This window comes from Saccharothrix ecbatanensis (assembly GCF_014205015.1).
Taxonomy (GTDB): Bacteria; Actinomycetota; Actinomycetes; order Mycobacteriales; family Pseudonocardiaceae; genus Actinosynnema; species Actinosynnema ecbatanense.
Window position 1 is genome coordinate 3,505,448 of record NZ_JACHMO010000001.1, and the last position, 922,746, is coordinate 4,428,193.

The following is a 922,746-nucleotide window of genomic DNA, read 5'->3' on the forward strand; positions in this document are numbered from 1 at the left end:
GTCGTGGTCACCTGTGGGTCGAGCACCGGGTACAACCACGTGTTCGACAACCGCTACCTGTGGATGAAGCTCAAACGGGTCATCGGAAGCCATGTGGCCAACCTCCAGGAGCAGTGGGAGACCAATCGGCTCATCGCGATGGGCAGCGTGGCGACGACGATGTCCGCGGTGTACCCGCTCGCCGAGGTCGCCGAGGCGGGGCGCCTGGTGCAGACCAACCGGCATGTCGGGAAAGTGGCCGTGCTGTGCATGGCGCCGGAACCGGGGCTCGGCGTGAGCGACCACGAGCTGCGTGCCCGCATCGGGGAGCAGCGCGTCGCGCCCTTGCGGGGGTTCTCCGCAGGTCCGACAACCGGAGAGCGGTGAGCGCGGTGGCCATCGGTTTCCTGGGCACCGGTTCGTACGTGCCGGAGCGGATCGTCACCAACGACGAGATCGCCGAGTTGGTCGTCGACGCGACAGCGGAATGGGTACTGGACAAGACCGGAATCGCGACGAGGCGCTGGGCCGCGCCTGAGGAGGCGACCTCGGACCTGGCGGCGAAGGCCGCCCTGCGGGCGCTGGAGCGGGCCGGTCTGTCGCCGGACCGTATCGACCACCTGATCGTGTCGACCTCGACCGGGGACCACCCCCAGCCGCCCACGGCCTGCCTGGTGCAGGACCTGATCGGAGCGCACGCGGCGGCCTGCTTCGACCTCAACGCGGTGTGCGCCGGCTTCTTGTACGGGGTGGAGCTCGCGCGCGCGTTGACCACCGTGCGCCCCGGCACGCACGCCCTCGTCATCGGCGCCGACGTGTACTCGCGCATCCTGGACTTCACCGACCGGCGCACATCGGTGCTGCTCGGCGACGGCGCGGGCGCGGCCGTGATCGGTCAGGTGCCGGACGGAGAGGGCATCCTGCGCACAGACCTCAGCAGCTATGGCGAGTCCCGAGACCTGATCAGGGTCGTAGCCGGCGGAAGTCGGGTGCCGACAACGGTCGAGACAGTCGCCGAAGGTGCGCACTACTTCACCATGCACGGCCGGGGCGTACGCGATTTCGTCATGGGAACCCTGCCGCCGCTGCTGGACAAGCTGGTCACGGAGGCGGGTTTCACGATCGACGACGTCGACTGCTTCGTGCCGCACCAAGCCAACGGCGTTCTGCTGCGCGAGCTGGCGCAGCGCTGCGGTCTGGCCGGGGCGCACACGCACCTGGTCGTCGACCGCTACGGCAACGTCGGCAGCGCGTCGGTGCCCGTGGCTCTCGACGACGCGGTCACCTCCGGTGCGATCCGTCCAGGCCAACTGGTGCTGCTCGCGGGGTTCGGCGGTGGCATGTCCGTGGGTGCCGGCCTCGTGCGGTGGTCCGGGTGAGCGTCGTCGGGCGAATCGGGGTTGTCGGCGCCGGGCAGATGGGTCTCGGGTTCGTCGAGATCTGCGCGCGGGCGGGGTTGGACGTGTGGGTCGTGGCGTCAGGACCCGAGTCCGCGGCCCGGGTCGGACCGCGGTTGGCGCGCTCGCTGGAACGCTTGGTGGCGAGGGACAGGCTGACCGCGGAGGAACGCGACGCGGCACTGGCCAGGGTCAGTTGTTCCTGGGACCTCAAGGACCTCGCCGACCGCCAGTTCGTCCTGGAAGCTGTGCCGGAGCAGTTGGCGGTCAAGCTCGACGTGTTCGCGACGCTCGACGACGTGGTGGGCGATCCGGACGCCGTGCTCGCCTCGACCACGTCGTCGCTGTCGATCATGAGGCTGGCACGGGCGACGGCGAACCCCGGCCGTGTGGTGGGCGTGCACTTCTTCAACCCGGTCGCCACCATGCGGCTCGTGGAACTGATCGGTTCACTGGCCACCTCTCCGGCAACCACGGAACGCACCCGCGCGTTCCTCGTCGACGTCCTCGGCAAAGAGGTCGTCGAGGCCAGGGACCGGGCAGGATTCATGGTGAACTCGCTGCTCGTTCCCTACCTTCTGTCCGCCGTGCGACTGCTGGAGTCGGGAATGGCGACCGCCGAGGACATCGACCGGGGATGACAGTCGGGTGCGGTCACCCCATGGGACCGCTGAGCTTGATCGACCTGATCGGGCTGGACACGATCGTCGCAATAGGACAGACAATGCACGAGGAGACCAAAGAGCCACTGCACGCTTCCCCTGCCCTGCTGCTGCGCATGGTCGAGGGTGGTTACCTCGGCCGCAAGAGCGGTGCCGGCTTCTTCAAGTATCCCCGCAGTTGAGCCATGATCCGGGGGTGGCGTCACCGGACCCGCTGGCATCGGCACGAACTCCGCGAACGTCGGCAACCGCCGCACCATCGCAACCGGGTCACGCGCCTCGACGCGCTCGGCCACCAACGTGTCGAGATCCCCCGGACCGGGCGCAGGAGTGCGCCGCAGATCCAATTCCCGCCGAGCCATGGGCTCGGCCGCCGGTGTGCCCGCGCCACCCCGAATCGGGAGTCCGTTCACCGTCGACGGGTTGTCGTCGGGCATGGTGCCGCCTCCGCCGGGAGCCGCTCGACAGTCCCGGCGGAGGCGGTGGTTCAGCGCTTCGGCTGGCCCAGAGCCATCGGCGGAGTATTGCCTGCCGTGGCGCCCTCGGCGTGCTGGGGTGTGACGACGAAGACGAACTCGTGGACGTGGTCGTCGGCGAGTTCCTCGGTCACGTAGGACTCGCCGATCCGGATGCCGTTGCGCATGATCAGGTCTTGGTGGACGGGGAACGCCGCCCCGTTGTCGTTGACCGGGTTGCCGAGCACCTCGAGCGCCCAACTGTCGCTGCCGATGAGGGCGGGGCGGAACTGGGCGAGCCAGCGCGCCTCTCGGAGATAGATGCCGGGAAGTCCTTCGGCGGCCTCCCAGCGCCGGATATCGGCTGGGTCCCGCCGCTTGAGCAGTTGCGACCAGCCGGTGCGGAAGAGCACGGCGTCACCAGGGCGCAGGCTTCGGATCCCGCCGAAGTCCATCGCCTCCCGGATGTCCTCGACGGTGATCCGGTAGTTCTCCCGCAGCAGCGGTTTCCCGTTGGTCGCGGGTTCGGCGAGGTCGGAGGTGGCGTTCTTCGCGAGCTTGACGCCGAGGATGTCGAGCAGGACGCCACGGGTCGCGATGGGGCCCATGTGCTCGTTGCCCAAGTGGGTCGTGCCGTGGCCTCGGGCGATCTCCGGGCCGCGCATCCCGTTGTAGAAGAACTCCTTCGCGCCGATGTGGTTGAGGTTGTCCAGCTGCGACCCGATCTGATAGGTCGTGGCGAGGGGCACCGGGTGCTTGGCCGAGAAGGACGCCTCGAACCGCTCCTCGTGGATGCTGAGCTGGTTGTCCCCCAACGTGTCCAGCGAGATCAGCACACCGCCTTGCTCGGCGAAGCCGGGAGGCGGCTCGTAACCGGCGATGGTGAGCCGCTGCAGGTAGGTGCGAGGAGGGTCGGTCTTGAACGCGGGGAAACCGTTCCACATCAACTCGCCCAGGCTGTAGGTCTTCACCGGGCGGTGTGCGTCAAGCAGCCCGAGAGCCGCGGCGGTCCGGGCCGGTGTCACCTCGTTGAAGCTTCCCCGCTGGTCGCCGGCACCGTACGGGCCCGGCGCCCAGTCGGCCAGATTGGCGGGGTTTGCGTAGTCGTAGGGCACATCGTCGAACTGGTCGTGCGGCCGCGACGCGGGTCGGTCCGCCTGCCGGTCTTGGGCATCCGCGAACGTGGAGCCGAAGCCGGCCAAGGCGGCGGCCGCGCCGGTCGCTCCGGCGACGCGCAGGACGTCGCGCCGGTTGGGGCGGTGGTTGGCGAGGTAGTTGCGCAGCAGGTCCGGATTCATCTGCGAGCACCTTTCGTTCGGAGCGGGCCAGGACGTGTGTGGGGACAGGTCAGCTCGCCGCGGCGCGGTCACTGAACTCGGCGCGGAGCTGCCACACCTACTTCAGCACGTGGAAGTCCGGATGGGCGTACCACGCCGCCATTGCCGGTGCGTCGAGGTACACGTAGTCGTCGACGCGGACGCAGCGGCCCGCGTTCTCCAGACGGTCGAGCAAGTCCGCGGCAGGCGGAGCCTGGAACTCGACGAGCACCCAGCCCTCGGTCCGCTCCGCGACACGCTGTGCCAGTCGGCCCAGTACAGGTCGACCTGCGAGGTTGCTGACGAAGATGTGCAGCCCGACGGCACAACGCATCGTCCTGCCGGCCACCCGTTCGATGATCTCGAGCTCCGCCGTGTCGGTCTCGTAGTCCGGTGGATCGAGGGAATAGGAGTAGGGCAGTCCTTCGGCCGAGAACCAGTCACCCGGGCGGACGGGATCCCGCTCCATGCCTCCGGCCATCATCTCCACCACCACGACAGGCTCGACACGCTCGGCGGTGTACGGGGTCAAGACGATCAGCGCTGTTCCACCCACGGCATGGGATTAGACAGTGCCGATTGACGTCACCGCCATCCTTGACACCGAAGTCGACCCAGACATGTCGATAAGGCCGCTCACGATCGGCGTCTGATCAAGCGGTGGAGCACCTCGGCAGTGGGAGCGTGTTTCTCGATGCCGCCGGCACGTCGCTTTGTCACCTCTGCGGGCAGGCGAACGGAAGTGCGGAGCTGACCGACGGCGCTCGCTTCGTCTGGTCGGACGGTCTCGCTCACTACGTCGAGCCACACAACGTCAGACGGCGCCCGACGTCACTGCGGTGATGAACACGGCCCCGCAGCCTGTGGACGTCACCGAGCTCGAGCGCCGCCTGCTCGACACGAATGAGTGATCACCGACGCGGACTGGTGGCGTGACCAACGAAGGCTCTTCGGTCACGAGCTCCCCCGCACGGAAGTAGTCCCTGCGCGACATGTCGCACACCGCCGACCCAGGGTTACAGACGATTGGCCAGGTTGGAGGACGTTTCACGATGGTGAACTGAGATGGGCGAGCGCGGGCGTCATCACCCTGCCGTGCGACGGATGGACCGGCTCCCTCTCCGAGTGGTGGAGTCATGGCGAGTTGCTGGTCTCCCGTGACTCGCTGGACGGGAGTTGACGGCACGGGGTACCGGATCTGAACCGGGCCAGGGCCGTGGCACTTGGCCGCGACCCGGGTGTGGACATCCGGTCATGCCGCATAGCGGGCATTCGATCTCGTCGGCGGCGGTGGCGTTCTGCTTGACCACAACCTCTGCGGAGTGTTTCCGATGGCCGGACTCATGCACGACCATGCTGTGGCAGCCCACAAGCGCGGCCGGACGTGGTACTCACCGGCGCGGCCGGTGCGTCGCGTCACCGCTGCGCACGGTCGACACCCGCAGCGGCATCGGCGGCCCCGCAGGCGCGCTGCCAGGCAGGTCGACCACCGAATACCTGGTCGGCCGGGATGCTCCGTCGCTCAACTTCAGCAGCGTCCACCCCGTCGATGGCGGGGTGGACGCTGCCTGATCCGGTATTACGCGTACTTGAAGTAGCGGCAACCCAACAGGGTGTCGTTGGTGTAGGCCATCCACCTCATGGTCCCGCGGGTGTTCGGCCCGAAGATCCCGTCCGCGCTGACACCGATGCGCTTCTGCACGGCGATCAGCGCGCTCCGCGTCTTCGGCCCGAACTGCCCGTCGGCGGTGAGACCAGCGCCGTAGCAGGAGTTCAACCCGCGCTGCATGGCCTTGACACCTGCGCCGGAGCTGCCCTCGGACAGGTGGCACTCACCTGGGGCCCAGGAAACACCGTTGCTGACGCCGGGAACGATCGCATATGAGCCGGAGGGGTCGCTGCTGATCGTAATCGCGTGGGTGCAGCTGACCGCCGCGTTGGCGGGCGCGGCGGTGAGCGTGGCCAACCCCGCGCCCAACATCGCCATGGAAACCGCCGAAACGAACCAGCGGGACTTGAACTTGCCCATTCGCACTCCTTGAACCGGGCCGAGACCGACCTCACTTGCCGTCCGCTCCGACAGATTTCCGTTGCCGGAGCAGGTATCTGTGCGGCAGCTGATCACAAGGTACGAGGACGACGGCCCCGGCGGTGTCCGGCGAACACCCGACAGCCTGGCGTTCCCCGGCCGTCGCCGACAACCCCGACCGCACTGGTCACCACGGGCCGAGTCGTCCGCGCCGGTGACTTTGCGGTGGAAGTTGCGCGCGTCGACGGCACAGCCCCAGACCGCTTCGTAGACCCGCCGCAGCTGCGCCACGGTGAACATCGGCGGGCACAACGCCAGGCCCGCCGCAGTGTCCTCGAGTCTCGTCCGCGCCCGGTCGGCCGCAGCCGCCACCGCGTCCTCCGCCTCCGCCAGCGCCGCGCTCACCGACGCCCGGCACGTCGTCCCCGACGGCTCGACGCCGTCGGGGACGTGCACCAGGGCGAGGCAGACCGTCGTGGCCGACGCGCGGGCCGAACGTGCCGAGCTGCTCTACGTGCGCGCTGGCGGCCGGGCCGACGTGCCGGGCCGGCACCGCGTCGCGTGACGCCGACAACGAATACCACTACGCCGCCTGACCTGCACGGACGACGTTTCGGCAAGCACAGGGTTCCCGAAGATCGGCCGGGAGGAGTTGTTCCGGTTCTTCACGCCGGCGCCGGCGGACGTCGCGTTCGTCGACCGGGGCCGGGGGCCGGCGGGCCGGTTGGGGTTGTCGGTGGCGTTGTGCACGTTGCCGTGGCTGGGGTTCGTGCCCGACGACGTCGCGGCCTGTGCGTGCGGGGTGGAGGCCGGCGTGATGCCTCAGACGGTGCGAGGTCGCCACGGCTCGTGCTCGTGTGCGAGCCACACCAGCTCGGGGTCGAGCGCGAGGACCCGCTGACGGCCTTCGGTGGGCGGCTCGTCGAACTCGCCGTGCCAGACCGCCACGTCGCCGCCGATGATGACCGGACGCCCGCCGGTCTCGACGACGACCACCTGCGAGCCGCGTGTGTGGCCCGGCGCCGGGACGAGTCGGAGCCCGGGAAGCAGCTCTAGCTCGCCGTCGACCGGCACGTACCGCACGCCGGGCGCGTCGACCCACTCGCGAATGTAGTCGTCCTCGCTGCGCGCGTCGTCGAGCTCCCGACGCTGGACGTAGATCGGCTTGCCGGCGAAGAGGTGGTTGCCGCCGCAGTGGTCACCGTGCAGGTGGGTGTTGACGACGATGTCGATGCCGGCGAGATCGAAGTCCTGCTCGCTGAGTGGCCGGAGGCGGGGATCAAGGTCGGCGGCCGTCGGATGCAGCTCCGTCATGCCGGTGTCGACCAGCACGCGCCCTTGCGGATGGTCGATGACGTGCACGTAGATCGGCATCCGCTCGCCCTCGACGTACAGGTCGGCGACGAAGACCGGCGTGACGGTGATCGAGGCGGGATCGCTCATCGCGCACCGCCCTCCGCGCTGATCGTGGCCGCCAGGTCGAAGTGCCCGAACACCGCGCCGTCGAAGGTGACGATCTCGGTGACGACCCCGTCCTGCACCCACAAAACGTCGATCGCCGGCGGAACGCAGGCGGCGTCGCCCGGCTTGCGCACGTAGCCCGCGACCGCAGGCTGACCGTTGGCGAGGGTGAGCACGCACCGCATGCTACCGAACACCCCCGATCCGAACCCGCCATCGATCCAGCAGTGGACGGGCAGCTCGCGGCGGTGCGGCTCGACGCGGACGCCGAAGGCCTGCTCGTCGAGCGGCCCGAGGTCGTCAGTGATGGGACTCATGGTGTGTATGACGGCGGGCGGCCCGAAAACTCATCACCGACGCCAGACAGCGTCTCGAGGTCGTCCAGCGTCCGAGGGCCGCGCCGGCACCGACGACCAGGAGGTTCCGTGCTGATACGGATCCCGCGGGCGATGTGTCGACCGGGCCGACGCCGGCCTCGTCGGCGAGCTCCCGTTCCTGCTCGACCCCATCCTCGCCGAGCCGGTTGTTTCCGGAAGATGTGCGAAGGAGATGAAGTGTGCCGTGAGCGGTGGTTCCGGAAGTCCAAGTCCCGTCCGCCATCGGCGCGGGCTCGGCGACTTCTCGCTCGGCGACTACCTCATCTGGAACGAGATCCTCACCGTGATCGGGAACCTGGTCGGCGGTCTCTTGTTCGTGGGGCTGACGATGTACGCGACCCACGCGCGGCCGGGTCTGTCCCGCAGGAACGGGGTGTCCCCGGACGTGGAGGTGCCGGGCAAGGCGACGGTCGGGTGATGACGTGGTGAGGGGTGCGCCCGGTAGCGATCCCGCTCGCACTCAGTGCGGCGTTCCCGCAGGCCGGGTGTAACCGCTTCGCCAAGCGGGTGCGTGCAGGGGACGCGCTGTTCGTGTGGCTCGGCGCCGTCCGACCGCGTCGCCTCGCGGTGGCCGCCCTCCCGGCCACCTGTCCTCCCGGCCACCTATACGGAAGGTATACGGACGCGGCCCACAATCGGATGTGTCTGCGCGAGTCGCCGCAGCCGGTGGTCCACGGCCTGCGAGGCCCGAGGCTCTCGCTTCGAGAACGGGGAGAAGCATGGGACGTGTCCCGGAGAGTGCGTACCCGGCTGTGTCCGCGTCGAAGGGTGTCCGCACGAGTCCGTTGGCCTGGGGTCAGACCTGGCCCTGGCTCGACCAGTTCCGCTTTCCCGACCGGCGCGTCTTCCAGCCGGTGGGACTGCGGGTGGCGCTTCCCGAGCCCGGCATCTCGGTCGAGGTGGCGAGGGATGCTGTGCGGCACCTGTGCGACCGGCACGAATCTCTCCGGACCCGTTACGCCGTCGCCGTCGACGGCGCGCCGGTCCAGTACGTGAGCGACGAGTCTGCGCTGGACCTGGAAGTGGTCCGGTTACCGGCGGACACCAGCGATCAGACGCGGGAACGGCGTGTCTCGGAGGTGATCCGCGACGCGTACAGGCCGTTCGACATCACGCGGTCGTGCGGGCGCGGGCTCCTCGTCGCCCGTGGCGACGCGGTGATCGAGATCCTGTTCCTGTTGCACCACGTCGCCGCGGACGTGTGGGGCGGAGCCGTGCTCCGGCGCGACTTGTTGGCGTACCTCGGCCTCCCAGCCGACGCAGCCACCGCCACCGACACCGGCGACAGCGTCCGTGTCGGTGGCGGTGGGGTCGACGCCGCGGGGCAGCCGTGGGAGTGGGCAGCAGCGCAAACGACACCGGCGGCGGCTCACCGCGACCGGGCGGCCCGGGATCAGTGGACCTCGCAGATGATGACGATGCCGCACACCCTGTTCCCGGAGATGGACGAGGGACGCGACACCGGCACCTGCCCGGTCCACGTCGCCCGGATGACCTCGCCCGCCGCAGCCGCCGCCGTCGACTCCATCGCCGCACGGCACGGCGTGTCCGCGCCCGCGGTCCTGCTCGCGGCGTACGCGACGATCCTGTCCGCGACGACCGGGTTCACCACGATCGGGGTGGAGACGATAATCAACAACCGGTTCACCGCGAAGCAGCGCGACACGGTGACCTCCAGCGTGCTGCCGTCGATGGCGATCGTCGATGTGGACTGGAGCGACACCCTGGCGGGGTTGGCCGGGCGGTGCGCGTCGGCGCTGGTGACGGCGGCGTACCGCTCGGAGTGCGACAACTCCGAACGGATGCTCGACACGGTGCGGGCCCAGCACCGGCGCGGGATCGGGTTCGACCTGCTCCCCCAGTTCAACTGCCTGCCACGGGCGGGGCACGACGTCCCACCCGGCGCGACCCGACCGCCGCTCGACGCCGCGGCCCTCGCCCTGGCGCTCGGCGAGACCCGGCTGGAGGTGTCCGAGGAGTCGTGGTGGAACTGGGTGCGGCTGACCATGCTGTACGACGCGAACGTGCTTGAGGCGACCCTCCACGTGACGAGCCGCGCCCGGGACCACGACGCCACGTCGGCCATGATGCGGCAGTTCGAGGCCCTGCTCGTCTTCCACGCGGGCACGCCGGAGGACACCGCCCTGCGGGACACCCCGGTCTTCGCGGGCGTGTCACCACCGGGACTGCGGGACGGGTGGGTGGAGGTCGACGGATGTCGGGTGAACCCGGCGGAGGTCCAAGACCTGATCGAACAGCACCCCGAAGTGGTGCGGTGCACGCTGCGCCCGATCACCGCGGACGGGACGACCGTGCTGCACGCGGACGTCGTGGTCCGCACCAGCGAGCTGGACGCCGTCCGGGTGCACCGCTGGCTGGTGGCGCGGCTCGATCAGCACCCCGCCACGATCGCGCCCGCGCGCTACACCGTGACGACGGACACCGCCGACGCCGACCGGACGTCGGCACCCGAAGGCACCTCGCCGTTTACAGGAGACGGTCGTGGCCGGCCGGACCGACCCCGTCCACCCCGGACGCCCGGCGAGCGCGCGCTCTTGGCCGCCATCCACGCGTGGGCTGCGCCGGAAGCCCTCCTGGAGGACTGCTACGCGCTGACCGGTGGCCGGCTCGACCGGGTGCCGGCGATCCTGCTCCACCTGGAGCGGGAGGGCTGGGAGGGCTTGCACCTGGAGGACTTCCTCAACCTCCGCCCGCTTGCCGACCTGGCGGTCGCGATGCGCCCAGCCGCACCGGACGGCACGAACGGACTCGGCACCGCGCCGGCGTGACGCCGGCGCGGTGTCCGCGCCCCGGGATCAGCCAGGCAGCGGCACCCCGCCCACGGGCCGGGCCGGGTCGGCGCAGACGGCGTCGAGGAACCCCAGGTACCGGTCCCGGTAGCCGGACAGTTCGCCCGCCGTGTACCGGGCCGCGCTGCCGTCGAGGTCCACCCGCAGCCCGTCGGCCTCCCCGTAGGTGATGAAGGACAGGTCGGAGGCGGGCCCCACCGACAGGTTGTGCCTCGTGCTGCGGTGACCGCCGAACGCGAGGTCGTCGGCGTCGGACATGACGTTCACCAGCGGGCCGAGGAAGTCCGGGTCGCCGACCGAGAGGCCCAGGTCCCGGCGCAGCTCCTCGTACCGGTAGCGCTGGTGCCTGAGCGCGCCCCGCAGTTCCGCGCGGACCGCGGTGACGAGGTCGTCCAGGCCGCGGTCCGGCCGGACTCGTATCCGCAGCGGCACCACGTTCGCGGCCATGCCGGGGGTGTGCCGGCCCAGCCGGTTCGTCCGGCCGGTCACCGGCAGCCCGAGCAGGAGGTCGTCCTGACCGCTCAGCCGGTGGACGAACGCGACCGCGGCGGCGACCGCCCACACCACCCAGGAGGTGCGCGTCTCCGAGGCGGTGGCCCGCAACCGCGCGACGGTGCGGGCGGCGACGAGCCCGGTGCTGCGCGCCATGTCCGGTGAGTAGTCCGACCCGGCCCGGCCGAGCCGCACCGGCGGCGGGCGGTCCGCGAGGCGCGTCAGCCAGTGGTCGCGGTCGCGGGCGAAGTCGTCGGAGGACCGGTACCGGGCGTCCTCGGCGGCCAGCTCGGCCAGCGTGCCGAAGGTTCGCGCCGGTTGCGGCCGACCGGCCAGCAGGGCGGCGTGGATCGCCGCCACCCGGCGGATCGTCAGCTCGTGGGTGTAGGCGTCGCAGATGACGTGGTGCGCCCGGAAGTACCACAGCAGCCGGTCTTCGGCGACCCGGAACAGCACCGAGCGCAGCAACGGGCCCGCTTCCAGGTCCACGGGCCGCGCCATGTCCGCGGCCATCTCCGCCCGCGCGACCGCGTCCGCTCCCGGCGTGCCGGTCAGGTCGTGGACCTCCACCGGGAACACGTCGGGCGAGGCCGCGACGACCTGCTCGACGCCGTCGACGCCGCCGACCGACACCACCCGGTAGGCGTCGGCCTCGGCGACCATCACGCGGAAGGCGCGCTGCAACGTCTCGGTGGGCACCGGGCCGTGGATCTCCACGTACTCGCCCACGTTGTACCGGTGCCGGCTCGGGTCCAACTGGTGGCCGTACCAGACGCTGACCTGTGCGGGCGTCAGCGGCAGCCGGGTGGTCGCGCCGGCGGCCGTCACCGGTCCGGCTCCCGCCACGTGACGGTCGCCTGACCGACCCGCAGGACCGAGTCGGCTCCGACGGCGTCGGAACCCGCGCACACCGCCGAGCCCCCGGCCGACCGGACGACCTCCACCCTGTGCTCGACCGTCCCACCGGCCGGCACCGGACGGCCGAGCAGCACGTCGTGCAGCGCGCCGACGTACACGACACGGCCGTGCGCCGAACCGGCGAGCACGGTCGCGTCGACCGTGTCGTCGCCGGTGGTGAGCCGCACGACCAGTCGGTCACCGGGCAGCGTGACCGCGGTGAACCGCCAGTCGAACGGCATCACCGGATTCGCAGCAGCGCGCATCCCACCCGCCCCTCCGCGTCGGTGGCGGTCACCGCGGCGACCCCGTCGACGACGTCGGGATCGGTCAGCAGGTCGACGATCCGGAAGGCGGCGGACACCGACTCGGTGTCCCCGAGGGCGTCATGGGCGCCCGACACCAGCGGCACCTGGCCGAACACCTCTTTGACGGCGAGCCGCTCGTCCTCACCGCGTCCGTCCACGGCCGCCGACGGCGCCACCCAGCCGACCCGCCCCGGCGACACGTCGGCCCGCTCCAGGGCGCGGCGCAGGCAGTCGGCCAGCACGGTGGTCACCGCGCCGTCGTGCGGCGCGAAGCCGAATTCCAGTGCCAGCACGCCGGCGAGCGGCTGCCGTGAATCGGCGACCCGGTCGCCCCGTTCCAGCAGGAACACCACGCACCCCTCGCCCAGCGGCGCCGGGGAGCCGGCCGTCCGTGCGGCGGCCCACGCGGACCGGGATTCGCTGCACTCCTCCACCGCGCCGCACAGGACCGCCGGCGCGTGCCCGCCCTGTTGCAGGCGGCGCGCGTAGTTCAGCGCCAGCAGCGAGCCGAGGTGACTGCCGCAGACGGTCGAGTTCGGGCCGCGCAGCCGGTGCCGGATCGCGCACTGGCCGGCGTGGACGTTCATCAGCAGGTTCGGCGCCTGGGCGGGGTCCACGTCGTACGGACGCGCGCGGGTCCAGCTGTCCCGGTTGAAGTCGACGACGGCCTGCACGTTGTCGCTGGTGGCGAGGACCAGGCCGATCTCCTCGTCGGTGTACGCCGTGCGCCGGTCGGGGTCCAGGCCGACCCGGGACAGCAGCCGGCCGGTGGTGGCCACGGCCAGGCCGGTCGCCCGGCGCATCGAGCGGGTGCCCTTGGCTCCGAGCACCTGCCGCACGTCGAAGCCCGGGACCACGCGTGGGCCGGCGTCGTGCCCGGTCGCGCCCGCCCGCGCGTTGCGCGTGTGTTCCTCCGCACCGCACCCCAGCGGCGAATGGGTCTCCCAGGCCGTGATGACGGTCGTGGCCGGTCTCATGGGTACCTGCCCAGCACCACGACGGCGTTGTTCCCGCCGAACGCCAGCGCGTTGTTCTGCGCCACCCGGAGCGACGCGGGACGCGCCTGGTTCGGCACGCAGTCGACGTCGATCTCCGGGTCGGTCTCGGTGTGGTTGATCGTCGGCGGGATGAACCCCTCGCCGAGGGCCAGCACGCAGGCGACCGCGGCGAGCGCGCCCGCCGCGCCCATCGTGTGGCCGAGCATCGACTTGACCGACACCGTCGGTGGCAGGTCGTCGCCGAAGACCTGGCGGATCGCGGCCACCTCGGTGACGTCGTTGGTCGGCGTCCCGGTGCCGTGGGCCGAGATGAGGTCGACGTCGTCCGGTTCGACACCGGCGTTGGCGTGGGCGCGGGCGATGCAGCGGGCGACTCCGTCCCGGTCCGGTGCGACCGGGTGGTGCGAGTCGCAGCTCAGCCCGTAACCCAGCACTTCCGCGTGAATCCTGGCGCCGCGGGCCAGCGCCGAGTCGAGGGTCTCCAGGACGAGGAACGCGCTGCCCTCGCCGGTGAGGATGCCCTTCCGGCGCCGGTCGAACGGCCGGCACACGTCGGGCGCGATGGTGCCCAACCGGTAGAACGCGACGAAGAGGGTGCGCACCATGGCTTCCACTCCCCCGCAGAGCGCGACCTCCACCTCGCCGCTCGTGACCGCGTCGAAGCCGTAGCCGATCGCGTAGTTGCCTGCGGCGCACGCCGTAGGGATCGTCATCGCCTCGACCCGGGTCAGTTCCAGTTCCCGGGCGATGTCGGCGGACAGCCTGCTCGACGCGGCCCGGTGCGCGGAGCCCGCGTCGAGCCCGTCGGCCACGCCGGTCGCCTGCCGCTGGGTGGCCAGTTCCACGTCCCTCGTCTCGCCGCTGGTCGTGCCGACCGAGATCAAGGCGGACCGGGCCCGCAGCTCGTCCGGCGCGATCCCGGCGTCGGCGAGCGCCAGGCGGGCGCCGGACACCGCCAGCTGGGTCGCCCGGCCCAGCTGGCGGTGGTCGAGCCGCTCGATCGACGCCGACGGGTCGAAGTCGACGACCTCGCACCCGTTGGCGCGTTCGAAGCCCGCGGTCTCGAACGCCCCGATCGGCCGGGCGCCGGACCGGCCCTCGCGCAGCGATCGGGCGAACGCACCCGGTCCGGTGCCGATGCTGCTGATCACGCCGAGCCCGGTGACGACGACCCGCCGGCGCGGCGGCCGGGCTGTCCTGTCCACAGCGGCCTACCGCTTGCCGACGGCTTCGACGATGACCGCGTACGTGTTCGACAGATCGGTCATCGTCGACAGCAGGTCTTGGTCGATCGTGATGCCGAACCGGCGCTCCAGTGCGGAGAGGATCTCGATGGCGGTCAACGAGTCGGCCCCGTGCTCGCCCCGGAAGCCGGTCGTCCAGCCGATGTCGGCGGCGTCGATCTCCAGGATGTCGGCGACGACCGCCCGGATGTCGTCCCGCAACGGAACGTCGATGTCGGGGATGGACACGGTTACCTCCAGGTGAGCCTCGTGCTGCGGTCGGACCGGAACGCTCATGGCTGTTCCGTCGCGAGCGCGAGCGGCTGGGCGGTCCGCAGGGTGCGGACCGCGTCCCACAGCGTGGCCGGTGTCTCGAACATGTCCAGGACGAGCCGACCGCCCGGGATCGTGAAGCCGTAGGTGTGCTCCAGCGAGATGAGCAGTTCCACTGTGGACAGTGAGTTGAGGCCGTAGGCCGTCAACTCCAGGTCCGGGCTCAGCCCGGACTCCGCGGGGAGGAACGGCAGCACGGTCCGCAGCAGCGCCTCGAACGGCTCGTCCCACGGCGTCCGGGTGGCGGCGGTCGCGTCGTCACGGGTCGGCGGCTCGGGGAGCCGGTCCGGGTCCACCGTCCCGTCCTGGCGCAGCGGCCACGCCTCGACCGGCACGAGGACGTCGGGCAGCAGCCGTCGGGGCAGCAGCCCGGCGACCGAACGACGCACCACCGCGGGGTCGAACGGGACGTCCGGTGTCGGACGCACGTACCCCACCACCCGCCGGCCGGCCGCCGCGTCGTGGCGCGCCAGGACGTACGCGTCCAGGACCGCGGCCTGTGCCAGCAGCGCGGTCCGGACCCGGCCCAGGTCGACGAGGTTCGTGGTGAGCGCCGTGTGCGGCGCGATCGGCCCGAGGTGTTCCAGCCGGCCGTCCTCCCGGTACCGGGCGAGCTGCCCGGTCCGCAGCAGCCGCCCGCCGCCGCGCCCGTCCGGGTCCGGGACGAACGCCGCCGCGGTCGCGGCCGGGTCGGCGTGGTACCCGTCCGGCAGCGTCGGACCGCTCACGCACAGTTCACCGAGCACACCGACGGGCACGACGCGGAGGTGCGGATCCCGGACGTCCAGCCGCAGTCCGGGCAACGGCCGACCGTCGACGCTCAGCCACCCGGGCACTCCGTCGACGCCCTCCGCGCGGACCACGCGGGTGTCATCGGCACCGGCCGGGAACCCGATGCTCACGAGGGGATCGCCGCCGACCAGCACGGCGGGCCGGTGCCCGACCGACAGTTCGGACAGCGCCCGCTCGACGGCCGCCGGCGTGGCCGGGAGGTGGGTCACCGCGGGCAGCGGTGCGGAGCCGATGACCACCTGCCCACCCGAGGTGAGCGGCAGGAGGAGTCCGGTCAGGTCCGCCGCGGTTCGGAACGTGCCGGCGAACGACCAGACCGAGCCCTCGCCGGTGGCCGCACCGGCCGCGTCGAGCCCGGCGCGGGCACTCGCCACCGCATGGGCCAACGCACGGTGCGAGACCAGCGCACCGCCGTCAGGGGCGGTGCCGACGCGGGGCAGCACGCACGCCACCGCACCGGGTCGCCACCCGACCCGCGGCCCGCCATCGGGTGCCACCGCGGCCACACCGGTCACGGTGACCGCGGCGGCGCGGTCGGCCGCCACGACGCCCGGCTCCACCGGTGCCGGGACGACGAGCGCCGTGGCTCCCGCCTCGTGTGCCGCCGCGGATCGCCGGTCCGCCGGGACCGCGTCGTCCAGCACCAGCCAGCCGGCACCGGTCTGCCAGATCCCGAGCAGGCACGCCGGCAGCGACAGGTCCGGCCTCGGCGCCACCGCGACGAGGTCGCCGGACCCGACGCCCACCCGACGCAGGAGGTCCGCCACGCCGTCCGCGGCGGCGGCGAGCCCGGCATAGGTGAGCGAGTCCCCGCCGTGCCGCACCGCCGGCGCGTCGGGGCGTACCCGTGCCCAAGCCGCGAACGCGTCCGCGACGGTGTCCGGCCGCGCGCCCAGCGGCGCGCCGTCCCGGTTGGTCCGCAGCCACCGCGCGTCGTCCGGGGCTAGGTACACCGAAGCGGCGTCACCCTCCGGCCCGCGCGCCATGTCCTCCAGCACCGCCCGGTACATCGCGCCGAGCCGGCGCACCGCGCGGTGGCTCAACGTATGCGAGGTCGTGTTGAGCCGCAGCGCCCCTGAGCGCTTGCCGGAGATGGTGAACACGTGCAGCGCGAACTCGTTCTCCGACTCGTCGACCGTCTCCTCCCAGCGCACCAGTTCCTTGTCGACCTGGTGGAAGTCGAGGTAGTTGAACATCACCTCGACCAGCCGGGTGCCCGGGGCGAACTCCTGCTGGACCAGCTGCGCGGGGAATCGGCGGTGCGGCCACATCGCGGTCAACCCGTCGTAGACGAGCCGGACCAGGTCACCCCAGTTCCGGGCGCCCACCGGCATCGCGAACGGCACCGTGTTGATGTAGAAGCCGGGTACCCGGTCGGCGCCGACCATCTCGGGGCGCGCGTCGGACACCAGTCCGGTGAAGAAGCTCTCCGCCTCGGTCACCGCGGCCATCACCGTCAGGTGCGCGCCGAGCAGCACCGCCTTGAGCGAGGTTCGGGTCCGCGTCGCGAGCCCGCGCAGCGCCTCTTCGAGGTCGTCGTACATGACGGTGTGCTGGTACCGCTCCCGAGGCGTGGAGTGATCGTCCTGCCAGGCCGACGGCAGCGTGCAGGGCGCCCGCCCCTCGATGACGCCGCGCCAGTAGGCGCGGTCCTCCTGCGAATCCATCGACGCGATCTCGGCGGCGATGTAGTCGGCGTACCGGAAGGGCACCGGCTCCGGCATCGGCGGGGTCCGGCCGGCCCGAAGCTCCCCGTAGGTGTCCAGGATTTCCATCAGCAGGGAGTGGAAGCTCCAGCCCTCCAGCACGGGGTGGCACTCGGTGATCGAGAGGGCCCAGTCGTCGGTGCCCTCGGCGGTGTGCGCGTGGACCCGCACGAGCGGCGCCTCCGCCAGGTCCATCGGGTTGCTCCGCCGGTAGTCGAAGTACTCCCGCAGCCGCGGCTCCCAGCCGTCCTCGCCCAACGGCGCACCGTGGGTGACGCCGGCGGTGTAGGTGACGTCGGGGTGCACCAGTTGGAGCGGGACCGAGTACCGGCTCAGCTCGAAGGTGGTGCGCAGCACCTCGTGCCGGTCCACGACCCGTTGGACGGCCGTTCGGAAGGCGGCCGGCGCGAACGGGCCGTCGACGCCCCGGATGAGGAACGAGGTCGTGTCCTGGTACGGGTTCAGGTCCGGCCGGGCCTGCATCTCCACGATCATGCCGAGTTGCGAGACGCCGACCGGGTACGCGTCCGCGAGTCCCGGCGGCAACGACTCCCGATCCGCCGGTGTCACCATCGAGAACGGCAGCGTCCCGGTCGGCGCCTCGGTCCGGCGCCGGTCCGCGACGACGCGCGTCAGCTCGTTCACCGTCTGGTGGGCGAAGATGTCCACGGCCGACACATCCAGGCCGTACGTCCGCAACCGGCCCGCCAGGGCGACGGCACGCACCGAGTCGCCGCCGATGTCGAAGAAGTTGTCGTCCGGCTCCACCCGGTCCCGCCGCAGCACCTCCCGCCACATCCGGTCCACCACGGCGGCCAGGTCGCCGGCGGTTTCGACGCCGCCGTCCACACCGACCGGACCGGCCGCCGGAGCGGTCGCGGTTGTCGTCGCGGCACCGGCCGGCCGCGGCCGTCGCAGGTCGGCTCCCGGCAGCTGCGCGAGCCGGGTGTCCGGCGCGCGTACCAAGGTCTCCAGGACGAGGCCGTAGTGGTCGGCGACGCGCCGCGCCGTCTCCTCGTCGAAGCGGGCGTGGGCGAACTCCAGGTACGCCGACAGCCGCCCGTCGGCGTCCTCCTCGGCGTGCACGGTCAGGTCGAACTTCGCCACGCCCCAGGTCTCGAACCGGAGTTGCCGGGTGTCGACGCCGGGGAAGTCGAACGCGCCGTCCTCCGCGGGGTTGAGGTCGAACGCGACCTGGAACAGCGGGTTGCCCGCCGCTTCGCGGGTCGGCCGCAACTCCTCGACCAGCCGGGCGAACGGCACCTGCCGGTGGTCCAAAGCTTCCAGCGCGGTGTCCCTGACCCGGTCCAGGAGGTCTTCGAAGGTGTCCTCCGGCTGGAACCGGGTGCGGACGACGACCGTGTTCACGGTGTAGCCGATGAGGTGGTCGAGTTCCGGGGACGCGTGCATCGCCACCGGCGTGCCCACCGCGACGTCGTCGCTGCCGCACAGCTGTGCGAGCGTCGCCTGGTAGGCGGCGAGCAGCACCACGAACGGCGAGGCCCGCCGGGCCGCCGCCAGGTTCCGGACGTCCGCGCCGAGCCTGGCGTCGAGCGGGACGGCCACGGTCCCGCCGCGCCAGTCCGGGCGCGCCGCCCGCGGCCGGTCTGCCGGCAGGGACAACTCGGGCACGCCCGCCAACTGACGCCGCCAGTAGTCCACGTGCGGGCGGAGCGCTGTGTCGGCGACCTGCCGGCCCTCCCACACCGCGTAGTCGGCGTACTGGACCGCGACCTCCGGCAGCCCGGCCGGCTCGCCGGTGACGTGCGCGGCGTAGAGCGCGCCGACCTCGGCGCCGAGGCGCCGGTAGGACGCCGCGTCGCAGGCCACGTGGTGGACGACGACCACGAGCAGGTGGACGGTGGTGTCCAGCCGGACCAGCGTCACCCGCAGCGGGTGCTCGTCCGCCAACGCGAACGGCCGCTGCCGTTCCCGCTCGACAACGCGCCGGCCGTGGTCCTCCCGGTCCGCCTCCGGTTCACCGCACAGGTCGACCAGTGGCAGGTCGAACCGCGCGGGCGGGTCGATGAGCTGGACCGGCTCGTCGCCGGGCTGCGCGTACCGGGTGCGCAGGATCTCGTGCCGGTGCACGAGCTGCTCCCAGGCGCGGCGGACGGCTTCTACGTCCAGGTCGCCGGTGAGCCGCAGCGCCCACGACATGAGGTAGGCGGGGCTCGACGGGTCGAGCTGGTGGAGCACCCACATCTGCCGCTGTCCGGCCGACAACGGCAGTGGTGTGCCGCGGTCCGCGCGTCCGATCGACGCCGTCCGCCGGACCTCGCCGTGCAGCCGCAGGCGGACCAGGTCCTCCCGCTCCGCCGCCGCGACGTCGCCGGTGCGATACCGGGCCTCTTCCGTCGTCATCGCGTGTTCTCCTCCCGCGGGCCGCTGGAGGGCACCCGCATGTCGTCGATTTCCGCTCGGACAAGCTCTTCGACCACGGCGGCCAGGCCGGCGGCGGTGGGCTGGTCGAAGATCGCGCGCATGGGCACCTCGACGCCGAACGCGTTCTCCACGCTCCACAACAGGCGGGCCGCGTGCAGCGAGGTGCCGCCCTCGTCGAAGAAGCTCTGGTCGACCCCGATGTCCTGGCGCTGGAGCAGCTCGCGGAACAGGCCCAGGATGGTCCGCCGGTGCGGCGACATCGGGGGCCGGTCGTCCGCGACGCCGTCGAGGTCGAGGTCGAGGTCACCGAGTGGTACGTCGGGTCGGGCCGCGCACCACGCGGCGGCCTGTCGCAGCCGCCGCAGCAGGGCGTCGACCGCGGCCCGGTCGTAGAGCGCGGTCGCATACTCCAGGGCGCAACCGAACCGCCCGTCGTCGTGCCGCCACATCGTGAGGGTCAGGTCGGTGCGGGCCACCGACCACGCGTCGCGGACCAAGTCGACGTCGTCGTCGTGCGGTCGCTCGCCCAGGAGCCCGTCGACGAAGGCGAACAGCACCTGGAACAGCGGCGTGCGGGCCGGGTCGGGCTGCGGCCGGACCGCCTCCACCACCGCCTCGAACGGCGTCGCGTGGTGGGCGAACGCCGCCCGGCAGGTGCGCTGCACGTGTCGCAGCGCGTCCGAGAAGGTCAGCTCCGGTGTGAGGCGGGGTCGGATGACGACCGTGTTGACGAACGGCCCGACCAGGTCGTGGGACTCCGGGCGGGTGCGCCCCGCGTGCGGGGTGGCGACCCCGAAGTCCCACTGCCCGCTGCTGTGGGCGAGAACCAGGCTCCACACCGCCAGGAACGTCATGAAGGGCGTCGCGCCGGCTTCGCGGCCCAGTTCCAGCAGCGGGCCTGCCGTCTCGGCTGGGATGTCGAGGGCAACGGCGGCGCCGTCCGTCCGTCGTCGCGGATCGCGCGCCCGCCCGCCGGTCAGGTCGAGAACGGGCAGCCCGGCCAGTTCCCGGCGCCAGTACTCGACGTCGTCCGCCTGCTGTTGCGGACCGGTCCGCGCGCGTTGCCACGCGACGACGTCGACGTAGCGCAGCGGCAGCTCCGGCAGTCGCGGCGCCCGGCCCTCCGCCGACGCGGCGACCAGCTCCCGCGTCTCGCGGTCCAGCAGCCCGGCGGACCAGCCGTCACCGATGACGTGGTGCAGGACCAGCAACAGCTTCGCGTCGCCCGCGCCGGGCAGGAGCACGGACCTCCACAGTGGACCGTGGCGCAGGTCGAAACCGGTGGCGAACTCCGCGGCGAGCACGTCGGCCACGCGGTCCGCCGTCGACGCGACGCGCAGTGCCACGGTCGGCGCGACGTCGACCACGGCGTGCAGCCCGTCGGCGTCCATGAGGTAGCGCGAACGCAGGACGTCGTGGCGCTCGGCGAGTCGGGTGAGGGCCTGCCGCACGGTGTCGGCCGGTATTCCCGCGGGCAGCCGGACGACGACCGGGAGCAGGTACTCCGGGCTCCCGGGACGCATCCGGTCCAGGAGCCAGAACCGTTCCTGCGCGGGGGAAAGCGGCAGTCGGGCGCCGTCGGGCAGCCGCGGGACCGGCCGCGCCGCCATGGCGCGGGCGAGCACGTCCGCCTGCGCGCGCACCGTCATGGCCCGGTACAGGTCGGCCACGTCGAGGTCGAGCCCCGACGCCTCGACCAGCCGCGGCGCCAGCCGGGTCATCATGAGCGAGTGCCCGCCGACGCGGAAGAAGTCGTCGTCCGGGCCGATGCCGTCGGCGACGCCGAGGACCTGGCGCCAGGCGTCGCGCACGATGCGCTGGAGCGGGGTCAGCGGCCGAGGACCGGCGGGGGCGAGCGTCCAGTCCGGCTCCGGCAGCCGGGCCCGGTCGATCTTGCCGCTGGAGGTGCGCGGCAGGGCCGCCACTTCGGTGACGACGGTCGGGACCAGCGACGGCGGCAGGTGGTCGCGCACGTGCGCCGCGAGGTCGTCGACCGACCCGTCCGGGGTGGTGACCACGTAGGCCGCCAGCCGCGCGGCGCCGGACTGGTCGACGACGGCCCGCACCGCCGCGTCGACCACGCCGGGGTGGGTGAGCACGGCGGCCTCCACCTCGCCCGGCTCGATGCGGATGCCGTTGACCTTCACCTGCGCGTCGGCCCGCCCGACGAATTCGAGGCTGCCGTCGGGCCGCTCGCGCGCCAGGTCGCCGGTCCGGTACATCCGGGCGCCGGCCGGGCCGGTGACGTCGGGCAGGAAGCGTTGCGCCGTCAGGGCGGGGTCGCCCCGGTAGCCCCGGCCGACGCCGACGCCGCACACGTGCAGTTCGGCGACCTCGCCGGTCGCCGCCGGTCGACCGTCCGGGGTCAGCAGCAGGCAGCGCACGTCGTCGACGGGCCGGCCGATCGGCACGGTTCCGGTGTGCTGTGCCGGGTCGAACCGCCCGGCGGCCACGTCGATCGAGCACTCCGCCGGGCCGTACAGGTTCCAGATCTCGACGTCGAGCCGGCTCAGCACCCGTTGGCACAGTTCGGCCCGCAGTTCCTCTCCACCCGCGCAGATCATCCGCAGGCTGTCGCAACGCCCGAACTCCGGGTCGGCGGCCAGCAGCCGCAACATGGACGGCACGACCTGCAGCACGGTCGCCCGCCGGTCGAGGACGGCCTGGACCAGGGCCGCCGGGTCACGTCCCGCCTCGGTTCCGGCGACCGTCACCGCCGCGCCGCACGCGAGGGGCGCGAAGACCTCCCACTGCGCGGCGTCGAACGTCAGCGGGGTCTTCTGCAGCAGTCGGTCCGCTGGTGACAGCCCGAGCCGGTGGACGCTCCACCGCACGACGTTGGCGATCCCGGCGTGCTCGACCACCGCGCCCTTCGGTTCGCCGGTCGAACCCGAGGTGAAGATCATGTACGCCGCGTCACGCGAACCCGTCCGGACGGCGTACGGGTCGACCGCGTCGGCGTCCGGGTGGTCGAGTTGGTCGGGCCGTCGCACGGTGACGTCCGGTGGGAGGTCGACGTCCGACAGCGGTCGGTCGGCGACGACCGTGCGGGCGCCGGCGAGGGCCACCGCGCGCCGCAGGCGACGCGCCGGGTGCAGCGGGTCGAGGGGCAGGTAGCAGCCGCCGGCCAGCCAGGTGCCGAGCAGGATCGCGACCAGCTCGGGTCCCGGTCGCACCAGGACCCCGACCACCGACTCCGCCCCTACGCCCAGGGACCGCAGCGCGCCGGCGATCCGGCCGGCGCGCTCGACCAGCGCGCCGTACGTGAGGTCGCCTTCGGCGGAGAGCACCGCGGGTGCGTCGGGGTGTTCGCGCGCCCGTTCGAGGATCAGCTGCGGAAGCAACAGGACCACCAGCCTGACCGGTTACGAGGGTTCGGTTCGGACGCTCAACGGCCGCATGTCGGTCCACACCTCGGCGATGTGGGCCAGGCAGTGGTCCCGCCCGCCCACCACGCCCTCCGCCCGCCACCCGTCGGGCGCCTCGCGGTCTGCGGGCCAGATCGAGTACTGCTCCTCGTGGTTGACGACGACCTGGTAGGCGTCGTCGGTGACCGTGTCGCTCACCGGTTCTCCTTTCGTCGCAGCCACATCAACCGCCGTCCACGCCCGGAACCCGTTGCAGGAAAGGAAAGGCGGTGGTGGTCAGGCGGACTCGCAGTTCGCTGAGGGTCGGCAGGTCGGTCGGCAGACCGAGGTCGGTCAGGACGTCGCGCAGCCGGGCCGGACCGCGTGCGGTGAACTCGTCCAACACCGCCCGCGCGGGTCCGTCCGGCGGTCGCACCGGGTAGGGCGCGTTCCGGCCGGAGGCGCGGTACGAGCCGTCCGCCTGTCGGACCAGCACCTCGCAGTCGAGGTTCGCCGCCACGAAGCGCTGTTCGGCGAACCGGTCGAGCACCTCCGCTTCGCCGCGTCTCGGCCGCGCACCGGCCGGCCTCAGGTAGAACCAGAGGATCGGCGAGCGCTCCAACTGCACCAGGTTCGTCACCTGCCACCGCTCGACGTCGGTCAGCGACAGGTACCGCCGCTGGAGTGCGGTGTCGGCGAACCGGAGGTTCCAGTCGACGCACTGGCGTCCCACGTCGAACTGGTTGACGCACGGCAGCGCCAGTTCGAGCCCGCACCCACCGGCCATCGCGTCCAGCTCGGCGACCGTGAAGGTGTGCATGACCGGCTGGATGAGGGCATCGGCGGCGGCGGCCTCGAAGTGCGCCACGCCGGAGAAGCCGGGCTTCATCCGGGCGACCAGGTCGGGTCGGGCGTCGAGGATGTGCCGGGCCGCGGTCATCGCGGCGTCGAAGTCCGCACCCGCCTCCCCCGTCGCCGGGGCGAGCAGCCGCACCGCCTTCTGCACGGCGATGGCCTCGGTGCAGTGGTAGCGGTTGTAGACCATCAGTTCGAGCAGACCGTCAGGGGCCAGCGCGGCGGCGACCCGGGCGAGGGTGGCGGCCGGGTCCGCGTTGTGGTGGACGACGCCGGTGGAGATCACGTGGTCGAACTCGCGGTCGTACGTCACGTCGTTGATGCTCTCGACCTGGAGGTCGAGGTTCGTCACGCCGAGCCGCTCGGCCAGCTGCGCGGACGCCGCGACCGACTCCGGCGAGACGTCACTGCCGACGACGTGCGCGTCGGGGAACCGCAGCGCGGTCAGCACCGCCTGGTTCGTGCCGCAACCGGCGACCCAGATCCGGGGACGTTCGGGCAGGACGTCACCCGTCCAGTCGCCGGCGCTCTGGCCGAGCGCGGTCCGCTCCACCGACGGGTCGACCCGTCGCCGCACCGCTTGCGGCGGCCACGGGTACTGGAATCGGGAGTAGAACTCGGCGTTGACCGCGTCCACCGGCTTGCCCTCGGCGACCAGGTCCACGTTGTCGTGGCTCGGAGTCGTGTACGTCTGCGCCACGCGGAATCCCTCCAGTGGATCGGATGCGCCGTTGGTCAGCGGGTCGGCGCCGGTGCGTCGGTGTGCTCGCCGCGCCAGAGCTCGCGGACCGCCGCAGGCCAGCCGTCGGGGTCCGTGCCGTGCTGGCAGAGCACCGCGTACACCAGGCGTTCGAGGCCGAACCCGGCACATCCGCTGAACAGGGGCGCGCCACCGGCGGAGGCGATGTCGAACCCGCGGCAGAAGTGGTCGCCGTGGAAGTTGAAGGAGCCCACCGCCACGTCGCCGTCCGGGCGCAACCGCAGGCGCAGCTCGTACTTGAGCTCCAGCCGCCGCTGCGACCACTCCTTCGCCGCGCTGTCCGCGCCGATGAAGAACGGATCGCTCGCCACCTCGCAGTACCCGTCGAGGCCGAGCTCGTCCACCAAGGCGAAGACCAGCTCCATCAACCGTTCCCGGGCGTCGAGCACCTCGGTGCGCCCGCCGATGAACACGGTTTCGCGGATCGTGAAGTCCCACAACCGTTCCAGGGTCGTGGCGTACCGCGACTCGTGGCGGAACGACTTGCCACGCGATGTCACCACGTGGACCGGACCGGTCGGCAGCACGCGGTCCCGGTACTGGCCGAAGGTGTGGTAGCACATGGTCGGCGGCAGGCAGTAGTCCACGTTGCGGCACAGTTCGAGCGTGGCGCTGTCCACCGCCGGGGACTCGGTGTACGAGCGCTTGAAGTCGCGGTACACGTCCAGGTCCTCGTGCAGCCGGGTCACGAACATGAGGTTCTGCGGGAACGCACCGGGGTAGCCGGCCGCGTCGAGGACGTGGGTGGGCACCAGCGTCGGGTACTGGTACTCGACGGCGCCGAACTCCTCGACCACGAGCCGCCGGATGCGCCGGTCCAGGCCCGCCGCCAGCGAGATGAGCGGCTCGCCGATCGCGATCTGGCCCTCACCGGACTCGCTGACCAACCCCGCCGCGAGCAGAGCCGGGTACACGTCGTGCGCCGCGACCCGCTCGGCCGACGTCCACACCACCTTGACCGGCGGCTGCGGCCCGGTGCCCAGGTCGTCCTCCACCAACGTGTTCAGCTTCGCCGACAGCGCGGCCTCGTCGACCGCCACGGCGCTGAACAGCCGCACCGCACTGACCACGCCGTCCTCGATGACCAGCCGGAAGGACGCGATCTGCGGTGAGACAAAGAATATGCGTCGCTCCAGCTCCGCACCCCGGCCTGCCGGAACAGGCGAACGCAGCACCACTTCGGTCTCGATCATCGTCACTCCCTCCGCACCAAGTAAGGCATGGCGACCAGGGCCGGGCCAGGCAGCTGACCGGCAACTGGGACCGGCCGATTTGCCGGTCAGCTGCCTGGTCGCGGACGCCGTCGCACCGCGAGGATCGGGGCACGGAAGCCAGGAGGTGACCATGACCGCGGTCGACGCATCGGGCACGCGCTCGGGCGACGTGGCCCTGTCCTGCCGGGCCGTCGAACGCGCTGTCTGCGACGTCTGGGGCGACGTGTTCGGCGTGGAGGTGTCGCCGTACGACGACTTCTACGAACTCGGCGGCGATTCGATGACCATCATCGACGTGGTCGACGAGCTGAGCCGGCGTGGTGTCCGCGTGCGCAGCTCGGTGGCGTTGCGCCACCACACCCCCGCTCGGCTGGCCGAGAGCCTGACCGTGCACGCCGACCGCGCGCCGGTGCCGGTTCCGCCGACCGGTGACGTGCGTCCGCGGTCCTGGGCCGAGGTCCGCCGCCGCCCGACGGTGGTGGCGCCGGACGGCGCCGGCGCGGCCCTCGTCCTGCTCCACTCGGACACCCACCCGCAACGGGAACGCGAAGCGGCGCCGGCCTGGCGGGCGGGTCGGCCGGTCGTCGGCATCCCGGCGCCCGGCGCGGACGGACCGCTGCCGGCGGGAGCAGACCTCGCCGACATCGCGCGGCACCACGTCTCCGCGGTGCTGGCCGCGCGTCCGCATGGCCCTTACCCGCTGGTGGGTTTCGGCCTCAGCGCGGTCGTCGCGTTCGAGGTGGCCGGGCAGCTGCGCCGCGCCGGGCACGAGGTGCCGGTGCTGGTCATGGTCGAGCCACCCGCGGCGGGACCGGCCTCCGGGTTCGCGTCGAGCACCGCTGACCTCCTCGCCCTGCGGTACGCGGCGCTGGGGCGGCGCTTCGCGCTGTCGGGGTCCGAGAGCCCCGAGGAGGTGCTGTCCCGGGTTCGCGAGGAAGGGTGGTACGACGTCGACACCAGCCCCACCGACCTGTCCCGGCTCCAGCTCGCCTGGGCCGATCTCGCGCTGGCGGTGCGCGGGTACGAACCGGACCCGCACGCCGGTCGGGTCGTGCTCTGCTTGGACGAGGCGAACGCCCCGACCGCCGGTGGGTACTGGAGCGCGCTCGTCACCGATCCCGTGGTCCACCTCTTCGACTACGGGGTCGAGTCGCCCGCACCGGTCATCGGCGACGCGCGACTGGCCGCCCTCGTGCGGGCGGAGCTCGCACGGTGAGCGCCGACCGCTGGTTGGCCCGCCCCCGCCGAGTGGCGGACCCGCGACTGCGCCTGGTCTGCGTACCCCACGTCGGTGGCGGCGGTGCGACCTTCAACGCGTGGGCGGACCTGCTCCCCGACGACGTCGAGCTGTGCACCGTCCGGTTCCCGGGTCGCGAGAACCGGCTCGGCGAGCCGCTGGTGGACGACCCCCTGGTGCTCCTGGACCGCCTCCGGGCCGCCCTGACGCAGGTGTTCGACCGGCCGTTCGTCCTGTTGGGACACTGCTCCGGCAGCGTGATCGCGTTCGAGCTGGCCCGCCGCCTGCGCGCGGCCGGTGACCCCACACCCGCCGGACTGGTCCTGTCCTCGGCCGAGGCGCCGGGTCTGCGCCCGACCACGCACCTGCACCGGCTCGAACGCGACGCGCTCCTGCGGCGGGTCGTCGACTTCGGCGGCATGGCCGCGGCGGTCCTCGACGACCCGGACCTGATGGCGCTGTTCGAGCGGATCATCCGGGCCGACTACCGGGTGGTCGAGACGGTGCGGTACGGCGACGAGCTGCCGCTGGACGTGCCGATCACCGTCATCGGCGGGCGGCGCGACGAGTTCGTCAGCGCCTCGGCCATGGCGGCGTGGTCGGCGCAGACGACCCGCGAGTTCGCCTTCCACCTGATCGACGCCGGCCACTTCGTCCTGCACGACGCGGGCCCGCTGGTCGGCTCGCTGGTCCGCAACCCGGTGGTCGCGCGGTGAGCGCCCACCCGTTCACCCTCCCGGTAGCGTGGCGCGGCACCGACGGCGGCACGGTGCGGGCCACCGTGCCGTACGGCGACCTCTCGGCCGCGCTCCGCGCTTTGTCCGGCACCGCGCCGCTCGCCGCCACGCTGTTCGCCGCCCACCTCAAGGTGCTCGGCACGCTCACCGCGGAGCGGGTGTTCCGCACCGACGTGGCGCCGGCGGGCGACGACCGCGACGTGCGCCGTGTCGACGCGGCGGTGTCCGGACCGAGGTGGCGCGACCTGGTCGACCTCTCGTGGCGTGCGGCGTGCGGCGCCCCGGCGGCGGCCGCCGACCACGGACCGGCCGACCGCGACGGCGTGGTCTTCGTGGCACCGGCCGGCACCGGCCGGGTGGGCGGCCCCGACGTGCCGGATCCCCACGGCCTGCGCGTGGTCGTCGAGGAGGACCGGTTGCTGCTGCGTGCCGCGCACGGTGCGGTGACTCCCGGCTACCTTGACCGGCTGGCGCTGACCTACCGCGCGGTGCTGGAGGCGATGGCCGGCGGGCCCGACGACATCCACCGCGCCTTCCTCGGTGCGGACGAGCGGCGCGCCGTGCTCGCCGAGTGGTCCGTCGGCCGCCGGGACGACCGGGGTCCGGCGGGCGTCGTGGACCTGGTGCGGGCGCAGGCGACCCGGACGCCACAGGCCGTCGCCGTGCGGGTCGGGGACGCGCGCATGACCTACCACGAGCTCGAATCGCGGTCCAACCAGATCGGCCACCACCTCGCGGGCCTCGGCGCGGGACAGGACACCCCGGTGGGCGTGTGCCTGCGCCGCGGGGCCGACCTGCTGCCCGCACTGCTCGGCACGTGGAAGGCCGGTGCCGGGTACGTCCCGCTCGACCCCGACCTGCCGGTGGAACGGCTGCGTCGGATGGTCGGCACGGCGGGGTGCCGCCTGGTGGTCACCACGACCGACCTGATGGACGCGCTGCCACCCGTCGACGGCTGCCGGCCGGTGCCGCTGGACCGGGACCGGTCCGCGGTCGACGCGGCGCCCACCACACCGCCACCGACCCGCACCGACCCCGGGCACCTGGCCTACGTCATCTACACCTCCGGCTCGACCGGCGCGCCCAAGGGCGTGATGGTGCAGCACGGCGGGCTGGTCAACTACTTGCGGTGGGCGGTGGACGCGTACGCCTCGCGCGGGCACGGCGGCTCGCCGTTCTTCGCCTCGCTCTCCTTCGACCTCGGCATCCCCGGCCTCTACGCACCGCTGCTGACCGGACAGGCGGTCCACCTCCTGCCGGACCCGATGGAGGTCGCCGACCTCGGCGACCTGCTGGTGGCGGGCGCGCCGTACAGCTTCGTGAAGATGACCCCCGGCCAGTTGAACCTGCTCTGCCTCGACCTCGACTCGGCGCAGGCGCACCGGTTGGCGGGCGTGGTCGTCGCCGCCGGCGACGCGTTCCCGGCCGCGCTGGCCGAGCGCTGGCGTGCCCTGGCCGGACCGGGCGGAACCGCGGTCGCCACCGAGTACGGGCCGACCGAGATCACGATCGGCAACTCCGGGCAGCCGGTCACCGACCCGCCGACCACCGAGTTGGTGCCGCTCGGCGCACCCGTCCCGAACACCACGATGTACGTCCTGACCGACCGGCTGGAGCCGACGCCGGTCGGGGTGCCGGGTGAGATCCACGTCGGCGGCGCCGGCGTGGCCCGCGGCTACCTCGCCGAGCCCGCCCTGACCGCCGACCGGTTCCGGCCCGACCCGTTCGGCGCGCCGGGCACGCGCCTGTACCGCACCGGGGATCTGGGCCGGTGGTTGCCCGACGGCACGCTGGAGTTCCTGGGCCGGATCGACCACCAGGTCAAGATCCGCGGCTACCGGGTGGAACTCGGGGAGATCCGCGCGGTCCTGCGCGACCGTCCGGAAGTCGGCGACGCCGTGGTCGTGCCGACCGGCCCGGCGGGACGCCCGAGAGGGCTGGCCGCGTTCGTCGTGCCGGCTCAGGGGCACACGGTGGACGTCCACCGGGTCCACGCCGGGCTGAGCGCGCACCTGCCCGACTACATGATCCCGGCGGATTTCGTCGTCGTCGGCGAGATCCCGCTGACCGCCAACGGAAAAGCCGACAACAGCGCGCTACTCGAACTGCTGGGACGCCGACCACCCACTGGGGGACGACCGTGACCTCTGCTCGGATCGACACCGACCCGAACCGCGAAGCCCCCACCGCCCAGGTGGACCTGACCGGCGCCGAGCGGACCGCACTGGGTGCGCTCGCCGAACAACTCTCCCGGACCGCTCCCGGTGGCGTCGACCACCCGCGGTGGCTGGTCGCGGCCCGGCGGCTGAGCTGTCACCTCCCGGTGCGCCTGCTGGAGGCGATCCGGCAGTACCGCCACGACCCGGGCGGCGACGGCCTCCTGACGGTCGGCAACCTCCCGATCGACGAGGACGCGGTGCCGCCGACCCCCGACGTGCCGGACTCGGCGGAGACGTCGGCCACCATCCCCGCCGCCACCGCCATGCTGCTCGGGCTGCAACTGGGCGAGGTCATCGCGTACCGCGACGAGAAGCGGGGCGCGCTGGTGCAGAACGTCGTGCCGGTCCGCTCGCTCGCGGGGTCGCAGAGCAACGGCGGTTCGGTGGAGCTGTCACTGCACACCGAGAACGCGTTCCACCCCCACCGCCCGGACTACGTCGGGATGCTCTGCCTGCGCGGCGGCCGGGAGGAGGTCGGCACGCTGGTCTCCGCCGTCCGGCACGCCCTGCCGCTGCTCGACGAGTCGGACGTGGCCGTCCTGCGGACCGCGCGGTTCGTCACCAGCGCTCCCCCGTCGTTCCGCGCCGGCCACCGGACCGACCCGCACCCCGTCCTGACCGGCGGCACGGCCGACCCGAACGTGCGCGTGGACTTCCACGCGACGTCGGCACTCGACGAAGAGGCGGCCGGCGCGCTGGAACGCCTGCGCGGGGCGATGGTCGCCGAGGGCACCGCGATGGTCCTGCGGCCGGGCGAGATGGCGTTCATGGACAACCGGGTGCTCGTGCACGGCCGCGGCGCCTTCACGCCACGCTACGACGGCCGGGACCGGTGGCTACACCGCATCTTCGTCCACTTGGACAACCGGCGCACCAGCGACAGCCGGATCGACAGCGGACCGGTGCTCATCTGAGCGACGGCGGGTCGTGTTCCGACCGGCGCAGCCCGCCAGGTCAGGCGGCCGTCGGTCGGCCCGGCGGTTCGGACTCCGCGGCGATGACCTCCCGGACGTACGGCGCCAGCCGGTATTCGTACGTGCGGTCCCGGCACGGCGTGACGAGGGCGTGGTCCACCAGGTCGGAGAAGAGGCACAGCACGCTGTCGACGTCCGACCGCTTCGGGCCGTCCGCCGCCACCACGTCCTCGTGGGTGAACACGGTCGCGGGCAGGCGGCACAGCTGCCGCAGCAGCCGGCGGTGGTCCTCGGAGAGCAGGTCGACGCTCCAGCGGATGCTGCTCGCCACCGACCGCTGGTGCGGCAGCAGGGAGTGGTCGTTGGTCCGCAGCATCGGCAGGGCCGGACCCGCGGCCAGCAGCATCCGGACCGGGATGGTCCGCAGTCGCTCCCCGGCGAACTCCAGCGCCCGCGGGACACCTTCGAGCCGCCGGCACAGCTCGACGATCGCGGGCGTGTCGCGGACGAGGTCGGCGGCCAGGGTGCCGCGGCCACCCGCACCGCGCAGGACGAGTTCGACCGCCGGCGCCCGCGGTGACCCGTCGTCGGACACCGGCTCCACCGGCAGCGGTCTGATCTCGTGGCTGACGCCCAGCCGCTCGGTGACCGACCGGCGGGAGGTGATGAGGACGTGAGCCCGGGGATAGGCGTTGAGGAGCTCCCTGACGGCCGCCGCGACGGACGACGGCAGGTGCTCGGCGTTGTCCAGGACGATCAACAGGTCGGCGCGCGCGCTTCCCGTGCGGTCCGACGGACCCTCGCCACCGGCTCCGGCGGGCGCCGGACCGATGAGTCGGCGGACCCGGGCCAGGATCGTCGCCGTGGGCGGCACGGCTCCCGGCGCCTCGGCCGGGATGTCACCCAACTGGACGGCCACGACGCCGTGCCGGAAAGTCGGCGCGACGTCGGCCGCCGCACCCAGTGCGATCCGGGTCTTCCCGACACCGCCTTGCCCGACAACGGCAGTCACCCGGGTGTCCAGAATGGTGCGGGCCAACTCGCGCAGTGCTATCCGCATACCGACGACCGGTCTCTCCGGCGGTGGAACTCCACGCCATTTATCCGGTTTCGGCGCAGCACCGGGACGATTTCCGGGCACCTGCTCCGCATCGAGTGCCCGCAGTAGCAGGTCGACCGAAGAACGGCGGGGGTCGACCGATCCGAGTTCGACGTTCCTGATCGTTCGCACGCTGAGCCCGCACCGCTCGGCGAGCTCCTCCTGGGTCCACCCACGCAGCTTCCGCAAGGAGGCAACACTGTCGCTTATCGTCATTCTCCCCTACCCGACCCCCGGAAGCGAGAGGCTCCACCGACCGCGTCGCGAACACGCCGCACCCGTCCCACTGGGCGGAACGCCGCGAGCGAATACGATTGGACACCGAAGCGGACGCTAGCAGGACCACCGCCTCCCGAAAAGACCAATTGAAATCGCAGCCGGCAACCGCGCCCGCCTTGCCGGAACTGAACACCCGTGGTAGGTCGCACCGGAACTCGGGGCCGTTTCGCGGACGTTCCGCCGACCGGCGGAAAGCGACCGCGATCGACAACAGGATCGCGTGCGGCGCAAACGGTGCAACCCGGGTCTTTCATTGACGGCGAAAATCGCACGCCGATAATTTGACCGCATGAGATTCGTACGTCCGTCGGCAGCAGTCACCGGGCTGTGGGCGCTGCTGCGACTGCTGCCCGGGATCAGCCGGACCAAGGCCGCACTGGGCGTCGTCGGCGTCGTCCTGGTTTCGGTGCTCCCGGTCGCCGCGGCCGTCGGCACCGGCGCCCTCATCGGGGCGATACCCGAAGCGGTGCGGGCCGGTCCGGACTCCCGTGAAGGCCGGGTCCTGCAGGTCATGCTGCTGGTGATCGGCGTCCTCGTGGTGGTGGAGCGCATCGTGACGCCACTGCTGCACACGCTCGCCGAAACCCTCGGCCGGCAGGTCGACCGGTACCTGCAGGAGCGGGTGATGGCGGCGGTGGGCCGGCCGGCCTCGATCGCCCACCTGGAGGACCCGCGGGTGTTGGCCCGGCTGCGGTTGGTCCGCGGGCTCGGCATGAGCGACACGGAGCGCCCCGGCCTGGCCGTCGAGGCGCTCGCCGTGGTGCTGCCGTCGTGGCTGCGTGCCATCGGGGCGGCCGGCGTGCTGCTCGCGTTCCACTGGTGGCTCGGCCTGCTGTGGCTCGTCATGTGGCCGACGGTCGTCTACTTCATGCAGCGCGAGTACCTGCGGGTCGGCCAGGTCGGGTTCGGCCAGAGCGACGCGCTGCGGCGGGCCGAGTACCTGCGCGACCTCGCCATCACCGCGCCCGCGGCGAAGGAGATCCGGATCTGGGCCATGCTCCCCTGGCTGGTGGCGCGGTTCCGCTCCACGTGGCACGCGGCCATCGAGCCGGTGTGGCGGCAACGCCGTCCCCGCGCCCGCACGGTCTTCGGGACCAGCGTGACGATCGCGGTCGTCAACGCGTTCTCCTACGGCCTGCTGGTGTGGGCCGCGGTGCGCGGCGACCTCGGCCTGGCCGCCCTCGCGGTCTACACCCAGGCGTTGGGCACGGCCAACAACTACACCGCGTTCGACGACCACAACGCCTACCTCTCCTTCGCCGCCGTGTCCGTGCCCAAGGTGCTCGAACTGGACGACCGGCTCGGCGCCACCGCGCAGACCATCGAGGCCCGGCCGCTGCCGGCCGACTTCCCGGTCACCGGGGTGCGCTTCGCGGGTGTCCGGTTCCGCTACCCGGGCGCCGCCGACGACGCCCTGCGCGAGGTCGACCTGACCATCGCGGCGGGACGGTCGCTCGCCATCGTCGGAGGGAACGGCGCCGGCAAGACGTCACTGGTGAAGCTGCTCTGCGGGCTCTACGCACCCACGGCGGGCACCGTCAGCGCCGACGGCAGCGACCTGGTCGACCTCGGGCCGGCGTGGCGCAGTCGCATCTCGGTGCTGTTCCAGGACTTCACGCGGTACCACTTGAGCGCGGCCGACAACGTCGCGATGGGCGCGCCGGGCGCGCCGGTGGACCTCGACCGCCTGCGCGCCGCCGCCGAGCGCGCCGGCGCGCTGGCAATCGTCGAAGCGCTGCCGCACGGCTGGGACACCGTTCTCTCGCCTCAGTACCGGGGCGGCACCGAGCTGTCCGGCGGGCAGTGGCAACGGGTGGCGCTGGCGCGCGCGCTGCACGCCGTCGACACCGGAGCGCGGGTGCTGGTCCTGGACGAGCCGACCGCGGCGCTGGACGTGCGGGCGGAGGCCGAGTTGTACGAGCGCTTCCTCGAACTGACGGCGGGGCTGACCACGATCCTGGTGTCGCACCGCTTCTCGACGGTGCGTCGCGCGGACCGGATCGTCGTGCTCGAAGGCGGGACCGTCGTCGAGGACGGCACCCACGACGAGCTGGTGGCGGCCGAGGGCCGTTACGCGACGATGTTCGGACTACAAGCCGCCCGCTTCCGCGAACCGACGCGGTCCGCAGCGAGCTCGGGGAGCGACCGTGCGTGAAACGCTGCGGGCATACGCCTCCGTCATGGCGATCGGTTTCCGGGCCGCGCCCCGGTACGCCCTCGGCCAGCTCCTCACCGGCATCGTGTTCGCCGTCGCCGTCCCGGTCAGCGCGCTGTGCGCCAAGCTCATCGTGGACGCCGCGGTGACCCGGAACCTCGATCTCGGCCTGTTCGCGGTCGGGCTGCTGGCCGCGGTGTCCGCCGGCGCACTGGTCTGCGTCTTCTACTACGTGCACTGCCTGTTCGCCGTCATGGAGCGGGCCGGCGCGCTGGTGAGCGAACGGCTGATGACGCTGGTGGGCGGCACCGACGGGCTGGCGCACCACGAACGGCCCGAGTACCAGGACGAGGTCCACCGCATCCGCGAGGAGCAGCACCGGCTGGCTTCGGTGGTGAACGCGAGCGCCGGGCTGCTGCGGGTCGGCGCGGCCCTGGTGGTCAGCGCGGTGCTGCTGGTCGCGGTCCACCCGCTGCTCCTGCTGCTGCCGCTGCTGGCGGTGGTCTCGCTGTGGCTGGGCAAGCGCAGCCGCGATCTGGCGGTGGCCGCCCAGGAGGCAACCACCGAGCAGGAACGCCTGCGTCGTCACCTGTTCGAACTGGGCACCTCCCCCGCGGCCGGCAAGGAGCTGCGCGTCTTCGGCATCACCGACGTGGTGCGCGCCCGTCACCACGAGACCTCGGAAGTCGTGCTGCGCGAGCACCGCCGCGCGGCGTGGCGGGCCTCCGGCCTGCAGGCGCTCGGCGGCGTCGTGTCCGCGCTGGGCTACGTCGGGGCGATCGGTCTGGTGCTGGTGCTCGCCGGGGGCGGTCGTGCGACGCCCGGCGACGTGGCACTGGTCGTGGGGCTGGCAGCCCAGCTGACCAGCACCGTGGGGATGGCGGTGCTGTACGGGATGGAGTTCTTGTTCGTGCTGAAGGTGGCCCGGCGGTTCCGGTGGCTCGCGGACTACGCGGGCACGGCGCGCCGTCCGGTCGACAGCCCGGCGCCGGTGCCCCCGGCGCTACGGGACGGCCTGGAGCTGCGCGGCGTCGGGTTCGGCTACCCGGACGGGACCGGCGACGTGCTGTCCGACGTCTCGCTTCGCCTGCCGGCCGGAGCGGTGGTCGCGCTCGTCGGCGACAACGGCGCCGGGAAGACCACGCTGGTCAAGCTGCTGTCCGGCTTCTACCCGCCGGAGCGGGGCACGATCACCGTGGACGGTGTCGACCTGACCCGGTTTCCCGCCGACCGGTGGCGGGCGCGGGTGTCGGCCGCCTTCCAGGACTTCGCCTCGTTCGAGTTCCGGACGTTCGAGACGGTCGGCGTCGGGGACCTGCCCCGGATGGACGACCCTGCCGCGGTGCGGGCAGCGCTCGAACGCGCCGGCGCGGCGGACGTCGTCGACGGGCTGCCCGACGGGTCCGGCACCCAGCTCGGCACGCGGTGGGACGGTGGTGTCGACCTGTCCGGCGGCCAGTGGCAGAAGTTGGCCCTGGCCCGCGGGTTGATGGACGCCGACCCGCTGCTGGTCGTCTTCGACGAACCCACCGCCGCGCTGGACGCGCACACCGAGCACGGCCTGTTCGAACGCTTCGCCCAGGCCGCGCGCGACGGGCGCGGGACGGGGGCGGTCACGGTGCTGGTGTCGCACCGGTTCTCCACGGTGCGGATGGCGGACGTCATCGTCGTCCTGGACGGTGGACGGATCCGCGAGAGCGGCAGTCACGACCAACTGGTGGCCGCCGGAGGGCTGTACGCCGAACTCTACGAGCTCCAGTCCCGCGCCTACCGGTGAGCGGGCGGGACCGTCGGGCCGGGAAGGACTTCCAGCGGTAGGAGGCCGTTCGGCCGGTCGAAGTGGACAGCGAGCCACCGGCGGCCGACCGCGCGGACGGGTCCGGCCGGCACCGGCTCGCGCGACAGGACGGCCTGCTGCAACCGGCGCAGGTCGTCCCCCGGCTCGACGCCCAACTGCCGGACCATGTGCCGGCGCGCGGCGTCGAAGGCGGCCAGTGCGCCGGCCACGTCCCCCACCTGGTACCGGGCCCGCATCAGCAGGGCGTGCGCCCGCTCCCGGAGCGGGTCGGCGGCGATCACGTCGCCCGCCCGGCTGGCCGCCCGGTCCGGGAAGCCGGCCATGATCAGCGCCCCGACGAGGTCCTCGGTCGCGCCGAGCCGCTCGTCGTCGGCGCCCGCGCACCACGCCGACAGCGCCGCGGACACCGGCACGTCGGCGAGCGCCCGACCGCGCCACAGGCCGACACCCCGCTCGAACAGCGCGAGCGCCACGTCCCACTCGGCGTCGGCGACCGCCCGGCGCGCGTCCGCGACATCACGCCGGAACACTTCGATGTCGAGCCGACCCGGCTCGGCGACGAGCTGGTAGCCCGACCCCCGCAGGTTGACGATCGACGTCGCGCCGACCCGCGCCAACAGCCGGCGGAGGTTGGCGATGTACAGGCGGATGTTGTGGATCGCGGAGTCGGGGACCCGCACGCCCCACAGCTCGTCGACCATCTCGTCGACCGAGACCATCGTGTTGACGCGCACGAGGAGGAGCGACAGCAGCGTCCGCTGTTTGGGCCCGCCGACGGAAATGGTCCTTCGACAATCGTGCAATCGCAACGGTCCGAGCATCCGGAGTTGCACGCTTCACCCCCGTGGCGACTAACCCGGCAATGACGGTCACAGCGGTAGGAAGAATTCCGGCTGAACACCAGTGCTCGACTTTACCGGTGTTGTCCTTGCCGTTTCCAGTTGCGCTGCACTTCCCCCGATGCCCGAACAGGTCACGCCGATTGAGGTCCACGCGGCGAGGTGTCGTCCGCCCAGCGTGCCAACCGGTCGGCGAACCCCTGCCAGATGGTGGCGCATTCCCGGGCCAGGAGCACGACCGTGCTCCGCTGGTGCGCCGGCACGCTCTGGATGATGTCGTCCCACTGCCGCTGATCCATCACGTGGCAGTCGAGCAACCGCAGCAGCGCCCGGCCCGTCTCGGAGAACCGCAGGGAGGGGTCCTTCCTGAGGTTCTCGATGAACTTCACCGGTGCCGCTTCCGCGCGGCGCGCCGCGGCCACGCCGATTTCCGACGCGCGGCGCTGGTGCGGCGTCACGGGGAGTTCACCGCGGGCGAGGCGGGCACGGACATCGCTCGCGGTGGCCGGCGAGATGCCGGCGGCCTTGGCGATCTCGCGCAAGGACGCGTCGGGATTGGAGGCGATCAACTCGCCGGCGAGCCTGCGGCTCTCGGCGCTGTCGTGCGGACGCACGCGGCCGTCCTGGCCGACCCGGGTGTTCAACTGTTCGATTCGGTCGGTTGAACGCGCCCGAATCAAGCCGACCGTGCTGGCGGCCAGGCCGGTGACGGCGGCGATGCGACGGTCGGACCAATACGGGTGGTAGCCCATGATGCGAATGGCAGCCGCTTTCCGGTCGGCCGCGGACAACGGCAGGCCGTGCGCGTGGTTGAGCTCGACCGCCAGCACGAACGCGTCCGCGTCGGTGCCGTCGACGAAGACCACGTCGATGAATTCATCACCACGGAGCATCGCGGCGCGCAACCGGTGCATCCCGTCGACCACCCGCATGGTCGACTGGTGGACGACGATCGGCGGCAGCACCGCGCCCGATTCCGCGAGCGCTCCGGCGTGGTCGGAGTTCTCCCCTTCGATCCGGGGCGAATCCGCCGCCCGCAGATCCCGCACCGGCACCCTCCGCGGTAATCGCGTCCCGCGCCGGCGGCTCAGTGGCGCCATGTCCGTGCCGACTGAACCGGTCGCGCGCTGAAACACCGCAACATCGTCGTTCATCGTCCCCCTTCGACTCCGCAGGCCATCGGCCCGACGCGTGCGGATCACGGATAAGCACTTCGCGGGACGACGACCGCGACCACACGAACCTTCCGGGCGGTCGCTCCCCCTGGTCCCGCACTATTCCGCCTGTGCCTGGCGGGTGCATCACCGTTGCTGATGTCGGCGCTGTCGCGGATGCGTGCGTCCACTCCTGCGCTTGCCGAAAATGTCGTCGCGCCGGTGTCCTGCCGGATGAAGTCCTGGCACATCTGCTCGCGCGTCTCCGCGGAGTTGCGCGCACCGTCGTAGTGGTAAACCCGGTGCGCGTAGGCGGGCAGGCCCGTCGCACCCATCACCGCTCCCGGTGAACACCGTGGTGACCAGAATATTGCGCAACTTCCGCAGACCCGACATCAGACGCCTCCGCTCCGGAGAGCCAACACAGATCAGCGTATCCCGCCACTGTCGTGGAATCGATCACCTCTACAGCCCACCGCGATCGCGCATTCGCGCGCCGCCGGCCTCCCACATCGTGGGTTCAAGAGGCAGGTGCACCGGGAAGTGGGCGCGGCACCAATCCCCGATTGCCTGGTCGAGCGTGGTCCATAAGTCGTGGATGGACCACGCCGGGATTCGGGATGAACACGCGAAGCCGGGTGAGCGGATGGTGGTGAGCCGATTGTCCGATCGGCGGGCCGACCTCGGCGAGGATGTCCGGTGGGGGCCGCGCCTTTGCCGACCTGGTCCTGCCGGCGGCTGACCTGCCGGCGGTCGAAGTCGCCGCGGAAGTCGCCGCGGGCAAGCCCTCGCCCTTCCGGTGCCGGTGAGTGGATACCCGGCCGTGGTCCGACGACGGTGATCCGGCGTTCACATTCGGCCCACTCCGCAGGGCGTGATCGTCAGGCCTGGCGTTACGGCTCCCGCCCGCGGTCGCACTGGGCCGATCGCGCAGTGCTCGCCGCGTTGGTGCGGCCTCTACCCGACTGGTCGCGAGGAAGTGGACCTGTCCGAACGCGACCGGACATGCCCGACGGTGATCCCGCGTCCGAGGGTGAGCTCGGCGTGCTCCAGTGTCGATGAGCCTCCGGGCTACTGAGACGAGTGATCATCCAGCAACCCGACTCCGCACAACCAGGTGAGGATCAGGAGGCGTCGGGATGGTCGTGTGGCGGTTGGTGGAGACCATCCTCGCCACCTGCCGGTCGAGCGACGCCGGCGGTGAGCCCTCTCGGCCACGAAGACCGTGTGTTGGGCTCCGTGCACACCTCGTCCGCACCGCACACGACCGCCACGACCTCGAGGGCGTCACCATGGCCATGACGAGCTGGCCGAGATCACCGGCAGGTGACCCTCATTGATCCGGCCGGACCTCGATGCGCACGAGGTCTGCCGCCTTCTCCGCCCGCCGCAGGGCCTCGGTCGGGCTGTCCGCGGTCGCCATCACCAGGCCCGAGCGGTCCCACGAGCTGCGCAGCCCGGTGAACCGGTGCCCGGCCCCGACCTGGATGTCCACCAGGAACACGCCTTCGACCTGGCGAGCCTCCTCGACGCCCAGCACGGCGTCGATCACACCGGGCTCCATCGGAACGAACCGGACGGCCGCCCCGCGCGCGGCGCGGCGCGGCGGCTCGGGGGGCGACTCGCCGCGCATCACGGTGAAGTACGCGCGGAGCAAGTCCATCGGGTAGGCCCGGTGGATGATCTCCAGAATGCCGTCCCCCGGGATCCTGCCCGCGCACTCGACCAGGTGTGGCACGCCGTCGGCGACGATCCACTCGCAGTGCGCGATGCCGTCGGCGAACCCGACCGCCTCGACCACCCGGCGGGTCTGCTCCCCCAGCTCCCCGGCGAGATCGTCGGGGATGTCGGCAGGCACGACGTGGGCCAGTTCAACCGGCCGCGGACCCGGGTAGAGCTGCTTGCCCGTGACGTTGACGAACAACGGCCGTCCGCCGCGGACGAGCATCTCGACGCTGTACTCGGGCCCGGACACATACCGTTCGACCAGCATGCGCAGTTCCATCGGCCGGTCGTGGACGAAGATGCCCTCGTCCTGCTCGACGCAACCAGCCCAGGCCCGGCCCGCCTCGGCCGGGTCGTGGATGATCTGCGTCCCTACCGAGGCCTGCCGGTTCACCGGTTTGAGCACCACCGGGCCGGGGTGGGCGCGCATGAACGTCAGCACGTCCTCGGCGCAGGACACCTCGGCGCTCTCCGGGTTGCGCACTCCGGCAGCCGCGCTGACCTTCCGCAGCAGGGCCTTGTCCCGCAGGATCTGCGCGGCGCCGAGGCTCGCACCCGGCAGGCCGTAGCGCTCGGCGAGCCGGGCGGCGAACGGGGTGGCGTACTCGATCAGCGGGACCACCGCGACCGGGTTCAGGTCGCGGTGGATCGCGTAGAAGGCGTCGGCCGTGCCCTGCGCGGCGTACTCCCACTCGATCAGCTCCCGGACCAGGGCGGTCCCGGCCAGCCGCCCGCGAAGGGACCGCTTGCGGATGACGTCCGGCTCCTCGACCAGGATGACCGAGCCGTCGGGTTCGGTCTCGCCCAGCGCGGCGAGCACCGGGGTCACGAACCCGACGACCAGCACTGGCCGCTCAGCCATCTGCCTGTCCGCTGTCCGGGTCGGACTCGGTCTTGGGCTTGTCCACGATGCCGAGCATGAACCGCATGGAGGGCCTGGCGCCGACCAGGTGCGCGCCGACCGTCTGGGTCACCCGGTCCCGCGCGGTCGGGTGCATGGCCATCGTCGTCGTGTCACGCAGCCACCGGTTCATGGGGTCGCCCGAGCGGATCGCGGCGGTGCCGAGCAGGTCGCAGAGCCGCATCACGACCCGCTTGGCCATCTGGAAGGCCTGCCACCCGGTCAGGGCAGGGGCGACCCGCTCGTCGGGGGTGAGATCGTCCAGTGTGCCGATGCCGTCCGCGGTGACCTCCCACTGCCGCTCCAGCGCCCGGTACACCCCGGCGCGGGTGGTGCTGTAGTCGGCCTCGCACTCGGCCAGCGTGATCTGGATGTGCTCGTTGTCCTTCCAGGCGAGGCCGCTCATCCGCCACGGCGAGCCCTTGAGCATGTCGACCCGCTCGATGGCGAGGCCGCGCACGTAGTCCAGCGCGGCCCGCGCCGTGCCGAGCGGGACGCCGCACATGCTGCGCTGGATCACGTCCGGCTGCACCAGCGGTCCGTTGGGGACCTTCGGGTTGTCGAAGGTCAGGGTGTGGTTCTCCGGCACGAACACGTCGGTGATCGTGTAGTCGGAGCTGCCGCTGCCGCACAGGCCGAGGGTGTGCCAGTTGTCGATGGACTCGACCTGCTCGCCCGGCACCACGAACAGCCTCGACTCGTGCGGGTTGCTGCCGTCCGGGCTGGCGTAGGGCTCGCCGTTCTCGAACACCATCGCCCCGGAGGCCACCCAGTCGGCATGGGTCGAGCCGCTGCCGAAGGACCACCGGCCGGTGAGCCGGTAGCCGCCGGGCACCCGCTCCGCGTGCCCGGTGACCGGGAGCACGCCCGCGGAGTGCATGTCGATGCTGGGGAACATCCTGCGCGCCTCGTCCTGGTCGAGGAAGTTGGCGTGCAGCCCGATGTCCGAGCCCAGCTTGGCGCACCAGCCCACGGACGCGTCGCCGTAGGAGAGTGCCTCGATCACCTCGGTCTGCTCCATCGAGGTCATCTCGGGACCGCCCCAGGCCCGGCTGAAGCCGATCCGGAACACGCCTGCGTCGCGCAGCATCTGCACCACGTCCGCGGGCAGGCTCCGGTTCGCCTCGATCTCCGCGGCCCGCGCACGCAGAGCCGGCGCGAGCGCCTTGGCGTTGGCGAGGATCTGCGCACCGGTCATCGGCGTGTCGGTGCGGGTCGGCTCTGTCATGGTCATGCGATGACTCCCTCTTGTTCGTCGACGTCGAGCAGGCCAGCAGGCATCTCGAACGCGGTTCCGGGTGCCGGCGGGTCCACCGGATCGGCGTCGATGCGCACCATGTCGGCGGCCGCGTCCAGTCGCGTGGCGCAGGTCTCGCGGTCGTCGGCCTCGCACACCACGAACGAGTGCCGGGCCAGATAGCCCCCGGGAGGCAGCCGCAGGGTCGTCTCCGGGTCGACCATCGGCGACGCGAGGACCAGTCCAGGCGCCTCGGCCGGGACGGTGACACCGTGGACGAGGCAGTCGTGGTCGGGGTATCCGAACCGGATGCCCGCGACCGCGTTCCGGGTCGGGGTGATCGTGGGCCGCTGCCCGGTGGCGACGGAGAACAGGACCTCACCGGGGTCGATGCCGGTCGCGGTCCGGCCGAGGAACGGGATCAGGTCGCCGCCGAGCCTGCCGTTCACCTCGATGATCAGCGGGCCCCGGTCGGTCAGTCGGACCTCGGAGTGGGTGATGCCGTCCTCGACGCCGAGCGCGCGGTGCGCCCGCGCCAGGACGTCCATCAGCTCGGCGTCGCGCAGCAGCGGGTCGTCCGCGTCGACGATGTGCCCGGTCTCCTCGAAGTAGGGCTGGTCGCCGGTCTGCTTGCGGGCCACGAACATCGGCAGGTACTCGCCCTTGTGCACGGCCGCATCGATGCTGATCTCCTCGCCGCCGACGTAGCCTTCCACGATCGTGCCCCCGCCGTAGCGACTCCGGTCGACCGTGGCCGCGCCCATGGCGACACCGAACGCGGCGTCCACTTCGGACTCGTCGGCCGCGAACACCACCCCGATGCTGGCGCCCATCGCCCTTGGCTTGAGCACGAGCGGGTAGCCGATCCGGCCGGCCGCAGCGCGCGCTTCCTCAAGGTTGGCGGTCAGGGCGTAACCCGGTTGCGGCAGTCCTTCCGCGGTCAGCACGGCCCGGGTCCGGCTCTTGTCGCGGCAGCCCCGAACGCCGTCCACACCGAGGCCGGGGACGCCCAGCTCGGCGGCGAGTTCGCCCGCGGCGAGCACGACCGGCTCGTCCCAGCACATCAGGCCGACGATCCGGTGCTCACGGGCGACCTCCCGGGCCGTGGCGAGCATCTCGTCCGGGTCGAACACATCCGTGTGGATGATCCGGTCGAAGTACGCGTGCTGCCAGGTGGGCTTGAGGTTGTTCAGCAGCACCATGCCGAGCCCGGCCGTGCGGGCGCACCGGTGGATGGACGCGACCAGGTACTCGCGGTACAGCCGCAGCCCGCTCCCGATGACCAGCAGCACACCATCGGATTCCCTCATCGGCGCTCTCCCAAGGTTTCCGGCTGAATCTCCGGCTCGGTGTCAACCATCGAATCGGGCTCCGGCACGGCCTCGGGATCCGGTGTGGACGGAGGCTGCCGGAGGCCGTAGATGTGCATCGTGCCCGCGATGACGGACAGCAGCGCACACATGGTCCAGAAGGCCGAACCGCCGTGCTCGCTCCAGATGTAGAGCCCCAGCACCGGGCCGATCGTCGCGGCGAGGCCGGACAGGGTCTCCTTCGTCGCGATGTAGCGGCTCCGGAGCTCGACCGGGAACGTGGCCGGGTGGGCGGCCGTGCTCGGCCCGTGGATCATGAGCCCGGAGACGGTCAGGAGTGCGCCCGCGATCACGAAGAACGAGTGGGTCGAGAGCAGCCCGTAGCACACGAACCCGAGCCCGGTGACCAGGTTTCCGAACAGGCCCGCCAGGAACTTCGGAATCCGGACGATGTAGGTGGTGATCTTGAGTTCGCAGGTGATCAGGACGATCGAGGACGTCACGAGCACCGTGCTGTACAAGCTGACCGGGTAGTCGGCGGCGACGATGTTCAGCGGCAGCACGGCGACCGACCCGGCGTAGACGATCATGCCGAACATGCCTGCCACGAGATAGCACAAGAACCTGGTGTCCCGCACCAATGTCCCGTAGACCGCGCGGGCGGTCATGGCGGGCCCGGCCGTGCCGCCGGGTTCGGTGCGGTGCGCGGTCGCGGTCGGCTTCGGCAGCCGCATGAACGCGAGCAGTGCCCAGAGCGCGGCGGTCCCGCCGTCCAGCCAGAACAGCAGGTCCCAGTCGATCTGGATGAGCACGGCCGCCAGCAGCGGGGCGACGGCGGCGCCGATGTTCAGCGCGATGCGCATCATCGAGAAGCCCATGACCTTGTGCTGCTCCGGCATGAACTCGGCGAGCAGCACGGCGGCAGCGGGCCGGTAGGCCTGGATCGACAGCCCGGACAGCGCGACCACCACGAGCAGCACCGCGGGCGCCTCCGCGGCCATCGGGACCGACGCGACGAGCGGTGCCGCGCACGTCATGGCCGCCACGATCGTGGCCCGGCCGCCGAAGCGGTGGGCCAACTCGCCGCCGAGCATGGCGCCGAAGATCGACCCGACGCTGTAGGCGGCGAGACTGATCCCGGCGAAGCCGACCGAGCTGCCCCGGAAGGTCAGGTACAGGATCAGGAAAGTCTGGATGAATGCGCCCACCTGGTTGATGAGCATGCCGCCGAGCAGGTATCGGACCGGGGCCGGTGTCTGCCGCAGCACCGCGAGAACGCCCGTCGGCTTGTCGCCGGTCACGCCGTCACATCCGTCCGCGGTCGGACGCCGACCTGTTGGCCAGTCATACATCCACCTCCGTTGTCCGTGTTCGCGCCGACCGGCACGCTGAGGCTAGTTTCGGATCGTTCCCGGCAGACAGGGCAACAGATCCCGTCAGCCGGGGAATCTGGCGTTCACGCCGACCGCGGGGAGTTCCCGCTGCCCACCACCCGCTCGACCAGCAGATCGCGGACGCGGGGCGGGATGTCCGGGGCGAATCGCCGCAGATAGCTCCCGGCGTGCGCCGTGCTGTCCACCAGGAACGGCAGGTCGAACACGACCAGCCTGCGGATGGCCAGCAGCGGCACCGGAGCTCGCAGTGCCTTGAAATCGGCGTTCCACAGACCGGGCTGGTCGCAGACCGGGTGGAACTGGCCGATCATCAGACCGTCGGCGACGAAGTCGTCCTTCGCCTCCCGCTGCAGGTCGTCCAGTGTGGTCGGATCGCGGTGGTCCAGCCGGGGCAGCACGAGCAGGATCGTCAGCAGCTCCCGGTCGTCGGGCGCGATCCCGCTCGAGATCTTCTCGTACCACGAGCGCAGGCTCTCGATCGCGCCGAGGATGTCGGTGTCGCCGCTGTCGTCGGCAGGGGACGCGAGGTAGAACAGCCCTCTTTGCAGCGATGCCAGGGTGTAGGGGCACACAGGGCCTTTCCGGCCGAGTCCCGGGTGGAAGGACACCAGGTACTCTCCGGCCCAGGCGAGGATCTCCCGCAGATGCGGCAGCTGGTGTGCGGGCACGGCGCCGTCGTCCACTTCGGCCGCCGTCCAGATCGAAACCGCGTTGTCGCCGATCATGATCAGATGCTCTGCGCGAAGGTGAAGAAGCCGTCCGGGTCCACCCGGTCCTTGATCTTCCTCAGTCGCGGGTAGTTGACGCCGTAGTAGGCCGTGCGCCAGTCCGCTAGGTCCGGGTCCATGAAGTTCTGGAACGCGCCGTCGGACACGTAAGGCGACAACGCGTCCCCCAGCTCCGACAGCCAGCGGAGGTTGGCCGCGACCACGGCGGGTTCGTCGGTCTCGGCCCACGACGTGTCCATGGACAGCAGGAACATCGCGTCGCGGTGGGCGAACGCGGTGTCCGTCCGGCCGACCCGGTTGATCGCGCCGCCCCAGGAGAACAAGGCCGCGCCGCCGCCGTCCGGGCTGCCGCTGCCGGGCAGGCTGTCGACGAAGGACAGCATCGTGGCGACCGCCTCGTCGGGCAGCGGCTCGGTGACGATGTTGGTCCGCACCGCGAACGCGTCCTCGGCGGTCTCGTGCAGCAGGTCGTCCTTGGCCTGCCAGAACGTCCGGTCCGCGATGCGGGTGTGGACCGGCTGGGCGACGGCCAGGACCGGATCGAGGATCTCCCGCAGCTCGCTCGCCGGCCCGAGGTGCTGCCCGACGGCCGACACCACGGCCTCCGACCCGCCCACCTTTGCGACGCCGATCCTGGCCGCGAACTCGTCCGGCCCTCGTCGCACGACCTCCTGCAACGCGGAGAAGACCTTCGGCGCGTCCGCGCGGTCCCACACCAGCACGTAGGTCGAGCAGTCGGCCACCGGCCTGGCCTGGAAGGTGAAGGAAACGTTGATCCCGAAGTTGCCGCCGCCACCACCGCGGCACGCCCAGAACAGGTCGGCGTTCTCGTTCGCGTCGCAGTGCAGCAGCCGCCCGTCCGCGGTCACGACCGTGGTCGCCACCAGCGCGTCCGCGGTGAGCCCGAACACGCGCGAGGTGGCGCCGCAGCCGCCGCCGAGCACGAGGCCCCCGATGCCGACCGTAGCGCTGTTGCCCAACGCGAACGCCATCTCGTGGGGCTGGATGGCGGCATAGACGTCCGCCATCCGCGCCCCGCCCGCAGTCGTCACCAACCCGGTGGACCCGTTGGCGGACACGGTGTTCATCGCGCTGAGGTCGATGACCAGGCCGGTGTTGACCGAGTGTCCCGCGTAGCTGTGCCCGCCGCTTCGCGCGACGGCGGCGACACCCGAATCGCGTGCCCACTCGATGGCGCGTCGCACGTCCTCGACGTTCGCCACGGACACGACTCCGGCAGGAGTGGTCGCGGCGAACCGCTTGTTGAACGGCGTGCTCGCACCGCGGAACCCGGGTTCGCCCGGGCGGCGCACGCGGCCTGCCACCATGCGGTCGAGGCGCTGCCAGTCCGTTTCAGCCGGGGGCCGCACCACTAGCTCACCTCATCGAGGTAGGACACGCCGGTGGCGGCGTGCGGACCGTAGCGCTCCCACACCTCGCGCAGCCGGAGGCGGCCGTCTTCGGCCACCTCCGGCGTGTTCAGCGTGTGACCGCAGATCACCTCGCCGGTGGCGAGCACCAGCGTGTACCCCAGGTGGAGGACGCCGTCCTCCCGCCGGGTGCCCGCGACGGTCCCCCGCCGCACCTCGCCGCCCGCGAACTCGGCCCACACGACGTCGCCGTCCTGCCGGTACACGGCGACCTCGTCGACGTCGGCGCCCGCCTTGCGGAACTTCCGCCCGTTGTAGTCGATCCCGTTGTGGTCAGTCATGGGACTCGGCCCGACCGGTCTCGTGCGCGACGAACTCGTCCGACATCGCGCGGTCCCACCAGATCGCGTAGTAGGAGAAATCCTTGTCGTGATTGTTGACCAGGTAGTGCTCGATCCCCGGCTTCAGGAACACCAGGTCCCCCGCCGCGAACTCGTGCGACTTGCCCTCGGCGATCACTTCGGCGTTTCCGGCCATTCCGATGAAGATTTCGTGCTCGTGGTGGGCGTGCTGCGCCGACTGGTCACCGGGACGTAACACGCACCACGCCCCTCGAAACGGCGCCGTTAGCCCGTCCCACGGGTAGAGCAGCTTCATGTCCAGTCCGTAGGCCCGCACCAGGTTCTCGTGTTCGAGCCTTCGGAAATCCACGGCCGCGGTATCCACAACAGCATGACCTTCGTCAGTCACATCGCACTCCGATCCGCGTGCTTTCCCGTCTGACGTTCGGGTCGAGGCTATCCGCGGCACACTTCCCGGCGATAGGGGAACGATTCCCGACCAGCGGTGAATCAGCCGCGCCCGAGGCCCACGTCCCGGGCCAGGACTATCGCCTGCGCGCGGTCGGCCACTCCGAGTTTGCCGAAGATCGAGGAAACGCGGTTGCTGACGGTCTTGGGGGACAGCCCGAGATCAGCGGCGATGACCGCGTTCGACCTGCCCGCCGCGATGCCGTCGAGCACATCGCGCTCCCTGGCCGTCAGCTCGGGAAACGGGTACGGCTCCTGTTCCGAGTCCTGGCGCACGAGGGAGCCGAACCGGCGGGCGATCGCTCTGCCGACGATCATCTCGCCTGCCGCGACGACCCGCACGCCGCGAACGATCTGAGCCTGATCGGTGTCCCTGACCAGATATCCGCGCACACCGGCCTGGATCGCGGCCGTGACCACCGCGTCGTCATCGACCGCGCTCAGCACGAGAATCCCGGTTTCCGGCGCGACCCGGAGCACGCCGCTTATCACGTCCACGGGTGAGGTTCTGCCGAGTTGCGGATCTATGACCAGCACGTCCGGCGTACGCCGCGCGACTTCGGCGATGGTCGTGTTCGCGGTGGCCGTCTCACCGACCACGGTGATCCCGTCGGCGGATTCGAGCGCGGACCGAACCCAGTGGCGGACCGCCGGCTGGATGTCGGCGATCAACACGGTCAGGACGGCGGGGTCCCCGCTTTTCTCGCCTGCGTCGAGCCCGGGCGGCAGGTTCGCCGCACGTCGCCGGTCGCGGTACTCGGGCTGCCATTGAAGCGTGGAACCGTTCACCTTGTCCTCCTGTATTCCTGGCACGGCGAAGCCATTCCTGAATTCCGGTGTGTCGCACACGATGCTCCGTCGAGAAACCGGGTTGTGTCACTCCGGAACTCTGGGAAATCCGGCTGCCGGTACGATGCGCGTCGGTCCAGACCCGACGCCACTACCCCGAACGATCCCGAACGCATCGGCCAGGTGTTCGGGATCGTTCGGACTTGGCCGTCCTCCTTCAGCGCGGCGGTGGGCAGGCACAGGCACTCTTGCCGAAGCCGGCAGCAAATGGTGGAGCCGTCCGCACGCTGTCGATTGATACGGTGCGCGCTTGACCGTCACTTCCAATTGTGAACGTGAGGAGGCCGCACGTTGGATCACTTACCGATCCGCCCCGAGCTGACCCGATCGGATCTCCCGCCTGCTCCGGATGCCGTATCCACACTGCGCGAACTGAGCAGTCGGCTGCGGGACCTGAGAGCGTGGGCGGGCAATCCGTCGTTCACCCGGGTGGTCGCCGAGATCGCCGCCGTCCGGGCAGCACGGGGGGTGCCCGTCGAGGACCGGCGGCCCGGCCGGGTGACGGTCTACGAGTGCTTCCAACTCGGCCGCAAGCGCATCGATGTCGAACTGCTCGTCGATATCGTTGCCGCGCTCGGCGTCGACGGCACCGGCCAGGCGAGGTGGCGCCGCGCGCACCGCGTCGCCTCCGGCCCGAGACCGGCCCCGGCCCCGGTCGCAGTCGCAGCCGCAGCCGCGGACATCCGGCCGGATTCCCAAGCCCGCGCGGTCGCCGCACTGCTCACCGCGATCGGCACCAGCGGTCGGCGAGTGGTCAACGTGGTCGGACCGGTGGGCATCGGCAAGTCCCAGGTGCTCTCCGCACTGCCCGTTGAAGCGGTGATGGTCGACCTGGCCGACTCGGAGTCCGCACTCGACACCGCAGTGCTCGACGCGCGCGAGTTCGTCCTGGTCGACAACGCCGATGCACCGGCCGCGCTGGACGCCGTGTGCGCCGCCGTGGAGCGCTACGGCGATGTCCGGTTCGTCGTGGCCACCCGAAGACCACTGTCCGGACGATCTCAGACGCCGATCGCGCTGCTGAACGAACTCGTGATCGTGCCGGTGCACCCTTGGGAGGACACCGAAGTCGACGCGTTGGCCTACAGGGCCGGGCTCGACGGGCAGCACCAGCGCGCTGCTGTCGTGCGCATGGCGGGCGGCGTGCCGCTGCTCGCCGACCGGCTGTGCCGCGCCATCCACCGAGGTGTGCAGCTCGACACTCCCGGGGCGCTGGCCGATCTCGCCGTCGAGGAAGTGACCGCCAGACTGCGCCGCGAGCGGCCGCACGCCGACGACCTCACCTCGCTGACCACGCTGGCCAGTTGCGGCCAGGCCGACGAGGAACTGCTCACCCCAGCGGGGTTCGCCGACCTCGCCGAGATCAGCCTGGTGTGCGCGGACACGGAAGGCCTCATGCTCCGCGAGCCGTACCGAACGCTGTTCGACAGCGTGCACCGCTGGCGCAGACCACTCAGCCACCGCCGTTCGGTGGCCCGCGCGATGGCCCACCACCGCGCGGTCCTCACCGACTCCGTCGACCCCGACCAGTGCTCTCGGCGCACGGAACAGGCCCTGTGGCTCACCGGCGACCCGACGATCCGCGAGACGCTGTTCCCGAGCAGGGAGCAGCCGGTCGTGGTCCGCTCGTCCGCGGACTCCGACGCCGACGACATAGGCCGCCTGGTGCACCGCTGGGCGCGTCGAGGCGAGATGGACGTCCGCAGCAGCGAGCGCTTGCTGAACCCCCTGTTCGCGGACACGCCGGACGGCTTCCGCATCGCGACCGACCAGGACGGTCGAATCCTCGGCGCCATCACGTCCATCCCGATCGCCTCCCGCAACCACCACCTCGTCGAGCCGCTGCTGGAGGGCCACACCCCGGGTGTGACCGACCAGGGCGGCCTGCTGGTCGGCATGTCCATCGCCCGCGACAACGCGGCCCAGGCCGCGCTCATGCGCGACGTGCTCGTGCGCGGCGTCCGCGCGGGTCTGGTGGTTGTGGCCACCCAGTGGCCTGCCTACCAGCGGCTGGTGCGCCGGCTCGACTTCACCTACCTCGGCACGACGCGGGAGGACGTGTTCCACTGCGGTCGGCAGGTCCAGGTCCACACGCTGCGCCTCGTGCCCGACGAGATCGCCCAGTGGGTCAGCCGCCTGTCGCGCCGGGGGATGCCGCTCGGCGACCTCGGCAGGCGCGCCCGGCTGGTCGACCAGCTCCGCCACGCCTACGAGCATTGGCACACTCCCTCACTGCTGTCGACCAGCCCTCTGCTCGCACACCCGGCCACTCCCACGGTGTCCGCCCTGCGCGCCGTGCTGTCGGAAGTGGCCCAGCGCCTCGCCGCCGACGCGGACCCGGTTCGAGCGACGGGCGGCCGGGCACTGCTGGACGCCTACCTCTCCCGCGCCGGAGCGGTCCGCCACGACGCGGGGTCCGCCCACCCACGACCCGGCGCCGCGGTCCTCGGCCAGGCGATCACCGACGTCGCCGAGTTCTTCTGGCCCGCACAACGCTGACCCCGGCCGTCGCCACCACGTCAGCGCCGGACCGCGCGGACGATGCCCGCCACGGCCGCCACTGCCGCGGTGGCGGCAAGGCCCTGGAGGACGCGGTGTTGCCGGGTCGCCCGGTGCAGGGCCCGGGCGTACGGGATGGTGGTGTTGGTGATCATGGCGTGCAGGGACACCCAGCGGTCGTTCAGGAGCCTCCCCAGCAGGGCGTCGCAGGCCCGCTCCAGACGGACCGCCGGGGAGCGCACCGTGTCGCGCAGCTCGGCGAAGTTGCGGTGGGACATGGTGGCCAGGGCGTCGGTGTTCGGCTTGCGGCGCTCGCTGTACCTCGTCAGAGCCGCCGAGGTGTCGGTGGGGTGGTGGGCCAGGCTGTCCGCCAGCTCCAGCGCGTCCTCCAAGGCCGAGTTCATGCCCTGGGCCAGGAACGGGTAGACCGCGTGGCAGGCGTCGCCGATCAGCACCACCTTGCCCTCGTGGCTCCACGGGGCGGTGCTGATGGTCACGAGGTCGAACGTGGGCCGCCGCAGGAAGGTCTCGCCCAGGTCGGGGACCAAGGGCACGACGTCGGGGAAGTGGGTGCGGAACAGGGACTCCACGTCCTCGACCGTCCGCAGCGAGTCGAAGCCGTGCTCTCCGTGGAACGGCAGGACACAGGAGCAGGTGAAGGAGCCGTCGAGGTTGGGGTGGGCGAACATCATGATGTCGCCGCGGGGCCAGAGGTGGAACACGTCGTCGGCCATCCGGTGGCTGCCGTCCTCGGCCGCCGGGATGTGCAGTTCCCGCCAGCCCCACTCCAGGTAGCTCTGGGAGAACTCCGCGCGTCGGTCGTGGTGCATGTGCCTGCGCACCACCGAGAACGCGCCGTCCGCACCCACCACGACATCCGACTTCACCACGAGCGACTGCCCGTTCGGGTCGATGAAGGACGCCGAAGGCAGGTCGCGGTCCACGCCCGTGCAGCGCGTGTCGAACACGAACCGGACGGTCGGCTCCCGGCAGGCCGCGTCGACCAGCAGCGCACTCAGGTCCCGCCGCTGGATGGCCAGGATGCCGCCGTCGCCGTAGGCCGAGAACCGCAGACCACCGTCGGTGTTGTGCAGCAGTCGACCACGCATCGGCACGACGAACCGCATCACCTCCTCCGACAGCCCCAGGCGGCCCAGTGCCGACAGGCCCCGCCTCGACAGCCCGAGGTTCATCGACGAGGCCGTGCTGTCGGTCGCCCTCGGGTCCGGTCTGCGGTCGAACACCGTCACCGCATGGCCCTGCCTGCCCAAGGAGAGTGCCAGGAATGCTCCCGCCATACCCGCACCCACAACAGTTATCTCCATCATGGACTCCCAGCCATCGACTCGTCGTTCACGCATCGACCTTCATGACAGCGCCGAGGACTTCCTTCGCGACAAGCGGTGCGGAGCTGAACCCGCTTCCACCGCAGGCGGGGCGGGACCAGACCGACGGGCGGACCCTGGCGAGCACCGGGCCCGCGGTGACGGGATCGGACGCGTAGTGGCAGTCCCGCGCCGCCACCACGGTGTACTCCGCGAGATCGGCGAGGATCGGCTCGGCGAGCAGCCGGTCGACCCACGGTGCGGTATCCGGGTCCTCGGTCGTCGCGACCTCCCGGCACACCACGTCCGAGCTGATCTTGAGCAGCGTGCCGTCCCCCGGTGGCAGCAGCCAGGCCCGACGGTCGGCGCCGATCCGGCCCACCCCTGGTGCCGACGCCCACCAGCGCTCCAGGCGCTTGGGAGGGCGCAGGTAGACCATGGTCTGGCGGTGCAGCACGACGGGCGGCCCCACCAGGTCGGTGCTCCACGGTCCCGCCGCGACCAGCACGACGTCCGCGGCGTGCGCGGTGCCGTCGGCCAGCATCACCCGGTTGTCGTCCACGCCCGCGACAGGGCATCCCGGCCGCAGTTCGACCATGGGGTGTTCGGCCAGCCACGCGGAGGCCGCGCGCAGGAACCGGTCGGCCAGCAGCACACCCGCGAGCGGGTCGAGTGCTCCGCTCGTCCCAGCCGGGAGCACCACAGGCGGCAGGTCTCGCGGCGCGACGGCGGCTGTGGGCAGCCCCGCCGCGGCAGCGGTGCTCAGGGTCAGGTCGAGCTCGTCCGGGGTGCACGCGGTGACGACGCCGACCGGCCTGAAGATACTGGTCCGCAGCAGCGACTCCAGCTCCGACCAGCGGCGGCGGGACTCGGCCGAGCGCCGGGTGGCGTCGGGATCGCCGGGGTGCAGCACGCGCAGTGCCCGGTGCTGGTCGGAGGATGTCGACGCCGGGTTCGGGATGCGACCGCGGTCGAGCACGGTCACGCGATGGCCGGCACGCGCGAAGCCGATCGCGGTCACCAGCCCGGTGACACCCGCGCCGACGACGGCGATCGAGGCCATCAGCCCACCATCCCGATCGGCGCTGTCGACGCCAGTCGGGGCAGGTGTTCGGGCGTGACCGCATCGACGTCCACGTGTCCGGGCAGCGTCGTGTCCGACAGCGCTCCCGCGGCGAGATCGACGAGGATCGGCGCCGCGCACCGCAGGAACACGTCCACTTGGTGGCAGAGGTCGCCCGCGGTCGTCGGGGTCACCTCGGCGGCCAGCCGGTCCAGCCTGGACAGCTGCCCGGCGAGGGTCGATGCCACCGCGGTCAGGCTGAACCCCGGCAGCTCGTACCCGTCGGCGAACAGCCCGACCATCCGCAGCGCCATCCGGCGGGCGTCCGCGGAGACCGGGAGCGGACCGCAGCCGACCCACTTGTCCACGGCCGCCGCCACCCGGTTCCACGGCCCTGTCAGCCGTGACTCGCACACCCGGAACAGGGCATCGCGGGTGAAGTCGGTGCGCTGGTACTCGGGGCTGGTCGCGCAGAGGTGGAAGCGGATGAGGTCGCGCGGGACCTCGGCGGCGAGCTCGCGGCCGGACACGACGTGCCCGCGACTGGTGGAGAACTTCTCGTTGGCCAGCTCGTAGAACTCGTTGGTGACGAACTGCGCGGGCAGCACGTAGCCGCCGACCGCGGCGAGCATCGCCGTGCCCACCACCGCGAACGGGTAGGTCGCGTCCAAGCCGAGGAAGTACACCACGGTGGTGCCGGAGTCCTCGTGCCACAGCTCGTCGGCCGTGATCGGCATCGCGAGCTGCTCGGCGGCCAGGGCGGTGGTGAACATGCTCCACGGCATGCCCTCCATGTGCGGGCTGATCACCTGCCCGGCCACCTCCGGGAAGGGCGCGGGGATGCCCCAGGACGTCGGCTGCGTGATCGGGAAGTCCGGCAGTGGCCGGGCCAGCGCGGTCTCGACGAGTCGGGCCATGCGCGGGCGCATGGGGGTACGGGCGAAGTACGCCTCCAGTTCCGCGCGGTGCCGCTCGACCGGGAAGACGAGGATGTCCGCGTCGCGATACTCCAACGGCTCGTCCGGGTGCAGCGTCGACCGCGGGTCGAGCAGGTCCCCCGGGGCGATCGGCAGTCCGCAGCTCTCGCAGATCCCGGCGCACCCCTCGGCCAGACAGGACGGACAGCCACCCTCGACGTAGGCGTCCATCAGGTACTCGCCGGTGCTCGGCAGGTACGGGAACCGCACGGTCCGCAGCTCCAGCAGGCCCAGCTCGTGCAGGCGGCGGTGGAATCCGTAGACCAGCTCGGTGAACCGGTCGCCGATGCAGCCGAAACCGTCGACTTCGATGCCCATCTCGGCCAAGGTCTGCCGGACCTGCACGGCGGAGCGCTCCCGCAGGTCCTCCGCGGCCACGCCCATCCGCTTGGCCGCGGTGACGATGAAGTTCTGGGTGAAGTGCATACCGGTGCCGTACAGGGCTTCCCTGCCGGTCGCACGAGCGTATCGGGTGCACACGTCCGCGGCCAGGAACGGACCCGCGATGTGGCCCAGGTGCAAGTCGCCGTTGGCTGTCGGGGCCGGCGAGATCACCACCAGGCGGTCCATCAGACGGCTTCCGGCTCGCGAACGCCGCGGCGGGCGAGCAGATCGGCCACGATGTCGCGGGAGCGGTGGGCCAGCACGCTGATCAGCGAGTCGGCGATGCCGTGCGTGGCCTCGTTGACGCCTTGCAGGTACACCGCGCCCCAGGCGGAATGCCCCAGGTCGACCCGGTAGCAGCGGCTGACCGAGATCTCGGACAGCCCCACCTGGTCGACGAGGTCGCGAACCATTGCGGGCATCCGCTGGTCGAACCCGGTGCCGAGCAGCACCAGGTCGCAGTGCAGCGGTTCCACCTTGCCGCTGGTGCGGTCGCGCAGGTCGAGCACGACCTCGTCGTCGGCGACTCTGGCACCCACCACTTCGGTGAGGGTCCGCACCTGCGACCGCTGCCCGCCGATGCCGCGCTGCTGGTAGAGCATGCTGTACATGTTCTCCAGGAACGGCGGGGCCGCCCCGGCGTAGTTGGTCAGGCGCATCTCGTCCAGCAGTTGCCGCCGGACCTCCGGCGGGCTGTCGTAGAAGCGGTCCACGAAGGACGGGTAGAACAGCTCGTTGACGAACTTGCTGGTCTGGTAGTTCTGCGGACCCACCGACCGGACGACCATGGTCCGGGTGCTGTTGGGCAGGTTGTCGTGCAGCGCCATGAACATCTCGGCCGCGCTCTGCGCCCCGCCCACCACAACGGCCCGCAGCGGCGCGTCCGCGGGCAGTTGCCGAATCCGCCGCTGGTAGTGTGCACTGTGGACGATCCGGTCCGACGGCAGGTCGGCGAAGACCTTCGGCAGGTACGGGTCCCGGCCGCCGCCGACGACCAGATCGCGGCAGTGGATCACGTCACCGTCGGTGAGGGTGGCGGTCCAACCCTCGATCGCCCCGCCCGGCCTGCGCACCGGCTCGATGCTCGCGACCCTGGAGTCGTACCGGATGCGGACCTGCTCCAGCGACTTCGCGACCCACTGCAGGTAGTCCGAGACCTCCCAGCGGAACGGGTGGAACGTGCCCAGGTTGATGAACTCGTCGAGCCGGTTCTGGTCGTGCAGGAAGTTGAGGAATGAGAACTTGCTGCGAGGGTTGCGCAAGGTCACCAGGTCCTTGAGGAAGGAGACCTGGCTGCGCGCCCACGGCATCAGCAGATCGCGCTGCCACTTGACTTCCGGACTCTGCTCCAGCAGCAACGTGTGCTCGGCCAGCTCCGGGCTCCCGGATTCCTCAATGGCAACGGCCAGTGCCAGATTCGCCGGTCCCGCCCCGATCGCGAGCAACCCCACGTGCGTTTCAGCCACAGATACCACCCCGTTCGTCCGGAATAGGTCGCCCGTCGTGCCGCGTGCCGAGCGCAGTGGCGACACTAGGGACCGCATTTCCCCGGCGATAGAGACGGCTCTCCCCGAGGACCGGGGAACCTCACCCGGTCACCCGTGAACGGCGGGAACGATCCTCTTGTTGGACCGGAAGTGTTTGGTCGCCACCCGGCGGCGTAGCGGACGTGTAGGGCGTGGAAGTGGTCGCGGACGATCGCGCCCTCCTCGTCGCACTCCTCCTCGGTCGCGTAGGTGGCGATGTAGTGCCAGTAGTCCATCGCGGCGACCTCGGCGGGCGCGGCTTGGGCGGGCGCGGCGGCACCCAGGACGAGCAGAGTCGCCAGGACCAGTGCGCGCATCGGTTCCCTTCCACGGAAACCGGTTTCATTCGGCGGTGGATCCGATGACAGCACACGGCGCAACCGGCGGAGGCTGTTCAACCGGCTGTGCGCCGACCTGCTCTCGGCCTTCCCCGCCGCGGCGGTTGTTGCCGGTGATGACTTGCGTAGGCCACTCATTTTGGAACGGCGTCATGGACTACTACGTCCGCTGACGGACGGCGTTCCCGGTCACCGGTCGGGGTTGCGTTCGACGAAGGCGCGGATGAGGTCGATCGCGGAGATGTCATGGATCTCCTCCACCGCGTTCGCGCCCGCGTGGCAGGTGCGCAACCGCTCGTACGGGGTCAGACCGAGTCGGTTCACCTGCTGATACGTGCAGTTGAGGAGGAACCGGTAGCGCAGGAAGTCCTTGTTCTCGAAGACGGCCTCCCGGTAGGCACGGTTGCCGAACATCAGCTCGTGCATCGGGGCACGGGTCGGGGCCGGGCCTTCGTTGGTCGGCGGAGGGAAGACCAGGCCGCGTTGGATGAGCGGCGCGACCCGGTGGCCGTACTCCCGGCACAGGTCGGCCCACTGGCGGGCGAGCGGCGCGGTGTCCGCGGTGCCGTCCAGCGTGGCGAGCACCGCACGCGTCCGGTCGACCAGGGCCTCCCGCCGGGTGTCGTAGTGGGCGTCGAACGCGACGCGGACCGCGGCGGGATCACCGCATGAGTGCAGGAACCCCTCGGCGTGCGAGCGGTAGGACGCGAAGCTGGCGGTGATCGGGGGCATCGCGGTCACCGAGGTGGCCAGCATCAGCTCCAGCGCGAGCAGTTCTTTGACGTCCTGCGCGGCGCGGACCCGTTCGAGCATCTGGAACAAGACGGGTGCGCCGTCGGCGGCGAACGCGTTCACCAGTTCTCGGGTCTCGGCGTTGGGGAGCACGTGCGACCGGGAAGCGGGCGGCTCCTCGTGGATCGAGTTGTCCGGGAACCACGGGGTCAGCGGACCGAGCTCGCGCTCGCGCCGGGCGAGAAGGCGGTGTTGAGCCAGTTCACGGTCCACGTCGGGTTGGGTCGTGGAGGGGTGGGCCGCGAGGTAGTCACCGACAAGGGAGTCGATCTGCGGGCGGACCACCTGTGCCCACGTGTCCGGGTCGGTCTTGGCGAACAGTCGTAGATGCGGTCCCTGTCGCCAGTGCGGTGTCAGGTAGAGAGCGTCCACTCGGGAGCGCAGTTGCGCGAAGAGGGGTCGGATGGCGTCGAGGATCAGCCCGTCCTTGTCCGGGTTGTAGTAGTAGACGTGCACACAGTGCCAGGCGGTCAAGGGTGGTCACCTCGTTGTCGGATCAGTCGAGTTCGGACAGCGTTCGCGCGGTGAGGCAGGCGAGCTGTGACTCGGTGGCCGCGGGCACGCCGAGTCGGTTGCACAGCAGGTGCGCGCAGCGCAGGACGACGTAGGGCACGGCCGGGTCCTCGGGACACAGCGCGTGGGCCAGGCCCGCGAACGGCGACAGCGCGTCCGCGGGCGCGAATCCGCCCTCCGCCCGAGCCTGGGTCAGTGCCGCGTGCAGGGTGTTGACGGAACGCGCCCAGACCGCGAGCGGGTCGGCCGACGCAGGGGCGGACGACGCGAGCAGCCACAGCTGCCGGGCTTGGGCGCGCAAATCGTCCCGGTGGGCCCGGTAGAACGCCGGCGGTTGCGGTGCTCGCAGCGCGGCGAGCCTGGCGCCCGCCCGGACCGGGTCGGGTTCGCACACCGCGACGGCCAGCGTCAGCATGGCCAGCGCCACCGCCGCCCGTCGTTGCGGGCCGCCGGTCAGGAGCGGCATGGCGACGAGGCTGGACTCGGTGAAGTGTCGCTCGACTGCGGCCAACGCCGCACCGTCGCCGTAGGCGTGGTGCTCGGGCCGGTAGGTGCCGAACTCCACGGTGTCGACCGGTCGCAACCGACGGTCCCACCGCGACATGCGCTCGCCGTTTGCGAGCCGGCGGGCAAGTGGCTCGTACCTGCGCTGGGACCACTCGTCGGGCGGCGACGGGTGGGCGGCCAGGTGACGGCGGCACGTCCGCGCCACGCTCGCCCGGACCTCGTCCGCGTGCGCCGTGGCGTGCAGGCGCAGCCGAACGTGCGGCCCGCCCTCCCAGTAGCGCAGGAAGAACCAGCTGTCGACGCGTCCGGCGCGGGTCAGTTCCTCGCACACGGGGGCCAGTGCCCGAGTGATGAGCAGGTCCTGGTCGCCGCGGTGGAAGACGTGCGCGCTGACCCAGCCGGCCGGTTCAGCCATGCGGATCCGTCGCGGACAGCTCGAAGACGTACTCGGTGACCCGCTGCCCGTGGACGCCGTGGTGCGGGGCGTCCGCCGGCGCGGGCAGCGCCTCCTCGAGCACCGCCGCCGTATCGGGCCGCGGCAGAGCGGACAGCAGGAACCAGTTGGAGAAGTCGAGGTAGATCGGTTTACGCGTGGGGTCGGAGCGGCGGCCGGGGACGCGGACGAAACACCGCCGGGGAATGGTGTGCCGGTCCCGCCAGCGCGCGAGCTCCAGCAGGAAGTCCGCGTCCGACTGCCCCTTGGCCCGCGTGGGCATGGCCGCGGCCGGAACCCGCCAACCGGCTCGGGCGAGCACGACGCGACCGACCTCCAGGCGCGGTCGGTGCTGGACGCCGTCGACCGCGGGCCGCCATCCGACACCGTCCAGCTGCGGGTACGGCGCGAACGCGGTCTGCGGCTCACCGAACACCGCCACCAGGAACCTCAGCGCGGGCGGCAGCGCGTGCTCCACGAGCATCCCCAGCGCGAGCGGTCGCACCTGCCGGCCGCGGCGGTCGCACAGCAGCAGCCGGCCGCGCACCGGGTCCTGCCGTACCCACAGGTCGTTGAGCGACAGCCGTTCCGCGCGACCGTCGGGTGGTTGCCCGCCCGGGTAGTCGATGGCATGGGACACCGCCGGCGCGCGCTGGTTGAGCTGCGAGCCGAACGCGGCACGGCACTCGGCGAAGATCATGTCCGGACCGGCGGGAACCGGTGTGCGGGCCGGCACGGTGCCGCCCGCGGCGGTGAGCAGGTGCTCGATCCGGGTGATTCCCCAGCCGTAACCGGTGCGCACGGTGTTGAGCACCAGCCGCGGACCGTCCTCGCCGGGCAGCTCCTGCCCGTAGCAGCACACCGACTGCGGCGCACGGACGTGGGCGGGCCAGGACGCCGCCAACTTCGCGAGCACCCGCGGGTCCACCGACACCGTGTCCCCGACCCCGGCGTCGCCGTCGTACAGCTCGGACGCGACGGCTCGCCACAGGTCCGCGAGCGCCTGGGATCCGTCGCCGCCGTCGGCGCGGTACTCGCGGTACAGCCTCGGGAACGGCACCAGCTCCCGAGAACCGAACCGGGATCGGAAGAACTCGGCGAGCCGCAGCTTGAGCGGCAGCGAGCGGTCCAGGATGCCGAGAAACCCGCGCACAGCCGCCAGGTCCTCGAGGACGGGGCGCCACCGCTCACGCGAGCAGACGACCGCCGGTCGGGGTAGGACCGCGTTCTCCAGCAGCACCGGCCGGTTCGGCGGCCACGGTGTCCGCCCGAGGTCGGTGAGCAGACCGTCGAGCAGGTCGCGGACGAGGTGGAGCCGTTCGCGGCGTTCGGCGGCCGTGACCAGCGCGCGGTAGCCGTCCACCGCCGCCCACAGCTCACGCAGCCGGGGCGGCCACGGCGAGCCGGTGACGTGTTCGTCGACCCACCGCGCCAGCTGGTCCAGCGGAGTGGCCGACTGGTCGGAGAACGGTCGGCACCGCTCCAGCAGGCCCACCGCCACCAGCTCGGCCACGAAGGCACGCACGGGCTCGGCGGGCGGCGTGCCGGCCAGCGACCCCAGTGTCGATTCCGGCTCCGTGCGGACGAGTTCCAGCACCGCACGAACCGCGTCCGTTGCGGCGACGCAGACGATCGGCTCGCCGGGCGTCGCGGCGGGGAACCACAGCCGCTCTCCCACGTCCTCGACCGCGGGGTTGGTCCGCAGTCGCACGTGGTCACGCGTGTCCGGGTGTTCGGCCAGGGCGGACCACAGCGCCAGCACCACCATCCGGTCCAGCTCCGGGACACCGCGCCAGTGCAGGTCGCCCGAGGTGGCCACGGCCGGGCCGCCGTCCGTCCACCCACCCAGACCGCTCAGGGTGAACGACGCGTACGGACTCGGCTTGACCGCCGCGCGGGCGAGGTACCTCGCCAGGCTCGCCAGAGCGCCGGCGCGCGGCGCCGGGGCGCGCGGGTCGTCGAGCCACCGGGCGACGGACCGGGTCAGGTCGGGACTGCCCAGCACCAGACCGAGCCTGAACGCGTCCCGCCCGGCCGCCACCCGCAGCGCCTCGCGGACGGCGGCGTGCTCCTCGGCCAGCAGAGCCGGCACCCGCCCGGTCAGCTCACCGGCTCGCGCCAGTTCGCGCGCCCAGTACTCGACCCGGGCACGGGTGTCGTGGGACAACACGTGACGCACTGTCCACACGCGACCGTTGGGCCGCTTGCCCTGGAACACCGCGCGCCGCAACGCGACCAGCAGCGGTCTGCCCTCATCCGCGCAGCGACCGATCTCCGGCCGCAGCAGGTCGGACAGTGCCGTTCCCTCGGCACGCAGCCACCGGGTGAGCCCTACGACCTGCTCCGCCGCGGCCCATGCGCGTTCGCACCGCAGCGCGTCGAGATCGGCCACTGGCACGCCGCCGACCCGCACGCCGAACACGCCGCCGATGACGAAGTCGGCTGTCGACGGACCGGGGTGCGCTGGTGGAGGGGCCACCACCGCCGGTGGTGGCCCCTCCACGCGGGATCGACTCTTGTTCACCTCTGTCGGATCAGTCCATCGCGACGCAGCTGGCCCAGCACTGGCAGGTATTGCACGACGCCTCCAACTCGGTAAGTCCATACCCCTGGGTCAGGTCCTCCGGGTTCACGGCAGGGATGACACCGATGGTCTCCACGTGAAGGTCGTCAATGTTCAACACAGGCTCGACAGAATGCACGGTTGATCGCCTCCTTGATCGGGATGTCGGCGCGCCGGATCAAATGCGCGCTCTGCCAGTGCACCACGACTTCCCCGACGTCCACTGTGGAACCACACGTGCGTGTGACACTCACCCGCGACGAATCGGTTGTGCGCCTTAAGGGTTCAGCGCGACTGTCGAGAAACAACCCCGAACGGAAACCACACCTGCGAGTGATCCTCGCCGAATTCCCCTCCGCACATTCGGTCCACGATCTGTCACCTGAGCGGGGCCGTCACCGTCATTCCAGGGCGGGGTACCCCCAGAAGCAGAAAAGACAGGCCATGCACGGGGTCGGAGAGGCCCAGCGCGGCGTCGGTGATCGGGTTGGTGCCGTCGGAGTGGATGCGTGCCGCGAGGCCGGCCGCCGCGGCCGCGAGCGCACCGCGGTGCACGACCAGACCTGCCTCGGCCTGCTGTAGCCGGTACCAGCGGTCGCCGAAGCCGGCGATCCCCGCCGTCTGGTCACCGGCCGGCACCAGGATGGCCGATGCCTCCGGCAGCGCCTCCCTGGTGTTGGGTTGGAGAGGGCCGGCCTCGACCCGGCCGGTCCCGGCGGTGGCGACCAGCCTGCCGGTGTCGGGGTCGTACCGGTAGGCACCGGCCGGGACACCGCGGACCCGCTGCACGAGGATGTGCGGTGTCAACGTGACGGGCGCCCGGTGGCAGCCGGGCACGTCGCCCGGGTAGCCCGCCGACGCGTGCGCCAGGATCGTGGCCAGGTCACGCGCGTCGATCTCCCGGGGAAGGAACCCGATCTCCGGCGATCCCCGCAGCGGCAGCCCATCAGCCAGGCGCAGCGCACGCGGCGCGGGCAGCGCGACGAGCGGACCGGCCGGTACCGGTGGTAGAGCGGGCAGCGCACCTGAGCCCGTCGCGGCGGCGGCAGCCGCGTGCAGCGCGGACAGGTGCGGCAGCCGGCCGACCACGCTCGGCGGCGGATGTTCCTCGCCGGTCGCGGAGGATCGGGGTAGCGGGCCCGCGGCGGCTCCGGCGCCGGAGGTGCACGTGAACGCGGCGAGCACACCTTCCCGGGTCGGATCGAGGCCCAGCAACGACTGGCAGACGGCGTCGTCGAACCGCAGGTGCACCGCGGTGTCCAAGCCCGACGACTCACCCACCACCAGGACCTGGGCGCCGAGCACGCCGACCTCTTGGCAGTGCAGGCGGTAGGCGAAGTCCCGGTACTTGAAGCCGTTGCGCCAGAAGACCGCGGTCAGCACGACCACCATGTCGGGCACCTCGGCCGGCGGGCAGGTCAGCGACGCGTGGAGCAAGGTCCGGTGGTCCCCGACGCGGACCAGGTCCAGCGCGTGGTGGGCGGGGTCGTAGTGGTAGAGCCCCGCGGGGTCGCCGAGCGCGACGTAGGCCTCGATCGGGTAGAGCGCGCCACCGGAGGGCGCGGGCCGCTTGAGCCGCACCCCCGTGCGGTGGGTCCACTCCGCCCGGGTGACGCCGAGCAGGCCGCGCAGCAGGTCGCCGATTGGCGACGGCGCCCGCCAGGGCAGCACGACACGCCCGGCGGTCGGGTAGCGCTTGTGCGTCGGCGGCGCGGCGCTCCAGTCGACGGACACGGGACCGCGTTCGGCGAGCGCCCGCAGGTAGCGGCGGGTCGCCTCTCCCGGCACGGGACCGGCCTCGGGTGCGACCGTATCGGGAGCCTCCTGGCGGGTCATGGGAACGGATGGGGGTGCGGGTTGACGTTCTCGGACGGCAGGTCGGTCGACCGGTGGCCGAGCAGGCGGGGCACGGTGGCCAAGCGCGGGATGCCGTGTGTGCGGCGGAAGCGGTGACCGAAGGTCATCGGCAACGTTCCCGGCACGATGACCTTCGCACCGGCGAAGCCGCCCGCTCGCTGCTCGGGTGTCGTGGTGTCGACCGCGATGACGTCCAGCCCGGTGTCCAGGTAGCGCCCGACCAACTCGGCCAGGTCGTCCCCGAGGTCGTGGTGCCGCGGCCAGTCGGCTTGCGCGGCGAGGTCGGACAGCGTCAGGGCCGGAGGCCCATCGGTGTCCAGGAAGGAGAACCGCCCGGCCGTGTCTGGGTGTCCGCCCAGCAGGGCGTGGTCTGGCATTTCCCGGACCTCGTCGGGGTCGGCGACCATCCGGGCGGCCCGGTCGGCGTCGAACCGTTCCATTCGGCCGCCGATCCCCGAGGCGGCATCGGTCAGGGCGGCAAGCAGGGCGCGTTCCGGTTCCGGGTGCGCGGCGGCGCTGCACGCGTGCAGCGGCACCCCGGGCCGGTGGTGCGCGTCGACGGCCAGCACCAGCACCGCCGGGACGCGCTGTTCCAGCGTCGTGGAGTAGGCGGACACCTCGTAGCCCCAGCGCAGGCGCACCATCTCCGCGAGCACGGGGATGTGCCGATCCCGCGCCGAAGCCAGGTCCAGCCGGGGCGCCGGAAGGCGTGCGTACCAGGTCATCAGGAACGCGTCCCGTTCGGCGATCTCCAGCAGGCCGTGGAGGATCGCCTCCTCCAGGCACCCGCCGAGGGCACACCCGTTGGAGCACTCGTAGGCCAGGGCGGGTTCCTGTGCACGACTGCGAGCGCCGTAGTAGGCGTAGCTCTCCGGCACCAGCACAGGTTCGGCTCGCCGGAATGAATAGCCCCAGACCCAGGCCAGCGGGCGGCGGGGGTCGAAGCGGGCGAACGGGAAACCGGGCTGGTCGTACCAGTCGTCGGGGTACAGGCCCAGGTCACGAGGGTCGACCGCCCGAGCCGCGACCTCGTCGTGCGGCGCCGGCGCCGCGGTACGCCGGCCGAGTGGCCGCAGGCTGCCGTACCGCTCCAGCGCCTCGGTGATCGCGGTGAGGCGCGCGGAGCGGAAGTCGCCGGTGCGGCCGTAGCCGTGCCGCTCGGTATCGTCGGGCCGGGGTGGGCCGAGCCGGGCGACCGCCGTGGGGATGCCGTACGGCGAACCGGCCGCAAGCGAGTTGATCACGCCCACTTCCGGGTCCACATAGGACTCGATCAGGTCCTCCCACCGGCCGTCGAGAGTTCCGATCCGCAAGATCGCCGGATCCGGTTTGGACAGTGGCCGGCGCACCATCACCGCAGCCGACAGGGTGTCCTCGGGCAGGTCGGCGCAGTCGGGGCACAGCGGGTCCGCCATGAGCGTGTGCCGGGTGACCAATCCGGTGGTCAGGGACAACGCCAGCACGGCGCCGCGCGTGCGGGCCGGCTCGCCGGTCCGGGTCAGCCGTGCGAACTCGTCGGCCACCACTGAGGCGACCACGTTCGCGGCCACCGTGGTCATCAGCGGATGGGGAATGTCCGCCGGGCCGTCGCCGAACTCACGGCACAGCGCGGCCCAGCCCGACCGGTCGGGGCGGTTCGCGTCCCGCCGCCGTTCGGCGCAGGTCGGGCAGCCGGGCGTCGACGGTAGGACCGCAGGCCCGATCAGCACCCGTGGTCCGTCCACCCGGACGGGCAGCCAGGGCTCGTTCGCCGCGGCAGCCGGGGCGAGGCGACCGGCGCCCAGCACCTCGACCAGGGCCGCGCGCAACAGGTCCGGACCGAACAGTCGCACCCGTCCGGAGTCCCCGCGCGGTGCCGCGACCGGACCGCTCGCCAGCAGGTCAGTCATCGTCGACCACCACCCGGACCAGGCAGGGCGCCAGGGCGCGCACCTCGTCGTCGGCCTGCAGCGCGATCGCGACCGGGGTGCGTCGCGCGCGGCTCAGCGCCGCCGCCAGGGCCTGGCAGCGCGGATCGTCGGCGGGCGGGCCCGGTCGCGGAGCGGCGATCTCCACCGGCCACCGCGTCGGCACGGTGTCCACCGGCTCACCGCACTGCCAGTGCACCAGCAGGCGTTCCAGGCCGTCGCGCAGCGCCTCGGCGGCGGTGGTCGCGCAGGTCGTGATCGACACCCCTCCCGCGCGGAACGCGAAGGCCGGCACGCCGAGCACCCGGCCCAGGTCGGCCCACATCAGGTCCACGTCGGCGGCCAGGAGCAGGCGCAGCAGGCCCGCCGCCCTTTCGTCCCGCACCTCGGCCGCCAGGTCGGCGCGTCGCACGTCGTCCCCGTGCTCGGCGAGCAGCACCTCGCAGTGCGCCCGCAGCCCCGCTGTGACCGCGTCACCCCACGACCGCCCGGCGGCCACCCCCACCGGCGCCCGGTACGGAACACGGAGGTCGACCCCCGGTACCGCGCACCCCTTGCCCGTGAGCAGGTCGACGCGCTCACCACCCGGGTCGATCAGGCTCGCGTACGTCGCCAGGCCGGCCAGAGCGGCACGCACCCTGGCCTCGTCCCGGTCGGTCCCCCAGCCGGTCACCGAGGGCGCCGGCGCCCAGGCGGGGAGCACCGCCCCGGGGTCGGACACCGTCGCCCGGCACACCGCCAGCGGTACCTGCGGCAGGTCGTCCTCGTCCCACCGCCCCAGCACGCCGACCCGCTCGTCGACGAACGGCCGGACCCGCTCGTGGAGCCCGTCCGCCACCACGTCTTGCATCCGGACCTCCGGCCGGGCGGTCACCGCCCACCGTCGGGGCCGGTGCGTGCGGGCCGTCAGGTCCCGCAGGTCGATCCGCGTCAACAGCGGTTCCCCGACCTCGTCGGCTATCCCGGTCAGGTACGAGAAGCACGCCAACGCCACGTGTGACGCGACCACGTCCGGCACCGGCCCGGTCAGCAGACCGTCTGCGGCCTCCGCGCCCCGCCACGCGCCCAAACGCCGCCAGCACGACTCCGCCGCGACCCGGTCCGCCGGCCCGACCGCGGTCACCCATGCCTCGGTGCCCCCCACCAGCACCTGCCCGACCGCGGGCCCCTGCCGCGCCGTCTCCACCAGTTCGCCGGCCCGGTCCGACACGCACAGCACGAGGTCGGCCCCGGCGCCGACCGGAGGCTCCGCACCGACCCGCACGTCCTGCGCGTCGTCGCGCATCGCCCCGCGGACCACGATCCGCAGCTCGTCGACCTCGTCCGCCGGCGCGTGCACCCGCACCAGCCGCCAGCCCGAGTGCAACCCCGCCGCTACCAGCGCCGCCAACACAGGTCCGGCGCCGAGCAGGACGATCCGGGCCGACCGCAGCCGCCCGAACCGGTGCTCGGCGGAGTCGACCGCATACCGGACGAACGCGATCTCCGGCGCGTAGACCCGCCGCTCCTCCACGCTGAGCGAGTGCGGCTCGTCGTCGAGCGCGTCGACCAGCAACCGCTGGTCGAACAGGGCGTTGATCACCTGCTCCACCACCGCCCGCTGGTCGGGCGCCAACGGCGCGACGAGGTCGCCCAGCACGTGCTCGCCGGTGAGGAACGGAGCCAGGCGGTCCAGCCACTCGTAGCTCGCGCTGCCGGTCAGCGTGCAGGCACCGGCGAGGCCGTGCACGTACACCCCGTCCGGGCTTCTCACATACCGCACGTCGGCGCGCAGCCGTGGACGCATCCTGGACCCCTAGTGTCGGCCGGTCACCGGAGTGAAGCCCGTGCGCCGGTGACCGGCAACTCGGATGACCTGTTCCGGTGACGCATCACCCGCACCGTGCGTCTTGACGCCGATCGCGACCGTCGATGGCCGACGTCGGCGCGAGCGTGCCGACGTCAGCCGTCACGTGGACGGTGTCACTGCGGTCGTCACCCCGATGTGGCCGGGAGCGGTGAGGTGTCTGCTGTGCCCCGCAGTGACTCGGTCGAGGGTGACGGTTCGTGTGACACCGTCGGGAACTGGGTGTCGGCAGTGCTGATCGGGCGGCGTTGGTGCTGGTGTTGGTGGTCGGGGAACATGCTGATGAAGTACTCGCTCCAGCCGCCCATGCGGACGCGCAGCAGGTCGTACTGCTCGGGGTCGCGGCGTGCCTCGGTCATGGTCTCGGGGTCGGCGCAGGTGATGGTGAGCAGGTTGGAGCCGGCGCCGCGGGCGAACTCCTCGATGACCTGCACGAGGGCTTCGTGGGGGAAGTCCTCGCGGATGTTGAAGTCGGTGGGTGCGGCGTCCCACAGGGCATCCGCGCCGTCGCCGGTGAAACCGCGTAGCGAGGCGATGATGCCCTTCTCCTGGTGGTCGACGGGCAGGTCGACCGGGCTGGGGGCGGGGCTGAGGTCGGAGGCCAGTGTTTCGCCGCGCCGTCGTCCGTCGGGGGAGGCGCCGGTGGCCGCGCCGAACTCCAGGTAGTTCTCGAAGGTGCCGACGCCGGGTTGGAGCTGGACGCCGAAGGGGTGCTCGGGAGTGCCGATGCGCTTGGCCAGTTCGACCATGGTGCGGGCGGTGGGCGGAGCGGGCCGGGTGAGGACGGAGACGACGGTGTCGGAGACCCGGCGCAGGAACCTGTTGCCGAAGTCGTCGACGTCCTTGACGCCCCTGCCGTAGCGGGGCAGGTCCAGCGCCGCCCTGCGCAGGTCGCGGAAGCGTTCGGCGTGGGCGGCGATGCGGCCGGCGCCCACCGTCGAGTTGGTGAACGGTTCGGCCATGGACTCGCCCCAGTCGCACATCAGGGCCTCGACCAGCTCGGGCAGTGAGGTGGCGGCGGTGGTGGGCTCGTACACCAGGTGCTTGATCGCCAGCAGCGAGTTGACGGCGTTCGGCAGGGCGATCAGACCGGGCGCGATGACGTTGTAGCGGGCGCCGCCGGCGTAGTAGTCCAGCCCGGTCTCGATGCAGTCGTCGATGAAGCAGGACATCAGGGGCGAGGGGCACACGTCGCTCATCTGCCCGAACGCCCCCAGTTGGCCGTCGACCTGCTTGGCGTACATCCAGCGCACGTGCTTGAAGTACAGCTCCAGCAGCTGCTCGAAGGACGTGATCTCGGCGGGCTTGGGCGAGGTGAACGACACCTTCTGCCCCCGGAAGTACATCGGTCCGGCGGTGAGCCAGGACTTGCCCTGGTTGAGGGTGGCCTCCAGCGCGTGCAGCATGTTGACCTGGCCGAGGGTGAACCAGTTCTTGCCGACGAACTGGGGTTCGTAGCAGCCGTCGCAGGCGTAGTCGCGGGCCACGTCGAGGGGCACCTCGCTGCGCCAGCGCTGACCGGCCTTCTCCCGCACGGGGGTGAACTCGGTGCGGGCGTCGCCGTCGCCGATGCCCTCGCCGCTGCGCACCAACCCGGGGATGATCTTGGCGTCGTTGAGCAGGATGGGGTGCGCGCCGCCGCTGAGCAGCGCGCGGGCGGCCTCCTCGGCGTACTCGCGGGGCATGTCCGGTCGCACTCGCAGCGACAGGCAGGGCGCGTTGAGCGGCAACCGGCGGGCCGCGAGCAGGCACAGCATCGTCGTGTCGTTGTAGGCCGGTGTGCCCTCGCCGGGCGCGCCGTCAGCCAGCGTCCCGCCGACGGTGATCTGCTGGACCCACTGGTTGTTGGCGCCGCCCTGGGGGTAGTTGCCGCTGAAGCCGCCCATGGCCATGTTGCCGAAGGGCTGGTGGTCCTCGACGAACGTCCGGTTCCACAGGACCTTCTCGCCGAGCTTGACCCAGAAGCAGTCGATGATCTCCTGCGCCTGCTCGTCGGTGATCAGGCCGAGCTGGGCGTCGCGCTCGCGGAAGGGCTCCAGGAGCTGGTCGAGGCGGCCGATGGCGGTCGGCTCGCCCACCAGGTGCAGGCAGGAGTGCAGGGTGAAGATCAGCTGTGCGGCTTCCAGGAGCGTGTCGGGCGGCTGGTGGGCCAGCTTGCGCATCCGGCCGTGGATGGCCAGCAGGTTCTCCAGCTCGGCCCGCTGGGACGGCTGGGTGTCGTGGGCGAGCTGGGCGGCCAGGTCGGCGAAGGCCAGGCAGTGATCGCTGACGCCCTCCAGTGCCAGCACGACCGCGCGGTAGAACTGGCGCTTGCCCTCGTCGTCGGTGGTGTCGAGCTTGGCCGTCACCTCCGAGATCAGCCCGTCCAGGCCCTTGTCCAGCAGGCGCTGGTAGTCCGGGACGACGTGGCCGACGCCGGAGGCCGCGCTCAGGCCGCGGAAGAAGTTCTGCAGCTGCTCGTCCTCGCGGGTGTAGTCGATGACGTACTTGCCCTGGCCCAGCCCCAGGTTGGGCATCCCGCCGACGATCAGCTCGGCCGGGTCGACGTGGTAGGTGTCGGCGCCGTTGACGGTCCTGCCGTTCTCGTGCCGCCGGCCGCGGAACCCGTAGTCGTGGCCGGCGAACACCTTGCCCAGGCCGATCTTGATTGCCCAGCCCATGCGCTCCACCACCGGCAGGGCCATCACCTTGCGGGCCTGCTCGATCCCGGCGTACCGCTCGACATAGGCCGACAGGTGCTCCAGCTCCTGCTGCGCGCGGTCGAAGTACCAGCCGTCCTGCCATCGGGAGAACGTGCTCTCCAACAGCCGCAGCACCCGCCCCGAGGGCGGCCGGCAGTGCTCCCGCTGGTCGGCGGGGATCGTGGACATGCGGTGCATGTAGTCGTGGTGGTTGTAGTACATGTAGCCGTTGTCCGAGCGGCGGTCGAAGTGCCGGTCGAGCCTCTCCCAGTCCACGCCGGGGAACTTGTCCCACGACTGCGCCAGGTCCGGCACCGGTGCGGGGTCCAGCCGCAGGTTGAGCTGGCTCGGGATGAAGTAGAACCCGCCGAGGTCCGACCGCACGTTGGACAGCAGCCGGTCGGCCATGAAGCCGTCGTTCCGTCCGATCTGCTGGTCCATGATCTTCTCCAGCGTCGCGACCGAGTTGGCGAAGCCGGCGAAGTAGATGCCCTTCTCGTCACGGCGGCTGGCGCCCTTGGCCAGCAGGTCGTCGTCACCCAGGGCGGGCGAGGTGCCGTAGGGCAGGCTCAGCCGCAGCAGCGGGGTGGTGTCACCGGTCTCGTCCTGCGCTCGGGAGCGGCTGATGTGGCTGCGGTCGTCGCGGGACGGGATGATGACGTCGTCGGCGGTGCGACCGACCAGGTCCTCGATCTGATCGGGGTTCATGTTCAGCAGGTTCGACCAGTTGATGGTGAAACGCTGCGCCAGCACGAACGACGCGCCGAGGTATCCGGGGTCGTCCAGACCGACCAGGGTGTGCTTCTGGAAACTGACCGGGCTGGTCGGGTTGTTGAGGTTCTCGGAGAAGCGGCAACCCACGACCTTGCCGCCCCGCAGGTCCTCGCGCACCGACTTGGTGGCGGCCTGTTGCTGGACGGTCCTGGTGGTGTCGACGCGGCCGGTGGCCGCCAGCATCGCGTCGAGTCGTTCGAACACCGCGGGACAGTGGTCCTGGTTCGCGGACTTGATGTGGAACCACAGGTCCGCGGCGGAGTCCACGAACGTGCCGTTCGAGCGCTCGAACACCTTCGACGGCGCGAACCCCTCGTCCACTCCCCGCTCCCCGGAGGGGTAGCGCATCCGCATCCCCTCGGGTGGCTTCATCCCTTCATCGCGGCACCACTCGTGCCACAGGCGGAACCCGACGCCGGCCACAACAGTGGTGTGGGCACTGCCGAAATCCGCATGGATCTCGTTGCGCAGATCCGCGAGGATCCCGGACAGTTGGGACAGCGTCGGAGCACTGTCGTCCTCGGCGCGCCAGAAGGTCGCGAACACCGCGTACGGGGACGGGTAGATCAGACCGCGCTGCACGTGTTCCCACACGTCGTGCCCGACGGGGCCGTCGGCCGCGGCGAACAGATCCATCACCTGACGGGCGCCGAGATCGGTCGATGTCTTCGTGTGGGACTCCTGCAACGTCAAGGTTCCTCCTCCAGTGCACGGATCGACGCCGCGTCGACCACTGATCGATGCTGGCAGGGATCGGCAGGCTTGCACGGCTGTCGTCGGCTGTGTGACCCGACAGGGGAAAACCGTGGCCCCTTCGAGGAAGGCGGCCGGCGCTACGCCGTCATCGTGGTCACTGGACGTACTCGATGTGCGTTCTTCAGATTCCGCGAATGCACCCGCGAGTGCAGCGTCCTTGGTCTTGGATGGGCCACCACGTCGAGGCAGGGATGGCCGTAAGAACTTGATCGTTCAATGCCGGCGCTACAAGGGCGAGGTGGTCGAGTTCCCTCGTACCCACAAGCCAGAACTGTTGTGGCGACAAGCCCGGAACCTCCTGACGGAGGTCTATCCGGATGGTGACGCGGCCGCGGTTGATGACGTCCTCGCGGTGATCGAGCACGCCAGCCCCAGGAACCGTGTCCTCGCTGCCACCGCGCACCCGACCGCATCCTGGGTCGCCCAGGCCACCAGGAACCTCGTCATGGACCTCGAAGACGAGGGCCGACACGTGCGGTTCCTGATCCGCGACCGGGACGGGAAGTTCCCGGCGCTGTTCGATGCCGTCCTCGCCGACGCGGGCATCCAGGTCGTCCTCAGCGGCGTCCGCATCCCACGGATGAATGCGATCACGGAACGCTGGATCCGCAGCTGCCGCCACGAACTCCTCGACCGCACCCTCATCTGGAACCAACAGCACCTACTCCACGCACTACGCGAGTACGAGAAGTTCTACAACACTCACCGACCCACCAAGGCATCCACAACGCACGACCACTACGCGCCCTACCACCACCCATCACCGACCAAGCAGCGGTCACCCGCCTCGACATCCGCCAACGACGGCGGTTGGGCGGCATCCTCTACGAGTACCACCACGCCGCCTGACCTGCACGGACGACGTTTTCGGCAGGCACATGGCCGGTGGTCGACGGTCTCGAACGTGTAGCCGGGCGTGAGGTCCTTGGCGTACAGCCACTTCTGCAACGACTCGACCCAGAACGGATGTTCGTCTGTTGCCACGATCGTGCCGACGCCGTCATCCGAGGCGACGGTGAACTCGTAGAGCTCCCGCTCCGCCTGGTGGGAGCGGGTGTCGGTGACGGTCCGAATGCCGGACTGGCCGGTCGTCGGGCCGGCGGCGACGACCTCGTCACCGACCCGGACGTCCTCGATCGGCTTGCGCGAGCCGTCGGCCATCAGGACGGGGGTGTCACCGGTGAAGCTGTTGCGGTCGAAGGAGGCCGCGCAGCTACCGTTCGCCTCGCCCCGCGAACGGCTGCCCGCGTCACGCCCCGTGCCGTTACCCCGCTTGCGCGACGGCGACGCCAAGCTCATCAGATCACCCAGACCGGGCACCTGACTGTTCGCATAGTCGGACACCACCTGCTCGCCCACCGACTGGACGACATTGGCACCGGGCTTGATCACGGTCGCCTTGACCGTCTCCCACACCTTGTTGACGTCCTGCACGTCGTCCGCCAACGCCGAAACCCTGCCGCTGGCGGATTCGCCGCCAGATCCACCACTAGGGCATCAACACCGGCTACATCACCGACCGACCTGGACGGCCGTGCCCGGCCGGCAACAGGGTGGCGCTCCCCCTGCAGGTATCTGAGCGGGCGGTGCGGGCCCCTACCGTGGGGAAGTCACTTCCGGAGCGAACCGGGGCAGCGATGTTGATGACCGAGTTCAGCAACGAGGACTTGTCCGTGGACGACCAGATGGCCTGCTGGCTGGAGGCGATGGACCACGACCTGGTCCCCACCCGGCTGCATCGTGTCACCGAGGGCGGCTTTCCCGCGTCGGCGCGGACGCTGGCGTGGGACGGAGTCCGGGTCTCGGCGCTGACGTATCCCTCGGTGTGGGTGGAGCGGACGGCGAAGTTGATCCGCCGGTCCGATCCCGAGGCCTACCAGGTCAACCTTCTTCTCGACGGCAAGGCGGCGATCCGTCAGGCAGGCAGGGAAGCGCGCTTCGGCGTCGGCGAGTTCGCCTTCTTCACCACGTCCCGTCCCTTCCACGGGTGGCGGTCCTGCGGCCTCCGCACCCGCAGCGTCACACTGCAAATCAGCCGGACACTGCTGCCCCTGCCCGCCCGCCAAGTCGACCAACTCGCCGCCAGTCCCTTCGACGCGCGCCACGGCATGGGCGCCGCGTTCGCCCACTGGTTGACGGACCTGACCGCCCGGGCCGACGAGTTCACCCCCGACGACGCGACCACACTCACGTCCGTCACCGTGGACCTGCTGGCGGCGGTGCTGGCCGCACCGTTGGACGCCGAGAAGACACTGACCCCCGAGTCGCGTCGACGTGCGCTGCGACTGCAAGTCCACCGGTTCATCGAGCAGCGGCTTGGTGACCCCGCCCTGACGCCGACGACTGTCGGGCGGGCCCATCACCTCTCCCTGCGCACGCTGCAACAGTTGTTCGCCGAGGACGACACCAGCCCGGCCGCCTGGATACGTCACCGCCGCTTGGAACGCTGCCGCCGCGACCTGTCCAACCCGCACCTGGGCCGGCGACCCATCCACACGATCGCCACCCGGTGGGGCTTCACCGACCCCGCTCACTTCAGCCGCCTCTTCCGCACCACCTACCACATGGCTCCCAGCGACTACCGCCGCCACGCTCTCCCGCGCGAATAAACAACCGCCCTGCGCAAACAGACAAAGACCCACCCTTGCCGCTACGGCACACTCCCATGTGGTGGGCAGTAACAATGAATTGATCGCAGCCTGGCTGCTACAACGGTTGCCGACGGAAAGCGCAGCGTTCAGGCGTGCGAGGACGCGCGTGGAATTCCTGATGGCAAGAGGAGACGATGAAACGTCGAATCGGGCTCGCCACGGCAAGTGCGGCTGCGGTGGTCGCCGTGATAGTAGCGGGGTTTTCCTGGTGGGCCGGGTCGGACAACGTGACGACCACCGGCCTCCGGGACTTGACCGACGCCGAGCAGATCGTCGTGGAGCACGCCGAGCAATTGCTCGTCAAGCGCTGCATGGAACGGGATGGCTTCCAGTACTCGGTCGGGCCGGTCCCGAGCCTGGAGCAACGGCAAGGCAACGGGTACGTGCTGAGCGACGTCGACTGGGCGAGGAAGCACGGGTACGGGCGGAAGTTGGACGAGGAGATCGAGAAGATAGCACTCGGCGACCCCAATGCCGCGCACGCCAATACGCTGCCCCAGCCGGACCTCGTTCGCTATCAGGAGAGGCTCGATGGCGTACCGGCACAAGGCGTGTTGAGCGTCGACCTGCCGACCGGCGGCACCATCCGGACCATCCAGGGCGGCTGTCGGAGAGAGGCCGCGGAACAGCTGTACGGCGACTTCCCGACGTGGTTCCGCACCAAGACGATCGCCACGAACCTCACCGGGCTGTATGCGCCGGACATCATCCGGGACGAACGCTTCGGCCGTGCGCTCACGGCTTGGGCCCAGTGCATGCGCGATGCGGGCCACCCCTATTCCGACCCGCCCGAGATCCGTAAATGGCGGGACGGTATCGGCGAGAACATGAGCCCGGACGAAGTTCAAGCCGCGGAAGTGGAAGTGGCCGTCGCCGAGGCGACCTGCGCCGGCAGTACACCTCTGCTCGACACTGCACGCGCCCTCGAACTCGAGTACCGGGCACAGCGCCTCGCGCCGTACCAGGACGACATCATCACCTACCAGCGCATGGGCCTGGCCGCGTTGGCACGCGCCAGAACAATCACCGGTCACGCGCCCTGACCACAAGGCTTCCGCCGGGACGAACCGCGGAATACACCGGAACTCTCACCGAGAAGGAGCATCTTTAAATGCGCAAAGCATTAACCGCACTCGCGATGTCGGCCCTCATGGGTCTCGCCGTGATTACTTCCGCGGCCACCGCGCAAGCGGACCCCGCCGGGACGTTCTCCGTCGCGTGCGACAACGCCTGGAGAGGGGCCACCTCGGGAGACTTCTACGCCTACTCCGAATCGAACTGCAGCGGGTTCATGGGGAAGGCCGAGGGGAACGACTCCGACTGGGGCAACTCTGCCGGCCCCTTTCAGGGAAGCGACACGAACAGGGCGAGTTCCATCCTGCACAAGGGCACCTCGGGCCTTGCCGTGGCGGTCTACAACGGCACCGGCACGGACTGGGGCGGCGGCTACACCTGCCTCCGCAAGGGCGAGCTCTACGCCAGCTACCTGGGCGACAACAGCTTCACCAGCGGGGCCGGGGTCGACAACGGAATCAGCTCGCACCGATGGGCCCCGGAAAGTGACTGCCGCGGCCACTTCGTGACCTGATCCGTACCTGCGGGGTCGAAGTCGGCATCGGAACCCCGATACCGGACGAATCCGAAACTCGCGTCGGGACCGTGGATGCCGTCACCCGGCGTCCACGGTCCTGGCACGTCGGCGGCACCCACCAGGGCCACGACAGGTCCAGCCTGAACGGGTCTGCGCCCCGCTCGCCGGGACCGGCGGGGCGTGAACCGGCTCGCGATCACCTCAGTGACTCCCCCTCGGCCCGCAGTCACGCAGCCCGGACTGCGCCCGCAGCAGCGCGTCCCGCACTACATTCGGCGAATCGGCTCAGACGCGGTGGCCGCTGTGCCCGACCTCGAGAGGGTTGTCGCCGGTCTCACCCATGTCTACCAACCGTAGAACGTGAACCGCGCGGTAGTTCCACGACGACGAGGGCACGTCGACTCCCGGACAGGTCAGCGCCGGGGTGTCCGCCACAGCGGGCCACCCGACGCAAGCGTGAGCAGGAGACGGGTAGGTCAGCCCTGAAGCGGCTTCTTCAGCTCCGGCACCCGATCCGCGCCGTAGAGCGTGCCGAGCGTCGTGTCGACGAGCTGCTCCACGGTCACGCCACGCTCCCCGGCAACGGTCTCCAGCGCCTCGTCACCGGCGACCATCAACGGCCCGAGGTCGAACCGCCAGGAGCCGTCCTCCTTGTGGAACGGCAACTCCACGCCGGCGGACTGGCCACGCGAGGTCAGGTCCGCCCGCGCCGTGTCGCCGTCCACCACCACCGTGCCCAGCTCCACGTTGTCCAGGCTGTTCTCGCTCACCAAGCCCTTCTCCACAGCGGCGGACACCAACTGCTCGGCCGACATCCCACCCAACTCGGCGGCGTCGAACTCGGCGCGCAGCACGTAGACCAGGATCGAAGCGGTGACACCGCCCTCGCGCACCTGCTGCTCCGAACCGGTGAGAGCAAGATCGCGGGCCCCCGTGTAATAGTCCAGCATGTCCTGCGACAGCAGCGCGGCAGCCGCGACGCCGTCCTTGGCCTGGGCAGCCTCCCGGTAATCGGCGAAGGCCTTGCGGACCGCCTCCTCCTCGTCCGCGACGTCGACCGACGACGTAGTAGCAGCCGAGGTCGCCGACGAGGACGACGTGGCGACCGGAGTTCCGCCACCGCACGCGCCAACAAGCAGGACTGCCGCGAGAGCGACGGCGGGCATGGTTCTGTTCACGCAGCGCAGCGTACGTGTCGGAGTCGGCCGTCCAGATCACCGGCGGTGATCGTCTACGTGCCGTTCAACGAACGGCTGGGGCAAGTGGAACCTCGCCGACGCCGCCATCAGGAGCAATTACATCGTTGGCACAACGATGTATCAAGATTGATCTTGAAGTGACCCGCGCCGTCGCGCGCCGGACCGGGGACACACCGAAGCCGCGCTCACCACTCCGCTCCAGCGCCGACCCGACATCCCTATCCACGCAAAAATCATACATCTCGACGCAAAATCTTGACTTTCCCTGTTGAGAGATGTTCACATGCTTGAAGCATTCAGATCTGAGCAGTGAAACCAGACGACTCTGTCCCCCTGCCGAACAGAGGATCCCCGATGATGTGGAACCAACTCGGTCGACGCGCGACCGTCGGCCTGCTCGTACTCGGCCTAGCACTCTTCGGACTGACCCCCATCGCAACCGCCGCCCCCGACCTGGCCACCGGCCGCCCCGTCACCGCAAGCAGCTCGCAGCCCGAGTACCCGCCGTCCAACGCCACCGACGGCAACCCGTCGAGCTACTGGGAGAGCGGCAACAACGCCTTCCCGCAGTGGATCCAGGTCGACCTGGGTTCAGCGGTCGCGGTGAACCGGGTCGTGCTGAAGCTGCCCCCCTCCTGGGGCGCCCGCACCCAGACACTCGCGGTGAAGGGCAGCACCACCGGCACGTCGTTCACCGATCTCTCCGCGTCGACCGGCCGCGTGTTCACCCCCTCCTCGGGCAACACCGTGACCATCGACTTCGCCACAACGACCACCAGGTACGTGCGCCTGGACATCACCGCGAACACCGGCTGGCCCGCCGGCCAGGTCTCGGAGTTCGAGGTGCACGGCCCGGCCTCGGGCGACACCCGACCGCCCACCGCGCCCGGCAACCTCGCCCACACCGAGCCGGGCTCGGGCCAGATCCGGCTGACGTGGACGGCGTCGACCGACGACACCGGCGTCACCGGCTACGTCGTCTACGCCAACGGCGCCGAGCGCGCGACCGTCGCGGGGAACGCCCTGACCTACACGGACACCCAGCCCGCGTCAGCAACGGTGCAGTACCACGTGCGCGCACGTGACGCGGCCGGGAACCTGTCACCGGAGAGCAACCGCGTGACCCGCACGGGCCAGAACGGCGGCACGAATCTCGCCACGGGCAAGCCGGTCGAGGCGTCGTCGTCCATCTTCACCTTCGTCGCGGCCAACGCCACCGACGGCAACATCGGCACCTACTGGGAGTCCAACGGGTTCCCGTCCACGCTGACCGTGAAGCTCGGCTCGAACGCCGACCTCGGCTCGGTCGTCGTGAAGCTGAACCCGGACCCGGCGTGGGGCACGCGCACCCAGGCGATCCAGGTCCTGGGCCGCGACCAGTCCGGCACGACGTTCACGTCCCTGGTGGACCGCGGCGACCACGTGTTCAGCCCGTCCGCGCAGAACACCGTCACGATCCCGGTGAACGGCCGGGCGGCGGACCTCCGGCTCCAGTTCTTCGCCAACACCGGCGCGCCCGGCGGCCAGGTCGCGGAGCTCCAGGTCTTCGGCACCCCCGCCCCGAACCCGGACCTGACCATCGGCTCGCTGACCTCGACGCCCGCGAACCCCGTGGAGACGGACGCGATCAGGTTGTCCGCGACGGTCCGCAACATCGGCACGGCGGCGTCACCCGCGTCGAGCGTGGCGTTCGACCTCGGCGGCACGCCCGGCACCGCACCCGTCGCGGCGCTGGCCGCCGGCGCGTCCGCGACCGTCTCGTTCGACGCGGGCCGCCGTCCGCAGGGCAGCCACCAGGCAACGGCCACCGTCGACCCGGCGAACACCGTAGTCGAGCAGGACGACGCCAACAACGCGATGTCCGCGCAGGTCGTCGTCGGCCAGGCGCCCGAGCCGGACCTCCGGGTCCTCGGCTTCACGTCCAACCCGCCGAACCCGTCCGTCGGCGCGCGAGTCACGTTCACCGCACAGGTGAACAACCGCGGCACCACGGCGTCCGGCACGTCCGTGACGCGGGTCGTCGCGGGCGGCACCACGCTGGACACCCCGACCGGCCCCATCGCGGCGGGCGCGACGGCGAACGTGACGATCACCGGGAGCTGGACGGCCACCAGCGGCGGCGCGACCATCACCGCCACCGCCGATGCCACCAACACCGTGGTGGAGACCGACGAGGCGAACAACTCGTTCTCCCGCGCGATCGTCGTGGGACGCGGCGCGGCCGTGCCGTACACGTCGTACGAGGCCGAAGCCGGGCAGTACCAGGGCACCTTGCTGACCGCCGACCGGCTGCGGACGTTCGGTCACACCAACTTCGCCACCGAGTCGTCCGGCCGCCAGTCCGTGCGGCTGGACAACACCGGTCAGTTCGTCGAGTTCACCTCCACCAACCAGGCCAACTCGATCGTAGTGCGCAACTCGATCCCCGACGCGCCCGGTGGCGGTGGCATCGACGCGACGATCAGCTTGTACGTCAACGGCTCCTACGTGCGGAAGCTGAACCTGTCGTCCAAGCACTCGTGGCTGTACGGGAACTCGGACGGCCCGGAGTCGCTGACCAACACCCCGCAGACCGACGCGCGTCGGCTGTTCGACGAATCGCACGCCCTGCTGTCGTCGTCCTACCCGCCCGGCACGAAGTTCAAGCTCCAGCGGGACGCGGGCGACACGGCGTCGTTCTACATCATCGACCTGATCGACCTGGAGCAGGTCGCGCCGCCGTCATCCCAGCCCGCGGGCTGCACGTCCATCACGGCGTACGGCGCGGTGCCGAACGACGGCAACGACGACACCGGCGCCATCCAACGGGCTGTGACGGACGACCAGAACGGTGTCATCGGCTGCGTGTGGATCCCGGCCGGCCAGTGGCGACAGGAGAAGAAGATCCTCACCGACGACCCGCTCAACCGCGGCCAGCACAACCAGGTTGGCATCTCCGACGTCACCGTCCGCGGCGCGGGCATGTGGCATGCCCAGCTCTACACGCTCACGCAGCCGCAGGATACCGTCGGCGGCATCAACCACCCGCACGAGGGCAACTTCGGCTTCGACATCGACGACAACGTCCAGATCTCGGACATCGCGATCTTCGGGTCCGGCCGGATCCGCGGCGGTGACGGCAACGCCGAGGGCGGCGTCGGGCTCAACGGCCGGTTCGGGAAGAACACCAAGATCAGCAACGTGTGGATCGAGCACGCCAACGTCGGCGCGTGGGTCGGTCGCGACTACGACAACATCCCCGCGCTGTGGGGGCCGGCCGACGGTCTGGAGTTCAGCGGCATGCGCATCCGCAACACCTACGCGGACGGCATCAACTTCACCAACGGCACCCGCAACTCGAAGGTGTTCAACTCCTCGTTCCGCACCACCGGTGACGACGCGCTCGCGGTGTGGGCCAGCCGCTACGTGAAGGACACGGCCACGGACATCGCGCACGACAACCAGTTCGTCAACAACACCGTGCAACTCCCCTGGCGCGCCAACGGCATCGCGATCTACGGAGGCTACCGCAACAACATCGAGAACAACCTGGTGTACGACACGATGAACTACCCCGGGATCATGCTCGCGACCGACCACGACCCACTGCCGTTCTCCGGCACGACGCTGATCGCCAACAACGGCCTGTACCGGACGGGTGGCGCGTTCTGGGGCGAGCAGCAGGAGTTCGGCGCGATCACGTTGTTCGCGGCGAGCCAGGACATCCCGGGCGTGACGATCCGCGACACGGAGATCCACGACTCGACGTACGACGGCATCCAGTTCAAGACCGGTGGCGGCGCATACCCGAACGTGGCGATCAGCAACGTCCGGATCGACAAGTCCACCAACGGCGCCGGCATCCTCGCCATGGGCGGCGCCCGGGGTAACGCCACCCTGACGAACGTGACCATCACCAACTCGGCCACCGGCAACGTGGTGATCGAGCCGGGGTCGTCGTTCACCATCAACGGATCACCGTCTTCGGCGATGCTCCCCGTCTGACCGCTAGGTCGTCGAACGCGGGCCGATGCGGTGTCGGCCCGCGTTCGACGGCGACGACCTCAGCGGCCTCGGTGTTCTGGTCTGATCTTGTCGGGCTGCGACGGGTGATCTCTTCCCTTGGACCGGTCCGGTGCACGTTGCCGCCGGTCCGCCAACGTCGGCTGGGCGTAGCCCTGCGGTGGAAGTTGCGTTTGCATGGGTGACCAGCATGTCCTGCCGGGTCGTGCCGGGCGCGCTATCGGGGGTGGACGCCCAGGCCGTGGTCGGGGTCGTCGGCGGGCGCGATGGGGATCGGGCTGGGCGACGCCTCGTCCTCCCCCTCCCCCAGCAGCGTGGCGGCCGGCCCTCGCCGACCACCTCGACGTCCCTGTCGTCGTGGTCGACCCGCGCGAGCACGCTGCGCATCGCCTCCAGCCTGGCCCGCTTCTTGTCGTTGCTCTTCACCACGGTCCACGGCGCGGCCTCCGTATCGGTGGCACGGAACATCGCCACCTTCGCCTCGGTGTAGGCGTCCCACAGGAACCGCGTCCACTGCGCGACCGAGTGGCGCGACCAGGTGAACACCTGCTTCTTCCGGAAGTCCGGTGCCCCCGACGAGCGGGACCACCGGATCCACTGAGCGGTCAGGGGTTCCAGAAGAACGTGGTGAACACGCGGTCGAAGCGCCGGGCTACCAGGTCCTCGCGCTGGACCACCCAGTGCACGGTGGCGCCCTCCCAGCACTCCACGTCCATGCCCGCGTCCCAGTCGGCGAGCAACACCCAGTCAGCCGGGTCGTCCGACACCGGTCCAGCCCACCGCCCCGCCGCCACCGATCGCACGGCGTCGGACACGGCGTCGGCGACCGGGTCGGTGTACACCGCCTCCTCCGCGGCATACCCTCCGATCTGCATCGCTCCCCAGGGGGCGATGTCGTCGTGGGTGTCGTCCCAGACCTCGACGAGTTCCTCGGCGCGGGGGTGGCCGGGCAGCGGCCCACGCCCCGATCCGTCCGGGAGGTCGGCCGCGTGGTGGTGCGGCAGCGACACGTCGATCCGCAACCGCAGCGGCCCTTCGGGGTACTCCGCGTCCCCGGTGGCCGGCCCGTTCCGCTCCACCACGGCCGCGCCGGCGGGCACGTGCACCGCGCTGCCCCTCGCGGCGGGGTCGCTTTCGTGCTCCAGCACGGCGAAGAGCAGCAGCCGGCCGTCGGGCGGAAGGGGCAGGTCCGTCGCGTCGGCGGGCAGCGCCGCGAGATCGATGGAGGCGACGAAGGGGTGAGCGGGGTCCGGGGCGTCGGCCGGGAGCAGGAGCGGACCGCCGAACCGGCCCACGACCGGCCCGTCCCCACTCCGCGTCAGCGTCGCGCAAGGACGGGCGAGGGTCGACCAGCGCTCGACGTCGCCGGCGGGGATGCCGCCCGAAAGTGCCTCGTCGCGAAACGGGCTCAGTCGGTCCTGCAGCAGTTCCTCGATCATGGCCGAGACCATAGAGGAGGGGTCCGACACCGCGGCTCACTGACCGCGTTCCTGGCTCCCGGTTCCCGACATGCGGCACCTCCCACACGATCCGCGGCGTCGCGCGGCGACACCGCCAGCGTCTACGCCCACGTCCAACTCCGCCTCCAGCGCCGGCCAGTGGATCCGCAGTTGCCGCCGTGAACTCCTCGACCGAACGCTGATCCGGAACCAACGGCACCTGCTCCACGCCCTGCGCGAGTACGAGCACTTCCAGAACACCCACCGATCCGACGAGATGCCGACCTTCATCGACAGCACGGACCGGTTGACCGCCTACCGGCTTCCCGCCTACGCACCCGACCCCAACCCGGTCGAAGGGTGCGAGCCCAGGAGACGTTGCATTCGGTCGAGTCGCCGTGGAATCACGTGCGTTGCCGCATCGCGGGTGTGCTCCGTGAGCCGAGGAGTCTCATCCGGGTTCAAATGGCCTACGCATCGCCACTGTCCGTGTGTCCTGGATTCACCGTCGGCAACTCGCCCCTATGCAAGGCTCACCCGAGTAGCTCGATGGTGGAATCAGTGATCACACTGCGTGGTATATGACCGATCGTCGACCGTGTGCGACTCCTCCCTCTTTCCCGAACCTCGAGGACCCCTCTCGACGATGAACGGATAACCTGCCGTCAGGAACTGTGAGCACAAAAGGGGGACAGTTGATCATCGAAGGCGATGTTCACCGCGAGAAGATCGTCTCTTTTACCCTCGTCTCGGCGTCCCAGACGCATGAGCTCTTGATCCGGACCGACGTCGAACTCGCCGACGAGCTTCGGGAACACCTTGCGGCACAGGGCTTCCGCCTGCCCGAAGGGGCGGCACGGTCGGTGCTGACCGAGATCATCACGGCCACGGCGGGAAACCCCGCCGCGTGGACCGCGGTCGGCGGGGTCATCGTGTCCTTTCTCCGCCGACACCGCGGCAAGGTGCACCGATTCGAGGTCGAGGGGAATTCGGTCTCGATCGAAGGTTACTCCGCCAAGGAAGCGGAAGCATTGGCCGAGAGTCTTCGCGCCATGAGTCGGGATCGCCACTCGCAGGACGAGACCGGCGGCCCGATCATCGGCGGACGAGCCGATTCAATCTGATCCCGACACGCTGGAGGCTACCAGTGCCACACGCACTCGTCGTCGGCATCAACACGTACTCGGGCAAGGGTGTGCCCGAACTCAAGTACGCGGTGAACGACGCGGTGGAAGTGTCCGATCGGTTGCGCAAGGCCGGTTTCGACGTCGTGACGTTGACGGACAGGCAGGCAACCCACAAGAAGATCCACTGGGAACTCGAAGTCGGACTGAATCAGCGCGTCACCGATGAGGACGACCCGGTCGTGATCTACTGGTCGGGTCACGGAATGTCCGACCTGCGGAAGAGGACCGGCGGTGACGGGGCGTCGACCTTCCTCCTCCCGGTGGACGCCGACATCGACCAGCCACTGGGGACTTCCTTCCCGGTCCAGCACGTGTGGGCGCTGCTTAACCGGCTGAAGACCCGCAGGGTGCTCGTAATGCTCGACACCTGCTTCAGCGGCGCGTTCGCCGGCGACGGCCGTCGTGGTTTCGCGATTGACGGCGCACGGGGCGGCGCGGTGAATCCCACGGACGAGTTCCTGCGCATGGAGGGGCACGGTCGCATCGTCGTGTCCGCGTGCGGCCCCGACGAGATAGCTCGCGAGGACGAGACGCACGGCCACGGCCACTTCTCCAGGTCCGTCCTCACCGTGCTCGATCGCAGCACCAGCGACCGGCACGTCAACGTCACCGGGCTCGTGTCCGATATCCGCGCGGAGGTTCGCCGCCAGACGAGGGGCGAGCAGACGCCGTCCATGCACGTGTCGTTCGAGGGGGCGGACTGGCGCATTCCGCTGCCGCCACCCGCTCCGTACCAGGCGCCCATGCCGAGCTGGGCGTTCGTCGGCACCTCCGGTGGCGTCGGGAAGACCACGCTGGCGATGATAACCGCGGAACTGCTCGCCGAGTCCGGGAACACCGTGCTGTACCTCGATGCCGACATCGCCCATCACGGCGGCACGAGTGAGTGGTGCCAGCGTGCCGGAACGGACCTCGGGCACGCCAAGACGTTCGCCGACCACGTGGCGGCGTTCTCCCGGGCGAAGACACGGACACCGGCCGCGCAGCTCAGCGATCGACTGGTGGACGTCACGCCCGGCTACCTGCGCAGGCACGGCTGCGGACGAATCCTGCTGCTGCCCGCGGCACGGGTGAGCGACAGGTTGTTCGTCTTCGACTTGGTCGCCGAGATCAAGGACCGCCGCTCGAACGTCGTCTGCCGGCAGATCCTGGACGAGGCGTTCGAACGAGGCGTTCGACAGGGCGCGACCTGTGTCGTCATCGACTGCGGCGCCCAGTTCGACCCACTGGCCGTCAACTCCATCGCGGCAGTGGATCACCCGTTCGTCGTCGCGGCCGCCCGTGCTGGTGCGAAGGAACAGCGGGAGACCATCCTGAGCAACTGCGAGCGGACTGTCGACGGCTTCAGCCGTCTGCGGGTGGCGACTGTCGTCAATCGCGTGCCGAGTGAAGAGGCACTTGTCCAGCACTGGGGGCAGCCGGGGTACAGCAACCCGGGCATGAGTTTCCACTTCTTGCCGTTCGACAGCAAGCTGTTCCAGGACTGGGAGGAGGGCAGACCGAACTTCGAGCTGGGCTACGACGACCTCACCCACCAGTGGCACGAGATCCTCGTCGCGTCCGACAAGAGCGGCTGCCAGGGCGAACACAAGGACTTCCTGCCGAGCGAATGGAACCGCTTCAGCAAGTGGTCGCTGTGGCTTGCCGCCAACCGGGACTGGACGGAGTCGAAGCGAGCGACCCTCAGCCGGTCGGTGCGGCGGTCGTACGTCGTGGCGGTCTGCTGGTTCGCGATCCTGGCGACCGCGCTGGTCAGCATCCTCCCGCACGTGATCGCCAAGGACGACGCCGACGACGCGTCGTTCCTACCGCAGTGGCTTTCGATTCCGCTGCTCGCGCTGTCGGCGCTCGCCGTAGCAGGGAACGCGATCGTGCGGATGGTGCTTCGCAGGCGTCGCCGAGTGCTCAACGATGTGCTCCAGCACAGCACGTCGGTGGAGGCGCTGAAGGATTGGTTCTCCGTGCCGCGAGAGGACGGGGCCTGGTGGCAGGTGTGGCGGTCGAGCCGGCGGGTGGCCATCGAGTGGCTGCACGAGCAGGTGAAGGCCGAGCGGGGCAAGCAGTTGCCATCCGGTCGTGTGAGTGAGGCGGCCACATGACCGGGCTTGCCTTCCGGTGCTCCTACACCAGGCGCAAGGACGAATCAGGCATCTCACCCTGTGGCAGGCACGCGGCTCGCCGCCGACGCGGCGAAGCGATGTGCTTCGACCACTGGGTGGTCGACTGGATCGGCAAGCTCGGCGATACCAAAGGCGCCCGCTGGGTGTACGGGGCGGTCTTCGTGTACACGTTCACGGGGGTGGTCGGTCAGCTCGTGGGCGTCGTGGCGGGCGCGGCTCGTGAGCCGTTCGTGATTCAGCTGACATTGCTCGCGATAGCCGGTTGGAGCGGCGGCTTCTTCGCCGCCATGGTGTGGGAGCACCCGTTCGGTGGGCGGTTGTGGTTCGGCTCGTCGCCGGTGCTCTCGGTGGCGCTCACGCTGTCGGCGGCCGAGGTCTGGTTCGGCGATGGCGGCGAGTTCCTGCTCGGCTCGATGCGGGACTCACAGCTCGGGCGGGCACTCGTCGCGCTCTACGCTGTGGTGTTCGCGATCATGACGGTCATCGAATGGGCCCGGTGCTTCCTGCACGTGCGGGGGCGGTACCGGTGGAGCGACAACCTGGCGTTGCTGGGCAACGTTCTCATGGGCTTCGTCCTGCTCATCATCGTAGGGTTCGTGATCGCGTCTCGTGGGACGGAGAGCAATCGGCTGGTCTACATCGCAGCGGCCCTCGCCGCCCTCGGCCTGGTTCGCAGCGCACGCCAAATCACGGAGTTCGTGCGGCGACTTCGAATCTGAGGGAGACGGCTGACTGAAACGTCTGGTGGGTTCTGCGGGTGCAGTTGACCGTGGCTGGGAGCAACCCTCGACGGGGTGAACCTGATGTAGTGGTGTGTGAGGACGGGTTCACTACGCTGTTGGGGAAGAACGTCGGCCTTCCGGGGTGAACGGGATGAGGTCGGGTCGACCTTGGAGCAGGCACGTCACGGTCCACCCGGTGTCGCGGTCCAGAGGTCCGGCGTGGTCCATGCCGAGTGCAGTCGCGAGAGCCGTGGTGTGGAGGCGGGCCGTTGCCTCGATCAGGGCGGCGTAGGTCTCGGTCGCCGATCGTGCCCGGTGGTGGGCGGTGAGCAGGGTTGCGATCACGAGGACCGTTGCGGGCCACCAGAAAGCGGCCACGGCCGTGTAGAGCCATCCCCAGCCGGCGAGTGTGGCCGCGCGACGGAAGGCGGCTTTGGCGTCGGTGATCGCGGTGCGGGTCTCCTCCGGCGCGATGAGCCACAGGTGTGGCCACGCGGTGGGCAGGTCGAGCAGGTAATCGCGGTCGATGCGGTGGACAACGGCGTGCATCCGGTCGCCGATCCACCCCGGTCGCGCGGGTTCCTCGACGGCGATGCGGGTGACGCGACGGCGACCTGCGGCCAAGGACTCCTCTACCTCGACCGGGACGGGTTTCCCGGTGGCCAGCAGGTCGGTCTTGGTCCCGGTCAGGTCGCGGTAGGCGGCCTGTGCGGCCGACCACCGGTGGCGACGGCGCCGGACGCGGAAGCGGGCCAGGTTCCGCAGCCCTGGCGGGCGGGAGGTCCACCGCTCTGCCAGCCAGGCCCGTTCCACCAGGGAACCGAGGGCTTGGGCGGCCAGGCCTGCCGCGGCGGCGGCCAGTAGTGCCGCGACGGCGAGCACGAAGACGGTGGACGCGGGCACGATCAAGCCGGTGAGGCGACTCGTCAGGCGGGAGAAGGCGAACGTGTGGCCGACGACGCCGGCCGCAGCGAGGGCCGCGACGTAGAGCGCTCCGGGCAGCACGAGCAGGGTCAGCCACCGTTCGGCCAGCTTCTTGCCCAGCTCGGTGAGGAAACCGCCCACGTCAGATCCGTTCCGGGCGCAGCGGTTCGTCGAACAGAGCGCACCGGGCGGACCTCTGCGAAGGGGCTTCGACACGGGTGCAGCGACCGCGTGGGCACAGCAGCACGACGTCCACCGGGCGGGCGTCGCCCAATCCCCACGGAGTGCCGGTGCGGACACCCCCGAGGATGCCCCGCGCGTCACCACTGCGTTGCAGCGCCGCATGAAGCGCGGAACCGGTGGCCATGAGGTCACCGGTTCCGCGCACGGCAGCCAGGAACCGGTCGAGCGGGCCGCTGTCGCCGACGCGCGCAAGAAGCGAGCGCATTTCGGGTTCCTCGGCGCAGACGCGCCCTATGGCGCTCGCAATGTCGGCGTCGTCTGGTGCGACCACGAAACCCTCCTCGCCGTGTGCCTCGGGTTGTCAGCCTAGGGCGTACATTCGCGCTCGGTCACGTGCCGCACGCGCCGCAAGGGACATGCGCGAGCAGTATCTCGCAGGGCTCGTTCGCCGGGTCGAACACGCTGAGGAGAAGTGGTACTGGGCCGTACACCTGTCGGACGAGGCTGAAATCCACGCCGCGTACGACTATCTCAGCTTGTGCAGCCGTGGGAACGGGCTTTCCCGTTAGCATCACGCGCATGGGGGCACGACACAGTTTGCTCGACGCGGTGAAGGCCCGTATCCGCCAGGCTCGGGTGCTTCGGGATTTCGCGCCCGTGCTGGAGCCGGACGCGCTCACCGAGGCGCGGCAGCTCGCTGAGGGCCTCACCGGCGACGACCACGACCGGACGGCACGGCTCCTGCTCGGTTGGTTTTACTGGTACCGGTATCGCGCACTGTCGCCGGGGCGGGTCAACCAGGATCTGGAGACCGCCATCGCGATGTTCACGCCTTGCTTCATCGCGGGCGACGAGGATCTACCCGAACCGCTGCTCCCCCACCTTGCCGACGCAGCCGCACCCCATGCCCTCGACCTGCTCCGCGATGCGGGCGAGTCCCAGAGCACAGCCTCGGTCCGGGCCCTGGCCGCGTTGTGGCAACGGATTCTGGACTCCTCTACCGACCATCCCGATCTGCCGATCATCATGGGCTATCTGACGATGGCGTTGGACCGCCAGTACCAACACACGCACGCGGTGTCGGACCTCGACACCTTGATCGAGGCGAGCCGGGCCGCGGTACGGGCGATCCCGCCGGACTATCCGCCGGAGATCCGCGGCGCGCACCTCACCGACTTGGGCCAGGCGCTGTGCAGCCGGTTCGAACGCACCGGCGCGTTCGACGACCTGCAGACTGCCATCGGCATCCTCCGGGAGGCACTGGCGACGAACCCGGCGGACGCCGTCATCCGCGCGGCAACGTGCTATCAGTTGGGGTGGGCGTTGCGGATCCGGTTCGAGCGCACCGGTGCGCCGGCCGACGCGGACGCCGCAGTCGAGGCAGGCGAGACCGCAGTGAACCTGGCCCCAGCCGATCACCACCTCCGGGTGAAGGCACTGGGCGCCCTGAGCCTCGCCTACCAGGCCCGGTTCCGGCGCACCGGGTCACCTGCTGATCTGGACGCGGCTGTGGACGCGGGCCGGGTCGGGATTCGGGCACTCCCCGTTGGCCACGGTGACCGGTCCGCGATGCTGGCCGCCCTCGGTATCCCGCTGCTGGCCCGATTCAACCGCACCGGTGCGCTGGCCGACGCGGACGCCGCAGTCGAGGCATTCCTCGAAGCGATCGACGTGGTCCCGACACCCAATGCCGCTCAACTGACCAATCTGGGATCCGCGTTGCGAGACCGTTTCGAGCGCACCCGGTCGTCAGCGGACCTGGACGCAGCCGTGCGAGCCGGGAAGTCGGCGCTGCGCGTTGCCTCCGCCGACGCCGACCTGGCACGGACCCTGGTCGAGTTGGCGGCAACGTTGTGGATTCGGTTCCGGCACACCGACGACCCAGCGGACCTTCAGGCCGCGATCGACGCACTGACCGACGCGGTGCAGGCCATCCCCGCCGACCACCTCGACCGGGCGCGGACGCTTAACAACTTGGGCACAGCACGGCTCACCCGGTTCGAGCGCACCGAAGCATCGGCCGACCTGGACGACGCCATCCGGTCCCTGGCGGCTGCCGTCGACGCCACCCCGGCCGGCCACCCCGACCTGGCGGGTCACCTGACTAGTCTGGGTATCGCGCTACGCACCCGGTTCCAACGCACCAAGCTACTCAGCGACCGCGCCGCCGCCCTGTCCGCTTTCGCGCACGCGGTCGACGTCGGTGCCGCCGCACCAGTGGAGCGCATCACCGCGGCTCGCCTCGCCGCCGCGCTGGCCGCGTCAGCCGACCCAGAGCGGATGGCGGATCTGTTGGAGACCGCAGTGCGGCTGCTGCCCGAGGTGGCCCCGCGTCGGCTGGTCCGAAGCGATCAGCAGTACGCGATCGGCCAAGTCCGCGAGTTGGCCGTTGATGCCGCCGCCCTCGCCCTGGCTACCACCGCTTCCACCACCGGCGAGCGGGCGACGCGAGCGTTGCAGCTGCTGGAGACGGGGAGAGCTGTGCTGTTGAGCCAAGCGCTGGAAACCCGCAGCGACCTGACCGATCTGCGGCAGCGGTATCCCGAACTCGCGACCCGATTCGAGGACCTGCGCGAGCAACTCGACCAAGACACCTCCGCTACTGGGTCGGACGACGGCCGGCACCTGCTCGTCGACGAGCTGACCGCGACGCTCACCCGGATCCGCGCCTGCGACGGATTCGGCTCATTCGGGCTGCCGCCGACTGTCCACGAACTCGTCGCCGAAGCCGCATCCGGGCCCGTGGTGACCTTCAACATCAGCCGATACCGCAGCGACGCCCTGCTGCTCACCGCGAACGGCATCACCTCCATCGAACTCCCCGCGCTCACCCGGAACGCGGTGCTCGACCGTGTCAATGCCTTTCACCAAGCACTCAGCGCCACCACCAACCCGGCGGCGAGCCCCGCTGTACGCGTTGACACGCAGGCGACCCTCCGCGCGATCCTCGAATGGCTGTGGGATCAGGCGACCGAACCGGTCCTGCGAACCCTCGGCTACCGCGGTCAACCTGGTTCGCTGGAGGAGTGGCCGCGGGTGTGGTGGGCGACCGGCGGCCTGCTCGGTCTGCTGCCGATCCACGCCGCCGGCCACCACACCGATCCGCCCGCGGCCCGGCGCACGGTGATGGATCGAGTCGTCTCCTCCTACACCCCGACGATTCGCGCGCTGCGCCACGCCCGCCGGCGCGACCGCGCGACGCAGGCGGACGCGGCGCTGGTCGTGGCCATGCCCACCACGCCCGGTGTGCCGGGCCGACTGCACCACGTCCCGGCCGAAGCGACGCTGCTCCACAACCGGCTGCCGCGTGTGGTGCTCCTGACCGAACCCGACACGGCAGACCCTGTCTTGGCCGACACTCCTCGGCCGACCAAGGCCAATGTCCTCGCCCGCCTCGCCGGTTGCCCGATCGCGCATTTCGCCTGCCACGGCGTCAGCGACACCACAGACCCGTCGAAGAGCAGGCTGCTGCTGCACGACCACGCCACCGATCCGTTCACCGTGTCGAGCCTCGCCGCCGTGACGCTGGACGACGCACAACTGGCCTACTTGTCGGCCTGCCACACCGCCTTCGCCGGTAGCGTCGATCTGATTGACGAGGCCATCCACCTCGCCTCGGCTTTCCAGTTGGCCGGATTCCCACGGGTGATCGGCACGCTGTGGGGAATCGACGACCAACTGTCCGTCGACATCGCCGACAGGTTCTACAACGCGCTGCGTACGTCCGACGGTGCCGTCGACGCCGGTCGCGCTGCGGGCGCGCTCCACCGCACGATTCGGGCAATCCGTGACGAGGTCCCCGCGACGCCCTCACTGTGGGCCGCCTATCTCCATGCGGGCGCCTGACCGACAACGGTCGCGCAGGAACGCGATCAGCACCGATGGCCAACTAGTAGCGGTGGTAGCGCCTTCTGGCCGTTGTCGCGGTGGTACGGCGGACGACTTCTCCAGCTGACCGTAGTGTGAGAGCACGATCACCTGGCATTCCTTGGCCGGCTCGGCAATAGCCCGCGCCAAGCTCATGATGTCCGGGTAACGGCTGGCTTGGCCCGCGCCCGCGCTGCACGCCTATCTGGCGCTCGACTCCAGGCCATACGGGTCCTGTACTCAGTCGCGGACCCAGCACGCGCCGACATCGCCCTGCAGTGCGCGGTCACCGCGCGGCACGCGGACGCGTTCCTCAGGGGCGTGTTCGGAGGCGCGGAACGCGCCAACCGTGGCACCAACATCCGGGACGCGGCCATGGCCGACAACGTCGAGTGGATCCTCGACCGGGAGGAGCGCATCGTCATCGGGGCGGCCAACGGCCACATCCAGCACCTGGCCCGCTCCCTCGGCGAGGCGATAATGGTCATCGCGACCACGAACAACGGCGGCCGGATGTTCCTGCACCGCCCCATTCCCGACGACCCACCCGGCCACACCGAGGTCTTCTTCGACGACATCGGGCCGTTCGAGGAACCCGACAGCCTCGACGCCCTACTCGCGAGCACCGGCGAGTCCCTGGCCCTTACTCCGTGGCACACCTTCATCGATCCCGCGAACCCGCGCGCCTGACCGCTGAACCCGACTCCAGCGAACCCGGACATCCGCACACCGTCGACGCGAACGGCGACCTCGGCTGGAGCACGCCGGACGACGAGCTGCACCAGTACTGGAACGACCGCACCGGGCAGATCGCGCTGTCGCTGTACGGGCGCAAGCTCTACGAACTGATGGCGGCCCACTGGCCGACCGCCGGCCAGGCACCCGACGTGCCCCCGGTGGAGGCCGAGTACGCCCGGCTGTGGCTCGCGATGCCGAAAGTGGTCTTCTCCCGGACCCTGGAATCGGTCGACTGGAACTCCAGGTTGGAACGGGGTGACGTGGTCGAGGTCGCCAGGCGGCTCAAGGCCGAGACCGAAGGCCTGATGGAGGTGGGCGGTGCCACGCTCGCCGCGCCCCTGATCCGGGCCGGTCTCGTGGACGAGTTCCACGTGCTGGTCACGCCGGTCGCGATCGGCGGCGGCACACCGTTCTTCCCGTCACTGGACACATGGCTGAAGCTGGAATTGGTGGAGAACCGCACCTTCGCATCGGGTGCGGTCCTCCTGCGCTACAAGTCCGTCCTCGGCTAGCAGGCGACTGGGCAGCCCTCTCCAGCGGTCTCCCCCACTCCGAGACGTCCGCACATGCCGACGAGCGGTCGAGGCGCCCTGACGAGGAACATGATCAACCACTGGCAGTCACGCTATGACGAATACGGGGCCGTGCCTGGATACTGCTACATCCCCAACCGTTCGCCGGGACGCCACCGTCGCTCCGGCGGCCGGAACCCCGGCTCCTCCAGGGTGCGCACCAGCCCGACCGTGGTCGTGTAAACCGTCAAGCTGTCGCAGTTGCGTCGCATCCGCAGGCGACTGCCGAACTCGGCGGGTCACGGTCTGGTCGAGTTTGTCAGGGCCGGTTGTGCACGAACCACGCGTCACCGGCGGACAGGGCGACCGCGACCTCCCACCGGCTCAGGTCGAGGTTCGGAGCGAGCGCCTTGAGCTGGCCGGCCGCGGTCCACGCCTCCTCACCCGGTGCCGGGCGACGACCCACCTGGAACTGCAGCATGGTGCTCCACGACGCGACCAGGCGGGCGTCCCACCGGTGACTCCACTGCGCCAGCACCTCGGCGAGCTTCTGCCGGTACTCCCGGGTGAGCGCACCGTAGAAGTCCACCCAGTACCCCGACCTGCGGACGTCGCTGGTAGGCAGCAACATGAGCAGGACACTCTCAGGCGTGTACCAGTAGTCGGTCTGCGTCACGAACCGCACGCTGTCAAGCACCTCGGCGTACAGGTCGGCGTCGGCGAGCAGCCGGTCGTACAGCGTCCGCTCCAGCGCCTGGCGCGAAGTCGGCAGCGCCACACCCGACACCAGGGCCGTCAGGTCGACGCCGGCCATGCCACGCGCGTAGTACTCGACCTCGCCCTTGTCGACCTTGTCGTCCTCGCTGTAGTGGCGATAGGCCAGCCAGGGTTCGGAAGACTCGGCCGCCTCGGCGAACGCGCACAGCTCCGACTCCGGCGGACCCGGCTCGGGCTCGGGTCGGATCCGCAGCGTGTCGCCGAAGTCGTCGGTGACCATGACGGGCCGGCGTCCGGTGATCGGCACCAGGGCGTCGGCGGCCTGCCAAGTCTCGTGCAGGCGGTTGGGGTCGATATCGGCGACGAGCACGGTGCCTGACGGGCCATGTCCGATCGGCAGGCCTGCCAGCGGAGTGCCGACGAACGCCGTTTCAATGTGGTCGAGGTCGTTTCGCACTGTGAAAGTGTCTCCGATCATCGACGTCAATGCCGCTTAGTTAGTGATCTTGCCGAAGAGGTGGATGCCAGGTGGCCGGTCGTAGCGGGTGCCTGTGTGGTGCGCGCGTTTGATCAGCTTGCTGCCGACGTTGCTGCGTTTGACCACGCGTGGGTAGGAGCGGTGGCGGCGGCCCCGGGCGCGTCGGTGTCGGATCTCCTCAAGCGTCTCGATGATCGCGTTCTTCAGGCGGTGAGGGGGAAAAACCCGCCTGGTTGGTGACCTGGCGGCGCACAGCGTTGAGACTTCGGACGAAGGACAACCCGTCGACGTCGGGCCCGTCGTCCGGACCGAGGCCCTCGGCGGCCTCCAACATCAACGCCCGCACCGCGTAGTGGGTCAGCAGCAACGCCCAGATCTCCTGCCGGACCAACTCCGGGGACTTCGACCGCAGCACCCTGCCATGCGGCATCTGATGGGTCTCGATCTCGTCCAGGGTCAGCTCGAACTCCCACCGCTGCCGATACAGCACCGCCAACTCCACCGCCGGCGCCACCTCGTGATCCATGATCGACACCACCAGGCGGATCATCTCGGGCTGCCCGCCGCGGTCGGTCACCGAGTACTCCACCACCCGCACCGGCAACCGCGACCCCTCCGGCGCCCGCGACCGCTTGCCCCGCTTCAGGTCCGCCTTGACCTTCGAGGGCAGCAGCTCACTGCGGTAGGACCCGTCGGGAAGCCACCCCAACACCGGCAGGTCCACATCGTCACGGACCCGCCACACCAATTGCGCCCCGCTCCGGCGCGCCCGCTGCCACAAGTCGTAGGAGAACACACCGCGATCGGCCAGCACCAGCATGTCCGGCTCGAACGCCGCCACCAACCGCTCGCACAAGCCGCGTTCCTGCACCCGCCAGGAATCCAACTCCGCCGCCACGATCGCATGCGTGCCGCACTCGCCCAGCCCCATGATCCGCACCTGCGGAAACGGGCTCTGCCCGCCCTTGTGCGGCTTCTTGCCGAACTCGGCTACGTTGGCCGCCGTGTCGGGCAAGTCCAGCACGACACCGTCGACCGCCATCACCCGCCACCCGTGAAACCACGCCCCCCGCGTTCCGGCATGGGCCATCGGCACCGCCACCCGGTCGAACAGCACCCGCAGCGGCGCCTCGCCCAACCGCCCCCGCGCCTGGGAGATCGCCCCCGTCGTGGGCACCGTCCACCCCTGCCGCCACGTGCCCAGAAACCGCAGACCGTCGACCAGCTTGCGCATCACCTCTTCGTAACCGTCATCGAAGAACAGGCACAGCGCCAGCACGTAGTAGACGACCACCCGCGCGGGCAGCAGACGCGACCGCCTCTCCCGACGCCCCGTTTCCGCGAGCACCTCGTCCACCAGATCCCGGTCGAACACACGGGCCAGCACACCGATGCTGATCCCATCGGTGAAACGGCGAGCAGACGGCACTGATCAACAGTACTGCCAACCAATCCACTCGCCTCAACCCGCACACCAAGGCCACTAACTAAGCGGCATTGGGGTCGACGTGACGCGACGGGGAGGTGGGTCCGGGTGCGCAGCAGGATCCAACGAGCAACGCATGGAGCATCGCCCACGTCTGGTCGAGAGGTTCCTCGCCGTGACCGGATGCCTTTCACCGCCCTGATGTCACCAGAGCCTGACCGGTGAAGCCCGGTAATTCTCCGACATACCAACCAGCCGGCGGACGACTGAACTGAAGCGCGCAATTCTACCGCTGGGCGAGCGCTCTCGGGGAACCCGTCCGGATCGGTCTCCGCGACGCGCACCACTACACGCCCCCAGAACTGGCGACAGTTGAATACGCGATGTCACCAGTTTCACCGGCCGTGACGCGAGCGAACGGTTTCCTGTCGGCTCACCTCTGACTCAGGTCAGCCGCAACACCACAGGGCGGCCCGTGATCTCGACCGATCCGTCTGGCGGCTCCGGCCGGCGTTCCCCGTCGATGACCTCGACCGCCTCCACACCCCGGGGCGGCGTGAGCGGGACGGCCGGGCCGTCGGTCCACACGATCTGGAACTCGGTGCCGTCCTTCGTGAACCCGCACTGCCACACGTGGTCGGGCAGGCCGAGCTTGGCCCCATTGCCGCAGAACGTGTTCCGCGCGCCCCTCAGCCACGACCCGAGCTCGTCGACGTGCCGGGCGGCACGGGTCGGGATGCCGCCGCTGGGCTGCAGCACGATTGGGATCCGGTCGCTGCCCCAGTTGTAGAAGTACACCCGTGTGTACTCGGCGTACAGGCTGACCAGGTAGAAACGCACCGCGTGGTCGGCGGCCAGCTCGGGGTCCAGCCGCTCCTCCACCCCGGTGGCGAAGCCCTGACCCATGTTCCACCGCGGCATCTCCGGCACGCCCGCGCGGTAGAGCGTCCTGTCGATCTCGGTGGCGAGCTCGAGCATCCGCTCCGGCGGGTCGGCTGACCAGCGCTGGTGCAGCTTCACGCCCAGCACGTCGCAGTGCTGGTAGCCGCCCAACTCCGCGAACCGCTCCTGCCACCGCAGAGCGTGTGGCTCCCACAGCTCGGCCATGCCGGGACACACGACCTCGGCGGCGGGATCGGCCGCCTTGATCACGCGGGCCGCCCGCTCGGTCATCGCGACCATGGTTTCCACCGACCCGCTGTAGATCCGCTGGTGGTTGGCCGCGTCCCACAACTCGTACGCGTCGATCCGGCCCCGGTAGACGCGCGCCAGTTCCCCGACGAACCGATCCCAGTCGTCGAGGTCGTCCGGCGGTGACGTCCGGGAGCCGTCGCCGAACACGGTCTCCGGTCCGTCTGGGCTCGCCCACGCCGGTGTGCCACCCAGGGTGAACAGCACCGGCACGCCCGCTTCCCGCGCCGGCTCGACCAGCCGGTCCAGCCGGAACCACTCGAACCGGCCACGCTCCGGCTCGAGCTTCTCCCACCGCGTGCCCGAGTTCCACAGCCGCACCGCGCCCACCCCGAACGCCGGCATCTCCCCTGACGTGGAATTCTTCGTGACACCGACGAACTCCCGGCCGACGCCGATGGGTTTGTCGGTCCACATCGGCACCGAGCTCGCGCCGGTCTGCCGCACCGCCGGCGTCACCGGACGACTGGCCGTGACCAGGCCGAACGTCAGCAACACGACCACCGCGACGCCGACCGGGGTCCGCCACCCGAAGGACCGGCGAACCGGCGTGACGACCGCGGGTTCCGGCTCCGGCCGCACCAGTGCGAACATCCACAACCTGCGCAGCTCGGCCAGTTCCTCCCCGCCGGCCCCGCACGCCTTGCCGAACCGATCGACCACCAGGAACTCCGCGGGCACCCCGCCACCGGTGCAGTAGCGGTGCAGCGTCGAGCTGGACACTCCGCAACGCTTGCCCAGTGCGTGATAGCTGCGGCCGCTGCGATCTTTGAGCGCGCGTAGCCGTTCCGCGAAATCCGCCTGGTACGCCGTCCGCCCCATCGCTTTCTCCCCTCGAACGTTCCGCTCCCCGTTCGAGGGGGTACCCGTTCGCGCAGGTGACACCCGACTTTTCGTCCCACCGTCCCAAACGCTTGCCCAGCCTGCGGCGGGACGGGCGCAGTGAGGCGTATGCATCTGCGAAAAGTCGCCGCCGCAGCCATCGCCGGGTTGCTCGTCCTCACCGGCACCGCCGCGGCCGCACCACGCGAACTGACCAGTCAACCCGTGTTCAACAATCCACGCGGCGACGGCGAGGACCGGATCGTCAAACACCTGGTGGAGATGATCAACGGCGCCAAGAAGGGCTCCAGCATCGTCGCCGCCGCCATGGTGTTCGAGGACCGCCGGGTAATCGACACCCTCCTCAACGCCTCCAGGAACGGCATCCGCGTCACGGTGATCTACGACGCGGCCAACGACGACGCGGACAAACTACTCGAAAGGCTGAAGGAGGCCGGCAACGGGTCACGCGCTGTCATCTGCACAGATGACGGCAGCAACGCGTGCATCGGAAGCGGCCGTATGCACAGCAAGTTCTTCTTGTTCTCCGAGACACTCGGCGCCAAGAACGTCGTCTCGGTCGGCACCGCGAACCTCAACGACGACTCGGCGAAGAACACGTTCAACTCCTGGTACACCGAGACGAACAACGAGGGCCTATACGAGTACTACGGCGGGTACGTGGAGGATCTCCTCGCCGAGAACCGGGACAACAACTACTACGACCACCGCAAGCCGCGCGAGTTCGAGGGGGTCAAGGCCTACTTCTACCCGCGTGGCGACGGCGGCGACACCTTCGCCAACACGTTGCGCGCGGTGAAGTGCGACGGCGGCACCAAGATCCGGATCGCCAACTACTCGTTCAGCCGGACGGAGGTCGCCGAGGAGCTGCTGCGGCTCGCCGAGGCCGAGTGCGAGATCGAGATCATCGCCGCGAAGTTCCACGAGACGGCCTGCAAGATGCTCGTGGGGCACAAGAATGTCCGGGCATGGGGTTTCGGATTCCTCCAGCCCTACGTCCACGAGAAGAACCTGATGATCCAGGGCCACTACAGCGGCGCGGCGGACCAGCGGGTGGTGTGGACCGGCAGCCACAACCTCAACACCAACTCGCTCAGCCTGAACGACGAGACCGTCCTCAGGATCATGAACAGGCCGTCCACGTACGCGAGCTTCGTCTCCAACTTCGAGACGATCAAGGAGCGGGCGGTGGAGCGCGACCGCGGCAACTGCCCGTGGGGCATGGAACTGTGACCTGGTTGCCGCCCTCGCATGGACGCACGAATCCGTCGGGTGTCAGGTACACCTCCCCAGGTACACCTCCCCGCCCGGCAGCAGGATCGTGCAGGCGCGACGACCGTTACTGGTGGAGGGTACTTATTCCAACCATGCGCTATTCCTCGCCGGAGACAAGGGCCTGACCAGCGCTGGCGTCGCGGTCGCGGATGCCAGCGCCGGTTGCTGGGTGGCCAGCACGTCACGTCGTCGTGCGTCGTCGGTTCCTGCCACCGCTCGAACGTCCTCTTCTGTCGTGGGCGGCCATGAGCTTGCGCAGGTTCCAGCGGATCCCCATCTTCTTGATCACGGCTTCTCCCAGAGTTCGGCATGGCGGGCGGTGAGTTTGCTCTTCAGCAGTCGGTTGCGGTACTCATCCGACACTCCCGTGTAGATCGCCGTCGTGGCGGCGACCTTGTGCCCTGCCTGATCTTGAACGAATCTCTCGGGGTAATCGAACTCCACGAGGTGCGTGATCATGGAGTGGCGGAGGCTGTGCAGGTCGAGTTCCTCGGGCAGCCCGGCGGCCTGGCGGGCGGTCTCGAACGCCTCGTTGGCGCTGCGCTTGGACAACCGGCCGCGCCGTTCGGTCACCCAGAACGCCCGGTGCCGGCCGACGTCGAACCGCGGACGGACCTCGGTGACGTAGTGGTCGAGAACGTCGACGATCCAGTCCATCTCCGACCGCCGACGCGCCGTGATCACCCTCCCGCTAGCGTGGGAAGCGTTCCCGGACCACCGACTGTGTGCCTTGGGCCGGTTTCCGGCTGCGGATCGTCCAGATCTGCTTTTAGGCTGCGAACATGACGATCAGTTGGTCGCAGGCCCTCGCGTGGCGGATGCGGAGGCACCTGCTGGAGCCGGCCGGAACGGAGTCCGTCGAGGCCGTGGTGGGCAGGCTCGGCGCCGTCTTGGCGATGGACGAGCGGTTGGCCGAGCTCGCTGTCCGAGCACGACGTCTCCGGTCCGGTCCTGGCGAGGTCGCTCGCGCACTCGACGAAGGACGCATCATCAAGTCGTTCGCGTTCCGCGGCGCGACGCACTACTTGTCTGCCGAGGACGGCGGCGCCTACCTCGCACTGCGGGCGTCGGGTCGCCAGTGGGAAATCCCCAGTTGGCAGGAGTACTACGACCTGAAGCCCGCCGACTGGCCGGCGTTTCGCGAGACGATTCGCGAAGCACTCGCCGACGGGCCACTGACCGTCGCCGACCTAGGCGCCGCGGTGACACGCAAGGCGGCCTACCGGCACCTACGCCCAGTTTTCGACCAGGGCGCCGACACGCTGATCAAGCCGCTCACCTGGCAGGGCGACATGAGCTTCGGGCCACCACGCGACGGACGACACACGTTCCAGCGACTCGACGACAACCCGCACTGGGCAGGGATCTGGGATCTCGACGAGGCCGGGCCGCACGCGATCACGTCCTACTTCCGCGCCTACGGCCCGGCAACCGAAGAACACATCCACTACTGGCTCGGCGCCGGACTCAGCGCCGGCCGCAAACGCCTCCGCTCCTGGCTCACGGCTCACGGCTCTCGACGACCAGCTGACGGCGTTGACCATCGACGGCGAGACCGCCTACATCCTCACCGAAGACCTCGACGACCTGTTGGCGACGCCGCCCACGAACGCCGTGCGACTGCTGCCCGGTCACGATCAGTGGGTCATCGGCCCGGGCACCAAGGACCAGCATGTCGTCCCACCGGCACGCCGCACACCGGTCACGCGCAAGGCGAACCTCGTGATCGCGGGCGGCACTGTGAGTGGCACATGGACCGTCACGGCGAACCACCTCACAGTGACATGGTTCGGAGAGAGGGAAACCCGCCGCGGAAGGCCCTCGACACGGAAGCCGCCCGACTCGCCCGCATCCTCGACCGACCACTCAAGAGAATCGTCAACATCGCCTAACACCGCGGACACATCGCCCCCGGTCGGTGCGCCGACCACCTGATCGGCGCTGGCAACCCCACCACGCCGGAGCATCAACTACCGCGGAAGGACAAGCCACCTGGGGTGGTCCAGTACCACGGAAGTCACAGGAAGAAGCCGCCAAAGTGATCACCTCAATGCGGAAAGGACATGTAGGTTCTCGTATCTGATTGCGCTTTCTCAGTGATTCTGCGCCGGTGATGTTTCGCTGCCACGCCCAGCGCGCCGACCTGCCCGACCCGCCGTTCACCCCGGCCAGGTCCCCTAGCTCACCAGCAGACCCGCCCGACCGGCCCTCTCCGACCCGGCCCCGGTGGCCGCCGACGCCGTCATACGATCCCTGCCGTGGAACGGCGATTATCGGTCCGGCACCTCACCGCCGGCACGGTCCTGGCCATTATCGGCTGGGCGTTGCGCGCGGTGGGCGTCGTGCTGTTCAGCGGTGCGCTCGTGCTGCCGCGGCAGGCCTTGGGCCTTTTGCTGGAGGACCCCGACATGGGCTGGGCAGCGACCATCCTGCTCAAGATCGGGGCCGGTGTCGTCGGAGTCGTCGTCTTCGAGATCGGCCACCTGACCGCCGTGTGGGGCAAGCGGTTCCGCACCCGACCCGTGACTTCCTTCGACACCCTCTCCGGCACCCGCTACGTCCTGTACCTGCGGTCGTTCAAAACCGACACCGCCCTCGCCACCTCTCCGGACCCGCCCGGCAACCCGCTCAAAATCCTCCTGTCCCGCCGCGGCCTGACCCGCGAGGAACACCTGATCCGGTACTTCGGCCGCCACGGCAAGGTCGTCACCATCGGCCGCCCCGGTGAACGCGTGCCCCCGCTGGGCGCTCAACGCGGCTACATCACCGGACCGGACTGGCAGACCACCGTGTCCCAACTCATCCGGGACGCGCACCTGGTCGTCCTCTCCGCCACCCCCACACCGGGCACGGTCTGGGAGTTCGTCGAAACGCTGCACGTGATCAGGTCGCCGAGGCGACTGGTCCTGCTGGCCCACGGCACGGCCGACTACACCGCGTTCCGCGACGCCGTCAAAGCCGAACACTCCGCCAGGGCCATCCCCACCACGCTCCCCCGACTGCCCCACTACGACCCACTTCCGCCGAACGTCGACGCCGACCACCCCGTGCCGGTACTGATCACCTTCGACTACGGGTGGCAGCCGACGGTGAAGCAGTTCCACCCGATCAGGAAGAACGTGCCAAGGACCATCCGGCAACGCGCCCGCATCGCCGACAACGACCTCGACGACGCCTTGAGGCACCAGATCCGCCTACCCGACTGACCCTGTCAGGCACTCGTCCGGTCGTACTCGGAACCCATGGCGGCTCGGGGACATCGTCGCAGCCGACCTGGTCCTTCTCCGTCACAAGCACGGCCGGACCACCTGATCAACAACCTGATCACCCGAAGTCACGAGAACTTACGCAGAAAGTCTCACTGCCCCGACAGACCCGCACGAACAGATGTTGTACTTGTTCTGCACCGCGGCAACTTCGATCAACTTGTTGGCCTTGCGGACGTCACTCATGTCCACCTTGGACAGGCCGATGTGATGGATCTTCCCTTCGGCCTGCATGTCGGAGAGCACGGCGAGTTGGTCTTCCACCGGCACGGCAGGGTCGATGCGGTGGAGGTAGTACAGGTCGATCCGGCGAGCTCGACCGTGGCGTTCTTCCGGTCGCTCGGCGGCACGATCGGCGTGTCGGTGCTGGGCGCGGTGCTCGCCCGGCGGGTCGACGCGGCCATCACCCGCGACCTGACCGCGGCGGGCATCCCGGCCGCCGGCGGCGGCAGCGGCAGCCTCAACATCGCCGCGCTGCCGGAGGCCGTGCAGCACATCGTCCGCGCCGCCTACGGCGACGCCACCGGGCACATCTTCCTGATCTCCGCGGGCATCGCGGTGGTCGGCGTGCTCGCGGCCCTGCTGCTCAAGCCCATCACCCTGCGCAGCAGCCCCGACGTGGTGGACACCACACCCCCGTCCTGAGCGGTCCCGGCACCGCCCCCGTGCCCCGGCGAGCACCCGCTCGCCGGGGCACGGGGGCATCGTCCTCCCAAGTCGTCCCACCGTTGCCCTTCGGGCCACCGGTCCTGCCCCCGGTCTGCGCCTTCCGGCCTTCCCCCGCCGGCGGTCCGGAGGTGACGATCACCCCCAGGACCGCGACAGGAGGCTTGACGATGCGGCAACACGGGCAAGGGGCCGGGAGCGCGGGGAGGAAGGCGCAGGGGAAGGAGCGCGAGGAGGTCGCCGGTAGGTCGCTGGTGACGCCTGCCGGGCCGACCACCCCGGAGGCGGTGCTGGCCATGCAGCGCCTGGTGGGGAACGCGGCCGTGGTCCAGCGGCTGGCCCGGCACGAGCACGCGGACGGGTGCTGCGGCAGCGGTGAGACCGTGCAGCGCGACGCCGTGGCCCGGAGCGTCGGCTCGCCGGGCCGGCCGCTCGACGACGACGTCCGCTCGGAGATGGAGGGACGGATCGGCCACGACTTCTCCGACGTGCGCATCCACACCGACGCCACCGCCCACGCCGCCGCCGAGTCCGTGCAGGCGCACGCGTTCACGACCGGCTCGGACATCGTGTTCCAGCGCAGCCAGTACGACCCCGCCACCGTGCCGGGCAAGAAGCGGCTGGCGCACGAGCTGCTGCACGTGGTGCAGCAGCGCCAAGGGCCGGTGGAGGGCACGGACAACGGCCGCGGGGCGAAGGTCAGCGACCCGTCCGACCGGTTCGAGCGCGCGGCGTCGGCGGGCGCGGAACAGGTGATGGCCGGCGCGGCGCCGGTCCAGCGCGCCGCGGTGGACGAGCGGGAGACCGCCGCCGCGCCGGCCCGAGGCGCCGCGGCGGCGCACGCCGGTGACGTGCCGGTGCAGCGCGTCGAGCTGGTCGACGCGCTGGACACGATGCGCAACCGCCCCATCCTCCCGAAGCAGGAGGAGGGGAAGACGTCGATCACACGAGGGGCGGAGGACGAGAGCCTCGGACTGCCGCCCGAACTCCTGGAACAGCTGGAACGCCTGGTCCAGCAGGACCAGTCGGTGGCCTCGACGGTCGACATGGGCGACCCGCGGCGCAAACCGTCGACCTTCGGCGGCGGCAACGCGGTCAACGTCACCCACGAGGTCGGGTTCGACGTCAAGGGACGGGACGCCACGAACCTGCGCTACATCCGCTTCGTCAAGGCGGTGAAGATGTACCAGGGCTACCCCAGCAGCCAGGTCAACCGCCAGCGCACGGTCTCCGGTTACGTGAGCTGGTCCCCGGTGGTGGAGACCCCCGACATGGGGAAGGGGACGGACGACGACGCGGCCTACCAGGCGCGACTGGTCAAGCTCCTGGACGAGGACTTCGCGGCGGCCAAGTGGTCCTACGACGGACCCGACAAGGAGTTCTACCGCGAGGAGAAGGAGGGCGAGGAGGTCGTCCGCCTGATCAACGTCGACACCCCGGGCGTGAAGTCGGACTTCAAGCAGTACCCGATCGTGCAGCGTTACGAGTTCTACGGCGTCCTCTACGACGCCGCGGAGCGCGCGATCCTCAACGTCAGCCACTACTCCGACCGCCTGATCGGGCTCTCCGCGACAGCGGCCCTGACCCGCTGACGGGTGGGGCCCGTCAGCGGGCGCCGCGTGCGGGTCCTCCGCCTCGATCGGCCGCAGCACGCCGCCCACCGCGGGTTCCACCGGCAGCACCAGCCCGCCGTCCCGGTGCGCCGGGCACAGGAAGCCCAGCGTCTCCTCACCCTCGGCATCCTGTGGGCGGTCGCCAACCTGGACAAGGCGCTGCTGGACGACGTGACCCTGTCCGACAGCCGGGGGCAACTGACCGTCTACGAGCAGTTGCCCCGCTCTGCCGCCGGAAGGGAGATCGCTGCCGAGCTCGACCCGGTCTCGCGGATGTGGCTGGGCTCCCAGTCCTGCGCCAGCCACATCCTGCGCCACACCGACACGCTGACCGACGTCCCCGCGTTCTGGACACCCGGCGAGGCCGCGCCGGTAGTAGGTACGCAGTGCACGAACGATCCGTACTCGTCCCGCCCCGCCCCGCCGGGAATGCCGGTCGACCAGCGCCCAGACTCGAACGTTGCGAGCCTCCTCGTTGAGGTGGCACGGGCAGCCGATCACGCAATGCGCCGTCCGGCCGCGTCATCTCCACGGGCACCATGCTGCCCCACCGCGACCGCCGGAGCCTCACCCGTGCCGGGTGACGACCGGGCACGCGCGGAACACGACAGTGGCCTCGCCCCTGTGCGGTGACCTAGGAGGCGGACGTGCGTCGAAGTGGTTCGGCACGTCGGCGGGGACAACGATGAGCCGGTGGTCACCGCTAGTGCGTGCCCGCCTGACCCGGTGGGGGCACTCGGTGCTACCGGGCGTCCATTGGCGACGGGATCTGTTGGCGGGCCTCCCGTGCGCGTTGAGTAGCGTGCCGAACGGGATGGCGGCCGCCGTCCTCGCCGGGGTCAGCCCGGCGCACGGGCTGTACGCCTGCGTGGCCGGGCCGATCGCCGGCGGTTCGCTCACCAGCACCCGGCTCATGGTGATCACCACTACCGGTGCCGCCGCGCTGGCCGCGGGTTCCGCCGTCGCCGACCTCGATCCGGCCGACCGGCCCGACGCGCTGTTCCTGCTCACCGTGTTGGCCGGCTTGGTGGCCGTGGTGGCCGGACTCGCGCGGCTCGGCCGCCACACGCGGTTCGTTTCGCACTCGGTCATGCTCGGCTTCCTGACCGGGGTGTCGGTCAACATCGTCGCCGGTCAGCTCCCCGACCTCGTCGGGGTCGAGGCGTCGGGGTCGACGCCGATCGCCAAAGCTGTCGCCGTCTTCGGGCACCTGTCACGCGTCGACGTGCCGTCGCTGCTGGTCGGGGTGGCCGCGCTGGCGATGCTGGTCGGGTCGTCCCGCACCCGTTTCGGTGTCGTGGGCGCCGTGGTCGCGTTGGTCGTGCCGACCGCGGTGGTGGCGTTCGCGAGCATCGACGTCGCCCTCGTCCACGACGGCGGCGCGATCGAGTCCGGCGTGCCGCTGCCCGCGCTGCCCGACCTGAGCCTGCTGTCGTTGGACTTGGTGGTCGGTGCGGTGGCGGTGGCGGCGATCGTCCTGGTGCAAGGCGCCGGGGTGAGCGAAGCCACGCCGAACCGCGACGGCTCGCGTGCGGACACCAGCCGCGATTTCATCGCCCAAGGCGTCGCGAACATCGCCTCCGGGCTGTTCCGCGGCCAACCGGTGGGAGGCTCGGTGGGGCAGACCGCGTTGAACGTGGCGGTCGGCGCGCGTTCCCGCTGGGGCTCGATCTGGGCGGGCGTGTGGATGTTGGTGGTGCTGGTCGCGTTCTCCGGGCTCGTCGGGCTGGTGGCGATGCCGACCCTTGCCGCGGTACTGGTCTTCGCGGCGATCGGCTCGCTGCGCCCGCGCGAGTTGCTCACGGTCCTGCGCACCGGCCGCGTGTCCCGGATCGCCATGATCACCACGTTCCTGGCCACGCTGTTCCTGCCGGTCGCCGCGGCGATCGGCGTCGGCGTGGCGCTGTCGCTGCTGCTCCAGCTCAACCGGGAGGCGCTCGACCTCGCCGTGGTGCGGCTCGTGCCGCGCGATGACGGGCGATTCGTCGAACGACCCGCGCCCACGACGCTGGCCGGGCACCGCGTGATCGTGCTCGACGTCTACGGCAGCCTGTTCTACGCCGGTGCGCAGACCCTTCGGGCACGCCTGCCCGATCCGACCGGCGCGCGCTCCCCCGTGGTCGTGCTGCGGTTGCGCGGGCGCACGTCGTTCGGGGCGACGTTCTTCGTCGTGGTGGCCGACTACGCCCGGCGGCTGGACGCCGTCGGTGGTCGGTTGTACGTGTCCGGGCTCCGACCGGACGTGGCCGCCGCGTTCCGACGGGCCGGCGGAGCCCTGCTGTCCGGACCGGTGCGGGTCTTCGAGTCGACCGACCTGATCGGGCAGTCCACGTTGGCCGCCTACCGCGACGCCGAGGCGTGGCTCGTCGAGCACGACGGCCGAACTCACCCGTAACGGGGGAACCGGTCGCGCCCTCCGCACGGCACGGTGCACCGATCGTGTCCAGCTCACCAGAAGGAGGTCCGCCATGGTCCGCGGCCCCGTCGAGCACATCGTGATCGAATTTCCCGGCGACCGCTTCGACGGCGGGATCGTTCCCGTGGTCCAGGAACTGGTCGTCAGCGGCGTGATCCGCATCGTCGACCTCGTGTTCGTCAAGAAGGACGGTGACGGGCGGGTCGCGTTGGTGGAGCTGTCCGAGCTGGACCGCAGCGAGGCCGGGGCGTTCGACGTGCTCGATGGCGAGGTCGGCGGACTGCTCAGCACCGACGACGTGGACGACGTGGCGCAGCACCTCGCGCCCGGGACGTTGGCGGCGCTGTTGGTCTGGGAGAACGTCTGGGCCGCTCGTCTGGCCGCCGCCCTGTCGGCTGCGGGGGGACGGGTCGTGGCCCACCACCGCGTGGCCGACGAGGTGTTCGAGGCCGCCGCTGCCCATGCTCGAAGCCAGTGAGGAGACTTCCGTGTTGATTCGACCGTTCGGCCCGCGCCGGGGCCCTGGGCTGCTGCGCGCCGCCGCGAGGACCGCCGTGGTCGCGGGCACGGCCAGCGCCGTCACCGGCGCGGTGCGGCGGCACCAGGCCGCGGACTACCCGCCACCCGCCCCATCCCAACCGGTCGCCCCGCAGCAGAACGCTGTGCCTGCCGACAACCTCATCCATGCAGGTAGAAGACGCGCGAAGCCCAAGACCTGGAAGCGCTCGCGGGCACGGTTGTCATCCGCCGCGCCATCAACCAGCACGGCATGATGACCGGCTGGGCTGCTCCGACTGGCCTATCTCGGTGTGACCAACGCGTTCGCGCTGCTGCGCCCGCTACCCCTGAGCGACCGGACAAAGACACGGGAATCCTGGCAGTACGGCACCAGATCACTGTCCTGGAACGGCAGCTGGGCAACGCCCGGCCGCAACGGCGTTGTTGGGACCTACTTGACGGATTCGGTTGACGGCTGGTCATCCGCGTGGTCGAGTCCATCGAGTTGTTGGCGCACTCGTTCGGCGTCGGTGTCGCGCCCCTGTTCCCGGTACAGCTCCAGCGCCTCTTGCCACACCGCACGGGCGCGGTCGTGGTGGCCGAGGGCGGTGTGCGGATGGCCGAGTTGTGCGAGGTCGTCGGCCACGTGGTAGGTGTCGCACATGTCGCGGTGCAGGGTGATGGCCGCGTGGTAGTCGCGGATCGCCCGGTGGTGATGGCCGGTGTGGTGACTGATGTAGCCCATGGTGGTGAGGATTGCGGCCTCGCCCTCGCGGATGCCGTACCTGCGGCACTGGAGGAGCCCGACCTCGCAGTGTTCGGACGCTCGGTCGTAGTCGCCGACCAGTGCGGCATAGCAGGCGGTGAGGCAGCGCGAGAGGGCTTCCTCGACGGGGTTGTCGAGCAAGCGGTGGACGTCCAGGGCGCGGGTGGCGTGGTTCAACGCCTTGTGGTTGTCTCCCGCGTTCCGCCACGTCCACGCGAGCCCTCGGTGGTTCCGTGCCTGGTTGAGGAGATCGTCGTGGCGTTCGGCCAGGGTGAGTGCCTGGTGCAGGTGCTCGACCGCCTCGTCGAACCGCCCGACGCTCGCGTAGGCCATGCCCACCAGCCGCTGGGTGAGGATGTGGACGGCAGGTGCGTCGAGGTGTCTGCCGGCCGCCAGTCCGGTCCGCGTCACGGCGAGTTGGTCGTGGCTGTGTCCCCGCCGGTTTTGGAACGTGGTCAACGTCCAGGTCAGCTGCCACACGGCGGCGTACCACCGGTGGGTGGTGGCGATGTGTTGGGCTGCCAGCAGGTTGAGGTTCTCGGTGTCGAACCAGTCGAAGGCCGCGTGGGTGTCCGGGAGTACATGGGGTCGGGTGCCGGGTTCGGGCGTGTCCAGCCGGATCGGTGGGCGGTGGGGGTCCAGAATCCGTTCCCCGGTGTAGGCGGTGTGGAGGTAGAAGTTGACGACCCGCCGCAGCGCTGCGTCCCGCACCTCGTCGGGCAGCCGGCGGGCGGTGTCGGTGGCGTAGCGGCGGACCAGGTCGTGCATCCGCAACCGCCCGCGCGAGTCCTGGCTGATCAGCGACGCTTGTGCCAAGCCGTGCACCGCCGTCCTGGTCTCGTCCGGGGACAGGCCGGTGAGGCTGGTGGCGGCTGGCAGGCCGATGTCGGGGCCGGGTGCGATACCGAGCAACGAAAACACGGTGGCCTGTCGGGAGATGAGGGCTTGGTAAGACCAGGACAGCACAGCGGGCAAGCTGGCGGCGGGGTCGTCGTCGTCCAGCACGTCCAGGCCGACGTCCCGGAATTCCACAGCGAGCGCGGCCAGCGGGAGATCGGGACGGGTGTGAAGGTGGCCCGCGATGATGCTCAGCGCAAGCGGGAACCCGCCGCACAAGCCGATCAGTGCCTTCGCCGCCGCCGGCTCGGCGGTGACCCGGGCGAGGCCGAGCCGGTCGGTCAGCACGGTGTGCGCCTCGGCATCGGACAACACGTCCAAGCGCACGTGGTGGGCGCCGTGCCCGGTGATCAGGCCGGGGAGCTGGTTGCGGCTGGTCACGACCACGGTGCAGGTCGGACTGCCGGGCAGCAACGGGGTCGTCTGGGCGGCGTTGGCGGCGTTGTCGAGTACGAGCAGCATCCGCTTGCCCGCCACCAGGCTGCGGAACAGGCCGGTTTGGGCGTGCAGGCTGGCCGGGATGCGGCCGGGTTCGACGCCGAGGGCGTCAAGGAAGCCGCGCACGGCCACCGTGGAATCCATGGGTGTGCCGGCGGGGCCGAAGCCCCGCAGGTCCACGAACAACTGCCCGTCGGGAAAACGGTCGGCGTGCCGGTGGGCCCAGTGCAGGGCCAGCCAGGTCTTGCCGATGCCGCCCGCGCCGGCGATGGCGGAAATGACCACCGTGGTCGTAGAGGTGTCGCGCAGGGTGGCGTCGAGCAGGTCCAGTTCCTCGTGGCGGCCTACGAACGGCGCAGGCGCTGCGGGCAGTTGCCGGGGCACCGCCGGCGCGACCGCCGAGCTCGTGGGTATGTCGGTCAGCTGGGGGTCGGCGATCAGGATCTGCCGGTGCAGGTCCTGCAGGGCGGAGGCGGGGTCGCTGCCCAGTTCCACCACCAGCCGTTCCCGGACCTGCCGGTAGTGGGCCAATGCGTCGGCGGTGCGCCCGGCGCGGTGCAGGGCCAGCAGGTACTGGCCGGCGACGCGCTCGTCCAGCGGATGCTCGGCGACGCGCGTGGACAGCCTGGCCACCAGGTCCTCGCCGCGTCCTAGTCGCAGCAGGGTGTCGGTGAGGTCGCACTCGGCGTCCAGGCGCTCCCGGTGCAGCCGGTCGCGTTCGGCCTCGGCCCAGTCGCCGTCCAGGCCGGTCAGCGCGTCCCCGCGCCACAACCCCAGTGCCTCCTCCCACAGCGCCACGGCCCGCCGGTCGTCCTCGGCGAGGGCACGGGAACGCAGGTCGCGGAAGCGGTGCAGGTCGATCGCCAACGGCCGGACCGCCAAGGAGTAACCGCCCGAGCGCCGCACGATGGCCGCGGTGTCCGCGGTGTCCGCGGCCAGCACTTGGCGCAGCCTGGATACGTAGTTCACCAGCGTCTGCCGGGCCCGTAGCGGCGGCTGCTCCCCCCAGACCCGTTGGATCAGCCGGTCGACCGACACCACCTGGTTGGCGTCCACCGCCAGCGCGGCCAGCACGCACCGCTGCCGAGCCGGTCCCGGATCGACCACCACGTCGTCCACGAGCGCGAACACCGCGCCCAGAATGCTGAACTCCACCATCGCCCCCCGTGAAGCTGACCCGGAAGCCGGCCTACCGCCCCTGACCAGCGCGTTGTGGGAAATCACGGGTAATTCACACGAACGGCCCCAGACGATGGGTCCGTGACCGTCCGGACCACGGGTGGCACGCCACAGGACAAGGAGAGGGGCACGATGAGGACGACGAAGGTCCTGGCACGGAGGCTGGTGATGCTGTTCTTGCCGGTGGTCGCCGCGATTTCGCTGGTCGCCCCCGCAAGCGCCGAGTCGAACACTTCCACGCGGTGGCTGACGGTGGGAACGGACGGCTCGGTTTCGGCCGCGGACACCGGTTCTCCCGTCACGCCGCTGGCGCTGACGAGCTACATCAGCAACGAGAACGCCACTGGCATCGGAGTGTCGAAGGACAACGTCGCCGGTAACTACCAGGCGATCCTGCCTGGCCATCGGCGCACGGACGGCACCCCCCTCTACTGGAGCCGAGCCCTGTCCTTCTACATCGGCGTTGGATACTGCGCCGATGCCTACTACTGGGCGGGCGCCTGGCGGTTCGGGGCCGCGTTCAGGGGACCCCTGGAGGTTTTCACCGATCAGACCATCCCTGGTGAAACCGTCGCGAGGTGGGCGGTCCGGTACATCCGCCGCTGCTGACACGTCCGCTCGAAGGCATGAGGACGGCCTCCCCCGGCAGCGCCGGGGGAGGCCGTCGGCGCGACGGGCGATCCGCGGGAGGCTGAAGAGACGGTCGAGCGTGGCGGAATAGGCGACCATCGTGAGCCTCTGGTGTCCGGGACAAGATCTTCGCAGACCTGTTCCGACCAGAGGCTCACGTCCTTCCACAGGTCAGCGCCTCACCATCCAATTGGCGACTCGCCCCAGACCATTTCGCCGAGAAAACGTCAGCGGGGTGGGTTTATGGTTGTCAGCGAAGAATTGAATCGATTCCAACTACCCGTAACAACCATAAACACCGCTTCTCCTGTTCAACTAAAGTGGGCGCGCCCGGCCGGCCATGACGCCACCTTCATTCGAACTTCAGCCGCGACACGCTACTGGACGGTCGGACTCACCCTGACGCGCGGCGTGCTTGGGGCCGGCTGGCGGTCAACGGGCCGGGAACACGGGTCAGAAGCCGTTCTTCCAGTCCTGGAAGTTGCTTCCGCATACGTGCGTATACGCGTTACCGACCCTGTCGCTGTCGAGGCACTGGCCCGCTACCGGAGCCCTGAAGACATAGACCCTGGGCTCGCGCTCCCGGATATCCCAGTGCATCGTCCAATTGTGAATGCAAGCAGTGGTGTAAATTGCACCCGGACGGTTCGTGGCCAAACACATTCCGGTGGCCGGGTTTCGCACCAGCCAGCGACCCAAGCTTGGGATCGGGATCAGATGCCAGTCCTGGAAGTTGTTCCCGGATTGACAGGGGAGGGTGTACACGTTACCGGCGAAGTTGTTGTCCAAGCACCTTCCCGTCGCCCAGCTCCGCAAGACGGTGATCTGCTCGTTAACAGCGATGGTCGCAGCCGACGCCGCCGGGGGCACAAACGTGATGCTCGCGGCGAACGCCGACGCCGCGACGGCAATGGCAACGGCGAATTTCTTTACCGAGAAGATGTGCATTGACCCTCTCTTGGATCAGTGAAATCAGGGGATGAACGTCGTCGCCGATACGGCGGGTGTTCTTAGCGGACGTGATGGGCAGCGGTGAGGCACCGCAGTGCCCCTGTCCTATGGGGTCGCCGACACGATCGTCGATCTTGCGCACGGTGACCCCTCACTCGGGACGCCGTTCCGGCACGGGCGACTCGCGTACTTGCCGGCGGTGTTCATCTGCGTCGTCGGTGAACTCATTCACCGACGGTTCGGCGGTGAGCGGGATGCCGCGGTCCGCCCCGCTCAGGCCCCCGAATCGCTGCGGTCGTGGCGGAACACGCGTTCAGAGTCGCCGCTTCTGCGGGAGCGTGAAAGCCACCGGGTCGAGCGGGCGCCCCAGCTCCTGGATCACCACGATCACCGCCTTGGCCTGCTGATCGGAAGCCGGGCCCAGACGCCGGCAGCGACAACGTTGCTGCGCCTGCGAACAGGCAGCGGCCAGTGCCCGACTGCTGGAATTGGCCGGTCAGCGTCCATGTCGACGCGATGCGCGAGCCCGAGGATCGCGCCGGCCCGTGAAGGCCGCGGCCTCGGTCAACGGGTCAGGGTCCGGCGCAAATTCCGGCAGGGCGTGTTTCGTACGCATTGATGTCCCTTCGACGAGCGGAACGAACGTGGTAGACGCTAGGGCGGCGATGGGTGTTCAGGTTCGGCGTCGCAATGTGAACAACAAGTCCTGAACACCCTTACGGCGGCTGTACAGCACCGCACCGGGTGCACGACAATCACGGGTCGTGCCACCTCGTGAACGGCCGCTGAGGGCCGAGGACACACCGTTGTTGAAATTCGCGGGGGATCTACGGCGCCTGCGCCGCAGCGCCGGTTCGCCCTCCTACCGTGAACTGGGATCGTGGGCGAACTACTCGGCCGCGGCGTTGTCGGAGGCGACGGCGGGCCGCAGATTGCCGAGCCTGAGCCTGACGCGGGCGTTCGTCCGCGCGTGTGGCGGCGACGTCGGCGACTGGACCGCGCGATGGCGGCACCTGGCCGTCGAGCCCGAGCCCGCCGACGACGAGCCGCCGTACGTGGGCCTGCGCAGCTACCAGGTGGCGGACGCCGAACGGTTCTTCGGCCGGGAGGCGATCCTCGCGTCGCTGCTGGAACTCGTGGCGGAACGCCCCTTCGTCGGGGTGTTCGGCGCGTCCGGCTCCGGCAAGTCCTCGCTGCTGCGTGCCGGGCTCGTCGCGGCGGGCGGGCGCACGGCCGTCGTGGTGGCACCGGGAGCGGACCCGGTCACCGAGGTCGCGGTGCGGGTTGCCGCGCTGCTCGACCGGTCTGCCGTCGACGTGCGGGCCGAACTCGCCGCAGACCCGGCGGTCCTGCGCGGGTTGCTCCGCGCGGCAGGGGATGACGTGCTGCTCGTGGTGGACCAGTTCGAGGAGGTCTTCACGCTCTGCGCCGCGCCGGACCGGAGTTGGCTCGTCGAGGCGATCACCCACGCCACATCGGCGACCACTCGCGTGGTGATCGGGGTGCGCGCCGACTTCTACGAGCACTGCGGGCAACACCCGGCACTGGTCGCCGCACTGCACCGGGCTCAGCTCATGGTCGGGCCGATGACCGCCGACGAACTGCGCCGCATCGTGACCGAACCGGCGGCGCAGCGTGGTGCCACCGTGGAGGCGGCGCTGCTGGCCCGGTTGGTCGCCGACGTCGCGGGACAGCCGGGCGCGCTGCCGCTGGTGTCGCACGCGCTCGTGGAGACGTGGCAACGGCGTCGCGGCATGACGCTGTCGCTGTCGGGCTACACGGACGCGGGCGGCGTCACGCACGCCCTGGCAAGGTCGGCGGACGAGCTCTACGAGGCACTGCCCGACGGGCTGCGCACGGCGGCACGGCGGTTGTTCCTGCGGCTGAGCGCTCCGGGTGACGGCACCCAGGACACCGGCAGGCGGGTGCGGCGAGCCGAGGTCGACACACCCGCCGCGCTGCTCGACCGGCTGTCGGCGGCCCGGCTGATCATCCTCGACCAAGACAGCGTCGAGCTCGCGCACGAGGCGTTGCTGAGTGCGTGGCCGCGGCTCGCGGGCTGGCTCGACGAGGACCGCGACGCGCTGCGGGCGCACCGCAGGCTGACCGAGGCGGCCGACACGTGGCTGGCGCACGACCGCGACCCGGACACCCTCTACCGCGGTGCGCGGCTGGAGCAGGCGCGGCAGCTGCTCGACCGGCTCAACGCGCGCGAGCGGGAGTTCGTCGACGCCTCGGTAGCCGCCGAGCGTGCCCACGACGCAGACCGCAGGCGCGCCTTGCGCCGGCTGCGCCGACTGGTCGCGTGTCTGGTGGTGCTGGTCCTGGTGTCCGCGGGCACCGCCGTGCTGGCCGTGACCTCGCAACGGGAGGCGACGCGGTTACGCAACCACGCCCTGTCACAACGGGCGGCCGACAAAGCAGCCGAGCTGCTGCACACCAACCCACTCGACGCGGCCGTCCTCGCACTCGCCGGCTACCGCGTGGCGCCGACAACCGAAGCTCACGACGCCCTCATCCTGGCCGACGCCGCCATCGGCGCGAACGCGAACCGCGACAACGACCTGGGGCATTTGATCCGGCCACCCGGCGACCGGGTCGCGATCACGCTGGAGGCCGACGCGGCGCAACTGTGGGCGCGGGACGGCTCAGGGTGGCGGCGTGCGGGACGCCTGAAACCGATCAACTTCCCCTACCTGGTCAGCGCCGACGAAAACCGGGTGGTCACCAGGCAATCCAGTGGCGGAGACATCATGTGGGACGTCACCGATCTCGACGCACCCAGGCCGGTGCCGCTGCCACCGCTGCCACTCGTGCACAGCCTGGACACGCACGGCGATGTACTCACGGCTGTGGTCGACGGCGAAGCCGTGGTGTGGCGCTCCGGAATCGAGACGCGCCTCCCGGGGACAGGTGTCGAAGCCGCCATGCCGTTGCCCGACGGAACCGGCGCAGTGATAGTCCGCCGCCACGACGGCGACCGCCGCGACGTCGAAGTGTGGACGCTGGACGGCACACCGCACCGAACCGCCGTCCTCATGAATGCCGACGCGCCACTTGAGCCGACCATCGGCCCGGCAGGCCATGTCGCGGTGGTCAACCACACCACGTCACGTCTGGTCGTGCTGGACGTCACCGCGCCTGCCACACCACTTATCGACGTCATACTCGGACCGGAACAACGCCTTGTCACGTTCTCGGCCGACGGACACGCGATCGCCGCGACGGGCCGGGACCGGGTGTCGCTGTGGGACCTGTCACGCGGCCGTGCGCTGCTTTCGCTGCAGGCACAGGGAATCAATTTCACTCTCACCCGCTACCACCCCGACAGCGGTGAGCTGCACGCGATCACGGCCCCCACGGACACGGTGTGGCGCATGGACACGAACTTCGACCAGGTGCTCCGCAGGGCGTGCACACGACCGCTCACCGTCGACTGGCCCACCCACTTCCCCGACATCACCCCGCCGCGGCTGTGTCCATGACGCCTCCAACCACGAGTCCTCGGCGTCTCCGAGGGCGGCAGCACCCGTAGCGCCTATTCATGAGAAAGTCAGGCTTACCGGTTTCGCCGCGTCCTGAATTGCCCGCCGCAGCCCTATTTTGCGGCTCGGCCACCTACGCTGAAGCCGTCCGCCAGGGCGCGACGCACCCAGGCCGCGGAGGAACGAGCCCTGCAGCGGCACACCGCGGTCCACGGCCTGCGGACGACATTTTCGGCATGCAGTGCTCGTCGAGCTCCTCGCGGAACCGGGCCCAGGGCGGCTGCCGTCGTGTCTTGCGCCTGGACGACGAAGACCCGCTGCACGACTGCTTCCGCCGTAGCGTCCCGTACTTCGCCTGCCAGCGCTTGGGCACCGGCCCGCAACAGTCGTACACCGCGTGTGGTCAGGGCATGCGGCTGCGCCGATCTGGCGAGGTCAGGAGACGGCCGCGTCGAGCAGGTCGGCTAGTTCGGCGGGCGCCGAGAGCATCGGCCAGTGCCCCGTGGGCAAGTCGAAACGCCGCCATGGCGGCTGGTTCAGGTAGGCGAGCATCGGAATCCCGGCATCGAGCAGGGCCTTGAAGTCGTGGCAGGCGATCAGGACGCGGTCCACGCCGGGACCAGGGTCGGCAGGGTCGGCGAGGCGCTGGGTGTAGGTGCCGAACGGATGCGGGGTGGCACGCGCGAGCAGACGCTCCAGCTCGGGCTCGTCGAGTCCGTCGAGGCTGCTGGACATGCCGAGAATGTCGATCGGCGGCATTGCCAGCTGCCACCCGTCGCCGAGCGCGTTGACCTGCTGACGCAGCTGGTCGGCTACCTGCGGTGGCATGAGGTCGAGCATGCACATGCCTGAGGCGAACGGGGCGCTGTCCACGTAGACCACGCGCTCCAGCCGGTGGCCGAGGCGTCCCGCGGACCCGGTGACCGGAGCGGCGGCGTAGCTGTGGGCGACCAAGGTGATGTCACGCAGGTCCTGCCGCTCGACCAGATCGGTGATGTCGCTGATGTGGGTGCTCAGGTTCGTCTGAGGACCGCCCAGGTCGGCGCGCTCGGCCAAGCCCGTCAGCGTCACCGCTACCGCGGTGTGGCCGCGCTCCCGCAGAGCGCGAGCAGTCTCTTCCCAAGCCCATGCCCCGAGCCAGGCGCCGGGAACCAATACGAAGGTAGCCATGTGATCTCCCTGAAGTGCGGTGTCTGCCGGGAGCGTAAGTTCAATACAGGACACAATCCGCCCTAGAACATTGAGTGATCCACGTCCCATCCCCTCACCCGTGTGCTGACGCTGCTGGAACTCCTCCAGTCCACGCCCGACTCACCGGAGCCGAACTGGCCGACCGCCTCGGCACCGACGTCCGCACCGTGCGCCGATACACCGCGCACCTGCGGGACCTCGGTATCCCTGTGGAGGCAGAACGCGGCCGCTACGGCGGCTACCGACTGGCCCGCGGATACCGAATGCCCCCATTGGTCCTCATCAACGACGAGGCACTTGCCGTTGTCCTGGGCCTGGTCGCCGCGGAACGCCTCGGCATGGGCACCGCGGTGCCGGCCAGTGCTGGCGCCCTTGCGAAGATCGAGCGGGTGCTGCCGCAGGCGCTGCGCGAACCGCTCGCCGCCATCCGCGAATCCCTCGCATTCACCGGCAACGCCGTCATCGGGCAAGCCCCAGGGGCCGGCATTCTGCTCGCCCTGGCCCAAGCCGCCGTAGGGATCGACATCGCGGTTGTGGACCGCGGACGGCCCGCCGCATCACCTTCACCTGTCCCGAACGTAACGACCAGATCGCCCACCGCGCCACCCGGGGGCTCACGCGGCGGACGACCACCGGCCTTCGACGAGGAGCGCTACAAGCGGCGCAACGTGGTCGAACGCTGCTTCAACCGCCTCAAGCAGTTCCGAGGCCTGGCCACCCGCTATGCCAAACGAGCCGCCTACTACCAGGCCGAACTCACCATCGCCGCCATCGTCCTCTGACTGCGATGACGAATTGCAGGACACTGCATAGACTGCCGAGGGTGAGCATCCGGTGGACCTGGGCCGAGGACGAGCGCACGCCCGCGCCGCCGCTGAGCGCCGCGGAAGTCGCCGAAGCCGAGGCGGAGCTGAAGATCAGCTTCCCGGACGAGTACCGGGAATTCCTGCTCCACGTGAGCGCGGGCAACGGACGGGTGCGGCGGTTGGCCCGCGGACCGGACGGGTGGCGCTGGGACAGCGACACCGAGACCGACCTGGAGATGCTGCCGACCCCGTTCCCGGACCAGGACTCGGTCGAGCGCTGGTGGGCCGAGCACGACGCGCGGGAGCCGGACCGGGACGACCCTTCCTGGGACGCGTGGGACCGGGAAGGCGAGGAACTGGGGCGGCGGTGGGGTGCGGGAGCCGTGTGCCTGCAGGACTACGGGTGCGGTTTCTGCGTCCTGCTCGTGGTCACGGGGCCGTCCCGGGGCACCGTGTGGTTCGACCGGCGGTCCGCCTGCGACGACATCGTGCCGCTGCGGTCCGAGGACGGGCGGCCGGTCGGGTTCGCCGAGTGGCTTGCGTCCCCGTGGCGGCACTGGTTCGACCGGGCCGTCCGCCGGCACACCGCACCCGGCTGAGCTCCGCGCGGGCCGGTCAGTGTTTCTCGAACGCCTTGCGCCACCGCTCGGCCGACCTGAGGTCAGCGCCGTACGGGCGGGTGGGTTCCACCACCGAACACGATGGCGCACAGTTGGGGGTCACCTTCCGCAACACCGGATCGAGCACCGTCTACATGCTCACCAGGGGCAACGTCCCGTCGCTGTCGATCTACTCCGTCGAACTGGCCAACAACGGACCCTCCCACCGGATGCCGCGACGAACCGACACGACCAGCACGACCCGCTACGGCGCGCAGGTCTACCAGGTACCGGCCAGCCCGTGGTTGCAGCGCCGTAGATCGAGGCCAAGTGTTGCGATCCTCGCCAGTCCCAGACGGCTGGCGCTGCCCTGCGCGAACAGCTCGAACAGGAACGAACGGTACACAGGGCCCTCGATGTTCCCAATGATCGAGACGACATGCCACCATCAGAGTGCTCCACGGCCTGACCCAAGGCGTGGCGGCAGTCGGCGTCGAAGGCGTCGCGTTCCTCGGGCAGCAGCGCTGCGCGGATCGCCTCGGGAGTCCTGTCGATCTCCGACCGCGTGTAGGACGAAATGTCGTTCGGTCGACGCGTCGTTGCCCGCCCGGTAATTGCGGCTAGCGCTTCGTCCAGTTCCGGCATAGCCCGCCTGGTCCGCCCAGGTGGGTTCACGTTCAGGAGGTACGAGTCGGTGGCGTCCGTGTCGTGAACACGTGTACATCGGCGCGATCACAGCCACTTGGAGCGCCGACTGCTTGCCCCCGCAGCCTCGCTGCCGCGCCTCGGCGTCGACCCGCTGTGGCACGGCACGTCCACGCAATCACGAACCTGTGCCTGTCCCCCGCCGCGACTGCTGGCCTGCTGGGTCGCCGACACGTTCGGCCGCACGTCACCTTCGGCGGGCACGCACGCCGCCACCGGGGAACCTGCCGCCGCGTGGGCGCTGTTCGCCGCCGCGCAAGTCCGCATCGACGCCACAAGGCCGGCCTGGCATCGGGCCCGAGCCCAGGTGCGTGTCGGAGGCGGATGATGTCGTCCCGGAGGACGAGGGGAAGACGGCGCGGTTTCTGGCCGACGTGACCGTCACCGGTCCCCGCGAGTGCCGCGCCCGGGCGAGCTGTGAGTCCAAGTCCCGGCCGACACCACACCGGAAGATGCAGGAATCGGCGAACCGGTTCGTGCCGCAGATGGATGGCCTGGCGGCCGAACGGCAAAAGCTCGCCGACATCGGCATCGTGTTCATGAACCCGGACGGCGAAGTCCAAGGCGCGATCACGCACAACGACAACCGAAACGACGGCGAACCGAGACTGCCCCGCAAGCCTGACCCCACGGACTCATCCGGCCGGTTCCAAGACGAGGTCAGGCGACGTTCTCCTCCAGGGGCGGCGACGCAGGCCTCGAACCGGTCGCGGCGCAGAGCCACCCGCACCTGCGCGAACAGGTCTCGTCTCCGCAGTTCTTGAAGACGCCAGCACCGTGACACCGTCCCTGTCGCGGGCGGCGACGCCATCACCTGACCCGGACATGGCCGAGGAGACGATCCGAATCCCTTTGCCGGCCACTGCACGCGCCGAGTTCCGGCGTGCAGCCCGGAGGAATGCCACGGATCTGAGACGTGCCTCTACTGCGGACCGGGCGAGCGGGAGGCGTAAGGCCCGCTCGTGCCGAGTAGCGCCCGATGGTTCGAGTGGAGTACCCGCTGAGGCGGTCTCCGGGGGGAAGTCCGGCTGGGCTCTCGCCGCTGGCAATGACTCGCGGCGATCGGCACAGGCAGCTACCCGAGGATCAGTAGGCTGGATCCGCCGGGCCGTCCTGGGGAGAGATCATGGGGAGAGTTGTTGCTGTCGGCGATGTCGGAGGGCATGCGGACCAATTGCGATGGGCTCTGGACTGGCTGGGTGCCGACGATGGACGGCTGCCTCCTGATCTCGTGGTGATCCAGGTCGGTGATCTCGTCGATCGAGGCCCGGACAGCCTGGGAGCGCTCGACGTCGTGGCGAGGCTGCTGGACGAGCAGCCTCGGCAGTGGATCCAGCTCGTTGGCAATCACGAGTCGCAGTACCTGCCTGGCGGCACCGTGTTCTGGCCCGACCCTCTCGAAGAGGAGGGTGTGACCCGGCTGCGGGAATGGTGGGCGGACGGGCGCTTGCGAGTGGCCGCCGCTGTGCGCACAGTCGACGGCGACGAGCTGTTGGCGACCCACGCGGGGTTGACCCTCGCCGGCTGGCAGCAGCTGGGAGAGCCCAGGTCGGCGGTCCTGGCGGCGGAGTTGCTCAACGAGCGTCCAGAGTTGATTTGGCGGACCGGTGAACACGCACGCGATGATCAGGCAGGTCCCTTGTGGGCGGAGTCGGGCGCGGCACTGCATGAACCGTGGATGGGCTACCGCGGCATCGTGCCGTTCGGTCAGATCCACGGGCACTCGACGATTGTGCATTTCGCCGACCAACGTTGGCGCTGCACGGGCAGACTTCGCCAGCGCGCGTCCGTTGACTGGCACGCCCGCCACGTGCGGGTACGTGTCGGGGGACGCTTGTTCATCGGCGTCGATCCGGGGCACGGCCGGACCGGTGCCACTCGCTGGCAGCCCTTGACCTTCGACGGCGCCACTGTCCACACCGCAACACCCAGCCTGCGCTAGCGGGAAATGATCAATGGTATTGGAGCTTCGGGTGCGGTCCCAGGGGTGTTGTGTCCCTCGGACTGAAGGTGTCGCACCCATGATGGCCAGCGCTTCTATGGATGATCAGAGCTTGTGGTGTTGCTGTCATGGTCGCGGTCGAGTGCCCTGCTCCGTGCGGGTGGTCGCCGGTGCACCTCGCGCTGCTCCTCCAGGAACAGATATACCACCTGACCAGCCCTATCCGGCCTTGCGTTCTACGGGCGGATGTCGACCTCGGAGCACCAGGACCGGCGTTCCTCGCGGTTGTGGCAGCGGGAGGTGTGCGAGCGTCTGGTCGCCGGGCACGGGACGGTCGTGGCGGAGTTCTTCGACGAGGGCGCCTCGCGGCGGCGCCGATGGCCCAATCGGCCGGAGGCTGCGCGGTTGCTGGAGCCGTTGGCCGATCCGGACCGGGGTTCGACGCGATCGTGGTGGGTGAGTACGAGCGGGCGTTCTGCGGGCGGCAGTTCGACGAGCTGGTGCCGTTGCTGCGCGCGGCCGGTGTGGAGGTGTGGTTGCCCGAGGTCGGCGGCCGGGTGGACCTGGAGGACGACGATCACCGTCGGCTGATGGCGTTCCTCGGTGCCGACACCGTTGCACCCCTCGACCGCCCAGACCCTGTCCGGCCGGCGGCGGCCTTCGTCCAGCATCCGTCGGTAGCCGTCGTTGTCCGTGCCGAACCGCCCTTGCCCGACCGTTCGCTCCCGACCGTCGACGATCTCGATCGTGGCCGAGCGCTTGTGCGGGTCGACACCGATGACCACGGGACTCACATCGCCTCCTCGCCTGTTCAGGGCATCTGACAGACGGGGAGGGCAACGCTACTTCGAGCTGGGCAGACCCCTCTTGAGCCACAACCCCGCCACGATGCCCGGCGAGACACACGCCATGAGTGAGCCACACCCAAAGAACGGGTGGGCAGCCGCTGAGAGAGCGTCCCTCCGAACATCTCGACCGAGCCTGGCCTGGCATCGACCGTGCCACCAGTCAACAAGTAGCCGCTGATCGAGCATCGCGAACGCGCGCCCATGCCGACCACCATGCGGCCTTCTCGGCCAAGCCTCATGGGCCGGACTTCGAACAGGTGCGGCGCTGGGAATTCGTCCTGATCGATCGTCCCCGCACCCACCGCTGCCCCACCTATGATCCAGTCGTGACGAGCTTCCCCGCTGCGGCCCGGCGAGTGCGCGACGACGCCCTCACCCCGCGCAACAGGCTGCTCGCCCTTCGGGAGTGCGCGCTGAACTTCGCCCCCTACGGCTTCCGCGCCACCTGGCACCACCTCGTCGTCAACGCCCGGATCCCGCACCGGCTGGAGGACGACCTCGACTCGTTGCACCGCGCGGTGGACGAACTGGAAGAAGCACGTGCGGTCTGGCGGGGACGCGCCGCGGACTTCGCAGAACGCCGTCGCCGCGAGAAGGCCGCCGGGCGACGGGTTCCCTCCCGCGCCGATCAGTGGCTCGGCAACGGCGTCCACCTCCGTTGCCCCGACTTCGAGCAGCACCCCAGCGATCGACTGATCATGGTTGTGCGCAGGGTCATCGCCGCGCATGAATCGGGAGTGAACCCGGCCACGGCATGCCTCGCGTGCGCATCGGCGTTGAAGGGTGCGAACAAGCGCTGCCCGGACTGCGGGGTGCTCCCGGAAAATGCGGCGCCCCGCCTCCTCGCACGTTGGACCGCCGTCGAGGCGGCCGAGCGCTGGAACAGGACATGGCGGCGGGAGACATCCCGGTAGACGTCCCATCGAGCGGTCCGTCGCGCCCGGCTGCCAGCCGGGCCACCGCACGGCAGCTCGGCCGACCTGGTACCCATTCTGATCCACCTCGACCGGCGCAGCCTCTGCGCACCCGTGGCAGGCACGGGTAGGCAACGCCACCACGAGGGCATCCACACCCCTCAAGCCCGCATCCCACTCTGGGAAAGGCGGACAAGAACGCCACCGCCACCGAGTGCGCTCTCATGCCGCATAGCGGGCATTCGATCTCGTCGGCGGCGGTGGCGTTCTGCTCGACCACGGCCTCTGCGGAGTGCTTGCGATGGCCGGACTCATGCGCGGCCACGCTGTGGCAGCCGACAAGCAGCCCAGACGTGGTACTCACCGGCGCGGCCGGTGCGTCGCGCAAGTCATGACCCGTTACCCCGTACAGGGCGTTGACGGCAGAGGGAAGCCGCTTTGTGATGATCTCGCCTTCCTGTGGTGATGTGAAAGGTGGGCGCAGTGGTGTTGTCCGGTCGGGATGTGCTCACGGACTGGATGGGCTTGCGGGCAGAAGACCAGACCGGTGGCTGCGGTGCCCCGGGCGGGCCGTTGTGGGTGGCCTGCGGTTCGCGTTCTACGGCCGCACCTCCACCACCGAGCACCAAGACCCGGTGACCTCGCGCGCGTGGCAACTGGAAGTCGCGCAGGAGCTGACTGCCGGGCACGGCACGATCACGGCGACCTTCTTCGACGCCGGGCGGTCGCGGCGTGACCGGTGGCGTGACCGGCCACAGGCCGCGGAGCTGCTGGCTGCGGTGCGGGATCCGGATCGCGGGTTCGACGCGATCGTGGTGGGCGAATACGAGCGCGGCTTCGCCGGCGACCAACTCGAGCGCCTGTTGGCATTGTTCCGGCGTCACGGGGTGCAGGTATGGCTGCCCGAAGCCGGCGGACCGGTCGACCTCGACACGCCGGAGCACCGGGTGCTGGTCAGGATGTTGGGTGCGCAGTCGCTACGCGAAGTGGTCCGCGCCCGGCACCGCGCGATGGCCGCCATGCGCGCCCTCACCGAAGAAGGCCGCTACCTGGGGGACGTGCTCCCTACGGCTACCGCTTGGTCGACGCGGGCCTGCACCCGCACCCTGCAGGGGCGCGCCGCGGTCGCAACGTCGTCCGGCTGGAGCCCGATCCCGAGACCGCGCCGACCGTACGGTGGCTGTTCGCCCAACGCTTGGCCGGCCGCAGCATCGAGACCCTGGTCGAGATCCTCAACCAGCAGCACACGCCATGCCCGTCAGCGCACGATCCGGACCGCAACACGCACCGCACGAGACGCTGCTGGACCACCGAGACGGTCACGACGATCCTGCGCAACCCTCGCTACACCCGGCTGGCAGGTCTGGAACCGACAGTCTGTCGACCACGACCACCACTCCCCCACCGACCAGCGACGCAGACGCGTCGCCAAGTGGAAACCGGCGCACCAGTGGATCCTGTCCCGACAGCCCGCCCATGCCGCGCTGGTCAGCGAACGCGACTTCGTCGCGGTCCAACACATCCGCCGGCGAGGGGAGACGCGTGAGTACCTGCTGGCCGGGTTGCTGCGCTGCGGTGCATGTGGGCGACGGATGGAGTCCCGGTGGGTGCACGGACGTCCCGGCTACCGCTGCCGCCACCACCGCGGCCCACGCACCGAGCAGACGCCGCCGACGCTCTACCACCGCGAGAAACAACTGATCACCAGGATCGGCCACGCCCTGCACCTGCACGCAGCGGCAAGCCCGCACACCGTCGTCGACAAACTACGCGCCGACCACGCCGTGATCACCTGCCATCCCGACAGAGTCGCCATCTGGAACCAGCGGCACCTACTCCACGCACTGCGCGAGTACGAAAAGTCCCACAAACACCCACCGACCCCACCAAGGCATCGCCAACGCCCGACCACTACGCACGCTGCCACAACCCATCACCGATCAAGCAGCGGTCACCCACCTCGACATCCGCCGCCGGCAACGGTTGGGCGGCATCCTCAACGAGTACCACCACGCCGTCTGACCTGCACGGACGGCATTTTCGGCAAGCACAGGTCCCAGGCGCCGGCGTAGCAGGCCTGTAGTTCTAGGCGCACGGAGTCGGAGGTGGGGCCTTGGCGGGTGCGGACGCGGTCGTTGGTACCGAGCAGGTTCTGCACGTGGTGGCCGTATTCGTCGGCGAGGATGTAGGCCTCGACGAACGGTCCGCCGGTCGCGCCGAACTTTTGCTGTAGTTCCCGGAAGAAGGTCAGGTCGATGTAGATCTGGGCGTCGGCGGGGCAGTAGAACGGTCCGACGGCGGAGGTGGCGTTGCCGCAGCGGGTCTGTACGCCACCGGAGAAGAAGTTGGTCTGCGCGGATTGGTAGGTGCGGCCGGATCGGGCGTGCTGGTCGGTCCAGAAGGCTTGGATCGAGTTGATGAAGGCGACCACCCGGCAGTCGGCTTCGCGGTTGGCGTCCGCGCCGGTGCGGCACTTGGTCCTGATGGCCTCGGAGCCGACCTGTTGGCCGCGGTTCACGTCGCCGAACCCGGATCCCGCGGGCAGTTGCGGGGTGCCGCCGATCTGGGAGAGCACGAGGTAGATGATCAGGCCGACGATGCCGAGCCCGCCGCCGCCCAGGGCGCCCGGCCGCCGATGCCGCGTTGGTCGCTGACCTGGGAGGTGTCCAGTTCGGCGTCCTCGTTGAACTGCACCGCGTGTCCTCTCGAAGTGTCGACCCGCAGGCGGGGCCGGGTTGCTCGGCCAGAGCGAGGGGCGTGCAGTGGCGGCGGGCGGATCGCGGCCACGCGAAGCCACCAGGGTGCCCGGTCACCCGATGCCTTGACGATCCGTCACGTCCCGGATGACGTCTCGTCGTTCTTGACGTAGGTGGGGTGCAGGTGCGCCGGTTGCTTGGCGCGTTTGGCGCGGGCGCGAAGGTTGAGGAACTCCACCAGGATGGAGAAGGCTATCGGGCCGTAGACGTAGCCCTTGGGAATGTGCTGGTCGAAGCCCTCGGCGATGAGGCTGCCGCCGATGAGCAGCAGGAACGACAGGGCGAGCATCTTGACCGTGGGGTGGCGGTTGACGAACTCGCTGATGGTCTTCGCCGACACCAGCATGATGATCATGGCGACGACGACGGCGGCGATCATGATGCCGAGTTCGTCGACCATGCCGACGGCGGTGATCACCGAATCCAGGGAGAACACCACGTCGAGGATGAGGATCTGGACGATCACGGAAGCGAACGACACGGTCTTGCGGGTGGTGGCGTGTTCGGCGCCTTCGAGTTGTTCGTGGATCTCGTAGGTGGCCTTGCCGAGCAGGAACAATCCGCCCAGCAACAGGATCAGGTCACGCCCCGAAATCTCCTGGCCCAGTGCGGTGAACAGCGGCGCGGTCAGCCCGATGACCCAGGACAGCGACGCCAGCAGCAGCAAGCGGGTGATCAAGGCCAGGGACAGGCCGACCACGCGGGCGCGTTGCTGCTGGTGGGCGGGCAGGCGGCCGGCGAGGATGGAGATGAACACGACGTTGTCGATGCCGAGCACGACCTCCAGCAGCAGCAGGGTGCCGAAGGCGATCCACAGCTCGGGGCTGAGCATCCATTCCATGTGTGGGCTTACTCCTTGTCCCCGCGGCTGGGAAGCGGTCTACGTGCGCGGGCATCGGGCATCGGGCATCGGGCGGCGGGGTCGGGCGGCGCGGCAGGCGTGTCATTGGGAGTGGCAGCCTGCCGCGCCGGTCTATGGGGTGTCAGACCCGTTTGCGGCCGTACATGCCGGCGGCGAGGCTGACGCCGCCGGCGGCGAGGGCGATCTGGATGATCAGTTCGATCCAGTCGATGCCGCGGGTGTCGCCGACACCGAGGGCGTTCGCGATGACGGTGCCCAGGATCGCGGCGGCGATGCCGACGAGGATGGTCAGCCAGATCGGGATGTTCTGCTTGCCGGGCAGCGCGAGTCGGCCGAGTGCGCCGATGATGAGGCCGACGACGAGGGCGCTGATGATTCCGGAGACGGGCATGTCCACTCCTTCAAGGGGTTCAGGTGAGCTGCACTACCCGATCAGCGAAGGGGTCACTCCTCGAAGGCCATGTCCTCGCCGCCGCCGTCGTCCTCGAAGACTTCTTCCATGACCTCGCCGAGGACCATGCCGCCGACCACACCGGCCGCGACGCCGCCGACGACCGCGCCCATGCCGGGGCCACGGCGTTCGTGGTGCCCGTGGTGGTCGTGGTCGTGGTGTCCGTGCTGCCCGTACCCCGGCTGGCCGTAGGCGGGCTGGCCGCCGAACGCGGGGTTGCCTTGCGCGCCGTGGCCGGGGGCGTGACCGCCGAAGGCGGAGTGGCCGCCGCGTTCGGCGATCTGCGCCATCCACTGGTTGATCGCGCCGGCCCAGTCGGTGTTCATCGCGTCCTGGTGCGAGACGTGGAAGCGGCCGAAGGCGTCGGAGCCGGAGGAGAACATGCCGCCGCGCTTGTCGGCTTCCAGCACGACGACCAGCTCGTGGGGGTTGGTGACGAAGGTCAGCTCGACCTGGTTGACCCGGCCCGCGTACTGACCGGGCGGGAAGAACTCGATCTCCTGGTAGAAGCCCAGTTCCTGGTTGACGCCGTGGATGCGGCCCGCTTCGACGTCGGCGCTGCGGAACTGGAAGCCGAGCTGCCCGAACGCGTCGAGCACGCGGTCCTGCGAGGGCAGCGGGCCGACCAGGAGCGGGTCGAGGTCACCCTTGTCGGGGGCGCCGGAGATGACCAGTTCGGTGCGCACGCCGACGGTCATGCCGGGCAGTTGCTGCCCACCGACGGCGGTGATCGGGGTCTCCCAGGGGATCGGGAGCTGGAACGGCACCGACATCGGCTGACCGGCCGGCACCCTGACGCCTTGCGCGACGACCGCACGCAGGAATTCCGACACACCGCCGAACTCGTGGTCGCCGTGCTCGACCTCGACGCGGGTGACCAGGGACAGCACGATCTGGTCGATGTTGGCGTCGTTGCTGCCGCCCTGGATGCGGACCTGCCCGGTGATCACCTGGCCGGGGGTGGCGTGCGGGGTGTCCAGGACGGTGTCGACGGACGGTCCGCCGACGCCGAAGGCGCTGAGCATCCGTTTGAACATCAGGGATTTCCTCCAGGAGGGTGGGTGTTCACGTGGTGCGGAGCAAAGGGTCGGTCTCGTCCTCGAAGTCGCCGATCAGCTCTTCGAGGAGGTCTTCCAATGCGGCGATGCCGACGACCCGGTCTTCCTGGTCGGACACCAACGCCAGCTGGGCGCGTTCGGCACGCATCGCGGTGACCGCGCTCGCGACCGGCATGGCGGCGGGCAGCGTCACCGCGGAGTTCATCAGGTCCCGGGCGGTCGTCCTGCGGCCCGCGGCGGTGGCGCGCACGGCCTCACGGATGTGCACCAGGCCGAGGAACCGGCCGTCGACGTCCATCACCGGGAACCGGGAACGCCCCGACTCGCGACTGCGGCGCTCGATCGCCAGGGCACTGCTGTGCAACGACACGCTCAGCGTGTCCTCGACGGGCACCATGACCTGGGCGACGGTGGTCTTCTGGAGTTGCAGCATCCGGGTCAGCAGCCGCTGCTGGCCTTCGGGGATCAAGCCGTGCTCGGCGGACTGCCGCACGAGCATCCGCAGGTCGTCGGGTCGGTGGGCCTGCGCCAGCTCGTCCTGCGGCTGGACCTTCATCAACCGCAGCAACCCGTTGGTCACGCCGTTGAGTCCACTGAGGATCCAGCGGACCGAGTGCGCGAACGCCCGGAACGGCAAGGCGAGCAGCAGCGCGGAGCGTTCGGGGTGGGAGATCGCCCAGGACTTCGGGGCCATCTCGCCGACGACCATGTGCAGGAAAACCACCAGCACCAGGCTGAGAGTGAAGGCGATCCCGTAGGACACGCCCGACGGCAGCCCGGTCGCCAGCAGCAGCGGGTCCACCAGATCGGCCACCGCGGGCTTGGCCAGCGCGCCCAACCCCAGCGTGCACAGCGTGATCCCGAGTTGGGCTCCCGCGAGCATCAGCGACAGCTCACGCACACCGGCAACGGCCGCGCGGGCGGCGCGGCTGGTCTCGGCGTTCTGTTCCAGGCGGTGCCGCTTGGCGGCGATGAGCGCGAACTCGGCGGCCACGAAGAACGCGTTGGCCACCAACAACACCAACGAGACCAGCAACGACCAGGTGGTGTTCATCGCGCATCCTCCCGGACAACGGTGGGAGCGGCCAGCACCACGGTCGACGGCACGTTGCGCGCGACCGCAGTCACCCGCAGCGACACCCCGTCGAAGGTGATCTCGTCGTTCACCCGGGCGGTGCGACCCAGTCTGCTGAGCACCAGCCCGGACACCGTGTCATAGGTGTCGTGCTCCGGCAGTTCCACGCCGGTGGCGTCGGCGATCTCATCGACCCGCATCCGGCCGGGCACCCGCCAGACCCCCTCGCCCAACGGCTCGATGACCTCCTCGACCAGATCGTCCTCGTCGTGGATCTCCCCCACCAGTTCCTCGGCGAGGTCTTCCAGCGAGACGACCCCGGCAAAGCCGCCGAACTCGTCCACCACGCACGCCAGCTGCCGACGCTCGACCCGCAACCGTTCGAGCACCGCCGGCAGCGGCAGCGTCGCGGGCACCACCAGCGCCGGGGAGGCGACGTCGCCGATCGGCGTGTCCGCGCGCCGCTCGGGGTCCACGGTCAGCACCTCGGCCAACCCGACCACACCGCGCAGGTCGTCCAAGTCCTGTCCGAACACGGGGAAACGGGAGTGGCCGGTGTCCAACAGGTCCACCACACGGGCGACCGGTTCGTCGGAGCGGACTGTGTGCACGACCACGCGCGGCGTCATGGCCTGTTCCGCGACCAGCTCCCGGAAGCCCAGACCGCGGTCCAGCAACCGGGACAGCTCGGCGTCCAGGTGCCCCTCGCCGCGCGCATCGGTGATGATCTGGCGCAGGTCCTCCGGCGTGGCGCCCTGCGGCAGCTCCTCCACCGGCTCGATGCCCACCGCGCGCAACAGCCGGTTCGCCGCCGCGTCGAACAGGCGGATCACCGGACCCGCGATCTTCAGGTAGGCCAGCGTGGAAGTGCTCAACGCCTTGGCCAGCGACTCCGGCCGGGCAATCGCGAAGTTCTTGGGCAACAGCTCGCCCAGCACCATCTGCACCACCGTGGCGAACACCAGCGCCACGACCATCGACAGCGACACCGCGACGGCCGGGGACAGGCCGGTCAGCCCCAGCAGGTCCGCCAGACCCGTGCCCAGCAGCGGCTCGGCCACGTACCCGGCGAGCAACGCCGTCACGGTGATCCCGAACTGGGCGCCCGACAGCATGAACGACAACTTCCGCGTCACCCGGTGGGCCCGCTCGGCGGCCTTGTCGCCGCTCTCGGCCAGCTGCCGCAACCGGCCCCGGTCCACCGCCATGTAGGCGAACTCCTGGGCCACGAAATACCCCGTGGCCACAGTGAGGGCCACGATCGCGAGCAAGCCGGAAAAGATCAACACGGCGCACCCGCCACGAACCGGGAACCTATGATCAGCCGGGTCTCACCCGGCCGACTACTGGAAGGCTCTGTGTCGGCGTCATCAGGCATGCTTCACACTAGCACGTGGCACTGTACGGTTGACGGTGAGTGCCCGGAACGAGGAGGTGGCAGTGTCCGAGGTTCTGCTCCGGATCGGCGAACTCGCCGCCCGGGCCCAGGTCAGCCCCCGCACCGTCGACTACTACACCAGCCTCGGCCTGCTCACCCCGGCCAAGCGCACCGCGAGCAACTACCGCCTCTACGACTCCGCCGACGTCGACCGCATCCACCTCGTCCAACGCCTCGAAGTACAGGGCGTTCCCCTGGAAGAGATCGCCACCGCCCTCACCAACCAGCACGCCGACGTCGCCTCGATCCTGAACCTCATCGATGCCGACCTGCGCACCCTCCAGGCCGTCACGGAGAACGCCTCCCCCGAGGTGCAGGGCCTACTGGCCGCGATCGCCACCAGGGTCCACTCCCTGATCACCGTCGCCCTTCAGATCCCCCCGGACCTGCTCCTCCCCTGAACCGTCCCGGTCCCGCCGCAGGCACACCGACGTGATCGCGTGGTGCTCCACGGCGAGCACCTCGATCGTCCACCCCGACACCCTGACCCGCTCACCCGGCGCTTCCGGGACGTGCCCCAGCAGCACCAGGACCAGACCGGCAATCGTGGCGTAGTCGCCGTCGGGCTCGTCGGGCAGCTCCACACCCACATCGACCAGGTCGTGTATGGGGAAGGTGCCTGGCAGCACCAGCGAACCGTCCTCGGCGGCTCGGACGGCCATCACGTCGCGGTCGGTCTCGTCGTAGATCTCCCCGACGATCTCCTCCAGCAGGTCCTCCAGCGTCACGATGCCCGCGACCGCGCCGTGCTCGTCCACCACCAGCGCCATCTGCTCACGCTCGGCCTTGAACCGGCGCAACGCGTCCGACACACGCACCGAGTCCGGGAACACCACCGCCGGCCGCGCCAACTCCGCCACACCGCCCCGGTCGTGCAGAAGATCGCGCAGGTGCACCACACCCACCACGTCGTCCAGGTGCCCGCCGCGCGCCACCGGCGCCCGCGAGTGCCCGGACGCGGCAAGCTCCGCCCGCGCCGACGCCACGTCCACCTCCGCCGCCAGGGTCACCACCGACCGGCGCGGCACCAGCACCTCCCGCAACCGGCGCTCGTGGATCTCCAACGCCCCCGTGATGATCATCCGCTGCTCGGCGTTGAGGCCGCGCTGCGCCCCGACCAACTCGTGCAACTCCTCCGGCGACATCTGTTCGGAGTCGGCGTCCGGTTTGCCCCCGAACAACCGCACCACCAGATTGGTCGACGCGCTCAGCGCCCACACCGCCGGACGCGACACCGCCGAGAGCACGTCCAACGGGCGCGCGACCAGCAGCGCCCACCGCAGCGAGTACTGCATCGCCAGGCGCTTGGGCGCCAACTCCCCGAACACCAGCGTCAGGAACGTCAGCACGATGGTCACCAGGGCCACCGCGACCGCGTTCGCCGCGCCGCCGAAGAACTCCAGCAGCGGCACCAGCGGCTCGGCCAACGACACCGCGGCCGTCGCCGAAGCCAGGAACCCGGCCAGGGTGATCCCGATCTGGATGGTCGCCAGGAACCGGTTCGGGTCACCGGGCCAACCGGACCAGAGTGCGCGCCCCGGCGCGGCGGTCACGCTCCAGCGCCCGCAACTGGCCCTCACGCAGCGAGATCAACGCCATTTCGCTGCCCGCGAACACCGCGTTGAGCAACACCAGCACCGCGACCAAGGCGATGTTGAAACCGTAGCCGTCCACACCCACTCCCCGGCCGGACCGGACGGCGACACGCTACTGCGCGACGGGCCTGCTCACCGGTTGACCGCGGCCACGGGCACTGCCGTCGAGACCGGAAAACCGACGGGGTGCGAGCGTCATGCCCGCACCCCGCCCCAGGTCGCACCGACAGGTGCTACTTGGTGGCCTGCTCCAGCGCCACCAGCGCCGCGGCGAGCGTGAAGTACTTGCTGGTCCCCAGGTCACGAACCGTCTTGATGCCGAACGCGGAGGCAAGTTTCTCCGCGTCACCCTCGCTGACCCCGGCCAGCGCCGCCACCGGCGCGTCCAGCACCTCGGACACGCCCAGCTCCTCGTACGCCTTGTCCAACTGCTTGGCCAGGTCCACTGAAACAGCCACTACGGTTCCCTCCAGGAGTTGTCGATCACGACGACGCCACCCTATCGAGGGAATCATCCCGTTCGTCCGTTTGGTACCGATTCGCCCGCATGTACCGCCTTGACGGAGCAACCGTGCAGCCCGTCCGTGCACGCTGCACCCACGGGCACGTTGGAATACGGCAGAGCCTCACCGCGGATTCAGTCCGATGCCGGGGCTCGCGGGCGCTGCGGAGGTGACCCGCCGTCACGGCGCACCCGGCAAGGAGCGGCCTCCTCGTCAGCAGACGGGCGTTGCGGTGACTGTGCGCACTCACCGCAACGCATGGTGATTGCACCGAAAGACCGGGGCAGGGGCAGTCCGAGATTTCGGCGATCACCAACGGGCGGCAGGTGCAGGCGTACGACGTGCTGGAGCGCATCGCCGACGGGCTGGGTGTTCCTCGGGGTTTCATGGGTTTGGCGTATACCGACGAGGCGGCCCACGGCGCGGCGACCTCAGCCGGTCTCCACCGCACGAAGGACGACTTCATGCTCGAACGTCGCGGCTTCCTCGGCCTGATCAGCAAGATCGTCATGGGGGCGGTGCTCACGCAACCCGAGGTGGATCTGCTCGCCGTGGGCCCGGACACCACACCAGTCCCCAATCGGGTGGGCGCGACCGACGTCGTCCAGGTGCGGGCACTGACCGCCGCGCTGCGCTCCTACGACGCCGCGCACGGCGGCGGCTCCTGCCGCGACGCCATCCTCGCCCATACCCACTGGGCGCAGTCGTTGCTGCATGCCTCGGCCACCGACGCCGTTCGGACCAGCCTGCTGTCGGCGATCGCGGAAGCCAAGACAATGGCGGGGTGGACCGCGCACGATCTCGGCCTGCAAAGCGATGCCCAGCGTTGGCTCGGTCAAGCCGTCCGCGACACCCAGGACGCGGGCGACCCGGCCCACACCGCGATCGTGCTCTACCACCTGGGACGTGTTCCTCTGGACAACGACGACCCGGCCGAAGCGCTCAAGCTGTTCCAACTGGGCCAGATCGCAGCCCAGGACTCACACTCCTCCGTCGCGGACCTCGCCGGGTACCTGCCGCGCACCGCCGGAACGACCGCCGGCGACACCGCGAACCGCTGGGACCCGGTGCTGCGCGCGCTGGCCGAGCACCCGGACCACCCGCTGGCCGCCACGCTCACCACCCCGCTGTCGGTGGGCCTCGCCCGCGTCATCTACAGCGACACGACCGGCCCGGACCCGGCCGAACTGCTGGACGCCGAGCGTTTCCCCACCGCAGCGAGCATCTCCGACCACCTGTTGACCCGTTTCGTGCCCACCGTGTGCCGGCCCGAACCGCTCGACCGGGCCGTGGGCCTCGACCAGCGGTGGTCGGCCGAGCAGGCCGCCCGCTGGTTCCGCTTCCTCGCCGCGCACCTGAGCAGGCGGCACACCACCGACCTCGCCTGGTGGGAGTTCGGCACGGCGTTGCGCCGACGGTCACGGACCCTGGTGCTCGGGCTGTTCGCCGGAGTCACTGCCACGGTGGTCGACTGGCTGGTGGAGGGTGTCGCGAGCGCCTTCGGCACGCGCGTCGGATCGAGCCCCTGGTTCCTCTCCGGGCTGCTGATCGGTTTCTTCGGAGCCGTGCTCATGGTGATCAGCTACGGGTTGGTGATCGGCCGTGACGTGCCGGCGCCGGTGTCCTTGCGGATCAGCGTGCGGAGCGGTGGTCGGCGGCTGACCGCGGAGAAGAAGAGCCGGTTGCGGCTGGGTGTGCTGTGCGGGTCCGTGTTCGGCGTGTGCCTCGGCACTGCGCACCGGCTGCTCGACGTGGTGACGTCCCGCTCGGCCTCCTCACTCGTGGCCTGAGTGGTCGACGCGGCGCTGTTCGGGGTCGTCTACGCGCTCGGGGTGGCGTTGGTGTTCTGGGTCCTCGGCCTGATCGAGGCGCCGGTCGACCTGACGTCGGCCGGTGGTCCCGCCGACCTGATCCAGGCCAACCGCGCGTTGCTGGTCGGCCCGGTGCTCGTGCTCATGCCGGTGTTGGCGGGTTTCGTCGTGGGCGTGGGCGAGCTGTTGGACGGGGTCGACGCCGCCCGTCCGCTCGGGATCGAACTCGACTGGGCACCGCAGCTGGTGCTCGCCCCCGGTCTCGTCAGCGCGCTCGCGGCGGTGCGGGTTACCTGTTCGGCATGACGCCGTGTCACCGCGCTGAGTCCACCCGCGTGAACACCAGCCGCTCAGCAGCACACCCGCTCAGTCCCGCACCATTGCCACACGCACCGCGCCCGCCACCGGTTGGCGGGTCAAGGGGTCGCTCACCGCCGGGCGAGGTATGCAGAACGCCTGGAACGGCACGACCAGCCCGGTGGCATCCGCAGCAACAGGAGGATGCACTTCTCCACCAGGGAGATGAGCGAACTTCACTCGTCGCCGGTCTGGGTGCCCGAGTGCGGGCGGCGCAGCCCGTCCAGGAGGAGGGTGATGACGCCGTCGGCCTCGGCCCGCCAATCGGGGCGGTCATGGGCCGCACCGATGCCGTGCAGTGCCATCATGACGGTGCCGGCGTCTACATCGTCCCGGACAGCGCCTTCCCGCACGGCGGTGGTCACCAAGTCGGTGACAGCCTGCTCCAGCGCCCGGCTGCCCTCGGCGAGGACGCTCGAGCGGTCGGCCATGAGCGTGGCCAGCGTCCGGGCCAGGCCCTCGTGGGCATCCATGTGGTCGACCACGCCGCGGAGGAAGGTCGTCAAAGCCTCCGCCGCAGGCAGCGTGGCCTGTAGTTGGCGGGCGCGCTCGCACAGCGCGGCGACTTCCCCGTGGTAGACCGCTTCGGCCAGCGCCTCCCGGGTCGGGAAGTGGCGGTACAGCGTGCCGGTGCCCACCCCGGCCAGGCGGGCGAAGTCGTCGAAGCGCAGGTCGAAGAAGTCGCCAGTGTCGAAGACCTCCCGGGCTTTGGCGAGCAGGGCCTCGCGCTTGCGTTGGGCGTCGGCCCGCAGCGGCTTGTCGGCGGTCATGCGCTACCTCGCATTGACAAATGGAGATGACCTCCATATTTTCAAAAGTGGAGATGACCTCCAGATCGATCGTACCCGACGAGGTGCAGCGTGAAGATCCTGATGTTCGGGCGAGGCGTGATCGCCACCGTCTACGGCTGGGCCCTGCAACAGGCGGGACATGACGTCGAGTTCTACGTCCGCCCCGGTCGCTCGGCGATGTACGGGGAAGCGATCGACCTCGACCTGCTCGACATGCGGCACCGGGTGCGGGGGCAACGAGTCGCCCAGAAGTGGCCGGTGCGCTACCGCGAGGAACTGGAGCCCGACCACGACTTCGACCTGATCGTGCTGAGCGTGCCGCACCACCGCCTCACGGAGGCGGCGGCTTTCCTCGCACCGCGCGTCGGCCAGGCCACCGTCCTGGTCTTCGGCAACATCTGGGCCGAGCCGCCGGCCGCGATCGGCGCACTCCCCGTCGAGCAGGTCGCGTGGGGCTTTCCCCAAGCCGGTGGCGGCTTCGGCGAGGACGGCGTGCTCCGCGGCACACTGCTGCGGTCGGTCATCTTCGGCACCCTCGGCCGGCCTCCGACCGACCGTGAGCGGGCCGTGCGCCAGGTGTTCCGGGAGGCCGGGCTCCGGCCGCGGGAGCAACCCGACTTCCGCGGCTGGCTGTGGATCCACTTCGTGGCGAACGCCGGCCTGCACGCGCAGGGCCTGCGGTTGGGGTCGTTGGCCAAGCTGGCCGGGGCGACGGGCGACTTGCGCGAGGCACTGCTGATCAGCCGCGAACTCCTGCCACTCCTGGAAGCGCGCGGACTCGACCTGCGACGTCACCGGCGCGACGGGCTGCTGTTCCGGGCGCCCACCTGGCTGACAGCCCGCGCGCTCGCCTGGCTGACCACTCACGTCGCGCCGGTGCGCGTGAATTTCGAAGCGCATTCCGATCCCGAGGCCCAGGAGCCGCGGGGGATCTGCCGGGACGTGCTGGCGGAAGCACGACAGTTGGGCGTCGCGGTACCGCGACTGGAAGCGGCGGAACCGAACTTCGCACGTGAGGGGACGGGTCGCGTCTGAACCCACCGATGTTCGTCGGTCCCGCTGGTGCAGTGCGGTTGCATGGTCCACCGCATCCCGGAGCCAGACCCGGACGCGCAAGACCGCCTCCGCCTCCGGCCGGGACGGCGCCGCGGACACACCGGTGTTCAAGCCAAGTCGGCGAGTGCCGGCCAAGCGGGCCGGGATCGCGCCCACCTCGCGAGGCCCCGGACAGCCCGCACCTGTCGGGGTCGACAGTTGCTCCACGCTGGTGTCTATTCACCCGATCACCAGCTTGCCGGGTGAAATGTCAACCCAATATGTTCAGTGGACGTGATCGGCCGTCACGCGGAGGCCCGGATGACCGACCCGCGGCCGTCGTCCCCGCACCGGTGGCCGGTGCCTCCCGGCGCGCGTGCCGGCGACGCCGTCGAGTCCACCGCCTCCGAAAGGTGAGTGCCTTGCGCTTCAGCTTCGTGATGTTGCCCGACTACCCGCTGGACGACACGATCGAGTCCATCAAACTCGCTGACGAGCTGGGCTACTACGGGTGCTACGCGGCGGACGAGACGTGGCACAAGGACCTCTGGCAGCTGTTCGCCGCGGCGGCGGACAAGACGAAGAACATCCGTTTCGGCCCGAGCCTGTCCGCGGTGACGCTGCGCGAGCCGTCGCTGATCGCCCAGGCGACGGCCACCCTGGACGAACTGACCGGCGGTCGCGCGGAGTGCGTGCTGGGCTCGGGCAACTTCGGCCTGCTCGCCCAGTACGGCATCGACTGGGCGAAGACGAAACCGTTGTCACGCCTCAAAGAGGCACACCACGTGGTGCGGACGATCCTCGACGAGGGCGCGATCAGCTACGAGGGTGAGTTCTTCCGCTACAGCGGGCTTTTCACGTTCGCACGGCCCGTCCAGGACCACGTCCCGGTAAAGTTGGGCGCGATGCGCGGCCCGAAGTCGTTCCAGGCGGCGGGCGAGCTGACCGACGGCGTGCACCACGCCCTGAGCTACACCAAGCGCGCTTACGAGTACATGGTCGAGAACGTGCGGATCGGTGCCGAGCGGGCCGGTCGCGACGCGTCCACATTGGACCTCGGCGCTTGGGTCGTGTTCGCCACCGGCCCGGACTCCCGTGCCGCGAAGGACGCCGCACGCGCGATGGTCGGCCTGTACGCGTCCTCGATGCCGGCCGAGCAGCTGGAGCGCAACGACGTCGACCCCGCGTCGCTGACCGACATCATCGCCGCCGTAGCCGAGGGCAGGGTGGACCGCGCGTTCGAGCTGACCCCGCCTTCGCTGGCCGACAAGCTCTCGATCGCAGGCACACCCGAGGAGTGCGCGGAGAAGATCCGGACGGAGATCGCGTCGACCGGCGTCAACCACATGGTCCTCGCCATCACCGACGCCGCGCTGGTGAAGGCGTTCTCGGGCATGGACCTACCCGGCGTCGCGACGATGCGCGAGCAACTCCGACTCGTCCACGACCACGTGATGCCCGTCTTCACCGCGCAACCCGCGTAACGCCACACCCGAACGCGCGTTACCGCTCGGGATCGCAGGCAGGGTCGAGCATGCTGTGGCGACCCCGCCGCGCTCCGCCTGCCGGCACCTCGATCCCAGCCGATCATCCTGGACCACGTCACGCCGGTGGCTCCCGTGGCGGCCCGTCGACGCCAATGCCGCTTAGTTAGTGATCTTGCCGAAGAGGTGGATGCCAGGTGGCCGGTCGTAGCGGGTGCCTGTGTGGTGCGCGCGTTTGATCAGCTTGCTGCCGACGTTGCTGCGTTTGACCACGCGTGGGTAGGAGCGGTGGCGGCGGCCCCGGGCGCGTCGGTGTCGGATCTCCTCAAGCGTCTCGATGATCGCGTTCTTCAGGCGGTGAGGGGGAAAAACCCGCCTGGTTGGTGACCTGGCGGCGCACAGCGTTGAGACTTCGGACGAAGGACAACCCGTCGACGTCGGGCCCGTCGTCCGGACCGAGGCCCTCGGCGGCCTCCAACATCAACGCCCGCACCGCGTAGTGGGTCAGCAGCAACGCCCAGATCTCCTGCCGGACCAACTCCGGGGACTTCGACCGCAGCACCCTGCCATGCGGCATCTGATGGGTCTCGATCTCGTCCAGGGTCAGCTCGAACTCCCACCGCTGCCGATACAGCACCGCCAACTCCACCGCCGGCGCCACCTCGTGATCCATGATCGACACCACCAGGCGGATCATCTCGGGCTGCCCGCCGCGGTCGGTCACCGAGTACTCCACCACCCGCACCGGCAACCGCGACCCCTCCGGCGCCCGCGACCGCTTGCCCCGCTTCAGGTCCGCCTTGACCTTCGAGGGCAGCAGCTCACTGCGGTAGGACCCGTCGGGAAGCCACCCCAACACCGGCAGGTCCACATCGTCACGGACCCGCCACACCAATTGCGCCCCGCTCCGGCGCGCCCGCTGCCACAAGTCGTAGGAGAACACACCGCGATCGGCCAGCACCAGCATGTCCGGCTCGAACGCCGCCACCAACCGCTCGCACAAGCCGCGTTCCTGCACCCGCCAGGAATCCAACTCCGCCGCCACGATCGCATGCGTGCCGCACTCGCCCAGCCCCATGATCCGCACCTGCGGAAACGGGCTCTGCCCGCCCTTGTGCGGCTTCTTGCCGAACTCGGCTACGTTGGCCGCCGTGTCGGGCAAGTCCAGCACGACACCGTCGACCGCCATCACCCGCCACCCGTGAAACCACGCCCCCCGCGTTCCGGCATGGGCCATCGGCACCGCCACCCGGTCGAACAGCACCCGCAGCGGCGCCTCGCCCAACCGCCCCCGCGCCTGGGAGATCGCCCCCGTCGTGGGCACCGTCCACCCCTGCCGCCACGTGCCCAGAAACCGCAGACCGTCGACCAGCTTGCGCATCACCTCTTCGTAACCGTCATCGAAGAACAGGCACAGCGCCAGCACGTAGTAGACGACCACCCGCGCGGGCAGCAGACGCGACCGCCTCTCCCGACGCCCCGTTTCCGCGAGCACCTCGTCCACCAGATCCCGGTCGAACACACGGGCCAGCACACCGATGCTGATCCCATCGGTGAAACGGCGAGCAGACGGCACTGATCAACAGTACTGCCAACCAATCCACTCGCCTCAACCCGCACACCAAGGCCACTAACTAAGCGGCATTGCCGTCGACGCCGCGCAGCGGGAGCGTCTGGCTGTAGACGATGCTGGTCGTCGTGGTGCCGAGCCCGGTCAGCTCGTTCACGATCAGCTCCAGGTGCTGCATGGACGTGGCAGCGATCTTGATCGTGTAGCAGTCCTCGCCGGTGGTGCGCAGGCACTCCAGGAACTCGGAACGTTCGGCGAGCAGCCGGTGCAGCGGCTGGTGCTGGTTGCCGGGGTACTTCAGCCGCACGACCGCGAGCACCCCGAACCCCACCCGGTCGAGGTCGACGGTGGCACGGTAACCGGTGATGATCCCCGTGTTCTCCATCCGCTTGACCCGCTCGGTCACTGCCGACGCGCTCAGCTTCACCCGCCGCCCCAACTCGGTGAGCGCCACCCTGCCGTCCTGCTGCAACTCCGCGAGGATCGCCCAGTCGGTCGCGTCCAATGTCTCGGTCATCTCCGCAATCTACCGTGAGATCCACGGCGAATACCACGCAATGCCGTGGATAGTCTCTTCACCAGCCGTCCTCACCCACATAGTCTTGAGGCATGTTGATCGGCGTGAACGTCCCCAACTTCGGGCCGGGAACCCGCCCCGAAGTGCTCCGCGACTGGGCGCGCACGGTGGAAGGTCTCGGGTTCGACCTGCTCATGGTGTCCGACCACGTGGCGATCACCCCCGATGTGGCCGCGCAGTACCCGGCGCCCTTCTACGACCCGTTCACCACGCTGTCGTGGCTCGCCGGGACCACCGAGCGGATCGCCCTCGGCACGACCGTGCTCATCGCGCCCTACCGGCACCCGCTGCTCGTCGCCAGGATGGCCGCAAACCTCAACGACCTCAGCGGCGGCAGGTTCGTGCTCGGTGTCGGCATCGGCTGGGCCCGCCAGGAGTTCGAGGCGCTCGGCGTACCGTTCCACCGCCGTGGCGCGCTGACCGACGAGCTGATCACGACCGTCCGCGAGGCGTGGCGCGACGACGGCTACCGCGCCGGCACCATCCCGGTCTGGGTCGGCGGGCACGGCGACGCCGCGCTGAGGCGCGCGGTCCGGCTCGGCGACGCGTGGCACCCGCTGCGGCAGACACCCGCCGGCTGGCGGGCTTCCCTGGCCCGGTTGAAGGAGATCGCCGACGACGAGGGTCGCCCGGTCCCCGGTCTCGCGCCACGCATCCTGTTGCGGGTGACCGAGGCGCCGGTGGACGACCGGAGGCTCGGCGAAGGCACGCTCGACCAGGTCGCCCAAGACCTCGAAGACCTGCGCGCGGACGGCGTTCGCGCCGTCGTGCTCGACCCGTTCGTCGGTGACCCAGAAGAAACACGGCACCCGCACGCCCCGTGGCGCATGCTGGCCGCCGTCCGTGAGCTGTCGGAGCTGTCGGAGCTGTCGGACAAGAAGGAGATGCAGTGAACCCGGAACACCTGCGGCGGGCCATCGCGCTGGCCTCCGAGGCACGCACGGCCGGCAACCCTCCGTTCGGGTCGCTACTGGTAGGCCCGGACGGGTCGGTGCTGGTCGAGGAACGCAACACCACTCTCACCGACGGCGACATCACCGCGCACCCCGAGCTGAAGGTGGCCCGCTGGGCAGCGCGGGAGCTGGACCCGCAGACGGCGGCGATGACCACCATGTACACCAGCTGCGAACCGTGCGGCATGTGCGCCGGCGCGCTGGCCCGGTCCGGGATCGGCCACGTGGTCTTCGCCCTGTCGGGTGAGCAACTCGACGGACTGCGCACCGCGGGCGGCTTCCCGCCGGTGCCGGTCGACGGCCCGCACCTGTACGAGGCGGCGAAGGCCCCCGTCGAGGGGTACTACCCATGACGCGCTCAGCCGCTGAAACCTGACCCGGTCGAGTGAAGTCGGATCGGTGACGGCTGCGGCGGCCGTGGTGATCCTGCCCTGGTTAGACGGAGTCGCGTTTCCAGGGCTCAGGCTGCTGAAGCAATCCTGATGCATCAGAGTTCGTACTCCATCGGCGCGGGCGTGCACTGCTCTCCGCGGGTGAATCCGGCGTGAGGTGCCATCACTGCGGTGGTCATGCCGCGTCACCTCGGCGTACATCACCTCTCCGACGCCGAGGACCGACCGCACATGACCGTGTCCGCCCCTTCGCGCCCTGCGACGCTGGCCGAGTGGATCGCCGCCACCATCCCGCCGGGCATCCCCACCCTGGACGCCGCCCCGACCGGGATGTTGACGTTTCTGTTCTACGGTCGGGCCTCCACCGCCGAGCACCAGGACCCGCGTACCTCCAAGGCGTGGCAGTTCGACGTCGCCCACCGGCTCGTCGACGGGCACGGCACGATCGTCGGCGAGTACTTCGAGACCGCCTGCTCCCGCCAGGTGCCCTGGCCCCAACGCCCCCAAGCCGCAGCCCTGCTCAGCGCCATCACCGACCCCGCCAACAGGATCGACGCGATCGTGGTCGGCGAGTACGAACGCGCCTTCTTCGACAACGCCCAACTCGACGCCCTGCGCGTCGTGCTCGAATAGCACGGCGTGCAACTGTGGCTGCCGGAGGCCGGTGGTGTCGTGCGGTTCGGCAGTCCTCTGCACGAGGCGCTGCTGACCGTCCTCGCGGCCCGCTCCCAGGCCGAGGTCGTGCGCTCCCGACACCGGGTCACGATCGCCATGCGGATGCAGACCGTTGAGCAGGGCCGCTACCTCGGTGGCCGGCCACCGTACGGCTACCGGCTCGTCGACGCCGGAGCACACCCCAACCGTGCCCTTGCCAAGCTCCACCCGGCCGCCGAGGTCGACCAGGCGCTCGGGACCGCGGCGATCGCCGGCCGGTTCGCCGAGAACGACCTGATCCGCATCCTGGCCCACCAAGCCGGCCGCGACCAGGCCGAGCCGACCAGGGCCGGTGAGGCGCACAGCCTGCAACCCAGGCACCTCGGCCTGGTCCAACTTCGGCATCACCACGGAAGGGAATGAGGCGTGATGGCGGCGCCACTGCGCACCGTCGCGGGCTCGGGCGGCGACCCGCTGGCTGAGGCGATCGAACTGACCAAACGCCTGAAACTGCCCTACATCCGGCGATCGCTGACCGACCTGATCCCGACCGCCAAAGCGCAGCGCTGGGACCCCGCCGAGGTCGTCCGCGTCCTGCTCGCCGAGGCTCTGGCACACATTCGATGACGTCGACCGGACCGGTCACGTCCGTGCCAGGACGCGGCGTCGGAGCAGGTCGAAGCCCGCTCGACCGAACATGGCTCGTTTGATCAGCTTCAACCGGTTGACGTTTCCCTCCGTCGGACCGTTGCTGTGCGGCAAGGTCAAACCGGCCACCACCGCGTCCCAATCGCGCCGCAGGGCGGTCGCAAAGGCCCGGGTCCCGCTTGTTGATCATGTCGTGTGCTTGTCGCCGATCTGCTCGCCGTCGTGTTCCCGCATCTGTCCGCGGTACGGGTGGAGAAAGTCGCCCGTACCGGTGGCTCGGTCGCGTTGCATGCCAGGCCGACATCGCCGACAGCGGCGTGTCCGCGCTGCGGCGTGTCCGCGCTGCGGCGTCGACTCGGCGCGGGTGCACAGCCGCTACCCGCGCACCGTGTCGGACATGGCGGTGTCCCGGGCAGGAGACGGTGCTGCGCCTGGAGGTGCGCCGGTTCTTCTGTCGCAACGAACAGTGTGAGCGTCGGATCTTCGCCGAGCAGGTCGACGGTCTGACCATCCGTTATGGACGGCGGAGTGTCCAACTCCGCGACGTGCTGGTGCGGGTGGCATTGGCCTTGGGCGGTCGGCCGGGGGCGCGGTTGTGTGTCGGGCTTGCCGGTGCGGTGAGCAGGATGACGCTGCTGCGGCTCATCCGGGCCCTGCCCGAGCCGGAGATCGGGTCGTTACAGGTGGTCGGGGTGGACGAGTGGGCGTTCCGCAAGGGCCGGAACTACGGGACGATCCTGGTGGACATGGCCACCCGCCGCCCGGTGGACCTGCTGCCCGAGGCCACCTCCGACGCCCTGGCATCGTGGTTGGCCCGGCACCCGGGCATCGAGGTGGTCTGCCGGGACCGTGCCGGCTACTTCGCCGACGGAGCCCGACGCGGAGCCCCCGACGCGATCCAGGTCGCGGACAGGTGGCATCTGCTCGCGAACCTCTCCGCCGCGGTCGAGCGGGTGATCAGCCGCTGCCGCTGCTGCCTGCGCGACAAGCCCGACGATCAGGTCCGGACGTTACCCACACCCAAGGCGGCACAGGCCGACGGCCCACTGGCGCAACGGATCCAGGCCCGCCAGCCGCAGGTCCAGCGGATGATCGCCCAGGGCTGGACCATCACGGCCATCGCCCGGAGGCTGAACCTTGATCGCAAGACCGTGCGTCGTTACGCCCGCCGCGACCTCGACGACCTGATGAGCACGGCGACCAACCGCCACAGCCTCATCGACGCCTACATGCCCTACCTGCAGCGACGCTGGGGCGAGGGCTGTGTCAACGCCGCGGTCCTCTACGCCGAGATCACAGCCCGGGGCTTCCGCGGCAGCCGCCAACTCGTGCGCCGTCGCCTCCAGCACTGGCACGTCGCCGGCACTCCTGCCGAGCCGCCGCCCACGGTCACTCCCAGGAAGGTGACCGGTTGGATCATGAGACGGCCCGAGGAGCTCACCGACCGGGAACGGGAACACCTGGACCGGATCCTGTGCCGTTCCGACCAAGTCGCCGTCACCGGCCGACTCGCCGCGGAGTTCGCCTCGCTGCTACGTCAACGCAGTGGGCACCAGCTCGAAGACTGGGTCCGGCAAGCCGAAGCCGGCGACGTCCGCGAGATCCGGGCCTTTGCGACCGCCCTGCGGCGCGATTGGGACGCGGTGGTGGCCGGTTTGACCTTGCCGCACAGCAACGGTCCGACGGAGGGAAACGTCAACCGGTTGAAGCTGATCAAACGAGCCATGTTCGGTCGAGCGGGCTTCGACCTGCTCCGACGCCGCGTCCTGGCACGGACGTGACCGGTCCGGTCGACGTCATCGAATGTGTGCCAGAGCCACAATCGACCAGCGCGATCACCTCGCGGTGTGTGCGGTACTCCGTGCTGGACGGCGTGGAGAAGTGCCGTCCGGTCGAGCTGGACGAGGATCGGGCCGCGCACCACGTCGTGCTCGATTTCGGTCCGGGACAGTTCGGCGTCCGCTGGGAGTGGCCGCCCGCTGGAGGCGGCACGGGTGAGCGGATCCCCGGTTCGGGGAGGGCAAAGGATTCTCGGAACTGACGAACCGGCGCACGCTGTCGCCGTGCACACGGTCGGTCGCCTCGCCTTCCATGAGCAGCACCGCGAAACTCGATCGGTCGTGCTCCCAGACGCGGGCTTGGACGTGGAGTTCGACGGTGGCCATTGCATGTGCCTGCTTCCCGACTCCACGGTGGCGGTGGAATACCGCGAGGGGCGTTCAGCCGACTTTCCTTGTTGTCCGGCACGGGCGATCAACGAGTCGACCGCGGTGAACACCGGGTCCACGTGCGGGATGAGCCCGTCGGCCACGGCGTCGACCGCGCGGCACACCGCCACCAGCGTTGCTGGTTGCCGTAGCCGACGAGCGCCTTCTGCCACTCGGCCAACCCGAGGTCGAGGGCGGTGCCGCCTGCGTAGGACCTGCCGACGGTGACCAGATCTACGCCAACACGATCTTCGGTGACCGGTGACGTCCTCCAGCGTCTTGGGGGAGCCGCGAGCCAATCAGCCTTGGCGGCGCTGGCCGGCTGCCACGTGCCGTTCTCGGCGGAGGCGTACTCGCCGGTGGTGAACTCCTACCAGCTGGTGGTCTGGGTGTTGCCGATCACCGAGTTGGGCGCATAGACCTTGTCGAGCCGGTCTTTCCACAGCGACAGCGCGGACACCGCGTCGACGGAGGCGAGGTCGGTCGGCTCGGCCTTCGCGCCCCAGAGTCAGGCAGAACCTGGAAGGAGCCTTCCTCCGTGCCGACTGCGGAGAACGTGATGCCCTTCTTGCCCGCCTGCTCAACCTCCTCCAGTGCCGCCGTCAGCGACTTCCAGTCGCAGATGGACTCGACCTCGACACCCGCGTCGGCGAGGACCTTCTTGTAGGCAGAGAGGTCCTTGGTGGCCATCAGCTGCCTCACGTGGCGCAGCTGCCCGCGTCGCGGTCGTTGGAACACGTGCTCGCCGTCCAGCACTGGCCGCACGACGTCGTCGACCACCTCCTCGCCGACCCTCGCGCACGACCGCCACCGGAGTGATCCGACGCCATGAGACCCCTTGCTCAAGGGGTGGACGAAAATTAGGTATACCGAATCCATCATGAACCCGTCGAATCGCTTCGCCAGTAGTAGTTCCAGCAGCCATTTGTAAGGGGTCCTCTGTGTTCCATTTGAAAAAGTTCGTTGCTACGCTCCAACTCGGGTTCAGACGAGCCCGGATCGGCAGTGGCCCCTCCCGCTCAATGCCTCCTTGCATGAGGGGCCACTCGGCCGACGACATTCCTGGGAGCGCTCCCAGGTCACAGACCAGCCCTGACCAATGATGCGAAGGGATTACTGACGTGCGCTCTGCGTTTGTGGCCGCGATACTCCTGACGGCTTTGGCGCCACCGCTGCCGGCTTCGGCGGCTGACACGTGGCTCGAAGCCGAGACCGGTGTCCTGAATGGGACCGTGGTCGAGTCGAGTCTGTCGGGTTATTCCGGCACGGGTTATGTGGCCGGGTTCGACCAGGGTTCCGACTCGGTCACCATCACCATCCCGAACAGCCCCGGTGGCTTGCACGATCTGACCATCCGTTACGCGACGCCGTATGGCGCGAAGTCGGCGTCGTTGTCCCTCAACGGCAGCGGGTTGGGTGACGTGTCGTTCCCGGCGGTCTCGGCGTTCACCGAGATCGCGGCGGGCAAAGCGCTGCTGCGGTCGGGTGACAACACGGTCACCGTGACCAACAACTGGGGTTGGTACCTGATCGACGCGATCAAGGTGACCCCGAGCGCGCCGCGACCGCCGCACCAGGTGACCGGCGAGCTGACCGACCCGGCCGCGACCGCGGAGGCCAAGGGCCTGATGCGGTACCTGACCGACAACTACGGCAAGAACATCCTGTCGGGACAACAGGATCAGGCGAGCATCGACTGGGTCGAGCAGAACATCGGCAAGGCGCCCGCGGTGGGCGGCTACGACCTGATGGACTACTCGCCCAGCCGGGTCGAGCGCGGCACGACGGGTCGGGACGTGGACCACGCCCTGGCCTACGACGCCCGCGGCGGCATCACCACGATGGTGTGGCACTGGAACGCGCCGTCCGGCCTGATCGACCAGCCGGGCAAGGAGTGGTGGCGCGGCTTCTACACCTCCGCGACCACGTTCGACCTCGCCGCGGCACTGGCCGACACGTCCTCGACCGACTACAAGCTGTTGATCCGTGACATGGACGCGATCGCCGTGGAGCTCAAGCGCCTGGCGGACGCGAAGGTGCCGGTGCTGTTCCGGCCGCTGCACGAGGCCGAGGGCGGTTGGTTCTGGTGGGGCGCCAAGGGGTCCGGTCCGGCCAAGGAGTTGTGGCGGATCATGCACGACCGCCTGGTGAACCACCACGACCTGCACAACCTGATCTGGGTGTGGAACTCGATCTCGCCGGACTGGTACCCCGGTGACGACGTGGTCGACGTGGTCAGCGCGGACGTCTACCTGCCGCAGGGCGACCACAGCGCGGCCGTGGGCCAGTACGACCGGTTGGTGCAGCTGGGTGGAGACAAGAAGTTGGCCGCGCTGGGCGAGGTCGGCTCCATCCCCGACCCCGACCTGGTCCGGGCCTACGAGGCACGCTGGTCCTGGTTCGTCACATGGTCGGGCTCGTCCATCACGGACGGCGTGACCAACCCGCGCGACTTCGTGCAGCGCGTCTACAACCACGCCAACGTCATCACCCTCGATGAGCTGCCCGACTTCAAGGACCCCGGTACCGAGCCGGAGCCCACGGACGGCTGCGCCGCGACGTTGCGCGTGACCAATCAGTGGTCCGGCGGGTTCCAGGCCGAGGTCACCGTGAAGAACCAGAAGACCACGGCCATCACCGGCTGGCAGGTCACCTGGACCCTCGCCGCGGGCCAGCGCATCCAGAACGCCTGGAACACCACCCTGTCCACCACCGGCTCGACCGTGACCGCGAAGAACGCGTCGTGGAACGGGACCGTGAAGCCGGGGGAAAGCGCCTCGTTCGGCTTCATCGGCAGCGGCACACCGTCGGCGGTCGTGCCGACCTGCACCACCGCCTGACCATTCCCGGTAGCGGCGGAAAACAATCACAAACTTGGACACCGATGTCCAACCCTGTCACTGGGAGCGCTCCCAGAATGGCGGGTTCTTCGCAAGGAGAAGATGCATGAGTCTGCGCACGTTCGTACGTTCCCGGAAATTGTCCGGGGCATTGGCGGTGACCTCGGTGGCGGCTTTGTCCGTGGCCGGGGTGGTGGCCTCCACGGCCACCGCCAGCGCTGCCGCCGGTTGTCGGGTGTCGTACCAGATTTCGAACCAGTGGCAAGGTGGCTTCGGCGCCAACGTCAAGGTCACCAACCTCGGTGACGCCATTTCCGGCGGTTGGACGCTGGAGTGGGACTTCGCCGCCGGCCAGACGATCAAGGACGGTTGGAACGGCACGTTCTCCCAGTCCGGGACGCGCGTGTCGGTCCGCAACGCTTCCTGGAGCGCCAACCTGGGTACCGGCGCGTCGGCGACGCCCGGCTTCAACGGCACGTGGACCGGGTCCAACCCGGTGCCCACGCAGTTCCGGTTGAACGGCACGGTGTGCACGGGATCGGTCGACACGACGACCACCACGACGACCACCACGTCGTCGTCGACCACCACGACGACGACCTCGGACAACAACCCTGGCGGTCCGAAGGTGGACAACCCGTACGTGGGCGCCGGGGTGTACGTGAACCCGCAGTGGTCGCGTCAGGCGGCCGCGGAGTCGGGTGGTTCGCGGATCGCGAACCAGCCGACCGGTGTGTGGATGGACCGGACCAGCGCGATCACCGGCAACGGCTCGCCCACGACCGGCAGCATGGGTCTGGCGGACCACCTGAACGAGGCCGAGAAGCAGCGCGCGGCGCGTGCGGACGGCCAGTTGGTCTTCCAGGTCGTCATCTACAACCTGCCCGGCCGTGACTGCGCCGCGCTGGCCTCCAACGGTGAGTTGAAGGCCGACGAGATCGGTCGTTACAAGACCGAGTACGTCGACAAGATCGCCGAGATCGTGGCCCGGCCGGAGTACTCCAAGCTGCGCATCGTGACGGTCGTCGAGATCGACTCGCTGCCGAACCTGGTCACCAACGTCTCGCCGCGTCCCACCGCGACGCCCGAGTGCGACACGATGAAGACCAACGGCAACTACATCGAGGGCGTGTCCTACGCGCTGGGCAAGCTGGGCGCGGTCTCGAACGTCTACAACTACATCGACGCCGCCCACCACGGCTGGATCGGCTGGGGCGACACCAATCCCCAGTACGACAACTTCTACGCCTCGGCGAAGCTGTTCGCGACGCTGCTCGGCAAGAACGGCGCCACCAAGGACAGGATCCACGGCTTCATCACCAACACGGCGAACTACTCGCCGTTGGAGGAGCCGTTCTGGACGGTCGACGACAACGTCGGTGGCCGTCCGGTGAAGGAGGCCTCGAAGTGGGTCGACTGGAACGACTTCAACGGTGAGGTGGGCTTCGCCACCGCGTTCCGCACGGAGTTGGTCAAGCAGGGCTTCGACAGCGGCATCGGCATGCTGATCGACACCTCGCGCAACGGCTGGGGCGGCCCCAACCGGCCCACCGCCAAGTCGACCTCGGGCGACCCGACCACCTACGTGAACGAGTCGCGCATCGACCGCCGCTTCCAGAAGGGCAACTGGTGCAACCAGTCCGGCGCCGGTCTTGGTGAGCGTCCGAAGGCTGCTCCCAAGCCGGGTATCGACGCCTACGTCTGGATCAAGCCGCCGGGCGAGTCCGACGGCTCCAGCACCCTCATCCCCAACGACGAGGGCAAGGGCTTCGACCGCATGTGCGACCCGACCTACGGCGGCAACATCCGCAACGGCAACAACATGTCCGGCGCGCTGCCGAACGCCCCGCTGTCGGGCCACTGGTTCTCGGCCCAGTTCCAGGAGCTCATGCGCAACGCCTACCCGGCGCTGTGACCATCAGCTGACCGGAACCACAACTGAATGATCCGCACATCCTCGTAGGCGGCGTCCGGATTGGGCGCCGCCTACGAGTTCTTCGTCGGGATCGGTGTGTCAAGAGTGGGCGCCACGAGATCACCGCTGAGGGCCGGCTCTGAACGAGGTCGGGACCGGCCGGTCAAGGTCGCCGAGCCGAAGATCAATGCAGTGGACCGCGTGTGCTGGCTGACGGAACGTCGGGTCTCCACATGAAGCCGTCATGGGCACGTCACCCTGCCGCGACGGTGTCGGTTGAAGACGTTTCCCTGCTACGACCGAGGAGTTCGATCAATCATGTCCACATTACGAGGACGAGGAACGCTCATGACCAGCCTCTGTGCCGGTCTCGCGTCGATCGCGTTGACGGTGAGCGTTGTCGATGTCGCACAGGCGGCCGAGGGGCAGATCCTGGGCGCGGGTGCCCAGGGTGCCGTCGACGGCAGCTACATCGTGGCTTTGAACGGCACGCCGTCGAGGGCGGCGAGCATCCAGGCGGCGGTCTCGACGCAGGCGACGGACCTGGCCGGTCATTACGGTGGCGAGGTTTCGCACGTGTACTCGGCCGCGCTGCGCGGTTTCTCGGTGCGGATGAGCGAGCAGCAGGCGAAGCGGCTCGCCGCGGACCCGGCGGTGCGCTACGTGGAGCAGAACGGGGTGGTGCGCACGTCGGAGACGTGGGGTCTGGACCGCGTCGACCAGCGCGACCTGCCGCTGGACAACAGCTACGCGGCGCCGAACGACGGGTCCAACGTCACGGCTTACGTCGTCGACACGGGCATCGCGTTCGACCACCCCGAGCTGGAGGGTCGGGCCGTCAGCGGCTACGACTTCATCGACAACGACAGCGACGCGAGCGACTGCCACGGCCACGGAACCCACGTGGCCGGCACGATCGGCAGCAAGACCTACGGCATCGCCAAGAACGTGAACCTGGTCTCGGTCCGGGCGTTGAACTGCGCCGGCAGCGGTTCGTACGACCAGATCATCGCGGCCATCGACTGGGTGACCAAGAACGCCCCGCAAGCCGCGGTGGGCAACATGAGCCTCGGTGGCGCCCAGAGCAGCACGCTCAACGAAGCCGTGACCAAGTCGGTGAACGCGGGCGTCGCGTGGGCCGTCGCGGCGGGCAACGACACGAAGGATGCCTGTGAGGTCAGCCCGGCCTCCGCGGCGGGCGTGCTGACCGTCGGCGCGTCGGACAGCGAGGACAAGCGCAGCCGTTGGGGCAACGGCGGGTCCAACTGGGGCGAGTGCGTCGAACTGTTCGCGCCGGGCAGCGGCATCACCTCCATCTCCCAGGACGGCAAGACCGCCGCGTGGAACGGCACGTCGATGGCCACCCCGCACGTGGCCGGCGCCCTGGCGCTGGTGTTGGCCGCCGACCCGGACATCTCGGTGGCCGACGCCAACGCCCTGGTCCTCGACACGACGACCGTCAACAAGATCTCCGACCCGATGGACACGCCGAACCGGCTGCTGTACACCGACGACCTCGGTGCCCGTGATCCCGGCGCGCCGAAGGCTTCCTTCGCCGCGAACTGCTCGTCGACGACCCCGGACTGCACCTTCGACGCGTCGGGCTCATCAGACCCGGACGGCACGATCTCCTCGTACGCCTGGGACTTCGGCGACGGCACGACCGGCACCGGCGTCAAGCCGACCCACAAGTACAGCAAGAACGGCACCTACACCGTGAAGCTGACGGTGACCGACAACAGCGGCAAGACCGCCACCACGTCGAGGAGGGCCGTCGCGGGTCCGCAGCCGCCGCGGGCATCGTTCAGCGTGACCTGCCGGCAGGCCGTCTGCTCCTTCGACGGCAGCGGGTCGACCGACCCCAACGGCGACATCGTCTCCTACGCCTGGGACTTCGGTAACGGCAAGACCGGCACCGGTGTCAAGGCCAGCCACACCTACTCGACCACGCAGTACACGGTCACCTTCACCGCCAAGCTCACGGTGACCGACAGCTTCGACCAGAAGAGCACCGTCAGCAAGCAGATCCGGTGCCACGGCGCCCCGTCCCCGAACTTCCCGACCTTCTGCATCCCGATGATGTTCTAGAGGCACACCCCGCTGCCGAGCGGCGCTTCCGGCAACCATCCGGGAGCGCCGCTCGCTTCCAACAGGACCTCCTCAGTACAGGCGGTCGGCGCGCAGCTCGGCGCGCGAGTTGATGCCGAGCTTCCGGAACAGTCGCGCCACGTGATGTTCGACCGTCCGCGAGGACAGGAACAGCTTCTCGGCGATCTCACGGTTGGTCTGCCCGGCCGCGACCATGCGCGCGATCTCGACCTCCCGAGGGGAAAGGTCGTTGCCGTACCCCTGTCGTCCCCGCCGAGCCGGTTCCACGCTGCAGAGGCTGTGCAGGGCGTGACGGCAGCGCGCGGCGTCCTTCGACGCGCCGAACCCGGCGAAGGTCTCCGCCGACACGGTCAGCAACTCGACGGACCTCTCCCGCTCGGACGGCGCCAACACCGTCGCCTCGCGTTCCCTGGCGAGGGCGGCGAAGTACGGCGCGGGCATCACCTCGTAGCGCGCGGCGGCTTCCCTGAAGTGCTCGACGGCCTCGGAAGGCTCGCCCCGTGCCTCGGCCAGTGCGCCCCGGCAGTGCGCGAGCGCGGCGACGACGATGGGCGCGTCACGGTCGACGATGCCCTCCGTGACCTCCTCGACCAGACGTTCCGCTTCCGCGGTCCGTCCCGCGGCCGAGTAGGCGGCGACCGCGACCGGGGCCAGCGAGCCGACCCACTGCCAGCCGTCACACTTCCGCACGGCGGTCAGCCCGCGATCGACCTCCGCCGCCGCCTCGGCTGCCTCCTTGCGCTCCAGCAGGATCGAGGCCAGACCCGCGATCCCGCTGATCGCCACGGGAACGATCGCGTCGTCCGGGTCGCGGGCACCGGTCCGACCGAAGTGCTCCTCCGCCACCACCCAGTCACCACGGGCCGCAGCCAGCCAGCCGAGCACCAGATCCAGCTCACAGGTATTGGCGGTGATGTCGCGGTACTCCTCGATCAACCTGTTCACCCGCTCCACGAGGCCGTCCCACCGGCCTGTGATCCAGTCCAGTCGCGTCTCGGTGGTCCTGCCGATGCTGACCACCCACGGCGCGCCGCTCTCGGCCGCGAGCCGCAGCCCGTCGCGCAGGAACCGGACGCCCAGGTCCAGGTGGCCGAGCCATACGCAGACATCGGCGACGTTGCACCGCAGCCGGGCGAGCTGCTGCTGCCCGCCGAGCGTGTTCGCGTGATCCGGTACCTCGTCCAGCCATTCGAGGTGGCCCTGGTGCAGGACGGACGCGACTTCACTTGCCAGCAGACTGATCCGCAGCTCGCCCGCCGCGGCCATCCGGTGTGCCTTGGCCAGCTCCTGCCACCGGCGCAATGCGTCCGGTGGGACGGTGCCGGTGGACGGTACGGCGAGCGCGGCGGTGGCGCGGGCGACGAGGTCGGGCCTGCCCGCCAACTCCTCGACAGCACGTTCGAGCTCGGCCCGCCCCTCCCGGATACGGCCGATCAGGCGAAGCAGCAAGAAAGCCCGCTGCAGGCGCACCTCGCCGCGCACCGACGTGGTCAGTCGCGGGTCGGTCAGCAGGCGTCCCAGGGTCTCGGTGGGATCGTGTTGGTCCAGGCCGGTGTTGGCGATGCGCCCGAGTTTGATCGCCAGCCGATCGACCAGGTCGGCGGACAGCACGGGCACGGCGAGCAACCGTTGCAGCAGTGCGGTCGCGGTCGCTGCGTCGCCGGAGTCGATGGCCCGGTCCGCCGCGGCCTCTCCGTAGGTCAGCCAGTCCGCTTTCCGGCCGGCCCGCTCGCTGTGCTCGGCCAACTGGACCAGTGGCCTCGGTTCGACGTGCTCCAGCGCGTCGACGGCGCGGTGGTGCAGGGCGTCGCGCTGCGGAGCGCTGATCGTGTCGTAGACCGCTTGACGTGCCAGTATGTGCCGGAAGCCGTACCGCGACTCGTCCACCTCATACAGGACATGGCCGTCCAAGGCGTGCACGAGTGCCGTCCTCACCTGGTCTTCCGGGACGTCACCGACATCGGCGAGCAACGCGGCGGGAACGGGCGTGCCGAGCACCGCGGCGGCCTCGACCACGCGGACCGTGGCGGCGGGCAACGTGGCCAGGCGGTCGGCCATCGCGTCACGCAGCAACACCGGCACCTTGACCGCGTCGAGCAACCTCTTGGCACGCACGCTGCCCGCGTGCACGGCGCCTTCAGGGTCACGCAGGGCGCGCAGCGTCTCCTCGACCACGAACGGGATGCCCGCGGTCCGCTCGTGCAGTCGAGCCGAGAACTCCACCGACACCTCCTCCGCGCCGAGAATGGCCTCGGTCAGTCGTCGCACGCCGTCGACGTCGAGCGGCTCGATCTCCAGCACCGCGACCAGGCCGCCGGCAGCGGGCCGGAACTCCGCGCCCAACGGGCTGCCACCGTGCAGGTCCTCCCGCCGGTAGGTGAGGACCATGCCGAGGTCGGCCGGCGGAGCACCCGCCAGGAAGCGCAGCAACTGACGCGTGCCGTCGTCAGCCCAGTGCAGGTCTTCCACCACGAGCAACACCGGACCGAGCGCGGCCAACAGTTCCCGCACCGCCCGGAACAGCCGGTGCCGCTCGGCCCTCGGGTCGCCGATCGACGGCAACGGGGCGGGCAACTCCGAGGCGATCTCGGGCAACAGCGGGGCCAGTGCCCCGATCACCGGGTTCAGGTGCTGCTGCCGAGACAGTCCAGGCCCCGCTCCCCGTAACGCCTCCAACAGCGCACCGTAGGAGAACGGCTCACCGACCTGCCAGCAGTATCCGACCAGCGGCAACACCCCGCCGAGGTCACCGGCGAGCAGTTCGGACACCAACCTGCTCTTGCCCACCCCCGCCTCGCCTTCGAGTAGAACGACCGCAGGAGGGCGCGCGACGGCCTCACGCAACGCGGCCAAGTGCTCGCCGCGCCCGATGAGAACAGGCGAGCTGGTCCGGAACCAACGGCCCCGATCCGTCCCAGAACCGTTACTACGTCGCATCACCGCACCTCCCGGGCGCACCGACCCGACACCAGCAGGTGCCCAGCCTAAAAGTAGTCATCGTGCGGTGACGCGGAGCGGATCCCGCCGGACGACGGGCGACCGGTTCGAGCGTCGAGGCCATCGCCTTCACCCACCGGAATCCGGTACTCCGAACGGGCGTCTCCGCAGGGCTGCCTCGTCCGAAAGCGGATGAGGCAGCCCTGGGCCCCGACAGGCGGTTCTACGCCGCCGCTGCGGTCAAGCGGGGGTGCAAATGATGGTGGCAGGGACGGGGTTGGCGCCGGTCCAGGAGCCGAGGAAGCCGAACGTGGTGGTGCCGCCGGGTGCGATGGTGCCGTTGTAGTCGGCGTTGCGTACGGTCACTTCCTGGCCGTTGGTGGTAACAACCCCGTTCCACAGGTTGCCCAAGGTCTGACCCTGGGCCAAGGCCCACTTCACAGTCCAGCGGGGGGTGGCGGTGGCGCCGGTGTTGCGGACGGTGACCTCGCCTTGGAAGCCGCCGTTCCACTGGCTGGTCACCCGGTAGGTCGCGGTGCAGCCCGTGCCGTTGTTGCCGGTCGTAGTGGTGGTCGTGGTCGTCTTGGTGCCGCCGAGGGCTTCATACACAGCCCAGTAGGAGGGCTTCTTGTTGAAGTTCTCGTCGTAGATCAGGGCCGCGCCCTCGCCGGGGAATACCGAGGGGATCCAGGAGTAGCCGTCGGAGAAGTCCCAGACGGTGATGCCGACGCAGCGGGTCACGGCGAGGCAGGCGTTGGTGACAGTCCGGTAGTCGGTCGCCTGTTGGGCGTCCTTGGCCGCGTCGCGGGGCGTGCGCATCCGGATGTCGAGTTCGGTGATGGCGACGTCCACGCCGAGGTCGGCGAAGCGCTGGATGTTCTGCTGCAACGTGCTGGGTACCTGGCCGAGGATCAGGTGGGCTTGGAGGCCGACGCCGTCGATGGGGATTCCCTGCTGCTTGAACGACTTCACCAGGTCGTACATGGCGTCGCTCTTCGGCCCGATGCCCTCGACGTTGTAGTCGTTGTAGTAGAGCTTGGCGTTCGGGTCGGCGGCACGGGCGGCCTTGAACGCCTCCGCGATGTAGCCGTCGCCGATCTTCTGCTGGAACACCGACTGCCGCCGGGTCCCGTTCTCCTCGAACGCCTCGTTCACGACGTCCCAGTGGACGACCTTGCCCTTGTAATAACCGGCGACGTTCGCGATGTGGTCGCGCATCACGCCCAACAGCTCACCGGCGGGCACGTCGTTGACCCAGCCCGGCAGCTGGTTGTGCCACACCAGGGTGTGGCCGCGCACGATCTGGTTGTGCGCCTGGGCGAACTCGACGATCTTGTCGGCCTGCGAGTAGTCGAACTGCCCGCGGCTGGGCTCGATGTACTGCCACTTCTGCGTGTTGCCGACGGTGATCTGGTTGAACTCGCTACCCAGCACCGCGGTGTAGGGGGCGTTGTCCAACGTCGGGTTGTCCGTCGCCGAGCCGAAGTAGCGGCCCTTCGCGACGGCGAGCTGCCCCAGGGTCGGCTCGGCGGCCGCCAAGGACGGTGCGGCAACCGCCATCCCTACGGCGAGCGTGCCCGCGACGGCGACGGCCGTCACGGCGAGGACGCGGCGCGCGCGACCTGCTTGTGCTGACATGTTCCTTCTCCTGACATCGGTGTCGGGACAGGCCGCACGGGCACCAAGGAGGCGCTAAGGGCACCCGTGCGGCCGGGCGGGCACAGGAACGGCGTCGACGTCCCGTGTGCCCGTTCGTGCCCCGGCCGGGCGCAAGTCCCGACCGGGTCCGTGATCGGCGTCGTGGTGCCGATCAGGTCTGTGGCGACCCGTGGGCGGCGGGTCGGCGTGGTGGTGCCGTGCCGACGCGAGGCCGGCCTGTTTCACCGCGGGGGCGCGGTCGCGGGTTCGTAGTCGAACCAGTCGAACGAGGCCGTGCCTTCGGTGGCGTACATGCCGATCACCCGTCCGGTGAAGCCGGTGGCGACTTCGGTGGACAGGTAGCGGCCGTCGAGTTCGGCCAACGGCGTGGGATCGCCGTCGACGTGGAAGCCGACCAGGTCCGGTGCGCCCGTGTCGTCCGTGCGGGTGGTGATCGCCAGGGTCAACGGTCCGGGTGGCACGGGTCGTTCGGCCACGCGCCGGCGCAGCGGTCCGATCCGGGCGATGACGGCGACGTGCCCGTCGGCGACTTCCAGGTCGTAGTGGTGCGCCTCGTCCAGCCGCACGGACAGGCCCGCGCGGCCCGAGCCCAACTCCACGCGTGCGGCGACGCGGCAGTCCTGGTGTTGCTGGCGGCGTCCGACGAAGGTGGCACCCGGCGCGTCCAGGGTCGGACCGGTGGCGTGCAGCGTGAGCCACCCCGGCCGGTCGACCAGCGACCACGAGTCGACGAGACGCGCGTAAGGGGAGATCCACCGCGGTGCGAGGTCCGCGGTGTCGAAGTCGTCACGCGGCGGGTCCGGCTCGACGGGGTGCCACGCGGCGGGTGCGCGTTCGGTGAGGTTGACGGGTCCGACGCGGGGCCAGCCGTCGACCCACTTCACGGGTGTGAGGAACGTTTCGCGTCCCAGGACGTGGAAGCTGGGCGTGAAGCCGCGCGGCCGGGTCGCGAGCAGCACCATCCACCAGTCGCCGTCGGGGGTGGTGACGAGGTCGGCGTGACCGGTGCTCTGAATCGCGTGGTTGGTGGAGCGGTGGGTGAGGATCGGGTTGGTCGGTGCGGGGTGCCAGGGGCCGCGCGGTGTGCGGGCCCGGGCCGTGGTGACGGTGTGGCCGCGTTCGGTGCCGCCTTCGGCGATCATCAGGTACCACCACTCGCCGATGCGGTACAGGTGCGGCGCCTCGGGGTACTGCAGGCCGGTCCCGGACCAGGCGTGCAACGGCCTTTCCAGGACAGCTCCCGTCCCGGGGTCGATGCGGGCGACCTGGACGCCGGAGACGGCGCACCAGCAGTTGCCGTCCTCGTCCCAAGCGAGATCGGGGTCGATGCCGGGCAGGTCGATCCACACCGGGTCCGACCAGGGGCCCTCAGGGCGTTCGGCGGTGACGAGGAAGTTGCCGCCCGCCGACACGTTGGTGGTGATCAGCCAGAACCTGCCGTCGTGGTGGCGCAGGGTGGGCGCGTAGATGCCGCCGGAGGCCGACGTGCCCGGTGGCAGTTGGGACGGGCGGTCCAGGACGTTGCCGATCTGCCGCCAGTGCACCAGGTCTCGACTGTGGAAGATCGGCACGCCCGGGAAGTACTCGAAGCTGGAGCACACCAGGTAGTAGTCCTCCCCCACCCGGCACACGCTGGGATCGGGGTGGAAGCCGCCAATGACGGGGTTGTCGTAAAAGCGAACAGCCGTCCGCGGTTCCACCGCGCCGAGCACAGGCAGGTCCGTTCGCACCGGTTCTCCTCTCACTCGCCGAGGTCGCGCACGACGTGGGTGGTGGTCAGCCGTCGGTCGTGGCCCGGGTGGACGGGCTCGCCGGTCAGCCAGACCTCGGAGCGCAGCGGCAGATCGCCCGCCGACGGACCGGTGGACAGGCTGATGCGGCCCGGTTCGACGACGCGGCGGCCGTCGACGCCGGTGAAGGAGAACGCGTCGGTCGGCACGTCGAACACCACCGCCCGGGCCTGTTCGGGTTCCAGCGCGACCCGGGCGAACCCGACGAGTTGAACCAGGGGGCGTACCACCTGGGCCACCGGGTCGGAGGCGTACAGCTGCACGACCTCTTCGACCGCGCGAGGCCCCGTGTTGCGGACGACGACGCGGGCCTCCACCGATCCGGTGGTGGGTGCCTCGTCGCGGGTGGTGGCCAGCGTCTCGTAGCGCACGGTCGAGTAGGACAGGCCGTGGCCGAACGGGAACAGCGGTGTCGGGTCCAGCGCCGAGATGCCGTCGGTCTTGGCGCCCAGCAGCGGTTGGAGGTAGGTCGAGGGGTTGACCGACGGCAGTCGGGGAACTTGGACGGGCAGCCGTCCGGACGGGTTGATCCGTCCGCTGAGCACCCCGGCCACGGCCGAGGCGCCTTCCACGCCGGGGAAGAACGCCTGCACTACCGCGGCGGCGCGGTCGGCGTAGTCGCCCAGTGCGTAGGGCCGGCCGGAGACCACGACCAGCACGGTCGGCGTGCCGGTCGCGAGGACCGCCTCGACCAAGCGGTCCTGCAACCCCGCCAGGCGCAGGTCGGGCGCGTCGCAGCCTTCACCGGAGGTGCCGTCGCCGAACAATCCCGCCCGGTCGCCGACGAACAGCAGCGCGACGTCGGCGAGGCCGGCGGCGTTGACGGCGTCGGTGATGCCGGAGTCGTCGTCGCCGGAGACCTCGACGCCTCGGGCGTAGTCGACGGTGGCCTGCGGGAACTCGGCTTGGACCTGTTGTCTGATCGTGGCGATGGGCAGACCCGCGCCGCGTTCGGGGTAGCGGTGCAGCACGTGGTTGGGGAAGGCGTAGCAGCCCATCAGAGTGAGCGAATCGTCGGCGCACGGGCCCAGCACGGCGATCCGGGCCCGGCGGGGCAGGTCCAAGGGCAGCACGGCGTGGTCGTTGGCCAGCAGCACGATCGAGCGCTCGGCGACCGTGCGGGCCAGCCACCGGTTGTCGGCGCTGTCGAGGTCCACCTCGTCCGCGGTGGAGGGAACCAGCGGTCCCCCGTCGAGCAGGCCGAGTTCGACCTTCTGCCGCAACACCCGGCGAGCGGCATCGTCCACAAGGGACTCGTCGACGTTCCCTACCCGCACGTTCTCGACCAGTCGGGAGCCGTAGCCTCGGGTTTCGGGCAGCTCGACGTCGATGCCCGCCCGCAGCGCGAGCACCCCTGCCTGACCCTCGTCGACGGCGACCCGGTGCATGGAAGCCAGGAACGGGATGGCCCAGTAGTCGGCGACGAGCGTGCCGGTGAAGCCCCACTCCTCGCGCAGCAGACGCCGTAGCAGCTGGGCGCTCGCGGCGACGGGCACGCCGTCGACGTCGGTGTAGGAGTTCATCACCGATCGGGCGCCGCCCACGCGTAGGGCGGTCTCGAACGGCGGCAGGATCACGTCGGCCAGCTCCCGCGGTCCGATGCCGACCGGCGCGTGGTTGCGGGCGGCGCGGGAGGCGGCGTAGCCGGCGAAGTGCTTGAGGGTGGCGATGACCCCGGCCTCTTCCAGCCCGCGCACGTAGGCCGCGCCGAGCTGTCCGACCAGGTACGGGTCCTCCCCCAACGTCTCCTCCACCCGACCCCAGCGGTAGTCGCGCACCACGTCCAGCACTGGCGACAAGCCCTGGTGCACACCGACGGCACGCAGGTCGCGCCCGATCGCCGATGCCATCTCGTGCACCAGGTCGACGTCGAAGGTCGCCGCCCACGCCAGCGGCGTCGGGTAGGCCGTCGCACCGTAGGTGGCGAAGCCGGTCAGGCACTCCTCGTGCGCGATGGCGGGGATGCCGAACCGGTTGCCCGCCGCCACCCGCTCCTGAAGCACGCGCAACCGCGCCACGCCCTCGGCGGCGGTGACCGGCGCGGTGCCGAACACGCGGGTCAGGTGCCCGATCCCGCCGCGCACCAGATCGTCCACGTCACCGGACGCGGACGCGGTGAACACGTCGGGCATCGGCGCGGACTCCGTCGCGGAACCACCGCCGTCCTGGTCGAGCCACACCGAGCCGAGCTGGGCGACCTTCTCCTCCAGGGTCATGGCCGCCAGCAGCGCCTCCACGCGGTCGTGCACCGGCAGGGCCCGATCGCGCCAGGGCGCGTCTGATTGGGTGTTGATCAGCGATGTCATGGTTTCCCTTGAGGTGGTGTCAGCCCTTGAATGCGCCGTCGAGAATCCCGGCGACCATGCGCCGCCCGACGATGACGAACAGGGCGACCAGGGGGACGGTGGCGAGGAACGAGCCGGACATGGCCAGGCCGAGGTCGACGTCGTAGCTGTTCTGCAACGCCTTGATCGCGATCTGGGCGGTGAACCGCTCCGGCGACTTGAGCACGATGAACGGCCACAGGAAGTCGTTCCACGCGCTGACGAACCCGAACAGGCCCAGCACGAACGCGGCCGGCCGCACGATCGGGAACGCGATGCGCCAGAACACCTGCCAGGCGGACGCGCCGTCGAGGTGCGCGGCCTGGATCAGCTCGTCGCTGATGGTCACGGCGATGTGCTGGCGCATCCAGAAGATGCCGAACGCACTGGCCAGTCCTGGCACGATCAGCGCCTGGAGGGTGTCGACCCAACCCAGCTCCGACATGATCATGTACTGCGGGATGACCGAGAGCTGGGTGGGCACGGTCATGGTCAGCACCACGACCAGGAACAGGGCGTTGCGACCGGGGAAGTGCAGCTTGGCGAAGGCGAACCCCGCCAACGCGCACAGCACCGCGTGACCGACCCCGATGGCGGTGGCCACAGCCAGGCTGTTGAGCAGTGACTGCACGAACGGCACCGTCTCCAGGACCAGACCCGCGAGGTGGAAGAAGTTGCCACCGGGCACGACCTCGGGCGGCATCTCCGTCGCGGTCGCCGTGTCGGTCGTGGCGACGATGAACATCCAGTACAACGGGAACAGGCACGCGACCGCGGTCCCGGCCAGTAGCAGGTAGTTCCACCAGCGAACGCGGCCCAGGCGTCGGCGACCCGACGTAGTGCTCATCGGCCCTCACCCCGCAGTCGACGCGACAGCACGTAGTTGACCGCGGCGATCACCACGACCATGACGAACAGGGCGACGCCGATCGCGGAGCCGTAGCCGAACTGGAACTGCCCGAAGCCCTGCTCGTAGAGGAACAGCGTCAGCGTCTGGCACTGCCGCACCGCGCCGCAGGTCAAACCACCGCCGCCGGAGAGCAGCAGCGGTTCGGTGAAGATCTGCAACCCGCCGATGGTCGAAGTGACGACGGTGAAGATGATGATCGGCCGAAGCGCGGGCACGGTGATGTGCCGGAACCGCTGCCACTCGCCCGCGCCGTCGATCGACGCCGCCTCGTACACCTCCCGCGAGATCGCCTGGAGAGAAGCGAGGTACAGCAGCGTGTTATAGCCGAACCACCGCCACGCCACCATCGTCGCGATCAGCACGTGGCTACCCCACGTGGACCCGGTGAAGTCCACCGGGTCGATCCCGACCAGCCCCAGCAACCAGTTCAGCAGCCCGTAGTCCCGGTCGAACAACTGCGCGAACACGATCGCCGTGGCCGCCACCGAGGTGATGTACGGGACCAGCACCACCATCCGGAAGAACAACGCGAACCGCAGCCGCGCGTGGTTGAGCACGTGCGCCAACAGCAACGCCAACAACAACTGCGGCACCGTGGACAGCACCCAGATGCTCAGCGTGTTGCCGGCGGCGTTCCAGAACCTCGGGTCTGCGAACATCCTGGTGAAGTTGTCCACGCCGATGAACGTGCGGTCGCCGATCGGGTTCCAGTCGAACAACGCCACGTAGAAGGTGAACAGCAGCGGGAACAACCCGAACACCGCGAAGAGCACGAAGAACGGCGCGATGTAGCCGTAGGGGGTCAGTCGGTCGCGCAACCGGCGGGCCGCCCCCGCCGGAGAGGGCGGGGGCGGGGGCGCGGCGATGCGCGCCGGGGTGAGGGTGCCGGTCATGCCGGTCACTTGCCGATGGCGGTCTTGGTGTTGCGCACCGCGTCGTCCCACGCCGTGGCGGCGTTCCCGCCGCTCTGCTCGACGTTGGCGATGGCGTTGCCGAGTTCCTGGTTGATGGCCGAGGTGTCCGGTCCGATGCGGAACGGCTTCAGGCCCAGCAGCGAGTCGGTGTAGATGGTGCCGGTGGGCGCGTTCGAGAAGAACTCGTCCTTGGCGAAGGCCATCTTGTCGTCCTTGTACACCGACGGCGTGGAGGGCAGCGCGCCGGAGCGGACGAAGTGCTCCAACTGGCCTTGCGGGGACTGCATCTCCTTGATGTAGCTCCACGCCGCCTGCGGGTTCTTCGCACCCTTCGGGATGGCCAGGTAGCTGCCGCCCCAGTTGCCCCACTCGCCGGGCACCTTGGCGATGTCCCACTTGCCCTTGGTGTCCGGGGCGTTGCTGCGGATGGCGTTGAGCATCCACGACGGCGCGGCCAGCGTCGCGAACTGCCCCTGCGCCATGCCCGCGCTCCACCCGCTGGAGAACGAGGGCTGCTTGGCCGTGATCCCGGCCGTCGCCGCCTTGACGCCCACGTCGAACGCCGCCTTGACCTCGGGGTTGGTCGCGTAGATCAGCTCGCCGCCATCGTCGTAGTACTTCTGCGCGCCCTGGTTGACCGCCTGTGAGAACACGCTGGTCGCCGCGTTGTCCACGAACGCCTTGCCGGTGGCCTGCGTGTACCGCTTCCCGGTCTCGATGAACGCCTCCCACGTCGGCCACAACGCGCTCACCTGGTCCCGGTCGGTCGGCAGACCGGCTGCGGCGAACAGGTCGGTCCGGTAGGCCACCGCCATGCCGCCCACGTCCGTGGGGATGCCGACGACCTCGCCGCCCTTCGCGGTGGACTGGCCCATGACCCAGTCGAGGTAGTCGCCCTTGACGTCGTCCGCTCCCAGGGTGCGCAGGTCCACGAAGTTCTGGGGCTGCTGCACGAACTTCGGCAGGTCGTCACCCTGGATGAGCACCAGGTCCGGCACCTTGCCACCGGCCAGGGCCGTGGTCAGCGCCTGCGCGGTCTCCGTCGAGGTGCCCACCTCGGTCAGCTTGACCTCGACGTCAGGGTGCTTGTCCCGGTAGGCGTCCACCGACGCCTTCTGGTTGATGGCGGTGAACGACCAGAACTCGAACGACTTCCCGTCGCCACCGCCACCGCCACCGGTGCCCGGCGAACAGGCGGCGGACATGGCGAGGGCCCCGGCAAGGACGAGTGACCAGGTGGTGCGGCGGAGCTTCACGGCGGTGTCTCCAGTGTGGGACGGGGCAAGGGGAAGCCGGGCAGCGCCCAGGCGGGACCGCACCACCACCGGTCCGCAGCGGTGCGGTATGCCGGGCGGTCGACGGACCACCCGCCAGTCTTGAAAGTTTCGGCTAAAGCGCCGAATGTTAACGGGCCAGACAGTAAGCCGGGTCACGCCAACCGTCAAGACATCCGAAGCAGTACCACCGAAACATTCTGTCCTGTAGCCGCAGCACTACACTCCCGGCATGACCTCCACCAGACGCCCGTCGACCGACGCCGCAGACCGCGGAGGACCGACCATCGCCCGCATAGCCGAGCTGGCGGGCGTGTCCACCGCGACGGTGTCCAAGGTCGTCAACGGACGTGCGGAGGTCGCCCCGGAGACCCGCGCCCTGGTCGAGGCGGTGATCCGCGAACACGGTTACCGCAGGCAGAAGAAGGCCACCCGCGCGACGCTGGTGGAGCTGGTGCTCCACGAGCTCGAAGGCGCCTACGCCATGGAGATCATCAGAGGTGTTGAACGCGTGGCCGGCGAGAACGAACTCGCCGTCGTGCTCACCGAACTGCACGGCCGCCACACCCCCGGACGCACCTGGATCGACGGTGTGCTGGCCCGCAAGCCCGCCGGGGTGATCACCGTCTTCTCCGCCCCCACCTCCGCCCAGCAGGAGCAACTGGCCAGCCGCGGGATCCCGTTCGTGCTGGTCGACCCCACCAGCGACCCAGGCCACGAATTCCCCACGGTGGGCACCAGCAACTGGAGCGGCGGCCTCTCGGCCACCCGCCACCTGCTCGAACTCGGCCACCGACGCATCGCCGCCATCACCGGCCCCTCGCACGCGCTGTCCAGCCGCGCCCGCCTCGACGGCTACCGTGCCGCGCTGGACGCCGCCGAGGTCCCTGTCGACCGCGCGCTCATCCGGATCGGCGACTTCAACATCGCCGACGGCCTCAACCACGCCCGTGACTTGCTACGACTCGACCAACCACCCACCGCGATCTTCGCCTTCAACGACGCCCAAGCCTTCGGCGTCTACCAGGCCGCCCACGAAGCCGGTGTCCGCATCCCCCACGACCTCAGCGTCGTCGGCTTCGACGACCTCCCACCCGCCCAATGGGCCATCCCCGCCCTCACCACCGTCCGCCAACCCCTCAGCGACATGGCCGCCGCCGCCACCGACATGATCATCACCCTCGCGCACGGTGACCCCCTCCCCCAACACCGCCTCATGCACACCACCGAACTCATCACCCGCGCGAGCACCACCGCACCTCGCACGTGAGTGCGCGTAAAAACGTACGGTTCAAGACCCGAAAGTTAACGCGCGTCCAAGGTGATCCACTGAGGCTCACCCGTAACGGCCGCCGAGGTACCCGCCGAGTAGACGGCCCGACTCGCCGTCGACCTGCTCGCGGAACGGGTCGCGGACCCCGACACGCCCGTCCGCAACGCACGCCCGCGCGACAGGGCAGTACAACCCCGACCCGATGACGCGGCACGCCGACATCTCGGTCAACGGCCACGTGCAACGGGTCCACTTCCCGAACACCTTCCACTTCAACCAGTTCCGCGACCTCGTCGTGCCGGTCGACCTGGGCGCCGGAACCAACACCATCAGGTTCACCGCACAGGAACTGCCGAACTGTGACGGCACCACGTACAACCAGTTCGGCCAGCGCTCGATGTACACGCCGAACATCGACTACGTAACCGTCGCGCCACTGGTCGGCTGATCTCGCACGCGACAGGACGCAGGGAACCCGAACGAAAAGGCCACCGGCGCGGGCTCCGGCGTGACACCCACCTGCTCCGCCGGATGACACGCTGGTTCCACGCAGAATGGCGCCGAGCCGACCGGCTCGGCGCCATTCTGCGTGGCGTCGATCCGGTGCGTGGTGATGGTCACGCTTGGCCGATCCGGTGTCGCTGCACGCCCAGGCGGTCGATGGCGACCTCGACCGTATCTCCTTCACGCAGGTAGTCGAAGTCGTTGGCACCGAGCGCCACGCCCGCGGGTGTGCCGGTGTTCACCACGTCACCGGGTTCCAGGACCATGAACTGGCTGAGGTACCAGATGATGTGGTGCACACCGAACAGCATGTTCGCCGTGTTGCCGTCCTGCCGCGGCTTTCCGTTGACGCTCAGCCTCATCCCCAGTGCCTGCGGGTCGCCCACCTCATCGGCGGTGACCAGCCACGGCCCCAACGGGTTGAACGTCTCGCAGGACTTGCCCTTGGTCCACTGGCCGCCCCGGTGGAGCTGGAAGTCGCGTTCGCTGACGTCGTCGGAGATCGCGTAGCCCGCGATCACCGCCGCCGCGTCCCGCGGGCTGTCCAGGTAGCGCGCGGTGGCGCCCAGCACTACGGCCAACTCCACCTCGTAATCGGTGGACACACTAGTCCGGGGCACCAGCACGGTGTCGTCCGGTCCGACGATCGTGCTGGTCGCCTTCATGAACACCACAGGCTCAGCCGGCGGTTCCGCCCGGGTTTCGGCAGCGTGGTCGGAGTAGTTGAGGCCGATGCACACCAGGGCACCCGGACGGCGGATCGGCGCGCCGATCCGCATCCCCGTGATGTCCATCGCCGGCAGGTCACCGCCGGCGAGGGCGTCGCGCACCCGCGACACACCGCCGCCGGAGAGGAAGTCACCACCGATCTCACTCGTCACGGGCCGTAGGTCACGCGCGCGACCGGACCCGTCCAGCACCACGGGAACCTCGGATCCGGGGTCGCCCACTCTCAACAGTCGCATTGCCGTTCCTCGCTCGTTCGAGTCGGTTCTGTTCTGGTTGTCGGCCGCGCGGCGACGGGGGTTCGTAAACCGCGGTGCGGTGTCACCGGGTCGGCTGCGTGGTGCCGTGCCGTGCCCAGACCGCGACGATGGCGTCGATCCGCATGACCCTCGTCGTCGTCCTCCGGGGGATCATCCGGCCATGAGGCCACCGTCGATGACGAGCTCGGTCCCGGTGATGAACGCGGCGTCGTCGGAAGCGAGGTAGAGAGCGGCGCGGGCCACCTCCTCGGAAGTGCCCAGGCGACCCATCGGCTGGCGTGCGACCAGTGCGGCACGAGTCGCCACCGGGTCCGCCGCGGCGTCGAGGAGGCGGCCGACCCAGGGCGAGTCGACGGTGCCGGGACAGATCGAGTTGCAGCGCACGCCCGTGCCCGCGTACTGCACGGCCACCTGGCGGGTCAGCGCCACCACTGCCCCCTTGCTGGCGCAGTAGGCGGCACGGTCCTTCAACCCGACCATGCCCGCGACCGAGGCGGTGTTGATGATCGCGCCGCCGCCTTGCTCGAGCATCGTGGGCACCGCGTATTTGATGCCCAGGAAGACCCCACGCGTGTTGACCGCGAAGACCTTGTCCCACTCGTCCACGCCGCAGGACACAACATCCGTGGTGGACGAGAAGCCCGCGTTGTTGCACAGGACATCCAGCTTGCCGGTCTCTTCCACCGCCCGAGCCAGCCCGGACTCGACCGATCCCGGATCGGTGACATCCACCCGCAGCCCGATCGTTCCTTCCGGAGCGGTGTCGGGGTCGAGGTCGGCCGCGAACACGATCGCGCCCTCCGCGTGGAACTGGCGGGCCATCTCGTAACCGATTCCCGATCCCGCGCCGGTGACGACCACCGTGCGACCCTCGAACCTGTTGATCATGCGGAATTCCTTCCTGCGCTATCGCAGCTTGTCGGCGAGGTGGCCGAGCTTGCGCAGCAGCACCCGGCTCGCCGTGCCCACGTCGGGGAAACAGCCCGTCCACGGGACAGGTGGCGAACGATGCCGCTCTCGATGGTCATCCCGCGTGTGATCGGGAGAGCCGGGCGATCTCGTCCGCCGCAGCGGACAGTCCGGTGATGACGGCCGCGCGGCGCTCGTCGGTGACCCGGTCCAACGGGACCGAGCAACTGACTGCGTCGACCGCCCCGTGTGCGGGCACGGCGACCGCGAAGCAGGCGAGCCCGAGGGTGTTCTGCTCGACCTCCCACGCCCAGCCGCGCGACCGGATCCCAGCCAGCTCGGTGCGCAGTTCGGCGTGGTCGGTCACCGTGTGCCTGGTGAGTGGCACCAGGGAGGCGGGCAGCAGCTCACTCACCTCCCCCGGGTCGCGGGCGGCGAGCAGGACCTTGCCCAGGGCGGTCGCGTGCCCGGGCAGACGCCTGCCCACGCGCGAGGTCACCCGGAAATGGTTCCGCGACTCCAGGCTCGCCAGGTAGACGACCTCCGCGCCGTCGAGCCTGCCCAGGTGCACCGTCTCCCCCAGGGTCTCCCGCAGCCGCGTCAGCACCGGTCCAGCCGCACTGACGACGGGGTCGCGGTCGAGATAGGACGCACCCACGCGCAGCGCCCGCAGGCCCAGGCGGTAGGCGGTGCCGTGCGCCGCGGACTCCACCCAGCCGCAGGCGATGAGCGTCCGCAGCAGGATGTGCAGGCTGGACCTGGGCACCTCGAGCAGTCGGTGCAGCTCGACCAGGGTCAGCGGGGTGCCGGCGCCCGCGAGCACTTCCAGCACGTCGATCGTCCGACCCGCGGACTTCACCCGGTCCGCTGTTGCCATGGTGTTTCCTCGGTGGTCGTGGTCAGCCCTTGAGGGCGCCGTCGGACAGTCCGCTGACGAAGTAGCGCTGCATGAACGCGTAGAACAGCAGCGTGGGGATGCTGGCGATCCAGAGGAACGCGAACACCTGCTCGAAGCTGGTTGTCGTGGGGCCGATCGCGGCGTAGAGGCCGGTGGTGATCGTCTGCTCATCACCGGGGCCGAGGATGACCGACGGGTTGAGGTAGTCGTTCCACGTGCCGATGCCGACGAAGATCGCGATGGACGCGGTGGCGGGCAGCAGCAGCGGGAAGATGATCCGCCAGTAGGTGCCCATCCTGCTCGCGCCGTCGATCGACGCTGCCTCGTCCAGCTCGCGCGGGATGGCGCGGATGAACCCGGTGTAGACCAGGACGGTGAACGGCAGGCGGGCCGCGATCTCGAACAGGATCACGCCGACCGGGGAGCCGAGCAGGCCGACCGTGTACATCAGGTACACCAGCGGGATCAGCATCGTCTGCGTGGGCACGAGCAGGCCGCACACCAGCACGGTGTAGCCGATGACGGCCTTCTTGCCGCCTGCGCGGGCCAGCACGTAGGAGCACATGCCGCCCATCAGCACGCACCCGCCGACCGTGCCGACGGTGATCCAAAGGCTGTTCAGGTAGCCGCCGGCCACGTCGAAGGACTCCGAGGTGAACGCCGCGGCCAGGTTGTCGAAGGTCAGCCGGGACGCGGTGAACCCCAGCGGGTCGGTGATGATGTCCGCTTCCGACTTGAACGCGTTGATCAGCAGGATGTACATCGGCAGCGACAGCAGGACCGTCACGCCGGTCAAGAAGCCGTGCCGCGCCAACGATCGGCGGCGGGTGCCGGAGTGGACGGTCGTCATTGCGTGCTGCTCTCTCGCCTGCGGAGGTAGCCCAGCACGAGCAGGGCGAGAACCACCGTGGTGACGGACAGGATCGCCGCCTGGGCCGACGCCGTGGCGGGCAGGCCGTCCTGCAGGCCGTCGACGACGATCTTGAAGGACAGCGTGGTGGTGGCGCCGGCGGGGCCGCCCGCGGTGAGCGCCTGGATGCGGGCGTACTCGTGCAGCAGCCCGACGAAGGTGTAGATGACGTTGATCGTCACCGCGGGCGCGATCGACGGCAGCGTCACGTTGCCGAAGATCTGCCGCCGGTTCGCCCCGTCGATCATCGCGGCCTCGGTCAGTTCGGCCGGGACGCGCGACAGGCCCGCCAGGAAGATGACGATGTTGAAGCCGAGGGACTGCCAGATGATCACCATGACCACGCTGACCAAGGCGAGGTTCTCCCTGCCGAGCCACTCGATCGGCGTGACCCCCGCGAAGGTGTTGAGCGCGTGGTTGAGCGCGCCCTGGTGGCCGAGGATCGCTCGCCACAGGAAACCGACGGCCACCTCGTTGAGCACGATCGGCGCGAAGATGATCGCGCGGTAGAGGGTGGATGACCGCCCTGGCGACCGCAGCAGCAGGGCGAACGCCAAACCGAGCGCGTTGACCAGGATGGTCGCCCCGCCCGCGATGATGCCGGTGGTGACCAGGCTGCGGCTGAAGGCGGGTTCGTCGAAGACCTTGACGAAGTTGTCGAACCCGACCCAGTCGGCGGTCAAGGTCAGGCCGTTCCACGACGTCATCGAGTAGTAGAACGTCGACAGCGCGGGCAGCAGGAACAGCGTGCCGTAGATCAGGTACGCGGGCGTCGTCATCAGGAACAGGTCGAAGGACTGCCTGACACGTCCCCGGCGAGCCACCCGCTTGGTGGGCTCCGAGCGCCGCCGTGGCGCCGGTCGGCTCAGGGTCGTCGTCATCCCGTCACCCCGAGATCTGGTCGAGTTGCCGGTCGGCGAGCCACTTCTCGTAAGCCTGCACCGAGACCGAACCGCTGAGCGGGTAGTAGTCGCGGAGCAGGCCGCCCTGTTCGATCCGCTCCCGGCTGAACTGCTCCTGCGACTCCTGCCCCTTGGCGATCTGGCTGACCGTGGCGGCCTTGTCACGCGGCACCACCACCGCGCCGTCGTCGTCGGCCACGACGATGTCGCCGGGCAGGACCAGCACCCCGCCCGCGGCGACCGGCACGTCGTAGGCCCAGGGGAACAGCTCCGACTGCGAGGCGTAGTGCGGCGTGCTGCCGGTGCACCAGATCGGCACGCCCAGCTCGCGCACCTTGCCGGTGTCCCGGATCCGGCCGTCGACCACGATCCCGGCGCCACCGCGCTTGCGGAAGTAACGGACGAGCATGTCGCCGATGCAGCCGGTGAACTCGCTGTTGTACGCCTGGATCACCAGGACATCGGCGGGCTCGATCGACTCCAGCACCGCCCACAGCGCGGTGCCCCGCTCGACGTACTCCTCATCCATGCCGGAGAAGACGTCCTCGCGTTGGGGCATGAATTGCAGTGTGACCGCGGAGCCGACGATGCGCTGGCCGGCCTGCAAGGGTTTGGGCCCCTTGATGAACGTGCGCCGGATGCCCTGGCTGTGCAGCTTCGCGCACACGCTCGCCGATCCGACGCCGTCCAGCAGCGCGAGCTCATCGGCGGTGGCCCGCTCGAACGCGGCTCCGCGCACCGGGAGCTCCGGAGCGGAGCGAGGCGGGGTACTGGACATGAATGTCTCCTTCGAGGCTGCGGTGTTTCGACTTCGCAACACCACCGGATCGCGTGGAGCGGATGCTAGCACTCATCGATAATCGTTTGCTACGTTCATGCGACTCAGATGGACGACACTTCGTTACGACAGAAGGAGGAGGCCATGACGCTTGGCCTAAGCAGACGGTCGGCCGCCAAGACGTGGATCGGGGCGATCGCGGCCGTCGTCCTGGCGGCCGGCGTCTCGGCGTGTGGCTCGACGAGCAGCGGCGGCAGCGGGGAGAAGGTCGAGCTGACGTTCTACGTCGGCGTGACCCCCACGCTGACCACCACGCTGTTCGAGCAGCAGTTCGCCAAGTTCCAGGCGGCACACCCGAACGTCACCGTCAAGCTCCTGGACGCGAACAACAAGAGCGCGGGCAGCACTCTCGACTCGCTGATCGTCAGCCACCGGGTGCCGGACGTGATGCTGTTCGGCGGTGTGCTCACCCAGAAGTACGTCAACAGCGGCGTGCTGCACGGCTATGACCCGAGCGACCCGGCGATCGCGGGCCTGCGCCCGAACGAGCGGCAGACCTACAAGGGCAAGGTCTGGGCCCAGTACTTCTCCCTCCAGCCGCAGAACTTGCTCTACTACAACAAGAAGGTGCTCGCCCAGGCAGGCGTCGCCGACATCCCGAAGACCTTCGACGAGTTCGACGCCGCGCTGGCCAAGGTCAAGGCCGCGGGCGAGACCCCGATGGCCTCGGCCGGCCAGAGCACGTGGCCCGCCAACGCCCTGCTGTGGTCGGCGATCTCCACCAAGTTCCAGGACGAACCCGATTTCTGGGACCACGTCTGCAAGGGCACCGCGAGCTACAGCGGTGACCCCGCCTTCCAGAAGGCGGCGGCCCAGTGGCAGAAGTGGTTCAAGGACGGCTACCTCCAGGACGGCTACATCAGCACGAACTACCCCGACGACCAGGCGCTGTTCGGCAGCGGCAAGGCCGCGTTCTACCCGTCGGGCTCGTGGACGGCGGCGGCCCTGCAGAAGCTGCCCAACGCCGAAGACTTCGGGGTCACCGTGTGGCCGACCGTCACCGGCAAGCAGGCGATCTCCGTCAACGACAACGGCATCACGGTGTCGGCGCAGTCCAAGCACAAGGACTTGGCCATCGAGCTGGCCAAGTTCCTCGCGACCGGTGACGGCGCAGCCGACCTGCTCAAGGCCGACTCCCTGATCTCGGCCAAGACGGACCCGATCACCTGGGAGGGCGGCCCGCTGGACAGCCAGATCGCCGAGTTGGCGAAAACTCTGCCCAATATCCCCCACTTCGGCGGCACCATGCCGGTCCAGCCACCACTGGGCAACTACCGCACGCCGCTGACGAGCGACCTCCAGGCGATGCACCTCGGCAACATCAGCCCGGACGAGGTGCTGAAGAACGCCGACAAGTACGCGGCCGACAACAAGTCCTGCTAGTCGACCCCTGAGACCTCGGGCCCTCCCCTCTCCCCCGGCCCGAGATGAGGCTGGGTCCGGTGCCCCCCGCACCGGACCCAGCCGCTTTGTCTTTCCGGACCCTCACAGCTCGGCGTCGAGGTCCCACACCAGCTTCATCGGCCCCGAGGACGAGCCCTGGTCGGGTTCCAGGTAAGGGCTCATCCGCTCGTGATGGCGCACGCCGATCTCCGGGTCGGCGGACGGGGTGGCCCGGAATGCCTCGAACGACGGTTCCGCGGTGATCACGTGGATGAGGTCGCGGCCGTCCCGGAAGATCTTCCAGTCGCGGATGCCGCGGGCGACCAGGTCGCCGCGCACCTCCCCGGGCAGCACCCGGTGCGCCTCTTCATACGCGAGTTCCTTGCCCTCACGCAGCTTCGTGCGGATGACGACTACGTCCATGGCGTCCTCCTCACTCCGTTCCACGGTGCAGGTCCTGGTGCCGCGGGGCCGCCCGGTCGTGCTCCAGCCGCAGCCGGATCCGCGTCCGGGCGGGCAGGCGGACGCACAGGTCGTCCGCCACGGCTTCGTGGCGTGGTGCGGACGTGCCCTCCGGCGGGGAGATCCGCCGCGACTCGCCCGGGTAGTCCCCCTCGAACTCATCGAACGAGACGGCGGTGACGGGGAGCTCGCCGTACATGCCGCCGACGACCCGCACCTCACGCTCCTCCGCACCCAGGTTGACCAGGTTGACCACCGTGTGCCTCGGGCCGACCTCCTCCACCAGGGCGGCGACGTCCTCGGGCAGACCGGGCCTGCCGCGGCGCGCGTCGGCCCAGCGAACCCGGGCCAGCGGCAGTCCGCCGTTGTAGAGCATCTGCGGCGCACCGCCGACGAGCTGGGTCAGGACCTCGGTGACGACCGGGTTGAGCCTCTGCCACCAGTGGATGTCGTCACCGACCGGAGGCGTCGGGAAGCGTTCCATCAGGTCGAGATGCCGGTTGACCTGCCCGAGTGCCATCCCCAGCGCCTGCTCCGGGTAGTCGGGGTTCGCGCCGCGCAGGTACATCACCCACGGGGGTTCGTGGCCCGCGTCCTCCTTGTCCCGAAAGGCGCGCACAGTCGCCCAGTCGTAGCCGGATTCCGCGGCCAGGCGGGTCAGCATGTCGGCGTCGCGCTGGTCCTGGCTCGCCCACCAGAGCCAGGTGGGGAAGGCCGGCTGCATGGGCAGGTAGTCGAACCACCCGGTCGCGTCGTGGCGGTGCGGCACCAGCCGCAGGGTGCGCTCGACATCGGCGCCGAGCCTTCCCGCCCAGTGGCCGTACAGCGAGGCGTCGCCCGGGTCCATGACGTGGTCCCGCGCGTGGCGCAGCGTCAGATCCAGGCACCCGCGAGCCAGGTCGTAGGCGTCCGGCTTCCCGGAGACGAGGACCGCGTTGAGCGCGCCGATCAGGGCCGCGGCACCGACGCTGTACAGCCCGTGCGGCCAGGACCAGCCGTAATGGCCGCCGTACCAGCGACCGCCGTGCAGCTCCCCCACTGTCCCCGACGGACCGACGTTGTCGGGGATGAGGCCGCCGTGCACGGCGGCACGCTCGACCCAGGCGCCCACGTAGTCGACGACGAAGTCGGCGAAGCGGTCGTCACCGTCGTAGAGCCAGGCGTTGACGGCCAGCGAGGTCACCGCGAGGTTGATCGGCACGTCGCCCACGCCGAGGCGCGCGTTCATCTCCACCCGCATGCGCTCGGCGTTGGCCGGGTCGGCGAGGTCGTCCCAGGTCGCGATGCCGGGCAGATCGCGCAAGGGCAGACCGTAGAGCTTCATGACGGCGCGATCGGCTGAGAACGGCCGGTCCTCGCCAAGCCCCGGCAGCGGGCCGAGCGCGCCGATGTGCGGCGCGCGCATCATGCGAAGGGCCGGGTCGTAGTTGCCGGTGGGAGAGTCGCCGAGGAAAAGGTTCGCGAACCGCAGCGCGCGCTCGCGGAAGAACTCGTCGCCCGGGTCCGCGGCGCACAGGGCGTAGAAGTACAGCATGGACTCACCCTGGTGGAACCAGTCGTAGCCGTTCTCGTACTCCCCCGTCAGCATGCCGCGCGCGGTGAGCTGCGCGGTCACACCACGCCAGTGGTGCTTGCAGGCGTCGAGCAGGTCGTCGGCGCCGCCCATCAGGTACAGCATGGGCCAGTTGAAGAACGGCTCGTAGAAGTCGTCCGCACCATCGCGGCCGAACGTGCGGCCCGCGTAGGTCAGCGATCCGTCCGGCTCGCAGTAAACCCTCTCGAACGACCGCCACGCCTCGTCCAGCCGTCGGAACAGTTCGCGCTGGAGCACCGCCCAGGTCGGAGGCCGCACGACAGGCGTGGTGGCGGTGATCGTGATGGCGCTCATAGGCCACAGCTCCTGGCTATCGGTTATCGATTACCTAATAACGTATCGACCGGCTTCCCGTGCGGTCAAACGCGATGAGCCGAGGTCCCACACCACGCAGGGTGCGGAACCTCGGCTCTGCCCGCTCGCTCAAACCGGGTGGAGGGCCGCACTCCGAGCAGTGCGGCCGTCCCGGTTCATCACTTGCCGGACACCGTCACGTGGTCCCAGTTGACCGCGCCGGTCATCTTGTCGGCCCACCAGTCGCCGAGGGCGATCATGTTGAACTGGCGTGTCCCACCGGGGCTGCCCACCAGAACGCCGTCGATCCGCATCTGCACACCCGACCCCGACCGGTAGTCCCAGGTCAGCTTGTGCCAGCCGGTGGTGCGGGGCACCGAGGTCGCCGTGGTGGTCGCGCCGACCCTGATCACGTAGTTCGAGGTCGACACGCCGGTGTTCACACCGAGGCCGCGCCAGGAGCCGCTGTCGCTCCAGCCCCCGTCGTCGACACGCGCCATCTGCGCGAGGCTGGTGTCGGCGGCGTCGTCGTGGAACCAGACACTGGCGACCTTGTACTGCTTGCCCTCCAGAGTGGTGACGGCGACGTCCTCGTCGGTGTCGGCCACGTACGACGCCGAACCGTCCTTCGCCCGGGTGGTGCTGGTCGAGACCCCACCCTTGCCCGCGGTGAACGCGCCCGCGCCGCCTTCGAAGCCCTCGGCGAACCGGGCGACCACGGCATCGGCCCAGTAGGCGGTGCCCGTGGTGCCGACCCACCAGTCACCCATCGCGATCTGGTCGAACGCGCCGAGGCCGGTGGGCGAGGCGACGAGCTTGCCGTCGACGTACATCCTCACGCCGTTGCCGGAGCCGTAGTCCCATGCGAACTCGTGCCACCCGGTCGAGCGCGGGATGGTGGTCGCGGTGACCGTGCCATCGACCCGGTAGGAGTAGTGCGTGCTCGACGTCGAAGCCTTGACGCCCAGGCCGCGCCAGGTCGCGCCGTCCCAGCCGCCCGCGTCCACACGTGCCATCGCGTCCATGGACGTCTTGGTCGCGTCGTCGTAGAGCCACACGCTGACGCGCTTCTCCTGCTTGCGCGGGAACGTCTTGTAGATGACGCTGGTCTCACCGGTCTGCTTGTAGCTCGTGGCGGTGCCGTGCCGCTGCTCGGTGCTGGTCACCGGGGCGCCCTTGCCGGTCGACCAGTTCGCCAGGCCGTTGCGGAAGTCACCGACGAAATCGTCGCCACCCGGGTAGGGGAACGAGCTGGTGACGCCGATGCCGTTGTAGTCCATCTTGGACTCTGTGAAGCCGGTTTCCCAACTGACGTTCGACGTCACGTGGTCGCCCGATTCGTTGTTGTGGAACGCCACGCCTTGGGTGTCCGACAGTTGCACGTTAGTGAAGTGCTGGCCGTAGCTGTCGTTGTCCATGTACACGCCGAAGGGTGCGTAGTCGTGCATCGAGGGGTGAGCCCGCGCCCCGTTGACGGTGATCTGCTCCCACGAGTTGTACAGGTACGGCTTGTCGTCACTCAGGCCGAACGAGTAGAGCGGACCCGTGTCGCCGCTGTCCTCGGTGGCGTTGTGGACGCGGACGCCCTTGACCAGGTTGCCCTGCGCGTACATGTCTGCCTGCGGCAGGTCCTTGATCGCGTTGATCACGACCGCGTACCGCGGCGAGTGGCTGATCTCCAGGTTGGTGATGGTGTTGCGGCTGGAGTTCATCACGTAGACGCCACCTCCGTGCCCGACCAGCTCACCGATGTACTTGATCATGTTGTTGTGCACGGTGTTCTGCGTCAGCACGTCCCCTTCACCGGGGTACCGGCCTTCGAGGAACACCCCCGAGTGGCCGACGTGGTCGATCAGGTTGTTCGACACCGTGTTGTTGCTGTTGGCGAACAGCATGAACACCGCGGAGAAGCCCGAGTTCGTCAAGTGCGAGTTGGTGATGGTGATGTCATTGGTGTTCTCCAGGAACACCATGCCGGTGCGGTTCTGGGGCAGGTTGACCTGCCGGTCGTACTGCGAGTGGGTGTGCCCCTCGCCGGAGTCGCCCGCGTTGACCCAGCCGTGGCGGTTCCACCTGGTGAAGTCGGTGAAGCCCAGGGTCAGCCCGTCAAAGGTGATGTGGTGCGCACGCGCCGACGCCGACGCGCCCGTGACGGAGATCAGCTTCTGCACCGCGGGGACGATCACGGTGGTGCTGTTGATGTCGCCGGACTCCGGGTAGTAGTAGAGGTAGCCCGACCCCGAGTCGTAGAAGTACTCGTTGGGCGCGTCCAGGAGTTCGAGCATGCCCTGGACGTAGTAGCGCGACCCGGACTTGATCGGATAGCGCACGCTCTCGCTGAGCTTGATGACGCTGTTCGTCGCGTCGACGCTCGTGATCGGGGTCTTGTCGGTGAACCAGTCCCAACTCCCGCCGGACCAGATGTTCACGCCGGCGCCGGACAGGTTCGACCAGGAGATGCCCGCGAGGTCGGTGGCGTTGTAGTTGAACTCGGTGTACGAGCTCGTCGTCCCCACCGACTCCAGGTAGGCAGCGTGCGCCGTCGGGAAGGCCTTGTCGTGCCGGTAGTTCGGGAACCGGGCCAGCCGGGCGCGCGACCCGTCGGCGTAGAGCGTGTTCAACGACTTGCCCGCGCCGATGTCGGCCCGGTAGATGCCGCCCTGGTGGAGGGACCAGCCGGTCACCTTCTGACCACCGATGACCCGGGCGCTGCCCAGACCACCGCTGGACCGGTAGACGACGTCGAACCCGTTGCGACCGGAGTCCGCGTCGGTGAAGTTCACCGTGCTCGACTGGTGGTAGTCACCAGGCGCGATGTTGACGTTGATGTCCGACGACATACCCGCCAGCTGGCCGCGGACCGAGTCCCGCGCCTTCTGGATCGACGCCCAGGGCTTGGCTGACGACCCGTCTCCGGTCGAGTCGCTGCCGGTCGTCGAGACGTAGTAGTTCACCGCCGTTTGGGCCGCCGCGAACGGCACGCCCACATCGACAGCCACCACGGTGGCGGCGACCACCGCCCCCGCCACCACCAACGCACGCACCCGTTCGGACGCCCGCTGCCTTCTGCCGGCCATCGGCCACCTCCATCATCATCGATAACCGATAAGCTAAGATGCCGTTAACTGGGCGTCAAGGACCGATTTCCGCACCGAAGAGGACCGAATGACCACTTCAGCGGCCACGCGACCACACCTGCCGCCTCTCGGGTTCGGCACCGCCTCGCTGGGCGCGGGCGACGTGGCCGACGACGTGCTGGACGCGGCCTGGGCGGCGAACGTGCGCTACTTCGACACCGCGCCGCACTACGGCCTGGGTCTGGCCGAACGCCGCCTCGGCCACTTCCTCGCCGGGCGACGGCGCGACAAGTTCATCGTCTCGACCAAGGTCGGCCGCCTGCTGCTGCCACCGGACCAGGCCGACGGACGGGTCGTCGAGGGCAGCCCGGACGCCTCCGGGCTGGTCCGGGTTCGCGACCACAGTCGGGTCGGGATCAAGCGGTCGTTGAGCGACAGCTTGGAGCGGCTCGGGTTGCAGCGCGTCGACTTGGCGCTGCTGCACGACCCCGACAACCACCTCGACGAAGCCGTCGAGACTGCGATCCCCGCCCTGGTCGAGCTGCGATCCCAGGGTCTGGTCTCGGCGATCGGCGTGGGCATGAACCAGACCCCTGGCCTGGCACGACTGGTCGCCGAGACCGACATCGACTACGTGATGGTGGCCGGGCGCTACACGTTGCTCGACCGGGTGGCCGAGGAGTCGCTGATGCCCCTGTGCGCACGGCGCGGCGTGAAGGTGGTGGCGGCGGCGATCCTGAACAGCGGCCTCCTGGCGGACCCTCAAGTCGCCACCAGCTACGACTACGAGCCCGTCCGACCCGAGGTCCGCGCAGCCGCGCGGCGACTGCAGGAGGTGTGCCGGCGCCACGGCGTGCCGCTGCTGGCCGCCGCGCTCCAGTTCCCGGGCAGGCACCCGCTCGTCGAGACGACACTGCTGGGCGCCGCGTCGGCCGCCAACGTGACCGAGTCGATGGCTGCTCTGCGGACACCGACGTCGCGAGCGCTGTGGGACGAGCTGGACGAGCTGGTGTCGGAGCTGCGACCCGCCCTGGCCGGGGGGCGGTGGCGATGATCCCGCTGATCGACGCACACCAGCACATCTGGGACACCACCCGGCACCGGCATTCGTGGCTGGACAAGTACGACGAACCGCTGAACCGGACCTGGACGCCCGCCGACCTGGCGCCCTTGGCCGCAGCCGCGGGCGTCGTCGGGACTGTCGCGGTGCAGTCCCTGCCCGACCTCGACGAGACGCTCTACCTGCTGGAGCAGGCCGAGGCGAGCCCGCTGCTGCTGGGTGTCGTCGGCTGGGTCGACCTGAGGTCGAGCCGGGTCGCCGAGCAGATCGAGTCGCTGCTCGCCGCGCCGGGCGGGCGGTGGTTGCGCGGTGTCCGCTACAACCTCTCGGCCGGCGACGAGTCCGAGTTCGCCGACCCCGCGCTGGCTGCCGGGTTGCGCGTCCTCGGAGAGTTCGACCTGGCCTTCGACCTGCTCACCGCCCCTGCGAAGCTCGGGTGGACGGCCCGGCTGCTCGACGCGGCGCCGGACACCCGATTCGTCCTGGACCACGCGGGAAACCCCGACATCGCACGCGGGCAGTTCGAGGGCTGGGCTTCGTCGATCGGGGAACTGGCCAGGCGGCCTCACCTCGACTGCAAGCTGTCCGGCCTGGTCACCAAGGCGGACCACGACTCGTGGACAGTCGCGGACCTGCGCCCGTACGCGGAGACCGTGATCGGCGCGTTCACGCCCGAGCGGGTGGCGATCGGCTCCGACTGGCCCGTCTGCCTCCTCGCTGGAGGCTACGAGCGCGTCATGGGCGCGTACCGTGCCCTAGTCGCGGAGTTGAGCGACACAGAACGCGATAATGTCGTCACCGCCACAGTTGAACGTACGTACAGACTGGCTTCGACTTGACGACGTAACCGCATCCCGCCGCAATGACATGGTGTTCCACCGCACCATCAGCGAAGCTGACGGCAGCCGGTGCCGAACTGGACGTGGACCCAGATTGAGCCAATCCGGACCGCCCTCCTCACCGACACGGCCCCTCGAAGCCGCGATCCTGAGGTTCCGCAAGCACAGCCGCACCTTCGCCCACCTGGCCAGACCGGCGGTGCACGGCGAGGGCGGTCGGCGGCCCGACATCGCCTGCGGCAGGCGGGGCGGGCACAACGATCATCCGCCCCGCGTCTGCCCAGCGTGCCTTCAGCTTGATATCATCGATTGGAGATAACATGGTTCGACTGGATTGAGGGATGTCCTGTGAGCGCGGCTGACGATTTCGCCCATCCCCCGTTGAGCAGGCACCTGCTCTCCGAGGGCGCGTACGAGATCGTGCGGAAGTCGATCCTCGACGGCACCTTCCCACCGGGACACCAACTCGTGGAGTCCCAGTTGGCGCGCAAGCTCAACGTCAGCCAGGCGCCGATGCGCGAAGCGCTGCGCAGGCTCAACCACGAAGGCCTGGTCACGGTCATCCCGTACAAGGGCAGCTACGTGACCGAGGTGTCGGAAAGCGAAGCCGCGCAGGCCAGGGAGGTGCGCAACGCGCTGGAAGAGTTGGCGGCGCGCACGGTCACCGGAAATCTGGGCGACGAATACGTGCAACGCCTTACCGCCGAAGTGGAGGGAATGCGGAAAGCAGCCACAGTGAACGATATTGCAGCGTTCCGCCTCCATGACACCGCATTCCACCGTACCGTCATCGAGGCCAGCGGCAATGCCTACCTAATTCGCATGTGGACCCAGATCGAACCCATCCTCACCGCCCTCGGCGTGGTGTCCGACCCTCGCTGGACTGGCGACCGGTCGGTGATGGCCGAAGTCCACGGCAACCTGGTCACCCTGCTCACCGGGAACGACCCCGAAGCCGCCGGGATGAAGTTCCGCGAGCACGGCCGCAACCTGGCCCATTAGCGCTGACCTGCCGGCCAGCGGTTCCTGCGTATGAGAACACAAGTGCACGGCCGCGGCGATGGAGGTTCTTCGCGTCAACATGTCGCGAGTCCACGAGATTTCGGAGGCGGAGTTCGGGGCGGTGAACGAGGTCGTGGCAGAGGTGGTTCAGGTCAGCATTCCGGTGAGGTAGGCGTTCCGCCAGGCCGCCGCCGCGCTCGTGCGCCGCGGATCACCGAGTGGCGCGCGCGGTGGCGGCTGGGTGCCGAGGCGTTCGCCGCGGCCACCGGGGCGCGGCTCGCCTCGCTGGAACGAGGCGAGTTCCCCCACATCGCCGATGCCTCTGCGCATCTCGAACCACCCGCCAGCCGTGGGAGGTTCGGAATGTGCGGACGGCTTGACGTCTACGGGACCTGAGCGGTGTGCGGGTGAGGCTCCGGGCCGGGTCCGCACGACCGCGACGGCGTGCGGACTCATCGGTTCACGGCCAGGAGCCGACCCGACGACAGGTCCAGGGGCCGGTCAACCCGTCTGACCCGCACCGTCTCCGGCGACACCGCCCGCGATCGGCTTGCGTCGGCGGCGACCGGTCGGGAACGGCTCGGCTGTCGACTCCCGCCAGATGACCCGGAACAGGGATTCCTCGTTCGGCTCGGGCTCCGTGCCGCGCAATCCCGCGATCAGCTTGGCCATGGCCTTCGAGCCGAGCCGTTCCAGGTCCACGTCGACGGTGGTCAGGGACGGGGTCATGAACTGCCCGATCTCGTTGTTGTCCCAACCGGTCACGCTGATGTCGCCCGGCACGTCCCAACCGCGTTCCCGGACGCCCCGGACGACGCCGGCCGCGACGAGGTCGTTGGCCGCGATCACCGCGGTCGGTCGTGCCCGGCTCGGGAGCGACCGGATCGCCTCGATGCCGGACTCCCCGGACCAATCACCGTCGAAGACCCCGACGGACACGAGACCGAGGCGTTCGACCGTCTCCAGATAGCTCTGCTTGCGCGCCCTCGCGGAAGCGAAGCCGGCGTCACCGGCCACGTGCAGGAAGCGGGAGTGGCCCGTCGACGCCAAGTGCTCGACCATCCTCACCACGGGCGTGGCGTCGGCCAAGTCCCCAATGCCGCGCATCTCGTCGTCGAAGTCGGCCGAGACCACCACGGTCGTGCTCTGGTCCATCTGGTTCCCCACCGAGGGGAGCACAGGCGCGAAGGAGAGGATGCCCTCGAACTGGCCTGAGTCGGCGAGCTCCAGCAGTCGCTCACTTCTCGCCCGCACGCCGCCCCCGGCACTCACCACGTCCATGAAGTACCCCGCGGCGCCCGCCGTCGCGCCGGCTCCCGCCAGCATGCGCGACGGGTTGAAGGCCATCGCGGGCATGAGGATCGCCAGCCGGCCGGTCTTCCGCGTGCGCATGGACCGCGCCACCAGGTTGGGACGGTAGTCCAGCTCGCGGATCGCGTTCTCCACGCGTTCCACGGTCGCGGGTTTCAGCCCGCCGTTGAACCGCAGGAACCGCGACACCGTCTGGGGTGACACACCGGCGAGTCGCGCCACATCCGTGATCGTCGGCCGTCGTCGCGCCGTGTCAGCGCCAGCCATCCGCTTCACCCACCCCTTCGCCGACATCCCGGTGATTTCCGAGGGTACACACTCTTGACGCAAAAAGTGATCGTTCACTATGGTCCTCGCAACCCCGAAAAGTGAACGATCACTTTTTGAGTCACGCGCGGCCCAGGACGGGGCCCGCGTCCCGTGTGCGCTGCCGCCACTCAAGGGAGCACTGCCATGAGTGCCATCAACGAACTACGCCGGCCGCGCGGGCCCCAACGGGGTGCGCGACAGCAGAACAAGGCGGCGTTCCTCTTCCTGCTGCCCTGGTTCGTCGGGCTCTTCGGGATCACGATCGGCCCGATGCTGGCCTCGCTCTTCCTCAGCTTCACCGACTACAACCTGTTGCAACCGCCGGAACTCAGCGGGTTCGACAACTGGACGCGCATGCTCCACGACGAGCGCCTGCACAAGTCGCTCAGGGTGACGTTCACCTACGTCCTGGTGTCCATCCCGTTGCAGCTCGCGCTCGCCTTGGGACTCGCCCTGCTGCTGGACAAGGGCGTGCGCGGCCTCTCCTTCTACCGCTCCGTCTTCTACCTGCCGTCGCTGATCGGCGGCAGCGTCGCGATCGCCGTGCTGTGGCGCACGGTCTTCGGGACCGACGGCCTGGTCAACGACGCCCTGGCGATCATCGGCATCCAGGGGCAGGGCTGGATCTCGGAGCCGGGAACGGCGCTGTCGACCCTCGTCGTGCTGAACGTCTGGACCTTCGGCTCCCCCATGGTGATCTTCCTCGCCGGGCTGCGGCAGGTTCCGACCTCCCTCTACGAGGCGGCCTCCGTTGACGGCGCGAATCGTTGGCGCCAGTTCGTCAGCATCACCCTTCCGCTGCTGACACCCATCATCTTCTTCAACCTGGTGTTGCAGATCATCCACGCCTTCCAGACGTTCACCCAGGCCTTCGTGGTCTCCGGGGGCAGGGGAGGTCCCGCCGACTCCACCCTCTTCTACTCGCTGTACCTGTACGAGCGCGGGTTCGGCCACTTCGACATGGGTTACGCGTCCGCGCTCGCGTGGCTCCTGCTGATCATCGTCGCGGTCTTCACCGCGATCAACTTCTGGGCCTCAAAGTACTGGGTGTTCTACAATGACTGATCACGCTACGGCCGCCACCCGCTCGCTGCCCGCCGACCGCGTTCACGTGGTGCGCCAGGCCAAGCGCCGGATGCGCACCCTCCTCAAGCACGGGCTGCTGATCCTCTGCGCCCTGACGATGCTGTACCCCGTCCTGTGGATGGTGGTCAGCTCACTGCGCCCCAAGGACGAGATCTTCCGCACCCCGGGGCTCGCCCTCGCGGACTTGCAGGTCGAGAACTACGTCAACGGGTGGAACGCCTACGCCGAACCGTTCAGCCACTACATGGTCAACTCGGTGATCGTCGTGATCGGCGCGATCCTCGGTAACCTCCTCGCCTGCTCCATGGCCGCGTACGCGTTCGCCCGGCTCGAGTTCCGCGCGAAGCGGTTGTGGTTCGCCGCGATGCTCATCACGATCATGCTGCCGATCCACGTGATCATCGTGCCGCAGTACATCCTGTTCTCGGAACTCGACTGGGTGAACACGTTCCTGCCCCTGATCGTGCCCAAGTTCCTGGCGACCGACGCCTTCTTCATCTTCCTCATGGTGCAGTTCATCCGCGGCATCCCGCGGGAGCTCGACGAGGCCGCCCGGATCGATGGCGCCGGGCACGCGCGGATCTTCTTCAACATCATCCTGCCGCTGATGGTCCCGGCGCTGGCGACCACCGCGATCTTCACCTTCATCTGGACCTGGAACGACTTCTACTCCCAGCTCATCTACCTCACCGACCCGGACATGTACACCACTCCCCTGGCGCTGCGGGCCTTCGTGGACCAGCAGACCGAAACCGACTGGGGCTCGGTGTTCGCCATGAGCGTGGTGTCCATCGTTCCCGTCTTCCTCGTCTTCCTGGCCGGGCAGCGGTTCCTGCTGCGAGGCATCGCGACCACCGGCGGCAAGTGACTGCGGGGGCTACCGCGGGCACGCGGAGGCGACCGGGCAACGCGTGCCCGGAAGCACCGCGGCAATCAACCTGACACCGTTGTCGGACAAGGAGAACCACATGACTGTCAGCCCTTTCAGACGCGTCATCGGAGCGGTCGCCGCGCTCTCACTCGTGTTGACCGCCTGCTCCGGAGGCGGCAGCGCCGGCTCGGATCCCGAGCTCAGCGACAAGCCGGTCACCATCCGCGTCACCTGGTGGGGAGCGGACGCCCGCGCCAAGCTCACCAACGAGGCCATCGCGGCGTTCCAGCAGAAGCACCCCAACATCAAGGTCGAAGGGCAGTACAAGGACTGGGCCGCCTACTGGGACGCGCTCGCCACGACGACCGCGGCCAAGGACTCGCCGGACGTCGTCCAGATGGACGAGCTCTACCTCGCTTCGTACGCGGATCGCGGAGCGCTGTACGACCTCGGCAACGTCAAGAAGCTCGTCAACACCTCGCAGTTCGACGGAGAGGCCCTGGCTACCGGGCAGGTCGGTGGAAAGCAGTACGCGCTTCCGATCGGCGTCGGCGTCATGGCCGTCGTCGTGAACGTCGACCTGTTCAAGAAGTACGGCGTGGACCTCCCCGACGACAAGACGTGGACGTGGGACGACTACGCCAGGATCGCGAAAGAGCTGACGACCAAGAGCGGCGGCGAGATCCGCGGTGTCGGCGGCGCGCCCGGTTTCGACGCCGGCAGCCTCAAGTACTGGGTCCGGCAGGACGGCGGCAACCTCTTCGACAAGGACGGCAACGTCTCGCTCAAGCCGCAGTCGCTCGTCGAGATGTGGAAGTACGGCCTGGAGCTGATCTCCTCCGAGGCGAGCGTCAGCGCCTCGACGATGGTCGAGGATCAGACCGCCGGTTTCACCGCGGGCAGCTTCGCCACCGGCAAGGCGGCCATCGGCACGATCTACAACACCCAGATCACCGCGCTGCAGAAGGCGGCAGGCGCCGATCTGCGGCTGCTCCAGCAGCCACGTGTCGACGGCGCCGACGCGGACTTCTTCAAGCCTTCGATGTACTGGGCGGTCTCGAGCCAGAGCGAGCACCCGGCCGAGGCCGCCGTCTTCCTCGACTTCATGCTCAACGACCCGGGGGCCGCGGGCATCCTCAAGACGGAGCGGGGAATCCCCGCGAACAAGGAGATCCGCGCGCAGGTCGAGGCCGGCCTCACCGGAACCGACAAGACGGCAGTCGAGTACATGAACAGGGTGACGCCGGGCGAGGCTCCGGTCGTGACCCCCAACGGTGGAAGCAGCCTCGAGCCGATGCTCCAGCGCTACACCCAGGAGGTGTACTTCGGCAAGACCTCGCCCGAGGCCGCCGCGGAGGCCTTCGTCAAGGAGCTCCAGCGCGAGGTCGACGCGGCCAAGTAGCTGCTACCCCAGGGGCCTTTCCGCCCCCTGGGGACTCCGGTCAGAAACGACGAGCAGAGAGAAACCACCCATGCCCAGCACACGGCCGCCATACCGGGTGGCCATCATCGGCACCGGCGGTATCGCCCACGCCCATGCCACAGCCATCGCCGAACTCCCCGGACGCGCTCAGCTGGTCGCGGTCGCCGATGTCGACCGTGAACGCGCCGACGAGTTCGCGAGCCGGTTCTCCGTGCCGCACGCCTCCGACGACCCGCAGGCCATGCTGGAGAGCCAGGAGCTCGACCTCGTGCACATCTGCACGCCACCGCACACCCACGCGGCTCTGGCCGCCGCGGTGATGCGGGCCGGTGCCACCGCGTTGGTGGAGAAGCCGACGGCGTTGAGCCTGCGCGAGATGGACCAGCTGGCCGCGGTGCAGGAGGAGACCGGCGCCAAGGTCCTGACCGTCTTCCAACACCGCTACGGCGCGGCGGCGGTCCGCCTCCGCCGGCTCGTCCGGACCGGCGCGCTGGGACGGCCGCTGGTCGCCACGTGCGAGACCCTGTGGTACCGGTCCGACGAGTACTTCGACGTGCCGTGGCGGGGGCGCTGGGAGATCGAGGGCGGCGGCCCCACCATGGGGCACGGCATCCACCAGTTCGACCTGATGTTGTCTGTCCTGGGCCCCTGGTCCGCGATCAGCGCGCTCGCCGACCGCCAGGCCCGGCCCACGGACACCGAGGACGTCTCGGTGGCCGCGGTCCGGTTCGCCAACGGAGCCCTCGCCACGGTGGTCAACTCCCTGCTGTCCCCCCGTGAGACGTCGCGCCTGCGCTTCGACTTCGAGTACGCCACGGTGGAGCTCGAACACCTGTACGGCTACCGCGAGGAGCACTGGCGGTTCACGGCGGCCCCCGGCCACGACGAACTCTCGGAGCTCTGGACCGCCGGTGACGAGCCGGACGTCGACAGTGGTCACAGACTCCAGATCGAGGCCGTCTTCGACGCCTGGGACACCGGGCAGGAACCCGGTGTCTCCCTGGAGGACGCACGTCGCACGTTGGAATTCGCCGCCGCGACGTACGCCTCGGCCTTCCGCGATGCCCGCGTCACCGCGGGCGAACTGGCCGGGGACGACCCGTTCACGCTCAGCATGGACGGCGGCGCAGTGCCGTGGGAACGGATCAAGGAGGCGCTGGCATGAACGTGCTCGACGTCCGGCACGAACTCGGCGTCTCGGTCGCGATCCGGGACGGCGACGTCGAACTGTTCCGCTACGTCTACAACCCGGACACGGTCCAGCTCGAATCCCCCAAGCCCTACATCCACCCGCTGCGCACCCGCGCCGGCCGAGTGGTCAGCCTGTTCCGCCCCCACGACCACGTGTGGCACAAGGGCATCGCGTGGTCCCTGCCCCACGTCGGCGAGGAGAACTTCTGGGGCGGCCCCACGTACGTCCACGGAAGCTTCTACGTACAGCTCGACAACAACGGAACCCAGGAGCACCGCCGGGCCGTCACCCTGGACCGGTCCGGCGCGACCGCGACGTTCGCCCACGACCTGGACTGGACCACCCAGTCCGGCAAGCTGTTCTTCACCGAACGCAGGACTCTGCGGGCAAGCCTGATCAGCCCGCAGGCCTGGGCTCTGGAGTTCGAAACCCGGATGACGAACGTCTCCGGGGCGGACGTGGCCATTGGATCGCCGACCACCAAGGGACGGGAGAACGCCGGCTACGGCGGCCTGTTCTGGCGGGGTCCGCGATCGTTCACCGGCGGGCAGTTCGTGAGCGCGGAAGGAACCGGTGGCGACGAGGTCCGCGGGAAGCGCATGGAGTGGATGGGCTTCGCGGGCCGCCACGACGAGACGGCCGAGCAGTCGCTCGTGCTCATGGTGGACGACACGGCCAACCCGAACCACCCGCCGCAGTGGTTCGCCCGCACCGAAGAGTTCGCGTGCCTCAACCCCGCACCGTTCTTCAGCGAGGAACTGACCGTCGAACACGGCGCCACCGTGCGATTCCGGTACGGCGTGGGCGTTGCCGACGCCGACGCGAGCGCGGCTCCCGCGCTCGCGGACGCCGTTCGCCAGGTGCTCGCGCGTTCCGACGCGCAGAGCGCTGCCGAGCAGCCCGGACCACACGTCGGCGGTGAACACAACCGGAGGTGACGGCCATCCAGGTTCCGGCCGAGGCGTCGTCGCCCTCGGCGACGGCAAGTTCTGGTCGGCGTTCGGGCGCGTGCTGCTGTCCCTGGTGGTCGCGCCGGGCTGGAGCTACCTGCCGTACCAGCGTGGACTACGGCAACCAGCGGGGTTTCACCCTCACCACCGGGTGACCTCGCGGCGGGACGGCCGGACCGGCCGGTCGTCCCGCCGTCGCGAGAGGAAGGTCTGGGCGCACCTGCTTGTGCACCAAGCGACCCGCTCGCTGATGCACACCGCCGCCACCGACGCCGGCATCGATCCCGACCGCCCCGTCAGGGCGCTCGTCCATGATCGCGTACCAGGCCTCGATGCGACCGGTGCCGGTGTCCGCGGCGACCCGATCAGCGTGTTCGGCGAGGGAGACCTGGGCGCGAGCACTCAACGGTGCCGGCGAGTCGAGAACATGCTCAACCGCGCTCACCGATCCTCACCCCTCACGGTCTACGAACCGCATTCACCCTGCCGAACTCTCTTCGCACTCGTCGTGAGGACTCCATGACCAGTGCCGTCGTAAGTTCCGCTCGACCTACCTGCGGACTGCGACAGGACCGCTATGTCGGCGTGAGACGCGATCTTGATCAGCGGCATGACCGGATGCCTGCGTCAATCGCGACGGCCGTCGGTCAGATGGATGTGACGTAGCCCTGGACCAAAAGCCGCGACGTGGTCCGCAGTGCCGTGGTGTGCCTTCGTGGATGTGAAGCGTGTGCCGCTCGAAAAGTCATCGTTGCTGGTCAAGCGGCATGTATGTATTCGTTGATGAGTCCGCCCAGGATGCGGGTGCGGTGCAGTCTGTTGGTGTCGAGGTCGTGTACCGCGGTGGGGTGCTGCTGGGCTTCGGGTGGTAGTTGGTCACGGGCCTGGTGGGGCCGGTGTCGGTTGTAGTGGTCTTCGTAGGTCTTGAGGACATGCCGTGCGTGGCTCTCACCGGTGATCAGGATGTGGTCGAGTGCCTCGCGTCGGATGGTGCCGATGACCCGTTCGCAGTGGGCGTTCATCCGAGGTGCCTGCGGCGCGCTTCGGAGCACGTGTAGATCGTCGGCTTGGAAGACGGTGTCGAACGCTTCGCCGTACTTGCCGTCGCGGTCGCGGAGCAGGAAGCGCAGGGGCTCCATCCGGTGCCCGAGGTCGGCGGCGAGGTTTCTGGTCTGCTGCGTGGTCCATGCCTGTGCGGGGTGGGCGGTGACGCCGGTGATGTGCAGGCGCCGGGTGCCGTGTTCGAGGAACGCCAGTACGTACAGACGTTTGCCGAGCACGGTGTCGAGGTGGAGGAAGTCCGCCGCGATGATGCCCTGTGCCTGGGCGGTGAGGAACTCGCGCCAGCTCGGGCCGCAGCGGCGTGGCACCGGGTCGATGCCCGCGTCGTGCAGGATCTGCCAGACCGTCGAGTGGGCGATCCGGTGGCCGAGCCGGGCCAGTTCGCCTTGAATCCGCCGGTGACCCCACCGCGGGTTCTCTCTGGCGAGCCGCAGCACGAGCGACTTGATCGCCGCTCGAGTTGGTGGACGTCCGGTGCGTCGCCGCGCGGTGTGGTCCCACTTGCGGGCCACGAACCTGTGGTGCCAGGCGAGCAGGGTGCCCGGCGTAACGGGAAAGACCTCTGGCCAACGGCGACGGTCCACCAGTCCGGACAGGGCGGCGAACCAGAATCGATCCGCAGGCTTGTAACGGACCGGACCCGCCAGTTGCCGACGAAGGACCGCGTTCTCGTGCCGCAGCACAAGCAGCTCGGCGTCCTTCGCGGCCTCGCTGCGCAGCAGCGCCGACGGGATGGACAGCAGCTTCCGGGTCGCCTGGTACAGCAGGGACACGATCACCCGGACATGCTCTCAACACGCTGATACCCCTGCTCTACCAGCGACGATGACTTTTCGAGCGGCACACCATGGCGCCGCCATCGTGCTGACCGACCACACACACCAGGACCGCCGAGACCCTCCCGGACCACCGGGCCCTGCTCCTGCTCCTGCGCGACGGCCGGCTGACCACCGCCGGCCCACGCATGGTCGCGATCAGCCTGCGCTGCGCCGACCTCGACCGCGTCGCCGAACGCCTGCCGCTCCGCGGCACCGCGGAGCGGCAGCCCGGCGGCCTCCACCTCGTCGTGCCCGGGACGTGGACACCCTGTTGATCGCCGCCCTCCGGTTGGGCTGCTCCGTGCTGCAGGTGCGGTCATGATCGGCCTCGTGCGGTATCTCGGGTCGGATCTCCTGCGTTCACAACGGTTTCTCCTACCGATGCTCCTCTACGTCGTGCTCCTCGCACCGTTGCTGGGCGGCGACCCGGGGCCGTCGCCACAACTGTGGACCTTCACCGCGCTGGTGCTCTGCCCGGTCTCGTGCTGGCTCGCCGTGACCGTCGCCAACAGCGAAGACCCCGTACAGCGGCAGGTGACCATCGCCGCAGCGGGCGGACCCACCCGAGTCGCCGTCGGCGTGCTGGTCACCTGCGTGCTGGCCGACACCGTCCTCGTCGCGATCGCGATGTGCTGGCCGATCCTCACCTCCTCGTACGCCTTTCCCGCGCAGGCAGTCATAGCCGGCGTGCTGGCCCACGTCGCGGTCGCCGGCACCGGCACAGCCGCCGGTCTGCTGTGCGCACGACCCGTACTGCACGGCGTCGGGTGGAGCGCGGTCGTAGGCGGCGGCACGGTGTTCATCGCGGTGACCCAGAACTGGCTGCCGCCGGTCGGCCTCGCAGTCCGGTCCCTCAACGAGAGTCCCGTGCCGACCAGCACACTGGCGCTGGGCGCCGAACCAGCCCAGCGGGACGCGACCGAGCTTGGTCGCGACCCGCCTGCGCACGGCGAGCTGGAAGTCGATGTCCGCGTCGTGCATCAGCTGGTATCCCACCGCCTGAGCGATCAGCCGCACGACCAGCGCACCCGCCGCGAACGCGACCACGAGCCAGACCGCGCTGCGGTCCGCGGCCGGGCGCAGCAACTCCACCGCCAGCAGGTAAATCGCCACGAACGTCGCCAGCGAGGACACCGTGGCGACGGCCTGCAACACCACGCCCGCAGCGATTCGGCCGCGCACGGGCTGCAACATGGCGCGCAGGCCGTCTTGACTCCCGGTCATCAGTGGGCGACGCGATCCGGTTTGACCGCGAACACCGCGAGCAGGGTGGCCACGGCGAGTACCGCAGCACTGACCAGGAACGCGGTGGCGTAGCCGTCGGTCAACGCCCCGTCGGTCAACGGGCCGGCCGCGGCGGTGACCGAGATGGCCACGACGTTGAGAGCAGAGATGCCTACCGCGCCACCGATTTCGCGCATGGCGTTGGTCAGCGCGCTGGCGACCCCGGAGTCATCAGGGTTGATCCCGTCGAGGGTCAGCTTCATGACGGTGGTCAGCGCCGCGCCGATCCCGAGACCCACGACCAACTGCGCGGGCATCACCGTGGTCCAGAATCCGGTCGTCGGGTCGATGAAGCCGAGCCACCCGATCCCGAGCACACCCGCCACGAGACCCGTGATCACCACTACCCGCGCGCTGAAGCGACCGAGCAGGCGCCCCGCGACCACCGAGCCGACGAAGATGCCGACACCGATGGGCACGAAGGCCAGGCCGGTCCGTAGCGGCGTGTAGTCCTGGACGACCTGGAGGTAGTAGGTCAGGAAGAGGTAGAACGCGTACAGCGCGCCACCGATCAGGAAAACCACGGCGTACCCACTGCCGCGCACCCGGTCACGCACGACCCTCAGCGGCATCATCGGTGCGTCGGACCGGTGCTCGATCCACACGAACGCCCCGAGCAACACGAGGCCCGTCAGCACGAAGGCCAGCGTGGGAAGGCTGAGCCAGCCGCGTTCGACGGCCTGGGAGATGCCGTAGATCAAGGCGCCTACGCCGAGCGTGCCGGTCACCGTGCCGGGCAAGTCGTAGCGGACGGGACCGCTGGCTCGGCTGTCGCGCAGCACCCGGACCGCCGCGATCAGGATCAGCAGCACCACGGGCAGGTTGATCAGCAGGCACCACCGCCACGAGCCGTACTCGGTGAGCACACCTCCCAGCACCATGCCGACGACACCGCCGGTGCCCACCGCCGCGCCGAAGATGCCGAACGCCTTCCCGAGTTCGGCGGGATTGGTGAAGGTGGTCACCAGCAGCGCCAGCCCGGCGGGCGCGAGGAACGCCGCGAATCCGCCCTGCACGGCACGCGCGGCGAGCAGAGTTTCGGTGTTCTGCGCCAGACCGCCGACGGCCGATGCGAGGGCGAAGCCGACGAGCCCCGCGATGAAGAGCCGTTTGCGCCCGTGCAGGTCGGCGAGCTTGCCACCGAGGAGGAGCAGCCCTCCGAAGGTCAGGGAGTACCCGGTGACCACCCACTGCTTGGCGACATCGGACATGCCGAGTGCCTGTTGGGCCGACGGCAGGGCGATGTTGACCACCGAGGCGTCCAGCACGACGAGCAGCTGGGCGGCGGCGATCACGGCGAGCGCTAACCAGCGTCGTGGATCGGCACTGCCCGAACTCTCGCTCGTCGTCTCGGCACTGGGCTGTGCCATGGGGCTCCCCAATCGATCCGGGCGGCTTCCGCCGCCGACTTTGCGACAAACTGTCATAAAATGAGCCGACCGAGGCCGGTGTCGAGCATTCGAATGGTCAGACGGGAACGGTGGACCGTCGCGGTGCGGTAGCCACCAGCGCGACCACTGCCGCGACGGCGAACAGCACCGCTCCGACCACGAAGGCCACGACGTACCCGCCGGTGAGCGCCTCAGGGCCGGTTCCGACGGTTGCGAACAGGGCGACGGCGTTGAGCAGCGACACGCCGACAGCGCCCCCGATCTGCCGCATCGCGTTGGTGAGCGCGCTCGCCACTCCGGTGTCCTCGGGCAGGACACCGTCGAGCGTGGTTTTGGTGACCGTGGTCAGCGCCGCACCGATGCCCAGTCCGCCTACGAGCTGGGCAGGCACGATCAGGGACCAGATCCCACTGGAAGGGTCGAGGGTGCCGAAGGCCGCGAGCCCTGCCGCCCCCAGAACGAGCCCGGTGACCAGGATGACGCGCGGCGTCGTCTTGGCCAGCAGCCGTCCCGCGCCGAGCGAACCGATGAAGATGCCCACGCCGCTGGGAACGAAGACCAGACCGGTCAGCAGGGGCGAGTACCCGCGGACGAGTTGCAGGTAGTAGGTGAGCAACAAGTAGAAGGCCAGCAACGCCGCGCCGACGAGGAACACGATCAGGTAGCCCGCGCCGCGGACGCGGTCGACGACGATCCGCAACGGCATGATCGGACGCCGCGAACGCCGCTCGACCACCAGGAAAACGGTCAGCAGCGCCAACCCCGCCACGATGAACCCGACGGTCGCCGGATGCGTCCACCCCTGCGTCTCGGCCTGCCCGATGCCGTACACGAGCGACCCCACCCCGAGCGTGGCGGTGAGCGCGCCGGGAAGGTCGTAGCCGGCGACCCCGCTCCCGCGGCTGTCGTCGAGCAGGCGCAGCGCCGGCACGATGATGAGGACCGCGAGCGGCACGTTGATCAGCAAACACCACCGCCACGAGCCGAGCTCGGTCAGCACGCCGCCGAGCACCATGCCCACGGCCATGCCCGACCCCACCGCCGCGCCGAAGACCCCGAAGGCTTTGCCCCGCTCCTTCGGGTCCTGGAACGCGGTGGCGAGCAGGGCGAGCCCGGCCGGGGCCATGAGGGCGGCGAACACGCCCTGGGCGGCCCTGGCGAGCGGGAGCATGAGCGCACCGGTGGCCAGACCCCCGATGAGCGAGGTGAGCGCGAAGCCCACGACACCGACGAGGAAGATCTTCTTGCGGCCCACCATGTCGGCCAACCTGCCGCCGACGAGGAGGAACCCGCCGAACGTCAACGTGTAGGCGGCCACGACCCAGTGCCGTGCCGCGTCCCCCATGCCCAACTCCGCCTGCGCGGAAGGCAGGGCGATGTTGACCACCGAGGAATCGAGCACGATCAGCAACTGCGCGGCGGCGATCACCGCCAGGGCACCCCAGCGCCGTGGGTCGAGACCTGCTTCACCCGACATGCGTCCTCCCCGACGTAGACCGACGCCGAGGACTTTACAACACCCTGTCAGAAAGTGTCGTCACCTCCTTCGGGCACCGACTCCGTCGAGGAAGAGGGCCAGCTTGCGCTCGAACCAGGTCGTCGTGGAACCGCTCACCGCGTCGAGCAGCACCGACCGCAGGCGGGGGTCGTAAAGGTCCAACCACGGGTCGACCAATTCGCGCCTGCGCTGCTGGGAGGCTTCCAGTGACGTGGCCCCGTCCCCTGCCGGCGCCACGAGGAACTCCTGGACGACCAACTCCGCGAGCATGTCGACCACCAGCATCGCGACTTCCGCGGAGAAGCCGAACCCCATCAGGTGGACGCCGGTCTCGTTGTCCCTGCGCACCAGGGCCGGGCTGGTCAGTCGCAACGCGGTGATCTCACGCGCCAGGCCGGGGTGCGCGTCGTGCAGCCGCCAGTGCGCCCAGGCGGTCTCGTCCAGGAACGACCTCCAGCCGTCGACCGGCAACGGCCACTCGATCGTCTCGACGGCGTGGTCGATAGCGGCGGCGGCGAGGTCGTCCCGGCTCTTGAAGTACCGGTAGAGCGTCGAGTGGGAGATGCCCAGCCGCTCCCCCACCGCAGAGACGGTCAGTCGGGAGAACCCGATCTCCAGCGCGGCGCGCACGATGGCCTCCCGGTCCGCGACCGGTGGCCGACCCATCCTGGTGGCCGGCTTCGCCGTCCCGTTCGTTCGTCCCGCACCCATCCTCGACCTCTCCCCGACGACAACCCGCGACAATCGTACGAACCGCCTCAGGCGCCCACTCGCCGGCGGACGGTGGCCAGCATCTCGCCGGCCAGCGCGTCCACAACGGCGACCTGCGGCAGAAGCTCGGACTCCGTGGTGATCGCCCGGAAAACCAGCCCCACGGTCACCCCGTGACCGGGTCGGCGCACGACCTCGACGGTGTCACCGGCCCGCACGCTGCCCGGGACCAGCACCCGCAGGTAAGCACCGGGCAGGGCGTGTTGGGTGAAGGTGTGGATCCACCGCTTTTCGTCCATCCAGGCGGCGAACGTCCGACACGGCGTGCGGGGCGCGCTCACCTCCAGCACCAACTCGGAGCCGATCCGCCACCGCTCCCCGATCTCCGCCCCGGTCACGTCGACCGCCACGGTGGTCAGGTTCTCGCCGAACACCCCGGAGGCCAGATCGCGCCCCAGCTCGGCCTGCCACAGGTCCAAGTCCTCGCGCGAGTACGCGTAGACCGCGCGGTCCACGCCTCCGTGATCCTCCGGATCGCTGATGAAGTCCCCCGCGAGACCAGAATTCCCGTACGCGGGAATCCCGACAGCGACCGCTCCGGCAACGGGCTGCTTGTCGATCCCGCTGCTGCCTGTCCTGGCCAGCATCGGGCGAGGTGCACCTACGTTGACCGACAACACGCGTCCAAGGCTCACCATCGCAACATAGCGGCATCGAGCGCGACGACGCCGTTCGTCGGGATCCTGTGCGATCACCCGTGCGGCGGTTCCCGATCGGGTCGATGCTCACCACAGACGACCGAACCGGGCTGCCGGCGTGCCGCCGGCCACGAGGCCGGTAGCCCCACCCGGGTAGAGGACCACGGTGTCGCACTTTCGATAAGGTGTCATACGATGCCGGAAATCCGCCACGTCTCCCTGGCGCCGACGCGGACGCAGAACCTCCGACCGTCGGCGGACATCAGCGCGCACCGCCACGACGATCACCAGATCGTATACGCCGGCTCCGGCGTAGTGGCGGTGATGACGGACGCGGGCACCTGGTTCGCCCCGGCCACGCAGGCGATCTGGATTCCGGCGGGCACGGTGCACGCCCACCGCGCACACGGCCGAGTCGACCTCCACCTGGTCGGTCTGCCCGCGCGGGCCAATCCGCTCGGTCGGCGCGAGCCGACGGTGCTCGCCGTCGGCCCGCTGCTTCGCGAGCTGATCATCGCCTACACCCGCGAACCGGTCGAGGACTGCCCGGAACGACGGCGACTCCGCGCCGTGCTCCTGGACCAGCTTCGCACCTCGCCTCAACGGGCCGTCCAACTACCGACCCCGTGCGACCCCCGGTTGGTCCGACTTTGCGCCGCGCTGCACGACGACCCGGCGGATCCGCGCACCCTGGCCGAACTGGGGGCGACCGTCGGCATGGGTGAACGCACCGCGAGCCGGCTGTTCCGCGCCGACCTGAAGATGACCTTCCCGCAGTGGCGCACCCAACTGCGCCTCTATCACGCTCTGCGAATGCTGGCCGACGACGTGCCGGTGACCACTGTGGCCCACCGCTGCGGATGGTCCTCGGCCAGCGCCTTCATCGAGGCCTTCCGCCGCACGTTCGGACACACCCCAGGCGCCTTCCACCGCCGTGGCCTGCCCTGACCCAGTCAGCCGGCACGCACCCCAAAGTCGTTGCGCATCAAGCAACTTCTTCAGTCGAAGTCAGCGATCAGGGCCGACACCGTCGGTTCGACCGGCGACCACAGGGGGATCGCCACGGTGCCGACCTCCACAACCTCTACTATGCACATTAGTACTGCGACTCGACGAGGTCGCGGGCCCGTCGACGACGAGCGGGTGCGGCTTTCCGAGGAGGTCTTGATGCGGCGTGGGATCCACGCGGTCGTCTGCCTGGCGCTGATGGCCTTGGCCACCGCGTGCGGCCAGACGGGCGCCCAGCACGCAGCGTCCGACACCGCGGATCCAGGGTTGGCCCACGTGCACGGCCTGGGAGTGGATCCGGCGGACGGCACGCTGTACGCGGCGAGCCACCACGGCGTGTTCCGCGTGCCGGCGGGCGTCACGGCTGAGCGGGTCGGCGACGGGATGCAGGACACGATGGGGTTCACGGTCGTGGGCCCGAACCACTTCCTGGGCAGCGGCCACCCGGATCCGAGGGACACCGGCAAGGCGCCGCATCTCGGTCTCATCGAGAGCCTCGACGCGGGGAAGACTTGGCAGTCGCTGTCGTTGGAAGGCGAGGCCGACTTCCACGCCCTGGAGGCGAAGCACGGCGCCGTGTACGGCTACGACAGCCAGACCGGGCAGCTCGCCGTCACGTCCGACCGGCTGAACTGGGATCGACGCGCCCGGGTGCCGCTTGCAGACTTCGCGGTCAGCCCGTCGAGCCCGGATACCGTGCTGGCGACCACCGAGCAGGGACTCGCACGCAGCACCGACGGTGGGCGCACCTTCACCGCGCTGGCGGGCGCACCGGCGCTGCAACTGCTCGACTGGCCCGCCGAGGCGACCATCGTCGGCGTCGCCCCGGACGGCGGAGTCCACACCAGTGCGGACGGCGGGGTGACGTGGGTCCGCACGGGTCAGGTGCCCGGCAAACCAACCGCCGTGGCCGCCCACGGACCCGCCGAGGTCTTCGTCGCCACCACCACGGCGATCCACGGCTCAACCGACGGTGGACGCACGTTCACCCAGCGGCAAGCGCTCCACTGACCCACACGCCCTACTCGGCGAACGGCGTGCTCTGACGATGCTATTTCTCGGAAACGGTCGATGCCCGACGGTGCGCCTGCCGTAGCAACCGTCCGCCCCACACGACACCGACTGCGGCCAGCACCAGCCATGCTGTCGCCGCCGCGATCGATCGGGGCGAGTCCAGGTCGAGCAGGGCGTCGCCAAGGGTGACGGCCAAGGCGGTGGTCGGCACCAACCCGAGCGCGGTTCCCGCGGCGAAGGAGCCGGGGGTGACGGCGGTGACGCCCGCGCCGTAGTTGGACACCGTGAACGGGATCACCGGCAGCAGCCGGAGCACCACCGTGGCGGCCAGGCCGTTGCGCGCGAAAACGGAGTCGAGCACCAGCAGTCGTCCGGCGCCCAACCGGCCCGCGACCCGAGGCCGTCCGGCCAGGCGCGCGATGGAGAAGGAGATCATCGCCCCGGCGGTGAACCCGGCCACGGCGATCGCCAGTCCGGGCAGGATCCCGAACAACAGGCCGGACGCCGTGGCGAGCACCGGTTTCGGGAAGAACGCCGCCGTTCCCGCCGCGCACAGCAAGAAGAACACGAGTGAAGACCACAGGCCGGTGCCGCCGACCCAGCCGCGGAGCTGTTCGGGACCCGGCAGGTCGACGGCCGCGGCTACGACGGCGAGCACCAAGACCACAGCGGCAAGGCCGATCATCCGCCAGCGCCGCACCGTCTCCCCCTGACCGCTCTGCCGCATCACCTCACCGCCCGGAGCGGTCTACTATGAACGACCGTAGCCGGTGTGGAACCCTGTGCCGCGATGGAACCCCAGCTCCGCGACCACACCGAACCGGAGCGACTACGGCGCATCGACCAGCCACTCGTCGCCCGGCGCCGGCCTGCCGACCGTCGGCGGACGACCACACCGCGCAAGCACTCGATCCGCAACAAGATAGCGTCGGCGGTGAGCGTGCTGCTGCTCGCCGGGCTGACCGTCGTCGTGGTACGCGAGACCGTCACGCCGATCCCCTCGCCCATCGACGTCGCGGCGTAGCCACCCCTGATGCACACCACGACGGTGGGCACGCTCCCCCAGGTCGCACTCCCCCGGCGCCCAACCCCGATCCGGCGCTGTTCGACGCGGCCACCGCCTCGGCCGAGCTCCCGCCCGGCGGGGAGTTCACCGCGCAGGGGAACAAGAAGTGGACGGTGGTCCCCGGCGCGGCTCCGGCAGTCGGCGGGCCGAACCGCATCACGTACACGGTGGAGGTCGAAGAAGGCATCCAGCTCACGGGCGGTCCGGAAGGCTTCACGGCCGACGTCACCGGCATCCTCGCCGATCCACGCGGGTGGAGCGGCGACGGGCAGCACGGGTTCGAGCGGGTCGACAGCGGCAAACCGGACCTGCGCATCAGGCTCACATCGCAGCTGACCACGCGTGAGGTGTGCGGGTACTCGATCCCGCTCGAAGGGTCGTGCGCGACCACCGAGGTCGTGACCGTCAACGTCGCCCGCTGGGTGCGCGGCGCGGTGTCGTTCCAGGGCGCGTCAGTCGAGTACAAGCAATACGTGATCAACCACGAGGTCGGCCACGGTCTTGGCTACGACCACAAGTCGTGCCAGGACGACCGCGCCTTGACGCCCGTGATGATGCAGCAGTCCTGGGGCGTCTCGAACGACTACCTGGCCGCCCTCGGCACGGACCGTGTAGTCGCCGACGGCAAGGTGTGCAGACCGAACGCGTGGCCGTACCCGACCGGTAGTCGCTGAGACCGGCCGAGCACCCTGACAACTATCCACCATAGGACATTTGTGTATCGTGGAGCCGTGCTCCACCGTTTCCGCACCCGGGCCTCGCAATGGGCTCTGGTGTGGGCTGTCGCGTTCGCCGTGGTCGGCATGCACCACCTCGGCACGCAGGAGCCGGCCGTCCACGCGACGGCCGCTTCGGCAGCCGCAACGGTGGTCGACTGCTGTGACCATGCGTCCGAAGAGCACAGTCCGGCACCGACCGGGCAGCACGACATGCTGCACTTGTGCCTGGCGATCCTGTGCGCCGCACTGGGTTTGACTCTCGCCATGCTCGGCCTACGGGGTCGAACCGTCACGGAGCGCCTCAGGTCGCTGTCGACGCGCACGGCACGGCCGAGATCCCCTCCTGCGAGACCGGGCGGTGCACCAGCACGGCTGGCCGAACTCTGCGTCCTGCGGCTGTGACCGGCGGCGCGTGACGTCCTCGTAGGACGTTGACGCGACGCCGCACATCCGACTGGACTTCACCACCGCAGAGGACATCATGACCAGGAAGAACCTGGTCGGGACGGCGCTTGCCGTCCTGACCACCGGACTCGTGCTCGCCGGGTGCGGCGACAACCCCGACTCCGGTTCCGGCGGCCACGACATGGGCAGCATGACCGGAACCACCAGTCCCACAAGTTCCGCCAGCGCTGCCGCCGCGCCGTCGGGTGAGCACAACGACGCCGACATCACGTTCGCCCAGGGCATGATCCCCCATCACCAGGGCGCGATCGAGATGGCCAAGCTCGCCAAGGGCCGGACCTCCAACGCCAAGGTGCTCGACCTCGCGTCACGGATCGACAAGGCGCAGGATCCCGAGATCAAGACCATGACCGAGTGGCTGAACAGCTGGGGTGCCCAGGTGCACACCACGGGCATGCCGGGCATGGACCACGGCTCGGACATGGCCGGCATGAGCGACGCCGAGATGGACATGCTGAAGCAGGCCAAGGACGCCGACTTCGACAAGATGTTCCTGGACATGATGATCAGGCACCACCAGGGCGCGATCGACATGTCGAAGGTGGAACTCGAGCAGGGCAAGAACACCGACGCCAAGAAGCTCGCCCAGCAGATCATCGACTCGCAGCAGACCGAGATCACTGAGATGCAGGGGATGCTCGCGGCCGGCTGACCGTCGGCGGAGTTCCAGGCACCCGCATCACGCGGAACGACGCCGGAACGAGAACACGAGAGACGTCGGGCGAGCAGACGGGAGACACACGTCCGCTCGCCCGACGCAGCCGCCGAGGAGGGGGAGAGCCTCGACGGCCAGGGTCGCGCGCGGGCAACGCCGACCCATCTCCTACTATATGCCTTAGTAGAACTGCGACTTCTGACGCCATCCTCGACCGCGTAACATGTCGTGGTCGAAGGGGGCGTGATGCACGGGCTCGGCGAGTTGGAAGCAGCGGTGATGGACGTGCTGTGGCGCGCGCCGGGGCCACTCAAGGTGCGCGACGTCCTCGACCGGCTCGACACCGGCAGGCAACTCGCGTACACCACAGTCCTGACCGTGCTGGACAACGTGCACCGCAAGGGTTGGGTCCAGCGTGAGCTGGTGGGCAAGGCCTACCACTACGAAGCGACGACGAGCCGCGCCGAAGCCGCGGCCAAAGCGGTGCGCGAGCTGATGAACGCCTCTGGCGACCCGGACGGCGTGCTGCTGCACTTCGCGCGCTCGGCGTCGGAGCACGAGACAGAACTGTTGCGCAAAGCCCTGCCGAAGAGGTCGCGCAAGACATGACCGTGGCCGCCGCACTGCTGGTGACGGCAGGCCTGATGGGCGTACTGGCACCCCGTCAGCTGTTGCGCCTGGTCACTCGCGGCGCCGATCCGCTCGTCCCGCTGCTGGCGTGGCTGGCGTCCGCGGTGAGCGTCGTCACCACCTCCGCGCTGGCCGTGACCCTGCTCCTCCTTCCGGACCACGGCACGGACGCGCTGGCACTCGCGCACGAGTGCTGGTCATCGCTCGAACACGGGATGGCTCCGCGGGTCGAGGCCACCGGTGGCGTCGTCGGCCTGGTGCTACTGACCGGACTCCTGATCCGGCTCGCGGTCTTGAGCGTCAAGGGCGCACGGCACCGGGCACGCAGGCGTCGGGACCACCTCGCCGTGCTCCGGGTCGCGGCCCGCAGCGAACCCGGTTCGCCCTCGACGCTCTGGCTCGACCACGACGAACCGCTGGCGTTCAGCCTGGCCGGCACACCGGGCGTCGTCGTCGCCACCGAAGGCCTCAACCGGCGACTGACGGGCAAGCAGGTCGACGCCGTGCTCGCCCATGAACGTGCCCATCTCGACGGCAGGCACCACCTCCTCGTCGCCACGGGTGACGCGTTGTCGACCGTGCTGCCGTTCCTCCCCCTGTTCCGGCGCGCCCCTGGTGTCGTGCGGGAGTTGGTAGAGGTAGCCGCGGACGCCGCCGCGGTACGAGCCTGCGGCGTCGAGGCGGTCCGGGCCGCCCTGCTGAAGGTGTCGGGCCACGGCGCGCCGGGCTCGGCGCTCGCGATGGGCCGGGATTCGGTCGAGGTCAGGCTGGCGCTCCTGGCTCACCCACGTCGCCGCCCGGACTCGGCGCGCAGCCTGCTGGCGTACGGGGCAGCCTGCGCGACCGCCTTGACGATTCCGGTCGTCACCGCGTTCGGCGGACTGCTGGCCGTGATCTTGGTTGCCTGTCACTGAACCCGAATCCGGACGACGACGACCTGGAGCCGACTTCGCCAGTCTTACTATCAGTGATAGTAGACGAACACCGCATGCGTCCGTAGCCTGTCCGAGACCCAGGGGTCACCCAATCGGATTACCTCACGAAGGAGGCTGCGCGTCCGTGTCGTCCACATCCGCTCAGCGCACGATCCGGGCCGCGTTGGCGGCCACAGCCGCCGCGGTGGTCTCGGTCGGTGTCGTCGCGCCGCAAGCGGCAGCCGATCCGGCGGTACCTGCCAACGCCTCCGAGGCACTGAAGAAGTACACCGAACTGGCCGGCCAGGCCGAGAAGCTCAACGAGGAGCACCTGCGCGCCCAGGACGACCTCAAGGCCAAGCAGTCCGAGTTGGACAAGGCCAACAGCGACCTCACCGGCGCACGCCAGGCCGAGGAGAACCTGCGCGGCCAGGTCGACCTGCTCACCGAGGCGAGCTTCGAGGGCGCCCGGTTCAACCAGCTCTCCGCGCTGCTGGTCAGCGACTCGCAACAGGACTACCTGAACCGGATGTCCGCGCTCGGCATCCTGGCGGCCGACAACGCGGAGACGCTCGCGAGCCTGTCCAAAGCGGTCACCGACGCCGATGACGCCCAACGGCGGGCCACCGACGCCGCCGGCGCCGCCACCAAGATCGTGGACGACATCGCCCAACGGAAATCCGACCTGGACAAGCAGGTCGCCGACGCGCGCGCCCAGTACAAGCAACTCAGTTCCGCCGACAAGGCCATCCTCTCCAACCCCGGCGACACCTCGCGCATCGCGGTGCCCGCGGGCACCGCCGGCAAAGCACTGGAGTACGCCCTCGCGCAGCGAGGCGACCCCTACGTCTTCGGCGCGAACGGCCCGGACGCCTGGGACTGCTCAAGCCTCATGCAGCAGTCCTACCGCACCGCCGGCGTCTCGATCCCCCGCACCAGCTACGGCCAGGCGGGCGTCGGCCGTCAGGTGTCCCGCGGCGAGGTCAAGGCAGGCGATCTGATCATCTACTACGCCGACCAGCACCACGTCGCCATGGCCGTCGACGGAGTACGCGCGGTACACGCGTCCACCGAGGGCGTACCTGTGAAGATCGCCGACATCGACTCGATCGGGCCGATCAACGTCATCCGACGCATCGAGGGCTGAGTCGGAGACGCCTGTCCGAGCGAAAGTGGCGCCGTCGAGCTGCCCGGCAGTCGACAAGGTGTGGGTCCGAAGCACCTAGGCATTCGGACCCACACCAGAGTGTCGGTCGATCAAGCGATCCTTGCAGGCGCCTTTTCCACAGTGGTCCGGGCCTCAGCGGTCTGGTCGGTCGGCGCGGTGGCACGGAAACCACGCAGGCGCAGGCTGTTGCTGACCACGAACACGCTGGAGAACGCCATGGCGGCACCCGCGATCATCGGGTTCAGCAGTCCGGCGGCGGCCAGTGGCAGGGCCGCCACGTTGTAGGCGAAGGCCCAGAACAGGTTGCCCTTGATGGTGCTCAGAGTGCGGCGGGCCAGCCTGATCGCGTCCACGGCGGCCATCAAGTCTCCGCGCACCAGGGTGAGGTCGCTCGCCTCGATGGCGGCGTCGGTGCCGGTGCCCATCGCGAGGCCCAGGTCGGCCTTGGCCAACGCCGCGGCGTCGTTCACCCCGTCGCCCACCATGGCCACGACCTTGCCCTCGCCCTGGAGTCGGGCGATGACGTCGACCTTGTCCTTGGGCAGGACTTCGGCGATGACCTCGTCGATGCCGACCTCCGCGGCGACCGCACGGGCGGCGGCCTCGTTGTCGCCGGTCAGCAGGACCGGGGTCAAGCCCAGCTCACGCAGGCGCCGGACGGCTTCGGCCGAGGTCGGCTTGACCGTGTCGGCTACCGCGAGGACCGCCTTGGCCTCCCCGTCCCACGAGACGAGGACGGCGGTGTGGCCGCGCTGCTCGGCTGTCCGCTTGGCCTCGGCGAGGTCGTGGTCGTCGTCGAGGTGGACGGACCACTCGGCCAGCAGGCGTTCACGGCCGACGACGACCGCATGCCCGTCGACAACACCCTGCACGCCCACGCCTTCGTGGTTCTGGAAACCTTCGACCTCGGGCAGCTCCCCCACCCGTTCGGCCGCGCCGGTGGCGATCGCCTTGGCGATGGGGTGCTCGGAGGCGTGCTCCAGCGCGCCCGCCAGGCGCAGCACCTCGTCCTCGGAAACGCCCGCGGCCGGGTGGACGGCGACCAGGCTCATCCGGCCGGTGGTGACGGTGCCGGTCTTGTCCAGCACGACGGTGTCGACCCGCCGGGTGGACTCCAGCACCTCCGGTCCCTTGATCAGGATGCCGAGCTGGGCGCCACGTCCGGTGCCGACGAGCAGCGCGGTCGGCGTGGCCAACCCGAGGGCGCACGGGCAGGCGATGATCAGCACGGCCACCGCGGCGGTGAACGCGGCGGAGACGCCGCCGCCCGCGCCGAGCCAGAAGGCGAGCGTGCCCACGGCGAGGGCGATGACGATGGGGACGAAGACACCGGAGATGCGGTCCGCCAGGCGCTGGGCCTCGGCCTTGCCGTTCTGGGCGTCCTCGACCAGCTTGGCCATCTGCGCCAGTTGGGTGTCGGTGCCCACGCGGGTTGCCTTGACGACCAGGCGTCCACCCGCGTTGACGGTCGCACCGACCACGGCGTCACCGGGCCCGACCTCGACCGGCACGGACTCGCCGGTCAGCATGCTCGCGTCGACCGCAGAGCTGCCTTCGTCGACCACGCCGTCGGTGGCGATCTTCTCGCCGGGCCGCACCACGAACCGGTCACCGACTTCCAGCTCGGCGATCGGCACGCGCACCTCGCGGCCGTCGCGCAGCACGGCGACATCCTTGGCTCCCAGTTCCAGCAGCGCCCGCAACGCCGCGCCCGCACGGCGCTTGGAGCGGGCCTCGAAGTAGCGGCCGGCCAAGATGAAAACCGTGACACCGGCGGCGACTTCCAGGTAGATCGACCCGGCGCCGTCGGTGCGCTGGACGGTGAGCTCGAACGGGTGGGTCATGCCCGGCGTCCCCGCCGTGCCGAACAGCAGCGCGTACAGCGACCAGCCGAACGCCGCGATCGTGCCCATCGAGATCAACGTGTCCATGGTCGCCGCACCGTGGCGCAGGTTCGCCCACGCCGCCCGGTGGAACGGCCACGCGCCCCAGACCAGCACTGGGGCCGCCAGTGTCAGCGAGATCCACTGCCAGTAGGTGAACTGCAAGGCCGGGACCATGGCCAGCACGATCACCGGCACCGCCAGCACGGCCGACCCGATCAGCCGCTGCCGCAGGGTCCTGGTCGGGTCGTCCTCGATGGGCTCGGCGTCTTCCGGGTCGGCGGAGGGCAACGTGGCTCCGTACCCGGCGGCCTCGACCTGTTGGACCAAGGTCTGGGGGTCGACGTCGTCGGAGAACGTGACACGTGCCTTCTCGGTGGCGTAGTTGACCGTGGCGGTCACGCCGTCGAGCTTGTTGAGCTTGCGTTCGATCCGGTTGGCGCACGAGGCGCAGGTCATCCCGGTGATCGAGAGTTCGAGCCGCGTGTCAGCCATGACCGTGTTCCTCCTCTTCGCCGTGCCCGTCCTCGGCCGGGGCCGAAGGCGCGGTCGACGTCGGCGCGGGCTGGTGCTCCGCGGTGCCCTCGGTGGTCACCGTGAACTCGGCGGTGCGCACCACGCCGCCGTGCTGGAAGTCCAGGAACAGCCGGTATCCGCCCGCGGACGGCACCTCCGCGACGAACGCGATCTCCGGGCCGGAGACCGTCTTCCCATCACCGGGCGTGCCCTCTGGGTGGACGTGCAGGTAGGCGAGGTCGCCCTGCCGAAGGGCCACCAAGTGGCCGTAGGCGCCCAGGTAGGGCTCCAGGTCGGTGACGGGCGCGCCGCCGCGGCTCACGGTCAGCAGCACCGGGGAGGCCTTGCCGGGCTTGAGTTCGCCGTCCAGGCGCACCTCGAAGCCGTCGACCTGGGCCACCCTCGACGGCGTGTACTGCTCCGGCTCGAACTGCCCGGCGGCAGTGACGTCGGCCCCGAGGATGGTCGCCTCGCCACCGGTGGGCTTGAAGTCGGCGAACACCCGGTAGGAGCCCGCGCCCGATACGGGAAGCTGAACGGTCCAGGTGCCGTCGGCGGCCATTTCTGGGTGGACGTGCCGGAAGCCGGCGGTGTCGCGGCGCACCGCGATCAGGTGCATCCGCTTGTCGTGCTCGACGTCGAACGCGGTCACGGCCGCGCCGTCGGGCCCGGTGATCCGGAAGGAGAAGCTGTCGGTGGCCCCGGCGGTCAGTGTCGTGTCGACGGGTCTGAGGGTGTAACCGCCCCGAGACGACGCCAGCCCGGCCGGCTGGTCCTGCTCCGCTCCCGCGACGGCGCCGCTGTGGTCGTCCCCATGCCCGGTGCCCTCCGCGCCGGACGAGTCGTGACCTGTGGCCTCGACGGACAGGGGACCGACAGCGCTCCCGACCGCCCAGGCGCCACCGGCGACCAGGGCGAGCGCTACGCCGTAGGCGGAGAGCTTCGCTGCTGTATTCATTGTGAATACCCTTCAGAAATTGTGGAGGCGGCCGGTGAACCGGCACTACCTGTGACCCGCTGCGTTGCGCCGGTCAGCTCGCGAGCGCGTAGCCCGCTTTCTCGACCGCGGCGTGCACGTCCGCCTCGGCCACCGGCTCGGCGCTGATCACCCTGACCGCACCCGTCGCAAGGACGCCACGCAGTGGCCACAGGTCATGCCGGTGACGGTGTACGTGAACTCGGCCATGGGTTACTCCTCGTCAACGTGTCGGAAATTCAGGAACGCACCAGGCGCGCGATCGCGTCGCTCGCCTCGCGGACCTTGGCCTCCGCACCCTCTCCACCCTGCGTGAGCGCTTCGGCCACTCAGTGCTTCAGGTGCTCGTCGAGCAGGCCGAGCGAGACTGCCTGCAACGCCTTGGTGGCGGCGGCGATCTGCGTGAGCACGTCGATGCAGTACTCGTCGTTCTCGACCATCCGCTGCAAGCCGCGGACCTGACCCTCGACGCGACGCAGCCGCGTCAAGACGGCATCCTTGTCGGCCGTGTAACCGTGCATCCGGCACTCCTCCCGCTCACCGCCAACCATACCCTAGGGGGGTACCGAGTGCCAGATGATGCCTCAGAGTGGCGGTCGTCGCCATCGACATCGACGGCCCGCACAAGGTCAATGGACGCCCGGGCGTTCCTCCAGGCAATACGCGCGGCACCGCCCCTTGCGCGGCAATGGTTTTCACGCAGTGATACCCTACGGGGGTTCCGTTTAACCAGCTTGGGAGCGTCGATGAACAGCACCATCTCGATCACCGTCGAAGGCATGACGTGCAACTCCTGCGTGAACAAGGTGACCAACGCGGTCAGCGCCGTTGACGGCGTTGAGGATGTCGACGTGGACGTCGCCAGCGGCGAGGTGACCGTCTCCGGCAGCCAGGTCGACCCGGAGGTCGTCAAGACGGCCGTGACCGAAGCCGGCTACCGGATCGCCTCCTGAGCCGATCCTGACCAACGGCTCGCGGCGCACATCGTTACGGGCGCCGCGAGCCGCCCGACCCTGGGGACCCACAATGGAACAGCAGCAGCCCGAAGTAGTGGTCAAGGTCGTGAACTCCGGCCCTTACCAGGTAAAAGGACCGGTGAAACTGGTCGACCACGACGGTCAGGAGTACGAGGTTCCGCAGCGCCGCAGCGTTCTGCTGTGCAGGTGCGGCCAGTCGCAGAACAAGCCGTTTTGCGACGGCGCGCACGCGAGGACGGGTTTCTCAGCTGAAGCGCGCGCCGAACGGCCCGCCACCTGACCCGCGTGGCAGGCACTCCGTGTCGACGAGCCGTCGATCGGCGGACCGGCACAGCACAGAGCAGGTGTTGACCGGCCGCCTTGCCCCGGTGAGGAGCTGTGCGAGGCCCGGCTCGCACAGTCCACCGGCTCGACCGTTCACCGGTCCGCGAGCGCGCTGTGCGCGTGGCCCACGCGTCCTGCAACGAAAGGCTCACCCACCTCGTTCCGCTCACTGTCTAGGTGGGCCACAGCCCACCTCCGATGCGACGTGAGTATCCCGTCCATCACGCTAGCGGGCTGAACTTCCGGATATTCCAGAGGTCTACGTGATTTTGTCCTTTGTGGATTCTGGTCAATTCTCGCATCGCGCCTGTGTGTCAGCGGAGAAGCACGGTCTCAGTTTCACCTACAACCGGTTGCGGCGATGACGGTGTGCCGGACGGCGGCCGACGGGTGATCTTTCAGGTCGTTCAGCAACGCGTGGGCTGTCCGTAGGTGCCACGTCAGCGAGTAGGAGCGCGACGGTTCGCGCAACGAGGGTTCGGTGGGGAAGGATTCCGCCGCCGGTGAGGGCGGTCCAGATGGCCAGCACCGCCGCGGCCAGGGTGGCCGAATGCCCTCAGCTTCACCGTTGGTCGGTGGTTGGGTCGGTCCGCTCTAGATAGGCCCGCCCCGATTCGCCGAGCCGGTAGGCCCATGTACTGGCGTCTTCGATGTAGCCGAGCCCTCTGGGGCCTAGGCGGCGTGCGGAGGTACGGCCGATCGTCGTTCTCGGCACTGGCTCGTTCTCGGGCTCGGCGATGGTGTGCAGTGCCTGGTGGAGCCAGCCCGGCAGGCGGTCGAGATCGGCTTCCTGCGGCTGGTTTCCTCGTGCTTCGGCCCGTCCCTGGGGTGTCAGGCGGACCTGGGTCTGTGTCGTGCTGCCGACGGTGGACTCGACGGTGATGTGCCGGAGGTCGATCATCCGCCGTCGGACGAGCGCGGCGAGGGTCGATCCGGTTCCCGGGTCCTTGATTCCCTGTCGGTCGAGGAGTTGTTGTGCGGGGGTCGGGTCGGCTGCGGGGTGGTCTGTGGCGTAGGGAATCCATCGCCATTGTTCGGCGGGGTCGCGGTGGAGTCGTTGGTGCCAGCGGCGCCGCTGGCGGCGTTCCTCTTCTTGGTCGAGTTGGTAGAACACGGTGAGGTAGGCGCGTTGGCGGGTGTTGAGGGGAACTCGGCGTCCGCTGCCGGTGGGGCGGGCACGAGAAGGCCGATCCGCAGGGTTCTGCGATGCCGGGTTCTCGTGCCCGCCTGTGCGCATGTGGTCAGCCTTCCGGGTCCAGGAGGAGCTCACGTTCGTGCGGGGGCAGGAGGTACTCGCTGACCTTGTGGGCCAGGTGCAGGACTCCGGGAAGCACCAGTGGGTCGGGGAAGTGGCTGGCGGTGTGACGCTGTTGGTGGGCGTAGGCGGCCCACGCGGCGGGGTCGTCTCCTTCCTGTTGAAGGGGTCCTCGGCGGGCACGTTCCGCTGTGCCATTCGCATGTCCATTTCTCACTGGTCCCGGCTGAGGGGCCGCGACGCGACCCCGGGGGAGTCGTCGGCACGGTCGGCGCGGCCTGCCAACCGGAGGTACCGGCCGCTGCCGTCCGCCAGCTGCCGGAAGCCGTCGACCTGGTCTTCCTCGGTCCGCCGGTACAGCTTCATGGCCTGGTCGACCGCGGCGTGGGCTTCCTCCAGCACCAGGCGGTACGGCGTCAGCACGCCCACCAGCGACAGGCTGCCGTCAGCGGCACCCGCCCGGTGCTCGAACTTGACGGCCATCGCCTGCCCGACCGGGTTGCGGCCGAGTGGCGCGCGACGGGCGAGCTGCCGCGTCCCCCGCAACCAGGCGTCCACCCGGTCCATCTGGTCGCGCAACATCGACAGGATCTTGTCGCCCGCCTCCGGGTCGAGGGACAACCTGCCCGCCACCACGTTGTCGCGAATCGCGGCAACCGCGGCGATCCTCCGTTCGAAGGTCGCCGCCTCGCCGATGCTGACCATCACCTGGACTCCCCGTGTCGCCTTGCCCTGATAAGCAAAGCGTGCCGTTTCCGGGCGGTGGAGTCGCTGGGGTCATCCCTCGACGTCGGGGTGCTGTCCCGCCTTCGCGGGTAGGGATATCCCTATGGCACGGTGGAGCGGGCGGTCAGGGGCCGGCGGTCTCGTCCCTGCGGAACTGCTCGGGGTACTTCGACTTGCCTGACACGGCGAACACCCTGGTCCCAGACCGCTGTCCGGGATCAGGGTGTCCAGGTGGTATTCGCGTTCTGCGCGTGGACGGTCAGCGTCCGCCGGGATCCTGCTCGACGTGCGCGCGCAGGGCGCTCGCGACCAGCCGCAGGGAGGCCTGGCCATCCGGGTTCAGCAGGATGTCCGTGCCCTCCGGCAGGACCTGGACCAGGTCGTCGGCCGTGACCTGTCCCCAGTGCTCGGTGCCGACCCGCTTCCGGTGCACGGCGGCCGTGGCCACCGCGACACAGGGCACGCCGTCGGGAGCGGCCCCGATCATGAGCTGCCCGTCATCGGACACAGCGACCTCCAGCACCGCGTTCCGGATCGTCGGGATCAGCGCGTCCACGTCCGCCTCACCCCGGGCGACCAGTCGCAGCACCGCGTCGACGGGATCGGTCGGCGAGGCGTCGCCCGCCGGCACGAAGTCGGGGTTGGGCTGGAACAGCCCGAGGTTGCCCTCCTCGTCCAAGGGCCAGCCGCCCACCATCGCCTCGGCGGGCGGCTGCTCGTCCGGGAAGCGCGGGCGCCATTCCGGATCGACCAGCACGGCCCAGTCGCCAGGCTCCGCAGGGGACGACGTGTGATCCATCACTGCCAACACCTCTCCATCGCGAAACCGGAGCCGAATAGCTCCAGTCCAGTTCGCTAGACCACCCGGAATTCGCCCGAGATCTTGGCCCCCTTGGCCTCTCCCTGCTCCACGCCGACCCATGATTGCAGGTCGTCATGAATCGCGTGAACTTTCCCGGTCGCCGCGTAAGCAGTACCCGTGTGTCCCGCTTCGCGCACGACTCGCGCTGAGTCACGAGCCAAACTACCGGAGGGGTTTCCGGCTTCGCACGACACGTAGACCAGCGGTCGCGTCGGGTCTGCCGCGGACGCCCGCCCGAAGTGCTCGTTGACCTTGACCAGTTGACCGTGGGTTCGACCGTCGATGTAAACGTTCTTGTACTTGGGCGGGCGACCGGGCCGCGCCGTGTTGACATTGATCGCGAACCCTTCCGCGCTCCCGTGTCCGTACAGGTAGAACGGTAACCTGTTCGGGTTCCCGGGGTTGTGCCATGGTGCGGACCGGGCCGGTGCGTGGCGGTAGTGGCCCTTGTTGTAGTCAGGGATGTAGCGACGGTCGCTGTTCCGTACCCTTGACGCCCAATTCTTTCTGAACTCTGCATCACCGGGCTTGGAAGGGAAGGAGATACCGACGGTTTGGCCGCCCCAGCTTGCCAGTCGCATTTGCTGCACCTGGTCCGGCGTGAACTTGATCTTATTGCCGTTCGGGGTGATGCCGGACAGTCGCGTGCCACCCGAGCCGGCGCTGGCTTGGGGTTTCGACATCGCGCTGCCCATCACGCGCTCGACCGCGCGACTGGCCTCGGTGATCCGCCCGGAGTTGGCCATCGCATCGTCCGCGATCCGCGAGATCGGCTGCCGCCGGACACCGCCGCTCCCCGGCTGGGGTGCCGGTATCCGCTGGGAGCTGGGGACCGGCCGGCTCGACCGGAATGTCGGCGCCGACGACCGGCGGTGTCTGTTTGAGCCGGTCGGATTGGTCGGGTTGTGCCGAATGGGCGGTGGCAAGGGGTCTCCTGTGAGGAATCAGGCCCAGCGGGCGACGATGGCGGCGACGTCGGCGAGCACGTGGTTCAGCGCGGCCGGTCGGGAGTTCGGTTCGATCGCCAATGCCGGCCAATAGCTGGACTCGCCGTTTCGCCTGCCTTGACAGGCAAAGCGTGTCGTTCCCGGGCAGTGGAGTCGCTGGGGTCATCCCTCGACGTCGAGGTGCTGTCCCGCGTTCGTGGGTAGGGATATCCCTACGGCGCGGCGGAGCGGGGGTGACGCGCGGGCGGTCAGGGGCCCGAGGTCTCCACCATGAACCTGTGCCGCTCGGAAAGTCATCGTCGCTGGTAGAGCAGAGGTATCAGCGTGTTGAGAGCATGTCCGGGTGATCGTGTCCCTGCTGTACCAGGCGACCCGGAAGCTGCTGTCCATCCCGTCGGCGCTGCTGCGCAGCGAGGCCGCGAAGGACGCCGAGCTGCTTGTGCTGCGGCACGAGAACGCGGTCCTTCGTCGGCAACTGGCGGGTCCGGTCCGTTACAAGCCTGCGGATCGATTCTGGTTCGCCGCCCTGTCCGGACTGGTGGACCGTCGCCGTTGGCCAGAGGTCTTTCCCGTTACGCCGGGCACCCTGCTCGCCTGGCACCACAGGTTCGTGGCCCGCAAGTGGGACCACACCGCGCGGCGACGCACCGGACGTCCACCAACTCGAGCGGCGATCAAGTCGCTCGTGCTGCGGCTCGCCAGAGAGAACCCGCGGTGGGGTCACCGGCGGATTCAAGGCGAACTGGCCCGGCTCGGCCACCGGATCGCCCACTCGACGGTCTGGCAGATCCTGCACGACGCGGGCATCGACCCGGTGCCACGCCGCTGCGGCCCGAGCTGGCGCGAGTTCCTCACCGCCCAGGCCAAGGACATCACCACGGCGGACTTCCTCCACCTCGACACCGTGCTCGGCAAACGTCTGTACGCACTGGCGTTCCTCGAACACGGCACCCGGCGCCTGCACATCACCAGCGTCACCGCCCACCCCACACAGGCATGGACCACGCAGCAGACCAGAAACCTCGCCGCCGACCTCGGACACCGGACGCCGTCCCCGCGCTTCCTGCTCCGCGACCGCGACCGCGACGGCAAGTACGGCGAAGCGTTCGACACCGTCTTCCAAGCCGACGATCTACACGTGCTCCGAAGCGCGCCGCAGGCACCTCGGATGAACGCCCACTGCGAACGGGTCATCGGCACCATCCGACGCGAGGCACTCGACCACATCCTGATCACCGGTGAGAGCCACGCACGGCATGTCCTCAAGACCTACGAAGACCGCAGGGCAGCTCCAACCACGTTGACCCGCTGCCCCCCTGCACGACGACGTCCTCGACATGCGGGGCGACGCCACGAAGCCGGTCCAAGCGAGCCCCGACGGACGACTGCTGCACTCCGCTGCCCAGCAGGCCCGAAGATCACCGATCTACTCCCGGATCCGCCTCGCGGAGTACCGCGCTCAAATAGCCTGTCGAGAATCGCGGTGGTTATCTCGACTTCGATTTCCGAGTCTTGCCGTTGACCCGGTATTCGTGTCGTGGACAGGTGTCTTTGACCAGCTCGCGGGCGACCTCGGAGATCGTCCGACCGGAATCGATCACACGATGCGCGGCCTCGACCTTGTACTCGGCCGTGTACGACCGGCGCTTGCGAGGAGGCATGAGGACATCCTTCCAACAGGACCGTTGGTCCTGCCAACTCGGTGTCCACTACTCGGGGTGAACCTCACACCCCCGTGTGCGCGATGGCGCGGGGTCAGCCCCGTGCCCGTGTGATCGGCCAGCACCCGCGCGACCATCGCGCGCAACTCACCGTTGGGCAGCTGGGTCGGGGGGCGTCCCGGGTCGGGGACGGGCTGGTGGAATGGACCGCTGCGGGGTGTGGGCTGCGGGGATACCGCGCGAGGTCGACCAGGACGGGCCGGTCGTTCGCGTCTCCCCGTGGCCGCGGCCCGGCTGGCGAGGGCGGTGATGACGCGGTCGGCATGAGTCGAATGATGAACAATGGCGGGCAGCAGTCAGGCGCGATCGCTGGAATCATCCGTCTCTCGTTGAGAGGAAGGGTTCATGGGTGACGGTGAATCGGGACTGTTGGTGGGTTTGGTGAGCGCCGAGGCGGCGGCGGTATTCGATCAGCTCTCGCGCGGTCCCGGCCTACCTGTCGGCGGTGACCGAGGCATGTTCGACCTGAACGATCGGGCGTGCGGCGAGCTCTTTGATGCCGGGGTGCTGACTTTCTTCGGTAGCGGAGAGCAGAGGTTGGTTCGCGCGGTGCACCCGTCCATCGCGGTTCGCCGACTGCTGGACCGTCAGCACCACAGACTCGTCGAGCTCCAGCTCCAATTGGCCGGTGCATGGGAGAGATTCGCCGGCATGGTGTCCCCGACCACAGGCCTGCTCGGAGACACGATCGACGACGGCCAGATCGAGATCATCCGGGATTACCCTGAGATGACCCGGCTGGCCGCTGGGCTGTACAGGTCGCCGAAGCGTTTACTGCGAGCGACGTTGAACGGCCACTTCGTTTCGGGCTCGACCACGGAGGGAGTGCTGCTGCCGCCGCGTGACGCGGTGGACTCCGGGGTCGAGTTCCGGATGATCTACGACGTGAAGCACGTGTCGGACCAGTGGGGCTCGCACAGCGTCGGGCAGTCCGTGCGGGCAGGCGAACAGGCCAAGGTCCGGAAGACGGTACCGGTGAAGATGATGCACGTGGACGACAGCGTCGCCCTGGTGACCATTGACGCCGCCGGATCGCTCGGCGCACTGCATGTTCGCTCCCCGTCGCTCCTGGCCGTGCTGGCCCAGTGGTTCGACATGCTGTGGGACGACCCGGGCAGCACGGTGATCGGTGGCCAGGACCTGGTCAGCCTCACCGCGACCCAGCAGAAGGTGCTCCGCCTGATGGCTTCCGGATTCACCGACACGGCCATCGCGCACCAGACCAACACCGCGGTGAGGACCGTACGACGACATGTGACTGCGATCTTGGACATCTTGGGAGCCGAGAGCCGGTTCACGGCCGGCGTGGCGGCGGCGAAACGCGGCTGGTTGTAGGTGTCCGCCTCGGGACGATGACCAGAACACCCCCTAGCTGGTGGGCCGATCTTGCGTGAGGATTCGCGGCGTTGGCGCAGAAGACCTGACTTGCTCGCGGAATTCGTAGGGGGAACGAATGTTGAGACGATTACTGGTGACGCTCGGCGCGGCCGCCGTGGTGTTGACCACGGTGGCCCCAGTTGCCGCCGCAGCGGGGCCCAAGGTGATGGTGGTCGGTGACTCCATCAGCCAGGGACACGAGGGCGACTACACGTGGCGCTACCGGCTCGCCGAGCACTTCGGCCGCACGGGTGCCGGGGTCGACTTCGTGGGGCCGTGGAGCGGCACGGACGTGTTGCCCGCGGCGTACCCGGCCGGGTGGCCGGAGGTGTCGAACCCGCCGTCGCGCACCGGTGCGTACCGGCCGGGCATCGGCTTCGACAACCAGCACCTCGCGCAGTGGGGTTGGCAGATGCACCAGGCGAAGGACGTGATCGAGGCCCACGTCCGCATCCATTCTCCGGACTACCTGCTGGTGGAACTCGGGTTCAACGACCTCGGGTGGGGGGTCAACGGGCCGGCGGGCGTGCTCAACGACCTGAAGTGGTTCATCGCCAACGCCCGCACGGCGAAGCCCGCCATCCGGGTCGTCGTCGCCAACGTCGTGCACCGCACGCCGCTAGGGGTGTCGCCGACGCTGCCGCAGATCATCTCGTCGTACAACTCCCTGCTGGCCGGGGAGATCGCGAACATCTCCACGGCGGCGTCGCCGGTGGTGCTCGCCGACATCGACACCCCGTACGACGAGAACCGCGACACCTACGACGGGCTGCACCCGAACGTGCGCGGGGAGCACGTGATCGCCAAGGCGTTCAGCGACGTCCTGTCCACGCGCTTCTCCCTCGGCGGCGGCTACGGGGCGATCCCGACGTCGCTGCCCGCGAACCTGACACCCGGCCCGCCCGCGACGATCAGCGCGACCCCGGTGGGCGACAAGGTGAAGGTGAGCTGGTCCCACGTGTTCGGTGCGGGGGCCTACCAGTTCTTCCAGCGCGACGCGACGACCGGCCAGGCGTTCGCGCCGGCGATGTTGCCGATCGGCGCCGACAGCTGGATCTCCGACCTGCTGCCCGCCGGTCACCGGATGGAGTTCTACGTCAGGACGATGCGCGGCGAGAGCCACATCAGCGCCGCGTCGCCGGTGGCGGGAACGACGGTCGCGCCGTTGCCGGAGCTGAGGAACCTGGTGCTCACCACCGACCCGGCGCGGCCGTACTCGGTCACCCTGAAGTGGGATCCGGTGCCCGGCGCCGACGACTACCACGTCTACGCCGCCTCCGGGTGCGGTGACCTGCCCGCTCCTCTGGGCGACTACAAACTCCAGCAGTGGGGGTTGGGCACGAGGACCACGTGGACGCAGGAGTACGTCTTCGGCGGCTGCGCCAACTACATCGTCGTCGGCTCGCGCTACGGCGGTGAGAGCAAGTGGCCCTGGGCGGGTGCCCGCGCCTGGCCCTACGAGAATAACTACGGGCACCTGCTCGCCCGCAACCGCTACCTCGACACCGCGCCCGACGACGGCGACCGCCGGTCCGAGACCTCGGTGTCCCCGTCGACCGATCGCGGCATCGTGGTGGCGCGCGGCTTCATCAGGAACAAGGACTGGTTCACCGACCTGATCGGCGACCACCGCGGCTTCGACAACAACCCCTACGCATCCAGCAAGATCGGCGTCGCCTGGGACACGAAGACCGGCGAGATCGGCGTGTACGTGCACCAGTCCTGCGTCATCGGCGGGTCCAACCTGCCCAGCCCGTGGGTTGCGGGCTGCCGCGACGCGCACCCGATCCAGTTCGTCGGCAACGCGCTCGCCTACGGCGACACCGACGCCACCCCGGTCAACTACGTGTCGGTGCTCAAACTGTCCGACGGCTCGCTGGTGGTCTCGGTGTCCGCGGTCAACTCGTGGTCGAACTTCGTCGGCCGCATCCACGGCAAGCTCACCCTGCGGCCCTCCGGCGACACCTACGCGGCGACGCTCACGGCGGACAAGTTCCCCGCCTGGGAGATCTACCGCTACCCGCGCACCGCCGTGCTCGGCAGCATCATCCAAGAGTCGTACACGATCGGCACCCGCGACCAGACCTCGATCGACGACCTCAAAGCCGGTTACTCGTTCTGCTCCAGCCCGGCGACAGAGAACAAGAGCGGCGAGGTGAACCCGATGACCTGCTGACCACGCGGACACCCGAATTCGGTGATCACCTCGGCCCGTGTGCCATCGGTGGCGACGGCGAACCTGCCGTCGCCACCGGCGTCGGTGCAGACGGCGGCCCACGGTCTCGGCCGCCTACACCGACGCCGTATTCAGGGCCTTGCCCGAGGCTTCAGGCCCGGACGGGTCGTTGTCGAAGCCACCCCGCCTACGAGCACCAATCCCACCTGCTCACGGCCACCGCCGCGGCACTCCAGCCCGCGTAGCTGACGCACATCGGTGCGTACCCGTGGACCACGGCATAATATTTGTAGTTGCCCTGGTCGATGAGGTTGCGGCTGTGGTCCTCGGAGTCCCTGTACAGCCCCGCCATCGTGTCCGTCGCGACGCCGATGGCTGTCCACTTGATCGTCGCCACGCAGTTGTACCCGCCTGCCTTGTGCAGCAGGTACACCCCAGCGTAGGCCTTGCCGTTCCAGGTCGCCGGCATAGAGTCGATCACCCGGTAACCTGCGCCGCACGCCTCTTCAGGCGTATAAGGGTTAGTGGCCGCGTGAGCCGGACTCACTCCAAGCCCCGCCAGCAATGCCAGCACCCCAACTGCGGTAGCCGCCCTCCGCGTTCTCCGCCGCATGACTCCCCCTCCGATCGCGTCCAAGGCTTCGCCTCGGACTTCGATGAGTCTGCAGGCTCGGGCAGAGCTGTCGCCAGGCCATTCCGGACAAAGTCCGTTTGTGGCCACTCTCCAAGGTGCTCTGACGATCCGCGACACCACACCGTCACACTCACCCCGGTGACGGCACGTCCCGCCACGTCGCCCCGACGCCGACCAGGTCGCCACCCGCTTCGGCTCCCCCCGGCGCGATCCGCGTCCGACAACACCGCGCCCCTCCGCCAAGCCCGCGCCCTGCTATAGGGCTCAGCGGTATCGCAGCGGTGCGGGCAGCGTCGATCAGGGCCTCCTACGCGGCGTAGGTCTCGACGCCCGCAACGCTCTTGACGGTCCCGTCACCCACCCAGCTGGGGGATACCGGCCGAGTGGGTGACGAGCTGAAAACGCGCTGCGCCCCAAGGCCCCTCCCGTAGCATCGGTGCCCGGACCTGAGTGCTTGCCGGAGCTGAGTGGTGAGGGGAGGGGTCTTCGTGGCCCGGGTCTTCATCAGCTACGCCACCGCCGACCTCGCCACCGCCGGAGAAGTCTCGACCTGGCTGCTCGGCAAAGGCCACAAGACCTTCCTCGCCGCCGAACACCCCATCGGCATCAAGCCCGGCGAGGACTGGAAGCAGGTCCTGTACGACGAGTTGCGGCGGGTCGACGCCGTCGTCTGCGTGGTCACCCGGGCATTCGCCACGTCGAGTTGGTGCGCCGCCGAGGTCGGCATAGCCGACTCGCTGGGCTGCCTGCTGCTGCCGCTGCTCGCCGAACCCGACGTCGACCACCAACTGCTGCGCCACCTCCAGCACGTCGACCTGTCCGCGGGCCCCGCCGAGGCTCGCGCCAAGCTCCTCGAGCAGCTGCGCGCTCTCGACCGACGCGGTCGGCCCCGGTGGCGCGAGGGCGACAACCCCTATCCCGGTCTGGAGCCGTTCACCGCCGAGCTGAGCGCCATGTTCACCGGCCGGGACGATGACTCTGACAAACTGGACCGCTGGCTGCGCCGCCCCGCCGACAACGGTCTGCTTGCCATCGTGGGTCCCTCCGGCTCGGGCAAGTCCTCGTTGCTGCGCGCCGGCCTGCTGCCCCGTCTCGACCGAGGGCCCGGCCGACTCGTCCTCGATCCCTGGACACCCGGTGACGACCCGCTGGGCGAACTCACCGAGTCCCTCGCCGTTCACGCCCACCGCCTCGGCTTGACCCCGGAGGAGGTGCGCGCACCCCGGGGTCCGCGCCTGGCCACGAAGCGCCTGGCCAAGGTGCGCCGCCCGCTGATCGCCATCGACCAGGCCGAGGAGTTGTTCACCCGCAGTCCGGTCGACGCCCGCGCCGAACTGGCGGTGGTGCTGCTCGACGCCGTCGAGCACGGCGCCCGAGTGGTACTCACCCTGCGCTCGGAGTTCCTCGACGACCTCATCGCCCTGATCGGCACGCGCTTCGACACCCACACCCTCGTCCCGCTGCGTCCCGGGGATTTGGAGGACGCCGTCACCAAACCTGCCCGCTTGGCCGGGCTCGAGGTGGAGCAGGGCCTGGCCGCTCGCCTGGTCGCCGACACCGGCCATGCACTGCCCCTGCTCGCCTACACCCTCAACCACCTGGCCGAAGGGCTCAAGCGTGGTGACACCCTGTCCCTGAAGCGCTACGACGGCGGCCGCAGCGTGCGGGAGTTCTTCACCCGCAAGGCCGGCGACGCGCTCGACCGCGCCACCACCCGCGCCGGTTTGACCGCCGACGAGGTGCTGAGCGGCCTGGTGAACCTGGTCGCCGACGACAACGGCCGGCTCGGACGCCGCCGGGTCCGGCTGGACACCCTTCCCGGTCCGCTGCGCGTCGCTTTGGGCGTGTTCGTCGACCAGCGACTGCTCACCGCCACCGACGACGGCTGGGTCGAACCCGCCCACGAAGCCCTGTTCACCGACTGGACACCGTTGCGTGACGCCCTCGAACGCCGCGCCCGCACCCTGACGACCGCCCGCTCGGTCGAGCGCGCCGCCGACGAGTGGCACCGCGCCGGGCGTCCCGACAGCCACCTGTGGGACGCCGACCGGGCGCTGGCCACCCTGTCCGTCCTCGGCCTGCCCACCGATCGTCCGCTCGCCGACCCGCCGTCGGCCGGACGATTACCCGCCGGCCCGGCACCGCCTGCCGACCCGCCCACGGCAGACCCGGCGCCCGACGAGACCACCGACCTCGACAGGCACGGCCGGGAGTTCCTCGCCGCCGTTCTCGACCGGCTCCACCACACCCGTCGGCGCGTGCACCGTCGGCGCAGGCGAACCCTGGCGACGCTCTCCTTCCTGCTCGTCCTGGCGGTCGCCGCGACCGTCGTCGCCGCCGTCCAGTGGCGCACCGCCCGCGACCAGCGCGACAGCGCCACCGCTTACGCCCTGCTCAGCCAGGCTGAAGCCGCCCGCGGCAGTTCACCCCGGCTGGCCCTGCGGCTGGCCCTGGCCGCCCACCACCTCAGGCCCGACGCCGAGGCGATCGCGAACCTCGTCGACACCCTGACCACCACGCGCTACGGCGGCACCCTCGCCAACGACTCCGGCGGGGCCGCGTCCACCGCCATCTCCCCGGACGGCCGCATCCTGGCCACCGGCGGCGCCAACGGCGAGGTGGTCCTGTGGGACCGGACCGACCCCGACCGGCCCCGTCTTCGGGACCAGCCCATCACCTTGGACCACCCCGTCGCCGAAGTCGCCTTTCCGGCTCGCGGCGACCTCGTTCTCGCCGTCGGCGACTCCGACGGTGGCGTGGGACTGTGGGACGTCTCCGGCACGCCAACGCTCCGGCACCGCATTCCCGGTGACCGGCCGGTCACCGCCCTGGCCCAAGACCCGGAGGGGCGCACCCTCGCCGTCGGGAGCCCGGACGGCGCCGTCGAACTGTGGGACACGACGGATCCACACCACCCAGCCGCCCGCGCCACTCTCCGCGGCCACACGAGCCGTGTCTCCTCACTGGCCTTCTCCCCCGGCGGGACCCTCGCCACCGGCAGCGACGACGGCACCGCCATCCTGTGGGACACCAGTGATCCCGCCGCGCCGGCGCGACGCGGCGACCCCCTCACCGACGGCACCCGCCGACCCATCACCTCCCTGGCGCTCTCACCCACCGGCGACCTGTTGCTCACCGGCCGTTCCGACGGCACCGTCGACCTGTGGGACACCGCCACCCTCCAGTCCCTCGGAACACCCCTGACCGGCCACAACGGCGTGGTCTCCGCCGTGGCGTTCACCTCCGGCACCGCCGCGGCCACCGGTGGCGACGACGGCACAGCCATCCTGTGGGACCTCACCGACCGCACTCGACCCCGCCGGTCCGGACCGCCCCTGGTAGGTCACCTCGGCCCCGTCACCTCCCTGTCACCCGGTCCCGGCGGCGACCCCCTCGCCACCACGGGCGCCGCCGGCGAAATCGTCCTGTGGGACCTCGTCGAACGCCCCCGGAGACTCGGCGAGCCCCTGACCGCCCACGAGAAACTCGTCGACTCGGTGGTCTTCGACGGCACCGAGTTGATCACCACCGGTGCGGACGGCAAGCGGCTGCACTGGGACGTCACCGACCCCGTCAACCCCGACCTGCTCTCCCATGACCGCAGCGGCGACGACCTGAGGCGCCCGTTCGGCGTCCACGGCAACATCGATGCCACGCTGGGGTCGGACAACACCGTGCTGCTGTGGGACATCACCGACCCCGTCCACCCCCGACGGCTCGGCCGGCCCCTGGAGGGCCACCGCGGCACGGTCACCGCCCTGGCCTTCAGCGCGGACGGCTGCACCGTCGCGGTCGGCGCCTCCGACGGGGTCACCATCCTGTGGGACATCAGCGACGTCACCGACCCGCACCGCCTCGGCCAGCCGCTGCTGGTCCCCTCGGCCCAGGTCACCGCCCTCGCGTTCGCTCCGGACTCCACCACCATCGCCGTCGGCGACTCGCGCGGCGCCATCACCCTGTGGGACCACGGTGACCCCAACCGGCCCCGACGCCTCGGCGAACCCCTGGCCGGGCACCGCATGGCGGTCAACGCGGTCGCGTTCTCCCCGGACGGGGACGTGCTGGCCACGGGCGGTTCCGACGGCGCCGTGCTGCTGTGGGAGACCGATCCCGTCACCGACCCCGTCGGCCGGGCCTGCGCGGTCGCCGGCGGCGGGCTCGTACCGGACGAGTGGCAGCAGTACCTGCCCGACCTGCCGCACCAACAGACCTGCCCCGGCCAGGAGGCCCCACGATGACACGCCGCACCGCTATCGTGCCGACCATCCTGCTCGCGGTCGCCTGCACAGCGCCCACCACCCCGGCGCCGCCGCCACCGGACGCCGAGCCGTTGGTGTTCTCCGGCAACCCGGCGGGCGGGTCGGTCGCCCTGATCCAGTCGTTCGGCCCGCTCATCGCGATGCTGCGGAAGGAGACCGGCCGCGAGATCCGCATCGAGGAGTCCGGCACCTACCCCCGGTTCATCGAGGGCGTCCGTTCGGGAGAGATCGACTTCGCCGCGTTCGGCCCCCTCTCCTACCTACAGGCCAAGGACCGCGGCGCACGCATCGCCGTGGTCGGCGCGCAGGTCAAGGAAAAGGGCGACCAGCCCGCCTACCGCGCCTACGGCATCGTCCCCGCCGGTTCACCGGTCAAGTCCCTCGCCGACGCCCGCGGGCTGCGGACCTGCTTCGTCGACAAGGGCTCCACCTCCGGCTACCTCTACCCCGCAGCCGCCCTGATGGCTCTGGGCATCAACCCCGCCACCGACGTGCAGGCCAAGTTCGCCGGGACCCACGAGGCCGCGGCGCTCGCCGTCGCCAACGGCCACTGCGACATCGGCTTCGCCTTCGACGCGATGGTCGACCGGCACCTGATCGAGCGCGGCCAGATCACCGCCGACGACCTGGTCCGGGTCTGGCAGTCGGAGCCGATACCCGGCGCGCCCATCGTGGTGTCCGACCACCTGCCCCAAGACCTGCGCGACCGCATCGCCACCGCCATCACCGACAAGGGCAACGCCGACTACCTGCGCACCAACGGCTTCTGCCGCGCCGAATGCCCCCTCGGGGACGCGGGCTCCTACGGCTACGCCCAGGTCTCCGACGACTTCTACGACGAGATTCACCAGCTCTGCCAGGTGGTCGGGCCGGAAGCCTGCACCACCGGCTGACGGCACACGATCCCGACCACGGTCACCACCATCGGGACCATCGGGCAGGCATGCTCCTGCATCCTCGCCCGCTACTACCCACGACGCCACCCTCGCCGCCAGACCGAACCCCGGCAGCCGTGGCGGCGGACCGGGCGGCGCCACGGCCTGAGCTCGATTGGGATGACCGGAATCCAGCCGTGGATGGTGTGGAGCCCTTCATACGCGATCGGGTGAGCATGCCCAGGGCGCTGTGGCGGCGCTGACGGGTGTGGAGGATCTCCAGGTACTCGAAGATCGCGTTGGCCGGTTCGATGCGTGTGCGCCAGCGCCGGCGGTCCGGCAGCTCGGCTTGCATCCGACCCCAGAACGACTCCATCATCGCATTGTCGGGGCAGTTCCCGATCGAGCCCATCGACGGCAACAGGCCGGATTCCTTGGCACGCCTGGTAAAAGCCCACGACGTGAATTGGGCGAGTTCAATCGGTCGATGCAACACCGGGCTGTTGGAGCAACTGTAGTTGCTCGCTGAATACCTCGGCGGGGGTCTTCCAGCCGAGGACTTTGCGGGGCCGGTTGTCCAGGGCCAGGGCGACAGCTTCGAGGTCATCGACGGGCCACCTCGACAGGCCGTGCCCTTGGGGAAGTACTGACGCAGCAGCCCGTTCGTGTTCTCGTTCGTCGGCCGTTGCCACGGTGAGTGGGGGTCGGCGAAGAACACTCTCGTGCCGGTATCGAGAGCGAACCGGGCGTGCGCGGACAGTTCCTTCCCTCGGTCCCGGGTGAGGGTCTTGAGGAGCTGCTCGGGCAGCTTCGTCATCGAAACCATCAGGGCAGCGTTCATCGCGACGGCGCCGTAGCCGCCGAGCGACAGGCCGTTCTTCACGAGTGGTTTCTCGCCCCAGCCCTCCAACCGCGGCAGATGCACCAGGAGCGTGGAGCGGCTGCTGCGCTCGATGAGCGTGCCGATCGCCGAGCGGCCCGTCCCGATGATCAAGTCCCCTTCTCAGTGGCCGGGGACGGCTCGGTCTTCAGCCTCGGCGGGGCGCTCGCTGAGGACGACATCGGCGGTGATGTGTCCCTGCGGCTTGTTCCGCGACCGGACCCTCGGCTCTCGCAGCGCTCGGCCCGTGCGCAGACACGTGACCAGCTCTCGCTTGAGTGCGCCACGCCCCTCGATGAACAGGCACTGGTAGATCGCCTCGTGGCTGATGCGCATGAACTCGTCATCGGGGAAGTCGACCTTCAGACGATGCGCGATCTGCTCCGGACTCCACGCCGTCGACCAGCGCCTGTCTTGACGATGCGGCTTGTTCAACCCCTTCCACGGCGGCGTCCTGGGGCCCGCGACGACCGTGCCGTCAGGGCGACGGACATTGCCGGCGAGCCGGTCCTGCACGTACTCACGCAACCGCTCGTCACTCGCCGGCTTCGCCGTTTTCGGGCGCTTCGCTGCCTGCTGCGCCTTCCACTGGGCCACCACGGCGCGATAGACCGGTTTGCCACCCCTGGTCGCGGCATTGCGCCGCAGCTCACGAGACACGGTCCCAGGGTCGCGGCCGATCATGCGGGCGATCTCACGCACGCCCTTGTCCCGAGCCCTCAGCAGCGCGATCTCTTCCCTCTCAACGAACGACAAGTACCGGCCAGTGGGATCGTCGAAGTTCAGCGGCGTCATCCCGCCAGCGTGTCGAAACCAGCGGATCCCGACCGGTGACGACACGCCGACTCCCTCCGCGGCTTGGACCGTGGTGACCCCGGAGGCGATCAGGCGCCAGAAGTCCCGCTGAACCGCCCGCGACGGCTCCGGCCGCCCGGGTGAGCGCATCGGCGCCCGCGTCGCCCTATCCGCAGCCGACTGACGTCGAGCCCCGCTCGGTGCCTGCGGCACCTGCTTCCTCCGCCATCCCATCCAACACCTCCGTCATCGAAGTGTTGCGACGACCAGTTGAATCCGCCCCTGGTGTTCGGTCAGGCGCGCTGCAACACCTCCGCCTGAGCACTGTGCCTGCCGAGAACCGCAGCACTTCGGCTGACGAGCCTGCTGCCCACGATCGCCCGGGACCAGGACGCGCAGATTCCGGTGCTACGGCAGCAGAACACCGTCCTGAACGGCACTGAACACCGCCCGACCACGAATCGCCCAGGGCAACCGAGCGTTCCTCGCAGCACTGCTGCACCAACTCCCGGCCAACGCACCTCGGCAACCTGATCGACCTTCCTCCGCTCGCAGGCCGGCGCTCTACTGGCCTGCGAGCTCTTCGAGGCCCTCACCCTGGGCGATGTTCGCCTGTGCGCGCTCGCGGAGCCCGCTCCCGACCGGCGACTGACGATCGCGCACCGGGCGGCCCGCCTCTGCGGCACGGTCCTGGACGTCCCCCGGCGAGTGGCCGCCGCGTTACACCCTTAACGATTAATTCTTCCGCTCGCACGAATAGCGGCGCACCATTTGCAGGCCCTGCGGGATCGCCCTCGCCGATTCCTTCCCTGCACAAAGGAGTGCGTCTCGTGAGTATGAGAAATATCCGCCGTTTGGTGCTCGTGTCCGCGGTCGCGTCGTGCCTCGTCGCGGCCGCCCACGGCACGGTCCAGGCGCAACCGGAGGCACCGTCCGGCCGCGCGTTCACCGAGAACGTCGCCGCCGGCGCGGAATACCAGCAGTACATCGTCGGCTTCAAGCCCAGGTCGGAGGCCGGTCGCTCGGCCTCCGTCCGGGCGCGTGCCCTGCGCGCGGCCGGCGAGCGGCACGGCGTGTCGGTGGAGGAAGTGCGGCAGCTTGCGGTCGGCGGACACCTCGTGCGCACCGACAAGAAGCTTTCCGGGGACCAGGCCCGCGGATTCCTGCGTTCGCTGGCCGCCCGCGGCGAGGTCGAATACGTCGAGCCGGACGTCCGCCTCTACTCGACCGCCACCCCGAACGACACCCAGTACAACGACCAGTGGCACTACTGGGAATCGAACGCGGGCATGCGCCTGCCCAAGGCGTGGGACACGGCGGACGGCGCGGGCGTCACCGTCGCCGTGGTGGACACCGGTCGCACGACCCACTCCGACCTCGACGGCAACACCATCGGTGGGTACGACTTCATCAGCGACACGTTCGTCTCCCGGGACGGCAACGGGCGCGACTCCAACCCCCAGGACGAGGGTGACTGGAGCCCGGCCGAGAACGAGTGCCACCAGGGCAGCCCCCGGTCGAACTCGTCCTGGCACGGCACGCACGTCGCGGGCACGATCGCCGCGGTGAGCGGCAACGCCAAGGGCGTGGCCGGTGTCGCGCCGAAGGCCAAGCTGGTCCACGCCCGCGTGCTGGGCCGCTGCGGCGGTTCGCTGTCCGACATCGCCGACGCGGTGATCTGGGCGGCCGGCGGCACGGTCAGCGGCGTCCCGGCCAACCCCAACCCCGCCAAGGTCATCAACATGAGCCTCGGCGGCGGCGGGACGTGCAGCTCCACCTACCAGAACGCGATCAACAGCGCGATCGGGCGTGGCAGCACCGTGGTCGTCGCGGCCGGCAATTCGAACCAGAACGCCTCGAACTCCCAGCCGGCCAACTGCAACAACGTCGTCACCGTGGCCGCGCTGGACCGCGAGGGCAACCGGTCGGTCTTCCGGTCCGACGGCAGCTTCGCCTCCAACTACGGCACCGTCGTCGACATCGCCGCACCCGGCGGTGAGACCTGGACGGCCACCGACGGCAGCAACGGCATCCTGTCCACGCTGAACACCGGCACCACCACGCCCGGCAGCGAGACCTACAAGTACTACCAGGGCACCAGCATGGCCGCGCCCCACGTGGCCGGCCTCGTCGCCCTGATGCTGGGCGAGAAGTCGCTGTCCCCCAGCGCCGTCGAGAGCACCCTGAAGCAGAACGTCCGGCCGATCCCGGGCACCTGCTCCGGCGGTTGCGGCGCAGGTCTGGTCGACGCCGAGAAGACCATTGCTTCCCTCGGAGGTGGTGGCGGCACCCCGCCCACCGGTCAACTGCTGGCCAACCCGGGCTTCGAGTCCGGCGACACCGGCTGGGCCTCCACGTCGGGCGTCATCACCACCGACGCCACCTACCCGGCGCGCACCGGCTCGTGGAAGGCGTGGCTGAACGGCTACGGCCAGTCGCACACCGACACGCTGTCGCAGACCGCCACCATCCCGGCGACCGCGACCGCCGCCACCCTGTCGTTCCACCTGCGGATCGACTCGGCGGAGACCGGGACCGTCGTGTACGACTCCCTGAAGGTGCAGCTCCTCGACTCTACCGGCGCCGTCCTGGCGACGCTGGCGACGTACTCCAACGTCAACGAGGGCACGGCGTACGTCCAGCGGTCGTTCGACTTGAAGGCCCACGCCGGCAAGACCGTCACGATCAGGTTCACCGGGACCGAGGACTCGAACCTCCAGACGTCCTTCGTGATCGACGACACCTCGCTCACCACGAGCTGACGCCCGATCGCCACGCGCGGTGCCCCGCACCCGGCGGGGCACCGCGCGCTCACCCTACGAGAGGACCTTTCCCTGTCGAACCGCGCCGCTTACCGTGCGGGGGTGACGACCGGACAGGACGAGTTCTCCCGGGCACTCCGCGCCGCGATCGAGAAGCGCGGCATCACGCTGGAACGACTGTGCGACCGCCTGCGCCGGCTGGACACGCCGGTCAGCACCGCTACCCTGAGCTACTGGCAGTCCGGCCGCACCCGGCCGGAGCGCCCGGCGTCGCTGAAGGCCCTGAGCAACCTCGAAGCGATCGTGGGGGTGGCGCGCGGCGAGCTGGCGGCGCTGCTCGACCCGCCCAAGCCCCGCGGCCGGGTCGCCTCCCGACCACGGCCGGCGGTGGTCGGCAGCGCGTTCTTCCCCGAGGCGGAGGCGGTCGAACACCTGCTGCGCGGCCTCGACCTCAGCCACGACGGCGGCCTCACCCGGCTCAGCGGCCACGACCGCGTCCACGTCGCCGCCGACCAGTCGCAGGACGTCCGGTGGACCCGGCAGGTGCTCCGCGCCGAGGAGGACGGGATCGACCGGATCGTCGTCATCCACGAGGCGGACCTCCCGTGCGGCGACGTGCCGGAGCTGCGGGCGGTGCGCAACTGCCGCGTCGGCCGGGTCCACACCGACAAGCGGCAGGGGCTGATGGCGGCGGAACTGGTGTTCCCCCGCGCGCTCGCCCGGCACGAGACGATCCTCATCGAGCACGAGGTCACCGAGCCCTCGCCGCGACCCTCGTTCGTCTACGAGCGCCGGTGCCGCACGCCGGTCCGCGAATTCCTGATGGAGGTCCGGTTCGACTCGCGGGCGCTGCCTTCGCGGTGCGTGCGGTACTCCGTGCTGGACGGCGTGGAGAAGTGCCGTCCGGTCGAGCTGGACGAGGATCGGGCCGCGCACCACGTCGTGCTCGATTTCGGTCCGGGACAGTTCGGCGTCCGCTGGGAGTGGCCGCCCGCTGGAGGCGGCACGGGTGAGCGGATCCCCGGTTCGGGGAGGGCGAAGGTTTCTCGGAACTGACGAACCGGCGCACGCTGTCGCCGGCGACCGGGCCGTTGCGCACCGGTCCCCGGCTTCCCCGTTCGCCGACGTCACCCACCGCCTGTCCGCTGGAACGGTGCGATGCTCGTGGCCAGGGCACCGTTGTGCGCGATGCCGGCGACGCGGTCCTCCCGGCACGGCATGCCGACGCCGGCGTGCTCGTACAGGCCGAAGCCGGAACCGACGAACAGCAGCACGATGCCGTGCCCGCTCGCCGCCGTGATCCAAGCCGCAGACATGCCCATGAGCAGCTTCTTGAGCAAGGGCTGGAAGTGCGGCCACTGCACGGTCACCGCTCCGAGCCGGTCGATCCCAGTCCGCCATCCGGGCGTGGGGAGCAGAGAGAGGTGGTCCAGATCGGTGGTCAGCTTGAGCCCACGACGCAGTACCGCCTGGAACAGCGCGTCCCGCCGCACGATGTCGCCGTGCACGCGGTCGGTCGCCTCACCTTCCATGAGCAGCACCGCGAAACTCGATCGGTCGTGCACCCAGACGCGGGCTGGACGTGGAGTTCGACGGTGGCCATTGCATGTGCCTGCTTCCCGACTTGACGGTGGCGGTGGAATACCGCGAGGGGCGTTCAGCCGACTTTCTTTGTTGTCTGCGATCCCGCCGGCCGAGGTGCCCGCGGTCATCGGCAATTGACGTGGCGCCTCAGCGAGCTTGACGAAGACCTGTCCGGCACGGGCGATCAACGAGTCGACCGCGGTGAACACCGGGTCCACGTGCGGGATGAGCCCGTCGGCCACGGCGTCGACCGGAGTTCCGACACCACCGAGTTGATCAGCCGGCCCGACGCCGTTTTATCCACCACCTTTGAGGAACGCAGCTGCCGCCGCTGGATCTGTGTAGGCCGGACGCGCTCACGGCGGACTGTCGATTCCGCGCACGGACCCACGACGCATATGCATCATTCATCGCTGCGCGGATGGCGGTGAACACCCGCTGGGCGCGCACCGTCGACCCCATTGAACGCGACGTGCTCACCGACTTGGCCGCAGGTTGCCCGGACGAGCCGATCATTGTCGAACCCACCTGACCCACGGCCCCGATCGGTTGCCTGCGGTCTTCGCCAGTCAGGGACGTCGCTGCTCGCGGTTGCCGGGTGCGGCACAGCACCCCGGCGATCGGTGTGCACGCGCACCACGGGGCGGCAGGCGGCCCGCGCAGTGACATGGAGGCTCACCGCGGATTCCCTGCGGCGGGCCGGCGGGCGCGCTCCGGGGCGAAGCGGAGCGCTACGCCAGCTTCCGCGCCGTCGCCGCGAACTCGTGCGTCACGGCCTCCAGCGCGTGCGTCGCGCCGAGAATCGCTTGGGGCGGCACGTCGGCGCTCGTGCTGTGGCTGTGCAGCCCCGGAACCGGCTTCGTCATCGGCGTCGCCCCCGTCGACGGCGGCTACGTCGCCCAGTAGCAGCCTGTGGCACACGACAAGTCAACCAAGGGGATCAACGACGAAGAACTGTTCCTGTGGGTCGCGCTCAGCGGCGACAACGACGTCACTTGGATGACATCCCGATCAGCGACCGACGACGCCCTCACCGACGTCGCGGACGAATTCCTGGACAGCTCCCGGATCGACTGGACATCGGTCCACCGGTCCGTCCCGGAGAGCAGCCCTAACACGTACCTCCGGGTCCGACGACGCGAGTCCGCCCGAGCGAAACGCCTCCGCCACCAGCGCGAACATGTCATCGAACCCAGCCCGCCACGCCCGTGATCGCGACACACCGACCGACATCGCACACTGCGGCTGCCGTACTAGCGTTCCCATCCACGGCGGGGCGTGCGGTTGCCGAGCCGGTCGTCGCGGCTGCGGTAGACGATGTACGGGCGGGTCAGGTACCCGAGCGGCATGGAGAAGACGTGCACGAGCCGGCTGAACGGCCAGAACGCGAACAGCGCCCAGGCGGCGAGGGCGTGCAGCTTGAAACCGAGGGGCGCGGCCTCCATCAGGTCGGGTCGGGGTTGGAGGAAGAAGATCGAGCGGAACCACGGCGAGACGGTCTGGCGGTAGTCGTGCGGCGCGTCGGTGAGGTTGCCCAGAACGGTGGTGCCCAGCCCCAGCACGATGGTGCCGACCAGGAGCACGTACATGACTTTGTCGTTGCGGGTCGTGGCGGAGAACACCGGGCCGACGGTGCGCCTGCGGTAGACCAGGATCGCGGCGCCGGCCAGGGTGCAGAACCCGGCCAGGACGCCGAGGCCGACGGCGACGACGTGGTAGGCGTCGTCGCTGATGCCCGCCGCCTCGGTCCACGATTCGGGGATGAGCAGGCCGCCGACGTGGCCGAGCGCGACGAGCAGGACGCCGAAGTGGAACATCGGGCTGCCGAGCCGCAGCAAGCGGTTCTCGTACAGCTGTGACGACCGCGTGGTCCAGCCGAACTTGTCGTAGCGGTAGCGCCACACGTGGCCGACGATGAACGTCGCGATCGCGGCATAGGGGACCGCCACCCAGAGCAGGACGCTCACCGGCCACCTCCGGGCGGCATGTGGTCGGGCGGTCCGAACGGCGCGAGCCCCACTTCTTCCTCCGGCGGGGTGACTGCGGCGAGGCGCGCGACCGCGTCGCGCTCGTGCCGGCCGAGTGGGGGCAGGGTGGCCGAGACCGAGTCCAGCAGGTGCGCCCACGGCGAGGACGTCTCGTGCAGGCCCAGCCGCGGGCACGGTGGAGATCGTCGCCCTGCTCACGCCCGACGACGTGGTGTCGGCCAGGCCCGGAGGCGGTCAGGCCGACGTTCTGGTGGGCGCCACGAATATCACTGGGAACCGACGCCCGTCGCCGCCGAGGACAAGCACATCGGCGTCGCGACCGACAGCGGCGTCACCGTATGGGCGCGGGGCGGTGGGGCACCCCGTCGCCAACTCGCCGGTGGCGTGCGCACGCCTCGGCGTCATCGGCTCTTCGGCGGGGCCGACAGCACCTGTCAGCGCCGCCGGCGTTCACCGCCGCCACCACCCTGATCCGCACGACGGCATCCCGAAACCTTCTCGATGAGCGCGCGCAGGCGCCAGATCGGGAACTGCACCACCGGTCACCGTGCCGAAACGCCCTGTCAGGGCGAGAACCCGGTGCGAACGTCAACCGGGCAGGTGGACCGGCTTGTGGGTGATGCCCTCGATGTCTGACGCCGTGGCGTCGAGGAGCTTGTGCGCCAGGTCGGACAGCGCCCGCGCGGCGGCGAGCTCGTCACCGATCTCCGGGACGTTCCTGTCGGCCGGGTTCAGCCTCGCGGTGCCGACACCGACCATGCGGGTGTCGTCCCCCGTGCGCAGTCGGGCCTTGGCCCTGGTCTTCTCCTCGTGCTCGTCGATGGTGATGTCGACGCGCCACTCCTTCATCGTGCTCATCGGGTTCTCCAGTCGGTCGGGTACCTCATCCTCAGCGGTCGTCGGGGTGACGTGGTGTTCGATCCAGAGGGCATGGTGAGCCTCTCCCCCGTCGGTACTTCGAGCATGCTCCTCGGACGCCATGCGGCACAGGGACCGTCGGTTCACACGGGTCGAAAACGACTTCCTCGTCCGAGGTTTCACCGAGCAGGAGGTCGAGGGTGACGCGAGCCGGCTCTACGCTCGCGGACACGCTCCAGACGGCGGCACCGCGGCCGTTGGCAAGGAACACCGTGCACGCACTCGCCGACCAACGGGGCGACAGCTCGCCGGCAAGGGAAAACACCTGGCGGAGGTGCACCGATTGATAATCGAGGTCCACCGCGACGAACTGACCCGCCTGCGCACCGAATGCGCCACCCATGCCTCCGCGTTGCCGGACCGCGACCCGGCCGACGAATTACCACGTGCCGGCGGACAAGTCCTCACCGGGCACGGGCTCCTCAAATCGGTTGCGCCGTCCAAACGGGGCCGTACACCATCGGGTTCATGACGGACGGGAGTTCGGCTCTGCCCCGGCGTGCGTTCGGCTGGGAGGACGTGTGGGTCGGCCCGGAGGCAGACCCACGTGAGGCCGGTGGGCTGTACTCCGGCGAGCGCCAGACCCTCGTGCGCTACCTGCGTGACCGGCGGTTGACGCTGGAGATGAAGTGCGCCGGGCTGGACGCGGAGGGCATGGCACGCCGCTCGGTGCCGCCGTCAGACCTGTCGCTCCTCGGGCTGGTGCGGCACCTGGCGGAGGTCGAGCAGTACTGGTTCCGGCGGGTGCTGACCGGTGAGGACGTCCCACCGCACTACACGTCCGCGACCGTCGCGTTCGGCGAGACGACGGCCGATCCCGAGGAGGTCGAGGACGCCTGGGCCACCTGGCGGTCCGAGGTCGCCTTCGCCGAACGGTTCGTGGCCGAAGCGCCGGACCTGGACGTGCTGGGCGGCGGCAACCCCGAGTACGCCCCGGTCCCGCTGCGCGAGGTGCTGATCCACATGATCGAGGAGTACGCCCGGCACAACGGCCACGCCGACCTCATCCGCGAGCGGATCGACGGCCGGGTCGGGCAATGAGGGCCTACCGGGCCTTTGCCACGTAACGGTGCGCGGCGCGAGCGGTGAACGCGATCGAGTCACCGTGGCGCGCAACAACGACACCTGCCGGCCGGTCCGCGTGTCCACCAGCAACGGCCACAGCGCCGTGAAGTAGGACCCGACCGCGTCGAGCGTGCTCCTGCGCCAGGTCCAGGAAACGCGGCAGGTCGAGACCGGCCTCCGCGTCGAGCACACCCCGCTGCGGCTCATGCAGGTTCCACGGGATGTAGGTGTCGATCGTGTTGAGTCCCATCCACTTCGCCTCGCGCATCCGGTCCGCCCACAACTCTGGATGCACGCGGAAGTAGTGCAACGCGCCGGAAATCATCCGGAACGGGGCGCCGTCGAGGGTGAAGCCCTGCTCCTGGCCGTACTCGACGGACGCGTCCTGCCAGGCGCTGAGCCCGTCGTACAGCGGGGTGTCCGACACGTAGGCCTTGCCGAGGGTGTCGTTGAAGACGCTGTTGGCGTAGACCTGGAACGGCGGGTAGGACCACCCGCTGATGACGTTGCGCCTCCTGGGCGAAGATCTCGTTCGCCTCCTGGCCACTGAGTTGGGGAACTCGGCACCCAGGAACTCGGGGGACGACAGCTCCGCAGTGGTCGCGGGGAACGCGCCGCCGGCGACGCGCAGCTGCACGCCCTCCTCGGCGGTGGCGTACTTGAGGAACGCCTTGGCCAACGCCTTGTTGCCACCGGCGGCCGGTCCGGACAGCGCGCTGCCGCCGTTCTCCGCGCTCGCCTTGTCACCGGGGTTCCACTGGGGCAGCGGGGCGACCCGCCACTTGCCCGCGCCCGCCTCGACGCCCGACAGGAGGTTGGCGGGCATCCAGAGCTTCCGCGATCCGGCCTTCCCCTTGCCGGACATCGCTTTCCCGATCCGCCCGCCGGTCGGCCCGCCGGCCCGGTCGGACACACCCACCGTGTACTTCACCCTGGGCACGGTGTTCAACACCGAATCCGGCGACTGCTCTCCCGGGTCCTGGTCGGGCTGCGCGACCTCCCGGTCACCGTGGTGGCCACGTCGGCCGGCACATCGACCCGGCCGAATTCGGCGAGCAGTCGGCCAACGTCCGCATCGCCCGCTACCTCCCGCAAGCCGAGGTGCTGCCAGGCTGCGATCTGGTGATCGCGCACGGCGGCTCGGGCAGCGTGATCGGCGCGCTGGCGCACGGCCTGCCCACCGTGCTGCTGCCCCTCGGCGCCGACCAGCCGCACAACGCCGGACAGTGCGTGCGACTCGGCGTGGGCAGGGAACTGGACCCGATCGCCGTCACCCCGCTGGACGTGCGGGCCGCGGTGGCCGAGGTGTTGGCGGATTCGAGTTACCGGCGTGCGGCCGAACAGGTGCGGGCGGAGATGCTCGAGTTGCCCGACCCCCGCACAGGCGGTGCCGCTGCTGGAGCGGTTGACCACTTCGGCGGCAGGTGTCCGAGGCTGACCACGGTGGTCACGCACCCGTCGTGGAACCGGGCCGGACGATCATCAGCACGACGACGACCGCCCACAGCAGGTTGAACACGCCGGTCGACATGGCGAGCCGGTTGCCCGTCTGCCCGGCCAGGACCCGGCGCTGAACAGGCAGGATGGCCAGCACCAGCAGACCCGCGGCGATCGCGGTCAACACCACCGACGTCAGCAGCCACGCGTCACCGAGAACGCCCAGGCTGACGCCGGTGGCGACCCCGAAGACCGGCACGGCAATGCCAACACCCGCGTACGTGCGGCAGGTCCGGTGCAGGAACACCGCGACACCGGTCGGCGACTCCCGTGCGAACCGCGGGAACAGCGACGCGGCCACCGCGATCGGACCGATGGCGAGGATCGCGGCGAGGACGTGCACCGAGAGCAGCAGCTTGGTCACCAGGTCTCCTTAGTAGGTAGGCAGCCAACATATGTCGACTGCCAATAGGTACCACAGCTACCTAGCTCCTGTGTAGGCTGTCAACCTATGAAGGCGGACGCGGTGCGCGGGCACCTGGACGCGATGCTGCTCGCGGTGCTCGAACCGGGGCCGCTGCACGGCTATGCGGTCATCACCGCGGTTCAGCAGCGCAGCGGTGGCGTGCTGGAACTGCGCACCGGCACCGTGTACCCGGCGTTGAACCGGTTGGAGCGACTGGGATTGCTCCACAGCCGCTGGCAACCCGTGTCCGACCGCCCCCGACGCTGCTACGAACTCACCGACGCGGGCCGGCGCAGTCTGGCCGCCGAACGGTCGACGTGGCAGGACTTCACCACCGCGATCAGTGCCGTCCTCGACCTGGCCACGCCCGCCGGGCGCACCACGTGACCACCGCGGATCCCGTGGAGGACTACCTGGCGACGCTGACCACATCCCTGCACGGCCCGGCCCGGGCCAAGGCCGCCATGATGCGTGAAGTCCGCGACGGCCTCGCCGATGCGGTCGAGGCACAGACCCGCTTCGGCGTGCCCCACGACCAGGCCGCCCACCGGGCCGTGCGGGACTTCGGCAGGGCAGACGAGATCGCCCCGTCGTTCCAACGCGAACTGACCATCGCCCAGACCCGCCGCACCGCCCGCGCCGCCGCCGTGGCCGTGCCGGTCCTGGTCGTCTGCCAACTCCTCCTGCACACCGCCGCCCGCGACCCGGACTGGCGACTCGGCGCGCTCGCCGCGCATCTGGCCGCCCTGGCCACCGCCGCCGGCCTACTGGCCGTAACGGCCCTGACCGCCACCGGCCCCCTGACCCGCCTGCTGCCAACCCCGCACCGACTACCGGCAGCCGTAGCCTGGACCGCGACCGCCGCCGCGGTGGGCATGGCGCTCGCCGCGGTAGCCCTCGCCGTCACCTCGGCCCTGTCCGCGAACTGGCCGCTGACCGCACTCGCCGGCGTGCTCGCCACCGTCGCCCACGGCGTGGTCGCCGCATCGGCCCGCGCCTGCCGTCAGTGCGCCCGAGCCGTGCAGGAACACCGCTGAGGTCACCGGACGCATCGGCCGGCGTCCAGGTGAAGTCGAACTCGATGTCGACGAAAGGCCGGGATGATGGGCGTGCCGAATGCGCCGACCACCCTGTGGGGTGCCAGAACTCTGCACTGAGGCGCTGAGCTGCGGCGATCGCGCACCACGTGCTTCAGGAGCATGATCGTGAGGCGTGGCGCTACGACTGCTCTACCTGATCTTCGCCCAGGTCGTCGGCTGGTTGGTTCTGCTCGGTCGGTCATCGGCGGCCAAGGACGTGGAGTTGCTGGTACTGCGACACGAGGTCGCCGTGCTGCGCCGGGCCAGCCCTCGCCCGCGACTGGACTGGGCCGATCGTGCGGTGCTCGCCGCGTTGGCGCGATGCCTGTCCGACTGGTTACGACACCACCGGCTGGTGACTCCGGGCACCGTCCTGCGGTGGCACCGACGACTGGTCGCACAGAAGTGGACCTACCCCAACCGCACCGGCCGACCACGGATCGACGATGCCACTGTGGCGTTGATCGAGCGGATGGCCCGGGAGAACACCGGATGGGGCTACCGCCGGATCCAGGGCGAGTTACTCAAACTCGGCCACCGAGTAGCCGCCTCAACAGTTCGCCGCGTGCTCAAGCGCCTGCGAGTCCCACCCGCGCCCCAGCGCGACACCGACACCTCCTGGCGACGATTCCTACGCGCGCAGGCCTCCGGCATGTTGGCCTGCGACTTCTTCCACGTCGACTGCGCGGTCACCCTCAAGCGGGTCTACGTGTTCTTCGTGATGGAGGTCGCCACCCGCTACGTCCACATCCTCGGCACCACTACGAACCCCGAAGGGGCATGGACCACCCAACAAGCCCGCAACCTGCTCATGGACCTGGGTGACCGGGCAGACGACTTCCGGTTCCTCATCCGAGATCGAGCCGGTCAGTTCACTACCTCGTTCGACGCGGCCATCTCCGGCGCAGACATCCAGGTTGTAAAGATCCCACCACGGTGTCCGCGAGCCAACGCCTACGCCGAGCGGTTCATCGGGACCGTCAGACGCGAAATCACCGACCGACTGCTCATCCTCAACGAACACCACCTGCGGGTCGTGCTGGGCCGCTACGCGGTCCACTACAACCACCGCCGACCACACCAAGCCCTACAACTCATACCACCACGACCAGACCAGCCGATCGCTGAACCGGGCCGCGCCTCGATACGCCGTCGACCAGTCCTCGGCGGCCTGATCAACGAGTACGAACTCACAGCAGCATAACCGCAGCTCAGCGCGTACGGCCGACTTCTGGCACCCCCCAGGGAGATCGCGAGGCTGTAGGCCCGTCCGATCCCTCGTTCAGCCGCGCTCACCACCGTGATCCGCGACGTGGGGTCGGCGTACTTGCGCAGGGCGTCGAGGAACCACGCCGGCGAGCCGTTGGCTGACACGATCACCGGGCAGGACAGGTCGATGGACGCCAGGCAGCGGAAGATGAGCGGGTCGTCGCACACGGGGATGACCACGGTGATCTCCGACTCGACAGCCGCGGTCATGAGGGCCGCCCCTGCGAGGTGACCGCGTCCTCGAACCGCTGGAGCACTGCGTCGGGGTCGACCGCGGTGACGACGTGGTGCGCCGCATCGCCTTCCGACAAGGTCGTCATACCTCGCCGGGCGATATCCGTGAACACCGTGAGGGTGCCTCCGGCAGAGGAGCACGGCACCGCCTCGTCCATGAGCAGAACGGCGACCACCACGTCCCAGATCGGTTCGCGATCACGCCCGTCTTCCCGCGGGGACACGCGTTCCAGTTCGTCGAGCGCCCTGCCGAAGGGCGTCCGCGCCAGCCTGATCCGATCGACCCGCGTGATGTCCAGGCGAGGTGCTCCGGTCACTTCAAGCGGTACCACGGTGACCTTCTCCCAGGCTGCCGACAGGCACTCGCGGAGTGCGTGGGGGTCGGCAAAGGCGTTGAACTCGGCCGCCTCCGTCACGTTGCCCCGCGTCGTGGCGCCGCCGGACACCCACAGTCGGTGCCTGCTCAGCACCGAGGAGTCGAGCATCCGCACGGCGCGGGCGATGTTCGTGGTCGGCCCCAGCGCAAGCACGTCGCACCCCGGTGAACGCGCCAAGGCGGCGGCGAGTTCCGCCGCCGCCGGACCATCGTCGACCGCGTCCTCCCAGAACGAGTCGTCATCGGCCCTGAGCGAGGCGACATAGGTGTCCGCCGGCAGCGACCCGACGACGGCACGCAGGTCTCGCTGTACCGAACCGTCCCAGTGCAGTGGCCGCTCGGCGCCCGCCCGCACCACGACGTCGACGCCGTGAGCCCGGGTCAGCGCCAGAGCCGCTCTCGCCGACGAGTGCGCCGTCAAGTTGCCGAACACCGTCGTGATGAGGTCCGGGACACGCCCCGACGCGAAGAGGTAGTGGAGCGCGAAGGCATCGTCGTTGAGGTCCGAGGTGTCCGTGTCGACGATCAGATGACGAGGTGCCCTACGTGTCGATGTCATCCGCATCCCTCATGTCCATCCAGTACCTGAGCACCTGCGCATAACCGCGGCCCACGGGCTCCAACACCTCGACCGCGACGGTTGGCGGCATCGCCGTCACCGCTACCACCTCCTCGGCGCCCACGGGGTTCGTGGGAGCGCTCACGAGCTCGCCGTCCACCACCGCCCACAGCCACGACTTCAAGGGGAACGGGGAGGGGCCCTGACCAACACGATCCAGGGCGGACGACCACCCGGTTCGAAGAACCATGTTGTTGCGCAACGCTTCCACGTGCAGTAGTGACGATAGGGCCCGCTCCAGCGGGTTCATGTTCTGTTTGCGGTGTGGATTCCGGTGAAGAGGATCATGAGGCTGGTGAAGCTGGGTAGGGCGGTGAGTGCGGTGATCCAGAAAGCGGGATGCCTCCGGCGGAGGAAGAGCCAGGTGATGAGTGTGGCGAGGAGCCAGGGGAAGAGCATTCGCCCGAGCACTACCCCGAGTGTGTGGCCGGAGACCGGTGGGCCGACGGTGGCGATGATGAGCACGAGCGTCGCTCCGACCCAACGAGTGTGGCGAGCATGCAGCGCGCGAACGAGGTCGTCAACGAACGGGTGCGGGTTGCGGCAGTGAACCAGGGTAGGGCGGGTGTTGCGGAACGGGTTGAGGCTGTGCTCTGGGGGACGGCGGACGTCCGCCGTTGGGGGTGTGGTCGAAGTCCATGGAGGCTCGCCTTTCTACGCGGTGCTGCGGACAGTAGCGGGTACGTATCGACGGATTTGGTGCCGGCGCGAATGTGACGGACGTGTTGCCAGGTGCTGGCCCGGCCGCCTGTGCGCCTTCGTGTGACAGCCGCTGTTGGCGCTTCTGATCACGGGATCGTGAACGCACGGTGGAGTCGATCTGAATGGTTGCCGGTCGGCTGCGATGTGGTTCGTGATAGTTGGCGGCAGTTCGTTTGTATACCTTCGTTTGCGTCGGTCTGGGCGCTTCGGTTGCGCTGTTCGGTCCTGTGGCTGTGTGGTGAGCGTTGGTTAACGTCCCTAGTTGCGTACGCCGAGTAGCGACTCGGTCACCGTGTGGTGACGGCTCTCGGTGTCGATCCTTGGGGGGTTCGTGCGTTCGCCACGTGGCTTCAGCCTGCTCTCACGCTTGTTGATCTTGTCTTTGGTGGCCGTGTTGACGGTCGTCGGTGTGCCCGCGGGGCCGCCGTTGTCGGGTCCTGGTCAGTTGCCCGATCTGGGTTTGTCGGGGTTGTGGAGATCGGTGGCGGGGTGGTTGTCGCCGGGTGCGGCGCAGGCCGCGCCGGACGAACCGGCGGCTGGTCCGGCGCCGGACGCGCGGGTGGAGCCGCCGACGCGGGTTCGGGAGGTGGAGGATCGGCGGACGTCGTCGATGCGGGTGTTCCAGCTGTCGAACGGCGAGTTCGAGGCGGAGGTGTCGGCTCGGCCGGAGTCCTTCAAGGATGGTCAGGGCCGGTGGCGGCCGATCGACACGGCGGTACGTGAGTCCGGAAAGGACGGTTACCGCTTCGGCAACGACAGCAATGTGTTCGGCAGTTTGTTCGGTGACCGCACGGACAGGTTGGTGCGGTTCCAGGCGGGTGACCGGCATGTCGCGATGGGTGTGGATGTCGAGGCGCGGAACGTGGAGCCGCGGGTCGAGGGCAGTCGGGTGGTGTATCCGGGTGTGTTCGACGGGGCGGATCTGGCGTATGTGGTGACGGGGGAGGCGTTGAAGGAGGAGATCGTCCTCCACAAGGCGCCCGCGGATGCGACGTACCGGTTCACGTTGCAGTTGGGTGGTGTGACGGCGACGGCCCTGCCGGATGGTGCGATCGGGTTCTTCCCGACGGGTGAGGGTGTGGCGGATGGTCCGCCGTTGTTCACGATGCCGAAGCCGTTCATGTTCGACGGCGCGGAGGACCGCAAGTCGCCGCATGGCCGGGTGTGGAGCGACAAGGTCACGCAGACGGTGGCGCAGCAGGGATCGAAGATCACGGTCACGGTGACGGCGGACCGGGAGTGGTTGGCCGAGCCGGGGCGGAAGTTCCCGGTGACGATCGACCCGACGGTGAAGCTGCAGCCGACCCCGACCACCGGTCAGGACGTGCAGATCTGGTCGGACACCCCGACCCGCAACGACGGGTCGAGCTACCAGTTGTCGGTGGGCACGGACCCGTACGGTGTCGCGCGCTCGCTGGTCAGGTTCGACACGTCGGTGGTGCCGGCGGGGACGAGCCTGTCGTCGGCGAAGCTGCGGTTGTACTACGACAGCGAGCTGGAGACCGGCGCGAACAACAATGTGCACGAGGTGCGTCGGGTCACGGCCGGCTGGTCCGAGGACACCGCGACGTGGGCCTCGGTCAACGGTGCGTTCGCCGAGGCCGCGCTGTCCACGGCGACCAAGCAGGCGAACGTCGGCAACGTGTGGCACGAGTGGGATGTCCGGAACATCGCGCAGTCGTGGGTGTCGGGTTCGGCGGTGAACCACGGGTTGATGGTGAAGTCGACCGACGAGACCCTGAGTCGCGGTGGTGCGATCTACCAGGCGGCGGAGTTCGCCTACAACGGCGAGAACGAGAACAACCCGAAGCTGGTGCTGACCTATGGTCGGCCGAGCGCGGACCTGAAGTACCCCACGAAGATCTACTCCACGGGTGCGGAGCTGAACTGGGGTCCTTATGTGGACCCGGATCCGGCGAACCCGGCCGACGACGCGGTGGAGTACCAGGTGCACCGCACGGTGTTCCAGGCGTTCACGCCGTCGTCCTCGACGTTGATCGCACCGTTGGCACCGGCGGCGACGTCGTTCACGGACACGACGGCGCGTCCGACGCCGGCGGATTCGGCGGATCCGTTCGGCAACGCCTACTACTACATGGTCGCGGTGAAGACCCGTGACGGGCAGCTGATCCCGGGGCCGACGCAGGTGGCGCGGCTGCCGAAGGCGGGTCTGATCACGCAGGTGTTCCACGGCGGCACGAGCGACACGACGTTGTCGTCGAACCGGCCGGACACCAACCTGGACAGCATCGGCGGGCAGCCGTGGTTGATGGTGGGCAACAGCTCCGCCACCTATGGCCGTACGCGTGCGGCGGTGAAGTGGAACGACCTGTCCGCGATCCCGGCGGGTGCGCGGATCGTGGACGCGGACATGATGCTGTGGGGGTTCTTCAGCGCCGGTGGTGGTGCGACGTTCGACGGCCATCCGCTGACGAGGTCGTTCACGGAGGGCCAGGCGACGTGGAACCGGGCGTCGACGGCGACGGCGTGGACGACGCCGGGCGGTGACCTCGGCGCGTTCGCCGACCAGGTGGTGGGGATCCCGAACGACCCGAACTGGCACATCTGGGAGAACGCCGGTGTGGTGCAGGGCTGGGTCGACGACCCGGCCTCGAACCACGGGTTCGAGGTGAAGCTGCGCGACGAGGCCGGTGCGCAGCAGCGGGTGCTGTTCCTGTCCGACGAGGCCGCCGAGCCGCAGCTGCGCCCGAACCTTGTGGTGACGTACACGCAGCCGACGGCGGAGATGACCTACTACGCGCCGGACACCCCGTCGCTGCGCATGATCCCCGGCGACGAGTACACGGTCCCGGTCAGCGTCACCAACTCCACCACGAGCACGTGGCGTGCGGCGGATCAGGTGTTGTCGTACCGGTGGAACCTGCCGGACGGGACGGACGCGACCACGGGCGGGAACCGGTTGGAGACCGCGTTGCCGGGTGATGTCCTGCCCGGTGGGACGGTCACGGTACAGGCGCGGGTGAAGACTCCGATCCAGAGCGACGCGGGCAACAAGCGCGAGCAGTTCGTGCTGAACTGGGACCTGCGCAATAAGACCACCGGCACCTGGCTGTCCGCCACCGGCGGCATCCCCGCGCTGGCGCAGAACGTCACCGTCGAGGACCCGACTTCCGATCAGCTCGGGTTGGAGAAGTTCTACTCCTACGCCGGCAAGGCCACCGGCTCCGGTTCGAACGTGCTGGTCAACCAGTTCGCGGGCAACACGGTGTTCTCCTACGACGCGTTCACCAACCCCGGTCGCGGCCTGAACTCGTTCGTGCGCATGACGTACAACAGCATGGACACCTCCGCCACCTCGCTGGGCCAGGGCTGGTCACTGGCGGCGAGCGGCCTCACCCGATTGGGTACCTACCTGGAGTTGCATCCTAAGGGCCAGGACTACCCCAGCAGGATCACGCTGCCGGACGGTGACGGCACGTCGCACACGTTCGAGTTGAACAAGAACGGCAGCACCGACCCGGCGCGGTGGACCTACGACAAACCCGCCGGCGTGCACTACTTCGTGCAGCGCGACAGCGGCACCGACGCCTCCCGCAGGTGGAAGTTGATCCGCCCGGACCGCTCCGAGTTCCTGTTCGACGACGAGGGTTGGCTGACCGCGGTCAAGGATCGCAACGGCAACGAGCAGCGGTACACGTACACCGAGCGCAAGTCGAACAACCAGCCTCGCAAGTTCCTGGCGTACGTCAACGACCCGCACAACCGCCAGGTCCTCACGCTGGACTACTTCGAGAAGGGTGAGACGAGCAACCCGAAGATCATCGACAACGTCCAGTCGATCAAGGACGTGTCGGGGCGCACGATCACCTTCACCTACGACGACAAGGGACTGCTGACCCAGTTCGTCGACGGCGCGGGCACCCCGCAGGCCAAGACGTTCGGGTTCACCTACGACGCCACCCAGGGCAACAAGAACGTCAAACTGGTCAAGATCACCGACCCGCGCGGCAGCGCCACCGACCTCGCCTACTACACCGCGCCGGTGGACCCGAAGGACAAGTGGAAGCTCCAGACCATCACCGACCGCCTCGGCTTCGCCACCGGGTTCGCCTACAGCGACCCCGACGGCACCACCGGTTCCGAGGTCCAGTCGACGGTCATCGACGCGGAGACCCGCACCAGCACCTTCCGCATGGACGGCTACGGCCGACCCACCAAGACCACCAACGCCAAGAACCAGGCCACGCAGTTGGAATGGGACGCCGACAACAACGTGGTCAAGCTGGTCGAGGACAACGGCGCGGTCTCCACCTGGACCTACGACCCCAAGACCGGCTACCCGACCTCGATCCGCGACGCGGAGGCGGTGGCCAACAACTGGCCCGCCACCCAGCTGGGCTACCAGACCGGCCCGGACGGCTACACCGCCGAGCTGACCTCCAAGACCAGCCCCGAGGGTCGGGCGTGGGCGTTCGGATACGACGCCAAGGGCAACCTGACCTCGGTCACCGACCCCAAGGGCGTGCCCACCGCCTCACCCGACGACTACAAGTCCGTCTACACCTACGACCAGTTCGGGCAGCTGACCACCTCCACGGACGCCAACGAAAACACCACCAAGTTCTCCGGGTACGACCCGACCGGCTTCCCAGGCACGACCACTGACCCGTACAACCACAGCACCATCGCGGTCTACGACGTGCGCGGTAACGTCACCTCGGTCAAGGACGCGTTCGACAAGGTCACCACGGTGACCTACGACGTGTTCGGCCGTCCGCTGGAGACGCGGGTTCCGAAGAACCAGGACAAGGGCGAGTTCGTCGTCTCCCCGGCGCCAGTCTACGACGCCAACGACAACGCCGCTCGGTCCACCGCGCCCAACGGCGCCGTCTCCACCGCGGTGTACGACAAGGCCGACCAGGTCACGTCGACGACGATGCCGAAAGACACCTCGACCGGCCCGGAGCGCAAGAGCAGCTTCGGTTACGACAAGGTCGGCAACCTGCTGACCGAAACCCAACCGCTGGGCAACCTCACGCCCACCGACCCGAACGACTACGTCACTCGGTACGGCTACGACGAGATCTACCAGCTGATCACGTCCACGAACGCCAAGAACGAGAAGGTCTCCTACACCTATGATCGGGTGGGCAACCTGGTCACGGTGGTGGATCCGCGTAAGAACGCCACGGCTGACACCGCCGACTTCACCACGAAGGTCACCTACGACCTCAACCACCGCCAGGTCACCACGACCGACGCCGAGGGCAAGACCGAACACACGGGCGTCGACAAGGACGGCAACGTCGTCTCCCAGCGGGACAAGGCCAACACCACCACCACGCTGATCTACGACCAGCGATCGTCGCTGGTCGAGGCACGCGTGCCGCACAAGACCGGCGTGGAGCGCATCACCAGATTTGAGTACGACGAGGCGGGCAACCAGACCCGCGTCGTCACCCCACGCGGCGTGGAGACCACCAACGACCCGGACGACTTCGTCGCCGCGACCGTCTACGACAAGCTCAACCGCCCGATCGAGAAGCTCACGCCGTTCGACGGCGACGACGTGCGCTACACGACGCCGGACAAGACGACCTACGCCTACGACAGGGTCGGTCGGGTCAGCCAGGTCAGCTTGCCGCCATCGGCCGGGCAGACCGCGCGCAACACCACGAAGCACACCTACTTCGACAACGGTTGGGTGAGCACGTCCACCGACCCGTGGGACATCGCCACCGCCTACGACTACACCGACCTGGGGCAGCAGAAGACCCGCACGCTGACCAGCGCGGGTGGCTCGTCCAACCGCACGATGACCTGGACCTACTTCCCCGACGGCAAGTTGGCCTCCCGCTCCGATGACGGTGTGCCGGTCGGTAAGCACGTCGCGCTGGTCGACAACACCGACACCGGCTTCGTCGAGACAGCGGGCACTTGGACCGTCCGCACCGCCGGCAGCGGCTACCAGAACACCAACCACCGCAGCGCCCCCGCAGGGACCGGCGCGGCGACGTTCACCTGGAAGCCGGTCATTCCGCAGGACGGCACCTACGAGGTGTTCGCCAAGTACGCCACGGGCCTGACAGGCGTGGCCACCAACACCCCGTACAAGGTCGACACCGGCACCGCGCAGACCACCGTGCCGGTCGACCAGACCCTCAACGGTGGCCAGTGGGTCAGCCTCGGCAGACACGCCTTCACGGCGGGCAACGCGGCCAAGATCAGCGTTTCCGACGCGGCCAACGGCATGGTCCTGGCCGACGCGGTGAAGCTGGTGCGCGACAACACCGGCGAGGTCGACCACGAGCGCAAGACCTTCAGCCACTCCTACGACGCCAACGGCAACCTGCTCACGCTGACCGACGCCTCGCCGGGGGCGAAGGTCGACGCCTACGCGATGACCTACAACGGCCTCAACCAGCTGGCCAAGGTCGAGGAGAAGCTCGCCGCGGTGGTCAGGGGCACCACGACGTTCACCTACAACGAGAACGGCACCGTACTCACCCGGGGCCACGACAAGCAGAACTCGGCGTTCCGCTACAACCCGCGTGACCTGGTCGACCAGGTCACCAACACCGAGACCGGCGGCCAACCCAAGATCACCGGCTACACCTACACCGACCGCGGCCAGGTGCTGCAGGAGACCAAACCCAACGGCAACGAGGTCGTCTACGGCTACCACCTCGACGGCGCACTGGCTTCCCAGGTCGAGAGCAAGAGCGACACCGCCAAGACCTTGGTCGCCCAGCACCACATCGAGTACAACGCCAACGGCCACCGGAACCGCGACGCGTCCAAGATCCAGAACGCGGACAACACCACCGCGTACCTGGACGAAGTGCGGGAGTACGACTTCGACCCGCTGGACCGGATCCGCAAGCTGACCAAGAAGTCCGCGGTGGGGGCGGTGCTGGAGACCGAGGACTACGTCCACGACGCCAACAGCAACGTCACCACACAAACGCTCGAAGGCAAGACCACCACCTTCAGCTACTACTTCAACCGCCTGCTGACCGCCTCCAGTTCGGGGGCGACCGCGTCCTACAACTACGACCCGTTCGGCCGCCTGGACACCGTCGCCGGCGGCGGGCAGATCGTCGAGTCGTACTCCTACGACGGCTTCGACCGCACCACCCAACACGGCAAGCTCGACGGCGGGGCGCTGAAGACGACCACCTACGCCTACGACCCGCTCGACCGCACCACCTCGAAGACCGCGGACGGCAAGACCACGGACTTCGCTTACCTCGGCCTGACCGACAAGGTCGTCTCCGAGGAGATCACCGGCCAACTCCAGCGCACCTACCAGTACGACTCCTTCGGCCAGCGCCTCACCCAGATCAAGAAGGACACCGACGGCACCGGCCCTGCGGCGGAGGAGGACTCCTACTACGGCTACAACCCGCACACCGACGTCGAAACGCTGACCAAGGACAACGGCGACACCCGGGCCACCTACGGCTACACCGCCTACGGCAAGGATGACACCGAGGCCTTCACCGGCATCGACAAGCCCGAAGCCCAACAACCCGGCAAGGAGCCGTACAACTTCTACCGCTACAACGGCAAGCGCTGGGACCCGTCCTCCGGTTCCTACGACATGGGGTTCCGCGACTACAACCCCGGCCTCAACCGCTTCCTCACCCGCGACAACTACAATGGCGCCCTCTCCGACATGGGACTCGGCGCCGATCCGTTCACCGGCAATCGCTACGCCTTCGTCGGCGGCAACCCCATCAGTCGGGTCGAACTGGACGGTCACCGTCCCGAGGATGAGCCAGGCTACTGCCTGGGATCCCAGGGTGACTGCGGCATCGACCCGAACGCCGGCAACGCGGTGACCGGTCACTACAGCAACGAGCAGTTGAGTTCGATGGGCGTGCTGGAAGGGCAGTTCATCAGCAACACCCTGAACGGCAGTGACAGTCCGGAGACGCCGAACAGCAACGCTCCCTATAAGGAGATGACGGTGCTCGACGCCGGAGACCCGGGCGTGCAGCAGCTCAACGAACAACTGAGTGCCACTATTGGCGGCGTCTGCGCGACCCTCAACAAACTCGCTTGCCAACTCTTCATGCACTACGCGGACCGTTCGGGCACGGACTTCGAGGTCGACCTCGGTGAACTGGTGAAGGACAAGGACTTCACCACGAGGGTGAACGACGAGATGTCCACACTGGACGGCTTGGCGACGAACGCGTGCCAGGGAGCCGCAGGCACCACCTGTGTGTTCACGGTGGACAGTCGGTGGCAGGACGTCGCGTTCAAGGCGGACCGCAGCAACAAGCTCGGAATCGGCCACGCCAAGTTCCGCATCCAGGGCACGCTCTCTGTCACTGTCGGGCAGAACGGGAGTTCCGTGCAGAGTTCCTACACGCTCGGGGTCAACAAGAGGTGGGACTTCGATCCTGATGACGCTGTCGACTACGGGTTTATCTCCCTTGCGCCGTACGCCTCCATGCCGGCCGCCGGTTTGGCGCAGGAGTACGTGATGCGAGGCACCACCGGAATGACCTATAACCGGTAAGTCACGTCATTCTGACCCCAGGCAGTGCGGTAGGGTGACAAGGCATGACCCGATTCGTAATCGGGGTAGGTGCTGACGGAACCTCAGGGCAGGGAAGGGCGCGGATGAGCTTCTGGTCGTTGGTGGCGCGACGCGACTGTCGTCGGAAGCTCTCCGCGTTCTCCCTGCTGTTGGTGGCAGTGCTGTTCGCGGGCGCCTGTGGCGGTGATCCTCGAGAATACCCGGACAGTGGTAGCACTTCGCTCGAGGAATTGCTGCGGCACTTCGAGTTGGAATTGCCGCCTTGTGACGTTGCAGACCTGCGGTACGCGGACACGGGTGGGCCGAGGTCAACTGGCCTTTACCTGACGTACACTTTCCCCGCCGACTGCATCGACGAATTCCTGGCGTCCGCTCGTGTCGACTCATCGGCAAAACGACCGCTGTTGGGTAAGAACGTGCCGTTCTCGCCACAGTTGGTGCAAGACTACGACTGGCCGATCGACCCCGATAAGACTTATGACCGCTACGGGAAGAGCGCGCAGGCGTGGTCTGTCTTCATCGTGCTCGACTCCTCCTCACCACGTCACACCGCCTTCATCGAAGGCCTGGGTGACTGAGGCTCCGAGGGCAGGTTGAGACGGTCGTAGCATGTGATCTTGGTGTTCGGTGGGGAAGGATCACCCGCCGTGCGTCGGATGTTGACTTTGGTTGATCCGGAGATCTCCCAGGATGCGTTGGGGCTGGAGATCACCGTCGAGCTGGAGCGGTCGGGCTTCCACGTGCTGGTGTCGTGCCATCCCGCGCACGGTGAGCTGGTCGTCGGAGACCCGACCGAAGGGTGGGACGACGGGAGCCTGCCGCCGCTGATCCCGCTCGATGAGGATCTCGTGATCGATCTGTCCGGTGTGAAATCGCACGCTGTTCGCTCCGAGACCGCACATCGGGTGTTCGCGGCTGCCGGGCTGCTGGATGCCACCGGGATCCGATTGCGGCAGGAGGCCACCTCCTTGCGTCCCGATCTGGTCCTTGCGCAACCCCCGCTACACCGGGCGCCAGGTGTGGAACCGCACCAGCACCGACCGCGCACAACGCTCCCCCTCGGGACGGCGCGCCAGCGTCCGCAACGACCACCACGACTGGGCAGTCTCCACCGACATCGCCCACACCCCAATGGTGTCCGAACACGACTTCCTCACCGCCCAGGCCGTCGACACCGAGCACCGCGACACCGAGCACGGAAAACACGTCTACGCCTTATCCGGCAGGCTTCGGTGCGGGTTATGCGGCCGACGGTTGGACTCCCACCGCGTCCACGACCGACCCGCCTACCGCTGCCGCCACGGACACACCAGCACCCACACCCGCTCCGAGAACACGCCGCGCAACCTCTACCTGCGCGAGGACCACCTGCTCACCCGCATCGGACAACACCTCACCGCCGCGGGTATCGCCACCGAACCCACACCCGAGCAGACCATCCGGCTCGTCCGCGACCTCTGTCGTCCCGCTGCCACGCACGCTCCAAGTCCGGTCCACGTCCGACAACGGCCCATCGCCCAGACCAGGTCACGCGTTTCACGTTCATAGAACGGCGATAAATCATTTCCCACAGTTCGGTCGACGACATCGTCCCGAGGTACGTGACGAGCTAGTAGACTGTCGCGGCTAACTCTCGGGGTATAAGTGGCGGGGTTCTGTCGCTGGTTGCGTGATCAAGTTGTTGGGGTAGTCGTTGCTGCGCATCGTCGGCCTGTGATCATGGTCGGGGTGTGATCGCGATTGGCTGGACGTTTGCTTCCGCACCTCGCCGGTGTGGTGGTCGAGCGAGTCGAACGGACTCTAGTCCCGTGAGAGCTGCGGGTCGTCGCTCGTGGCGAGGGCGCGCAACGTCGCCGCTACCTCCAGCACGCCGGGAGCCCGCAGGAACGAGTAGTGGTCGCCGGGGACGACCACCGAGCGGACCACGTTCGGCAGGGCCTGCGACCACGCCTCCGCGTCCGCAGCCGACTCCTCCGCGTTGACGACCACCGTCTCCACGTCGATCACCGACGGCGTGTAGTTCGCGATCGCGCGCAGGTGCGCCTTGTAGACATCGAACCGCCGGTTCATGTCCGCCAGCACGTCGGCGTCGTCGCTGCCCCTCGCCAGCTGCTCAGCCAGCCACCGCAGCTGCTCGGCCGAGCTCGCGGTCGCCGGGTCGGGCGCGGCGGCGGCGTTCGGACCGAGGGTTCGCGCGGCGTCGGCGACGTAGTAGCCGGCCAGTTCGGCCTCGGTCTGCGTCACCTCTTCGTGCACCTGGAACGGGGCGTCCATCAGCGCGACGAACGAGACCTGCTCGCCCGCCTCACGCAACCGCTCGGCGACCTTCAGCGCCACCAAACCGCCGAACGACCACCCTCCCAGCCGGTACGGTCCCGCCGGCTGAGCCGCCCTGATCACCTCGGTGTAGCGGGTGACCATGGCGTCCAGCGACGCCACCGGTGTGCCGTCCGCGCGCAGGCCCTGGGCCTCGATGCCCCACACCTCGTAGACGTCTGCGAGTTCGCGGGCCAACGACACGTAGCCGTACACCGTGCCGCCGATGGCGTGGATCAGGTACAGCGGGCGGGCGCCCGCGCCGTCGGAGAGCCGGACCAGCGGACCCGAGCCCGCTGCGGCCGACGCCAGCCGGTCCACGTCCACGTCCACGACCAGCTCGCCGTCTTCCTCGTCCAGCGGCGCGTCCTCCAGGCCGTGCTTCTCCCGCAGGACCGACGCGAGCTGCGCGGTCGTGGGCGCCAGGAAGATCGCCGTGACGTCGGTGTCGACCGCCAGCTCGGAGCGCAGCCTGGTGACCAGCTGCATCGCCTGCAACGAGTTGCCGCCCAGGTCGAAGAAGCTGTCGTCGACGCCGACCCGGGGCAGCTTCAGCAGGTCGCCGAACGTGTCGGTCAGCACCGCCTCGATGATGGTGCGCGGCGGAGCGTAGTTCGCCGAGCCGTCACCGGCTTCGGGCGCGGGCAGCTTGCCGCGGTCCACCTTGCCGTTGGCGTTGAGCGGGAACTTGTCGAGCACCAGCACGTACTGCGGCACCATGAAGCCCGGCAGCCGGTCTGCCATGTGCAGCCGCAGGTCTGCCGGGGTGGGCGCGGTGCGGTCCGGGTCGACCCGGGCGTAGCCGACGAGCTGCTTCTGGCCCGCCTGGTCCTCGCGGACCACGATCGCGGCCTGCAACACGTCCGGGTGCAGCGCGAGCACCGCCTCGATCTCGCCGAGTTCCACGCGCAGGCCGCGGATCTTGACCTGGTCGTCGAACCGGCCGAGGAACTGGATGTTGCCGTCCGCCATGCGCCGCGCCACGTCGCCGGTCTTGTACAGCCGCGCGCCGGGCACGTCGCTGAACGGGTCCGGGATGAACTTCTCCTCGGTCAGCTCCGGCCGGTTGAGGTAGCCGCGGGCCACGCCGGCGCCACCGAGGTGCAGCTCGCCCGCCACGCCGATCGGCAGCGGTTCGAGGTTGCGGTCCAGCACGTAGGCGGTGTAATTGGGCAGCGGCAGGCCGATGGGCGGCGGGTCGATGCCGTTGTCGGTGCACTCCAGCATGGTCGCGCCGACCGTGGTCTCGGTGGGGCCGTACCCGTTGATGAACCGCATCCCCGGCCGCGCCCACTTCTGCACCAGGGCGGAGGAGAACGCCTCACCGCCCGCGATGACCACGCGCAGGTCCGGGAACTGCTCGTCGGCCAGCAGGTTGAGCACCGCGGGCGGCAGGCACATGAAGGTGATGTGCTCGTCGCGGATCAGCTCGGCCAGCCGCGGCGGCGACAGCAGCGTCTCGCTGCGGCCCAGCACCAGCGTGGCACCCGACAGCAGCGCGCCGAACATGTCCAGCACGGACACGTCGAAGTTCAACGACGCGAACTGGAGCACCCGGTCGCCGGGGCCCAGCGGCCAGTGCTCGATCTCGCCGGTGGCGAAGTTGACCGCCTGCCGGTGCTCGATCACCACCCCCTTGGGCCGGCCGGTCGAACCGGACGTGTAGATCACGTATGCCACGTTGGCCGGGTCGACCAGGTACTCCGGGTTGCTGTCGTCGAGGGCCGCCAGCTCCTCCCCCAGCCCGTCCACGTCCAGGACGTGCTCGGCGGCGGGTGCGGCGGCGGCGCTCAGCTCGTCGGTGACCACGATCGGCATGTGCGCGTCCTCGACCATGAACGCGAGCCGGTCGGCCGGGTACTCGGGGTCCAGCGGCACGTAACCGCTGCCCGCCTTGAGGATGCCCATCAACGCGACCATGCGGTCCACCGAGCGTTGCATGCAGACGCCGACCAGGACCTCGGGGCCGGCGCCCAGCTCGCGCAGCCGCCGTGCGAGTTGGTTGGCCCGAGCATTCAGCTCGGTGTAGGTGAGGCCCTCACCGGCCAGCTCCACTGCCTTGCCGTCGGGTGTGGCGGCGACCTGCGCCTGGAACTTCTCGTGCAGCGCCCAGGACGGGTACTCGGCGGCGGAGTCGTTCCACTCGACGATCTCGCGCCTGCGGTCGGCCTCGGACAGCAGCGGCAGCCTGGACAGGGGCCGCTGCACGTCGGCCACGATGCCCTCGAGCAGCACGCCGAAGTGGCCGAGCAGCCGGCGCACCGTCTCGCCGTCGAACAGCGCCGAGGCGTAGGACGCGCCGATGGCGAGGTGGTCGCCGTAGTCCACTGCGGACAGCAGTAGGTCGAACTTGGCGGCCGTGCCCTCGATCGCCTCCTGCCGCACCACCAGGTCGTGCGCCCGCAGCTCGGTGTCGTAGCTCTCGGCCAGGGTGAACCCGACCTGGAAGATCGGGTGCCTGCTGGGGTCGCGGTGCACCCGCAGCGCGTCCACCAACTTGGCGAACGGCAGGTCCTGGTGCGCGTAGGCGTCCAGCACCGTGGTGCGCACCTGGTCCAGCAGGTCCGGAAACGTCGGGTCGCCGGACAGGTCGGAGCGGATGGCCAGGGTGTTGACCAGGTAGCCGATCAACGGGGCCAACTCGCTGCGGCTGCGGTTGGCGCTCACCGTGCCGACCACGACGTCGTCCTGGCCGCTGAAGCGGTGCAGCAGCACCTGGAAGGCCGCCATCAGGGCGACGAACAGCGTGGTGTTGCCGGTGCGGCTGATGGCCTTGAGGCCGTCGAGCAGCTCCTTGTCGAAGGTGATGGCCTCGACCCCGCCGTCGTAGGTCTGCACCAGGGGTCGCGGCCGGTCGGTGGGCAGCTGGAGGCCGGCCACCCCGGCCAGCTTCTTCTGCCAGTAGCCGACCAGGTCGTCGAGCACGGTCCCCTGGAGGCGTTCCTGCTCCCACACCGCGTAGTCGGCGAACTGGATCGCCAGCTCCTCCACTGCGGCCTCGGCGCCGGTGATCTCGGCCTCGTAGAGGGCGACCAGCTCGTTGGTCAGCACGCCGAAGGACCACCCGTCGAAGACGGTGTGGTGCACGACGATCACCAGCGCGTGGGTGTCCTCGGCGGTGCGCACCAGGGTCGTGCGCACCAGCGGGCCTTCGGCCAGCGAGAACGTGCGGCCACCCTCCTCGGCGAACAACCGCTTCACCTCGGCGTCCCGCGCCTGCTGGTCCAGGCAGGTCAGGTCGACCACCGCCAGACCGCGCGGCGCGGCCTGGTCGATCACCTGGCGGGGCAGGCCGTCCACCGCGACCAGCCTGGTGCGCAGGATCTCGTGCCGGGCCGGCAGCCGGTCCACGGCGCGGCCGAGCGCGTCGACGTCCAACGCGCCCTCCAGCCACAGGGCGCCCGCGATGTTGTAGGTGGACTGGTCGGGCGCGAGGTGGTCGATGAACCACAACTGCTGCTGGCCGTACGACAACGGGATGTGCGTCAGGCCCTCGGGCCGCCGAGGGATCCCCACCGCCGCGTCCGCCCTGCCCTTGCGGAGCCGCGCGACCAGGGATGCGCGCTGCGAATCAGACAACATGACCGTCTTCCCGATCCTTCCGTACCGTTCCGTCGGGCTCGCTGTCCCGGACCGGGGGTTGTTTGTCGATGGGGTTTTCGTCTTCTGGTGGCGAGTCCGGGATCGCGGGGAGCGCGAACACCGGGGAGAACAGCAGCCAGATGGTGGGCAGGGCGAGGCCGACCACGCCGATGGTGAGGCCGAGCCGGAGCCCGAAGGCGGACGCCAGCACGCCGCCCAGCAGCGCGCCGAGCGGGATGGTGCCGAACAGCAGGAGCCGGTAGCTGGCGTTCATCCGGCCCAGCAGGCCGCTCGGCGTGACCGACTGGCGCAGGGTCAGCGCGTTGACGTTGAACATCGCCAGTGTCGCGCCGTGCAGGCCCAGCCCCACTGCGAGCACCGCGAGCGACCACGGCTGCGTGCCGGTCGCGATGAGCAGGAGGAACGGCGAGGTGCAGGCGACGAGCGTGGTGACGGCCAGGGTGCGGCCAAGGCGGAGCCGGCGGGTCACGCGCGGCGTGAGCACCGCGCCGATCAGGGCTCCGATCGCGCCCGCGCCGATGACGAGGCCGAGCTGGGCGGAGTTCAGGCCCAGCTCCCGCACGGCGTAGATGGCGAACAGCGTGACGACCACGTTCTCGAACAGGTTGAACGTGGCCGACTGAGTGGCGAGGTTGCGCAGGATGCGGTTGCCGAACACCGCGCGCAGGCCTTCGCCGATCGAAGTGAGGACCGGGGTCTTCTCGGCGGGCACGGCGGGCGGCGGTTCCGGTTTGCGGATCGACACCAGCGTGACCGCGGAGACGAGGTACGAGAACGTGGTGATCACCAGCGCGATCGGCGCGGTGAGCACCCCGATCAGCAACCCTGCCAGGCCGGGGCCGCCGATCCCGGCGATGGAGTAACTGATCTGGATCTTGCTGTTCGCCTCGGCCAGGTGGCGTCGTTCCACCAGGCCCGGGACGTAGGACAGCGAGCCCACGTCGAACATCACCGTCAGCAGCCCCAGCAGCAGGGCCACGACGTAGATCAGCTCCATGGTCAGGATTCCGCCGACCGCGGCCAGCGGCACAACCGCGATCAGCGCGGCGCGGCACAGGTTGCTGGCGACCAGCACCGGCTTGCGCCGGTGTCGGTCGAACCACACGCCCACGAACAGCGACAACGCCGCGTACGGGGTGAAGCGCGCGACGTTGAACAACCCGATCTCGAACGCGCTGGCCTGCAAGGTCACCACGGCCACGAGCATCAAGCTCAGTTCGCTGACCTGGGCGCCGACCAGCGACACGGTCTCACCGCTCCAGAACTTCACGAAGTCCCGGTCGCGCAGCAGACCGCTCGGTGCCGCGGTGGGTGCGTCAGGCATGGGTCGGTGCCGTCACGGCACTCGTCACCTCCTCGTTGTGTTCGAACTCGTGCAGGGTGAACGCGTCGTGCAGCGCCTGCGCCGCGCGGTCCACGTTGGTGGCCAGCACGTGGCAGGTGACCCGATTCGGTGTGCGGGCGAGCAGGTGCACGTCGATCCCGTTGCGCTCCAGGGCGGTGAGCGCGGTGGCGATGACCTCGGAGCGGTTGGCCCCCATCGCGCTCACGACGCTCACGCTGCCCAGCTCCGCGCGCACCGCGACCTCTCCGCCCACTTCGGCCAGCGCGGACACCAGCTGCGGTGCGGGCGTGTCGGGTGCGGTGAACCGCACCGCGTCGGCGTCGCGGAAGATCGAGCCGATCGCCACCTCCCGCTGCGCCAACGCGGCCGACACCGCGGCGGGGGAAACGCCCGTGACGGTGTAGATCGGGTCGTGGTGGATGTGCGCCACGCCGCACACGTGCGGCTCCTCCAGCATCGGCGACCCGCGACGCACCCACGTGCCCGGGTCGAACGTGAAGCTCGACCGCACGTGGATGTCGATGCCGTGCGCCGCCGCCAGTGCGACGGCCCGCGTCTGGAGCACCTTCGCGCCCGCGTCGGCGAGTTGCAGCATCTCGTCGTGGCTGACCGAGGGGAGCATCCGCGCCCCGGCCACCACCCTCGGGTCGGCGGTGAACACGCCGGAGACGTCGGTGAAGATGTCGCACTCCCGCACGCCCAGCGCTGCCGCCAGCGCCACGGCCGAGGCGTCGGAGCCGCCCCGGCCGAGGGTGGTGACGTCGCCCCGGTCGGACACGCCCTGGAACCCGGTCACCAGGACGATCGCGTCCTGCTCCAGCGCCTCGACGATCCGCCGCGGGTCGATCTGGAGCAGACGGGCGCTGCCGTGCGCGTCATCGGTGCACACGCCCGCCTGCGGACCCGACAGTGACACGGCACGCTCGCCCAGTTCCCGCACCGCGATGGCGGCCAGCGCGCAGGAGATCGACTCGCCGACCGACAGCAGCGCGTCCAGCTCACGGGGGTCGGGTTCGGCGGAGAGTTCCATGGCCAACCCGACCAGGTCGTCGGTGGAGCCGCCCATCGCGGACAGCACGGCCACCACCTGCTTGCCCTCACGCTTGGCCGCGACCAGTCGGGCCGCGACGGCGCGCAGCCGGTCGACGTCGCCGACCGACGTGCCGCCGAACTTCCACACCACGCGCTGCGGCGGCGAACCGCCCCCGTCGACCGGGCCGACCAGTCGACGGGCGGGCGGCAACGGCAGTTCGGCGCGCAGCACCGCGTCGTCGACCACGGACACCGCGTTCACCCGCCGACCGCGGCCGAGGCGTGGGACTGCCGGGCGATCGCGCGCTCGTAGACCAACTCCACCCAGTTGGCGAAGAAGACCCGGCTGGCGCTGCGCCACTGGCACACCGGCTGGCCGAGGTCGACGTTGGCCGGCGGCAGCACGTTGGGCAGGCCCTTGCCGACGTCGCGCTTGTACTCGTCGGCCAGCCGGGAACCCTCGTACTCCGGGTGCCCGATGTGCATCAACGCGGTGTGGTCCACCGACTCGGCGATCACCGTATCCGCCGGGCTGCCCGCCCGGGCGAGGACCCGCAGCCGCCCCTCGACGACTGCGGTATCCACAGTGGACTCGTCGAAGCCCGCGTAACGGCTGTGCGCGGTCCAAAACCGGTCGTCCAGGCCTTTGCCGATCACGTGGTCGCCGACCAGCAGGTCGGTCTCGTAGGCGCCGGACACCTTCTGCTCGTAGATCGCCGAGGACAGGCCCAGCAGCAGGTGCCCGACCGCCAGGGCGCCCCAGCACAGGCCGAGCACCGGAACGTCGCGCTCCGCGAGCGGGCGGATCATGTCCGCGATCTCGTCCAGGTAGCGCACCTCGGAGAACGGCAGGTGCTCGACCGCGGCACCGGTGATGATGATCGCGTCGAGTTCGCCCGCGTCCTCGATCGGCACGTAGAGCCGCTCGATGTACTGGGGGGAGTCCAGCGAGTACCGCCGGTCGCGCATCCTGATCATCACCGGTTCGAACGGCGCCGCCGCAGCGAACTGCGGCAGCAACATCCCGGCGAACTGCTCGGCGTGCGGCATCAGGTTGGCGATCCCGATGCGCGGTGGCTGGTGCAGGGCGGCCGGGCGCACGTGGGGCAGGTGTGGCCTGGGCAGGTGCGAGGTCATTGCGCGACAACCTCCGTCAGGTCTTCCTCCACAGAGCGCAGGGCGGCCGTGATGACGGCCAACGCCTCGCCCGCGGTGTGCTCGGTGATGTTCAACGGCGGCAGCAGCCGGACGACGCAGTCCTCGCGCCCGCCGATCTCCAGGATCAGACCGCGGCGCAGCGCGGCCCGCTGCAACCGCAGCGCCACCTCCGACGAGGTCGCGCCGCCGAAGCCGCGCATCTCGACGCCGATCATCAGCCCGAGCCCGCGCACGTCGTCGACGATGCTCGACCCCAGTGCCGCGGCCCGCAGCCCGTCCAGCAGCTGTTCGCCCCTGGTCCGGACGTTGTCCAGCAGGTGCTCCCGCTCCAGCACGTCCAGGTAGGTCACGCCGCTGGCGAACGCGAGGTTGTTGCCGCGGAAGGTGCCGATGTGGCTGCCCGGCGTCCAGGTGTCCAGCCGCTTGTTGTAAAGGATGATCGACACCGGCAGGCCCATGCCCGACAGGCCCTTGGAGGCGATGATCACGTCGGGCTCGATCCCGTACTGCTCGAACGCGAACCAGGTGCCGGTGCGACCGCAGCCGGTCTGCACCTCGTCCACGATCAGCGGGATGTCCTGCGCCTTGGCCTCGCGGGCGATCTCGCGCACGAACTCGACCGGCGCCGGGATCGAGCCGCCCTCGCCCTGGACCAGCTCCAGGATGATCGCGGCGGGCTTGGGCACACCGCCGTGGGTGTCCCGCAGGGTGTTGGTCAGCAGCTGCCCGCAACGGGTGCCGCAGCTGTCCGGCTTGAGGTTCAGTGGGCAGCGGTGGCAGTAGGCGAACGGCGCGAAATGCACGCCGGGCAGTAGGTTGTGCAGCCCTTCCTTGGGCTGGGTCTCCGACGTGAGCGACATCGCGGCGTGCGAGGACCCGTGGTAGGAGCCCTGGAAGGCGATCACGCCGCCGCGGCCGGTGGCCTTCTTGCACAGCTTGACCGCGGCCTCCACGCCGTCGCCGCCGGTCGGCCCGCAGAAGTGGATCTTCATGTCGTCCCTGATGCTCTCCGGGAGCATCGAGAGCTGGCGGCGCTTGAACTCCTCGCGCACCGGCGTCGGGAAGTCCAGGCCGTGGGTCAGTCTGGTCAGCTGCTCCTGCACGGTGGCGATCAGCTCGGGGTGGTTGTGGCCCAGGGCCAGCACACCCGCGCCGGACAGGAAGTCGATGTAGACCCGGCCGTCCACGTCGGTGATGTACGAGCCGGAGGCCCGGTCGATCGCCACCGGCAGTTTGCGCGGGTAGGTGCGCGCGTTGGACTCGTTCGCCGCCTGGCTCTCCAGCAGCACGCGGCCCAGCGGGCCGGGGACGGACAGGTCCTGCTCGACGGCGGACTCGGAAACGTCGATCGTGGTCATCGTCCTGCCCTCCCTCAGCGCGTCGAGCCCGCGGGGACCGCGAGCGCGTAGGAGTGGTCGACGAGGGTGCCGGCATCGGCGGTGAGTGCGCGGCGCACGCTCTGCACGATCTCCTTGGACCGCAGCGCGAGCAGGCTGAACGAACCGGCGTCGCCGAGGCCGTGCGTGGTCTCGCACAGCCCGTTGATGTAGATCGGCGGGATGCCGCGGGCGCTGGAGGCGGCCTCGACGCGGTAGTCGAACGCGACCGACAGGCCGAGCTGGTCGTCCACCCGCAGGATGCCCGCGAGGTCGGCCAGCAGCGGCGGCAGCTGCTCCTCCCGCTCGTGCACACCCAGGTCGCGGTAGCCGGTGGCGAGAATGAGCCGGTCCACGGGCAGCGCGTCGTGCTCACCGGTGATCTGCTCGACCATCTCCAGCACGACGCGGTCGCCGTCGACGCGCGCGCCGTCGATGCGGCGGTTGGTCCGCATGGTCAGCCGGCTGCGGCCATCCAGCTCGTCCTCGTGGATGCGCATGTAGAGCGCGTCGATGACGTCGCGATCCGCGGAAGAGTAGTTCGTCGGCCGGAGCTGGTCGCGCAGCCGCTGCTTGCCCTCGGGCGAAGCGTTGAAGTAGTACGAGACGAACTCCGGGAAGTACACCTCCTCAGAGAACGGGCTGGTGTCCTTGAGGCGGTAGCCGTAGCCGGACATCACGTTGACGATCTTGGCCTTGGGCAGCCGGCCCACCAGGTCCAGCACCACCTCGGCCGAACTCTGGCTGGCGCCGACCACCGCGATCGTGCCGGTGTAGTCGTGGTCCAGACCGGCGATGCCGTTGAGGTAGGTGGAGGTGTGGAACACCGAGGGCGTGTCCAGGTGCCGGAACACGGGCGGGATGTTGGCCGTGCGGCCGGGCGCCACGACGATCGAGCGGGCGTGGCAGACCCGGCCGTCGGCCGTACGGGACTCGACCAGGCGCTGCCCGCCGGAGGTCCGGACCACGCTGACGCCGTCGACGTCGCGGTCGTACTCCACATCGGCGGGCACCTGCTCGGCGACCCACTGGATGTAGCGGGCGAACTCCTTGCGCAGCGGGAAGTGGCTGGGCAGGTTCAGGTGCTTGAACAGTCTGCCGTTCTCGTGCAGGTAATTGGTGAAGGTGTAGCGGCTGCGCGGGTTGCGCGGCGTCACCAGGTCCCGGATCGGGCTGTTCTGGATGTCCGCGCCATCCAGCAGCATCCCCGGCTGCCAGTGGGTGACCGACGACCGCTCTAAGAATTTGACCCTGGCTGCGGGCCACAGCTCGTCCAGGGCCACCGCAAGCGCGATGTTCGCCGGTCCGAACCCGACGCAGACCAGGTCAAGAACATCGGATGGATCAACGTCCACGAGTCGGACCCCCAGAACGTCCGCACCGGGACCGCTCCCCTCGTTCGACATAACTTTCCGTCAACACCCTTCATTGTGAGTTTCCGAATGGCGACCATCGGGCTTGGCTGTGAGTGATTCACAGCTATCGGAGACGAGGCATCGGCACACGCGTATACGGCCCGTCTCTCGACTCCTCTGCCGGGCGAATCACGAATAACATCCGCAGATTTTCTGGCGATGTCGACTAGAATTTCGCTTCCCAGTTGATGGGCGAGATCCCGGTCTGCCCCGCACCCCTACCGCCGACGCGAACCCCACCGCGGTCCGCATCCACCGGCCGATCACGCCTTAGGAACCGACCGTGACCAGCGCATACTCAATTGGGGAACAGAGTCCTGCGAGGTGCCCATAACACCCCGTCAGCAGCGCACTCGCTCGTCGGAGCGCAGACCGACCGGACGGCGTCCCCATGTCCGCTCTCGCCTAGCGCCACCGGTCGCCGCGTCTGACCAGGAAGTTCGAGAAGACGTACCGCCAAGGAACCACGGCCAGGATGACGACGACCCAGAGGATCTCCATGGCCGACGCCCAGGTGTCCGGGTCCATCTGCTGGTTCAGCCACAGCGGCAGCGCGACGGCTACGAGCCAGGTCAATTTCCAGGCCACCTCGAACAGCAGGACCGGCAGCATCTGTACCGGATACCGCAGTCCGAAGAAGGCGAGGATGGACATCGCCACCAGCATGCAGGTGACCACACTGCTCATCAACGGCCATGGTCGGTCGTGGTTGAAGAGGTCGGGCCACCTGTACACCGCCAGGCCGCCGCCGAGTACCAGGTACCCCAGCCGCAGCAGGTGCAGGCGCCACAGCGGCAACTCACCGCGCGGTGGAGGGCTGAGCTCTGGGGACGGGTTGGTCGTTGCAGGTTTCATCGGATGTCTCCGTCGAGTTGTGGTGGTGCGGCGGCTGGCGGCGTCGATCGCAGGGTGACCACGTCGATCGCAGGGTGACCACTTCGTGGCCGCGCAGCGCCTCGAGGAACGGCTGAAAGCTGCCAGCGACCAGGCAGCGCACGATCGAACCGTCCCGCTCGACCTTGCTGACGCCCGACGCCCGCTCGATCCGCGCCACCGGTGGTGCGCCGACGAAGCTGACCTCGACCCGCTGGACAGGGAGTTGCGCTGGCATGTCCGCCACGGTAGGGACGGTGCAGGGTGCGGCCATCGGTGGCAGTACTGAGTCAGTACCGAACCTGACCAGGCAAGATCAAATCAGTGGCGGCCGTAGTACCTTCGGAACATGGCCAAGCGCGCCCAGCGGTTCGGTAACCTGCCTGCCGAGGCGCCGAGTTTCGTCGGCCGCCGTGACGAGTTGGCCGAGGTCAGGAGGAAGCTGACCGCCGCGCGTCTGGTCAGCCTGGTCGGTCCGGGTGGTGTGGGCAAGACCCGCCTGGCGGTCCGTATCGCCACCGATCTCGGGCGAGGATTCCCCGGGGGCGCCTGGCTGGTGGAGCTGGCCAACGTGCGTGACCCGGCGCTGGTCACCAATGCGGTGATGGCAGCGCTCGACCTGCGTGACCAGGCCGCGACCGAGCCGGTGAATCTGCTGCGGTCGTACCTGCGGGACAAGGAACTGTTGCTGGTGCTCGACAACTGCGAGCATCTGCTCGACGCGACAGCGCGGATGGTCGATGACGTGCTCCGAGCGGCGCCCGGCGTACGCGTGGTCGCGACCAGCCGGGAACCGCTGTCCGTGGCGGGTGAGCACGTGCTGCCGGTGCCGCCGCTGGATCTCCCGTCGCCACACGCCGAATCGCTCGCCCGGACGAGCTTGAACGACGCGGTCCGGCTGTTCGTCGAGCGGGCTGCCGAGGCGACGGGTCGCTTCGAGCTGACCGAGGCGAACCGGGCCGCCGTGGTCGACGTGTGCCGGCGGCTGGACGGGCTGCCGCTGGCCATCGAACTGGCGGCGGTGCGGACCCGTGCGCTGAGCCCGGACCAGATCCGGGACCGGTTGAGCGACCGGTTCGAGCTGCTCACCGGCGGCAACCGGGCGGCGCTCCCGCGCCACCAGACGCTGCACACCGCGATCGATTGGAGCTACAACCTGCTCACGCCGGCCGAGCAGACGTTGTTGATGCGGCTGTGCGTGTTCGCCGGCCGATACACGGTCGACGACGTGGAGGCCGTCTGCTGCTCCGACGACCTGCCGGCGGCGCGAGCGCTGGACCTGCTGTCGGCGTTGCTCGACAAGTCGTTGCTGGTCAAGGAGGACGCCGCCGGGCTTGCCTGCTACCGGCTGCCCGAAACGATGCGGGAGTACGCGCGGCGCAAGCTGCGCGAGTCCGGCGACGCGGACGCCGTGGAGCTGCGCTGCGCCGACTACTACCTGTCCCGGTGTCGGCAGCTCGCCGCGACCGGTCGGTACCGGCTGCTGCCGTCGCTGGCGTGGGTGGACCTGGAGATCGACAACATCCGGGCCGTCTTGCGAACGAGCATCGACCGCGACGACCTCCGCCGCGCGGTCGGCGTGGCGACGGACCTGATCTGGTACTGGATCACCCGGGCGACCACCGAGGGCGTGCGCTGGCTCGACGAGTTGCTGGCCAGGCCGGTCGCCGATCCCTGGACGTATTTCGCGCGGGGCTTCCTGGGCGTGGTCCAGAACGATCCGAACGCGGCGACACGCGCGCTCGATCGTGGCGTGACCGCTGCCCGCGTGGCCGGACTGCCGGACGCGCTGTCGCAAACCCTTGCCATGGCGTCGATCGCGGCGACCGGGCGTGGCGACCGGGCGTCCGCACAACGACTTCTCGATGAGTCCCGGACCGTCGCCGGCACGCTGGACGATTTGGGTGCCACCCTCATGACGTATCAGGCTCAGGCACTGAAAAGCCTCGCCGATGGCGACTTCGCCGCGGCCACGGCAGCGGCCGCCGAAGGCGTCCGGCTCAGCCGCGAGGCAGGCGACCTCTACAGCCTCGGCATGATGTTGATGAACCAGGGCTACGCGGCGCTCCGGTCGGGTGCCCTGCGGGATGCCGAGGTGTGGCTCGCCGAAGGGTTGCGGATCGCCCACCAGATCGACGACCGGGTGGCGCAGTGCTACCTCCTCGGTGCGCTCGGGTGCTGCGCCGCAGCCGAACGCAGGCCGCAGCCGGCCGCGGAACTTCTCGGTGCGATGGAGAACCTGCGTGCCGAGATCGGGGCCACTGTCCTCCCGAGCATGGCGCCGGCGCTGGCCCAGGCCACCCGGTCAGCCACCGCAGCGCTCGGTGCGGCGGCGTTCGACTCGGCCTACCAGACCGGCCGGCAACTGAGCCGGGACGCTGCGGTACGGCTCGCGCTGCGCGCGCCCGCTGCCACAGCACCAGTGGCCGAATCGAGCTCTGGCATCCTCAGCCGACGTGAACTCGATGTCGCGCGGCTTGTGCCCGAAGGTCTGAGCAACAAGGAGATCGGCGCCCGGCTGTTCATCTCCGAGCGCACGGTCGAGAGTCATGTCCGCAACATCCTGACCAAGCTCGGCTTCACCTCGCGAACCCAGGTCGCCATCTGGATGGCGGCGCAGAGCGCGCTGGGGTGACCGCTCGCAGGCCGCGGCTGTGCATCCCCGGGCGACCGCGACGCTGTGCGCGTCGACCTGTCCGCTCGCAGGCCGGCGCCTTGCCTGTGGGACTCTGACGCCCAAATCGGCTATGCGGTGAGGTGGAGTCTGGCGAGGTGGCTGGTGCTCCGCTGTCTGGGTGATGAGCCGTTCCACCATGCGTCCAGGCGGATCAGGTTGAGGGCGGTGGCGGCGAAGGGCTGGCGCTGCCCCAGGGTCGGCCCGTAGACCTGGCCACCCTTGGCGTTGCGATCCTCGCCAGCCCCGAAGGGCTGGCGCTGCGCCGGTGTCTTCCAACGTGGCTGCCACGTGTTCTCCCCGTTGCGATCCTCGGTGACCTGGAAGTAACCCTCGATGTGGCTGGGCTGCGTCCTTCGCCGCGTCAACCCATTCGCTACTCCCTGTATGCATTTGGTGCGTATCGGTAAACAGAGTCAGGCCTCTTTTTGAGTCAAGTCGGGTCAACCCAGTCGAGTGATGTCCCGTCCGTGCGCACACGAAGGGGCCCTTCTTCTTCCCTATGGAAGATGAAGGAGTGCGGAGCGGGCGGAAGGAGTGCGGACTGGGCGGGCCGTCGCAGCGTGTTGCCCGAATGGCGGACGATGCCTACGGGTACCGCTGTCGCCAACTGCTCTCTGCGGGTGAATCCAGCATGAGGCGCCGTCACCACGGTGGTGGTGCCGCGTCACCTCGACACACATCACCTCTCCGACGCCGAGGACCGACCGCACATGACCGTGTCCACCCCTTCACGCCCCGCGACGCTGGCCGAGTGGATCGCCGCCACCGTCCCACCGGGCATTCCCGCCCTGGATGCCGCCCCGACTGGGGTGTTGAAGTTCCTGTTCTACGGTCGGGCCTCCACCGCCGAGCACCAGGATCCGCGCACCTCCAGGGCGTGGCAGTTCGACGTCGCCCACGGCTCGTCGACGGGCACGGCACGATCGTCGGCGAGTACTTCGAGACCGCCTGCTCCCGCCAGGTGCCCTGGCCCCAACGTCCCCAGGCAGCGGCCTTGCTCCGCGCCATCGCCCCAACTCGACACCCTGCGTGTCGTGCTCGAACAGCACGGTGTGCAGTTGTGGCTGCCGGAGGCTGGTGGTGTCGTGCGGTTCGGCAGTTCTCTGCACGAGGCGCTGCTGACCGTCCTCGCGGCCCGCTCGCAGGGGCCGAGATCGTGCGATCCCGACATCGGGTCACGATTGCCATGCGCACGCAGACTGTCGAGCAGGGCCGTTACCTCGGTGGCCGGCCACCGTACGGCTACCGACTCGTCGACGCCGGAGCACACCCCAACCGCGCCCTCGCACGCCGGGCCCGGTCGACGGGGAGGACGACCGGTGGCAGCTCGGGGGCGGGCGGCAGGACCACCACGGGGCCGATCCGCAGCTGGGCCGTGGTCTCGCCGCCGAACAGGTGATCCGCACGAACGCGGACGCCTGCGGCCCAACCAACGCCGGACCGATCCCACAAGGCCGGTGCCAGTGCCCATAAGTCGGGTGCCGCCCGAGGTGGCTGCGTGGTAGCGGCCCGGATAGGAGCGAGGACGGGTCGACCTGCACGATCTGGCCCTCGGAGCGTTACAGCTCAAAGGCGCTGACCTTCGTGGAACCGATTTCCACAGCGCCTACCTCTCAGATTCCGATCTTGTAGAGGCTCGCCTCGAAGAGGCGGAACTGGGGTCGACGCTCCTGTATCGCGCGTTGCTGGAAGGGGCACACCGGTAGCCGCACGTTGGTCTCCCGGTGAGTGGCCACACCACATGATCGCGTGTCCAGGGCAAGACGACGCGCTGGGTCCGTCGTGCGGGCCGTACCCGAGTCGGCCCATCTGCCTCCGACAACAACGACACCGACCACACCTCGGTCAGCCTCGCCCGGTGTTCGCCGTCGTCGTCGCGAGGACCAGCTCCAATCCCGCGGACGCCAGCGGGCGCGTCCTGGTAGCACACCCGACTCCGGTCCGCGTCGCCTTTCCAGGCCCTGACAGTTACCGACCGCAGCGACCTGAAGCCGATCCTGGTGGGAATGGTGGACAAGGGCGGGATCATCATGAGATGAGTTCGGATGGTGCGGCACGGCCGCGTAGGGTCTCGCCGCCTGTGGTGGTGCCGGGACCGTTGGCGGAGCTGAAGGGTGCCCTGTACGGGCTGTACTTATCAGCGTTCCCGATCACGCTGGACCGCATCCGGGCGCGAATCGGGGAGTTGGCGGAAGGCGAGGAGGTCTCGGATCCGACGGCGACCGAAATGTCGGTGGAGACCATCCGCTCCATTCTGAGTGATCCGGTCGTTCCCGCTGATGTACGGAAGGTGACTGCGGTGGCCGCCGCTCTGCTGCACGCGCATCCGGTGCCGGAGGTGGTGCCGGTGGTGCGAGGGCATCCGGAGATCGAGCGGATGCGCCGTCTGTGGGAAACCGCCGCCATCCATCGTCCGCCCGGTCGGGTGATCACCGAGGTAGGTGCGGGTGAGCTGGAAGTTCACCGGGCGCTTCCGGCGGCCGGTGAGAATCCGGACGCGCTGCCCCATTACATCGCACGGCCCCACGATCGCGAGCTTGACGACCTGGTCGAGGCGGCCCTGGGTGTACCGGCGCGGTCGGGGATCGTGGTGCTGGTCAGCGACTCGTCCTCGGGTAAGACCCGGGCTCTGTTCGAGGCCCTGCACCGTCCTGTTCCGCGTACCGGCCGGCCTGGTGGCATCTCGGGGCGGCGGGACACCGAGCGCAGCCTTGCCAAGACGGGGTGGCGGGTGTGGCCGCCATTGACCCCACAGCTCCCGCGCCGGTTCCTCGACGAACTGGCCCAAGTGGAGCCGGGCACAGTGGTATGGCTCAACGAAGCCCAGCGGTACCTGATCGAACCGGACCGGGACACCGCCCAGGCCATCGCCGCCGGACTGCGTACCCTGCTGACGGACCCGGCGCAGACCCCGGTGCTGGTGCTCGGCACGCTGTGGCCGTCCTACCTCGACCAGATCATGCGCCGCCCGGCAGCAGGCCAGGCCGACCTGTTCGCCGACGCCCGTGCGCTGCTGACCGGACACACGATCCGGGTTCCCGAGGCATTCACCAGCCAGGAGTTGGACGCCGCGCGTGCCAGCGAAGACCCGCGGCTGCGAAACGCAGCCCAAGCCGCAGACATCGACACGATCACCTTGTCGACGCGATCCGGCGCCGCAGGACGGCAGCGCGTGCCGGTGACGCAGTTCCTGGCCGGTGTACCTGGGTTGCTGGACTACTACGCCACCGCCTCCACCACGGCGTTGGCGGTGCTGAGCGCGGCGATGGACGCCCGGCGCCTGGGCCACAGCGAGTGGCTGCCACTGGACCTGCTCCATCACGCCGCACCCGACTATCTCGACCCCTACGAGCAACAGCGGCATCTTGCCGATCAGGACTGGTTCACCACCGCCCTGGACGAGCTCACCGCACCTCGCATCGCCGCAGCGCGTGCGCTACACCGGCCACCGGTGACTCCCGGACAGCCGATCGTCGACCATGTTCGTCTGGAGGACTACCTCGACCAGCACGGTCGACGCACCCGCGACGACCTGTGCCCGCCACAGGGCTTCTGGGACGCTGTCCACCAACACGCCGCCACTGCCGAGGACCATGCCCGACTCGCAAAGACAGCCCATGTGCGGCACCGTCTGCACATCGCCGACATGCTCTGGCGTCGAGCCGCGGACAGAGACAGGACCACGGCGCTGATCCTCGCGGCAGACGCACGTGAACGGGCCGGAGACCGTGCTGGCGCCGAGAGACATTTCCGCCACGCTGCCGCCGCAGGTGACGCCTACGCGTTGACGCGATTGGCCCGAATACGGGAACAGGCAGGCGACCACGCCGGGGCCGAAGTGCTGCTCCGTCGTGCCGTTGATGCGGGCCATCCACCGGCTCGGGTCGAGTTGGCGCAGATGCGCGTTCAGGCTGGTGATCGTGCCGAGGCCGAGCAACTGCTTCGCGCCGGCGCCGACAGCGGCCACTACTGGGCGATGTCCGAATTGGGGGCGATGCTCATTCAGGCTGGTGATCGTGCCGAGGCCGAGCAACTGCTTCGTACTGTCGCCGACACCGGCAACGGCTGGGCGATGATGGAGTTGGCGGACATGTGTATTCAGGCCGGTGATCGCACTGAGGCCGAGCGGCTTCTCCATCGCGCGGCCGACGCGGATCACCCGATGGCCCTGCCCCGACTGGTCGAGATGCGACTCGAAGCCGGTGACCGAGCAGGGGCCGAGGAACTCCTTCGCCAGGCCGCCGACACAGGCACCCCCTACGCGTTGACGCACCTGGCGAGACTCCGTGGGCAGATCGGCGGTCGTGCCGAAGCGGAGGCCGTCTACCTGCGCGCCGCTGACAGTGGTGACGTCCACGCCCTGGTCCTGCTGGCCGGGACGCGGGAGCAGACCGGTGACCGGGCCGAAGCCGAGCTGCTACTTCGTCGTGCTGCCGATGCCGGCCATCCGGGAGCGCCCTCACTGCTGGCGGAGATGCGCGTCCAGGCCGGTGATCGTGCCGGAGCCGAGGAGCTTCTGCTTCAGGCTGGCGACAAGGGTTATTACCAGGCGTTGATCCAGCTGGCCGAGATGCGCGAACAGGACGGGGACCGCATCGCTGCCATGGAACTTCTTCGTCGCGTCGCGGACAGCGGCAACGCTTACGGCGTGATCGACTTCGCGGAGAGGAACAGCGGACACGAGACATGGGATCGGCTCGTGCGGTTCGGGCTGGAACCGGACGGCTCGGTATCGGCACCTTGGTGAGGACCACGCAGCGCACGCTGTTCCGATGCCTGCCGGATGTCGCCTGCCCTTGGCGGACAGGCGACACCCAGCGTCGCATCTCTCGGCGCCCGAGGTGTCGAGCAGAGCCCGGTCCGGCCCGCCGGGGCGAAAAACATCCTGATCGGTGACGGGTCAGAGCAGTTCGAGGAGTCGGTCGAGCAACGAGCGGGCGGCTCCGGCGCAGGCACCGCGCACTGCTGCGGCGATCAGAACGAGCCGGGTCCAGCGGCCGCGGCGCGGACGGGGTGCGGGGGTGGCGGACATGGTGGTCTCCCGGTGTGGTGGACGAACGGGGGTGAGCCGGCTCATGTCCACCGTGCAGGAAGTGAGATCAGGCAAGGACGAGTCCGGACGAGCCGGACCGGGCGTTGCTCGAGCGTGAGGGTGTCGGGCCTGGTCGGCAGATGTGGCGGGGTCGGCGAGTTGGGGTGGTTGTCGGATGAGTCCGGATGGCGGGATGGACAGCCAACGGCTGGTGGACACCTAGGCCCCTGATGCCACGGAGTCCAAACGGTGTCCTCATCGGCCATTCCTGAAAGTCGAGATGGAATGGACGGACTTCCCCCCGGGGATGCGGACTCGTCCGCTAGGTAGACGAAGTGGTCCCGCCCTTGCGATCGTCATCGACTCGACTTTGTTCCGGCAGGGCATCCTCTGTCGGGTCCCGCCGTGGACAGTGACGGTGAACACGGGTAGTGGGACGGGCACGTATCGCCTGAGTGAACCTGTGGGGTGCCAGAACTCTGCATCGGGCGGGTGAGCTGCGGAATCGTGCACCATGCCCAGCGGAGGCATGATCCCCGGGCATGGCGTTACGACTGCTTTACCTGATCTTCGTTCGACTCGGCGAGTGGCTCGTGCTTCTCGGCCGGTCCTTCGCGGCCAAGGACGTCGAACTGCTGGTGCTGCGACACGAGATCGCCGTGCTGCGCCGGACCACTCCCCGCCCGCGGCTGGGAGTGGTCCGATCGTGCGGTGCTCGCCGCGTTGATGCGCCGACTCCCCCGTCGGCTGCGCGAGCAGCGGTTGGTGACACCGGCCACCGTCCTGCGCTGGCACCGACGCCTAATCGCGAGGCGACACGACCGGCCGCACCGGCCACCGGCCGGAGGGAGGCTCGACTGGGACGAGCGGGTACCCCTTGACCTCTTCAATCTGCACTTCGACCACAGGTGACGAGCTGCTGTTGATCACTGCCACCTGGTCGATGCCTTGGAACAAGCCGAACTCCCCGCGCACGAGCATGGCCACGGCACGCTGCCGCCGCCGTTCCCGTGCCTCGACCTCGCGAGCGCCCTGCTCGGCGATCCGGGCGGAGTCCCGCGCGCCGCGCCTGGCGATCGCCAGGGCGACGACCACGGCGGCGAAGCTGCCAAGAGCACCGGCACTGCCCGGCCGCTCCCCACCAGTCCGCGCTCTGCCTCATCAGCCAGCCGAACGGCGTCGACAGCAGCGGCCTCATGATCAGGGTCAGCTCGCCGACCACGATCACGCCGAGCGCGCTCCACCGCAGGATCGACACGTGCTGGTGCATGTCGGCAGGCACCGTCATCCGCACCTCCCAATGGCGTGGACGAGACCGTACCGGCGCAATCTCCAGACCTCACCGCCTCACCCTGGCCCTGGCGTACGTTCTGCTTATGTCTGCGGTCTTGGAGTGGGTCAAGGCGGTCGGCCTCGGCTCGATCATCGGCGTCATCGTCGGCGCACGGCTCACCCGCCGGTCGCAGGACCACCAGTTCCAACGTCAAGCGGTCGCGCAACGGGTCGATCGAGCACGAACGGTCTACCAGGATGCGAAGGTCCTCGGGCACCGCCTAAGCAGCACGCTCACTGCCCCACGAGGAGGAGAGTCGGAACTGCCGACCCGGGAGAAAGCCGACCAGGCCCGAGAGCTGCATCGCGAGTTGTTCGAGGCGACCGTGAGACTTAGCAGCGAAGGTGCCATTGCGATCGCCCACCAGTACTCCCGCGCGATGAGTCAGAGCCAGTGGCTCTGCGCGATGATCAACGGTGAGATGGAAGTACGCCCTCCGCTAGGTCTCGACGACTACTGGAAGACCTGGCACAACTTCGCCCTGGAGCTGGACGCCGCCGACATGCTGTGGGAGAGGTGGCAGGATGAGCAGTTGTCGCCCAGCAGTAGGGGCATGTGGCCCTTCCGTCGCAAGCAAGCGACGCAGACCACGCAGGCGATCATCCCGTAGTTCGCCTACAGCCCCGGGCGAACGTTAGGACAGCACCCTGCTTCCGCGCCGCTCGACATGCGCAGACGTCTCAGGTGAACTGACCCAGCTTCGGTAGGGACTGAACCTGGTCGTTCAGGCCGTCGTACAGGGCGCTCAGGTCTGCGGGGTCGACGTCGAGCGCCGCCGCCGCGGAGTCGGCACCGCCGGTCGATATGAGGAACGGCGCTCAGAACACCGGATCGCCGACCAGATCGGTTCGATCCACCAGGATGTCGTCCGGAACAACGGGTGTGATCCGGTCCACGTAACCGGAATCCGCAGCACCGCAGTATTCCACGAGCTTTCCCACGCGCTCGCCCTACCGGTTGACCGCTCGATTCAGCCGGTGCAGGTAGGCGACGTCGATCGACGGGGCGACAGATGCGGACGCGGGTGCGGTGGCGAGGTTGACACCCACTGAGGCCAAGAGGTTCGTCAGCCACGCCCATTCCGGGAGTGCCGCGCCCGCGGTGGCGGTGGCGGTGGCGACCACCGCCGAGATCTGGCGCCGGGTTTTCGACAGCAGACCGCGTCCGGCTCCACGCCAGTCTTCCAGCGCCTCCTTCAGTTCGGGCCTGAGCCGGTCCACTGCGGCTTCACGATCGGGCGTTGTGAGGCGCAGTGAGGCGAGCAGCTTTTCGATGCTGTCGACCAGGCGTTGCCGTTCGTCGGCGTGCCTCAGCCGAAACTCGATGATCTGGGGCAACGGGATGTCGTCGCCGGGTACCGGCAGCATGTCGGCGAGGTCGAGCAGCACGCCGTGACCGCGTTCGCCGTAGACGGGAGTGGTGGCCAGTTCGTGGGCGCTGCGCCGGTCGGTGTAGGGGCGCAAGTCGGGTCGTATGGAGCCGATGTAGCGGGCCATGGTCGCCAGGACCAAGTGCTGTACGACGGGAGCGACTCTGAGCACGAACGCGTCCTGCCGGGCCAGGTTGCGCTCAAGGAGCCAGTCTCTGAGGCGGGGACCGACCTTGTCGGTCACCAGCCAGGAGTCGGTCCGTGACCGGGCAGCCGCATGGTGCGGAACGACCAGGTCATCGGCCGGCACCTGGTCGATGACCTGGGTGAGGTGATCCAGCATCGTGTATATCGACACTCCCGGCAGCGCCGGACTCGGCAGCTTGGATTCCCACGGGTCGCGGTAATCGTCATGACGCAGGAACGGCACCGGGGTGTAGAAGTGCGGCAACTGCTCGTCCGCGGTCTTCGGCCACCAACGCGACGACACGTCGTGGTCGTACTCGGGAGGCACGATCGGGGCCAACTCATCACTGTAGAGCAACGCCTGCACCAACACGTGCCGCGGCGGCTCGATGAACGGGTAGTACAAGATCCCTGCCATGGGCACGCGAGTGTAGCCAACGCCACGCCGTCCTGCGCGGAGTTCCCGTACGTCCGCCTCCCTACCCGGGATGGATCACTCGGATGGGTCGTTGAAGAACTTCGCCGATGGGCCTTCGGCGGAACGTGTGGTTGTGGTGAAGCCCGCCGACCGGGTAACCGATGCGCCGTGCGATCGTGCAGGCTGGTTGGTTCACGGTGCTTGTCACGTGAGCCTCCAACGGCTGTTCAGCACTCGGCCTCACCGCCCGGCGGAGTTCACGGGGCACGAAGTCCGGTGCGGTGGGGGCACCGGGCGACGACCCGGTGCCCCCACGAGTTGCGACTCCTGCAGCAGCTGTCCAATCGGCCGAGCCACGTCGAAGGTGCGACTGGCAGCGCCTCTACCTCGGCAAACTCCGCGAGGTTCGATTGATAGCTAAACCTACCCGGTTTGGATATGACCACCAGTACGCGGGCCATGGCCGCGCCGCTGCCCATGCCGATGCTCGACTCCCGGCATGCCGCCGGGCCGTCGGATCTGGTGTAGGACAGGTGGCGTTGGCGCGCAGGGTGGCGAACTGGGCGCGTAGGTCGCTCAGGTCGCGGTGCCGTCGAATCGGAAGTCATCGTCGACAAGGTCGAGAAGTGCGAACGCTCGGCGCGGTATTGCAGTTTCGGTTTCCTCCGTCACCCTGGTCCAGTCGACGTCGACCGACGTGATCGCCTCGATCAGCGCCGCTTCCGGGCGGCCGCCTGCCACTGCAAGGGAACGCACTGCGGCGTCCAAGTCGTGGCAGTCGAGCAGGATCGGCCCGTGCATGGTGGCTGTTCGACTCGGCGGCATCCGACAATCCTAGAGCGGCCGTCTGCCCTGTCAGAGGTGTATATGGGCGGTAGGTGCCCGCGCTGGAGTTGGGGTCGAGGGGATGCGAGGCGCTGCTCGAACGCTGCGCTCAGTCCGTGTCGACCACCGTTGACCGCACCTGCTGAGCCGCCTCCACAGCCTCCGGACGCGAGTGCCCGTCTCGGGAGACTGCTGATGGTCGGGCGGGTTGTCGGTGGTGGTCGGTAGATTCCGACGTCTTCAACAGTGCGTTCGAGGTGGGTGGGTCATGGACTTCTCGGTGCTGCCGCGTGGGCAGATCGAATGGATGGCGCTGATCGACGCCCTCGGCAAGACCGACGACCGGGTCGAGCGGCACTTCCTGGAGCTGAAGTCCGATGTCGATCTCACCGGGACGGCGGGCCGGGCGAAGGTGGTCAAGTTCATCCTCGGAGCGGCCAACCGGGACCCGGACACCGCGGCCCGCTACTTCCAGGGGCACGCCCTGATGGTCCTCGGGGTCGCTTCCGGCGCGGTCACCGGCATCGCGCCGTTCGAGGCCATGGAACTGGCCCGGTTCGTCGCCCGCTACACCGGCACGCCCGGCCCCCGGTGGGACTTCGAGCGCATCCCCGCAGGCGAGGGCAGGGACGTAATCGTCATCGTCGTCGATCCGCCGACCGGCAGTCTATGGACGTGCCTGAGCGACGGGCCCGAGAAACTCACCGACGGGGCCATCTTCGTCCGGGCCGACGGGGAGACCCGACTGGCCAAGGGCGCGGAGATCCGCGCGATGGTCGACCGGAGCCGACAGCACACCGTCACCGCCGAGCTGGACGTGGCCGTCGTCGGTCGCGCGGTGCGGCACCCGCACGGCTACGACGAGGTGCTGGAGCACTACCTCCAGGCGCATCGCGAGCGGCTCGGTGAAGCATCGGCCCGCGTCAGGATCCGTGCCGGTGCCATCGGCCGGGTCGCCTGGCCCACCGCGTTCGCGTTCGCCGACCGCCGCGATCCGGAGCAGTTCCTGGCGGAGGTCGAGTCCTGGGAACAGGAGGTACGGCAAGCCTGGCCAGCCGTTCTGGACCACCTCGCGGGCTACGCCGGACACGGCACTGTGCTGCGCATCCACAACAGCAGTGACGCGTTCCTGGAGAACGTGCAGGTGCAGATCCACATCGAGGGCGAGGTCACCGCCGTCGACCCGGTCGAGCCCGATCAGGTCGACCTGGCCTCACCGCTGCCGGCCCTTCCCGTCCGGTGGGGCGCCACCACGCTGCTGCCCCCGTCGGCAATGTTCCCCAGCCTCCTGGGCGGCGACGTGATCCGACCAGCCGCCACAAGGACCGGGGTGCTGTACCGCAACGACGGGTCGACGACGCTCACCGTGACGCTGGAGGCACTGCGCCCCCGAAGCGTGCACGACACCGACCCCGACGAGTTCGCCCTGGTCGTCCACGCGCCCGACATCACCGAACTGCGCGGCGCCTGGCGGATCACCGCACGAGGACACCACCGCGTCTACGAAGGCGAACTCACCGTTCCCGTCGCGCAGTTGAACGACGTGGGAGAGGCGATCCGCGCCGTGCTCATCCCCGAGGAGGACACCGACGACGACTCGGACATCGAGGAAGACGAGGACTGAATTCGGCGCCGATGCTGCTTCGACGCCGGTTGGTCCCGCCCACTGTCGTCGCGAGGTCGGCTCAGGTTGGCACGCTCATGGTGCTGTTGGCCGCCGGGATCTTCGGGCGTGCCGCGCGTGGATCCGATCGGTGTCCCTCGGCACGGCGATCCACGAGTACCTCCCGATAACCGTTGGGGGACCAGCCTGCCAACCAGCCCATCGGAACGGTTCCCGGGTCAACGACCCGAGATCGCGGCACTAGCCCATCCGGGCGTATCTCCGAAATCCTTCGTCATCGCGGCGTGGATGCCTCGTCACCTCGGCATCCAACTCCCGTTCCGAGTCAAGGACCGCGCATGATGGTGTCCGCCCTGCCGCTCCCGACCACCCTCGCCGAGTGGATCGCCGCCACCATCCCGCCGGGCATCCCGGCCATGGACGCCGCGCCGGTCGGAAGTCTGCGATTCCTGTTCTACGGCCGCGCTTCCACCCATGAGCACCAGGACCCCCGCACCTCACGGGCATGGCAACTGGATGTCTCCCGCAGACTCACCGATGGGCACGGCCTGATCACGGGCGAGTACTTCGAGGTCGGTTGCTCTCGTCAAGTGCCCTGGCACTTGCGGCCTCGGGCTGCGGCAATGCTGCGCTACATCGCCGCCAACGCGGACCTGGTCGATGCGGTCGTGGTCGGCGAGTACGAGCGCGCCTTCCTCGACGGCGCCCAAGTGCGAGAACTGAGGGCGGTGCTGGAGCAGTACGGGGTGCAACTGTGGCTGCCCGAGGCCGAGGGACCGGTGGACTTCGCCAACCCCGCCCATGAGGCGTTGCTGTCGCTGCTCTCGGCACGCTCACAGACAGAGGTGCTGCGCTCCCGCCACCGGGTCGTCACTGCCATGCGCATGCAGACCGTCGAGCAGGGACGCTATCTCGGCGGCAGACCGCCCTACGGCTACCGCCTCGTCGACGCCGGACCGCACCCGAACCGGGCACTGGCGCGGCGCGGGGTACGGCAGCAGCGGCTCGTGCCGAACCCGGCCACAGCACCCGTCGTGAAGCTGATCTTCTCCTTGCGTCTGGCCGGGCACAGCGCCGCGCATATCGCCCGCCACCTCAACGAGCAGGCCGTGCCCAGCCCGTCGGGGGTGGACGCGGAACGCGAAAGGGCCCAAGTCGATCACGCCAGCTGGTCGCTTCGCACGGTGGTGGAGATCCTGGGCAATCCCCGCTACACCGGCCACCAGGTATGGAACCGCACCAGCGCCGACCGCACCACCCGCTCCCCCACCGGCCGACGGACCAGCATCCGCAACCAGCAACACGACTGGGCCATCTCGACCCGCATCGCCCACACACCGCTCGTAACCGGACAGGACTTCGTCACCGCCCAGACCATCCAGGCCACCAGACAAAGCTCCAGCCAGGCCGACGCCGATGACGGCGAGACCGTCTATCTGCTGGCGGGCCGACTCCAGTGCGGGTTGTGCGGGCGAAAGATGGACTCCCACCGCTCCCACGGACGCGCCGCCTATCGCTGCCGCCACGGCCACACCACCGCCCGGACCCGACCAGCGGGCGCACCGGGCAACCTCTATCTCCGCGAGGACCACCTACTCCCCCGCATCGCCGCACACCTCGCCACCGCGGGCATCGCCGACAACCCCGACCCCGAACAGACCGCACGACTAATCGACGAACTCGGACTCGCCTTCCGCTGCGACGCCGGCAGCGTCACACTCCTCGACCGCAGCACCACCACACAAGCACGCGCACCACGCAGACGCCCCACACCGCAGCCTGTCCACGGCATGCCCGGGAACGAAGACTGTGGACGGACAGGGGGACAGCTCCTGCTGGCCTTGAGCTACACGACCACCTCGGAGGCGGACCAGCCCGACACACCCGCGAGCCAGGTCGACGCACCGGCTCGCGGAACCCGCCCCGCACGGCGGCCTCTCCGCTCGAAACGTCCCGCAGTGCCACAGCGGCGGTACCAGCGCCCCCGGCTTCACGTCGTGTTCGGTGCCACCCGGCCGCGGGACGCCTTCCGGGTCGGGCGAGCCGAGCACCCACCGCCGAGCGAACTCGGCCACGACCCCGGTCGACAGGGCTGGGCACGAAGTACCGGACGCCGCCCACTGCTCCTGCCCTCACGCCGACAGGCGCCCCACCAGCAACGCCCATCAGGTAGGCTTGGAACGACGTCGGGAAACACAATGCCCCACGAAGCTTCCAGATGACCTGGAATTACCTCGCGGGGCGAATTATGTGTCCGAAGATGATCTTGTGTGCTCCCCGTCCGCCGTGGGGACGTGTCACACGAAGAACGTAGCACAGACGAACTTCCGATGTCACACCGTCCACAGTGGGCTGGGCCTGACATAGTGGTGTTACTGGCCACCGCCTTCTTGGTGCGATGGACTTCTGCTGCAACGCCGCGCCGGACGAAATGCCGTTCGGTCAACGTAATCGTTGCCCGCCCGGTAATCGGGGGGTCAGCGCTTCGTCCAGTTCCGAGATGGCCGCCGGTCCGCCACGTGGTTCACGACACGGTGGTACGTGCCGGTGAAGTCCATGTCGTGAAACATGTTCACCGGTACGATCACAGCTACGTGAAGCGCCGACTACCTGACCCCTCACTTCATCGTCCTGTCCGCCCGGCGTCGACCTGCTGCACACGGGCACGTCCCCACGATCGCGGACCGGTGTCTGCGCGCGGCTGCGACTGCTGGCTTGCTCGGACACCGATACGCTCGGCCGCGGTTGCAGGGACCGCGGAGCCCGTGACCTGATCGAAGTCGCATCGCTCGGACCGCGCTCTCGCCGGTGTGCAGTCCCCTTGATGATTCGAACACTTCTGGGGTCGGATCGCCGTTGCTGTCCAGCGCCGTCATGATCGCGGCGACCAGCTTCCCGCCCATCCGAGGCGCGTGGGCCGGTGGCGATCGCGCTGAGCTTGCGGCGGCCGGCCTTGGCGATGCCGGTCGGGCCGCCGCAGCGGGACAGGATCTCCAGCACCGCCGGTGGGCGATCTTCGACCCGATGGCGCGTTCGAGTGCGGGATGGACGCCGTTGAGCAGACTGCGGATGCGGTTGCCGATCCGGGTGGCCTCGCCGGCCAGGTCGTCGTCGAACCCGACCAGGACGTCCAGCTCGGCCAGGGCCTCGTCGCCGACGTCGACCGGGCGAGCCTGTCCGTTCCCTCGACGATCGTCGCGAAGGCCTCGTGGTCGAAGCCGTCTGAACAGGTATACAGGCTGCGGAAACGATCCGAACGGTTCGCCACAATGACGACCACGGTCTTACCACCGCAGGCGAAATCAGGGCTGGGCGGGTCCACTTCCTACTCGCTGAAGGACCTGTGGTCCAAACCCAGTCGACCATGTCAGGGGCGATCAGCGCGTCGGTGCCGGGCACAGCGTGGTCATGTACTGGTGTCGTGCCACGGAACCGCAGTCGCCCCGCCTGTTGCCGGCGTTTACCGGGTCAGCGACATGGCCTGGCTCGCCCCGTCCAGCGGATGGGGGCCCCGGTCGAGCGGGACACCAACAACGGTGGCACCGGCGACGGTGACTGTTCCACGACCTACACCAAGGGACTCGGCCCGCACGCCGACGCTGCGGTGCAGGTCTACCTCGGACGCGGTTGCCGGCGGTTCAAGACCTGGATCGGTGTAGGCCAGGTCTTGGCCTACACCGATGTTCCGCATCCGACCGGGGCGCCAGGGTTACACTTGGGCCCACTTCTGGTTGCTCTGGCCGTTACAGGTCCACAGGACCAACTTGGTGAGGTTGGCGGTACCCGCCTTCTCGGCGTCGAGGCAGAGCTTGGAGCCGACGTTGCGGATCGTGCCGTCGGACTCGAACGTCCACCGCTGGTTGTCCTGCCCGTTGCACGGCCACGTGATGACACGGGTGCCGTTGGTGGTGCCCCGGTTCTCGGCGTCCACACACATGTTCCCGAACACCCGGATCTCACCACCGGCCCAGGCGGTCCACAGCTGGTTGGCGGCGGTGTGGCAGTCCCACAGCAGGGTGGCCGCTCCGGCAGCGGTGGAGGCGCCCTCCACGTCCACGCACCGGCCCGAGCCCTCGCCGCGCAGGCGCGAGGTCGTGGAGGCGATCGGCTCGCCGTCGCTGACCCGGAACGCGGCGACGCCGTGCGCGGGCACGCTCGCCGAGATGGTGTTGGAGGTGCTCGAAGTGCCGCCGGTCCACAGGTCGGTCAGGGAGTACGGTCCCCCGGACAGACCGATTTGCGCCGCGGTGGTGGAGATGGTGGCCGTGCTGTCACCGCGGTTGAACAGGCCGACCGCCACCGAGCCGTCGGACAGCGGCTTGGCGAAGACCTCGGTGTTGCCGTTGTCGCGCACGCGCCGTCCGCCCGCGCCGAGGCTGTCCTGGTTGACCGCGATCAGGCGCGGGTTGCGCAGGACCGCGCTGATGTCGTCCGACATGGTGCGGATGTCGTTGCCCGCGATGAGCGGCGCGGCCATGAGGGCCCACAGCGCGAAGTGCGACTGCGACTCGGTGAGGGTGAGCCGCGGCCGGCCGACGACGAGCATGTCGGGGTCGTTCCAGTGTCCCGGGCCGGCCTGTGCGGCGAGGGGGGCGTTGACGTCGACGACGTTGCCCACCCCCATGGGGTAGCTGTTGGTGTTGTCGTTCTGCCAGATGTCGAGCAGGTCCTCGGTGGTGCGCCACAGGTCGGCGATCTCGCCCCAGTTGTACTTGTCGCCGGTGACGGCGTGGAAACTGTTGGGGTTGATGCTGTAGACGATCGGGCGCTTGGTGTCGCGCAGGGCGTCGCGCATCGTGGTGAACCGGGCGATCTGCTCGTCGCGGGTGCCCCAGCTGCTGCACCAGTCGTACTTGAGGTAGTCGACCCCCCAAGAGGCGAACGTGCGGGCATCCTCGACCTCGTGCCCACCGCTGCCGGTGTCACCGGGGTAGGCGTCTGTCCGCTGCGCGCAAGTGCTGTCGGTCGGCGACATGTAGATGCCGAACTTCAAGCCCCGGTCGTGGATGTAGTCGCCCAGTGCCTTCATGCCGCTGGGGAACCGGTCGGGGTTGCCGCGCAGGTTGCCGTCGCCGTCGCGGTTCGGGTCGAACCAGCAGTCGTCGACCACGACGTACTGGTAGCCCGCGTCGCGCATCCCGGAGTCCACCATGGCATCGGCGGCCTCGCGGATCTTGTCCTCGTCGATGTCACAGCCGAAGGAGTTCCACGAGTTCCACCCCATCGGGGGCGTGAGCGCGGGACTGTCAGGAGCCGCGACGGCTTCGTCCGGGGTGTAGGGCGCAGCGGTCACCACCGCGGCGAGCGCGACGGCGGCGGCGACCAGGTGCAAGGGTCGCTTCCACGATCGAGTGGGCGTCATTGCCTCTCCTTGGTTTCGTTTCCTGCTGGGGACAGAAGGTTTGCGGTTGTCGGAGTTCCTCCGAGGACGGCCGGCCGGCGTTGTAGGTGGTCAGCGTCGGAACCCGGTTGATCTCCATGCACGCAGGGGCCGGCCTACCGGGCGATGTCCCCGGTGGCGGTGGAGGTCGTGCGCTTGACGGTGACGTCATCACCGTTAGTGCTCGACGGTGGTGCGCAGGCGTTCACAGCGGCGGCGACGTCAGGTCGGCAGGCCGACGGAACGGGTGCTGTTGCGGCGTTGTTGGACGACGACGGCGGCGACCAGGAGGGTGCCTTGGGCGATGTTCTGCCAGAAGGTGTTGACACCGACGACGGTCAGGCCATTGCCAAGTGCGCCGAGGAGGACGACTGCGAGCAGGGTGCCGCCGACGGCTCCCTTGCCGCCCTTGAGCGCGCAGCCGCCGAGGGCTGCGGCGGTGATGGCCTGGAGTTCGAGTCCTTCGCTGCCGGAGACGGGTTGACCGCTGCCGGTGCGGGCGGTCAGCAGGATGCCGGCGAGCGCGGCGACGAGACCGGCGAGGGCGTAGACGGCCACGAGGTACTTGTTGATGTCGATGCCGGCGAGGCGGGCAGCGGTGTCGTTGCCGCCAATGGCGTGGATGTTGCGGCCGATGTCGGTATAGCGCAGCAGGACGTGGACGGCACCGGCGACGACGGCGAGGATCCAGACCTGGACCGGGAGTCCGGCGACGGAGCCGCGGGCGAGGAAGATGAACAGGTCGTCGCCCATCACGTAGCCCTGCGCCCGCCCACCGGAGACCAGCTGCGCCAACCCCTTGAACGCTGCGAGCGTGGCGAGCGTGGCAATCACGGCGTTGACCCGCCCGTAGACGATGATCACACCGTTGACCAGCCCGGCGAGCACACCCGTGGCTACCGCGACGGCCACGCCGGCCGCCGCGGATCCTCCGGTGGCGGTGAAGGCCATGGCGCTGACGACGGAGGCAAGCCCGGCCTGGGACCCGACGGAGATGTCCAACGCCCCACAGATGATCACGACCGTTTGCACGACGGCCAGCAGCCCGGCGATGGTGACGGTCTGGCCGATGACGGCGAGGTTGTCGCCGCTGAGGTAGGCGGGGTCGAGGACACCGAACACCGTCATGACGAGGAGCAACCCCGCTAGCAGGCTGAGGTTTTGGCCCCCGATCGCGCGCAGCACCCGGCGTACCGGTCCGGGCGAGGGCTCCGCCGCGAGAGCCGTAGCCGACGGTGGTTCGACGGTGCGGGTCGTCATCGGGAGCCTCCTGAGGCGGACGTGGTCAGGTCGTCATGCATGGCCAAGGCGAGGACCTTCTCCTCGGTGGCTTCCCGGCGGTCGAGTTCGCCGGTGATGCGGCCGTGTTGCATGACCACGATGCGGTCTGCCAAGCCGAGCACTTCGGGGAGTTCGGAGGAGATGACCAGCAGCGCGACGCCATCGGCGGCGAGATCGCTGATGATGCGGTAGATCTCGGTCTTCGCGCCGACGTCGATGCCGCGCGTGGGCTCGTCGAGGATGAGCACCTTGGGTTTGCTCGCCAGCCAGCGGGCCAGCACGACCTTCTGCTGGTTGCCGCCGGACAGTGTGCCGACCTCCTGCTCGATCGACCAGCACCGCACCCGCAACCGGGATACGAATCCGCCGACGAGTCGGCCTTCGTCGCGGAAGCGCAATAACCGGAATCGACGCAACCGGTCCAGCACGGCCAAGGCGGCGTTGTGGCGGATGGATTGGGACAGCAGCAACGCCTGCGCCTTGCGCTCCTCGGGCGCCAGCGCGATGCCCGCGCGGATGGCGTCCGCGGGCGTGCGCAGGCGGACAGCGGCGCCGTCGACGGTGATCTGTCCGGACGTCAGCGGTACGTCCCCGGCCAGCGCGTGGGCCAACTCCGACCGTCCCGCGCCGACCAGTCCCGCCAACGCGACGACCTCGCCGGCGTGCACCCGCAGGTCGATGTCGTGCACGTCCTCGGTGCTCACCTCGCGCACATCGAGCACGACCCGGTCGGTGGCGTGGTGCTGCCGGGTGTACACCGCCGACAGGTCGCGTCCCACCATCATCCGCACGATCTCGGCCTCGACGGTGCGGGACGTCTCGCGCACACCGACCAACGCGCCGTCGCGCAGCACGGCGATCCGGTCGGCCAGGTCGAAGATCTCGCGCATCCGGTGGGAGACGTAGATGACAGCCGTCCCGTCGTCGCGCATGGTCCGGATCAACCGGAACAGTGCTTCGGTCTCGTGGTCGGACAGCGAGGAAGTCGGCTCGTCAAAGGCGATGACACGCGCGTCGGCGGTGACCGCGCGCAGGATCTCCACCAACTGCCGCTGTGCCGCGGTCAGTTCGCCGCCCAACGCGTCGACGGGCAGCAGACCCGTGAACCCGAGGCGGTCGAGGTCCGCCGTCATGCGCTCGCGCAGGGCGCGGCGGTCCAGCAACCGGCCCGGCCGCCGCGGCAGGCTGCCGGCGTAGACGTTCTCGGCCACCGACACATGCGGGATGATCTCCGGTTCCTGCGGGATCACCCGGATCCCGACGCGACGCGCGTCCGCCGGGCCGTGCAGGTCGACCGGCACATCATCGAGCAGGGTGCTGCCGGTGTCGGGCCGGTGGTCACCGGTGATGACTCGGATCAGGGTGGACTTGCCGGCACCGTTCTCGCCCATGAGGGCCGTGATCTGACCGGCGGGGAAGCCCAGAGCCACCTCGTTCAACGCCTGGACGGCGCCGAAACGCTTGGTGATGCCGGTGACGCGCAGGACGTCGGGAGGACCGACGCGGGACCGTGGTGTAGGCATGGTTCCTCTATCGGGTGTGCGGGGGGGTGGGTGCGGCGTGCCGAGCGCGGGAGGGTGTCGCACGCCCGGCACGCCGCTGTCAGTGGGAGCGATGAACGTCAGGAGCAGGGAACACCGGCCTGCTGCCAGTTCGACGCGTCCACGATCCTGGTCGGCGCGAGTGCCTCGGCCGGCATCTCCTTACCCTCCTTGACATGCTCGTACAGCGTCTTCACGGCGAGGCGGCCCACATCGTGACCGTTGATGAACAATGCCGCCTTCATGCCGGTCGGCTTGCCGCTCCGCCAGTCCTTGCACGCCAGGTACGCGCCCAGGCCAATGCCGACGATGTCGGCCGGGTCGTTCCCGGCGTTCTGCAGCGCGGTGACCGCGCCCGAGACGTTCTCGTCGTTGCAGCCCCACACGATCCACTTCTTCACCGCGCGGTTTGCGGTGATCGTCGCGGCCACCTTGTCCTGGGCGCCGGTGGGCGTGTTATCGGTGCCGACTTCGATGATCTTCACGGACGCGCCGCCGGAGTCCAGGAACGCTTGCTGCGCGGCCTGCACGCGGTCGGTGCAGACCGTCACGTCCTGCTTCCAGGCCGCGATCACGGCGGTTTCCTCCGCCTTCCAGTCGGCCTTCATGAACTCCTCCGCGGCGCGCTTGCCGATCTCCGCACCCATCTGCGCGCCGCTGAAACCCACACGGGGCACCAGCTTGTCCTTGGCGCACTTGCCAGGATCCGGCCCGTCCACGCACACCTGGTCGTCAGAGGTCAACAGGGCGACGCCACCGGACTTCGCCGCCTGCGCCACCTGCGGCCCGACCGCGGGATCAGGCACCACCACGATGAGTCCGTGAACCTTGCGCGCGATCGCGGCCTGCACTTCACCGACCGTCTTGTTCGCGTCGTTGCCCAGGTTCACCACGGACAGCTCGACACCGAGTTCCTCCGCCGCGGCCTTGGCCCCCGCCGCCTCGCCGACGAAGTACTCCTGGTCTCCTTGCTTCTGGAGGTAGGCGATCGAAACCGTGCCCTCTGATGCCGTGCCCGTGTCCCCCACCGGCGTGATCTCCCTGCCGGACGAGCAACCGGCCAAACTCGCAACCGCGGCACACATGGCCACGACGGACACGCGCGTCGTTCTGGACAACATCGTCGTTCCTCTCACTGGAATCGGGACCCGTTCCGCGCTCTATCGAGGCGGCGTCGACCGGCCGTCGGTCAACGCGATGGGCGCACACCACCTCGGGCCGTTCACCACCCAGGGCACAGTCCGTTCGGACACCGGCCCTGACTTGGCGGACTCCCCTGAGAGGAGGGCAACTCGCCCACCGGAAGGCCACGATGGTTTTCGTCCGTTGTTGTTTACGACAGTTGAGTCACGGTGACTTGCAGAGTGCAGTCCAATTGGAGGTGCGCCGCCCGCCTGGCGGCCACGACGTCCGCGTAGACCCAGGACGAAGGCATATGGCTAGGTAGACGGACTCGTGGCCCATCGACGATCGGTGACTTCACTGTTAGGTGAGCCCCGCTCCGCCGCCTTCGACACTGTGACTCGAGTGACCGAACTGTACATCTTTGTTTGTTCTTGTCTAGGTCTGCGAGTACGGCCCGCAGTTAAATTGCGTATACTCCATAAACTGACTCGATACGGTCACTCAGGGTGCTCTTCGCTGCTGCAATCTGTCACTGCGCCATCACTGATGTTCAATCATGTTTGGTTGTGGTCGAGCTTCGCACCGGCTTACTCCGGTCGACAGGGCGGCGACCAGGCCGCAGCCGTCGGCGTCCGGATGCAGATTTCCGCGCATGCGCCACCTCGGCTGTCGACCGGGGTGCGGGGGCTGACCGAGGCCCGTCTCGGCGCGGAAAAGGTCTCGGCGGAGTTCGCGGCCCGACTGCACGAGCGGACCGCGGGCATCCCAGCCGTGGTCGAGGAACGCTGCGCGCCCTGCGCGACCCCGAAGGTGCGGTGCATGCGGGGCAGCGTGCGGGCCAGACGGTTGCTCGACGCGGTCAAGGATCCCGTCTTGCTGCGCGACGCGATGGCCGACCTCCTGGCCACGCTGCCTGCCACCACGGTTCGCCTGGTCGAGGCCGCTCGCCCGCGCACGCCGAGTTGCTCGCCGAGGTCGGTGATGTCCCAGTGGATGAGGCGAGTGCGGCGCTCGCGCACGCCGCGGACGGGCACGTCCTGCACGAGGCGGACGGATTGTGATACGGCGTCCGGCTCATGTTTGCCCGGCAGGTTGTTTACGACACGATCAGCGCTCCCGAACGCACCGCCCTCCACGACCGCCGTCAACGCGCTGGAACACGTCGAACGGCCCGCTGGTCCAGCGGGCCGAGCACAGGAGGGGACGCCGCGGGTACGGCAACGACCTTCCCCTTGGAAGGCGAGCGGCGCTCCCGGATGGTTACCGGGAGCGCCGCTCGACAAGGGGACGTACCTCTAGGAATTCAGCGGGATGCAGAAGGTCGGGAAGGTCGGGGACGGGGTGCCGTGGCACCGGATCTGCTTGCTGACAGTGCTCTTCTGGTCGAAGCTGTCGGTCACCGTGAGCTTGGCGGTGAAGGTGACCGAGTACGCCGTGGTCGAGTAGGTGTGGCCGGCCTTGACACCGGTTCCGGTCTTGCCGTCACCGAAGTCCCAGGCGTAGGAGACGATCGAGCCGTCCGGGTCCGAAGAACCCGACGCGTCGAACGAGCAATCCGGAGTCGTCGACGAACAGTTCGAGGCGAAGGACGCCTTCGGCGCGCCGGGATCACGGGCGCCGAGGTCGTCGGTGTACAGCAGCCGGTTCGGCGAGTCCATCGGGTCGGAGATCTTGTTGACCGTCGCCGTGTCGAGCACCAGGGCGTTGGCGTCGGCCACCGAGATGTCCGGGTCGGCGCCCAACACCAGCGCCACGGCGCCGGCCACGTGCGGGGTGGCCATCGACGTGCCGTTCCACGCGGCGGTCTTGCCGTCCTGGGTGATGGAGGTGATGCTGCTGCCCGGCGCGAACAGCTCGACGCACTCGCCCCAGTTGGACCCCTTGGTGCCCCACAGGCTGCGACGGTCCTCGCTGTCCGACGCGCCGACGGTCAGCACGCCCGGCGCGGCAGCCGGGCTCTTCTCACAGGCGTCCACTCCCTCGTTGCCCACCGCGACGGCCCACGCGACACCCGCCTCGACCGAATTGGCCACGGCTTCGTCGAGCGCGTCGCTCTGAGACCCACCGAGGCTCATGTTGCCCACCGCGGCCTCCGGGGCGTTCTCGGTCACCCAGTCGATGCCCGCGATGACCTGTTCGTACGAACCGCTGCCGGCGCAGTTCAGCACCCGGACCGCGACCAGGTCCACATTCTTCGCGATGCCGTACGTCCTGCTGCCGATCGTGCCCGCCACGTGGGTGCCATGACCGTGGCAGTCACTCGCGTCGCTGTCGTTGTCGATGAAGTCGTAACCGCTGGTCGCCCGACCCTCCAACTCGGGGTGGTCGAACGCGATGCCCGTATCGACCACGTAAGCCGTGACACCGGACCCGTCGTTCGGCGCCGCGTAGCTGTCGTCCAACGGCAAGTCACGCTGGTCGACCCGGTCCAGACCCCACGTCTCCGACGTGCGCACCACACCGTTCCGCTCGACATAGCGCACCGCCGGGTCCGCGGCGAGCCGCTTCGCCTGCCGCTCGCTCATCCGCACCGAGAACCCCGCAACGCCGACGAGTACACGTGCGCGACCTCGCCACCGTACTGACCGGCCAAATCGGTCGCCCGCGCCGAAACAGCCTGCACGCCCACCGCCGACGACGAACTGTCCAAGGCCACGATGTAGCTGCCTTCGACGGCGTCCTGGGCACCCGCGCCCAAGATATGACCCTCAGCCGCCTGCGCGACACCGACAACACTCATCGTCAACGCGATGGAGACGAGACCGGCACACAGACCGACCATCTGCGTTCCTCGCCCATGTAATGTGGACATGCTTGATCAAACTCCTCGTCGTAGCAGGGAACGACTTCAACCGGCACCGTCGCGGCAGACCTCGGGTGCCGGCCACGGCGACATGCAGGGACATGGCCGACCACCAAGAATCGGCGATGCGCCTGCGGCGGACAATCCGTATCGGAATTCCTGCATATACGCAATTATTGATTCCGTAGCCCGATTGGCCGATCATTCTGGACACCAGCGGCCCGACGACCTATAAATCAATCCTGTGACCGGCGTTCGGTTGTCGCACCGCCGACACACCACCGAAACGACGAGGGGGCGGTCGCCATGACTTCGACCCAGGGGCCGGGCGTTCGAGCCGGAAGTGCCGGGCACGAAGGCTGAACTGATCATCGCCGTCGACGCGGCCGACCCGACCACATCTCCGCGTAGCACCCACCGCTTTCGGCGAACGCGCGAGAGTTGGGGCCGTTAGCCCGCAGCAACCTCACCGGCACGCGCCGACAAGGTAATGCGTGCGATGAACAGGACTTCGGTCGCCGAACAATTTACATATCCGCCACAATGACGACCGCCGGGCCGAGCAGCACCACGGCAAAAGCGGCAACTCGGCACGCACAAGAAGCAGTTCCGGGCGGCATCAAAGCGTTGGCGGGCGACATCGACGCCAACCTGACGACGCACGCCTGTCGTGCGAGACCCGCGGATGACCTCACGAGCACCGGCGCAGCGTCAGCCCCGCCGGCACGACACCCGACGGCCTGCCGCACGCCGCGACCGCGGGCCCGGCCAAACCAGCACGTGCCTCGGTCGAGGCAACACCTAACCGAGATTCAGGAAGGAGGCCAGAATGACGAGACGCACGCACCCCATCGTGGCCCTGCAAGCGTTGACCCTCGCCGTGATCGCGACCGGGGCCCTGCTGGTACAGCCGGCCTACGCAGCCGTGACGAGCTTCTACGTCGACCCCGTCAACGGCAGGGACGGCAACTCCGGCACCAGTGCCGAAGCTGCCGTCAAGACGATCCAGCGTGCCCAGGAGAAGGTCCGGGCGGTGAATTCCGCCATGTCCGGCGACATCGTGGTGAACCTCCGAGGGGGCATCTACGCCTTGACGACTCCGATCAATTTCACGACAGAGGATTCGGGCAGCAACGGCCACTCCGTCATATACCGCGCCTATGGCACAGAGACGCCCGTCGTGACCAGCGGTAAGACCATCACCGGCTGGACCGCGGCCGACAACGGTCAGTACAAGGCGCCGCTGGCGGAATTGAACTTGCGGCAGATGTACGTCAACGGTGTCCGCGGCACCCGTGCCCGCTATCCCGATATCGGGTCGAACTTCCAGCTTCAGTCGAGCGACCTGGAAAAACGGGTCCTCCGCGTACTCGGCACGCAGGTCGACGACTGGGAGAACTTCAGTCAGGTCGAGATGGTGCTGCAACTGCAATGGGCGGAGAACTTCCTGCGACTGAAGTCCTACACCAACGCAAACGGCCTGGCGAGCGTGTCCATCCAGGACCGCGAGGCGGACATCCTGTTCAAGCGCCCTTACCCGCGCTTGTCGAACGGGGCGCCGCTGCACTTCGAGAACGCCCACGAGTTCCTCACCGAACCCGGTGAGTTCTACGTGGACACCGTCGAGAAGGTGGTGTACTACCTGCCTCGAGCAGGGGAGAACATGTCGACGGCGATCGTGCAGGCGCCCACCCTCGAGACACTCTTCCGCATCAAGGGGACCGACCTCGACAACCCGCTTCACAACCTGAATTTCTCAGGGATCACCTTCACCCAGACGACCTGGATGGAGGCGACCAAGCACGGTCTCCTCAACGGCCAGGGCGGCAACTACAACCTGTCCGCCGACACCAACAACAACCAGTACGTCGACCGTCCGCCGGCCGGCGTCTACGTCGCCTACGCCGATGCCGTGTCCTTCACCGGCAACACCTTCACCCAGATGGGAGCCACCGCTCTCGACGTGCACCGCGGCGTCCACAACAGCACCGTCACCGGCAACGTCGTCCACGACACAGCGGGGAACGGGATCATGGTGGGCAAGTTCTCCGATCCCACGGTGGAGTTCCACACGGTGTACAACCCGCCGATTTCGCCCGAGGGAGAGGACGTCCGTGAGGTAGTCGCAGGCATCACGGTCACCAACAACCTGATCAACCGGGTGGCCCAGGACTACCTCGGCACGGCTGGCATCAACGCCGGTTTCATCAAGGACACCACGATCAACCACAACGACATCTCCGACGGAGCGTGGGCCGGGATCTCATTGGGCTGGGGCTGGTAGGTCGCGACGAACGCGTCAGGCAACAACACCGTGAGCCACAACCGGGTCGGCAACGTGCTCAACCAGCTCTGTGACGCCGGCGGGATCTACCACCTGTCCAACAGCCCGGACACCGTGTTCGCCGAGAACTACATCCACGACGTGGAACGAACCCCGACGGCATGCGGCTCCCCCGTCGGAGGCATCTACCTCGACGAGGGCTCGGACAACATGACCATCCGGAACAACGTCCTGTCGAACACCACCAACTTCATCATCCAGAACCGCAACGGCTCCAACGTCACCAAGTCCGACAACACGACCACCGGGACCTCGACCATGGTGGCATCGGGTCTGGAGGCGGGCTACCGGGGATTGCTGGCGAAGATCAACCTGGCGTACGCCAAGACGACATCCACCTCCTCGGACTACAGCACGAGCTTCGGGAGCGCCAAGGCCATCGACAACAACGCGTCGACGGGCTGGTCGCCGACTGGGAGCGACACCTCGCCGTGGTGGCAGGTCGACCTCGGCGCACCGTACGCACTGGGTCAGTTCTCGCTCACGACACGCCACGAACAAGACCAGCCGGAGACCCGCAGCAGCTTCGAGGTGAGAGGCTCCAACGACCCGGACTTCGCCGGCTACGTCGTTCTGGGGCGGCAGGACTCCGCGACACTTCCATACGGCGCTACGCTGACCGGCAAGATCGACGTACGGCAGAAGTTCCGCTATGTCCGTGTCGCCAAGACCGACAGCGCCTACTTCTACATCACCGAACTCAGCGTGCAGCAGGCCGGCGGCGCCTTGGAGGGTTCCGCCACCACACCTGATTTCAACCCGTCGACCTACTACACGATCAAGAACGTGAACAGTGGCCTGCTGGCCGACGTACACGACAGCTCCACCGCCGACGGCGCGGCCGCGGTCCAGCGTGCCGCCAACAACGGGCTGGCCCAGCAATGGTCCGTCGTCCGGGTGAGCGGCAACCTGTACAAGATCGTCAACCGCAACAGCGGCAAGGCCCTCGATGTCAACAGCGGTTCCCACACGAAGGGGACGAAGCTGATCCAGTGGACTTACCACGGCGGGAACAACCAACTCTGGTACTTCGAACCGACGAGCGCCGGATACGTCATCCGCAACTTCGAGACCAGACAGGCCGCGGAGACCTCCGCCGGCTCGACCGCCGACGGAGCGGGCCTGGCTCAGTGGGCCGCCCTCAACCAACCCCACCAACTCTGGACGATCCAATGACGAGCACCGGTCTGGTCGAATGATGTGAGCGGCACCGAACGCGTCGACTGCAACGGAACCTGAACCCGTCGGCGCGTCGTACCGGCACGAGGTGGCGCCTCCCATTGCGGCTGTGGTTCCGAACCATGCCGCCTCGGTGGCGGCACTGCGTCTTTCCGGCCCTACGCCGGTTGCCACCCCAGAAGCGGTGTTGTCCGATGCGGGGTGAGCAACGAGACCACCTGTCTCCGGCAACCACAGCTCCACACCGTGCCGTTCCAGCACCACGCGCAAGGTGTCGAGTCGGGCGTTGTCGAAGAAGGCGCCGGCATCACGGCCATCAACTCCGACCACGTGACGATCGACGGCAACCGGGTGCACGGCGTTCGTCCCCCGGCACACGACATCGTGGGCAAGCAGCGGAAGGCCGGCAGCACACCGGACCGCAGGTCCTCGCTTACCTCATCCTCGCCGCGGCACACGTCCGCCGCCGGCAACCCTGACGGCGTCTGTGCTCGATCCACCCATCGGAAGGAGTCGCCGCAGCTCGTGACACCGGTCGCGGGCATCCCTCGGCCGGCGCGGTACTCGCGTCGGACAGCCGCGTCGACAGGACGCTCGATGCGGAAGCACCCATTGCATCAATGGAGATGGGAAGACACATGCACGAAACGCGCAGCGCGAAATCCACATTCGCGCGCCGGACCTCCATAGTCACCGCGCTCACGGTGATCCTGGCTGGTGTAGGAGCTCTCCCCGCCTCGTCGGCCGAACCTCCAGCGGTCACCGTCGACTACGCGAACGGTGTCCGCGACGTCCGGCACGTCGGACAGGGCTTCCTCTACGGGCTGGCGCAAGACGGCACGGGAGCGGCCAACGCGTTCCTCAACCCGCTGAAGCCCAACATCATGCGCGGAGGAGGCGCCCGCATCCCGGGCCAGGGGTGGATCGGTGACGGTTACGTCGCCGGAACCGGGTACGGCGCGCGCATCCGGGCCGCGTTGGACCAGGCGAAGGTCACCACGCAGACGTACGGCGCCGAGTTCAACCTCATGTTCAACGACCTGTGGGGCGCGGACACCGGCCAGCCGTCGGACAGCCGCTACCCCTGCGACGACAACAACTGCTCCAACTGGGTCACCTTCGTGGAGCAGGTGGTGTCCGACGTCGAGGCGGCGGGCCTGAAGGTGACCTACGAGCCGTGGAACGAGCCGGACAACCGCCCGTTCTGGCCAAGGGACATGAACAGCTCGCAGTACTTCGCGATGTGGGACACGGCCTTCAAGACGATCCGCCGCCTGGACCCCGACGCCCGCATCGAAGGACCGGCGACGTACGTCCTGGACGAGGACGTGATCGACGCGTTCCTCGACCACGTGGTCGACGCCGGCACCGTCCCGGACGTGCTGGACCACCACAACCTGCGGAACGAGGACCCGATCGTCGTCGGCCAGATGCTGGACCGCCGGCTCGCCGACCACGGGCTGTCGAACGTCCAGACCTCGATCAACGAGTACCTGAGCCGGGACCAGCTCAACCCCGGCGGGACGGCCTGGTACCTGTCCCGGCTCGCCCGTTCCGGTATCGACCTGGCCGCCCGCGGTGTCTACCCGCAGGAGTACCCGGGTCAGCAGCCCTGCTGCATGGCTGACGACCTCGGCGGGATCCTGACCCCCACGCCGAACGGGCTCGCGCCCAGCGGTGAGTACTGGGCGTACCGGGCGTTCGCCGACCTGAGCGGGAAGTTCGTGAACGCGACCGGGCAGGGTGCGGTCGAGGCACTCGCGTCCTACGACCACGCGGCTCAGCGCTCCGTCGTCCTCGTGGGCGCGACCCCGGGCGGCACATCGGCCTACACGGGGCCGGTAACATTGAACCTCAAGCGCATCTCGTCGGCGGCGGCCCTCGCGTCCGGCGGCGCGGTCCGTGTCCAGGTCAAGAGGATTCCGGATCGTACGGTCCTCGTGGATCCCGTGGTCGTGTCCGACCAGATCGTCACGGTGACCGAGGGGGCCGCGAGCGTCCAGCTCGCGTTCGCCAACTCCGCCGAGGCCCTGGCGGTCTACATCACACCTGCCAATCGGGCCGCCACCACGTTCGTCGACTCGTCGACGACCTCGGGACCGAACCGCTTCTCGTTCGACTCGGCGTGGAAGACAGCGTCCGGGATCGCCGACCTTTACGCGGGGACGGCGACCACGCAGGCTGAGCAGGCTCCGACGTCCATGACGTTCACGTTCACCGGCACCGGGGTCACCATCCACGGTGTCCAGGACAAAGACCAGGGCATCAGCGAGTACTCGCTCGACGGCGGCACCAAGGTCGTCAAGGACGGCTACAGCCCGATGCGGGATTCGCAGGCGGTGCTGTACTCCGTCTCGGGCCTGTCGAACACCACGCACACGTTGAAGATCACCGCTCCCGCGACGAAGAACCCGGCCGGCACCAGCACGATCGTCGCCATCGACGCGGCCGAGGTCACGGTGCCCGGACTCGGCGTGAACCTCCTGGCGAACCCGGGATTCGAGCAGAACCTCACCGACTGGACCTCGACCCTCGACACCGCCGCGAGCTACACCGAAGGTCAAGTCGGCACGGTGGCGCCGCACAGCGGGAAGCTGCGGCTGACGCACTACTCCGGTAGCCCGTTCCAGGCATTCACCTCCCAAACCGTGGCCGTGCCGAACGGCACGTACGCGGCGACCGCTTGGGTTGTCCGCGGCGGCAACCACAACGCCAGCTACTTCGAGGTCAAGGACTACGGCGGAACTGCGCGAACCGTCGGCATCCCCTCGACGAGCATGTGGCGTCAGGTGGTGATCACCGGGATCACCGTGACCGACGGCGAGGTCACCGTCGGGCTCTACGACAACGGAAACGCCGGCAACTGGACATCCGTCGACGACGTTCAACTGTACCGAACGAGTTAGCTGTCGAGGCCCGGTAGCGCCTGAAGCGGGGACGGGTCTTTCGTCGGCAGGAACGAGAAGCTCCAACGACTACTCGCACCGGCCGAAAGACCCGTCCTCCACCGACCGGATCCGGTGACCTGCGGTTCAGGCTGAACCGCAGGTCGCGACGGCGCGGTTCGACCTCACTACTCCACCATCGAGGTCTGGACCATGGGCTCAGAACGCGACGCCCTGCGAGCACCTGGCAATCGCTACTGCTTGCTTCCAGCGGTCGATGCCCGGGGAACGAGGCGCGGCGCGACACGGGTGATTCCCGATGGCGGTTCGCCTGCGATCGCGGCGGCGAGCCCCAGGGCTGCGAGGCGGCCCACCTCTTCGAGGTTCATGTCGATCGTGGTGATGGGCGGGCGGGAGTGGGAGCTGTAGAGCTCCCAGTTGTCGAAGCCGACCACAGCCACGTCGTGGGGCACTTCGCGTCCGTAGTCACGCAACACGTCCACGACACCGCGGGCAATCTGGTCGTTCGCGCAGAAGACGGCATCGAACTCGTCCCGTCCCTGCAGGAGCGATTCCGCTCCGTAGCGTCCCCACTCCTCGCTCCAGTCGCCGTAGGCGTTTGCCGGCCCGACGATCTCGAGCCCGTGGCGCCGGGCGGCACGCACAGCGCCTTCCAACCGTTCCTTGGCCGCGTTGTAGGTGGGGTCACCGGTGAGCACCGCGATCGACCGACGGCCGCCCTCGACCAGGTGGTCGATGGCGAGTCGCGCTCCCTCGTAATTGTCCGAGAGGTAGGACGCGTCTGCTGTGGAGGTCGAGGGGGCGAAGGCGTAGGTGGCTCCCACAGGCAGCAGTTCGGCGAGTGAGGGGCGCGCGTCATCACTGTGCCCGACGACGATGATGCCGTCCACCTTCCGTCCGAGCAGCGTTGCGATCTGATGCCGTTCGCGGATGGGGTCCCGCCGTGCGTCGGTGAGGATTATCGACGTCGACTCGACTCCGAGCGTGTTCTCCACGCCCGAGAGGATCGGCAGCACGAACCGGTTCGCCAGGTCGGCTGTCAGGAGTCCGATCACGCCGGTGGTGGCGGAGTTGAGCGCCTTGGCGAAGTGGTTGGGGACGAAGCCCAGGGTCCGCGCCGCCTCCTCGACGCGCCGGCGCGTCGCTGCGCTCACCACGGTCTTGCCGTTCAACGCCTTCGACGCAGTAGCCAAGGACACGCCCGCGGTCTGCGCGACGGTCGCCAGCGTGACCGCTTTCGCCTTACCAGCCATACGTCCCCCTGAGACTTCTGCGCGAGGGTGTCCCACTCGCACGTGACACGCCAACACCGTTGACCTCGTTCGGACACGATGCTAGCGTCCGCTGAAACTAGTTTCAAGGTTTTCAGCCACAGCGTGCCTGACGACCGGGAGAGGCAGACCATCACATGAGAACAACGAAGTTCCTCCGCATCGCCGCGGTCGCCGCGGCGACCTCGATCCTCGCCGCGATGACCGCCTGCTCATCCTCCGGCGGCGACGATTCCTCCTACACGCTGTGGGACCCGTACCCGCAGTTCGACAACAACTCGGACTGGGCCAAGCGGATCAGCAAGTGTGCCGATGCGGCCGGGGTGACCCTCAAGCGCACGGGCTACGACTCCCAGACGCTCACCAACCAGGCCCTCCTCAGCGCGCAGGAGGGTTCCCTGCCTGACGTCATCCTGTACGACAACCCCGGTGTGTCGACCCTCGCGTCCACGGGGGCCCTGGTCACGATGGAGGAGGTCGGGCTCGACACCGGCGATGTCGACAAGAACCTCCTGGCACCGGGAGTGGTCGACGGCAAGACGTACGGCATTCCCGTCGGTGCGAACACCCTCGCCCTCTACTACAACAAGGAGATCCTCGACAAGGCGGGTGTGGACCCGGCGCGCATCACCGACTGGGCCTCACTTACCAAAGCCTTGGAAGCGGTCAAGGCCGCGGGGCACAAGGGAATCACCTTCGCGGGCTTCGCCAGCGAGGAGGGCACGTTCCAGTTCGAACCGTTCTTCTGGGGAGCCGGGGCGAACCTGTCGCGGCTGGACTCCCCCGAGGCCGTCGAGGCGCTCTCGTTGTGGAAGGACTGGCTCGACCGCGGACTGGCGCCGAGCTCGGTGATCTCGAACTCCCAGACGACCAGCTGGGACGAGTTCTCGACCGGCGAGGTCGGCTTCAGCGTCAACGGCACCTGGCAGGCGATCAGCGGTACCGAACAAGGGTTCGAGACCGGGTTCACGACCATCCCGGCCAAGGACGGCGGAGTGGCGCCTTCACCGACCGGTGGCGAGTTCATGCTCATGCCGGTCAAGTCGGACACCGCACGCTACGGCGCCTCCAAGAAGATCGTCGAGTGCATGAGCACGCCGGAGGGGCAGGTCGAGACCGCCATCACGCACTCGTACTACATCCCCGCCACCAAGGCCGCGCAGGAAGCCCTGCTCGAGAAGCACCCTGAGCTGAAGGTGTGGGTGGAGGCCGTTCGCTCAGCGCGCGGTCGCACGAGCGAACTCGGAGCGGACTACCCGAAGGTCTCCGAGCAGGTCTGGACCGCGGTCCAGAACGCGTTGAGCGGAGCCATGACGCCCGAGGAAGCCCTCAGGGACGCACAGAAGGCCGCGCAGGACGCCATCGGCACGAACTGAGGCACGAGCGAGACGAGGAGTGGTTCCGGTGTCGACGACGACTACCCGACGCTACGAATCAGACAGCAAGGAAGAGGATGTCGAGGGAGTCGGGACCGTCGGCCGTCGGCGTCGCTTGACCACCGAGAGATGGGCCGCGATCGGATTTCTCGCGCCGCTCATCGCCTACCTGGTCGCCTTCTACATCTTCCCGCTCTACCGCAACATCGAACTGAGCCTCCACGACTACACGCCGGTGGCATTCGTCACGGGCAACGCCCGGTTCGTGGGGTTCGACAACTTCATCGACATGTTCACGAGCAGGACATTCAGCACCGCCCTGCGCAACACCGTCCTGTTCACGTTGATATCTATCGCGTTCCAGTTCACGATCGGCCTCGGCCTTGCCGTCTACTTCCGCAAGGTGTTCCCGCTGTCCCGCCTGCTGCGCGCCCTGTTCCTGGTGCCCTGGCTCCTCCCGCTGATCGTCTCGGGATCGACGTGGGCGTGGCTGCTCAACAGCGAGAGCGGCATCGTCAACGCCGCCCTGCGAATGTTGGGGATGGACCCCGTCAACTGGCTGGTCTCGCCGGACACGGCATTGACTTCCGTGATCATCGCCAACATCTGGCTGGGAATTCCGTTCAACCTGGTCGTGCTCTACTCCGGGTTGCAGAACATTCCAGGTGACGTCTACGAGGCGGCGCTGGTCGACGGCGCCAGTGCCTGGCGCACCTTCTGGAGTGTGACCCTTCCACTCCTCAAGCCCGTCGCCGCGATCACGTTGCTCCTCGGTTTCGTCTACACGCTCAAAGTCGTGGACATCATCTGGATCATGACGGCCGGCGGGCCCGGCGATTCCTCGACCACCTTCGCCACCTGGTCGTACCGCGAGGCGTTCGGGACCGGGAACCCCGAATTCAGTCCCGCGGCGGCCGTCGGGAACGTGCTCATCCTCATCGCGCTCACCATGGGCGCGATCTACCTCCGCACTCAACGCCGCATGGACGCGTCATGACCACACGCCGCTGGATCAAGACACTACCGGCACTGTGCTTCACCGCAGTGATGTTGTTCCCGGTCTACTGGATGATCAACGTGTCGTTCACGAAGTCCAGCGACCTGCGCAAGAGCAACCCTCATCTTTTCCCGGTCGATCCGACGCTCGAGGGATACACCGCCGTCCTCTCACAGCAGTTGCCGAGTCTCGGCACAAGTCTGCTCATCGGCCTCGGCACGGTAGCGGTCACCCTCGTCATCGCCGCTCCCGCAGGATTCGCGCTGGCGAAGCTGCACATGAGGGGACGCGGCGCGCTCAACTTCGCACTGCTCGCCGCGCAGATGATTCCGGGCGTCGTCATGGCCATGGGCTTCTACGCGATCTACTTGCGCATGGGCCTGCTGAACAGCATCCCCGGAGTCATCATCGCCGACTCGACCATCGCGGTGCCGTTCGGCGTGCTCTTGTTCACCGCGTTCATGTCCGGACTGCCCAACGAGTTGATCCAGGCCGCGAAGATCGACGGGGCGGGCACCTGGAGAACCTTCCGCTCGATCGTGCTCCCGCTCAGCCGGAACTCGATGGTGACGGTGTCGCTGTTTTCCTTCCTGTGGGCGTGGTCGGACTTCATCTTCGCATCCACACTCGCCCGCGGCGCCGAGTACGTGCCGGTGACGATCGGAATCTACAAGTACATGGGGAACAACACTTCCCAATGGAACGCGATCATGGCGACGGCCGTCATCGCCTCGATTCCCGCCGCCATCCTGCTTGTCATCGCCCAACGATACGTGGCCGCCGGCGTGACAGCCGGCGCAATCAAGGACTAGTAGATCACGAGACCGTCGGTCCGCTACCCAGAAGGACACCTCCGTTGACCGTTACCGCACCGTCCGCCATCGACCCTGCGCTGAATTCCGTCACCTACGACGTCGCCGACATGCCATTCAGCATCAGGGGGTCCTGGCTCAACCTTTCACCGGTGACCGGAATCCACGTCACCAAGCCGGACGTGCACGTCGTCACCCACACCAGCGGGATGCACGGTGTCCTGGCGGTCGTCCCCACCCTGCGGGGCGAGCGCATCGAGACATCGGTATCCGGTAGCAGCTCGATGCTCACCTGGTCGCACGACGAGGGTTGTATCGAAGCGACCTTCGAGTCCCAGGACACCATCCGCCTACGTGGCCGCGGCCTCGGTGTGCGCATCGAGGACGGCGCCGCCGGACTCACCTCGTTCACGGGTGCGTACCTCTTTCGTCAGCCCGCCGACGGCGCCGCGGTCTTCACCTCGTACGAGTCCGGTCGCCGCTACCGCGTCACCACGATCTCCGGCTCCGCGAACGTGACGGGGGCCGAGGGCCTCGGCACCGCGGACCGGTGGGTCGAGTTCCACGAAGCCGACGAATGGGAAGTGGCGATCGAGGAGATCAAGACCGGGCGCAGGCTCTACGAGCCCCCGTGCACGTTCGACGAGTGCGCCCACCGGGTCGAGAGCGAGTTCGTGCGCTATCTCGAAGACATCGCGCCATGGCGCACCGGTGAATTTCCGGGTGTCGCCCGGGCCGCCTACGTCATGTGGTCGGCCACGGTCGCGCCGGCCGGGGAGCTCCGCCGTGAGTCGATGCTCATGAGCAAGCACTGGATGGACCACGTGTGGAGCTGGGACCACTGCTTCAACGCCATCGCACTCCTCCCCGCCGGAAACCAGCCCGCACTCGAGCAGTTCATGCTCCCGTTCGACTTCCAGGACGAGGTCGGCGCGCTTCCCGACTCGGTCGCGCACAGCGTGCTCCTCTACAACTACGTCAAACCCCCGATTCACGGCTGGTGCCTGAGCCGGCTCCGCGACCTTTCCGCATCCCCTATCCCACGCGACGAGTTGCTGAGCATCTACGACGGCCTGTCCCGCTGGACCAGGTTCTGGCTCGACCACCGGCGGGCACCGGGTCGCGCCGTCCCGTACTACGAGCACGGCAACGACAGCGGCTGGGACAACTCCACGATCTTCGACCTGGACCGCGTCATCGAGGCACCTGACCTCGCCGCCTTCCTGATCGTGCAACTCGACGTGCTCGCGCAGTGCGCCTCCGAGCTCGGCTTCGAGGACATCTGGAGCGCCGAGCGAGACCGCATGCTCGCAGCGGTCATCGAGGACCACTGGACCGGCGACGCCTTCGTCGCACGCTCGGCCCACTCCGGACGCACCAGCACCGCCACCAGCCTGCTGAACGTCATGCCCGTGTTCATCGCCGACCGCCTCCCGAAGGCGATCGCGGACCGCCTGGCGGCCCAGGCCGAGCAGTACCTGACCGAGTGGGGCCTGGCCACCGAACTCGTCACGAGTGAGCACTACGAGTCCGACGGCTACTGGCGCGGACCCATCTGGGCCCCCTCCACAGCCCTCATCGAAGACGGGCTGCGCCGCGCCGGGTACACCCGACTCGCGGACACCATCAACGCACGTTTCCGACGGCTGTGCGAGGCATCGGGCTTCGCCGAGAACTTCGACGCGATCACCGGCAGGGGACTCCGCGACCGCGCCTACACCTGGACAGCCAGTGTCTACCTGGCGTTCGCCGCCGACACCGTCCGTCGTGGCCAGGCAGCAACCGACTGAAGTGCGCACAGCCCAACAGGTGCACTGCCCTCGCCCGATTCGAAAGGAGGTTCTGAGACCCGAGTGGCCTGCCTACCAACCGATGGCGGCGACACAGTTCTTCCTGGCTTTCAACGCTGAGAGGACCAGAAATGATCAAGAGACTTCGTTCGGGTTCCGCGATCGTGGCGGCGGCGCTCGCAGTCACCCTGCTGCCGACACCAACTCACGCGGTAGACATCGCGGTAGAGGACACAGTGTCCGTCAACTTCGCGAACTCGCTGGGAGCGTTCACGCGCACCGGAGCCGGCATGCACTACGGACTATCCGAGGACGCCACGCTGCCGGCCGATGAGGACGTCGTACCGCTCCGCTTCAACCTCCTGCGCGGCGGTGGTGCGCAACTGCTCGGTGAGGACGGTTCCTCGAACTACGGCTGGCTGGGAGACGGGCTCACCGCCGGCCCGGGTTTCGAGCGCCGCATGAACTTCGTGGTAGCGAACGCCAATCGATTCACCAGCCCGCCCATCAACGGGCGGTACGCACTGCTGCTGAACGACCTGTGGGGCCTGGACGCGATGCAGCCCGCCGACAGCCCCCACCCCTGTGACTGGAGCGAAGCCAAGGACGAGTACGACTGCGACAACTACGTCGAGTTCCTCAACACGGTGATCGACCGCGTCGAGCAGGCAGACCTCGACATCTACTACTGGGATGTGCAGAACGAGCCGGAGAACCACCCGTTCTGGAACCGGGGTTTCGGCACCGAGCAGTACTACAAGATGTGGGACACCGCCTACAGGACGATCAAGGCGCGGATCCCTGACGCCAAGATCGGCGGCCCTTCATGGGTCCACTACCGCGAGAAACTCATCGGTTCCTTCCTCGACCACGTCAAGGCAGCGGGCACGATCCCCGAGGTGTTCGTGTGGCACGGCCTGGCCACCAGGCAGGACCCGGCCGCCGACGCCGCGCACCTGCGCGGCCAGCTCGCCGCACGTGACATCCCCGAGATGGAGTTCTCCATCAACGAGTACCTGACTGGCGGCAACCCGATGGACCGGGCCAGCGGGCAGCTCAACCCGGGCTCCACGGCCTGGTACCTCACACGGCTCAACGACGGCGGCGTCGACTCCGCGGCACGAGGTGTCTATCCGCACCCGCTGGACGACGTCGGCTACGCCAGGTCGGTCAAGCCCTCGGGCGACACCTTCTGCTGCGAGTTCCCCAACCTGTCGGGGCTCATCCCCGTCGGCAAGCCGGATGTGAAGACCGACGAGTGGTGGACCTACGCCGCCTACGGTCAGATGAGCGGCGACCGCTACGACGTCACCCACGGTTCCCGAGTCGCCGCAACCGCCACCGCCGACGCGGCCCAGAAGAAGGCCATGGTCCTGCTCGGGAGCGACGACGTCGACTTCCGCGGCGAGGTCGCCCTCGACCTGACCGGCCTCAACGCCCGGTCGGGCCTCCAGAACGGCCGGCAGGTCCACGTCGAGATCGTCCGGATTCCGTCCACCGCCGGCGAGCTCGCCTCACCCGAAACGGTCTCGCGCTCCGTCGTGAACGTGCCCTCTGACGGCAACTTGACCCTCTCGGTCCCCTGGGTTGCTCCGCGGGACGCCTACGCGGTGTACCTGACGAACCCCACAGTGGCCGACCCCGGACCCGAGCTCGGCCGGAACCTCATCGTGAACCCGGGGTTCGAAGTCGACGGCACCGCCACGCAGACACCCAGCGGCTGGTCTGAAGACCTCGACAACGACACGAGTTACACCGAGGGCAAGGTCGGCAGGGTCTCAGCCCGCTCCGGGGACTCCCGGCTCACCCAGGCCTCGAAATCGCCACATGAGATCTTCACCTACCAGACCCTGACCGTGCCGGACGGGACGTACACCGCCTCTGCCTGGGTGGTAAGCGGCGGTGGGCAGAACGCCAGTTACTTCGAGGTGAAGAACTACGGAGGCCCGACACTCAGGACCGATGTTCCCGAGACCTGGACCTGGCAGAAGATCACCATCGACGGGATCGAGGTCACCGACGGGAGGCTGACCATCGGCGTGGCCAACAACGGCAACGCGGGCAACTGGATGTCGGTCGACGACATCGATCTCAGGCGCGTGGCCGGCACGGACAGCGACGCCGGCCCGTGAGTCCCACCGGACAGGGGACCGGATCTCCACCTGCGTGGGCCCCTCCTCGCTCCCGTAAATCCGCTCGTTGGTCGAATCGGTTCGACCAACCGAGAGACCGTTGCGCTGCGACTTCCAGTAGCCGTAGCGTCTAAACCGCTCGAACCGGTTCGACTCTTGTCCCCCCACCTTCCCCGGAGTCCTCATGGTTCAACGGCGAACTCTGCCCTTGGCGCTGGCCGCTGTCCTGGCCGCGTGCGCCCTGTCCCCCAGCGCCGCCTCGGCGGCCACCGACACCCTGACCGTCGACCTCGGCGCCAGCACCGGCGCCTTCCACGGCGGTGCCGCGGGTTCCCTCTACGGCGTCTACGGCCCCGGTGTGCCCAGTGACGCCGTGCTCGCGGGCTTCTACCCCAAGACCCTGTCCACCAAGTCGCAGGACGGTCCGCAGCACCCCGGCGCGGACGCGCTGGAAGTGGTCGAGCCCTTCGTGGCCAACGGCGGCCGTGACGTCTACATCTACATGACCGACGTCTACCGGGGCTTCCCGTACCGGCGGCAGCCCGGCCAGGCCGGTCGCGACGACTACCGGGCCAAGATCGAGACTCAGGTCCGCCAGGTGATGGGGTCGCCGCACCGTGACCACATCGTCTACGTGCCGTTCAACGAGCCGGAAGGCAACTTCTACGGCACCGGCCAGTACAGCTACGACAAGGTCAGCTGGCTGCGCGACCCGCGCGCCTACTTCGAGGAGTGGGAGCAGCTCTACGACCTGATCAAGCGGCTGGATCCCGGCGCCCGCATCGCCGGACCCAACACCAGCGTGCTGTACGACCAGGTGAAGGGCTTCCTGGAGTACTGCAAGGCGAACGACTGCATGCCCGACGTGATCACCTGGCACGAGCTCTCGTCGCCGGACAAGGTGCGCAACAGTGTCGCCAAGTACCGCTCGTGGGAACGGGAGCTGGGCATCGGTCCGCTGCCCGTCAACATCAACGAGTACGCCTACCGCTACCACCTCTCGGTGCCCGGTCAGATGATCCAGTGGATCTCCGCGCTGGAAGAGTCCAAGGTGGACGGCGACCTGGCGTACTGGAACATCGACGGCAACCTCAACGACTCGGTCGCCGAGGCCAACAAGGCCAACGGCCAGTGGTGGCTGTTCAACGCCTACGGTCGGATGAGCGGCGACACGGTCCGCGTGACCCCTCCGAACCCCGGGCGGCAGTACACCCTTCAGGGGGTGTCCACGCTTGACCGCAGCAAGAGGCAGTCGCGGACCATCATCGGCGGCGCGGACGGCTCCGCCGACGTGCGCTTCACCAACGTCGACCGCGGTCTGTTCGGCGACCGGGTGCACGTCACCGTGGAGGAGATCCCGTGGACGGGGCAGCTCGGCGACTCCCCCGCGCCGCGGCGGCTGCTCGAGACCGTGCGCACCGTGGCCGGCGACGGCAGCCTGGTCCTGCCGTTCACCGACCTGAAGGAGATGTCGGCATACCAGGTGATCATCAGCCCGGCCGGCCGCGGCACGACCGCCGGGGCGAGCACGCGGTGGCAGAAGACCTACGAGGCCGAGGACGCCGCCCACACCGGCACCGGCTGGAGCCGCAACGGCCCCGAGGGCAGTCCGCGCAACGTCGGCAAGTTCGCCACCTCGAACCTCTACAACGTCGGCGGTCTGCGCACCGGCTCCGACGTCGTGCTCTCGTTCGACGTGGACGTCCCGCAAGCAGGCGCCTACGACCTAAGCGTGTTCGCCAGCAGCCACAACAAGTACGCCAGTGTCGTGCCACAGGGACCGACCAACGTGTTCCTCCGCGTGGACGGCCAACAGCCCCGGGAACTGCGGTTGCCGACGTCGTACGGATGGGTGGTGTGGGAGCACACCGACACCCGCGTGCAGCTGAGTGCGGGCAAGCACACCATCACCCTGGCCGCGTCCGACCCCGAACTCGGCTCGACCCGCGGTGACGCGATCATCGACAAGATCGACCTCACCCTGGTCGACCCCATCACGGACGGCCGTACGGCCTACGAGGCCGAGTACGCCGACCTGCGCGGCGCCCAGACGCGCTACGGCGTCGAGCACGCGTCCGGTCCCGGGCTCGCCGTGATCCCCCAGGGCGGTTCGGCCACGTTCTGGGTGCACGCCGACCACGACGGCCACGCGACGGTGAACTTCGACCACCGCGGCGGCGGCCAGGCGAGCGTGCGGCTCAACGGGCACACCGTCGACGGACTCACCGTCGGCACCGCCGCCGGCACCGACACCACGCAACTGTTCCTCTCCGCCGGCATCAACCAGCTCACCGTCACCGGCGCCGCAGGCAACGTGCGCCTCGACCGCGTCCGCACCGGACCGGCCACCGCGACGGCACGGGTGAAGGTGGAGGCGGAAACCGGCCGCGTCACCGGTGAGGCGGAGTTCAGCGGCGATTTCTCGCTCGCCTCCGGACAGGTCGCGACGAACGTCGGCGACGGCCCGGCGAACGCGCTGACCCTCGACGTCCAGGCCGAGCGGACCGGCCGGCACGTGCTCGTGATCCGCTACGCCAACGCCCAGGAGTCCATCCCCACCCACTACAACCCCGACCCGGTCACGCGGCACGCGGACATCTCGGTCAACGGTCACGTGCAGCGGGTCCACTTCCCGAACACCTTCCACTTCAACCAGTTCCGCGACCTCGCCGTGCCGGTCGACCTGGTGGCCGGGACCAACACGATCACGTTCACATCGCAGGAACTGCCGAACTGGGACGGCACCACGTACAACCAGTTCGAACAGCGCTCGAAGTACACGCCGAACATCGACTACCTGACCGTCGCTCCCCTGATCGGCTGATTCCCACACGGCCGGACACTGACGCTGGGTGGCGCGAACACGCCACCCAGCGTCAATCCAGGTGCTGGAGCCGTCGGACTCACCCGGCGCGCGAGGTGTCGGGCTGCTCGACCTGTTCAGGAGCGGACCAGCCGCCACTGCTGGTGACTGGCGCCAGTGTGGTCCCACTGCTCGAGGATCTTGCCGTCCTCTGTGGATGCGTCGGGAACCTGCAGCACCCTCTGACTGAACCGGTTGGTGAGGAGGAAGTGGTCGCCACCGACTGGCGTGACCGCCCAGTGCTGCTGGTGGACGTTCGCGTCACGCCAGATGTTCATGGTCCCGCCGTTGGCCCGGGACAGGCCACCGACCTCGAGCAGCTTGCCGCTGTGCTCGTCACGAATCTTGAAGTACCCGTCGCCGGTGGAGATGAAGGTCCACTTCTGGTTGGCCTGGTTCAACCACGACCATTGGTGCACCGGCGTGTTGTCAGCCGTGCCGACGCGCTGTACGTCGAGAACCTTGCCACTGGCAGCGGACTGGATGCGGTAGACCGTCTTCGCGGCCGGGAAGCGCGAGACCAGTTGAGGGCGGGCGCTCCGGCCGCCGATGTGCAGTCCGTTGATGTTGGCGTAGCCGCCGGTGGCCTCCGTGACGTGGACGCGCACGAAGCCGACGTCCCGGTTGCCCCACTCGGCGAGCTTGAGCCGCTGGTCCGCGGCCCACCTCACGGTGGCCACCGTCGTGAAATCGATGCCGTCGGTGCTGGTGGAAATGGTGGCCGCGGTGATGTCGCCGTCGGTGGAGTTGCTACGCCTCCACTGCTTCGGCAGGTATTCCAGTGTGGAGACGTTGCTCCACACTCCGCCGAGGTCGATCGTGATCGTTTGCGACAGGGCGCGGTTCTCGCCCCAGGTCGACCAGCAGGTCTCGAAGCGGACGTCACTGCGGTTGTCGATCGCGTGGTACGCGAACTCGCCGGGGTTGTAGGACGACGCGTACGCGGCCACCGCGTTCACCGGCCACTCGACCCGCAGCGGCTGAGCCGGCAACGGCGGACGCGAGCTGTTCGGGCTCCAGGCCGCGCCGACCTCCGCCAGCCGGTTGACGATGTTGGTGTCGAGCTTGCCGTCCCGGTTGGGCGGGCAGTTCAACAAGTACGACGTGTACTTGGGTTCCAGGTCCTTGAGGTCGGCGAGGATGCCGTCAAGGCTGCGCGGCGCGGTCGTCGGCGTGCTCGGGTGCCAGAACCAGCCGTTGCTGATCGTCTCGCCCTGGATACCCGCGTACGTGTTGCCCGCCGGCGACCGGACGCCCAGCGGCGCCTCGAAGTAGATCGCGTCGCCCAGCCAGGGCTGCGACAGTCCGCCGTGATCGACCATCACGCAGTCCGGCTGTAGCGACTTCACGAGATTGCGGACCTCCTGGTAGGAGATCTGCTGCTGGCCCATCTGCCAGGCGTAGCCGTCGGTGACGAACACGTCGATCGTGCCGTAGTTGGTCAACAGCTCCCGGATCTGGCCGAGCACCACGGTCATGTCGCCCGGCTCGATGGACTTGGTCGAGTCGCCGACGTGACCGCCGTACGCCTCGATCGTGTGCGTGCGGTCCCAGATCGAGTAGTACAACCCCACCCTCAGGCCCTGCGCGCGGAAGGCGTCGACGTACTGGCTCACGACGTCCCGCCGATAGCCCGAGTAGGCCACGTTCTGGGTGCCGAACGCCGTGGGCCACAACGAGAAGCCGTCGTGGTGCTTGGTGGTGAGCACGCCGTAGCTCATCTTCGCGGCGGCGGCCGCTGCCGCCCATTGCGCACAGTCCACGGAGGGTGGTGCGAACTTCGCCGGGCTCTGGCCGCCCGCCGCCCACTCCTCGTCGGTGAAGGTGCCCAGGTTGAAGTGGTTGAACATGCCGAACCGGAGGTCGACCAGGTTCGACAGGTCGGTCTGGCCGTCCGCCGCGAAAGCCAGCGGCGAACGCCCCACAAGACCCGATGCCGCCACGGCGGCCGCCGCGAGACCGGTGGCCGCCAGGAATCCCCGGCGAGATACTGGTGATGTCGTCATTGACGCTCCCGGTTCCGACGCCACGACGGTGCGACGTCGTTCACTCGATGCAGCGATATCGCTGTTCATCGTGGCTGACTGCGAACCCGATGACCTGGCCGAAGCGCCGACGGGTGACGGGCCGAAGGTGCCATGGTGGTCGCGGGTGCGACCACCACGGCGGGTGGAGTGGTTACGGCGCCCACGGGTCAGAGATGTTCCAACTGCTGTCGGCGCTGAAGGCTTGCGGCCGGTTGGTCCCGGAGCCGCTGCCCGAGGCGATGTACACCTGCGAGGCGTAGTGGCGGAGGTAGGAGCCGGGGGTGTTGATGGACTCGAACGTGACGCCGGTGCCGCCGATGCCCGGTCGGGTGCAGAAGGTGGCGTCGGCGCGGAACGCGGCCGTGTCGTCGTCGGGCGAGTTGCGTACCCGGTCGTCGGCGTGGCGGAGGTATTGGCCGGGGAAGTTGACTGATTCGAAGGAATAGCAGGAGGAGTCGGTCAGGCCGCGCCTGACGGTGTAGGTGGCGTCGGCCTTGAGCGTGGCGCCGCTGTCGGCGTTGACGACCGCGGTGTAGGCGAGGCTGTCGGAGTGACGCAGGTAGCGGTCGGTGTAGCCCCACGTCGTCACCCGCAACGACCGGCGCACGTCCGTGGGCAGCAGCACCGAGCTGCGCCACAGCGCCGGAGCGCTCGTGTCCCACGTGGTGTCCGCGGCGAAGCCGGTCGCGGTGTCCCAGGCGTTCGTGCCACCGCTGCGGGCCAGGTACACGTTCTCGGCGTAGTGCCGCAGGTACATGCCCGGGAAGTTCAGCGACTCGAACGAGGTGCCGCCGGCCGCCAGACCGGGCTTGGCGCACCAGGTGGCGTCCGCGCGGAACGAGCCGCCGTTGTCACCGTCCAGACGCACGCGGAAGTTGGCGTGCCTCAGGAAGCGGCCCGGGACGTTGACCGACTCGAACGAGTAGCAGCGCGGGTCGGCCAAGCCCGCCACGGTCTTGTAGGACGCGTCCTGGCGGGCACCATCTGCGCTCGCGGCGGAGATCACGTCCGTGCGGGCCGAGAAGTTGGAGTGGCGCAGGTAGCGGTCGGTGTAGCCGGAGGTGGTCACGCGGAGCGAGCGGACGTGGCCGGGGGTCAGCTTCACGGGTGAGTTGAGGTTGCGTGAGGTGTTGATGAGGTCGGTGTGTGCGGCGCGTAGCTGCGCAGCGTCGACTTTCTGTACGCGGCGGTCGTAGGTGAGCAGGCCGTTGTACTCGCCTTCGAGGTCGGTGATCTCGGTGTAGACGTAGGCGGAGACGCCCTTGGTGGTCATCAGGTGTTTCACGTCGCGGACCATGCCGGTGTAGCGGTCGTTGAGCTGGGCGTTGCTGTGGACCTGTTCGTAGGCGAAGAACTTCCCGTCGGGGCTGTACTCGTGGTCGGGGGTGCGCAGGCCGACGCCGCCGAACTCGCCGAGCACGGAGAAGCGGGTGTCCGAGGGGCGTGGTGCGTCGGGTCCGGTGTAGACGTGCCAGTCGATCATGTCGCCGGTGCCGGGGTCGCCCTTGGAGGCGCAGCAGTTGTAGCCGCTGTGCGCGTTCATCAACCGGGTCGGGTCGTAGTCTTCCAGTTCGGTGGTGAGGGTCTTGGTGTCGGCGAGGTTCCACTCGCCCCAGCCCTCGTTGAACGGCACGTAGGCCACCACGGCGGGGGAGAAGCGGTGCTCGTCGACGATCTCGCGGGCCTCGGTCTCGAACTGGGCGATCTGCGCCTGGGTGCGGTTGTCGTCGAACGCGGGTGTGGACGGGACGTCCTGCCACACCAGCAGGCCGAGCCGGTCGGCGTGGTAGTACCAGCGGGCGGGTTCGACCTTGATGTGCTTGCGGACCATGTTGAAGCCCAGGTCCTTGTGCTTCTGCAGGTCGAACGCCAGGGCCGCGTCGGTCGGGGCGGTGTAGAGGCCGTCGGGCCAGAAGCCCTGGTCCAGGGTGCCGACGTGGAACACGAACTCGCCGTTGAGGGTCGGGCGCAGGACGCCGTCGACCACCTTCTTGCCGACCTCGCGCATGCCGAAGTAGTTCACGACCTGGTCGACGGTGCCGCCGGAGGCGTTGCGCAGCGAGACGCGCAGGTTGTACAAGTACGGGTCGTCGGGTGACCAGCGGCGGGCGTTGGGTACCGGGACGGAGAACTCGGTGAACCCGCCGGTGGCGCCGCCCACGACGGTCGTGCCGGTCATCGCCTCGGCCAGCACGGTGTGGTCCTTGACGTCCCCGCGGGTGAAGACCCGCACCCGGGCGGTGTTGTCGGCCAGGTTCGGGCGGATGTCGACCGAGTACACCGACGACGTCGGGGTCGGTTCCAGCCACACCGTCTGCCAGATCCCCGACGACGGGGTGTAGAAGATGCCGCTGGGGTTGTTCACCTGCTTGCCGACCGGCTGCTTCTCGCCGCGGCCGTTGGTCGGGTCGTAGACGCGCACCACGATCTCGTTCGTGCCGCCGTTGAGCTGCGCGGTGACGTCGACCTCGAACCGGTCGTAACCACCCTTGTGCGTGGTGACCTGCGTGCCGTTCACCCACACCGTGGCCTCGTAGTCCACCGCGCCGAAGTGCAACTGCACCCGCCGGCCGGACCAGGACTGCGGGACGGTGAACGTGCGCCGGTAGAACATCAGGTCGCGGTTGTCGTTGCGCATGATGCCCGACAGCGCCGACTCGATCGGGTAGGGCACCAGCACGCGTTCGGGCAGCGTCTGCCCGAGCGGCGGCGAGGCGTTGCGGTCGACGTTGCCCGCGTCGTCGGTCGCGGGGTTGAGGAACTCCCACTCGCCGTTGAGCGACTGCCAGTCCGAGCGGGTCATCTGCGGACGCGGGTACTCGGGCAGGGGATTGGTCGTGGACACCTGGTCGGTCCACGGCGTGGACAGCGGCGGTGTCTTGGACACGATGGCGGCGGACGCGATCGGTGTGGCGACGGGCACGGCGACGAGGCCGGCGGCCAGTGCCAGCACGGCCGCCGCCGAGGCGACGAGGCTGCGCATGGAACTCCTTCGAGGTTCTGAGGGTGACAGATGTTCAGCGGGCGGGCAGCGGTCACCGACCACCGACGCCACGTGACCGCCCCACCTCCGGCCGCCGGCGACTTCGTGAGCGCGAGGAGCGATCACGGTTGGGGCTCCGCGCTGGACAGGACGCGGTGGAGTGCCGAGTGGCTACTTCTGATGAACGGCAACAGGACCGGTCGACTTGCCGCAGTGCGCACTCTGAGCGAACGCGGCTTCCGGGAGTGTGCCTCTTCACCTGGTGTTGTTCAAGGACGGGACGCGTCGGCGAACAGCGAACACCGAGCGGCGACGTCGAGCGGTGCCGTCGACGTCGACGTGACCGCATCGCGCACGCGTACCGCGCTGATACAACGTTGTAAAGAGCCCGTTAGCGCTAATATTCCAGGAGCTGAGCGCCTCGGCGCAGCCGTGAGGAATTGCGTATACGTAACCGTAAATTCACCCCTTGAGCGAGCGCGCGTCACGTTGTTAGCGTTCACATCCTCGGGTGGCGCAGGTCACCCTCGGCGTGCACCGTCCACCAAACCTCGTCAGTGGAGCGTCCCCATGTCTCCGACTTTGAGTCGACGCACCCTCTTGCAAGCTGCCGGCGTGACCACAGTGGCATCTGCCATGCCCACCATCGGCGGACCCACCGCCCTGGCCCAGGCCGCGCCTGTCCAAAGCGAGATCGGCGTGTCGGCCCACCCCTTCGAACTCGGGCAGGTCCGCCTGACCGACAGCCGCTGGCTGGACAACCAGAACCGCACACTCACCTATCTGCGGTTCGTGGACGTGGACCGGCTGCTCTACAACGTCCGTGCCAACCACGGGTTGTCCACCAACGACGCGGCGGCGCTCGGCGGGTGGGAGGCGCCCGACTTCGAATTCCGCAGCCACAGCCTCGGGCACTTCCCCACCGCATGGGCGCAGGCGTGGGCGGTGCTGGGTGACACGGAGTGCCGCGACAAGGCCAACTACCTGGTCGCTGAGCTGGCGAAATGCCAGGCGAACAACGAGGCAGCGGGGTTCAACACCGGCTACCTGTCCGGTTTCCCCGAGTCGGACCTCGACACCGTCGAGACGGGCAAGCGCAAGGGTGTGCCGTACTACTGCCTGCACAAGACCATGGCGGGGTTGCTGGACGTGTGGCGCTACATGGGCAGCACGCAGGCACGTGACGTGCTGCTGCGGTTGGCCGGTTGGGTGGACTGGCGCACCGGCCGGTTGACCTACACCCAGATGCAGGCGACGCTGCGCACCGAGTTCGGCGGCATGAACGCGGTACTGACCGACCTCTACCAGCAGACCGACGACGACCGCTGGCTCACGGTGGCGCAGCGGTTCGACCACGCCGCCGTCTTCGACCCGCTCGCTGCTGGTGAGGACCGGCTCGACGGGCTGCACGCCAACACCCAGGTGCCCAAGTGGATCGGCGCGGCCCGCGAGTACAAGGCCACCGGTACCACCCGCTACCGCGACATCGCCACCAACGCGTGGAACATCACCGTGTCCGCGCACACCTACGTCATCGGCGGCAACAGCCAGGCCGAGCACTTCCGCCCGCCGCACGCCATCGCCGCGTACCTCAACGCGGACGCGGCCGAGGCGTGCAACACCTACAACATGCTCAAGCTGACCCGCGAGCTGTGGCAGCTCGACCCGAACCGGGCGGCCTACTTCGACTACTACGAACGGGCCTTGCTCAACCAACTCATCGGTCAGCAGAACCCCGCCTCCGCCCACGGCCACGTCTGCTACTTCACCGCGCTCAACCCGGGCGGTCGGCGCGGGCAGGTCGGGCCGTGGGCCGGCGGCGGCAGCTTCAGCACCGACTACGGCACCTTCTGGTGCTGCCAGGGCACCGGTATCGAGACCAACACCAAGCTGATGGACTCGATCTACTTCCACAACGACACCACCCTGACGGTGAACCTGTTCATGCCGTCGGTGCTGAACTGGTCGCAACGTGACATCACGGTCACCCAGACCACCACCTACCCGGCGAGCGACACCACCACCGTCACCGTCACCGGCAACGCGGCCGGCACGCGGACCATGCGCGTCCGCATCCCGGAGTGGACCAAGGGGGCGGCCGTCAGCGTCAACGGAGCCATCCAGAACATCGCCACGACCCCCGGCGCCTACGCCTCCCTCACCCCGTCCTGGGCATCCGGGGACATCGTCACCGTCCGGCTGCCCATGCGCGTGATCATGCGGGCGGCCAACGACGATCCCGGCGTCTCCGCGATCACTTACGGCCCCGTGGTGCTGTCGGGCAACTACGGCGACACCAAGTTCAACACCCTCCCCACCCTCGACGTCGCCTCGATCACCCGCACCAGCACGTCCGCACTGACCTTCACCGCGACCGCGAACGGCTCGTCGGTCGACCTCGGGCCGTTCTACAACGCCCACCACCACAACTACACGGTCTACTGGCGCGCCGCAGGTCAGGGAGCCGCGGCGACCGCCGGCCTCAAGTTGGTCAACGCCGGCAGCGGACTGGTCCTCGGTGTGCACGAGATGTCCACCGCCAACGGAGCTGCCGCCGAGCAGTGGAACGACACCGGCACCCTGGACCACAGCTGGTCGCTGGTCCCCGACGGCGCCACCGTGCGGCTGCGCAACGTCAACAGCGGCAAGGTCCTCGGCATCGAGAGAATGTCCACCGCCGACAACGCCCCGGCGCAACAGTGGTCCGACAACGGCACCAACGACCACCTCTGGCGGCTCCGCTACGGGGCGAACGGCTACTTCCGCATCCAGTGCGCCAACGGCGGCCGCGTCCTCGGCGTCAACGGCGCCTCCTCGGCGCCCGGCGCACAGGTCGTCATCTGGGACGACAACGGCACCGGCGACCACCTCTGGCGCTTCATCTAGACGCCGACTGCCCTCGCTCCCCTCCGATCGCGCTCCGATGGACGGTGACCTGTGATCCCCAGCATCGACAACACACGCGGCACACCTGGCCGGCGGCTGGCAGGGCTGCTCGCAGCCCTGTTGCTCACGATCGCGACCGCGAGCACCGTGGGAATCGCGGCGCGGGCCGAATCGGCGGCCGCTGCCGCCACGTTCACCAACCCCTTGAACAGTTCGGGTCCGGATCCGTACATGACCTACTACAAGGGTTACTACTACCTGATGACGACGCCGTGGAAGGGGCCGCTGACGATGCGCAAGGCCCCCACGATCGCCGCGCTCAAGTCGGCGGCGCCGGTCCCGGTGTTCGACGACTTCCCCGAAGATCGCTGCTGCTCGGTGTGGGCGCCGGAGTTCCACCTGGTCGACGGACCCAACGGACCACGTTGGTACATCTACTACTCCGCCGGTCCGGGCTCCGTCCAGGGCCAGCGCGTGCACGTCGCCGAAAGCGCGGGCACCGACCCCACCGGTCCGTACACGTACAAGGGCATGGTGTTCGGGACCAACGACTGGTGGGGCATCGACGGCAGCGTGCTCACCATCGACGGCAAGCTGTACTTCACCTGGTCCGGGGTGCCGACGCCGCTGTGGGCCGACAGCGATCCCCACACCTACATCGTGGCCATGAGCAACCCGTGGACCGTCACCGGCCCGCGCACCGCCATCTCCGCACCCACCTATGACTGGGAGAAGCAGGGCGCACCGATGAACGAAGGCCCGGTCGTGCTGCAACGCGACGGCAAGACGTTCATCGTCTACTCCGCCAGCGCCTGCCAGGGCCCCGACTACAAGCTGGGCATGCTCACCTACAACGGCGGCAACGTGCTCGACGCGGCGTCCTGGACCAAGAACCCGACGCCTGTGTTCCAGCGCAACGACGCCAACAGCGTCTACGGCCCCGGCCACAACGGCTTCTTCACCTCACCTGACGGCGCCGAGACCTGGATCGTCTACCACGCGAACACCTCGTCGACCCAGAGCTGCGGCGGCACCCGCACCACCCGCATCCAGAAGATCGACTGGAAGGCCGACGGCACACCGGACTTCGGCGTGCCGGTCGCGAACGGGACCGCGCTCGCCGTCCCGTCCGGTGAACCCGTGGTCACCTACCAGCAGGTCGTCAACCGCAACAGCGACAAGGTCCTCGACGTGCAGACGCCCAACACCCACGACCATGCGCGAGTCGGTCAGTGGACGTCCAACGGCAGGGCGTGGCAGCAGTGGCGGTTCGTCGACGCCGGTGACGGCTACGTCCGGATCGAAAGCCTCAACAGCGGCAAGTGCCTCGACGTGGTCAGCGGGTCCAGGGCAGACGGCGCCAACATCATCCAGTACCGGTGCACCGCCGGGGCCAACCAGCAGTTCCGCCTGGTCGCGAGCGGCAGCGACTTCACGATCAAGGCACGTCACAGCGGCAAGTGCCTCGCCATCGCCGGCTCGTCCACCGCTGACGGCGCGCTGCTGGAGCAGCGCACCTGCGGCACCGCCGACAACTTCCTCTGGTCACGGGCGTAACCAGGCCGATCTCACGTCGGCGGTCACACCGCCAATCAACTTCGACCGACGAAGATCGGAGTTCACCATGACCCGACGAACCAGCGCGGTCGCCCTGGCCGTCCTCGTCGCCGCCTCGACCTTCACCCTGCCGGTCCCGTCGGCATCAGCCGCCACGATGCCCACGGGGGCGCAGTCGCTCGAATCGGTCAACTTCCCCGGTCGGTTCGTCCGGCACCTGGACAACCTCGGCCGGCTCGACCCGGTGACGTCCGGCAGCCCCGACCAGGTGAAGTCCGACGCCACGTTCACCGTCGTCAACGGGCTGGCCTCGCCGTCGTGCCACTCCTTCCAGGCGGCCAACGGGCTATTCCTGCGCCACCGGGACTACCGGGTGCACCTGGAAGCGAACGCGGGCACGGCGCAGTTCCGCGCGGACGCGACGTTCTGCGCCGTTCCCGGGTCGGTGTCCGGCTCGGTGTCGTTGGCCTCGTTCAACTTCCCGGACCGGCGGCTGCGGCACCGCAACTACGAGCTGTGGATCGACCCGTACCGGAACACGGCGCAGTTCCGTGCCGACAGCTCGTTCCGGCTCACCGCGCCGTGGACGCCGAAGACCACCAAGGGGCCGGTGATCCCGGGCCTGTTCGCCGACCCGCACATCACGAACTTCAACGGCCGCTACTACCTCTACCCGACCACCGATGGCTACGCGAGCTGGGCGTCGCCGTACTACAAGGCGTTCTCCTCCACCGATCTGGTGAACTGGACCGACCACGGCGTGATCCTCGACCACGGACCGGACGTGTCGTGGGCCGACAACTCCGCCTGGGCGCCCGCCGTGATCGCCAAGAACGGCCGCTACTACCTGTACTTCAGCGCCGGCGCGGCCTCCGGCAACACGGGCAAGCACCTCGGCGTCGCCGTGTCCGACTCCCCCACCGGTCCGTTCCGCGACGCCCTCGGTGAACCGCTGATCCGCGCCGGCACGTACTCCGGACAGGCCATCGACCCGATGGTGTTCACCGACGACGACGGCCAGTCCTACCTGTACTGGGGCAACGGCACGGCGTACGTCGTCCCCCTCAACGCCGACATGACCTCCTTCGACCCGGCCAAGGTCCGCAACATCACGCCCACCGACTACCGCGAGGCGTCGTTCGTGTTCAAGCGCAACGGCACCTACTACTTCATGTGGTCGGAGAACGACACCCGCGACGAGGACTACCAGGTCGCCTACGCCACCGGCACCTCACCGCTCGGCCCGTGGACCAAGCGAGGCGTGGTCCTGCAGAAGCGGCTCGAACTGGGCATCAAGGGCACCGGCCACCACTCGGTGGTCAAGGCGCCGAACAGCGACACCTGGCACGTCGCCTACCACCGATTCGCCGTGCCGGCCGGCAACGGCACCAACCGCGAGACCACCGTCGACCGCATGACGTTCAACGCCGACGGCACCATCGCCCCGATCGTCCCCACCCTCTGATACTTCCTGGAAGGAAGCAAAGTGCCCCAACATTCCGCGCGACGGCCGTCGACCCGGCGACGTCGAGTTTTGACCGCGAGCCTCGTTGGGCTCTTCACCGCATCGGTCGCGAGCATCGCGGTGTCGGCGGTGGCTGAGCCTACTGAGCCCGCTGAGCCCGCGGCCGTCGCGGCGGTCGCGGCCGTCGCGAAGCCACGTGTCATCGCGATGACCGACGGCGAGGTCGACGACAAGAGCAGCATGATCCGATTCCTGATGTACTCGTCCGATTTCGACGTCGCGGGAATCGTGCAGACGAACTCCCGGTACCAGGTCGACGGCCACAGCGACGAGAAGTGGGTCGAGGCTCAGATCGATCAGTACGCGAAGGTGCTGCCAAATCTCCGAGTGCACAAGTCCGGCTACCCCGACGCAGAAGATCTGCGCGATGTCCTACGCGTGGGCAACGAGAACAGCGACGACCTGTGGGTCGCTCCTCCGGACATGGCGACCAAGGACACGCCAGGCGAGAAACTGATCATCAGCACGCTGTTGGACGATGATCCCCGACCCGTCCACGTGCAGGCCTGGGGCGGCGTGAACACGTTGGCATCGGCCTTGTGGCGGCTGAAGACCTACCACAGCGCGGCCGACTTCACCCGTGCCACAGCAAAACTGCGGGCATACGCCATCTGGTACCAGGACGGCGGCGGCGGATGGATCGAGGACAACATTCGCCAAGCCCACATCTACGAAGCCAACCAGTGGCATCGCATCTGGGACTACCAAAGCCTCACCGGGCCCAATCCCGATACGGTCAAGGACTACATGACCGAGGCGTGGCTGAACAGCAACGTGAAGGACGACCACGGCCCGCTGGGCGCGATGTACCCGCAGTCCTACGTCAGCGAAGGTGACAGTCCTTCGTTCCTTCACCAGGTCGACAACGGCCTGTACTCCCACGAGGACTACACGTTGGGTGGTTGGGGCGGACGCGGGACGCAGGACGACCCGGTGGGCAAGCCCAACCACCTCACCGACACAGACCTGAAGGACGACGACGACGCAAACAAGATGTTCTGGCGCTGGATTCCGGCCGCGCAGAACGACTTCGCGGCACGTATGGACTGGTCCGTCGCGTCGACCTACAAGGCAGCGAATCACCAGCCCAACGCGGCTGTCGTCGGCTCATTGCGACAGGTGGTCGCGCCGGGACAGGCGGTCAAGCTCGACGCGACGCCGTCCACTGACCCGGACGGCAACACGCTGAGCTTCCGCTGGTGGCAGTACCACGACGCCGACTCCGCCACTGCGCGCGTCACCGTCAACAACGCGACGTCACGCGACAACGCCAACTTCGTCGTGCCCGACGAGCCGGGTCGCCAGATCCACATGATCGTCGAGGTCCGGGACAACGGTGCGCCTTCGCTGACGTCGTACCAACGCATCGTCTTCACGATCCAAGGGGAGCCCGAGCGGCTGGTGTCGAAGCACAGCGGCAAGGTGCTGGACGTCCAGAACCCCAACACCAGCGACGGCGCCAAGGTCGGCCAGTGGACGTGGAACGGGAAAGCCTGGCAGCAGTGGGAGGTCCGCGACTCCGGCGGCGGCTACGTCAACCTCGTCAGCCGGCACAGCGGCAAGTGCCTCGACGTGCTCGGGGCTTCACAGGCCAACGGCGCCGACATCGTCCAATGGGCGTGCAACGGCGCCACCAACCAGCAGTGGCAGGTCATCCCGGTCGACGGTGGCGTTCAGCTGCGTGCTCGGCACAGCGGGAAGTGCGCGGACGTCTACGAATGGTCCACCGCTGACGGTGCCACGATCAAGCAGTGGACGTGCCACGGCGGCAACAACCAGCGCTGGCAACGTGAATCCGTCTAGTCGGTGTTTCGAAAGTCCGTGGTCGATCAAGGGAGATCACCCATGTCACGAGCACTGACACGGCTAGGCGCGCTGCTGGCCGCCATAGCCCTGCTGTTCACCTCCTGGTCGGTGACGACCGACCGGCGAGCGGAGGCGCTGGAGTCGTTCACCGGCTACCTGATGGTCCACTTCACCGGCGAGCACGCCAACGGCCAGCAGATCTACTTCACCCACAGCGACGACGGCCTGCACTGGACCGAACTCAACAACGGCGCACCCGTCCTGCTGTCCACCATCGGCACGCGTGGCGTGCGCGACCCCGCGCTCGTCCGCTCTCCCGACGGCGACCGCTACTGGATCATCGCCACCGACCTGCGCATCGGCGAAGACACGTCGTGGAGCGACGCGATCCACCGAGGCAGCAAGTCCCTGGTCGTCTGGGAGTCCACCGACCTGGTCACGTGGTCCCACCCACGGCTGCTCGACGTCGCCGGCAACATCTCCGGTGCGGGCAGCGCTTGGGCGCCGGAGGCCATTCACAACCCCGCCACCGGCGACTACGTGCTGTACTGGGCCACGAACACAACGCTCAACGACGTCAAGAAGCACCGCATCTACTACGCCCGCACCAAGGACTTCCGGTCGATCACCACGCCGGTGCTCTACATCGACCGGCCTGGGACCCAAGGCATCATCGACACCCAGATCGTCGAGGTGCCGGGCAGCGTCGGCGGCTACCGCTACTACCGGGCGTCCGGGGACGGCCAGATCACCGTCGAAGCGTCCAACTCCATCCTCGGCTCCTGGACCAGGCTCGGCGACCTGTCCCACATGGACATCACGGGCCGCCAGGTCGAAGGCCCGATGTGGATGAAGTTCAACGACCGCACCGAGTGGGCGCTCTGGCTGGACCAGTACTCCAGCGGTCGCGGCTACATGCCCGTCACCTCCACGAACCTCGGCAGCACCGCCAACTTCAAGACGACCGGCGACTACGGCCTGGGCGGCGCCCGCAAGCGCCACGGCTCCATCCTCAACCTCACCGCGGCCGAGGAGGGCCGGGTGCTGGCCAAGTGGGGCGCGACCACGCCGATCAACCGCATCCAGTCCTACAACCACCAGGACCGCTACGTCCGGCACAGCAACTTCGACGTGCGCATCGACTCGGACGTCAGCCCGGCCAAGGACGCCCAGTTCCGCGTGGTGCCCGGCCTGGTGGGCACCGGCACGGTGTCGATCCAGTCGGTCAACTTCCCCGGCTACTACCTGCGGCACACCAACTTCGACTTCGTCCTGGCGCCCGACGACGGCACCTCGGTCTTCAGGGCCGACGCGACCTTCCGCCAGGTGGACGGGCTCGCTTCGTCGGACTGGTCGTCGTTCCGGTCCTACAACTTCCCCGACCGCTACATCCGCCACTACGCCTACCAGCTCCGGCTCGACCCGATCACCAACTCGGTCGCCCGCGCCGACGCCACCTTCCGATTGACAACCTGACCAAGCCGCGCGGACTGCCCGCGCTTCCCCGTTCCGGGTACGGCCGCGACCCGGCGCGGCCGTACCCGTACCGAATGATCACCTACGAGAGGATCGGCTGTGTCGGCACGATTGATCCGGCGAGCGGGCTCTGTGCTCGCCTTGACAGCGATGGCCTTGAGCACGGCGTCACCCATCCACGCGGCACCGGGAACGAGCGCCGCCCCGGCGGCGGCCGCGACCGATGCCGCCTATGTCATGGGTTACTTCAAGGAGTCCCTCAAGGGTTCGGGCAACGTCAACGCGGTCCACTTCGCCGTGAGCGACGACGGTCTGGAGTGGACACCCCTCAACGACAACGACGCGATCCTCACCCCGACCGCGGGGACGAAGGGCATCCGCGACCCGTTCCTGCACCGGCTCAACAACGGCACGTGGGCCTTGGTCGCCACGGACATCCCCGCGGGCGGGTCGTTCACCAAGCCCAACCCCAACATCCACGTCTGGACCTCATCCGACCTGGTGAGCTGGTCGGATGACCGGCTGATCACGGTCAACAAGGTCAACCCGGATTCGTACAGCTGGGCGCCCGCCATCCACTGGGACGCCCAACGCCAGGCCTACGGCATCACGTTCTCGACCGTGCCGGAAGGCTACGACCACTCGGTGATCATGGTCGTCTACACGACCGATTTCGTCACCGCCACCGAGCCGGAGGTCTTCCACGACACCGGATCGGGCATCATCGACTCGCACCTGGTGACCGGTGTGGGTGGCTACAACTACCTGTACTACAAGGACAACGCCACCCGCAAGCTCGTCGGCGCGCGTTCGACGTCCGTGGCTGCGGGCAGCTTCACCCACTACACCGCCAGCGCGGGCCAGAACGCGTGCACGGAGGCGCCGACGCTGGTCAAGTCCCTGAAGGAGGACACCTGGTGGCTGTGGGGCGACACGTTCTGCCCCAACGCCAAGTTCGACGTGTGGCAGGGCGACCTCGCCGCGGGCACGTGGTCCAAGCTCGGCCGTCAGTCCTACACCGCGCCGCTCAACGCCAAGCACAACACCATCCACCCGATCACCACCGCCGACCGTGACCGGCTGCTCGCCAACTACGGCGGCACCAGCTGGAACCGGCTGAAGTCGCTCAACTACCCCGGCCACTACGTCCGGCACGCGAACTACGTCGGCACCATCAGCGAGCAGCCGTTCGAGCCCTACCAGGACTCCCAGTGGCGGCTGGTCGCCGGGTTGTCCGACGCGAAGGGCATGTCCTTCGAGTCGGTCAACTTCCCCGGCTACTACCTGCGGCACGAGAACTTCGAGGTGAAGCTCGTCCGCAACGACGGGACGTCCCGCTTCGCCGCCGACGCCACGTTCCACCGGGTCGCCGGGCTCGCCGACGCGAACTGGTCGTCGTTCCGCGCCGCCACCCACCCGACCCGTTACCTGCGGCACTCCAACCTCGTCCTGAGGATCGACGAGATCACCACGGCGACCGGTCGAGCGGACGCAACCTTCCGCGTCGGCTACTGACAGCCGGCAAAACCCGACCCGTCCACCTCACCATGCCCGGCCCGCCGCCGTCCCGCGGCCGACCGGGCACTTTTCATTGAGCTTGATCACTTCGACGAGGGGCGAGCACATGGCACCACACACCTCAGAACACGGGAAGCGTTCACCGACGCCAGGGGCAACCCGCTGATCGACAAGGCCCGCGACACCAACACCGGCGGGGAACCCATCGACCCGATGGTGTTCACCGACACCGACGGCTCCGCCTACCTGTACTTCGGCGGAGCCCGCCAGCCCAGGGTCGTGCGCCTGGACTCCGACATGGTCTCCACGGCCGGATCGATCACCGACGTGGTGCTCGACGGCTCCACCCGGTTCGCCGAGGCCCCTCACATTCGCAAGGTCGGCGACACCTGCTACGAAAGGGACTTCGCATGTCCACGATACGTCGACGCCTGACTGCCCGCTTACGAGCCGTGGTGCTCGCTTTGGGTGTCGGTGCGCTGTTGACCACCGTGCCGACCGCCGCCCGTGCCGACCTGGCCGGCGACGTGGGGCCGATGCACGACCCCACGATCGCCCGCTCCGGCGACTGCTACTACGTCGTCTCAAGTCTCGACGGCTTCCCGATCCGGCGCTCCTGCACCGGTCTGGACGGTCCCTGGTCGGTGATCGGCAAGGTGTTCCCGGACGGGTCACCGAGCTGGCTCAAGTCCTACCTGAACACCACCGACCCGAAGTTCGAGTGGGCACCCAGCATCGACCAGGTGAACGGCGTCTGGCGGGTGTACTACGCCGGCACCACGTACGGCAGCCAGACATCCGCCATCGGCCTCGCCACGGCCACGAACATCGAAGGTCCCTGGACCGACCAAGGCGAGGTCCTTCGCTCGCGGGCGCGCATGGCCTACAACGCGATCGACCCCGACACTGCCTGGACGGTCGTCAACGGCAAGCGGGTCACGCCGTACCTCGTGTGGGGCTCGTGGTGGACCGGCCTGTACATCCGGCAGTTGGGCACGGACGGCAAGTTCGCGCCGAACACCCCCGAGGTCCACATCGCCAGTCGGCCGAACGGCGCGATCGAAGCCGCATCGATCGTCCACCGCGACGGCTACTACCACCTGTTCGCATCCTTCGACATCTGCTGCAAGGGCGCGAACAGCAGCTACCGCGTCATGTACGGCCGATCGAGGTCGATCACCGGCCCGTACCTCGACCGCAACGGTGTCGACATGCTCGACGGCGGCGGCACGCAGCTCATCGCGAGCTACGGCAACGTACGTGGACCGGGCCACCAGGACGTGTTCGACGACAACGGCACGTTCCGCATCGTGCACCACTACTACGACTCCACCCGGGACACCGGCCCCTTCGACGCCCACATGCAGATCCGCGATCTCGCGTGGACGAGCGACGGCTGGCCGCAACTCCTCGGCCCGTCGACCGAACTCGGCGGGACCGGCAAGGCGATCGTCAACCAGCACAGCCGTCTGTGCCTGGACGACTGGGAGTGGAACACCACTCCCGGCGCCACCGTACGCATGTACACCTGCAACGGGTCGAACGCGCAGCAGTGGCACGTCAGCAACCCCGGCGCGTCGAACAACGGCTACGCCACCATCGTCAACCGCCACAGCGGTCTGTGCCTCGACAACTGGGAGGGTGACACCACACCGGGAGCTCCGGTGGCGCAGTACACCTGCAACCGCCTCCACACCCAGGACCACAGGCTGGAAGACGTCGGCGACGGCTGGTTCCGCATCCGCAACCGCCACAACAACCTCTGCCTGGACAACTGGGAGTGGAACACCAGTCCCGGCGCCGAAGTGCGCTGGCACACCTGCAACGACCACGCCGTGCAGCGCTGGCGCATTTCGTAAGCCGACACCCGCCGTCCAGGTTCGCGTTCAGGTCTCGCGAAACTGATTGGAGAAATCGCCATGTCCCCTCACCACCTCACGTCCTGGCGGGCGTTGAGCGTGCTGCTGTTCACGGCGCTGCTCGCGCTGGGAGCGGTGTCACCGACCAGACCGCCCGCCGCCACCGCGCAAGCCGCACCCGACGTCACGTACGTCCTGATCACCAACCGGGCCACCGGCCTGCTCGTCGACGGCATGGGACGCACGACGGACGGAGCGGCTGCCGCGCAGTACAGTCGTTCCGCCAGCCACAACCAGCAATGGGTACTCGAGGACGCTGACGGCTACGTGCGGATCAGGAACCGGGCGACCGGTCGGTACCTGGACGGCATGGGCCGCACCGCCAACGGGTCCGTGTGCGGGCAGTGGCCCGACTCCGGCTCGTCCAGCCAGCAGTGGACCCGGGAAGCGGTCGGCACCTACGCCAAGTTCAAGAACCGCGCCACGGGGCTCTACCTGGACGGGGCGGGAAAGACGGCGAACGGCGACGAGGTGAAGCAGTACGGCCGTTCCGGCAGCCACAACCAGCAGTGGTTCGTGGCGGAACCCGAGACCATCCTCCTGGACGGCGCGAACGTCAAGGCGGACAACGTCAACGGCCTGACCTTCAAGGGGTTCGGGCTGCTGAGCGCCAACAGCACGAGCGCGCTGCTGATGGACTACAAGGCCCAGCACCCCGACAAGTACCTGGAGATGCTGAAGATCCTGTTCGGCGGCCCGAACCCGGTCCTGACGAACGTCAAGATCGAGATGGGCAACGACCGGAACAACTCCACCGGGCCTGACGCGGCGACCATGCGCTGGGAGACCGAGGAGCCCAACGTCAAGCGCCAGCCGGGCTTCCAGCTCGCAGCCGACGCCAAGAAGCTCAACCCGGACATCAAGGTGTCCATCCTGCGGTGGAACGCACCGGCGTGGGCGGACTCCAACGACAAGATCTACACCTGGTACAAGAAGTCGATCCTGACTACCTACCGCACGTACGGGTACATGGTCGACTACGTCAACCCGGGCGTCAACGAGCACGGCGCCGACTTGGACTGGTCGAAGCGGTACGCCGAACTCGTCAGGACGGACACCACCGGTTTCGCCGACTCCACCGAACAAGCCCTGTACCGCAGGATCGGCGTGGTGATCTCCGACGAGGTCGGGCTCGGCTCGTTCGGTGACGACATGACCAGCGACGCCTCTCTGAGGGACGCGATCGCGGTGGCCGCGTACCACTACCACACCGACGACACGGGCGCGGGTGACTTCAAGCGGCTCGCGGAGTCGTTCGACAAGGAGGTCTGGAACAGCGAGGCGCAGGCGACGTTCGGCAACTCGGCGTTCCGGCCCAACAACAACATGAAGGACCCCACCGTTGCCGGGACCGGTGTGGGCGGTCGGTTCGGCGCCTTGGAAATGGCCAACACCGCCATCAAGGGGTTCACCAACTCCCGCCGGACGAACTTCATCTACCAGCCCGCGATCGGATCGTTCTACGAAGGCGGGCAGTACAGCTACAAGGAGTTGATCAGCGCTCGCGACCCGTGGTCGGGCTGGATGCACTACGACCTGGCCATCGACATGCTGCGGCACTTCAGTTGGTTCGCGAAGACCGGCTGGGAGAACGCGGACAACACCGCGGGTATCTGGCGGGCCGTGCCCAGGGCCAGCTACACCGGGGTCAGTGGCGTGAACGCGGTCAACGGGCGTAACGGCGCGCCGAGCTACCTGACGCTGGCCGCGCCGGACAAGAAGAACTTCTCGACGGTCTTCGTCAACGACAGCGAGTTCACGCAGACCTATCGGCTCAAGACGGTCGACATGGGCTACACGGGTTCGCCTTCGCTGGAGCGGTGGGAGAGCCGCGCGGCCGACGCGGGCAAAGCCTTCAACAGCAACTATCTCAAGCACATCGGCAACCTGTCCGCCGACACGAGCGGCACGTACGTCGTGACCGTGAAACCCTACTCGGCGCTGACCGTCACAACGTTGGCGAACAGCACGAATCCCGCGTTCACGACGCCGTTGCCCGTCGAGGGCGAGCGCACCGTACTCGACACCGACAAGACCGGTGCGGGCCGGGACACGTCCGACAATGTGCTTTACGCGGACAAGTTCGACTACACCGGGAAGACCGTCCCGGTCATCGGCGCAGACGGCCGGATCAACGGCACCGAGGACTTCATTACGTCCCGCGGCGGGGCCAAGAGCGCGATCCCGCTCTACACGGGTGACCACAACGGCGCGTTCGAGGCGTACCTCCCGGACGGGTCGAAGAACTACGTGCTGCGCCAACAGATCGACCGGTCCATCACAGGTGTGGGTGGGGCGTGGATCAAGGGAGACCCGATCACCAGGATCGGCGACAGCCGGTGGCTCGACTACAAGGCCGGCGTGGATGTCTCGTTCGAGAACAACAGCACCCAGTCCGGCGCCAACTACGCCATGATCGGGGTTCGCCAGCAGCACGGTGACGTCGGCGCGCCGTACCGGTTGAAGTTCTGGTTCGACGGAGGCTGGCAGCTACTGGTCGACAACCGCGCGGTGGCCGGCGGCAACGTCGTCAGCGGTGAGGGAGGCGTGACGATCCCGGGCTTCGACACCGCGCACAACGCTTGGCACAACCTCTCCGTGCAGGTGGCCGGGAACAAGGTGACCGCGTACCTGGACGGTGCCGTGCTGGCCTCCCACACCGACACGAACCGGAAGCTGTCCGGCCGGGTCGAGCTCGGGAGCGGTTTCTACCACACCCGGTTCGACAACCTGAAGGTCGAAAGGGTCGAAGGCAACGTGGGCTACTACACCGAACTGCTGGACAACTTGGAGATGCACGACCTGTCGGAGGCGCCTGCCACCAAACTCCGCTACGGCGGCGCGTGGGCCCACGAGAGCGGCAAGAGCATGTTCAACATCCAGCGCAGCCTGTCCACGAGCCAATCGGCGGGCGCAACCCTGACCTACGCCTTCACCGGGACCGGCCTTGACGTCCTTGGTCCCAACGACGGCTCGGCGGTCCTGGAGGTCACCGTGGACGGGAAGGTGGTCGACCCGTCGGCCACTACGTGGGCCGCGGCGGAGTTCTACCAGACGTTCACCCTCCGCGGTCTGACCAATGGCGCGCACACAGTGCAGGTCAAGGTGCTTGAGGGTGTGCTCGTCGTCGACGCGGTGGCGGTCGTCCCCGCGTAGCGGACCTCCAGCACCGCAGTGACACACGATAAAGCCGCGGCACCATCCTGAAGCGATGGTGCCGCGGCTTTGTCGATCGTCGTCCCTTCGGCTCATGCGGCCGTGGCGAGCCCTTCGGCAACGACCGCCGCATCGGCCCGCAGGACGGTGCCGACCTCTACTTCGGGCACCAGCGACTGGACCGACTCGCGGAACGTGTCGAGCCACGACACCGCTCGGGCCGTGCTCCCGCGAAGCGCCTCCCGGTTGGCCTGGGCCAGCTTGGTGTCGAGCACCACCGCCGCTGACCGGGTGACCTTGTTCTCCGCTTCGAACCGGTCGAGCATGGCCCGCAGGTCGGTGATCGACGTGCCGATCGTGAAGACCACCGACTTCTCGGTGACGTGGCCCGCCCCGTCCAGCGCACGGACCACCAGCGTGTGGGTGCCGAGCGCCAACTGCGGGAACCGCAGACTGGTGCCCTTCGCCACCGCGGCGCCATCGAACGTGGCGGTGACCTCGCCGAGACCGGCCGTGGCGTCGGAAGCCGCCCAGTCGACCGCCCGGTCCTCGCTGTGGCCGTAGGTCACGCCGTCGCTGACGCCGAGCAACTCCAGCGCGGGTGCCGTCGCGTCGACCTTGACTTCCACCGCACCGACCGGCGAGGTGTTGCCCACCCGGTCGGCGCTGCGGTACTCGAAGGTGTGGGCGCCTTCGGCGGTGACCAGCACCGGCTCGCCGTACCCGACCCATTCACCGCCGTCGACCCGGTACTCGGTGGTGGCGACACCGGAGCCGGCGCCGTCGTCCGCCTCGAGCGTCACCGTCGGCGACGTGGTGTACCAGCCGGACTGGCCCGCCTCCGGCGTGATCTTCGCGGTCACCGCCGGTCCGTCGGCATCCTCACCGGCCACTCGGAACCAGTCGAAGTCGATGGTGACCGGACCGCGGGTCTGCTGCGGGCCGATGGCCATCAAACCGAACTTCGGATTTGGAACCTCGTTCGTCACCGCGGTGCCGAGGGAGGTCCATTCGGTGCCGTCGCCGCTGATCCAGCCGCTGTAGTCGTTGCCCGACTTCGTCAGCTTCAGGTTCCACCAGCCGCTCTTGGCTCCGGAACCCAGGGTGACCAACCGCTGACCACCCTCACCGAACTTGCCGCCGGCCTCCGACACCAACTCCGCTCGCAGGTCCACGGTCCCACCTGGAGCGTTGAACGCCACCACGTCGAACTTCACGTAGTCGTCGTCATCGCCGTACACCATGAAACCGCCAAGCTGGTACCGCTCCACCAACGGCGCACGCATCCGCGTTTCCACCGTCCAGTCACCACCGGGCGCCGGCTGCAACACGAAGTTCTTCGAGTCACCGTTCGTCCCACCGGCGATGTCACCGGACAACGTGTCGACGCTCAACATCCCATCGGCCATCCGCATCGACGTCAGATCCGGCCGCACCACCGAACTCCAACGGCAACCGTCCAACCGATCCGACTCGAACTCGTCGTTGCGCGCGACCGGTGCAGTCGGATCGGCGCACTCGATCGCCGGCATCGGCGGCGGGATCAGCCTGAACCAGTCGAAGTCGATGGTGACCGGATCGCGGGTCTGCTGCGGGCCGATGGCCATCAGACCGAACTTCGGGCTCGGAACCTCGTTCGTCACCGCGGTGCCGAGTGACGTCCACTCGCTGCCGCCGTCACTGATCCAGCCGCTGTAGTCGTTGCCCGACTTCGTCAACCTCAGGTTCCACCAGCCGCTCTTGGCTCCGGACCCCAGGCTCACCAGCCGCTGACCGCCCTCACCGAACTTGCCGTTGTTCTCCGACACCAACTCCGCTCGCAGATCCACCGCACCACCAGGGCGGTTGAACGCCACTACGTCGAACTTCACGTAGTCGTCGTCATTGCCGTACACCATGAAACCGCCAAGCTGGTACCGCTCGACCAACGGCGCACGCATTCGCGTCTCGACCGTCCAGTCACCGCTGGGAGCGGACCGCAACACGAAGTTCTTCGAGTCACCGTTCGTCCCACCGGCGATGTCACCGGACAACGTGTCGACGCTCAGCACACCGTTCGCCATCCGCATCGACTCGAGGTCAGGCCGCACCACCGAGTTCCAACGGCAACCGTCCAACCGATCCGACGCGAACTCGTCGTTGCGCGCGACCGGCGCATTCGGATCGGCGCACTCGATCGCCGGCATCGGCGACGTCGCCGCAGGAGTCACCCGGAACCAGTCGAAGTCGACGGTGACCGGGTCGCCGGTCTGCTGCGGGCCGATGGCCATCAGGCCGAACTTCGGGTTCGGAACCTCGTTCGTCACCGCCGTGCCCAGCGACGTCCACTCGCTGCCGCCGTCACTGACCCAGCCGGTGTAGTTGTTGCCCGACTTCGTCAACTTCAGGTGCCACCAGCCGCTCTCGGCTCCGGCTCCGAGGGTGACCATCCGCTGGCCGCCCTCACCGAACTTGCCGTTGTTCTCCGACACCAACTCGGCCCGCAGGTCCACGACGCCGCCCGGCGCGTTGAACGCCACCACGTCGAACTTCACGTAGTCGTCGTCATTGCCGTACACCATGAAACCGGCGAGCTGGTACCGCTCGACCAACGGCGCACGCATCCGGGTTTCCAGCGTCCAGTCACCGCCGGGCGCCGCCTGCAACACGAAGTTCTTCGAGTCACCGTTGGTCCCGCCGGCGATATCACCGGACAACGTGTCGACGCTCAAGACCCCATCGGCCATCCGCATCGACTCCAGATCCGGCCGCACCACCGAATTCCAACGGCAACCGTCCAGCCGATCCGACTCGAACTCGTCACTGCGCCCGTCCGACGCCCCGGGATCGACGCACTCGATCGGCGGCATGGGCGGCGGAGCGACGACGATCTGGGTCGACACCGACTTCGACCGCTTTGCGGCGTCGGTGACCGTGACCTTCGCGGTGTAGGTGCCCTCCTCGGTGTAGGTGTGGGTCGGGTTGGCCTCAGTCGAGGTCGTGCCGTCGCCGAGGTCCCACGCGTAGCTGAACGGCTCGTCGCCCTCGGGGTCGGACACCGTCGTGGCGAATTCCACCTCAAGCGGCGCCGAACCGGAAGTCGATGTGGCGTTGACCGCGACGTAGGGCGCGGAGTTGACCGAGACCCCCTTGCCGACGAAGTGGAACGAGTCCACGGTGAACTGGTTGTTCGCCGTGGTCTGGAACACCGCGTGCAGGCTGGTCGACCCGCCGGGGTTGGTGACGTCGACCGGCGGCACGGTCACGTAGCCGCTCGTCTGCGGCACCGGGATCGTGGCCACCAGCGCTCCGTCGGGCGATCCGGCCCGCAGTTCGATCGAGCCGCCGGTGCTCGACCCCTGGACACGCGCCGCGATCCCGTCGATCTGGTGCAGGTTCACCGGGTCGAAGGCGATCCAGTCGCCGTCGGACACGTCGCCGACCCGCTTGCCCGACTCCGCCGCCGGGTCCTCCTGGACGGTGACGCCGGACTGGCGGTCGTGGTACTCGGCCTGCTTGTGCTTCGGCTGGAGAACCGCGAGGTCGCGGCTCGTCAACGTCGGCTGGCCGTTCGCCCCGCCATCGGTGTAGCTGGCCTCGACCGTGTAGAAGACGTCGGCGTCGGCGTGGCCCTCGTCGTGCTGGGTGGCGAGTTCACCCTCGCACGCGTTGATCGTGTCGATCAGGTGGTCGTGCGAGTCGTGTCCGAGCGACACGCGCAGCACGGCTTTCGAGCAGTCGACCTGCTCCTCGGGATCGGTGATCGTCGCGTCGAACACGACCCGGTCGCCGAAGTCGAAGAAGCCGCCGTCCACCGGTGCGGCCAGGTCCACCGACGGCGCGGTGTTGCCGACCGTGACCGACACGTTGGAGATCCCCGCCTTGCCGCCGGGGTCGGTCACCGTGAGCTGGACCTGGTACACGCCGTTCTCGGTGAACACGTGCTTGGGGTTGGCCTCGGTCGAGGTCGCGCCGTCACCGAAGTTCCACGAGTAGGAGACCTGTTCGCCCTCCGGGTCGACGGACCCTTCGCTGGAGAACGCCACGTCCAGCGGAGCCTGGCCACTCGACGGGGTCGCCGAGGTGTGCGCCTTCGGCCGCCGGTTGCCCTGCGTGTAGTCGATCCGGTAGATGCCGGAGTCCGGGTTGTCCCGGCCGTAGCCGCCGCCCCACTCGACCATGTAAAGCGCGCCGTCGGGCCCGAACTTCATGTCCATCGGCGCCAGTGGGGTGTTCGATACGTACCACGGGTCGATGCTGAGGAGGCCGCCTGCGGAGTCCTGGTTGAACAGGAAGATCCGGTTGCGTGCCCACTCGTAGAAGAACGGCTTGCCGTCGTAGAACTCAGGGAACTTCGTCTCGGATTGGAGGTTGGGGTCGTACTCGTAGCGGGGACCGGCCATCGGCGCCTCGCCACCTGTGCCCATCTCCGGGAACGCGTTGCCGTTCGCGCCGTTGCCGTACCAGACCGTCGGTTGCTTCGCGGCCGGCAGGTCGGTCAGGCCGGTGTTGTTCGGCGAGTTGTTGACCGGTTTGGCGCAGTCGAACTTCGGGCCGGAGGTTTCGGCCTCGAAGTCGTAGTCGTTGAACGGGATCCCGTTCGCCACGCAGTACGGCCAGCCGTAGAACCCCGGCTCGGTGATCACGTTCCACTCGACCAGGGCGCCCGGTCCGCGGTCGGCGTTGTCCGAACCGGCGTCCGGGCCGTAGTCGGCCAGGTACAGCGTGCCGTCGGAGGCGACGTTGAAGCGGAACGCGTTGCGGAAGCCCATCGCGTAGATCTCGGGCTTGGTCTTCTCCGTGCCCGGCGCGAACATGTTGCCTTCGGGAACGGTGTAGGTGCCGTCCGCTTCCGGGTGGACCCGCAGGATCTTGCCGCGCAGGTCGTTGGTGTTCGCAGACGTCCTCTGCGCGTCGAACAGCTGGCGGCCCGACCGCTCGTCGATCGGCGCGTAGCCGCTCGACTGGAACGGGTTCGTGTCGTCGCCGACACCGATGTACAGGTTGCCGTTGGGCCCGAAGTCCAGGTACCCGCCGGTGTGACCGGGTTCCTCCTTGCGGGAAGCCGGGATCTCCATCACGACGACCTCGCTGGAGCGGTCGACGGTGTCGCCCCTGACCGTGAACCGGGAGACCCGGTTGAACTCACGGTTGTCCGCAGGCGAGTAGTAGACGTACATGTGGCCGGTGTCGGCGAAGTCAGGGGCGAGCACCAGGGACGACACGCCGTCCTCGCCGCCGGAGTACACCGACAGCTCGATCGCGGTCGAGATGCTGCCGGTCTCCGGGTCGTACATCTTGATGTCGCCCAGGATCTCGGAGTAGAACACCCGCCCGTCCGGCGCGATGTCCAGCGAGGTCGGCGCCTCCGTGGTGTCGTCAAGCGTGACCTTCTCGAACCCGGCGTCCATGGTGGCCTTGCAGTCCGCGGAGATCGCTCCCGCCGCGGTCTGGATGCCGCCGAGGACGTGCTGCTGGAACTGGGGGTCGGAGTAGGTCGCGGACGAGTGGCCCATCGCGGTGGCCCAGACCCGGCCGCCCTCGGCGTCACGGCACCAGGAGATCGGGTGGTCGGTGCCCATCGCCTGACGGCCGGGGTCGTAGGTGTCCTCGTCGACCTCGAGCAGCGAGTGGACGTGCCCGCGCATCGTCGGGTGGAAGTTGTACCACTCGTCCGCCATCTCCCAGCGCTCCGGGAGGTCCTTCGTGGACGCGTGCACGTTGTCGATGCGGTGAGTGGTCGCGGTGAGGCCGCCCGCGGAGTGCTCCGTCATGTGCGAGCCGCCGTTGACGAAGTCGTCCCACCACGGGAAATCCGACTCGATGTTCATGTCGGTGGCGTTGTGCACAGCCGCGATACCGCCGCCGTTGTTGACGTAGGTCCGCACGGCTTGGCGCTGGGCGTCGGTGTCCCACACCATGCCGCCGTTCTGCGCCATGACGATGACGTCGAAGGTGGCCAGGTCGGCGTCGTTGAAGACGGTCGAGTCCTCGCTGTGCACGACCTCGAAGTTGTGGTCCTCTCCCAGCGCGGTGATCATGTCGACGGCCGCGGGGATCGAGTCGTGTTCATACGCCCCGTCGGCGACCTTCGTGAACAGAAGAGCCCGGAACTCCGGTTCGGCTTGCTGGGCGGCGACGAACGGGGCGAGCCCGATCCCGAGCGCGCTCGCTGCCAATATGCTCAGGGCGGTTCGCAAAATGGGTCTTTGCATCGTTGCATCCGTTTCGCGTGTTCGGTTTGGGCCGAAATGAACTCGGTGGGTCCGCCGCGCTCAGCGTCGCGCGGATCTGGTGGAACGCGCCCCTGCCCGCAGCACTCCGCTGAGGAAGGCGAAGCCGTCGACGGCGATGGCGTCCTGCGTCTTCGCCAACGGACGCCAGATCGACGCCGCGGTCGCGATCGTGGCGTTGTCGCGGGTGAACGACTCGATCACGAGCGGCCCCCGGTAGCCGGCCGCGTCGAGGGCGGAGGTGATACCGGGCCAGTCGAGGTGGTCGGCGCCCGGCGCGCCGCGGTCGTTCGCGGAGACCTGCACGTGCGCGATCCGGCCGGCAGCCCTCCTGATCGCCTCGGTGATGCTGCGTTCCTCGATGTTCATGTGGTACACGTCGAGGCCCAGCCCGCACCCCTCGACCGGGAGGCCGTCCAGCGCCTCCAATGCCTGGTCGACCGTGTTGATCAGGCTGGTCTCGTACCGGTTGAGGGGTTCGACGGCGACGGTGACGCCGGCGTCCATCGCGTGCCGGACCACGGGTTCGAGGCTGTCGCGAAGTTGCTCGTACCAACCGGGTCGCTGCGCTTCGTCAATCTGCCACGTCCTGCCTACCGACGTGTAGATCGGACCGGCGATCACCGGTGACGAGACCTCTGCCGCGATGTCGACGGCACGACGCAGGAAGTCTCGCGTTGTGGTGATGGTCTGCCGATCCGCGGCGACCAGCTCGCGACCCGGCCCCATGGCGACGACGATGGCGGCCGACAGGCCCAGGGAATCGAGCAGTGCCGCCGCCCGGCGCGGATCCCAGTCGTCCACGTTCTCGACCGTGAGCTCGATGACGTCGAAGCCCCACCCGCGGATCTTCGGCGCCAACTCGGCCAGGCTTTCATCGGTCAGCGGCGAGGTCCAGATCCAGGTGTTGGCACCCAGTGCCCTAGGCGGTGTCATGGTCGCTCCCGTCCTCGCGCTTGTTCCCGGCCGTGATGCCCGCCGGTGCCGGCGAAGTGCCGACGCCGAGGTAGCGGTGCTGGAGTTCCGGACGATCCACCAGCTCCGCTCCGGTGAACTCCGCCTCGATGCGGCCGGAGACCATGACGAGCTGCCGGTCGGCGAGCCTCACCGCCGCCCGCAGGTTCTGCTCGACGACGAGAACCGCCACGCCTTCCGCCACCAGTTGGTGGACGACGTCGACCAGGACGTCGACGATCGTGGGCGCCAGCCCTTCGGAGGGTTCGTCCATCACGACCAGGGGCGTGTTCAGCAGGAGCGCCCTGCCGACGGCGAGCATCTGCTGCTCCCCGCCGGACAGGGCTGCTCCACCGTGGTGCCGGCGCTGGGCGAGCCGCGGGAACAGCTCGTAGACGGCGTCAGGCGTCCACCGCTTGCCCCGTGCTCGCCGGGCCAACATGGCGAGGTGCTCGTCAACCGTGAGCGAGGGGAAGAGCCGGCGGCCCTGGGGGACGTAGGCGATACCGGCGTTGGCGACCGCCTCGGGAGCGAGCCCGTCGACCCTCCGGCCGGCCAGCCGGACTTCGCCGCCCGACGCCGCGAGGAAACCGACCAACGTGTCGCACAGCGTGGTCTTGCCCATCCCGTTGCGCCCCAGGACAGCCACCGACTCGACGCCCATGCGCAAGCTCAGACCGTCCAGGACCACCGACGATCCATAACCGGCGCGCAGGTCGCGCACATCGAGTACCGCGTCGTTCGCGGTCATGCCGTCGCCTCCGTGCCGAGGTAGATCCGGTGGACGTGCGGATCCGCACGAACCTGCTCCGGTGACCCGGCCATGACCTGCACGCCGTCCGCCATCACGACGACCCGCTGGGCGATCCGGAACGCGATGTCCATGTCGTGCTCGATGAGCAGCAGGGTCAGCCGGTCGTCGAGCGACTCGAGCAGTTCGACCAGCCGCTCCCGCTCACCGCGGGAAAGGCCGGACGCGGGCTCGTCGAGCAGCAGGACGTCCGGCTGGGCCGCGATGGCCATCGCCAGTTCGAGCTGCCGCCGCTGCCCGTGGGCGAGCTCACCGGCCACCGCGTCGAGCTGCCCGGACAACCACACCCTGGCCGCGACCTCGGCCGCCTCGTCACGCAACCGGCGATCGACCGAGGACGGCCACAGCGCCCGGTGCCGGCCGCGGCGACCGGCGATCGCGAGGTAGATGTTCTCGCGCACCGTGAGGCCGGCGAAGGCGCGTGCCTTCTGGTACGTCCGCGCGAGTCCGAGGCGCGGGCGGTGGCGCGACGGGCGGTGGGTGCAGTCCTGACCCCTGATGACCACCGCGCCGGCGGTCGGTGCGATGTCGCCGGCGATCACGTTGAACAGCGTGGTCTTGCCGGCTCCGTTCGGGCCGAGGATGGCGAGTCGCTCGCCCTGCGCGATGTCGAGGTCGATTCCGCTGAGAGCGCGCAGGCCTCCGAACGCCACGGTGACCGCGCGAACCTGGACGACGGACGTCATGGTGGTCCTCCTACTTCTGCGGGACGCCGTCGGTGACGGGGATCGCCTTGCCCTCCCAGGGAAGTTCACGCTCCTCGCACGCCGGGAAGTCGCGGCCGGGTGAGGGTGTGTCGGGGCTGAACGTGCCGCCGAAGGTCTGGTCGACGCCCGGGATGATGGCCACGGTCTCCTGCGTGACCTTCCCGGACCCGTCCTGCACCAGGCGGGACAGGCCGACGTCGACGATGCCGCTGCGGTTCTCGTCCAGTTTGATGTCGCCGTACGGGAGGTCGAGGGTCAGGCCCGCGATCGCCTTGTGGAAGGCGTCGAGGTCGGAGATGTCGCCGCCCACGGCTTCCAGCGCCTTGACCAGCGCCACACCGGCTGTGTAGTAGCCGTAGAAGAAGCCGAACGCCGCGGCGACGGACGGTGCCGCGGGCTCGTTGCCGCTCAGGGAGCCGGGGATGGTCTCCCAGGTCGCGTCCGCGGCGGCCAGGTACTCCGTGATCTCCGGGGACCGGACGTCGGGCGGCAGCGTGGCGAAGCCACCCACGTACGCGCCGACGATGCCGGTCCCGAGCGCTTGGGCCAGGTCGGGGTTGAAGAACAGGTTGCCGGCGTGCTGGTCACCGGTGAGGTCGCCCTTGCCGTTGATGAACGCCTCGAGCGCGGCCTGGGTCCCGGTGCCACCCACCGCCCAGAAGTACCCGTCGACCTCGTCCGGGTTCGGCAACTGGGCGATGTAGGACGAGTAGTCGGTGGTGCCCAGCGGCGGGAACACGCGGTGGGTGACCTTGCCGCCCACACCGCAGAAGTCGGCGATGAAGCCGGCCGCCGAGGTGTGGCCGAAGCTGTAGTCGTCGGCGATGACCGCCACCGTGTCCCAGCGCTCCTTGTTGTGCAGCAGGTCGCCGAGCCCGGCGTTCCAGATCGCGCCGTCGCCGTAGAAGCGGAAGTGGTTGGGCGCCCGCACTTGCAGCGTGTGCTCCTGCGACCCGGAGATGCCGGCCAACACGGTCAGCTCGGGGTTCGCCTTCGCGTACTCGGCGACCGCGATGCCCTCGTCACCGGAGAGCGGGCCGATGATCACGTTGGCGCCCAACTGCTCGACCAGCCGCCGCACCTCCTGCACGATCCGGTCCGCGGTGTCGTCGCCGCAGCCGATGCCGACGAGTTCGATCTGGGTGCCCGCGACCTCCGCGCCGCTGAACCCCTCCAGCGCGCTGGTCTTCGAGCTCGGTGTCGCACCGGCGAACCGCGCGAGTGCCAGCGTGGTGCCCGCGACCACGTCCTCGTGGAAGCCGCCGAACGGGCCCTCGCACTCGCCGAGGATGCCCAGCCGGATCCCGTCACCCGACGTCGAACCGGATCGGGTGCCCGCGGACGTCTGCTGGTCGGCGGGCAGACCCGCCCTGTCGTCCCCACTGCCGCTACACCCCGCTACCACCAGCAGGGCCGCCGATGTAAAGAGCGCCAACGCCTTTTGTCGCTTCAGTCTGCTCATGGCCGTGTTCCTCCGAGTTCCTTCTGAGTCGTGTGAACCGGTAGCGAGCCGCCCGGGGCCGGTACCGGCTCTGGTGCCGCATCCGCGGTGTCCCCGCCTCGCGTGCGCCCGCGCAGGCGCCGGACAATCCCGGTCAAGCCCTCCGGTGAGAGCACCATGATCGCCAGCACGATGACCCCGATGACGGTGTTGAACCGGGCCTCGGTGATGCCGATGCGGTCGATCAGCGGCAGGTCGCGCAGGTAGGTGAGCACCAGGACGTAGACGAACGCGCCCAACCAGGCGCCCTCGAGCGAGGAGAGGCCGCCGATGACGGCGATGATCAGCAGGATCAGCGTCGGTCCGATCGAGATCGACGCGGGATCGACCTGGCCGTTCCACCACACGCTCAGCAGTCCGGCGAACCCGGCCACGAACCCGGCCAGGGAGAAGGCCAGCGCACGGTGCAGGGGCACGTTGAAACCCAGCGACGCCATCCGGACCGGATCGTCGCGGACGCCCTGCAGCGCCAGCCCGAACGCCGTTCGCCCGAGCACCCGGAACCCCGCATAGGCCAACACGGACAGGACCAGACCCGCGTAGTACAGCCGCACCGGCGGTCCCAGCAGTTCCGGCCGCTGGATGTTCGTGATGCCGCCGGGACCGGAGATCTCGACGATCTGGGCGAACATGAAGTAGCCGATGACCCCGTACACCAGGGTGAGCATCAAGAAGTAGATGCCGGTCGTGCGACTCGCGATCGCGCCGAGCACGAACGCGACCAGCGTCGTGACGAGGATGGCGAACCCCACGGCCACCCACGGGTCCCAGCCGAGCTTCAGTCCGCGCGCACCACCGTCCAGGGCGGCGTTGCCGAACATGAAGCCCGCGATCCCGAACATCAGCAGTTGCGCCAACGACGTCATGCCGCCGTACTTGGCCAGGAACACGATGGTCGACGCGGCCAGCCCCAGGATCAGCGTCTGGGTCATGACGAAGTTGACGAAGAACGTCGTGGCCAGACCCGGCAGGAAAGCCAGGAGCAGCACCAGTCCGACGAGGGCGAGCGACTCCCCGGTCATGCGTTCGCGCAGCTTCATGTCGCCCTCCCGAACAGCCCGTGAGGACGGACGACCAGCACGAGCGCCAGCAGACCGAACGTCAGGATGATCGCGTAGTAGGAGTACTGGGTCGGCAGGTAAGCGGGCGAGAACGCGACGACCGTGCCGTACAGGAGCGAACCGGCGGCGGCGCCCTTGAGCGAGCCCAGTCCACCGATGATCACGACGACGAGCGCGTTCAGCAGCCAGTTGCCGTCTGTCCCAGGAGCCGCGCCGGCGAACGACGCGCCCAGCACACCGCCGACGCCCGCCAGGAACGACCCGACGAAGAAGGTGAGGGCGAACACCCGCCGGATGTTGATACCCAGGCCGCGCACCATCTGGCGGTCGTCCACCCCTGCCCGGATGACCATGCCCACGCTCGTCCTGGTCAGCCACAGCCACAGCAGGACTCCGACCAGGACGGCGATGCCGAGCATGAAGAGCCTCGTGGCGGCGTAGCGCTCGCCCATGACGGAGAAGAAGTGGGTCACCGCGCCCGGCCACACCATCCGCTGGGCCAACCCGCCGAACTCGCGCAACATCTGGTCCGCCAGCACGACGGTGATGGCCAGCGTCACGAGGGTCTGACGCATCTCCTGGCCTTCGTTCCACTGCAGGAACACCTGCTGGATCAGCAGACCGAGCACCGCCGCGACCCCGGCGCCCACCAGCATCGGGACCAGCCAGTCGAGCATGCCCACGTCGGCCGGGTCGATGTTGCGGGAGCGGCCGACCATCGCCTGCTGCACCCGGATCGCGACGTAGGCGGCCAACAGGAACAGCGACCCGTGTGCCATGTTCACCGTGCGCATCAAGCCGAAGATCAGCGTGAAGCCCGATGCCGCGACGAAGAGCAACCCGGCGAAGGTCACGCTGTCCAGAACGGTCACCAGGAACGTGCCCGGGTCGTCCACCGCCGCACCGGCAGGGGTGCCGTCCGCGAGGAACAGCACCCAGGCAGCAACGGCCATCGCGGCGGCGGTGGCGACCCAGACGGCGGGCCGGCGCAGCGACGCCAGCCTGTTCGCGGACGTGGCCGATCGGCTGTCCACGGCGGCGTTCACCGTGTGTCCGTTCGCCCGGAGAGCAGCACGGTCCGCGGCCATGATCTCCCGGAGCACCTGGCCGAATCGGTCAGGGCAGGCTTCATCACTACCTCCCGCAGTTCGGCGCCGAACGGCGCGTGGTCGTCGGACGACCTGTGAATTGGTGATAGCCGTCCAGCGCGGATCAAGCCGCCGGCCGTTCGACTGTCAGGCGGTGTAGTCCGGGATCTCCACCCGCAGGCCGCCGTTCATGGCCGACTCGTGGGCGCAGATGCCGACCGATGTCCAGTTCGCCGCCGTGACCTCGTCGATCGCGGGCGCCCGGCCCTCGACGATGCTGCGCACGAACTCGTGCGCGAGATGTGGGTGCGATCCGCCGTGCCCATCGCCTTGGATGAACGAGAGGTGCTCGTTCTCCGCGTCGTAGACGCCCCGCGTCGTGAACGGCGCGATCTCCGGCGGCAGCCGGTGGGCGAAGTCGGGGACCTCGACGGCCTTGGGCGTCTCCCCCACGTGCAACACATGGCCCGAGCCCTGCGTCTGCTCCCACTCGAACGTCGCCAGTTCGCCGAACACGGTGAAGCTTTCGACGTACTCCCGGGCCGTCTCGAACAGCGAGCGGGCGATCTCCGCTCCGATGGGCGAGTCCCGCAGCGTGATGAGCGCGCTCTCGACGGCGAACGGCGACCCGTACTTCGCGGTGAGCTGTGGGGAGATCCGTCCTGAACCGAGGCAGACGACGCTCTCGGCCAGCGAACCGGCCAACGACAGCACCGGGCTCACGGCGTGGGTGGCGTAGTGCATCGGGGGAAGGCCCTCCCAGTACCCGGGCCAGCCGGCCATCTCCTGGTGATGCGCCCCGCGCAGGAACTGGATCCGGCCCAGCGTCCCGTTGTCCGAGAGATCCTTGACGTACAGGAACTCCCGGGAGTAGACGACCGTCTCCATCATCATGTAGTTCTTGCCCGACTCCCGGACGGCCGAGACGATCGCGTGGCATTCCTCGATCGTCGTGGCCATCGGCACCGTGCAGGCGACGTGCTTGCCCGCCCGGAGCGCGGCGATGGTCTGGCTCGCGTGGTCCGGGATCGGGGTGTTGATGTGCACCGCGTCGATGTCCGGGTCCTGGATCATGGAGGCGAAATCCGTGTAGCGGCCAGGGATTCGGAACCGGTCGGCGGTCTCGTGCAGCGTGGCCTCGGTCCGTTGGCACACGGCCACGAGCTCGGCGTCGGGATGGGCTTGGTAGATCGGGACGAACTCCGACCCGAACCCGAGCCCTGCGATGGCCACGCGTACTGGCTTCGTCATCGTTTGACCTCCTGTGCCGTTGAACGCTACGGACGAGGCGCCAACTCGGACCATGCGCAATCCAGCATCAGGACTTAGACTTTTTACATGGCGGTCAACCGGACGAGACATGTCGCGCTGCTCGTCGAGACCTCGAACGCCTACGCCCGCGGACTGCTCGTCGGGGTGAAGAAGTACGTCGAGGAACATCCACAGTGGTCTCTCTACCTCGCCGAGCACAGCAGGCACGAGACCGACTTCTCGTGGCTGGAGGGCTGGCACGGTGACGGCGTGCTGGCCCGGATCGAGAACGAGGAGACCGCTCGTTTCATCCGGCGGCTCGGCCTGCCGACCGTGGACCTCAGCGCGGGCGGACTCGTCCCGGAACTGCCCGGAGTCGAGACCGACGACGGCACGATCGCGCGCTGGGCCGTCGGGCACTTCGCCGAGCGGGGCGTGCGAAACTTCGCCTTCTGCGGTGACGATCGGTTCGCCTGGTCGGTGACCCGGAGCGAGTGGTACGCGGGCCACGTCCGCCAGCGCGGGGCGACGCCGCACGAGTTCTGGATGAAGCCGTCCGGCATGCGCGCGGTCGAGCGCGAGCGCCTCGCGACCTGGCTCTCCGGCCTGCCGAAGCCGGTCGGAGTGCTTGCCTGCTACGACATCGCGGGGCAGGAGGTCCTGGAAGCGTGCAAGATCGCCGGCCTCGCGGTGCCCGATGCCGTCGCCGTCATCGGGGTCGACAACGACGAGCTGATCGGAAACCTCACGACGCCCCCGCTGTCGAGCATCGAACCCAACACCACCGCGACCGGGTACATGGCGGCGCACCTGCTCGACCTGATGATGCAAGGCTCTTCCCTCGATCCGGGTCTCCGGCGCATCGAGCCGACCCGGATCGTCGCCCGGCAGTCGTCCGACATCCTCTCCGTGGACGATCCGCTCGTCGCGGAGGCGCTGCGGTTCATCCGGGACAGGTCCGACCGGAACGTCGCCGTCGACACGGTGCTCCGGCACGTCGGGCTCTCCCGGCGCGCCCTGGACTACCGGTTCGCCGCTGCCGTGGGCAGAACCGTCCACGGTGAGATCATCAGGGTCCGGATGGCACACGTCGCCGAGTTGCTCTCCTCCACCGACTGGACCCTCCAGCAGATCGCGGAGCGACTCGACTTCAACCACTCCGAGTACATGAGCGTCGCCTTCAAGAAGCACACCGGCCAGTCGCCCGGCCAGTACCGCCGGACGGTGAACGGCCCGGTCGCGCGCCAAGGGGTCTGGCAGGAGTGACCCGCGCGGATCCCGTCGACACCACAGGGCGCCGGCGACATGCCCGGTGGCCGGTGCTCGCCCGTCGCCGATCTTCACCTATCCCCATTCAACGACGACAAGTTTAGGCTCGGCACCCGGTGGTTCCCGCTCGGTGCGCCTGGGAGGTGTGGTGATGCGTCGAAGTGGCGTGTCGTCGGAGTGGCACGGTCGTTGGTTCCGGACCAGCTCACCCGTCCTCATCGGGCGCCGCGAGCACCTGGCCACGCTGCGTGAGCTCGTCGTGCGCCACCCCGCCGTAGTCCTGGTGGAGGGCGAGGCGGGGGTGGGCAAGAGCAGATTGGTGTCCGAGTTGCTCGCCGGGGACCTCGGCGCGGTGCTGCCGTTGGTCGGGTATTGCCGGCAGGTCGGCGAGCCGTTCTTCTACGGCGCACTGCTGGAGGCGCTGCGGGACGCAGGGGCAAGGCTGGCCGGGCAGCGGGAGCTGAATCCCGTGATCGGGGCTCTCGCCCCGCTGCTGCCCGAGATCGCCGCTCAGCTGCCCGCCCCGTTGCCACCGATCGGCGACCCGTGGGCCGAGCGGCACCGGCTTTTCCGTGCCGTGCGGGAACTCCTGGCCGCGGTTGGTCCGGCGCTGCTCGTGGTCGAAGACCTGCACTGGGCCGACGACGGCACACGCCAGCTCCTGCGCTTCCTGGCCGAAGGACCGCCGGCCAACCTCAGCATGGTCCTCACCTACCGGCGCGAGGACCTGCCCGGCGGCAGCCCGTTGGGCGCGGAGTTCCGGTCCGCCATCGGCGGCACCGTTGCGGTGCTGGAGATCGAACCGCTCGACGTCGACGGTGTGCGCCGCCTGACCGAGGCGATCCTGGGTGTGGAAGGGGTTTCGGCACAGTTCGCGGCCCACCTGCACGAGCGGACCGCGGGCATCCCGTTCGTGGTCGAGGAGACGCTGCGCGCCCTGCGCGACCCGGAGGGCGCGGTGCACGCGGGCGGCGCGCGAGCCACGCGGCTGCTCGACGCCGTCAAGGTCCCCGTGCTGCTGCGCGACGCGATGGCCAATCGCCTCGCCACCCTGCCCGCCGCCGCCGTCCGGCTGGTCGAGGCGGCCGCAGTGCTCGGAGCCCCCGCGTCCGCCGCGTTGCTCGCCGAGGTCGGGGGCGTCCCGGCGAACCACACGAGGGCGGCGCTCACGCACGCCATGGACGGGCACGTCCTGCACGAGGTGGACGGGTTGCGGTACGGCTTCCGACACATGCTGGCCCGCCAGGCCGTCTACGACACGATCAGCGCTCCCGACCGTGCCGCCCTGCACGACCGCGCCGTCGACGCGCTGGAACACGTGGAGCCGAAACCACTGGTGCAGTTGGCCGGGCACAGCGAGCGCGCAGGCCGGACGGCGGACTGGTTGACCTACGGAGAGGCAGCGGCGGACCGGGCGATCGACTCCGGTGACGCGGCGACCGCGACCACGCTCCTCCAGCGGTTGCTCGCAGTGCCGGTGCTGCCCGCCAACGCGGTAGACCGGCTGGCGATCAAGCTCGGGCGCATCGCCAACACCGGGCTGGACCAGCGCGACCCGACGGAGACGCTGGAACGCCTGCTGGCGGACCCGCGGCTGGCCACGCCGGCGCGCGGCGAGGTGCGCCTGCAACGCGGTTTCCTGCTGCTCCGCCGGATCGGTCACATCCAGGAGGGGCGGGCCGAGCTGGAACGCGCGATCGACGAGTTGGAGAGCAGGCCGGACCTCGTCCCCCGCGCCGCCGCGGCACTCGCCATGCCGACCAACGGCATCGTCCCTCCCGACGTGTCGCGCCGGTCGCAGGATCTCGCCAAGGCACACCGGATGACCGCGACGGGCGAGCTGCGGATCTACCTGCTGGCCAGCGAAGTCGGGTCCGTCATGTACCACGGGCACATGGCATGGCTGGCCGAGGTGCCGGAACGCGCGGACACGCCCGGCGGCCGGCGACCCCTCGCCCGGCTCCGGTGCAACGTCGCCGATATCTGCGTGTGGCTCGGCCACCTCGACCTGGGCGCCCGGTTCCTGCGCAACGGATTGCGGCTCGCCACCGAGAGCGACGCGGCGTTCGTGACCAGCACCGGCAGGACCACCGAGGCGCGGCTCGACTGGATCACCGGCCGGTGGGAAGGCCTGGCCGAGCGGGCGAACACGTTCATCGAGGAATACCGCGACATCACCAGCATGACGTGTGAGCTGGAGTTGGTGCTCGGCTGGCTGGCCGCGACCCGTGGCGACTGGGCGGTGGCGGAGGAGCACTTCGGCCGGACCGGCTCCCACGACCCGTACGACGCGATCGTTCCCGTGGCGATCAGCGGCATCGCGGGCATGGCCTTGATCCTGCTGGAGCGGAAAGAGGCAGCCCAGGCAGCGGCAGAGGTCGACCGCGGACTGACCGCCGCGCGAAAGGCGAACGTCTGGCCCTGGATCGGCTTGCTGGCACCGGTCGCGGTCGCCGCCTACTCCGCCACCGGACGGACCGCGGAAGCCGAACGGCTGGTCGAGGAGATCGCCCACGGCATCGCCGACCGCGACGCGCCCGCCGTGCTCGCCGACCTCGCGCAATGCCGAGGCGCACTGGCCGAGGCGCGGGGCGAACCCACCGAGGCCATCGATCACTTCCGGGAAGCCGCCGCGCGCTACGAGGCGATGCCCGCGCCGTACTTCGCCGCCCTCGCGCGGCAACGGGAGGCGATGGTACTGGCGCCGTCCGATCCAGAGAAGGCCGTCGAGCTGCTCACCGAACTGGCGGCGTCCTTCGACGCGCTCGGTGCGTCGAAGGACGCCGCGCGCTGCCGTCACACGCTGCACACCCTCGGCAGTGTGAAACCCGCTCGGAGAGGACGGCGCGGGTACGGCAACGACCTCTCGCCCCGGGAGGTCGAGATCGCGCGCATGGTCGCGGCCGGGCAGACCAACCGCGAGATCGCCAAGCACCTGTTCCTGTCCTCGCGGACGGTCGAGCAGCACGTGGCGCGACTGTTCCGCAAGCTCGGCATCAACTCGCGCGCCGAACTGCACGCCGACCGCCTCCACTGACGTCGCATCGGGGCATGGGGAGGTACCTCTAGAACGTCATCGGGATGCAGAAGGTCATGTACGGGGAGCCGTGGCACCGGATCTGCTTGCCGATGGTGCTCTTGTTGTCGAAGCTGTCGGTCACGGTGAGCTTGGCGGTGTAAACGATCGATTGCGGTCCACTCGGATAGGTGTGGCCGGTCTTCACACCGGCGGCGGTCTTGCCGTCACCGAAGTCCCACGCGTAGGAGACGATGTCGTCGTTGGGGTCGCTGGACGCGCTGCCGTCGAAGGAGCACACGTCCTTCTGGCAGGTCACGCTGAACGACGCCCGCGGCGGCTGCGGACCCGCGAGAGCCCTCCTCGACGTGGTGGCGGTCTTGCCGCTGTTGTCGGTCACCGTCAGCTTCACGGTGTAGGTGCCGTTCTTGCTGTACTTGTGGGACGGCTTGACGCCGGTGCCGGTCGTGCCGTCACCGAACTCCCAGGCGTACGAGGAGATCGTGCCGTCCGGGTCCGACGAGCGCGACGCGTCGAAGGTGCAGTCCGGGGTCGTCTCGGAACAGGTCGACGTGAAGGACGCCAGCGGCGCGCCGGGATCGCGGGCGCCGAGGTCGTCCACGTACAGCAGCCGGTTCGGCGAGTCCATCGGGTCGGAGATCACGTTGGTCGTCGCCGTGTCGAGCACCAGGGCGTTGACGTCGGCCACCGAGATGCCCGGCTCAGCGCTCGTCACCAGCACCACAGCGCCGGCCACGTGCGGGGTGGCCATCGACGTGCCGTTCCACGCGGCGGTCTTGCCGTCCTGGGTGATGGAGGTGACGTTGCTGCCCGGCGCGAACAGCTCGACGCATTCGCCCCAGTTGGACCCCTTGGTGCCCCACAGGCTGCGACGGTCCTCGCTGTCCGACGCGCCGACGGTCAGCACGCCCGGCGCGGAGGCCGGACTGACCTCACAGGCATCCTTTGCGTCGTTGCCCGCCGCGACGGCCCACGCGACACCCGCCTCGACCGATGCGGCCACGGCGTCGTTTACCGAGGTGCTCCGGCTGCCGCCGAGGCTCATATTGCCCACCGCGGCCTCCGGGGCGTTCTCGGTCACCCAGTCGACGGCCGCGATGACCTGGTCCCAGGAGCCACTGCCGCCGCAGTTCAACACCCGGACCGCGACCATGTCCACGTTCTTCGCGATGCCGTAGGTCTTGCTGCCGATCGTGCCGGCCACGTGGGTGCCGTGACCGTGGCAGTCACTCGCGTCGCTGTCGTTGTCGATGAAGTCGTAACCGCTGGTCGCCCGACCCTCCAACTCGGGGTGGTCGAACGCGATGCCCGTGTCGACCACGTAAGCCGTGACACCGGACCCGTCGTTCGGCGCCGCGTAGCTGTCGTCCAACGGCAAGTCACGCTGGTCGACGCGGTCCAGACCCCACGTCTCCGACGTGCGCACCACCCCGTTCCGCTCGACGTAGCGCACCGCCGGGTCCGCGGCGAGCCGCTTCGCCTGCCGCTCGCTCATCCGCACCGAGAACCCCGCAACGCCGACGAGTACACGTGCGCGACCTCGCCACCGTACTGACCGGCCAGGTCGGTGGCCCTCGCCGAGACCGCCGCCTGAACGCTCACCGCCGACGACGGCGCGCTGTCCAAGGCCACGATGTAGCTGCCTTCGACGGCGTCCTGGGCACCCGCGCCCAAGATATGACCCTCAGCCGCCTCTGCGACACTGACGACGTTCAACGTCAGCGCGATGGACGCGAGGCCGGCACACAGACCGGCCATGAGCGTTCCTCGCCCTTGTGATGTGGACATGTTTGATCGAACTCCTCGGTCGTAGCAGGGAAACGACTGCAACCGGCACCGTCGCGGCAGGGTGACGTGCCCTTGACGGCTTCGTGTGCTGCCCGACGTTCCGTCAGGCAGCACACGCGGTCCACTGCACCGCAGCGCCACGCCACGTCAGGCGGGCGCCGGCCGGCAACACCCCCACACCTCGTCGGGGACATCGCCGACCCACCAAGAATCAGGCATAAACGCCGAACAAACAATCAGTATTAGAGTTCGTGCGTATATGCAATTATTGTTTCAGTAACCCAATTGGCCGATCAAGCCGGACACCGGATACCCGGACGACCAATAAAACAGATTACGTCACCAGTGTTGGATTATCACATCACGGACGCGCCACATGGCTGTAACCCTGGGGTGACCATGGCGGCGGCCTATCGGTCCAGGCGTGATGCCCGGGCACGTGCGGTTTGTGCCCGCTGCCTTGGCGCCGAGGCAGAGCACGCTCGCCGAGATGGTGCGCGAGGTGCTCGATAGTGCCGCCGGTCCACAGGTCGGTCAGGGAGAACGAATCCCCGGACAGACCGATCTACGCCGCGGTGGTGGATATGGTTGCCGTGCTGTCACGGCGGTTGAACAGTTGACGTCGACAACGTTGCCCAGTCCCGACATCACCTGCCAATCAGGCCACCACGTTCATCGACTCATCGACGGCCTCGGGACCGAACCGCTTCTCCTCCGACTCGGCGTGGAAAGCAGTGCCCAGCGACCACGCTCGCGATCCGATTTCGTCGAGCACGGTCTGGTGCGGCCGTTGCCACAATGCCGCCATGGTCCAGTCGACGGACCGCCGGTGCACGGTCGGCACAGTCACCCCGAACTACGGCGGCAAGCCCCCAATTGCCGATCTGGACGCGACGGACAGGCAGGCACACTGCTCAGTGCGCCCGCCCGCTGTGCCACGCCCGCCGCGCGATGTTCGGGCCGCTACTTCCGCACGCCGGTCGCGCTGAACTCCTGTACGCCGATCCTTCCGTTTTGGTTGCTGTTGCGTACGTAGAGCCGGATGTTGGTGGTGGCGACGTCGGCCGGCGGCCGGTAGACAACCGGCGCCGCCGTGTTGATCGCCTGGTAGGGCATGATGTCGATCCAGGCGTCCTGGCTGGCGCTCCACCGCTGCACCTTCCAGTGGGTGGTCATCCAGGTGCAGCAGTTGTCCTGCTGGAGCGTGAAGGCGAACCGCTTGTAGTCGGCGCCGAGATCGAACTGCACCCAGGACTCGTTGACGTTGGAGCCGGCCTCGCCGGTCTCGGTGACACCGTCCCAGAGCTTGCCGAGGCCGCTGTCCCAGGCACTGCGCTGCGACACGGTGGAGTGGTCGGCCAGATTCTCCCTCGGCACCTTCCACCGCAGCCCGGCGTAGCCCGGTTCCAGGCCCGCCTCTTTCATGATGGTCTGCGCCTCGGCCGGCCACGCACCGTCTGTCACCACGTGTGGTTTCCCGTCACCGTCGTAGATTGCCCCGCTGAGCCGGTTGTCGGCGAAGTCGGTGTAGTTGTGCGAGGAGTACACCGACAAGGGATCACGGTAACGCGGGGAGAAGTCGAACCGCCCGCTCAGCCCGACGTTGTAGTCCCAGCGGGTCTGGTGACTCTGGTTGTCGCTGTAGTAGTTCGAGACCGACGTCGTGTGGTGCGTGTAGTTGTGGCTGATCACGCTGCCCGGCCACGTCCCGAACGTGTAGATGGCCCCCGAGTCGTGCACCCCCCAGGACACCTTGGACGTGGCGTTGTACACCTCGTTGTGGCTGATCGTCGTCTTGCCGATCCCGTCCACCTCGTCGAGGAGGCTGTACTCCTCCGCCTTGCGCTGATGGACGCCCATGTACGCGGTGTCGTAGACGAGGTTGTGGGTGACCGCCACGTTGTACGTGTTCATCAGGCTGATCCCGGTTGCCGGGAAGAAGTCGTCACCGGTGTCGGTCACGACGTTGTTGCTGATCGTCACGTTCCTGGTGCGCTCGGAGTCGTCGACGTGCACGTCCATCCACCGGCCGGCGATGACCCCGGCGGCGGTCAGGTTGTAGAAGAGGTTGCCGGTGACGGTGACGTCCTCGGCTCCGGTCAGCAGCTGCAGTCCGCCGCTGCCCATCTTGCGCACGGTGTTGTTGGTGAAGGTGATGCCCTTGGTGTTGGTCAGCTTGATCTGACCGGGCACCTCGCCGCCGTAGCCGTCGTAGTTCGGATCTTCGAATGGGTCGTCCGCGTACTGCGCCTCGGCTTGGGTGCCGCCGATGAACCGGTCGCGCGGCAGCAGCCAGTTTCCGTGCTCGAACGTGATGCCGTCGAACGCGATCGCACTCGCCTTCGCGGACGGGCTGGACCCGGCCACGTTCACCAGCGTCTCCACCACTGGCACGTACGCCCCGGCCTGGTCGACGTCCTCTCCCGGCCGCGGGTAGTAGTACAGCTTGTTCGTCTCCCGGTTCAGGTACCACTCGCCGGGGGAGTCCAGCTCCTCGAACGCGTTGAGCACGTAGAACGTGTGGTTGTAGTTCAGCGAGGAGCCGTCGTCGCGGTTCAGCCGCGCCTGGAAGTGCGGCTGCGCCAGGCGCACCCGCTTGTCGGCGCCGCTCGCGCTGATGTCGACGACCGGGAAGTAGTCGATCTTGAAGCCGACCGCGACGTGCAGCAGCCGAATGTCGCTGACGTTGGTGTACGCCGGAATCCCGGCCGCCGGGAACTCCACGCCGTCGTAGGAGCGGGCCGGTCGGTCCGGGTTGGCCGGCGGGTTGGGGATCGACGCCTCGTCGAAGAAGCCGGTGCCCACGATGCCCTTGCCCATCGCCAGCTGAGCCCGCCGGCCGCCGACGTAGAGCTGCCGGAAGTAGTCGGCGTAGCCCGCCGACTCCGGCACGTCGGCCACGACGTAAGGCCGGTCGGCTACCTGGTTCCAGTCTCCGACGGCCTTACCGCCGTCGATGATGGGTGTCTCACGCGGAAACGCCCGGTAGACGACCTTGAACCCATTGGAACCCGAGTCCGCCTCGGACAGGGTGAAGGTCGCTGTCCGAGTGTGCCGACCCCCGCGCAGACAGACGCCTAGGTCGGCCTGCATGTCCTTGTTGAGCCCGTTCAGCCGGATGTGGTCCCGCGCCCGCTCCAAGGTCGCCCAGGCGCTATTTGGTGAGGTTCCGTCGTTGTCGTCGCTGCCCGACGCGGAGACGTACAAGGTGCACGGTTCTGCCGCGTGCGCCGGTCCGACGGACACCAGGCCCGCTGCTAGCACGACTCCGGCGACGGCCGCCACGGCTGCTCGCCTACTTGTGTCCATTGCATTCCACTCCTTGCTCGGTGGGTTGCGTTTGCGGAGGGAGGTGACCCGGATGGAACTCGGCGATTGCCTGGCGAGGATGTCGGGCCGTGCGCGTGATCGCCGTCGCTCGTGCGATCCGAACGGCTACCCCTTCGTCGCCCCGGCTGTCATGCCCGAGACCAGTGCGCGCTGGGAGAAGAGGAAGACGATCAGGACCGGGATGCTGGTGAGCACGGCAGCCAGCGCCAGCTCGGGCCGGAGGATCTCCGAGATGCCGCTCGACGAGTTGAACATCGGAGAGGCGGTCAACAACGTGTTCAGCCCGACTTGGGCGGGATACTGCTCGCTGTCTGGCAGCATCACGAACGGCAGGAAGAAGTTGTTCCAGCTGTGCACGAAGCTGAAGAAGGCGACCAGAGCGACCACCGGCCGGGCCAGGGGCAGCGCGATCCGCCGGAAGACCATCCACTCGCTCGCGCCGTCCATGCGGGCCGCGTCCAGCAGGTCGCCGGAGACGGTGGTGGCGTAGTAGATGTAGGTCAGGTACACCCCGAACGGGAAGAACGAGAGCGGCAGGATGACGCTCAACCGAGAGCCGGCCAGGCCGAGCGCGTCCATCTCGAGGTACAGCGGCAGCACCAGGGTGGCGTTGGGCATCAGCATCACCATCAGGGTGGCCGTCAACAGCACGACCCTCCCTCGAAACCGGGCTGTCGCCAGCGCGTAGCCGGCGGGCACAGCGGTGACCAGCGTGATGGCGAGCGCCGAGAACGAGTACAGCGCCGAATTGCTTACCCAGGTGACGATCGCGTGCGACTGGAAGTCGTACAGGTGCTGCCAGCCGGCCACGAGGTCGTCCAGCGAGCCGAAGGTCAACGGAGCACCGTGCACGATTCCCGCGTCGCTCCGGGTCGGGGCGAGCAGCATCCAGGCGATCGGCAGGGCGAAGAAGCACAGGAAGACGCCGACGACCATCACCCAGGCGACGCGGGCGGCCAGTGACGTGGCTCTTGCCCGGTTCCGGCCGGAGACCCGGCTCGCGATCGACGGATTGGTCACGAGTGGCCCCTCTCGAACAGCCCGGCCTTGAACACGGCGGCTGCGGCGCAGCCGAGGCTCAGCACGAGCAGGACGATCGCGATGGCCGCCGCGCCGTTGAAGTCGGCGGCGACGAACGCGTACTGGTAGCTGAGTTGGTTGGGCGACCAGTCATCGGGCACCTGCCCGAAGCTTGCCGTGCCCACGAGTTGCGGTTCGACGAACAGTTGGGCCCCGCCGGCGAAGGCGAGGATCAACATGTACGCGATCCACTTGCGCAACATCGGGAGCTGTATCCGAAGTGCGATCTGCACAGCGCCGGCCCCGTCGATCCGGGCCGCCTCGATGACCTCGTTCGGGATACCGTTGAGCGCGCCGTACATGATGACGATCCAGCTTCCGGCGCCCGTCCAGAAGGCGATGATCGTGAAGATCACCGGCAGGTTCTCCGGCACCATGACCTGCGCCGCGCTGTTCCAGCCGACTGCCCGCAGCAGCGGACCGATCGGACTCGCGACCGGGTCGAGCAGGATCAGCCAGATCAGAACGCTCGACGCTCCGGCGAAAGCGCCCGGTAGGTAGCAGATGAACCGGACCACCGCGCTCGTCCGCTTCAGTCGGCCGTGCAGCATCAGGGCCAGGGTCACCACCAGCACCATCAGGCTGACGAGCCACAGTGTCACGTAGAGTCCGATGTGGGCGAATGCCGAGCCGAACCGGTAGTCGGCGAACACCCGGGTGAAGTTGCCCAGGCCCACCAACTGCCCGCTGGAGTTGGTCATCGACAGCCACAGGGCATAGGCCACCGGCACCACGCCGAACATCAGCAGGAGAATCGTGTAGCCAGCCACGAAGAAGTAGGCGACACGGCCGGTGCCGACACGCCGTCCGCGAGGCTTCGTCGCCCGGATACCGGGCCGGCTCGCGCCGACCCGCGCCTGGGGAGTTCCGGTCGTAACCATCGATCAGTTGACCTCGTAGCCCAGTGCGGTCGCCTTGTCGACGATCGCCTGCTGCCACACGTCCATCTGCGACGAGACAGACTTGCCGGTGGAGAGCGCCGGCACCATGGTCGAGGCGTAGATCGCCTCCTGGCTGTACAGCGTGCTGACCGCCCACTTGGTCCAGATCCGCGAGGCGGCCTGTTCCAGGACCGGGCCGATGTCGTTGGCGTAGTAGCCGGACGCCTGCTGGGCCGCCAGCCAGTCGGTTGCCGCAGGACCGTAGGCGGGGTAGGTCGCCGCGGTCGCCGTGTATCCGGGATCGGTGGTGACCCAGGTGACGAAGTCGACGGCGGCCTTGAGGTTGCGACTGTGCGAGGAGACGAACCACATCCCCCCGCCGACGGCGCCGGTCCAGGTCTCGGCGTCCGCCGCGAACTTCAGCGGTGCGGCGGCCGCGATCTCTCCCGGAGGGGTGTGGTAGCCGGCGTTGAACAATGCCTGGCCGTACCAGGCGGGCCCCGGCATCATGAGGATCTTGTCGGCCTGCTCCTTGATGAAGCCGGTGTCCCACTTGTTACGGGTGCCCAGCACACCGGCACTCAGCAACGGATCGAGCAGCTGCGCCATCCTTGTGCACTTGGGGTCCTGGAGGTCGACGGTCACCGTCCTGTCCCCGGTGAGAACGCCGGCCGGGCACTGGCTGCCCCAGAAGTAGACGTGCGGCGTAGTCGGGCTTCCCACCTCACCGACCAGGTATCCCGGGTGCTCTTTGCCCACCCGCAGGCCCAGTTGCTGCCACTGCTCCCAGCTCGTGGGGACCTGGTAGCCGAACTGGTCCATGAGCTTCTTGTTGTACCAAAGCACGTTATGGGCCAGATCGTTGCGCAGGCAGTAGACCTTCCCTCCCACCGTGCATTGGTCGAGCGCGCCCTTGACGTACCCGTCGAGCACGGACTTGTCGACCAGCGTGTCGAGTGGAGCGGCGAACGGGGTCGCCCCCGTGGTCGCCCAGGCGAGGTCCTGGACGTTCGGCCAGACGACGTCGGGCCATCCTTCACCGGTACGGTCGAACAGTTCGACCTTGGTCCGCAGCTCGGTGCTTCCGTTCGCGCCGCCGCTGTAGGTGACCGCCTTGATCTTCACCTCCGGGTGAGCCTTGCGGTAGGCGTCGACCGCGGCGGTCCGGGTCGCGTCCACCCACACAGTGATCTCGCTCGACGAATCCTGCGGCGCCGGGCTGAACGGGCCGGCGGCCCGCTGGACGCCGTCCCGGTTGGGGTCGGCGTTCGCGCAGGCGGTGATCAGCGATGCGGCCATCACCACGGCCACCAGCGCACGGGCTCGACGCGAGCCTGGCCTGGTCGACGGGATATCCATTCTTTCTCTCCATATGGTCATGTCGCCGCGGTGATGCGGGCGGTCGGTCACGGGACGCACACGTACTCCGCGAGCGCGGCGGGATAGGCCGGCCCGGGTGCGAGGCCGATCCCGTGGTCGCGGGGCGCCAAGACCGAGCCGTCCGGTTCGACGCCCGATTCCTTGCGTACCGGGTTGGCGGTCACGAGGGACTCGTAGTACGTGGTGTTGGGGATCGCCATGCACAGGTGCCGAGCCGACTGGGTGTTGCCGTGCACCTCGGCGCGCAGCCTGTAGGCGTCCGCCAGATGGGCGATCCGCATCGCACCGGTCATTCCGCCGCGCAGGGCCGCACTCGTCCGGACGTAGGTCGCGCAACCGGAGGCGACGAAGTCGGCCGTGCTCAGATGCGCGCCGGGGATCGTCTCGGCCACGTTGAGCGGCACGCCGACCCGCTCGGCGAGCCACCGATACGCCGTGATGCTGTACTCCCGGATCGGTTCCTCGTACCAGAGGTAGCCACATTCGGTCAGGGCTTCGCCGACGTGCACAGCGTCCGCGAGGTCGAACGCCGCGGAGCCGTCGTACATCAACGGGACGTCCGGACCGACGTGCGCCCGCAGCGCCTGGATCAGCTTGGTATCGCGATCGCGATCGCCCCAGGCGTGCAGCTTGATGGCCGGATAGCCGAGCGCCAAACACTGGTCCGCAACGTCGAGGTACTCCTCGATCGAATCGAAGGTCACGGTCGACGCGTACGCGGGGATGCGCGTGCGGTAGCCGCCGAGCAGTTGCCAGCACGGGGCGCCGTGCACCCGCCCGGCCAGGTCCCACAGCGCTGTGTCGACGACGCCGAGCAGGTGAATGGGCAGATACTCGGTGCGGTCGATGTTCCAGAGGCGCTCCCACAACCACTCGCGCTGCAACGGGTCGGCGCCGACCAGTTCAGGGCGCAGCACGCGGTCGACGAGCTCCCGCAGAACGACGGCGGAGCCCGGCTTGTGCGCGGTCGCCACACCGGTCGCACCCGTGTCGGTGCCGATGCGGATGATGCCGACCTGTCCGCCGGATCCGCCTCGCAACCCGTCACGCCACCGGAAGGGCGGATCCGGAGCGGCGACGTCGGCAGAAAAGGCTTCGACGTGGGTGATGCGCACAGTGACTCCGGTCCGGATGGGCGACACCTACGGACAATGAAGCTGGTACATCTGGTGTGATGTGTGCGACATTATCAGCCACTGACCGAAATGAGTAGGCTCCATTTGGACGCGTCCCAAGCACGATCGACGCCAGGAAGACGCAGATCAGCCCTTTGTCCCGTCGTGCAGAACCAGGGCAAGGCTGGGCATGCGCGGCAACCACTGGACCACAGACCGGATATTAACCAGGTTCATTTGCCTCGGATGGAGCGAGTCTCAGACAAGACCAAGAGGCAGATATCTGCCTGCCGGTCTGCCCCGTGCTTGCGGTCAGGACGACCGGAAGACTCGCCGATCGATCTCCGCCTCGTAACTCACGCGGGTGCGCTCGACGTGCGCCAAGGCCGCGATGCCAGCCTGTTCGGCGTCTCCGCGTCGGACGGCCTCGAAGATCTGACGGTGTTCCGCCAAAGCGGTGGCGACCGGACCACCGCTGAAACCGCCGAACGCCGCCGCCACCACCCGCCGTTGCAGACCCTGAACGGTCGCGATCGAGCCGAGCAAGAACACATTGTGCGCGGCCCTGGCGACCGCACGGTGGAAGGACTCGTCGGCGTCCGCCATCACCCTCGGATCCGCGGCCTCCAGTGATCGGGCATACGCTTCGAGGGCGTCGTCGATGGCAACCAACTCGACCGGCGTGGCCCGCTTCGCGGCCAGGCCGGCCGCAGCCTGTTCCTGCACCCCTCGGAACTCGAACATAGCCATGATGTGGGTGATGTCGGTCGGCACGAACCCGGCCACCGACGACACCGGCACGTCCACCGGATCGGCGACGAAGATGCCCCGCCCGCGTTGCGTGCTGATCCGGCCGGTGGCCGCGAGGGTCTTCAGCGCGTCCTGGGTGATCGTGCGGCTGACACCGAGGATCTCCGCGAACCGCGCCGCGGTGGGTAGCCGGTCACCCGGCCCGAAGCCCTGCTCGGTGATGAACTCCAGGATCCGCTCTGCCGCCCGGGTATAACCCGGCCGGTAGGTGGCGTCCCCATCCGCCTCCGGTACGGAGGTCTCGACCTTGACGTGACCCGTTGCACCCACTGGACGAGTATGACCCATCACATCGTCCGCCCTCATCGCGCCATATCGTCGGCGCCGTGCCGCACCACGCTCGCAGGCGATGCCGACGCCCGACTCGACGCGCCGACCATGACCGGGTCATCGCCGCCCGGAAAGATCAGCAGGGTGTCCCTGTGTCCGAGGTCATCGACCAGGCCAAGGGGGCGTCATGGCCCGACACGGGTGGAACGCCGACCGGGCCCGTCGAGCAACCAGACGCTGTCGGCCCGGCCACCCTGTGCGTCGGATGTGAAGCAGTCCAGACGCCGATCGCGGCGCACTCCGGTCACCGGGTCGGCTCGTGGTTGAGCACCCCGGATTGGAACACCGCCAGTTCGACGCCGTCGAAGCCCGCCGCCAGCACGACCTCGGTCAGCGCCGGCGCGATTTCCGGCCGGTCGGCCAGGTGCGGGTCGATTTCGACTCGGGCGGTGTCATCCAGGTCGCGGACGCGGAGGTCTCGGGTTGGTGTGCCGGCGTCGGCGAGCCAGGTGCGGACGGCGACCTCTGCGCGTTCGACCCTGGCCAGGCGGGCGGGGGTGATGGTGACCCCGTAGCGCACTCTGCTGGCGAGGCAGGGCATGGCTGGTTTGTCCCATGTGGACAGGTTCCAGAGTTGGCTTACCTCACGGACGTCGGTCTTGGTCAGTCCGAGGTCGCGTAGTGGTGTGCGGACGCCGATTTCGTCGCCGGCGCGGATGCCGGGGCGGAAGGGGTCGTGTGCGTCGTCGGCGTTGACGCCGGTCGCCACCGCGGGCAGGCCGTGGTCGCGTGCGGTCTTCGTGATGGTGTCCAGCACGGTGGACTTGCAGAAGTAGCAGCGGTCGCGGCCGTTGGCGGCGTATGCGGGGTTGTCCAGTTCCGTGGTCGTGGGCGTCAGGTGGCGGACGCCGAGGTGGGCGGCGAACTCGGTGGCGTGGGTGAGTTCGGCGGTGGCGAGGCTGGCGGAGTCGGCGGTGACGGCGAGCACCGCGTCGGGGCCGAGGGCGCGTGCGGCGGCGGCGAGCACGAGCGCGGAGTCGACGCCGCCGGAGAAGGCCACGGCGACCGGGCCGATCTCGGTGAGGTGCGCGACGAGCCGGGCGGCGGCGGTGTTGGTGTCCATCAGTGCTCCTCGGGGCTTTCGGCGGCGATGGCGAGCACGGTGCGCAGGGGCAGGCCGGTCTGTCGGGCGACGGTGACGGCGTCGTCGTATTCGGGTTTGCCGTGGTGTGGTCCGTGTTTGCGGCGTATCGGCAGGCCGTGGACGTGGACGGTGTCGGTGGTTCGGGGCAGCGCGGTGCGTCGCACGCTGGTCCGCCGCACGCCGAGCGAGCCGGTCTCGGCGAGCATCCGCCGTTCGATGTCGTCCGCGGTCTCGGGCGTCGCCAACGCGTGCAGCACGTGCGCGGGCCTGCCCTTTTTCATCGTGGCGGGGATGGTCCAGCTGTCCAGTGCGCCGGAGTCGAGCAGGTGGGCGACGACGTAGCCGAGGACCTCGCCGGTGACGTCGTCCAGGTTCGTCTCCAGCACCACCAGGTCACGCACGTCCGCTGTTTCCCGGTCGCCGAGCCGGACGACGGCCACGTTGGGCCGGTCGAACAGGGTCCTGGTGCCGACGCCGTAGCCGGTGGACGCCATGCGCATTTCCGGCGGCGGGCCGTAGTCGGCGCCGATCGCGCGCAGCAGTGCCGCGGCGGTCGGCGTCACGGTCTCCCCCGACAGGCTCGTGCCGACGACGCGTGCGCCGTGCAGCAGCGCCGAGGTGGCCGGGGCCGGACAGGGCAGCACGCCGTGGGCCGTGCGGACCGATCCGGCGCCGATCGGCAACGCTTCGCAGTGCACGGTTCGCACGTCCAGGGCGTGCAGCGCGGCGGCCACGCCGACGATGTCCACGAGGGTGTCGTGGCCGCCGAGTTCGTGCAGGTGCACCCGGTCGGGGTCTTCGCCGTGCAGACGGCCCTCGACGTCGGCGATCGCTTGCAGCGCGGCGACCGCGGTGTCCGCCACCGCCCGATCCCGCACGCGGCCGGCCATGGCGATCAGCTCTCCCGCACTGCGGCTCGTGGCGTCGTCGGTCACCGTCACGACGGCCCGGCTGCCGGTGAGTCCGTGGGTGAGAACCGAAGTGACGGTGAGGTCCCAGCCGGTCAGTCCGGTGTCGGCCACGGCCGCGCGGATAGCGTCCAGCGGTGCGCCGGCGTCGACCAGCGCGGCCAGCAGCATGTCGCCGGCCAGCCCGGTGAACGGCGAGATGACGCAGACGCGGCTCACGGCGTCCGTCCGGCCACGCGGGCGAGCCGGAACGCGGCCATCGCGGCACCGAAGCCCGAGTCGATGTTCACCACCGTGATCCCGGCGGCGCAGGACGCGTGCATCGCCAACAAGGCGGTGATGCCCTCGAGACTCGCGCCGTAGCCGGTCGAGGTGGGCACGGCGACCACCGGGCAGTCGACCAGACCACCGACCGCACTCGCCAAAGCGCCCTCCATCCCCGCCACGACGATCACGGTGTCCGCCGCCCGCAAGCGGTCCTGCTCGGCCAGCAGCCGGTGCAGACCCGCCACACCCACATCGGTGACAGTCGTGACACCGAGCCCTACAGCGGTGGCAACGGCAGCAGCCTCACGCGCCACGGGCAGGTCCGCCGTGCCCGCCGCAGCCACCACCACGCCGAACCCGGTCGGCGCGGCCGGACGCCACACCAACAAACGGGCCACGCTGTCGTACGAGCCGCCAGGCACCGCAGCCAGCACGGACGCCGCCGCATCGGACTCCACGCGCGTGGCCAGCACCGGGCCGTCGTTGTGCCGCAGCAGGGTACGCACGATCGCAACGATCTGGTCAGGTGTCTTCCCGCTGCCGTAGACCACCTCGGGCAACCCCTGCCGTGCTTCACGATCGACATCCACCCTGGCGAACCCGAGATCGACCGCGTCCGGTCCGGCCATGTTCATCGTCCTTCCGCGCCGACGATGGGTGCTTGCGTGACGAGTTCGCGCCCGATCGCCGTGAGCAGCGCGGGAGCCTGTCGCATCGCGGTGTCGACGTCGCCGGTGCGCTCCAGCAGCGACCAGGCGGCGACCACACCGACGTCGCGCAGCCGTTCGGCGGAGAGCCGCACGTCGCCCGCGACCACCACGACCGGCACCCCGTGCCGCCGTGCCGCCTCGGCCACCCCGATCGGCGCCTTGCCCCGCAGGCTCTGCTCGTCGAACCGACCCTCCCCCACCACAACCAGCGAAGCCTCCCGCAACGCGTCCTCGACACCGATCTCACGCAGCACGAAGTCAGCCCCGGACGCCCGCCGCGCATCGAGCGCGGCCAACGCCGCGAATCCGATGCCACCGGCCGCACCCGCACCCGGTTTCCCGCTCACGTCCCGCCCGACCTCCGCCGCCATCACCGCCGCGAACCGGCAGAGCCCTCGCTCCAACACCTCCACGTCCCCCGCCGTCGCACCCTTTTGCGGCGCGAACACCACGGCGGCACCGTTCGGCCCGATCAGCGGATTGTCCACATCGGACGCCAACGTCACCCGCGCGAGCGCCAACCTCGGGTCCAGCCCCGACAGGTCCACGCACGCCGCGCCGACCAACGCCTCGCCGCCAGGTCCGACCGGCTCACCCGAGGCACCGGTGATGCGCGCGCCCAAAGCACGCAGCAGACCCGCACCCCCATCCGTCGTGGCACTACCGCCCACGGCGAGAACGAGATCGCGACAGCCGCGGTCCAGCGCGGCACGGATCAGCTCACCGGTGCCGAAGGTGTCCGCCGTCAACGGCGCCAACCGGCCACCGGGCAGCACGTCCAACCCGCTGGCCTGCGCCATCTCGATCACCGCACGTTCACCGCGCACGGCTAACGCGGCCCGCACCGGTTCCCCCGTCGGACCGGAGACCTCGACCCGCACCTCGTCGTAGCCGGCACGCACCAACGCCGCCACGGTGCCCTCGCCGCCATCGGCGACGGGCATCGCCACCGCCCGACCGCCCGCGTCCGTTATGCCCTCGCTTACCGCCGAACAAGCCCGCTCAGCGGTGAGCGAACCCCGGAACTTGTCCAGGCACACCAGGACCGTCCCGTTCACCGAAGGGTCCCCTCCACATAGGGGATGGTCTGTGGCCCTTCGGGCAGGACACACAGCCGGGCATCCGGCCCAGCCGCCGCGAGAGCCTCCGCCACCGTCGCCGAAACGTCCGCGGTCTGCTCCAGATGCGCGGTGGCCAACTCGGCGTCGCTAAGATGGGAGGTGTGCATGACGACCCGGCACTCGGCCTGGATACGCGCCTGGATCTGCACCTGCCACTGATCGGGCACCGTCACCTCACGGGCGGAGATCTCAGCGAACAACGCCGCCGGCGAATCAGCGGACGCCAACACCTCGCGGTACGACCCGTGGTCGGGGAAGCCGTCGCGGCACTCGGCCGCGCACACGATCACCCCACCCGGCTTCACCACCTGGTAAGCGGCCGACATGCCCTTCACCGCCTGGTAGAGGTTCTGGTCCAGCGGATAGCCGGAGTTCGTGGTCACCACCACGTCGAACAACCACGGCACGGGCCTCATCGCCACCTCACGCGCGGTACGCACCGCCGCCGCGTGCATGCCAAGCAGGTCACCGCCGAACGCGGCGACCACCTGCTTGTCCTGGTCCAGCACCACGTCGAACCCGAACGTCACCCCCGTGGCAGCCGCGATCGCACGCACGTCGTCGTGCACCGGATTGCCCTCCACGATCCCCCACGCCGCCCGCGGATCACCGATCCGGCGCGCGTCGTGCAGCACGAGCACCGTCTCCAACGCCGCCAGACCCGGCGCGACCAACTTCGGCCCACCCGAGAACCCCGCGAAGAAATGCGGCTCCACGAAACCGGTCGTGATGCACACATCCGCGTCAACCCACTCGCTGTTGAGCCACACCGGCACACCCGCGCCGAACTCCCCCATCCACGTCAGGCTGCTCCGATCGCGGGCGTCGTGGTTGACGATCCGCACCGAATCGACCACCTCGTCACCGAACATCCGACGCAACTCAGCCCCCGAGTTACCCCGATGCGTCCCGGTAGCCACCAACACCACGACGTCGGCCAGATCGACCAGACCGTCCAGTTCCTCCAAGATCGCCGGGATCATCAACTCCCGAGGCTGCGGACGCGTCCCGTCACACGCCGAGATCGCCACCGTCTGACCACGACGCACACGATCCCGCAACGGCGGCCCGGCAACCGGCGCGCGCAACGCCCGACGCAGGATCTCCCGGGGTGCTTCGGTGGCCCGGTGGTGCCGGGGCGTCACCACCGTGGTCAACGCCGGATCAACCCGCAGATCCAACCCCGTCTCGCCGTAAGCCAGCCGCACCGTGTCCATCAGTCCGTCCCCAACCCGTAGACACGAGCAGCCGTGCCACCGAAGACCAAGTCGCGCTCAGCGGTCGTCAGGCTTTCGGTCGTCTGCTCGGCGGTGTCGATGACCTGCTCGTAGGAGGCGGCAAGCAGGCAGACCGGCCAATCAGAGCCGACCATGAGCCGATCCGGACCGAACGCCTCCAGCGCCACGTCGACATACGGCCGCAGATCCGCCACGGTCCACCGCACCCAATCCGCCTCGGTCACCAGACCGGACAGCTTCGCGACCACGTTCGGTTCGTCGGCCAGCTCGGACAGGTGGGTCGCCCACGGCTCGACGGTCCGACCCGCGATGTCCGGCTTGGACAAGTGATCCAGCACGAACACCAGATCCGGCACCGCCCGCACCACTTCCAGCGCGACCGTCAGTTGATGCGGCCGGGTCAACAAGTCATAGACAAGACCGGCATCACGCACCGCACGCAACCCGGCCACCACGTCGGCACGTGTCAACCACTCCGGGTCCGGCTCGGCCTGCACCAAATGCCGGATGCCGACCAGCCGCTCACCGCCGGGTCCGGAGCGGAGCCGGTCCAACTGCTCGGCGACGTCGGGCGCGGTCAGATCCACCCACCCCACGACACCCGCGATCAGGTCGGATCCCGCTGCCAACGCGAGGAACTCCACCGTCTCCTCAAGGTTGGCGAGGACCTGGACCAGGACCGTGGCGTCCACCCCGGACGGCCCGGTCACCAGACGCAGGTCCGCCTCGTCGAAGTCACGTCGGATCGGCGCCATGTGCCACCCGTCGAGCCAGTCCTCATGCCGGGGGGCGAGGTTCCAGAGGTGGTGGTGGGCGTCGATCCGGTGCATCGTGGTCACGCTTGCCCGATCCGGTGCCGCTGCACGCCCAAGCGGTCGACGGCGACCTCGACCGTGTCACCTTCACGCAGGTAGCCGAAGTCGTTGGCGCCGAGCGCCACGCCCGCGGGTGTGCCGGTGTTCACCACGTCACCGGGCTCCAGCACCATGAACTGGCTGAGGTACCAGATGATGTGGTGCACGCCGAACAGCATGTTCGCCGTGTTGCCGTCCTGCCGCGGCTGTCCGTTGACGCTCAGCCTCAACCTCAGTGCCTGCGGGTCGCCCACCTCGTCGGCGGTGACCAGCCACGGCCCCAACGGGTTGAACGTCTCGCAGGACTTGCCCTTGGTCCACTGGCCGCCCCGGTGGAGCTGGAAGTCGCGTTCGCTGACGTCGTCGGAGATCGCATAGCCCGCGATCACCGCCGCCGCGTCCTGCGGGCTGTCCAGGTAGCGCGCGGTGCCGCCCAGCACGACGGCCAGCTCCACCTCGTAGTCGGTGCTCACGCTTGTCCTGGGCACCAGCACGGTGTCGTCAGGTCCGACGATCGTGTTGGTGGCCTTCATGAACACCACCGGCTCGGCCGGTGGTTCCGCCCGGGTTTCGGCCGCGTGGTCAGAGTAGTTGAGGCCGATGCACACCAGGGCACCCGGGCGGGAGACCGGCGCGCCGATCCGCATTCCCGTGATGTCCATCGCCGGCAGGTCACCGCCGGTGAGGGCGTCGCGCACCCGCGACACACCGCCGTCGGCCAGGAAGTCACCGCCGATCCCACTCGTGATGGGCCGTAGGTCACGCGCGTGACCGGACTCGTCCAGCACCACGGGAACCTCGGATCCGGGGTCGCCCACTCGCAACAGTCGCATTGTCGTTCCTCATTCGTTCGAGTCTTGTCTGTTCCTGATCACGGAGTCGGCACGTCGGCCGCGAGCAGTCCTTCGTCGCGCAGTTCTGCCCACAGCCCAGGGGGAGGTGGCGCGGCGAGCGCCGCGACGTTCACGCGGATCTCGGCTTCGGTACGGGCTCCGACGACCGCGCCGGTTACCGCCGGGTGTCCGAAGGGAAACCACAGCGCCGCGGTCGGCAGTGTCGTGCCGTGCCGTGCGCAGACCGCGGCGATCCGCCGAGCGCGGTCGATCACGTCCTCCGGCGCCGCCCGATAGTCATGCGTGGCGTCGTCCGGCACCTCGTGGCGGGCCAGCAGGCCGGAGTTGAACACCCCGGCGGCGACGACGTCCACCCCGCGCTTCGCGCACAGCGGCAGGAACTCGGCCAACGCGGGCTGTTCCAGCAACGTGTAGCGGCCCGCGAGCATGACGACGTCCACATCGGACTCGCGCACGAACCGCGCGGGCAGCTGCCACTGGTTCATGCCGACACCGACCGCGCTGATCACTCCCTGCTCGCGCAGCTCCACCAGCGCGGGCACCGCTTCACCCACCGCTTGTTCCCAGTGGTCGTCCGGGTCGTGCAGGTAGACCACGTCCACCCGGTCGAGCCCGAGGCGTTCCAACGAGGACTCCAGGCTCCTCAGCACGCCGGCCGCGCTGAAGTCCCACACTCGGCGGCAAGATGTCGTGACGGCGAAGCCCTCCGTGTCCCGCCGCTCTCCGGCCGGATCGGGCACCAGCAACCGTCCCACCTTGGTGGACAGCGTGAACTCCGAGCGCGGGCGGCCCGCCAGGGCGGCCCCGAGACGGCGTTCGGAGAGTCCCAGCCCGTAGTGCGGAGCGGTGTCGAAGGTCCGGACGCCGGCCTCCCACGCGGCGTCGACCACCGCGCGGGACTGGCTGTCGGTCACCTCGGTGTAGAGGTTGCCCAGCGCGGCGGCTCCGTACCCCAGCCTGGACACGGGGTTCTTGTCGCGGGCGGTCCGTTCGGCGGCCATCGTTGTTCGATCCACGGCGTCAGGCGCCCGGACGCAACCGGAGGCCGTCCATGCCGCCGTCGACGGCGAGCACCGTCCCGGTGGTCGAGCCCGACAGGGGGCTCGCGAGGAACGCGATCGCCGCGGCGATCTCCTCCGCGCGGACCAGTCGGCCGTGCGGTTGCCTGGCCTCCAGCGCCGCGCGCTCGGCCACGGGGTCCGGTGCCGAGTCGAGCAGCCTCCGCACCCACGGGGTGTCCGCGGTGCCGGGGGCGACGGCGTTCACCCGGACACCCTCACGGATGTGGTCGGCGGCGAGCGCGCGGGTCAGCGCGTGCACCGCGCCCTTGCTCGCCGTGTAGACCGCCCGCTGCGGCAGGCCCGCGGTCCCCGCGATCGAGCCGGTGTTCACGATGGCGGCGGCGCGCGAGTTGCGGAGGTGGGGAAGGCAGGTGCGGGCGACCCTGGCCATCCCGAACACGTTGACGTCGAACACCCTGAGCCACTCGTCGTCGGTGGCGGCGGTGACGTCGCCCTGTGCCCCGATCCCCGCGTTGTTCACCACCACGTCGAGGCCGCCGAACTGCTCGACGACCGCCTCCACGGCGTCGCGGACGCTCTGGTCGTCCGTGACGTCCGTGCGCACGAACAACATGTCGCCGGGGAGGTCACTCGCCGCCAAGTCGAGCACGGCGACCCGCGCACCGCGGTGGGACAGCAGTTCGGCCGTGCTCCGGCCGATCCCCGAGCCACCACCGGTGACCAGTGCCACCAGTCCGTCGAAGTCACCCATGGTCGATCGCTCCATTCGTTCACGTGCGTGACGGTGTGATCCACTAACCCGGATCTGGCGTATTCATCGCAGGCTTCGCGGGCACCTGGCCGGCGAAGTCGTACGCCAACCGGTGCTCGGCATCAACGCTGCCGGGGCCTAACGTTCCAGGCGGCCGGGGTCTCCGGCGTCGCTACGACGCACCAGCCACGCCTCGGTGATGTGGGTGAACATGGCTTCGGCGGCGCCGGTCGGGTCGTGTGCCGCGATCCGCTCGTAGATGTGGCGGTGCCCTTGGTTGGAGGCCACGCAAAGGTCGCGTTCGCTTCTGCCCATGTAGCGGGCGGTGTTGATGACCTGGCTCTCCAGGGATCGCACGACGCCACGGGCGATCCGGTTGCCCGACGCCTGCATGATCGTGTCGTGGAAGATCCCGTCCTGCTTGCGATAAGCGACCGGGTCGTCCACAAGTTGGTCCATGAGGTCCACGAGAGCACCCAGCCGGTCGACGGTGTCCTGCTCGGCGGCACGGGCGGCGACCTGGGCCATGTCCGACTCGAGCAGCCGGCGGGTGACCACCAGGTCGTCCAGGACGCTCAGGGTCTCGTCCTGGGCGATGACGGCCCCGAGGACGAGTTCGTCGAGCATGTTCCACATCGACGGCGGGGTGACCACCGTGCCCGCGCCCTGCCGGACCTGGACCAGCCCCTTGGCCTGGAGTGCCTTCACCGCTTCCCGGATGACGGTCCGGCTCACCGAGAACATCTCGCACAGCGCGGGCTCGGGCGGCAACGACGTCCCCGAGGGGTGAACGCCGCGCGCGATGCGTTCCACGAGCTCGACTGCGACCGCGGTGGCCAGGTTCGCCGGCCGACGCACCCAGTTCGGGGTGGTGGGCGCGCTCGCACTCGGTTGCTGTGCCGCCATCGTTCCCTCCGGTTGCGCCCGAGACCACGCGCCTCGGACGTGGATCAGCATAGCAAAAAGGACGCGTTGACGTCAGACGTCATACGAGTTACCTTTTTCGCACTTCGTCGGGCCCTTCCGTCGCCCGGCCACCGTCTGAAGAAGAAGTGAGCAGCGATGAAGCAGCGCACACTATGGTCTGCTGCCCTGGTCGTGGGGTTGACGTTGACCGCCGGTTGCGGCAGCGCCGCAGGACCGAATTCCCAGTCCGGAGACTCGGGCAACAAGCTTGTGGTCTGGGACTGGAAGTCCGGTGACGAGAACGCGGCCCGCTACGTGGAGAAGGCCAAGGCCGATTTCGCCAAGAAGCACTCCGACATCGAGGTCGAGTTCGTAGCCCAACCGTTCGACCAGTACTACACCTTGCTCGGCGCGGCGATCCAGGCCGGCAAGGGGCCCGACGTCATCCTCTTCAACGGCGGCGGCCAGATCCGCGACAGGGTCGACGCGCTGGCCCCACTGGACACCTACATCGCCGAGGACAAGCAGCGGCTGGCCGGCTGGGACGCGTTCACCAAGGACGGGAAAGCCTACGCGGCACCGGTCACCCTCCAGGGCCATCCCTTGTACTACAACAAGGCGCTCTACGAGACGGCCGGGCTGGACCAGGACTCTCCGGCCAAGACCTGGGACGACTTCGTCAAGGACTGCGGCGTCATCACCGAGAAGACCGGCGCGAAGTGCTTGGCGCTGGGCAACAAGGAGGGCATCGGCATCCAGTTCTTCCTGTCGGCCTTCGGATCGGCGACCCTGACCCCGCAGGAGTACGACGACTGGATCGCCGGGAAGCGGAACTGGTCCTCGCCGGACGTGAAGCGGATCTTCGAGCTCTGGAAGCAGGCGAACGACGCCGGTCTGAACACCGACGGCGCCAACTCCACCGCGATGTTCAACGACGCGTTCGCGGCGTTCCAGTCCACCAAGGCCGCGAACGTCATCGGTCTGATGTCCGATGTCGGGCACTGGAAGGACTTCACCGAGTTCCTCGGTTCGGACACGGTCGGCGTCATGGACGCGCCCCTGGTCAACCCCGCGGCGACGCCGAGCCTCCCGTACGACGGCGGGATCGGTTACGGGGTCGCGAAGTGGACCAAGGACCCGGAGGTCGCCGCAGACCTGGTGCGGTCCCTGACCTCCACCGACGCCCTGAGCGCCTTCTACGCCGATGGTGGCGCGATCGCGTCCGACACCACGATCGACCTCTCCTCGGGCGGCCCGGCCGTCCAGACGATCGTCTCGGAGGTCAAGACCGGCAAGCCCGCCCTGCACGTCGCGCTGCCGTCCAAGACGGTCGACCTGATGGGGCGGCTCTCGCAGCAGCTGCTCAGCGGCTCGATCACCGTGGACGAGGTCGTCGCGCAGTTGGCCGCTTCCGACAAGACGGGCTGATCAGCGTGACCGGACGTTCTCCGTCCCCGGTCGGCCCGGCTTCGGCCGGGCCGACCGGGGGTGCCACCATCACCGCCCCGCCACGCCGACCGCAACCGGCCCGGCCGTCGCCACCGCGCAACCGCCGCGGGCCGGGGGCCGAGCGCCTGGCCCCGTTCGTCCTGCTGGCCCCGGCTGTGCTGATCATCGTCGTGCTGCGGCTGTGGCCGCTGCTGCTCGGCGTCAACTTCTCCTTCACCGGTGACGGCGACCGCAACGGCATGTGGGTCGGTCTGGCCAACTACCTGACCTTGCTGGACGATCCGCTGTTCCGCACCGCGCTGCGCAACGTGGGCCTGCTCGTGCTGCTGCTCCCGGTGGCGGTGGCGATCCCCGGACTGCTCGCCACGTTCATCTACCTGAAGGTGCCCGGGAACCGGTTCTACCGGGCCGTCTACTTCTTCCCGGCCGTGCTCTCCCCGGTAATCGTCGGGGCGATCTTCAACCTGCTGCTCGCCTACGACGGCCCGCTCAACGCGGCCCTCGGCGCGGTGGGCCTCGGCCCGGTGGACTGGCTCGGCGATCCCGACGTGGCGATCTTCGCTGTTGTCGGCGTGCACATCTGGGCGACGTTCGGCATGGCGCTGGTCGTCTTCCTCGCCGGGTTCTCCACCCTCGACCCCTCGCTGCTGGACGCCGCCAAGGTCGACGGCGCGACGCTGCCGCAAACCATCCGGCACGTGATCATCCCGAGCCTGTCCCGCACCATCCAGTTCGTCTTCGTGACCACCATGATCGGCATGCTGACGTCGATGTTCGGTCTGCTGTTCGTGATGACCGGCGGCGGACCCGAGGGCTCCACCTACCTGCCCGAGTACTACATCTGGGTCCAACAAGGACAGTTCAACCAGCCCGCGCTCGCGTCCGCGGCGTCGACCGCGCTGTTCCTGATCATGCTCGTCGTAGGGTTGGCCCAGATCGCCGTCCTGCGCCGCGCGGGCAAGGAGGAATGATGTCCGGCACACGGTTGGCGAAGTGGGTCGTCGCCGTCCCGATGGCCGCGCTCGCGCTGGCCACGATCTACCCGCTGGTCTTCACCACCAACGTCGCCATGAAGACCCGGCGCGAGTACATCCTCGACCGGTTCTCGCTGTCCGACTCGCTGCACTGGGACAACATCGTCAAGGCGTGGACGAGCGTCGGAATGTCCCGGTACTTCCTGAACTCGGTGATCGTCGTGGCGTGCTCGGTCGCGCTGCTGTTGCTGCTCGGGTCGATGGCCGGCTTCGCACTCGCCCGGCTGCGCTTCCGCGGCTCGTCCACCCTCTTCCTGGGCATCCTCGCCGCGCTGTTCGTCCCGTTCCAGGTGATCATGGTTCCGCTGGCGCGAATCATGGGCGACACCGGCCTCATCGACACCTACCCGGGGCTCGTCCTCGCCTATGTGGCGCAGTTCCTCCCGTTCACGATCTTCCTGATGACCAGTTTCTACTCGACCGTGCCGCCGGAGATCGTCGACGCCGCGCGCATCGACGGCAACACCGTGTACGGGGTCTACTGGCGGATCATGCTCCCGATGGGTACGCCGGCGCTGTTGTCGGTCGGTGTGCTCAACGCCCTGTTCTGCTGGAACGACGTGCTCATCTCCCTGCTCATGATGCCGTCTTCTGAGAACCGCACGCTCATGGTCGGTGTCACCTCGTTGCGCGGTCAGTACTCCGACGACATCCCGACGTTCGCCTCCGGCGTGTTGATCGCCGCGGTGCCCGTCCTGCTCGTCTACCTGTTCCTGCAACGCCAGATCGCCGACGGCGTCACCGCCGGGGCCACGAAGGGCTGACATGCGCATCACCGGTTACCGGACCCTCACCACGGTCCAGGACTGGGGCCGGCCGGTCGGCGACGCCAACGGCGTCTTCGCCGACGGCCTCATCCGGGTTCCGTTCGTCGTCGTCGAGACCGACGAGGGCATCACCGGCGTCGGGCTCGGACCACACGTGGAGATCGACTCGGTCTTCGCCGCTTTGGAGGGCGAAGACCCTCGCGGTGTCACGTCCCTCTACGACAGGATGCTGCGCCAGGTGTTCAAGGCGGGCCACGCGGGCGCGGTGTTCGGCACCATCGGCGCCCTCGACACCGCGCTGTGGGACATCAAGGCGCAGATCGCCGGCGAACCGCTGTGGCGACTGCTCGGCGGACGCGACCGCCGCGTACCCGCCTACGCCTCGGGGCTGGACATCGCGTTGGACGACGACGACCTCGTTGCGCTGTACCAGACCTACGCCGACCGCGGACTACGCTCGGCGAAGCTCAAGGGCGGCCTCGACGTCGAGCGCGACCGGCACCGTCTCACCCTGGTCCGCGACGTCCTCACCGACGCCGGCCACGGGACACGACCGGGCCTGATGCTCGACGTCAACGAGACCTGGACGCGCAAGCAGGCCGTCCGCCACGTCAGCGAACTCGAGCGAACCGTGGACCTGACCTGGATCGAGGAGCCCGTCCGGCGGTGGGACGCGCAAGGCCACGCGGTCGTCAGCAGTGGCGTGCGCGCGTCGGTCGCGACCGGGGAGAACCTCACCGGGCTCGAACAGTTCCGCCCGCTCATCGCGGCCGGAGCGGTCGACGTCGTGCAGACGGCCGCGGTCTGGGGCATCACCCACTTCCTGCGGGTGTCCGCCCTCGCACATGCCCACGAGCTTCCGGTCAGCCCCATCGGCACCACACCGGTCGGCCTGTTGCACGCCGCGACCTCGGTGCCCAACCACCTGGTCAGTGAGCTGCAAGACCTCCGGCCACCGCTGGGGGTCTCCGTCGACCACCACGTCGAGGACGGCGCGTACCTCCTCGGCGACCGCCCCGGCCTGGGCATCCGCCTCGACGAAGAGGCGATCGCCGCGGCCCACCGTCGACTCCCCGATCCGAGGTCCGGCGGCACCCACATCCGACCGGAACGCGCCGGACACCGCCTGCACCCCGTCGAGGCGGGCAGCGAACAGAAGAGCCCCGCTCTCAACGCGTGAACCCAATGCCTGCCCGGCCGCGCGGCCGGGCAGGCAGGCCCCGAGGAGACGGAAATGGACCGCCCACAGCGCTACGGCATGGTGATCCGGCTACGCCCGGACCGACGCGAGGAATACCTGCGGCTGCACGCCGCGGTGTGGCCCTCCGTCGAGCGGATGCTGCTCGACGCCAACATCCGCAACTTCAGCATTTTCCTGCACGACGACCTGCTCTTCGGCTACTACGAGTACATCGGCGACGACCACGACGCCGACCAGGCCCGCATCGCCGCCGACTCCGAGACGCAGCGCTGGTGGGCCTTGACCGAACCTTGCCAGGAGTCCTTGGACGCACCCGACTCCGGCGGCGCCGGGTGGGCGCCAATGCGGGAGATCTGGCACCTGACCGGACAACCAGGCGGGGGTCCGTCCGCCAGTTGACCGATCTGGGGCACGACCGGCAGTCCGGGGCGCTCGATCCGCGGTGGACGCAGAACTTCGTCCGGGACGGAAGTACGAGCAAGCCGGATTCGTCGTCTGCAGAAGGCAGCCGCCCCTGCTGGTGAAGTCTGCACCGAATAGGAAGGGCGCGGTACCCGGCGCAACGCCGGGTACCGCGCCCTTTCCGCTGCTCCGTCGGGGTCGCGCGCCACCGAAGGTCATCCGTGCTGGGGAGGATTTCACCGCGTGGACTCCGTCCTGGCCGCCATCGTGCTCGTGCCCCTGACCGAGGATTCAGGCTCGGTGCACAACTACAGGAGCTGCCGGCTTCACCCGTACAGGAACGTCGTGCCGGTCCTGTCGCCGAGAGCCGCTGCTGCGGTCGTGATCGACAAGGTCGAGCCCTACGGGACCTACCAGCCGCGGCACACGGATTCGGGGCCAGGCACTGTGGCCTGGCCCCGAACCTTGGTCAGGAATTCAGGTTCCTCCCCCGGTCAGCGAGGACCGGAGTTGAATCATCGTCCCGTTGTCGGCGACTTCACCGCTCACGCCGAGTAGGTGCGGATCAGTTCACCCGGAGGATCTGCCATAGCTGGCTGTTGGCGCTCGTGTCCGTGTTCTGGACGAGCTGAGCACCCGATGCCGTGGACGCCTCGGACACGTCGAGGACCTTGCCGCTGTTCACGTTCTTGATCTTGGTGTACCCGTTGCCGCCGTCGACCAGTTGCCAGCGCTGGTTGGCGCCGTTCTGGTCGGTCCACTGGATGACGGTCGCACCGTCCGCAGTGGACGCGCCGGAGACGTCGAGCAGCTTGCCGCTCCTCCGGCTGGCGATCTCGAAGTCGCGCACACCCGCCGACCCGAAACTCCACTGCTGGTTGGCGGCGCTCCTGTAGCCCCACAGGTAGTCCCACTGGTGCACCTTCGCGCCGTCCGACGTGGACGCGTCAACCACGTCCGCGACCTTCCCGCTGTTCTTGTTCACGATCTTGTAGCTGGCGCCCGGATCCCCGACCCCCACGCTGAAGAAGGCGTCCACCGCGCACACCGTGCCGGTGGAGGCGGTGTTCTTCGTGCCCTTGCACACGACCTTGATCGTGTGCGTGGCGACGGACAGGTCGGATTTCTCGAACAGCACCGCCTGCTTCGTCGTGGTGGAGGAATAGGCGTCGATGTCCGACTGCACGAGTGTGCCGTCGAGGTAGACGTCGACCTTGCCCATGTTGGACTGCTTCATGCCGAGGTACTGCACGCTCGTACCGGTGAAGGTGTATTCGGCGTGGTCACCCGCCCGGGAGGTGTACGACTCCGAGCCGCGGAAGTCCCGGCTGTCGTCCCAGTTGCTCCACGTGCCCCCGGCGTTGTACGTGACGCGGGTGTCCTTGTCGTCCACGCGGGTCCACTGCTGCCGGACGACCGACTTCGACTCGGCCGACCGGTTCCCTTGCGCGTCCACGACGTAGAGCCTGTAGTCGCCGAGCGCCTCCGGGATGGCGATGGAGGTGGCGTTGCCGGCAGCCTTGGTCATCGTGCTGCCGACGGCGAAGGTGGTCGTGCCCGCCGGGGCCAGCCAGATCGTCCTGCTCGCGTCGCCGGTGCTCCGGATGGGGATCGACGAGGTGCGGCCGTCGTTGAAGACGCTGGCCGGCAACACGTGGTCCGGCGTGACGGGCCGATTGCCGGGAAGGATGTTCCGGTACGCAGGCTCGATGCCGGATTCAGCGGCGATGCGGTACGCGGCCGACGGCCAGACGTTGTTCTCGTAGGCGAGCACGTCCTCGATGGTGCTGTTCGGCACGTTCTTTTCAAAGATCTTGTTTACGGTCCCGTAGATCTGCGTCATCTTCAGGTCGTGCTGGCGTCCCCAGTTGCCGGAGTTGATGGTGTACCGCAGGTTCGGATCGACGTTCAGGACGTTGTTCTGGTAGGTGATGAAGGCCGAGCCTTCGTCCGGGTGGAGTCCGTACTTGTGGCCGCCCGGCACTCCCTGGATGTAGTTGTTGCTGATGGTGGTGCCCGGCTGGCTGCCCAACGTGTAGACGGGCGCGGAATCGCTCAACCGCTGCATCGTGTCGATGATATGGTTGTAGCTGACGTTGTTGTTCCTGGCCGTGGTGGTCGGTTTGTCCGGCACGATGGACCCTGAGGACCCGTCGAAGTTCCACCACCCCCAACCGAGCGTGATCCCGGCCCACGGCGTCTTCTCGATCACGTTGTGCTGCACGGTCACGCTGTCGACGAAGTAGGCCGACACGGGGCTGTGCGCGTTGAACAGCACCGCGGTGTCGTAGAGGTAGTTGTTCTTGATCTCGATGTTCTTGACGACCCCTTCGACGCCCACCGGGTACTTCTCGCGGTTCGTGGTGGTGTAGTCCCCGATGTAGACGTGCTGGGGGTGCCCCACAGTGATCGCGGACCCGCCGATGTCGTTCGTGCGGTTCCCGATCACCCGCGAATCCGTCACGTCGTTGAGCAGGCTGATGCCGTCGGCACCGGTGTGCTGCACCGTGTTGCGCTCCAGCACGATGCCGTCGGCGTTCTCGACCTGGACGATGCCCGGCGCGATGTCGACATTGCGGTAGAAGTAGTGGTGGAAGTTCTTCTGCCCGTACGAGTGCGCGGCGGTGCTGCCCTGCGTGGACTGCTTGAACACCGAGCCCGCCACCTCGGTCAGGTTCCAGTCGGAGTGCTCGACCGTGAGTCCCGAGAACGTGAGGTTGCGGACGTGGCCGGTGGTGGAGGTGCCGGCGACCTTGAGCACCGTGGCCACGTTGTTCGGCGCCCACACCGTCGCCGTCGACATGTTGTCGGAATCGGCCTTGTAGTAGTACACCGTCTTGCCGGCCCGGTCGAAGTAGAACTCGCCCGGCGTGTCCAGGAACTCGTAGGCGTTCATGAACTTGTGGCTGCCGCCGGGCTGGAAGGGCGCGTAAGCCGCACCCTGCGCGATGGCCGCGCCGGGTTGCTGGAACAGGGCGACGCGATTGGCGCCGTCACCGGTCGTGGTGACCTCCCGAACCCCGACGATGGCAGTGGACCAGGTCGTCCGCGTCTCGATCTCGAGATCGGAGTGGTTGTTGGCGACGGCGGGCAGATCGGTCAGGCTGTACTTGGCTCCGTCGCACTCGGAACCGGACTCCCACGCCCAGGCGGCCTGACCGGCCGTGACGGTGTACGTCCCGTGACAGCCCGCCGAGTTGATCGTCTTCGTCGCCATGTGCGCGCGCTTGTCGTTGACGTAGAGCGCACGCAGCTTGTTGGCGCGATTGAGCGGCGCCTTCCACACGTTTCCGCTGTGCTGCGTCCACCCGGGCACCTGGACACCGGCGTTGAGAACCGGCGTCTCGTTCGGGTACGCGGAGTAGAGCACCCGATACCCGTTCGTGCCCGAATCGCGGGGGGTGAACTCGATCGTGCTCGTCACCGGGTAGTTACCGCCCCGGAGGTACACCTGGATGTCTCCGGTCATATCGCTGTTGACCGTGCGGACGACGTCCCGCGCGCGCTGCACGGTCCGGAAAGGCGACGTGATCGTCCCGGGGTTGTCATCCTTGCCCGTGGGTGAAACGTAGTAGGTCGCCTGAGCGGCGGCCGAAGCCGGCGTGTAGGCCGAGGATCCCATGAGGTAGAGCCCGATCATGGCTATGGCCAGCGCTACTGACAGCGCCCGTCTGGGGAGAAATGGTGACGTCACACTAGGTCCTCTCCTGAATCATGACAGATATGAGCCCAGGCTGCGGATGTCCGATTCCGGGATCGCCTGAATCGTCACCTTGCGACGAGGGTGACCGCGAGAACGGGTCGGCGCACGCCTGACCCTTTTCCATGATGTTGCCGAGCAGGCGCGCGCGGCAGTCGCGGAAGCAGCCCTACTGGTTGGGGGATCGACCGGGCCGCGGTTGTAGGAGACAAGCCGGATGCCGCTCCCCGTCAGATACGACAGCGCCCGATGATCGGCGCGACAGCAGTGCCGTGGTGCTTCGTGTACGCCTCATCGCTGGGCCTATCGTCGACGTATCCGACTGCGGTGTGGGTCAAAAACCTCATGAGTGGTGCTGTGAGCGTGCGGTGGACGAAACATAAGACGTATGACAACTGATGTCAACGTTACATCTCGGTAACAGGTGGCAGTGGGACCCCGCCATCCGCTCGCTGAGCGATCGCTTCGACATTTCTTGATCAACCAGTCCCACCGACGCGTCCGCAGCGCTCCGCCTGGCGGGGTTTCCCAAGGACGGGAGCTCCTCGCCTGGGGTGGCGCGGATGTACTGCGGGGCGTTGGGCAAGACCGCGAACTGCCAGGTCGTGGTCAGCGTGCACGCGGTGACGGACTGGCGTCGGCGGCGCTGGACTGGCGGTTTTTCCTGCCCGAGTCCTGGGACGACCGCAAGGCCACCGGCCCGGACCAGGTGGCCGAAGTCCGGCACAGGCGGCAACGGTGCTCAATCCCCCGACGAGGCGAGGCATCGCGAGAAGTGGCGGGCTGGCGCTGGACATGATCGACGAGCTTGCCGAGTGGGGCCTGCCGGCGCGGCCCGTGATGGCCGAAGCCGGCTACGGCGACGCCGCCGACTTCGGCCAGGGGACTCACCGACTGTGGACTGACCTACGCGGTGGCGGTCAACCCGATCGCCACCACCCGCCCCGCCACGGCGGTGCCGGTGACGCCCGCCTACGGCGGAATCGGGCACCGACCCGAACCCCGCTACCCGGATCCGCCGATCGATCTGAAGACGCTGGTGACGGCCGCGGGCCGGTCGGCGGGCCGGTTCGTGGTCTGGCGCCACAGCTCCCACAAGAGCACGGCCAACTCGACCGGGCGGATGCGGTCGCGGTTCCTGGCGTTGCGGGTACGCCCGGCCAACCGGCACATCCCGAGAGCCGCGGACGGCAGCCTTGCGGAGTGCTGGCTGCTCGCGGAATGGCCCACCGGCGCGCCGAGCGCACCGACTACTGGCTGTCCACCCTCCCGCCCGACATCCGCCTGCGCGATCTCGTCAAGATCGCCAAGGTCCGTTGGCGCATCGAGCACGACTACCGCGAACTCAAGGACGGCCTCGGTTTCGGACCACTTCGAGGGCCGCTCCTGGCTCGGCTGGCACCGCCATGTCACCCTCGCATCCGTCGCCCAGGCGATCTGCACCAAGCTCCGCCGCACCCCAAAGCCCCTGCGCAGGACTGACGCTCTACGCCGTCCTGCGCCACCTCCTCCCGCCAACCATGCTCTGGCCAGGTTGGTGTGTCGGAACACCGTCCTGGCCAACTGCGCCTCTCTGGGCAGCACCGCCCAGACCATCAAGGCCACCAGACCAAACGCACACCCGACCGACCCCGATGGCGGCGAGACCGTCTACCTGCTGGCGGGCCGACTCCACTGCGGGGTGTGCGGACGAAAGATGGACTCCCACCGCTCCCACGGACGCGCCGCCTACCGCTGCCGCCACGGCCACACCACCGCACGCACCCAACCAGCGGGCGCACCGCGCAACCTCTACCTCCGCGAGGACCACCTACTCCCCCACATCACCGCACACCTCACCACCGCAGGCCTCGCCGACAACCCCGACCCCGAACAGACCGCACGGCTGATCGACGAACTCGGACTCGCCTTCCGCTGCGACGCCACCGGCGTCACACTCCTCGACCGCGGCACCATCATGCGAGCACGCACACCACGCAGACGCCCCACACCGCAGCCTGTCCACCACATGCATGGGAACGAAGACCGTGGACGGACAGGCAGACAGCTCCTGCTGGCCCTGAGCTACAAGACCGCCTCAGAAGCCGACCAGCCCGACACACCCACAAGCCATAGCGATGCGAAGGCTCGCGAAGCCCGCCCCATCCGACACCCTCACCAGGCACACACCCGCCCAAGTCGCCCCGCCACGCCACAGCGGCACCACCACCGCCCCAGGATCCACGGCGCCGCCTTCAACACCGCCCGCTTCCGCGACGCTTCCCATGCCCCCACAAACGACCCACCGCCGTACGACCACCCGGACAGCCACGGTCAACAGGACTGCGCACGCAAAGCCGGGCGCCGCCCGCTCCTCTTGCCGGCACACCGGCACACCACCCACGAGCAACGTTCGACGGGTAGGTTCGACGCGATGACGGAAACACGAAACCCCACGACGCAACCCAGCTGACCTGGAATTACATCGTGGGGCAAATTATGTGTCCGATCGCCGCGATGATCTTGTGTGTTCCCCGTCCGCCATGGGGACGTGTCACACGAAGAACGTAGCACAGACGATCTTCCGCTGTCACACCGTCCACAGTGGGCGGTGTGACATGGTGGTGCCACTGTCCCGATTGCTTTCTTGGTGGGCGAACTTCTACGACGACGCTGCGCATCGGACGAGATGCGGTTCGGCCAACGCATCGTTGTCCGCCGGTAATCGCGGTGAGCGCTGCGTTCAGTTTCGAGATGACTACTTCGTCCGCCCGCCGGCACCCATCCCCGGAACCGCAGCATCTACCACCCAGGCTGGTCGGCGGTCCCCAAGCACCGCACACCGTTGCAGACCACTCGTGATGCCGCTATCGCGTTCGACGACGCGACGCAGCGGACCGGTGTAGGACAAGGGCGTTCACCAGGCCTGGGAGCTCACGACAACGGCTTGGCGGACTGGACCGGGGCCCGCGATCTGGCCCACGAACACCCGGACCGGTGCACGAGCCGCAACGCCAGTTCCTCATCCGGACCACCCAACACAACATGCTCCCGCTGCATGACCGCTCGTCCGAGCGGATGCAGCCCGAGATGAGCGGACGGCCCACGCCAGCCGGCGACCAGCAACGGCTGCCGCCCAGAATGAGCGGCCTGCTCGGACAGCACGTCGTCAACCGGCCGCAAACGCACCTGGACCCTCACGTCTCAAGTGGACATTACAGAAAGCGGCGCGCACAGCGTCATCCTCAACCTTGGCGGCCAAGGCGGCTACCCGGCGGAACCGGGACCCCCTCGCACGACGCCACGCAGACCGACCCCTCGATGCGTGGCCGGCAAGCTCTCATTCCGCGAGCAGCACGGCATCCCGAGTAGGACTGGGGCACCCAGTCGTTTCCAGCGGTCGCGACACCCGCACTGTTCTCGCCACCCTGCTCCGCAACCACAGGGACGAAGACCGGCAAGGTGACCAGTGAGGAGGTGAGGTGTCCGAGTCGGGGTTCCACGCCTGAAGAGACCGGGCACCGTCGGCGCGGTCGGTGCGGCACGCCTGGCTGACCGACCTCATCGTGCGGATTCACTCCGCCGCTCGTGGGGTATACGGAGCCCGTCGGGTGCATGCCGAGTTGGCCCTGTGCCATGGTGTCGTCGTAAGTCACGGCACGGTCGAGTTACTGATTCAACGTGCGAACGTGCTGGCGTAAAAGGCTTTCGGCAACAGGGGTCGACGTCCGCGTCCCGAGGTGCCCACCGCCGCCGACCTGGTCGACCGCGACTTCACCCGTGACGCGCCGAATCGGCTCTGGGTCCCCGACATCACCGAGCACCGCACTCGTGAGGGCAAGGTCTACTGCGCAGTGGTATTGGACGTCTTCTCCCGCAAGGTTGTCGGGTGGTCGATCGACAGCCGCCAAGACGCCGCGCTGGTGACCAACGCGCTCGGCATGGTCATCCACAACCGCGAGCGCGCGGACAGCACGGTGATCCACTCCGACCACGGAGTGCAAGGCGAGTTCAACTGGTCGTCGCAACACTTCGATGACGGAGGTGTTGGATGGGATGGCGGAGGAAGCAGGTGCCGCAGGCACCGAGCGGGGCTCGACATCAGTCGGCTGCGGATAGGGCGACGCGGGCGCCGATGCGCTCACCCGGGCGGCCGGAGCCGTCGCGGGCGGTTCAGCGGGACTTCTGGCGCCTGATCGCCTCCGGGGTCACCACGGTCCAAGCCGCGGAGGGAGTCGGCGTGTCGTCACCGGTCGGGATCCGCTGGTTTCGACACGCCGGCGGGATGACGCCGCTGACCCTCGACGATCCCACTCGCCGGTACTTGTCGTTTGTCGAGAGGGAAGAGATCGCGCTGCTGAGGGCTCGGGACAAGGGCGTGCGTGAGATCGCCCGCATGATCGGCCGCGACCCTGGGACCGTGTCTCGTGAGCTGCGGCGCAATGCCGCGAGCAGGGGTGGCAAACCGGTCTATCGCGCCGTGGTGGCCCAGTGGAAGGCACAGCAGGCAGCGAAGCGCCCGAAAACGGCGAAGCCGGCGAGGGACGAGCGGTTGCGTGAGTACGTGCAGGACCGGCTCGCCGGCAATGTCCGTCGCCCTGACGGCACGGTCGTCGCGGGCCCCAGGACGCCGCCGTGGAAGGGGTTGAACAAGCCGCATCGTCAAGACAGGCGCTGGTCGACGGCGTGGAGTCCGGAGCAGATCGCGCATCGTCTGAAGGTCGACTTCCCCGATGACGAGTTCATGCGCATCAGCCACGAGGCGGTCTACCAGTGCCTGTTCATCGAGGGGCGTGGTGCGCTCAAGCGTGAGCTGGTCACGTGTCTGCGCACGGGCCGAGCGCTGCGAGAGCCGAGGGTCCGGTCGCGGAACAAGCCGCAGGGACACATCACCGCCGATGTCGTCCTCAGCGAGCGCCCCGCCGCGGCTGAAGACCGAGCCGTCCCCGGCCACTGGGAAGGCGATCTGATCACCGGGACGGGCCGCTCGGCGATCGGCACGCTCATCGAGCGCAGCAGCCGCTCCACGCTCCTGGTGCATCTGCCGCGGTTGGAGGGCTGGGGCGAGAAACCACTCGTGAAGAACGGCCTGTCGCTCGGCGGCTACGGCGCCGTCGCGATGAACGCTGCCCTGATGGTGTCGATGACGAAGCTGCCTGAGCAGCTCCTCAAGACCCTCACCCGGGACCGAGGGAAGGAACTGTCCGCGCGCGCTCAGTTCGCTCTCGATACCGGCACGAGAGTGTTCTTCGCCGACCCCCACTCACCGTGGCAACGGCCGACGAACGAGAACACGAACGGGCTGCTGCGTCAGTACTTCCCCAAGGGCACCGACCTGTCGAGGTGGCCCGTCGATGACCTCGAAGCTGTCGCCCTGGCCCTGAACAACCGGCCCCGCAAAGTCCTCGGCTGGAAGACCCCCGCCGAGGTATTCAGCGAGCAACTACAGTTGCTCCAACAGCCCGGTGTTGCATCGACCGATTGAACTCGCCCAATTCACGTCGTGGGCTTTTACCAGGCGTGCCAAGGAATCCGGCCTGTTGCCGTCGATGGGCTCGATCGGGAACTGCTCCGACAATGCGATGATGGAGTCGTTCTGGGGTCGGATGCAAGCCGAGCTGCCGGACCGCCGGCGCTGGCGCACACGCATCGAACCGGCCAACGCGATCTTCGAGTACCTGGAGATATTCCACAACCGTCAGCGCCGCCACAGCGCCCTGGGCATGCTCACCCCGGTCGAGCATGAGAGGTTTTACACCACCCCAACCGTGGCATGAAGTCCAACCAGCCGACTCCACGGAACTCGGGACACATCACCCTTCGGCTCAGTCCAGACCTCTGCGGGCACCCAGCCCGGTCTCGGCTACTCGTACGACTTGAGGCGCTGGCCGCTGCCCCCGCCAGGTAGGCCGATCGCACGTCCCACTGCGACTGAATGACCGAACCTCCGGCCAATCGCCCGGTGACCTCGCCGGGTGTCCACCCTGGACACATTTACCACAACGGAAAGGCCCGTAGGCGGCGCCCCGGGAGACGCCGCCTACGGGTGTGCGGTGCTTGTTCAGTTGTGGTTCCGGTCAGCTGATGGTCACAGCGCCGGGTAGGCGTTGCGCATGAGCTCCTGGAACTGGCCCGAGAACCAGTGACCGGAGAGCGGCGCGTTCGCCAGTGCACCCGACATGTTGTTGCCGTTGCGGATGTTGCCGGTGTACGTGGGATCGCACATGCGGTCGAAGCCCTTGCCCTCCTCGTTCGGGATGAGGGTGGCGGAACCGTCGGACTCACCCGGCGGCTTGATCCAGACGTAGGCGTCGATACCCGGCTTCGGAGCGGCCTTCGGACGCTCGCCCAGACCTGCGCCGGACTGGTTGCACCAGTTGCCCTTCTGGTGACGACGGTCGATGCGCGACTCGTTCACGTAGGTGGTCGGGTCGCCCGAGGTCGACTTGGCGGTGGGCCGGTTCGGGCCGCCCCAACCGTTGCGCGAGGTGTCGATCAGCATGCCGATGCCGCTGTCGAAGCCCTGCTTCACCAACTCGGTGCGGAACGCGGTGGCGAAGCCCACCTCGCCGTTGAAGTCGTTCCAGTCGACCCACTTCGAGGCCTCCTTCACCGGACGACCGCCGACGTAGTCGTCGACCGTCCAGAACGGCTCCTCCAACGGCGAGTAGTTCGCCGTGTTGGTGATGAAACCGTGGATCTTGTCCTTCGTGGCGCCGTTCTTGCCCAGCAACGTCGCGAACAACTTCGCCGAGGCGTAGAAGTTGTCGTACTGGGGATTGTCGTCGCCCCAGCCGATCCAGCCGTGGTGGGCGGCGTCGATGTAGTTGTAGACGTTGCCGATCGCGCCGAGCTTGCCCAGCGCGTACGAGACACCCTCGATGTAGTTGCCGTTCTGCTTCATCGTGTCGCACTCGGGCGTCGCGGTGGGACGCGGCGAGACGTTCGTGACCAGGTTCGGCAGCGAGTCGATCTCGATCACCGACACCACGCGCAGCTTCGAGTACGCCGGCCGGGCCACGATCTCGGCGATCTTGTCGATGTACTCGGTCTTGTAACGACCGATCTCGTCAGCCTTCAACTCACCGTTCGACGCCAACGCCGCGCAGTCACGACCGGGCAGGTTGTACACCACGACCTGGACGACCAACTGGCCGTCCGCCCGCGCCGCCCGCTGCTTCTCCGCCTCGTTCAGGTGATCCACCAGACCCATGGAGCCGGTCGTGGGCGAACCGTTGCCGGTGATCGCGCTGATCCGGTCCATCCACACACCGGTCGGCTGGTTCGCGATCCGCGACCCACCCGGCTCCGCAGCCGCCTGACGCGACCACTGCGGGTTCACATACACACCCGCACCCACATACGGGTTGTCCACCCTCGGACCACCCGGGTTCGTGTCCGAGGAGGTCGTCGTCGTGGTCGTGGTGGTCGTCGTGTCGACCGTCCCCGTGCACACCGTGCCATTCAACCGGAACTGCGTGGGCACCGGGTTGGACCCGTTCCACGAGCCGTTGAACCCGGGCGTCGCCGAGGACCCGGTGCCCAGGTTCGCGTTCCAGGACGCGTTGCGGACCGTCACCCGCGTCCCGGACTGCGAGAAGTCACCGTTCCAACCCTGCTGGACCGTCTGACCGGCGGCGAAGTCCCACTCCAGCGTCCAACCACCGGAAATGGCGTCACCCAAGTTGGTGACCGTGACGTTGCCGCCGAACCCACCCGGCCACTGGTCACTGATCTGGTACGCCACCCGACAACCGGCGGCCGCGTTTGCGGTGGCCGTCGAAGCCACAACCCCGGCAACGGACAACGCCGCCACCGAGGTCATCGCCAACGCCCCCGTCAATTTCCGGGAACGTACAAAAGTGCGCAGACTCATGCATCGCCTCCTTGCGAGCAACCCACTACCTAAGAGCGCTCCGGTGATTACGCCGATACGGATCGGACGCGTAACCGGAAGAGTGTCTGGGAGCGCTCCCAGAAGGGACCGTAATACACGATGTCCAGTGAGCGGCGAAGTCGAACAATAGATGCGCATACCCAAGAACTCCCGGAAGCGCCGCGCTCCCTGTGAGACCTCAGCCGGGGCGGCCCACGCGCAATTGAGCGCGCGAATTGATCCCCAGCTTGCGGAACAGCCGGGCCACGTGCCGATCGACCGTCCGCAACGACAGGACCAGCTTCTCGGCGATCTCGCGGTTCGTCAGCCCGGCCGCGACCATTCGTGCGATCTCGACCTCCCGGGGAGAGAGGTCGTTGCCGTACCCCTGCCGTCCCCGCCGAGCCGGTTTGGCGCTGCCGAGGGTGTGCAGGGTGTGGCGGCAGCGCACGCCGTCCTTCGACGCGCCGAGCCCGTCGAAGGTCTCCACCAGGTCCTCGAGCAGCTCGACGGCCTTCTCCGGATCGGACGGCGCCAGCACCGTCGCCTCGCGTTCCCTTGCAATGGCGGCGAAGTACGGCGCGGGCATCGCCTCGTAACGCGAGACGGCCTCCCTGAAGTGCTCGATGGCCTCGGCAGGATCGCCCCGCGCCTCGGCGAGCGCTCCCCTGCACTGCGCGAGGGCGGCGAGCACGGCGGGCGCGTCGCGGTCGGCGACGCCTCCGGCCGCCTCGTCCACCAGACGTTCGGCTTCCGCGATCCGTCCGGTGGCGGCGTACGCGGCGACCGCGACCGGCACCAGCAAGCCGGTCCAGGGCCAGCCGTCCGTCTTCCGCACGGCGGTCAGTCCACGGTCGACCTCCGCCGCTGCCCTGGCCGTCTCCTGCCGCTCCAAGAGGAGCGAGGCCATGCCCGCGATGCCGCTGATCGCCACGGGAACGATGGCGTCGTCCGGATCGTGGCCGCCGGTCCGGCCGAAGTGCCCACCCGCCACCTCCCAGTCCCCGCGGGTCGCGGCGAGCCAGCCGAGCACCAGCTCCAGCTCGCCGGTCATGGCGGTCACGTCGCGGTACTCCTCGATCAACCCGTTCGCCCGCTCCGCCAGACCGTCCCACCGACCGGTGATCCAGTCCAGCCGCGCCTCGGTGGCCCTGCCGGTGCTGGTCACGAACGCCGCGCCGCACTCGGCGGCGAGCCGCAGGCCGTCGTGCAGCAACCGGCCGCCCAGGCCTAAGTGGCCGAGCCACACGCAGGCGTCGGCGACGTTGCACCGCAGCCGGGCCAGGTGCTGCTGACCACCGAGCGTGTCCGCGCGCACGGGCACCTCGTCCAGCCCAGCCAGGTACCCGCGGTGCAGACGGGACCCGAGTGTGTTGGCCAGCAAAGAGATCCGCAGCTCGCCCGTCGCGGTCACCCCTTGCGCTTCGGCCCGCTCCCGCCACCGGCCCAGTTCTGCGGGCGACACCGTGCCGAGGTACGGCATCGAGAGCACGGCGGCGGCACGGGCGACGAGGTCGGGACTGCCCGCGAACTCGTCGATCGCGCGTTCGAGTTCCGCTCGCCCCTCCCGGATGCGGCCGATCTGGCGGACCAGCAGCAAGGCCCGGTACAGGCGCACCTCACCGCGAACCGACGTAGCCAGCCGAGGGTCGACCAGCAGGCGTTCCAGCGTCTCCGCCGGGTCACGCTGGTCGAGCCCGGTGTTGGCGATGCGCCCGAGCTTGATCGCCAGCCGGTCGACGCCATCGCCGGGCAGCACCGGCACGGCCAGCAACCGTTGCAGCAGGGTGGTCGCGGTGGCGGCGTCACCGGAGTCGATCGCACGGTCCGCTGCCTCCTCTCCGTAGGTCAACCAGTCCGCCGTCCGGCCCGCCCGCTCGCTGTGCCCGGCCAACTGCACCAGTGGTTTCGGCTCCACGTGCTCCAACGCGTCCACGGCGCGGCCGTGCAGGGCGGCACGCTCGGGAGCGCTGATCGTGTCGTAGACCGCTTGACGGGCCAGCATGTGCCGGAAGCCGTACGTCAACCCGTCGACCTCGTGCAGGACGTGCCCGTTCACGCCGTACGCGAGCGCCGCGCTCACCTGGTCCGCCGGGACGCCGGCCACCTCGGCGAGTAGTTCGGCGGGTGCGGGCGTGCCGAGCACCGCGGCGGCCTCGACCAGGTGGACGGTGGCGGCGGGCAGGGTGGCGAGGCGATCGGCCATCGCGTCACGCAGCAGCACGGGGACCTTTACGGCGTCGAGCAGCCGTTCGGCCCGCGCACTGCCCGCGTGCACCGCACCTGCAGGGTCACGCAGGGCGCGCAACGTCTCCTCGACCACGAACGGGATGCCGGCGGTCCGCTCGTGCAAGCGGGCCGCGAACTGGGTCGAAACCCCTTCCACACCCAGGATCGCCTCGGTCAGCCCGCGCACACCATCGACGTCCAGCGGCTCGATCTCCACCACCGCGACCAGGCCACCGGCGGCCGATCGGAACTCCGCGCCCAACGGGCTGCCGCCGGGCAGGTCCTCTCGCCGGTAGGTGAGGACCATGCTGAGGTTCGCCGGCGGCCCACCCGCCAGGAAACGCAGTAGCTGACGCGTGCCGTCGTCGGCCCAGTGCAGGTCCTCCACCACGAGCAGCACCGGGCCGAGCGCACCGAGAAGTTCCCGCACAGCACGGAACAGCCGGTGCCGCTCGGCCCGCGGATCGCCCATCGGCGGCAACGGGGCCGGCAGATCGGCGGCGATCTCCGGCAGCAGCGGAGCCAGCGCGCCGATCACCGGATTCAACTCCCGCTGCCTCGCCAGCCTCGGCCCCACGCCGCGCAACGCCTCCAACAACGCACCGTAGGAGAACGGCTCACCGACCTGTTGGCAATAACCAACGAGCGGCAACGCAGCACCCAGATCCCCGGCCAGCAGCTCGGACACCAGCCTGCTCTTGCCCACCCCCGCCTCGCCCTCCAACAGGACGACCGCGGGACGGCGCACGGCGACCTCGCGCAGCGCGGTCAGGTGTCCGTTGCGCCCGATGAGGACGGGTGAGCTGGTCCGGAACCAACGACCGTGGGCCGTCTCCGAACCGTCATTCCGTCGCATCACTACACCTCCAAGGCACACGGGTCCACGGTCAACCTGTGCAGTTCATCCAGGTCGCGCACGTCGTGAGTGGTGGTCAGCCGCCGGTCGTGTCCGGGATGAGCCGGTTCACCACTCAGCCAGACGTCCGCGCTCAGCGGCAGGTCCGCTGATGACGGGCCGGTGGACAGGGTGATCCGGCCGGGTTCGACGACACGGCGACCGTCGACGCCGGTGAAGGAGAACGCGTCGGCGGGCACGTCGAAGACCACCAGCCGGGTCTGTCCGGGCTCCAGTGCGACGCGGGCGAACCCGATGAGCTGGACCGGCGGTCGCACCACCGGGGCCACCGGGTCGGACGCGTAAAGCTGCACCACCTCGTCCACGGCGCGGTGTCCGGTGTTGCGCACGACGACCCTGGCCTCCACCGACCCGGTCGTCGTCGCTTCATCACTGGTGGTGCCCAGCGTCTCGTAGCGCACGGTCGTGTAGGACAGGCCGTGCCCGAAGGGGTAGAGCGGGGTGGGGTCCAGCGCCGAAATCGCACCAGCAAGCGGATGCAGGTAGGTCGAGGGGTACGCCCACGGCTGGCGGGGAACCTGCACCGGCAGCCGCCCGGACGGGTTGATCCGTCCGCTGAGCACCCCGGCCACCGCCGAAGCGCCTTCCACCCCAGGGAAGAACACCTGCACCACCGCAGCGGCGCGGTCGGCGTAGTCGCCCAGGGCGTAGGGCCGACCGGAGACCACAACCAGCACGGTCGGTGTGCCAGTGGCCAGCACGGCCTCGACCAGGCGATCCGGCGACCCCGGCAGGCTCAGGTCAGACACGTCACCGCGCTCGGTCCCGTCACCGGACAGGCCGGCACGGTCGCCGACGAACAGCAGGGCGACGTCGGCGAGGGAGGCGAGGTGCACGGCTTGGGTGATGCCGGCATCGTCGCCAGCCGTCACGTCGACGCCGCGTGCGTAGTGGACGGTGGACTGCGGGAACTCGGCTTCGACCTGCTGCCTGATCGTCGCGATGGACAGACCCGCACCGCGCCCGGGACGACGGCGCAGCGCGTGATGCGGGAAGGCGTGACGGCCCAGCAGGGCGAGCGGGTCGTTCGCACAGCTACCGATGACGGCGATCCGGCTCCGCCGGGGCAGGTCCAACGGCAGCGTCGAGCGGTCGTTGGCCAGCAGCACGACCGAGCGCTCCGCCACCGTGCGGGCCAGCCACCGGTTGTCGGCGCTGTCCAGATCCACCTCGTCCGGGTTGACCGGCACGGGAGGGCCGCCGTCGAGCAGTCCCAAGTCCACCTTCTGCCGCAGGACCCGGCGAACCGACTCGTCCACAAGGGATTCCTCGACACCGCGGGAGCGCACGTGCCCGACCAGGCGCTCTCCGTAGCCGCGGGTCTCGGGCAGTTCCCCGCCCACACGCAACGGGAGCACCCGGGGTCTTTCCTCTTCCGCGAAAGCCCGCTCCATCGAGGCCACGAACAGGATGGCCCGGTGATCGGCCACCACCGTGCCGGTGAACGCCCACTCCTCGCTCAGCAGGTCCCGCAACAGCTCGGCGTTCGCCGCGACGGGCACACCGTCGACGTCCGTGCAGGAGCTCATCACCGACCGCGCTCCCCCCTCGCGCAACGCGGTCTCGAACGGTGGCAGGACCACATCGGCCAACTCACGCAGCCCGATGCCGACCAGGGCGCGGTTGCGAGTGGCACGGGAAGAGGCGTACGCGGTGAAGTGCCTGACCGTGGCAATGACCCCGGCCTCCTCCAACCCGCGTACGTACGCCGCGCCGAGCTGCGCCACCAGGTACGGGTCCTCCCCCAGCGTCTCCTCCACCCGATCCGACCGGTAATCGCGCACCACGTCCAGCACCGACGCCAGGGTCTGATGCACGCCCACCGACCGCAGGTCACGCCCTATCGCCGAGCCCACCTCGCGCACCACCTCCACGTCGAAGCCGGCCGCCCAGGCCAACGGCGTCGGGTAGACGGTCGCGCCGAACGTCGCGAACCCGGCCACGCACTCCTCGTGCACGATGGCCGGGATCCCGAACCGGTTGCCCGCCACCACCCGCTCCTGGAGCGACCTCAACCGCCGCAGGCCCTCGGCGACCGTGACCGGTGCGGTGCCGAACACACGGATGAGGTGCCCGATCCCCCCGCGCACCAGGTCGTCCACGTCACCGGCCGCCGACGCGGTGAACACCTCGGGCACCGGCGCCGACCCCGTCGCCGACCCACCGCTTCCGTCCAACCACACCGAACCGAGCTGGGCGACCTTCTCCTCCAACGTCATGGTCGCCAACAGCGCTTCCACGCGATCGTGGACCGGCAGCCCGCGGTCGCGCCAAGCCGCGTCCGAGTCGGTGTTCATCAGCGATGTCATGGTTGTCCTTGCGGTGGGTCGGCTCTTGAACGCGGCGTCGAGACCTCCCTGGCCACCGCCCTACCGGAATGCTCAGGCGGTGGTGCAGGCCGGCGTGGCCGCTGACGGAGTGCCGCTGCCGATGAAGCCGAACGAAGCGCTCTCCCCCGGCCTCACCGTGCCGTTCCACGACGCGTTCTTCGCCGTCACGGTCGAGCCAGCGATGGCGAGGTCCGTGTTCCAGTAGTTGTGAACGCCCTGGCCAGCCGACAACGACCACGTGACCTTCCAGCCGGCCACCGCCGTGGTCTTCTGGTTCTTCACGGTGACCTCGGCCTGGTACCCGCCGGACCATTGGTTGATCACCCGCAAGGTCGCGGCGCAGCCGTCCGTGGGCTCCGGCGGGGTACCGGGATCCTTGAACTCGGGCAGCTCGTCCAGCGTGATCACGTTGGCGTGGTTGTAGACGCGCTGCACGAAGTCGCGCGGGTTGGTCACGCCGTCCTGGATGAACCCGCCCGACCACGTGACGAACCAGGACCAACGGGCCTCGTAGGTCCGGACCAGGTCGGGGTCGGGGATGGAGCCGACCTCGCCCAGCGCGACCAACTTCTTGTCGCCGCCCAACTGCACCAACCGGTCGTACTGGCCGACGAGCGCGCTGTGGTCGCCCTGCGGCAGGTAGACGTCCGCGCTCACGATGTCGACCACGTCGTCACCGGGATACCAGTCCGGCGAGATCGAGTTCCACACCCAGATCAGGTTGTGCAGCCCGTGGTGCCCGACCAGCCGGTCGTGCATGATCCGCCACAACTGCTTGGCCGGGCCGGACCCCTTCGCACCCCACCAGAACCAGCCGCCTTCGGCCTCGTGCAGCGGTCGCCACAGGACGGGGACCTTGGCGTCGGCGAGGCGCTTGAGCTGCACCGCGATCGCGTCCATATCCCGGATCAGCAGCTTGTAGTCGGTCGAGGACGGGTCGGCCAGCGCCGCGGCCACGTCGAACGTGGTCGAGTCGGTGTAGAAGCCGCGCCACCACTCCTTGCCCGGCTGGTCGATCAGGCCGGACGGCGCGTTCCAGTGCCAGGCCAGGGTGGTGATGCCGCCGCGGGCGTCGTAGGCCAGGGCGTGGTCCACGTCCCGGCCCGTCGTGCCGCGCTCGACCCGACTGGGCGAGTAGTCCATCAAGTCGTAGCCGCCCACCGCGGGCGCCTTGCCGATGTTCTGCTCGACCCAGTCGATGCTGGTCTGGTCCTGTTGTCCCGACAGGATGTTCTTGCCGTAGTTGTCGGTCAGGTACCGCATCAGGCCCTTGGCCTCGGCGGTCGCGGCCGGGTCGGTCAGCTCGCCGGTCACCTGGTGCGGCGGCCGTGACGAGCTGGGCGTCACCTTGATCGCGTCGATCAGGTACCAGCCCCAGTTGTTGGTGATGGTGATGGTGATGGTGTTGTCACCCGGCCGCAGCAGCACCTTGCCCGCCGGGATCGTGGTGAACGTCGGAACCGCGGGGAACGACACGTCACCCAGACCACTGCCGTTGAGCGACAATGAGGCGGTCTTCGCGCCGTACGGGGTGGCGTAGCGGATGGTCAGGTCGTACAGGCCGCCGAGGTTGTCCGGGATGGTGATGGCGACCGAGTCGGGACTTTGGTCGAACCCGGCCACGTAACCCGTGCTGGAGTAACCCGCCAGGCTGGACTCGACCGCGGTTCCGTTCAGGACACCGGTCTCGGCTTCGAGCCAGGTGTCGGCAGCCGCAGCCGGGAGCGACGGGGAGAAGGCCGTTAACAGCAATGCGGCCACGAGAACAGATCGCACGCGAGTGATCCCTTCGCGCCGTTGGTCAGGGTTGGTTTGCGGTGCAGGTGAGAGCGGGTGTGCCGGCGGTGCCGGAGCCGATGAAACCGAACGTGGCGGCCGTGCCTGCGCCCAGTGAGCCGTTGTAGGCGGCGTTGCGGGCAGTCACAGTGGAGCCGTCCGTGGTCACGTCCGCGCTCCACGCATGGTTGATCCGCTCGCCGTTGCCGAAGGTCCAGCTCACCGTCCAACCGTTGACCGGCGTGGCGTCGGCGGTCACGCGCACCTCGGCCTGGAAGCCGCCGGACCACTGCGAGACGACGCTGAAGGTGGCCGAGCAACCCGCGGAGGGGTTGTCGGTCGTGGTGGTGGTGGTCGGCGTCGTGGTGGTGGTCGGCGTCGTGGTGGTGGTCGGCGTCGTGGTGGTGGTCGGCGTCGTGGTGGTGGTCGGCGTCGTGGTGGTGGTCGGCGTCGTGGTGGTGGTCGGCGTCGTGGTGGTGGTCGGCGTCGTGGTGGTGGTCGGCGTCGTGGTGGTGGTCGGCGTCGTGGTGGTGGTCGGCGTGGTGCCACCGTCGGTGAAGTTGACGTCGCTGCACGCGTAGTAGCTCTGGTCGAGGTGGCTGGCCTGCCACACCGTGAACAGCACGTGGTGGCCGGTGCGCCCCGAGGCGTCGACCTCGACGGGCGTCCGGGGGCCCGTGGGGACCCTGCCGGTCTGGCCGACCAGTTCCAAGTCACTCCACTTCAGGGCTTGGGTCTTGGGGTCGAAGCCCTGCTTGGTGGCGTAGACGCGGATGTAGTCGGCGCCGTGCAAGGACTGGTCGTGCAGGTTGAGGGTGAACCGACTGGGCCGGTCGGTGGTCCGCCAGTTGCCGGGCTTGTCGAAAGCGGCGTAGGTGCCGTTGTGGGTCAGACCGCCGCTGCACAGCTGTCCGTCCGGGATGGCTCCCTGGTGGTCGCCGGCGACACCCTCGCGGAACAGGCCGTTCCAGTTGTACATCGCGGAGGAGTTGGCCTGCCACGCCTGGTAGCACATGGGATCCTCGGCTGCCATCTGCTGTGACGCGCCGTTGGGCCAGTGGTGGTAGCAGCCGTAGTGGCGCGACGGCGGGTCGCTCACCGCGCCGTGGGCGGAGGCGCTGCCCGAGCCGAATGTCGCCAGCAGGGTCGCCAACAGCGCAAGGCAGGCGCCAAACGTCGCGGATGCCCGCCAGACAGCCTTCTTCGAGTTCGCCGGCGACTGTCGACGTTGGTGGGGAACGTTGTCCGGTAAGCGGTGCATGGGTTTCACCAGATCTCCATTGATCGATGATGTGGGCTTCCTGAAGGCCGGGCCGTCGGCGCGGGGGGGTGCCGACGGCCCGGGGTCAGGGCATTACGCCGGGATCAGCCCTTGGTGCAGGACTGGCCGTTGACGGTGAACGCGGTCGGATCGGTGTTCTGGCCGCCGTGCGAGGCGTTGAACCCGACCGAGGTCGAACCGCCCGGGGCGAGGTTGCCGTTCCACGAGGCGTTCGTGGCGGTCACGGCGGCGCCGGTCTGCGTCCAGTCGGCCGACCAGCCGTGGGTGATCTTCTGGTCGCCGGGGAAGGCGAACTTCAGCGTCCACGAGTTCCACGCGGTGGTGCCGGTGTTGGTGATCGTGACGCTAGCGGTGAGGCCGCTGGACCAGGAGGAGCTCACCGAGTAGGTGACCTTGCAGCCGCCCGTCGGGGTGTCCGGCTTGGTCCGCACGGCCGTGGTCTGCGACGCCGCGGACGTCAGGTTCGCGCCGTTGCGGGCGACGATGGCGAACGTGTAGGCGGTGTCGGGCTTCAGACCGGTCAGGGTCGCCGACGTGCCCGACACGGTGGTGACGACGCGCTGTGCGCCGCCGTCAAGGGCGACGACGTCGTAGTTCCTGACGCCGCTCTCCGCGTCCGAGGCAGCGCTCCAGGTGAGCTTCACGCCGGTGGCGGTGATGTCGGACGCGGCCGGGGCGCCCGGCGTCGAGGGTGGGGTGGTGTCCTCGACCGGCGGCGTGCCGCCGGCCTTCTCCGCCGCCCAGTTGGCGAGCCAGGCGAGCGCGGAGTTCCAGTTGATCGTGACCTCGTTGACCGTGTACGCCTGGATGTGGTCGACGTAGCACTTCTGGGGCTTGCAGTCGGCCGGGACGAGGCGCTGGGCATGCGAGTCGCGGCCGTAGCTGTTCGGACCACCGGAGAGGGTGCCCGGCGCCGTGACCGGAAGGGCGGGGTCGAGCTGGTTGGCCCAGAACCGGTGGTGGCCGTTCTTGAACGCCCGGTCACCGTAGCCGGCGACGTAGGAGTAGCTCATCGGGTTGCGGCCCAGCAGGTAGCCCAACGCGTTGTAGACGCCGTCGCGGTACTTGGCCTGACCGGTGAAGTCGTGCGCCAGCGCCAGCACCGCGGTGTTGTTGGCCACCAGACCGTTGGAGCCCCACTCGTAGCCGCCGTCGCCCGTGCGGTACGGGGCCGGGTAGCCCAGATCGGCGATCTGGGCCAGGTGCTGGTCGGCGACGGCGGTGAACGCGGACTTGATCGCCGCGATGTCCGCGTCGGGCAGGCCGTTGGGCACGAGCGCGAGGGTGATGTCGCCCAGCGGGCCGGTGGACTGCCAGTCGTAGCCGCGCGGGTTCAGGCTCTTGCCCTTGAAGTGGGGCGAGGAGGTCAGGTCGGTGCGGTAGGACGCTTCACCGGTGGTGGTGAACATCTCCGCCGCGGCCCAGTAGAACTCGTCGGTCAGCACGTCGTCGCCGTACCCGCCGCCGCCGCTGTCGTCGGAGTTGAAGATCTTGTCCGGGTTGGCCTTCGCCGCCGCGTACGCCTTCACGGCCGCCGCCTGCGCCTTGGCCGAGAACGCCGGGTCGATCGTCTTCCAGATCCGCGCGGACTGCGCCGCCACTGCGGCCATGTTCAGCGTCGCCGCGGTGCCGGTCGCCGAGAGGTAGCGCTGGTACGGGTCCTGGTCGGGCCGCGTGGGCAGGCCGGTCCACTGCTCGCTGTGCATCTTGTGGTGCACCATGCCGTCGGGCGCCTGCATCTTCAGCAGGAACTCGACCTCCCAGCGCGCCTCGTCCAGGATGTCCGGCACCCCGTTGGACCTCTCCGGAATGGCCATCTTGCCGTCGCCCAACGCGGCGGCGTCGCCGATCAGCTTCGCGCGCTCGTAGGTGTTGAGCACCTGCCACGCCGAGATGCCGCCGTTGACGACGTACTTGCCGTGGTCACCCGCGTCGTACCAGCCGCCGCGCACGTCCAGCGTGTAACCGCAGTTGAGGTGCGCACGGCACGGCACCGCGCTGTCGCCCTTGTTCGGGGCGACGTCGATGTGACCGGCCGGACGCGAGTACTGCGTGCCGACGTACTGCGCATCGATCGGGATGCCGCTGCGGTTGTGGTAGAAGTACGCCAGCGAGTCGTAGCGCAGCTTCTTGATCTCATCCGTCGCGATGTCGAACGGGAAGCTCGTCTCCGCGCCCACGCTGAGCGTGTAACCGGCGCCCGCCGTGTCGAACGACGAGAAGTCGATCAGGTGCGTGGAGTCGCCGGAAGCCGCGTCCACACCCTTGGGCGTCGACTCGCCGGTCGCCACCGTCGTCCCCGACGAGTTCTTCAGCACCCACGTCTGCGGCGTGGTCGCCGTCGATACCAGGGTCGCCTGCTTGGACAGACCGGGCACGTACGCGACCTGGTTGACCTGAACCTTCTTGGCCGGCGGCGTGTAGCCCTCGCCCGGCGCCTTCAACCCGCCGATCAGCGACACGTTGTCGAAGCAGATCCGGCTCTCGGCCGACTGGCCGCCGAGGTGGAAGTTCATCTGCCCGGACCCCGCGTCGGGGAAGTCCATCGTGGCGGTGAACGTGAAGGAGTGCCGCTGCTTGGTGGTGCCTAGCTGGAACTCCTGCTTGAGCATCTCCTGGTACGGCGGCACACCCTGACCGATGACGACCGCCATCGGCCGTGACGCGGTGGCGTAGGCGTCGAAGGTCATCGTGTAGGACTGCCCGGACTCGAACGGCACGCCGTTCTGACCGAGCAGGGCATCCCAGGGGTTGCCCGTGCCGGCGGCGACCGTCGCGCACATCTCACCGTTGACCACCGCGCGCGACACCTCGCCGTTGGACCACCACGGATCGGTGCTCCCGCTGTCGAACGTGCCGTTGAGGATCCTGTTGTACTCCGCCGCCTGGGCGGTGCCCGTGGCGAGAGCACCGCTCATCGCCATTGCCGCCGCGAGGGCGACGATGGCGGGGCGGCGCCACCGGGAAAGGGGACGTGATGTCATCGAACTGTTCTCCTCCGTCTACTCTGACGGTTGACAGCGACTTCCGAGGGGATTCTGGGAGCGCTCCCAGAAAATGACTGTAAGCGCCCCATGCAAATCAAGGAAGCCGCCGATCGGCTTAATGAACAAAACTGGCTGTAGAGCGACTCCCCGACCGCGACAAGCGTTCGGAACAATAAATACACGCCGCACTGTCGGAATAACCTGCGGCCGGTTCACGGATGATCCGGGAACCGGTCCACGCACGTTATTTCGGAATGGGCTCAGCTCTCCTGCGACATGGGGCCGGGCAGGTGCCGGTGAGTTGCCGGGATGTGGGTGTCAAGCACCTCCGTCCAGTGCGGTGAGTTCGAGCACCAGGGCCTGCGCCGGTGCGAGCAGTGGTGCGGCGAGTCCGGCTTGGGCCAGGACGCGGCCGGTGGCGACGGTCGTTCCGGCGGTGATCCACGCCGGTGGCCGGACGTCGAGCAGCCGGGGTGCCGGCAGTTCGTCCACCACGCGCACCGTGTACCGACGCGTCGGGTCGAGGCCGGGCAGGCGGATGGGTGGCGGCACGGCGCGGTCGCCGGAGTCGGTGCGGGACAGGCGGTACAGCGCGTGGGCGCGGTCGGGGGCGACCGCTCCGGTGAGCAGCGCTCCCCCGTCGGTCGGGGTGTCGTGGACGAGTTCCCCGGTGTGCAGGGTGGGTCGCACGCGGCGGTAGAAGTCGATCCACGCGGTCAGGACGTCCAGCTCGTCCAGGCCGCCGGCGGTGAGGTCCCATTCCAGACCAGGTGAGGCGAACAGGGTGGTGGCAATCCGGAAGCCGAGGTCGGCGTGCCGGCCGGAGGTGTGGGACCGGGGCGGGCCGACGTGGCTGCCGATCAATTCCGGCGGCAGCAGCAATTCGGTCCAGCGTTGCAGCCGGGAGCGCTCGATGGAGTCGTTGGAGTCCGACGGCCAGACCCGGTCGGTGCGTTCCAGGATGCCGAGGTCGATGCGGGCGCCGCCGGAGGCGCACGACTCGATCTCCAGTGCCGGATACCGGGCGCGCAGGGCGTCGAGGAGGTCGTAGAGGGCACGCACCTGCGCGTCGACCCCGGCGCGACCCAAATGGGTGGCTTCGAGCAGGTCGCGGTTCTGGTCCCACTTGAGGTAGGCGATGTCGTACTCGTCCAGCAGCGCGGACAGGTGCTTGAGCAGGTATTCGCGGACCTCCGGCAGCGCGAGGTCGAGCACGTGCTGGTTGCGCATTGTCCGTGCGCGGCCGGCGTCCGGGGTGAGCAGCCAGTCGGGGTGTTCGCGGGCCAGGTCGGAGTCGAGGTTGACCATCTCCGGCTCGACCCACAGCCCGAACTGCATGCCCAGTCCGCGCACGTGGTCGACCAGGGGGTGCAGGCCGTTCGGCCACACCGCCTCGTCCACCACCCAGTCGCCGAGCCCGGCGCGGTCGTCGCGGCGGCCGCGGAACCAGCCGTCGTCGAGCACGAACCTCTCCACGCCGATGTCCGCGCCGATGTCCGCGAGCCGGTGCAGGGTGGGGAGGTCGTGGTCGAAGTAGACGGCCTCCCACGTGTTCAGCACGACCGGTCGTGGCGAGGTGGGGTGGTGTGGTCGGTCGCGCAGCGAGGCGTGCAGGCGGGCCGACACCCCGTCGAGCCCGCGGTCGGACCAGACGAAGACGCCGTCCGGGGTCTGGAAGGTCTCCCCCGCCGCCAGTTCGACCTCGCCGGTGCGGAGCAACTCCCCGACGCCGATCGCGACGCGCCCCTCGGGCAGGTCGTCGACGCGGTAGCGGGCGTCGCCGCTCCACGCGAGGTGGGCGGCCCACAGCTCGCCGTGACGGTCACCGAAGCCCGGCGTGCCCGCCACCAACAGCATCGGCGAGTCGTGGCCGGTGCGCCCGCGACGGGACTCGCGCACCAGCGTCCCCTGCGTGCGGGGACGCCGCTGCGGCACCCGTTCGCGCGTCCAGCGACCGGAGAAGTCGAGCAACTCGGTCGCGCGGTCGTCCAGCGGCAGCACCGTGTCGGCGACGACGACGCGCACCGGGGTCGATCCCTCGTTTCGCACCCGGTGGCGCACGCGGAGAACGCCGTGCGCGTCCAAGCCGAGGTCGATCTCCAGCACGACACCGGCGGACCACGCGGTCACCGTGACGTCGGTGGACGTGACGCCGAACCCGTCGACGTGCCAACGGGGTCGGAACGGACTGCCTTCCGACTCCAGCAGCAGACCGGGGGCTCCCGCCCACCCGTCGCCCTCGCCGGGCGCCAGGGTGAACGGCCACGGCTCGTCCAGCGCGCTGGCCGAGACCCCGCGTTCCCGCGCGATCCGGAACTGGTCGAGCTCCGCCACACCGAGCGGGCCGAGATCAGCACCCCAGTGCAGCACCTCCGGCAAGCCCTCGACCTGTGGCGCCAGCACGAGCGACACCCCGGCCGCCGCGAGGACGACCGGATGACCGGGCCACGTCGGCCCGGTGCCGGTCACCGGCGCTCCCGCACGATGCGCACCTCGTGGCCCGGCACGACCGGTTCGTGGTCGACGGTTTCCCCTGTCACGACTTCGACTCCCTTCAGCGCCACCTGGCGCGCCTCGTCACCGTGATTGAGGGCGAACACCCACGTGGTGCCGTCCTTCTCGCGGCGCACCACGTCCGGTCCCGCTCCGCCGCCGGGCTCCCGCAACGAGGCCCACCACCGGAAGAACAGCGCCCCGTCGGCACCACACGCGATGTGCCCGAGACTGTCCCGGACCAACTCACGGGATGCCTTGGCCCGGTTGAGGTTGGTGGTGATCGGCGTGGTGGGGGCGAACTGGCGGATGATGTCGCGCTCGGCCTTGGAGTGGTCCAGCAGCGAGTCCGAGCAGAACCGGTCGTGGTCCGGCATCAGGGCCGTCGGCCAGTGCGTCGTCATCCCTTGAGTCCTCCGGTCAGCAGGTCGAGCTTCCAGAACCGTTGCGGGAACAGCACGAACACCACGAGCGGGATGATCGCGCCGGCGATGGCCGGCGATCAGAGGGCGGCCGGTGATCCCTTGGACGCCAAGGCGTGCAGCCCGACGGTGGGCGGGTAGGTGTCCTGGTCGGACAGCATCGAGCGAACTCGAGCGTGACGGGTCCGTCCCCGCCGGGTGTCTCCCCGGAGCAGTCCGCCGGAACGAGGGCGGCGACCGCGCCGAGGGGGTGTGGATGAACGCGATCGCATGCGAGGCATCTCCCTTGACAGCTCCATGGTGTGCGGGTCGAGCCGATCGCCCGTGCCCACCCACGCTAAGAGCCACGTCAGGGGTTTGTCAACCTCCGTGACAAAGACCGTTTTGTCAGCTCAGCAGGGAGAAGATGGCGGTTCCCGCCGCTGCGCGTGCCCACTCGGAGAAGTCGAAGTCCTGCACGTCGAGCGCCGCGCTGCCGACCCCGCCTTCGGCCAGCCGGTCGATCTCGGCGTGCACGACATCCGCCGCGACGCGGTAGGTGTCCAACCCGTCGCCGGTGAGCACCACCTTCTCCGGGTCGACCGTGTTCTGGATCAGAGCGATCAGCCGCGCCAACGCCACACCGGCGGCCTCGACCGCCCGACGCTCCACACCATCCCCGGCGCGCGCCGCCTCGATGACCGCCCTGTAGTCACCGGAAGCCGAGCCGGCGTTGCGCACCACCGCGCCCTCGTTGAGCAGCCCGCTCGCGCAACCCCGATGGCCCCGTTCGCAGACCGGCCCGTCCGGGACGACGACCACGTGGTCCAACCGCCCGGCGGCACCGTGGGCGCCGCGCACCACTCGCCCGTCGACGACGAACCCGAAACCCAGCCCCGCGCCGATCGTCACCAAAGCCATCGACGACACACCGGCGCCGACCCGGCTCCACGCCTCCAACGCGGTCAGGGCGCTCACGTCGTTCTCGACCACCACCGGGAACCCCGTCGCCTCCGCGACCAACCGCCCGAGCGGCACGTCACCCGTCCAGCCGAGGAACGGCGACTGGTGGACCACCTCCGCGCCCGGGACGCCGGTCACCGCACCGGCAAGGCTGATCCCGACCGATGTCAACCGCGGGAACCGACCGCGAACCTCTTCCACGTGGGCCGCGATCTGCATGACCACGTGATCGACGTCCTGAGCCGCGAGCGCCGCGCTCGAATGCTCCTGGACCGTCGCCGCCACGTCCGTCACGACCGCGTGCAGCGCGTCACCGGTGAGCTTGATCCCCAGGAAGTGGTGCGCAGACGCCACCACCTCCAAGACCTCCGAAGGACGGCCGGTCGTCGCCCGCAACTCGACCACGCCCTCCCGCACCAGCCCGACCTCGAGCAACTCCCGCGTCACCCGCGTCAGGCTGGTCCGCGACAACTCCAGCATGCGGGCCATCTCCGCACGCGGAAGACCGCCACGCGTCAACAACAGCCGCAACGCCGCACGGGAGGACGCGGAAAGCCGAGGCCAAGCCAGAGCGCCAACGCCTGGCGCCGCGACGGTAGGACGTGACATGACCGTCACCGTACGCGACCACGGAAGGGTCACCGCGGTGATGTCGGAGCAAGTGGGAGAGGTGTTTCGTCACGCCGTGGTGGTCGGCACCCAGACCCGCATCGGTCCGGGCGTCCGGTTGCCCACAGGAAGTACGGAACGGCGGCGAATGTGATCGGAGTGGAGCTGATCGCGGTGGCAGCGGCGGTGTAGAGCTTGTCGGTTGGCGGTGGTTCGACCGTGCCGCGCACGGTCAGGGCCCTGCGGGCTGCCCAGCAGGCCGGTGGTCGCAGGGCTGGTGGGCTCGATCCGGACGTCCTCCAGCATCACGTCGGCGGGCAGGTCGGCCTGTTCGACGCAGTAGACGAGGGGGCCGCGGGTCAGCGCGACGCAGCCGCGGACGGCGTCGATGCGGGGGTGCGGTCGCACCACGCGCACAGGCATGTCCAGTTCGAGCACGACGGTCGCGCCGGCCGACCAGTCGCGCCGCAGCCTCAGGTAGCCGTTCCTGGGCACCGCGTCGACGGGTGCGCCATTGACGCGTACCCGGGTCGAGGTGCACCAGCCGGGCACGCGCAGCGACAGCGTGACCGGTGCGGAGGCGGTGACGGTCAGCTCCACGTGCCCGTGCCACGGGTAGTCGGTGCGGGTGGTGATCTCCACGGCGGTGCCGTCGACCTCGGTGTGGATGGTGCCGGCCGTGTAGAGGTGAACCTGCACGCCGTCGTGGTCGGTCGTGGTCGTGTAGCCGTGCAGGGAGGCGATCAGGCGGGCGAGGTTGGGCGGGCAGCAGGCACAGGAGTACCAGGGCAGGCGCTGCGCGGGCGCGTCCTCGTCCGAGCCGTCGTGGCCGGTGCGCACGTGCAGCGGGCTGGAGCGGAAGAAGTGCTTGCCGTCCAAGAAGGTGGCGACCGCGACCGCGTTGTACAGGGCGCGTTCCAGCTCGTCGGCGTAGCGGGACTCGCCTGTGGCCAGCAGCATGCGCCAGTTCCACTGCACCGAGGCGATGGCGGCGCACGTCGCGGCGTAGGCGCGGTCGGCGGGCAGCTCGTAGGGGTCGCCGAACGCCTCGTCCTGGTTGCGGGAGCCGTAGGCGCCGGTGATATAGGTCTTGCTGCCGAACGCGTCGTCCCACAACCTGCCCGCCGCGGCCAGCAGTTCGTCGTCGTGGGTCTCCACCGCGACGTCGACCACCCCGGCCAGCAGGTACAGCTGCCGCACGGCGTGGCCCGCGACCTCGTCCGCCTCGCGGACCGGGACGCGGTCCTGGAGGTAGGCGGGGCCGAAGCGCTCGTCATCGAGCAGCCCGCGGCCGCGCAGGTCGATCATGCGGCGGGCGAGGTCGAGGTAGGGGCGGTGACCGGTGACCCGGTACAGCTCCACCAGGGCGGTCTCGACCTCGGGGTGCCCGTCGAGCCCGTCCGGGCCGTCGTCCGCGCCGAATGTCTCCACCAGCAGGTCGGCGAACCGCCGGGCCACCGCGAGCAGCTCCGAGCCCACGCCCGCCCGTGCGGCGGCCACGGCGGCCTGGAACAGGTGGCCGGCCACGTACAGCTCGTGACTGCGGTGCAGTTCCTGCCACCGGCGGTCGGGCTCGACGGCGGCGTAGTAGGAGTTGAGGTAGCCGTCGTCGCCCTGGGCCTTGGCCAGCAGCTCGGCGGTCGACTCGAGGAACGCCGCGAGCTTGGCGTCGCCGGGGTTCCCGGCCAGGTGCCAGGCCGCGGCTTCCAGGGTCTTGTGCACGTCGGAGTCGGCGAACCACACGTTGCGGAACTCGCCGGACTTTTCGCCTGTGACCAAGCGGAGGTTGTCCAGTGCGCCGGAAGCTGCCAGCTGCTTGACGCAGTGCGGCAGGGTGCGGGTGGCGTTGCGGTGCTGCCACTGCCCGAACAGGCTGTCCCGCTCGAAGGTGACGTCGTCCAACGCTGCCGGCCGCAGCGCGGTCCTGGCCTCCGCGGTGGGTCGCACGGGGCCGTGGTGCGGGTCGGTCATGGGGATTCCTTGTCAGCCCTCGTGACCGTCACGCCAGTGCGCCCGCAACAGTCACGAAGGAGTGCGCGGGCAGGTGCACCCGCAGTGTCGTGCCTTCGAACTTCACGCCCTCGTGCGCGCGCGGTGCCACGGCTTCGAGCGCCTCGGGCGTGTTGTGGGCCTGCAGCGTGTCGGCGGTGAGGATCGTCGCCTCGATGTCGCCCACGGTCCCGCCGCGCAGGTCGATCTCGACGTCCCGACCCGCGCCGGCGTCCAGGTTCGACAGCGAGACGAGCAGGCGGCCGTTCTTGCGGGAAGCCGAGACCGAGACCGTCGGCAACGGCTTGCCGTCCACCTCTCGGGTCGGGATCCCGGCCGGGGTGTCCACGCGCAGCGACGCCGCGTCCTGGTGGCCCTTGTTCATCCGGAACACGTGGTAGGTCGGGGTGAGCACGAGCGCGCCGGAGTCCGGGTCGGTCAGGATCATCGCCTGGAGCACGTTGACCGTCTGCGCGATGTTGGCCATCACCAGGCGGTCGGCGTGCCGGTGGAAGATGTCGAAGTGGAGGCTCGCCACGAGTGCGTCGCGCATCGTGTTCTGCTGGTACAGGAACCCCGGGTTGGTGCCCGGCTCCACGTTCCACCAGGTGCCCCACTCGTCGAGCACGAGCCCGATCTCCTTGGTGGGGTCGTACACGTCCATGACGCGTCCGTGGCCGGTGAGCAGCTCGTCCGTGCGGTTGGCCTGGAGCATCGTGGCGTAGTACTCGTCTTCGGTGAAGACCGTCGCGTCGCCCTTGTCGCTCCACGTGCCGGAGATCGTGTAGTAGTGGACCGAGAGCGCCTGGTACAGCGGGCGCTCGACGCGTTGGCAGCCCAGGTGCGAGAGCTGCTTCATGAGGGTTTCGGTCCAGGCGTAGTCGAACTCCGCGGCGCCGGCCGCGATGCGGTAGAGCTTGTTGTCGCCGTAGTCGCGGCAGTAGGTCGCGAAACGGCGGGCCTCAAAGGCGTACTGCGCGGCCGACATGTTGCCGCCGCAGCCCCAGGCCTCGTTACCCAGCCCCCAGAACCGCACCGTCCACGGCTCCTCGCGCCCGTTGACCCTGCGCTCGCGCACGGCCGGGGACCCGCCCTGGCGGGTCACGTACTCCACCCACTCGCTCATCTCCTGAACCGTGCCGGAGCCGACGTTCCCGGACACGTACGGCTCGGTGCCCAGCAGCTCGCACAGCGCCATGAACTCGTGCGTGCCGAAATGGTTGTTCTCCTCGACCCCGCCCCAATGGGTGTTCACCATGACCGGCCGGTCCCCCTTGGGGCCGATGCCGTCACGCCAGTGGTACTCGTCGGCGAAGCAACCGCCGGGCCAGCGCAGGTTCGGGATGCCGAGCGCGCGCAGAGCCTCGACCACGTCGAGACGGATGCCGCCCACGTTCGGCACATCGGAATCCTCCCCCACGTAGAAGCCGCCGTAGATGCACCGGCCCAGGTGTTCGGCGAAGTGGCCGTACACGTGGCGGTTGATCACGGGACCCTCGACGTCGAGGTTGACGACAGCGCGGACAGTGGCTTCGGTCACGAATGGCTCCTGGTGGTCGAACGTCGTATCGGGTGTTCCGGATTGGTCGTGCCGGCTCAGCCTTTGATGGCTCCGGCCATGATGCCCGCGACCAGTTGCCTGCCCGCGAACACGAAGAGGATGAACAGGGGGATGGTGGAGAGCAGGGCTCCGGTGAGGATGAGCGGGTAGTCGGTGTAGTACTGCGACTGGAGTCCTTGGAGGGCGACGGGCAGGGTGGCGCTCTTGCTGTCGAGGATGATGTAGGGCCAGAAGAAGTTGGTCCAGCTACCCACGAAGGTGAAGAGGAACAGCATCGCCGCGGCCGGGCGGGCGGCCGGTAGTGCGATGTGCCAGAACGTTTTGATCAGCGAGGCGCCGTCGATGCGCGCGGCGTCGATGAGCTCGTCGGGTAGCGCCCCGCGTAGGAACTGGGTCATCCAGAACACGCCGAACGCGGTGACGAGGCTGGGCAGGATGACCGCCAGGAGGCTGCCGCGCAGGTTGAGGTGGTTCATGAGCAGGAAGAGCGGGACGACGCCGATCTGGGCGGGTACGGCCATGGTGGCGACGACCGCGACCAGCAGGGCGTTGGAGCCGCGGAACCGGAGCTTCGCGAAGGAGAATCCCGCCAGGGTGGAGAACAGGACGACCGCGAGCGCGGTCGTGGCCGAGACGAACAGGGAGTTCAGGGCCGCGGCGACGAGGTTGATGTCGGCGGTGAGGACTCGTCGGATCGAGTTGATCAGGTTGGGTCCGACGGTGAGGGTGGGCTCGTCGGAGTAGATCACGTCGTTGGTCCAGCTACCGACCACGATGGTCCAGTAGAACGGGAACGCCCCGATGGCGGCGACGATCATGAGTGTCGCGTAGGTCGCCCATCCGGGGCGGCGGGCCTCGCCGAAGGTCTCGCGGCGCTTGCCCGGGCGCGACGTGGCCCGTCGGGCTCCGGGTTGGAGGGTCGTGGTCATCGCTTGGCTCCGTTCTCCGAGGCGATCTTCCGGGCGATCAGGAAGTTGATCAGTCCGATGAGGACGATCAGCAGGAGGAGGAGCCAGGCGATCGCGGCGGAGCGGCCGAGGTTGGCGTGCCGCCAGCCGACTTCCCACAGGTAGAGCGTGATCGTCTTCCACTGGCCGTCGGCGCCGCCGACGGGTCCGTTGCCGCCGGCGCCGCCGAACATGCGGGGTTCGTCGAAGATCTGGAGGTTTCCGATGGTGGTGGTGATGATCACGAAGATGAGCGTCGGGCGCAGCATCGGGATGGTCACCGAGAAGAAGCGGCGGACCCGGGTCGCGCCGTCGATGCTCGCCGCCTCGTACAGGTCGCGGGGGATGGCCTGCATGCCGGCGAGCAGGATGAGCGCGTTGTAGCCGGTCCAGCGGAAGGAGACCATCGTGGAGATCGCGACGTGGCTGGCCGTCGAGGAGCCGGTCCACTGGACCTCCGGCAGGCCGACGGTGGCGAGGAGGTTGTTGATGAGCCCGAACTGGTCGCCGAACAGGTTGGAGAAGATGATCGCCACCGCGACCGGGGCGGCCACGTAGGGCAGCAGGACGGCCATGCGCCAGAACGTCCCGGCCCGCAGGTTCGCGTCCAGCACCGCCGCGATGAACATCGCCGCGATCAGCTGGGGCACCGCGGTGAACACGAAGATCGACAGGGTGTTGAACACCGATTTCCAGAACACGTCCTGGCCGAGGACCGCGGTGAAGTTGTCCAGGCCGACGAAGTCGCCCTGCCCGCCGATGGTGTGCCAATCGTGCAGGGCGACCCATCCGGTGTAGAACATCGGCGCGAGCCCGAACAGCAGGAACAGGATGAAGAACGGCGCGATGTAGAGATACGGCGATACCCGCAGGTCGAGTCCGGCGGCCGTGACCCGTCGCCTGGAGCCGCGCTGCGGACGCCGGCGTTCCGGGGCCGGGGCATCGGTTCTGAGCCCTGGCGCCGGGTCGTGTGTGGTTGTCATCAGAGGTTCCGTTTCCCTCTCGTTTCCGGCGGGCCGGGCCCTGCCGGGACCCGGCCCGCCTGTCTCGTCAGTTGAGCGATTCGAGTTCGGAGAGGACCTGCGCCCAGGACTGGTCGACGCTCTGCGACTTGTCCACGTCGACCCGGTTGAGGCCGGCGACGATCACGTCGTGGACCTTCTTGTAGTTCGGGCCCTTGAACGGGACAACCTTGACCGCCGCGGCCCGGTCGGCCCAGATTTGGCCGGTGGGAGCGTTGTTGAAGAACGGGCTGGTCAGCGGCAGGAGCTTCGGGGAGTTCATCGCCTCGACCTGGCTCGGGGACCCGCCGCCGTTCTTCACGGCCGCGTCCAGCGCCACCTCGGCGGAGGTGAGGTAGGCGGCCAGGTCCTTGGCCTCCTCGGGGTGCTTGCACTGGGCCGGGACGGAGAGATAGGACCCTCCCCAATTGCCGCCGCCGCCGGGGAAGACGTTGGCGATGTCCCAGCCGACGAAGTCATCGCCCGCGTTGCCCTTGATCGTGCCCGACATCCACGACGGCGCCATGACGACGGCGAAGGTGTCGTTGCGCTTGAAGGAGGCGTTCCAGTCCGAGGACCACTGCGTCAGGCCCGCGGACTGCTTCTGCTCGGTGCCGTGCTTGAGCACGGTCCGGAAGATCTTCTCGACCTCGGAGCCGGCGAGGTTCTTGCGCGTGCCGTCCTTGTTCTCGTAGGCGTACTCGACCTGGTTGACCATGCCGGTGTAGGCGCCCTGCACCGACTCGAACCAGGCCGAGTCCGACTTCGCCGTGAACTCCGCGCCGACTTCGTAGAACCGTTCCCAGGTCGCGTTGTCGCCGCCGAGGTATGCGGCGACCGCCTCGCGGTCGGAAGGCAGACCGGCCGCCTTGAACAGGTCGGCGCGGTACGCGACGGCCTGGGGGCCGATGTCGGTGCCGTAGCCGATGACCTTGCCGTCCTCGGTGGTCGCCGCCCCTGACTTCCAGTCGAACCAACGATCCTCGAGCTCGGGGTCGGACAGGTCGACGAAGCGGTCGGAGAACTTCTTGAACTCCCCGAGCCAGTCGACTTCGAGCGCTTCGACGCAGGCCAGACCCGAGTCCTGGCCGACGAAGTTGAGCAGCTTCTCGCGCTGGTCGTCGCCGCCTCCGGCGGTCGCGTACTCGACAGTGACGTTGGGGTGCTTGGCCTCCCACTGCTCGATGTAGGGGCCGTATCCCCAATCGCCGAACGTGGCGATCTCCAGGACGATCTTGCCGTCCCCTGTTGGCTTCGACCCGTCGGTCGAGCAGCCCGCGAGGACGAGAGCAGCAGCGGTCGCGGCGGCGATGGCGGCCGACGCACGGTTCACTATCGATGTTCTCATCGTGGTTCTTTCGTAGTGGGGATTGACGCAGGACAGGGTTGTCCGCGTCGGCATGGCGGGCTCGACTCCCGCCGTCGTGAGGAGCCGAGCCCAGGTGCTCGGTCTGGCGCTGCGGGAACGCTCACAGGCCGGTTGGGACTCGGTTGGCTGTGAGCCGAGTCCCTCGTCAGGCCGCGGTGCAGGAAACCGAGTCGGCTTCGCGGGCCTTGCCGGTCGCGGATCCGATGAATCCGAACGAGAACGAGGTAGCGGGTTGGGGGTTCGGCGCCCGGCTCGTGAGCGTCGCCGTGATCGTCCGGCCGTCCTTGGTGATCCTGCGGGTTGTCCGAGAGCCCGGGGTTGGCGTGCCCGACATGGTCCGTCCTTTCACGTCCGCCGCCACGACGTGGGCCGCCCCGTGACCGTGGTCGTCGGCGAGACCAAGCGCGGTGTTGGCGGTGACCCAAACCCTTGTGTGGTGCAGGTTACGTACTCGCGCCCAGTTTGCCAACATGCGTGACTAACTAACATGGTCAAAACTGGCAAGCTCGCGGGTAACCTGGCGGTTCAACGAACCCACCGTGTCCGACCGGGATCAAGCTGTTACATATGGAGGAAGCACGGCATGGCGAGTCCCCCGGCGGCGCCGGCCACGAACCCGACCTCGTGGCCCACCTTGAACAGCGCGGAGCGGGGCGCCCTGCGCGAGCTGCTGATCCACGGTCCGATGCCCCGGGCCGAGATCGCCCGGCGGCTCGGCATATCGCGCACGAGCCTGACCCGCGTGACCCGCGAACTCATGGAGCACGGACTGGTGTCCGAAGGGGCCGCGGAGCTCAACGGGACGGCCGGCCGGCCCGGGGAACTGCTCCACGTCCGCCCACAGGGCCGGAGCTTCCTCGGCGTCAACCTCACCGCGGACCGCCTCTTCGCCGCGGTCACCGACCTGGAGGCCCGCGTGCTCGTCTCCCACGACGAGGCCTTGGACTCGGGGGGCGTCGAGGACACCATCGCCCAGATCGGCCGCGTCCGCGAACGCCTCGTGAAGGGCCGCCCCGATATCGCGGCGGCGGGAATCGCCCTCGCCGGCGACGTGGTGACCTCGACCGGTCGCCAGATCGTCACCGAGTCGCCGTTCCTCGGCTGGCGCCAGGTCGCCCTGGCCGACCTCGCCGAACAGCGGCTCGGCGTGCCGGTCGCGACCGAGAACGACGTGCGCTGCCTGACCGCGGCCGAGCACTGGTTCGGCGTGGGCGCCGGGTTCGACTTGATGGCGCTGATCACCGTCGGCTTCGGCATCGGCTTCGGCCTGGTGGTGGACGGCAAGATCGTCACCGGGGGCCACGGCAAGGCCGGGCGCCTCGACCACCTGCCGATCGACCGCAACGGCCCGCTCTGCGAGTACGGCCACCGCGGCTGCGTCACCGCGTTCCTGCCCAACGCCGCCATCGTCGGAGCGATGCGCACCCCTGGCCTCGACTACGAGGCCGTCGTCGCCCTGGCGCGAAGCGGCGACCCGGCGGCGGTGCGCGCCTTCCGCGACGCCGCCTACGCGCTCGGCGTCCTCGTGGCGACCCTCGCCAACACGTTCGACCCCGAAAAGATCGTGATCACGGGCGAGGGCATCCCCGTGGCCGAGCTGGCCCGGTCCGAAATGGACTCCGCGATCGCCGCGACCCTGCATCCCACCGCCGCGCCCGTGGTCGTCGACATCCAGCCGTTCGAGTTCACCGAGTGGGCGCGCGCCGCGGCCGTCCTCGCCATCCGGGACCGCCTCCAGTTCTGACCGGCCGAGGCGCGCGACCGCCCCCGGTGAAGCGGCACGCCAACCCGTTGGATTTGTACCGCATGTTGACAAATCTGGTCGGCATACGCATCCTTGGCGCTGCCCGGTGGGAGGTGTGGGAGGACCCGCGTGACCGCGGATCCGCGAAGACGGGTGCGCACCCCGATGGCCCCGTCCTCCCCGCCCGCGCACGCATCGCAGACGAGGAGACATGACCGCCACTCCCACCCCGGCCGCGCCGACGGCCGCGAACGCGCGCCGGCCGCGAGACCTGCGCGCCACCCTGCTCTCCGGCGGTTTCCTGGGGCGGTGGCAGGACGTCAACACCGTTGCGACCATCCCCCACTGCATCGCCCGGCTCGAGGACTCGGGCGTGATGGACAACTTCCGACGCCTCGCCGGGAGGGGTTCGGCCCCGTACCGCGGGCCGATGTTCGCCGACTCCGACCTGTACAAGACGCTCGAGGCGCTGGGCTGGGAGGCGGTGCGCGGCGTCCGCGACCACGAGGCGTTCGTCGACGAGGCGGTCGCGCTCATCCGGGCCGTCCAGGAACCCGACGGTTACGTCAACACCTACTACCGGGGTCCCTGCGCGGGGGAGCGGTTCAGCGACCTGGCGCAGGGGCACGAGCTCTACACCCTGGGTCACCTCGTGCAGGCCGCGATCGCGTGGTCCCACGCGGGCCGCACCGACCTGCTCGACATCGCACTGCACAACGTCGAACTGGTGCACCGGGTCTTCGGTCCCGGTGGCCGCGACGACATCTGCGGGCACCCCGAGATCGAGACCGCGCTCGTGGAGCTCGCGCGGGTCACCGGCGACGCCCGCCACCGCCGGCTCGCCGCCCGGATGGTCGAACTGCGCGGCCACCGGACGATCGACGAGGACGGGTGGGGCGGCGCCTACTACGTGGACCACGCCCCGGTCAAGGCCGCGCGGGAAGTGACCGGCCACGCCGTTCGCCAGCTCTACCTGCTCGCCGGCGTAGCCGACCTCCAGCTCGACGACCCCGAAGCCGGGTACGGCGAGGCGCTGCTGCGCCTGTGGGACAACACGCACCACGAGAAGCTCTACCTCACCGGTGGGCTCGGCTCGCGCCACCGCAGCGAGGCGTTCGGCGACCCCTACGAACTCCCGGCCGACCGCGCCTACTCCGAGACGTGCGCCGCGATCGCGAACCTGCACTGGAACTGGCGGATGCTGCTGCTCCACGGCGACGCGCGCTACGCCGACGAGATCGAGCGGGGCATGTACAACGCCATCGCGGTCTCGACCGCACTCGACAGCCGCTCGTTCTTCTACTCCAACCCCCTGCAACTGCGCACCGGCCACACCCACGAGGAGGACGCGCCCTCGACCCGCCTCGACTGGTACAAGTGCGCCTGCTGCCCACCGAACCTCGCGCGGCTGCTCGCCTCGATCACCGCCTACGTCACCACGGAGACCGACGACGCCGTCCAGGTCCACCTGTACGCCGCCGGCTCCATCGAGATCGGCGACGGCGTGAAGGCACACGTCTCGACCGGCTACCCGTGGGACGGCGACATCACCATCGAACTCGACGCCCCCGCTCCCCGCGCGATCGAGCTGCGGATCCCCGGCTGGGCGGACGGTGCCGAGCTGACCGTCGACGGCGCACCCGTCCCGGCGCGAGCCGGGAGCTACGCGACGGTGGTGGCGGGCTCGCGCCTGGCCCGGCTGCGGCTGCCGAACACCCCGACGTTCATGGCCGCACACCCGCGCGTGGACGCGGCGCGGGGGACCCTCACCGTCCGCCGCGGCCCGGTCGTCTACTGCCTGGAAGCCGCCGACCTGCCCGAGGGGACGGTCCTGGAAGACGTACGCCTGGCCGACGACACCCGGGTGCGCGACGGCGACTGGGACGATGAGCTCCTCGCCCGCCGCGTCACGCTCACCGGCCTCCGGCTCGAACAGCCCGGCCGGCAGCTGTACGCGCCCCCCGACGAACCGAGGACCCGCACGCACGGACTCGGCGACGTCGACCTCATCCCGTACTGCCGGTGGGCCAACCGCTCCCCCGGCGCCATGCGCGTCAGGCTGCCGCAGCGCTAGAGGACCTCGCAACACCCGGCCGCCCGGTTCCGCCCAGCCACCGGTGATCACCGATCGCCGGTTCCCCACAGCGATGACGAAACAGGTGATCCCATGCAGGATCGCGCGCCGGAGTCCGGCGACGGCACCTCCGAAGCCCACGTCGGTGCCGGCCACCCGCTCCCCCGCCCGGAGGACCTCCCCCTGGGGTCCGCCGAACGCGGGCGAAGCACGAGCGGGCTGTTCTTCGGCGGGGACTACAACCCCGATCAGTGGCCCGAGGAGGTCTGGGCGGAGGACTTCGCGCTCATGCGCACCGCGTCGGTCAACCTCGCCACCGTCGGGGTGTTCTCCTGGTCGCGGCTGCAACCCTCACCCGACCGCTTCGACTTCGACTGGCTCGACCGCGTCCTCGACGGCCTGCACAGCGCCGGCGTGGGCGTCTGCCTGGCGACGCCCACCGCGTCACCTCCCCTGTGGTTCACCCGGACGCACCCGGATGCCCTCCCGGTCACCCGGCAGGGTGTGCGTCTGGTCCACGGCTCTCGCGACACGTACTGCATCAACGCCCCCGCCTACCGGCAGGCGAGCCTGCGGATCGCCACCGAGCTGGCCAACCGCTACTCCGACCACCCGGCACTGCGCCTGTGGCACGTCCACAACGAGTACGGCACGTGGTGCTTCTGCGAGCACTGCGAGCACGCCTTCCAGGACTGGCTGCGCGACCGCCACGGCACCCTGGACTCCCTCAACGACGCGTGGAGCACCGACTTCTGGTCCCAGCGGTACGGCCGGTGGGACGAGGTCCTGCCGCCACGCGCCACCCAGTACCTGCCCAACCCCGCGCAGGAACTCGACTACCGGCGCTTCCTGTCCGACTCGATGATCCGCCACTACCGCGACCAGCAGGCCGTTCTCGCCGGTCGTTGGCCGGTCACCACGAACTTCGTCGTCGACGACTGGGTGCCCGTCGACCACGCCGCCTTCGCCCGCGAAGTCGACCTCGTCGCCATCGACCACTACCCGACGACGATCGGTGAAGCGCCGGCCGAGCGCGCCTTCGCCGCCGACCGGGCGCGTGGCTGGGCTCGTGCCGCCGGCCATCCCGACGGCCGCTGGCTGCTCATGGAGCACGCAGCCGGCGCGATCCACACCGACGGCGTCCTCCGGTCGCTGCCACCCGGATCGATCACCGAGGCGGCCGAGACCCACCTGGCCCGCGGTGCCGTCGGCATCATGTACTTCCAGTGGCGGGCCTCCCGCGGCGGCGCCGAGCAGTGGCACCCGGCGATGATCCCGCACGAGGGATCCGACGGGCCCGTCTTCGACGAGATCACCAGGCTCGGCGCGGCGCTGGCCACCCGCGCGCCCGAGGTCGTCGACGCCGACGTCGCGCTCGTCTACGACGAGCAGACGATGTGGGCCTGGCAAGGCAAGCACCTGCCGACGCGGCACGTCGACTACGACCGCCTCGCCCTGCGCTGGCACGCCGCGCTCACCGAGGCCCACGGCAACGTCGACGTCACCCCACCCGGCGCCGACCTCGGTCGCTACCGGCTGGTCGTCGTGCCCGCCCTCTACCTGATGTCCGCGACCACGCACAACTGGCTGCGTTCCCACACCGGCGACCTCGTCCTGACCGCCACCTGCGGCTTGGTCGACGAACACGCGCGGGTGACCCCCTCCTCGCTGCAGGACATCATCGGAGCCCGTGTCACCGCCCGGATCTGGCTGCCGCCCACCGAACCGGTCGTGCTCGCAGACGGCCGCACCGCCGGCCTGTGCTTCGAGACGCTCCAACCGACGACGGCCCGGGTCCTGCACACCACGGCGGACGGCTCACCGGCGGTGATCCGAAACGGCCGCGTGACCTACATCGCGGCACTCGACCTCGTGGACCCAGCCCTGACGACACCCGACGCCCGGCCCGTCAGCGCATCACTCGGATCCGACGGCACTCGGTCGCGGTAGTCCACCCGCATCGGCGACCGCACAAGAACTGCCGCCGGCACTTCGGTCGACGCAATCGCTTGTTCACTGTCCATCCTCTCGAACCGGTTCACTGCGGTTCACCTGACATCCGGAGCACCAATGGCCTCGACACAGACTGCCCCCGACACCCTGACCGTCGACCTCGACGTCGCGACCGGACCGATCCACGGTGGCGCCGCCGGTTCCCTCTACGGCGTCTACGGCCCCGGTGTGCCCAGCGACGCCGTGCTCGCCGGCTTCTACCCCAAGACCCTGTCGACCAAGGCCCAGGACGGCGTCCAACACCCCGGCGCCGACGCCCTGGAGGTGGTCGAGCCCTTCGTGGCCAACGGCGGTCGCGACGTCTACATCTACATGGCCGACATCTACCGGGGCTTCCCGTACCGGCGGGAGCCCGGTCAGGCCGGTCGGGACGACTACCGGGCCAAGGTGGAGGCCCAGGTGCGGCAGGTGGTCGCGTCGCCGTACCGCGACCACATCGTCTACGTGCCGTTCAACGAGCCGGAGGGCAACTACTACGGCGAAGGGGAGCACAGCTACGACGGGGTGAGCTGGCTGAACGACCCGCGGGCCTTCTTCGAGGAGTGGGACCTGCTCCACGACCTGATCAAGCGGCTCGACCCGCGCGCCCGCATCGCCGGCCCCAACACCAGCATCCTCTACGACCAGGTCCGGTACTTCCTGGAGCACTGCAAGGCGAACGACCGCCTGCCGGAGGTCATCACCTGGCACGAGCTCTCGTCGCCGGACAGGGTGCGCACCAGCGTCGCCAAGTACCGCTCATGGGAACGGGAACTCGGCATCGGCCCCCTGCCGATCAACATCAACGAGTACGCCTTCCGCTACCACCTCTCCGTACCCGGCCAGATGATCCAGTGGATCGCCGCACTGGAGGAGTCCAAGGTGGACGGCGACCTGGCGTACTGGAACATCGACGGCAACCTCAACGACAGCGTGGCCGAGGCCAACAAGGCCAACGGCCAATGGTGGCTGTTCAACGCCTACGGCCGGATGAGCGGCGACACGGTCCAGGTGACACCTCCTCACCCCGGAGAGCAGTACACCCTCCAGGGCGTGGCCACGCTCGACCACGGCAAGAGGCAGGCCCGCCTCCTCTTCGGCGGCGCCGACGGCGCGGCGGACGTGCGGTTCGCCAACGTCGACCGACTCCTGTTCGGCGACCGGGTCCACGTCACCGTGGAAGAGATCGCCTGGACAGGACAGCTCGGCGACTCCCCCGCGCCGAGGCCCCTGCTCGACGCCGTGCGCGAGGTCGGCGACGACGGCTTCGTGCTGCCGTTCACCGACCTGGACGCGATGTCGGCCTACCAGGTGATCATCAGCCCGGCCGGCCACGGCCCCACCGCCGGCGCGAGCACACGGTGGCGGCGGACCTACGAGGCCGAGGACGCCGCGCACACCGGCACCGGCTGGAGCCTCAGCGACCCCGAGGGCAGCGCCGACGACGTCAGCAAGTTCGCCACCTCGAACCTCCATCACGTCAGGGGGCTGCGCACCGGTTCCGACGTCGTGCTCTCGTTCGCCGTGGACGTGCCGGAGACCGGCGACTACGACATCGGAGTGTTCTCCAGCAGCCATTTCAAGGACGCGAACGTCGTGCCACACGGCCCGACGAACGTGTTCCTGCGCGTGGACGGCGAACAACCCCGAGAACTGCGCTTGCCGATGTCGTACGAGTGGGCGGTATGGGAGCGCACCGACACCCGCGTGCGATTGGACGCCGGGGCGCACACCATCACTCTGGCCGCGTCCGACCCGCTGCTCGGCTCGACCCGCGGTGACGCGGCCATCGACAAGATCGACCTCGCGCTGGTCGACCTGGGCTCGGACGGCTGGGCGTCCTACGAGGCCGAATACGCCGACCTGCGCTCCGCCGAGCCCCAGTACGGCATCGAGGGGGCATCGGGCCCCGGGATCGCCGCGGTACCGCGCGGCGGGTCGGTCACGTTCTGGGTGCACGCCGCCAACGACGGGTACGCGACGGTGTGCTTCGACCACCTCGGCGGCGGCCAAGCGGACGTGGCGCTCAACGGCCACACCGTCGAGGGCGTCATCGTCGGCACCCACCCCGGCACCGACATCGCGCGCCTGTTCCTCTCCGCCGGCGTCAACCGGCTGACCGCGGTCGGCGACGACGGCACCCTGCTCCTCGACCGGGTCCGCGTCGGCCCGGCCGACGCGACGGGGGTGGTGAAGGTGGAGGCCAAGTCCGGGCAGGCAACCGGGGCAGCGACGTTCAGCGACGACTTCCCGTACGCCTCAGGGCTGGTCGCGACGAACATCGGTGACGGGCCGGAGAACGCACTGGTCCTCGACGTGCCGGCCGAGCGGACCGGCGGGCACGTCCTCGTGATCCGCTACGCCAACGCCGAGGAGTCCGTCCCGACGCACTACAACCCGGACCTGGTGACGCAGTACGCGGACATCTCCGTCAACGGGCAGGTGCACCGAGTCGCGTTCCCGAACACTCTCCACCCCAACCAGTTCCGCGACCTGGCGGTGCCGGTGGACTTGGTGGCCGGGACGAACCGGCTCACGATCACGGCGCCGAAACCCGAGGGCGCCGCGGCCGACCAGTTCGGACAGCGCTCGAAGTACGCACCCGCCATCGACTACCTGATCGTCGCGCCGCTCGTCGGCTGACGCGCTCGAGCCTACAGCGCGGCTTTCCCCGTGAAGAGTGCGAGCAGCTGATGACTTGTCACGCCCCCAACGGGGCGTGACAAGTCATCAAGCGATCCGTGCGGCGCTGCTGCCCTGAGGAACGCGACGCCTTCGACGCCAGCTCCCGCCACGCCCTCGGCCAGGCCGTGGAGCACATCGGCACACCGGCGTCGCGCAACCGCGCCTCCACCGCTGCGATCATCGCCGAGGAGATCGTGCGGTGTCCGTACTCGGTGAACTCCACACAGAAGTGCATGACGTCGACCCTCAGGCTGCGGTCCACCCAGACCTGCACCGCGCGGCCCGGGCAATCGGTGTGCCCGGCGGGGTCGAGCGGCGTGGTGTCCTCGTCGTCGCACAGCTCCTCCAGCGCCGCAACGTCGTCGGGTAGGTCGTGCCGGGTCTCGATGATCATGTAGCCCAACTCGGTGAACCGGGTCACCTCATCGACCAACGTGGCGCGTTGCTCGCGCGGGTGAGGCCGACGACCCCGCGCTCGCGCATGACCCGGCCGACCCGTTTGTGATTCACCCGACGGCCACGACGGCGCAGCGTGGCGACGATCCGCGGACGCCCGTAGGCACCCCGGTGGCAGGCGTGGACCTCGCCGATCTCGGCGGCCAGGCGCTCGTCGTCCGCAGCCCGCTCCGCCCGGGTTGGGGTGGCGGCGAGCCATTCGTAGAAGCCCGGACGCCGCACGCCCAGGACCCTGCACAGCCGGGTGACGCCGAAGACGGCGCGATGCTCGGAGATGAACCGGTAGCTGCGGGTCAACGACCCATCTCCTTGGCAAAATACGCGGCGGCTTTCCGGAGGATGTCCTTCTCCAACTCCAGTTCCGCCACCCGCTTGCGCAGCGCCCGCAGCTCCTCCTGGTCCACCACCGCCGCCGCGTCGACCGGTCCGACCTGCGCCTGTTCGGCGGTGCGTACCCAGTTGCGCAGGGTCTCGTGGTTCACGCCCAACTCGCGGGCGACCTGCCGCAACGGCCGGTCCGACGAGCGGGCCAGCTCGACGGCGTCCCTGCGGAACTGCTCGGGGTACTTCGACTTGCCTGACACGGGGAACATCCTTCCCCAGACCGCTGTCTGGGATCAGGGTGTCCGGTTCAAGGGGACAACCTCAATCATCGTGCCGATGCAGTTCGGACCAGACCGGTGGAACAGTGCGAGCGGCTGTACGCCGAGCGCGTCGGCGAGGACGAAGACGCGGTCGAGGCTGGGTGACTGTCTGCCGTTCTCGATGCGGTTGACGGTCTTGCGGTCGAAACCGCAGGCTTCGGCCAGCGGTCCCTGTGTCCAGTCGCAGCGCCGCGATGCGGTGCGGTGCGGTGCGGTGCCGAATCGTGTCCGGTTCTCAGTGAGGGGCACATGGTCCGACGTGGGCGTGGGGCCAGTCCGGGGCTTCGGCCATGATCTTGCCGACGGGACCGGCTCGTTGCCGTGTCGCCCGGCCGCACCAGGCGAACCGGGCCATCGGTGGAAATAGGCAAGGTCTGATGCCTACTTCGGCGGCACCTGCTGCCCAGCGACTTGAAGCAGCCAAGCAGAGGACTATTTGGTTGTATGCCTTGCTCTGTTCGAGTGGTACGCGGGTGGTTCCGCGTCAGTCCGGTGGTGCGGAGCGGTCACGCAGGGCGTTCCACTCCTCCACGATGAAGGCCCTCGCGATGATCACGTCCAGAACCGACCAGGATCTGCTCGACGGCTGGTTACAAGCCAAACAGCGGCGAGGTGAGCGGAGGCGTTCGCAGGATCCGTACCTGCACCTTGGGTTGCGGTTCGCGTTCTACGGGCGGATGTCGACCTCGGAGCACCAGGATCGGCACACCTCTCGGCTGTGGCAGCGGGAGATGAGCGAGCTGCTGGTCGAAGGCCACGGGGTGGTCGTGGCGGAGTTCTTCGACGAGGGGGTCTCGCGTCGCCGTAAGTGGTCCAACCGGCCGGAGGGTGACCGGTTGCTGGAGGCGTTGGCCGATCCGGACCGCGGGTTCGACGCGATCGTGGTGGGAGAGTACGAACGGGCGTTCTACGGCCGCCAGTTCGACGAGATGGTGCCGCTGATCCGGGCCGCCGGTGTGCAGGTGTGGCTGCCGGAGGTCGCCGGCCCAGTGGATCTGGATGACGGCGAGCACCGCCGGTTGATGCGATTCCTGGGGGCGCAGTCCCAGCGTGAGGTGATCCGAGCCCGCAACCGGTCGCTGCGGTCGATGAAGGCCCAGACCGAACTCGGCCGCTATCTGGGAGGCCGCCCGCCCTACGGGTACATGCTGGTCGACGCGGGGCCGCACCCGAACCGTGCGGATGCGCGGTGGGGGCGGCGGGCGTGGAAGTTGGCGCCGGACCCGCGGACCGCCCCGCACGTGAAGTGGATCTTCGCCCGCCGCCTGGAGGGGATGTCGGTGGCGGGGATCGCCCGCGGGCTCAACGAGCGGGGTGTGCCGTGTCCGTCGGCGGCCGATCCGGGGCGCAACCGGCACCGGTCGGGGCAGGGGTGGGGTGCGCCGACGGTGAAGACGATCCTGGAGAATCCGCGCTATACCGGTCGGCAGGTGTGGAACCGGATGGCAGGCGACCGTGACGAGGTCGACCCGCGCACCGGACGGCCGGGCCAGTACCCGAACCTGCCGCAGGACTGGGCGATCTCTCTCGATGTCGCGCACGCGCCCCTGGTGGGTATGCGGGAGTTCACCGAGGCGCAGAAGGTGCGTGCCCGGCGCCCGGCGGGTGATGGTGGTCGCCGGGAGTACCTGTTGGGTGGGTTGGCGGTGTGCGGGCTGTGTGATCGTCGGATGGACGCGCACTGGGTGAACGGCCGTCCCGGTTACCGCTGTCGCCACGGCTACAACAGTTCTCGTCCGCGTCCGGCGGGCGCGCCGAGTCCGCTGTACTGGCGGGAGAATCGCCTGCTGGAGCACATCGCCCTCGTGGTGATGCCCGACCGACCGGTGTGCGCTGAGACCGGTGGTGCGGTTGTCGCGTCGTGGAGCGAAGGCACTCGGGTGATCTGCGCACGGGACGGCGTCGAGATCCGCCATGAGTACGGTCCCCGGGCGCCTGTCGGACGGCGGCGGAAGACCACGGCCTGATCCGGTCGTGCTGGTTGTCCGCATCCTGGATCAGCATCCGCGTCAGCGGGTGGCGGGGGTCTGCGGTGACGGGCCGGTCGGCGGTCCGTCGATCGGGGCTGTTGGTCGGAGGTCAGTAGCCGCCTGGTGCGGTCGGGGTGGGCGGTGGCGGTATGAGGTCGCGCAGGTAGCCGATGCCGGCGGTGACGAGGTAGTCCGCCGATGCGGTGTCCAGTTTCCAGGGGTGTCGCAGCAGCAGTTTTCGCAGCTGGCTGTTGTCCTTGATCCGGGCGGGTCGTGTGGGTAGTCGGGAGAATCGCTCGCCGTCGGATCCCCAGTGCGGGTCGGTCGGGTCGTCGAGGGCGGTGAGGAAGCGGTCGACCAGTCTTGGCCAGGTGGGTGTGCCCCACCAGTGGCGGCAGGCGAGTCCGCCGTGCGCGGCGGCGCGCCGGAAGGCGTAGTGGGCGCTGTGTTCCTCGGCCTGGATGGCGACGGTGCCGAGTGTTCCGGCGACGTGGTCGGTGAGCTCGTCGAGTCCGTCGCGGGCGATGTCGGCCAGCGTGGCCCCGATGGGCAGCCTGCGGTCCGGGTCGATGAGCCAGCGGCAGAGCCTGCCCATGAGCCAGTCGACGGCCTCGATGTCGAGGCGGTCCAACTCGGAGGTGGGCGAGTGGGCGTCGATGCCGCAGTCGGTGCGCCAGCGACGGATCATGTCCCGGACCCTGTGGGTGGTGTGGGAGTTGATCCGCAGCATGTCCCCGTCGCCCAGCGGGCCGTCTCCGGCGTGCCAGTCTTCCACGGGGCTGTTACGCCACGCGCTGTTGACCAGGCCGACGGCGGCCAGGTCCAGCACGGCGCCGACGTGGTCGGGGTCGATGCCGACCTGGTGGCGCAGCATCGCCTCCACCAGGTTCTCCTCCTGCTCGGTGGTGGGTTCGCCTTGCCTTGCGGCACCCTCGTCCGTGCTCATGCAGACGCCCTTCACCGATTCGGCAGCCAGTGGCGGTCGCAGCCGACGGCGACTCTAACCACGGCGACCATCCGCCGGTAGACGCGCGCCTGCGTGTCCGTGGACGTCCACCGATCCCCCTCCGGCACGCACGACCGACGAACGCACAGCTCACGCCTGTACCACTCGACGTCCTCTGCGTGGGACCGCGTCCATACCTACGCGCTGCGGCTGGAGGGCGCCTACACGAAAGGGTGAACTGGTGCTTCGTCAGGCTGGCACGCCGCCGCACCGGACCACGCTGCGGACCGGACCGCGACCACCGTGAAATGATCATGATTTTCCGGTGGCACGGCACAACAAAGGGCGGCGATGATGACGGGTCGGGACATCATGATGGCCTGGATGGGACGGCAGGAGGACACGCCGCGGGGAAGCCACCGCCGGTGCCCCGAGCCCGCGGACGGCCTGCGGTTCGCCTTCTACGGCCGCACCTCCACCATCGACCACCAAGACCCGGAAACCTCGAAAGCGTGGCAGATGGAAGTCGCCTCCGAGACGATCGCCGGACACGGCCACATCGTGAAGGTGTTCTTCGACGCCGGGCAGTCCCGCCGCGGCGCGTGGCGCGACCGTCCCGCAGCCGCCGAGCTGCTGGCCGCGCTACGCGACCCGAACCGGGGATTCGACGCGATCATCGTGGGGGAATACGAGCGCGCGTTCGCCGGCGACCAACTGCCGCGACTGTTGGCCCTGTTCCGCCGCCATGGGGTGCAGGTGTGGCTGCCCGAGTCCGGGGAGGCGATCGACATGGACAACCCCGAGCACCGGGCCCTGGTCAAAATGCTGGGAGGACAGTCGCTGCGCGAGGTCGTGCGTGCCCGCCACCGCGCGATGGCCTCCATGCGCGTACAGACCCTGGAAGGGCGCTTCCTCGGCGGCCGGGCGCCCTACGGCTACCGGCTCGTCGAGTCCGGTACGCACCCCCGTCTCGCGGACGCCCGCCGCGGCCGCATGACCTACCGCCTGGAGGCCGACCCGGAAACCGCGCCGGTCGTACGGTGGTTGTTCGCCGAACGCCGGGCCGGCCGCAGCGTCGACAGCCTGGTCCGCGACCTCAACGACCGCGGCGTCCCCTGCCCGGCCGCGCACGACTCCGACCGCAACACCCACCGCACCCGCCGCCGCTGGACCGCCGAGACGGTCACGGTGATCCTGCAGAACCCGCGCTACACCGGCTGGCAGATCTGGAACCGGCAGGGCGTCGACCACGACCACACCACCCCCGCCGACCGCAGGCGCCGCCGCATGGTCAAACGCAACCCGACCGACCGGTGGGTCGTCTCCCGGCAACGCGCCCACACCCCACTGGTGAGCGAACAGGACTTCGTCGCTGTACAGCGGCTGCGCACCCGACGCGCCACCACTACCGGCGAGACCCGCGAGTACCTGTTCGCCGGCCTGCTGCACTGCGGAACCTGCGACCGACGCCTGGACAGTCACTGGGTCAACGGACGCGCCGGCTACCGCTGCCGCCACGGCCACACCGGACCACGCACCGACGACCGACCGGCGACCCTCTACCTCCGCGAAGACCGCCTGATCACCAGGATCGGCCGCGCGCTGCACCTGCCCGCCGCCGCGAGCCCGCGCACGGTGGCCCAGCGCATCCGCGCCAACCAGGCGGTGGTCGTCTGCCGCGCCGACACGGTCACGATCGACGGGACACTTGCCGCTCCCACGCGGGAAAAGGAAAACCCCACGGAGCCGGTCCACTATGCTGGAACCAACCCCATGGGGTAACAATGTGTCCGAACTTGAACCCCCACGCGTGGGATACATCCCACCCAGGGGGCCGAATCCCCGCACCTCGTCACCGCGATGATCTTGTGTGTTCCCCGTCCGCCGTGGGGACGTGTCACACGAAGAACGTAGCACAGGCGATCTTCCGGTGTCCCACCGTCCACAGTGGCTGTTGTCCCCGCTGACGTACCGGTCAGAAGCCTTTGCAAACAGGATCTCCGATTTAGACACTGTGATCAGCGACCTGCCCAGTCAGTGGCTCGTGTCGGCTTGCATTTCGGTGCACTGCAGTGACGTTGTGGAGCCGTAAGCGCGTGCCGTCAAGGTCTTGCACCGTTAGACCGTGGAGCCGTCCTCGGCGTCATGGCGGGTCTTGATGGCTGAGCCTGTAGGCCATCGAGTGGTGGCGTCTGCGCGGATGCCTTGCAGAGAAGCTGGATCGAGCGTCGTTTCGCGCAAGTCGGCGCCTCGCAGGTCGGCGTCGGACAAGTTCGCACCTACCAGGTTGGCTCCCACCAGACTCGTGTGATGCAGGACGGCATTCCGTAGGTCGGCATCCTCGAGGTTGGCCTTGCGCAAATCGGCACCGGTCAGATCGGCATGCCGCAAATCTGCTCCCGCCAACCAGGCTCTGGCCAGGTTGGTGTGTCGGAACACCGTCCTGGCCAGTTGCGCCCCTCGGGGCAGCAACAGACTCCTCAGATCGACACGGGACAGGATCAACGCCGGACTCCCGGCCGCCTCGGGGCGCCGGGAGAGGACGACCATGACGGCCTGGATGTCGGGCATACGTCGCTGCAACCACGGAAGCCGCTCATCAACGACCCCGTCCGCGGGGCGTGACTTCCTGGGTTCGTCAACGCCCCAGGGCGCATGGTTGCGCACGAACACTCCCAAGACGAACTGCACGGTGTTCCGGTCCGCCGGCGAGTTGCGTGCGATCCGCTCCAACGCGTAGATGCCGCCGACACGGACGTCCAGGTTGTCGCTGCCGAGTTGGTCGATCGCCCGGGTGAACCGCTCGGTGATCTGACCTTCCCGACTCACCTGCACCTGGCGCCACGCCGCGGCAGCACCCACGAGGACCAACAGCCCTCCTACCGCCTGTAGGAGAGTTGATCGCACGCTGTTCTGCAGCTGTCCTTGCGCCTGCTGGAGCTGGATGCGCTTCTCAGCATCAACGACGCCACGCAACGCAGTCTCGCCCAGAGGCGGATGTAGCCACTGGGGAACCAAGGCTGCGACGAACACAACGACCACTAGGAACGCGATGACGACAAGGCCACCGCGCCATAAGGCTCCCCGACTCATGCAACGCATCCTCGCCGAGATGGCGGCCTACCGGTGGTCGAACCGCACAACACTCCGTACCCGTCTGCGACTGTCCCGCCAAGGATACCGACGCTGACGCACCGACCACGTTGCCATCGTGGCCGGCTCCTTGGTGCCCACCTGCGGCCGCCGCGTCGCACGAGTGCTTGAAGAACTACCGGGGACTTGGCAGAGCAGCAGGCTCGTCGGTGTGTTGTTACAGCAGTTCGCGCAGTTCCGCTGCCTGGGGGTGGTCCGGTCTGTAGACCTCCAGGACGATTTCTAGTGCCTTGATCGCCCACCCACGGGCCGCGTCCGATTCGCCGAGCACGGAGAGCGCGAACGCCTTGGTGTTCCAGTAGGCCGCGAGCAGTGGATGTTCACTGGGCAGGGCGACCACCTGCTCGGTCTAGAGCACCGAGTCGATCAGCTCGAGCGCGGTCAGCAAACCGACAGCACGATCGACTTCCTGGACGCCGAGAGCCGAGTGCACTCCAGCATCCCCGTCCCGCTGATGTGGGACGCCGAGGTCGACAAGCGCAACGGTGAGCACGTCAACCCCGCCACTGTCGGCACCGCGGTCCAGACCGCCGCCGACGGTTCCACACACCTCGTTGTCACCCCAGACCCGGTGTGGTTCAACGACCCCAAACGCGCCTACCCGATCACGGTCGACCCGACCTACGCGGTCGGCACGGCGTACTCCAGCTTCGACACCCGGCTGCAGTCGGACCACACGACCGACCAGTCCACGTCGCCGGAGCTGAAGCTTGGCACCTACAACCGCAGCGCGGTCAAGGCGCGGTCGTTCCTCAATTCTCCGTCGCCTCGTTCAAGGGCAAGCAGATCCTGAACGCGCACCTGCCGATGTTCGAGACGTGGTCCTACTCGCGCACCCCGTCGACGATGATCGTCCGCAGCACCCACCATCGCGTCGACCTCACCTGCCGAGGTATCCAACGCTCGCAGCACCCGAGCCGCCTGATCGCCGACGCCGGCCGCACACCCGCGACGGTCAGCCGAAGCAACTCTTCACAACCCGCGCGATCAACCTGACCGGCCGCTTCATCTCCGACACCACGACCACCCCCATCCGGCAGGACAAGGACCTACCGGACAACAGCCTCCCAGTCACACGAGCCATAACTAAGCGGCGACACGCTACTGGGTCGCGTCCGTGTCACTCTCGGTCTCCCCGTCGACGAACTCACCCAAACGTTTCTGGAAAGCCAGGTTCCGCGGCAACTCGTCCTTCCAAGTCTCCGAAAAGACGACTGCGGCCTTCCCCTCCGACATCGGCATCACACCGGCTGAGTTCAACACCGCGATACAACCCACCACCTCACAACCCATGTCGCGCAGCCGGGTGAGTATCACCTCCAGATTGTCGCCGTCACGTGCCCACCGGGCGACCTCGTCCAGATCGACGTCGACTCCGAAGAAGTCCTCAAGCCTCACCTGCGTCCTCCGACTCTATTGCCGTGGATGTCGTACTTGGAGCCGCCCTGCCGATAACCATTGTGCATACGCGTCCCTTCGAATACCACATACTGCACATTGTGCACGACGGCAGCCTCCGCCACGACCATCTTCACCCCTTCAGCCAGGGCACGAATCCCAGGCCCGACCTGGCCCCTGCCGAACACAGACAGATCCCGCATGACCAGTGTACGGACTCCCGCCGAGTCGACCTCAATATTGACTTTGCCGGCCACCAGAACATCTACACCGTTGAGCTTAAGGGTATTCCGATACGTACCGTCCGAGTAAAAACCTCCGGAATTAGAGCCGGAATCGGCGTTGGACGCACCACCTCCGGAACGAGGAGCAAAGCTGCCCATGCCGAAACCCGCTCCGCCGGCGGCGGCGAGCCCCTCGATGAGGGCCTCCATGTCTGCGGCGCCGCGCGCGTGGCTCACCGCAGCCTCGCCGAAGATCGCTTCGTCTTCCTGCAACCGATGGTACGTCTTCAGATCGCAGTCAGAACTCTGCGCCGCGAGGGCCTCAGAACACCTGGCGCGGAGGGCGAAGACGGTTCTCCACAGCGCGTCGTAGTCGCTGGCGATAGGTGTGTTCCCGGCCGGCTTGTTCGCAGCCAGCCCGGACTCCAGGAACGCGGGGTTGAAGTTGACACCGGGTACCCCGGGCACCCTATAGCCGTCGATCTCGCCGAAGTTCGGCAATTGCCCGGCAGGGGCGTCGCCACCGAGCATCGGGTCGTTCGACGGCGCGCCACAGCAGTTGTCGTAATCGGGCACGGCGCAGCCGGCACCGTCCGGGCCGCAGCGCAACAGTCCGGTGGGGTCGCTGTAGGTGGTGGGGTTGTTGTCGGCGTAGGCGTAGCCGGTCCACTGTTGGGGGTTCTCGAGGTCGAGGATGGGGTCGACGCTGATGAAGCGGCCGGTGACGGAGTCGTATTTGCGGGCGCCGATGTCGGTGAGGCCGGTTGTCTCGCTGACGGGTTTGTTCAGGTATCCGTGGCGGTCGGGCCAGGGCAGGCCTTCTGGTGGGTTGAGTTGGTTGCCGTAGGGGTCGAAGGTGCGGCGGCTGACGGCGAAGCCGACGGACTGGACCGCGACGGAGTTGGTTCCGTGTAGGTCGGAGATGAGGTAGGTGGGGTTGGTGCCGGCGACGCGCAGGGCGATGGTGGTGCCGTTGTGGGTGTAGTAGCGGGTGCCGGTGACGGCGCCGGTGGCGTTGTTGCGGGTCAGTTCCTGGCCGGGCAGGTAGAGGGTGGTCTTGCCGGGGTCGCGGCGGATGAGTTGGTTGCCGTCGGCGTCGTAGACGTACTTGGTGGTGCCTTCGGGTGAGGTGACGGTGTCGAGCCGGTTCTCCTTGTCCCACGTCAGCGTTTGTTGGCCGGTGGGGAGGGTGCGGCGGGTGGTGTTGCCGGACTGGTCGTAGCCGTAGGTCGACAGCGTCTGGCCCAAGGGGCCGGTGGTGGTGGCGCTGGTCAGCGAGTGCGGTCGAGGGCTGCCCTTGACGGGGTAGGCGTAGGTCGTGGTGGTGTCGCCGGTGGTGCCGGGCAGGGCGTGTTGGGTCTGGGTGGTGCGCAGGCCGCCGGGTTCGAAGGTCCAGGACGTCCAGTACGGGGTGGGGCCGCCGATGTTGGCGTGGCCTTCGGTCGTGGACGGGCTGGCGGCGCAGTTGTCGGTGGCGGTCCAGGCGTGGTCCAGGCGGCGCAGGGCGTCGTAGGAATAGCACTGGGTGCGGACGGGGGCGCGGCCCTCGGGTCCTCGGGTGTTGACCGACTTGGTGACGTTACCGGCGTGGTCGTAGGTGTAGCGGGTGGCGTCGATCTGGGGTTCTGCCAGGGCCGCGGTGAACTTGGTGCCGGCGAGTCGGCGGGTGTGCGGGTCGTAGTCGTAGGTCAGGCGGGCGCTGTTGTGCGAGGGTCCGAGGGTGAACTCGCGTGCTTCGCCGAACGGTGTGTAGAGGGCGTCGGACACGTAGACGTTGTTGCCCGAGGTGATTGTCGGTTGGCCGTGCGAGTTGTAGTTGGTGCCGACGGCCTCGCTGACCAGACCGCCGCCGCCGGGGTATTGAAGGTGGTTGAGCAGGCCGGTGGTGGTGTAGCCGTAGGAGGTGGTGTAGATGGCGTTGAGCCCGGTCTCCGCGACGGGGATTCGTGTCAGGACCTTGCCGACGAGTCCGCTGCCGTTGTACTCGGTCGGGCCCGAGTCGTACGCGCCGTCCGGGGTGTAGCGGGTGGAGTAATACGGTAGGCCGACGCCGTTGCGGGCTCCGTCGTATCGCCATTCTGCGAGCTTGGTGCCGCTGGTGGAGTCGGCGTACTCCGCGGTCTTGCGGCCGAGGGCGTCGTAGGTGAAGGCGAGTGTCTGGTCGCGCGCGTTCCTGGTGGTGAGGATCTGTCCGGCGAGGTCGTAGGTGGTGTGGGACGTGCCCGCGTCCGGGTCGGATTGACTGGTCTTGCGGCCGAGGAAGTCGTAGCTGAACGTCCACTGGTTGCCGGTGTGGTCGGTGAGTGAGGCCAGCTGTCCCAGCGGGGAGTACGCACGGGTGGTTGTCTGGAACGTGCCGCCGGTGACGGTGTCGCCGTTGATGGTCGGTGGCGTGGTGTAGTCGCGGGACTCGGTTTCACGGCCGCGGGCGTCGGCGAGGATGGTGCGGGTGACGCCGCCGTGGGGTGGGAAGACGGTCGTCCGGTCGCCGCCGTGGACGGTCCTGGTTTTCCACGTCGCGGTGGTGCCGTTGTAGGCGGTCGCCAGGGTCGCGCGTCCGGCGCCGTCGTAGTCGGTGACGGTGCGGTCGTTGACCTGCGCCGCGGCGTATCCGACCAGGGTTGTGGTGGGTGCTCCGGTCGCGGTCCACCGGTTGTAGCTGTGGCGGACCCGGCCGTGGGAGTCGTAGAAGAGGTCCTTGCCGACGGTGCCTCCGCCGACCGCGTCGGCCTGTGTCTGGCGGAGTTGGCCGAACCCGTCGAGCAGGTCGATCTTGGTCAGGTAGTTGGTGCGCCCCAGGCCGTAGTCGACGAAGGTCTTGTTGGTGACGGCGAGCGGCCCGTCGGTGCGGACGAGGTAGGAGTAGGTCACGGACGCGGGGTCCGATGGGGTCGCGTACTTGCGCTGGCCCGGTTTCCATACCGCGGTGAGTCGGCCGAGGGCGTCGTAGTCTGCGTCGGTGCGCCGGGCGCCGACGTCGATCGTGGCGGTGGGTTGGCCGCGTCCCGGGTCGAGTTCGACCGTGCTGGTCTGGTTCTTGGGGTTGGTCGTGACGGTCTTGGTGAGTACGCCGCCGTCGGCCGGGGTGTAGGCGATGCTCGTGACGCGCGCGAGCGCGTCGGGCCTGGCCTCGAGCGCGACGGTCTTGGTGAGGATTCGCCCGGCCGTGTCGTAGGTGACGGAGCCAGTTGTGGCGAAGGTGAGTACGTCGCCGGTGTTGGCGGTGGCGGTCTCCACGCGCGTGGCGTCGCCTGCGTTGACCTGGTGCAGGGCCGTCTGCTGGTCGTAGTAGGTGCGCGCGGAGCTGAGGATGGACGTCTGTGCGACACCGTCGGCAGGGCAGGCCTGTTGGGACACGGTGGCTTGCGAGACCCGGTCGCGGATCCAGGCGGTGGTGTTGTCGGCGTAGGTGGTCCTGCTGCACAGATCCGGGACGCCGTCTGCGGACCCTGTGCTGTTCGTCAGCCTGCCGATGTTGTCGTAGCGGCTGGTGGTCGTCGTGGTGCGGGTGCCGCCACCGGCCAGGTGGGTGATCGCCCTGCTGCGGGTGACGGCGACGATGTCGGCGGTCAGTGCGGGGAGTCCGGTGCGGGGACGGGTCGCGGTGGTGCCGATGACGGCGGGTTCGGCCAGGCTGGTGGAAATGCGTGCGCCGCCGTCGCCGTTGAAGGTCTCGGTTTCGAGCGCGGTGCCGGCGAACTTGTCGTGGTCGGTCAGGCTCTCACCGAGCGAGTTGATGACCGACGCGCTGCGGCGTGCGTCGCCCGGCAGTGTGTCGCCGTCCATGCCACGGAAGTAGGTGGCGCGGGTGAGTGTCTGTTTGTCGGCGACCTCACCGAAGGCGTGTCCGGGGTTTCCGGTGCGAGTCTCGACTTGGCCGTAGCCGCGGAACTGGCCGTAGGTGCGGTGTTCGGGTCGGACGAGTTCGAAGTCGTCGTAGTGCCATGCGGGTGCACCGAGGTAGGTGTAGGTGGTCACCCTGGTCGGTGACACCGCGTTGAGGTCCTGCATCTCGACTTTGTCGACCACGTACTTGTGGAAGAAGTCCAGGCTCGGTTCCTCGTTGAACGGCAACGTCCAGTACACCGGGTAGCAGCGGCGGGTGTTGTTCGCCAGGTCGCTCGGAACACTGGTATCGGTGCAGTCCTTGGCGCTGTAGGTGACCCGGATGGCGGAGCCGGTCTCGGTCTTGATCGTGGTGAGCCGTTTGTGGGCCATCGCCGACATGTTGCGGTAGCCGACGACGCGGTTGTCGTAGGCCTGGTACTCGAATGTGAGCGGTGGAAGCGCGGTCGAACTGCCGTTCTTGTGTCCGGTGCGGGTGATCGAGGTGAGCAGCAGTTCCTTGACGCTGTCGTCGACGTGTGGGAACTGTTGGGCGAGGCGGTACTCGTCGACCTTGACCGGGCCGGTGCCCTGGTTGTACTGGGTGGTGATCGTGGTCAGGCGCTTGGTGGACCAGTACGACGGCGAGTGGACGTTGCACACCGCGCCGGGCTTGCATTCCCGGTCCTGGGGCGCGTCCGGCCAGTGCTTGCCGTTGGTGGAGTTGAACTTCGCCGGGTCGCAGTCGAACGTCGCGTCGGGCTGGCAGCGCTCGGTCACATCGAACACGACCTGGTTCGGCGCCACGGCTCCGAAGACCGAGCCGCTGATGTTGCGCAGGCCGTAGTCGATGCGCTTGAGCGTGCCGCCCCGGGTATAGGCGATACCGGTGGTCTGATTGTTGGGGCCGTAGTGGTTGGTCTCGGGCGCGTAGTAGTAGGCGGCGGCGTTGCCGTGCGTGTCCTCGACGAAGTCGAGGTTCCAACGCCAGGCCTGCATGCACCACGAGGCGGCGAAGCCGCTGGGATTGTGACACTTGTCCCCGGCGCGCGGCCCGTACACCGGGACGGCCCACGCGGAGTTCGTCTGTTCCTGGCTGGTGTGGCCGGGGAGGCGGTTGCGGCCGAAGTAGTAGCTGACACCGGAGGCGTTGGTGATCTTCCAATGCTCGCCGTTGTTGACTCCGTTGGCCGCGCCCTGGACGAGTTCGATCCGTGAGCCGCTGTCGTTGGCCTCGCGCCAGGTGCCGGTGGCCTCCTCGTAGACCAGCTCGGTGGCCTGTCCTCCGAGGTTCATGGTGACGATCTGTCCGGCCCAGCACAGGTCACCGGTCTGCTGTGCCTGCGGCAGCGTCTTGTCTTCGGCGCAGGTGCGGTACGTGCGTTCGATCGAACCTGGCGAGTAGTTCCAGCCCTGGCCGATCCAGGAGGACTGGTTGTTCGTCGCCATCGTCCGACCATCCACTGTGGACGAGCTGTACGACAGCGACACACCGGGCGTGACCGGGCCGCCGGACGACACGGGCGGCAGCGTGATGGGGTACGACCAGGAGAACGATCCCCCGCTGCCCGACACCGCCCAGGTACCCGACGGCGACAACGACGAAGCCTTGAAGGTTCCGTTCGGGCTATCGCTCTCCGCGGTGGCCGCCAGCACCATCGGCTCGGCGGTCATGCCCGCTGTCACGGTCCCAGCCGTGGTGTCGTTCGTGGACGGCAGCGGTGTACGGATCTGGCACTGCGGTACGTCCGGTGTAGTGAGCGCGCACTTGGGAAGCTGCTCGAGCCTGAGACGGGCCCCGTAGTCGCCGCCGCTGGCGTTGCGGAATTCGGAGTAGTCCACACCGACCGACATCCGGCCTTCGGTGTCGTCGTCGGGGGTCACGGTGACGATCACACCGGTGACCCCGGCCGCCTGCGCGACGTCCTGGTCGACCACTTCGACGTCGACCCGACGCTCACGGTGGCCCTCGACGGCGACCGTCACCGGTAGGTCGCCCGCACGCCGCGGGGTTCCGCTCGCGGACACCGACGCGCGGCCTGCGTTCGGCCACGTCGCGTCACGTACCTCCGCAGGAGCGTTTTCAGGCTCCGGAGCGGCCTGGGGTTGCAGGGCGAGTTCGACCCGTGGGGTCAGCTTTTCCGGCTGTGTTGCCAGCAACTCGATGGTCCGCACGATGTCGGAGGTGAGTCCGGCCGCGAGCGAGACCGTCATCACCGCCGTCAGAAGCAGGGAGAGCACACGTCTGGGTCGCCCCGGACGAGATCTGGCCACAGTAGACAGACGTGTGGAATCTCCACCGAGCATTGTCAAGCCCCCCGAGAACAGGACCGCGATCGGTCACAGGCGAGCGGAACAGTAAACGATCGGAACCCTCCGGGGAAGGCTTCCCGCAGACGCCCGTACGAGGTCGTCGACCTGCATGATCGGCAGCGCGACGTTACATCCGCGAGGGTGACTCTCGCCACATGGGGTTTCACTGTTCGTAGCTGGCACGGGGTGGCTAGGGTCCGCTCCGGCCCGGTTTGGGTCCGTCGTGGAACCGTCCGGGGGGACTCGTGCGTCTTACATCTTCTGGCTTCGCCGTGCGCAGGCGACCCGCGCTACTCGCCGTGCTCATCGCCGCGGCCCTGGCCGTGCAGACCGTCGCCGGTACGGCTGTCGCGGTGGCAGAGCCGGAACCGTCTCCCACGACGGACACCCCATCATCGTCGGATGTCCGGACACCGCAGGAGAACACGGCGCTGACCGAGGCGCAGCGCACCGGACAGCCGGTACCGGTGGACGGGGAGCTCACCGAGACCAGCACGGTGCTGGCCAACCCGAACGGCACCTTGACCCTCCGGTCGCACGCTAAACCTGTGCGCACCAACAAGAACGGCGCCTGGCACGACATCGACACCGGCCTCGTGCGCGCCGCCGACGGCACCCTGTCCCCCGCCGCCACGCCGGTCGACGTGTCCTTCTCCGCGGGCGGCAGCGCCCCGTTGGTGACGATGCGGGACGGCGACAAGCAGTTCACGCTGAGCTGGCCGTCCCCACTGCCTGTTCCGGTGGTCGAGGGTTCCAGCGCGATCTACCCGGAGCTGCTGCCCGGCGTCGACCTGCGGCTCACCGCGAACAGCACCGGCTACTCCGAAGTGCTCGTGGTCAAGGACGAGCAAGCCGCGGCGAACCCCGCGTTGTCGTCGTTCACGCTGCACGCCGCCACGACAGGTCTCAACCTGACCGGCACCGGTGACGCACTCAGCGCCACCGACGACACGGGCAAGGTCGTCTTCCAGGGCTCCACGCCCATCATGTGGGACTCCTCGACGGACGAGAACCTCGGCCCCGCACCGACTCCGACCGACCCCGGCGGCGCGAAGGTGTCGCGGATCGACGTCGACACCGCCGCCGTCGACACAGGTCCGTCGACCACCGCGAAGCTCACCATCACCCCGGACAGTGAAGCGCTGCGCGGCACGGACGTGCAGTACCCCGTCTACATCGACCCGCTCATGTCACGCCACAAGGCCGCGTGGCTCGAAGTCACCAGCACGGACTGGCAGTACTGGAACGCGGACATGGACGCCCAGGTCGGTCGGTGCGGCAACTGGACCGGATGCGGCGGGAATTGGGTCGCGCGATCGTTCTTCCGGTTCGACACCACCGAACTGAAGCCCCGCAACGGAATCAAGCCGCACCTGTTCGGCGCGGTGATCTACACCATCCAGAAGCACGGCACGTCGTGCACCGCAGAACCGGTCTCACTGCACCACACGGACACGATCTGGCCGACCACCCGCTGGCCCGGTCCCACCGGCAGCGCGGTCGACACCCAGTCCTCGAGCGCGGGCGACCAGTGCGGCGGGGCCGGCTCGGTCGCGTTCAACGCCTGGTCACCGCTCGTGGACGTCATCAACGGCAGCTGGGACTACTTCCACGTCGGGCTGCGCTCACCCGACGAGGCCAACCGCCTGCAGTGGAAGACGTTCGACAACAACCCGTTCCTGGATGTCCTGTACGCCTATCCGCCCAACGTGGCCACCGGTCTGCGGGTGGGCAACGCGGTGAACTGCGGCGGCAAGATCGTCACACCCGACGCGCGTCCGACGCTGTACGCGACGGCCACCGACAACAACATCCCCGCCCTGCCGCTGGAGCTCTACTACGAGGTCTGGACCGCCGACGGCGCCACGATGAAGGCCAACACCGGCGCCTCACCGCCGACCGTCATCTCCTCCGGCAGCCAGGGCTCGTGGACAGCGAACAACAGCCTGCCGGGCGGCGACTACCGGTTCCGGGTCGCGGTGAAGAACCAGTTCCCCGGTGACTCGACCAAGAACCTGTGGGCCGGCCCGTGGTCGAACCTGTCCTACTTCACCGCCCGGCCCAACCCGATCACCGCCACCCCCGAGATCAGCAGCGCGGACTACCCGGCGGACTACTGGGGACGGCCGCAGAACCAGCCCGGCACCGTCACCTTCGACGCCAAGGGCGCCCAGAACATCGTCGGCTTCACCTACACCTTCACCGGCGCCGGCACCGAACGCGTCCCGACGACCGCCGACTGCGACTACAACCAGACCTTCGGCACCACCGGCGGCTGGGTGGCCAACACCGGCGGCAAGGCCACCATCACGCTGCCCGCGGACATCAGTCCCGGACACCACACCGTTCACGTCCGCAGCTTCGACGACGCCCACAAGCTCTCCCCCGAGTCGCAGGCCTACACCTTCTACGTCGCACCTTCCTACATCGCACCCGCGCCCACCCAGCGGATCGAAGCCGAGACCATCACCACGACCGGCACCGTCACCCGCACGGTGACCACCGATCCGATGGCGTCCGGCGGCAAGTACATCACCGCCACGACGTCGACCAGCGGTGAGCGCATCCGGCTGCCGTTCACCGTGCCCGCCACCGGCTACTACAACGTCGACGCCGGGATGATCGACAGCGCGACGGTTCCCGACAACACCGAATTCGAACTCGACGGCCAACAGGTCGGAGCCATGTTCACCCCGGCCGCGACCCAACCCGGCCGCGTGGACAAGCAGCTCGCCGGAATCCGCCTGACCGCCGGACCACACGAACTCGCGGTCAAGATCACCAAGAAGGCCGGTTCCACCGCGACGTCGTTCAAGGCAGGTATCGACTACATCGACCTGTCCCCCACCGTGAAACTCGACGCCGAAGCCCTGCCCGTCGTCTCCAGCGACAAGCCGTTCGTACACATGACGAACCTGCCGGGATGGAACAGCAGCGCCCAGCGCCGGTTCGAGGGCGACGGCGTAGGCCAGTCGTTCACGCTCAAGGTGACCGTTCCGATCGAGGCCGACTACGCCATCGGCGCGGGCATCACCAAGGCCGACCACTACGGCAACTTCAGCGTCAGCGTCGACAACACCCCCATCGGTCGAACCGACGCCACACCCGTCGACGGCTACAGCCTGACCGGGATCATCACGTTCGTCGGCCTGGGCGGCGCGCACCTGACCGCGGGCGAGCACGACATCACCTTCCGGACCATCAGCACCAATCCCGCCTCGACCCTGCTGCGGTACCGAATCGGCCTGGACCACCTGACCTTCCAACCGATCAACAACGCCACCAGCGCGAGCTTCACCGACGCCATGAACAACGACGGCATCGCCGCCGACGGCGTCACCACGGGCAACTTCGGACTCGCGGGCTACTCGCTGTCCGCGCAGACCCTCGCCGCCGCGGGACTTGCTCCCGGCCGGACCGTGGCGATCAACGGCGCCGCGTTCACCATGCCCGCAGCCAATGCCGCCACCGGCAACGACCACGTCATCGCCGTCGGCCAGACCATCCCCTTCCCCGCGGCGCAACAGGTCAAGGCCGGCGCAGTCGGCCTGCTCGCGCTCGGCACGTGCGGCACCACCAAGCCCGCCTTCGGCACGATCACCTACACCGACGGCACCACCACCAACCCGTGGTTCCCCGAAACCGGCGACTGGGTCAGCCCCATCCCGCAGAACCACACCGGCATCACCCTGCCGTACCGCAACAACCAACTCATCAGGGAACCCCAGCACCAGCCGCTGATCACACCGATCTTCGTGCCGGCCGACCCCACCCGCGTCGTCAAGTCGATCACGCTGCCCAACTACGGCAGCGACATGCTCGACCACACCTGCGACACCGAGCTGCACGTGCTGGCCATGGCACCCCGACCAGTCGACGCCGGATGGATCGGCGCCTGGGCCGCCCCGGCGGACGCCGCGGTCGTCCCGCCCGGCGGACACGGCTTCGGCGACAAGACCCTGCGCACCGTCCTGCGCCCGACGGTGACCGGCGGTCAGGTCAGGGTGAAGCTGTCCAACGCCCTCAACACCGCCCCGGTGACCATCGACGCGGCAACCGTCGCCGGCCAGATCGGCACCGACTCGGCCACCGCCGCCACCACCGCGCTCACGTTCGGCGGGAACACCGCAGTGACGCTCGCGGCGGGCGGTGAGACGTACAGCGACCCGGTCACCTTCCCCGCAGGGGGCAACGGCAACCTCGTCGTCAGCCTCCACCTGCCCAACCCGACCGCGCTCGCCCCGGTGCACGGCAACGCCACCGCACCCACCTACCTCTCCCCCCGCAACACCGTGGCCAACACCGACGGCACCCCGTTCACCACCACCCTCACCGGCAGCTACTTCATCACCGGCGTCGACGTGACCACACCCGACACCAGCCACGGCACCGTCGTCGTCCTCGGCGACCACCTCAGCGCCACCGCACCGCCCGGCAGCGCCCAACGCAACACCTGGGTCGACCACCTACCCGGCAAACTCGCCGGCGTCGGTGCCACCCTGCCCGGCGGTCTGGTCAACGCCAGCCGCGCCGGCATCCCCGACACCGCCCGCTGGCGCCTCAACGACGGCACCGGCACCACCGCCCGCGACAGCATCGGCACCAACCACGCCACACTGCGAGGCGGCGCGACCTGGAGCACAGACCACAACGGCTCCGTCAACCTCAACGGCACCAACGCCTACCTCAACACCGCCGGCAAGGTCATCGACACCACCAAGAGCTTCAGCGTCTCCGCCTGGCTCAAGACCAACTCAACCACCGGGCAGACCGCCATCACGCAGGAAGGCACCAGCTACAACGCCTTCCACCTCGGCTACGACGGCAGCCAACGACGCTGGGTCTTCACCGTCCTGTCCGCCGACAGCGCCACCATGACCGTCCACCGCGCCCACTCCGACAACCAACCCACACCCAACACCTGGACCCACCTCACCGCCACCTACGACCACACCACCGGCACCGTCCGCCTCTACGTCAACGCCAACCTCGAAGACACCATCACCGGCGTCACACCCTTCGCCGCCAACGGCACCCTCACCATCGGCCGCGGACGCCACGCCGGCAGCTACATCGACTACTTCAACGGCGCCATCGCCGACATCCGCATCCACCAACGCACCCTCAGCCCCGCCGACGTCCACCACGCCCACAGCACCAACGGCCGCGGCCCCGACACCGGCGCACCCACCGCAGCCAACGCCACCACCGACCTCCACCGCACCGCACTCGCCGCACCCAACGTCCGCACCATCCTCGTCGCCGCAGGCGCCACCGACATCCTCAACGGCGCCACCGACACCGAAACCCTCGACAACCTCACCCTGCTCGTCAAGGAAGACAACCCGAGCGCCCTCAAGCACCACCAGCGGTCCAACGGCGACGTCGTCCACGTCATCCTCACCACCGTGCCACCACTAGGCCTCGCCCCCACAGACCCACGCGAAACCCAACGCCGCAACCTCAACCAAGCCCTCCTCACCGCCAACCCCGGCGACTTCGGCGCCGACTACGTCGTCGACTACGACGCCGCCGTGCGAGACAGCACCAACCCCCACCAACTCGCAGCCCAATACCTCACCAACGGCGCACCCAACGACGCCTACCACAACCAACTCGCCCAATACCTCGCCGACGCCGTCAACGACTTCCCGCCACGAGCCGAACTCTGACCACCCGCCGATCCAGTAGAAATCCACTACACCTCGGTCGAACGGAACGACCTCGCGGATCACGGACCACGGCAGCCCGGAATTGGTCCGCGTGGCAAACCGGCCGCTCTACGCCGCGATCAGACGGTCAGGGTGGAGGGCACTACCAGGTGCTCCGGCTGCGGTGTGGTGGTGATCGGTGCGTTGGGCAGTCGGCGACATGCTCGCGCGGGTGGTCTCTCGCTGGTGTCGACGGTGGACCGCCGCAGGTTTTCAATCACGATCAAGACGGCAGGTGCCCTTGTCGGTGCGCCGGGTCAGCACGATCGCCGGGCGCAGACCCGCCACGGTGGACACGGAGAGCCGCACGGACCAGTAGCCCGTGCTGAATTTCGCCCGATACATGTGGTCCAGCACGCGCTCACGCAGCCCGGACTGCGCGGGCAGCAGCGCGTCGCGCGCATTACGGTCGGCGAATCGGCTCAGACACGGTGGCCGCGGTGCTCGACCTCGAGAACGTTGTCGCTGGTCTCACCCATGTCTGCCAACCGTAGAACGTGAACCGCGCGGTAGTTCCACAAAGACGAGGGCACGTCGACTGCCGGACAGGCCGGCGACCGGGCGTCCGCCATCACCGCAGATGGCTACTACCAGCAAGCCCGCACCGCAGGCCTTCAACGTCCGCACCTCGCTGGATCCCTATGGCTGGCAACCCCGTGGACGGCCCAGCTGTCCTCGCCGCAACAACACTCCGACGATCCGATTCAGGAAGGGCCGCGCCATCCCGGTGGCCCGCATCAACGATGCACGCGGGCCATCCGACGCAAAACGCGAGCAGGAGACGCGTAGTCAGCCCTGAAGCGGCTTCTTCAGCTCCGGTACCCGATCCGCGCCGTAGAGCGTGCCGAGCGTCGTGTCGACGAGCTGCTCCACGGTCACGCCACGCTCCCCGGCAACGGTCTCCAGCGCCTCGTCACCGGCGGCCATCAACGGCCCGAGGTCGAACCGCCAGGAGCCGTCCTCCTTGTGGAACGGCAACTCCACGCCGGCGGACTGGCCACGCGAGGTCAGGTCCGCCCGCGCCGTGTCGCCGTCCACCACCACCGTGCCCAGCTCCACGTTGTCCAGGCTGTTCTCGCTCACCAAGCCCTTCTCCACAGCGGCGGACACCAACTGCTCGGCCGACATCCCACCCAACTCGGCGGCGTCGAACTCGGCGCGCAGCACGTAGACCAGGATCGAAGCGGTGACACCGCCCTCGCGCACCTGCTGCTCAGAACCGGTGAGAGCGAGGTCGCGGGCCCCCGTGTAATAGTTCAGCATGTCCTGCGACAGCAGCGCGGCAGCCGCGACGCCGTCCTTGGCCTGGGCAGCCTCCCGGTAATCGGCAAAGGCCTTGCGGACCGCCTCCTCCTCGGCCGCGACGTCGACCGACTGCCTAGTGCCGGCGGACGTCGCCGACGAGGAAGACGTGGCGGCCGGAGTTCCGCCACCGCACGCGCCAACAAGCAGGACTGCCGCGAGAGCGAGGACGGGCATGGTTCTGTTCACGCAGCGCAGCGTACGTGGCGGAGTCGGCCGTCCAGATCCACCGCCGGCCGCCTTGCCAAATCGCGACCTGAATCCGACCTACAATCCTTGCCTGGGGTTAGTGGCACCTTGATCGTCACCCCGATTTGACCGAGCCGGGTTGCCGGGGTTCAGGCTGCTGGAGCGATCCTGGCGTGTCGGACTTCGTACTCGATCGGAGTGAGCACGCACTGCTCCCTGCGTGTGAGTCCGGATTGAGTTGCCGTCAGCGCATCGATCGTGCCGTGTCCACCTCGGCGCGCCTCTCCTCTCCGACGCCGAGGACCGTGCCCGATCCTTCGCGGCCTACCACGCTTGCCGAGTGGATCTTCGCCACCGTCCCACCGGGTAGTCCGGCGAGGGATGCCGTTCCTGTCGGGGAGTCTGCGGTTCTTGTTCTACGGTCGAGCTTCTACCCATGAACACCAGGACCCGGTGACTTCGCGGGCGTGGCAACTGGAGGTCGCCCGCAGACTCCCTCGACCAACCACCACTCGAAGTACGAAACCCGGCTCCGGTACCCGACCTCGATACTCACACTGCTGCACGAATCCTCGGCGGACTCGTCGACGAGTATGGAGTCGTCGCTTGACGAGAAGCGATGACGTTCGAGCGGCACGCGACGCGGAGCGGGCGAGGAAGATACTCGATGCCTCAACTGAGCTCGCGACGTAGTGCGACGATCATCTTCTGTGCCTCGCCACGGCAGGTGTCGCTCCAGTGGGCTAGTGCCCGGGCGGCTTTGAGCCGCACGTGGGGTGCCACCGCAGGGTCGTGTGCGATCTCCCGCACGACCACAGCAGCTCTCTCCCGACTGGTGCGGTCGCAGTCGAGCAGGGAGTCGGCGGCGCGCATGCGGGTGGCCGGGGGAAGCGCGTGGTCGAGGGCCATGGCTTCGAGGTCTGGCACCCCGGCAGCCGGGTCGAACAGCGCGATCGCCTCGAGCACCTGTAACCGGGCCAGGGGCGTGGCGCCGTCGACCAAGCCGAGTAGGACTCGGGCCATCTCGAACCTGAGGTCCGGGCGCCCCATGCCCAGTGCACGTGCTGCGTCTCGTCGGACTGTGACCGGTAGAGACGCGTCGGTCGCGATGGCCCTCAGTGCCGACGCGCCCGCGGGGCGGGCGCGGGCGCCGGAGTTCAGCAGGTCGCGCGCGGCGCGCCATCTCAGGGCCGGGCGACACGCGGGGTCGGTCGCGATCGCGTCGAGGACACGGACCCTGGCCTCGCGATCGGCCGTGGTGTGCTCGTGCAGCAGGTTCGCCGCTGTCCACCGGATCGCGGACCGAACCCGTTCATCGTCGCGGAAGGCCCGCACAGGGTCGAGGCCGTCGTGGGCGCGCAGGAGGTAACGCAGCCGCACCCGGTTCGGGTCGCCGACAGGTTCGTCATAGGCAAGGGCGCGGGTGCGGTCGACCACCGGTGTGGGCGGGGTCGACGTGATGCGCCAGATCAGGGACGCCGCCTTCACCCTGGATCGCCAGTGCTCGGCCGGGTTGGCGAGGACCTGTTCGGTGTCCGCGACGACGCGCCGCCGCCACACCCCGCCCAGCTGGGTCAAGGCGTGGCGCGCCTCGTCGGCGGCGCACCGGCCGTGGAGCAGCTCAGTCAGCAGCCGTCCTGCTTCCGGCACCAGCCGAGGGGCGAGCCTGGCCAATGCCGCAGCCGCCTCGACACGCTGGGGAGGGTTGGACTCGACGGCGTCGAGAGTGTCCCGCAGGGCGGCTTCGGCCGCTCTCGCGGCGGTGGGCTGGTCCGACTCCATGGTGGTGCCGACGCGCTCGTGCGGTGTGGCGCTGCGGTCGGCGAGCAGCATGCGGTCGAGCCTCAACCGCTCGGGGCCGGACAGGAACGAGGCAGCGCGGCGCACGAGGTCCGTGGGGGCAGCCGGATCACGAGCGAGGGCCAGCCACAGGCGCGCGACCTCGGACGGACGGGCGGACCACAGGGAATTCAGGTGGGTCAGCGCCGCCCCGCGTTCCTCGGCGGTGTGCCTCGTGCTCGTGGCGAACTCCCGGAGCAGCGCGACCGCGTCATGGGCGACCGACCGGTCGAGGCTCGCCCAGTGCGCGGCGGCCTTGGACCGGTCGCGAACCGGCTCTTGTCCGTCGTATGCGATGGCCCGGTGGAAGACGATGGCGTCGTCCCGCGCGTCGGGGTCGAGATCGGCTAGGCGGAGCCACGCCTCGGTGCGCCAAGTGAGGTCGAGCGCGTCGTCGTCGGCCAGTTCGCGAAGTTCGGCGAGCGCGCGTGCCCGCCGTTCCGGTCGCGTCTTGGCGATCAGAGTCGCCGCGATGATCCGGACGTGGTGCCGGGTCTCCTGTGGCAGCTCGGGCACGATGTCGACCCCGAGTGCGACGAGATCCTTTAGGTTGTTCTCCCACGACCACGTAGGTCGGGAGTCGTAGAGGCTCAACACGGTGTCGACCGCGCCGGGGAGTTCTTCCGGGACGGCACGGCCCAGGGCGACCGCTGCCTCACCGCGCACCTGTGCTTCCTCCGTCTCGTCGGCCACGATGGTCCGCAGTGCGGAGATCAGCTCGGAACCGATCGGGAGGCCGCGCGCTTCCACCGACTTGACCGCCTTGCACACGGTCGCGGACGATGCGTGCGGGTGCGACGCCACTTCTCGCAGCGCCTCGGTGATGAGGGCTTGTGACTCCGCGCTGGCCGAGCTGAACCCCTGGGCCACCCAGTAGAGGTCGCGAGCGGGCACGTTGCCGGAGCGGAGGATGTCGACGGTTCCGGCCGCGGCGGCTGGTTCGAACCGGCGTCCGAGGTTGACCAGGCTCCGGCAGGCGGCCAGTCGCGACTTCGAGGAGCACGTCGGGTCGCGCAGCACCGCGGTCACGGCGGCGGCTGACGACTCGGGGTCGTCGGTGTCGGACCGGTGCACCACCACCAGGTGCTGCCACGTTTCCCAGGCGAGCGCCTGGTCACGCCCCGACAACGCCCGCACTTCCTCGTCGGCCCTCACGCGCAACCCTGTACCGAGGTCGCGCAGCGTCCGCCAAGCTTCGAGGCGGGCAAGCGGGTCGGGGTGCGTGGACGCCAATTCGAGCATCTGCCCGGCCACCTCGGCATGGTGCTCAGGGCCGAGGCCGACCAGCCGCTGCGCCGCCCGGCACCGATCAACGGGGGCAGCGTCGCCGTCGAGGAGCATGTGCCGCAACGCGGTCACGGCCTCCATGCTTCCCAACCTGGCCAGTTCCGCCCACGCCTGCGTCGCAACAAACCCTGGGGCCGCGGGGTCGTTCGCCACGGCGTGCAGGGCTCGGGTGGCGTCACCATGGTGGTCGACTCCCAGACCCACCAGCTCCTTGGCCGCCCACAGGCGGTCGTAGAGGTCCGCGCCTCGCTCGACCAGCAGACCGTGCAGCAGGGGGACGGCGTGGTCGAGCGCCCCTTGTTCGAGTAGGACAGTCGCGATGAACCATCGGTTGTTCGGCGTTGTACCGGGCTCCGCGGCGATCGCGACCACGTGCTCGGCGGCGGCGAGCCGGTGCTGCAGCCCAAGTTCCGCCAGCGCGCCCGCCGAAGAGACCCGCTCTTCCGGCGGACGCCGTCGATCCGTGATCAACGTCGTCAGGCCTGCGGCGGCCTCGCCCGAGCGATGCGGTCCGAGCGAGGCCAGGCCAGTGGCGGCCTTGTAGGTTTGGCTGTTCCGCGCCAACAGCGCGTGGAAGACTTCAGCGCACCGGCCATGGAACTCGATGTCGATCTCGACCAGGCCGGTCGCCGCCTGCGCGACGTCGCCGTCGTTGTACGAGGGGTCGTCCAGGATCGCGGTCAACGCCTCGACCGCGCGGGCACGAGCCGCGCCGCCGAACCCGGCGAGCACTACGGCGGCGGCGCGCAGGTCGTCGCCGTCGGCGATTGGGTCATCGAGCACCGCGCGCAGCCCGCGCTCGGACACCTCCCGCTCGTCGCACCCGCACTCGGACAGCGCCTCGGCTGCCGACAGTCGGTGCACGACCGGCACCGTGCCGTCGTCGACGACCGAACGGAGCAGCACGAGCGCCGACTCCGACCCGGGACCGCGCAACCGGGTCGCGAGCGCGGTGGCCGCCTCCACCCGTGAACTCCACGGCGCCTCGGCGTCGTCCACCAGGTCGGCCAGCCACCGAGCCAAGCCCGGGTGGTGCGCGGCTCGGCTCGTCTGCGCCAGGATCTCCGCGGCGTCCGGCCGGGTGGTCAGGGCCCACGCGCGGACCGTGGCGAGGAACGCGTCCACGACGGGCGAGCTCGCCGGCGCGTGCGAGGCCAGCAGGCGGGCGGCCAGCAGATGCCTGTCGGCGCTCCCCCGGTGCAGGGATTCGATCAAGCCGTCGGTACGGTCGGGCCGCAGGCGGGTGTAGTGCAGCAGCACGGCGCGGGCGTGACGACCGCCCTCGCGGGGACGGGCGACGTGCACGAGTCGGCCGAAGTCAGGGTGGTCCGGATCGAAAGCCTCGGGTAACAGCCGGGCCTTCGCGGTGGCAGCGAGGTGCTCGGCGAAGCTGTGGTGCAGGAAGTGCAGGTCGTCGCCGGCCCGCCGGGTGAACGGGCCCACCGCCGCGAGGTGGGCGACAAGGTCGTCCGGGTCATTCCGCGGGACATGCTCGGCCGCCCACTCGCTGATCGCGGTCAGCAGCGGGGTGTCCACTTCGAGGCGCACCCGGCCGAGGTGTTCCAGCAGCTGGTCCGTGACCTCGTCGAACAAGCTCGCGGCAGGATGCGCGGTGCGCAGGTACTTCAGGTACGCCTCGTACAGTTCGTACTGGTTGTCCGGCAGCGGGCGGTCGCCGTACTGCTCGAAGATGATCGCCGCGATCGTCGCCAACAACGGCACGCAGACGAGTTCGTCCAAGTGCGCGCCACGGATCTGGCGCAGGAAGCGCCCGGTCCGCTCGTCGTCTGCGAACCAGTTGCCGGCGAAGCGGGCCAGTGCCTGCTCGTCGAACGGCTGCAACTCGTACCGTGCGGCGCCGACGCGCTGGAGCGGGGCCAGGGACGCGCCGTCGATCGGCCTGGTGGTGACCACGACCCGGTAGGGCGAAGTCGGTTCGGCCCACGCCGCCAGCACACCCACGAGCCGGTCGCGATCGTCGGTGTCGGCGACCTCGTCCAGGCCGTCGACCAGCAGCAGCCAGCGGCAGCCCGCGACGCGGTCGCCCAGCACTGTGGCGTCCGGCGGCGCGCCGAGCAGGGCACCGTACTCGGCGCGCGCGCTGCCCGCCAACGCCTCCGGGAACGGCAGGTCGAGCCGGGCGGCCAGTTCCCGCGCGGTCAGGCGCAGCGGTACCACCGGTTCGGCGAGCGCAGCGGTGCCACCACCGGTCCAGCGGTCGGCGACATCGGCCGCCAAACGCAGCGCCAGAGTCGACTTGCCCTGGCCTGGACCACCGGTGACCAAGACGTGGTCGTCGGTGTCGAGCGCTTCGCGGACCGTGCGAGCCGGGGGCCGGACCGTGACCCGGGTCGCCACCGCGGGCCGCGGTTCCGTCACCTGCCCCCCATCGTCCAGAAGCGGCACCGGCCGAGGTTGAGCGGGCGCCTGCTCCTCGGTGCCGGACCCGAGGTCCTGGCGGACGTGAACGGTGGCCAACGACGGGCGACGCGCACCGGGCAACCGATAGGGCAACTCCTGAGCGGCACGCACCTGGGCGCGCAGCAGGAACACCACCTCGATAGGCAGATGCGGCGCCTCGTCCCAATCCGCCGGAGGCGGCGCTGCGGACCGGTCCGCACTGGCGTAATGGACGTGCATCCCGCCGTGAAGGACCCCTACCTGCACAGCCGGCCCATGCACCCCACCGGTCATGTGGTTGGCGACGCGGCCGTCCTCCTCCACCCGACCCCCTCGTGTCGACGGTAGGGGCATCGTCCCATGCGTGATGACGGTCTGTGCATCGATCGTGACTGCCGCCCAGCTCGCTCGGCGCGCGGTTCCATCACGCTATCCGACCGGCACAGACGGCAATCTGGGCAAGCACACACTGCAATCCGGCACCGTCACCGTCAGGCCGCGAGGTGCATCTGCTGCTTGTGCAGTGGCCGGGCTGACTCCGCCGGCACGCCGTCCAAAGGGGGACGGACTCCTGCGGACTGCGCCACGTCATAGGTGTGGGCTGTTCAGGGGTAGGTCCTGCTCCATAAGGGTGGTCGCCGATGGTGCCACCGTCATGGTCCTGGCGGCGTGCGGTCCCAGGAGGGCCGTGTTCCTCGACTGAAGGTGTCGCACCCATGACGACCAGCGCCTCTATGGATGATCAAAGCTTGTTGGACTGCTGGTTGCAGGCCAAACAACGTGAGACCGACCGAAGGCGGTCACAGAGCCCACACGTTCATTCCGGGTTGAGGTTTGCGTTCTACGGGCGGATGTCGACCTCGGAGTACCAGGACCGGCGTTCCTCGCGGTTGTGGCAGCGGGAGGTGTGCGAGCGTCTGGTCGCCGGGCGCGGAACGGTCGTGGCGGAGTTCTTCGACGAGTGCGCCTCGCGGCGGCGCCGGTGGTCTAATCGGCCGGAAGCTGCCCGGTTGCTGGAGGCGTTGACCGATCCGGACCCCGGGTTCGACGCGATCGTGGTCGGCGAGTACGAGCGCGCGTTCTGCGGTCGTCAGTTCGACGAGCTGGTGCCGTTGCTGCGCGCGGCGGGAGTGCAGGTGTGGTTGCCCGAGGTCGGCGGCCGGGTGGACCTGGAGGACGACGATCACCGTCGGTTGATGACGTTCCTTGGGGCGCAGTCGGAGCGGGAGCTGATCCGGGCTCGTAACCGGGCGTTGGCGTCGATGAAGGCTCAGGCCGAGTTGGGCCGTTATCTGGGTGGGCGTCCGCCGTACGGGTACATGCTGGTCGACGGAGGCCCGCACCCCAAGCGTGCCGACGCGCGGTGGGGGGCGGCGGGCACGGAAGCTGGCGCCGGATCCTCGGACCGCCGGGCACGTGCGGTGGATGTTCGCCCGCCGTGTGGCGGGGATGTCGCTGGCCGGGATCGGCCGCGGGCTCAACGAGCGTGGTGCGCCGTGCCCGTCCGCGGCTGATCCGGGGCGCAACCGGCACCGCTCGGGTGAGGGGTGGGGTGTGCAGTCGGTGCGGACGATCCTGGAGAACCCCGCGCTACACGGGGCGTCAGGTGTGGAACCGGGTGGGGACCGACCGTGACGAGGTCGATCTGTGCACCGGGCGTCCGGGTCAGGTGCCGAACCTGCCGCAGGACTGGGCGGTCTCGCTGGAGGTCGTGCACACGCCGTTGGTCAGCGTGCGAGATTTCGTCGAGGTGCAGAGGGTGCGTGCCCGGCGACTGAACGACCGGGGCGATCGGCGTGAGTACCTGTTGGCGGGTTTGGTGGTGTGTGGTGTGTGTGGGCGGCGGATGGATGCGCATTGGGTGCACGGACGTCCGGGCTACCGGTGTCGTCATGGCTACAGCAGTGCCCGCCCGCGTCAGGTCGACAGGGCCGGGACGTTGTACTGGCGTGAGGAACGTCTGGTGGAGCACATCGTGGGTGCCCCCGCGCCCCGGCAACCGGGATCGGCCGTTGCCAGTGCCGCAGTCATCGAGACGCTGCGTGACGAGGGCGTCGAGGTGTTATGCGGGCGCGAGGCGGTCGAACTGCGCCAGGTACCCGCCGCGCGCACTCTGTTCGGTTCCCGCTGGACTTGAGCGGTGTGCTTCGGCCCATGATGCGCTTCTCGGGCTTTGCCGGCACTACCGGTGACACGTGATGTCCCGGCGTTATCAGTGCCGTAGTGGTCGGCACGTGACTGAATGCGAGGTCCGTCAAATTGACAGACAGGTTCGACAATCATCCAGCAACTCGGCGCTTGGGCATCCAAGCGAAAACCCTCCGCTGCGGTGACCGCTGTTGACATCCTTGAGCCCTCGTCGATCATAACACGGCGCCCGCCCCGACGGCGCAGCCTTAAGCGATCAATCCGAATATGCCGCGTCCGAGAATGGACAGCTTCAGTGCGCAGGTGTTAATGGCACATTGCAGCCGGGAATCGACCGACTCGCAACCTGCCAGGATGTGCCTATAGAACTTAATAAAATCAACTCATCCGCCTTGTCAGCAGTCGGTGATCACTACTTGACGCTGCCTACGGATCCTGGGGGCCTAAGCGGTTGACGGGACACTGCCGTCCGATCCGGAGAGCCTAGGGCGCAGACGTGCCACATCTGATGGCGCATAGGAGAACACGCCTGCCAACTCGAGTGCCGTCGCGGCCTCGACCAGGAAGTCTGATGGGATTTTCGCGCCACGCTGGGCCGCGATGTTGTTGGCCGTGATGAGGTACTCAACCGTCTTGTTCACGTCCAAGGCGTCGCCGATACAGACCAGCGCAGCGCAGGCAATCAGTAGCGCCGAACGATTCGGATCGTCGGGTGCGACTCGCGCGACACCCCACATCGCGTGATAGCGCCACGTGTCGGATGGGCCATCGCTTTCCTCCGCAGCCGTTAGAATGGACAAAAGATCGCTCCATGGATTGGCGGTCATGTGCCACCAGCCAGGCCTGCCGACCGTGACAAGCGCGAGTCGTTCATTCCATTCCTCGGCATTGCCTTGATCGATGACAACCTGACAGTCGGTCGGGACGTCGACGACACGCGCACTCAGGGCGTCCAGAACCTCTTGCCGCCTAACATCAAGCGCTTCTCGATACTGCGTGTCGTCTATTCTTTCGTCACTCAGTCGCTCTGCAGTGCGAAGTTGCTGCAGCGTCGTCGTCCCGAACGCTTCTACACCAAGCGATCTGGCCAGCCGTCTCTGCGCCAGGTCGTCCGACCAGAGTGGTATACCTCGGTGCTTCGCAAGCGCAATCGGAGCAAGCCAGGGGGCTGATCCAGGAAGGTCAAGCTCATCGAGAGTTGTATCTGCGACCATTTGGGTCGCGGCGAGAGAACTGTCGATTTTTGAGAAGCGGGCGAGGGTGTCGAGGTGGTCTTCGACGTCCATCTCGACGGCGGCGATTGAATCGGTCCTTGCGTCGTATCTTATGGATCCGCTGCTAGATGACTGACCTTCCAGAATAGCCCGACCTGCACGAATGTCCGTATGCGACGCGGACGAAATAAGGAGGCTTCGGAAGTTGCCTCGGAATTTGTCGAATTCGCCAAGCTCGCTAGCGATGAGTAGGGCGGACACATCGACCACGACGTCGCGGTTGAACGATGCGTTAGCAGCCTCCTCGTCGGCAACGTCGTCATCTTCGAGAGCTGCCGCTGTAATGAAGTAACCAAGAGGTCTGATTGCGAGAGTTGACGAATATGGCCTGCCCGCGGCCAACGCCAGCATGCCCAGGGGCAAACGGACCTGACGAATCATCTCGGTAATTTCGATGAGCGGACCGTGATCGCGGCGCGCAAGTTCGGTCATCTTGATAATAAGGTCTTCGGTCGTTGGAGCCTGAAGGATTTTGATCGGGCTCCGGTCACCGTGGCGCTCCACATGAGCGTGAAGCGCAGCGAAGGCGGCTGCTCGGCGATCGCCATCGAGGACTGCCCGCTGATCAGCAGGGGTAGCAGGTTCGTCCTCCGCGTTGCGCGTGTGTGTGATCACCGCTGTCAAAAGCGCGGCACTCAGCTCGACGTCGTCGGCAAAGATGTCTGCCAGTTCGAGCATGCGCGCGTACGTATGTGCAGTCAGCACGGTTTGCGTCAGCATGATGTACATCCACAAACGAGCTTGGTCTGCCGTGACAACTTTTGGCTCGTGGCGCGAGAGCGTAGTGAACGCATCGGCTTCTTCACCCAGTCGCATCTGAGCGTCTGCAAGTTGCCAGATATCGCGCTCTTCGGCGACCAGTTCGTCCGAGTTCACGCACTCGTTTAGCTGGCGTTCGATCCGTCGCCAGATCTGTTTGCCTTCGGGAGCGTTTGCGGCTTGGCGCACCAGCAGACGGGCGAGTAGCTGATGGGCAATACGGCGGTGAATTGGATCAATAGACGATGCGGTGAGGGCGTCAGTGATCGCATCATGTGCTTCCGGGTCGCGATTCATGTGTATGAGCAGCTCGGCGCGACGCAATGCGAACTCTGGTTTTTTATATCGAAGGTAGGCGGCCTTGGATGCCACTTCGGCATCATCGAATCTGTCGGCGCTTGTCAGATAGTCGACGAGCTTCATTGCCCCGAAATCGTTACGCTCAGCCAACAGACGCAACTGCGGGAGGGCTGCATCGAGGTGAACACGTGCCTTCGCGCTGATCGCTGCAAGATCGCGGAGGTCAGGCGTGATGAGGTTGTCGTCAACCAGTGGGTTGAGTCGCGCCGACTCGTCTACTCCGAGATCGCTTAGACGCATGACGACCTGTACCAGGGACTCGGGCTGGTTTTTATCCAGTCGCTCGGCCAGATCGATCCATGCTGCGCGTTGGTCGTCGACCTCGTTGGGATTGTCTCTCAACCGAAGTCGAGCTAGGTCCTGGTCCACGCCTGGAGGTAGTGAGTCGATCAGTCGCAACGCGAGGTCCCGCCGCTCGAGTGCAGTGGCAGCGGTTGCGGCGAACGTGAGAACGTCGGGTCTCTGCGACTCTCCGGTGGTCGCTCGGCCATCGGGTGCTGACAGGCTTCGATCGAGAACCTTCGTGAATTGGCCAGCCATGAGCAAGCTTTGCAAGAGCGTGTGCAATGCCGATTCGGTTGGACCGGACCAGTGGTGTAGCTGATCGACTGCATCAGAGGCGAGTTGGATCGCGCGGCGTTGGTCTGCAGGCTGCATGCGGGACGTCTGCGCTCTGCGGCTGAGTGTGCTAGCTAAGGCCTCCATCAGGCTGACCGAGTCGGGAACAAGCGCGAGCGCTTGCTCGAACAGATAGACAGCGCGATCGAAGTCGCCAGCATTCTCGCTACGGCGCGCGAGGAATGATAGGACTAGATCGTCATCGGTGATCGCATCGAGTTGTGTATTGAGTTCATCCGACAGGACTAGGGGGGCAGCGGAACCTTCGGGATGCGCGAGTACGGCACGACCAATATCGAGACGCGCGTCGCCGGAAGCTTCCGCCATCGAGGCGGCAATCGTGATGAGGTCACGGGCCCGAGGTCGATTAGTGTCGAGTACGATTAGGCCCGCATTGCGGGTGTATCTGTATTTTGATTCGAGTGTTCGTTCGGCGACGAGGAGCAGCACATCGGCCGCCAATTCCACCAGACCATGGGCGCGCGCGTAGTCGGCTAATGCGACAAGGCCGAGGCTTCTACCATTTGGCGAGAGCCAAGCTGGGTCACTGTCCTTGAGGGTGTGGATCACAACCTCCGGGGCCGTGCGGCCTCGCGCAAGATGGGCGGCCAATAGTGCAGCGGCGCCTGCGTTTACAGCCACAAGGGGCGCTAATGCCCTGACGACCGATGGAGGCAGACGCAAGAGGTTGTCCGAGTAGTCTGAAAGTGCCGTTTCTGCGAACTTTTCAGCGGCGATTTCCCAGGCTACACCAGCACTTGTCAACGCCTGAGTCTTGGGGACCATGACGTAGACGCCACCACGCGGGCCGGTCTCTAGCGTTCTCGCTGACAGTTCTTGCCAGTAGATCGTCCGAGTGTCCTTGTCGATCAGCAGTAGATACATTGGCAGGGAATGGCCGAGCCAGTACGGGATATGTTTTTTCTTGGGACGGAACTTCCAACCCGTGTCCGTTTCCTCGCCGAACTGCGAGCGGCCGCCTTTCAGTTGCAACCCGACCAGCCGTCCGGTCGGAATTCCGTCACGTTTCAGTTCGACATGTGCATCGACGCCGAAGTCTGACGTCGTTTGTTCGCGGAAGGTGTGGCGAAGGAGTTCGTTGATCTGAAACTCACAGAGACCGACGGAGGCCCGATCGATCCGGTTCGTATCGATGTTGATCGGAGTGCCTCCTTGCTGGCTTCTGGCTTGGTGACAGGCTAGTGCGCCACGGCCCGTAGTCGCACCTGCGGTCGTTGGGTCCACGCGATCGACGGTGCCGTCAAGCGTCGCGTCGCACCTTCCTCTGGAACTATCGCCGTCGCGAAGACAGCGGTCATCGTGACTCTCCGCTGACTCGCAGCAAGATCGTTTACCGCAGAGGGAAGCCACGTTGCGAAGGTCTCGCCTTCCTGTGGTGATACGGAAGGCGGATGTCGTGGTGTTGTCCGGTAGGCATGTGCTCACGGACTGGATGGGCCTGCGGGCGGAAGACCGGACCGGTAACGGCGGTGCCCCTGGGCGGGGCGTTGTGGGTGGTCTGCGGTTCGCGTTCTACGGTCGGACCTCGACCACCGAGCGCCAGGACCCGGTGACATCGAGGGCCTGGCAGCTGGAAGTCGCGCAGGAGCTGACCGCCGGGTACGGCACCATCACCGCCACCTTCTTTGACGCCGGGCGGTCGCGGCGTGACCGGTGGCGTGACCGGCCGCAGGCCGCGGAGCTGCTGGCTGCGGTGCGGGATCCGGATCGCGGGTTCGACGCGATCGTGGTGGGTGAGTACGAGCGCGGCTTCGCCGGCGACCAGTTGGAGCGGCTGCCCGCGTTGTTCCGGCGTCACGGCGTGCAGGTATGGCTGCCCGAAGCCGGCGGCCCGGTCGACCTCGACACGCCGGAGCATCGGGCGTTGGTCAGGATGTTGGGTGCGCAGTCGCTGCGCGAAGTGGTCCGTGCCCGGCACCGCGCGATCGCGGCCATGCGGACCCTGACCGAGGAAGGCCGTTATCTGGGCGGACGTGCTCCCTACGGCTACCGGTTGGTCGACGCGGGCCTGCACCCGCACCCTGCGGGGGCGCGCCGCGGTCGCAACGTCGTCCGGCTGGAGCCCGACCCCGAGACTGCGCCGACCGTACGGTGGCTGTTCGCCGAACGCCAGGCCGGACGCAGCATCGACACCCTGGCCGAGATCCTCAACCAGCAGCACACCCCATGCCCGTCAGCGCACGATCCGCAGCGCAACACGCACCGCACCCGGCGCCGCTGGACCGCCGAGACGGTCACCACGATCCTGCGCAACCCCCGCTACACCGGCTGGCAGGTCTGGAACCGACAGTCTGTCGACCACGACCACCACTCCCCCACCGACCAGCGACGCCGACGCGTCACCAAGTGGAAACCCGCCCACCAGTGGGTGCTGTCCCGACAACCCGCCCACCCGGCACTGGTCAGCGAACGCGACTTCGTCGCCGTCCAACACATCCGCGCTCAACGCCCCAACCAGCACGGCGAGACCCGCCACTACATGCTGGCCGGATTGCTGCGCTGCGGCACGTGCGGGCGACGGATGGAAGCCCGGTGGGCGCACGGACGTCCCGGCTACCGCTGCCGCCACCACCACGGCGCGCGCACCGAGCAGACGCCACCGACGCTCTACTACCGCGAGGAACAACTGATCGTCAGAATCGGCCACGTCCTCCACCTGCCCGCAGCGGCAAGCCCGCACACCGTCGTCGACAAACTACGCGCCGACCACGCCGTGATCACCTGCCATGCCAACAGAGTCGTCATCGACGAACCACACGTATCGGCGGGCCCGTGAAAAAGACGAACCCCACGACACCGGTCCGACACACTGCCGACCTGGCCCCGTGGGGTAACCGTGTGTCCGAGGGGGGACTTGAACCCCCACCCCCTTTCGGGGACTAGCACCTCAAGCTAGCGCGTCTGCCATTCCGCCACCCGGACTCCCCGGCTCTCGCCGTGGTGTGTGCATAGGTTACATGATCGTTCTCGGTGGCCAAAATCGGGGGGTCAAGGGAGCTGTGACCTGCGGCAACGGGGCGGCCCCGGATGGATCGGGGAAGGTCGGCGTCGTGTGACAGGTGAGGGGTTCATGATCTTCATCCGGGGCGACAGGCGGACCGTGCACCGGACACGCCTGCGGTCAGGTAGCGCGCTTCGGCGACACTCCGCGCTCGACCAGGATGCGGCTGGCGACCACCGTCGAACAGCGCACCCTCGACTGACCCGAGCCGGTGCGCGCCCGCATCCCGATCAACTGCACCATTCCCGCGGTCGGCTCAGAACGCGCCCACGAGATCATCGCCCACTCCGGCTGCCGCACCGCCAAGGTCAAGATCGCCGACCACTCGGACTCCCCGGGTGAGGACCTCGCCCACGTCGAAACCGTCCGCGACGCACTCGAAACCAGCGTCGGTCTCGCCGCCCAACTCGCCCTCGCCGGCGCACTGCCCGAACTCGACTTCGCCTGCGGCCTGGCATCCTGTCGCTGCTGAAAGGCGATATCGTGGCCGACGGCGCCTCATTCCGACCGGCCGACCGCTGCCTCCCCGTGCCCCGCAAGCCACCGACGCCGCTCTGCTCGACACATCTACGAACTCACACATCCCCACCAGGCGACCTGGTGGCGCAACCGCCTGACCCGGGTCCGACCGGCATGGGGCCTGGCAAGCGGTCAGGGTGCATCGGCAACACGGCGCGCAAGCCACCCTGTGGGAAACCCGTGGAATAGTGTGGTGGTGCGCATTCCCGGTTACGTGGACGGGTTCGTACCGGCTGTTCCGGACGACATCCTGGTGGATCGAACCGACCTGGTCGGCGATCCGGTGTTCTGGGCACTGTTCCTGATGTTGACCGGCGGCTCCGACTCCGCGGCGACGGCGTTCGACGTCGACCCCGCAGACATGAGCGCGCTGTACGAGGACCTGAACGACCAGGACCGGTGGCCGGTGCTCACCCTTCCCGTTCGCGGCGGTCACCGCGTGCACCTCGTGTGGTGCAACTTCCCGGATGACAGCGGTCACGACTACCTGCTCAGCCCTGCCGACAACCGACGGGCCGTCCCCCTCGCCCACATCAGCGGCAACTTCCACGGTCCGGGCCTGTCCTGGGACGAACTCGTCGCCACATCACAGCAGCCCGATCCCGTGCTGAGCGCCGCCGCCCGCATGCTGCTCCTCCTCCCGGCCTCAGGCGACACCGCCGCCCCACCCACCGCACCCGACCTCGTCGCCGCCGCGCTCACGGCCGTGGGCGCGAAACGCCACCAGCGAGCAGTCGCGACCGAGCTGCTCTCCCACCGCAATCGCTGGACACCCGCCAACTGGCACACCACCGGCGGTGTGTCCTGGTGCTCCGGGTGGTACACCTACCGCACCCGCGACAACCCCGACGTGCGCCTGTTCACGACCGCATTCAGCTGACCCGCCCGAGCAACGACCCGATCACGGCACCTGTGCTTCCACCGAGCCTTCACACGGCGGCCGAGTACAGCGGACGCTCATTCAGACCGCGGCTTTCAGCACTGCTGTGCCGACGGGCAGCAGCATGACGTAGCGATCCGCGGGACGAATGCCTGCTCGACGTGCCGCTTGGCGGTCTCGAGCGGGGACGGCTGCCGTTCCGGCATGGGGGCTGCCATGGGTGTGGCGTCCCCCCCGCGGTGACAACGTTGGCCGGCCAGTGATGTGGTCCCGATCGTGCCACCAAGGACGAACGCCCGGCCTGCGTCGTCGATCACGTCTCGCTGCGCGCTCACCGCCACGACCACCTCCATCGGCACCTCACCCGACCAAGCTGGACCCGGGTGCGACGGTGATGTCTCGGCGGTCGCCCAGGAGCCGGCCGGATGGCCGACTCCTGGGGCTACCGGGCATCACCCGGTCACGGCAGGGTCCACTTCTGGTTGGCGACGTTGAGGCAGTCCCAGATGTGCAGCACGGTGCCGTCGGCGGAGCTGTTGCCCGACGCGTCGAGGCACCGACCCGACTGGGGGTTGCGCAGTGCGCCGCCGGACTGCGCGGCCCACTGCTGGGCGCCGGTGCCGTTGCACGTCCACAGTTGCGTCACCGTGCCGTTGGCCGTGCCGCCGGACCGCACGTCGAGGCACTTGCCGAGCGCCCGGATCGTGCCGTCACCCGGCAGGGTCCACTGCTGCGCGGCCGTGTTGTTGCACGTCCACACCTGCACCTTGGTGCCGTCCGCCGTGCCCGCGTTGTCGACGTCGACGCACTTCCCGGCGAGGCCGGTGATCCGCCCGGTCCGGGTGCCGGAGAGTTCCTTCACCCGGATGTTGCGGAACGACGCGTCGTCGCCGTCACCGTGGTTCTGGATGCCGATGTGGCCCTGTTGCAGGCTGCGCACCGGGTCGGTGTTGGTGAAGTCGTTGATCTTCACGCCGTTGAGGAACACCTGGAGCCGCTCGCCCTCGACGAGCAGCTCGAACGTGTTCCACTCGCCGACCGGGTTGAGCGCCGCGTCCCGCGCGGCGATGTCGGCCGACCTGAACCCGTACACGGCGCCGGTGGTCCGGTCGGCCGCGTCGGTGGCGTCGATCTGGATCTCGTAGCCGTTGTTGACCGCCGACCACGGGTCGTTGCTCGCCGGGAACCCGATGAACACGCCGGTGTTGTCGTCGCCGGCCAGTTTCCAGTCGAGCTTCAGCGAGTACGACCGGAGTTCCTTGGCCGAGTGCCAGAGCATCCCCAGGCCGCCGTGCGAGGTCAGGGTGCCGTTGGCGAGGGTGAAGCCGCCGGGGCCCGCCTGGCTCCAGCCGTTGGTGTTGGAGCCGTTGAACAGCGACGTGTAGCCGTTCTCGGGCCGGCAGTCGGCGCGGGTCGTGCCGGCCGCGTAGCGGATGCCCCCGAGCAGGTGCGCGCGGAACGCGGGCTCGGCGAAGCTCTGCTCGGTGTGCCCGCCACCGGTGTACCAGGACCGGCCGCCCTGGTAGGTCTGGCACCAGGAGATCGGGTGGTCGCCCATGTTGCCGCCGGAGTAGGTGCCCTCGTCCAGGCGCGCCAGCACGTGCACGTTCGACCTGGGGTTGGCCTGGAAGTTGTACCACTCGTCGGTGCGGACCCAGTCACCGCCGAGGTGGGACGACGAGGCGTGGGCCCGGTCCTCCACCCGCACGGTCGCCTGCTGGATCGACGGGTGGGAGTGGAAGTACCCGCCCACCAGGCCGCCGTAGAACGGCCACTGGTACTCGGTGTCGGACGCGGCGTGCACGCCGACGTAGCCACCGCCTGCCCGCACGTAGGACTCGAAGGCGGCCTGCTGAGTGGCGTCGAGGACGTCACCGGTGGTCGACAGGAAGACCACCGCCCGGTACTGGGCCAGGTTGGCGCTCGTGAAGGCCGCGCTGTTCTCGGTGGCGTCGACCGTGAAGTTGTTGGCCGCGCCCAGGTCGCGGATGGCCTGGATGCCGTTGGGGATGGACGAGTGCCGGAACCCCGCGGTCTTGGAGAAGACCAGCACCTTGTAGGCGGGGTCGGCCGCGGGCGCCGGGACCGGGGCCACGGCGACGATCATCACCGCCGATGCGGCGAGCGCCGACAGCACTGTTCGCAGTCGAGACATCAGTAGCTCCTCGTTGAATTGTGGGCGGTGATCAGGGCCCTGTCCACTTCTGGTTGGCGGCGCCGAGGCAGTCCCAGATGTGCAGGACCGTTCCGTCGGCGCTGCTGTTGTTCGACGCGTCCAGGCAGCGGCCCGACTGCGGGTTGCGCAGGGTGCCGTCCGAGTGGGCGACCCACTGCTGCGCGCCGGAGCCGTTGCAGGTCCACAGCTGCGTCACCGTGCCGTTCACCGTGCCGCCGGACTTCACGTCCAGGCACTTGCCCAACGCGCGCAGCGATCCGTCGGCGGACGCGGTCCACTGCTGCGCGCTGGTGTTGTTGCAGGTCCACAACTGGACCTTCGTGCCATCGGCGGTGTTCCCGCCGCTGACGTCCACGCACTTGCCGCCGAGGCCGGTGATCGGCCCGGTGCGGGAGCCGGTGGTGAAGGTGAACTCGTCGACGTCGAACAACGCGCCCGCGCCGCCCTTGAACACCAGGTGCAGCGTGGTGGTGCCGGCGGGCCGGTTGGACAGGCGCGCGGTGACGTCGGTGAACGTCTCCCAGCCCCCGGTCACCGGCACGGTCGCCGTGCCGAGCAGCGTGCCGGTGGGTGATCCGGCCCGCACCTCGATGGTGCCGCCCGCCCCGCCCGAGGACACCCTCGCGCTGATCGACATCGCGTCGGACAGCACGTAGGGCTGGAACGCGATCCAGTCGCCGTTGTGGATGTCGCCGACCGTCTTGCCGCCGTGCGCTGTGGTCTTGTTGTAGACCGTGACACCGTTGGACGAACCGTGGTGCTCGGCTTGGCGGGTCTTCGGCTGGGTGACGTGCTGGGTGTGCGTGGTGGCGCCGCTGCTGTCGGTGTACTCCGCGTCCCAGACGCCGAAGATGTTGGCGTTGGGGTCGTGCTCGCCGTCCTGGGGTGTCTGAACGGCGCCCGAGCACCCGAACGCCTCGGTCAGCTTGTGGCCGTGCGAGTCGTGCCCGAGGATGTAGCTGATCTTGACCTTGGCGCAGTCGATCGGGCCGTCCTCGGGGTCGCTGACGGTGATCCGGAACGGCACCGCGGCACCGAAGTCGAACAGCTGCCCGTTCTGCGGCAGGTGGAGCGTGACGGTCGGCGCGGTGTTGCCGACGGTGATCTGCACGCTCGCCGTGGCGGTCCGACCGGTGCTGTCGGTGACGGTCAGGGTGGCGGTGTGGACGCCGTTGGCCGAGTAGGTGTGCTGCGGGTTGGCCGCGGTCGACGTGCCGCCGTCGCCGAAGTTCCACCTGTAGGTGATGGCGTCGCCGTCGGGGTCGGACGAGCCCGCGGACGAGAAGGTCACCGCCAGCGGCGCCTGGCCGGAGGTCTTGTCCGCGGCGGCCTTCGCGATCGGGGCGAGGCCGCCGGTCACGTGCTCGATCCGGTACAGCGCCGAGTTGGCGTCACCGGCGAACCAGCCCGTGCCGTAGTCCAGCACGTACAGCGCGCCGTCCGGGCCGAACGCGGAGTCCATCACCTGCGTGCCGGTCCACGGGAACGAGGTGATCGCGCCCCGCGTGCCGTCGGCGTTGACCGCGATGTCCTTGATCCACCGCCGACCGAACTCCGCGGCGAAGAAGTGCCCGTCGTAGGACTGCGGGAACTTCACCGAGGAGTTGAGGTTCGGGTTGTAGCGGTAGACCGGGCCGCCCATGGGCGACTCGCTGCCGCAGCCGAGGTCGGGCACGGAGCAGCCGTCGTACTTGATCCAGGCCGCCTTCGCCGCGGGCAGCGACGGCAGGCCGGTGTTGCGCGGTGAGTTGTTCGTCGGCCCGCCCGCGCAGTTGTACTTGCCCCCGGAGGCGCCGGTGGCGAAGTTGTGGTCGTTGTAGGTCTCGTCGGTGGTGTTCGACCCGGTGCAGTACGGCCAGCCGTAGAAGCCGGGTCCGGTGATGCGGTTGAACTCCACCTGGCCCGCCGGACCGCGGGTGGGGTTCGCGGAGCCCGCGTCCGGGCCGTAGTCGCCGAGGTAGACGACACCGGTCGCCTTGTCCACGTTGAAGCGGAACGGGTTGCGGAAGCCCATGGCGTAGATCTCCGGCCGCGTGCCCGCCGTGCCCGGCGCGAACATGTTGCCCGCCGGGACGGAGTAGCCGCCGTCGGCGTTGACCTTGATCCGCAGCAGCTTGCCGCGCAGGTCGTTGGTGTTGGCGGCCGAGCGCTGGGCGTCGAACGCGGGGTTGCGGTTGGCGCGCTCGTCGAGCGGGCTGTAGCCGTCGGAGGCGAACGGGTTGGTGTCGTCGCCGGTGCTCAGGTAGAGGTTGCCCGCCGCGTCGAAGTCGATGTCGCCGCCGACGTGGCAGCACGTGCCGCGGCTGGCCGGCACGTCCAGGACGACCTTCTCACTGGCGCTGTCGAGGGTGCCGTCGGCCTTGAGCACGAAGCGGGACAGCCGGTTGACGCCGTTCCACGCGGAGAAGTCGGTGCCGTCGGACGGCGCGTCACCGGCCGGTGTGGACAGCGGTGGCGCGTAGTAGAGGTAGACGTGGCGGTTGGTCGCGAAGTTCGGGTCGGCGCCGATGCCCTGCAAGCCCTCCTCGTCGTGCGCGTAGACGGCGAGCTTGCCGGCGACCTTGGTGTTGCCGGCGGCGTCGGTGAGCCGGATCGTGCCGTCTCTGGAGGTGTGCAGGACCGACCGGTCGGGCAGCACGGTCATCGAGATCGGCTCGCCCATCTCGGCCGCACCCTTGGCGAGGGTCACCTGCTGGAACGAAGGCGCCGCGGCTTGGATCGGCGACGGTGGCGGCTGGGCGGTGGCGGTCGCGGGTACGGCGGTCTGGACCGCGGCGGCCACCAGGAGCAAGGCGGCAGCACCGTGGCTGATCCGGTTTCGCGGGGATTTGGCCATCCTGGTGTCGTCCTTCCAGACGTCGTTGTCCGAACGGGATCGAGGGGGTGGTTCGCCGGCCGGCAGGGCGACCGGCGAACCCGCGGATCACCGCGATCAGGGAAGAACCCACTTCTGGTTGCCGACGTTGAGGCAGTCCCAGATGTGCAGCACGGTGCCGTCGGCGGAGTTGTTCCCCGCCACGTCCAGGCAGCGGCCCGACTTCGCGTTCCTCAGCGAGTTGTCGGGCTGCGCGACCCACTGCTGCGCGCCGGTGCCGTTGCACGTCCACAGCTGCGTCACCGTGCCGTTGGCCGTGCCGCCGCCGCTCACGTCGAGGCACTTGCCGAGCGCGCGGACCGTCCCGTCGGTGGACACCGTCCACTGCTGCGCGGCCGTGCCGTTGCACGTCCACAGCTGGACCTTCGTCCCGTCCGCGGTGCCCGCGTTGTCGATGTCGACGCACTTCCCGGCGAGACCGGTGATCCGCCCGGTGCGGGCGACGGTGCCCGGCATGACGTTGAGGGTGTACCAGGCCTCGGTGCTCCACAGCGACTTGCCGGACTCGGACGTGAACGGCCGGGGCGAGCGCAGGTGCACGACGTGGCCGTTGCGCAGACCGGAGAGCATGACGGTGACCTTCTTGCGGTCGGCGGACGGCGTCGCCGACTGCACGGTCAGCGTCTGCTGGTCCAGCTTCGGGCCGCCGTAGGCCGGGGTCGCCTGGTAGCGCCACTGCGTCGCCCGGTACTTGGCGGCCAGGCCCTGCAGCGTCTGGGCGGACAGCGGCTGGGTGTACTCCAGCTCGAACCCTCCCGGGATCGCGCGCATGGCGACGATGTCGAACGCCTCCGCGCCGTTGGGCGTCAGCTTCTGGAGGCCGAAGGTCAGCTTGCCGTTCTGCCCCCAGTTGCCGCCCGCGCCGATGCCGCCGGTGTAGATCGCGCCGTCCGGGCCGAGGCTGATGCGGTTCACGCCCGATTCGAGGCCCTGGGTCATGCGGAACACCGCGCCCTGGTACTCGCCGTCGACCTTCTCCAGGAAACCGCGTTGCAGGCCGCCGTAGGTGACGTCACCGAAGATCATCTGTCCGGCGAACGGACCGGTGGTCAGCTGCACCGGGTTGCTCGGCGAGTTCGCGATCTCGTTGTGCGGCAACCACAGCACCGGCGCGGTGATCGCGCGGTCGTCGAACGGACCGGTGGGATTGGTGTAGTGGTTGAAGAAGCGGTCCTGCTTGATCTGCACCAGCTTCGACGCCGGCAGCCAGCCACCCTGGTTGTCGGTGGCGAAGATGCCGCTTTCGGGGCCCCAGCCGATGCCGTGGGGCGTGCGCAGCCCACCGGCGATGTAGGTGACGGTCCCGGTCGCCTTGTCCACCTTGATCGTCGTGCCGCGGTTGGGCGCGGGCTGGGGATCGGTCGTGGCGCCACCGAGGTTGATCGACACCGACAGGTTCAGGTAGAACGCGCCGTCCCGGTACAGCATCCCGAACGCGAACTCGTGGAAGTTGCCGCCGTACGGCCAGGTCGCCAGGCGACGGTAGTTGTCGGTGACCCAGTCGCCGTTGGTGTCGTTCAGCTCGGTCAGCCCGGCCTTCTCCGACACGTACAGCTTGCCGTCGACGTACTTGATCCCCATCGGCTCATGGAGGCCGGAGGCGATCCGCTGCGTGCGGACCTTCGTGGGATCGGTGACGCCGGTGACGCCGCTGATCAGGTGCACCTCGCCCAGCTTGGTGTTCGAGCCGCCCCAGGTGGCGATCGCGAGACGACCGTCCGGCAGCCAGTCCATGCCGGTGACCTGCGGCTCGAAGCCGGACGGGCGCAGGTTGGTCAGCGTGTGGGCCGGGTGCACGCCGGTCAGCGGCAGGCCGTCGCCCGGCGAGTCGGCGCCACCCTCGCACTCCTTGCGGCCCGGGGCGGTCACCCGGACCACGCCCGCGTCGGTGCTCAACACGGAGTTCGGCACGACGCTGAACCCGGACGCGCCGGGCGGCTGCCACTCCAGGGTGAGCTGTTGCCCGCCCCCGTTGTCGAAGTGGTCGATGCGCAGCGAGTGGTAGCCGGTCCCGAGCTGGATCAAGCCGTCCTTCGGAATGGCTCCGTGCAGGCCGTCGTGGTCGACGACCAGCGTGTTGTCGATCCTCAGCCGTGCGCCGTCGTCGCTGGTGAGGCGGAAGGCGTGGGCGCCCGCAGCCGCGATGTCGATGTTGCCCGTGACCTCGGACATGAACCGGTCGGCGATGCCGAAGTCCGCGGTGGTCGTCCAGTTGATCAACGGCATGAGCTTGTCGATGTTGGGCGTCTGGGCGGCCTTGAGCGTGCAGAGCCTGCCGATCTCGGTCTGGAGGTCGAAGACCCGCAGCGTCACCCCCGGCTCCTGGGGCGGGGGCGCCGCCGCTTGCGCGGACGACGTGGTGGACAGCGACGCGGCTGTGACCAGTGCTATCGAGGCGAGTGACCCGGCGGCTCGCAGCCACCGGTCGTGGCGGGCAGGGAAGGACATCGGTGGCGCTCCCTTGGGCTAAGCCGGTGAGCAGGGGAACTCGACTCGGCAAGGGGTTCGGTGCGCGCGGTGACCTCGCGCACTGGTGCGGTTACAGGGGGTTGCACCAGCCAGGCGACGGTAAGGCGACTTTTGTACGGGGTCAACGAAAGACTGTTCAAGATAGACAAAAGTACGTCGATTGACGGCATAAGCGGCGGCATTCGGCCGCAGGTCCTTCGCCACCTCGGCGTCACGTGAGCTGCCTGCCCCCGATCGCGAACGAACGCGTGTCCGCCGGGAAATCCCGTAACCCGAACGGATTCCGCAGTTCCCGGCTCTGGAAAACGGCACACCGGTGGCCCGCCCCCGGTCAGGGAGGCGGGCCGGACAGGAGGGCGGACCGGTCAGCTCGCGGCGTTCATCAGGTCCACCGCGCTGTGCTGGCGGGCCGCGTCGCTGCGCTGGAACGGCCCGGCCCACGGCTGGTCGTAGGAGTCGCTGCTGGAGCGGTCGCGCGCGTGGGCCGTGTCCGCCTGCCGCTTGAGGTACGCGGTGTACGGGCGGTCCGGCAGCGCCTGGTTCAACTGACCGAGGCCCCGCACGAAGGCGCCCTTGAACGACGGGACGTCACCGCCGCCGCCGTCGTCGAACACGATCCCGCCCGGGTTGAGCGCGGGACTGGTGGTCGAGGCGTTGGCCAGGGTCCGCGCCCGCGTGAGGTACGCCGGGTCGCCGGTGGCGCGGTGCAACTCGGTCAGCGCGGCCGGCGGCACGCCCTGGTTGTAGCTCCACGGCGTTTGGCCGTTGTTGCGGCACGTCGACGTGACCAGGCCGTCGTTGACCAGGTTCGAGCTGTTGATCATCCCGCTGCTCTCGAACCACCGCCAGCCCTCCCGGGCGCGCTGCACGTAGGTCGTGTCACCGGGCAGCCGGTTGTGCAGAGCGGCGTTGAGCTGGACGTACAGCGAATTGGCGATGGCGTTCTTGTAGGTCCGGCTCGAGGTCCACCAGATGCCACCGCCGCAAGTGTGGTCCCAGTAGCGGTGGATGTGGTCGGCGTCGATGCGGGCGGTGTCGAGGTAGCGGCGGTCGCCGGTCAGGTCGTAGGCGGCGATCCACGTCAGCCCCCACCAGGCGACGTCGTCGTTGTACTCGTTGATGAAGTTGCCGGCCCAGGCGGTGCGGTTGAGGTCGAAGGTGCGGGCGATGGCATAGCGGTAGGACCCCATGCCGCTCACCCGCGCGTTGTCGATGATCGCGTTGAGCGCGTTGGCGGCGTTCCACCAGCCGGTGGTGTCGAACAGGCCGGTGCTCAGGTTGTACCGCTGCATCAGGGCGGTGGCCGCGGCGGTGCGGCGGTCCCAGGCGTTCCAGGTGGTGCGGTGCCAGCTCGTGCAGGCGATGGTCGACGACCCGGCGGACTGGACGCAGGCCCGCAGCAGCCCGACGCGCAGGCCGGCCCAGTCGTCCACGTTGTGCATGAGCGTTCGCCAGCCGCCGTAGCCCGCCGGTGTCGTGGTCGAGCCGAGCTTCGGTTCCCACGTCACGCCGGCGTCGTAGGAGCGGTCCAGCCAGACCGAGTCGCCCTGACCGCCGCCGCTGATCACCGCCCAGCCCATGGTCTCGGTGCTGTCGAAGTGCAGCGCGACCCGGCGGGTTCCGGCGGGCACGGACTGGGCGACCCGCTCCCCCGCTGACAGCGCGGGATCGCGCCCGTCGCAGTGGATGTTGCAGATCGGGGCGAGGACGGTGGGCGGTGCCGCCGCCGTTGTCGGCCGGGTGCGGGACCGGTGCGCGCTGGGCGGCAGGAACGGATCCCGGTCGTCGCAGTAGCTGTCGCAGAGCGCGACTGCCGGTGGCGGCGGCGCGGAGGCCGGTTCCGGTGGTGCGGTGGCCGATGTGCCGGGAACGGTCATCAACGACAGCAGCAGGGATGCTTGGACGACGATGTTCAGCATGGGACCTCCCAAGCAGGGGTGGGTGGCCGGAGAAAGCGTGAGAACGCTCTCACACCGAGGCTAGGATCGTCCGTGACGAAGCGTCAACACCCCCGACCGGACAGGCTTCTGTCAGGTCACCACGATCTCCGGTCTGGGCGGCGACCGCGTACTCGCCCCAGTCCGCCGGTTGGGCGAGCCACGTGACGGTGTCGACGGTGACAACCACGTCCTGTGCCGGGTGGTGTTCCCGGGCCACCGGTGCGACCCCGCGGGAGTCACGCGCGGGGTCGCACCGGTGGTTCACCAACCGGAGTTGCCGCTGCCGCGCTGGACGGTGTACCGGTTCTCGTCGTTGACCATCCCGCGGCTTCCCGTGCCCTTGAGCCCGGAGACGGTCACACCGTCGAAGCGGCCGGCGCCGGAGACGAGGTTGAAGTGGATGCCGTGCGAATTGGCGTTGGTCACGGTTCCGCCGCCGTCGTCGAAGGACTCGGTGGCGCCGCCGGTGCCGTTGATCCTGACGTTGGCGACCGTCAGGTTGTTCACCGCCTTGTTCCAGCTCAGCAGCAGGCCGTGGTAGTTGCTGTCGTTGACCTCCAGGTCGCGCAGCACGACCGCGCCGGTGATGTCGGATCGTTCGGCGAACAGCCAGATCGCGCCGGTGTGGGTGTGCCAGTCCCAGTTGCGGGTGCCGGTGCGGGTGAGGGTGTTGCGCTGCACGGTGGTCGTGCCGTTGAACGGCATGGACGCGTGCCAGGTGGACACCATGACGCCGGCGCCGTTGAACACGGTGTCGGTGATCAGGTTGTCCTCGGCGCGGTTGTCGGTGCCACCGTAGATGGCGACGCCGTTGGCCAGGATGGGCAGGGCGATCGTGTTGAAGGCGAACACGCTGCGGCTGACGGTGCCCGCAGCCTCCCACGACCACATGGCCAACGCGTCGTCGCCGGTGTTGCGGAAGTCGCTCTGCTCGACGCGGACGTTGGTGGTGTTGCCGTTGATGTTGAGACCGTCGGCCATCGTGTTGCGGATGCGCATGCCCGAGGCGAGCAGGCCGTCGGCCTGCTTGATCCACAGGCCGACCTTCGCGTGGTTGCTCGCCACGTTGAAGATCAGCGACCCGGCGCCGAACTCGCCCTCGATGAACGCGTCCGAGCTGGGCGCTCCGTCGGGGTCCCGGGTGGTGACGTCGCCGTCGAAGGTGAAGTCGGCCAGCGTGGTGTCGGCGCCGTTGACGTAGAACCCGCCGCGGCGGTTGGCGCCCAGCAGCACGGTGTGCCAGATCCCGGCGCCGCGCACGTCGACGCCGCTCACCTGGACCAGGCTGGTGAGGTCGAACCGGCCGGCCGGGATCCAGACGCCGCGGGCGGTGGTGCCCCGGGCGGCGGCGACGGCCGATCGGATGGCGGCGCTGTCGTCGGCGCCGTCGTCGGCCCGTGCGCCGTGGTCGGAGATGCTGAGGTAGCCGGCCGGCGCGGTGGTCGGGCCGTCGACGACCTCGGCCTCGACCAGGTCCACGGTGATGTGGCTGGTCGCGTTGGTGTCCTTGGCCAGGCGCAGCACCGTGCCCGCGGGGTAGGTCCGGGGCAGCAGGACGCGCGAGTCGTCGAAGTAGCGGTGCGGTCGCGCGCCGCCGGGGCCCGCGGTGAAGGGGTAGTCGCCGTACATCCAGCTGTACTTGGAGGTCAGCGTGACGTCGCGGACCTTGGCTCCGCCCGCGTACACCGCCAGTGGTGCGGTGGTGCCGTTGCCCGAGGCGTCGTCGGGCAGGCCGGCGCGCACGGTGATGGCGTTGGCGGGCTTGGTCAGCGTGACCTGCACGTACTGGCCGGTGCCGGTGAGCTTCATGGCGGTGCGGCCCGACGCCTCGGCGGCCTCGGTGGTGTAGGCGCGGCCGGAGATGCGGGTTCCGGTGCCGCTGTCGGTCTCGTAGGTGGTGTAGGGCACGGTCGCGCCGCGTGCGGCCAGGCCCGCGGTGTCGGTGACCGCGATGTTGTCGAGCTGGACGCCGCCGTTGTCGCCGCTCGTGACGTGGTAGCCCATGAGGTTCAACCCCGAGCGCAGTGCCGCGCTGTGGGTTGTGGTGCGCCAGCCGCTGCCGCCTGACAGCGACAGCTGCGGTCCCCTGATGCCGTTGATGTACAGGGTCACCGTGCGTGTGGAGGAGTTGTTGTGGCGCAGGGTGATGGTGGCGTTGCCCGCGCTGGTCTGGTTGACGCTGCGGATGACGCGCGCGCCGTTGCCGGGCAGGTTCACCGAACCTGCGCCCGTGGCGCCGGACGGGCTGGTGGTCACCGCCGCGCCGCCGGACAGGAACCCGGTCTCCAGTTCGTAGGAACCGGCAGGTCCCGGCGGGTTGGTCGTCGTCGTGGTCGTGGTGGTCGGTGCGGCGGTGGACAGCTTGATGTTGTCCAGGTTGACGTTGCCGTTGTCGGCGGTGCCGTAGGAGACCGCGATCGTGTTCGCGCCGGCGTTGAGGGTCACCGCCGCGGTCGCGGTGCCCCACGTGCCCCAGGACGAGGTGGCGGGCAGCGACACCTGCCGGACGACGCCGTTGACCGACACGGACAGGGAGCGTGTCGAGCCGGTGCCGTTGGCGTAGCGCAGCGTCAGCTCGCTGTTCCCGGCGCTGCCGCTGGTAGCGGTGAACGTGGCCGTCGCCGTGCCCCGGTTGGCGTCGATGAAGCCGCCCACGTAGCCACTGCCGGTGTAACCGGAGTGCTCGGACTCGACGCGGGCGCCGCCGGACAGCTGGGCCGACTCCGCTTCGAGGTCGCCGGAGGAGACGGGTGCCGACTCGATGGTGATGTTGTCCAGGTTGACGTTGCCGGTGTCGCCGGTGCCGTAGGACACGGCGATGGAGTTGCCGGCGGCGTTGAGCGGCACGCTCTGGCGCACGGCGCCCCACGAGGCCCAGCCGGAGGTGGCGGGCAGGGAGACCTGACGGGCGCTGCCGTTGACCGACAGGGTCAGGGTGCGTGTCGAGCCGGTGCCGTTGGCGTAGCGCAGGGTCAGGGTGTTCTGGCCGGCCGTGGCGTTGGTGGCGAAGGTCGCCTTGGCGTTGCCGCGGTTGGCGTCGACGAAGCCGCCCACGTAGCCGGCGCCGGAGTAGCCGGCGTGCTCGGACTCGACGCGGGCACCGCCGGAGAGCGCGGCCGACTCGGCTTCGAGCACGGCCGGCGCCGCGGGGGCAGCCGTGCTCCACAGGGTGATCAGAGAGGCGACCATCACCGTCGTGGTGACTGCCGCGAGTCCTCTCTTGGAGAGCTTGCTCAACATCGTTGTTGTCTCTTTCCGCAGGGTAGAGGCCCGTCGTCGGGCCCTGGCTCATCCCTTGACCGCGCCCTCCAGCGCGCCGCCGCTCAGGAACAGTCGTTGGAACACCAGGAACAGCGCGATGGGAATGATCGACGAGATCGCCAGGGCGGCGAGGAAGACGTCGAGTTCCACGTAGCGCTGGAGTGCGGGCAGGCGCACGGACAGCGGCTGCACCGCGGGGTCGGGCAGCACCAGCATGGGCCAGAGGAAGTCCTTCCAACTGGCGACGACAGCGAACACCGACACCACGCCGATGATGGGCCGCGACAGCGGCAGCACCACCGACCAGAAGATCCGGAACGGCCCGGCGCCGTCGACCCTGGCCGCCTCGAACACCTCGCGAGGCAGGCTCGCGAAGAACCGCTGCACGAGGACGACGTTGAACGCGCTCGCGCCGGCCGGCAGCCACACCGCCCAGAACGTGTTGATCATGCCGGTGTCGACCACCGTCAGGTACAGCGGCACCAGCAGCACGATCGAGGGGACGAACAGCGTCGCCAGCACCACGCCGGTGATCAGGCCGCCGTAGCGGGGCCGCAGCACGGCCAGCGCGTACCCGGCGGTGGTGGCCACCACCAGCTGCACCGCCCACGAGCCGGCGGCGAGCCACACCGTGTTGAGGAAGTACTTGTCGATCTCCACGCGGGTCCACGCCGTGGCCAGGTTGGACAGGTCGAAGCCGTGGGGGAACACCGACAGCGGCGTGCGCAGCGTGTCCTGGGTGGGCGTGACGGCGGCCTTGGCCAGCCACAGCACGGGCCCCAGGCCCGTGAGCAGGAGAGCGCCGAGCAGCAGCCCTTGGAGTGTGCGCAGCACCAGCCGGGTGCGGGTGGTCGCCCACTCGGTGGGCGAGACCAGACCTCGGTTCACGACGCGCTCCAGGATCTCGTCAGCCGGAAGTACGCGGTGGAGAACAGCGCCAGGACGGCCGCGAGCATGATGCTCAACGCGGTGGCCGCGCCGTAGTCGCCGCCGAGGCTGTCCGCGAAGGCGTAGTCGTAGATCAGCAGCAGCAGGGTGGTGGTCGAGTTCGCGGGACCGCCGCCGGTGAACAGGAACGGTTCCAGGAACACCTGCGCGGTGCCGATGATCTGGAGGATGAACGTCACCAGCAGCACGCCGCGCAGCCGTGGCAGCGTGACGTGCCAGACCTTGCGCCAGATCCCCGAGCCGTCGATCTCCGCCGCCTCGTACAGGTCGGCGGGCACCCCGGCCAGCGCGGCCAGGTAGATGATCACCGTGCCGCCGGCGGCGGCCCACGTGGCTTCCAGCACCAGCGCGGGCATCGCGCTGCCCGGGTTCTGCAACCACTGCCACGGCCCGAGCCCGACCCAGCCCAACACCGTGTTGAACACCCCGGTCGGACCGGCGTCGTAGAAGAACTTCCACAGCAGCACCGCGACCACCGGCGGGATCACCACCGGCAGGTAGGCCAACGCGCTGAACAGCCCCTTGCGGTGGCGGACTTCGCTGATCAGCACCGCGGCCAGCAGCGGCAGCGGGTAGCCGAACAGCAGCGCCAGCACCGCGAACCACACCGTGTTGCGCAACGCGGTCCACAGCAGCGGGTCCGACAGCACCTGGGCGAAGTTGTCCAGGCCGACGAACTCGACGGGCCCGACCAGGTTGGTGCGCTGGAAGCTCATCACCACCGACTGCACGATCGGCGCCCACGAGAAGACCCCGAACACCAGCAGCAGGGGCAGCAGGAAAACCAGGGTGCTCAACCCCCCGCGGCGCACCCACGTGGCCGGTGTGCGCCGCCGTCGCGGCGGGCGGGGCCCGCGTGGCGGCGGGGGGACCGCCGCCACGCGGGAGTGGGATCGGACGGCCACGTCAGCCCCGGCCGATCTGGGCCTGCACCTCGGCGTCGGCCTTGGCCAGCAGGGCGGGCACGTCCGCGGCCTGGTCGGTGAGCAGCGTCTGCACCGTCTGGTCCAGGATCTTGTAGACGTCCTGGGTGGACCGGGTCGGCTCGGTGACCAGCGGCTGGTCGAACATCTTCGACGTGTACGGCGTCATCTGGTCCAACGGCACGTTGACGTACTGCCTGGTCCACTCCTGCTGCTTGTCGTAGGTCGCGCGGTCCACCACGGGCAGCGCCGGCACGCCGACGGGCTGGTTGGTCTCGGCCAGCGTCTTGGCGTCGGCGACGGCCGCCTCTTGGTCGGTCAGCTTGCCCATGTAGTAGAAGTCGATCCACTTCACGGCGGCTTCCTTGCTGCGTTCGCCGATCTTCGGGCTCACCACGGCCAGCGTGCCGCCGCCGAGCACGCCCGCGTCCGGCTTGTCCGCCAGAGGCAGGGCGGCGACGCCGTAGTCCTCGGCCTTGAGGCCGTTCTGGGTGACGAGGTTGCCGTAGTTGCCGCCGCCGGAGACGTACATGCCGATGCGGCCGGCGGCGAAGTCCTGGTTGATTCCCGCCCAGTCGTAGAGGAAGTTCGCGCCCATGCTGTTGTCCTCCCAGCGCATGGCGCGCAGGGTGTCGAGCACCCCGGTCATCTCCGGGGTGTCCACGGTGGCCTCGGCCTGGTCGCCGGTGATCTTCTCGATGCGGCCGCCGAAGGCGTAGTCGAGCGTGGTGAGGATCCAGCCGCCGGTGTTGCCCGAGGTCATCTGGGCGTACCCGGTCTGGCCGGTGCGCTCGGTGATCTGCTTGGCCGCGGAGCGCACCTCGGCCCACGTCGTGGGCGGCTTGTCCGGGTCCAGTCCGGCCTGGGTGAACAGCGTGCGGTTGTAGTGCAGCGCCTGGCCGTAGGCGGCGATCGGCACCGCCCACTGCTTGCCGTCGGCGGCCTGGCCCGCCTTAGCCACGTTCGGGTTCAGCGAGGAGGCGTAGGGCAGTTTGGCGACCTGCTCGCTGACGTCGGCGATCTGCTTGCGCTCGATCAGGCCCCGGCCGTCGGTGAACGGCACGGTGAACACGTCGGGGATGGTGCCGCCGGCGAGCTGGGCGGTGAACGACGCGGCGGTCCAGGTGTACTCCCGGGTGCGGACGTCGACGTCGGTGTTCGCGGCCTCGAACTGCTCGGCGCGCTTGGTGAACGCGTCGATCGCGGCCTTCTCCAGGCCCGCGTCCATCGCGACGGTGATGACGACCTTGCCGTCGGCGCCCACCTGGTCGTCGGGATCGGAACCGCACGCGGTCAGGACCAAGGGCAGCACGATCGCCGCGGTCGTCAGTCTGGTCAGCAGTGGCCTTGCGGCGGAGGACTTCATCATCTTTCCTTCGGGTTGATCAGGCGGGTTGATCAGGCACGCAGCCAGGCGGCGGCGTCGGCGGGCAGGTGGTCACCGTCGAGGTCGACGCTGGTCAGCAGCACCTCGTGGTGGTCGGGCAGCGGCACCGGCGCGGTGCCGAGGTTGACGACGCACACGACGTCGTCGCGGGTGAAGGCCAGCACGTCCTCGGTGCTGTCCAACCAGGAGAAGCGCTCCCCGCACAGCCCGGGTTCGGACCGACGCAGGGCCAGGGTTGCCCGGTAGAGGGCCAGCATGGAACGCGGGTCCCGGTCCTGCGCCTCCACCGAGCGCTCGCCCCACCCGGCGGCCGGCTGCGGCAGCCAGGCAGGGGCGCCCGACCCGTCCGGGCTGAACCCGAACGAGTGACCTGAGCGGGTCCACGGCAACGGCACGCGGCACCCGTCGCGCCCGGGATCGGTGCGACCGGAGCGGAAGTGCATGGGATCCTGCAACGCCTCCAGCGGCAGGTCCTCCACCTCCGGCAGTCCCAGCTCGTCGCCCTGGTAGACGTACAGCGCGCCGGGCAGCGCCGCGGTCAGCAGCGCCGCCGCGCGGGCCCGTCGCTCCCCGAGTGCCAGGTCGGTCGGCGTGCCGAACCGCTTGGTGGCGAAGGAGAACGAGCTGTCCTCACGGCCGTACCGGGTCACCGGGCGGGTGACGTCGTGGTTGGACAGCACCCACGTGGGCGGCGCGCCGACCGGGGCGTGAGCGTCCAAGGTGGACTGGATCGACTCGCGCAGCTCCTTGGCCTCCCACGGGCGGCCCATGAAGTCGAAGTTGAACGCCGAGTGCATCTCGTCCGCACGCAGGTAGCGGGCGAAACGCTGCTGGTCGTCCAGCCAGATCTCCCCCACCAGCACGCGCGGCTCGGAGTAGGAGTCGGCCACCCCGCGCCAGCCGCGGTAGATGTCGTGCAGCTCGTCGCGGTCGATGAACGGGTGCCCGCCCGCCTCGTAGGTCTGCGGCACCTCGGGCAGCGCCGGGTCCTTGACCGGCATCGACGCCGAGTCGACCCGGATGCCCGCCACGCCCCGGTCGAACCAGAACCGCAGCACGTCCTCGTGCTCGCGCCGCACGTCCGGGTGGTTCCAGTTCAGGTCCGGCTGTTCGGGTGCGAACAGGTGCAGGTACCACTGGCCGTCCGGCACCCGCGTCCAGGTGCCGCCCGCGAAGCTCGACACCCAGTCCGTCGGCGGCAGCTCGCCGTGCTCGCCCCGGCCTTCGCGGAACCAGAAACGCTCCCGTTCCGGCGAACCGGGCCCGGCCGCCAGCGCCGCCTTGAACCACTCGTGCTCGCTGGAGACGTGGTTCGGAACGACGTCGACGATCGTGCGGATGCCCATCCGGGCGGCGTCCGCGATCAGCTCCTCGGCGTCGGCCAGCGTGCCGAACGCCGGGTCGATGGCCCGGTAGTCGGCCACGTCGTAGCCGCCGTCGGCCAGCGGCGAGGCGTACCACGGGGTGAACCAGATCGCGTCCACGCCCAGGTCGCGCAGGTGGGGCAGCCTGTCTCGGACGCCGTTGAGGTCGCCGGTGCCGTCGCCGTTCGAGTCGGCGAAGCTGCGCGGGTAGATCTGGTAGATCACCGCGCCGCGCCACCACGGCCGGTCTGCCACTGGGCTGTCCATCGTCATCTCTCTCCCCCTCATGCTGCGTGCAACGCACCACAAATGAACCGAACGTTGCCGGTCAGATGCGGTTTAGCGCTATACTAGGTGGTGTGGGACACTAACCTCGCCGCAGCACAGGTGTCAACGACGAGTCCGGTGTCCTGCGAAGGCGAGAGGAGAGATCGGGCCGGTGCGGGTGACCCTGAAGGACATCGCCAGGGCGGCGGGCGTGAGCATCATGACGGTGTCGAACGTGATCAACGGCAAGCACGATCGCGTGTCGGCCGAGACGGTCGAGCGGGTGCGCCGGATCGTCGCCGAGCTCGGCTACGTGCCCAACGGTTCCGCACGCAGCCTGGCCGCCAACAGTTCCCGCCTCATCGGGCTGCTGGTGCCCGCCGAGAGCGAGGTCAGCCTCACCATCTCCCCGCACAACATCGCCATCGTCGGCCAGATCGAGCGCCGGCTCCGCCAGCGCGGCTACCACCTCCTGCTGCGCGGAGTCTCCGACACCGCCGAGATCGGCGAGGCGCTGCGGTCGTGGAGCCTGGACGGGGCCGTGCTGCTCGGCTTCCTCGACGAGGAGATCGACCGCCTGCGCCGCCGCGTCACCGGAGCGACACCGGTGCTGGCCATCGACAGCTACTCCGACAACCCGTTGACCACCGGGGTGCGCACCGACGACTTCACCGGCGCCCACCTGGCCACCTCACACCTGCTGTCCTCGGGGCATCGGCGGATCGTGTTCGCCGCGCCGTCGTTCACCGATGTCGGCGTCGTCCACGAACGCTTCCTCGGCTTCCACGCGGCACTGCGGGACGCCGGGGTGTCCCCGCAGGACTGTCCGACGGAGACCGCCAACACCACGCACGACGACGGTGTCGAACTGGGCAGGCGCCTGCTCGCCAGCCACCCCCGGGCGACCGCGGTGTTCGCCACCGCGGACATCCTCGCGATCGGCATCATCGAAGGCTTGCACGACATCGGCGTTCCCGTGCCGGAGCGGGTCTCGGTCGTCGGGTTCGACGACCTGGACATCAGCGCCTACATCACACCCAAGCTCACCACCGTCGCGCAGGACATCGTCGGCAAGGCGACCCACGCCGTCGACCGCCTCCTCGACCTCGCCGAAGGCGGGAACCACCACACCGAACCGCTGGTCCTCGACGTCCGACTCGTCGTGCGCAACTCCACCGCCGTCCCGCAACCGACAGCCACCGACAACTGAGCGTGCAGCTGCACCCCGCGGGCGTCACCCCATCCCGGCACGGCCCTGATGGAGGGTGCGGTGCTCGAGTGCGGCGTCGAGTTCGGCGAACAGCGAGGTCGGGGCACTCCGCCCGTAGCGGGTGGCGATCGCGGACCACAGACGGCGGCCCAGTTCCAAGGCGGCACGCAGCGCGCCGGTCAACTCCTGCGGCGACGCAGCAGAAGTCGCCGCCCTCAGCCCGGCCACGGTGTCCGCGGACAACTCAAGCTCGGCACCTCGTGACGGCGTCAACCAATGCGCGGTGGACTCCTCGGCAAGGCGCGCCATCCACAGCAGATGGCGCTGGGCATGCCCGAGGGCGTCCCAAGCACGCAGGTCCTCACCTCGCGCCGCCAGGTGATGCGCCAACACCAGCCAGTTGGCGAAAGGGTCGCAGTACTTCGCGATGACCTCGGGACCGTCGGCCGGCGGCACGTACCGCTCGGGCAGGCCGCGCAGCACCGGAGCCAACGCACCACTGCGATCCACCACCAGCATCCGCTCGACAGCGGCCCCCCGCGCCGGCCACTCCGTGACGCCGGCGATGTCGTCCACGGTCGCGAAATGAAACTCGCCACGCACAAGACCGGGGAAGAACGCCACATAGGAGCCGAACTCGTTGAGCAAGCCGTAGCTGATCGGGGCGATGTCGGCGCACCACGACCGCGGATCGATCCCGGCGCGCCTCCGCGTGGTGAAGAACAGCCAGAACTCGATGTCACTGTGCTCATCCGCCTCACCCGCGGCGAACGAGCCGTACATCAACGCGGCGTCCAACCCGTCGTCGGCCAAGCACACATCGCGCACACGCCCGATCAGCTCTTCCTGGAACAGCACACGCACACCAAAGCACCGACGCCCGGGACAGGCAACGCGATAACCCCGTTGCCGCGCCCAGGGCGAGGGCGAAGAACATCAGGTGTCCCAGCGGCTGCAGCATGATCTACCAGCCCGTGCAGCCCGCCGAGTGGTCGCTGGGGGTCACGATGCTGCGTGGGTGATCGCGTACGCGTCGCGCAGCAGGCCGGGCGCTTGACGCCGGTGTGTGCCGGACAGGGCGTCCCAGACCCGCTTGGCGACCGGCCGGTGGTAGCGGAGGGCGGTGGCGAGCGCGACGTGGCCGCCTTCGACGTGGACCAGCATGTGCCCGGTGCACATCCAGCCCTGGGCTGTGAGCCTGATCCGGTTGTCGCCCCGGTCCGCGACCGCCCACCCGGCCACGCGCGTCGGTGAGGACTTCAGGCGCAGGCCGAGCAGCACCCGCCAGATGAACTGCCCGCCCAGGCCCGCCATGTCCTCGAACGCCGCGCGCGCCCACTGCTCGGGAGTGCCGGTCTCGCTGCCGGTGAGGGTGAAGACGTCGATGTAGTCGGTGTCGGTGGGCATGAGCGCCCGGATCGCTTCGGGCGCCTCGTGCTGCTGGACGACGACCGGTTGGGTGCTCGGTTGATTCACCACGGTGTGATCCCCCTGCTGCTATACGGTTGCGTATAACAGCAGGCTACGCGTTCTATACGGTGGCGTATAGAACCGTGGGCCGTGACAGGAGGCACATGGGCACCGCGCGCACGCCGAAGGACAGGTGGATCGAGGAGGGGCTGAGGGCACTGGCCGAGGGCGGTCCGGACGCGGTGCGGATCGAGGCGCTCGCCAAAGCGCTGGGCGTGACCAAGGGCGGGTTCTACGGGTACTTCACCGACCGCAACGCCCTGCTGGAGGCCGTGCTGGACACCTGGGAACGCCGCAGCACCGACGACGTGCTGGACCGCGTCGAACACGACGGCGGGGACGCCCACGCGAAGATCCAGCGCGCCGGCGCCCTCACCCTGTCGCCCGACCTGCTGCCCGCCGACCTGGCGATCCGCGACTGGGCACGCCGGGACGAGGCCGTCGCCGAACGCCTGCGCCGCGTGGACAACCGGCGCATGGACCTGCTGCGCGAGATGATCGGCACGTTCTGCGCCGACCCGGACGAGGTCGAGGCCCGCAGCCTGCTGGCGTTCTGCCTGCGGATAGGCGAGCACTTCCTGGCAGCCGACCACGGCAACCGCTCCCGCGCGGAAGTCCGGGCCCTCGCCGCCGACCTCGTCCTGAAGCGCCGACCGACCTGACCTTCTTCGCGGAACTGCTGAAGACTGCCCGCGAGAAGGCCTGACGCAGCAGGGCGGCGTCGGAGAACGGCTCCACGTCAGCCCGCGGGCGCAGAGCAGGGCCACCCGCACCCGCACGTGGTCACGGCGGTGTCGGTGAATGGGCGGGTGATGGGAACGGGCGCACGAGCCGTCGACGGAAACACCCGCCGCGGTCAGGTTGATCCGAACGGGCCGATGATCGCGACATCTTGCTTCACGTCTTCTTTCCGGACGTCTACCCCTTGGGCTTCCTCGTCTAGTCGAGAGGAGCCTGCCCGTCGCCCATCTTCCTCAGCCCCATGACCGCACCGTTGGCGTCCATGAAGATCACCCCGCCCCATTCCGCCAGGATTTCTTCCCGGCGTTCCTGCCACTGGGCGCTGACGTCGGGCAGCATGTGGTGGCAGCCCTTGATGTCGGGCTCGCCGTTGAGGAGATCGTGGAGAACACGGGGAATTCCCGAGAAGACCTCCATGCGCTGCGACTGCAACCGAAACACGTGGTCGGTGCCGACCAAGCGCATGCCGGCCAGTTCGACCCCGGTGTCGAAGTCGACGTGGCTGGGCCCGGTCTCGTGTTCGCCCCCTAGCCTGGCCCGTTGGCGCGGGGTCAGCAGACGCCCGGCGGTGTCCCGGTCCCCGGCGAACGCCAACAACCCGGCGCTCGCCGTCCGGGCAAGCACCCGAGCGAACCACTCCGACCGTTCGGGAGCGATGTAGAACCCCGGGCGACGGTCGTGCTCCGCTTCCTCGTCACGTACGGGGATTCCGGGGAACTCGTGGTACTGGTCGACAGGCCCGTTGAGACCGGACTCGTGGTCATCTCCATCGTCCGACAGGGCGAGCGTGCCATCACCGGGCGGGTCGAGGATCCTCATCTGAATGCCGCCGCTGTCGTCCAGCGAGGTGGACATCATCAGCCCGGGCGGCGTCACGTCACCCTGATGCGGGTCCCCGATCACCACGGCGTTCACTTGCGCGGCCGCCTTCGCGAGCTGTTTGTGCTGGGCGTCGGCTGCCCCGTGGGAGCCCTTGCACTCCACAGTGATGACCCGTGGTGCCGCGCCGTCCCGGAAGCCGAACAGGAAGTAGTCGGGCCGAAGCCTGGTGTTCGACTTCGTCTTCACCTCATTGCCGCGCAGCGCCCACCCCGCCTCCAGCGCGACGTCCGCGTCGACGATCTCGAACCGGTGGTCCGGGTGACGTCGCTGCGCGATCCTGAGCGCCGCGGCCAGCGCGAACGCAATGCCAAGATCCTCGGCCTGCACCGACCGCCGGTGGTACCGAGGGTCCTTGCCACTCTCCGAGAGCTCCATCCGACCGTGGGCGTTCCGCTGAAGCGACGTGATGTACTTCAGACAACCCCAGTGCTGCGCCAACGCTCGTGACGAACCGTGCCCGGACAACACCGTTGCCCGCCCAAGTAGATGCAGCAGCTCCCACGGCATGATCCTCATGTTCCTGCGGTGCTCGCGTTCAAGCACAGGAACCAGCTTGGGCTTGATCGGGTCGACTTCCTGGTCGTTGTCACGCCGCTCGGCGGCAAGCTTCGCAGCCTTGCGCTCGACCTTGCCCACCAGTTGATCGCTCGACTCGATGGCAACATCAGCCAACTCGAACAGCTTCTTGATCGCTTCATCGGCATCCATCGACAGCGCACCTCCCCGCGACACCAACTCAACGCATGAGGGAACGCGGTGTCAGCCATCTATCGAGTGGATCAGCGTTGAAACCGCGACCTTCACCCGACAGGATGCGCATCGGCGGCCGCGTCCGTCGACCGCGATGTGGATCTTGGTGCTCGGTCCGCCTCGTGAGCGTCGTCAGTCCGCGAAGGTCATTGGTGTCGCTGGTCGGGCAGCAGGTCGCGGCGGCCGTTGGCGACCAGGTACTCGCGGTACTCGGTGAAGGCGGGCTGGAAGACCGGGAGGAGGCCGATCAGTTTGAGCAGTGGTCCGGAGAACTTGACGCGGCGGGTGGCCAAGGCCTTGATCACGTTCAGTTCACCCAGCCAGAAACGGTGGCTGTCGTCGGCGGACATGGTCAGGTCGATGTCTGCTGTTGCCGCCGCCGCGGCGTCACCGACGCTGATCAGAGGGGAATCCTGGACGCAGTCCACGAACAGGGTCGCGTCCGGATCGGTGTTGTTCACCTTGAAGGACGATCGGATCGACAGGAGCTTCTGCCGCAGTTCTCCCTGGCTCACCTTCTCCAAGAAGGGCACGAAGTGGGCGTACAACTCATCGGCGGACGCGAAGACGGCCATGCTTCTCCTTAGTTCCAGTGGTTCCGGAGCGCGGTGACGAGTTCGTCGGCGCGGTCGTCCGGGAAGAACAGCCTGCCGCCGGGGACGGTGACCACGTCGGTGGCGCCGGGGATGAGGTCTTTCAGCCAGGACGCCCAGCGCAGCTTGAACAGCCGGTCGCCGGTGCCCCAGATGAGTGCTGTCGGGATCGTGCACTGGTGCAACGCGATGGTGGCGGCGGCGAGTTGCTTGGAATCCATTGAGGACAGAAGTCGGCGCATGAAGCGGGTGCCGTGGGCATTACCGAGGATTGGGTCTACGTATCGCTGGATGATCTCGGGTGGCGCCGGGTTCTGGTAGCCGATCCGGTAGGCCTGCCGCACCAGTTTCGGCGCGTGCGTCAAGGGGCGGAGCAGGCTGAGCAGGCCCAACCTCGCCAGCCACGCGGCCGGGGCGAACAGCGGCGGCGGGAAGTTGCCCTCCGTGTCGCAGTTCGTCAGGGCGAGCGAGGCGATCCGACCGGGTTCGGCGGTGTAGACGAGCTGGCAGACGGCGCCGCCGGTGTCGTTGCCGACCAGGTGCACGTCGGTGAGGTCGAGGGACGTGAGCACGGTCCGGACCGCGTGCGCCAAGCCGTGGACCGTGGCGTCGGCGACCGGGGGCGTCCGGCCGTGGCCGGGCAGGTCGATGGCGATGCACCGGCGGTGCTCGGCCAACTTCGTCATGCAGTGGCGCCACAGCAGCGCGTTGGTGAACACCCCGTGCACGAACACGGTGACCGGCCCCTCGCCGACATCGAGGTAACTGATCTCGCCCACTGAGCGCCGGTGCCGGTCCAGTTCCCTCACGCTAGTGCTCCCCTCACAACTGCGGCCGTGGCGTCGGGCGCGGTGATCAGCTCGTCTGCCTCGGTGCCGAGTGCGGCGATGGCGGGCACCTGCATGGCGCGAGTCGCCCCCGCCTGCCGCAACGCCCCGCCGAGCGGAACGGTCACGCCTTCCGTGCCTTCCAGGACGCCGTGGGCGCCGGCGAGAACGGCCACTGCGGCGTCACAGGCGTCCAGCGCCATGGCACCGAGGTCGCCGCCACCAAGGCCTTGGCCCGTCCCCAGGATCGGTCGTCACGCGATTGCAACGGACCATACACAGCGGGTAAGAAGCGATCAAAGACCAAATGACGTCGACGGCCGTGGACCGGTGCCTACGCGAGCGGTCTGACGAGCGGCATGGACCGGACAGTGGCCGTGGTCCGGTGGGTATGGCGGTGGGGCGGCGAGTTCAGGCCGCCGCCCCACCACACCCCCATCCCCCCAGAGCTCCCGACGGCAGGCGACTTGCTCCCCCTGCCCACCACCGGAAGGCACCGCTACCGGCCCGCTAGGCGTCCAGTAAACTCGACAGCGCGACCCGATCGTAGAGTCGCCTGACGAGGCCTGTCAACTATCCTCGTTGCCAGCGACGATGCTGTCCAACATACTTGACGTCAGTAACGGTGGGAGGGCGGACCCTTGTCTGATACCGACAGTGCGGGCGGCGCGGCGTTCGCCGAGAAGTTAAAACTGCTGTTCGACAGCGTCCGCCGACCCGACGGCAAGGCGTACGGCAAGGCCGAGGTCGCCGACGCGATGGGTGTGTCCCGGTCGTACGTGTACATGCTCCTGGCTGGCCAGTGCGAGCCCGGCTACTCTCTGGTCGTCAAGCTGGCGAGATTTTTCGAGGTGGACCTGGAGTACTTCGCGGACTCCCCGCGCGCCTTGGAGCTGACTCGGCAGTACGAACTGCTGGCGAAACTCGGTGAGCAGCAGGTCCACCGCCTGGCGACCCGGGCGAGCGAGCTGTCCCCCGAGCGCCTGCGAAGCGTGCTGGAGTTCATGGACTTCCAGGCCAGGCAAGGAGAACACGACACATGACGCACTCCCAGTCCGGGACGGTGCCCATCGCGGGCGGCTCGCTGTACTACGAGGTCCGCGGAACCGGCTGGAACGTCCTGGTGGTCCAAGGCGGGATCGGCGACGCCAACGCCACCGGACAGCTGGTCGACCAGCTCGTCGACGACGGCGCGCGCGTGATCACCTACGACCGACGCGGACTGGGCCGCTCCACCGTGGATGACACGGCCGCCACCACGATCGGGGTCCACGCCGCCGACGCCGCCGCGCTGCTACAGAGCGTCACGGAGGAACCGGCCGTCGTAGCGGGCGCCAGCATCGGCGCGGTGATCGCTCTCCAACTGGCCGTCGACCACCCGGAGCTGGTGGCCTCGGTGATCGCCCACGAACCGCCCTTGTCGGACGTAGTGCGCGAGCCCGACCGCGAACGCGAACTCGACCACGTCGCCGAACTCGCCAGCACCGACGCACGCGCGGCGATCCGCCACATGGTCTCCCTCGCGGGACAACAGCCCGAACTCGAACCGGGCGCCGCGCCTGCCCGCCCGACCGGTGACCTCAAAGCCGCGCTGACCCGGTTCTTCGCCCACGACTTCCCCGCGGTGCGCACCAGCGGCGTCAACGCCGACCGGCTCCGGCCCGTCGTCCCGAAGGTCCCCATCACCCTGACCGGCGGAACCGGCGGCAGCGAACGCTGGGAGTACCGCTGCGCCCGTGAGCTCGCCCGGGACCTCGACGTGCCGTTCGTGGACATCGACGGCGGCCACGAAGCCGCCGCGACCCACCCGCGCGGCACCGCCGCGGCGATCAGCCGCCTCGCCGGGGTCCAGGGGTGAGCGGGTGAGAGCAGACAAGGCCGGCTCCCGGCACTGGCGTGGCGAGGCTCACCTGCGCCGAGGCGTGAAGCAGTTGCTGCGCCAACTCGACATCGGCGCACCGCTGGACGTGCGTCTTCTGTGCGAGCGGCTGTCCGCGCACCGGAAAAGGCCGATCAAGCTCATCGCCTACCCGCTGCCGACCCCGGGCGCCTTCGGGCTGTGGATCGGCACGCACACCGAGGACTTCGTGCTCTACCAGCGCGACACGACCCCGGCGCACCAGGAGCACATCATCCTGCACGAACTCGGCCACATCATCAGCGGGCACGGCGGTGACGAGGACGACGACGACCTGTGGGCGCAGATCTTCCCCGACATCCCCACCGAGATCGTGCTGCGCGCGCTGCGTCGTGAGGGCTACAGTGCCGTCGCCGAACGGGAGGCGGAGATGGTGGCCACCGTGATCAAGGAGTGGGCCGTCCTGCTCGACGGTCTCGGCGCCGGTCGCCGCTCCGGTGGGGGCCGACTGGTCAGCGGCGCGTTCGACGACCATCAGGGGTGGCTGTAGCGGTGATCGTGCTCGGGATCATGTGGTGCGCGGCGGCGATCGCGGCGGTCTGGAAAGGGTCGCAGCTGGTCAGGCTGCCCCGGGATCGCGGCTTGCAGATCGTCACCACGTGCACGGTGCTGGTGCTCGTCGCGCTCACCGCCCAGCTGGTGGTCTCCATGGGGGGCACCCACTTCCCCCGGCAGGCGCCGGTGCTGGTCGAGTTCATCCTGCTCAACTTCTTCTTCGTGCTGCTGCTGGGTCTGCTGCGCACCACCGGGACTTGGTTCGACATCTCCCGCGGCCCTTTCTTCGTCGACCTCGGTCTTGCGGTCGCGGCCTCCACCGTGCTGGTCATCACCTTCGTGACCACCGAGCCGTCCAGCTCGGGCGCCAACTACGGGGACTACACCGAGGCGTCCGGGCCGGCCGGGGTGCTCGTGTTCCACCTGGTCGGCAACCTGTTCATGGCCTACGCCACCGCGCGCGGCGCCCAACTCGCGTGGACGGCGGCGCGGCCCGCCCTCGCCCACACCCGCATGGGGCTCCGGGTCGCCGGCGTCGGGTTGGCCATCGCGTGCCTCGGCGACCACGTCCCCCGGGTGATCGCCATGACCGGCCGCCTCACCATCGGCGACCCGGTCCTGCCCGCCACCGCGACCTGGACCTCTCCCCTGCTGGCGACCGGCGTGGCCCTGTTCTTCCTCGGCGTCGGCTACCCCGGTGTCCGCACCGCGATCGTCAAGGTCCGCCTGTGGGTGCAGGCCAAGCGCCGCTACCACGAACTCCGGCCGCTGTGGGCGCTCCTGTACCGGGAGTTCCCCACCATCGCCCTGTTCCCCGACCGCAGCCCGGGTCGCGACTGGCTCACCGTCCGTCGCATGCGCATGCGCTACTACCGGCGGGTCATCGAGTGCCGCGACGGGCTGGTCTGCCTCAGCCCTTACATGTCCACCCCGGTGCTGCCCACGAACACCCCCGCCGAGCAGGCCGCGCTGGTCCGCGCGGCCATCGAGCGCCGCGCCAGTGCCACCGACCCCGCCGTTCCCACCGTCATCGCCCCACCCCGGGAATCCGGCATGGAAAGCGACACCCAGGCGATCATCGCACTCGCCCGCGCGCTGTGAGCGGGTGACGCTCGCGCGTCGACCCGGTCACTGCAGTGTTTGCCACTCGGCCTCGAGGGAATCGATGTCCTCCTGGGACAGCGACACCAACGGCAGGTCTGACGGCGTGTACCCGCCCGCCTCGGGGTTCTCGGCGCGCCGGGCGATTCCCTCGAGTGCCCGCGACCACGCCTCGCCGAGGCGACGGACTTCCTCGTCGGAGAACAGGGCGGCCGGCCAGGTCCAGGTGGCGGTCAGCTGAGGTCCGCCGGCGTCGTCCCGGACGAGCACGTCGAGTTCGAGCGCGTGCGACAGCGGCGTGCCGGGGTGAGCCGGTGCGCCGAGGGGCGGTGCGCCGGCGAGCGGCGTCCAGTGCGGCTCGGCGCCCGCCGGGGAGCCGAACCGGCCGAGGTAGTTGACCAGGATCTGCGGCCTGTCCACAGCAGACAGCTGTGGTCCGGCGACCGGGTCGAGGTAGCGCAGCAACCCGAAGCCGAGGCCGTTGCGCGGCACCGATCGCAGCTGTTCCTTGAGCAGGCGCAGCACACCGTCGACGATCGGTCCCCCGGCTGCGAACTCGTCGAAGTCCACCTGTCCCGGGGTGAGCCGGACCGGGTACATCGTGGTGAACCAGCCGACGGTCCGGCTCACGTCGACACCCTCGGCGATGTCCTCGCGGCCGTGCCCCTCCAGGTCCACCAGCAGGTCAGGACGGTCCCGCCAGGTCCGCACGGCCACGGCCAGCGCGGTCAGCAGGATGTCGTCGACTCGCACGTGGTACGCCTTGGCCACCGTCGTCAGCAACGGCTCGGTGCGACCCGCCGGCAGGACATGGGTGTGGCTGCGAGCAGTGGCGGCGACGTCACGCGTGCGGTCCAACGGCTTGCCCGCCAACGGCGTCTCGCCTGGTCGCAACACGTCGAGCCAGTACGGCAACTCGGTCCGGCCCGCCTCGGCGGCGGTGCCGAGCAAGCTTGCCCACCGCCGCAGCGAAGTGCCCACTTCGGGCAGTTTCGGTACGCGGCCCGCCTGCACCGCTGCCACGGCGGCCCGCAGGTCCGGCAGCAGGATGCGCCAGGACACGCCGTCCACCACCAGGTGATGGGCCATGATCAGCAGCCGGCCGGGGCGGTCCGGGCCCGTGTCGAACCAGACGACCTGGACCATCACGCCGTCCTGCGCCGACAGCCGCTCACGGGCGGCGTCCGCGTGTCGGCTGATCGCCTCGTCCGTGGCCCGCTCGTCCAGTCCGCTGAGATCCGCACGACGCACGACGGCGTCCGCCTCGACCTTGCCGGCCGGGTCGACCGTGAGGGTGAACGGCAGGTCGAGCCGCGTCCGGAGCGCGTCGTGGTGGTCGAGCAGGGCCTGCACCGCGGCGGTGAGGTCGGCCAGGCGGACCGATGCGGGCACCGCGACGAGCACGGCCTGGTGAATGCCGTCGATCGGGCCACCGAGGTCGCGCCACCAACGCATGATCGGGGTCGGCTCGATCTCGCCGGTGGGCACGTCGCCGGCCGACTTGGCGGAGCTCGTGTTCTTGTTCCCCCGGCCGGCCGCGAGCCGTGCCAGCTGCTCGACGGTCTTGTGCACGAAGATGTCCTTGGGCATCAGGTCGAGACCGGCCTGCCTGGCCCTGGCGACGAGTTGGATGGACACGATGCTGTCGCCGCCCATCTCGAAGAAGCTGTCCGACAGGCCCACCTCGGCCACGCCGAGCAGGTCGCCGAACAGCTCGCGCAGCAAGGTCTCCTCCGGGCCGCCGGATGCCTCCGGCTCGGCTGCCCGCGCCTGCTCCGGTCGCGGCAACGCTTTGCGGTCGAGCTTTCCGCTGGGGGACAACGGAAGGGAGTCCAGCGACACGATCGCCGACGGCACCATGTAGTCCGGCAGGCGTTCGGCCACCCAGTCGTGAACCGCGGTCACGTCGTCCAGCGCGGGCACGACGTACCCCACGAGCCTGCGCACGCCCGGCTGGTCCTCACGCACGACCGCGATCGCCGAGACCACGCCCGGGGCACTCGCCAGCACGGACTCGACCTCACCCGGTTCGATCCGGAATCCGCGGAGTTTGATCTGCTCGTCGATCCGACCGAGGTACTCCAGGTCACCCGCGCTGTTGTGCCGCGCGAGGTCGCCGGTGCGGTAGAGCCGGCCGCCGGGCCCGCCGAACGGGTCGGCGACGAACCGACTCGCGGTGAGTCCCGGCCGGCGCAGGTATCCCCGCGCCAGCTGAGCGCCGCCGATGTAGAGTTCACCGGCCACACCGGGCGGCACCGGGCGCAGCGCCGAGTCCAGCACGTACAGCTGGGTGTTGAACGTCGGCCGTCCGACCGGCACAGCTCCGGCGGGTGTCGTGTGCCGGGGGTCGAGCCGGTACACCGCGCAGCCAACCGTCGCCTCGGTCGGTCCGTACTCGTTGATCACCGCGGCGTCCGGGTGCCGTCGACGCCACTCGGTCAACGACTCGCCCAGCAGCTGCTCGCCGCCGACGACGAGCTCGCGGGACGGCGAGACCGAGCCCTGCCCCAGGGTCAGCAACGGCAGGTGGGACGGGGTGACCTTGGCGAAGTCCGGCTCCGGGCCCGGCTCGTCGATCTCGGCGACGACGATCCGGCCGCCGCTGATCAGCGGGCCGTAAAGGGTGGTCACCGCCATGTCGAAGGACACCGGTCCATGCAGCAACGCGTGCCCGCCAAGGGATTCGTAGCTCTCCTTGGCGTAGTCGAGGTACTGGGCCAGCGAGCGGTGCTCGACGGCCACGCCCTTGGGGCGTCCGGTCGACCCGGACGTGTAGATCACGTAGGCGATGTCGGATTCGTGGCGGCGCGCGCCGGACGGGTTGTCCGCCGGGCATTGCGCGATCGCCTCGAGCACGTCCGGCTCGTCGACCACGAGCGCCCGCACATCCGCCGTGGGCAGACTGTCCGCAAAGGACTGATTGGTGAGCACGAGCACCGGGCGCGCATCGGTGAGCATGAACGTCACCCGCTCGCCCGGGTACTCCGGATCCACCGGCAGGTATCCGCCACCGGCCTTGAGCACCGCGAGAACCGCCACGACCAGGTCGGCAGACCGGGGCAGCGCGAGCGCCACCAGCCGTTCCGGCCCGACGCCCTCGGCGATCAGCAGGTGCGCCAGGCGGTTCGCCCGTTCGTTGAGCTCGCCGTAGCCGATCTCGACGCCGTCCGCCTCCACCGCGGGCGCGTCGGGCGTACGTGCGGCCTGCGCTTCGAACGCCTCGGTGACCAGCATGGCCGGTCGGGGCCGGGCGGTGTCGTTGAAGTCCTGCACCCAGCGCTTGCGCTCGCCGGGCTCCAGCACGTCGATCCGGTCGATCGGCTGGTCCGGCTCGACCAGCACGGCCTCCAGCACGCGCAGCAACCTGCGGACCATCGCTTCGGCGGTCGCCGGTTCGAACAGGTCCAGGCTGTACTCGAGCCGGCAGCGAATCCCCTGTTCCGGGTCTTCCTCGAAGCCGAACAGCAGGTCCACCTTGGCGCTGCGCGGATCGATCTGGTATGGCTCGGCGGCGAGGCCGGGCAGCGACACGGTCTCCGTGTCCGCCTGCTGAACGTCGAGCATCACCTGGAACAGCGGGTTGCGGCCGAGCGAGCGCTCCGGGTTGAGGGCTTCCACCAGCCGGTGGAACGGCACGTCCCGGTTGGCGTAGGCGCCGAGATCGGACTCGCGGATCCGGTCGAGCAGCTCACCGAAGCCCGGCGACCCCCCGGTGTCGGTCCGGAAGACCACCGTGTTGATGAAGCAGCCGATGACGTCGTCGAGCGCCTCCTCGGTGCGGCCGGTGACCGCCATGCCGAGGGGGATGTCCGTGCCCGCGCCGAGCCGGGTCAGCAACGTCGCCACCGCGCCACGCAGCACCATGAACGTGCTCGCCCGGTGGTCCAGGGCCAGCTGCGCGAGCGCTCGATGCATGCCGGGGGCGATCTCGAAGCGGACGGTGCCGCCCGTGTAGTCACGGGTGGCCTGCCGGGGGAAGTCCGTCGGAAGTGTCAGTTCGTCGGGGATCCCGGCGAGCGCGTCACGCCAGTGCGCCAGCTGACGGGCCAGCGGGCTGTCCGCGTCGCTCTCGTCACCGAGGACTTCCCGCTGCCACAGCGCGTAGTCCGCGTACTGCAACTCCAACGGTGGGAACGCGGGCGACTGGCCTTCGGTCCGTGCGGCGTAGGCAGTCGCGAAGTCGCGCGCGAGCGGCGCCAGCGACCAGCCGTCACCGGCGATGTGGTGCAGGATCAGCAACAACACGTGGTCGGTCGGCGAGACGCACAACAAGTGGCCCCGGATCGGCAACTCGGCGCTCAGGTCGAAACCGGTCGACGCCGCAGCGGTGATGGCCGCGTCAAGGCCGGGCTCGGCGACATCCACAGTGGACAGATCGGCACTGACATCGGCAGGCCGGCGGATCAGTTGGTACGGCGTGCCGTCGTCGTCGGGGAAGACGGTCCGCAGGCTCTCGTGGCGGCGGATCACGTCCGTCAGCGCCTCGGCCACCGCGTCCCGGTCCAGCCGACCGCGCAGCCGCAACGCGAGACCGGTGTTGTACATGCCGCTCGTGCCCTCGGTGCGGTTCATGAACCAGAGTCCGCCCTGCACCAGCGACAGCGGCATCCGGGCGGGCCGTTCCCTCGGGGCTAGACGCGGGAGGGCCGTGGTGGTCCGCGCGACCACCTCGGCCAGCGCGGCCACCGTCCGCCGTTCGAACACCGTCCGCAGCGAGATGTCCGCGCCGAACTCGGTCTTCATCCGGCCGGCCAGCCGGATCGCGGTCAGCGACTGACCGCCGAGCTCGAAGAAGTCGTCGTCCGGGCCGACCTCGGCGAGCCCGAGCACCTCCGCCACCAGCGCGCACAGCCGCGCTTCCCGCTCGCTGCTGGGCGCCCGTGACACCGCCATGTCGCCGGCCGGCTTCTGGGGCGCGGCGCGGTCGACGTCACCGATCGGGGTCAGCGCGGTGGTTTCCGGTAGCTGTTCAGTGATGACCGTGATCACGCCGTCCGGTCCGCACGTCGCCATGACGCCAGTCGCGTACATCCGCTGACCGGGCCGGCCATACGGGTCGGCGACCACAGTGAACGACGTGCGGACGGTGTCACGCAGGCAGGCGTCCGGGGCAAGAGGTTCGGTCAGGTACAGCTGTCCTGGCACTGCCGGTGGCACCGGACGCATGGCGGCGTCGAGGACGCAGGCTCCCTCACCCACGGACTCGGCGGTCCACGGCGGTGCGGCCGGCGTTGCGTCGAGTCGATCGCGAAGGTCTTCCGGCAGCGGGTCGTCGCCGAGGACGACCTGCCGGAGCACCCCGTCCTGCCCGGCCGCGAGCACTTGGGCCAGCAGAGGCGCGCCGATGTGTGCCACGGTGACGCGGTCGTCGGCGATCAACTCGGCCAGGTATGCCGGGTCCGACCGCAGGGCCGGTTCGGCGATCACCGAGGTGGCGCCGCAGGTCAGCGCCAGCATGGGTTCCCACGCCGAGGGCGCCCAGTCGCCGGGGACGTGGTACAGCACACGATCCCGTGCGTCGATCCGGTACCGCTGCGACAGCAGGTCCAGCCGTGCCAACGCGGTCGCGTGTGAGACGACCAGGGGCCGGCCCGCGTCATCCGGGCTGTGGTCGAGGTACGCCGGACTGGCGGGCGAAAGCGGGACGAGGCGGTCCGCGTCGGTGAGCGGCGACGGGTCGTAGTGGGCCCACGGCTCGGCCATGTCCACGATCCGGGTGGCAACCGGCAGGTCCGGCGCCGAGTCCGTTCCGGTGATGATCGCTATACCGGGCCCCGCGGCGGTCAGCAGGGCGGCGTTGCGTTCGGCGTCCCCGGCCGGATTCACCAGCAGGAAGGCCGCGCCGGCCCGCTGCACCGCCAGCAGGGCGCGCACCTGGTCGGGAGAGGCGGTTCCGACGACCGCCACGACGTCGCCCGGTCCGGCGCCTCGTTCGACAAGCAGCCTGGCGAGCCGATTCGCGTCGCTGTCGAGTTCGGCACGGCTGACCGTGGTCCCCCGCCACATGAGCGCGGGCACATCGGCGCTCGTGTCGATCACGACGTCCGCCAGGGTGCCCCGCCGGTGCTCACGGCGGACGGCGGCCCGTGCGGCGAGCTGTTCCCGCTCCCCCGGCGCGGCCACATCGAGCAGGGCGACGGGCCGGTCCGGGTCTGCCTGGCCGATGCCGCGCAGCAGCCCGATCAGCCGCGCGCGATGCCGCTCGAGGTCCGTGCCGGTGTAGAGATCCTGGTTGGCGTGCAGGTCCAGGCGGATGTCCGTGCCCGACCTGCCGTCCACGACCAGGGTCAGGTCCTCCTCGGCGCCCACGGAGAATCCGCGGACCTTGCCTGTCGCCTCGCCGAAGACCGGGTCCTCGCCGTACAGCAGCAGGTTGATCTCAGCGCCCCACAGCCGTTTGCGGTCACCGACCAGACGCAGCTCACGGTGCAGGTCCTCGGCCCGGTAGCGCTGGTGCCGCGACGCCCGCCGCACCTCGGTCGACACCTGCTCGAACAGCTCGGCCAGCGACATGTCCGGGCGAACCGCGAGCACCAGCGGCACGGCGTTGGACACCATGCCCGGTGTGTTGCGGCCGACCTGACCGGTACGGCCGGTCACGGCGAAGCCGAGCACGATGTCCTCGTGGCCGGTCATCAGGTGCAGGTAGGCGGCGATACCGGCGATCGTCACGATCGGCCAGGCCACACCGACTTCGCGGCCGGTGCACCGCAGCCCTTCGGTGTCCGTGGCGGACAGAGTGCCGTCATGGTGAATGTGGCCAGTGGGCACACGAGTGGGCGTGCCCCCGAGCCGCGCGGGCTCGGCCAGACCCGCGCAGTGCTCCAGCCAGTAGGACCGGTCCTGGGTGAAGTCGGTCGACTCGCGGTAGGCGACATCCGCGGCGACGAGCTCGGCCAGCGGGCGGAACGGGCTGGGCGGGCATGGCCGTTCCGCGACCAGCGCGCTGTAGATCTCGGCGACGCGTGCCGTGAACCGGGCAGAGCTGTAGCCGTCCGCGATGGCGTGGTGCAGCTTGATGAACCACCTGTGCTCGTCGTCGGCCAGCCGTAGCAGCGCGAACATGAACAGCGGCCCCGTGGTCAGATCCACCGGCTCACTCACCGCGTCGGCCATCCAGCGCTCAGCCGCGTCAGCCGGATCGGCCGCGCGACTGACGTCCATGTGGTGGATCGGGCACTTCACCACCGGCTCGACGACTTGGCGGGCGGTGTCACCACCGGCCACGAACCGCACCCGCAACGCGTCCACCTCGTCGACCAGGCGCTGGAGTGCCTCGTCGAACAAGGCGGGCGCGAACCGACCGCGGATCTCCACGCACTCCGCGATGCTGTACATCGGGTTGCTGGAGTCCAGCTGCTGTGCCAGCCACATGCCAACCTGGCCGGCCGTCAACGGAAGCGGAGATTCGTGCATGCCAGACATCGCACCATTCTCGGTAGGATTACGGTGGCGAAACTACGTCCCTGACCAGTCAAACAACGCGATGACAACGACGGCAATGGCACATCGAGAAGCTTGAAATCCCCCGGCGGACCGGCGTGCGGGCCTGGACACTGGGCGCCATGCGGCCGGCGAGCAGACTTGACCTGTTCATCCCCAAGTGGGACATGCGTGAGGTCCACAGGTTGCGGGTCGACGCACCCCGCGACCGGGTGATGGCCGCTGTCTCGGAGGTCACCTGGGGCGAAGCCCGGGTGGCGAGGTTGCTACCGCTGCTGATCCGCAACCGGTTGCCGGGTGGTGAGCCGATCATCGACACGTTCGGCGGCCTGGCGGGCGCGCTCGACAAGCAGGCGGATGAGTTCGTGTTCGGCGCCATCGATCCGTTGACGGACGACGCTCCCACCGTCAAAGGGTTGACCGCCGTCGACTACCGGTCGTTCGCCGAGCCCGGACACGCGAAGATCGCCTTCAACTTCCGGTATGACCGTGGGGTGCTGTCCACCGAGACCCGGATCGCGGTCACCGATGGGCGGTCCCGGCTCAAGTTCCGGGTCTACTGGGCACTCATCCGGTTTGGCAGTGGGTTGACCCGGCTGTCCATGTTGTACGCGATCAGGCGGCGGGTTCTTCGCGGTGGGTGAGCTCTGACCGAGAAGCGATCGGGCCGGGCTCAGACTATGCGCACTTCCGGCACGTACAAGATCCACTTGCCTCCCGCGTCCCTGAACGCCTTCTCCTTCGCCATGATCTCGTCGGCGTGGTTCCAGGCGAACAGCAGGGCGTAGTCCGGGTAGGGGTCCGCGAACTCCGCCGGCGGGCGGACCGGGATGTGCATGCCCGGTGTCAGTGTGCCCTGCTTGGACGGCGTGGAATCGCAGACGAAGGGGACCAGGTCCGGGCCTATGCCGAAGTAGTTGGCTGTGGTCGCGCTTTTGGCTGTCGCTCCGTAGCCGACGATGCTGTGTCCCTTGTCGCCGAGGTCTGTCAGCAGGTTCAGCAACGCGTCCTTGGTCGCGTCGATCTGGGACACGAATTGCGCGAAGGTCGTGTCGTCGGCGAGTCCGGCGGCCTCTTCCTCGGCGAGTAGCTCCTTCACCGCCACGGAGGGGAGGCGGCTGCCGCGTCGGGCGATGGAGTAACGGATCTGGCCGCCGTGCACCGGGAGGCGTTCCACGTCGACCAGTCGCATGCCGAAGCTGTCCGCCATCGCTTGGACGGACTGGGCGGTGAAGTAGTAGAAGTGTTCGTCGTAGATCTGGTCGAAGCCCGTCCGGGCGAGCATCTCGCCGAGGTAGGGGTCTTCGAACACGAACAGGCCGTCGGGCGCGAGCAGGACCTCCAGGCCCGCGAAGATCGAGGCGACGTCGGGTTGGGCGCAGATCGTGTTGGCCGCGTAGACGATGTCGGCCGGTCCGTGCTCGGCGCGGATCTCGGCCGCCGATTCCGAGTTGAAGAACGCCCTGTGCACAGGGACTCCGGTGACGCCGGAGGGATCCACGGCCAGGTGGCGCACGCCGGCTTCGCCCAGGGTTCGCAGTGTCACGCCGTCGTTGCAGCCGATTTCGATGGCGAAGGGATCCGGCCCGGTCAGCGTCGTCTCCAGCCACCGGGTCGCCGTGTCCTGGAAGTGCTTGCGCATCACAGTCGAGTTCGCGGGGTGATACGGATAACCCTCGTGGACCATCTTGTCCGGTGGGATCTCCTGCATCAGCTGGACCATGGCGCAGTCGGCACATCTGCCGACCACCAGCTGGTAGAAGAACTCCGTCGCCAGGTCCTCCGGACGCACGAACGCCTGGGACAGCGGCTGGCGCCCGAAATCGGCCAGCTCCCGCAAGGGCCCCGTGCACACCCGGCACGTCGTCATGATGCTCCTCCGCTCAGGCTTTGCAGGCAGGCCAGCAGGCTTCGCGCCTCGACGTTCACGTAATGGCTGTGCCGCAGCAGTTCCACCAGCTGGTGCACGGTCATCCAGCGGAAGTCGGGGTGTTCGTGCGCCGGACCGGCTTCCACTTCGGCGATCACGTAACGGTTGCGGGCGTGGTAGAACCGGCCGCCTTCCTCCGAGAGCGTGACGTCGTAGCGGATCCGTTCCGGTGGGGCGGCGAGGACGTCGTCGAGGAAGCGCGGCCGGGCCTCGGCGGGCAGTTCCGCGTAGTTCTCCGGTGCGCACTGCACGGTCGGCGCGAGCTCGGCGACGTCCAGGCACCCGGGCTGGACAAGCGCGTGCACGAGAACGTGCAGCACTCCGCCGATCCGGCTGACCAGGAACGCGACCACGCCCTCGCCGATCGGCTTGATCATCGGCTGGGTCCACTCCTGGACCTCGCGCCCCTCGGCCCGCACGCGGACGGCCATGACGTCGAAGAACCGGCCGCTGTCGTGCGCGATGACGTGCCCGGTCCTGTGCCAGTGCCGGACGTCCCTGAGCGGGATCACGCTGGTGTGCACCTCGGCGCGGCTGCGCACGTCGGTGATCCAGCTCAGCACATCACCGGCGCCGAGCACGCTGCTCACCTCCGGCCCGCAGGAACGCACCAACGCTGCCTGGAAGCCGGTTCCGTTCGCTCCCAGGGTGTTCACCAGGCCGACACCGCTGAAGGGCAGGCAGGACAACACCGTCCGGGCGTCCATGTTGACCAGGTCGTCGACCGCCAGCAACGCGTGGAGCTGACCGAGGGTCAGCCACACGAACCCGTCCACGACCTCGACGTCCTCGGTGACCTCGACGACCATGTTCCGGTTGCGCTTGTGGTAGAACCACGAGCCTTGCTCGGACTGCCGGACGTCCGTGATCACGCGGTGCCGTGAGGTGTCCCGGAAGTAGTCCAGGTACGGCACCGCTTTGCCCTTGTGCACCTGGGTGTAGTTGCTGCGGGTGGCCTGCACGGTCGGGGACAGCTGCAGGCCGTTGGCGTTGCCGGGTTCCACTTTGGCCTGCATCAGGCAGTGCAGCACCCCGTCGAACTGCTTGACCAGGATGCCGAGGATGCCGATCTCCGGCTGGTTGATGATCGGCTGGCTCCAGCCGGTCACCGGCCCGCCCGGGACCTGGACGTCCAGGCCCTCGATGCTGAAGAACTTCCCGGTGTGGTGGCTGATGTTGCCGGTGTCGAAGTCCCCGGTCCAGCCGCTGAGCTCGGTCAGCGGAATGGGCTCGACCACGACGAAGGACCGCAGCCCCATGTCGGTGAACCAGGACCAGAAGTCACCCAGTCCGATGTGGCCGCCGGCCCGGTCGAGCGCCGAGCCGGCCAGCAGCTCGGGGACCCGGTGCTCGTCGGCGCGCACCAGGGTCGCTGCGGTCGTGGGAAGATCTGGCACGGAGTTTCTCCCTTGGTGCGAGAACGGCTGGGGTCAGACGGTCCGCAGCACTTCGCGCAGCGCGTCGATCACCTTGTCCTGGACGTCGCGCGACAGTGACGGGTACATCGGAAGCGAGAAGATCTCGTCGGCGAGCTTCTCGGTGACCGGCAGCGACCCCTTCAGGTAACCGAGGTGCGCGAAGCCGGTCATGGTGTGCACCGGCCAGGGGTAGCTGATGTTCAGGCTGATGTCGTAGTCGCGCAGCGCCTCGATGATCTTGTCGCGCCGCGGGTGCCGGACGACGTAGACGTAGTACACGTGCTCGTTTCCCGGAACTGTCCGCGGCAGCACCAGATCCGTGTCAGCGAGGGCTTCCTGGTAACGATCGGCCACGGCACGCCTGCCCGCGATGTACGCGTCGAGCCTGCCGAGCTTGCGGCGGAGGATCTCCGCGTGCACCTCGTCGAGACGGCTGTTGTGTCCCGGGGTCTGCACCACGTAGTAGCGCTTTTCCATGCCGTAGTACCGCAGCCGGCGGAGGTTCTCGTCGACTTCGTCGTCCGTGGTGATCGTCGCGCCGCCGTCACCGTAGCCGCCGAGGACCTTGGTGGGGTAGAAGGAGAACGCGGCGGCCTTGCCCATGCTGCCGGCGATCCGGCCGTGGTGGCGGGCGCCGTGCGCCTGGGCGCAGTCTTCCAGGATCGGCAGATCGTGCCGGGCGGCCAGGGCTTCCAGCGGCGCCATGTCGACGCACTGGCCGTACAGGTGCACGGGCAGCAGGCAGCGGGTCATGGGCGTGATCGCCGCGGCGACCTGTTCGACGTCCATCAGGTAGTTGTCGGCGTGCACGTCGACGAAGACCGGCGTCGCGCCGACCGAGTCGATGGCGACCACCGTGGGCGCGGCCGTGTTGGAGACGGTGATCACCTCGTCGCCGGGCCCGACCCCGAGCGCCTGGAGGCCGAGCTTGATCGCGTTGGTGCCGTTGTCGACGCCGGTGCAGTGCTTGACACCGTGGTAGGCGGCGAACTCCTCCTCGAAGCCGCGCACGCTGTCGCCGAGCACGAGCCGGCCGGAGGAGAAGACCTTCTCGACCGCGCCGAGGATGTCCTCACGTTCCTTCTCGTATTCCGGCAAGTAGTCCCACACCAGGGTGGTCATTTGTCTCCGCTCGCCTCTTGTCGGGCTCTTTGGTCGCCGGCCACGGCTGAACAGCCACATTGCCAATACGCGGACCAGATGGATTACTTGAATTCGACAGCCCCGGCTCACCACCGGGCAACCCCTATCGCCCCCAGCCCGACCAAAGGGCTGTGACCAGCGGATAGTCCGCAGGGTTAGGGGGTGAGCGCGACTGCACCGCGTGCCTAGAATCGATCTGGGCGCAGCGATGCGCAAATTCAGTGGCAACTGTTCTGGAAGGAGTGCCGTGCCGTACGAAAAATGGGGAGGGAAAACGGTCGCAGTCACCGGGGGCACCGGCTTCATCGGCTCTCATTTCGTCGAGGAACTGCTCGGCCGGGGAGCCACGGTGCTCTGCCTGCACCGACAGGACCGGCACGGTGTGCTGCCTCAGCTCCCCCGGACCGGGAGGCTGCGACCCATCACCGTGGACGTCACCGACGAGTCCGCGGTCGGCGCGGTCTTCCGTTCAGGCGGGATCGACGCGGTGATCCACTGCGCGGCGACGACAGGCACGTTCGAGGTACGCCGCAACCAGCCCGCGCACATCCTCGAAGCCAACATGCGCGCGACGACGATCGTCCTGGACCAAGCCCGCCGGCACGACGTCCAGGACGTCGTGCTGCTCAGCTCCAGCGACATCTACCTGGCGCCGACCACCGACCCGATCAGCGAGAAGGACGACTACCGCACGTCGATGCACTACTCGCCGGACGGTTACTACCTCTCCAAGCTGTACACGGAGATGCTGGCCGAGGCCAACCGCCAGGAGTACGGGTCGAACATCTTCCTGCCGCGCGCCACCAGCGTCTACGGCCCGCGGGACAACTTCGGCTCCGACATCCCGCGGGTCGTGCCGCAGATGCTCGACCAGGTGCACAGCGGCGGCGAGATCGAGGTCTGGGGCGACGGCAGCCAGACCCGGACCTACATGTACGTCACCGACATGGTCCGTGCGGTGCTGACGATGGTCGAGAAGAACAAGCACCACGTGTTCAACATCGGGACGTCCGAGACCGTGTCGGTGCTCGACCTGGCCCGGCTGGTGTTTGCCGTGCTCGGGAAGCCCGAGCGCGTCAAGTTCGACCTGTCGCGGCCCACTGGCCGGCTCAGCAGGACATTGGACCTCAGCAGGATGCACGAGATCCTCGACACGCCGCCACGGCCGCTGAGGGAGGGCATCCAGCAGACCGCCGAGTGGTACCTGCGTCACCGGGTCGGAACCATGACGGTCACGTGACCTGGGCCAGTTCGGCGGGCAAGTCGTTGCGGTTGCGGACGTTGAGCTTGCGGTACACCCGCGTCAGGTGCTGTTCCACCGTGCTCACGGTGACGAAAAGCCGCTGGCCGATGTCCCGGTTGGAGTGCCCGAGCGCGGCCAGCGTGGCGACCCGGCGTTCGGCAGCGCTCAGCGCTGTCACGCGACCGGACTCGTCCTCCGCCTGGTCCGCGTCGTCCACTGGGGACACGGGAGAATCCCCGATGCCACACGCCTTGGCTTCCCGTGCCGCGCGACGTGCGAGAGCGCGTGCTTCTCTCATCGCCCTGACCTCCCGGCACGCGATGCTGGCTTCGGACAGTGTCGCGGCCAGCTCCAGCCTGTCGCCGGACTGGTGCGACAGTTCGGCCGCCTGCCGGAGGATCGCCGGCCGGTTGCCGGCCGGGCTCACGGCCGCGAGCAGCCTCAGCGTGGCGCCGCGGACCCGGGTGCCGTCCACCGGACCGGGGTGCGCCAGCTGGTGTTCCAGCAACGTCCTCGCGGCCGCCGGACGGCCGAGGCTCAACTGGACCGATGCCAAGCCGGTTCGCCACGGGATCAGTCCGGGAACGTCCCGGCCGAGTCCGGTGAGCACGGCGCCGCACTGCTCGAAATCTCCGAGCGCGGCGATGTTCCGGCCACGAGCGTGGTTGTACAGGCCGCGGGCGTACAGGTAGCGCATCCCGAAGACACTGCGGTACATGCTGTCGGGCACGACCCGGCCGAGCGCTTCCCGCGCCGCTTCGAGGTCGCCCTGCACAGTGGCGGCACGGACGAGGATGGACAACGGAAGTCCGAGGAGGACTCCCCAGCTCTGCTTCGGCAGCAGCCCGAGGGCGGCGTCGGCACGTTCTCGCGCACCGGTCACATCACCGCGGCGGAGTGCCATTTCGGCGCGCACACCGGTGAGCACAGCGAGCCAGGTGGTTCCGCCTCGGGTCGCAGCCTCGTGCAGCAAGACGTCGCACCACTTGACCGCTTGGTCCGAGCTGCCCGTGTACTCGAGCACCAGCAGGGCGTTCGCCACGGCCTGGATGTCGGTCTCCCCGAGACGGCGCTGGAGGATCAGCTCCGCGCCGGCCTCCATTCCTGCGTCAAGGCCGTACGTCCAGGCATGGTTCAGCGTCGCGGCTCGCGCCCACGCGTTGTCGGCGGTCGGCGGCCGACTGTCGAGCCGGCCGTAGGACCATTCGTAGGCCAGGTCGATCTCGGCGATCGCTTGGGCGTCGGCCGGGCCGGCACGCCTCCTGACCTGGTTGATCAGTTCGGCCGTCCGGTCGAGGTGTCCGTGCCACAGCAGCTGGGTGATCACCGTTGCCGCGTCCCGGACCGGCAGTTCCCCGGCGCACAACGCTTCCCGCAAGCTGTTCAGGTGCCGTGCGGCCACGGCGGGGTTGTCACGCCATTCCACGCGCGCGAGCGCGGCCTGGTCCGGGGCGCGGTCCCGCTCATCCGCACCCGCGGCCAGCACCACTGCCAGGCTGCGTGCCGCCAGGTCGGTGTCGTCCTCGTGAAGCGCTTCATCGGCGGCGTGGCGCAACACGTCCACCGCCCACCGATCGGGCGCAGCGCCCGCGGCGACGAGCAACCGCGCGATGTCCACCCAGTCGGCGCCCTGCTCGTACAGCAGCTCCGCGGCACGTAGCCGGATTTCGGGCGCGGACTTCAGCCTGTCGGCCACGGTCGCCGCGATGAGCGGATGACGCAACCGGCCGTCGCTGACGAGTCCGGCGACCGTCAGGATGTCGATGGCCTCCTCGGCGTCCTCCGCACCCAGCCCGGTCAGCCGGCCGATCAGCTCCGGCGTGGCGTGCCTGCCCATGATCGCCAGTCCGTGCGCCACCTCCATCAGATGCGGTTCCCAGCGTTGCAGGCAGTCGAGCACCGCACGCCGATATGCCGCACCAGCGGCCGGGTCCTCGGTGAGAGCCGCTACCAGCAGCGGGTTCCCACCGCTGAGCCGGTAGTGCTCGGCCGACACCTGGGTTTCGGTCAACCGTTCGAGCACGATCCGCAGGTCGGGCCGCCGGGTGACCTCGGCGTGCACCAGTGCGGCGCACGGGCGCGACCGCGCCCACTGCACGAGGACCATCAGCACCCGTGCGGAGGAGATCCGGCGCCGCAGGTAGGACAACACCTGCAAGGACAGTGCGTCGGCGAACTGGATGTCGTCCACGTTGATCACGATCGGCTGCCGCCGGGACAGCTCGACCAGGGCCGCACCGAGTTCGTGCAGAGCCGCCGCGGCGGGCGTGCTCAGCTCGTCCGGTCCGTCCGAAGTGGACGTCAGCTCGACCGCCGCGAGCCTGGCGCGGCCGGGTAGCCGCGGGTCGCGCATGAGCTGCCCGAGCACACCGCCCCGCAAGGTGCGCTCGGCACGGGAACCGGTCGCGGTCAGCAGCAGCGCACCGCACTGAGCCGCCTGGCCCGCGAAGGCCCGCAGCAGTTCCGTCTTGCCGGTGGCCAACCCGCCGGTGACCAGTGCCAGGCGCCCGCTTCCGCCCGCGCAGCCGACGAGTGCCTGGCGCAGCCGGTCGAGCGCGTACTCGGTCTGTGTGAACATCAAATTGGCTTCCCCTTCCCCAGAAAGCAAAGCCGACCGACAGCCATTTGTACCGGGGCCGATTCCCCGGATGCCATGGCGTATCGAAGTTCTTTGGCCGCCCTGTCAACCCCTGCTTGCCACACCTAGCATTCCAACCTGGCCGAGGTGTGTCCGCACGGTAGTCCGGGAGCGTGGAGTGAAGATCCTGATCTATACATGGGGAAGCCGCGGCGACGTACAGCCGTACCTGGCGCTGGCCCGAGCCCTCAACGAGGCGGGCCACGAGTCGACCCTCGCCGCTCCGGCGCCGTTCGAGTCCTTCGCGGCCGAGCACGGCGTGCGGTTCTTCGCGCGCGACGACACCCAGCTGCGCCTGCTCGAACGGCCGGACGTGCGCTCCTTGCTGTACCGCGAGGCCAGCCGGGTGCTGGGCACCCAGACCAAGGCCGAGAAGAAGGAGTTCAAGGCCGAGCTGAAGGAGCTCATGTCGGGTATCCGCCCGATCATGAAGCAGACCTTCGTCCCCATGCTCGACGAGCAGTTCAAGGCGGCCGAATACCGTCCGGACCTGATCGTGCAGACGCACGACGACATGGACTACGGGCATTTCGTCGCCGAGAAGCTCGGTGTGCCGCACGTGGTCGCCGAGCTGTACCCGTTCTACACGCCGTCCTGGCACTACCCCAGCATGGCGTTCCAAGAGAAGGAATGGCCGGGCGTGCTCACCCGGCTGAGCCACGTGCTGCCCAAGCTCATCATCCCGATGAAGCGCAAGGCCGACCGCTGGCGCACGGAGTCGCTCGGCCTGCCCGCGCGCCGTGGCAGGCACAACCGGATGCGCACCGCGGACGGCCGGCCGGTGCAGCTGCTGAACCTGTTCAGCGAGCACCTCTTCCCGCGTGCGGCCGACTGGCCGGACAACGTGCACAGCATCGGCTCTCCCCTGCTGCCGGTGGACAAGCAGTACACCCCGCCCGATTCGCTGGTCCGGTTCCTGGCAGCGGGTGCGCCACCCATCGCCATCGGGTTCGGCAGCCTGAGCAACCCGGACCCGCACCGGAACGGGCAGATGGTCAGCGAAGCGGTCCGCGCGGCCGGTGTGCGGGCAGTGGTCATCAGGGGCAGCGGCCGGTGCATCGAGATCGAGGAACCGTCGGACGACGTCCTCATGGTGGACAGCGTGCCCTTCGACTGGCTGTGCCCCCGGATCCGCGCGATGGTCCACAGTGGCGGCCACGGCGTCGTGCACGACGTGCTGACGGCGGGGATCCCGTCGGTTTCGTGCCCGCTGTTCAAGGAATCGGCGCTGTGGGGCAACCAGGTGCGCAAGGCGGGCGCCGGACTCGAATCGATCTGGCAGCCGTTCATGACCACCGAGAACCTCACCGCTGCCCTGCGCAGACTGGCCACCGACGACATCATGGCCGCCGCCGCCCGCCGGATGAGCGAGAAGATGAAGTCCGAGCCTGGCCACGCCGCCGCCATCTCGGTCATCGAGCGGGTCGCCGCGGGCAAGGTCCCAGCCGCGGTCTGAAACGGCAGTAGGCCCTCACGCGATCTTCTGGCGTGAGGGCCTACTGCCGTTTCATCACAGTGTGGTGCGGTCGACCGGGTCGCCCATCGCGACGATCACCTCGCGGTTGCCGGTGAAGGGCTTGCGGCTGTGGGCAGTGGAGATGTTGTCCACCAGGAGCAGGTCGCCCGGCTGCCACGGCACGGTCACGGCATGCCGTTCGTAGACGCTGTTCAGCGCGTCGACAACAGCCGCGGTGAGCGGCTTGCCGTCGGCGTGCGCGGTGTTGAACGGCAGGCCGTCCCGGCCGAACTCGTGCACCAGGTACTCCCTGATGTCCTCGAGCATGGTCCACTCGTTGAGGAACGCGATCTGGTTGAACCAGCACCGCGCGCCGGTGATCGGGTGGGTCAGCACGGCGGGACTGGTCTGCCTGGTACGCAACAGCCCGCCGGGCCGCCATTCGAAAGCGATGCCGTTCGCCGTGCAGTACGCCTCCAGCTCGGCGCGCTCCTCGGTGCCGAACGCCTCCTGCCACGGAGTGCCCGTCTCCGGGTGGTAGTTGCGCACGAGCTGCCATCCGTCGCCGACGAACCCGGCGAAGCGCTCCTCGGGCAGCGCGGAAAGCACCGAGCGCGCGTCGGCGAGCTCGACCTCGCCACCGGAGTCGGCCAGGCTCAGGCAGGCGAACATCATCATGCCGGGGAAGGTCCTGGCGTAGCTCAGCTCGTGGTGCATGCACATCGGCATGTCGTCGGTCCACGCCGACGACGAGTAGACGCCAGGCGAGTACATGTGCCGTTTGGCGAAGCCCTCGCGTTCCACCATGAGCTCGGACGCGAGTCGTCGCGCCACCGCGGCCACGCCGCCCGCGTCGCGCAGCTCCAGGCCGCGCACAAGCACCGCGCCGAACTCGGTCACCGCGGCCCGCAGTTCGTCGCGCTGCTTCTCCGCCCACAGCTCGGCGTCCCCGACAGTCTCGATGTCCCGGGCCAAGACCACCCTGAGCGACGTCGCCGGTCTGGTGTGGATTGTCGTCATCGGGCCCCGCCTCAGCTCGCCGGGCGCTTGGTCATCGCCACGAGGATGCGGCGGTCACCGGTGAACGGCCGCCGGCCGTGCGACACCAGGATGTTGTCGATCATCAGCAGATCGCCGGTCTCCCACGGCTCGGCCAGCAGCGGCGGGTCGAACGCCCGCGTGATCAGGTCGAACTCCTCGTCGGTGATGGGCGAGCCGTCGCCGCAGTACGCGTGCCGCGGCAAGTCCTCCTCGGAGAAGATGCTGAGCATGCTCTCCCGCACGTCCTCGGGCAGGTTGTTGACGTGGAACAGATGCGCCTGGTTGAACCAGACCGTCTTGCCCGTCAACGGGTGTGTGACCAGAGCGGGGCGCAACTGGCGCGTCCGCAGCATGTCACCGGACCACTGCGTGGTGATCCCGTTGGCGGCGCAGTACTTCTCCACCTCCTCGCGGTCGTTGGTCTGGAAGACCTCCTGCCACGGCAGGCCGACCGCGTCGTGGTACGCCCGGGTGTAGATCACGCCGTGCGACGCGAACCGGTCGACCAGCTCCTCGGGCAGCTGGGCCAGCACCGCTGCGCTGTCCGCGACCGGCGTCTCGCCTCCCGTCTCAGCGGCCAGTGCGCAGTAGAAGAACAGGTTGTCGGGCCAGTTCGCCGAGTACGCGCTCTCGTTGTGCTGCGGGATGGACTGGTCGGCCGGGTAGTGCGTGGAGGTGTAGACCTTGCCGGTCACCTTGCTGCGCGGGGTGGACCGCTCGGTGTAGTCCAGCGTCCGACCGCCGATCTGCTCCGCGATCACGCCCAGTTGTGAGTCGTCCTCGGCCGGCACCTGTTTGATCATCACGGCGCCGCAGTCGAGCATCGCCGCACGCACCAGTTCGACGTTCTCGGTGATCCACGCCCGCGGGTTGTCCCCGTGCGGGCTCACCCGGCACAACCGCGTGCCATTGTGCTCAACCACTTCGACGTCGGCGGTCGCGCGCAGCGCGGCGAAGGGTGTTTCGGCCAAAGCAGAATCAGCCATCGGTTCCTCGCAGATCATCCGGTTCCCGGCAGGTGCCGCCAGCCTAGGAAGCAACCGGCCGGCTGACAGGCCGAGGATGGAAGTGTCGATATAGAAAAATTCGAAGCACGGCAGGCGCGGCACATCGGCGATGCTTCGATTTCGGGCGAATGCCAAGGGGGCGTCGGACCGTCCCCAGAGGGAGGGATGTCCTCGTGACCGAGCACCTGCTGACCGAGGCGATGCCGATGCCGACCGAGGGGGAGGAAGTGCTTCTGTCGTGGGCCAAGCGGATGCGTGACGGGAATCCCGTGTGCTATGACCCGACGTTCGGCATGTGGCACGTGTTCCGCCACGCCGACGCGCAACGCCTCTTCTCCGACTACAAGACCTTCGCCGCGGACTTCGGCGGCAACGAGTCCGAGGGCAACGTCTTCGGCCGGGGCAACCTGACCCAGATGGACCCACCGGAGCTGACCGCGCGCCGCCAGCTGGTGAGCCAGGCGTTCTCCCGGAGCACGGTGACCGCACTCGCGCCGCGGGTCGCCCAGATCACCGAGGACCTCCTCGACGCGGTCGCCGGGGAGCGGCGGTTGGACCTGGTCGAGGCCGTCGCCTATCCGCTGCCGGTGATCGTGATCTCGGAGATGCTCGGCGTGCCGTCCAGTGACAAGGACCTGTTCCGCGAATGGGCCGACGGGATCTTCGACCCGAACCTGGACGCCTCGGCCGATCCCGACTCGGGCGACACCATCAAGGACCGGGTCGCGCCCATGCAGGAGTACTTCTACCAGCACGTGGCCGACCGCCGCGCCAAGCCGCGCGGGGATCTGATCACCGGCCTGACCCAGGCCGAAGTGGGCGGGGACCGGCTGGACGACGAGGAGATCGTCACGTTCCTGACGATCCTGCTGATCGCGGGCCACATCACCACCACGCTGATGCTCGGCAATACCGTGCGCTGCCTGCACGAGCGCCCGGATGTCGCGGCCAAGCTGCGGGCCAACCCGGACCTGATCCCGCAGGCCGTCGAGGAGTCGCTGCGGATGCGGCCGCCGTTCACCTTCGCGGCCCGGATGGCCACCACGGACGTGGAGTTGTCCGGCGTTACCATTCCGGCCGGCAAGGCGGTGACCGCGTGGCTGATCTCGGCCAACCACGACCCGGCGGCGTTCCCCGAGCCCGGCACGTTCGACCTGGAACGCTTCGCTCCCGGCCAGAACCCCAGCCCGCACTACGCGTTCGGCCACGGCGCGCACTTCTGCATCGGCGCCCCGCTGGCCCGGCTGGAGGGCAAGATCGCCACCGGCCTGCTGTTGCGGCGCTACTCGGAGATCGCGCTGGACGAGGACGACCCGTTCGAGTTCTTCGCCAACCCGGGGACCAACGGCGCCAAGCGACTGCCTGTGGTGGTGCGCCCGGCCTGACAGTCCGAACTGGACAGACACGACGTACGCGCGCGACCCCCGACGACCATGCGTGAATGAGCACCGTGGTGAGGACATTCACCACGGTGCCCTGTTTTTCACTTGCTTGACAGGAGGAGCAGGCGGTTTCCGCCGCCCGCGGCTCCCGTCACCCAACACCCCTTAACAAAGGAAGAGTTCAGCATGTCCAAAAGACCCTTATCCGGCTCGTCCCAGCCTTCGCCGTGGTTGCAGTCCTTGACGGGACTGCGCTGGTGGGCCGCTCTTCTCGTACTGGGTCAGCACATCGCGCTGGCCTCATCCGAATCCTGTCCGCCGGAGGGCGGGCCGGTCGGGTGCACTGTGCTCAGCCAGGGTTTCATGCACGGTTTCGTCGGCGTCACGTGCTTCTTCGTGATCAGCGGTTTCGTGCTCGCATGGTCGGCGACCCCGGAAGCGTCCGCACCAGGGTTCTGGCGGCGCAGGTTCGCCAAGATCTATCCGTTGCTCTTGTTGAGCAATGTGGTGGATCTCCTGATCACCTGGTTCACCGGGAACCAACCGATGCCGTCGGCCGGCACCATGATCGCCAATCTCTTCGTGGTGCAGGCGTGGCTGCCCGGCAGCGACCTGCCACTGCAGATGAACCAGGTCACCTGGTCGCTGAGCTGTGAGGTGTTCTTCTACCTCTGCTTCCCGTTCATCTTCGCGTGGTTGTCCCGGCTGACCACTCGTGCCCTCAAGATCCTGACCGTGGGGTTGGTCTTCTGGCCGGGCTTGATCTACTTCGGGGCGACGCTGGTGGCGCCGTCGGCGATGCAGGAGCCCGGCTTCGGGTCCCAGCTGCTGTACTTCTTCCCGCTGACCAGGATCTCCGAGTTCGCCATCGGGATCACCGCGGCACTGCTGGTGAAACGCGCCGCGTGGCGCGGGATCCCAGTCGCGGCCGCCATTCCGGTCGTGGTGCTGGCGTACCTCGGCGGGATCCCGCTCCTGCCGGAGCTGTCGGAGAACGCGCCGATCCTGGGCGCCGCCATGGTGCCTGTGTTCGTGCTGCTGATCGTGTCGCTGGCGAACGCGGACCTGACCGGTTCGTTCTCGCCCATGCGGGACAAGGTCTCGGTGCTGCTGGGGAACAGCTCGTATGCGTTGTACCTGTTCCACCTGTTCGTCGCGCAAAGCCTGAGCTCGTCGCTCGGGTGGGGGAACTCCTGGCAGATTCTGAGCAACGTGGTGACCATCGTGGTCTTCTGCACACTGGTCGCCTGGCTGTTGTACCAGCTGGTCGAACGGCCCATGCAGCGGCTGCTCAGCCCGCCGCCACGGCAGCGTAGCCGGCCGGGCGAACCAGTTGCCGCCACCGTGGCGTAGCACCCGAACCGGGATGAGGATCTGCCGGGCACCTACCATGCCCGGCAGATCCCATTCAGCTACTGACGGTGTCGTCGACTTCGGCCTCCGCCACCGGCCCGGTGGGAGCACCGAGGCCGCAGTGCGGGCACTCCCCGCGCCGGCGCAGGTAGTACGCGACGGTCGCGGCCCCGAGTGCGACACCCCACAACGGCCACAGCAGGCCGGGACCGAGCATCCCCCAGTCCTGGGGGTCGATGCCCCGGCTGAAGGCCATCCTGACCTCCATGATCCCGGCGGGGATGATGGACACCGTCACGAGTGCGGCCGGAACCATCGCCAGCGCGAGCGGCACGCGCTTGCCCTTCTTGAACCAGATCCAGCGGGGATAGACCTCGCCCCAGCGCTGGATCAGCCCGATGGTGAGCACCGCACCGCCGATGGCCATCAGCGCGATGGCCAAGCCGCCGATGAACATGCCGGAATCCACGTTCTCGTCGTAGAACGATTGCGGGATACCCAGCGGGATGCCCATCGCCCACGCGATCCGGGTCACCGCGTAGAGCAGCGGGACCGCCACGGCCACCGCCACCGCCCACCGGCCCCATCGCCGGGCCGCCTCCGGGCTGGTCCACTGCCCGCTATGAGTTCCGCGGCCACAGTGGAGGCACACCTGCTTGACTCGGCGTGAGTACGCCAGCGCGGCCAATGCCCACAACAGCCCGCCGAGAACGATGACGACCAGGTTGATCCGCGGCCAGGGCACCAGGTCGGCGACGGTGAAGCCGCCGGGCACTCCGGTGAACGCCCAGATCGGGATGAACGGCACCCGGGTCAGCAGCATCAGCACCCGGAAGTCCGGGATCACCAGGGCGAGCGTGACCGCGACCACACCGGCGAAGCCGAGCATCAGCTTGGCGAAGACGCCACGCCCGTGTCCCCGGGCCATCAACACGCCGATGACCGCGCCTGCCAGGCCGAGACCGGCGATGATCGGCCCACCCACGCCCGGGTTCGTGCCGGCCAGCAAGGAGAACGCGTCGTCGGCTTCCGGATCGTAGCCGCGCCCGAAAGGGAAACCGCTGCCGCCGACCGCCCAGTACAGCCCTAGGCAGCCGTAGACCAACGACCACATCGCAGCCGCGTAGCCGGACCACACCGGCCACCGTAACCACGCGGCCGAGGAGCGCTTCATCCAGGATCTCCTTCGCTCTGCTGTCACCGGATCCACCTTGCCATAGGCTTCTTACAGGGAAGCATCCCCCCAAAGGGTATGAGCGCTTCCCCCGCATGGCCCCACGCATGCCGCAATTGCGGCGCGCACGGCTGAGATCCGGAGCCGCCACGTGAGCGGACTCCGGATCCCACCACCGTGACCGGCAGTTCGGCGAGGACACGCGCCAGACGGGCCTGTCGTGACCCGCGTGGGCGACCGGCAGGATGGATGTCCGGTGTTTCGTAAGTCTCAATCGTGAACACGGGCTTCCGAAGTGCCGCCTAGAGCTCCGCCAGCCGCTCGGTCAGGATGCGGCCCACGTCTGCGACCGGTCCGGCCTGCAACAGCCGTCTGTGTTCACAGTGCACGGACTCCGTGATGATCTGGCCCGCCACGAACGGCCGGAGCTGATCGACCCTCGTCCGAACCTCCTGTCCGGCCTGATCGAGATCGGGGGTGGCGACGATGAGCAGCAGGTCGCCGTCGAAGACATCGGGCATGTGGCCGACGGCGAGCTTCCAGTTGTTGTCGGACACCTGACCGATCCGCATGATCAGCTCTTCGTCGAAGGTCGCCAGCGGGCTTCCCTCGGCGCGCAGCGCCGCCATCACCTTGGCGTGCTCAAGCGGGCCTGGGCCGAACATGTCGAGTTCCAGGCCGACGAAGTCGAGCAACGCGGTCAGGATGTTCTGCTGGTCGGTCGCGGTTTTCTGGCCCTCGATCATCTCGGCCGTCATCGGCGGTTGGTCGATGTTGACCAGCAGCGCGACCCGCTCACCCCGGCCGCGCAGGCGGGTGGCGATCTCGTGCGCCAGCAGCCCTCCCATCGACCAGCCGAGCAGGTGATAGGGGCCGTCCGGCTGCACCGTGCGGATGTGCGCGATGTAGTCGTCCGCCATCTCCCGCAGCGAGCGCGGCAGCTCCTCCTCGTGCGCCAGTCCCCTGGGCTGGATCGCGTAGACGGGACGGTCAGCCGGGACGTGCCGCAGGAGACCCGCGTACATCCAGCCGAGGCTGCCGACCGCGTGGAGGCAGAACAGGGGCGGCCGGTCGCCCGCGGTGCGCAACGGCAGCAGGACGTCCAGGCCACCGGGCTTGTCACCGTCCGAGTCGCCGTCGCCGAGCAGGCCGAGCAGGCCGATCGGCGTCGGCGCCAGGAACAGGCTGCGGTTGGACACGCCCGTGCCGAACACCGAGCGGATTCGGCTGGTCAGCTGGATCCCCAGGATGCTGTCACCGCCGAGTTCGAAGAAGCCGTCGTCCAGCCCGACCTTCGACACCCCGAGCACCTCGGCGAACAGCCGGCAGAGCAGTTCCTCCCGCGGCGTGCGCGGTCCACGTCCCCCGCTGTCCACGTCGAATTCGGGTGCCGGCAGCGCCTTGCGGTCGAGTTTTCCGTTCGGCGTCAAGGGGAAGCGATCGAGCGTGACGAATACCGCGGGCACCATGTAGTCGGGCAGCGTGGCGCCGACGTGACCGCGCAAGGCGGCGGAGTCGACAGCCCCGCCCGAGGGCACGACATAGCCGACGAGCCGCTTGTCCCCTGGCCGGACCTCGTGCACGAGCACGGCGGCCTTGGCCACCGCCGGATGCGCGGCGAGGGCGGTCTCGATCTCACCGAGCTCGATCCGGAAACCGCGGACCTTCACCTGGTGGTCCACCCGGCCGAGGTAGTCCAGCTTGCCGTCCCGTGCCCACCTGGCCAGGTCGCCGGTGCGGTACATGCGCGCGCCCGGAGCGCCGTACGGGTCGGCCACGAACCGTTCCGCGGTCAGCGCGGGCCGGTTGAGGTAGCCCCGGGTCACGCCGCCGCCCGCGATGTACAGCTCCCCCGGGACGGTGGCGGGCACCAGCCTCAGGTTGGCGTCCAGGATGCGCACGGCGGTGTTCCAGATCGGCCGGCCGATCGTCGGCGCGCCGGGCCGGTCGTCGAGCGCGGCCGCGGTCGAATAGACCGTGGTTTCCGTCGGGGCGTAAGCGTTCGTGACCTCCCTGGCGACCTCGCGCATCGCCGCGGCTTGACCGACGGGCAGTGCCTCGCCCCCCACCAGCATCCGCAGCCCGCGCAGACGCTCGGCGTCGTGGTCGAGCATGACCTGCCACAGCGACGGCGTGGCCTGCATGAACGTCACCCCGGTGCGCCCCATCAAGTCCGTCAACGCCTGCGGATCCAGGACTGTGTCCTTGTCCGCGACCACCACACCGGCACCGGAGATCAGCGGCAGGTAGAGGTCGACCGCGGCGATGTCGAACGCGATGGTCGTCACCGCGAGCAGCCGGTCGTCCTGGTCCATCGGGAAACGCGACGCCATGGACAGCAGCATGCTGGACAGCCCGGCGTGTGGCACCACGACGCCCTTGGGCCTGCCGGTCGACCCGGACGTGTAGATCACATGCGCCGGATGCGCTCCCGCCACGCGGACCGCGGGATCGGTACCCGGGCCGGTCAGGCTGAGCTGATCCAGCCGCAGGGTGGGAACGTCGCAGGCCATGGAACGGTCGGTCACCAGCAGCACGGGATCGGCGTCGTCGAGCATGTACCCGATCCGCTCCGCGGGGTAGTCCGGGTCGAGCGGCAGGTAGCCCGCACCGGTCTTGAGCACCGCGAGCAGGGTGACCACGAGCCCAGCCGACCGGGACACGGCCACCGCGACGAACCGCTCCGGCCTGGCGCCGCGCGAGATCAGCTCGTGGGCCAGCTGGTTCGCCTTGGTGTCAAGTTCCCGGTAGGTCAGCTCGGTTCCGCCCGCGATCAGCGCGGTCGCCGTGGGCGTCCGCTCGGTCTGGGCCCGGATCAGTTCCGCCACGGTCAGCGCGGGCACGGCCACCGACGTGTCGTTCCAGCCGGTCAGCAGCTGCTCGCGCTCGTCGGTGGCCAACAACTCGGCCGAACCGATGCGCTGGTCGGGATCCGCGGCCATCGCGGTGAGCAGCCGCACCAGCCGGTCGGCCATGGTCCGCACGGTGTCCCGGTCGAACAGGTCGAGGTTGAAGCCGATGCTGCCGAGAACTGCGCCGTGCTCACCGTCGGTGAAGTCGAACGACAGGTCGAACTGGGCTGTGTCCTCCGGCATCGGCTGCGGCGCGAGCGTGAGCCCCGGCAGGCTGAGGTCCTCCTGCGCGTTGGCCTGGTAGCTGACCATGATCTGGAATAGCGGGTTGCGCGCCAGCGAACGAACCGGGTTGAGCTCCTCGACCAGGCGATCGAACGGCACGTCCTGGTTGGCGTGGGCGGCCAGGTCGGTGGCCCGCACCCGGGCCAGCAGTTCCCGGAACGACGGGTCGCCGGAGGTGTCCGTACGCAGCACGATCGTGTTGACGAAGAATCCGATCAGGTCGTCGAGCGCCTCGTCGGTCCGTCCTGCGACCGTCGTGCCCAGCGGGATGTCCGTGCCCGCGCCGAGCCTGGTCAGCAACGCCGCGACGGCGGTGCGCACCACCATGAAGGCACTCGTGCCCGTCACCTTCGCGAGCTTGGTCAGGCCCGGACCGACCTCCGCCGGAATCGGCACCGCCACCACGTCTCCCCTGGTCCCGGCCACGGCCGGACGGGGGCGGTCGGTGGGCAGCGCCAGCTCCTCCGGCAGCCCGGCGAGCGCCGAGCGCCAGTGGCCGAGCTGGCGGGAGATGGCACTGTCCCGATCGTCTTCGCTGCCCAGCACCTGACGCTGCCAAAGTGCGTAGTCGGCGTACTGCACCGGCAACGGTGCGAACTCCGGCACCGCACCACGTACGCGCGCCGCGTACGCGACGCCGATGTCGCGCGCGAGTGGCCCCATGGACGCGTGGTCGCCCGCGATGTGGTGCAGCACAAGGAGAAGCACGTGGTCCCGAGGCCCGAGTGCGAAGAGGAACGCCCGCAGCGGGATCTCGGTGGACAGGTCGAAACCACGACCTGCCTCGGCCACGAGCGACTCGGCCAGTCGGTCCGGGTCCGCCTCCCGGACGACCATGTCGATTCCGGCATCCGTGACGTGCTGCCGCGGGACGCCATCGGTGTGCGGGAACGTCGTGCGCAGGCTCTCGTGCCTGGCCACCACGTCCCCGAGCGCCAAATTCATCGCGGTCGCGTCCAGCTCGCCGATCAGCCGGACCGCGAGCGGGATGTTGTACTGGCCGTCCGTGCCGTCCATGTTGTTGATGAACCACAACCGGCGCTGTGCGTACGACAGCGGCAACACCTCGGGCCGCTCGGCCGGTGCCAGTGGCGGGCGTGCGGCGGCCGCACCGGCCAGCGCTTCCGCCAGACTGGCGACCGTCGGCGCGTCGAACACGGCTCGCACCGGCAGCTCACTGCCCAACTCGGCACGGATCCGGTTGACCAGCCTGGTCGCGGTGAGCGAGTGCCCGCCCAGAGCGAAGAAGTCGTCGTCGATGCTCACCGACCCGACCGCGAGCACCTCGGCGAACAGTTCGCAGAGCGCGCGTTCCGCCGGTGTCCTCGGCGGGCGTCCGTCCCCGGCAGCCCCGAGTTCGGGCTTCGGCAGCGCGCGCCGGTCGACCTTGCCGTTCCGGTCGAGCGGCAGGCTGTCGAGGGCCACGAACACCGAAGGGACCATGTGCTCGGGCAGCCTGTCACGCAGCCAGTCCCGCAGCGCACCGATGTCCAGATCCGACCGGACCGCCAGGTAGCCGACCAGCCTGTGCCCGCCGGAGCCGTCGTCCTGGGCCACCACCGCCGCCCGGCCGACCGCGTCGTGCGCGGCCAGCACCGACTCGATCTCCCCGGGCTCGACCCGGAAGCCGCGCACCTTGACCTGGTCGTCGGCCCGCCCGGCGAACTCCAGCTGTCCGTCCGCCGTCCACGACACCAGGTCGCCGGTGCGGTACATCCGAGCGCCCGGCGGGCCGAAGGGATTCGCCACGAACCGCTCGGCGGTCGTCCCGCTCGCGTTCAGGTAGCCACGGGCCAGTCCGTCTCCGGCGATGTACAACTCCGCCCGGACGCCCGGCGCCACCGGACGCAGCCAACCGTCCAGGACGTAGACCTGGACGTTCCAGAGCGGACTTCCGATCGGCGGCCGCACCGCCCCCGACAGTGGCAAGCTCATCGTCGCGGCCACCGTCGTCTCGGTCGGTCCGTACGTGTTGACCATCAGGCGGTCTGCCGACCACTGCGAGACGACGTCCGGCGGGCACGGCTCCGCGCCGACCGCGATGGACCGCAGCGAAGGCGAAGGCGGCAACGTGCCGAGCATGCCCGGGGTCAGCTGGACGTGGGTGACCCCGGTGCGCTCGATGATCTCCGCCAGCTCGGCGCCGACCGGGACCCCGCTGCCCGGCAGCACAAGCGTTCCACCTGCCGACAACGTCATCGCGATGTCCGCGACGGATGGGTCGAAGCTGGGTGACACCAACTGGAGCACACGGCTTCCCTCGGTGACGGCCAGGCGTTCCGCGTGCGCTCCCGCCATACCCGCGAGGCCGGCGTGCGTCACGACAACGCCCTTGGGCCGTCCGGTCGAACCGGACGTGTAGATCACGTACGCCGCTTGCCCCGGCGACAACACCGTGGCCGGATCGTCGGTGGACCGGCCGGTCACGTCGAGCCGCTCGGTGATCACCGTTGCCACTCGCGCGTCGGTCAGCATGAGCTCGACCCGTTCGGCCGGATGTCCCGGATCCACGGGCAGGTACGCGGCGCCTGCCTTCAGCACGCCGAGCACCGCCGCGAGCCACTCCGGCGACCGCGCCATCCGCACCGCGACAACCTCATCCGGCCGGACTCCCTGACCGGCGAGGAAATGCGCGTACTGATTGGCCCGCGCGCCGAGCTGCCCGTAGGTCCACTCCTCGCCGGAGGTCGCGTCGTGCACGGCGACCGAACCCGCACTACGCCGGACTTGGGTCTCGAACAGGTCGAGCAGCGTCGCCGCGCCCACGTCGTGGGCGGTGTCGTTCCACGTGACGAGCACCTTCCGGCGTTCGTCGTCGGTCAACGGGTCGATACCGGCGACCGGGCACAGCGGGTCGGCGATGAACGCGTCCACCAGCCGCATGAGCTTCGCCGCCAGGGACTCGACGTCGAACAGACCCGGCCGGTGGTGCAGCGTCAGGACGGTCGATCCGGCGTCGCTCGACGTCGCCAGCGCGAGCGGGTAGTGGGTGCCGTCCTGGATGCGCACATCGGACACGCCCAGACCGTGCGCGGCCTCGTGCAGGCCGTCGGCGTCCAGCGGCTGGTTCTCGAAAACCGTCGCGGTGTCGAACAGTTCACCCGTGCCCGCCAGCCGCTGGATCTCAGCCAAGCCGAGGTACTGGTGGTCGAGCAGTTCGGCCTGCCTGCGCTGCAACCGGTTCAGCACATCGAGGACGGTGTCGCCGGGCTCGGTGCGGACGCGGACCGGCAGGGTGTTGATGAACAGCCCCACCATCCGGCCCGCGCCGGGCATCTCGGCGGGCCTGCCGTTGACGGTCTCACCGAAGACGACGTCGGCCCGGCCGGTCAAGCCGCACAGCAACAGTCCCCACAGCCCTTGCACCACGAGGTTCTTCGTCAGGCCGTGCCGCCGGGCTTGCGCGGTGAACGCGATCGCCTTGTCCTCGGTGAGCCGCAACCGCGTCGACTCGGATCGCACCACGGGCCCGCCCGCGGCAGGCGCCGCGACAAGTGTCGGTTCCACCGGACCTTCGAGTGCGTCCCGCCACGCCCGCTCGGCCGCGTGCCGGTCTCGACCGGCGATCCACGCGAGGTAGTCGCGGTACGGCGGGACCGGGGGCAGCGCCGAGTCGTCACCACGGCTGCCGTACAGCTCGAACAGCTCACCCAGCACGATCGGGCCCGACCAGCCGTCGAGCACGATGTGGTGGTTGGTGAACAGCAGCCGGTGTTCCCCGGCGCCCAGCTTGACCAGTGTGAACCGGACCAGCGGCGACTGCCGCGGATCGAACCGCCCGGCCAGGTCGGCGGCGAGCAACCGATCCAGCTCGGTGGCCCGCCGCGCCGGGTCCAACTCGCTGAGATCGGCCTCGTGCCACGGAACCTCGACCGCGCGCGGGATCACCTGCACCGCCTGGCCGGTCCCGTCCGAGTGGAACGCCGCCCGCAGGTTGTCGTGCCTGCGCAGCAACGCCTCGGCCGCGTCCCGCAACACGCCCACGTCGAGCGAGCCGTGCAGGTCGATCACGGTCTGGACGTTGTACATGTCGGCGCCGCGGTTGTCGTACAGCGCGTGGAAGAGCAAGCCTTCCTGCAAGGGAGACAGCGGCAGCACGTCGGCCATCCCCGGCCGCTCGCGCTCCAGGTCGTCGATCTCGTTCTGCGACAACGACACCAACGGCAGGTCGGACGGCGCGAAGCCGCCGCCGTCCGCGCTGACAAGGGCTTCCAGCGCACCGAACCAGGCATCGGCCAGTTCCCGGGCCCGCACCTCGGTCAGCAGTTCGCCCGGCCAGCTCCAGTCCGCGACCAAGCGCGGCCCGTCGGGGTAGTTCACTGTCATCGCGTTGACGTTGACAGCGTGCGGCAGCGCCATTCCCGCGTCGGCGGGCACGCCTGCCGGTCCCTGTTCGTCCTCGTTCTCGTCCGTGGCCGTGCCCATCCGACCGAGGTAGTTGAAACCGATCTGCGGACCGGCGTACCGGGCCAGCGCGGGCGAGGTCTGCGGGTTGAGGTACCGCAGCATGCCGTAGCCGATGCCGTGGTCCGGAATGGCGCGCAGCTGCTCCTTCACCCGGTTCACCGCGGCCTCGACGCCGTCGGCGCCCGGATCGAGCCGGACCGGGTACGAGCTGGTGAACCAGCCGACCGTCCTGGACAGGTCGGTCCCCGGGAAGATCTCCTCCCGGCCGTGCCCTTCGAGCCCGATGAGGACAGCCGGTTCCGTGCTCTCCCGCCAGCCGTTCACCGCGAGAGCCAGCGCGGCCAGCAGGACGTCGTTGATCCCGGCGTGGAATGCAGCCGGCACCTTCCCCAGCAGGGGTTCGGTCACCGCGGCGGGCAGGACGAGCCGCAGGTGGCTCGCCGAGCCGAAGGTGTCCTTCGCCGGATCGAGCGGCCGCTCGGTGATCATCGGCTCCCGGGTGCCGAGAATCTCCCGCCAGGTCGCCAGTTCCCGCATCCGGGCCGGTGAACTCGCTTCCTCGGCCAGCTGCCTGGCCCAGGCCCGCAACGATGTGCCCACCGGCGCCAGCCGCACCGGACGACCCGCGAGCAGGGCGTTGACGGCCTCTTCCAGGTCGGGCAGCAGGATCCGCCACGACACGCCGTCGACCACCAGGTGGTGCGCGACGATCGTCAGGTGCCCGGTCCTGCCCGGACCGGCGTCGAACCAGACGCATTGCAGCATCACGCCGTCGTCCGGATTCAGTCGCCGCTGTGCGGCGTCGACGTCGGCGGCATCGAGCCCGGAGGTGACCCGGTGGACCACATCCGCCGCGCGCACCGCCCCGGTCGGTGCGATCTCCAGCGACCACCCGAAGTCGTCGCCGAGCCGCGTCAACGTCGTCCGCAGCGCGTCGTGATGGTCAAGCAGTGCCTGCACCGCGGCATGCACGGTCTTCTCGTCCGCATCGGCGGGCACGTCGGCGGTCACCGTCTGGTTGAAGTGCTCGATCCGCCCGCCGCTCTCCCGCAGCCAGTGCATGATCGGTGTCAGCGGGACGTCGCCGACGCCGTCCGAAGTGTCCGGTACAGGCGTTTCCACCGCAGCGCTCGCCCGTGCGACCGCGGCGAGAGCCTCGGGCGTCTTGTGCATGAACACGTCCCGGGGGCTGAAGACCAGCCCGGCGGCGCGGGCCCGTGCGACCAGCTGCATCGAGACGATGCTGTCGCCGCCCAGTTCGAAGAAGTTGTCGTCCACCCCGGCCTTGGGCACGCCCAGCACTTCCGCGAACAGCCGGCAGAGCAGCTCCTCCTGCTCGTCACGGGGTTCCCGCGAACCGGTCCCGCCGGCGAACTCCGGCGCGGGCAGCGCCTTGGTGTCGAGCTTGCCGTTGACCGTCATCGGGAACGTGTCCATCGGCACGACCGCGGCCGGAACCATGTGCTCCGGCAACGCTGTGGCGACGTGCGCGCGCAGCACCCGGCTGTCGACGTCGCGGCCGGCGGCCGCAACGACGTACGCCACGAGCCGGCGACGGCCCGGCTGGTCCTCGCGGGGCACCACCGCGACCCGGTCCACGTCCGGGTGCGCCGCCAGCACGGACTCGATCTCACCCGGCTCCACGCGGAAACCGCGGATCTTCACCTGGTTGTCGGCCCGACCGACGTAGTCCAGCTGACCGTCGGACCGCCAGCGGGCCAGGTCTCCCGTCCGGTACAGCCTGCCGCCCGCCGGGCCGAACGGATCTGCGACGAACCGTTCGGCGGTCAGTCCCGGCCGGTTGAGGTAACCCCGGGCCAGCGCCGGGCCGCCGACGTACAGCTCACCCACCACACCGACCGCGACCGGCCGCAGGGCCTTGTCCAGCACATGGGCACGTGCGTTCCACAGTGGACGGCCGATCGGCGGCACGCCCTCGGTCAGCGGGTCGCTGATGGACGCGCACACGGTGGTCTCGGTGGGGCCGTAGGCGTTGACCATCAGGCGGCCCGGAGCGAACCTCGCCACGAGTTCGGGCGAGCACGCCTCACCGCACGGCATCAGCGCCATCCCGTCGGGCAGCGCGTCGGCGGACAGCACCGACAGCGCGACCGGCGGGAGCATCGCGTGCGTGACGTTCTGCTCCTTGAGCAGCCGGGACAGCTCCGGGCCGGGCAGGAGCCGGTCCGGCGAGGCCAGCACGAGCGCGCCACCGACCAGGATGGTCGCCGACATCTCCGAGAACGCCGCGTCGAACGCGGGCGAGGCGAACTGGAGCATCCGGCTGCCCGGCCCGACCTGGAAGATGGTCGACTCGCCGATGCCCAGGCCGGCGACCCCGGTGTGGGAGACCACCACGCCCTTGGGCCTGCCGGTCGAGCCCGAGGTGTAGATGACGTACGCCGCGCTCTCCAACGGAACCGCCACCGCGCCGGGCAACGGCTTGGCGTCGAACGGCTTGTCCAGCAGGATCACGTCGGCCCTCGTCGCGGGCAGATCGATGTCGCCTTGTGTGATCAACGCGGCCGGGCGTGCATCGTCGAGGATGTACGCCAGCCGTTCGGCCGGGTAGTTCGGGTCGAGCGGGACGTAGGCGGCGCCGGCCTTGAGCACCGCGAGCAGCGCGACATGGAAGTCCACGGACCGCGGCAGGGCGATCGCGACGTAGTCCTCGACCCCGATCCCCCGCCCGGCCAGCACCCCGGCGAGGTGGTTCGCGCGGTCGTCCAGGTCGGCGTAGGTCACCACGGTGTCGCCGGACACCAGGACCGGCGCGTCCGGCGTGGCCGCTGCCTGGACCTCGAACAACTGCGGGAACGTCAACGCCGGCACGTCGTGTGCCGAGTCGTTCCACTCCGACAGCTGGGAGTGCTCCGCGTCGGACAGCAGATCCACCCGGCAGGCAGGCAGATCGGGGTGCGTGGCGAACGTCTCCAGGACGCGGAGGAACCGGGCCGCCATCGTCTCGATCGCGGCGTCGTCCAGCAGATCCGGCCGGTACGACAGGTACATCGCCAGGTCGTCGCCGCGCTGGGTCGCGGCCAGGCCGAGCGGGTAGTGGGCGGCGTCCTCCACTGCCGCGTCGAGAACTCCCAGCTGCCGGCTGGAGGTCTCCAGCGTCTCCATGTCGACCGGGTAGTTCTCGAACACGACGATCGTGTCGAACAGCTCGCCCGCCCCGGCCAGCCGGGCCACGTCGGTCAGGCTCAGGTACTGGTGCGCCAGCAAGCCGGACTGTTGGCGTTGCAGCCCGGCGAACAGGTCGGCGAGCGGGGCGGCCGGGTCGATGCGCACCCGGACGGGCAGCGTGTTGATGAACAGGCCCAGCATCTTCTCCACGCCGGGCAGCTCCGGCGGGCGTCCGGACACGGTCGCGCCGAACACCACGTCGTCGCGGCCGGTCAGGTGGCTGAGCATGAGCGCCCAGGCGCCCTGCACCAGGGTGTTCACTGTGAGACCGCTACGGCGTGCGGCTGCGGCGACGCCAGTGGACAACTCGCGGGGCAGATCCAGGTTCCACCGCTTCGGCGGGGCCTGGTCGCGAGCCGGGTCCGCGGGCACGACCAGCGTGGGGTCGCCCAGGCCGGCGAGCACTTCGCGCCACACCTGCTCGCTCGCGCGAACGTCCTGCTTGGCCATCCAGGCGAGGTAGTCGCGGTACGGCGTGACGGCAGGCAGGGTCGTGTCGTCGCCACGTTCGTTGTACAGCTCGAACAACTCGCCGATCAGCAGCGGCATGGACCAGCCGTCGACGAGGATGTGGTGCACCGTGATCACGAACCGGTGCCGGTCCTCGGCGAGGCGGATCACCATGCAGCGCACCATGGGCGGTCGAGCCAGGTCGAACCGGGTCGCGCGGTCCTCGGCGAGCAGCCTGCCGAGTTCGGCACTGCGGTCGGCGTCGGCCCACCCGGTCAGGTCGACCTCGGTCCACGGCATCTCCACCGCACCCGGGATCACCTGCCACGCCTGTCCCTCGTCACCCGTCACGAAGTACGCCCGGAGGTTGTCGTGCCTGCGCAAGACGGTCTCGACCGCGCCCCGCAGCACCGCCGAGTCGACCGCTCCGCTGAGTTCGAGCGCGGCCTGGATCGTGTAGACGTCCGAGGCCCGCTCGTCGTAGTGCGCGTGGAAGTGCAAGCCCTGTTGCAGCGGCGCCAACGGCAGGACGTCGGTGATATCCGGCCGGGCGGCCTCCAGCCGGTCGATCTGCTGCTGGGTGATGCTCACCAGCGGCAGATCGGACGGGGTCAGGCCGCCCTCGCCGGTCCGCTCGCCGAGCGACCGGAGTTCTTCGGCCCACAACGTGTTCAGCGCGAGCACTTGGGCGTCGTCGAGCAGCTCACCCGACCACGTCCAGGTCGCCACCAGCCGCCGGCCGTCGGGGAACCGCTGGGCCATGACGTTGAGTTCCAGCGCGTGCCCGAGCGGCATGTCCGCGTCCGCGGCCCCTGCCATGTCGTGGATGCCGCTGTCCGGCTCCTCCTCCGCCTCCCCATAGCGGCCGAGGTAGTTGAACGCGATCTGCGGGTCGGCGAACCGCGCGAGCGCCCCGGCGGTGTCCGGGTTGAGCCACCGGAGGAGGCCGAAACCCATGCCCTTGTCCGGGATCGCGCGGAGCTGTTCCTTCACCGTCTTCAGCGAGCCACCGGAATCGATCGCCACCGGGTAGGCACTGGTGAACCAGCCCACGGTCCGGGACACGTCGGCGCCCGGAACGATCTCCTCCCGGCCGTGCCCTTCCAGGTTCACGAGCACCGGACCGCTTGTGCCACGCCACTTCGCCACCGCGGCGGCGAACGCGGTCAGCAGCACCTCGTCGACACCGGCGTTGAACGCCGTCGGGATCGCGCCGAGCAGCGGACCGGACACCTCCACGGGCAGCGCCACGGTGTGCCTGCGGCCGATTCCGACCACATCCTTGGCGGCGTCCACGGGGCGGGCGCCGAGCAGTGGGTCTTCAACACCCAGCGCGGCCTGCCACAGGTCCAGTTCGGCCACGCGTTCCGGCTGTGCGGCGAGCGCGGCCAGCCGGTCCGCCCAGTTCCGCAGGGAGGTGCCCACCGGCTCCAGCTTCACCTGCCGGTCGGCGAGCAGCGCCTCGAACGCGGACGCCAGGTCGGGCAACAGGATGCGCCACGACACGGCATCGACCGCCAGGTGGTGCGCGACCAGGGTCAGACCGTCGTCGAACCAGACCGCTTGCACCATCAGGCCGTCGGCGGGCGACAACCGGGCTGTCGCGGCCTCGATCGCGTCCGGGTTCTGGGCGCCCGCGACTCGTCGCACGCAGTCCTCGGCGCGCACCGAGCCCACCGGCAGCACTTCAAGCGACCACTCCGGGCCCAGCCGCAGGCGCAGCGCGTCGTGGTGGTCGATCAACGCCCGCAGCGCGGCGTGCATCATCGGCTCGTCGACACCGGCGGGAACCGGCACGGACACCGTCTGGTTGAAGCGGTTTACCGGCCCGCCCTGTGCCCGAAGCCAGTGCATGATCGGGGTCAACGCGACCGGGCCGACGCCGTCGTCCGTGGGGACGACCGTGTCGTCCAGTGACCGCGCGACAGTCGCGAGTTCGGCGACGGTCCTGTGCTCGAACACGTCGCGCAACGTGAACTTCAGCCCGGCCCTGCGCGCCCGGCTGGACAACTGGATCGACGTGATGCTGTCGCCGCCGAGCTGGAAGAAGCCGTCGTCGATGCCCACGCTGGACACGCCGAGGACCTCGGCGAACAGGCGGCACAACAACTCTTCGCGTTCGTTTCGCGGAGCCCGGTACTCGGCTTCACCTCGATCCACCGCCGCCTGGGCTCCGGCCAGGGCGCGCAACGCGGCCGACCGCCAGTCGCCGTCCAGGGAGTCGACCGTCCGGTGTGGATCGTCGGCGAACGCGGTCAGCACGTGGACGACCCGGCCGAGGATCTCCCGGGCGTCGGCATCGGCGATCAGGTCCGGCCGGTGGTCCAGGCGCAGCAGCAGGTCCCGGCCCTTGAGGGTGCCCTCGAGGTTCAGCACGTAGTGGGTCGCGTCCGCGCCCGTCGCCGCCGTGGCGCCGATCCCCTGCGCGGCGGCCTCCAGGTTGTCCGCGTCGACCGGGTAGTTCTCGAACACGGCCATCGCGTCGAACAGGTCGCCGTGGCCGGCGAGCCGCTGCACGGTGTGCAGCCCGATGTACTGGTACCCCGCCAGTTCGGCCTGCTGGTCTTGCAGCCGACGGGCCACCTCGCGCAACGACGAGCCGGAGTCCAGGCGCACCCGGACCGGCAGCGTGTTGATGAACAGACCGACCATGCGTTCCGCGCCGGCCAGCTCCGGCGGACGGCCGGAGACCGTGCCGCCGAACACGACATCATCCCGGCCGGTCAGGCTCCCCAGCACGAAACCCCACGCGGCCTGCACCACGCTGTTGAGCGTCAGGCCGAGCGACCGAGCCCGCGCCACCAGCGAGACCGCCAGCTCGGTGGGCACCTGCTCCAGGAGCATGCCCGGCAGCACCGGCGTGCGGGCCGTGCCGGGCGGGGCGACGAGCGTCGGTCCGGTCAGGCCCCGCAATGCGTCGGCCCACGCCTGTTCCGCCTCGCCCTGGTCCTGTTTGGCCAGCCAGTCCAGGTACCGGCGATACGACACGACCGGCTCGAGCGCCGACTCGTCCCCGCCGTTGTTGTACAGCTCGAGCAGCTCACCCAGCACCAACGGCATGGACCAGCCGTCGAGCAGGATGTGGTGCGCGGTCAGCACAAAGCGGTATTCCCGGGCAGTCAGCTTGATCAGGGTGAACCGCAGCGGTGGCTGGGACAGGTCGAACCGGTTGGTCCGGTCGTCGGCGATCACCCGGGCCAGTTCGTCCGCCCGGCCTGTCTCCGGGACCCCGGTCAGGTCGACCTCGTGCCACTGCGGCTCGACCTCGCGCATGATGACCTGCACCGGCTCGCCGGACTTGCGATCCCGAAAGCCCGCCCGCAGGTTGTCGTGCCTGCGCAGCACGGTCCGGACCGCGCGCCGCAAGGCCACCGCGTCCACCTCGCGGCGCAGGTCCAGGGTCATCTGGATGACGTAGACGTCCGTGCCCCGCTCCTCGTACCGGGCGTGGAACAGCATTCCCTGCTGGAGCGGGGACAGAGGCCACACGTCCACCAAGCCGGGCTTGATCATCTCGCCTTTCCCTTTCATCAAGCCAAGTCGCTCTCGAACTCGTCGATCTCGTCCTGGGACAGCGTCAGCAGCGACAGGTCCGATGGGGTGACGCCGCCCGGACCCGCTTCGGTCACGATCGTCTCGAGGCGGCGGAACCACAGCTCCGCCACCGAGCGGACGTCCTCTTCGTCGAACAAGGTGCCGGGCCACGACCACACGGTCATCAGCTGCGGGCTGCCCGCGCGGTCCTGGGCGAGCGCGTTCACGCTGAGCGCGTACGTCATCGGCTTGCCCGGATCACTGCCGCCGCCCACGGTTTCCTTGGCCTCGGGTGGTGTGGCCCAGTCCTCGGTCCGCGCGACCTCCTCGGTGGCGTCGAACCGGCCGAGGTAGTTGAAGCCGACCTGCGGCTGGGCGAAGCTCTGGAGCACCGGAGCGGTCTCCGGGTTGAGGTACCGCAGCAGCCCGTACCCGATGCCCTTGTCCGGGATGGCCCTCAACTGCTCTTTCACGCTCTTCAGCGCGACGCCGACGTCGCCGGTGCCCGGGTCGACCGCCACCGGGTAGGCACTGCTGAACCAGCCGACCGTCCGGGCGACGTCGACACCCTCGACGACGTCCTGCCTGCCGTGTCCTTCGAGGCCGACGAGCAACGCCGTGCCGTCGCCGCGGCCACGGGCACGCCGCCAGTCGCCGATCGCCATGGCCAGCGCGGTCAGCAGCACGTCGTCCACGCCGGTGTTGAACGCCGCGGGCACCCGGCCGAGCAGCGGCTCGGTCACCTCCGCGGGCAACACCAGGCGGATCTGCCTGGCCGAGCCGACGACGTCCCGGGTGGGGTCGACCCGTCGGTCCGCCAGCACCGGATCGGGCGTGCCGAGCACGCTCCGCCACATGTCGAACTCCGCCACCCGGTCCTGTTTCGCGGCCAGCAGCGAAAGCTGCCGCGACCACCGGCGGAACGACGTCCCCACCGGTTCGAGCGCCACCTCGTCGCCCGCCGACACGGCCGCCCAGGCGCTGCGCAGGTCCTCCCCCAGCACCCGCAACGACATGCCGTCGACCACCAGGTGGTGCAGGACCAGCATCAACCGGCCGCGGCGGCGCGTTCCGCCGTCGAACCACACCGCGCGCACCATGCGGCCGTTCTCCGGGGACAGTTCGGCCTGCGCGATCCGCTGCTGCTCGACGACGACCGTCATCAGGTCGTCAGCGGACACATCGGAGATGTCGACCTTGGTGATCAGGCGGGCGGCGTCGATCGAGCCCTTCGGCGTGATCTCCATGCGCCACACCGACAGGCCGGTGCCGTTGTCCGGGTCGTGCCGAAGCCTGGCCCTCAGCATGTCGTGGTGGTCCACGACCGCCTGTAGCGTGCGCGCCAGCGTGACCTCGTCGATGCCTGCCGGGACCTGCAACAGGTTGGCCAGGTTGTCCCGGGTGGCGGCGCCGTCCCGTTCGATCAGGTCGAGCATGATCGGGGTGAGCGGGAACTCGCCGACGGCGTCCTCCGGCCGCTCCTGGATGTTCGTGTCCTGCTCGTCGGCCGCCGTCCGGGCCAGCTCCCGCACGGTCCGGCTGACGAACACGTCCCGCAACGTGAAGACCAGGCCGACCTTGCGGGCCCGGCTGGAGAGCTGGATCGACACGATGCTGTCCCCGCCGAGCTCGAAGAAGTCGTCGTCCAGCCCGACCTCGTCCACGCCGAGCACCTCGGCGAACAGCCCGGTGAGGATCTCTTCACGGGCCTTGAGGTCCCCCGCCGGACCGCTCGGCTCCGGCTGCTGACGGGCGGCGCCGACCCGCTGTTCGAGCTCCGGGCGCAGGGTGGTCCACAGCGCCGCCAGCTCGTCGTCGGCCACCTGCCCCACCGGCCGCTCGGGCTCCGCGACGATGGCGGCCAGGATCCGCCGCAGCCCGGCGGCCACCCGCTCGATCTCGGACCCGGTGAACATGCCCGGCTGGTAGCCGATCCGGTATCCCATCCCGGCCCCGGCCTGCCAGGCGTCCAAGGTCAGCGTGTAGTGCGTGGCGTCGCTCGTGTGCAGGTCGACCGCGCGGACACCCTCGTCCTCGGCCTTCGGCTCGTCGAACGTGTCAGAGGCCACCGGGAAGTTCTGGAACGCCAGCAACGTGTCGAACAGCTCGCCGAGCCCCGTCAACCGCTGGAGGTCGACCAGCCGCAGGTGCTGGTGGGCCATCAACGCCGCCTGCCGCTCACCGAGACCACGGATGGTCTCCGCGACCGAGCCGGCCGCGTCGAACGCGACGCGCACCGGGATGGTGTTGATGAACAGGCCCACCATCCGCTCGATGTCTTCCACCTCGGGTGGCCTGCCCGACACGCTCGCGCCGAAGACCACGTCCTCGCGCCCGGTCAGCCTGCTGAGCAGCAGCGCCCACGCCGTCTGCATGACCGTGTTCACCGTGACACCGCAGTCGGCCGCGAGTTCGGTGATCCCCGCCGCCAGGTCGGCCGGCAGGTCGGTGGTCAGTTTTTCCGGCAACCGCGGTTCGCGGTCCGGGTTGACCGGAGCGAGCAGGGTCGGCTCGGTCAGCCCCGCCAGCTCGCCACGCCACACCTCCTCGGAGGCTTCCCGGTCCTGCTCGGTGAGCCAGGTCAGGTAACGCCGGTACGGCGGCGGCACGGGCAGCGCCGAGTCGTCACCACCGGACTCGTACAGCCGCATCAGGTCGTCCACCAACGCTGGCGTGGACCAACCGTCGAGCAGCACGTGGTGCAGGGTCAGCACAAGCCGGTACTCCGCCTCGCCCAGCTGGAGCACCAAGCACCGCAGCAGCGGCGGCTTCGCCAGGTCGAACCGCTCGGCCCGTGCCTCGGCGAGGACCCGCTCCAGCTCGCCGGGCGGCGCGTCGCGCAGATCCAGCTCCGACCACGGCACCCGCACGGCGGCCGGGAGGAACTGGACCGGATGGGTCAGGCCGTCGTGGGCGAACCCGGTCCGAAGGTTCTCGTACCGCTGCGTCAGCGCCTGCACCGCGGCGCGCAGCGCGGTCAGGTCCACGTCACCGGCCAGGTCCAAGCCGAGCTGCAACGTGTAGACGTCGACGCCCTTGTCGTTGTAGAGGGCGTGGAAGACCAGGCCTTCCTGAAGCGGGGCCACCGGCAGCACATCCACCAGGCCGGGGTGGGCGGCGGCGAGCGCGTCGACCTCCTGCTGGGACAGCCGGACGAGCGGGAAGTCCGAAGGGGACCATCCGCCGACGCCGTCCTGCTCGGCGTGGGCGATCAGCTCCTCGGTCACCTGCTCCCAGATCCGGGTCAGGCCCAGCATCTCGTCCTCGGTGAACAGCGCCTCCGGCCACGTCCAGTGCCCCTGCAACCGCAACCCGTCCACGTGGTCCAAGTTGGACAGCTTGAGGCCGATCGGGTGCGCGATCGGGGTGTCCGGGTGGTCGGCCTGGTGCACCAGCTCGGTGCCGATCACCGCCCAGTCACCGATCTCGGGCTCCTCGCTGGCCTCCAGCCTGCCGAGGTAGTTGAACAGGACCTGCGGACCGGCGAAGCGGGCCAGCACCGGCACGGTCTGCGGGTTGAGGTGCCGCAGCAGCCCGAAGCCGATGCCCTTGTCCGGGATGGCGGCGAGCTGTTCCTTGACCAGCTTGACCGCCGAGCCGAGGTCGCCGTCGGCGCCGGTGTCCAGCCGCACCGGGTAGGCCGCGGTGAACCAGCCGACCGTGTGGGACAGGTCCGCGCCGCCGATGGCCTGCCTGCCGTGCCCCTCGGCTTCGATCAGCACACTGGAACCGCCACCGAGTCCGCGGCTGTCCCGCCATCGCTGGACCGCGATCGCGAGCGTGGCCAGCAGTACCTCGTTCACGCCGGTGTTGAACAGCGCCGGGATCCGGGCCAGCAGCGGTTCGGTGGAGGCCACGGGCAGGGTCTGCTCGATCTGCCGCACCGTCCGGGTGAGGTCCCTGGCCGGGTTGAGCGGCTGCGCCGACAGCGGCGGGTCGCCCGCGCCGAGGATGTCGGTCCACACCGTCAGCTCGTCGATCCGCTCCGGGCGCGACGACTCGGCGACCAGGCCCTCGGCCCACTGCTTGAACGACGTGACGACCGGCTGCAAGCTGGGCTCACGCCCGGCGGTCACCGCCTCGTACGCCTCGCGCAGGTCCGGGACCAGGATCCGGGTGGACACGCCGTCCACGGCCAGGTGGTGCATCACCAGCAGCAGCCGGTGTGCGGCGGCTCCGCCGTCGAAGTAGACAGCCTGGAGGACCGCGCCGTTCTCCGGCGACAGCCGCTCCTGCGCGGCCTTCTCGTGCTCGTGCAGCACCGTGATCAGCGCTTCTCCGGTGAGCCCGCGCACGTCCACAGTGGTCAGCAGGTCGGCTGCGCGGACGTCGGCCCTGGGCAGCGACTCAAGGCTCCACACGTGGTTGCCGATCCGCCGAGTCAGCTTGAGCCGCAACGTGTCGTGGTGGTCGAGCAGGATCTGCAGTGCCGCGGTCAGCCGCTGCTCGTCGCAGCCCGCGGGCAGCCGCAGCAACGTCTCCTGGCTGAAGTGGTCGATCGGACCGCCCCGCTCGCGCATCCAGTGCATGACCGGGGTGAGCGGGATCTCGCCGATGCCCGCGTCCGACACGGCAGGGGCGGCGGACCCCGCACCCGCCCAGGTCGCCGCCGCGGCGAGCGCCGCGACGGTCCGGTGCCGAAGCACGTCCTCGGCGGTGAACGCCAAGCCCGCCTTCCTCGCCCGGCTGACCAGCTGGATGGAGATGATGCTGTCGCCACCGAGCTCGAAGAAGCCGTCGTCGATGTTCACCGACGCGACACCCAGCAGCTCGCCGACCAACTGCGCGAGCAGCTTCTCCTTCTCGTCCCGGGGCGCCCGCCCACCGCGGGCGGCCTCGGCCACCGGGGCGGGCAGGGCCGCGCGGTCGACCTTCCCGTTGGCGTTCAACGGAAGTTCCCCGAGCACGGTGAACGTCGCCGGGACCAGGTAGTCCGGCAGGCGTTTCACCAGGTACTCGCGCAGCCCCGACGGCTTCGGCGGTCGCACGGCGCCGCTGACCACGTAGGCGGCGAGCTGCCGGTGCCCGTTCTGGTCCTCGTGGGTGCCCACCGCGACCTGGTCGACCTTGGGGTGCCCGGCCAGCACGGCCTCGATCTCCCCGAGTTCGATCCGGAAGCCGCGGACCTTGACCTGCTCGTCCGCCCGGCCGACGAACTCCAGTGCGCCCGTGGCGTTCCACCGCACCACGTCGCCGGTGCGGTACAGCCGCGATCCGGGCGGCCCGAACGGATTCGCCACGAATCGTTCCGCGGTCAGCGCCGCCCGGTCGAGGTAGCCACGCGCGAGGCCCACACCGGCGACGTACAACTCGCCCTCGACGCCCGCGGCGACGGGACGCAAAGCCGCGTCGAGCACGTACACCCGGGTGTTCCAGGCGGGACGGCCGATCGGCGGGTGGACCTCGCCGGACAGCGGCTCGCTCATGGTCGCGCAGACGGTCGTCTCGCTCGGGCCGTACACGTTGATCATCCGCCGTCCGGCCGACCACTGGGCGACCTTCTCCGGCAGGCACGGCTCGCCACCGGCGACCAGCGTGCGCAGCGTCGGCAGCGGCTTGGCGGGCAACGTGGCCACGACGCCGGCGGTGAGCTGGACGTGGGTCACCTCGTTGCGTTCGATGATGGCGGCCAGTTCCTCTCCGACCGGCTGATGGTGGCCGCTGGGCAGCACCAGGGTCGCGCCGGTGAGCAGGGTCATCGCCAGGTCGGCGATGGACGGGTCGAAGCTCGGCGAGACCGCCTGAAGCACGCGGCTTTCCTCGTTCACGACCAGGTTCTCCGCGTGCGCACCGGCCATGCTCGCGATGCCGGCGTGCGTCACCACGACACCCTTGGGCCGGCCGGTCGAGCCGGACGTGTAGATGACGTATGCCGGGTGTGCGGGCGACAGCGGCTGGGCCCGTCGCGCGTCCAGGGGGTCGGTGACCGGCGCGGCCGCGGCTTCGGCGCGAACCTCGTCGGAGTCGATGACGAACGGCTCCGGGACACCCGCTTGCCGCACCTGGTCCGCCGCCGCGGCGGTGGTCAGCACCAAGGCGGGACGGCTGTCCGCGATCAGCAAGGCGATCCGCTCGGCCGGATGACCGGGATCCACCGGCAGGTAGGTCGCGCCCGCCTTGAGCACGCCGAGCGTCACGGCCAGCCAGTCGACCGAGCGGGCCACCGCGACGGCGACCAGTCGCTCGGGCCGCGCACCCCGCGCGATCAGCACGTGTGCCCATTGGTTCGCACGCTCGTTGAGCTGCTCGTAGGTCAAGCTCGCGGCGGGCAGACCGTCCGGAACGACCGCGGTACGCCCGGGGACCCGCCGCACCTGTTCCTCGAACAGCGCCGGGAAGGTGGAGGGCGCCACGGGCCGGGCCGTGTCGTTCCATTCCTGTGGTATCGCGCCGCTCCGGCCGTCGATCCGGCTGATCGGCGCGCTCGGGTCGGCGGTCACGGAATCCAGCACGGAAACGAGCCTCCTCGTGATCATCTCTACGGTGCCGCGGTCGAACAGGTCTGTGCGGTAGCTGACGCGGCCGGTCAGCCCGGCCGGATCGCCGTCCGGGCCCCGCTCGTCGGACAGCTCGACGCCGAGGTCGACCTTGGCGACGGGCAGGTCGACCGACGCCGGCCGCACCGTCAGTCCGGGCAGCCTCAGCTCCGGCGCCGTGTTGTTCTGGAACGCCAGGAAGACCTGGAACAGCGGGCTGAAGCCCCGGAAGGCCCGGAACATGTCGACCAGCCGGTCGAACGGCACGTCCTGGTTGGCGTACGCGGCCAGATCTGTTTCCCGGACGCGGGCGAGCAACTCGGTGAACGCCGGATCGCCGGACGTGTCGGTCCGCAGCACCAGCGTGTTGACGAAGAACCCGATCACCTCGTCGAGTGCCTGGTCGCCCCGGCCGGCGACCGCGGTGCCGATCGGGATGTCGGTGCCCGCGCCCAGCCCGGTCAGCGTGGTGGCCAGCGCCGCCTGCACGACCATGAACAGGCTGACCTGGTTGTCCCGCGCGAGCTGGACGAGCCTGGCGTGCAGGGAGGCGTCGATCTCGATGTCGACGGAGTCACCGCGGTCGCCGACTCGCTGCGGCCTCGGTCGGCCGACCGGCAGCGCCGGCTCCTCGGGCAGGCCCGCCAGCGCCGCCTCCCAGAAGTCGAGCTGCCGGGAGGCCAGGCTGTCCGGGTCGTCCTCGGCGCCCAGCAGCTCACGCAGCCAGAGCGTGTAGTCGGCGTACTGCGCCGTGAGCGGCGTGAACTCCGGTGCCCGGCCGGAAACCCTTGCGGTGTAAGCGACGGACAGGTCACGGGCCAGCGGCGCGTTCGACCACCCGTCGGTGGCGATGTGGTGCACGTTGAGCAGCAGCACGTGCTCGGTCGCGGTTGTGCCCGCAACCTCGAAGAGCGTGGCCCGCAGGGGAAGTTCGGCCGCGAGGTCGAAGCCGCGCGCGCCGGCCGCGGTGAGCGCCTCGTCCAGTCCGGCCACGTCCACCCGGACCACCTCGACGTCCACTCGGGACGGCCTGTGCACGTGCTGGCGCGGGCGGCCATCGGTGTCCGGGAAGGTGGTGCGCAGGCTCTCGTGCCGTGCGACGACATCGGCCAGGGCAGCGCGCAGCGCGGTGACGTCGAGTGTTCCCGACATCGCGATCCCGATCGGGACGTTGTAGGTGCCGTTCGGCCCGGTCAGCGTGTTCAGGTACCACAGGCGCCGCTGCGCGAAGGACAACGGGATCTCCGCGGGCCGGTCCATCGCCCGCAGAGCGGGACGCCGTGCCCAGGCTCCACCGGCGGCGATCCGGCGCGCGAACGCCGCCGGGGTCGGGGCGTCGAACACCGCACGGACGTCGACCGACTGGGCGAACACCGTCCGGACCCGGCTGATCAGCCGGATGGCATTCAGCGAATGCCCGCCCAGGGTGAAGAAGTCGTCGTCGGGACCCACTTCCGACAGGCCGAGCACCTCGGCGAACAGCACGCACAGGATCTCCTCCTGCGGGGTGAGCGGCCGCGCCACCGAGTCGCCCACCGTCCGGTCCGGTGCGGGCAGCGCGGCCCGGTCCAGCTTTCCGTTGGTGGTCAGCGGCAAGCTCTCCAGAACGACGAACGCGTCCGGCACCATGTACTCGGGCAACGCGCTCGCGGCGTGCGCGCGGATCACGGGCACGTCCACGCGTTGTCCATCGGCGGGCACGAGGTAGGCGACGAGCTGATCGTCACGAACGATCACGGCTTGCGTCGCCACCTGGTGGTGCCCGGCCAGCACCGCGCCGATCTCCCCGAGCTCGATCCGGTACCCGCGCAGCTTCACCTGGTCGTCGGCGCGGCCCGCGAACACCAGGTCGCCGTCGGCGGTCCAGCGGGCCAGGTCGCCGGTCCGGTACATCCGCTCGCCCGGGGGCCCGAACGGGTCGGCGACGAACCGCTCGGCCGTCAGCGCGTGCCTGCCGAAATAGCCACGGGCCAGGCACGGGCCCGCGATGTACAGCTCACCGGTCACGTCGAGAGCCACCGGACACAGGGCGGCGTCGAGCACGTAGGCCCGGACATTCCCTTGTGGACGGCCGATCGGCACCGGACCGGACGGCACCGGGGCGCCTGGTTCGATCCGGTACTCGGTGCAGTTGACCGTCGCCTCGGTCGGACCGTAGACGTTCCACACCGTGGCGTCCGGGTGCTTGTCCCGCCAAGGCGTGAGCGCCTCGCCGAGCAACGCCTCACCACCCAGCAGCAGTTCCGTGACCGGCGAGAACTCGTTCGGCAGCGCGTCCAGCAACGGCAGGTGGCTGGGCGTGGCCTTCATGAAGGCGCACGGCGTGCCGTTCAGTCGCGCGGAGACCCCTACGTTCTCCGCGAGTTCGGCGAGCAGCACCGTGCCGCCGACCACGAGCGGGGTGAACAGCGCCGTGACGGTGAGGTCGAACGACACCGGGGAGTGCACGAGCGCGGTCCCGGTGGCGCCGGGATACGCCCGGCTTGTCCAGGTGAGGTAGTCGACCACCGAACGGTGCGTGACCACCACGCCCTTGGGTCGCCCGGTCGACCCGGACGTGTAGATGACGTAGGCCGGGTGGTCCCGCCTCAGCGGCCTGGTCCGGTCCTCATCGGCCGGGTCGGTGTCCGGCAAGCCCTTGGCCTGCTGGACCCGCAGCCGCGGAATGCCGGAGTCCGGCACCGTCGTCGTGCTCACGAGCAGCGCCGGGGCCGAGTCGGCGAGCATGAACGCGATCCGGTCGGCCGGGTAGGCCGGGTCGACCGGCACGTACGCCGCGCCTGCCTTGAGCACCGCGAGCAGCGTGACCACCAGGTCGACGGAGCGGTCCATCACGACCGCGACGAACTGCTCCGGACCCACACCGCGGGCGATCATGGCGTGCGCCAGCCGGTTCGCCCGTGCGTTGAGTTCCGCGTAGGTCAGCTCGGTGTCGCCGGAGACCAGCGCGACCGCGGCCGGGGTGCGTGCGGCCTGTGCCTGGAACAGGTCGGCGACCGAAGCATCCTGTTCCGGCACAACAGGCCCCTGCCGGCCGGACGCGGGCTTCTGCACGGCGAGGCCCAGATCGCGGACGGTGGTGTCCGGGGTCTCCGTGAACGCGTCCAGGAGCGTGATCATCTGCTCGCCGATCCAGTTCACGGTGGCGTCGTCGACGAGGTCGGGCTGGTGGTACCAGTTCAGCGCCATCCGTTGCCCGTCGTGCATCACCACCACACCGAGCGGGTAGTGGTTGTCACCCCGGGTGTCGACATCTGACAGCGTGAGGGCGCCGGAGAGCTGTGCGGGCTCGGCGGTCGGGAAGTTCTCGAAGACCACGGCGGTGTCGAACAACGGGGTGTGCCCGGCGGCCCGCTGGATGTCCGACAGGCCGAGGTGGTGGTGTGCGATCAAGTCGGCACGCCCGCCTTGCGCCCTGCGGAAGATCTCCAGCAGGGTGTCGTCCAGGTCGAACCGGATGCGGACCGGGACGGTGTTGGTGAACAGACCGACCATGGTCTCGACGCCCGGCAACTCCGGCGGCCGGCCGGAAACGGTCTCACCGAACACCACGTCCCTGCTGCCGGTGAAGTCACCGAGCAGCAGACCCCAAGCGCCTTGCACGACCGAGTTGACGGTCAGCCCGTGCTTGCGCGCCTGGGCATTGAGGTGCGTCGTCAGCTGGTCGGGCACCTCCAGCACGACGCGGCCCGGTGGCAACGCCTTGCGGTCCGCGGTGCCCGGCGCCACCAAGGCCGGTCCGGGCAGGCCGTCGAGCGCCTGACGCCACGCCGAGACCGACGCGTCCCGGTCCTGGCGGGCCAGCCAGGTGAGGTAGTCGCGATAGGGTGTGACCTCGGCCAAAGCGGAGTCGTCGCCATGGGAGCGGTACAGCTCGAACAGCTCCGCCGCGAGAACCTGCAGCGACCAGCCGTCCAGCAGCAGGTGGTGCGCGCCGACCATGAGCCGGTGCGCGCGGTCACCGAGGCGCACCAGCGTGAACCGCAGCAACGGCGGGTTCGTCAGGGTGAACCGCGTCGTGCGTTCCGCCGCCAGGAGCCGGTCGAGCTCCTGCCGCCGATCGCGTGCGGTCCAGCCGCTCAGGTCGATCTCCCGCCACGGCAACTCGGCCTCGGCCGGAATCACCTGGACCGGCCGGCCGTCCTCGGTGTACCGGAACGCGGCGCGCAGGTTGTCGTGCCGGCGCAACAACGCTTCGGCCGCCGCTCGCAGAGCGCGCACGTCCAGGTCACCGTGCAGCTCCATCGCCGCCCTGGCGATGTAGACGTCCTCTGTGGACTGCTCGTACTCGGCGTGGAACAGCAGGCCTTCCTGCAGCGGTGACAGCGGCAACAGGTCGACCAGCCGCGGCCCGCCGGTCGTCAGCCGGTCGATCTCGTTCTGGGACAGGGAGACCAAGGGCAGGTCGGACGGCGTGAGCGCGGTGCCGCCATCGGCCTCGGCCACCAGGGTTGTCAAGGCGTCGAACCAGGCCTGGGCCACCTGCCGCACGTCCTGCTCGGCCATCAGGCCCGCCGGCCAGGACCAGGTCGCGACCAGGCCCGTGCCGTCGGTGAAGGAGTTGACGACGAGCGAGTGCGGCAGCGGTGTGTCCGGATGCGCACCGCCGCCGATGCCCTCCTCGGTCGCGTTGTCCAGGCGACCGAGGTAGTTGAACGCGATCTGCGGCTCGGCGAACTTGGCCAGCGCCAGGGCGGTGCGGGCGTTGAGGTAGCGCAGCATCCCGTAGCCGATCCCGTTGTCCGGGGTCGCCCGCAACTGCTCCTTGACCGCCTTCACCGCGTCGATCAGCGTGCCCTGACCGGGGTCGAGCCGCACCGGGTAGCGGCTGGTGAACCAGCCCACCGTGGTCGAGAGGTCCATGCCCGGCTCGATCTGTTCGCGGCCGTGCGCTTCCAGGGCCACCAGAACCGCCGGTGAGCTGTCCGGGCCACGACGGTGCCAGCCGCCGACGGCCACGGCCAGCGCCGCCAGGAGGACGTCGTTGACCCCGGCACGAAGCGCCGCGGGCACCTGGCCGAGCAGCGGTTCGGTGACGGCCGCGGGCAGCCTGAGGGTCAGCTCCGCGAGCGAGCCCACCTTGTCCTGGCCCGGATCCAGCGGACGATCGGTCAGCAGCGGGTCGTCGGTGCCGAGGATCTCCTTCCACACCGGCAGTTCCCGCATCCGCTTCGGCTCACCGGCCGAGACGGTCAGTTGCTGGGACCAGCGCCGGAACGAGGTGCCCACCGGCTCGAGCTCGACCTGGCCCCCGGTGGCCGCCGCCGCGAGCGCGGCGGCGAACTGCGGGAGCAGGATCCGCCACGAGACACCGTCGACCGCGAGGTGGTGGATCACCAGCAGCAACCGCCCAGGCCGGTCGCCCGCGTCGAACCAGACCGCGCGGACCATCTTCCCGGCGTACGGGTCGAGGCCTGCCCTGGCCACTTCGAAATGCTCCGCGGCCACGGCTTCGACCTGCTCGTCGGAGTCTCCCGAAACGTCCACACGGGACAGACAGCTCGCCGCGGTGACAGCACCGCGGTGCGCCACCTCCAGTGTCCACTCCTCGATCTCGGGCAGCACGCCCAGCCGCAGCCGGAGCGCGTCGTGGTGGTCGAGGAACTTTTGCAGCACCGCGGCGATCCGCTGCTCGTCCAGACCGGCCGGGACGTCCACCGGCATCGCCTGGTTGAACTGCGCGACCGGGCCGCCGAGATCCTTGAGCCAGTGCGTGATCGGCGTCAGTGGCAGGCCGCCGACACCGTCGTCCGACGGCGGGGCGGCGGGGGCGTTCTCCGTCGAAGTGGCGACCGCGGCCAGCGCCTCGACCGTCGGGTGGGTGAAGACGTCACGCGGGCTGAACCTGAGGCCCGCCTTGCGTGCCCGGCTGACCAGCTGGATCGTGATGATGCTGTCGCCGCCGAGCTCGAAGAACCCGTCGTCGATGCTCACCGCGCCGATTCCCCGGGAGGACAGGCCGAGGACGTCGGCGAAGATCTCGCACAGCAGCCGTTCGCGTTCGTCGCGCGGGGCACGACCGCTCGACGCCTCGAACCGCGGCTCGGGCAGCGCCTTGCGGTCGAGCTTGCCGTGCCGGGTCAACGGCAGCTCGTCGAGCTTCACGAACAGCGCGGGCACCATGTAGTCGGGCAGCAGTCCGGCCAGGTACGGCTTCAGTTCGGCGGGATCGGCCGGACCGGCCAGGTAGGCCACCAGCCGCTTGACGCCCAAGCCGTCCTCGTGGACGAGCACAGCCGCCTGGGTCACGTCGGCCCGCCGGGCCAACACGGCCTCGATCTCGCCGGGCTCGATCCGGAAACCCCGGATCTTGACCTGGTCGTCGGTCCGGCCGACGTACTCGAGGGTCCCGTCAGCGCGCCACCGCACGACGTCACCCGTGCGGTACATCCGCTCGCCCTTGGCCCCGAAGGGGTTGGCGACGAACCGCTCGGCGGTCAGGCCGGCCCGCTGGTGATACCCGCGGGCAAGGCCGGCACCGGCCACGTAGAGCTCACCGGGCACGCCCTGGACGACCGGGCGCAGCGCCTTGTCCAGCACGTAGGTGCGGGTGTCACGCACCGGTCGGCCGATCGGCACGCCCGTGCCCGGCACGAGCGGATCGCTCATCGTGGCCGCGACCGTGGATTCGGTGGGGCCGTACGCGTTCACCATGCGACGGCCCGGCGCCCAGCGTTCGACCAGTTCCGCCGTGCACGCCTCGCCACCGACCACCAGCGATGTGAAGTCCGGCAGGGACGTGGTCGGAACGCTCGCCAGCGCGGCCGGCGGGATCAGGGCGTGGCTCACCCGCCGGTCCGCGAGCACCTCCGCGAGGACCTCGCCGGCCAGGATCTCCGGACCGGGCACGATGATCGCCGCGCCGGACAGCAGCGCCATGCACAGCTCCAGCACCGACGCGTCGAAACTGGGCGAGGAGAACTGGAGCACGCGGCTGCCGGGCGTGACCGCGAACCGGTCGATCTCGGTGGCGGCGAAGCTCGCGATCCCGTGGTGCGTCACGACGACGCCCTTGGGCACACCGGTCGAGCCGGAGGTGTAGATCAGGTAAGCGGGGCTGTGCGGCGAGATCGCCGGGGTCGCGGACGCCGCCGGAGACTCCCGGCCGACCAGGTCGGACACATCGTGCACTGCCATGCCGTGGACGTGCGGGACCGAGCCGGACCGCTCCGGAGTGGTCAGCACGACCCTGGGACGCGCGTCGGACAGCATGAAGGCGATCCGGTCGGCGGGGTAGTCCGGGTCGATCGGCAGGTACGCGGCGCCTGTCTTCATCACACCGACCGACGCCACCACCGACTCCACCGACCGGCCGAGCATCTGCGCGACCACGTCCTCACGCCCGACGCCCATGGCCGTCAGGTGCCGCGCCAGCCGGTCGGTCCGTTCGTCCAGCTCGGCATAGGTGAGGGACACCTCGTCCGACTCGACGGCCACGGCGTCCGGCGTCGCGGCCACCTGCCGCGCGAACAGCTCCGGGAAGGTGGCGGGGGCGGAGTGCGGGGTTTCGTTCCAGACCGTCAGCACCTGGTGGCGCTCCGCCGGGGAGAGCACCTCGACCCGGCCGAGCGGCTGATCCGGCTCGGCGGTCACCGCCCGCAGCACGCGGACCAGCCGGTCGCCCATGGCTTGCACGTCGTCGCGGCCGAACACCTCCGGCCGGTGGCTGATCACCAGCCGCAGCCGGCCTTCCCAGATGTGGGCCACGAGGTAGAGCGGGTAGTGGGTGGCGTCGAGGACGTCGAACCCGGTGATGGTCAGATCGCCCGCCACATCGCGCATGGCCGCCATGTCGAACGGGAAGTTCTCGAATGCGACGCACGTGTCGAACAGCTCGCCGTGCCCGGCTGTGCGATGCACCTGGCTCAGGCCGATGTACTGGTACGAAGTCAGGTCCAGGTGGTCGTTCTGGAGTCGGCGCAGCGTCTCGGCCAGCGAAACCCCGGGCTCCAGCCGTGTGCGCAGCGGCAGCGTGTTCACCAGCATGCCGACCATCCGCTCCACGCCGGGCAGCTCCGGCGGGCGGCACGACGCCACGGTGCCGAACACGACATCGTTCGAGCCGGTCACAGCGCCGAGCAGGATCGCCCATGCCCCGTGCACGGCGCTGCTGACCGTCAGGTCACGGCTTGCCAGCCGCGCGGTGAGTTCGGCGGTGGCGTGCTCGGACAACTCGAACGAAACCTGCTCTGGCACGGTCGCCGCACGCGAGCGATCGGCCGGGGCCAGCCGGGTGGGCCCTTCGATGCCTTCGAGCGCCCGCTGCCAGGCCAGTTCCGCCTTGTCCATGTCCTGCCCGGCGAGCCAGCCGAGGTAGTCGCGGTACGGCACCGCCGGCTCCAGGTCGGCGCGGCCGGTGTACAGCTCGAAGAACTCCTTCAGCAGCAACGACATCGACCAGCCGTCGAGCAGGAGGTGGTGGAAGGTGAACAGCAGCCGGTACTCCTGCTCGCCGAGCTGGATCAGCAGGAACCGCATCAGCGGCGGGCGGGCCAGGTCGAACTTGGCCGACTGGTGCGCCGCTTGCAGCCGTTGTGCCTCTGCGGCACGACTTTCGGTGTCGAGGCCGGTGAGATCGGTCTGCTCCCAGGGCAGTTCGACCGTCCGCGCGACGACCTGGACCGGCCGGCCGCTCTTCGGGTGCAGGAAGCCCACGCGCAGGTTGGCGTGCCGGCGCGGCAACTCCTCGGCGGCCGCGCGCAACGCACCGACGTCAAGTGGGCCCCGCAGATCGAGTACGGCCTGCACCGCGTAGACGTCGAACCCCTGCTCGTCGTAGAGCGCGTGGAAGAGCAGTCCTTGCTGCAAAGGCGACAGCGGAAGAATGTCCTCGGGGCCCGGCTTCATCATCGCAGCGTCCTTCACTCGACTTCCTTCCCACCTGGAGCAAGCACCGAAAATCGACCCTATGGTGCTGGTGGACATTGCCGCGCGGCATATGAAAAACGTTGCGACCACAGGGAAAATCGCTTCGGATTCATTGAAGTACGGTGGGCGGCGGCATCCGGTCCGAGTAGCTTGTGGTCCCGGACGCCAGTCCGGCGAACAGGCCGGCGCACAGCTCCCGGTGACGGTCGAGCTGCGGCCCGAGCGCTCCGCCCAGGCTCGTCAACAGCCCTGCGAACGCCGCCTCGTCGCCACGTTCCACGATGTCCGCGACCGCCCGGATCCCTTCGGCCAGTGCCTTCCTCGCCGTCGCGGCGTGCGGGTTGGCGGCCTGGACATCCCAGTAGACCTCCGGCGTGCCCGAGGCGATCCGGGCGAGCAACGCCAGCATCGTCGTGTGCGGCGGCGGCGCTATCGCAGCGAGTTGTCCGACGTCCACGTCCATGTCGCGCAGTGCCACACCGAATCCGAGCACAGCCGCATGCGTGAGCGCCTGTGCCGCACCGGTGAGCCGATCATGCTCGTCGGCGTCGGTCAGCACGACCCGGCCGCCCCACTGCTCGATGAGCCGCAGCAATTCCCGGACAAGGGGCCCGTCGTGCACGACGACCGCGGCGACAGGGCGGCCGGCCATGCCGAGCGCGGGCGCGAACATCGGGTTGAGACTGACCATCTGCACGCCGGCAGGAGCCGCGGCGACGACTCGGCTCTTCACCGACAGCGTGTCCACGAGCAACGCGTCCGGCGTCATCGCCTCGGCCACCGCGCCGATCGCCGCGAGCGCCACCGGCTCCGGCACGGCCAGCAACACCATGTCCGCGGCCCTGAGCTGGTCGGCGAGCGCGTCGTCGATGTTCGTGATGTCCCCGTTCCGCAGGGGATCCACGACCTCGACGACCGCGCCGCGCTCTCCCAGCAGCCTGGCGAACATGCCACCGACCGCGCCCGAGCCTCCGACGAGCACGCAGCGGCGGAGCCGCGTCACCGCTCGCCCGCGACGTGCGGGACAACGGTCGCCACGACCGCCGCGATCATGGCGCGGGACTTCACCAGCGTCTCCTCGAACTCCTCCTCGGCGTCCGACAGCGCCACGATCGCGCCGCCCACCCCGAAGCTCACCCCGTTGTCCGTGGCCACCACGGTGCGGATGACGATGCTGAGGTCCGCGGCGCCGCTGAGCGAGAACCAGCCCATCCCCCCGGAGTAGATGCCCCGCGGGCCTTCCTCCAGCCGGTCGATGATCTCCATGGTGCGGATCTTCGGCGCGCCGGTCATCGAGCCGCCCGGGAACGCCGCGCGCACGCACTCGACCGCGGACACCCCTGGGCGCAACCGGCCGCGGATGGTGGACACCAGCTGGTGCACCGGAGCGTAGGTCTCGACGTGGAACAGCCGGGGAACGTGCACCGAACCGATCTCGCACACGGTGTTGAGGTCGTTGCGGACCAGGTCGACGATCATCAGGTTCTCGGCCCGGTCCTTCTCCCGGCCGAGCAGGTCCAGCCGCAACGCCTCGTCCTCCGCCGGGGTCTCCCCGCGTGGCCTGGTTCCCTTGATGGGCTTGGACTCCACGCCCGACCTGCTGTCCACGGTGATGAACCGCTCCGGGGAGGCGCTGAGCACGGCGAGGCCCGGGAAATCGAGCAGGGCGCCGTAGGGAACCGGGCTGATCCGGCGCAGCTCCGCGTACGTGGTCAGCGGATCGATCCGCACGTCCATCGTCAGGTGGTTGGTGAGGCAGATCTCGTAGGACTCGCCGTCCTTGATCTCCTGCAAGCACTCGGCGATCCGTTTGAGGTATGCCTCTTTGTCGTGCCGGAAGTGGACGGTCTGGAGCAGGTCCGGCTCGATCGCGCGCAGCGCGGCGGCCTGCTGCTCCCCCGGCTCGTAGTCGGGCAACGCGGCCAGCCGGGCCTCGGTCTCGTCCAGCCACGACATCGCGGCCGAGCGGTCATCCCCGGTGCTGAGCGTCAGCAGGTGACACGCGCGTTCGACGAAGTCGAGCACCAGCATGCGGTCGGTGAACAACAGGGCGGCGTCGGGTGTTTCCGATCGGTATGCCGACTGCCCGCAGGTCTCCGCCTTCAACTCGTAACCCAGGTATCCCACGTACCCGAGGTTGAAGTCGTTCGGCAGGCCTTCCGGAGTCGGCACGGCACGACGGGCCAGCTGTTCGTCCAGGTAGTCGAAGAATCCCCGCTGGACGTCCTGCCTGGTGCCGTCGGCTCGGCTCACCCGCACGACACCCTCGTCGACGCGATAGGTGACGTACTCGGCCAGCGGGCCACTGCCGTCACCCATGAAAGCGAAGCGGGACATGCCTTGGATCACCGCGCTGGCGTCCAGCCAGAAGGCGTGCTCGGAGTCGGCGAACAGCTCGCGGTAAGCGGTCTCCGGGTCCGGCAGCACCGGGATCCTGCGGGTGATCACCTCGTAGGCGCCGGGGCGGGCCGGCTCGGGACCGGCCCAGTGCGCCAGCGCGAGGTCGCGGAAGTTGCCCAGCAGCTCCCGGCCGTACTCGCTGTCGATCGACTCGGGGTGGAACTGCACGCCCCAGATCGGCAGCGACCGGTGCCGCAGCCCCATGATCACGCCGTCCGCGGTCCACGCCAGCGCCTCCAGTTCGTCCGGCAGCGATGTGATCGCCAGCGAGTGGTAGCGGACCACGGAGAACGGCGACGGCAGCCCGGCGAAGACGTCCACTCCGGTGTGGTGCACCGCCGAGACCCGGCCGTGCATCGGTTCCGGCGCGTGCTCGACGACAGCGCCGAACAGGTGCCCGATGCCCTGGTGTCCCAGGCAGACGCCGAGCACCGGCAGCCCGGACTCGAGGATGGCCTGTGCGCTGATGCCGAAGTCGCGGGCCCGATCCGGCCGGCCAGGGCCGGGCGAGATCACGATGCCGTCGAATTCACCGAGGTCGATGCGCGACCAGTCGGCGTCGTTGCGCACGACCGTCGGCGCCTGGCCGGTCACCTCACCGATGTACTGGTGCAGGTTGTAGGTGAACGAGTCGTAGTTGTCGATGAGAAGCGTTCGCATGTGCGCTGGCTCCCGTCAGGCTGTGACGTTGCCGATCACCAGGTCCTCGACACGGCACGTCTCGGCGATGACGAGGTCGTAGAGGTTGCGCAGGAAGTCCACGTCGACTCCGTGCTCCCGGCCGTACTCGGCCGCGCGCCGCTGAACCACGCCGATCCGGTGTGGCTGCATCATGGGCACGCCGTGCTCGCGCTTGTGCTCGGCGATGCGCACGCAGAGTTCGATGCGTTCCCGCAGGATGTCAAGGAATCGGAAATCGATCCGGTCGAGTTCCGCACGTAAGTCTTCAAGTTGCCGATCGGCATCGTCGTCAGCCACCGGCTAGTCCTTTCCCCATTCGACCGGGAGGTCGACAATCGTCCGGACAAGAATGTTCATCTGATAGCGCACCTTGGCCGGATCGACGGCCAGCCGGATATCCGGGAAACGCTCGAACAACCGCTGTACACCGACTTCGGTGATCACTTTGGCCAGGTGCGCGCCGGAGCAGTAGTGGATACCGAAACCGAAACTCAGGTGCGCGGGCTTCTCCCGGTCGATGTCGAACTTCTCCGGGCACCGCGGGAACTGCCGCTCGTCCCGGTTGGCCGAGAGGAAGGAGATGATGACGACCTCGCCCGCCGGGATGACCACGCCGCCGATCTCGACCGGCTCGGTGGTGACGCGGTGCAACGCGTTGTGCGTCGGGGTGGTGAACCGGATCAGCTCGTCCATCGCCTTGGTCCAGCCGTCAGGCTCGCCGGTGATCCGCTCCCGCTCCCGCGGATGGGTCAGCAGGGTGAACAGGGCACCGCCCAGCATGCTCGCCGTGGTGTCGTTTCCCCCGCTCATCAGGGCGAACCCGGTGGACAGGATCTCGGTGTGGGTCAGCCGCCGCTCCGGATCAGCGTGGATCAGCGCGGACATCAAGTCGTCGCCGGGCGTGCGGGTCTTCTCCGCGATCAGGTCGGTCATGAACTCGGAGAGCTCGTGCACGTTGCGCTCGAGCTCGCCGTCCGCGGCGTCCAGCGGGGAGAAGTCGCGCTGGGCGTTGGACCAGCGGATGAAGTCCGGCCAGCGGCTGGCCGGGGCGCCCATCAGCTCCGCGATCGCCATCACCGGCAGCGGCACGGCGAACCCCGCCATCAGGTCGGCTCGTCCCCGGCCGTCGATCCGGTCCAGCAGTTCGTCGGCGAGCTCGGCGATCCGCGGCCGCATCGCCTCGGCCCGGCGCGGGGTGAACGCGAAGCTGATCGCCCGGCGCAGCGGGGTGTGCCGGGGTGGCTCCAGGTTGGCCAGGTGGTTGGCCTGCTCCGGCGGCGGTGTGATCTTCCGACCGAGTTGGCGGGACATCAGCTCGTAGTGCACGTTGATGTCCCGGCTCATCCGCGGGTCGTTGAAGGCGGCCTTGGCGTCCTCGTACCGGGTGATCACCCAGGCGCGGCCGCCGTTGGGCATGCCGACCTCGCAGACCGGCTTTTCCCGGCGCACATATTCCAGCACCGGATACGGATTCTGCGCGAAATCATTGGTGAGCATCCAGTACCTGGAAAGCGTCCGACCGGCAGCCATCCCCGCTCCTTTAACGCCGTTTCCCTGGATCGTCTTCAGCCGAGCTTAGTCGGAATCGAGCCGCTCGCCGCGCTGGTACAAATTCTTCGATTACCCCGGAAAACCGAAGGTGGCCACCCGGCAGGTGGCCACCTTCGGTTTTCCAAGCGTTACCGCGGCGGGTCCGCGCTGCCTCCGATCGGGCCGACCAGCTGACCGGTCAGATCCGGCTCGTTCGGCCCCGGTTCGAAGCCGTTGAGGTTGCGCACGTTGACCGGATCGGCCTGCGGGTACTGGTACATGATCGCCACCATGCTGTTGTCGACCGTGCCGACGGCGTGGTACCGGGCCATCAGCGGGTCGAGCTGGCGCAGGCCCTGCACGACGAACGACAGGCCACCCGCGTGCTCGGTCCGCTTGTACTGCGAACCGGCCCAGGCGTACTCGCCGCCGTTCTGGTTCGGCGGCACGTGGTCGGCGTCGACCCGGCCGTCGGGCGTCAGCGGCGCGCCGTACGGCGTGTAGGTGTAGAGATCACCCATCCGCTTGCCGTCGCCGCCGGCGGCCATCGCGATGTCGCCGTGCACGTTCGGGTAGCGCCAGGTCTGGCTGCCGCTCGCGATCGACGCGATCACACCGCCGGGCAGCGGCACGGTCCGGCTGAGGACCCGCTTGTCCGCCTTCATCTCCAGCACCTCGGAGGTGCCGGAAAGGTTGGTGTGGTAGAGGGTCTGGCCGTCGTCGTGCTTGCTTCCCTTGACCGTGCGGCTGGTCACCGAGTCGAGGTTGTCATAGCCGTAGGTGACGTGCGCCGGGTCCGGCCCGTCGATCGAGACACCGGTGTACCGCTCCGCCACGTCGTAGGTGATCTTGATGCGGCTGTCGTTGAGCGTGTACTCCGCCATGTGCCCGGCCGAGCTGTACTTCACGTCCGACACCGTGTTGGCGCCGATGGCGGCGAGCAGCCGGTCGGCGCGGTCGTAGCAGAAGTCCGTGACCGCCTTGCCCGCACCGGTCTCGTCGATGATCCGGACCGCGCTGTTGTTGCGGCCCGCGTTCGGCTCAGTGCCCTGCGGACAGCTCTTGGCCGACGGCGACGTGTAGTCGTAGGTGTAGTGGTGCCCGTTGACCCACGCCTCGACGAGCCGGCCCGCCGCGTCGTACTCGTAGTTCGGACCGCCCTCGCGGGGGTCCTGGCCACCGAGCGCGTAGTCGACGACCGTTCCGGCCCGCGTGCGCTGAACTGTGCTGACCACCTCGCGGCCGTCGGAGAACTTCCAGTTCAGGCTGGTCACCCGGCCGGCGGCGTCCCGGCCGATGGACGACAGCGAGCTGCCGTTGGCGTACGCCACCGACACCAGCTCACCCGCCTTGTAGGTGGACGTGGCCAGTGCCTTGTCCCCGGACCGGACCTCGAGCAACCGGCCCGCGTCGTCGTAGCGCCGGGTGATCGTGGTGCGCGGGTCGGCCTGGTTCGCCGGGATCGTCGTCTGGCTGACGATCCGGCCTGCCTGGTCGTATGCGGTCGTGGTCTGCACACCGTGGATGTCGGTGTACGTGAGCGGCCGGTTCAGCAGGTCGAAGGACGCGGTGATGGTGCCGAACTCGTCCTTCATGGAGAACCGCAGCGGGTCGCCGCCGACCGCCCAGTCGGACTCGATCGTCCGGTCGGCGTGCACGCCGTCGCCCTGGGTGAGGATCTTCACCGGCCGCTGCCGGACGTCGGACTCCACACAGGCCCACTTGTCCGTGCCGAAGTTCATCCCGGCCACGAACCCGTCGGCGTCGTAGAAGTAGTTGTCGATCCGGCTGGCCCCGTCGGCGGACGCCGGAGTCTTGTTGGTCTTCAACGATCCGCGCTGCGGCACGGGCTGCCCGCCGTGGCAAGGGCTCACCGCGGTGTCCGCCGGGCCGAAGTAGTCGTACGTGATCTCCGAGCCGGAGGGCAGGGTGATCGACTGCGGCCGGAAGAACTCGTCGTAGGCCGTCGCCGACGTCAACTCCAGGCCACCCGGGTCGAGCACGGTCTTCAACGGCACACCGAACTCGTTCGCCGTGACGGCCGTCTTCTTGTCCGGCACCCCGTCCGACTCGACCGTGGTCATGGTCATGGTGCCCGTGGCCGGGTCCATCGCCATCCGCTGGACGGGCACCCGCTCGCACCCGGCGGGTGCCGGGTCGACCGGCTCACCGGACGCGGTGAAGCACTTCGTCGGGGCAGGGCCGTACATCGCCAACCCGTCCGGCCCGGCGACAGTGGTGCTGCGCCTGCCCGTGGGATCGGTCCTGGACAGCTGCTCGTCCGACGGCGCCCACTGGTACTCGGTGGTCAGGCCGGTGGCGTCGGTGTCGGTCAGCATCCGGCCGCCGATGTCCCGGGTGATCCGCCGAGCCCAGCCCTGCGGCGGGTTGAGGCCGGCGATCCGGACCTGGGTGTTGTCGATCCCGTTGTCGCTGCCGTAGGCGTAGTCGTGGATCTCGCGCCGCGTGGGCCGTTGCGCCGATCCGGTCGGTTCCGGGCTCTGCACCCGCACCGCCCGCCCGGTCTCCGGCTGGTAGCCGATCAGGTAAGCCGCGGCGTCGGTGTTGCGGCGCTTGGCGTCCATCCCGATCCAGTCGGTCACGGTCGACGGGCGGATCCTGGTCAGCTGGTTCGCCCGGTTGAAGGCCATGTCGGTGACCTGGTTGCCCGGGTTGCGCAACCTGGCCAGCTGACCGTTCACATAGGACAGCTGGGTCAGCGCGCCGTTCGGCAGGCTGACCGCGCACAGGAAGCCGGCCGGGGCCGAGGCGTCCGGGCACTTGTCGCTGCCCGCGTAGTGGAACTGGATCTCCTGGCTCTCCTCGGCGGCGGTGGCCGTGACGCGAGTGACCGGGTTGGCCGCGGTGGCGGGCGACGACTTGACGTGGACCGGCGCGGCGCCGGCAGCGGCAGGCGAATGCGCACGGCCGCCGGCCGGGTTGTTCGTCTGCCGGCCTGTCTTGCCGCCCGGCCGCATCGAGTGCAGGACGCCCTTGGCGTCGAACAGCGACGTGACGCCGTCGGCGGAAACCGCCTTGATACCGCCCTTGTCGTCCCGGGTCAGGGATGCCGAGCCGGACGCGGCCTTGAAGCTGCCGTCCTTCTGCCGGGTGAACGCGGTCGACGCGCCCTTGCCGTCGGTCAGCGTCATGCCCGATTCGGTCGCCTCAGCGGCGACGAAGCCGCCGGGGCCTGGGCTGACCGTCCAGCCGGGCGGCAGGACCGACGCGGTGGTCGAAAGCCAGGATGCGGGCACCGGTGCCGTGCGGCCGCCGTCGACACGCGTCCACAGCTGGAGGAACGACGGGAAACCGGTGGCGCGGTAGTCGATCCGGATCGGGTAAGCCTGACCGGCTTCCAGCCGGACGCCCTTCCCGTACCGGGTGCTTTCCTGGACACCGGCGCCCCAGCCGTCGTAGGCCTGCTGATCGCCGACCCACACGCGCAGGCCGGACCGGTGGATCCCGCCGAAGTCGTAGACACCGCTCTTCGGCGCGCGGATGAAGCCCTGCCAGCGCACCCGGAACGCGTCGCCCACGCCGGCCGGCGGCGTTCCCCTGACGTTCCAGAAGAACGAGACCTGCGGGTCGGTCCGCACCGCGACCGGCTGCTCGTCGTCCTTGATGGACTCGGCGTCACCGGCGAAGTACGAGCCGGTCAGGCCGGTGCTCGACGCCGCCGCGAGCGAGTTGTACGTGAACTGCACGAACTGCGGGCCGAAGCCGGTCATCATGAACTGGCTGGTCAGCGACGTGGTCACGTTGCCGGTCGAGAGGTTCACGGTGACCGGGCCGACCGTGTCGGTGGGCACCGGGCCGCTCGGGTCCTGCTCGCCCAGCCGGAGGTTCACCACCAGGCCGCGGCCTTCCGCCGCCGACCCGGCCTGACCCGAAGCGCTGTCACGGGCCTGCACGGTCCATCGGTACTGGCCGCCGTCGGCCAGCACACCGGACGGCACGACCCACTCCGGCCTGCCGATCCAGCCGGAGGTGATCACCTGCCCGGCGTCCGGCGTCTCCCCCGTGCCGACGGTGAACTGGTACTGCACCTGGCCAGGCAGCGCGTTCGCACGCAGCTGTGGCCGCAGGGACGCGACAACCGCGCCGTCGTCCGGCGAAGCGAGCACCGGCGCCGCAGGCGCACCAGCGGCCCGTGCGTTCGGACGCGCCGACGGCACGCCGCCGGCCGCGGTGAAGTCACCGTCCGGCCACTGCACACCTGGTAACGCGCCACTGTCGTCGGACATCAACGGCACATCGAGCGAGCTGCCCGGTTTCGCCTCGGACGTCGACGGCACCTGTACCACGACGGCCACCGCGGCCGCGAGCGCGACCCCGGCGCCGAGCCACCTGGCACCCAGCCGGCTGAAACCGGGGCGGTTCCATCGTTTCATCATGCCTGACATGGATTCTTCTCTCTGGTTGTCCCCTGGTCGACACTCACTGCCCCGCCGGGTGGCCCGGGTTCCAGGCTGATAGCCCGCCCCGGGCACAGGCGCACGGCCTCGCGCACATCCGCTATCGTGGATTCATCGGGTTGCCGCAGCACGGTGACGATGCCGTCGTCATCCGAGTCGAAAATGTCCGGTGCGGAGATCACGCACCGACCCGCGCCGACGCAACGCCCCTCGTCCGCACGGACGGAAATCTCTGTCACCAGGTGACCTCCAGCTCGTACGGCCCGAAGATCGCGCTGGTGAACTTGAACGGGATCTCGTCGACGTCGTCGACCAGCCGCAGGCCGGGAATGCGCCGGAACAGCGTCTCGTAGGCGATCTCCAGCTCGGCCCGCGCCAGGTTCTGGCCGAGGCACTGGTGCACGCCGTCCCCGAACGCGACATGGTGACGGGCGGTGCGGTGGATGTCGAAGGTGTCCGGGTCGTCGAACGCGCGCTCGTCCCGGTTGGCCGAGGCGCCCAGCACGAAGATGCCCTCACCGGCCCGGATCAGCTCGCCGCCGATCTCGATGTCCTCGCACGCCATCCGGTCGAAGGCCACCCAGTCGGCGATCGAGTTGTAGCGCAGCAACTCCTCGACCGCACCGGGCACGAGCGCCGGATCCGCGCGCATCCGCGCCAGCTGCTCCGGATGCTCCAGCAGGGTCAGCACACCGAGCGGGATCTGGTTGGACGTGGTCTCATGGCCGGCCATCAGCAGCAACTGGGCCATGCCCACCAAGGCGTCGTGGGCCAGCGCACCGGGGTGCACGTATTCCTTGACCAGCCGGCCGATCAGGTTGTCCCCCGGCTCGCGCTCCGCCCTGCTCACCAGATCGCTGAGGTAGGAACGGATCTCCGACGACACCGCCTTCGAGGCGTTGGGGTCGTGGGACATCTTCAGGATCTGCGCGGTCCTGGTCTGGAAGTACTCGTGTTCCTCGTACGGCACACCGAGCATCTGGCAGATCACCAGCGACGGCACCGGCAGCCCGAACATCTCGACCAGGTCGACCGGCGGGCCCTGGCGCAGGATCTCGTCGACCAGTTCGTCGACCACGCGCTGGATGCCGGGCCGCAGCGCGTTGATCCGCCGGACGCTGAACTCGCTGATCAGCATCCGCCGGTACACCCCGTGCTCCGGCGGATCCATGTCGATGATCCACCCCTGCCGCGCCTTGACCAGCTCGGCGCGCTCCTCCGGCGTGGGCGTGCGGCCCACCGGGCGCAGCGAGGGGAAGTCGGGCCTGCTGGTGTTGGTGCTGACCTTCGGGTGGCTGAGCACCTGGCGTGCTTCGGCATGCCTTGTCACCAGCCACATCCGGGTGCCGGACGGGGCCGTGACATACGAGAGCGGACCCGTTCGCCGCATCTCCCGGTACTCCGGAGGTGGTTCGAACGGGTTCCGCCGGGGCATCGGAAAGCGCGCCACCGCGCGCGGATCCCGGTCAACCGTGGTCATGCGTCTCCGCCATTTCCATTCCGTCTGTTCAGCCTCGTTTGAAGCCGCGCACTGCGGTGAACGCGCCCACCAGGCTGATGAGGCCGCAGATGAGCAAGGTCACGTAAAGGGCCGTGTCGGGCGCGTTGCCCAGGGACAGGTTCCGAGCCGCGGTGATGCCGTAGGACAACGGGTTCACGTGCGCCACGGCCTGGATGTACTCGGGCAGCGCCGCCACCGGGACGAACGCGCTGGAGGCGAACTGCAGCACGATCACCACGAGCACGCTCAGCGCCTGCACGTTCTCGGTGGCGCGCAGCCACGTGGCGGTGGCCAGGAACACCCAGCCGAGGCTCCACCCTGTGGTCAGCGCGAGCAGGAGGGCCCCGAGCATGCCCACCAGACCACCGGACGGGCTGTACCCGAACACGAGTGTCGCCAGGATCAGCACCAGGGCCAGTTCCATCGCGCCGCGCATGAGGTCGGCCACGCTGCGGGCGATGAGGACGGACACCGGTCGCACCGGCATCGACCGGAACCGGGCCAGCACCCCGTTGCGCAGGTCGTTGGTCATGCTGACGGCCGACTCCGAGGCCACGGTGGTCGCCGTCATGAACAGGATCGCCGGCACCAGGTAGTCGATGTACGACACGCCTTTGGGGAACAGCGGCGTGTCGGCCACGCTCCGGAAGACCTGGCTGAACAACAGCAGCATCACCAGCGGCTGCAACAGGCTGAAGAACACCCTTGCGGGGTCGAGGAAAACCGGCCGCAGCGCCCGGACGGCAAGCACCGTCACCTGCGTGACGAGCCCGCTGGCCCGCCAGGTGGCCGTCTCGACGGCGTCGCGCGTCACGGTGTGCTCCAGTGCGGTCACGATGTGGTCGTCCTCACCTTGGCGGTGTTTCGGCAGTCTCGTTCGTTGAGAGTCGTGATCGGGATGGTTCCTGGTGGTGCGGGGCGGGCGCCGACACCGGTGTTGTGTCGGTGTCCTCGTCCCGTGCCGCCAGGGGCCGCATCCGGCGCGGCTATCGCGAACACGGGCTTTCGAAACACCGCCCAGGTCAGGCGGCGGCCGCCGGTGGCTCGTCGGTGACCGCGAGGTACACCTCGTCCAGGGTCGGCTCGGTGAGCGTCAGCTCGGCCAGTTCCACATGCTCGTCGTCCAGTGCCCGCACCACCCTGGCCAGGTCCTTCGACCCGATGCCGGAGATGACCAGCGCGTACCGGTCCGGTTCGTACGCCGGGGAAAGACCGAGCCGACGGACCGCCTCGACCGCGATGCCCGACACACTCGGGTCGTCCAGCCGGGCGATGATCGTCCGCTGGCCGATCTCGGCCTTCAGCGCGGCGCTGGTGCCCGTGGCCACGACCTTTCCCTTGGACAGCACGGTGATCCAGTCCGCGAGCCGATCGGCCTCCTCCAGGTACTGGGTGGTCAGCAGCAGGGTCGTGCCGTCCCGGACCAGTCCCTGCACGATCTCCCACATGGCGGTGCGGCTTGCCGGGTCCAGACCGGTGGTCGGCTCGTCGAGGAAGACCACCTCGGGCCTGCCCACCAGGCTGGCGCCGAGGTCGAGCCGGCGACGCATTCCGCCGGAGTACGTGGAGACCTTCCGCCGCCCGGCGTGTGCGATGTTGAAGACGTCGAGCAACTCCTCGGCCCGCCTGCGTGCCTGCGCCCGGTCCGCGCCCAGCAGCCGGGCGATCATGACCAGGTTCTGCAAACCGGTCATGTCCTCGTCGACCGAGGCGTACTGGCCGGTGAGACCGATGCGCTTGCGCACCTGTTCACCCTGCCTGCGCACATCGAACCCGGCGACCCGGGCGCTTCCCGAGGTCGGGGCGAACATGGTGGTCAGGATGTTGACCAGAGTGGTCTTGCCCGCGCCGTTGTGGCCGAGCAGCCCGAGCACAGATCCCCGCGGAACGCCGATGCTGACCCCGTCCAGCGCGGTCACCTTGCCGAACTTCTTCGTCACGTCGACTGCCTCGATGGCGAGAGCCTCCGTGTCCGCGTGATCCATGGCGCCGGTCAGCTCGACTGGTCCATGAACGCGACCAGGCTCTTGGGCCGCATGTCGGTCCAGCTGCGCTCCACGTAATCCAGGCAGGACTGCCGGCTGTCCTCGCCGTGCACGACCGTCCAGCCGGCCGGGACCTCGGCGAACGCGGGCCACAGCGAGTGCTGGCCCTCCTCGTTGACCAACACGCGGAAGTTGGCCTCGTTGTCCTCGAACGGGTTAGTCATCGGCACTTCTCCTTCACGACTTGTCTGGCGTCGATCGTGGTCATCCGGCGGCCCGGCTACAACGACGCATCGAAAACCTGCAAGCGCTCGATGTCGCCGACCGGGACCGGACCGGGCATCACACCCGGCCCGTAGATCTCGGACACCCAGCTCTGGTGGTAGACCGTGTCCAGGTAGCGCTCACCGAGGTCCGGCGCGATCGCGACGGCGGTGAGTTCCTCACCGGGCCGATTGCGGACCAGCCACTCGCGCGCTCCGCTGACGACAGTCCCGGTGGAACCACCGAACAGGAAACCCGAAGCGGCCAGCTCGTGACACGCCCGGACGGTGTCCGCCTCCCGGACCTGCACCACGTCGTCCACGAAGGACATGTCGACCAGCTGCGGACGTACGCTGGTGCCCAGCCCGGGGATCATCCGCGTGCCGGATGGCGTTCCGAAGGTCACCGAACCGACGCTGTCGATCCCGACGACGGTGACCGACGGACGATGCCCTCGGAAGTAGCGCGCGCAGCCCATCAGCGTCCCGGTCGTGCCCGCGCCGACGAACAACACGTCCAGCTCCGGGAACTCACGGGCGATCGCCGGTGCGGTCGTGCGCTCGTGCGCCTTCCAGTTGTTGGGATTGGCGTACTGGTTCAGCCACAGGTAGCGGTCGTCGAGCTCGCAGAGTTCGCGGATCAGGCGCAGCCGGGCGCCGAGGTAGCCCTCTTCCGGGTGCTCGGCGGTGATCATGTGCACCTTCGCGCCGAACGTCTCCATCAACTGCCTGGTCGCCATGTTGCAGCGGACGTCGGTCACGCACACGAACCGGTAACCCTTGTTCGCCGCGACCATCGCCAGCGCGAGGCCGAGGTTCCCGGACGACGACTCGAGCAGAATCGTGTCGCTGCCCAGCGCTCCCTCGCGCTCGGCGGCCTCGATCATCTCGGTCGCCGCCTTCAGCTTCACCGACCCGGCGAAGTTGAATCCCTCGCACTTGAGGTACAGGGGCAGTCCGAGTGCCGTTCGCAGGTCAACGTAGAGATCGTCCACGTTGAACTGCTGGGGTGCGGAGACGATGGGCATGTGCTGTCACCTCGCCGAGGAGCTATGGGATCCCGAGTCCCGGTGCCCGTACCGGCTCAGCTCGTGGAAGAAGTCGGGCACGACCAGCAGCTCACCGTCGGAACCGACCTGGTCGTAGACGTACTTGCCGACCGCGAGGTCGAGCACCCCCAGCCCGAACGGGGAGAACACCAGCGGGCGCGTGCCGTCGTGCTCGGGCGCCTCGCCGCGCATCACGTCGTACAGCGTGCCGTGCAGGAACTCCCGACCGCCGGTGCGCTGCTCGGCCAGGTGCACGGACGTGTTCGCCTTCAGGCAGTGCTCGACGTCGTCGACGATGTTGGTCGACGCCAGGATGATCTCCGGGCCGAGGTCCCGCAGCGAGACGTGCAGCACCAGCGGGTTGTGGTCGAACCACGCGGTCTCGGTCACGTGCGGCGTGCCGGCGACCGTCGCGAACACGATCAGGTCGGACGAGGTGATCAGGTCCTCGGCCCGCTCGTGGACGGTCACCTTCGCCGCCCCGGCGCCGGTGAGGTAGCCGCGGAAACCGTCCGCGTGCTCGGCGCTGAGGTCGTGCACGCCGATCTCGTCGAACTGCCAGCCGGTGCCGGCCAGGTACGTGTGGATGTAGCGGGCGATCAAGCCGGTGCCGACGAACCCGATCCGCACCGGCCGGCCGTGCTTCCTGGTCAGCCGGTCGGCGGCCAGTGCCGCGGACGCCGCCGTGCGGGCGGCGCTGATGATGGAGGACTCCAGGCAGGCCAACGGGTATCCAGTGTCGTGGTCGTTGAGCACGAGCACCGCCGACGCCCGCGGGATGCCGGCCTCGACGTTGTCGGGGAAGCTGGATATCCACTTCAGACCGTCCACCCGCACCTCACCGCCGATGGACGCCGGCAGCGCGATGATGCGTGAGGTCGGACGGTCCGGGAAGCGCAGGAAGTACGACGGCGGGTTCACCGTGTCGCCTTCGCCGTGCACCCGGTAGGCGCCCTCCACCAGTTCCACCACGCGCTTCTCGTTGCCGCTGAGCACGCGGTCGACCTGGGCGCCGGAGATCACGGCGAAGGGCCGGGGTTGCTGGGACATCCACGACTCCGAATCTGTTTCTCAGGGACTGACTGAGAGCGTGCCGGACGGCATCGCTCTACAACGGCAGGAACGGGTCGACGCTCGGCTCGCAGTCGGCCAGCCCGACCGGGTCGGCCATCGCCAGGGCCACGGTGCGGTCGCCCACGTAGGCGTCCCGGCCGTGTGCCATCCGGACGTTGTCGACGATGAGCAGGTCGCCCCGCTGCCACGGTTCTCTCAGGACCACCGTCTCGTAGGCCTCGTTGATCCCGCGCACGGCGTCGGCGCCGATCGGTGTGCCGTCACCGAACCTCGTGTCGAACGGCAGGTCGGCGGTCGGGACATCGGCGAGGTACTCGCGGAACTCCTCGTCCATCGACCACCGGCTGAGGAAGGCGATCTGGTTGAACCAGCAGCTCTGCCCGGTCGAGGGGTGGCGGATCACCGCGGAGCGGCCCTGCCGGGTGCGCAGGCCGCCGGACGGTCGCCACTCGAACGCGATCCGGTTGTCCCGGCAGTAGTTCTCGACGTCGGACCGGTCCTCGGTGCCGAACGCCTCCTGCCACGGCAGTCCCACGTCGCCCTCGTAGTGCCGGGTCATGATCCAGCCGAGCTTCTCGAACTTCGCCACGATGTCCGCGGGCAGGCGGGACATCATCGTCGTGGCGTCGGCGAGCGTCGTCGCGCCACCGCTCAGCGGCGCCGAAAGGCACGCGTACAGCAGCAACCGGGGGAACGTCAGCGCGTAGCTCAGCTCGTGGTGCGGGTTCATCGGCTGGTCGGCGGGCCACTCGGCACTGGAGACGACACCGCGGCCGTGTTCGAGGCGCCGGGCGAACGGCTCGGTGTCCGTCACCGCGACCGGGCTCATCCGGTCCCGGACCTCGGCGAGCACCGCCGGATCGGTGACACCCAGTCCCCGGATGAGGACAGCGCCGAAGCCCAGCAGCAGGGCGTCCAGGTCGTAGATGTGCGCGGAGATCCAGTCCGGCACCGGGCAGCGGGACGTGACTTCGAGAATCGGGGGCTTGCCCGGTTCCACCACCGGGATGAGTCGGCCACGCTGTGCCACCACGCATTTCGCGGCCGACTTCCCGTTGCCGCGCAGGGAGTCACTGATCATCGGCGGCACGCCCTTCGGGCTTCGCGTCGATGAGGCCGGCGAGATCGCGCAGCACCGGGTGGCTGGTCACGTCGGCGAGCGAGACCTGCCGGTCCAGGCGCATGCTCAGCCGGATCGCGGTCAGCGAAGTGCCGCCCTGATCGAAGAAGTGGTCGTCGCGGCCGACTTGGTCGGCAGGCGCCTTGAGCACCTCCGCCCAGGCTGCGGCCAGCAATCGCTCGGTGGCGGACCGCGGCGCCTGCCGGTCGGCGCCCCGCGGTTTGCCGAGTTCTCCGGCCAGCCGCGTCAGCGCCTTCTTGTCGATCTTCCCGTTGCCGGTCAACGGAAGCGTTTCCAGCCAGTACAACGCGCCGGGCACCATGTACTCCGGCAACCGGTCGGTCAGCAGCGCCCGTGGTCCGTCGGCCGGGATCGACTCGGCGGAGGAGTAGAAGCCCGCCAGGCTCCGCTCGCCGTTGCCCTCGCTGGTGGTGACGACCACGGCGGCGTCGCGGACCCCGGGCACCCGCAGCAGCTGGTTCTCGATCTCGCCGATCTCGATGCGGAAGCCCCTGATCTTGACCTGCGCGTCGCGCCTGCCGAGGAACTCCAGCTTGCCGTCGGGCAGCCAGCGCCCGAAGTCGCCGGACCGGTAGAGCCGCTCCCCCGGCCGGTGGGGATCGGTGAGGAATGCCGCTCTGGTGCGCTCCTCGTCGTTGATGTACCCGCGCCCGACGCAGACCCCCGAGAAGACGATCTCCCCCGGCGCACCGAGCGGCACGGGGTCGAGCGACTCGTCGACCACGTACACGCGCACGTTGTTCACCGCGCGGCCGAGCGGGACGGTGTCGTGCGTCGGAACCTCGCTCATCACCTCGTGGTTGGTGTCGTCCGAGGTCTCGGTCAGGCCGTACGCGTTGGCCAGCTTGACGTCCGGGCAGGTGGCGAACCAGCGGGCGGCGAGTTCCTTCTTCAACGCCTCGCCGGTGGCCGACACGCACCGCAGCCGGCCGAGCGGCCTCGGCTTCTCCTCCAGTTGCGAGAGCACGACTTCGAGGTACGACGGCACGACCTGGAGCACCTCGACACCCGAGCTGGTGATCAGGTCGAGGTAGCGCTGGACGTCCAGCACCGCGTCCTGCTCGACGATCAGCGTGCGGCCACCGACCAGCAGTGCGGAGACCAGCTGCCACAGCGAGATGTCGAAGCACTGCGGGGCCGTCTGGGCGACCACCTGTCCGGGGCCGATCTCGAAGTCGTCGATCTTGGCGAACAGGTGGTTGAGCATCCCGGCGTGTTCGCACATGGCGCCCTTGGGCTGACCGGTGGAACCGGAGGTGAAGTAGATGTAGGCGAGCTGGTCCGGTCCGACGGGGACACCCGGATCGTCGTCCCGGTGGTTCTCCCGGTAGATCGTCTCGATGTGAACGATCTGGACGCCCGTCAAAGCCTTGGCCGCTTCCCGCGCGCTCGCGTCGCTGCGCGGCTCGCTGAGCACCAGCCGGCAGTCGCTCTGCAACAGCGTGGATTCGATGCGCCCGGCCGGGAATTCGGGCTCGATGGGCAGGTACGCGGCGCCCGCCTTGAAGATGCCGATCACGGACGCCAGCCAGTCCAGATCCCGCTCGGTCACCACGGCGACCCGGTCCTCGGGCTGGATCCCCCGTGCCAGCACCGCGTGGGCGATCCGGTTCGCCTGGCGGTTCAGCTCGCCGTAGGTCCAGGAAACCCCGCGGCTCACCGCCGCGACAGTGTCCGGATGCTCGCGTGCCCGCTCCTCGAAGAGCTCGTGGAACCGGCGGTCCGGCAGCGGCCGCTCCGGACCGGCCAGCACTTCGAACTGGATCCTGCGCTCGGCCTCGGACAACAACGTGGCGGCCTCGTGCGGAGTGTCCGGTTCAAACACGATGGCGTTCAGGGCGGCGACGTGATAACCCGCGATCCGCCGGGCGTACGAGTCGTCGATCAGGTCGGTCCGGTGGTGGATCGTGATCCACAGCAGATCGCCGTCCTGGTGGAAACTCACCCGCAGTGCGACCTGCGACGGCTCGACCTCCCGAGGTGGGGCCGCGAGCGACACGTCGAGAACCGTCTCGAAGGGGTCATCCGCGATCGCGAGCTCGACCCGGAGGTCGTCAACGGAAAAGTCGCTGTGCGCCGACAAGTCCGTTTGAGTCCGTGCCGCTCGCGCCACGAGCTCGCGCCAGGAACCGTTCTCCGCGTCCAAGCGGCACGGCAGCGGCAGTTGTGCCCGGGAGCCGTCGGGGACGAGGCCGGTCATCACTTCGCGCTCACCGGTCAGCGCGCGCAGCACCTTGGCGTGCGCGGCGATCAGCAACGCTGTCTTCGGCACGTCGAACTCGGCGGCCGCCTGGGTGAAGGACGCCGCGAGCGCACTGGGTATGAGCCTGCGGTGCCTACCGACCGGGGACCGCGTCGGCTGGGAGACCCATCGGGCGATCGGCGCCGCCGCACCGGCGGCCAGCACGCGCTTCCAGAACTCGCGACTGGCCGGCGTGTCCTCCTCGGCCCTGCGCACCCCCATCGTTCTTCCTTTCCGCAGAAGCGTTTCAGCGAGGCGCATGTGCGGCCGCCGGAGCAACTTTCATCGAGGGTAATCGCGACCCGCGTGAGAAAGAGGGCTACTTAGAACAAGCGAAAGAAGGGATCACTCAGCCACAACCACCGGCGTGGCCCGCATCGGCCCCGAGTCCCGCCGGCTCGGCCAGTTCCGCCGCGCCGACCTGCCATGGCACGTCCGAAACCACGGTCACCGGTTCACCCCGGACCATCGCGGCGAACGCGGCGGCGCGCTCCACGCCCCAGAACTTCTCGGGTCCGCACGCGAAGAACGGAACACCGAACAACCCGTCGGCGGCCGCACCGGCCAGGCACTGCGCGCCTTGCTTGCGCACCACGGGATCGTCGATCGCGGCGATCATCTCGTCCGGGTCCACGCCGATCTCCTCGGCCAACCGCGCGATCGTCGCGCGATCACAGATGTCCTCACCGCGTTCCCAGCGGGCCCGGTACGCCGCCGCCACGTAATCCCGTCCCAGGCCCGCGGCCGCGGCGGGGAAGTACGGCAGGTGCGCGACATCCCAGTCCGGGTCCCGATCGGCGGGCCACGTCATCTGCCAGCCCCGAGCCCGTGACCAGCGCCGGGTGTCCTGGAGGATGTAGAAGTTCTTCGCCCGCGTCATCTGTGAGTAGGCGAGCTTCACCCCGTCCTGATCCAGCAGGCGTTCGGTCTCGGCGTCGGGATCCCAGTACGGGATCCATTCCACCGCGTCGAGCACGTCCGGGTACCGCTCGCCGAGCTCCCGGTAGGCGAACCAGGAATACGGGCTGCGCAAGGAGAAATACCACCGTGGTGGCCGCTTGATCCTGGCCATGGGCCTGGGTTTCCTTTCCCGCTCAGATGGTGATGCCGCCGTCGATCTGGAAGACCGATCCGGTGATGTACCCGGCCCCCTCGCCTGCCAGATAGGCCACCAGACCCGCGACCTCGTCCGCGGTGCCCATCCGGCCGAGCGGCACGGACTCCAGTGCCCGCGTGCGCGCCTTCTCCGTCAGCCCGGAGGTCATGTCGGTCTCGATGAATCCCGGAGCCACCACGTTGACGCGGATTCCGTACCGGCCGGTCTCCTTGGCCAGCGCCTTGGAGAAGCCGATGATCCCGGCCTTGGCGGCGGAGTAGTTCGTCTGCGTCGGATTGCCGTACACGCCCGCCACCGACGAGATGTTGACCACCACGCCGCTGCGGCGCTTCATCATGCCGAACACCACCGACCGGCAGACGTGGTAGACACCGTCCAAGTTGGTGTCCAGCACCGCGTTCCAGTCCTCGTCCGGCATCAGCACGAGCGGGTTGTCCTTGGTGATGCCCGCCGACGTCACGGCGACCGACACGTCACCCAGCTCTTGCTCGGTGCGTTCGATCCACGAGCGGACCGCGTCGGCGTCGGCCACGTCCGCGGCGACGGCCAGCGCCCGCACTCCCAGCTCTTCGATCTCTTTCACCAGCAACTTGGCGGCCTGCTCGTCCGAGCGGTAGCAGAAACTCACGTCGAAGCCGTCGCGTGCCAAGCGCAGCACTGTCGCCCGGCCGATGCCCCGGCTGCCTCCGCTCACCACCGCCACCCCGGGCTTGTCGTCCGTCATCGCCTTCCTCCTGGCGGCTCGTCGGGCGTGCGGAACGCCATCACCATCCGGTTCACCGTGAGCACCGGCTCACCGGCGGTCACGCACTCCCCTTCGAAGATCACCGTGTCGCCCAGCGAGCGGAACACCTTGACCCGGTGCTCGAGCACGTCGCCGGGCAGGACCCGCCGGTGGATTTCCACGCCGGACATCGAGCCGAACAGCATGACGCGGCCGTCCAGCAGATCGGTGCCCGGCTCGCTGAGCAGTGCGAGCACACCGGCGGCCTGGCCCCAGGACTCGATCAGCAGCACCGGCTGGTATCCGGGATCACCGCCGTCGGCGTACCACGGTTCGTTCGCGGTGATCGCCTTCACCGCGGTCAGCCGCTGTCCTGGCTCGACTTCGAGAACACGGTCGAGCAGCAACATGGGGAAGCGGTGGGGAAGCAGGGCCCGGATGGCGTCGGCCTCCAGCGCGGCGGGCTTCCTGATCACCGCGTCGGTCACGAGGTCTCACCCACCCGGTATCGCAGCCGCACGGTGGCCGCCTCGCCCCGGTCGGTCGAGGCACTCCCCGCGCACAACCAGTTCTGGCCGTCGAACTGCCAGGTCAGCTCCATGCGCAGCACGTCTCCTGGGAAAACCGCGCCGAGGAACCGCGCCGACTCGACGCTGGTGAGCGTCACGGTGCCGGACGGCTCGGGAACGGTGGCGAGCGCGCTCCGGTGCACCGAGTCCACGACACAAACCCCTGGGAAGATCGGGAAGTCCGGGTAGTGGCCCGCGAACAAGGGCTCGGTGATGTCCACCTCGACGGCGGCCTGCGCGGTCCAGCCGGTTCCGTCGGCCGTCGCCTGCCGCAGGACGTGGACAGGCGCCCTGACGAGGCCGGTCATGAGCCCGTCAACTTGGCGCTGACCACCCGGTGGGCGTCACGGACCGTCCGGACCTCGCGCATCTCCCGCTCGGCGAAGCGCACACCGTACTTCTTCTCCAGCACGGCCAGCACTTCCAACGCCATCAGCGAGTCGACCCCGAGATCGTCGACGAAATCCGTGTCGTCGGCGAGCCGGTCGGCGTCCTCGTCAATGGTGGCGGCGACGATCCGGCGCAGATCCTCGATCTCGACCTGGTTCGTAGGCGCGCTCGACATCTGTCCGCTCCTCATTTCTCCGCTTTCCCGCGAAGGGCGCCGGAAAGACCGATCTTCGGCGGGCAGTGCACCAGCAGCCGCAGCACGGCGCAGGCCACTGTCCCGTCCCTGTCCACAGTGGTCACCACGGCCGCGTTCCCAGCCGCGCCGGACGTGCGTTCCGCGACGGCGAGCAGCGACACGATCTGGAAGGCCGAGGTCGCGGCCGAAGTGTCGCCGAGCCGCCCTACATCCGGGACCCTGGTGAGTGCCGAGCTGTCGAACATCCCGCTCAACAGCGCGCGCTCCTGCTCGCCGGCCAGGCCGGGCAGCGCACTGGGCAGGGCCGCCCACACCTCCGACGCCTTGACCTTGGCGTTGCGCAGCGCCCGGTCGACGCACTTGCGCAGCGTGGTGGTGACATCGCCGTCCAGGTAGACCATCGACTCGACAGCGAGGATCTGCGCCATCGGCGGGCGGTCGCGCCGGTCGCCTGGCTCGATCAGCAGCATCGCCGAGCCTTCGCCGAGCACGACATCGCCCGCGTCGGCGCCACGGGTGTGCCGGTCCAGCCACGAGCGCGCGCCGGAGAACTCCTCCGCGGCGCCGCAGAGGACCTTGCTCGCGCGGCCCGAGGCCAGCAACCTGGCCGCGTAGCCGAGACCGAGCAGGGTGGAGCCACGGCCGCCGGCGACCGTGGTGTTCGGCCCTCTGAGCTGGTGCCAGATCGCGCATTGGCTGGCCGCGCAGTTCAGCACGATGTTGGGGATCACCGCGGGGTCCACGTAGAACGGGTGTTCCGCGGTCATCGAGGTCCTGGTGAAGTCCATCATGCTCTGCACGCTGCCGGTGGTCGTCCCGAGCACCAGGCCGATGTCCCGGCCGTCGCCCTCGACCGGAGCGTTTCGGAGCAACTCGCCCGACGCGGTGACCGCGAGCGCGCTCACCCGGTCCATCGACCGGGTGCCCTTCTTGCCGAGCACGTCCCGGATTTCGAAGCCCGGCACCAGGCACGCGTGGTCCTCCGCCGCGTGCCACCGGTCCTGGTCCAGCTGCACGGCGGGATCCGGTTGCGACCCGATGCCCTCGATGAAGGCATCCCGGCCGATCCCGTACGGGGACACGGCCGACCACAAGGAGATCGTCGGCCGGATCGCGCTGATGGCCGACGCGCTCATGCCACACCTGCCGGCTGCGCGGCCCGCTCACCGCGGAACGCGGCGAGGGCGTCCTCGTCGAAGTTGACCAAGGCCCAGTCGTTGGCCTCGCGTTCGGTCATGTAGCCGTGCGTGATGGTGCCGGTCGCAACGGGCACCAGCATGCCGTCCCGCACCACGTAGCAGTCCATCGTGGACGTGTAGAGCATCTCCTTGAAGACGTCCTGCACGGTGTAGACGGTGTACAGATCCTCTTCCATCAGCACCTCGTCGACCAACTCGATCTCCGAGCGGGTCACCACCGGGATCCAGCCGCGGCCGTGCAGCACCGGCCTGATCGGCAGGCCTCGGTCGGCCAGGAACAGGTCGACGACCTCCTCCAGCACCCGCAGGAAGCCCGACATGTGCATCCGCTCGGAGAAGTGGCAGTAGAAGTACGGCACACGCCACTTCCAGCCGAAGGCGTTGCGGCCGGCGACCAGCTCGTCCAGCACCGGGTCCGGCCCGGTGGTCCCCCGGCCGGTGGTGAGGTCGAGCGACGTGCCCGGCCGCGCGGTCAAGGGCTGTGGCACAGCGGTGGCCAGCCGTGGCAACGCGAACGCGGCCAGTTCCGCCGGGACCGGCTCGGCCGGCTTGACGTGGTCGTCGATCCGCAGCGCCACCCGGACCTTGGACGTGACCGCTTTGGTCTCGCGGCCGTCCCGGTCGACGAACATGGCAACGGTGAACCCGAGGGTGGTGTCGCCGTCCTTGGTGGTCGGACGCACCTCGCACGTCACGCTGTCGTCGCCGTGGATCACCGAGCCGAGCCTGGTCGCCAGGTGCACGACGTCGAAGCCGAGCCCGAACTTCTCGTACAGCGCGCCGGGCGCCAGCCCGGCACTGCGGAAGTGCTCCAGCACGGCGGCCTCGGCCAGGTAGTTGACGTGCTTGAAGCCGATCGCGAAGCTGATGTTGCTGCCCTCGAACGAGGGTCGCAGCACCACCCGGGTCGGCCCGGCCAGCAGCGTTGTCATGGCTGTCGATGTCACAGTTGTCTCCCACCGGTGACGGGAACGGCGGTCCCGGCCGGGACCGTGACGGATTCGAGGAACGTGTCCACCGTCGACGCGAACGCCGCGGGCTGCTCGATCATCGGGAAGTGGCCGCACCCCTCGAACAGGTGCGCCCGGCCGACCGGCAGGACGTCGGCGAGGACTTGGGCCTCAGCGGAAGGCGCGGTCCGATCCAGGCTTCCCGCGATCGTGGCGCAGGGCAAGCCGAGCAGTTCAGGTCGCAGCCAGGGCGTGCGCAGATAGCTGCCGAGGAATCGCAGCCACCCGTATGGGCCAACGCGTTCGCACACCAGGCGCGTCATCTCGGCGTGGATGGCCTCGTCGATCCGGCGTCCGGTGCGCGTCCGGATGCCTTCGCGCATCGCCAGCTCGAACTCGTGCACCAGCTTGCCGACGACCTCGAAGCGGAACTCCTCGGTCGTCCTGCGGTAGAACGGCGACACGAGCACCATGCCGCGCACCCCGTGCGCTTCTGCGACGTCAACGCCATCAGCCGCTTCACGGGCGAGCAGTTCCAGGGTCAGCACCGCTGAGAACGAGTGCGCCACAACAGCGTCCACGCCACCGGGGACAGTGCCGAGCACGTCGGCGATCCAGTGCGCCGGATCGGGATGATGACTCCAACCGGGCTCGGCGCCGCCACGCCACGGCAGGTCCGCGGCCCACACTTCGACGTGCGGTGCGAACAAGGGCAGCGCGGCGTCCCAAACCGCGGAGCTGTTGGCCATTCCGTGCAGCAACAGAATCCGCTGCGGGGCCGCACCGGATGCCGCCCTGCGCCGCGTCGCGGTCGGCGGCAGCTCGAAGTCAGTCACCCGTGGCCCCCGCGTACAACAGGACACCGGCGGTGGCGTCGTCGGAGTCGTTCCCCGCCAACGCCAGGACCGGCCCGTCACCGCCCTGGGCGAACCACCCCGCCGCCGCGGCGCATTGCAGGACGCCGAGTGCGCCGTAGCACAGTCCCCGTCGGCCGGCGATGTCGAGCCGCATGGTTCCGGCGAGCGCTTCCGGGCGCTTTCCGGTGCCTTCCGGCGTGAACCAGACGTGGGGGGTGTCCACCGAAGTCAGCCGGTCGACGCACTCGGCCATGCCCGCGGTTCTGACGTACCGGCCGACTTCGGCACACGCCGTGACGCCGCGGCTCTTGGCGTGCTCCGGGACCTCCAGGACGACGGCGGCGGCACCGTCGAGCACTCGCCCGGTGTCGGTCAGCTGACGCACCATCTCGTTGTCCGGCTCGACTCCGAGCACGACGACGTACTCGGCCCGCCCGCTTCTCAGCATGGTGCTCGCCCAGTGCACGGCGTCCAGCCCGGACGTCGCGCCGTTGCAGACCATCAGGTTGGGTCCGCGCAGCCCGAACCGGATGGCCACGTCGGAGGCCAGGATGTTGCTGGAAGCGTTCGGGGTGTCCATCGGGCTGAGCGAGCGGGATCCCTCCTCGCCGATCGTCTGCGCGACCCGGCACACGGTGTCGATGTTGCCGAGGTTCGAGCTCACGACCACGGCGACCGACTCCCCCGGCACGGTCAGCCGCTCATCGGGGGCGAGGTCGGGGTTCCACAGTCCGGCTGCCCGCAGCGCCTCGTCGGCCGCGCACAGCCCCAACTGGGTCGCGCGGTCCTTGAAGCGCAGGCCTTTCCGGCCGAGCCGGGAGGCGGGATCCACCGCACACGCACGGGCCATGACCGGACCGAGCAGATCCGTTATGGACGCATCGCCCGGCAGAGCCAGGCCGACGCCGGTGATCGCCAGGTTCATCGTGCGGCCTCCACGACCGCGACCGCGTTGACGCCGCCGAAGCCGAACCCGTTGACCTGCGCCATGGACAGGGGTTCCGACGCGGCGGTGCCCAGCACCATCCGGTAGCCCGCGACCTCGTCGATCGGATCGTCGACCGCGGTGATCGGGGGCACCGTGCCGGTGGCGAGTGCGCGCAGCGCCACGATCAGGCTGAGCACGCCTGCCGAACCGGAGGTGTGCCCGGTCATCGACTTGATGCCGGTCAGCAGCGGCCGGCCCGCGTCGGCGCCGAACACCTCGCCGAACGCACGCGCTTCCACCTCGTCGTTGAGCGGGGTCCCGGTTCCGTGCAGGAGCACCAGATCGATGTCCCGCGGCCGCACTCCGGCCAACTCGTGTGCCAGCCGCATCGCGGAGGTGATCCCGTTCCGGTCGGGGGCGGTGGGATGGCGTGCGTCGCAGTTGATGCCGACCGAGCGCAGCACGCCGTGGCGTCCCGTGTCCCGCCGCAACACGACCGCGGCCGCCCCATCGCCGAGGATCGTGCCCTTGCGGTTGCGGTCGAAGGGCCGCACTCGATCCGGTGGTGACGGCTGGAACCGGTCGGCCAACCCGTACATGCTTGTCGTGACGGAGTCGACACCGGCGACGATCACGGTGTCCGCCTCGTCCATCCTGATCAGATCGGCGCCCAAGGCCAAGGCGTACAACGAGGCTGAGCAGGCGTTGGCGAACGTGTGAGTGTCGACGGCGCCGAAGCGTTCCCGCAGCGCCGTGCCGAAGTGCAACCGATCGACCGGGAACTTCGCACTTTCGCGCCACCACAGTTCGACCGAGCGCAACTCGCGCAGCCCGGTTCCCACCAGGACCGGGATATCGTCCAGCTGTGCGGGCAGCCCCGCGTCGGCGAGGGCCTGACCCACCACGTCGAGCAGGAACGCCGTGGCCCGGCCGGGGACGTCGGCGCCCGGCACTGGGCGGTCGTCGATCTCGAACAGTTGGTCCGCGGTGAACCAGGACCGGTCGAAGCCGCGCAGGACGTTGGGCGCACCCCGGCCGGCGCACAGGTTCTCGAACACCTCGGCGGCGTCGTGGCCGACACTGGCCATCGCGCCGATTCCGGCTATCCTCAGGCTCATCGGTCCTGCCCGGTGTACTTGCCGAGAATGACGACGGAGTTGTTGCCGCCGAAAGCGAGGCCGTTGTTCTGCACGATCCGCAGGTCCGCTTCGACCGCGTGGTTGGGCACGCAGTCGATCTCGCATTCCGGGTCCGTCCGGCGGTGGTTGATCGTCGGCGGGATGAAGCCGTGGGTGATCGCCAGCGAACAGGCGATCGCCGCCAGCGCACTCGCGGCGCCCATCGTGTGACCCAGCATGGACTTCAGCGACACCGTCCGGGGTGGAGTGTCGCCGAACACGCTGCGGATCGCGCGGGTCTCGGTGATGTCGTTGGCCTTCGTCCCGGTGCCGTGCGCCGAGATCAGGTCGATCTCATGCGGCTTCACACCCGCGTTCTCCTGAGCCAGCGCCATGCAGCGCGCCACGCTCTCCTGATTGGGCGCGACCTGGTGGTAGGCATCGCAGTTCAGCCCATAGCCGAGCACCTCGGCGTAGATCCGGGCGCCCCGCGCCAGCGCGGACTCCAGGCTTTCCAGCACCAGCACACCGGATCCCTCGCCGGTGAGAATTCCCTTGCGGTCGACGTCGAACGGGCGGCAGACGTCAGGCGCGATCGTGCCGAGCCGGTAGAACCCGGTGAAAGTCTTGCGGCAGATGGCATCCGCGCCACCGCACAGCGCGAAGTCGACCTCGCCGGTGCGGACCATGTCGAACCCGTACCCGATCGAGTAGTTGCCCGCCGAGCAGGCGGTCGCGATCGTGCACGCCTCCACATCGGTCAGTCCGAGCTCACGGGCGATGGCGACGGACAGCCGCTGCGCGTTGATCCGGCCCGTGACGACGGGTTCCATCGCCGCCGGCCCGTCGGACAGCTCGCTCGCCACCAGCTGGTCCAGTTCGTACGACTCGCCGTCGGTCGTCCCGATGGAGATCAAGCCGCGTTGCCCGCGCAGCTCATCCTCGGTGAAACCCGCGTCCTGCACGGCCATCCGCGCCGCGGCAGTGGCGAATCGGGTGGCACGCCCCAATTCCCGCACCGGCGTGTTGGTGATCCACTTCTCCGGCTCGAAGCCGGCCACCTCACAGCCGTTGGCGTGCGCGAAACCCTCGGTGTCGAACATGGTGATCGGCTGCGCGCCGCTACGGCCGGCGCGCAGCCCTTCAGCGAACTCCTCGGCGCCGATGCCGATACTCGAGAAGACCCCGAAACCGGTCAGCACCACGCGTTTCGGTGCGGTGCCGGCCGCGACGACGGGAGAAGCGATCGCCATGATGTCCCCCTCAGCTAGCGCCGATGCACGGGCGGATCCCGATCTCGCGCCATAGTTCATCGGACATGTCCGACGCCGGCCGATGGCGGCTGGTGTCGTCGAACCAAGGCTACGTATCCGGCGGCGGCGGGCCAGTGCGCTTCGACGATGTGGATGCGAGGTTGTTGCGCCTGCTGGATTCTGCTAAACCTGCAATCGCCTGATGAGCGGTGTACTCAAGAAGTTGAAGCCTGCTTGTGGCCCCGCGGCGAGTTCCACTAGGACAGGTGGGGCAATCGCCGGTAAGAGCCGGGAACGGCACGCATGAAGGAGTGGCCCGAGGTGACAACCGCTATCGACACCGCACGCATGGCCCGTATCAAGGAGATCGTCTGCGACGTCCTCGAACTGGAGGAGAGCGAGGTCACGGACACCAGCCTGTTCAGCGAGGACCACGACGCGGACTCGCTCCGGGCGATCGAGATCCTCGCCTCGCTGGAGAAGGCTTTCGGCGTGGTGATCGACCAGTCCGAGCTGACCCGGATGGTCAACCTCAACGGCGTCTACGAAGTGGTGACCGAAGCTGTCGACGTCCGCTGAGCGTCAGGTGTGACCGGCTGATCCAGACGGCGAAACGGTGCGGCCCCGAGGTGACTTCCACCTCGGGGCCGCACCGGTCGATCGGTCCTCTTACTTGATCCCGGCCACCAGCGGCATGGCAGCCGCCGCGGCCGCCGCCCGGTGCGAGACATCCTTGATGTTGTCGAGCAACATCAGCACCGCGCGCACCGACGGTAAGATCATTCTGCCCTCGGACGTCAGTTGTGCGCCCGTGGGATTGCGGACCAGGAGCTTCGTCCGCAGTGCCTGTTCGAGGCACTTGATGTGGTAGCTGATCGCCGGCTGCGAGTAACCGAGCTTCTTCGCGGCCATGTCCATCCGCCCGATGTCAGCGATCAGGACGAATGCTCTCAACTCACGCTCATGCATGACAGCCTCCCAGGCTTGGAACTACGCGCATGGAATCCCCCGACCCAATCAACATGGATCCGCTTCAGCCGCGACAGTCCTCGCCCTGTCGCCATTCAAGACGCACCGACGATCTACAGTGGAATTCCGCAGCGACCCTGTGCGGATCTTGGACGCAAGCCGTTATGTCCGTTACCGCGTGCGATTCCCCATGATTCACACCTCCGGCAGACCTCGCTGCGGCACAGAAACAGCCAGGTCAGGGCCGTTCAGTGCCCCGCCGGAGCCCGGCGATTCGCCTCCGAGCGAATCGCTCCGGTGAGCTACTCCGATATACCACAATTTGCCGGACAGAGCTGGCGCACACAGAGCCCTGTCCTGGCGTCTCGATACGCACATGTCACCGCAGACCACCTGCTCCCAGATACGATCATCTCAGTCTGCCCAGGTCCCCTAATAATCCTCTAATGGACCGATCATTGGTCCAGGCTTGACCGGTTCCGGGTGCACGCGTCGGCCGCCAGGTGACGTCCAGTTCCCACGCGCGACCGAAAACGCCCAGCTCATCGCTCGCGGCGTCGACCAGCCGCCGCACCGCCACGGGCGCGGCCACGCCCCGGATGTGCAGCCCGTCCAACGCCTGCCGGTGCTGGGCGTGCACGCGCGGCTTGGAGTCGTCGAACTGCCGGAACGCTTGCAGCGCGTTCTCCGTCAGCTCGACGGACTCCCGTATCTCCCCACGCATCTCGTAAACCCGGCTGAGCGATATCCGCAGATAGGTCGACGCGATCGGCTGATCGAGCTGGTCCAGGAGTTCGATCGCGCGGCGGCACGACTCGTCCCCCAGGTCGATCTCGCCGAGATCGATCAACGCCGTGGCCAGGCTGCTCAGGACGATCGCGTGCAAGTTGATCTCGTCGAGCTGCTCCGCGAGGGTGGCCGCGCGGCGGAGTGCCAGGACCGCTCCGGCGCTGTCGCCTCGCCTGGCCAGCACGTGACCGAGCTGCCGCAGCGCCCAGATCGTTGCTCGCGGCTCGTCCGTGCCGCGGCTGGCCCGCAACGCCTTGCGCGCCAGCGTCTCCGCGGCCGCGAGATCTCCTTGCTGCCCTCGGCAGAAGCTGAGCAGCACCAAGCTGTTGGTCAGCGCCGGCAGGTCGCAGGCGGCCGCCTCGAACACGTCGCAGCACCGGGCGAGGATCTCGGCGGCCTCAGCGGACCGGCCGGCCAGCACCCAGACCTGGGCGAGGCCGAAGCCGGCTCGCGTCTTCGCCCACAGGTCGTCGCCACAGGCGGCGGCCACCGCGGAGAACAGCTGCTCGATCTCCGACATCCGGTGCTTGGTCGCCAGGAAGCCGCTCAACCGCTCGGCCGCGTCGAGCGCCTCGCGGTACCAGCCCAGCTCCGCGGCTTTCGGCAGCACGGTCATCAGGGTGCTGATCTCCGCGCTGTACCAGCGCAGCGGGTCCTGCCGGACGAAGTCGCACACGTCGGCGGGCAGATCGACGTCCGGGTCGGCCGGCTGCGGCGTGAGCCAGCCCGGTGACGGCGGCAGGTGCTGGTGTGCCAGCCGGACAAGCGAGTGCAGCGAGCCGAACAGCCGCCGGAACGCCGCGCGGGCGGGCGATGCGGGGTCGGTGACCGCCCCGTCGGCCGGCGAGAGCTGCTCGAGGGCGAAGGCACGGACCACGTCGTGCATGGTGTACCGCTCGTACCGGCCGGCCACGGGCTCGATGAGGTGACTGGTCAGCAACTGGTGGATCACCCGGTCGGTCGACCGGTCCGGATGGGTGTCGCCGCCGAGCGCGCCCAACGCCCAGGGGGCGAGTGTGGCGGTCGGGGACAGCGCGAACCGGCGGAACACGACCCGCTCGAGTTCACCGAGGTCGCCGTGGGAGACGGCCAGGCCGGCCCGGACGTCGAGCTCACCGATGGTCAGCTCGTCCAGCAGCTGGTGCTGGTCGCTCATCCGCGCGGCGAGCGCCGACATCGACCAGTGCGGTCGGGTCGCCAGCCGGGACGCGACGACCCGGATGGCGAGCGGCAGGCGTCCGCACAGGTCGACCAGCTCCCGCGCGGATCTCGGTTCCCGGCCGACCCGCTCGGCGCCCAGGATCGTGCTGAACAGCGTCCACGCCTCGGTTTCGGTCAATGGGCCGAGCTGGACTCCGGTGGCGGAGCTGAGCCCGGCGACAAGCATCCTGCGGCTGGACACCAGCACGGCGTTGCCACCGGTGCCCGGCAGCAACGGCCGGATCTGTTCCTCGTCCACCGCGTCGTCGAGCACGACCAGCACACGCCGGCCCGCGAGTCTGCTGCGGTATTCCGCAGCGAGTTGCCCGGGGTCGTCCGGGATCGCGGTGCCGGGAACGCCGAGCGCGCGCAGCATCTCCCCCAGGATCTCCTCGGTCGTCCTGGCGCCTTCCACGCCACCGAGGTTGACGTACAGCTGCCCGTCGGGGAACTGACCGGCCACCATGTGTCCGATGTGGACGATAAGGGCCGTTTTGCCGACTCCTGGCTGCCCGCTCGCGCAGACCGTCACGACCGAGCGGCTGTCGCCGAACAACTCGGTCACGCGCTCGATGATGCCGTCGCGGCCGACGAAGTCCGCCACCGCCATCGGCAGCTGGCGCGGCGGATCGGTCGTCGCCGTACCCGCGACCGGACGCCGTGGCGGGTCACCGGCCAGGATCTTGCCCTGCAACGCGGTCAGCTCGGGCCCGGGCTCCAAGCCGAGTTCGTCCACGAGCGTGCGCCGGGCCTCGTCGTACACCACCAAGGCCTCGGCCCGCTCGCCGGACATCCACAATGCGCGCATCAGCAGCACCCGCAGCTGCTCCCGCAAGGGATATCGGGCGACCAGCTCCCGGAGCTCCATGACCACGTCCCCGTGCCGGCCGAGCTCGATCTCCGCGGCCAGGCAGTCCTCGTGGACGGTGACCGCGGCGTGCGCCCAGCGCTGTGCCATCTCGTCCACCAACGCGCTGGACGCCGCCTGGCCACCGCCCAAGGAGCCGTCACGCGGCCAGAGCTGCAACGCGCTGCGCAGCAACAGGACCGCCTCTTCCTGATCCCCCTGCCGGGCGGCGGTCTGTCCCGCCGAGGCGAGCTGCTCGAACTCGACGAGGTCGCACTCGTGCGGTTCCAGGTCGAGCTGATATCCCTGCGAGGCCGAGCGAAGCCGGTGCTGACCGCCCGGAGAGGCTTGCGCGAGCACGGATCTGAGCGCGGAGACGTAGTTGTGCAGGCTCGCGATACTGGTCCGTGGCGGCATGTCACCCCACAACGCCCGAACCAGCCTGCTCAAGGTGACGATCTGCCCCCTGCTGGCCGCGAGAACCAGCAGCAGCACTGTCATCTTACCCCTGGCCACCCCGATCTCACGATCGTCGTCGCCCAGCAGTCGCACCCGTCCGAAAACGTCGAGCCTCACGCCACCCCCAGCGCCATGAAGCGTCACATACAATTCGTATCAATGCGTCACATACACTGTAAACCCAACTAAAGCCCTCGTCAACTGTCGCAAATCACCGGATCACAATAAGTGCGTTATTAGAAGGTTGATCTTGGGGGCGACAGCGCAACGGCCCCGCCTGGGCGGCGTCGGTTTCCGCTCACAGAAACGATCCACCACGAAGGGTCCGGGCTGTTGCGCTACTGGTCTACGACCGGGCTCGACCCGGACCTGATCCAGGAACTCGTCGCCCCGATCCACCAGGTCCTGGGATCACCGGACCAGTGGGTGGGACGCCCCGCCTTGCCGGGCCGAACCGATCCGTGCCGATCACCCTGGTGCCGCTACGCCAGGACCTGGCCCGGACCGTCGCCGCGGACCGGTTCGGCGTCTCCCACCCCACCGTCTCCCGGACCCTTCCGGCGGATCACCGCTGATCGGGCGAGTCACCTGCCCCCACGCCCCGCCCCTACCCGACGCGCTCGCGAGCCGGGTCGTGCTGGGTCGACGGCGCCCCGATCCTCACCGCACCCGACTACAACGTCACACCGCCGGAGTCCGCGCGCAGATCCCGACCACCCTGGACGGCACCCTCCCCGCGCCGCTTGGCGGCCTGATCACGCAGACTTGAGCGACCGTAGGCCCTCCAGGTTCCGGTAGCCGCAGCGGCGGGCCCGGCGACCGCCAGGCTCAGCCCCCAGGACAACAGCGACGATGGCTACCAGACGACACAAAGGCGCGCCTGGAACGTCTCCGTACGCTAGCCGGCGCCGGGACGCGGCAGTGTCAGGTGAACACCGGACAGGACAGCCGCCCGCGGGCCGAAACCCGGACCCGAAACCAGCCTCGACGTGCGCGGCGGAGCACTACGCGCCGAGGGTGCGCCTGAGGCTGGTGACGGGACCAGCCCCGCGTGCGCGGGGAGCGCACTTGCCGAACAGGGACGAACGTGCCTTAGAACTTTTCTGCTTCACTTTCCAATTTTCTCAACGTCTTTGAATAAACGTGCGCTACCGATCCACGACCGGGCTCGACCCTGACCATATCCAGGAACTCTGCGCGCGCAGATCCCGGCCACCCTGGACGACACCCTGCTCGCCGCCACCGACCCGGTCGAGGACCGCACCCACGACAACACCGCCGACACCCTCACCGGCTCCGGGTCGGCCTCGGCGCGTTCGAGGAGCGCTCTGGCGCGGAGGTCCTTGTGGGGATCCGGCTTGTTTCTGCGGTGCAACCCCTTCCCGTCGGGAGGTTGCCGTATTAGTCTCCAGTTGTGAGAGCGCTCTCACGCACGTCATCTGCGTTTTACCCGGCTGTTTCCCCCTGCACGGAGGTGGCACCAACGTGATCCGGAGCCCTCACAACCCCGTCCGTCGCCGATCGCGCCTGGCCGCGTTCGCCTTAGCCGTTTCGACGGCCCTGCTGGCCGTCACGGGCACCGCCGCGGCCGAAGCCGACTACACCCAGGGCGTCACGCAGGTCGACGCCACGCAGGCGCGGATCGACTTCAGGCCGACGACTGCCGCGCTCTACGTCGACGTCCATTACATCGCCGCCGGCGCGGTCCAGCAGAACTTCCGGATGACGAACAACGCCGGGACGTGGCAGAAGACGGTCGGCTCCCTGACGACCGGCACCGTGCTGGACTACTGGTTCACCTACGAGAAGAGCGGTCCGCAGTACGACACGCCGCACTTCAGCTACACCCACGGCAACGTCAGCTCCCCGGTCGCCGCGCCGACGTTCAGCCCGGCGGCGGGCACGTACCCGACGGCGCAGACGGTGACGATCTCCACGTCCACCTCGGGCGCCACCATCCGGTACACAGTGGACGGTTCGACGCCCACCGCCTCGTCCACGCTGTACAGCGGGCCGATCAGCGTGCCCACCAGCCGGACGGTGAAGGCGATCGGCCTCAAGTCCGGTCAGCCGAACTCGGCCGTCACGACCGCGGCCTACGTCATCGGCGCCGCCGTCGCCACGCCGACGTTCAGCCCGGCGGGCGGCCAGTACGCGACCGCGCAGACGGTGACGATCTCCACCGCCACCTCGGGTTCGACCATCCGGTACACAGTGGACGGTTCGACGCCCACCGCCTCGTCCACGCTGTACAGCGGGCCGATCAGCGTGCCCACCACCAGGACGGTCAACGCGATCGCGTTGAAGTCCGGCCTGGCGAACTCGTCGGTGGCCAGTGCCACCTACACGATCGGCACGTCGGCCGGGTGTCCCACCCAGTCCGACACCCCGAACTTCGGCCCCAACACCCGGATCTTCGACCCGAGCATGCCCGCCGCGACCATCCAGGCGCAGCTCGACGCGGACTTCAACGCGCAGAAGGACACCATCACCGCGCAGATGGCCAACCGGCGGGTGGCTCACCTGTTCAAGCCGGGCAGCTACAGCGTGCACGACGACGTCGGCTACTACACCTCGGTCGCGGGCCTGGGTCAGAACCCCGGTGACGTGGTGATCAACGGCGACATCACGGTCGACGCGTTCAACGAGTCCGACAAGGGCGTGGCGCTCCAGAACTTCTGGCGGTCGGCGGAGAACATGGCCGTCAACCCGAGCAGCGGCTCCAACCGCTGGGCCGTGGCGCAGGCCGCCCCGTTCCGCCGGATGGACATCCGCGGCAACCTCCAGCTCTACCCGGCGAGCTACGGCTTCGCCAGCGGCGGCTACATCGCCGACAGCAAGGTCTCCGGCCAGGCCTCGTCGGTGTCGCAGCAGCAGTGGTACACCAGGGACAGCAACCTGGGCAGCTGGGCCGGCGGCGTGTGGAACATGGTGTTCTCCGGCACGCCCGGCGCTCCGCCGACCGCGTTCCCGAGCCCGCCGCACACGAACCTGGCCACCACGCCCGTCTCCCGTGACGTGCCCTACCTGTACATCGACGGCGCGGGCAAGTACCGGGTGTTCCAGCCCTCGCTGCGCACCAACGCGTCCGGCGCGAGCTGGGCGAACGGCAGCACTCCCGGCACGTCGCTGCCGATGAGCCAGTTCTACGTGGTGAAGGCGGGCGACACCGCGTCGTCCATCAACTCCGCGCTGGCCGCGGGCTGCCACCTGTTCTTCACGCCCGGCATCTACCACCTGAACCAGACGCTCAACGTGACGAAGGCCAACACCGTCGTCCTGGGCATCGGCTACCCGACCCTGATCCCGGACAACGGGGTCAACGCCATGCAGGTGGCCGACGTCGACGGCGTCCGGATCAAGGGCATCCTGTTCGACGCGGGCACCACCAACTCGGCGGCGCTGCTGACCGTCGGCCCGGCGGGCTCGAACGCCGGTCACGCGGCCAACCCGACGACGTTGCAGGACGTGTTCTTCCGCATCGGCGGCGCGATCGCGGGCAAGGCGACCACGAGCCTGATCGTGAACAGCCACGACGTGATCATCGACCACATCTGGGCCTGGCGCGCCGACCACGGCAACGCGGGCACGTGGGGGTGGACGGAGGCGACGGGCGACACGGGGCTCATCGTCAACGGCAACAACGTCCTGGCGACCGGCCTGTTCGTGGAGCACTACCAGAAGCACCAGGTGATCTGGAACGGCCAGGGCGGCCGGACGATCTTCTACCAGAACGAGATGCCCTACGACGTGCCGAACCAGGCGTCCTGGATGAGCGCGCCGGGTGTCAACGGGTACTCGGCGTACAAGGTGGGAAACCACGTCACCACGCACGAGGCGTGGGGGTTGGGCAGTTACTGCTTCTTCAACGTCAACCCCTCGGTGAGTTCCTACCACGCCTTCGAGGTGCCCAACACGCCCGGCGTGAGGTTCCACAACATGGCGACCGTCTCGCTCAACTACCAGGGCCTCATCACGCGCGTGATCAACGACGCGGGAGGGGTGACGCAGCCGGGCACCGTGCCCAGCAACCTCGTCGACTACCCGTGAGTCGACTACCCGTGACGTGACATGTGCTCAGCCCAGCCGGTGGACTACCGGCTGGGCTGATCGTCAAGCCAGGCCTTGCGGGAACGCCAGCACGCGGTCCGGGTCGTAGCGGCGCGCGGTGCGGCGCAACCGCGGCAGGTTGCGGCCGTAGTAGGCGGTCTGCCAGTCCGGCATGTCGGGGTCGATGTAGTTGACGTAACCGGTGTGGGGGCCGAGCCCGTCGCGCAGGTCGGCCAGGATGCGGCGGGCTTCGGCCTCGTCGACGTCCCCAACGTCCACGTACACCTGCACGCTGCTGATGGCGTGCCGGTGCGGGAACGCGGTGTCCTCCGGCCGGACCCGGCCTATCGCGCCGCCGAACGAGTCGAACTGGGCCCGTCCCGCCCGCCGTCCGGCCAGCAGGGCGACGATCCGCGCCGGGTCGACCGGCCGGTGCAGCATCCTCGACGAGGCGACGAACGGCGACCCGTCGGTGGGTGTGCACGCGGGCAGGCAGCCGGCGAAGTACCTCATGGCGGTGCCGTAGTCCATGGGCACCTCAGTGCGGGTGGTCGGCGTGACCTTCGCGGTCAGCCGGTCCAGCAGCCGGGTCAACTCGGGTTCGGGCCCGATCCAGGTGCCGACGACGCCGGTGCCCGGCGGGGTGCCGGACAGGACGTTGCACACCGTCCACAGCCCGTCCGGCGTGCCCACCATCCACTCCTGCCACGCGCCGAGCACGTCGGTCGCCGCGCCCGTCGGGAACTCCAGCGTGAACACGACCACCTCGGGCGCGGGCGCGGTGTCGAACGTGAAGGACGTGACGACGCCGAAGTTGCCGCCACCGCCGCCGCGCAGCGCCCAGAACAGGTCCGGCTCGGTGTGCCGGTCGGTACGGCGCACGCGGCCGTCCGGCGTCACGACCCGTGCCGCGAGCAGGCGGTCGCAGGTCAGGCCGTACTTGCGGCCGACGACGCTGATCCCGCCGCCCAGCGTGAGCCCGCCGATGCCGACGGTCGCGCACGACCCGGCGGGCAGCAGTCGGCCCGCGCCGGCCAGTTCGTCGTAGAGGTCGATCATCCGGGTGCCCGCGCCGACCCGCGCTCGCCCGTCGTCTGCCACCCGGATCGCCTTCAGGGCGGCCAGGTCGATGACCAGACCGTCCTCGGGCACCGAGTAGCCGGCATAGCTGTGACCGCCGCTGCGGGCTGCGACCGGAATCCGTTCCCGTGCGGCGAATTCGAGGCAGCGCGCGACGTCGGATTCGTCGGCGCACAACGCGACGGCCGCCGGCCTGCGGTGCGCGTACACCGTGTTGTACGGCCGGCGCACGGTCTCGTAGACGTCGTCACCAGGTAGGACCAGCCTGCCGGTGAGCGCGCGGCGCAGCCGGTCCCACTCGCGGTCCCACGCCCCGAGGACGACGAGTCCGGTGGCCTGGATGAAGGTTCTGCGGTCGAATTCCATGGCGCCCCCCGAGGCCATGGTCCCGCCGTTCCGCGACAGGTCACTCCGCCGAAAGGGGCGACTTGCCCGACCCCGCAGGTCTCAAACAGGACGCGCGCGGGTAGTCCAGGACTTCGGCGGGGCGGAGGTGAAGGCCGGGTGCCCTCGGTGACGCTGTTCCTCTGCGGTGACGTCATGACCGGGCGGGGCGTCGACCAGGTGCTGCCGTGCCCCGGGGACCCCCGGTTGTGGGAGCGGGGCGTTCGGGACGCCGTTCGGTACGTCGGCCTGGCCGAGGAGGTCAGCGGTCCGATTCCGCGGCCTGTGGGCTTCGCGTGGCCGTGGGGTGAAGCGGTGGGCGAGCTGGACGACGTGGATCCGGACGTGCGGGTGATCAACCTCGAAACGAGCATCACGCGCAGCGACGACGTCGACGGGGACAAGGTGGTGCACTACCGGATGGCTCCCGAGAACATCGGCTGCTTGACAGTGGTCCGCCCCGATGTCTGCGCACTGGCCAACAACCACGTGCTCGACTTCGGCCGGCGAGGGCTCGCCGACACGCTCGACGCGCTGGCCACGGCGGGGATCGCGTCCACCGGGGCGGGGAGGAACCTGGGTGAGGCCGTGACGCCGGCGATCGTTCCCGCCGGACCGTCCCGAGTCGTCGTCTTCTCGTACGGGCACTGGTCCAGCGGCGTGCCACTTCGGTGGGGCGCGACCTTCGAGCGGCCAGGGGTCGCGTTGCTCCCGGACCTGTCCGACGCCACGGCGGACTGGGTCGTGGACCGCGTCCGGCGGGTGAAGCAGCCCGGTGACGTCGTCGTGGTCTCCCTGCACTGGGGTTCGAACTGGGGGTACGACATTCCGGCGGATCAAGTGCGGTTCGGGCGCCGGCTGCTGGACGGCGGCGTCGACATCCTGCACGGGCACTCCTCGCACCACCCGCGCCGGATCGAGGTCCACCACGGCAAGCTCGCGCTCTACGGCTGCGGTGACCTCGTCAACGACTACGAGGGGATCGGCGGCTACGAGGAGTACCGCGACGACCTGCGGCCGCTGTACTTCCCCACGGTCGACGCGGACACCGGCGACCTGGTCGACCTCCGCATCACGCCGATGCGGGCAGATCGGCTGAGCTTGCGGCGAGCGTCGGTCGAGGACGCGGAGCACCTGCGCCGGGTGTTCGGGTCGGCGACCCACCTCGCCCGGGACGGCTCACTTCGGCTGCGGCTGTGACTTGCGAATGCCTGTCGACCAGGGAGACCGCCACCAGGGAAGGCCGCTGACCGGGAACGCCGCCCCGCGTCGGCACGCCGTCGATGTGCGGGTGCACGTCGAATTCGAGGTCCAGTCCGGTGAGTGCCAGCGGCAGCAGCACCGGGCGGGTGCGGGCGACGACGCAGAATCCCACGCCGGACGCGTCGGCCGCGGCCTTGGCCTCCACCAGGACGGTGAGACCGGCCGCGCCGAAGAAACGCACCTCGGCGAGGTCCACGACCAGGTCCGGTCCGGCGAGGTGGATCCGCGGCAAGAGGCGGTCGCGCAGCCACGGGGCGGTGCACACGTCCACCTCGCCGGACACCGCGCACACCAGGGTGCCGGACGACAACGACCACATCACGACGGTGAGGAGTCCCTCAGCCGGGTCGACGGGCAGCGGGAGGGCGACGACCTCGGGCGACGGTGGGCGAGCCGGATTTCGGACGGGAGCACTCATGAGGGTCCTCACCTGAGTGTGACGTCCGCGGGGGCCGGGCGGAGAGGTCGAGAGTGTTCAGCATAGAGCGAACCGAGATCGCCGTACAGAATTTTCACAACAATTCGGGCGAATATTCTGATACTTCCATCTATACGGCACGAAACGATGGAAAATCCGCTGAAATGGTTTTGGGAGGTCGCCGGATGGTCCGGTACACCACCGACCGGCTGACGCGGGTGAGCGGCTGGATCGCGGAGAAGGCCGTCGAACTGGACGCGCCCGTCTCCGTCGGCGCCCTCTGCCAGACCGCGGTGATGCGGTTGGGTGTGAGCGGCGCGGTGCTGACCATGGACACGTCCGGCTGGCCAGAGGTCAGGTGCGCCACGGACGCGCTGGGCGCACAGCTGACCGAGTTGCAGGTGACCGTGGGTGAAGGCCCGGCCGTGGACGTCTGGCGCGGCGGCGGCCCGGCGCTCGTCGCCGACCTCGACACTCCGTCCAGCCAGGCCCGGTGGCCCATGTTCGCGCCCCTGGCCGTCAAAGCCGGTGCGGTGTCCCTCTTCGCCCTGCCGCTGTGCGTCGGCGCGATCCGGGTCGGACTGCTGTCGCTGTACCGGGCCGAGGCGGGGCACCTCGACGCCCCGGCGCTGGCCGACTCGTTGGCGTTCGCGGAACTGGCCCTGCGGCTGCTGCTGGACGAGCAGGCCGGCCTGAACACGGCGGGCGGCGTCGCCGAGGACGTCCTCCCGCTGCACAACCCGCAGGTGCACCAGGCCACCGGGATGGTCGCGGCGCAACTCGACGTGGGCATGGCCGACGCGTTCGCCCACCTGCGGGCGCGGGCGTTCGCCGAGCAGACGCCGCTGAGCGACTTGGCGGCCGATGTGGTGGCACGCCGGCGTCGATTCGACCGCGATGGGGAACGATCGTGACAACAGGTGGGCACGACCGCGCTCTGAACCCAACCAGTGGAGGTGGCTGCGATGGACGGTGAACGTCTCGTCGAAACGTTCGTCGAGTTGGCGGACACCCTGGTCGACGACTTCGACGTCATCGACTTCCTGCACATGCTCGCGGACCGGTGCGTCGAACTCCTCGACGTGGACGCGGCGGGGTTGCTGCTGGTGGACCACCAGGGCAGGTTGCAGTTGATCGCGACGTCCAACGAGCAGGCCCGCCTGCTGGAACTCTTCCAACTCCAGAACGACGAAGGGCCCTGCCTGGACGCGTTCGCCGCCGGCACCAGGGTCAGCCACCCCGACCTGGCCAACGCCGGCGAGCGGTGGCCGAGGTTCACCGCGGCGGCCACCGAGGCCGGGTTCGCCGCCGTGGACGCGGTGCCCATGCGCCTGCGCAGCAAGGTGATCGGCGCGCTCAACCTCTTCCGGAACCGGGCCGGGGAGTTGGACGCGACCGCGTTGCGGACCGCCACCGCGCTGGTCGACGTCGCCACCATCGGCCTGCTGCAACAACGTTCGATCCACCACCACCAGGTGCTGACCGAGCAGCTCCAGTCCGCGCTGAACAGCCGGGTGATCGTCGAACAGGCCAAGGGGCTGGTCGCCGAACGCCTCCAGGTCGACATGGACACCGCCTTCGCCGCGCTGCGCGGCCACGCGCGCGGGAGCAACCTCAAGCTGAGCAGCGTCGCGCGCGAGGTCATCGCCGGCACCATCGACACCGCGCAACTCCTCGCCGCACCCGCCCGCACCCAACCGCTCCGACGCTGACCCGGGAGGTTCGGCGTGCCCCGTGGCGGTTACCCAACCAGCACGGACCAGCGCGGAGGTGACCGACGATGACACGTGCTCCCGCGCGGCGGGCGGAACCGCCGGACGGTGACGAGACGCAGGATCTGGTACGCCAGTACCTGAAGCAGATCGGGGCCACCCCACTGCTGAGCGCGGACGACGAGGTGGCGCTCGCCAGGCAGATCGAGGCCGGTGTCTACGCAGCCGAGCTGCTCCGGCGGGACGACCTGCCCGCGAAGCGGCACGGGGAGCTGACCGCCGTCGTGCGGGACGGCCAGGCCGCCAAGGACCACATGGTGCGCGCCAACCTGAGGCTGGTTGTGTCGATCGCGAAGAAGCACCTCCACCGGGGGATGCCGCTGCTCGACCTGATCCAGGAGGGCAACCTCGGCCTGATCCACGCCGTGGAGAAATTCGACTACACCAAGGGGTACAAGTTCTCCACGTACGCGGTGTGGTGGATTCGGCAGTCGGTCGAGCGCGGCATCGCCATGCACAGCCGCACCGTGCGGCTGCCGGTGCACGTGGTGGAGCAGTTGGCGAAGCTGGCTCGGGCTGAGCGCAAGCTCCGGCTTCGCCTCGACCGGGAGCCGACCGAGTCGGAACTGGCCGACGAGGCGGGCATGACGCCGGAGCGGGTGGTCGACCTGCGTCGCGTGGGTCGGGAGGCGATCAGCCTGGACACCCCGGTCGGCGAGGACGGTGACACGAGGGTCGGCGACCTGATCGAGGACACCGACGTCCTGGCGGCGTCCGACGTCGCGGAGTACCAGGGGCTCGCACGGGAGCTGCGGGCGTTGATCGACACCCTGCCCGCGCGCGAGGCACTGATCGTCACTCTGCGCTACGGACTGAACGACGGCGGTGAAGGACACACGTTGAAGGAGGTCGCCGAGCACCTGGGCCTGACGCGGGAGCGGATCCGGCAGATCGAGAAGGAAGCCCTGGCCAAGTTGCGGGCGCCGGAGCGACAGGAACCGCTGCTCGCCTGGGCCGGCTGAACGAACACCTCCGATGGCGAATTCACCGCCTCATTCCGCAGGTGTCCCATAGGATGCTCGCCTTGGAAGCTGCGTGCGCGCGGGGCCTCGGGGCTCGTGCGGCGCAAGGTGTCCGATCAGGTCTATGTGGACGGACACGGCGCACACCCGGCGGGCCGTTGCGTTAACGGGACCTTTCAGCGGAGTGAAGGAGATTTGTGTCCACATTGCCGTCCCGGCGGCCACGTCTCGGCGTCACCAGTGGTGGCGAGGGCGATCGGGTCACCACGCTGGAACTGTTCTTCGATCTCGTCTTCGTGTTCGCGTTCACCCAGGTCACCGCCCTGATGATCGACGGCGACCCGCCCCGCTCGCTGCTGCAGGGGTTCGTCGTCCTGTCGTTGCTCTGGTGGGCGTGGTCCTCGTACGCGTGGCTGGCCAACCAGGCGCGAGCCAACCGCGGTCTGCTGCGGGCCGCGTTCGTGGTGGCGATGATCGCGATGTTCGTCGCCTGCCTGGCGATCCCGGAGGCGTTCCACGAGGTCCCCGGCGGTGTCCCGGCAGCCGCCACCCTGGTGTTCTGCTACGCCGTCGTCCGGTGTGCCCACCTGGCGGTCTACCTCGCCGCCGCGGGTGACGACAAGGCGCTGCGTGGCCGCGTTGTCCGGACCGCCACGACCTCCGTCGCCCCGACCGTGGCGATCCTCGCCGTCGGCGCCGCGTTCGGAGAGCCGTGGCAGACGTGGATCTGGCTCGCGGCGGTCGGGTACGACTTCGCCGCGATCTACCTCGGCGCGCGCGGCGGCGGGTGGATCGTGCGGTCGGCCGCCCACTTCGCCGAACGCCACGGCCTGGTCGTCATCCTGGCGCTGGGTGAATCGATCGTCGCTGTAGGTGTCGGCGTGTCGCACGAACCGCTCACCTGGCCCGTCATCATCGGGGGCGTCCTGGCCATCACCATCGCTGTCGGGCTGTGGTGGCAGTACTTCCACCACAGGTTCGAGCAGCTCGAACACGCGCTGGAGTCCCGACAGGGCCACGATCGCGCTCGGCTGGCCAGCGAGGTGTTCACCTACCTCCACTTCCCGCTGATCGCCGGCATCATCCTCACCGCGCTCGGGATCGAACAGGCCATGGCGCACATCAGCGACGACCACCTCGGCCCGCTCGGTGGCTGGGCCCTCGCCGGCGGACTCACGTGCGCCCTGCTGGCATCGGCGCTGACCACCATCCGCATCGGCGGAAGCATCCCGCGCATGTGGTGGGCGAGCGCGGCACTGGTCCTCGCGTCCGGCGTCCTCCTCGCCGTGCTGCCGCCGCTGTGGTCGCTCGCCCTCGCCGCGTTCCTCGTGGCAGCTTTCTGCGCGCGCGACGAGATGCTCACCTCCCGATCACAGCAGGGTGAAGCATCCTGAATGGACGTGCGCGGTGAAAGGCCCTGGCGCGTCCCCTCTGATCACCGACTCGCGTCCGCAGTCACGGGTACGGCGGCGTTGAGGGCGGCGACGACCTGGTCGTAGTCGCCGCGCACCTCGCCGAAGCGGAGGAACTTCACGCGCTCCACGAGAACCTCGCGGGCCTCGGGGTCGTTCTCGAGCAGGGCCATGACCTCATCGGCGAACTCGTCCAGCGGCATGGCGGAGTCGGAGGTCTCGTGGCCGGGCACGATGGCCGTTCGGACGGCCGGCGGGACCAGCTCGACCACCTGAACGCCGGTGTCCGCCAGTTGCAGGCGCAGCGTCTCGCTGAGCATGTGGACGGCGGCCTTGGTCGCGTTGTAGGTGGGCGTGACGATCAGCGGAACGTGCGCCAGGCCGGACGAGACCGTCACGATCGCCGCACCGGGCCGCGCCCGCAGGTGGTCGGCCAGCGCGGCGATCAGCCGGATCGGGCCGAGGAGGTTGGTCGTGACGACCTCTTCCGCGTCGGCGAGGAACCCGGCGGTGCGCCAGTCCTCGACGCGCATGATGCCGGCCATCGTGACCAGCACGTTCAGCTCGGGGAAGCGGTCGATGACATCGCGCACGGCGGAGGTGATCGACGCGGCGTCGGAGGTGTCGATGCGCACGGTCGCGAAGCCGTGGTCGGCGGCCAACTCGTCCAGCAGCTCTGTGCGCCGCCCGCCGATGACGACGGTGTTGCCCTTCGCCCGCAACCGCAGCGCAAGGGCGAGACCGATCCCGGACGTGGCGCCGGGGATGAAGATCGTGTTGCCGGTGATGTCCATGTCCCCACCCTGCGCGCGCACCGGCGACGGCGGGAGAGACCTGGTTATCGGGGGATCGGCGATCCCTGGCTGCGCCAGCCGCGCGGGCGCACCATGGAGCGATGAACCGTGCTGCTCTCGCAGACTTCCTGCGTCGTCGCCGTGGGGCACTGCGCCCGTCCGACGTCGGCCTGGCGCCCGGGTCACGGCGCCGGACGCCAGGGCTGCGGCGTGAGGAGGTGGCGGCGCTGACCGGGATGTCCGTGGACTACTACGCCCGGCTTGAGCAGCAGCGCGGACCGCAGCCGTCGGAGCAGATGTCGGCCTCGCTCGCGCGGGCGCTGCGCCTGAGCGTCGACGAGCGCGACTACCTGTACCGGCTGGCGGGGCACAACGCGCCGAGGCGCACGCCGACGGACACACACGTGGCACCCGCACTGCTGCGCGTGCTGGACCGGCTTGAGGACAGCCCGGCGCTCATCCTGTCCGCCCTCGGGGAGACGTTGGTGGCGAACCGGCTGGCGACGGCGATCTTCGGCGACCACGGCCGGCTCACGGGCTGGGCACGCAGCAGCGTGTACCGGTGGTTCACCGACCCGGCGTCGCGCGGGGTCTACCCACCCGAGGACCACGAGCGCCAGGCACGCAGCATGGTCGCCTCTCTTCGCGTCGCCCACGGCGCGTCCGGTCCCCACTCACGCGCCGGCGAGCTGGTCCGACTCCTGCTCACCGAATCGGACGAGTTCCGCGACCTGTGGGAACGGCACGAGGTGGCGCAGCGGTTCGCGGACCACAAGGTGCTGGTGCACCCCGAGGTCGGCCCGATCGAGGTCGACTGCCAGGCGCTGTTCACCGAGGACCAGTCCCAGGCGCTGCTCGTCCTCACACCCGCGCCGGGCAGCGAGGCCGAGGACAAGATCCGCCTGCTGGCGGTGCTGGGTCACCAGGAATTCGCGTCGAGCGGGGGCGGGGGCCGGGTCGGGGGCGGGTAAGTCCGAACCCGCGGCCCGAACCGTCACCCGCGATCGCCCTGGTGACAGCGGTTGGCCTGGACCAGGGCTGGACCGGCTCACAACGGTCGTTGTCCCCGAGGACAACGGTGTTACGCGCACATTGCCCAGACATGATCGTCAACCGTACGGTGACCTGACTCACAGCGCTGTGATGATCGTCTCGTGGGCAAGGAGTCCCTGCATGCGCCGTTTCCTCGGAGCTTTGGCCGTCGCGTTAGCCGTCGTGACCGTGACCGCACTTCCCGCATCGGCGGCACCCCGTGCGGTGGTCGTCGTGGCGGGCACCTTCGGACCCGCCTGGTTCTACGAGCCTTTGGCCTCCCGCCTCCGCCACGACGGCTACCAGGTGGCGATCTTCGAGCTCAACAACCTGGGGACCACCGACATCCGCACGTCCGCGCGCTCCCTTGCGGGCTTCGTGGACAACTTCCGGGCCCGGGTCGGCGTGGGTCGGGTCGACATCGTCGCGCACTCGCAGGGCGGCCTGGTGGCCAGGCAGTACATCAAGTTCCAGGGCGGGGTGGGCGAGGTCGGCAAGCTGGTCAACTTGTCGGCGCCCAACTACGGCACCTTGGCCGCCAACGCCGCGAACTTCTTCGGCGGCGGCGATTGCCTGACCATCGTGTCGTGCCAGCAGATGCGGATCGGCTCGTCGTTCCTCGACGCGCTCAACGCGGGCGACGACACGTTCGGTGATGTCACCTACACCAACCTCTACACGCTGTACGACGAACTCGTGCAGCCGGTGTGGAACGCCGAGATGGCGGACGGCGCCACGAACGTCATGGTGCAGTCCCAGTGCCCGTTCCGGACGGTGGCGCACGTCGGGATGGCGCTGGACGGCACCGTCTACGACGGGATCCGCGACGTGCTGACCGGAAACCCGGTGCGCCTCAACTGCTTCGCGCTCTAAACGGTATGACGTGACCGCTCGGTGGTGAGTGGTTGCGGGCCGGGGCCTCGCTCACGCAAGTTCGTGGGTTGCCGGGCAGGGACCGCCTGCCCGGCCTATCCGACATACGTGGGAGGCCCCGGTGTTTACCGAGCGTACGAGCGTGGGGCTGGACGTGCACGCACGATCGGTCGTGGCAGCGGCCATCGACGGCGTCACGGGCGACCGGGTCAAGACCGACGCCAGGGACGCTCGGGCCTGGCCCGCACCGCTCATCGGCGCGCGTCACACTCTTGACACCACTGTGTCCTTGCTCGCACACTATGACCGCCTCAGATGTTTACGCAAACATATCTGGCTCTCAACCTGACGGACAGCCGTTGACCTGAGTCGACGGCGGCACCGCGCTGGGCAAGTCCCGATCGGCCACGGCCCGCGCCGTGGTGACCGGCGCTCTTCTTCGACGTTCCGAGGAGATCAACGATGAACTCTTCACCCTCTCGCCGGGGACGCCTCACCGGTGCCATAGCGGTGGGCCGCCGGTCCTTGAGCGCGTACGACTTCACACGGGCGCACTAGCCCGTTCAGCGGAACAGCCACGCCACCGACGAGGTGGCGCTTCCTCCTCTGTCCAAATTGGATGGACGGACGAGCCGCACCCAGACCTGAGCCGCCGGAATTCGGATCCAGTGATTGGACAATTCATGACACAGATCAGGCCGTCCGATGGTCGTCCGTCACGACCGTCGCCGAGCACCAGATCGTTGCGCCGCTTGCTGATAGCCCCCGTGGTGGCCACGCTCGCCGCGGCGGCGAGCCTCGTCGTCTTCACGTCGCCCGCCACTGCCGCGACCAGTCAGTTCCGGGGCATGAACTGGGCCATGCTGGGCGACAACTTCAGCACCGGCACTCTCGTCGTGCAGGGCCTGAGCCAGTCCGACAGCAACGCGACGGTGCGGGCCAAGGCGAACGCGCTCTACGACGACATGGCCGCCACCATGGGGGTCAACACCGTCCGGCTTCCCATCAACACGCACACCGTGGCGAACACGACCTGGTGGAACGCCTACCGCGGCGCGATCGACGCGGCCACCGAACGTGGGTTCAAGGTCATCCTCGCCTACTGGGAGGACGGCGCCGCTTCCGGCGGCAGGATCACGAACCTCGCCGCGTGGAACACGATGTGGTCCAGCGTGACCTACACCTACGGCTCGAACAGCAACGTCTACTTCGAACCGATGAACGAGCCGCACGGCTACTCGTCGACGGACTGGCGCAACGTCGCGGCGAACTGGCTCAACTACCACACCTCCGCAGTGCCCGGCCGGGTCCTGATCGGTGGCACCGGCTACAGCCAGGACCTGCGGGACGTCTGCAACGACAGCCGCTTCAACTCGACGCTGCTGTCCTTCCACCACTACGCCTTCTTCTACGACTCGATGACCTACGACCAGTTCCGCAGCCACATCCAGACACGTTTGGGCAACTGCGCCTCCCGCGCCGTGGCGACCGAGTTCGGCGCTCCGATGTCCACCGGCCTCAACTACGGCGACGCGAACAGCACGGACAACTTCGTGCGTCACATCCGCGCCATGGCCCAGGTCATGCGTGACAACAACATGGGCGGCACCTACTGGCCCGCGCTCGGCGGCAAGCCGACCGGAACGTCCGGCTACGACTACTACTCGATGTACGCGCTGAGCGGCAGCGGCACCGATCTCAACCTGACCGTCCGCAACACTTCCGGGGCCGACCGGGTCAAGTACGCCTGGGGCGACGGTTCCACGCCCGCGCCTACGTACTACCGGATCAACGTGCGTCACAGCGGAAAGGCCATGGACGTCCAGCAGCCGAACACCGACAACGGTGCGCGCATCGGCCAGTACACGTACGGCGGCAACGCTTGGCAGCAGTGGCAGTTCCAGGACGCCGGCAGCGGCTACTGGCGCATCGTCAGCCGCCACAGCGGCAAGTGCCTCGACGTGACGGGCGCTTCCACCTCCGACGGCGCCGAGCTGATCCAGTACACCTGTGGCAGCGGAACGAACCAGCAGTTCCAGATGGTCGCCAACGGAAGCTACTTCCAGCTCCGTGCACGGCACAGCGGCAAGTGCCTGGACGTGCCGGCCGCGTCGACGGCGGACGGCGTGATCATCAAGCAGTACACGTGCAACACCGGAACCAACCAGCAGTGGTCGCGCACGGCCGTCTGACGGTGGTCTCCGAGTTCACCTGGTGCCGGGCGCTCGTGCCCGGCACCAGGGCGCGCAGTTGCTCCACTTCAGGACGGTGCACGCAGGAACGCCAGCAGGCGGCGCAAGGGCCAGGCGGCCTACGTCGTCGGCGCGGTGAACGCGTCGGTTCCGGCGCGCACCCTGAACGGCTCCAGGTCGGCGCGTTGCCGCGCGGCCCGGTCGATCAGGTGGTCGAAGTCGATGTCGGGCAGCCGCGCCCCGAGGCCGGCGACGTCACGCAGCGTTGTCCAGAGCTGCTTCTTGCCCTCGATCCCCATCGTGAGGAATTCCAGCTCCTCGAACCGGCTCAGCGGCGAGTACGACGTCAGCCGACCGTTGCGCTTCAGCCGTCCGACACGTTCGGCGCCCACCGCCAGGCCCGTCTTGAGGGGGTTGGCGCGCACCCCGACCCGCCGCATGATCGACCGGAACGTCCCCACGTCCTCCGCGATCCCCGTCGCGACCCGGGCCAGCGCGTCCCCGAGTTCCGTGCCGCGGTTGTTGCGCTGGGCGCGTCGGGCCAACTCCCGCCACAACACGCCCATCGCCAGTTGGTCCCTGAGGTAGATGCCCAGAAAGTCGTCCACGACCTGGAGGTACCCGCCGGTTCCGACACCACTCCCCCGCCGGGCCTGCCGGTTCACGGGTTGCGTGGCGCGGGCACGAGCAGTGCGGCGGCGTAGGGCGCCACACGGCGAACCAGGTCCTCGTGTGACTGCTGCCGCGCTCCGGGCCACGACGTGATGCGCCGTTCGCCGCGCAAGAGTCCGTGCACCCATCGGGCGACCGCTTCCGGCGCGGGCAGGACCTCCGGACCGAAGTACGCGTAGACGATGAGATCCTCGCCGCTGTGCGTCTCCACCGCGACGGACCACCCGGAGCTCTCGTCCCACACCAGCGCCACGTCGCGGTCCGGGAACCCCGGGAGCCGACCGTCGAGCGCCAGGTACGCGCCGGCCGGCTCGTCGTGCACGTACGAGCACTCGCCGGTGAGCCCGAGTTCCCTGGTCACCAGTCGGACGTACCCCCGAAGGCCCGTCAGCAAGTCGTCGTCGAAGTCCAGTTCCATCACGCATCGGCCCTTCTCCAGCTACCGGGGTGGTCGATGCGCCGACTGCTTGACGCCCAGCTCGGATACCCCCGAACGGGGGAGCAAACCCCTGCGTGGGTGTGCCGGTGGGCCTGACCGCGGCCCGGTCTACCGCTGGACACCGCGCCCGTGCAGCACCATCGCCCGGCTGATGTCGCTCGGCGACACGATGCCCACCAGCCGCCCCTGGTCGAACACCACTGCGCGCCCGTCCGCCTGCTCGCCCATCACGGACAGGAGGTCCGGCAACGGGTCGTCCGCCTCGACCTTGGGCACTTCCGAGGGCGGCCAGGCGGCCTCCCTCAGTGCCGTGTGGGCCCGTTCCGCGAGCGGGACCGACTTGAGCCGGTCCACGGTGGCCAGGCCTTGGAATCGGCCGGCTTCGTCCACCAGCGGAAACGTCGAGTGCCGCCGTACGAGCGCGGTGGCGTGGAGGAAGTCGCTGACTGTGACGCTGCCGTCCGCCGTATCCGGAGGGGCGGTCATCACGTCCCGCGCCCGGAGCCCTGCCACGGCGGCGCCCAGCTCGGACTGCCGCTGCTCGGCCTGCGCCATGACGACGATGAAGATGCCGACGAGCATCCACCACAGCCCGCCGGTGTCGCCGTCGAACAACGTCACGACTCCCAGCAGGATCAGGGCGAAGCCGAAACCCCGTCCCACACGCGTGCTGACCACGGCGGCACGGTGGCGGTCGCCCCACCGACGCCACAGCGCGGCGCTGAGGATGCGGCCACCGTCCAGCGGTGCCGCGGGGATCAGGTTGAACGCAGCGAGGATGAGGTTGATCAAGGCCAGGTACGCCGGCACCCCCGCGATCAACGGCTCCGCGCCCACCACCACCGCGAACCAGGTCAGCAGGAGGAAGCCGACGCCGAGCAGCACGCTGGTCGCCGGTCCGGCGGCGGCGACCCTGAACTCCGCGCCAGGGCTGGGCGACCGGTCCTTGAGCGACGCCAGTCCGCCCAGCATCCACAGCGTGATGCCCTCCACCTTCTGCCCTTCACGCCTGGCGACGAGGGCGTGCGCCATCTCATGGGCCAGCAGCGACAGCATGAACAGCGTGGCGGCCACCAGACCCGCGACGACGTACGCCCAGCTGTCGTAGCCGGGATACGCCAGCGGGAACCGGCCCATGCCGACGGCCGACACCAGCAGCAGCACGACGAGCAGGACGCTCCAGTGCAGGCCCAGCCGGATACCCCACAACCGTCCCAGGTGGATCGTCGCGGGCACTGTGCTCACCCTTTCAGCGGGCTCGCCCTTTCAGCGGGGCTCACCCTTTCGGCGGGTCCTCGAACCGATGTCGACCCCGTCTGCGGCGCTGGTAGGTGGCGACGGCGCTGAGCAGCGCCATGGCGATCACCACGCCACCCACGACGATGGCGTTCACGGCGGCGGTCGTGGAGCCGGGCCACGGTGCGTAGCCGAGCACGACGGGGGCGAAGACCAGCCACGTGCCGAGTGCCGCGGTGACCAGGCTCAGCCACGGCAGCCGGCGTGGGGCCACGGAGCGGACCAGCGACAACGCCGCGATCGTGGCGCCCACGCCGATGTCGTGCCAGTAGCCCTCGAACCCCTTGGTCTCGGGCGCGTACTGCAAGGCGAACGGCGCCAAGGCCAACCACGCGCCCGCCAGGAACGCCACACCGCTGGCCAAGCCGGCCGCGACGGGCTCGCGGACGCCGTAGAGCGCCAGACCGACGATCGGCGCCGAGATGTAAGGGAGCAGATCGGGCTGGTACTCGTCCGACGTGACCGGCGTGGGGGCGTCCCTCCTGGCGGGCGGGGGTTGTTCCATACCCGGCGGCTACCCACGGGCGAAGTGCCCGAACACCCGACTCGACCGGTCTTCCCCAGCGCTGGGACCAGGCTTGACGCCGGCACTCCGCGCTGCGAGGATCTTCCAACGATGTTTGCGTAAACACGAGGCTTGGACAGTCCACGCCGTTGGCCGTCCCACCGGTGGCGCGACCGCCGGGCGGCGGCCCCGATGCACCAGCGCACGGATTCGCCCACGCCGCGCGCCGGTCGTTTCGCCCCTGTGGTGGGCCGGACAAAGGAGTCCAGATGTCCCGCTTGTCCCGGAAGCGGTGGCGCGCGGTGTTGACCGCCGCGGCCGTCGGCCTGGCAACCCTGCTCCTACCCGGCGGTACGGCGCACGCCGCGCCCGTCACCGTCGACGTGGGTGTGCAGTTCACCGACACCGGCGGCAGCCGCGTCGAGGCGCACGGTGGTGGCGTGATCAAGGTCGGCAGCTACTACTACTGGTTCGGCGAGAACCGGCACCCGGACAACCTGTTCCGGGCGGTCTCGGTCTACCGGTCGACCGACCTGAAGAACTGGGAGTTCCGCAACAACGTCCTCACCCAGAACAGCCACTCGGAGCTGCGGACCTCCTGGGTGGAACGCCCGAAGATCATCTACAACGCGTCCACGGGCCAGTACGTCATGTGGATGCACTGGGAGAACGGTCAGCACTACGGCGAGGCACGTGCGGCCGTGGCGTATTCGTCCACTGTGGACGGCAACTACACCTACCAAGGCAGTTTCCGGCCGCTCAACAACATGTCGCGCGACATCACGCTGTACAAGGACGACGACGGCACGGCGTACATGATCTCGGCCGCGCGGGAGAACTACGACCTGCACATCTACCGCCTCAACGCCGACTACCGCGGCATCGCGCAACTGGTGGGCAACCCGTGGCCGGGCGGGCACCGTGAAGCACCGGCGGTGTTCAAGCGCAACGGCGTGTACTTCATGCTCACCTCCGGCGCCACGGGCTGGTCGCCGAACCAGGCGAAGTACGCCACCGCCACCAGCATGTCCGGCCCTTGGAGCGCGATGCGCAACGTGGGCGACTCCACCACGTTCGGCTCGCAACCGGCGTACGTGCTGCCGATCCAGGGCACCCAGACGACGTCCTACCTCTACATGGGCGACCGCTGGGCCGGGGCGTGGGGCGGACCGGTCAGCGACTCCAGCTACGTCTGGCTCCCGATCACGTTCTCGAACAACACCACGATGAACCTGTCCAACGCCGGCCAGATCGTCATCGACACGGCGACCGGCACGATCAGCCCGGTGGCCTTGGCGTACAACCGGATCTCCGTGCGGCACTCCGGCAAGTGCCTCGACGTCGCCAACGTCAGCCAGGCCGACGGAGCCGCGCTGATGCAGTACTCGTGTGGCAGCGGCGCCAACCAGCAGTTCCGCTTGCAGGCGACCGGCGGGTACTACCAGCTGATCGCCCGGCACTCCAGCAAGTGCCTGGACGTGAGCGACAACAGCACGGCGGACGGCGCGGCCGTGCAGCAGTGGAGCTGCACCTCCGGCCAGAACCAGCAGTGGTCCGTCGTCGACGTCGGATCGGGTTACTCCAGGCTGGTGGCGCGGCACTCCGGCAAGTGCCTGGACCTGCCCAGCAGCTCGCAGGACAACATCCAGTTCAAGCAGTACCCGTGCAACGGCGGGCAGAACCAGCAGTTCCAGATCACCCGCGTCTGACCGGCGAACGCCGGGCGACCGCCTTCGACCCGATTCCCTGCGATCGGGTCGAAGGCGGTCTCGGAGGCGACCACCGGCGCCGTGGTCGCGGGCGGGCTCAGCCCGGGTACACCTGCTGCTGCGACAGCTGCGCGTAGGCCTTCTCGAACTGCCACCGCGCCTTGTCCCGTGCTCCCGGCGCGCCGGGGGACGGACCGGCGAAGGAACTCTTCAGCAACCCGATGCCGTCGAGCACGTCCGTGGCGGCCGATGTCAACCACGGGAGGTCGGGCCGCGGCGAGAAGTCCCGGGTCGGGCCGCCGACACCCGCCTGCCGCAAGAGCATCGTGGATCGCCCGCTCAGGCTCGCGACGGTGGTCAACGCGTTCATCGCCTCGTCCCGCAACCCGGCGCTGACCACGGGGTCCGCCGTGTGCGCGGCTTCACCGAACAGGCGGATGCCGTCGACGACCAGTTCGGCGATGCGGTTCTCGACCTGGGGGAAGACCGCGGGTTCCTGCCTCCAGACGTACGTGAGCCCGCACTGCGGGCACCCGAGGATCAGGTCGAGGGGCCGGTGCACCAGGATCTCCTCGCAGACGAACTGCACCCGTCCGTTCATCACCACCGGCCAGCAGAGCAACCCCGATGAAGTCGCGTTCGCCGGGACGGGCACGAATGCCATGAGCAGCAACGTGAGCGGAACAGCCAACAACGACCTCAGTCTTCTGCGCGACATGGCCTGCCTGCCTTCATCCGTAGACGGCACGTGATCACGGCGAAGTCTGGGTGGCACGAGGCCGGGTGCGCCGGCCATGTCGAAGAACAGAACGGATCCCGCGTCGCGCGCTAGCCTGGTCGGGGCACTGACTCGATGCGGAGGCGGACGTGTCGCAGGCGGATCCCGGTGACCACGTCCGGCGGCAGTTGCGCACGCTCCAACGGGTTGTGGGCGGTCCGACGGACGGCGTGCTGGCGCGGCGCAGCGGTGTCTCGGCCGCGACGTTCTCCGAGGTGATGTCCGGCAAACGGCGGCCACGCGCGGAGTTCGTCGCCAAAGTCGTCTCCGGCTGCCTGGTGTCCGCGCGCATGAACGGTCACGCGCCGCTGGACGTCCGGCGCGTCCTGCACGCCCTGCGGCTGCCCGACCACACCGCCGCCGACGCGGGCATCCTCGAACGCGATGACGACCTGAGCCGCTGCTCCGCCGTCCTGGACGCGGTCCGCTCCCGGGTCGGGGCCACCGTCGTGGTCGAGGGACCGGCGGGGATCGGCAAGTCGGAAGTCGTGGCGCAGGTGTGCGCGGAGGCCGCGGTCCGCGGGATCGTGCCGCTGGCGGTGCGCGGCAACCACCGTGACCGGACGATGGCGTTCGGCGCGGCCCGGACGTTGTTGGCGCGCTGGGTGACCGGCCACCCCGCCCGTGATCAGCGGGCACTGTTCGCGGGTGCGGCGGAGTTCGCGCGCGTCCCGCTCGGTGTGCCGCGTCCCGGACGGCACAACCCCGCCTCGGTGATCGGCCTGACGGAGGCGCTGTACTGGCTCGTGGTGAACGCGACGTCCCTCGTCGGCGAGGGACGCGAGGACGAAGGGCTGTTGCTGGCCGTCGACGACGCGCACTGGCTCGACGAGGAGTCGTTGTCGTGGCTGGAATTCCTCGGCGACCGCCTCACCGGACTACCCGTCGTGGTCCTGCTGGCCTACCGCCCGCACGAGAGCCACGCGGCGGCGTTGGCACGGATCGCGCTGCGCGCCGAGGAAGTGATCCGGCCACGTCCGCTCGGTCCCGACGCGGTGCGGACGATCATCAGCCGCGGCCTGCCGTCCCGTCAGGCCGTGGACGAGCGGTTCTGCGCGGCGTTCCTGGAACGCAGCGGCGGCAACCCGTTCTACCTGCGGTGGATGCTGGACGTCGCGCGGGAACGCGGTCTGAAGCCCACCGCGTCCGACGTCGAGGCGGTCGGCACGCTCACGCCCCGCAACGTCGTGATGTACCTCAACGAACGCCTGGGCGGCCTCGGTCCCGACGCCCGCCGATTAGCCCAGGCGATCGCCGTGCTGGGCCCCGGCAGCCCACTCGGCGACGCCGCACGCCTCGCCGACCTGGCACCCGAAGAGGCGAAGCTCCAGTACGACCGGCTGTGCAACGCGGCGATCCTCTCCCCCGCGCCGACGTCGGACTTCCACCACCCGATCATCCGCAGCGCGGTCTACGACGACATGGACCCGTCGCTGCGCAGCGACGTCCACCTCGAAGCCGCCCGGCTCCTGCACGACCGGCACGCCGCGTCCGAGGCCGTCGCCGCGCACCTGCTCCACGTCCACGCGGACGCCGACCCGTGGGTGGTCGACCGGCTGGACGAGGCGGCCTCGGAGGCGTGGGCGTCCGGCCTGTCCACCACCGCGGCCCGTTACCTCCACCGGGCGGTCGACGAACCGCCACCGCCCGACCAGCGCGGCCGGGTCCGACTCCGGTACGGCCAGGCCTTGGCGCTGGGACCGGTCGCCGCGGCGTTGCCCGAACTGCTCGCCGCCTACCGCGAGGCCCCCGACGACGCGCTGCGCACCGAGGCCGCTATCGCGCTGGCCAAGACCCACGGCTACGCCCACCAGCTCGGCGAGAGCGTACGCATGCTGGACACGGCAATAGACCTCTGCGCGGACGAGGGACTGCGCCGGCAAGCGCTGGCCGAGCAGTTGCTGTGGGCCGCCTGGTGGGCCGACGATCCGCTCCGGGCCGACCGCACGTACTTGCTCGACCGGATCGTGCCCCCGTTGACCGGCGACACCTACGTCGAACGGCTGCTGATCGCCCTGCACGCGTGGAGCCTCGTGCTGCGCGGACGTCCACGGACCGAAGCGCTGACAGCGGTCCACCGCGTCATCCGCCGCGGGCTCGTGTTCGCCGACGTGGACAAGGGCATGGAAGTCGCGACCATCACCGCGTTCATCCACATGTACTCCGGCGAGGCCGTTGTCGCGCACGGCCTGCTGGAGCAGGCGATCGAGGAGTTCGAACGCGACGGGTGGCGGGGCACCCACCTCGCGTTCGCCTACGCCAACCGCGGCCGTTCGGCCCTGATGTGCGGCCGGCTCTCCGATGCCGTGGCCGACGCCGACATCGCGCTCCGACTGGCACGCCGAAGCGGTGACGGGACACCCGCCGAGTGGTTCGCCACCGGCGCCCTGGTCGAAGCGCTCGTGGCCCGCGGCGACATCAGTCGGGCGGCGACGGTCAGCGCGTGCGGCGGCTACCGCGAACAGCGGCCGGACGCCGTGATCCTGCCCGTGCCGCAAGCCGTTCTGGGCACGCTGCTCCTGGCCCAGGGTCACCGCGACCAGGCCGCCGCCACCCTCCGCGACGTGGGCCGCCGACTCGACGCCGCGCCCATGACCAACCCGGCGGTGTGCCCGTGGCGCTTCGAACTCGCCCGCGCCCTGCGTCACTCGGCGCCACGTGAAGCGCGGGAAATCGCTGCCACGGCGCAAGAACAGGCCGACCTCTTGGACGACCCCACGACCCGCGGACGTGCCCTCCGGGTGCTGGCGGCGGTGAACCCGTCCACCGAGCACTTGGAGGAATCCGCCCGCCTGCTCCGGGATTCGGCCGACCGTTGGCAGTACCTCCAGACCGTGACCGACCTGGGCCGAGCACTGGCGCGCTCCGGACACACCGCGGACGCCCGCCGCGCGTTCACCGAGGCACTCGCGTTGGCGGACGAATGCGGCGCGATCGCCCTGCGCGAGGACATCGCCCGCCGCCTGGCCGTCACCGGAGCCAACGCCGACCACCCGCGACCGGCCAACGCCCTGTCACCGCGGCTGAGACGGGTAGCGGAGCTGTCCGCCGAAGGACTTTCGGAGGCGGAGATCGCGCACAAGGTGGTCCTGAGCCTGGAAACCGTGCGAACCCTCGTCCACGAGGCCCACGCCAGGATGAACACGACTTCACGCGCCGAACTCCGCCAAGCCCTGGCCCGCTGAGAGATGTGAAAGCGAGATGTGGAGGCGCCCGAACACTGGGAAGGCGTGCACCCGATAGCATGGCCGGCGCACTCTTGGTCCTGGCCGTGTCGCTGCCCGGCGTGCCACCGGCCGCAGGAGCGGCGGACACCGGTCACGAGCCCAAGCTCACGGACAGTCCGGGCTACCACCTCCGCAACGTGAGCTCGAACCTCTGCCTCGCGGCACGGGCCGGCTCAGGCGAGCGCCCGGTGGTCCAGACGACGTGCGACTACAACGCCGACGCGTACTGGCCCGACCAGTACTGGCTGTTGCTGCCCGTCGACGAAGCCAACGAGTACTGGCGGATCTACAACACGAGCCTCCGACTCTGCGTCGTGGCACGCAACTACGTGGAGTCCTCCACGGTCGGGACGGTGTGCGGCACTCAGGGCACGTGGCAGTACGTGGACGGGATCTGGCACCGGGAATTCTCCGACAAGTTCGACGCGCACCGGTACGTGAACCACAAGACGGGCCTGTGCCTGACGGCCCGCGGTGACGCGGAGATCCGGGCGTTCGCCACGGCGTGCGACTCGGGGGCAGCGGACCAGCACTGGTGGTGAAGCGGTAGGTCAGCCCGGTCCCCGTCCACGTCACCGTGGGCGGGGACCGGCTGTCACGTGGTGAAGCGGAAGTGGACGGTGCGGTTGTACTGGCCGGCGGCGACGGTTCGTTGGCTTTCCGGGCCGAGGGTGTCGGCGGTGTGGAACTTGTTGCCGATGGCCGGGATGGCGTCCAGCAAGGAGATGCCGCCGCCGGGGAACGGGGCGGTGGCGCTCATCGGGCTGGTGCCGACGTCGGGTGTGAACAGGCGGAGGAAGAGGCTCTCCTGTTCCGACACCAGGGTGATGGTGCCTTCGGTGGTGCGCAGGGCGGCCCAGTAGGTGTTGGCGTGGTAACCCTTGAACTCCGGGTACTGCCAGCCGGTCGCGCCGGTGGCGGTGGTGTTGTAGTTCTTGGTCCACACGCCGTGGTGCACGCCGCGCATCCGGTTCTTCCACACCCGGTGCGGTCCGTCGCCCAGCCACGTCAGGCCGAGCACCCGGTTCTCCGGGTAGTCCAGGTTCACGCCGAGGAAGTCGTGGGGACCCGTGCGGGTGTATCGGTACTCCAGGCGCAGCCACCCGTTCGAGTCGAGACGCCACCGCACCTGGTTCAGGTCCCCGCTGTAGTCCGCCTGCACGACGTGCCCGGTGCCGTCACGGCGGTGCGAGAAGCCGGTCAACGTCGCCGAGCCCACCGCCAACGCCGGCCCGTTGGTGAGCGACACGACGCCGCCGTCGCGGGTGACGCGGGTGATCCGGCCGGACGACTTGCCGATCGTGACCGCCGTGCCGTTCGCCGTCATGGTGACGCTGCCCGAATCCTCCGAGACGGACGTGGTGCCGGACACCGGGACCACCACCCGCCGGGCGATGTCGACCGCCTTCTTGATCCGCCAGCTCCACGTGCCGATCGTCCGGCCGCCGGGGTCGAGGACGTCGATCCGCATCGTGTCGGCGTCCATCCACGTGCCGGGCAGGGTGAGCACGACCGCGCCGGTCGCTCCGGGAACGGCGTTCGGACCGGTCGCGGTCCCGTGCGCGATGACGGTCGGCACGGTGCTCGCAGCGCCCGGTGCGGGTTGCCGGAGCAGTTGCCAGGCGAACCGGCAGCTCTGGAGGTTGGTGTGGTCGTACCGGTTCACCACGTTGACGCGGCCGTCGAAGCCCGTCGGGAACGTGGTGGCGTAGTAGGCGGGATTGGCCAGTTGCACCGGTGACCAGATGTCCCGGACGGCGTAGAAGCTGCCTTCCTTCTCCCGGAACGGCCCGAGGATGCCGTCCGGGCCCGAGTTCCCGGTGGTGTCGATCGCGCCGCCCCGGTCGTCCCGGACCAGGCCCTCGTCCACGAACGCCCAGATGAACCCGCCGGCCCTGCGCGGTCCGGCGCCCAGCAGCGCCCAGTAGTCGTTGAGTCCCGCTCCCCCGCCGCCGTCGTAGAGCGCGTGCAGGAACTCGGTCGGCAGGTGGATCGCCGGGCCGTTGAGGATGGTGCGGGTGCTGTCGTAGGTCTCGTAGTGGTCGGTGTTGATCCCGCTGAACGTCGCCCACGGGTGGATCACCGGGCGGCGTTGGACGTCGTAGCGGGCGTAGTCGTCGTCCAGCGCGGTGTTCCAGCCGCCTTCGTTGCCGTTGGCCCACATCACGATCGACGGGTGGTTGACGTCGCGGGTCACCATCGACGCGACCAGGGGTGCGCCGACGCCTTCGTCGTAGCGCTTCTGCCATCCGGCCAGCTCGTCGATCACGTAGAGGCCGAGTTCGTCGCACAGGTCGAGGAAGAACGGGTCCGGCGGGTAGTGGGACATCCGCACGGCGTTGTTGTTCATCTCCTTCATCAGCAGGATGTCCATGCGCGCCATGCGCGGGCTCGACGCGCGGCCCAACGTCGGCCAGAACGTGTGGCGGTTCGTGCCCTTGAGGATGACCTTCGCGCCGTTGACGTACACGCCGTCACCGGCACGCACCTCGACCGTGCGGAAGCCGAACCGTTCCGTGAGCCCGTGCAAGGGGACACCTGCGGCGTTGGTCAGTTGCACGTCGACCAGGTGGAGGTTCGGCGCCTCCGCGGTCCAGGTCGGGGGTGAGGACACGGACGTCGTCAGCGTCGCCGTTGTCGCACCGGGGTTGACGGCCACGGAGAACGTGCCGCCGACGGCCGTGCCGTCGAGCCGCCGGAGCTGCCCGACCACGCGGCCGGCCGTGCTCACACCGGCCAGGTGCACGTCCATCCGGAACGCGCCGGTGTGCTTCGCGTCGATCGCCACCCGGTCGATCCGGGACGCCGGGAACGCCTGGAGCGACACCGGCCGGTAGATGCCGCTGAAGTTCCAGTAGTCGCCCCGGCGCTCGGCGTCGTTCACCGAGTTGTCCGCCGAGTCCCGGCTGACGGTGACCTCCAGCAGGTTCTCCTGCCCCAACCGCAGCAACGACGTGACGTCGTACCGGAAGCGGTAGAACCCGCCCTGGTGGGTCGGACCCGCGACGGCGCCGTTGACGCGTACCTGTGTGTCGGTCATCGAGCCTTCGAACACCACGAAGACTCGTCGGCCGGACCACGTCGAGGGCGGGGTGAAGCGGTGTCGGTAGAGGCCCTTCTCGTTGGGCCTGATGTTCCAGCCCCACTGGTAGGTGCCGAACCCGTGGCACTCCCAGTTCGACGGTGTCGGGATGGTGCGCCACGCGCCGGCGTTGCGGCCCTCGGTGACCTGGAAGTCCCAGGGCACGGTGTTGTCCGCGTCGGAGCCGGTCAGCAGGAGGGTTTCGGTGGCCGGACCGGTGGGTGCGGCGTGGGCCACCGCGGGCACGCCCAGCGCGGACAGTCCTGCGACGCCCAGTCCGGTCGCGCCCAGCTCCAGGAAGTTCCGGCGGGTGAAATCCATCTGGACCTCCAGGTCGACGCCGACTTTCGCAACGTAGCGCACCACCCGGCAGACGAACAAGGACTTAGTGTCAGCCTGCAACTAACGTTGACAGCGCGGAAGTCGGTGTGCCAGGTTCAAACGACTTCCAACGCGATGCGACGTCTGGTCGCACCGTTGCGCTTCCCCGCATCGAGCCCTGTGACCGGGGCCGACCCGGCGTGCGATCAAGGAGACCCCGTGAAGAGACTGCTGCGCGCCGCGTTGACGGCCGTGCTCGTCGCCGCTGTCGTGCCGGTCGTGCTGACCCTCGCCGCTCCGGCGCAGGCGTTGGAGAACGGCTTGGGGCGCACCCCGCAACTGGGGTGGAACAACTGGAACAGCTTCGGCTGCGACGTCAACGAGAGCCTGGTCCGCCAGACCGCCGACGTGATGGTCAGCAGCGGCATGGCCGCGGCCGGCTACACGTACGTCAACATCGACGACTGCTGGTCCGAGTGGAACCGCGACGCCGGCGGCAACCTGGTGGCGTCGCGCACCAAGTTCCCCAGCGGCATGAAGGCGCTCGCGGACTACGTCCACGGCAAGGGCCTCAAGATCGGCATCTACTCCTCCGCCGGGCTGACCACGTGCGCGGGTTTCCCGGCCGGCCTCGGCAACGAGCAGCGCGACGCGGACCTCTGGGCGTCATGGGGCATCGACTACCTGAAGTACGACAACTGCGGCGACCACCAGGGCCGCACCGCGCAGGACCGCTACACCGCGATGCGTGACGCGCTCGCCCGGACGGGCCGGCCGATCCTCTTCGCGATCTGCAACTGGGGCAACGACAACGTCGTCCAGTGGGGTGCCGCGACCGGCAACTCGTGGCGCACCACCGGCGACATCGAGGGCAACTGGCCCTCGGTCATGGGCATCCTGGACGCCCAGCCCCGCTATGCCGGAGCCTCGCGTCCCGGCGCGTGGAACGACCCCGACATGCTGGAGGTCGGGCACGGCCTGACCGACACCGAGTCCCGCGCGCACTTCAGCCTGTGGGCACTGCTCAACGCGCCGTTGTTGGCGGGCAACGACTTGCGCACCATGACCGCCGCGACCAGGGACATCCTGACCAACACCGAAGTCATCGCGGTGAACCAGGACTGGGGCGGCCGTCAGGGCAACCGGATCGTCGACAACGGCAACACCGAGGTCTGGACCAAGCCGATGGCCAACGGTTCCGTCGCGGTCGTCCTGCTCAACCGAGGCAGCGGCGCCACGACGGTCTCCACGACGGCCGCGCAGATCGGCCTCGGTTCCGCGAGCAGCTACTCGGTGCGCGACCTGTGGGCGCACACGACCGGCACCAGCAGCGGCACGATCAGCACCTCCGTTCCCTCGCACGGCGCGGCTATGTACGTCGTGTCGGGAGGCGGCGGCAACCCCGGGTCGACGTTCTCCTTGCTCAACAACGAATCAGCGCGTTGCCTCGACATCACCGGCGCTTCGCAGGCGAACGGCGCGCTCGCCGAGATCTGGGACTGCAACGGCCAGGCGAACCAGCGGTTCACCGCCACCACCGCCGGTGAGCTCCGCGTCTACGACAGCACCAAGTGCCTCGACGTCATGGGCGGCGGCACCGCGAACGGCACGGCGGTCGCGATCTGGGACTGCAACGGCGGGGCCAACCAGCGGTTCACCGTCAACACCGACGGCACGATCCGGGCCGTGGGCTCCGCCAAGTGCCTCGACGCCGCCGGGACCGCGAACGGCACCAAGACCGTGATCTGGGACTGCAACGGCGGCGCCCGGCAACGGTGGACCCGCGCTTGATGCCGTCATCGCCGACGAACCCCGAAGAACACCACGGCATTTCACCAACGGGAGAACCAGTGGAACCAGGACGACCGGCCCCCACCGACGTGAGCCGGCAACGCAAACCGATCCGCCTGCTGCTGGCGGCCCTCGTGGCCGTGCCGGTGCTCGTGGGCACCCTGCTGACCGTCACCTCCGCGTCCGCGGCCACCACCACGATCAGGGGTGTGGGCTCCGGACGGTGCGTGGACGTCCCCGGCGCGTCGCAGACCAACGGCACGCAGGTCGCCTTGTGGGACTGCACCGGCGGCGCGAACCAGACCTTCAACACCACCGCGTCCAAGCAGTTGCAGGTGTACGGCAGCAAGTGCCTCGACGCCTCGGGCGGCGGCACCGCGGCCGGGACCAAGGTCGTCATCTGGGACTGCAACGGCGGCGCCAACCAGCAGTGGAACGTCAACAGCGACGGCACGATCCGCGGCGTGCAGTCCGGGTTGTGCCTGGACGCGTCCGGCGCGGGCACCGCGAACGGCACGCTGATCGTGCTGTGGACGTGTTCCGGCGGGTCGAACCAGAGGTGGACGACGTCCGGCGGCACCACGACCACCACGACCACTCCCCCGGGCTCCACGCCGGTGGCACGGCACGGGCAGCTGCACGTCTGCGGCACCACGATGTGCGACCGCAACAACCAGCGGGTGCAGCTGCGCGGCGTGAGCAGCATGTGGCTGAACTGGGAGTCCCAGCCCTACGCGGAGAACCTGTCGGCGCTGCGGTGGATGCGGGACAACTGGAACCTCCAGGTGATCCGCGCCGCCATGGGCGTGGAACCCTCCGGGGCGTACCTGAGCGACCCGAACAAGGCGCGCGGGCAGGTCGAGACGATCATCAACAACGCCGTCGCGGCCGGGGTGTACGTGATCGTGGACTACCACGCCCACGAGGCGAACCGGTCCCAGTCCCAGGCGGTCGCGTTCTTCGCCGACCTGGCCCGCCGCTACGGCCACCTGCCCAACGTCATCTGGGAGCCCTGGAACGAACCGCTCCAGGTCAGCTGGACCACCGTGATCCGGCCGTACCACCAGGCCGTCGTCAACGCGATCCGGTCCGCCGACCCGGACAACATCGTCGTGCTCGGCACCCCGACCTGGTCGCAGGACGTGGACGTGCCCGCGTCCAACCGCGTGTCCGGCACGAACCTGATGTACACGCTGCACTTCTACTCGTGCAGCCACGGCTCCTGGCTGCGCGCCAAGGGCGACACCGCGATCCGCTCCGGTCTGGCCCTCTTCGTCACCGAGTGGGGTGCGAGCCACGCGGACGGCGGCACGGACGGCCGGGTCTGCCTGTCCGAGGCACAGGCGTGGATCGACTGGATGCGCGCCAACGGCGTCTCGTGGACCGCGTGGAAGCTCGACGTGGGCAACGACTCCACCAACCTGCTGGCCCGGGGCGCGCCGGTCACCGGGGGGTGGACGAACTACCTCCACGGCCACGCGCCGTTCGTCGTGACCAACATGAGGTGACGCCACCGCGGACCGCATGACGGCGCGCGGGACCGCGTCGGTCCTGCGCGTCGCCGTGCGACGGCATATCCTGGTGCCCGGTACCGGACACCAGGAAGGACACCATGCCGCTCGCACCGGACGACCCACCCACCGGCCGCCCGCCCGTGGTCGACTTGGCGACCTGGCAGGCCGCCCGTGACGAGCTCCTGGTCCGAGAGAAGGCCCACACGCGCGAGGGTGACGCGCTCGCCGCGGCCCGCCGCCGGCTGCCGATGGTGGAGTTCGACGGCACGGTGGAGGTCGTCGGGCCCGATGGTCCGGTGCCGTTCCTGGATCTGTTCCAGGGCCGCGACGAGCTCGTGGTCTACAAGCACATGTGGTACGACGGCGCGCCGCACCAAGGGCAGTGCGAGGGCTGCACCACCACAGCCTGGCACCTCAAGGACGCCGTCTACCTCAACGCCCGCGGCGTCTCCTTCGCCATCCTCACCACGGGCCGCTGGGACGAGGTGGCCTCCTACGTCGAGTTCATGGGCTACACCCAACCCTGGTACTCGGTGCACGACGTGGCGGAGCCGGTCGGTGGCGAAATGGGTTACCTCACCTGCTTCCTGCGCGACGGCGACCGCGTGTTCCTGACCTACTCCACGACCGGCCGCGGCACCGAGCGGGTCAACGGGTCTTTGGGCCTGCTCGACCTGACGCCCTACGGCCGCGGTGAGGCGTGGGAGGACAAGCCCGAGGGCTGGCCGGAGGGCGATGTCCCTTGCTGGTCCTGGCGCTCGGACGCGGACGGGAACCCCACCTGGGGGCCGACGAGTCGCCCCGTGCCGCAGTGGACCCGGCCCGGCGCGACCCCCGTGGACACCCTCGGCCGGCACGGCCCCTATCACTGATCACTTGACGGCTCCGCTGGTGATGCCGGAGATGATCCGGCGTTGCGCGACCGCCAGCAGGACGACGAGCGGCAGGCTCATCAGGACCACGTAGCCGAAGATCAGGTGCCAGTTGTTGAGGTACAGCCCCGCGCTCGCGACCCGGAACAGGTTGAGCGGCAGGGTGTCGAGCCGTCCGCCGACGACGAAGAACGCGTAGAACACGTCGTTCCAGACGTAGAGGCAGATGAGAATCGTCGCGGTGGCGAGGACCGGGCGCAGCATCGGCAGGACCACCCGGCGGAACACCGTGAACGGGCCGGCGCCGTCGATCTGGGCCGCCTCCTCCAGCGCGGTGGGGATGGTGCGGACGAAGCCCGTCACGAAGAAGATCACCGTGGACATGTAGATGCCGAGGTAGACGCCGATCATGCCGACCGCGCTGCCGGCCAGGCCGAGTTGGCGCAGCAGCAGCACGACGGTGACGACGGCCGGTGGCAGCACGATGCCGCTGATGGCCAGGGCGTACAGCACGGCGTTGAGGCGGGTGGCGCGGCGGGCCAGGATCCACGCGGCCATCGACCCGAAAGTGAGCACTCCGGCCACTGTCGGCACGACGACGAGCAGGCTGCCGAGGAACGCCGCCGGCACCTCGCCGTCCACCCAGACCTTGCTCAGGTTCTCCAGCAGCTGCCACCGGGTCGGCAACGAGAGGTCGGGGTCGAGGGCTTCGCCCTGCGACTTGCCCGCGGTCACCACGACGAGCCACAGCGGGATGCCGATGACGCCGAGCACGAGCGCCGTGGTGACGAACGGTTGCAGCCTGGTCCAGATGCGCGCGTCGCTCCCACGCGGACGGGCGTTCTGCGATGGGGTCACAGGATCTCCTCGCGCTTGCGCAACGTGCGGATCACCGGGAAGGCCATCAGGGCGACCAGCAGGAACAGCACCAGGCTCATCGCGGTGGCCTGGGCGAACAGGCCCTGCCCGAACGTGCGGTAGATGAAGATGTTCAGGATCTCGGTGGTGCGGGCCGGTCCGCCGCCGGTGGTGGCCTGCACGATGTCGAACCCGTTCATGGAGCCGAGCAGGGCGGTGGCCACGTTGAACGTCACGGCGGGCGCCAGCAGCGGGGACTTGATCAGCCAGAACGTGCGCCAGCGGGACGCGCCGTCGATGCGTGCCGCCTCCAGCATGTCCTCGGGGATCGTCTTGAGGCCGGCCAAGTAGATGAGCATCGACAGGCCCATCCACTTCCACGCGTGGATCAGCGCGACGACCACGATCGACCACGTCGTGTCACCCAGCCACGCGTAGTCGAACGTCCGGCCGATGATCACGCCGATCAGCCCGTTGAGGCTGCCTTCCGGCTTCAGCAGGGCCTGGAAGATGTAGCCGACGGCGAGCGCGGACATCAGCACGGGCACGAGGAAGAAGATCCGGGCCACGCGGTTGAGCCGGGTGTCGCGTTCGAGCAGCACCGCGAGGCCGAAGCCGAAGAGGTTCTGGAACAGCGCGACCAGCACCGCGTAGACGATGGTGATCCGCACCGCCCGGAACAGGGTGCCGTCCGACGCGAGCTGGGTGAAGTTGTCCAGGCCGGTCGGGTTGATCGCCGACTTGAACCCGGACCAGTCCGTGAACGCGTAGACGAAGTTGTAGAGCGTGGGCAGGAAGAAGAACACGAGCAGGATGGCGAACGCGGGCACCATGAACCACATCGGATGCGTCCGGCGGTTGATGCCGCTCGCGCGGCGCGTGGTGCCCCGTCGCGATGTCGGTCGGGGTGCGGCCCGCTCCAGCACGGGCGTTTGTTCTGCTAGGCGCATCTGTCGTGCGGCTCCTTGATCAGGTGGTGCGCGTCGGGTGCGTGCGGCCCGCACCCGACGCGCACGGGGCTCAGAAACCCGGCGCCCCGGCTGCCTTGGCCAGTTGGGCGAACTGGTCCTGGGTGGCCTTGGCGACCTCTTCCGGAGTCATCGTCCCCACGATCATGTCCGCGAGGTTGATGTAGAGGTCTGGGTTGGCGATCGCCAGGGCCTGCATGGAACCGACCGCCGTGGGCAGCGAGCCGTGCACGTCGATCAGCGCCTGGGGCACGCCGGGCGGGTCGGAGACGGCGGTCTGGAGCGACACGGTCTTGCGGTCGTTGAGGAACGGCTCGTAGCCGGGCCCCATCCAGTACGACAGCAGCTGCCGGGCCGCGGCCTCGCGCTTGGCGTCACCGGTCCGGAAGGCGACCAGGGCGTTGGACTGGTCCGGGATGAACGTGCCGACGTTGCCGGACGGCGAGATCGGGAAGAACCCGATCTTCTGGTTGAGCGTCGCGGTGTCGGACTTCGCCTGGAGCTGGCCGAAGAACGAGTTCACCTGCACGACCATGGCGGCGTCACCGGCGAGCAGCGCGGCGCCCTGGTCCTCGAACTTGGCGGTCTTGATATCGGCGTTGAACAGCCCTTCGTCGACGAGCGCCTTGTACTTCTTGATCGCGTCGAGCACGACCGGGCTCTCGAACGTCTCCTGGTTGGTGTTGATCCGGTCCCACAGGCCGTTCTTCGCCGCGTCGGCGAGCAGCACCTGGACCCACCACTGGGTGGCCCACCGGTCGCCCGCCATCTCGAAGAACGGGGTGACGCCCTTGGCCTTGAGCGTGCGGGCCGCGGTGACCATGGCGTCGAAGTTCTTCGGCAGCTCGGTGATGCCGTTGGCGGCGAAGACTTCCTTGTTGTAGTACACGCCTTCCACGGCAGGGCTGGTGATCAGGGCGGCGTACCGCTTGCCGTCCAGGATGCCGGTGATGTCACGCAGTTCCGGCTCCAGCTTGGACAGCCAGGGCGCGTCGTCGAGCGGCTGGAGGTTGGTCTTGGCGTTGATGGCCGTGAGCATGGACGCGGTGGGCTGCCAGAACGCGAGGTCCGGCTTGTCGCCGGTGGCCACCTTGGTCTGGATGCCCTGCTCGTAGGGGTCGGGGATGGTGACCACGTCGACCTCGGCGCCGGTCGCCTCCTCGAACGCCGCCACCACCTTCTCCGGCACGGTGTTGCTGTTCTGCGCCGCCCAGACGGTCAGCTTCACACCGTCGAGTGACGCGGTCGGGTCGGCCCAGGTGACGGCGCCGTCGACGGCTGTGTCCGCGCCCGGGTCGCTGCACGCGACGAGCCCCAGCGTGAGCGCAGCGGCGGCGGCGACGCTGATCCATCTGTTCATCGTGCTGTTCCTTCGGTGGTGGAGGGGGTGACCGGCGCGTCGGCGACGATCCGGAAGAGTCGGGCGGAGGCCGGTTCGGCGGGCGCGGTCAGCGTCAAGGTTCCGGTGTCCGGGTCCCAGTCGCACGTCCAGGCGGGCAGTTCACGTGGGTAGAGCACCTCGATGTCGATATGCCGACCACGCAAGTGCGGCAGTGCGAGCACGGCGGCCGTGCCCTCTCCCCCGCGTTGCCACGCCGCCAGGTACGTGACGTCACCGGAGCGGAGCGCGAGGCTGAGCCACGGGTCGTCCCACGCCGGCAGGCCCAAGGGCCACAGCGGCACCGAGGTCGCCAGGTCGGCGCGGATGTCCTGGTTCACCCGCACCGCCGCCCGCACCGAACGCAGCTGCTCGGAGGTCATCAGGTCCAGCCGCCCGGACAGGTAGAGCCGGCCGAGCATCCCCGTGCACACGGTGTACGCGAAGTGCTCGTCGGTCATGTCGGGCTGCGGGTAGGCCCAGCTGGCGGACTGCTCTGGCAGCACCGACATGGGCGCGGACACGGCGATCGGCGGGTACCGCAGCGGGTCCTGCTGGTCGCTGGTGGACTGGAGCTGCATCCGGGACAGCAGGGCGTAGTCCATTCGCATCGCGCCCGACGCGCAGTTCTCCAGGATCAGGTCCGGGTGCCGGTCCAGGACCCGGTCCAGCCACGCCAGGTGGGCCCGGTTGTGGCTCAGCAGCCCGGCGCCGGGGCTGTCCGCGACCAGGTCGGTGCCGGCCCCGGGGTTGATGTTGTAGTCGAGCTTGAAGTAGCCGACGCCCAGGTCCCCGACCAGCCGGTCGACCACCTTGTCGAGGTGCGCGACGGCGGCCGGGTGCCGCATGTCCAGGTGGTACCGGCCGTGTTCGACCAGCCGGACGCCACTGCGTTGCAGGAACGCGGTGTCCGGGAGCTTGTCGGCCACCGGGCTGCGCACGCCGACCACCTCCGGCTCCAGCCACAGGCCGGGGACCATGCCGCGCTCGCGGATGCGGGCGAGCACCTGCTCGATCCCGCGCGGGAACCGGGTGTGGGACGGCTGCCACTCGCCGACGCTGTCCCACCAGTCGGAGCCGTTGTCGTACCAGCCGGCGTCGATGCAGAAGACCTCCGCGCCGACGTCGGCGGCGGCGTCGACCAGCGGCAGGAGCTTCGCCGTGGTCGGGTCGCCCATCAGAGTGTTCATGTAGTCGTTGAACACCACAGGAAGGGCGGTGCGGTCGCGGTGCGGGCGGACGAGTTCGCGCCGGTGCGCGGTGAGGGCGGCGATGGCGCCGTCCACACCGGACTCGGAGACCGCCACCGAGACCGGGACGGTGGTGAACGAGTCGCCGGGCAGCAGGACGTCCTGCCACTGGTGGTCGATGTCCGTCGGGCCGAGCAGCGCCAGGTACGGGCCGTCGAGCCGTTCGCCGACCTCCCACCGCCAGGCGCCGTTGTGCTCCACCTGCCACAGCCACGCCCGCCCGCTCCGGCGGTCGACGATCCCGCCGGTCGGGAGGTGCGTGCCGGTGGACCAGGTGCCGGTGCTGACGGCGGCGAACCGGCCGCGGCCGTCCTGCCCGTGCAGCGGGAGGCCGAGGTCGGGGACGCCGTCGGCACGCAGCGGACGACGGCTCCACCGGCCCTCCCCCAGCCACTCGCTGTCGGCGCGCAGCAGGTCGACGTCCTCGACCCGCACACCGGCGAAGCCCGTGGCGAACGACGTCACCCCGTGCAGTGGCACCGGTCTGTCGCCGGTGTTCGTGACCGTGGTCCTGACCTGGCAGGCGCCGACACCGTCGACCGAGCGGAACGACGTCCTCGCCACCAGCCCGGTCCGCTCGTCGCGCACGTCGACGTGCAGCTCCTCCCACTTCCCGTCACGGGTGCGGGCGGAACCGGCGTAGACCATGCGGCGGCCGAGAGCGGTCTCCGAGAACCGGTGGGACACCCTGGCCCGGCCTTCACCGGCGACCAGCAGCTCCACCAGTGGCTGGGTCGCCCTGGGGTGGACGGTTCCCGGCTCGGCGCCGGACAACGTCCGGACACCGACCGGGCCGTCCGGGGACACGTCCACGACCAGCTCCAGCGCCGAATGGCCCCAGACCACGGTCGTGGCGGACTCCAACGAGATCACCCATCGCTCCTGTCGTGCGTTGTTGATGTGCCGGCGCCTGCCGGCGGGAAGAACAGCGCGAGCTAGCCGATCGGCGCCGCGATCCGGATCAGGTCGATGTTCGGCGCGTACTGCGAGGCGTTGGCGAAGGTGATCGAGTTGCGCCCGGCGGCCAGGTCGACGTCGATCACCGTGGTCCGGTAGGTGGACCACGCCAGCGTGTTGCGGAAGAACGACCGCTTGCCCGGTCCGCCGTTGACGCTGATGTCGGCGTACCGGTCGACGATGTTGTTGTTGTAGGCGTGATCGCCCTTGACCTCGGCGTTGGCGTAGCCGACCACCATCCGGTAGCGGCCGGCGGTGGGCACGGTGACGTTCTCGAACCGCAGGGTGTTCGCGACTCCCGCGCCGATCCAGCCGACGTACCGCCCGCCCGACGCGGCTGCGTCGTTCACCACGACCGCCGTGCCGCCCAACGTGTTGCCGTTCTCGGCCTCGTACGTGGTCACCGTCCCGGTGGCGGGCGTGACGTCCAGGTAGTCGATGTTGATGGCGTCCCGGTCATCGGCCGCGAACGCGTTCACGTCGATGCGGTTGATGCCGGCGGTCAGGAAGACCTTGGTGGTGGCGGTGTTCCAGGTGTTCCAGTCGGCGGTGCCGGGCAGTGACCGGTCGGTGAGGTCGGAGCCGTTGAGCCGCAACCGGATCGAGCGCGTGGCGGGCGCGCCGGTGTACGGACCGGCGGAGTAGCGCAGGCCGACGTCGTAGTAGCCGTCGTTCGGCGCGGTCACCACGAACTTGGTGCTCGCGTTGGTGCTGGCGCCGTAGCCTTCGGTGAAGTAGGTGCCGGAATAGCCAGTGTTCCCGCCGTAGGTGACCCTGGCGCTGCCGTCGAGGCGCGCGTACTCCGCCTCGTAGCGGGACGTGGAGCCCACCGACGACAGGTCGCGGTCCGGCGTGAGCACGACGTGGTAGGCCGACGCGCCCTTGAGGCCGGTCAACGGGATGGTGACCTGGCCGGAGCCGACGGTGTAGTCGCCTTCCCGCACGACGTACGGGCCGGCCGACGGGTTGAGGCCGGAGCTGTCCACGCCCCACACCGTCGCGTGCACCCGGTTGCCGAGGTAGGACGCCGAGCCGAGGCCGCGGACCACGATGTCGGTGTCGTAGGTGCCGGCGGTGGTGCTGTTGCCGCCGAAGACGATCCGGGCCTGCTTCTTCGCCGGGTCGAGCGCGGCGACGCCTTGCAGGGAGCCGCCGGGCGAGGGCGGGGTGACGGCCACCGTGCGGCCGGTCAGCTCGCCGTACCACTTGTACATCCACCACGCGCCGGTCGCCTGGTTGTTGCGGGTCACCAGGTCGTTGAGCCCGCCCGCCGTGGTCCAGTACGCCAGGCAGCCGTCGACCTTCGAGGCCTCGAACTTGGCGACGAACTGCACCAGGTTGCCGGGCACGCCGAGGTCGCCGGAGCCGCGGCCGTACTCGTTGATGGAGATCTGCCGCGAGCTGACGCCGAGGCTGCGTTCGATGGACCGGTAGTCGTCGTAGTGCTGCTGCCAGGAGCTGAAGAAGTCGTCACCCAGTTCGTGCCAGGCCATCACGTCGGGCAGCACGCCGTTGTCCCGGCTGTACTGGAGGAACGCCCGCAGGTCGCCCGACCGGTAGTTGGAGAAGCCCGGTCCGGCGATCCGCGCGCCGGGGTCGATGGAGCGGATGCGCTGGTAGACGGTCTTCCAGTCGGCCAGGAACCGGCCCCTGAGCTCGCTGGAGTACCAGATCCAGTCGGGTTCGTTGAACGGCACGTACACGTACGACGCGCGGTGCGGGTCGGCGACGACCTTGCGCACCATCACGTCCACTTTGGACAAGTAGTCGTTGATGCCCAGGTTCTCGTAGGGCCAGTTCTGGTAGATGTCCTGCATGTAGATCTGGACCTCGCGGCCACCGGCGCGCTTGAACATCGGCGCGATCTTGAGCGCGTCACCGTTCGGGTGTTGCAGGCCGTCGGGCGCCTTCTGCGCGGTGACGCGGGGGTTGAGCGCGGCCAACATGGTCTCGTTCGGGATTCCCTCGTCACCGAGGCCGTACAGGAACCCCGTGGCGCCGTACCGCAGCGCGCCCGTGTCCACCCCCAGGTCGACCACGAGCTGCGATGGCGCCGCACCCGCCGTGGGCGGCAGACCCGTCACCGCCAAGGCCGCCACCACGGCGTACCAAGCGATCTTCACCTTTGCCGACCTCATCGTCGTTCCTCCTAGTCGCGGGGTCGAACGGCTGGCGCAGAGCGGCGGATGCGGACCAGCCGGCCGAGCGAAAGCGAGCCGGTGACCTTCGTGCTGATCACGACTATGTGACCGGTCACATCGACACGCCCAAGAGTGTGAACGCTCACATCCCTCGAGGAGAAGACCGCGTTACGTTGTTGTTACCTACATCTCCGGGGTGCCCTGCTCACCGAGGGGGCGCGGTCGACTCCCGCACGACCAGGGACGGCGCGGCCAACACCGCGGCCGGTCCCGACACGCCGTCCAGTTCGGCCACGACCGCCGTGAGGCACGCGCGCCCGAGTGCCACGAAGTCCATCCGCACGGTGGTGAGCGCGGGAGTCCAGTACGCCGCGCCGGGCACGTCGTCGAAACCCACGATGCTGACGTCCCCCGGCACGTCCCGGCCCGCTTCGTGCAGTGCCCGGCGCACGGCCAGGGCGGTGTCGTCGTTGCCGCAGAGGATCGCTGTCACGTCGGTGTCGGCCGCCAACCGCTGTCCGGCCTGGTAGGCCGAGCGGACGTCCCACCCGGCGGGGACGACGGGCGGAACCGGGGCGTCCGCCTGCTCGAGGGTGTCGCGCCATCCGGCCTGGCGGGCGCTCGTGCCGGTCTCGGACGGGATGGCGACGTGGTGCACCGTGCGGTGGCCCAAGGCGAGCAGGTGCCGCGTCGCGTCGGCCACCGCCTGCCGCTCGTCCAGGTAGATCATGGGCCGCGGGATGTCGGCGAGTCCGCCGGCCTCGGTCGCGGCGACGGCGGGCACGTCCGCCGGGAGCGCCCGCAGGACACCCGCCCCGGCCGCGTCGAAGGCGACCACGATGACGCCGCCGGCGTTCGGGTCGCTCACGTACTCCACCGCGTGCCGTACGTCCACGGGGCGGTCGGACTCGACCACTCTGATGCCGACCGCCAACCCGTTGGCGCGGGCCGCTTCCTCGATGCCCTGGAGCGTCGAGGCGTAGCCGTACAGGGTGGTGTTGGCGGTGACCACCGTGACACCGCCCGACCGGCCCGAGCCCAGCGCGCGGGCGGCCCGGTTCGGCCGGTACCCGAGCCGTTCGATGACGTCGAGCACCTGCCGGCGGGTGTCCGGGAGGACGTTGGGCGAGTCGTTCAGCACCCGGGACACGGTCTGGTAGGACACGCCGGCGGCGGCCGCGACATCACGGATGCTGGGTGCGGTGGGCCGCCCGCGCTTGCGTGCGGGCATACCGGCGGGTGTTGTCACCCGGACATCGTGATCCGCGACGCCGGCGGCGTCAAAACCGGCCGGTCAGGATGCCGGCCGGTCAGGATGCGGGCAGTGAGACGAACCCCTCGCTCACCAGCCAGTCGCGGGCGACGGCGGCCGGATCCCGACCGTCGACGTCAACCTCGGCGTTGAGCCGTCGGATGGTGTCGTTGTCGAGCTTGGCCACGATGGGCGCCAACACCTGTCCGACCTGCGGGTGGGCGGTGTGGAAGTCGTCGCGCAGCACGATCGTGGCGTTGTACCGGGGGAAGAACTTCTTGTCGTCCTCCAGCACCACCAGGTTCAGCGCGACGATGCGGCCGTCGGTGGTGAACACCTCGCCGAAGTTGCACAGCCCCGTGGAGGTCGCGGTGTAGATCGTGCCGGTGCCGAACGTCTTGACCTCGGTCGCGCCGGGATCGAAGCCGTACGCCTTCGCGACACCGGGGAACCCGTCGTTGCGGCTGACGAACTCCGTCTCCAGGCAGAACACGCCCTTGTCCGGTGAGGCGGTGATCAGGGCGGCCATGTCCGAGGTGGTCCGCAGGTTGTTGGCCTTGGCGAACTCCTCGGTGACGGCGAAGGCGTAGGTGTTGTCGATGGCCGAGTAGTCCAGCCAGACGAGGCCGTTGCGGGCCAGGTCGGCTTCGCGCACCGCCTCGTACTGCGCCCGCTCGTCGGGGATCGGGTCGGTGTTGCCCAGGTAGCTGATCCACCCGGTGCCGGTGTAGTCCCAGGACAGGTCGACGTCGCCGGTGATCAACGCCTGGCGGGCGCTGTTCGAGCCCTGGATGTTCGTCATGTCCCGCACGTCGGCGCCGGCCGCGACCAGGGCGACCTCGGCGATGTAGCCGAGGACCTGGTTCTCGGTGAAGTCCTTGGAGCCCACCGCGATGTCCAGCCCGGCCAGTTCGGGCACGGGTCGGATGGAGCCGGGCGCCACGTCGAACGGCAGCGCGAACGACGACTCCAACCCGCAGCCGGACGTCAGCAGCACCACCGCCGCGGCGGCCAGTCGGGTGATCCGCCTCATCGCAGCCCCTTCGGTCCCAGGTAGGTCTCGACGACCGCGCCGAGCCAGTCCACGAGCAGCGCGAGCCCGACCGCCAGCACGGCGCCGGTGACGAGCACCGGAACCCGGGCGAGCTTGTAGCCGGTGTCGATCAGCAATCCGAGGCCACCGCCGTTGACGAACACCGCGAGGGTGGCGACGCCGACCGCGTGCACCAGCGCGGTGCGCAGCCCGGCCAGGATCAGCGGCACGGCCAGCGGCAGTTCGATCCGGCGCAGCACGGTCCCGGCCGACATGCCGATGCCGCGACCGGCGTCGACCAGCGCCGGGTCGACGCCCTGGAGCCCGACCATGGTGTTCCGCAGCACCGGCAGCAGCGTGTAGAAGGCGATCGGCAGCACCGCCGCCCACAGCCCTTCCGTGCCCGACACCAGGAAGAACAGGACCAGGATGCCGATCGCCGGTGACGCCTGGCCGATCGTCGCGATGCCGAGGAACAGCGGCGCGGCCCGGCGTGCCCACCGACGGGTGAGCACGATCCCGAGCGGGACGGCCACGACGAGGACGAGCCCGGTCACCACGAGGCTGATCACCAGGTGGTCCCAGGTCGCGGACGCCAGGGCCGACGCGTTGATGCTCTGCCGCTCGATCGAGTCGAGGTCGCTGGTGAACGCCCAGAGCAGCACGCCGCCGACCAGCGCCACGACGACGAGCGGCTGGACCAGCAGGCGGAGCCGCTCCACGCGTTGTGGTGAGGCAGTCGAGGTCGCGGCCGTCACGCATCCACCTCCGCGTGCTCGTCGCGCAGCTTCTGCACCGTGCCGATCACGGCGTCCATCTCGACCAGGCCGACGTACTCGCCGCGCGCACCGGTGACTACCGCCGCGCCGCCTTCGGTGAGGATGGCTTCCAGGGCGTCCTGGAGCGTCGATTGCAGCGACACCGGGGCGCCGACGGGCTGCGGTCGGCCGAGGTCACGGGCGTTCACCCAGCTCACCGGCCGGTTGCGGACGTCCAGGAGCAGCGCGTACCGGTGCTCGGACGCCGCCAGCCTGCGGCCCACCTCGGCCGGTGGGTCGGTCACCGACGCGGTCACCGCCTGGCTCAGCTCGACTTCACGCACGCGGCGCAGCCTGAGCTGCTTGAGCGACGCGCCCGCCCCGACGAACCCGGCGACGGTGTCGTCGGCGGGGTTGGCCAGGATCGCCTCGGGCGTGTCGTACTGCAACAGCTGGGACCGGGGTCCGAGCACGGCGATCCGGTCACCGACCTTGACGGCCTCGTCGAAGTCGTGCGTGACGAACACGATCGTCTTGCGCAGCTCGGACTGGAGCCGCATCAGCTCGTCCTGGAGGTTGCCGCGGGTGATCGGGTCCACGGCGCCGAACGGCTCGTCCATCAGCAGCACGGGCGGGTCCGCGGCGAGCGCGCGGGCGACGCCGACGCGTTGCTGCTGGCCGCCGGAGAGCTGCCGGGGGTAGCGGTCGCGGAACTCCGCCGGGTCGAGCCCGACGAGGTCCAGCATCTCGTCCACCCGGTCGGAGACCTTGGCGCGGCTCCAGCCGAGCAGGCCCGGGACCGTGCCGACGTTCTGGCCGACGGTCAGGTGCGGGAACAACCCCGCCTGCTGGATGGCGTACCCGATGCCGCGGCGCAGTTCGTCCGGGTTCAACGACAGCGTGTCCTCGCCGTCGATGGTGATCCGGCCCGAGGTCGGCTCGATCAACCGGTTGATCATCCGCATGGTGGTGGTCTTGCCGCACCCGGACGGCCCGACCAACACCACCGTCTCGCCCGCCGGGATGGTCATGCTCACGGACTCGACCGCGGGCGTCTGAACGCCGGCGTAGCGCTTGGTCACGTCGAAGAGCTGGATCTCACTGGCCACGGATCCCCCTGGAAACGGTGTGCCGGCCGATCAGCGCGAAGATCCCGTCGAGGATCAGCGCGAGGATGACGATGCCGAGAGTTCCGGCGACGGCCTGGTTGGTCGCGTTGGCGCTGCCCGCCCTGGTCAGACCGGCGAAGATCTCCACGCCGAGACCGGGGCCGCGGGCGTAGGCGGCGATCGCGGCGATGCCCATCAGCATCTGGGTGGCGATCCGGGTGCCGGTCAGGATCGCGGGCCAGGCGAGCCGCAGCTCGACCCTGGTCAGCACCCGCAACCGGCTCATGCCGACACCGCGGGCCGCGTCGCGCACGGCCGGGTCCACGCCACCGAGGCCCACGATGGTGTTCCGCACGACCGGCAGCAGCCCGTACAGCACGAGCGCGACCACCGTCGGCCGGACACCGAGGCCGAGCACCGGGATCAGCAGACCGAGCAGCGCGAACGACGGGATGGTGAGGATCGCGCTGGTCAACGCGGTCGCGGCGGTCGACCCGAGCGGGCTGCGGTACACCGCGACACCGATCGCCACGCCGATGACGGCGGCCAGCACCGCGCACTGCACCACGGCGCTGACGTGCAGCAGGGCTTCGACCAGCAGTCGGTGCCACCGGTCGGCCAGGAAGTCCCAGAAGTTCACGAAATCGCCCCCCGTTCGTCATCTTGCACGGGGCCGAAGCGCCCGACCCGTTCGAGCGCGTGCCGGTCGCGGGCCGAGCACTGACCAGCGGTCGGAGTCCACACGGGACGGATACCGCACCCCCTTCTCGGCTAACCTCTTCATCCACAAAGGACAGCGGTCGGTCATTGCGGCACGGAGTGGTTCAGGTTCGGACCACTCTGCCACGGTGTCCCATGACCCGCAGACGTCCAACCTGCCGATCACCTGACGATCCCAGGGCCGTCGTGCCGCGCACCGGTTCCGGGACCTTCCCGTACCCGGCCGGCGGAACCCCGATGGGTCGGCGCTCCCATCACGTTGACCGCACACCCCCTAGTGGGATTCTGGTGGCGTGCAAGGCACTTCCGGATCCCGGCCGACGAGCTCCTTCCGGTTGCTCCTGGTCGAGGACGACCGCGAACTGGTGGAGCTGCTTTCCGACGCGCTGCGCGGCGAGGGTTACACCGTGGACGTGGCCATGGACGGCCACCGGGGGCTGCACCTGGCTCTCACCCGTCCCTACGACGTGGTGGTCATCGACCGCGGACTGCCCGCGCTCGACGGGCTCGACCTCCTGGTGCGGCTGCGGTCGAGCTCCGTTCGGACGCTGGCGTTGATCCTCACCGCGCAGGGCAGCGTCCACGACCGGATCGACGGGCTCGACGCGGGCGCCGACGACTACCTGGTGAAGCCGTTCGACCTGGACGAGCTGAGCGCGCGATTGCGTGCGCTGTGCCGGCGGGCGCTGGAACTGACCGACATGCTCCGGATCGGCGCCGGGCACCTCGACGTCCGGGAACGGGAGGTGGTGCTGCCCGACAGCGGACGGGTGCCGCTGACGCCCCGCGAGTTCGCGCTGCTGAAAGCGCTCGCCACCAACCCGGAGCGGGTGCACACACGGGCACTGTTGCGGCGAACGGTTTTCCACGACGCGCCATCACCATCCATTGTAGACACGTACGTGCACTACCTGCGGACCAAGATCGCCCGTTCGGTGGTGCACACCGTGCAAGGACTCGGCTATCGCTTGGGGGCGTTGTGAGTCGTTCGTGGGTCGAGGCGGAACGCGCGATGGTCCGGCGGACGCGCCTGCGGATCAGCGCGCTGGTGGCACTGGCGATCACCGTGCTGGTCGCGTTCGTCGGCGGGATCGCCTACACCGCGATGGTGCACGCGCAGGACGCGCAGGTGAAGCGCGAGCTGCGGTACAACGCCCAGTTCGGGTCGCCGTCGGTGCCGCCGGGGTGCACGTGGCTGTTCGTGCTCGCCGACGGGGTGATCGACGACGGGTTGATCCCGGTGCCCCCGGGTTTCCCGCTGCACGGCGACCTCGACGCGGCGCGGGTGTCGGGCCAGACGATCGAACGGGAGATCGAGCGCAACGGCACCGAGTACCTGGTGCTCAGCCAGCCGAGCGGGGCCGGCCGCACGGTGCAGACGGTGTTCGACAAGCGCTACCAGCTGGCCGACCGGCGGCACCTCCTGCTGGCGTTGGCGGTCGCGGAGATCTGCGGCCTGCTCGCGGCGGCCGTGACGGGGATGGGCGTGGGCCGGGGCACGGTCGCGCCGCTGGCGGAGGCGCTGGCCAGGCAACGGCGGTTCGTCACCGACGCGAGTCATGAACTGCGGACACCGATCGCGCGGGCGTACACGCGGGCGCAGTTGCTCGCACGCCGGGCAGCCGCCGCGGGCCTCCCGGTCGACCACCGCGCCGGTCTGGACAAGCTCGCCAACTCGATCCGCGGGCTCGGGGACGTGGTCGACGACCTGCTGCTGTCGGCGCGGCTGAACGAGCAGTCCGCCGGTCCGGACGGACAGGCGGTCGACCTGGCCGCACTGGCGGAGGCCGCGGTGGAGACGGAGGGCGAGCGGGCGGGCGAACGGCGGATCACGCTCACCGTCGACCGACCCGCCGGACCGCTGGTCGTGACCGGCGTCGAGACCGCACTGCGGCGCGCGGTCGACGAGCTGCTGGCGAACGCGGTGCGCCACACCCCGGAGGGCGGCCGGATCGACGTGCGCCTGCGGCGGGACGCTCGCGGGTACGTCGAACTGACCGTCGCGGACACCGGTGGGGGGTTCGACCCGGTCGAGGCGGACCGGCTCTTCGACCGGTTCCACCGCCGACCGGCTGGTCCGGACCGGAGCTTCGGGCTGGGGCTCGCGCTGCTGCGGGAGGTCGTGACCAGGCACGGGGGCACCGTGGAGGCGATCAGCCACCCGGGCCGGGGCGCCCGGTTCACGCTGCGATTACCGGCGGCCGACCCCGGCGTCGTGGCTGGGGCCGGAGCCGAGGAGGTCAGCACCGGGTTCCGGTGACGAGGTCGGCGGCGAGGCGGACGTCGGCGTCGAGGGGGCGGTCGGGGTCGACGGGGTGGATCGCGGCGGCGAGGGTGTCGAGCAGGGCCGCGCAGCCGGGCGCGGTGGGCCGCCTGCCGCCCACGTGGACGGCTTGGCGCAGGCCCAGTGCGAGTGAGCCGCACAGCAGCCGGAGCAGTTCGGCGACGTCGTAGGCGCGCAGCGCGGCCTGGGTGCCGAACGGCACGACGTCCTGGTTGTGCAGGTTGGTCGGCAGGCTCTGGGTGCTGGCGGGCAGGGCGGCGCGGCGGATCTCGGCGACGAACGCGGTCGTGGCGAGCTGCACGCCCTGCAACCCGTGTTGCAGGCCGGGGCCCGCGGCCAGCATCGGTGGCAGGCCGGTGTTGCGCACCGGGTCGACGAGCAGGTCGAGCTGTCGTTCCGCGAGGTTGCCCAGCGACGCGGTGACCATCGCGAGGACGTCGGCGGCGAACGCGGCGGGCTGGCCGAAGAAGTTGCCGCCGTGCACGACGAGGTCCTCGTCCGGGAAGAACAGCGGGTTGTCGCTGACGCCGCCCAGGTCGGCGGCGACGATGCCGTCGACGTAGCGCAACGCGTCCTCGGCCGCGCCGAGCAGCTGCGGTGAGCACCGGATGCTGTAGGGCTCCTGGAGTGCGCGGTCGCCGGTGGGGGTCGTGCCGGCGAGGGTGTCGCGCATGCGTCCGGCGACGGTGATCGCGCCCTGGTGGCCGTACGCGGAGATCAGGTGCGGGTCGAGGAAACCGGGGTCGGCGCCGAGGACGTCCACGAGCAGGCAGGTGAGGTCCTGGACCGCGCGGTGCGAGGCGCGGACGCTGTCCAGCGCGAGGGCGGTGGCGGCGGTCGTGACCGACGTGCCGTTGACCAGCGCCAACGCGTCGCGGCCGTCGAGGGTGAGCGGGGTGAGCCCGGCGAGGCGCAGGGCCTCGCTCGCGGGCATCCGGTCGCCGTCGAAGTAGGCGTGGCCCCTGCCGCGCAGGGCCTGGGTGGCGTAGGCGAGCGGGATGAGGTCGCCGCTCGCGCCGACCGAGCCGTATCTCGGGACCGCCGGGACGAACGTGGTCGCGAACATCGCGGCGAGGTCGTCCACGACGCTCGCGGAGACCCCCGAGACCCCCTGGGAGAGTGACCGCGCCCGCACGAGCAGCGCGGCGCGGACGATGTCGGCGGGGAGGTCGGGTCCTTGACCGGCGCCGAGGTGTGCGAGCGTGTTGTCGCACTGGTCGGCTTCGTCCTCACGGCCGGCGAAGCCGACGAGAGCCCCGAACCCGGTCTTGGCGCCGTACACAGGGCGGTCGTCGTCGGCGAGCACGGTCCGCAGGTGGGCGCGGCCCCGGTCGAGCCGGTCCCTGACGGCCGGGCTGACGAGCACGTGTAGCGGTGCCGACGCACGGCGGAGGTCGTCGACGAGCAGCGGTGCGCCGAGGTCGACGGGGGTGTCCGTCACGGTGCCGGGTGCGGTCGCGGTCATGGCACCGACGGTAAGGGCGCGATCTCAGAGAGTTCTGAGATCGCGTGGGTAGCTTTCGGCGACATGGCGCACGACTACCTGATCATCGGCGCAGGACCTGCCGGGTTGCAGCTGGCCGCCCTGATGGAACGTGACGGTCGCGACTACGCCGTCCTCGAACGCGGTGCCGGACCGGGCACCTTCTTCACCCGCTACCCGAGGCACCGCACCCTGATCTCGATCAACAAGGTGCACACCGGGTACTCCGACCCGGAACAGCGGCTGCGCATGGACTGGAACTCGTTATTGTCCGACGACCCGGCCCTGCTGTTCACCCGCTACAGCCCTCGGTACTTCCCGCACGCCGACGACCTGGTCCGCTACCTGGCCGACTTCGCCGCGGCCACCGGGGTCCGGGTGCACTACGACACCGATGTCGTGCGGATATCCCGTGCCGACGACGGGTTCGCCGTGCTCGACCGCGGTGGGCGCACGTGGCGGGCCGCGCGCGTCGTGGTGGCGACCGGCGTCTCGCAGCTGCACCTGCCGCCGATCCCGGGCATCGAGCACGCCGAGCGCTACGACACCTTCGACACCGACCCGGAGTCGTTCACGGGCCGGCGGGTGCTGGTGATCGGCAAGGGCAACTCGGGCTTCGAGACCGCCGACGCGCTGGTGGAGCACGCGGCGGTCATCCACGTGGCCGGTCCGCACCCGGTGCGGCTCGCCTGGCGGACGCACTACGTCGGGCACCTGCGCGCGGTCAACAACAACTTCCTCGACACCTACCAGCTCAAGTCGGAGAACGCGGTCCTCGACGGCGCGGTCGAGCGGATCGAGCCCCGGCCCGGCGGCGGGTTCCGGGTCCTGTTCCGCTACGCGCGCACGGCCGAGTCGCTGCGGGAACTGGAGTACGACCGGATCATCGCGTGCACCGGGTTCCGGTTCGACGCCTCGGCGTTCGACGAGAGCTGCCGCCCGGCCCTGGTGATCTCCGACCGGTTCCCCGAGCAGACGCCCGCGTACGAGTCGACCACGGCGCCCGGCCTGTACTTCGCGGGCACGCTCACCCAGCAGCGCGATTTCAAGAAGTCCACGAGCGGGTTCATCCACGGCTTCCGCTACGGCGTCCGGGCCCTGCACCGCATCCTCGCCGCCCGCCACCACGACACCCCGTGGCCGTCGACCGCGCTGGCCGCGTCACCGGAGGCGATCAGCGACGCGGTCGTCGCCAGGGTCAACCGGTCTTCCGCGCTGTGGCAGCAGTTCGCGGTCATCGGGGACGTGGTGACGGTCGACGGCGAAGCCGCGCGGTACGAGGAGGAGGTGCCGGTGGCCTTCCTCGCCGACGGTGGACTCGGCCCGGCCGAGCACCGGTTCGTCGTGACGCTGGAGTACGGGCCGGACCACGACGCCGTGGACCCGTTCGACAGCTCGATCCCGCGCGTCGCGGAGAACGACGTGGCGAACGCCCACGACGCGAGCTACCTGCACCCGGTCGTGCGGCACTACCGCGACGGCGCGCTCGCCGCGACCCACCACCTGGCCGAGAACCTGGAGAACTGCTGGGACCTGCCGGCGGTGCACCAGCAGCCGCTCGCCCTGTTCGTGAAGGAATGCCTTGCCGGCGGGTGAGGCCGAGCCGTTCCCGCGCGCGGTGCTCGACGTGCTGGAGGCCGCCGGGGGCCGGCCGGTGTTCGAACACGGGTCGCGGGTGGTGACCGGCGCGGAGATGCTCGACCTGGTCGCGCGGATCGCCGCCGGTTTGCGCGCGGAAGGGCTGGGTCCGGGTGACGGCGTCGCGCTCCTGCTCGGCGTCAACCCGGAGGCGTTCGCCACGATCCTCGCCGCGCACGCCGTGGGCGCGAGGGTGCTGGGCGTGCGGCCTGGCCTGCCCGACGACCAGGTGCGCCACCTCCTCGGTCTGGACGTCGCCGCCGTGATCACGGACTCGGACAGCACGATCGCGCGGAGGGACGTCCGCGCGCTGACCGTCGACTCGTTGCGCAAGGCCCGTGCCGACGGTCGGCCGCGGTGCGCAGGCAGGGGCGCGGACGTGGCCCGGCTGATCCACACCAGCGGCAGCACGGGCGCGCCCAAGGCGTGCGCCCAGACCTACGCCGCCATGACGGTCGCGTGGGCCGCGCGACCGGACGCGTGGCCGCCCGCGATCCGCGAGCTGGCCTCCCGGCTGGACCGCTTCCTGGTGTTCGGGTCGCTGTCGAGCCAGGTGATGTTCGAGTACGCGGTGGTGGCGATCACCGCCGGTGGCGCCGCGGTCATCGCCGACCGGCCGGGGTTCCCCGAGGCGATCACCCTCCACCGCGCCTCGGCGAGCGTGATCACGGTGGCCCGGTTGGCGAAGCTCGTCGCCGCACAGCGCCGCGCGCCGGCCGACCTGTCGTCGTTGCGGGCGCTGATGGTGTCCGGGTCGCCGCTGACGGCCGACCGGCACCGCGAGGCGTTGGAGGTGCTCGGACCGGTCGTGTTCCACGGCTACGGCCAGTCCGAGACGGGCATGATCGCGATGGCGACCCCGGCCGACCCGCCCGGCACGGTGGGGACACCGCCCGCCGTCTCGCACGTCGAGGTCCGTGACGTGGACGGCCGTCCGGTGTCGCCGGGCGTCGACGGCGAGCTGTTCGTCCGCACGCCGGAGCAGGCCGACGCGTACTGGGCGGACCCGGCGCGGTCGGCCGAGGTGTTCGCGGACGGCTGGGTGCGCACCCGCGACCTGGGCCACTTCGACGCCGACGGCCGGCTGCGCCTGACCGGCCGGATCCGCGACGTGGTGATCGTCAACGCGAACCTGCACTACGCGGGTCCGATCGAACAGGTCATCGCCGAACACCCGGACATCGCCGAGGCGTACGTGGTCGCCGCGCCGGACGAGGACACCGGCGAGGCGGTGCACGCGTTCGTGGTGCCTTCCGGTGGTCGGACGCCCGACCTCGCGGCACTGCGCGCGCTGGTGACCGCCCGGCTGGGCGCGGCGTGCGCGCCGGTGGCCGTGACCGTGATCGCCGAACCGCCGCTCGCACCGAGCGGCAAGCCGGACAAGCGCCTGCTGTCCCGCACCCTGACGTGAGGAGAAAAGACGTGTCCAGCGAGGTTTCGACGGAGTGTCTCGTGATCGGCGCCGGCCCGGCGGGCCTCCAAGCGTCGTACCTGCTCTCCCGCGCCGGGCGGGACCACCTGGTGCTGGAGGCCGGTGACGCGCCCGGGACGTTCTTCAACCGCTTCCCCCGGCACCGCACCCTGATCTCCATCAACAAGCCGAACACCGGCTGGGACGACCCCGAGCTGAACCTGCGCACCGACTGGAACTCGCTGCTGTCCGACGACCCGTCGCTGCTGTTCACCGCCTACACGCCGCGCTACTTCCCGGGCGCGGACGACCTGCTCCGCTACCTGTCCGACTTCGCCGCCAAGAACGCCCTGCCGATCCGCTACGGCACGTCGGTGGTGGAGGTGACCAGGCCGGACGACTTCGTGGTGCGCGACCAGGACGGCAACACCTACCGGGCGCGACGGCTCATCGTCGCCACCGGGGTGTCCAAGTCGTACGTGCCGCCGATCGAGGGCGTTGAGCACGCCGAGCGGTACGACGAAGTGTCGGTGGACCCCGCCGACTTCACCGGGCAGCGGGTGCTGATCGTCGGGCGCGGCAACTCGGCGTTCGAGACCGCGGACAACCTGATCGAGACGGCGTCGGTCATCCACGTCGCCGGGCCCGGCTCGCTGAAGCTGGCGTGGCAGACCCACTTCGTGGGCCACCTGCGCGCGGTCAACAACAACTTCCTCGACACCTACCAGCTCAAGTCGCAGAACGCGTTGCTGGACGGGCGGGTGCTGAGCATCCGGCGTGACGGCGACGGTTTCCTGGTCCGGGTCAGCTTCGTGCGGGTGCAGGAGCGGGTGAAGGAGATCCGCTACGACCGGGTGATCCTGGCGACCGGGTTCCGGTTCGACGCGTCGATCTTCGCGCCCGAGTGCCGGCCGCGGTTGACGATCAACGACCGCTTCCCGGACCAGAACGCCGCCTGGGAGTCGCCGAACGTGCCCGACCTGTTCTTCGCGGGCACCATCACGCAGGCCAGGGACTTCAAGAAGTCGACCAGCGGCTTCATCCACGGGTTCCGGTACGGGGTGGTGGCGCTGCACCACATCCTGGAACACCGCTACCACGGGGTGGCGTGGCCGAGCCGGGACCTCTCCCCCACCCCCGACGCGGTGGCCGACGCGGTCATCGAGCGGGTGAACCGCACGTCGGCGCTGTGGCAGCTGTTCGCGTTCATGGCGGACGCGGTGCTGGTCGGACCGGACGGCGCGCTCCGCTACGCCGACGAGGTGCCGTTGGCGCACCTGCACGAGGCGGTCGGGCGGGGCGACTTCGGCGACGTCGAGTCCTATCTGGCGGTGACGCTGGAGTACGGCGCGGACCACGACCAGATCAACCCGTTCGACGTCACCGCGGGCCGTGTGTCCCAGGAGGACACCAGCGGGCTCGACGGCCGCTACCTCCACCCGGTGGTGCGGCACTTCCGCGCGGGCGTGCTCGTCGGTGAGCACCACCTCACCGAGAACCTGGAGAACGAGTGGGACAGCGAGGACGTGCACCGGGCGCCGCTGCTGGCGTTCCTGCACGACCGGCTCACGCGAACCGCGGTGGGCACACCGTGAATGCCGATCTCGTCCAGCTGCACGAGAAGGCCCGTGCGGCGCTCGACCCCGTGCACTACGACTACTACGCGGGCGGGGTCGGCGACGAGGTCGTGCTGGGTGAGAACGAGGCGGCGTTCCGGCGGCTCGCCCTGCTGCCCAGGGTGTTGCGCGGCCGGTCGACCCGCGCCATCGGCGTCGACCTGCCCGGTGGTCGCCTCGACCTGCCGGTGCTGATCGCGCCGACCGCCTTCCACCGGCTCGCCCACCCCGACGGGGAGCTGGCGACCGCGCGGGCGGCCGCGGCGGCGCGGACCGTGCTGGTGTCCGGTGTGGCGTCGACGGTCGCGATCGCCGACGTGGTGCGGGCGGCACGGGCCGTGGACGCGGACGCGGCGGTGTGGTTCCAGCTCTACCCGCACCCCGACGAGGACGTGACGGAGTGCCTGGTCCGGCGGGCGGAACGCGCCGGCTGCACGGCCCTGGTGGTGACCGCCGACTCGCCGGTGTTCGGCCGGCACCGCCGCGACGCCGAGCACGGCTTCCACGACCTGCCTCCGGGTCTCGCGGCGGAGAACATGCGTGATCTGCCGGGCAGCCCTCCGGGGCACGTCCGGGACATCGAGATGTCGCCTTTGGCGTCGTGGGCGCACCTGGACCGGCTGCGGGAGCTGACTTCGCTCCCGTTGTGGCTCAAGGGTGTGCTCCACCCGCGTGACGCGGTGCTCGCGGTCGAGCACGGGGTGGCCGGGATCGTCGTGTCCAACCACGGTGGCCGCCAGTGCGACGTGGCGCCCGCGGCGGTGGAGGCGTTGCCGGCCGTGGTCGACGCGGTCGCGGGCCGGGTGCCGGTGGTGCTCGACGGCGGTGTCCGCGGCGGCGGCGACATCGCCCTGGCGCTCGCGCTCGGCGCGGCGGCCGTCGGCATCGGCCGGCCGGTGTTGTGGGGCCTGGCCGCGGACGGGGAAACCGGCGTGGCCCGCGTTCTCGACATCCTGCGCGACGAGTTCGACCACGTCCTCGCGCTGTGCGGCGGACGGCACCTGGCCGACCTCACCCGGGACCTGGTCGTCACGCGCGGGACGGGGGTGCTCGCGCGGTGCGGGTGACCGTGTTGCTCGCCGCCGCGGCGGTGGTGGTGACCGCGCCGCGCTGGCTGCCCGCGCGGGTGGTCGCCCTGCGCCGCAAGGTGTTCGAGAAGGTCAACGGGGACAACGTGATCACGTTCCCCAACGCGGCGGTCGGGCCGGACCGGTTCCAGGAGGTCTACAGCCACCCCGCCGCGAACGGACGCAGCCGGGGCGCCGGGCTGTCGGACCTGTTCTGGTACTGGCTCTCCCCAGGCCCGGAGGTGCACCAGGAGCACTTGGAAGCCGGCCCGCGCTACGACGACGTGGCCCGCACGACGCGCGCGCTGCTGTCCGGGCCGGCTGACGCCCTGTCGGCGGCGGCGGCGCGTTGTGCCGCGCGGGTGCTGGACGAGACGGTCACCGGGCGGGTCACCCTGGTGCGGCTGCGCGACCTGATGATGCCGGTGTGGGCGGAGTACTTCTACGAGCTGGTGTTCGGCGAGCCGTGCCCCCGCGAGGCGCGTGACCTGATCGTGGGACACGCCGACGACGTGGTGTCCGCGCTGAAGTGCACCGGCCTGCGCCACCCCGCCCGGCGGGCACGGCTGACCCGGTACCTCGCCCGGCGCGTCGCGGCCGGCGACGTGCGGCACCCGCTGCCCGCGACCCTGACGCCCACCGAGCAGGTGCACTACCTCCAGGGCACGTTCTACAACACGGGCGTGGTCCAGATGTCCGATGCGATGGCGCACCTGCTGCTCGCGCTGGCCCAGCACCCGGACGTGGCGGCCCGGCTCGCGGACGACCCGGCCGACGACCGCTACTTCACCCGGGTCCTCGACGAGACCATGCGGCTCTACCCGCTGTTCGGCATCGCGCACCGGATCACCACCGCGGAGATCGAGCTGGACGAGCGCACCACGCTCCCCGAGGGCTCGGTGCTGTGCTTCAGCTACCCCGACTACCACGCCTCCGGCCATGCGCGTCCGGACGTGTTCGACCCCGAACGGTGGGAGCACACCCCGGTCCGCGAGTCGCACCACATCCCGTTCGGCGTCGCCGCCAACCGGCCGTGCCCGGCGTGGCGGCTGTCCCCGCTCGCCCTGCGGGCGGCGACCGGCGAGGTGCTGCGCCGCTTCACGCTCCACTCCACCGTCGCGCACACCCGGTCGCTGCCGAACCGGGGCGCGTGCCTGCTCGTCCGGGTCGGTGAGCCGCTGCCGCCGCGGCGCCTCGCCCGGATCGGCGCGCTCCTGCGCGTGCGGGACCGGTGGGAGCACGTGTGGCGCAGCGTGGTCCAGCTCGTGCTCGGCACGGTCATGGTCCTGCACGCCCGCCGGCTGCGACTGGCCGGCCGCTACTTCGATCCCAGACCCACCGCGGGTTGCCGTGTGGACCAACCCCCTTCCAGCCAGGAGAACACCGCGTGAACCAGATCCACTTCGCGCTGCGGGTATTCGCCGCGCTGGCGGTAGTGCTCGCCGCGACGACCGTGTGCGGGCGCATCGCCATGCTGGTCAAGCAACCCAGGGTGGTCGGCGAGATGGTCGCCGGCGTCCTGCTGGGACCCGCCCTGCTCGGCGCCGTCGCGCCGGGGGTGCAGGCCCAACTCTTCCCGTCGGACGTCAAGGACACGCTGTACGTCCTGAGCACCATCGGGCTGACGTTCTACATGTTCCTCGTCGGGTCCTCGCTCGACCACGGGCTCACCGGCGGATCGAACATGCGACGGGCCTCGGTGCTCGCCGTGTCCGGCATCGTGCCGACGTTCATCCTCGGCGCGGGCGCGGCGGCGCTGTTCTTCGGCTCGCTGAGCCCCGAAGGGTCGACCCGGTGGGAGTTCATGCTGTTCGTCGGCGGCGCCCTGTCGATCACCGCGTTCCCCATGCTGGCGCGGATCCTCCAGGAACGCGGGATCGCGAACACGCCCATCGGCGGCCTCACCCTGGTCGCGGCGGCGATCGACGACGCGGCGGCGTGGGTGATCCTCGCGGTGGTCATCGCCGTCGCAGCGGCGGGCAGCCCGTTCGACGCGCTGACCACGGTCGCGGGCGCGGCGGTGTTCGCGGTGCTGATGCTCACGGTGGGGCGGAACCTCTTCGCCAGGCTCGGCCGGCGGGTGGAGCGCGAGGGCCGGGTGAGCCGCGACATGATGGCGGTCATCCTGTTCGTCGTGCTGCTCGCGGGCTGGTTCACGGACTACATCGGCGTGTTCTCGGTGTTCGGCGGGTTCATCGTCGGCTTGGCGATGCCGCAGTCGGCGGTCGTGCGCCGGGAGCTGGAGACCCGGCTCACGGACCTGAACTCCATCCTGCTGCTACCTGTGTTCTTCGCGTTCAGCGGTCTGAACACCCAGGTGTCCGGCTTCGGCGCGGGCGGCGCCCTGTGGTGGCCGCTCGCGGTGATCATGGCGGCGGCGTTCGCCGGCAAGTACCTCGGCTGCGCGGCCGTGGTGCGCGCCCAAGGGTTCCCGTGGCGTTACGCGTCGGCGGTCGGCGGGCTGATGAACGCGCGCGGGCTGATGGTCCTGATCTTCATCAACATCGGACTCGCGCACGGGATGGTGACGCCCGAACTGTTCGCGATCCTCGTAGCGGTCGCGATCGTCACCACCGCCGCCGCGATGCCGATCTACCGCGCGTCCCTACCCGACCACGTGGAGCGCACCGCGACCGCTGTCGCACCGGCACCACCCCCGGTGCCCACGCCGAACGCCCCGTAACAACGGCCACCTGATCCTCCCGAGAAGATTCGCCTCTTCCTCGGAGAGTGAGCAGGTGGCCGCCTTCTGCCAGTCCCTCAACCGAGCGACTGATCACCAACCGGACGTTGATCGCGAAGCGGTTGCGGAACCTCCATCAGCGCGCGGTGGTCTGCCGGTCCGCACCGATGGGAGCGGAGACAAGGTGCTCGGTGGTGGTCGCCTGCCGACGTTCGGAGTTGACATCTCGCCGCCACCCCTGGCCGCAGGGCCCAACGGCCAGGGGTGGCGGTCGACGCCGCGGCAGCAGGCGAGAACCGGGTCGTCCGGTCAGACCCGGATCAGCTGCCACTGCTGGTTGGCCCCGCCGTTGGCGGCCCACTGCACGACCTGCGCCCCGTCGCTCGTCGCCGCACCGTAGACGTCCGCCACCAGTCCGCTGTTGTGGCTGACGATGGTGTAGTAGCCGTTGCCGGTGGACCGCAGATACCACATCTGGTTGGTGCCGCCGTTCGCCGTCCACTGCTGCAATTGCAGCCCGGCCGTACTGCTGCCGCCGTTGACGTCGAGCACCTTTCCGCTCGCGACGTACCGGAGGGTGTAGGAGCCGTTGGCGGCCGTGGCGACGGTCCAGGTGCCGGTGCCACTCTGCTGGACCGCCTTGGCACCGTCCGCGGTGGAGTTGCCCGCGACAGCGAGCGGCTTGCCGCTGTTGCGATTGACGATGCGGTAGTTGCCCGGTGCGGGTCCGCCTCCGCCGAGGTTGAAGTACTCCACCGCGTCGGTGAAGACGCGCCTCCCGGCCTTCGTGGTCGACAGCTCCAGGTACACGCGGTCGCCGGTGGCAGGGGCGGTGAAGGACACCGGGTGGGTGACCCGCGAGCCGAGCGGGACGGTCAGGGTCGTGCTTCCGGACGCGACGACCGCGCCGTCCGGCGCGTCGAGCCGCGCCGTCCAGGTGAAGCCAACCGAAGTGTCGGCGAAGTCGTCGTTGAAGACGGTGATGTTGCGGGTGACCGTGGCGTTCCGGGCGTAGTTGGGCACGGCCTGCGGCAGGGGGAAGGTGCCGTTGGAGTCCGAGACGCCGGAGGCCGACCAGTAGGGGAGGTCGACCGCGGCCACCGGGTTGAACGCCGCCTGCACGCGCTGGAACTGCGGGTTGCTCCAGGGGTCCGGGAGGTTGTCCGCGCCGTAGACAGGACGACCGCCCTCCTCCGGGACGAAGTCGGTGGTCCGCACTCCGGGCACGACGCCGGCCCAGGCGGACAGCAGCGTGTACGGACGCAGGTCGGTGGCGTCCTTGCCGCGCTTGGCCAGGGTTGCCGTGGCGAACCACTCGAAGCCCTGCTTGGTGTTGCACGCCGGCCAGATGTACTCGCCCTCGCCGTCGGGCCGCCCATTCACGGTCTTCAGGCCCTCCCCGTACTTGCCGAAGCCGTCGACGTAGTGCGGGATCACCGCGAAGTTGGCGTACGTCATCCCGGGATACCCGTTGAGATTCCCGTCGACGCCCACCTCGACAATGATCGGCCGGGTGCCGTCGGCGCCGTTCATCGCCGCGTACAGGTCCTTCTCGAACTGTTCGGAATCCTGGCCGCTCTGGTTCGGCTCGTTGGCCTGACTCCAGCGGATGATCGCCGGGTGGTTGCGGTCGCGCAGGACCAGCGCACGGGCGTGGTTGACCATGTTGTCGTGCCCGGCGATCCAATCCTGCTTGCCGGAGGAGCCGCGAATCGCGGTCTCGCCGATGATCATCAGGCCCATCTCGTCGGCGACGTCCAACATGTACGGGCTCGCGGGCTCCTGGTGGATGCGCACCACGTTGAAGTTCAGCCGCTGGTAGTTGTCCACCGCCTGCGGCCAGCCGCCGTTGCCGGGCGACGGGGGCAGGAAGCCGGGCAGGGTGTCGTAAGCGTCGCCCTTGCCGCCGTTGTCGACCCGGTCGTAGTCGGCACCCTGGAGGTTGTCGCCGCGGAAGTTCACGCGCACGCCGTTGAGGTAGTAGTAGTCACCGTTCTGGGTGGCCTCCCGGAACCCGAACCGGTACGTGGCGTCGCTGGTGCGCCCGTCGGCGACGGCATGCACCGTCAGCCGGTGCAGCTGCGCCCGGTACCCCGACCGGTACGGCACGTTGGGCCACCAGTACGAGGTGCGGTCGAGGTTCCACGCGACCGGCCCGACGGTCACGGTCACGGTCGAGTGGGCCGCCACGGTGACCGTACGGCTGGGCAGTTCCGGGTAGCTGAAAGCCGTTCCGTTGTTGGACGACAGCGACCCGGTCAACGTCACCGACCGGGAACTGCCCGACGTGTTACGCACCGACACGTCGTAGCTCAACGTCTTGTTCGCCACCGACGTGCGCACGAATGTGTCGCTGACGTACACCGCCGGGTACACCCGCAGGAACGCGGACCGGAAGATCCCCTGCGGGATCGCCTCGGACCAGTCGGCGGCGTCGGGCACCAGGTACCGGCCGTTGGATGCCTTCAACGCGCCGCGGCCCTTCACAGCGACGCTGATCGTGTGGGTGCTGCCGGGGGCCGCGTAGGCGCTGATGTCGAAATTCGACGGCGTGAACGCCGTGGTCTGCGTCGCCACCACCCGGCCGTCGACCGACAGCGTCGCCTGGTGGTTGACCGCCCCGAACTCGATCCACGTCGACTGCGGCTGACCCGAGTCGGGCACGGTGATGTTGCGCGAGTACACCGCCTCGTTCACGTCGGTGAAGCCCTGCTTGTACCAGCCGCCGCCGGGCACGGTGATCGAGGTCGCCCCTCGGCCCGCCGGGGTGAAGCCCCACGTCCCGGCCAGGTCGACCGAGGCGATCGCGGCGGCGGCGGCTACGGCCGCGGGGGCCGGCTGTGGTGTGACGGCCGGCTGTCCTGCGGCGGCGGGTTGCACCGTGCCAATGGTCCCGAGGAGTGTGGCGGCGGCCAGCGCTGCGCGGGCGAAGCGCTGGAATTGCGTGCGAGGGCTGTTCTGACGCATCAAGAAACCCCTTTCGCGGGTGTCGCGTCTACGGGGATACACCGATCATCGGACCCATCGTCACCACCGCCGGGGGCCGAAATGGAGAGGTCCACTATGGACTCGTCCGGACTGGCTGCCTATCAGCACCAACGCGCCGACGGACAGGGCGGCGAGCGCGCGACAACCTTGGCACGGTGACCCCTTAGGAGCTGAGAGCGTTCCCAGGCACAGACTGTAATGGAGCCCTCACGAGTTGAAAAGCGGCCGGCCGTTGCGACCAGTGCTAATTATTTTGAGCAAAGTTGCTAATTTTCAGCAGAAAGTATTGAGCTGCCTACATGATGGCGTCGCGGACGTGCGGGGCCTGGAAGCAGCCGCGGACGATGCGCGGTTGGCGTTGACGGCGGTGCAGGAAGCGTCAGGTCTCGTGGGCAATGCGGTCGACGTTGTGGGCGCGGGAGGCGTTGACGTTGCGTTGAGGTCGGCGTTGGGCAACCCACCCACCCGCATGTGCCGGAACACGGGGCTAGCACTGCACGGTCAGCCGGACCTGGCCGAAGCGGTGGGCGGCGAGGTCCTCGGGGCGGATGAGCCAGTAAAGGGCGCCCGCATCGCCCCACTCCATCTTCGCGTCGCTGTCGCTGTCGAACTGGGCGAGCAGTACCCATCGTCCGGCTTCCTGGTCGTGGGACTGGTCACCCCACGAGTGCATGCCGCCGAGCGCCCCATTCGCGATCTCGTACTCCACCGGGCCCTGGATGGGTACGGCGTGGCCGCCGATCTGGTGGCCGATGCGGGTGCGCAGGCGGCCGAAGGCGCGGAGGAACGGCTTGAGCTCGGCCGGGGTTTCACGGGGGTGGTCCGGCCAGCCCCGGCCGTCGCCGAGCAGGGCTTGCCGGGCCTGCGGGAGCCACAGGTCGGGGGCGCTTTGCTCCGTCTCGGCGGTGAGGTCCACGCGGGGGAACGGTTCCAGCGAACTCGCCGGGAAGGTGCTCGGCAGCAAGCCGTGAGTGCCGCTCATCAGTCCTGGGGTCCACTATGGACACGACGCCGTCAGCTCAGCCGCCACCGCCCGACGTTTCCGGTCCTGGCTTGTCATCGGGGTGCCCTCGATCGTGTCGTCCACGCACGGCGAGGACGACGCCGCTCAAGAGCACGAGGACTGTGGCGATGAGCGCCAGCACCAAACCGGTGTCCATGCCGTCAGCATGCCGCATCGTGCACGGTTATACCCCCTTGCCCTGTCGTCGCGACTGCGGGGCCGACTGAACCAGTCCTTCCAGCAAAACCCTTTGCCTTTCCGGAGATTTCACCAGCTATTCAACCTGCGGTCAGTCCACAGCCCACAAACGTCGACTAAGCGGCGTATTGCGGTGTCAGGTGTTCGCCGGACATGCGACAGGACCGAGAGTGGCTAACGTGGCATCCAGTCGCAGCAACTCGCGCCGACTCGGTCGACAAAAGGGCAGCACCGACCCAATTCCGGATCGGAGACATCTTCTCCACCGAGACGGGCACGTTGAACCTCAGGAACGACAGGGGCGACCACCGGAGAGATGCACCTCTTTCGTGTTCGCACGAGGGGTTGACCCGGAAATTCGGTTCCACGAAAGGAAACATCAATGATGTCCACACGAAGAGTACTCACGGGCTTGACTGCGATCACCGCCGTCGTGTCAGCGGTCGGTCTGGCAACCGCCGGCCCTGCCGCAGCCGCGGAAGGCACGTGGCGGGCCTACGGGAACACAAATCCGATCACGTCCAGCTCCAGCAGCTGGACGTGCGGAACCACCGTGACCGTCTCCACCTCCGTGCTTGCGCAAGCCTGCATCGTGGTGTCGGCGAACCGGAACTCCATGCAGGGCGCGGTGATCGTGCGCAACAACCGATCCAGCCTCTTCGCCGCGAACGCTTCAGTGTCCCTGTACCGGCCGTCCGGCCATCAGGTGATGGACGCTTGGAAGTGCTCGGAGTCCGGGGTGGGAGCGAATTCGTGGTCGGTGTGCTTCGGCAAGACCATCACCTACCCTGGCTCGACTCGTGCGGAGGGGTCCGTGAACTACCGCGAGATCCCGGGTTCGCCGCCGAGCGGAGACTAGTGCTGCGTCACGCGACCTTGACCGGGTAATCGGTCCAGGTGCGGATTGGCGGGTCGGTGGCGAAGGCGGTCTTGGTCCGAACTCGTCCACGCAGATCACCCGGCCGTAGGCGACACTCATGACGCGCGGAACTCCTCGTGAAGATGATCTGTGGTAAGACCACCTTCATAGCGGGAGTTCCGCGTCTTTCGTCTCCGCCGCGCCCGAGGCGTCCCACCGAATCCGCTCCGAACTGCCCACCTCGCGCACGATCGACTGGGAACATCCAGGCCTATGGCTCATCTTGCGAAACCGTGGCGCATCGCCCTGCTCCTCGGCGTGATCGCCTCCCTGTTCGGCCTGGGGCTCTACCTGTCGCGCACGCCGAGGCCTCTCGACCAACTGGGAACCGCTCCCGCCGACCGCGAGAGCGCGGGCCCGGAATGGGTTGCCCAGCAGGTGCCGTGCACGCCGGGGCGGGGCGGGGAGTTCAGCACCAGAGGCCCTGATGAGCAGGGTTTGGGGCTGGCCAAAGTCGTGGCGGGCATCGCCGGGTGGGCGAAGGTGGAACCCGGCTATTCCTTCATCGCGGCATCCGACGGCACGACGGAGGGCTACTACGAGTTCACGGTCGACATCTCGGACTCAGCGGGAACGGGGCAGTTCCGGGTGCTTCGCGGGCCGTTCGAGGGCACGCCGGTCGCGATGGCGGACTTCGAGGCCAACGCCACGGGTGACTGCACTCCGGCTCGAAGGCTGATCCGGCCCGATGGGACCGTGCTGCAGCTCTACCCCGTTCACTCCAGCGAGCCCTTCGCGTCGTCGACCCAGACGATGCGGGTCTACACGCCGGAAGGCATGCGCTACGAGGTCGAGATGCGCAACTTCGACCGGAGCGGCTTCATCGGCACCACGACCCGGAAGTACACCCGCTCCGGACCCGGCCGCGAGAGCCTGCCGCTGGACGAGCGCCGGTTCACCGAGGTCGTGCTCGCGTTCGTCCAAGCGGTTCCTCACACTCGCCCGACGTCGTGACGTAGCACCATCTACGACGTGACCGTGCCGAACGTCGAAGTGTCCGAGGTCCCCGTCGAGCTGCCCGAGGGCAAGGTGCTGCTCGACGTGCACGAAGCCGACGAGTGGGAGGCCGGGCACGCGGCCCGACGCGCTGCACATCCCGATGAGCGAGTTGCCGAGCAGGCTGCTCCGGTCCGCCCAGCGCCGCCTGCCTGCGCTTCCTGGGCGAACGCGCCAACTCGCTGCTGAAGACCACGTACAAGGCCCTGCGTCACTATCGCGGCTGCCCTGGAGGCTGGGCGACATCGTCGGGGCGGCGCTTGTTCTGCTGCACCACGAGAATCATCGAACCACGTGATCCACAGCCGTTGAACACGCAACGCCACGAACGGTTACTAGGAAAGCCTCAATGGCTGCGTGCCGGCCTCACCGGCGTTCTCGTTGGGGCGCAACCGCTATTCGTGGCGACCCTCGCTACCTGGTTCGCGCCTCGCGAAACCTTCGCTGCCGGAGCCGTCGTCGGCTACGCTGCCGTTCGTGCCCGGACAGACATGGTCCCCCGATCCTGAGACGCCCGTCATCGAATACCGGTCCGGCCGGTGGGCGTTCATCGGCGGGCTGGCCATGCTCGTCGTCTTCGGGTTGGTCGCCGCCTTCCCGGACGTTGGGCATCCGTCAGCTTCGTCGAGAGCGAAGAATATCTCTCCGGCCGCCGCGTCGTTCCTCTTCGGCGCGCTCGCGCTGAGCGGCGTGCTGATCATGATCGGCTCCGTCCCCCGCATGCATCGCTTCGTCGTCGATCAACGTGGACTGTGGTGGCGAGCCGGTCGCAAATCCGATCTGATCGCGTGGGAAGAGTTGCGTGCCGTGCGCGGACGGGAACCGCGCCCGCCGGTCAAGGGCGACCCGAACTCGAAGCCCGTGCGGTCGGCCCTGGTGTTCACCCCCGCGGACGGCCGTTTCGCGACTCGCCACAGCGCGCTTGTGAAGCCTCTGCCGGACGCCAATCCGGAAGTGGAACTGAGACTGCCGAACGTCGCCATGGTCCGGCAGCTTGCCCAGGAGATAGCCAGAGTCCGGCCGGACCTACTTCACTGATGACCTGGGAGAGTTCTGATCGCCGAGATCGGGATTCACGCGGTTCGAGGAGCACCTTTTCGGTGAGCACCAAGACCATCCTGGTCAACGGCATGCCCAGTGGCCCGTCACTGCCCCTGCGCACGGCACGACCTGCTGACCGAAGTCAGCAGGTCCTGTTGTGCGCGGGCGCTGTGCGGAGTAGGTAGGAGTCCACGGCGGCCTCGGTGCAGGGGTTGGCGTGGTACACACCGTGGCCGGGGCCGTTGAAGGTGACCAGGTGCGAGCCTTTCGCCTGCCGGTGCACGTTCCGCGCCCACGCGTACGGCGTGGCCACGTCGTAGCGGCTGGTCAGCACGAGGAGCGGCGGGGCGTCGGAAACGTCGAGGCGGTGCGGCGGGTTGGTCGGCCGGTCGGTGTACCCGACGCACGTGGCCGCCTCCTGGTGGCCGAGGTACGTGCCGCGCAGCGTGGGCGACGCGCGCAGTTCCGCCCGCGCCAACGCCCGGTACTCGCCGAAGTCCTCGAACCGCAACGCGAAGTCCTGGCACACCACGGCGTAGCGCAGCGACTCGTAGTTCGGCTCGAACGACACCCGCGTGCCGCCGACGTCCGCGATGAGCGACGCCAAGCCCTCCCACGACCCACCCCGGAGGTCGAAGAACGCGTACGAGATCAGCTCGCGCTGCCCCAGACCGATCTCGTCCGCGACACGCAGCGCCTTCTCCCACGCCGCGCGGACGTCCTGTCCGTGCAAGGCGCACGTCGTGTTCTCCGCGCACCACGCGACGAACACACCGAACGACTCCTCCACGGCCAGCGCCCGGTCCAGCACGAGCCGGCGCTGGTCGACGCTGTGGTCGATCACGCCGTCCAGCACCATCGAGCGGACCCGGGCGCCGAACAGCTCCGCGTACTGCTGGCCCAGCAGCGTGCCGTAGGAGATGCCGTAGAAGCTGATCTCGCGCTCCCCCAACGCCTTCCGCACCGCGTCCATGTCCCGCGCCGAACGGGCCGTGTCCACGTGGTCGAACACCGGGTGGCGGGCACGGCAGTCCTCGCGCACCGCGAGGTTGTGCCGGGCCAGCGCGGCGAACTCGGTCTCGTCCGCCGGGTGCTCACCGGGGTGGGCCGCCATCAGCTCGGGCGAACAGCGGATCGCCGAGCTGTTGTTCGTGCCCAGCTGGTCGAAGCCGACGACGTCGAACCTGGCCCGCACGTCGGCGCTCAGGTACGGGGCGCGGGCGAACTCCGCACCGGACCCGCCGGGACCACCGGCGTCGACGAACACCACGCCGATCCGACGTGCCGGATCGGTGGCGCGGACCCGCGACACGGCCAGATCCACCCGCGGGCCACGCGGGTCCGACCAGTCCAGCGGCACGGACACCGCTCCGCACTCGGCGGTCGGCTGGTCGGGGCACGGCTGCCAGGCGATCGTCGTCGCCTCGGCCTCCGGTGCGACCACGAGCAGACCCGCGGCCAGGACGGTGGCGAGCAACATCCGCATGGTTCCCCCAACCCTCAGCGGAAGCACACCGTGTCACCGGGTTGACGCGGCGCGCAACCCCTCAGTACCGGCCGGCGCACCGCCGATCAATTCACGAATCCGCCTCCTGACTCACGCCCACCGGTTCACGAATGTGACCGACACCGGCCGATTTTGTTCACGAGTATGACCAGCCAGGCATTTTCCACCGAATGCCGTGGACGGGCCGTTGACCGCAGGTGGCGGACCTCCTAGCATCCGACGGGGAAACGGTTTTCGAACCTCTGACGTTTCACGTCAATGAACCGGTCTATTCCACCGCCGTCACAGGAGAAGCGCCTTTCGACCCTACGGAGACTTACATGCGCGTGAGACCCCTGATCGCCTGTGTCTGCCTGTTAGCCGGCGCATTGGTTGTAGTGGCATCCTCCACCGCACAGGCCGCGCCCACGCGGTACGAGGCGGAGGCGTCGCCGGCGGTGTGTTCCGGCTCGGTGGATTCCAACTGGTCCGGCTACTCCGGCACCGGGTTCTGCAACGGCTCCAACTCCACCAGCGGCTACGCCCAGTTCACGGTGAACGCCTCGGCCGCCGGCACGGCGACGGTGGGAGTCCGGTTCGCCAACGGCACGTCCACCGCCCGTCCCGCCAACCTGGTCGTGAACGGGTCGACGGTCCAGACGCCGTCGTTCGAGGGCACGGGCGCGTGGTCGACCTGGGTGACCAAGACGCTGACCGTGTCGGTGAACGCGGGCAGCAACACCATCCGGCTGAACCCGACCACGTCCAACGGCCTGCCCAACGTCGACTTCCTCGACGTCGAGGCGGGGGGCGACGACCCGCCACCACCGCCCGGCGGGATCGTCGGCTGGGCGACGCAGGCCGGCGGCACCACCGGCGGCGAGGGCGGCTCGACCGTCACCGTGAGCACCTTCGCGGACTTCAAGACCCAGGCGCAGGCCTCGGGCGCCCGGACCATCCTGGTCAACGGCATGCTCAGCGGCTCGGGCACCGTCGCGATCAGCGCGAACAAGACGATCCGCGGCGTCGGCGCCAACTCGGGCATCTCCGGGACGACCCTCGGCATCGAGGACATGCACCCGGCGAACGTGATCGTCCAGAACATGAACATCCGCGGGGTGCCGGGTCGGGACGCGATCCAGATCGAGAGCGCCACGCACATCTGGATCGACCACAACACCATGTCCAGCACCATCGAGGACAACCCGGACTACTACGACGGCATGCTGGACATCACGCACGCCGCCGACTACATCACCGTGTCGTGGAACGTCATCCGCAACCACTGGAAGACGTCGCTGGTCGGCCACTCCGACGGCAACGGCGGTGAAGACCGCGGTCACCTGCGGGTCACGTACCACCACAACTGGTTCGACCACACCTTCGAGCGCAGTCCCCGGGTGCGCTTCGGTGAGACGGTCCACGTGTTCAACAACTACTACTCCGATGTCGACAACAACGCCGATTCGTACGCCATCGCCTCGCTCATGAACGCCGGACTGCTCGTGGAGGGCAACGTCTTCGAGCGGGTGCGGCAAGCATGCTGGTCGGCGAGCGGGTATGCGGATTCCGATCCGGGACGGTTGGTGGCGCGCGACAATTCGCTCATCTCGTCCGGGCCGTGTGAGGTCAACGGCACGGTGGCCCCGATCCCGTACACCTACACCGCGGAAGCCGTCGGCACGGTCAAATCGTCCGTCACGGCGGGTGCCGGCGCGGGCAAGCTCTGACCCTATTTCCGGACAAGGCGGCGGCCGGGCACCGACCGGCCGCCGCCCAGCCGGGATTGCTGGAACTCGCGGCTCAGGCCGTCACGCCCGCGTCCATCGGGCCGGGGAGGGTCACGGTGACCACGAGGCCGCCGTCGGCGCGTGGTTCGGCGGCTACGGCGCCGCCGTGGGAGTGGGCCACCGCTCCCCATCGAAGCGCTGGCGGTGCCATAAGACACCAGCCTTGCGACGCGTTGCCAGATCCGGCCTTCGGAGCCGGCCTCAGGGCCTCCCGGCTCCGGCCGAACCGCCAACTGCGACGATTCGCCTGTGAGCTATGACCTTGCGGTGTGGGACGGTGAACGCCCGCGCGACAACCACCAAGCGGGCCTCGTCTACGACGAGCTCTATGAGAGCTACCTGGAGTCGGATGATGTCGTTGTGCCTCCGACGCCGCGCATCGTGGGCTATGTCGGGGCGCTCGTCGACCGATACCCCGACGACATCGACGGCCGCACCGTTTGGGCGTCACCACCGGTCATCGACGAGGCCTCAGGGCCGATCGTGTACCTGACCATGGCCTACAGCCAGGCTGAGGAAGTATCCGGGCACGCCGCATCGCTGGCTCGCGAGCACGGACTCGTGTGTTACGACCCGCAGGCAGAATCTCTGCGGTCATGAATTGATCGCTCTCAGAATTGCGAGATGTTCCGGCGCGCGGGGTGCTTCAAGCCGAAAGTAGTTCTCTCGGCGATCAGCCGCTCAGTCGGTGACGGTGGCGGCCACGATGCAGGTGTCGTCCAGCGGGGTGGCGGGGACCAGGCGGGAGGTCAGCGCCTGCGGCATCTCCGCCGGGTCCAGGTCGGCGATGAACCCGATGATCTCCTCCATCAGCCGTTCCAGGTCGTCACCGCGCGCGCCGGAGGAGGGGCGGCGTTCGATGAGGCCGTCGGTGAACATCAGCACGGTGTCACCGGGGGCGAGGTGGGTGCGGGCCGTCGCGTACACCGCTCCCGACACGGCGCCCAGGATGGTGCCCGTCGGCCGGTCGAGCCGGTGCACCTCGTTCGCCCGCAGCAGCAGCGGCGTGGGGTGGCCGGCTTGCGCCCACGACAGCCTGCGGGTGGTCGGCTCGAACCGGCTGACGATCGCCGACGCCAGCGTGATGCCTTCGCCGCTGGTCAGCATCCGGTTCAGCACGTCGAGGACACCGGCCGGGTCGGGGTTGGTGAGCGCGGCGCCGGTGAGCGCGAACCGCAGCTTCGCCATCGCCGCCGCGGTCGCCAGGCCGTGGCCCGCCACGTCGCCGATCGCGAGCAACGTGCTGCCGTCGTCGATCGGGAACGCGTGGTACCAGTCGCCGCCGACCTGCGCCCACTTCTCGGCCGCCAGGTAGCGCACGGCGACGCGCATCCCGGGCAGTTCGAGCGGCCGGCTCGGCAACGGCAGCACGGCGGAGCGCAGGTGGTTCGCCACCTGGTGCTCCTTCGCGAACTGCTCGCTCAGGTCGAACATCCGCTTCTCCGCGCGCCGGGTCGCGGTCACGTCCTGGAGCACGACGTCCAGCCGGACCGGCCGGCCCTCGACGTCCAGCACGGGTTCGCCGATGAACCGGCCGCACCGGATCTGGTCGCCGGCGCGCAGGTGCAGTTCCGAGTCGGTGCGCTCGCCCTGCTCCAGCATCCGGCGCACGGCGTTCTGGAGGATCGGCAGGTCCTCGGGGACGACCGACTGCCGGATCTCGTCCAGCGACATGGGGCCGAGCGCCGGGTCGCGGTCGAAGATGACGTAGAGCTGCTCGGACCAGTCGATCTCGTTGGTCACGAGGTTCCACTCGCCCCAGCCGATGTCGCCCAGGCGCTGGACGCTGCGCAGCCGCTCCAGCTGCAACGGGTCCTCGTGCTCGTGCCAGGCCAGGATCAGCCCGTCGCCGAACTTGCCGATGGTCAGCGTGTAGCGGCCGTACTGCGGCAGACCGGGGGTGTTCTCCTGGTAGTCGAAGGTGTCCAGCACCTCCCGCACGCCCGTGCGGAGCACGCGGTGGTACGCCGCCCACAGCTCGGTCCCCGCGACCGTCGGGTAGCTGGTGAGGATGGTCCGCCCGACCAGTTGCCGGTACCGGCGGCCGGCGAAGTCGACCGCGTCGGGGCTGGCGGCCTCGAACCGGAAGTCCACCACACCCCCGTCCGGGCCGTGGACCGCGCCGAGCAGCGCCACCGAGCCGGGCAGCACGTCGAGCATGTGCTGGACCCACAGCGTCCAGTTACGGCCTTGACCTGCGCCTTCCGTGCTCAGCAACGCCAGCAGCGTGGAGCCCGCCGCGCCGGTCAGCACCTCCAGCTCCCACTGCTCCTCGGCCGAGAACTCGTGGCTGTCGGCCCACAGCAGGCCGATCACGCCGGCGGTGCGCGTCCGGTCGCGGAACGGGAGCCAGGCACGTGACCTCCACACCGTCTCGGGGTCGCCGACCAGGGTGTACCGGCGACGGGCCTCCGCCAGGTCGGGCAGCCACTGGGGCAGGCCGCTGCGGACCGCGGCGAGGACGCCCGTCGCCAGCTGCGGCGGCACCCGCTCCCACTGCAGCCGCACCTTGGCGGGCACGTTAGCGGCGGCCTCCAGCCGGATCCCGCCGTCGGGTTCCAGCAGGTAGACCAGCACGCCGTCGCAGCCGACGTGCTCGCGGACGAGGTCGGCCAGTTCCTCGGGGTCGGCCGCCGTGCCGATCGCCGCGAGGGCCACGGGCTGCGGCGTGCGTTCACCCATCGGAGCCGGTGAGGGCTTCGGGATGTCGGGTCGCGGCCCGTCGCGGGCAGGTTCGCCATGACCGTCGCTGGGCACGGGGCGCGGTCCGGGCGGCAGCGGTGGCGGCGGCACGCCCAGCACGCCCGCGGCGATGACGACCAGGTCGGCGCCCGTGGCCTGCGCGAGCCGCACCATGTCCTCGAACGCCTCGTCCGGTCGGTACGACAGCCGCTCGGCGAGCACCCCTTTGGCCTGCTCGACCACGGCCTGTCGGCGCGCGGCGGCGCGCAGCCGGTCGATCTCGTCACGCTGCCTGGCGACGAGATCGGCCAGCGCGGAGCCGGTCGGATCCCGCTGCACTGCCATCGCGTCCAGCATGGACCGCCATTCCACCCACGGCCAGCCGAGCAGTCCACAGTGGAGCATGATCCACGCCGCGATTCCCCTTGACCGACTTGTTACCTACCTGAATCGACGCCCGCCCCTGGACATGCCGGAGTCGACGGGTTAGCGTCTGCGACCAATGTTTACGCAAACATTTTGCGTGGACATCACCGCCGCCATGTGGCCAACAGGAGTGACGATGACGTCGATCTCGGTGCCGGTCGAGGCACCGCCGGCACCGCCGGCACCCCCGGCGCGCCGTGTCCGCCGCCAGCGCCCCGACCGGAAGGGCTGGTTGTTCGTCGCGCCGTTCCTGGTGGTGTTCGCGCTGGTGTTCCTGGCTCCGATCGTCTACGCGATGTGGTTGAGCCTGTTCCGGGAGCAGGTGTTCTTCGGCGGCACGGAGTTCGTCGGGTTGGACAACTACGCGGCGGTCCTCACGGACGCGAAGTTCTGGGAGTCGTTCCTGCGGGTCCTGCTCTTCCTGGTGGTCCAGGTGCCGGTCATGTTGCTGCTGGCGCTGGTGGCGGCGTTGGCGATCGACAGCGCCCGGCTGCACGCGTCCGGCTTCTTCCGGGTCGTGATCTTCCTGCCCTACGCCGTGCCCGGGGTCGTCGCGGTCCTGATGTGGGGCTTCATCTACGGCGACAACTTCGGCCTCGCGGCCGACCTGAACGAGTGGCTCGGCCGCAAGGCCGTCGTGCCACTGTCGGACGACTGGATCCTCCCGTCCATCGGCAACATCGTGACCTGGGAATTCGTCGGCTACAACATGCTGATCTTCTACTCCGCGTTGAAGGTCGTCCCGAACGACCTGTACGAGGCGGCGGCCATCGACGGCGCCGGGACGATGCGCACGGTCCTGAGCATCAAACTGCCCGCCATCCGCGGCGCGGTGGTGATCGCGACGATCTTCTCGATCATCGGCAGCTTCCAGCTGTTCAACGAGCCCAACATCCTGCGCGCCCTGGCGCCCAACGTGATCAGCACCTTCTACACACCCAACATGTACGCCTACAACCTCTCCTTCGGCGGCCAGCAGTACGACTACTCGGCCACCGTGGCGATCGTCATGGGCGTCATCACCGCGATCATCGCCTACGTCGTGCAGCTGCGCGGCACGCGGAAGGGTGTGTGAGCACCGTGCAGAGCCCCCAATCGTCCTTCCTGCGGCCCCGCAAGTCCGTCGTGCTCACGATCCTCATGTCGCTGTTCCTGGTCTACACGCTGGTGCCGCTGGCGTGGCTGCTGATCAGCGCGACCAAGACACAGCCGGCGCTGTTCAACACATCGGGTCTGTCCTTCGGCGACTCGTTCGCGCTGTTCGACAACATCGTCGAGACGTTCACCCACGACGACGGGATCTTCCTGCGCTGGCTGGGCAACACCCTGCTGTACGTCGTGGTCGGCGCGGGCGGCGCGACCATCCTCGCGACGGCCGCCGGGTACGGCATGGCCAAGTACCGCTTCCCGGGCCGCCGCGCGGTGTTCGCCGTGCTGCTGGGCGCCATCGCCATCCCCGGCACCGCCTTGGCCGTGCCGACGTTCCTCATGTTCAGCAAGCTGGGGCTGACGAACACCCCGTGGGCGATCATCATCCCGTCGCTGATCAGCCCGTTCGGCCTGTACCTGGTGTGGGTCTACGCCGTCGAGGCGGTCCCGGACGAGGTGATCGAGGCGGCCCGCATCGACGGCGCCGGCGAGGTGCGGATCTTCCTCACGGTGACGCTGCGGCTGCTCCTGCCAGGCGTCGTCACTGTCGCGCTGTTCGCCGTGGTGTCGACCTGGAACAACTACTTCCTGCCGCTGATCATGCTCAGCGAACCGGACTGGTACCCGCTGACCGTGGGCCTCAACCAGTGGAGCGCCCAGGCTGCGGGAGTCGGCGCGGAACCGATCTACCACCTCGTGATCACCGGATCGGTGCTCACCATCATCCCGCTCGTCGCCGCATTCCTCCTGCTCCAGCGCTTCTGGCAGTCGGGGCTGAGCGCGGGCAGCGTCAAGCAGTAGTCGTAACACCGTGTCGAGAGGACAGCCACAATGTCACCCATGAAGCACCGCGCGAGAGCGGCCGTCGCAGTGGCGGGCTTGCTCGTCGCCGCGCTCGCGGCCTGCTCCTCGGGGTCCGACAGCACCACCCCGGGCGGTGCCACCGGTACCCCCGACGCGGTCGACGCCGCGCTGAAGGCGGGCGGCGAGCTCACCTACTGGAGCTGGACGCCGTCGGCCAAGGCCCAGGTGGAGGCGTTCCAGAAGGAGTTCCCGAACGTCAAGGTCAACTACGTCAACGCGGGCACCGGCAACGACCACTACACCAAGCTCCAGAACGCCGTGAAGGCCGGCTCCGGCGCGCCGGACGTCGCCCAGATCGAGTACCAGGCGCTGCCGCAGTTCGCGCTCACCGGCGCGCTGGTCGACCTCGGCCAGTACGGCTTCAACGAGTTCGAGAAGGACTACACGGCCTCCACCTGGGGTTCGGTGAAGGTCGGCGGCGGTCTGTACGGCCTGCCGCAGGACTCGGGCCCCATGGCGCTGTTCTACAACAAGCAGGTGTTCGACCAGCACGGCATCGCGGTCCCCAAGACGTGGGACGAGTACGTGGCGGCGGCCGAGAAGCTGCACGCGGCGGACCCGACCAAGTACATCACCTCCGACACCGGTGACGCCGGCTTCACCACCAGCATGATCTGGCAGGCGGGCGGCAAGCCGTTCACCACCGACGGCAAGTCCGTGAAGATCAACCTCCAGGACGCGGGCACCAAGAAGTTCACCGCGATGTGGAGCCCGCTGGTGGAGAAGAAGCTGGTCTCGTCCATCAACGGCTGGTCCGACGAGTGGTACAAGGCGCTGGGTGACGGCACCATCTCCACGCTGCTGGCCGGCGCGTGGATGCCGGGCGTGCTGGAGTCGTCCGTCAAGGACGGCGCGGGCAAGTGGGCCGTGGCGCCGCTGCCCACCTACGACGGCAAGCCGGTCACCGCGGAGAACGGCGGCGGCGGGCAGTCCGTGCTCAAGCAGAGCGCCAACCCGGCGTTGGCCGCGGGCTTCGTCCGCTGGCTCAACCACGACAACGGCGTCAAGCCGTTCCTGGAGAGCGGCGGCTTCCCCGCCACCACCGCCGACCTCGGTTCCGCCGCGTTCAAGGACAAGGCGTCGGCGTACTTCGGCGGACAGCAGATCAACCAGATCCTGACCGCCTCGGCGGGCCAGGTCGCCACCGGCTGGAGCTACCTGCCCTACCAGCTCTACGCCAACAGCATCTTCGCCGACACGGTCGGCAAGTCGTACCTGAACTCGTCGCACCTCGACCCGAGCCTGGCCGACTGGCAGAAGTCGCTGGTCGACTACGGCGGCCAGCAGGGGTTCACCGTCACCACGAGCTGAACGACCCGGAACGGCCGGCGCCCGGGCGGGGTGCCGGCCGTTCCGCTTGCCCCCGCACGAGGGCCACCCGAAGGCCTCCCCGAAAGGAACGACCATCTCCGCGACGCACCCTGCCCCGTCCTGGTCCACGCTCCAGCCGCGCACCGCCGGAGGATCCCGTGCCTGACTTCACCATCGGCGAGCGCGACTTCCTGCTCGACGGCCGGCCGTTCCGCGTCCTGTCCGGCGCGTTGCACTACTTCCGCGTGCACCCGGACCTCTGGGCGGACCGGATCGACAAGGCCAGGCGGATGGGCCTGAACACCATCGAGACCTACGTCCCATGGAACGCACACGCGCCGACCCCGGACGTGTTCGACCTGTCCGGCGGGCTGGACCTGGGCCGCTTCCTGCGGCTGGTCGGCGAGGCCGGGATGAAGGCCATCGTGCGGCCCGGCCCGTTCATCTGCGCGGAGTGGGACAACGGCGGTCTGCCCGCCTGGCTGTTCCGCGACCCCGATGTCGGCGTCCGCAGGACCGAACCCCGTTACCTGGCGGCGGTCCGCGAGTACCTCGAACGCGTGTACGCCGTGGTCGAGCCCGTCCAGGTGCAGCACGGCGGTCCGGTGATCCTCGTGCAGATCGAGAACGAGTACGGCGCGTTCGGCGACGACAAGACGTACCTCGAAGCACTGGTGGAGTACACCAAGGCGGCGGGGATCACCGTGCCGCTGACCACCGTCGACCAGCCGACCGACGACATGCTCGCCGCGGGCAGCATCGACGGGCTGCACAAGACGGCGTCGTTCGGCTCGCGCAGTGCCGAACGCCTGGCCACGCTGCGCAGGCACCAGCCGACCGGGCCGCTGATGTGCTCGGAGTTCTGGAACGGCTGGTTCGACTACTGGGGCTCGCACCACCACACCACGTCCGCCGAGGACGCCGCCGCAGAACTCGACGCCCTGCTGTCGGAGGGCGCGTCGGTGAACTTCTACATGTTCCACGGCGGCACGAACTTCGGACTCACCAGCGGCGCCAACGACAAGGGCGTCTACCGGCCCACCATCACCTCGTACGACTACGACGCGCCGCTGGACGAGGCGGGCAACCCCACCGCGAAGTACCACGCGTTCCGCGAAGTGATCGCCCGCTACCACGACGTGCCGGGCGTGCCGCCGCCCGCCGCTCGACCGGCGCCGGAGTTCACCGTTCCGCTGGGCCACCACGTCCCGCTGCTCGACTCGCCGGAACGGTGGGGCGCCTGGCAGCACCACAGCACGCTGCCGACGTTCGACGAGCTCACCCCCACGCCGCACTTCGCCTTGCTGCGCACGTGGATCGACCACCCCGGCCCGGCCGTGCTGTGCTTCGGCGAGGTGCGCGACCGCGCGTCGGTGTTCCTCAACGGCCAACCCGTCGGGGTTCTGCTGCGTGAGCACCACCAGCGCGCGCTCGGGATCAGCAAGGCCGTGGGTGAGCTGGTGGTGCTGGTGGAGGACCGGGGACGGGTCAACTACGGCCCGCGCATCGGTGAGCCCAAGGGCGTCATCGGCGGCGCGACCCTGGACGGCGAGCCCATGCGGAACTGGGACGTCCTGCCGCTCGACCTCGACGCGCTGCGCGGGCCGTGGCACGTCGACAGCGCCCCGCTCGCCGGCCAGGTCGGCGGTCCCGTCCTCGTCCGCGACGAGTTCACCCTGGACGAGCCGGCCGACCTCCACCTCGACACCAAGGGCTGGGGCAACGGTGTGGTGTGGGTCAACGGCTTCTGCCTCGGCCGCTACTCGTCGCTCGGACCGCAGCGGACGCTGTACGTGCCGGGTCCGGTCGTGCGCGCGGGCGTCAACGAGATCGTCGTCTTCGAGACCGGCGTGATGACGTCCCCGGTGGCCCGGTTCGCGCCCGGCCCCCTGCTCGGTCACACCGAGCTGTGAAGCAGTCGGCCGGTCCCACCTCGGCGGAGAGGTGGGACCGGCCGACACCCACGCGCGTCAGCCCACGGACACGGTGAAGCCGTTGTCCTCGCCGTAACGCGCGATCGAGTCCTGCCACCGCGCCAAGCCGGTCTTCACATCCGAGTCACCCGCGATCGCCTTGCCCACCGTGCTGTCGAACGTGGTGTTGGCGTAGGCCTGGTACGGCAGGTACTGCCAGTCGGCGACCACCCGCTCCGACACCTCGGCGAAGACCTGGTTGACGGCCTGGCCACCGAAGAACGGCGCCGGCCGGTCGCGGAACGACGGATCGTCCAGCAGCTGCGTGGTCGCCGGGAACAGGCGCACCTCGGCGTTGAGCGCCGCCGCGCCGTCCGGGTCGGAGTTGAGCCACTGCGCGAAGGCCACCGCGGCGGCCTTGTGCTTGCTCCTCGACGTGACCGCGATCGAGGAACCGCCGTGCTCGGCCGCGGTCGGTTTGGCCGGGTCGAACTGCGGCATCGGCGCCACGGCCCACATCCCGGCGCTCTGCGGGATGGACTTCTCCAGGTTCGCGGGCGCCCACGCGCCGGCCATCCAGGTCGCGTACTTCCCGTCGGCCATGGCCTGCCACCACTCGTCGGTCCACTCGGTGACGGGCTCGACGGTGCCCTCCGCGAGCATCGACCCCCACGTGTCGGCGAACGCCTCGACACCCTTGTCCGCGGTGAGGTCGACCCCGACCGCCTTGTTCGGCCGGGTGGCGAACGGCTTGCCGCCGGCCTGCCAGATGAGGCTCTCGACCGTGCCGGGGTTGCGGGGGTCCAGCGAGGAGATGAAGGTGCCGGGTTGCGCCTGCTTGATGCGGCGACCGGCCTTGCGGTAGTCCTCCCAAGTCTTCGGCGGTTCGATGCCCAGCCGGTCGAAGATGTCCTTGCGGTAGAACATCGCCATCGGCCCGGTGTCCTGGGGGATGCCGTAGACCTTGTCGTCCACCTGCACCTGCGACCACGCCGACGCGGTGAACCGGTGCTTCAGATCGCCCACGCCGTACTCGGTGAGGTCCACGATCTGACCGGAGATCGCGAACTGCGGCAGGGCGAAGTACTCGATCTGCGCCAGGTCCGGCCCGCCGACCGGCCCGCTGATCGCGTGCTGGAGCCGCTGGTACTGGTCCGCGCTCTGACCGGCGTTGACCACGTCGATCTTGATCTTGGGGTGGGCGATCTCGAACCGGTCGACGGCCTTCTCGATGTTCGGCACCCACGTCCAGAACGTGAGGGTGGTCGGCTTGTCGAGCGCGGCGCGCACCGCGTCCGCGCCGGTGGGCTCAGCGTCTTCGGTGGCGCCACAGCCGGCGAGCGCCACGGCGGTGAGCATTAACGCCGCGACGGCACGGCCCGAGCGTCTGTGGGATGGCATGGAGACCTTTCGACTTGCGGCTCGGCTGCCTCGCCATGGCTAATTGTTTACGCAAACATCGCGACGAAGCGGCAAGGCGGGGTTCATGACCGACGGGCTGTTCACTTGCGATTCACAAGATGTTTACGCAAACACTGCGGCGTATCCTGGCAGCGCGACCGAGCGCCGTCAAGGCTCCGCGGAGACCTGTCGCCCGGACCTATCGCCCGACTTTCGGCCGACCAAGCGTCCGTCGCGTGCGCAACACCAGTAGTTGGACCGCGACCGTCACCGCGGCGCCCAGCACGAACGCGGCGGCGCCCATCGGACGGACGAGAACGGCGACCGAGAAGCAGAACGTCGAGAACCCGAACAGGCCCATGAGGGCGCCGGACAGGGTCCGCGCGGTGACCACGGGACCGTGTTGGGCGTGGACGAAGGCCGCCACGACGCTTGTCGCGATGGGGAAGGGCGCCAACAGCCCGGTCCACTGTGGACCGAGAGCGGCGGAAGCCGTGGTCAAGCCGAGCACCAGGACACCGGTCACGACGGCGCGACCCGGCAGGTCCCACATCGGCGACGGACGCCGGTCGACCTCGCCCGGGAGTTCCGGCTCGATCCTCGGCATGAAGATCACCGCGACTGTGGTGACGACAAGCGTGACCACAAGTGCCACGGGTGCCGTGACGTGGACGAAGGACAACGCGACATCCACCGCCAGCACCGCGACCCAGCTCGTGGCCACCGTGGCGAGCCAGCCGAGCCGACGTGCGGCACACGAGAACACCACCGCGAACACGGCGAGCGACACAAGCCCGAACAGGGACGCGGTTGCCGCGCCGCCGGCGAAGTCCGCGCCGTGCTGGAGGTACGTGATGAACAGGATCGGTCCGGCGACGATCGGGAGGGCCACGAGAATCCCCGTGACGTCGGCGCCCCACCGTCGCCCGGCCAGCGTGGACGCCACGACCAACAGAGGCGCCAGGAACAGCTTCACCAGCAGTATGTCCACTTGCGGGCAGTTTGCCAGACAACGGATGGCGGTCGTTGGCACAATGATCGAATGTCACACGACGTCGACGAAAGCTGGGACCGCATCGAGGCGTGGTTGCGCACCAACGCGCCCACCACGTACGAGCACGTCGGCGTGCCGGCGCGCAAGGCCGACATCCCGCCGGTGGCGGCGCTGGTGGGCGAGCTGCCCGAAGACCTGATCGCTTGGTGGCGGCGTTCTTGCGGAACGACCAAACCCATGGCCGCCCGCCTGCTGGTCGGATACGCGCCGTACTCGATCGAAGAGGCCCTCGACTGCCGCTCGGTCATGCTGGGCATCGCGGACATGCTGGACATCGCGGGGGGCAAGGAGCAGTCGGCCAAACCCGCTGGCTCGCCCACCCGACTCTCCTGGTCGCCGATGTGGGTGCCCATCGCCGGCGACAGCGGCGGCGACGACCTGTTCGTCGACCTGCGTCCCGGTCCAGAGCGGGGCTGCGTCATGGAGTGGCGGGAGACCGAGGGCGCGGCGAAGCCGTTGTGGTCCAGCGTGGCCGACATGCTCGCCGAGATCGCCGACGCCCTCGACCGCGGCAAGGACATCGACGGCGTCCGCCCGGAGGTCCGGGACGACGGCACGATCGACTGGGACTGACCTGGCTCGTGTTCCCGGATCACGCGGTAGTGCCGAGTGCCCGCCTGCGCCGCGCGTTGCGCGTGTAGTAGAACGCCGTGATGCCCATGAACAGACCCCACACGATGAACCACGGGTCCCAGACGTAGAGGTGGCCGTAGAAGCCGCGCCAGTCCATCCCGCCGGGAGGCACGAGGATTCCGCCCAGCACCATCAGCTGGATGCCGATCTGCACGCCGCCGTACAGCACGAGCGCCACAGCAGCGCCCCACCCCGCGATGAGCAGCATCCAGTGCCGGAACAGCCGCCTGCCCCACGGTTGCACCAACGCGAGCGCCAGCACACCGCCCGCCACCTTCACGAAGCCCGCGAACCACACCGCGACATAGATGCCGACGTTGCCTTCCTCGACCAACCGGACGGCCTCACTCCCGACCGTGTCGAGCAGGAACGTGCCCCCGAATCCCCAGTAGAAACTCGACACCGCGAACAGGAACGCGCACACGGCCGTCACGTACCCGGCCCAACGCCCTGGCTCGGGCATCGACGACGTGTCCGCAAGGCTCGGCACAGGGCTGCTCATCTGGAATCCCCCCGGAAATCCTCCTACTCACCGTAACAGGACCGGTACTCCGGCCCGCGCGCTTTCGACGGAGGGCACCCACGTGGCGTGGTGCGCGTTGGCGACCTGGTTGAGTACCTTCCCATGACAGCTCACGACACGGTGGTCGAGTTCTACTGGCGGCCGGGCTGCCCCTACTGCCTCGCCCTGCGCGCGCCGCTGCGGAGCAGTGGACTCCCGCTGCGGGAGATCAACATCTGGGAGGACCCGGAGGCCGCGGCTCGGGTGCGGTCGGTCGCGGACGGCAACGAGACCGTGCCCACGGTGTTCGTCGGGGCGCACGCCATGGTCAACCCCGGCATGGACCAAGTGCTGGCGGCCGTCCGTGAGCACTCCCCCGAGCTGCCCCCCATCGAGCCCAGGACTCCGCGGTGGCAGCCGGTGGCGGCGTCGCTCGGGCTCGCGCTGCTGTGGGTGCTGCTCGTGGTTCTCTCGCCCACGACCACCTTCCACGTCGCACCGGCGCTGGCTGCCGCCGCCGCTCCGGTCACCCGTCGCTGGCTCACCGGCGCCCCGGTCCCGTCCCGCCCGGCCGCGACCGTGGCCGTGACCGGCCTGGTCATCACCTTGGCGACCACGGCCGTGTTGACCTGGCAAGGGCTGATCGCCGGACCCGACGTCCCCGGAGGCGGCGCGCCGGTCGCGGAGACCGTGCTGCTGGCCGTCGCGGGCGCGGTGCTCGGCTGGCGGCTGGCCCGGCGCGGCGCCAGGTAAACGATGGCGGCTCAGGTGTTCCCGGCGACGAGGGGTTCCAGCGCCGCCACGACCTCGGGGTGCAGGCGGCGCAGGACGCCCAGGGTGGTGGAGTCGGTGAACAGGGCCAGGTCGACGCCGTCGGTGCGGGTCAGGACTTCACTGCGGTTGCCGTCGACCAACGACCGGTGCGCGGGGTCGGTCAGGCGGCGCACCACCGTGTAGGGCAAGGGTTCCAGGCGGACCGGTGACTTGAACTCGGCGACCAGGCGGTGGGCGGCGACCTCGAACTGCATCGGCCCGACCGCGGCGAACACCGGTGCGGCTTCACCGCGGCGCAGGGAACGCAGGATCTGCACCACGCCCTCGGACTCCAACTGCTCGATGCCCTTGCGGAACTGCTTGGAACGGCTCAGGTCCGCCGGTCGGGCGACCGCGAAGTGGGCCGGCGCGAAGCTGGGCAGCCCGGGGAACCGCACCGCGGGCTTGTCGGTGTAGAGCGTGTCGCCGACGCGCAGCGCGGTGGCGTTGACCAGACCGATCACATCACCGGGGTACGCAGTGTCCAATGTGGAGCGCTGCTGACCGAAGACCTGCTGGACGTACTTGGTGGCGAACGGTTTGCCGGTGGTGGCGTTGGTGACCACCATGCCGCGCTCGAACACGCCGGAGCAGACGCGCGCGAAGGCGACCTGGTCGCGGTGCGAGGGGTCCATGCCGGTCTGGACCTTGAACACGAACGCGGAGAACGGCGCGTTCAGGTCGCGTAGCTTGGCCTGGGCGTCCGGGCGCGGTGTGGGCTGCGGCGCGAGTTCCACGAGCAGGTCCAGCAGGTGCTTCACGCCGAAGTTCAGCACCGCGGACCCGAACAGCACCGGGGTGGCGGTGGCGTCGAGGAAGCGCGCGAGGTCGAAGTCGCCGCCCGAGGCGGACAGCAGGTCGACCTCCTCCACCGCACGGACCCAGTCCGCGCCCTCCTCGGCCTCCGCCTGCGCGGCGCTGAGGCGTTCCTGGCCCGCCGCGGTGGCGCCGCCGGCGGTCCGCGCGTAGCGGATGAACTGCCCGTCACGGCGGTCCAGCACGCCGCGGAAGTGGCCGGCGTCGCCGACGGGCCAGGTCAGCGGCATCGGCTGCAACCCGATCCGCTCGACCAGCTCGTCGCACAGCGCCAGCGCGTCACGGCCGGGGCGGTCCCACTTGTTGATGAACGTGATCACCGGGATGCCGCGGTGGCGGCACACGTCGAACAGCTTCAGCGTCTGCGGTTCCAGGCCCTTGGCCGCGTCCAGCAGCATCACCGCCGAGTCGACGGCCGCGAGCACCCGGTAGGTGTCCTCGGAGAAGTCGGAGTGACCGGGCGTGTCGAGCAGGTTGACCACCGCGTCGCCGTAGGAGAACTGCAACGCCGCCGAGGTGATGGAGATCCCACGCGCCTTCTCCATCTCCATCCAGTCCGACACCACGCCGCGCCGGCCGGCCTTGCCGTGCACCGCGCCTGCCTCGGAGATCACCTGGGCGTGCAGCGCCAACGCCTCGGTCAACGTCGACTTGCCCGCGTCCGGATGGCTGATCACCGCGAACGTGCGCCGCCGCCCCGCCTCCCGCAGCACATCGGCGGACGAGGCGGTCACCGGATGTGCGGTGGTCATTCAGATTCTCCTGCGCTCAATCGGATACCCACGGAAGTCTACCCTCACGTTACTGTAGTCTGGACGGATCGTTCGACGTCGGAAGGGGTCTGGTGGGCGGTCACATGCAGATCGGCGAGGTGGCCGAACGGACGGGCCTGTCGCTGCGCACGATCCGCTACTACGAGGAAGTCGGACTGGTCGTGCCCAGCGCGCGCAGCCAGGGCGGGTTCCGGCTCTACACCCAGCCCGACGTGGACCGCCTCGGGGTGATCAAGCGCATGAAGCCGCTGGGGTTCCAGCTGGAGGAGATGCGCGAACTGCTGACCATCCTGGACGCCCTCAGCGCGGCCGAGGACGCCGATCGGGCCGAACACCTGGACCGACTGGCCGGGTTCCACACCGCCGCGGAGCAACGCTGCGAGGAGCTGCGGGCCCAGTTGCACATCGCCGAGGACTTCGCCGGCACCCTGCGCGCCCACCTGCCGGTCGCCTGAACATCCCACCCGACCGGGTGCTCGATTTCACCCGCTACCCCACCCTCACGTAGCGTGAGGGTGTGACCATGGCTCGAACCTCCGCCCCTCCGCCGCCCCTCGCCCCCGACGCGCTGCGCGTCACCGCCCTGGGAGGGCTCGGTGAAATCGGCCGCAACATGACCGTGTTCGAGCACGACGGCAAACTGCTGATCGTGGACTGCGGAGTCCTGTTCCCCGAAGAACACCAGCCCGGCGTCGACGTCATCCTCCCCGACTGGACCAGCCTCCGGAGCCGCCTCGCCGACATCGTCGCCGTCGTCCTCACCCACGGCCACGAAGACCACATCGGCGGCGTCCCCTACCTGCTCCGCGAACGCCCCGACATCCCCATCATCGGCTCCCGCCTCACGTTGAGCCTGCTCCGCGCGAAGCTGGTCGAGCACCGCATCGTCCCCGTCACCGTCGAGGTCGCCGAAGGCCAGGAACTCACCCGCGGGCCGTTCGACCTGGAATTCCTCGCCGTCAACCACTCCATCCCGGATGGTCTGGCGATCGCCATCCGCACCGCCGCCGGCCTCGTCCTGCACACCGGCGACTTCAAAATGGACCAATTCCCCCTCGACGGGCGCATCACCGACCTGCGCGGCTTCGCCCGCCTCGGCGAAGAAGGCGTCGACCTGTTCCTCGTCGACTCCACCAACGCCGACGTCCCCGGCTTCACCACCGCCGAACGCGACCTCGCCCCCGCCATCGACGAAGTCTTCCGCACCACCCCCCGCCGCGTCGTCGTCTCCAGCTTCGCAAGCCACGTCCACCGCATCCAACAGGTCCTCGACGCCGCCCACACCCACGGCCGCAAAGTCGCCTTCGTCGGCCGCTCCATGGTCCGCAACATGGCCGTCGCCACCGAACTCGGCTACCTGAAAGTCCCGCCGGGGCTCGTCGTGGACATCAAACGCATGGACCGCATGCCCCCCAACCAGGTCACCCTCGTCTGCACCGGATCCCAGGGCGAACCGATGGCGGCACTGTCCCGGATGGCCAGCGGCGACCACTCCATCCAGGTCGAGGAAGGCGACACCGTGCTGCTGGCGAGTTCGCTGATCCCCGGCAACGAGAACGCCATCTACCGCGTCATCAACGGCCTCACCGACCTCGGCGCCAAAGTCGTCCACAAGGGCAACGCCAAGGTCCACGTCTCCGGACACGCCAGCGCCGGCGAACTCGTCTACTGCTACAACATCGTCCAACCCGCCAACGTGCTGCCCGTCCACGGCGAAGCCCGACACCTGCGCGCCAACGCCGAACTCGCCGTCCGCACCGGCGTCGACCGGGCGCGGGTGCCGATCGCCGCCAACGGCGACGTCATCGACCTCCAGGACGGACGCGTCACCGTCACCGGACGCGTCGAAGTCCACAACATCTACGTCGACGGACAAACCGTCGGCGGCGTCACCGAAGCCTCCCTCGCCCAACGCCGCACCCTCGGCGAAGAAGGCGTCATCACCATCGTCGCCCTCATCGACACCGACACCGGCCACCTCGCCGAACCACCCGACTACATCGCCCACGGCTTCGAACACGACGGCGGCACCTTCACACCCGCCACCACCGCCATCGAACGATCCCTCGCCGGCGCAGCCGAACGCGGCGTCAAGGACATCGAAGAACTCGAACGACTCATCGGACGCGAAGTCCAGATGTGGGCCCAACGCACCTACCGCCGCCGCCCCGTCGTCATCCCCGTCGTCGTCGAGGCCTGAGGCGCGGCGGGCAGGGACTCGTGGAGAGCTTGGTCACGGTCGGTCCACTCGACCTGGGGTCTACTGTCACGTCAGGGTAGAGTTCGTCGCGGTCGCGCCGGAGAAGCCGCTGCCCACCCTGACTTCCCCGTGCGTGCCACAGCGCGTCGGGCGCCCCCTTGCTCACCATGCGAGTCGCACCTGCCGGCTCGCGCACAAGTCCCGAGGTGTTGATTGTCCTCGTTCGAGGCGCCCGCACGTCCTGCCCTGCTGTCGAGGATCCGCGTCAACTGGTTCGCCAACCCGCGCGCCGACCTGCTCTCCGGCCTGGTCGTCGCCCTGGCGCTGATCCCCGAGGCGCTGTCGTTCTCGATCATCGCGGGCGTCGACCCCAAGGTCGGCCTCTACGCGTCGTTCACCATCGCGATCATCATCGCCTTCTCCGGTGGACGTCCCGGCATGATCTCCGCCGCCACCGGCGCCATGGCCCTGGTCATGGTGCCGCTGGTGCGCGACCACGGGGTGGAGTACCTGTTCGCCGCCACCGTGCTGACCGGCGCGTTCCAGATCGTGTTCGGGCTGATCGGCGTGCACAAGCTGATGCGTTTCGTGCCCCGGACGGTCATGGTCGGCTTCGTGAACGCCCTGGCCATCCTGCTGTTCACCGCGCAGATCCCGCACATCACCGCCGGCGGTCTGCCGGTGATCGGCCTGGTCGTGCTCGGCCTGGTGATCATCTACCTGCTCCCCCGGCTGATCAAGGCGGTCCCGTCCCCGCTGGTCGCGATCGTGGTGATCACCTCGCTCACGGTGTTCCTGAACATCGCCGTGCCGACCGTCGGGGACATGGGCGACCTGCCGGACGCGCTGCCGTTCTTCGGCCTGCCGATGGTGCCGTTCACCTTGGAGACGTTGACGATCATCGCGCCCTACGCGTTGACGCTGGCCGTGGTCGGTCTGGTCGAGTCCCTGTTGACCGCGCAACTGCTGGACGACCTCACCGACACCGGTTCACGGAAGGGCGTGGAGGTGCGCGGTCAGGGCATCGCCAACATCGCCACGGGCTTCCTCGGCGGCATGGCGGGCTGCGCGATGATCGGCCAGTCCATCATCAACATCAAGTCCGGCGGGCGCACCCGACTGTCCACCCTGGCCGCCGGCGTGTTCCTGCTGGTCCTGGTCTTCGCGCTGGGCCCGGTCGTCTCGCTGATCCCGATGGCGGCACTCGTCGCGGTGATGGTCTTCGTGTCGGTCAGCACGTTCGACTGGACCAGCGTCAAGCCGAAGTCGCTGCGCCACGCTCCCCGCAGCGAGACCGCGGTCATGGTCGTGACCGTCGGCACCGTGGTGGCGACCCACAACCTCGCCCTCGGCGTCGTCGCCGGCGCGCTGCTCTCCGCGATCTTCTTCGCGCGCCGCGTCGCCCACCTGGTCGACGTCTCCAGCGTCCTGGACCCCGACGGCACGATCCGCGTCTACGCGGTCACGGGTGAGCTGTTCTTCGCCTCCACCAACGAGTTGATGCACGCCTTCGACTACACCGACACCGTCACCAAGGTCGTGGTCGACTTGTCCGACGCGCACGTCTGGGACAGTTCGGCGGTCGCCACCCTCGACGCCGTCACCGCGAAGTTCGCCGCACGGGGGATCGAGGCCGAGATCATCGGCCTCAACCCGCACAGCGAGCGACTGCACAGCAAGCTCACCGGCCAGCTCACCGGCTCGCACTAGCTCAAAGCCCCGGCCCGGTGGCTCGCACCCCGCGGTCGGTGACGTGGATGCGGTAGATCGCCGGCATCGGCATCGCGTGGCTGAAGGGCCAGTCGATCGTGGTCAGTCCGAACCCGACCAGGGCTCTGGAGATGAACGTGCCGTGGCTGCCGACGACCACAGTCCCGTCCGGGTGTTGTCGGGCGAGCGATTCGAGGATCGCGGTGGCTCGCTCTGTGAGCTGCTGAAGGCTTTCCCCGCCTGGCCGGGTCGAGTGCGGGTCGGCCCAGCTCTCGGCGTAGTGGCGGGCGTAGTCGGGGGTGGGTCCGAGTCCGGAGTCCCATTCCCGCAAGGCATGGTCGGTCTGGACGGGCATGCCTGACGCGCGTGCGGTGGGCTCGATGGTCTGCATGGCGCGCAGGTACGGGCTGGAGGCGATCAGGCTGGGCCTGAAGTGGGCCAGGTCGTCGACGAGGCGTTCCGCTTGCACGATGCCCGTATCGGTCAACGGCCTGTGGTAGTCGTCCGGGCCGCCCGGCGAGGGGATCAGCGGCTGGGCATGCCGGACCAGGATGACTTCGGCTCGCATCAGCCGACTACCTCCGGATCAAGGATCTTTGGGCTCGTGCCAGGATGTCCAGGTGGAGAACACCCTACCGATCACCTATGCGCGGATAGCCGAAGTCCTGACCGAGCTCGGGATGATCAGCGAGGCGAAGGCTCGGAGCGTGCGCGACGAGACCTCCGCGTACGCGACCGAGTCGATCAAGCGAGGCCATGAAGTCGCCAGTGCGCTCCAATCCTTCGGCGTGGCGGTCTCCATCCACGCCAACGACGTCGACTTCGCCGACGAGCACTACGACTGGCTCCTGGACGAGGCCGCCGGCCTCACCGACGGCACGGTCACCGTCTCCGACTACCGCTTCGAGAAGGACGACCCGGAGGACGAGGACAGCGGTCTGGGCACGATGCACTTCTCGCGCAACGGCGAGCCGCTCTCGTTCGACGTCATGCAGGAGTCGAACGACTACCTCGACACGCAAGCGGCGCGGCGGGCGATCCAAGCGCTCCTCCCCGCTGACGACCCCCGCGACTTCAGTTGCGTCGAGCGGCAGGACTTCGGCGACGACATCATGGTGCTGGCCACAGCCGAGCAGCGTGAAGGTCTCCGCCTGCACCTGGGCATCACCTTCGAACCTCCGTTGGGTCCGTTGGGGAGCTGACGCCGACACAGGAACGCATTCACGGCAGCGATACGCCGACCACCAGCCCGCCGTCCTGGCGGGGTAAGGCTTGGACGGAGCCGCCGTGGGCTCGGGCGATGGATTGGACGATCGACAGTCCGAGACCGACGCCCTGGTTCGCCGCCACGCGCTCCCGGCGCAACTGCACGAACGGCTCGAACAGCATCGGGATCTTGTCCTTCGGCACGGGCGGGCCGGTGTTGGCGACTTCCAGCGCCGGTGACCCGCCTACCCGGACCCAGATCGCGCCGCCGTTGTTGTACTTGACGGCGTTGTCGACCAGGTTCCGGACCAGCTGTTCGAGCAGGACGGGATCGCTGCGCACCACCCGCGGCGCCAGGGTGGTGTGCACGGTGACCGCCGCGTCGACGAACGCCTGGCGGCACGCCCCGACCACCCGCGCCACCACGTGGTCCAGCCGGATGTCCTCCGGGTGCTCAAGGCCCTGGTCGCTGCTCGCCAGCACCAGCAGGCCCTCGATCAGGGCTTCGCTGCGCGCGTTCATCACCAGCAGCCGCTCGCCCAGCTCGCGCAACGACGCGCTGTCACCCGGCCTCCCCATCGCCACCTCCACCAAGGTCCGCTGCGTGGCCAACGGGGTGCGCAGCTCGTGGGACGCGTTCGCCACGAACCGGCGTTGGCTGTCGAAGGACTTCTCCAACCGGGACAGCATCTGGTCGAACGTGTCGGCCAGCTCGGTCAGCTCGTCCTTCGGCCCGCTGAGGCGGATGCGCTGGTGCAGGTTGTCGGCGCCCAGCCTGCGTGCGGCGGCGACCACCTGGTGCACGGGCCGCAGCATGCCCGCGGCGGCCAGGCGGCCGAGCAGCAGGGCGACCACCGCCGAACCCACCAGCGCGATGCCCGACTGCACCAGCAGCGTCCGCAGCACGTCGGCCCGGTACTGGGCGATGTTCATCTCGCTCACCTGCGCCTGCGAACCCGCCGGATCGTCCGGGACGAGCTGCGGTTCGCTGACCGTCAGCGGGCTCGTCGTGGTGGGCGCGCTGTTGGGCACCGGCAACGCCGAGCGCACCAGCAGGTAGTTCACGCCGAGCAGCAACGCGCCGCTGACCAGGAGCATGGCGCCGATCAGCAGCGACAGCCTGGTGCGGAACGTCGGCCGCCAGCGGCTCAGTCGGCCAGCTGGTACCCCACTCCCGGCACCGTCCGGATCGCCGCCGGCTGCCCGAGCTTCTTGCGCAGCGTCATCATCGTCACCCGCACCGCGTTGGTGAACGGATCGACGTGTTCGTCCCATGCCTGCTCCAGGAGCTCCTCGGCGCTGACGACCGCGCCGTCCGCACGCATCAGCACTTCCAGGACCGCGAACTCCTTGCGGGACAGGTGGATGAACCTGTCCTCACGGAGGACTTGGTGCCGCGGCACGTTCATCTCGATGCCGGCCCACCTGAGGACCGGTGGCAGCGCGGGCCGGGCGCGCCTGCCCAGCGCCTGCACCCGGGCCACCAGCTCGGCGAGCGCGAACGGTTTGGTCAGGTAGTCGTCGGCGCCGATGCCCAGGCCGTGGACGCGCTCCATCACGTTGCGCGCCGCGGTCAGCATGATCACCCTCGTGTCGTTGTGGCCGGCGATGATCGTGCGGCACACCTCGTCGCCGTGGACGGTGGGCAGATCGCGGTCGAGCACCACCACGTCGTAGCTGGTCACGGCCACCCGCTCGGTCGCGGCGGCGCCGTCGAAGCACACGTCGACCGCCATCGCCTGCTGCCTCAGCCCCTCGGCGATCGCCTCGGCGAGCATCACCTCGTCCTCCACCACCAGAACTCGCATGCGGCTCATTGTGCTCAGGGGGCCATAAGCAGGCCATAAGGACGACCCTTACGGCCCACAGATAGCCCGATCGGTAGAACTGAGGACATCGCTCATTCGCACCGGGGAGACCACCGATGAATGCTCGAATGGCCATGTTCCCACTCGTCGCCGCCTTCGCATTGCTGGTCGGGGGTTGCTCGGCGGACAGCCCGCGGCCGGAGGTCGCCTCGATCTCCACACCGGCCACCACGAGCCCCGGCCAGGCTCCACCGGGCAGCGTGGGTGAGGACAAGTTCACCAAGTGCATGCTGGACAACGGCGTCGACCTCAACGCGGGCGGCACACCGGACGACGAGGGTGGCGACGGCACCTCGCAGGGGACGACGTCGCCCGCCGACCAGCAGACGCAGCAGGAGGCACTGGCGAAGTGCCGCCAATTCCTGCCTGATGGCGGAGCGCCGAAACCGTTGGGCGAGGAAGCGCTGCAACAGGCACGCGAGTTCGCGAAATGCATGCGTGACAAGGGCGTCGAGTACCCGGATCCGGATCCGAATGCGCTCGGCGGTGAAGGCGTGACCCCGATTCCCGAGGGAATCGACGTGAACGACCCGGCGACGCGCGAGATTATGGCCGACTGCTCTCGGCAGACGGGTGGAGCCGTGCCCGGGGGTTCACGGTGACCGACGCGGTGTCACACCATCGGGACCTTGCGGCAGGGGTGAAGCCACCCAATGGACCGCGCGAACCGCGCGAACCAGGTGAACCGGGTGAACCGGAGCCGACGACCGGATCGGGGTCCGGCGTCGAGGCGGTGCCTGGTCGGCCCTCCCCCGCCGGCCAGGCACCCGCGGACCAAGCGCCCACCGGACAGCCGCCCACCGGACAGCCGCCCACCGGACAGCCGCCCAACGGCCAGGCGCCCAACGGCCAGCCGCCGACCGAGCCGGAAGCCGCAGAGCCGGAAGCCACCGGACCGGAAGCGGGTCCGGGTGCGGGTCCGGAAGCGGGTCCGGAAGCGGGTCCGGGTGCGGGTCCGGGTCCGGGTCCGGGTGCGGGTCCGGGTGCGGGTCCGGGTGCGGGTCCGGGTGCGGGTGCGGGTCCGGGTCCGGGTGCGCACACGCCGGGTGGTCCGGGTGTCGCGCGGCGGAGGAGGAGGCGGCGGTGGGTGGTTGTCGCGGTTGTCCTCGGTGTAGTCGCCACTGGAGGGGTTGTCGTGGTCACGCGGCTCGCCGCGGAGACTTCGAGTCCGCCGCCGGTCGCCAGTCGACCGCCCGCCACGGCCAAGGTCACGCGGACCGATCTGGTGGACCGCATCCGGGTCGACGGCGAGCCCGGCCACGGCGCCGCGTCCGCCCTGACCGGCCGCAAGTCCGGCACGATCACCTGGCTGCCCGAACCCGGCAAGCGCGTCGACCGGGGACAAACCGTCTACGCCGTCAACGCGATCCCCGTCCCGCTCCTCCTCGGCGCCACGCCCCAGTACCGCGAGTTGAAGCAGGGCGTGCCGGCCGGCCAGGACGTCAAGGAACTCCAGGAGAACCTCGTCGCCCTCGGCCACACCGACTTCGGCACCCCGGACGGCAAGTTCGGCCCGGCCACCACCCGCGCGCTCAAGAAGTGGCAGAAGGCGGTCGGGCTCGAAGCCACCGGCGTCCTCGCGGTCGGCGACGTGGTCGTGCTCCCCGCCCCGGTACGGGTGGACAGCCTCACCGCCCAGCCGGGCGGCCCCGGTGACGGCGAGCTGATGAAGGTCACCGGCACCGGACGGCTGATCCAAGTGGAACTCGCCGAGTCCCGCCGCGCGTACGCGCCCGTCGGGGCGAAGGTGGACGTCGTGCTGCCCGACAAGCGCACGGTGCCCGGCGCGGTGAAGACCGTGGAGGGCAAGCCCGACGGCGACAAGCTGCTGCTGACCATCGCCCTGGACGACCCGGAAGCCGCGCCGGAGTCGGGTCGCGTGCGCGTCGTCCTCTACGGCGAGCAACGGCAGCAGGTGCTGGCGGTGCCGGTGCAGGCGTTGGTGGCGCTGGTCGAAGGCGGCTACGCGGTGGAGGTGGTGGAAGGGCGCAGGCTCGTTCCCGTCACCCTCGGCATGTTCGCCGACGGCAAGGTCGAGGTCTCCGGTCCGGGGCTGACCGACGGCCTCGAGGTGGTGACGACGTCATGACCTCCGTACTGGAACTGGACCGGGTGTCGAAGACCTACCTCGGCGGCGTCACGGCGCTGCGGGACGCGTCGCTCCGCGTCGGCGAAGGCGAGATGGTCGCGATCATCGGACCGTCCGGGTCGGGCAAGTCGACCATGCTGCACCTGATGGGCACGCTGGACCGCCCGAGCGCGGGCCGGGTGCTGGTCAACGGGCACGACGTCGGCACGGTGCCGGACCGGCGGCTGTCGGCGCTGCGCGCCTGGTGGATCGGCTTCGTGTTCCAGCAGTTCCACCTGGTCGACGGGCTGACCGCGCGGGAGAACGTGCTGGCCGCCCAGGTCTACCGGGGTGTCCCGCGCCGCGAACGCGGCAGGCGGGCCGACGAGTCGCTGTCACGTGTGGGGCTCTCGCACCGCTCGGACCACCTGCCGTCGGAGCTGTCGGGCGGCGAGAAGCAGCGCGTCGCCATCGCACGGGCGGTGGTGAACCGGCCGTTGATCGTGCTGGCCGACGAACCGACCGGGAACCTGGACTCGGCGTCGGGCGGCGAGGTGCTGTCCCTGCTGCACGAGCTCAACGGCGAGGGCACGACGATCGTGCTGATCACGCACGACCAGAAGGTGGCGGCGGCGTTGCCGCGGCGGGTCGAGATGCTGGACGGCGCCGTTCGGCTGGACACGGGGTGGCGGTCGTGACCAGGCCCGGATTGCCCCGCCCCAACCGGCTCGCCGCGCGGGACGTGGCCGTGCTGAGCCTGGTCGGGCTCCGCGCCAGGATGGCCCGCACGGTCCTCGCCGCACTGGGCATCGCCATCGGCATCGCCGCGCTGGTCGCGGTGGTCGGCATCCCGGCGTCGAACCAGGAGGCGCTGCGCGCGCAGCTCGCGGCCCTGGGCCCGAACCTGCTCACCGTCGCGCCGGGCAACGACCTGTTCGGCGCGGACCAGGCCAAGCTGCCGCCCGAGTCCGTCGCCATGATCAAGCGGATCGGGCCGGTGGAGGCGGTCAGCGCCACCGGTGTCACGAAGGCGTCGGTGCGGCGCAGCGACCTGGTGCCGTCCGAGGAGACCGGTGGCATCCGGGTGGCGGCGACCAAGCTGGACCTGCTCGACGTGGTGCACGCGAAGGTGCGGGAGGGTGCGTTCCTCAGCGCGGCCGACGACCGCTACCCGGTGGTGGTGCTCGGCGACCGCGCGGCGCACCTGCTCGGTGTGGCGCTGGGCGACGACCGGCCCGCGCCGCTGGTGTGGATCGACGACCGGCAGTTCGTGGTGGTCGGTGTGCTGGCCCCGGTGCCGCTCGCGCCGGAGATCGACAGCTCGGCGCTGGTGGGGTGGTCCGCCGCCGAGACGTTCCTCGGGTTCGACGGGACGCCGGGCCTGATCTACGTGCGGGCGGCGGAGCACGCGATCGAGGCCGTGAAGTCGGTCCTCGGCCGCACGGTGAACCCGGCCCGGCCCAACGAGGTGCTGGTCAGCAGGCCGTCGGACGCCCTGGCCGCACAGCGGATCACCGAGAAGGCGTACTCGGCGCTGTTCCTCGGGCTGGGCGGGATCGCGCTGCTGGTCGGAGGCATCGGGGTGGCGAACACGATGGTGATCTCGGTGCTCGAACGGCGGCGGGAGATCGGCCTGCGCCGGGCGCTGGGCGCGAGCAGCCGGCAGGTGTGCGTGCAGTTCCTCGCCGAGTCGGTGGTGCTCGCGGGGCTCGGCGGCGGGCTCGGCGTGCTACTCGGCACCGCCGTCACGGCCGGGTACGCGGTGACGCAGGGCTGGCCCGCCGTGCTGCCCGTGCCGGTGCTGCTGGGCGGGGTGGGCGCGGCGGTGGTGATCGGCGTGCTCGCCGGCCTGTACCCGGCGGTCCGCGCGGCACGCCTGGCGCCGACGACGGCGTTGGCGGACGCATGAAAGCACGCGGTTCCGGGATCGCTCGCCGGAACCGCGTGCCTCATGGCGTGGGAAAGGATCAGCCGGTGCTCTGGATGCCGGACCCGACCCTGGAGCTGCCGCTCGGGCAGACCTGGACGATCCGCCACGAGCCCTGACCGACCCAGGCCGAGTAGTAGCGGTAGCCGTTGCTGCACGTGATGTACGACCGGATGTACCCGGAGTACACGTTGCAGTAGCGCTCGACGGCGTTGGTGTAGAAGTAGTTCGTGCAGGACCACGACGTCGCGATCGACGGCGCGGTGTCGGCCGCCACGGCCTGGATCGCCACGGCGGTGTGCCGGGCGGGCGCGGCGGAGGCGGACTGCGCGATACCGAACGTGGCGCCGAACAACGCCAGCGCGACGACCAGAGCTTTCAGCCCTTGATCGAGCATCGAGCGCTTCGCAGAAGTGGTAGACATCAGCGGCCTGTCTTTCCGTGAAGTCGGAAGAATCCGGACGGGGAGCAGCATGTACGAATGTGGGACCGCTTCCGACGAACGGAAGAGAAGGCTGCCGGCTGACCGATATCCAGGTCGGGCGTGAAATACGCGCGCATAGCACGGCGACCCGGCCGGGGGAAGTCACGGAAGCAGACGCTTCCACGGACGCCCCATTCCGCTAGCCCGAACGGGGCACCATATGCGGGTCTTATGTTTTGCTTATGAGGCGACTGGCAGACTCCTGGTCGGACGACCGCCGTTCGCGGAGCGCGGTATTACCGTCGGGGAAGCTCCGCCCAAGGGGTGAGATGCACGTCCGAAGGGGGACCGCGGTGCAGGACGCCACTCTTGTCGCAGAGCACTACCGGAGCGCGCGATCGAGTATCGGCCGACCCGGTAATACTCGACTGATGAATGCGGACGAATTCTCCGCAGAAATCGGGCTGACCGCCCGGACGATCCGCTCGTACCACACACGGGGCCTGCTGCCGCCGCCCGTGCGCATCGGCCGGGCGCCGCACTACTCGGCCGATCACCTCAACCGGATGCGCCAGGTGCTGTACCTCCAGCGCTGCGGGCTGTCGCTCGACGCCGTCGCGGCGCTGCTCGAGCCGGACATGGTGCTCAGCCAGGTCATGCCGGTGAAGGCCGCCGTCACGGAGGCGCTGCGCGGCCGGCCGGAACTCCTCGCCGAGAGCGTCGAAGGAGGCATCGTGTCGTATCGGGAGGACGGCGCGGTGGAGGTGCGCGCCGTTAGGGCTGTGCTCGCCGCGGGAGGCCGCAGCACGTCGGCGGCCGGCGCGCTGACCTTGTTGGCCGAACTCGCCTCGGCGATCGCCCCGCACGCCGACAACGCGCTGGACATCGTGCGCCGGACGGTCGCCCTCTCGCCATTGGCGAACTCCGTGAACAACCAGACCCTGATCGACCTGGTGGTCGAGGTGCTGCGGGCGAGAATAAGACTGGTCGGCGTGCGGAGTAAGCCCGAACACCACTCCGCAGGCCGGCCCCGGCGCGAACCCGGCCCGGTGCCGGGCGTTACCCGTTCACCGGGAAATTCCACCCGGCACGTCACCCGGACGGACGGTCCGGCGGCTTTTTGCGGCTGAGCGTGAACTATCCGAAAAATTCTCCTGAAATCCCTGCGGCGGACGCCCGCTCGGCCACCACTCCGGGCCGGAATTCCCACTGACGAAGCCCACCGCGAGCAACCACGACTACGGCGTACGGGTATTGGTGCGCCGAGCGGCTGATTTACCGCGGTAATCGACTCCTTCGGAACCCCGAACCGCGTCGGACGCGGCCGGGGCCGGTCTGCGGCGTTCGGCGTACAGACCCCCTGACCTGCTCGAACACGGAGCGTTGCGCGCTACTCCGGTCAGGGGACGGGACGGTCGTGGGGTTGACGCCCTTGAACCTCCTGAATACCTTCCCCCGAGGGTGGGGGGAAATGAACGCCATTGAATGCTGCCAGTTACCAGACGACACCTTCTAGGGCACCGGGCGCGCGGTTCGCTTGCCTCGTTGTCGCATATGGGGTGTCGGCCTGCGGCAACTACCTGAACCTCGTCGCGTTGGCGTTGTTCAGCTATCAGGCGACCGGCAGCGGGCTCGGTGTCGGTCTGCTCGCCGCCCTGCGCCTGGCCGCCGGAGCCCTCGCCGGGTTCGCCGCCGCAGCGCTGGTCAAGAGGTTCGACCGGCGCCGGCTCATGATCGGCGCGGACCTCGCGCAGGTGGCGGCGATGACCGTCCTGGCGGTGACCACCCACGCCTCCGACATCGTGCTGCTCGGTTGCGCGGTCGCGGTGATGGGCGCGGGCAACAGCCTGTTCACGGTGGCGCTGCGCTCGGCGGTGCCGGACATGGTGGGCTCGACGGCGAGGGTCCGGGCGAACGGCCTGCTCGTCACGGCGAAGTCGGTGGCGATGGTGGTCGGCTTCGCCGGGGCCGGACCGCTGATCGGCCTCGGCGGTTTCGCGGCGGCGTTCGCCTTCAACGCGGCGACGTTCGTGGTGTCGGCCGTAGCACTGGTCCTGATCCGGTTCCGCGGCCACGACGACACCGCGACCGTGGACAAGGAAATGAGCGCGGGCGGCTACGCGTTGGCCGGGATCGCGCCGGTCGTGCTGCTGATGCTGGTGCTCCGCGGGATCGACGCGTTGGCGTCGTCGTCGCACAACATCGCCCTCCCGGTGTTCGCGAGCACCGTTCAGCCGGACGGGGCCGCGGCGTTCATGAGCTACTTCTGGGTCGCGTGGGCGGTCGGGGTGCTGTGCGCCCACCGCGTCGTGACGAAGTGGGGTGGTCTGAGCGGCGCCGACCGCCTCCAGCGGACGTTCGGCCTGGCCACGTGCCTGATGGCGGTGTCGTTCACGCTCGCGTTCACCGGGCTGCCCGCCCTTGCGATGGCGTGCGTCGTCCTGGTCGCCGGCCTGGCCGACGGCATCACCGAGATCGCCTACGTCTCACGCCTGCAAGAAGCACCCGACCACCTCCGCACCCGGCTGTTCGGGCTCTCCGCGACGATCGAGACGTCCGGTTTCGCCGTGGGCATGGCGGTGGCGGGCGGTCTGCTGGAGGTGCTTCCCGCTGTCGCCGTCGTGGGCCTGCTCCACGGCCTGGCGTTGTGCGCGGCGACGGCTTTCCTGTTGTTCACAACCACACGTCGACGCACCGGTTGAGCGGTGGGATTTGGAGCGGCAACGTGGCCGTAAGCACCACTTACCAAGGTCCCGAACTTGAACTGACCGAGGACGACCCGCTCAGCGTGGTCGAGGCGTTGACCCGTGCCGCGCGCACACGGCCGGACGCCGGGGTCGTCGTCGTAGGCACGGCGGGGCAGTCCGAGCTCCTGACGTACCCGCACATCCTCGACCGCGCGCGACGAATCCTCAGTGGACTGCGCGCCCAGGGCGTGGGGCAGGGCGACTCCGTCCTGCTGTGCGGGCTGCCGCTGGTCGACTTCTTCCCGGCGTTCTGGGCGTGCTTGCTAGGCGGTGTCCGACCGGTCGTGATCGCCGAACCGGCCGACGAGGGCTCCCCCGCGGCCGAGCGGTCGCGGCACACGTGGACGTCGCTGGGTGGGCCGGTGGTGCTCGCCGATCCGTCGACAGCGCGCCGGTTCACGCGAGCGGTCACGGTGGCCGAGTGCGCCCGGCACGAACCCGCCGGCGAGTTCGCCGAGGCACGGCCGGACGACGTCGTCCTGCTGATGCTGTCGTCCGGCAGCACGGGGATGCCGAAGGCGATCGGTCTCACGCAGCGGGCGTTGGTGCGGTTCGCGGCGAGTTCGAGGCGAATCCTGGACGTGCGGGCGGATGACGTCACGCTGAACTGGCTGCCCCTCGACCACAGCGGGGCGTTGCTGCTCTACCACTTGATGACGGTGTTCGTCGGCTGCACGAACGTCCACGTGCCGACCGAAGTCGTGCTGGCCGACCCGCCGCGCTGGCTCGACCTGATGGCCGAGCACCGGGCGAACCACAGCTGGGCGCCGACGTTCGCCTTCCAGCTGATCGCCGACGCGGTCGCGGACCGACGAGCGGACCGGCGGCCGGAGTGGGACCTCTCCGCGCTCAAAACCCTGGTGTGCGGCGGTGAGCAGATCCTGTTGCCGGTCTTGCGGCGGTTCCTCGCCGCGTTGGAACCGTGCGGTGTCGTCGAACGTCACGTGGTGCCCGTGTGGGGCATGGCGGAGACCACGACGGCCATCAGCTACGGGCGCCTCGACCGGCCGGGCACCGTGCTGCGCGTGCTGACCTCCAGTCTGGACGGTCGGCTCGCGTACGCCGACGACTCGGTGCCGGACCGGGAGTGCACGACGTTCATCGCGGTCGGGGAACCGGCGCACGAGGCGAGCGCCCGGGTGGTGGACGAGCACGGTTCACCGCTGCCCGAGGACCGGATCGGCCGACTCCAGATCCGGTCCGTGCGGGTCACGCCGGGTTACCTGAACGATCCGGAGGCCACCGCGGCGGCGTTCGTTGACGGGGACTGGCTGGACACCGGTGACCTGGCGTTCCTGACCGGCGGGCAGATCGTGATCACCGGTCGGCACAAGGACGTGATCATCCTCAACGGGCACAACCACTTCGCGCACGAGATCGAGAGCGTCGCGACGACCGTGCCCGGTGTCCGGATCGGTGACGTCGCCGCGTGCGGTGTCCCGGACGAACGCACGGGCAGCGAGTCGCTCGCCGTCTTCTTCGTCAGCACGGGGGCCGACGACACGCGGATCGCCGATGAGGTCAAGCGCGTGCTGTACGGCAGGCTGCGGTTGACCGCGGCGCACGTCGTTCCCGTGACGGATTTTCCGCGCACGTCGGCCGGCAAGGTGCAGCGGTCGAAGCTCCGTGACCGATTACTCCCCGGTCCTCGACGTGACGCGGGTGGGCTGCGACAGGTGCTGTCGGATGCCGTCACCGAGGTGGCCGGGCAACGCATCGGCGACCGGGAACCCTTCTACGACGCGGGTTTGTCGTCCGTCACGCTGGTCCGGCTCCGCCGACGCCTGGAGGATGAGCTGGGCAGGCCGGTTCCGCAGACGGCGCTGTTCGAGCACCCGACGATCGACGCGCTGGCGCGGCACCTGGCCGGAGCGGACTCGGCAAGTGTGCCGAAATCCGCGCCGGACGCGACCCCCGACACCAGGATCGCGGTCATCGGAATGGCCGCGCGGTTCCCCGGAGCGCCATCGGTCGACCAGTTCTGGACGAACCTGCGCGCAGGCGTGGACAGCACCCGCACCTTCTCCCCCGCCGAGGCCACGGCGGCGGGCGTGCCGGCCGAGCTGATCGCCGATCCGGAGCGGGTGCTCGCCATCGGGGCGATCGACGACGTCGACGCGTTCGACGCGGAGTACTTCGGCATGACGCCGCGTGAGGCTGAGTCGACCCACCCGGCGCAGCGGCTGTTCCTCCAGTGCTGCTACCACGCGTTGGAGAACGGCGGTTACGCCACGGCGGCGGACGCTCGGATCGGGGTGTTCGCCGGGTCGGGGATGAACCTCTACGGCCACCAGGGGATGCCCGCGACCCGGTCGGACGATCCCGCGGAGCGGATGCAGGCGGCCATCGGCCGGGAACCGGACTTCCTCGCCACGAGGGTGGCCTACCGGCTCGGGTTGACGGGTCCGGCGATCGGCGTGCAGACGGCGTGCTCGACGGCGTTGGTGGCGGTGCACCTGGCCGTGCAGGCGTTGCTGAACGACGAGGCGGACATGGCGCTGGCCGGTGCGGCTGCCGTGCACCTGCCGCAGGAGTCCGGTTATCGCAGCTCGACGGGTTCGATCCTGTCGCCTTCCGGGCGTTGCCGACCGTTCGACGCGCAAGCCGACGGCACGGTCGGTGGCAACGGTGTGGCCTCGGTCCTGTTGAAGCGGTTGGACCGGGCGCTCGCGGACGGCGACACCATCCACGCGGTGATCCTCGGTTCCGCGGTCAACAACGACGGCTCGGGCAAGGCCGGGTTCACCGCGCCGGGTGTGGCGGGTCAGGTCGACGTCGTGCAGCGCGCGCTGCGACGGGCGGGCGTGCCGGGCGACTCGATCTCCTACGTCGAGGCGCACGGGACGGGGACCGAACTGGGTGACCCGATCGAGTTCACCGCGTTGTCACGGGCGGTCGGCGCGGACACCGACCGCCGCGGGTTCTGCACGCTCGGCTCCGTGAAGGGCAACATCGGCCACCTGGACAGCTGCGCGGGCATGGCCGGGCTCATCAAGACCGTGCTGATGGTGAAGCACGGTGAGCTGGTGCCCACGCTGAACCTCGACCAGCCGAACCCGCAGTTGCGCCTGGCGGACAGTCCTTTCGTGCTCGGCACCGCGCTGCGGAAGTGGACGACCGACGGCCTGCCTCGACGGGCGGGGGTGAGCGCGCTCGGCGTGGGTGGGACCAACGCCCATGTCGTGCTGGAGGAACCGCCGATGCCGGAGGCGCCGAAGACTTTCGGCCCGGTGATCGTGCCGCTGTCCGCCCGTGATCCACAGGCGCTCGCCACGCTGGCGGAACGGGTGCGTGCCCACTGTGCCGCCCAGCCGTCGCTGAACGTGGCCGATGCGGCCGTGAGCATGGCGCTCGGCCGCCCGCACCTCCCATACCGGGCGGCGGTGGTCGGATCGGACCCGGCAGAGTTGGCGAGTCGCCTCGACGCCGTGGTGGGGTCCGCAGAACCATTGCGCGCCTTGGTGTTCGCTTTCCCCGGACAAGGTGTCGCCCGGTACGGCATGGCGCGTGACCTGTACTCGGAGTTCCCCGTCGTGCGTCAGGTGTTGGACGAGTGCGAGCAGGTGTATGCGGCCGAGTTCGGGACGGGCTTGCTCCGGCTCCTGGTCGACGCGGACCCGCAGCCGGGTGAGGTGTGGCCGACGGAGACCGCGCAGCCCGCGCTGTTCGCCTTCCAGGTGGCGTTGGGTCGCCTCTGGGAGAGCTTCGGGACCCGGCCGGATCTCGTCACCGGGCACAGCCTCGGCGAGTACGCGGCGCTGTGCGTGGCCGGGGCGATGTCCGTGGCGGACGGCGTGCGGCTGACGGGGACGCGCGGGCGATTGGCCTCGCGGTGTGCGGCGGGCGGGATGCTCGCGGTGTGGGCTGACGCGGCGGTCGTGGAGCGGATCGGGCGGGCCAGCGGCACGGAGGTCGCGGCGGTCAACGGGCCGCTGGCGCACGTGCTGGCTGGGTCGCTGGAAAACGTGCGCCGGGCCGAACAGCTGCTCGGCGAGGAAGGCTTGAAGGGGCGGCGGCTTCCGGTCGACGGCGCGTTCCACACCGCTCTGTTGGAACCCGTGTTGCCCGAGTTCCGGGAACATGTCCCGTCGCTGTGGCCGTTGAAGGTTCCGTTCGCCGGCAGTCTCGACGGGCAGGTCAGGCCGGTGGGTTGGCGGCCCGATGCCGAGTACCTGGTGCGGCAGGCTCGTGAGCCGGTCCGGTTCGACCTGGTGCTGGCTGCCGTCGCGGATCACACGTGTCTGGAGATCGGGCCCGGTGAGGTGCTGACCGACGCGGGTGGTCACGGGTGGCTGGCGGGGCTGCGCGTCGATCGACCGGCGGTCGTGGCGGTGTTGGAGGCGTTGGGTGAGCTGTACGTCCGTGGCGCAGATGTGTCCTGGCCCGATGTCGTGCGTGGTGGGCGGCGCGTGCCGATGCCGGAGTACCCGTTCGCCCGGACGCGGTTCCCGGTGACACCAAAGGTGGAACGGCCGAAAGAACCGGTGGCGTCGGACGCGCTCGACGCGGTGCGCGGGGCGACGGCCGAGGTGCTCGGATTGCGCCTTGACGCGGTCCCGCCGGACGGCTCGTTCTTCGCGCTCGGCGCGGACTCCCTGGCGTTGATGAGCTTGAGCAGGGTGCTGGACCAGCGGTTCGGGGTCAGCGTGCCGATGCGGACCTTGATCACCGAAGCCGACACTCCGCGCAAGCTCGCGGCGCTGGTCAAGCCCGCCGCCACCCCGCAGCCGGTCCAGACGCCCGTGTCCGCGCCCGACGATGTGCAAGACCTGGTCGGCCGCCAACTGCACCTGAGCGAACGCCTGGTCGATCTGATGGAACGGCAGCTCGCCCTGCTGTCCGCTCCCGGCGTGACCCCGCCTGTCCCCCGGACCCGTGTTCAACAGCCCGCACCGCTCGCCGAACCCGTGCTCGCCGAACCCGTGCTCGCCGAACCCGTGCTCGCCGAGCCTGTGCTCGCCGCCGGACCCGCGACGTCCTGCGACTTCAGCCTCTACTTCTTCGGCGACTACCCGGAACAGCACGAGACCGACAAGTACGCCTTGATCAACGCCGCGACCGAGTTCGCCGACCGGCACGACTTCCACGCGGTGTGGTTGCCGGAACGCCACTTCCACTCGTTCGGCGCGTTGTTCCCCAGCCCCTCGGTCCTCGCGGCCTGGCTGGCGGCGCGGACGAAGCAGATCCGGCTGCACGCGGGCTCGGTGGTGCTGCCGCTGCACAACCCGATCAGGGTGGCCGAGGAGTGGTCGGTCATCGACAACCTCTCCAACGGGCGGGTCGGCCTGTGCGTGGCGAGCGGTTGGCACGCCAGGGACTTCGCGCTGGCCCCGGAGAACTACGGGCAGCACAAGGAGTTGGTGCACACGCAGCTGGACACCGTTCGCAGGCTGTGGGCCGGTGAGGCGATCACGACGAAGTCCGGCAACGGTGACGAGGTCGACGTCCGCCTGTACCCGCGGCCGATCCAGTCCAGCCCGCCGCTGTTCCTCGCGGTCGTCGGCAACCCGGAGAGCTACCGGCGTGCCGCGGCGCAGGACCTCGGCGTGGTGACCAACCTGATGACCCAGACCGTGGACCAGTTGGCGGCCAACATCGCGCTCTACCGGCGAACCAGGGCCGAGAGTGGGCTCGATCCGGCGGCGGGCCGTGTCGTGGTGCTGGTGCACACGTACTTGGGCGCCGACGCCGAGAGGGCACGGGCCGAGGCGTTCCGGCCGTTCTGCGATTACCTGCGTTCGACGCTGTCCCTGTTCGACCAGGTGACGAACAGCCTCGGCTTCGATATCGACCTGGAGAACACGCCTCCTGACGACGTCGATTTCCTGCTGGAACGGGCGTACGAACGTTACTGCGCCTCACGGGCGCTGATCGGCAGTGAACAGACCGCCGCCGCGGTGGTCGACCAACTGGTGGCCGCGGGCGTGAACGAGATCGCCTGTTTCGTGGACTTCGGCGTGCCGACGGACGACGTGCTGGCCGCGCTGCCCGCCGTGGACCGGCTGCGGGTCCGGTACCGGTCACGGCCGCTGCCGCTGTCACCCGCCCAGCGCCGGATCTGGTTCCTGGAGAAGATGTACCCGGACAGCAGCGCCTACCACGAGCCGAAGGCCATCCGGTTCGACGGGCCGCTGGACGTGGACGCGCTCACCGGGGCGCTGGGTCGTGCGGTGAACCGGCATCCGGAGCTGCGGGTCGTGTTCCAGGAACTCGATGGTGAGCCGCACCGGGTGGTGCTGCCGGAGATCGACGTCGACTGCCCGGTGCTGGACTTCACCGGCTACGACGAGCAGGACGCGCTGCGGTCGGTGCTGGGCACGGAGGGCAAGCGGGTCTTCAGCCTGGCGGAAGGGCCGTTGATCCTGGCCCGGCTGCTCAGGTTGGGCCCGGACCGCCACCTGTTGTTCCTGTTGGTGCACCACATCGTGTTCGACTCGTCGTCCAGCGCGGTGCTGGTGGACGACCTCGCCGCGTACTACCGGGCGTGGCCGGCGCAACCGGTGGGGCTGCCGCCGGTGGCCGTCCGCGCTCCGGTCGAGGCCGATCCGGCGGTCAAGGAACGTGATCTGGCGTTCTGGCGGCGTGAGCTGGCCGATCTGCCGGTGCTGAACCTGCCGACCGATCGACCGCGCGGTGACGTGCGGACCGGTGCGGGGGCGAGCATCACGCGGGAGTTCGGGCCCGACCTGCTGCGCGACCTGCGGTCGTTCGGGGCCGAGCACCGGACGACGGCGTTCATGTCGCTGTTGAGTGCGATCGGTGTGGTGCTCGGCCGCTTCACGGGCCAACAGGACGTGGTGGTGGGAACGGCCGTGGCGAACCGACCGCCGGGCGCGGAACGGGAAGTCGGCCTGTTCCTCGACACCGTCGCGGTTCGCCTGGACCTGTCCGGTGATCCGGCGTTCACCACCCTGCTGCACCGCGTCCGGGAACGCACGACCGCCGCCTACGAGCACCGGGACGTGCCGTTCGACGAGTTGGTGCGGGCGCTGAACCCGGAGCGTGACGCGGGGCGCAACCCGCTGTTCCAGGTGATGGTGGAGTTCGAGCAGGAAGGCGAGGTGGAGTTCGACCCGCCCGCCCTGTCGGCCCGGCTGCTCGACGTGCCCAGCGACCGGGCGCCGTTCGACCTCACCGTCTACCTCACCCAACACCGCGAGGGCGTGCGGTGCATGATCGAGTACGACACGGCGCTGTTCGACGGGTGCAGCGTCGAGCGGATGCTGGACTACGTCGATCTGGTGCTGCGCTTGGCTTTGAGGGCTCCGGCGAGCCCGCTTTCCGGGTTGACCCCGCTCACCGAGGCCGATCGGGCGGCGGTGGGCTCCTGGCAGGGCGCGCCCGTCGACCCGCCGGACGTCCGCCTGCACGAGCTGGTCTCGCTCCAGGCTCAGCGCACGCCGGACGCGGTCGCGTTGCTCGCCGACGGTGTGGAGTGGCGGTATCGGGAGGTGGAGGAGCGCGCGAACCAGATCGCGTCGCGATTGCGTGAGCGCGGTGTCGGGCGGGGCGATGTGGTCGCGGTCGTCCTGCCACGAGGGTCGGAACTCATCACGGCGGTGCTGGGCGTGCTCAAGAGCGGCGCAGCCTACTTGCCGCTCGATCCGGGCCTGCCTCCCGCGAGGGTGGCGTTCTGCGTCGAGGACAGCTCGGCGGCTCTGCTGCTCACCACTGGTCGCGTGCCGGACTGGGCCGGACTTCCGGTGCAACTCGTCGAGGACGTCGGCGGGGAGGTGTCCGGGTCTGTCCCAGGCGGTAGCCCGGACGATCCGGCGTACTGCATCTACACGTCAGGCTCCACCGGGCGCCCGAAGGGTGTCCTCGTGCCGCACCGGGGGCCGGTGAACCTGGTGCGCTGGCATCTGCGTCGGCACGCCCCGCTGCGTACCGCGCAGTGGACCTCGCTGTCGTTCGACGTGAGCGTGCAGGAAATCTTCACCACGCTCGCCGCCGGCGGCACGCTCGTGCTGGTGGACGAGGAGTCCCGGCACGATCTGGCCGCCGTCGTGGCCAAGTACCGGGTGGAGCGGCTGTTCCTGCCGTTCACGCCGCTGAAGTACCTGGTGGAGACGCAGCCCGACCTGCCGTCGTTGCGGGAGGTGAACTCCGCCGGCGAGGCGCTGGTTCTCACGCCCGCACTGCGGCAGTTCCTGGCCCGGCATCCCGAGTGCCGGCTCTACAACCAGTACGGGCCGACGGAGGCTTCGGTCATCGTCACCTCGCACCGGGTCGACCCCGAAGGCGAGCCGCGCCCGCCCATCGGCACGCCGATCGACGGTGTCCGGCTGCGGGTGGTGGACGTGGCCGGGAGGGACGTGCCGGTCGGCGTGCCCGGTGAGCTGGTGATCGGCGGTCTGCCGGTGGCGCTGGGGTACGTCGGTCAGGACTCCCCCGCGTTCGCGCCTGATCTGGACGGCGCTCGCGCCTACCGGACCGGTGACCGGGTGCGGTGGCGGTCCGACGGGACGGTCGAGTTCCTGGGCCGGTTCGACCAGCAGGTGAAGATCCGCGGTCATCGGGTGGAGCCCGGCGAGGCGGAGTTCGTGCTGGCGGGGTTGGACGACGTGGTGGACGCCGCCGTGGTCGTGCGGGAGTCCCGTGGTGAGCCCGAGTTGGTGGCCTACGTCGTGCCGAAACGCGCGGGCGCTGCGGTGGACTTCCAGCGGGACTTGGAACGGGTCCTGCCGGACCACCTGGTGCCGCGGCAGTGGGTCGCCCTGGACCGGTTGCCGTACACGGTGAACGGCAAGCTCGACCACTCCCGGCTGCCCGCGCCGTCGGGTCCGGTCGCGGATGAGGGGGAGGCCCCGTCGACCCGCGCCGAACGGTTGTTGCACGACTCGTGGCGGGCGGAGCTGGGGGTGGACGCGGTGTCGGTCACCCGATCGTTCTTCGAGCTGGGTGGGCATTCGCTGACCGCTCTGCGCCTGGTGAACCGGATGGCCCGCGACCACGGCGTCGAGATCACCATGACGGAGTTCTTCCGCACCCCGACCATCCGTGCGCTGGCACGCCGTCTCCCGGCACACGAAGTGGTCGACACGGCCCCGATGCCGTCGAGCCTGCGTCGGCTGTGGCAACGGCACCACGAGCGGACGGATCCGTCGGTCTACAACGTGGTCCAGCGGGTCGACATCGACGGTGAGCTGGACGTGGCGGCGTTGACGCGGGCGTTCCGGGAGGTCGTGCGGCGGCACGCGGCCTTGCGCAGCCGGGCGGTGCAGCGTGATGGCGACCTCTTGGTCGAAGTGCTCGACGCCGTGGACGTCGACCTGCCCGTCACCACACTGACGGGTGGTCATGAGGTCGAGCGGTGGTGCCGGGCGCAGGCGGACGAGCCGTTCTCGCTCCAGGAAGCGCCCCTGTTCCGACTGGGGCTCGGCAAACTCGACGGGTCGCGGTGGGTGCTGGTGGTCGTGCTGAACCACGCGATCTGTGACGCGTGGTCGCTCGGCATCCTGTGGCGTGACCTGGCGGACCTGTACGCCGGTTCCCCTGCCCTGCCACCTCAAGCCCAGTACACGGACTACGCGAGGTGGGAGCACCGGCAGCTGAGCGGGGACGGCAAGGCATCACTCGAACGGTTCTGGCGATCGGAACTGGCCGACGTGCCGCTGCGCCCTGCCCTGCCGGTGGACCGCCCCCGTCCGGCGCGGTTGTCCGGGCGTGGAGGGCTGCACGAGTTCGCCATCGGCCGCGAGGTCGCCGACCGCGTCGGACGTGTCGCCGCCGAGCTCGGAACCACCCCGTACACGGTCTTGGTCAGCGCCTACGCGGTGTGGCTGGCGGCGCGGTGCGGGCAGCCGGACGTGGTCGTGCCCGCGTCGAGCGTGAACCGGCTGCGTCCCGAGCACGAGGAGGTGTTCGGTTTCATCGGTGACGCGGTCCTACTGCACGCGAAGGTGTCCGCGGCGGCCGACTTCGCCGAACTCGTCGCCCAAATGGGGTCCACGATCTACCGCGCGCTCGACCACCAAGCGCTGCCACTGACCGAGGTCGCACGCCTGCTGGACCCCAACACCGCGGACACCCTCTTCCCGACCACGTTGTTCACCGTCGTGACCACACAGCCACCGACCTTCGCCCTACCGAACGCGACCGCGGTGGTTCACCTGCCGGCGCGGGAGGGGTTGGCGCGCAATGAGCTGTACGTCGTGCTGATGCCGTCGGACGACGGGATCCGGGTGGCGATGGAGTACTCGACGGACCTCTTCGACGAGGCGACGGTGGTGTCCTTGGGCGCGACGTTCGCCGAGACGCTGGCGACCTTCACCGACAACCCGCGGCGGTCGTTGCGGCACTAGGTCGCGGTCCCGAGCAGGAGCCCGACCTATGCTGGCGTTGTGGACCAAAAGGAGGAACACGGGGGATCGTTGCGCGCGGATGCCGCGCGCAATCGTGAACGAGTGCTGGAGGTCGCGCGGGCACAGCTGTCGGCCGGTGACGACTCGCTCCAGCTCAACGCCATAGCCCGGCTCGCGGGGGTGGGCGTCGGCACGGTGTACCGGCACTTCCCGAATCGGCACGCGTTGCTGGAAGCCCTTATGTCCGAACGCTTCCAGCGCCTGGTCGAGGATGCACGGGTCGCGGCGGCGGACGTCGACCCGGCGCGTGGCCTCCAGGCCCTGCTGCGGTCCACGCTCGGGCTGATCTCGACGGACGCCGGCTTCGCTGCGGTGCTGGAGTCCGCCGACCACGCCGGCGGGTCGACCGCGGCGATGAAGGCCGACCTCGACCAGGTGGTCACGCGACTGCTCGACCGAGCCGGTGAGGCGGGCGTCATCCGAACGGACGTCGACGCCGACGACATCAGGCGCCTGTTGTGCGGCGTGCAGCACGCGGTCCGCTCCGGCGGCAACGATCCCCGCCAAGCCGACCTGTACCTCGACGTCCTCCTCGGCGGGCTGCGCCCGAGACACTGACCACCACTAAACGGATAGCTATCCACTCATGCTACGGTGGGACTAAGTGGATAGCTATCCGTATATGGGGGTGCGCCGGTGGTGCGAACAGCGGTGGTCACAGCGGGAACGGCCGGCATCGGGTTGGAGACCGCCTTGGGGTTGGCGGCGGCCGGTTTCGCGGTCACGGTGGTCGGACGCGATCCGGAGCGCGGCGCCCGTGCGGTCGACCGGATCAACGCCGCGGCACCGGACCACCGGGCCCGGTTCCTGGCCGCCGACCTGGCCTCCCTCGAAGCGGTGCGGGCTCTCGCCGACGGCATCGCCGCCGAAGGGCCGCTCGGCGTCCTGGTCAACAACGTCGGGGCGATGTTCGCGGCCCGCCAGGATTCGGTCGACGGGATCGAGGCGACGTTCGCGGTCAACCACCTCTCGCCGTACCTGCTGACGGAACTGCTGCTGCCCTCGCTGCGAGCCGGCGCGCCGAGCCGGGTGGTGAACGTGACCTCGGGCTCGGTCCGCGTCGCCAAGCGGGTGTTCGACGCCGTCGAACCGCCCGGCGGCTACTACGGCTTCCACTGGTACGGCCGCGCCAAGCTCGCCAACCTCGCCCACACCCTCGACCTCGCGCGGCGGTTGGACGGCTCGGGCGTCTCGGTGTTCGCCGCCGATCCCGGCGGCGCCGCGACGGACATGACCAACGGCACCATGGCCGACCCCGCGATCGTGTCCCCCGGACTGCGCCTGCTCTGGCCACTCGTCCGCCGAACGTTCCGACGCGCCACCTCCGGCCCCGCCTCGGTGGCGGCCAAGCCCTCGATCTTCGCCGCCACCGACGCTTCGTTGGCCGACCGGACCGGCATCGTCATCGGCCCACGAGCCCAGCCCGTCACGCCGTTCCGCCCGGCCACCGATCCGCGCGTCGCGGCGGCTGTCCGCCGGCTCAGCGAACGTCTCGCCCCGATCACCGCGTCGGCCACCATCGACGGCGTGGATGGCCGGGGTCGGCACAAGTGATTTCCGTGAGCGTCTGATCGTGTTCAGCGGTCGACCTGTTCCAGCAGGAACTCCTGGTCCGGCCGGCCGGAGCACGTGGTCTGCGCCAGCTCGGCCCCGGCGTCGACGTCGGCCGGGCCGTACAACAGACCGACGCACTTGCCGCTGTGCACCGGACGCAACGTGAACCCGTTCGGCACGGGTGTGCGCACGGGTTCCAGCAGGAACCGCTGGTGCGCGGCCGAGTCGCAGTGTTCCGGCTGTAGCAGCGTTTCGTCGGCCAGGGACGCCTCGCCGACCGACAGGCAGCCCCAGCCCTCTTGCGGGTGGTTCCACTTGATCAGGTAGACGCCCGCGCCCACGGCCGCCAGATAGGTGTCCGGCACCAACCCTTCGCACGGTCGCTGCACGGCCAGCGCATGGTCGGTGCGCCCGTTGCGCTCACGCCCCTCCCCCACGCACAGGTCGCGGTCGGCGGTGTGGGCCGGGCGGATCAGGTACTGGCCGTCGGCGGGAAGTGGCGCCAGGTCGGACGGCCGGACCAGCAGCACGACGCTCGTCGCGGCCACGATCACCGCCACCGCGCCGACCACCCACCACTTCCACCGTTTGCGGGGCGGCGGCGGAGGAGGAGGCTCTTCGACGTCCGGCAACTGGACGGCTAATCGCCGGCGTGCCGCGAGCCAGCGCTCGACGTCCGGCTCGTCCAGCCCGCAGGCCCGGGTGAACGCGGACACGAGCGGTTCCCTGGGCAGGGTGTCGCGGTTGAGCATCGTCGCCGTCGTGCTGGACGGCAGCACGTCGTCGTTCGCGCGGGCCTTCGCCTCCAACTGCCGGTACGTCAGCCCCGACCACAGGCGAAGGCGTTTCATCGAAGCGATGAACTCCGCCACCGTCGCCGAGTCCTCTGGCCGTGGTGGCGAATCATCCCGCTGCGTCACGGTCCCATGATGCCGGCGTAACGCTCCGCGTCCACCGCCGTTTCCGCACGAAACCCCTTGGCCTGCACGAACAAACCCGAACAGATCCGAACGGCCGTCCGGCACGTGCCGCTGGTAGACCGTGGGTCACCGACGACGGGGAGGTCCGCGGTGGGGGTTGAGGTGCGACTGCTCGGTGCGGTCGACGTGGTGGTGGACGGGGTTCCGGCGAACTTGGGGCACGCACGGCAGCGGTGCGTGCTGGCGGCGTTGGCGGTCGAGGCCAACGATCCGGTGAACTACGACAAGTTGGTGTTCCGGGTGTGGGGGGTGACGCCACCACGCCGGCCGCTCGCCGCGCTGTACAGCTACCTGCACCGGCTACGGCAGGCGCTGGCCGGTGCGGAGGGCGTGGAACTGGTGCGGCGGTCGGGTTTCTACCAGCTGGTCGTGGACCCGGAGGTGGTGGACCTGCACCGGTTCCAGCGGTTGTCCAGGGCGGCGCGTCGGGAACCGGACGACGCGAGGCGGATCGAGCTGCACGAGCAGGCGTTGGCGTTGTGGCGTGGTGAGCCGTTCGCGGGGTTGACGACCGCGTGGCTGGACGTGACGCGGGTGGCGTTGGTCCAGCACCGGCACCTCGCCGAGGTCGAGCACGTCGACGCCGCGCTGCGGTTGGGCCGGTGCCACGAGGTGGTGGCCGGCCTGATCGGGCGTGCGGCGGCGCACCCGTTCGACGAGTGCGTCACCGCGCAGCTCATGACCGCCCTGCACGGGGTCGGCCGCACGGCCGAGGCGTTCGCGGCCTACCGGCGGATGTGCCGACGCCTCGCCGAGGAGTTGGGCACTGGCCCCGGCGAGGCGTTGCGCGCCGCTCACCGGCGGCTGCTTCAGACGCCGGCGGCGACCGTCACCCCGGCTCCGGTGCGGCGCGGTGTGGTCACGCCGGTGACCAGGTTGCCGGTCGAGGTGACCACCAGCCCGGCGCCGGGTCCGCGCTGGTAGTCCAGGCCGACGCCGGACCCGTTGCCGCGCAGGGTGTTGCCGATGACGGCGAGGTTGCCGGTCCCGTAGTTCACCCGCGTCTCCAGGAACGTGCCCGTGCCGCCGGAGAAGTCGAACACCCGGTTGCCGGACACGGTCGAGGCCGCTTCGCCCTGGATCGACAGCCGGATGCCGGACTCGCCGAAGTCCTCCAGGTAGTTGTCGGCGATGGAGGACCCGAACAGCCGGTCGGCCCACAGGGCGACGCGGCCGACCCCGTACACGTGGTTGCCGCGGACGAGCCAGCCGGCGGCGTTGTCCAGGCCGATGCCGTCGGTGCCGGAGTCGGCGATCCAGTTGTCCAGCAGCTGCCAGTCCGTGACCGAGTTGCCGGTGTCCTCCACGTGCACGCCGCGTCCGCCCGAGTCGTGGATGTGGTTGCCCGCGATCCGGCCGTTGACCTGCGTGTTGGTCAACGCGACGCCGTTGGCGGACAGGTTCGTGACGCGGATGCCGTGCCGGTTCGCGTCCCGCACGGTGACGTCCTCGACCACCGACTGCCAGGACCGCAGCACGAGGGCGTCACCGGCGGTGGGGTTGGTGGACCGTTCGGCCATCAGGGTCAGCGACCGGACGGTGACCGGGTCGCCCGTCCACGGTACGTCGTCCAGGTAGGTGTCGGTGGCGAGCATTGCGTCCAGGTTCGCCCCCGGCGCCTGCCGGATGACGGCGCCACTGCGGGACGAGCCCTTCAACGTCCGGTCGCCCACGAGCCGGACCGTGCCGTCGATCAGGCAGGTGCCGGTCAACACCACCTCACCACCGGATGGGGTGCCGCTGATGGCGGCGTTGATCCTCTCGTCGTCCCCGGTGTCGTTCGAGCACACCAACGCGACCCGATCGTCCCCCCAAGCGCGCCCACTCACGAGCAGGACGCTCATCAACGCCAACACCAACGCGGACCTGGACAACGCGGTGCGCCGCGCCGCCCCCGGAAAGCTCAGCCTGCCGCTCACGAAAACCTCCCCTTGATCACCTGGATGCGCAGTGTGGGCGACCGATGTTGAGGAAAACTGGAACGGCCCACCAGCCTCAGGGGGGACCATGGCCGATTACCGCGAGTTCGCGCCGAGCCGGCGATTCCGCTCCAACGTCGCGCTGTCGCCGGACGGCGGGTTCGTGGCGTACGCCGCCAATCCCGACGGGCCGCACAACCTGTACGTGACGCCGGTTTCGGGCGGTCAGGCGCGCAGGATCACGGACTACACCGAGCACTCGGTGCGCCAGGTCGCGTGGTCGCCGGACGGCCGGAGCCTGTTGTACACGGCCGACTTCCACGGGGACGAGCAGTTCCAGCTGTACCTGGTCGACGCCGCCGGGGGCGTTCCGCGACGGCTGACCGACGCCGCCTGCCAGCACGTGCTCGGGTCGACCATCTACGAGTTCCGCGACATCTCGCCGTTCACGCCGGACGGCCGGAGCGTGGTCTACGCGGGCAACGACCGTGACGCCGCCGTGCAGGACGTGCTGGTCCAGGACCTGGAGACCGGTGTCGTCCGCCGGGTCGAGTCCGTCCCGGCCACGAGGCTGCACGCGGTGTCGGTGTCACCGGACGGCCGTTGGCTGCTCACCTCCGGCATGCACAGCATCGCCGACACCGACCTCGGGCTCGTCGACCTGCACGACCCGGACGCGCCGCTGCGGGTCGTGACGGCGCACGAGGACAAGCGGCTGCACGTCGCGGGACCGTGGACCGACTCCGGGTTCCTCCTGCTGCACAACACCGGGCGGGAGTTCCTCGCGCTGGGCTCGTACTCGCCGGCGACCGGCGTGGTCACCGAGTCGACCCCGCCGTGGGACGTCGAGCAGGTGGTGGCTTCCGGCGCGGTGCGGGCGTGGACCGTGAACGAGGACGGCCTCTCGCGGCTGTTCGTGACGCGGGACGGCGAGCCGGTGGCGTTGCCCGAGCTGCCTTCGGGTGTGATCGCCTCGCTGGCGGCGGCGGGTGATGTGCTGACGTTCCTGTTCACCACCGGCAGCCGGCCGACTGAGGTGGTCGCGCTCGACCTGGCCACGAACGAGCTGCGGCACCTGACGTCCAGCGCTCCTTCGGTGGCGTGCGTCGAGCCTCAGCTGGTGCGCTACCCGACGCACGACGGCCGCGAGGTGCCCGCGTGGCTGTACCGGCCTGACGGTGACGGCGTTCGCGGTGTGGTGCTCTCCATCCACGGCGGGCCGGAAGCCCAGGAACGGCCGCAGTACAACTACACCGGGCTCTACCAGTACCTGGTCTCGCAGGGGATCGCGGTGCTCGCGGTGCTCGCGCCGAACGTGCGCGGCTCGACCGGGTACGGCAAGACCTACCAGCGGCTGATCCTGCACGACTACGGCGGCGACGAGCTGGGCGACTTCGAGCACGCGGTCAAGTACCTGCACGGGCTGGGCTGGGTCGACCCGGCCAGGATCGGCGTGTGGGGCGGGTCGTACGGCGGTTTCGCCGCGCTGTCCTGCCTGTCCCGGCTGCCGTCGCTGTGGGCGGCGGGCGTGTCGGTCGTCGGCCCCTCGAACCTGCTCACGATGGTCCGGTCGGTGCCGGAGACGTGGCGTGCCTCGAAGGCCGAATCGGTGGGCGATCCGGACACCGAGGCCGACTTCCTGCTGGCACGGTCACCGATCACGTACGCCGACGCGATCACCGCGCCGCTGTTCGTGGTCCAGGGCGCGAATGACCCGCGCGTGGTGAAGGCGGAGAGCGATCAGATCGTCGCCGCCTTGCGGGGGCGCGGGGTCGACGTGCGCTACGACGTCTACGAGGACGAAGGACACGGCTTCGCCAACCGGGCGAACGAACTCCAGGTCATGAGTGACGTGGCCGGCTTCTTGGTGGCGCACCTGGGTGGTTGAAGACGTTGGCCGAACCGACGTGGGGAGGCCCGGATCGCCCCGGGCCTCCCCCTCGTCATCGTGCCGTCAGCCGGCGCGGCAGGTCAGGCTGGGCCAGTTCCAGTTGCCGCCGTGCTGGATGGTGAAGCCGAACGCGTTGCCGTTCCCGTTGGGACGGGCGGTCATCACGTTCCCGCTGCTGTCCCAGGTCGCGCTGGTGTTCCAGACCGCGATGATCTTCTGCGGCGGGCTCACCGTCACGGTGACGACCCAGTTGTCGGTGCCGGACACGGTCACCTGGCCGTTGAAGCGGTCACTCCACTTCGACCCCTCCGAGTAGGTCGCGGTGCAGCTTCCGCCGGGCTGGGTGGTGGTGGTGGTGGTGGTCGTCGTCGTCGTGGGGTCGGTCGGGGTCGTCGGGGTCGTCGGCGTGGTGGAGGTGGGCGGGGCGCCGTCGTTGAGGGCGTTGAGGGTGGAGGTGTAGGCGGGCTTCTTGTTGCCGGAGCCGTCGAACAGCAGCGGGGTGCCCGAAGCGCGCCACGAGTCGGTGTCGCGGATGCCCCACACGGTGATGCCGGCACAGCGGGCGACGGCGAGGCAGGCCTTCACGACCCGCTCGTAGTTCTGCGCCTGCGCGGTGCCCGAACCCTCGATGTCGAGCTCGGTGATCTGCACGTCCACGCCCAGGTTGGCGAAGTTCTGCAACGTGGTCTGGTAGTTGCCCGGCACCGGGCTCTGGCTGTTGAAGTGCGACTGCAACCCGACGCAGTCGATCGGCACACCCCGCTGCTTGAAGTCCTGCACCAACCGGTACACCGCCTGGGTCTTCGCGTGCGTCCAGTCGTCGGTGTTGTAGTCGTTGTAGCAGAGCTTCGCACCCGGATCCGCCGCCCGCGCCGCCCGGAACGCCGCCTCGATCCAGTCGTTGCCCGTGCGCTGGAGGTTCGAGTCACGACGCGCACCCGACGAACCGTCCTGGAACGCCTCGTTCACCACGTCCCACGAATGGATCTTGCCCCGGTAGTACGTCGCCACCTGCGTCACATGGTTCAACATCGCGTTGCGCAACGCCGTCCCGGACATGTTCTGCATCCAGCCCGGCTGCTGCGAATGCCACGCCAACGCATGCCCACGCACCTGCATCCCCTGCGCCCGCGCGTGGTTCACGATCCGATCCGCGTTGGCGTACGAGAACTGACCCTGCGACGGCTCCGTCGCGTCCATCTTCATCTCGTTCTCGGCCGTGACCATCTTGAACTCACGGTTCAAGATCCCCACATACGTCGAGTCACTCAACTTGTTGGCCGCGACCGCCGTGCCGAAGTAACGACCGGTCCGATTCGCTGCCGCGCCAAGGGTGGTGCCGGGGCCGGGCTGCTGCGACGTCGTCGTGGTGGTCGTCGTCGTACCCGTGGTGCTGGTGGTGGTGGTCGTCGTCGTCGACGTCGTGGTGGGGGTGGTGGTGTCGTCGGTCAGGGTGGGGGTTTGCCAGGTGCGCCACTGGGCGAGGTTGCCGGCGGCTTTGCTGGAGATGCGCATGGCGCCGGTGGCGGTGCCGGTCTTGTGGAGGAATTTCTGGATGTTCTGTTGGAGGGGGGTGCGCCATTCGGTGCGGTTGGCGCAGTGGCTGCCGTCGGAGACGTCGGACCAGTAGGTGATGTTGGCGCCGGCGCCGAGTGCCTTGTAGACCTCGGCTCCGCCGAGTGCGGCGACGCTGGCCGAGCGGGGGCCGAGGTTGGCGATGTGGGGGTTGTCCATGATGAACAGGCCGCGTGGGGCGACCATGGCGACGAGCTGGTGGGTGTCGATGGGTGCGGCGTTGGGGTTGCCGGTGTAGGAGTTGAAGGCGTCGCCGAACCAGGGTTGTTCGCCGTAGGCGCTGCTGAGGCTCTGCGCGCCTTCGCCGGGGATGCCGCGGTAGATGGGGACGCCGGCGGTGCCGGATTCGATGGGCATGGTCAGGGCGATGCGTTGGTCGAACACGCCGACGGCGAAGGCGCCTTTGCCGAAGCGGGAGCAGCCGGTGACGCCGACCGCGTCGGCCTTCAACACGTTGCCGCCGGAGGTTTCGATGACGTCGATGATGCGGCTGACGCCCCAGGCCCAGGCCATCATGATGCCGGTGCTGCTGGTGGCGCCGTAGACGCTGTAGAAGGCGCCCTGCTTGTTGTTGCGCGGGGTGCCTTCCTTGCCGACGGTGTAGGGGTCGTAGTTGATGACCGCGGCGCCGGCGGCTTTGATGGCGGCGGTGTCGGCGCCGAAGCCGCCGAGCACGACGACGGCGGGGAACGGGCCGGTGCCGCCGGGCAGTTCGACGCGGGCGGAGAAGCTGCTGCTACGCCCGTTGTGCGACACGTTGACGGTGATGTTGCTGCTTGAGACGGTGCCGGTGACGGTGGACGGCTTGGCGGGCTTGTCGCCGTAGACGTGCCGTTCCGCCAGTTCGCGGATCTCCGCCCGACGGCACCGCCAGTCCGACTTGCTCGCGATCCGCGACCCGTTCAGCTTCGTGAACGGGTCGGGCAACTGCGAGTTCGACGGGAACGAGCCCGGCAACGACACCGGGCAGTCCGCGCCCTCGTCCTCGACACCGACAGCCGCGACACCGACGTCGGCCACGGCGGAGTCCGAGTGCGCTATCGCGGTCAACGCTCCGGCGAACGTGAGCGCCGCCACCGCCAACATGACGACCGCTGAACGGATTCTCGGGCGACCGGAATTGATGATCACCAAGGCTCTCCTTTGAGACAGGGTGGGCGGCGGCACCGGTGGACGATCATGAACTGATCTCGCTTAAAGTTTCGAACCAATCAGCGAAATATGTCAAGCCCCAGACCATCGGCGACGCCGTTCACTGGTCTCATTTGGCGATCGCTGAACAGGCGAAAGGAGGGCTGCGCTGCGCGCACAGCCGTCCCAAAATGCTCGAAACTTTCGAGCTACGACTACGGAGCGGAGTTGTGCAGAACCGTCAGCAGGGCGATGTCGTCGTTCGCGGGCTGGTCGCCGACGAGCGCGGTCATGATCCGGACGCAGGCCGCTTCGGGTGGCGCCGGGGACACCGCCTGCCGGAGCAGCTCCAGCCGGTCGTCCAGGTCCACCCCCCGCCGCTCCACCAGCCCGTCGGTGTAAAGGGCGACCAGCGAGCCGGCCGGCACGTCGACGCCGACGCTCCGCCGGCCGGTGACGCCCAGGTTGTAGCCGACGGGCGGGCCGACCGGGGCGTCGACGAAGGCGGCGGGCCGGCCGGGCGCGGCGAGGACGGGCGGCAGGTGGCCGGCCAGGGCGAGATCCATGCGGGCCGTCGCCGTGTCGATGACCGCGTAGGCGACCGTGGCCATGGAGTAGTCCTCGAAGTGGCTGGCCTTCCGGTCGAGCTTGCCGAGCACCTCCGCCGGGTCGGCGAACTCCAGGGCGTAGGCGCGCAACGCGCTGCGGAGCCGGCCCATGACGATCGCGGCGGGCAGTCCGTGGCCCACGACGTCGCCGATCACCAGGCCGATGCGCCCGCCGGGGAGGGCGAACACGTCGTACCAGTCGCCGCCGACACCGCTGTCCGCGCCGGGGACGTAGCGGGCGGCCAGCTCCCAACCGTCGGTGGTGGGCAGGCGATCGGGCAGCAGGCTGTCCTGGAGCATCGCGGCGGCGGCCAGCTCGGCACGCGACCGGTGCATGCGCGCCGCCATCGCCAGCCGGTCGGCGACCAGCTGGAGCAGCTCGGTCTCCTCGTCGGTGAACCGCCGGGGCGTGGTGCTGCCCACGTGCAGCACGCCGGTGAGGTGCCCCTGGGCGACCATCGGCACGCCGAGCAGGGACCGCAGACCTCTGGCCCGCAGCAGCGGGTTGACCACCGTGGACTCGTCGACGCGCTCGATCCACACCGGCTCGCGGTGCTGGGCCACCCGCCCGGCGAAGCCCTTCCCCATCGGCACCCGCACACCCTGGACGACCTCCGCCTCCAGGCCCACGGTCGCCTTGGCCACCAGTTGCCGGCCGCCGGCGTCGATCAGGAGGACGGTGACGGTGTCGACCGCGAACAGGTCGCGCACCTGCCACAGCAGCACGTCGAAGAGCTTTTCCAGGTCGAGGTGCCGGAGGGTGCTGTCGGTGACCGTCTCCAACACGCGCAGCCGCATCTCCGAGCTCTGCGCTTCACTCATCCGTCGACCCCGTCCACCGTCCTGTCGTGCGTGCCAAGTATCAGCACGACCGAGTGACGGGTGCCATGAGCCGGTGCCGGGCAAACCACCATACCTGGACGGGTTCGGCCTTGAACGAAGCAGAGGCGCAGTACAGGCGGGGTGCGGGCGCGTTCGGCCTAGCGCACCACCAGCCAATCGGCGCACAACCCGGTCCACGCGCCCGCCGGTTCACCGACCGCGAGACCCAGGCCGTGCTTGCCGTGGGGATACACGTGCAACTCCACCGGCACGTCGTGGCGCGCAGCGGCTTCCGCGTAGCGCAGGGAGTTGACGACCGGGACGGCTTCGTCGTCGGCCGTGTGCCACAGGAACGTCGGCGGTGTCCGGGCGTCGACGTGTCGATCGACGGCCAGGGTCGCGCGGGCGGCGCTGTCGGCGTCGTCGCCGAGCAGGCGGTCACCGCAGCCCTGGTGCCCTCCGTCGGCCCCGTCGAGACTGATCACGGGGTAGCAGAGGACCGCGAAGTCCGGTCTCTCGTCGGCTGAGGACGGTTCGCCGGTGGGGTGGACGCCGGTGGCCAGCATTCCGGCGAGGTGGCCGCCGGCGGAGAAGCCCAGGACGCCGACGCGGTGTGGATCGACCTGTGCGTGCTGACGCACGTGGTGCAGGGCTTGGCGTGCGTCGAGGAGACCTGCGGGGTGGCGGTGCGGGTCGACCCGGTAGCGCAGGACGAAGGCGTGCAGACCCAGGCCGTTGAGCCACTGCGCGACGGGTTCGGCCTCGTGATCGGCGTGCCGCAGGTAAGAGCCGCCGGGCAGCACCAGCACCGCGGGACGCCGCTCGGACGTGTCGATCAGGTGCTCGGCGAGCTTCACCGAACGGACCTCGCGGCGTCGAGCCAGGGCACGCCGCTGCCGGCCATGCTGTCGTAGAACGGGTGGCCTTCGGTGATCTCGCCCTGCTCGATCGTCTTCCCGGTGAACGCGGAGGCGTAGACGGCGGCCACGAACTCCATGGTCACCCGCGTGTCCGCGGTGGAGACGGGTGGCCTGCGGCCGGCGTCCAAGGCGTCGAGGACGGCGGTGAACTGGGCGGTGTGGCCGCTCGGCGTGTCGGCGGGCCCGCTTTCCCACGCCGAGAGGACGTCCGGCGTGCCGGGGGCGGCGGTGAGGGTCCAGTCTGCGTCCGAGTACCCGTAGAGGTGCTCCAGTTCCACGGTCGCCCGCTCGAAGTCGAAGCGCAGTTGGCTGGTCTGGCGCGGCGAGATCACCGAGTTGACCACGGTGGCCAGCGCTCCCGACTCGAACCGGACCAGCGCGGCGGACACGTCCTCGGTGTCGGTCGGCCGGGCCTGGCGGGCGGCGACGGCGGTGACGCTGGTCCACTGGCCCAGGATCGACAGCAGCAGGTCGAACTGGTGGATGCCGTGGCCCATCGTCGGCCCGCCGCCCTCCAGCTCCCACTTGCCCCGCCACGGCACCGCGAAGTAGTCGTCGTCGCGGAACCACAGCGTGTGCGCCGACGCCACCAGCGGCCGACCCAGCACGCCCTCGGCCAGCAAGCGGCGCAACCGGACCGCCCCGGAGCCGAACCTGTGCTGGAACACGGTGGCCACGGGCACCCCGGCCTCGGCCTCGGCGGCACGCAGCCGGTCGAACTCGGCCAGCGACAGCACCGGAGGCTTCTCCACCACGGGCGACGCGCCGGCCGCCAGGCACTCCAGCGCCAAGGCCAGGTGGGAACCGGGCGGCGTGCAGAGGTGGACCAGGTCGGGCCGCTGGGCTTCGAGCAGCTCGGTCAGGCTCGCGTAGGCCGGCACGTCCCACGCCGCGCCGAAGGCCGCTGCCCGGTCGGGCTGCACGTCGACCGCGCCGACGAGCCGGGCGCGGCCGGCCGACTGGACGACCGCTTCGGCGTGCGCGGCGGCGATCGCGCCCGTGCCGACGATCGCGCAGGTGTAGGTGGTCACGAAGAGTGCTCCTTGTCGGCTACGGCTTGATCGACGGCGTAGGGGCGAAGGCGTCCGCACATGCCGAACGCCCGTTCCGGTGCGGGTTCGGGCGCCTGGAACACGGCTGCCCGTTCGAGGTGCCCGGCGACGCCCACGGTCAGGTCGCTGGTCATGGCCAGGCCGGTCTCGGCCCGGCTGAGCGGGCCGTCGCGCACGATCGCCGGCCAGCGTGCGGCACGGTCTTGGACCAGGGCCGCGGCGGCAGCGTAGAACTCCCGCAGCGGCTCCTGGTCTCCGGCGCGGATCGCGTCACGGATGCGGGTGAAACCCTCCACCGCGAGGTCGCGCCGCTTGCGGGCGTCGGCGGCGCGTTCGGCCTCCGTCGTCCGGGGCGGCAGGGTCGCGGCGGCGCGGTAGCGGTCCGGGTCTGCGACGACGTCGGGCGGGAACGTCATGACGGCGTCACCGGCTTCGGGCAGGCCGGCGTTGTCCATCAGGACGATGACCTGGAGGTCGCCGTGGTTGACGGCCCGGTGGATGGTGCCGGGGGTGAACCAGACGACCGTCCCGTGACCCAGTGCGATCTCACGGCAGCCGTCGAGGTTCACCGTGTGCAGTTCGCCCTTCCCGCCGACGACCACGTAGCACTCGGTCGAGGCCAGGTGCACGTGCGGGCTGCCGCCGACGACACCGTCCGGTGCGGCGTCGTCGTAGATGTCGAGGAACGACAACGAGGTCCCGCCCGGGAACGTGCTCACGAGGCGTCCGCGCGGCGCAGCACGTCGCACACGGAGTCGGCCAGGGCCGTCGCGTCCGCCACGCCACCGTCGGCCACGCCCGTGCCGTACCGGAACCGCACGGTGTCACCGTCGGCGACGGCCAGTTCTTCGCTGAAGAACGGCGCCGGGTTCAGGCAGGCGAAGTCCTCGGTCCGGGCGAACCAGCGCGGCGGGTGGTGCGGGTTGGCCGAGTGGTCGACCATGAGCACCAGGGACTCCGCGTCGTCGCCGTCGTGACGGCCCGCGAAGGCCATCCACTCGGCCCGTTGGCCACGCAGTTCCTCGCCGCCGACGCCGTCGGACGTGACCAGGCTCCCGCCGGTGAACGAACGCGGGCCGCGCCAGAACAACCCGCCGTAACCGGCGTTCTCCCGGCCGCGCGTGGTCGGCGAGCCGAACGCGATCTCGTGGCCGGAGGTGTTGGTCATGGTGGTGTCGAAGGTAAGCGCCCACGCCGCGTCGGACAGCAGCGTGGCGGTGATCGTGCGGCGCTCGGTGATGATCGTGTGCCCGGCTTGGGTGATCCAGTCCAGCTCGTGGGAGAACCAGGCGGTCTCCCCCTCGGCGCCGATGTCGACCACACGGCGGTGCTGCTGGGTGCCGTTGTTGTCCAGCTGCACGTAGGACTGCCCGTGGACGTAGGTCGGGCCGCCCCAGAAGTTCTCGTCGCCGACGTTCGGCAGCGACCAGGCGATGCCCTTGTGCCACACGTGGTCGTGCGGCCGGAACAGGCTCACCAGCCGTCCGGCCCGGGTGTGGATCGGGTGCAGGAACGGCTTGGGCGACTCCAGGAGCGGGGTGTCGGGCACGTAGGTGTAGCGGACGAGGTCGACCTCGCCGTCGCCGATGGTCAGCGACGACCCGACGTCGTGCCGGACCTCGATGGCGCTCACAGTGACAGCTCCGGGACCTCGACCCAGCGGCGCTGGGCGGACGACTCCAGGCCGAGTTCGGCCAGGTTGATGCCCCGCGCGCCGGACATCAGGTCGTGCACGTGCGGGCGGCCGGCCAGCACGTCGCGCAGGTACTCCTCCCACTGGACCTTGAAGCCGTTGTCGAAGTCGGCGTTGTCGGGGATCTCCGACCACCCGGCGCGGAAGTCCTCCGGCACGGCCAGGTCGGGGTTCCACACCGGCTTCGGCGTGTTCGACCGGTGCTGGGCGACGCAGCGGCGCAGGCCCGCGACGGCGCTGCCCTCCGTGCCGTCGACCTGGAACTCCACCAGCTCGTCCCGGTGGACGCGCACGCACCAGGACGAGTTGATCTGCGCGACGATCCCGCCGTCGAGCTCGAACGTGGCGTAGGTGGCGTCGTCGGCGGTGGCGTCGTAGGGCGCGCCGGACTCGTCCCAGCGGCGCGGCACGTGCGTGACCGCCTTGGCGGACACGCCCCTGACCTTGCCAAACAGGTTCTCCAGCACGTAGTTCCAGTGGCAGAGCATGTCCACGGCGATGCCGCCGCCGTCCTCGGCGCGGTAGTTCCAGCTCGGCCGCTGCGCGGGCTGGAGGTCGCCCTCGAACACCCAGTAGCCGAACTCGCCGCGCACGGACAGGACCTGGCCGAAGAACCCGCTCTCGACCAGGCGGCGCAGCTTCAGCAGGCCGGGCAGGTAGAGCTTGTCGTGCACCACACCCGCGACGATGCCGGCTTCCTGCGCCCGGCGGGCCAGCGCGAGCGCGCCTTCGACGGTGGTGGCCGTGGGCTTCTCGGTGTAGATGTGCTTGCCGGCGTCGATCGCGGCGGTCAGCGCCTTCTCGCGGGTGGCGGTGATCTGGGCGTCGAAGTAGACCGACACCTCGTCGTCGGCGAGCACCGCGTCCAGGTCCGTGCTCCAGCGCTTGACGTCGTGGCGCTCGGCGATGTCGCGCAGCTTGGCCTCGTTGCGGCCCAGCAGGACCGGTTCGACCTGGACGCGCCGGCCGTCGGGCAGCGCGAGCCCGCCCTCGTCCCGGATGGCGAGGATGGACCGGACCAGGTGCTGGCGGTAACCCATCCGGCCGGTCACACCGTTGAGCGCGATGACGATCTTGTCCACCCGGGAACTCCCTCTGGATCTGCGGCTTGGAAAGCGCTTTCCAAGCAGTATTGAACGCGTCCGCCACCTCGTCAAGGCAGTCCGCCTGCGCTCGGGCCGTTGACAAGGGGATGCGGAAAGCGCTTTCCTCGTCCGGTGATGAACCACGTGGTCGTAGCGCTGGACTCGTTCAAGGGCTCGTTGTCCGCCCGACGGGCCACGGCCGCCGTCGCCCGTGGCCTGCGTCGTCGCGCGTCCGCGCTGGTCGTGCACGAGCACCCGGTGGCCGATGGCGGTGACGGCACGCTCGACGCCCTGGCCACCGCGGGCTTCACGTCCGTGCCGGTCACGTCGACGGATCCGCTGGGTCGGCCGGTCGAGGCGTGCTACGCGTCACGTGACGGCGTGGCGGTGGTCGAACTGGCCGTCGCTTCGGGGCTCGGCCTGGTCGCGGACGTGCCGTTGACGGCTCAGCGGGCGGCTGCGGCGTCTACCTACGGCACCGGCCAGGTGATCGCCGCGGCGCTGGACGCAGGCCACCGCACGGTCGTGGTCGGGCTCGGCGGCAGCGCCACCACCGATGGCGGTTCAGGCCTGCTCGCGGCTCTCGGCGTGCGCCTGTTCGACGCCGACGGGGCCGAGGCGGACGCCACGACCTCGCCGCTGAACGCCGTCCGCGCGGTCGACATGACCGGACTGCACCCGAGCTTGACCGGCTCTGACCGGGTGGAACTGGTGGTGGCGAGCGACGTGGACAACCCGCTGCTGGGCGCGCACGGCGCGGCGGCGGTCTACGGCCCGCAGAAGGGCGCGGACGCCGTCATGGTCGCCGATCTGGACGCCGCCCTGACTCGCTGGGCCGACCTGCTGCACGCGGCGACCGGCGTGGACGCGGCGTCGTCGCCCGGCGCGGGTGCCGCCGGTGGCGCCGGATTCGCCCTGTTCACGCTAGGCGCCCACGCACGTCGGGGTATCGACCTGGTGCTGGAGCTGACCGGGCTGGCGCACCGGTTGACCGGTGCACGGCTGGTCGTCACCGGAGAGGGTCGCCTGGACCACCAGACACTGCGCGGCAAGGCGCCGGCTGGGGTGGCCGCGGCAGCGCGGCAGGCCGGCGCCACCGTCGTCGCCGCGGCCGGAAGCTGCGCGCTCGACCTCGACGAACTGGCCGCCGCCGGCTTCGCCCGCGCGTTCACCCTGACCGACCTCGAACCCGACACCGCCCGCTGCCACGACCAGGCCGAACCGCTGCTGGAACGCCTGGGCGAGGACATCGCCGCCACCCTGCCCAACCCATGACCCCCGCGCGAGTCGAACGCTCACGCCCCGCGTGTCGAACGCTCAGGACCCCTGAGTTCCACGTTCCGAACGGTGAACTCGGAGGTCCTGGAGGTTCGACACGGTGGGCCTGGGTGTTCGACTCGCGCGGACTAGTGGGGGTGCCAGCGGGCGAACCAGGTGGCGGCGGCGCGGAGCGGCACCGGCAGCGGGGCGATGCCGGGGTACCAGGCCCGCTCCCACTCCAGCGACACCCAGCCCGACCAGTCCGCCAAGAGCTTCCCGCAGACGTCCAGCGGCACCGCGCCCTCGCCCGGCGGAACGGGGGTGGGATCGGCCGCCGCCACGTCCTTCACCTGGAAGTAGGCCAGGTACTCCCCCAGCACGCGGCGGGTGCGTTCCGGCGGCTCGCCCGCCCGCCACGGGTGCACCGCGTCCCACAGCACGGCGACGCGCTCCGGCTCACCGAACGGCGCGACCAGGCGCAACGCCGCCTCACCGGTCGGATGCGAATCGTGCGTCTCGACCAGCAGCCGGACGTCGTTCGCCCGCAGGTCCGGCAGGACGGCCGCGATGCGCTCCAGCCCCAGGTCCTCCCTCTCACCACCGGGGAACACCCGAACCGCGGGCGCACCCAGCGACGCGGCCAGCTCCACCAAGGCGCGCAACTCGTCCACGACCGGGCCCGGCCCGCAGACCTTCGGGTAACCCGCCAGGCACGCGATCTCCAACCCGGCATCGGCGACTTCCCGACGCACCCGCGCGGCCCGTGCCGCCGTCAGCCCGAGGTGGACCTCTTCGTCCGGGTGCACCCGGATCTCCAGCCCGTGACAACCGTGCTCGGCCGCGAGCCGCGCGCTGTCCCCCACCGGCGTGCCTGGCGCACCCAGCGTGCTCACCGCAAAACGCCAACCATTCATTGGAACACCCCCAGGAAGATCACGTCAGTCCGGCCGAACCAGGCGTCAGGCGATGTACGGGAGCTGCGCGGGCTCCACCCGTCCGAGCAGCGGCATGCCCTTCAGGTACCGGCCCACCTCGGCGACGGCGAACTCGCCCAGCGTGCGCACCTCACGTCCCTGCGCTCCGGCCAGGTGCGGCGTGATGAGGACGTTGGGCAGGGAGAAGAGCGGGTGACCGGGCGGCAGGGGCTCCGGGTCGGTGACGTCCAGGATGGCGGAGATCCGGCCGTCGACGCACAACCTCGTCAGCGCCTCGGTGTCGATCAGCGATCCGCGGGCGGAGTTGAGGACGACCGCGCCGTCGGGCAGGAGTTCCAGCCGGCGGGCGTCGAGCATGTGGTGGGTCTCGGGCAGGGCCGGCGCGTGCACGGTGACGAGGTCGCTGCGGCGGCACAGGTCGTCCATGCCCACCCGCTCGACGCCGAGGCTCGCCGCTTCGGCGGCGGTCACGTACGGGTCGTAGAGCAGGACTTCGACGTCGAACGACCGCAGCCGGCGCAGCACCAGGCGACCGATCCGGGACGCGCCGACGACCCCGACGGTGCAGTCGTGCAGCCCCGTGCCGTCACCGGCCAGCCAGTCACGCGGCGTGTCCTCGCCGGCGGTCGCGTAACGCCGGGCCCGGCTGAACGCCCGCTTGGCGCCCAACACCAGCATCGCCATGGTGTAGTCGGCGACCGGGACGGCGTTGATCTCGGCGGCGGACGACACCACAAGACCGCGCTCGAACACGACGGGGTCGAGGCGTGCCTTGACGGTGCCCGCGGCGTGGACGACGACCCGCAACCTGGGCGCGGCGGCCACCACGTCGGCGTCGATGCGCGGGCAGCCCCACCCGGTGAGCAGGATGTCCGCTTCCGCCAGGGCCGCCGCGGCGGCAGGCCCCTCGAAGGACGTGAACGTCGTCGCCGGGTCGATGTCGACCAGTTGCCTCAGCCGGGTGACGAGGTCGGGTGGGAAGACGTCGCGGTGCGCCCAAGGGGCGAGGGCGAAGACCGCGACAGGTCGCCGTGACACGGAGTGGGCTCCTATCGGTGGATCAGCGAGCGCCGACCGATGTAAACGTTTCCATCACGACCGTACTCTACGCACAACTACTCTCCGCCCACAACGCTCCTCACTGGACCGTCGTACCGTGACGACGTGCGCCTAAGTGGCCAAAGTGGGCCCCCGCAGGCTGTTGACGTACTCATGTAACCGTTTTATCTTGGTGAACATTCTGTTTCGGCTCTGCACCGCAAGAGAGGCCTCTGACGTGAGCATGACGCGGGTCCGCGGCGGCGCTGGTGGCACCAGCCCTCCGGTCGAGAAGCCACCACCCCGACCCCGGGACGACAGCTCGCGCTCCGGCCACCTGCGTCGCATCCGGGCGGACCTGGTGCTGCTGGCCGTCGCGGTGCCGGGCCTGGTCTACTTCCTGGTCTTCCACTACGGCGCCCTGTTCGGGAACGTGCTGGCCTTCCAGGACTTCATCCCGTTCCTCGGCGTCTCGGGCAGCGAGTGGGTCGGCCTGGCGCACTTCGAGCGCATGTTCGGCGACGCGCTGTTCTGGAACGCGGTGAAGAACACGCTGGTCATCGCGGCCCTCCAGCTGGTGTTCTTCTTCCCCGCGCCGCTGGCCCTCGCGCTGCTGCTGAACAGCGTCGTGGGCGACACCGTGCGGCGGTTCGTGCAGAGCGTGGTCTACCTGCCGCACTTCCTGTCGTGGGTGATCGTGGTGGCGCTGTTCCAGCAGATGCTGGGCGGCGCGGGCGTGCTCAACGGGTGGCTGTCGGACCTGGGCATGGGCACCGTGTCGATCATCGGCAACCCCGACGCGTACGGGCCGCTGGTGATCGCGCAGCTCATCTGGAAGGAATGCGGCTGGGCCACCATCATCTTCCTGGCCGCGCTGTCCCAAGTGGACGAACAGCAGTACGAGGCGGCGGCGCTGGACGGCGCGGGCTACTGGCGGCGGCTGTGGCACGTGACGCTGCCCGCGATCCGGCCGGTCATCGCGCTGCTGCTGGTGCTGCGGCTGGGCGAGTTCCTGTCCATCGGGTTCGAGCAGTTCTTCCTCCAGCGGCAGTCGGTCGGTCCGGAGACCGGCGAGGTGCTGGAGACGTTCGTGTACTTCACCGGCTTCGCGGGCGGCGACTTCGGCTACGCCGCGGCGGTCGGGCTGTTCAAGGGCGTGATCGGCGTGGCGCTCATCTACGCCGCCAACAAGGTCGCGCACAGGCTGGGCGAGCAGGGGGTCTACCAGAAATGAGCAGGACAGGCGCAGCTCCGGCGTGGATGGGCCGGCCCACCGTCGCGGTCCGCGCGGCCAAGGCCGTGGCGTTGACCGTGGTGGTCCTGCTGGTGGTCTTCCCGCTGTGGACGGTCCTGGCGACGAGCCTGGCCAGCCCGCAGACCGTCATCGACAACGGCGGGTGGGTGGTGTGGCCCGGCGAGTTCTCGTTCAGCGCGTACACCGAGATCCTCCAGGGCGGGATCATCACCCGCGCGATGCTGGTCAGCGCCGGCATCACCCTGGTCGGCACGGCGCTGAGCCTGGCGTGCACCATCGGCCTGGCCTACACGCTGAGCCGGCCCAAGGTCTACGGCGGCAAGCCCCTGCTGCTGTTGGTGCTGTTCACGTTCCTGTTCCCGCCGGGGATGGTGCCGCTCTTCCTGGTGGTGCAGAGCGCCGGGCTGTTCGACCAGTACGCCGCGCTGATCCTGCCGTTCCTGATCAACGTGTTCAACCTGGTCGTGATGCGCGGCTTCTTCCAGTCGATCCCGCCGGAGCTGATCGACGCCGCCCGGATCGACGGCGCGGGCGAGCTGGCGATCCTGCGCCGGATCGTGCTGCCGCTGTCGAAGGCGGTCATCGCGGTGATCGGCCTGTTCTACGCGGTCGCGTACTGGAACCGCTTCTTCGAGGCGATCATCTACTTCAACGACCAGACCAAGTGGCCGATCGGCACGGTGCTGCGCCAGTACGTCACGGGTGGCGCCTCGCTCGCCGAGACCTCGGGCGAGCTGGCCACCTCGTCCCCGCAGTCCGTGCAGATGGCCGTCGTCATGCTGGCGACGCTGCCCATCGTGTGCGTTTACCCGTTCTTGCAGCGCTACTTCGTCAAGGGCGTCGTCACCGGGGCCCTGAAGGCCTGAAACCCGTCCCACCGCCAACTCTTGGACAGGAATCTCGTCATGAATCACCGCATCGACCGCCGTTCCCTGCTGCGGCTGGCGGGAGTCGGCGCGCTCGGCTTGGCCGCGCCGTCCTTCCTCACGGCGTGCGGAACGGGTGGCTCGTCCGGCGACGTCTCCAACGCGGGCAAGAACCTCGCCCCCTGGCCGTCGTACGTGCCGTTCTCCGGCCCCGCCCCGGACGCGCCCGGCGACGTCACGGGCGTGCAGCCGCTCTACCTGAAGTACCCCGAGAAGCTCGTGCAGTCGGTGAACAACCCCGTGGGGGACGGTTCCGACGTCACGGTGCTGGTCGTGTCCTACGGAGCGCCGCCCAAGCCGGTCGGCGAGAACCAGTACTGGCAGGCGATCAACAAGGCGCTGGGCGTCAACCTGAAGGTCATCGTCGTGCCCGATCCCGAGTACGGGCAGAAGATGGCCACGCTGATGGCCTCGGGCGAAGACCTGCCGGACCTGATCATGTTCTCGAACCTGGCGCTGCCGCACGCGGCCGAGTTCGTCCAGAGCCGCACCGCCGACCTGTCGGAGTTCGTGGGCGGCGACGCGGTCAAGGAGTTCCCGAACCTGGCCAACATCCCGACCTACGCGTGGAAGGGCATGGGCCGCATCGGCGGCAAGATCCACGGCATCCCGCTGGAACGCCCGATGCCCGCCAACAGCCTGTTCGTCAACCGCTCGGCCATGGACGCGGCGGGCATCCCCAAGGACTGGACGACCGAGCAGTACCTGGACGGCATGAAGGAGCTGACCGGCGACAACAAGTGGGGCGTCGGCTGGTTCAAGACGCTGTTCGGCGGGCTGGGCGGCATCACGTACCACGCCGGCTCGCTCGGCGCGCCCAACACCTGGTCAGCGGACGGCGGCAAGTTCAGCCACACCATCGCCACGCCGGAGTTCGAGCAGGCCATGGAGGTCATGCGCAAGCTGGTCGAGACCGGCACGCACTACCCCGACAGCCTCACCATCAGCTCCACCGACATGCAGAGCCACTTCTACAACGGCACCGTCGCCTCGATGAACGACGGCTTCGGCTCGGTGAACCTGTCCAACCTGAGCAAGATCAACGGCCGGTTCGCCCTCGACCTCGGCCGGCCGTACGGGCCGAAGGCCACACCGTGGCAGGGGGCCGGCGTGTTCGGCTACGTCACCTTCAAGAAGGCCGAGTCGGCCCGGATCAAGCTGCTGCTGCGCGTCGTCGACTACCTCAGCGCGCCGTTCGGCACCACGGAGTACGAGCTGGCCAACTACGGCGTGGAGGGCAAGCACTTCACCAAGGACGCCAACGGCATCAAGACGACCGACCTGTACAGCCAGGAGAACAACTCGCTGCTGCCGACGAAGTACATCGGCACCGCGCCGGCGGTCCTGTACCTGCCCGGTCACGGCGACGTGGCCAAGGCGGTCCACGAGTGGCAGAAGGCGTCGCTGCCCAAGAGCGTGCGCAACCCCGCCGTCGGACTCCGGTCGAGCACCGAGGCGAGCAAGGGCGCCCAGCTGGGCCAGATCATCGGGGACGGCATCACGGCGATCACGTTCGGCCGCAAGCCGCCGTCGGCCTGGAAGGACGTCGTCGCCCAGTGGCGGCAGGCCGGCGGTGACCAGGTCGCCGAGGAACTGGCCAAGGAGCACGCGGCGAACCAGTGACGTCGCGGCGGCGCCGGAGGGTGACTCCGGCGCCGCTCGGCTATCCGTTGACGTCGACCAGGGTTCGCTGTTCGGTCTTCGGCTCCCGGGCGAGGGCGGCGCCTTCGACGTCGAGGGCAGGCAGCCACCGCAGCCACTTGGGCAACCACCACGCCCGTTCGCCGAGCAGGGCCAACGCCGCCGGGACGAGGATCATGCGGACCACGAAGGCGTCCGCGAGGATGCCGATGGCCAGCGCGAAGGCGATGGACTTCATCGCGAGCTGGCCGGCCGGGACGAACCCGGCGAAGACCGAGAACATGATCAGAGCCGCGGCGACGACGACCGGTGCGGCCTGGCGGAAGCCGGTCACGATGGCGTCGCGGGGTGCGGCGCCGCGGTGGTGCGCCTCGTGCATCCGGGAGACCAGGAAGATCTGGTAGTCCATCGCCAGGCCGAACAGGATGCCGATCACCAGGATCGGGGTGAGGCTGATCAGCGGTCCGGTGGTGTCGAGGTTGACCGCGTCGGCCAGCCAGCCCCACTGGAACACCGCCACGGTCGCGCCGAGCGACGCGCCCACGGTCAGCAGGAAGCCGAGCACGCCGACCAGCGGGACCAGCAGCGACCGGAAGACCAGCACGAGCAGGACCAGCGCCAGACCGACGACCAGCACGAGGTAGACCGGCAGCGCCTCGTCGAGGGACACCGCCACGTCGACGCTCACGGCGGTGGCGCCGGTGACGGACGCGGTGCCGCCGTCGAGACCGGACAGCTGCTCGCGCAGCTCGGTGACCAGCCGTTCGGTCGCTTCGCTTGTGGGACCGGACTTGGCGATGACGGTCAGCAGCGCCGCGGTGTCGTCGGCGTTGGGGATGGCCCTGGTGACGACGGCGACGTCACCGAGCGCGCTGATCGCACCCGTGGCGTCGGTGGCGGTCCTGGTGGCGTTGTCGCCCTCGAACAGGACGACCAGCGGTCCGTTGAAGCCGGGGCCGAAGCCGTCGGTGAGCAGCTGCTCGGCCCGTGCCTGGGTGCTGTCCGCCTCGGGGAGTTGGACGAGGGTGGTCTGCATGGCGGCGAACGGCACCGCGACGACGCCCAGGGCGATGATCGACAGCAGCAGCGCCGTCACCCGGCGGCGGGTGATCGTGCCGATCCAGCCCGCGTAGAAGCCGCGTTCCGGCGCGTCTGCGGTGTCGGCTGGTGCGGCGGTGGCTGGTGCGGTGCGCTGCTTGCGGGGCAGTGCACGGCGGCCGAGGTAGCCGAGCACCGCGGGGACCAGGGTGATCGCGACGAGGACGGCGACGACGATGGTCCCGGCCGCGGCCAGGCCCATCTGGGTGAGGAACGGGATGCCGACCACGACCAGCCCGACCAGGGCGATGACCACGGTGATGCCCGCTGTCACCACCGCCGATCCGGCGGTGCCGACAGCGATGCCGATCGCCGTCGGCACGTCCGCGCCGCCACGCAGTTCCTGCCGGTAGCGGTTGATGATGAACAGGGCGTAGTCGATGCCGACCGCCAGGCCGAGCATCCCGGCCAGTGCCGTGGTGGTGGACTGGAGTTCCATGAACCCGGTGGCGATGGTGATGCCCAGCACGCCGATGCCGACGCCGACGGACGCGGTGAGCAGGTTCATCCCCGCCGTCACCAGCGACCCGTAGGTCAGCGCCAGGATCAGCAGGGCGATGACGACGCCGAGCGCCTCGGTCACGCCGCCGATGTGCGGCGGCGTCTGGGTGGCCTCACCGGTCACCTCGGCGGTCAACCCGCCTGCTCTGGCGTCGTCGACGGTGTCGAGCAGTGCGGTCTGCTGCTCGGCGGTCACCTCACCCGCGGCGGCGTCGAAGGTCACCGTGCTGAAAGCCGTGTCCTGCGCCGCGTTGATCGTCGGCGCGGCCGGGTCCAGCGGGTTGCTCGCCGAGGTGACGCCGGGCAGCGTGCCCAGTTCGGCCACCAGTTTCCCGATGGCCTGGGCGTTCTCCGGCGTGGTCAGCGTCTGCCCTTGAGGCGCCTGCACCACGACGCGGGCGGACGCGCCTCCCGCGCCGAACTCCGCCTTGATCTTCTCCAGTGCGGTGCTGGACTCCTGACCGGGGATGGCGAAGCTGTTCGACGTGGTCCCGGACAGCGTCAGCGCGCCGACACCGGAGCCGATCAGGACGACCAGCCACAACAGGACGACCGCCAACCGGCCTCTGTAGGCGGCCATGCCGAGCCGGTGCAACAGAACTGCCATCGGGATCAGGCCTCCACCTGGGAAGAACGGGATGCAGCGGCGTCGGGCCGGTGATGGCCGATCGCGTCGGAACAGGTCTCGATGATGTGCGGCCGCCAGGTGGTCTTGTCGCCCACCTCGTTGGCGGCCAGGCTCAGCGCGGCCAGCGCGCTGAGCGCGCCCACGACCCGCACCACCCGATCCGGTGGGGCCGCGGCCAGGTCGACGGCGAAGATCTTCTCCACGAACGTGTCGTAGGTGTTGTTCGCGGGGTCGATGTCGGGGGCGGTGAGCGAGCGGAACCCGAGTGCCACCAGCCCCGGTCGGTCGAGCGCGATGTCGGTCAGCAACTCCAGCGCGCGCCGGTCCCGGTCCGGGCCTGGCGGCAGTGGCTCCAGCTGTTCGAGCACCCGCTCGCCCAGCGCCTGGCCCAGGCCCAACGCGGCCTCGTAGAGGGCTTCCTTGCTCGGGAAGTGGTGCAGCAGGCCGGGTTTGGACAGGCCGACGGCGTCGGCGAGGGACTTCAACGACGTCTGGGCGAACCCGTGCTGCGCGAAGAGCCCGGCCGCTCGGTCGAGGATCTCGTCGTCGATCTGCTGCCGGAACCGTCCTGCCATGCCCACGACCGTACGCGCCGACCGACCGATTCGGTAGGTAAACCGACCGACCCGGTCTGTGATACCGCTCGCAGATCGCATTGAGGCCGCACTGGTGCGGAGACCTCGTCAGGTGGTCGGGACGACGCATTCACCGCACGATCAGCGGCGATACTGCTGGACAAGCAGGCGGGTGTACCGGGGGTGCGTGGTGGCCGAGTTCGTGGAGTTGGTGCTGGTGGCATTGACCGCGGGTGCGGCAGTGGATACGGGAGAAGCTGCGTCGACCGCGATACAGGACGCCTACCAGGGACTGAAGATCACCGCGGGCAAAGTCCTGCGCCGTGGGATCTCCGACCCCGATGAGGCTGGTGGCGTGGTGGAGATGCAGTTGGCCGATCCACGAGCCCACCAGGAGGAACTCGAAGGCGTCCTTGCGCGAGCCGACGACGATGAGCGGGCGGAGCTGCTCGCCGCAGCGCGCAAGGTGCTGGTGCTTGTCGATCCACGAGGTGACGCGGCGGGCAAGTACCGGGTGGAGTCGCGCCGGGACGAGGGCGTCCAGGTTCGAGATCACAACGCGCGAACCCACGATCGGGATCGTGCGACGACGGAGAACTCTGCGAACGCGGAAGCCATCACGGCGGTGGTCCAAGCAGGCGTCGTCAACGGTGGCATCAGTGTCCACCACGGCTCCGCGCACACGCCGGTCCCCCACAACCTGCCGCCCGGCACGCGTCGCTTCGTCGGGCGCTCCGCCGAACTCGACCGGTTGACCGCGTTCGCGACGGCGGAAGCCGGCAGTCGCGTCTGCGTACTCGACGGACAGCCGGGGATCGGCAAGACCACGTTGGCGCTGCGATGGGGCGACACCGCACGTGGTCTGTTCCCGGACGGTCAGGTCTACGTCGACCTGCGCGGATTCGACTCGATCCGCACTGCGGTCACCCCTGAAGCAGCAGCCCGCATGATCCTCGGCGCCCTACACGTGCCCATGGGGTCGATCCCACCCGAACCGGACGACCAGTTGGCGTTGCTCCTCAGCACGCTGGACGAACGACGAGTCTTGCTGATCATCGACAACGTGCGCGACAGCGCTCAGGTCCGACCACTGCTCCCCGGCTCGCGCAGCTGCTTCACGGTCGTGACCGCGCGCCACCGGCTCCACGGCTTGGCGGTGCACCACGACGCCGAGCGCATCCACCTCCCGCCGCTCACCGCGGACGAGGCGGTGCACCTCCTCGAACAGCGCCTGGGCACATACCGCGTGGAGACCGAAAGCGCGGCGGTGGCACGCGTCGTGGCCGCGTGCGGCGGACACCCGCTGGCGTTGAGCGTGGTAGCCGCGCGCGCGGCCGACGACCCGACGAACTCCCTGAACGGCATTGTCAAAGCGTTGGAGAACAAGACCGAGGCGCTGGACGCCTTGCACCTCCCGGACGCTGCGGATATGCGAGCGGTGTTCTCCCTGTCGTACGACAATCTGCCGCCCGCCATGGCGGAGGGGTTCCGGACACTGGCCCTGTTCCCGGGTTCCGGGATCGACGTGCACGCTGCCGCCGCAATGATCGGCAGCGACCTGTTCCAGGCACGTGAAACGATCCACGAACTCGTCCGTTGCCATCTGTTGGGGCGGACCTCTTCCGGCCACCACGCCTTCCACGCGCTGACGCACATCTACGGCCTGGAGAAAACCCTGCGGCACGACTCCCCAGACCGGCGCGAAGCGGTCGTGGTCGCGGTGCTCAACCACTTGCTGCACGCCGCGAGCCGTGCAGACCGGCTGATCAACGATCACCGACGGCCGATGGAGCTCGAACCGTGCCTGCGTCCGGAACTGCTGCCCATTCTCATCAACCGCACCGACGCGCTGGCGTGGTTCACCTCCGAGTACGACAACGTCCTCGCCACGATCGCATTCGCCACCGCGGAGCAGCTGCATCCCTACACATGGCAACTGGCGTGGACGATCTCCAACTTCGCCTACCTGACCGCGCGCCTGCGGGACTGGATCGACACCCACACCGACGCCGTGGCCGCCGCCCGGCACCTCGGCGACCGGCCGGTCGAGGTCCGGCTCCAACAGTCCCTGGCACGGGCGCACGGCGAGAGCGGCGACTACCAGCGGTCCGTCGACTGGTACTTGACCGCGCTCGACATCCTCGACGAACTCGGTGACGTGCAGGGGCGAGCGAACGCGCTCAACGGCCTCGCCGCGGTGCAGTTGCGCGCCAACGCCCTCCACGACGCGTTCGACTCCGCATCGAAGGCTCTTGAGCTGTACGAAGGTTCTGGCGATGACGCGGCCACGGCCAGCACGTACAGCCACCTCGGCCGCACCTGCCAGGCCCTGGGTGAACCGACCAAAGCCAAGCGCTACCACCGACTCGCGGAGGACCTCTACGCGAAGTCCGACAATCTCTACGGACTGGCACACGTCGCTGATTCGATGGCCGAACTGGAATCGGCGGCCGGCAGGCACCGTGCCGCCATGACTCACCTCCGACGGGCGGTGGAACTGCACTACAAGGTCGGAAACCTCAACTACGCCGCCCAGTCGTGCCGGCAGCTACGCTCCCTCTTGCTCGACTTGGCCCCCTCGCATGTGTTGATCGAGTGGCTGTCCAAGGCGATCGGAACCCTGGAGGACAACCGGAAGAGTGAAGCAGCCTCTTTGGTCGAGGAGATCACGAATCATCGAAGCTGGTCGATGTCGAGCTGATCGTGGTCGGCTTCGAGTAGCGGATCACCGCCGGCGGTAGTCCAATAGCCGGTGACCGGGTCGTGCCGCGTCCGACCCGGCCGCTGGTTCCTCCGGTCTGCCGCCCCCGACCGGCAGACCGGAGGAACGCTCAGCCGGTGGAGGCGCGTTCGCAGGTCGGGGTGTCGCCCAGGCGGACCGTGACGGTCTCGGGCAGGGACAGCACCACCAGGTCGTCTTCGACGCGTACGTCCACTGTGGGCGGCTCTTGGGCCGCGAGTTGCACGAGGGTCACGTAGACCGCGGTGCCACCGGGATGCGCGTCGGCGATCACGTACGGCGTGGCCGAGTGGCGGGCGAAGGCGTTCGTTCCCTCCGCGGTCACGACGCCCGCAGAGGTGAAGCCGTGCAGGGCTCGCACGGCACTGCACAAACCGTCCGGACGTCGTGCCAGCGCAACGCCGTCGGCTGCTTGGGATTCGAGCGGTGTCGGCGCGGCTAGCGCGTGGCCGCCGTCCCGGACCTGGTAGCCGGCCGGGGCGGTGACCTGGTGGATCCTGACCTCCACCGCGCCGTGGACCACGGAGGCCGTCACCACGCGGACGGGGCCGTCCTGGTAGGCCGACGCGGCGAAGCCGTCCGACACGGTCAGCGGCTCGATGCGGCGACGCGCGGAGGCGGTGCCGTCGGGTGCGATGACGGCGAGGTGATTGTCCACACCGGACGCCGGCCCGTCGAACTCCGGTCCGGTGTGGCTGGTGTAGGCGAACTTGAGGTAGTGCGGGTCTGGCGTGCCGTCCAGGGCCTGGACGCGGTCGCGGTCGCTGCCGTGGTTGAGCAGGCGGACGACACCGTCCGACCGGGTGCTGTGCAGCAACCAGCCGGGCGCGGGCATCGGCACGACCTGGTCCGCCACGTCGACCGGCGCCGCCTCCTCCGGGTCTGTCCAGACGGGATGGTCGGGCGGCACGAGCAGGCCGAGGAACGCCTTGCTTGCCCAGTACGGCGATGCCGGGCCGGAGTAGGCCTGAACCGTGGGCAGGAACTCGTCGTACCAGCCCAGGGTGAGCAGCCCTCGCTCGTCCGGCGCACCCCGCTCCACGAAGTGGCGCAGGCCGCCGCCGGCGATGCGTCGCGTGCGACCGGGCGGCAGGGGTGACGCGCCGGTCAGCGCGCCGAGCCAGAACGGCGCCACCGCGGCGAACCGGTACGTCAGGGAACGTCCCTGGTGCACCGGTCCGCCGTCGGCCGCGAAGAAGTGCTGGTACTGCTCGAGGAACCGACGCAGCCGCCCCGCGTAGAGCTCCTGACGGACCTTGTCGCCCGCCATCCGCGCCCACAGCGACGGGTACTGGTGCATCGCCCAGCCGCAGTAGTAGTCGAAGTTCTTGCCCTTGCCGTCGGAGTACCAGCCGTTGCCGACGTACCACTCCTCGATCCGCTCCAGCCCGCCGGTGATCTCGTCCGGCTCGTGCGGACCGCCGACCGACGCCAGGAACTGCTCGACCACCACCCGGAACAGCACCCAGTTGTTGTCCGGCGTGCGCTTCCCGACCGCTCCGGCCAGCCACGCCACCACCCGTTCCTGCTCGGCCGACGTCAACCGGTCGAACAGCCACGGTCGGGTCTCGTGCAGCGCCAACGCGACCGACGCCGCCTCGGCCAACTGCTGGGACATGTCCGTCAGGGCCGGCCACGCGAACGGGTGCGCCGGATCGGTCCCGGCCACCAGCCCCTGCGCGTAACGCTCCAGGAGCGCGGGCGGCACGTCGCCGCCCGCGCCCGCGATCCGGAACGCGGCGAGCAGGAACGTCCGGGCGAAGCCCTCCAGCCCATCGCTCACCTGCCCCGACCAGCTCGCCCGGCCGGGCAGCCGGAACTGGGCGAAGTCGTCCGTCGCGTACGGCACGACGGACGTCAGCAGGTGATCCGCGACGGCCTCCCAATGGGTCCGGGTCCAGCCGGTGTGCGGGGACCGTCGGGCATCGGGCATCGGGAGGCCGTGCGGCAAGCGGGTCATGGATCAGCTTCCTGTAGGTGACGGATGGAGTGGATCAGCCGGGGAGCCGGTTCCCCACCAGGGCGAGGCACTGGATGGCGGCCAGACCGTACTGCGAGGAGGCGTTGGTCGAGGCGAAGGCAGCCTCGTCGACCGGCTTGAGCACCGCCGGTCCCGCCACCCGCGCGGACGTGAACTCCAGGGTCCGCGGGTAGCCCGCGTGGCCGGTGTCGAACTCCTTCCAGGCCCGTGCGGCCAGGGTGGCGTCACCGAGCTTGACGGAGGCGTAGGCGGTGAGCCTGGAGTGGGCCTGGCGCAGGTTGAGGCTGCCCCAGGACTTGCCGGTCTCGGCCTGCTGCTCGGCGGCGGTGCCGTTGTAGAGGCGGCAGTACTGCAACCACGCCTTGGTGAACGCCTCGTCACCGGTGAGCGAGATGACCTCGCTGCACAGCTCGACCAGGCCGAACACCGACCCCAGCGAGCCGACGCTCACCGCCGGTTGAGCCGGGGCGAACTTGCCGTTGTCGAGGTCGTACAGGCCGCTGCCCTGCGCGAACCCGTTGGGCATCGCGGCGATGGTGCGCATGCCGTTGAGCAGCTTCTCGCGTGCGATCGGGTCGCCGCCGCGCTCCCACTCGGTCAACCAGGCGAACGCGAGGCCGCTCCAGTCGGTGCCGAGGCCGACGCTGAGGGCGTGCGGGTCCGGCTCGTACGGCCCCGTGCGGATCTTGCGGATCGGGTCGAGGGCCAAGAACGTCTTGTCGGCGTCCACGAGGTCGCGCATCAGGTCGCCGGTGCGCTCGTCGGCGGTGAGGAAGTAGAGGAAGCGCCGGTACCCGGCGGTGCTGATGCGGAGCTGCTTGGCGCTGTCCGCCCAGTGCTGCACCCCGTGCCGGGTCCCGAGGTCCTTGTACTTGCCCAGGTGGTACACGTCGACCTCCCCGGTGTGCCGGGTCATCGCCTCCGCGAAGCGGAACACGTCGGCCCGGCCGGAGCGCAGGTACTGGTACCACAGCCACAGGTCCGGGGACAGCTCGGAGTTGGCCCACGCGTAGCCGCCGACGTCATAGCGCCACACGTGCCGATCCGGGTCGTAGCTGTGCATGATGTCGCCGTAGTCCCAGAACCCGTACCAGGACCGCTGCTCGACCTGCCTGCTGTGGTACTCGAACAGGAAGTCCAGCCGGTCCTCGATGCGCCCCATCGCCGGGGTCGAGCGGTCGACCGGCGACCAGTCGCCGAACACGCCGGCGGCGCGCAGGTGAGCGGGTGACGCGACGACGAGGGGCGGCGTGCGCACCGCGTCGGCGAGTTCCGCGATCCGCTGGGCGGGCGGGGTGGCGTCGAGCGCCCAGAACATCAGCTCGGTGGTGCGCGCGGTCCCGTACGGGGTGCCGAAACCCGGCTCGTAGTCCTCGTACGTGATCTCCAGGCCTTCGAGCTGCTCCGGGTAGGTGTCCTGGCCCATGCCGTCGTGGTAGAAGCGCAGGTCCATCGCTCCGGCGTCGGGCGACCACAGCCACAGGGTGACCTCGGCCGTCTCGCCCGCCGCGCCGCGGATGTCGAGCTGGGTGGGGTTCAGCTGCCAGAAGTTGCGCATCCCGAAGGCGAAACCGCCGCTGGGGCCGCCGACGTAGCCCAGGCCGCCGGCCCGTCCGCCGGAGTCGACCGGGATCCAGCCGTGGCCCGCCTTGGTGCGCTTGCGGATCTGGAAGCCGTCGGCGGTGACCTGGCGCAGCGAGTAGTCGCCGAAGGCGGGGATCAGGTGCAGCCGCGAGCTGACGCGGGTGTCCCACGTCTGCACGGACGGGGTGGCCTGGCCTTCGACCTGCGCCTTGCGGACCGCCGCGCCGGGGTCGCGGCGCAGTCCGGTGATGCCGCGCACCGCCTCGGCCAGCACGCCGTCGTCCGGACCGGCGAAGCGCACGTGCCGGTTGTGCAGGTCGTCGCGCATCGGCACGTCGAACCGGATGCCGAGGCCGCGCAGGAAGTCCTTCTTCTCGTCGCCGTCGAACACGAAGCTGTGCACGGCGCGGATGCCGTCGCTGCCGGCGTAGAAGTACAGGCGCACGGTGAACGGCAACCAGGTCCGGTTGCCGTGCCGGTGGCCGCCCTCGATCTTGACCACGGCGCGGACCGGGCCGGACGACTCGACCGTCACCTTCTCGGTGCGGCCGGTGAACTTCTCGGGCTTCGCGGTGCTGTCCTCGTCACCCGGCTCGTCCTGCCGCAGGCACACCAGCCTGCCGTTCTTCGCGATCTCGCGGTCGCCCCGGTAGAGGGCGCGGACCAGCTGGTCGCCCTTCTTGGCGATCACGCACCGGATGGCGCCGGTGTTCACCTCGACGTGGTCGCGGCGGTCGTTGACGGTCACCGCCGTCGCGGGCGCGGCGGGTGTTCCGGCGGTGAGCACGTACTGCTCGGCCGGGGGCACGTCGGCGCCGATCGCGTGCGCGGTCCACTTGAGGGAGCCGTCGGGCCAGTACCCGGTGGGCCACGTCTGCACGGGGACCTGCTGACCGGCGGCGGTGCGCAACGCGAAGGCCTGCTCTTTGGGCACCGTGCCCTTGGGCCACGGGACGCCCCAGGTGGACCCGGCGGCGAGCTGCCGGGGCGCGCCGCCTTCCAGCCACTTGAGCTGCACGCCGTCGTCGATCAGGCCGCTCGCGGTCTGGGCCGCGACGGGGTCGGCACGGGCCTCTCCGGCGGCTCGGGCGAGGTGTCCGGCGGCGCCGACGGCCGCCGCGCTGAGGAGGAGGTTACGACGGGAAATCTTCGCCATGAGGGCTCCACTTGGGTGGGCGTTACTCGGGGGAAATGGCGCGGTGTTTAACCGTTTACTGTGGCCCAGATCGCAGCATGACCTGCAAGGCATGTCAAGAGTGCAACGGCGAAGTGGTATACGGTTACAGTCGGACACGGCAGCAGGCTGCCCACCCGGCGCCCGCTCCTCGAACCGGCATCACCGCGAACGATTTGACACCAGGGCAGGCAGCCGGAAACATCGCGTGTAAGCGGTTTACCAGCTAGTTTCACGACAGGGGGCGGGATGGTCCGGCGTGCGGCGTCCGACACCGATGGACGACGACCGGTCACGATCAGGGACGTGGCCGCGCACGCGGGCGTGTCCGTGGCCACCGTTTCGCGGATCCTGTCCGGCACCTACCCCAGCGCGCCCGCGACCCGCACGAAGGTGCTGCGCGCGGTCCGCGAGCTGGACTACGTGGCGAACGCCAACGCGCGCGGACTGGCCGGTGCGAGCAGCCGCAGCGTCGCCATCATCGTCAACTCCGTGGTGTCGCCCCACTACGCCCACGTCGCGCAGGGCGTGCAGACCCAGGCCGCGATCGAGGGCAAGCTGTGCATCGTCGGCACCACCGGCGGTGACGCGGAACGCGAGCTGGCGACGGTGCAGTTGATGCGCGAGGAGCACGCCGAGTGCGTGATCCTCGTCGGCAACGTCGTGGCGGACGACGCCTACCGCGAGCGCATGGGTGAGTACGCCCGTGCGCTGGCGCTCGCGGGCTCGCAGCTGGTCCTGTGTGGACGGCCGACGCTCGGCCCCGACGTGCCCGCCCTCGTGGTGGAGTACGACAACACCGGCGGCGCCTACGCCATCACGAGCCACCTGCTGTCGGCCGGCCACCGGCGCATCCTGTTCCTGGGCCGCCGGGACAGCTACACGACGCCGGAAAGCCGCATCGCGGGCTACCGCAAGGCGTTGGCCGACCACAACGTGCCGCACGACGCGGACCTCGAGGTCGTGGGCAGCATGGAACGGCGCGAGGGCTACCGGATGATCAACGAGAAGCTCGCCGCCGGGCCACGTGACTTCACGGCCGTCTTCGCGGGCAACGACCTCCTCGCGGCGGGTGCGCGGCAGGCGTTGCGGGAGCACGGGTTGCGCATCCCCGAGGACGTCTCCATGGTCGGCTTCGACGACCTGCCGCCGTCCGCCGACATAGACCTCACCACCGTCCACGTGCCACACGAGGAGCTGGGCCGCACCGCCGTCCGCATGGCCCTCGCCCGTGCGCGGGACAAGTCGGACCCGGCGGAGCACGTCATGCTCGGCACCCACATCGTCGTCCGCGACTCCGTCCGCCCTCTCATCCGGCCCGACGCGCCGTAGGACCCGCGGTCATGTCCGGCGGCGCGAACAGCAAATCGGACCGGGTGGCGCCCGAGCACCGGGGGACCTGGCCGGAGCGGTTCGCGGTGAGCGCCGCCGAGCAGTTGTCGGCCCGCGTCGACGGGCCGGTCCTGCTCTGCCGGGTGCTCGACCACACCAACTGGCACTGACTCGGGCTCAGGGTTCGATCCTCAGAGTTCGATCGGCCAGCCGGTGTAGGCCTCGGCCAGGTGGGTGGCGGCGGCCGTGGTGGAGGTGAGCAGTTCCAGTTCGCCGAGTTGCCGCTTGAGGTCGAACGCCGAGCCGGCCGGGTCGGTGTGCAGCATCGAGGTCATCCACCACGAGAAGTGCTGGGCGCGCCACACCCGCCGTGACGCGGTCGGCCCGTAGGCGTCCAGGAGGTCGGTGGAGCCGGTGGCGAAGAAGCTCTCCAGCGCACGGGCGAGCACGACGACGTCCGCCACGGCCAGGTTGAGGCCCTTCGCGCCGGTGGGCGGCACGGTGTGCGCGGCGTCCCCGGCCAGGAACAGCCGGCCGTGCCGCATCGGCTCGCAGACGTAGCTGCGCATCGGGATGACGCCGCGGTCGAAGATCCGGCCCTCGGCCAGGGTGAACCCGTCGCCGGCGACGCGGGCGTTCAGCTCGGCCCAGATCCGGTCGTCGCTCCAGTCCTCGGCGCGTTCGCGGGGATCGCACTGGAAGTACATCCGCTGCACCTGCGGCGTCCGCGTGCTGATCAGCGCGAAGCCTCGCTCGGAGTGGGCGTAGACCAGTTCGTCGGACGACCGCGGCGCCTCGGCCAGGATGCCGAACCACCCGAACGGGTAGACCCGGAAGTAGTCGGTGCGCTGGTCGTCGGGGATGGTGTGCCTGCTGACGCCGCCGGACCCGTCGCACCCCGCGATCACGTCGCACCGCAGCTCGACCCGGGTGCCGTCGGCCTCGGTGAACGCGATGACCGGCTCGTCGGAGGTGACGTCGCGCAGCGACACGTCGGTGACGTCGAACCGGATGTCGGCCCCGGTGGCGAGCCGCGCGGCGATCAGGTCCTTGAGCACCTCGTGCTGCGGGTAGAGCCACACCGCGCGGTCCGCGAGCTTGGCGAAGTCGATCCGGTGACCTTGGCCGCCGAACCGCAGTTCGATGCCCTCGTGCCGGGCGCCCTCGGTCAGCGCCCGCTCCCCCACGCCCATGGCGGTCAGCAACTCCACCGTGCCCTGCTCCAGGACACCGGCGCGCATGGTCTGCTCGATCTCCTGACGACCGCGCGTCTCGACCACCACGGAGTCGATGCCGCGCTCGGCCAGGAGGTGGGACAGCACCAGGCCGGCGGGGCCCGCGCCGACGATTCCGACTTGGGTTCGCATGGGTCGACCCAATGGCCACGGCGGCACGATCGCCAGTCCGGGCTTCCACTGGGTGGAAACAGTGCGGAATCCGGGGTCGGCCCGTCGTTACGTTCACCGGCATGGCGGACGAGACGTCCAGGGGGTCGGTGACCGGGCGGGCGCTGGCGCTGCTCGGCGCGTTCGACGGCGCCCACACGCGGTTGAGGATCACGGACCTGGCCAGGCGGGCGAACCTGCCGCTGGCCACGGCCCATCGGTTGGCGGCCGAGCTGGTGTCGTGGCGTGCGCTGGACCGTGACGCCGGCGGCGGTTACAGCATCGGCCTGCGGTTGTGGGAGGCGGCCACGCTGGCGCCGGTGGCCGGTCGGCTGCGTGAGGTCGCGCTGCCGTTCATGCAGCACCTGTGCGAGACGACCCACGAGAACATCCACCTGGCGGTCCACGACGGGTTCGACGCCCTGTACGTGGAGAAGCTGTGCGGCCACCGCTCCGTGCCGGTCATCTCGCGGGCCGGGGCACGGCTGCCGATGCATTCGACGGGTGTCGGGAAGGTGTTGCTCGCCCATGCCGGCGGGGCGTTCGTGCACAGCTATGTCGAACGTCCGCTGTCTCGTTTCACCGCCTACACGATCACGGAACGGGCCCGTCTGCTGCGCGAGCTGCGCACTACGGCGGACCGCGGTTATGCGCTGACCAGCGAGGAGATGACGTTGGGGTCGTGCTCGGTCGCCGTGCCGATTCCCGGGGACGGCGTGGAGCCGGCCGGTGCGCTGGGTGTCGTGGTGCGGTCGGTTCGCACCGACCTGGCCCGGCTGGTGCCGGAGCTGCGGACCGCCGCCGACGGGATCGCCCGGAAGCTGAAGGCGACGCGCCCCTGACCTTGCCGGTCAGGCTTGCAGGACGGCGGCACGCACTTTCGGGTGGGGCGGGTCGATCGGGGTGAAGCCGGCTTCGCGCAGTTCGGCGGTGATGGTGGCGTGCGGGGTGGGCCAGAGGGTGAAGTCCTCGTGCTCCTCGCGGATGAGGGTGCCGGCGCGGTGGACCCGGTAGGTGAAGCGGAGGCGCTGCGTCCCGTCTTCCGGGGTCGAGGTGACGTGGGCGCTGTACACGTCGGGGCCTTTGTGGACTGTGGGCAGGCGCCACTGGGATTGACGTTCCGGCGGCTCCGGCGGTGGGTCGAACAGCAGGAGGCCGCCGGGGATGAGGGCGTCGGCCAACGCGTGCCAGGTGGCGCGGCGGTGTGCGGGCGGCAGGCACGGGACCACGTTGGCGGCCACGGCGAGGTCGGCGGTCCGGTGCAGGTCGCAGTCCTGGACGGGGCACGGGTGGACGGTGACGCGGGCCTGGTCGGGTGCGGGCCGGGCGGCGAGGCGGGCTCGCAGGAACGCGCGCATGGCGGGGGCGGGCTCGATGGCGTGGACGGGCACGGTCGTGGCGCTGAGCAGGACGTCGGCGACGATGCCGGTGCCGGCTCCGACGTCGATCACGCCTGCGCGGGCTTGTCGTGCGGCGGCGGCGAAGCGGTCGTGGGCGCGAGCGCGGTCGCGTTCCTCCTGGAGGACGTCGTAGAACTCGGCCGAGACGTCGTAGGCGGCGGTGACGGCAGGTTGCATGCGGTGCGTCCGATCCACGTTGCGGGGCGTCGCCCGCAGGACCACGGTGGTGGTTCCGGGATAGCCGGTTCGGAGCGCGATGGATCACGGTGCCCGCCACGTCCACCTCATCGGGTGGCGGTCACCGGACAGAGGAGGGATGCAGGCGGGGACTGGCGTCAGCGGGTCACGGCGGTCTCCTGCTCCACGCGCGACAGCTTCTCCGGGTTGCGCACGTAGTACAGCCCGTTGATCAGGCCGTTCTCGATCCGCATCGCCAGCACGCCGTCGATCTCGCCGTCCAGCCGCATGATCAGCGCCGGGCAGCCGTTGACCTGCACCGGCTCGAACACGATCCGGTCGAGGAACTTGGTGATCCCGCCGGACAGCACGCGGGCCGCCCGGTCCGCGCCCACGACGGGCTTCGGCATGGCCTGCTTGACCCCGCCGCCGTCGCTCAGCATGACGACGTCCGGGGCGAGGATGTCGATCAGGCCCTGGAGGTCGCCCGTCTTGACCGCCCGCTGGAAGGCGTCCAGCACGGCTCGGGTCTCGGCCGGTGACGCGATGTCGCGCGGTCGGCGTGCGGCGACGTGCGCCCGTGCCCGGTGGGCGATCTGGCGGACGGCGGCAGGCGTCTTGTCGACGGCCTCCGCGATCTCGTCGTAGTCGAGGTCGAACACGTCGCGCAATACGAACACCGCCCGTTCGATCGGCGCGAGCGTCTCCAGGACCAGCAGCATCGCCATCGAGACGCTGTCCGCCAGCTCGACGTCGTCGGCCACGTCGGGCGCGGTGAGCAGCGGCTCGGGCAGCCACGGGCCGACGTACGACTCCTTGCGCCGGCCGAGCGTGCGCAGCCGGTTGAGCGCCTGGCGGGTGGTGATGCGGACCAGGTAGGCGCGCTGGTCGCGGACCGCGGCGAGATCGACGTCGGCCCAGCGCAGCCAGGTCTCCTGGAGGACATCCTCCGCGTCCGCCGCCGAGCCGAGCATCTCGTAGGCGACGGTGAAGAGCAGGTTGCGGTGGGTGACGAAGGCCTCGGTGGCGGGGTCCGGACGGCTGTCCTCGATCATGCCCGGGTGGCTCCTGTCTGGTCGCGTCCGATGGTGTCCCCCACTGGACACCGGCCACCGCCGTTCTGTGACAGCCGCGTAGGGGCAGGCTGGGGTTGTCGGTGCCGCGCGGCATGCCGGCCCGATTCCCGTATCCCCCCGACCAGCCCATATTTTGGTTGACCGGCGCAGGACACTGGGCGTTGTGCGACCGGTGGTCGTCGCCGCCCCAGGGGGAGTCTTGTCGGAGAACATCACGTTCGCCAACGCCGGAGTGGTGTTGGCCGGTTCGCTGACCTTGCCCGACGGCGGTGCGCCGACGCCGGGTGTGGTCATGGTCGGTGGGTCAGGGCCGTCGGACCGGGACAACGACACGCACTTCCCGCCGATCCGGCGGCACCTGGTGGACGCCGGGATCGCCGTGCTGTCCTACGACAAGCGCGGCGTCGGCGGGTCGTCCGGTGACTGGCTCGACGCGACGATGGACGACCTGGCGTCCGACGCGGCCGCCGCGCTGGACTTCCTGCGCGCGCGGCCGGAGGTGCGGAGCGGGGCTGCCGGGTTGTTCGGGCACAGCGAAGGCGGCTGGGTCGTCCTGCGCGCCACCACGTTGCGCGACGACGTGCCGTGGGTCGTCACCAACGGCGGCCCCGGCACGACACCCGCCGCGCAGGACCGCTACGCGCTGGACACCTCGCTGCGGCGGGCCGAGGGCATCTCCGACGACGAGGTCGAGGCCGCGCTGGCCGCCTACGACCGCGTCGTCGAGGCCGGTCGACGCGATGCCGACTTCGCCGAGGTGGCCCGACTCGCCGAATCCCCGCCGACCGCGTTCACCGAGATCGCGGCCGAGGTGGACGAGCGTTACTGGCGGCTCCTCAAGCGCAAGCAGGACCACGACCCCGTCCCGGACGCGCTGCGCCTGCGCTGCCCGCACCTGGCGATCTTCGGCGCCGACGACGAGGTGGTCCCGGTCGCCGACAGCATCCGCCTGTTCACCGCCGCCGCCTGCCACCGCGACCGCGACAGTCGGGCGACGCTGACCGTCGAGGTGTTCCCCGGCGCGGACCACCGCGTCCGGACCGACGGCACCAGCCTGGCTCCCGGCTACCTCGACACCCTTTCCCGGTGGATCAACGGCCGGACCGGGGACCAGGGCGTCTGAACCTCGGCACGCCGTGGCGCATAGCCATGACCACCTTGATCACCCGGTCCCTGGTCCGCGCTCGGGCTCACCGGACCTCGGTGATCGAACCTGGCCTACATTGAGGCGCATGAGTGGCGACGCACCGCTGTCCGCGGCCGAGAAGACGCTGAGCGTCCTCGAAGCGCTCGCCGACCACTCGCGCATCGCCGACATCGCCGACGCCTCCGGCCTGCCCAAGCCGACCGTGCACCGGATCCTGCAGACCCTCGTCCGGCGCGGTTTCGCCCGTGCGGACGGCCAGGGCGGCTACCTGGGCGGCGCGCGCATCCTCAGCCTCGCCGGCCGGTTCCTCCAGCGCCTGGACGTCGCCGAGCACGTCCACCCGGTCCTGCGCGACCTCCAGGGGCGGACGGGGTGGACGGTCCACCTCGCGCTGCTGTCCGGGGACGAGGCGGTGTACGTGGCCAAGCTGGAGGGTGTGCGGCCGTACCACCTGGCGTCACGGGTGGGCATGAGCCTGCGGCTGCACTGCACGTCCATCGGCAAGGCGATCCTGGCCGCGATGCCCGACGACGAGGTCCGCGCGCTGGTCCGGCGCACGGGTCTGCCCGCCCGCACCGAGCGCACGATCACCGACGAGGGCACGTTGCTGGGCGCGCTCGCCGATGTCCGGAAGCGCGGGTATGCGGAGGACCACGAGGAGAACGAGACCGGGGTGCGTGCGGTCGGCGCGGCCGTGTTCGACCACAGCGGCGAGGTGATCGGCGGGGTGTCGACGGCGGCGTTGGTCGACCTCGCCGAGACGCCCGGTGACCTGCCGGAACTGGTGGTGCGTGCCGCCGCCGACGTGTCGCGCGCGCTGGGCGCGTACTAGAAGGGGATTTCGATGGGTTCGTTCGATGTGCTGCTGGACGACGAACGCACGCAGCTCGACGCGTTCATCGAGGACTACCGCCGTGCCATCGAGGCGACGCTCGACTCCCTCACCGAGGAACAGGCCTGCCGCCGGCTCGTCCCGTCGGCGACGACGTTGCTCGGGCTGCTCAAGCACGTCACGTGGATGCAGCGGGTGTGGTTCGAGGAGTGCGTCGGTGGCACGTCCCGCCGGGAGCTCGGCCTGGTGCAGACGCCGGAGGAGTCCTTCCTGCTCTCCGACGACGACACCATCGCCTCGGTCACGGCTGCCCACCGCGAAGCGTGCGCCACGGCCCGGACCGCGGTCGCGGACCTGGCACTGGACGCCGTGGTGACCGGCCACCGGTCCGGACCGCGCACGCTTCACTGGGTGTACCTGCAAGTCCTGCGGGAACTGGCCCACCACTGCGGGCACGCCGACATCTTGCGCGAACAGGTGCTCGCCGACTGAGACCTCGCGGAACTGGCGGGCATCTGAACCGAACCAGCCTGTGACCCGCTTCACAAGGCGCTCCAGTCGTGTCATCGTGGGGACATGGCGATGGAACACCGTTCCGTCAGGCGGAACGTATGAAGGTGACGTCGAGCGAGTTGACGAAGCTCGCGGTGCACGTCCTGCTCGACGCCGGGACGACCCTCGTGGACGCCAAGACCGTCGCGGCGTCCCTGGTGGAGTCGAACCTGACCGGCCACGACTCGCACGGCGTGCGGCGGCTTGTCGACTACGTCGCCCGGATCCGCGACGGCCGGATCGACCCGCGGGCCCGTCCCGAGGTGGACCACCCGCGTCCCGGCTCGGTCGTGGTCCGCGGCAACCGCGCCCTGGGCCGGATCGCCGCCGGCGCCGCGACCCGTGAGCTGCGCGCCCTGAGCCGCACCCACGGCAGCGGTGTCGCGGTGATCCGGGACTGCAACCACGTCGGCAGGCTGGCCGAGTACGTCGGCTTCCTGGCCGAGCACGACCTGGTCGCGTTCGCGTTCGGCAACGCCGATCCCAGCGTCGCCCCGTACGGCGGCCGGGCCCGGCGGCTGGGCACCAATCCGCTCGCGTGGGCCGCGCCACGGGCGTCGGGCAGTCCGCCGATCGTGGTGGACTGGGCGACGTCGGGCGTGGCCGAGGGCAAGCTGGCGGTGGCCCGCGACCGCGGTGAGCGCCTGCCCGAGGGCTTGGTGCTGGACGCGCGCGGCCTGCCGAGCACCGACCCCGGCGACTTCTACGCGGGAGGCTCGCTGCTGCCGTTCGGCGGGCACAAGGGCTACGGCCTGAGCGTGCTGATCGAGGTGGTCGCCGGGCTGCTGACCGGCATGGGCATCGGTAGCCTCCCCGGCTACGGCGGCGGGTTCGGCACCGTGCTGATGGCGGTCGACATCGGCACGCTGACCCCGGTCGAGCGGTTCCGCGAGCAGGCGGAGCTGTTCTGCCGGGAACTGAACCGCACCCCGCCCGCCGAGGGGAGCACCGAGGTGCTGGTGCCGGGTGAGCCCGAGGCACGCACCCGTCGCGCCCGGCTGCGTGACGGGATCCCGATTCCGGAGGAGACCTGGCACGAGCTGCACGGTCTGCTCAGGGCGAAGGAGGGAACGACATGACCGGAGCCGCCGACAGCACCTCGGCCGAGCTGAACGTGGAGCGCGTGGAACCGACCGACGGCAAGCGGCTGCGCCGGGTCGTGGGCGCGTCCGTGGTCGGCACCGCGTTGGAGTGGTACGACTTCTTCATCTACGGCTTCGCCGTGACGCTGGTGTTCAACGAGCTGTTCTTCGTCACCGGGGACCCGGCCACGGGCGTGATCGTCGGGTTCGCCACCTTCGGCGTCGGCTTCGCGGTCCGGCCGCTGGGCGGGTTCGTGTTCGGCCACCTCGGTGACCGGATCGGACGCCGGGCCACCCTGGTGCTCACCACGATCGTGATGGGTGTGTCGACCGGGTTGATCGGTCTGCTGCCGACGTACGACTCCATCGGCATCGCCGCGCCGATCCTGCTGACCGTGCTGCGGATGTGCCAGGGTCTCGGCGCGGGCGCGGAGTTCGGTGGCGCGTCCACGTTGCTGGCGGAGCACGCGCCACCGCACCGGCGTGGTTTCTTCACGTCGTTCGCGCAGACCGGCGTGCAGATCGGTCTGCTGTCGGGCACCGCCGTGTTCCTGATGGTCGAGACGCTGCCCCGGGAGACCGTGCTGGCGTGGGCGTGGCGCGTCCCGTTCCTGTTCAGCTTCGTGCTGATCGCGGTCGCGCTGTACGTGCGGCTGCGGGTGGACGAGTCGCCGGTGTTCCAGCGCATGGTCAAGCAGCGGACGACGGTGAAGCTGCCCGTGTTCGAGGCGCTGCGCCGCTACCCGCGCAACTTCCTGATCGGCATCGGCGCGCACATCTGCGACACCGCGATCGTGTACATCTACTCGACCTACAGCCTGGCCTACATCACCAAGTCGTTGGCGTTGCCGCGGTGGGTCGCACTGACCGGCGTGGTGGCGTTCACTGTGGTGGTGATCGTGCTGCAACCGGTGTACGGCGCGTTGTCCGACCGGATCGGACGGCGTCCGCTCAACCTGTTCAGCGTGGTGTTCACGGCGGCGTTCGCGTTCCCGTTCTTCCTGCTGCTCGACACGCGCGAGCCGGTGCTGATCTGGCTGGCGCTGGTCGTGGCCACCGCGTTCGGGTTCGCCCCGATGATCGCGGTGCAGCCGGTGTTCTACGCGGAGCTGTTCGGGGCGCGCGTCCGCTACACGGGGTTCGCCGCGTCCCGTGAGATCGGCGCGGCGCTGGCCGGGTTCTCGCCGCTGGTGGCCGCCGCGCTGGTGGCGCAGGCCGGTGGCAAGGGGTGGCCGGTGGCACTGTGGATGATCGGCACGGCGGCCGTGTCGTTCGTGGCGTTCCTGCTGTCGAAGGAGGGCAAGAACGTCGACATCGGCGCTGCCGACAGCACGGAGGTGGCGCCGCGGTGAGCCGTCCGCGCCTGTCGGCGGCACGCCTGCCCGAGTGGTTGGCCGACCTGCCCCGCGCACCGGTCGGCATCGTCCACATCGGACTGGGCGCGTTCCACCGGGCGCACCAGGCGGTGCTGACGCAGGAGGCCATGCGGGTCTCACCGGGGCCGTGGGGAATCTGCGCCGTGGCGCAGCGCAACGCGCGGTTGGTCGACGCGCTGGTCGAGCAGGACCACCTGTTCACCGTTTCGGAGCGGGACGCCGCCGGCGATCGGTTGCGGGTGGTCGGCAGTGTGCGGGAAGTGCTGCTGGCGGTCGAGCAGCCCGACCGGCTGACCACCGTGCTGGCCGAACCGGACACCCGGGTGGTGACGCTGACCGTCACCGAAGCCGGGTACCGGCACGACCTCACCACCGGGCAGTTGCGCGCCGACGACCCGGATGTGGCGAGCGATCTGGCGGGCGGGCCGCCGTGCACACCGGTCGGGCAGCTCGTCGGCGGACTGCGTCGGCGTCGTGAGCGCGGGCACCCCGGCGTGACGGTCGTGTCGTGCGACAACCTGCCCGACAACGGCCGGCTGGTGGGGAGCCTGGTGCGCGAGTTCTGCCTGCTACGCGGCGAGAACGACCTCGCCGACTGGGTGGAGGAGCACGTGCGGTTCCCGTCCAGCGTGGTCGACCAGATCGTGCCCGCGACCACCGAGGCCGACATCGCGTGCGTCGCGGAGAAGCTGGGGCTGGAGGACCGTGCCGCGGTGGTCGGCGAGCCGCACCGCAAGTGGGTCGTGGAGGACTCCTTCGCCGCCGGGCGACCGGCCTGGGACGCGGTGGGCGTGGAACTGGTGGACGACATCGCGCCGCACCAGGCCGCGAAGCTGCGGCTCGTCAACGGCACGCACTCGGCGCTGGCCCACCTCGGCCTGCTCGCCGGCTGCACGAGCACCGCGGACGCTCTCGCGCGCCCCGAGTTCGCGCACTACGCCGAGTGCCTGCTGCGCACCGAGACCGGACCCTCGTTGCGCCGGTTCGGCATGTGCCCGGACGAGCGGGCGGTCGAGGCGCTGCTGACGCGGCTGGCCAACCCGCGGATCACCCACCGGCTCGACCAGATCGCTGCCGACGGCCGGCGCAAGCTGCCGCAACGCCTGCTCGACCCGGCGGTGGACCTGCTGGTGGCGGGCATCGAGCCGCGCCTGATCTGCCTGGCCGTTGCCGGTTTCCTGCACCAGCAGAACTTCCACGTGATGCCCCTGCCGCTCCCGCTGCGCCAGTCACGCGTGTTCCGCACGTTGCTGGCCGAGGCGGTGCGCCGGATCGACAACGACGGGGTGGTCGCCACGCTGAGCCGGATCGGGAGGCACTGAGATCGGGAGGCACTGAATGGACCTGCGCGACACCATCGCCGTCGTCACCGGCGGCGGCACCGGGATCGGTCGGGCCACCGCGCTGGCGCTGGCGCGGTCGGGCTGTCGGGCGGTCGCCGTGACCTACTCGCGGTCGGGGGCGGATGCGGAGGCCGCCGTGGCAGAGCTGACCGCGTTCGGCTGCGAGGCGGTGGCCGAACGCGTCGACGTGGCCGACGACGGGCAGGTGCGTGCGCTGGCCGAACGGGTGCGGGCGAGGTTCGGGCGGGTGGACGTGCTGGTCAACAACGCGGGCACGACGCAGGCCGTGCCCCACCCGGACCTGGACGCCCTCACCGACGACGTCTTCCACCAGGTCCTCGACGTCAACGTCGTCGGCCCGTTCCGCGTCACCCGCGCGTTCGCGGACGACCTGCGAGCGTCCCAAGGTGCGGTGGTCAACGTCGCCTCCATCTCCGGGTACCGGGCGGGTGGGTCGTCCATCGCCTACGGGGTCAGCAAGGCCGCCCTACTGCAACTGACCCGCAACCTCGCCGTGGCCCTCGCGCCGGACGTGCGGGTCAACTCCGTCGCGCCCGGCACGGTGGCCACGCGCTGGCAGACGTCGCTGCACGGTGAGGCGGGCTTCGCCGAACGGGCGGCGACCGAGCGGCAGACCGTGCCACTGCACCGCACCGCCGAGCCCGAACACGTGGCGCAGGCGGTCCTGGGGCTGCTGACGATGGACCTGGTCACCGGCGAGGCGGTCATCGTCGACGGCGGCAAGCACGTCGTGTACTAGTGCCGAACCACAGCGTCACGGCTGAATTGCAGATCTGCGCTCATGTAGCGTTCGCGACGTGGTTGTTGAGGAACCTACCGGCGCGTCGACTCGCTGGACGATCCACGGCGAACGCCTGGTGGACGACACCCGCAAGTTCAACGTCAGCATCGCCCATGTCGAGCTACCCGACGGCGTGCACTTCGAGCAGTGGGTCCTGCGAATGCCCAGGGCCGTCATGACGCTGGTCCTGGACGACGCCCGCGAACACGTCCTCATGATCTACCGCCACCGCTGGATCATGGACCGCTGGACCTGGGAACTGCCCGGCGGCTACCTCGACCCGGACGAGGACCCCGCCGACTGCGCCATGCGCGAGGCCATCGAGGAGACCGGCTGGAAGCCCCGCAGCGTCGAGCTGCTGACCACCTTCCAGCCGCTCACCGGCACCGCCGACTTCGAGAACCTGATCTACATGGGCCACGGAGCCGAGGACACCGGGCAGCAGGCCGACATCAACGAGGCCGAGCGCGTCGCCTGGATTCCCCTCGCCGACATCAAGGACATGCTCGCCAACGGCGAAATCATCGGGGCCGCCGCGCAGATCGGCCTGCTACACGTCCTGGCCTTCCGCTGACCCGACGATCCCCATTACCCGCATCTCCGCGAACAGCTCCTCAACCGCCGGCTCCCGATTGAAGGGCGCCAGCCGAGCAGCCACGTCCGCGAGGTACCTCACCGTCCGCACCGAGGTCAGGTTGCCCGCCATCCGCAGCGCCGACAACCCGACCTCGACCGCCTCCTCCACCCGCCGCAGATCGGCCAGGATCGAGGCGAGCAACGCCGTGTTGAACAGCCGCCCCCGCTCGTACCCCTCGGTCATCTCCAACGACCGCCGAGCGAACCCCTCAGCCACATCCGGCCGCCCGAGATCCCGGAACGTGTGCGCGAACTTCGCCGACAGGTACGCCGCATCGAAGTAGCCCAGCCACTCCGGCACCACCGAACCCTCAGCTCCGGAGAACAACGCCTCAGCATCCCGCAGCGCCGCCACCGCTCCCCTTGTGTCGTGCCGCAACGCGAGCCCGTGCGCCTCCATCACCGCGGCTTCCGCCTGGAGCACTCCGAGCCCGGTCCGCGAAGCGTTGTCCCGAGCCCCGCGCGCCAGGTCGACCGCCACCAACGGCGACCGGAAGAAGGCCGCGTGATGACTCATCCCGGCCAGCATCTCCGCAGCCAGAGCGTCATCACCCACGTCCTTGCACAACTGCAACGCCAACCGCAGATGCTTCCGCCCAGCCTCGACATCACCCATGTCGTACGCCATCCACCCGGCGAGCTGGTTCATCTCCGCAACAGCCCCGAACAGCTCCCGCCGCACGCCATCCCGGAACCGCCCGGCCCGCAGCAGCGGCACGCCCTCGGCCACCAGGTACTGACTCACCGTGGACCGCGCGTGCCCACCACCGAACCGGTTGTCGAGCAGCCGGAACGTCCGCGTCATGGCCCGCAACGTCTCCACGTCCGGCAGCCCCACAACCCGATCCGCGGCAGGCTCGGACGCGCCCACGGTGAACCATCCGAACGACCGTCCCCGCCGCTCGACCGACTCCGAGATCGGCGACGAGGTGAAGCGGAACCACAACAGCGCCTCAGGCACCCTCAGCGCCCGCGCCCACCGTTCCAGCCGCACCAGGTCACTCGGTGCGGGCGTGCGATCGCCCTCCAGGTGCGACACCTGCGGCTGCGACATGAAGAGCCAGCGCGCCAACCGGGCCTGCGTCAGCGGCGGGTTGTGGGCGTACCGGTAAGCCTTCAGAACCCGTCCGAAATGGCGAGAAGCGAACGCTTCCCGGAACTGCCGCGTCGCCCAGAACTCGACCGGTTTCTCCGGCGCGTGAACGACCTGCGCCTCTCGCCGCGCGCAGGCAGAACAGTGCGACGTGCTGTTGTCAGCCGCCAGCCGAGCCCCGCACCCCGGCAGTCCCGGCGGTTCTGCCTTGCCCCCATCACCACCCCTGACTTGCTCCTGAACCGAGTTCAACCACGCCGACACGCACCGACCTGCGGATATCGGTGATGCCGATATCCCATCCACGAACGTGGTGCACCGAGCACGAGAAGTCCCGCATCGTCGTGATCAGGACAACGACGAAGGGAGTCGAGGAATGGCCTTCTACGTACTGGCGCACCCGGAACAGCACGCGTCGGCCGCACTGGTCGAGCAGACGCCGGGACAGCCGAACCTGATCGCGGAAGTCGGCGACTCGCAGATCGCCGTGCAGGTGGCGAACCACCCGGACGGCTTGAAGATGGCCGCCGCGTTCGCCTGGAACCTGGCCAAAGCCGCCACCGAGTTCGCCACCCGGTGCCAAGAGCTGGCGATGAGCCAGGACACCGACGCCGACGGCAAGCACGCCGAGTTCACCGGCTGACGCCATGAACCCGGAGGACGTGAAGGGCCTGCTCACCCACGGCATGCACGTCGCCGCGTGCGCCGTCTGGTCGTGCGTGGCCCTTTACACCCTCATCTGAGTGAGGGCCACTTCGAGGAACAGCCGCTCAGGCCTCCTTCGCCGCGTCACGCACCCGGCAGCACAGCTCCTGCGTGCGCAATGCGTCGGCGTAGTCGCACACCAGGTGGCGCGGGTCCTGCTCCCGCACCGCGGTGAGGAACCGTTCGTCGGCGATGACGAGCGGGTCGCGGCCGATCGGGGTCTCGTGGGTGCCGTCGGCGTCCTCACGGCGCAGCACCTTGTTCGTCAGCGTCAGCTTGCGGCCCTCGCAGTGGAACTCGATGCCGGCGTCCACCGTGGCGTGCAGCACGCAGGTCGCGGTGAACACGGCCAGTGGCCCGGAGTCGAACGTGAGGGTGGCGGCGCTGACGGTGGCCACGTCCAGGTCCGGGTGGTCAGGGACGGGCGAGTGCCGCGCGACCGCGTGGACGACCTGCGCCTCACCGAGCAGGAACCGCGCCAGGTCGTACAGGTGGGTCGCCTGCTCCACCACCTGTCCCCCGCTCTCCGCCTCGACCCGCCACCACGGCACGGGCGGGACGAGGCCGTGCCAGGCAGCGCGCACCAGGTGCGGTGGCGTTTCGGCGAGCATCCGGCGCAGTTCGGGGATGACTTCCATGCCACGCCAGTAATACCCGGCGCCGACGATCAGTCCACTGTGGATCGAGGCGGCGATGCGGCGCGGCACGTCCAGGTCGTTGCCGATCGGCTTCTCGACGTAGAACGGGACGCCGTGGTCGATGAGCGTGTGCTCGATCTCGCCGTGGGCGTGCGGCGGCACGCAGACCCAGGCCGCGTCCACTTCCTCGTGCGCCAGCAACTCCGCTGTGTCCCGGTACGCACGACCCGAGCGTGCACCGGACCGGCCCACGTAGCCGACGATCTCGCAGCCCAGACCGGTCAACGCCGCCGCGTGCCGTCCGGCGATGTACCCGGCCCCGATCAACGCCACCTTCATCGGGTCTCCTCCACGGCCTGCCAGAGTTCGACGCGGCTGCGCCAGTCCTCGGTGTGCCCGGGTGGCGGCGGTGGCGGGAACGCCGACGACAGGCCCACGGCCATCAACGCGGCCCCGGTGGTGACGACCCCGTCGCTGTCACGCCGATAAAGCCGGTCGGCGTCCAACCCGCGCAACCTGATCCTGCGCGGACCTTCACCCGCGACACCGCGCACCTGGTAGACGAACACCACGGCCACACGGCAGTCACGGGACACGTACTGCACGGCGCACGGCTCGTTGTCGGACGGCACGACCAGCCAGTGCTGGTCCCCGTCCTGGATCGTCGGCCGCAGCCGCTTGTACTCGGTGATCAGCTCACGGGCCTGCTTCCGGTCGTCCTCGCTCCACCGCAGGATGTCACCGGAGATGCCCAGCACCCCCTGCATGGCGACGTGGAAGCGGAAGTCCAGCGGGGTGATGCGGCCGGTGGTCGGTTCCGGGGTGTCGGCGACCCACCCGACCATCGCCCTCGGCGCGTAGGCCCTGCTGAAGCCGTGCTGCATCCGCAGCCGGTCACCGGGATCGGTGTTGTCGCTGACCTGCGCCATGTCGGTCAGGCCGAGAATGCCGAGGTCCACCCGACCACCGCCGCCCGCGCACGTCTCGATCATCAGGTCGGGGAACTCCGCGCGCAGCCGTCCGATGACCTCGTACACGCCCCGGACGTGACGCACCCACACCTCACGTCGCCGCTCGTGCGGAGCTTGAGGCCAGCCGACCTCGGTGTACGGGCGGTTGTGGTCCCACTTGACGAAGTCGATCCGGTGGTCGGTCAGCAGCGCACGCAACCGGCTCAGAACGCCTTCCCGCACGTCCTCCCTGGCGAAGTTGAGCACGAGCTGGTTGCGCGACATCGTGGGTTCACGGTCGGGCAGGTGCAGCACCCAGTCGGGGTGGGCGCGGAACAGGTCGCTGTCCGGGTTGACCATCTCCGGCTCCAGCCAGATCCCGAACCGCATGCCCAGCCGGTGCACCTCGTCGACGAGTTGGTCGAGGCCGCGCGGGAACTTCGCCGGGTCGACCGTCCAGTCACCGAGGCCGGCGTGGTCGTCGTTGCGCGCGCCGAACCAGCCGTCGTCCACGACGAACAGCTCGACGCCCAGCTCGGCCGCCTGCGTGGCGAGCGCGATCTGGTGCTCCACCTCCACGTCGAACGCAGTCGCCAGCCAGGTGTTGTAGTGCACCGGAGGTGGCGTGTGGCGGTGCCGGGCGGGCAGCACGTGGTCACGTTGGTAGCGGTGCAGGACGCGCGCCGCCTCGTCCAGGCCGTTTTCGGTGTAGCCGCAGGCGAGGGACGGGGTCCGGAAGTCCTCGCCGGGCTCCAGGTGCCAGGCGGAGTCGAACGGGTTGATGCCCGCGACCACGTGCAGCGCGTCGTTGCGCTCGGTCTCGAACACGATCGACCAGTTGCCGCTCCACGCCAGCGCCCCGAACCAGACCGGCCCGTCCTCGCCCGCCCGGGTGAGGGCGAACCAGGGGTTGGCCTCGTGGCTGGTGAACCCGCGCCGGCTGTCGATCACGACCTTGCCCGCCGCCAACTCACGCCGGGTGAGCTGGTACTCGTCGCCCCAACGGCCGTGCAGCGTCCACGAGTCGTAGCGGGCCGGGGGCAGGCCGAGAACCGCGCTGGCGACTCGTTCCACCCGCAGTGGGCTCGGTCCTTGGTTACACACCCGTACATCGCGCACGACGATGCCGTGGTCGGCGAGCACCGCGAACCGGTGTTCCACCACCAGGCCGGCGTCCTCGAAGACGAGCGTGAGGACGTCGTCCTCGATGCGGTCCTCGCGCCAGGTCAGGCGGGACACCGATGTGCCGTCCTCCCGCGCCACCACCAGGCCCGGCTCCTTGTACACGCGATCGCCGTACGTCGAGTAGGCGAGCGGGACGCCGTCCAGGAAGTGGGCCTGCGACGGCCGGTTCCACGGCGTGTGCGGCAGGTACGAGTCGCCCCCGAGGCCATCCCCGAGGCCGCCGCCGTCCCCGCCCCAGTGGTCGAGCACCAACCCGCCGCCGTCCGCGACGGACAGCAGCATCGCGTTCCGGGCGGTCCTCAGCAGCCACGCCGGTCTGCCGGCACAGGTGGTCCGCGTAACAGCAGGCATCGCTCTCCTTTGAGTAATCGCCCGGGTCAAGAAGCGGGGAACGCCGGTTCGGTCAGGAGCCGGGCGTCCACGGCCTCGGCGGAGAAGACCTGGTCGATCACCATGTGCCGGGCGCCGTGCACACCGGCCCGGTCGCCGAGCCGGCTCTCCACCACGGCCATGCTGCTGGTCAGCGCAGGCACAGTCCGGTCGTACAGCCGTTCGCGGACGCCCACCAGGAGGTGTTCGCGGGTCAGCGCGAGGTCGCCGCCGATCACCACGACGGTCGGGTTCAGCAGGGCGACCGCCGTGGCCAGCACCTCGCCCAGCAGCCGGCCGGCGTCGCGGACCAGCGTGATCGCGTCCGGGTCGCCCTCGTCCACGAGTCGGACGACATCGCGGCTGGTCCGGGCCTCGATACCGCGTTCGGTGAGCTGACGGGCGAGCGCCGCGCCGCTCGCGTGCGCCGCCAGGCAACCGGTCGCCCCGCACCGGCACCGCGCGCCGTCGACCGGCTGGGAGATCCGGATGTGCCCGATGTCGCCACCCTGCCCGGTCGACCCGCGTTCCGGTCGTCCGCCGAGGATGACGCCCGCGCCGATCCCGGTGCCCACCTTCACGAACAGCAGGTTGTCGACGTCCGGGTAACGCTCGCGGACTTCGCCCAGTCCCAGCAGGTTGGCGTCGTTGTCCACGAAAGCCGGGCAGCCCAACGCGTCGGACAGCGTCTTCGCCACCGCGACCCCGTGCCAGCCGGGCATGATCGGCGGCTGCACGGGCCGCCCGGTGCGGAAGTCGACGGGCGCGGGCAGGCCCACACCGATGCCCACGAGCTGGGCCCGGTCGCGTCCCGCGTCCTTGAGCAGGTCGCGGAACCGCCGGACCACGGTCTTCAGCACCACGTCGGGTTCCTGGCTGGTGACCAGGTCCTCGGTGCGCTCGGCGAGCATCCGGCCGCCCGCGTCGGTCAACGCGAAACGGGCGTGCGTCGCGCCGAGGTCGGCGGCCAGGACGAGCTTGTCGTTCTCCTCGAACGACAGGATCTCGGCAGGCCGGCCCGCGGTGCCGCGCCGTTGCTCGACCGCCCGGATGTAGCCGGCGGCGATGAGCTGGCTGAGCCTCAACGCCACCGTCGACCGGGACAGGCCGGTGAGTTCCTGAAGGTCACGCCGGGTCTTGACCCGGCCGGACCGGATGAGCACCAGGATCTCCCCCGGTGACGCCGTGAACGCCATCCGCGCGGCCTACCCCTTCTCCGCGCCGCTGGTCAGACCCTGCGAGAGCAGCCGCTCGGTCATGAAGAACAGCAGCACGATGGGCAGCGTGATGACGACCGACCCGGCCATGAGCACGGTCGTGGAGACCTCGATGCTGCCGGACAACTGCGCGAGCCCCAACGAGACCGTCCACTGGTCCCGCCGTTCGACCAGGAACAGCAGGGCGAACAGGAACTCGTTCCAGGCGATCATGAACACGAAGATGCCGGTCGCGATGACCGACGGCATGGCCAGCGGCAGGCTGATCCGGCGGATGACCCCGACCCGGCTCAGCCCGTCGACCAGGCCCGCTTCCTCGACGCTCTGCGGGATCGTCTGGAAGTAGTTCTTGAGCATGTAGATGGCGACCGGCACGGTCTGGGCGATGTAGACCAGCACCAGGCCGATCAGCGAGCCGCGCAGCTGCATCCGGGTGAGCATGACGAACAGCGGGATCGCCAGCACGATGCTCGGGAACAGGTACACGACCAGGAACAGCGAGCTGACCTGCCGCCGGCCGAAGAACTCCAGCCTGCTCACCGCGTAGGCGCCGGGGATGGCGATCACCAGCGCCACGACCACGGACGCGGACGCCACGACGGCGCTGTTGCCCAGCAGGCTGAGGAAGCCCTGACCGCCTTCGGTGACGGGCCGCAGCACCTCGGCGTAGGTGGAGAGGGTCAGTTCGCCCAGGTCGATGATCAGCGAGTCGGGCCGCCGCAGCAGGTCTTCGATCGGCCGCAGCGACAGCATCAGCATGTAGTAGAACGGCAGCAGGGTGGCGGCCAGGAAGAACAGAATCACCACCGGGCGCAGGACGCCGAACACGGCCCGTTCCACCCGGTCACGCGTCCACGTCACGGCTTGGCTCCTTCCCGGCGGCGCAGCAACCACAGGTAGGCGGCGAGCAGCACGACCAGCACGGCGGCCAGCAGCACGGACTGGGCCGCCGCGGCGCCGACGTTCCGCTGCACGGTCAGCAGCTCGTACACCCGCACGCTCACCACCTCGGTGCCCGCGGCGCCGCCGGTGAGCAGGAAGATGTCGTCGAACTCGTTGAACGTCCAGATCGTCCGCAGCACCACGAGCACGGCGATCACCGGCATCAGCTGCGGCAGCACGATGTGCCGGAACCGCTGCGTCGGCGTCGCGCCGTCGACCGTCGCGGCCTCCTCCAGGTCGCCGGGCAGCGCCGACAGCCGGGCCAGCAGGAACAGGAACGCGAACGGGAAGTACCGCCAGCCCTCGAACGCGATCACGGTCAGCAGCGCGGTCGGCACCGGGATGTCGAGACCGAACAGCGTGATCTCGCCGCGTGCCTGGGAGAGGAACGCGATCGGGTCGTCCCACCCGAACAGCTTCCTGCCCCAGCTGTTGACGATGCCGAACTCCGGGTTCAGCAGCACCTTCCAGACGAACGTGACCGCCACGACCGGTGCGACGTAAGGGATCAGCATCGCCGCGCGCACGAACGACCGGCCGGGGAACGGCTTGCGCAACGCGAGCGCCGCGACCAACCCCAGCGAGATCGCCAGGAACGTCGAGCCGGCGGTGTAGAAGACGGTGGTGCGCAGGCTTTCCCAGAGCACGTCCGACCCGAACACGCGCGCGAAGTTGTCGAGCGTGATCTTGTCGAACAGCCCCATCCGGCCGACGTCGATCAGCCGGACCCGCTGGAACGCGATGAGCACCGACCACGCCAGCGGCACGAGCACGACCGCGAACACGATCACCAGGGTCGGGGTGAGCAGCAGGACGCCGGTGCGGGCGTCCTGCTGCTTCACCGTGCGCCCGCGCGGTGGCACCCGCGATGGCGACACGCTTAGCCGCCGAGTTCTTCGGCGATGGTGGCGGCCTGCTCGTTCGCCTTGGCCGCCGCGGCGGGCGCGTCACCGGCGCCGTTGACGACCTCGGCCAGCGCCTTGGGCACCACGAGCTGCCCGGCGACGGCGCCCGCGAGCTCGCCCTTGCCCTGGTTGAAGCCCCACCGGCGGAACGTCTTCGGGCTGTCCTGGACCACGCGCAGCGTCTCCGCGTCGTAGAACTTCGCCAGCGGGGCCTTGGTGTCGACGCCGACGTCGAGCCCGCGCCACATCTCGGCGTACTCCTGCGGGTTGTCCTTCGTGCCCGCGCGGACCGGGACCTTGCCCTCCGGCGCGATGGCGAGCCAGTCCCGGTACCCGTCGCTCATCAGGTACTCGACCAGCTTCTTGGCGTTGTCGGTGGCGGCGTCCTTGAGCACGGCGAACGACGCGGTCTCGCCGAAGGTGGTCGGCTCGCCGCCGTCCGGTCCGGTGAGCCCGGCGACGACGCCGGTGTTCTTGGCCAGGAACGAGGAGTCGGCCCCGCACTCCGGGCACGTCGGCAACGCGTCGTTGCGCAGGCCGGCGAGTTCGTCGAGCAGGTAGGAGGACCAGATCACCATCGCCGACCGGCCGGCGAAGTACGTCGCCCTGGTGGTGTCGACGTCCTGGTTGCCGGCCACGGAGTGCGCCTTGATGAGGTCGCCGTAGAACTGGAACGCGGCGACGCACTGCGGGCTGTCCAGCGTCACCTTCCCGTCGCCGCCGACCAGTTCGCAGTCGTTGGCGAGGGCGAAGTGCTCGAACGTCTGGTGGGTGAACACGTCGGCGGGCGTGGTGCTGGCGGTGATGCCCGCGACGTCGCCCTGGTCGAGGCGTTCGGCGGCCTTGCGGATCGCGTCGAACGTGGTCGGCGGCTCCAGCCCGGCCCGGTCGAAGAGGTCCTTGCGGTAGAAGAGGAGCTGCGCCCAGCCGTCACTGGGAACAACCAGCTGGGTGTCACCTGATCGAGTCAGGTCGAGGGACTGCCGTGCGAACGTGTCGACGCCGAGCGCGTCCACGAGCTGCTTCGCGGCGTCGGTGTCGAGCAGGTCGTCGGTGCGCAGCTGGCTCATGATCGGCAGCGAGATGGACCCGATCACGTCCGGCAGCTCGCCGGACGCGGAGGCCGCGGTGAGCACGGTCGTGAGCTGGTTCTCCGCGATCGCGACGAGCTTGGTCTCGATGCCGGTCTTGTCGCTGAACCGCGCCAGCAGGCGTTCCTGCGCCTGAACGCGGTCGGCGGTGTCCTCGATGGTCCAGAAGACGAGCGGTCCGTCCGCTCCCCCGCCGGAATCGCCGCTCCCGCAGGCCGCCAGCACCAGCGCGACAGGCACCGCGGCGGCGAGCACGCGCAGTCCTCGTCCGGTCATCGTTGCTCCCTTCGGGGTGGACCGCGACGTCTCACGGGCATCACCGGTGGCATCAGTGGCGTCACTGAACACCCCGGTTTGTCCCGTGACAACCACCAATCCGGTAGTGACTTCGGGGCCGTATCCGGCTGCGTGCAAGCGTTCGACGGCCCGCCGCGCGCCGGGATCGGGTTACCGCATTGCTGTTTTGACTGATCGCGGGATTAATGTCCGCCATGCCGCTGTGGAAGATCGCGTGCCAGGAGCAGCTGCTGCCGGGCGCCTCGATCGAGGAGAAGTGGGAGTTCGCGCAGTCGGCGGGTTTCGACGGCATCGAGTTGCGCGCGCGGGACGACGAGGCGTTCGAGGCCCGGCTCGGCGCGCTGAAACGGGCGGTCGGCCGTGGTGTCGTGCTGCCCGCCGTGTGTCTGGACGGGCTGGCGCTCGGCGGGGACGTCGACCGGTGCGCGGACGCCTTCCGGCAGGTGGCCGCGCGGGTGGGCGTGATCGCGGCGCTGGGCGGGCGGGTGGTGGTGGCGCCGGTGTCCGACGGGCCGCTGCTGCAGGTGCCGAGCCAACGTTCGTCCACAGAGGACTACTTGACGCTGTCGGACGGGCTGCGACTGCTCGCTGAGCGTGCCGCGCGGGAAGGCGTGTCGATCTGCCTGCAACCGGTCAACCGGTACGAGGGGCATCCCGTCAACACGCTGGACCAGGCGGTGGGGCTGTGCCGGGCGGTCGGGTTGCCGTCGGCGCGCGTGGCCGCGGGCACGTTCCACATGAACATCGAGGAGGCCGACCCGGCCGGCGCGCTGCTGGCCGCCGGGCCGTGGCTGGGGCACGTGGAACTCGCCGACTCCAACGGGTTCGAGCCGGGCGCGGGCCACGTCGACTGGTGGGCGGCGTTCGCGGCGCTCGACGCGGCGGGGTACGACGGGTGGACCGGCTTCTCGTGCCGCCTGTCCGGGCCGCCTGAGGCCGTGCTGCCGGCCTCGGTCAGCCTCCTCCGCCAGGCCGGCGGGTGATCCGGTGACCATCGGGACGCCTCCGGCGGCGTTCGTGCCGGACCTCGCCGGGCTGAGGCGGAACGCGGCGGCGACGCTGCTGCGCAACTGGCGCGGCTCGGCCACCGTGCCGACCGGCGCCCTCTACCCGCACCAGTGGAGCTGGGACTCGGCGTTCATCGCAATCGGCCTGGCCCACCTCAGCCCACGGCGGGCGTTCGCGGAACTGACCGCGTTGCACGGCGCCCAGTGGGGTGACGGGCGGGTGCCGCAGATCGTCTTCAACCCCGCAGTCCCCGAGGACGCCTACTTCCCCGGTCCGCCGTTCTGGCGACCGCTGCCGCGCCAAGGGCCCGCGGCGGGTGTGTCGACGACCGGGCTCGTGCAGCCGCCCGTGCACGCCACGGCTGTGCTCGCCGTCGCCGAACGCCATCCCGGCGACGCGACCGACGCGGCGGTCCGGCAGCTCTACCCGCGGCTCGCGCGCTTCCACGACTACCTCTTCTCCCGGCGACGCGTCGCGTCGGGGCTGGTCGGGATCGTGCACCCGTGGGAATCGGGCCTGGACAACAGCCCGTTCTGGGACGAACCCCTCGGCGCGGCCGGCGCCGACCTGGCCAGCGCCGACCTGGCCGACGACATCACCGGTCTGCGCCGCGACCTGCGCCACGCCGACGCCGGGCATCGGCCGACGGACGAGGACTACGGGCGGTACATGGGCATCGTCGCCGCCTACCGCGACCGCGGTTACGCCGATGACGACCTGCTCAGCCTGCCGTTCTGCACCGTCGACCCGCTGTTCTGCGCGTTGCTCGCGTGGTCGGAACACTCCCTCGCCGAACTCGCCCGCCGCACGGGGGCCGACCCAGGCCGGCACACCGAACGGGCGCAGGAACTGGCGTACCAGCTGCACACACGTCTGTTCGACCCGGCGCTGGGCTGCTACGTAGCGCTCGACGCGCGCACCGGTCGGCCGCTGCGCAAGCGGACGGTGTCCGGGCTGGTCCCGTTGTTGCTGCCCGGACTGCCCTCCGGACGCCGTTCGGCTCTGGTGGCAACGCTCACCGGACCGGCGTTCGGCCTGGGTTCGCGGGACGTGCGGGGCGTGCCGAGCTACGACCTCACCGCGCCCGACGCCGACCTGCACCGGTACTGGCGCGGGCCGACGTGGATGAACACGAATTGGTTGCTGTGGACGGCTTTGCGGCGGCAGGGCGAGACGAGGCACGCCGAACGCCTGGCGTCCGACATGGTCCGCCTGGTCGCCGACGCCGGGTTCCGGGAGTACTTCCACCCGGTCACCGGCGAAGGTCTCGGTGCCGACCACTTCAGCTGGACGGCGGCGCTCCTGCTGGACGTCCTCGCGCGTGAACCAGGAGGGCAGCGATGGCAACGGTAGTGCGCATGGACGGGCCGGGCTCCGTCTCACTCGCCGAGGAACCCGATCTTCCGATCACGCCGACGGGTGTCCGCATCCGGACCCTGTACTCCGGGATCTCCGCGGGCACCGAGCTGACCCAGTACCGCGGCACCAACGCGCACTTCGTCAAGACGTGGGATCCCGACGTCCGCTTGTTCGTGCCGGGTCGGCCCACCGCCGAGTACCCCACCGTGGTCGGGTACGAGGAGGTCGGCGAAGTGGTCCAGGTCGGGCCCGAGGTCACCACCCTGCGGCCCGGTCAGGTCGTCTGGGGCGTGTGGGGCCACCGCTCGGGCACCGTCGTGGACGAGTCGTACGCGACGTGGCGGGTGCTCGATCCGCGGGCCGATCCGATCCTCGGCATCTTCAGCCACATCGGCTCGGTGGCCCTCAACGTCGTGCTGGACTCGGACATCCACGTCGGTGAGACCGTCGTGGTGTTCGGGCTGGGCGTGGTCGGGCAGATCGTCGCGCAGCTGGCCAGGCGCAACGGAGCCAGGGTGATCGGTGTCGACACCATCCCCCACCGCATTGAGCTTGCCCGGGAACTCGGCGCGGACGAGGTGCTGGACGCGGGCGTGGGCGAGGTCGCCGAGCGGGTGCGGAAGCTGACCGACGGACGCGGCGCGGATGTCGCCCTCGATGTCAGCGGCAACCACCTGGCCCTGCACGAGGCCGTCCGCAGCGTCGCGTACAACTCCAGGGTCGTCGCCGGAGGCTTCTACCAGGGTGAGGCGCGCGGCCTGTTCCTCGGCGAGGAGTTCCACCACAACCGGGTCACGCTGGTCTGCTCGCAGATCTCCGGCGTCGCCGCCGCCCACGCCCACCGCTGGGACCGCAAGCGACTGGCGACCACCGTCATCGACCTCGCCGTGACGGGCCGACTGGACCTGCGTCCGCTGGTCTCGCACGTCATGCCGATCGAGGAAGCCGCCTCGGCCTACAAGCTGATCGACACCCAGCCGGACCAGGTGACGCAGGTCGTCTTCGACTTCACCGGAACCACGGCTGGGGATCGCGGACCGGTCCGAGTTCCCCAGCCGTGGACCTGACCACGGACGCGATCGGCTCCAGTGAGGCGGACGTCCTGGTGCTGGGGCGTCCACCATCGAGCCCTTCGTCGCGACGGCGCGGTTCGTGGTCAGCCGGGCGTCACCGCGTCGGCGGACGTCAGCACGGCGGTGAACAGGCGGGCGAGGATGTCGGCGCCGTTGGTGGTCAGGATCGACTCGGGGTGGAACTGGGTGGAGGCGAAGAAGGGTCCCCGAAGCGCGTCCACCTCGCCGGTGCGGGCATCCCTGGCCATCTGGACGGTGAACCCCTCGCACAGCAGCACATCGGTGTCGCTGCGCGCGGCGTAGGTGTTGTAGAAGCCGACTCGCTCGATGTCGCCGAACAGGTCGATCTCGCGCTGCACGCCCTGGTTGGGCACGTCCCGGCGGACGACGTCCAGGCCGAGGCGTGAGCTGAGCACCTGGTGGCTCAGGCAGACCGCGAGGAACGGGCGGCGGTGGGCCAGCAGCCGGTCCACGGCGGCGCGCAGGTGGGCGGTGCGGCGCTCGTCGTCGGCCTGCGGGTTGCCGGGGCCGGGGCCGAGCACGACGAGTTCGTACTCGTCCGGGTCGTGCGGCTCGTCGTACCGCCGGACGGTCACGTCCAAGCCCGCCGACCGCAGCAGGTGGTCGATCATCGCGGTGAACGTGTCCTCCATGTCCACCACCAGCGCACGCCGACCGGCCGCCACGGGCACTGGTGCCGCGCGGTGGTCGGCGTCGGTCAGCCAGAAGTCGGCGAGCGTGAGGTTCCGGCGGGCCAAGGCGGCGCGGATCTCCGGGTCGTTCCTGAAGGACGAGCCACCGGAAGGGGACTTCGGCCGCGCCGGTGCCGCAGGCGTGACACGGCCGTCGGCCTGGAGCGGGGTGAGCAGGCTCGCGGCCTTGGCCTTCGTCTCGGCGGTCTCGGAGGCCGGGTCCGAGTGGCGCACGAGGGTCGCGCCCACGGCGATGCCGAGGTGGCCGGTCGGGTCGATGTCGGCGGTGCGGATGAGGATCGCCGAGTCCATGACGTCGTCGCCACTCTCGTCCGCCCCGATGAGCGCGACGACACCGCTGTAGTACCCGCGACCGGCGGGCTCGTGCCGTGCGATCACGCGACAGGCGTTCTCCAGCGGGCTGCCGGTGACGGTCGGCGCGAACATCGTCTCCCGCAGGATGTCCAGCGGCCCGCGGGCCGTGCGGCCTTCGATGAGGTACTCGGTGTGCGCGAGGTGGGCCATCTCCTTGAGGAACGGTCCCACGACCCTCCCGCCGCGTTCGCACAGCCGGGCCATCATCTTCAGTTCCTCGTCCACCACCATGTACAGCTCGTCGGTCTCCTTGCGGTCGGCCAGGAACGCCAGCAGCTCGTCGCTGGTGGGGCCGCCGGGCGGGTACCGGTACGTGCCGCTGATCGGGTTCATCACCGCGACGCCGTCGCGCAGGCTGACGTGCCGCTCCGGGGTGGCGCCGACCAGCGTGCGATCACCGGTGTGCACCACGAAAGTCCAGTAGGCGCTCTGCTCCCGACTCAGCAGGCGGCGGAAGAACGACAGCGCGCGGTGCGGGCCGTAGTCGGCGATGTCCGCCGTGTACGACCGCTTCACCACGAAGTTCGCGCCCTCCCCCGTCCCGATCTCCTCGGCCACGACCCGCCGGACGATCTCGGCGTAACCGTCGTCGTCGGGCTCGTAGCGCCCGTTCTCCAGGTGGATCGGCACGTCGGGCAGCGCGGCGGCCACTTCGGCCAGGGACAGCGTGGTCTGGTCGGTGACGGTCATCGCCACCAGCGGGGTGCCGTCGTCCACGCAGACGTAGCCGCGCTCGGTGATCTGCTTGTAGGGCACGAGCACCAGCACGCTGTGCCCCGCCCGCCGCGCCCCAGCGGGTGTCGGCACAGCGGGAATCGGCCCGGCCATGGGCACAGCCTGCGTCGGCCAAGACTGCGTCGGCCAGGCGGACATCGGCACAGTCGGCGCAACCTCCGCCGGCCAGGCGGGCGTCGGCCAAGCCGGCATCGACACAACCGGCGTCGGCCTGGCCATGGGCACAGCCGGCATCGGCACGGCGGCGAGCGTGTCCGGGGTGGTGACCTCGCCGATGATCAGGTCCACGGTGTCCGGGCCGGCGGTGGCAGGCCGGTGGATGAGAGCGAACGGCGGTGGCTGGTCGCCCAGCACCCGGGCGAGGAGCGGGTTCATGATCCTTCGTCCATTCGCGCCAGCAGTCCCTTGGCGGTGTCCACGACCGCACACCGCCGCGCCGCGTACTCCACGGCCATCCGGTGGTGCTCCTCGGTGAAGTCGGCCACGGCGTCGGCGACCAGGAACGTCTCGATGTCGTTGGTGAACGCCTCGACCGCCGTCATCAGAATCCCCACGTGCGCGTAGACACCGCACACCACCAACTGGTCCCGCCCCGCCGCACGCATCCGCTCCAACAGATCCGAGCGGAAGAACGCGCTGTAGCGCCATTTCGTGAGAAGCCAGGCGTTGTCGTCCGGCGCCAGTTCGTCCACGATCTGCCGGTCGACCGGATCCACCCGCATCCCCGGACCCCAGAAGTCCTTGAGCAGGCCGCGTTGCTCGACGGTCATACCGCCGGGCTGGGCGGTGTAGGCGATCGGCACGCCGACTTCGAGGCAACGCCGGTGCAGCGCCACGCAGTTCTCCACCAACTCCTGGCGTAACGGCTCGGCGAACGGGCGCAGGAAGTACCGCTGCATGTCGTGCACGAGTAAGACCGCACGGCCGGGGTCGACGCGCCAAGGCGCGGTGTTCCCGGGCAGGTCGCCCGCCGTGGGCATCGGGTACGGCTCGATGGCAGGGATGCCGGTCATGATCGCCCTTCTTGGACGGACTGGACTGTTCGGGTCACGTGCCGAGCGTGGCGCCGCCGTCGACGGTCAGCTCGTGCATCGTGATGTGCCCGGCGTGGTCGGACAGCAGGAAGGCGACCGCGCGGGCGACGTCGACGGGCAGGCCGAGCTTGCCCAGGGGGATGCCGTTCTTGTAGCTCTCCAGGCTCCCGTCGACGGTGTTGCGCGCGCCGTCGTCGTCGTGCCACATCGACCGCAGCATCGCGGTGTCGGTGGAGCCGGGGGCCACCACGTTGCACCGGATGCCGTACTTCGCCACTTCCAGACCGAGGCACTTGGTGTACATCGTGGTGGCGGCTTTCGACGCCGCGTAGGCCGCCATGAGCATCCGGGGTGTGTGCGCCGCGTTGGACGCCACCGTGACCACGGAGCCCCGCGCGCGCTGCACCATCCGGTTCACCACCGCGCGCGACATGTGGAACACGCCGGTGGTGTTGACCGCGAACGTTTCCGCCCAGTCCACGTCCGTGATGGCGCGCGCCTCGCCCAACCGCAGCACGCCCGCCGCGTTGACCAGGAAGTCCACCGGGCCGAGCGCGACCTCGACCGCCTCGACGACCGGCTCCACCTCCTCGGCCCGGGACACGTCGACCGGGAACGCCTCCACCCGCAACCCGTCCGCGGTCATCTTGTCCACGACTTCGCGCAACGCCACGGCGTCGCGGTCCAGCGCCGCGACCGCGATGCCGTCCTCCGCCAGTGCGCGGACCACTGCCGCACCGATACCCCCGGCAGCGCCCGTGACGACGCCGACCTTGTTCTGCATGTGAGCCTTCCCTCTACGTGAGCCGCCCTTCACGTAAGCAGCGCGGCGGACAAACAGGTCAGTCCAGGATCAACTCGGGGCGGTACAGGTCGAACCAGGCGTCGAAGTCGAGCACCCGGTCGAGGTTGGTGCGGGTGGTCGGCGGCATGGTCGCCGGGTCCAGTTCCACCGTCGCCTGCAACCAGGAGCGCTCCACCAGGGCGAACACCGGGTTGTCGGGTGACAGCAACAACTCCTTGGCCTGCTGCTGGAGGGCCGCCGCGTACTGCGGGTCCTGGGTGGACGGGTACGGGCTCTTGACCCGGTCCGCCACCGACTGCGGCAGCACGTGCCTGGTCGCCTCGCGCAGCAGGGATTTCTCCCGGCCGTCGAACGACTTCAGCGACCACGGCGCGTTGTAGACGTACTCGACCAGCCGGTGGTCGCAGAACGGCACCCGGACCTCCAGGCCGACGGCCATCGAGGCTCGGTCCTTGCGGTCGAGCATGATCCGCACGAACCGTTGCAGGTGCACGTAGGACATCGTGCGCATGGTGCGTTCCAGCTCGCTGTCGCCGTCGAGGTGGTCGACCTCGCCGACGACGGTGGCGTACTGGTCGGCGATGTAGCCCTCGACGTCCAGCGCGGCGGCCAGTCCGGCGGGCAGGTGATCGGGCTTGGTGTTGAGCGGGCTGGGCGCGGCGACCCAGGGGAACGTGCCCGCCCGGCGCACCGCGTCCAGGTGGAACGAGCGGTAGCCGCCGAACACCTCGTCGGCCGACTCGCCGGACAGCGCCACCGTCGATTCCTCGCGGATGGCCTTGAACAGCAGGTAGAGCGAAGTGTCCATATCGGACAGACCGACCGGGATGTCACGGGCGGTGATCATCGCGCGGCGGACGTCGGGGTCGGTGAGGTCGCGGGCGTCCAGCACGATGTCACGGTGCTCGGTGCCCACGTGCCGCGCCACGTCCCGGATGTAGGGCGAGTCGGGCGTGTCCCGCATGACGTCGGGGCGGAACATCTGCTCCTGCCCGGCGAAGTCGACCGAGAACGTGCGCACCCGCTCGCCTTCCTCGGCCAGCACGTTCGCGGCCAGGCCGGTGATGGCGCTGGAGTCCAGGCCGCCGGACAGCAGCACGCAGCGCGGCACGTCGGCCACGAGCTGGCGGCGGACGACGTCGTCCATCAGCTCGCCGACCCGCGCGATGGTGGCGTCCCGGTCGTCGGTGTGCTCGGCGGTCCGCAGCTCCCAGTACCGGTGCGTCCGGATGCCGCTCACGTCCACGGTGACCACAGCGCCCGGCGGAACCTCGGTCATCCCGCGCCAGAGCGACCAGCCCGGCGTCTTGACCCATCCGAACAGGCCGCGCAGACCGTCCAGGTCCACGGCCCGGCTCGCCAGCTGGTTGGCCAGGATCGCCTTCGGCTCCGAGCCGAACAGCACGCCGTCCGCCGTCGGGTAGTAGTACAGCGGCTTGACGCCGAGTCGGTCGCGCACGAGGAACAACGCCCGCTCGTGCGAGTCCCACACGGCGAACGCGTACATCCCGTTGAGGTGCTCGGCGACCTGCACGCCCCATTCCAGGTAGCCGTTGAGCACCACCTCGGTGTCGCTGTCGGTGCGGAACCGGTGGCCACGGCGGCGCAGCTCGGCGCGCAGCTCGGTGAAGTTGTAGACCTCGCCGCTGTAGGTCAGCGCCACCTCGCGCTCGGGCGTCCGCCACGTCATCGGCTGGACGCCGCCGGGCAGGTCGATGATCGCCAGCCTGCGGTGACCGAGGGCGACGTGGTCGCGGATCCACGTGCCCGAGTCGTCCGGGCCCCGGCACGCCATGGTGCCGGTCATCGCGGCCACGGTGTCGTGCTGGGTGGTGAGGTCGGTCTGGAAGCCGACCCAGCCGGTGATGCCGCACATGCGCAGTCAGCCCCTTGCCGGTCGTGTCGTGACTGGGTGACGCCGTCCACTCGGGACGGTCATGGGACGAGGCCGCCGTCGACGCCGAAGACCTGGTTGGTGATGTAGCCGGCACGCGGTGAGACCAGGAACGACACCAGCTCGGCGACGTCCTCGGGGGTGCCGGCGCGGCCGAGCGGCACCTGCTTGAGGTGGCGCGTCCGGTCCCGGTCGGAGAGGCCGGCGGTCATGTCGGTCGTGATGAAGCCCGGTGCGACCACGTTCGCGCGGACGCCGAAGGGGCCGCATTCCTTGGCCAGGGCGCGGGTGAAGCCGATGATCCCGGCCTTGGACGCGGAGTAGTTGGTCTGCCCGGCGCTGCCGTACACACCCGCCACCGACGACATGGTGACCACGGACCCGCGCGAGCGGGACATGAACGAGTACACCGCCGCGCGGCACACGTGGTACGTGCCGGACAGGTTGGTGTCGATCACCTGCTGCCAGTCGTCCTCGGCCATCCGCGCCAGCGCGCCGTCGCGGGTGACGCCGGCACAGGTGACCAGCGCCTCCAGCGGGCCGAGTTCGTCCTCGGCCGCGGTCACGAAGTCCTTGCACTGCGCCGCGTCGGCCACGTCGACCGCCTTGGCCAGCACCCGCGCACCCGACTCCTGCGCCAACGCGGCCACCTCGTCGGCGGCGTCGGGGCGGCTGTGGAAGCAGAATGCGATGTCGTAGCCGTCGGCGGCCAGCCGGGTGACCACAGCCCGGCCGATCCCGCGCGACCCGCCCGTGACCAGCGCTACCGGTCGACCGGTCACGAGCCCGCTCCGCGCTTCGCGGCGACAAGTTCGCGCACGTCGGCGAAGGAGTCGACCGCCTTGAACTCCTCGTCGGTGACCTTGATGCCGTAGCGCTTCTCCAGGTTGATCACGATGTGCATCGCGCTCAGCGAATCGACTTCGAGCTCGTCGATGAAGTGCGCGTCGTCGGTGACCTCGGCGACCGGCAGTTCCAGGATGTCGGCGATCAGCTCCCGCAGGTCCTCGGCGTCCTCGGCGAGCCGCTTGTCGTCGGCCATGGTGGGTCTTCCTCTCGGGTGTCGCGGATTCCGGGTCAGCGGACGGGGGCGGCGAGCAGCAGCGCGGCGGTCTCGTCCGTGCCGGTGATGGTGGCGAGGACGGGCCGGGCGGGGTCTTGGTCGAAGTGGGCCGCGGCGGCGGCGCATTGCAGGACGCCGAGCGCGCCGGAACACTTGCCCAGTCGTGCTTCGAGGTCGAACCGGTCCACATCGGACAGTTCGGCCACGGTGGCGACGTCGTTGGTGAGCCACAGGCCGGGTTCGTCTCCACCCAGCGCCTGGGCGATCACCTTGGCGCGGTCCACGCCGTAGCCGTAGCCCTTCACGATGGCGCGGGCACGTGCTCCGCGTTCCACCGAGGCGTCCTCCAGCACCAGCGCGACCGCGCCGTCCACGACTCCAGCGCCGACGAACTTGGCCACCACGCCGTCCGCGGGCTCCACACCGACCACCACGGCCACTCGGGCACGGCCGGCGGCGATCAAGGTGTGCGCCCAGTGCACCGCGTCCAGTCCGCCGGTCTCGCCGTTGCACAGGGTCAGGTTCGGCCCGCGCAGGCCGTACCGGATCGCCACCGCGCCGGCGATGACGTTGCTGGAGGTCTGCGGCAGCACCAGCGGGTTGAGCGCCTCGACGGTCTCCTCGGCGATCAGGTCCGTCATCCGGCACACGCTGTCGAGGTTGCCCAGGTTGGAGCTGACGACCACCGCGATGGCGTCGGGCGGCACGGTGAACGCGTCGTCCGAGTCCAGCAGGCCGGCGTCACGCAACGCCGGTTCGACCGCACGCAGGGCGAGCCGGGTGGCCCGGTCCTTGTGCCGCAGGTCCCGGCCGACCAGGGCGGTGGTCGGGTCGAACCCGCCCTCACGCCGGACGCCCAGCAGTTCGTCGGCCGCGGTCAGGCCGGGCACGGCGAGGCCGGTGCCGGTGATCGCCACCTCGATGCGGGTCTTCATCGTGCCGCCTCCAGGATCGCCACCGCGTTGATGCCGCCGAAGCCGAACGCGTCGACCTGGGCGGTGCCCACCCGTGCGTCCAGCGCGGCGTCTCGGACCAGCCGCAGACCAGCGGCCTCGTCGATGGGGTCGTGCAGCCCGAGCACGGGCGGGACCCGGCCTTCGCGCATGGCCAGGGCCGCGACCACGAGGCTGAGGAGGCCGGAGCCGCCGAGCGTGTGGCCGGTCATGGACTTGACGGCCGTCATCAGCGGCCCTTCACCTGCGTCGGCGAACACGTCGGCGAGCACGCCCGCCTCGGTCTCGTCGTTGCGCGGGGTTCCGCTGCCGTGCAGCATCACCAGGTCGATGTCCCCCGGCTCCACGCCGGCCCGCCGGTGGGCGTCACGCATCACCGTGGTCACGGCGGACGCGTCGGGTGCGGTGGCGTGGAACCCGTCGCAGTTGACGGCCACCGAACGGACCTTGGCCCGCACGCGGGTGGGGTCGGCGCCCGCGCGGCGCACCACGACCGCGACGGCGCCCTCCCCCATCACCATGCCCGCGTGCGACTTGTCGAAGGGCCGCAACGATTCCGGCGTTTCGTTCTGGACCCGGTCCAGGGTGCCGAACGCGCTTTCGGTGATGGAGTCGGTGCCCGCGACCACGACCGTGTCGGCCAGACCCAGTTCGATCATGTCGGTGGCCATCGCCAGCGCGTACAGGGCGGCGGCGCAGGCGTTGGCGAAGGTGTAGGTGCGGGAGAAGCCGAACTCGGCCCGCAGCGCACGTCCGAAGTCCAGGTCGACGGGGTCGAACTCGGCGCCCTCCCGCCACCACAGCTCGGCGCTGCGCTGTTCCCGCAACGTGGTGCCGACCAGCACGGGCACGTCGCCCAGGTCGTCCAGCCCGGCGTCGGCGACCGCCTGGGCGACGGCCGTGTGCAGCCAGGAAGAGGCGCGCAGCACGGTGTCCTTGCCCGGTTCGGGCCGGTCGTCGATCTCGTAGGCGTGCCGCATCCGGTACTTGCTCGCGTCGAACGCCCGCAACGGCGCACGGGCGTCACGCGCGGCGCACAGGGCGGCGTAGATCTCGTCGGGGTCGGCGCCGACGTTGGCGACCGCGCCCCATCCGGTGATGTCCCAGCTCACGTCCGAGTCACCCGTTCCCTCAGCTTGTACTTGGCGACCTTGCCGGTCGTGGTGACCGGCAGGGTGTCGAGGAACTCCAGCCGGGCGGGCCGCTTGAACGCGGCCAGCTCGGTGCGCAGCCGGCTGCGGATCGCGCGGCGGACCTCGTCCTCGACGGACCCGGCCGCGGGCACCACGTAGGCCACCGCCTGTTCCAGGCCGTGTTCGTCCGCGCCGCCGACCACCGCGCACTCCCGCACGCCTTCGGTGCCGCGGATCACCGTCTCGATCTCCGCGGGCGCGACCTTGTAGCCGCCGAGGTTGAGGATGTCGTCGGCCCGGCACAGGTACTCGAAGACACCGTCGGCGTCGCGGCGCACCAGGTCTCCGGTGTAGGCGCCGCCATCGGCGAACGTCAGCGCCGTCGCGTCGGGCTGGCCGATGTAGCCCAGGGCGACCGTGGGGCCCGCGATGTGCAGGCGGCCCGGCTTCCCATCGCGCACCGGCTCGCCGTTCTCGTCGCGGACGGTCGCGGTGGTGCCGGGGACCGCGACCCCGACCACCCCATGCGGCGGGCGGTCCACCGGTGATAGGAGCACCACGTGCATGACCTCGGTGGCTCCCAGGCAGTTCATGAACTCCGCGCCGAACGCGGCGGCGATGCGCTCGCTCAGCTTCGGCGGGCAGTTCTCCCCTGCCGACACGCACAACCTCGGCGAGTCGAACGCGGCGGGCTCCTGCTCGGCCAGTTCGACCAGGTCGGCGTAGAGCCGAGGCACCGAGCACAGGACGGTGGGACGGTGCCGGCGCAGCGCCGCGGCCACCGCGTGCCGGTCGACCGCGCCCCGGATCAGCACGACCCCGGCTCCCGCCGACAGCGCGCACAGCACGGAACTGCCGAAGCCGTAACCGAAGGACAGCCGTGCGGTCGCGAGCACCAAGTCGTCCGGACCGATGCGGTCGACGCTGCCGAAGCCGTCGAGCATCGCCACGACACCGCCCGCGCTGTGGCGCACGCCCTTGGGCATTCCGGTGCTGCCGGACGTGTACTGGACCAGGGCTTCATCGCCTGCGGCCCGCGTGGACGGCTCCGGGGAAGCGGTGGGAGACGTGAGAAGTTCGGCGCGGACCTCGTCGCCGGTGCGGACCAGCTGCCAGTCGCGGGCGTCTCGCAGGGCGGAGTGCTTCGCGGCGGGCAGGTCGAGGTGCACCAGCCGCGCGTCGCTGTCCTCGGCCACGTAACGGAGTTCGGCCGCCGTCAGCACGGGGCTGACCAGCACCGGAACGCAACCCGCCCACCACAGCCCGAGCACGGCGACAACCGTGGCCACAGAGTCCTCGGCGACGACCAGTCCCCGGACGCCTGGCTTGACGCCTTGTGCGCGCAGGGCTGTGCCGTAAGCGCCGACGGCGGCGTGCAGCCGGGCGTAGTCGACATCGCCGACGTCGGGGTCGATGTACGCGCGGCGGCTCCCGGCCCCGGCCTTGACGTGGCGGCCGACGAGCAGGTCAACCAGGTCAACCTCCGGGGCCGACGTTCCAGTCCGGTCGGGGCGATCGGTGCGATCGGTGCGATCGGTGCGATCGGTGCGGTCGGCGAGGAGCGCGGCGACCTCGTCCACGGTGCGGACCGAGGTGGCCTCCGCGTCGCCGATCGACACCCCGAACTCGCGTTCGAAACGGGTGATCATGGCGACCTTCTCCAGCGAATTCGCGCCGAGTTCGTCGTAGAAGGAGGCGTCGAAACCGATCTGCTCGACCTCCATTTCCAAAATGGAGGCGACGATCTCACGAACACGGTCGCGGGTTACCGGATTACGGTCGGGCGACATTGCGATGAACTCCTCGTCGCGGCCGGCGAACACGGCTGGGAAGACGGCTGGGAAGACGGCTGGGAAGACGGCCGAGCATCTGCGCTGAGCAGGGGAAGCCGCTCGGGAACGAAGCTACACGCCAGGTCAGGGGCGGACACTACCTGGAGAGGTAGACATCGCCTACCGGAGCGAGTAGTTCCGAATTCGCCTATTTCCGGTACCTTCCGATGGCGGCTACGGCCGACCCGGCGGAATTCATCACCACATCCGAGGCAAGGTGGACAATGGGACCGAGTCACCGCACGATGATCGACCCGAAGCTGCGCACCGAGCTCGCGGAGCGCACTGATTTCGGGGGCGGGAACGCCTGGCGCGTGGCGCTGGAATCAAGCCCTTCGCCCGACGCGACGTTGGTCCGCACCGACCGGCCGTTGGTGGACCAGGACGGGCACGACCGCACGGAGTTCAGCATCCGCGCGCTGGTCGCCCTGGCCGACGCGTGGTCGGCGTGGTACCTGGCCCAGGGCGTCGGCCCGCGCGACCGGGTCGTGGTCTGGCTCGACGACTCCTTCGAGGACCAGGTGCACCTGACCGCGCTGGCCCAGATCGGCGCGATCGGCGTGCTGATCAACGGCCGGATGCCGGCGGACATGGCGCTGGGCCTGATCCGCCGCACCGCACCCGTAGGCATCTACACCGACGAACGGCACCGCCCGATGGTGGACGGCAGCCAACTGCCCGACGTGCGGTGGGTGCGCACCCGTGCCGAGATCGGCGCGCTGACCGCGACCCTGCCGGAGTCCGCCCGCTACGTCCACGGCGACAACGACCCGGTGGTCATCTGCCACACCTCCGGCACCACCGGCAACCCCAAGCCGGTGATCTGGGCGCACCGGCAGAGCGTGGCCGGCGTGCAGTACCGGCTGGCCAACTACCCCGAGCCCGACGACGCGGTGATGCTGTCGGCCGCGCCGCACTCGCACTCGGGCGCCATCGCGTTCACGCTCTACGTGCTGCTCGCCGGTGTGCCGTTGGTGGCGATCTCCGACATCACCGGCGAGGGCTTGGCGCGCGGCATCGCCGAGCACCGCCCGTCGGCCGTGCTGTCGTTCAACCAGACGTTGGTGGAGTTGCTGGACACCGACCCCGACCCGGCCGACCTCACGTCGGTGGCGGTGTGGGTGAGCATCGGCGACTCGGCGCACGACGCGCACAACCGGGCGTTGATCCGGTTCGGCAGCCACGTGGTCGACGGCGAGGTGGTGCCCGGTTCGATCGTGGACGACGGCCTGGGCTCCTCGGAACTCGGCTGGGCCGCGCTGCGGCACGTCGTCACCGCGGACACCCCGCCCGATCCCCGGCACCTCGGCACGGTCGTGCCGATCGCGCAGGTGGCGGTGCTGCGCCCGGACGGCACCGAGGCCGAAGCCGACGAGGTGGGCCTGCTCGGCGTGCGCAGCCCGTCGTTGGCGCACGGCTACTGGAACGACTCCGACACCACGTACCGCAGCCAGCTCGCGGGCTACTTCCTGTCCGGCGACCTCGTGTACCGGACGGCGGACGGCAACTACTACCAGGTGGACCGCGCGGTGGACGCGATCCGCACGGAGGACGGCGACGGCTACTCCATCCTGATGGAGGAGGTGCTGCTGCTGAACCTGCCGGAGATCGTCGACTGCGCGGTGGTCGCGGGGCGGCACGAGGGCGCGACGGTGCCGGTGGCCGTGGTGCGCCCGCGTGACGGCGACGGCCCGACCGACCTCCTGCCGCGGGTGAACAAGATCCTGCGGGAGGCGCGTCAGCCGGAGGTGGCGGTGCTGGAGATCGCGCAGTCCGAAGAGGACATCCCGCTGGGTGCGACCGGCAAGATCCTCAAGCGGCGGATGCGGGACAAGTACGCGGACCTGGCCGGTTACCTGCCGACGCGCACCGCCGCGACCACGGCGACGACGCTGGGCGGTTTGGCGTGATCACGACGACCGGGCCGAACTGCATGGACGTGGCGGAGGAGGTCAACCGCGCCGGCGTGACCACCCTCGCGGAACGGCTGGGCATCCGCTTCCTGACGGCGTCCGCGGAACTCGTGGTGGCGACCATGCCGGTGGCGGGCAACACGCAACTGCACGGGATGCTGCACGGCGGCGCGTCGGTGGCGCTGGCGGAGTCGCTGGGTTCGATCGGAGCCGCGCTGCACGCCGGGGAGGGCCGGATGGCGCTGGGCGTGGACGTCAACGCGACCCACCACCGCGCCGTCCGCGGCGGCATCGTCACCGGCACCGCCAAGCCGTTGCTGCTGGGCAGATCGATCGCCACCTACGAGGTGGTGATCCACGACGAGGACGGCGCCCGCGTGTGCACCGCCCGGATCACCTGCGCGATCCAGCAGAAGGGCCGCCGACCGCGGCGGTGATCCGGGCCGGACCGATCACAGCCGAACCGATCACGGCCGGGAGCGGGCCAGGGCGCCTTCGGGCAGTCGTTCGAGCAGGTCCGCGACCGTGACCCCGCGCAACGAGTCCCGCCACGCCTGGTGCGCGGCGGTCATCACGGAGTTGACGGTGCACGGTTCGGCGCACAGCTCCGGCGGAGCGGCCCCGCGCCCGCGCCTGCGGATCTCCTGGCAGGTGAACGGCGGCGCGGAGCCCTCCACCGCCTCCACCACGTCCAGCGCCGTGATGTCGGCGGGCGGGCGGGCCAGCCGGAAACCGCCGTTGGGCCCGGAGGTGGACTGGAGGATGCCCGACCGCACCATCGAGTGCAGGTGTTTGACCAGGTAGGCCTCGGGCAGGTCGTACTCGGCGGCCAGCTTCTGCCGCGACACCGGCGGACCGTCGGGCGTGACGGCGAGCAGCACGGCGCAGTGCAGGCCCCATTCGACACCACGGGAGAGCTTCACGGTGACAGCTTAACCGCCCTATCGTGGACATTGAATGTCTTCTATAGTCGCCCACGTCGAAGATCCACCGCCCGGGTCGGACCGGGCCCGTGCGAAGGAGCGTCATGACCAAAGCCGTCTCCCAGGGACCCGCGGAGGTGACCGAGTCCCGGGGCAGCTACGCGGTGATGCTCGTCGTGCTGCTGTCGGCCACGTTCATCGTGCAGTTCGACTTCTTCGTGGTGAACGTGGCCGCCCCGTCGCTCGGCACGGACCTCCAGGCGAGTGCCGCGGCCTTGGAACTCATCGTGGGCGGCTACGCGTTCGCCTACGCCAGCGGCATGATCACCGGCGGCCGGCTGGGCGACCTGCACGGTCACCGCAAGCTGTTCGTGATCGGCGTGATCGCCTTCACGGTCACCTCGCTGCTGTGCGGCATCACGGTCACCGCCGAGCAGCTGGTGCTGGCCCGGCTGGCGCAGGGCCTGGCCGGCGCGCTGATGGTGCCGCAGGTGCTCGCCGTGATCACGTCGGACTTCCCGGCCGAGGCCCGTGGCCGGGCGTTCGCGGGCTACGGCATCGCCTTGGGGCTGGGTTCCATCGCAGGGCAGGTGCTCGGCGGCGCGATGGTGCAGGCCGACGTGGCCGGGCTGGGCTGGCGGCTGATCTTCCTGATCAACGTGCCGATCGGCATCGTGACGGCGATCGTCGCGGCGCGCGTGCTGCCCGACAAGAGGGACAACCCGCAGACCGGGCTGGACCCGCTCGGCGCGCTCGGCCTGTCCGCCGCGCTGGCGTTGCTGCTGGTGCCGCTGGGCATGGGCCACAGCGCGGGCTGGCCCGCCTGGACGTGGATCTGCATGGCGCTGGCCGTCCCGGTGGCGGCGGCGACCCTGCGCTGGGAGCAGCTGCTCGGCCGGCGCGGCAAGAGCCCGATGCTGGACCTGGCGCTGTTCCGGGTGTCGTCGTTCCGCGCGGGTCTCATCGCCGGTGTCGCGTTCAACCTGTACTTCGGCAGCCTGATGTTCACCCTCACCTTGTTGTTGCAGTCGGGCCTGAACCTCAGCCCGTTCATGGCTGGTGTGGTGTTCTCGCCGATGGGCGTGTTCTTCTCGCTCAGCGCCATGTACGGCGGCAAGCTCACCGCCCGGTTCGGGATGAACTCGTTGGTGTGGGGCAGTCTGGTCACCGCGGTCGGCCTCGTGCTGCTCGCCGTGGGCCTGAACGTGTCCGGTGCGGACATCGGCCTGGGCTGGCTGCTGTTCTGCCTGGCGCTGGTCGGCCTGGGCAACGGTGCGGTGCTGCCGTCGCTGATGGGCGCCTCGCTGATCAAGGTGGAGCCGCAGGCCGCCGGCGTGGCCTCGGGCGTGCTCACGACGTCGCAGCAGTTCGCCATCTCCGGCGGTGTCGCGGTGATCGGCGCGCTCTACTTCAGCCTGATCGGCGACCGGACGGGCGGCGCGGCGCACGCCTCGGCGATGCAGTGGGCGCTGTGGATCAACCTCGTGCTGGTGTTCGCGGTGATCGGCATGGTGTTGGTGCTGAAGCGAATCGAGAAGGAGACGCGGGCTTCGTGACGGCGGACTCCGGTCCAGTGGCGCTCGCCGCTGGACCGGACCCGTTCACGCGCCGACGATCCCGGTCCGCACCGCGTACGCCGCGGCCTCGGCCCGGTTGCGGACCTGCAACTTGCGGTACGTGTTCTTCAGGTGCCACTTGATGTTGTCCGACGTGCAGCACAGGGTGCGCGCGATCTCGGAGTTGAGCGCGCCGTCGCACACCTGCTCCAGGATGTCCCGTTCGATGGCCGTCAGCATCGGGTTCGGGGTGGGCGACCTGGACAGGAAGCGCACCAGTCCGCTGCCCAGCCTCGGCGGCAGCCAACTGCCGTCGCGATGGGTTTCCACCACCGCCAGCGCCACCTCGTTCACGTCGTCGGCCGACGCGAAGCCGCGCACACCGACCCTGGCCGCGGCGTAGACCTGGTCGTCTCCCATTCGTCCGGCCGCCAGGACCACTTTGGCGTTCGCGCCCATCACCAATCGGAGCACCGGGTCGGTGACGTCCGATTCGGCCATCAGCACCACCACCACATCGCATTTCGCCCGGCGCAGGTCGGCCTGCCGGACGGAAGTGCCCGACGTGCCCGTCAAACGCAGCACGACCCGCAACCCGGACCGCCCGGCCAGGTCGTCCGCGAGTCCGTCACCCGATTCGGAATCCGTGCACACCACAGCTGTTCGAATGTCACGCATGTCCGCCAGCCCCCGAGCTGCCGCAGTTCACAAATCGTGAATGGATGTAACCTGATCATCACGACGAACGGCATCCGCCAAATGCCGCACGGTGGGAGCGCTCGACGACAGCACACGCCGAACAGTGATCGACCCGGTAGCCCATTCGATTTACGCCACGACCCGGGAACGCCATTCCGGCACCGATTTTCGACACACGGTAAGGGGAAAGAATGCGGGGAAACGCCTGAACGGAGCAGTCCGGACGAAACACGGACGCTTCAGCTTCCCGAATTGCGGGACAATACAATCCGGCATCCCGAACGCGGGGCCGGGTGATCGTAGCCACCCGGCCGCGCTCCACTACACCGTTTACCGCCCGGCGCTTTAGTCGTACCTGTCCTGGTTCAGGAACCGGGCGAAGCCGCGCCACGAGTTCGGTCCCATCACACCGTCGATCGGGCCGGTGTAACCCCACCTCGCGGCCAGCCGCTGCACCGCCGCCCACGTGTTCGCGCCGGGCACGCCGTCGATCGGACCGGTGTAGCCGTACGCGCGCATGGCCCGCTGCAACGCCGCGTACGTGTTCGCTCCCGGCACGCCGTCGATCGGACCGGTGTACCCCTGCTCGATCCGCAGCCAGTTCTGCGCGCGCTTCCACATGATCGGGCCGGGGACGCCGTCCTGCTCCGTGGTCGTCTTCGGCAGGCCCGTGCCACCGCCCAGGAACGTCAGCGGGTTGATCCGCGTGCCGCTCGGGTTGATCATGTGCCAGTGCAGGTGCGGGCCGGTGGACGACCCGGAGCCCGGTGCGCCGGCCGCGCCGCCGGACAGCCCGACGACACCGCCCATGCCCACCCGCGTGCCGTTGGCCAGCAGGAACTGCGACAGGTGCATGTACTGGGTGCGGTAGCCGTTGTCGTGCTGGATGGTGACGGTGTGGCCACCCGTCCCGTTGTACGGGATGTTGGTGACCACACCACCACCCGCCGCCGGCAGGCGCGTGCCGACGGACATCCCGTAGTCGATACCGCCGAGCGATCCGCTGTTGAGGTGGTCCTGCCAGGTCCCGGTGATCGGGTAGGCGCTGAACGGGTGGTAGAACCCGGCCGGAGCGGCGAGCGCGTGGCCCGCACCCACACCGACCGCGGTGACGACACCGGCCGCCACCGTTCCGTGCAACAACGCCCGTCTGCTGATCCCGTCGTTGGTCCTGTCGTTGGTCATCGACCGACTCCCACGTTCGAGGGCTGTGTGAGCCCGAACGTTAGGGACAGCGCGGACCGCCGACATGGTGCGTTCGACCGACGGCCGTTCGGGTGGCCCGGCAGGGACCGGGCCACCTACGGGCTACTTCTTCCAGGTGATCGGGGACTTGACGTAGTCGTCGCCCCGGTCGTACGTCGCGCCCGAGACGCCGGCGCCTTCACGCGCTCCCTGGAGGACGCACGTCTCGTACTTCGCGCCCGCCGTGGTGAAGTCGCGGGCGGCGTTCTCGGACTTGCACTGGGCCGTGTCGCCGGTGATGATCACGCCGGTCGACCTGCCGTCCAGGCCGATCGCCCGCATGCTCACCGAGGAGTAGGAGAGGTCCGTGCCGCTGACGTTCTCCACGGAAACCCTGATGTAGTAGGGCGTGATGCCCTTGGCCTTCTCGCCGAACGCGGCCAGGTCGGCGTTGGCGCCTTGGTCGATAGCGGTGACGACGAGCGCGATGGTGCCTTCCTTGTCGTTGCCGTACTTGAACGGCACGACCGCGCGCTCGCCGACCTTGAGGGTCGAGCCGGGCGGGGTGACGTCCCCGACGGGGGCCTTCGCGGTGGGCGACGCCGCGCTCGACTTGGAGCTCGACTTGGTGGTCGTCTCGGTCGACTCCTCGGTCGAGGTCGAGGTCGATGCGGTGGAGGCGGGCGAAGCGGTGCCGGAGGTGCTCGCACCACAGCCCGACAGCAGCAGGGCGGCCGCGCCCACGGCGGCGATCAGTGCGCCATTGACGTGAAGCATGACGGGGACTGTATCCGCTGTCCGGTCGGATCGCTGTGGTCCGTTCGCACCACAGCCCCGATCTTCGGCCGTCAAAGATCATCCAGATGGACCAGGCCGTCCTGGATCGCACGTGCTACCAGCGCGGCTTTGGTCGGCGCCTCCCGACCGCTCATCGCGTACTTGAGCCGAATCCGCTCCAGGTGCGAGTTGACCGTGCTCAGCGAGATCCCCAGCTGCTGTGCCACGAAGTCCTTGGACTCCGACTGGAACCACTGGACCAGCACTTCGGTTTCCCGCGCCGACAACCCCGGCCGGTGGGCGGAACTGTCGCCGGCGAGCGCGCCCGCCAAGGCCGGCGGCGTGTACGGCAGGCCCACCGCCGCCGCTCTCGTCGCTTGAAGGATGTGCTCGGCGCCTTCGGCCTTCGTCAGGTAGCACAACGCGCCCAGTTCCAGGCATTGCAACGCGATCTCGTCGTCCGCGCGCATCGAGTAGACGACGACCCGCCGTCCCGCCTGGACCAGTCGGCGCAGATCACCCAGCGCCGGGTTGGGTCCGCTCAGGTGCAGGTCGAGGATGACGACGTCGGCCTCCGCGCCGTCACCGACCCAGGCGACGCCGACGTCGTCACCCGCGGCGGCCACCCGGATCGGCGGCGTGCCGGACGACAGCCAGTGGGCCACCCCGGCCCGGACCGCGGGATGGTCGTCCACGACTACGACGCTCACCTGCTGGTCCGCCGCCATCTGGCCTCCATTCGAACGTGCTCACCATAGGTGCCGCAGTCGACCTCGACCCTCGGCCAGGCGGCGGCGTCCACGTCGACGCCGGCGTCCGTGACCACGGCGACCCGCACCTCTTTGTCGGTGCGCAACACGCTCACCCGTGCGCGCGCCCGTGCGGCCGACAGCGCGGCGACGACCGGCCCGGTGAGGTCGCGGCGCACGTCCGCCGGCACCGGCGTGGCCGTGCCGCTGACCGCCAGGGACACCTCGACACCGCGCCGCTCGGCCACGTCGACGCACGCGGCGACCTCGTGCACCAACGGGTCGGGGACGTCGTCGTTCTCGGCGAACAGCCTGCGCAGCTGGGTCGCCGCGAGCGCGCACCGCCGCCGGGTGTCGTCGTCACGGGGGTCCAGCACGCCGTCGGCCAGGTCCGCCAACAACGGCAGCGTCACGCCCAACTGCCCGGCGAAGACGCTCCGCTGTCCCTGCTCCCACTGCTCGGCCAACGCCACCCTGGTCACCATCCGGTCCCGCTCGGCGGCCACCTCCATCGCCTGGCGGGTGCGGCGGCGCAGCATCTCGGTGATCATCAGGACCGCCAGCTGGACGCTGACCGAGCTGAGCACGACCGTCCCCACGGCGCCGACTTCCGCCCGCTCCACCAGCGCCACCGGCAGGAACCTCACGATGTTCGCCGTCACGTCCACCGCCAGCACGGTGAGCAGCACCGGCACCCGGTCTAGGAGGAGCAGCAGCAGGTGCCACCCCACCAGGCCGAACGACCAGTGCGGGTCGCGGAAGAAGCCGTCCGGGGGCAGTGCGGCGGCGGCTGCGGCCGAGGCGGCCAGCACGATCACCGTGCCGACGACCACGACGCCGAGAGGCAACGGCTTCCGGCGCACCACCCACACACCACAGGTGACGGTGACGAGCGACAGCGCGGTGAACGCGGCCACGGCGAGCCACTCCGGCCGGTGCCCGTACTCGACCAGCCGCCTCAGGCACAGCCCGAACTGGACCACGCCGACGACGCTGAGCAGCGCGATCCGCATCGTGGCGTGCACGTGGTCGGCGGCGGCGCGGCCCTCAGCCACCGGGCCACTCCAGCCGCACGGACGTCCCCTCACCGGGACGCGAGGTGACCGCGGCGCTGCCACCGACGGCGACCATGCGTTCGACGACCGAGCCGCGGATGCCGCGGCGGAAGTGCGGGACTTCGTCGGGGTGGAAGCCCAGGCCGTCATCGTCCACCTCGACCACGAAGCGCTCGCCCTCACCGTGGACGCTGAGCGCGGCGTGCCGCACACCCGCGTGCCGCTCGACGTTGGCCAGCGCCTCGCGCACCGCGCGCACCAACGCGAGCGCCACCGACGCCGGCGCCACCGACCCGACCTGCCACCGCGTGTCGACGGTCAGCGGGCTGCGCTCCACCACGGCACGCAGCGAGGCGGTGAGGTCCACCGGGCTGTCCTGCGTCGTGGGGCCGCCCGAAGCGCCGGTGAGCACGGCCAGGTCGTGCCGCGCGTAGTCGGCGACCTGCGCCGGATCGGTGTCACGACCGTGCACGGCGACCAGGAGGAACGTCGCCGAGGCGGTGTCGTGCAGCAGCGCGAGGTACTCCCGTTCCCGCCGGTGCCGTTCCAGCGCCACCGCCTCGGCCCGTTCGAGTGCCGCACGGCGTTCCCGCAACTCGTCCACGCGCCTGCTCGACCGCCGCATCAGCACGAACGCCAGGCGCGTCAGGCCGACCTCGACCACCAGCCGCACGGCGGTCGCGCTCCCGTCACCGAGCCCGACCACCGCGAGGTAGAACGCGAGCAGCCCCGCCGTGGCCGGCAACGCGACCTTCGGCGACCACTCCCACTGGAAGGTGATCGCCGTCGTGGTCAGCGCGTTCAGCGCCCACTGGTTGGGATGTCCGGCGGTCCACTCCTGGGTCGCGGAGATCGCCACGACGCGCGCCACCGCGAACACGAGCGCCAGTGGCCGCGCCCGTCCGGAGATCCCGACCCAGCAGTCCACCACCGCTCCGACGACCACCAGCCCGAGCAACGCGAACCCGAGCGGCAGTACGTCATCGGGGACCGCCAAGAGCCCGAAAACGCTGATCAGCACCAGTCCGATGCCACGCACCGGTGGCGCGAACCTGCGTGCGGCGGCCAGGAACTCCGCCTCGACACTCCCCCGTGAACCCGGCGACATCGGCCGGCGCGACGCCGACGGTCGCACTACCGGTCTGCGAGCGGCGCCGACAACCACCCGCAGACCCTAACAACGCGGTACGGCCCAGGTCAGCGTGCGGCGACGGCGTCGACCTCGAACAGCATCCCGGGCAGGGCGAGGGTGGCCACGCCGAGCAGGGTCTGCACCGGTGGCTTATCGCCCCAGATGCGGGTGATGCGTTCGCGCATGACGGGGAGGCGGTCGGCGTTGTGGTCCACGACGTACGTGCCGAGCCGGACGACGTGGTGGTAGTCGAGGCCGACGGCGCGGAGTGCGGCGCCGAGGTTGGCGTAGGCCCGGTCGACCTGGGCGGCGAAGTCGTCCGAGACGAGCTGCCCGTCGCGGTCGCAGCCGTACTGGCCCGCGATGAACACGAGGTCACCGGTGGTGGCGGCGACGTGGCTGTAGCCGTAGCCGGTGGGGTCGTGCAGTTCGTCGGGGTTGCTCAGGTTGTGCGGCACGGTGTCGATGTCCTTCAGGTTGGCGAGTGGCTGCGGTTCGTTGCACGAACAATCTTAGTTCGTACCACGAACCGCTACCTCACCGACCTCGCTCCACCAGCCGCCGCACGCCATCCGCGACAGCGAACAACGGCGCATGCGGCCGTCCGCCCGAGTACGGCACCGCCACCAAGTCCCCGACACGCACATCCTCCGGCAGCGACACCTCCGGCGCCTCACCCGAATGCCCCACGACCCGACGGACGCCGGTCGACGCGGTCGGCACCCGGCCGATCACCCGCATGATCGGCCCCGGTGGACCGTCGACCGACACCACACCACAACACACCGACCGCACCCGGCACACGCCCACCACCGCCCGCACGACCAGCGAACGGCCCGGCTCCACGGTCAGCCGCGGCGGCGTGACGCCCTGGGTCGACGACTCCCCGTTGATCGCCACCCGCAGCCGGGTGGCCAACCCGGTCAGGTCGAACGCGGCGGGCGCGTCGGCGGTGATCTCGACCGCCAACTCGTCCAGCTCCACGCCGTGATCGCGTCGCAGCCGCGCGATCGCCCGCACCACGTCCCGCGCGCACGCCTCGGTCGACGGCACGTCACCGGACATCCGGTAGCGCAGGCCACGACCGCGCAGGCCGGGCTCGGCCACGACAAGCCCTTCCTCCGCGCACCACCCCAGCACCTCCGGCCACGGCAGCTCCACCGGCGAGCACACCACCCGCGCCCCGGGCAGCACGTCCACGTACGCCCGGCAGGAACGCCGCACCTCGTGCTCGCTCAGCACGTGCACGGGGGTCCCGAACGTCCCCGCCAGACCGGCCAGGTCCACCCCGCCGACGCCCACGTGACCGGTGTCCGCGACCACGGTGTCGGCGGGCCACCGGTCGTCCTCCAGCCGTGCCCGCGTGATGCCGCGCAGGCTGGGGATCAGCTCGACGAGCGTCACGCCGAAGCCGCGACCTGCGCGGCCGGTGTCGGGGTCGATCCGCCGCGAGGCGGCATGGTGAGCGCCAGCACCGCCGCGCACAGCAGCACGCTGGTGGACGAGGTGATCAGCACGACCCAGTCGAGCGCCAGGATGCCGAAGCACATCCACATCACGTTGCAGAACGCACTGAGCCACCACCGCGGCCGGGACACGCCCCGCACGTCGTGGTCGCCACGCCGGCGTTGACGGATCAGCGACACCACCTGCGCGCCGATGGCGAAGATGATCGACGCGCCGACCACCGAGCCCGCCACCGTGCCGCCGCCGACCAGACCGACCACCGCGAGCCCGCCCAACGTGATCACGAGCAGCGGAAGCCACTGGCGGGCCGCCAACTGGCCGAGCCGCACGTGTCCGGCGAGCACCGCCACCGCCGCGGTGAGCGCGATGCCGTTGGTCACGATCTGCGCCGGGCTCTGCGTCCACAACCCGTAGCCCGTCCACCCGACGCCGTAGAAGACGGCGAGCACGCCCGCCGCCGGCGACAGGCCCTGGAACTTGCGGCCCACCCACAACCGCCACGCTTGCGGCCATGCGGCGGCGGCGCCACACGTGCCGCCGATCCACCCGAAGATCTCCGCGACCAGCATCTGTCCCTCACATCCGTTTCATGGAAGCCTTGACATCCCTGAACCTCAGCGCCGCACCTTGAGCAACCGGTCGTCCGCCGCCGCCCCGTCCGCCGGCGACTCGCCGGTCCGGCGTCACAGCGCGCGGGAGACGACGAGTCGTTGGATCTGGTTGGTGCCTTCGACGATCTGGAGGAGCTTGGCCTCGCGCATCCACCGCTCGACGGGGTGGTCGACCACGTACCCCGCGCCGCCGAGCACCTGCACCGCGTCGGTGGTGGCCTTCATCGCCATGTCGGTGGCGAAGAGCTTCGCCTTGGCCGCCTCGATGGAGTACGGCAGGCCCGCGTCCTTCAGCCGGGCCGCGTGCAGCACCAGCGCGCGTGCGGCCGACACCTGGGTCGCAATGTCCGCCAGCATGAACCCGATGCCCTGGAACGACATGATGGGCTGACCGAACTGCTCGCGTTTCTTCGCGTAGTCGGCGGCGTAGTCGAGCGCCGCCTGCGCCAGGCCGACGGCGCACGCGCCGATGGCGAGCCGGCCGCTGTCCAGGGCGTCCATGGCGATCAGGAAACCCTTGCCGGGCCTGCCGATCAGCCGGTCGTCCGCGACCCTGGCGTGGTCGAAGACGATCTGGGCGGTCGGCGAGGACGACACGCCCATCTTCTTCTCCCGCTTCTGCGGCAGCAGGCCCGCCGTGTCGGCGTCGACCAGCAGGCACGACAAGCCGCGTGCGTCCGGACCGCCGGTGCGCGCGTAGACGGCGTAGTAGTCGGCGATACCGCCGTGGGTGACCCAGGCCTTGGTGCCACGCAGGATGTAGTCGTTCCCGTCACGGGTCGCGGTGGTGGCCATCGAGGCTAGGTCCGACCCGGCTTCCAGCTCCGACAGGCAGTTCGCGCCGAGCAGTTCGCCGCCGAGCATGTCCGGCAGGTGCTTCTTGCGCTGCACGTCGGTGCCGAAGCGCGCCAGGCCGTGACAGGACAGGGTGTGGACGTTCAGCGCCTCGCCGACGGCCAGCCACCGGCTCGCGATCAGCTCGACCACGTGCAGGTAGACCTCGTACGGCTGGCCTCCCCCGCCGTGCTCCTCCGGGTAGGGCAGGCCCAGCAGCCCGGCCCGGCCGAGCGTGCGCACGGCGTCCCTCGGGAACTCGCCGCGTGCCTCGAAATCGGCCACGCGCGGCGCGAGTTCGCCGTCGGCGATCTCCTCCACCAGGCCGAGCAGGTCGGCCGCGTCCTCCGTCGGCAGCAGGCGTTGCACCTTCACGGCACGCTCACCTCCTCGGCGCACAGGCGTTCCAGCACCACGGCCACGCCGTCGTCGTCGCAGTCGGGGGCGATCTCGTCGGCGAACGCGTGCAGCGCGGGGTCGGCGTTGGCCATGACCACGCCGTGCCCGGCCCAGCGGACCATGTCGATGTCGGCGGACGTGTCACCGAACGCCACCACGTCGTCCGGGCCGAGGCCACGTCGTCGTGCTAGTTCGGCGAGCGTGCCCACTTTGCTGGCGCCTGGCGCGACGAGGTCGACGAAGCCCGGTCCGACGTGCGCGATGTCGACCAGCCCGCCCAACGCCGCGGCGAGCCCGTCCGGCACGGTGCCGTCGAGGTCCCCGCCGGCCAGCCACAGCTTCAGCACCGGTTCGGCGATGGCGGTGGGGTCGCCGAAGAACGACTCGCCGAGCAGCAACGGCGGCGGGTAGCCGTGCTGGTAGCCGACCGGTCCACCGCGCAGCACCCAGCCCAGGTGCAGCCGGGGGAACACGGCCCGGACCCGACGTGCCACGGTCGCCGCCGCGTGCGCCGGGATGGCGTCACTCCAGGTGACCTCACCGGAGGGCAGCTCGCACACCGCCGAGCCCACGCAGCAGATGGCCTCGCCGGCCAGCCCGAGGCGGGCCGCGTAGTCGAGCACGGCGGCCGGATGGCGCGCGGTGACGAACACGACCTCGACTCCGGCCGCACGGGCCGTGGCCAGCGCCCGTTCGCTGCGAACGGACAGCGTGTAGTCGCGGCGCAGCAGCGTGCCGTCCAGGTCGATCGCGGCGAGCCGGTAGCGCGGCGCGGTCATCGGACGACCCTCACGGTGGCCTCGAACATGTCGGCCAGCGCGGTGTCCGGCGCGTCGACCCCGAGGTCCAGCACCCTGATCACGTCGTCCAGGAACTCCGCCGCCCAGGGTGCGCCGTAGCGGTCGCTGCGGTAGCGCAGTTCGAGTTCGACGCCGTCCGGTCGGCGGTAGCCGAGCACCCGCAGCCCACCGCGCGGCACCTCGGGCATCGGGATCGCGATCGGCCGCACCCGCAGGCCGGGCACCTCCGGCCACTCCTGGCTGGAGTCCTCGACCAGGTCGAAGTCGAAGTTCAGGTACGACGGCAGCCGCGCCGGGTCGCGGTACCGGGCGCCGTACTGGGGGTGGCCGAGTTCGCGCATGATCAGCGAGTGCGGGATGCGCTGGTGCCGCATGGCTTCCCACAGCGTCCGGGCCTCGCGCAGGGCCAGCTCCCGGAACGAGGTCGCGCCGTCGAACACCGTCCGGAACGCGGCGACGGTCGCCAGGTAGCCGACCAGGTGTTGCGTCTCCGGCCGGGTGCGGTTGGCCAGCGAGCCGAACGTGGCCACGTCACCCGCCTCGGCGTCGTCCATCGTGGACAGCCTGCGCCGCCACATGGCCGCCTTCACCGCCGCCGACACCAGCACGATCAGGCTGGTGCCCTCGGCCGCCGCCAGCCCGGTGAGCCGGTCGACCTTCGGCTGGTCGAGCAGCGCGCGGAGCTTGACCAGCCGGGGCGTGCCGCCGGGTTCGCCCGCCGGGTCGGTCAGCCCCGAGGACGGGATGGGGTCGATGCCCGCGAGCTTCTTCCGCCAGTAGCCCACCTGCCGCTCCAGCACGGCGCCGCTGAGGTGATCGCGTTCCCACTCCGCGAAGTCCGGGTACTGCACGGGCAGTTCCGGCAGCTCCGGTGTCGTGCCGGCCGCACGTGCCCGGTAGATGGTCAGCAGGTCGCTCAACACCACGCGGACGGACCAGGCGTCGGTGACGACGTGGTCGATCGTCACGCACAGGACGTGCCGATCGGGTTCGAGTTCGGCGAGCAGGGTGCGGAACAGCGGGCCTTCGGCCAGGTCGAACGGCTCGCAGGCGTCCTCGGCCAGCAGTGCGAGCGCGCGCTCCAGCCGCTGCTCGGAGTCGTCCACCCGGATGCGCCGGAGCGCGGGCAGTTCGGCCAGCAGCCTGGCCCGCAGGACGTCCTCGTCCGGGAACGTCAGCCGCAGCGCCTCGTGCCGCTCGACGAGTTCCGTCACCGCCCGGTCCAGCAGGTCGGCGTCGAGCGGGCCCTCGATCAGCAGGCCGATGGCGATCTTGTTGTTGACGAACTGGACGTGCCGGCCGGTGGTCAGCCGCTCCTCCTGGGTGAACGACACCGGCAGGGGACGGTCGCGGGGGTACCGCGGGATGGCGCTCATCGCGTTCTCATTCCTTCGGGAGCAGGACGTGGATGCGGGGTGGCGGGCCGGACGCGGCGACCGCGACCTCGGCCCCGTCGAACGGGGACAGCAGCTGCCAGCGGAAGTCGCGCCACGCGCCGCGGCGGTGGCCTGGCCGGACCGGCACCCGGCCGGGCCGGAACCGGACGCCCTCGCCACTGGCCTTCAGGCACGCTTCCTGCACGACCCACAGCGCGGTGAAGACGCGGGCGCGATCGGCGGGGGCCAGCGCCGCCACCGCCGCCAGGTCCTCTTCACGGCAGCACCTGGTGAGCAGCCCCGGCGTGGGCAGGACGTGCTCCTGCACGTCGACGCCGACCGCCCGGTCCGGTGCGACGGCCGCCGCGAGCACCCGTGCGCTGTGCGAGACGCTGACGCCGATGTCGTTGTCCAGCACTGGTTTTCCGGTGGCCGTGACGCCGATCGCGGCCCCGGCGGACCGCGGGCCGAGCACCCGGCCGAGCAGCCAGCGCAGCAGCGCCCGCCCCTCCAGGTACTCCGCCGCACGACGCTCGGGCAGGCCCGCCGCCCGGTCCCGGTCGGCCGCCGTGGTGTGCCGACCGGGATCAGGACCGCGCCCGCGCCCGGCGAGCGTGACGACGACGCCGTTCACCGGGTCGGCCAGTGCGTAGTCTCCGGCCAGGAGCGTCCGACGCGGCGCACGGCGTACTCCCAGTAGGAGCGCACGGACAGGTCGGCGTAGATGAAGTCCCGCTTCAGCTCCACGTCCGCGTCGCTCGACCACTCGTACTTGCCCGCCGTGCCCTCGGCCATGAGCTGCAACCGGCACGCCCGTTCGAGCACCTGCGCGAAGATCGCCGCGTGCCGCACGCTCTTGCCCACCACAACACCGCCGTGGTTGCGCAGGAACACGCCGTTCCCGTCGGCGAGCACGGCCGCGATCGCGTCACCGGTCCCGATGTCCAGCACAGTGTTGGACGTGGTGGTGAACACGCCCGTGCGGCCCGCGAAGTACGCGCCGTCGTGCGAGAGGGGGTGCAGCACGAGGTCCGTCGCGCCGAAGATCAACGTGTAGGGCGCGTGGCTGTGCACGATCGCGTTCACGTCCGGTCTGGCCCGGTAGATCGCCTGGTGCAGCGGCAGTTCGGGCGGCGCGAGCTTGGGCGCGTCCAGGGTGTGGTCCACCGGGGCGATCACGACCTCGTCCGGTGTCGCCTCGTCGAACCCCACCAGGGCGTTCTTGATGACGAACGTGTCCGCGCCGGGCAGCCGCGCGGAGATCTGGCCCTGGTTGAAGTCGTCGTGCCCGTCGAGTGAGAGCATGCGCGCGCCCTGCGCCAACTGGGTGATGAGCCTGCGCAGAGCGGGTTTGTGGTCGGACATCTAGGCTCCCCGGGTACTGATGAGGTCGTCGTACATCTCCTGGGTGTCGTACAGCCCTGGTGCACGGGTGTTCAGCCACGTCACGGCACGGACCGCGCCGGTCGCGGCGGCGGTGAACGAGCCGACGCTGTGCCGCACGGTCACGGTCTCGGCCGCCCACGTCCAGGTGACCTCGTGCTCGCTGACGGTCAGGCCCGCCCGTGACGAGCTGACGTCCGCCGGTTCCCGCCCGCTCGCCGCGGTCCACACGTCGGCGAGGGCGATGGCGGTGGCGCTCGGTCGGTGCGCCTTGGTCGTCGGGTGCCGTTCCCACACGCTGGTCTCGGGGTGCGACGGCGCGATGGCGGCCAGGTGGGCGACGAGCCTGCGTTGGAGGTGGTGGCCGATGGCGAGGTTCGTCGCGCGCAGCACCGGCACGGAGGTCGCCAGCGCGTGGATCGCCTTCCACTGTGGACTGTCCAGATTGGACACGCATTCGACCAGTGCGGCGTTGTGCTCGGCGCAGTACCGGAGCACTCGGTCGTGCGCTTCGGGTGAACTGGCGTCCACCAGGACGTCCGCGGTGTCGTCGGTGTGCCAGCCGCTGCTCGACGCCGTCACCACGACCGGCAGCCCGAGTTCCCGGCACTGCCTCAGCACCGCGTCACCCAGCCTGCCCGTGCCGACGACGCCGACGCGGGGAAGTCCGTCACGCATCGACGTCCGCGCTTTCCCGGACGAGGTCGACCAGCGAGTCGATGGTGGCGAACCGCTCGGGATCGGCCTCCGGGTCGACGTACACGCCCAGTTCGTTCTCGATGGCGTCGATGAGCCGCATGTAGGACAGGGACGAGTAGTTCAACGCGCGCAGCGAGCCGTCCGCCGCGGTCACGTCGGCCTCGCCGATCGCGCCGTCGCCGCTGCTCACGATCAACCGGAGGAGTTCGGCGCGCAGCGTGGTGCTGTCGGTGTGCATGGGGTGGTCTCCTTGAGGTTCGGGATTCGCAGCCTGGGCTTCCCCCGCCTGGGACTCCCCGGCTTGGGATTCCCGGGCTTGGGATTCACAGGCTTGGGATTCACAGCCGGCGCAGCGCCGTGAGCGACGGCTTGCCGATGGAGTTCGCGGGGATCCGGTCGAGCAGGTGGATGCGTCCGGGCACCTTGAAGGCCGCGAGCCGTGCCGCGCAGTGCGCTCGCAACGCCGTGATCTCGAGTGGTTCGTCGGAGACGACGGCGGCGGCGACGAGCGGGTCGCCGTGCTGGTCGGTGGCCTCGAACACCACGACGTCGCGCACGCCGCGAGCGGTGCGCAACGCCTCGGCCACCTCGACCGGGTCGACCTTGCGCCCACCGACGTTGATCATGCGGTTGGACCGGCCGGTCAGCACCAGCGCGCCATCCCGCAGGAAGCCCTCGTCACCGGTGACGTACAGGCCCTCGGCGTCGATCCGGTCCTCGAACACTCCCGGCGCGTTGAGGTAGCACGACCCCATGGACTCGCTGCGGACGGTGATCGGGCGCGGCTCCCCGTCCACGCCCGCGCGCAGGTCGACGCCGGGCAGCGGCACGCCCAGCCCGTCGATGCGCGCGGGATCGGTGGTGAAGGTCAGCGGACCGGTCTCGGCGATGCCGTAGTAGTTGCTGATCGTGATGCCGGTGAGGTCGGCGAACGCCCGCTTGGTCTCCTCGCGCAGCGGCGCGCCCGACGACACGGCCACCCGCACGTCCGCCAACGCAGGCGTGCCGCGGCGAACTACGGACTCGTACAGCGCCGGGAACCCGACCAGCCGGGTGGCCTGCGCCCGGGTCAGGTCCCGGTGGACCCGGCCGGCGGTCGGCAGGCCCCGGCTCAGGTGCAGTGACGCGCCGGTCAGGAACGTCGCCAGCAGCGAGGTGTTGAACGCCAGCCCGTTCGACAGGGCGGCGAAGCAGGCGGTGCGGTCCTCGGCGTCGAGCCCGGTGCCCGCCGCCCAGTTGGCCGCCGCGCGGTACACGGCGTCACCGGTGAACTCGATGCAGTTGGGCTTGCCGGTCGAGCCGGAGGTGAAGCGGCAGACCTCGGTGTCGGGCCGGAGTTCGTAGCGCCGCCCGTCGACCGGCAGTGCGGTCACGTGCAGTGCTGTCATGTGCTGGGCGCCGGTCCCTTCGAACCGTCGGCCGCCCAACGCGCTCAGGTCGCGTTCGTCGTGGATCAACAGGTCGAGCGAGCAGTCGTCGGCGATGGTGGTCAACTCACCGGCCGTGAACGCGCTGTCGATCAGGAACGGCACGCCGCCCACGCGCAGCACCGCGAGGTACGCGGTCACGTAGGCCGCCGAGTTCGGCGCGACCAGGCCGACCCTCGGTCGGTCGCCCAACCCGACCCGCCCTTCCAGCACGGTGGCGAAGGCGTCCCGTTCGGCGAGCAGGGCCGAGCCGGTCAGGTCGATCGTCGGGTCGGTGACGGCGACCCGGTCCCGGTGGTGGCGCAGGTGCTCGGTGACGATCTCGGTCAGCACGGCGTTCCCCTCAGCGCTCGTCGTGGGCGTAGGCGGTGTGCGCGCGGTCCCACTTGGTCCCGGTGTCGTGCCCGGCGCCCAGCGCGATCAGGTAGAGGACTTCGTGGTCGCCGGGCAGCCGGGCGATCCGCCGCCACCGGTGCGCGTCGAACCCGCCGACGGCGGTGACGCCGAGCCCCGCTTCGGCCGCCCCCAGGTACAGCAGCTGCCCGACCGCGCCCGCCCGGAAGATCAGCTCACGCGGGTTCGGCCCGACGACCCGGTGCCGGGGCGCGTGGAAGACGACGAACGCGGCGGCGTCACGCAGGTGGTCTTGGTGCATGCACGCCTTCGCGATGTCGTCGGGGCACGGCGGCACGTCCAGGTCGACCCGACCGTCCCGGCCCAGCGGGATCACCGCGGGCGGCTGCCCGGCGACCGACCGGACCACCAGCGACACGTGGAAATCCGGGTCCGGCCGCAGGTCGGTGGCGTGGTGGGTGCCGATCGCGGACAACGCCCGCCGCAGCACGTCCGCCGGCACCTCGGCCGGGACGAACTCCTTGGCCGACGCCCGCACCAGCGACAGCTGCCGCCACCCGGGCGGCCTTGCCCCCGTGCCGCCCGCCACGAACGGGCCGGTGATCACGTTCCGGGCCGGCTCCGGCACGCCGTCGGCCGGGCCGAGCGAGTCCCAGCAGGCCAGTTCCAGCCACGTCACGTCCAGGTCGGACGGCCGCGCCGACGCCCGGCCCGACCACCTCGCGTCGGGCGCCGGTCCCGATCCCGGCCCCACGACCACCGCCGAGTGCAGTTCACGGCAGCGGCCGGTGAGGCCGAGGACGTCGTGCAGCGGTTCGCGGTCGAACCGCAGCCGCAACTGCGCGGGCACGCCGGTCTCGGAGGACACGCAGAGCAGGTTCGTGGCCAGGTGCGCCGCGTCGAGCTGGGAGTAGAGGTAGCCGCGGTCGCCGTACTTGCGCATGGACAGCCACGGCCGGCTGACCACGAAGACCACCGCGCCGCCGGGTTCGGGGAGGCGCAGCCCGGCGCGTTCACAGGACCGTGCGGCCGACCCGCCGGCCAAGCGGTGCACCAGCCTGCGCACCGGGTCGACGTGCAGGACATGCGATTCGTCGGAGTCGCCGACGATCACCACGAACTCGTACGGGTACAGCGCGCCCGCCGAGGGAACGGCCCGCGGCCCGCCCGACTTCGCCGCACCCACGTCTGTGAACGCCGCGTCGACGAGCCCCAGCGCGAGCCTGGCCCCCGGCTCCGTCAACGGGAACTCGCCCGCGTGGACGTCCGGTGAAGTGATCGACATCCGGTCCCACAGCCGGACCGGCACGACCTGGTGATCCACCCCGCCGGACAAGAGAACGCCACCGCGTCGCATGTTCGCCTCCCCCGCCTTCGACCGCCGACCCGGACCACCCACGACGGTGGCAATGGCCGGTCCACAACCGGTCCACCGCCGGTCCATGGCCGCCGACGACCGGTACACGCAGGAATTGGTTGAACCATTTGGAGGAGTGCGGCGGAGGTCGATGCGCCTACGCTCGATTACAGGGGAGACACGAATGACCACGGAGGGTGTCCTTGCTGTTCCGTGTACTGGGGGGCGTCGACGTCGTGCTGCCGAGCGGGCACCAGGTGGCCGTTCGGTCCGCGAAACAACGCAGACTCCTGACCGCGCTGTTGATGAACGCCAACCACTGGGTGTCGCTCGACAAGCTGGTCGACGCGCTCTGGGACGACGGCCCGCCGCCCTCCGCGGCCGGCAACACCAAGACCTACGTGTGGAGACTCCGCACCGCGCTGGTCGCCGCACGGATCCGCAGCGGCACCAACGGCTACCGCATCGACGTGGCCCGCGACGAGTTGGACCTGTTCCGCTTCGAGGACGACGTGCGGCGTGGTCACCAGGCGGCGGTGGCGCACGACTGGCCACTGGTCGAGCGGCTCGTGTCGGGCGCGATCGGGCTGTGGCACGGCGAGCCGTTCGCGGATCTGGAGACCCCGGACGCCAAGGTGTGCCGGGCCCGACTCGGCGAACTGCGGCTCACCGCGCAGGAAGACCTCGTCCGCGCGCAACTGGCGCTCGGCTCGCACGACGACGCGATCGCCGAGTTGCAGGCGCTCGTCGCGGCGCACCCGTTGCGGGAACGGTTGCGCGGCCTGCTGATGCTGGCCCTCTACCGGTCCGGGCGGCAGGCCGAGGCGCTGTGCGTCTACCAGGACTTCCGCGCCGTGCTCGACCAGGAGCTCGGGCTGGAACCGGGCGACGAGCTGACCGAGATCCAGCTCGACATCCTCAACCAGGCGCCGGAACTGCGGGCCGAACGCGGCGAACGCCCCGTCCGCACACGACTTCCCGGCCGCTCCGCCGAATCGCCGCCGGCGCAACTGCCCGCCGACATCTCGACGTTCGTCGGACGTGACGCCCACCTGGCGTTGCTGAACGAGGCCCTGGCCGACGGCGGCACGTCCCCGTGGGTGATCAGCGGCCTGCCGGGGGTCGGCAAGTCGGCGCTCGCCGTGCACTGGGCGCACCGCGTGGCCGACCGGTTCCCCGACGGGCAGCTCTACCTCGACCTGCGCGGGCACGCCGACGGGCCGACCGTGGGCATCGGCGAAGCGCTGGACCGGTTGCTGCGCTCCCTCGGCGTGCCGCCCGACCAGGTGCCGGCGGACCCGGGTGAGCGGGCCGGTGTGTTCCGGTCGGTGCTGGCGCGTCGGCGGATGCTGATCGTGCTGGACAACGCGAACGACTCCGGTCAGGTGCGCGCGCTGTTACCCGGCCACCAGGGCTGTCACGTCCTGGTGACCAGCCGGAACGAGCTGCGTGGCCTGGTCGCGCTCAACGACGCGCGGTCGTTGTCGCTCGGCGTGCTGCGGGAGGACGAGACGATCGACCTGCTGCGGAAGATCGTCGGCGCCCGGCGGGTGGACCAGGAGCCGGCCGCCGCGCGCCGACTGTGCTCCCTGTGCGGTCACCTGCCGCTGGCCATCCGGATCGCGGCGGCCAACCTGTCGAGCCGACCGCACCACCGGATCGGCCACCTCGCCGACCGGCTGGCGTCGGGCAACCCGATGGAGGCGCTCGCCGTCGGCACCGAGCCCGGCATGACGGTGCGCGCGGCGTTCGACCTGTCCTACCTCGCTTTGCCGACCAAGGCGCGGATCCTGTTCCAGCGGCTGGCCCTCGTGCCGGGCGCGGACTTCTCCGCCGAGGTGGTGGCCGTGCTCTGCGACGACGACCAGGGCAGCGCGGACCACCTGCTCGACGTGCTGTGCGCGGCGCACCTGGTGGACCACTGCGCGCCGCACCGTTACCGGTTCCACGACTTGTTGCGCGCGTACGGCGCGGAACGCGCGGGCGAGGGCGGGCAGGCGGAGGTGGCAGACCGGGTGTTGCGCTTCTACGTCCGCACCGCGACCGCCGCGGTGGCGGTGATCGACCCCGACGCGCGGCTGGTGGCGGATCGCGTGCCTACGCGCGCGTTCACCGTGCCGGCGGCGCTGGAGTGGTTGGACGCCGAGGCGTCGAACCTCGTCGCGGCGATGGCGCACGCGGCCGAACACGGTCCGGCCCGTCACGTGTGGCCGTTGGCCGACGCGCTGCGGGCGTACTTCCGGTTTCGCGGGCATGGTCCGGACTGGCTTCCGGAGGCCACCGCCGGGCTGAATGCGACCACCGGCGCCCCCATTGTTCACAAGTGTGATCAGCACCCGTCGATTCTGTTCACAAGTATGATTGGACGCATTGATCCCGCAGTCGGCAGCTGATCGATTCGACCGCCTTTGACCTCGACGTTCGATCGTATTCGACACTTACCCGACGCTGGCCGCTAATAACCGTTATTGACCGGCCACTTCCGGACCATCTAGCATTCGACCGAAAGCGGTTTCCCACAACGACGTGAGGAAGCACCTTGGACGCGTGGCATTGGCCGACGCGTGCCGGTGGATTTCTCCACAGCGGGTTCCGCCCAGCGTGAATAGTCGCCATCGCCAGTTCCGGCGTCCGGGTAAGTCAGAAGCGGAGTAGTCGATGAATGTTCAACCTCCAACCACGCGCGCCACACCGCCGCGCGGCGCGCGATGGCGCGTGGGCCTGGCAGCGGCGGCGGGTGCCACGGCGCTGGCCGCCACGCTCGTCGTCTGGCCGATCACGACCGCTTCGGCGGCGATCGGCGCGGGCACGTACACGGTGAAGAACGTCGGCACCGGGCACTGTCTCAACGTCCCCAACGGGACCGCGAGCGCCGGCGTCCAGCTCCAGCAGGCGTCGTGCGGCACCGACAGCAGCCAGCAGTGGAAGCTCACCGCGGTCAGCGGCGGGTACCGGATCAGCTCGGTCGCCACGGGCCTGTGCGTCGGCGTGCAGGACGCGTCCACATCGGCGGGCAAGGCGATCCAGCAGGTCGCGTGCACCGACGGCCCCGGCCAGATCTGGACCGCGACCGCGAGCGGCAGCAACTACCGCCTGGTCGACACCAACAGCACCAAGTGCATGAACATCAAGGACAGCTCCACCTCCGTCGGCGCGTTGGTGCAGACCAACTCCTGCGACAGCGTGGCCACCAAGCAGTGGACGTTGACCCCGACGAGCGGAGGGCCGACCTCGACGTCGACCTCCACTTCCACGTCCACCTCGACGTCCACGTCGACCACGACCACGACCACGACCACGACTCCTGGTGGTGGCGGTGACGGCAGTGGCCCGTGGCCGAGCAACACCGGCAGCGTGCACCAGACCACCACGAAGAACACCGGGACGTTCTTCGACGGCGGCATGAAGCGCTACTACGGCATCGGCGACGGCGGCCAGGGTGAAGGCCAGGACCCGATGTTCGTCGTGGCCAACGGCGGCACCATCCAGAACCTCTTCATCGACGCGCCCGCCGGCGACGGCATCCACTGCGAGGGCTCCTGCGTCATCCGCAACGTCTGGTGGAACGACGTGGGCGAGGACGCCGCCACCTTCCGCAGCTCCAGCTCCTCCGCCACCTACCTCGTCGACGGCGGCGGCGCGAAGTCCGGTTCCGACAAGGTGTTCCAGCACAACGGCGCCGGCACCGTGACCATCCGCAACTTCCAGGTCCACGGCTCCGGCAAGCTCTACCGGGCCTGCGGCAACTGCTCCACCTCGTACCAGCGGCACGTGGTCATGGACGGCGTCACCGCCCGCAGCACCAAGGTGCTCGCCGGCATCAACACCAACTGGGGCGACACCGCCCGCTTCTCCCGCATCACCGTCTACGGCAGCGCGGTCATCTGCGAGAAGTACAAGGGCGTGCCCAAGGGCAGCGAGCCCACCAAGATCGGCGAAGGCGCCGACGGCAAGAACTGCTTCTACTCACCGTCCGACATCACCTGGCGCTAGTCGATGGATCCGGGGTCGGGGTCGACGCCCCGACCCCGGATCCACCGATCGCCCACGGACGTTCCGCCCGAACCGCTATGGTCCTGATCAACACCACGGTGCGATCAGGGGGGATCCTGGCCATGTCGGGCGACGATCGAGCGCGCCTCGAAGCGCGCAACGCCGCCATGAAGGAACAGGTCAACGGCCTGTTGGACACCTTCAACCGGCAGGCCGAGATGCTGCGCGAAGCCCAAGTGGCGGCCGCGCAGACCACTGCCTCGCTGACGTCCAAGGACGGGCTGGTCCGTGCCTCGGTCGATTCCAGTGGAGTGCTCACCCACCTGGAGTTCGCGCCGTCGGCGTTCGAGCGGTCCACGCCCGAGGCTCTGGCAAGGTCCGTGCTGCAACTCGCACGTGAAGGCGCGAGCCAGGTGAAGCAACAGGTGAACGACCTGATGTCGCCGCTCACCGAGGGCCTGCCCGACCTGTCCGACCTGGTCGAGGGCGCGCCGTCGCTGTCGGCGCTGCTCCCCCGCTTCGACGCGCCCCCACCACCGGCCACGACGGATGACACCCCGTTCGAGGACCGCAGCGCGCTCGCTCCTCAATCACCGTCGTCTCCGCCACCGCCACCCGCCGCACGTAGGCGCCCCGCGTCCGCCGATGACGAAGACCTGCCCGACAGCTGGCTCAAGGGGAGCTACTGATGGCCGGCTTCGGCATCAACCCGGAGGCCGCGACCACCGCCGCGTCCGACCTCGGTTCGGCGGCGGACCAGTTGGAGGCCGCCGGCAGCGCGCTCGCCAACGCCCTTGCCGCCGTGGGCGCGTGTTGGGGTGGCGACGAGTCCGGGCAGGAGTTCGCCAAGGACTACGTGCCCGGTTCGGAAGGCACGGTGCAGGCGTTCACCTCGTTGGTGGAAGGGCTGCGCGGGATGCGCGGCAGCGTGGTCGACGCGATGACGACGTACCGGGCCGTCGAGGACGCGCACGCCGAGACGTTCACGCGCGGGATCTGAGTCGTGGCGCAGACCGGTCCGGGGCCGCTGACGGCGTGGTGGGGGTGACGCTCGGTGGGCATGGAGATACCCGACGAAGTCAAGTGGCTGCTGCCGATCGTGGTCGGCGAGAGCTGGCCCGAGGGCGACGAGGACAAGCTCCGCGAGCTGCGTGACGCCTGGCACCGTGCGGCGGAGGCGATCCCGCAGGTCAGCTCGACCGCGGACCGGGGTGCGTCGTCGATCATCGGTGAGTGGACCGGGGAGAGCGCCGAGGCGTTCGAGGAGGCGTGGAAGAAGTACGTCGACGGTGACGGGGCGTACTTCAAGTCGATCGCCGAGGCGTGCCAGGCGTTGGGCGACTCGTGCGACGCGACGGCGCTCGACGTCGAGTACACGAAGTACATGATCATCGCCTCGCTGATCATGCTGGCCATCTCGATCGCGGCCATGATCGCTTCGGCGGTGGTGACGTTCGGCGCGTCGACCGCGGGCATCGTGCCCGCGCAGATCGCGACGCGCATGACCGTGCAGATGATCTTCCGGCAGCTGTTGCAGAAGCTGATGCAGCAGGGGTTCAAGAAGGTCGCGCAGCAGGTGTTGCAGCGGGTGCTTCGGGAGGTCGCGACGAACGTGGCGACCGGGGTGGCGCTCGACGCCGGTATCCAGGCCGTGCAGGTGGCGAGCGGGGACCGGAAGTCGTGGGACTGGAGCAAGACCGGGGACGCCGCCGTCGGTGGTGCGGTGGAGGGCGTGGTCGGCGCCGCGTCGAACGCCGTGCCGGCCGGTGCGACGAGGGGTGTGGCGGACAGCGTCGGTGGCCAGGTCGCCGACAGTGCGGTGCGTGCGGCGACCCGTGGTGCGGTGGAGGGCGTGGCGACGACCGTTGGCGAGGCGGCGGTCACCGGGGAGTTGGACCAGCTGTCGGCTTCGGACGTGCTGATGGGCGCGTCCGGCGGTGCGGTCGATCGCGGGGTCGGCGGGGCGACGGATTCGCTGGATGCGGTCCGTGACATGGACGTCGCCACGCCGGACGCCGGCGTTCCCCGGTCGGGTGGTGGTCCGGACGACTCGCCGATCCGTGAGACGGCGACCCGGACGTCGGGGCTGTCACCCAGCCTCGCGGACCGGTCGGATGCCGCCGCACCGGCCGGGGCAGGCCAGGTCGGCACTGGTCAGCCAGGTGCGACAGCCGGCAACCAGCCAGGCCAATCCCCTGCCTCCGCGCCTTCGCAGTCCTGGGTACCGCCAGGCGGGACAGCTACCGCCGGCGCAATGGCACCCAGCAGCACGGCACCCAGCAGCACGGCACCCAGCGGCACGGCACCGTCCAGCACGCCCACGGTCCAGCCTTCCCAGACTGGCACCCAGCACACAGCCGGTTCGACGTCATCGGGCAGCGCCACCCAGCCCGCTCCCGCATCCGTTCCCAGCCAGGGATCATCCGCACCAACCGGCAGCGGCCACACCACCCAGGCCCCGCCAAGCAGCACCAGCCAGCCAGGCTCGGCACAAACCAGCACTCCCACCCCAAGCACCAGCTCCACCACTGCCTCCGCCACCGGCACCAGCCCCGCCACCGGCAGCCCAACCACCGGGACCGGGACCAGTCCAACCCCGGCCGCCGGCTCCAGCACCACCCCTGGCGCGGGTTCCAACACTCCATCGAGCAGCAGCCCCAGCCCCGCACCCAGCGCCAGCCCCACCTCAGGCACCAGCTCCAGCACTACCCCGGGCACCGCAACCAATCCCGCTCCCACCAGCACCACCCCGAACACCGGCAGCACCACGCAGGGCGGCAGCACCGGCAGCAACTCCAGCACTGCCACAGGCACGGGCAGCGGCACCGGCTCCAGCCAGGGATCTCCCACCGGCGGCTACGGGAGGGCACCCGCACCGAGCGCCGGATACGGCATGGCTCCTCCTCCCCCCGGCAACTTCGGCCCACAACCAGGCGGCTACCCCACCGACCCGGGCCGCCCGCAGAACCCGCCGAATCCGCCGAACCCCGCCCAGGGCAACGTCTTCGCCGCAGGAACAACCGCCCCGCCGCCCCCACCCCGTTTCGACACCCCGCCCGTCCCACAACAGCACGGCACCCCACCGCCGCCACCACCGCCGATGCCAGGCCACCAACCCGGCGGCACGCCTCCGCGCGCCTTCAACCAGGGACCACCTCAACGCGGCCCCCAAGGCACACCACCACAACGCGGCCCGATCCCACCGCCTCCGCACCAGCGCGCCCCCCACGGCACGCCACCGCCCCGCGCCGACATGCCACCGGCCGGCCGCCCCACCCCGCCGCCCTACACACCCGCACCGCCGCCACGTGCCCCGATGCCACCGTCCGCACGCCCGACGGCGCCACCACCGGCACACCGCCCACCCGCCGGTCGCCCGCCAATGCCCCCACAGGGCTACGCGCCGAACCCACCGCACCCGCAAGGCCCTCCACCCCCACACCGCCCCGCGCCCCCGCCTGCCTACCCGCCACCCAACGCACCCCGACCCCAGGGCCCGGCCCCGACCGGCCCTCACAGGCGCCAAGACCCGGCTGACTCACGCCCACCCAGCCAGCCGAACGCACCCCAGCCGACCACCCCACCCAACCCCCGCACCCCCGAGCAGCCCACGCCGCTCACCCCTGCGCCCACCCCCGAGCCGTCAACACCACTCCCACCTCCGCGCACCCCCGACCCGGCGACCCCGCCCACCCCTTCGCGCACCCCCGAATCGCCCACGCCGCCCAAGCCCTGGCGCGCTCCCGAGCCGGCGACCCCGCCCAAGACTCCACGCACCTCCGAGTCGCCCACGCCGTGGCGCGCTCCCGACCCGCTCACCCAATCCGAGCCCTCGCGCGCCTCCGAGCCGGCAACCCCACCCGAGCAGACCACCCAGCCCTCTCCCGAACCCACGCCGGCCGAACCACCCCAGACTCCCCACACCCCGGAGCCCACCCCGGCCGCAGCACCCCACGACCCGACACCGTCCGAACAACAGGACGCGTCGCCCACCCCGGACCCGGACCACACACCCCCGGAGTCACCGGCAGACCAAGCGACCGACGCCGACGCCGACACCGACCAGCCCGAGCCGGACAGTGCGAACCCCGACGACCCCACCGAGAACGACCCCGACACCGACCGCCTCGACACCGACCGCCTCGACACCGACCGCGCCGACACCGACCACCCCGCCGACACGGACGCGAATCCCCGTGATCTCGGCGAGGACTACCTGTTCGACCCGAACCACCGCGCCACCCCCGCCGACAACACCGCGATCGACGCCGGACTCACCGGCGACGGCCGACGCGCCCAGATCACGCACGACGCCCTCGCCCACCGCAACGCATCCGACTCGCTCTCCCGCCTGTCCGACGAAGGCGCGATCGCGCTGCACGCCTACACCGGCCACGACCTGTTCGCCACGGCCAACACGGCGCAACGCCTCGGTCCCGAAGGCATGCTCGCGAAAGACGAGCCGGTGGACTTCGAGCGCGCCAGGCACCAGATGCGGGCGATCGTCTCGGCGATCAACGAGCTGGACCCGATCGAAGCCGAGCTGGTTCGCGGCATCGACGTCGCGGGCAACGAGGTACTCGCCAAGCTGATCGCGGACCAGTACGTGCCGGGCAGGACGACCGTCGAGCCGACCGTCGTCAGCGCGTCGATCAAGGAATCGCCGGACTTCGTGTCCAAGTTCGGCGAGGACGTCGAGATCCACATCCAGGCCAAGACGGCCCGCGACATCCACGAGCTGTCGCAGAACAAAGACGAGCGCGAAGCGGTCTCCAGGCCGGCCACCCAGTGGTACACCCACGCCAAGGAGACCGTCGAGGTCGAGCGCAACGGGGTCGTCAAGCAGAAGACGGTCATCCGAGTCGAAGAGGTCCTGCCCGGCGACCCCCGCTACCTCGACCGAGCCGCAGCCGAGCAGGAGATCGCCGACCGGCGTGCAGCCAACAACGCCAACAAGGAGACCTTCGACAAACTGCTCAAGGAGGCGATCCGCGAGCGGCTGGACGGTGGCAAACCCGACAGGCCCGAACCGCAGAAGCCCATCCCCACCGCCCCGGACGACAACCACATCCACAACCGGCTCAGCGGGTTCGCGGGCGTGGACCCGATGTTCGACGGCGGCCCGGTCGACGTCGACACCAGCGGCAACCACGACTGGTCGCCGCTGGCCCGCGCCACAAACCCGCCCTCCGAACCCGCGATCCACGCCGACACCGCCAACCCCAACCAGGCGGCCAAGTACGTCGCCGAACGACACCCCCACCTGGCCGGCGTCAACCCGCGCTTCCACGACGCGAACGCCTACGAGCAGGGCTACCAGACCAACTGCACGCGGGGCGTCGTGGCGAGCGCGTTGCGCCAGGCGGGCATCGACACCGAAGCCGGCCCACTGCGCCCCGACCAGCTGGAGACGCACGGCACCCTGGACTACGTCCGGGACCAGCTGGGTGGGCAGTGGCAGTCGCACAACGACTACGACGACGTGATCCGCGCGATGCGCGACCGCCCCCTGGACTCCCGCGCGGTGATCGCGGTCAAGTACCTGGGGCCGGACGGCGTCGAGTACGGACACGTGGCGGAAGTCGTGCACACGCGCGAGGGCGTCGCGTTCGTTGACCCGCAGACCAACTCACTGATGAACCTGCCCCACCCACCGGTGACGCTGGACCTGCTCCCCCACGACCTGGCCGAGGCAAAAGACCGCCACACAGCAGACCCGGAAAAATCCACAAAGGACACAACAACCACCAGCGACACCGGCTACGGCGCAGCCGAACCCAACCAACGCCCCGACGACCGCCCACCACCGACCCGCGAGGAAATCGGCCGCTACCTCCAGGAACCGCGAGTCCAGGACGCCATGCGCGTGGCAGACGCCATCAGCCAACGCGACCCGGACTCCCGCATCGCCGTGGACGGCCAGAAGCTGCACATCGGCGAAGCCATCGCCGCCCTCCTGCCGCGCCACCCCGAGATGGCTGCGCTACTGCGCGACGTCCCGTTCCTGGAGAACTCCCTACTCGCCCGCCCCCAGACACTGGCGAACTTGCTGAGGCACCCGCAGGCGATCGAGGTGCTGGACGATTGCGTCAGAGAGGTCCGCGAGCACGAGGACGGACCGGAAGCCCTAGCCGACCACTACGACGCCGAACCTGCGCCAGGGCCCGCCCTTCTCACTTCGGAACAAGCAGAGTTGTCCGGACGTGCCAAGGACATCGCCGAACGCGCGCCCAAGATCGACCGAGCCCAGCCCGACTTCATCCAGGCGAACAAGGACGACACCGATTACCGAGAGCAGTACCTCGAAGGGCTGTACCGGAACTGGGCGACGAAACAGCAGCAGTTGCACACTTTGGCCAACGAAGTCGCCGAAGCAACAGGTGGGGAAGCGTTCTCCCGCAGGACCGAAAAGAGCAGGGTTCGAGCCGCAGACAAGATCGCGGAGTACAAAAACGACGCGTCCAGTCTCACCGACCTGGTGGGATCGAAGATCCAATACTCCACCGTGGCCGACGCTTACAAGGGCCTGGATGTGTTGTTGAACAAAATCCAAGCAGATGGCTCGAAGGTGACGATCGTCAAGTTCAAGGATCGCTTCCTGAAGCCACAGGACAGCGGCTACCGCGACCTCCAGTTCAACGTCCGCTTGGAACTGGATGACGGAACCTTCCACGTGGCCGAACTTCGCCTACACCTGAGGGCGATCGACGACGTGGCGGACTTCGAGCACGCGTTGTACGAGGTGCGCAGGGACTTCGCCACTTTGGCCGGAGAAGAGGGCCGTAGTATGAGCGCGGAGGAGCGGGCCTTGGCCGGAGCGATCCTCTCTCGGGAGAAGGACCTGTTCGGCGAAGCTTTCGCCCAGGGCCACGGAACTGTGCGGAACGGTGATCAGTGATGGTGAGGACTCCGTCCTACTACGAGTACTACAAGTCGACCTACGTCATCGAGACCGACTCCGAGGGCGACTGGATCGGCCACCGCCTCAACACCGAGACCGGCGAGTTCGACCTGGACAACCGCCCCATCCCCGAAATCCTCTTCGCAACCTCGACAAGCGAAGTAGCCTCTCTGGATTACGACGACTTCATCTGGACCACCGAAGAAGTCCGTGGAAACCTCCGAGGTGACGGGGCGGTCTTCGCGCTCTACGAGACCATCAACGCCATCTACGAACAGGCCGCCCGAGAAGGCCGTAAGTCGATCACCAGCGAAGAGCTGGCGTTGATCAAATCCATCCGGCGCCGCACGTTCAAGATGTGGGAAGACGAAGCCGCCCGCCGAGCGGCAGGCGAACCGCCGACGTTCACCGTCAGGCGGCCGTGATGACGACCAGGAAGGGTTGAGCAGGGGTGGAGACCGCGGAGGCGGTGGCCAAGGTCGAGGAGTGGCTCCAGGCGGTCCACGGGGCGCGGGGGTTGCGGGTCGATCACGGGAAGGTGCGCCGGGTTCCCGAAGGCTGGTCCGTGCCCTACAACTCGGTCGCCTTCCTGGACGGGGGCGACGCGGGCAAGGAGATCTTCCCCCCACCCCGACTGATCGTGCGCGAGCCGGACGGGCAGCTGCGTGAGGCCAGCCCTCGACCCGGCGGTCTCAGCATCCCCGCACGGACACCCGGTGAGGGTTACTGGCAGGAACTCGTCGATCCCGAGGTCGCCGCGTCCGGCTTGGGCTACCTCGGTGTGCCGTCGAGGGCGATCGGCGGCTGGGAGTGGATCGAGCCCGACGGCACGCCGACCAACCGGGACAGCGTCAACGGGGGCTACCGCGCCGGTCCGATGCGCATGGGCTTCCTCCCCCCGGCCAACTCGGTGGAGTGGATGCTGCTGTTCGCCGCCGTCGACTGGCTCGACCGCGACCGCCTGCTCACCGGCCTCACGCAAGCGGAAGTCCTTGTGCCCCACAGTGGGCTCGTGGGGAAGCGGACCTCCGACTGGTATCCCGTGTACACGTCCACGCAGCAGCTCCCCGACGACACCACGAAATGGCGGCGGGTCGACCTGGCGAGCCTCGTGGCCGGTTTCCCGGAGCCCACCCGGCTGTCCTTCTTCAGCCCGGCCGGCACGACAGATATCTCCACGGCCGACCTCAAGACCGCGCTCCAGCAGTTCCCCCGGCTGCGTCCCCCCGTCGACGTGCCCGAGTCGAGGTTCGAGGTCGGCGAGGAGCCCGCACACCTGGCGAAGGACATGGCCGCGAAGCTGGGGCTCAGCTCCCCCACCGACGTCCCGCTCCACGAAGCCCGCTTCGCCCGCAGCAACGGCTTCGAGCTCACCGACGACGAGATCCGCCGAACCGTCGTCGGCAAGTCCTGGGAACGGCTGGTCATCGAGACCGGCGACCCGCGACGATGGCCCGACGACCTGGCCGCCAACGGCCTCCAACCGACCTACGACAACGACGGCCGGATCACCCCTCAAGTCGACGCGTACGGCAAGTACTGCATCCACGCGTCGACCTCCTTCAAGTACGGCTACCGGCGCGTGATCGGCGCGATCGTCGGCTTCGCGCTCGGCGAGGCCCTGGGCCAAGCCGTCGACGCGCTCAGCCTGGACGAGATCCGTGCCCGCTTCGGCCCGCGCGGCGTCACCGACCTGGTCTCCGGCGAGATCGGGCCGCTCACCCAACGCCTGCTGTTCCTCGTCGAAGCCGTGATCCGCAGCCCGCACACCCGTGCCCCCGACGCCGAGGCCGTCCTCGCCGACGCCGCCACCGGTGGCCTGCTGCGCTGGCTGCACACCCAAGGCGACACGGTCCCGCGCGAGGTGGACGGGTGGCTGGTCCGGGTCGCCGACCTCTACGCCGACCGGCTCCCCGACCCCGACGAACTGGCCGCCATCCGCGACCTCGCCCTGGGCCGGGCGGGAACGGGCTCAGGCCCGGCCGCGCTGCTCGCCGCACTGCCGGCCGCGCTCACCGAAGGCGGTCCCGGCACCGGGCTCCCACAAGGCACGAGGAGGGCCGCGCGCGTCATCGCCGGCCTCACCACGCAGTCCGAAGAGGACCTCACCGCCACCGAGTACCTGACCGGGGTCTTCGAGCTCGCCTTGGAGAACAAAGTCAACCCGACACCGCTGTGGTTGGCGGGCCGCGACGTCCAGGTGCCGGGCGTGGACATCGCCTCGACATTGCCCAACTACAACAAGTTCGGCCTGGTGGACGCCTTCAACCCCGGAGAGATGGGCGCCGGACGCGACACGACGACCGTGCTGCGGCAGGCGTTCTCGGCCATCGCGGGGTTCGAGAACCGGACCGAGCTGGCGCTGACACGCGCGGTCAACCACTCCGGGCGCAGCGCGTTCACGGGTGCGCTGGCAGGGGCGCTGCTCGGAGCGCGCGTCGGCATCCCAGGCCTTCCCACCCAGTGGCTGGAACGGCTGGAGCTGCGCCACCTGGTGGAGAACCTGGCCACCGACGCCTTCCGCCACTTCAACCGCGCCTCGCCGCTCAGTGGCGGCACGGGCGACTGGACGACGAGATACCCCAGGACGTGACCATGTCAGGCGAGTTCCTCTCCGACGCCGACCTCGCGCTGCTGGCGGGCCTGGTGCGCAAGCAGCACGCGGCCGACGCCCAGCCCGGACGGCCACCGCACGACGTGTTGCGGGTCGAGCTGCACATCGGGATCGACGAGGCGGGCCGGAAGTTCATCACGCGCGCGCCCACCCCGGCCAATCCGGACGCACTCCGACCAGCACTGTCCACAGTGGACCGACGACGCTGGCGGGGTTGTGTGCTGGCCGGCGCCGTGGCGGACGCGCTGGGCGCGCCGATCGAGTCCAAGCCGATGGACCAGATCCGTGAACTCGCCGGACCGCTCGGCGTGACGGGCATGATCCCGGCCTACGACGGCGTCGGGCGGATCACCGACGACACGCAGATGACGTTGTTCACCCTGGAAGCGGTCATCCGCGCGCACGCCCGACAGCGGCGCGACGGCAACGGTGACGTCGTCCGCTCGCTCCGGATGGCCTACCAGCGCTGGCTGCACACCCAGGGCACGCCGTGGGTGAAGGCCCGCGGTCCCCAGCAGACCTCGGAGGCGCCCGACGGGTGGCTGATGAGCGTGCGAGGGCTGTTCAAACGGCGCGCGCCGGGCGCGACGTGCTTCTTCACCCTCCAGGACTACGGCCTCACGGGCCGCGCCGGCACGATCGCGCAGCCGGTCAACGACTCCAAGGGTTGCGGCGGCGTGATGCGGGCGGCCCCGATCGCGCTGTGGTCACCGGACCCGGCGGTGGTGTTCGAGGTCGCCGCCGCGTCAGCCGCCATCACGCACGGCCACCCCAGCGGCTACCTGTCGGCCGGTGTGCTCGCCGTGCTGGTGCACCAGTTGCTGCGTGGCGTGCCGCTGCGGCCGGCCCTCGACACCGCCCGGACCCATCTCGTCCGCTGGGACGGGCACGAGGAGACGTCGGCCGCCCTCGACGCCGCCGTGGCGTTGGACGGTCCGCCGACGCCGGAGAAGGTCGCGTCCCTGGGCAACGGCGCGGTCGGTGAGTCGGCGTTGGCGATCGCGGTCTACGCGGCGTTGACGACGGACACGCTGAACGCGGCGCTGCTGGCGTCGGTGAACCACGACGGCGACAGCGACTCGACCGGCGCGGTGTGCGGCAACATCGTCGGTGCCCTTTACGGCGAGGACGCCATCGACCCGACGTGGCTGGCACAGCTCGAACTGCGTGACGTCATCGAACGGCTGACCGACGACGCCACCGCCGAGTTCGGCCCGAACGCACCCGCGGACGACGACTGGCACGCCCGCTACCCCGGCGACTGATCACGCCGCGCACTTGTTGTGCTCGGGGGCGATCGCGGCGCGCACTTCCCGGCTGAGTTCGCCGCTGCGGACGAGGTCGGTGGCCTTCTCCAGGTCGGGGGTCATGTGCCGGTCGTCGGCCAAGGGCTCGATGTGCCGGCGGACCGTGCCGTGCAGTCGTTGCGTGCCCGCGCCCAGCGGGAAGGCGGCCATCTTGTCCTTGATCAGGTCGATGCCCTGGGCGGCCATCATGACGTGCACGGCCAACACCGTTTCCAGCCGGTCGAGGTTGGCGTGCAGGGCGCGCGCGGAGGCCATCGCCATCGTGTTGTGGTCCTCCTGCCCGAACTTCGCCGGGCGGGACAACGTGCCGGCGGGTGTCGCCAGCTGCTGCATCTCCGGCACCAGCGCGACCGCGACGGTCTGCACCTGCACCATGCCCGAGTTCAGGCCGACTTCGCCGCCGGCCAGGTTCGCGGGCAGGTGGTAGCTCCACTTGTCGGCCAGCAGCCGGGCGGACAGCTCTTGCGACAGCACGCCGAGGTCGGCGATCTGCGCGTTGAGCGAGTCGATCTCGTGGCCGATCAGCGCGGCGTCCCAGTTGCCGCCCATGACGAACTCGTAGCCGCCGCCCTTCTTGGCGAACAGCAGCGGGTTGGACGTGGACGCGTTCGCCTCGCGCTCGATGTGGCCGCGGGCGTCGGCCAGCCGTTGTCGGAGCGCTCCGATGATGTGCGGGGTGGCGCGCACCGACACCGCGTCCTGGATGCGCGGGCCGTCGTCGCTGATCGCCTTGCGTCCCTCGTCGGTCATCCAACCGGTGCCGCAGACCAAGGCCCTGGTCACCCTCGCCGCTTCCACCTCGGCCGGGATGCGCCGCTCGTCGTGGGTGCGGGCGTCGAACGCGCCCTGCTCGGCCCTCGTGGCCTCCAGGAACAACGCGAACGCGCCGTCGTACGTGTCGACCAACCGCTCGGCGCGCACGACCGCGTCGACGTACCGCGCGGTCAGCACGCCGCTCCCGCTGATCAACGGCAGCGCTTCGCCCTGTTCCAACTGGAAGGTCGGCGCCAACCCGGCCGCGGCGAGGATGTCCGGCGCGGTGCCTTCCCTGCCCTCGAAACGGGCGGGCGCGGGTTCTCCGGTGAGCACGAGTCCCGCTGCCGCCATCGGCTGGAGGTCCCCGGTGCCGAGCGACCCGATCTCCGGCATCCGCGGCGTGACCCCGGCGTTGACCAGCTCCAGGATCCGGTCCACGAATTCGGGCCGCACCCCCATCGTGCCGCGCGCCATCGTGTTCGCCCGGAGGACCAGCGCCAGCCGGGCGACGCGGTCGGACAACGCGGGACCGACACCGGCGGCGTGCGAGCGCAGCACCCGGCGCTGGAACTCCACCCGCTCGGCCTCGGGCAACGGCTGGTCCTTCAACGGGCCCAACGCCTGGTTCCAGCCGTAGACGCGTTGGCCGGCCGCCAGTGCCGCCTCGGCCCCCTGCCGGGTCTTGACCATCTCCTGACGGGGCTTCATGCCCAGCCGGATCGTCACGCGGTCGGCTTCCAGCACGTCCACCATCTGGGCCCACGTCAACGAGTTGCCGTCCAACTCGACATCGGCCTTTCCGACCGCGTGCCCAGCCTGACGCGCCGCGACCGACGCAGGCGCCGCGGCGGTGCTCGACACCGTCACGGCCGCGACCGCGATCACGACCAGGAACCGCCACGGGGATGCCATCCGAGCTCCAACCTTCGTTCCACCAGCCTCGTGCGACCGCCCGATCCTGGCACCGCCGACCGTTCGGGACTTCGATCTGCGTCCCGAACCGAGCCATCAGGTGAGGCCATGGGGCGGTCCGCCGTCACGAACGGGTCGAACCATCAACCGCACGTCACCAGGCCGGCCGCCTGTCACCTTGTCGTGAGCAGCCGACCGGTCGGGGGTGGGTGAATCGGTAGGGTCCGGGCCGACCCGATCGCGTGAGACGGTGATCAGATGACCGACTACGGCGTGTGGCGCGCTGCTATGCGGGACGCGTGTGACGACCTGCTGCGCGACTTCGGGGCGCGCTTCGGCTACGAACCGGACGAGCACACCGTGGCCGGGCCGACAGCCGCTGAAGTGGTGGCGGCTGCCGAGGCCGCCGGTCTCCCCGAGCCGCTGGCGGAGTTCTACCGGCACATCGGCCAAGTCTCCCTGCCGGACGCGTTCAACGGCTTCTTCATCCACTCGCTGCGCGGCGTCCTGGCCAACTCGACGGCCGGGATGCCGGTCCGCGCGCCGGGGTTGACCGACGCGAACATCGTGGTGTTCGGCAGCGACGGAGGCGGGCAGTTGTTCGCGGTGGACGGTGCCGGCGCGCCGGTGTACCTGCTGCCCACGGGCGAGATCCGGGATGGCGCCTACCTGGGTGGAGGCTTGCCCGGACGCGTGCTGGCCCCGACCTTCCCGGATTTCGTCGACTGGCTCCTGTATGCACTCCGTGCCGCTGCCACCGGTGACGCCGACGGCGCGTGTTATCCGGTCTGAGGCACGTGACGGCGGTTGGCTGCTTCGGCTCGGGCACCGGGTCGTGCGGGCGTTCTCGACGTCGTCTGCGTGGACCGGTGATCGAAAGCCCGGTCGGGGGCGGCACACCGTCCCCGACCGGGTTGACGATCGATCAGCTCGCGGTGCAGGAGGCGGTCGGGGTGGTGTTGGTGGCGCGCGACGAACCCGTGAAACCGAACGAAGTGCTGGAACCGGCGTTGAGAGTGCCGTTGTAGCTCACGTTCCGGGCCGTCACCGTCGATCCGGTGCTGGTGACCGAGGCGTTCCAGGCGTGGTTCACGGTCTGGCCGTCGGCGTACGTCCAGGTGACCGTCCAGCCCTTGATCGCCGACGTACCCGCCGTGACCCGGACCTCGCCCTGGAAGCCGCCCTGCCACTGGTTGGTGACCGTGTACGCGGCGGTGCAGCGGAGGCCGCCAGGGGTCGTGGTGGTGGTCGTCGGCGTCGTGGTTGTCGTAGTCGTGGTGGTCGTCGTAGTGGTCGTGGTGGTCGACGTGGGGCCGCCGAAGATGGAGGCTTCCTTCGCGGTCGCCTTGATTCCGTTGGCGCCGTTGAAGATGCGCTCACCCCACGTGGTGAGCCGGTTCGGGTCGAAGTCGGTGGCCATGTCCAGGATCGGGTCGGAGTTGCCGCTCCACGACCAGGCCAGGTAACCGAGGCCGCGCTTCTCCGACTCCGCCAGGATCGTCTCGTGGTCCACCTCGCCCGAGGCGAACTTCCAGCCGAACTCGCCGATGACGAGCGGCCAGTTGTTGGTCTGGAAGTGGTTCAGGTAGTCCACGATGGTGGACGCCGAGCTGTACACCGAGTACATGTGGATCGACAGCACGGTGTTCTTCTGGCTGTCCGCGTCGAGGATCGTCTGCGCGTTGGCCTTCATGATGTGCTGCCAGTCCTGGCCCCAGTTCGGCCCGTCGACCATCAGCAGGTGCTGGAACCCGTTGGCCCGCATCTTCTTGACCGCGTTGGCCGTCGCGTCGGTCCACTGCGCGGCGTTGACGTTCCCGATCGGCTCGTTGCCGATGTTGATGACGACGTAGTCCTCCTGGCCGACCAGCGCGCTCTTCTGGCTGATCCAGTAGTTCGCCGCCTCATCCAGGGACGCGGCGGCGCCTTCCTCGCCGTAACCGGTGGTGTCGTGCACCTCCAGCACGCAGATCATCTTGTGCTTCTTGCACAGCGCGATCACTTCGGCCGTGTCGGTGGACGGCCCCCACCGCTTGCCGGTGCCCAGGACGACCCGAACGGTGTTGGAGCCCAACGCCTTCACGTCGGCGAACGAGTTCGTCCGACCGGTGTACCAGACGTGCGGGTGGTTGACGCCGCGCATCACGAACGGCTGCCCGTTGGCCTCGACGATCTTGGTGCCGCTGATGTGCAGGCCCACCGCCGCCTGGGCTTGGGACAGGGCCGTCACCCCGAAGCCCGCGACGATGAGCAGCGCGGCACCGATCATGGCGATTGCTTTTCTAGTCATGCTCTTTCGACACCTCATTGAGTCGACACAGATGTTGACCGACGATCCGTTCCACCTGGGAGCGCTCCCAGTCCTGGTGTCGGTAAGTGATGACCACTCGACATCAACAGGGAGCGGCACTCGGCCGACCGGACTGTGTGCAGCACGGTCGGTGACGAGGTGGCACCCGGTGTCGAGCGCCATTAGTTTCTCTGTGGAACTTAAGCGCCCACGGTACGGCGGCCCTCAGCGCGAAGTCAAGATCTACCCTCACAACGGTCTGACCAGTATCGTTATCCGAATCCCACTACCGCCGATGGAGCGAATCCATTCGTCCTTGCAGCCGATCCGCCGAGGTCCATTCGCGGCGGCACGGCGTTCGGGCGGCCAGGTCAACTGAAGGAGGGTTCCGTGTCGAGTGAACCGACAGGGCCACCAAGCCCTTCGGGATGTGTAGCGTTGCGTAATCAGTCAGCGGGTCATAGGTCTGGGAGCGATCCCGGAAACCGTCGAGGTGAGCTCTAGGTGCAGGAGTGCCGAGGTCGATGACAACACCCCACGCCACGTCGTCGTGGCCGAACCTGCCCGAGGTCGAGCGGGACGTCCTGCTGGAGGTGTTGATCCACGGTCCCCTGTCCCGCGCGGAGATCGCCGCCCGGTTGCGCCTGTCCCGGCCGACCCTCACCAGGTTGACCAAAGCCCTGGTGTCGCAGGGCCTGCTGATCGAGGGCGAGACCAAGCCGGGGCCGTCGGCCGGCCGCCCTTCGGAGATGCTCCACGTGCGGGGCGAGGCCCACCGCTTCCTCGGCGTGAAGCTGACCGCCGAACGGCTCTTCGCCACGGTCACCGACCTGACCGCGACCCCGCTGGACACCACCGACGAGCCGCTGCGCTCCCACGACCCGGACGAGGTCGTCACCCAGATCGCCAAGGTCGCGGCCCGCTTCCCGGGCATCACCGGCATCGGCGTGACGCTCGGCGGGATCGTCCTCGACGGACTGGTCGCGCGCCACGAGTTCCTGCACTGGACCGACGTGCCGCTCAAGACGGCGCTGACCCGCGCCACCGGCGTCCCCACCTCGGTCGACAACGACGTGCAGGCGCTCACCGCCGCCGAACACTGGTTCGGCCCCGGCGCCGGACTGACGTCGATGGCGGTGATCACCGTCGGCGCGGGCGTCGGCACCGGGCTGATCGTGGACGGCCGGCTCGTGCGGGGCGCGCACGGCCTGCACCCCCACTTCAGCCACACCCTGGTCGACTCCAACGGACCGCAGTGCGGCTGCGGTCGCCGCGGCTGCATCTCCAGCTACCTCATGGAGCTGGTGATGATGCGCAGGCTGTCCGGCAACCCCACCTACGAAGAGGCGCTGGACCGGGTCCGCGCCGGCGACCCGCAGGCAAAGCGGGTGTTCGACGACGCCGGCTACGCACTCGGCGTGCTCATCGGCACCGTCGCCAACGTCATCGACCCGCAGAAAGTGCTGCTCACCGGCGAGGGCCTGCCGCTGTACGAGGTGTCGTCCCGGTTCGTGCACGACGGCATCGAGGACACCTACGAGGACGATCCGGACCTGATCGAACTGGACGTGCAGCCGTTCGACTTCAGCGAGTGGGCCCGGTCCGGCGCCGCGCTCGCGATCAAGGACACGATCACCGGGGCCATCTGCGAACAGCCCCCAGCCACCCCGCGGCGCGTCGGGAGGCGGTGAAGCAGGCCGAACAGCGGTGAAGTACGCCGAACGGCGGTGAAGTCCCTCGAATGGCGGAACCGGAGCGTCGGTGACCGCGTCCGACGGATCATGGCAATCGGTCGGGTGGCAACCCGGATGGCGGTGGTGGCGGCGCTCGCCGTCACGATGGTGGCAGTTGATCCCGCGATGTCCGGCGCGTGCGCCTGCGGGGCGTTCGTCGCCAACGAGAAGCTGAGCGCGCAGCAGGAGACCGCGCTGGTGGAGCTGACCGGCCGCACCGAGTCGATCACCCTGTCGGTGCAGGCCCAGTCCGAGGCGACCCAGGCGGCGTTCCTGATGCCGGTTCCCGCGCGCGCCCGGTTCGAGATCGCGGACGGGGAGCTGTTCACCGAACTCGACCGGATCAGCCGCCCGGACGTCGAGGTGCGGACCGTGACGGTCTACGGGGACGGCAGCGGCGCCGCGCCGGGGGACGGGCGTGGCGCCACGGTCGTCGACCACGTCGAGGTCGGGCCGTACGAGGTAGCCCAGCTCGCCGGGACCGACGCCACCGCCGTGACGCAGTGGTTGGGAGACCACGACTTCACCCTGCCGACCGCCCTCGGCGGCGCGCTCTCGCCGTACCTCGCGGAGGGCTGGCTCGTCGTCGCGGTGCGCCTGTCCCCCACGTCCGGCAGCCTGTCCGACGGGCTGCCGCCGATGCGGCTGGCGTTCGAGACCGACACGCCGGTCTACCCGATGCGCCTGTCCGCCACGGCCGAGAGCCGGCAGCCGCTGCGCCTGTACGTGCTGGCCGACCACCGGATGGACGTCAGCAACCCGGCGCCCGCGGGCACCGCTCCCGAACTGACGTTCGCGGGCGAGGTGAAGCCGGACCCGCAGTACCCGGTGCTGTCCGCCGGGTTGACCGGCCCGCGTTTCCTGACCCGCTACGACGCCGAGTTCCGGCCGAAGAACATCACCGACGACATCCGCATGACCCGTGCCGCGACCGACGGCCACCACCGCGCGGTCGTGACCGTCGTGCGAACCGTCCACTCGGTGTGGCCGTTCCGGGAAGCGCCGTGGATCGTCCTGGGCTTGGTGCTGGCCGGTGGCGCCTTCCTGATCACCCGCCGGGTCCGGTCGCGCCGTTCGGCCAAGGCCTGACGCTCACCGCACGACCGGCAGGCGCACCGTGACGTCACGCAACACCATCACGCCTGGCGTGCGGCTGCCGTGCAGGACGAACATGTCCGACAGCGCGCTCACGGTCAGGAACAGCGACTGACCGGCCGGGACCGTGGTGGCGACCGACGGCAACTCGATCGTCCGACGGGCACCGAGGTTCAGGCCCTTCTCACGGTGTGGCAGCACGTTGTTCTGCACGACCTTCGCGTCCACAGGGGACGTGCCGACGCTGAGCGCGAAGAACGCGCGGCTGTCCAGGCCGAGCGTGGTGACCAGGGCGTCCAGCGAGGGTGACCCGGCGATCGTGAGCGGGCCGTTCGCGATCTTGATCGCCTGTGGCACGCCGACACCTGCCGTGGTCACGATGTCCGGCAGGGCGACGGCGGTGGTCGGCTTGACGGAGTCCACGCTGACGCAGCCGCCCTCGGCGGTCATGAGGTGGTAGCGGCCGTGGCCGGTCAGCGTGCGCGGCGTGCCCAGCAGGTTCTCGGACAGGAACCGCAGTTCCAGTTCGTCGTAGCCGGAGCCGGAGCCGCCGAGCTTGGCGGAGCAGGCGTCACCCGCGACGGCGTAACCGGGCGGGAGGACGCTGGGCAGCGCGTGGCCGCCGTTGTAGCCGACGAGCAGGCTGTTCGCGCGGGCACGCGTGGTCAGCGCCCGGTCGAAGTTGTCGATCGCCTGGTCCAGCGGGAACAGGTTGTCGCTGACGCCCTGGCGCAGCAACACCGGGACGTCCAGCCGCCGACCCGCGGCGACGTGGTGCGCCGGGCCGTTGTCGCGGAAGAACTCGTCCATCGCGGCCGGCCAGTCACCGGTGACCAGGCCTTCGGCGTAGCCGGTGTGCACCGTCGTGGTGTGCGCGTCGAGGCCGGCGGCGTACAGGGCGGTGACCCACGTTGTGCGCACGACCTCGCGTGGGGCGAGGCTGTCGTTCAGGGAGTGCCACGTGATCTGCGGGGCCAGCGCGTCGAACCGGGTCCGGCCGGTCTTCATGATCTCGGTGAACGCGCCGACGAACTGGTAGCCGCCGCCGTAGGAGCCGCCGATCGCGCCGAGGACCGGGTCGTTCGGGCCGTTCTTGCGCACCCAGTCCAGCGACGCGACGTGGTCGATCACCCGGATGACGTCCTCACCCTCGAACGCCGGGTCCTCCACGTGCGCCTTGCCGCCGCTCTCGCCGAAGCCGCGCTGGTCGATGCTGACCACGCCGAAACCCGCGTCCAGGTACCGCTGGAACGAACCGGGCGCGGACGTGCGGGTGCCGCCCCAGCCGTGGCTGTGCAGCAGGACGGGCGCCCGGTCGTCCCGCGAGGCGGTGGCGGGCTTGAACACGCTGACGCAGATGCGCACCGGTCCGGGTTCGAGCGGATCGGTCTCCGGCACGCTCGCGACGCAGACGTGCTCGGGCGCGGGGTGAGCGCCCGCCTCAGGAGCGGCCACGGTGAGTGCGGCCACCGTCAGTGCGGCCACGGCGAGTGCGGGCACGAGGCGCATCGGGTACCTCCGGTTCGTCCGGCGTGCTTGGGCACGCAGCGGATCTAACGAACCAGCCCGAAGATCGTTGCTCTCAGTTCGCGGGCACGCCACCACTGTGGACGGACACCGCGTAGTCGCCGCCGGTGAACGGCTCGCGGTCCCAGGTCGAGAACCGCTCGACCAGCCGCAGCCCGGCCGCTTCAGCGTGCGCGTCGTAGTCGGCCACGGTGTACCCGCGGTCGAGGCTGAACCCGGCGATCAGCAGCCGGCCGACGTGCCGCGCCACACCGGCGACCAGGGCGTGCTGGGTGCCGGGCGGGGTGAACAGGGGGACGTTGCCCGCCATGACCACGACGTCGAAGACCCGGCCGAGGTCGAGTTCGGCGAGGTCGGACTCCACCCAGGTGATGGTCGGGTCCAGTCGGCGCGCGGTCGCCAGCATGGACGCGTCGACGTCCGCCCCGACCACCTCGATCCCGTGCCCGGCCAACTCGATCGCGACCCGCCCGGTGCCGCAGCCGGCGTCCAGCACGCTGGTCGGCCCGTAGGCCCGGACGAAGTTCGCCTCACCGTGGACGTCGGTGCCGCTCTTGGCCAGCTCGTCGAACCGGCGCTGGTACTCGTCGCCATCCCACTTGGTGTCCACCACTCGTCCAGTATGGGTGGATGACCACGGACTGGCTTGAATGGCATCACCAGTACGACGCTTCCGACTCCTCGCTGTCGGGCAGGCTCGCGGTGGTGCGACGGGATCTGCGGCGGGCGTTGGTCGAGGCGCCGTGCGACGAGGGCGGCAGCCGGAGTTTGATCAGCATCTGCGCCGGGGACGGGCGTGACGTCCTCCCCGTGCTGGCCGAGCAGGACGGCGGCGGTCAGGTGAGGGCGTGCCTGATCGAACTCGACCCCACCCTGTCCCAGCGCGCCCGCACGACGGCCGACGACCTGGGGTTGCCCGGGGTCCGGGTGCGGACGGCCGATGCGGGCGCGACCGACACCTACCTCGGCCTGCCGCCGGCGCACGTGCTCTTGGCGTGTGGCGTTTTCGGCAACATCACGGCGGACGACGTGCGGCGGACCGTGGCCACCCTGCCGGGCTTGCTGGCCCCGGGCGGCATCGTGATCTGGACCCGGGCGGGCCGGAGCACCGGCCACGACCCCAGCCAGGACGTCCGGTCCTGGTTCACCGACCACGGGTTCACCGAGCTGTCGTTCACCCGCCCCGCGCGACACCCGTTCAGGGTCGGGATGAACCGACTCGACGCCGACCCCCGACCGCTGACGCCGGGTACGCGCATGTTCACCTTCGTCTGACCGGGCAGTGCCCCCGGTCAGACGACCTGGTGGGCTTTCCACACGGCCCAGGCGTCGGTGTGGGATTCGGCGCCGTCGAAGAACGAGTCGGCGACCGGGGCGACGTTCACGTTGTCCAGGCCGCCCGTGACGTCGAAGAACGTCGGGCCGTACACCTCGAACGCGGTCGAGTCGGTGAGCGGTTGGTAGGGCACGGCCAGGTCCATCGACCACGGTGTCAGGCCGTACTCGACCGCCTCGACCGCCAGCGCGTCGCTGCGCCCCCACTGGAAGTTCACGAAGGCGTCCACGACGAGCACGGCCCGGACCGCGCCCGCTTCGTTGGTCTCCAGGGCGTGCTGGGCGGCGGCGGCCGCGTCCTTGAGGTCATCGGCTTGGATGCGTTCCAGGACGCGTTCGCCGTCGGGGAGTTCGTAGGCGAGGATCGGGATGAGCGTCTCGCCCTCGGACACGCACCAGACCCCGTGTGCGGTGATGTACCCCGCCATCGAAGCGATCTCGATCATGACCCCGAGTATGGACCGGACACGCGCGATCGCGTGGACGGTCGGGAACATTCGCCGCTCGACGTGCCGGTCGACCTACGCGCGCAACGTCCGCGCCACCCGTTCCACCAGGTCGTCCTCGGTCATCCCGGTGTCGACCTCGATCACGGGCAAGGCGAGCCGTTCCGCGTCCCCGCGAAGGCGTTCGGTGAACATGCGATCGCGGTCGAGCAGGTTGGCGAGGGCCCGTTCCGGATCACCGGTCCGGCGGGGGATGTCCCACAGCGTGCCGCGGCTGTCGAACGCGGTCCGGCGGAAGTCGGGGGTCGGGAGGAGCCACACGGCTTGGTCCGCGTGGGTGAGGTAGGGCGCGACGAGGTGCGGCAGGAGCCGGAAGCCCTCCACGACCACACCGGGTTGCTCCGGAAGGCGGAGGAGGTCTTCCACGATGAGGTGAAATCCCTCGCCCTCGAACCAGTGGAACGTCTTGAGCATGGTCTCCGGCGAACGGTCCGCCCACCGCTCGTCCATGCCCATGACCAGGAACTCCTGCAGGAACGGTGCTTCTTCGGGCGTGCACCGACCGACGTGGTCCGACATCGCGTCGTCCGTCGAGTAGAGGCGCAGCCCGTGCCGATCCGCCAGCCGACGGGCGATGGTCGACTTCCCCGCACCGCTGCCACCTCCGATCCAGCGGACATGGCGCAGCCGGGCGCGGACCTCGGTGGCGTCAGTCATCGTGCATTGGTAGCAGAGGCGACAGGCGGGAGAGGCGGTCGGTCAGGCGGGCCAGGTCGACGGACGGCTTCTGCAGTTCCTCGTCGACCACTTGGCGGATGAGGCCGACCAGGTATTCGAGGCTGACCTCCCGTCGGGCGGTCTGCGAGCCGGGCCCCAGGTGTCCCAGTGCGAACTCGGTCAGCCGGCGGCGGGCTTGCAGGACGGCGCCGCGCAGGCGCGGGTCGGCGGTCGTCCCCCAGTCGCACCAGTACAGCCTGGCCTGGTCCGGGTGGTCGGCGAGCCAGTCCACGACCGAGGCGACGATGGCGGCGAAGCGTTCGTCGCACCTGCCGCGGCCCACTCGGTCGAACCGGCGGTGGAGGTCGTCCACCGCTCGGATGAACACGGCAACGGTGTCGTCATGTATCACTTCTTGCATTGGGCACACACCAGGTAGGAGGTCCACTAGCATCAGGCGGTCCGATCTGAGCCGATCTCGACCAGTCAACGAGGAACGTGGGCGACAAGTCACGGAAACCGCACCAGTTACCGCCCGGAAGGCACGGCCTCGGCAGTGACTTCGTGGCGGGCAACCAGCGTGAGCGCATCCTGACGGCGTTGGCCGGAGCGGTCAGCGAGAACGGCTACGCCAACACCTCGGTGGATTCCATCATCAAGTTGGCGGGCGTCTCGCGGCGGACGTTCTACGAACACCACTCCAGCAAGGAAGACGCGTTCCTGGCGGCGTTCGACAGCGCGGTCGGGCGGATCACGGCCGAGGTCGTCCGCGCCTACAGCGGCCACGACGACTTCGTGGAAGCCGCCCGCGCGGGCCTGGAGTGCTGCCTGCGCGTGCTGGCCGAGGACCCGGCCGTGGCGCGGATGGTGATCGTCGAGGTGCTGTCCGCCGGCCCGGAGGCGCTGCAACGGCGCCGTGAGGTGCTCAGCGCGTTGACCGACCGGATCGTGCAGGCCTCGCAGGGGCTGCCGGAGACGCCGATCGGGCCGGAGTTGACGGCCGAGACGATCGTGGGCGCGGTGCTCCAGGTGATCTACAACCGGGTGTCGCGTGGTGAGGCCGACCGCCTGCCAGACCTGCTCCCCGACCTGCTCTACAACGTGCTGGTGCCGTTCCTCGGCCACAAGCGGGCCGCCGACGAGCGGGCCAAGACCCTGCCGAAGTCGGTTTCCTAGCGCCTACTCACCGCCACCAGCGCGGTTCGCACACCACCGGTTCGGCGGCGTTTAGCGACCTTACGGCCGTATTCGAGTTTCGATCCAGTGAGCCGAAAGTCACCGATGCGAGCACTTCTTGACATATTAGAAACATGACTGTTTCTATATGAGTTCCCTGCACCCCAACGGGGATGACGAAAGGAGCTCTTCGATGAGGAAGATTGCCACCTTCGGGTTGACCGGGCTTTCCCTGCTCGCCACTGTCGCCCTGATCGCACCGGCCGCGAGCGCCGCCGGGACCACCATTCGCAGTGATTCGGCGACCGGGGCGGCCTATTCGGGCAACGTCAGGGGCACTCTGATCTCGTCCACCGTGCGGTTCGCCAGCTCCGCGGGCAACGCCACCTGCAACCGTTCGACGCTGACCGCGTCGGTGCGGTCCGACGGGACCGCATTGAGCGTGTCCGCCCTGTCGTTCAGCGACAGCAGCTCGACCAACGGCTCGTGCCCGAACGACCAGGGCGGCCGGACCACCATCGCGCCGGCCACCCTGCCGTGGAGCGGCGGCAACGTCACGTACGCCCCGGTGGCGGGCGGCCGTGACGGCACGATCACGTTGACCAACGTCTCCGCGAGGGTCGACTCCTCCAACTGGCTGGGCGTCCGGATCACGTGCTACTTCGTCGGCTCGGGCGCGAACAACAGCATCACCGGCAACCTCTACAACAAGGACAACGCCAACCGCCCGGTCACGTCGGTCGCGGACGCGCAGGCGTCGCTCTCGGGCGCGAGCCTCAGGTTGACCAGCGGCAGCTCGCCGTGCCCCACCACCGCCACGCTGACCGGCGCCTACCGGCTGCTCGGCGAGAGCGCGGCCGGGTCGGGCACCTTCAACCGGGCGCTCTACGTCACCGGCTGATCGGACCGCGAGGGGTGTGCGGGGCCGCCGGTCCCGCACACCCGCTGAACCCGCTGAACCCGGTCTCGCCGGCGGGACCGGGTTACGGCAGTTCGACCTTCTCGGGCGTGACCACCGTGCCGCTGAGGTCCTGGCCCCCGCGGAACGCGGGCAGTGCGACCACGATGCCGACGACGGCGATCACCACCGCGACCACGAACCCGGCGAGCGAGCCGCTGACCCCCGCGACCACGCCGCCGAGCGTGAGCCCGATGGCGGAACCGGCGGTGTTGCCCGCTCCGCCCCAGCTCTGCGACTCCGACCACGCCTCGGGTGGGCTGAGGCGGTCGAGCAGCTGGCTGGTCAAGCTCAGCAACGGCACCACGAACAAACCGGCCAGCGTCACGATCACGCCCGCCACCACGTAGTTCGGCCGGGTGATGAGCAGGGCGAGGATGCCGAAGTGCGCCACGGACAACAGCACGAACTGCACGCTCAGCTTCGCGTTCCACCGCACCGCGGCGAAGACCAGACCACCGACCAGGCTGCCGACGCCGAGCAGCGACAGCACGATGCCGACCGGCGCGATCGAGTCGCCGCGCTCGACCGTCAGCTGGATCAGACCGGCTTCCGCCACGCCCAGCGGAATGGCGCACAGCACAATCGACGGCACGAACCACGCCACCGCGCGGCCAGGTCGGACCCGCTTGCGGCCGGCCTTCTCCCCCGAGGACTCCCCCGCCTCCGACGAGACGCCGGTGGTGAACCAGGAGTTGTCGGCGGAGAGCAGGAAGAACGCGGTGCCCGCCAGCACACATACCGCGCTGGCCCCGAAAACGGCCGACGGACCGGCCACCACGACACCCCACGCGGCGATCGCGGGGCCGATGATGAAGATGAACTCCAGCGTGGTCGCGTCGAGGCTGAAGGCGGCGTTGAGATCACCGGCCGCGGTGCCGTTCTTGAGCACCAGCCTGGTCATGGCCGATAACGCGGGAATGGTGAACCCGACCGCCACGGCCAGCACGATCAGGACGGTTTCGGGCAGTCGGTCCCACGCCGTCACCACGCTCAGCGCGGCCAGGCTCAGCACCTGCGCCACGGCGAACCAGCGGACCACCCGCTTCTTGTCGAAACGGTCCAGCATCCGGCCCTGCACCGGCGCGCCGACGGCGGTGCTCACCGCGGCGGTCGCCGTCACGACACCCGCGAGTTGCAGGGAACCGGTCGCCTTCTGCACGCCGAACAGCAACGCCTCGAACACCATGCCCAACGGCAGTCGCGCCAGGAACGACCACAGCAGAACCGGCCTGATCCGCGGGTTGTCCACCATGATCCGCACCGGCAGTAGGGCTTTCACGCAGTCCCGCTCTCCTCGATCACGGCGTGGATCAGCGCCATCGGAACGTGTGGTGTCGATCCACCGTGGACGCCAGTGCCCCGTGTGGTCAAGTTTTCGGGTTGCGCGACAACGGCGTCAGGTCACCGGGAGAGGCGGTTGCATCGTCGATGACCGGACGACGAGCTCGGTGGCCAGCTCGACCTGGTCCGTGGCCGGCGGGTGTCCGGCGATCAGGTCGACCAGCATCCAGCCCGCCTGCCGGCCCATCTCGGCGAGCGGCTGGCGGACGGTGCTGAGGGCGGGTGAGGAGCGCCAGGCCGTCGGCAGGTCGTCGAAGCCGATGACGCTCAGGTCGTCCGGCACCGACAGGCCCTCGAAACGGGCCGCCTCGATCACGCCGAGGGCCTGCTCGTCGTTGGCCGCGAAGACCGCCGTGGGGCGATTCGGCAGGCGCAGCAACTCGTGGGCCTCCCGGCACCCGCCCTCACGGGTGAAGTCTCCGTGGCGCACCAACGCGGGATCGAACGCGATGCCGGCGCGGTCGAGGGCGGAGCGGTAGCCGTCCTGGCGGGCGCGGCTGCACAGCACGTCGCGCGGGCCGCCGACGAAACCGATCCGGCGGTGACCGAGGGACAAGAGGTGCTTGGTGGCCGTCACGCCGCCCGCCCGGTTGGTGGCGGCGACGCTCAGCAGGTCCGGCGTGGCCGCGTCGACCGGGTCGATGTGCACCAGCGGCATCCCGGCGCGGGCGAGCGCGGTCCGCTCGGCGGCGCTGATCGGGCACCCCACCAGCAGCACGCCGGCACGCCGGGCCTTGACCAGGTCGACGGCCCACGACGTGCCACGACCGGCCGCCGTCGACATCACGACGTCCAACCCGGAGGCCACGACCCCGCACATCACCTCCATGGCCCACGCGGTGTTCAGGGCCGGGAACACGAGCTCCACCAGCGGCGCGGTGCGGTGAACGGGCTGCGGCTCCCGCATCCAGCCCTTCGACGCACGGCCCGCGTGGCACTCGCGCTCCAGGACCCTGACTGCCGTCGGCGGCGACATCCCGCCGGTGGCGGTGATGCCCGCCCATCGCGATCGACTCACGAGTCCGACACTATCGAGATTCCTGCGAAACACAATCGAACCGCTGAACTGCAACGATTCACCTCTTGCCCGGCGAAGGTCATCCATCGACGGAGCCGATACCGCCAGGCAAGAGCGAATACTTTCGGTGGAGTTTCGAAATCCTTGCGGACGGCCTGGCTCACCGGTTGCCGGAGTAGTTGTGCGGCCCCGCGCTGTCATAGCCCTCCTCGGCCGCCGCGGTCAGTGCCTCCTTGGAGCCGTTCGCGCCCGTGTACGTGGCGACCACGCTGATCACGTAGCGGTGCTTCCGCCCCTTCCACCCGTTGTTCATCGAGTCGTGGTTCGCCTCGCACGGTTCCGAGCCGGCTCCGGTCTTCGGGCAGACGATGCCGAGGTCCTCACTGCGAAGATCCTTCAGCGCCTCGTAGACGTTGTCCGCGATCGTGTTGTTGGCGAACTCCAGGACCTTCACGCTGACCAGGATCTTCCCGTCCGAGCTCACGAAGGCGCCGGTGGTCGCGCCGATGCAGCCGTTCCGGTTGAGGATGCCCTCGACGTCGTCGGTCTGGGCGGGCGCGATGCACGACTCGCGGTGGCTGCCCGCCTCGAACGTGAAGGTCCGACCGCCGGAGTCGGTGAACTCGTCCGCCAACAGGGCGGAGGTGGTCTGCGGGGTCTTGTCCGTGGACTTGTCGTTCAGGCTGCTCGGGTCGAAGCGCTTGGTCGTCGTCGTAGTTCTCGTGGTGGTCTTCGCGGCGACGCGCTTGGTCGTCGTCCTCACCGGGTCCGCCGACTTGCCGACGGCTGTCGGCGTCGTGGTCCGCGTGGTCGAAGTCGCGAACATCCCGGCCACCGAGTCGATCACCTTGCCGGGGCCGATGACCAGGAACGCCAGGAACGCGACGAACAGGACCAGACCGGCGGCGCCGGACCTGGTCGTCGTGTTCTTGAGCGTCGACGACACCTTGCCAGTCGACGACAGCTTGCCGGTCGACAACGGCTTGCCTGCGGACAGGACCGCGGTCTTGGGCTTCGGCGGCTTGGCGACGGTCTTGGCGTCGTACGACGCGGTGCCGTAGTCGGTGAGTGAGGTGGCGACGTCGGTGGGCAGCCACGACCCCGCCGCCAACCGCATGGTCTGGCCTTCGGTCTGCTCCCTCGCGTACGCCATCACCTCGGTGAGCGGGGGCCGCTTGTCCGGATCTTTCTCCAAGCAGCGCGAAGCGATCGCGCGCAACTCCGCCGGGCAGTCGTCCAGGTCCGGCGGCTCGTTGCGGATCCGGTAGAACAGCGCGTCCTGGTTGCCCTCGCCGAACGCGGTGTGCCCGGTGGCGGCGAAGACGGCGAGCTGACCCAGCGCGAACACGTCGGTGGCCGGCGTCGCCGAACGGCCTTGAACCTGCTCGGGCGCCATCAGCGCGGGCGTGCCGATCTTCATGCCGGTCCGGGTGAGCGACGTCGCCGCGGCGGCGTGCGCGATGCCGAAGTCGATGACGCGAGGGCCGTCGTCGGCGAGCAGCACGTTGGCCGGGGTGAGGTCGCGGTGGATGAGGCCGCAGGCGTGCACTGCGGTCAGCCCTTCGGCGACCCCCGCAATGAGCCGGAACACCGTGGCCAACGGGAGCGGACCGTGCTCGGCGACCGCCTGGCGCAGGGACGGACCCGGCACGTAAGCGGTGGCCAGCCAGGGGATCGGCGCCTCGCTGTCGGCGTCGACGACCGGCGCGGTGTAGAGGCCTTGGACGCGTTGGGCCGCGTCGACCTCCTGCCGGAAACGGCGGCGGAACTCCTCGTCCTCCGCGTGCTCCGGCCGGATGACCTTGAGCGCGAGCGCCCGGCCGCCAGGGGTGAACGCGAGGTACACCCGGCCCATCCCACCCACGCCGATCCGCGCCCGGAGCGCGTACCCACCGACCTCGTCCGGATCATCGGCCGTCAGCGGCGCGAACCTCGCAGACATCCCACCCCCACACCGGTTCATGTCCCCGCGTCAGTTCTACCGCGTGGAGGGTCGGCGACGTGCGTCATATGACGCATTGGGGGCACAAAGGAGTGGACCAGGTCGTCGGGTGGTTGCCGTCGGCCAGTCGGTCGGTCCAGTCGGTCAGTCCAGCTTGTCGCCACGGCTGAAGCGAGGGGCGATCCTGGCGAGTGCCGAACCGGCCGCGATCAGCGCGAATCCGGCCAACACCAGCCAGAGGACGTTCACGCCGGTCGCCGCCAGCCCCGTCGTCGTGCCGGCGGCCATCGCCACGCCTGCCTTCTGGTACATGAGGTCTCCTTCGGGTCGTGTTGTGTCACCAGGTCCTCGTGGTCCGCCGCAGCGCGTCGAAGTACGCCTTCGCGTGGCAGGCCTGGAGGAAGTAGTCGAGCACCAGCTCGTACATGGTCGCGGCGAGCACCATCTGCGCCCAGCCGCGATACCGCACGGTCACCACCCGCTCGACCACGAAGATCAGCGTGATGGTGAGCCACAGCGGCTGGACGGAGAGTTCCCCGGCCACCGCCATCACGACCAGCGTGATCAGGTAGACGGCCGAGATCAGGACGCCCAGCACGGTGAACAGCTGCCGCCCCCAGTAGCGCCAGGTCACCTTGGTCAGCCCGTACTGCACGCAGTTCTCCACCGCGCCGCGCTTCCACCGCAGCCGCTGCCGCCACAGGCTGCCCCAGTCGAGCATGACCTCGGTCTCCAGACCGCACTCCGGTGGCGAGATCACCCGGTAGCCCAGGTGCAGCAGGGCGAAGGTCAGCTCGTTGTCCTCGGTGAGCACGGTGGTGTCGTAGACGCCGCCCGCCCGGTCGCCCGGCGGCAGCAGGCCGGTCAGGCGTCCGGCGGTGATCTCGCGGAGGACGTCGACCCGGAACATCGCCGCGGTGCCGGTGATCACCAGGCACCGGCCGCCCATCCGGTTGACGTCACGGGCGTAGCGCGCGTACTCGTTGCGCTGCAAGTGGCCCACGAATCCGCCGCCGGGGCCACCGCGGAACACGCCGCCGACGCCGCCGTAACCGTGCCGCAGGTAGCGCAGGGCGTGGTCGAGGAACGCGGTGTCGAGTTGGCTGTCGGCATCCTGGACCAGGACCACGTCGTCGTCGTCGAGCAGCGGGAGGACCCGGCTCAGCGCCTGGTTGAGCGCGCCGGCCTTCTTGTCCTTGTTGCCCTCGGTGGTCAACACGGTCGCTCCCGCCGCGCGGGCGATCGACGCGGTGTGGTCCGTGCAGTTGTCGCAGACGACCACCACGAGGTCCGGGCGTCGGGACTGGCGCTCCAACGCGGCGAGCGTGGCGCCGATCTGCGCTTCTTCGTTGTGCGCGGGCACGAGCGCGACGACGCGCGACTGCTGCGGGAGGGCGTGCCTGCCGGCTGGTGGGGCGGTCCGGAGTGCGCCCGCGGTCCCCATGGCCCGGCCTCCCTTCGCAGTGGCAGTTCATCTGACGGAGCGTCCCGTCACCTGATCGGTGGTAAAACTACGACGCGTAACCAGGATCTGGCCGATGCGCCGATCGGGAACCACCCTCGTGGGCGAGAGCAGCCGCACTGTCGGTAGAGAATTCACAGACCGCACACGTTCCGTCACGTCACGTCGGCGCGCCGGCCGATACGGCGATGGATGGCACCGCCTACACCCGATTGGCGGGACAACGGCGGGACGGATAACCGACTTTGGATAGCTTTTCAATTGTTCGCCCCGCGCGGACAGACGGTCGGTTATGCCGGTCTTGACCGACCGACCCTCCCGGACAATCCACCCGAATGGACTAGCAACGGTGTGATCGTCCCAGGTCTGACTCCACATCCTGACCGAATTTCCCGAGGTCGGAGCGTTTCTCGGCGGTGGTCCGCAGTCACTTATGAAGGTCCGCCGGATCTTCTTGACAGTCGACATGACCGCGCATACGTTGGGATCACGAGGGGGCGTTCGGGGGGATTACGAACACCACCACAACGTCGCCGACAATCAGTCGGCAGCCCTCGGCAGACCACGATATGAACGTCGGGACCACGCTGACCCGTTGCCATTGGACGCTGGGGAAGACGGACGGGCGCGCGGCGGTCCCCGACACCTTATGGGGGATGCGAAGATGCAGGTCGGCACGAGCGTGAACCGCACCGACGGCGGTCACTCGCCAGCCATCCGACGGACCTGGAACACGCCTTAGCGGACATCGACGTCCGCTGGGGCACCCCGAATTCGAAAACCGTCGAATCCGGTATTCCAGCACACCCGTACCCCTTGCCACCGCAATTACACCGCTCTGTGACCACCGGGCTGTAGACCGCGCCCGGCACGTGCGGTCCCCACTCGTGCCGCGATCATGCGGCGCGGTTTTCCACTGGATCGAGCGGGAGGTGAACAAAGATGACGGTCAGCATCAAGCCTGTTGCGAAGCCCGAGATCAGCAAGGTGAGTGGTGCCGTTCTCTGCGGCTGAACCCGCTTAGAACTCCAGCAGTGACGGCGTGGGGAGCGGTTCGCCGCTCCCCACGCCGTAGCCGACCCCTGAATCCCGTCCAGGTGCGGAGAACACGATGACGCTCCCGCAAGACCTCGCGTACAAGCCCCGCCTCCGGCACTGCACGTTCTTCGTGCCCAACCGCGGCGGCATCCTGATGATCGTCGGCGACCAGCACTTCGAGCTGGAGCACCACGGCGCCGACCTCAAGTCGTTCCTGAACTTCAAGCGCTACCTCGACGGCCGCCACACCGTCTCGGAGATCTCCGAGATCACCGGCGTGAGCGTGGACGACACCCTCGCGATCGTCACCAGCTTCGCCGAGCAGGGCTTGATCCGCGACGAGGACCAGAACCTGGACCAGATCCCCACCGCGACGTTCCTGAAGCAGATCGACAAGTCGTGCGCCATGTGGACCGAGCAGATCGGCTACCACAAGCTGTGGTCCGGCCTGGAGAACATGGACTTCCGCAAGGAGGTGTTCCTCGGCCTGATCATGGAGACCTACCACTACATCAACTCGGCCAGCAGGCACATCTCCACCGCGATCGCGCACTGCTCCGACCCCGCGTGGAAGCACCTGCTCTCCGAGTACCTGTCCGAGGAGTACGACCACGCCTGGATGGCCCGCGACAGCCTCATCAACATGGGCCTGTCGAAGGAGGAGGTCGACAACTCGCACCCGCTGATCGGCACCTGGTCGTGGACGAACAACCTGTGCGAGATCGCCCGCGAGGACACGCTCGGCTACCTGGCCTGCACCAAGCTGTTCGAGGCGCGCGGCGTGGACACGCTGGACGGCGCGCACACGTTGCAGCGGCTGGCGGAGGCGTACGGCTACCCCGAGGGCTGCCTGTCGCCGCTGGTGTCCCACGTGGAAGAGGACGTCAAGGCGAACCACACCGGCCTGCTGGAAGAGGCGCTCGCCGAACGGGCCTCCGTGCCCGCCTGGCAGGCCCACCGCGCGGTGAACAACCTGCACGACCTCAAGCACTCGTTCGACCAGTACAACGACGGCATCATCACGTACTACTCGGACGTCTCGAACTACATCCCGCGGTTGAAGGTCGACTACTTCAGCCTCTGAGCCGACTTCAGCCTCTGAGGCGGCATTCCCACGAGGGCGACGGCCTGAGGAGCGTTCTGTGAGCACCGAACAAATGACACCGCTGGACGTCGCGGCGTTGCGCGCCGACTTCCCGGTCCTGGGACGCACGGCGCGCAACGGGCTGCCGCTGGTGTACCTGGACTCCGGAGCGACCTCCCAGAAGCCCAGGCAGGTGCTCGACGCCGAGCGCACCTTCCTGGAGACCTCCAACGCGGCGGTGCACCGCGGTGTGCACCTGCTGTCCGAGGAGGCGACCGAGACCTACGAGACGGCGCGCAACCGGGTGGCCGCGTTCGTCGGCGCGAGCGGGCACGAGGTGGTGTTCGCCAAGAACGCCACCGAGGCCATCAACCTCGTCGCCTACGCGATGAGCAACGCCGCGACCGCCGGCCCGTACGCGGACCGGTTCCGGGTCGGTCCGGGCGACGAGATCGTGGTGACCGAGATGGAGCACCACGCGAACCTCGTGCCCTGGCAGGAACTCTGCAAGCGGACCGGCGCGGTGCTGCGGTGGTTCGGGTTCACCGACGAGGGCCGCCTGGACCTGTCGAACCTGGACCAGCTGGTGAACGAGCGCACGAAGGCGGTCGCGTTCACCCACCGGTCCAACGTCCTGGGCACGGTGAACCCGGTCGAGGAGATCGTGCGCCGAGCGCGCGAGGTCGGCGCCATCACGGTGCTGGACGCGTGCCAGTCGGTGCCGCACGGCGTCGTCGGCTACGGCGCGGTCGACTTCCCGTCCCTCGGCGTGGACTTCGCCGCGTTCACGGGTCACAAGATGCTGGGTCCGACGGGTGTCGGCGCGCTCTACGGCCGCAGTGAGCTGCTCGAAGCGATGCCGCCGATCATGACCGGCGGTTCGATGGTCAAGACGGTCGCCATGGAGGAGACCACGTTCGCCGCGCCGCCGCAGCGGTTCGAGGCGGGCGTGCCGATGGTGTCCCAGGTGATCGCCCTCGCCGCCGCGTGCGACTACCTGTCGGCGGTCGGCATGGAGCAGATCGCCGAGCACGAGCGGCACCTCACCGAGTTGGCGTTGAACGGCCTGGTGGACATGCCGGGCATCCGCGTGCTCGGCCCGACCGACACGGTCAGCCGGGGTGGCGCGGTGTCGTTCGTGGTCGACGGGATCCACCCGCACGACGTGAGCCAGGTGCTGGACAACATGGGCGTCGCGGTGCGGGTCGGCCACCACTGCACCATGCCGCTGCACCGGCGGCTCGGGGTCGACGCCAGCGTGCGGGCTACGTTCTACCTCTACAACGACGACCAGGAAATCGACACCCTGTTGAGCGGGGTGCGTGAGGCGCAGAGGTTCTTCGGAACCCGGTAGAGGAGAGACCGTGTTGGATCGACAGGCGATCGAGCGGGCACTGTGCTCGATCTGGGAGGACCTGCTGGCCGTCGAGGTCACTCCGGACGACGACTTCTTCGAGCTCGGCGGCTATTCGCTGCTGCTGGTCGACGTGGTCGCCGAGGCGCGCAAGCACGGCTTCACGCTGACGCCGAACGACGTGTTCGACCACAAGACGCCCGCCGCGATCGCCGCCGTGCTCTTACCGGACGGCTCCGCCGCGCCCGAGCGTTCCGACCAGAGCCAGAGCGGCGCCGACCCGGACTTCGCCGAGGTGTGGGCGGGTGGGCGCAGCCCGGTCGAGGTGGAGCCGGTCCCGACGCTGACGCCGCTGGTGGAGCGGGGCACGGGCACGCCGGTGTTCTGCTTCCACTGGGGCGCGGGCAATGTGCGGTTCCTGCGCGACGTGGTGGACACCTTCCGCGGTGACCGCCCCGTGTACGGCGTGGAGTCGGTGGGCATGTGGAGCCGGGAACGGCCGTCGCTCTCGATCGTGGAGATGTCCACCCGGTACCTGCGGGAGATCCGCGAGGTGCAGCCGCACGGCCCATACCTGCTGGTCGGCCCGTGCGCGGGTGGGCGCATCGCGTTCGAGATCGCCCGCCAGCTGGAAGAGGTCGGTGAAGAGGTCGCGGTGCTCGCGCTGGTGAACGCGATGCCGCCGGGCACGAACGAGCTGGACGCGGGCTGGGGCCTGCGGGACTACTACGACTTCCGGCTGGCGTCGCTGCGCCAGCAGTTCGGGGTGCCGAACCTGGGCGCCGACCGCGAGCGCGTGATGGAGCGCATGGTCGAGACCGCGAAGATCGACGCGGGGATGGACCCGGCGGACCTGCACTGGCGGCAGGCCGTGTGGGCGGCCGGGAACTTCGCGCAGGAGCACTACGAGCCACGCCCCTACGGCGGTCATGCGATGATCTTCCAGGTCGCGCAGAGCGCCGACCGCGAGGACGCCGACTGGGGTCGCGTCATCGCCAGTACCGAGGTGCGCACGTTCGACGCTCCGGACACGCTGCCGCTGCTGCGCGATCCGTCCTTCGCCGAGATCCTGGCGAAGAAGCTAGCCGAGTTTCCTGCCTGACAGAGTTCCCTGGCTAGCAGAGTTCCCGGCCGGCAGAGTTCCCGGCCTGGCAGACTTCCCGGGCTGACGACGTGAACCGCCCTATCCGAGCAAGGTGACAGTGCCTGTGGGAAATAACCGAGTCCGCTCCGCGATCCGGACGTGGGCGGTGGAGATGGTGCCGAACGAGGGACTGGCCCGCCGGCTCGCGGTGCTGGCGGTGGTCCAGGCCTTCGGCTTCGGGGTCTTCCTGACCTCCAGCGCCATCTTCTTCACCCAGACCATCGGGCTGAGCGCGACCGAGGTGGGCATCGGGCTGTCGGTGGCCAACGTGTTCGGCCTGCTGTTCGCCGTGCCGATCGGCAAGCTCGCCGACCGGTACGGGGCACGGCACCTGCTGCTGGGCACGTACCTCGCGCTGGCGGTGCTGTTCGCCTGCTACAGCCTGGTCGGCGGTTTCATCAGCTTCGTCGTGCTCACGAGCCTGATCTCGATCGGCGAGACGTCGTCCAACCCGTTGCGGATGACGTTGACCCGGGCGAGTTTCCCGCAGGAGGAGCAGGTCCGCGTCGGCTCGCAGATGCGCAGCCTGTTCAACGTGGGCTTCATGGTCGGCGCGATGATCGCGGGCGCCGCGCTGACGGTGGGCAACCGCCCCGCCTTCTACGGCGTGATCGCGTTCACCGCGGCGGCGCAGGCGTTCTGCGCGGTGATCACGTGGCGGCTGAACTCGCCGCCGCACGTCCGGGTGCGGCAGGACGGTCCGGTGAAGTCGCGGTCCGGCCTGCGGGACGTCCGTTTCGTCGGACTTGCCCTGCTGTGCGGCGTCTTGGAGCTGTTCCAGCCGATTCTCATCGTCGGGCTGCCGCTGTGGATCATCACGTCGACCGGTGCGCCGGCCGGGATCAACGCGGTGCTGCTGGTGGTTGACACGGCGCTGGTGTTCCTGCTCCAGGTGGCGTTGAGCCGGGGCGCCGAGACGCCCGCGGGTTCGGCCCGGATCCTGCGCCGGTCCGGTGTGCTGCTCGCGGTGTGCTGCGTGATCTTCGCGCTGTCGCAGGACACCGGCGCGTCGATCGCCGTGCCGCTGCTGCTGGTCGGGACCGTGGCGTTGGTGCTGGGCGAGATCAGCCACGCCGTGGGCGCCTTCGGCCTGTCCCTGCACCTGCCGCCGCCGGGGCGTCAGGGCGAGTACCAGGGCGTTTTCGCGCTCGGGCGTGGGGTTCAGCAGACCGTCGGCCCGTTCCTGGTCACCACGTTGGCGGTGGGGCTCGGTCGGCCCGGGTGGGGCGTGCTGGCCGTCATGTTCCTGGTGGCGGGCCTGCTGACCGTTCCGCTCACGCGCAGTGCCGAACGCGCGATCGAGGCCCGGACGCCGAAGTCCGCGCCTGACGCGGTCGTGTGAGCCGGCGTCCGTGACGCAGCCCGAGCGGAGTTGGAACGACACCCGGCGGCCTTACCCAGCGGGCCAGAGCGTGCACGCGATCGTCCGTGACGTGGCTCGGGCGCGTCCTGACGCGGTCGCGCTGGTCCACGGCGGCACGACGGTCCGGTACGGCGAGCTGGACCGGGCGGCCGACGGACATGCCACGCGGTTGGCGGCGCTCGGCGTCGGGCGCGGTGACGTCGTGCCCGTGCTGCTGCCCAGGAGCGCCACGCTGATCACGACGATGCTCGGCATCCTGAAGGTGGGCGCCGCCTACGCGCTGCTGGACGTCCACTGGCCGGACGGGCGGGTCCAGGAGGTCTTGGACCAGCTGGACGCGCGTCTGGTGGTGGCTTCGGCCGAGGTGTCCGGACGCACGACGTGGACGCCGCCGGCCACGCTCGACGCCGCCACGCTCGACGCCGGACCGGCGGACTTCGAGCCGGTGGAGGTCGACGGCGGCGATCCGTGCTGCGTGTTCTTCACCTCGGGCACGACCGGCCGCGCCAAGTGCGTGCTGACCCCGCACCGCGCGATCGTGCGCCTGTTCCGGCCGGGCTCGTTCGCCCGGTTCGACGCCGACACCGTGGTGCCGCAGGCCGCTCCCCAGCCGTGGGACGGGTTCGCGCTGGAACTGTGGTCGGTGCTCCTGTCCGGCGGCACGTCGTTGCTGGTGGACGAGCCGTACCTGTCGGCCCAGACGCTGCGGGACGGCGTCGCCCGGCACGGCGTGGACACCGCCTGGATCACCAGCAGCCTGTTCAACATGATCGTGGACGAGGACCCGGCCGCCTTCCGCGGCATGGGCCAGGTGATGATCGGCGGCGAGCGGCTGTCCGCGCCGCACGTGCGCCGGTTCCTGGCGGCCCACCCGGACATCGTGCTGCTCAACGGTTACGGGCCGGTGGAGAGCACGGTCTTCGCCACGACGCACCGCATCAGCGCCGCCGACTGCGACCGGCCGACCGGCATCCCGATCGGCCGTCCCGTGCCCGACACGCAGGTGCACGTCCTGGACGGGACGCGGCCGTGCGAGGTCGGGGAGACCGGGGAGCTGTGCGTCGCCGGTGACGGCTTGGCCATCGGCTACCTCGGCGCGGACGACGCGACCGCGGAGAAGTTCGTGGAAGTGACCATCGACGGCGTCCCCACCCGGGTCTACCGCACGGGGGACACCGGGTGGTGGGACGCCGACGGTCTGCTGCACTACGCCGGCCGCCGCGACCGGCAGGTGAAGGTCCGGGGCCACCGGGTCGAACCGGCCGAGATCGAACGGCAGGTCGAGCGGGCGCTCGGGGCGCGGCGCTGTGTGGTGCTCCCCCGCCGTGACGCGGCCGGGACGGTCGACGGGCTGGTGGCGTTCTGCGTGCCCGCCGTCGACGGTGACCCGCTCGTCGGCGCGCGGGACGCGCTGAGCGGCGTGGTGGTCCACTACCACCTGCCGGACGTGGTGCTCGCGGTCGCCGAGTTCCCGTTGACGGGCAATGGAAAGCTCGATGAAGACGCCCTGCTCGCGTTGGTGCCGGACAGTGCCGTGTACGTCGGCGGCCTTGCGGGCGAACAGGACCCGCTTGTCGTCCAGGTCGCGCGGGTCTTCGCCGCGGTGCTCGACCAGGCCGAGGTGTCACCGGACGTGGCCTTCACCGCCTTGGGCGGCACGTCGCTCGGCGCGGGCCGGGTGTGCGCCCGGCTGGCGGCGGAACTGGGACGTCCGGTGCCGGTGTCCCGGCTGCTCGGGAACCCGACGGCGCGGGCGTTGGCCGGTTGGCTCCGTTCGACCGGTGAAACCGGGGGCGAGGACACCGCGCCGCCCGTCGACGTGCCGCTTTCGCCCATGCAGGTCGGTTTCCTGACCCGGCACCTGCTCGAACCGGACGACCGGTCGGGGCACTGCCTGGGCACCTGGATCGTGGACGGCGACCTCGACCGGCAGGCGATGAACGCCGCGCTCGCCCGCGTCCACCACCGGCACGAAGCGCTGCGCGCGGCCTACTCCCCCGGCCGGAAGCCGTTCGCCAAGGCGGTGGACGTGCCCGCGCCCGAGCTGACCGTCATGGACGAGGCCCCCTCGGTCGACGCGGCGGTGTCGGCGTTACGGGCCGAGTTACGTCAGCAGCTCGACCTCCGTGACGGCCGGGTGTGGCGGGCGGCGTTGGTGCCGCTGTCAGGGCAGGGCGGCGTCTTCGGGTACGTGGTGCACCACATCGCCTTCGACGGCTGGTCCGAGGCCGTCTTCGCGCGGGACCTCGCCGCCGCCTACCGGGGCGGGCTGGACCACGCGCCCGGACTCGCGGACACGTGGTCCCTCCGGCAGGACTACCTCCGGCACGCCGACCTCGAACGCCAACGCGCGTGGGCCAAGGAGGAACTGCGCGACCTGCCGCAGCTCGTGTACCCCGTCGGCCCGGACGCCCCTGATCACGAGCCGGGACGGGTCGAGGAAGTGCTCACGCCGGCCGACGTCGCCGTGCTGGACGCGGCGGCCGACGCGGCGGGCGTGACCAGGTTCGTCGCGCTGTTGGCGGCCTACGGGCGTGCCCTGGCCGAGCTGTCCGGGCAGGACGACTTCGCCGTCGGCGTCCCGGTGGCGCAGCGGGCCGACCACAGGCTGCACGACGTCGTCGGGTGTCACGTAGACCTCGTGTGCGTCCGGCTGCGCGGTGACGCCGGGTCGTTGACGCACGTGGGCGATCTGGTCCGGCGGGCGTTCGAGGCGCAGGACGTGGGCTTCGGCGAGGTCGTGCGCCTGGTGAACCCGCCGAGGTCCAGCCGCACCCCGCTGTTCCAGAACCTGTTCGCCTACCAGGACAACACGCCACCCGACCTGCCCCTGGACGACGTGGCGACGCGGTTCCTCCGGCAGCCCTACCTCGGCCTGCCCACCGAGGTCCAGACCGACGTGTGGCCGACCGACGACGGCGGGCTGCGCGTGGTCGTCGGCTTCCTGCCGGCGGCGGTCGCCGTCGGCTTCGCCGATGACCTCGCCAAGCGGTTCGCCGACCTCGTCCGTGCCCGACCCGAGACCCCTGAGGACGCCTCGTGACCACCGCTGCGCGCCGGCTCACCGGCATCAGTACCGATGTCGGCTCGCTCACCGAACTCTTCCGGCGGGTGGCCGCGGGGCAACCCGACGCCATCGCGGTGGTCGACGGTGACGAGACCGTCGACTACGCCGGACTCGACGCCGCCTCCGACCGGCTCGCCGCGAGCCTCGCGCACGCCGGCGTCCGGCCTGGCGATCTCGTCGGCCTGCTGCTGGAACGGTCCGCGGACATCCCGATCGGCATCCTGGGCGTGCTCAAGGCCGGCGCCGCCTACGTTCCGCTGGACCCGGCCTACCCGGCCGAACGGATCCGGTACATGGTGGCCGACGCCGGTGTGCGGGTGGTCGCGGGCGACCCGGCGCTGGCCGAAAGCCTCGACCTGCCCGGCATTCCGGTGCTCCCGGTGCGGACCGCCGAGGTCGGACCGGTGCCCGCGCCGACGACCACCGAGGCCGATCCGGCGTACGTCATCTACACGTCCGGGTCCACCGGGAAGCCCAAGGGCTGCCTGGTCTCCCACGGCAACGTGCTGGCGTTGCTGCGGGCGGCGCTGCCGCTGTTCGACGTGTCCGAGTCGGACCGGTGGGCGCTGTTCCACTCGTTCAACTTCGACGTGTCCGTGTGGGAGTTCTGGGCGGCCATGGCCAGCGGGGCGACCACCGTGACCGTCCCGCAGCGCATCGCGCAGTCCCCCGCCGACTTCCTCGCCCTGCTCGCGGCGGAACGGGTCACCGTGCTCGGGCAGGTGCCGTCGGTGTTCCGGTCCCTGGCCAAGACGTACGCGGACGGGGAGCCGCCGGAGTTGGCCCTCCGGTACCTGGTGTTCGCCGGCGAGTCGGTGGACCTAGACGTGATCAGCGCCTTCCTGGACGGGTACCGGGGCGCCGCACCCGTCGCCGTGAACATGTACGGGCCGACCGAGACGACGGTCTACGCCACGCACCGCGTGCTCACCGCCGAGGACTTCACCGGCCGGGTGCGGTCCCCGATCGGGGCGGCCCTGCCGCACCTGACCATCGAGATCCGGGACGAGCACGCGACCGTGCTGCCAGACGGCGAGGTCGGCGAGATGTGGATCGCCGGGGCGGGCGTCGCCGCCGGGTACCTGCACCGCCCCGAGCTCACCGCCGAACGGTTCGTCACGGCGACCGGCCCCAGCGGTCCGACCAGGTACTACCGGACCGGCGACCTGGCCCGGAAGCTGGCCGACGGCGCGCTGGAGTACATCGGGCGCAACGACCAGCAGGTCAAGCTGCGCGGCTACCGGATCGAACTGGACGAGGTCGCGGCGGCCCTGCGCGGCCACGAAGCGGTGCGGGACGTCGCGGTGACGGTCGTCAGCACCCCGGCGGGTGCCCAGTTCCTCGTCGCCTGCGTCGTGCCGATGCCGGGCGCCCCGGAGAAGCCAGCGGCGGTCCTGCGCGAGCACGCCGCCGGAATCCTGCCCCGCTACATGGTCCCGGACCGCTACCTGCTCGTCCCGGCGCTGCCGCTCACCGGCTCCGGCAAGTTGGACCGCGACGCGCTGCGCGAGCTGGCCACGCCCCGCCGTCCGGCCTCCAGATAGCCGGCGGGGCGACCATGGACGACGCGGCCAGACTGGCGGACGAACTGTTCGACGTCATGCTCGACACCGATCCGGTGAACGCGACCCTGCTGGGCATCCCGGGCCGCGACCACCTGCTGAACGACCTGAGCGAGGAGGCCCAGGAGGCCACCGCCGCCCGGTTGCAGGACATCGCAGCGCGCGCTCATAGTCTGGACCGGCAGACGATGAGCGCGGAGGACCGGCGGACGATCGCCGTGGTCGTGCACCAGACCGACGCGGAGCTGAACCGCATCCGGTCCCGCGCGGCCGAGTTCACCGTGACCGACCTGTTCATCGCGCCTGCGGCGGAACTGCTGGTCATGGTGCCGATGGCCGCCCTTCCCGACGCCGAGCGCGCGGAGGCGTACCTGGACCGGCTGGCGGCGATCCCCGCCTACCTGGACCAGGCGGCCGAGCGGCACCGGATGGGCGTCGAGACGGGACGGGTCCCGGTGACGCGCCTGGTCGAGGCGGCCGTCCGCCAGCTCGACGGCTACCTGACCCAGGCGGTCGACCCGTTCACCACGCCGACGCCGGACGTGCCGCCACCGCGCTTCGCCGACCGGCGGGACAAGGTGCTCGCGGAGGCGGTCCGGCCGGCGTTCGCGCGGTACCGGCAGGTGCTCGCCGAGGAGGTCGCGCCGCACGGCCGGTCGGTCGACCAGCCCGGCCTGTGCTGGCTGCCGAACGGCAAGGACACCTATGCGGCGCTGGCGCGCGATCACACCACCACGGACCTGCCGCCGGAGGAGCTGCACGAGACCGGTCGGCACCGGATGGACGCCCTGACCAGGGAGTACGTCGACATCGGCGGCCGGGCGCTTGGCGTCACGGACTTCCCGGCGATCCTGGCCCGGCTGCGCGACGACCGCTCGTTGCGCTGGAAGGACGCCGACGAACTGCTCGCGGCGGCCCGGACCGCGATCGCCCGCGCCGAGGAGGCCGCGCCGCGCTGGTTCGGCCGGTTGCCCACGCGGTCATGCGTGGTGGCAGCCGCGCCCGAGTCGGCCGGTGGTGGCGGGCCGGCCGGGTACTACGTGCCGCCGTCGATGGACGGCGCCAAACCCGGCACGTACTACGCGAACACCAGCCGGGCCGAGGAGCGGGACCGCTACGGCATCGAGGCGATCGCGTTCCACGAGGCCGTCCCGGGGCACCACCTGCAACTTTCCCTCGCGCAGGAGCTCACCGGGCTGCCGATGCTGCGGCGGACCGGCGTGCTGACCGCGTACGCGGAGGGCTGGGGCCTGTACGTCGAGCGGCTGGCCGACGAGATGGGGCTGTACTCCGACCACGTCGCCCGGCTCGGCATGCTCTCGGCCGACTCCCGGCGGACCGCGCGGTTGGTGGTGGACACCGGGCTGCACGCGTTCGGGTGGACGCGGGAGCAGGCGGTGTCCTACCTGGTGGAGAACACCACCCGGCCCCGGGTGGAGATCGAGTCCGATGTGGACAGGTTCATCGCGCTGCCGGGGCAGGCCCTGGCGTACACCGTCGGCCAGCTCGAGTTCCAGCGCATCCGCGCGAACGCAGAACGGGCGCTGGGCGCGCGCTTCGACGTCCGCCGGTTCCACGACGTGGTGCTCGGCAGCGGCTCACTACCGCTGCCCGTGCTGGCCGACACCGTCGCCGAGTGGGCGAACGTCGAAGCTGGGCTCGGTGAGCCCGGACCGGAACGACAGGCCCAGTAGGCTGGGTAGCAGACCCCCGGATCCGCCGACCTTAGGGACCACGCACTGTGAACGTCGAGTCGATCCGCGAGGACTTCCCGATCCTCCGTCGCAGGCTGGCCGACGACCAGCCCCTCGTCTACCTCGACAGCGCGAACACCTCGCAAAAGCCCTGGCAGGTCATCGACGCCATCGCCGAGCACTACAGGTGCCACAACGCGAACGTCGCGCGCACCGTCCACCAGCTGGGCGAGGAGGCGACGGCCGCGTACGAGCTGGGGCGGACGAAGGTCGCGGAGTTCGTGCGGGCCGACACGGACGAGATCGTGTTCACCAAGAACGCCTCCGAAGCGCTCAACCTGATGGCCAACGTGCTGGCCTGGAAGTCGCCGTACCAGGTGGGCGCCGGCGACGAGATCGTCATCACCGCGATGGAGCACCACTCGAACATCGTGCCGTGGCAGCTGCTGGCGGAGCGGACCGGCGCCCGGCTGCGCTGGTTCGGCCTCACCGACGAGGGCAGGCTCGACCTGTCCACTATGGACGACCTGATCAACGAGCGGACGAAGGTCGTCGCGCTGGCGCACGTGTCCAACATGCTGGGCACGGTCAACCCGGTGGCGCGGATCGCCGAACGGGCGCACCAGGTCGGGGCGCTGGTCGTGCTGGACGCGTCGCAGGCCGTGCCGCACATGCGGTACGACGTGGCCGCGACGGGCGCCGACGCCATCGCGTTCACCGGCCACAAGATGGGCGGCCCCACCGGCATCGGCGTGCTGTGGGGACGGCGGGACCTGCTCGCGGAGCTGCCCCCGTTCCTGGGCGGCGGTGAGATGATCGAGTCGGTCCGGCTGGAACGGAGCACGTACGCGCAGCCGCCGCACCGGTTCGAGGCGGGCACGCCCCCGATCGCGCAGGCCGTGGGCCTCGGCGCGGCGGTGGACTACCTGACGTCGATCGGCATGGACAACGTCGCCGAGCACGAGCGCGCCGTGACGGACTACGCGTTGCGCGGCCTGGCCGGGGTGCCGGGGCTGCGGATCCTGGGGCCGGCGACGGCCGAGGACCGGGGCGGCGCGATCAGCTTCACGTTCCAGGACGTGCACCCGCACGACGTCAGCCAGGTGCTGGACTCGCTCGGCATCGCGGTCCGGGCGGGTCACCACTGCGCCGCGCCGGCCCACCAGTGGTTCGGCGTGCCCGCGACCACCCGCGCGTCGTCCTACCTCTACACCACGTTCGCCGAGGTGGACGCGCTGATCGAGGGCTTGGAACGGGTCCGCGGCTTCTTCGTCCGCTGATTTCACATGCGCTGTGGCGCGGCGACCAATGGCCGCCGCGCCACATCTCCGCAGGTTGGTCTGGGAGTGCTCAGCTCACGGTGATGTTGGAATTACCGCTGCTCTGGTAACCCTCGGTCGCCATGATCATGTAGTAGCGGAAACCGCCGAGGTTCATCCCGGCGCGGGCCCACGCGTCGAAGTGGTTGCCGGTGGTGATGGTGCCGCCCGTCTTCTTCGACGTGCGGACGCTCCAGAACTGCGGGAACGTTTTGTTGCCTTCGACGGAAGGCGCGTTATACCGCATTGTCTGGTAGATGTCGTACGTGCCGCCGTCGCTGTTGACGGAACCCTTGCGGGTGCCGGTGGGCCGGTACGTGCCCCAGTTGTCGACGATGTAGTACTCCACGAGCGGGTTGGACGTCCAGCCGTAGAGGCACAGGTAGCCGTTGCCGGACGGGTTGAAGCTGCCCGAGTACCGGACGGTCCGGCGACTGCCGGTGCTCCAGCCCTTGCCGCACACGAAGTTGCCGGTGTTGCGCCACGAGGTGCTGTACTGGCCGCCCGACCCCATGGTCATGGAGACGGTGCCGTTGGCATCGGTCCAGAACGAGTAGTAGTAGCCGTTGTGGGTGCCGGTCTGGTTGTTGGTGACGGTTTGCGCGTGGGCGGTGCCGGGCAGCAGCAACGCGGACGTGGCCAGAGCCAAGGTGCCGGCGCCACCGAGGAACATTCTGCGGCTGAGCGGGTGCGCGGTTTGGTCAGGGGCGTCGTCGTCCATGTGCATGCTTCCTCCTCATTGAGGCCAGCAGGGGTCAGGCGGCGGGATACACCTGGCAGGCCGTTTTCGGCCGGGGTCGACAGCGGGTCGAGGCTTATCGATGCGGACAGTGTTTGTCCGACTCCGACGCGTTGTCAACGATTCTCGTAATGTTTCGAAAACGTTCGGCGTGCCCTATCTGGGATTCCGGGCGTGCCGAAGGCCCCCGCATCAGATCCGCGTAAAGACGCCCGCGAACCCCGGGCGCCGCTGTGATCATGGTTTCCAGCTTGATCACGTACCCGCGCCCTCGTGGAGGGCCGCGCGGTGATCCGAGGGGGGACCGATGAGGGCTGTACACGGAGTCTTAGCGGCGGTTGTCGGCTTGTTGGCCGTCATGCCGGGCGCGCCGGCCAACGCGGCCGGTGACGAAGCACCGAAGACCACCACGTCGACGAGCGTGGTCGGGTGGGGTCGCAACACCGCGGGCCAGGTGGGCGACAACACCTGGACCAACCGCTCCACCCCGTCCCGGACCTGCGCGGTCGCTGCCACCGACTGCGCCACCAGCCCGCTGACGTCGGTCGCCGCGATCAAGGGCGGCGGTGTCCACACGGTCGCGCTGCGCGCCGACGGGAGCGTGCTGAGCTGGGGGGCGAACTTCGACGGCCAGTTGGGTGACGGCACCACGACGAGCCGGTACACCCCCGTGCCGGTGTGCGCGGTGGGTGCGGCGGACTGCGCCGCCACCCCGCTGACCGGCGTCACCGCGATCGCGGCGGGCTGGGACCACAACCTCGCCCTGCTGTCCGACGGCACGGTGGTGAGCTGGGGCCGCAACTACTCCGGCAGGTTGGGAGACGGCACCTACACCGACCGGACCACTCCCGTGCGGGTGTGCGCGGTGGGCGCGACCGACTGCGCGGCCAACCCGCTGAGCGGCGTCGTCGCGATCGCCGCGGGTTCGCTGCACAGCCTCGCGTTGCTCGGCGACGGCACGGTGGTCGCATGGGGCGACAACTGGAACGGGCAGCTGGGCGACGGCACGTCCACCGGCCGCCACACTCCCGGGCCGGTGTGCGCGGTCGGGGCCGTGGACTGCGCCGCCACCCCGCTGACCGGCGTCACCGCGATCACGTCGGGCTCGGGCTACAACCTCGCCCGGCTGAGCACGGGCGCCGTCGTCGGCTGGGGTTTCAACGGCAGCGGCCAACTCGGTGACGGCACCACCACGACGCGCACCACCCCGGTGTCGGTTTGCGCGGTAGGCGCGACGGACTGCACCACCGCCCCGCTCGCCGGCGTCACGTCACTGGCCGCGTCCCCGAGCGGCGCGCACAGCTTCGCGTTGACCGCCAACGGCCAGGTGCTCAGCTGGGGCTTCAACGGCAACGGCGAACTGGGCAACGGCACGACCGCGGACCGGTCCACCCCTGGTGCGGTCTGCGCGATCGCGGCGGTCAACTGCGCCGCCACCCCGCTCAGCGGCATCACGTCGGTGGTCGCGGGCGGTCAGGCCGGCGCGGCGCTTGGCGCAGGTGGCGCGGTCGTGACGTGGGGTGGCAACTACGACGGCCAACTCGGCAGCGGCAGCACGGCGACCAAGTCGACGGCGCCGGTCCGGGTGTGCGCGCCGGGTGCCACGAACTGCTCGGCGAACCCGCTGACCAACGTGACCACGCTCGGCGCCGGCCGCTGGCACTTCCTCGCGGCCCGCGGCTGATCGGTCCCCGACACTGATGACCGGGCAGCCGCAACCGCCGGAAGGTTCCGGACTCCCCGCGGTTGCGGCTCCCGGTCGGCACCGCTCTGGCACTGTGGCCTTCGAAGCAATCGGAGGACGGGGAGGGTGCCGTGACCGGAGAACCGGACGCCGGCCGGGAGCCGCGCTCGGCGACCGACGAGGAGCGGTTGATCGCCCAGCGGGCGGTGTCGCCGCGCATCGCGCTGATGGACCTCCTGAATCAGCTTCAGGGTGAAGTGCCCGGGGTCGCCGCTTACCAGGCCGCCCACTGGCTCTTGCCGAAGGAACCCCCTCAGCCAGGGATGAAACCTCCTCCGGGTGCGCGGTGGAGCTGGGACACCGGCACCTGGTCCGTCGACCACCCGGCCGCGATGCGGCTCTGGTCACGGCGCGACGAGGTCGGCCTGCCGCCGTGGGAGATGGTGGACGCGTTCCTGGCGGCCTACGCCGAGCGCACCGGCGACGACAGCTCGCGTCAAGTGGTCGAGGAGCTCTACGTCGAGGCGGAGAAGCAGCTACGCGACCGCGAGGGTGCACCGGAGACGCTTTCCGCGAGCACCCATGACGAGGCCGTCGCGGTCGCGGAGCGGTATGGGTACGGCGAGTTCGTGCAGGTGATCGAGCACAGCTACTCGGACAGCGGGTTCGGCCTCGCGCTGATCTTCGCGGTCTTGCCCGGGTTCTTCGGGGTCTTGCTGCTGTTCCAGGCCGACGGGGACGTGCTCGCTCTCGTGGGCGGCATCCTCCTCACCGTGCTGGCGGCCGGGATCCTGGCCTTCGGCGTCGCGGCCCGGCGCGAGCCGGCACCGGTGCCCCGTCAGCTGTTCCTGTTCACCGGCGGCGTCGTCCTCGGTGTCGACGGTGTGTTGGACCCGTACGCGTGGCCGGATCTGGAGCTGGTCACGAAGGTGATCGTCTCCAACGTGGGCTCGGATTACCACGAGGTGCGGGAGAAGGTGCTCCTGCTCGGCCCGCTCGCCAGGAGCACGCAGTTCGCCGTCCCCTCGGCACATCGCGCGAGCGTCGTGGCTCTCGCCGGGGCGGGCGGCGCGACGTTCCGCTAATGGGCTACATCCGGCTGAGGATCATGGTGTTCCACCACAGGTCGAGGCGTTCCAGCGTGTCGTTCGTCGCGCCGGGTGGAGTGATCAGGGTGCCGGTCGTGACCGCGCCCGCGTCCGTCCACAACAGACTGCCGGTGCCGCCGTCCAGGTAGCAGGTGGTGAACTCGCCGTCGAGTGGACCGGAGGTGTCGCGGTAGTAGGTGGAGTAGTGCAGGGGGTGGGTGGCCGGACGGCAGCCGCCCTGGGAGTCGTCACGCGGGATGCCCCGGGTGGTGACGACGCTCGTGAAGTGGGCGTCCTGGGCGGCGCGGGTGGCGAAGAGGCGGAACTCGGCGCGCGCCGGTGGGTCGAACCGGTGGTGGCGCTCGTTGGCTTGCGTGCAGACGACCTTCGCGGTGACGCCCTCGCCGTCGGCGGCTTCGGTGACGCAAGAAGCGTTGCCGCGGTAGACGCCGGGGAGGGAGGCGAGGAGTTTCTGCTCTTCGGGGTTCGGCGCGGGGGCCTTGGTGATGGTAGCGGTGGTGGTGGGGGTGGTTTTGGCCGATGACTTGGTGGTCTTTGACTCGGCAGTCTGGGAGCTGGTGGCCGTGCCGGACCCGCCGATGATCGTCTTGGACGAGCCGTCGAGCATCGAGTAGACGACGGCGGCAACGGCCACGAGCACGACCACCGATGCGGCCACCACAGCGAGCGCGGTGCGGCGGGCCCGCGACGGATCAGTGCGCTGAGGCCCGACCGGCGGCGGAACAGGACCATGCCGCCACGGGAGTTGAGGTGCGGCAGGGGATCCAGGGCCAGATCGCGGCGCGTTGCCGGGCCCGGAACCGGCGCCAAGCCCGGACGCAGGGCCAAGACCGGGTGCGGGGCCAAGACCGGGTGCGGGGCCGATGCCTGATCCCGAAGCGGCGGATCCGGCAGCGGCGGATCCGGCAGCGGTGCCGGAGCCCGGGGCGGTGGTGCGCGGCGGCGGGACGGGTTCGGTGGGCGCGGCGGGCGGAGCCGGGATCGTGGGAATGGCGCGTGGTGTGGGGGTGAGCGCGGCGCGGGCGGCGGTGGCCAGTGCGCCGGCACTCTCGTGTCTGGACGCCGGGTCCTTGGCCATGCCACGGGCGATCACGTTGTCCAGCGCGGGCGGCACGGCCGGGTTCAGCAGGTGTGCCTTCGGTGGCGCTTCCTGGACGTGGGCCCAGATCTGGGCGGCGGTGCCGTCCACGTCGAACGGCCGCCGTCCGCTCAGGCACGCGAACAGCACGCACGCCAACGCGTAGATGTCCGACCGCGCGTCGACCGCCACGTTCTCGAACCGCTCGGGCGCCATGTAGTCGACCGTGCCGATCACGTCACCGGACGCCGTGATCTGCGTGTCGGCCGCCGTGGTGGTGCGGGCGATGCCGAAGTCCACCAAATACACGAAGTCACCTGGCGTGACGAGGATGTTGGACGGCTTCACGTCCCGGTGCACGAGCCCGTCCGCGTGGGCCGCGTCGAGCGCGCCGGCCACCTGTTCCACGATCCGCACCGCACGCTCGGGGGCCAGCGGTCCACCGGCGATCAGGTCGGTCAGGTCCGCGCCCTCCACCAGGCGCATGTCGAGGTAGAGCCGTCCGTCGATCTCACCGTAGGCGTGGATCGGGATCACGTGCGGCTCCCGCAGCCGCGCCACGATCTGCGCCTCCCGCCGGAACCGCGCCCGGAACGCGGCGTCGTCGTGGAAAGCGGGCGAGAGCCGTTTGAGCGCCACCGTCCGGTCGTGCGCGGTGTCGTGCGCGCGGTGCACCTCGCCCATGCCGCCACGCCCGATCAGCGGCCCGATCCGGTAAGGCCCGAACGTCTCGTCTGCCATGTCCCCCGCGTTCTCCGTACGCCGTCCGTGCGATCGACGCGAGCGGGGCCGCAGTGGTTCCCCTGCTGACCCTGCTGACCCTGCTGACCCTGCGCGGCGATTATCCGCAGGAGTGGAACGGGGTCGGCAGCGGGATCGGAACCACGGCGGCCCGGTCACGGTCGGCGAGCGGGGTTCACCTGCTCCGGCGACCTCCCGGCACCAACGGGTCATCCGGTTTCCGGAGAGTCCCCCGCGGCGGTTCCGGCACCTACCGTTGCCCCGACCACACCGAGGAGTTGAGGTCGATGTCCCGAAGTCGGGTCCTCGCCGCCGTGATCGCCATCGGCGCCGCGACGCTCACCGCCGCCGAAGCACAAGCCGCGCCGGCACTGCCCGCCGCCGTCGTCTCACTCGGCGACAGCTACATCTCCGGTGAAGCCGGCCGCTGGCGTGGCAACGCGCTGGAGAACTCGGGCGACAAGTGGGGCACGGACCTCGCCACCAAGTGCGACGGGGGCAGCTGCACGACCAACCCGCAGTGGATCTACGGGGACACCCACACCGACACGAACATGTGCCACCGCTCGACGTCGGCCGAGATCATCAGCGCCGCGATCCCCAACGCGACACCGGTCAACCTGGCCTGCTCCGGCGCGACCACCCACGACGTGCGCAACGGCGACGCCGCCCGCCACCAGCCCAACCAGCTGGACCTGCTGCGCGCCACCGTCCGGCAGCACGACGTGAAGCTGGTCGTGCTGTCCGTCGGCGGCAACGACCTCGGGTTCGGCGACATCATCGCCGACTGCGTCAAGGGCTACCTCCTGAACTACAAGTGCGCGCCGGTGTGGGATCCGAAGGTCACCGCGAAGCTCGACCAGCTCCGGCTCGACGTCGGCGCCACCGTCAAGGCGATCAAGGACGTGCTGAACGCCGCCCAAGGCGCGGGCACGTACCAGTTCGTCCTCCAGTCCTATCCCGCGCCGATGCCGGCCGCCAAGAACTTCCGCATCCCCGAAACCGGGCCGCGGTTCTCCGTGGGCGGCTGCCCGGTGTGGGACACCGACGCGAACTGGGCGCGGCAGCAGCTCGTGCCGACCATCGCCGCGCAGCTCAAAACGGTGGCCGCCGCCCGCGCCGTGCGGTTCCTCGACCTCCGGAACGCCTACGACGGCCGCGGGGTGTGCGCCACGGACTCGCAGCAGGCACAAGAGGGCAACAGTGCCGCCAATCCCCTCCCCGGCACGACGGCGGAGTGGGTGCGATGGGTCGTCAGCGGGCACACGTCGCAAGGGGACCAGCAGGAGAGCATGCACCCCAACTACTACGGCCAGCGTGCGCTCGGCACCTGCCTGCGTCTGATGCACGAGAAGGTCACCGGCGACTTCACGTGCGCCAACACGCGGGGCGCCGGTCCGGCACGCATGACGTTGTCCCCGATCACCACGTCACGCGACCTCTGACACCGGGCTCGGGCAGCAGCACGCCGGGGTTGAGGATTCCGGCCGGGTCGAGGGCTGCCTTGGCGGCGGTCAGGGCCAGGGCGAACGGCTCCGGCCGCTGCCGGTCGTACCAGGGACGGTGATCGCGGCCGACGGCGTGGTGGTGGGTGATCGTGCCGCCGTGCGCGGCGATGGCCTCGGACACGGCGGCCTTGATCTCGTCCCACTGCGCGACCGTGCTGCCCCACTTGCCCGCCGCGTAGACGCCGAAGTACGGCGCGGGCCCGTCCGGGTAGACGTGGGTGAACCGGCAGGTGATCACGCCGACGCCGCAGACCTCGCGGATCGCCGCCTGCGCCGCTTCGGTGACGGCCGCGTGCAGGGCTTCGAACCGGTCCCACGTGCACGCGGTCTCGAACGTCTCCACGACCATGCCGATCCGGGCCAGCGCGTCACGTTGGTAAGGCATGCGCAGGAACGACGACCGCCAGTCGTCCGAGACGCGAGTCGGCCCGGCGTCCACAACGCCACCGTGCTCCCGACACAGTTCGACGGCACGGGCCAGCGACGCGTCGACGGGGTGGTCCGCCGACTCGAACGCCAGCACCAGCACCCCACCGCCGGCGCTCACCCCGGCGTTGAGGAACGCCTCGGCGGCGTCGAGCAACCGGCAGTTCGACGGGTGCAGGCCGGACTGCGCGATGTCCCGGGTCGCGGCGACAGCGGCCGGGTAGTCAGCGAACCTGACCGACGCGCCCGCCCGGTGCTGGGGACGGTCGCGCAGCCGCATCCACGCCTCCGTGATCACGCCCAACGTGCCCTCGGACCCCAGGAACATCCGGTCCGGTGACGGTCCCGCGCCCGAGCCGGGCAGTCGCCGCGACTCGCTGATCCCCACCGGACTCACCACCCGAAGCGACTCCGTCAGGTCGTCGATGTGGGTCGTCAACGTGGCGTAGTGCCCGCTCGCCCGGGTCGCCAGCCACCCGCCCAGAGTGGAGAACTCGAAGGACTGCGGGAAATGCCGCAACGTCAACCCCGAGGGACGCAGCTGGTCCTCCAGGTGCGGACCGAACACGCCGGCCTGCACCCGGGCGGCACGGCTCGTGGTGTCGATCTCGATCACCCGGTCCAGCCGGCCCAGGTCGAGCGAGACGACTCCGGGGTAGCCGGTGCAGCGCGGTTCGACGCCACCGACGACGGAACTGCCGCCACCGTAGGGAATCACCGCGACACCGGCACTTCCGCACCAGTCCAGCACGTCCACGACCTGCTGCTCGGTCGACGGCCGCACCACCAGATCGGGCACGTGCCGCAAGTCCCCGTGCAGGTTGCGGACCACGTCCCGGAACGCCTTGCCGTGTGCGTGGGCCGCGCGATCGGTGACGTCGTCGGAAGTGCAACCCGCCAACGAGTCCGGTGGCCGCAACCGTGCCGGCGGGAGCGCCAGGTCCACCGGATCAGGTGGCTCGTGGTCGGTGAGGTCCTGTCCGGGCAGCAGGGCCGCCACCCGCTCGACCAGCGCGGCACGCTCGTTACCCGTGACCGCGCCCTCGACGGTTCCCCAACCCCACCACGACCTCGTCGACAAGACTTCCCTCACCATTCCAGGGGTCGGATATCCGAAGTGCCCGCACCCACCGCTGAACCGGATTCCCGTGGAAAACGTAACCAGAGCATGGCCGTTTCCGAGAAGGCATGTCTTGACAATTTAACACCCCCCGTGGTTCTTGACCGATTAACGGTTGACAGCGGCTCAGTGGTGGTCGCACGCGAGGATGTCCTGCCAGGCGGCACAAAACAGAGGGCAATCGGTCCGTACCTGGTGGACGCGATGGACCGGGGCGTCTCGTCATTCGTCTACGCCAGTCCGGCGCCGGGGTTCGCGCAGGTCGCCCTCGCATACACGAGTCGGTTGTTGGGCGCCGAGTGCGTGCTGTTCTGCGAGTTGCTCGACGGTGATTTCCACGAGTTTTCCCTGCTCGCGCAGTCTTACGGTGCAAGAATCCACGCCTCCGCCTCGCTCTACGACGCCGAGGAGGAGGCGGAGGCCTTCTGCGGCGACGACGAGCGGATGCTCAAGCTCCCGCTCGGCTTCGGCTGCACGGAGTACACGTCGCACCTGCGCCAAGCGCTCACCCGTGAGTGGGCGAACGTCGTGGCGGAGCTGGGGACGACGCCGCGGCGGCTCTGGCTGCCCGTCGGCAGCGCGACGCTGGCGACCGCGTTCCGCCAGGTGCTGCCCAAGACCGTGGAGCTGCACTGCGTCGACGTGCGGATCCTCGAAGAGAGCGACGAGCGGATCAAGCAGCTCGGCGAGCTGCCCGGCGTCGTGCTGTACCGGAGTGACCAGGAGTTCCTGGAAGCGGCGACCACACCGCCGCCGTTCCCCTCCAACGCCTTCTACGACGCGAAGCTCTGGCCGTTGATCAGGGAACACGCGGCCGACGGCGATGTCTGGTGGAACGTGGCGCGGTAATCCGGTCACGCTCTGATTGCCGACGATCGGCGGGCTGACACTTTCAGGTGACACGAGGACCATCACATGGTGTGACCATCCCTGCTCACAAAGTGAGGTGACACCGGTGCGGAGAACCCTGCAACTCCTCGCTGCCGCCTTGCTCGTCGTGCCCCTGTTAGTCGGAACCGCTTCTGCGGCTCCTGGGCTCGTCGAGCAAGTCCAGAAGGTCGGCGAGGACGAGGTCGTCTCGACCGTCCTCGACGGCGAGAACCGTTCCACGACGGTCGAACGACCTGGTTCGTGGTACCTGAAAGCCCACTTCACCGGCCTGCGCCTGGTCGCGGGCGACGTGCTCACGGTGGCCGACCCGGCCGGCGCCGAGGCCTACCGCTACACCGCCGACGTGACCGCGTCGGGCACGGCCACCGTGGACGCGACCGGTTTCTGGGCGATGTCCGTGACCGGCGACAAGGCCGTGATCAGCCTCCGCGGCCGGGACGGCGGACCGGCGCACCCGGCCAGCCGGGTGACCCTCGACAAGATCACCCGCGGGTACACCGACGCCGAGATGGACGCGGCGGCGGAGATCGGGCCGCGGAGCATCTGCGGCACGAACGACTACCGCGACGCGGTCTGCTACCAGTCGAGCAACCCCACCGAGTTCGGCCGGACCAGGGCGGTGGCCAAGCTGCTGCGCAACGGCGGTTCGCTGTGCACGGCGTGGCGGGTCGGCCCGAACAACCGGATGCTGACCAACAACCACTGCTTCACCAGTGGCACCGGCATCGAGGTGTGGTTCAACTACCAGTGCCCGACGTGCGGCGGCACCACGTCCGCGACCGTCACCAAGGTGCTGGTGTCGTCGGTGCTCAAGACGAGTGCGGCGTTGGACTACACGTTGTTCAGCGTCACGAACTTCACCGCGCTGTCGTCGTTCGGGTACCTGGAGCTCGACGCGCGGGTGCCGGCGGTCGGCGAGGAGATGTACATCGTCGGCCACCCGGCCGGGAAGCTGAAGAAGCTGTCCTTGCGTGACGACCAGAACGCCGGCGGGTACTGCAAGGTATCGGCCGTCCGGGTGAACGGCAGCTCGTCCCAGTCCGACATCGCCTACCGGTGCGACACCGAGGGCGGCTCGTCCGGTTCGCCGGTGCTGTCCCGGCGTACGCACAAGGTGATCGGCCTGCACCACTACGGCGGCTGCCCGAACCAGGGCGTCCGCATCGACCTGGTCTACGCCCAGATCAGCTCGCTGCTGTGAGCATCGGGCCGCGTTCGGCCCATCATCGGCCGAACGCGGCCCGCCACCCGACGTCAATGTTAATATTTCACCACTCGCCCGAATGGCTGGTGATTTTTTACCAGATACGTGGCGACACTGGGCCGGTCCCTGCAACCGCCATTTTTCCCTGCGGAGGCTGCCATGATCCCACGCCTGCTCGTCGGGGCGTCCGTCGCCACGCTGCTAGTCGCCACACCGTTCTTCCCACCCACCGCGGTCGCCGCCGCGCCGAACTCCGCCGACTTGAACTCGGTGGTGGTAGCGGAGATGCGTGAACGCGGCGCGGCGATCGCCGACACCAGCCGGACCGCCAGGGTGAACGCCACCAGGCAGGCGGGCGAGTGGGCCTTCGGCACCGCCGTCCTCACCACCGCGCCCGGCTCCGACGAACACCCGGAGGGCTGGCTTTTCGTCGGCCACCGCGTCAAGGGCGCGTGGACGGTGGCGCTGGAAGGCGAGCCGGCGTTCGCCGACCTGACGTCACGAGCGCCGTTCGTCGCCGACGAGGAACGCACGTTGCTGGCCGAACAGGACGGCCGTCAGATCGGCGCCACCAGTGCCACCGACGGGCGCACCGGCATGGCGTTGCCGTGGGCGGTCGGGCAGACGTGGGGAATGCCGGGTGGCCCGCACGGCTGGTCCGGGAGTGCGGCGCCGTGGAGCTCGCTCGACCTGGCCGGCGGTGACCAACGCGTCCTCGCCGCCCGAGGCGGCACGGCCTACACGATGTGCACCGGTTGGATCCGAGTAATCCACGACCGTGGCTACTCCACCGACTACTACCACCTGTGGAACAGCATCAACGTCAACGGCGCCGGCGTCAGCCAGGGAACCTTCCTCGGCCACACGGGCACGGACGTCACCTGCGGCGGCGCGGCCTCAGGTCGGCACGTCCACTTCGGGCTGCGGCAGAACAGCGCGTACATCGGCATCGCCCAGCACAACATCGGCAAGTGGGTCCCCCAAAACGGCGGAGCCGCGTACCAGGGCTCGGCGTTGCACGGCAGCGCCCGCGTCTACGCCGGCGGCGCGCTCTACAACTACGGCGCACTCGGCTTCACCCAGGGCCTCATCGACGCCAACGGCGGCGGTTCCGTCAACAAGCGCACCGGCCCCGGCACCGGCTACGGCGTCGCGGGCTCCGTGGGCGACGGCGCCACAGTGACAGTCTCCTGCTCCGCCAACGGAACCTCACACACCGGCCGCTGGGGCACCACCAACCTGTGGAACAGGCTGACAGACGGAACCTGGGTAACCGACGCCTTCATGTGGACCGGCGTGAACGGCCCGATCAACGGCTGGTGCTGACACCCACCGCGCCGCCCGGGGCCACCCGGGCGGCGCGGTGCGCCGTGAATGTCCCGGATGGTCATCGTCGCTCTTGGAGGAAGGCGGGAACGTCGGTGCGGGTTGGGTAGTTCGGCAAGGGCGCCGCCTTGTCCTGCAGGAACGCGTCGACGACCGCGCCGGCCGTTTCGTCGTTGTTGTCGAGGCCGTTCCACATGTGGTGCCCGACGCCGGGCAGGTACTGGGTTCGGTCGATCGCCGGGTTGCCGTCGAGGATCGCGGTGGCCCATTGACGGGTCTGCGACGAGCATTCGGCGATCATCAGCATCGCGGGCACGGTGGACCGCGCCAGTTGCGGGGCGATCGAAGGCGAGTCCTTGATCGTCTCCTGGATCCGCAGGCTCGCGGCGGCGCTGAAGGAGAAGTTGCCGGGGGTGTCCTCGGCGGGAATGCGGTGCGCGTCCTGTGCGCAGTAGGCGGATGCGGTGTCGCTGCCGAGATCGGCGGCCTCGAAGGCGTTGGCGCCTTCGGCCTGGCCGATCAGGCCGGTTTCGGGCGAGAGCAGGCCCAGCCGCATGAGGCCGAACGCGACGGCGTACCTCGGGATGCGGGTGGCTCGGGGGCCGCTCATCGCCGGGCCGAGGTTGCGGGCGTTCGGCCGTCCTTGCTGCCCGGTGGCCTGCGCGGTGGGGCCGTCCATCGGACCGGGCTCGGCGATGATCGCCTTGTGCACGCGGGTGGCGACGTCGGGCTCGGCCAGCGCCCGGGTGAGGATGACCGCTCCTGAGGAGAAGCCGAGGACGTCGACCTGCCCTTGGTCCAGGTGGTCGATGAACGCCGCGAGGTCGCGGACCGACCTGGAAATGCCGTACTGGTCCATGGGCAGCAGGTCGCTTCGGCCGCCGCCGGCTTGTTCGTAGGCGTAGACGTCGTAACCCTGTCGTGCCAGTAGTTGCAGGAAACGGTGGTCGAGCACCGAAATGCTGCGGACGGGCCCGCCGTGGAGGTAGACGAGGGGTGTTGCGCGGCGAGCGCTGCCTGTGGGCGGGTAGTGGTACACCGCGACCCGGCTGCCCGTGGCCAGGCTCCATTGCTGCGTGGTCACGAACGGCAGAGCGGCCGGTTTCACCCGGTCGGTCGGTGCGCTCGGAATGCAGACCACGGCGGCCAGCGCGACGGCGAGGATCACCGGCAGGAACGGCACCCACCGACGTGACCCGGCACGGCGGCGGGCGCGCCACACCGCGACAGCGGCTCCCACTCCAAGGGTCGCCAGCCACGCCAGGAGTCCGTAGGCCGCCCCGTCGGTCAGGACGAGCAGCGCCAGGAGCAGGACGACCAGTCCGAGGACGGCGACGGCGGAGAGGCCGAGACGACCGGTGAAACGGGCGAAACGGCGGACGGATTTCAGCACCACGCCTCCAGCAAGGGTTTCTGAACTTAGTTTCAAAACTAAGTTAACACGCCGGTTAGACTGGTCGGCGTGGGCAGGCCGAAGACGAACGACGACACCGTGAAGGAGCGGCTTGTCGAGTCGGCGACAGAACTGCTGGCCACCCGCCCGCTCGAATCGATCACGGTCCGCGCGCTGGCGACCGGTGCCGGGGCCGCAACAGCGGCGGTGTACACGCTGTTCGGCAGCAAGGACGCGCTGATCGCCGAGGTGCGCGGCAGGGCTGCCGCGGGGTTGTTCCGCGAACTGTCGGCGGTGCCGGCCACCGACGACCCGCTCGCCGACCTCTACGCCCTCGCCTCCGCCTACCGGCGCTGGGGGCGCGTGCACGCTCATCTCTACGCCGCGTTGTTCGGCGGTGTGCAGACCTTCAATCCGTCGGGCGCGGTCGGCACCCGCGACCCCGTCGCCCCGCTCCTGAACGCCATCGACCGCGCCCTGGCCTCGGCCAAGCTCGCCGGCGACGCCACCACGATCGCGCTGTCCCTCTGGGTGACCCTGCACGGGATCGTCACCCTCGAACTGGCCGGGGCGCTCAACATCGGCACCGCCGAAAAAACCTTCCAATCGGCCATCCCCGCGGCTATCCGCGGGTGGACGGCCTGACCGGCGTCAGCCCTGCCCAGAACTACAAGTGACATCCGGTTGCAGTGTCACAGGGCCGTTAGCGGTGAACCCGAAGCTCGTGGAGCCGTCCACCGGCAATTTCGCGTTGTGGTCGGCGTTGGTGACCCTCACCGACCCGGATTCCGCCGTGAACGAGCCGTTCCACAGATTGCTGATCACGTGCCCGGCCGGCTGTGGCCAGCTCACGGTCCAACCGCCAAGCGGGCGTTCAGCGGCGTTGCGCACGGTCACCACAGCCTGGTAACCACCCGGCCAGGTGGTCGTGACCGCGAAGTCGGCGGCGCACTCAGCCGACGACGTCGCCGAGTTGGTGTCAGGCGAGTCGTCGGAAGTAGAAACGGCGCTGGTCGGAGCGACACTCGCTGAGGCACTGGTGCTTGAGGCAGTCGCCGACGTACTGGTCCGACTCGTAGGCCCGCTCAACGCACGGTCGTCCGATTCGTCACCCCGCAAGGCGTTGACGACCACCACACCACCGACGACCAACGCCACCGCGCCGACCATCGCCACCGAGATCCTCCGCCAGGGCGCCCGACGCGGCATGACCAACGGCATCGTGTCCCGAACCGGCTCCGCAGCAGGCACGGAAACAGACTCCGCGGCCTCCGCGCCAGGCAACGCCCGCCCCTCAACCACCGCACCCAGCAGATCGTGCATCTCGGCCATCGTCGGCCGCTCCATCGGCTCCCGCCGCAGCACGCGCATCAGCACGTCACCCAACGGACCAGGGAACCGAAGCGGCGCGACCTCTGCCTCCGACACCCGCCTCAACAGCGCATACGGGTTGTCAGTGGTCCCGAACGGCGGGTGGCCTTCCAGCGCCGCGTACAGCGTCGCCCCCAACGAGTACACGTCGGACGCGAACACCGCGTCCTCCCCCGCCGCCACCTCAGGCGCGAGGAACGCGGGCGTGCCGACGATGGCACGGGCGTCCGTCACCGTGCCCTCGCCGATCGCCCGCGCGATGCCGAAGTCGGCGATCTTCGCGGTGCCGTCGTCGGCCAGCAGGATGTTGAACGTGGAGACGTCCCGGTGCACGATCCCCACCGCGTGCGCCGCCGTCAACGCCGACGCGACCTGCCACCCGACCCCCGCCACCAGGGCCTCCGGCAACGGACCGCGCTCGTCGATCAACTCGGCCAACGTCCGCGACGGCAGGTACTCCATCACCAGGCACGGCTTGCCACCGTGCTCGACCACGTCGTGCACGGTCACCGCGTGCGGATGCCGCAACCGCGCCGCGACCCGACCCTCCCGCAACGTCCGGCTTACCGCATCCGGCGAGTCACCTGAGCCGGCGCCAAGGAACTTGATCGCGACCGCGCGCCCCAGCCGCTCGTCGCGCGCCCGCCAGACGACACCACCGGCCCCCCGCCCGACCAACGCCACGAGCCGATACCGCCCGGCAATGACCTCGTCCCGTTCCGACACAGCCAGACGCTACTTCGCCACCCGACCCCCGGGCCACCTCCACCCGTCGGACGCCGAAATCGATCGCACAGCGTAACCAGCGGCGGGCACCGTCGGGCCTGGGCACGACCCGTTGCTCTCGGGCTCTTGAGCGACATCCAACAGCTCCGCAAGTAGAGCGACGCGGGATCCGCTACCCGAGTGCCGACCTTGTCGGCACGCCTGGAACACGGTCGCTGCCCATGCGGCAACTGCCGGACCGTTGCGGTGGGCGCCCGACGACGTGTCGCCGGGCGCCCAAGTGCCGGGACGGACTCAGGCGGTGAAGCGATCCTCGACGGCATTCGAGGTGAACGTCTTCCACGCGCTGCTTGAGAACACCAACGCCCCAGCCGTGCGGTTCTTCGTGTCACGCACCCCGACCGGCCCATCGGCGTCACCCGAGACCTCGACGCACGACTGGTTGGGGTCGCTGTACGTGGACTTGCGCCACCCGACCTCAACGCACGATTGGTTGGGATTGCTGTACGTGGACTTGCGCCACCCGGTGAGGCCTTTGGCTTCTCGTGGTGACCACCCAGGGATCTGCTGTCCCTGCGGCATTGGGTGGATCATCGTCCCTTCCTCTCCTCGTTTGCTGCGTCGGCCGGTCACGACGTCAGCAGGAAGGCGCGGGATTGCTCTGGGCCGAGTGCTGCGGCCATCTGGTACTCCCACACCGTGAGGTAGTCGTTCACCTCCTCCTGGTTGGACGTGACATGGCCGTCCTTGAGACCTTCCACGTGAACCAGTTCTACGGGAGGGTCGCTGTCGTATCGGAAGATCGTATAGTTGAATTCCTGGCCGAGGTAGAAGCCGACGTGCCATGGAACGACCTGTACCTCGACGTTCGGCCGGTCGATGGCGTCGGCGACGGCCTGCTTCTGCTCGCGCTGGATCGCCGAACTGCCGTCCATGTTGGCCATGCGTTCGAGCGCGGCCTGGTCAATGACGAACCAGAACCGCTGATCGAGGTTGTCCAGGATCGCTTGCCGCCGCAGCCGGAGACCGGTGGCTCGTTCTACGTCGTCGAGACTCATCGACGGCCTGGCCGCACGGAACAACGAGCGCATGTATGCCTCGGTCTGCAGCAAGCCGGGGATCGTCATGCTGTTGTGCTGCCACAGGTAGTGCGCGCTGGTCTCCAGGTCGACGACCTCGCGCATCGTGCCGTGGAAGTTGGCTCGCAACGCCTTACGTGACGCGCGCTTCTCGCGACCTTGTGCCAGGAGCAGCAGGCGTTCCCTGGTTGGCTCGTCAGGCGCGTAACCCTCGAAGAGCGTTCGGAGGTCCGGCAACGTGATGCTGCTGTCCCCACGCTCGATGTTACCGATCTTGTTCTGCGTGCAGTCCAGGATCTTGCCCGCCTCGGCCTGGCTCATGCCGCATGCCGCCCGAAGCGCGGCCAGTTTGCGTCCGATGATCACGTCGGCAACGCGCTTGGGGATCGCGGCGGTGGTCATCGAGCCTCCGGTTCGAGCGGGTCTCCCTGCCGGCGGAACGTAGCAGGCATGTTCACCCATAAGGTCGAGTAGCGAACTTGTTTAAACGGGTTTACTGTCATGGTCGAGGTTAACGCATCGGACGGGAGGAACCATGGTGGCGGTTACGCAAGTTACCAGGCCCACGGCAGTAGCCGTCGTCGACACGTGCCAGGCATGGTCCGCTCTCCGACCGGCCAAGTCCGGCGCGTTCCCTGATGACTTGCCGACGGGCGGTTCCACAGGATGGCCGGTGGTGAAGTGCTGCTCCCCGGCAATGATCCAGTGGACGGCATGGCCGCCCTTGTACCGGTCGGCGAGCGGGAGGCACCACGGCACGGCCTGCGGCAGGCCGGCCGTGGTGCAACCTGACCCCGCAAACCGGCTGATCGTCCTCGGCGCGATGAACCAAACCTCGATGCGGTGCGGCACCTCCGAGGGGTGGTCGTGATGGGCATCCGCGCGTTCCGGTGGCTGCCGTACAACGGGCAACGCCATGCGATCCCCGACACGCTGGCGGCCAACGACGAAGGCGAGACGTTGTGCGGCGTCGGCGTGACCGTGCCGCACGACCCGCCACCGCGGAGTCCCGACGGCTGTTGGCCGACATGCCACGACTGCGATGCGGCCTGGCGCGAGCACGAGGGCATCCCCGTGTTCCCCAGGCCGCGCAATGCCGGCGACAACCGCTCGGCCGCCACCAAGTCGAAGCGCACGACCGTCGGAGGACAGCCGTGAGGGTGGCGGGGACCAACAACGTGGTGTTCGCCGCACTCCGCGATCGGCTCCGGTCCGACCTCGACGCGATGTCCGATCTCGTCCAGGACGGCGACGACCACACCGCCGCCGTGGTAGCGCGCAGCGAACTTCCCGGACTGATCGCCGGACTGCTCGCCCTGCTCTCCCAGCACACCCCGGACGCGAACGGCCATTGCAGGCAATGCCGGGCCGGACGTTGGTGGCGCCGGGCACCAATGCCGTGCCGGGCACTCCTGGAGTTCCAACTCGCCCGCGACCACGCGCTCACCCACCGACCACGACACCGACTGTCGACAACACGAAGCCGGACCTCCACGACAACCCGCTTCCCGAGATGTCGCCCTCACCGGAGCGGACCACCCGACTCCGCCTCCACCACCTGATCCACCCGGCCCGGTCCGCACGCCGCTCGCGCACACCCGATCACGCCGCCCCCACGTGACCGATGTGCCCAGAGCGCCCGACCAGGTCGGTCGCCGGGGCGGCAGGACCCCCGCACCCCCCGCCGCCCCACCCCCTATCGCGCATATCTGTCGACCGCACGGAAAGAGTGACCATGACCGGCACAAGGATCAACCTCGAAGGCGAGGCCTGATGAATCCCCAGCCCACGCTCCAGGCCCGCCTGCTCGGCCACGAACTGCGCCGCATCCGTGAAGCCTCCGGCCTGACCGTGGCCGAAGTCGCCGCCCACACCGGCCAATCGCCGAGCGACGTCCAGCGACTGGAAGACGGCGTCACCGACGCGCCCGAACCCGAACCGACCCTCTGGTGCCGCTGGGACACCACCGCCACCAGCGTGATCAACGTGCTGTGCCGCCTCGCCGACCACATCGACATCTACGCACCCCTCGGCATCCACCCCGCCCACGAACACCTCGACCCCGACCGCTGCACCGCCTACGTCCTGACCGGCACCACCATCGACCGCACCGACGTCACCATCCGCCACATCACCCACGTCGCACACCCCGGCGCCGACCGCCCACTCACCCGCTTCACCCTGCCCAACGGCCCCGCCGTCGTCCTCTACCCCTACCTCCACGGCGCACAGTTCACCGAGGAACCAGCCCACCTCACGTCCGCCTACACACTCTTCGAACTGCTCTCCGACACCGCGACCCCTGTGGACGAGCGGTAGCCGTTGCCGAACACGATCAAGCTCCGCGCCGACGCCTTCCGGAAGGCGGTACTGCTCGCAGGATTTCGGTCGGACTACGGACTGGCAAAGGCGATGGATGTCAATCGCTCGACGGTCGCCAGGGTCTTCAACGGCGACCTCCAGCCTGGCGCTGCGTTCATCGCGGGAGCGCTGACCGCTCTGGAGCCGATGGAGTTCCACGACCTGTTCGAGATCGTCCCTGCCCACAGCGTGAGAACACCGGATGCCAACGACCGGTGAACAACCGACGCGCAGGCTGCGTGCGCCGGCACGAACCTGCGCCACGGAACCAGTTCACTTCTGCGTTCGACACGGATCGATCGCCTCTCGATCGACCACGCCGACAAACTCCCGGCGAGAAAGCCTTGTCCCCACAACGCTTTCCAAGCCAGGTTGAGGATGACTCATCCACCCGACGAAAGGATAACCATGTCCGCAACGATCACCATCGAGAGCCCTGCCACGGACGATCCCTTCGCTCTCGACATCCAGGTAATCACCGACGCGCCGAACGGCGCGCAGGGAGCATGCACCAACGGAACAGACGACGGCTGCGATCCCACGTGCGCGTCGGCGTGCGTCACCGGCGGGGTGTGAGACCCGACCGCCAGGTCCTGGCACAGGGGGTCGGGTGCAGTTTGCCCGGCCCTCGGTACCACCTGTCGCTCTGCACGGTCTGGAGGTACCAATGATTTCCGCTGGTAAGAAGCCGTTGTATCGGCACGCGGGTGTCGCATTGCTGCGGGCCGCAGCGGCCCCGCTGACCGACGCACCCGACTTGTGGCCAGATCTGACCGATGTCCGAGGATGTCGGTTATGGCTTGACCGGATGTGGGCCCGGCCCGGCCTGGCCGAGGCCGTGCGCCAGGCCAGCCCGTCGCTGGCCGACCGAGTCGACGCCATCCGGCTAGGGCAAGCGGTGCCCGAGAAGCAAGTTCGCAGCGCGACCATGTCCGCGATGCGGTATGTGCTGCGCGGTATCGGTCGCCCGACTCCCTTTGGCTTGTTCGCAGGCGTGGCTCCGGCGGCAGTGGCCGACACTGCCCGCGCGCGGTGGGGCGAGGACCATCGCTCGACCGTGCGGGTGAATACGGAGTGGCTGGCAGACATCACCGCTCGCGCCGAAGCCGTCCTGGAACTCTTGGAGCGGGTCGAGGTCACCATCAACGACCTCGCCGTGCGGCGTGGCGACCGGCTCGAAGTCCCACACGGTCCGAACCGTGTGGCGATTCGCCATACCAGCGTGGTCGCGGCCGTTCGGGCAGCGGCATCGACCCCGATCCGGTTCGGCGCGCTGGTCGACAAGGTCGCCGAGGACTTCACCGCCGACCGGCCGAAGGTCCTCGACACGCTCACCGAGCTCGTGCGGCAGGGCCATCTGGTGACGAACCTGCGTGCGCCGTTCACGGTCATCGACCCGTTTGCCCACTTGGTCTCGTGCCTGCACGACGCCGACTCTCGGGGCGTGCCCGACATGACCACGCTGCTCGACGGACTCGACGCTGTCCTGGCCGAGCTTCGCCATCACAACGACGGTGCCACCCAGCCCGCCGAGCAGCACCTCGTCCGCGCGGCGTTGTTGGACCGCATGAGGCGGCTGTCCCCGGCGGGTCGCACCCCACTTGCGGCGGACTTGCTGCTGGACTGCGACGTCCGTGTGCCCGACGGCGTCGCGCGGGAGATGGAACTGGCGGCCTCGGCGTTGCTTCGCACGACCCGGCATCCGACCGGCGACCCCGCCTGGCGGGAGTACCACGCCGAGTTCGTCGACCGGTACGGCACCGGCACGCTGGTGCCGGTGCTCGACGTCGTCTCTCCGGACGCCGGATTGGGCTACCCGGCCCGCTACGACGGCAGCGTGTTCTCCCCACCTGTTCCGGCGTTCGCGCGGCGAGACGAGCGGCTCGCCGCGATGGCATGGCGGGCGATGGCCGACGGCACCCGCGAGATCGTCCTGCGCGACGACGACATCGCGGATCTGATGGGCGAAGACTTCGACGAGCGGTACATCCCTCCGCACGTGGAACTGTCCGCCCGCGTCCACGCCACCAGCGTATCGGCGGTGGACCGCGGCGATTTCGTCCTCACGGTCGCGCCCGCCCGGTCGGCCGGAACGTTGACCAGCCGCTTCACCCCGATGGCCACCGGCTCCGGTTTGGCGGACGTCTACCGGGCACTGCCCGCCGCGACCGAGGGCGCGTTGCGCGCCCAGTTGAGCTTCGGCCCCAAGTACGCGCCGGCCGAGAACGTCTGCCGTGTCCCCGCCTACCTCGACCACGTCATCCCCCTGGGGGAACATCGCACGCCGAGCGATCCCGCAAAGCTGATCACAGTCGACGACCTGGCTGTCACCGCGACCCGAGACCGGCTGTACCTGGTCAGCCGATCCCGCCGCCGGGTGGTCGAACCGCAGGTGTTCCACGCGCTCGCCTTGGACAAGCAGCCGCCGCCGTTGGCGCGGTTCCTGGCCGAGCTGCCGCGCGCGTTCAGCGCGGCCTGGTACCAGTTCGACTGGGGACCGCACGCGAATCTGCCGACGCTGCCACGGGTGCGTTATCGCCGTACCGTGCTGTCTCCCGCGCAGTGGCGGCTGAACGCCACCGACCTGCCGCGGGGGTCCGAGGACGATCGGCAGCAGTTGCTCGACCGCTGGCGGCGATTGTGGGGCTGCCCCGCCGTGGTCGAGCTGCGCGACGCGGACCGCACGCTGCGCCTCACGCTCGACGAACCCGCCCACGTCACCCTGCTGCACGCTCACCTCGTTCGGCACGGCCAGGCTGTCCTGTACGAGGCCACCCCCACCTCGGACTACGGCTGGATCGACAGCCACGCCCACGAGATCGCGCTGCCGCTGGTCACCACGCGCCCAGCCGCACCGGATCCTGCGCGGGACGTTGCCCGAGGTGAACAACACCCACGGGCACGTGCCCGGTGCCCCCGACTCGGGCTGGATCAACGCAAAGATCCACACTCACCCAGAGCGAATGGACGAAATCCTCACCCGGCACCTACCCGCGCTGCTTGGCGAACTCGATGTCGACCCGTGCTGGTGGTTCCTGCGCTACCACAGCCCTCATGAGACCGACCACCTCCGGCTGCGTCTGCGTACTCACCCCGACCGTTACGCTGTGTGCACTAACGCGCTCGGGGAGTGGACGCAGCGGATGCGGCAGGCAGGCGTGGCCGGACGGCTGGTGCTGGACAGCTACTACCCGGAGGTCGGCCGTTACGGACATGGCGCAGCATTGGCAGCCGCAGAAGACGTCTTCGCCGCCGACTCACGCCTGGTCGCCGCCGTGCTGCGGGATCTGCCCGCCACGGCGGTGAACCGCACCGCGCTGACCGCAGCCAATATGGTCGGAATCGTCGAAGGCTTCCTCGGTGGCTCCGGTGCAGCCGACGACTGGCTGACCCGCCGTCCGGCGCGCGCCACTGCCACCATCGACCGCAAGGTGACCGACGAGGCGATCCGACTGGCCACCGACCATGGGGCCCGGCGCCGACTACAGGGCTGGGCGGAGCCGGTCGAGCGGGCATGGTGGTCTCGCGCCGACGCACTGGCCGCCTACCGTCTGCACCTGCCGTCCGACACGGACATCCAGGTCGTTTTGGAATCGCTGCTGCACATGCACCACAACCGTGCCATCGGCATCGACGTCGACAGCGAACACGCGTGCCGCCGCCTGGCCCGGAACGCCGCGTTCGCCCGCCGTGCCCGCCGGCCACATGACGACGGTGGCCGATGACCGGGACCGACCTGCCGAGCCCGCCTGCGGTGCCACCGGAGCACGATCCGTCACCGGAGTGGGGCCAGTCGCTGTCGTTCGGGGCGGCCGGTATCGCGTTGCTGAACGTTGCCGAGGCCCACGCGGGACTCGGCGAGTGGATCAGAGCGCACCGGTGGGTCGCGGTGATGACCCGCAATCCGGTCTCCGCGAACCCCGACAGCTGCCTGTTCCGGGGCGCTCCTGCGGTCGCATTCGTCCTACGCGCCTCCGACCGACCCTCCTACGCTGCCGCGATCGACACCCTCGACCACCACATCACCACACTCGTCCGACAGCGCCTCGACGCCGCACACCAGCGCATCAACCAAGGCCGGCTGCCCCGACTGCGGGAGTTCGACCTGATCAACGGACTTACCGGCCTCGGCACGTACCTGCTTCTCCGGAACGACGACCGCGCGCTCGTGCGGGACGTGCTGATCTACCTGGTGCGGCTGGCCACCGAGCCGCTGACCGTCGACGGCGAACAACTCCCGGGCTGGTGGACCGACAACGAACCCGCCGACCGTCGCTCGCCGCTGTGGCCTGGCGGCCACGCGAATCTCGGGATCGCACACGGCATAGCCGGGCCACTGGCGCTGCTCGCCCACGCGATGATCAGCGGCACCACCGTGCCGGGTCAGGCCGAAGCGATCGACTCGATCTGTTGCCGACTCGACCGGTGGCGGTGCGGCCCGCCGACCAGCCCGTGGTGGCCCGGCACGGTCCGGCCGACCGAATGGCGCAGCGACTCCGTCGACCAGCACGGACCACAGCGACCGTCCTGGTGCTACGGAACCCCCGGAATCGCCCGCGCCCAACAACTCGCCGCCATCGCTTTGGACGACCGAACTCGGCAACGCGCCGCCGAGAACGCGTTGACCGCCTGCGTCACCGACGAGCGGCAGTTGGACCTGCTCGACGACATGTCCCTCTGCCACGGCTGGGCGGGACTCGTCCACACCGTCCGACGCGCCGCCACCGACGCCGGACCCGACAGCGAACTGGCCGACCAACTCCCCCGGCTGGACACCCGCTTCGGGCATCACCTGCACGACCTCCCACCGGCTACCAACGACGGCCTTCTCGAAGGCACAGCAGGCATTTCCCTCACCCGGCACACGGCCGGCATCCCCGCGTTCCGGTGGGACGCGTGCCTGCTCACCGCCTCGCCGACACCACAAACCCCTGGGACAATGGACACGGAAGGAATCGGATGACCGCCACCACCGACACCGGACCGGACGAGCTGCGCGCCCGCATGGTCGACCACATCGCCGCGGCCGGACACCTGCACTCGTCCACCGTGGAACACGCGCTGCGCACCGTGCCGCGCCACCTCTTCGTGCCCGACGCGACCGTCCAGGACGCCTACGCCAACAGGTCCATCACCATCAAACCCGGCGAACCCGGCGGCAGGCCCGCGAGCTGCATCTCCGTGCCCACCGTCGTAGCCATGATGCTCGGCCAACTCGACGCCCGCCCAGGCGACCGCGTCCTGGAGATCGGCGCCGGAACGGGCTACAACGCCGCCTTGCTGGCCGACATCGTCGGCGATACCGGCCAGGTCACCACCATCGACATCCACCCCGACGTCACCGCCCACGCCCGCCAGGCTCTCAACGCCACCGGCTATGGCGGCGTGCGCGTCACTACCGGCGACGGCGCGCTCGGCCACGTCGACCTCGCACCGTACGACCGGATCATCGTTACCGTCGGCCCGTGGGACCTGCCGCCCGCCTGGCTGGACCAGCTCGCCCCCAGCGGACGCCTGGTGGTGCCGCTGCACTGGCGCGGCCAAGCTCGCAGCGTCGCGTTCGTCAAACAGGACGGTGTGCTGCATGCCACGGACAGCCGACTGTGCGGCTTCATCCCCATGATCGGCGACGGCCAGGACGGCGAACGCAAGATCCGCATCGCCGACGACGTCGACCTGCACTTCGACCCCGACCAACCCATCGACCCGGACACCCTGAACGGGGTGCTCGCACAGCTCGCGACCACCGTGTGGTCCGGGGCGTCGATCGTCCCGATGGAGTCCACCGACCTCATCTGGCCCCGCCTGACCGGCATCGAAGCCGGAACCTGCCGCTTCGCCGCCGCCCAGGCCGCCGTCGAGGCCGGACTATGCGACCCAGCCTTCCCCTACAGCAGCCCCGCCCTGGTCGAAGGCGACTCACTGGCCTACCTGACCCTGCGCCGACCCGCACCCGACGCCGAAGAACGCCGCTTCGAACTCGGTGCCACCGGCCACGGCCCACTCGGCGAACAGCTCGCCGAACGGCTGTGCGCCGGGATCCGCGCCTGGGACCACGACCGCACCGCACAACCCGTCATCACCGCCTACCCCGCCGACACCCCCGACCAGGACCTCACCGGCGGACAGGTGATCAATAAGCGATTCGTCAGGCTCGTCGTCTCCGTCTGATCATGTACGCAAACAACGGCCGGACCGGAACGACATCAGCGCGGAATCCCGCACTTCCGCCATCCCGATCCGGCCGGTTGAGGTACCGAACGCTTACGTCCGCCGTGGCACCGGTACGACGTAGCGGCCGAACACCAGTTCCCGCAGCACGTCGTCCCCACCCTCCACGATCGAGACGTAGCGGATGTCCCGCATCAGCTTCCCGATCGGCATCTCGTGGGTGTAGCCGAGCCCGCCGAACATCTCCGAACCGACGCTCGCCACGTCCCAGCCCGCCTGACCGCAGAACATCTTCGCGGTCAGCGCCGACTTCACCGTGCCCTGCCGGTTGAACAGTGCCGGCGCGTCCGGGTCGGCCATGATCTTGTCGAAGTCACGGGCCGAGCGCAGCAGGTGGCTCTTCATGACGTCGATCTGCATCTCCATCTGGCCCAGCCGCTGCGCGAACACCGGGCTCTCCAGGAGCGTGCCGTCGCGGAACGGCTTGGTCTTGGCGTAGTTCATGCAGTGGTCACGGATGCGCCGCGCGATACCGAGCGCCGTCGTGGCGATCAGGATCCGGCTGGCGTTCAAGCCGATCTCCAGCAGCCGCAGGCCGGAACCCGCGAGCTGGTTGCCGGCCGGCACCCGGACGTTCTTCAGCGACACCTGGTACGTGTGCGACGCGCGCAGGCCGATGACGTCCCACCGCTTGACGATCTCCACACCCGGCGTCCCGCGCGGCACGACTACCGCCGGGTAGTCCTCCGGGTCGTCCGCCGAACGGGCGATGACGACGAGGAAGTCGGCGAAGTCCGTGTTGGTGGAGAAGAACTTCTCGCCGTTCAGGACGAGGTCTCCCCCGTCCTTCGCGACCACGGTCTCGATCTTGCCGAGCTCACTGCCCGCGGTGCGCTCACTGCCCAGGGACGCGCAGAACGTGCCGCCCGCCGCCATCGGCGCCAGGTAACGCTGCTTCAGCTCGTCCGACCCGTACAGCTGCACCATCGTGGTGCCGAGGATCGAGATGAACAGCGTGAAGGCCACGCCCGCGTCACCGTAGGACAGCTCGTTCACGATCTCGACGCTGTCCTCCAGCGTCAACCCGCGGCCACCCAGCTCCTCCGGCAGCCACCAGTTCGCCAGCCCGGTCTCGCGGAACTTCTCGTACACCTCCAACGGCTTTTCGGTCAACTCGTCGAGTCGCGTCTCATCCGCGCCGAGTTCGTCCCGGACGAACCGCCGCACGGCCTTCAGGTCTTCTGCCCTCATCGGTCCCATCACTTCATTCCGAGAACGCGCGGTTGATGAGGTCGTCGAGGTCGAGGCCGTCGATCTCCTCGTCCAGTTCGTCGTCCTCTGCGGTGTTTTCGTCCAGTTCCACCGGCTCCGACACGTCCGCGCCGAACAACCGGTCGACCAGGTGGTCGGCCAGTGCCGCGGGCGTCGGGTAGTTGAAGATGATCGTAGCGGGGATCTCTACGCCGGTGTCCTTCTTGACGTGGTTGCGGAATTCGACGCCGCTCAGGGAATCGAATCCGATTTCCTTGAACGACATGTCGGCTTCGATGTCGTCCGTGGACGGGTAGCCGAGCACCAGGGCCGAGGTGGACAGCAGCATCCGGAGCATTTCGTCCGTCCGCTCCTGCGCCGGCAGCTCGCCCAGCCGCTGCACGAGCGGGGGCACGCCACCGGTTTCCACGACCTTCGGCTGCTGCCGCGGCGTGACCATGCCGTGGAACAGCGTGTGCACGTTCTCCTGCTCACGCAGCCCGGCCCGGTCGACCACCGCCGCCACGACCACAGCGGCATCCAGCCCCAACGCGGTGTCGAACACAGCGGTACCCGTACCAGCGGGCAGCGGCACGAAACCGGCGCGGCGGAACCGGGCCAGGTCGGCGTCACCGAGTTCGCCCGCCATGCCGAGCTCCCACGGACCCCAGGCCAACGACACCGCGGGCAAGCCCTCGGCCCTGCGCTGCGCGGCCAACGCGTCCAAGAACGTGTTGGCGGCGGCGTAGTTCGCCTGGCCCGCGGTGCCGAAGACACCGGCGACGGACGAGTACAGGACGAACGCCGACAACCCCAGATCCGCGGTCAGCTCGTGCAGGTGCCACGCCGCGTCGACCTTCGGCTGGAACACCCGGTCGAGCTGTTCCGGCGTCATGGACTCCACGCTGGAGTCGTCCAGCACGCCCGCGAGGTGCACGACAGCCGTCAACGGCGCTTCCGCCGGGATCCGCGCGATCTCCGCTGCCAACGCGTCACGGTCGGACACGTCGCAGGCGGCGTGCACGACCTCGGCGCCGAGCGCCGTCAGCTCCTCGGCCAGAGCGCTCGCACCAGGTGCGGCGGCACCACGTCGGCTGAGCATCAACAACCGCTGTGCGCCGTGCGTAGCGACCAGGTGCCGGGCGAACAACCCGCCGAGCCCACCGGTGGCACCGGTGAGCAACACCGTGCCGCCAGTCCACTGAGGACGGTCGACCGAAGCGGTAGGAGCCGCAGCCAAGCGCGGCACATACGCCACACCACCGCGGATAGCCACCTGCGGCTCGGACAGGTCCAGCTTCTCCAACGCCGCCAGCGAAGCCTGATCCCCGTCCGTGTCCACCAGCACGAACCGACCCGGGTGCTCAGCCTGTGCCGACCGCACCAAACCCCACACCGGCGCGAGCGCCAGGTCCGGCACCTCACCCTTGCTGACCGCCACCGCACCACGGGTCACGATGACCCGACGCGTGCCGTCGTCCAGCCACTTCCGCAGCTGGCCCAGCATCTCGTGCGCGGTGGCACGGGCCGCAGCGGGCACGTCCACGCCCACGCTCGCCATCACGTGCGTGAACTCGGCATCCCCAGCCCCAGCCCCAGCCGAATCCGACAGCGCGGTCCAGTCCACCGCGAACAACGCGTCCGCCGTAGCGCTCGCCGTCAACTGCTCCACCGAAGCGGGCATCAAAGCCAGCGAGTCGACCGACAGCACCAGCGCGCCGTCCGGCCGGGTGATCCGCAGCGACACCTCGTTGACGCCGATCTTCGCCACCCGAACCCGCAGGTCCGGACCGGCGAGCGCGTGCCGGGTCACCCCGGACCACGCGTACGGCAGCAGCGCCTGCGTCGAGTCCTCCCCCGCCAGCAGCGACAGGATCGGGTGCAGGGCCGCGTCGAACAACGCCGGGTGCACAACAAAACCAGAAGAAGCGTGCGGGACCTCGTCCGGCAGCCGAACCTCGCCGAACACCTCGTCCTCGCCCGAACGCCACAACCCGCGCAGCCCCCGGAACGCGTGCCCGTAGCCGTAACCGCGATCGGCCAGCTCCGGGTAGAACGCCTCCAGGTCCACCGCCTCCGCACCCGCCGGCGGCCAAGTCTCCGGAGCGGACTCGGGCACGGCCACGCCGACAGCCAGGACACCGGCAGCATGCCGGGTCCACGTCCGCGACCCGACCACCCGCGAGTGCACGCCGATCTCCCGCGCGCCCGCGTCGTCGGCCCCGCCGATGGTGAGCTGGAGCTGCACCGAGTCGGCCGCGAGCGTCAGCGGCTTCTCCAGCGTCAGCTCCGCGACCCGACCGCACCCGGCCAAGTCCATGGCCTGCAACGCCATCTCGACGTAGGCAGCCCCGGGGAACACCACACCGTCGAAGATGCGGTGGTCGGCCAGCCAGCCGTCGACCGCGGGTGAAACATGTCCACTGAGGACGATCTGATCCCCGATGGCCAGCTCGGTGACCGCAGACAGGAACGGGTGCTCGATCGCGGTCAGCCCGGCGCCGCTGACGTCACCGCGCGGGGCCTCCGCCTTCACCCAGTACCGCTGCCGCTGGAACGCGTAGGTGGGCAGGTCGACCGAACGGCCCTCAACCCCGACTGCGGTGAAGTACGCCCGCCAGTCCACCGGCACACCCGCGACGTGCAGCCGCGCCAAGGCCTCGACCAGCGACCGGACCTCCGGGCGCTTCTTGCGCACCACCGGCACGGCCGTCACGTCCGGCGCGACCTCCGCCAGGGTCTCCTGCGCCATGGCGGCCAGCACGCCGTCCGGCCCGACCTCCACGAACACGCCGACACCGGCGGCCACCGCGGCACGCACACCGTCCGCGAAGCGCACCGCCTCGCGCACGTGGCGCACCCAGTACTCGGGCCGCTCCAGCTCGCCGGCACCGGCCAGCGCGCCGGTCACGTTCGAGATGACCGGCAGCTGCGGCGTCGCGTACGACACCGACCGCGCGACCTGCTCGAACTCCGCCAGCATCGGCTCCATCAGCGGCGAGTGGAAGGCGTGCGAGACCCGGAGCCGCTGGGTCTTGTAGCCCGCGCCGGAGAACATCCCCTCGATGTCGAGGACGGCGTCTTCTTCACCGGAGATGACCGTCGCCAGCGGGCCGTTGATCGCGGCGATCGAGGCGGTCTCCTCGTACCCGTCGAGCGCCTCGCGGATCTCGTCCTCGTCGGCCTGGATGGCGACCATCGCCCCGCCACGCGGCAGTGCCTGCATCAGGCGGCCTCGTGCGGCCACCAGCTTCACCGCGTCGGAGAGGGAGAACACGCCGGCCACGTGCGCCGCGGCCAGTTCGCCGATCGAGTGCCCGGTCAGCACCGCCGGGACCACGCCCAGCGACTCGATCAACCGGAACGCCGCCACCTCGAAGGCGAACAGCGCCGGCTGCGTCATCGCGGTCTCGTCCAGCAGCGCCGCCAGGTCCGAGTCGGGCTCGGCGGACACGACCTCGTCAATGGAGTGGTCGAGCAAAGGCGCGAACTCCGCGCACACCGTGTTCCACGCCTCGGCGAACACCGGGAACCGCTGCACAAGCTCGCGGCTCATGCCCAGTCGCTGGCTGCCCTGCCCGGAGAACAGGACACCGACCTCCGGCATGACCGAGGCAGAACCCGTGACCAGGCCCGCCGCACGCTCATCGGTCGCCAACGCCTCCAGCGCGGGCAGCAGCTCCGCCCGTCCGGTGCCGAAGACGACCGCGCGGTGGTCGAGGGCCGCACGGCCGGTGGCCAGCGTCATCGCCACATCGGCGACGCGCGGCGCGGTGTCCGCGGACACCGCCGCCAGCAGCCGTTCCGCCTGCCCGGTCAGGGCCGACGCGTTGCGCGCCGACAGCAGCCAGGGCACGACGGCGTCCGGCTCGGCGTCCTCGACAGCGACTTCCTCGACGTCACCCTGCTCCAGGATCACGTGCGCGTTGGTGCCGCTGATCCCGAACGACGACACACCCGCCCGGCGAGGCCGGTCCGCCTCGGGCCAGGAACGCCGCTCCGTCAGCAGCTCGACCGCGCCCGTCGTCCAGTCGACGTGCGGGGTCGGCTCGTCGACGTGCAGGGTCCGGGGCAGCACCCCGTGTCGCATCGCCATGATCATCTTGATCACGCCCGCCACACCGGCGGCGGCCTGCGTGTGGCCGATGTTCGACTTGACCGAGCCGAGCCACAGCGGCTCCGGCCGCTCCTTGCCGTAGGTGGCGAGCAGCGCCTGCGCCTCGATCGGGTCGCCGAGCTGGGTGCCGGTGCCGTGCGCCTCGACCGCGTCGACGTCCACAGTGGACAGTCCGGCGTTGGCCAGCGCCTGCCGGATGACCCGCTCCTGCGAGGGGCCGTTCGGCGCGGTGAGTCCGTTGCTCTCGCCGTCCTGGTTGATCGCGCTGCCGCGCAGCACCGCGAGCACGCGGTGGCCGTTGCGCCGGGCGTCGGACAGCCGCTCCAGCACCAGCATGCCGACGCCTTCGGACCAGCCGGTGCCGTCGGCGGAACCGGAGAACGCCTTGCAGCGGCCGTCCGCGGCCAGGCCGTTCTGCCGGGAGAACTCGATGAAGATGCCGGGCGTGGACATGATCGTCACACCGCCGGCGAGCGCGAGCGAGCTGTCACCGGAACGCAGCGACTGCGCCGCCATGTGCAGCGCCACCAGCGAGGACGAGCACGCGGTGTCCACGGTCACGGCCGGGCCCTCGAAGCCGAGGGTGTAGGCGACGCGGCCGGAGACCACGCTGGACGCGGTGCCGGTCAGGGCGTGACCGGCCACTTCGTCCGGCACCTCGCCCAGTCGCGGCAGGTAGTCCTGGCTCATCGCGCCGAGGAAGACCGCGGTCGGGGTGCGGCGCAGCTCGTTCGGGTTCTGCCCGGCGCGCTCCAGCGCCTCCCAGACCACTTCCAGCACCAGCCGCTGCTGCGGGTCCATGGACAGCGCTTCACGCGGGCTGATGCGGAAGAAGCCCGGGTCGAAGTCACCGGCGTCGTGCAGGAAACCGCCGACCGAGGCGTAGTCGCCGCCGGCCGTCGGCCAGCCGCGGTTGTCCGGGAACGGCGTGATCGCGTCGGCGCCGTCGGCCACCAGCCGCCACAGGTCTTCCGGTGACGCCACGCCACCGGGGTACCGGCAGCTCATGCCGATGATCGCGATCGGCTCGTCGTGGCCGGCGGCACGGGCGGGCGCGACCTGGTGCTCGTCGGCTTCCGACCCGGACAGCTGGTCGCGCATGTGCCGCACGACCGCGCTGGGCGTCGGGTGGTCGTAGAGCAGCGAGGTCGGCAGCTTCAGGCCGGCCGCGGCGTTGAGCCGGTTGCTCAGCTCCACCGCCGTCACCGAGTCGAAGCCGAGTTCCTTGAACGTGCTGTCGGCGCCGACCGCCTTGGGGTCGGCCAGACCGAGCACGGCGGCCGAGTGGGACCGGACCAGCGTCCACAGGTCCTGCTCGGCGAGCCGCTTCGCGGTCCGCTCGACGTGCGTCTCCACGGGCTCGACCGTCGGAGTTCCGACCGGCCGCGGCACCTCGTGTTCGACGCGCTCGCCGGAGACCCAGAACGACTGCCGCTGGAACGCGTAGGTGGGCAGCGCAACGCGGCGGGCGCCCTCGAACAGCGATTCCCACCGCACCGCGACACCCTTGGTGCACAGTTCGGCCATCGACAGCAGCAGGCGGCGGGACTGCTCTTCGTTCCGGCGCAGCGTGCCCTGCACGACGACGTCGGCCACGGTGTCCTGGATGGCGGCGGTCAGCACGGGGTGCGGGCTGAGTTCCACGAAGGTGTTGTGGCCCGCGTCGGCCAGCGCCTTGATGGTCTCGCTGAACCGCACGCGCTCGCGCAGGTTCCGGAACCAGTACTCGGCGTCCAGCTCGGCCACGTCCACGAGGCCGCCGGTCACCGTCGAGAAGAACGCGATGCCGCTGTCCGTCGTCGTGATGCCGTCGGCGACGCGGAGAACCTCGTCCCGGACGGACTCCACGTGCGTCGAGTGGGACGCGTAGTCGACCGGGATCACCTTGGCGCGGATGCCGCGCGACTCGCAGTCGGCCACGACCGCGCGCACCGCGTCGACCGCACCGGAGATCACCACGGAGTTGGGGCCGTTCACCGCCGCGACGGAGACCTTGTCCTGGTCCACGTCGTCGGCGGGCATGGCCAGCGACGCCATCGTGCCGCGGCCCGAGAGGCCCGCGTCGATGGCCTTGCTGCGGCCGACCACGAGCCGCAGCCCGTCGGCCAGCGAGATGATGCCCGCCGCGCACGCCGCCGCGATCTCGCCCTGGGAGTGGCCCACGACGGCGTCGGGCACGAGGCCGACCGAACGCCAGACCTCGGCCAGCGACACCATCACCGCGAACAGGGCGGGCTGGACGACGTCCACCCGGGCCAGCGCGGCCTCGTCGGCGAGCACTTCGCGCAGCGACCAGTCGACCAGGTCGCCGAGGACCTGCTCGCACTCGGACATGCGGGTAGCGAACACGGGCGAGGAGTCCCACAGCTCGCGGGCCATGCCGACCCACTGCGAGCCCTGGCCCGGGAAGACCCACACCACACCGGAACCGGGGGTGACGGAGCCCGTCACGACGTTCGCGGCCGGTTCGTCCGCCGCCATCGCGGCCAGGCCGGCCATCAGTTCCACGCGGTCCGCGGCCACGACGACGCCGCGGTGCTTCAGCAGCGAGCGCGTGGTCACGGTGGAGTAGCCGATGTCGGCCGGACGGGCGTCGGCGTCGGCCGTCACCCAGTCGCGCAGGCGTTCGGCCTGGGCACGCAACGCGGCGGCGGAGTCACCGGAGAGCACGACCGGCACCGGTCGGGCCACCGAGGGCTCAATGTCCGGTTCGACAAGAGCGGGCGGGGAAGCGACGACGACGTGGCAGTTCGTGCCGCCGACGCCGAAGGAGCTGACACCGGCCAGCTTGGGACCGTCACCCGGCCACGGACCGGCGGCGGCGTTGACCGAGAGGCGCCACTCGTCCATCGGGATCGACGGGTGCGGCTCGGTGAAGTTGAGGCTGGCGGGCAGCACGTCGTGCTTGATCGCCAACGCGACCTTGATCAGGCCCACGACACCGGCCGCGGCGTCCAGGTGCCCGATGTTCGTCTTGACCGACCCGACGAGCAGCGGCCGGTCGGCGTCACGGGCGGAACCCAGCACCGATCCCAGCGCACCGGCCTCGACCGGGTCACCCGCACGCGTGCCGGTGCCGTGCAGCTCGACGTACTGGACGTCGGCGGGGTTCACGCCGGCACGGGCGTACGCCTCGCGCAGCAACGCCTGCTGCGAGTCGCCGTCGGGCACGGTCAGGGCCGAGCCGTCGCCGTCGTGGTTCACCGCGCCGCCGAGCAGCACGCAGTGGATCTGGTCGCCGTCGGCGATCGCGTCCTCAAGGCGCTTGAGGACGACCATGCCGGCGCCCTCACCGCGGACAGTGCCGTTGGCGCGGGCGTCGAACGTGTAGCTGCGGCCGTCCGGGGACAGCGCGCCCGCACGGGCCAGGGCCAGCGTGCTCTCCGGCACCAGGTTCAGGTGCACGCCACCGGCCACCGCCATCCGCGCGGCGCCGGACAGCAGGGTCTCGCCGGCCAGGTGCACGGCGACCAGCGAGGACGACTGCACCGTGTCCACCGTGATGCTCGGGCCGTGGAAGCCGAACCGGTGGGAGACCCGGTTGGCGATCACGCCGCGGCTCAGGCCCGCCAGGGAGTGGTGCGACACCGCGTCCGTGCCGTGCCGCTGCACGAGGGACGCGTAGTCGTCGCTCGCCGCGCCGAGGAACACCGCCGTGTCGCTGCCGCGCAGGTCCTCCGCGGCCACACCGGCGTCTTCCAGCGCTTCCCAGGTCAGCTCCAGCGCCAGGCGCTGGCGCGGGTCCATGGCCACGGCTTCGCGCGGTGAGATGCCGAAGAACCCGGCGTCGAAGTCGGCCACCTTGTCGATGAACCCACCCCGGCGGTACGGGGCCAGGTCGGGTAAGTCGTGCCAGCGGTCCGCGGGCGCCTCGGTGATGGCGTCCACGCCGTCGCGCAGCAGCCGCCAGAAGGCGTTGACGTCCTGTGCCCGCGGAACTCGGCACGACATGCCGACGACGGCGACGGCACGCCCGACCGTGTCGGCGGTGCCGCCGGATCGCTCGGCCTGATTCCCGTACATCACTTCACACCTTCCCAGCAGTGCAACGGCAGTTCATCGATCCGGTGCTCAGCCGGAGGTGGTCGAGCGGACGTCGGACGACGACACGCCCACGCGCCCTGACGCGGTCCACTCCCGCGCCCCGGTCGGCAGCCCGACCCGGACCGACGCCCGCCCCACTCGCGGGGGTCGGGCGTCGGTCCGCACTCATCTTCTTGTCCCTCGTCATTGTCCGGTCCGTCGCGCCTGGTCCGCCGGGTTTCAGTCGAACTGGGCGTCGATCAGCTTCAGAATCTCGTCCGCGGTGGTGGCGGACGCGATCCCGGACGCCGCCGGCTGTCCCTCCGAAAGGGACGCCAGCAGCGTGCGCAGCCGACCGGCCACGTGCTGCTTCTCCTCGGCCGCGGCCTCGGCGAGCATCTCTTCCAGCTTCTTCAGCTCCGCCTCGAACGGCGGTTCCTTGGCCGCGGTGACGCCACCGACCTTCGTCAGCAGGAACCGCGTGATCGCGATCGGCGTCGGGTGGTCGAAGACCAGGGTCGCGGGCAGCCGCAACCCGGTGGCCTGGGTCAACCGGTTCCGCAGCCCGACCGCCGCCAGCGAGTCGAACCCGAGGTCCTGGAACGGCCGGTCCGGACCGACCGCCGCGGACGACGTGTGGCCGAGCACGGCCGCGACGTGCGTCCGCACCACGGACAGCACGACCTTCTCCCGCTCCGACTCCGGCACCTCGGCGAGCCGCTGCGCGAGCGACGCGCTGCCCGTGGGCTCGGTCCGCTGCTGCTCCGGCATCCGGACCAGCCCGCGCAGGAGGTGGGGCAGCATGCCCGCACGTCCCTGCACCCGCAACGCGGCCGGATCGAGCTTCACCGGCGCCAGCAGCGCCGCGTCCACCCCGAGGCTCTGGTCGAACAGGTCGAGCCCGGTCTCGGCGGACAGCGCGATGACGCCCATCTTCTCCAGCCGCGCGAGGTCCGTCGCGTCGAGCTCACCGGTCATGTCGGTGGCCTCGGCCCACAGGCCCCACGCGAGCGACGTCGCGGGCAGGCCGTCGGCCCGCCGATTCGCCGCGAGCGCGTCCAGCACCGCGTTGGCCGCCGCGTAGTTCGCCTGGCCGGGGCTGCCGATCAAGGCCGCGACCGACGAGAACAACACGAACGCCGACAACTCCAGGCCCGCGGTCAATTCGTGCAGGTGCAGGGCCGCGTCGACCTTCGGCCGCATGACCCGCTCGACCCGCTCGGCCGTCAGCGACTCCAGCACACCGTCGTCCAGCACGCCCGCCGCGTGGACCACCGCGGTCAACGGCTGGTCCAGGGAGTTCAGCAGCTCGATCAGCTGCCCCCGGTCGGAGACGTCGCACGCCGCGACACGAACGTCGCAGCCCATCCCCTCCAGCTCCGTGACCAGCTTGGCCGCGCCGTCCGCGGCCGGACCACGCCGGCTCACCAGCAGCAGGTGCTTCACGCCGTGCCGCTCGGCCAGGTGCCGGGCGAACAACGCGCCCAGACCGCCGGTGCCACCGGTGATCAGCACGATGCCGCCCGCGTCCAGCGGCCGTCCGGGGACGGGCTCGTCGGCCTTCGCGAGCCGTGGCGCCAGCGCCCGACCCGAGCGCACCGCGATCTGCGGCTCGCCGGTTTCGAGCAGCCCGCCCCAGTCCGGCTCGGTGCTCCCGTCGAGGTCCACGAGCAGGAACCGGCCCGGGTGCTCCGACTGCGCGCTGTGCACGAGACCCCACACCGGAGCCTGCGTGACGTCCGCGGTCTCGTCGCCCACGGCGACCGCGCCCTTGGTGAGCACGACCAGTCGCGCGTCGCCGATCCGGTCGCTGGCCAGCCACTGCCGCAGCAGCTCCAACGCCTTCACCGCCGCGCCGCGTGCGGCTTCGGCCACGTCACCCGAGGGCGAGTCGACCGTGGCGATGACGACGTCCGGCACTGCCGCGCCCTCGGCCAGCTTCTGCTCCAGCGCGGCCAGGTCCGCGAACCGCTCACCGGAGGTCAGGCCCACCTCGCCGAGGATCGCGACCCGCGAGGACATCGTCGAGACGACCGGCACGGGCGTCCATTCGACCTGGTACAGCGACCGGTTTCCGTTGCGCCGTGCGGCTTCGAGGTGCGCCTGCTCGACCGGACGCACGTCCAGCCGCTCGACGTTCACGATCGGCTCGCCGTCGTCGCCCACGATGGTGAGGCGCAGCGCGGCGTCGCCGGCCAGCCCGATGCGCACCCGCAGACGGGTGTGCCCGGTCCGGTCCAGCCGCACGCCGGACCAGGAGAACGGCAGCCCGCCCGAGTCGTCGCCGCTGCCACCCAGCATGCCGAGCCCGCCGTGCAGGGCGGAGTCGAACAACGCCGGGTGGATGCCGAAGCCGTCCGCGGAACCGGCCACGTCGGGCAGGACCAGCTCGGTGTACACATCGTCCCCGACCCGCCAGGCCGACTGCACGGCGCGGAACGCCGGGCCGTAGTCGAAGCCCAGGTCGGTCAGCTTCGCGTGGTCGCTCACCCTGGCGTAGAGGTCTTCCACGGTGAGCGGCTCGGCGCCCGCCGGCGGCCACTGGAGCGGGAACGGCTCCGCCGGGGCCGCGGTCGCGGTCAGCCAACCGCGACCGTGGCAGGTGGTCTCGCCCTGCTCTTCGTCACCGCCCTGGGGCCGGCTGTAGACCGCCACCTGACGGCGACCGCCTTCCACGGCCGCGCCCACCGTGACCTGGACCTGGAGCGTGACGCCGTCCTCCAGCAGCAGCGGCGACTCCAGCACCAGCTCGTCCAGGACCGGGCAACCGACCTGGCGACCGGCGGTCAACGCCATCTCGACCAGCGCCGTCCCCGGCACCAGCACGATGCCGAACACCACGTGGTCCCGCGTCCACGGCTGCGACTCCTGCGAGATCCGGCCGGTGAAGACCCACTCGTCGCGGTCCGCGACCTGCACGGCCGCCGACAGGATCGGGTGGTCGACGCCGACCTGCCCGGCCGAAGCGACGTCACTGGAGCCGGCGCCGGGCGTGAGCCAGAACCGCTCGCGCTGGAACGCGTAGGTCGGCAACGGGATCCGCTGCACGTCGGTGTCGGCGTAGTAGGCGGACCAGTCCACCGCCACACCCGAGACGTGGGCTTCGGCCAGCGAGGTGGCGAATCGCTCCATGCCGCCTTCGTTGCGGCGCAGCGACCCGACGACACCGATCCGGTCCGCCGCACCGTGCGCGGCGATGGTTTCCTCCACCGCCATGGTGAGCACGGGGTGCGGGGACATCTCCAGGAAGTTCCCGGCGCCGTTGTCGATCATCGCCCGGACCGCGGGCTCGAACCCGACCCGGCCGCGGAGACTGCGGTACCAGTACGGGGCGTCCAGGATCTTGGTGTCGATGAACCCGCCGGTCGCCGTCGAGTAGAACGGCACGTCACCGGACTTCGGCGCGAGCGGCGCCAGCACTTCGAGCAGCTCGGCCTCGATCGCCTCGACCTGGATCGAGTGCGACGCGTAGTCCACCGCCACCTTGCGCGCCCGGACACCGTCCCGCTCGCACGTGGCCAGCAGTTCGTCCAACGCGGCCACCTCACCGGCCACCACGACGGAGGCGGGACCGTTCAGCGCCGCCACCGAGACACGGCCGTCGTACGGGGCCACCAGCTCTTCGACCCGCTCCACCGGCAGCGAGACCGACATCATCCCGCCGTGACCGGCGAGCCGGTCGCGCACCAGACCACTGCGCAGGGCCACAACCCGGGCACCGTCCTCAAGGGACAGTGCGCCGGCCACACATGCCGCGGCGATCTCACCCTGCGAGTGACCGATGACCGCTGACGGCTCGACACCGTAAGAACGCCACAACGCCGCCAGTGAGACCATCACGGCCCACAAAGCGGGCTGGACGACGTCCACGCGCTCGAACGACGGCGCACCGTCGACACCGCGGAGCACGTCCTCCAGACTCCAGTCCACAAAGGACTTGAGTGCGTCGCCGCACTCGGCCATGCGAGCGGCGAACACCGGCGAGGAGTCCATCAACTCCACCGCCATGCCGACCCACTGCGCACCCTGACCAGGGAACACGAACACGGCCTTGCCGCTCATCGGTCGACCCTCGACCACACCGTCCAAGGGCTCGCCCACGGCCAACGCGCCGAGACCCGCCAACAGGCTCTGGCGGTCGGTCGCCACCACGGCCCCGCGGTGCTCCAGCTGAGCCCGTGCGGTGGCCGACGAGAACGCCATGTCCGCGAGGGACAGCTCCGGCCGGGTGGCCAGGAAGGCACGCAGCCGGTCGGCCTGCGCCCGCAGCCCAGCCTCGGTCCGAGCGGACACCAGCACCGGCGCGACAGCCGGACCGTCGCCGGTCCGCTCCGCCGGCGCCTCGGCGGGCGCTTCCTCCAGGATGAGGTGCGCGTTCGTGCCGCTCACACCGAACGAGGACACACCGGCACGGCGGGGCCGCCCGTCGGTCTGCCACTCCCGTGCCTCGGTCAGCAGCTCGACCTCGCCCGACTCCCAGTCCACGTGCGGGGACGGAGTGTCGACGTGCAGCGTGCGCGGCAGCACTCCGTGCCGCATGGCCTGCACCATCTTGATCACACCCGCGACACCGGCCGCGGCCGACGTGTGGCCGATGTTCGACTTGATCGAGCCCAGCCACAGCGGACCTTCCGCCCGCTCACGGCCGTACGTCGCCAGCAGCGCCTGCGCCTCGATCGGGTCACCGAGCTTGGTGCCCGTGCCGTGGCCCTCGACCGCGTCCACATCGGACGGCGCGAGGTCGGCGTTCGCCAGCGCCTGCCGGATGACCCGCTCCTGAGAGGGACCGTTCGGCGCGGTCAGGCCGTTGCTGGCGCCGTCCTGGTTCACGGCGCTGCCGCGCAGGACCGCGAGCACCGTGTGCCCGTTGCGCCGGGCGTCCGACAGGCGCTCCAGGACCACGAGGCCGACACCTTCGGCGAACCCGGTGCCGTCGGCGGACGCCGAGTAGGCCCGGCACCGCCCGTCCGCCGACAGCGCCCGCTGCCGGCTGAACTCGGTGAGCAGGTACGGGCCGGCCATCAGCGTCACGCCGCCGGCCAGCGCCATCGAGCACTCGCCGGACCGCAGCGCCTGCGCCGCGAGGTGCAGCGCCACGGCGGACGAGGAGCACGCGGTGTCGACCGAGAGCGACGGACCTTCCAGCCCGAGGCTGTAGGAGATCCGGCCGGACAGCACGCTCGTCGTGGTGCCGGTCAGGCGGTAGCCCTCCAGCTCCGACGACGTCATACCGGCGTAGTCGGTGGTGACCGCGCCGCAGAACACGCCGGTGTCGCTGCCGCGCAACGACGTCGGGTCGATCCCGGCGCTCTCGAACGCCTCCCAGGACGCTTCCAGGATCAGCCGCTGCTGCGGGTCCATGGCCAGCGCCTCGCGCGGGCTGATGCCGAAGAACTCGGCGTCGAAGTCGCCCGGCCGTTCCAGGAAGCCACCGGCGCGCGTGTACACGGTGCCGAGCTGGTCGGGGTCCGGGTCGTACAGCTTCTCGATGTCCCAACCGCGATCGGTGGGCAGTCCGCTGATCGCGTCACGACCGGACGCCACCAGCTCCCACAGCTGCTCAGGTGACGCGACGCCGCCGGGGTAACGGCAGCTCATGCCGACGATGGCCAGCGGCTCGTTGTCCGTCCGCCGCCGCTTCGCCACCGGTCGCCGCGTCTCGGCCACCCCGCCGACCTCGCCGAGGACGAACCGCGCCACGGCCGCCGGGCTCGGGTGGTCGAAGATCAGCGTCGCGGGCAGCCGCACGCCGGTGCTCTGGGTGAGGTTGTTGCGGAGTTCGACCGCGCTCAGCGAGTCGAAGCCCAGGTCCTTGAACGCGCGTTCCGGGTCGACAGCGCCGGCGGAGGCGTGGCCGAGAACGGCCGCCACCTGCGCCTGCACCAACTCCCGGACGACCCGCTCCCGATCGGCCTCGGGCACGTCGGCGAGCCGCTGCGCGAGCGAACCACCCGCCGCGGCCTTGCGTGGCGCGGGGGCCAACCCGCGCAGCAGGGCGGGCAGCATCCCGGTGCGCGCCTGCACCCGCAGGGTGGCCAGGTCGAGCTTCACGGGTGCCAGCAGCGCGTCGTCCAGCCCGACGCCCTGGTCGAACAGGTCGAGCCCCATCTCGGTGGACAGCGCGCCGACGCCCATGCGCTCCAGCCGGGCGAGATCGGCTTCGGCGAGTTCGCCCGCCATGCCGCCCGCTTCGCCCCACAGGCCCCAGGCCAGCGACGTCGCCGGCAGGCCCTCGGCCCGCCGCTTCGCCGCCAGCGCGTCCAGCACGGCGTTCGCCGCCGCGTAGTTCGCCTGACCCGGGCTGCCCATCAACGCGGCGACCGACGAGAACAGCACGAACGCCGAGAGGTCCATGCCCGCGGTCAGCTCGTGCAGGTGCAGGGCGGCGTCGACCTTCGGCCCCATCACCCGCTCGATCCGGGCCGCGGTCAGCGACTCCACCACACCGTCGTCCAGCACACCCGCCGCGTGGACGACGGCGGTCAGCGGCCGGTCCAACGAGCCCAGCAGGGCCGCCACCTGGTCGCGGTCCGAGACGTCGCACGCCTCGACCCGCGCGGTGCAGCCCAGCGCCCACAGCTCGACGAGCAACTCGTTCACACCCTCGGCCTCCGCGCCACGGCGGCTCGCCAACACCAGGTGCTTCACGCCGTGCCGCTCGGCCAGGTGCCGCGCGAAGATCGCGCCCAGGCCACCCGTGCCACCGCTGATCAGGACGGAGTCGTCCTCGCTCCACCGGTGCGGCGTGCCGGACGACGCGCGACCGAGGCGCGGAGCCAGCATCCGACCGTCGCGGACCGCCAGCTGCGGCTCCTCGGAGCCGATCACCGCGGCCCAGTCGACGTCGTCGGCGTCGGTGTCGGTGTCGACCAGGACGAACCGGCCAGGGTGCTCGGACTGCGCGCTGCGCACCAGGCCCCACACCGAAGCCTGCGCCACGTCCGGCGACTCGGCGCCCACGGCGACCGCGCCACGGGTCACGACGACCAGCCGTGAACCGGCCACCCGCTCGTCCGCCAGCCAGCCCTGGACCAGCTCCAACGTGTGCACGGCGACGGTCTGCGCCGAGCCGTCCGCCGGAGTGTCGATCTTCGCCACGACGACCTCGGGCACGCCGTCGGTCAGCGCCTGGTCGAGGTCGGCCAGGTCCACCACGTTCACCGACGCGCCGGACGCCGTGACCGGAGCCCAGTCGACGGTGAACAGCGACCGCCGGCCGCCCTCAAGACGGGCCTGCTCGACCGGGCGGACCGCGATGGAGCCGATCGACACCACCGGTGCGCCGGACTCGTCCACCGCGTCCAGCCGCAGCGCGGAATCACCCGTGGCGACCGAACGGACGCGCAGCCGCGTGACACCGGGGCGGTCGACCTGCACACCGGCCCAGCTGAACGGCATCCGGTGGCCCTCGCCACCGGTCAGCAGGATGACACCGCTCTGGAGCGCGGCGTCGAAGAGCGCCGGGTGGATGCCGTAGGCGTCGGTCCCAGCGGAGTCGGGCAGCACGACCTCGGCGTACGTCGTGCGGTCGCCGTCACGCCAGGCGGCCTGCACGCCGTGGAAGGCGGGGCCGTAGTTGTAGCCGATGTCGGCCAGCCGCCCGTACAGCTCGTCCACGGGCAGCGTTTCCGCGCCCTCCGGCGGCCACTCGGCGGGCCACTCGGCCGCCGCCGCGGGCTCCGTGCCGACCACGCCACGCCCGTGGCAGACGGACTCCGCGTCGTCGTCGGACTCCAGGGACGAGTAGATCGCCACGTCGCGGCGGCCGTCGTCGTCCGCCGGGCCGACGGTGACCTGCATCTGCCGGGCGACGCCTTCCTCCAGCAGCAGCGGCGCTTCCAGCACCAGCTCGTCCAGCACCGGGCACGCGGTCTGGGCGCCGGCGGCGAGCGCCAGTTCGACCAGGCCGGTGCCGGGGACGACGATGGTGCCGAGCAGTTGGTGCCCCGCGACCCACGGCTGCGTGTCGGTGGACAGGCGGCCGGTGAACACCCACTCGTCCCGGTCGCCGACCCGGACCGCGCCGGCGAGGATCGGGTGCTCCACCCGGCCGAGGCCGACCGCGGCCACGTCGCTGGAACCGCTGTTCGGGGCCAGCCAGTAGCGCTCACGCTGGAACGCGTACGTCGGCAGCTCGACCCGGCTCGCGCCGGCGTAGTAGGCCGACCAGTCCACTGCCACCCCGGCGGCCTGCGCCCGCCCCAGGAACCCGGCGACGGTCTGCGTCTCCGGGTGCTTGGCGCGCAGGGACGGCAGGAACACCGTGTCGTTCTCGTCTTCCAGGCACTGCCGGGCCATCGCGGTCAGCACGCCGTCCGGGCCCAGCTCCAGGAACTTCCGGACGCCCAGGCCGTGCAACGTCTTCACGCCGTCGTTGAACCGCACCGCCTGCCGGACGTGCCGCACCCAGTAGGCCGCGTCGAACGCCGACACCAGCTGACCGGACACGTTGGACACGATCGGGAGCCGCGGCTCGGCGAACGTGAGCTTGCGCGCCACGGCCTCGAACTCGGCCAGCATCGGCTCCATCCGGGGCGAGTGGAACGCGTGCGACACCCGCAGCCGGGACGTCTTGCGCCCCTGCCAGCTCGGCAGCCACTCGTCCACCGCGTCCGCGTCACCGGAGACGACCACCGCGCGCGGACCGTTCACCGCCGCGATCTCCAGCCGGCCTTCGTAGCCGGCCAGCGACTCCGCGACCTCGGCCTCTTCGGCCTGAACCGCCACCATCGCCCCGCCAGTGGGCAGCGCGCCCATCAGCTTGCCGCGTGCCGTGACGAGCGCGCACGCGTCCGCCAGCGACAGCACGCCCGAGACGTGCGCGGCGGCGATCTCACCGACGGAGTGGCCGATCAGGTAGTCCGGCCGCAGACCCAGCGACTCGACCAACCGGAACAGCGCCACCTCGACCGCGAACAACGCGGCCTGGGTGTGCTCGGTCCGGTCCAGCGAACCGTCCTCAGTGGACAGCAGCTCGCGCAGCGAGCGACCCAGCAACGGGTCCAGCTCGGCACAGACCTCGTCCAGCGCCTCGGCGAAGCGGGGGAACTCCGCCGCCAGCCCCAGGCCCATCCCGGTCCGCTGCGAACCCTGACCGGTGAACAGGAACGCCGTCTTGCCACCCAGCGCGCGACTCGCCGTTCCGCCGTCGGCCAGCGCGGTCAGTCCGGCGAGCAGTTCGTCGCGGTCCGACGCCACGACCACCGCGCGGTGGTCCAGCAGCGCGCGGGTCGTCGCCACGGAGAAGCCGACGTCCACAGGGGACAGTTCCGGCCGGGCGACCAGGTGCGATCGCAGCCGATCCGCCTGCGCCCGCAACGCCGTCTCGCTCCGAGCCGACAGGACCACCGGCGCCGTGCCGACCGGCCGGATCTCCTCGACCGGCTCGGCGACCTCGGCGTTGGTCTTCTCGGCCGGCGCTTCTTCCAAGATCACGTGCGCGTTGGTGCCGCTGATGCCGAAGCCCGACACACCGGCCCGGCGCGGACGCTCCGACGCCGACCACTCGCGTGCCTCGGTCAGCAGCTCGACCTGCCCGGACGTCCAGTCGACGTGCGGGGACGGCGCGTCGACGTGCAGCGTGGCCGGGAGCAGGTTGTGGCGCATGGCCTGCACCAGCTTGATCACACCGGCGACACCGGCCGCGGCCGACGTGTGGCCGATGTTCGACTTGATGGAGCCCAGCCACAGCGGGCCGTCCGCGCGCTTGCTGCCGTAGGTGGCCAGCAGGGCGCGTGCCTCGATCGGGTCGCCCAACTGGGTGCCCGTGCCGTGGCCCTCCACCGCGTCGACCTCGGCCGGGCTCAACCCGGCGTTCGCCAGCGCGGCCTGGATCACCCGCTCCTGCGAGGAACCGCTCGGCGCGGTGAGACCGTTGCTGGCGCCGTCCTGGTTCACCGCCGTGCCGCGGACCAGGCCGAGGATGCGGCGGCCGTTGCGCCGGGCGTCCGACAGCTTCTCGATGACCAGCATGCCCATGCCGTCGGCGAAGCCGGTGCCGTCCGCGGACGACGAGTACGCCTTGCACTTGCCGTCGGGGGCGATACCGCGCTGACGGCTGAACTCCACGAACAGGAACGGGCCGGCGAGCACGGTGACGCCGCCGACCAGCGCCAGCGAGCACTCCCCCGACCGCAGCGCCTGCGCGGCCATGTGGATCGCGACCAGCGACGACGAGCACGCCGTGTCGAGGGTGACCGCGGGACCTTCGAGACCGAGGGTGTACGCGATCCGGCCGGACACGATGCTGAGCTGGGTGCCGGTCAGCCGGAAGCCCTCCAGCTCGGGCGGCATCGTGCCGCCGTAGTCGGAGGTGACCGCGCCGCAGAACACACCGGTGCTGCTGCCGCGCAACGAGGTCGGGTCGATGCCCGCGTCCTCGAACGCCTCCCAGGCGCCTTCCAGCGCCAGCCGCTGCGTCGGGTCGGTCGCCAGCGCCTCACGCGGGCTGATGCCGAAGAAGTCCGCGTCGAAGTCGCCGACACCCTCGATGAAGCCGCCCGCGCTGGTGGTCACCGTGCCGAGCCGGTCCGGGTCGGCGTCGTACAGCCGCTCCAGGTCCCAGCCGCGGTCGGTGGGGAGCGGGGACATCGCGTCCTTGCCGGACGCCACCAGCTCCCACAGCTCATCGGGGGACGACGCGCCGGGGTACCGGCAGCTCATGCCCACGATCGCCAACGGCTCGTCGGCGCGCTGCTCCAGCTCGCGCACCCGGCGGTTCGCCGTGCGCAGCTCGTTGGTGACCTTCTTGAGGTAGGTGCGTAGCTTCTGCTCGTCCGTGTTCCCGCTGCTGCTCATGCCGACCCGAGCTCCTCGTCGATCAGACTAAACATCTCGTCGTCGGACACGTCCAGATCGTCGTCCAGCACCGCGTCCACATCGGACGGTTCACCGCCCGTGCCGCTGAGCACCGCCCGGAGCCGGTTGCTCAGGTAGCGCAGCCGCGGCTCGATCTCCGACAGCGCGTTCTCGTCGCCCGCCACGGTGATCAGCATTTCTTCGAGCTTCTGCAACTCGTCCTCGAACGGCGTGCGCCGCTCTTCCTCCGCCGCGCCGCCGACCTCCTTTAGGAGCAGCCGGGCCACATCGGCCGGCGTCGGGTGTTCGAAGACGAGCGTCGCGGGCAGTCGCAGCCCGGTCACCCGCGCGAGCCGGTTGCGCAGCTCGACGGCGGCCAGCGAGTCGAACCCGAGCGCCTTGAACGCGCGGTCCGGGTCGACCTCGGAGCCGGACGCGTTGCCGCGCACCGCCGCGACCTGCGCCTGCACCAACTCCAGCACCGCCTGCTCGCGGTCGGCCACGGGCACACCGGCGAGCCGCTGGGTCAGCGACCCACCGACCTGTTCGGTGCGCCGTGCGGGCGCGCGGACAAGACCACGCAGCAGGGCCGGGAGCATCCCGTCCCGTGCCTGGTTGCGCAGCACGGACAGGTCCAGCTTCAGCGGCACGAGCAGCGCCGCGTCCGAGCCGAGGCTCTGGTCGAACAGCTCCAGGCCCAGTTCGGTGGACAGCGCGCCGATACCGGTGCGCTCCATCCGGGCCAGGTCGGCCTCGCCCAGCTCGCCGGTCATGCCGGTGGCATCGGCCCACAGGCCCCAGGCGAGCGAGCTTGCCGGGAGACCGGCCGCACGCCGCTGGTGCGCGAGCGCGTCCAGAGCGGCGTTGGCCGCGGCGTAGTTCGCCTGACCGGGGTTGCCCAGCTGGGCCGCGGCCGAGGAGAACAGCACGAACGCCGAGAGCTCCTGCCCGAGGGTCTGCTCGTGCAGGTTCCAGGCCGCGTCGATCTTCGGGCTCATCACCCGGTCGACCTGGTCCTTGGTCAGGGACTCGATCACACCGTCGTCCAGCACACCGGCGGCGTGGACGACCGCGGTCAGCGGCCGGTCCAGGGAGCCGATCAACCCGGCCAGCTGGTCCCGGTCGGAGACGTCACACGCCTCCACCCGCGCCTCGGCGCCCAGCACCTCCAGTTCGGCGGCCAGTTCGTCCACACCGTCGACGGCCCGGCCGCGACGGCTCACCAGCAGCAGGTGCTTGACGCCGTGCCGCTCGGCGAGGTGCTTGGCGAACCGAGCGCCCAGACCGCTGGTGCCACCGGTGATCAGGACGGTGCCCTCGGGGTCCAGCGGCGCGGGCACGGTCAGCACGACCTTGCCGACGTTGCGGCCCTCACGCAGGAACCGGAACGCCTCGCGGCCCCGGCGCACGTCCCACGCCCGGATCGGCGAGGGGGTGAGCACACCGCGCTCGAACAGCTCGGTGATCTCCAGCAGCATTTCCTGGATCCGCTCCGGCCCCGCCTCCAGGAGGTCGTAGGACCGGTAGCGGACGCCGGCGTGCTCGCGGGCGACGACCTCCGGGTCGCGAATGTCGACCTTGCCCATCTCGATGAACCGGCCACCGCGCGGCAGCAGCTCCAGTGACGCGTCGACGAACTCGCCGGCCAACGCGTCCAGGATGACGTCCACACCCGCGCCGTCGGTCGCGTCCAGGAACGCCTGCCGGAAACCGAGGTCGCGCGACGAGGCGATCCGGTCGTCCGGCACGCCCAGGGCACGCACCGCGTCCCACTTCGGCGCGCTCGCGGTGGCGAACACCTCGGCGCCGAAGTGACGGGCCAGTTGCACCGCGGCCATACCGACACCACCGGCGGCTGCGTGCACGAGCAGCTTCTCCCCGGCGCGGAGCGAGGCCAGGTCCACCAGGCCGTAGTACGCGGTCAGGTACACGACCGGCACCGCCGCCGCCTCCACGAAGGAGAGCGAGGACGGCATCGGCACGACCGTGCGCCGGTCCGCCACGGCCACCGGGCCGAACGCGTCGGTGACCAGGCCGAAGACCCGGTCGCCCGGCTTCAGGTCGGTCACCGCGGAGCCGACTTCCAGCACGACGCCCGCGGCCTCGCTGCCCAGCGGCGCGTCACCCGGGTACATGCCCAGCGCGATCAGCACGTCGCGGAAGTTCAGCCCGGCGGCGCGAATGCCGACCCGGACCTCGCCGACGCCCAACGGCCGGGCGCCCTCGGACGGCAGAATCGTCAGGTCCTCCAACGAGCCCTTGCGCGCCGAGCCGAGCCGCCACGCGGAGTCGCCCGCACCGGCCGTGACGCGGCCCAGCCGCGGCGCCAGCACCCGGCCCTCCCGCACCGCGAGCTGCGGCTCGTCCAAGTCGAGCAGCGAACCCCAGTCCGGCTCGTCGCCGCCGTCGACGTCCACCAGCACGAACCGGCCCGGGTGCTCCGACTGCGCGCTGCGCACCAGGCCCCACACCGGGGACTGCGCCACGTCCGGCGACTCGTCGCCCACCGCGACACCGCCGCGGGTCACCACGACCAGTCGGGCCTCGCCCAGCCACTCGCTCGCCAACCAGCTCTGCACCACCACGAGCGCGTCCGCCGCGACCGCCCGCGCCACCGCGGCAGGTTCACCGGACGGCGCCTCGATCGTGGCGACGACCACGTCCGGCGCACCCGCGCCGTCGGACCGCGCCTGCTCCAGCGCGTCGAGGTCCGCGTGGTCGACGCCGAGCCGCACCACCCGTGCCGACGTGCCAGGCTTGGCGGTGACCTCGGCCCAGTCGACCTGGAACATCGAGTTCTTCGAGCCCTGCGCGCGTTCGAGCTGACCGGGTTCCATCGGCCGCAGGCCGAGGTTGCCGACCGCCGCGACCAGCGCGCCGGCGTCGTCCGCGATGTCGATCCGCTGGCCGGAGCCGGAAGCCGGCGAGATCCGCACCCGCGCCCTGGTGAGCCCGGTCAGGCCGAGCCGCACACCGGACCAGGAGAACGGCAGGTCCACCGTCGACCCGGCTTCCTTGGACAGCATGATCCCGTGCAGCGCGGCGTCGAACAGCGCCGGGTGCACGCCGAACTTGCCCGCCGGGGTGTCCTCGGGCAGCGCGACGTCGGCGTAGACCACGTCGCCGACCCGCCAGGCCGCCCGGACACCCTGGAACAGCGGCCCGTAGTCGAGGCCGATACCGCCCAGCCGCTCGTAGAACGAGCCGACGGCCACGGTCTGCGCGCCCGACGGCGGCCACTGGAGCGGGAACGGCTCCACCGGCTCGGCGTCCGCGGCCAGCGTCCCGCGCCCGTGGCAGGTGGTCTCGCGCTGCTCGTCGTCGCCGCTCTCGGAACGGCTGTAGATCGCCACTTCACGGCTGCCGTCGTCGCCGGCCACACCCACGACGATCTGGACCTGCCGCACCGCGTCGTCGTCCAGGACCAGCGGCGCCTCCAGCACCAGCTCGTCCAGCACCGCGCAGCCCAGCTGACCACCGGCCGTCAACGCCATCTCGACCAGCGAAGCACCCGGCACGAGAACACTGCCGAACACGACGTGATCACGCGTCCACGGCTGCGATTCCTGCGAGATCCGGCCGGTGAAGACCCACTCGTCGCGGTCCGCGACCTGCACCGCCGCCGCCAGCACCGGGTGTTCGACCCGCACCTGGCCGGCCGCCGAGACGTCACCGGAACCGGAGCCGGCCGTCACCCAGAAGCGCTCGCGCTGGAACTCGTAGGTCGGCAGCGAGATGTGCTGGGCGCCGCTGTTGGCGTAGAACGCCGACCAGTCGACGGCCACACCGGACACGTGCGCCTCGGACAGGGACGTCACGAATCGCGCGAGACCGCCTTCGTTCCGGCGGAGCGAGCCGACCACCGCGACCTGGGCGGACCCGTCGGCGACCGTCTCCTCGACCGCCATCGTCAGCACCGGGTGCGGCGACATCTCCAGGAAGCCGCTCGTGCCGTTGGCGACCAGCGCCCGGACGGCGGGTTCGAACCCGACCCGGCCGCGCAGGTTCCGGTACCAGTACCCGGCGTCCAGGATCGCGGTGTCGACGAACCCGCCCGTGACGGTCGAGTAGAACGGCACGTCACCGGACTTCGGCGCGAGCGGCGCCAGCACCTCCAGCAGTTCCGCCTCGATCGCCTCGACCTGGGCCGAGTGCGACGCGTAGTCCACCGCGACCTTGCGCGCCCGGACACCGTCCCGCTCGCACGTGGCCAGCAGCTCGTCCAACGCGGCCGGCTCACCGGCGACCACGACCGTGGCGGGACCGTTCACCGCCGCGACCGACACCCTGCCCTCGTACGACACGAGGAGTTCTTCGACGCGTTCCACCGGCAGGGAGACCGACATCATCCCGCCGTGACCGGCAAGCCGATCCCGCACCAGACCACTGCGCAGCGCCGCGACCCGGGCACCGTCCTCAAGGGACAGAGCACCCGCCACACACGCTGCGGCGATCTCACCCTGCGAGTGACCGACGACCGCCGACGGCTCGACACCGTACGACCGCCACAACGCCGCCAGCGAGACCATCACAGCCCACAAAGCGGGCTGAACGACATCCACGCGCTCGAACGACGGCGCACCGTCCACGCCCCGGAGCACGTCGTCCAGGCTCCAGTCCACAAAGGACGAAAGAGCCGCGCCGCACTCGGCCATACGGGCCGCGAACACCGGCGAGGAGTCCATCAACTCCACCGCCATGCCCACCCACTGCGCACCCTGACCAGGGAACACGAACACGGCCTTGCCACTGATCGGCCGACCCTCGACCACGCCGTCCGCCGGATCGCCGACCGACAGCGCGCCCAGCCCGGTCAGCAGCGCACCGCGATCGGTCGCCACCACGGCCGCACGGTGCTCCAGGTGCGCCCGCGCCGTCGCCGACGAGAACGCCATGTCCAGCACGGACAGCTCCGGGCGCGCGATCAGCAACGCGCGCAACCGGTCGGCCTGCGCCCGCAGCGCCTCGACGCTCCGAGCCGACACCAGCACCGGCACCACGGCCGGCGGTGCGGGCTCGGTCTCGACCTCGGCGGGCTCCGGCGCGGGAGCCTCTTCCAGGATCACGTGCGCGTTGGTGCCGCTGATCCCGAACGACGACACACCCGCGCGCCGCGGCCGGTCGTCCGAGGTCCACTCGCGCTTCTCGGTCACCAGCCGGATGTCACCGGAGGACCAGTTGACGTGCGGCGACGGCTCGTCCGCGTGCAGCGTGGGCGCCAGCGTCCGGTGCCGCATGGCCATCACCATCTTGATCACACCGGCCACACCGGCGGCGGCCTGGGTGTGCCCGATGTTGGACTTCACCGACCCGAGCCAAAGCGGGCCGTTCTCGCGCTCACGGCCGTAGGTGGCCAGCAGCGCCTCGGCCTCGATCGGGTCGCCGAGCGGCGTACCCGTGCCGTGGCCTTCGACAGCGTCCACATCGGACGGACGCAGGCCCGCGTTCGCCAGGGCAGCGCGGATCACCCGCTCCTGCGACGGGCCGTTCGGCGCGGTGAGGCCGTTGCTCGCGCCGTCCTGGTTCACCGCGGTGCCGCGGACCAGGCCCAGGATGCGGTGGCCGTTGCGGCGCGCGTCCGACAGGCGCTCCAGCATGAGCAGACCGGAGCCCTCGCCCCAGCCCACGCCGTCCGCGGCGGACCCGTACGCCTTGCACCGGCCGTCGGCCGACAGCGCCCGCTGCCGGCTGAACTCGGTGAAGATGTTCGGTCGGGTCAACACCGTGACGCCGCCGGCGATCGCCAGCGAGCACTCACGCGAGCGCAGGGACTTGACCGCCAGGGCGATCGCGACGAGCGACGCGGAGCACGCGGTGTCCACGGTGATCGCGGGGCCCTCGAAGCCGAAGGTGTAGCTGATGCGCCCGGACGCGACACTGGCGGCCGAGGCGATCATGAGGTAACCCTCGATCTCCTCGTGCCGGTCGCTCGTCCCGGCGACGTACTGGTAGTCCGAGTACATGGTGCCGAGGAAGACACCGGTGTCGCTGCCCCGCAACGACGTCGGGTCGATGCCCGCGTCCTCCATGGCCCGCCAGGTCTCCTGCAACAGCATCCGCTGCTGCGGGTCCATGGCCAGCGCCTCACGCGGGGTGATGCCGAAGAACTCCGCGTCGAAATCCCCGACACCGTCGACGAAACCGCCCTCGCGGGTGTACGCCGTCCCGTGGTGATCGGGGTCCGGGTGGTAGAGCCGGTCCAACTCCCAGCCGCGATCGCCGGGGAACTCCGTCACGGCGTCCCGACCGGACGCCACCAGGTCCCATAACTCTTCCGGTGACGTGACGCCACCGGGGAACCGGCAGCTCATGCCGACGATGGCCAGCGGCTCACTCGCCTGGTCGAGCAACTCCTGGTTCTGCCTCCGGAGGCGTTCGGTCTCCTTGACCGACTTCCGGAGCGCTCCGATGACGTCCTTCTGATCGGTCTTCTTGTCGGTGGCCATGGTTACACCTCCCCGCCCGGACGCAACAAGGCGGCCAGGTTCTCGACTGCTCTCATGCCACGTCCTACTTTGCACAGCGCACATGGAAGAGACCGCCGACATGAGCGCATCTCAGATCCCCCGGTAACGCATCTCCGCATGTCCCCAGACACGGACGCGCACGCAGTATTGCCGAGAACGGCGAATCCGACAAGAACATGCCGTGTTGCCATGAAACCCTTCTATGGCGACAGCAGGTTGTGATATCGGCGTTCGACTTCGTCTCGTTGATCTTGTAAGCCGACCGCTCCGAACCGCGATCCCGAAGGCTTCTCCGGCGCGATCCCGCAGGTCGGGTGACGGGTGGAAGCCGATCGCCACGGGGGCGGCCGGCGCACTTCTTGCTTGGCACACCAAGGAGTCAGCCGGTGACGGCCGCGCGCGGGCGCGTTCCGCGTGATCGGTGATGTCCGGGGATGTGAGGTAGGTAACCCACAATGCCTTCGGGACACCGCGCCGACAAGGGCCGAACTTCGGCGTGTAGCCCAAAGTTTTCTTCGATGTCCGCACATAGCCATCGGAGAAGCAGCAAGATGACGGTACCCGCTGTGGAAGTTGCCATTTCCGGCGCCGCAGTGACATAGCGCACGGGCGCGGGCAGCGAGGTTCAGCGGTCGCCGTATCTGCGGATTCCGCCCTCAATTGATTGCTCAACTTTATCGAGGAAGTCGGCGATCAGCCGGAGGTCCCGCTCGTCGTAGTCGGCCATCAGCTCGCGCCAGCCCTGGACCACCGGCGCGAACACCGGCACGACGGCCGACCGGACGCGCTCCGCCTGGCACTCGGCGGTGGCAGTCTCACCAGGGGTTGACCTGAGCGGCCGGTTCGATCACGCCGCCGATCGACCGTGCCCTGGTTGTGACGTGCGCTGATGGCACCGACTCCGGCCGTCGTGCGTCTACTGGCCGTGACCACAGGCAACGACGTCGAGGAAGACCCGCAGCCGCCGCGCTGGGCGGTGTGGGTGGCACGCGTGGTGGCCGTGCTGGTCGTCGTGCCGGTGCGGCTGGCGTGGGAGTGGATCAAGGCCATCGGGTGGACCGTGCGGCGTGTGGTGCTCCGGCCGTTGGCGGGTGTGCTGCGTCGGGTCTGGACGGCCGGCGGCGTGCTGGCCCGTTTCGTGTGGCGGCGGGTTTTCGTGCCTGTCGGTGCGGGTGTGCGGTGGGTGTTCGGTGTTCTCGGCGACGGGCTGCGCGCGTTCGGGCGGCTGCTGATGCGGTACCTGATCAGGCCGAGTGGCGTGTTCCTGCGGTTCCTGGGTAGCGGGCTGCGGCGGGCGTTCCGTGCTTTCGGTAGCGGGCTGGTCGCGTTCGGCCGAGGGCTGATGCGGTACGTGCTGAGGCCGACCGGGGCGTTCCTGCGGGCGGTGGCCGAGCTGGTGGGGCGCGGTTTCCGGGCACTGGGCAACGGGGTGCGGCGCGGGTTCGGCGCGCTGTCCCGGTTCGCGGTGCGGCCTGCGGGACGTGGTCTGCGCCGGTTGCTCGTTCCGATCGGGCAGGGGTTGCGCGTGGTGGGCGCGTACTTGCGCCGTGCGCTGACGTGGACGGGCCGGGCGCTGCGGTTTGGAGTGCTCGGTCCGCTGGCCTGGTGTTGGCGAACGCTCGTGGTGACGCCCGTGCGGTGGCTGTGGCGGGATGTGGTCGTGCGGGCCACCCGGGCGTTCGGCCATGGCCTGTCGTGGGTGTGGCGAAACGCTGTCACCCCGACCGTGCGGGCGATCGGCGTCGGTCTCCGGTGGGTGTGGGAGAACGTCGTCGTCCTGGCCGCGAAGGCGGTCGCCGTCGGGCTGTGGTGGCTGCTGCGGCTGTTCGGCTCGGCCCTGATCTGGGCGTTCCGCAAGGTCGGACGGGCGCTGGCGGTCCTCGGCCGGGCGATCCGCGACGCCTTCACCTGGGCCGGTCGCCGCGTGGCGCTGCCGCTGTGGCGCTTTCTGAAGCAGGCGGTCCGCACACTGGTCGTCACCCCGGCGAGGTGGATCCGCCGCACCGTCCTGACCCCCGCCGCCCAGCTGACCAGGCGAGCCTGGCAAGCAGCGGTAATCGCGCCCGCCCGCCACGTGCGCATCTCGGTGATCAAACCGGTCCAACTGGCCGGCCGCCGTGTCCGCAGCCAACTCCGTGCCGCTTTCGGCAGTCGCCGAGACTAGCGCGCATGAGTGGGAAGACGTGCTGCGGGCGGAGTTCGGCGGCACTGCGCTGTTCGACCTGGCCTCGCCTCCCATCACCTACCGCGTGTTCCTGCTGCCCGGTGCGTTGCAGGTCGACCTCCTCCTCGACCACCGCGACCAAGCCCCCACCCTCGCCGCCCGCGTCGAGCACCACCTGCGTGCCCTCACCTGACGATCACTTCCCGCCGGTCAGCAGAAACCGGAGGTAACGGCGGTAGGTGATGGGCTGGAACGTGGCGGCTTCCGCGATGGCGGCATGAGCGGCCTGCCGGGTGCGTTCCAGCATGACGGCGGCTTCGGCCACCGCACGGTCGTGGTCGGCTCGCGCACGGGCGGTGGCGGTGTTGACGGCCTTCATCTCCTCGGCCAACGCGGCCTGCTCGACGCGCAAGGACGTCCGCAGCTCGCGGATCTCCGCGTCCGCCACCGCCAACACCTGCTGATACCGGGCGTCGAGCACCCCCTCGTCAGCGGCGAACCGGTCCCTCAGCACCTGCGACTGCGAAGGCGTTAACGACGTCGGCCGGGTGCTCGTGGCCTGCGCGGTCAGGCGTTCACGCCACTGGTCGATGAGCGCGGCCCTCACCTCGTCGATCCCGGCGACGCCCACGCTCCTCCCGTCGACCAGGACGAACACCGCTACGCGCTCCGGACCGTACGTGTCGTAACGGATGCCGACGAAGTCCGCGGCGGTCCGGATGCCGACCGCGGCGAGGTTGGCGGTCAACGCCGGCTCCACACCGTCGATGGCCCGGACCGGGAAGGTCGCCAGGGCGGCACGCACGTGTTCCTTCTGCCGCAACACCAACAGCCGCTGGTCCTCCAGGTGCAGCCGCGCCGCCAACGCCTGCCGCTCCCGGTCGATACCGTCCAGCTCCTGCTTCACGGCCCGTTGGTGCGACCCGATCAGCAGGTTGTACCGCTGCTGGAAGGCCCGCCGCCGGTAGTCCTGCTCGGCCTTGGACTCCTCGGCCTCCCGCGTGATCCGCCCGGACTTCTCGTCAAGCCGCAGCACAAGGGCTTCGACGTTCTGCTGGGCACGCAGGAGCCGCTTGCGTTCGGCACGAGCCGCGCGGGCCCGGACGTGCTCGGGGCGAAGCCGGTAGCCGGACACCGTGAACGCCGTCCACGCCAGCACGTCGACCGCCATCAACGCCTCGTCCACGAAGATCGCCGCCGGCACCCCCAAGGGCAACAACGCCGACAACACCCACGCCGACACGGTTTGAGCCCGCGAACGCTCGGCGAACCGCGTCAGCGGCGACGGTGCGGGCATGTGCGGCTCGACGCGTTCCACCATCCACGACGGCAGCGCGCTGGGCGCGGAAACCGCGGTATCGAGCATCCCGAGCGGTTCCAAAGGCGGGGGCGCGGCGCGGTGGTGGAGCAGGATCTCCTGGAAGCGCACGGCCAGCCCACGCAGCCGCAGGTCCGGATGGCAGGTCAAAGTAGCCAGCCGGAACGACCCCGCCGGCCCGGTGAAGTCGGACTCGGCCAGCAGCAGGTGCTCGGCGTCCTCGTCGCGCAACTGCCGCCACAGCGACGGGTCGACCGCCAGCCCCACCAACGACAGGTACACGACCCACGACGAGAACCGGTCGATCTCCGGCCCGAACTCGGCCGCCGTCCGGTCCGGCGACTGGTAGTTGCGGTGCCCGGTCTCGGCCGCCGGCAGCCCGGCGAGCGCGGGCACGTACATGCCGTCGTAGTCGACCAGCTTCACCGAACCGTCGTCGGTGATCAGCAGGTTCCCGTGCTGGAGGTCACCGTGCCCGATGCCCGCCGCGGCCAGTTCGGCGACCAGCCGGGCGAACCGCGCGGCGACGTGGGCGAGGGCCTCGGAGTCGTCGATGTTCCGGTCGATCCAGCGGATCAGGCTGACCGCCTCGACCCACTCCATCCGCAGCACCGGGTACCAGGTGCCGTCCACCAGGATGCCCTTGCCGATGTAGTCGAAGCCGACGGTCCAGTCGTCGTCCAAGCGCGCCAAGTGCTCGCCCACGGCGCGGTAACGGGTCGCCTGCTCGCGCGCCTCACGGGTGAAGCACTTGATCGCATACCGGACGCCGTCGACCGTCAGCGAGAAGACGCTGGCGAAGTTCCCCGAGATCGCGCGAGGCCGGCCCAACGCGTCCACCCGCACGTCGGCTCCGGCGAGGTCGGTGCCGCGAAAGCACAACCCGGTGTTCTGGAGCGCCTCGACGTAGGTGGCGCCGGACGGGAACGAGCGGACGGGCTCGTCATCCGAGGTCCACGTGAACGACGGTGACGTCGTCATTCCGCATCAGCCCCTCCCCGCACAGCCCTTTCAACCACTCCGCGAACCCGTCGAGATCACCTGACCGCGTGAACTCGCCCAGCTCGCGCCACGGCCGGTCACCCCGTTCGACCGCGCCCAGGAACCACGCGGCCAGCGCGTCGGTGCAGAGGAAGAACCCGTCGCCTTGCTCCGCGCTGCCGGACACCGTGCGCACGTGTCGAGCCAGCAGCTCCTGATCCCGGTTGAACGCGTTGACCAGCCCCGGCGAGTTGGAGAACGCCTCGGCGGTCTCCAACGGGAACGCCCGCAGCAACCGGTCGTCACGGACGTGGAACAGGCAGCTGTCCCCCAGCGCCGCGGCGTCCCAGGAGATCCCGGACGGCTCGGTGGCGAACCGCGCGGCGAGCACCGTGGCGTGCGGACCGCGGTCCAGCTTGGGCTCCTCGTACCACGCGATCGGGCGGCCGTCGGCCTCACGGCGCGCGACGTACGAGGCCAGCCACTCGTCCCACGCCTCCCCCGCCAGCACCAATGCCGACGCGAACCGGTCCGCGTCCCGCACCACGCGCCCGTCGTCCAGCGCGGAGTCGTTGACGTATCGCGTGAGCAGGTCGGCCCACTCACCCGCGAGCAGGCTCTCCGAAGCCCCGTCCGCCACCGCCGCGAACACCAGCCCGGGATCGACCGACAGCACGTGCGCCGCGTCCTCGCATTCCGGCAAGGAGTTGCCGTGCTTGGGCACGCGGAGGGAGGAGACGACCATGCCGCTGCTCAGCGCAGGTCCGTCGCACGCGTTCCGATGTCCAGGAACTGGACCAGCGACGTGATGTCCGCGTTGTAGACGAAGCCGCGCGTCGTGTCGCCGACCGTCATGCCCTGCTGCAACGCGTAGAACCGCATGTGCGGCGGCAGGAGGCTGGACATGCCGAACAGGGTGCGCGCGTAGGCGTCGGGCAGGGCCGCGTCGGTCTCGGGGAACGTCACCGGGACGGCGTTGGCGGCGGAGACGTGCAGGTTGAACAGCAACGCCGCACCGTCCGCGCTCACGTGCGTCTGCACGGCCCAGGCAGGACCAACCGGGTCGCCGTCGGTGGACTCGCCGTCGGTCAGGTTGAGCACGATCGGCGGGAAGCAGTCCGGGTGCCGGGCCACCCACTCCGACACCAGCGTCTCCGCGCGCGCCAGAGCCCGGCACATCGGCGTCGCGCCGTTGGCGACCGGGTCGACCCAGACCGGGAACCGGGTGGTCGTCTCCACCAGCCCGCCGGCGCCGTCGGGCACCTTCTTGATCCGCTTCTCCACCCGCGCGGGCTTCTCCGCCACCTGGCTGAGCGGCACGAGGTCGCGGCCCGCGAGCGGACCCGTGAACGCGGAGCCGACCGTGTAGCCGTACCCGATCACGGCGATGTGGAAGTAGTCGCGGACGCCTTCCTCCTTCGCGCACTTCACGCTCAGCTCGGCCAGCAGCCGGTTGATCGCGTCGGCGACCACGTCCGCCTTGCGCTGTCCCCCGCCGCCCCCGATCGGGTCGGTCATCGACGCCGACTGGTCGACCAGGAACACGAAGCAGGACGGGTTGGCGCGACTGATCTCGGCCGCATAGCTCACGTGAAGGTCACCTTCCCTGTGGATCACCGAAAGGTTACGCGATCGGAGCAGCCGCCCGCAGGCACAACGCCCGGCTGGGCAACTCGACCCGACCGTCCGCTCCCTGCCGCCCGGCCACCGCGGCGCCGACCTCGGCCCAGAGCGCGGGATCGTCGTCGGTGCCCAGCCGCTCACGCATCAACTGCCTCAGCCCTGGCGGCGTGACGGCCTTGCTGAACACCGCGTACGCCTCGGACGAGTTCAGCGCGAAGGGCACCTCGACCGCCGTGACCGACACGTCGGTGAACCCGGCCGCGGCGACCTCGGCCACCAGCGCGTCCGCGTCGGACATGCTGAACGGACCGGGCGTCCCGGGCGGTGGCGGAGGCAGGTCCAACCGCCTGGCCAGCACGCCGAAGCCGAGCGACATCATCGGCGCGGTCTCCGGCGGACCCCACGTGGACGCGGCGAGCACACCGCCCGGCCGGAGCGTGGCGGCGAGTGACCGGAAGGCCGCCCGGCGGTCCGGCGCGAACATCAGCCCCCACCGGCTGAGCACGACGTCGAAGCCACCGCCGACCAGGTCCAGCGATTCGACGTCACCCACCAGGAACTCCACGTTGTCGAACCCGTCGGCCCGGTGGCGGGCCAGCTCGATCATCCGCGGTGAGAGGTCGACGCCGACCACGCGGCCGGTCGGGCCCACGACGGCCGCGGCGGTGAGCGCGGGCTCGCCCACCCCCGTGCCGACGTCGAGGACGGACATGCCCGGCGCCACCCCGGCCAGCTCCAGCAGCCGATCCGTCACCACCGACGCGCCGCGCTCGAACGTCTCGATCACGGTCAGCCACCCGGCGCTGATGGCGTCCCAGTTGACCCGCTGCTGCTCCTTGAACCGAACGGGGTCGAACTCGGTAGCCGTCAAGGGACCTACCTCCGTGCGCATGGGGTGTTCGTGGGGTCAGAGGAAGCGCTCGTTGGGGTGCTCGGCGGTCCACGGTCCGGGCTCGACCGTCTTCAACGCCGAGCGGACGAGCTCGATCTCCTCGAGCGTGTTGTAGACGGCGAACGACAGGCGGACCGTGCCGACCAGGCCGAGGCTGTCGAGGAACGTGCTGGCGCAGTGCACGCCGCAGCGCACCGCGATGCCGTGGGCGTCCAGGTGCCCGCCCACGTCGTAGGGGTGGATTCCGCGCACGGACAGGGAGACGATGCCGCAGGGCGTGGCGCCCGGGTCGCCCACCACGTCCACGTGCTCGAGGTCGGCGACGGCGTCCAGCGTGGCCGCGACCAGGCTCTCGTCGTGCGCGCGGATAGCGGGCCAGCCGAGGCCGAGCAGGTAGTCCAGGGCCGCCGCCAGCCCGACCGCCCCGGCCACGTTGGGCGTCCCCGCCTCGAACCGCGCCGGTCCGGGGACGTACCGCACCGGCTGGGTGTGGCTGACGCCTTTGACCGTGCCGCCGCCCACCCGGAACGGCGTCATCTCGTCCAGCAGCTCCCGCTTGCCGTACAGCACGCCCACGCCCATCGGCCCGTACACCTTGTGGCCGGAGAAGCAGTAGAAGTCGACGTCCAGGTCGCGCACGTCGACCGGCAGGTGGGCGACCGCCTGCGCGCCGTCGACCAGGACGAACGCGCCGTGGCGGTGCGCCTCCGCGGTCATCTCCCGCACGGGGTTGACGGTGCCGAGGACGTTCGACACGTGGGTCACGGCGACGATCCGCACCCTCGGCCCCATCGCGGCGGCGAACTCGGCCGGCTCGATCCGCCCGTCCGGTCCGACCGGCACGACCACCAGCTCCGCGCCGACCGAGTCGCACAAACGCCGCCACGGCAGCAGGTTGCTGTTGTGCTCCATCCCGCTGACCACGACCTTGTCGTGGCGGCCGACGATCCGCCTGCCGACGACGTCCGCGACGAGGTTGGCCGCGTCCGTGGTGTTGGCGGTGAACACGACCTCTTCCGGCTCGCGCGCGCCGATCGCGTGCTGGACCACCGCCCTGGCGCGTTCGTACCGGTCGGTCGCGGCCAGCGCGAGCCGGTGGTGGCCGCGGCCCACGTTGCTGTTCGCGGTGCGGTAGTAGTCCATGATCGCGTCAAGGACGACCTGCGGTTTCTGCGTGGTGGCGGCGTTGTCGAGGTACACCGGCGCGTCGTCGCCGCTCAGCAGCGGGAAGTCGTCCCTCGGGGACAGCACCTGGCTCATCGTTCCTCCTCCGTGGTGAACAGGGCGGTGAACCGCTCCAGGTAGTGCCGGTCGAACGCGAACACCTTCTGCTCCGGGTAGGGCCGCCGGTCTGCGGGCACGTACGCCGGGTCGTCCGGCGCGCGCAACGCCCCGCCGGCGTCACGCAGGTGCGGTCCGAAGAAGAACCAGCAGATCTGGCCCACCTGCTCGGTGAACAGCACCGGGTGCGCCGCCTCCGGGTACATCCGCATGTGCAGGTACGTGGCCTTGAACTCGCCGCGCGGCCCGAAGCCGTTGTCGAACGCCACATGCCCGAGCACGTCGTGCACCACCCGGAAGACGTCGTTGTGGCACAAGCGCACGCCGCCGATCTCGACCCCCGAGAAGGCGCGCATCGGGTGGTCCTCCGACGCGTCACCCTCCGGTCCATGGCCGTCCCTGGTCAGGTGCAGTTTCAGCATCCGCGTCGCGCGCACCTCCCTGCGCAGCTCGGTGGAGTCCCGGTACGGCAAGCCGGCGCCGCGCCACGGCTCGACCCGCAGGCCATCACGCACAAGCAGGTCGAACTGCGCGCGGCTCTCCCGTTGCAGCACTTGGTAGCCCCGGGCCAGGTCCTCGTCCAACGCCAGGGTCGGCGCCCGTTCGTGGACGTCCGCGACGTCGCGGCAGAAGTCGTGGTCGAGCCGGACGCGCAGCGCACCGGGGTGACGCGCCCGGTCCACCATCGCATCGAACACCGACCAACGCCCCCAGCTGTCGCCAAGATCCAACACGACCGTAGCAGTTGTTATATGTTACTAAAGCATGTAAACGGGTGAAGTAGCTATAGGCCGACGCGCGCCAACATACGTTCACCAACATATAACGAACTGGAGGGTCGTGGACCGCAAGCGGTTCCTGCGCGCGCACAGTGAGCGGCCGTCGGGTGGATGACGGTCTGCCACGATGACGGCGTGACGGGGAGCTTCGACTGGGACGAATTCGAGCAGGTCCTCCTTGAGGGTGTGGTGCGGTCCGTCCTCGATGCGGCGGACGAGCATCCCGGCGAGCGGTTCTACGCGGCCGTGCTCGACCACATCTACCGGGAGGAAGACGGCCGGATCGAGCGGCCGTGCCTGGGGGTCAACAGCGTCGAGGCGTTGGACCAGGAACCCGACGATCGCCGGGCGGAGGTGCGCTGGAGCGCCCCGGACTGGGACCTCTACCTCGACAACTGGCTCCCCGGCGACTCGACCGGACGCTGGGTGGAGGCGCTGACCGCGGAGGCGTGCTCCGGGACGACCCGCCAGTGGGAGACGACCTTCGACCAGTACCTGACGACTCTGGTCAGCGTCTGCCGGCGAGCACGGACGACGCTTCGCGCGAACAGTGCCACCCACCCGGACTTCGTGGTGCTGCTCCTCGACGACGAACACCACGAGGCGCTGATCAGGCGCGTCCTGACCGCCGAGGAGGTGCGGCGGCACTTCCCGGAACTGGAGGAACGATCGGTCGCACTGGCCGGCCTCGCCGCACTCCCACCCTCCGAGCGCGCCGCGATCCTGGTTCCCCGGCTCGGGAAGTTCGACGGTCCCATCGACTCCGACACCGCCGAATCGGCTCTGCGTGATCTCGGCCCCATGGCCTTCCCGTCCCTGATCCCGCTGCTCGACGTCCCGGACCGCGCGTGGCAGGCCGCGAAGCTGCTGGCGGACATCGGCCGGCCGGACGACCGCGTCGTCCGCGCGTTGTGCGACGCGCTCAGCACCGACGGCACGGGCCTCGGGTGGGCCGCGGTGGCGCTGTCCCGCCTTGGTCGGCTCGACCTCGTTCTCGACCAGGCCGGACGCCTACCACCGGAAGTGGTGGTGGATGCCGTCGCCGCGCCGTACACCAGCTTCCGCGACGACGCGGTCACCGTGCCGCCGCTGGACTACCGGCCCTTGGCGGACTTCATCGAACATTGGCCGGCATACGTGCCGGCGCTGGACGAGCGGCTCCAACCCGGGCACGGGTACTGCGACATAACGGTGGACGAGGTGGACGCCGCGGTCGGCGGCTTGGGCTCGCCACACGTCATCGTCCGCCGGCACGCCGTGTCCGTCCTCGGCTGGCGTCGGCTAGGTCCGCACGTCGGCCGGCGGGTGTTGCCGCTGCTCTGCCGGACGATCCAGCAGGATCCGGACGCCTCCGTGCGGCGCTTGGCGGTCCTGTCGCTGCTGTGGTGGAAGAAGGATTCCCGCCACCTGGCGGACGTGGTCCGCGAGGCGATGGAGGACTCCGCGGGCGAGGTCCGTGACGCAGCCGCGTACTGGCTGCGCGAACAGGGCGCGGACAAGCCCGCCTGACAGCGAGGACACCTCCGGGTTGTGGGCCGCCAGCCGATGTGCAACCCTTTGGCTGCACTTTCTCGGTGGCGGCGGTCGGCGCCAGGTCGACCGTCCTTTTGCGACGTTGCGGGAGGGTTCGACGCGATGAGCGGTATCGACGACCAGGCCATGCCGCCGTTCTGGCCGGAGGGCGCCAGTGCGGAGTACCAGGCCGCCAGGGTCGAGCTGGCCAAGGCCGAACGCACGCTGCGGGACCAGGTGGAGGCGGTCGCGGCGGCTCGTCGGGCGATGCCGCCCGGACCGGTGTCGGCCGAGTACGAGCTGACCGAGGACGGCCCCGACGGCCCGGTCCGGACACCGCTGCGCGACCTGTTCGGCGACCACGACACCCTGTTCACCTACCACCTGATGTTCGCGCCGGACGACGACGAGGCCTGCCCGATGTGCTCGCTGTGGGTCGACGGGTTTCGCGGCGTCACGGCCCACTTGGCGCGGCACACGGCGTTCGTCGTGATCGGCAAGGCGCCGCTGGACAAGCTGCGCGCCTGGGCACGCCTGCGGAAGTGGGACGGCCTTCGGATCCTGTCCAGCTACGGCACGACGTTCAACGCGGACATGAACGCCGAGCACCCCGACGGCGCCCAACGTCCGATGGTGAGCGTGCTACGCAAGGAGGGCGACACCGTGCGGCACTTCTACTCGTTGCCCGCCAACCACATCGACGGCTCCGAACGCGCCATCGACCTGCTCAGTCCGGTGTGGAACGTGCTCGACCTGCTGCCCGGCGGGCGCGGCGACTGGTACGCGGGCAACGACTACGCCGTCGCGGACCGGGGCACCCGTACGGCCCCTTCCAAAGCCAATTAAACTTCATATAGCTTCATGGGGGTCCGCGCTGTCGCACGGAGGGGATCGACCGTGGCCTCCAGCACCAAGTCCAGCCTCGCCGGCCACCCTTCACGGGGTGGCGCCCTCCGGCTCTACGGGCCCGGCAGCATGGACCACGTGGACCCGGTCGCGGTCGCGGTCGGCCGGAAGATCATCGCCGACGAGGCGGATCTGTCGTGGGCATCACCGGTGACCGAGCCGTACGACGCCAACCCCACCGACCCGGGCAACGACCTCGGCTACGCGCTCAACCCGTACGTCGTGTTCAACACCGTGAGCCCGAACAACGGCGGCGCGCCGGCCCGGCCGAAGGTGCGGCGGGCGTTGGCGTACGCCGTGGACAAGATGGCGATCCTCGACATCTACGACGACCTCGCGGCGGGCACGGTGATGCGTCCCGCGCGGTCGGCGATCCCGCCCGGCAACGACGGGTACGTCCCGTTCGACCTGTACCCGACGCCGGGCGACCGGGGTGATCCGGACCAGTGCCGCCGGTTGCCGGCTGAAGCCGGTTACCCCGACGGCCTGACGCTGACCATCCTGCACCGCGACGTGGACGCGAACCCCGACGTGGCCAAGTCCCTCGCCCGCGACCTGGAGCGTGCCGGGATCACGGTCGACTTCCGGCCGCTGGGGCACGCCCACTACTACGCGTACCTCCAGGACCCGGCGCACGCGGAGGCGGGCAGTTGGGACCTGAGCGCGCCGTCGTGGACGCCGGACTGGTTCGGGGACAACGGGCGTTCTTTCCTCCAGCCGATGTTCCAGACCAACCGGAACCGGGGCACCAGCAACTACGGGTGCTACAGCAATCCCGAGGTGGACCGGCTGATCGAGGAGGCGCTGGCCACCACCGATCACGAGCGGGCGTACCGGGCGTGGCACGAGATCGACGTGCTGGTCATGCGGGACGCGGCGATCGTGCCGGTGCTGGAGCACGCCCCCACCATTCCGCATCTGAAGGGCAAACGGGTGCGCAACGCGATCCCGATGCCCACCATCGACCGGTGGTTCGACTTGTCGAACCTGTGGCTGGAGGAGACGCCGTGACCGCCGCACCCCCGACCATCCCAGTGGTGCGCTCGCTGCCGTCACCAGGGGCGTACATGTGCGGCCTGACGTGGTCGGACGGCCTGTTGTGGCACTCGGACCAGGACGCCGGACGGATCTGGGCGATCGACCCGCGGTACGGCGACGTGGAGCGGGAACTGGAGTGCTCCCGAGTCCGCGCCGACCTGACGTGGTGGGACGGCCAACTGTGCCAGGTGGGCGGCAGACCAAAGCGGATCGTGCTGGTAGACCCGGAGTCGGGCAGTGTCGTCGGCACCAAGCCAGTCGAGCCGTCGAGCGGCAGGCTGTGCGGCACGGAGATGAGCGCAGCAGGCATGTGGATGGGCCTGCGCGACCCGGCGGTGGTGCAGCTGCGCGACTTCGAGACGATGACCGTCCAGCGGGAGATGCCGATAGTAGGCACGCCGTCAGGCCTGACCTGCGTCAACCGGCTAGTCGTGTACGGCGAGTTCGAGACCGGCCTGGTGCGTGCCCTGGACACCACAACCGAGCAGATCGTCGGCACGGCGCGGGTAGAAGGCCGCCCGACCGGAATGGCATGGGACGGCTACAGCCTCTGGTACTGCGACTTCCCCGCCCGCCGCTTCAAGGCCATCCGCCTGGACGACGTCCTCCACGGCGACCGCTGGTCCTGACCGACCGTCGGTCCTTCCCAGGAGGGCCGGTTCAACGAGAACCGAACCGGCCCTTCATCACCACCTCTCCGGGCTCTGCGAGTGCAGCCGGAAGTCACCTTCCACCGAGTTGACGTCAGCGTGGTCGGGGTCATCCGCCAGGACCATGACCAGCGACTCGGCCACCGCCGGCGCGCGCACGCTCGGCCCCCAGCAGGAGGCCGGGTTCGACCGTGCGCGTGTGAGCGACCGCACCCCTCAATGACCTCGACGCTCAGGTGTCGTACTCACCGCTGTCCCACGGCTCGGTGAACGCCATGCAGTTGCCCGGATGCAGCTCGACCCACCACGCCGCGTCCTCGTCATCGCCCGGCCGGGCGATGAGACCGAAGGTGGTGCCGAACTGCTCGACAGCGAAGGGCGCGACCTCGATCCGGGTGAACGTGACCTCGCCGAGCTCCCGCAATCTGGCCTCGTAGCAGTCCCGGCGGCGGTCCCGGTCCATCTCGGCCCGTGGGCCGAACTCGTCGATCCTGGCTTCCAGGAGCCGACCCTTCAGATCGAACAAGTACAGGGCAACGAACTCGTTGCCCTGTTCTCCTCCCGTCGCCGCTTCGAACGGCGTGGTGAGGAAGAACTGGCGACCGTCAGCCGTACGGCCGACATGCTCGGCGTGGTAGTTGTCGTGGTCGATCGCGATGAGATCGGGTGCGCCCATGGCACCGGACACTATCCAGGCCGCTGAGGAACTGCAGCAACTCGGCCAGTTCGATGGCGTCACCGGTGCCGTGGCACGTCCCGATCGGCCAGTAGCCATGAGTCGACCACCTCGACATACGGGTCGATCGCTGGCCGTGGCCGGCGTGGATAGGCCTTGCGTGGTGGTGGCAGCGCGTTGGCCGGCGCTTGGCGCACCGTGCGCCGGTGCACCCGGTGCCGCTCGGCCGGCTCCCGAATGGACAGTGCCTCGATCCGCCGGTCTCGTCTGATCTGCTCGAACGGCGCTACCCAAGCGCAACGCTGCTCTGCACGGCGCGCGTCGGGCGTTGTCACTGGCACGAAGCGGCGAGCCCGACGAGGCCGCCACAGTCGGACTGGAAGCCACTCAGGCTGCCAAGGCCACGCACTCACAGCGCACCCTTCGCGTACTCGGCGACGTGGTGCAGACCCTCGCCCCCTGGCGCAGCCGTCCCGCTCCACGTGAACTGCGCGAAGCGCTGCTGACCTGAACTCCCGGGCCACGAATCCGGCCCTGCCCAGGAGTGCCGGTCAGCGGGAGCCGAAGCGGCCCTTCATCAGCAGCGACAGCAGCGGGAAGATCAGCTCCGGCGCCGCGTGGATGCCGTGCCGCCGTTGGAGGTCGAACATCTCGGTGGCGAACGCGATCAGGCTGAACTCCCGCGCCGCCAAACCCGTGGCTGCGACGCACCAGATCTGCCATCCGGGCCAGGAACCCAGCCACGTCCGCATCCGGCCGGACATCCACGAAGCCGTTCACGAACAGCATCTCGTAGATCGCGGTGAGCCCGGACGAGGTGAACTTCCGCCGGGAGGCGTCCTGACCGACCGTCGGTCCTGGTACCAGCAGCCTGAGTCAGGCGGCTTGGTCGTACACGTCGGCCCAGCGGGTGAAGGTCGCCCTGGATTGGGCCGGCGTCATGGCCAGGGCGTCGAGGCGTCGCATCTTCGCCTCGAAGTGGGCGACGACCTGCGGGGCCTCGTGGAACACGGTTGCGGTGTCGGTTTCCGCGTAGGCCAGCGGCTTGATCGGCTCGGCGAAGGTCAGCAGTGCGCCGTGTCGCACGACGGATTGGTCGAACGGGACGTCCATCGGGACGAGTCGCGGCGTGACCCGCGTCGTCTCGCACATCATGGCCAGTCGCAGCATCTGGTCCCGCATGACCGCCGGGCGGCCGACGGCTCCGCGCAGGGCGGGCTCGTGGATGTAGAGGACGATGTCCGGGCGGTTGAGGGTGTGAAGCGCCTCTTGCCGGGCGATCCGGGCGGCGGCGATCGCGCGGTCACCGGTCAGGGCGCGGGCGTAGTCCTCGGTCTGGGCCAGGCTGGGGACGGTGAACGGTTCGTAGCCGGTGATGGCCCGCGCCATCCGCTCGTGCAACGCCAGGGCGACCAGGGTGTCCGCGATGGGGCCGTGCAGTCGCATGAAGCTGCCGGTGTCGGGGTCGCCGGCGATGGCGAGGATCCGATCCCGGGTGGGTGGGACGGTACCCAGGCGGCCGAGCAGCGCGCCGATCTCCCCGGGGCTTGTGCCCCGGCTGCCCGTCTCCAGCTTGCTGAGCTTGCCCAACGACCAGCCCAGGGCGTCGGCCGTTTCGGCCGAGCCCATCCGTGCCCTGCGTCGGATCCTGCGCAGTTCCTCACCCAGTTCACGGCTGAGCGCGGTACTCAGCCTGGGCTGCCTGTGGGTCTTCTCGGCGATCTCGGTAACCATCGACTTTCCTGTCACGCGGTGGGGTCGGTTGCTTGCGCTGCTTCTGCTGACGATGCCCGTGTCGCGTAGATCTCCTGCTCGACGTACGCGTAGGCCATCGCCTCGTAGTGGTGGTCCCGATCCGTTTCGGCGACTCGCCGGTATATCCCGGCTGCGTACTCGTGGAAGGCCCGGCGTTGATCGGGTGATGCATCGGGGGGTGGTGTCAGCCGCGCATCGACTTCGCTCCAGCGAGGGTCCGCACATGAGAAACCGCGTCGTGTCTCGTCAGGTTCTGGTGGGTCATCACCGCACCGTCGCTCCGGTGGAGGTGGACGCGGTGGGCACGCCCAGAAAGGGCTCTGGGCAGCCCAGGACGAGGCCGGCGAGCACGCCGAACAGGATGTCCATCACTGCTTCCCGCTCCTGCCGAACTGGGCCTGGCGCACCTGCTCGACAGCGGTGCCCAGCTCGGAGGCCTGGTGCAAGTCATAGGTAGCACCGCCCGGCGGCGGCTGGTTGATGACGAGCCGGCCCGCATCCCAGAAGACCTGGGTCACGCGAGGTCGACCAGTCGCGTCCAGGCAGTGAACGTTGATCGGGTTGTTACGGCCGCTACGAGTAGTGGGGATGTCGGGTTTGGGCACGGGTAGCCTCCCAAGACAGGTGGTCACGCGGTTCGTGACCTGTGGACGTGGTTCGTGACCATTAGCGCAATGCACCGATCGGGTGTCCTTTAGTGACCGCCCGGAGCTGCGTACAGTTCTGGTTCGTGACCGGAACACCACGCGCCCAGGAGTTGGCCGCTGCGCTCCGCGAGGCCATCAAGGCCTCGCCGTTGAGCGTGCGAAAGCTGGCCGATCAGCTCGGGCTGTCGCACTCCACGATCAGCCAGTGGAGCAACGGGCACCGGGTGCCGTCCGTTCACGACGTGGTGGCACTGCTCTCGGAGATGAGCGTCGCCGGCGAGACCGCCGACCGCATCGTCGAGCTGGCCGAACTCGCGAACGCGCCGGCGGACCGCCTGGTGCCCGGCGTGACGCAGGCGCAGGCCGCGATCATGGAGTACGAACGCGACGCCCGGCGCATCACCGAATGGTCACCCGACCTGATTCCAGGCCTGCTGCAAACCGGCGATTCCGCACGCGTCATCCTCGGCGAGGCTTCTCCCGGCCAGGTCCAGATGCGCCTCGCGCTGCGAGCTGGTCGCCGCGAAGTCCTGACCCGCGCGGAAGATCCGCCTCACCTCTTGGCGCTCGTCGGTGAAGACGCCATCCGCTGGTGCATCGGCTCGCCTACAGTTCGCAACCACCAACTGCGACACCTCCTGAAAGTATCCGAGATCGACAACGTGACGCTTCAGGTGGTGCGACGTGGCCACGACTTCCACGTTGGATTGTTGGGGCCGTTCGTCATCTACGACTTCGCCGCGCAGCGCCCGTCCGTCGTGCTACTCGAACACCACAGATCCAGCGCGTTTCTCCACAACGAGCACTGGCGGATTACCAGGTCGCCGCGGAAGAGATCCGCGAGCGGGCGATGAGCCCGGAAGACACCGCCCGGTTCATCGCCGAGTGCATCGATTGATCGGCGAACGGAGACGACGCGATGACCCAACCCCAACCACGTCGGTGGCGGAAGTCCAGCTACACCGGGAATGACAACTGCGTCGAGGTGGCGAATACGCTCGACCGCTTGCGCGACTCCAAGCAGCGCTCGGGTCCCGAACTGCTGATCGCGACCCCCCGACTGCGCTCGTTCCTGAACGCCGTGCGAGCGGGACGCTTCGAAGGCTGACGGCAAGACGGCAGGCCGCGCCCATCGCTGCTGGGCGCGGCCTCCGCGTATCAGTGTGCCCGCAGCCGTACCGGACCGACGTGGATCAGGCGCGACGACTCCGAACGATCGGTCCACGTCGCCATCCGGATACAACCACTTCAACGGGAGCCGAAGCGGCCCTTCATCAGGACCGGCCGGGCCAGGGCCTGGAAGTCCACGTCCGGGTCCAGCTCGCGGATCGTTCCCTCGATCACCAGCAGGGACAGCAGCGGGAAGATCAGCTCCGGCGCCGCGTGGATGCCGTGCCGCCGTTGGAGGTCGAACATCTCGGTGGCGAACGCGATCAGGCTGAACTCCCGCGCCGGCAACCCGTGGCTGCGCCGCACCAGATCTGCCATCCGGGCCAGGAACCCGGCCACGTCCGCGTCCGCCCCGACATCCGCCGAGCTCTCCACCACGATCGCGGCGCACTTGTCGCCGTCGCCGATGGCCATGTTCATGAAGAAGTCGGCGAACAGCAGCCGCAGCCGTTCGCTCAACTGCACGCTGAACCCCGCGTCCAGCACCACCACCTGCGCCGACTCGGTGAAGTACAAATTGCCGGGATGCATGTCGCAGTGCACGAAGCCGTTCACGAACAACATCTCGTAGATCGCGGTGAGTCCGGACGAGGCGAACTTCCGCCGGGAGGCGTCCGAACACCGCGAGGGCGCGTCGATGTCCAGGCCGTGGATGAACTCCATCACGATGCACCGCGGCCGGCACGCCGACGGCACCACCTTCGGCACCCACACCCTCGGCACCACGGACAGGTCCGCGCGCAGCCGGTCCAGGCTCGCCGCCTCACGCTCGAAGTCCAGCTGACCGAGCACGGCGTCGCACATGCTCACCACCACCGGCATCACCGGAATCCCCCGGAACAACGGCAACCGGGCCATCAACGCCGCACCCCGCCGCATCAGGTCCAGGTCCTGCCGCATCACCCGCTCGATCCCCGGTCGGCGCAGCTTCAGCGCCACCTCGCGGCCGGACGTCAGCCGGGCCCTGTAGACGCACGCGACGCTGCCGCTCGCCACCGGCTCGTAGTCCACCTCGGCGAACAAGGTGTCCAGCTCCGCCCCGTACACCGCGGCCAACGCCTCCCGCGTCCGGTCGGCCGTCAGCGGGATCACCGAGTCCTGCAACGTCGCCAGCTCGTCGCACAACCCCGGCGGCAGCAGGTCTCGCCGAGTGCCGAGCACCTGTCCGGCCTTGACGAACGTGGGCCCCAGCCGCATGAGCAACGCCACCAGCCGCGGCCACGCCAGCCGGCGCGCCGCCGCACGACCACTCAACACCGCCACGACAAGCCCGACCAGACCGACCGGCGCCAGCACCCCAACCGTGAGTAGCAGGACCCGAGCGGCACGCAGCACCAGCGCGACCGTCCCGGGTGGATCGTCCTCGCGACTCGCGCACACGAGCATCACGGGCATTCCCCTCCCCTGGCTCAGCTCTTGTCGACTCCGGGCACCTCGATGGCCCGCAGTTGCAACGTCGCGTAGTCGCAGTACCAGATCCGCGTGCCGTCCCACGTGATCCCGGTCGGGTTGCCCGCGACCGAGAACGACGCCATCTCACGGCGTTCCTCGATGTCCACGAGGTTGATGGTCGACGTGGCGTGGTCGGCGTACACCACGTAGCTGTCCGACACCGTCACGCCCGCCGGCCGCCCGGACACCGCGATGCTGTCCAGCAGCTCGAAGCTCCCGTACCCGCGCAGGTCGATCCGCCGCAGGTCCTCGTACCCCATCCAGATGCCCTCCCGGGCGGCCTCCAGCCCGCTGAGCAGGTTCCCCGGCCTCGGGTTCGGTATCTCCCGGATCGGCTCGGAGGTGTCGGGATCGATCACCAGCAGCGCCCGCCGGTCGCCGACCACCTGCACCAGGTGCCCGCCCATGGTGGTCAGGTCGGTGCGCACCTCGGGGCACGGGATGCGGTGCTCGACCTGGCCGCTGTACGGGTCCAGCGCCATGATCTGGTTGGACACCGCCTCCGAGAACAGCAGGAACTCCCCCGTCCACGTCAGGCCGCACAGCTTCAGCGCGCGGACGGGGATGTCGCGCACGGTGCCGGCCGAGAAGGGCATCACGGCCTCCTGACGATGCCGCAGTCGAGCCGCCAGGCGGTGGCGTCTCGCACCTGCCCACGTCCGCGCGGCACGTCCACGGTCACCCGGATCTCGTCACCCGCCGCCACGGCCGTGTGCCGCAACGGCCACACCCAGACCGCCCAGTTGCAGCCGGGGTACGACGGGTAGTTGGACAGCGGCTCACCCTCGGCCAGCTCGGCGGTGAAGTAGCCCATGACGGCCTGGAGGCACCCGTCCCGACGCACCGGCAGCCGCATCTCGCGGTGCGGTCTGCTGGTCGACGCGGGCGTGATCGGGTCGTCGGACAGCAGGACGGGTTCGGTGAGGAACCTGGGCTCCCGCTGGAAGAAGTGCAGCTGCGGCTGCGGTTCGACGAACTCCTGCACCGAGTCGAAGCGGTAGCCGGGCACGACGTCGCCCCACATGCCCCAGCCCTCCTCGTCGAACTGGATGGCGGCGAGGTGGGTGGTGAGCCGGCGCGGCACGATCGCGCCGCCGGGGCGCAGGTTGCGCCGGGCCACGGAGCCGAGGATCTCCACCATCTGCTCCTCCGGTCCGAGGTTGCCCATCATCTCGGACACGATCACGTCGACCGGTTGCGGCAGCTTGGCCGTACGCGCGTCGCCTTGCACGAGCGTGACGCGGTCGCGCAGGCCGTTGTCCGCGACGATCCGTTCCGCCACCGCGGCCATCGCCGGGTCCGCCTCGATCGCGTAGACGTGCTCCGCGCCGTGCTTGAGGGCCAGCATGGACAACACCAGGGTGCCGGCGCCGACGTCGGCCACCACGTCGCCCGCCGTGACGACCGACGCCAGCGCCCGGTCGTAGGCGTCCAGCCGGGGGCGGTCCGCGAGCATCACCTGGTGCATCAACAGAAGCCGTTGGTCCATGGGCGCGACGCCTTCCCCAGGAAAGGCGTTCCTCCCGAACGGGGTCGTTCGGGAGGAACGGTGGGCATGTCCCGAAACAGACGCTATGTCAAACTCAACTAAAGCCAGTTTCGGGTCCCGCTGTCAAGCGGTCTCAGATGTTGACGGCCGCGGTCTCGCCGACGAACGCGTCGCGCATGACCAGCTGCACACCGGTCAGGCGGGCCTTGACCTCGTCGGACGTGTTCACCATGGGGGCGTCGGCGCCGCTCATGGACAGCTCGGTGCCGGTCGCCTCCATGTCCTTCAGCTTGCCGCTGACGTGCACCGGGTTGGCCGCGTAGAGCGTGGCGCTCGGCGTGACCAGCTCGAACTCGGCGTCCAGGTGCAGGTCACCCGGGAACTTGACCCGGCTGAGGCTGTCCTCGTTGCCCTGGCCCAGCGTGCCGCCGGACACCCGCGGCCAGCTCGCCCGCAGCATGACCCGACCGCCGAGCTCGGGGCTGTGCCCGACGACGGCCAGCCGCGCCATCTGCGCCAGCACGCCGTTGCCCTCGGTGTGCTTCTCCGGGCCGAACAGCAGCAACTCGGTGCCGGCGGCCTTCTTGTGGTCGCCGGTCAGGTCGATGCTGACGGTCTTGCCGTTGACCTCGACCTCGATCCGGCCTTCCAGCGACACCTGCATGATCATGGAGGGGTCGACCAGCATGGACATGCACGGGCCGGCGCTGGCGGCGAAGAACACCGTCGGCGTGAGGCCGACGGGCTGGTTCTCGTCGTCGGCCGGGTACCACGCCTCGGGCAGGGTCGTGCCGCGGACCACGTTCGGGGCCTGGACGACCTCGAACGGGCCGTCGCCGCGCGGCTTGCCCAGGTACGGGCCGGTGAGCGGCTTCTTGAACGGCGGCACGCTGTCCACCACACCGTGGATGTCGATCACGTTGCGGTGCGCGAGGCGCAGCGTGCTGGTCTCCAGGATGCCGAACCGGCGGATGTAGAACTCGGCCGGGAAGTTCTTGCCCGGCACGATCTGGCGCACGTGGCCGGTGTTGGGCAGGAACGGGTTGGACAGCACCTGGATGCGGTCGTCCAGCTCGTAGCTGAAGCCCTTGATGCCGACCTCGGGCGCGCTGATGAGCTCGGTGTCGAACTCGGCGTGCCCCTTCGCGTCGACCCGGTGCTCGAAGCCCGGCATGGGCCACTTGTTCAGCTGCACGAAGCCGGACAGGTTGATCGTCTCCCGCCGGCCCGAGTAGTAGTCGTCGCCGAAGACCACGGTCGCCGCCGCGAGGATGTGCGGCCGGATCGGCTTGGGTTCGAGGTTCAGCGACTCGTAAGTCTCCCGGGGGTTGCTCACTGCACTACCTCCAGAGTCCGTCCCGCTTCGAAGGATGTGGGGGGACCAGCCACAGGACCAGAACGCTATAGGTTTTTATAGCTGTTGTCCAGGATCATTCAGCGCCCGGCGGGAAGCTCACTCGACCGCCGGCGCCAGTTCCACGGCCGACGCCGCGCGGCCGGTGAAGGTGAACGTCTCCTCGTCCACAGTGGACTCGTCGACGTCGACCACGGCGACGTCGACCACGACGACCTGGCCGGCGGTGATCTCGCCGAACAGGATCTTCTCCGACAGCTGGTCCTCGATCTCGCGCTGGATCGTGCGACGCAGCGGCCGCGCGCCGAGCACCGGGTCGAACCCGCGCTTGGCCAGCAGCATCTTCGCCCGATCGGTGAGCTCGATCGCCATGTCCTTGTTCTTCAACTGCGTCTCGACGCGGGCGATCATCAAGTCCACCATCTTGATGATCTCGTCCTGGGTGAGCTGGTGGAACACGATGATGTCGTCGATCCGGTTGAGGAACTCCGGCCGGAAGTGCTTCTTCAGCTCGTCGTTGACCTTGTTCTTCATCCGCTCGTAGTTGGACGCGACGTCCTGACCCGAGGTGAAGCCCAACCCGACGGCCTTGCTGATGTCCGAGGTGCCCAGGTTCGACGTGAAGATGATCACGGTGTTCTTGAAGTCCACCGTGCGGCCCTGGCCATCGGTCAGGCGGCCGTCCTCCAACACCTGCAACAGCGTGTTGTAGACCTCCTGGTGCGCCTTCTCGATCTCGTCGAACAACACCACCGAGAACGGCTTGCGCCGCACCTTCTCCGTGAGCTGCCCGCCCTCCTCGTAGCCGACATAACCGGGAGGGGCACCGAACAGACGCGAGGCGGTGTAGCGGTCGTGGAACTCGCCCATGTCGATCTGGATCAGGGCGTCGTCCTCGCCGAACAGGAAGTTCGCCAGCGCCTTCGACAGCTCCGTCTTACCCACACCCGACGGACCCGCGAAGATGAACGAACCCGACGGGCGCTTCGGGTCCTTCAACCCGGCCCGGGTGCGGCGGATCGCCTGGCTGACCGCCTTCACCGCGTCGACCTGGCCGATGATCCGCTTGTGCAGCTCGTCCTCCATGCGGAGCAGACGCGTGGTCTCCTCCTCGGTGAGCTTGAACACCGGGATACCGGTCCAGTTCGCCAACACCTCGGCGATCTGCTCGTCGTCCACCTCGGCGACGACGTCGAGGTCGCCGTCCTTCCACTGCTTCTCCCGCTCGGCCTTCTGGCCCAGCAGCGTCTTCTCCGCGTCCCGCAGCTTCGCCGCCCGCTCGAAGTCCTGCGCGTCGATCGCGGACTCCTTGTCCCGGCGCACGTCGGCGATCTTCTCGTCGAACTCGCGCAGGTCCGGCGGCGCGGTCATCCGGCGGATCCGCATCCGGGCCCCGGCCTCGTCGATCAGGTCGATCGCCTTGTCCGGCAGGAACCGGTCGTTGATGTACCGGTCCGCCAGCGTCGCGGCGGCCACGAGGGCGGAGTCGGTGATGGAGACGCGGTGGTGCGCCTCGTACCGGTCCCGCAGACCCTTCAGGATCTCGATCGTGTGCTCCAACGACGGCTCGCCGACCTGGATCGGCTGGAACCGGCGCTCCAACGCGGGGTCCTTCTCCACGTACTTGCGGTACTCGTCCAGCGTCGTCGCGCCGATCGTCTGCAACTCGCCCCGCGCCAGCATCGGCTTCAGGATCGAGGCCGCGTCGATCGCGCCCTCCGCCGCCCCGGCGCCGACCAGGGTGTGGATCTCGTCGATGAACAGGATGATGTCGCCGCGGGTGCGGATCTCCTTGAGCACCTTCTTCAGGCGCTCCTCGAAATCACCGCGGTAGCGGGAGCCGGCGACCAGCGAGCCGAGGTCGAGGGTGTAGAGCTGCTTGTCCTTCAGCGTCTCCGGCACCTCGCCCTTGACCACCATCTGGGCCAGGCCCTCGACCACCGCGGTCTTGCCCACGCCGGGCTCGCCGATCAGCACCGGGTTGTTCTTGGTGCGCCGCGACAGCACCTGCATGACCCGCTCGATCTCCTTGGTGCGCCCGATCACCGGGTCGAGCTTGCCCTCCCGCGCACTCGCGGTCAGGTTGCGCCCGAACTGGTCCAGCACCAGGGACGAGGACGGGGTGCCCTCACCGCGGCCACCGGACTCCGCCGGCTCCTTGCCACCCGAGTAGCCCGACAACAGCTGCAACACCTGCTGGCGCACCCGGTTCAGGTCCGCGCCCAGCTTCACCAGCACCTGCGCCGCGACACCCTCGCCCTCACGGATCAGGCCCAGCAGGATGTGCTCCGTGCCGATGTAGTTGTGGCCCAGCTGCAGCGCCTCGCGCAGTGACAGCTCGAGCACCTTCTTGGCGCGCGGGGTGAAGGGGATGTGGCCGGACGGGGCCTGCTGACCCTGGCCGATGATCTCCTCGACCTGCTGGCGGACGCCCTCCAGCGCGATCCCCAACGACTCCAGCGCCTTCGCGGCGACACCCTCACCCTCGTGGATCAACCCCAGGAGGATGTGTTCGGTGCCGATGTAGTTGTGGTTGAGCATCCTGGCCTCTTCCTGGGCCAGGACAACCACCCGCCTCGCGCGGTCGGTGAACCTTTCGAACATGTGCCCACCCTCCAAAGACAGCACCCACATCGATATTGTATCGTATAGTTATTTACCGGACCGGTCGAGGCTTCGCAGGGTCACTACGTGGCCTGGACACCCTGAACTACACCGAACGGCTGCCGCAGCTACCCGCCGCCAGCGGCCCGTAGTACGGTCGGCACAGTTCAGCTCGCTATAGCGACCATCGCGCCGGGCACCGCATCGGCTCCACTCGGCCCAGGCAGCCGCCGAACCACCGATTCGGCCGCGACCGTCAGGGGGACCGTCCTTGCACACGACACGGCTTGGCAGGCGGCGCCGGGGGAACTCCCGTGTCCGCCCTCGTTGACGCGCTCCTCTCGACCCAGCCCGGCCACATCCACCCGCCACCGGCCGAAGCCGTCACCGGTCTCGCCCCGCCCGTCCTGCTCGCACTGCCCTTCGCCGCCGGCTTCGCCCTGCTGCGCCCGTTCCTCGCCGCGCCCGGCCGCGGGACGCGCGAACTGGTCTCGACCGCCACGGCCGGCGCGGTGCTCTGGGAGGCCTTCCGGCTTCCCGACCAGACACCCCGCGTGCTCTCCCTGGCCCTGGCCGCCGTCGCTCTGCTCGTCCCCGTGGCCGTCGCCCTGGGCAGGTCGACCCGCGCACGCACGGACACCGTTCTGCCCTGGATGTTCTCCGCATGCGCCGTCACCGCCGTCCTGGCGTTCCACGACGCGTGGTTCGGCGAAGGCGGATCAGCGGAGGTCGCCGTCCTGTGCGGGTTCGCGTGCCTCGCCTGGTATCCGCTGTGCTCCACCCGGTCGCGCGGCGGCGCCATCGTCATCCGCTCCACCGCCGCGGTGCTCGCGCTGGCGCTGATCGGCGGCGTCGCGCAGGTAGCGATCACCGGCGCCAACGGGCCGAAACCCGGCGTCCCGGTCTTGGCAAGGATCACCGTGGCCACGACCGCGCTGGACGTGGTCATCGTGCCGCACCTCCCGGGCCCCAACCTCGTCCACGTCACACCGGCCCGGAACCTGCCCATCACGTCCGACATCGACACCGCCACGACCGACACCCGACCGGGCTCGGACGGCGGATGGGCCGTGATCACCCTGCCGGAGGGGAAGTCCACGCTGCACCTGGGCGACAGCCCGGTGCCGGTGGACACCGGCGACACGGTCGCGGACGCCCCGGACCTGACCGGCGCGGACGGGCCGGAGTGCGAAAGCGCCCTGCTGGGCGCCCTGATCGGGAAGCCCACCGCACGGCGCGACACGTCCCCGTGCCCGGCCGAAGCCCTCACCTCACACGACGCGGCGGCCCTCCGCACCGTGCCCGCGTTCCTCGCCGGTCGCGGCCAGCGGATGATCTCCCTCGTCGCCGACGACTCCCCCAGGTCCCGCGCGGCCGAGCGGACCGTCCGGGAAGCGGCCGAAGCCCACGGCGTCGGGATCACGGACGATCCGACCGCGCCCGTCGTGGTGGTCTCCGGGTGGCAGACCGCCGCCGCGACCGTGGCCGCCGTAGCCGCCGGCGACCACCCCGCCCAGGGCAGCTACCTGGCGCCCTGGCTGGTGACTCCCCCACTGCTCAAGCCACCCGCGGGCCAGGTCGTGCCGCTGGCCTTCACCCCGACCGACGAGTCACCGATGCGATACCTGTCCGCACTCGCCGACCGGGCATCCGGCGCGGCGCCCAGCACCTCCGGCTACCAAGCGTGGCTGCGAGCGCAGGGCGGTCAGCCGGCCACCACCGTGCGGCTCCACGCGGCGAGCACCGCCACCATCCCGGGAAGCAACCACCACGACCACCGCCCGTCGTGGCTGCCCGGCGGCGCCGTCCTACCCGTCACCGGCCCGCTCGACCCGGGCTGACACCAAGAGGAGGAGCACCATGGCACCGGTCCACGACGAGTCGTCCTATGTGGAGCGTCTGGCAGAGGTTGAGTCAGTACTGCACGAGGAAGAACCGGACGTGCCGACGGAGCCGGGCGCCGATCAGACCAGGCCGAGCATCCGCGTGCACCGCTGGATCGCCTCGGGCTGACCCTCGATCGACACCCGCCCGGTGGCGATCGCGGCGAACGGCGTGATCAGGCGGGCGCCGATGCGGACGAACGTGTCCGGGTCGCTGGTGATCACCAGGTCCGGCTGCTCCGCCTGACCGCGGCTGAACGCCACCTCGCCCGCCTTGACCGCGACCGTGAACGCCTGGTCGCCGACGCGGAACTCGTACACCTCGTCGATGTCCGGGATCTCCGACTCGACGACCATCGCCTGGACCGCCAGGAAGCCCCACTCCGGGCGCACGACGCCGGTGCTCGCGGACTCGTCCAGGAACGACAGGCCCCACTTGGTGAGCGACAGCACGGGCCCGGACAGCTCCCGGCCCAGCTCGGTGAGCTGGTAGAACTTGCCGCGCCCGTCACCGGGGACGGGCACCTGCTCGATCACGCCGTGCTCGGTGAGCGTCTTGAGCCGTTCGGCGAGGAGGTTCGGGCCGATGCCCGGCAGGTTGTCGATCATCTCGTTGAACCGGGATGGGCCGATCAACAGCTCCCGGATCACCAACAGGGTCCAGCGCTCACCGATGACGTTCATCCCGGCGGCCAGTCCGCAGAACTGCCCGTAGTCCCGCTTGCCGACCACTGCCACCCCTAGAGCTCCACCGACGGACAGGTCGGTCAAGACTAGCAACGACGGTGACGGACCAGCCGTATTCCACCCGGGTGCGCGCAGCCGGTCACCGGCCGCCGCGGTCGATCAGGGTGCGCAGCCGGGCCTTCCACTCCAGGTACGCGTGCACGTCGCGGTGCCCGAGCAGGTCCGCGCACGTCTCGTCGGTCCAGAGCGCCGCTTCCTCCACCGTCACGCCCACCACCTGGGCGCACGCGTCACGGGTGTGGTCCGGCACGATGCCCGAACGTGCCCGCGCGCCGACCGCGAAGACGACGCCCTGGGCGAAGTAGGACCGGTGCGGACGGGCCAGGTCCAGCAGCGCGGCCCGGCCGGCTTCGTCAACCGCACCGGCGTAGGCGCAGGCCAGACCGACGCCACTCCACAGATGCGGACGTGCGGCGGCCGGGGCGCGTTCGATCACCCCGGCGACACCGGCCGGGTCGGCGGACTGCACGAACCACAACGCCCGGCCACACCCCGCCAGCCGTGCCTGCCACACCGGCCCCGGAGTCCGCCCGGCACGGCGCAGCAACGCTTTCACGCCGCCGAAGTACACCTCGCCGAACCCGTTGCCGTCGAGCGCGAGCCAGCGCAACAACGGGGTGGACGGCAGACGCGCCACTCCCGGCACGCGGGCGGCGGTGAACAGCCAACCGGCGCCCACGTGCACCAGGTGCGTGTACTGGTCGCCCGGCCCGTCGAGCAGCCGCCGGAGGGCCCCGGCCCGACCGGCAGTGGCCAGGTCGAGCAGCCCGGCGAACATGGCCGCGCCCTCGTACGCGAACCCGCGCTCCTCCTCGGCCACCTCGCTCAGCGGCTCGTGCGGCGCGCGCCACGACCGCACAGCGAGGTTGAACCCGCCGAGGAAGTTGCCCGCGTGCCGTTCCAGCACCGCGCGCTCCGCGGGCCGGTCGACCCGGAACCCCCGCCGGGCGAAATCAGCCATCGACAGCGGCAGCCGCAGTCGCAGTCGCAGTCGCAGTCGCAGTCGCGCGAGTGGGTTCATCGTGCCGGGTGATGACGAAACCGCGCTCGAACGCTCCACGACTCCTCCAGGCCAGGAATAATGCATTAACCTATAGTAATTCCTACCAGGTCTCCCGATGTCAGACCAGAGGGCGCGAACAGACCAGCCGGAGCATTGAGGGCACGGCGGGAGTGTTCAGCAACGGGGCGTTGCATGACCAAGTGCTCGAAATCGTCCTCGAGCCCGGACTGAAGGCGTTGCTGGAGCACAAGATCCAGCTGGGGCCGGCCGAGGACCGGTTCCCCGACGGCCACCCGGCCTGAGCGGAAGCCGGAGGGACAAGGGTGTCGCCCGGGGCGGCGCCACTTGTCCTACCGGCTCCCAATCACCACACGGGCGGCAGCGGGTCGCCGGTTTCCAGCAGGGTCTTCATGTTCGCGATCAGCTCCGGCCAGCCGCCGCTGCCGGGCAGCTTGCCGCTGATCGCCTCGTACATCACGCTGCCCGGGTCGAAGTCGTCGTGCGTCACGGTGAGCCGGACCGCCTTGACCGCCGCGTCCGCCGGCGCCGGCTCGATCTCGAAGGTCACCTTCGACCGCTTCTCCTTGAGCAGCTCGGCGAACTTCTCCTCGCTCCAGCCGAAGTGCTCGGCGTGCTCGGGCTGGAACAGGTGCCAGCTGTAGGACAACCGCCGGTAGGGCTCCGCCTCCAACACCACCTGCTGGAGGTCCTTGACCTCTTCAGTGGGCGCGTTCTGCCACAGCACCGGCGACCCGACCTGCCAGTCCGACTCCAACGCGATGCCGGACCAGTAGCGGCGGGTGAAAGCGGGGTCCGTCAACGCCTGCCACAGCCGTTCCGGCGTGGTGTTGATGTAGGTCGTGTAGACGAACTCGGGGTTTCCCATGGGGATGTGCTCCGATTCCAGCGCTCGTTTGAGGTCGTGGAGGGTCCGCACCCGTTCACGCGCGTACTGGTCGATCCAGCGGTCCGCGATCGCGTTGATCGGCGCCGCGTTGAGGTGGTGCAACTTCTCCCGGCCGCGCCACATCGTCGTCACCAGGTTCGCCGCTTCCAGCACGGCCAGGTGCTTGCTCACCGACTGCCTGGTCATGTCCAGGCCCGCGCACAGCTCGCGCAGGCTCTGGCCGTTGCGGGCGTTCAGGCTGTCGAGCAACCTCCGCCGGCTGACATCCGCCAGCGCCTTGAACACCTCGTCCATTCCACACCACCCGGACATGCAGTCGTTCGGCTGCATGAACAGTAGTCAGCCGGATCACGACGTGTCAATCCAAGCCGGGCCCGCCTCCGGTCGCGCCAGGGACCACTCCCCGAATCGCTAACATTTCCACTAGCAACGTACCGGGAAGTGCCCGGCCGCGACTACCCTCGGGCCACGATCACCGGCTCGCGGGGGCGCCCGTCTCCAGCCCGAGCAGCTCGCAGCACCGGACCACGGCGTCCATGTCGCCTTCCAGCACGAGCCGGCCCGTCACCATCGCCATGAGCGGGGTGAGTCGGCCGCCGCCGATCTGGACGAACGTGGCCGCGTCGGTCTTGGCGCGCATCACCGGCTCGACCGCGGCGCCCTTGACCGCACTGGCCCGGCCGTCGGCCACGGCGATGTGGAACACCTCGTCGTCCACCTGGAACTCGTAGCTCTCGGTCAGGTCGGACGCCCGGCGCTGGTCGAGCATGGCCTCGACGGCGAGGAAGCCCCACTGCGGGCGCACGGCGTCCTCCGCCCGGAGCTCACCGACGAACTCCATGCCCCAGCGGGCCAGGCCGAGGATCACCGGGCGCAGCTCCTCGCCCACCGGCGTCAGCGCGTAGGCCAGCTGCGCGCCCGTGCCCCGCACGTCGACCTGCTCGATGACACCCTTCCCGACCAGGAACTTCAACCGCTCGGCGAGCAGGTTCGTGCCCAGGCCCGGCAGGTTCGCCAGGAGGTCGCTGTACCTCGCGGGCCCCATCAGCAACTCACGCACGATCAGCAAGGTCCACCGCTCGCCCACGACGTCGAGTCCCGACGCGAGGCCGCAGTACTGCTGGTAGGTCCGCTTGGTCGCCATCGTTCACCTCCACCACACCCCGCTATTGTATCCGATAGCGGCCTTGCCGCGGCGCAGTGCCTGATCGCCGGTTCACGCGGTGCCGCTGATGCCGGGCACCTCGATCGCGCGCAACTGGAGGTTGGTGTGGTCGCAGTACCAGATCCGGCTTCCGTCCCAGGTCAGACCGGTCGGGTTGCCCGCGACCCGGTACGACGCGACCTCCCGCCGCCGGTCGATGTCGACCAGGGTGATGGTCCCGCCGCCGTGGTCGGCGTACGCGAGGTAGTGGTCGGAGACGGTCAGGCCCGCGATCGGGTGGCTGACCGGGATGGAGTCGACGAGCCTGCCGTCGTCCGCGGCGCGCAGGTCGAGCACCCGCAGGTCCTCGTAGCCGAACCAGACGCCGTCCCGGGCGGCTTCCAAGCCGCACAGCACGTTGCCGGGCCGGGGGTTGGGGATCTCGTCCACGACGTCACCGCTGCCGGGGTCGATCACCTGGAGCGCACGGCGTTCGCCGACGACCTGGACGAGGTTGCCCGACATGGTGGTGAGGTCGGTGCGCACCTCGGGGCACGGGACGCGGTGCTCGACCTGCCCGGTGACCGGGTCCAACGCCTTGATCTCGTTGGACGCCGACTCGGAGAACCACAGGAACTCCCCCGACCAGGTCAGGCCGCAGAGTTCGACGCCGCGGACCGGGATGTCGCGGACGGTGCCTACGGAGATGGGCATTCGGGCGCTCCTTCGTCGGGATGTCGCGCGGACAGGTCGACGCAGGAGGTCGCGCGGTCCAGGCACAGCGAACACCCGACCGTCTGCTAACCGAATTTAAACCCGCACACCCAAGCCCGCAACCAGCACCTAAGGGCTGTTTCGAAAGCCCGCCTGGTTCGACACCGGGAGATCCGACCGCGCGACCTCGGACCAGCCCAGCATCCGCGTGCAGCGGTGGATCGCGTCGGGGTCGCCCTCGATCCGCACCCGACCCGTCGCGATGGCGATGAACGGCGTGACCACGTTCGCGCCGAGCCGCACGAACGTCCGGGGATCGCCCACGACCACCACGTCCGGGTCCGCCGCGCCACCGGAGGCGAACGCCGCCTCGCCCTGCTTCACCTCGATCAGGAACGCCTCGTCGCCGATCCGGAACTCGTAGACCTCGTGCACGTCGGGGACCGCGTCCTCCCGAACCATCGCCTGGATCGCGAGGAACGCCCACTTCGGGCGGACGACGCCGTCCTCGTCGTCCTCGCCCAGGAACGCCATGCCCCACCGGGTGAGGGCCGGCAACGGCGTGCGCAGCTCGGCCCCGCGCTCGGTGAGTTGGTAGAGCTTGCCCCGCCCGTCGCCCACGACCGGCAACTGCTCGACCACGCCCGCGTCCGCCAGCATCCGGAGGCGTTCGGCGAGCAGGTTCGGGCCGATACCCGGCAGGTTGTCCATCATCTCGTTGAACCGGGCCGGGCTTACCAGCAGCTCGCGGATGACCAGCAGCGTCCAACGCTCGCCGACGACGTTCAGCCCGGCGGCGAGGCCGCAGAACTGCCCGTAGTCCCGCTTTCCAGCGACCACCACCGCCACCATTCCTCGACCGGGTACGGGAATCGCAAGCGTACCAACGGTGCGCCGGCAGATGGGTGCACTCTCGGGTCGTCGGTTCGGATCGGCCGCACGTCGGTGGGTCGGCCGCACGTCGGCGGGAACGGTGGCGACGCTCGACTCACGAAGCGTGTGCTCCGGCGAGGCCGAGGGCGGTGCGAAGTGCGGCGATGTGGTCGGGCGTGCTGCCGCAGCAACCGCCGAGCACCCGTGCGCCGTGCTCGTCGTGCCAGCGGGCCAGGGTTTCGGCGAACTCCGCCGGGGCCACGGCGGTGGGTGGCGGCTCGTCGTGCCCGGCCGGACGTCGCTCCAGATTCGGATAGGCACCGATCGCACCCGAACAGGTGGCGCGCAGCACTTCCAGGCAGCGCTCGGTGCGGTCCAACGACGTGCAGTTGACCAGGACCGCCTCCGCTCCCCCGTCCTCGACCGCACGGGCCGCCTCGCCCAGTGACTCACCGGACAGCAGCTGGGCGTCGTCGCCGCAGACGAAGCTCACCCACGCGCGCAGACCGGCGTCACGGGCGGCGGCCAGCGCGACGCGCGCCTCCCGCACGGTGTTGACGGTCTCGATCAGCACGAGATCCACCCCGGCGCGGGACAGTTCGGTGGCCAGCCACCGGTGTTCTTCCCGCAGCTCGTCGTCCGGCGGCACGAGGTCGGGCCGGTAGGCGTCCTCGACCGGCGCGACCGATGCCGCGACCAGCGCGTCCGGACGGTCGGCCTCCCGACGCGCGGACTGAGCGACGCCGACGGCCGCGTGGACCATCCACGCGAGGCCCGCGGCGTCCAGGCCCATCCGCCGCAACGCCCTCAGGTTGCAGCGGAACGTCGCGGCGGTCACCACCTCCGCGCCCGCCTCCAGGTAACGGCGGTGCACGTCACGCAGGCGGGTGCGGTTCGCCTCGGTGATCAGCGTCTTCGTCGTCCACCACGGTGGTCGCACGACCAGTCCGCCGCGTTGCAGCTCGGTGGCCACACCCCCGTCGAGCAACGTCGTCCCGTTCATCCTCGAGTCCCCTCCGCGTGTGCGGCCACCGCGAGTGCGGCGGTCAGGTCTTCCACCAGGTCCGCCGGGTCCTCGATACCCAGCGAGAGCCGGACCAGCCCGTCCGTCACGCCCGCCGCCAGCCGCACGGCGCGCGGCACGGACCAGTGGCTCATGGACGCGGGGTGCTCGATCAGCGAACGGACACCGCCCAGGCTCACCGCCGCCGCGAACAGCTCGGTCCGGCGCATCAACGCCTCCACGTCGCCCCGGTACTCGAACGCGACGATCGAGCCGGGCGCGGACATCTGCCGCGCGGCCAGCGTGAACGCGGGGTGCTCCGGCAGGCCCGGGTAGTGCACGGCGCCGACGGCGGGCGACGCGGTGAGCACGTCGACCACCGCCCGCGCGTTCGACACCTGCCGCGCGACCCGCAGCGACAGCGTCTTCAGCCCGCGGTGCACCAGGTAGCAGTCGAACGCCCCCGGCACGCTGCCGAACGCGGTGCGGTGGCCGACGAGCCGTTCGCGCAGCTCCGGGTCGTCCAGCACGAGCGCGCCGCCCAACACGTCGGAGTGGCCGGCGATGAACTTGGTGGTGCTGTGCAGGCTGATGTCGGCGCCCTCGGCCAGCGGCTGCTGGAGCGCGGGACCGGTGAACGTGCCGTCAACGACCACCACCGCGCCGTGCCGGTGGGCCGCCGCCGCGATGGCCGCGATGTCCGCGATCTTCATCACCGGGTTGGTCGGCGTCTCCAGCCAGACCAGGTCCACCGCGTCGGTCAACGCCCCGGCGGCGGCGACCGGATCGGCCAGGTCCGTCCGGTCGACCCGCACCCCGCGGGCGCGGAACAGGTCGAACAACGTGTGCGTGCCGCTGTAGACGTCGTCGGACGCGACGACCCGCCCGCCCGAGGGCGCCAACGACAACACCGCCGCGCCGGCCGCCTGCCCGGAGGAGAACGCCACCGCGAACCTCGCGTCCTCCAACGCCGCCAGGCACGTCTCCAGGTTCTCGCGCGTCGGGTTCTCGCCGCGGCCGTAGTAGTACCGGGTCGGGTCCTGGGCGAACCGGTCGTAGGTCACCGAGAGGTGGATCGGCGGCACCAGGTCGCCGGTGGCGCCGTGGGTGCGCGTGCCCTCGTGCACCAACTTCGTGTCGAACCGCATCGCCCGCGGCCCGCCGTTCGCGTCACGTCGCTCCACCGCCCCGCCCTTCGCCGTCAGTCCTGAGTCGTGCAGCCACGGCCCCAGCGGGCCAGGACCGTGAGCGTGCCGTCCAGACCGCGGCCGAGCGGGGTCAGCCGGTACTCCCCGTCGCCTTCGACGACCCCGTTGGCGCGCAACCAGTCCAGCCGGTCGCACAGCAGGGCGCGGTCCATGCCGGGGATGCCGTCCAGCAGGCCGTCCTCGTCCGCCGGCGCCACGAGCAGTTCGCGGATCAGCAGCATCGACCACAGGTCGCCCACCACGTCTAGTCCGGCGGCCAACGCGCAGAACTGGCGGTCGTCATCGGTCATGGGCATCGGCTCCTCGTCGTGTTGCTGATGTGGGTCACGTCAACACTTCCGCCGCGTACGGCCGCAGCGCGTCGGCCAGTTCGTCGGGGACGTGCACTGGCCGCAGGCCGTCCTCGGTGCGGCGCAAGCACGACACGCTCTGGTTGCCCCGCGCCAGCAACCGCCCGGCCCGGCGGAACTCGTAGTCCATCTCCACCCGGTTGCCGTGCGTCCCGCGCAACGTCATGCCGATCTCGATCTCGTCCAGCGCGAAGGACTCCGCGAAGTACTCCATCGAGCACGACACCGTCACCAGCACCAGCTCGCCGCGGCGCAGGTCGGCCAGCACCCCTGGCGCGTGGTCGGCGAGGAACGCCTCGCGGCAGTGGCCCTGCCAGTGCAGGTAGTGGGCGAAGTAGACGTTGCCCACCACGTTGGTCTCGTCGAATGTGACCCGGTGTCGGAAGTTGTACTCGCGCACGTCAGACCCCTCCCACGGCGATCGCGATGACGGGATCGCCCAGACCGACGACCCGCGGTCTGGCCACCACCACCGCGGCGCCCGCGCCGGAGAGCACGAGCAGGCCGTCGTCGGTGATCTCGTCCAGTTCCAGCGGCGCCGAGCGGTCTCCGCCGAGACCGGCCAGCGCGGCGCGACCGGCGGCCACCCGGCCCGCGGTCACCTCGACGGATTCGTCAAGCTTGCCCGCCGCGCATGTGACGACCTCGTCGTCGGCCTTGGTGGCCGGCGCGTGCGTCGGCGTGCCCCACGCGATGCCCACGGGCCGGTCGGCGCGGGCGAGCAGCACGTGATCGTCCACGGTCGCGGTGGTCCAGTGGTCGCCGGGCGGCGCGGGCCGGTCCGTCCCCGCCACGATCAGCTCCACGTGCTGCGCCACGTCCAGTTCGATGAGCCGACGGCTGAGCAGTGGTCCGACGAGCGGCACGAGCAGCGGTTCGTCCCAGCGGGTCGGGCCGATCGCGCGCAGGCGCAGGGCGTCCCAGCGTGCCACCGGCGCGCCGGTCGAGTCCGAGACGTCCAGGTCGAACACGTAGTCGTCGGCGGTGTGGGCGCGTTCGACCGCGTGCACCCGCAGCACGCCGCTCGGGGCGCGCCACACGGTGAACCGGTCCGCGCCCACCGGCAGCGCGCGGCGGTGCGGCACGCAGGCCAGCAGGACGTGCAGCGCGGCGTCGTGCGCTCCCGGGTCGCCGAGCAGCAGTCGTTGGTGGTGGAACTCGGAGAACCAGGTGGTGTCCGGCTCGGCGCGGACCCTCGCCAGCACTTCGAAAGCGGACAGCAGGTCGTAGCCGAGCAGCCGGCGGAACCTGCCGCGGTGGAACAACAGCGGCCCGTAGAACGGGTGTGTGTCGTGTGTTCCGGTGTCGTCGGCCGGCGGGAAGCACCGGTCTTGCGCTGCCGCGTCACGGACGGTGGCGGTGAACCGGTCGGCGCCGAAGCCGTCGGTCTCGTCGCGCAGCGCCACCCGCACGCTGTCGTCGCCGTCGTGCAGCGCGAGCACGCGCAGCAGGCGTGAACCGCGTTCCTCGACGGTCACCGGGCTGCGCAGGTCCACGTCCTCGAACGCCCACCCGTGCCGTTCACCGGTCACGGCGTCGGCGGCCTGCGCCATCGCCTCCAGACCGACCACGGCGGGCAGCACGGGCACGCCCTCGATGCGGTGTTCGTCCAGGTAGGGGTCGTCGCCGAGCGAGAGCGACGCCTCCACGACGGCCTCCACCCCGGCGAACCGGACCGGCAGGTCCTCGATGAAGCGCAACGGCTCGGGCGGCGGACCGGCGACGGCGAGCGTCGGCCCCGCGGGAAAACGCCCGGTGAGCAGGACGGTGACCGGGGCGTCGCGGTCGGCCAGCACGCGCATCATGGCGCGCGGGCCGTCCTGCGCGGTGATCGGCGTGATGCCCGTCGCGGCGAGGCCGTCCACGACGCCCATCCGCTCCCCCATGCCGATCCCGGACCACAGCGACCACTCCAGCAGGTGGAACCGGCAGTCGGCACGCCCCCCTTGGGCAAGCTCCACCGCGGCACGCTCCACCGCCGCGCGTTCCACTTCGACGCGCAGCCAGTCGTTGGCGACGCAGTACTCGGATTCACCGGGCAGGCCGCGGCGGCCGATGATCGAGCCGAACGCGATCACGAGCCGCAGGCCGGGTGCGGCGTCGAGCAGCCTCCGCAGGCCGATCACCTTGGGGCCGAGGGTCTGCTTCAGGGTCGCCGCCGTCACCGTGCCCATGCGCTGCGGGGTGTTGACGCCCGCGCCGTGCAGCAGCCCGCGCACGGGGCCGAGGATGCCGGCGGCGGTGACGGCGCGCGCCACGTCCGCCGGGTCGGTGACGTCGGCCTGCACGTAATGCGCGCGGATCCCGTCGCCGAGCGAAGAAAGGGCGGCCTTGACGCGCGGCGAGTCCGGCGCCGAGCGACCCAGCACGACCAGCGTGCAGTCGGTCCGCCGGGCCAGGGCCGCGCCGCACGCGCCGGTGATGCCGTCCGCGCCGCCGGTGACCAGGCAGACGTCGCCGCGGCCCAGCGGCAGGTCGCAGTCGGGGCCGCGGTGGTGCGCGCGCGTGGTGACGTGCTCCACCCCGTCCTCGGTGACGCGCAGCTCCCGGTAGCCGGTTGCGGCGACGAGACGTGCGTCGAGCGCCTCGCCTTCCACGTCCACGACGGTGACCGCGCAGTCGTCCAGCTCGACGGCGGCGCTGCGGCCCACGGCGGCTGCGGCGGGGTGACCGTGGTGCGCCACCAGGAGGCGGGACGGTCGGGTCTCGGCGATCAGCGCCAGCGCGCGGGCCACTTCTGCGGGTTCTTCGCCCTCCAGCCAGACCGCGAGGCCGTGCCCCGGCAGGGAGACGTCGTCCAGCCAGTGGCCGGGCGGGGCGTCCACGGTCCAGTCGCCGGGTGGGGTGGTGGCGCCGACGGGCTCGAAGGGTGTCCACCGGTGTTCGAAGGCCCGCACCCACTGGGCGATCCCGGCGGGCGGCGCGTCGGACGTCTCCTCGGTCGTGGACGGCTGTTTGGCCAGCAGATCGGCGATGTCCGCGACCGTGCTGTCCACAATAGACAGGGCGGCGCCCGGTGGTGTGCGCCCGAGCAGGCCCGCCATGGCGGCGACGTGCTGGACGACCTGGAGCGAGTTGAGGTGCAGGTCGCCGAGCAGCGTGCTGCCGGGCTGGATGCTCCCGAGCGGCAGCTCCAGGACCTCGCTGAGGTGCGCCCGCACGACCTCCAGCGGTTCCCCGTCCACGGGCGTTTCGAGCACGGTCTGTTGGCGCGCAAGCGGTTCGGCGGGCAGCTCGACCGGAAGCTCCGACATGCCCGGAAGAACGGTCTCGCACGGGTTGGCGAGCAGTTCGATCCCGGCGTCGAGGTCGAGCGGGCGGTGCACCCGACCGGCGAACCACGCGTCCAGGTCACCGGCGGCGCACGCGGCGAGCGCGGCCGTGGCCATCGCGTGGCGGTGCGGGTGCGTGCCGTCCAGCGAGATCGCGGGGACGTCCGGCACGGTGGTGCGCACGATGTCGGCGAGCGTGGCGCCAGGCCCCACCTCCACCAGGAGTTCGCAGCGCTCGGCGAGGCGGCGCACGGCCTCGGTGAACCGCACCGGCCTGGTCACCTGGTCGACCAGCAGCGCGGCCAAGTCCGTGGTGGACGTCAACGGGCGGCCCGTGACGGTGGAGAACACCGGCCGACTGGGCTGGGCGAACGGCACCCCGGCCAGTTCCGCGCGCAACGGCTCCACGACGTCGTCCATCGCGGCGCTGTGGAAGGCGTGGGACACCGGCAGCACGGTGACGGCGACGCCCCGCGACTTGGCCCGCGTCACCAGCCGCTCGACGTCCTCGACGGGACCGGCCACGGTGGTCTGCTCGGGGCCGTTGAACCCGGCCACCTCGACGGCCAGCCCTTCGGTCAGTGAGTCGATCTCGGTGGGCGGCGTGCCGATGCCGGCCATCGTGGTGCCCTCACGTCCGTGCTCGGCCATCAGCCGGCCGCGGGCGACGGCGAGCCCCAGCCCGGTGGCCGGATCAAGCGCGCCTGCCCACACCAGGGCGCTGATCTCACCGAGGCTGTGCCCGACGGCGGCGACGGGTCGGACGCCGCACGCGTCGAGCCACGCGAGCCCCGCGAGGGACTGGCGGAGGATCGCGGGTTGGGCGACGGCCGTGTCACGCGCGCCGTCCACGATCGTCACGCCGTACGGGGTGGGCACGTCCAGGTCGGCCGCCCACGGGCCGAGGTCGGCGCGTACGGGTGCGGCTTGGCCGGGCAGGAGCAGGCCGACGCGCGGGGCGGGACCGGAGGCGAGCACGACGCCCGCCGGCTCGTCCAGCACCAGGCGGCCGTCCCAGCCGGGCAGGTGGTCGCGTGCCGCGGTGGCGGCGCGGTGCAGCGCGTCGGGTGTGTCGGCGACCAGCGCGCAGCGGACCGCGCCGGGGACGTGCCGCCCGGCGTGCGTGGTGGCGGCGAGGTCGTGCAGTTCGGCCGTGCTCAGCCGGGGCGCGAGGGCGGCGACGGTGTCCAGGCGCTCCCGGAGCCCGTCGGCGTCGGCGGCGTCGAGGAGCAGGATCTCGTCACGGTGGGGACGACGGCTCAACGCGACGACGCGGGGCGGCAGGGCGTCGACGGGCCGGGCGGGCAGACCACGCAGCACCACGTGGGCGTTGACACCGCCGAAACCCATGGAGGACACCGACGCCAGCGGTGTGGTGGTCTGCCAGGGCTCCGGCTCGGCGAGCACGCGCAACGGTGTGCCGGCGCGGCGCAGCAGGGCGTGCGGCGAGTCGACCCCGGTCGTGGGCGGCAGCACGCGGTGGTGCACGGCGAGCGTGGCTTTGATCAGTCCCGCCACGCCCGCCGCGGCCTTGGTGTGGCCGATGTTGGCCTTCACGGACCCGAGGGCCGCGCGGTGCGCGCCGTCACCCCGGATCTGCGACAACGCGGTCAGCTCCACCTCGTCGCCGACCTTCGTGCCCGTGCCGTGGCCTTCGACCAGCTCGATGTGGTGCGGTTCGATGCCCGCCATGCGGTAGGCGCGGGCCATCGCGAGCGTCTGGCCGTGCGACCGGGGTCGGGTCAGCCCACCGGAGCCGTCGGTCGACGTGCCCCAGCCGGCGAGCACCGCGTAGACCCGCAGGCCCGCGCGTTCGGCGTCCTCGGCGCGCATCAGGGCGACGACACCACAGCCCTCACCGGGCAGGAACCCGGTCGGCGACTCGTCGTAGACCCGCATCCGGTCCACCGCGAGGGCGCCCGTGCGGGCGAAACCCACCAGCTCGAACGGGTCCAGGCTGAGGTCGACGCCACCGGCGAGCGCGAATTCGAGGTCGCCGTCGAGCAGCGCGCGGCTCGCCGTCATCACCGACAGGAGGCTGGACGCGCACGCGCCGTCCACGGTGTAGCCGGAGCCGTGGAAGTCGAAGTGGTTGCAGATCCGGCCCGCGATGGTGTTCGACAACGCGCCCGCGAGCGATTCGTCACCGGGTACCGGGAACGGCGTCCGCACCAGGTCGGAGAGCAGGCTGAGCGCGTGTTCGGCGCGTCCCGGGTCGACGCCCGCGCCCGCCAGCGCCGCGGCCGCCGCACGCCGGACGAACGGCCACCGCAGGCGCAGCTGGGCGGCCCGGGAGAACTCGCCGGTCATCGTGTTGCCCAGCACCACGCCGACGCGATCGCGGTCGAGCCCGCGCCCGTCCGGGAAACCGGCGTCGACCAGGGCGTCTGCCGCCGTCTCCAGGGCGAGCCAGTGCACGTGGTCCACCGCCCGGTGCAGCGGCCCCGGCACGCCGAACCGCTTCCGGTCGAACCGCCAGTCGCGCAGCAGCCCGGCGTGCGTCGAGCAGGTGCGGTCGGGGTCGTCGGCCGGGCCCAGGTACGCGCTGGACAGCCGCTGCTCGGGGAACCTGCGGAACCCGCGGCGGCGGCCGAGCACGGTCTCCCACAACCGGGTCGGCGAGTCGGCATCGGGGTAGCGGCACGCCATGCCGACGATGGCGACCCCCTCTGACGGGCTCACGACCGCACCGCGGCGGGCGCCGCCGGTAACGTGGCCGTCTGCGCCGAGCCCGACCGCTTCGACGCCACGACCAGCACCACGGCCCGCAGGACGCACGCGGCCACCAGGGCGAAGAACAGCCCGAACGAGATGCCGGCGACGACCAGCACCGCGTAGATCACCGCCGCGGTCACGCCGAACACCACCTGGTTGCGCTTGACGAACGGAGTGCTGCCCGGGTCGGTGATCATGTAGTTGGTGAACAGGATGAACGCCAGGCCCGTCATCGGCGCGAGCGCGCCGAGCAGCGCGTGGTCCAGCAGCAGCCAGCGCAGCACGGCCTGGAGCACGAACGCGCCGAGCCAGGCGAGGATGAGTGGCATCTTTCCGGTGAGCTTGGCGTTCAGCATGGTGCCCGCCATCAGCACGCCCAGCGGCAGCAGCCAGTCCAGGGTGCCGGTGGTGAAGCTGGTGAAGTGGTAGGGCGGCGCGATGCCGACCCACGGGAACAGCAGCAATACCACGACGATGCCCGTGTTGGACGGGTTGAACACGTGCCGGACCTTGCCGTTGACCCGCAGCCGGACGAGGTACTTGCTGGCGTTGCCGACAGTGACGGCGAAGATGTAGGGCCACAAGGATTCGTTGCCCCACAACAGCATTCCGCACGCAAGACCGGTGATGTGGGCGGGCAGCAGGAACACGACGAGCGCCTTCACCCCGCCCTGGTAGGTCGGTGTGCGTCCGGTGACCCACGCGTCCATGAATTCGAACAACAGCGCTGTGGCGTAGCTGACGAGGATGACGACGATCGGCGTGATCGGCGCCTGCTCGAAGCCGAGCAGGAGGTGGCCGAGGATGTTGAACACGGTGATGGAGGTGGCGAACCGGGCGAGCGCCTTGACCCGCCGCTGCTCCGGCGTGAGGCCCGGCCGGGCGGGTGGGGCGGGCGGCACGGTCGGCCGCGCGTCGGCGGCCGGTGCGCCGCCGCGGTGCACGTCGGGTGGTGTCGAAGTCGTCGTCATCGCACTACCGCCGTTCCGTCGGTGTCGAGCAGGATGGTGGAGCGGCCGGGCCTCACCTCGACGTCCGCCTCGTGCGACCCGGCGGCGTCGTGCCAGGTCACCGTGGCGCGGACGGGATCGCCGCCGGGCAGGGCGAAGTACAGCTCCGGGGCCGACACCCCGGTATGCCCGTTGGCGGGGAAGAGCTGCGCGCGCTGCGGCCGGTCGGGGTGGTGCAGCCGCACCTGTGCGCCGATGGCGGGCGTGGTCGCGCCCTCCGCCCCGGCTCGCGCGGACCGCACCAGGCGCAACCCGGCCGACGGTCCCGCGTCCGACGTGTTGTGCAGCAGCACGGAGTCCTGCCACTGGTTGGCCACGACGGCGTCCAGCTTGCCGTCGCCGTCCACGTCGCCGAACGCCAGCGCGCGGGTGTTGTCGTCGGCCGCGACGCCGGACCCGCCGGCGACGTCGGTGTAGCGGCCGTCCGCGCCCCGGGCGTAGAACCGGTTGGGCTCGTGGCCGGACAGGTCGTCACCCGGCCCGAAGTTCGGCCAGAACGCCGGGTTGTGCAGCACGTCGTCGTTGGCCATCGCGAGTTCCTGGAGCAGCGGCCACCGGTTCACGTCGCCCTTGAGGAACCCGTTGGCCTGCATGAGCTCATCCGTGCCGTCGTTGTCGAAGTCGCCCGCGCGGACGTCCCAGCACCAGCCCGACCGGGCCAGGCCGAGCTGCTCGCTGCGGTCCCGGTACGGCAGCTCCCTGGCCGCCAGGTCCGCGGGCGAACCGGTGGGCGTGAACGCGAAGTTGCTCTCGTGCAGCGCGTAAGGGCTGGTGATGTTGCTGACCACGATCGTCGGCAGCGGCGCGTCGCCGTCGTAGGTGAAGGTCACGCCCATGCCCTTGAACGAGTCGTAGCCGAGCGCCATCGACTTGGGCGTGATCATGTCGCGGTCGCCGCGGATCTCGGTGAGCTTCACCCGGCCCGGCGTCGACTCGTTGAGCATCAGCTGGTCCGGGCCGAAGTCGTTGGCCTGGTACACCTCGGGCCTGCCGTCGCCGGTGAGGTCCTGCAGGCCGGTGGCCAGGGTCCACGACCCGGCCGCCTCCCGGCTGAGCGCGGTGCTCGCGTCGGTGATCCGCGGCAGCTCGTCGGGACGGCCGGTGGGCGTGGTGAGCAGCAGCCGGTTGGCGCCGCCGTTGCGGGCGAAGGACATGGAGTGCTGCATCTCCATGCGGGTCTCGTCGTGCGCGGTCGGGTCGAGCACGCGTGCGCCGTCGGGGAAGTAGTTGCCGACCAGCAGGTCGAGGTTGCCGTCGCCGTCCACGTCGCCGACGTTCAGCGTCTCGCTGTTCCACAGCTCCATCGGCGTGACCAGCTCGACCGCGCGGTGCCCGGCCGCGGTGGGCACGCCGGGGCCGGCGGTGTTGAGGAACACCACGGGCGAGCGCCCCCAGTAGTGCACGACGTGGTCGGTGTCGCCGTCGTCGTCGATGTCCACCGGGACGCAGCCCATCGGCGCCATGGTCGCGTCGTACGGCAGGCCCGCCGGTACCAGCCGAACGGGCGCGTAACCGTCCTTTTCGGATGGTCGGGCCGGGCGCAGCGTCACGGAGTCGTCCCGCGGGTCGACCAGGCAGAGGTCGGCGGGGCGGCCGAGACCACGCACGTCCGACAGGCCGGCCGCGGCTCCGACGGCGGAGATCCAGGCCCGGATGTCCCGCAGGCCGGGCGCGACGGCGCGTTCGGTCCGGCCGTCCGCCGGCGCCGAGTTCACCGGTTCGGCGGCGAACCGGTAGCGGGCGGCCAACTCGCCGGCCTCCTGCTCGCTGAGCGCCGGCCGGACCACCATCAGGCCCGATGCGGCGCAGAGCGCCAGGATGACGCCGGTGACGAGGAACTTCCGTGCTGATGTCTGCATGTGTTTCGCACTCCCGGTCGAACGCCAGGTACGTGGAAATTAGTCGTCAACAATTGACAGACGGAGCGGCGAACGAATTAGCGAGCCGCTGCGCACCACCCCGGCGCCACCGGATTCACGACCCTGCCACCCCCATCGTCGACAGTCTCGAGCGGGAGTGGGAACTGTGTCCGCGAAGATTTCCCAACTACGCTCAAGCAGTGTCTACCAGCAACGATAGGCCGATTCAACCCGTCCAACCAGTTTCACACGTTTGTCGTAGGCAATCATCAGGAGCGCTTCCGGGGGTTAAATTCAAACGCACGCGGAATACGACCGCCGAGGGTGTCGCATTTTCGGTCGACTTAACACCGACACTCTTACCCGGCGATCGGGACGGGTGTGTATTCGGTGCAAATGCATGTGACGAGCGGATTGCTGAATTCGGTCGACACGTCGACCGGCGCACGGGTCAACCCGGTGGTGGCTGACCGCCGGAATGCGGTGCCGGGCCACCACGCGTCGTGATCGGCGACTCGTATCCGTGTCCGCCGTGCGGGCCGCCGGTTGATCCCCCACCTCCCCATCGCGCGACGTACGCGTCGTGCGCGGCCACCATGCGATTGCGTTCGTCATCGTCAACGAGGCTCGCCAGCAGCGACGTGCGCGCGGCGGCCACCAGGTCCGCGGTGCCGAAGCCGAGACCGGTCGTCGCGGCCCGGTACTCGCCGAGGGTGGACGAGCCGAACAGCAACGGGTCGTCGGAGCCGAGCACCAACGGGACGCCCGCGGTGTGGAGCCTTCGCGCCGGGTGGTCGGCCAGGTCGGTCACCACGCCGGTGCGAAGGTTGCTTGTAGGACAGATCTCGAGCACGGTGCCGCGGCCCGCCAGCTCCGCGACCAGTCCCGGTTCGTCGGCCGCGCGGAAGCCGTGCCCGATGCGGACGGGGTCGAACTCCAGCGCGTCGCGGACGCCCTCGGCCCCCACCGCCTCACCGGCGTGCGGGACGAACGGCACACCGCGGTCGCGCGCCCACCGGATCGCCGGGCCGAACAGCGAAGCGGGTCGTCCGGGCTCGAAACCACCGAGTCCCAGCGCCACCACGCCGCGGTCACGACCGCGCACGCACCACTCCGCCGTGCGCGAGCAGTCCTCCGTGGACAGATCACGCACGTGGTCGAGGACGAAACGGGTCACGACACCGCTGTCGCGTCGCGCCTCCTCCGCGCCGGCCCACAGCCCGTCCACCACCTCGTCGAACGGGATGCCGCGATCGCGGTGGTGGGTGATCGCGGAGCACGTGACCTCCGCGTGCAGCACGCCCTGCGGCGCCAGGTCGGCGGCCAGCTCGACCACCGCTCGGGCGAAGTCCTCGGGACCGCGGAACACGTCGGTGCAGGTCGTGTAGAGGTCGGCGAAGTGCCGGAAGTCGCGGAACCGGAAGCGCTCGGCCAGCCACCGCTCGTCCAGTCCGGCGAACTCGCTCCCGTTGCGGCGGGCGAGGTCCAACAACGTCGCCGGACGCAGCGCGCCCTCCAGGTGGACGTGCAGTTCGGCCTTGGGCAGTCCCGCGACGAACGCCTCCAGGTCGGGCGTCCACACGTGGTCACGACGTCCGCTCGCCGCGGGCGCCCCCCAGTCTTCGACGTCGGTCCACATCACGAACCCATCAGATCACTCGCTTGCGCCCTGTCTGCCACCCGTACCTCACTACTGGTTTCTCAACCCCAATGTGCCCCAGACCACACTCTGGAGTCAACAAATAGGAACATCTCGGCACAGTCCTCCCCAGGCCCTGTTGCATATACTTTACTTTTAACTAGTATCAGTGCAGGGTCTCCAGGGCACGTCGGCCAGGGAAGGGGGCACGGGGTGGACCACGCGTTCCTGGCTCTCCCCCTGCGCCGGCTCGCCGACGCCGCGCTGGATCGCGCGCGGCAGTTGGGGGCGCACCACGCCGCCGCGCAGATCGTGCGGACCCGAAGCAGCCACCTCCTGCTGCGGGACGCGCGGACCGCCGCCTCGTCCGACACGTCGCGGACCGGGTTGTCCGTGCGGCTGTTCGGTTCGCGTGGCCGCGGGTTCGCGTCCACCGTCGAGCTCACGGCCGAGGCCGCCGTCGACGCCGCGGATCGTGCGTGGGAAGTCGCTTGTGCCGGCTTCACGTCGTTCGCCGAAGAACCGGTGCACCACGACGCGGTGTGGGTGTCGGCGTACGACGTCAACCCGTTCGACGTGCCCGAGTCCGACCGTGCGGCGCTGTTGGCGGACTGGAGCACCACGCTGCTCGCCCAGGCGCCGGTGTCCTCGGTGCTCGCCCTGTGCAACGCCACGCAGGAGAACCGCTTCTACGCCGACCTCGCCGGCACCACGACCACCCAGCAGAGCATCCGGGTGCACCCCCAGGTCGTGGTCGCCGGTGTGCATCCTCGCACCGGCTCCATGCGGACGCTGCGTTCCGTCGGCCCGCCCACCGCGCGTGGTTGGGAGTACTTGGGCGGCGCCGGGTGGGACTGGGCGGGTGAGATCGAGGCGATGCCGGACCAGCTCGCGGCCAAGCTCGGCGCGGGTCCCGTCGAGCCGGGCGCCTACGACCTCGTGATCGACGCCTCCAACCTGTGGTTGACGATCCACGAGTCGGTCGGGCACGCCACCGAGCTGGACCGCGCGCTCGGGCACGAGATCAGCTACGCGGGCACCACGTTCGCCACTCCTGACCTGCTGGGCTCGTTGCGTTACGGCTCGGAGCTGATGACCGTGACCGCCGACCGGACCGCGCCGCACGGCATGGCGACCACCGGCTTCGACGACGAAGGCGTCGCCGCGCAGTCGTGGCCGCTGGTGGAGCGTGGCGTGCTCACCGGCTTCCAGTTCGACCGGTCCACCGCCGCTGCTCTCGGCGCGACCAGGTCAACGGGTTGTTCCTACGCCGAGTCCGCGTCACACGTGCCCCTGTCACGGATGCCGAACGTCTCGCTCGCGCCGTCCGCGACCCCGTGCTCCACGGACGACCTGATCGCCGGTGTGGAGGACGGCATCTACCTCGCCGGGTCGGACAGCTGGTCGATCGACGCCACCCGCTCGGACTTCCAGTTCACCGCCCAGCGCTGCCACCGCATCCGCGCCGGGCGACTCGCCGAACCGCTGGCCGGGGTCGCCTACCACTCGTCCACCACCGATTTCTGGTCGTCGCTCGCCGGACTCGGTGACGCGAGCATCGTGACGGCGTTCGGCGCGGACCTCTGCGGCAAGGGACGGCCGGCGCAGTCCGCCGCGGCGAGCCACAGCTGCCCGTCGGCTCTGTTCACCCGCGTGCCGGTGCACTACGTGGGTGAGGCGACGTGATCGCGGCCCATGAACTGGTGGAACGGGCGCTCGCGGCCGGGCGGCCGGGTGACCAGGTCGTGGTGATCGTGGACGACACGACGCACGCGCACCTGCGTTGGGCGGGTGATGTGACGACCAGTGCGGCGCATGTGCTCGACCGGCAGGTTCACGTCGCGGTGATCACGTCGGGGCGCACGGCGGGCGTGGTCTCGGTGGGTGGTGCGCTCGACGCGGCGGCGGTGCGTGATCTGGTGGAGACCGCGTCGACGGTCGCTCGACGGTCCGATGCCGTCGTCGGCTCCCTCCCGCCCGCCGACCACCCAGCAGCGCCGGACTGGCACGAACCGGCCGTCACCGCGTCACCTGGCGTGCTCGACGGTCTGGCGGGTGATCTTCGGGGAGCCGCCCGTGGCTTCGCCTTGCACTGCTACGCCGAGCAGGAGGTCCGCACCACGTTGCTCGGGACGTCTACGGGTGTGCGGCGGCGGCACGTGCAGCCGTCCGGTCTGGTGGAGCTGACAGCGCGCGCTGGAACGTCGTCCGCGTGGGTCGGGGTGGACGTTCCCGATCTGTCGGACCTGGATCCCCTGCTGGACGGCTTGGAGCGGCGCCTCGACTGGGGCCGCCGACGCGTCGACGTGCCGCCCGGTCGGTACGAGGTGCTGCTGCCGCCGTCCTGCACGGCCGACCTGCTGAAGCACCTGTACCGGTCGGCCGGTGGCCGGGACGCGGGCGAGGGGCGGACCGCGTTCTCGGTGCCCGGCGGCGGCACCCGGCTCGGTGACCGGGTCGCCGCCCTGCCGTTGACGTTGCGCAGCGACCCGGCGTACAAGGGCCTGGAGTGCGCTCCGTTCGTGGTGGCGCGGGTGTCGGGGGCGGACACGTCCGTGGCGGACAACGGTCTCGCGCTCGGTCCGACTAACTGGATCACCGATGGCATGCTGACTGCGCTCGTGCACACCAGGGCGTCGGCGGGGGGACGGCCCGTCACGCCTCGCATCGGCAACCTGGTGCTGGAGGGACCGGCCGGTGGGCCTTCGACGTTGTCGGAGATGATCGCGTCGACTCGGCACGGTCTGCTGCTGACCTCGCTCTGGTACCTGCGCGAGGTGGACACGCGGGCGTTGCGGCTGACCGGCCTGACCCGGGACGGCGTGTACGTGGTGCGCGACGGCGAGGTGGTCGGCTGCTCGACCGATGACTTCCGCTTCAACGAGAGCCCGTTGCACCTGCTGGACCGGGTGACCGAGGTCGGGCCGACGTCGGTGACCCTGCCCCGTGAACCGGACGACGAGCGGATCAGGACGTCGATGCCTCCTTTGCGGGTCATGGACTTCAGCGTGGTTGGCGCTCGGGTGTGACCGTGGTCGGCGGGCGTTGGAACAGGGTGTAGAGGTAGGCGAGGGCGGGGACGATCACCAGTGCGCCGATGCCGAGGGCGATGGCCAGGGCCATGAGGGTGTGGCGGCCTTGGGCGGCTTGTTCGACGGTGAGGCCGGGCAGCAGGACGTACGGGTACTGCCCGACGGCCCAGCCGACGAGGATCGCCGTGACCGCGAGGGCGGAGGCGACGCGGGCGAGGGTGTAGCGGCGGGTCAGCAGCAGTGCGAGCGCGGTCAGTCCGGAGGCGATCGAGACCAGGACGACCGGCAGGCCGCGGCCGGTGAGCCCGGCGTAGAGCAGTGGCGCGTCGGCTCTCAGGACCAGGATGCCGGTGAGACCGACTGCGCCGGTCAGCGCGGCCGTTATGAAGGCGCGGGTGCGGAACGCTTCGGCCAGGTCGTTCTCGCCTTCGCGTCGGGCGTCGGCGCAGAGGAAGACGGCCGCGAGGTAGGCGCACACCAGTACCGCCAGCGTGCCGCCGAGGAACGACGTCGGGTTCACCCAACTGCCCACCACGTCACCGGCCGCGATGCCGGGTGGGACGCGGCCGGAGGCCACCCCGCCGACGACCGTGCCGAAGAAGAACGGGGTGAGGAGGGAGGACAACGCGAACGCCGCGCCGAAGAAGCGCCGCATGCCAAGCCCGGTGACACTCTTCCGATAAGCAAACGCCGCACCGCGCGCGATGATCCCGAACGCTGCCAGGGTGAGCGGGAGGTAGAGGGTGGTGACGGCGGCGGCGAACGCACCGGAGAACCCGGTCCACAGCACCACCAACACGAAGATCAACCAGACGTGGTTGGCCTCCCAGACCGGCCCAATGGACCGCTCGATCAACGCCCGCGTCCGCGACCCGCGCCGGGTGCCGCCGGCGAGCAGGTCCCAGACCCCACCCCCGAAATCCGCGCCGCCGAACAGCGCGTAGGCGATCAGCCCGACGAAGGCCGCCCCCAACACGGTCTCGGCGAGCGTCATGACCCCTCCCCGCCTTCCGACGGCGCGTCATCTGGCGGCCTGCGATCCGCCTGCACCTCATCCGACTGGGCACCCTTGGGCGGTGTTCGATCGGGCGACGCGCGGTCCGGCGGCGCGTCATCCGGCAGCGTGCGATCGGGCCGCGCCTCACCCGTTTGGGTGCGCTCGGGCGGTGTGGGTTCTTGGGGGGCGATTGTGCCGTGGCCGTGGGCGAGTCTGCGGAGGACTATTACGGTGAAGGTCGTTAGGACCGTGTAGACCGCTATCACCGCGATCAGGCCGTAGCCGAGGCCCGGGGCTGGGCTTACCGCGTCCGCCGTACGCAGGATCCGGTATACAATCCACGGTTGCCGGCCCACCTCCGTGGTGACCCACCCCGCCTCCATCGCCACCACGGCCGCCACACCGGAAGCCGCCACCGCGCGAAGGAACCACACCGTCAACGGCAGCCGTCGCCTACGCCACCACACCAGCCCGAACCACCCGGCCAGCAACAACAACGCCGTACCAATGCCGACCATCACGTTGTACGACAGGTGCACGACGTTGACCGGCGGACGCTCGTCGACCGGCACCTCCTCCAGCCCCGGCACCACCCCGTCCACATCGTGGTGGATCAACAGCGACAACGCGTACGGGATCTCCAGCGCATACCGCAGCTCGTCGTCCCGATAAATCCCACCCACCGACAACCCCGCCCCCGACGTCGTCTCGTACTGGGCCTCCATCGCCGCGAGCTTCGCCGGCTGGTTGTCGGCGACCGTGTTCGCAATCCAGTCACCCACACCGATCTGCACCGGTGTCATCACCGCCGCGACCGTCAACGGGATGAGCAACCCCAGCCGGTGGTACCGGTCGCGGCGGCCCCGGAGCATCCCGACCGCGTACACCGACGCCACCAGGTACCCGGTCACCATGAACGCCGCCAGCCACATGTGCGTGAACTGCGCCCACGTCGAAGGACCGAACATCGCCGCCCACGGCCGCGCGTCCACCACGTCACCCCGCGCGTCGAGCCGGAACCCGGTCGGGTTGTTCATCCACGCGTTCGCCGACACGACGAAGAACGCCCCCGCCACCCCGGCGACCACCATCGGCAACGCGCTGAGCATGTGCGCCCGCGGTGACAGGCGGTTCCACCCGAACAGGTACACCCCGACGAAGATCGCCTCCACGAAGAAAGCGAACCCCTCCAGCACGAACGGGAAGCCGAACACCTCGCCGAACCGGTCCATCAGACCCGGCCACAGGATGCCCAGCTCGAACGACAGCAACGTCCCCGACACGGCCCCGGCGGCGAACAGCACGCCCATCGCCTTGGCCCACGTGTGCGCCAACCCCGTGAGCACCGGATCACCACGCCGGTGCCCGAGCCACTCCGCGAACACCACGATCGCCGGGAACGCGACGCCGAAGCAGGCGAAGACGATGTGCCAGCCCAGCGACAACGCCATCTGCGTCCGCGCCGGGAACAGGTTGTCCACCGCACCGGCGGCCACGAACTCCAGTGCGGCCACACGACCTCCCCACGTAGCCAGGGCACAAGGCATCCACCGAGTACCCGGAACACCGGGCGCGGAACGCCGTTCCCCCGACCGGGGCCGCACACACCTTCCGCCGACCCCGCTGACCGCCATTGGACGGACGTGGCGACACGTCGACCGGCTAGTCTGCACCGGCCCCTCGGAACGGCGGCAGCCGTTCGCACCGGTGTACCAGTCGAGCCGAGCAGGAGACCCCGCTCCCATGTCCGCACCGCCTGACCTGACCGCCCACCCTGTTTCCGTGGTGACCGGGGCCGGTTCGGGAGTGGGGCGCGCGGTCGCCCGAGGGCTCCTCGAAGCCGGGCACCGGGTGGCGCTCGCCGGACGACGGGCCGACGCGCTGTCCGAGACCGCCGCCGACGCACCGCCCGGGTCGGTGTTCGTCGTGCCGACGGACGTCACGGTCGAGGCGTCCGTGGACGCGCTGTTCGACGCGGTCCGCGAGCGGTGGGGCCGGGTCGACGTGCTGTTCAACAACGCCGGGACGAACGTGCCCGCCACGCCGCTGGAGGACTTCACCGTCGAGCAGTGGACGAAGGTCGTCGACACGAACTTGACCGGCTCGTTCCTGTGCGCCCGCGCGGCTTTCCGGATCATGCGCGACCAGACGCCGCGGGGAGGCCGGATCATCAACAACGGCTCGGTGTCCGCCCAGACCCCGCGCCCCGACGCCATCGCGTACAACGCGAGCAAGCACGCGATCACCGGGTTGACGAAGTCGATCTCGCTGGAGGGCCGCCGGCACCGCATCGCCTGCGGGCAGATCGACATCGGCAACGCGGCGACCCCGATGACCGACCGGATGAGCCGCGGTGTGCTCCAGGCAGACGGCTCGACCGCCGCCGAGCCCACGATGGACGTCGCGCACGTCGCCGACGCCGTCCGCTACATGGCCAGGCTGCCGTTGGACGCGAACGTGCAGTTCATGACCGTCATGGCGACCACGATGCCGTTCATCGGCCGAGGCTGAGCCCGGTCAGACGCCCCCTCGATAGTCGGCCGAGAGGACAGTCGACAACTGCGCACGCGCGCCAGGGTCGAGCGCGTAGACGTCGCCGTCGTTCATGATCTCTCCGTTACCCGGGTCACCGCGCCAAGGCGACGGCCAGTCCCCTGATCAGCTCCGGCCCGACCTGGCAGCAGCCGCCGACCAGCCGCGCGCCGCCCTCGACCCAGCCCGCCACCCGCACCGGGTCGAACGCCGGGGTGCCCGTCCAACTCCTGGTCACGGCGTCCCAGCGTTCACCGCTGTTCGGGTACACCACGACCGGCTTGCCGGTGACCTCCCGGGCGATCGCCACCGCCTCGTCCACATCAGCCGGGTCACAGCAGTTCACCCCGACCGCCACCACCTCGTCCACGCCCCGCACGGCCTCGAACGCTTCGCGCAACGGCTGACCGGCACACGTCCGCGTGCCACGCGCGCTGTACGACAGCCAGACCGGCACGCCGGACCCGGCCACCACCCCGAGCACCGCCTCCGCTTCCTCGACGTCCGGGATCGTCTCCACCGCCAGCACGTCGGGGCCCGCCTCCGCCAGCACCTCGATCCGGGGACGGTGGAACGACTCCAGCGCCTGCCGGGTCAGCCCGTACCGGCCCCGGTACTCCGAGCCGTCCGCGAGCATCGCCCCGTACGGGCCGACCGACGCCGCCACCCACCGCCGTCCGTCCACTTCGGACGCCGCCTGTCGGGCGACGGTCACGCTGTCGCGCAACAGGACGGCCGTCTCCGCGTGGGTCAGCCCACGATCCGCGAAGCCCGGGAACGTGGCCTGGTAGCTGGACGTGATCACGACCTCGGCCCCGGCCCGGTAGTACGCCAGGTGGGCGGACCGGATCGCGTCCTGGTCGGTCAGCAGCAGTCGGGCCGACCAGAGCGTGTCGGACAGGTCGTGGCCCGCCAGCTCCAGCGCGGTCGACAGGCCGCCGTCCAGCACGACCGGCCGCCGGGCGAGCGCGTCGGAGAGGTTCATGTGACCGACCGCGCCGCGGCGACGAACTCGCGCATCAGCCCGTGGTCCTTCACGCCCCGACTCACCTCGATACCGCTCGACACGTCGACACCCCACGGGCGCGCTTGGGCGACCGCCTCGGCGACGTCGTCCACCCCGAGCCCGCCCGCGAGCAGCCAGTTCCCCTCGGGTCGGGCGCCGTCCAGCGCGGCCAGGTCCCACCGGTGCCCGGAGCCCGCCACGGGCGAGTCGAGCAGCAACATCTGCTCGCCGTACGCCCCGACCCGCACATCGGTGTCCGCCTTGAGCGCGACCGCCCGGACCAGCGGCACGCCCACCGCCGCCACCTCCTCGAACGCGGACCGCGGGTAGTCGCCGTGCAACTGGACGGCCCCGATCCCCGACGCCTCCGCGAGCCGCCGCACGTCCGCCGCCGCGACCCCGCTGAACACGCCGATGGACAGCACACCCGGCGGCACTTCACGCACCAGCCGCCGCGCGATGTCGACGTCGACCTGCCGAACGCTCGCGCTGAGGACGAACCCGACCGCGTCGGCTCCCGCGTCCACAGCGGCAGCCACGTCGGCCTCGGTGCGCAGCCCGCACAACTTCACGTACATACGTCAAACAGTAGCGTCAAGGCGCGTGCAGCAGCCCCTGCAACGCGGCCACGCCGACCCGCCGGGCGCGGCGTCGTGTGGGACGCCGCGGCCGGCGACAAGGGGACAAGGGCTCTCGGCTCCGCTGGATCAGCGGCGGGCGGGCAGGTCGAAGCGCCAGCCGTCGGCACGCAGCCTCGGGATGACCTGGTCGACCGCGTCCACCGTCTGACCGCGGTCGTTGGGACCGTCGTGCATCAGCACCACGGCGCCTTCCGTGACGCCCTCCATCACCCGGCGGACGAGCTCGTCGGTGCCCGGCGGCTCCCAGTCGGAGATGACCAGGCGCCAGCCGATCGACGTCATGCCGAGTTCGGCGGCCACCTGGGGCGTCTGACCCCAACTGCCGTACGGGGCGCGGAAGTACTTGATCGGCACGCCGGGCACGGCGCGGTGGATCGCGGCGTTCGTCTCCTCCAAGTCGGCCTTGATCTGCTCCGGCGTCCACGTGCCCATGTTGTCGTGGTGCATGGTGTGGTTGCACAGCTTGTGACCGCCGGCGACGATCGCGCGGACCAGCTTCGGGTGCTCGTCCACGAAGTCGCCCCAGAGGCAGAACACGGCCTTGACGTGGTGCTTGCGCAGCACATCCAGCAGACGCGGCGTGTCGACGGGGTTGGGGCCGTCATCGAAGGTCAGCGCGAGCGTGCGCCCACCGTGGCGGGTCGAGTCGACAATCACGGCCTCACCCTCGTCCGGCTGACCGGCCTGCGCCGGCGCGGCAGCCAGCCCGAGCACCAAGCCGGTCGTCAGGACCACGGCTCTCCACTTCATCGTGAAACCCCTTTCGTCGGACAACACGCCCCATCAGGGCGCGGCCAACTATCAGGTGGTGGTTCGGCCGGGTGCCAGCAGTTTCGCGGAAGTTTCGAGTCTCGACTGGCGCGTCTCGACTGGCTCGGGGCTCGGCAGTCAGGGGCGGGGTAAGTAGGCGGCGACTTCGGCCAACGCGTCGAGCGTCGCGGCGTCGAAGTGGCCGGTCGCCGTTTCCGCTTCCGCGATCGCGATGGACTTGCCGGTGGTCTCGGCGCCGTAGTTCAAGCCGGTGAACCTGATGTCGGCCAAGCCGAGCAATGGCGCGCCGAGCGGGTGGATGTCGCCGGTCCCGTGCTCGTCCTCGATCCGCTTGAACTCGCGCAAGTCTCGCGTGTTCCGAAATCCGACCCAGGCCAACGACACCACGGCGCTGTTGCCGACGTCGTCCCCGACCGCGATCACCATCCGCTCCAGCGAGGTGCACGGCGTGTGCGTGAAGAACTTCCTGACCTCGCCGTGCGACACCGACAGGCACTCCAACTGCCGCTCCAGCTTCTCGTTGAGCCGACGCATCCCCATCCGCTGCCAAGCGCCGTCACGATCGCCCCGCTTCGCCGCCTTCTGCCCCTCGACCTTGCGCGCGGACACACTCGACGAGCCGGCCGAACCACCCGTGCTCGACCCGAACAGCCCGCCGCCCACGCCCGCCGAACCGGTCAGGCCCAACACGACGACCACCGCCGCGACCGCCGCGCCACCCCCGCCCTTCTTCCCGTTGTTCAGCGGTATGACACGGCCGTTCTTGGTGATGAACTCGGTGGCCACGTCCCACTCCCCCTGATCGGTCTGGATCCCCGACCCGAAAGCTAATGACCAGCACCGACAATTCCGGGCTCTTCACCGGCGGTGTCACCCGATCGTGGAACCAAGGGGCGGCGCGCGTCGAGCACGGCGATCACCACCAGCATGACGGTGGCGACGCCGAGCAGAACCGCCCACGTCCGGGTCTGCGCCGCCTCCGGCAGGGCGGTGGTGGTCGAATCGTTGAGGATGAACACCTGCATCAGTCCGCGGATCGAGAACGCGAAACCGATCAGCAGCGGCCCCAGCACGACAGGCAGCGCACGGCGGTGTGAGGCGAATGGGGCCACAGCCGTGGCGGTGGCGGTCGCGGCGGCGACGACCAGTGCGATCAAGGGTTCGGCGGACATGATCAACGGCTCGTTGGTCACCATCTCCATGTACGTCCCGGTCACCTTGCCCATCGTCGCCATCACGAAGGTGAGCCCGGCGCAGGCCAGCACGGCCAGGACGGCTCGGTGCCGGCTGCGGCCCGCTGCCACGCCGACGACCAACCCCGCGAACGCCCACGGCCACACCGTCGTCATCTGGCCGGCGGTGAAGTAGAGGCCCAAGATCAGCGGCGTGGTGACGGCGTACAGGACAAGGCCTACAGTCGCCGCGCGCAGCAGCATGCCCGCGCCGAGCAAGACCGCCAGTCCACAGGCGCAGAGCAGGGTCAGCACCCCCGCACCGCTGCTCGGCACGCCCACCACGGGCAGCTCGCCGTACAGCAGGAAACCGGTCACGTTCAGCACCGCTGGGAGCAATGCCGCCGCCGTGCCGACGATCGCGGTGCGCACGGTGAGCAAAGGGTGCTCGGGCCGGGCTATCCGGCCGGTGCGCACGGCATACACAGCCAGGACACCGCCGAGCAGGCCGAGCGCGGCGAAGCTGTAGTCCATCAGGGCGGAGCGCTCGGGCCGGTCGAGCCAGTGCAGTCCAAGCAGCACCGTGCCGAACAGCATGGTCCCGACCGCCATACCCGACAGAGCGGCGCCGTGCCCCTCAGAACCGGCAGAGGCCAACGCGGAGGCGGCGCACAGCACACCGAGGACGATCAACGCGGTCCCGGCCGCACCCGCCGCCGAGACCACGAAATGCACACCCGGCCGGCCGGTCAGGAAGTAGCTGTCGGACCTGACCACCTCGGGCACTTTGCACAACGCGCCCGCGACCAAGAGCCAAGGCCAGTGCCACGACCACCGCTGGACGATCCAGAGGCCGATGATCGTCGCGACCAGGGGGAGCCCCAACTGCGGGACGCTGTACTTCTCCAAGGTGATCGGGGCCCGGTACGCCGCCGTCAGGTCAGAGCCGCGGACGCCGATGTTGAACAGGGCCACCACGGCTAACGCGGTCACGCCCCAGACCCAGCCGAGCTGACGACGTGCCACCACGTTATCCATGAACGGGAACCTATCGGGCCAACCGGCCGGGTGATCACGGAACGTGGCAAAAGAGCCGGGGCCCCGCCGTGTCAACGGGGCCCCGGTCCATTGTGGAGCGTCAGTGCGGTTCGATCAGATCAGCGCGATCAGCTGGTCGGGAAGTTGTCCGGGGTGTTGATCCGGCTCTTGATGAACGCGCCGGACTCGGTGAGCACGCCGCTGCCGGTGAAGGTGCTGCCGTTGCAGGTGCCCGGCCGGAACGCCGCGCTGCTCTCGTTGGCGTCCGAGTACGTCCAGTTCGCGTAGCTGATCTTCAGCTGGTCGAGCAGGTCCAGCCACGCCGCGCTGCTCGCACGGTCGTACGTGCCGCCGCCGGTGGCGAGGACCGTGCCGAACTCGCTGACGAACAACGGCAGGCGGGCCGCGGCACGGCTGACCGTCGCCCGGTAGTTGTCCTTGTGCGAGGCGGCGTAGAAGTGGAACGTGTACATGATGTTCTGCGCGTTGACCGGGTTGTTGATGACCTCGGTCTCGTTCGAGCCCTCCGACACGCCCAGCGAGGACCAGGCGCGGGTGCCGACGAGGATGACCGCGTCGGGGTCGGCCGCACGGATCACCGGGATGACCTGCTCGGCGTAGCTCTTGATCGACGCCCAGCTCACGCCGTTGGGCTCGTTCGCGATCTCGTAGATCACGTTGTTCTTCGCCGAGTTGCGCGTGGCGACCGAGCGGAAGAAGGTCTTGGCGCGCTCCAGGTTGTAGTTGGGGTCGCCGGGCGTGAGGGTGTGGAAGTCGATGACCGCGTACATGCCGCGGGCCTCGGCCATGTCGACCAGGCTGTTCACCTGGTTGGTGAACCCGCTCGGGTTGGTCTCGTAACCCTGTTCCTGCACGTACATCGCGATCCGGAACAGGTCGGCGTTCCAGTCCGTGGCCAGCGCGTCAAGCGACGCGTTGTTGTGGCACTTGGCGAACCACTGGATGCCGTGGGTGCTCATGCCGCGCAGCTGGATCGGCCGGTTGTACTGGTTGCACAGGTTGACTCCGCAGACGCGGAGCTGACCGTTGATCGCGACCGGGGTGCGACCGACCGGCGGGTTCGTGGTGGTCGTCGTCGTGGACGTCGTCGTGGTGGACGTCGTCGACGTGGTCGAGATCGAACCGGTGCAGGCGACGCCGTTCAGCGTGAACGACGTGGGCGCCGGGTTGCTGCCGGACCACGAGCCGACGAAGCCGAGGTCCGTCGAGGCGCCGGTGCCGAGCGTCCGGTTCCAGTCGACGTTGGTGGCGGTGGCCGTGGCGCCGGACTGGGTCCAAGTGGCGTTCCAGCCCTGGGTGACCCGCTGCCCGGCGGTGAAAGCCACGCCGAGCGTCCAACCGCTGACCGTGTCACCGAGGTTCGTGACCTTCACGGAGGCCTGGAACCCGCCCGACCACTGACTGGCGACGGCGTAGTCGACCCGACAACCCGTGGCGGCGGCCATGGCGTGCGGCAGGACTGTCGCCGCACTACCCAGGACCACCGCGCAAGCCGCAATAGCGGCGGTGGAGCGCTTCACTGAGCCCCTCCTCATCTGGACAAACGTCTGGGAGCGCTCCCAGACCTGGCGGGACGGTACACCGGGAAACGTGTTCAAGTACAGGGTGTCGGCCCGCTGTGACCCGGCGTGACATCCCGTGCCGAACGGTCACACCTGCGCGACAAGGCCCCGGACGGATCACGAGCCACGTCCATGGACTGAACCCCGGCTAACGCCCGTTCGCAGGGTCCGGCCGGGGGAATTCCGGCGGCGATCACGCCGCGTGACCGGCACCGGGGAGGCAGCCCCGGTGCCGGGAGTGCCTGGCGCGGGGACTGGAAGTGCCCCCGCGCCAGGCGTTCGATCAGCTGGCGGAACAGGTCGGCGACATACCCGCGCCGGAACCCGTGCCCTGGAAACCGAACTCGGTCGACATGCCGGCCGGCACGTTGCCGTTGTAGCTCACGTTCTTGAACTGGATCGTGCCGGTGTTACCGCTGCGGTCGGCGCTCCACCCGTTCGTCACCGTGGCGCCGGACGGCAGGGTCATGCTGACCGTCCAGCCGTTGAGCGCCGACGATCCGGCGGTGACCTTCACCGTGGCGACGAAACCACCGTTCCAGGAGTTCAGCGACACCGAAGCGGTGCAGCCACCCGGGTTGGGGTTCGAGGTCGTGGTGGTGGTCGTCGTGGTCGTCGTGGAGGTGGACGACGAGGTCGTGGTCGAGGTGGACGTCGTCGACGTGCCGCCGCTGTTGAGGGCGTTGAGGGTGGAGGTGTAGGCGGGCTTCTTGTTGCCGGAGCCGTCGAACAGCAGCGGGGTGCCCGAAGCGCGCCACGAGTCGGTGTCGCGGATGCCCCACACGGTGATGCCGGCACAGCGGGCGACGGCGAGGCAGGCCTTCACGACCCGCTCGTAGTTCTGCGCCTGCGCGGTGCCCGAGCCCTCGATGTCGAGCTCGGTGATCTGCACGTCCACGCCCAGGTTGGCGAAGTTCTGCAACGTGGTCTGGTAGTTGCCCGGCACCGGGCTCTGGCTGTTGAAGTGCGACTGCAACCCGACGCAGTCGATCGGCACACCCCGCTGCTTGAAGTCCTGCACCAACCGGTACACCGCCTGGGTCTTCGCGTGCGTCCAGTCGTCGGTGTTGTAGTCGTTGTAGCAGAGCTTCGCACCCGGATCCGCCGCCCGCGCCGCCCGGAACGCCGCCTCGATCCAGTCGTTGCCCGTGCGCTGGAGGTTCGAGTCACGACGCGCACCCGACGAACCGTCCTGGAACGCCTCGTTCACCACGTCCCACGAATGGATCTTGCCCCGGTAGTACGTCGCCACCTGCGTCACATGGTTCAACATCGCGTTGCGCAACGCCGTCCCGGACATGTTCTGCATCCAGCCCGGCTGCTGCGAATGCCACGCCAACGCATGCCCACGCACCTGCATCCCCTGCGCCCGCGCGTGGTTCACGATCCGATCCGCGTTGGCGTACGAGAACTGACCCTGCGACGGCTCCGTCGCGTCCATCTTCATCTCGTTCTCGGCCGTGACCATCTTGAACTCACGGTTCAAGATCCCCACATACGTCGAGTCGCCCAACTTGTTGGCCGCGACCGCCGTGCCGAAGTAACGACCGCTCTCGGCCGCCGAGGCCCCGAGAGTGGTCCCGGCGCTCGCGGTCGACGCCAAGAGCACCGCGGCGCCCGCGGTGGCGGTGACCAACGTCGACACGAGCGCTGCCCGTGACACTGACCTCGATGTCAGCTTCATGTTTCGCACCTTCTGGAAGCACCTGCGGTCTGGCGGCAGGTGGGTTGGGTGGTTGGCGACCCGGGCCACCGGGGCGGTGTGGCGCGGATCCGCACATTGACGACGGGAGGGCCCGGTGCCACGGGATCCCTCCCCGCCAACATCGTCGGTCAGGCAGGCCCGGCAGGACCGCCTGAAACTTTTAGCATTATCAGCCGAAACAGATCGGTCTGGCAAGCACCGAAACAGCAGCACTTTGCGGACCGCCGCAGCCCAAGTCGCCACTGTCGGCACAGCGAACAAGCGCCACACAAGGCCTACACCGACCGCCGCTACCTAGTCATGGACGTGGAAAAACCCACATGAAACGCCATGTCGCAGGTATCTGAACCGATCCCCCCAGCGGCAGCACGAGGTCGGCAGTTACTCGCATCGAAGACCGAAATACTTCGAAAGAATGTTCGCAACTTTCTGCCCGTTGAGCGGGCGGACCCATACAGCCGCGGCACGCCGGACATGCGTGTGGACGGCCTGATCTCGCAACTGGCCGTGCGATTGGACTGACGAACGCCCGGACGAGCGCCTCCGGATCAGGCGGACGGCTCGGCGGTGCTGTCGCGCAGGACGAGGCGGGTGGGGACGAGCGTGGTGCCGGGTTCGACCGGTTCGCTGCGGACCTGGCGCACGACGCGTTCCACGCAGCGGCGGCCGACTTCGGTGAAGTCCTGGTGCACGGTGGTGAGCGGCGGGACGAAGGAGCCGGAGTCGGGGATGTCGTCGAAGCCGACGACGCTGATGTCCCGCGGCACGACCTTGCCCTTCTCGTGGAACGCGCGCAGCAGCCCCAACGCCATCTGGTCGTTGGCCGCGAACACGGCCGTGCAGTCGGGCTCCTCGGCCAGCACCAGCCCGGCGCGGTACCCGGACTCGGCGGACCAGTCGCCACGCGACAGCGGCGGGACGGGTCGGCGGGCCTTCTCGAGTTCCGTCCGCCACGCCGTCGCACGCCGCTCGGCCGCGAACGACTCCTCCGGCCCGGCCACGTGCCAGACCGTGCGGTGGCCCAGGTCGAGCAGGTGGCGGACGGCCTGGCGGGCGCCGTCGATCTGGTCGGTGTCCACGACGGTGTAGCGGTCGTCCGCGTCGGAGTCCACGACGACGACCGGCACGCCGGCCGGGAGGCTGACCGTGGCGGCGTCGAGCAGGTGGATCTCCATGATCACGATGACCGCGTCGACGGCGAGTTCGCCAAGTCGGGTGAACGCGCCGAGCACGCCGTCCCTCGTGGGCACGGCAACCGGGATCAGCGTGATCGCGTAGCCCTCTTCGGCGGCCTGGTCGACGATCGCTTCGAGGGTGCGGCTGTTGCCGACGGACGACAGCGTGAACAGGATGACGCCGATCGTGCGGAACTGGCCGTACTTCAACGCGCGGGCCGCGCTGTTGGGGCGGTAGCCCAGCTCCCGCATCGCGGTCAGGACCTGTTCACGGGTCGACCCGACGACGCTCGGGTGGCCGTTCGACACGCGGGAGACCGTCTGCGCCGACACACCGGCACGGCGGGCGACGTCCGCCATCGACACCCGGCGAGCGGGTCGTCCGGGTGGATCCATCGGCCCTTCGGCCGCCGACCTGGTCAGGCTCACGCTCGACTGCTCCCTTCCGCGCCGAGCCTTGACGCCACGGCACCGCACTGCCACTATAGCGCCGCCATGTTTGCGTAAACATCCAGCGCCCCTCGCTCCTCCTGCACCTTGGTCCGCGGAACCCGCGACAAGGCGTGACAGCGGGCGTGACAGCGGGCGTGGCGGCACCCGCCGGCCTGGATCACGGTGTCGCGGTCGCGCAGGGCGTGGTCGGTGTCGTCGTGGTCGTCTGCGCCGGGTCGGTGATCGGCGGGCCCGACGACGCGAGGCGGGTCCCGGAGCAGTAGTACGACTCGACCGCGCGGTCGCCGGAGTCACCGTGGGCGAAGATCAGGTACTCGGTGCCGACGGTGAGCCTGATGCCGCACGCCGCGCCGCTGCTCGGCGTGAGGATGTCGACCTTGCGCGGCACATCGCCCTTGTACTCCACGCCGGAGGCCACCCGGTAGCGGTACCGGTTGTCGACCTCCAGCGTCTCGCTCAGGACAACACCGACGAACACGTGGTCGGCCCGCATGTAGGCCGCGGCCTCCCCCTGGCCGGAGCCCGGGTAGCAGCTGCACGCGCTGGCCGAGCCGGCGAACGCGGCGGTCAGCAGACCGGCCACCATCACGACCGCCGCGGTGACATGCGCCAGTAAACGGGCACGCGTGAGTAAACGTAGACGCGCCAAGGCAATCCCCCTCGTGGGTGTGGACGCGGCGGCGCACCGAACAGGCTACTGGCCAGGCGCGGCACGAACCAGGGCCAGGCGCGCGAAACGAACCGTCGTGTGGAGCCGCTTTCGGTGAAGCCCTGGAGCTTCACCGAAAGCGGCGGCGGGGTCAGAGGGCGCGTTCCAGGTGGTCGGTCATGAGCCGGACGAAGCGGGACGGGTCGGGGAGGTCGCCGCCCTCGGCGAGCAGCGCCATCCCGTGCAGCAGTTCGGCGGATTCGGCCAACCGGCTGTGGTCGTCGTTCTCGGTGAACGCCTTGTGCAGCCCGGTGACCAGGGCGTGACCGGGGTTGAGCTCCAGGATCCGCTTCACCGGCGGCAACTCCTGGCCCATCGCCCGGTACATCTTCTCCAGGGTCGGGGTCAGGTCATGGGCGTCGCCGACGACGCAGGCGGGCGAGGTGGTGAGGCGTGAGGACAGCCGCACCTCCTTGACCTGGTCGGTCAGCGTGCTCGTCATCCACGTCAGGAAGTCGGCGAAGTCCTTCTGCCGCTCCTCCGCCTGCGCCTTCTCCTCCTCCGTCTCCAGGTCGACCTGCCCCTTGGCGATCGACTGGAACGTCCTGCCCTTGTGCCCGGGCACCGCGTCGACCCACATCTCGTCGATCGGGTCGGTGAGGATCAGCACCTCCAGACCCTTGGCGCGCAGCGCTTCCAGGTGCGGCGAGTTCTCCACGGTCGCCCGCGAGTCACCCGTCATGTAGTAGATGTGCTGCTGGTCGTCCTTCATCCGCTCGACGTACTGCGCCAGCGTGGTCGGCCGCTCGGCGTCGTGGGTCGAGGCGAACGACGCGATGTCGAGGATGGTCTCCTGGTTCTCCGTGTCGCTGAGCAGGCCTTCCTTGACCGCCGCGCCGAACTCGCGCCAGAACGTCTCGTACGACTCGGGCTTGCCCGCCATCAGGGACTTGACGGTCGACAGCACCTTCTTCACCAGCCGCCGCCGCACGCTCTGGATCTGCCGGTCGTGCTGGAGGATCTCCCGCGACACGTTCAGCGACAGGTCGTGCGCGTCCACGACGCCCTTGACGAACCGGAGGTACTCCGGCATCAGCTCTTCGCAGTTCTCCATGATGAAGACCCGCTTGACGTAGAGCTGCACGCCGCGCTTGCGCTCGCGCATGAACAGGTCGAGCGGCGCCTGGGACGGGATGAACAGCAGCGCCTGGTACTCGAACACGCCCTCGCCGTGCATCCGGATGGTTTCCAGCGGCTTGTTCCAGTCGTGGCTGACGTGCCGGTAGAACTCGGCGTACTCGTCCTCCGTGACGTCGGCGGCCGGACGGGCCCACAGGGCCTTGCGCGAGTTGATCGTGTCGGGCTCGGCGCCGTCCTCGGCCGCCATCCGGATCGGCCACGTGATGAAGTCCGCGTACCGCTTGACGACCTCCTTGATCTTCGCGGCCGACGTGTAGTCGGGGAGGTGGTCCTCGGTGTCCACGGGCTTGAGGTGCAGGGTCACCGCGGTGCCCTGCGGCACGTCGGGGACGTCCTCGATCGTGTAGGTGCCCTCACCGCTGGACTCCCACCGGACGCCCTCCGCCGAACGCGGGTGCTTCGTCACGAGGGTGACCTTGTCGGCGACCATGAACGACGAGTAGAAGCCGATGCCGAACTGCCCGATCAGGTCCTGCGAGGCGGCGGCGTCCTGCGTCTCCCGCAGCTTGTCCAGGAACTCGGCCGTGCCCGACTTGGCGATCGTGCCGATCAGCCCCACCACGTCCTCGCGGGTCATGCCGATGCCGTTGTCCCGGATGGTGAGCGTGCGCGCCTCCCGGTCGACCTCGATGCCGACGTGGAGGTCCGAGGTGTCCGCGACCAGGTCCTTGTCGCGGAACGTCTCCAGCCGCAGCTTGTCCAACGCGTCCGAGGCGTTCGACACCAGTTCACGCAGGAACGTGTCCTTGTTCGAGTAGACCGAGTGGATCATCAGTCGGAGCAGCTGACGCGCCTCCGACTGGAACTCGAGCGTTTCCACGTTCGTCCTTTCTGTCCTACCGTCGTCGACCCGTGATCGTATCCATTCTCCCGGTGGCGGGGTGCCGGGTCGAAAACCGGTCGGCCATCCGTGGTCCTGATCTCTATGGTTCTCCCGACTCGAAGGGCGGGAGGGGCCATGCGCACGTCGTACCCGCGCACACCGCACCTCCCGTGGTCGCCGGGGGTGTCGACGGACGACGTGCGGATCGCCGACCTGGGGCTGCTGCGCGGCCGTGAAGTGGTGGTCACCGAGAAGCTCGACGGGGAGAACACCACCCTGTACGCGGACGGGATGCACGCGCGGTCGCTCGATTCGGCGCACCACCCGTCCCGGTCGTGGGTGAAGGGGCTCCAGGGGCGGATCGGGTCACGGTTGCCGCACGGGTGGCGGATCTGCGGTGAGAACGTCTACGCCCGTCACTCGATCGACTATTCGGAGCTGGAGAGCTGGTTCTACGGGTTCTCCGTCTGGGACGGCGACCGCTGCCTCGACTGGGACCGCACGGTGCGCTTCCTGCGGGACGTCGGCGTGCCCGCTCCCCCGGTGCTGTGGCGCGGGGTGTTCGACGAGCGGGCCATCCGGAAGCTGCGGGTCGACACGGCGCGGCAGGAGGGTTTCGTCGTGCGGGCCGTCGACGGGTTCACGCGGGCGGAGTTCGGGCAGCGGGTGGCGAAGTGGGTGCGTGCGCGGCACGTGCGGACCGACACGCACTGGATGACGGCTCCGGTGGTGGAGAACGGGCTGGGGCCGGCGTCCGTGCTGTGGGACGTCCGATCCGGTGCGTCCTTCGACGCCGCCGCGCTGTTCTCGGTAGTCGGTGTCGAGGGTGACGTGGAGCCGGCGGCCTCGTGCTCCGTGGGAACGGGGGACGCGCGGCTTGCCGGCGTGCTGGCAGCGGGGTTGCACCGGGTCCGGCGCGGGCGGGTGATGACGTCCCTGGCTGGGTCCGTCGGGGTCGGGGTGGCACGGCGGGTGGGCGATCTCGTGGGCCTACACCGCCTGCTGCACGAGCCGTTCCCCGACGAGGCGCGCAGGGCGGGGTTGCTGCGCATGTCGACGGCGGTCGACTTGGACGTGCTGCACGCCGTGTCGGCCGCCGTCTCCGACACCCGGGCCGCACGTGATCAGGTGGCCTGGTCCGCGCTGCACGCCGAGGACGTCGGGTCGTGGGAGCGGCTGCGGACGGGGTTGCGGGAGCGGTTGGGGGACGGTCCGATCGGTGATCGGTGCTGGGCCGAGGCACGGGACGCGAGCATCCGGGCGGGGCGGGTGTTGGACGTGGCGGAGGCGGAGGCCGCGACCTGGCGGTGGAGGTCGGGCTTCCCGGCGTTGGTGCAGATGGTGGGGCTTTCGGGGAGCGGGAAGACGACGTTCGCCGCCGGGCTGCCCGACGTGGACGTGCGGGTGTCGCTGGACGACCTGCGTGCCGACGCGGGTGATCGGGCCGACCAGCGGGCGAACGGCCGGGTGCTGCGCGACGGGCTCGACCGGCTCGACGCGGCGTTGCGCGTCCACCGGACCGTGGTGTGGGACGCCACCTCGCTGGTCGACCAGCAGAGGTCGTTGGTGCACGCGGTCGCGCGGCGGCATGACGCGATGGTGACGCACGCGGTGGTGCTGGTGGACGAACGGGAGGTGAGCCGGCGCAACGCGACGCGGGCGCACGCGGTGCCGGCGGCGGTTCTCGACGCGCAGGCACGCCGGTTCAGCCCGCCGTACCCGTGGCAGGCGCATCGCACCTGGTACGTCGGCGCGGCCTCGTTCGAAGGGGAACTGTGATGCGCACCAGCGAAGAGGTCTACCACCGGATCCGCTGGGACCCGCGGTTCGACCCGGCCCGGTTCGTGTTCGGCGTGCAGCAGCGCGGCGCCCGGCCCAAGCGGGTGGCGCTGTCGTCGTTCGTGCCGGGTGGTGAGGTGCCGTGGCACCGGGTGCTGTTCGTGGAGGCCGACGGTGAGGTGGTCTGGGACCGGGCCACCGGACTCGACCGCGTCGGCTCGTCGGGCGCTGGTCGGGTGCGCGCGCCGCGCCGGTTGCGTTCGCCGGTGTTCAGCGCGAGCACGCCGCACTTTTGGAACGACGGGTGGGTGCCCGCCGAGCCCGTGGGAACGCCCGTGGACACCGTGCGGGTAGTGACGTGGAACGTGCTTTGGGACCGCTACGACAGCGACCGCATCGACACCGCCCGCCGTCGTCCGCTGCTGTTCGCCGAACTGGCAGCGGCCGACGCGGACGTGATCGCGTTGCAGGAGGTCGAGCCTGATCTGCTTGCCGCGCTCCTTGCCCAGCCGTGGGTGCGTGCGGGCTACACGGTCGACGTCGACCCGCTCGGACCGGACGTCGACCGCACGGGTGTGGTCGTGCTGAGCCGCCTGCCCGTGATCGAGGCTGCTCGGTTGACGCTCGGTGCGCACAAGGCCGTCAGTGCTGTCGTCGTGGAGACCGGCAGTGGCTTTGCGGTGATCGCCGCAACCCATCTGACCAGCGACCACACCGCTAACGGTCCGTCGAAGCGGCGGGCGCAGTTGGTGCGGGTGGCCGAGGCGTTCGCGGGTGTGGAGGGCGAGGTGGTGCTGGTCGGCGACTTCAACGACGGTGGACGGCGGCCGGCCGAGGTGCTCGGGATGCGGGACGCATGGCTGGAAGCGCGGTCCGACGAGCTGCCGACGTTCGATCCGGTGGCCAATCCGCTGGCCGCTGTGTCGTCGCTGTCGGGTCGTGCCGGGCGGTTGGACCGGGTGTTGCTGCGCGGCCGGATGGGGTGTGTCAGGGCTGATCTTCTGGGCGCGAAGCCCACCGACGGCCTGTTCGTGTCCGATCACTACGGGGTGTTGGCGCAGTTGGCGACCTCCGTGCCGGTCGGCTCGCTGGACTCGGAGCCGACCGACCGGACAGCGGTGGTGTGGCTGCCAGGGGAGGTCGAGCCGCCCCACGAGACCTTGCTGTTCGGCTTCGTCCCGGAATCCGACTTCGACCGCGCCGTGCCGCTGTTGTCCGAGGCGGTGGCGGAGGTGCCTGGGCGGGCTACGGCGTTGCACGAGGCTGTGCGGCGACGGTTCCCCGCGTGCCGGACCGGTGACTTCACACCGCAGGCCGAGCTGATCGGCGCGTGGTCGGGTCGGGCGGACAAGGTGGTGGTGCTGTCGCGTCGCGGTGACGGCCCGATGCTGCCGCGTGCGGCGGTCGCGTTGGGGACCGGTGAGGTGAGGTGGTTCGAGGAGCCCGCGAGTGGGGTGGGACCGTCGCTGGACGCGGTGGCCTCACGGGTCGTTCGTCGGTTGACGTCTGCGTTGGACGTTGTACACGTGGTCGGGTCGCGGCGGATGGGCTGTGGGTTGGCCGACGCGGATCTGGACTTGGTCGCCGTGGCGGATCCGGCGACCGTGGCCGACCGGGTGGCTGCGGCGTTGCCGGGGGTGGTGGTTCGGCCGGTGATCGGCGCCCGGACGCCGGGGTTCCGGCTGGTCGTGGACGGGCTGGACGTGGACCTCACAGTGGTGGCCGGCGGTGCTGCGGACCGTGAGGTGGCATTGAGCGCGATCACGGACGCGGACGCGGTATTGGCGGCGGTCGGGGGTCGGGTCGGCGCGTTTCGGCGTCTTGCCCGTGAGGTGAAGGGGTGGGCTCGGGCGCGGGGGCTGGACTCGGCGCCGTTCGGTGGTGTTCCGGGTCTCGGCTGGTCCGTGCTCGCGGCGAGGACCGTGCGCGAATGGGACGGCCCCGACCTGCTCGCCGGTTTCTTCACCCAGTGGGCCGCGTGGGACTGGCGAGACCCGATCGGTCTGGTCGCACCACCCGCGAGCACCGGCGCTCCGGTGACGATCATGACCCCGACCGCTCCCGTGCGTTCCTGCACCGAGCAGGTCGGCCCCGGCTTCCGGGACCTGCTGACGGCCGAGCTGTACCGGGCGTGGGAGATCGTGGCGGCCGACGGCGACGGCCTGTCCACCCCACCCGACGCACACCGCACGCACGCCGCTTGGGCATTGGTCACCGTGCCGCACCGGCTCGTGGGTCCGGTGCGCGGCCGGATGCGTGCGCTGCTCACGGCGTTGGAGGAGGCTGGCACACCGGACGCCCACGCCTGGCCCCGACCGGTCGAGCGGGGGCCGGACTCGGTGCGGTTCGCGATCGGCCTGGGCCGCCGTCCCGTGTCCGCCGCCGCGCTCGCCGAGGTGGTCGCGTCGTGGGGGACCGGGTTGCGCGGTGTCGAGGTCGTCCGGGTCGGGAACGGCGATGTGCCGACCCTGCGCTGAGCCCCTGCCTCGGGTGGGCCCTTGTCCTCGGGTGGCCCCCTGTCCTCGGGTGGGCCCCTGTCCTCGGGTGGGCCTGGTCAGCGGTGGCCGGCGAACGGGCGTACCGCCTCATTGAGGTGGTCGACCGCTGCGGAGAACCACGCTTCGGGTAGCACGACCTCCAGCCGCCACGAGTACGCGGCTTTGTCCCAGGAGGCGCCGACGGATCGCTTGATCGGTGTTTCGTGCAGCTCACCCTGTGGACCTACGAGGTAGATCGTCGCGCCTTCGTTCGGAACGTGCGACAGCACCAGCGGGCGTGCCTCGAACCGCACGACCTGGTCCCACGGCACCACTTCGGCGCGGCGGACCGCGTGGTAGAGCAGGACACCACGCGGACCGAGGTGGACGCCGGCCCGCGCCGACCGCCACGTCACGGTCATCACGCTGCTGAAGAAGAGGAGCGCGAACACCACCCCCGGCCACGAGATCACGCGGTCGGGCGACGACAGGACGCTCACGGTGATCAGGAGCAGGAACCCGCCGCTGACGATCGTGAAGATCACTTGGGCCGACAACTTCCCGTGCGGAACAATCCGCTGCCATTCCCC

General features: G+C 69.6%; 679 protein-coding genes, 1 tRNA gene and 18 pseudogenes (1 of these 698 running past the window's edge). 290 read left to right on the plus strand and 408 right to left on the minus strand.

What is annotated here, in order from left to right; all coding sequences use genetic code 11:
- The 3 genes and pseudogenes from ccrA to F4560_RS14775 all read left to right on the plus strand — a co-directional run.
- Window positions 1-366: the final stretch of a crotonyl-CoA carboxylase/reductase gene (gene ccrA / locus F4560_RS14765; protein ID WP_184920482.1), read on the plus strand. It extends 993 nt beyond the left edge of the window; only the last 366 of its 1,359 coding nucleotides appear in the window; the start codon falls outside the window, past its left edge; the stop codon is at window positions 364-366.
- On the plus strand, window positions 363-1,358 hold the full coding sequence (locus F4560_RS14770) for a 3-oxoacyl-ACP synthase III family protein (protein WP_184920484.1): 996 nt from the start codon (window positions 363-365) through the stop codon (window positions 1,356-1,358). Before ccrA ends, F4560_RS14770 begins: the two co-directional genes overlap by 4 nt.
- Window positions 1,355-2,220: pseudogene (locus tag F4560_RS14775) on the plus strand (3-hydroxybutyryl-CoA dehydrogenase). The gene F4560_RS14770 and the pseudogene F4560_RS14775 overlap by 4 nt, the downstream one beginning before the upstream one ends.
- Window positions 2,221-2,525: 305 nt before the next feature.
- Here the strand turns inward: F4560_RS14775 and F4560_RS14780 are convergent.
- From F4560_RS14780 to F4560_RS46555, 5 genes and pseudogenes are all read right to left on the minus strand, one after another.
- A complete protein-coding gene (locus F4560_RS14780) occupies window positions 2,526-3,791 on the minus strand; it encodes a cyclase family protein (protein WP_184920486.1) in 1,266 nt (421 codons plus the stop codon).
- Window positions 3,792-3,888: 97 nt separating this feature from the next.
- Window positions 3,889-4,365: a hypothetical protein gene (locus F4560_RS14785; RefSeq protein WP_184920488.1), complete on the minus strand. Its 477-nt coding sequence runs from the start codon at window positions 4,363-4,365 to the stop codon at window positions 3,889-3,891.
- A gap of 835 nt (window positions 4,366-5,200) precedes the next feature.
- On the minus strand, window positions 5,201-5,335 hold the full coding sequence (locus tag F4560_RS45575) for a hypothetical protein (protein WP_281391912.1): 135 nt from the start codon (window positions 5,333-5,335) through the stop codon (window positions 5,201-5,203).
- 53 nt (window positions 5,336-5,388) lie between these two features.
- Window positions 5,389-5,838 carry a peptidoglycan-binding domain-containing protein gene (locus F4560_RS14790; RefSeq protein WP_184920490.1) on the minus strand — a complete coding sequence of 150 codons (450 nt, stop codon included), beginning with the start codon at window positions 5,836-5,838 and terminating at the stop codon, window positions 5,389-5,391.
- 219 nt (window positions 5,839-6,057) lie between these two features.
- A pseudogene (locus F4560_RS46555) lies at window positions 6,058-6,243 on the minus strand (NrtR DNA-binding winged helix domain-containing protein); the annotation flags it as partial.
- On the opposite strand from F4560_RS46555, the gene F4560_RS14795 reads away from it, so the two are divergent.
- Entirely contained in the window at window positions 6,167-6,403 is a 237-nt protein-coding gene (locus F4560_RS14795) for a hypothetical protein (RefSeq protein ID WP_184920491.1), read from the plus strand. The pseudogene F4560_RS46555 and the gene F4560_RS14795 sit on opposite strands and share 77 nt — an antisense overlap.
- A gap of 27 nt (window positions 6,404-6,430) precedes the next feature.
- Window positions 6,431-6,739, plus strand: coding sequence for a DUF4158 domain-containing protein (locus F4560_RS44500; protein WP_281392173.1), 309 nt, complete (start codon window positions 6,431-6,433; stop codon window positions 6,737-6,739).
- On the opposite strand, the gene F4560_RS14805 is transcribed toward F4560_RS44500, so the two are convergent.
- Both F4560_RS14805 and F4560_RS14810 read right to left on the minus strand, forming a co-directional pair.
- A complete protein-coding gene (locus F4560_RS14805) occupies window positions 6,661-7,281 on the minus strand; it encodes an MBL fold metallo-hydrolase (RefSeq protein WP_184920494.1) in 621 nt (206 codons plus the stop codon). The two genes, F4560_RS44500 and F4560_RS14805, sit on opposite strands and share 79 nt — an antisense overlap.
- Complete coding sequence (locus tag F4560_RS14810; RefSeq protein ID WP_184920496.1) at window positions 7,278-7,616, minus strand: sigma-70 family RNA polymerase sigma factor family protein; 339 nt, start codon at window positions 7,614-7,616, stop codon at window positions 7,278-7,280. Before F4560_RS14810 ends, F4560_RS14805 begins: the two co-directional genes overlap by 4 nt.
- A 244-nt stretch (window positions 7,617-7,860) precedes the next feature.
- Here F4560_RS14810 and F4560_RS44505 point away from each other — a divergent pair, with 244 nt between their 5' ends.
- Both F4560_RS44505 and F4560_RS14820 read left to right on the plus strand, forming a co-directional pair.
- Window positions 7,861-8,094, plus strand: a complete 234-nt coding sequence (locus F4560_RS44505; protein WP_246477802.1) for a formate/nitrite transporter family protein — start codon at window positions 7,861-7,863, stop codon at window positions 8,092-8,094.
- Between the two features lie 301 nt (window positions 8,095-8,395).
- The gene (locus tag F4560_RS14820; RefSeq protein WP_184920498.1) at window positions 8,396-10,465 is read left to right on the plus strand and encodes a condensation domain-containing protein; all 2,070 of its coding nucleotides are present in this window, start codon (window positions 8,396-8,398) and stop codon (window positions 10,463-10,465) included.
- 27 nt (window positions 10,466-10,492) lie between these two features.
- On the opposite strand, the gene F4560_RS14825 is transcribed toward F4560_RS14820, so the two are convergent.
- Genes F4560_RS14825 through F4560_RS14870 form a run of 10 tightly spaced genes read right to left on the minus strand, consistent with a single transcriptional unit; the run spans window position 10,493 to window position 25,775 of the window.
- The gene (locus tag F4560_RS14825) at window positions 10,493-11,806 is read right to left on the minus strand and encodes a condensation domain-containing protein (protein ID WP_184920500.1); all 1,314 of its coding nucleotides are present in this window, start codon (window positions 11,804-11,806) and stop codon (window positions 10,493-10,495) included.
- Window positions 11,803-12,141 carry a hypothetical protein gene (locus F4560_RS14830; protein ID WP_184920502.1) on the minus strand — a complete coding sequence of 113 codons (339 nt, stop codon included), beginning with the start codon at window positions 12,139-12,141 and terminating at the stop codon, window positions 11,803-11,805. Before F4560_RS14830 ends, F4560_RS14825 begins: the two co-directional genes overlap by 4 nt.
- Window positions 12,117-13,160: a beta-ketoacyl synthase N-terminal-like domain-containing protein gene (locus F4560_RS14835; RefSeq protein ID WP_184920504.1), complete on the minus strand. Its 1,044-nt coding sequence runs from the start codon at window positions 13,158-13,160 to the stop codon at window positions 12,117-12,119. The genes F4560_RS14830 and F4560_RS14835 overlap by 25 nt, the downstream gene beginning before the upstream one ends.
- The gene (locus F4560_RS14840; RefSeq protein ID WP_184920506.1) at window positions 13,157-14,386 is read right to left on the minus strand and encodes a beta-ketoacyl-[acyl-carrier-protein] synthase family protein; all 1,230 of its coding nucleotides are present in this window, start codon (window positions 14,384-14,386) and stop codon (window positions 13,157-13,159) included. Before F4560_RS14840 ends, F4560_RS14835 begins: the two co-directional genes overlap by 4 nt.
- Window positions 14,387-14,392: 6 nt before the next feature.
- Window positions 14,393-14,701, minus strand: coding sequence for an acyl carrier protein (locus F4560_RS14845; protein ID WP_184920508.1), 309 nt, complete (start codon window positions 14,699-14,701; stop codon window positions 14,393-14,395).
- On the minus strand, window positions 14,698-19,599 hold the full coding sequence (locus F4560_RS14850) for a condensation domain-containing protein (RefSeq protein WP_184920510.1): 4,902 nt from the start codon (window positions 19,597-19,599) through the stop codon (window positions 14,698-14,700). The genes F4560_RS14845 and F4560_RS14850 overlap by 4 nt, the downstream gene beginning before the upstream one ends.
- Window positions 19,596-22,973, minus strand: a complete 3,378-nt coding sequence (locus F4560_RS14855) for a non-ribosomal peptide synthetase (RefSeq protein ID WP_184920512.1) — start codon at window positions 22,971-22,973, stop codon at window positions 19,596-19,598. The genes F4560_RS14850 and F4560_RS14855 overlap by 4 nt, the downstream gene beginning before the upstream one ends.
- Before the next feature lie 12 nt (window positions 22,974-22,985).
- On the minus strand, window positions 22,986-23,186 hold the full coding sequence (locus F4560_RS14860) for an MbtH family protein (protein ID WP_184920514.1): 201 nt from the start codon (window positions 23,184-23,186) through the stop codon (window positions 22,986-22,988).
- 25 nt (window positions 23,187-23,211) lie between these two features.
- A complete protein-coding gene (locus tag F4560_RS14865; protein WP_184920517.1) occupies window positions 23,212-24,522 on the minus strand; it encodes a class I SAM-dependent methyltransferase in 1,311 nt (436 codons plus the stop codon).
- 35 nt (window positions 24,523-24,557) lie between these two features.
- On the minus strand, window positions 24,558-25,775 hold the full coding sequence (locus F4560_RS14870; RefSeq protein WP_184920519.1) for a class-II aminoacyl-tRNA synthetase family protein: 1,218 nt from the start codon (window positions 25,773-25,775) through the stop codon (window positions 24,558-24,560).
- Window positions 25,776-25,926: 151 nt separating this feature from the next.
- Here F4560_RS14870 and F4560_RS14875 point away from each other — a divergent pair, with 151 nt between their 5' ends.
- Genes F4560_RS14875 through F4560_RS14890 form a run of 4 tightly spaced genes read left to right on the plus strand, consistent with a single transcriptional unit; the run spans window position 25,927 to window position 30,903 of the window.
- On the plus strand, window positions 25,927-27,012 hold the full coding sequence (locus F4560_RS14875) for a phosphopantetheine-binding protein (RefSeq protein ID WP_184920521.1): 1,086 nt from the start codon (window positions 25,927-25,929) through the stop codon (window positions 27,010-27,012).
- Window positions 27,009-27,749, plus strand: coding sequence for a thioesterase II family protein (locus F4560_RS14880; RefSeq protein ID WP_184920523.1), 741 nt, complete (start codon window positions 27,009-27,011; stop codon window positions 27,747-27,749). Before F4560_RS14875 ends, F4560_RS14880 begins: the two co-directional genes overlap by 4 nt.
- On the plus strand, window positions 27,746-29,914 hold the full coding sequence (locus tag F4560_RS14885) for an amino acid adenylation domain-containing protein (protein ID WP_184920525.1): 2,169 nt from the start codon (window positions 27,746-27,748) through the stop codon (window positions 29,912-29,914). The genes F4560_RS14880 and F4560_RS14885 overlap by 4 nt, the downstream gene beginning before the upstream one ends.
- Window positions 29,911-30,903 carry a TauD/TfdA family dioxygenase gene (locus F4560_RS14890; protein ID WP_221483499.1) on the plus strand — a complete coding sequence of 331 codons (993 nt, stop codon included), beginning with the start codon at window positions 29,911-29,913 and terminating at the stop codon, window positions 30,901-30,903. Before F4560_RS14885 ends, F4560_RS14890 begins: the two co-directional genes overlap by 4 nt.
- Before the next feature lie 40 nt (window positions 30,904-30,943).
- Here the strand turns inward: F4560_RS14890 and F4560_RS14895 are convergent, their stop codons facing one another.
- Entirely contained in the window at window positions 30,944-31,963 is a 1,020-nt protein-coding gene (locus F4560_RS14895) for a hypothetical protein (protein ID WP_246477803.1), read from the minus strand.
- 93 nt (window positions 31,964-32,056) lie between these two features.
- Window positions 32,057-32,218 (minus strand): annotated as a pseudogene (locus F4560_RS46560) (helix-turn-helix transcriptional regulator); the annotation flags it as partial.
- A 352-nt stretch (window positions 32,219-32,570) separates the two neighbouring features.
- Between F4560_RS46560 and F4560_RS14900 the strand changes: the two are divergent.
- Both F4560_RS14900 and F4560_RS46160 read left to right on the plus strand, forming a co-directional pair.
- The gene (locus F4560_RS14900; RefSeq protein ID WP_184920529.1) at window positions 32,571-34,436 is read left to right on the plus strand and encodes an ABC transporter ATP-binding protein; all 1,866 of its coding nucleotides are present in this window, start codon (window positions 32,571-32,573) and stop codon (window positions 34,434-34,436) included.
- Window positions 34,429-36,213 (plus strand): ABC transporter ATP-binding protein, encoded by a 1,785-nt coding sequence (locus F4560_RS46160; protein ID WP_184920531.1) that lies wholly within the window; start codon window positions 34,429-34,431, stop codon window positions 36,211-36,213. The genes F4560_RS14900 and F4560_RS46160 overlap by 8 nt, the downstream gene beginning before the upstream one ends.
- Here the strand turns inward: F4560_RS46160 and F4560_RS14910 are convergent.
- The 11 genes from F4560_RS14910 to F4560_RS14960 all read right to left on the minus strand — a co-directional run bounded on the left by F4560_RS14910 (window position 36,204) and on the right by F4560_RS14960 (window position 48,490).
- Complete coding sequence (locus F4560_RS14910) at window positions 36,204-37,055, minus strand: AfsR/SARP family transcriptional regulator (RefSeq protein ID WP_281392176.1); 852 nt, start codon at window positions 37,053-37,055, stop codon at window positions 36,204-36,206. The two genes, F4560_RS46160 and F4560_RS14910, sit on opposite strands and share 10 nt — an antisense overlap.
- Window positions 37,056-37,207: 152 nt before the next feature.
- Window positions 37,208-38,122, minus strand: coding sequence for a ParB/RepB/Spo0J family partition protein (locus F4560_RS14915; protein WP_312869307.1), 915 nt, complete (start codon window positions 38,120-38,122; stop codon window positions 37,208-37,210).
- Between the two features lie 1,438 nt (window positions 38,123-39,560).
- Window positions 39,561-40,814, minus strand: coding sequence for an ATP-grasp domain-containing protein (locus F4560_RS14920; RefSeq protein WP_184920538.1), 1,254 nt, complete (start codon window positions 40,812-40,814; stop codon window positions 39,561-39,563).
- Window positions 40,807-42,087: an acyl-CoA dehydrogenase family protein gene (locus F4560_RS14925; protein WP_184920539.1), complete on the minus strand. Its 1,281-nt coding sequence runs from the start codon at window positions 42,085-42,087 to the stop codon at window positions 40,807-40,809. The genes F4560_RS14920 and F4560_RS14925 overlap by 8 nt, the downstream gene beginning before the upstream one ends.
- Entirely contained in the window at window positions 42,084-43,400 is a 1,317-nt protein-coding gene (locus F4560_RS14930) for an ATP-grasp domain-containing protein (RefSeq protein WP_184920541.1), read from the minus strand. Before F4560_RS14930 ends, F4560_RS14925 begins: the two co-directional genes overlap by 4 nt.
- Entirely contained in the window at window positions 43,397-44,701 is a 1,305-nt protein-coding gene (locus F4560_RS14935) for an MFS transporter (RefSeq protein WP_312869308.1), read from the minus strand. Before F4560_RS14935 ends, F4560_RS14930 begins: the two co-directional genes overlap by 4 nt.
- 155 nt (window positions 44,702-44,856) lie before the next feature.
- A complete protein-coding gene (locus F4560_RS14940; protein ID WP_184920543.1) occupies window positions 44,857-45,519 on the minus strand; it encodes a DUF6875 domain-containing protein in 663 nt (220 codons plus the stop codon).
- 2 nt (window positions 45,520-45,521) lie between these two features.
- Window positions 45,522-46,892 (minus strand): FAD-binding oxidoreductase, encoded by a 1,371-nt coding sequence (locus F4560_RS14945; protein WP_312869309.1) that lies wholly within the window; start codon window positions 46,890-46,892, stop codon window positions 45,522-45,524.
- 2 nt (window positions 46,893-46,894) lie between these two features.
- Window positions 46,895-47,233, minus strand: coding sequence for an avidin-fold protein (locus F4560_RS14950; RefSeq protein WP_184920545.1), 339 nt, complete (start codon window positions 47,231-47,233; stop codon window positions 46,895-46,897).
- On the minus strand, window positions 47,226-47,603 hold the full coding sequence (locus tag F4560_RS14955) for a cupin domain-containing protein (protein WP_312869310.1): 378 nt from the start codon (window positions 47,601-47,603) through the stop codon (window positions 47,226-47,228). The genes F4560_RS14950 and F4560_RS14955 overlap by 8 nt, the downstream gene beginning before the upstream one ends.
- Before the next feature lie 140 nt (window positions 47,604-47,743).
- A complete protein-coding gene (locus tag F4560_RS14960; RefSeq protein WP_312869311.1) occupies window positions 47,744-48,490 on the minus strand; it encodes a LuxR C-terminal-related transcriptional regulator in 747 nt (248 codons plus the stop codon).
- A gap of 351 nt (window positions 48,491-48,841) precedes the next feature.
- Here F4560_RS14960 and F4560_RS14965 point away from each other — a divergent pair, with 351 nt between their 5' ends.
- Window positions 48,842-51,049 carry a hypothetical protein gene (locus F4560_RS14965; RefSeq protein WP_184920547.1) on the plus strand — a complete coding sequence of 736 codons (2,208 nt, stop codon included), beginning with the start codon at window positions 48,842-48,844 and terminating at the stop codon, window positions 51,047-51,049.
- A gap of 20 nt (window positions 51,050-51,069) precedes the next feature.
- Here F4560_RS14965 and F4560_RS14970 read toward each other — a convergent pair whose 3' ends face one another.
- From F4560_RS14970 to F4560_RS46570, 15 genes are all read right to left on the minus strand, one after another.
- Window positions 51,070-52,410 carry an FAD-dependent oxidoreductase gene (locus F4560_RS14970; RefSeq protein WP_312869312.1) on the minus strand — a complete coding sequence of 447 codons (1,341 nt, stop codon included), beginning with the start codon at window positions 52,408-52,410 and terminating at the stop codon, window positions 51,070-51,072.
- On the minus strand, window positions 52,403-53,437 hold the full coding sequence (locus F4560_RS14975) for an NAD(P)/FAD-dependent oxidoreductase (protein ID WP_184920552.1): 1,035 nt from the start codon (window positions 53,435-53,437) through the stop codon (window positions 52,403-52,405). The genes F4560_RS14970 and F4560_RS14975 overlap by 8 nt, the downstream gene beginning before the upstream one ends.
- On the minus strand, window positions 53,437-54,984 hold the full coding sequence (locus F4560_RS14980; RefSeq protein ID WP_184920554.1) for a class I tRNA ligase family protein: 1,548 nt from the start codon (window positions 54,982-54,984) through the stop codon (window positions 53,437-53,439). The genes F4560_RS14975 and F4560_RS14980 overlap by 1 nt, the downstream gene beginning before the upstream one ends.
- Window positions 54,984-56,264 carry a SidA/IucD/PvdA family monooxygenase gene (locus F4560_RS14985; RefSeq protein ID WP_312869313.1) on the minus strand — a complete coding sequence of 427 codons (1,281 nt, stop codon included), beginning with the start codon at window positions 56,262-56,264 and terminating at the stop codon, window positions 54,984-54,986. Before F4560_RS14985 ends, F4560_RS14980 begins: the two co-directional genes overlap by 1 nt.
- A gap of 65 nt (window positions 56,265-56,329) precedes the next feature.
- Window positions 56,330-56,641, minus strand: a complete 312-nt coding sequence (locus F4560_RS14990; RefSeq protein ID WP_184920558.1) for a hypothetical protein — start codon at window positions 56,639-56,641, stop codon at window positions 56,330-56,332.
- Window positions 56,642-56,851: 210 nt separating this feature from the next.
- Complete coding sequence (locus F4560_RS14995; RefSeq protein ID WP_184920560.1) at window positions 56,852-57,928, minus strand: thiopeptide maturation pyridine synthase; 1,077 nt, start codon at window positions 57,926-57,928, stop codon at window positions 56,852-56,854.
- 22 nt (window positions 57,929-57,950) lie between these two features.
- Window positions 57,951-58,889, minus strand: coding sequence for a thiopeptide-type bacteriocin biosynthesis protein (locus F4560_RS15000; RefSeq protein ID WP_184920562.1), 939 nt, complete (start codon window positions 58,887-58,889; stop codon window positions 57,951-57,953).
- Entirely contained in the window at window positions 58,882-61,386 is a 2,505-nt protein-coding gene (locus F4560_RS15005) for a lantibiotic dehydratase (protein WP_184920564.1), read from the minus strand. Before F4560_RS15005 ends, F4560_RS15000 begins: the two co-directional genes overlap by 8 nt.
- Before the next feature lie 55 nt (window positions 61,387-61,441).
- Window positions 61,442-61,609 carry a thiomuracin/GE37468 family thiazolyl RiPP peptide gene (locus F4560_RS46565; protein WP_376775293.1) on the minus strand — a complete coding sequence of 56 codons (168 nt, stop codon included), beginning with the start codon at window positions 61,607-61,609 and terminating at the stop codon, window positions 61,442-61,444.
- A gap of 239 nt (window positions 61,610-61,848) precedes the next feature.
- On the minus strand, window positions 61,849-63,306 hold the full coding sequence (locus tag F4560_RS15010) for a SagB family peptide dehydrogenase (RefSeq protein ID WP_184920566.1): 1,458 nt from the start codon (window positions 63,304-63,306) through the stop codon (window positions 61,849-61,851).
- Window positions 63,303-65,216 (minus strand): TOMM precursor leader peptide-binding protein, encoded by a 1,914-nt coding sequence (locus F4560_RS15015; RefSeq protein ID WP_184920568.1) that lies wholly within the window; start codon window positions 65,214-65,216, stop codon window positions 63,303-63,305. The genes F4560_RS15010 and F4560_RS15015 overlap by 4 nt, the downstream gene beginning before the upstream one ends.
- Window positions 65,209-67,020 carry a hypothetical protein gene (locus F4560_RS15020; protein WP_184920571.1) on the minus strand — a complete coding sequence of 604 codons (1,812 nt, stop codon included), beginning with the start codon at window positions 67,018-67,020 and terminating at the stop codon, window positions 65,209-65,211. The genes F4560_RS15015 and F4560_RS15020 overlap by 8 nt, the downstream gene beginning before the upstream one ends.
- A 188-nt stretch (window positions 67,021-67,208) precedes the next feature.
- The gene (locus F4560_RS45580) at window positions 67,209-71,228 is read right to left on the minus strand and encodes a Dyp-type peroxidase (protein ID WP_281391913.1); all 4,020 of its coding nucleotides are present in this window, start codon (window positions 71,226-71,228) and stop codon (window positions 67,209-67,211) included.
- Between the two features lie 184 nt (window positions 71,229-71,412).
- Entirely contained in the window at window positions 71,413-71,952 is a 540-nt protein-coding gene (locus F4560_RS44525) for a hypothetical protein (RefSeq protein ID WP_246479273.1), read from the minus strand.
- Between the two features lie 86 nt (window positions 71,953-72,038).
- Window positions 72,039-72,737 (minus strand): Hint domain-containing protein, encoded by a 699-nt coding sequence (locus tag F4560_RS46570; protein WP_184920572.1) that lies wholly within the window; start codon window positions 72,735-72,737, stop codon window positions 72,039-72,041.
- A 197-nt stretch (window positions 72,738-72,934) separates the two neighbouring features.
- Between F4560_RS46570 and F4560_RS15040 the strand changes: the two genes are divergently transcribed.
- The 3 genes from F4560_RS15040 to F4560_RS15050 all read left to right on the plus strand — a co-directional run bounded on the left by F4560_RS15040 (window position 72,935) and on the right by F4560_RS15050 (window position 75,530).
- Window positions 72,935-73,900, plus strand: coding sequence for an AraC-like ligand-binding domain-containing protein (locus F4560_RS15040; RefSeq protein WP_184920574.1), 966 nt, complete (start codon window positions 72,935-72,937; stop codon window positions 73,898-73,900).
- Between the two features lie 176 nt (window positions 73,901-74,076).
- Window positions 74,077-74,985, plus strand: a complete 909-nt coding sequence (locus F4560_RS15045; RefSeq protein ID WP_184920576.1) for a hypothetical protein — start codon at window positions 74,077-74,079, stop codon at window positions 74,983-74,985.
- A gap of 68 nt (window positions 74,986-75,053) precedes the next feature.
- Complete coding sequence (locus tag F4560_RS15050; RefSeq protein ID WP_184920578.1) at window positions 75,054-75,530, plus strand: hypothetical protein; 477 nt, start codon at window positions 75,054-75,056, stop codon at window positions 75,528-75,530.
- Between the two features lie 479 nt (window positions 75,531-76,009).
- Here F4560_RS15050 and F4560_RS15055 read toward each other — a convergent pair whose 3' ends face one another.
- Window positions 76,010-76,711, minus strand: coding sequence for a hypothetical protein (locus tag F4560_RS15055; protein WP_184920580.1), 702 nt, complete (start codon window positions 76,709-76,711; stop codon window positions 76,010-76,012).
- 375 nt (window positions 76,712-77,086) lie between these two features.
- Between F4560_RS15055 and F4560_RS15060 the strand changes: the two genes are divergently transcribed.
- On the plus strand, window positions 77,087-80,716 hold the full coding sequence (locus tag F4560_RS15060) for a CARDB domain-containing protein (RefSeq protein ID WP_221483500.1): 3,630 nt from the start codon (window positions 77,087-77,089) through the stop codon (window positions 80,714-80,716).
- Between the two features lie 3 nt (window positions 80,717-80,719).
- Here F4560_RS15060 and F4560_RS44540 read toward each other — a convergent pair whose 3' ends face one another.
- The gene (locus F4560_RS44540; RefSeq protein ID WP_246478445.1) at window positions 80,720-81,202 is read right to left on the minus strand and encodes a hypothetical protein; all 483 of its coding nucleotides are present in this window, start codon (window positions 81,200-81,202) and stop codon (window positions 80,720-80,722) included.
- Between the two features lie 137 nt (window positions 81,203-81,339).
- The gene (locus tag F4560_RS15070) at window positions 81,340-82,173 is read right to left on the minus strand and encodes a DUF1963 domain-containing protein (RefSeq protein WP_184920582.1); all 834 of its coding nucleotides are present in this window, start codon (window positions 82,171-82,173) and stop codon (window positions 81,340-81,342) included.
- A gap of 695 nt (window positions 82,174-82,868) precedes the next feature.
- Between F4560_RS15070 and F4560_RS15075 the strand changes: the two genes are divergently transcribed.
- Genes F4560_RS15075 through F4560_RS15085 form a run of 3 tightly spaced genes read left to right on the plus strand, consistent with a single transcriptional unit; the run spans window position 82,869 to window position 86,199 of the window.
- Entirely contained in the window at window positions 82,869-83,297 is a 429-nt protein-coding gene (locus F4560_RS15075; RefSeq protein WP_184920584.1) for an effector-associated constant component EACC1, read from the plus strand.
- 23 nt (window positions 83,298-83,320) lie between these two features.
- A complete protein-coding gene (locus F4560_RS15080) occupies window positions 83,321-85,459 on the plus strand; it encodes a caspase family protein (protein WP_184920586.1) in 2,139 nt (712 codons plus the stop codon).
- Complete coding sequence (locus F4560_RS15085) at window positions 85,456-86,199, plus strand: hypothetical protein (RefSeq protein ID WP_184920588.1); 744 nt, start codon at window positions 85,456-85,458, stop codon at window positions 86,197-86,199. The genes F4560_RS15080 and F4560_RS15085 overlap by 4 nt, the downstream gene beginning before the upstream one ends.
- Window positions 86,200-86,310: 111 nt before the next feature.
- Here the strand turns inward: F4560_RS15085 and F4560_RS15090 are convergent, their stop codons facing one another.
- Together F4560_RS15090 and F4560_RS15095 are read right to left on the minus strand one after the other, a co-directional pair.
- Window positions 86,311-87,267, minus strand: coding sequence for a hypothetical protein (locus F4560_RS15090; RefSeq protein WP_184920590.1), 957 nt, complete (start codon window positions 87,265-87,267; stop codon window positions 86,311-86,313).
- A gap of 1 nt (window position 87,268) precedes the next feature.
- Window positions 87,269-87,574 (minus strand): hypothetical protein, encoded by a 306-nt coding sequence (locus F4560_RS15095; protein ID WP_184920592.1) that lies wholly within the window; start codon window positions 87,572-87,574, stop codon window positions 87,269-87,271.
- A gap of 128 nt (window positions 87,575-87,702) precedes the next feature.
- Here F4560_RS15095 and F4560_RS15100 point away from each other — a divergent pair, with 128 nt between their 5' ends.
- From F4560_RS15100 to F4560_RS15110, 3 genes are all read left to right on the plus strand, one after another.
- Window positions 87,703-91,155, plus strand: coding sequence for a CHAT domain-containing tetratricopeptide repeat protein (locus F4560_RS15100; RefSeq protein WP_184920594.1), 3,453 nt, complete (start codon window positions 87,703-87,705; stop codon window positions 91,153-91,155).
- A gap of 198 nt (window positions 91,156-91,353) precedes the next feature.
- Window positions 91,354-91,866, plus strand: coding sequence for an erythromycin esterase family protein (locus tag F4560_RS15105; protein ID WP_246477806.1), 513 nt, complete (start codon window positions 91,354-91,356; stop codon window positions 91,864-91,866).
- Complete coding sequence (locus F4560_RS15110; protein ID WP_376775295.1) at window positions 91,827-92,426, plus strand: dihydrofolate reductase family protein; 600 nt, start codon at window positions 91,827-91,829, stop codon at window positions 92,424-92,426. Before F4560_RS15105 ends, F4560_RS15110 begins: the two co-directional genes overlap by 40 nt.
- Before the next feature lie 319 nt (window positions 92,427-92,745).
- Here the strand turns inward: F4560_RS15110 and F4560_RS15115 are convergent, their stop codons facing one another.
- From F4560_RS15115 to F4560_RS15125, 3 genes are all read right to left on the minus strand, one after another.
- Window positions 92,746-93,600 carry a DUF4253 domain-containing protein gene (locus F4560_RS15115; RefSeq protein WP_184920595.1) on the minus strand — a complete coding sequence of 285 codons (855 nt, stop codon included), beginning with the start codon at window positions 93,598-93,600 and terminating at the stop codon, window positions 92,746-92,748.
- 199 nt (window positions 93,601-93,799) lie between these two features.
- On the minus strand, window positions 93,800-95,050 hold the full coding sequence (locus F4560_RS15120; protein ID WP_184916321.1) for an IS4 family transposase: 1,251 nt from the start codon (window positions 95,048-95,050) through the stop codon (window positions 93,800-93,802).
- A 441-nt stretch (window positions 95,051-95,491) separates the two neighbouring features.
- Entirely contained in the window at window positions 95,492-97,060 is a 1,569-nt protein-coding gene (locus F4560_RS15125; protein WP_184920597.1) for a helix-turn-helix domain-containing protein, read from the minus strand.
- Between the two features lie 129 nt (window positions 97,061-97,189).
- On the opposite strand from F4560_RS15125, the gene F4560_RS15130 reads away from it, so the two are divergent.
- Window positions 97,190-98,314 (plus strand): phospholipase D-like domain-containing protein, encoded by a 1,125-nt coding sequence (locus F4560_RS15130; protein ID WP_184920599.1) that lies wholly within the window; start codon window positions 97,190-97,192, stop codon window positions 98,312-98,314.
- A 327-nt stretch (window positions 98,315-98,641) separates the two neighbouring features.
- Here the strand turns inward: F4560_RS15130 and F4560_RS15135 are convergent, their stop codons facing one another.
- Window positions 98,642-99,040: a tyrosine-type recombinase/integrase gene (locus F4560_RS15135; protein ID WP_221483501.1), complete on the minus strand. Its 399-nt coding sequence runs from the start codon at window positions 99,038-99,040 to the stop codon at window positions 98,642-98,644.
- A gap of 134 nt (window positions 99,041-99,174) precedes the next feature.
- On the opposite strand from F4560_RS15135, the pseudogene F4560_RS46575 reads away from it, so the two are divergent.
- The 3 genes and pseudogenes from F4560_RS46575 to F4560_RS15145 all read left to right on the plus strand — a co-directional run.
- Window positions 99,175-99,849: pseudogene (locus F4560_RS46575) on the plus strand (DNA glycosylase AlkZ-like family protein); the annotation flags it as partial.
- Between the two features lie 43 nt (window positions 99,850-99,892).
- Window positions 99,893-100,291, plus strand: coding sequence for a DNA glycosylase AlkZ-like family protein (locus F4560_RS46580; protein WP_376775296.1), 399 nt, complete (start codon window positions 99,893-99,895; stop codon window positions 100,289-100,291).
- 323 nt (window positions 100,292-100,614) lie between these two features.
- Window positions 100,615-101,562: a hypothetical protein gene (locus tag F4560_RS15145; RefSeq protein WP_184920603.1), complete on the plus strand. Its 948-nt coding sequence runs from the start codon at window positions 100,615-100,617 to the stop codon at window positions 101,560-101,562.
- 138 nt (window positions 101,563-101,700) lie between these two features.
- Here the strand turns inward: F4560_RS15145 and F4560_RS46585 are convergent, their stop codons facing one another.
- On the minus strand, window positions 101,701-102,327 hold the full coding sequence (locus F4560_RS46585; protein WP_184920605.1) for an aldo/keto reductase: 627 nt from the start codon (window positions 102,325-102,327) through the stop codon (window positions 101,701-101,703).
- Window positions 102,328-102,458: 131 nt separating this feature from the next.
- Between F4560_RS46585 and F4560_RS15155 the strand changes: the two genes are divergently transcribed.
- From F4560_RS15155 to F4560_RS15170, 4 genes are all read left to right on the plus strand, one after another.
- Window positions 102,459-103,880: an eCIS core domain-containing protein gene (locus tag F4560_RS15155; protein WP_246477807.1), complete on the plus strand. Its 1,422-nt coding sequence runs from the start codon at window positions 102,459-102,461 to the stop codon at window positions 103,878-103,880.
- A 27-nt stretch (window positions 103,881-103,907) separates the two neighbouring features.
- On the plus strand, window positions 103,908-104,534 hold the full coding sequence (locus tag F4560_RS15160; RefSeq protein ID WP_184920607.1) for a hypothetical protein: 627 nt from the start codon (window positions 103,908-103,910) through the stop codon (window positions 104,532-104,534).
- A gap of 52 nt (window positions 104,535-104,586) precedes the next feature.
- Entirely contained in the window at window positions 104,587-106,296 is a 1,710-nt protein-coding gene (locus F4560_RS15165) for a SulP family inorganic anion transporter (RefSeq protein WP_184920608.1), read from the plus strand.
- A gap of 73 nt (window positions 106,297-106,369) precedes the next feature.
- Window positions 106,370-106,795: a DUF6325 family protein gene (locus F4560_RS15170; RefSeq protein ID WP_184920609.1), complete on the plus strand. Its 426-nt coding sequence runs from the start codon at window positions 106,370-106,372 to the stop codon at window positions 106,793-106,795.
- A gap of 471 nt (window positions 106,796-107,266) precedes the next feature.
- Here the strand turns inward: F4560_RS15170 and F4560_RS15175 are convergent, their stop codons facing one another.
- Window positions 107,267-110,074, minus strand: coding sequence for an AfsR/SARP family transcriptional regulator (locus F4560_RS15175; protein WP_184920610.1), 2,808 nt, complete (start codon window positions 110,072-110,074; stop codon window positions 107,267-107,269).
- 102 nt (window positions 110,075-110,176) lie between these two features.
- Between F4560_RS15175 and F4560_RS15180 the strand changes: the two genes are divergently transcribed.
- Entirely contained in the window at window positions 110,177-110,704 is a 528-nt protein-coding gene (locus tag F4560_RS15180) for a hypothetical protein (RefSeq protein WP_184920611.1), read from the plus strand.
- Window positions 110,705-111,178: 474 nt separating this feature from the next.
- Here the strand turns inward: F4560_RS15180 and F4560_RS15185 are convergent, their stop codons facing one another.
- Window positions 111,179-111,673, minus strand: a complete 495-nt coding sequence (locus F4560_RS15185) for an RICIN domain-containing protein (RefSeq protein WP_184920612.1) — start codon at window positions 111,671-111,673, stop codon at window positions 111,179-111,181.
- Between the two features lie 809 nt (window positions 111,674-112,482).
- On the opposite strand from F4560_RS15185, the gene F4560_RS15190 reads away from it, so the two are divergent.
- On the plus strand, window positions 112,483-115,161 hold the full coding sequence (locus F4560_RS15190) for an ATP-binding protein (RefSeq protein WP_184920613.1): 2,679 nt from the start codon (window positions 112,483-112,485) through the stop codon (window positions 115,159-115,161).
- Window positions 115,162-115,596: 435 nt separating this feature from the next.
- Here the strand turns inward: F4560_RS15190 and F4560_RS15195 are convergent, their stop codons facing one another.
- Window positions 115,597-116,331 (minus strand): alpha/beta fold hydrolase, encoded by a 735-nt coding sequence (locus F4560_RS15195; protein WP_184920615.1) that lies wholly within the window; start codon window positions 116,329-116,331, stop codon window positions 115,597-115,599.
- Between the two features lie 74 nt (window positions 116,332-116,405).
- Between F4560_RS15195 and F4560_RS46590 the strand changes: the two genes are divergently transcribed.
- Both F4560_RS46590 and F4560_RS15205 read left to right on the plus strand, forming a co-directional pair.
- The gene (locus tag F4560_RS46590) at window positions 116,406-117,134 is read left to right on the plus strand and encodes an HTH domain-containing protein (RefSeq protein WP_376775297.1); all 729 of its coding nucleotides are present in this window, start codon (window positions 116,406-116,408) and stop codon (window positions 117,132-117,134) included.
- A gap of 41 nt (window positions 117,135-117,175) precedes the next feature.
- The gene (locus F4560_RS15205; RefSeq protein ID WP_184920617.1) at window positions 117,176-117,757 is read left to right on the plus strand and encodes an SMI1/KNR4 family protein; all 582 of its coding nucleotides are present in this window, start codon (window positions 117,176-117,178) and stop codon (window positions 117,755-117,757) included.
- Between the two features lie 159 nt (window positions 117,758-117,916).
- Here the strand turns inward: F4560_RS15205 and F4560_RS46595 are convergent, their stop codons facing one another.
- Window positions 117,917-118,402: a DUF6247 family protein gene (locus tag F4560_RS46595; protein ID WP_221483503.1), complete on the minus strand. Its 486-nt coding sequence runs from the start codon at window positions 118,400-118,402 to the stop codon at window positions 117,917-117,919.
- Between the two features lie 1,186 nt (window positions 118,403-119,588).
- Here F4560_RS46595 and F4560_RS15210 point away from each other — a divergent pair.
- Entirely contained in the window at window positions 119,589-120,404 is an 816-nt protein-coding gene (locus F4560_RS15210; RefSeq protein ID WP_184920619.1) for a metallophosphoesterase, read from the plus strand.
- Window positions 120,405-120,640: 236 nt separating this feature from the next.
- Here F4560_RS15210 and F4560_RS15215 read toward each other — a convergent pair whose 3' ends face one another.
- Window positions 120,641-121,198 (minus strand): hypothetical protein, encoded by a 558-nt coding sequence (locus F4560_RS15215; protein WP_184920620.1) that lies wholly within the window; start codon window positions 121,196-121,198, stop codon window positions 120,641-120,643.
- 380 nt (window positions 121,199-121,578) lie between these two features.
- Here F4560_RS15215 and F4560_RS15220 point away from each other — a divergent pair, with 380 nt between their 5' ends.
- From F4560_RS15220 to F4560_RS46610, 4 genes and pseudogenes are all read left to right on the plus strand, one after another.
- Window positions 121,579-122,166 (plus strand): hypothetical protein, encoded by a 588-nt coding sequence (locus tag F4560_RS15220; protein ID WP_184920623.1) that lies wholly within the window; start codon window positions 121,579-121,581, stop codon window positions 122,164-122,166.
- Window positions 122,167-122,609: 443 nt separating this feature from the next.
- Window positions 122,610-123,155 (plus strand): annotated as a pseudogene (locus F4560_RS46600) (recombinase family protein); the annotation flags it as partial.
- Window positions 123,062-123,712, plus strand: a complete 651-nt coding sequence (locus F4560_RS46605) for a recombinase family protein (RefSeq protein ID WP_376775422.1) — start codon at window positions 123,062-123,064, stop codon at window positions 123,710-123,712. The pseudogene F4560_RS46600 and the gene F4560_RS46605, both read left to right, overlap by 94 nt.
- Window positions 123,713-123,758: 46 nt before the next feature.
- A complete protein-coding gene (locus F4560_RS46610) occupies window positions 123,759-124,238 on the plus strand; it encodes a hypothetical protein (protein ID WP_376775423.1) in 480 nt (159 codons plus the stop codon).
- Here F4560_RS46610 and F4560_RS15230 read toward each other — a convergent pair.
- The 6 genes and pseudogenes from F4560_RS15230 to F4560_RS15255 all read right to left on the minus strand — a co-directional run.
- Window positions 124,223-124,860: pseudogene (locus F4560_RS15230) on the minus strand (neutral zinc metallopeptidase); the annotation flags it as partial. The gene F4560_RS46610 and the pseudogene F4560_RS15230 sit on opposite strands and share 16 nt — an antisense overlap.
- A gap of 138 nt (window positions 124,861-124,998) precedes the next feature.
- Window positions 124,999-125,763 (minus strand): TerC family protein, encoded by a 765-nt coding sequence (locus F4560_RS15235; RefSeq protein WP_184920625.1) that lies wholly within the window; start codon window positions 125,761-125,763, stop codon window positions 124,999-125,001.
- 142 nt (window positions 125,764-125,905) lie between these two features.
- Window positions 125,906-126,175, minus strand: coding sequence for a GlsB/YeaQ/YmgE family stress response membrane protein (locus F4560_RS15240; RefSeq protein ID WP_184920627.1), 270 nt, complete (start codon window positions 126,173-126,175; stop codon window positions 125,906-125,908).
- Window positions 126,176-126,228: 53 nt separating this feature from the next.
- Complete coding sequence (locus F4560_RS15245; protein ID WP_184920629.1) at window positions 126,229-127,272, minus strand: sporulation protein; 1,044 nt, start codon at window positions 127,270-127,272, stop codon at window positions 126,229-126,231.
- Between the two features lie 28 nt (window positions 127,273-127,300).
- A complete protein-coding gene (locus tag F4560_RS15250) occupies window positions 127,301-128,347 on the minus strand; it encodes a hemolysin family protein (protein ID WP_184920631.1) in 1,047 nt (348 codons plus the stop codon).
- The gene (locus F4560_RS15255) at window positions 128,344-129,639 is read right to left on the minus strand and encodes a hemolysin family protein (protein ID WP_246477810.1); all 1,296 of its coding nucleotides are present in this window, start codon (window positions 129,637-129,639) and stop codon (window positions 128,344-128,346) included. The genes F4560_RS15250 and F4560_RS15255 overlap by 4 nt, the downstream gene beginning before the upstream one ends.
- Before the next feature lie 169 nt (window positions 129,640-129,808).
- Here F4560_RS15255 and F4560_RS15260 point away from each other — a divergent pair, with 169 nt between their 5' ends.
- Window positions 129,809-130,207 carry a MerR family transcriptional regulator gene (locus F4560_RS15260; protein ID WP_184920635.1) on the plus strand — a complete coding sequence of 133 codons (399 nt, stop codon included), beginning with the start codon at window positions 129,809-129,811 and terminating at the stop codon, window positions 130,205-130,207.
- Here F4560_RS15260 and F4560_RS15265 read toward each other — a convergent pair.
- The 3 genes from F4560_RS15265 to F4560_RS15270 form a co-directional block, all read right to left on the minus strand.
- The gene (locus F4560_RS15265; RefSeq protein WP_376775299.1) at window positions 130,127-131,359 is read right to left on the minus strand and encodes a hemolysin family protein; all 1,233 of its coding nucleotides are present in this window, start codon (window positions 131,357-131,359) and stop codon (window positions 130,127-130,129) included. The two genes, F4560_RS15260 and F4560_RS15265, sit on opposite strands and share 81 nt — an antisense overlap.
- Window positions 131,313-131,480 (minus strand): CNNM domain-containing protein, encoded by a 168-nt coding sequence (locus F4560_RS46615; protein ID WP_376775301.1) that lies wholly within the window; start codon window positions 131,478-131,480, stop codon window positions 131,313-131,315. The genes F4560_RS15265 and F4560_RS46615 overlap by 47 nt, the downstream gene beginning before the upstream one ends.
- A 154-nt stretch (window positions 131,481-131,634) precedes the next feature.
- Complete coding sequence (locus F4560_RS15270) at window positions 131,635-131,859, minus strand: hypothetical protein (RefSeq protein WP_184920637.1); 225 nt, start codon at window positions 131,857-131,859, stop codon at window positions 131,635-131,637.
- 281 nt (window positions 131,860-132,140) lie between these two features.
- On the opposite strand from F4560_RS15270, the gene F4560_RS15275 reads away from it, so the two are divergent.
- Both F4560_RS15275 and F4560_RS15280 read left to right on the plus strand, forming a co-directional pair.
- On the plus strand, window positions 132,141-133,694 hold the full coding sequence (locus F4560_RS15275) for an NsdA family TPR-like regulatory protein (RefSeq protein ID WP_512700353.1): 1,554 nt from the start codon (window positions 132,141-132,143) through the stop codon (window positions 133,692-133,694).
- Window positions 133,695-134,021 (plus strand): hypothetical protein, encoded by a 327-nt coding sequence (locus F4560_RS15280; protein ID WP_184920639.1) that lies wholly within the window; start codon window positions 133,695-133,697, stop codon window positions 134,019-134,021.
- A gap of 227 nt (window positions 134,022-134,248) precedes the next feature.
- Here the strand turns inward: F4560_RS15280 and F4560_RS15285 are convergent, their stop codons facing one another.
- Complete coding sequence (locus F4560_RS15285) at window positions 134,249-134,842, minus strand: TetR/AcrR family transcriptional regulator (RefSeq protein WP_184920640.1); 594 nt, start codon at window positions 134,840-134,842, stop codon at window positions 134,249-134,251.
- A 90-nt stretch (window positions 134,843-134,932) separates the two neighbouring features.
- Here F4560_RS15285 and F4560_RS15290 point away from each other — a divergent pair, with 90 nt between their 5' ends.
- Window positions 134,933-135,898, plus strand: coding sequence for a ketopantoate reductase family protein (locus F4560_RS15290; protein WP_184920641.1), 966 nt, complete (start codon window positions 134,933-134,935; stop codon window positions 135,896-135,898).
- A 422-nt stretch (window positions 135,899-136,320) separates the two neighbouring features.
- Entirely contained in the window at window positions 136,321-137,382 is a 1,062-nt protein-coding gene (locus tag F4560_RS15295; RefSeq protein WP_184920642.1) for an LLM class flavin-dependent oxidoreductase, read from the plus strand.
- A 325-nt stretch (window positions 137,383-137,707) separates the two neighbouring features.
- Here F4560_RS15295 and F4560_RS15300 read toward each other — a convergent pair whose 3' ends face one another.
- Together F4560_RS15300 and F4560_RS15305 are read right to left on the minus strand one after the other, a co-directional pair.
- Complete coding sequence (locus F4560_RS15300) at window positions 137,708-138,958, minus strand: IS4 family transposase (protein WP_184916321.1); 1,251 nt, start codon at window positions 138,956-138,958, stop codon at window positions 137,708-137,710.
- 58 nt (window positions 138,959-139,016) lie between these two features.
- A complete protein-coding gene (locus F4560_RS15305; protein WP_184920644.1) occupies window positions 139,017-139,469 on the minus strand; it encodes an Lrp/AsnC family transcriptional regulator in 453 nt (150 codons plus the stop codon).
- A 92-nt stretch (window positions 139,470-139,561) separates the two neighbouring features.
- On the opposite strand from F4560_RS15305, the gene F4560_RS15310 reads away from it, so the two are divergent.
- From F4560_RS15310 to F4560_RS15330, 5 genes are all read left to right on the plus strand, one after another.
- Window positions 139,562-140,422 carry an LLM class flavin-dependent oxidoreductase gene (locus tag F4560_RS15310; protein WP_184920646.1) on the plus strand — a complete coding sequence of 287 codons (861 nt, stop codon included), beginning with the start codon at window positions 139,562-139,564 and terminating at the stop codon, window positions 140,420-140,422.
- Window positions 140,419-140,835 carry a nucleoside deaminase gene (locus F4560_RS15315; protein WP_184920648.1) on the plus strand — a complete coding sequence of 139 codons (417 nt, stop codon included), beginning with the start codon at window positions 140,419-140,421 and terminating at the stop codon, window positions 140,833-140,835. Before F4560_RS15310 ends, F4560_RS15315 begins: the two co-directional genes overlap by 4 nt.
- Before the next feature lie 270 nt (window positions 140,836-141,105).
- On the plus strand, window positions 141,106-141,507 hold the full coding sequence (locus F4560_RS15320) for a hypothetical protein (protein WP_184920651.1): 402 nt from the start codon (window positions 141,106-141,108) through the stop codon (window positions 141,505-141,507).
- A 6-nt stretch (window positions 141,508-141,513) separates the two neighbouring features.
- A complete protein-coding gene (locus tag F4560_RS44560; protein WP_246477812.1) occupies window positions 141,514-141,951 on the plus strand; it encodes a hypothetical protein in 438 nt (145 codons plus the stop codon).
- 6 nt (window positions 141,952-141,957) lie between these two features.
- Window positions 141,958-142,155 (plus strand): hypothetical protein, encoded by a 198-nt coding sequence (locus tag F4560_RS15330; protein ID WP_281391915.1) that lies wholly within the window; start codon window positions 141,958-141,960, stop codon window positions 142,153-142,155.
- Between the two features lie 15 nt (window positions 142,156-142,170).
- Here F4560_RS15330 and F4560_RS15335 read toward each other — a convergent pair.
- Window positions 142,171-142,341: pseudogene (locus F4560_RS15335) on the minus strand (transposase); the annotation flags it as partial.
- Between the two features lie 23 nt (window positions 142,342-142,364).
- Here F4560_RS15335 and F4560_RS15340 point away from each other — a divergent pair.
- The 6 genes from F4560_RS15340 to F4560_RS15365 all read left to right on the plus strand — a co-directional run bounded on the left by F4560_RS15340 (window position 142,365) and on the right by F4560_RS15365 (window position 151,226).
- On the plus strand, window positions 142,365-143,957 hold the full coding sequence (locus tag F4560_RS15340) for an ISL3 family transposase (protein ID WP_281391916.1): 1,593 nt from the start codon (window positions 142,365-142,367) through the stop codon (window positions 143,955-143,957).
- A 26-nt stretch (window positions 143,958-143,983) separates the two neighbouring features.
- Window positions 143,984-144,217, plus strand: coding sequence for a hypothetical protein (locus F4560_RS15345; RefSeq protein WP_184920655.1), 234 nt, complete (start codon window positions 143,984-143,986; stop codon window positions 144,215-144,217).
- 420 nt (window positions 144,218-144,637) lie between these two features.
- Window positions 144,638-144,802: a hypothetical protein gene (locus F4560_RS15350; RefSeq protein WP_184920657.1), complete on the plus strand. Its 165-nt coding sequence runs from the start codon at window positions 144,638-144,640 to the stop codon at window positions 144,800-144,802.
- Window positions 144,803-145,504: 702 nt separating this feature from the next.
- The gene (locus F4560_RS15355) at window positions 145,505-147,223 is read left to right on the plus strand and encodes a glycosyl hydrolase (RefSeq protein WP_221483506.1); all 1,719 of its coding nucleotides are present in this window, start codon (window positions 145,505-145,507) and stop codon (window positions 147,221-147,223) included.
- Between the two features lie 106 nt (window positions 147,224-147,329).
- Entirely contained in the window at window positions 147,330-149,138 is a 1,809-nt protein-coding gene (locus tag F4560_RS15360) for a glycoside hydrolase family 6 protein (protein WP_184920659.1), read from the plus strand.
- A gap of 348 nt (window positions 149,139-149,486) precedes the next feature.
- The gene (locus F4560_RS15365) at window positions 149,487-151,226 is read left to right on the plus strand and encodes a S8 family serine peptidase (protein WP_221483507.1); all 1,740 of its coding nucleotides are present in this window, start codon (window positions 149,487-149,489) and stop codon (window positions 151,224-151,226) included.
- Between the two features lie 72 nt (window positions 151,227-151,298).
- Here F4560_RS15365 and F4560_RS15370 read toward each other — a convergent pair whose 3' ends face one another.
- From F4560_RS15370 to F4560_RS15400, 7 genes are all read right to left on the minus strand, one after another.
- On the minus strand, window positions 151,299-154,184 hold the full coding sequence (locus F4560_RS15370) for an ATP-binding protein (RefSeq protein WP_184920669.1): 2,886 nt from the start codon (window positions 154,182-154,184) through the stop codon (window positions 151,299-151,301).
- A 240-nt stretch (window positions 154,185-154,424) separates the two neighbouring features.
- On the minus strand, window positions 154,425-155,822 hold the full coding sequence (locus F4560_RS15375; RefSeq protein WP_184920671.1) for a glycoside hydrolase family 10 protein: 1,398 nt from the start codon (window positions 155,820-155,822) through the stop codon (window positions 154,425-154,427).
- Between the two features lie 242 nt (window positions 155,823-156,064).
- Window positions 156,065-157,573, minus strand: coding sequence for a glycoside hydrolase family 43 protein (locus tag F4560_RS15380; RefSeq protein ID WP_312869314.1), 1,509 nt, complete (start codon window positions 157,571-157,573; stop codon window positions 156,065-156,067).
- A gap of 11 nt (window positions 157,574-157,584) precedes the next feature.
- Complete coding sequence (locus F4560_RS15385) at window positions 157,585-159,939, minus strand: glycoside hydrolase family 3 N-terminal domain-containing protein (RefSeq protein ID WP_184920673.1); 2,355 nt, start codon at window positions 159,937-159,939, stop codon at window positions 157,585-157,587.
- Window positions 159,940-159,958: 19 nt separating this feature from the next.
- A complete protein-coding gene (locus F4560_RS15390; protein ID WP_184920674.1) occupies window positions 159,959-160,804 on the minus strand; it encodes a carbohydrate ABC transporter permease in 846 nt (281 codons plus the stop codon).
- Complete coding sequence (locus F4560_RS15395; protein WP_184920675.1) at window positions 160,801-161,760, minus strand: carbohydrate ABC transporter permease; 960 nt, start codon at window positions 161,758-161,760, stop codon at window positions 160,801-160,803. Before F4560_RS15395 ends, F4560_RS15390 begins: the two co-directional genes overlap by 4 nt.
- 5 nt (window positions 161,761-161,765) lie before the next feature.
- Entirely contained in the window at window positions 161,766-163,037 is a 1,272-nt protein-coding gene (locus F4560_RS15400; RefSeq protein WP_184920676.1) for an ABC transporter substrate-binding protein, read from the minus strand.
- 250 nt (window positions 163,038-163,287) lie between these two features.
- Between F4560_RS15400 and F4560_RS15405 the strand changes: the two genes are divergently transcribed.
- Both F4560_RS15405 and F4560_RS15410 read left to right on the plus strand, forming a co-directional pair.
- Window positions 163,288-164,325, plus strand: a complete 1,038-nt coding sequence (locus tag F4560_RS15405; protein WP_184920677.1) for a LacI family DNA-binding transcriptional regulator — start codon at window positions 163,288-163,290, stop codon at window positions 164,323-164,325.
- Window positions 164,326-164,530: 205 nt separating this feature from the next.
- Window positions 164,531-164,776, plus strand: coding sequence for a carbohydrate-binding protein (locus F4560_RS15410; protein ID WP_184920678.1), 246 nt, complete (start codon window positions 164,531-164,533; stop codon window positions 164,774-164,776).
- A 169-nt stretch (window positions 164,777-164,945) separates the two neighbouring features.
- On the opposite strand, the gene F4560_RS15415 is transcribed toward F4560_RS15410, so the two are convergent.
- The 6 genes from F4560_RS15415 to F4560_RS15440 all read right to left on the minus strand — a co-directional run bounded on the left by F4560_RS15415 (window position 164,946) and on the right by F4560_RS15440 (window position 170,215).
- Window positions 164,946-165,797, minus strand: coding sequence for a fumarylacetoacetate hydrolase family protein (locus tag F4560_RS15415; protein ID WP_184920680.1), 852 nt, complete (start codon window positions 165,795-165,797; stop codon window positions 164,946-164,948).
- A gap of 171 nt (window positions 165,798-165,968) precedes the next feature.
- Window positions 165,969-166,706, minus strand: a complete 738-nt coding sequence (locus F4560_RS15420) for an SDR family NAD(P)-dependent oxidoreductase (protein WP_184920682.1) — start codon at window positions 166,704-166,706, stop codon at window positions 165,969-165,971.
- 136 nt (window positions 166,707-166,842) lie between these two features.
- Entirely contained in the window at window positions 166,843-167,604 is a 762-nt protein-coding gene (locus F4560_RS15425; protein ID WP_184920684.1) for an IclR family transcriptional regulator, read from the minus strand.
- Window positions 167,605-167,626: 22 nt separating this feature from the next.
- The gene (locus tag F4560_RS15430) at window positions 167,627-168,475 is read right to left on the minus strand and encodes a carbohydrate ABC transporter permease (RefSeq protein ID WP_184920686.1); all 849 of its coding nucleotides are present in this window, start codon (window positions 168,473-168,475) and stop codon (window positions 167,627-167,629) included.
- Window positions 168,472-169,416 (minus strand): carbohydrate ABC transporter permease, encoded by a 945-nt coding sequence (locus F4560_RS15435; RefSeq protein WP_184920688.1) that lies wholly within the window; start codon window positions 169,414-169,416, stop codon window positions 168,472-168,474. Before F4560_RS15435 ends, F4560_RS15430 begins: the two co-directional genes overlap by 4 nt.
- A 4-nt stretch (window positions 169,417-169,420) precedes the next feature.
- The gene (locus tag F4560_RS15440) at window positions 169,421-170,215 is read right to left on the minus strand and encodes an RraA family protein (RefSeq protein ID WP_184920691.1); all 795 of its coding nucleotides are present in this window, start codon (window positions 170,213-170,215) and stop codon (window positions 169,421-169,423) included.
- 144 nt (window positions 170,216-170,359) lie between these two features.
- Between F4560_RS15440 and F4560_RS15445 the strand changes: the two genes are divergently transcribed.
- Window positions 170,360-171,658, plus strand: coding sequence for an ABC transporter substrate-binding protein (locus tag F4560_RS15445; protein WP_184920693.1), 1,299 nt, complete (start codon window positions 170,360-170,362; stop codon window positions 171,656-171,658).
- A 102-nt stretch (window positions 171,659-171,760) separates the two neighbouring features.
- Here F4560_RS15445 and F4560_RS15450 read toward each other — a convergent pair whose 3' ends face one another.
- From F4560_RS15450 to F4560_RS15460, 3 genes are all read right to left on the minus strand, one after another.
- Window positions 171,761-172,081: an L-rhamnose mutarotase gene (locus tag F4560_RS15450; RefSeq protein ID WP_184920695.1), complete on the minus strand. Its 321-nt coding sequence runs from the start codon at window positions 172,079-172,081 to the stop codon at window positions 171,761-171,763.
- 10 nt (window positions 172,082-172,091) lie between these two features.
- Entirely contained in the window at window positions 172,092-174,008 is a 1,917-nt protein-coding gene (locus F4560_RS15455; protein ID WP_184920697.1) for a DUF8034 domain-containing protein, read from the minus strand.
- 179 nt (window positions 174,009-174,187) lie between these two features.
- Window positions 174,188-177,085: a right-handed parallel beta-helix repeat-containing protein gene (locus F4560_RS15460; RefSeq protein WP_184920699.1), complete on the minus strand. Its 2,898-nt coding sequence runs from the start codon at window positions 177,083-177,085 to the stop codon at window positions 174,188-174,190.
- Between the two features lie 88 nt (window positions 177,086-177,173).
- On the opposite strand from F4560_RS15460, the gene F4560_RS15465 reads away from it, so the two are divergent.
- From F4560_RS15465 to F4560_RS15475, 3 genes are all read left to right on the plus strand, one after another.
- Entirely contained in the window at window positions 177,174-178,139 is a 966-nt protein-coding gene (locus F4560_RS15465; RefSeq protein WP_184920701.1) for an aldo/keto reductase, read from the plus strand.
- The gene (locus F4560_RS15470) at window positions 178,136-178,984 is read left to right on the plus strand and encodes an amidohydrolase family protein (RefSeq protein WP_184920702.1); all 849 of its coding nucleotides are present in this window, start codon (window positions 178,136-178,138) and stop codon (window positions 178,982-178,984) included. Before F4560_RS15465 ends, F4560_RS15470 begins: the two co-directional genes overlap by 4 nt.
- 348 nt (window positions 178,985-179,332) lie before the next feature.
- The gene (locus tag F4560_RS15475) at window positions 179,333-179,986 is read left to right on the plus strand and encodes a GntR family transcriptional regulator (RefSeq protein WP_184920704.1); all 654 of its coding nucleotides are present in this window, start codon (window positions 179,333-179,335) and stop codon (window positions 179,984-179,986) included.
- Window positions 179,987-180,133: 147 nt separating this feature from the next.
- Here the strand turns inward: F4560_RS15475 and F4560_RS15480 are convergent, their stop codons facing one another.
- Together F4560_RS15480 and F4560_RS15485 are read right to left on the minus strand one after the other, a co-directional pair.
- Entirely contained in the window at window positions 180,134-180,316 is a 183-nt protein-coding gene (locus F4560_RS15480; RefSeq protein ID WP_184920706.1) for a hypothetical protein, read from the minus strand.
- Between the two features lie 171 nt (window positions 180,317-180,487).
- On the minus strand, window positions 180,488-181,564 hold the full coding sequence (locus F4560_RS15485; protein ID WP_184920708.1) for a LacI family DNA-binding transcriptional regulator: 1,077 nt from the start codon (window positions 181,562-181,564) through the stop codon (window positions 180,488-180,490).
- 186 nt (window positions 181,565-181,750) lie between these two features.
- Between F4560_RS15485 and F4560_RS15490 the strand changes: the two genes are divergently transcribed.
- The 5 genes from F4560_RS15490 (at window position 181,751) to F4560_RS15510 (ending at window position 187,116) form a co-directional block, all read left to right on the plus strand.
- Complete coding sequence (locus F4560_RS15490) at window positions 181,751-182,671, plus strand: carbohydrate ABC transporter permease (RefSeq protein WP_184920710.1); 921 nt, start codon at window positions 181,751-181,753, stop codon at window positions 182,669-182,671.
- A complete protein-coding gene (locus F4560_RS15495) occupies window positions 182,664-183,560 on the plus strand; it encodes a carbohydrate ABC transporter permease (RefSeq protein WP_184920712.1) in 897 nt (298 codons plus the stop codon). Before F4560_RS15490 ends, F4560_RS15495 begins: the two co-directional genes overlap by 8 nt.
- Window positions 183,561-183,660: 100 nt before the next feature.
- Window positions 183,661-184,965 carry an ABC transporter substrate-binding protein gene (locus F4560_RS15500; RefSeq protein ID WP_184920714.1) on the plus strand — a complete coding sequence of 435 codons (1,305 nt, stop codon included), beginning with the start codon at window positions 183,661-183,663 and terminating at the stop codon, window positions 184,963-184,965.
- A gap of 70 nt (window positions 184,966-185,035) precedes the next feature.
- The gene (locus tag F4560_RS15505; RefSeq protein ID WP_184920716.1) at window positions 185,036-186,151 is read left to right on the plus strand and encodes a Gfo/Idh/MocA family protein; all 1,116 of its coding nucleotides are present in this window, start codon (window positions 185,036-185,038) and stop codon (window positions 186,149-186,151) included.
- Entirely contained in the window at window positions 186,148-187,116 is a 969-nt protein-coding gene (locus F4560_RS15510; protein ID WP_184920718.1) for a DUF6807 domain-containing protein, read from the plus strand. The genes F4560_RS15505 and F4560_RS15510 overlap by 4 nt, the downstream gene beginning before the upstream one ends.
- A gap of 770 nt (window positions 187,117-187,886) precedes the next feature.
- Here the strand turns inward: F4560_RS15510 and F4560_RS15515 are convergent.
- Complete coding sequence (locus tag F4560_RS15515; RefSeq protein WP_184920720.1) at window positions 187,887-188,969, minus strand: integrase core domain-containing protein; 1,083 nt, start codon at window positions 188,967-188,969, stop codon at window positions 187,887-187,889.
- A gap of 185 nt (window positions 188,970-189,154) precedes the next feature.
- Here F4560_RS15515 and F4560_RS45585 point away from each other — a divergent pair, with 185 nt between their 5' ends.
- Window positions 189,155-189,283, plus strand: coding sequence for a hypothetical protein (locus F4560_RS45585; protein WP_281391917.1), 129 nt, complete (start codon window positions 189,155-189,157; stop codon window positions 189,281-189,283).
- Window positions 189,284-189,326: 43 nt separating this feature from the next.
- Window positions 189,327-190,325 carry a hypothetical protein gene (locus F4560_RS15520; RefSeq protein WP_184920722.1) on the plus strand — a complete coding sequence of 333 codons (999 nt, stop codon included), beginning with the start codon at window positions 189,327-189,329 and terminating at the stop codon, window positions 190,323-190,325.
- On the opposite strand, the gene F4560_RS15525 is transcribed toward F4560_RS15520, so the two are convergent.
- From F4560_RS15525 to F4560_RS15540, 4 genes are all read right to left on the minus strand, one after another.
- The gene (locus tag F4560_RS15525; RefSeq protein ID WP_184920724.1) at window positions 190,232-191,662 is read right to left on the minus strand and encodes an MFS transporter; all 1,431 of its coding nucleotides are present in this window, start codon (window positions 191,660-191,662) and stop codon (window positions 190,232-190,234) included. The two genes, F4560_RS15520 and F4560_RS15525, sit on opposite strands and share 94 nt — an antisense overlap.
- Window positions 191,663-191,759: 97 nt before the next feature.
- Window positions 191,760-193,160, minus strand: a complete 1,401-nt coding sequence (locus F4560_RS15530) for an MFS transporter (RefSeq protein WP_184920726.1) — start codon at window positions 193,158-193,160, stop codon at window positions 191,760-191,762.
- A 60-nt stretch (window positions 193,161-193,220) separates the two neighbouring features.
- Window positions 193,221-193,892, minus strand: a complete 672-nt coding sequence (locus F4560_RS15535) for a TetR/AcrR family transcriptional regulator (RefSeq protein WP_221483508.1) — start codon at window positions 193,890-193,892, stop codon at window positions 193,221-193,223.
- Window positions 193,893-193,939: 47 nt separating this feature from the next.
- Window positions 193,940-194,539, minus strand: coding sequence for an MOSC domain-containing protein (locus F4560_RS15540; RefSeq protein ID WP_246477813.1), 600 nt, complete (start codon window positions 194,537-194,539; stop codon window positions 193,940-193,942).
- 246 nt (window positions 194,540-194,785) lie between these two features.
- Here F4560_RS15540 and F4560_RS15545 point away from each other — a divergent pair, with 246 nt between their 5' ends.
- Together F4560_RS15545 and F4560_RS15550 are read left to right on the plus strand one after the other, a co-directional pair.
- Entirely contained in the window at window positions 194,786-195,538 is a 753-nt protein-coding gene (locus F4560_RS15545; RefSeq protein WP_184920730.1) for an AraC family transcriptional regulator, read from the plus strand.
- Window positions 195,539-195,757: 219 nt separating this feature from the next.
- A complete protein-coding gene (locus F4560_RS15550) occupies window positions 195,758-196,609 on the plus strand; it encodes a F510_1955 family glycosylhydrolase (protein ID WP_184920732.1) in 852 nt (283 codons plus the stop codon).
- A 40-nt stretch (window positions 196,610-196,649) separates the two neighbouring features.
- Here F4560_RS15550 and F4560_RS15555 read toward each other — a convergent pair whose 3' ends face one another.
- Window positions 196,650-197,339 (minus strand): TVP38/TMEM64 family protein, encoded by a 690-nt coding sequence (locus F4560_RS15555; protein WP_184920734.1) that lies wholly within the window; start codon window positions 197,337-197,339, stop codon window positions 196,650-196,652.
- Window positions 197,340-197,402: 63 nt separating this feature from the next.
- Here F4560_RS15555 and F4560_RS44565 point away from each other — a divergent pair, with 63 nt between their 5' ends.
- The 7 genes from F4560_RS44565 (at window position 197,403) to F4560_RS15580 (ending at window position 202,208) form a co-directional block, all read left to right on the plus strand.
- On the plus strand, window positions 197,403-197,636 hold the full coding sequence (locus F4560_RS44565) for a hypothetical protein (RefSeq protein WP_246479274.1): 234 nt from the start codon (window positions 197,403-197,405) through the stop codon (window positions 197,634-197,636).
- A gap of 77 nt (window positions 197,637-197,713) precedes the next feature.
- Entirely contained in the window at window positions 197,714-198,352 is a 639-nt protein-coding gene (locus F4560_RS44570) for a DUF3152 domain-containing protein (protein ID WP_246478455.1), read from the plus strand.
- A gap of 99 nt (window positions 198,353-198,451) precedes the next feature.
- The gene (locus F4560_RS46815; protein ID WP_512700354.1) at window positions 198,452-198,799 is read left to right on the plus strand and encodes a DUF6153 family protein; all 348 of its coding nucleotides are present in this window, start codon (window positions 198,452-198,454) and stop codon (window positions 198,797-198,799) included.
- Window positions 198,800-198,878: 79 nt separating this feature from the next.
- Entirely contained in the window at window positions 198,879-199,514 is a 636-nt protein-coding gene (locus F4560_RS15565) for a DUF305 domain-containing protein (RefSeq protein WP_184920738.1), read from the plus strand.
- Window positions 199,515-199,763: 249 nt separating this feature from the next.
- A complete protein-coding gene (locus F4560_RS15570; RefSeq protein ID WP_184920739.1) occupies window positions 199,764-200,126 on the plus strand; it encodes a BlaI/MecI/CopY family transcriptional regulator in 363 nt (120 codons plus the stop codon).
- Window positions 200,123-201,061 carry a M56 family metallopeptidase gene (locus tag F4560_RS15575; protein ID WP_184920741.1) on the plus strand — a complete coding sequence of 313 codons (939 nt, stop codon included), beginning with the start codon at window positions 200,123-200,125 and terminating at the stop codon, window positions 201,059-201,061. Before F4560_RS15570 ends, F4560_RS15575 begins: the two co-directional genes overlap by 4 nt.
- A gap of 145 nt (window positions 201,062-201,206) precedes the next feature.
- Entirely contained in the window at window positions 201,207-202,208 is a 1,002-nt protein-coding gene (locus F4560_RS15580) for a C40 family peptidase (protein ID WP_184920743.1), read from the plus strand.
- 110 nt (window positions 202,209-202,318) lie between these two features.
- On the opposite strand, the gene F4560_RS15585 is transcribed toward F4560_RS15580, so the two are convergent.
- The 4 genes and pseudogenes from F4560_RS15585 to F4560_RS15595 all read right to left on the minus strand — a co-directional run bounded on the left by F4560_RS15585 (window position 202,319) and on the right by F4560_RS15595 (window position 206,125).
- A complete protein-coding gene (locus F4560_RS15585) occupies window positions 202,319-204,607 on the minus strand; it encodes a heavy metal translocating P-type ATPase (protein WP_184920745.1) in 2,289 nt (762 codons plus the stop codon).
- On the minus strand, window positions 204,600-205,586 hold the full coding sequence (locus tag F4560_RS15590; RefSeq protein ID WP_184920747.1) for a DUF8832 domain-containing protein: 987 nt from the start codon (window positions 205,584-205,586) through the stop codon (window positions 204,600-204,602). The genes F4560_RS15585 and F4560_RS15590 overlap by 8 nt, the downstream gene beginning before the upstream one ends.
- A 73-nt stretch (window positions 205,587-205,659) precedes the next feature.
- Window positions 205,660-205,814, minus strand: a pseudogene (locus F4560_RS44575) (heavy-metal-associated domain-containing protein).
- Window positions 205,815-205,843: 29 nt separating this feature from the next.
- Window positions 205,844-206,125, minus strand: a pseudogene (locus F4560_RS15595) (metal-sensitive transcriptional regulator).
- Window positions 206,126-206,350: 225 nt separating this feature from the next.
- On the opposite strand from F4560_RS15595, the gene F4560_RS15600 reads away from it, so the two are divergent.
- Entirely contained in the window at window positions 206,351-206,557 is a 207-nt protein-coding gene (locus tag F4560_RS15600) for a heavy-metal-associated domain-containing protein (RefSeq protein ID WP_184920751.1), read from the plus strand.
- A gap of 73 nt (window positions 206,558-206,630) precedes the next feature.
- The gene (locus F4560_RS15605; protein WP_184920753.1) at window positions 206,631-206,861 is read left to right on the plus strand and encodes a CDGSH iron-sulfur domain-containing protein; all 231 of its coding nucleotides are present in this window, start codon (window positions 206,631-206,633) and stop codon (window positions 206,859-206,861) included.
- A gap of 606 nt (window positions 206,862-207,467) precedes the next feature.
- On the opposite strand, the gene F4560_RS15610 is transcribed toward F4560_RS15605, so the two are convergent.
- The 5 genes from F4560_RS15610 to F4560_RS15630 all read right to left on the minus strand — a co-directional run bounded on the left by F4560_RS15610 (window position 207,468) and on the right by F4560_RS15630 (window position 210,494).
- A complete protein-coding gene (locus F4560_RS15610; protein ID WP_184920755.1) occupies window positions 207,468-208,142 on the minus strand; it encodes a hypothetical protein in 675 nt (224 codons plus the stop codon).
- Window positions 208,143-208,146: 4 nt separating this feature from the next.
- Entirely contained in the window at window positions 208,147-208,377 is a 231-nt protein-coding gene (locus F4560_RS46620; protein ID WP_184920757.1) for an RNaseH domain-containing protein, read from the minus strand.
- Window positions 208,374-208,868 (minus strand): hypothetical protein, encoded by a 495-nt coding sequence (locus F4560_RS15620; RefSeq protein ID WP_184920759.1) that lies wholly within the window; start codon window positions 208,866-208,868, stop codon window positions 208,374-208,376. The genes F4560_RS46620 and F4560_RS15620 overlap by 4 nt, the downstream gene beginning before the upstream one ends.
- A gap of 277 nt (window positions 208,869-209,145) precedes the next feature.
- Window positions 209,146-209,685 carry a type VII secretion system-associated protein gene (locus F4560_RS15625; protein WP_184920761.1) on the minus strand — a complete coding sequence of 180 codons (540 nt, stop codon included), beginning with the start codon at window positions 209,683-209,685 and terminating at the stop codon, window positions 209,146-209,148.
- Between the two features lie 56 nt (window positions 209,686-209,741).
- Window positions 209,742-210,494, minus strand: a complete 753-nt coding sequence (locus F4560_RS15630; protein WP_184920763.1) for a hypothetical protein — start codon at window positions 210,492-210,494, stop codon at window positions 209,742-209,744.
- Here F4560_RS15630 and F4560_RS15635 point away from each other — a divergent pair.
- Window positions 210,472-210,789, plus strand: coding sequence for a hypothetical protein (locus F4560_RS15635; protein WP_184920765.1), 318 nt, complete (start codon window positions 210,472-210,474; stop codon window positions 210,787-210,789). The genes F4560_RS15630 and F4560_RS15635 overlap by 23 nt on opposite strands.
- A 249-nt stretch (window positions 210,790-211,038) precedes the next feature.
- Window positions 211,039-212,217, plus strand: a complete 1,179-nt coding sequence (locus F4560_RS15640) for a helix-turn-helix domain-containing protein (protein WP_184920767.1) — start codon at window positions 211,039-211,041, stop codon at window positions 212,215-212,217.
- On the opposite strand, the gene F4560_RS46625 is transcribed toward F4560_RS15640, so the two are convergent.
- Entirely contained in the window at window positions 212,183-212,356 is a 174-nt protein-coding gene (locus F4560_RS46625) for a transposase (protein WP_184920769.1), read from the minus strand. The two genes, F4560_RS15640 and F4560_RS46625, sit on opposite strands and share 35 nt — an antisense overlap.
- A gap of 405 nt (window positions 212,357-212,761) precedes the next feature.
- Here F4560_RS46625 and F4560_RS15650 point away from each other — a divergent pair, with 405 nt between their 5' ends.
- Together F4560_RS15650 and F4560_RS15655 are read left to right on the plus strand one after the other, a co-directional pair.
- Complete coding sequence (locus tag F4560_RS15650; RefSeq protein ID WP_184920771.1) at window positions 212,762-213,751, plus strand: helix-turn-helix transcriptional regulator; 990 nt, start codon at window positions 212,762-212,764, stop codon at window positions 213,749-213,751.
- Window positions 213,752-213,869: 118 nt separating this feature from the next.
- Window positions 213,870-215,969, plus strand: coding sequence for an SGNH/GDSL hydrolase family protein (locus F4560_RS15655; protein WP_184920772.1), 2,100 nt, complete (start codon window positions 213,870-213,872; stop codon window positions 215,967-215,969).
- 187 nt (window positions 215,970-216,156) lie between these two features.
- Here F4560_RS15655 and F4560_RS15660 read toward each other — a convergent pair whose 3' ends face one another.
- Complete coding sequence (locus F4560_RS15660) at window positions 216,157-216,450, minus strand: hypothetical protein (protein ID WP_184920773.1); 294 nt, start codon at window positions 216,448-216,450, stop codon at window positions 216,157-216,159.
- Window positions 216,451-217,091: 641 nt separating this feature from the next.
- On the opposite strand from F4560_RS15660, the gene F4560_RS15665 reads away from it, so the two are divergent.
- Both F4560_RS15665 and F4560_RS15670 read left to right on the plus strand, forming a co-directional pair.
- Window positions 217,092-220,841: an nSTAND1 domain-containing NTPase gene (locus F4560_RS15665; RefSeq protein WP_184920774.1), complete on the plus strand. Its 3,750-nt coding sequence runs from the start codon at window positions 217,092-217,094 to the stop codon at window positions 220,839-220,841.
- The gene (locus F4560_RS15670; protein WP_184920775.1) at window positions 220,838-221,755 is read left to right on the plus strand and encodes a phosphate/phosphite/phosphonate ABC transporter substrate-binding protein; all 918 of its coding nucleotides are present in this window, start codon (window positions 220,838-220,840) and stop codon (window positions 221,753-221,755) included. Before F4560_RS15665 ends, F4560_RS15670 begins: the two co-directional genes overlap by 4 nt.
- 458 nt (window positions 221,756-222,213) lie before the next feature.
- On the opposite strand, the pseudogene F4560_RS15680 reads toward F4560_RS15670, so the two are convergent.
- Window positions 222,214-223,562: pseudogene (locus F4560_RS15680) on the minus strand (IS30 family transposase).
- Window positions 223,563-224,248: 686 nt separating this feature from the next.
- Here F4560_RS15680 and F4560_RS15685 point away from each other — a divergent pair.
- Window positions 224,249-226,174: a S8 family peptidase gene (locus F4560_RS15685; protein WP_184929162.1), complete on the plus strand. Its 1,926-nt coding sequence runs from the start codon at window positions 224,249-224,251 to the stop codon at window positions 226,172-226,174.
- Between the two features lie 102 nt (window positions 226,175-226,276).
- Window positions 226,277-227,230, plus strand: a complete 954-nt coding sequence (locus F4560_RS15690) for a helix-turn-helix domain-containing protein (RefSeq protein ID WP_184920777.1) — start codon at window positions 226,277-226,279, stop codon at window positions 227,228-227,230.
- Between the two features lie 71 nt (window positions 227,231-227,301).
- Here F4560_RS15690 and F4560_RS15695 read toward each other — a convergent pair whose 3' ends face one another.
- From F4560_RS15695 to F4560_RS15705, 4 genes are all read right to left on the minus strand, one after another.
- Window positions 227,302-227,715, minus strand: coding sequence for a hypothetical protein (locus F4560_RS15695; RefSeq protein WP_184920779.1), 414 nt, complete (start codon window positions 227,713-227,715; stop codon window positions 227,302-227,304).
- 774 nt (window positions 227,716-228,489) lie between these two features.
- A complete protein-coding gene (locus F4560_RS45595) occupies window positions 228,490-228,624 on the minus strand; it encodes a hypothetical protein (protein ID WP_281391918.1) in 135 nt (44 codons plus the stop codon).
- Between the two features lie 387 nt (window positions 228,625-229,011).
- A complete protein-coding gene (narI, locus tag F4560_RS15700) occupies window positions 229,012-229,725 on the minus strand; it encodes a respiratory nitrate reductase subunit gamma (protein ID WP_184920781.1) in 714 nt (237 codons plus the stop codon).
- Between the two features lie 609 nt (window positions 229,726-230,334).
- Window positions 230,335-230,604: a DUF1876 domain-containing protein gene (locus F4560_RS15705; protein WP_246477814.1), complete on the minus strand. Its 270-nt coding sequence runs from the start codon at window positions 230,602-230,604 to the stop codon at window positions 230,335-230,337.
- A 528-nt stretch (window positions 230,605-231,132) separates the two neighbouring features.
- On the opposite strand from F4560_RS15705, the gene F4560_RS15710 reads away from it, so the two are divergent.
- Window positions 231,133-231,705, plus strand: a complete 573-nt coding sequence (locus F4560_RS15710) for a DinB family protein (RefSeq protein ID WP_184920783.1) — start codon at window positions 231,133-231,135, stop codon at window positions 231,703-231,705.
- A gap of 4 nt (window positions 231,706-231,709) precedes the next feature.
- Here F4560_RS15710 and F4560_RS15715 read toward each other — a convergent pair whose 3' ends face one another.
- A complete protein-coding gene (locus F4560_RS15715) occupies window positions 231,710-232,660 on the minus strand; it encodes a beta-galactosidase (RefSeq protein WP_221483511.1) in 951 nt (316 codons plus the stop codon).
- A gap of 101 nt (window positions 232,661-232,761) precedes the next feature.
- Here F4560_RS15715 and F4560_RS15720 point away from each other — a divergent pair, with 101 nt between their 5' ends.
- Complete coding sequence (locus F4560_RS15720) at window positions 232,762-233,244, plus strand: glycosyltransferase (protein WP_312869851.1); 483 nt, start codon at window positions 232,762-232,764, stop codon at window positions 233,242-233,244.
- Here F4560_RS15720 and F4560_RS15725 read toward each other — a convergent pair.
- Window positions 233,177-233,590: a hypothetical protein gene (locus F4560_RS15725; protein WP_184920784.1), complete on the minus strand. Its 414-nt coding sequence runs from the start codon at window positions 233,588-233,590 to the stop codon at window positions 233,177-233,179. The two genes, F4560_RS15720 and F4560_RS15725, sit on opposite strands and share 68 nt — an antisense overlap.
- A gap of 87 nt (window positions 233,591-233,677) precedes the next feature.
- Here F4560_RS15725 and F4560_RS15730 point away from each other — a divergent pair, with 87 nt between their 5' ends.
- The 3 genes from F4560_RS15730 (at window position 233,678) to F4560_RS44590 (ending at window position 235,915) form a co-directional block, all read left to right on the plus strand.
- Window positions 233,678-234,019, plus strand: a complete 342-nt coding sequence (locus F4560_RS15730) for a PadR family transcriptional regulator (RefSeq protein ID WP_184920787.1) — start codon at window positions 233,678-233,680, stop codon at window positions 234,017-234,019.
- Window positions 234,016-234,669, plus strand: a complete 654-nt coding sequence (locus tag F4560_RS15735) for a permease prefix domain 1-containing protein (RefSeq protein ID WP_184920789.1) — start codon at window positions 234,016-234,018, stop codon at window positions 234,667-234,669. The genes F4560_RS15730 and F4560_RS15735 overlap by 4 nt, the downstream gene beginning before the upstream one ends.
- 175 nt (window positions 234,670-234,844) lie before the next feature.
- Window positions 234,845-235,915 carry an integrase core domain-containing protein gene (locus F4560_RS44590; protein WP_184920790.1) on the plus strand — a complete coding sequence of 357 codons (1,071 nt, stop codon included), beginning with the start codon at window positions 234,845-234,847 and terminating at the stop codon, window positions 235,913-235,915.
- A gap of 271 nt (window positions 235,916-236,186) precedes the next feature.
- On the opposite strand, the gene F4560_RS15745 is transcribed toward F4560_RS44590, so the two are convergent.
- From F4560_RS15745 to F4560_RS15755, 3 genes are all read right to left on the minus strand, one after another.
- Window positions 236,187-237,149: a nucleoside hydrolase gene (locus tag F4560_RS15745; RefSeq protein WP_184920791.1), complete on the minus strand. Its 963-nt coding sequence runs from the start codon at window positions 237,147-237,149 to the stop codon at window positions 236,187-236,189.
- Window positions 237,133-237,333 carry a hypothetical protein gene (locus F4560_RS15750; protein ID WP_184920792.1) on the minus strand — a complete coding sequence of 67 codons (201 nt, stop codon included), beginning with the start codon at window positions 237,331-237,333 and terminating at the stop codon, window positions 237,133-237,135. The genes F4560_RS15745 and F4560_RS15750 overlap by 17 nt, the downstream gene beginning before the upstream one ends.
- Before the next feature lie 122 nt (window positions 237,334-237,455).
- Window positions 237,456-237,674 carry a hypothetical protein gene (locus tag F4560_RS15755; protein ID WP_184920793.1) on the minus strand — a complete coding sequence of 73 codons (219 nt, stop codon included), beginning with the start codon at window positions 237,672-237,674 and terminating at the stop codon, window positions 237,456-237,458.
- Window positions 237,675-238,296: 622 nt separating this feature from the next.
- Here F4560_RS15755 and F4560_RS15760 point away from each other — a divergent pair.
- A complete protein-coding gene (locus tag F4560_RS15760; protein ID WP_312869315.1) occupies window positions 238,297-246,402 on the plus strand; it encodes a DNRLRE domain-containing protein in 8,106 nt (2,701 codons plus the stop codon).
- Window positions 246,403-246,506: 104 nt separating this feature from the next.
- Window positions 246,507-247,001, plus strand: coding sequence for a hypothetical protein (locus F4560_RS15765; protein WP_184920796.1), 495 nt, complete (start codon window positions 246,507-246,509; stop codon window positions 246,999-247,001).
- A gap of 60 nt (window positions 247,002-247,061) precedes the next feature.
- Here the strand turns inward: F4560_RS15765 and F4560_RS15770 are convergent, their stop codons facing one another.
- Entirely contained in the window at window positions 247,062-247,418 is a 357-nt protein-coding gene (locus F4560_RS15770) for a hypothetical protein (RefSeq protein ID WP_184920797.1), read from the minus strand.
- Between F4560_RS15770 and F4560_RS46630 the strand changes: the two are divergent.
- Both F4560_RS46630 and F4560_RS15775 read left to right on the plus strand, forming a co-directional pair.
- Window positions 247,354-247,530 (plus strand): annotated as a pseudogene (locus F4560_RS46630) (hypothetical protein); the annotation flags it as partial. The gene F4560_RS15770 and the pseudogene F4560_RS46630 sit on opposite strands and share 65 nt — an antisense overlap.
- A 24-nt stretch (window positions 247,531-247,554) precedes the next feature.
- Entirely contained in the window at window positions 247,555-247,971 is a 417-nt protein-coding gene (locus F4560_RS15775) for a recombinase zinc ribbon domain-containing protein (RefSeq protein ID WP_246478463.1), read from the plus strand.
- 252 nt (window positions 247,972-248,223) lie between these two features.
- Here the strand turns inward: F4560_RS15775 and F4560_RS15780 are convergent, their stop codons facing one another.
- The 8 genes from F4560_RS15780 to F4560_RS15815 all read right to left on the minus strand — a co-directional run bounded on the left by F4560_RS15780 (window position 248,224) and on the right by F4560_RS15815 (window position 259,788).
- On the minus strand, window positions 248,224-252,321 hold the full coding sequence (locus F4560_RS15780) for a non-ribosomal peptide synthetase (protein WP_184920799.1): 4,098 nt from the start codon (window positions 252,319-252,321) through the stop codon (window positions 248,224-248,226).
- Entirely contained in the window at window positions 252,311-253,666 is a 1,356-nt protein-coding gene (locus F4560_RS15785) for an MFS transporter (protein WP_184920800.1), read from the minus strand. The genes F4560_RS15780 and F4560_RS15785 overlap by 11 nt, the downstream gene beginning before the upstream one ends.
- The gene (locus F4560_RS15790) at window positions 253,659-254,981 is read right to left on the minus strand and encodes an aspartate kinase (RefSeq protein WP_184920801.1); all 1,323 of its coding nucleotides are present in this window, start codon (window positions 254,979-254,981) and stop codon (window positions 253,659-253,661) included. Before F4560_RS15790 ends, F4560_RS15785 begins: the two co-directional genes overlap by 8 nt.
- Window positions 254,978-255,856 carry a homoserine O-acetyltransferase/O-succinyltransferase family protein gene (locus F4560_RS15795; RefSeq protein WP_184920802.1) on the minus strand — a complete coding sequence of 293 codons (879 nt, stop codon included), beginning with the start codon at window positions 255,854-255,856 and terminating at the stop codon, window positions 254,978-254,980. Before F4560_RS15795 ends, F4560_RS15790 begins: the two co-directional genes overlap by 4 nt.
- On the minus strand, window positions 255,853-257,235 hold the full coding sequence (locus tag F4560_RS15800) for an aspartate aminotransferase family protein (RefSeq protein ID WP_184920804.1): 1,383 nt from the start codon (window positions 257,233-257,235) through the stop codon (window positions 255,853-255,855). The genes F4560_RS15795 and F4560_RS15800 overlap by 4 nt, the downstream gene beginning before the upstream one ends.
- Window positions 257,236-257,249: 14 nt before the next feature.
- Window positions 257,250-258,608: a lysine N(6)-hydroxylase/L-ornithine N(5)-oxygenase family protein gene (locus F4560_RS15805; RefSeq protein ID WP_221483512.1), complete on the minus strand. Its 1,359-nt coding sequence runs from the start codon at window positions 258,606-258,608 to the stop codon at window positions 257,250-257,252.
- A gap of 465 nt (window positions 258,609-259,073) precedes the next feature.
- Complete coding sequence (locus F4560_RS15810; protein ID WP_184920808.1) at window positions 259,074-259,523, minus strand: hypothetical protein; 450 nt, start codon at window positions 259,521-259,523, stop codon at window positions 259,074-259,076.
- On the minus strand, window positions 259,468-259,788 hold the full coding sequence (locus tag F4560_RS15815) for a hypothetical protein (RefSeq protein ID WP_184920810.1): 321 nt from the start codon (window positions 259,786-259,788) through the stop codon (window positions 259,468-259,470). Before F4560_RS15815 ends, F4560_RS15810 begins: the two co-directional genes overlap by 56 nt.
- A 102-nt stretch (window positions 259,789-259,890) precedes the next feature.
- Here F4560_RS15815 and F4560_RS15820 point away from each other — a divergent pair, with 102 nt between their 5' ends.
- Window positions 259,891-262,176, plus strand: a complete 2,286-nt coding sequence (locus F4560_RS15820; protein WP_184920812.1) for a LuxR C-terminal-related transcriptional regulator — start codon at window positions 259,891-259,893, stop codon at window positions 262,174-262,176.
- Between the two features lie 110 nt (window positions 262,177-262,286).
- On the opposite strand, the gene F4560_RS15825 is transcribed toward F4560_RS15820, so the two are convergent.
- Complete coding sequence (locus tag F4560_RS15825) at window positions 262,287-262,583, minus strand: hypothetical protein (RefSeq protein ID WP_184920814.1); 297 nt, start codon at window positions 262,581-262,583, stop codon at window positions 262,287-262,289.
- A gap of 821 nt (window positions 262,584-263,404) precedes the next feature.
- Between F4560_RS15825 and F4560_RS15830 the strand changes: the two genes are divergently transcribed.
- From F4560_RS15830 to F4560_RS15840, 3 genes are all read left to right on the plus strand, one after another.
- Window positions 263,405-263,617, plus strand: a complete 213-nt coding sequence (locus tag F4560_RS15830) for a hypothetical protein (RefSeq protein WP_184920816.1) — start codon at window positions 263,405-263,407, stop codon at window positions 263,615-263,617.
- 145 nt (window positions 263,618-263,762) lie between these two features.
- Window positions 263,763-263,924, plus strand: a complete 162-nt coding sequence (locus F4560_RS46635; protein WP_376775424.1) for a pentapeptide repeat-containing protein — start codon at window positions 263,763-263,765, stop codon at window positions 263,922-263,924.
- Window positions 263,925-264,316: 392 nt separating this feature from the next.
- Entirely contained in the window at window positions 264,317-266,965 is a 2,649-nt protein-coding gene (locus tag F4560_RS15840; protein WP_184920817.1) for an SEL1-like repeat protein, read from the plus strand.
- A gap of 153 nt (window positions 266,966-267,118) precedes the next feature.
- Here F4560_RS15840 and F4560_RS45600 read toward each other — a convergent pair whose 3' ends face one another.
- Both F4560_RS45600 and F4560_RS15845 read right to left on the minus strand, forming a co-directional pair.
- Complete coding sequence (locus F4560_RS45600; protein ID WP_281391919.1) at window positions 267,119-267,250, minus strand: hypothetical protein; 132 nt, start codon at window positions 267,248-267,250, stop codon at window positions 267,119-267,121.
- A gap of 801 nt (window positions 267,251-268,051) precedes the next feature.
- Window positions 268,052-268,345 (minus strand): hypothetical protein, encoded by a 294-nt coding sequence (locus F4560_RS15845; RefSeq protein WP_184920819.1) that lies wholly within the window; start codon window positions 268,343-268,345, stop codon window positions 268,052-268,054.
- 101 nt (window positions 268,346-268,446) lie between these two features.
- Here F4560_RS15845 and F4560_RS15850 point away from each other — a divergent pair, with 101 nt between their 5' ends.
- Entirely contained in the window at window positions 268,447-269,193 is a 747-nt protein-coding gene (locus F4560_RS15850) for a hypothetical protein (RefSeq protein ID WP_184920821.1), read from the plus strand.
- A gap of 340 nt (window positions 269,194-269,533) precedes the next feature.
- Here the strand turns inward: F4560_RS15850 and F4560_RS15855 are convergent, their stop codons facing one another.
- Both F4560_RS15855 and F4560_RS15860 read right to left on the minus strand, forming a co-directional pair.
- Window positions 269,534-270,556, minus strand: coding sequence for a DUF6236 family protein (locus F4560_RS15855; protein WP_184920823.1), 1,023 nt, complete (start codon window positions 270,554-270,556; stop codon window positions 269,534-269,536).
- A gap of 576 nt (window positions 270,557-271,132) precedes the next feature.
- On the minus strand, window positions 271,133-271,357 hold the full coding sequence (locus F4560_RS15860) for a hypothetical protein (RefSeq protein WP_221483513.1): 225 nt from the start codon (window positions 271,355-271,357) through the stop codon (window positions 271,133-271,135).
- Window positions 271,358-271,649: 292 nt separating this feature from the next.
- Between F4560_RS15860 and F4560_RS15865 the strand changes: the two genes are divergently transcribed.
- Together F4560_RS15865 and F4560_RS15870 are read left to right on the plus strand one after the other, a co-directional pair.
- Window positions 271,650-273,005: a hypothetical protein gene (locus F4560_RS15865; RefSeq protein ID WP_184920825.1), complete on the plus strand. Its 1,356-nt coding sequence runs from the start codon at window positions 271,650-271,652 to the stop codon at window positions 273,003-273,005.
- A gap of 338 nt (window positions 273,006-273,343) precedes the next feature.
- On the plus strand, window positions 273,344-275,227 hold the full coding sequence (locus tag F4560_RS15870; RefSeq protein WP_184920826.1) for a recombinase family protein: 1,884 nt from the start codon (window positions 273,344-273,346) through the stop codon (window positions 275,225-275,227).
- A gap of 639 nt (window positions 275,228-275,866) precedes the next feature.
- On the opposite strand, the pseudogene F4560_RS15875 reads toward F4560_RS15870, so the two are convergent.
- Window positions 275,867-276,175: pseudogene (locus tag F4560_RS15875) on the minus strand (IS110 family transposase); the annotation flags it as partial.
- Between the two features lie 332 nt (window positions 276,176-276,507).
- Between F4560_RS15875 and F4560_RS46640 the strand changes: the two are divergent.
- Window positions 276,508-276,654: pseudogene (locus F4560_RS46640) on the plus strand (NPCBM/NEW2 domain-containing protein); the annotation flags it as partial.
- Between the two features lie 60 nt (window positions 276,655-276,714).
- On the opposite strand, the gene F4560_RS15885 reads toward F4560_RS46640, so the two are convergent.
- From F4560_RS15885 to F4560_RS44595, 7 genes are all read right to left on the minus strand, one after another.
- Entirely contained in the window at window positions 276,715-278,367 is a 1,653-nt protein-coding gene (locus tag F4560_RS15885; RefSeq protein ID WP_184920827.1) for a glycoside hydrolase family 27 protein, read from the minus strand.
- Between the two features lie 240 nt (window positions 278,368-278,607).
- Complete coding sequence (locus tag F4560_RS15890) at window positions 278,608-279,645, minus strand: ABC transporter permease (RefSeq protein WP_184920828.1); 1,038 nt, start codon at window positions 279,643-279,645, stop codon at window positions 278,608-278,610.
- On the minus strand, window positions 279,642-281,189 hold the full coding sequence (locus F4560_RS15895) for a sugar ABC transporter ATP-binding protein (protein ID WP_184920829.1): 1,548 nt from the start codon (window positions 281,187-281,189) through the stop codon (window positions 279,642-279,644). The genes F4560_RS15890 and F4560_RS15895 overlap by 4 nt, the downstream gene beginning before the upstream one ends.
- 98 nt (window positions 281,190-281,287) lie before the next feature.
- Window positions 281,288-282,328, minus strand: a complete 1,041-nt coding sequence (locus F4560_RS15900; RefSeq protein ID WP_184920830.1) for a substrate-binding domain-containing protein — start codon at window positions 282,326-282,328, stop codon at window positions 281,288-281,290.
- A gap of 591 nt (window positions 282,329-282,919) precedes the next feature.
- Complete coding sequence (locus F4560_RS15905) at window positions 282,920-283,480, minus strand: hypothetical protein (protein WP_184920832.1); 561 nt, start codon at window positions 283,478-283,480, stop codon at window positions 282,920-282,922.
- Between the two features lie 147 nt (window positions 283,481-283,627).
- A complete protein-coding gene (locus tag F4560_RS45605; protein ID WP_184920834.1) occupies window positions 283,628-284,857 on the minus strand; it encodes a S8 family serine peptidase in 1,230 nt (409 codons plus the stop codon).
- Window positions 284,854-285,114: a hypothetical protein gene (locus F4560_RS44595; RefSeq protein ID WP_184920836.1), complete on the minus strand. Its 261-nt coding sequence runs from the start codon at window positions 285,112-285,114 to the stop codon at window positions 284,854-284,856. Before F4560_RS44595 ends, F4560_RS45605 begins: the two co-directional genes overlap by 4 nt.
- Window positions 285,115-285,988: 874 nt before the next feature.
- On the opposite strand from F4560_RS44595, the gene F4560_RS43605 reads away from it, so the two are divergent.
- From F4560_RS43605 to F4560_RS15925, 3 genes are all read left to right on the plus strand, one after another.
- Complete coding sequence (locus F4560_RS43605; protein WP_221483514.1) at window positions 285,989-287,419, plus strand: right-handed parallel beta-helix repeat-containing protein; 1,431 nt, start codon at window positions 285,989-285,991, stop codon at window positions 287,417-287,419.
- A gap of 30 nt (window positions 287,420-287,449) precedes the next feature.
- A complete protein-coding gene (locus tag F4560_RS43610; protein WP_221483515.1) occupies window positions 287,450-288,655 on the plus strand; it encodes an RICIN domain-containing protein in 1,206 nt (401 codons plus the stop codon).
- Between the two features lie 707 nt (window positions 288,656-289,362).
- Window positions 289,363-291,564 carry a GH39 family glycosyl hydrolase gene (locus F4560_RS15925; RefSeq protein WP_184920838.1) on the plus strand — a complete coding sequence of 734 codons (2,202 nt, stop codon included), beginning with the start codon at window positions 289,363-289,365 and terminating at the stop codon, window positions 291,562-291,564.
- A 233-nt stretch (window positions 291,565-291,797) separates the two neighbouring features.
- Here F4560_RS15925 and F4560_RS15930 read toward each other — a convergent pair whose 3' ends face one another.
- Window positions 291,798-292,817: a LacI family DNA-binding transcriptional regulator gene (locus F4560_RS15930; RefSeq protein WP_184920840.1), complete on the minus strand. Its 1,020-nt coding sequence runs from the start codon at window positions 292,815-292,817 to the stop codon at window positions 291,798-291,800.
- A 155-nt stretch (window positions 292,818-292,972) separates the two neighbouring features.
- On the opposite strand from F4560_RS15930, the gene F4560_RS15935 reads away from it, so the two are divergent.
- The 6 genes from F4560_RS15935 to F4560_RS15960 all read left to right on the plus strand — a co-directional run bounded on the left by F4560_RS15935 (window position 292,973) and on the right by F4560_RS15960 (window position 302,766).
- A complete protein-coding gene (locus tag F4560_RS15935) occupies window positions 292,973-294,211 on the plus strand; it encodes a sugar ABC transporter substrate-binding protein (RefSeq protein ID WP_184920842.1) in 1,239 nt (412 codons plus the stop codon).
- A gap of 115 nt (window positions 294,212-294,326) precedes the next feature.
- Window positions 294,327-295,208, plus strand: a complete 882-nt coding sequence (locus tag F4560_RS15940; RefSeq protein ID WP_184920844.1) for a carbohydrate ABC transporter permease — start codon at window positions 294,327-294,329, stop codon at window positions 295,206-295,208.
- Window positions 295,205-296,020: a carbohydrate ABC transporter permease gene (locus F4560_RS15945; protein ID WP_184920846.1), complete on the plus strand. Its 816-nt coding sequence runs from the start codon at window positions 295,205-295,207 to the stop codon at window positions 296,018-296,020. Before F4560_RS15940 ends, F4560_RS15945 begins: the two co-directional genes overlap by 4 nt.
- A gap of 152 nt (window positions 296,021-296,172) precedes the next feature.
- On the plus strand, window positions 296,173-297,810 hold the full coding sequence (locus F4560_RS15950; protein WP_312869317.1) for an amylo-alpha-1,6-glucosidase: 1,638 nt from the start codon (window positions 296,173-296,175) through the stop codon (window positions 297,808-297,810).
- A gap of 131 nt (window positions 297,811-297,941) precedes the next feature.
- Window positions 297,942-299,942, plus strand: a complete 2,001-nt coding sequence (locus tag F4560_RS15955; RefSeq protein ID WP_184920848.1) for a GH39 family glycosyl hydrolase — start codon at window positions 297,942-297,944, stop codon at window positions 299,940-299,942.
- 184 nt (window positions 299,943-300,126) lie between these two features.
- A complete protein-coding gene (locus tag F4560_RS15960; RefSeq protein ID WP_184920850.1) occupies window positions 300,127-302,766 on the plus strand; it encodes a carbohydrate-binding protein in 2,640 nt (879 codons plus the stop codon).
- 116 nt (window positions 302,767-302,882) lie between these two features.
- Here F4560_RS15960 and F4560_RS15965 read toward each other — a convergent pair whose 3' ends face one another.
- Window positions 302,883-304,811 carry an alpha-L-fucosidase gene (locus F4560_RS15965; RefSeq protein ID WP_184920853.1) on the minus strand — a complete coding sequence of 643 codons (1,929 nt, stop codon included), beginning with the start codon at window positions 304,809-304,811 and terminating at the stop codon, window positions 302,883-302,885.
- 172 nt (window positions 304,812-304,983) lie between these two features.
- Window positions 304,984-307,815 carry an AbfB domain-containing protein gene (locus tag F4560_RS15970; protein ID WP_184920855.1) on the minus strand — a complete coding sequence of 944 codons (2,832 nt, stop codon included), beginning with the start codon at window positions 307,813-307,815 and terminating at the stop codon, window positions 304,984-304,986.
- 615 nt (window positions 307,816-308,430) lie between these two features.
- On the opposite strand from F4560_RS15970, the gene F4560_RS15975 reads away from it, so the two are divergent.
- From F4560_RS15975 to F4560_RS16015, 9 genes are all read left to right on the plus strand, one after another.
- The gene (locus F4560_RS15975; protein WP_312869318.1) at window positions 308,431-310,701 is read left to right on the plus strand and encodes a beta-L-arabinofuranosidase domain-containing protein; all 2,271 of its coding nucleotides are present in this window, start codon (window positions 308,431-308,433) and stop codon (window positions 310,699-310,701) included.
- A gap of 51 nt (window positions 310,702-310,752) precedes the next feature.
- The gene (locus F4560_RS15980) at window positions 310,753-312,258 is read left to right on the plus strand and encodes a family 43 glycosylhydrolase (protein ID WP_221483516.1); all 1,506 of its coding nucleotides are present in this window, start codon (window positions 310,753-310,755) and stop codon (window positions 312,256-312,258) included.
- A 67-nt stretch (window positions 312,259-312,325) separates the two neighbouring features.
- Window positions 312,326-313,723 carry a family 43 glycosylhydrolase gene (locus F4560_RS15985; protein WP_184920859.1) on the plus strand — a complete coding sequence of 466 codons (1,398 nt, stop codon included), beginning with the start codon at window positions 312,326-312,328 and terminating at the stop codon, window positions 313,721-313,723.
- A 129-nt stretch (window positions 313,724-313,852) separates the two neighbouring features.
- Window positions 313,853-315,586 (plus strand): nucleoside hydrolase-like domain-containing protein, encoded by a 1,734-nt coding sequence (locus tag F4560_RS15990; protein WP_184920862.1) that lies wholly within the window; start codon window positions 313,853-313,855, stop codon window positions 315,584-315,586.
- Between the two features lie 42 nt (window positions 315,587-315,628).
- On the plus strand, window positions 315,629-317,065 hold the full coding sequence (locus tag F4560_RS15995) for a glycoside hydrolase family 43 protein (RefSeq protein WP_184920863.1): 1,437 nt from the start codon (window positions 315,629-315,631) through the stop codon (window positions 317,063-317,065).
- A gap of 150 nt (window positions 317,066-317,215) precedes the next feature.
- Complete coding sequence (locus F4560_RS16000; protein WP_184920865.1) at window positions 317,216-318,580, plus strand: glycoside hydrolase family 43 protein; 1,365 nt, start codon at window positions 317,216-317,218, stop codon at window positions 318,578-318,580.
- A 168-nt stretch (window positions 318,581-318,748) separates the two neighbouring features.
- Window positions 318,749-319,018 (plus strand): family 43 glycosylhydrolase, encoded by a 270-nt coding sequence (locus F4560_RS43615; protein WP_312869852.1) that lies wholly within the window; start codon window positions 318,749-318,751, stop codon window positions 319,016-319,018.
- The gene (locus F4560_RS16010) at window positions 318,994-320,442 is read left to right on the plus strand and encodes a family 43 glycosylhydrolase (protein ID WP_184920867.1); all 1,449 of its coding nucleotides are present in this window, start codon (window positions 318,994-318,996) and stop codon (window positions 320,440-320,442) included. The genes F4560_RS43615 and F4560_RS16010 overlap by 25 nt, the downstream gene beginning before the upstream one ends.
- Before the next feature lie 60 nt (window positions 320,443-320,502).
- Window positions 320,503-323,658: an RICIN domain-containing protein gene (locus tag F4560_RS16015; protein ID WP_184920868.1), complete on the plus strand. Its 3,156-nt coding sequence runs from the start codon at window positions 320,503-320,505 to the stop codon at window positions 323,656-323,658.
- 92 nt (window positions 323,659-323,750) lie between these two features.
- On the opposite strand, the gene F4560_RS45610 is transcribed toward F4560_RS16015, so the two are convergent.
- The 8 genes from F4560_RS45610 to F4560_RS16055 form a co-directional block, all read right to left on the minus strand.
- Window positions 323,751-329,816 (minus strand): ThuA domain-containing protein, encoded by a 6,066-nt coding sequence (locus F4560_RS45610; protein ID WP_184920869.1) that lies wholly within the window; start codon window positions 329,814-329,816, stop codon window positions 323,751-323,753.
- Between the two features lie 96 nt (window positions 329,817-329,912).
- The gene (locus F4560_RS16025) at window positions 329,913-330,806 is read right to left on the minus strand and encodes a sugar phosphate isomerase/epimerase family protein (protein ID WP_184920870.1); all 894 of its coding nucleotides are present in this window, start codon (window positions 330,804-330,806) and stop codon (window positions 329,913-329,915) included.
- Window positions 330,793-331,575 carry an ABC transporter ATP-binding protein gene (locus F4560_RS16030; protein WP_184920871.1) on the minus strand — a complete coding sequence of 261 codons (783 nt, stop codon included), beginning with the start codon at window positions 331,573-331,575 and terminating at the stop codon, window positions 330,793-330,795. The genes F4560_RS16025 and F4560_RS16030 overlap by 14 nt, the downstream gene beginning before the upstream one ends.
- On the minus strand, window positions 331,572-332,321 hold the full coding sequence (locus F4560_RS16035) for an ABC transporter ATP-binding protein (RefSeq protein ID WP_184920872.1): 750 nt from the start codon (window positions 332,319-332,321) through the stop codon (window positions 331,572-331,574). Before F4560_RS16035 ends, F4560_RS16030 begins: the two co-directional genes overlap by 4 nt.
- A gap of 10 nt (window positions 332,322-332,331) precedes the next feature.
- The gene (locus tag F4560_RS16040) at window positions 332,332-333,804 is read right to left on the minus strand and encodes an ABC transporter substrate-binding protein (RefSeq protein WP_184920874.1); all 1,473 of its coding nucleotides are present in this window, start codon (window positions 333,802-333,804) and stop codon (window positions 332,332-332,334) included.
- Window positions 333,801-334,883: a branched-chain amino acid ABC transporter permease gene (locus F4560_RS16045; RefSeq protein WP_184920876.1), complete on the minus strand. Its 1,083-nt coding sequence runs from the start codon at window positions 334,881-334,883 to the stop codon at window positions 333,801-333,803. Before F4560_RS16045 ends, F4560_RS16040 begins: the two co-directional genes overlap by 4 nt.
- Window positions 334,880-335,950, minus strand: a complete 1,071-nt coding sequence (locus F4560_RS16050; protein WP_184920878.1) for a branched-chain amino acid ABC transporter permease — start codon at window positions 335,948-335,950, stop codon at window positions 334,880-334,882. Before F4560_RS16050 ends, F4560_RS16045 begins: the two co-directional genes overlap by 4 nt.
- A 189-nt stretch (window positions 335,951-336,139) precedes the next feature.
- Window positions 336,140-337,243, minus strand: coding sequence for a Gfo/Idh/MocA family protein (locus F4560_RS16055; protein ID WP_184920880.1), 1,104 nt, complete (start codon window positions 337,241-337,243; stop codon window positions 336,140-336,142).
- An 87-nt stretch (window positions 337,244-337,330) separates the two neighbouring features.
- Here F4560_RS16055 and F4560_RS16060 point away from each other — a divergent pair, with 87 nt between their 5' ends.
- Together F4560_RS16060 and F4560_RS16065 are read left to right on the plus strand one after the other, a co-directional pair.
- A complete protein-coding gene (locus F4560_RS16060) occupies window positions 337,331-338,509 on the plus strand; it encodes a XylR family transcriptional regulator (protein ID WP_184920882.1) in 1,179 nt (392 codons plus the stop codon).
- Window positions 338,510-338,663: 154 nt separating this feature from the next.
- Window positions 338,664-341,549, plus strand: a complete 2,886-nt coding sequence (locus F4560_RS16065; RefSeq protein WP_184920884.1) for an ATP-binding protein — start codon at window positions 338,664-338,666, stop codon at window positions 341,547-341,549.
- Between the two features lie 28 nt (window positions 341,550-341,577).
- On the opposite strand, the gene F4560_RS44620 is transcribed toward F4560_RS16065, so the two are convergent.
- The 19 genes from F4560_RS44620 to F4560_RS16155 form a co-directional block, all read right to left on the minus strand.
- Window positions 341,578-343,044 carry a S8 family serine peptidase gene (locus F4560_RS44620; protein ID WP_246477815.1) on the minus strand — a complete coding sequence of 489 codons (1,467 nt, stop codon included), beginning with the start codon at window positions 343,042-343,044 and terminating at the stop codon, window positions 341,578-341,580.
- On the minus strand, window positions 343,041-343,307 hold the full coding sequence (locus F4560_RS44625; protein ID WP_246477816.1) for a hypothetical protein: 267 nt from the start codon (window positions 343,305-343,307) through the stop codon (window positions 343,041-343,043). The genes F4560_RS44620 and F4560_RS44625 overlap by 4 nt, the downstream gene beginning before the upstream one ends.
- A gap of 688 nt (window positions 343,308-343,995) precedes the next feature.
- On the minus strand, window positions 343,996-344,187 hold the full coding sequence (locus tag F4560_RS46645; RefSeq protein ID WP_184920886.1) for a hypothetical protein: 192 nt from the start codon (window positions 344,185-344,187) through the stop codon (window positions 343,996-343,998).
- A gap of 113 nt (window positions 344,188-344,300) precedes the next feature.
- Window positions 344,301-346,646, minus strand: a complete 2,346-nt coding sequence (locus F4560_RS16080) for a right-handed parallel beta-helix repeat-containing protein (protein WP_184920887.1) — start codon at window positions 346,644-346,646, stop codon at window positions 344,301-344,303.
- Between the two features lie 126 nt (window positions 346,647-346,772).
- A complete protein-coding gene (locus tag F4560_RS16085) occupies window positions 346,773-347,687 on the minus strand; it encodes a carbohydrate ABC transporter permease (protein WP_312869319.1) in 915 nt (304 codons plus the stop codon).
- Complete coding sequence (locus tag F4560_RS16090) at window positions 347,684-348,490, minus strand: carbohydrate ABC transporter permease (RefSeq protein WP_246477817.1); 807 nt, start codon at window positions 348,488-348,490, stop codon at window positions 347,684-347,686. The genes F4560_RS16085 and F4560_RS16090 overlap by 4 nt, the downstream gene beginning before the upstream one ends.
- Window positions 348,491-348,631: 141 nt before the next feature.
- On the minus strand, window positions 348,632-349,987 hold the full coding sequence (locus tag F4560_RS16095) for an ABC transporter substrate-binding protein (RefSeq protein ID WP_184920889.1): 1,356 nt from the start codon (window positions 349,985-349,987) through the stop codon (window positions 348,632-348,634).
- Between the two features lie 47 nt (window positions 349,988-350,034).
- Window positions 350,035-351,123: an enolase C-terminal domain-like protein gene (locus F4560_RS16100; RefSeq protein ID WP_184920890.1), complete on the minus strand. Its 1,089-nt coding sequence runs from the start codon at window positions 351,121-351,123 to the stop codon at window positions 350,035-350,037.
- Between the two features lie 312 nt (window positions 351,124-351,435).
- The gene (locus tag F4560_RS16105) at window positions 351,436-352,239 is read right to left on the minus strand and encodes a FadR/GntR family transcriptional regulator (RefSeq protein WP_184920891.1); all 804 of its coding nucleotides are present in this window, start codon (window positions 352,237-352,239) and stop codon (window positions 351,436-351,438) included.
- 268 nt (window positions 352,240-352,507) lie between these two features.
- On the minus strand, window positions 352,508-353,326 hold the full coding sequence (larE, locus tag F4560_RS16110) for an ATP-dependent sacrificial sulfur transferase LarE (protein ID WP_184920893.1): 819 nt from the start codon (window positions 353,324-353,326) through the stop codon (window positions 352,508-352,510).
- Window positions 353,326-354,474: a nickel pincer cofactor biosynthesis protein LarC gene (gene larC / locus F4560_RS16115; protein WP_312869320.1), complete on the minus strand. Its 1,149-nt coding sequence runs from the start codon at window positions 354,472-354,474 to the stop codon at window positions 353,326-353,328. Before larC ends, larE begins: the two co-directional genes overlap by 1 nt.
- Window positions 354,471-355,151, minus strand: coding sequence for a nickel pincer cofactor biosynthesis protein LarB (gene larB, locus F4560_RS16120; protein WP_221483518.1), 681 nt, complete (start codon window positions 355,149-355,151; stop codon window positions 354,471-354,473). Before larB ends, larC begins: the two co-directional genes overlap by 4 nt.
- Before the next feature lie 2 nt (window positions 355,152-355,153).
- Window positions 355,154-356,290 carry a glycerate kinase gene (locus F4560_RS16125; protein ID WP_184920897.1) on the minus strand — a complete coding sequence of 379 codons (1,137 nt, stop codon included), beginning with the start codon at window positions 356,288-356,290 and terminating at the stop codon, window positions 355,154-355,156.
- Window positions 356,287-357,570 carry a nickel-dependent lactate racemase gene (gene larA, locus F4560_RS16130; RefSeq protein WP_184920899.1) on the minus strand — a complete coding sequence of 428 codons (1,284 nt, stop codon included), beginning with the start codon at window positions 357,568-357,570 and terminating at the stop codon, window positions 356,287-356,289. The genes F4560_RS16125 and larA overlap by 4 nt, the downstream gene beginning before the upstream one ends.
- Window positions 357,570-358,421, minus strand: coding sequence for an amidohydrolase family protein (locus F4560_RS16135; protein WP_184929172.1), 852 nt, complete (start codon window positions 358,419-358,421; stop codon window positions 357,570-357,572). Before F4560_RS16135 ends, larA begins: the two co-directional genes overlap by 1 nt.
- Window positions 358,422-358,426: 5 nt before the next feature.
- Window positions 358,427-359,278 carry a fumarylacetoacetate hydrolase family protein gene (locus F4560_RS16140; protein WP_184920901.1) on the minus strand — a complete coding sequence of 284 codons (852 nt, stop codon included), beginning with the start codon at window positions 359,276-359,278 and terminating at the stop codon, window positions 358,427-358,429.
- A gap of 38 nt (window positions 359,279-359,316) precedes the next feature.
- On the minus strand, window positions 359,317-360,300 hold the full coding sequence (locus tag F4560_RS16145) for an aldo/keto reductase (protein ID WP_184920903.1): 984 nt from the start codon (window positions 360,298-360,300) through the stop codon (window positions 359,317-359,319).
- Between the two features lie 19 nt (window positions 360,301-360,319).
- Window positions 360,320-361,072, minus strand: coding sequence for an SDR family NAD(P)-dependent oxidoreductase (locus F4560_RS16150; protein ID WP_184920905.1), 753 nt, complete (start codon window positions 361,070-361,072; stop codon window positions 360,320-360,322).
- A 138-nt stretch (window positions 361,073-361,210) separates the two neighbouring features.
- Complete coding sequence (locus F4560_RS16155; RefSeq protein ID WP_184920907.1) at window positions 361,211-361,978, minus strand: FadR/GntR family transcriptional regulator; 768 nt, start codon at window positions 361,976-361,978, stop codon at window positions 361,211-361,213.
- A 156-nt stretch (window positions 361,979-362,134) separates the two neighbouring features.
- Here F4560_RS16155 and F4560_RS16160 point away from each other — a divergent pair, with 156 nt between their 5' ends.
- Genes F4560_RS16160 through F4560_RS16180 form a run of 5 tightly spaced genes read left to right on the plus strand, consistent with a single transcriptional unit; the run spans window position 362,135 to window position 366,828 of the window.
- Window positions 362,135-363,406 carry an ABC transporter substrate-binding protein gene (locus F4560_RS16160; RefSeq protein WP_184920908.1) on the plus strand — a complete coding sequence of 424 codons (1,272 nt, stop codon included), beginning with the start codon at window positions 362,135-362,137 and terminating at the stop codon, window positions 363,404-363,406.
- Window positions 363,407-363,411: 5 nt separating this feature from the next.
- Window positions 363,412-364,398 (plus strand): carbohydrate ABC transporter permease, encoded by a 987-nt coding sequence (locus tag F4560_RS16165; protein WP_184920910.1) that lies wholly within the window; start codon window positions 363,412-363,414, stop codon window positions 364,396-364,398.
- Entirely contained in the window at window positions 364,398-365,225 is an 828-nt protein-coding gene (locus tag F4560_RS16170; RefSeq protein ID WP_184920912.1) for a carbohydrate ABC transporter permease, read from the plus strand. Before F4560_RS16165 ends, F4560_RS16170 begins: the two co-directional genes overlap by 1 nt.
- 1 nt (window position 365,226) lies before the next feature.
- Window positions 365,227-366,408: a mandelate racemase/muconate lactonizing enzyme family protein gene (locus tag F4560_RS16175; RefSeq protein ID WP_184920914.1), complete on the plus strand. Its 1,182-nt coding sequence runs from the start codon at window positions 365,227-365,229 to the stop codon at window positions 366,406-366,408.
- A 54-nt stretch (window positions 366,409-366,462) separates the two neighbouring features.
- Window positions 366,463-366,828, plus strand: coding sequence for an L-rhamnose mutarotase (locus F4560_RS16180; RefSeq protein WP_184920916.1), 366 nt, complete (start codon window positions 366,463-366,465; stop codon window positions 366,826-366,828).
- A 568-nt stretch (window positions 366,829-367,396) separates the two neighbouring features.
- Here the strand turns inward: F4560_RS16180 and F4560_RS16185 are convergent.
- A complete protein-coding gene (locus F4560_RS16185) occupies window positions 367,397-370,525 on the minus strand; it encodes an RICIN domain-containing protein (RefSeq protein WP_221483519.1) in 3,129 nt (1,042 codons plus the stop codon).
- Between the two features lie 569 nt (window positions 370,526-371,094).
- Here F4560_RS16185 and F4560_RS46650 point away from each other — a divergent pair.
- Both F4560_RS46650 and F4560_RS46655 read left to right on the plus strand, forming a co-directional pair.
- A pseudogene (locus F4560_RS46650) lies at window positions 371,095-371,244 on the plus strand (hypothetical protein); the annotation flags it as partial.
- An 82-nt stretch (window positions 371,245-371,326) separates the two neighbouring features.
- Window positions 371,327-371,443 (plus strand): annotated as a pseudogene (locus F4560_RS46655) (transposase); the annotation flags it as partial.
- A gap of 93 nt (window positions 371,444-371,536) precedes the next feature.
- Here the strand turns inward: F4560_RS46655 and F4560_RS44635 are convergent.
- On the minus strand, window positions 371,537-371,977 hold the full coding sequence (locus F4560_RS44635; protein WP_184920920.1) for a hypothetical protein: 441 nt from the start codon (window positions 371,975-371,977) through the stop codon (window positions 371,537-371,539).
- Between the two features lie 250 nt (window positions 371,978-372,227).
- Between F4560_RS44635 and F4560_RS44640 the strand changes: the two genes are divergently transcribed.
- On the plus strand, window positions 372,228-372,983 hold the full coding sequence (locus tag F4560_RS44640) for a hypothetical protein (RefSeq protein ID WP_184920922.1): 756 nt from the start codon (window positions 372,228-372,230) through the stop codon (window positions 372,981-372,983).
- Between the two features lie 461 nt (window positions 372,984-373,444).
- Here the strand turns inward: F4560_RS44640 and F4560_RS16205 are convergent, their stop codons facing one another.
- Window positions 373,445-373,711: a hypothetical protein gene (locus tag F4560_RS16205; protein ID WP_184920923.1), complete on the minus strand. Its 267-nt coding sequence runs from the start codon at window positions 373,709-373,711 to the stop codon at window positions 373,445-373,447.
- 335 nt (window positions 373,712-374,046) lie between these two features.
- On the opposite strand from F4560_RS16205, the gene F4560_RS46660 reads away from it, so the two are divergent.
- The 4 genes and pseudogenes from F4560_RS46660 to F4560_RS16225 all read left to right on the plus strand — a co-directional run.
- Window positions 374,047-374,211: an IS3 family transposase gene (locus F4560_RS46660; RefSeq protein WP_184920925.1), complete on the plus strand. Its 165-nt coding sequence runs from the start codon at window positions 374,047-374,049 to the stop codon at window positions 374,209-374,211.
- Window positions 374,212-374,250: 39 nt separating this feature from the next.
- On the plus strand, window positions 374,251-374,706 hold the full coding sequence (locus tag F4560_RS16215) for a DDE-type integrase/transposase/recombinase (protein WP_184920927.1): 456 nt from the start codon (window positions 374,251-374,253) through the stop codon (window positions 374,704-374,706).
- Complete coding sequence (locus tag F4560_RS16220) at window positions 374,646-375,995, plus strand: IS30 family transposase (RefSeq protein ID WP_376775304.1); 1,350 nt, start codon at window positions 374,646-374,648, stop codon at window positions 375,993-375,995. Before F4560_RS16215 ends, F4560_RS16220 begins: the two co-directional genes overlap by 61 nt.
- A gap of 7 nt (window positions 375,996-376,002) precedes the next feature.
- Window positions 376,003-376,287 (plus strand): annotated as a pseudogene (locus tag F4560_RS16225) (integrase core domain-containing protein); the annotation flags it as partial.
- Between the two features lie 311 nt (window positions 376,288-376,598).
- Here the strand turns inward: F4560_RS16225 and F4560_RS16230 are convergent.
- The 14 genes from F4560_RS16230 to F4560_RS16295 all read right to left on the minus strand — a co-directional run bounded on the left by F4560_RS16230 (window position 376,599) and on the right by F4560_RS16295 (window position 401,218).
- Complete coding sequence (locus F4560_RS16230; RefSeq protein WP_184920930.1) at window positions 376,599-378,386, minus strand: glycoside hydrolase family 6 protein; 1,788 nt, start codon at window positions 378,384-378,386, stop codon at window positions 376,599-376,601.
- Between the two features lie 199 nt (window positions 378,387-378,585).
- Complete coding sequence (locus F4560_RS16235) at window positions 378,586-381,471, minus strand: ATP-binding protein (protein ID WP_184920932.1); 2,886 nt, start codon at window positions 381,469-381,471, stop codon at window positions 378,586-378,588.
- Between the two features lie 2 nt (window positions 381,472-381,473).
- Entirely contained in the window at window positions 381,474-383,840 is a 2,367-nt protein-coding gene (locus F4560_RS16240; protein ID WP_246477818.1) for a glycoside hydrolase family 3 N-terminal domain-containing protein, read from the minus strand.
- Between the two features lie 72 nt (window positions 383,841-383,912).
- Window positions 383,913-385,637, minus strand: a complete 1,725-nt coding sequence (locus tag F4560_RS16245; protein WP_221483521.1) for a glycosyl hydrolase — start codon at window positions 385,635-385,637, stop codon at window positions 383,913-383,915.
- Between the two features lie 25 nt (window positions 385,638-385,662).
- Window positions 385,663-386,790: a lytic polysaccharide monooxygenase gene (locus F4560_RS44645; RefSeq protein WP_246477819.1), complete on the minus strand. Its 1,128-nt coding sequence runs from the start codon at window positions 386,788-386,790 to the stop codon at window positions 385,663-385,665.
- A gap of 212 nt (window positions 386,791-387,002) precedes the next feature.
- The gene (locus F4560_RS16255) at window positions 387,003-389,903 is read right to left on the minus strand and encodes a glycoside hydrolase family 9 protein (RefSeq protein WP_246477820.1); all 2,901 of its coding nucleotides are present in this window, start codon (window positions 389,901-389,903) and stop codon (window positions 387,003-387,005) included.
- A 321-nt stretch (window positions 389,904-390,224) separates the two neighbouring features.
- Window positions 390,225-392,375 (minus strand): alpha-galactosidase, encoded by a 2,151-nt coding sequence (locus F4560_RS16260; RefSeq protein WP_184920934.1) that lies wholly within the window; start codon window positions 392,373-392,375, stop codon window positions 390,225-390,227.
- Window positions 392,372-392,803 (minus strand): Beta-galactosidase C-terminal domain, encoded by a 432-nt coding sequence (locus tag F4560_RS16265; protein WP_184920936.1) that lies wholly within the window; start codon window positions 392,801-392,803, stop codon window positions 392,372-392,374. Before F4560_RS16265 ends, F4560_RS16260 begins: the two co-directional genes overlap by 4 nt.
- A 405-nt stretch (window positions 392,804-393,208) precedes the next feature.
- Window positions 393,209-394,372, minus strand: a complete 1,164-nt coding sequence (locus tag F4560_RS16270) for an ROK family protein (protein WP_184920938.1) — start codon at window positions 394,370-394,372, stop codon at window positions 393,209-393,211.
- Window positions 394,373-394,441: 69 nt separating this feature from the next.
- A complete protein-coding gene (locus tag F4560_RS16275; protein ID WP_246477821.1) occupies window positions 394,442-396,343 on the minus strand; it encodes a glycoside hydrolase family 127 protein in 1,902 nt (633 codons plus the stop codon).
- Window positions 396,344-396,371: 28 nt separating this feature from the next.
- Window positions 396,372-397,901, minus strand: a complete 1,530-nt coding sequence (locus F4560_RS46170; protein WP_184920940.1) for an alpha-N-arabinofuranosidase — start codon at window positions 397,899-397,901, stop codon at window positions 396,372-396,374.
- 56 nt (window positions 397,902-397,957) lie between these two features.
- Window positions 397,958-398,851, minus strand: coding sequence for a carbohydrate ABC transporter permease (locus F4560_RS16285; RefSeq protein ID WP_184920942.1), 894 nt, complete (start codon window positions 398,849-398,851; stop codon window positions 397,958-397,960).
- Window positions 398,848-399,852, minus strand: coding sequence for a carbohydrate ABC transporter permease (locus tag F4560_RS16290; protein ID WP_184920944.1), 1,005 nt, complete (start codon window positions 399,850-399,852; stop codon window positions 398,848-398,850). Before F4560_RS16290 ends, F4560_RS16285 begins: the two co-directional genes overlap by 4 nt.
- A 67-nt stretch (window positions 399,853-399,919) precedes the next feature.
- Complete coding sequence (locus tag F4560_RS16295; RefSeq protein WP_184920946.1) at window positions 399,920-401,218, minus strand: ABC transporter substrate-binding protein; 1,299 nt, start codon at window positions 401,216-401,218, stop codon at window positions 399,920-399,922.
- Between the two features lie 604 nt (window positions 401,219-401,822).
- Between F4560_RS16295 and F4560_RS16300 the strand changes: the two genes are divergently transcribed.
- The 4 genes from F4560_RS16300 to F4560_RS16315 all read left to right on the plus strand — a co-directional run bounded on the left by F4560_RS16300 (window position 401,823) and on the right by F4560_RS16315 (window position 409,692).
- Window positions 401,823-402,983 (plus strand): ROK family transcriptional regulator, encoded by a 1,161-nt coding sequence (locus tag F4560_RS16300; RefSeq protein ID WP_184920948.1) that lies wholly within the window; start codon window positions 401,823-401,825, stop codon window positions 402,981-402,983.
- A 211-nt stretch (window positions 402,984-403,194) separates the two neighbouring features.
- On the plus strand, window positions 403,195-405,057 hold the full coding sequence (locus F4560_RS16305) for a glycoside hydrolase family 127 protein (protein ID WP_184920950.1): 1,863 nt from the start codon (window positions 403,195-403,197) through the stop codon (window positions 405,055-405,057).
- Window positions 405,058-405,150: 93 nt separating this feature from the next.
- Window positions 405,151-407,007: a beta-galactosidase gene (locus F4560_RS16310; protein WP_184920952.1), complete on the plus strand. Its 1,857-nt coding sequence runs from the start codon at window positions 405,151-405,153 to the stop codon at window positions 407,005-407,007.
- A gap of 120 nt (window positions 407,008-407,127) precedes the next feature.
- Window positions 407,128-409,692, plus strand: a complete 2,565-nt coding sequence (locus tag F4560_RS16315; protein WP_184920953.1) for a carbohydrate-binding protein — start codon at window positions 407,128-407,130, stop codon at window positions 409,690-409,692.
- A gap of 58 nt (window positions 409,693-409,750) precedes the next feature.
- Here the strand turns inward: F4560_RS16315 and F4560_RS16320 are convergent, their stop codons facing one another.
- Genes F4560_RS16320 through F4560_RS16335 form a run of 4 tightly spaced genes read right to left on the minus strand, consistent with a single transcriptional unit; the run spans window position 409,751 to window position 411,083 of the window.
- The gene (locus tag F4560_RS16320; RefSeq protein ID WP_184920954.1) at window positions 409,751-410,155 is read right to left on the minus strand and encodes a hypothetical protein; all 405 of its coding nucleotides are present in this window, start codon (window positions 410,153-410,155) and stop codon (window positions 409,751-409,753) included.
- Window positions 410,152-410,487 carry an IS3 family transposase gene (locus F4560_RS16325; RefSeq protein ID WP_184920955.1) on the minus strand — a complete coding sequence of 112 codons (336 nt, stop codon included), beginning with the start codon at window positions 410,485-410,487 and terminating at the stop codon, window positions 410,152-410,154. Before F4560_RS16325 ends, F4560_RS16320 begins: the two co-directional genes overlap by 4 nt.
- Entirely contained in the window at window positions 410,484-410,774 is a 291-nt protein-coding gene (locus tag F4560_RS16330; protein ID WP_184920956.1) for a transposase, read from the minus strand. Before F4560_RS16330 ends, F4560_RS16325 begins: the two co-directional genes overlap by 4 nt.
- A 33-nt stretch (window positions 410,775-410,807) precedes the next feature.
- Window positions 410,808-411,083: a helix-turn-helix transcriptional regulator gene (locus F4560_RS16335; protein WP_184920957.1), complete on the minus strand. Its 276-nt coding sequence runs from the start codon at window positions 411,081-411,083 to the stop codon at window positions 410,808-410,810.
- Between the two features lie 284 nt (window positions 411,084-411,367).
- Here F4560_RS16335 and F4560_RS16340 point away from each other — a divergent pair, with 284 nt between their 5' ends.
- Window positions 411,368-412,801: a recombinase family protein gene (locus F4560_RS16340; RefSeq protein ID WP_221483522.1), complete on the plus strand. Its 1,434-nt coding sequence runs from the start codon at window positions 411,368-411,370 to the stop codon at window positions 412,799-412,801.
- A 112-nt stretch (window positions 412,802-412,913) separates the two neighbouring features.
- On the opposite strand, the gene F4560_RS16345 is transcribed toward F4560_RS16340, so the two are convergent.
- Window positions 412,914-413,750, minus strand: a complete 837-nt coding sequence (locus tag F4560_RS16345; protein ID WP_184920958.1) for a hypothetical protein — start codon at window positions 413,748-413,750, stop codon at window positions 412,914-412,916.
- A 384-nt stretch (window positions 413,751-414,134) separates the two neighbouring features.
- Here F4560_RS16345 and F4560_RS16350 point away from each other — a divergent pair, with 384 nt between their 5' ends.
- Window positions 414,135-415,532, plus strand: coding sequence for a recombinase family protein (locus F4560_RS16350; RefSeq protein WP_246477823.1), 1,398 nt, complete (start codon window positions 414,135-414,137; stop codon window positions 415,530-415,532).
- 336 nt (window positions 415,533-415,868) lie between these two features.
- On the opposite strand, the gene F4560_RS44655 is transcribed toward F4560_RS16350, so the two are convergent.
- Both F4560_RS44655 and F4560_RS16360 read right to left on the minus strand, forming a co-directional pair.
- On the minus strand, window positions 415,869-416,843 hold the full coding sequence (locus tag F4560_RS44655) for a pentapeptide repeat-containing protein (RefSeq protein WP_184920961.1): 975 nt from the start codon (window positions 416,841-416,843) through the stop codon (window positions 415,869-415,871).
- A gap of 217 nt (window positions 416,844-417,060) precedes the next feature.
- The gene (locus tag F4560_RS16360) at window positions 417,061-417,243 is read right to left on the minus strand and encodes a hypothetical protein (RefSeq protein WP_184920963.1); all 183 of its coding nucleotides are present in this window, start codon (window positions 417,241-417,243) and stop codon (window positions 417,061-417,063) included.
- On the opposite strand from F4560_RS16360, the gene F4560_RS16365 reads away from it, so the two are divergent.
- Complete coding sequence (locus F4560_RS16365) at window positions 417,220-417,696, plus strand: hypothetical protein (RefSeq protein WP_184920965.1); 477 nt, start codon at window positions 417,220-417,222, stop codon at window positions 417,694-417,696. The two genes, F4560_RS16360 and F4560_RS16365, sit on opposite strands and share 24 nt — an antisense overlap.
- A 308-nt stretch (window positions 417,697-418,004) precedes the next feature.
- Here the strand turns inward: F4560_RS16365 and F4560_RS16370 are convergent, their stop codons facing one another.
- Window positions 418,005-418,301: a hypothetical protein gene (locus F4560_RS16370; RefSeq protein ID WP_184920968.1), complete on the minus strand. Its 297-nt coding sequence runs from the start codon at window positions 418,299-418,301 to the stop codon at window positions 418,005-418,007.
- On the minus strand, window positions 418,298-424,564 hold the full coding sequence (locus F4560_RS45615) for an RHS repeat-associated core domain-containing protein (protein WP_184920970.1): 6,267 nt from the start codon (window positions 424,562-424,564) through the stop codon (window positions 418,298-418,300). The genes F4560_RS16370 and F4560_RS45615 overlap by 4 nt, the downstream gene beginning before the upstream one ends.
- A 371-nt stretch (window positions 424,565-424,935) precedes the next feature.
- On the opposite strand from F4560_RS45615, the gene F4560_RS46175 reads away from it, so the two are divergent.
- Window positions 424,936-430,335 (plus strand): LamG-like jellyroll fold domain-containing protein, encoded by a 5,400-nt coding sequence (locus F4560_RS46175; protein ID WP_184920972.1) that lies wholly within the window; start codon window positions 424,936-424,938, stop codon window positions 430,333-430,335.
- A gap of 252 nt (window positions 430,336-430,587) precedes the next feature.
- Here the strand turns inward: F4560_RS46175 and F4560_RS45625 are convergent, their stop codons facing one another.
- From F4560_RS45625 to F4560_RS16390, 3 genes are all read right to left on the minus strand, one after another.
- On the minus strand, window positions 430,588-430,719 hold the full coding sequence (locus F4560_RS45625) for a hypothetical protein (protein WP_281391921.1): 132 nt from the start codon (window positions 430,717-430,719) through the stop codon (window positions 430,588-430,590).
- A 444-nt stretch (window positions 430,720-431,163) separates the two neighbouring features.
- Window positions 431,164-431,865: a hypothetical protein gene (locus F4560_RS16385; RefSeq protein ID WP_184920975.1), complete on the minus strand. Its 702-nt coding sequence runs from the start codon at window positions 431,863-431,865 to the stop codon at window positions 431,164-431,166.
- A gap of 672 nt (window positions 431,866-432,537) precedes the next feature.
- Complete coding sequence (locus tag F4560_RS16390; protein ID WP_184920976.1) at window positions 432,538-437,631, minus strand: NACHT domain-containing protein; 5,094 nt, start codon at window positions 437,629-437,631, stop codon at window positions 432,538-432,540.
- Window positions 437,632-438,242: 611 nt separating this feature from the next.
- On the opposite strand from F4560_RS16390, the gene F4560_RS16395 reads away from it, so the two are divergent.
- From F4560_RS16395 to F4560_RS46180, 3 genes are read left to right on the plus strand one after another with little or no spacing between them, the layout of a single operon-like run.
- Window positions 438,243-438,905 (plus strand): recombinase family protein, encoded by a 663-nt coding sequence (locus F4560_RS16395; protein WP_184920979.1) that lies wholly within the window; start codon window positions 438,243-438,245, stop codon window positions 438,903-438,905.
- Window positions 438,841-439,026, plus strand: coding sequence for a recombinase family protein (locus F4560_RS46665; RefSeq protein ID WP_376775307.1), 186 nt, complete (start codon window positions 438,841-438,843; stop codon window positions 439,024-439,026). The genes F4560_RS16395 and F4560_RS46665 overlap by 65 nt, the downstream gene beginning before the upstream one ends.
- Window positions 439,010-439,528, plus strand: a complete 519-nt coding sequence (locus F4560_RS46180) for a recombinase zinc ribbon domain-containing protein (RefSeq protein WP_221483523.1) — start codon at window positions 439,010-439,012, stop codon at window positions 439,526-439,528. The genes F4560_RS46665 and F4560_RS46180 overlap by 17 nt, the downstream gene beginning before the upstream one ends.
- 454 nt (window positions 439,529-439,982) lie before the next feature.
- On the opposite strand, the gene F4560_RS16410 is transcribed toward F4560_RS46180, so the two are convergent.
- Window positions 439,983-443,795: a DUF4365 domain-containing protein gene (locus F4560_RS16410; RefSeq protein ID WP_184920984.1), complete on the minus strand. Its 3,813-nt coding sequence runs from the start codon at window positions 443,793-443,795 to the stop codon at window positions 439,983-439,985.
- Between the two features lie 148 nt (window positions 443,796-443,943).
- Here F4560_RS16410 and F4560_RS16415 point away from each other — a divergent pair, with 148 nt between their 5' ends.
- On the plus strand, window positions 443,944-445,347 hold the full coding sequence (locus F4560_RS16415) for a recombinase family protein (protein WP_184920985.1): 1,404 nt from the start codon (window positions 443,944-443,946) through the stop codon (window positions 445,345-445,347).
- A 63-nt stretch (window positions 445,348-445,410) separates the two neighbouring features.
- Here F4560_RS16415 and F4560_RS16420 read toward each other — a convergent pair.
- Window positions 445,411-445,493: transfer RNA gene (locus tag F4560_RS16420), tRNA-Leu, on the minus strand.
- Between the two features lie 281 nt (window positions 445,494-445,774).
- Here F4560_RS16420 and F4560_RS16425 point away from each other — a divergent pair.
- A pseudogene (locus F4560_RS16425) lies at window positions 445,775-446,124 on the plus strand (hypothetical protein); the annotation flags it as partial.
- A gap of 163 nt (window positions 446,125-446,287) precedes the next feature.
- On the plus strand, window positions 446,288-446,971 hold the full coding sequence (locus F4560_RS16430) for a hypothetical protein (protein ID WP_184920986.1): 684 nt from the start codon (window positions 446,288-446,290) through the stop codon (window positions 446,969-446,971).
- Between the two features lie 460 nt (window positions 446,972-447,431).
- Here the strand turns inward: F4560_RS16430 and F4560_RS44675 are convergent, their stop codons facing one another.
- The 9 genes from F4560_RS44675 to F4560_RS16475 all read right to left on the minus strand — a co-directional run bounded on the left by F4560_RS44675 (window position 447,432) and on the right by F4560_RS16475 (window position 464,581).
- Entirely contained in the window at window positions 447,432-449,078 is a 1,647-nt protein-coding gene (locus F4560_RS44675; RefSeq protein WP_246478482.1) for a ThuA domain-containing protein, read from the minus strand.
- A gap of 79 nt (window positions 449,079-449,157) precedes the next feature.
- Window positions 449,158-451,983 carry a carbohydrate-binding protein gene (locus F4560_RS16440; RefSeq protein ID WP_184920988.1) on the minus strand — a complete coding sequence of 942 codons (2,826 nt, stop codon included), beginning with the start codon at window positions 451,981-451,983 and terminating at the stop codon, window positions 449,158-449,160.
- A gap of 96 nt (window positions 451,984-452,079) precedes the next feature.
- On the minus strand, window positions 452,080-454,470 hold the full coding sequence (locus F4560_RS16445) for an RICIN domain-containing protein (protein WP_184920989.1): 2,391 nt from the start codon (window positions 454,468-454,470) through the stop codon (window positions 452,080-452,082).
- Between the two features lie 386 nt (window positions 454,471-454,856).
- Window positions 454,857-456,410 carry a glycoside hydrolase family 76 protein gene (locus F4560_RS16450; RefSeq protein ID WP_246477824.1) on the minus strand — a complete coding sequence of 518 codons (1,554 nt, stop codon included), beginning with the start codon at window positions 456,408-456,410 and terminating at the stop codon, window positions 454,857-454,859.
- A gap of 282 nt (window positions 456,411-456,692) precedes the next feature.
- Window positions 456,693-459,671, minus strand: coding sequence for a CBM35 domain-containing protein (locus tag F4560_RS16455; RefSeq protein ID WP_184920991.1), 2,979 nt, complete (start codon window positions 459,669-459,671; stop codon window positions 456,693-456,695).
- Window positions 459,672-459,719: 48 nt separating this feature from the next.
- Window positions 459,720-460,580 (minus strand): carbohydrate ABC transporter permease, encoded by an 861-nt coding sequence (locus tag F4560_RS44680; RefSeq protein ID WP_184920993.1) that lies wholly within the window; start codon window positions 460,578-460,580, stop codon window positions 459,720-459,722.
- Window positions 460,577-461,437 (minus strand): carbohydrate ABC transporter permease, encoded by an 861-nt coding sequence (locus F4560_RS16465; protein ID WP_246477825.1) that lies wholly within the window; start codon window positions 461,435-461,437, stop codon window positions 460,577-460,579. Before F4560_RS16465 ends, F4560_RS44680 begins: the two co-directional genes overlap by 4 nt.
- 109 nt (window positions 461,438-461,546) lie before the next feature.
- Window positions 461,547-462,929, minus strand: a complete 1,383-nt coding sequence (locus F4560_RS16470; RefSeq protein ID WP_184920997.1) for an ABC transporter substrate-binding protein — start codon at window positions 462,927-462,929, stop codon at window positions 461,547-461,549.
- Between the two features lie 32 nt (window positions 462,930-462,961).
- Complete coding sequence (locus tag F4560_RS16475; protein ID WP_184920999.1) at window positions 462,962-464,581, minus strand: glycoside hydrolase family 13 protein; 1,620 nt, start codon at window positions 464,579-464,581, stop codon at window positions 462,962-462,964.
- Between the two features lie 172 nt (window positions 464,582-464,753).
- Here F4560_RS16475 and F4560_RS16480 point away from each other — a divergent pair, with 172 nt between their 5' ends.
- Complete coding sequence (locus F4560_RS16480; RefSeq protein WP_184921001.1) at window positions 464,754-465,791, plus strand: LacI family DNA-binding transcriptional regulator; 1,038 nt, start codon at window positions 464,754-464,756, stop codon at window positions 465,789-465,791.
- A 24-nt stretch (window positions 465,792-465,815) separates the two neighbouring features.
- Here the strand turns inward: F4560_RS16480 and F4560_RS16485 are convergent, their stop codons facing one another.
- Both F4560_RS16485 and F4560_RS16490 read right to left on the minus strand, forming a co-directional pair.
- Complete coding sequence (locus F4560_RS16485) at window positions 465,816-466,655, minus strand: nucleotidyltransferase domain-containing protein (protein ID WP_184921003.1); 840 nt, start codon at window positions 466,653-466,655, stop codon at window positions 465,816-465,818.
- Window positions 466,656-466,793: 138 nt separating this feature from the next.
- Window positions 466,794-467,270, minus strand: coding sequence for a hypothetical protein (locus F4560_RS16490; protein WP_184921005.1), 477 nt, complete (start codon window positions 467,268-467,270; stop codon window positions 466,794-466,796).
- Between the two features lie 95 nt (window positions 467,271-467,365).
- Here F4560_RS16490 and F4560_RS16495 point away from each other — a divergent pair, with 95 nt between their 5' ends.
- Window positions 467,366-467,923 (plus strand): TetR/AcrR family transcriptional regulator, encoded by a 558-nt coding sequence (locus F4560_RS16495; RefSeq protein ID WP_184921007.1) that lies wholly within the window; start codon window positions 467,366-467,368, stop codon window positions 467,921-467,923.
- A 277-nt stretch (window positions 467,924-468,200) separates the two neighbouring features.
- Here F4560_RS16495 and F4560_RS16500 read toward each other — a convergent pair whose 3' ends face one another.
- From F4560_RS16500 to F4560_RS16515, 4 genes are all read right to left on the minus strand, one after another.
- Window positions 468,201-469,592: a hypothetical protein gene (locus F4560_RS16500; protein ID WP_184921009.1), complete on the minus strand. Its 1,392-nt coding sequence runs from the start codon at window positions 469,590-469,592 to the stop codon at window positions 468,201-468,203.
- A 188-nt stretch (window positions 469,593-469,780) separates the two neighbouring features.
- The gene (locus tag F4560_RS16505) at window positions 469,781-470,209 is read right to left on the minus strand and encodes an SCP2 sterol-binding domain-containing protein (RefSeq protein WP_184921011.1); all 429 of its coding nucleotides are present in this window, start codon (window positions 470,207-470,209) and stop codon (window positions 469,781-469,783) included.
- An 8-nt stretch (window positions 470,210-470,217) separates the two neighbouring features.
- Window positions 470,218-471,036, minus strand: coding sequence for an alpha/beta fold hydrolase (locus tag F4560_RS16510; RefSeq protein WP_184921013.1), 819 nt, complete (start codon window positions 471,034-471,036; stop codon window positions 470,218-470,220).
- Window positions 471,033-471,230, minus strand: a complete 198-nt coding sequence (locus tag F4560_RS16515; RefSeq protein WP_184921015.1) for a hypothetical protein — start codon at window positions 471,228-471,230, stop codon at window positions 471,033-471,035. The genes F4560_RS16510 and F4560_RS16515 overlap by 4 nt, the downstream gene beginning before the upstream one ends.
- Window positions 471,231-471,695: 465 nt before the next feature.
- On the opposite strand from F4560_RS16515, the gene F4560_RS16520 reads away from it, so the two are divergent.
- Genes F4560_RS16520 through F4560_RS16535 form a run of 4 tightly spaced genes read left to right on the plus strand, consistent with a single transcriptional unit; the run spans window position 471,696 to window position 474,568 of the window.
- Window positions 471,696-472,097, plus strand: coding sequence for a helix-turn-helix domain-containing protein (locus F4560_RS16520; RefSeq protein ID WP_184921017.1), 402 nt, complete (start codon window positions 471,696-471,698; stop codon window positions 472,095-472,097).
- Window positions 472,094-472,912, plus strand: a complete 819-nt coding sequence (locus F4560_RS16525) for an alpha/beta fold hydrolase (protein WP_184921019.1) — start codon at window positions 472,094-472,096, stop codon at window positions 472,910-472,912. The genes F4560_RS16520 and F4560_RS16525 overlap by 4 nt, the downstream gene beginning before the upstream one ends.
- Before the next feature lie 4 nt (window positions 472,913-472,916).
- Window positions 472,917-473,462: a hypothetical protein gene (locus tag F4560_RS16530; RefSeq protein ID WP_184921021.1), complete on the plus strand. Its 546-nt coding sequence runs from the start codon at window positions 472,917-472,919 to the stop codon at window positions 473,460-473,462.
- The gene (locus F4560_RS16535) at window positions 473,453-474,568 is read left to right on the plus strand and encodes an MAB_1171c family putative transporter (RefSeq protein ID WP_312869321.1); all 1,116 of its coding nucleotides are present in this window, start codon (window positions 473,453-473,455) and stop codon (window positions 474,566-474,568) included. Before F4560_RS16530 ends, F4560_RS16535 begins: the two co-directional genes overlap by 10 nt.
- A 27-nt stretch (window positions 474,569-474,595) precedes the next feature.
- Here the strand turns inward: F4560_RS16535 and F4560_RS16540 are convergent, their stop codons facing one another.
- Window positions 474,596-481,984: a non-ribosomal peptide synthetase gene (locus F4560_RS16540; protein WP_184921023.1), complete on the minus strand. Its 7,389-nt coding sequence runs from the start codon at window positions 481,982-481,984 to the stop codon at window positions 474,596-474,598.
- 125 nt (window positions 481,985-482,109) lie between these two features.
- Between F4560_RS16540 and F4560_RS16545 the strand changes: the two genes are divergently transcribed.
- A complete protein-coding gene (locus tag F4560_RS16545) occupies window positions 482,110-482,655 on the plus strand; it encodes a hypothetical protein (protein ID WP_184921025.1) in 546 nt (181 codons plus the stop codon).
- A gap of 29 nt (window positions 482,656-482,684) precedes the next feature.
- Here the strand turns inward: F4560_RS16545 and F4560_RS16550 are convergent, their stop codons facing one another.
- The 3 genes from F4560_RS16550 to F4560_RS16560 are packed head-to-tail and all read right to left on the minus strand — an operon-like array spanning window position 482,685 to window position 486,481.
- Window positions 482,685-483,881 carry a class I SAM-dependent methyltransferase gene (locus F4560_RS16550; RefSeq protein ID WP_184921027.1) on the minus strand — a complete coding sequence of 399 codons (1,197 nt, stop codon included), beginning with the start codon at window positions 483,879-483,881 and terminating at the stop codon, window positions 482,685-482,687.
- Window positions 483,878-485,338, minus strand: coding sequence for an NDP-hexose 2,3-dehydratase family protein (locus F4560_RS16555; protein WP_184921029.1), 1,461 nt, complete (start codon window positions 485,336-485,338; stop codon window positions 483,878-483,880). Before F4560_RS16555 ends, F4560_RS16550 begins: the two co-directional genes overlap by 4 nt.
- Window positions 485,339-485,371: 33 nt before the next feature.
- Window positions 485,372-486,481: a DegT/DnrJ/EryC1/StrS family aminotransferase gene (locus F4560_RS16560; RefSeq protein WP_184921032.1), complete on the minus strand. Its 1,110-nt coding sequence runs from the start codon at window positions 486,479-486,481 to the stop codon at window positions 485,372-485,374.
- A 268-nt stretch (window positions 486,482-486,749) separates the two neighbouring features.
- Between F4560_RS16560 and F4560_RS16565 the strand changes: the two genes are divergently transcribed.
- Entirely contained in the window at window positions 486,750-487,742 is a 993-nt protein-coding gene (locus F4560_RS16565) for an NAD-dependent epimerase/dehydratase family protein (protein WP_312869322.1), read from the plus strand.
- Here the strand turns inward: F4560_RS16565 and F4560_RS16570 are convergent.
- Entirely contained in the window at window positions 487,735-490,323 is a 2,589-nt protein-coding gene (locus F4560_RS16570) for a helix-turn-helix transcriptional regulator (protein ID WP_184921036.1), read from the minus strand. The genes F4560_RS16565 and F4560_RS16570 overlap by 8 nt on opposite strands.
- A 178-nt stretch (window positions 490,324-490,501) precedes the next feature.
- Here F4560_RS16570 and F4560_RS16575 point away from each other — a divergent pair, with 178 nt between their 5' ends.
- The gene (locus F4560_RS16575; protein WP_184921038.1) at window positions 490,502-491,839 is read left to right on the plus strand and encodes a glycosyltransferase; all 1,338 of its coding nucleotides are present in this window, start codon (window positions 490,502-490,504) and stop codon (window positions 491,837-491,839) included.
- 54 nt (window positions 491,840-491,893) lie between these two features.
- Here the strand turns inward: F4560_RS16575 and F4560_RS16580 are convergent, their stop codons facing one another.
- Window positions 491,894-492,859, minus strand: coding sequence for a TauD/TfdA family dioxygenase (locus F4560_RS16580; protein ID WP_184921039.1), 966 nt, complete (start codon window positions 492,857-492,859; stop codon window positions 491,894-491,896).
- An 11-nt stretch (window positions 492,860-492,870) separates the two neighbouring features.
- Window positions 492,871-493,866 carry a TauD/TfdA family dioxygenase gene (locus F4560_RS16585; RefSeq protein ID WP_184921040.1) on the minus strand — a complete coding sequence of 332 codons (996 nt, stop codon included), beginning with the start codon at window positions 493,864-493,866 and terminating at the stop codon, window positions 492,871-492,873.
- Between the two features lie 194 nt (window positions 493,867-494,060).
- Here F4560_RS16585 and F4560_RS16590 point away from each other — a divergent pair, with 194 nt between their 5' ends.
- Window positions 494,061-495,272 carry a cytochrome P450 gene (locus tag F4560_RS16590; protein WP_184921041.1) on the plus strand — a complete coding sequence of 404 codons (1,212 nt, stop codon included), beginning with the start codon at window positions 494,061-494,063 and terminating at the stop codon, window positions 495,270-495,272.
- A 183-nt stretch (window positions 495,273-495,455) separates the two neighbouring features.
- Window positions 495,456-496,622, plus strand: a complete 1,167-nt coding sequence (locus F4560_RS16595; RefSeq protein WP_184921042.1) for an acyltransferase family protein — start codon at window positions 495,456-495,458, stop codon at window positions 496,620-496,622.
- A gap of 55 nt (window positions 496,623-496,677) precedes the next feature.
- On the opposite strand, the gene F4560_RS16600 is transcribed toward F4560_RS16595, so the two are convergent.
- The 28 genes from F4560_RS16600 to F4560_RS16735 form a co-directional block, all read right to left on the minus strand.
- Window positions 496,678-497,796, minus strand: coding sequence for an NYN domain-containing protein (locus F4560_RS16600; RefSeq protein ID WP_184921043.1), 1,119 nt, complete (start codon window positions 497,794-497,796; stop codon window positions 496,678-496,680).
- A gap of 302 nt (window positions 497,797-498,098) precedes the next feature.
- Window positions 498,099-512,492, minus strand: a complete 14,394-nt coding sequence (locus tag F4560_RS16605; RefSeq protein WP_184921044.1) for a non-ribosomal peptide synthetase — start codon at window positions 512,490-512,492, stop codon at window positions 498,099-498,101.
- Between the two features lie 17 nt (window positions 512,493-512,509).
- The gene (locus tag F4560_RS16610; protein WP_221483525.1) at window positions 512,510-527,854 is read right to left on the minus strand and encodes a non-ribosomal peptide synthetase; all 15,345 of its coding nucleotides are present in this window, start codon (window positions 527,852-527,854) and stop codon (window positions 512,510-512,512) included.
- Between the two features lie 112 nt (window positions 527,855-527,966).
- The gene (locus F4560_RS16615) at window positions 527,967-528,860 is read right to left on the minus strand and encodes a prephenate dehydrogenase/arogenate dehydrogenase family protein (protein ID WP_221483526.1); all 894 of its coding nucleotides are present in this window, start codon (window positions 528,858-528,860) and stop codon (window positions 527,967-527,969) included.
- On the minus strand, window positions 528,857-530,917 hold the full coding sequence (gene pabB / locus F4560_RS16620) for an aminodeoxychorismate synthase component I (RefSeq protein ID WP_184921045.1): 2,061 nt from the start codon (window positions 530,915-530,917) through the stop codon (window positions 528,857-528,859). The genes F4560_RS16615 and pabB overlap by 4 nt, the downstream gene beginning before the upstream one ends.
- 15 nt (window positions 530,918-530,932) lie before the next feature.
- A complete protein-coding gene (locus F4560_RS16625) occupies window positions 530,933-531,235 on the minus strand; it encodes a chorismate mutase family protein (RefSeq protein WP_184921047.1) in 303 nt (100 codons plus the stop codon).
- Between the two features lie 3 nt (window positions 531,236-531,238).
- Window positions 531,239-532,468 carry a cytochrome P450 family protein gene (locus F4560_RS16630; protein ID WP_184921048.1) on the minus strand — a complete coding sequence of 410 codons (1,230 nt, stop codon included), beginning with the start codon at window positions 532,466-532,468 and terminating at the stop codon, window positions 531,239-531,241.
- Window positions 532,469-532,617: 149 nt separating this feature from the next.
- On the minus strand, window positions 532,618-536,874 hold the full coding sequence (locus F4560_RS16635) for a PA14 domain-containing protein (protein ID WP_184921049.1): 4,257 nt from the start codon (window positions 536,872-536,874) through the stop codon (window positions 532,618-532,620).
- Window positions 536,862-537,125 (minus strand): ferredoxin, encoded by a 264-nt coding sequence (locus F4560_RS16640; protein ID WP_376775309.1) that lies wholly within the window; start codon window positions 537,123-537,125, stop codon window positions 536,862-536,864. Before F4560_RS16640 ends, F4560_RS16635 begins: the two co-directional genes overlap by 13 nt.
- Window positions 537,122-538,366, minus strand: a complete 1,245-nt coding sequence (locus F4560_RS16645) for a cytochrome P450 (protein ID WP_246477826.1) — start codon at window positions 538,364-538,366, stop codon at window positions 537,122-537,124. Before F4560_RS16645 ends, F4560_RS16640 begins: the two co-directional genes overlap by 4 nt.
- Window positions 538,367-538,394: 28 nt before the next feature.
- Window positions 538,395-539,222: an ABC transporter permease gene (locus F4560_RS16650; protein WP_312869323.1), complete on the minus strand. Its 828-nt coding sequence runs from the start codon at window positions 539,220-539,222 to the stop codon at window positions 538,395-538,397.
- 187 nt (window positions 539,223-539,409) lie between these two features.
- Window positions 539,410-540,372: an ATP-binding cassette domain-containing protein gene (locus tag F4560_RS16655; RefSeq protein WP_184921050.1), complete on the minus strand. Its 963-nt coding sequence runs from the start codon at window positions 540,370-540,372 to the stop codon at window positions 539,410-539,412.
- Window positions 540,373-540,380: 8 nt separating this feature from the next.
- The gene (locus F4560_RS16660) at window positions 540,381-540,596 is read right to left on the minus strand and encodes an MbtH family protein (RefSeq protein ID WP_184921051.1); all 216 of its coding nucleotides are present in this window, start codon (window positions 540,594-540,596) and stop codon (window positions 540,381-540,383) included.
- A gap of 56 nt (window positions 540,597-540,652) precedes the next feature.
- Complete coding sequence (gene sbnA / locus F4560_RS16665) at window positions 540,653-541,663, minus strand: 2,3-diaminopropionate biosynthesis protein SbnA (protein WP_184921052.1); 1,011 nt, start codon at window positions 541,661-541,663, stop codon at window positions 540,653-540,655.
- 6 nt (window positions 541,664-541,669) lie between these two features.
- Entirely contained in the window at window positions 541,670-542,734 is a 1,065-nt protein-coding gene (sbnB, locus tag F4560_RS16670) for a 2,3-diaminopropionate biosynthesis protein SbnB (protein ID WP_184921054.1), read from the minus strand.
- A 58-nt stretch (window positions 542,735-542,792) separates the two neighbouring features.
- Complete coding sequence (locus F4560_RS16675) at window positions 542,793-543,839, minus strand: TauD/TfdA family dioxygenase (RefSeq protein ID WP_184921056.1); 1,047 nt, start codon at window positions 543,837-543,839, stop codon at window positions 542,793-542,795.
- Window positions 543,829-546,363, minus strand: a complete 2,535-nt coding sequence (locus tag F4560_RS16680; RefSeq protein WP_184921058.1) for a non-ribosomal peptide synthetase — start codon at window positions 546,361-546,363, stop codon at window positions 543,829-543,831. Before F4560_RS16680 ends, F4560_RS16675 begins: the two co-directional genes overlap by 11 nt.
- A gap of 127 nt (window positions 546,364-546,490) precedes the next feature.
- Window positions 546,491-547,213 (minus strand): 2-hydroxychromene-2-carboxylate isomerase, encoded by a 723-nt coding sequence (locus tag F4560_RS16685; protein WP_184921060.1) that lies wholly within the window; start codon window positions 547,211-547,213, stop codon window positions 546,491-546,493.
- A gap of 22 nt (window positions 547,214-547,235) precedes the next feature.
- Entirely contained in the window at window positions 547,236-547,982 is a 747-nt protein-coding gene (fabG, locus tag F4560_RS16690; protein WP_184921061.1) for a 3-oxoacyl-[acyl-carrier-protein] reductase, read from the minus strand.
- Complete coding sequence (locus F4560_RS16695) at window positions 547,979-548,470, minus strand: 3-hydroxyacyl-ACP dehydratase FabZ family protein (protein WP_221483527.1); 492 nt, start codon at window positions 548,468-548,470, stop codon at window positions 547,979-547,981. Before F4560_RS16695 ends, fabG (F4560_RS16690) begins: the two co-directional genes overlap by 4 nt.
- On the minus strand, window positions 548,467-548,859 hold the full coding sequence (locus F4560_RS16700; protein ID WP_184921063.1) for a 3-hydroxyacyl-ACP dehydratase FabZ family protein: 393 nt from the start codon (window positions 548,857-548,859) through the stop codon (window positions 548,467-548,469). The genes F4560_RS16695 and F4560_RS16700 overlap by 4 nt, the downstream gene beginning before the upstream one ends.
- Window positions 548,856-549,116 (minus strand): acyl carrier protein, encoded by a 261-nt coding sequence (locus tag F4560_RS16705; RefSeq protein ID WP_184921065.1) that lies wholly within the window; start codon window positions 549,114-549,116, stop codon window positions 548,856-548,858. The genes F4560_RS16700 and F4560_RS16705 overlap by 4 nt, the downstream gene beginning before the upstream one ends.
- 11 nt (window positions 549,117-549,127) lie before the next feature.
- Window positions 549,128-550,273, minus strand: coding sequence for a beta-ketoacyl synthase N-terminal-like domain-containing protein (locus F4560_RS16710; RefSeq protein WP_184921067.1), 1,146 nt, complete (start codon window positions 550,271-550,273; stop codon window positions 549,128-549,130).
- Window positions 550,270-551,268, minus strand: coding sequence for a hotdog family protein (locus F4560_RS16715; protein WP_184921069.1), 999 nt, complete (start codon window positions 551,266-551,268; stop codon window positions 550,270-550,272). Before F4560_RS16715 ends, F4560_RS16710 begins: the two co-directional genes overlap by 4 nt.
- 11 nt (window positions 551,269-551,279) lie before the next feature.
- Window positions 551,280-552,122 (minus strand): alpha/beta fold hydrolase, encoded by an 843-nt coding sequence (locus F4560_RS16720; RefSeq protein ID WP_221483528.1) that lies wholly within the window; start codon window positions 552,120-552,122, stop codon window positions 551,280-551,282.
- Entirely contained in the window at window positions 552,115-553,068 is a 954-nt protein-coding gene (locus F4560_RS16725) for a beta-ketoacyl synthase N-terminal-like domain-containing protein (protein WP_184921071.1), read from the minus strand. The genes F4560_RS16720 and F4560_RS16725 overlap by 8 nt, the downstream gene beginning before the upstream one ends.
- Window positions 553,065-554,189 carry a beta-ketoacyl synthase N-terminal-like domain-containing protein gene (locus F4560_RS16730; protein ID WP_184921073.1) on the minus strand — a complete coding sequence of 375 codons (1,125 nt, stop codon included), beginning with the start codon at window positions 554,187-554,189 and terminating at the stop codon, window positions 553,065-553,067. The genes F4560_RS16725 and F4560_RS16730 overlap by 4 nt, the downstream gene beginning before the upstream one ends.
- Window positions 554,186-555,442 (minus strand): beta-ketoacyl-[acyl-carrier-protein] synthase family protein, encoded by a 1,257-nt coding sequence (locus F4560_RS16735; RefSeq protein WP_184921075.1) that lies wholly within the window; start codon window positions 555,440-555,442, stop codon window positions 554,186-554,188. The genes F4560_RS16730 and F4560_RS16735 overlap by 4 nt, the downstream gene beginning before the upstream one ends.
- Window positions 555,443-555,465: 23 nt before the next feature.
- Between F4560_RS16735 and F4560_RS16740 the strand changes: the two genes are divergently transcribed.
- Entirely contained in the window at window positions 555,466-555,645 is a 180-nt protein-coding gene (locus tag F4560_RS16740; protein ID WP_184921077.1) for a hypothetical protein, read from the plus strand.
- A gap of 118 nt (window positions 555,646-555,763) precedes the next feature.
- Window positions 555,764-556,021 (plus strand): acyl carrier protein, encoded by a 258-nt coding sequence (locus F4560_RS16745; RefSeq protein WP_312869324.1) that lies wholly within the window; start codon window positions 555,764-555,766, stop codon window positions 556,019-556,021.
- A gap of 90 nt (window positions 556,022-556,111) precedes the next feature.
- Here F4560_RS16745 and F4560_RS16750 read toward each other — a convergent pair whose 3' ends face one another.
- Together F4560_RS16750 and F4560_RS16755 are read right to left on the minus strand one after the other, a co-directional pair.
- Window positions 556,112-556,411 carry a LysR family transcriptional regulator gene (locus F4560_RS16750; RefSeq protein WP_184921081.1) on the minus strand — a complete coding sequence of 100 codons (300 nt, stop codon included), beginning with the start codon at window positions 556,409-556,411 and terminating at the stop codon, window positions 556,112-556,114.
- A gap of 409 nt (window positions 556,412-556,820) precedes the next feature.
- Window positions 556,821-559,823 (minus strand): AfsR/SARP family transcriptional regulator, encoded by a 3,003-nt coding sequence (locus F4560_RS16755; RefSeq protein WP_184921082.1) that lies wholly within the window; start codon window positions 559,821-559,823, stop codon window positions 556,821-556,823.
- A gap of 1,368 nt (window positions 559,824-561,191) precedes the next feature.
- Here F4560_RS16755 and F4560_RS16760 point away from each other — a divergent pair.
- On the plus strand, window positions 561,192-563,756 hold the full coding sequence (locus F4560_RS16760; RefSeq protein WP_221483529.1) for a pectate lyase-like domain-containing protein: 2,565 nt from the start codon (window positions 561,192-561,194) through the stop codon (window positions 563,754-563,756).
- A gap of 63 nt (window positions 563,757-563,819) precedes the next feature.
- Here F4560_RS16760 and F4560_RS16765 read toward each other — a convergent pair whose 3' ends face one another.
- The gene (locus F4560_RS16765) at window positions 563,820-565,202 is read right to left on the minus strand and encodes an FAD-binding oxidoreductase (protein ID WP_184921083.1); all 1,383 of its coding nucleotides are present in this window, start codon (window positions 565,200-565,202) and stop codon (window positions 563,820-563,822) included.
- 138 nt (window positions 565,203-565,340) lie between these two features.
- Here F4560_RS16765 and F4560_RS16770 point away from each other — a divergent pair, with 138 nt between their 5' ends.
- Window positions 565,341-566,420 carry a CapA family protein gene (locus tag F4560_RS16770; protein ID WP_184921084.1) on the plus strand — a complete coding sequence of 360 codons (1,080 nt, stop codon included), beginning with the start codon at window positions 565,341-565,343 and terminating at the stop codon, window positions 566,418-566,420.
- 91 nt (window positions 566,421-566,511) lie between these two features.
- On the opposite strand, the pseudogene F4560_RS44685 reads toward F4560_RS16770, so the two are convergent.
- Window positions 566,512-566,901 (minus strand): annotated as a pseudogene (locus F4560_RS44685) (STAS domain-containing protein); the annotation flags it as partial.
- Window positions 566,902-567,086: 185 nt separating this feature from the next.
- Here F4560_RS44685 and F4560_RS16775 point away from each other — a divergent pair.
- The 4 genes from F4560_RS16775 to F4560_RS16790 all read left to right on the plus strand — a co-directional run bounded on the left by F4560_RS16775 (window position 567,087) and on the right by F4560_RS16790 (window position 571,029).
- Window positions 567,087-567,815 (plus strand): GAF and ANTAR domain-containing protein, encoded by a 729-nt coding sequence (locus F4560_RS16775; protein ID WP_184921085.1) that lies wholly within the window; start codon window positions 567,087-567,089, stop codon window positions 567,813-567,815.
- Between the two features lie 51 nt (window positions 567,816-567,866).
- Window positions 567,867-568,613: a GAF and ANTAR domain-containing protein gene (locus F4560_RS16780; protein WP_184921086.1), complete on the plus strand. Its 747-nt coding sequence runs from the start codon at window positions 567,867-567,869 to the stop codon at window positions 568,611-568,613.
- Between the two features lie 68 nt (window positions 568,614-568,681).
- Window positions 568,682-569,635: a sigma-70 family RNA polymerase sigma factor gene (locus tag F4560_RS16785; RefSeq protein WP_184921087.1), complete on the plus strand. Its 954-nt coding sequence runs from the start codon at window positions 568,682-568,684 to the stop codon at window positions 569,633-569,635.
- A 197-nt stretch (window positions 569,636-569,832) separates the two neighbouring features.
- On the plus strand, window positions 569,833-571,029 hold the full coding sequence (locus tag F4560_RS16790) for a low temperature requirement protein A (RefSeq protein WP_184921089.1): 1,197 nt from the start codon (window positions 569,833-569,835) through the stop codon (window positions 571,027-571,029).
- Between the two features lie 41 nt (window positions 571,030-571,070).
- Here the strand turns inward: F4560_RS16790 and F4560_RS16795 are convergent, their stop codons facing one another.
- Complete coding sequence (locus tag F4560_RS16795) at window positions 571,071-571,841, minus strand: SDR family oxidoreductase (RefSeq protein ID WP_184921092.1); 771 nt, start codon at window positions 571,839-571,841, stop codon at window positions 571,071-571,073.
- A gap of 101 nt (window positions 571,842-571,942) precedes the next feature.
- On the opposite strand from F4560_RS16795, the gene F4560_RS16800 reads away from it, so the two are divergent.
- The 3 genes from F4560_RS16800 to F4560_RS16810 all read left to right on the plus strand — a co-directional run bounded on the left by F4560_RS16800 (window position 571,943) and on the right by F4560_RS16810 (window position 575,938).
- Entirely contained in the window at window positions 571,943-572,812 is an 870-nt protein-coding gene (locus F4560_RS16800; RefSeq protein ID WP_184921094.1) for a helix-turn-helix transcriptional regulator, read from the plus strand.
- 202 nt (window positions 572,813-573,014) lie between these two features.
- Window positions 573,015-573,746, plus strand: a complete 732-nt coding sequence (locus F4560_RS16805) for a lipase family alpha/beta hydrolase (RefSeq protein ID WP_184921096.1) — start codon at window positions 573,015-573,017, stop codon at window positions 573,744-573,746.
- Between the two features lie 752 nt (window positions 573,747-574,498).
- Window positions 574,499-575,938 carry an RICIN domain-containing protein gene (locus F4560_RS16810; protein WP_246477827.1) on the plus strand — a complete coding sequence of 480 codons (1,440 nt, stop codon included), beginning with the start codon at window positions 574,499-574,501 and terminating at the stop codon, window positions 575,936-575,938.
- Between the two features lie 119 nt (window positions 575,939-576,057).
- Here F4560_RS16810 and F4560_RS16815 read toward each other — a convergent pair whose 3' ends face one another.
- The 4 genes from F4560_RS16815 to F4560_RS16830 form a co-directional block, all read right to left on the minus strand.
- Window positions 576,058-576,546, minus strand: coding sequence for a hypothetical protein (locus F4560_RS16815; RefSeq protein ID WP_184921100.1), 489 nt, complete (start codon window positions 576,544-576,546; stop codon window positions 576,058-576,060).
- A 53-nt stretch (window positions 576,547-576,599) separates the two neighbouring features.
- Window positions 576,600-577,028, minus strand: a complete 429-nt coding sequence (locus tag F4560_RS16820) for a DUF6292 family protein (protein WP_184929189.1) — start codon at window positions 577,026-577,028, stop codon at window positions 576,600-576,602.
- Between the two features lie 129 nt (window positions 577,029-577,157).
- Window positions 577,158-578,285: a site-2 protease family protein gene (locus F4560_RS16825; RefSeq protein WP_184921102.1), complete on the minus strand. Its 1,128-nt coding sequence runs from the start codon at window positions 578,283-578,285 to the stop codon at window positions 577,158-577,160.
- A gap of 40 nt (window positions 578,286-578,325) precedes the next feature.
- Window positions 578,326-578,850: an SPW repeat protein gene (locus tag F4560_RS16830; RefSeq protein ID WP_184921104.1), complete on the minus strand. Its 525-nt coding sequence runs from the start codon at window positions 578,848-578,850 to the stop codon at window positions 578,326-578,328.
- Between the two features lie 269 nt (window positions 578,851-579,119).
- Between F4560_RS16830 and F4560_RS16835 the strand changes: the two genes are divergently transcribed.
- Window positions 579,120-580,559, plus strand: a complete 1,440-nt coding sequence (locus F4560_RS16835; protein ID WP_184921105.1) for an RICIN domain-containing protein — start codon at window positions 579,120-579,122, stop codon at window positions 580,557-580,559.
- Between the two features lie 97 nt (window positions 580,560-580,656).
- On the opposite strand, the gene F4560_RS16840 is transcribed toward F4560_RS16835, so the two are convergent.
- The gene (locus F4560_RS16840; RefSeq protein ID WP_184921106.1) at window positions 580,657-581,277 is read right to left on the minus strand and encodes a hypothetical protein; all 621 of its coding nucleotides are present in this window, start codon (window positions 581,275-581,277) and stop codon (window positions 580,657-580,659) included.
- A gap of 149 nt (window positions 581,278-581,426) precedes the next feature.
- Here F4560_RS16840 and F4560_RS16845 point away from each other — a divergent pair, with 149 nt between their 5' ends.
- Entirely contained in the window at window positions 581,427-584,522 is a 3,096-nt protein-coding gene (locus tag F4560_RS16845) for an ATP-binding protein (protein WP_184921107.1), read from the plus strand.
- Between the two features lie 59 nt (window positions 584,523-584,581).
- A complete protein-coding gene (locus F4560_RS16850) occupies window positions 584,582-585,106 on the plus strand; it encodes an RICIN domain-containing protein (RefSeq protein WP_184921108.1) in 525 nt (174 codons plus the stop codon).
- Between the two features lie 53 nt (window positions 585,107-585,159).
- On the opposite strand, the gene F4560_RS16855 is transcribed toward F4560_RS16850, so the two are convergent.
- Entirely contained in the window at window positions 585,160-588,012 is a 2,853-nt protein-coding gene (locus tag F4560_RS16855; RefSeq protein ID WP_312869325.1) for a glycoside hydrolase family 2 protein, read from the minus strand.
- Between the two features lie 174 nt (window positions 588,013-588,186).
- Here F4560_RS16855 and F4560_RS16860 point away from each other — a divergent pair, with 174 nt between their 5' ends.
- The 3 genes from F4560_RS16860 to F4560_RS16870 all read left to right on the plus strand — a co-directional run bounded on the left by F4560_RS16860 (window position 588,187) and on the right by F4560_RS16870 (window position 592,144).
- Window positions 588,187-589,758, plus strand: a complete 1,572-nt coding sequence (locus F4560_RS16860; protein WP_312869326.1) for an RICIN domain-containing protein — start codon at window positions 588,187-588,189, stop codon at window positions 589,756-589,758.
- A 59-nt stretch (window positions 589,759-589,817) separates the two neighbouring features.
- Window positions 589,818-591,266: a cellulase family glycosylhydrolase gene (locus F4560_RS16865; protein WP_184921111.1), complete on the plus strand. Its 1,449-nt coding sequence runs from the start codon at window positions 589,818-589,820 to the stop codon at window positions 591,264-591,266.
- A gap of 104 nt (window positions 591,267-591,370) precedes the next feature.
- Entirely contained in the window at window positions 591,371-592,144 is a 774-nt protein-coding gene (locus F4560_RS16870; RefSeq protein ID WP_184921113.1) for a DUF899 domain-containing protein, read from the plus strand.
- On the opposite strand, the gene F4560_RS16875 is transcribed toward F4560_RS16870, so the two are convergent.
- The 10 genes from F4560_RS16875 to F4560_RS16920 all read right to left on the minus strand — a co-directional run bounded on the left by F4560_RS16875 (window position 592,145) and on the right by F4560_RS16920 (window position 604,488).
- Window positions 592,145-593,002, minus strand: coding sequence for a carbohydrate ABC transporter permease (locus tag F4560_RS16875; protein ID WP_221483531.1), 858 nt, complete (start codon window positions 593,000-593,002; stop codon window positions 592,145-592,147).
- The gene (locus F4560_RS16880) at window positions 592,999-593,952 is read right to left on the minus strand and encodes a carbohydrate ABC transporter permease (RefSeq protein WP_184921115.1); all 954 of its coding nucleotides are present in this window, start codon (window positions 593,950-593,952) and stop codon (window positions 592,999-593,001) included. Before F4560_RS16880 ends, F4560_RS16875 begins: the two co-directional genes overlap by 4 nt.
- A gap of 70 nt (window positions 593,953-594,022) precedes the next feature.
- Window positions 594,023-595,330 carry an ABC transporter substrate-binding protein gene (locus F4560_RS16885; RefSeq protein WP_184921117.1) on the minus strand — a complete coding sequence of 436 codons (1,308 nt, stop codon included), beginning with the start codon at window positions 595,328-595,330 and terminating at the stop codon, window positions 594,023-594,025.
- Window positions 595,327-597,471 carry a glycoside hydrolase family 36 protein gene (locus F4560_RS16890; protein WP_221483532.1) on the minus strand — a complete coding sequence of 715 codons (2,145 nt, stop codon included), beginning with the start codon at window positions 597,469-597,471 and terminating at the stop codon, window positions 595,327-595,329. Before F4560_RS16890 ends, F4560_RS16885 begins: the two co-directional genes overlap by 4 nt.
- 62 nt (window positions 597,472-597,533) lie before the next feature.
- A complete protein-coding gene (locus tag F4560_RS16895) occupies window positions 597,534-599,693 on the minus strand; it encodes a carbohydrate-binding protein (RefSeq protein ID WP_184921120.1) in 2,160 nt (719 codons plus the stop codon).
- Between the two features lie 208 nt (window positions 599,694-599,901).
- Entirely contained in the window at window positions 599,902-600,945 is a 1,044-nt protein-coding gene (locus F4560_RS16900) for a LacI family DNA-binding transcriptional regulator (RefSeq protein ID WP_221483533.1), read from the minus strand.
- A 61-nt stretch (window positions 600,946-601,006) separates the two neighbouring features.
- Window positions 601,007-601,981 (minus strand): glycine betaine ABC transporter substrate-binding protein, encoded by a 975-nt coding sequence (locus F4560_RS16905; RefSeq protein ID WP_184921122.1) that lies wholly within the window; start codon window positions 601,979-601,981, stop codon window positions 601,007-601,009.
- Window positions 601,978-602,739, minus strand: coding sequence for an ABC transporter permease (locus tag F4560_RS16910; protein WP_184921124.1), 762 nt, complete (start codon window positions 602,737-602,739; stop codon window positions 601,978-601,980). The genes F4560_RS16905 and F4560_RS16910 overlap by 4 nt, the downstream gene beginning before the upstream one ends.
- Window positions 602,736-603,848, minus strand: a complete 1,113-nt coding sequence (locus F4560_RS16915) for an ABC transporter ATP-binding protein (RefSeq protein ID WP_184921126.1) — start codon at window positions 603,846-603,848, stop codon at window positions 602,736-602,738. The genes F4560_RS16910 and F4560_RS16915 overlap by 4 nt, the downstream gene beginning before the upstream one ends.
- Complete coding sequence (locus tag F4560_RS16920; protein WP_184921128.1) at window positions 603,838-604,488, minus strand: ABC transporter permease; 651 nt, start codon at window positions 604,486-604,488, stop codon at window positions 603,838-603,840. Before F4560_RS16920 ends, F4560_RS16915 begins: the two co-directional genes overlap by 11 nt.
- Window positions 604,489-604,861: 373 nt before the next feature.
- On the opposite strand from F4560_RS16920, the gene F4560_RS16925 reads away from it, so the two are divergent.
- Together F4560_RS16925 and F4560_RS16930 are read left to right on the plus strand one after the other, a co-directional pair.
- Window positions 604,862-605,551, plus strand: a complete 690-nt coding sequence (locus F4560_RS16925) for a response regulator transcription factor (protein ID WP_312869327.1) — start codon at window positions 604,862-604,864, stop codon at window positions 605,549-605,551.
- Window positions 605,548-606,828 carry a sensor histidine kinase gene (locus tag F4560_RS16930; RefSeq protein WP_312869328.1) on the plus strand — a complete coding sequence of 427 codons (1,281 nt, stop codon included), beginning with the start codon at window positions 605,548-605,550 and terminating at the stop codon, window positions 606,826-606,828. Before F4560_RS16925 ends, F4560_RS16930 begins: the two co-directional genes overlap by 4 nt.
- On the opposite strand, the gene F4560_RS16935 is transcribed toward F4560_RS16930, so the two are convergent.
- Entirely contained in the window at window positions 606,809-608,317 is a 1,509-nt protein-coding gene (locus F4560_RS16935; RefSeq protein WP_184921131.1) for an aromatic amino acid ammonia-lyase, read from the minus strand. The two genes, F4560_RS16930 and F4560_RS16935, sit on opposite strands and share 20 nt — an antisense overlap.
- 63 nt (window positions 608,318-608,380) lie before the next feature.
- Here F4560_RS16935 and F4560_RS16940 point away from each other — a divergent pair, with 63 nt between their 5' ends.
- The 6 genes from F4560_RS16940 to F4560_RS16965 are packed head-to-tail and all read left to right on the plus strand — an operon-like array spanning window position 608,381 to window position 616,750.
- Window positions 608,381-609,931 (plus strand): FAD-dependent oxidoreductase, encoded by a 1,551-nt coding sequence (locus F4560_RS16940; protein WP_184921133.1) that lies wholly within the window; start codon window positions 608,381-608,383, stop codon window positions 609,929-609,931.
- Entirely contained in the window at window positions 609,918-611,384 is a 1,467-nt protein-coding gene (locus tag F4560_RS16945; RefSeq protein ID WP_221483534.1) for a class I adenylate-forming enzyme family protein, read from the plus strand. Before F4560_RS16940 ends, F4560_RS16945 begins: the two co-directional genes overlap by 14 nt.
- An 11-nt stretch (window positions 611,385-611,395) precedes the next feature.
- The gene (locus F4560_RS16950) at window positions 611,396-612,979 is read left to right on the plus strand and encodes an NAD(P)-binding domain-containing protein (RefSeq protein WP_184921135.1); all 1,584 of its coding nucleotides are present in this window, start codon (window positions 611,396-611,398) and stop codon (window positions 612,977-612,979) included.
- A complete protein-coding gene (locus F4560_RS16955) occupies window positions 612,976-614,067 on the plus strand; it encodes an alpha-hydroxy acid oxidase (RefSeq protein ID WP_184921137.1) in 1,092 nt (363 codons plus the stop codon). The genes F4560_RS16950 and F4560_RS16955 overlap by 4 nt, the downstream gene beginning before the upstream one ends.
- Entirely contained in the window at window positions 614,058-615,458 is a 1,401-nt protein-coding gene (locus F4560_RS16960; RefSeq protein ID WP_312869329.1) for a cytochrome P450, read from the plus strand. Before F4560_RS16955 ends, F4560_RS16960 begins: the two co-directional genes overlap by 10 nt.
- Window positions 615,455-616,750, plus strand: a complete 1,296-nt coding sequence (locus F4560_RS16965; RefSeq protein WP_184921141.1) for a cation:proton antiporter — start codon at window positions 615,455-615,457, stop codon at window positions 616,748-616,750. The genes F4560_RS16960 and F4560_RS16965 overlap by 4 nt, the downstream gene beginning before the upstream one ends.
- Before the next feature lie 309 nt (window positions 616,751-617,059).
- Here the strand turns inward: F4560_RS16965 and F4560_RS16970 are convergent, their stop codons facing one another.
- The 4 genes from F4560_RS16970 to F4560_RS16985 all read right to left on the minus strand — a co-directional run bounded on the left by F4560_RS16970 (window position 617,060) and on the right by F4560_RS16985 (window position 621,584).
- Window positions 617,060-619,717: an RICIN domain-containing protein gene (locus F4560_RS16970; RefSeq protein WP_184921143.1), complete on the minus strand. Its 2,658-nt coding sequence runs from the start codon at window positions 619,715-619,717 to the stop codon at window positions 617,060-617,062.
- Between the two features lie 508 nt (window positions 619,718-620,225).
- Complete coding sequence (locus F4560_RS16975; protein ID WP_221483535.1) at window positions 620,226-620,720, minus strand: DUF1963 domain-containing protein; 495 nt, start codon at window positions 620,718-620,720, stop codon at window positions 620,226-620,228.
- Window positions 620,721-620,757: 37 nt separating this feature from the next.
- Complete coding sequence (locus F4560_RS16980) at window positions 620,758-620,898, minus strand: hypothetical protein (protein ID WP_184921145.1); 141 nt, start codon at window positions 620,896-620,898, stop codon at window positions 620,758-620,760.
- Window positions 620,899-621,434: 536 nt separating this feature from the next.
- The gene (locus F4560_RS16985) at window positions 621,435-621,584 is read right to left on the minus strand and encodes a hypothetical protein (protein ID WP_184921147.1); all 150 of its coding nucleotides are present in this window, start codon (window positions 621,582-621,584) and stop codon (window positions 621,435-621,437) included.
- Window positions 621,585-622,071: 487 nt separating this feature from the next.
- On the opposite strand from F4560_RS16985, the gene F4560_RS16990 reads away from it, so the two are divergent.
- The 3 genes from F4560_RS16990 (at window position 622,072) to F4560_RS17000 (ending at window position 623,892) form a co-directional block, all read left to right on the plus strand.
- On the plus strand, window positions 622,072-622,812 hold the full coding sequence (locus F4560_RS16990; RefSeq protein ID WP_184921149.1) for a hypothetical protein: 741 nt from the start codon (window positions 622,072-622,074) through the stop codon (window positions 622,810-622,812).
- A gap of 24 nt (window positions 622,813-622,836) precedes the next feature.
- Window positions 622,837-623,043 carry a hypothetical protein gene (locus tag F4560_RS16995; protein WP_376775312.1) on the plus strand — a complete coding sequence of 69 codons (207 nt, stop codon included), beginning with the start codon at window positions 622,837-622,839 and terminating at the stop codon, window positions 623,041-623,043.
- 288 nt (window positions 623,044-623,331) lie between these two features.
- Window positions 623,332-623,892, plus strand: coding sequence for a hypothetical protein (locus F4560_RS17000; protein ID WP_184921150.1), 561 nt, complete (start codon window positions 623,332-623,334; stop codon window positions 623,890-623,892).
- Between the two features lie 145 nt (window positions 623,893-624,037).
- On the opposite strand, the gene F4560_RS17005 is transcribed toward F4560_RS17000, so the two are convergent.
- On the minus strand, window positions 624,038-625,381 hold the full coding sequence (locus F4560_RS17005; RefSeq protein ID WP_184921152.1) for an alpha/beta hydrolase: 1,344 nt from the start codon (window positions 625,379-625,381) through the stop codon (window positions 624,038-624,040).
- A gap of 341 nt (window positions 625,382-625,722) precedes the next feature.
- Here F4560_RS17005 and F4560_RS17010 point away from each other — a divergent pair, with 341 nt between their 5' ends.
- A complete protein-coding gene (locus F4560_RS17010) occupies window positions 625,723-627,111 on the plus strand; it encodes a pectate lyase family protein (RefSeq protein ID WP_184921154.1) in 1,389 nt (462 codons plus the stop codon).
- A 309-nt stretch (window positions 627,112-627,420) separates the two neighbouring features.
- Window positions 627,421-627,771 (plus strand): hypothetical protein, encoded by a 351-nt coding sequence (locus F4560_RS17015; RefSeq protein ID WP_184921156.1) that lies wholly within the window; start codon window positions 627,421-627,423, stop codon window positions 627,769-627,771.
- 81 nt (window positions 627,772-627,852) lie between these two features.
- Here the strand turns inward: F4560_RS17015 and F4560_RS17020 are convergent, their stop codons facing one another.
- Window positions 627,853-630,198: a SpoIIE family protein phosphatase gene (locus F4560_RS17020; RefSeq protein WP_184921158.1), complete on the minus strand. Its 2,346-nt coding sequence runs from the start codon at window positions 630,196-630,198 to the stop codon at window positions 627,853-627,855.
- Window positions 630,199-630,415: 217 nt separating this feature from the next.
- Between F4560_RS17020 and F4560_RS17025 the strand changes: the two genes are divergently transcribed.
- The 4 genes from F4560_RS17025 to F4560_RS17040 all read left to right on the plus strand — a co-directional run bounded on the left by F4560_RS17025 (window position 630,416) and on the right by F4560_RS17040 (window position 635,516).
- On the plus strand, window positions 630,416-631,354 hold the full coding sequence (locus F4560_RS17025; RefSeq protein ID WP_184921160.1) for a carbohydrate ABC transporter permease: 939 nt from the start codon (window positions 630,416-630,418) through the stop codon (window positions 631,352-631,354).
- A gap of 65 nt (window positions 631,355-631,419) precedes the next feature.
- Window positions 631,420-632,229 carry a carbohydrate ABC transporter permease gene (locus tag F4560_RS17030; protein ID WP_184929121.1) on the plus strand — a complete coding sequence of 270 codons (810 nt, stop codon included), beginning with the start codon at window positions 631,420-631,422 and terminating at the stop codon, window positions 632,227-632,229.
- Between the two features lie 30 nt (window positions 632,230-632,259).
- On the plus strand, window positions 632,260-633,603 hold the full coding sequence (locus F4560_RS17035; RefSeq protein ID WP_184921162.1) for an ABC transporter substrate-binding protein: 1,344 nt from the start codon (window positions 632,260-632,262) through the stop codon (window positions 633,601-633,603).
- 158 nt (window positions 633,604-633,761) lie between these two features.
- A complete protein-coding gene (locus F4560_RS17040) occupies window positions 633,762-635,516 on the plus strand; it encodes a glycoside hydrolase family 35 protein (RefSeq protein WP_184921164.1) in 1,755 nt (584 codons plus the stop codon).
- 57 nt (window positions 635,517-635,573) lie between these two features.
- Here F4560_RS17040 and F4560_RS17045 read toward each other — a convergent pair whose 3' ends face one another.
- Both F4560_RS17045 and F4560_RS17050 read right to left on the minus strand, forming a co-directional pair.
- Window positions 635,574-636,875 (minus strand): ABC transporter substrate-binding protein, encoded by a 1,302-nt coding sequence (locus F4560_RS17045; protein WP_221483536.1) that lies wholly within the window; start codon window positions 636,873-636,875, stop codon window positions 635,574-635,576.
- 241 nt (window positions 636,876-637,116) lie between these two features.
- Complete coding sequence (locus F4560_RS17050) at window positions 637,117-637,908, minus strand: hypothetical protein (RefSeq protein ID WP_184921168.1); 792 nt, start codon at window positions 637,906-637,908, stop codon at window positions 637,117-637,119.
- A gap of 51 nt (window positions 637,909-637,959) precedes the next feature.
- Here F4560_RS17050 and F4560_RS17055 point away from each other — a divergent pair, with 51 nt between their 5' ends.
- Window positions 637,960-638,544, plus strand: a complete 585-nt coding sequence (locus F4560_RS17055; protein ID WP_184921170.1) for an SMI1/KNR4 family protein — start codon at window positions 637,960-637,962, stop codon at window positions 638,542-638,544.
- A gap of 19 nt (window positions 638,545-638,563) precedes the next feature.
- Here F4560_RS17055 and F4560_RS17060 read toward each other — a convergent pair whose 3' ends face one another.
- Window positions 638,564-639,106, minus strand: a complete 543-nt coding sequence (locus F4560_RS17060) for a DUF3995 domain-containing protein (RefSeq protein WP_184921172.1) — start codon at window positions 639,104-639,106, stop codon at window positions 638,564-638,566.
- A 123-nt stretch (window positions 639,107-639,229) separates the two neighbouring features.
- Here F4560_RS17060 and F4560_RS43650 point away from each other — a divergent pair, with 123 nt between their 5' ends.
- Window positions 639,230-639,859: a glutaredoxin domain-containing protein gene (locus tag F4560_RS43650; protein WP_221483537.1), complete on the plus strand. Its 630-nt coding sequence runs from the start codon at window positions 639,230-639,232 to the stop codon at window positions 639,857-639,859.
- 11 nt (window positions 639,860-639,870) lie between these two features.
- Here the strand turns inward: F4560_RS43650 and F4560_RS17070 are convergent, their stop codons facing one another.
- Window positions 639,871-641,487 carry a peptide chain release factor 3 gene (locus tag F4560_RS17070; protein ID WP_184921175.1) on the minus strand — a complete coding sequence of 539 codons (1,617 nt, stop codon included), beginning with the start codon at window positions 641,485-641,487 and terminating at the stop codon, window positions 639,871-639,873.
- Between the two features lie 92 nt (window positions 641,488-641,579).
- Between F4560_RS17070 and F4560_RS17075 the strand changes: the two genes are divergently transcribed.
- The 3 genes from F4560_RS17075 to F4560_RS17085 all read left to right on the plus strand — a co-directional run bounded on the left by F4560_RS17075 (window position 641,580) and on the right by F4560_RS17085 (window position 645,418).
- Window positions 641,580-641,963 carry a MerR family transcriptional regulator gene (locus tag F4560_RS17075; RefSeq protein ID WP_312869330.1) on the plus strand — a complete coding sequence of 128 codons (384 nt, stop codon included), beginning with the start codon at window positions 641,580-641,582 and terminating at the stop codon, window positions 641,961-641,963.
- A gap of 68 nt (window positions 641,964-642,031) precedes the next feature.
- Entirely contained in the window at window positions 642,032-643,708 is a 1,677-nt protein-coding gene (locus F4560_RS17080; RefSeq protein WP_184921177.1) for a ribonuclease J, read from the plus strand.
- A gap of 213 nt (window positions 643,709-643,921) precedes the next feature.
- The gene (locus tag F4560_RS17085; protein ID WP_246477828.1) at window positions 643,922-645,418 is read left to right on the plus strand and encodes a SulP family inorganic anion transporter; all 1,497 of its coding nucleotides are present in this window, start codon (window positions 643,922-643,924) and stop codon (window positions 645,416-645,418) included.
- 1 nt (window position 645,419) lies between these two features.
- On the opposite strand, the gene F4560_RS17090 is transcribed toward F4560_RS17085, so the two are convergent.
- Window positions 645,420-645,986, minus strand: a complete 567-nt coding sequence (locus F4560_RS17090; RefSeq protein WP_184921178.1) for a histidine phosphatase family protein — start codon at window positions 645,984-645,986, stop codon at window positions 645,420-645,422.
- A gap of 52 nt (window positions 645,987-646,038) precedes the next feature.
- Between F4560_RS17090 and F4560_RS17095 the strand changes: the two genes are divergently transcribed.
- Complete coding sequence (locus F4560_RS17095; RefSeq protein ID WP_184921180.1) at window positions 646,039-646,620, plus strand: hypothetical protein; 582 nt, start codon at window positions 646,039-646,041, stop codon at window positions 646,618-646,620.
- Window positions 646,621-646,639: 19 nt separating this feature from the next.
- Here the strand turns inward: F4560_RS17095 and F4560_RS17100 are convergent, their stop codons facing one another.
- Both F4560_RS17100 and F4560_RS17105 read right to left on the minus strand, forming a co-directional pair.
- On the minus strand, window positions 646,640-647,722 hold the full coding sequence (locus F4560_RS17100) for a sensor histidine kinase (RefSeq protein ID WP_246477829.1): 1,083 nt from the start codon (window positions 647,720-647,722) through the stop codon (window positions 646,640-646,642).
- Window positions 647,723-647,772: 50 nt separating this feature from the next.
- Window positions 647,773-648,432: a response regulator transcription factor gene (locus F4560_RS17105; protein ID WP_184921183.1), complete on the minus strand. Its 660-nt coding sequence runs from the start codon at window positions 648,430-648,432 to the stop codon at window positions 647,773-647,775.
- A gap of 260 nt (window positions 648,433-648,692) precedes the next feature.
- Between F4560_RS17105 and F4560_RS17110 the strand changes: the two genes are divergently transcribed.
- From F4560_RS17110 to F4560_RS17130, 5 genes are all read left to right on the plus strand, one after another.
- The gene (locus tag F4560_RS17110; protein WP_184921184.1) at window positions 648,693-649,094 is read left to right on the plus strand and encodes a hypothetical protein; all 402 of its coding nucleotides are present in this window, start codon (window positions 648,693-648,695) and stop codon (window positions 649,092-649,094) included.
- A gap of 309 nt (window positions 649,095-649,403) precedes the next feature.
- Window positions 649,404-649,607, plus strand: coding sequence for a hypothetical protein (locus F4560_RS44690; protein ID WP_184921186.1), 204 nt, complete (start codon window positions 649,404-649,406; stop codon window positions 649,605-649,607).
- A 20-nt stretch (window positions 649,608-649,627) separates the two neighbouring features.
- Entirely contained in the window at window positions 649,628-650,581 is a 954-nt protein-coding gene (locus F4560_RS17120; protein WP_312869331.1) for a peptidoglycan-binding protein, read from the plus strand.
- Entirely contained in the window at window positions 650,578-651,258 is a 681-nt protein-coding gene (locus F4560_RS17125; RefSeq protein WP_184921190.1) for an ABC transporter ATP-binding protein, read from the plus strand. Before F4560_RS17120 ends, F4560_RS17125 begins: the two co-directional genes overlap by 4 nt.
- A complete protein-coding gene (locus F4560_RS17130; RefSeq protein WP_376775313.1) occupies window positions 651,255-652,469 on the plus strand; it encodes an ABC transporter permease in 1,215 nt (404 codons plus the stop codon). The genes F4560_RS17125 and F4560_RS17130 overlap by 4 nt, the downstream gene beginning before the upstream one ends.
- Window positions 652,470-652,527: 58 nt before the next feature.
- On the opposite strand, the gene F4560_RS17135 is transcribed toward F4560_RS17130, so the two are convergent.
- Window positions 652,528-652,911, minus strand: coding sequence for a hypothetical protein (locus F4560_RS17135; protein ID WP_184921192.1), 384 nt, complete (start codon window positions 652,909-652,911; stop codon window positions 652,528-652,530).
- 431 nt (window positions 652,912-653,342) lie between these two features.
- Between F4560_RS17135 and F4560_RS17140 the strand changes: the two genes are divergently transcribed.
- From F4560_RS17140 to F4560_RS17160, 5 genes are all read left to right on the plus strand, one after another.
- A complete protein-coding gene (locus tag F4560_RS17140) occupies window positions 653,343-654,041 on the plus strand; it encodes a MerR family transcriptional regulator (protein ID WP_184921194.1) in 699 nt (232 codons plus the stop codon).
- A 351-nt stretch (window positions 654,042-654,392) separates the two neighbouring features.
- Window positions 654,393-655,613 carry an MFS transporter gene (locus F4560_RS17145; protein ID WP_246477830.1) on the plus strand — a complete coding sequence of 407 codons (1,221 nt, stop codon included), beginning with the start codon at window positions 654,393-654,395 and terminating at the stop codon, window positions 655,611-655,613.
- A 23-nt stretch (window positions 655,614-655,636) separates the two neighbouring features.
- Window positions 655,637-665,962: a non-ribosomal peptide synthetase/type I polyketide synthase gene (locus tag F4560_RS17150; protein WP_184921198.1), complete on the plus strand. Its 10,326-nt coding sequence runs from the start codon at window positions 655,637-655,639 to the stop codon at window positions 665,960-665,962.
- 39 nt (window positions 665,963-666,001) lie between these two features.
- Window positions 666,002-666,580, plus strand: a complete 579-nt coding sequence (locus F4560_RS17155; RefSeq protein ID WP_221483538.1) for a TetR/AcrR family transcriptional regulator — start codon at window positions 666,002-666,004, stop codon at window positions 666,578-666,580.
- 78 nt (window positions 666,581-666,658) lie between these two features.
- Window positions 666,659-667,576 (plus strand): SDR family NAD(P)-dependent oxidoreductase, encoded by a 918-nt coding sequence (locus tag F4560_RS17160; protein WP_312869332.1) that lies wholly within the window; start codon window positions 666,659-666,661, stop codon window positions 667,574-667,576.
- A gap of 23 nt (window positions 667,577-667,599) precedes the next feature.
- On the opposite strand, the gene F4560_RS17165 is transcribed toward F4560_RS17160, so the two are convergent.
- A complete protein-coding gene (locus tag F4560_RS17165) occupies window positions 667,600-668,496 on the minus strand; it encodes an RICIN domain-containing protein (protein ID WP_184921199.1) in 897 nt (298 codons plus the stop codon).
- A gap of 150 nt (window positions 668,497-668,646) precedes the next feature.
- Here F4560_RS17165 and F4560_RS44695 point away from each other — a divergent pair, with 150 nt between their 5' ends.
- Window positions 668,647-669,480 carry an AfsR/SARP family transcriptional regulator gene (locus tag F4560_RS44695; protein ID WP_184921201.1) on the plus strand — a complete coding sequence of 278 codons (834 nt, stop codon included), beginning with the start codon at window positions 668,647-668,649 and terminating at the stop codon, window positions 669,478-669,480.
- Here the strand turns inward: F4560_RS44695 and F4560_RS17175 are convergent.
- Window positions 669,366-670,475, minus strand: a complete 1,110-nt coding sequence (locus F4560_RS17175; RefSeq protein WP_312869333.1) for a right-handed parallel beta-helix repeat-containing protein — start codon at window positions 670,473-670,475, stop codon at window positions 669,366-669,368. The genes F4560_RS44695 and F4560_RS17175 overlap by 115 nt on opposite strands.
- 88 nt (window positions 670,476-670,563) lie before the next feature.
- Here F4560_RS17175 and F4560_RS17180 point away from each other — a divergent pair, with 88 nt between their 5' ends.
- Window positions 670,564-672,363, plus strand: coding sequence for a S9 family peptidase (locus tag F4560_RS17180; RefSeq protein ID WP_184921203.1), 1,800 nt, complete (start codon window positions 670,564-670,566; stop codon window positions 672,361-672,363).
- A 66-nt stretch (window positions 672,364-672,429) separates the two neighbouring features.
- Here the strand turns inward: F4560_RS17180 and F4560_RS44700 are convergent, their stop codons facing one another.
- The 7 genes from F4560_RS44700 to F4560_RS17215 all read right to left on the minus strand — a co-directional run bounded on the left by F4560_RS44700 (window position 672,430) and on the right by F4560_RS17215 (window position 681,207).
- Window positions 672,430-675,072: an endo-1,4-beta-xylanase gene (locus tag F4560_RS44700; protein ID WP_312869334.1), complete on the minus strand. Its 2,643-nt coding sequence runs from the start codon at window positions 675,070-675,072 to the stop codon at window positions 672,430-672,432.
- A 215-nt stretch (window positions 675,073-675,287) separates the two neighbouring features.
- Window positions 675,288-676,502 (minus strand): PP2C family protein-serine/threonine phosphatase, encoded by a 1,215-nt coding sequence (locus F4560_RS17190; RefSeq protein WP_184921205.1) that lies wholly within the window; start codon window positions 676,500-676,502, stop codon window positions 675,288-675,290.
- Window positions 676,503-676,660: 158 nt separating this feature from the next.
- Window positions 676,661-677,359: an alpha/beta hydrolase gene (locus F4560_RS17195; RefSeq protein WP_184921207.1), complete on the minus strand. Its 699-nt coding sequence runs from the start codon at window positions 677,357-677,359 to the stop codon at window positions 676,661-676,663.
- Window positions 677,356-678,453, minus strand: a complete 1,098-nt coding sequence (locus F4560_RS46185; RefSeq protein WP_184921209.1) for a Gfo/Idh/MocA family protein — start codon at window positions 678,451-678,453, stop codon at window positions 677,356-677,358. Before F4560_RS46185 ends, F4560_RS17195 begins: the two co-directional genes overlap by 4 nt.
- On the minus strand, window positions 678,450-679,193 hold the full coding sequence (locus tag F4560_RS17205) for a cupin domain-containing protein (RefSeq protein WP_184921211.1): 744 nt from the start codon (window positions 679,191-679,193) through the stop codon (window positions 678,450-678,452). The genes F4560_RS46185 and F4560_RS17205 overlap by 4 nt, the downstream gene beginning before the upstream one ends.
- Window positions 679,190-680,107, minus strand: coding sequence for a DUF6807 domain-containing protein (locus F4560_RS17210; RefSeq protein ID WP_184921213.1), 918 nt, complete (start codon window positions 680,105-680,107; stop codon window positions 679,190-679,192). The genes F4560_RS17205 and F4560_RS17210 overlap by 4 nt, the downstream gene beginning before the upstream one ends.
- A complete protein-coding gene (locus tag F4560_RS17215; protein ID WP_184929206.1) occupies window positions 680,104-681,207 on the minus strand; it encodes a Gfo/Idh/MocA family protein in 1,104 nt (367 codons plus the stop codon). The genes F4560_RS17210 and F4560_RS17215 overlap by 4 nt, the downstream gene beginning before the upstream one ends.
- Before the next feature lie 180 nt (window positions 681,208-681,387).
- Between F4560_RS17215 and F4560_RS17220 the strand changes: the two genes are divergently transcribed.
- Complete coding sequence (locus F4560_RS17220) at window positions 681,388-682,527, plus strand: glycerate kinase (protein ID WP_184921216.1); 1,140 nt, start codon at window positions 681,388-681,390, stop codon at window positions 682,525-682,527.
- A 131-nt stretch (window positions 682,528-682,658) separates the two neighbouring features.
- Here the strand turns inward: F4560_RS17220 and F4560_RS17225 are convergent, their stop codons facing one another.
- Both F4560_RS17225 and F4560_RS46190 read right to left on the minus strand, forming a co-directional pair.
- Window positions 682,659-683,405, minus strand: a complete 747-nt coding sequence (locus F4560_RS17225; protein ID WP_312869335.1) for a sugar phosphate isomerase/epimerase family protein — start codon at window positions 683,403-683,405, stop codon at window positions 682,659-682,661.
- A 66-nt stretch (window positions 683,406-683,471) separates the two neighbouring features.
- Entirely contained in the window at window positions 683,472-684,485 is a 1,014-nt protein-coding gene (locus F4560_RS46190; RefSeq protein ID WP_184921220.1) for a hydroxyacid dehydrogenase, read from the minus strand.
- A gap of 244 nt (window positions 684,486-684,729) precedes the next feature.
- Between F4560_RS46190 and F4560_RS17235 the strand changes: the two genes are divergently transcribed.
- From F4560_RS17235 to F4560_RS17245, 3 genes are read left to right on the plus strand one after another with little or no spacing between them, the layout of a single operon-like run.
- Entirely contained in the window at window positions 684,730-685,719 is a 990-nt protein-coding gene (locus F4560_RS17235; RefSeq protein WP_184929207.1) for an ABC transporter permease, read from the plus strand.
- Window positions 685,716-686,606 (plus strand): carbohydrate ABC transporter permease, encoded by an 891-nt coding sequence (locus tag F4560_RS17240; RefSeq protein ID WP_221483540.1) that lies wholly within the window; start codon window positions 685,716-685,718, stop codon window positions 686,604-686,606. Before F4560_RS17235 ends, F4560_RS17240 begins: the two co-directional genes overlap by 4 nt.
- Window positions 686,607-686,645: 39 nt before the next feature.
- On the plus strand, window positions 686,646-688,289 hold the full coding sequence (locus F4560_RS17245; RefSeq protein WP_184921222.1) for an extracellular solute-binding protein: 1,644 nt from the start codon (window positions 686,646-686,648) through the stop codon (window positions 688,287-688,289).
- Window positions 688,290-688,329: 40 nt separating this feature from the next.
- Here the strand turns inward: F4560_RS17245 and F4560_RS17250 are convergent, their stop codons facing one another.
- Both F4560_RS17250 and F4560_RS17255 read right to left on the minus strand, forming a co-directional pair.
- A complete protein-coding gene (locus F4560_RS17250) occupies window positions 688,330-690,513 on the minus strand; it encodes an MMPL family transporter (RefSeq protein ID WP_184921224.1) in 2,184 nt (727 codons plus the stop codon).
- A gap of 5 nt (window positions 690,514-690,518) precedes the next feature.
- Window positions 690,519-691,109: a TetR/AcrR family transcriptional regulator gene (locus tag F4560_RS17255; protein ID WP_184921226.1), complete on the minus strand. Its 591-nt coding sequence runs from the start codon at window positions 691,107-691,109 to the stop codon at window positions 690,519-690,521.
- A 190-nt stretch (window positions 691,110-691,299) separates the two neighbouring features.
- Between F4560_RS17255 and F4560_RS17260 the strand changes: the two genes are divergently transcribed.
- Window positions 691,300-693,810 carry an ATP-binding protein gene (locus F4560_RS17260; RefSeq protein ID WP_184921228.1) on the plus strand — a complete coding sequence of 837 codons (2,511 nt, stop codon included), beginning with the start codon at window positions 691,300-691,302 and terminating at the stop codon, window positions 693,808-693,810.
- 130 nt (window positions 693,811-693,940) lie between these two features.
- On the opposite strand, the gene F4560_RS17265 is transcribed toward F4560_RS17260, so the two are convergent.
- Window positions 693,941-695,809 carry a DUF2264 domain-containing protein gene (locus F4560_RS17265; RefSeq protein ID WP_184921230.1) on the minus strand — a complete coding sequence of 623 codons (1,869 nt, stop codon included), beginning with the start codon at window positions 695,807-695,809 and terminating at the stop codon, window positions 693,941-693,943.
- A 34-nt stretch (window positions 695,810-695,843) separates the two neighbouring features.
- On the minus strand, window positions 695,844-698,570 hold the full coding sequence (locus tag F4560_RS17270) for an exo-rhamnogalacturonan lyase family protein (protein WP_184921232.1): 2,727 nt from the start codon (window positions 698,568-698,570) through the stop codon (window positions 695,844-695,846).
- Window positions 698,571-698,894: 324 nt separating this feature from the next.
- Here F4560_RS17270 and F4560_RS17275 point away from each other — a divergent pair, with 324 nt between their 5' ends.
- Both F4560_RS17275 and F4560_RS17280 read left to right on the plus strand, forming a co-directional pair.
- Window positions 698,895-699,920, plus strand: a complete 1,026-nt coding sequence (locus F4560_RS17275; protein WP_312869336.1) for a LacI family DNA-binding transcriptional regulator — start codon at window positions 698,895-698,897, stop codon at window positions 699,918-699,920.
- Between the two features lie 11 nt (window positions 699,921-699,931).
- Complete coding sequence (locus tag F4560_RS17280; protein ID WP_184921236.1) at window positions 699,932-700,090, plus strand: hypothetical protein; 159 nt, start codon at window positions 699,932-699,934, stop codon at window positions 700,088-700,090.
- A 21-nt stretch (window positions 700,091-700,111) separates the two neighbouring features.
- Here F4560_RS17280 and F4560_RS17285 read toward each other — a convergent pair whose 3' ends face one another.
- Window positions 700,112-701,287, minus strand: coding sequence for a 4-hydroxybenzoate 3-monooxygenase (locus F4560_RS17285; RefSeq protein WP_184921238.1), 1,176 nt, complete (start codon window positions 701,285-701,287; stop codon window positions 700,112-700,114).
- 101 nt (window positions 701,288-701,388) lie between these two features.
- On the opposite strand from F4560_RS17285, the gene F4560_RS17290 reads away from it, so the two are divergent.
- Complete coding sequence (locus tag F4560_RS17290; RefSeq protein WP_184921241.1) at window positions 701,389-702,147, plus strand: IclR family transcriptional regulator; 759 nt, start codon at window positions 701,389-701,391, stop codon at window positions 702,145-702,147.
- A 9-nt stretch (window positions 702,148-702,156) separates the two neighbouring features.
- Here F4560_RS17290 and F4560_RS17295 read toward each other — a convergent pair whose 3' ends face one another.
- Window positions 702,157-702,882, minus strand: coding sequence for a class I SAM-dependent methyltransferase (locus F4560_RS17295; RefSeq protein ID WP_184921242.1), 726 nt, complete (start codon window positions 702,880-702,882; stop codon window positions 702,157-702,159).
- A 158-nt stretch (window positions 702,883-703,040) separates the two neighbouring features.
- Complete coding sequence (locus F4560_RS17300; RefSeq protein WP_184921244.1) at window positions 703,041-703,937, minus strand: RNA polymerase sigma-70 factor; 897 nt, start codon at window positions 703,935-703,937, stop codon at window positions 703,041-703,043.
- A 184-nt stretch (window positions 703,938-704,121) separates the two neighbouring features.
- On the opposite strand from F4560_RS17300, the gene F4560_RS17305 reads away from it, so the two are divergent.
- The 8 genes from F4560_RS17305 (at window position 704,122) to F4560_RS17340 (ending at window position 711,666) form a co-directional block, all read left to right on the plus strand.
- Window positions 704,122-705,081 (plus strand): alpha/beta hydrolase family protein, encoded by a 960-nt coding sequence (locus tag F4560_RS17305; RefSeq protein ID WP_184921247.1) that lies wholly within the window; start codon window positions 704,122-704,124, stop codon window positions 705,079-705,081.
- Window positions 705,082-705,190: 109 nt separating this feature from the next.
- Entirely contained in the window at window positions 705,191-705,937 is a 747-nt protein-coding gene (locus F4560_RS17310) for an IclR family transcriptional regulator (RefSeq protein ID WP_184921249.1), read from the plus strand.
- Between the two features lie 12 nt (window positions 705,938-705,949).
- Entirely contained in the window at window positions 705,950-706,429 is a 480-nt protein-coding gene (locus F4560_RS17315; RefSeq protein ID WP_184921251.1) for a DinB family protein, read from the plus strand.
- A gap of 125 nt (window positions 706,430-706,554) precedes the next feature.
- Window positions 706,555-707,568 (plus strand): Ldh family oxidoreductase, encoded by a 1,014-nt coding sequence (locus F4560_RS17320; protein ID WP_184921253.1) that lies wholly within the window; start codon window positions 706,555-706,557, stop codon window positions 707,566-707,568.
- Complete coding sequence (locus F4560_RS17325; RefSeq protein WP_184921255.1) at window positions 707,565-708,923, plus strand: MFS transporter; 1,359 nt, start codon at window positions 707,565-707,567, stop codon at window positions 708,921-708,923. Before F4560_RS17320 ends, F4560_RS17325 begins: the two co-directional genes overlap by 4 nt.
- Entirely contained in the window at window positions 708,920-710,269 is a 1,350-nt protein-coding gene (locus F4560_RS17330; protein WP_184921258.1) for a mannitol dehydrogenase family protein, read from the plus strand. The genes F4560_RS17325 and F4560_RS17330 overlap by 4 nt, the downstream gene beginning before the upstream one ends.
- A gap of 16 nt (window positions 710,270-710,285) precedes the next feature.
- Window positions 710,286-711,050 carry an SDR family NAD(P)-dependent oxidoreductase gene (locus F4560_RS17335; protein ID WP_184921260.1) on the plus strand — a complete coding sequence of 255 codons (765 nt, stop codon included), beginning with the start codon at window positions 710,286-710,288 and terminating at the stop codon, window positions 711,048-711,050.
- Between the two features lie 58 nt (window positions 711,051-711,108).
- Window positions 711,109-711,666, plus strand: coding sequence for an NUDIX hydrolase (locus F4560_RS17340; RefSeq protein ID WP_184921262.1), 558 nt, complete (start codon window positions 711,109-711,111; stop codon window positions 711,664-711,666).
- Here F4560_RS17340 and F4560_RS45630 read toward each other — a convergent pair.
- On the minus strand, window positions 711,643-712,782 hold the full coding sequence (locus F4560_RS45630; RefSeq protein ID WP_512700347.1) for an NsdA family TPR-like regulatory protein: 1,140 nt from the start codon (window positions 712,780-712,782) through the stop codon (window positions 711,643-711,645). The genes F4560_RS17340 and F4560_RS45630 overlap by 24 nt on opposite strands.
- Window positions 712,783-713,197: 415 nt before the next feature.
- Between F4560_RS45630 and F4560_RS17350 the strand changes: the two genes are divergently transcribed.
- The gene (locus F4560_RS17350) at window positions 713,198-713,464 is read left to right on the plus strand and encodes a hypothetical protein (protein WP_184921266.1); all 267 of its coding nucleotides are present in this window, start codon (window positions 713,198-713,200) and stop codon (window positions 713,462-713,464) included.
- A 127-nt stretch (window positions 713,465-713,591) separates the two neighbouring features.
- Here the strand turns inward: F4560_RS17350 and F4560_RS17355 are convergent, their stop codons facing one another.
- From F4560_RS17355 to F4560_RS17380, 6 genes are read right to left on the minus strand one after another with little or no spacing between them, the layout of a single operon-like run.
- Window positions 713,592-714,503: a Gfo/Idh/MocA family protein gene (locus F4560_RS17355; RefSeq protein ID WP_184921267.1), complete on the minus strand. Its 912-nt coding sequence runs from the start codon at window positions 714,501-714,503 to the stop codon at window positions 713,592-713,594.
- Window positions 714,500-716,650: an alpha-galactosidase gene (locus F4560_RS17360; protein ID WP_184921268.1), complete on the minus strand. Its 2,151-nt coding sequence runs from the start codon at window positions 716,648-716,650 to the stop codon at window positions 714,500-714,502. Before F4560_RS17360 ends, F4560_RS17355 begins: the two co-directional genes overlap by 4 nt.
- 26 nt (window positions 716,651-716,676) lie before the next feature.
- Window positions 716,677-717,864, minus strand: a complete 1,188-nt coding sequence (locus F4560_RS17365) for an ROK family transcriptional regulator (protein ID WP_184921269.1) — start codon at window positions 717,862-717,864, stop codon at window positions 716,677-716,679.
- A gap of 9 nt (window positions 717,865-717,873) precedes the next feature.
- Window positions 717,874-718,746: a carbohydrate ABC transporter permease gene (locus F4560_RS17370; protein ID WP_184921270.1), complete on the minus strand. Its 873-nt coding sequence runs from the start codon at window positions 718,744-718,746 to the stop codon at window positions 717,874-717,876.
- The gene (locus F4560_RS17375; protein WP_221483541.1) at window positions 718,743-719,669 is read right to left on the minus strand and encodes a carbohydrate ABC transporter permease; all 927 of its coding nucleotides are present in this window, start codon (window positions 719,667-719,669) and stop codon (window positions 718,743-718,745) included. The genes F4560_RS17370 and F4560_RS17375 overlap by 4 nt, the downstream gene beginning before the upstream one ends.
- A gap of 38 nt (window positions 719,670-719,707) precedes the next feature.
- On the minus strand, window positions 719,708-721,099 hold the full coding sequence (locus tag F4560_RS17380) for an ABC transporter substrate-binding protein (RefSeq protein ID WP_184921272.1): 1,392 nt from the start codon (window positions 721,097-721,099) through the stop codon (window positions 719,708-719,710).
- Window positions 721,100-721,305: 206 nt separating this feature from the next.
- Here F4560_RS17380 and F4560_RS17385 point away from each other — a divergent pair, with 206 nt between their 5' ends.
- The 3 genes from F4560_RS17385 to F4560_RS17395 are packed head-to-tail and all read left to right on the plus strand — an operon-like array spanning window position 721,306 to window position 724,554.
- A complete protein-coding gene (locus F4560_RS17385; RefSeq protein ID WP_221483542.1) occupies window positions 721,306-722,103 on the plus strand; it encodes a sugar phosphate isomerase/epimerase family protein in 798 nt (265 codons plus the stop codon).
- 4 nt (window positions 722,104-722,107) lie between these two features.
- A complete protein-coding gene (locus tag F4560_RS17390; protein WP_184921273.1) occupies window positions 722,108-723,481 on the plus strand; it encodes an MGH1-like glycoside hydrolase domain-containing protein in 1,374 nt (457 codons plus the stop codon).
- A complete protein-coding gene (locus F4560_RS17395; protein WP_184921275.1) occupies window positions 723,469-724,554 on the plus strand; it encodes a zinc-dependent alcohol dehydrogenase in 1,086 nt (361 codons plus the stop codon). Before F4560_RS17390 ends, F4560_RS17395 begins: the two co-directional genes overlap by 13 nt.
- An 89-nt stretch (window positions 724,555-724,643) precedes the next feature.
- On the opposite strand, the gene F4560_RS17400 is transcribed toward F4560_RS17395, so the two are convergent.
- From F4560_RS17400 to F4560_RS17440, 9 genes are read right to left on the minus strand one after another with little or no spacing between them, the layout of a single operon-like run.
- On the minus strand, window positions 724,644-726,737 hold the full coding sequence (locus F4560_RS17400; protein WP_281391926.1) for a chorismate-binding protein: 2,094 nt from the start codon (window positions 726,735-726,737) through the stop codon (window positions 724,644-724,646).
- Window positions 726,734-727,375: an isochorismatase family protein gene (locus F4560_RS17405; protein WP_184921277.1), complete on the minus strand. Its 642-nt coding sequence runs from the start codon at window positions 727,373-727,375 to the stop codon at window positions 726,734-726,736. The genes F4560_RS17400 and F4560_RS17405 overlap by 4 nt, the downstream gene beginning before the upstream one ends.
- Before the next feature lie 34 nt (window positions 727,376-727,409).
- Window positions 727,410-728,180 (minus strand): 2,3-dihydro-2,3-dihydroxybenzoate dehydrogenase, encoded by a 771-nt coding sequence (locus tag F4560_RS17410; protein WP_184921279.1) that lies wholly within the window; start codon window positions 728,178-728,180, stop codon window positions 727,410-727,412.
- Window positions 728,181-728,238: 58 nt separating this feature from the next.
- Entirely contained in the window at window positions 728,239-730,077 is a 1,839-nt protein-coding gene (gene asnB, locus F4560_RS17415; RefSeq protein ID WP_184921281.1) for an asparagine synthase (glutamine-hydrolyzing), read from the minus strand.
- A gap of 59 nt (window positions 730,078-730,136) precedes the next feature.
- Complete coding sequence (gene fabG / locus F4560_RS17420) at window positions 730,137-730,877, minus strand: 3-oxoacyl-ACP reductase FabG (protein ID WP_184921283.1); 741 nt, start codon at window positions 730,875-730,877, stop codon at window positions 730,137-730,139.
- Complete coding sequence (locus F4560_RS17425; RefSeq protein ID WP_184921285.1) at window positions 730,874-731,137, minus strand: acyl carrier protein; 264 nt, start codon at window positions 731,135-731,137, stop codon at window positions 730,874-730,876. The genes fabG (F4560_RS17420) and F4560_RS17425 overlap by 4 nt, the downstream gene beginning before the upstream one ends.
- Window positions 731,138-731,172: 35 nt before the next feature.
- Complete coding sequence (locus tag F4560_RS17430) at window positions 731,173-732,093, minus strand: beta-ketoacyl synthase N-terminal-like domain-containing protein (RefSeq protein WP_184921287.1); 921 nt, start codon at window positions 732,091-732,093, stop codon at window positions 731,173-731,175.
- Window positions 732,090-733,223: a beta-ketoacyl synthase N-terminal-like domain-containing protein gene (locus tag F4560_RS17435; RefSeq protein ID WP_184921289.1), complete on the minus strand. Its 1,134-nt coding sequence runs from the start codon at window positions 733,221-733,223 to the stop codon at window positions 732,090-732,092. Before F4560_RS17435 ends, F4560_RS17430 begins: the two co-directional genes overlap by 4 nt.
- Complete coding sequence (locus F4560_RS17440) at window positions 733,220-735,034, minus strand: AMP-binding protein (protein ID WP_184921291.1); 1,815 nt, start codon at window positions 735,032-735,034, stop codon at window positions 733,220-733,222. Before F4560_RS17440 ends, F4560_RS17435 begins: the two co-directional genes overlap by 4 nt.
- A gap of 266 nt (window positions 735,035-735,300) precedes the next feature.
- On the opposite strand from F4560_RS17440, the gene F4560_RS17445 reads away from it, so the two are divergent.
- Both F4560_RS17445 and F4560_RS17450 read left to right on the plus strand, forming a co-directional pair.
- Complete coding sequence (locus F4560_RS17445; protein WP_184921293.1) at window positions 735,301-736,986, plus strand: class I adenylate-forming enzyme family protein; 1,686 nt, start codon at window positions 735,301-735,303, stop codon at window positions 736,984-736,986.
- The gene (locus tag F4560_RS17450) at window positions 736,983-737,426 is read left to right on the plus strand and encodes a hotdog fold thioesterase (protein ID WP_312869337.1); all 444 of its coding nucleotides are present in this window, start codon (window positions 736,983-736,985) and stop codon (window positions 737,424-737,426) included. Before F4560_RS17445 ends, F4560_RS17450 begins: the two co-directional genes overlap by 4 nt.
- A gap of 30 nt (window positions 737,427-737,456) precedes the next feature.
- Here the strand turns inward: F4560_RS17450 and F4560_RS17455 are convergent, their stop codons facing one another.
- A complete protein-coding gene (locus F4560_RS17455; protein ID WP_184921295.1) occupies window positions 737,457-737,912 on the minus strand; it encodes an RrF2 family transcriptional regulator in 456 nt (151 codons plus the stop codon).
- A gap of 104 nt (window positions 737,913-738,016) precedes the next feature.
- Between F4560_RS17455 and F4560_RS17460 the strand changes: the two genes are divergently transcribed.
- Entirely contained in the window at window positions 738,017-739,468 is a 1,452-nt protein-coding gene (locus tag F4560_RS17460; protein ID WP_221483544.1) for an MFS transporter, read from the plus strand.
- A gap of 45 nt (window positions 739,469-739,513) precedes the next feature.
- Here F4560_RS17460 and F4560_RS17465 read toward each other — a convergent pair whose 3' ends face one another.
- From F4560_RS17465 to F4560_RS17550, 18 genes are all read right to left on the minus strand, one after another.
- The gene (locus F4560_RS17465; RefSeq protein WP_184921297.1) at window positions 739,514-740,146 is read right to left on the minus strand and encodes a helix-turn-helix transcriptional regulator; all 633 of its coding nucleotides are present in this window, start codon (window positions 740,144-740,146) and stop codon (window positions 739,514-739,516) included.
- Between the two features lie 366 nt (window positions 740,147-740,512).
- Window positions 740,513-741,352, minus strand: a complete 840-nt coding sequence (locus F4560_RS17470; RefSeq protein ID WP_184921299.1) for a peptidoglycan DD-metalloendopeptidase family protein — start codon at window positions 741,350-741,352, stop codon at window positions 740,513-740,515.
- A 123-nt stretch (window positions 741,353-741,475) separates the two neighbouring features.
- Window positions 741,476-742,129: a hypothetical protein gene (locus F4560_RS17475; RefSeq protein WP_184921301.1), complete on the minus strand. Its 654-nt coding sequence runs from the start codon at window positions 742,127-742,129 to the stop codon at window positions 741,476-741,478.
- A 71-nt stretch (window positions 742,130-742,200) separates the two neighbouring features.
- Entirely contained in the window at window positions 742,201-742,857 is a 657-nt protein-coding gene (locus F4560_RS17480) for a response regulator transcription factor (RefSeq protein ID WP_184921303.1), read from the minus strand.
- Entirely contained in the window at window positions 742,836-743,933 is a 1,098-nt protein-coding gene (locus F4560_RS17485) for a hypothetical protein (RefSeq protein WP_312869338.1), read from the minus strand. Before F4560_RS17485 ends, F4560_RS17480 begins: the two co-directional genes overlap by 22 nt.
- Window positions 743,926-744,972, minus strand: coding sequence for a sensor histidine kinase (locus F4560_RS17490; RefSeq protein WP_312869339.1), 1,047 nt, complete (start codon window positions 744,970-744,972; stop codon window positions 743,926-743,928). The genes F4560_RS17485 and F4560_RS17490 overlap by 8 nt, the downstream gene beginning before the upstream one ends.
- Window positions 744,973-745,130: 158 nt before the next feature.
- A complete protein-coding gene (locus F4560_RS17495) occupies window positions 745,131-745,523 on the minus strand; it encodes a RidA family protein (RefSeq protein ID WP_184921307.1) in 393 nt (130 codons plus the stop codon).
- A gap of 79 nt (window positions 745,524-745,602) precedes the next feature.
- Window positions 745,603-746,469: a hypothetical protein gene (locus tag F4560_RS17500; protein ID WP_184921309.1), complete on the minus strand. Its 867-nt coding sequence runs from the start codon at window positions 746,467-746,469 to the stop codon at window positions 745,603-745,605.
- Complete coding sequence (locus F4560_RS17505) at window positions 746,466-747,101, minus strand: hypothetical protein (RefSeq protein ID WP_184921311.1); 636 nt, start codon at window positions 747,099-747,101, stop codon at window positions 746,466-746,468. The genes F4560_RS17500 and F4560_RS17505 overlap by 4 nt, the downstream gene beginning before the upstream one ends.
- Before the next feature lie 114 nt (window positions 747,102-747,215).
- A complete protein-coding gene (locus F4560_RS17510; protein ID WP_184921313.1) occupies window positions 747,216-748,352 on the minus strand; it encodes an acyl-CoA dehydrogenase family protein in 1,137 nt (378 codons plus the stop codon).
- Window positions 748,349-749,155: an HAD family hydrolase gene (locus tag F4560_RS17515; protein WP_184921315.1), complete on the minus strand. Its 807-nt coding sequence runs from the start codon at window positions 749,153-749,155 to the stop codon at window positions 748,349-748,351. Before F4560_RS17515 ends, F4560_RS17510 begins: the two co-directional genes overlap by 4 nt.
- Complete coding sequence (locus F4560_RS17520; protein ID WP_184921318.1) at window positions 749,152-750,552, minus strand: condensation domain-containing protein; 1,401 nt, start codon at window positions 750,550-750,552, stop codon at window positions 749,152-749,154. Before F4560_RS17520 ends, F4560_RS17515 begins: the two co-directional genes overlap by 4 nt.
- Window positions 750,553-750,559: 7 nt before the next feature.
- Window positions 750,560-751,186: a 4'-phosphopantetheinyl transferase family protein gene (locus tag F4560_RS17525; RefSeq protein WP_184921320.1), complete on the minus strand. Its 627-nt coding sequence runs from the start codon at window positions 751,184-751,186 to the stop codon at window positions 750,560-750,562.
- Complete coding sequence (locus F4560_RS17530) at window positions 751,183-751,917, minus strand: class II aldolase/adducin family protein (RefSeq protein ID WP_184921322.1); 735 nt, start codon at window positions 751,915-751,917, stop codon at window positions 751,183-751,185. Before F4560_RS17530 ends, F4560_RS17525 begins: the two co-directional genes overlap by 4 nt.
- On the minus strand, window positions 751,918-752,613 hold the full coding sequence (locus tag F4560_RS17535; RefSeq protein ID WP_184921324.1) for a dihydrodipicolinate reductase C-terminal domain-containing protein: 696 nt from the start codon (window positions 752,611-752,613) through the stop codon (window positions 751,918-751,920). It abuts the gene before it with no gap.
- On the minus strand, window positions 752,606-752,872 hold the full coding sequence (locus F4560_RS17540) for an acyl carrier protein (protein ID WP_184921326.1): 267 nt from the start codon (window positions 752,870-752,872) through the stop codon (window positions 752,606-752,608). The genes F4560_RS17535 and F4560_RS17540 overlap by 8 nt, the downstream gene beginning before the upstream one ends.
- A 100-nt stretch (window positions 752,873-752,972) precedes the next feature.
- Window positions 752,973-754,394 (minus strand): class I adenylate-forming enzyme family protein, encoded by a 1,422-nt coding sequence (locus tag F4560_RS17545; protein ID WP_184921328.1) that lies wholly within the window; start codon window positions 754,392-754,394, stop codon window positions 752,973-752,975.
- Between the two features lie 10 nt (window positions 754,395-754,404).
- Entirely contained in the window at window positions 754,405-755,772 is a 1,368-nt protein-coding gene (locus F4560_RS17550; protein WP_184921330.1) for a nitroreductase family protein, read from the minus strand.
- 203 nt (window positions 755,773-755,975) lie between these two features.
- On the opposite strand from F4560_RS17550, the gene F4560_RS17555 reads away from it, so the two are divergent.
- From F4560_RS17555 to F4560_RS17590, 8 genes are all read left to right on the plus strand, one after another.
- Window positions 755,976-758,165, plus strand: coding sequence for an AfsR/SARP family transcriptional regulator (locus F4560_RS17555; protein ID WP_184921332.1), 2,190 nt, complete (start codon window positions 755,976-755,978; stop codon window positions 758,163-758,165).
- Between the two features lie 322 nt (window positions 758,166-758,487).
- Complete coding sequence (locus tag F4560_RS17560; protein WP_312869340.1) at window positions 758,488-759,765, plus strand: pectate lyase; 1,278 nt, start codon at window positions 758,488-758,490, stop codon at window positions 759,763-759,765.
- 122 nt (window positions 759,766-759,887) lie between these two features.
- The gene (locus tag F4560_RS17565; RefSeq protein WP_312869341.1) at window positions 759,888-760,454 is read left to right on the plus strand and encodes a YbaB/EbfC family nucleoid-associated protein; all 567 of its coding nucleotides are present in this window, start codon (window positions 759,888-759,890) and stop codon (window positions 760,452-760,454) included.
- Window positions 760,454-760,765: a WXG100 family type VII secretion target gene (locus F4560_RS17570; protein ID WP_184921336.1), complete on the plus strand. Its 312-nt coding sequence runs from the start codon at window positions 760,454-760,456 to the stop codon at window positions 760,763-760,765. The genes F4560_RS17565 and F4560_RS17570 overlap by 1 nt, the downstream gene beginning before the upstream one ends.
- 60 nt (window positions 760,766-760,825) lie before the next feature.
- Window positions 760,826-766,663, plus strand: a complete 5,838-nt coding sequence (locus F4560_RS17575; protein ID WP_184921338.1) for a WXG100-like domain-containing protein — start codon at window positions 760,826-760,828, stop codon at window positions 766,661-766,663.
- Window positions 766,663-767,091 carry a hypothetical protein gene (locus F4560_RS17580; RefSeq protein ID WP_184921342.1) on the plus strand — a complete coding sequence of 143 codons (429 nt, stop codon included), beginning with the start codon at window positions 766,663-766,665 and terminating at the stop codon, window positions 767,089-767,091. Before F4560_RS17575 ends, F4560_RS17580 begins: the two co-directional genes overlap by 1 nt.
- 26 nt (window positions 767,092-767,117) lie before the next feature.
- Window positions 767,118-769,259: an ADP-ribosylglycohydrolase family protein gene (locus F4560_RS46195; protein ID WP_184921344.1), complete on the plus strand. Its 2,142-nt coding sequence runs from the start codon at window positions 767,118-767,120 to the stop codon at window positions 769,257-769,259.
- Window positions 769,260-769,261: 2 nt separating this feature from the next.
- A complete protein-coding gene (locus F4560_RS17590; protein ID WP_184921346.1) occupies window positions 769,262-770,545 on the plus strand; it encodes an ADP-ribosylglycohydrolase family protein in 1,284 nt (427 codons plus the stop codon).
- Here the strand turns inward: F4560_RS17590 and F4560_RS17595 are convergent, their stop codons facing one another.
- Window positions 770,546-772,255 (minus strand): HAL/PAL/TAL family ammonia-lyase, encoded by a 1,710-nt coding sequence (locus tag F4560_RS17595; protein WP_184921348.1) that lies wholly within the window; start codon window positions 772,253-772,255, stop codon window positions 770,546-770,548.
- 258 nt (window positions 772,256-772,513) lie between these two features.
- Between F4560_RS17595 and F4560_RS17600 the strand changes: the two genes are divergently transcribed.
- Window positions 772,514-773,047 (plus strand): hypothetical protein, encoded by a 534-nt coding sequence (locus F4560_RS17600; protein WP_184921350.1) that lies wholly within the window; start codon window positions 772,514-772,516, stop codon window positions 773,045-773,047.
- 133 nt (window positions 773,048-773,180) lie between these two features.
- Here F4560_RS17600 and F4560_RS17605 read toward each other — a convergent pair whose 3' ends face one another.
- A complete protein-coding gene (locus F4560_RS17605; protein ID WP_184921352.1) occupies window positions 773,181-774,545 on the minus strand; it encodes a cellulase family glycosylhydrolase in 1,365 nt (454 codons plus the stop codon).
- A gap of 524 nt (window positions 774,546-775,069) precedes the next feature.
- Between F4560_RS17605 and F4560_RS17610 the strand changes: the two genes are divergently transcribed.
- Window positions 775,070-776,236, plus strand: a complete 1,167-nt coding sequence (locus tag F4560_RS17610) for an ROK family transcriptional regulator (RefSeq protein WP_184921354.1) — start codon at window positions 775,070-775,072, stop codon at window positions 776,234-776,236.
- Between the two features lie 105 nt (window positions 776,237-776,341).
- Entirely contained in the window at window positions 776,342-777,367 is a 1,026-nt protein-coding gene (locus tag F4560_RS17615) for a DUF2330 domain-containing protein (RefSeq protein ID WP_184921355.1), read from the plus strand.
- A gap of 3 nt (window positions 777,368-777,370) precedes the next feature.
- Here F4560_RS17615 and F4560_RS17620 read toward each other — a convergent pair whose 3' ends face one another.
- Together F4560_RS17620 and F4560_RS17625 are read right to left on the minus strand one after the other, a co-directional pair.
- The gene (locus tag F4560_RS17620) at window positions 777,371-778,882 is read right to left on the minus strand and encodes an alpha/beta fold hydrolase (protein ID WP_184921357.1); all 1,512 of its coding nucleotides are present in this window, start codon (window positions 778,880-778,882) and stop codon (window positions 777,371-777,373) included.
- 73 nt (window positions 778,883-778,955) lie between these two features.
- Window positions 778,956-779,513 carry a class I SAM-dependent methyltransferase gene (locus F4560_RS17625; protein ID WP_312869342.1) on the minus strand — a complete coding sequence of 186 codons (558 nt, stop codon included), beginning with the start codon at window positions 779,511-779,513 and terminating at the stop codon, window positions 778,956-778,958.
- Between the two features lie 17 nt (window positions 779,514-779,530).
- On the opposite strand from F4560_RS17625, the gene F4560_RS17630 reads away from it, so the two are divergent.
- Window positions 779,531-780,175: a class I SAM-dependent methyltransferase gene (locus F4560_RS17630; RefSeq protein ID WP_184921359.1), complete on the plus strand. Its 645-nt coding sequence runs from the start codon at window positions 779,531-779,533 to the stop codon at window positions 780,173-780,175.
- Window positions 780,176-780,192: 17 nt separating this feature from the next.
- On the opposite strand, the gene F4560_RS17635 is transcribed toward F4560_RS17630, so the two are convergent.
- The 3 genes from F4560_RS17635 to F4560_RS17645 form a co-directional block, all read right to left on the minus strand.
- The gene (locus F4560_RS17635; RefSeq protein ID WP_184921361.1) at window positions 780,193-780,681 is read right to left on the minus strand and encodes a hypothetical protein; all 489 of its coding nucleotides are present in this window, start codon (window positions 780,679-780,681) and stop codon (window positions 780,193-780,195) included.
- Window positions 780,682-780,756: 75 nt separating this feature from the next.
- Entirely contained in the window at window positions 780,757-781,398 is a 642-nt protein-coding gene (locus F4560_RS17640) for a hypothetical protein (RefSeq protein ID WP_184921363.1), read from the minus strand.
- The gene (locus tag F4560_RS17645) at window positions 781,391-781,786 is read right to left on the minus strand and encodes a hypothetical protein (protein ID WP_184921365.1); all 396 of its coding nucleotides are present in this window, start codon (window positions 781,784-781,786) and stop codon (window positions 781,391-781,393) included. The genes F4560_RS17640 and F4560_RS17645 overlap by 8 nt, the downstream gene beginning before the upstream one ends.
- A 176-nt stretch (window positions 781,787-781,962) precedes the next feature.
- Here F4560_RS17645 and F4560_RS17650 point away from each other — a divergent pair, with 176 nt between their 5' ends.
- Window positions 781,963-782,574, plus strand: a complete 612-nt coding sequence (locus tag F4560_RS17650; protein ID WP_184921367.1) for a TetR/AcrR family transcriptional regulator — start codon at window positions 781,963-781,965, stop codon at window positions 782,572-782,574.
- A 193-nt stretch (window positions 782,575-782,767) separates the two neighbouring features.
- A complete protein-coding gene (locus tag F4560_RS17655) occupies window positions 782,768-783,475 on the plus strand; it encodes a hypothetical protein (RefSeq protein WP_184921369.1) in 708 nt (235 codons plus the stop codon).
- Between the two features lie 82 nt (window positions 783,476-783,557).
- Here the strand turns inward: F4560_RS17655 and F4560_RS17660 are convergent, their stop codons facing one another.
- From F4560_RS17660 to F4560_RS17680, 5 genes are all read right to left on the minus strand, one after another.
- Window positions 783,558-784,874: an MFS transporter gene (locus F4560_RS17660; protein ID WP_312869855.1), complete on the minus strand. Its 1,317-nt coding sequence runs from the start codon at window positions 784,872-784,874 to the stop codon at window positions 783,558-783,560.
- A gap of 57 nt (window positions 784,875-784,931) precedes the next feature.
- Window positions 784,932-785,894, minus strand: a complete 963-nt coding sequence (locus F4560_RS17665) for a substrate-binding domain-containing protein (RefSeq protein ID WP_312869343.1) — start codon at window positions 785,892-785,894, stop codon at window positions 784,932-784,934.
- 160 nt (window positions 785,895-786,054) lie between these two features.
- Window positions 786,055-787,836 (minus strand): serine/threonine-protein kinase, encoded by a 1,782-nt coding sequence (locus F4560_RS17670; protein ID WP_221483545.1) that lies wholly within the window; start codon window positions 787,834-787,836, stop codon window positions 786,055-786,057.
- 144 nt (window positions 787,837-787,980) lie between these two features.
- A complete protein-coding gene (locus tag F4560_RS17675) occupies window positions 787,981-788,148 on the minus strand; it encodes a hypothetical protein (RefSeq protein ID WP_184921376.1) in 168 nt (55 codons plus the stop codon).
- Window positions 788,149-788,173: 25 nt separating this feature from the next.
- Window positions 788,174-789,280, minus strand: a complete 1,107-nt coding sequence (locus tag F4560_RS17680; RefSeq protein ID WP_184921377.1) for a glycosyltransferase family 2 protein — start codon at window positions 789,278-789,280, stop codon at window positions 788,174-788,176.
- A gap of 1,129 nt (window positions 789,281-790,409) precedes the next feature.
- Between F4560_RS17680 and F4560_RS17685 the strand changes: the two genes are divergently transcribed.
- The 8 genes from F4560_RS17685 to F4560_RS17720 all read left to right on the plus strand — a co-directional run bounded on the left by F4560_RS17685 (window position 790,410) and on the right by F4560_RS17720 (window position 802,884).
- On the plus strand, window positions 790,410-791,420 hold the full coding sequence (locus F4560_RS17685) for an iron-containing redox enzyme family protein (protein ID WP_184921379.1): 1,011 nt from the start codon (window positions 790,410-790,412) through the stop codon (window positions 791,418-791,420).
- Between the two features lie 73 nt (window positions 791,421-791,493).
- Window positions 791,494-792,774, plus strand: coding sequence for a cysteine desulfurase (locus F4560_RS17690; RefSeq protein WP_184929217.1), 1,281 nt, complete (start codon window positions 791,494-791,496; stop codon window positions 792,772-792,774).
- A 10-nt stretch (window positions 792,775-792,784) separates the two neighbouring features.
- A complete protein-coding gene (locus F4560_RS17695; protein ID WP_184921381.1) occupies window positions 792,785-793,876 on the plus strand; it encodes a thioesterase domain-containing protein in 1,092 nt (363 codons plus the stop codon).
- A gap of 106 nt (window positions 793,877-793,982) precedes the next feature.
- Entirely contained in the window at window positions 793,983-795,260 is a 1,278-nt protein-coding gene (locus tag F4560_RS17700) for an MFS transporter (protein ID WP_184921383.1), read from the plus strand.
- 91 nt (window positions 795,261-795,351) lie between these two features.
- A complete protein-coding gene (locus F4560_RS17705) occupies window positions 795,352-798,324 on the plus strand; it encodes a non-ribosomal peptide synthetase (RefSeq protein ID WP_312869344.1) in 2,973 nt (990 codons plus the stop codon).
- Entirely contained in the window at window positions 798,321-799,892 is a 1,572-nt protein-coding gene (locus tag F4560_RS17710) for an amino acid adenylation domain-containing protein (protein ID WP_184921387.1), read from the plus strand. The genes F4560_RS17705 and F4560_RS17710 overlap by 4 nt, the downstream gene beginning before the upstream one ends.
- A 14-nt stretch (window positions 799,893-799,906) precedes the next feature.
- The gene (locus tag F4560_RS17715; protein ID WP_184921389.1) at window positions 799,907-801,604 is read left to right on the plus strand and encodes a DUF885 domain-containing protein; all 1,698 of its coding nucleotides are present in this window, start codon (window positions 799,907-799,909) and stop codon (window positions 801,602-801,604) included.
- Between the two features lie 47 nt (window positions 801,605-801,651).
- A complete protein-coding gene (locus F4560_RS17720) occupies window positions 801,652-802,884 on the plus strand; it encodes a cysteine desulfurase (protein WP_184921391.1) in 1,233 nt (410 codons plus the stop codon).
- Window positions 802,885-802,954: 70 nt separating this feature from the next.
- Here F4560_RS17720 and xynA read toward each other — a convergent pair whose 3' ends face one another.
- Entirely contained in the window at window positions 802,955-803,650 is a 696-nt protein-coding gene (xynA, locus tag F4560_RS17725; protein ID WP_184921393.1) for an endo-1,4-beta-xylanase XynA, read from the minus strand.
- Between the two features lie 319 nt (window positions 803,651-803,969).
- Between xynA and F4560_RS17730 the strand changes: the two genes are divergently transcribed.
- Together F4560_RS17730 and F4560_RS17735 are read left to right on the plus strand one after the other, a co-directional pair.
- Window positions 803,970-805,346, plus strand: coding sequence for an RCC1 domain-containing protein (locus F4560_RS17730; RefSeq protein WP_184921395.1), 1,377 nt, complete (start codon window positions 803,970-803,972; stop codon window positions 805,344-805,346).
- A gap of 131 nt (window positions 805,347-805,477) precedes the next feature.
- Window positions 805,478-806,431 (plus strand): hypothetical protein, encoded by a 954-nt coding sequence (locus tag F4560_RS17735; RefSeq protein WP_184921397.1) that lies wholly within the window; start codon window positions 805,478-805,480, stop codon window positions 806,429-806,431.
- A 4-nt stretch (window positions 806,432-806,435) separates the two neighbouring features.
- Here the strand turns inward: F4560_RS17735 and F4560_RS17740 are convergent, their stop codons facing one another.
- Window positions 806,436-808,274 (minus strand): serine/threonine-protein kinase, encoded by a 1,839-nt coding sequence (locus F4560_RS17740; RefSeq protein ID WP_184921400.1) that lies wholly within the window; start codon window positions 808,272-808,274, stop codon window positions 806,436-806,438.
- Window positions 808,275-808,561: 287 nt separating this feature from the next.
- Between F4560_RS17740 and F4560_RS17745 the strand changes: the two genes are divergently transcribed.
- Window positions 808,562-809,719, plus strand: a complete 1,158-nt coding sequence (locus tag F4560_RS17745) for a GDSL-type esterase/lipase family protein (RefSeq protein ID WP_184921402.1) — start codon at window positions 808,562-808,564, stop codon at window positions 809,717-809,719.
- Here F4560_RS17745 and F4560_RS17750 read toward each other — a convergent pair.
- Window positions 809,697-811,304 carry an FAD-binding oxidoreductase gene (locus F4560_RS17750; protein ID WP_184921404.1) on the minus strand — a complete coding sequence of 536 codons (1,608 nt, stop codon included), beginning with the start codon at window positions 811,302-811,304 and terminating at the stop codon, window positions 809,697-809,699. The genes F4560_RS17745 and F4560_RS17750 overlap by 23 nt on opposite strands.
- Window positions 811,305-811,532: 228 nt before the next feature.
- On the opposite strand from F4560_RS17750, the gene F4560_RS17755 reads away from it, so the two are divergent.
- The 3 genes from F4560_RS17755 to F4560_RS17765 all read left to right on the plus strand — a co-directional run bounded on the left by F4560_RS17755 (window position 811,533) and on the right by F4560_RS17765 (window position 814,749).
- Window positions 811,533-812,177 carry a hypothetical protein gene (locus F4560_RS17755; RefSeq protein ID WP_184921406.1) on the plus strand — a complete coding sequence of 215 codons (645 nt, stop codon included), beginning with the start codon at window positions 811,533-811,535 and terminating at the stop codon, window positions 812,175-812,177.
- 106 nt (window positions 812,178-812,283) lie between these two features.
- Window positions 812,284-813,420, plus strand: coding sequence for a trypsin-like serine peptidase (locus F4560_RS46200; RefSeq protein ID WP_184921408.1), 1,137 nt, complete (start codon window positions 812,284-812,286; stop codon window positions 813,418-813,420).
- Window positions 813,421-813,582: 162 nt separating this feature from the next.
- On the plus strand, window positions 813,583-814,749 hold the full coding sequence (locus F4560_RS17765; protein ID WP_184921409.1) for a peptidoglycan DD-metalloendopeptidase family protein: 1,167 nt from the start codon (window positions 813,583-813,585) through the stop codon (window positions 814,747-814,749).
- Window positions 814,750-814,810: 61 nt separating this feature from the next.
- Here the strand turns inward: F4560_RS17765 and F4560_RS17770 are convergent, their stop codons facing one another.
- Window positions 814,811-816,142 carry an alpha/beta hydrolase gene (locus F4560_RS17770; RefSeq protein WP_221483546.1) on the minus strand — a complete coding sequence of 444 codons (1,332 nt, stop codon included), beginning with the start codon at window positions 816,140-816,142 and terminating at the stop codon, window positions 814,811-814,813.
- Between the two features lie 69 nt (window positions 816,143-816,211).
- Between F4560_RS17770 and F4560_RS43660 the strand changes: the two genes are divergently transcribed.
- Entirely contained in the window at window positions 816,212-816,787 is a 576-nt protein-coding gene (locus F4560_RS43660; RefSeq protein WP_221483547.1) for a TetR-like C-terminal domain-containing protein, read from the plus strand.
- Window positions 816,788-816,793: 6 nt separating this feature from the next.
- Here the strand turns inward: F4560_RS43660 and F4560_RS17780 are convergent, their stop codons facing one another.
- The 3 genes from F4560_RS17780 to F4560_RS17790 form a co-directional block, all read right to left on the minus strand.
- A complete protein-coding gene (locus tag F4560_RS17780; RefSeq protein ID WP_184921414.1) occupies window positions 816,794-818,239 on the minus strand; it encodes a serine/threonine-protein kinase in 1,446 nt (481 codons plus the stop codon).
- A gap of 294 nt (window positions 818,240-818,533) precedes the next feature.
- A complete protein-coding gene (locus tag F4560_RS17785; RefSeq protein WP_246477832.1) occupies window positions 818,534-818,833 on the minus strand; it encodes a DUF397 domain-containing protein in 300 nt (99 codons plus the stop codon).
- 35 nt (window positions 818,834-818,868) lie between these two features.
- The gene (locus tag F4560_RS17790; RefSeq protein ID WP_184921416.1) at window positions 818,869-819,720 is read right to left on the minus strand and encodes a helix-turn-helix domain-containing protein; all 852 of its coding nucleotides are present in this window, start codon (window positions 819,718-819,720) and stop codon (window positions 818,869-818,871) included.
- 441 nt (window positions 819,721-820,161) lie between these two features.
- Here F4560_RS17790 and F4560_RS17795 point away from each other — a divergent pair, with 441 nt between their 5' ends.
- The 9 genes from F4560_RS17795 (at window position 820,162) to fxlM (ending at window position 827,850) form a co-directional block, all read left to right on the plus strand.
- Window positions 820,162-820,476: an HC3 family zinc finger protein gene (locus tag F4560_RS17795; RefSeq protein WP_312869345.1), complete on the plus strand. Its 315-nt coding sequence runs from the start codon at window positions 820,162-820,164 to the stop codon at window positions 820,474-820,476.
- Window positions 820,473-820,880 carry a hypothetical protein gene (locus F4560_RS17800; RefSeq protein WP_184921419.1) on the plus strand — a complete coding sequence of 136 codons (408 nt, stop codon included), beginning with the start codon at window positions 820,473-820,475 and terminating at the stop codon, window positions 820,878-820,880. The genes F4560_RS17795 and F4560_RS17800 overlap by 4 nt, the downstream gene beginning before the upstream one ends.
- A gap of 211 nt (window positions 820,881-821,091) precedes the next feature.
- Window positions 821,092-821,637 (plus strand): helix-turn-helix domain-containing protein, encoded by a 546-nt coding sequence (locus tag F4560_RS17805; protein WP_184921421.1) that lies wholly within the window; start codon window positions 821,092-821,094, stop codon window positions 821,635-821,637.
- Window positions 821,638-821,640: 3 nt separating this feature from the next.
- Window positions 821,641-821,898: a transcriptional regulator gene (locus tag F4560_RS17810; RefSeq protein ID WP_184921423.1), complete on the plus strand. Its 258-nt coding sequence runs from the start codon at window positions 821,641-821,643 to the stop codon at window positions 821,896-821,898.
- 189 nt (window positions 821,899-822,087) lie between these two features.
- The gene (locus F4560_RS17815) at window positions 822,088-822,255 is read left to right on the plus strand and encodes an FxLD family lanthipeptide (protein ID WP_184921425.1); all 168 of its coding nucleotides are present in this window, start codon (window positions 822,088-822,090) and stop codon (window positions 822,253-822,255) included.
- A 232-nt stretch (window positions 822,256-822,487) separates the two neighbouring features.
- Window positions 822,488-824,737 (plus strand): lantibiotic dehydratase family protein, encoded by a 2,250-nt coding sequence (locus tag F4560_RS17820; RefSeq protein ID WP_221483548.1) that lies wholly within the window; start codon window positions 822,488-822,490, stop codon window positions 824,735-824,737.
- A complete protein-coding gene (locus tag F4560_RS43665; protein WP_221483549.1) occupies window positions 824,643-825,404 on the plus strand; it encodes a thiopeptide-type bacteriocin biosynthesis protein in 762 nt (253 codons plus the stop codon). The genes F4560_RS17820 and F4560_RS43665 overlap by 95 nt, the downstream gene beginning before the upstream one ends.
- On the plus strand, window positions 825,401-826,642 hold the full coding sequence (locus F4560_RS17825) for a lanthionine synthetase C family protein (protein ID WP_184921427.1): 1,242 nt from the start codon (window positions 825,401-825,403) through the stop codon (window positions 826,640-826,642). The genes F4560_RS43665 and F4560_RS17825 overlap by 4 nt, the downstream gene beginning before the upstream one ends.
- Window positions 826,639-827,850, plus strand: coding sequence for a methyltransferase, FxLD system (gene fxlM / locus F4560_RS17830; RefSeq protein WP_184921429.1), 1,212 nt, complete (start codon window positions 826,639-826,641; stop codon window positions 827,848-827,850). Before F4560_RS17825 ends, fxlM begins: the two co-directional genes overlap by 4 nt.
- 93 nt (window positions 827,851-827,943) lie before the next feature.
- Here the strand turns inward: fxlM and F4560_RS17835 are convergent, their stop codons facing one another.
- From F4560_RS17835 to F4560_RS17855, 5 genes are all read right to left on the minus strand, one after another.
- Window positions 827,944-829,101: an acyl-CoA dehydrogenase family protein gene (locus tag F4560_RS17835; protein WP_184921431.1), complete on the minus strand. Its 1,158-nt coding sequence runs from the start codon at window positions 829,099-829,101 to the stop codon at window positions 827,944-827,946.
- Window positions 829,102-829,114: 13 nt separating this feature from the next.
- Window positions 829,115-837,241: a type I polyketide synthase gene (locus F4560_RS17840; RefSeq protein WP_184921433.1), complete on the minus strand. Its 8,127-nt coding sequence runs from the start codon at window positions 837,239-837,241 to the stop codon at window positions 829,115-829,117.
- A gap of 240 nt (window positions 837,242-837,481) precedes the next feature.
- On the minus strand, window positions 837,482-848,038 hold the full coding sequence (locus F4560_RS17845; RefSeq protein WP_184921435.1) for a type I polyketide synthase: 10,557 nt from the start codon (window positions 848,036-848,038) through the stop codon (window positions 837,482-837,484).
- Window positions 848,035-854,484: a type I polyketide synthase gene (locus F4560_RS17850; RefSeq protein WP_184921437.1), complete on the minus strand. Its 6,450-nt coding sequence runs from the start codon at window positions 854,482-854,484 to the stop codon at window positions 848,035-848,037. The genes F4560_RS17845 and F4560_RS17850 overlap by 4 nt, the downstream gene beginning before the upstream one ends.
- 646 nt (window positions 854,485-855,130) lie before the next feature.
- On the minus strand, window positions 855,131-855,274 hold the full coding sequence (locus tag F4560_RS17855) for a hypothetical protein (protein ID WP_184921439.1): 144 nt from the start codon (window positions 855,272-855,274) through the stop codon (window positions 855,131-855,133).
- Window positions 855,275-855,394: 120 nt separating this feature from the next.
- On the opposite strand from F4560_RS17855, the gene F4560_RS17860 reads away from it, so the two are divergent.
- Together F4560_RS17860 and F4560_RS17865 are read left to right on the plus strand one after the other, a co-directional pair.
- Complete coding sequence (locus F4560_RS17860; protein WP_184921441.1) at window positions 855,395-856,669, plus strand: hypothetical protein; 1,275 nt, start codon at window positions 855,395-855,397, stop codon at window positions 856,667-856,669.
- Between the two features lie 19 nt (window positions 856,670-856,688).
- Window positions 856,689-856,862 carry a hypothetical protein gene (locus F4560_RS17865; RefSeq protein WP_184921443.1) on the plus strand — a complete coding sequence of 58 codons (174 nt, stop codon included), beginning with the start codon at window positions 856,689-856,691 and terminating at the stop codon, window positions 856,860-856,862.
- A 3-nt stretch (window positions 856,863-856,865) separates the two neighbouring features.
- Here F4560_RS17865 and F4560_RS17870 read toward each other — a convergent pair whose 3' ends face one another.
- From F4560_RS17870 to F4560_RS17895, 6 genes are read right to left on the minus strand one after another with little or no spacing between them, the layout of a single operon-like run.
- The gene (locus F4560_RS17870; RefSeq protein ID WP_184921445.1) at window positions 856,866-858,968 is read right to left on the minus strand and encodes a protein kinase family protein; all 2,103 of its coding nucleotides are present in this window, start codon (window positions 858,966-858,968) and stop codon (window positions 856,866-856,868) included.
- Complete coding sequence (locus F4560_RS17875; protein WP_184921447.1) at window positions 858,931-859,713, minus strand: protein phosphatase 2C domain-containing protein; 783 nt, start codon at window positions 859,711-859,713, stop codon at window positions 858,931-858,933. Before F4560_RS17875 ends, F4560_RS17870 begins: the two co-directional genes overlap by 38 nt.
- A gap of 8 nt (window positions 859,714-859,721) precedes the next feature.
- The gene (locus F4560_RS17880) at window positions 859,722-860,558 is read right to left on the minus strand and encodes a vWA domain-containing protein (protein ID WP_184921450.1); all 837 of its coding nucleotides are present in this window, start codon (window positions 860,556-860,558) and stop codon (window positions 859,722-859,724) included.
- A 34-nt stretch (window positions 860,559-860,592) separates the two neighbouring features.
- On the minus strand, window positions 860,593-861,462 hold the full coding sequence (locus F4560_RS17885; protein ID WP_281391927.1) for a class I SAM-dependent methyltransferase: 870 nt from the start codon (window positions 861,460-861,462) through the stop codon (window positions 860,593-860,595).
- Between the two features lie 36 nt (window positions 861,463-861,498).
- Entirely contained in the window at window positions 861,499-862,743 is a 1,245-nt protein-coding gene (locus tag F4560_RS17890) for an aminotransferase class V-fold PLP-dependent enzyme (protein ID WP_184921454.1), read from the minus strand.
- Complete coding sequence (locus tag F4560_RS17895) at window positions 862,740-863,462, minus strand: crotonobetainyl-CoA--carnitine CoA-transferase (RefSeq protein ID WP_221483550.1); 723 nt, start codon at window positions 863,460-863,462, stop codon at window positions 862,740-862,742. The genes F4560_RS17890 and F4560_RS17895 overlap by 4 nt, the downstream gene beginning before the upstream one ends.
- A 216-nt stretch (window positions 863,463-863,678) precedes the next feature.
- Here F4560_RS17895 and F4560_RS17900 point away from each other — a divergent pair, with 216 nt between their 5' ends.
- The 4 genes from F4560_RS17900 to F4560_RS17915 all read left to right on the plus strand — a co-directional run bounded on the left by F4560_RS17900 (window position 863,679) and on the right by F4560_RS17915 (window position 867,628).
- A complete protein-coding gene (locus F4560_RS17900) occupies window positions 863,679-865,052 on the plus strand; it encodes a HEAT repeat domain-containing protein (protein ID WP_221483551.1) in 1,374 nt (457 codons plus the stop codon).
- 126 nt (window positions 865,053-865,178) lie between these two features.
- Complete coding sequence (locus F4560_RS17905) at window positions 865,179-865,901, plus strand: DUF899 family protein (RefSeq protein WP_184921458.1); 723 nt, start codon at window positions 865,179-865,181, stop codon at window positions 865,899-865,901.
- A gap of 51 nt (window positions 865,902-865,952) precedes the next feature.
- Window positions 865,953-866,972, plus strand: a complete 1,020-nt coding sequence (locus F4560_RS17910; RefSeq protein ID WP_221483552.1) for an ABC transporter substrate-binding protein — start codon at window positions 865,953-865,955, stop codon at window positions 866,970-866,972.
- On the plus strand, window positions 866,969-867,628 hold the full coding sequence (locus F4560_RS17915; RefSeq protein ID WP_184921462.1) for an NHL repeat-containing protein: 660 nt from the start codon (window positions 866,969-866,971) through the stop codon (window positions 867,626-867,628). Before F4560_RS17910 ends, F4560_RS17915 begins: the two co-directional genes overlap by 4 nt.
- A 57-nt stretch (window positions 867,629-867,685) precedes the next feature.
- Here F4560_RS17915 and F4560_RS45645 read toward each other — a convergent pair whose 3' ends face one another.
- From F4560_RS45645 to F4560_RS17935, 6 genes are all read right to left on the minus strand, one after another.
- Window positions 867,686-867,808, minus strand: coding sequence for a hypothetical protein (locus F4560_RS45645; RefSeq protein ID WP_281391928.1), 123 nt, complete (start codon window positions 867,806-867,808; stop codon window positions 867,686-867,688).
- Between the two features lie 73 nt (window positions 867,809-867,881).
- Entirely contained in the window at window positions 867,882-868,325 is a 444-nt protein-coding gene (locus tag F4560_RS17920; protein ID WP_184921464.1) for a hypothetical protein, read from the minus strand.
- Window positions 868,326-868,876: 551 nt separating this feature from the next.
- Window positions 868,877-869,077 (minus strand): hypothetical protein, encoded by a 201-nt coding sequence (locus F4560_RS17925; protein ID WP_246477833.1) that lies wholly within the window; start codon window positions 869,075-869,077, stop codon window positions 868,877-868,879.
- A gap of 124 nt (window positions 869,078-869,201) precedes the next feature.
- The gene (locus F4560_RS17930; protein WP_184921466.1) at window positions 869,202-870,059 is read right to left on the minus strand and encodes a DUF5753 domain-containing protein; all 858 of its coding nucleotides are present in this window, start codon (window positions 870,057-870,059) and stop codon (window positions 869,202-869,204) included.
- An 11-nt stretch (window positions 870,060-870,070) separates the two neighbouring features.
- Window positions 870,071-870,268, minus strand: a complete 198-nt coding sequence (locus tag F4560_RS46670) for an AMED_5909 family protein (RefSeq protein ID WP_376775425.1) — start codon at window positions 870,266-870,268, stop codon at window positions 870,071-870,073.
- Between the two features lie 180 nt (window positions 870,269-870,448).
- Complete coding sequence (locus F4560_RS17935) at window positions 870,449-870,685, minus strand: hypothetical protein (RefSeq protein WP_184921468.1); 237 nt, start codon at window positions 870,683-870,685, stop codon at window positions 870,449-870,451.
- 92 nt (window positions 870,686-870,777) lie between these two features.
- Here F4560_RS17935 and F4560_RS17940 point away from each other — a divergent pair, with 92 nt between their 5' ends.
- Window positions 870,778-871,581 carry a helix-turn-helix domain-containing protein gene (locus F4560_RS17940; RefSeq protein ID WP_184921470.1) on the plus strand — a complete coding sequence of 268 codons (804 nt, stop codon included), beginning with the start codon at window positions 870,778-870,780 and terminating at the stop codon, window positions 871,579-871,581.
- A 65-nt stretch (window positions 871,582-871,646) separates the two neighbouring features.
- A complete protein-coding gene (locus tag F4560_RS17945; RefSeq protein ID WP_184921473.1) occupies window positions 871,647-871,835 on the plus strand; it encodes a DUF397 domain-containing protein in 189 nt (62 codons plus the stop codon).
- A gap of 140 nt (window positions 871,836-871,975) precedes the next feature.
- On the opposite strand, the gene F4560_RS17950 is transcribed toward F4560_RS17945, so the two are convergent.
- The 5 genes from F4560_RS17950 to F4560_RS17970 form a co-directional block, all read right to left on the minus strand.
- Window positions 871,976-873,292 carry an ABC1 kinase family protein gene (locus F4560_RS17950; RefSeq protein ID WP_246477834.1) on the minus strand — a complete coding sequence of 439 codons (1,317 nt, stop codon included), beginning with the start codon at window positions 873,290-873,292 and terminating at the stop codon, window positions 871,976-871,978.
- Window positions 873,293-873,306: 14 nt separating this feature from the next.
- Window positions 873,307-873,945 (minus strand): NHL repeat-containing protein, encoded by a 639-nt coding sequence (locus F4560_RS17955; RefSeq protein ID WP_184921475.1) that lies wholly within the window; start codon window positions 873,943-873,945, stop codon window positions 873,307-873,309.
- On the minus strand, window positions 873,945-874,838 hold the full coding sequence (locus F4560_RS17960; protein WP_184921477.1) for a class I SAM-dependent methyltransferase: 894 nt from the start codon (window positions 874,836-874,838) through the stop codon (window positions 873,945-873,947). Before F4560_RS17960 ends, F4560_RS17955 begins: the two co-directional genes overlap by 1 nt.
- 133 nt (window positions 874,839-874,971) lie before the next feature.
- Window positions 874,972-876,174 carry a DUF6004 family protein gene (locus F4560_RS17965; protein ID WP_184921479.1) on the minus strand — a complete coding sequence of 401 codons (1,203 nt, stop codon included), beginning with the start codon at window positions 876,172-876,174 and terminating at the stop codon, window positions 874,972-874,974.
- A gap of 117 nt (window positions 876,175-876,291) precedes the next feature.
- Complete coding sequence (locus F4560_RS17970; RefSeq protein ID WP_184921480.1) at window positions 876,292-878,796, minus strand: ATP-dependent Clp protease ATP-binding subunit; 2,505 nt, start codon at window positions 878,794-878,796, stop codon at window positions 876,292-876,294.
- A gap of 314 nt (window positions 878,797-879,110) precedes the next feature.
- On the opposite strand from F4560_RS17970, the gene F4560_RS17975 reads away from it, so the two are divergent.
- Window positions 879,111-880,637: a DUF6239 family natural product biosynthesis protein gene (locus tag F4560_RS17975; RefSeq protein ID WP_184921482.1), complete on the plus strand. Its 1,527-nt coding sequence runs from the start codon at window positions 879,111-879,113 to the stop codon at window positions 880,635-880,637.
- 123 nt (window positions 880,638-880,760) lie between these two features.
- Here F4560_RS17975 and F4560_RS17980 read toward each other — a convergent pair whose 3' ends face one another.
- From F4560_RS17980 to add, 14 genes are all read right to left on the minus strand, one after another.
- Window positions 880,761-881,417 (minus strand): winged helix-turn-helix transcriptional regulator, encoded by a 657-nt coding sequence (locus F4560_RS17980; RefSeq protein WP_312869346.1) that lies wholly within the window; start codon window positions 881,415-881,417, stop codon window positions 880,761-880,763.
- Between the two features lie 88 nt (window positions 881,418-881,505).
- Window positions 881,506-882,447 carry a DUF1702 family protein gene (locus F4560_RS17985; protein ID WP_184921484.1) on the minus strand — a complete coding sequence of 314 codons (942 nt, stop codon included), beginning with the start codon at window positions 882,445-882,447 and terminating at the stop codon, window positions 881,506-881,508.
- Window positions 882,448-882,793: 346 nt separating this feature from the next.
- The gene (locus tag F4560_RS17990; protein WP_184921486.1) at window positions 882,794-883,630 is read right to left on the minus strand and encodes an ArsR/SmtB family transcription factor; all 837 of its coding nucleotides are present in this window, start codon (window positions 883,628-883,630) and stop codon (window positions 882,794-882,796) included.
- A gap of 178 nt (window positions 883,631-883,808) precedes the next feature.
- Window positions 883,809-884,480 (minus strand): winged helix-turn-helix transcriptional regulator, encoded by a 672-nt coding sequence (locus F4560_RS17995; protein WP_184921488.1) that lies wholly within the window; start codon window positions 884,478-884,480, stop codon window positions 883,809-883,811.
- A gap of 72 nt (window positions 884,481-884,552) precedes the next feature.
- Window positions 884,553-885,194: an NHL repeat-containing protein gene (locus F4560_RS18000; RefSeq protein WP_184921491.1), complete on the minus strand. Its 642-nt coding sequence runs from the start codon at window positions 885,192-885,194 to the stop codon at window positions 884,553-884,555.
- Window positions 885,195-885,323: 129 nt separating this feature from the next.
- Window positions 885,324-886,034, minus strand: a complete 711-nt coding sequence (locus tag F4560_RS18005) for a winged helix-turn-helix transcriptional regulator (protein WP_312869347.1) — start codon at window positions 886,032-886,034, stop codon at window positions 885,324-885,326.
- 148 nt (window positions 886,035-886,182) lie between these two features.
- Window positions 886,183-887,070 carry a homocysteine S-methyltransferase family protein gene (locus F4560_RS18010; RefSeq protein ID WP_184921494.1) on the minus strand — a complete coding sequence of 296 codons (888 nt, stop codon included), beginning with the start codon at window positions 887,068-887,070 and terminating at the stop codon, window positions 886,183-886,185.
- Window positions 887,067-888,254, minus strand: a complete 1,188-nt coding sequence (locus F4560_RS18015) for a trans-sulfuration enzyme family protein (protein ID WP_312869348.1) — start codon at window positions 888,252-888,254, stop codon at window positions 887,067-887,069. The genes F4560_RS18010 and F4560_RS18015 overlap by 4 nt, the downstream gene beginning before the upstream one ends.
- 17 nt (window positions 888,255-888,271) lie before the next feature.
- Window positions 888,272-888,568 (minus strand): winged helix-turn-helix transcriptional regulator, encoded by a 297-nt coding sequence (locus F4560_RS18020; RefSeq protein ID WP_184921495.1) that lies wholly within the window; start codon window positions 888,566-888,568, stop codon window positions 888,272-888,274.
- Between the two features lie 34 nt (window positions 888,569-888,602).
- The gene (locus F4560_RS18025) at window positions 888,603-889,028 is read right to left on the minus strand and encodes an acyl-CoA thioesterase (RefSeq protein WP_184921496.1); all 426 of its coding nucleotides are present in this window, start codon (window positions 889,026-889,028) and stop codon (window positions 888,603-888,605) included.
- Between the two features lies 1 nt (window position 889,029).
- Window positions 889,030-894,582, minus strand: coding sequence for a type I polyketide synthase (locus F4560_RS18030; protein ID WP_184921497.1), 5,553 nt, complete (start codon window positions 894,580-894,582; stop codon window positions 889,030-889,032).
- A complete protein-coding gene (locus tag F4560_RS18035) occupies window positions 894,579-895,586 on the minus strand; it encodes an enediyne biosynthesis protein UnbU (RefSeq protein ID WP_221483553.1) in 1,008 nt (335 codons plus the stop codon). The genes F4560_RS18030 and F4560_RS18035 overlap by 4 nt, the downstream gene beginning before the upstream one ends.
- Window positions 895,583-897,484, minus strand: a complete 1,902-nt coding sequence (locus F4560_RS18040) for an FG-GAP repeat domain-containing protein (protein ID WP_184921498.1) — start codon at window positions 897,482-897,484, stop codon at window positions 895,583-895,585. Before F4560_RS18040 ends, F4560_RS18035 begins: the two co-directional genes overlap by 4 nt.
- 451 nt (window positions 897,485-897,935) lie before the next feature.
- Window positions 897,936-899,123, minus strand: a complete 1,188-nt coding sequence (gene add, locus F4560_RS18045; protein ID WP_246478548.1) for an adenosine deaminase — start codon at window positions 899,121-899,123, stop codon at window positions 897,936-897,938.
- A 213-nt stretch (window positions 899,124-899,336) separates the two neighbouring features.
- Here add and F4560_RS18050 point away from each other — a divergent pair, with 213 nt between their 5' ends.
- Entirely contained in the window at window positions 899,337-900,809 is a 1,473-nt protein-coding gene (locus F4560_RS18050) for a TldD/PmbA family protein (protein ID WP_312869349.1), read from the plus strand.
- Window positions 900,806-902,152 (plus strand): metallopeptidase TldD-related protein, encoded by a 1,347-nt coding sequence (locus F4560_RS18055; protein WP_221483554.1) that lies wholly within the window; start codon window positions 900,806-900,808, stop codon window positions 902,150-902,152. The genes F4560_RS18050 and F4560_RS18055 overlap by 4 nt, the downstream gene beginning before the upstream one ends.
- On the opposite strand, the gene F4560_RS18060 is transcribed toward F4560_RS18055, so the two are convergent.
- Window positions 902,127-903,149, minus strand: coding sequence for a cytochrome d ubiquinol oxidase subunit II (locus F4560_RS18060; protein WP_184921500.1), 1,023 nt, complete (start codon window positions 903,147-903,149; stop codon window positions 902,127-902,129). The genes F4560_RS18055 and F4560_RS18060 overlap by 26 nt on opposite strands.
- A complete protein-coding gene (locus F4560_RS18065; protein ID WP_312869350.1) occupies window positions 903,146-904,666 on the minus strand; it encodes a cytochrome ubiquinol oxidase subunit I in 1,521 nt (506 codons plus the stop codon). Before F4560_RS18065 ends, F4560_RS18060 begins: the two co-directional genes overlap by 4 nt.
- A gap of 229 nt (window positions 904,667-904,895) precedes the next feature.
- Between F4560_RS18065 and F4560_RS18070 the strand changes: the two genes are divergently transcribed.
- Window positions 904,896-905,663, plus strand: a complete 768-nt coding sequence (locus F4560_RS18070) for an SDR family oxidoreductase (protein ID WP_184921503.1) — start codon at window positions 904,896-904,898, stop codon at window positions 905,661-905,663.
- A 115-nt stretch (window positions 905,664-905,778) separates the two neighbouring features.
- Here F4560_RS18070 and mmuM read toward each other — a convergent pair whose 3' ends face one another.
- The 10 genes from mmuM to htpG form a co-directional block, all read right to left on the minus strand.
- Window positions 905,779-906,669, minus strand: a complete 891-nt coding sequence (gene mmuM / locus F4560_RS18075; RefSeq protein ID WP_184921504.1) for a homocysteine S-methyltransferase — start codon at window positions 906,667-906,669, stop codon at window positions 905,779-905,781.
- Complete coding sequence (locus F4560_RS18080; RefSeq protein ID WP_184921505.1) at window positions 906,666-907,268, minus strand: phosphoribosylanthranilate isomerase; 603 nt, start codon at window positions 907,266-907,268, stop codon at window positions 906,666-906,668. The genes mmuM and F4560_RS18080 overlap by 4 nt, the downstream gene beginning before the upstream one ends.
- Window positions 907,269-907,397: 129 nt before the next feature.
- On the minus strand, window positions 907,398-908,081 hold the full coding sequence (locus tag F4560_RS18085; protein WP_184921506.1) for a polysaccharide deacetylase family protein: 684 nt from the start codon (window positions 908,079-908,081) through the stop codon (window positions 907,398-907,400).
- A gap of 138 nt (window positions 908,082-908,219) precedes the next feature.
- Entirely contained in the window at window positions 908,220-908,888 is a 669-nt protein-coding gene (locus F4560_RS18090) for a hypothetical protein (protein WP_184921507.1), read from the minus strand.
- Window positions 908,889-908,929: 41 nt separating this feature from the next.
- Window positions 908,930-910,312, minus strand: a complete 1,383-nt coding sequence (locus tag F4560_RS18095) for a hypothetical protein (RefSeq protein ID WP_184921508.1) — start codon at window positions 910,310-910,312, stop codon at window positions 908,930-908,932.
- Window positions 910,313-910,440: 128 nt separating this feature from the next.
- Window positions 910,441-911,853: a cellulase family glycosylhydrolase gene (locus F4560_RS18100; protein ID WP_312869351.1), complete on the minus strand. Its 1,413-nt coding sequence runs from the start codon at window positions 911,851-911,853 to the stop codon at window positions 910,441-910,443.
- Window positions 911,854-912,178: 325 nt separating this feature from the next.
- Window positions 912,179-913,579 carry an endo-1,4-beta-xylanase gene (locus F4560_RS18105; RefSeq protein ID WP_184921511.1) on the minus strand — a complete coding sequence of 467 codons (1,401 nt, stop codon included), beginning with the start codon at window positions 913,577-913,579 and terminating at the stop codon, window positions 912,179-912,181.
- Between the two features lie 569 nt (window positions 913,580-914,148).
- On the minus strand, window positions 914,149-915,204 hold the full coding sequence (locus F4560_RS18110) for a LacI family DNA-binding transcriptional regulator (protein ID WP_312869352.1): 1,056 nt from the start codon (window positions 915,202-915,204) through the stop codon (window positions 914,149-914,151).
- A gap of 181 nt (window positions 915,205-915,385) precedes the next feature.
- A complete protein-coding gene (locus F4560_RS18115; RefSeq protein WP_184929228.1) occupies window positions 915,386-915,814 on the minus strand; it encodes a hypothetical protein in 429 nt (142 codons plus the stop codon).
- A 214-nt stretch (window positions 915,815-916,028) separates the two neighbouring features.
- Window positions 916,029-917,897, minus strand: a complete 1,869-nt coding sequence (htpG, locus tag F4560_RS18120) for a molecular chaperone HtpG (protein WP_184921513.1) — start codon at window positions 917,895-917,897, stop codon at window positions 916,029-916,031.
- 138 nt (window positions 917,898-918,035) lie between these two features.
- On the opposite strand from htpG, the gene F4560_RS45655 reads away from it, so the two are divergent.
- Together F4560_RS45655 and F4560_RS18130 are read left to right on the plus strand one after the other, a co-directional pair.
- Window positions 918,036-919,679, plus strand: coding sequence for an RNA ligase family protein (locus F4560_RS45655; RefSeq protein ID WP_184921515.1), 1,644 nt, complete (start codon window positions 918,036-918,038; stop codon window positions 919,677-919,679).
- On the plus strand, window positions 919,679-922,156 hold the full coding sequence (locus tag F4560_RS18130; RefSeq protein ID WP_184921517.1) for an RNA repair domain-containing protein: 2,478 nt from the start codon (window positions 919,679-919,681) through the stop codon (window positions 922,154-922,156). Before F4560_RS45655 ends, F4560_RS18130 begins: the two co-directional genes overlap by 1 nt.
- Before the next feature lie 77 nt (window positions 922,157-922,233).
- Here F4560_RS18130 and F4560_RS18135 read toward each other — a convergent pair whose 3' ends face one another.
- The gene (locus F4560_RS18135; protein WP_184921519.1) at window positions 922,234-922,701 is read right to left on the minus strand and encodes a hypothetical protein; all 468 of its coding nucleotides are present in this window, start codon (window positions 922,699-922,701) and stop codon (window positions 922,234-922,236) included.
- Window positions 922,702-922,746: the final 45 nt, after the last annotated feature.

Bases quoted from the DNA above. Each gene is read 5' to 3' on its own strand.
- F4560_RS17465 (WP_184921297.1), bottom strand. From the start codon at position 740,146: ATGCGTGACATTCGAACAGCTGTGGTGTGCACGGATTCCGAATCGGGT.
- F4560_RS45630 (WP_512700347.1), bottom strand. From the start codon at position 712,782: ATGTCGCAGCCGCAGGTGTCGCACCTGGAGGGCGATCGCACGCCCGCA.
- F4560_RS15955 (WP_184920848.1), top strand. From the start codon at position 297,942: ATGATCAAGAGACTTCGTTCGGGTTCCGCGATCGTGGCGGCGGCGCTC.
- F4560_RS18105 (WP_184921511.1), bottom strand. From the start codon at position 913,579: ATGAAGCTGACATCGAGGTCAGTGTCACGGGCAGCGCTCGTGTCGACG.
- F4560_RS14895 (WP_246477803.1), bottom strand. From the start codon at position 31,963: ATGCGGATAGCACTGCGCGAGTTGGCCCGCACCATTCTGGACACCCGG.
- F4560_RS16975 (WP_221483535.1), bottom strand. From the start codon at position 620,720: ATGAGCGGCACTCACGGCTTGCTGCCGAGCACCTTCCCGGCGAGTTCG.
- F4560_RS15095 (WP_184920592.1), bottom strand. From the start codon at position 87,574: ATGCGCTCGCTTCTTGCGCGCGTCGGCGACAGCGGCCCGCTCGACCGG.
- F4560_RS16180 (WP_184920916.1), top strand. From the start codon at position 366,463: ATGGACCGCCCACAGCGCTACGGCATGGTGATCCGGCTACGCCCGGAC.
- F4560_RS15330 (WP_281391915.1), top strand. From the start codon at position 141,958: ATGGCGGCGCCACTGCGCACCGTCGCGGGCTCGGGCGGCGACCCGCTG.
- larE (WP_184920893.1), bottom strand. From the start codon at position 353,326: ATGGACACCAACACCGCCGCCGCCCGGCTCGTCGCGCACCTCACCGAG.
- F4560_RS15460 (WP_184920699.1), bottom strand. From the start codon at position 177,085: ATGGCCGGCAGAAGGCAGCGGGCGTCCGAACGGGTGCGTGCGTTGGTG.
- F4560_RS17135 (WP_184921192.1), bottom strand. From the start codon at position 652,911: ATGTCTACCACTTCTGCGAAGCGCTCGATGCTCGATCAAGGGCTGAAA.
- F4560_RS15745 (WP_184920791.1), bottom strand. From the start codon at position 237,149: ATGACATCGACACGTAGGGCACCTCGTCATCTGATCGTCGACACGGAC.
- F4560_RS16635 (WP_184921049.1), bottom strand. From the start codon at position 536,874: ATGTCAGGCATGATGAAACGATGGAACCGCCCCGGTTTCAGCCGGCTG.
- F4560_RS16715 (WP_184921069.1), bottom strand. From the start codon at position 551,268: ATGACAACGCTGCTGGCCGGGCCGACCCGGGTGGTGCTGCGACCCTCG.
- F4560_RS17530 (WP_184921322.1), bottom strand. From the start codon at position 751,917: ATGTCCGACCACAAACCCGCTCTGCGCAGGCTCATCACCCAGTTGGCG.
- F4560_RS14780 (WP_184920486.1), bottom strand. From the start codon at position 3,791: ATGAATCCGGACCTGCTGCGCAACTACCTCGCCAACCACCGCCCCAAC.
- F4560_RS16395 (WP_184920979.1), top strand. From the start codon at position 438,243: ATGTCGACCTCGGAGTACCAGGACCGGCGTTCCTCGCGGTTGTGGCAG.
- F4560_RS15930 (WP_184920840.1), bottom strand. From the start codon at position 292,817: ATGGCTGGTAAGGCGAAAGCGGTCACGCTGGCGACCGTCGCGCAGACC.
- F4560_RS15870 (WP_184920826.1), top strand. From the start codon at position 273,344: ATGATGGTGTCCGCCCTGCCGCTCCCGACCACCCTCGCCGAGTGGATC.
- F4560_RS15945 (WP_184920846.1), top strand. From the start codon at position 295,205: ATGACCACACGCCGCTGGATCAAGACACTACCGGCACTGTGCTTCACC.
- F4560_RS18035 (WP_221483553.1), bottom strand. From the start codon at position 895,586: ATGACGACGACTTCGACACCACCCGACGTGCACCGCGGCGGCGCACCG.
- F4560_RS17955 (WP_184921475.1), bottom strand. From the start codon at position 873,945: ATGCCCTTCTCGGCCGGCACCGTGCGCGACATCCCCGTCCGCGCGCTG.
- F4560_RS17825 (WP_184921427.1), top strand. From the start codon at position 825,401: ATGACCGGGACCGACCTGCCGAGCCCGCCTGCGGTGCCACCGGAGCAC.
- F4560_RS16780 (WP_184921086.1), top strand. From the start codon at position 567,867: ATGGACGGTGAACGTCTCGTCGAAACGTTCGTCGAGTTGGCGGACACC.
- F4560_RS15495 (WP_184920712.1), top strand. From the start codon at position 182,664: ATGACTGATCACGCTACGGCCGCCACCCGCTCGCTGCCCGCCGACCGC.
- F4560_RS44595 (WP_184920836.1), bottom strand. From the start codon at position 285,114: ATGGTCGGTCTGTGTGCCGGTCTCGTCTCCATCGCGTTGACGATGAGT.
- F4560_RS15370 (WP_184920669.1), bottom strand. From the start codon at position 154,184: ATGCGACGTAGTAACGGTTCTGGGACGGATCGGGGCCGTTGGTTCCGG.
- F4560_RS17055 (WP_184921170.1), top strand. From the start codon at position 637,960: ATGTCACACGACGTCGACGAAAGCTGGGACCGCATCGAGGCGTGGTTG.
- F4560_RS17680 (WP_184921377.1), bottom strand. From the start codon at position 789,280: ATGGGGACCGCGGGCGCACTCCGGACCGCCCCACCAGCCGGCAGGCAC.
- F4560_RS15600 (WP_184920751.1), top strand. From the start codon at position 206,351: ATGAACAGCACCATCTCGATCACCGTCGAAGGCATGACGTGCAACTCC.
- F4560_RS17445 (WP_184921293.1), top strand. From the start codon at position 735,301: ATGGGACCGAGTCACCGCACGATGATCGACCCGAAGCTGCGCACCGAG.
- F4560_RS17460 (WP_221483544.1), top strand. From the start codon at position 738,017: ATGACCAAAGCCGTCTCCCAGGGACCCGCGGAGGTGACCGAGTCCCGG.
- F4560_RS17125 (WP_184921190.1), top strand. From the start codon at position 650,578: ATGACCTCCGTACTGGAACTGGACCGGGTGTCGAAGACCTACCTCGGC.
- F4560_RS16560 (WP_184921032.1), bottom strand. From the start codon at position 486,481: ATGACCACCCTGGTGTGGGACTACTTGCCGGAATACGAGAAGGAACGT.
- F4560_RS16735 (WP_184921075.1), bottom strand. From the start codon at position 555,442: ATGGCGATCGCTTCTCCCGTCGTCGCGGCCGGCACCGCACCGAAACGC.
- F4560_RS16010 (WP_184920867.1), top strand. From the start codon at position 318,994: ATGTCCACGATACGTCGACGCCTGACTGCCCGCTTACGAGCCGTGGTG.
- F4560_RS17740 (WP_184921400.1), bottom strand. From the start codon at position 808,274: ATGGCAGACGAGACGTTCGGGCCTTACCGGATCGGGCCGCTGATCGGG.
- F4560_RS17985 (WP_184921484.1), bottom strand. From the start codon at position 882,447: ATGAACCCACTCGCGCGACTGCGACTGCGACTGCGACTGCGACTGCGG.
- mmuM (WP_184921504.1), bottom strand. From the start codon at position 906,669: ATGAACCTCTCCGACGCGCTCGCCCGGCGGCCGGTCGTGCTGGACGGC.
- F4560_RS45585 (WP_281391917.1), top strand. From the start codon at position 189,155: ATGGTCGCGATCAGCCTGCGCTGCGCCGACCTCGACCGCGTCGCCGAA.
- F4560_RS16345 (WP_184920958.1), bottom strand. From the start codon at position 413,750: ATGAGCACGGACGAGGGTGCCGCAAGGCAAGGCGAACCCACCACCGAG.
- F4560_RS17790 (WP_184921416.1), bottom strand. From the start codon at position 819,720: ATGACCACCGCCGCGATCCCCAAGCGCGTTGCCGACGTGATCATCGGA.
- F4560_RS16475 (WP_184920999.1), bottom strand. From the start codon at position 464,581: ATGGACAGCCCAGTGGCAGACCGGCCGTGGTGGCGCGGCGCGGTGATC.
- F4560_RS16230 (WP_184920930.1), bottom strand. From the start codon at position 378,386: ATGAGTCTGCGCACTTTTGTACGTTCCCGGAAATTGACGGGGGCGTTG.
- F4560_RS15630 (WP_184920763.1), bottom strand. From the start codon at position 210,494: ATGGCCAACTCCGGGCGGATCACCGAGGCCAGTCGCGCGGTCGAGCGC.
- F4560_RS15985 (WP_184920859.1), top strand. From the start codon at position 312,326: ATGACCCGACGAACCAGCGCGGTCGCCCTGGCCGTCCTCGTCGCCGCC.
- F4560_RS15310 (WP_184920646.1), top strand. From the start codon at position 139,562: ATGTTGATCGGCGTGAACGTCCCCAACTTCGGGCCGGGAACCCGCCCC.
- F4560_RS15010 (WP_184920566.1), bottom strand. From the start codon at position 63,306: ATGACCCGCCAGGAGGCTCCCGATACGGTCGCACCCGAGGCCGGTCCC.
- F4560_RS16140 (WP_184920901.1), bottom strand. From the start codon at position 359,278: ATGCGACTGTTGCGAGTGGGCGACCCCGGATCCGAGGTTCCCGTGGTG.
- F4560_RS15485 (WP_184920708.1), bottom strand. From the start codon at position 181,564: ATGGCTGGCGCTGACACGGCGCGACGACGGCCGACGATCACGGATGTG.
- F4560_RS17670 (WP_221483545.1), bottom strand. From the start codon at position 787,836: ATGTCTGCGAGGTTCGCGCCGCTGACGGCCGATGATCCGGACGAGGTC.
- F4560_RS17140 (WP_184921194.1), top strand. From the start codon at position 653,343: ATGAATGCGGACGAATTCTCCGCAGAAATCGGGCTGACCGCCCGGACG.
- F4560_RS17410 (WP_184921279.1), bottom strand. From the start codon at position 728,180: ATGCAGAACAAGGTCGGCGTCGTCACGGGCGCTGCCGGGGGTATCGGT.
- F4560_RS15250 (WP_184920631.1), bottom strand. From the start codon at position 128,347: ATGAACACCACCTGGTCGTTGCTGGTCTCGTTGGTGTTGTTGGTGGCC.
- F4560_RS18080 (WP_184921505.1), bottom strand. From the start codon at position 907,268: ATGTACGTGAAGTTGTGCGGGCTGCGCACCGAGGCCGACGTGGCTGCC.
- sbnA (WP_184921052.1), bottom strand. From the start codon at position 541,663: ATGCCCATCGTCTCCGCACCCCAGCAGTTCAACGTGGACGATCTCTAC.
- F4560_RS16605 (WP_184921044.1), bottom strand. From the start codon at position 512,492: ATGATCAAGCCCGGCTTGGTGGACGTGTGGCCTCTGTCCCCGCTCCAG.
- F4560_RS17995 (WP_184921488.1), bottom strand. From the start codon at position 884,480: ATGGCGACCAAGCGGACCTACCAGCAGTACTGCGGCCTCGCGTCGGGA.
- F4560_RS17815 (WP_184921425.1), top strand. From the start codon at position 822,088: ATGTCCGCAACGATCACCATCGAGAGCCCTGCCACGGACGATCCCTTC.
- F4560_RS16775 (WP_184921085.1), top strand. From the start codon at position 567,087: ATGGTCCGGTACACCACCGACCGGCTGACGCGGGTGAGCGGCTGGATC.
- F4560_RS17635 (WP_184921361.1), bottom strand. From the start codon at position 780,681: ATGATCGAGATCGCTTCGATGGCGGGGTACATCACCGCACACGGGGTC.
- F4560_RS17020 (WP_184921158.1), bottom strand. From the start codon at position 630,198: ATGGCAGTGCAGCGGGATCCGACCGGCTCCGCGCTGGCCGATCTCGTC.
- F4560_RS17870 (WP_184921445.1), bottom strand. From the start codon at position 858,968: ATGACGACGTCACCGTCGTTCACGTGGACCTCGGATGACGAGCCCGTC.
- F4560_RS17590 (WP_184921346.1), top strand. From the start codon at position 769,262: ATGTCAGGCGAGTTCCTCTCCGACGCCGACCTCGCGCTGCTGGCGGGC.
- F4560_RS15130 (WP_184920599.1), top strand. From the start codon at position 97,190: ATGCATCTGCGAAAAGTCGCCGCCGCAGCCATCGCCGGGTTGCTCGTC.
- F4560_RS16095 (WP_184920889.1), bottom strand. From the start codon at position 349,987: ATGGATATCCCGTCGACCAGGCCAGGCTCGCGTCGAGCCCGTGCGCTG.
- F4560_RS15235 (WP_184920625.1), bottom strand. From the start codon at position 125,763: ATGGAATGGATGCTCAGCCCCGAGCTGTGGATCGCCTTCGGCACCCTG.
- F4560_RS15165 (WP_184920608.1), top strand. From the start codon at position 104,587: ATGAGCCGGTGGTCACCGCTAGTGCGTGCCCGCCTGACCCGGTGGGGG.
- F4560_RS45625 (WP_281391921.1), bottom strand. From the start codon at position 430,719: ATGTATCGGGCGAAATTCAGCACGGGCTACTGGTCCGTGCGGCTCTCC.
- F4560_RS17250 (WP_184921224.1), bottom strand. From the start codon at position 690,513: ATGGCAGTTCTGTTGCACCGGCTCGGCATGGCCGCCTACAGAGGCCGG.
- F4560_RS15505 (WP_184920716.1), top strand. From the start codon at position 185,036: ATGCCCAGCACACGGCCGCCATACCGGGTGGCCATCATCGGCACCGGC.
- F4560_RS16275 (WP_246477821.1), bottom strand. From the start codon at position 396,343: ATGACCGACCCGCACCACGGCCCCGTGCGACCCACCGCGGAGGCCAGG.
- F4560_RS45655 (WP_184921515.1), top strand. From the start codon at position 918,036: ATGCGCACGTCGTACCCGCGCACACCGCACCTCCCGTGGTCGCCGGGG.
- F4560_RS17360 (WP_184921268.1), bottom strand. From the start codon at position 716,650: ATGCCTGCTGTTACGCGGACCACCTGTGCCGGCAGACCGGCGTGGCTG.
- pabB (WP_184921045.1), bottom strand. From the start codon at position 530,917: ATGCGAACGCTTCTCATCGACAACTACGACTCGTTCACCTACAACCTG.
- F4560_RS18130 (WP_184921517.1), top strand. From the start codon at position 919,679: ATGCGCACCAGCGAAGAGGTCTACCACCGGATCCGCTGGGACCCGCGG.
- F4560_RS16045 (WP_184920876.1), bottom strand. From the start codon at position 334,883: ATGAAGCTGCGCGAACGCATGACCGGGGAGTCGCTCGCCCTCGTCGGA.
- F4560_RS16785 (WP_184921087.1), top strand. From the start codon at position 568,682: ATGACACGTGCTCCCGCGCGGCGGGCGGAACCGCCGGACGGTGACGAG.
- F4560_RS16840 (WP_184921106.1), bottom strand. From the start codon at position 581,277: ATGTCGCGCAGAAGACTGAGGTCGTTGTTGGCTGTTCCGCTCACGTTG.
- F4560_RS15450 (WP_184920695.1), bottom strand. From the start codon at position 172,081: ATGGACGTAGTCGTCATCCGCACGAAGCTGCGTGAGGGCAAGGAACTC.
- F4560_RS45605 (WP_184920834.1), bottom strand. From the start codon at position 284,857: ATGAGCGAGCGGCAGGCGAAGCGGCTCGCCGCGGACCCGGCGGTGCGC.
- F4560_RS17610 (WP_184921354.1), top strand. From the start codon at position 775,070: ATGACAACACCCCACGCCACGTCGTCGTGGCCGAACCTGCCCGAGGTC.
- F4560_RS16220 (WP_376775304.1), top strand. From the start codon at position 374,646: ATGCGCTCACCCGGGCGGCCGGAGCCGTCGCGGGCGGTTCAGCGGGAC.
- F4560_RS16080 (WP_184920887.1), bottom strand. From the start codon at position 346,646: ATGGACACAAGTAGGCGAGCAGCCGTGGCGGCCGTCGCCGGAGTCGTG.
- F4560_RS15390 (WP_184920674.1), bottom strand. From the start codon at position 160,804: ATGAGCACTACGTCGGGTCGCCGACGCCTGGGCCGCGTTCGCTGGTGG.
- F4560_RS14875 (WP_184920521.1), top strand. From the start codon at position 25,927: ATGACCGCGGTCGACGCATCGGGCACGCGCTCGGGCGACGTGGCCCTG.
- F4560_RS15395 (WP_184920675.1), bottom strand. From the start codon at position 161,760: ATGACCGGCACCCTCACCCCGGCGCGCATCGCCGCGCCCCCGCCCCCG.
- F4560_RS17070 (WP_184921175.1), bottom strand. From the start codon at position 641,487: ATGACCACCGCACATCCGGTGACCGCCTCGTCCGCCGATGTGCTGCGG.
- F4560_RS18115 (WP_184929228.1), bottom strand. From the start codon at position 915,814: ATGGTGGCCGGTCTGCTGACCGCCGCGTTCGCCGGCTCGGCCAGCGCG.
- F4560_RS17605 (WP_184921352.1), bottom strand. From the start codon at position 774,545: ATGACTAGAAAAGCAATCGCCATGATCGGTGCCGCGCTGCTCATCGTC.
- F4560_RS16440 (WP_184920988.1), bottom strand. From the start codon at position 451,983: ATGGCCAAATCCCCGCGAAACCGGATCAGCCACGGTGCTGCCGCCTTG.
- F4560_RS16580 (WP_184921039.1), bottom strand. From the start codon at position 492,859: ATGACGACAATCCACACCAGACCGGCGACGTCGCTCAGGGTGGTCTTG.
- F4560_RS15210 (WP_184920619.1), top strand. From the start codon at position 119,589: ATGGGGAGAGTTGTTGCTGTCGGCGATGTCGGAGGGCATGCGGACCAA.
- larB (WP_221483518.1), bottom strand. From the start codon at position 355,151: ATGGCCGGACCGGACGCGGTCGATCTCGGGTTCGCCAGGGTGGATGTC.
- F4560_RS15850 (WP_184920821.1), top strand. From the start codon at position 268,447: ATGATCAGGGTCAGCTCGCCGACCACGATCACGCCGAGCGCGCTCCAC.
- F4560_RS17970 (WP_184921480.1), bottom strand. From the start codon at position 878,796: ATGTTCGAAAGGTTCACCGACCGCGCGAGGCGGGTGGTTGTCCTGGCC.
- F4560_RS17580 (WP_184921342.1), top strand. From the start codon at position 766,663: ATGGTGAGGACTCCGTCCTACTACGAGTACTACAAGTCGACCTACGTC.
- F4560_RS17690 (WP_184929217.1), top strand. From the start codon at position 791,494: ATGACACCGCTGGACGTCGCGGCGTTGCGCGCCGACTTCCCGGTCCTG.
- F4560_RS18060 (WP_184921500.1), bottom strand. From the start codon at position 903,149: ATGACGCTCGCCGAGACCGTGTTGGGGGCGGCCTTCGTCGGGCTGATC.
- F4560_RS46595 (WP_221483503.1), bottom strand. From the start codon at position 118,402: ATGCCGGAACTGGACGAAGCGCTAGCCGCAATTACCGGGCGGGCAACG.
- F4560_RS17860 (WP_184921441.1), top strand. From the start codon at position 855,395: ATGGCACCGACTCCGGCCGTCGTGCGTCTACTGGCCGTGACCACAGGC.
- F4560_RS46665 (WP_376775307.1), top strand. From the start codon at position 438,841: ATGTCGCTGGCCGGGATCGGCCGCGGGCTCAACGAGCGTGGTGCGCCG.
- F4560_RS17380 (WP_184921272.1), bottom strand. From the start codon at position 721,099: ATGACCGGACGAGGACTGCGCGTGCTCGCCGCCGCGGTGCCTGTCGCG.
- F4560_RS15085 (WP_184920588.1), top strand. From the start codon at position 85,456: ATGACCGGGCTTGCCTTCCGGTGCTCCTACACCAGGCGCAAGGACGAA.
- F4560_RS17750 (WP_184921404.1), bottom strand. From the start codon at position 811,304: ATGGTGAGGGAAGTCTTGTCGACGAGGTCGTGGTGGGGTTGGGGAACC.
- F4560_RS14990 (WP_184920558.1), bottom strand. From the start codon at position 56,641: ATGCGCGCACTGGTCCTGGCGACTCTGCTCGTCCTGGGTGCCGCCGCG.
- F4560_RS16550 (WP_184921027.1), bottom strand. From the start codon at position 483,881: ATGACGACGTGCCGGGTGTGCACGGGGCCCTTGCGGGAGCTGGCCGAT.
- F4560_RS15670 (WP_184920775.1), top strand. From the start codon at position 220,838: ATGACACGCCGCACCGCTATCGTGCCGACCATCCTGCTCGCGGTCGCC.
- F4560_RS16500 (WP_184921009.1), bottom strand. From the start codon at position 469,592: ATGGATGCCGATGAAGCGATCAAGAAGCTGTTCGAGTTGGCTGATGTT.
- F4560_RS16235 (WP_184920932.1), bottom strand. From the start codon at position 381,471: ATGCGACGGAATGACGGTTCGGAGACGGCCCACGGTCGTTGGTTCCGG.
- F4560_RS15425 (WP_184920684.1), bottom strand. From the start codon at position 167,604: ATGGCAACAGCGGACCGGGTGAAGTCCGCGGGTCGGACGATCGACGTG.
- F4560_RS16525 (WP_184921019.1), top strand. From the start codon at position 472,094: ATGACGCACTCCCAGTCCGGGACGGTGCCCATCGCGGGCGGCTCGCTG.
- F4560_RS15285 (WP_184920640.1), bottom strand. From the start codon at position 134,842: ATGACCGCCGACAAGCCGCTGCGGGCCGACGCCCAACGCAAGCGCGAG.
- F4560_RS16870 (WP_184921113.1), top strand. From the start codon at position 591,371: ATGCCGCTCGCACCGGACGACCCACCCACCGGCCGCCCGCCCGTGGTC.
- F4560_RS17270 (WP_184921232.1), bottom strand. From the start codon at position 698,570: ATGGCGAAGATTTCCCGTCGTAACCTCCTCCTCAGCGCGGCGGCCGTC.
- F4560_RS17400 (WP_281391926.1), bottom strand. From the start codon at position 726,737: ATGAACCCGCTCCTCGCCCGGGTGCTGGGCGACCAGCCACCGCCGTTC.
- F4560_RS17180 (WP_184921203.1), top strand. From the start codon at position 670,564: ATGGCCGATTACCGCGAGTTCGCGCCGAGCCGGCGATTCCGCTCCAAC.
- F4560_RS17395 (WP_184921275.1), top strand. From the start codon at position 723,469: ATGGCAACGGTAGTGCGCATGGACGGGCCGGGCTCCGTCTCACTCGCC.
- F4560_RS16470 (WP_184920997.1), bottom strand. From the start codon at position 462,929: ATGAAGTCCTCCGCCGCAAGGCCACTGCTGACCAGACTGACGACCGCG.
- F4560_RS16450 (WP_246477824.1), bottom strand. From the start codon at position 456,410: ATGCTGAACATCGTCGTCCAAGCATCCCTGCTGCTGTCGTTGATGACC.
- F4560_RS17430 (WP_184921287.1), bottom strand. From the start codon at position 732,093: ATGAAGACCCGCATCGAGGTGGCGATCACCGGCACCGGCCTCGCCGTG.
- F4560_RS15240 (WP_184920627.1), bottom strand. From the start codon at position 126,175: ATGCCCGTCTCCGGAATCATCAGCGCCCTCGTCGTCGGCCTCATCATC.
- F4560_RS15970 (WP_184920855.1), bottom strand. From the start codon at position 307,815: ATGCGCAGCCTCGTCGCCTCGGCGGCGGCCGTGCTGGCACTGGCCGCC.
- F4560_RS16350 (WP_246477823.1), top strand. From the start codon at position 414,135: ATGGGACGGCAGGAGGACACGCCGCGGGGAAGCCACCGCCGGTGCCCC.
- F4560_RS15820 (WP_184920812.1), top strand. From the start codon at position 259,891: ATGGCCAAGCGCGCCCAGCGGTTCGGTAACCTGCCTGCCGAGGCGCCG.
- F4560_RS14970 (WP_312869312.1), bottom strand. From the start codon at position 52,410: ATGCGTGAACGACGAGTCGATGGCTGGGAGTCCATGATGGAGATAACT.
- fabG (WP_184921061.1), bottom strand. From the start codon at position 547,982: ATGACGGACGACAAGCCCGGGGTGGCGGTGGTGAGCGGAGGCAGCCGG.
- F4560_RS15865 (WP_184920825.1), top strand. From the start codon at position 271,650: ATGGACTTCTCGGTGCTGCCGCGTGGGCAGATCGAATGGATGGCGCTG.
- F4560_RS18000 (WP_184921491.1), bottom strand. From the start codon at position 885,194: ATGCCCATCTCCGTAGGCACCGTCCGCGACATCCCGGTCCGCGGCGTC.
- F4560_RS17470 (WP_184921299.1), bottom strand. From the start codon at position 741,352: ATGACCAACGACAGGACCAACGACGGGATCAGCAGACGGGCGTTGTTG.
- F4560_RS15385 (WP_184920673.1), bottom strand. From the start codon at position 159,939: ATGACATCGCTGATCAACACCCAATCAGACGCGCCCTGGCGCGATCGG.
- F4560_RS17575 (WP_184921338.1), top strand. From the start codon at position 760,826: ATGGAGATACCCGACGAAGTCAAGTGGCTGCTGCCGATCGTGGTCGGC.
- F4560_RS43650 (WP_221483537.1), top strand. From the start codon at position 639,230: ATGACAGCTCACGACACGGTGGTCGAGTTCTACTGGCGGCCGGGCTGC.
- F4560_RS17715 (WP_184921389.1), top strand. From the start codon at position 799,907: ATGGACGACGCGGCCAGACTGGCGGACGAACTGTTCGACGTCATGCTC.
- F4560_RS16585 (WP_184921040.1), bottom strand. From the start codon at position 493,866: ATGGCTGATTCTGCTTTGGCCGAAACACCCTTCGCCGCGCTGCGCGCG.
- F4560_RS16990 (WP_184921149.1), top strand. From the start codon at position 622,072: ATGGCTCATCTTGCGAAACCGTGGCGCATCGCCCTGCTCCTCGGCGTG.
- F4560_RS17990 (WP_184921486.1), bottom strand. From the start codon at position 883,630: ATGGACGAGGTGTTCAAGGCGCTGGCGGATGTCAGCCGGCGGAGGTTG.
- F4560_RS17675 (WP_184921376.1), bottom strand. From the start codon at position 788,148: ATGTACCAGAAGGCAGGCGTGGCGATGGCCGCCGGCACGACGACGGGG.
- F4560_RS15655 (WP_184920772.1), top strand. From the start codon at position 213,870: ATGTTGAGACGATTACTGGTGACGCTCGGCGCGGCCGCCGTGGTGTTG.
- F4560_RS18070 (WP_184921503.1), top strand. From the start codon at position 904,896: ATGTCCGCACCGCCTGACCTGACCGCCCACCCTGTTTCCGTGGTGACC.
- F4560_RS17030 (WP_184929121.1), top strand. From the start codon at position 631,420: ATGTCGCTGTTCCTGGTCTACACGCTGGTGCCGCTGGCGTGGCTGCTG.
- F4560_RS16660 (WP_184921051.1), bottom strand. From the start codon at position 540,596: ATGACTAACCCGTTCGAGGACAACGAGGCCAACTTCCGCGTGTTGGTC.
- F4560_RS44620 (WP_246477815.1), bottom strand. From the start codon at position 343,044: ATGAGCGAGCGGCAGGCGAAGCGGCTCGCCGCGGACCCGGCGGTGCGC.
- F4560_RS16285 (WP_184920942.1), bottom strand. From the start codon at position 398,851: ATGACCACGACCCTCCAACCCGGAGCCCGACGGGCCACGTCGCGCCCG.
- F4560_RS16505 (WP_184921011.1), bottom strand. From the start codon at position 470,209: ATGGCCGTCTTCGCGTCCGCCGATGAGTTGTACGCCCACTTCGTGCCC.
- F4560_RS15800 (WP_184920804.1), bottom strand. From the start codon at position 257,235: ATGACCACGATCGACGTTTCCGAGTCCGCCGTCGAGCAGGACCTGTCC.
- F4560_RS16155 (WP_184920907.1), bottom strand. From the start codon at position 361,978: ATGGCGGCACAGCAACCGAGTGCGAGCGCGCCCACCACCCCGAACTGG.
- F4560_RS15050 (WP_184920578.1), top strand. From the start codon at position 75,054: ATGCGCAAAGCATTAACCGCACTCGCGATGTCGGCCCTCATGGGTCTC.
- F4560_RS16255 (WP_246477820.1), bottom strand. From the start codon at position 389,903: ATGACATCACGTCCCCTTTCCCGGTGGCGCCGCCCCGCCATCGTCGCC.
- F4560_RS17365 (WP_184921269.1), bottom strand. From the start codon at position 717,864: ATGGCGTTCACGGCGTCACCGGGGGAGATCCTGGTGCTCATCCGGTCC.
- F4560_RS15415 (WP_184920680.1), bottom strand. From the start codon at position 165,797: ATGCGACTGTTGAGAGTGGGCGACCCCGGATCCGAGGTTCCCGTGGTG.
- larA (WP_184920899.1), bottom strand. From the start codon at position 357,570: ATGGACACGGTGCGGCTGGCTTACGGCGAGACGGGGTTGGATCTGCGG.
- F4560_RS16820 (WP_184929189.1), bottom strand. From the start codon at position 577,028: ATGGAACTGGACTTCGACGACGACTTGCTGACGGGCCTTCGGGGGTAC.
- F4560_RS45595 (WP_281391918.1), bottom strand. From the start codon at position 228,624: ATGACGAAGCCGGTTCCGGGGCTGCACAGCCACAGCACGAGCGCCGAC.
- F4560_RS16725 (WP_184921071.1), bottom strand. From the start codon at position 553,068: ATGAACCTGGCGATCACCGGCGTCGGCCTGGCTCTGCCGGGCGATGCG.
- F4560_RS16970 (WP_184921143.1), bottom strand. From the start codon at position 619,717: ATGCGTCAGAACAGCCCTCGCACGCAATTCCAGCGCTTCGCCCGCGCA.
- F4560_RS17785 (WP_246477832.1), bottom strand. From the start codon at position 818,833: ATGATCCACCCAATGCCGCAGGGACAGCAGATCCCTGGGTGGTCACCA.
- F4560_RS16015 (WP_184920868.1), top strand. From the start codon at position 320,503: ATGTCCCCTCACCACCTCACGTCCTGGCGGGCGTTGAGCGTGCTGCTG.
- F4560_RS15360 (WP_184920659.1), top strand. From the start codon at position 147,330: ATGAGTCTGCGCACGTTCGTACGTTCCCGGAAATTGTCCGGGGCATTG.
- F4560_RS16270 (WP_184920938.1), bottom strand. From the start codon at position 394,372: ATGTCACGTCCTACCGTCGCGGCGCCAGGCGTTGGCGCTCTGGCTTGG.
- F4560_RS17535 (WP_184921324.1), bottom strand. From the start codon at position 752,613: ATGCGTGACGGACTTCCCCGCGTCGGCGTCGTCGGCACGGGCAGGCTG.
- F4560_RS16065 (WP_184920884.1), top strand. From the start codon at position 338,664: ATGCGTCGAAGTGGCGTGTCGTCGGAGTGGCACGGTCGTTGGTTCCGG.
- fxlM (WP_184921429.1), top strand. From the start codon at position 826,639: ATGACCGCCACCACCGACACCGGACCGGACGAGCTGCGCGCCCGCATG.
- F4560_RS46625 (WP_184920769.1), bottom strand. From the start codon at position 212,356: ATGCCTCCTCGCAAGCGCCGGTCGTACACGGCCGAGTACAAGGTCGAG.
- F4560_RS15520 (WP_184920722.1), top strand. From the start codon at position 189,327: ATGATCGGCCTCGTGCGGTATCTCGGGTCGGATCTCCTGCGTTCACAA.
- F4560_RS16740 (WP_184921077.1), top strand. From the start codon at position 555,466: ATGCACGGGCGGATCCCGATCTCGCGCCATAGTTCATCGGACATGTCC.
- F4560_RS14975 (WP_184920552.1), bottom strand. From the start codon at position 53,437: ATGGCCTCGATCGCCGTCGTCGGCGCGGGTGTCACCGGGCTGGTGACC.
- F4560_RS14820 (WP_184920498.1), top strand. From the start codon at position 8,396: ATGGGACGTGTCCCGGAGAGTGCGTACCCGGCTGTGTCCGCGTCGAAG.
- F4560_RS16600 (WP_184921043.1), bottom strand. From the start codon at position 497,796: ATGAAGCGCTCCTCGGCCGCGTGGTTACGGTGGCCGGTGTGGTCCGGC.
- F4560_RS15195 (WP_184920615.1), bottom strand. From the start codon at position 116,331: ATGGCTACCTTCGTATTGGTTCCCGGCGCCTGGCTCGGGGCATGGGCT.
- F4560_RS17045 (WP_221483536.1), bottom strand. From the start codon at position 636,875: ATGCTCACCGCCGTGGCGCTCGCCGGCTGTGGCGCCACCGAAGACGCT.
- F4560_RS14835 (WP_184920504.1), bottom strand. From the start codon at position 13,160: ATGAGACCGGCCACGACCGTCATCACGGCCTGGGAGACCCATTCGCCG.
- F4560_RS15995 (WP_184920863.1), top strand. From the start codon at position 315,629: ATGTCACGAGCACTGACACGGCTAGGCGCGCTGCTGGCCGCCATAGCC.
- F4560_RS17960 (WP_184921477.1), bottom strand. From the start codon at position 874,838: ATGGACCAACGGCTTCTGTTGATGCACCAGGTGATGCTCGCGGACCGC.
- F4560_RS15855 (WP_184920823.1), bottom strand. From the start codon at position 270,556: ATGGCAGGGATCTTGTACTACCCGTTCATCGAGCCGCCGCGGCACGTG.
- F4560_RS18040 (WP_184921498.1), bottom strand. From the start codon at position 897,484: ATGCAGACATCAGCACGGAAGTTCCTCGTCACCGGCGTCATCCTGGCG.
- F4560_RS17090 (WP_184921178.1), bottom strand. From the start codon at position 645,986: ATGCGAGCCGAAGTCATCCTGGTCCGGCATGCCCAGCCGCTGATCCCC.
- F4560_RS17315 (WP_184921251.1), top strand. From the start codon at position 705,950: ATGGGTTCGTTCGATGTGCTGCTGGACGACGAACGCACGCAGCTCGAC.
- F4560_RS17685 (WP_184921379.1), top strand. From the start codon at position 790,410: ATGACGCTCCCGCAAGACCTCGCGTACAAGCCCCGCCTCCGGCACTGC.
- F4560_RS43665 (WP_221483549.1), top strand. From the start codon at position 824,643: ATGGACGAAATCCTCACCCGGCACCTACCCGCGCTGCTTGGCGAACTC.
- F4560_RS16630 (WP_184921048.1), bottom strand. From the start codon at position 532,468: ATGGCTGCCGGTCGGACGCTTTCCAGGTACTGGATGCTCACCAATGAT.
- F4560_RS15170 (WP_184920609.1), top strand. From the start codon at position 106,370: ATGGTCCGCGGCCCCGTCGAGCACATCGTGATCGAATTTCCCGGCGAC.
- F4560_RS17295 (WP_184921242.1), bottom strand. From the start codon at position 702,882: ATGCAACCTGCCGTCACCGCCGCCTACGACGTCTCGGCCGAGTTCTAC.
- F4560_RS15510 (WP_184920718.1), top strand. From the start codon at position 186,148: ATGAACGTGCTCGACGTCCGGCACGAACTCGGCGTCTCGGTCGCGATC.
- F4560_RS17755 (WP_184921406.1), top strand. From the start codon at position 811,533: ATGGACCGGGGCGTCTCGTCATTCGTCTACGCCAGTCCGGCGCCGGGG.
- F4560_RS17080 (WP_184921177.1), top strand. From the start codon at position 642,032: ATGGCTCGAACCTCCGCCCCTCCGCCGCCCCTCGCCCCCGACGCGCTG.
- F4560_RS14940 (WP_184920543.1), bottom strand. From the start codon at position 45,519: ATGATCGGCGACAACGCGGTTTCGATCTGGACGGCGGCCGAAGTGGAC.
- F4560_RS17350 (WP_184921266.1), top strand. From the start codon at position 713,198: ATGGCCTTCTACGTACTGGCGCACCCGGAACAGCACGCGTCGGCCGCA.
- F4560_RS14925 (WP_184920539.1), bottom strand. From the start codon at position 42,087: ATGACCATGACAGAGCCGACCCGCACCGACACGCCGATGACCGGTGCG.
- F4560_RS15830 (WP_184920816.1), top strand. From the start codon at position 263,405: ATGCGCACGCAGACTGTCGAGCAGGGCCGTTACCTCGGTGGCCGGCCA.
- F4560_RS15060 (WP_221483500.1), top strand. From the start codon at position 77,087: ATGATGTGGAACCAACTCGGTCGACGCGCGACCGTCGGCCTGCTCGTA.
- F4560_RS16805 (WP_184921096.1), top strand. From the start codon at position 573,015: ATGCGCCGTTTCCTCGGAGCTTTGGCCGTCGCGTTAGCCGTCGTGACC.
- F4560_RS15340 (WP_281391916.1), top strand. From the start codon at position 142,365: ATGTCGTGTGCTTGTCGCCGATCTGCTCGCCGTCGTGTTCCCGCATCT.
- xynA (WP_184921393.1), bottom strand. From the start codon at position 803,650: ATGCACATGGACGACGACGCCCCTGACCAAACCGCGCACCCGCTCAGC.
- F4560_RS15575 (WP_184920741.1), top strand. From the start codon at position 200,123: ATGACCGTGGCCGCCGCACTGCTGGTGACGGCAGGCCTGATGGGCGTA.
- F4560_RS14805 (WP_184920494.1), bottom strand. From the start codon at position 7,281: ATGAGCGATCCCGCCTCGATCACCGTCACGCCGGTCTTCGTCGCCGAC.
- F4560_RS44565 (WP_246479274.1), top strand. From the start codon at position 197,403: ATGGAACCCCAGCTCCGCGACCACACCGAACCGGAGCGACTACGGCGC.
- F4560_RS17565 (WP_312869341.1), top strand. From the start codon at position 759,888: ATGTCGGGCGACGATCGAGCGCGCCTCGAAGCGCGCAACGCCGCCATG.
- F4560_RS17215 (WP_184929206.1), bottom strand. From the start codon at position 681,207: ATGGGTTACCGCCAGCACCTGGTCCGGTCCATCCTCGCCATCCGGGAC.
- F4560_RS17005 (WP_184921152.1), bottom strand. From the start codon at position 625,381: ATGCGGATGTTGCTCGCCACCGTCCTGGCCGCGGGTCTGCTCGTGGTC.
- F4560_RS15365 (WP_221483507.1), top strand. From the start codon at position 149,487: ATGACCAGCCTCTGTGCCGGTCTCGCGTCGATCGCGTTGACGGTGAGC.
- F4560_RS16295 (WP_184920946.1), bottom strand. From the start codon at position 401,218: ATGAGAACATCGATAGTGAACCGTGCGTCGGCCGCCATCGCCGCCGCG.
- F4560_RS15605 (WP_184920753.1), top strand. From the start codon at position 206,631: ATGGAACAGCAGCAGCCCGAAGTAGTGGTCAAGGTCGTGAACTCCGGC.
- F4560_RS16035 (WP_184920872.1), bottom strand. From the start codon at position 332,321: ATGACGTCCGTCGTCCAGGTTCGCGCGGTCACCGTGGCGTTCGGAGGC.
- F4560_RS17425 (WP_184921285.1), bottom strand. From the start codon at position 731,137: ATGGCCGACGACAAGCGGCTCGCCGAGGACGCCGAGGACCTGCGGGAG.
- F4560_RS15610 (WP_184920755.1), bottom strand. From the start codon at position 208,142: ATGCGCACAGGCGGGCACGAGAACCCGGCATCGCAGAACCCTGCGGAT.
- F4560_RS17845 (WP_184921435.1), bottom strand. From the start codon at position 848,038: ATGAGCAGCAGCGGGAACACGGACGAGCAGAAGCTACGCACCTACCTC.
- F4560_RS16305 (WP_184920950.1), top strand. From the start codon at position 403,195: ATGACCGCCACTCCCACCCCGGCCGCGCCGACGGCCGCGAACGCGCGC.
- F4560_RS16025 (WP_184920870.1), bottom strand. From the start codon at position 330,806: ATGACACCGCCTAGGGCACTGGGTGCCAACACCTGGATCTGGACCTCG.
- F4560_RS15040 (WP_184920574.1), top strand. From the start codon at position 72,935: ATGACCGAGTTCAGCAACGAGGACTTGTCCGTGGACGACCAGATGGCC.
- F4560_RS17570 (WP_184921336.1), top strand. From the start codon at position 760,454: ATGGCCGGCTTCGGCATCAACCCGGAGGCCGCGACCACCGCCGCGTCC.
- F4560_RS16040 (WP_184920874.1), bottom strand. From the start codon at position 333,804: ATGAGCAGACTGAAGCGACAAAAGGCGTTGGCGCTCTTTACATCGGCG.
- F4560_RS17335 (WP_184921260.1), top strand. From the start codon at position 710,286: ATGGACCTGCGCGACACCATCGCCGTCGTCACCGGCGGCGGCACCGGG.
- F4560_RS17290 (WP_184921241.1), top strand. From the start codon at position 701,389: ATGGCGGACGAGACGTCCAGGGGGTCGGTGACCGGGCGGGCGCTGGCG.
- F4560_RS17840 (WP_184921433.1), bottom strand. From the start codon at position 837,241: ATGTACGGGAATCAGGCCGAGCGATCCGGCGGCACCGCCGACACGGTC.
- F4560_RS16240 (WP_246477818.1), bottom strand. From the start codon at position 383,840: ATGACATCGCTGATGAACACCGACTCGGACGCGGCTTGGCGCGACCGC.
- F4560_RS17035 (WP_184921162.1), top strand. From the start codon at position 632,260: ATGTCACCCATGAAGCACCGCGCGAGAGCGGCCGTCGCAGTGGCGGGC.
- F4560_RS17475 (WP_184921301.1), bottom strand. From the start codon at position 742,129: ATGCTTCACGTCAATGGCGCACTGATCGCCGCCGTGGGCGCGGCCGCC.
- F4560_RS15530 (WP_184920726.1), bottom strand. From the start codon at position 193,160: ATGTCGGGTGAAGCAGGTCTCGACCCACGGCGCTGGGGTGCCCTGGCG.
- F4560_RS16310 (WP_184920952.1), top strand. From the start codon at position 405,151: ATGCAGGATCGCGCGCCGGAGTCCGGCGACGGCACCTCCGAAGCCCAC.
- F4560_RS16830 (WP_184921104.1), bottom strand. From the start codon at position 578,850: ATGGAACAACCCCCGCCCGCCAGGAGGGACGCCCCCACGCCGGTCACG.
- F4560_RS14830 (WP_184920502.1), bottom strand. From the start codon at position 12,141: ATGCGCGCTGCTGCGAATCCGGTGATGCCGTTCGACTGGCGGTTCACC.
- F4560_RS17060 (WP_184921172.1), bottom strand. From the start codon at position 639,106: ATGAGCAGCCCTGTGCCGAGCCTTGCGGACACGTCGTCGATGCCCGAG.
- F4560_RS17850 (WP_184921437.1), bottom strand. From the start codon at position 854,484: ATGGCCACCGACAAGAAGACCGATCAGAAGGACGTCATCGGAGCGCTC.
- F4560_RS16150 (WP_184920905.1), bottom strand. From the start codon at position 361,072: ATGGGTGACTTCGACGGACTGGTGGCACTGGTCACCGGTGGTGGCTCG.
- F4560_RS17595 (WP_184921348.1), bottom strand. From the start codon at position 772,255: ATGGCATCCCCGTGGCGGTTCCTGGTCGTGATCGCGGTCGCGGCCGTG.
- F4560_RS16730 (WP_184921073.1), bottom strand. From the start codon at position 554,189: ATGAGCCTGAGGATAGCCGGAATCGGCGCGATGGCCAGTGTCGGCCAC.
- F4560_RS17600 (WP_184921350.1), top strand. From the start codon at position 772,514: ATGACCGACTACGGCGTGTGGCGCGCTGCTATGCGGGACGCGTGTGAC.
- F4560_RS15435 (WP_184920688.1), bottom strand. From the start codon at position 169,416: ATGACGACGACCCTGAGCCGACCGGCGCCACGGCGGCGCTCGGAGCCC.
- F4560_RS16750 (WP_184921081.1), bottom strand. From the start codon at position 556,411: ATGCATGAGCGTGAGTTGAGAGCATTCGTCCTGATCGCTGACATCGGG.
- F4560_RS16060 (WP_184920882.1), top strand. From the start codon at position 337,331: ATGGCGGTCAACCGGACGAGACATGTCGCGCTGCTCGTCGAGACCTCG.
- F4560_RS16800 (WP_184921094.1), top strand. From the start codon at position 571,943: ATGAACCGTGCTGCTCTCGCAGACTTCCTGCGTCGTCGCCGTGGGGCA.
- F4560_RS18085 (WP_184921506.1), bottom strand. From the start codon at position 908,081: ATGAAGTGGAGAGCCGTGGTCCTGACGACCGGCTTGGTGCTCGGGCTG.
- F4560_RS15020 (WP_184920571.1), bottom strand. From the start codon at position 67,020: ATGCGTCCACGGCTGCGCGCCGACGTGCGGTATGTGAGAAGCCCGGAC.
- asnB (WP_184921281.1), bottom strand. From the start codon at position 730,077: ATGTGCGGCATCACCGGCTGGGTCGGCTTCCAGACCGACCTCACCACC.
- F4560_RS17515 (WP_184921315.1), bottom strand. From the start codon at position 749,155: ATGACCGCGCCGCGCTACCGGCTCGCCGCGATCGACCTGGACGGCACG.
- F4560_RS18095 (WP_184921508.1), bottom strand. From the start codon at position 910,312: ATGGATAACGTGGTGGCACGTCGTCAGCTCGGCTGGGTCTGGGGCGTG.
- add (WP_246478548.1), bottom strand. From the start codon at position 899,123: ATGTGGACCGACGTCGAAGACTGGGGGGCGCCCGCGGCGAGCGGACGT.
- F4560_RS17480 (WP_184921303.1), bottom strand. From the start codon at position 742,857: ATGGCGGCGGACCAGCAGGTGAGCGTCGTAGTCGTGGACGACCATCCC.
- F4560_RS17440 (WP_184921291.1), bottom strand. From the start codon at position 735,034: ATGTCGCCCGACCGTAATCCGGTAACCCGCGACCGTGTTCGTGAGATC.
- F4560_RS17265 (WP_184921230.1), bottom strand. From the start codon at position 695,809: ATGACCCGCTTGCCGCACGGCCTCCCGATGCCCGATGCCCGACGGTCC.
- F4560_RS17925 (WP_246477833.1), bottom strand. From the start codon at position 869,077: ATGCGGACGTGGCTGGGTTCCTGGCCCGGATGGCAGATCTGGTGCGTC.
- F4560_RS17835 (WP_184921431.1), bottom strand. From the start codon at position 829,101: ATGAGGGCAGAAGACCTGAAGGCCGTGCGGCGGTTCGTCCGGGACGAA.
- F4560_RS15545 (WP_184920730.1), top strand. From the start codon at position 194,786: ATGCCGGAAATCCGCCACGTCTCCCTGGCGCCGACGCGGACGCAGAAC.
- F4560_RS17890 (WP_184921454.1), bottom strand. From the start codon at position 862,743: ATGAGCCAGGTGCTGTCCCCGAGGGACGACTTCCCGCTGCTGAGCGGC.
- F4560_RS15470 (WP_184920702.1), top strand. From the start codon at position 178,136: ATGATCCCGCTGATCGACGCACACCAGCACATCTGGGACACCACCCGG.
- F4560_RS15960 (WP_184920850.1), top strand. From the start codon at position 300,127: ATGGTTCAACGGCGAACTCTGCCCTTGGCGCTGGCCGCTGTCCTGGCC.
- F4560_RS17820 (WP_221483548.1), top strand. From the start codon at position 822,488: ATGTGGGCCCGGCCCGGCCTGGCCGAGGCCGTGCGCCAGGCCAGCCCG.
- F4560_RS17805 (WP_184921421.1), top strand. From the start codon at position 821,092: ATGAATCCCCAGCCCACGCTCCAGGCCCGCCTGCTCGGCCACGAACTG.
- F4560_RS16445 (WP_184920989.1), bottom strand. From the start codon at position 454,470: ATGTCCTTCCCTGCCCGCCACGACCGGTGGCTGCGAGCCGCCGGGTCA.
- F4560_RS15070 (WP_184920582.1), bottom strand. From the start codon at position 82,173: ATGATCGAGGAACTGCTGCAGGACCGACTGAGCCCGTTTCGCGACGAG.
- F4560_RS14920 (WP_184920538.1), bottom strand. From the start codon at position 40,814: ATGGCTGAGCGGCCAGTGCTGGTCGTCGGGTTCGTGACCCCGGTGCTC.
- F4560_RS17550 (WP_184921330.1), bottom strand. From the start codon at position 755,772: ATGCGACGCGGTGGCGTTCTCTTGTCCGGCGGGGTGGATCACCAGGTC.
- F4560_RS17105 (WP_184921183.1), bottom strand. From the start codon at position 648,432: ATGCGAGTTCTGGTGGTGGAGGACGAGGTGATGCTCGCCGAGGCGATC.
- F4560_RS44640 (WP_184920922.1), top strand. From the start codon at position 372,228: ATGGACTCCCACCGCTCCCACGGACGCGCCGCCTACCGCTGCCGCCAC.
- F4560_RS15810 (WP_184920808.1), bottom strand. From the start codon at position 259,523: ATGAAACCTGCAACGACCAACCCGTCCCCAGAGCTCAGCCCTCCACCG.
- F4560_RS18010 (WP_184921494.1), bottom strand. From the start codon at position 887,070: ATGAACGGGACGACGTTGCTCGACGGGGGTGTGGCCACCGAGCTGCAA.
- F4560_RS17930 (WP_184921466.1), bottom strand. From the start codon at position 870,059: ATGGTTACCGAGATCGCCGAGAAGACCCACAGGCAGCCCAGGCTGAGT.
- F4560_RS16000 (WP_184920865.1), top strand. From the start codon at position 317,216: ATGGCCTTGAGCACGGCGTCACCCATCCACGCGGCACCGGGAACGAGC.
- F4560_RS15155 (WP_246477807.1), top strand. From the start codon at position 102,459: ATGCGGCAACACGGGCAAGGGGCCGGGAGCGCGGGGAGGAAGGCGCAG.
- F4560_RS15650 (WP_184920771.1), top strand. From the start codon at position 212,762: ATGGGTGACGGTGAATCGGGACTGTTGGTGGGTTTGGTGAGCGCCGAG.
- F4560_RS15410 (WP_184920678.1), top strand. From the start codon at position 164,531: ATGACGCGGCACGCCGACATCTCGGTCAACGGCCACGTGCAACGGGTC.
- F4560_RS15015 (WP_184920568.1), bottom strand. From the start codon at position 65,216: ATGACTGACCTGCTGGCGAGCGGTCCGGTCGCGGCACCGCGCGGGGAC.
- F4560_RS15185 (WP_184920612.1), bottom strand. From the start codon at position 111,673: ATGCACATCTTCTCGGTAAAGAAATTCGCCGTTGCCATTGCCGTCGCG.
- F4560_RS17505 (WP_184921311.1), bottom strand. From the start codon at position 747,101: ATGCTGGTCGCGGAGATCTTCGGGTGGATCGGCGGCACGTGTGGCGCC.
- F4560_RS15570 (WP_184920739.1), top strand. From the start codon at position 199,764: ATGCACGGGCTCGGCGAGTTGGAAGCAGCGGTGATGGACGTGCTGTGG.
- F4560_RS14870 (WP_184920519.1), bottom strand. From the start codon at position 25,775: ATGATCGAGACCGAAGTGGTGCTGCGTTCGCCTGTTCCGGCAGGCCGG.
- F4560_RS15320 (WP_184920651.1), top strand. From the start codon at position 141,106: ATGACCGTGTCCGCCCCTTCGCGCCCTGCGACGCTGGCCGAGTGGATC.
- F4560_RS15375 (WP_184920671.1), bottom strand. From the start codon at position 155,822: ATGTCAGCACAAGCAGGTCGCGCGCGCCGCGTCCTCGCCGTGACGGCC.
- F4560_RS16980 (WP_184921145.1), bottom strand. From the start codon at position 620,898: ATGGACACCGGTTTGGTGCTGGCGCTCATCGCCACAGTCCTCGTGCTC.
- F4560_RS17920 (WP_184921464.1), bottom strand. From the start codon at position 868,325: ATGGGCGCACCCGATCTCATCGCGATCGACCACGACAACTACCACGCC.
- F4560_RS15525 (WP_184920724.1), bottom strand. From the start codon at position 191,662: ATGGCACAGCCCAGTGCCGAGACGACGAGCGAGAGTTCGGGCAGTGCC.
- F4560_RS16030 (WP_184920871.1), bottom strand. From the start codon at position 331,575: ATGACCGCGAACGACGCGGTACTCGATGTGCGCGACCTGCGCGCCGGT.
- F4560_RS17100 (WP_246477829.1), bottom strand. From the start codon at position 647,722: ATGCTCCTGGTCAGCGGCGCGTTGCTGCTCGGCGTGAACTACCTGCTG.
- F4560_RS17245 (WP_184921222.1), top strand. From the start codon at position 686,646: ATGAATCACCGCATCGACCGCCGTTCCCTGCTGCGGCTGGCGGGAGTC.
- F4560_RS44655 (WP_184920961.1), bottom strand. From the start codon at position 416,843: ATGAGTCGGGGAGCCTTATGGCGCGGTGGCCTTGTCGTCATCGCGTTC.
- sbnB (WP_184921054.1), bottom strand. From the start codon at position 542,734: ATGTCCCAGCAACCCCGGCCCTTCGCCGTGATCTCCGGCGCCCAGGTC.
- F4560_RS16300 (WP_184920948.1), top strand. From the start codon at position 401,823: ATGGCGAGTCCCCCGGCGGCGCCGGCCACGAACCCGACCTCGTGGCCC.
- F4560_RS15445 (WP_184920693.1), top strand. From the start codon at position 170,360: ATGACGCTTGGCCTAAGCAGACGGTCGGCCGCCAAGACGTGGATCGGG.
- F4560_RS17765 (WP_184921409.1), top strand. From the start codon at position 813,583: ATGATCCCACGCCTGCTCGTCGGGGCGTCCGTCGCCACGCTGCTAGTC.
- F4560_RS15590 (WP_184920747.1), bottom strand. From the start codon at position 205,586: ATGAATACAGCAGCGAAGCTCTCCGCCTACGGCGTAGCGCTCGCCCTG.
- F4560_RS17630 (WP_184921359.1), top strand. From the start codon at position 779,531: ATGACCACGGACTGGCTTGAATGGCATCACCAGTACGACGCTTCCGAC.
- F4560_RS15555 (WP_184920734.1), bottom strand. From the start codon at position 197,339: ATGCGGCAGAGCGGTCAGGGGGAGACGGTGCGGCGCTGGCGGATGATC.
- F4560_RS15775 (WP_246478463.1), top strand. From the start codon at position 247,555: ATGGTGTCCGAACACGACTTCCTCACCGCCCAGGCCGTCGACACCGAG.
- F4560_RS17300 (WP_184921244.1), bottom strand. From the start codon at position 703,937: ATGATCGAGGACAGCCGTCCGGACCCCGCCACCGAGGCCTTCGTCACC.
- F4560_RS17385 (WP_221483542.1), top strand. From the start codon at position 721,306: ATGTCCGCCATGCCGCTGTGGAAGATCGCGTGCCAGGAGCAGCTGCTG.
- F4560_RS16290 (WP_184920944.1), bottom strand. From the start codon at position 399,852: ATGACAACCACACACGACCCGGCGCCAGGGCTCAGAACCGATGCCCCG.
- F4560_RS15430 (WP_184920686.1), bottom strand. From the start codon at position 168,475: ATGACGACCGTCCACTCCGGCACCCGCCGCCGATCGTTGGCGCGGCAC.
- F4560_RS16680 (WP_184921058.1), bottom strand. From the start codon at position 546,363: ATGGGGGTGCGCAGGGCCGAGGAGGACACGCCGGCCAGTCGCGAGTTC.
- F4560_RS16265 (WP_184920936.1), bottom strand. From the start codon at position 392,803: ATGACGACGCACTGGCCGACGGCCCTGATGCCGGACCACGACCGGTTC.
- F4560_RS15420 (WP_184920682.1), bottom strand. From the start codon at position 166,706: ATGATCAACAGGTTCGAGGGTCGCACGGTGGTCGTCACCGGCGCGGGA.
- F4560_RS15305 (WP_184920644.1), bottom strand. From the start codon at position 139,469: ATGACCGAGACATTGGACGCGACCGACTGGGCGATCCTCGCGGAGTTG.
- F4560_RS16795 (WP_184921092.1), bottom strand. From the start codon at position 571,841: ATGGACATCACCGGCAACACGATCTTCATCCCCGGCGCCACGTCCGGG.
- F4560_RS16700 (WP_184921063.1), bottom strand. From the start codon at position 548,859: ATGACCGGCCTCGTCAGGGCGCCTGTCCACGTCCTGCGGCAGGCGACG.
- F4560_RS14930 (WP_184920541.1), bottom strand. From the start codon at position 43,400: ATGAGGGAATCCGATGGTGTGCTGCTGGTCATCGGGAGCGGGCTGCGG.
- F4560_RS16905 (WP_184921122.1), bottom strand. From the start codon at position 601,981: ATGAGGCGGATCACCCGACTGGCCGCCGCGGCGGTGGTGCTGCTGACG.
- F4560_RS17950 (WP_246477834.1), bottom strand. From the start codon at position 873,292: ATGCCCGTGATGCTCGTGTGCGCGAGTCGCGAGGACGATCCACCCGGG.
- F4560_RS17355 (WP_184921267.1), bottom strand. From the start codon at position 714,503: ATGAAGGTGGCGTTGATCGGGGCCGGGTACATCGCCGGACGGCACGCG.
- F4560_RS16880 (WP_184921115.1), bottom strand. From the start codon at position 593,952: ATGCGCCTAGCAGAACAAACGCCCGTGCTGGAGCGGGCCGCACCCCGA.
- F4560_RS16540 (WP_184921023.1), bottom strand. From the start codon at position 481,984: ATGCACGAATCTCCGCTTCCGTTGACGGCCGGCCAGGTTGGCATGTGG.
- F4560_RS17620 (WP_184921357.1), bottom strand. From the start codon at position 778,882: ATGCGCCTCGTGCCCGCACTCGCCGTGGCCGCACTGACGGTGGCCGCA.
- F4560_RS15730 (WP_184920787.1), top strand. From the start codon at position 233,678: ATGAAGGCGGACGCGGTGCGCGGGCACCTGGACGCGATGCTGCTCGCG.
- F4560_RS15565 (WP_184920738.1), top strand. From the start codon at position 198,879: ATGACCAGGAAGAACCTGGTCGGGACGGCGCTTGCCGTCCTGACCACC.
- F4560_RS17905 (WP_184921458.1), top strand. From the start codon at position 865,179: ATGAGCGGTATCGACGACCAGGCCATGCCGCCGTTCTGGCCGGAGGGC.
- F4560_RS15765 (WP_184920796.1), top strand. From the start codon at position 246,507: ATGAGCTTCTGGTCGTTGGTGGCGCGACGCGACTGTCGTCGGAAGCTC.
- F4560_RS16090 (WP_246477817.1), bottom strand. From the start codon at position 348,490: ATGTTCGGCGTGGTGCCGGTGGCCTATGCCCTGTGGCTGTCGATGACC.
- F4560_RS15175 (WP_184920610.1), bottom strand. From the start codon at position 110,074: ATGGTGGAGTTCAGCATTCTGGGCGCGGTGTTCGCGCTCGTGGACGAC.
- F4560_RS16645 (WP_246477826.1), bottom strand. From the start codon at position 538,366: ATGACCACGGTTGACCGGGATCCGCGCGCGGTGGCGCGCTTTCCGATG.
- F4560_RS15780 (WP_184920799.1), bottom strand. From the start codon at position 252,321: ATGTTGTCTGATTCGCAGCGCGCATCCCTGGTCGCGCGGCTCCGCAAG.
- F4560_RS16455 (WP_184920991.1), bottom strand. From the start codon at position 459,671: ATGTTGAGCAAGCTCTCCAAGAGAGGACTCGCGGCAGTCACCACGACG.
- F4560_RS14845 (WP_184920508.1), bottom strand. From the start codon at position 14,701: ATGAGCGTTCCGGTCCGACCGCAGCACGAGGCTCACCTGGAGGTAACC.
- F4560_RS16765 (WP_184921083.1), bottom strand. From the start codon at position 565,202: ATGGAATTCGACCGCAGAACCTTCATCCAGGCCACCGGACTCGTCGTC.
- F4560_RS16685 (WP_184921060.1), bottom strand. From the start codon at position 547,213: ATGGCCAGGATCAAGCGGCCACCACGGTGGTATTTCTCCTTGCGCAGC.
- F4560_RS15785 (WP_184920800.1), bottom strand. From the start codon at position 253,666: ATGCCTGACGCACCCACCGCGGCACCGAGCGGTCTGCTGCGCGACCGG.
- F4560_RS16055 (WP_184920880.1), bottom strand. From the start codon at position 337,243: ATGACGAAGCCAGTACGCGTGGCCATCGCAGGGCTCGGGTTCGGGTCG.
- F4560_RS16705 (WP_184921065.1), bottom strand. From the start codon at position 549,116: ATGTCGAGCGCGCCTACGAACCAGGTCGAGATCGAGGATCTGCGCCGG.
- F4560_RS17405 (WP_184921277.1), bottom strand. From the start codon at position 727,375: ATGACCGGCATCCCTGCCATCGAGCCGTACCCGATGCCCACGGCGGGC.
- F4560_RS15900 (WP_184920830.1), bottom strand. From the start codon at position 282,328: ATGTTGTCCAGAACGACGCGCGTGTCCGTCGTGGCCATGTGTGCCGCG.
- F4560_RS15710 (WP_184920783.1), top strand. From the start codon at position 231,133: ATGACGGACGGGAGTTCGGCTCTGCCCCGGCGTGCGTTCGGCTGGGAG.
- F4560_RS16170 (WP_184920912.1), top strand. From the start codon at position 364,398: ATGTCCGGCACACGGTTGGCGAAGTGGGTCGTCGCCGTCCCGATGGCC.
- F4560_RS15000 (WP_184920562.1), bottom strand. From the start codon at position 58,889: ATGGCTGAACCGGCCGGCTGGGTCAGCGCGCACGTCTTCCACCGCGGC.
- F4560_RS15125 (WP_184920597.1), bottom strand. From the start codon at position 97,060: ATGGGGCGGACGGCGTACCAGGCGGATTTCGCGGAACGGCTACGCGCG.
- F4560_RS16895 (WP_184921120.1), bottom strand. From the start codon at position 599,693: ATGAGGTCGGCAAAGGTGAAGATCGCTTGGTACGCCGTGGTGGCGGCC.
- F4560_RS15045 (WP_184920576.1), top strand. From the start codon at position 74,077: ATGAAACGTCGAATCGGGCTCGCCACGGCAAGTGCGGCTGCGGTGGTC.
- F4560_RS17255 (WP_184921226.1), bottom strand. From the start codon at position 691,109: ATGGCAGGACGGTTCCGGCAGCAGATCGACGACGAGATCCTCGACCGA.
- F4560_RS16595 (WP_184921042.1), top strand. From the start codon at position 495,456: ATGTCCAAAAGACCCTTATCCGGCTCGTCCCAGCCTTCGCCGTGGTTG.
- F4560_RS17945 (WP_184921473.1), top strand. From the start codon at position 871,647: ATGACCCAACCCCAACCACGTCGGTGGCGGAAGTCCAGCTACACCGGG.
- F4560_RS17190 (WP_184921205.1), bottom strand. From the start codon at position 676,502: ATGAGTGAAGCGCAGAGCTCGGAGATGCGGCTGCGCGTGTTGGAGACG.
- F4560_RS16570 (WP_184921036.1), bottom strand. From the start codon at position 490,323: ATGTTCACACAGACCGAGTACGCGCTCGACCGGCTGCGCCAGGCACTC.
- F4560_RS15535 (WP_221483508.1), bottom strand. From the start codon at position 193,892: ATGGGTGCGGGACGAACGAACGGGACGGCGAAGCCGGCCACCAGGATG.
- F4560_RS17875 (WP_184921447.1), bottom strand. From the start codon at position 859,713: ATGGTCGTCTCCTCCCTCCGCGTGCCCAAGCACGGCAACTCCTTGCCG.
- F4560_RS46610 (WP_376775423.1), top strand. From the start codon at position 123,759: ATGGAGTCCCGGTGGGTGCACGGACGTCCCGGCTACCGCTGCCGCCAC.
- F4560_RS15625 (WP_184920761.1), bottom strand. From the start codon at position 209,685: ATGGATCACACGTCGTCCCCTGCGGAGCCTGGCGACTGGGCCGTGCTG.
- F4560_RS15540 (WP_246477813.1), bottom strand. From the start codon at position 194,539: ATGCTGGCCAGGACAGGCAGCAGCGGGATCGACAAGCAGCCCGTTGCC.
- F4560_RS16495 (WP_184921007.1), top strand. From the start codon at position 467,366: ATGGGCACCGCGCGCACGCCGAAGGACAGGTGGATCGAGGAGGGGCTG.
- F4560_RS16710 (WP_184921067.1), bottom strand. From the start codon at position 550,273: ATGAGCGCGTCGGCCATCAGCGCGATCCGGCCGACGATCTCCTTGTGG.
- F4560_RS15705 (WP_246477814.1), bottom strand. From the start codon at position 230,604: ATGAGCACGATGAAGGAGTGGCGCGTCGACATCACCATCGACGAGCAC.
- F4560_RS16835 (WP_184921105.1), top strand. From the start codon at position 579,120: ATGTCCCGCTTGTCCCGGAAGCGGTGGCGCGCGGTGTTGACCGCCGCG.
- F4560_RS15795 (WP_184920802.1), bottom strand. From the start codon at position 255,856: ATGACCTCGCACCTGCCCAGGCCACACCTGCCCCACGTGCGCCCGGCC.
- F4560_RS17730 (WP_184921395.1), top strand. From the start codon at position 803,970: ATGAGGGCTGTACACGGAGTCTTAGCGGCGGTTGTCGGCTTGTTGGCC.
- F4560_RS46585 (WP_184920605.1), bottom strand. From the start codon at position 102,327: ATGCCCCCGTGCCCCGGCGAGCGGGTGCTCGCCGGGGCACGGGGGCGG.
- F4560_RS45600 (WP_281391919.1), bottom strand. From the start codon at position 267,250: ATGTCCGCCACCCCCGCACCCCGTCCGCGCCGCGGCCGCTGGACCCGG.
- F4560_RS15490 (WP_184920710.1), top strand. From the start codon at position 181,751: ATGAGTGCCATCAACGAACTACGCCGGCCGCGCGGGCCCCAACGGGGT.
- F4560_RS14850 (WP_184920510.1), bottom strand. From the start codon at position 19,599: ATGACGACGGAAGAGGCCCGGTATCGCACCGGCGACGTCGCGGCGGCG.
- F4560_RS15245 (WP_184920629.1), bottom strand. From the start codon at position 127,272: ATGTTCAAACGGATGCTCAGCGCCTTCGGCGTCGGCGGACCGTCCGTC.
- F4560_RS15405 (WP_184920677.1), top strand. From the start codon at position 163,288: ATGACCTCCACCAGACGCCCGTCGACCGACGCCGCAGACCGCGGAGGA.
- F4560_RS15860 (WP_221483513.1), bottom strand. From the start codon at position 271,357: ATGCACGGGCCGATCCTGCTCGACTGCCACGACTTGGACGCCGCAGTG.
- F4560_RS15550 (WP_184920732.1), top strand. From the start codon at position 195,758: ATGCGGCGTGGGATCCACGCGGTCGTCTGCCTGGCGCTGATGGCCTTG.
- F4560_RS16175 (WP_184920914.1), top strand. From the start codon at position 365,227: ATGCGCATCACCGGTTACCGGACCCTCACCACGGTCCAGGACTGGGGC.
- F4560_RS18020 (WP_184921495.1), bottom strand. From the start codon at position 888,568: ATGACCGATGACGACCGCCAGTTCTGCGCGTTGGCCGCCGGACTAGAC.
- F4560_RS44675 (WP_246478482.1), bottom strand. From the start codon at position 449,078: ATGATCGTCGCCGTGGCCCCGGTCCCGGCGCCCGCGGCCGACCCCGCC.
- F4560_RS17025 (WP_184921160.1), top strand. From the start codon at position 630,416: ATGACGTCGATCTCGGTGCCGGTCGAGGCACCGCCGGCACCGCCGGCA.
- F4560_RS15585 (WP_184920745.1), bottom strand. From the start codon at position 204,607: ATGGCTGACACGCGGCTCGAACTCTCGATCACCGGGATGACCTGCGCC.
- F4560_RS45615 (WP_184920970.1), bottom strand. From the start codon at position 424,564: ATGACGGTCTCGCTCGCGGCCGGACTCACCTCCGACATCGTGCGGACC.
- F4560_RS16935 (WP_184921131.1), bottom strand. From the start codon at position 608,317: ATGACCGCGACCGCACCCGGCACCGTGACGGACACCCCCGTCGACCTC.
- F4560_RS15965 (WP_184920853.1), bottom strand. From the start codon at position 304,811: ATGACGACATCACCAGTATCTCGCCGGGGATTCCTGGCGGCCACCGGT.
- F4560_RS17640 (WP_184921363.1), bottom strand. From the start codon at position 781,398: ATGACTGACGCCACCGAGGTCCGCGCCCGGCTGCGCCATGTCCGCTGG.
- F4560_RS14950 (WP_184920545.1), bottom strand. From the start codon at position 47,233: ATGACTGACCACAACGGGATCGACTACAACGGGCGGAAGTTCCGCAAG.
- F4560_RS14790 (WP_184920490.1), bottom strand. From the start codon at position 5,838: ATGGGCAAGTTCAAGTCCCGCTGGTTCGTTTCGGCGGTTTCCATGGCG.
- F4560_RS44625 (WP_246477816.1), bottom strand. From the start codon at position 343,307: ATGGCCGGTCTGTGTGCCGGCCTCGCGTCCATCGCGCTGACGTTGAAC.
- F4560_RS15890 (WP_184920828.1), bottom strand. From the start codon at position 279,645: ATGACGACCCGCACCGTCGAACCACCGTCGGCTACGGCTCTCGCGGCG.
- F4560_RS15885 (WP_184920827.1), bottom strand. From the start codon at position 278,367: ATGACGCCCACTCGATCGTGGAAGCGACCCTTGCACCTGGTCGCCGCC.
- F4560_RS16160 (WP_184920908.1), top strand. From the start codon at position 362,135: ATGAAGCAGCGCACACTATGGTCTGCTGCCCTGGTCGTGGGGTTGACG.
- F4560_RS15685 (WP_184929162.1), top strand. From the start codon at position 224,249: ATGAGAAATATCCGCCGTTTGGTGCTCGTGTCCGCGGTCGCGTCGTGC.
- F4560_RS17540 (WP_184921326.1), bottom strand. From the start codon at position 752,872: ATGCACACCGACAGCACCACGCTGCGCGCCGAACTCCTCCGGTTGATC.
- F4560_RS16340 (WP_221483522.1), top strand. From the start codon at position 411,368: ATGAAGGCCCTCGCGATGATCACGTCCAGAACCGACCAGGATCTGCTC.
- F4560_RS16105 (WP_184920891.1), bottom strand. From the start codon at position 352,239: ATGAGGGCGGACGATGTGATGGGTCATACTCGTCCAGTGGGTGCAACG.
- F4560_RS16135 (WP_184929172.1), bottom strand. From the start codon at position 358,421: ATGCACCGGATCGACGCCCACCACCACCTCTGGAACCTCGCCCCCCGG.
- F4560_RS16145 (WP_184920903.1), bottom strand. From the start codon at position 360,300: ATGGCCGCCGAACGGACCGCCCGCGACAAGAACCCCGTGTCCAGGCTG.
- F4560_RS16315 (WP_184920953.1), top strand. From the start codon at position 407,128: ATGGCCTCGACACAGACTGCCCCCGACACCCTGACCGTCGACCTCGAC.
- F4560_RS17010 (WP_184921154.1), top strand. From the start codon at position 625,723: ATGCGCGTGAGACCCCTGATCGCCTGTGTCTGCCTGTTAGCCGGCGCA.
- F4560_RS14810 (WP_184920496.1), bottom strand. From the start codon at position 7,616: ATGAGTCCCATCACTGACGACCTCGGGCCGCTCGACGAGCAGGCCTTC.
- F4560_RS17745 (WP_184921402.1), top strand. From the start codon at position 808,562: ATGTCCCGAAGTCGGGTCCTCGCCGCCGTGATCGCCATCGGCGCCGCG.
- F4560_RS16675 (WP_184921056.1), bottom strand. From the start codon at position 543,839: ATGATCAGTGACTCCCTGCGCGGCAACGGGAAGTCGGCCGCGAAATGC.
- F4560_RS15935 (WP_184920842.1), top strand. From the start codon at position 292,973: ATGAGAACAACGAAGTTCCTCCGCATCGCCGCGGTCGCCGCGGCGACC.
- F4560_RS15500 (WP_184920714.1), top strand. From the start codon at position 183,661: ATGACTGTCAGCCCTTTCAGACGCGTCATCGGAGCGGTCGCCGCGCTC.
- F4560_RS17285 (WP_184921238.1), bottom strand. From the start codon at position 701,287: ATGCGAACCCAAGTCGGAATCGTCGGCGCGGGCCCCGCCGGCCTGGTG.
- F4560_RS14900 (WP_184920529.1), top strand. From the start codon at position 32,571: ATGAGATTCGTACGTCCGTCGGCAGCAGTCACCGGGCTGTGGGCGCTG.
- F4560_RS15465 (WP_184920701.1), top strand. From the start codon at position 177,174: ATGACCACTTCAGCGGCCACGCGACCACACCTGCCGCCTCTCGGGTTC.
- F4560_RS16885 (WP_184921117.1), bottom strand. From the start codon at position 595,330: ATGAACAGATGGATCAGCGTCGCCGCCGCCGCTGCGCTCACGCTGGGG.
- F4560_RS17220 (WP_184921216.1), top strand. From the start codon at position 681,388: ATGAACCACGTGGTCGTAGCGCTGGACTCGTTCAAGGGCTCGTTGTCC.
- F4560_RS17235 (WP_184929207.1), top strand. From the start codon at position 684,730: ATGACGCGGGTCCGCGGCGGCGCTGGTGGCACCAGCCCTCCGGTCGAG.
- F4560_RS17280 (WP_184921236.1), top strand. From the start codon at position 699,932: ATGTCCGGCGGCGCGAACAGCAAATCGGACCGGGTGGCGCCCGAGCAC.
- F4560_RS17655 (WP_184921369.1), top strand. From the start codon at position 782,768: ATGAGGAAGATTGCCACCTTCGGGTTGACCGGGCTTTCCCTGCTCGCC.
- F4560_RS15440 (WP_184920691.1), bottom strand. From the start codon at position 170,215: ATGTCCAGTACCCCGCCTCGCTCCGCTCCGGAGCTCCCGGTGCGCGGA.
- F4560_RS16365 (WP_184920965.1), top strand. From the start codon at position 417,220: ATGTTCACTGGGCAGGGCGACCACCTGCTCGGTCTAGAGCACCGAGTC.
- F4560_RS17520 (WP_184921318.1), bottom strand. From the start codon at position 750,552: ATGAGCGCCATCCCGCGGTACCCCCGCGACCGTCCCCTGCCGGTGTCG.
- F4560_RS16390 (WP_184920976.1), bottom strand. From the start codon at position 437,631: ATGCACGTCCATTACGCCAGTGCGGACCGGTCCGCAGCGCCGCCTCCG.
- F4560_RS44540 (WP_246478445.1), bottom strand. From the start codon at position 81,202: ATGTTCCGTGCCACCGATACGGAGGCCGCGCCGTGGACCGTGGTGAAG.
- F4560_RS16655 (WP_184921050.1), bottom strand. From the start codon at position 540,372: ATGGATCACGCGGACACGGAGGCTCTCGCCATCGAGGCAGTCGACGTG.
- F4560_RS17240 (WP_221483540.1), top strand. From the start codon at position 685,716: ATGAGCAGGACAGGCGCAGCTCCGGCGTGGATGGGCCGGCCCACCGTC.
- F4560_RS17325 (WP_184921255.1), top strand. From the start codon at position 707,565: ATGACCGGAGCCGCCGACAGCACCTCGGCCGAGCTGAACGTGGAGCGC.
- F4560_RS15455 (WP_184920697.1), bottom strand. From the start codon at position 174,008: ATGAGCGCCATCACGATCACCGCCACCACGCCTGTCGTGCGGCCTCCG.
- F4560_RS16850 (WP_184921108.1), top strand. From the start codon at position 584,582: ATGGCCGGCGCACTCTTGGTCCTGGCCGTGTCGCTGCCCGGCGTGCCA.
- F4560_RS46605 (WP_376775422.1), top strand. From the start codon at position 123,062: ATGGCTGCCCGAAGCCGGCGGACCGGTCGACCTCGACACGCCGGAGCA.
- F4560_RS15895 (WP_184920829.1), bottom strand. From the start codon at position 281,189: ATGCCTACACCACGGTCCCGCGTCGGTCCTCCCGACGTCCTGCGCGTC.
- F4560_RS17310 (WP_184921249.1), top strand. From the start codon at position 705,191: ATGAGTGGCGACGCACCGCTGTCCGCGGCCGAGAAGACGCTGAGCGTC.
- F4560_RS14980 (WP_184920554.1), bottom strand. From the start codon at position 54,984: ATGGACCGCCTGGTGGTGATCTCGCCGGCCCCGACAGCCAACGGCGAC.
- F4560_RS14910 (WP_281392176.1), bottom strand. From the start codon at position 37,055: ATGCTCGGACCGTTGCGATTGCACGATTGTCGAAGGACCATTTCCGTC.
- F4560_RS15480 (WP_184920706.1), bottom strand. From the start codon at position 180,316: ATGCGCAGAGGCATCGGCGATGTGGGGGAACTCGCCTCGTTCCAGCGA.
- F4560_RS16940 (WP_184921133.1), top strand. From the start codon at position 608,381: ATGGCGCACGACTACCTGATCATCGGCGCAGGACCTGCCGGGTTGCAG.